At 37.8% G+C, this 922,746-nt stretch carries 876 protein-coding genes, 16 tRNA genes, 3 rRNA genes, 3 other RNA genes, 5 riboswitches and 5 other annotated features (2 of these 908 cut by a window edge); of the genes, 539 read left to right on the top strand and 359 right to left on the bottom strand.

Going from position 1 to position 922,746, the window contains the following annotated elements:
• The 14 genes from CC204_RS05805 to CC204_RS05740 form a co-directional block, all read left to right on the top strand.
• Positions 1-434, top strand: partial view of a DUF7278 family profilin-like fold-containing protein gene (locus CC204_RS05805; RefSeq protein WP_088269273.1) — the 3' portion only. The gene continues 670 nt to the left of window position 1, outside the view; the window shows 434 of its 1,104 coding nt (coding positions 671-1,104); its start codon lies off the left edge, out of view; the stop codon is at positions 432-434.
• Positions 435-453: 19 nt separating this feature from the next.
• The gene (locus CC204_RS05800) at positions 454-1,776 is read left to right on the top strand and encodes a PA2928 family protein (protein ID WP_088269271.1); all 1,323 of its coding nucleotides are present in this window, start codon (positions 454-456) and stop codon (positions 1,774-1,776) included.
• Positions 1,777-2,146: 370 nt separating this feature from the next.
• Positions 2,147-4,786 (top strand): alanine--tRNA ligase, encoded by a 2,640-nt coding sequence (gene alaS / locus CC204_RS05795; RefSeq protein ID WP_088269269.1) that lies wholly within the window; start codon positions 2,147-2,149, stop codon positions 4,784-4,786.
• 427 nt (positions 4,787-5,213) lie between these two features.
• A complete protein-coding gene (gene glgB, locus CC204_RS05790) occupies positions 5,214-7,106 on the top strand; it encodes a 1,4-alpha-glucan branching protein GlgB (RefSeq protein ID WP_088269267.1) in 1,893 nt (630 codons plus the stop codon).
• A gap of 88 nt (positions 7,107-7,194) precedes the next feature.
• Complete coding sequence (locus CC204_RS05785) at positions 7,195-8,340, top strand: glucose-1-phosphate adenylyltransferase (RefSeq protein ID WP_088271669.1); 1,146 nt, start codon at positions 7,195-7,197, stop codon at positions 8,338-8,340.
• Positions 8,327-9,481: a glucose-1-phosphate adenylyltransferase subunit GlgD gene (gene glgD, locus CC204_RS05780; RefSeq protein WP_088269265.1), complete on the top strand. Its 1,155-nt coding sequence runs from the start codon at positions 8,327-8,329 to the stop codon at positions 9,479-9,481. The genes CC204_RS05785 and glgD overlap by 14 nt, the downstream gene beginning before the upstream one ends.
• Complete coding sequence (gene glgA, locus CC204_RS05775) at positions 9,478-10,923, top strand: glycogen synthase GlgA (RefSeq protein ID WP_088269264.1); 1,446 nt, start codon at positions 9,478-9,480, stop codon at positions 10,921-10,923. Before glgD ends, glgA begins: the two co-directional genes overlap by 4 nt.
• Before the next feature lie 420 nt (positions 10,924-11,343).
• A complete protein-coding gene (locus CC204_RS05770; protein WP_088269262.1) occupies positions 11,344-13,257 on the top strand; it encodes an endonuclease MutS2 in 1,914 nt (637 codons plus the stop codon).
• Positions 13,258-13,343: 86 nt separating this feature from the next.
• Positions 13,344-14,054 carry a tRNA (adenine(22)-N(1))-methyltransferase gene (locus CC204_RS05765; protein ID WP_088269260.1) on the top strand — a complete coding sequence of 237 codons (711 nt, stop codon included), beginning with the start codon at positions 13,344-13,346 and terminating at the stop codon, positions 14,052-14,054.
• Positions 14,044-15,162, top strand: coding sequence for a Nif3-like dinuclear metal center hexameric protein (locus CC204_RS05760; RefSeq protein ID WP_088269258.1), 1,119 nt, complete (start codon positions 14,044-14,046; stop codon positions 15,160-15,162). The genes CC204_RS05765 and CC204_RS05760 overlap by 11 nt, the downstream gene beginning before the upstream one ends.
• Before the next feature lie 23 nt (positions 15,163-15,185).
• On the top strand, positions 15,186-16,415 hold the full coding sequence (pepT, locus tag CC204_RS05755) for a peptidase T (RefSeq protein WP_088269256.1): 1,230 nt from the start codon (positions 15,186-15,188) through the stop codon (positions 16,413-16,415).
• A gap of 99 nt (positions 16,416-16,514) precedes the next feature.
• The gene (locus tag CC204_RS05750; protein WP_088269254.1) at positions 16,515-17,426 is read left to right on the top strand and encodes a diacylglycerol/lipid kinase family protein; all 912 of its coding nucleotides are present in this window, start codon (positions 16,515-16,517) and stop codon (positions 17,424-17,426) included.
• A gap of 82 nt (positions 17,427-17,508) precedes the next feature.
• A complete protein-coding gene (locus CC204_RS05745; RefSeq protein WP_088269253.1) occupies positions 17,509-17,787 on the top strand; it encodes a DUF1294 domain-containing protein in 279 nt (92 codons plus the stop codon).
• Positions 17,788-17,818: 31 nt separating this feature from the next.
• On the top strand, positions 17,819-18,868 hold the full coding sequence (locus tag CC204_RS05740; protein ID WP_088269251.1) for a lysylphosphatidylglycerol synthase transmembrane domain-containing protein: 1,050 nt from the start codon (positions 17,819-17,821) through the stop codon (positions 18,866-18,868).
• Between the two features lie 288 nt (positions 18,869-19,156).
• Here the strand turns inward: CC204_RS05740 and CC204_RS05735 are convergent, their stop codons facing one another.
• From CC204_RS05735 to CC204_RS05725, 3 genes are read right to left on the bottom strand one after another with little or no spacing between them, the layout of a single operon-like run.
• Positions 19,157-20,377 (bottom strand): LPXTG cell wall anchor domain-containing protein, encoded by a 1,221-nt coding sequence (locus CC204_RS05735; RefSeq protein ID WP_088269249.1) that lies wholly within the window; start codon positions 20,375-20,377, stop codon positions 19,157-19,159.
• Between the two features lie 38 nt (positions 20,378-20,415).
• A complete protein-coding gene (locus CC204_RS05730; RefSeq protein ID WP_088269248.1) occupies positions 20,416-21,066 on the bottom strand; it encodes a hypothetical protein in 651 nt (216 codons plus the stop codon).
• A complete protein-coding gene (locus CC204_RS05725) occupies positions 21,050-22,315 on the bottom strand; it encodes a glycosyltransferase (protein WP_157894244.1) in 1,266 nt (421 codons plus the stop codon). Before CC204_RS05725 ends, CC204_RS05730 begins: the two co-directional genes overlap by 17 nt.
• Before the next feature lie 686 nt (positions 22,316-23,001).
• Here CC204_RS05725 and CC204_RS05720 point away from each other — a divergent pair.
• From CC204_RS05720 to CC204_RS05660, 13 genes are all read left to right on the top strand, one after another.
• A complete protein-coding gene (locus CC204_RS05720) occupies positions 23,002-24,441 on the top strand; it encodes an amino acid permease (RefSeq protein ID WP_088269245.1) in 1,440 nt (479 codons plus the stop codon).
• 335 nt (positions 24,442-24,776) lie between these two features.
• Positions 24,777-26,288 (top strand): hypothetical protein, encoded by a 1,512-nt coding sequence (locus tag CC204_RS05715; RefSeq protein WP_088269243.1) that lies wholly within the window; start codon positions 24,777-24,779, stop codon positions 26,286-26,288.
• A 172-nt stretch (positions 26,289-26,460) separates the two neighbouring features.
• Entirely contained in the window at positions 26,461-29,226 is a 2,766-nt protein-coding gene (locus CC204_RS05710; RefSeq protein ID WP_088269242.1) for a helicase C-terminal domain-containing protein, read from the top strand.
• Between the two features lie 86 nt (positions 29,227-29,312).
• Positions 29,313-29,819, top strand: a complete 507-nt coding sequence (locus tag CC204_RS05705; protein WP_088269240.1) for a cell wall elongation regulator TseB-like domain-containing protein — start codon at positions 29,313-29,315, stop codon at positions 29,817-29,819.
• 89 nt (positions 29,820-29,908) lie between these two features.
• A complete protein-coding gene (locus CC204_RS05700; protein ID WP_088269238.1) occupies positions 29,909-31,099 on the top strand; it encodes a pyridoxal phosphate-dependent aminotransferase in 1,191 nt (396 codons plus the stop codon).
• 46 nt (positions 31,100-31,145) lie between these two features.
• Positions 31,146-32,444 (top strand): asparagine--tRNA ligase, encoded by a 1,299-nt coding sequence (asnS, locus tag CC204_RS05695; RefSeq protein ID WP_087641562.1) that lies wholly within the window; start codon positions 31,146-31,148, stop codon positions 32,442-32,444.
• Positions 32,445-32,649: 205 nt separating this feature from the next.
• Positions 32,650-33,537, top strand: coding sequence for a hypothetical protein (locus tag CC204_RS05690; RefSeq protein ID WP_088271668.1), 888 nt, complete (start codon positions 32,650-32,652; stop codon positions 33,535-33,537).
• A gap of 242 nt (positions 33,538-33,779) precedes the next feature.
• Positions 33,780-35,114 carry a UDP-N-acetylmuramate--L-alanine ligase gene (gene murC, locus CC204_RS05685; RefSeq protein WP_088269236.1) on the top strand — a complete coding sequence of 445 codons (1,335 nt, stop codon included), beginning with the start codon at positions 33,780-33,782 and terminating at the stop codon, positions 35,112-35,114.
• A 115-nt stretch (positions 35,115-35,229) separates the two neighbouring features.
• Entirely contained in the window at positions 35,230-35,712 is a 483-nt protein-coding gene (locus tag CC204_RS05680; RefSeq protein ID WP_088269234.1) for a MaoC family dehydratase, read from the top strand.
• Entirely contained in the window at positions 35,705-36,388 is a 684-nt protein-coding gene (locus CC204_RS05675; protein WP_088269233.1) for a Bax inhibitor-1/YccA family protein, read from the top strand. Before CC204_RS05680 ends, CC204_RS05675 begins: the two co-directional genes overlap by 8 nt.
• Positions 36,389-36,664: 276 nt before the next feature.
• The gene (gene argJ / locus CC204_RS05670) at positions 36,665-37,822 is read left to right on the top strand and encodes a bifunctional glutamate N-acetyltransferase/amino-acid acetyltransferase ArgJ (RefSeq protein WP_088269231.1); all 1,158 of its coding nucleotides are present in this window, start codon (positions 36,665-36,667) and stop codon (positions 37,820-37,822) included.
• 111 nt (positions 37,823-37,933) lie between these two features.
• Positions 37,934-40,303, top strand: coding sequence for an ATP-dependent DNA helicase (locus CC204_RS05665; protein ID WP_088269229.1), 2,370 nt, complete (start codon positions 37,934-37,936; stop codon positions 40,301-40,303).
• A 130-nt stretch (positions 40,304-40,433) separates the two neighbouring features.
• Positions 40,434-41,399, top strand: coding sequence for an asparaginase (locus CC204_RS05660; RefSeq protein WP_088269227.1), 966 nt, complete (start codon positions 40,434-40,436; stop codon positions 41,397-41,399).
• Positions 41,400-41,529: 130 nt separating this feature from the next.
• On the opposite strand, the gene CC204_RS05655 is transcribed toward CC204_RS05660, so the two are convergent.
• Positions 41,530-42,024 carry a YajQ family cyclic di-GMP-binding protein gene (locus CC204_RS05655; RefSeq protein ID WP_087641397.1) on the bottom strand — a complete coding sequence of 165 codons (495 nt, stop codon included), beginning with the start codon at positions 42,022-42,024 and terminating at the stop codon, positions 41,530-41,532.
• A gap of 230 nt (positions 42,025-42,254) precedes the next feature.
• On the opposite strand from CC204_RS05655, the gene CC204_RS05650 reads away from it, so the two are divergent.
• From CC204_RS05650 to CC204_RS05570, 17 genes are all read left to right on the top strand, one after another.
• On the top strand, positions 42,255-43,190 hold the full coding sequence (locus CC204_RS05650; RefSeq protein WP_373285306.1) for a YitT family protein: 936 nt from the start codon (positions 42,255-42,257) through the stop codon (positions 43,188-43,190).
• Between the two features lie 255 nt (positions 43,191-43,445).
• Positions 43,446-44,312 carry a class II fructose-bisphosphate aldolase gene (locus tag CC204_RS05645; RefSeq protein ID WP_069661959.1) on the top strand — a complete coding sequence of 289 codons (867 nt, stop codon included), beginning with the start codon at positions 43,446-43,448 and terminating at the stop codon, positions 44,310-44,312.
• A 308-nt stretch (positions 44,313-44,620) separates the two neighbouring features.
• On the top strand, positions 44,621-45,901 hold the full coding sequence (locus tag CC204_RS05640; RefSeq protein WP_088269223.1) for a UDP-N-acetylglucosamine 1-carboxyvinyltransferase: 1,281 nt from the start codon (positions 44,621-44,623) through the stop codon (positions 45,899-45,901).
• Positions 45,898-47,190, top strand: a complete 1,293-nt coding sequence (rho, locus tag CC204_RS05635; RefSeq protein WP_088269222.1) for a transcription termination factor Rho — start codon at positions 45,898-45,900, stop codon at positions 47,188-47,190. The genes CC204_RS05640 and rho overlap by 4 nt, the downstream gene beginning before the upstream one ends.
• A 98-nt stretch (positions 47,191-47,288) precedes the next feature.
• On the top strand, positions 47,289-47,552 hold the full coding sequence (locus CC204_RS05630; protein ID WP_087641402.1) for a type B 50S ribosomal protein L31: 264 nt from the start codon (positions 47,289-47,291) through the stop codon (positions 47,550-47,552).
• Between the two features lie 208 nt (positions 47,553-47,760).
• A complete protein-coding gene (locus CC204_RS05625; protein WP_088269220.1) occupies positions 47,761-48,492 on the top strand; it encodes a LytR/AlgR family response regulator transcription factor in 732 nt (243 codons plus the stop codon).
• Positions 48,489-49,739 (top strand): ATP-binding protein, encoded by a 1,251-nt coding sequence (locus CC204_RS05620; RefSeq protein ID WP_088269218.1) that lies wholly within the window; start codon positions 48,489-48,491, stop codon positions 49,737-49,739. Before CC204_RS05625 ends, CC204_RS05620 begins: the two co-directional genes overlap by 4 nt.
• Positions 49,740-50,214: 475 nt before the next feature.
• A complete protein-coding gene (locus CC204_RS05615) occupies positions 50,215-50,760 on the top strand; it encodes a CPBP family intramembrane glutamic endopeptidase (RefSeq protein ID WP_157894243.1) in 546 nt (181 codons plus the stop codon).
• A 30-nt stretch (positions 50,761-50,790) separates the two neighbouring features.
• Positions 50,791-51,237, top strand: coding sequence for a hypothetical protein (locus CC204_RS05610; protein ID WP_088269214.1), 447 nt, complete (start codon positions 50,791-50,793; stop codon positions 51,235-51,237).
• 1 nt (position 51,238) lies between these two features.
• Positions 51,239-52,468: a radical SAM/SPASM domain-containing protein gene (locus CC204_RS05605; protein WP_088269212.1), complete on the top strand. Its 1,230-nt coding sequence runs from the start codon at positions 51,239-51,241 to the stop codon at positions 52,466-52,468.
• 45 nt (positions 52,469-52,513) lie between these two features.
• Complete coding sequence (locus CC204_RS05600) at positions 52,514-54,184, top strand: ABC transporter ATP-binding protein (protein ID WP_088269210.1); 1,671 nt, start codon at positions 52,514-52,516, stop codon at positions 54,182-54,184.
• 16 nt (positions 54,185-54,200) lie between these two features.
• The gene (locus CC204_RS05595) at positions 54,201-55,082 is read left to right on the top strand and encodes an ABC transporter ATP-binding protein (RefSeq protein WP_088269208.1); all 882 of its coding nucleotides are present in this window, start codon (positions 54,201-54,203) and stop codon (positions 55,080-55,082) included.
• Entirely contained in the window at positions 55,079-55,831 is a 753-nt protein-coding gene (locus CC204_RS05590) for an ABC transporter permease (RefSeq protein ID WP_088269206.1), read from the top strand. Before CC204_RS05595 ends, CC204_RS05590 begins: the two co-directional genes overlap by 4 nt.
• Before the next feature lie 242 nt (positions 55,832-56,073).
• Positions 56,074-57,123 carry an aldose epimerase family protein gene (locus CC204_RS05585; RefSeq protein ID WP_188634481.1) on the top strand — a complete coding sequence of 350 codons (1,050 nt, stop codon included), beginning with the start codon at positions 56,074-56,076 and terminating at the stop codon, positions 57,121-57,123.
• A gap of 16 nt (positions 57,124-57,139) precedes the next feature.
• On the top strand, positions 57,140-58,006 hold the full coding sequence (gene scrK / locus CC204_RS05580; RefSeq protein WP_088269203.1) for a fructokinase ScrK: 867 nt from the start codon (positions 57,140-57,142) through the stop codon (positions 58,004-58,006).
• Positions 58,007-58,138: 132 nt separating this feature from the next.
• A complete protein-coding gene (locus CC204_RS05575) occupies positions 58,139-58,393 on the top strand; it encodes a CsbD family protein (RefSeq protein ID WP_088269201.1) in 255 nt (84 codons plus the stop codon).
• A gap of 189 nt (positions 58,394-58,582) precedes the next feature.
• The gene (locus CC204_RS05570) at positions 58,583-59,404 is read left to right on the top strand and encodes a ZIP family metal transporter (RefSeq protein WP_088269200.1); all 822 of its coding nucleotides are present in this window, start codon (positions 58,583-58,585) and stop codon (positions 59,402-59,404) included.
• A gap of 65 nt (positions 59,405-59,469) precedes the next feature.
• On the opposite strand, the gene CC204_RS05565 is transcribed toward CC204_RS05570, so the two are convergent.
• Entirely contained in the window at positions 59,470-59,928 is a 459-nt protein-coding gene (locus CC204_RS05565) for an S-ribosylhomocysteine lyase (RefSeq protein WP_087641406.1), read from the bottom strand.
• Between the two features lie 220 nt (positions 59,929-60,148).
• Here CC204_RS05565 and CC204_RS05560 point away from each other — a divergent pair, with 220 nt between their 5' ends.
• From CC204_RS05560 to CC204_RS05530, 7 genes are all read left to right on the top strand, one after another.
• Positions 60,149-61,207 (top strand): aspartate-semialdehyde dehydrogenase, encoded by a 1,059-nt coding sequence (locus tag CC204_RS05560; RefSeq protein WP_088269198.1) that lies wholly within the window; start codon positions 60,149-60,151, stop codon positions 61,205-61,207.
• 299 nt (positions 61,208-61,506) lie between these two features.
• Positions 61,507-62,379, top strand: coding sequence for a 4-hydroxy-tetrahydrodipicolinate synthase (dapA, locus tag CC204_RS05555; RefSeq protein WP_088269197.1), 873 nt, complete (start codon positions 61,507-61,509; stop codon positions 62,377-62,379).
• Between the two features lie 31 nt (positions 62,380-62,410).
• A complete protein-coding gene (locus CC204_RS05550; protein WP_088269195.1) occupies positions 62,411-64,099 on the top strand; it encodes a ribonuclease J in 1,689 nt (562 codons plus the stop codon).
• A 120-nt stretch (positions 64,100-64,219) separates the two neighbouring features.
• The gene (locus CC204_RS05545) at positions 64,220-65,401 is read left to right on the top strand and encodes an AI-2E family transporter (RefSeq protein ID WP_088269193.1); all 1,182 of its coding nucleotides are present in this window, start codon (positions 64,220-64,222) and stop codon (positions 65,399-65,401) included.
• Between the two features lie 158 nt (positions 65,402-65,559).
• Positions 65,560-66,123: an alkaline shock response membrane anchor protein AmaP gene (amaP, locus tag CC204_RS05540; protein WP_088269191.1), complete on the top strand. Its 564-nt coding sequence runs from the start codon at positions 65,560-65,562 to the stop codon at positions 66,121-66,123.
• Between the two features lie 12 nt (positions 66,124-66,135).
• Entirely contained in the window at positions 66,136-66,369 is a 234-nt protein-coding gene (locus CC204_RS05535) for a DUF2273 domain-containing protein (RefSeq protein ID WP_088269189.1), read from the top strand.
• 29 nt (positions 66,370-66,398) lie between these two features.
• Positions 66,399-66,824: an Asp23/Gls24 family envelope stress response protein gene (locus tag CC204_RS05530; protein ID WP_088269188.1), complete on the top strand. Its 426-nt coding sequence runs from the start codon at positions 66,399-66,401 to the stop codon at positions 66,822-66,824.
• Between the two features lie 64 nt (positions 66,825-66,888).
• Here CC204_RS05530 and CC204_RS05525 read toward each other — a convergent pair whose 3' ends face one another.
• The gene (locus tag CC204_RS05525; protein ID WP_088269187.1) at positions 66,889-67,347 is read right to left on the bottom strand and encodes a methylated-DNA--[protein]-cysteine S-methyltransferase; all 459 of its coding nucleotides are present in this window, start codon (positions 67,345-67,347) and stop codon (positions 66,889-66,891) included.
• Positions 67,348-67,524: 177 nt separating this feature from the next.
• On the opposite strand from CC204_RS05525, the gene CC204_RS05520 reads away from it, so the two are divergent.
• The 9 genes from CC204_RS05520 to CC204_RS05480 all read left to right on the top strand — a co-directional run bounded on the left by CC204_RS05520 (position 67,525) and on the right by CC204_RS05480 (position 74,937).
• Entirely contained in the window at positions 67,525-67,899 is a 375-nt protein-coding gene (locus CC204_RS05520; protein WP_088269185.1) for a hypothetical protein, read from the top strand.
• A gap of 316 nt (positions 67,900-68,215) precedes the next feature.
• Entirely contained in the window at positions 68,216-69,595 is a 1,380-nt protein-coding gene (locus CC204_RS05515) for a bifunctional metallophosphatase/5'-nucleotidase (protein WP_088269183.1), read from the top strand.
• Positions 69,596-69,629: 34 nt separating this feature from the next.
• Entirely contained in the window at positions 69,630-70,283 is a 654-nt protein-coding gene (locus CC204_RS05510) for a YutD family protein (protein WP_088269182.1), read from the top strand.
• Positions 70,284-70,289: 6 nt separating this feature from the next.
• Positions 70,290-71,060: a TIGR01457 family HAD-type hydrolase gene (locus tag CC204_RS05505; RefSeq protein ID WP_088269181.1), complete on the top strand. Its 771-nt coding sequence runs from the start codon at positions 70,290-70,292 to the stop codon at positions 71,058-71,060.
• Between the two features lies 1 nt (position 71,061).
• Complete coding sequence (locus tag CC204_RS05500) at positions 71,062-71,709, top strand: TIGR01906 family membrane protein (protein WP_308422467.1); 648 nt, start codon at positions 71,062-71,064, stop codon at positions 71,707-71,709.
• Positions 71,710-71,880: 171 nt separating this feature from the next.
• Positions 71,881-72,513, top strand: a complete 633-nt coding sequence (locus CC204_RS05495; protein ID WP_088269179.1) for a MarR family winged helix-turn-helix transcriptional regulator — start codon at positions 71,881-71,883, stop codon at positions 72,511-72,513.
• Positions 72,514-72,656: 143 nt separating this feature from the next.
• Positions 72,657-73,226, top strand: coding sequence for a DUF1836 domain-containing protein (locus CC204_RS05490; RefSeq protein WP_088269178.1), 570 nt, complete (start codon positions 72,657-72,659; stop codon positions 73,224-73,226).
• Positions 73,219-74,076 carry a DegV family protein gene (locus tag CC204_RS05485; protein WP_088269177.1) on the top strand — a complete coding sequence of 286 codons (858 nt, stop codon included), beginning with the start codon at positions 73,219-73,221 and terminating at the stop codon, positions 74,074-74,076. Before CC204_RS05490 ends, CC204_RS05485 begins: the two co-directional genes overlap by 8 nt.
• A gap of 195 nt (positions 74,077-74,271) precedes the next feature.
• Complete coding sequence (locus CC204_RS05480) at positions 74,272-74,937, top strand: MIP family channel protein (protein WP_088269176.1); 666 nt, start codon at positions 74,272-74,274, stop codon at positions 74,935-74,937.
• A gap of 29 nt (positions 74,938-74,966) precedes the next feature.
• On the opposite strand, the gene CC204_RS05475 is transcribed toward CC204_RS05480, so the two are convergent.
• Complete coding sequence (locus CC204_RS05475) at positions 74,967-75,749, bottom strand: SDR family NAD(P)-dependent oxidoreductase (protein ID WP_088269175.1); 783 nt, start codon at positions 75,747-75,749, stop codon at positions 74,967-74,969.
• Between the two features lie 86 nt (positions 75,750-75,835).
• Between CC204_RS05475 and CC204_RS05470 the strand changes: the two genes are divergently transcribed.
• Entirely contained in the window at positions 75,836-76,210 is a 375-nt protein-coding gene (locus CC204_RS05470; protein WP_227011236.1) for a MerR family transcriptional regulator, read from the top strand.
• Positions 76,211-76,262: 52 nt separating this feature from the next.
• Here the strand turns inward: CC204_RS05470 and CC204_RS05465 are convergent, their stop codons facing one another.
• Positions 76,263-77,222 (bottom strand): S66 family peptidase, encoded by a 960-nt coding sequence (locus tag CC204_RS05465; RefSeq protein WP_088269174.1) that lies wholly within the window; start codon positions 77,220-77,222, stop codon positions 76,263-76,265.
• A gap of 185 nt (positions 77,223-77,407) precedes the next feature.
• Here CC204_RS05465 and yycF point away from each other — a divergent pair, with 185 nt between their 5' ends.
• The 7 genes from yycF to CC204_RS05430 all read left to right on the top strand — a co-directional run bounded on the left by yycF (position 77,408) and on the right by CC204_RS05430 (position 85,351).
• Positions 77,408-78,112 (top strand): response regulator YycF, encoded by a 705-nt coding sequence (gene yycF / locus CC204_RS05460; protein ID WP_087641426.1) that lies wholly within the window; start codon positions 77,408-77,410, stop codon positions 78,110-78,112.
• Positions 78,113-78,118: 6 nt separating this feature from the next.
• Positions 78,119-79,942, top strand: a complete 1,824-nt coding sequence (gene walK / locus CC204_RS05455; protein ID WP_088269173.1) for a cell wall metabolism sensor histidine kinase WalK — start codon at positions 78,119-78,121, stop codon at positions 79,940-79,942.
• Positions 79,939-81,249 (top strand): YycH family regulatory protein, encoded by a 1,311-nt coding sequence (locus tag CC204_RS05450; RefSeq protein WP_088269172.1) that lies wholly within the window; start codon positions 79,939-79,941, stop codon positions 81,247-81,249. Before walK ends, CC204_RS05450 begins: the two co-directional genes overlap by 4 nt.
• The gene (locus tag CC204_RS05445) at positions 81,249-82,130 is read left to right on the top strand and encodes a two-component system regulatory protein YycI (RefSeq protein WP_088269171.1); all 882 of its coding nucleotides are present in this window, start codon (positions 81,249-81,251) and stop codon (positions 82,128-82,130) included. Before CC204_RS05450 ends, CC204_RS05445 begins: the two co-directional genes overlap by 1 nt.
• A gap of 54 nt (positions 82,131-82,184) precedes the next feature.
• Complete coding sequence (locus CC204_RS05440) at positions 82,185-82,991, top strand: MBL fold metallo-hydrolase (protein WP_088269170.1); 807 nt, start codon at positions 82,185-82,187, stop codon at positions 82,989-82,991.
• A 203-nt stretch (positions 82,992-83,194) separates the two neighbouring features.
• On the top strand, positions 83,195-84,103 hold the full coding sequence (locus tag CC204_RS05435; protein ID WP_088269169.1) for a permease: 909 nt from the start codon (positions 83,195-83,197) through the stop codon (positions 84,101-84,103).
• A 396-nt stretch (positions 84,104-84,499) separates the two neighbouring features.
• Positions 84,500-85,351: a TIGR03943 family putative permease subunit gene (locus CC204_RS05430; RefSeq protein WP_088269168.1), complete on the top strand. Its 852-nt coding sequence runs from the start codon at positions 84,500-84,502 to the stop codon at positions 85,349-85,351.
• A 130-nt stretch (positions 85,352-85,481) separates the two neighbouring features.
• On the opposite strand, the gene CC204_RS05425 is transcribed toward CC204_RS05430, so the two are convergent.
• The 3 genes from CC204_RS05425 to CC204_RS05415 form a co-directional block, all read right to left on the bottom strand.
• The gene (locus tag CC204_RS05425) at positions 85,482-85,910 is read right to left on the bottom strand and encodes a GNAT family N-acetyltransferase (protein ID WP_088269167.1); all 429 of its coding nucleotides are present in this window, start codon (positions 85,908-85,910) and stop codon (positions 85,482-85,484) included.
• 79 nt (positions 85,911-85,989) lie between these two features.
• Positions 85,990-86,466, bottom strand: a complete 477-nt coding sequence (locus CC204_RS05420; protein WP_088269166.1) for a threonine/serine exporter family protein — start codon at positions 86,464-86,466, stop codon at positions 85,990-85,992.
• A gap of 99 nt (positions 86,467-86,565) precedes the next feature.
• Entirely contained in the window at positions 86,566-87,318 is a 753-nt protein-coding gene (locus CC204_RS05415; RefSeq protein ID WP_088269165.1) for a threonine/serine exporter family protein, read from the bottom strand.
• 255 nt (positions 87,319-87,573) lie between these two features.
• Here CC204_RS05415 and CC204_RS05410 point away from each other — a divergent pair, with 255 nt between their 5' ends.
• From CC204_RS05410 to CC204_RS05345, 14 genes are all read left to right on the top strand, one after another.
• A complete protein-coding gene (locus tag CC204_RS05410; protein WP_088269164.1) occupies positions 87,574-88,272 on the top strand; it encodes a DUF554 domain-containing protein in 699 nt (232 codons plus the stop codon).
• 85 nt (positions 88,273-88,357) lie between these two features.
• Complete coding sequence (locus CC204_RS05405; protein WP_088269163.1) at positions 88,358-88,747, top strand: GyrI-like domain-containing protein; 390 nt, start codon at positions 88,358-88,360, stop codon at positions 88,745-88,747.
• 209 nt (positions 88,748-88,956) lie between these two features.
• Complete coding sequence (argC, locus tag CC204_RS05400) at positions 88,957-89,988, top strand: N-acetyl-gamma-glutamyl-phosphate reductase (protein WP_088269162.1); 1,032 nt, start codon at positions 88,957-88,959, stop codon at positions 89,986-89,988.
• A 36-nt stretch (positions 89,989-90,024) separates the two neighbouring features.
• Complete coding sequence (gene argB, locus CC204_RS05395; RefSeq protein ID WP_088269161.1) at positions 90,025-90,777, top strand: acetylglutamate kinase; 753 nt, start codon at positions 90,025-90,027, stop codon at positions 90,775-90,777.
• The gene (locus tag CC204_RS05390; RefSeq protein WP_088269160.1) at positions 90,774-91,931 is read left to right on the top strand and encodes an acetylornithine transaminase; all 1,158 of its coding nucleotides are present in this window, start codon (positions 90,774-90,776) and stop codon (positions 91,929-91,931) included. Before argB ends, CC204_RS05390 begins: the two co-directional genes overlap by 4 nt.
• Positions 91,924-92,856 (top strand): ornithine carbamoyltransferase, encoded by a 933-nt coding sequence (argF, locus tag CC204_RS05385; RefSeq protein WP_088269159.1) that lies wholly within the window; start codon positions 91,924-91,926, stop codon positions 92,854-92,856. Before CC204_RS05390 ends, argF begins: the two co-directional genes overlap by 8 nt.
• 395 nt (positions 92,857-93,251) lie before the next feature.
• Positions 93,252-93,521 (top strand): IreB family regulatory phosphoprotein, encoded by a 270-nt coding sequence (locus tag CC204_RS05380; protein ID WP_069662009.1) that lies wholly within the window; start codon positions 93,252-93,254, stop codon positions 93,519-93,521.
• Entirely contained in the window at positions 93,518-93,946 is a 429-nt protein-coding gene (ruvX, locus tag CC204_RS05375; RefSeq protein ID WP_088269158.1) for a Holliday junction resolvase RuvX, read from the top strand. The genes CC204_RS05380 and ruvX overlap by 4 nt, the downstream gene beginning before the upstream one ends.
• 46 nt (positions 93,947-93,992) lie before the next feature.
• Entirely contained in the window at positions 93,993-94,307 is a 315-nt protein-coding gene (locus tag CC204_RS05370; RefSeq protein ID WP_087641442.1) for a DUF1292 domain-containing protein, read from the top strand.
• Between the two features lie 232 nt (positions 94,308-94,539).
• Positions 94,540-94,830: a TIGR04197 family type VII secretion effector gene (locus CC204_RS05365; RefSeq protein ID WP_088269157.1), complete on the top strand. Its 291-nt coding sequence runs from the start codon at positions 94,540-94,542 to the stop codon at positions 94,828-94,830.
• Positions 94,830-95,213, top strand: a complete 384-nt coding sequence (locus CC204_RS05360; protein WP_088269156.1) for a hypothetical protein — start codon at positions 94,830-94,832, stop codon at positions 95,211-95,213. Before CC204_RS05365 ends, CC204_RS05360 begins: the two co-directional genes overlap by 1 nt.
• Positions 95,203-96,498, top strand: coding sequence for an LXG domain-containing protein (locus tag CC204_RS05355; protein WP_088269155.1), 1,296 nt, complete (start codon positions 95,203-95,205; stop codon positions 96,496-96,498). The genes CC204_RS05360 and CC204_RS05355 overlap by 11 nt, the downstream gene beginning before the upstream one ends.
• Before the next feature lie 15 nt (positions 96,499-96,513).
• The gene (locus CC204_RS05350) at positions 96,514-96,927 is read left to right on the top strand and encodes a hypothetical protein (protein ID WP_088269154.1); all 414 of its coding nucleotides are present in this window, start codon (positions 96,514-96,516) and stop codon (positions 96,925-96,927) included.
• Between the two features lie 785 nt (positions 96,928-97,712).
• Entirely contained in the window at positions 97,713-99,437 is a 1,725-nt protein-coding gene (locus CC204_RS05345; protein ID WP_227011235.1) for a carboxylesterase family protein, read from the top strand.
• 142 nt (positions 99,438-99,579) lie between these two features.
• On the opposite strand, the gene CC204_RS05340 is transcribed toward CC204_RS05345, so the two are convergent.
• From CC204_RS05340 to CC204_RS05330, 3 genes are read right to left on the bottom strand one after another with little or no spacing between them, the layout of a single operon-like run.
• A complete protein-coding gene (locus CC204_RS05340) occupies positions 99,580-100,746 on the bottom strand; it encodes an FtsW/RodA/SpoVE family cell cycle protein (RefSeq protein WP_088269153.1) in 1,167 nt (388 codons plus the stop codon).
• Positions 100,743-101,924 carry an FtsW/RodA/SpoVE family cell cycle protein gene (locus tag CC204_RS05335; RefSeq protein ID WP_088269152.1) on the bottom strand — a complete coding sequence of 394 codons (1,182 nt, stop codon included), beginning with the start codon at positions 101,922-101,924 and terminating at the stop codon, positions 100,743-100,745. Before CC204_RS05335 ends, CC204_RS05340 begins: the two co-directional genes overlap by 4 nt.
• Entirely contained in the window at positions 101,921-102,847 is a 927-nt protein-coding gene (locus CC204_RS05330) for an LCP family protein (protein ID WP_088269151.1), read from the bottom strand. The genes CC204_RS05335 and CC204_RS05330 overlap by 4 nt, the downstream gene beginning before the upstream one ends.
• Positions 102,848-103,054: 207 nt before the next feature.
• Positions 103,055-103,224: riboswitch (M-box (ykoK) riboswitch) on the bottom strand.
• Positions 103,225-103,567: 343 nt separating this feature from the next.
• Here CC204_RS05330 and CC204_RS05325 point away from each other — a divergent pair.
• On the top strand, positions 103,568-105,787 hold the full coding sequence (locus CC204_RS05325; RefSeq protein WP_088269150.1) for a glycoside hydrolase family 3 protein: 2,220 nt from the start codon (positions 103,568-103,570) through the stop codon (positions 105,785-105,787).
• A 120-nt stretch (positions 105,788-105,907) separates the two neighbouring features.
• Here the strand turns inward: CC204_RS05325 and rnhC are convergent, their stop codons facing one another.
• On the bottom strand, positions 105,908-106,837 hold the full coding sequence (gene rnhC, locus CC204_RS05320; protein WP_088269149.1) for a ribonuclease HIII: 930 nt from the start codon (positions 106,835-106,837) through the stop codon (positions 105,908-105,910).
• Between the two features lie 284 nt (positions 106,838-107,121).
• On the opposite strand from rnhC, the gene rimP reads away from it, so the two are divergent.
• From rimP to dnaJ, 15 genes are all read left to right on the top strand, one after another.
• Positions 107,122-107,595 (top strand): ribosome maturation factor RimP, encoded by a 474-nt coding sequence (gene rimP, locus CC204_RS05315; protein ID WP_088269148.1) that lies wholly within the window; start codon positions 107,122-107,124, stop codon positions 107,593-107,595.
• A gap of 117 nt (positions 107,596-107,712) precedes the next feature.
• Positions 107,713-108,891, top strand: a complete 1,179-nt coding sequence (nusA, locus tag CC204_RS05310) for a transcription termination factor NusA (protein ID WP_088269147.1) — start codon at positions 107,713-107,715, stop codon at positions 108,889-108,891.
• Between the two features lie 18 nt (positions 108,892-108,909).
• Positions 108,910-109,206: an RNase P modulator RnpM gene (gene rnpM / locus CC204_RS05305; protein ID WP_088269146.1), complete on the top strand. Its 297-nt coding sequence runs from the start codon at positions 108,910-108,912 to the stop codon at positions 109,204-109,206.
• Positions 109,199-109,501, top strand: a complete 303-nt coding sequence (locus tag CC204_RS05300) for a YlxQ-related RNA-binding protein (RefSeq protein WP_088269145.1) — start codon at positions 109,199-109,201, stop codon at positions 109,499-109,501. The genes rnpM and CC204_RS05300 overlap by 8 nt, the downstream gene beginning before the upstream one ends.
• A 12-nt stretch (positions 109,502-109,513) precedes the next feature.
• Positions 109,514-112,006, top strand: a complete 2,493-nt coding sequence (gene infB, locus CC204_RS05295) for a translation initiation factor IF-2 (RefSeq protein WP_088269144.1) — start codon at positions 109,514-109,516, stop codon at positions 112,004-112,006.
• Positions 112,007-112,042: 36 nt separating this feature from the next.
• Positions 112,043-112,393, top strand: a complete 351-nt coding sequence (gene rbfA, locus CC204_RS05290; RefSeq protein ID WP_088269143.1) for a 30S ribosome-binding factor RbfA — start codon at positions 112,043-112,045, stop codon at positions 112,391-112,393.
• Positions 112,394-112,590: 197 nt separating this feature from the next.
• Positions 112,591-113,850, top strand: a complete 1,260-nt coding sequence (locus CC204_RS05285) for a coiled-coil domain-containing protein (RefSeq protein ID WP_088269142.1) — start codon at positions 112,591-112,593, stop codon at positions 113,848-113,850.
• Between the two features lie 195 nt (positions 113,851-114,045).
• The gene (gene truB, locus CC204_RS05280) at positions 114,046-114,966 is read left to right on the top strand and encodes a tRNA pseudouridine(55) synthase TruB (RefSeq protein WP_088269141.1); all 921 of its coding nucleotides are present in this window, start codon (positions 114,046-114,048) and stop codon (positions 114,964-114,966) included.
• A gap of 17 nt (positions 114,967-114,983) precedes the next feature.
• Positions 114,984-115,928 carry a riboflavin biosynthesis protein RibF gene (ribF, locus tag CC204_RS05275; protein WP_088269140.1) on the top strand — a complete coding sequence of 315 codons (945 nt, stop codon included), beginning with the start codon at positions 114,984-114,986 and terminating at the stop codon, positions 115,926-115,928.
• A 168-nt stretch (positions 115,929-116,096) separates the two neighbouring features.
• Positions 116,097-117,932: a glycerophosphodiester phosphodiesterase family protein gene (locus tag CC204_RS05270; protein WP_088269139.1), complete on the top strand. Its 1,836-nt coding sequence runs from the start codon at positions 116,097-116,099 to the stop codon at positions 117,930-117,932.
• A 56-nt stretch (positions 117,933-117,988) separates the two neighbouring features.
• Positions 117,989-119,152, top strand: coding sequence for a radical SAM family heme chaperone HemW (hemW, locus tag CC204_RS05265; protein WP_088269138.1), 1,164 nt, complete (start codon positions 117,989-117,991; stop codon positions 119,150-119,152).
• A gap of 199 nt (positions 119,153-119,351) precedes the next feature.
• On the top strand, positions 119,352-120,395 hold the full coding sequence (gene hrcA, locus CC204_RS05260; RefSeq protein WP_088269137.1) for a heat-inducible transcriptional repressor HrcA: 1,044 nt from the start codon (positions 119,352-119,354) through the stop codon (positions 120,393-120,395).
• A gap of 36 nt (positions 120,396-120,431) precedes the next feature.
• Positions 120,432-121,001 carry a nucleotide exchange factor GrpE gene (gene grpE, locus CC204_RS05255; RefSeq protein WP_088269136.1) on the top strand — a complete coding sequence of 190 codons (570 nt, stop codon included), beginning with the start codon at positions 120,432-120,434 and terminating at the stop codon, positions 120,999-121,001.
• 67 nt (positions 121,002-121,068) lie between these two features.
• Positions 121,069-122,898, top strand: a complete 1,830-nt coding sequence (gene dnaK / locus CC204_RS05250; RefSeq protein WP_087641461.1) for a molecular chaperone DnaK — start codon at positions 121,069-121,071, stop codon at positions 122,896-122,898.
• A 197-nt stretch (positions 122,899-123,095) separates the two neighbouring features.
• Positions 123,096-124,256, top strand: a complete 1,161-nt coding sequence (gene dnaJ, locus CC204_RS05245; protein ID WP_088269135.1) for a molecular chaperone DnaJ — start codon at positions 123,096-123,098, stop codon at positions 124,254-124,256.
• 46 nt (positions 124,257-124,302) lie between these two features.
• Here dnaJ and CC204_RS05240 read toward each other — a convergent pair whose 3' ends face one another.
• Positions 124,303-125,238 (bottom strand): helix-turn-helix transcriptional regulator, encoded by a 936-nt coding sequence (locus CC204_RS05240; protein ID WP_088269134.1) that lies wholly within the window; start codon positions 125,236-125,238, stop codon positions 124,303-124,305.
• A gap of 124 nt (positions 125,239-125,362) precedes the next feature.
• A riboswitch (adenosylcobalamin (AdoCbl) riboswitch) is annotated at positions 125,363-125,505 on the top strand.
• A 222-nt stretch (positions 125,506-125,727) separates the two neighbouring features.
• On the opposite strand from CC204_RS05240, the gene CC204_RS05235 reads away from it, so the two are divergent.
• The 30 genes from CC204_RS05235 to CC204_RS05090 all read left to right on the top strand — a co-directional run bounded on the left by CC204_RS05235 (position 125,728) and on the right by CC204_RS05090 (position 151,020).
• Positions 125,728-126,861, top strand: a complete 1,134-nt coding sequence (locus CC204_RS05235) for a 1-propanol dehydrogenase PduQ (protein WP_088269133.1) — start codon at positions 125,728-125,730, stop codon at positions 126,859-126,861.
• An 80-nt stretch (positions 126,862-126,941) separates the two neighbouring features.
• A complete protein-coding gene (gene eutS / locus CC204_RS05230) occupies positions 126,942-127,286 on the top strand; it encodes an ethanolamine utilization microcompartment protein EutS (RefSeq protein ID WP_088269132.1) in 345 nt (114 codons plus the stop codon).
• Positions 127,287-127,305: 19 nt separating this feature from the next.
• On the top strand, positions 127,306-127,878 hold the full coding sequence (locus CC204_RS05225) for an ANTAR domain-containing response regulator (protein ID WP_088269131.1): 573 nt from the start codon (positions 127,306-127,308) through the stop codon (positions 127,876-127,878).
• A 4-nt stretch (positions 127,879-127,882) separates the two neighbouring features.
• A complete protein-coding gene (locus tag CC204_RS05220) occupies positions 127,883-129,289 on the top strand; it encodes a sensor histidine kinase (protein WP_227011234.1) in 1,407 nt (468 codons plus the stop codon).
• A gap of 107 nt (positions 129,290-129,396) precedes the next feature.
• Entirely contained in the window at positions 129,397-130,824 is a 1,428-nt protein-coding gene (gene eutA, locus CC204_RS05215) for an ethanolamine ammonia-lyase reactivating factor EutA (RefSeq protein WP_088269129.1), read from the top strand.
• Positions 130,825-130,871: 47 nt separating this feature from the next.
• The gene (locus CC204_RS05210; RefSeq protein WP_088269128.1) at positions 130,872-132,239 is read left to right on the top strand and encodes an ethanolamine ammonia-lyase subunit EutB; all 1,368 of its coding nucleotides are present in this window, start codon (positions 130,872-130,874) and stop codon (positions 132,237-132,239) included.
• A 21-nt stretch (positions 132,240-132,260) separates the two neighbouring features.
• Positions 132,261-133,166: an ethanolamine ammonia-lyase subunit EutC gene (gene eutC, locus CC204_RS05205; protein ID WP_188634486.1), complete on the top strand. Its 906-nt coding sequence runs from the start codon at positions 132,261-132,263 to the stop codon at positions 133,164-133,166.
• A gap of 15 nt (positions 133,167-133,181) precedes the next feature.
• Positions 133,182-133,835 (top strand): ethanolamine utilization microcompartment protein EutL, encoded by a 654-nt coding sequence (gene eutL, locus CC204_RS05200; protein WP_088269126.1) that lies wholly within the window; start codon positions 133,182-133,184, stop codon positions 133,833-133,835.
• A 15-nt stretch (positions 133,836-133,850) separates the two neighbouring features.
• The gene (locus CC204_RS05195) at positions 133,851-134,264 is read left to right on the top strand and encodes a BMC domain-containing protein (RefSeq protein ID WP_088269125.1); all 414 of its coding nucleotides are present in this window, start codon (positions 133,851-133,853) and stop codon (positions 134,262-134,264) included.
• Positions 134,265-134,276: 12 nt separating this feature from the next.
• Entirely contained in the window at positions 134,277-135,728 is a 1,452-nt protein-coding gene (locus CC204_RS05190; RefSeq protein ID WP_088269124.1) for an acetaldehyde dehydrogenase (acetylating), read from the top strand.
• Between the two features lie 82 nt (positions 135,729-135,810).
• Complete coding sequence (locus tag CC204_RS05185; RefSeq protein WP_211272478.1) at positions 135,811-136,089, top strand: BMC domain-containing protein; 279 nt, start codon at positions 135,811-135,813, stop codon at positions 136,087-136,089.
• A 149-nt stretch (positions 136,090-136,238) separates the two neighbouring features.
• Positions 136,239-136,868, top strand: coding sequence for an ethanolamine utilization phosphate acetyltransferase EutD (gene eutD, locus CC204_RS05180; protein ID WP_088269123.1), 630 nt, complete (start codon positions 136,239-136,241; stop codon positions 136,866-136,868).
• Positions 136,869-136,877: 9 nt separating this feature from the next.
• Entirely contained in the window at positions 136,878-137,498 is a 621-nt protein-coding gene (locus CC204_RS05175) for a hypothetical protein (RefSeq protein WP_088269122.1), read from the top strand.
• Positions 137,499-137,507: 9 nt separating this feature from the next.
• On the top strand, positions 137,508-137,771 hold the full coding sequence (locus CC204_RS05170) for a EutN/CcmL family microcompartment protein (protein WP_088269121.1): 264 nt from the start codon (positions 137,508-137,510) through the stop codon (positions 137,769-137,771).
• Between the two features lie 21 nt (positions 137,772-137,792).
• Positions 137,793-138,902 (top strand): ethanolamine utilization protein EutH, encoded by a 1,110-nt coding sequence (gene eutH, locus CC204_RS05165; protein ID WP_088269120.1) that lies wholly within the window; start codon positions 137,793-137,795, stop codon positions 138,900-138,902.
• A complete protein-coding gene (locus CC204_RS05160; RefSeq protein WP_088269119.1) occupies positions 138,895-139,350 on the top strand; it encodes an AraC family ligand binding domain-containing protein in 456 nt (151 codons plus the stop codon). Before eutH ends, CC204_RS05160 begins: the two co-directional genes overlap by 8 nt.
• Before the next feature lie 417 nt (positions 139,351-139,767).
• On the top strand, positions 139,768-140,655 hold the full coding sequence (locus CC204_RS05155) for an energy-coupling factor transporter transmembrane component T (protein ID WP_088269118.1): 888 nt from the start codon (positions 139,768-139,770) through the stop codon (positions 140,653-140,655).
• Positions 140,628-142,304 (top strand): ABC transporter ATP-binding protein, encoded by a 1,677-nt coding sequence (locus CC204_RS05150; RefSeq protein WP_088269117.1) that lies wholly within the window; start codon positions 140,628-140,630, stop codon positions 142,302-142,304. The genes CC204_RS05155 and CC204_RS05150 overlap by 28 nt, the downstream gene beginning before the upstream one ends.
• The gene (locus CC204_RS05145; protein WP_088269116.1) at positions 142,294-142,980 is read left to right on the top strand and encodes an ECF transporter S component; all 687 of its coding nucleotides are present in this window, start codon (positions 142,294-142,296) and stop codon (positions 142,978-142,980) included. Before CC204_RS05150 ends, CC204_RS05145 begins: the two co-directional genes overlap by 11 nt.
• Positions 142,981-143,003: 23 nt before the next feature.
• On the top strand, positions 143,004-143,387 hold the full coding sequence (locus CC204_RS05140) for a DUF4430 domain-containing protein (protein ID WP_088269115.1): 384 nt from the start codon (positions 143,004-143,006) through the stop codon (positions 143,385-143,387).
• A 34-nt stretch (positions 143,388-143,421) separates the two neighbouring features.
• Positions 143,422-143,880: a EutP/PduV family microcompartment system protein gene (locus CC204_RS05135; RefSeq protein ID WP_088269114.1), complete on the top strand. Its 459-nt coding sequence runs from the start codon at positions 143,422-143,424 to the stop codon at positions 143,878-143,880.
• Entirely contained in the window at positions 143,864-144,421 is a 558-nt protein-coding gene (locus tag CC204_RS05130) for a cob(I)yrinic acid a,c-diamide adenosyltransferase (RefSeq protein WP_088269113.1), read from the top strand. Before CC204_RS05135 ends, CC204_RS05130 begins: the two co-directional genes overlap by 17 nt.
• Positions 144,422-144,514: 93 nt before the next feature.
• Complete coding sequence (locus tag CC204_RS05125; RefSeq protein ID WP_088269112.1) at positions 144,515-144,934, top strand: pyridoxamine 5'-phosphate oxidase family protein; 420 nt, start codon at positions 144,515-144,517, stop codon at positions 144,932-144,934.
• 16 nt (positions 144,935-144,950) lie between these two features.
• Positions 144,951-145,358 carry an EVE domain-containing protein gene (locus CC204_RS05120; protein ID WP_088269111.1) on the top strand — a complete coding sequence of 136 codons (408 nt, stop codon included), beginning with the start codon at positions 144,951-144,953 and terminating at the stop codon, positions 145,356-145,358.
• Between the two features lie 134 nt (positions 145,359-145,492).
• Positions 145,493-146,227: a metallophosphoesterase gene (locus CC204_RS05115; RefSeq protein ID WP_088269110.1), complete on the top strand. Its 735-nt coding sequence runs from the start codon at positions 145,493-145,495 to the stop codon at positions 146,225-146,227.
• A 400-nt stretch (positions 146,228-146,627) separates the two neighbouring features.
• Positions 146,628-148,817, top strand: a complete 2,190-nt coding sequence (locus CC204_RS05110; protein ID WP_088269109.1) for a Tex family protein — start codon at positions 146,628-146,630, stop codon at positions 148,815-148,817.
• 44 nt (positions 148,818-148,861) lie between these two features.
• The gene (locus CC204_RS05105; RefSeq protein WP_088271665.1) at positions 148,862-149,305 is read left to right on the top strand and encodes a SprT family protein; all 444 of its coding nucleotides are present in this window, start codon (positions 148,862-148,864) and stop codon (positions 149,303-149,305) included.
• Between the two features lie 276 nt (positions 149,306-149,581).
• Positions 149,582-150,307 carry a YdcF family protein gene (locus CC204_RS05100; RefSeq protein WP_088269108.1) on the top strand — a complete coding sequence of 242 codons (726 nt, stop codon included), beginning with the start codon at positions 149,582-149,584 and terminating at the stop codon, positions 150,305-150,307.
• A gap of 16 nt (positions 150,308-150,323) precedes the next feature.
• Positions 150,324-150,794 (top strand): pyridoxamine 5'-phosphate oxidase family protein, encoded by a 471-nt coding sequence (locus CC204_RS05095; protein WP_157894242.1) that lies wholly within the window; start codon positions 150,324-150,326, stop codon positions 150,792-150,794.
• A gap of 143 nt (positions 150,795-150,937) precedes the next feature.
• Positions 150,938-151,020: transfer RNA gene (locus tag CC204_RS05090), tRNA-Leu, on the top strand.
• Positions 151,021-151,025: 5 nt separating this feature from the next.
• Here the strand turns inward: CC204_RS05090 and CC204_RS05085 are convergent.
• A complete protein-coding gene (locus CC204_RS05085; protein ID WP_088269106.1) occupies positions 151,026-152,381 on the bottom strand; it encodes a recombinase family protein in 1,356 nt (451 codons plus the stop codon).
• A 152-nt stretch (positions 152,382-152,533) separates the two neighbouring features.
• On the opposite strand from CC204_RS05085, the gene CC204_RS21000 reads away from it, so the two are divergent.
• Positions 152,534-152,635: a type I toxin-antitoxin system Fst family toxin gene (locus tag CC204_RS21000; protein WP_120308900.1), complete on the top strand. Its 102-nt coding sequence runs from the start codon at positions 152,534-152,536 to the stop codon at positions 152,633-152,635.
• Between the two features lie 186 nt (positions 152,636-152,821).
• Here CC204_RS21000 and CC204_RS05080 read toward each other — a convergent pair whose 3' ends face one another.
• Positions 152,822-153,118: a hypothetical protein gene (locus CC204_RS05080; protein ID WP_088269105.1), complete on the bottom strand. Its 297-nt coding sequence runs from the start codon at positions 153,116-153,118 to the stop codon at positions 152,822-152,824.
• Between the two features lie 101 nt (positions 153,119-153,219).
• Entirely contained in the window at positions 153,220-154,140 is a 921-nt protein-coding gene (locus CC204_RS05075) for a helix-turn-helix domain-containing protein (RefSeq protein WP_088269104.1), read from the bottom strand.
• A gap of 480 nt (positions 154,141-154,620) precedes the next feature.
• Here CC204_RS05075 and CC204_RS21115 point away from each other — a divergent pair, with 480 nt between their 5' ends.
• Positions 154,621-154,761 carry a hypothetical protein gene (locus CC204_RS21115; RefSeq protein ID WP_157894241.1) on the top strand — a complete coding sequence of 47 codons (141 nt, stop codon included), beginning with the start codon at positions 154,621-154,623 and terminating at the stop codon, positions 154,759-154,761.
• Between the two features lie 2 nt (positions 154,762-154,763).
• On the opposite strand, the gene CC204_RS05070 is transcribed toward CC204_RS21115, so the two are convergent.
• Positions 154,764-155,141, bottom strand: a complete 378-nt coding sequence (locus CC204_RS05070; RefSeq protein ID WP_088269103.1) for a helix-turn-helix domain-containing protein — start codon at positions 155,139-155,141, stop codon at positions 154,764-154,766.
• Positions 155,142-155,261: 120 nt separating this feature from the next.
• Here CC204_RS05070 and CC204_RS21110 point away from each other — a divergent pair, with 120 nt between their 5' ends.
• The 3 genes from CC204_RS21110 (at position 155,262) to CC204_RS05065 (ending at position 156,096) form a co-directional block, all read left to right on the top strand.
• Positions 155,262-155,420: a hypothetical protein gene (locus tag CC204_RS21110; protein ID WP_157894240.1), complete on the top strand. Its 159-nt coding sequence runs from the start codon at positions 155,262-155,264 to the stop codon at positions 155,418-155,420.
• Positions 155,421-155,553: 133 nt separating this feature from the next.
• Complete coding sequence (locus CC204_RS21105; RefSeq protein WP_157894239.1) at positions 155,554-155,715, top strand: hypothetical protein; 162 nt, start codon at positions 155,554-155,556, stop codon at positions 155,713-155,715.
• Between the two features lie 36 nt (positions 155,716-155,751).
• Complete coding sequence (locus tag CC204_RS05065; RefSeq protein ID WP_088269102.1) at positions 155,752-156,096, top strand: hypothetical protein; 345 nt, start codon at positions 155,752-155,754, stop codon at positions 156,094-156,096.
• On the opposite strand, the gene CC204_RS05060 is transcribed toward CC204_RS05065, so the two are convergent.
• The gene (locus tag CC204_RS05060; protein WP_088269101.1) at positions 156,093-156,323 is read right to left on the bottom strand and encodes a hypothetical protein; all 231 of its coding nucleotides are present in this window, start codon (positions 156,321-156,323) and stop codon (positions 156,093-156,095) included. The genes CC204_RS05065 and CC204_RS05060 overlap by 4 nt on opposite strands.
• A 106-nt stretch (positions 156,324-156,429) precedes the next feature.
• Between CC204_RS05060 and CC204_RS05055 the strand changes: the two genes are divergently transcribed.
• The 53 genes from CC204_RS05055 (at position 156,430) to CC204_RS04800 (ending at position 193,919) form a co-directional block, all read left to right on the top strand.
• Entirely contained in the window at positions 156,430-157,119 is a 690-nt protein-coding gene (locus CC204_RS05055; protein WP_088269100.1) for a hypothetical protein, read from the top strand.
• Positions 157,120-157,398 carry a hypothetical protein gene (locus CC204_RS05050; RefSeq protein WP_088269099.1) on the top strand — a complete coding sequence of 93 codons (279 nt, stop codon included), beginning with the start codon at positions 157,120-157,122 and terminating at the stop codon, positions 157,396-157,398. It abuts the gene before it with no gap.
• Positions 157,399-157,833 carry a helix-turn-helix domain-containing protein gene (locus CC204_RS21490; RefSeq protein WP_227011233.1) on the top strand — a complete coding sequence of 145 codons (435 nt, stop codon included), beginning with the start codon at positions 157,399-157,401 and terminating at the stop codon, positions 157,831-157,833.
• Positions 157,814-158,035: a hypothetical protein gene (locus tag CC204_RS05040; protein ID WP_088269098.1), complete on the top strand. Its 222-nt coding sequence runs from the start codon at positions 157,814-157,816 to the stop codon at positions 158,033-158,035. The genes CC204_RS21490 and CC204_RS05040 overlap by 20 nt, the downstream gene beginning before the upstream one ends.
• A gap of 94 nt (positions 158,036-158,129) precedes the next feature.
• Complete coding sequence (locus tag CC204_RS05035; RefSeq protein WP_088269097.1) at positions 158,130-158,939, top strand: SPFH domain-containing protein; 810 nt, start codon at positions 158,130-158,132, stop codon at positions 158,937-158,939.
• A 157-nt stretch (positions 158,940-159,096) separates the two neighbouring features.
• Entirely contained in the window at positions 159,097-159,357 is a 261-nt protein-coding gene (locus CC204_RS05030) for a hypothetical protein (RefSeq protein WP_088269096.1), read from the top strand.
• A gap of 15 nt (positions 159,358-159,372) precedes the next feature.
• The gene (locus tag CC204_RS05025) at positions 159,373-159,699 is read left to right on the top strand and encodes a hypothetical protein (RefSeq protein WP_088269095.1); all 327 of its coding nucleotides are present in this window, start codon (positions 159,373-159,375) and stop codon (positions 159,697-159,699) included.
• 194 nt (positions 159,700-159,893) lie between these two features.
• Positions 159,894-160,766: a rolling circle replication-associated protein gene (locus CC204_RS05020; RefSeq protein WP_088269094.1), complete on the top strand. Its 873-nt coding sequence runs from the start codon at positions 159,894-159,896 to the stop codon at positions 160,764-160,766.
• 27 nt (positions 160,767-160,793) lie between these two features.
• Entirely contained in the window at positions 160,794-161,297 is a 504-nt protein-coding gene (locus tag CC204_RS05015) for a hypothetical protein (protein ID WP_088269093.1), read from the top strand.
• 8 nt (positions 161,298-161,305) lie between these two features.
• The gene (locus tag CC204_RS05010; protein ID WP_157894238.1) at positions 161,306-161,593 is read left to right on the top strand and encodes a hypothetical protein; all 288 of its coding nucleotides are present in this window, start codon (positions 161,306-161,308) and stop codon (positions 161,591-161,593) included.
• Positions 161,586-161,837: a hypothetical protein gene (locus CC204_RS05005; protein WP_088269091.1), complete on the top strand. Its 252-nt coding sequence runs from the start codon at positions 161,586-161,588 to the stop codon at positions 161,835-161,837. Before CC204_RS05010 ends, CC204_RS05005 begins: the two co-directional genes overlap by 8 nt.
• Entirely contained in the window at positions 161,824-162,357 is a 534-nt protein-coding gene (locus tag CC204_RS05000; protein ID WP_088269090.1) for a DUF1642 domain-containing protein, read from the top strand. Before CC204_RS05005 ends, CC204_RS05000 begins: the two co-directional genes overlap by 14 nt.
• The gene (locus CC204_RS04995; protein WP_088269089.1) at positions 162,354-162,623 is read left to right on the top strand and encodes a DUF3850 domain-containing protein; all 270 of its coding nucleotides are present in this window, start codon (positions 162,354-162,356) and stop codon (positions 162,621-162,623) included. The genes CC204_RS05000 and CC204_RS04995 overlap by 4 nt, the downstream gene beginning before the upstream one ends.
• Positions 162,620-162,943: a DNA-directed RNA polymerase subunit delta gene (locus CC204_RS04990; RefSeq protein WP_088269088.1), complete on the top strand. Its 324-nt coding sequence runs from the start codon at positions 162,620-162,622 to the stop codon at positions 162,941-162,943. The genes CC204_RS04995 and CC204_RS04990 overlap by 4 nt, the downstream gene beginning before the upstream one ends.
• Positions 162,940-163,581, top strand: coding sequence for a hypothetical protein (locus CC204_RS04985; RefSeq protein WP_088269087.1), 642 nt, complete (start codon positions 162,940-162,942; stop codon positions 163,579-163,581). The genes CC204_RS04990 and CC204_RS04985 overlap by 4 nt, the downstream gene beginning before the upstream one ends.
• A 66-nt stretch (positions 163,582-163,647) precedes the next feature.
• The gene (locus CC204_RS21100) at positions 163,648-163,815 is read left to right on the top strand and encodes a hypothetical protein (protein ID WP_157894237.1); all 168 of its coding nucleotides are present in this window, start codon (positions 163,648-163,650) and stop codon (positions 163,813-163,815) included.
• Positions 163,812-164,597, top strand: coding sequence for a DNA adenine methylase (locus CC204_RS04980; protein WP_088269086.1), 786 nt, complete (start codon positions 163,812-163,814; stop codon positions 164,595-164,597). The genes CC204_RS21100 and CC204_RS04980 overlap by 4 nt, the downstream gene beginning before the upstream one ends.
• An 18-nt stretch (positions 164,598-164,615) precedes the next feature.
• Positions 164,616-165,131, top strand: a complete 516-nt coding sequence (locus tag CC204_RS04975; RefSeq protein WP_088269085.1) for a Holliday junction resolvase RecU — start codon at positions 164,616-164,618, stop codon at positions 165,129-165,131.
• Positions 165,124-165,345 (top strand): hypothetical protein, encoded by a 222-nt coding sequence (locus CC204_RS04970; protein ID WP_088269084.1) that lies wholly within the window; start codon positions 165,124-165,126, stop codon positions 165,343-165,345. Before CC204_RS04975 ends, CC204_RS04970 begins: the two co-directional genes overlap by 8 nt.
• 11 nt (positions 165,346-165,356) lie before the next feature.
• Positions 165,357-165,758 (top strand): hypothetical protein, encoded by a 402-nt coding sequence (locus tag CC204_RS04965; protein ID WP_088269083.1) that lies wholly within the window; start codon positions 165,357-165,359, stop codon positions 165,756-165,758.
• A gap of 120 nt (positions 165,759-165,878) precedes the next feature.
• On the top strand, positions 165,879-166,238 hold the full coding sequence (locus tag CC204_RS04960; RefSeq protein WP_088269082.1) for a hypothetical protein: 360 nt from the start codon (positions 165,879-165,881) through the stop codon (positions 166,236-166,238).
• Positions 166,239-166,257: 19 nt separating this feature from the next.
• Entirely contained in the window at positions 166,258-166,509 is a 252-nt protein-coding gene (locus CC204_RS04955; protein WP_157894236.1) for a hypothetical protein, read from the top strand.
• Positions 166,510-166,773: a hypothetical protein gene (locus tag CC204_RS04950; protein ID WP_088269080.1), complete on the top strand. Its 264-nt coding sequence runs from the start codon at positions 166,510-166,512 to the stop codon at positions 166,771-166,773.
• Positions 166,760-166,963 carry a hypothetical protein gene (locus CC204_RS04945; RefSeq protein ID WP_088269079.1) on the top strand — a complete coding sequence of 68 codons (204 nt, stop codon included), beginning with the start codon at positions 166,760-166,762 and terminating at the stop codon, positions 166,961-166,963. Before CC204_RS04950 ends, CC204_RS04945 begins: the two co-directional genes overlap by 14 nt.
• Positions 166,964-167,053: 90 nt before the next feature.
• On the top strand, positions 167,054-167,635 hold the full coding sequence (locus CC204_RS04940) for a sigma factor-like helix-turn-helix DNA-binding protein (protein ID WP_157894235.1): 582 nt from the start codon (positions 167,054-167,056) through the stop codon (positions 167,633-167,635).
• Positions 167,636-167,900: 265 nt separating this feature from the next.
• The gene (locus CC204_RS04935) at positions 167,901-168,257 is read left to right on the top strand and encodes a hypothetical protein (protein ID WP_088269077.1); all 357 of its coding nucleotides are present in this window, start codon (positions 167,901-167,903) and stop codon (positions 168,255-168,257) included.
• A complete protein-coding gene (locus tag CC204_RS04930; RefSeq protein WP_088269076.1) occupies positions 168,241-168,543 on the top strand; it encodes a hypothetical protein in 303 nt (100 codons plus the stop codon). The genes CC204_RS04935 and CC204_RS04930 overlap by 17 nt, the downstream gene beginning before the upstream one ends.
• A gap of 13 nt (positions 168,544-168,556) precedes the next feature.
• A complete protein-coding gene (locus tag CC204_RS04925; RefSeq protein WP_227011257.1) occupies positions 168,557-168,862 on the top strand; it encodes an HNH endonuclease in 306 nt (101 codons plus the stop codon).
• A gap of 112 nt (positions 168,863-168,974) precedes the next feature.
• A complete protein-coding gene (locus CC204_RS04920) occupies positions 168,975-169,520 on the top strand; it encodes a helix-turn-helix domain-containing protein (protein WP_088269074.1) in 546 nt (181 codons plus the stop codon).
• Complete coding sequence (locus CC204_RS04915) at positions 169,510-171,159, top strand: terminase large subunit domain-containing protein (RefSeq protein WP_157894234.1); 1,650 nt, start codon at positions 169,510-169,512, stop codon at positions 171,157-171,159. Before CC204_RS04920 ends, CC204_RS04915 begins: the two co-directional genes overlap by 11 nt.
• A 15-nt stretch (positions 171,160-171,174) precedes the next feature.
• Positions 171,175-172,449 (top strand): phage portal protein, encoded by a 1,275-nt coding sequence (locus CC204_RS04910; protein ID WP_088269072.1) that lies wholly within the window; start codon positions 171,175-171,177, stop codon positions 172,447-172,449.
• A 1-nt stretch (position 172,450) separates the two neighbouring features.
• Positions 172,451-173,179: a head maturation protease, ClpP-related gene (locus CC204_RS04905; RefSeq protein WP_088269071.1), complete on the top strand. Its 729-nt coding sequence runs from the start codon at positions 172,451-172,453 to the stop codon at positions 173,177-173,179.
• A 12-nt stretch (positions 173,180-173,191) separates the two neighbouring features.
• On the top strand, positions 173,192-174,412 hold the full coding sequence (locus CC204_RS04900) for a phage major capsid protein (RefSeq protein ID WP_088269070.1): 1,221 nt from the start codon (positions 173,192-173,194) through the stop codon (positions 174,410-174,412).
• Positions 174,413-174,423: 11 nt separating this feature from the next.
• The gene (locus tag CC204_RS04895) at positions 174,424-174,591 is read left to right on the top strand and encodes a termination factor Rho (RefSeq protein WP_088269069.1); all 168 of its coding nucleotides are present in this window, start codon (positions 174,424-174,426) and stop codon (positions 174,589-174,591) included.
• An 11-nt stretch (positions 174,592-174,602) separates the two neighbouring features.
• Positions 174,603-174,929 carry a hypothetical protein gene (locus CC204_RS04890; RefSeq protein WP_088269068.1) on the top strand — a complete coding sequence of 109 codons (327 nt, stop codon included), beginning with the start codon at positions 174,603-174,605 and terminating at the stop codon, positions 174,927-174,929.
• Positions 174,907-175,260: a phage head closure protein gene (locus CC204_RS04885; protein ID WP_088269067.1), complete on the top strand. Its 354-nt coding sequence runs from the start codon at positions 174,907-174,909 to the stop codon at positions 175,258-175,260. The genes CC204_RS04890 and CC204_RS04885 overlap by 23 nt, the downstream gene beginning before the upstream one ends.
• Positions 175,257-175,673, top strand: a complete 417-nt coding sequence (locus tag CC204_RS04880; RefSeq protein ID WP_227011232.1) for a hypothetical protein — start codon at positions 175,257-175,259, stop codon at positions 175,671-175,673. The genes CC204_RS04885 and CC204_RS04880 overlap by 4 nt, the downstream gene beginning before the upstream one ends.
• Positions 175,615-176,103: a hypothetical protein gene (locus CC204_RS04875; protein WP_162288326.1), complete on the top strand. Its 489-nt coding sequence runs from the start codon at positions 175,615-175,617 to the stop codon at positions 176,101-176,103. The genes CC204_RS04880 and CC204_RS04875 overlap by 59 nt, the downstream gene beginning before the upstream one ends.
• A 1-nt stretch (position 176,104) precedes the next feature.
• A complete protein-coding gene (locus tag CC204_RS04870) occupies positions 176,105-176,686 on the top strand; it encodes a phage tail protein (RefSeq protein ID WP_088269065.1) in 582 nt (193 codons plus the stop codon).
• A 21-nt stretch (positions 176,687-176,707) separates the two neighbouring features.
• Positions 176,708-177,046 carry a hypothetical protein gene (locus CC204_RS04865; protein WP_088269064.1) on the top strand — a complete coding sequence of 113 codons (339 nt, stop codon included), beginning with the start codon at positions 176,708-176,710 and terminating at the stop codon, positions 177,044-177,046.
• Positions 177,047-177,054: 8 nt separating this feature from the next.
• On the top strand, positions 177,055-177,243 hold the full coding sequence (locus CC204_RS04860; protein ID WP_088269063.1) for a hypothetical protein: 189 nt from the start codon (positions 177,055-177,057) through the stop codon (positions 177,241-177,243).
• Positions 177,233-180,958: a phage tail tape measure protein gene (locus CC204_RS21800; protein ID WP_418253074.1), complete on the top strand. Its 3,726-nt coding sequence runs from the start codon at positions 177,233-177,235 to the stop codon at positions 180,956-180,958. The genes CC204_RS04860 and CC204_RS21800 overlap by 11 nt, the downstream gene beginning before the upstream one ends.
• On the top strand, positions 180,958-181,671 hold the full coding sequence (locus tag CC204_RS04850) for a phage tail protein (protein WP_088269062.1): 714 nt from the start codon (positions 180,958-180,960) through the stop codon (positions 181,669-181,671). Before CC204_RS21800 ends, CC204_RS04850 begins: the two co-directional genes overlap by 1 nt.
• A complete protein-coding gene (locus CC204_RS04845; protein WP_088269061.1) occupies positions 181,668-184,325 on the top strand; it encodes a phage tail tip lysozyme in 2,658 nt (885 codons plus the stop codon). The genes CC204_RS04850 and CC204_RS04845 overlap by 4 nt, the downstream gene beginning before the upstream one ends.
• 17 nt (positions 184,326-184,342) lie before the next feature.
• Positions 184,343-185,998, top strand: a complete 1,656-nt coding sequence (locus CC204_RS04840) for a BppU family phage baseplate upper protein (protein WP_162288325.1) — start codon at positions 184,343-184,345, stop codon at positions 185,996-185,998.
• 14 nt (positions 185,999-186,012) lie between these two features.
• On the top strand, positions 186,013-186,765 hold the full coding sequence (locus CC204_RS04835) for a hypothetical protein (protein WP_088269059.1): 753 nt from the start codon (positions 186,013-186,015) through the stop codon (positions 186,763-186,765).
• Positions 186,766-188,112, top strand: a complete 1,347-nt coding sequence (locus CC204_RS04830; RefSeq protein WP_088269058.1) for a BppU family phage baseplate upper protein — start codon at positions 186,766-186,768, stop codon at positions 188,110-188,112.
• Positions 188,113-188,215: 103 nt separating this feature from the next.
• Positions 188,216-188,737, top strand: a complete 522-nt coding sequence (locus CC204_RS04825; RefSeq protein WP_088269057.1) for a phage holin family protein — start codon at positions 188,216-188,218, stop codon at positions 188,735-188,737.
• Entirely contained in the window at positions 188,730-188,927 is a 198-nt protein-coding gene (locus CC204_RS04820) for a hypothetical protein (RefSeq protein WP_157894233.1), read from the top strand. The genes CC204_RS04825 and CC204_RS04820 overlap by 8 nt, the downstream gene beginning before the upstream one ends.
• Positions 188,914-189,657, top strand: coding sequence for a peptidoglycan amidohydrolase family protein (locus CC204_RS04815; protein ID WP_088269055.1), 744 nt, complete (start codon positions 188,914-188,916; stop codon positions 189,655-189,657). The genes CC204_RS04820 and CC204_RS04815 overlap by 14 nt, the downstream gene beginning before the upstream one ends.
• 382 nt (positions 189,658-190,039) lie before the next feature.
• On the top strand, positions 190,040-190,696 hold the full coding sequence (locus CC204_RS04810; protein ID WP_088269054.1) for a hypothetical protein: 657 nt from the start codon (positions 190,040-190,042) through the stop codon (positions 190,694-190,696).
• Positions 190,697-190,803: 107 nt separating this feature from the next.
• Entirely contained in the window at positions 190,804-192,459 is a 1,656-nt protein-coding gene (locus CC204_RS04805) for a glycoside hydrolase family 13 protein (RefSeq protein WP_088269053.1), read from the top strand.
• Positions 192,460-192,701: 242 nt separating this feature from the next.
• A complete protein-coding gene (locus CC204_RS04800; protein WP_088269052.1) occupies positions 192,702-193,919 on the top strand; it encodes a pyridoxal phosphate-dependent aminotransferase in 1,218 nt (405 codons plus the stop codon).
• An 86-nt stretch (positions 193,920-194,005) separates the two neighbouring features.
• Here CC204_RS04800 and CC204_RS21340 read toward each other — a convergent pair whose 3' ends face one another.
• Entirely contained in the window at positions 194,006-194,182 is a 177-nt protein-coding gene (locus CC204_RS21340) for a hypothetical protein (protein ID WP_088269051.1), read from the bottom strand.
• 192 nt (positions 194,183-194,374) lie between these two features.
• Between CC204_RS21340 and CC204_RS04790 the strand changes: the two genes are divergently transcribed.
• Positions 194,375-195,202, top strand: coding sequence for a helix-turn-helix domain-containing protein (locus CC204_RS04790; protein ID WP_088269050.1), 828 nt, complete (start codon positions 194,375-194,377; stop codon positions 195,200-195,202).
• A gap of 104 nt (positions 195,203-195,306) precedes the next feature.
• On the top strand, positions 195,307-196,455 hold the full coding sequence (gene nagA, locus CC204_RS04785) for an N-acetylglucosamine-6-phosphate deacetylase (RefSeq protein ID WP_088269049.1): 1,149 nt from the start codon (positions 195,307-195,309) through the stop codon (positions 196,453-196,455).
• A 393-nt stretch (positions 196,456-196,848) separates the two neighbouring features.
• On the opposite strand, the gene CC204_RS04780 is transcribed toward nagA, so the two are convergent.
• A complete protein-coding gene (locus tag CC204_RS04780; protein WP_088269048.1) occupies positions 196,849-197,235 on the bottom strand; it encodes a hypothetical protein in 387 nt (128 codons plus the stop codon).
• A 19-nt stretch (positions 197,236-197,254) separates the two neighbouring features.
• Entirely contained in the window at positions 197,255-197,923 is a 669-nt protein-coding gene (locus CC204_RS04775; protein WP_088269047.1) for a DNA/RNA non-specific endonuclease, read from the bottom strand.
• A gap of 187 nt (positions 197,924-198,110) precedes the next feature.
• On the opposite strand from CC204_RS04775, the gene CC204_RS04770 reads away from it, so the two are divergent.
• The 4 genes from CC204_RS04770 to CC204_RS04755 all read left to right on the top strand — a co-directional run bounded on the left by CC204_RS04770 (position 198,111) and on the right by CC204_RS04755 (position 204,558).
• On the top strand, positions 198,111-198,812 hold the full coding sequence (locus CC204_RS04770) for an ABC transporter ATP-binding protein (protein WP_088269046.1): 702 nt from the start codon (positions 198,111-198,113) through the stop codon (positions 198,810-198,812).
• A 9-nt stretch (positions 198,813-198,821) separates the two neighbouring features.
• Positions 198,822-202,247, top strand: a complete 3,426-nt coding sequence (locus tag CC204_RS04765; RefSeq protein ID WP_227011231.1) for an ABC transporter permease — start codon at positions 198,822-198,824, stop codon at positions 202,245-202,247.
• Positions 202,248-202,534: 287 nt separating this feature from the next.
• Complete coding sequence (locus CC204_RS04760) at positions 202,535-203,059, top strand: NfeD family membrane protein (RefSeq protein ID WP_088269045.1); 525 nt, start codon at positions 202,535-202,537, stop codon at positions 203,057-203,059.
• A 20-nt stretch (positions 203,060-203,079) separates the two neighbouring features.
• On the top strand, positions 203,080-204,558 hold the full coding sequence (locus CC204_RS04755; protein ID WP_088269044.1) for a flotillin family protein: 1,479 nt from the start codon (positions 203,080-203,082) through the stop codon (positions 204,556-204,558).
• Positions 204,559-204,604: 46 nt separating this feature from the next.
• Here CC204_RS04755 and CC204_RS04750 read toward each other — a convergent pair whose 3' ends face one another.
• Positions 204,605-205,204, bottom strand: a complete 600-nt coding sequence (locus CC204_RS04750; protein ID WP_088269043.1) for an FUSC family protein — start codon at positions 205,202-205,204, stop codon at positions 204,605-204,607.
• Between the two features lie 117 nt (positions 205,205-205,321).
• On the opposite strand from CC204_RS04750, the gene CC204_RS04745 reads away from it, so the two are divergent.
• On the top strand, positions 205,322-206,287 hold the full coding sequence (locus tag CC204_RS04745) for an aromatic acid exporter family protein (protein ID WP_088269042.1): 966 nt from the start codon (positions 205,322-205,324) through the stop codon (positions 206,285-206,287).
• A 215-nt stretch (positions 206,288-206,502) separates the two neighbouring features.
• Positions 206,503-207,009, top strand: a complete 507-nt coding sequence (locus tag CC204_RS04740; protein WP_087641507.1) for an HD domain-containing protein — start codon at positions 206,503-206,505, stop codon at positions 207,007-207,009.
• Positions 207,010-207,052: 43 nt separating this feature from the next.
• Here the strand turns inward: CC204_RS04740 and CC204_RS04735 are convergent, their stop codons facing one another.
• The gene (locus CC204_RS04735; RefSeq protein WP_088269041.1) at positions 207,053-208,408 is read right to left on the bottom strand and encodes an MATE family efflux transporter; all 1,356 of its coding nucleotides are present in this window, start codon (positions 208,406-208,408) and stop codon (positions 207,053-207,055) included.
• Between the two features lie 268 nt (positions 208,409-208,676).
• Between CC204_RS04735 and CC204_RS04730 the strand changes: the two genes are divergently transcribed.
• The 5 genes from CC204_RS04730 to recQ all read left to right on the top strand — a co-directional run bounded on the left by CC204_RS04730 (position 208,677) and on the right by recQ (position 215,106).
• Positions 208,677-209,945, top strand: coding sequence for a voltage-gated chloride channel family protein (locus tag CC204_RS04730; RefSeq protein WP_088269040.1), 1,269 nt, complete (start codon positions 208,677-208,679; stop codon positions 209,943-209,945).
• Positions 209,946-209,985: 40 nt separating this feature from the next.
• Entirely contained in the window at positions 209,986-210,264 is a 279-nt protein-coding gene (locus CC204_RS04725; RefSeq protein ID WP_088269039.1) for a UPF0223 family protein, read from the top strand.
• Position 210,265: 1 nt separating this feature from the next.
• Positions 210,266-211,039 (top strand): inositol monophosphatase family protein, encoded by a 774-nt coding sequence (locus tag CC204_RS04720; protein WP_088269038.1) that lies wholly within the window; start codon positions 210,266-210,268, stop codon positions 211,037-211,039.
• A 183-nt stretch (positions 211,040-211,222) separates the two neighbouring features.
• On the top strand, positions 211,223-213,058 hold the full coding sequence (gene typA, locus CC204_RS04715; protein WP_088269037.1) for a translational GTPase TypA: 1,836 nt from the start codon (positions 211,223-211,225) through the stop codon (positions 213,056-213,058).
• Between the two features lie 278 nt (positions 213,059-213,336).
• Positions 213,337-215,106, top strand: coding sequence for a DNA helicase RecQ (gene recQ, locus CC204_RS04710; RefSeq protein ID WP_088269036.1), 1,770 nt, complete (start codon positions 213,337-213,339; stop codon positions 215,104-215,106).
• Positions 215,107-215,171: 65 nt separating this feature from the next.
• Here the strand turns inward: recQ and CC204_RS04705 are convergent, their stop codons facing one another.
• Positions 215,172-215,951 (bottom strand): ABC transporter ATP-binding protein, encoded by a 780-nt coding sequence (locus tag CC204_RS04705; protein WP_088269035.1) that lies wholly within the window; start codon positions 215,949-215,951, stop codon positions 215,172-215,174.
• Between the two features lie 157 nt (positions 215,952-216,108).
• On the opposite strand from CC204_RS04705, the gene CC204_RS04700 reads away from it, so the two are divergent.
• From CC204_RS04700 to CC204_RS04585, 24 genes are all read left to right on the top strand, one after another.
• The gene (locus CC204_RS04700; RefSeq protein ID WP_088269034.1) at positions 216,109-216,675 is read left to right on the top strand and encodes a YceD family protein; all 567 of its coding nucleotides are present in this window, start codon (positions 216,109-216,111) and stop codon (positions 216,673-216,675) included.
• A gap of 60 nt (positions 216,676-216,735) precedes the next feature.
• Positions 216,736-216,915, top strand: a complete 180-nt coding sequence (gene rpmF, locus CC204_RS04695; RefSeq protein WP_069634653.1) for a 50S ribosomal protein L32 — start codon at positions 216,736-216,738, stop codon at positions 216,913-216,915.
• Positions 216,916-217,151: 236 nt separating this feature from the next.
• Positions 217,152-218,573, top strand: coding sequence for an NADP-dependent phosphogluconate dehydrogenase (gene gndA / locus CC204_RS04690; protein WP_088269033.1), 1,422 nt, complete (start codon positions 217,152-217,154; stop codon positions 218,571-218,573).
• Positions 218,574-218,721: 148 nt separating this feature from the next.
• On the top strand, positions 218,722-219,408 hold the full coding sequence (locus CC204_RS04685) for a response regulator transcription factor (RefSeq protein ID WP_087641517.1): 687 nt from the start codon (positions 218,722-218,724) through the stop codon (positions 219,406-219,408).
• A 50-nt stretch (positions 219,409-219,458) separates the two neighbouring features.
• Positions 219,459-220,922 (top strand): HAMP domain-containing sensor histidine kinase, encoded by a 1,464-nt coding sequence (locus tag CC204_RS04680; RefSeq protein WP_373285304.1) that lies wholly within the window; start codon positions 219,459-219,461, stop codon positions 220,920-220,922.
• A gap of 626 nt (positions 220,923-221,548) precedes the next feature.
• Positions 221,549-223,108: ribosomal RNA gene (locus CC204_RS04675) — 16S ribosomal RNA — on the top strand.
• An 82-nt stretch (positions 223,109-223,190) separates the two neighbouring features.
• Positions 223,191-223,263 (top strand) — tRNA-Ala (locus tag CC204_RS04670).
• A gap of 181 nt (positions 223,264-223,444) precedes the next feature.
• Positions 223,445-226,356, top strand: a 23S ribosomal RNA gene (locus CC204_RS04665).
• Between the two features lie 94 nt (positions 226,357-226,450).
• Positions 226,451-226,566, top strand: a 5S ribosomal RNA gene (gene rrf / locus CC204_RS04660).
• Together the 16S, 23S and 5S rRNA genes with 14 tRNA genes alongside form the textbook arrangement of a ribosomal RNA operon.
• Positions 226,567-226,576: 10 nt before the next feature.
• Positions 226,577-226,650 (top strand) — tRNA-Asn (locus tag CC204_RS04655).
• A 46-nt stretch (positions 226,651-226,696) separates the two neighbouring features.
• Positions 226,697-226,785, top strand: a tRNA-Ser gene (locus CC204_RS04650).
• A 15-nt stretch (positions 226,786-226,800) separates the two neighbouring features.
• A tRNA-Glu gene (locus tag CC204_RS04645) sits at positions 226,801-226,872 on the top strand.
• Positions 226,873-226,884: 12 nt separating this feature from the next.
• Positions 226,885-226,957, top strand: a tRNA-Val gene (locus tag CC204_RS04640).
• 9 nt (positions 226,958-226,966) lie between these two features.
• A tRNA-Asp gene (locus CC204_RS04635) sits at positions 226,967-227,040 on the top strand.
• A 12-nt stretch (positions 227,041-227,052) separates the two neighbouring features.
• Positions 227,053-227,125, top strand: a tRNA-Phe gene (locus CC204_RS04630).
• A gap of 4 nt (positions 227,126-227,129) precedes the next feature.
• Positions 227,130-227,210, top strand: a tRNA-Tyr gene (locus tag CC204_RS04625).
• A gap of 9 nt (positions 227,211-227,219) precedes the next feature.
• Positions 227,220-227,290, top strand: a tRNA-Trp gene (locus CC204_RS04620).
• A 12-nt stretch (positions 227,291-227,302) separates the two neighbouring features.
• Positions 227,303-227,375: transfer RNA gene (locus CC204_RS04615), tRNA-His, on the top strand.
• A gap of 32 nt (positions 227,376-227,407) precedes the next feature.
• Positions 227,408-227,480, top strand: a tRNA-His gene (locus tag CC204_RS04610).
• 16 nt (positions 227,481-227,496) lie between these two features.
• Positions 227,497-227,568: transfer RNA gene (locus tag CC204_RS04605), tRNA-Gln, on the top strand.
• Between the two features lie 34 nt (positions 227,569-227,602).
• A tRNA-Cys gene (locus tag CC204_RS04600) sits at positions 227,603-227,673 on the top strand.
• Between the two features lie 16 nt (positions 227,674-227,689).
• Positions 227,690-227,773, top strand: a tRNA-Leu gene (locus CC204_RS04595).
• Positions 227,774-228,001: 228 nt separating this feature from the next.
• The gene (locus tag CC204_RS04590; protein WP_088269031.1) at positions 228,002-228,265 is read left to right on the top strand and encodes a hypothetical protein; all 264 of its coding nucleotides are present in this window, start codon (positions 228,002-228,004) and stop codon (positions 228,263-228,265) included.
• Positions 228,266-228,319: 54 nt separating this feature from the next.
• Entirely contained in the window at positions 228,320-228,658 is a 339-nt protein-coding gene (locus CC204_RS04585; protein ID WP_236923176.1) for a hypothetical protein, read from the top strand.
• A gap of 193 nt (positions 228,659-228,851) precedes the next feature.
• Here CC204_RS04585 and CC204_RS04580 read toward each other — a convergent pair whose 3' ends face one another.
• Positions 228,852-231,515, bottom strand: coding sequence for a sigma 54-interacting transcriptional regulator (locus CC204_RS04580; RefSeq protein ID WP_088269029.1), 2,664 nt, complete (start codon positions 231,513-231,515; stop codon positions 228,852-228,854).
• 233 nt (positions 231,516-231,748) lie between these two features.
• Between CC204_RS04580 and CC204_RS04575 the strand changes: the two genes are divergently transcribed.
• From CC204_RS04575 to CC204_RS04545, 7 genes are all read left to right on the top strand, one after another.
• Positions 231,749-232,084, top strand: coding sequence for a PTS lactose/cellobiose transporter subunit IIA (locus CC204_RS04575; protein ID WP_088269028.1), 336 nt, complete (start codon positions 231,749-231,751; stop codon positions 232,082-232,084).
• A 26-nt stretch (positions 232,085-232,110) separates the two neighbouring features.
• The gene (locus CC204_RS04570; protein ID WP_088269027.1) at positions 232,111-232,419 is read left to right on the top strand and encodes a PTS sugar transporter subunit IIB; all 309 of its coding nucleotides are present in this window, start codon (positions 232,111-232,113) and stop codon (positions 232,417-232,419) included.
• A gap of 17 nt (positions 232,420-232,436) precedes the next feature.
• The gene (locus CC204_RS04565; protein WP_088269026.1) at positions 232,437-233,696 is read left to right on the top strand and encodes a PTS sugar transporter subunit IIC; all 1,260 of its coding nucleotides are present in this window, start codon (positions 232,437-232,439) and stop codon (positions 233,694-233,696) included.
• Between the two features lie 12 nt (positions 233,697-233,708).
• Positions 233,709-234,755: a tyrosine-protein phosphatase gene (locus CC204_RS04560; protein ID WP_088269025.1), complete on the top strand. Its 1,047-nt coding sequence runs from the start codon at positions 233,709-233,711 to the stop codon at positions 234,753-234,755.
• A 152-nt stretch (positions 234,756-234,907) separates the two neighbouring features.
• Positions 234,908-235,744, top strand: a complete 837-nt coding sequence (licT, locus tag CC204_RS04555; RefSeq protein WP_088269024.1) for a BglG family transcription antiterminator LicT — start codon at positions 234,908-234,910, stop codon at positions 235,742-235,744.
• A gap of 94 nt (positions 235,745-235,838) precedes the next feature.
• Positions 235,839-237,710, top strand: coding sequence for a beta-glucoside-specific PTS transporter subunit IIABC (locus tag CC204_RS04550; RefSeq protein ID WP_088269023.1), 1,872 nt, complete (start codon positions 235,839-235,841; stop codon positions 237,708-237,710).
• 38 nt (positions 237,711-237,748) lie between these two features.
• A complete protein-coding gene (locus tag CC204_RS04545; protein WP_088269022.1) occupies positions 237,749-239,179 on the top strand; it encodes a 6-phospho-beta-glucosidase in 1,431 nt (476 codons plus the stop codon).
• Between the two features lie 83 nt (positions 239,180-239,262).
• On the opposite strand, the gene CC204_RS04540 is transcribed toward CC204_RS04545, so the two are convergent.
• Positions 239,263-239,727: a DUF3788 family protein gene (locus CC204_RS04540; RefSeq protein WP_088269021.1), complete on the bottom strand. Its 465-nt coding sequence runs from the start codon at positions 239,725-239,727 to the stop codon at positions 239,263-239,265.
• 252 nt (positions 239,728-239,979) lie between these two features.
• On the opposite strand from CC204_RS04540, the gene ptcA reads away from it, so the two are divergent.
• From ptcA to ssrA, 10 genes are all read left to right on the top strand, one after another.
• Complete coding sequence (gene ptcA / locus CC204_RS04535) at positions 239,980-241,005, top strand: putrescine carbamoyltransferase (RefSeq protein ID WP_227011256.1); 1,026 nt, start codon at positions 239,980-239,982, stop codon at positions 241,003-241,005.
• 95 nt (positions 241,006-241,100) lie between these two features.
• Positions 241,101-242,510 carry an APC family permease gene (locus CC204_RS04530; protein WP_088269019.1) on the top strand — a complete coding sequence of 470 codons (1,410 nt, stop codon included), beginning with the start codon at positions 241,101-241,103 and terminating at the stop codon, positions 242,508-242,510.
• Positions 242,497-243,588, top strand: a complete 1,092-nt coding sequence (gene aguA / locus CC204_RS04525) for an agmatine deiminase (RefSeq protein WP_088269018.1) — start codon at positions 242,497-242,499, stop codon at positions 243,586-243,588. Before CC204_RS04530 ends, aguA (CC204_RS04525) begins: the two co-directional genes overlap by 14 nt.
• An 11-nt stretch (positions 243,589-243,599) precedes the next feature.
• Positions 243,600-244,538 carry a carbamate kinase gene (arcC, locus tag CC204_RS04520; RefSeq protein WP_088269017.1) on the top strand — a complete coding sequence of 313 codons (939 nt, stop codon included), beginning with the start codon at positions 243,600-243,602 and terminating at the stop codon, positions 244,536-244,538.
• Positions 244,539-244,649: 111 nt separating this feature from the next.
• Positions 244,650-245,747, top strand: coding sequence for an agmatine deiminase (gene aguA / locus CC204_RS04515; RefSeq protein ID WP_088269016.1), 1,098 nt, complete (start codon positions 244,650-244,652; stop codon positions 245,745-245,747).
• An 11-nt stretch (positions 245,748-245,758) separates the two neighbouring features.
• Complete coding sequence (locus CC204_RS04510; RefSeq protein ID WP_088269015.1) at positions 245,759-246,556, top strand: MurR/RpiR family transcriptional regulator; 798 nt, start codon at positions 245,759-245,761, stop codon at positions 246,554-246,556.
• 522 nt (positions 246,557-247,078) lie between these two features.
• Positions 247,079-247,558, top strand: a complete 480-nt coding sequence (locus CC204_RS04505) for a GAF domain-containing protein (protein ID WP_088271660.1) — start codon at positions 247,079-247,081, stop codon at positions 247,556-247,558.
• Positions 247,559-247,623: 65 nt separating this feature from the next.
• Positions 247,624-248,055, top strand: coding sequence for a VOC family protein (locus CC204_RS04500; protein ID WP_188634467.1), 432 nt, complete (start codon positions 247,624-247,626; stop codon positions 248,053-248,055).
• A gap of 92 nt (positions 248,056-248,147) precedes the next feature.
• Complete coding sequence (locus tag CC204_RS04495; RefSeq protein ID WP_188634466.1) at positions 248,148-248,474, top strand: DMT family transporter; 327 nt, start codon at positions 248,148-248,150, stop codon at positions 248,472-248,474.
• Between the two features lie 129 nt (positions 248,475-248,603).
• Positions 248,604-248,970, top strand: a transfer-messenger RNA (tmRNA) gene (gene ssrA, locus CC204_RS04490).
• Between the two features lie 182 nt (positions 248,971-249,152).
• On the opposite strand, the gene CC204_RS04485 is transcribed toward ssrA, so the two are convergent.
• The 3 genes from CC204_RS04485 to CC204_RS04475 all read right to left on the bottom strand — a co-directional run bounded on the left by CC204_RS04485 (position 249,153) and on the right by CC204_RS04475 (position 251,885).
• Positions 249,153-249,659, bottom strand: coding sequence for a hypothetical protein (locus CC204_RS04485; RefSeq protein ID WP_088269013.1), 507 nt, complete (start codon positions 249,657-249,659; stop codon positions 249,153-249,155).
• 554 nt (positions 249,660-250,213) lie between these two features.
• Entirely contained in the window at positions 250,214-251,128 is a 915-nt protein-coding gene (locus tag CC204_RS04480) for a helix-turn-helix domain-containing protein (RefSeq protein ID WP_088269012.1), read from the bottom strand.
• Between the two features lie 430 nt (positions 251,129-251,558).
• Positions 251,559-251,885, bottom strand: coding sequence for a hypothetical protein (locus tag CC204_RS04475; RefSeq protein ID WP_088269011.1), 327 nt, complete (start codon positions 251,883-251,885; stop codon positions 251,559-251,561).
• A gap of 399 nt (positions 251,886-252,284) precedes the next feature.
• Between CC204_RS04475 and CC204_RS04470 the strand changes: the two genes are divergently transcribed.
• From CC204_RS04470 to CC204_RS04425, 10 genes are all read left to right on the top strand, one after another.
• Positions 252,285-252,602, top strand: a complete 318-nt coding sequence (locus CC204_RS04470; protein ID WP_088269010.1) for a hypothetical protein — start codon at positions 252,285-252,287, stop codon at positions 252,600-252,602.
• A 214-nt stretch (positions 252,603-252,816) separates the two neighbouring features.
• Positions 252,817-252,864: a sequence feature (sodium ion sensor (DUF1646 type); this cis-regulatory element may regulate processes involved in with the transportation of sodium ions), on the top strand.
• A gap of 152 nt (positions 252,865-253,016) precedes the next feature.
• Complete coding sequence (locus CC204_RS04465; protein WP_088269009.1) at positions 253,017-253,343, top strand: hypothetical protein; 327 nt, start codon at positions 253,017-253,019, stop codon at positions 253,341-253,343.
• Complete coding sequence (locus CC204_RS04460; RefSeq protein WP_088269008.1) at positions 253,330-255,327, top strand: V-type ATP synthase subunit I; 1,998 nt, start codon at positions 253,330-253,332, stop codon at positions 255,325-255,327. The genes CC204_RS04465 and CC204_RS04460 overlap by 14 nt, the downstream gene beginning before the upstream one ends.
• 19 nt (positions 255,328-255,346) lie before the next feature.
• Positions 255,347-255,820 carry a V-type ATP synthase subunit K gene (locus tag CC204_RS04455; protein ID WP_088269007.1) on the top strand — a complete coding sequence of 158 codons (474 nt, stop codon included), beginning with the start codon at positions 255,347-255,349 and terminating at the stop codon, positions 255,818-255,820.
• Between the two features lie 13 nt (positions 255,821-255,833).
• On the top strand, positions 255,834-256,415 hold the full coding sequence (locus tag CC204_RS04450) for a V-type ATP synthase subunit E family protein (RefSeq protein WP_088269006.1): 582 nt from the start codon (positions 255,834-255,836) through the stop codon (positions 256,413-256,415).
• A 41-nt stretch (positions 256,416-256,456) separates the two neighbouring features.
• The gene (locus CC204_RS04445; RefSeq protein ID WP_088269005.1) at positions 256,457-257,458 is read left to right on the top strand and encodes a V-type ATPase subunit; all 1,002 of its coding nucleotides are present in this window, start codon (positions 256,457-256,459) and stop codon (positions 257,456-257,458) included.
• Positions 257,448-257,759, top strand: a complete 312-nt coding sequence (locus CC204_RS04440) for a V-type ATP synthase subunit F (RefSeq protein ID WP_088269004.1) — start codon at positions 257,448-257,450, stop codon at positions 257,757-257,759. Before CC204_RS04445 ends, CC204_RS04440 begins: the two co-directional genes overlap by 11 nt.
• Before the next feature lie 295 nt (positions 257,760-258,054).
• Positions 258,055-259,836: a V-type ATP synthase subunit A gene (locus CC204_RS04435; protein ID WP_162288324.1), complete on the top strand. Its 1,782-nt coding sequence runs from the start codon at positions 258,055-258,057 to the stop codon at positions 259,834-259,836.
• Positions 259,829-261,205 (top strand): V-type ATP synthase subunit B, encoded by a 1,377-nt coding sequence (locus CC204_RS04430; protein ID WP_088269002.1) that lies wholly within the window; start codon positions 259,829-259,831, stop codon positions 261,203-261,205. Before CC204_RS04435 ends, CC204_RS04430 begins: the two co-directional genes overlap by 8 nt.
• A 6-nt stretch (positions 261,206-261,211) precedes the next feature.
• Positions 261,212-261,844, top strand: a complete 633-nt coding sequence (locus CC204_RS04425) for a V-type ATP synthase subunit D (RefSeq protein WP_088269001.1) — start codon at positions 261,212-261,214, stop codon at positions 261,842-261,844.
• Positions 261,845-261,875: 31 nt separating this feature from the next.
• On the opposite strand, the gene CC204_RS04420 is transcribed toward CC204_RS04425, so the two are convergent.
• Entirely contained in the window at positions 261,876-262,826 is a 951-nt protein-coding gene (locus CC204_RS04420; RefSeq protein ID WP_088271658.1) for a serine hydrolase, read from the bottom strand.
• 214 nt (positions 262,827-263,040) lie between these two features.
• Between CC204_RS04420 and CC204_RS04415 the strand changes: the two genes are divergently transcribed.
• The gene (locus CC204_RS04415) at positions 263,041-264,582 is read left to right on the top strand and encodes an ABC transporter permease (RefSeq protein WP_088269000.1); all 1,542 of its coding nucleotides are present in this window, start codon (positions 263,041-263,043) and stop codon (positions 264,580-264,582) included.
• Positions 264,583-264,597: 15 nt separating this feature from the next.
• Positions 264,598-265,257: an ABC transporter ATP-binding protein gene (locus tag CC204_RS04410; protein ID WP_088268999.1), complete on the top strand. Its 660-nt coding sequence runs from the start codon at positions 264,598-264,600 to the stop codon at positions 265,255-265,257.
• A gap of 33 nt (positions 265,258-265,290) precedes the next feature.
• Here the strand turns inward: CC204_RS04410 and CC204_RS04405 are convergent, their stop codons facing one another.
• From CC204_RS04405 to CC204_RS04395, 3 genes are all read right to left on the bottom strand, one after another.
• Positions 265,291-267,195, bottom strand: a complete 1,905-nt coding sequence (locus CC204_RS04405; RefSeq protein WP_088268998.1) for a fructose-1,6-bisphosphatase — start codon at positions 267,193-267,195, stop codon at positions 265,291-265,293.
• Between the two features lie 16 nt (positions 267,196-267,211).
• Positions 267,212-268,024 carry a pyruvate, water dikinase regulatory protein gene (locus CC204_RS04400; protein ID WP_088268997.1) on the bottom strand — a complete coding sequence of 271 codons (813 nt, stop codon included), beginning with the start codon at positions 268,022-268,024 and terminating at the stop codon, positions 267,212-267,214.
• A 78-nt stretch (positions 268,025-268,102) separates the two neighbouring features.
• Positions 268,103-268,738, bottom strand: coding sequence for a helix-turn-helix transcriptional regulator (locus tag CC204_RS04395; protein WP_088268996.1), 636 nt, complete (start codon positions 268,736-268,738; stop codon positions 268,103-268,105).
• Between the two features lie 172 nt (positions 268,739-268,910).
• Here CC204_RS04395 and ppdK point away from each other — a divergent pair, with 172 nt between their 5' ends.
• The 7 genes from ppdK to CC204_RS04360 all read left to right on the top strand — a co-directional run bounded on the left by ppdK (position 268,911) and on the right by CC204_RS04360 (position 276,966).
• Positions 268,911-271,520, top strand: coding sequence for a pyruvate, phosphate dikinase (gene ppdK, locus CC204_RS04390; RefSeq protein WP_088268995.1), 2,610 nt, complete (start codon positions 268,911-268,913; stop codon positions 271,518-271,520).
• Between the two features lie 161 nt (positions 271,521-271,681).
• Positions 271,682-272,785 carry a serine hydrolase domain-containing protein gene (locus tag CC204_RS04385; RefSeq protein ID WP_088268994.1) on the top strand — a complete coding sequence of 368 codons (1,104 nt, stop codon included), beginning with the start codon at positions 271,682-271,684 and terminating at the stop codon, positions 272,783-272,785.
• A gap of 91 nt (positions 272,786-272,876) precedes the next feature.
• Entirely contained in the window at positions 272,877-274,178 is a 1,302-nt protein-coding gene (lysA, locus tag CC204_RS04380; RefSeq protein WP_088268993.1) for a diaminopimelate decarboxylase, read from the top strand.
• Positions 274,179-274,397: 219 nt separating this feature from the next.
• Complete coding sequence (locus CC204_RS04375; RefSeq protein WP_088268992.1) at positions 274,398-275,369, top strand: alpha/beta hydrolase; 972 nt, start codon at positions 274,398-274,400, stop codon at positions 275,367-275,369.
• A gap of 12 nt (positions 275,370-275,381) precedes the next feature.
• Positions 275,382-275,750: an EamA family transporter gene (locus CC204_RS04370; RefSeq protein WP_088268991.1), complete on the top strand. Its 369-nt coding sequence runs from the start codon at positions 275,382-275,384 to the stop codon at positions 275,748-275,750.
• Positions 275,747-276,094, top strand: a complete 348-nt coding sequence (locus CC204_RS04365) for an EamA family transporter (protein WP_088268990.1) — start codon at positions 275,747-275,749, stop codon at positions 276,092-276,094. Before CC204_RS04370 ends, CC204_RS04365 begins: the two co-directional genes overlap by 4 nt.
• Before the next feature lie 428 nt (positions 276,095-276,522).
• Positions 276,523-276,966 (top strand): hypothetical protein, encoded by a 444-nt coding sequence (locus CC204_RS04360; protein WP_088268989.1) that lies wholly within the window; start codon positions 276,523-276,525, stop codon positions 276,964-276,966.
• Positions 276,967-277,017: 51 nt separating this feature from the next.
• On the opposite strand, the gene CC204_RS04355 is transcribed toward CC204_RS04360, so the two are convergent.
• On the bottom strand, positions 277,018-277,359 hold the full coding sequence (locus CC204_RS04355; protein WP_069644547.1) for a metal-sulfur cluster assembly factor: 342 nt from the start codon (positions 277,357-277,359) through the stop codon (positions 277,018-277,020).
• 206 nt (positions 277,360-277,565) lie between these two features.
• Positions 277,566-278,132 (bottom strand): XRE family transcriptional regulator, encoded by a 567-nt coding sequence (locus tag CC204_RS04350; RefSeq protein WP_088268988.1) that lies wholly within the window; start codon positions 278,130-278,132, stop codon positions 277,566-277,568.
• A gap of 290 nt (positions 278,133-278,422) precedes the next feature.
• On the opposite strand from CC204_RS04350, the gene CC204_RS04345 reads away from it, so the two are divergent.
• From CC204_RS04345 to CC204_RS04330, 4 genes are all read left to right on the top strand, one after another.
• Positions 278,423-279,487 (top strand): dipeptide epimerase, encoded by a 1,065-nt coding sequence (locus tag CC204_RS04345; RefSeq protein WP_088268987.1) that lies wholly within the window; start codon positions 278,423-278,425, stop codon positions 279,485-279,487.
• Between the two features lie 16 nt (positions 279,488-279,503).
• Positions 279,504-280,880: a transglutaminase-like domain-containing protein gene (locus CC204_RS04340; RefSeq protein ID WP_088268986.1), complete on the top strand. Its 1,377-nt coding sequence runs from the start codon at positions 279,504-279,506 to the stop codon at positions 280,878-280,880.
• A 24-nt stretch (positions 280,881-280,904) separates the two neighbouring features.
• On the top strand, positions 280,905-282,575 hold the full coding sequence (locus CC204_RS04335; RefSeq protein ID WP_088268985.1) for a peptide ABC transporter substrate-binding protein: 1,671 nt from the start codon (positions 280,905-280,907) through the stop codon (positions 282,573-282,575).
• A gap of 240 nt (positions 282,576-282,815) precedes the next feature.
• Positions 282,816-284,417: a CTP synthase gene (locus CC204_RS04330; protein WP_088268984.1), complete on the top strand. Its 1,602-nt coding sequence runs from the start codon at positions 282,816-282,818 to the stop codon at positions 284,415-284,417.
• A gap of 50 nt (positions 284,418-284,467) precedes the next feature.
• Here CC204_RS04330 and CC204_RS04325 read toward each other — a convergent pair whose 3' ends face one another.
• Together CC204_RS04325 and recU are read right to left on the bottom strand one after the other, a co-directional pair.
• Positions 284,468-286,798: a PBP1A family penicillin-binding protein gene (locus CC204_RS04325; RefSeq protein ID WP_088268983.1), complete on the bottom strand. Its 2,331-nt coding sequence runs from the start codon at positions 286,796-286,798 to the stop codon at positions 284,468-284,470.
• On the bottom strand, positions 286,788-287,429 hold the full coding sequence (gene recU, locus CC204_RS04320; RefSeq protein WP_088268982.1) for a Holliday junction resolvase RecU: 642 nt from the start codon (positions 287,427-287,429) through the stop codon (positions 286,788-286,790). The genes CC204_RS04325 and recU overlap by 11 nt, the downstream gene beginning before the upstream one ends.
• Before the next feature lie 61 nt (positions 287,430-287,490).
• On the opposite strand from recU, the gene CC204_RS04315 reads away from it, so the two are divergent.
• The 7 genes from CC204_RS04315 (at position 287,491) to nth (ending at position 293,214) form a co-directional block, all read left to right on the top strand.
• Positions 287,491-288,033, top strand: a complete 543-nt coding sequence (locus CC204_RS04315) for an SLOG family protein (RefSeq protein ID WP_088268981.1) — start codon at positions 287,491-287,493, stop codon at positions 288,031-288,033.
• 93 nt (positions 288,034-288,126) lie between these two features.
• Positions 288,127-288,558: a cell division regulator GpsB gene (gene gpsB, locus CC204_RS04310; protein ID WP_088268980.1), complete on the top strand. Its 432-nt coding sequence runs from the start codon at positions 288,127-288,129 to the stop codon at positions 288,556-288,558.
• 25 nt (positions 288,559-288,583) lie between these two features.
• Positions 288,584-288,986, top strand: an RNA gene (rnpB, locus tag CC204_RS04305) — RNase P RNA component class B.
• Between the two features lie 145 nt (positions 288,987-289,131).
• Positions 289,132-290,295, top strand: coding sequence for a THUMP domain-containing class I SAM-dependent RNA methyltransferase (locus tag CC204_RS04300; RefSeq protein ID WP_088268979.1), 1,164 nt, complete (start codon positions 289,132-289,134; stop codon positions 290,293-290,295).
• Positions 290,296-290,307: 12 nt separating this feature from the next.
• The gene (locus CC204_RS04295) at positions 290,308-291,807 is read left to right on the top strand and encodes a carboxypeptidase M32 (protein WP_088271657.1); all 1,500 of its coding nucleotides are present in this window, start codon (positions 290,308-290,310) and stop codon (positions 291,805-291,807) included.
• Between the two features lie 31 nt (positions 291,808-291,838).
• The gene (locus tag CC204_RS04290; protein ID WP_088268978.1) at positions 291,839-292,555 is read left to right on the top strand and encodes a DnaD domain protein; all 717 of its coding nucleotides are present in this window, start codon (positions 291,839-291,841) and stop codon (positions 292,553-292,555) included.
• Positions 292,556-292,566: 11 nt separating this feature from the next.
• Entirely contained in the window at positions 292,567-293,214 is a 648-nt protein-coding gene (nth, locus tag CC204_RS04285; protein ID WP_088268977.1) for an endonuclease III, read from the top strand.
• A 114-nt stretch (positions 293,215-293,328) separates the two neighbouring features.
• Here nth and CC204_RS04280 read toward each other — a convergent pair whose 3' ends face one another.
• Complete coding sequence (locus CC204_RS04280; RefSeq protein WP_088268976.1) at positions 293,329-295,131, bottom strand: glycerophosphoryl diester phosphodiesterase membrane domain-containing protein; 1,803 nt, start codon at positions 295,129-295,131, stop codon at positions 293,329-293,331.
• Between the two features lie 90 nt (positions 295,132-295,221).
• Positions 295,222-295,821 (bottom strand): TVP38/TMEM64 family protein, encoded by a 600-nt coding sequence (locus CC204_RS04275; protein ID WP_162288323.1) that lies wholly within the window; start codon positions 295,819-295,821, stop codon positions 295,222-295,224.
• 286 nt (positions 295,822-296,107) lie between these two features.
• Here CC204_RS04275 and CC204_RS04270 point away from each other — a divergent pair, with 286 nt between their 5' ends.
• The 7 genes from CC204_RS04270 (at position 296,108) to CC204_RS04240 (ending at position 303,531) form a co-directional block, all read left to right on the top strand.
• Complete coding sequence (locus tag CC204_RS04270; protein ID WP_088268975.1) at positions 296,108-297,475, top strand: Nramp family divalent metal transporter; 1,368 nt, start codon at positions 296,108-296,110, stop codon at positions 297,473-297,475.
• 94 nt (positions 297,476-297,569) lie between these two features.
• Positions 297,570-298,094, top strand: coding sequence for a ribosome maturation factor RimM (rimM, locus tag CC204_RS04265; protein ID WP_088268974.1), 525 nt, complete (start codon positions 297,570-297,572; stop codon positions 298,092-298,094).
• The gene (gene trmD / locus CC204_RS04260) at positions 298,084-298,821 is read left to right on the top strand and encodes a tRNA (guanosine(37)-N1)-methyltransferase TrmD (RefSeq protein WP_188634480.1); all 738 of its coding nucleotides are present in this window, start codon (positions 298,084-298,086) and stop codon (positions 298,819-298,821) included. The genes rimM and trmD overlap by 11 nt, the downstream gene beginning before the upstream one ends.
• Before the next feature lie 20 nt (positions 298,822-298,841).
• Positions 298,842-299,489 carry a chloramphenicol acetyltransferase gene (locus CC204_RS04255; protein WP_088268972.1) on the top strand — a complete coding sequence of 216 codons (648 nt, stop codon included), beginning with the start codon at positions 298,842-298,844 and terminating at the stop codon, positions 299,487-299,489.
• A 138-nt stretch (positions 299,490-299,627) separates the two neighbouring features.
• The gene (gene rplS, locus CC204_RS04250; RefSeq protein ID WP_010772344.1) at positions 299,628-299,975 is read left to right on the top strand and encodes a 50S ribosomal protein L19; all 348 of its coding nucleotides are present in this window, start codon (positions 299,628-299,630) and stop codon (positions 299,973-299,975) included.
• Positions 299,976-300,984: 1,009 nt separating this feature from the next.
• Entirely contained in the window at positions 300,985-302,880 is a 1,896-nt protein-coding gene (locus tag CC204_RS04245; RefSeq protein ID WP_088268971.1) for a hypothetical protein, read from the top strand.
• A 246-nt stretch (positions 302,881-303,126) separates the two neighbouring features.
• Positions 303,127-303,531 (top strand): DUF7006 family protein, encoded by a 405-nt coding sequence (locus CC204_RS04240; protein ID WP_088268970.1) that lies wholly within the window; start codon positions 303,127-303,129, stop codon positions 303,529-303,531.
• 210 nt (positions 303,532-303,741) lie between these two features.
• Here CC204_RS04240 and CC204_RS04235 read toward each other — a convergent pair whose 3' ends face one another.
• Entirely contained in the window at positions 303,742-304,866 is a 1,125-nt protein-coding gene (locus CC204_RS04235) for a M56 family metallopeptidase (RefSeq protein WP_088268969.1), read from the bottom strand.
• Positions 304,863-305,237 carry a BlaI/MecI/CopY family transcriptional regulator gene (locus CC204_RS04230; RefSeq protein ID WP_088268968.1) on the bottom strand — a complete coding sequence of 125 codons (375 nt, stop codon included), beginning with the start codon at positions 305,235-305,237 and terminating at the stop codon, positions 304,863-304,865. Before CC204_RS04230 ends, CC204_RS04235 begins: the two co-directional genes overlap by 4 nt.
• 193 nt (positions 305,238-305,430) lie before the next feature.
• On the opposite strand from CC204_RS04230, the gene CC204_RS04225 reads away from it, so the two are divergent.
• The 3 genes from CC204_RS04225 (at position 305,431) to CC204_RS04215 (ending at position 307,657) form a co-directional block, all read left to right on the top strand.
• Positions 305,431-306,324 (top strand): DUF5067 domain-containing protein, encoded by an 894-nt coding sequence (locus tag CC204_RS04225; protein WP_088268967.1) that lies wholly within the window; start codon positions 305,431-305,433, stop codon positions 306,322-306,324.
• A 33-nt stretch (positions 306,325-306,357) separates the two neighbouring features.
• Positions 306,358-306,861 carry an LURP-one-related/scramblase family protein gene (locus CC204_RS04220; RefSeq protein ID WP_088268966.1) on the top strand — a complete coding sequence of 168 codons (504 nt, stop codon included), beginning with the start codon at positions 306,358-306,360 and terminating at the stop codon, positions 306,859-306,861.
• Between the two features lie 145 nt (positions 306,862-307,006).
• Positions 307,007-307,657, top strand: a complete 651-nt coding sequence (locus CC204_RS04215) for a DUF1266 domain-containing protein (RefSeq protein ID WP_088268965.1) — start codon at positions 307,007-307,009, stop codon at positions 307,655-307,657.
• Between the two features lie 595 nt (positions 307,658-308,252).
• Here the strand turns inward: CC204_RS04215 and CC204_RS04210 are convergent.
• Positions 308,253-309,617, bottom strand: a complete 1,365-nt coding sequence (locus CC204_RS04210; protein ID WP_088268964.1) for a TrkH family potassium uptake protein — start codon at positions 309,615-309,617, stop codon at positions 308,253-308,255.
• A 259-nt stretch (positions 309,618-309,876) separates the two neighbouring features.
• Between CC204_RS04210 and treP the strand changes: the two genes are divergently transcribed.
• Positions 309,877-311,346 carry a PTS system trehalose-specific EIIBC component gene (treP, locus tag CC204_RS04205; RefSeq protein WP_088268963.1) on the top strand — a complete coding sequence of 490 codons (1,470 nt, stop codon included), beginning with the start codon at positions 309,877-309,879 and terminating at the stop codon, positions 311,344-311,346.
• 153 nt (positions 311,347-311,499) lie between these two features.
• On the top strand, positions 311,500-312,504 hold the full coding sequence (locus tag CC204_RS04200) for a nucleoid-associated protein (protein WP_088268962.1): 1,005 nt from the start codon (positions 311,500-311,502) through the stop codon (positions 312,502-312,504).
• A 65-nt stretch (positions 312,505-312,569) separates the two neighbouring features.
• On the opposite strand, the gene CC204_RS04195 is transcribed toward CC204_RS04200, so the two are convergent.
• Positions 312,570-312,926 carry a YxeA family protein gene (locus CC204_RS04195; protein ID WP_088268961.1) on the bottom strand — a complete coding sequence of 119 codons (357 nt, stop codon included), beginning with the start codon at positions 312,924-312,926 and terminating at the stop codon, positions 312,570-312,572.
• Positions 312,927-313,108: 182 nt separating this feature from the next.
• Between CC204_RS04195 and CC204_RS04190 the strand changes: the two genes are divergently transcribed.
• Positions 313,109-313,813, top strand: a complete 705-nt coding sequence (locus CC204_RS04190; protein ID WP_088268960.1) for a zinc metallopeptidase — start codon at positions 313,109-313,111, stop codon at positions 313,811-313,813.
• Between the two features lie 74 nt (positions 313,814-313,887).
• Positions 313,888-314,223: a hypothetical protein gene (locus CC204_RS04185; RefSeq protein ID WP_088268959.1), complete on the top strand. Its 336-nt coding sequence runs from the start codon at positions 313,888-313,890 to the stop codon at positions 314,221-314,223.
• Between the two features lie 88 nt (positions 314,224-314,311).
• Here the strand turns inward: CC204_RS04185 and CC204_RS04180 are convergent, their stop codons facing one another.
• The gene (locus tag CC204_RS04180; protein WP_088268958.1) at positions 314,312-315,166 is read right to left on the bottom strand and encodes a helix-turn-helix domain-containing protein; all 855 of its coding nucleotides are present in this window, start codon (positions 315,164-315,166) and stop codon (positions 314,312-314,314) included.
• An 80-nt stretch (positions 315,167-315,246) separates the two neighbouring features.
• Here CC204_RS04180 and tadA point away from each other — a divergent pair, with 80 nt between their 5' ends.
• The 3 genes from tadA (at position 315,247) to CC204_RS04165 (ending at position 317,084) form a co-directional block, all read left to right on the top strand.
• Positions 315,247-315,759, top strand: a complete 513-nt coding sequence (gene tadA / locus CC204_RS04175; protein WP_188634465.1) for a tRNA adenosine(34) deaminase TadA — start codon at positions 315,247-315,249, stop codon at positions 315,757-315,759.
• A 39-nt stretch (positions 315,760-315,798) separates the two neighbouring features.
• Positions 315,799-315,885, top strand: an RNA gene (gene ffs / locus CC204_RS04170) — signal recognition particle sRNA small type.
• A gap of 197 nt (positions 315,886-316,082) precedes the next feature.
• On the top strand, positions 316,083-317,084 hold the full coding sequence (locus CC204_RS04165) for a hypothetical protein (protein WP_088268957.1): 1,002 nt from the start codon (positions 316,083-316,085) through the stop codon (positions 317,082-317,084).
• A gap of 99 nt (positions 317,085-317,183) precedes the next feature.
• Here CC204_RS04165 and CC204_RS04160 read toward each other — a convergent pair whose 3' ends face one another.
• The 4 genes from CC204_RS04160 to CC204_RS04145 form a co-directional block, all read right to left on the bottom strand.
• A complete protein-coding gene (locus CC204_RS04160; RefSeq protein WP_088268956.1) occupies positions 317,184-317,726 on the bottom strand; it encodes a DUF5067 domain-containing protein in 543 nt (180 codons plus the stop codon).
• Positions 317,727-317,925: 199 nt separating this feature from the next.
• Positions 317,926-318,732, bottom strand: a complete 807-nt coding sequence (locus CC204_RS04155) for a TPM domain-containing protein (protein WP_088271655.1) — start codon at positions 318,730-318,732, stop codon at positions 317,926-317,928.
• Positions 318,732-319,874: a TFIIB-type zinc ribbon-containing protein gene (locus tag CC204_RS04150; protein ID WP_088268955.1), complete on the bottom strand. Its 1,143-nt coding sequence runs from the start codon at positions 319,872-319,874 to the stop codon at positions 318,732-318,734. Before CC204_RS04150 ends, CC204_RS04155 begins: the two co-directional genes overlap by 1 nt.
• Positions 319,875-320,001: 127 nt before the next feature.
• Entirely contained in the window at positions 320,002-321,234 is a 1,233-nt protein-coding gene (locus CC204_RS04145) for an SPFH domain-containing protein (protein WP_088268954.1), read from the bottom strand.
• A 190-nt stretch (positions 321,235-321,424) separates the two neighbouring features.
• Between CC204_RS04145 and pbp4 the strand changes: the two genes are divergently transcribed.
• The 6 genes from pbp4 (at position 321,425) to argS (ending at position 328,761) form a co-directional block, all read left to right on the top strand.
• Positions 321,425-323,461, top strand: a complete 2,037-nt coding sequence (gene pbp4 / locus CC204_RS04140) for a penicillin-binding protein PBP4(5) (RefSeq protein WP_088271654.1) — start codon at positions 321,425-321,427, stop codon at positions 323,459-323,461.
• 332 nt (positions 323,462-323,793) lie between these two features.
• On the top strand, positions 323,794-324,513 hold the full coding sequence (tsaB, locus tag CC204_RS04135) for a tRNA (adenosine(37)-N6)-threonylcarbamoyltransferase complex dimerization subunit type 1 TsaB (RefSeq protein WP_088271653.1): 720 nt from the start codon (positions 323,794-323,796) through the stop codon (positions 324,511-324,513).
• Positions 324,497-325,045 carry a ribosomal protein S18-alanine N-acetyltransferase gene (rimI, locus tag CC204_RS04130; RefSeq protein ID WP_088268953.1) on the top strand — a complete coding sequence of 183 codons (549 nt, stop codon included), beginning with the start codon at positions 324,497-324,499 and terminating at the stop codon, positions 325,043-325,045. The genes tsaB and rimI (CC204_RS04130) overlap by 17 nt, the downstream gene beginning before the upstream one ends.
• A gap of 4 nt (positions 325,046-325,049) precedes the next feature.
• Positions 325,050-325,514, top strand: coding sequence for a ribosomal protein S18-alanine N-acetyltransferase (gene rimI, locus CC204_RS04125; protein WP_088268952.1), 465 nt, complete (start codon positions 325,050-325,052; stop codon positions 325,512-325,514).
• Positions 325,511-326,551: a tRNA (adenosine(37)-N6)-threonylcarbamoyltransferase complex transferase subunit TsaD gene (gene tsaD / locus CC204_RS04120; protein WP_088268951.1), complete on the top strand. Its 1,041-nt coding sequence runs from the start codon at positions 325,511-325,513 to the stop codon at positions 326,549-326,551. Before rimI (CC204_RS04125) ends, tsaD begins: the two co-directional genes overlap by 4 nt.
• 51 nt (positions 326,552-326,602) lie before the next feature.
• Positions 326,603-326,803 (top strand) — a binding site (T-box leader).
• A gap of 266 nt (positions 326,804-327,069) precedes the next feature.
• Positions 327,070-328,761, top strand: coding sequence for an arginine--tRNA ligase (gene argS / locus CC204_RS04115; RefSeq protein ID WP_088268950.1), 1,692 nt, complete (start codon positions 327,070-327,072; stop codon positions 328,759-328,761).
• A 76-nt stretch (positions 328,762-328,837) separates the two neighbouring features.
• Here argS and CC204_RS04110 read toward each other — a convergent pair whose 3' ends face one another.
• A complete protein-coding gene (locus tag CC204_RS04110; RefSeq protein WP_088268949.1) occupies positions 328,838-329,791 on the bottom strand; it encodes a Gfo/Idh/MocA family protein in 954 nt (317 codons plus the stop codon).
• 199 nt (positions 329,792-329,990) lie between these two features.
• Here CC204_RS04110 and CC204_RS04105 point away from each other — a divergent pair, with 199 nt between their 5' ends.
• From CC204_RS04105 to purB, 10 genes are all read left to right on the top strand, one after another.
• Positions 329,991-330,512 carry a hypothetical protein gene (locus CC204_RS04105; protein WP_088268948.1) on the top strand — a complete coding sequence of 174 codons (522 nt, stop codon included), beginning with the start codon at positions 329,991-329,993 and terminating at the stop codon, positions 330,510-330,512.
• Positions 330,513-330,531: 19 nt separating this feature from the next.
• A complete protein-coding gene (locus CC204_RS04100) occupies positions 330,532-330,732 on the top strand; it encodes a hypothetical protein (protein WP_088268947.1) in 201 nt (66 codons plus the stop codon).
• A gap of 82 nt (positions 330,733-330,814) precedes the next feature.
• Positions 330,815-331,435, top strand: coding sequence for a glycoside hydrolase family 73 protein (locus tag CC204_RS04095; RefSeq protein WP_088268946.1), 621 nt, complete (start codon positions 330,815-330,817; stop codon positions 331,433-331,435).
• A 20-nt stretch (positions 331,436-331,455) separates the two neighbouring features.
• Positions 331,456-332,139, top strand: a complete 684-nt coding sequence (locus CC204_RS04090; protein ID WP_088268945.1) for a beta/alpha barrel domain-containing protein — start codon at positions 331,456-331,458, stop codon at positions 332,137-332,139.
• 197 nt (positions 332,140-332,336) lie between these two features.
• Positions 332,337-333,395, top strand: coding sequence for an NlpC/P60 family protein (locus tag CC204_RS21795; protein ID WP_088268944.1), 1,059 nt, complete (start codon positions 332,337-332,339; stop codon positions 333,393-333,395).
• Between the two features lie 90 nt (positions 333,396-333,485).
• Positions 333,486-333,583: riboswitch (purine riboswitch) on the top strand.
• 72 nt (positions 333,584-333,655) lie between these two features.
• Entirely contained in the window at positions 333,656-334,237 is a 582-nt protein-coding gene (locus tag CC204_RS04080) for a xanthine phosphoribosyltransferase (RefSeq protein ID WP_088271652.1), read from the top strand.
• A gap of 2 nt (positions 334,238-334,239) precedes the next feature.
• On the top strand, positions 334,240-335,553 hold the full coding sequence (locus tag CC204_RS04075) for a nucleobase:cation symporter-2 family protein (RefSeq protein WP_227011230.1): 1,314 nt from the start codon (positions 334,240-334,242) through the stop codon (positions 335,551-335,553).
• A 163-nt stretch (positions 335,554-335,716) separates the two neighbouring features.
• The gene (gene purE, locus CC204_RS04070; protein WP_088268943.1) at positions 335,717-336,205 is read left to right on the top strand and encodes a 5-(carboxyamino)imidazole ribonucleotide mutase; all 489 of its coding nucleotides are present in this window, start codon (positions 335,717-335,719) and stop codon (positions 336,203-336,205) included.
• The gene (purK, locus tag CC204_RS04065) at positions 336,198-337,319 is read left to right on the top strand and encodes a 5-(carboxyamino)imidazole ribonucleotide synthase (protein ID WP_188634479.1); all 1,122 of its coding nucleotides are present in this window, start codon (positions 336,198-336,200) and stop codon (positions 337,317-337,319) included. The genes purE and purK overlap by 8 nt, the downstream gene beginning before the upstream one ends.
• Before the next feature lie 18 nt (positions 337,320-337,337).
• Entirely contained in the window at positions 337,338-338,633 is a 1,296-nt protein-coding gene (gene purB, locus CC204_RS04060) for an adenylosuccinate lyase (RefSeq protein WP_088268941.1), read from the top strand.
• A gap of 60 nt (positions 338,634-338,693) precedes the next feature.
• On the opposite strand, the gene CC204_RS04055 is transcribed toward purB, so the two are convergent.
• Both CC204_RS04055 and CC204_RS04050 read right to left on the bottom strand, forming a co-directional pair.
• The gene (locus CC204_RS04055) at positions 338,694-339,017 is read right to left on the bottom strand and encodes an inorganic pyrophosphatase (protein ID WP_088268940.1); all 324 of its coding nucleotides are present in this window, start codon (positions 339,015-339,017) and stop codon (positions 338,694-338,696) included.
• Between the two features lie 58 nt (positions 339,018-339,075).
• The gene (locus CC204_RS04050) at positions 339,076-339,462 is read right to left on the bottom strand and encodes a hypothetical protein (protein WP_088268939.1); all 387 of its coding nucleotides are present in this window, start codon (positions 339,460-339,462) and stop codon (positions 339,076-339,078) included.
• A 300-nt stretch (positions 339,463-339,762) separates the two neighbouring features.
• Here CC204_RS04050 and purC point away from each other — a divergent pair, with 300 nt between their 5' ends.
• From purC to CC204_RS04000, 10 genes are all read left to right on the top strand, one after another.
• Positions 339,763-340,476 (top strand): phosphoribosylaminoimidazolesuccinocarboxamide synthase, encoded by a 714-nt coding sequence (gene purC, locus CC204_RS04045; protein WP_088268938.1) that lies wholly within the window; start codon positions 339,763-339,765, stop codon positions 340,474-340,476.
• Between the two features lie 22 nt (positions 340,477-340,498).
• Positions 340,499-340,750 (top strand): phosphoribosylformylglycinamidine synthase subunit PurS, encoded by a 252-nt coding sequence (gene purS, locus CC204_RS04040; RefSeq protein ID WP_088268937.1) that lies wholly within the window; start codon positions 340,499-340,501, stop codon positions 340,748-340,750.
• Positions 340,728-341,435: a phosphoribosylformylglycinamidine synthase subunit PurQ gene (purQ, locus tag CC204_RS04035; protein WP_269467015.1), complete on the top strand. Its 708-nt coding sequence runs from the start codon at positions 340,728-340,730 to the stop codon at positions 341,433-341,435. The genes purS and purQ overlap by 23 nt, the downstream gene beginning before the upstream one ends.
• Entirely contained in the window at positions 341,432-343,654 is a 2,223-nt protein-coding gene (gene purL, locus CC204_RS04030) for a phosphoribosylformylglycinamidine synthase subunit PurL (RefSeq protein ID WP_088268935.1), read from the top strand. The genes purQ and purL overlap by 4 nt, the downstream gene beginning before the upstream one ends.
• Positions 343,639-345,078, top strand: coding sequence for an amidophosphoribosyltransferase (gene purF, locus CC204_RS04025; RefSeq protein WP_088268934.1), 1,440 nt, complete (start codon positions 343,639-343,641; stop codon positions 345,076-345,078). The genes purL and purF overlap by 16 nt, the downstream gene beginning before the upstream one ends.
• A gap of 34 nt (positions 345,079-345,112) precedes the next feature.
• The gene (gene purM, locus CC204_RS04020; protein WP_088268933.1) at positions 345,113-346,153 is read left to right on the top strand and encodes a phosphoribosylformylglycinamidine cyclo-ligase; all 1,041 of its coding nucleotides are present in this window, start codon (positions 345,113-345,115) and stop codon (positions 346,151-346,153) included.
• Between the two features lie 2 nt (positions 346,154-346,155).
• Positions 346,156-346,740, top strand: coding sequence for a phosphoribosylglycinamide formyltransferase (gene purN / locus CC204_RS04015; RefSeq protein WP_088268932.1), 585 nt, complete (start codon positions 346,156-346,158; stop codon positions 346,738-346,740).
• Positions 346,737-348,278, top strand: coding sequence for a bifunctional phosphoribosylaminoimidazolecarboxamide formyltransferase/IMP cyclohydrolase (purH, locus tag CC204_RS04010; protein WP_188634463.1), 1,542 nt, complete (start codon positions 346,737-346,739; stop codon positions 348,276-348,278). The genes purN and purH overlap by 4 nt, the downstream gene beginning before the upstream one ends.
• A 12-nt stretch (positions 348,279-348,290) precedes the next feature.
• Positions 348,291-349,562: a phosphoribosylamine--glycine ligase gene (purD, locus tag CC204_RS04005; protein WP_088268931.1), complete on the top strand. Its 1,272-nt coding sequence runs from the start codon at positions 348,291-348,293 to the stop codon at positions 349,560-349,562.
• A 101-nt stretch (positions 349,563-349,663) separates the two neighbouring features.
• Positions 349,664-350,152 carry a type II toxin-antitoxin system Phd/YefM family antitoxin gene (locus CC204_RS04000; protein ID WP_088268930.1) on the top strand — a complete coding sequence of 163 codons (489 nt, stop codon included), beginning with the start codon at positions 349,664-349,666 and terminating at the stop codon, positions 350,150-350,152.
• Positions 350,153-350,207: 55 nt separating this feature from the next.
• Here CC204_RS04000 and CC204_RS03995 read toward each other — a convergent pair whose 3' ends face one another.
• From CC204_RS03995 to CC204_RS03985, 3 genes are all read right to left on the bottom strand, one after another.
• The gene (locus tag CC204_RS03995; protein ID WP_088268929.1) at positions 350,208-350,960 is read right to left on the bottom strand and encodes a TIGR03915 family putative DNA repair protein; all 753 of its coding nucleotides are present in this window, start codon (positions 350,958-350,960) and stop codon (positions 350,208-350,210) included.
• Positions 350,950-352,263, bottom strand: coding sequence for a putative DNA modification/repair radical SAM protein (locus CC204_RS03990; RefSeq protein WP_088268928.1), 1,314 nt, complete (start codon positions 352,261-352,263; stop codon positions 350,950-350,952). The genes CC204_RS03995 and CC204_RS03990 overlap by 11 nt, the downstream gene beginning before the upstream one ends.
• 154 nt (positions 352,264-352,417) lie before the next feature.
• Entirely contained in the window at positions 352,418-353,230 is an 813-nt protein-coding gene (locus tag CC204_RS03985; RefSeq protein ID WP_088268927.1) for a Cof-type HAD-IIB family hydrolase, read from the bottom strand.
• 183 nt (positions 353,231-353,413) lie between these two features.
• On the opposite strand from CC204_RS03985, the gene CC204_RS03980 reads away from it, so the two are divergent.
• From CC204_RS03980 to CC204_RS03965, 4 genes are all read left to right on the top strand, one after another.
• Entirely contained in the window at positions 353,414-354,010 is a 597-nt protein-coding gene (locus tag CC204_RS03980; RefSeq protein ID WP_088271649.1) for a DUF1361 domain-containing protein, read from the top strand.
• Positions 354,011-354,081: 71 nt separating this feature from the next.
• Complete coding sequence (locus tag CC204_RS03975) at positions 354,082-356,358, top strand: 5'-nucleotidase C-terminal domain-containing protein (RefSeq protein WP_088268926.1); 2,277 nt, start codon at positions 354,082-354,084, stop codon at positions 356,356-356,358.
• A 305-nt stretch (positions 356,359-356,663) separates the two neighbouring features.
• Positions 356,664-358,070 (top strand): NCS2 family permease, encoded by a 1,407-nt coding sequence (locus tag CC204_RS03970; protein ID WP_088268925.1) that lies wholly within the window; start codon positions 356,664-356,666, stop codon positions 358,068-358,070.
• 147 nt (positions 358,071-358,217) lie between these two features.
• Positions 358,218-359,414: a multidrug efflux MFS transporter gene (locus CC204_RS03965; RefSeq protein WP_088268924.1), complete on the top strand. Its 1,197-nt coding sequence runs from the start codon at positions 358,218-358,220 to the stop codon at positions 359,412-359,414.
• Between the two features lie 276 nt (positions 359,415-359,690).
• Here the strand turns inward: CC204_RS03965 and CC204_RS03960 are convergent, their stop codons facing one another.
• Positions 359,691-359,882: a YjzD family protein gene (locus tag CC204_RS03960; RefSeq protein WP_088268923.1), complete on the bottom strand. Its 192-nt coding sequence runs from the start codon at positions 359,880-359,882 to the stop codon at positions 359,691-359,693.
• Positions 359,883-359,990: 108 nt separating this feature from the next.
• On the opposite strand from CC204_RS03960, the gene dnaE reads away from it, so the two are divergent.
• From dnaE to CC204_RS03885, 14 genes are all read left to right on the top strand, one after another.
• On the top strand, positions 359,991-363,323 hold the full coding sequence (dnaE, locus tag CC204_RS03955) for a DNA polymerase III subunit alpha (RefSeq protein ID WP_088268922.1): 3,333 nt from the start codon (positions 359,991-359,993) through the stop codon (positions 363,321-363,323).
• 171 nt (positions 363,324-363,494) lie between these two features.
• On the top strand, positions 363,495-364,457 hold the full coding sequence (gene pfkA, locus CC204_RS03950; RefSeq protein WP_088268921.1) for a 6-phosphofructokinase: 963 nt from the start codon (positions 363,495-363,497) through the stop codon (positions 364,455-364,457).
• Between the two features lie 80 nt (positions 364,458-364,537).
• Complete coding sequence (gene pyk, locus CC204_RS03945; RefSeq protein ID WP_088268920.1) at positions 364,538-366,295, top strand: pyruvate kinase; 1,758 nt, start codon at positions 364,538-364,540, stop codon at positions 366,293-366,295.
• A gap of 185 nt (positions 366,296-366,480) precedes the next feature.
• Positions 366,481-367,500 (top strand): alcohol dehydrogenase AdhP, encoded by a 1,020-nt coding sequence (gene adhP, locus CC204_RS03940; protein WP_088268919.1) that lies wholly within the window; start codon positions 366,481-366,483, stop codon positions 367,498-367,500.
• 718 nt (positions 367,501-368,218) lie between these two features.
• Positions 368,219-368,374, top strand: a complete 156-nt coding sequence (locus CC204_RS03930; protein ID WP_227011229.1) for a hypothetical protein — start codon at positions 368,219-368,221, stop codon at positions 368,372-368,374.
• A gap of 224 nt (positions 368,375-368,598) precedes the next feature.
• Positions 368,599-368,901 (top strand): Fpa/YlaN family protein, encoded by a 303-nt coding sequence (locus tag CC204_RS03925; RefSeq protein ID WP_087640257.1) that lies wholly within the window; start codon positions 368,599-368,601, stop codon positions 368,899-368,901.
• 3 nt (positions 368,902-368,904) lie between these two features.
• A complete protein-coding gene (locus CC204_RS03920; protein ID WP_088268916.1) occupies positions 368,905-370,098 on the top strand; it encodes an FtsW/RodA/SpoVE family cell cycle protein in 1,194 nt (397 codons plus the stop codon).
• 71 nt (positions 370,099-370,169) lie between these two features.
• Positions 370,170-373,598, top strand: a complete 3,429-nt coding sequence (locus CC204_RS03915) for a pyruvate carboxylase (protein WP_088268915.1) — start codon at positions 370,170-370,172, stop codon at positions 373,596-373,598.
• Positions 373,599-373,617: 19 nt separating this feature from the next.
• The gene (locus CC204_RS03910) at positions 373,618-374,742 is read left to right on the top strand and encodes a CAP-associated domain-containing protein (protein ID WP_088268914.1); all 1,125 of its coding nucleotides are present in this window, start codon (positions 373,618-373,620) and stop codon (positions 374,740-374,742) included.
• Between the two features lie 2 nt (positions 374,743-374,744).
• Complete coding sequence (locus CC204_RS03905) at positions 374,745-375,176, top strand: YlbF/YmcA family competence regulator (RefSeq protein ID WP_088268913.1); 432 nt, start codon at positions 374,745-374,747, stop codon at positions 375,174-375,176.
• Entirely contained in the window at positions 375,166-375,516 is a 351-nt protein-coding gene (locus CC204_RS03900; protein WP_088268912.1) for a YlbG family protein, read from the top strand. Before CC204_RS03905 ends, CC204_RS03900 begins: the two co-directional genes overlap by 11 nt.
• Before the next feature lie 109 nt (positions 375,517-375,625).
• Positions 375,626-376,171, top strand: coding sequence for a 16S rRNA (guanine(966)-N(2))-methyltransferase RsmD (gene rsmD, locus CC204_RS03895; protein WP_088268911.1), 546 nt, complete (start codon positions 375,626-375,628; stop codon positions 376,169-376,171).
• A gap of 10 nt (positions 376,172-376,181) precedes the next feature.
• Complete coding sequence (gene coaD, locus CC204_RS03890; RefSeq protein ID WP_088268910.1) at positions 376,182-376,682, top strand: pantetheine-phosphate adenylyltransferase; 501 nt, start codon at positions 376,182-376,184, stop codon at positions 376,680-376,682.
• Positions 376,675-377,736, top strand: a complete 1,062-nt coding sequence (locus CC204_RS03885) for a SepM family pheromone-processing serine protease (RefSeq protein ID WP_088268909.1) — start codon at positions 376,675-376,677, stop codon at positions 377,734-377,736. Before coaD ends, CC204_RS03885 begins: the two co-directional genes overlap by 8 nt.
• A gap of 93 nt (positions 377,737-377,829) precedes the next feature.
• Here the strand turns inward: CC204_RS03885 and CC204_RS03880 are convergent, their stop codons facing one another.
• The gene (locus CC204_RS03880) at positions 377,830-378,618 is read right to left on the bottom strand and encodes a hypothetical protein (RefSeq protein ID WP_088268908.1); all 789 of its coding nucleotides are present in this window, start codon (positions 378,616-378,618) and stop codon (positions 377,830-377,832) included.
• 34 nt (positions 378,619-378,652) lie between these two features.
• Complete coding sequence (locus CC204_RS03875) at positions 378,653-379,171, bottom strand: sigma-70 family RNA polymerase sigma factor (protein WP_088268907.1); 519 nt, start codon at positions 379,169-379,171, stop codon at positions 378,653-378,655.
• Positions 379,172-379,269: 98 nt separating this feature from the next.
• On the opposite strand from CC204_RS03875, the gene CC204_RS03870 reads away from it, so the two are divergent.
• The 5 genes from CC204_RS03870 (at position 379,270) to CC204_RS03850 (ending at position 384,354) form a co-directional block, all read left to right on the top strand.
• Entirely contained in the window at positions 379,270-379,887 is a 618-nt protein-coding gene (locus CC204_RS03870) for a helix-hairpin-helix domain-containing protein (RefSeq protein ID WP_088268906.1), read from the top strand.
• Between the two features lie 170 nt (positions 379,888-380,057).
• Positions 380,058-380,564, top strand: a complete 507-nt coding sequence (locus CC204_RS03865) for a ComE operon protein 2 (protein WP_088268905.1) — start codon at positions 380,058-380,060, stop codon at positions 380,562-380,564.
• Positions 380,565-380,589: 25 nt separating this feature from the next.
• On the top strand, positions 380,590-382,845 hold the full coding sequence (locus tag CC204_RS03860) for a DNA internalization-related competence protein ComEC/Rec2 (protein ID WP_088271648.1): 2,256 nt from the start codon (positions 380,590-380,592) through the stop codon (positions 382,843-382,845).
• Positions 382,846-382,915: 70 nt separating this feature from the next.
• Positions 382,916-383,947, top strand: coding sequence for a DNA polymerase III subunit delta (gene holA, locus CC204_RS03855; RefSeq protein WP_088268904.1), 1,032 nt, complete (start codon positions 382,916-382,918; stop codon positions 383,945-383,947).
• A 23-nt stretch (positions 383,948-383,970) separates the two neighbouring features.
• Positions 383,971-384,354: an ester cyclase gene (locus tag CC204_RS03850; protein WP_088271647.1), complete on the top strand. Its 384-nt coding sequence runs from the start codon at positions 383,971-383,973 to the stop codon at positions 384,352-384,354.
• A gap of 199 nt (positions 384,355-384,553) precedes the next feature.
• Here CC204_RS03850 and rpsT read toward each other — a convergent pair whose 3' ends face one another.
• A complete protein-coding gene (rpsT, locus tag CC204_RS03845) occupies positions 384,554-384,808 on the bottom strand; it encodes a 30S ribosomal protein S20 (RefSeq protein WP_069662814.1) in 255 nt (84 codons plus the stop codon).
• Between the two features lie 213 nt (positions 384,809-385,021).
• Here rpsT and CC204_RS03840 point away from each other — a divergent pair, with 213 nt between their 5' ends.
• The 3 genes from CC204_RS03840 (at position 385,022) to CC204_RS03830 (ending at position 387,453) form a co-directional block, all read left to right on the top strand.
• A complete protein-coding gene (locus tag CC204_RS03840) occupies positions 385,022-386,056 on the top strand; it encodes an inorganic phosphate transporter (RefSeq protein WP_088268903.1) in 1,035 nt (344 codons plus the stop codon).
• 64 nt (positions 386,057-386,120) lie between these two features.
• The gene (locus CC204_RS03835; protein ID WP_088268902.1) at positions 386,121-386,744 is read left to right on the top strand and encodes a DUF47 domain-containing protein; all 624 of its coding nucleotides are present in this window, start codon (positions 386,121-386,123) and stop codon (positions 386,742-386,744) included.
• Between the two features lie 70 nt (positions 386,745-386,814).
• Positions 386,815-387,453, top strand: coding sequence for an HD domain-containing protein (locus CC204_RS03830; RefSeq protein WP_088268901.1), 639 nt, complete (start codon positions 386,815-386,817; stop codon positions 387,451-387,453).
• Positions 387,454-387,773: 320 nt separating this feature from the next.
• Here the strand turns inward: CC204_RS03830 and CC204_RS03825 are convergent, their stop codons facing one another.
• Together CC204_RS03825 and CC204_RS03820 are read right to left on the bottom strand one after the other, a co-directional pair.
• Positions 387,774-389,708: a heavy metal translocating P-type ATPase gene (locus CC204_RS03825; protein ID WP_088268900.1), complete on the bottom strand. Its 1,935-nt coding sequence runs from the start codon at positions 389,706-389,708 to the stop codon at positions 387,774-387,776.
• 238 nt (positions 389,709-389,946) lie between these two features.
• On the bottom strand, positions 389,947-390,777 hold the full coding sequence (locus tag CC204_RS03820; RefSeq protein ID WP_088268899.1) for an undecaprenyl-diphosphate phosphatase: 831 nt from the start codon (positions 390,775-390,777) through the stop codon (positions 389,947-389,949).
• Positions 390,778-390,956: 179 nt separating this feature from the next.
• Between CC204_RS03820 and CC204_RS03815 the strand changes: the two genes are divergently transcribed.
• From CC204_RS03815 to CC204_RS03795, 5 genes are all read left to right on the top strand, one after another.
• Positions 390,957-391,448 carry a PTS sugar transporter subunit IIA gene (locus CC204_RS03815; protein WP_088268898.1) on the top strand — a complete coding sequence of 164 codons (492 nt, stop codon included), beginning with the start codon at positions 390,957-390,959 and terminating at the stop codon, positions 391,446-391,448.
• A 169-nt stretch (positions 391,449-391,617) separates the two neighbouring features.
• Entirely contained in the window at positions 391,618-392,682 is a 1,065-nt protein-coding gene (locus CC204_RS03810) for a DUF871 domain-containing protein (protein WP_088268897.1), read from the top strand.
• A gap of 1 nt (position 392,683) precedes the next feature.
• The gene (gene murQ / locus CC204_RS03805) at positions 392,684-393,571 is read left to right on the top strand and encodes an N-acetylmuramic acid 6-phosphate etherase (RefSeq protein ID WP_088268896.1); all 888 of its coding nucleotides are present in this window, start codon (positions 392,684-392,686) and stop codon (positions 393,569-393,571) included.
• 23 nt (positions 393,572-393,594) lie between these two features.
• Positions 393,595-395,025 carry a PTS transporter subunit EIIC gene (locus CC204_RS03800; RefSeq protein ID WP_088268895.1) on the top strand — a complete coding sequence of 477 codons (1,431 nt, stop codon included), beginning with the start codon at positions 393,595-393,597 and terminating at the stop codon, positions 395,023-395,025.
• A gap of 221 nt (positions 395,026-395,246) precedes the next feature.
• Complete coding sequence (locus CC204_RS03795; RefSeq protein ID WP_088268894.1) at positions 395,247-396,104, top strand: MurR/RpiR family transcriptional regulator; 858 nt, start codon at positions 395,247-395,249, stop codon at positions 396,102-396,104.
• Between the two features lie 155 nt (positions 396,105-396,259).
• Here CC204_RS03795 and CC204_RS03790 read toward each other — a convergent pair whose 3' ends face one another.
• Positions 396,260-396,961, bottom strand: coding sequence for a histidine phosphatase family protein (locus CC204_RS03790; protein WP_088268893.1), 702 nt, complete (start codon positions 396,959-396,961; stop codon positions 396,260-396,262).
• Between the two features lie 24 nt (positions 396,962-396,985).
• Positions 396,986-397,612, bottom strand: a complete 627-nt coding sequence (locus CC204_RS03785; protein ID WP_088268892.1) for an MBL fold metallo-hydrolase — start codon at positions 397,610-397,612, stop codon at positions 396,986-396,988.
• A gap of 311 nt (positions 397,613-397,923) precedes the next feature.
• On the opposite strand from CC204_RS03785, the gene guaD reads away from it, so the two are divergent.
• The 5 genes from guaD (at position 397,924) to CC204_RS03760 (ending at position 403,375) form a co-directional block, all read left to right on the top strand.
• On the top strand, positions 397,924-399,300 hold the full coding sequence (gene guaD / locus CC204_RS03780; RefSeq protein WP_088271646.1) for a guanine deaminase: 1,377 nt from the start codon (positions 397,924-397,926) through the stop codon (positions 399,298-399,300).
• Between the two features lies 1 nt (position 399,301).
• Positions 399,302-400,687, top strand: a complete 1,386-nt coding sequence (locus tag CC204_RS03775) for a uracil-xanthine permease family protein (protein ID WP_088268891.1) — start codon at positions 399,302-399,304, stop codon at positions 400,685-400,687.
• A gap of 182 nt (positions 400,688-400,869) precedes the next feature.
• A complete protein-coding gene (guaC, locus tag CC204_RS03770; protein ID WP_088268890.1) occupies positions 400,870-401,847 on the top strand; it encodes a GMP reductase in 978 nt (325 codons plus the stop codon).
• A 200-nt stretch (positions 401,848-402,047) separates the two neighbouring features.
• On the top strand, positions 402,048-402,368 hold the full coding sequence (locus tag CC204_RS03765) for a PadR family transcriptional regulator (RefSeq protein ID WP_088268889.1): 321 nt from the start codon (positions 402,048-402,050) through the stop codon (positions 402,366-402,368).
• Between the two features lie 26 nt (positions 402,369-402,394).
• Entirely contained in the window at positions 402,395-403,375 is a 981-nt protein-coding gene (locus CC204_RS03760) for a permease prefix domain 1-containing protein (protein WP_088268888.1), read from the top strand.
• A gap of 82 nt (positions 403,376-403,457) precedes the next feature.
• On the opposite strand, the gene CC204_RS03755 is transcribed toward CC204_RS03760, so the two are convergent.
• Complete coding sequence (locus CC204_RS03755) at positions 403,458-404,006, bottom strand: ECF transporter S component (protein ID WP_088268887.1); 549 nt, start codon at positions 404,004-404,006, stop codon at positions 403,458-403,460.
• A 16-nt stretch (positions 404,007-404,022) separates the two neighbouring features.
• Positions 404,023-404,847 carry a bifunctional hydroxymethylpyrimidine kinase/phosphomethylpyrimidine kinase gene (gene thiD / locus CC204_RS03750; protein ID WP_088268886.1) on the bottom strand — a complete coding sequence of 275 codons (825 nt, stop codon included), beginning with the start codon at positions 404,845-404,847 and terminating at the stop codon, positions 404,023-404,025.
• Between the two features lie 445 nt (positions 404,848-405,292).
• Between thiD and CC204_RS03745 the strand changes: the two genes are divergently transcribed.
• From CC204_RS03745 to thrB, 8 genes are all read left to right on the top strand, one after another.
• Positions 405,293-406,735 carry an aminotransferase-like domain-containing protein gene (locus CC204_RS03745; protein ID WP_088268885.1) on the top strand — a complete coding sequence of 481 codons (1,443 nt, stop codon included), beginning with the start codon at positions 405,293-405,295 and terminating at the stop codon, positions 406,733-406,735.
• Between the two features lie 28 nt (positions 406,736-406,763).
• Entirely contained in the window at positions 406,764-407,489 is a 726-nt protein-coding gene (locus CC204_RS03740) for a nitroreductase family protein (RefSeq protein ID WP_088268884.1), read from the top strand.
• Positions 407,490-407,589: 100 nt separating this feature from the next.
• Entirely contained in the window at positions 407,590-409,314 is a 1,725-nt protein-coding gene (locus CC204_RS03735; RefSeq protein WP_088268883.1) for a phospho-sugar mutase, read from the top strand.
• 74 nt (positions 409,315-409,388) lie between these two features.
• Positions 409,389-410,165, top strand: a complete 777-nt coding sequence (proC, locus tag CC204_RS03730) for a pyrroline-5-carboxylate reductase (RefSeq protein WP_088268882.1) — start codon at positions 409,389-409,391, stop codon at positions 410,163-410,165.
• 126 nt (positions 410,166-410,291) lie between these two features.
• On the top strand, positions 410,292-410,576 hold the full coding sequence (locus CC204_RS03725) for an ArsR/SmtB family transcription factor (RefSeq protein WP_088268881.1): 285 nt from the start codon (positions 410,292-410,294) through the stop codon (positions 410,574-410,576).
• A 133-nt stretch (positions 410,577-410,709) separates the two neighbouring features.
• Positions 410,710-411,999 (top strand): homoserine dehydrogenase, encoded by a 1,290-nt coding sequence (locus tag CC204_RS03720; protein ID WP_087640222.1) that lies wholly within the window; start codon positions 410,710-410,712, stop codon positions 411,997-411,999.
• Positions 412,000-412,003: 4 nt separating this feature from the next.
• A complete protein-coding gene (thrC, locus tag CC204_RS03715; protein ID WP_087640221.1) occupies positions 412,004-413,062 on the top strand; it encodes a threonine synthase in 1,059 nt (352 codons plus the stop codon).
• Positions 413,059-413,922 (top strand): homoserine kinase, encoded by an 864-nt coding sequence (gene thrB / locus CC204_RS03710; RefSeq protein ID WP_088268880.1) that lies wholly within the window; start codon positions 413,059-413,061, stop codon positions 413,920-413,922. Before thrC ends, thrB begins: the two co-directional genes overlap by 4 nt.
• Before the next feature lie 47 nt (positions 413,923-413,969).
• Here the strand turns inward: thrB and CC204_RS03705 are convergent, their stop codons facing one another.
• Positions 413,970-414,824 carry a pyruvate, water dikinase regulatory protein gene (locus CC204_RS03705; RefSeq protein WP_088268879.1) on the bottom strand — a complete coding sequence of 285 codons (855 nt, stop codon included), beginning with the start codon at positions 414,822-414,824 and terminating at the stop codon, positions 413,970-413,972.
• Between the two features lie 98 nt (positions 414,825-414,922).
• Here CC204_RS03705 and CC204_RS03700 point away from each other — a divergent pair, with 98 nt between their 5' ends.
• The 16 genes from CC204_RS03700 (at position 414,923) to CC204_RS03625 (ending at position 430,352) form a co-directional block, all read left to right on the top strand.
• A complete protein-coding gene (locus tag CC204_RS03700; RefSeq protein WP_088268878.1) occupies positions 414,923-415,351 on the top strand; it encodes a Fur family transcriptional regulator in 429 nt (142 codons plus the stop codon).
• Between the two features lie 204 nt (positions 415,352-415,555).
• On the top strand, positions 415,556-415,732 hold the full coding sequence (gene rpsU / locus CC204_RS03695) for a 30S ribosomal protein S21 (protein WP_002356740.1): 177 nt from the start codon (positions 415,556-415,558) through the stop codon (positions 415,730-415,732).
• A 24-nt stretch (positions 415,733-415,756) separates the two neighbouring features.
• Positions 415,757-416,206 carry a GatB/YqeY domain-containing protein gene (locus CC204_RS03690; RefSeq protein ID WP_088268877.1) on the top strand — a complete coding sequence of 150 codons (450 nt, stop codon included), beginning with the start codon at positions 415,757-415,759 and terminating at the stop codon, positions 416,204-416,206.
• Between the two features lie 135 nt (positions 416,207-416,341).
• Positions 416,342-417,310: a PhoH family protein gene (locus CC204_RS03685; protein ID WP_088268876.1), complete on the top strand. Its 969-nt coding sequence runs from the start codon at positions 416,342-416,344 to the stop codon at positions 417,308-417,310.
• 31 nt (positions 417,311-417,341) lie between these two features.
• The gene (locus CC204_RS03680; protein ID WP_088268875.1) at positions 417,342-419,540 is read left to right on the top strand and encodes an HD family phosphohydrolase; all 2,199 of its coding nucleotides are present in this window, start codon (positions 417,342-417,344) and stop codon (positions 419,538-419,540) included.
• Entirely contained in the window at positions 419,540-420,016 is a 477-nt protein-coding gene (ybeY, locus tag CC204_RS03675) for an rRNA maturation RNase YbeY (protein ID WP_088268874.1), read from the top strand. The genes CC204_RS03680 and ybeY overlap by 1 nt, the downstream gene beginning before the upstream one ends.
• Entirely contained in the window at positions 420,000-420,401 is a 402-nt protein-coding gene (locus CC204_RS03670; protein WP_188634477.1) for a diacylglycerol kinase family protein, read from the top strand. The genes ybeY and CC204_RS03670 overlap by 17 nt, the downstream gene beginning before the upstream one ends.
• 12 nt (positions 420,402-420,413) lie before the next feature.
• Positions 420,414-421,316 carry a GTPase Era gene (gene era, locus CC204_RS03665; RefSeq protein ID WP_088268872.1) on the top strand — a complete coding sequence of 301 codons (903 nt, stop codon included), beginning with the start codon at positions 420,414-420,416 and terminating at the stop codon, positions 421,314-421,316.
• A 70-nt stretch (positions 421,317-421,386) separates the two neighbouring features.
• Positions 421,387-422,196, top strand: coding sequence for a DNA repair protein RecO (gene recO / locus CC204_RS03660; RefSeq protein WP_088268871.1), 810 nt, complete (start codon positions 421,387-421,389; stop codon positions 422,194-422,196).
• Positions 422,197-422,766: 570 nt separating this feature from the next.
• The gene (gene glyQ, locus CC204_RS03655) at positions 422,767-423,675 is read left to right on the top strand and encodes a glycine--tRNA ligase subunit alpha (RefSeq protein ID WP_087640210.1); all 909 of its coding nucleotides are present in this window, start codon (positions 422,767-422,769) and stop codon (positions 423,673-423,675) included.
• Position 423,676: 1 nt separating this feature from the next.
• Entirely contained in the window at positions 423,677-425,749 is a 2,073-nt protein-coding gene (glyS, locus tag CC204_RS03650) for a glycine--tRNA ligase subunit beta (protein WP_088268870.1), read from the top strand.
• Between the two features lie 145 nt (positions 425,750-425,894).
• Positions 425,895-426,299 carry a DUF2177 family protein gene (locus CC204_RS03645; RefSeq protein ID WP_088268869.1) on the top strand — a complete coding sequence of 135 codons (405 nt, stop codon included), beginning with the start codon at positions 425,895-425,897 and terminating at the stop codon, positions 426,297-426,299.
• Between the two features lie 7 nt (positions 426,300-426,306).
• Positions 426,307-428,127 carry a DAK2 domain-containing protein gene (locus CC204_RS03640; RefSeq protein WP_088268868.1) on the top strand — a complete coding sequence of 607 codons (1,821 nt, stop codon included), beginning with the start codon at positions 426,307-426,309 and terminating at the stop codon, positions 428,125-428,127.
• Position 428,128: 1 nt separating this feature from the next.
• Positions 428,129-428,902, top strand: coding sequence for a DUF1295 domain-containing protein (locus tag CC204_RS03635; protein WP_088268867.1), 774 nt, complete (start codon positions 428,129-428,131; stop codon positions 428,900-428,902).
• Between the two features lie 16 nt (positions 428,903-428,918).
• Positions 428,919-429,719, top strand: coding sequence for a tryptophan-rich sensory protein (locus tag CC204_RS03630; protein ID WP_227011228.1), 801 nt, complete (start codon positions 428,919-428,921; stop codon positions 429,717-429,719).
• 63 nt (positions 429,720-429,782) lie between these two features.
• The gene (locus tag CC204_RS03625) at positions 429,783-430,352 is read left to right on the top strand and encodes a TetR/AcrR family transcriptional regulator (protein WP_088268866.1); all 570 of its coding nucleotides are present in this window, start codon (positions 429,783-429,785) and stop codon (positions 430,350-430,352) included.
• A gap of 106 nt (positions 430,353-430,458) precedes the next feature.
• On the opposite strand, the gene yidC is transcribed toward CC204_RS03625, so the two are convergent.
• Both yidC and CC204_RS03615 read right to left on the bottom strand, forming a co-directional pair.
• Entirely contained in the window at positions 430,459-431,388 is a 930-nt protein-coding gene (gene yidC, locus CC204_RS03620; protein WP_088268865.1) for a membrane protein insertase YidC, read from the bottom strand.
• 124 nt (positions 431,389-431,512) lie between these two features.
• Positions 431,513-431,788 carry an acylphosphatase gene (locus tag CC204_RS03615; RefSeq protein WP_088268864.1) on the bottom strand — a complete coding sequence of 92 codons (276 nt, stop codon included), beginning with the start codon at positions 431,786-431,788 and terminating at the stop codon, positions 431,513-431,515.
• Positions 431,789-431,911: 123 nt separating this feature from the next.
• Between CC204_RS03615 and CC204_RS03610 the strand changes: the two genes are divergently transcribed.
• The 20 genes from CC204_RS03610 (at position 431,912) to CC204_RS03515 (ending at position 455,824) form a co-directional block, all read left to right on the top strand.
• Positions 431,912-432,673, top strand: a complete 762-nt coding sequence (locus CC204_RS03610) for a TrmH family RNA methyltransferase (protein WP_088268863.1) — start codon at positions 431,912-431,914, stop codon at positions 432,671-432,673.
• A gap of 159 nt (positions 432,674-432,832) precedes the next feature.
• A complete protein-coding gene (locus CC204_RS03605) occupies positions 432,833-433,594 on the top strand; it encodes a carbonic anhydrase (protein WP_088268862.1) in 762 nt (253 codons plus the stop codon).
• Between the two features lie 292 nt (positions 433,595-433,886).
• On the top strand, positions 433,887-434,675 hold the full coding sequence (gene rpsB, locus CC204_RS03600; protein WP_069664999.1) for a 30S ribosomal protein S2: 789 nt from the start codon (positions 433,887-433,889) through the stop codon (positions 434,673-434,675).
• Positions 434,676-434,938: 263 nt separating this feature from the next.
• The gene (gene tsf, locus CC204_RS03595) at positions 434,939-435,820 is read left to right on the top strand and encodes a translation elongation factor Ts (protein ID WP_088268861.1); all 882 of its coding nucleotides are present in this window, start codon (positions 434,939-434,941) and stop codon (positions 435,818-435,820) included.
• Positions 435,821-435,945: 125 nt separating this feature from the next.
• Positions 435,946-436,668 carry a UMP kinase gene (pyrH, locus tag CC204_RS03590; protein ID WP_069665001.1) on the top strand — a complete coding sequence of 241 codons (723 nt, stop codon included), beginning with the start codon at positions 435,946-435,948 and terminating at the stop codon, positions 436,666-436,668.
• Between the two features lie 3 nt (positions 436,669-436,671).
• The gene (frr, locus tag CC204_RS03585; protein ID WP_088268860.1) at positions 436,672-437,229 is read left to right on the top strand and encodes a ribosome recycling factor; all 558 of its coding nucleotides are present in this window, start codon (positions 436,672-436,674) and stop codon (positions 437,227-437,229) included.
• 238 nt (positions 437,230-437,467) lie between these two features.
• Positions 437,468-438,931, top strand: coding sequence for an ABC transporter permease (locus CC204_RS03580; protein WP_088268859.1), 1,464 nt, complete (start codon positions 437,468-437,470; stop codon positions 438,929-438,931).
• Between the two features lie 12 nt (positions 438,932-438,943).
• The gene (locus tag CC204_RS03575; protein ID WP_088268858.1) at positions 438,944-439,618 is read left to right on the top strand and encodes an ABC transporter ATP-binding protein; all 675 of its coding nucleotides are present in this window, start codon (positions 438,944-438,946) and stop codon (positions 439,616-439,618) included.
• Positions 439,611-441,158, top strand: a complete 1,548-nt coding sequence (locus tag CC204_RS03570) for a PASTA domain-containing protein (protein ID WP_088268857.1) — start codon at positions 439,611-439,613, stop codon at positions 441,156-441,158. The genes CC204_RS03575 and CC204_RS03570 overlap by 8 nt, the downstream gene beginning before the upstream one ends.
• Before the next feature lie 203 nt (positions 441,159-441,361).
• Positions 441,362-442,165: an isoprenyl transferase gene (locus CC204_RS03565; RefSeq protein ID WP_088268856.1), complete on the top strand. Its 804-nt coding sequence runs from the start codon at positions 441,362-441,364 to the stop codon at positions 442,163-442,165.
• On the top strand, positions 442,162-442,962 hold the full coding sequence (locus tag CC204_RS03560) for a phosphatidate cytidylyltransferase (protein ID WP_088268855.1): 801 nt from the start codon (positions 442,162-442,164) through the stop codon (positions 442,960-442,962). Before CC204_RS03565 ends, CC204_RS03560 begins: the two co-directional genes overlap by 4 nt.
• Positions 442,963-443,020: 58 nt before the next feature.
• On the top strand, positions 443,021-444,181 hold the full coding sequence (locus CC204_RS03555) for a 1-deoxy-D-xylulose-5-phosphate reductoisomerase (protein WP_088268854.1): 1,161 nt from the start codon (positions 443,021-443,023) through the stop codon (positions 444,179-444,181).
• Complete coding sequence (rseP, locus tag CC204_RS03550) at positions 444,178-445,446, top strand: RIP metalloprotease RseP (protein ID WP_088268853.1); 1,269 nt, start codon at positions 444,178-444,180, stop codon at positions 445,444-445,446. The genes CC204_RS03555 and rseP overlap by 4 nt, the downstream gene beginning before the upstream one ends.
• 73 nt (positions 445,447-445,519) lie before the next feature.
• Positions 445,520-447,232, top strand: coding sequence for a proline--tRNA ligase (locus CC204_RS03545; RefSeq protein ID WP_088268852.1), 1,713 nt, complete (start codon positions 445,520-445,522; stop codon positions 447,230-447,232).
• Positions 447,233-447,487: 255 nt separating this feature from the next.
• On the top strand, positions 447,488-447,757 hold the full coding sequence (locus CC204_RS03540; RefSeq protein ID WP_088268851.1) for a hypothetical protein: 270 nt from the start codon (positions 447,488-447,490) through the stop codon (positions 447,755-447,757).
• 104 nt (positions 447,758-447,861) lie between these two features.
• Complete coding sequence (locus CC204_RS03535) at positions 447,862-448,893, top strand: ABC transporter permease (RefSeq protein ID WP_088268850.1); 1,032 nt, start codon at positions 447,862-447,864, stop codon at positions 448,891-448,893.
• 7 nt (positions 448,894-448,900) lie between these two features.
• Positions 448,901-450,157 carry an ABC transporter permease family protein gene (locus CC204_RS03530; RefSeq protein ID WP_157894231.1) on the top strand — a complete coding sequence of 419 codons (1,257 nt, stop codon included), beginning with the start codon at positions 448,901-448,903 and terminating at the stop codon, positions 450,155-450,157.
• The gene (locus tag CC204_RS03525) at positions 450,157-450,816 is read left to right on the top strand and encodes an ABC transporter ATP-binding protein (RefSeq protein ID WP_088268848.1); all 660 of its coding nucleotides are present in this window, start codon (positions 450,157-450,159) and stop codon (positions 450,814-450,816) included. Before CC204_RS03530 ends, CC204_RS03525 begins: the two co-directional genes overlap by 1 nt.
• Positions 450,813-451,208 (top strand): hypothetical protein, encoded by a 396-nt coding sequence (locus CC204_RS03520; RefSeq protein WP_088268847.1) that lies wholly within the window; start codon positions 450,813-450,815, stop codon positions 451,206-451,208. Before CC204_RS03525 ends, CC204_RS03520 begins: the two co-directional genes overlap by 4 nt.
• 263 nt (positions 451,209-451,471) lie before the next feature.
• Entirely contained in the window at positions 451,472-455,824 is a 4,353-nt protein-coding gene (locus CC204_RS03515; protein WP_088268846.1) for a PolC-type DNA polymerase III, read from the top strand.
• Positions 455,825-455,904: 80 nt separating this feature from the next.
• On the opposite strand, the gene CC204_RS03510 is transcribed toward CC204_RS03515, so the two are convergent.
• Positions 455,905-456,900: a D-2-hydroxyacid dehydrogenase gene (locus tag CC204_RS03510; protein ID WP_088268845.1), complete on the bottom strand. Its 996-nt coding sequence runs from the start codon at positions 456,898-456,900 to the stop codon at positions 455,905-455,907.
• Between the two features lie 266 nt (positions 456,901-457,166).
• On the opposite strand from CC204_RS03510, the gene zapA reads away from it, so the two are divergent.
• From zapA to CC204_RS03465, 9 genes are all read left to right on the top strand, one after another.
• Positions 457,167-457,607 (top strand): cell division protein ZapA, encoded by a 441-nt coding sequence (gene zapA / locus CC204_RS03505; protein ID WP_162288321.1) that lies wholly within the window; start codon positions 457,167-457,169, stop codon positions 457,605-457,607.
• Between the two features lie 17 nt (positions 457,608-457,624).
• A complete protein-coding gene (locus tag CC204_RS03500; protein ID WP_088268844.1) occupies positions 457,625-458,173 on the top strand; it encodes a CvpA family protein in 549 nt (182 codons plus the stop codon).
• Positions 458,174-458,301: 128 nt separating this feature from the next.
• A complete protein-coding gene (locus CC204_RS03495; protein WP_088268843.1) occupies positions 458,302-460,668 on the top strand; it encodes an endonuclease MutS2 in 2,367 nt (788 codons plus the stop codon).
• A gap of 88 nt (positions 460,669-460,756) precedes the next feature.
• On the top strand, positions 460,757-461,071 hold the full coding sequence (trxA, locus tag CC204_RS03490; RefSeq protein ID WP_088268842.1) for a thioredoxin: 315 nt from the start codon (positions 460,757-460,759) through the stop codon (positions 461,069-461,071).
• Positions 461,072-461,235: 164 nt separating this feature from the next.
• Positions 461,236-463,020, top strand: a complete 1,785-nt coding sequence (gene uvrC, locus CC204_RS03485; RefSeq protein ID WP_088268841.1) for an excinuclease ABC subunit UvrC — start codon at positions 461,236-461,238, stop codon at positions 463,018-463,020.
• Positions 463,021-463,221: 201 nt separating this feature from the next.
• Positions 463,222-463,530: a PadR family transcriptional regulator gene (locus CC204_RS03480; protein WP_088268840.1), complete on the top strand. Its 309-nt coding sequence runs from the start codon at positions 463,222-463,224 to the stop codon at positions 463,528-463,530.
• Between the two features lie 6 nt (positions 463,531-463,536).
• Positions 463,537-464,223, top strand: a complete 687-nt coding sequence (locus CC204_RS03475; protein WP_157894230.1) for a DUF2812 domain-containing protein — start codon at positions 463,537-463,539, stop codon at positions 464,221-464,223.
• Positions 464,224-464,274: 51 nt separating this feature from the next.
• A complete protein-coding gene (locus CC204_RS03470) occupies positions 464,275-465,174 on the top strand; it encodes an ABC transporter ATP-binding protein (RefSeq protein WP_088268838.1) in 900 nt (299 codons plus the stop codon).
• Positions 465,167-466,435 carry an ABC transporter permease gene (locus tag CC204_RS03465; protein WP_088268837.1) on the top strand — a complete coding sequence of 423 codons (1,269 nt, stop codon included), beginning with the start codon at positions 465,167-465,169 and terminating at the stop codon, positions 466,433-466,435. Before CC204_RS03470 ends, CC204_RS03465 begins: the two co-directional genes overlap by 8 nt.
• Positions 466,436-466,481: 46 nt before the next feature.
• Here the strand turns inward: CC204_RS03465 and CC204_RS03460 are convergent, their stop codons facing one another.
• On the bottom strand, positions 466,482-467,486 hold the full coding sequence (locus CC204_RS03460; protein ID WP_088268836.1) for a LacI family DNA-binding transcriptional regulator: 1,005 nt from the start codon (positions 467,484-467,486) through the stop codon (positions 466,482-466,484).
• A 176-nt stretch (positions 467,487-467,662) separates the two neighbouring features.
• Here CC204_RS03460 and CC204_RS03455 point away from each other — a divergent pair, with 176 nt between their 5' ends.
• A complete protein-coding gene (locus tag CC204_RS03455) occupies positions 467,663-469,057 on the top strand; it encodes a 6-phospho-beta-glucosidase (protein WP_088268835.1) in 1,395 nt (464 codons plus the stop codon).
• Between the two features lie 51 nt (positions 469,058-469,108).
• On the opposite strand, the gene CC204_RS03450 is transcribed toward CC204_RS03455, so the two are convergent.
• Complete coding sequence (locus tag CC204_RS03450) at positions 469,109-469,546, bottom strand: hypothetical protein (RefSeq protein ID WP_088268834.1); 438 nt, start codon at positions 469,544-469,546, stop codon at positions 469,109-469,111.
• 102 nt (positions 469,547-469,648) lie between these two features.
• Positions 469,649-470,935: a BaiN/RdsA family NAD(P)/FAD-dependent oxidoreductase gene (locus CC204_RS03445; protein WP_088268833.1), complete on the bottom strand. Its 1,287-nt coding sequence runs from the start codon at positions 470,933-470,935 to the stop codon at positions 469,649-469,651.
• 137 nt (positions 470,936-471,072) lie between these two features.
• Here CC204_RS03445 and gdhA point away from each other — a divergent pair, with 137 nt between their 5' ends.
• Together gdhA and CC204_RS03435 are read left to right on the top strand one after the other, a co-directional pair.
• Positions 471,073-472,419 (top strand): NADP-specific glutamate dehydrogenase, encoded by a 1,347-nt coding sequence (gene gdhA, locus CC204_RS03440; RefSeq protein ID WP_088268832.1) that lies wholly within the window; start codon positions 471,073-471,075, stop codon positions 472,417-472,419.
• Positions 472,420-472,647: 228 nt separating this feature from the next.
• Complete coding sequence (locus tag CC204_RS03435) at positions 472,648-473,997, top strand: glucose-6-phosphate isomerase (protein ID WP_088268831.1); 1,350 nt, start codon at positions 472,648-472,650, stop codon at positions 473,995-473,997.
• Positions 473,998-474,067: 70 nt separating this feature from the next.
• Here CC204_RS03435 and CC204_RS03430 read toward each other — a convergent pair whose 3' ends face one another.
• Positions 474,068-474,658, bottom strand: a complete 591-nt coding sequence (locus CC204_RS03430) for a DUF5067 domain-containing protein (protein WP_088268830.1) — start codon at positions 474,656-474,658, stop codon at positions 474,068-474,070.
• Positions 474,659-474,773: 115 nt separating this feature from the next.
• The gene (locus CC204_RS03425; protein WP_088268829.1) at positions 474,774-475,118 is read right to left on the bottom strand and encodes a hypothetical protein; all 345 of its coding nucleotides are present in this window, start codon (positions 475,116-475,118) and stop codon (positions 474,774-474,776) included.
• 189 nt (positions 475,119-475,307) lie between these two features.
• Here CC204_RS03425 and lepB (CC204_RS03420) point away from each other — a divergent pair, with 189 nt between their 5' ends.
• From lepB (CC204_RS03420) to pheT, 6 genes are all read left to right on the top strand, one after another.
• Positions 475,308-475,868: a signal peptidase I gene (gene lepB / locus CC204_RS03420; protein WP_088268828.1), complete on the top strand. Its 561-nt coding sequence runs from the start codon at positions 475,308-475,310 to the stop codon at positions 475,866-475,868.
• Positions 475,869-476,003: 135 nt separating this feature from the next.
• The gene (locus tag CC204_RS03415) at positions 476,004-479,582 is read left to right on the top strand and encodes a PD-(D/E)XK nuclease family protein (protein ID WP_088268827.1); all 3,579 of its coding nucleotides are present in this window, start codon (positions 476,004-476,006) and stop codon (positions 479,580-479,582) included.
• Entirely contained in the window at positions 479,575-483,381 is a 3,807-nt protein-coding gene (gene addA, locus CC204_RS03410) for a helicase-exonuclease AddAB subunit AddA (RefSeq protein ID WP_088268826.1), read from the top strand. The genes CC204_RS03415 and addA overlap by 8 nt, the downstream gene beginning before the upstream one ends.
• Positions 483,382-483,440: 59 nt before the next feature.
• Positions 483,441-483,785, top strand: coding sequence for a winged helix-turn-helix transcriptional regulator (locus CC204_RS03405; RefSeq protein ID WP_088268825.1), 345 nt, complete (start codon positions 483,441-483,443; stop codon positions 483,783-483,785).
• Between the two features lie 39 nt (positions 483,786-483,824).
• Positions 483,825-484,035, top strand: a binding site (T-box leader).
• A gap of 76 nt (positions 484,036-484,111) precedes the next feature.
• The gene (gene pheS, locus CC204_RS03400; RefSeq protein ID WP_088268824.1) at positions 484,112-485,158 is read left to right on the top strand and encodes a phenylalanine--tRNA ligase subunit alpha; all 1,047 of its coding nucleotides are present in this window, start codon (positions 484,112-484,114) and stop codon (positions 485,156-485,158) included.
• 6 nt (positions 485,159-485,164) lie between these two features.
• A complete protein-coding gene (gene pheT / locus CC204_RS03395) occupies positions 485,165-487,588 on the top strand; it encodes a phenylalanine--tRNA ligase subunit beta (RefSeq protein WP_088268823.1) in 2,424 nt (807 codons plus the stop codon).
• Positions 487,589-487,747: 159 nt separating this feature from the next.
• Here pheT and CC204_RS03390 read toward each other — a convergent pair whose 3' ends face one another.
• From CC204_RS03390 to CC204_RS03375, 4 genes are read right to left on the bottom strand one after another with little or no spacing between them, the layout of a single operon-like run.
• Positions 487,748-488,404, bottom strand: coding sequence for an amino acid ABC transporter permease (locus CC204_RS03390; protein WP_088268822.1), 657 nt, complete (start codon positions 488,402-488,404; stop codon positions 487,748-487,750).
• Between the two features lie 12 nt (positions 488,405-488,416).
• Entirely contained in the window at positions 488,417-489,115 is a 699-nt protein-coding gene (locus CC204_RS03385) for an amino acid ABC transporter permease (protein WP_088268821.1), read from the bottom strand.
• A 47-nt stretch (positions 489,116-489,162) separates the two neighbouring features.
• A complete protein-coding gene (locus CC204_RS03380) occupies positions 489,163-489,981 on the bottom strand; it encodes a transporter substrate-binding domain-containing protein (protein ID WP_088268820.1) in 819 nt (272 codons plus the stop codon).
• 26 nt (positions 489,982-490,007) lie between these two features.
• The gene (locus tag CC204_RS03375) at positions 490,008-490,736 is read right to left on the bottom strand and encodes an amino acid ABC transporter ATP-binding protein (RefSeq protein ID WP_088268819.1); all 729 of its coding nucleotides are present in this window, start codon (positions 490,734-490,736) and stop codon (positions 490,008-490,010) included.
• 465 nt (positions 490,737-491,201) lie between these two features.
• Here CC204_RS03375 and racE point away from each other — a divergent pair, with 465 nt between their 5' ends.
• The 9 genes from racE (at position 491,202) to CC204_RS03330 (ending at position 499,809) form a co-directional block, all read left to right on the top strand.
• Positions 491,202-491,987, top strand: coding sequence for a glutamate racemase (gene racE / locus CC204_RS03370; RefSeq protein ID WP_269467014.1), 786 nt, complete (start codon positions 491,202-491,204; stop codon positions 491,985-491,987).
• Positions 491,988-491,991: 4 nt separating this feature from the next.
• A complete protein-coding gene (rph, locus tag CC204_RS03365) occupies positions 491,992-493,338 on the top strand; it encodes a ribonuclease PH (RefSeq protein WP_088268817.1) in 1,347 nt (448 codons plus the stop codon).
• A gap of 10 nt (positions 493,339-493,348) precedes the next feature.
• Positions 493,349-493,864, top strand: a complete 516-nt coding sequence (locus CC204_RS03360) for a metallophosphoesterase (protein ID WP_088268816.1) — start codon at positions 493,349-493,351, stop codon at positions 493,862-493,864.
• 185 nt (positions 493,865-494,049) lie between these two features.
• Positions 494,050-494,547 (top strand): cyclic-di-AMP-binding protein CbpB, encoded by a 498-nt coding sequence (gene cbpB, locus CC204_RS03355; protein WP_088268815.1) that lies wholly within the window; start codon positions 494,050-494,052, stop codon positions 494,545-494,547.
• A gap of 75 nt (positions 494,548-494,622) precedes the next feature.
• Positions 494,623-495,324 (top strand): 2,3,4,5-tetrahydropyridine-2,6-dicarboxylate N-acetyltransferase, encoded by a 702-nt coding sequence (dapD, locus tag CC204_RS03350; RefSeq protein ID WP_088268814.1) that lies wholly within the window; start codon positions 494,623-494,625, stop codon positions 495,322-495,324.
• Between the two features lie 177 nt (positions 495,325-495,501).
• The gene (locus CC204_RS03345; RefSeq protein ID WP_227011227.1) at positions 495,502-496,656 is read left to right on the top strand and encodes an efflux RND transporter periplasmic adaptor subunit; all 1,155 of its coding nucleotides are present in this window, start codon (positions 495,502-495,504) and stop codon (positions 496,654-496,656) included.
• Entirely contained in the window at positions 496,649-497,329 is a 681-nt protein-coding gene (locus tag CC204_RS03340; protein ID WP_088268813.1) for an ABC transporter ATP-binding protein, read from the top strand. The genes CC204_RS03345 and CC204_RS03340 overlap by 8 nt, the downstream gene beginning before the upstream one ends.
• Positions 497,326-498,531: an ABC transporter permease gene (locus CC204_RS03335; RefSeq protein ID WP_088268812.1), complete on the top strand. Its 1,206-nt coding sequence runs from the start codon at positions 497,326-497,328 to the stop codon at positions 498,529-498,531. The genes CC204_RS03340 and CC204_RS03335 overlap by 4 nt, the downstream gene beginning before the upstream one ends.
• Positions 498,532-498,681: 150 nt before the next feature.
• Positions 498,682-499,809, top strand: coding sequence for an N-acetyldiaminopimelate deacetylase (locus tag CC204_RS03330; protein WP_088268811.1), 1,128 nt, complete (start codon positions 498,682-498,684; stop codon positions 499,807-499,809).
• 153 nt (positions 499,810-499,962) lie between these two features.
• On the opposite strand, the gene CC204_RS03325 is transcribed toward CC204_RS03330, so the two are convergent.
• Positions 499,963-500,949: a mechanosensitive ion channel family protein gene (locus tag CC204_RS03325; protein ID WP_088268810.1), complete on the bottom strand. Its 987-nt coding sequence runs from the start codon at positions 500,947-500,949 to the stop codon at positions 499,963-499,965.
• Between the two features lie 113 nt (positions 500,950-501,062).
• Here CC204_RS03325 and CC204_RS03320 point away from each other — a divergent pair, with 113 nt between their 5' ends.
• A complete protein-coding gene (locus CC204_RS03320) occupies positions 501,063-502,079 on the top strand; it encodes a branched-chain amino acid aminotransferase (protein WP_088268809.1) in 1,017 nt (338 codons plus the stop codon).
• 376 nt (positions 502,080-502,455) lie between these two features.
• Positions 502,456-503,280 carry an aldo/keto reductase gene (locus CC204_RS03315; protein ID WP_088268808.1) on the top strand — a complete coding sequence of 275 codons (825 nt, stop codon included), beginning with the start codon at positions 502,456-502,458 and terminating at the stop codon, positions 503,278-503,280.
• Between the two features lie 124 nt (positions 503,281-503,404).
• Here CC204_RS03315 and CC204_RS03310 read toward each other — a convergent pair whose 3' ends face one another.
• Both CC204_RS03310 and gloA read right to left on the bottom strand, forming a co-directional pair.
• Positions 503,405-504,124: a gamma-glutamyl-gamma-aminobutyrate hydrolase family protein gene (locus tag CC204_RS03310; protein ID WP_088268807.1), complete on the bottom strand. Its 720-nt coding sequence runs from the start codon at positions 504,122-504,124 to the stop codon at positions 503,405-503,407.
• Between the two features lie 225 nt (positions 504,125-504,349).
• Complete coding sequence (gene gloA / locus CC204_RS03305; RefSeq protein WP_088268806.1) at positions 504,350-504,724, bottom strand: lactoylglutathione lyase; 375 nt, start codon at positions 504,722-504,724, stop codon at positions 504,350-504,352.
• A gap of 164 nt (positions 504,725-504,888) precedes the next feature.
• Between gloA and CC204_RS03300 the strand changes: the two genes are divergently transcribed.
• Entirely contained in the window at positions 504,889-505,338 is a 450-nt protein-coding gene (locus tag CC204_RS03300; protein ID WP_088268805.1) for an NUDIX hydrolase, read from the top strand.
• 88 nt (positions 505,339-505,426) lie between these two features.
• Here the strand turns inward: CC204_RS03300 and yidA are convergent, their stop codons facing one another.
• From yidA to CC204_RS03280, 4 genes are all read right to left on the bottom strand, one after another.
• A complete protein-coding gene (gene yidA, locus CC204_RS03295) occupies positions 505,427-506,233 on the bottom strand; it encodes a sugar-phosphatase (RefSeq protein ID WP_088268804.1) in 807 nt (268 codons plus the stop codon).
• Between the two features lie 25 nt (positions 506,234-506,258).
• Entirely contained in the window at positions 506,259-507,629 is a 1,371-nt protein-coding gene (locus CC204_RS03290; protein ID WP_088268803.1) for an HD domain-containing protein, read from the bottom strand.
• Positions 507,630-507,937: 308 nt separating this feature from the next.
• Entirely contained in the window at positions 507,938-508,786 is an 849-nt protein-coding gene (locus CC204_RS03285; protein WP_227011226.1) for a lipoate--protein ligase family protein, read from the bottom strand.
• On the bottom strand, positions 508,779-509,138 hold the full coding sequence (locus CC204_RS03280) for a hypothetical protein (protein ID WP_088268802.1): 360 nt from the start codon (positions 509,136-509,138) through the stop codon (positions 508,779-508,781). Before CC204_RS03280 ends, CC204_RS03285 begins: the two co-directional genes overlap by 8 nt.
• 193 nt (positions 509,139-509,331) lie before the next feature.
• On the opposite strand from CC204_RS03280, the gene CC204_RS03275 reads away from it, so the two are divergent.
• The 11 genes from CC204_RS03275 to CC204_RS03230 all read left to right on the top strand — a co-directional run bounded on the left by CC204_RS03275 (position 509,332) and on the right by CC204_RS03230 (position 519,989).
• Positions 509,332-510,330 (top strand): thiamine pyrophosphate-dependent dehydrogenase E1 component subunit alpha, encoded by a 999-nt coding sequence (locus tag CC204_RS03275; protein WP_088268801.1) that lies wholly within the window; start codon positions 509,332-509,334, stop codon positions 510,328-510,330.
• The gene (locus CC204_RS03270) at positions 510,327-511,316 is read left to right on the top strand and encodes an alpha-ketoacid dehydrogenase subunit beta (protein ID WP_088268800.1); all 990 of its coding nucleotides are present in this window, start codon (positions 510,327-510,329) and stop codon (positions 511,314-511,316) included. The genes CC204_RS03275 and CC204_RS03270 overlap by 4 nt, the downstream gene beginning before the upstream one ends.
• A 109-nt stretch (positions 511,317-511,425) precedes the next feature.
• Entirely contained in the window at positions 511,426-512,259 is an 834-nt protein-coding gene (locus CC204_RS03265) for a sugar-binding transcriptional regulator (protein WP_227011225.1), read from the top strand.
• A gap of 309 nt (positions 512,260-512,568) precedes the next feature.
• Positions 512,569-513,003, top strand: coding sequence for a YwiB family protein (locus CC204_RS03260; RefSeq protein ID WP_087640141.1), 435 nt, complete (start codon positions 512,569-512,571; stop codon positions 513,001-513,003).
• 75 nt (positions 513,004-513,078) lie between these two features.
• The gene (gene rpoE / locus CC204_RS03255; RefSeq protein WP_162288319.1) at positions 513,079-513,702 is read left to right on the top strand and encodes a DNA-directed RNA polymerase subunit delta; all 624 of its coding nucleotides are present in this window, start codon (positions 513,079-513,081) and stop codon (positions 513,700-513,702) included.
• A 305-nt stretch (positions 513,703-514,007) separates the two neighbouring features.
• A complete protein-coding gene (locus tag CC204_RS03250) occupies positions 514,008-514,841 on the top strand; it encodes a PRD domain-containing protein (RefSeq protein WP_087640139.1) in 834 nt (277 codons plus the stop codon).
• Positions 514,842-514,863: 22 nt separating this feature from the next.
• The gene (nagE, locus tag CC204_RS03245; RefSeq protein WP_088268798.1) at positions 514,864-516,852 is read left to right on the top strand and encodes an N-acetylglucosamine-specific PTS transporter subunit IIBC; all 1,989 of its coding nucleotides are present in this window, start codon (positions 514,864-514,866) and stop codon (positions 516,850-516,852) included.
• A 200-nt stretch (positions 516,853-517,052) separates the two neighbouring features.
• Complete coding sequence (locus CC204_RS03240; protein WP_227011224.1) at positions 517,053-517,472, top strand: hypothetical protein; 420 nt, start codon at positions 517,053-517,055, stop codon at positions 517,470-517,472.
• A gap of 12 nt (positions 517,473-517,484) precedes the next feature.
• Positions 517,485-517,646 carry a hypothetical protein gene (locus CC204_RS21335; protein ID WP_176372776.1) on the top strand — a complete coding sequence of 54 codons (162 nt, stop codon included), beginning with the start codon at positions 517,485-517,487 and terminating at the stop codon, positions 517,644-517,646.
• A gap of 180 nt (positions 517,647-517,826) precedes the next feature.
• A complete protein-coding gene (tuf, locus tag CC204_RS03235; RefSeq protein WP_088268797.1) occupies positions 517,827-519,014 on the top strand; it encodes an elongation factor Tu in 1,188 nt (395 codons plus the stop codon).
• Between the two features lie 99 nt (positions 519,015-519,113).
• Positions 519,114-519,989 (top strand): PhzF family phenazine biosynthesis isomerase, encoded by an 876-nt coding sequence (locus CC204_RS03230; RefSeq protein WP_088268796.1) that lies wholly within the window; start codon positions 519,114-519,116, stop codon positions 519,987-519,989.
• A gap of 89 nt (positions 519,990-520,078) precedes the next feature.
• Here the strand turns inward: CC204_RS03230 and mprF are convergent, their stop codons facing one another.
• Complete coding sequence (mprF, locus tag CC204_RS03225; RefSeq protein WP_188634475.1) at positions 520,079-522,658, bottom strand: bifunctional lysylphosphatidylglycerol flippase/synthetase MprF; 2,580 nt, start codon at positions 522,656-522,658, stop codon at positions 520,079-520,081.
• A gap of 18 nt (positions 522,659-522,676) precedes the next feature.
• A complete protein-coding gene (locus CC204_RS03220) occupies positions 522,677-523,396 on the bottom strand; it encodes an alpha/beta fold hydrolase (RefSeq protein ID WP_088268794.1) in 720 nt (239 codons plus the stop codon).
• Positions 523,397-523,610: 214 nt separating this feature from the next.
• On the opposite strand from CC204_RS03220, the gene CC204_RS03215 reads away from it, so the two are divergent.
• The 12 genes from CC204_RS03215 to CC204_RS03160 all read left to right on the top strand — a co-directional run bounded on the left by CC204_RS03215 (position 523,611) and on the right by CC204_RS03160 (position 537,552).
• Entirely contained in the window at positions 523,611-524,186 is a 576-nt protein-coding gene (locus CC204_RS03215) for a lysozyme family protein (protein ID WP_373285302.1), read from the top strand.
• A 132-nt stretch (positions 524,187-524,318) separates the two neighbouring features.
• A complete protein-coding gene (locus tag CC204_RS03210; protein ID WP_088268792.1) occupies positions 524,319-526,655 on the top strand; it encodes a cation-translocating P-type ATPase in 2,337 nt (778 codons plus the stop codon).
• A gap of 29 nt (positions 526,656-526,684) precedes the next feature.
• Complete coding sequence (locus CC204_RS03205; protein ID WP_088268791.1) at positions 526,685-526,918, top strand: hypothetical protein; 234 nt, start codon at positions 526,685-526,687, stop codon at positions 526,916-526,918.
• 52 nt (positions 526,919-526,970) lie between these two features.
• Positions 526,971-527,870: an SPFH domain-containing protein gene (locus CC204_RS03200; protein WP_373285296.1), complete on the top strand. Its 900-nt coding sequence runs from the start codon at positions 526,971-526,973 to the stop codon at positions 527,868-527,870.
• 285 nt (positions 527,871-528,155) lie between these two features.
• Positions 528,156-530,060: a DNA primase gene (dnaG, locus tag CC204_RS03195; RefSeq protein ID WP_088268790.1), complete on the top strand. Its 1,905-nt coding sequence runs from the start codon at positions 528,156-528,158 to the stop codon at positions 530,058-530,060.
• Between the two features lie 77 nt (positions 530,061-530,137).
• A complete protein-coding gene (rpoD, locus tag CC204_RS03190; RefSeq protein WP_087640128.1) occupies positions 530,138-531,244 on the top strand; it encodes an RNA polymerase sigma factor RpoD in 1,107 nt (368 codons plus the stop codon).
• A gap of 204 nt (positions 531,245-531,448) precedes the next feature.
• Positions 531,449-533,389 carry a cell division site-positioning protein MapZ family protein gene (locus tag CC204_RS03185; RefSeq protein WP_088268789.1) on the top strand — a complete coding sequence of 647 codons (1,941 nt, stop codon included), beginning with the start codon at positions 531,449-531,451 and terminating at the stop codon, positions 533,387-533,389.
• A 202-nt stretch (positions 533,390-533,591) separates the two neighbouring features.
• Positions 533,592-534,299 carry an AzlC family ABC transporter permease gene (locus CC204_RS03180; protein WP_088268788.1) on the top strand — a complete coding sequence of 236 codons (708 nt, stop codon included), beginning with the start codon at positions 533,592-533,594 and terminating at the stop codon, positions 534,297-534,299.
• Complete coding sequence (locus CC204_RS03175) at positions 534,292-534,615, top strand: AzlD domain-containing protein (protein ID WP_088268787.1); 324 nt, start codon at positions 534,292-534,294, stop codon at positions 534,613-534,615. The genes CC204_RS03180 and CC204_RS03175 overlap by 8 nt, the downstream gene beginning before the upstream one ends.
• A gap of 18 nt (positions 534,616-534,633) precedes the next feature.
• A complete protein-coding gene (locus CC204_RS03170; RefSeq protein WP_088268786.1) occupies positions 534,634-535,506 on the top strand; it encodes a CvfB family protein in 873 nt (290 codons plus the stop codon).
• A gap of 124 nt (positions 535,507-535,630) precedes the next feature.
• Positions 535,631-536,098 carry a ferric iron uptake transcriptional regulator gene (gene fur / locus CC204_RS03165; RefSeq protein ID WP_087640123.1) on the top strand — a complete coding sequence of 156 codons (468 nt, stop codon included), beginning with the start codon at positions 535,631-535,633 and terminating at the stop codon, positions 536,096-536,098.
• A 117-nt stretch (positions 536,099-536,215) separates the two neighbouring features.
• Positions 536,216-536,459, top strand: a binding site (T-box leader).
• Positions 536,460-536,523: 64 nt separating this feature from the next.
• Positions 536,524-537,552 (top strand): 3-deoxy-7-phosphoheptulonate synthase, encoded by a 1,029-nt coding sequence (locus tag CC204_RS03160; protein ID WP_088268785.1) that lies wholly within the window; start codon positions 536,524-536,526, stop codon positions 537,550-537,552.
• A 69-nt stretch (positions 537,553-537,621) separates the two neighbouring features.
• On the opposite strand, the gene gap is transcribed toward CC204_RS03160, so the two are convergent.
• Entirely contained in the window at positions 537,622-538,632 is a 1,011-nt protein-coding gene (gene gap / locus CC204_RS03155; RefSeq protein WP_088268784.1) for a type I glyceraldehyde-3-phosphate dehydrogenase, read from the bottom strand.
• A gap of 494 nt (positions 538,633-539,126) precedes the next feature.
• Here gap and obgE point away from each other — a divergent pair, with 494 nt between their 5' ends.
• Positions 539,127-540,440 (top strand): GTPase ObgE, encoded by a 1,314-nt coding sequence (obgE, locus tag CC204_RS03150; protein ID WP_088268783.1) that lies wholly within the window; start codon positions 539,127-539,129, stop codon positions 540,438-540,440.
• 108 nt (positions 540,441-540,548) lie between these two features.
• Here obgE and CC204_RS03145 read toward each other — a convergent pair whose 3' ends face one another.
• Positions 540,549-540,989, bottom strand: coding sequence for an Lrp/AsnC family transcriptional regulator (locus CC204_RS03145; protein ID WP_088268782.1), 441 nt, complete (start codon positions 540,987-540,989; stop codon positions 540,549-540,551).
• A gap of 266 nt (positions 540,990-541,255) precedes the next feature.
• Between CC204_RS03145 and CC204_RS03140 the strand changes: the two genes are divergently transcribed.
• From CC204_RS03140 to CC204_RS03075, 14 genes are all read left to right on the top strand, one after another.
• Positions 541,256-542,443 carry an MFS transporter gene (locus tag CC204_RS03140; protein WP_088268781.1) on the top strand — a complete coding sequence of 396 codons (1,188 nt, stop codon included), beginning with the start codon at positions 541,256-541,258 and terminating at the stop codon, positions 542,441-542,443.
• 57 nt (positions 542,444-542,500) lie between these two features.
• The gene (gene kynU, locus CC204_RS03135; RefSeq protein ID WP_088268780.1) at positions 542,501-543,772 is read left to right on the top strand and encodes a kynureninase; all 1,272 of its coding nucleotides are present in this window, start codon (positions 542,501-542,503) and stop codon (positions 543,770-543,772) included.
• A gap of 23 nt (positions 543,773-543,795) precedes the next feature.
• Positions 543,796-544,908 carry an alanine dehydrogenase gene (ald, locus tag CC204_RS03130; protein WP_088268779.1) on the top strand — a complete coding sequence of 371 codons (1,113 nt, stop codon included), beginning with the start codon at positions 543,796-543,798 and terminating at the stop codon, positions 544,906-544,908.
• A gap of 271 nt (positions 544,909-545,179) precedes the next feature.
• The gene (locus CC204_RS03125) at positions 545,180-545,908 is read left to right on the top strand and encodes a polyphosphate polymerase domain-containing protein (protein ID WP_088268778.1); all 729 of its coding nucleotides are present in this window, start codon (positions 545,180-545,182) and stop codon (positions 545,906-545,908) included.
• Entirely contained in the window at positions 545,898-546,575 is a 678-nt protein-coding gene (locus CC204_RS03120) for a DUF4956 domain-containing protein (protein WP_088268777.1), read from the top strand. Before CC204_RS03125 ends, CC204_RS03120 begins: the two co-directional genes overlap by 11 nt.
• An 8-nt stretch (positions 546,576-546,583) precedes the next feature.
• Complete coding sequence (locus CC204_RS03115) at positions 546,584-548,440, top strand: carbohydrate-binding domain-containing protein (protein ID WP_088268776.1); 1,857 nt, start codon at positions 546,584-546,586, stop codon at positions 548,438-548,440.
• A gap of 70 nt (positions 548,441-548,510) precedes the next feature.
• A complete protein-coding gene (locus tag CC204_RS03110; protein WP_088268775.1) occupies positions 548,511-549,089 on the top strand; it encodes a DUF1269 domain-containing protein in 579 nt (192 codons plus the stop codon).
• A 90-nt stretch (positions 549,090-549,179) separates the two neighbouring features.
• Positions 549,180-549,872 (top strand): response regulator transcription factor, encoded by a 693-nt coding sequence (locus CC204_RS03105; RefSeq protein WP_088268774.1) that lies wholly within the window; start codon positions 549,180-549,182, stop codon positions 549,870-549,872.
• Positions 549,865-551,160, top strand: a complete 1,296-nt coding sequence (locus tag CC204_RS03100) for a sensor histidine kinase (RefSeq protein WP_088268773.1) — start codon at positions 549,865-549,867, stop codon at positions 551,158-551,160. Before CC204_RS03105 ends, CC204_RS03100 begins: the two co-directional genes overlap by 8 nt.
• Before the next feature lie 68 nt (positions 551,161-551,228).
• Positions 551,229-552,173, top strand: coding sequence for a ribonuclease Z (gene rnz / locus CC204_RS03095; RefSeq protein WP_088268772.1), 945 nt, complete (start codon positions 551,229-551,231; stop codon positions 552,171-552,173).
• On the top strand, positions 552,173-552,973 hold the full coding sequence (locus CC204_RS03090; RefSeq protein ID WP_088268771.1) for an SDR family NAD(P)-dependent oxidoreductase: 801 nt from the start codon (positions 552,173-552,175) through the stop codon (positions 552,971-552,973). The genes rnz and CC204_RS03090 overlap by 1 nt, the downstream gene beginning before the upstream one ends.
• An 11-nt stretch (positions 552,974-552,984) precedes the next feature.
• Entirely contained in the window at positions 552,985-553,410 is a 426-nt protein-coding gene (locus tag CC204_RS03085; protein ID WP_088268770.1) for a LapA family protein, read from the top strand.
• Positions 553,411-553,544: 134 nt separating this feature from the next.
• Positions 553,545-555,857, top strand: coding sequence for a single-stranded-DNA-specific exonuclease RecJ (gene recJ / locus CC204_RS03080; protein ID WP_088268769.1), 2,313 nt, complete (start codon positions 553,545-553,547; stop codon positions 555,855-555,857).
• Between the two features lie 2 nt (positions 555,858-555,859).
• Complete coding sequence (locus tag CC204_RS03075) at positions 555,860-556,372, top strand: adenine phosphoribosyltransferase (protein WP_088268768.1); 513 nt, start codon at positions 555,860-555,862, stop codon at positions 556,370-556,372.
• Positions 556,373-556,460: 88 nt separating this feature from the next.
• Here the strand turns inward: CC204_RS03075 and CC204_RS03070 are convergent, their stop codons facing one another.
• The gene (locus CC204_RS03070) at positions 556,461-556,661 is read right to left on the bottom strand and encodes a hypothetical protein (protein ID WP_088268767.1); all 201 of its coding nucleotides are present in this window, start codon (positions 556,659-556,661) and stop codon (positions 556,461-556,463) included.
• 161 nt (positions 556,662-556,822) lie between these two features.
• Positions 556,823-557,476 carry a PAQR family membrane homeostasis protein TrhA gene (gene trhA, locus CC204_RS03065; protein ID WP_162288318.1) on the bottom strand — a complete coding sequence of 218 codons (654 nt, stop codon included), beginning with the start codon at positions 557,474-557,476 and terminating at the stop codon, positions 556,823-556,825.
• A 130-nt stretch (positions 557,477-557,606) separates the two neighbouring features.
• Between trhA and CC204_RS03060 the strand changes: the two genes are divergently transcribed.
• From CC204_RS03060 to CC204_RS02980, 17 genes are all read left to right on the top strand, one after another.
• A complete protein-coding gene (locus tag CC204_RS03060) occupies positions 557,607-558,449 on the top strand; it encodes a DegV family protein (RefSeq protein ID WP_088268765.1) in 843 nt (280 codons plus the stop codon).
• 271 nt (positions 558,450-558,720) lie between these two features.
• Positions 558,721-559,608 carry an SGNH/GDSL hydrolase family protein gene (locus CC204_RS03055; protein WP_088268764.1) on the top strand — a complete coding sequence of 296 codons (888 nt, stop codon included), beginning with the start codon at positions 558,721-558,723 and terminating at the stop codon, positions 559,606-559,608.
• Positions 559,609-559,691: 83 nt separating this feature from the next.
• Entirely contained in the window at positions 559,692-560,288 is a 597-nt protein-coding gene (locus CC204_RS03050) for a YpmS family protein (RefSeq protein WP_227011254.1), read from the top strand.
• Between the two features lie 2 nt (positions 560,289-560,290).
• Positions 560,291-560,800 carry a peptide-methionine (S)-S-oxide reductase MsrA gene (gene msrA / locus CC204_RS03045; RefSeq protein ID WP_088268762.1) on the top strand — a complete coding sequence of 170 codons (510 nt, stop codon included), beginning with the start codon at positions 560,291-560,293 and terminating at the stop codon, positions 560,798-560,800.
• A 4-nt stretch (positions 560,801-560,804) separates the two neighbouring features.
• Positions 560,805-561,023 (top strand): YozE family protein, encoded by a 219-nt coding sequence (locus CC204_RS03040; RefSeq protein WP_088268761.1) that lies wholly within the window; start codon positions 560,805-560,807, stop codon positions 561,021-561,023.
• An 84-nt stretch (positions 561,024-561,107) separates the two neighbouring features.
• The gene (locus CC204_RS03035) at positions 561,108-562,553 is read left to right on the top strand and encodes a S41 family peptidase (protein WP_088268760.1); all 1,446 of its coding nucleotides are present in this window, start codon (positions 561,108-561,110) and stop codon (positions 562,551-562,553) included.
• Positions 562,554-562,708: 155 nt separating this feature from the next.
• Entirely contained in the window at positions 562,709-563,263 is a 555-nt protein-coding gene (gene lepB, locus CC204_RS03030; RefSeq protein WP_088268759.1) for a signal peptidase I, read from the top strand.
• Positions 563,264-563,271: 8 nt separating this feature from the next.
• Positions 563,272-564,135, top strand: a complete 864-nt coding sequence (ylqF, locus tag CC204_RS03025; protein WP_088268758.1) for a ribosome biogenesis GTPase YlqF — start codon at positions 563,272-563,274, stop codon at positions 564,133-564,135.
• Entirely contained in the window at positions 564,125-564,892 is a 768-nt protein-coding gene (locus tag CC204_RS03020) for a ribonuclease HII (protein ID WP_088268757.1), read from the top strand. The genes ylqF and CC204_RS03020 overlap by 11 nt, the downstream gene beginning before the upstream one ends.
• A 67-nt stretch (positions 564,893-564,959) precedes the next feature.
• Positions 564,960-565,841: a DNA-processing protein DprA gene (gene dprA, locus CC204_RS03015; protein WP_088268756.1), complete on the top strand. Its 882-nt coding sequence runs from the start codon at positions 564,960-564,962 to the stop codon at positions 565,839-565,841.
• A 120-nt stretch (positions 565,842-565,961) separates the two neighbouring features.
• The gene (gene topA / locus CC204_RS03010) at positions 565,962-568,040 is read left to right on the top strand and encodes a type I DNA topoisomerase (protein WP_088268755.1); all 2,079 of its coding nucleotides are present in this window, start codon (positions 565,962-565,964) and stop codon (positions 568,038-568,040) included.
• Positions 568,041-568,137: 97 nt separating this feature from the next.
• Positions 568,138-569,457, top strand: a complete 1,320-nt coding sequence (gene trmFO, locus CC204_RS03005; RefSeq protein WP_088268754.1) for an FADH(2)-oxidizing methylenetetrahydrofolate--tRNA-(uracil(54)-C(5))-methyltransferase TrmFO — start codon at positions 568,138-568,140, stop codon at positions 569,455-569,457.
• Between the two features lie 227 nt (positions 569,458-569,684).
• Positions 569,685-570,584 carry a tyrosine recombinase XerC gene (gene xerC / locus CC204_RS03000; protein ID WP_088268753.1) on the top strand — a complete coding sequence of 300 codons (900 nt, stop codon included), beginning with the start codon at positions 569,685-569,687 and terminating at the stop codon, positions 570,582-570,584.
• 82 nt (positions 570,585-570,666) lie between these two features.
• The gene (gene hslV / locus CC204_RS02995; RefSeq protein WP_088268752.1) at positions 570,667-571,215 is read left to right on the top strand and encodes an HslVU peptidase proteolytic subunit; all 549 of its coding nucleotides are present in this window, start codon (positions 570,667-570,669) and stop codon (positions 571,213-571,215) included.
• 16 nt (positions 571,216-571,231) lie between these two features.
• A complete protein-coding gene (gene hslU, locus CC204_RS02990) occupies positions 571,232-572,635 on the top strand; it encodes an ATP-dependent protease ATPase subunit HslU (protein WP_088268751.1) in 1,404 nt (467 codons plus the stop codon).
• Positions 572,636-572,713: 78 nt separating this feature from the next.
• Positions 572,714-573,502: a GTP-sensing pleiotropic transcriptional regulator CodY gene (gene codY, locus CC204_RS02985; protein ID WP_087640088.1), complete on the top strand. Its 789-nt coding sequence runs from the start codon at positions 572,714-572,716 to the stop codon at positions 573,500-573,502.
• Positions 573,503-573,517: 15 nt separating this feature from the next.
• Entirely contained in the window at positions 573,518-574,393 is an 876-nt protein-coding gene (locus CC204_RS02980) for an aldose 1-epimerase family protein (RefSeq protein WP_088268750.1), read from the top strand.
• Between the two features lie 53 nt (positions 574,394-574,446).
• Here CC204_RS02980 and plsY read toward each other — a convergent pair whose 3' ends face one another.
• Positions 574,447-575,079 (bottom strand): glycerol-3-phosphate 1-O-acyltransferase PlsY, encoded by a 633-nt coding sequence (gene plsY, locus CC204_RS02975; RefSeq protein WP_088268749.1) that lies wholly within the window; start codon positions 575,077-575,079, stop codon positions 574,447-574,449.
• A 118-nt stretch (positions 575,080-575,197) separates the two neighbouring features.
• On the opposite strand from plsY, the gene CC204_RS02970 reads away from it, so the two are divergent.
• From CC204_RS02970 to CC204_RS02940, 7 genes are all read left to right on the top strand, one after another.
• Positions 575,198-575,623, top strand: coding sequence for a CoA-binding protein (locus CC204_RS02970; protein WP_088268748.1), 426 nt, complete (start codon positions 575,198-575,200; stop codon positions 575,621-575,623).
• Positions 575,624-575,746: 123 nt separating this feature from the next.
• Positions 575,747-577,816, top strand: a complete 2,070-nt coding sequence (gene parE / locus CC204_RS02965) for a DNA topoisomerase IV subunit B (protein ID WP_088268747.1) — start codon at positions 575,747-575,749, stop codon at positions 577,814-577,816.
• A gap of 12 nt (positions 577,817-577,828) precedes the next feature.
• Positions 577,829-580,294 carry a DNA topoisomerase IV subunit A gene (gene parC / locus CC204_RS02960; RefSeq protein WP_088268746.1) on the top strand — a complete coding sequence of 822 codons (2,466 nt, stop codon included), beginning with the start codon at positions 577,829-577,831 and terminating at the stop codon, positions 580,292-580,294.
• A 285-nt stretch (positions 580,295-580,579) separates the two neighbouring features.
• On the top strand, positions 580,580-582,826 hold the full coding sequence (gene pflB, locus CC204_RS02955) for a formate C-acetyltransferase (RefSeq protein WP_088268745.1): 2,247 nt from the start codon (positions 580,580-580,582) through the stop codon (positions 582,824-582,826).
• Positions 582,827-582,892: 66 nt separating this feature from the next.
• Complete coding sequence (gene pflA, locus CC204_RS02950) at positions 582,893-583,657, top strand: pyruvate formate-lyase-activating protein (RefSeq protein ID WP_088268744.1); 765 nt, start codon at positions 582,893-582,895, stop codon at positions 583,655-583,657.
• A gap of 96 nt (positions 583,658-583,753) precedes the next feature.
• The gene (locus CC204_RS02945) at positions 583,754-584,680 is read left to right on the top strand and encodes a manganese-dependent inorganic pyrophosphatase (RefSeq protein ID WP_088268743.1); all 927 of its coding nucleotides are present in this window, start codon (positions 583,754-583,756) and stop codon (positions 584,678-584,680) included.
• A gap of 91 nt (positions 584,681-584,771) precedes the next feature.
• Positions 584,772-585,689, top strand: coding sequence for a DUF1803 domain-containing protein (locus CC204_RS02940; protein WP_227011223.1), 918 nt, complete (start codon positions 584,772-584,774; stop codon positions 585,687-585,689).
• An 87-nt stretch (positions 585,690-585,776) separates the two neighbouring features.
• Here the strand turns inward: CC204_RS02940 and CC204_RS02935 are convergent, their stop codons facing one another.
• Positions 585,777-586,310 (bottom strand): DUF2179 domain-containing protein, encoded by a 534-nt coding sequence (locus tag CC204_RS02935; RefSeq protein WP_088268741.1) that lies wholly within the window; start codon positions 586,308-586,310, stop codon positions 585,777-585,779.
• Positions 586,311-586,516: 206 nt separating this feature from the next.
• On the opposite strand from CC204_RS02935, the gene cls reads away from it, so the two are divergent.
• Positions 586,517-587,977 carry a cardiolipin synthase gene (cls, locus tag CC204_RS02930; protein ID WP_088268740.1) on the top strand — a complete coding sequence of 487 codons (1,461 nt, stop codon included), beginning with the start codon at positions 586,517-586,519 and terminating at the stop codon, positions 587,975-587,977.
• 344 nt (positions 587,978-588,321) lie between these two features.
• On the opposite strand, the gene CC204_RS02925 is transcribed toward cls, so the two are convergent.
• The 10 genes from CC204_RS02925 to cysK form a co-directional block, all read right to left on the bottom strand.
• Positions 588,322-589,227, bottom strand: coding sequence for a magnesium transporter CorA family protein (locus CC204_RS02925; RefSeq protein WP_373285295.1), 906 nt, complete (start codon positions 589,225-589,227; stop codon positions 588,322-588,324).
• Positions 589,228-589,469: 242 nt separating this feature from the next.
• Positions 589,470-590,813: an FAD-dependent oxidoreductase gene (locus CC204_RS02920; RefSeq protein WP_088268739.1), complete on the bottom strand. Its 1,344-nt coding sequence runs from the start codon at positions 590,811-590,813 to the stop codon at positions 589,470-589,472.
• A gap of 213 nt (positions 590,814-591,026) precedes the next feature.
• Entirely contained in the window at positions 591,027-591,962 is a 936-nt protein-coding gene (gene metA / locus CC204_RS02915) for a homoserine O-acetyltransferase MetA (protein WP_088268738.1), read from the bottom strand.
• Positions 591,963-592,206: 244 nt separating this feature from the next.
• Positions 592,207-595,437 (bottom strand): Ig-like domain-containing protein, encoded by a 3,231-nt coding sequence (locus CC204_RS21945; RefSeq protein ID WP_229677485.1) that lies wholly within the window; start codon positions 595,435-595,437, stop codon positions 592,207-592,209.
• Positions 595,438-595,554: 117 nt separating this feature from the next.
• Positions 595,555-597,846: an adhesive domain-containing protein gene (locus CC204_RS21940; protein ID WP_227011222.1), complete on the bottom strand. Its 2,292-nt coding sequence runs from the start codon at positions 597,844-597,846 to the stop codon at positions 595,555-595,557.
• Between the two features lie 423 nt (positions 597,847-598,269).
• The gene (locus tag CC204_RS02905; protein ID WP_088268737.1) at positions 598,270-598,899 is read right to left on the bottom strand and encodes a YczE/YyaS/YitT family protein; all 630 of its coding nucleotides are present in this window, start codon (positions 598,897-598,899) and stop codon (positions 598,270-598,272) included.
• A gap of 236 nt (positions 598,900-599,135) precedes the next feature.
• On the bottom strand, positions 599,136-600,485 hold the full coding sequence (locus CC204_RS02900) for an NADH oxidase (RefSeq protein ID WP_088268736.1): 1,350 nt from the start codon (positions 600,483-600,485) through the stop codon (positions 599,136-599,138).
• 253 nt (positions 600,486-600,738) lie between these two features.
• On the bottom strand, positions 600,739-601,119 hold the full coding sequence (locus tag CC204_RS02895; protein ID WP_088268735.1) for a RidA family protein: 381 nt from the start codon (positions 601,117-601,119) through the stop codon (positions 600,739-600,741).
• Between the two features lie 9 nt (positions 601,120-601,128).
• The gene (gene perR / locus CC204_RS02890; RefSeq protein ID WP_088268734.1) at positions 601,129-601,566 is read right to left on the bottom strand and encodes a peroxide-responsive transcriptional repressor PerR; all 438 of its coding nucleotides are present in this window, start codon (positions 601,564-601,566) and stop codon (positions 601,129-601,131) included.
• A 190-nt stretch (positions 601,567-601,756) separates the two neighbouring features.
• Entirely contained in the window at positions 601,757-602,686 is a 930-nt protein-coding gene (cysK, locus tag CC204_RS02885; protein WP_088268733.1) for a cysteine synthase A, read from the bottom strand.
• 303 nt (positions 602,687-602,989) lie between these two features.
• Here cysK and CC204_RS02880 point away from each other — a divergent pair, with 303 nt between their 5' ends.
• Entirely contained in the window at positions 602,990-603,985 is a 996-nt protein-coding gene (locus CC204_RS02880) for a 4-hydroxy-3-methylbut-2-enyl diphosphate reductase (RefSeq protein WP_088268732.1), read from the top strand.
• Positions 603,986-604,035: 50 nt separating this feature from the next.
• Here CC204_RS02880 and CC204_RS02875 read toward each other — a convergent pair whose 3' ends face one another.
• The 3 genes from CC204_RS02875 to CC204_RS02865 all read right to left on the bottom strand — a co-directional run bounded on the left by CC204_RS02875 (position 604,036) and on the right by CC204_RS02865 (position 607,546).
• Positions 604,036-604,863: a glucosaminidase domain-containing protein gene (locus CC204_RS02875; protein WP_088268731.1), complete on the bottom strand. Its 828-nt coding sequence runs from the start codon at positions 604,861-604,863 to the stop codon at positions 604,036-604,038.
• Between the two features lie 347 nt (positions 604,864-605,210).
• A complete protein-coding gene (gene tkt / locus CC204_RS02870; RefSeq protein ID WP_088268730.1) occupies positions 605,211-607,205 on the bottom strand; it encodes a transketolase in 1,995 nt (664 codons plus the stop codon).
• Positions 607,206-607,303: 98 nt separating this feature from the next.
• A complete protein-coding gene (locus tag CC204_RS02865; RefSeq protein WP_088268729.1) occupies positions 607,304-607,546 on the bottom strand; it encodes a DUF896 family protein in 243 nt (80 codons plus the stop codon).
• Positions 607,547-607,794: 248 nt separating this feature from the next.
• Here CC204_RS02865 and lexA point away from each other — a divergent pair, with 248 nt between their 5' ends.
• Complete coding sequence (gene lexA / locus CC204_RS02860) at positions 607,795-608,415, top strand: transcriptional repressor LexA (protein WP_162288315.1); 621 nt, start codon at positions 607,795-607,797, stop codon at positions 608,413-608,415.
• Between the two features lie 42 nt (positions 608,416-608,457).
• On the opposite strand, the gene CC204_RS02855 is transcribed toward lexA, so the two are convergent.
• The 22 genes from CC204_RS02855 to CC204_RS02750 all read right to left on the bottom strand — a co-directional run bounded on the left by CC204_RS02855 (position 608,458) and on the right by CC204_RS02750 (position 629,279).
• The gene (locus tag CC204_RS02855; protein ID WP_088268727.1) at positions 608,458-608,967 is read right to left on the bottom strand and encodes a dihydrofolate reductase; all 510 of its coding nucleotides are present in this window, start codon (positions 608,965-608,967) and stop codon (positions 608,458-608,460) included.
• A gap of 18 nt (positions 608,968-608,985) precedes the next feature.
• Positions 608,986-609,933 (bottom strand): thymidylate synthase, encoded by a 948-nt coding sequence (locus CC204_RS02850; protein ID WP_088268726.1) that lies wholly within the window; start codon positions 609,931-609,933, stop codon positions 608,986-608,988.
• A gap of 12 nt (positions 609,934-609,945) precedes the next feature.
• Positions 609,946-611,832: an ABC-F family ATP-binding cassette domain-containing protein gene (locus tag CC204_RS02845; RefSeq protein ID WP_088271639.1), complete on the bottom strand. Its 1,887-nt coding sequence runs from the start codon at positions 611,830-611,832 to the stop codon at positions 609,946-609,948.
• Positions 611,833-611,901: 69 nt separating this feature from the next.
• Positions 611,902-613,956: a cation:proton antiporter gene (locus CC204_RS02840; protein WP_088268725.1), complete on the bottom strand. Its 2,055-nt coding sequence runs from the start codon at positions 613,954-613,956 to the stop codon at positions 611,902-611,904.
• Positions 613,957-613,982: 26 nt separating this feature from the next.
• Entirely contained in the window at positions 613,983-614,261 is a 279-nt protein-coding gene (locus CC204_RS02835) for a hypothetical protein (protein WP_088268724.1), read from the bottom strand.
• 181 nt (positions 614,262-614,442) lie between these two features.
• Entirely contained in the window at positions 614,443-614,925 is a 483-nt protein-coding gene (locus CC204_RS02830) for a hypothetical protein (RefSeq protein ID WP_088271638.1), read from the bottom strand.
• A 40-nt stretch (positions 614,926-614,965) separates the two neighbouring features.
• Complete coding sequence (locus tag CC204_RS02825; RefSeq protein WP_088268723.1) at positions 614,966-615,157, bottom strand: hypothetical protein; 192 nt, start codon at positions 615,155-615,157, stop codon at positions 614,966-614,968.
• Between the two features lie 189 nt (positions 615,158-615,346).
• Complete coding sequence (locus CC204_RS02820) at positions 615,347-616,195, bottom strand: DegV family protein (protein ID WP_088268722.1); 849 nt, start codon at positions 616,193-616,195, stop codon at positions 615,347-615,349.
• A gap of 75 nt (positions 616,196-616,270) precedes the next feature.
• Positions 616,271-617,398, bottom strand: coding sequence for an LCP family protein (locus CC204_RS02815; RefSeq protein WP_088268721.1), 1,128 nt, complete (start codon positions 617,396-617,398; stop codon positions 616,271-616,273).
• 114 nt (positions 617,399-617,512) lie between these two features.
• Positions 617,513-618,361 (bottom strand): prephenate dehydratase, encoded by an 849-nt coding sequence (pheA, locus tag CC204_RS02810; RefSeq protein ID WP_088268720.1) that lies wholly within the window; start codon positions 618,359-618,361, stop codon positions 617,513-617,515.
• Positions 618,362-618,373: 12 nt separating this feature from the next.
• Positions 618,374-618,874, bottom strand: coding sequence for a shikimate kinase (locus tag CC204_RS02805; RefSeq protein WP_088268719.1), 501 nt, complete (start codon positions 618,872-618,874; stop codon positions 618,374-618,376).
• 12 nt (positions 618,875-618,886) lie between these two features.
• Positions 618,887-620,170, bottom strand: coding sequence for a 3-phosphoshikimate 1-carboxyvinyltransferase (aroA, locus tag CC204_RS02800; protein WP_088268718.1), 1,284 nt, complete (start codon positions 620,168-620,170; stop codon positions 618,887-618,889).
• A 33-nt stretch (positions 620,171-620,203) separates the two neighbouring features.
• Positions 620,204-621,301 (bottom strand): prephenate dehydrogenase, encoded by a 1,098-nt coding sequence (locus CC204_RS02795; protein ID WP_088268717.1) that lies wholly within the window; start codon positions 621,299-621,301, stop codon positions 620,204-620,206.
• 28 nt (positions 621,302-621,329) lie between these two features.
• Positions 621,330-622,496 (bottom strand): chorismate synthase, encoded by a 1,167-nt coding sequence (aroC, locus tag CC204_RS02790; protein WP_088268716.1) that lies wholly within the window; start codon positions 622,494-622,496, stop codon positions 621,330-621,332.
• 12 nt (positions 622,497-622,508) lie between these two features.
• Positions 622,509-623,570: a 3-dehydroquinate synthase gene (aroB, locus tag CC204_RS02785; RefSeq protein WP_088268715.1), complete on the bottom strand. Its 1,062-nt coding sequence runs from the start codon at positions 623,568-623,570 to the stop codon at positions 622,509-622,511.
• Positions 623,571-623,639: 69 nt separating this feature from the next.
• Positions 623,640-624,662, bottom strand: a complete 1,023-nt coding sequence (gene aroF / locus CC204_RS02780) for a 3-deoxy-7-phosphoheptulonate synthase (protein WP_087640052.1) — start codon at positions 624,660-624,662, stop codon at positions 623,640-623,642.
• A gap of 29 nt (positions 624,663-624,691) precedes the next feature.
• A complete protein-coding gene (aroE, locus tag CC204_RS02775) occupies positions 624,692-625,561 on the bottom strand; it encodes a shikimate dehydrogenase (protein WP_088268714.1) in 870 nt (289 codons plus the stop codon).
• Between the two features lie 470 nt (positions 625,562-626,031).
• Complete coding sequence (locus CC204_RS02770) at positions 626,032-626,484, bottom strand: hypothetical protein (RefSeq protein WP_010772458.1); 453 nt, start codon at positions 626,482-626,484, stop codon at positions 626,032-626,034.
• A gap of 81 nt (positions 626,485-626,565) precedes the next feature.
• The gene (locus tag CC204_RS02765) at positions 626,566-626,937 is read right to left on the bottom strand and encodes a thioesterase family protein (RefSeq protein WP_088268713.1); all 372 of its coding nucleotides are present in this window, start codon (positions 626,935-626,937) and stop codon (positions 626,566-626,568) included.
• Positions 626,938-626,942: 5 nt separating this feature from the next.
• Positions 626,943-628,154 (bottom strand): CCA tRNA nucleotidyltransferase, encoded by a 1,212-nt coding sequence (locus CC204_RS02760; RefSeq protein ID WP_088268712.1) that lies wholly within the window; start codon positions 628,152-628,154, stop codon positions 626,943-626,945.
• Positions 628,151-628,939, bottom strand: a complete 789-nt coding sequence (gene dapB, locus CC204_RS02755) for a 4-hydroxy-tetrahydrodipicolinate reductase (protein ID WP_088268711.1) — start codon at positions 628,937-628,939, stop codon at positions 628,151-628,153. Before dapB ends, CC204_RS02760 begins: the two co-directional genes overlap by 4 nt.
• Positions 628,932-629,279 (bottom strand): nucleotide pyrophosphohydrolase, encoded by a 348-nt coding sequence (locus tag CC204_RS02750; RefSeq protein WP_088268710.1) that lies wholly within the window; start codon positions 629,277-629,279, stop codon positions 628,932-628,934. The genes dapB and CC204_RS02750 overlap by 8 nt, the downstream gene beginning before the upstream one ends.
• 160 nt (positions 629,280-629,439) lie before the next feature.
• Here CC204_RS02750 and CC204_RS02745 point away from each other — a divergent pair, with 160 nt between their 5' ends.
• Positions 629,440-630,330, top strand: coding sequence for a YitT family protein (locus CC204_RS02745; RefSeq protein ID WP_088268709.1), 891 nt, complete (start codon positions 629,440-629,442; stop codon positions 630,328-630,330).
• A 57-nt stretch (positions 630,331-630,387) separates the two neighbouring features.
• Here CC204_RS02745 and CC204_RS02740 read toward each other — a convergent pair whose 3' ends face one another.
• From CC204_RS02740 to CC204_RS02715, 6 genes are all read right to left on the bottom strand, one after another.
• Positions 630,388-630,927, bottom strand: a complete 540-nt coding sequence (locus CC204_RS02740) for a ReoY family proteolytic degradation factor (RefSeq protein WP_088271637.1) — start codon at positions 630,925-630,927, stop codon at positions 630,388-630,390.
• Between the two features lie 9 nt (positions 630,928-630,936).
• Entirely contained in the window at positions 630,937-632,196 is a 1,260-nt protein-coding gene (locus tag CC204_RS02735; protein ID WP_088268708.1) for a tetratricopeptide repeat protein, read from the bottom strand.
• 4 nt (positions 632,197-632,200) lie between these two features.
• The gene (locus tag CC204_RS02730) at positions 632,201-633,247 is read right to left on the bottom strand and encodes a hypothetical protein (RefSeq protein ID WP_088268707.1); all 1,047 of its coding nucleotides are present in this window, start codon (positions 633,245-633,247) and stop codon (positions 632,201-632,203) included.
• A gap of 481 nt (positions 633,248-633,728) precedes the next feature.
• Positions 633,729-634,004 (bottom strand): HU family DNA-binding protein, encoded by a 276-nt coding sequence (locus CC204_RS02725; RefSeq protein WP_010761417.1) that lies wholly within the window; start codon positions 634,002-634,004, stop codon positions 633,729-633,731.
• Positions 634,005-634,251: 247 nt separating this feature from the next.
• Positions 634,252-635,562, bottom strand: a complete 1,311-nt coding sequence (gene der / locus CC204_RS02720) for a ribosome biogenesis GTPase Der (RefSeq protein ID WP_088268706.1) — start codon at positions 635,560-635,562, stop codon at positions 634,252-634,254.
• Between the two features lie 183 nt (positions 635,563-635,745).
• A complete protein-coding gene (locus tag CC204_RS02715; RefSeq protein ID WP_088268705.1) occupies positions 635,746-637,086 on the bottom strand; it encodes an aldehyde dehydrogenase family protein in 1,341 nt (446 codons plus the stop codon).
• 203 nt (positions 637,087-637,289) lie between these two features.
• Here CC204_RS02715 and CC204_RS02710 point away from each other — a divergent pair, with 203 nt between their 5' ends.
• A complete protein-coding gene (locus CC204_RS02710) occupies positions 637,290-638,066 on the top strand; it encodes a helix-turn-helix transcriptional regulator (protein ID WP_088268704.1) in 777 nt (258 codons plus the stop codon).
• Positions 638,067-638,197: 131 nt separating this feature from the next.
• Here the strand turns inward: CC204_RS02710 and rpsA are convergent, their stop codons facing one another.
• The 5 genes from rpsA to CC204_RS02685 form a co-directional block, all read right to left on the bottom strand.
• Entirely contained in the window at positions 638,198-639,409 is a 1,212-nt protein-coding gene (gene rpsA / locus CC204_RS02705; RefSeq protein WP_088268703.1) for a 30S ribosomal protein S1, read from the bottom strand.
• Between the two features lie 190 nt (positions 639,410-639,599).
• Positions 639,600-640,268: a (d)CMP kinase gene (cmk, locus tag CC204_RS02700; protein ID WP_088268702.1), complete on the bottom strand. Its 669-nt coding sequence runs from the start codon at positions 640,266-640,268 to the stop codon at positions 639,600-639,602.
• A 119-nt stretch (positions 640,269-640,387) separates the two neighbouring features.
• Entirely contained in the window at positions 640,388-640,921 is a 534-nt protein-coding gene (locus tag CC204_RS02695) for an SAG1386/EF1546 family surface-associated protein (protein ID WP_088268701.1), read from the bottom strand.
• Positions 640,922-641,000: 79 nt separating this feature from the next.
• The gene (locus tag CC204_RS02690) at positions 641,001-642,437 is read right to left on the bottom strand and encodes a RecQ family ATP-dependent DNA helicase (RefSeq protein ID WP_088268700.1); all 1,437 of its coding nucleotides are present in this window, start codon (positions 642,435-642,437) and stop codon (positions 641,001-641,003) included.
• Positions 642,434-643,468: a YpbB family protein gene (locus tag CC204_RS02685; protein WP_088268699.1), complete on the bottom strand. Its 1,035-nt coding sequence runs from the start codon at positions 643,466-643,468 to the stop codon at positions 642,434-642,436. The genes CC204_RS02690 and CC204_RS02685 overlap by 4 nt, the downstream gene beginning before the upstream one ends.
• Positions 643,469-643,507: 39 nt before the next feature.
• Here CC204_RS02685 and CC204_RS02680 point away from each other — a divergent pair, with 39 nt between their 5' ends.
• Positions 643,508-643,720: a ferredoxin gene (locus tag CC204_RS02680; RefSeq protein ID WP_088268698.1), complete on the top strand. Its 213-nt coding sequence runs from the start codon at positions 643,508-643,510 to the stop codon at positions 643,718-643,720.
• Between the two features lie 57 nt (positions 643,721-643,777).
• Here CC204_RS02680 and CC204_RS02675 read toward each other — a convergent pair whose 3' ends face one another.
• From CC204_RS02675 to CC204_RS02630, 10 genes are all read right to left on the bottom strand, one after another.
• Positions 643,778-644,503, bottom strand: a complete 726-nt coding sequence (locus CC204_RS02675; protein ID WP_088268697.1) for an alpha/beta hydrolase — start codon at positions 644,501-644,503, stop codon at positions 643,778-643,780.
• Between the two features lie 121 nt (positions 644,504-644,624).
• Positions 644,625-645,233, bottom strand: coding sequence for an ECF transporter S component (locus CC204_RS02670; protein ID WP_088268696.1), 609 nt, complete (start codon positions 645,231-645,233; stop codon positions 644,625-644,627).
• Between the two features lie 447 nt (positions 645,234-645,680).
• Positions 645,681-645,805: riboswitch (FMN riboswitch) on the bottom strand.
• Positions 645,806-645,985: 180 nt separating this feature from the next.
• Positions 645,986-646,702, bottom strand: a complete 717-nt coding sequence (locus CC204_RS02665; protein WP_088268695.1) for a pseudouridine synthase — start codon at positions 646,700-646,702, stop codon at positions 645,986-645,988.
• Complete coding sequence (gene scpB, locus CC204_RS02660; protein ID WP_088268694.1) at positions 646,703-647,317, bottom strand: SMC-Scp complex subunit ScpB; 615 nt, start codon at positions 647,315-647,317, stop codon at positions 646,703-646,705.
• Positions 647,314-648,093, bottom strand: coding sequence for a segregation/condensation protein A (locus CC204_RS02655; protein ID WP_162288369.1), 780 nt, complete (start codon positions 648,091-648,093; stop codon positions 647,314-647,316). Before CC204_RS02655 ends, scpB begins: the two co-directional genes overlap by 4 nt.
• A 44-nt stretch (positions 648,094-648,137) precedes the next feature.
• On the bottom strand, positions 648,138-648,500 hold the full coding sequence (locus CC204_RS02650) for a GNAT family N-acetyltransferase (protein WP_088268692.1): 363 nt from the start codon (positions 648,498-648,500) through the stop codon (positions 648,138-648,140).
• A 34-nt stretch (positions 648,501-648,534) separates the two neighbouring features.
• Complete coding sequence (gene xerD, locus CC204_RS02645) at positions 648,535-649,425, bottom strand: site-specific tyrosine recombinase XerD (protein WP_088268691.1); 891 nt, start codon at positions 649,423-649,425, stop codon at positions 648,535-648,537.
• Positions 649,426-649,583: 158 nt separating this feature from the next.
• Entirely contained in the window at positions 649,584-650,516 is a 933-nt protein-coding gene (locus CC204_RS02640; RefSeq protein WP_088268690.1) for an alpha/beta hydrolase, read from the bottom strand.
• Between the two features lie 119 nt (positions 650,517-650,635).
• Complete coding sequence (locus tag CC204_RS02635) at positions 650,636-651,274, bottom strand: NUDIX hydrolase N-terminal domain-containing protein (RefSeq protein WP_227011221.1); 639 nt, start codon at positions 651,272-651,274, stop codon at positions 650,636-650,638.
• 238 nt (positions 651,275-651,512) lie between these two features.
• Positions 651,513-652,607 carry a DUF871 domain-containing protein gene (locus CC204_RS02630; protein WP_088268688.1) on the bottom strand — a complete coding sequence of 365 codons (1,095 nt, stop codon included), beginning with the start codon at positions 652,605-652,607 and terminating at the stop codon, positions 651,513-651,515.
• 177 nt (positions 652,608-652,784) lie between these two features.
• Here CC204_RS02630 and CC204_RS02625 point away from each other — a divergent pair, with 177 nt between their 5' ends.
• The 3 genes from CC204_RS02625 to CC204_RS21455 all read left to right on the top strand — a co-directional run bounded on the left by CC204_RS02625 (position 652,785) and on the right by CC204_RS21455 (position 654,116).
• Entirely contained in the window at positions 652,785-653,531 is a 747-nt protein-coding gene (locus tag CC204_RS02625) for a peptidylprolyl isomerase (protein WP_088268687.1), read from the top strand.
• Positions 653,532-653,603: 72 nt separating this feature from the next.
• A complete protein-coding gene (locus tag CC204_RS21460; RefSeq protein ID WP_227011220.1) occupies positions 653,604-653,765 on the top strand; it encodes a P-loop NTPase family protein in 162 nt (53 codons plus the stop codon).
• A 210-nt stretch (positions 653,766-653,975) separates the two neighbouring features.
• Positions 653,976-654,116, top strand: coding sequence for a hypothetical protein (locus CC204_RS21455; protein WP_227011219.1), 141 nt, complete (start codon positions 653,976-653,978; stop codon positions 654,114-654,116).
• Between the two features lie 43 nt (positions 654,117-654,159).
• On the opposite strand, the gene CC204_RS02615 is transcribed toward CC204_RS21455, so the two are convergent.
• Positions 654,160-654,531 (bottom strand): YxeA family protein, encoded by a 372-nt coding sequence (locus CC204_RS02615; protein ID WP_088268686.1) that lies wholly within the window; start codon positions 654,529-654,531, stop codon positions 654,160-654,162.
• A 123-nt stretch (positions 654,532-654,654) separates the two neighbouring features.
• Positions 654,655-655,194: a TetR/AcrR family transcriptional regulator gene (locus tag CC204_RS02610; protein ID WP_088268685.1), complete on the bottom strand. Its 540-nt coding sequence runs from the start codon at positions 655,192-655,194 to the stop codon at positions 654,655-654,657.
• A 213-nt stretch (positions 655,195-655,407) separates the two neighbouring features.
• Between CC204_RS02610 and CC204_RS02605 the strand changes: the two genes are divergently transcribed.
• Together CC204_RS02605 and CC204_RS02600 are read left to right on the top strand one after the other, a co-directional pair.
• Positions 655,408-656,742, top strand: a complete 1,335-nt coding sequence (locus CC204_RS02605; RefSeq protein ID WP_088268684.1) for a DUF1576 domain-containing protein — start codon at positions 655,408-655,410, stop codon at positions 656,740-656,742.
• The gene (locus CC204_RS02600; RefSeq protein WP_088268683.1) at positions 656,720-657,058 is read left to right on the top strand and encodes a hypothetical protein; all 339 of its coding nucleotides are present in this window, start codon (positions 656,720-656,722) and stop codon (positions 657,056-657,058) included. Before CC204_RS02605 ends, CC204_RS02600 begins: the two co-directional genes overlap by 23 nt.
• 31 nt (positions 657,059-657,089) lie before the next feature.
• Here CC204_RS02600 and CC204_RS02595 read toward each other — a convergent pair whose 3' ends face one another.
• From CC204_RS02595 to CC204_RS02560, 8 genes are all read right to left on the bottom strand, one after another.
• Positions 657,090-657,632 carry a TIGR01440 family protein gene (locus CC204_RS02595; protein WP_088268682.1) on the bottom strand — a complete coding sequence of 181 codons (543 nt, stop codon included), beginning with the start codon at positions 657,630-657,632 and terminating at the stop codon, positions 657,090-657,092.
• Between the two features lie 111 nt (positions 657,633-657,743).
• Positions 657,744-657,989 (bottom strand): KH domain-containing protein, encoded by a 246-nt coding sequence (locus CC204_RS02590; RefSeq protein WP_087640017.1) that lies wholly within the window; start codon positions 657,987-657,989, stop codon positions 657,744-657,746.
• 11 nt (positions 657,990-658,000) lie between these two features.
• Positions 658,001-658,276 carry a 30S ribosomal protein S16 gene (gene rpsP / locus CC204_RS02585; RefSeq protein WP_010761445.1) on the bottom strand — a complete coding sequence of 92 codons (276 nt, stop codon included), beginning with the start codon at positions 658,274-658,276 and terminating at the stop codon, positions 658,001-658,003.
• A 224-nt stretch (positions 658,277-658,500) separates the two neighbouring features.
• A complete protein-coding gene (locus CC204_RS02580) occupies positions 658,501-659,286 on the bottom strand; it encodes a GNAT family N-acetyltransferase (protein ID WP_088268681.1) in 786 nt (261 codons plus the stop codon).
• Positions 659,287-659,467: 181 nt separating this feature from the next.
• The gene (gene ffh, locus CC204_RS02575) at positions 659,468-660,886 is read right to left on the bottom strand and encodes a signal recognition particle protein (RefSeq protein WP_088268680.1); all 1,419 of its coding nucleotides are present in this window, start codon (positions 660,884-660,886) and stop codon (positions 659,468-659,470) included.
• Positions 660,887-660,890: 4 nt separating this feature from the next.
• Positions 660,891-661,229 carry a putative DNA-binding protein gene (locus tag CC204_RS02570; protein WP_087640014.1) on the bottom strand — a complete coding sequence of 113 codons (339 nt, stop codon included), beginning with the start codon at positions 661,227-661,229 and terminating at the stop codon, positions 660,891-660,893.
• Between the two features lie 50 nt (positions 661,230-661,279).
• Complete coding sequence (locus tag CC204_RS02565; RefSeq protein ID WP_088268679.1) at positions 661,280-661,924, bottom strand: NUDIX hydrolase; 645 nt, start codon at positions 661,922-661,924, stop codon at positions 661,280-661,282.
• On the bottom strand, positions 661,917-662,393 hold the full coding sequence (locus tag CC204_RS02560; RefSeq protein ID WP_088268678.1) for a 2-thiouracil desulfurase family protein: 477 nt from the start codon (positions 662,391-662,393) through the stop codon (positions 661,917-661,919). Before CC204_RS02560 ends, CC204_RS02565 begins: the two co-directional genes overlap by 8 nt.
• Positions 662,394-662,539: 146 nt before the next feature.
• On the opposite strand from CC204_RS02560, the gene CC204_RS02555 reads away from it, so the two are divergent.
• Together CC204_RS02555 and CC204_RS02550 are read left to right on the top strand one after the other, a co-directional pair.
• Complete coding sequence (locus tag CC204_RS02555; RefSeq protein WP_088268677.1) at positions 662,540-663,253, top strand: response regulator transcription factor; 714 nt, start codon at positions 662,540-662,542, stop codon at positions 663,251-663,253.
• Entirely contained in the window at positions 663,250-665,007 is a 1,758-nt protein-coding gene (locus CC204_RS02550; protein ID WP_088268676.1) for a sensor histidine kinase, read from the top strand. The genes CC204_RS02555 and CC204_RS02550 overlap by 4 nt, the downstream gene beginning before the upstream one ends.
• A 72-nt stretch (positions 665,008-665,079) precedes the next feature.
• Here the strand turns inward: CC204_RS02550 and CC204_RS02545 are convergent, their stop codons facing one another.
• Together CC204_RS02545 and CC204_RS02540 are read right to left on the bottom strand one after the other, a co-directional pair.
• The gene (locus tag CC204_RS02545; RefSeq protein ID WP_088268675.1) at positions 665,080-665,979 is read right to left on the bottom strand and encodes a phosphate ABC transporter substrate-binding protein PstS family protein; all 900 of its coding nucleotides are present in this window, start codon (positions 665,977-665,979) and stop codon (positions 665,080-665,082) included.
• Positions 665,980-666,265: 286 nt separating this feature from the next.
• Positions 666,266-667,426, bottom strand: a complete 1,161-nt coding sequence (locus tag CC204_RS02540) for a pyridoxal phosphate-dependent aminotransferase (RefSeq protein WP_088268674.1) — start codon at positions 667,424-667,426, stop codon at positions 666,266-666,268.
• Between the two features lie 197 nt (positions 667,427-667,623).
• Between CC204_RS02540 and hisC the strand changes: the two genes are divergently transcribed.
• Complete coding sequence (gene hisC, locus CC204_RS02535; protein WP_088268673.1) at positions 667,624-668,679, top strand: histidinol-phosphate transaminase; 1,056 nt, start codon at positions 667,624-667,626, stop codon at positions 668,677-668,679.
• Positions 668,680-668,729: 50 nt separating this feature from the next.
• On the opposite strand, the gene CC204_RS02530 is transcribed toward hisC, so the two are convergent.
• The 18 genes from CC204_RS02530 to CC204_RS02445 form a co-directional block, all read right to left on the bottom strand.
• On the bottom strand, positions 668,730-669,347 hold the full coding sequence (locus tag CC204_RS02530) for a hypothetical protein (protein WP_088268672.1): 618 nt from the start codon (positions 669,345-669,347) through the stop codon (positions 668,730-668,732).
• A gap of 72 nt (positions 669,348-669,419) precedes the next feature.
• Positions 669,420-670,313 (bottom strand): LysR family transcriptional regulator, encoded by an 894-nt coding sequence (locus CC204_RS02525; protein ID WP_088268671.1) that lies wholly within the window; start codon positions 670,311-670,313, stop codon positions 669,420-669,422.
• 14 nt (positions 670,314-670,327) lie between these two features.
• Positions 670,328-671,029, bottom strand: coding sequence for a carbonic anhydrase family protein (locus CC204_RS02520; RefSeq protein ID WP_088268670.1), 702 nt, complete (start codon positions 671,027-671,029; stop codon positions 670,328-670,330).
• 163 nt (positions 671,030-671,192) lie between these two features.
• Positions 671,193-671,828 (bottom strand): orotate phosphoribosyltransferase, encoded by a 636-nt coding sequence (gene pyrE / locus CC204_RS02515; protein ID WP_088268669.1) that lies wholly within the window; start codon positions 671,826-671,828, stop codon positions 671,193-671,195.
• Positions 671,828-672,544 carry an orotidine-5'-phosphate decarboxylase gene (gene pyrF / locus CC204_RS02510; RefSeq protein WP_088268668.1) on the bottom strand — a complete coding sequence of 239 codons (717 nt, stop codon included), beginning with the start codon at positions 672,542-672,544 and terminating at the stop codon, positions 671,828-671,830. The genes pyrE and pyrF overlap by 1 nt, the downstream gene beginning before the upstream one ends.
• Complete coding sequence (locus tag CC204_RS02505) at positions 672,541-673,470, bottom strand: dihydroorotate dehydrogenase (protein ID WP_088268667.1); 930 nt, start codon at positions 673,468-673,470, stop codon at positions 672,541-672,543. Before CC204_RS02505 ends, pyrF begins: the two co-directional genes overlap by 4 nt.
• Entirely contained in the window at positions 673,467-674,249 is a 783-nt protein-coding gene (locus tag CC204_RS02500; RefSeq protein WP_088268666.1) for a dihydroorotate dehydrogenase electron transfer subunit, read from the bottom strand. The genes CC204_RS02505 and CC204_RS02500 overlap by 4 nt, the downstream gene beginning before the upstream one ends.
• 41 nt (positions 674,250-674,290) lie before the next feature.
• Positions 674,291-677,473, bottom strand: coding sequence for a carbamoyl-phosphate synthase large subunit (carB, locus tag CC204_RS02495; protein ID WP_088268665.1), 3,183 nt, complete (start codon positions 677,471-677,473; stop codon positions 674,291-674,293).
• On the bottom strand, positions 677,473-678,552 hold the full coding sequence (locus CC204_RS02490; RefSeq protein WP_088268664.1) for a carbamoyl phosphate synthase small subunit: 1,080 nt from the start codon (positions 678,550-678,552) through the stop codon (positions 677,473-677,475). The genes carB and CC204_RS02490 overlap by 1 nt, the downstream gene beginning before the upstream one ends.
• Before the next feature lie 2 nt (positions 678,553-678,554).
• Entirely contained in the window at positions 678,555-679,838 is a 1,284-nt protein-coding gene (locus CC204_RS02485; RefSeq protein WP_088268663.1) for a dihydroorotase, read from the bottom strand.
• A 9-nt stretch (positions 679,839-679,847) separates the two neighbouring features.
• The gene (locus CC204_RS02480; RefSeq protein ID WP_088268662.1) at positions 679,848-680,774 is read right to left on the bottom strand and encodes an aspartate carbamoyltransferase catalytic subunit; all 927 of its coding nucleotides are present in this window, start codon (positions 680,772-680,774) and stop codon (positions 679,848-679,850) included.
• A 250-nt stretch (positions 680,775-681,024) separates the two neighbouring features.
• The gene (locus CC204_RS02475) at positions 681,025-682,311 is read right to left on the bottom strand and encodes a solute carrier family 23 protein (RefSeq protein WP_088268661.1); all 1,287 of its coding nucleotides are present in this window, start codon (positions 682,309-682,311) and stop codon (positions 681,025-681,027) included.
• A gap of 39 nt (positions 682,312-682,350) precedes the next feature.
• Positions 682,351-682,908, bottom strand: a complete 558-nt coding sequence (pyrR, locus tag CC204_RS02470) for a bifunctional pyr operon transcriptional regulator/uracil phosphoribosyltransferase PyrR (RefSeq protein WP_088268660.1) — start codon at positions 682,906-682,908, stop codon at positions 682,351-682,353.
• Between the two features lie 323 nt (positions 682,909-683,231).
• Positions 683,232-684,137 (bottom strand): RluA family pseudouridine synthase, encoded by a 906-nt coding sequence (locus CC204_RS02465; RefSeq protein WP_088268659.1) that lies wholly within the window; start codon positions 684,135-684,137, stop codon positions 683,232-683,234.
• Complete coding sequence (gene lspA, locus CC204_RS02460; RefSeq protein ID WP_088268658.1) at positions 684,124-684,600, bottom strand: signal peptidase II; 477 nt, start codon at positions 684,598-684,600, stop codon at positions 684,124-684,126. Before lspA ends, CC204_RS02465 begins: the two co-directional genes overlap by 14 nt.
• A 6-nt stretch (positions 684,601-684,606) precedes the next feature.
• Positions 684,607-685,308, bottom strand: a complete 702-nt coding sequence (locus CC204_RS02455) for a CBS domain-containing protein (protein WP_088268657.1) — start codon at positions 685,306-685,308, stop codon at positions 684,607-684,609.
• The gene (locus CC204_RS02450; protein ID WP_088268656.1) at positions 685,308-685,691 is read right to left on the bottom strand and encodes a hypothetical protein; all 384 of its coding nucleotides are present in this window, start codon (positions 685,689-685,691) and stop codon (positions 685,308-685,310) included. The genes CC204_RS02455 and CC204_RS02450 overlap by 1 nt, the downstream gene beginning before the upstream one ends.
• Positions 685,692-685,968: 277 nt before the next feature.
• Positions 685,969-687,639 carry a formate--tetrahydrofolate ligase gene (locus tag CC204_RS02445; protein WP_088268655.1) on the bottom strand — a complete coding sequence of 557 codons (1,671 nt, stop codon included), beginning with the start codon at positions 687,637-687,639 and terminating at the stop codon, positions 685,969-685,971.
• Positions 687,640-687,821: 182 nt separating this feature from the next.
• On the opposite strand from CC204_RS02445, the gene CC204_RS02440 reads away from it, so the two are divergent.
• Positions 687,822-688,022: a cold shock domain-containing protein gene (locus CC204_RS02440; protein ID WP_088268654.1), complete on the top strand. Its 201-nt coding sequence runs from the start codon at positions 687,822-687,824 to the stop codon at positions 688,020-688,022.
• Between the two features lie 79 nt (positions 688,023-688,101).
• On the opposite strand, the gene CC204_RS02435 is transcribed toward CC204_RS02440, so the two are convergent.
• Positions 688,102-688,542: an EbsA family protein gene (locus CC204_RS02435; RefSeq protein WP_157894229.1), complete on the bottom strand. Its 441-nt coding sequence runs from the start codon at positions 688,540-688,542 to the stop codon at positions 688,102-688,104.
• 83 nt (positions 688,543-688,625) lie between these two features.
• Between CC204_RS02435 and CC204_RS02430 the strand changes: the two genes are divergently transcribed.
• Entirely contained in the window at positions 688,626-689,021 is a 396-nt protein-coding gene (locus tag CC204_RS02430; protein WP_088268653.1) for a ribonuclease HI family protein, read from the top strand.
• Positions 689,022-689,096: 75 nt separating this feature from the next.
• Here the strand turns inward: CC204_RS02430 and ybaK are convergent, their stop codons facing one another.
• Genes ybaK through CC204_RS02415 form a run of 3 tightly spaced genes read right to left on the bottom strand, consistent with a single transcriptional unit; the run spans position 689,097 to position 691,584 of the window.
• The gene (ybaK, locus tag CC204_RS02425) at positions 689,097-689,582 is read right to left on the bottom strand and encodes a Cys-tRNA(Pro) deacylase (protein WP_088268652.1); all 486 of its coding nucleotides are present in this window, start codon (positions 689,580-689,582) and stop codon (positions 689,097-689,099) included.
• Between the two features lie 10 nt (positions 689,583-689,592).
• Positions 689,593-690,357, bottom strand: a complete 765-nt coding sequence (gene aroD, locus CC204_RS02420; RefSeq protein ID WP_088268651.1) for a type I 3-dehydroquinate dehydratase — start codon at positions 690,355-690,357, stop codon at positions 689,593-689,595.
• A 54-nt stretch (positions 690,358-690,411) separates the two neighbouring features.
• On the bottom strand, positions 690,412-691,584 hold the full coding sequence (locus CC204_RS02415) for a class I SAM-dependent rRNA methyltransferase (RefSeq protein WP_088268650.1): 1,173 nt from the start codon (positions 691,582-691,584) through the stop codon (positions 690,412-690,414).
• 356 nt (positions 691,585-691,940) lie between these two features.
• On the opposite strand from CC204_RS02415, the gene CC204_RS02410 reads away from it, so the two are divergent.
• The 3 genes from CC204_RS02410 to CC204_RS02400 all read left to right on the top strand — a co-directional run bounded on the left by CC204_RS02410 (position 691,941) and on the right by CC204_RS02400 (position 695,372).
• The gene (locus CC204_RS02410; RefSeq protein ID WP_088271636.1) at positions 691,941-694,010 is read left to right on the top strand and encodes an LTA synthase family protein; all 2,070 of its coding nucleotides are present in this window, start codon (positions 691,941-691,943) and stop codon (positions 694,008-694,010) included.
• A 96-nt stretch (positions 694,011-694,106) separates the two neighbouring features.
• Positions 694,107-694,808, top strand: a complete 702-nt coding sequence (locus CC204_RS02405) for an FtsX-like permease family protein (RefSeq protein WP_088268649.1) — start codon at positions 694,107-694,109, stop codon at positions 694,806-694,808.
• A 12-nt stretch (positions 694,809-694,820) separates the two neighbouring features.
• Entirely contained in the window at positions 694,821-695,372 is a 552-nt protein-coding gene (locus CC204_RS02400; RefSeq protein WP_088268648.1) for a hypothetical protein, read from the top strand.
• Between the two features lie 130 nt (positions 695,373-695,502).
• On the opposite strand, the gene CC204_RS02395 is transcribed toward CC204_RS02400, so the two are convergent.
• The gene (locus tag CC204_RS02395) at positions 695,503-696,972 is read right to left on the bottom strand and encodes a sensor histidine kinase (protein WP_088268647.1); all 1,470 of its coding nucleotides are present in this window, start codon (positions 696,970-696,972) and stop codon (positions 695,503-695,505) included.
• On the bottom strand, positions 696,973-697,689 hold the full coding sequence (locus tag CC204_RS02390; protein WP_087639979.1) for a response regulator transcription factor: 717 nt from the start codon (positions 697,687-697,689) through the stop codon (positions 696,973-696,975).
• 150 nt (positions 697,690-697,839) lie between these two features.
• On the opposite strand from CC204_RS02390, the gene CC204_RS02385 reads away from it, so the two are divergent.
• Positions 697,840-698,613, top strand: a complete 774-nt coding sequence (locus CC204_RS02385) for a Cof-type HAD-IIB family hydrolase (protein WP_088268646.1) — start codon at positions 697,840-697,842, stop codon at positions 698,611-698,613.
• Positions 698,614-698,638: 25 nt separating this feature from the next.
• On the opposite strand, the gene CC204_RS02380 is transcribed toward CC204_RS02385, so the two are convergent.
• Positions 698,639-698,827 carry a hypothetical protein gene (locus tag CC204_RS02380; RefSeq protein WP_088268645.1) on the bottom strand — a complete coding sequence of 63 codons (189 nt, stop codon included), beginning with the start codon at positions 698,825-698,827 and terminating at the stop codon, positions 698,639-698,641.
• Positions 698,828-699,123: 296 nt separating this feature from the next.
• Here CC204_RS02380 and CC204_RS02375 point away from each other — a divergent pair, with 296 nt between their 5' ends.
• Both CC204_RS02375 and CC204_RS02370 read left to right on the top strand, forming a co-directional pair.
• Positions 699,124-699,885 carry a threonine/serine exporter family protein gene (locus CC204_RS02375; protein WP_088268644.1) on the top strand — a complete coding sequence of 254 codons (762 nt, stop codon included), beginning with the start codon at positions 699,124-699,126 and terminating at the stop codon, positions 699,883-699,885.
• 12 nt (positions 699,886-699,897) lie between these two features.
• Positions 699,898-700,353, top strand: a complete 456-nt coding sequence (locus CC204_RS02370) for a threonine/serine exporter family protein (RefSeq protein ID WP_088268643.1) — start codon at positions 699,898-699,900, stop codon at positions 700,351-700,353.
• A gap of 14 nt (positions 700,354-700,367) precedes the next feature.
• Here the strand turns inward: CC204_RS02370 and CC204_RS02365 are convergent, their stop codons facing one another.
• From CC204_RS02365 to CC204_RS02345, 5 genes are all read right to left on the bottom strand, one after another.
• Positions 700,368-701,150 carry an ABC transporter ATP-binding protein gene (locus CC204_RS02365; RefSeq protein ID WP_088268642.1) on the bottom strand — a complete coding sequence of 261 codons (783 nt, stop codon included), beginning with the start codon at positions 701,148-701,150 and terminating at the stop codon, positions 700,368-700,370.
• Entirely contained in the window at positions 701,147-702,034 is an 888-nt protein-coding gene (locus tag CC204_RS02360) for an ABC transporter permease (RefSeq protein WP_088268641.1), read from the bottom strand. Before CC204_RS02360 ends, CC204_RS02365 begins: the two co-directional genes overlap by 4 nt.
• An 11-nt stretch (positions 702,035-702,045) precedes the next feature.
• A complete protein-coding gene (trpX, locus tag CC204_RS02355; protein WP_088268640.1) occupies positions 702,046-703,035 on the bottom strand; it encodes a tryptophan ABC transporter substrate-binding protein in 990 nt (329 codons plus the stop codon).
• A gap of 337 nt (positions 703,036-703,372) precedes the next feature.
• Positions 703,373-703,903, bottom strand: coding sequence for a GNAT family N-acetyltransferase (locus CC204_RS02350; protein WP_227011218.1), 531 nt, complete (start codon positions 703,901-703,903; stop codon positions 703,373-703,375).
• Positions 703,904-704,075: 172 nt separating this feature from the next.
• A complete protein-coding gene (locus tag CC204_RS02345) occupies positions 704,076-704,753 on the bottom strand; it encodes a hypothetical protein (RefSeq protein WP_088268638.1) in 678 nt (225 codons plus the stop codon).
• A gap of 201 nt (positions 704,754-704,954) precedes the next feature.
• On the opposite strand from CC204_RS02345, the gene CC204_RS02340 reads away from it, so the two are divergent.
• Entirely contained in the window at positions 704,955-706,628 is a 1,674-nt protein-coding gene (locus tag CC204_RS02340) for a phosphoenolpyruvate carboxykinase (ATP) (RefSeq protein ID WP_088268637.1), read from the top strand.
• 379 nt (positions 706,629-707,007) lie between these two features.
• Positions 707,008-708,126 carry a 5-methyltetrahydropteroyltriglutamate--homocysteine S-methyltransferase gene (locus tag CC204_RS02335; protein ID WP_088268636.1) on the top strand — a complete coding sequence of 373 codons (1,119 nt, stop codon included), beginning with the start codon at positions 707,008-707,010 and terminating at the stop codon, positions 708,124-708,126.
• An 80-nt stretch (positions 708,127-708,206) separates the two neighbouring features.
• On the opposite strand, the gene CC204_RS02330 is transcribed toward CC204_RS02335, so the two are convergent.
• Positions 708,207-709,151, bottom strand: a complete 945-nt coding sequence (locus CC204_RS02330; protein ID WP_088268635.1) for a DUF7916 family protein — start codon at positions 709,149-709,151, stop codon at positions 708,207-708,209.
• Positions 709,152-709,356: 205 nt separating this feature from the next.
• Between CC204_RS02330 and efbA the strand changes: the two genes are divergently transcribed.
• Entirely contained in the window at positions 709,357-711,063 is a 1,707-nt protein-coding gene (gene efbA / locus CC204_RS02325; protein ID WP_088268634.1) for a fibronectin-binding protein EfbA, read from the top strand.
• Positions 711,064-711,143: 80 nt separating this feature from the next.
• Here efbA and CC204_RS02320 read toward each other — a convergent pair whose 3' ends face one another.
• The 6 genes from CC204_RS02320 to CC204_RS02295 form a co-directional block, all read right to left on the bottom strand.
• Positions 711,144-712,955, bottom strand: a complete 1,812-nt coding sequence (locus CC204_RS02320; RefSeq protein ID WP_088268633.1) for a penicillin-binding transpeptidase domain-containing protein — start codon at positions 712,953-712,955, stop codon at positions 711,144-711,146.
• A 302-nt stretch (positions 712,956-713,257) separates the two neighbouring features.
• A complete protein-coding gene (locus CC204_RS02315) occupies positions 713,258-714,028 on the bottom strand; it encodes an ABC transporter permease (protein WP_088268632.1) in 771 nt (256 codons plus the stop codon).
• Positions 714,025-714,933 (bottom strand): ABC transporter ATP-binding protein, encoded by a 909-nt coding sequence (locus CC204_RS02310; RefSeq protein WP_088268631.1) that lies wholly within the window; start codon positions 714,931-714,933, stop codon positions 714,025-714,027. Before CC204_RS02310 ends, CC204_RS02315 begins: the two co-directional genes overlap by 4 nt.
• On the bottom strand, positions 714,933-715,133 hold the full coding sequence (locus CC204_RS02305; protein WP_088268630.1) for a PLDc N-terminal domain-containing protein: 201 nt from the start codon (positions 715,131-715,133) through the stop codon (positions 714,933-714,935). Before CC204_RS02305 ends, CC204_RS02310 begins: the two co-directional genes overlap by 1 nt.
• Before the next feature lies 1 nt (position 715,134).
• The gene (locus tag CC204_RS02300; RefSeq protein ID WP_088268629.1) at positions 715,135-716,241 is read right to left on the bottom strand and encodes a helix-turn-helix domain-containing protein; all 1,107 of its coding nucleotides are present in this window, start codon (positions 716,239-716,241) and stop codon (positions 715,135-715,137) included.
• Between the two features lie 200 nt (positions 716,242-716,441).
• On the bottom strand, positions 716,442-717,890 hold the full coding sequence (locus CC204_RS02295; protein WP_088268628.1) for a DEAD/DEAH box helicase: 1,449 nt from the start codon (positions 717,888-717,890) through the stop codon (positions 716,442-716,444).
• Positions 717,891-718,028: 138 nt separating this feature from the next.
• Here CC204_RS02295 and CC204_RS02290 point away from each other — a divergent pair, with 138 nt between their 5' ends.
• Positions 718,029-718,655, top strand: coding sequence for a DUF998 domain-containing protein (locus tag CC204_RS02290; RefSeq protein WP_157894228.1), 627 nt, complete (start codon positions 718,029-718,031; stop codon positions 718,653-718,655).
• Between the two features lie 62 nt (positions 718,656-718,717).
• On the opposite strand, the gene CC204_RS02285 is transcribed toward CC204_RS02290, so the two are convergent.
• From CC204_RS02285 to CC204_RS02235, 11 genes are all read right to left on the bottom strand, one after another.
• Positions 718,718-719,233 (bottom strand): YjbQ family protein, encoded by a 516-nt coding sequence (locus tag CC204_RS02285; protein WP_088268626.1) that lies wholly within the window; start codon positions 719,231-719,233, stop codon positions 718,718-718,720.
• Positions 719,217-719,936 (bottom strand): triose-phosphate isomerase, encoded by a 720-nt coding sequence (locus tag CC204_RS02280; protein ID WP_088268625.1) that lies wholly within the window; start codon positions 719,934-719,936, stop codon positions 719,217-719,219. The genes CC204_RS02285 and CC204_RS02280 overlap by 17 nt, the downstream gene beginning before the upstream one ends.
• Before the next feature lie 14 nt (positions 719,937-719,950).
• Positions 719,951-720,778 carry a class II fructose-bisphosphate aldolase gene (locus CC204_RS02275; protein WP_088268624.1) on the bottom strand — a complete coding sequence of 276 codons (828 nt, stop codon included), beginning with the start codon at positions 720,776-720,778 and terminating at the stop codon, positions 719,951-719,953.
• 11 nt (positions 720,779-720,789) lie between these two features.
• Positions 720,790-721,074 carry a PTS sugar transporter subunit IIB gene (locus CC204_RS02270; protein ID WP_088268623.1) on the bottom strand — a complete coding sequence of 95 codons (285 nt, stop codon included), beginning with the start codon at positions 721,072-721,074 and terminating at the stop codon, positions 720,790-720,792.
• A gap of 16 nt (positions 721,075-721,090) precedes the next feature.
• Positions 721,091-722,431, bottom strand: coding sequence for a PTS galactitol transporter subunit IIC (locus CC204_RS02265; RefSeq protein WP_088268622.1), 1,341 nt, complete (start codon positions 722,429-722,431; stop codon positions 721,091-721,093).
• 18 nt (positions 722,432-722,449) lie between these two features.
• A complete protein-coding gene (locus CC204_RS02260) occupies positions 722,450-722,905 on the bottom strand; it encodes a PTS sugar transporter subunit IIA (protein WP_088268621.1) in 456 nt (151 codons plus the stop codon).
• The gene (locus CC204_RS02255; RefSeq protein ID WP_162288314.1) at positions 722,895-724,877 is read right to left on the bottom strand and encodes a BglG family transcription antiterminator; all 1,983 of its coding nucleotides are present in this window, start codon (positions 724,875-724,877) and stop codon (positions 722,895-722,897) included. The genes CC204_RS02260 and CC204_RS02255 overlap by 11 nt, the downstream gene beginning before the upstream one ends.
• A gap of 211 nt (positions 724,878-725,088) precedes the next feature.
• Positions 725,089-725,406, bottom strand: a complete 318-nt coding sequence (locus CC204_RS02250; protein WP_088268619.1) for a carboxymuconolactone decarboxylase family protein — start codon at positions 725,404-725,406, stop codon at positions 725,089-725,091.
• Between the two features lie 20 nt (positions 725,407-725,426).
• On the bottom strand, positions 725,427-725,840 hold the full coding sequence (locus tag CC204_RS02245) for a cupin domain-containing protein (RefSeq protein WP_088268618.1): 414 nt from the start codon (positions 725,838-725,840) through the stop codon (positions 725,427-725,429).
• Between the two features lie 12 nt (positions 725,841-725,852).
• On the bottom strand, positions 725,853-726,836 hold the full coding sequence (locus CC204_RS02240) for an aldo/keto reductase (RefSeq protein ID WP_088268617.1): 984 nt from the start codon (positions 726,834-726,836) through the stop codon (positions 725,853-725,855).
• Positions 726,837-727,061: 225 nt separating this feature from the next.
• Positions 727,062-727,637, bottom strand: a complete 576-nt coding sequence (locus CC204_RS02235; RefSeq protein WP_088268616.1) for a DapH/DapD/GlmU-related protein — start codon at positions 727,635-727,637, stop codon at positions 727,062-727,064.
• A gap of 113 nt (positions 727,638-727,750) precedes the next feature.
• Here CC204_RS02235 and CC204_RS02230 point away from each other — a divergent pair, with 113 nt between their 5' ends.
• The gene (locus CC204_RS02230; RefSeq protein WP_088268615.1) at positions 727,751-728,620 is read left to right on the top strand and encodes a LysR family transcriptional regulator; all 870 of its coding nucleotides are present in this window, start codon (positions 727,751-727,753) and stop codon (positions 728,618-728,620) included.
• A gap of 34 nt (positions 728,621-728,654) precedes the next feature.
• Here CC204_RS02230 and CC204_RS02225 read toward each other — a convergent pair whose 3' ends face one another.
• The 3 genes from CC204_RS02225 to CC204_RS02215 form a co-directional block, all read right to left on the bottom strand.
• Positions 728,655-728,843 (bottom strand): hypothetical protein, encoded by a 189-nt coding sequence (locus tag CC204_RS02225; protein WP_087639949.1) that lies wholly within the window; start codon positions 728,841-728,843, stop codon positions 728,655-728,657.
• A 185-nt stretch (positions 728,844-729,028) separates the two neighbouring features.
• Positions 729,029-730,864 carry a translation elongation factor 4 gene (gene lepA, locus CC204_RS02220; RefSeq protein ID WP_088268614.1) on the bottom strand — a complete coding sequence of 612 codons (1,836 nt, stop codon included), beginning with the start codon at positions 730,862-730,864 and terminating at the stop codon, positions 729,029-729,031.
• A 171-nt stretch (positions 730,865-731,035) separates the two neighbouring features.
• On the bottom strand, positions 731,036-731,653 hold the full coding sequence (locus CC204_RS02215) for a histidine phosphatase family protein (RefSeq protein ID WP_157894227.1): 618 nt from the start codon (positions 731,651-731,653) through the stop codon (positions 731,036-731,038).
• A 140-nt stretch (positions 731,654-731,793) separates the two neighbouring features.
• On the opposite strand from CC204_RS02215, the gene CC204_RS02210 reads away from it, so the two are divergent.
• Genes CC204_RS02210 through CC204_RS02195 form a run of 4 tightly spaced genes read left to right on the top strand, consistent with a single transcriptional unit; the run spans position 731,794 to position 734,630 of the window.
• Positions 731,794-733,014, top strand: a complete 1,221-nt coding sequence (locus tag CC204_RS02210) for a GNAT family N-acetyltransferase (RefSeq protein WP_088268612.1) — start codon at positions 731,794-731,796, stop codon at positions 733,012-733,014.
• 49 nt (positions 733,015-733,063) lie between these two features.
• Positions 733,064-733,543, top strand: a complete 480-nt coding sequence (locus tag CC204_RS02205) for a nucleoside 2-deoxyribosyltransferase (protein ID WP_088268611.1) — start codon at positions 733,064-733,066, stop codon at positions 733,541-733,543.
• Between the two features lie 29 nt (positions 733,544-733,572).
• A complete protein-coding gene (locus CC204_RS02200) occupies positions 733,573-734,247 on the top strand; it encodes a DUF2238 domain-containing protein (protein WP_088268610.1) in 675 nt (224 codons plus the stop codon).
• Positions 734,248-734,279: 32 nt separating this feature from the next.
• The gene (locus tag CC204_RS02195; protein WP_088268609.1) at positions 734,280-734,630 is read left to right on the top strand and encodes a hypothetical protein; all 351 of its coding nucleotides are present in this window, start codon (positions 734,280-734,282) and stop codon (positions 734,628-734,630) included.
• Positions 734,631-734,698: 68 nt separating this feature from the next.
• On the opposite strand, the gene CC204_RS02190 is transcribed toward CC204_RS02195, so the two are convergent.
• From CC204_RS02190 to CC204_RS02085, 22 genes are all read right to left on the bottom strand, one after another.
• Entirely contained in the window at positions 734,699-735,103 is a 405-nt protein-coding gene (locus CC204_RS02190) for an organic hydroperoxide resistance protein (RefSeq protein ID WP_087639932.1), read from the bottom strand.
• Positions 735,104-735,289: 186 nt separating this feature from the next.
• The gene (locus tag CC204_RS02185) at positions 735,290-735,736 is read right to left on the bottom strand and encodes a MarR family winged helix-turn-helix transcriptional regulator (protein ID WP_088268608.1); all 447 of its coding nucleotides are present in this window, start codon (positions 735,734-735,736) and stop codon (positions 735,290-735,292) included.
• A gap of 1 nt (position 735,737) precedes the next feature.
• Positions 735,738-736,664: a TMEM175 family protein gene (locus CC204_RS02180; protein ID WP_227011252.1), complete on the bottom strand. Its 927-nt coding sequence runs from the start codon at positions 736,662-736,664 to the stop codon at positions 735,738-735,740.
• 227 nt (positions 736,665-736,891) lie between these two features.
• The gene (clpB, locus tag CC204_RS02175) at positions 736,892-739,495 is read right to left on the bottom strand and encodes an ATP-dependent chaperone ClpB (RefSeq protein ID WP_088268606.1); all 2,604 of its coding nucleotides are present in this window, start codon (positions 739,493-739,495) and stop codon (positions 736,892-736,894) included.
• Between the two features lie 367 nt (positions 739,496-739,862).
• Positions 739,863-740,327, bottom strand: a complete 465-nt coding sequence (locus tag CC204_RS02170) for a hypothetical protein (RefSeq protein WP_088268605.1) — start codon at positions 740,325-740,327, stop codon at positions 739,863-739,865.
• A 33-nt stretch (positions 740,328-740,360) separates the two neighbouring features.
• On the bottom strand, positions 740,361-741,215 hold the full coding sequence (locus CC204_RS02165) for a diguanylate cyclase (protein WP_088268604.1): 855 nt from the start codon (positions 741,213-741,215) through the stop codon (positions 740,361-740,363).
• Positions 741,202-743,277: a cellulose biosynthesis cyclic di-GMP-binding regulatory protein BcsB gene (locus tag CC204_RS02160; protein ID WP_088268603.1), complete on the bottom strand. Its 2,076-nt coding sequence runs from the start codon at positions 743,275-743,277 to the stop codon at positions 741,202-741,204. The genes CC204_RS02165 and CC204_RS02160 overlap by 14 nt, the downstream gene beginning before the upstream one ends.
• Positions 743,278-743,290: 13 nt before the next feature.
• Positions 743,291-744,553, bottom strand: a complete 1,263-nt coding sequence (locus CC204_RS02155) for a glycosyltransferase family 2 protein (RefSeq protein ID WP_088268602.1) — start codon at positions 744,551-744,553, stop codon at positions 743,291-743,293.
• Positions 744,550-746,121: a hypothetical protein gene (locus CC204_RS02150; RefSeq protein ID WP_088268601.1), complete on the bottom strand. Its 1,572-nt coding sequence runs from the start codon at positions 746,119-746,121 to the stop codon at positions 744,550-744,552. The genes CC204_RS02155 and CC204_RS02150 overlap by 4 nt, the downstream gene beginning before the upstream one ends.
• Positions 746,105-747,619: a glycan biosynthesis hexose transferase WsfD gene (gene wsfD / locus CC204_RS02145; protein WP_227011217.1), complete on the bottom strand. Its 1,515-nt coding sequence runs from the start codon at positions 747,617-747,619 to the stop codon at positions 746,105-746,107. Before wsfD ends, CC204_RS02150 begins: the two co-directional genes overlap by 17 nt.
• A 14-nt stretch (positions 747,620-747,633) precedes the next feature.
• Positions 747,634-748,806, bottom strand: a complete 1,173-nt coding sequence (locus tag CC204_RS02140; protein ID WP_088268600.1) for a hypothetical protein — start codon at positions 748,804-748,806, stop codon at positions 747,634-747,636.
• Between the two features lie 201 nt (positions 748,807-749,007).
• Positions 749,008-749,937, bottom strand: coding sequence for a primosomal protein DnaI (dnaI, locus tag CC204_RS02135; protein ID WP_162288313.1), 930 nt, complete (start codon positions 749,935-749,937; stop codon positions 749,008-749,010).
• Between the two features lie 2 nt (positions 749,938-749,939).
• Positions 749,940-751,340 (bottom strand): replication initiation and membrane attachment family protein, encoded by a 1,401-nt coding sequence (locus CC204_RS02130; RefSeq protein WP_088268598.1) that lies wholly within the window; start codon positions 751,338-751,340, stop codon positions 749,940-749,942.
• Positions 751,341-751,352: 12 nt separating this feature from the next.
• Positions 751,353-751,838 carry a transcriptional regulator NrdR gene (gene nrdR / locus CC204_RS02125; RefSeq protein WP_088268597.1) on the bottom strand — a complete coding sequence of 162 codons (486 nt, stop codon included), beginning with the start codon at positions 751,836-751,838 and terminating at the stop codon, positions 751,353-751,355.
• A gap of 233 nt (positions 751,839-752,071) precedes the next feature.
• A complete protein-coding gene (locus CC204_RS02120) occupies positions 752,072-753,700 on the bottom strand; it encodes a glycosyltransferase (protein WP_157894225.1) in 1,629 nt (542 codons plus the stop codon).
• Between the two features lie 34 nt (positions 753,701-753,734).
• Positions 753,735-754,286 carry a pectate lyase-like adhesive domain-containing protein gene (locus CC204_RS02115; protein ID WP_088268595.1) on the bottom strand — a complete coding sequence of 184 codons (552 nt, stop codon included), beginning with the start codon at positions 754,284-754,286 and terminating at the stop codon, positions 753,735-753,737.
• A 35-nt stretch (positions 754,287-754,321) separates the two neighbouring features.
• Positions 754,322-755,551 carry a nucleotide sugar dehydrogenase gene (locus CC204_RS02110; RefSeq protein ID WP_088268594.1) on the bottom strand — a complete coding sequence of 410 codons (1,230 nt, stop codon included), beginning with the start codon at positions 755,549-755,551 and terminating at the stop codon, positions 754,322-754,324.
• A 270-nt stretch (positions 755,552-755,821) separates the two neighbouring features.
• On the bottom strand, positions 755,822-756,415 hold the full coding sequence (gene coaE, locus CC204_RS02105; RefSeq protein WP_088268593.1) for a dephospho-CoA kinase: 594 nt from the start codon (positions 756,413-756,415) through the stop codon (positions 755,822-755,824).
• A 5-nt stretch (positions 756,416-756,420) separates the two neighbouring features.
• Entirely contained in the window at positions 756,421-757,257 is an 837-nt protein-coding gene (mutM, locus tag CC204_RS02100; protein ID WP_088268592.1) for a DNA-formamidopyrimidine glycosylase, read from the bottom strand.
• 125 nt (positions 757,258-757,382) lie between these two features.
• On the bottom strand, positions 757,383-760,022 hold the full coding sequence (gene polA / locus CC204_RS02095; protein WP_088268591.1) for a DNA polymerase I: 2,640 nt from the start codon (positions 760,020-760,022) through the stop codon (positions 757,383-757,385).
• 586 nt (positions 760,023-760,608) lie between these two features.
• Positions 760,609-763,905: a VaFE repeat-containing surface-anchored protein gene (locus tag CC204_RS02090; RefSeq protein WP_088268590.1), complete on the bottom strand. Its 3,297-nt coding sequence runs from the start codon at positions 763,903-763,905 to the stop codon at positions 760,609-760,611.
• A gap of 361 nt (positions 763,906-764,266) precedes the next feature.
• Positions 764,267-764,644 carry a hypothetical protein gene (locus CC204_RS02085; RefSeq protein WP_088268589.1) on the bottom strand — a complete coding sequence of 126 codons (378 nt, stop codon included), beginning with the start codon at positions 764,642-764,644 and terminating at the stop codon, positions 764,267-764,269.
• A 726-nt stretch (positions 764,645-765,370) separates the two neighbouring features.
• Here CC204_RS02085 and CC204_RS02080 point away from each other — a divergent pair.
• Entirely contained in the window at positions 765,371-766,282 is a 912-nt protein-coding gene (locus CC204_RS02080) for a helix-turn-helix domain-containing protein (RefSeq protein ID WP_088268588.1), read from the top strand.
• 122 nt (positions 766,283-766,404) lie between these two features.
• On the opposite strand, the gene CC204_RS02075 is transcribed toward CC204_RS02080, so the two are convergent.
• From CC204_RS02075 to CC204_RS02065, 3 genes are all read right to left on the bottom strand, one after another.
• Positions 766,405-767,316 carry an aldo/keto reductase gene (locus CC204_RS02075; protein ID WP_088268587.1) on the bottom strand — a complete coding sequence of 304 codons (912 nt, stop codon included), beginning with the start codon at positions 767,314-767,316 and terminating at the stop codon, positions 766,405-766,407.
• Between the two features lie 60 nt (positions 767,317-767,376).
• The gene (locus tag CC204_RS02070; protein ID WP_088268586.1) at positions 767,377-768,855 is read right to left on the bottom strand and encodes a helix-turn-helix domain-containing protein; all 1,479 of its coding nucleotides are present in this window, start codon (positions 768,853-768,855) and stop codon (positions 767,377-767,379) included.
• A 213-nt stretch (positions 768,856-769,068) separates the two neighbouring features.
• Entirely contained in the window at positions 769,069-769,632 is a 564-nt protein-coding gene (locus tag CC204_RS02065) for a hypothetical protein (protein ID WP_088268585.1), read from the bottom strand.
• A gap of 313 nt (positions 769,633-769,945) precedes the next feature.
• On the opposite strand from CC204_RS02065, the gene CC204_RS02060 reads away from it, so the two are divergent.
• From CC204_RS02060 to CC204_RS02050, 3 genes are all read left to right on the top strand, one after another.
• The gene (locus CC204_RS02060) at positions 769,946-770,764 is read left to right on the top strand and encodes a helix-turn-helix domain-containing protein (RefSeq protein ID WP_088268584.1); all 819 of its coding nucleotides are present in this window, start codon (positions 769,946-769,948) and stop codon (positions 770,762-770,764) included.
• A 270-nt stretch (positions 770,765-771,034) separates the two neighbouring features.
• Complete coding sequence (locus CC204_RS02055) at positions 771,035-772,342, top strand: murein hydrolase activator EnvC family protein (protein ID WP_088268583.1); 1,308 nt, start codon at positions 771,035-771,037, stop codon at positions 772,340-772,342.
• A 127-nt stretch (positions 772,343-772,469) separates the two neighbouring features.
• Entirely contained in the window at positions 772,470-772,904 is a 435-nt protein-coding gene (locus CC204_RS02050) for a universal stress protein (RefSeq protein ID WP_088268582.1), read from the top strand.
• 52 nt (positions 772,905-772,956) lie between these two features.
• Here CC204_RS02050 and CC204_RS02045 read toward each other — a convergent pair whose 3' ends face one another.
• From CC204_RS02045 to CC204_RS02005, 9 genes are all read right to left on the bottom strand, one after another.
• Complete coding sequence (locus CC204_RS02045) at positions 772,957-773,715, bottom strand: class I SAM-dependent methyltransferase (RefSeq protein WP_088268581.1); 759 nt, start codon at positions 773,713-773,715, stop codon at positions 772,957-772,959.
• Between the two features lie 198 nt (positions 773,716-773,913).
• Positions 773,914-775,287, bottom strand: a complete 1,374-nt coding sequence (locus tag CC204_RS02040; RefSeq protein WP_088268580.1) for a glycoside hydrolase family 1 protein — start codon at positions 775,285-775,287, stop codon at positions 773,914-773,916.
• A 225-nt stretch (positions 775,288-775,512) separates the two neighbouring features.
• The gene (locus CC204_RS02035; protein WP_088268579.1) at positions 775,513-775,848 is read right to left on the bottom strand and encodes an antibiotic biosynthesis monooxygenase; all 336 of its coding nucleotides are present in this window, start codon (positions 775,846-775,848) and stop codon (positions 775,513-775,515) included.
• Positions 775,849-777,288, bottom strand: a complete 1,440-nt coding sequence (locus CC204_RS02030) for an ABC transporter ATP-binding protein (RefSeq protein ID WP_088268578.1) — start codon at positions 777,286-777,288, stop codon at positions 775,849-775,851.
• Positions 777,285-777,983, bottom strand: coding sequence for an energy-coupling factor transporter transmembrane component T (locus CC204_RS02025; protein ID WP_088268577.1), 699 nt, complete (start codon positions 777,981-777,983; stop codon positions 777,285-777,287). The genes CC204_RS02030 and CC204_RS02025 overlap by 4 nt, the downstream gene beginning before the upstream one ends.
• Positions 777,958-778,575 (bottom strand): MptD family putative ECF transporter S component, encoded by a 618-nt coding sequence (locus CC204_RS02020; RefSeq protein WP_088268576.1) that lies wholly within the window; start codon positions 778,573-778,575, stop codon positions 777,958-777,960. The genes CC204_RS02025 and CC204_RS02020 overlap by 26 nt, the downstream gene beginning before the upstream one ends.
• The gene (locus CC204_RS02015) at positions 778,572-779,717 is read right to left on the bottom strand and encodes a hypothetical protein (protein ID WP_088268575.1); all 1,146 of its coding nucleotides are present in this window, start codon (positions 779,715-779,717) and stop codon (positions 778,572-778,574) included. The genes CC204_RS02020 and CC204_RS02015 overlap by 4 nt, the downstream gene beginning before the upstream one ends.
• Before the next feature lie 139 nt (positions 779,718-779,856).
• Positions 779,857-780,498: a pyroglutamyl-peptidase I gene (pcp, locus tag CC204_RS02010; protein ID WP_088268574.1), complete on the bottom strand. Its 642-nt coding sequence runs from the start codon at positions 780,496-780,498 to the stop codon at positions 779,857-779,859.
• A gap of 146 nt (positions 780,499-780,644) precedes the next feature.
• On the bottom strand, positions 780,645-782,144 hold the full coding sequence (locus tag CC204_RS02005) for an Lsa family ABC-F type ribosomal protection protein (RefSeq protein WP_088268573.1): 1,500 nt from the start codon (positions 782,142-782,144) through the stop codon (positions 780,645-780,647).
• A gap of 442 nt (positions 782,145-782,586) precedes the next feature.
• Here CC204_RS02005 and CC204_RS02000 point away from each other — a divergent pair, with 442 nt between their 5' ends.
• The 3 genes from CC204_RS02000 to CC204_RS01990 all read left to right on the top strand — a co-directional run bounded on the left by CC204_RS02000 (position 782,587) and on the right by CC204_RS01990 (position 784,829).
• Positions 782,587-782,970 carry a VOC family protein gene (locus CC204_RS02000; protein WP_088268572.1) on the top strand — a complete coding sequence of 128 codons (384 nt, stop codon included), beginning with the start codon at positions 782,587-782,589 and terminating at the stop codon, positions 782,968-782,970.
• 16 nt (positions 782,971-782,986) lie between these two features.
• The gene (locus CC204_RS01995; protein WP_088268571.1) at positions 782,987-783,826 is read left to right on the top strand and encodes a Cof-type HAD-IIB family hydrolase; all 840 of its coding nucleotides are present in this window, start codon (positions 782,987-782,989) and stop codon (positions 783,824-783,826) included.
• Positions 783,827-783,977: 151 nt separating this feature from the next.
• Positions 783,978-784,829, top strand: coding sequence for a MurR/RpiR family transcriptional regulator (locus CC204_RS01990; RefSeq protein WP_088268570.1), 852 nt, complete (start codon positions 783,978-783,980; stop codon positions 784,827-784,829).
• A gap of 65 nt (positions 784,830-784,894) precedes the next feature.
• Here the strand turns inward: CC204_RS01990 and CC204_RS01985 are convergent, their stop codons facing one another.
• On the bottom strand, positions 784,895-786,007 hold the full coding sequence (locus tag CC204_RS01985) for a glycoside hydrolase family 3 protein (protein WP_088268569.1): 1,113 nt from the start codon (positions 786,005-786,007) through the stop codon (positions 784,895-784,897).
• Positions 786,008-786,363: 356 nt separating this feature from the next.
• Here CC204_RS01985 and CC204_RS01980 point away from each other — a divergent pair, with 356 nt between their 5' ends.
• Entirely contained in the window at positions 786,364-786,762 is a 399-nt protein-coding gene (locus CC204_RS01980) for a VOC family protein (protein ID WP_088268568.1), read from the top strand.
• A 253-nt stretch (positions 786,763-787,015) separates the two neighbouring features.
• On the opposite strand, the gene thiT is transcribed toward CC204_RS01980, so the two are convergent.
• Both thiT and CC204_RS01970 read right to left on the bottom strand, forming a co-directional pair.
• On the bottom strand, positions 787,016-787,609 hold the full coding sequence (gene thiT / locus CC204_RS01975) for an energy-coupled thiamine transporter ThiT (RefSeq protein ID WP_088268567.1): 594 nt from the start codon (positions 787,607-787,609) through the stop codon (positions 787,016-787,018).
• A 54-nt stretch (positions 787,610-787,663) separates the two neighbouring features.
• Positions 787,664-787,762: riboswitch (TPP riboswitch) on the bottom strand.
• A gap of 168 nt (positions 787,763-787,930) precedes the next feature.
• Positions 787,931-788,392, bottom strand: a complete 462-nt coding sequence (locus CC204_RS01970) for a phage tail protein (protein WP_088268566.1) — start codon at positions 788,390-788,392, stop codon at positions 787,931-787,933.
• A gap of 160 nt (positions 788,393-788,552) precedes the next feature.
• Here CC204_RS01970 and nrdI point away from each other — a divergent pair, with 160 nt between their 5' ends.
• Positions 788,553-788,987 (top strand): class Ib ribonucleoside-diphosphate reductase assembly flavoprotein NrdI, encoded by a 435-nt coding sequence (gene nrdI, locus CC204_RS01965; protein WP_088271634.1) that lies wholly within the window; start codon positions 788,553-788,555, stop codon positions 788,985-788,987.
• A gap of 59 nt (positions 788,988-789,046) precedes the next feature.
• On the opposite strand, the gene CC204_RS01960 is transcribed toward nrdI, so the two are convergent.
• The 19 genes from CC204_RS01960 to CC204_RS01870 all read right to left on the bottom strand — a co-directional run bounded on the left by CC204_RS01960 (position 789,047) and on the right by CC204_RS01870 (position 806,966).
• Positions 789,047-790,018, bottom strand: coding sequence for a diaminopimelate dehydrogenase (locus CC204_RS01960; protein ID WP_088268565.1), 972 nt, complete (start codon positions 790,016-790,018; stop codon positions 789,047-789,049).
• 190 nt (positions 790,019-790,208) lie between these two features.
• Positions 790,209-792,056: an ABC transporter ATP-binding protein gene (locus CC204_RS01955; protein ID WP_088268564.1), complete on the bottom strand. Its 1,848-nt coding sequence runs from the start codon at positions 792,054-792,056 to the stop codon at positions 790,209-790,211.
• Positions 792,057-792,069: 13 nt separating this feature from the next.
• Positions 792,070-794,451 (bottom strand): ABC transporter ATP-binding protein, encoded by a 2,382-nt coding sequence (locus CC204_RS01950; protein WP_088268563.1) that lies wholly within the window; start codon positions 794,449-794,451, stop codon positions 792,070-792,072.
• On the bottom strand, positions 794,451-794,897 hold the full coding sequence (locus CC204_RS01945; RefSeq protein WP_087639883.1) for a MarR family winged helix-turn-helix transcriptional regulator: 447 nt from the start codon (positions 794,895-794,897) through the stop codon (positions 794,451-794,453). Before CC204_RS01945 ends, CC204_RS01950 begins: the two co-directional genes overlap by 1 nt.
• Before the next feature lie 180 nt (positions 794,898-795,077).
• Positions 795,078-795,899 (bottom strand): peptide-methionine (S)-S-oxide reductase MsrA, encoded by an 822-nt coding sequence (msrA, locus tag CC204_RS01940; protein WP_088268562.1) that lies wholly within the window; start codon positions 795,897-795,899, stop codon positions 795,078-795,080.
• A gap of 171 nt (positions 795,900-796,070) precedes the next feature.
• Positions 796,071-797,807, bottom strand: a complete 1,737-nt coding sequence (locus CC204_RS01935) for a class I mannose-6-phosphate isomerase (protein WP_088268561.1) — start codon at positions 797,805-797,807, stop codon at positions 796,071-796,073.
• Complete coding sequence (locus tag CC204_RS01930; RefSeq protein WP_088268560.1) at positions 797,767-798,321, bottom strand: glucose-6-phosphate isomerase family protein; 555 nt, start codon at positions 798,319-798,321, stop codon at positions 797,767-797,769. Before CC204_RS01930 ends, CC204_RS01935 begins: the two co-directional genes overlap by 41 nt.
• Positions 798,322-798,334: 13 nt before the next feature.
• Complete coding sequence (locus tag CC204_RS01925; RefSeq protein ID WP_227011216.1) at positions 798,335-799,114, bottom strand: glucose-6-phosphate isomerase family protein; 780 nt, start codon at positions 799,112-799,114, stop codon at positions 798,335-798,337.
• On the bottom strand, positions 799,101-799,517 hold the full coding sequence (locus CC204_RS01920; protein WP_088268559.1) for a PTS sugar transporter subunit IIA: 417 nt from the start codon (positions 799,515-799,517) through the stop codon (positions 799,101-799,103). The genes CC204_RS01925 and CC204_RS01920 overlap by 14 nt, the downstream gene beginning before the upstream one ends.
• Before the next feature lie 18 nt (positions 799,518-799,535).
• The gene (locus tag CC204_RS01915) at positions 799,536-800,354 is read right to left on the bottom strand and encodes a PTS system mannose/fructose/sorbose family transporter subunit IID (protein ID WP_088268558.1); all 819 of its coding nucleotides are present in this window, start codon (positions 800,352-800,354) and stop codon (positions 799,536-799,538) included.
• Between the two features lie 2 nt (positions 800,355-800,356).
• Entirely contained in the window at positions 800,357-801,172 is an 816-nt protein-coding gene (locus tag CC204_RS01910; RefSeq protein WP_088268557.1) for a PTS mannose/fructose/sorbose/N-acetylgalactosamine transporter subunit IIC, read from the bottom strand.
• A gap of 1 nt (position 801,173) precedes the next feature.
• Positions 801,174-801,674, bottom strand: a complete 501-nt coding sequence (locus CC204_RS01905) for a PTS sugar transporter subunit IIB (RefSeq protein WP_088268556.1) — start codon at positions 801,672-801,674, stop codon at positions 801,174-801,176.
• A gap of 89 nt (positions 801,675-801,763) precedes the next feature.
• Positions 801,764-802,477, bottom strand: coding sequence for a GntR family transcriptional regulator (locus tag CC204_RS01900; RefSeq protein ID WP_088268555.1), 714 nt, complete (start codon positions 802,475-802,477; stop codon positions 801,764-801,766).
• 187 nt (positions 802,478-802,664) lie between these two features.
• The gene (locus tag CC204_RS01895; RefSeq protein ID WP_088268554.1) at positions 802,665-803,381 is read right to left on the bottom strand and encodes a GntR family transcriptional regulator; all 717 of its coding nucleotides are present in this window, start codon (positions 803,379-803,381) and stop codon (positions 802,665-802,667) included.
• Positions 803,382-803,421: 40 nt separating this feature from the next.
• On the bottom strand, positions 803,422-804,333 hold the full coding sequence (locus tag CC204_RS01890) for a type I phosphomannose isomerase catalytic subunit (protein ID WP_088268553.1): 912 nt from the start codon (positions 804,331-804,333) through the stop codon (positions 803,422-803,424).
• A gap of 15 nt (positions 804,334-804,348) precedes the next feature.
• Positions 804,349-805,167, bottom strand: a complete 819-nt coding sequence (locus tag CC204_RS01885; RefSeq protein ID WP_088268552.1) for a PTS system mannose/fructose/sorbose family transporter subunit IID — start codon at positions 805,165-805,167, stop codon at positions 804,349-804,351.
• A 15-nt stretch (positions 805,168-805,182) separates the two neighbouring features.
• On the bottom strand, positions 805,183-806,016 hold the full coding sequence (locus CC204_RS01880; protein WP_088268551.1) for a PTS mannose/fructose/sorbose/N-acetylgalactosamine transporter subunit IIC: 834 nt from the start codon (positions 806,014-806,016) through the stop codon (positions 805,183-805,185).
• A 27-nt stretch (positions 806,017-806,043) separates the two neighbouring features.
• Positions 806,044-806,535 carry a PTS sugar transporter subunit IIB gene (locus CC204_RS01875; RefSeq protein WP_087639877.1) on the bottom strand — a complete coding sequence of 164 codons (492 nt, stop codon included), beginning with the start codon at positions 806,533-806,535 and terminating at the stop codon, positions 806,044-806,046.
• Positions 806,536-806,549: 14 nt separating this feature from the next.
• Positions 806,550-806,966: a PTS sugar transporter subunit IIA gene (locus CC204_RS01870; protein WP_088268550.1), complete on the bottom strand. Its 417-nt coding sequence runs from the start codon at positions 806,964-806,966 to the stop codon at positions 806,550-806,552.
• A gap of 160 nt (positions 806,967-807,126) precedes the next feature.
• Here CC204_RS01870 and deoC point away from each other — a divergent pair, with 160 nt between their 5' ends.
• Positions 807,127-807,837 (top strand): deoxyribose-phosphate aldolase, encoded by a 711-nt coding sequence (gene deoC, locus CC204_RS01865; protein ID WP_088268549.1) that lies wholly within the window; start codon positions 807,127-807,129, stop codon positions 807,835-807,837.
• Positions 807,838-807,896: 59 nt separating this feature from the next.
• Here deoC and CC204_RS01860 read toward each other — a convergent pair whose 3' ends face one another.
• Positions 807,897-808,916: an NADP-dependent oxidoreductase gene (locus CC204_RS01860; protein WP_188634472.1), complete on the bottom strand. Its 1,020-nt coding sequence runs from the start codon at positions 808,914-808,916 to the stop codon at positions 807,897-807,899.
• Positions 808,917-809,098: 182 nt separating this feature from the next.
• Here CC204_RS01860 and CC204_RS01855 point away from each other — a divergent pair, with 182 nt between their 5' ends.
• A complete protein-coding gene (locus CC204_RS01855; RefSeq protein ID WP_088268547.1) occupies positions 809,099-809,428 on the top strand; it encodes an ArsR/SmtB family transcription factor in 330 nt (109 codons plus the stop codon).
• A gap of 95 nt (positions 809,429-809,523) precedes the next feature.
• Here CC204_RS01855 and CC204_RS01850 read toward each other — a convergent pair whose 3' ends face one another.
• The 3 genes from CC204_RS01850 to CC204_RS01840 all read right to left on the bottom strand — a co-directional run bounded on the left by CC204_RS01850 (position 809,524) and on the right by CC204_RS01840 (position 813,878).
• Entirely contained in the window at positions 809,524-811,005 is a 1,482-nt protein-coding gene (locus CC204_RS01850; RefSeq protein ID WP_088268546.1) for a helix-turn-helix domain-containing protein, read from the bottom strand.
• Between the two features lie 67 nt (positions 811,006-811,072).
• A complete protein-coding gene (locus tag CC204_RS01845) occupies positions 811,073-811,450 on the bottom strand; it encodes a DUF7006 family protein (protein ID WP_088268545.1) in 378 nt (125 codons plus the stop codon).
• 286 nt (positions 811,451-811,736) lie between these two features.
• Complete coding sequence (locus tag CC204_RS01840; protein WP_157894223.1) at positions 811,737-813,878, bottom strand: heavy metal translocating P-type ATPase; 2,142 nt, start codon at positions 813,876-813,878, stop codon at positions 811,737-811,739.
• 271 nt (positions 813,879-814,149) lie between these two features.
• On the opposite strand from CC204_RS01840, the gene CC204_RS01835 reads away from it, so the two are divergent.
• The 4 genes from CC204_RS01835 to CC204_RS01820 are packed head-to-tail and all read left to right on the top strand — an operon-like array spanning position 814,150 to position 817,076.
• Positions 814,150-814,569 (top strand): MarR family winged helix-turn-helix transcriptional regulator, encoded by a 420-nt coding sequence (locus tag CC204_RS01835; RefSeq protein WP_088268544.1) that lies wholly within the window; start codon positions 814,150-814,152, stop codon positions 814,567-814,569.
• 15 nt (positions 814,570-814,584) lie between these two features.
• Positions 814,585-815,547, top strand: a complete 963-nt coding sequence (locus tag CC204_RS01830) for a ring-cleaving dioxygenase (protein WP_088268543.1) — start codon at positions 814,585-814,587, stop codon at positions 815,545-815,547.
• 12 nt (positions 815,548-815,559) lie between these two features.
• Positions 815,560-816,453: a VOC family protein gene (locus CC204_RS01825; RefSeq protein WP_088268542.1), complete on the top strand. Its 894-nt coding sequence runs from the start codon at positions 815,560-815,562 to the stop codon at positions 816,451-816,453.
• A 29-nt stretch (positions 816,454-816,482) separates the two neighbouring features.
• Positions 816,483-817,076 carry an alpha/beta hydrolase gene (locus CC204_RS01820; protein WP_088268541.1) on the top strand — a complete coding sequence of 198 codons (594 nt, stop codon included), beginning with the start codon at positions 816,483-816,485 and terminating at the stop codon, positions 817,074-817,076.
• Positions 817,077-817,144: 68 nt separating this feature from the next.
• On the opposite strand, the gene CC204_RS01815 is transcribed toward CC204_RS01820, so the two are convergent.
• The 29 genes from CC204_RS01815 to CC204_RS01675 all read right to left on the bottom strand — a co-directional run bounded on the left by CC204_RS01815 (position 817,145) and on the right by CC204_RS01675 (position 847,663).
• Positions 817,145-817,414: a restriction endonuclease gene (locus CC204_RS01815; RefSeq protein ID WP_088268540.1), complete on the bottom strand. Its 270-nt coding sequence runs from the start codon at positions 817,412-817,414 to the stop codon at positions 817,145-817,147.
• 164 nt (positions 817,415-817,578) lie between these two features.
• Complete coding sequence (locus CC204_RS01810; RefSeq protein ID WP_088268539.1) at positions 817,579-817,782, bottom strand: hypothetical protein; 204 nt, start codon at positions 817,780-817,782, stop codon at positions 817,579-817,581.
• 60 nt (positions 817,783-817,842) lie between these two features.
• Positions 817,843-818,370 (bottom strand): flavodoxin domain-containing protein, encoded by a 528-nt coding sequence (locus tag CC204_RS01805; RefSeq protein ID WP_088268538.1) that lies wholly within the window; start codon positions 818,368-818,370, stop codon positions 817,843-817,845.
• A gap of 111 nt (positions 818,371-818,481) precedes the next feature.
• Complete coding sequence (locus CC204_RS01800; RefSeq protein ID WP_227011215.1) at positions 818,482-819,183, bottom strand: M23 family metallopeptidase; 702 nt, start codon at positions 819,181-819,183, stop codon at positions 818,482-818,484.
• 456 nt (positions 819,184-819,639) lie between these two features.
• Complete coding sequence (locus CC204_RS01795) at positions 819,640-820,116, bottom strand: GNAT family N-acetyltransferase (RefSeq protein WP_227011214.1); 477 nt, start codon at positions 820,114-820,116, stop codon at positions 819,640-819,642.
• Positions 820,117-820,342: 226 nt separating this feature from the next.
• Positions 820,343-821,098: a MerR family transcriptional regulator gene (locus CC204_RS01785; protein WP_088268535.1), complete on the bottom strand. Its 756-nt coding sequence runs from the start codon at positions 821,096-821,098 to the stop codon at positions 820,343-820,345.
• Positions 821,085-823,100 (bottom strand): HelD family protein, encoded by a 2,016-nt coding sequence (locus tag CC204_RS01780; RefSeq protein ID WP_088268534.1) that lies wholly within the window; start codon positions 823,098-823,100, stop codon positions 821,085-821,087. Before CC204_RS01780 ends, CC204_RS01785 begins: the two co-directional genes overlap by 14 nt.
• A gap of 141 nt (positions 823,101-823,241) precedes the next feature.
• A complete protein-coding gene (locus CC204_RS01775; RefSeq protein WP_088268533.1) occupies positions 823,242-823,889 on the bottom strand; it encodes a GNAT family N-acetyltransferase in 648 nt (215 codons plus the stop codon).
• 365 nt (positions 823,890-824,254) lie between these two features.
• Entirely contained in the window at positions 824,255-824,971 is a 717-nt protein-coding gene (locus CC204_RS01770; RefSeq protein ID WP_088268532.1) for an ABC transporter permease, read from the bottom strand.
• Position 824,972: 1 nt separating this feature from the next.
• Positions 824,973-825,701, bottom strand: a complete 729-nt coding sequence (locus tag CC204_RS01765; RefSeq protein WP_088268531.1) for an ABC transporter ATP-binding protein — start codon at positions 825,699-825,701, stop codon at positions 824,973-824,975.
• Positions 825,702-825,772: 71 nt separating this feature from the next.
• The gene (locus CC204_RS01760; RefSeq protein ID WP_088268530.1) at positions 825,773-826,198 is read right to left on the bottom strand and encodes a VOC family protein; all 426 of its coding nucleotides are present in this window, start codon (positions 826,196-826,198) and stop codon (positions 825,773-825,775) included.
• Between the two features lie 30 nt (positions 826,199-826,228).
• The gene (locus CC204_RS01755) at positions 826,229-826,408 is read right to left on the bottom strand and encodes an RNHCP domain-containing protein (protein ID WP_088268529.1); all 180 of its coding nucleotides are present in this window, start codon (positions 826,406-826,408) and stop codon (positions 826,229-826,231) included.
• 80 nt (positions 826,409-826,488) lie between these two features.
• Positions 826,489-826,857 (bottom strand): VOC family protein, encoded by a 369-nt coding sequence (locus CC204_RS01750; protein ID WP_088268528.1) that lies wholly within the window; start codon positions 826,855-826,857, stop codon positions 826,489-826,491.
• 108 nt (positions 826,858-826,965) lie between these two features.
• A complete protein-coding gene (locus CC204_RS01745; RefSeq protein ID WP_227011250.1) occupies positions 826,966-827,730 on the bottom strand; it encodes a helix-turn-helix domain-containing protein in 765 nt (254 codons plus the stop codon).
• A gap of 382 nt (positions 827,731-828,112) precedes the next feature.
• Positions 828,113-828,280: a hypothetical protein gene (locus CC204_RS21095; RefSeq protein WP_157894222.1), complete on the bottom strand. Its 168-nt coding sequence runs from the start codon at positions 828,278-828,280 to the stop codon at positions 828,113-828,115.
• Between the two features lie 144 nt (positions 828,281-828,424).
• Positions 828,425-829,543, bottom strand: a complete 1,119-nt coding sequence (locus tag CC204_RS01740) for a glycerate kinase family protein (RefSeq protein WP_088268526.1) — start codon at positions 829,541-829,543, stop codon at positions 828,425-828,427.
• A 58-nt stretch (positions 829,544-829,601) separates the two neighbouring features.
• Positions 829,602-832,193: a mannosylglycerate hydrolase gene (mngB, locus tag CC204_RS01735; protein ID WP_088268525.1), complete on the bottom strand. Its 2,592-nt coding sequence runs from the start codon at positions 832,191-832,193 to the stop codon at positions 829,602-829,604.
• A 13-nt stretch (positions 832,194-832,206) separates the two neighbouring features.
• On the bottom strand, positions 832,207-834,117 hold the full coding sequence (mngA, locus tag CC204_RS01730; RefSeq protein ID WP_088268524.1) for a PTS 2-O-a-mannosyl-D-glycerate transporter subunit IIABC: 1,911 nt from the start codon (positions 834,115-834,117) through the stop codon (positions 832,207-832,209).
• Positions 834,118-834,244: 127 nt separating this feature from the next.
• Positions 834,245-834,964, bottom strand: a complete 720-nt coding sequence (locus tag CC204_RS01725; RefSeq protein ID WP_088268523.1) for a MurR/RpiR family transcriptional regulator — start codon at positions 834,962-834,964, stop codon at positions 834,245-834,247.
• 346 nt (positions 834,965-835,310) lie between these two features.
• Positions 835,311-835,679: a VOC family protein gene (locus CC204_RS01720; protein WP_088268522.1), complete on the bottom strand. Its 369-nt coding sequence runs from the start codon at positions 835,677-835,679 to the stop codon at positions 835,311-835,313.
• Positions 835,680-835,785: 106 nt separating this feature from the next.
• Entirely contained in the window at positions 835,786-836,562 is a 777-nt protein-coding gene (locus CC204_RS01715) for a helix-turn-helix domain-containing protein (protein ID WP_227011213.1), read from the bottom strand.
• 300 nt (positions 836,563-836,862) lie between these two features.
• On the bottom strand, positions 836,863-837,858 hold the full coding sequence (locus CC204_RS01710; RefSeq protein WP_088268521.1) for a serine hydrolase domain-containing protein: 996 nt from the start codon (positions 837,856-837,858) through the stop codon (positions 836,863-836,865).
• A 479-nt stretch (positions 837,859-838,337) separates the two neighbouring features.
• Positions 838,338-838,646 carry a hypothetical protein gene (locus CC204_RS01705; RefSeq protein WP_162288304.1) on the bottom strand — a complete coding sequence of 103 codons (309 nt, stop codon included), beginning with the start codon at positions 838,644-838,646 and terminating at the stop codon, positions 838,338-838,340.
• Positions 838,647-838,667: 21 nt separating this feature from the next.
• A complete protein-coding gene (locus CC204_RS01700) occupies positions 838,668-839,066 on the bottom strand; it encodes an ATP-binding cassette domain-containing protein (RefSeq protein ID WP_157894221.1) in 399 nt (132 codons plus the stop codon).
• Positions 839,067-839,157: 91 nt separating this feature from the next.
• Positions 839,158-840,417 (bottom strand): DUF2399 domain-containing protein, encoded by a 1,260-nt coding sequence (locus CC204_RS01695; RefSeq protein WP_162288312.1) that lies wholly within the window; start codon positions 840,415-840,417, stop codon positions 839,158-839,160.
• Positions 840,410-844,486 carry a TIGR02680 family protein gene (locus tag CC204_RS01690; RefSeq protein WP_088268518.1) on the bottom strand — a complete coding sequence of 1,359 codons (4,077 nt, stop codon included), beginning with the start codon at positions 844,484-844,486 and terminating at the stop codon, positions 840,410-840,412. The genes CC204_RS01695 and CC204_RS01690 overlap by 8 nt, the downstream gene beginning before the upstream one ends.
• Positions 844,476-845,600: a TIGR02678 family protein gene (locus CC204_RS01685; protein WP_088268517.1), complete on the bottom strand. Its 1,125-nt coding sequence runs from the start codon at positions 845,598-845,600 to the stop codon at positions 844,476-844,478. Before CC204_RS01685 ends, CC204_RS01690 begins: the two co-directional genes overlap by 11 nt.
• On the bottom strand, positions 845,597-847,072 hold the full coding sequence (locus CC204_RS01680; RefSeq protein ID WP_086279689.1) for a TIGR02677 family protein: 1,476 nt from the start codon (positions 847,070-847,072) through the stop codon (positions 845,597-845,599). The genes CC204_RS01685 and CC204_RS01680 overlap by 4 nt, the downstream gene beginning before the upstream one ends.
• A gap of 402 nt (positions 847,073-847,474) precedes the next feature.
• The gene (locus CC204_RS01675) at positions 847,475-847,663 is read right to left on the bottom strand and encodes a hypothetical protein (RefSeq protein WP_088268516.1); all 189 of its coding nucleotides are present in this window, start codon (positions 847,661-847,663) and stop codon (positions 847,475-847,477) included.
• An 829-nt stretch (positions 847,664-848,492) separates the two neighbouring features.
• Here CC204_RS01675 and CC204_RS01670 point away from each other — a divergent pair.
• Positions 848,493-848,762, top strand: a complete 270-nt coding sequence (locus tag CC204_RS01670; protein ID WP_088271629.1) for a hypothetical protein — start codon at positions 848,493-848,495, stop codon at positions 848,760-848,762.
• A gap of 243 nt (positions 848,763-849,005) precedes the next feature.
• Here the strand turns inward: CC204_RS01670 and CC204_RS01665 are convergent, their stop codons facing one another.
• The 9 genes from CC204_RS01665 to sufC all read right to left on the bottom strand — a co-directional run bounded on the left by CC204_RS01665 (position 849,006) and on the right by sufC (position 861,865).
• Positions 849,006-851,318 carry an AAA family ATPase gene (locus tag CC204_RS01665; RefSeq protein WP_162288311.1) on the bottom strand — a complete coding sequence of 771 codons (2,313 nt, stop codon included), beginning with the start codon at positions 851,316-851,318 and terminating at the stop codon, positions 849,006-849,008.
• The gene (locus CC204_RS01660) at positions 851,308-852,027 is read right to left on the bottom strand and encodes an ABC-three component system middle component 1 (protein WP_088268514.1); all 720 of its coding nucleotides are present in this window, start codon (positions 852,025-852,027) and stop codon (positions 851,308-851,310) included. Before CC204_RS01660 ends, CC204_RS01665 begins: the two co-directional genes overlap by 11 nt.
• Positions 852,020-853,420, bottom strand: a complete 1,401-nt coding sequence (locus tag CC204_RS01655) for an ABC-three component system protein (protein WP_088268513.1) — start codon at positions 853,418-853,420, stop codon at positions 852,020-852,022. Before CC204_RS01655 ends, CC204_RS01660 begins: the two co-directional genes overlap by 8 nt.
• A gap of 20 nt (positions 853,421-853,440) precedes the next feature.
• Positions 853,441-856,224: an AAA domain-containing protein gene (locus CC204_RS01650; RefSeq protein WP_088268512.1), complete on the bottom strand. Its 2,784-nt coding sequence runs from the start codon at positions 856,222-856,224 to the stop codon at positions 853,441-853,443.
• 310 nt (positions 856,225-856,534) lie between these two features.
• Positions 856,535-857,929, bottom strand: coding sequence for a Fe-S cluster assembly protein SufB (sufB, locus tag CC204_RS01645; protein WP_088268511.1), 1,395 nt, complete (start codon positions 857,927-857,929; stop codon positions 856,535-856,537).
• A gap of 178 nt (positions 857,930-858,107) precedes the next feature.
• On the bottom strand, positions 858,108-858,575 hold the full coding sequence (sufU, locus tag CC204_RS01635) for a Fe-S cluster assembly sulfur transfer protein SufU (RefSeq protein WP_088268509.1): 468 nt from the start codon (positions 858,573-858,575) through the stop codon (positions 858,108-858,110).
• Positions 858,562-859,797, bottom strand: a complete 1,236-nt coding sequence (locus CC204_RS01630) for a cysteine desulfurase (RefSeq protein ID WP_088268508.1) — start codon at positions 859,795-859,797, stop codon at positions 858,562-858,564. The genes sufU and CC204_RS01630 overlap by 14 nt, the downstream gene beginning before the upstream one ends.
• Complete coding sequence (gene sufD, locus CC204_RS01625) at positions 859,794-861,080, bottom strand: Fe-S cluster assembly protein SufD (RefSeq protein WP_088268507.1); 1,287 nt, start codon at positions 861,078-861,080, stop codon at positions 859,794-859,796. Before sufD ends, CC204_RS01630 begins: the two co-directional genes overlap by 4 nt.
• Before the next feature lie 14 nt (positions 861,081-861,094).
• Positions 861,095-861,865 (bottom strand): Fe-S cluster assembly ATPase SufC, encoded by a 771-nt coding sequence (gene sufC, locus CC204_RS01620; protein WP_086279110.1) that lies wholly within the window; start codon positions 861,863-861,865, stop codon positions 861,095-861,097.
• Between the two features lie 296 nt (positions 861,866-862,161).
• Between sufC and hemH the strand changes: the two genes are divergently transcribed.
• Positions 862,162-863,109, top strand: a complete 948-nt coding sequence (hemH, locus tag CC204_RS01615) for a ferrochelatase (protein ID WP_088268506.1) — start codon at positions 862,162-862,164, stop codon at positions 863,107-863,109.
• A gap of 47 nt (positions 863,110-863,156) precedes the next feature.
• On the opposite strand, the gene CC204_RS01610 is transcribed toward hemH, so the two are convergent.
• The 8 genes from CC204_RS01610 to acnA all read right to left on the bottom strand — a co-directional run bounded on the left by CC204_RS01610 (position 863,157) and on the right by acnA (position 871,804).
• Positions 863,157-864,008, bottom strand: coding sequence for a MetQ/NlpA family ABC transporter substrate-binding protein (locus CC204_RS01610; protein ID WP_088268505.1), 852 nt, complete (start codon positions 864,006-864,008; stop codon positions 863,157-863,159).
• Positions 864,009-864,043: 35 nt separating this feature from the next.
• The gene (locus CC204_RS01605) at positions 864,044-864,673 is read right to left on the bottom strand and encodes a methionine ABC transporter permease (protein ID WP_188634471.1); all 630 of its coding nucleotides are present in this window, start codon (positions 864,671-864,673) and stop codon (positions 864,044-864,046) included.
• A gap of 49 nt (positions 864,674-864,722) precedes the next feature.
• A complete protein-coding gene (locus tag CC204_RS01600) occupies positions 864,723-865,760 on the bottom strand; it encodes a methionine ABC transporter ATP-binding protein (RefSeq protein ID WP_088268503.1) in 1,038 nt (345 codons plus the stop codon).
• Between the two features lie 265 nt (positions 865,761-866,025).
• Positions 866,026-866,271 (bottom strand) — a binding site (T-box leader).
• A gap of 55 nt (positions 866,272-866,326) precedes the next feature.
• Positions 866,327-866,659 carry a glycine cleavage system H family protein gene (locus tag CC204_RS01595; protein WP_308422465.1) on the bottom strand — a complete coding sequence of 111 codons (333 nt, stop codon included), beginning with the start codon at positions 866,657-866,659 and terminating at the stop codon, positions 866,327-866,329.
• Complete coding sequence (locus CC204_RS01590) at positions 866,656-867,012, bottom strand: arsenate reductase family protein (RefSeq protein WP_088268501.1); 357 nt, start codon at positions 867,010-867,012, stop codon at positions 866,656-866,658. The genes CC204_RS01595 and CC204_RS01590 overlap by 4 nt, the downstream gene beginning before the upstream one ends.
• Positions 867,013-867,030: 18 nt before the next feature.
• The gene (locus tag CC204_RS01585; RefSeq protein ID WP_088268500.1) at positions 867,031-868,215 is read right to left on the bottom strand and encodes an FtsW/RodA/SpoVE family cell cycle protein; all 1,185 of its coding nucleotides are present in this window, start codon (positions 868,213-868,215) and stop codon (positions 867,031-867,033) included.
• Positions 868,216-868,404: 189 nt separating this feature from the next.
• Positions 868,405-869,109, bottom strand: coding sequence for a GntR family transcriptional regulator (locus CC204_RS01580; RefSeq protein ID WP_088268499.1), 705 nt, complete (start codon positions 869,107-869,109; stop codon positions 868,405-868,407).
• Between the two features lie 22 nt (positions 869,110-869,131).
• Positions 869,132-871,804 carry an aconitate hydratase AcnA gene (gene acnA, locus CC204_RS01575; RefSeq protein ID WP_088268498.1) on the bottom strand — a complete coding sequence of 891 codons (2,673 nt, stop codon included), beginning with the start codon at positions 871,802-871,804 and terminating at the stop codon, positions 869,132-869,134.
• Between the two features lie 85 nt (positions 871,805-871,889).
• Between acnA and CC204_RS01570 the strand changes: the two genes are divergently transcribed.
• Positions 871,890-872,807 carry a LysR family transcriptional regulator gene (locus CC204_RS01570; protein WP_088271628.1) on the top strand — a complete coding sequence of 306 codons (918 nt, stop codon included), beginning with the start codon at positions 871,890-871,892 and terminating at the stop codon, positions 872,805-872,807.
• Here the strand turns inward: CC204_RS01570 and CC204_RS01565 are convergent.
• The 5 genes from CC204_RS01565 to CC204_RS01545 all read right to left on the bottom strand — a co-directional run bounded on the left by CC204_RS01565 (position 872,799) and on the right by CC204_RS01545 (position 879,819).
• Positions 872,799-874,166, bottom strand: coding sequence for a CitMHS family transporter (locus CC204_RS01565; protein ID WP_088268497.1), 1,368 nt, complete (start codon positions 874,164-874,166; stop codon positions 872,799-872,801). The two genes, CC204_RS01570 and CC204_RS01565, sit on opposite strands and share 9 nt — an antisense overlap.
• 23 nt (positions 874,167-874,189) lie before the next feature.
• Entirely contained in the window at positions 874,190-875,338 is a 1,149-nt protein-coding gene (locus CC204_RS01560; protein WP_227011212.1) for a 2-methylaconitate cis-trans isomerase PrpF family protein, read from the bottom strand.
• Positions 875,339-875,512: 174 nt separating this feature from the next.
• Positions 875,513-876,742, bottom strand: a complete 1,230-nt coding sequence (locus tag CC204_RS01555; protein WP_088268495.1) for an L-lactate MFS transporter — start codon at positions 876,740-876,742, stop codon at positions 875,513-875,515.
• A gap of 27 nt (positions 876,743-876,769) precedes the next feature.
• Positions 876,770-879,196: a flavocytochrome c gene (locus CC204_RS01550; RefSeq protein ID WP_088268494.1), complete on the bottom strand. Its 2,427-nt coding sequence runs from the start codon at positions 879,194-879,196 to the stop codon at positions 876,770-876,772.
• Positions 879,193-879,819 carry an NADPH-dependent FMN reductase gene (locus tag CC204_RS01545; RefSeq protein WP_088268493.1) on the bottom strand — a complete coding sequence of 209 codons (627 nt, stop codon included), beginning with the start codon at positions 879,817-879,819 and terminating at the stop codon, positions 879,193-879,195. Before CC204_RS01545 ends, CC204_RS01550 begins: the two co-directional genes overlap by 4 nt.
• Positions 879,820-880,072: 253 nt before the next feature.
• Here CC204_RS01545 and CC204_RS01540 point away from each other — a divergent pair, with 253 nt between their 5' ends.
• Entirely contained in the window at positions 880,073-881,008 is a 936-nt protein-coding gene (locus tag CC204_RS01540) for a LysR family transcriptional regulator (protein ID WP_088268492.1), read from the top strand.
• 179 nt (positions 881,009-881,187) lie between these two features.
• On the opposite strand, the gene CC204_RS01535 is transcribed toward CC204_RS01540, so the two are convergent.
• Complete coding sequence (locus tag CC204_RS01535; protein WP_373285289.1) at positions 881,188-882,129, bottom strand: FAD:protein FMN transferase; 942 nt, start codon at positions 882,127-882,129, stop codon at positions 881,188-881,190.
• 305 nt (positions 882,130-882,434) lie between these two features.
• On the opposite strand from CC204_RS01535, the gene CC204_RS01530 reads away from it, so the two are divergent.
• Together CC204_RS01530 and CC204_RS01525 are read left to right on the top strand one after the other, a co-directional pair.
• On the top strand, positions 882,435-884,444 hold the full coding sequence (locus CC204_RS01530) for a MucBP domain-containing protein (protein ID WP_088268491.1): 2,010 nt from the start codon (positions 882,435-882,437) through the stop codon (positions 884,442-884,444).
• 228 nt (positions 884,445-884,672) lie between these two features.
• The gene (locus CC204_RS01525; RefSeq protein WP_088268490.1) at positions 884,673-885,068 is read left to right on the top strand and encodes a hypothetical protein; all 396 of its coding nucleotides are present in this window, start codon (positions 884,673-884,675) and stop codon (positions 885,066-885,068) included.
• A 420-nt stretch (positions 885,069-885,488) separates the two neighbouring features.
• On the opposite strand, the gene CC204_RS01520 is transcribed toward CC204_RS01525, so the two are convergent.
• Positions 885,489-885,561, bottom strand: a tRNA-Thr gene (locus CC204_RS01520).
• A gap of 138 nt (positions 885,562-885,699) precedes the next feature.
• Between CC204_RS01520 and CC204_RS01515 the strand changes: the two genes are divergently transcribed.
• The gene (locus CC204_RS01515; RefSeq protein ID WP_087639801.1) at positions 885,700-885,936 is read left to right on the top strand and encodes a hypothetical protein; all 237 of its coding nucleotides are present in this window, start codon (positions 885,700-885,702) and stop codon (positions 885,934-885,936) included.
• A 90-nt stretch (positions 885,937-886,026) separates the two neighbouring features.
• On the opposite strand, the gene upp is transcribed toward CC204_RS01515, so the two are convergent.
• From upp to CC204_RS01475, 8 genes are all read right to left on the bottom strand, one after another.
• A complete protein-coding gene (gene upp, locus CC204_RS01510; RefSeq protein WP_069664046.1) occupies positions 886,027-886,656 on the bottom strand; it encodes a uracil phosphoribosyltransferase in 630 nt (209 codons plus the stop codon).
• A gap of 79 nt (positions 886,657-886,735) precedes the next feature.
• On the bottom strand, positions 886,736-887,974 hold the full coding sequence (gene glyA, locus CC204_RS01505; protein ID WP_088268489.1) for a serine hydroxymethyltransferase: 1,239 nt from the start codon (positions 887,972-887,974) through the stop codon (positions 886,736-886,738).
• 55 nt (positions 887,975-888,029) lie between these two features.
• On the bottom strand, positions 888,030-889,067 hold the full coding sequence (locus CC204_RS01500) for an L-threonylcarbamoyladenylate synthase (protein ID WP_088271626.1): 1,038 nt from the start codon (positions 889,065-889,067) through the stop codon (positions 888,030-888,032).
• Positions 889,068-889,071: 4 nt separating this feature from the next.
• Entirely contained in the window at positions 889,072-889,923 is an 852-nt protein-coding gene (gene prmC / locus CC204_RS01495; RefSeq protein WP_088268488.1) for a peptide chain release factor N(5)-glutamine methyltransferase, read from the bottom strand.
• Positions 889,916-890,989 (bottom strand): peptide chain release factor 1, encoded by a 1,074-nt coding sequence (gene prfA / locus CC204_RS01490; protein WP_088268487.1) that lies wholly within the window; start codon positions 890,987-890,989, stop codon positions 889,916-889,918. The genes prmC and prfA overlap by 8 nt, the downstream gene beginning before the upstream one ends.
• Positions 890,990-891,041: 52 nt before the next feature.
• Positions 891,042-891,632: a thymidine kinase gene (locus CC204_RS01485; RefSeq protein ID WP_087639796.1), complete on the bottom strand. Its 591-nt coding sequence runs from the start codon at positions 891,630-891,632 to the stop codon at positions 891,042-891,044.
• A 233-nt stretch (positions 891,633-891,865) separates the two neighbouring features.
• Complete coding sequence (locus CC204_RS21450) at positions 891,866-893,725, bottom strand: MucBP domain-containing protein (protein WP_227011211.1); 1,860 nt, start codon at positions 893,723-893,725, stop codon at positions 891,866-891,868.
• Between the two features lie 27 nt (positions 893,726-893,752).
• Positions 893,753-895,267 (bottom strand): flavocytochrome c, encoded by a 1,515-nt coding sequence (locus tag CC204_RS01475; protein ID WP_088268486.1) that lies wholly within the window; start codon positions 895,265-895,267, stop codon positions 893,753-893,755.
• Positions 895,268-895,581: 314 nt separating this feature from the next.
• Here CC204_RS01475 and CC204_RS01465 point away from each other — a divergent pair, with 314 nt between their 5' ends.
• On the top strand, positions 895,582-896,979 hold the full coding sequence (locus CC204_RS01465) for a TrkH family potassium uptake protein (RefSeq protein ID WP_088268484.1): 1,398 nt from the start codon (positions 895,582-895,584) through the stop codon (positions 896,977-896,979).
• Between the two features lie 214 nt (positions 896,980-897,193).
• Here CC204_RS01465 and CC204_RS01460 read toward each other — a convergent pair whose 3' ends face one another.
• The 24 genes from CC204_RS01460 to CC204_RS01345 form a co-directional block, all read right to left on the bottom strand.
• Positions 897,194-898,468: an NCS2 family permease gene (locus CC204_RS01460; RefSeq protein ID WP_088268483.1), complete on the bottom strand. Its 1,275-nt coding sequence runs from the start codon at positions 898,466-898,468 to the stop codon at positions 897,194-897,196.
• Positions 898,469-898,797: 329 nt separating this feature from the next.
• On the bottom strand, positions 898,798-902,337 hold the full coding sequence (gene nifJ, locus CC204_RS01455; protein WP_088268482.1) for a pyruvate:ferredoxin (flavodoxin) oxidoreductase: 3,540 nt from the start codon (positions 902,335-902,337) through the stop codon (positions 898,798-898,800).
• Between the two features lie 23 nt (positions 902,338-902,360).
• Entirely contained in the window at positions 902,361-903,788 is a 1,428-nt protein-coding gene (gene gltA / locus CC204_RS01450; protein ID WP_088268481.1) for an NADPH-dependent glutamate synthase, read from the bottom strand.
• Positions 903,788-904,621 (bottom strand): sulfide/dihydroorotate dehydrogenase-like FAD/NAD-binding protein, encoded by an 834-nt coding sequence (locus tag CC204_RS01445; RefSeq protein ID WP_088268480.1) that lies wholly within the window; start codon positions 904,619-904,621, stop codon positions 903,788-903,790. Before CC204_RS01445 ends, gltA begins: the two co-directional genes overlap by 1 nt.
• Before the next feature lie 60 nt (positions 904,622-904,681).
• Positions 904,682-905,125 (bottom strand): flavodoxin, encoded by a 444-nt coding sequence (locus CC204_RS01440; protein ID WP_087639790.1) that lies wholly within the window; start codon positions 905,123-905,125, stop codon positions 904,682-904,684.
• Positions 905,126-905,430: 305 nt separating this feature from the next.
• Positions 905,431-906,261 carry a selenium-dependent molybdenum cofactor biosynthesis protein YqeB gene (gene yqeB, locus CC204_RS01435; protein WP_088268479.1) on the bottom strand — a complete coding sequence of 277 codons (831 nt, stop codon included), beginning with the start codon at positions 906,259-906,261 and terminating at the stop codon, positions 905,431-905,433.
• Positions 906,249-906,977, bottom strand: a complete 729-nt coding sequence (gene yqeC, locus CC204_RS01430; protein ID WP_088268478.1) for a selenium cofactor biosynthesis protein YqeC — start codon at positions 906,975-906,977, stop codon at positions 906,249-906,251. The genes yqeB and yqeC overlap by 13 nt, the downstream gene beginning before the upstream one ends.
• On the bottom strand, positions 906,965-907,222 hold the full coding sequence (locus CC204_RS01425) for a putative Se/S carrier protein (RefSeq protein WP_088268477.1): 258 nt from the start codon (positions 907,220-907,222) through the stop codon (positions 906,965-906,967). Before CC204_RS01425 ends, yqeC begins: the two co-directional genes overlap by 13 nt.
• A gap of 16 nt (positions 907,223-907,238) precedes the next feature.
• Positions 907,239-907,829: a sulfurtransferase-like selenium metabolism protein YedF gene (gene yedF / locus CC204_RS01420; RefSeq protein ID WP_088268476.1), complete on the bottom strand. Its 591-nt coding sequence runs from the start codon at positions 907,827-907,829 to the stop codon at positions 907,239-907,241.
• A gap of 16 nt (positions 907,830-907,845) precedes the next feature.
• The gene (gene selD / locus CC204_RS01415) at positions 907,846-908,868 is read right to left on the bottom strand and encodes a selenide, water dikinase SelD (protein ID WP_088268475.1); all 1,023 of its coding nucleotides are present in this window, start codon (positions 908,866-908,868) and stop codon (positions 907,846-907,848) included.
• A 20-nt stretch (positions 908,869-908,888) separates the two neighbouring features.
• On the bottom strand, positions 908,889-910,040 hold the full coding sequence (gene sclA, locus CC204_RS01410) for a selenocysteine lyase SclA (protein WP_088268474.1): 1,152 nt from the start codon (positions 910,038-910,040) through the stop codon (positions 908,889-908,891).
• Complete coding sequence (locus tag CC204_RS01405; RefSeq protein ID WP_088268473.1) at positions 910,037-910,633, bottom strand: NTP transferase domain-containing protein; 597 nt, start codon at positions 910,631-910,633, stop codon at positions 910,037-910,039. Before CC204_RS01405 ends, sclA begins: the two co-directional genes overlap by 4 nt.
• 111 nt (positions 910,634-910,744) lie before the next feature.
• Entirely contained in the window at positions 910,745-913,321 is a 2,577-nt protein-coding gene (gene xdh / locus CC204_RS01400) for a selenium-dependent xanthine dehydrogenase (RefSeq protein ID WP_088268472.1), read from the bottom strand.
• A gap of 106 nt (positions 913,322-913,427) precedes the next feature.
• Complete coding sequence (locus CC204_RS01395) at positions 913,428-914,180, bottom strand: acyl-CoA dehydratase activase (protein ID WP_088268471.1); 753 nt, start codon at positions 914,178-914,180, stop codon at positions 913,428-913,430.
• Positions 914,181-914,184: 4 nt separating this feature from the next.
• Positions 914,185-915,345 (bottom strand): double-cubane-cluster-containing anaerobic reductase, encoded by a 1,161-nt coding sequence (locus CC204_RS01390; RefSeq protein ID WP_088268470.1) that lies wholly within the window; start codon positions 915,343-915,345, stop codon positions 914,185-914,187.
• Between the two features lie 22 nt (positions 915,346-915,367).
• A complete protein-coding gene (locus CC204_RS01385; protein ID WP_088268469.1) occupies positions 915,368-916,465 on the bottom strand; it encodes an ABC transporter substrate-binding protein in 1,098 nt (365 codons plus the stop codon).
• A 5-nt stretch (positions 916,466-916,470) separates the two neighbouring features.
• Positions 916,471-917,205, bottom strand: a complete 735-nt coding sequence (locus tag CC204_RS01380) for a DUF364 domain-containing protein (protein ID WP_088268468.1) — start codon at positions 917,203-917,205, stop codon at positions 916,471-916,473.
• Positions 917,206-917,219: 14 nt separating this feature from the next.
• Entirely contained in the window at positions 917,220-917,999 is a 780-nt protein-coding gene (locus CC204_RS01375; protein ID WP_088268467.1) for an ABC transporter ATP-binding protein, read from the bottom strand.
• A gap of 16 nt (positions 918,000-918,015) precedes the next feature.
• Positions 918,016-919,047, bottom strand: coding sequence for a FecCD family ABC transporter permease (locus tag CC204_RS01370; RefSeq protein ID WP_088268466.1), 1,032 nt, complete (start codon positions 919,045-919,047; stop codon positions 918,016-918,018).
• 25 nt (positions 919,048-919,072) lie between these two features.
• Entirely contained in the window at positions 919,073-920,083 is a 1,011-nt protein-coding gene (locus tag CC204_RS01365; RefSeq protein ID WP_088268465.1) for an XdhC family protein, read from the bottom strand.
• Positions 920,080-920,454: a winged helix-turn-helix domain-containing protein gene (locus CC204_RS01360; RefSeq protein ID WP_087639775.1), complete on the bottom strand. Its 375-nt coding sequence runs from the start codon at positions 920,452-920,454 to the stop codon at positions 920,080-920,082. The genes CC204_RS01365 and CC204_RS01360 overlap by 4 nt, the downstream gene beginning before the upstream one ends.
• Before the next feature lie 64 nt (positions 920,455-920,518).
• Positions 920,519-921,103, bottom strand: a complete 585-nt coding sequence (locus CC204_RS01355) for a nucleoside-triphosphatase (protein ID WP_088268464.1) — start codon at positions 921,101-921,103, stop codon at positions 920,519-920,521.
• Between the two features lie 101 nt (positions 921,104-921,204).
• Positions 921,205-922,524 carry a nucleobase:cation symporter-2 family protein gene (locus CC204_RS01350; protein ID WP_088268463.1) on the bottom strand — a complete coding sequence of 440 codons (1,320 nt, stop codon included), beginning with the start codon at positions 922,522-922,524 and terminating at the stop codon, positions 921,205-921,207.
• 97 nt (positions 922,525-922,621) lie between these two features.
• Positions 922,622-922,746, bottom strand: the 3' portion of a protein-coding gene (locus CC204_RS01345) for a RidA family protein (RefSeq protein ID WP_088268462.1). Its footprint extends 256 nt past the window's final position; the window shows 125 of its 381 coding nt (coding positions 257-381); the start codon falls outside the window, past its right edge; the stop codon is at positions 922,622-922,624.

Genomic DNA, 922,746 nt, shown 5'->3' with positions numbered 1-922,746 from the left:
CTGATGCGGAATGCTATTTTGTTTATGATCACAAAGCCTATACGCATTCACAGCTAAGAACGGCGATACAGCAGCAAGGGTTTGATCTTTTAACAGAGGATCAGTGGGAATTTGCTGTGGGAGCAGGGACTAGACGATTGTTTCGTTGGGGAAATGAGTTACTTTTACAAAACAATGAATCCGGTAGGAAAATCAAAGAAAAGATGAATGGCTCTAACATGTTTGGCTTGGTGGTGGATACACAAAGAAATCGGTACGAACTTACTCAAGATCCAGCTGTTTCAAAACTGAGTGTTCAATCAAATGGAAGTCATTTGATTGAACAGATGCTGCCGCTGTCTACTTATTACTGTTCCGAGCATTTGGTGCAGCCTGATCAAGAATTAGATCCAGAGAAATATCTTTATCGTAAAAGTATCATCGTTGACTTATAAGTGAAAGGCAGGAACGGTTATGCAGGAATTTTTGACCAGCTGGATGAATTTATTTAGATATACCGACAGTATCGTTCACAATGGCTTATTGACCCTTTTTTATGGATGGTCGATGTTCTATTTTACTCGTTTATTCATTGATCTAGGAAAAGATCTCAAACTAAAACGAGTTAGTTTAAAAAGGCGGATCCCTCAGCTGATCAGTGTTTTCGTTATAAATATATTATTGGGCTCGTTTCTATTAGCCTTGTTACAGCCTTCGTTTTTCAAAAAGTGGCAGTTTAACGGCTGGTTATTTAATGATGTCATGCTGGGGATCATTTATGGTGTGATACTTGTAACGTTTATATTTATGCTGCATTCATTGTTTAAAAAGAATAAAGCAGGGGTCAAAAAAAGCATACAAATTTATACTATGGTTTTTATTGTTGAATTTCTAGTAGCAACATTTGTGATGACTGTTTTTGCTGGCGCTTTTTCGAGGATCGTTTTTGAACAAGATGCTCAAACGATCGTGACGAAAAATAAAGCAGGCAACTCGATATCCATCAATAAAATCAGACAACGAATTCCTAACGGCAGATCCAGCTCTGGAATTTCTACGAGTATGACTTACTTTTTGATTACTGCAGTGGATTTAAAAACGGGTGAAACGGCGTGGACAAAACATTCTAAGTGGCAGGAATATCTCATCGGCAGTACACAGGACGGTCTATTTACAGTCGATAGTAAAAAAGAACGGCTCTATTTTATTGATGAGGCAACGGGGAAAATCCGTCTGACTGAACAAGAATGGTTGGCAGAAATCCCAGAACTAAAGGATAATTTAAGCTATCAGCAAACAGACTATGCGATCATCGATGAATCTTCGATTTATTTTTATGGCTTAGATGGTCACTATTATAAAGTTGATTTAAAAACAAAAGAGGTCATCAAAAATTCTGACTATGAAAAAATTGTAGATCAGTATAATGGTTTCATGAAAGAACATTGGAATTCATTAGATACTCAAAAGGAATTAGCAGCACTTGAGAAATTATATCCAGATTTTCTTGACGTTGAAGTTGAACCTAGTATGAACGAACAAGATATGGCTTTTGTTGTTTATAAAGCAAAGCGGCATTCAAAGGAAAAAATCTTAGCTAAGGTATCCTTAAAGAAAGCACAAATTTTCTGGCGGACTGTATTGGATCAGGATACCGACAGTGAAGATCCGGTGATGCTTTTCAAGGAGAATAATGCGGTCTATGCGGTAACTGGACGTAAGCAATATAAGATAGATGAACAGAATGGGCAACTGCTCTATCTGTATGATTATCAATATAATGAAAGACAAAAATAGCTGATTTTGTTGAGCAAAGACATAGGCAAAAGGATAATTCCGGCTGCTTATTGACAAAACAGTCAAAAATCCTTATAATTTCAAGTGTCTAAAAGAATGGATTGACCAAAAGTACGCGGATGTAGAGACATTTCTCCTGGCTGAAAAGAAATGCCCGTATGTGTTGATTTTGCTCTCTTTTAATAATCGTGCTGGAAACAGTGCCGCATATCCTGCGTTATCGGATCGTTTAAGAGGTAATGAATGTCAGGCGGCTTCATTGCAAACAAGGTGGTACCGCGAATTATCGTCCTTGTGTTGCAATGGAGAGCGCCTTTTTTATTGCGTCAACCGACAAAACTAAGCAAAGCAAGAAAGAGGTCATCAGAGAATGAAGGAATTATCAAGTAGTCAAGTGCGTCAAATGTATTTAGACTTTTTCAAATCAAAAGGTCATTCGATCGAACCGAGTGCATCATTAGTGCCTGTCAATGATCCTACTTTATTATGGATCAACTCAGGTGTTGCCACATTAAAAAAATATTTTGATGGATCAGTAGTTCCAGAAAATCCAAGAATCACGAATGCGCAAAAATCAATTCGGACAAATGATATCGAAAATGTTGGGAAAACTGCGCGTCATCATACGATGTTTGAAATGCTGGGAAACTTTTCGATCGGCGATTACTTTAAAAAAGAAGCGATCCACTGGGCTTGGGAATTTTTAACAGCACCAGAATGGATGGCGTTTGATCCGGAAAAATTATATGTCACAGTTTATCCAAAGGATACAGAAGCAAAACGTATTTGGCATGAAGAAGTGGGCTTATCAATGGATCACATTATCGACATCGAAGATAATTTCTGGGATATTGGTGCAGGTCCTTGTGGTCCCGATTCTGAGATTTTTTATGATCGTGGAGAAAGCTTCAACGATGTAGCAGAAGATGATCCAGAAAATTATCCTGGCGGCGAAAATGAACGTTATTTAGAAATTTGGAACCTTGTATTTTCTGAGTTCAACCATCAAGCGGATGATTCCTACGAGCCATTACCACATAAAAATATTGATACGGGCATGGGGCTGGAACGTATGGTATCGATCGTTCAAAATGCGCCGACCAACTTTGAAACAGATTTATTTATGCCGATCATCAAGGCAGTAGAAAAATTAAGTGGACAAGTCACTTATGGTCAATCACCGCAAACAGATATTTCATTTAAAGTCATTGCTGACCATATTCGTGCATTATCGTTTGCGATCGGTGACGGTGCGCTTCCTTCAAATGAAGGCCGTGGCTACGTGTTACGTCGTCTATTACGTCGTGCAGTCATGCACGGGAAAAAGCTTGGCATCAATGAAGCTTTCTTATATAAACTGGTTCCAGTTGTTGGCGAAGTGATGGTCAGCTATTATCCGGAAGTATTACAACAAAAAGAATTCATTGAAAAAGTTGTGCGTACAGAAGAAGAACGTTTCCATGAAACGATCAATGAAGGATTAGACATTTTAAATGAACTTCTAGCTAAAGTTAAATCAGCTGATGAAGATACATTGAATGGAAAAGACATTTTCAAACTTTACGATACGTATGGTTTCCCAGTAGAATTAACAGAAGAAGTCGCTGAGGATGAAGGGTTGAAAGTCGATCATGCTGGCTTTGAAAAAGAAATGGAAGCCCAACGTGAACGTGCTCGTTCTGCCCGCAGTAAAGAAACATCGATGGGCGTGCAATCTGCTGTTTTAACGGATATCAAAGTAGAAAGCAAATTCGTCGGTTATACAGAACTACAAGCATCAAGTCAATTATTGATCATTTTAAAAGACGAAGAAATCGTGAATGAACTTTCGGACGGTACTGCCCAATTGATTTTTGCAGAAACGCCTTTCTATGCTGAAATGGGTGGACAAGTTGCGGATAAAGGAACGATCAAAGATCAAAATGGAACGATCGTGGCTCATGTGGAAAATGTCTTAAAAGCACCAAACGGACAATTCCTGCACACCGTTCAAGTGACAGGAACAGTAACTGAAGGAGCAACCTATGAACTGCATGTGGATGAAAAAATGCGCAATCGTATTTTGAAAAATCATACGGCAACTCATTTATTGCATCGTGCGTTAAAAGATATTTTAGGCGATCATGCAAATCAGGCAGGATCTTTAGTCGCACCTGGACATCTACGTTTTGACTTCACTCACTTTGGACAGGTGACACCTGAAGAATTAGTGCAGATGGAAGCGATCGTCAATGAAAAAATTTGGGCAGCTCTTCCAGTTGAAACGATCGAAACGGATATCGATACAGCGAAAAATATGGGAGCAATGGCACTCTTTGGCGAAAAATACGGCAAGGAAGTCCGTGTCGTGAATATTGACGGTTATTCAATTGAATTATGTGGTGGAACGCACGTGAAAAATACAGAAGATATCGGTATTTTCAAAATCGTTTCTGAATCAGGGATCGGCGCAGGCGTTCGCCGGATCGAAGCTGTAACAAGCAAAGAAGCCTATGAACTGATGAATGAAGAAGAACAACAATTGAAAACTATTGCTGGAATCGTTAAGTCACCTCAACTAAAAGAAGTTGTGTCAAAAACAGAGCAATTACAACAGCAATTACGTGAGCTGCAAAAAGAAAATGAGCAGCTTGCAGGAAAATTAGCCAATCAACAAGCGGGAGATATTTTCAAGGATATCAAAGAAGTTGCGGGTACGACGTACATTGCGGCACAAGTCAACGTGAAAGACATGAATCAATTACGTCAACTAGCTGACCAATGGAAACAAAAGGAATTGTCAGATGTATTGGTTTTAGCGACAGCACAAGATGAAAAAGTTAGCTTGCTTGCTGCAATGACTAAAACAGCAAATGATAAAGGCTTGAAAGCTGGAGATTTGATCAAAGCGATCGCGCCGAAAGTTGGCGGAGGCGGAGGCGGACGTCCAGATATGGCACAAGCTGGCGGTAAAAATCCAGCGGGGATTGTGGATGCGTTGAACGAAGTCACTAATTGGCTGACAAAATAATAGCTATTAATTTTTATTCTGAAGAGGATGGGACAGAAGTGTCAAACTCCGAGAAATAAGAGGGAATTCACGAAAATTGCTCTTCAAATTTTTGTGAATTTCAGCTTATTTCCGAAGGAGTTGCTTCTGTTTCCACCGTTTATTAAGATTTAGAGTGCGAAACAAAACTGATTTTTAGTTTTGTCCCGCACTCTTTTGTTTCGTTGTTTTTTATGATTCAGAGGTCTATTTCTTTCTTTTTTTTCATTTTGTTGTTAGATTTATTTTAATAAGTCTCATTTATATGTAATAGAGAGGTGCTTAGAAAGTAGATTCACGGCTATATTTTCAACGAAAGTATTTTTTGAAAATTTCTTTGAAAATAGAAAAATAGGTATCCATTGATCAAAATAATCAACATTTTTATAAGAGAGTGAGGTTGAGCGAAATGAGTTCTGAAAAACATCAGGCACGATCTTTTGAAACAGGCGAAAATTTCACCAGCCATACTTATTTTGGTTGTCATCCAAAAACGGTCGATGGCAAGCAAGGCTTTGTCTTTAGAGTTTGGGCACCGAATGCGCAGCAAATTTGGTTGGTAGGTGATTTTAATGAGTGGGACCGCTCGATACCATTGACAAAGACGGAACAACCGGCGATTTGGGAAGGATTTAGTGAACGTCCGCAAATTGGGGATCTCTATAAATATTTAGTAAAACAGAAGGATGGTCGAGAAGTCTATAAAATAGACCCATTTGCTGTTGCATTTGAAAAAAGACCGAATAGTGCAGCGATCATTCAAGTTGTAGTTGAAAGAAAATGGATCGATCATACTTGGCGAAAAAGACAGAAAAACCTGAATTCATCTGAACGACCATTGAATATCTATGAAGTACATGCTGGTTCTTGGCAGGTGAAAGAAGATGGTACTCCATTGACGTTTAAAGAGCTTAAGGAGACATTGATTCCATATGTGAAAAAGCTGGGTTACTCTCATATTGAATTTATGCCCTTGATGGAGCATCCGCTTGGCGCGTCGTGGGGATATCAACTAACTGGTTATTTTGCTGTTTGTTCAATTTATGGAACCACTGAGGAATTTCAAGCGTTTGTAGAAGCTTGTCATTTAAATGATCTAGGTGTCATTATTGATTGGGTACCTGGGCATTTTTGCATCAATGATGATAGTTTGGCTTATTTTGACGGAAGCGCCCAATTTGAATATGCTAACGAGTTACAAGCTAAAAATATCCGTTGGGGTGCGTTGAACTTTGATTTAGCTAAGCCAGAGGTACAAAGCTTCTTGATTTCCAGTGCCCTTTATTGGATCGACACTTTTCATATCGATGGGATTCGGGTAGACGCGGTTTCGAACATGCTTTATCTAGATTATGACGAGCCGATTGAGGCTGCCATCGGCTCGGGTGATCATCGCAATTGGGCTGGTTTTCATTTTTTGCAGAAGCTGAATGCGGTGATAAAACAGAAGCATCCTGAGATCATCATGATTGCAGAAGAAAGCTCCTCCGAGATAAAAATTACTGGAAACATCTCAGACGACTCGTTGGGCTTTGATTATAAGTGGAATTTAGGCTGGATGAACGACACGCTGTGCTTTTATCAAATGGATGCAGCTTTTCGGAAGTATAATTTCCAGCGATTGACTTTCTCACTGATGTATATGTTCCAAGAAAAGTACATTCTTCCACTTTCCCATGATGAAGTCGTTCACGGTAAACGGAGCTTGATGCATAAAATGTGGGGCGATCGTTATAAGCAATTCGCCCAACTTAGGAATTTATATATGTATCAAATGACTTTTCCGGGGAAAAAACTGTTATTTATGGGAAGTGAATGGGGACAATTTTTAGAATGGAAACATGATGAAGCGTTGGAATGGATCGATTTGAATGATGCGTTGAATCAGCGTATGCAGTATTTCACAGAAGTGATTAATCGATTGTATACAGAAGAAAAAGCCTTGTGGGAGTTGGAGCATTCCGAAAAGACGATCGAAATAATCGATGCAGACAATGCAGAAGCAACGGTTTTGAGCTTTATCCGAAAAGGAAAACGGAAAAAAGATTTTCTGATCATCGCCTTAAATTTTTCGCCAATCGAGCACAAAGAGTTCATTCTAGGCGTTCCATTTCCAGGAATCTATGAAGAAGTACTTAATACAGAAATGAACGTGTTCGGAGGGACATGGATAAGAAAAAATCAAGACTGCCAAACACAGAAAAAAAATTTCAAAAGCTTTGAGTATCAAATCCAAACGATCGTTCCTGCTTTGGGAGGAATCATCATAAAACCAAAAGAAATCAATACTCGTATCAAATAATGAACCTTTTAGAATAAGTCATCAAGGATTTACTTGTAAAATAATCAGACCTTGAAAGGGGAGAAGGGTGATTTTTGCCCGCAGACAAATGAGTACAGAAATGCTTGCAATGATTTTAGCAGGGGGACAAGGGACCCGTTTAGGAAAACTGACAAAAGAGATTGCCAAACCGGCAGTTCCATTTGGCGGAAGATATCGAATTATTGATTTTACTTTAAGTAACTGTGTAAATTCCGGCATCAAACATGTAGGTGTAGTCACACAATATCAGCCGCTGGCATTGAATCATCATATTGGAAATGGCGCTAGCTGGGGCTTGGATGGGATCGATTCTGGTGTAACTATTTTACATCCTTATTCTAGTACGGATGGCGAAAAATGGTTTGAAGGAACGGCTCATGCCATCTACCAAAATATTTCCTATATCGATCAGATGGACCCACGATATGTGTTGATTTTATCAGGGGATCATATTTATAAAATGAATTACGAAGCTATGCTGGAGGAACATATCGCAAATGATGCTTCTTTAACTGTAGGTGTCATTGAAGTGCCATTAAAAGAAGCTTCACGTTTTGGGATCATGAATACAGATGAAGAGGATCGAATCATTGAATTTGATGAAAAGCCTGATGAACCTAAAAATAATCTGGCATCAATGGGCATCTATATTTTTAATTGGGATCGGTTGAGAAGTGTATTGATGGATAGTTCTTCTGATGACGACCATTTGCTAGATTTTGGGAAGCATGTGATCCCTTCATATTTAGAGACGGGAGAAACGGTTTATGCTTATCGTTTCAACGGTTACTGGAAAGATGTCGGGACGATCGACTCCTTATGGGAAGCAAGTATGGAATTTATTCAGCTGGATAATGAATTGAACATGCGAGACAAAAGCTGGCGGATGTTTTCCAAAAATATGATTTCTCCGCCGCATTTTTTAACAGAAACAGCATCTGTCAGCCATTCTTTGATCGTTGATGGATGTTATGTTGCAGGAACTATTGAGAACAGCATTCTGTCGACAAATGTGGAAGTAAAAGGTGGTTCCACTGTTAAAAATAGCGTCATCATGCCAGGCGCTACGATTGGTAAGAATGTCTGGATCGAAAATGCGATAATCGGAGAAAATGCCATTATCGGAGACGATACCGTGATCCATAAAGAAAATGAAATCAACGTCGTTGGCTATTCCGAAGTAGTGGGAGGAAAACAAGATGAAAACCAATAGCATGTGTGCTGTTTTAGGAAATGTTTCAAGGTTTGAAGGACTGTGGCCTTTGACCGAAAATCGACCGCTGGATACATTGCCTTTTGATTGTAAATATCGCCTGCTCGATTTTCCTCTTTCAAGTATAGCGAATGCGAATATTCATTCGATTTTAATGGTATTCAATGAAGGAGAGACTAGATCCGTATTCGATCATATCGGCGGGGGGAAAGAATGGAACTTAGATTCGGTTCAAAATAGCTATTTCGTGTATTTTTATCAAGACTTTTTAAAACAAAAAGCACAAGGGTTGCCATTTTTTGCTTCAATGATCGAGTATCTTCAGAAGGCTGAATCTGAGTATACAGTTTTTCTAGGCAGCAATCATTTATGCAATATCGATCTCAAAAAAGTCTTAAAGCAGCATCTAAAACAAAATAATAAGATGACGGTAGTCTATAAAAAAATGCCTAAAGGAAAGGTTTCTTTAGATGCCTCTATTATCAAATTGAATGATTCGGCGGAAGCATTGAGCGTAGACAGATTAGATGAGCAAGGACGTGAAACAGAGTTCGTAAACCTTTGTATGGATATGTATATTGTTCAAACCGATTGGCTGATCAAGCAATTAGAAGCGGGGCAAAAAAAAGAGGATTCTCCAAGTATTTATACTTTTTTACAGCAAAAAATCAAAGAAGAAACGACGACTGCCTATGAATATACTGGTTATTTAAGTGACATCTATAACGTCAATTCGTATTATCAAGCGAATATGGATATGCTGGATCCAAAAAATTTCAAGGACTTACTGTATACAGGACAAAAAATTTACACAAAACTTAAAAACGAGGTACCAACCTTTTATTCACAGGATTCTAAGGTGAAAAATAGTCAATGTGCTACCGGTTGTATCATTGAAGGTCAAATAGAAAATTGTTTAGTATCAAGGCGTGCTGTGATCAGAAAAGGGACAGTTATCAAACATTCGATCATTATGGCCAATGCTAAAATCAATGAAGACGTTCAGATCGAATATGCTATTTTAGATAAAAATATCACGATCGAAGCAGGCGTAAAAATTATAGGAACAAAAGATCGGCCAGTGATCATTCAAAAAAATCAAGTTGTGACCACTGATATTATTGGAGGTGAAATGGCATGAAGGTTTTGTTTGCCTCTGCAGAATGTGCTCCATTCTTTAAAACCGGAGGATTGGGAGATGTTGCAGGAGCATTACCTAAAGAACTGGTACAAAAAGGAGTGGAGATTTCAGTTGTACTGCCTTTTTTTACAAAGATGCCCGAAACATATAAAAACCAATGTGAGGAGCTTTGCGATTTTTATATAGAAGTAGGCTGGAGACATCAATATTGTGGGGTCAAGCGCCTAGTAATGAAGGGGATTACCTACTATTTTATTGATAATCAGTATTATTTTGATCGTGATCATCTGTATGGCTATCAAGATGATGCGGAACGTTTTGCTTTTTATTCATTAGCGATCATTGAAATGCTGCCTAAACTCGAGTTTAGGCCGGACGTGATCCATGTCAACGATTTTCACAGTGCGATGGTACCATTTTTACTAAAAGAAAAATATCAAGGGACAGACTTTTACCATTCTGTGAAAACAATGTTGACGATTCATAATATCGAATTTCAAGGTGCGTACAGCAAGGAGTTATTGCCAGATCTATTTAATTTAGAGTTAGAACATTTTTATAATGGTTCTGTCCGTTTAAATGAGGGCATCAATTATTTAAAGGCTGGAATCGTTTATGCCGATCTTGTGACCACAGTTAGCCCAAGCTATGCGGAAGAAATTCAAACTAAGGAATTTGGTTTTGGGCTGGATGGTATTTTGCAACTGGAAAAAGACAAATTAAGCGGTATTTTAAATGGGATCGACACGCAATTATATGACCCACTGACAGATGAGCAACTCGCCTATCATTTTTCGATTTCTGATCTAGCAGGCAAGAAACAAAATAAAAAAATGCTTCAACAAAAAATGAATTTACCACTTCGACCGGATGTTCCGTTGATCGGGATCGTGAGTCGATTGACTCGTACAAAAGGGTTTCACTTACTTTTAGAAGCGCTAGCTCCTTTATTAAAAAAAGAGATTCAAATTGTTTTGCTAGGCACCGGCGAACCTGATATTGAACAATCTTTCCGCTCTTTTGCTAAGAGATACCCGCATAAGCTGAGTGCGAATATATTGTTTGATGTATCTTTGGCTCAGCTGATCTATGCCGGTGCCGATTTATTCATGATGCCATCAGCTGCAGAACCTTGCGGCTTATCTCAAATGATCGCGATGCGCTATGGGACATTGCCAGTTGTTCATGAGGTTGGTGGATTGAAAGATTCAGTCATTTCTTTTGATCCAATTACTAACTCTGGTACAGGGTTTAGTTTTTCAACGTTCGATGCTGATTCTTTGTTGTCTACTACAGTGACAGCGGTGAACATCTATCAAAATGATCAAGAAGTCTGGGCGAAAATGATGAAGCAGGGGATGGTAAAAGATTTTAGCTGGAAAAAATCAGGACAGAGCTATTTAGAGCTGTATGAGCAACTCGTAGATAAGGAAGAAGAGTAGTAAGCTTTCAGCTATGCTGAGAAAAAAATGAATCATTGCTACTGATTTATTGCTGGAGACTATTGATTTTTATTGACGAGATAAAAAAAACAAGGTATACTCTTAGCGAGAAATGAATAATCAAAGAAAGCCATAGAGGTGTTTTGGTGAGTGTAAGTATTTAACCTAAGGAAATGAATAGCTGGAGAATAAATGACCATTTTTAGATGGCTTCTTTAGCGTACTTATGTTTGATACCTATCTTACCTCTTATCAATGGCCGATCAACTAGATGATTTATGGTCTGTATTTATTGATGTTTTTGGGATGAAGGGAATCTTCATCCCTTTTTTCATGAATAAATACGGAAATAATATAGAAGGCTAAATTTTTTGATCTATTCATTTAAAGATGGGTGTCTCTAAAAAGAAGGAGAAACCAATGAATAAAGAAACCTATATTAAAACACAATTTACGACAATCAAAGAAAAATTGATGACTTATGCAATCAGTTCTTACGGCAAAGAACGAATCGAGCAATTGAAGCCGAGCAGCCGGATAGAAGTTGTTGAAAAACGCCTTCAGGAAACAGCGGAAGCCAAAGCATTGCTGATGGCAAATCTGCATGTTCCATTCATGGGGCTGAATAATATTGAACATTTAACGAAACAAGTCGAAAAAGGCTTTGTGTTAGAGCCTAAAGAATTAGTGAGCTACGCGGACTTTATCCGCAGCAGTCGTTTGATCCAATCCTTTATGCAGAAAAATCAATTCATTGCTCCCTTACTGGCGAAATACAGCGAAACGCTGCAAATTTTTCCAACGATCGAAGATGAAATCTACCAAGTGATCCGTAATAACCAAGTCGAAACAGATGCTAGTCGTGAGCTTCGTAAAATTCGCAAAGGGCTGCAGGAATGTGAAAAAGAAATTGAATCAAAACTGAATAGTTTTATGCGGAATACACAAAATAAACCGAAACTTCAAGAAGCGATCATCGTTAAGAAGAATGACCGTTTTACAGTTCCAATCAAAGCCAGCTATAAAAATCAAATTGCTGGTACTATCGTTGAAGCATCTTCCAAAGGAACGACTGTTTTTATCGAACCAGCCGCTGTAGCCAAGCTGAATGATAAATTGTACCAACTGAAAATGGAAGAAGCGACAGAAGTTTACCAGATCCTTTCGACCTTAACTGGCATGATCTCTGAACAAATGCAGAGCATACAGTCAAACATTGAGGTAGTCGCCCATTATGACATGATTTTCGCTAAAGCAAAATTTAGTCGGGAAATCAATGGGATCGAACCTAAAATCAATACAGATGGGATCATTGAATTTGTCAATGTAAAACACACTTTATTGGGAGAAACGGCGGTTCCATTGAATCTGTCACTAGGCAAGGAGTATCGCGGACTAACGATCACTGGACCAAACGCTGGAGGTAAAACGGTCGTCTTAAAAACGGTCGGGTTGATCAGCTTACAAACGATGATCGGTCTGCAAATCATTGCGGATGAGGGCACGAATATTGCTTTGTTTGACCAAATTTTTGTCGATATCGGTGATCAGCAAAGTATCGAAAATGCTTTGAGTACCTTTTCAGGTCATATGCATAACATCTCTGAGATTCTTGCGAAAACCAAGAAAAATAGTTTGATTCTATTGGATGAAATCGGTAGTGGGACAGAACCTAATGAAGGTGCGGCTTTAGCGATCGCCATTATGGAAGCTTTTTATCGCAAAGGCAGTCTGCTGATCACAACGACGCATTATGGGGAAATCAAACGTTTCTCTGAACTGCACGAAGATTTCTTGACTGCGGCAATGGCCTTCGATTCAGAGCGCTTAACACCAAAATATCAACTGATCCTTGGTGAAACTGGAGAGAGTAATGCATTTTGGATCGCGAATAAAATGAAGTTGGATGCTAAAGTTGTGCAGCAAGCACAAAAATATCTATATGACCGCAACTATCAAACGGAGAAGACCATATTTGTCAGCAAAGAGAAAAAGCAAATTGAAACCCATTTTCCTACCTATGAAAAAGGCGATCGAGTATTTTGGACAGAGCAAAAGAAAATTGGTTTGGTTTATGAAATTCCTGAAATGTCTGATGAAGTAGTTATTTATGTAGATCAACAGAAAATCACTGTTCACAAGCGACAGTTGAAATTAGATCGAAGCGCGAAAGAATTGTATCCGTCAAACTATGACTTGGATTCTCTATTTGAAAACTTCCAAGAACGGAAAAAACGCAAAGACTTAGAGCGAGGTTCGAAAAAAGCCCATAAACAGCTTAGAAAAGAAATGCAGGAAAGACAAGCCAAAAGAGCGGCAGAAGAAAAGCGTTAAACGAAAAATAAGCGTGTAAAATAAATAGCTTCTACGTTTTCTTCCTCATTTTTCAATGGTATAATACCCATGGAGGATTAAGACGAATGAATGAAAATCAATTATCAAAACGTTTGGAGCGTGTAGGTGAATTAGTACCTGAACATAGCCGCCTGGCAGATATCGGTTCAGACCATGCATATTTACCTGCCGCGTTAGTATTACAAAAAAAAATCGCATTTGCAGTTGCCGGTGAAGTAGTAGAAGGACCGTATCAAGCAGCCAAAAAACAAGTACGAAAGAATGGCTTAGAAGAGCAAATCACTGTTCGTTTGGCGGATGGATTAGCTGCTGTAGAAACGGCTGACCAAATTTCAGCTGTGACGATTTGTGGAATGGGCGGCGCTTTGATCCGCGATATTTTAGACGCTGGTTGGAAGAACCAGCGTCTAGCCGGAAATGAGCGTCTGATCCTACAACCTAATATAGGAGAAAAAACGCTTCGTGATTGGTTGACAGTACATGGCTATACTATACTTGAAGAAGATATCATAGAAGAAAATAAAAAAATCTATGAAATCATTGTGGCGAAAAGAGAGACGACTAGAATTGCTTATTCTGAAAAAGAACGACGGTTTGGTCCGATTTTACTAAACAAGCGTTCAGAAGTGTTTCAAAAAAAATGGCAGCGTGAGCTGAAACAAAGAGAAACTATTTTGGCGCAGCTGGAAAAAGCTGCTGGAGACCCGCAAGAAAAAATCGTACAACTTCAAAAGGAAATCCTTGAAATTCAGGAGGTATTGTCGAATGAGTCTTAATGGAAAAGAATTTATCGAACATTTTGAAGCTTACTGCCCTCAATGGTTGGCGGAACCGGGAGATCCAGTTGGCTTGCATATCGGCACATTGAATAAAGACGTCAACCGAATCATGGTAACGTTGGATGTGCGTCCGGAAGTTGTAGCAGAAGCGGTCGAAAAGCAAGTGGATCTGATCATCGCTAAACATCCGCCGATTTTTAGAGCGGTCAAGCGTCTTGATACCGATGATCCGCAGACAAAAATGTATGCTGATTTGCTTAAGCATGACATTGCCGTATTTGCGGCACATACGAATATGGATATTATCGAGAATGGGTTGAATGATTGGTTTTGTGAATTACTTGAAATCGAAAATACAACCTATCTGACAAAAACACATACGGTAGCATATAAAAAATTAGCCGTCTTTGTACCAGTCGAGGATGCACCGAAAATGCGCCAGGCTTTAGGCCGAGCAGGAGCAGGCACACAAGGTGATTATCAGAATACTAGCTATTCATTGATTGGAACGGGCCGATTTACACCGCTTGAAGGAGCTGATCCGACGATCGGCCGCATCGGTCAGGAAGAAGCAGTTCAAGAGGCAAAAATCGAAGTGATTTTTCCAGAAATGATTCAAGCAGACGTTATTGAAGCTATGCTGAAAGCCCATCCTTATGAAGAACCTGCTTATGACGTGTATACGATCGAAAATATGACGAAGGAGTTTGGTCTTGGACGTGTCGGTGAGCTGCCAAAAGCAATGATTTTTAGTGAGTTTGTTGAGAAGGTAAAGCATGTTTTTGACTTAGAGGGTTTGAGAATTGTTTGCGCGAATGAGGAACAAATGATTCAGCGTGTTGCGATCTGCGGCGGCAGCGGTGAAAAGTTTTTCCGTGATGCGATCAAAAAACAGGCAGATGTCTATATTACAGGGGATGTCTACTACCACACGGGTCATGATATGCTGACTGAAGAGTTAGCTGTCATCGATCCAGGACATTATATCGAACAATTGTGTAAACCAAAATTGGTCGAACTATTCAATCAATGGAAAAAAGCCTATAATTGGGATGTGACCTTCATTGAATCACAGGTGAATACCAACCCATTTCAATTTAGATAAAAAGGAAAGAAGGAACTGAATCGATGTATGAAAATCTATTACCACGCTTTTTGCGTTATGTAAAAACAGAAACACGCTCAAATTCTAAGAGTGAAACAACTCCGTCTACACAGACTCAGGTTGCATTTGCTCAAACCTTGAAAAAAGAACTAGAAGAACTCGGCATGAGTGATGTCACGTACAACGAAACAAACGGTTTTGTGATTGCTACTTTACCAAGCAATATCGAAAAAGAAGTTCGTTCGATCGGCTTTATTGCACACATGGATACAGCAGATTTCAACGCTGTCGATGTGAATCCGCAAATTCTTGAAAACTACGATGGTGAGTCAACGATCAAGTTGGATCCAGAAGGAAAATTCACGTTAAATACAACCGATTTCCCCAACTTGAAAAACTATGCAGGTCAAACACTGATTACAACAGATGGTACGACATTACTTGGTGCTGATGATAAATCAGGTATCGCAGAAATTATGACTGCCATGGAAATCTTGATCAAAAATCCATCGATCAAGCATGGGACGATCCGCGTTGCTTTTGGACCAGATGAAGAGATCGGTGTTGGCGCAGATAAATTTGATGTCGAGCAGTTCAATGTTGATTTTGCCTACACGATGGATGGCGGTCCAGTAGGTGAATTACAATACGAAACCTTCAATGCCGCACAAGCAGATATCACGATCCAAGGAAAAAATGTCCATCCTGGTACAGCTAAAAATACAATGATCAATGCGTTACAATTAGCGATCGATTTTCATAATCAACTGCCTAAAAATGAAGTGCCGGAAAAAACAGACGGCTATGAAGGATTTTTCCACTTAGCAGAATTGAGCGGAACGCCCGAAGAAGCTAAAATGACGTATATCATCCGTGACCACGACCGCGAAAAATTTGAAGCGCGCAAAGCCTTGATCACAAAGGTTCAAGAAATCATTAATCAGCCTTTTGATCAAGAACGTGTCCAAATCAATTTGTATGATCAATACTACAACATGGGAGAGATCATCGAAAAAGATATGAGCATTATTGAGTTAGCTAAAAATGCGATGATCGAATTAGAGATCGATCCTGTGATCGAGCCTGTTCGTGGCGGGACAGATGGCTCTAAAATTTCTTATTTAGGCATTCCTACGCCAAATATTTTTGCCGGCGGCGAAAATATGCATGGTCGGTTTGAATTTGTTTCATTACAAGCTATGGAAAAAGCAACGAATGTGATTGTCAAAATCGCAGAAAATAACGCTAAATAATTGCTAACAATAGCTAAAAATTGAATTAGGGAGTACAGTTACATAAACGTGACGTACTTCCTATTTTGATGGAAGAAAATCCGGAAGGAGAGGAACGCAATGGAACGTGTAATGATTCTTTTTAGTGAAACCTCAGGAAAAGACGAAGGGAAAGAGCTGGCTGAAAAATTTGTCGACTATGCTAAAAATCATGGACAAACGAACGCACAATTTTTCTTAGAGCAAGTAGGACCAGATTGTGATAGTGATAAAACGGTTGAAAAAGCCAAAAATGAACACATTGACACGTTGATTTTTATTGGCGGGGACGGCACGATCAATCATAATGTAGCAGACTTTAAGGAGCAACTGCCTCATTTGAATGTTGGCCTGCTTCCAGGAGGAACAGTCAATAATATGGCTAGAGTTTTAAATATTCCATTAGAATTTGAAGCCGCCGCAGAAGTGATCCTAAACGGAAATACCCGAAAAATCGACTATGGTATGATCAATGATAAGGTGATCGTGAGCACGATGACGATTGGGATCTTAGCAGATACAGCGGCTAGAATCAGTCAAAAAGAAAAACAAAAATATGGAAAGTTGATCTTCATTAGAAATTTTTTCAAGCTGTTAGCAAAGAAAAAACGATATCGCTTGTCAATCAAGACGGAAAAAGAAGAATGGCGTGGGAAAACACAGCTTGTCACAGTCACGATGACGAACTCAGTTGGCGGATTTACTAATTTCGATGACTCTGCTTCGCCGGATGATGGGCTATTTCATATGACGATCTTGCCTAAATTGAACTTTTTCAAATTAGCATTTTATTTACCTAAAATTATTTTGGGAAAAGTCTATGAAATCCCGGGCATTTATTATCTCACTGCATCGGAAATCAAGATTTCCAGCTATTCAGACAAAACCGTAGGCACCCGTGTGGATGGCGATCCGAGTGAAGATTTGCCAGTTTCTATGAGTGTGGTCAAGCATGGAATGACTGTACTTGTGCCAGAAAATCTGGAAGCCTAAGTAGAGATAATTGTTTAACACCCTTTACAATTTGTATCCTTTCAGGGTATGCTAGTAATAGATTGGTTGTGGAGGAGAAGGGATGATAGAGTTGTTGGGGCATTTGCCGTGGGTTTATTTATTGATCGTTAATGTATTTGAGTTTTTTGCAATGTATCTAGATAAAAAAAGAGCGGAGAAAAAACGCTGGAGGGTTCCTGAATTTGATCTTTTGTTTATTGGGATCATCGGCGGAGGAATTGGAGGATTGCTGGCGCAGCAGTTGTTTCATCATAAAACGCGAAAATTACGCTTTTATTTTTTCTTTATCTTTGGTACACTTGTAGCTATTGCAATTATCTGTTTTTGTTATCAAGGATAGTAGTGAAAACAATTGTTAGTTGGGAGAAACTATGAAAAGCAATTCTAAAACAAAAATTTTCTTGAACATCGGTTTGTTGGCTATTTTCGTCGGAGTCATTATTTATGTGATGGATAATTCGTTGAGTGACATTTTTGCTCAACTAATGGAAACAAGCTGGCTTGTTCTGCTTTTGGTTATTATTTTAGGTGTTGTCTATCAATTTGTGGAAGGCCGTTCCATCAAGGAAATTGCTGGGCACTTTCAAAAAGATTTCACTACGAAGGATGGTTTTTTTACTTCCTGTTATGTTGCCTTTTATCGAGTGATCTCATTTGGGACAGGAACGTTACTTTCAGAGATTTATTTTTATAAGAAAAAAGGCTTAGCCGTTTCCCAAGGGATTGGCGTAACAGCTTTACACATGATCATGTACAAGCTTGCTGTGATTTTTTGGGCAATTCTAGGACTGATTTTTCAATTTTCTTTGTTCTATGAACGTTCCCCTAAAATGATTCCATTTATTTTAGCAGGCGTGATCTTAACCTTTTTGATCATTCTGTCTTTATTGGTACTATCAAGTAGTATCAATCTGCAGATCCTTTTAATCACTTGGGCAAATAAGTTTTTTAAGCGTAAAGGCTTACGTGATTGGGTGGATAAGTGTAATTTACAAATTTATTCATTGAGAGAAACAGTCCAAACGATTATCAAAGATCGCTCGGCAATCTTACGAATTTTTGGTTGGAATGTCGTCAAATTGCTGTTTTGGTATGTGATTCCATATGTTGTTTTGGTAGAGAATCATCCGAATATTGATTTCCTGTTAGTCTTTTCATTTACTAGCTTTGCTGTCATTTTATCTGGTGTATTTCCAACGCCAGCAGGAATTGGACCTTTTGAATTTGTTTATTTGTTACTATTCAAACCATTAGTAGGTACAGTTGATGCCGTTTCATCTTTATTATTATATCGTTTTGGTAGCTTTGTCCTGCCATTTTTGATCGGTTTTATTTTTGTCGTGGTTGAGAAAAGAAGAGAGATTCAATCAGAGCTGCATGCAGTAAGAAAAGAAAAAAGAGAAACACTAGAAGATGAGTAAATAGTGCCTATTTTATAGTGAAATGATCGCATAGCCATTTTAGCTATCAGGAGAAGAGTGCGTCTAAAGTTGAGCCATGAACTTTGATGGGCTCTTTTTTTGTGGAATCAAATAGGCTAAACAGGCTATATTTTAATCATTTAATAGAAGACCACGATGATTGAAGGGCTTGCTCAGACTGAAACGTTCCACTCGAAATCCAATAGAAATAAATAAAAGCATCTGATAAGCAAAGACCCTATCTAGAGGTGAACATAAGAGTCACTCGTTAGTTAGGGTCTTTATCTATTAATTGTGGTATGTCTGTTTATTTCTGTTTATAAGAAAAGCGATGGAACCAATTAACAAGCAACTGCCGCTGATCAGGAAAAAAAGAGAAGGTCGTTCCCCAGTTTTTGGCAAGCTGTTTGAACGACTGGTTGAAGCATTTGTCGTAGTCGTTTTTGTTTCTGGATAGGAACTACTAGTGCTTGATGTTTGAGTGGTACTGCTTGTTTCGCTCGTCGTTGATTCGGTCGTGCTGGATTCAGAAGGTTGTTCCTCTGAACTAGTGCTTTCAGACGGAATATCTGTGGTTGTTTCTTCTGTTTCTTCCGTTGTTGACGTCTCACTTGTTTGAGATGATTCTCCAGGTTCCCCTGTGCCATTACCGCCTCCACCGATAGCAGGAGTTTCTGCATCGATGATTACAGGTTCTCCTTCACCATCTGCCTCAAGAATTGCTTTATTGCGGTAAGGTAGATTGGGATCAGCTAATTTAGTTGAAACAAAAGTGAGTGAAACGGCATGATTCAGTGTACCTAAATCAACGACGAAACCATCCGCAGCTGAACTGATCTGAGCTGGATCGATTGCTTCTAGTTCTTGGAAAACTTGGGTTGTTTTATCATAGGAGCCCAGTGCTGCTTGGATTAAAAAGCCTTCTTCAAACTGTTGATTAGTTCCAAGAATATCTGTTAGTAAGACATTTGTAATATAGTGTGAATCAGGATTGATGATGACATTCCAAACGGCCGAAGCATTGTCATAGCTATTCCAGCCAACCATGTTCATGACCCAGTCTGAATTCTCTATGGTGCTTGCTCCCCGAGCGTAAAAGAGGATTTCACCTTGGCGATTCGTTGTATGTGATTCGTAATAAGGACCAAAAGTGGCTGTGACTGTATTGGTCAGGTCATCTCCTGTGATCGTTAGGATCAATGTTCCGTCGGCAGCTGTAATATCATATGAAAAGCTGGAGGCGATCAGACAATTTGCGGGAACCTCTAAATTCATCGTATCGCCCGAAGTGATAGCTATTTCATTAGGAACAGAGTAGGTAAACGTAAGTGAAACATTTTGATGATAACTGATTTCTGTGTTCTCATCGACCACTGTATCGCCGACCATAATAGTAGGACTTGAAATATACAAGCTGCCGAAGTCGACATTTGCATAAACAGATGGATTAAAAAATAGACTAAAAAGGAAACATGAAATAAGTGGTAAAACTAAGTGTTTAATGCGCATTAGTGACCCTCCAATGTATTTTAAAATAGATTGATCAATCAATATTTATACTGATTAACTGAATGTTCTTTAGTATAAGTGAACGAGTACTCAGGTACTTGGGCTGTTGGATCTTCATTGATTTGGTAGAGGTAGTCTGAGATTTTTTTGGACACTATTTGTTTATTTGTTCCGGTTAGCTGTACGTGATGGTCAAGTATGGAAAGGATTGCTCTAAACTCAGAGGAGAGGGATTCTTTCTGGTCGGAAAGCAAACCGCCTTGTAATTGTTCGAGAAAGTGTTCATCGATCGCCTGAGTAAATGTAATCGATTTTCCATTACTGATGAGCCCAGTACAGATAAAGGCTTCTTTTTTTTCATGATAAAAAGTCACAAAAGTCGCTGCATCGGAATCGTGAGCAAAAATTTGCTGAATCTGTTTGATCTTCTCCTGAGATAGTGTTAAATCACATAAACTACTTTTTAATTCAGATAAAAGCTGCCTGTTCTTATCGTTAACTAAAATAGGTGTAACAGAAGACTTTGTTAGATAAGCTAGCTGGGATTGTTTTTTTTCTTCAGTCTTAGTCTTATTAAAAATCAGCCCAATTAGTTTACCGAAAACAATGCTGATTAAAATAATAATAATTGGTAAAATTGAAAATAATCGCTCGTCAAATAATTGATTTATTTTACTTAATAGAAACATTTTCGTCTCTCGATGTTTTAAACCAGGAGTTTTTTCCTAATAATTGGCGGCTGAACGCTAAAAGAATACTGGGAATCGTAAAAAAGATATAAATATACATAAGCATTCCTCCTAGATAGCTTCTGATTTTTGGCGAGTTTTCGATTAGGTCAATTTTTTTTACTGCTCGGATATAACGTTTGGTAAAGGAAAGACCAGGATAAACCGTAACGATAAACATGATGCCTATGGTAAAAAATGAACGTAAAGTGGCACCATCTATCAAAGCGTGACCAATAAGTTGGATCGAAACGATCAAAATAATACTGTTGAGTAAATTGAGATAAGGCTGTATCAAGAAAAATAGCATCTCGATTTTTCCAGTTGTACTCAATACTGTTGATGTAGTGACTTTTCTGATATAAGAATGACACTGCAAACTGCCTTGAATCCAGCGGCTTCTCTGCTTTATATAACGTTTATAGCTGGTTAACCCTTGTTGATAGATGATCAGCTGCTCCGAATAGACAAGGTTTTCTTGATTTAATAATAAACGTATTGTCAGATCATAATCTTCAAGTAAACAATCTGTCCACGGCGCTTCAGGCAGTTTTTTCAAGGTAGACAAACGAGTAAACTGTCCATTTCCCCCTAATCCAACGGTTTTCGTTCTCATTCTAAATTTTTGCATAGCCCCAATAACCTCATAAAATTCGATATCCTGCAGTAAGGAAAGCAAGTTTCCATTTTTAAAATTATTGATGATTCGAACTCGCGCTTGAATACCGTGGATCGTCGAATGACTAAAAATTCGATCGGCTATTTCAAATGCTTCGGGACATAAAAAGCCATCTGCATCTAAAATAGTCACAATGATCTTTTCCGCATCCGCCTCAGAAAAATCTCTAAGGATTTGCTGATACGCAATATTCAAGGAGTGCCCTTTCCCTTTTTGGGCATTTGGTCTTTGTTTTTTGATCAAGTTGATTTTAGAATCGCAAAATTGGCTGACTATTTTTACTGTATCATCAGATGAATCATCATCAATGACGTAAATAGACATATTGGTTAATGAAAACTCCAACAGAGAAGAAAGTGTTGCTTGGATGACTTTATCTTCATTAAAACAAGGGATTACGATCACGTAATGGAGATCTGGACTCGTTCGTTCGTCACTTTCAATGTAGACTTCCTCTGCATGTTTTATCATTGTTATATAGATATAATAGATACTGATTAAAATTAAAGAAATAACATAAATAATAGGCAAAGGGTGCCTCCTTTTAACGGTTATAGGGTTCATGTGATGCAAAATATGTGTTGGTAAGTCGACTATATGTATGATATCACATAAAATTAGAATAATTTATCAGTTTATTTGTTAATTAATTAAATTAATGAGAATGTATTTTTGTTTATTATTTTATGCTGATTGTTAGGTTCACTGACTTACAGAAGAAAGTTTGTTGCGTTCTTTAAGCTGAAAGCTTTTTTTAAAGTACTATTCTAATCAGTCTATAGAATCGAAAATGTTATTTCTTAGGCGAAAAGCAGAATCGAAATAGTTAAAAAAGAAAAGTCCAGATAGGATCAGGATTGGCTGCATAATAAAGAAAGAACAGTTTATTTTTGAAAGAAAATCGGCAGGAGTCCTTGAATATATGATTTCCACGAATCTATTTTTCGGAAAAATTAGAAAGATGATGATTTGGTGAGTACGAGAAGACGGAAGCTTGATTATGTTTTATGCCGTTCTATTAAAGCTTTTCGGAAGGGGTGAATTAGATTTTCAAAGGGAATAAACGTTTTAAGATTAAAAAAAACGATTGTATTATTATTAATCTAATAAATTGCTGATAAAACCGACGTTTATCCAGAGAAATGCTTGTTTAACGATTTGAAAATGATTATGATTAAAAGGATATTTTATACTTTATATTGAATTGGAGTGGTTAGATGGAACAAAAGCAATTACGTTGGTTTACCGTAGGATTAATTGCTTTCAACATGGTTTGGGGATTAGGAAATGTTGTGAATAACTATGCACAACAAGGAATTTCGGTTGTCACATCATGGATTTTGATTTTGGTCTTATATTTTATTCCCTATGCGTTGATCGTTGGTCAATTAGGTTCAACGTTTAAAGACAGTAGCGGAGGCGTCAGCTCTTGGGTGCAAAATACGAGCACTAAGCGTTTAGCGTATTATGCAGCTTGGACCTATTGGGTCGTACACATCCCTTATTTAGCACAAAAACCGCAATTAGTTTTGATTGCTTTTGGTTGGGCGATCCAAGGGAATGGCAACATTGTAAGTAATTTTTCTGTTGTGGGGATCACGTTGATTTCCTTAGCGATCTTTTTGATCTTTTTACTATTATCAACAAGAGGTTTGATGACCTTAAAAGTCATTGGTGGAATGGCCGGAACAGCTATTTTTGTCATGTCTATGCTGTTCATATTATTAGCGATCGGAGCCCCAATGATGAACTCAACAGTTGAATTTGCAACACCTCATATGGATAAAGTCAGTACGTATATTCCTAAATTTGATTTTAGCTATTTTACGACCGTCTCTATGTTGGTTTTTGCAGTCGGAGGAGCGGAAAAGATTTCTCCTTATGTCAATTCGATGAGAAACCCATCTAAAGAGTTTCCTAAAGGAATGATCTTCCTAGCAGCGATGGTCGGTGTGTCTGCTGTTTTAGGGTCATTTGCGATGGGGATGCTGTTTGCAAGCAATAATATTCCAGAAGATTTAATGGCGAATGGGGCGTATACAGCTTTCCAACTTTTAGGCGAGTATTATGGCGTTGGAAATCTACTAATGATCATTTATGCGATCACAAATGGTATTGGACAAATTTCAGCATTAGCCTTTTCAATTGATGCACCGCTACAAATTCTTTTAGCAGATGCTGATCCTGATTTTGTACCGGAAGCTTTACGTAAAAGAAGTAAAAAAGGCACATTAGTCAATGGATATTTATTAACGGGTATTCTTGTAAGTATTATCATTGTATTACCAATGTTTGGTATTGAAAATATTCAAGAACTTGTAAAATGGCTGACAAACCTGAACTCTGTTGTAATGCCGATGCGTTATCTATGGGTATTCTTTGCCTACATGATGTTGAATAAAGCATATAAAAATTACAGTTCAGAATATAAATTCATCAAGAATCCGAAAATCGCCTTTGGTTTCGGTTTGTGGTGTTTCTTGTTTACGGCCTTCGCTTGTATTTTAGGTATGGTGCCAAAAATCGACTTTGCGGCAAATCCTAAAGCATGGTTTTTCCAGCTGGCTTCAAATGTGATTACACCAGTCGTGCTAATTTTGCTGGGTATGATTTTACCTGCACTTGCACGTCGGGATAAAAAGAAAGCAAACGCATAAGCGGAATGAAAGAGAGAAGATGCTCAAATAGAGTATTTTCTCTCTTTTTTATTTAGTATACATCAGCTAAATAAAGGAACCGAAGTGAAAAAATAGAAGCGTGATGTTTGAGACGATTAGGATAGTTAAACATTTCTGATGCAGAAGCTAGTCAATGGACGAAAAAAATGAATAAATGTTGTTTAAATGTATGTATTATCTGTGTTTTTCGTTTAATTGAAGATATTTGTAAAAAAATGAGAACAATTTTACGAATTTATCGGTATAATAGAATAGAAAGTGTGTTCTTTTTTCTAAAAAAATGATACGATTTATAAAGGAAAAAAATTGAGGAAGTGAGAACGATTAGTAAACGACAACGTCAATCAGAAAAAGAAGAACGGTCAACAGTTCTTTGTAAAGAGGTTGATCCGGATTATTTAGGCCGTGAAATCTATGCCGATGATGTAGAAACCCCATACGCCTTTTACCTGGTTCGAAAGTTGAATCTGGCAAAAGATTATCAAAATTTAGCTGAAGGTGAAGCTTTTTTTGATGCGATTTGTGATAGCTGGGATGAAACGGAAGAATTTGAAGAATTAGTGGTAAAAAAAATCTACATGTATGTTGAAACAGAAGTAATGTACTATACATTATTGATGGGTAGTTTTGAACCAACTAGAAGAGAATTACGAATGAACTTGAAAAAGTGGTTCGAAGAGATCACGCTGGAGTCATCAGAGCGTTCTCTTGTTTCTAAAAGTCAGTCAGAGTTGAACACAGGTGAGATTCAGGGAATGATGAAGCAAATGATCGAAACATCGAATGAGATTTTTCGTTTGCGTAAAATGATCAATGAGCTGACTGAAACAATTCATTCAGGTCAAATTGAGTTGCAAAGTAAACAAACTCATCCGATCATATCAAGAAGTATCCAAACTATCCACTTAAAACGAGCACAGCCTCTAGTGATCGAGGAAGAAAAAAAGGATACTGAGAAGCCTGAGAAACAATCAGAAGTTGCTGTAGAAGCCGAATTGATCGATGAGACTGAAACAGCTGAGAAAGTGCAAGAAAGCCAAACAGTAACAGAAGATGAGGCAGTAAAAGAACCTGAAAAAAAGTTGGCGAACGAATTGGTGGAAAAACCAGTTCAAGAAGATTCCCCAACAGAAGAACCTACAATTTATCCAAATCAAGAAGCAGAAGATAGGACAGATCGAGCGGAGAGTTTCGTTTCTAAAAAAGAACGAAATACAATGAAGCTAAAACGCAATAAATCAATCACAGATCAGGAACTTGTGGTCAAAGAAATTGAGACAGAAAGCACAGCGTTTAAACCAGTTGACCTCTCATTGCTAGTCTTCAAGAAAAGAAAAACGAAAAAAGCTACACCAAGTAACTGGCCACGTTTTTCAAAACTACTGAAAAGTAGTAAAACAATTGATGCACCTGCTAAAATTCCCAATTTCTCTAAAACGGAGATGGAGAATTTAGAAGATGAAATTTATTTACGCTTTATGAATAAACGGATGCGCTTAGGAGCTAAGAAAAATCATGTGCAAAAGAAAAGCATCTTGCGTTCTGAATTATTAGCACAAATCAATCAGGCAGAATATTTAAATTATTCTTGGGGGCAGGTCGTTCGTCTGCGCAAAGAAGATGTTTTGATTTGCGGGCGTCTTAGCTGTGCCAGTTTAGTTTCTTCTTTAGATGAATTTTTACAAGAAATGCGTGAACTTGCTTACAGCCGTTCTTTATTTGGAAAAAAAGTTCGTTGTTCTGTGGATCTATTACGCCGTTTAGAAGGGTATATTTTGATGGATCAATATATGCAGAACTTAAGCCTGATGCCTGTCGAAAAATAAATTTCTAATAGCATTCAGCCTAAAAATGACAGATGGTAGTCAAAAGACCTGAGAGATAACGGAACACGTTGTCTTTCAGGTCTTTTTAATTTCTTAAATGCTATCAACTAAGACTAAAAAAAAATGTCGTTTTGTAGTATAATCGTCAAGGGTAGAGAAAGGCGGGGAAGCAATGAAAAAAAGTCAAATATATGCAGTGGTCGATATCGAAACAACAGGTACAGATTCGTCAATTGACCGAATCATCCAATTCGGCTGCGTGCTGATCCAAGACGGAAAAATCATTTCCCGATTTGCAACAGATATCAACCCCAATCAAGCTATTTCTCCACAAATTCAAAAACTTACAGGTATCAGTAATAGTAGAGTCCAAAAAGCGCCTTATTTCGAAGATGTTGCACTGACGATTTACAATCTTTTGGCAGATACTGTGTTTGTCGCTCATAATATTTATTTTGACTATTCGTTTTTGGCGCAGGAGTTGGTTCGCTGTGGAGCACCAAAACTAGAAATTCCCGGAATCGATACAGTGGAACTGGCACAAATCTTTTTACCAACGGAAAAAAGTTTTCGATTAGGTGATTTGTCTGAAAGCTTGGGATTAGTTCACGATAACCCGCATCAAGCCGATAGTGATGCACAGGTCACTGCGGAATTACTATTGCTGATCGAAGCGAAGATGCGCCGATTACCACTGATCACAATGGAAGCTATTGATAAGTTGAGTCAGCAAACCGGCATGGATACTAGCCGTTATATCCATTATATTTACGAAGAGATGAAACAGGATATTTTACCGTTATCTAAAGAGTATCGAGTCGTTTCAGGAATCGCATTAAGAAAAAAAGAAGTTCCGCTTTTTGAAGAAAAATTGTATGGTCAGGCGACATTTCCAAAGAAGAAAAAAACCAAAGAAAAGCTTTTTGGACAAACGATAAGCTATCGTTCGGAACAAAGTCGTATGATGAATTTGGTGTATGAGCATTTTACTCAGGATGAAAATAAAGATTTGTTTATTGAAGCTGCGACAGGTACTGGGAAAAGCTTAGGCTATTTATTTCCTTTGAGCTATTTGGCAACACCGGAAAAACCGTTGATCATTAGTACGGTCTCGATTGTTTTACAAAATCAATTGGTGGAAAAAGACATCCAACTGGCCAATCGAATTTGTCCTAAACCTCTACAGGCAACGATCATCAAAAGTCATCGCCATTATATTGATTTACAGCGTTTTAAAGCGACATTGAAGAATCCGTTACCGCAAAAGCAATATGCTCTTTATCAAATGGGCGTTTTAGTGTGGCTCTTAGAAACGGTAACAGGTGATTTAGACGAATTGCAGCTGATCAATTTTAATCATATTTTTTGGCGTGATGTTGCTCATCGAGGCATAGATTTTCTATCCAATCAAGATGCACTGTATCAGGAAGACTTTGTCCGCTTTCTTTATAAAAAAGTCAAACAAAGCAATGTGTTGATTGTCAATCATGCATTTTTAGCTCAGGAATCGCTCAGAGAAACGGCACTTTTGCCAAAAAGTCCTTATTTGATCATCGACGAAGCGCATCATTTGCCGGACATCGCAGGTAAAATTTCTCATCGTCAGTTTAATTATGCGTCATTTAAAAAACAACTAGCACTTTATTTAGAAGAAGAGCAGCTATTTGACCAAGTCACGAATATTTTCGACAGGTCCAAAGAAGAACAGCGCTTGTTGCGGATCTATTGTAATGCAGCTAATGATCTAGTTGAGGAGTTCAGCGATCTTTTTTACGAAATCAATGCTTTATTTCCAAAGCAAAACCGACAATCGATGGAGACAGAACTGTTGGTCAAATCATTGTTCGATCAGCTTTCTTTAGAAGGAGAAGCATCAATTCAAAAAATCGATATTTTATTATCTGAAATGAAAGAGATCCAAAAAAGAATTCAGCATTCGATTGAAGAGCATTTAGAAAAGTATACTTCTTCTGATCGCATTATTTTTGTCCGTTTGCTGCAGTTTTTTGAGCAAATCGACCATTTACACGAGTGCTTTGACATTTATGTGAATGAATGGCAGCCGCGTTGGATCAAGGAATATAGCCGGACATCGCAAGGGTACGGTACGTTAGCTGTCAATGATCTTGAGGCGAGTATTTTGCCTACAACAACTTGGTATGAGCGGTATCAGCATATTCTATATACTGGCGGAACATTAAAATTTGGTAGAGATAAAAAATATTTACCGAATAAATTAGGTGTGCCCGACGCCTTATTCAAGACGCTGCCCGATCCTTACGACTATGAACATCATGCACGTTTATATATTCCAACAGATGGTATTGCAGTCAATCAAGTGAATAATGCTGAATTTTCGGCCTACATCGCAACGGTTATTCAGGAAATTTCACAGCAGAATCGTTCTATCTTGGTGCTATTTACCTCTCATGAGATTCTTTCGAGCGTTTATCATCGTTTACATCAGCCTTTTCTTAATGATGGACGGGAACTTTTGGCTCAAGGGATCAGCGGCAGTCGAGAAAAGATCTTGAAACGATTTATCCATTCTAAAAATAGTATTTTGCTCGGCGCGGATAGTTTTTGGGAAGGTGTAGACTTGCCAGGAGATACCTTATCTCTTCTGATCGTTACTCGTTTACCTTTTGAAAATCCTCAGCGGCCGTTTGTGAAAGCACGTTATGAGTACTTGGAGGAAAAAGGAATTCAAGCATTTACCCATGAAGCATTGCCAAAAGCAACTTTACGTTTACGACAAGCATTGGGTCGCTTGATTCGTTCAAATAAAGATAAAGGTGCGATGATCGTATTAGATCGACGTTTGATCACAGCAAAATATGGGAAGCAAATGATCAAAGCTTTACCAAAGGATCTACCTGTGAAAGAAGCACCTTTAAATGAAATAACGTCGGAATTAGCAGATTTTTTAAATAGCTGACAAAAAGAAATTTACTTACTGCCTATTAAATTAAAAATAGTTTTCTGCTATAATGATAGCCAGTAAGTAAGGAGAGGACGAGGCGATTGCAAGGGAAAAAAGAACAAAATGAAGTGAGAAAGACAAAAATTCTTTTAGGAATCATTACAGCCTTATTAGTGGTGATCGTAATGGTTGTCATTTTCTATGTACGGGCAACTCATCCGTGGAAACAAGCTGAAAAAGAAGCCACAGCAATCGCAAAAGAGTATGCTCAACTTGAATCAGTTGATAACTTTTACTGGTTTACTAGGAAGGAAACCTCCTTTTCTGTGACGGGAAAAGATGCTAAAGGAGAAGAATTAGTAGTCATCATTCCGAAATCAGGGAAGAATATTACTGTACTAAATCAAAAAGACGGAGTAGAAGAGGGACAGATTCGCCAGATCATGAGCACGGATTATAAAGAAAAAGACATACAAAAAATCAGCTTAGGTCTATACGAGGATAAACCTACATGGGAAGTTATTACTAAAAACGATGACGGTTCCTTGTCCTACTATTTATTGTCATTTGAAAAAGCAGAAGAAATCATGATCATAAAAAATGTCTGACGAGACGATTTATGCTAGTGTAAGAAGTACAAAAGTATGTAGAGCAGTACATGAAAAATGAAGAATAAAAAATGAATGGAGTAAATCGTATGGAGATATCAACACGTGCACAAAAATTAGAACCTTCAGTTACCTTGGCAGCTTCCGCCAAAGCGAATGCCCTAAAAGCTCAAGGAAATGATGTATTGAGTTTAACGGTTGGAGAACCAGATTTTACGACACCTAAGAATATCCAGCGGGCAGCGATTCAGGCGATCGAAAGTGGTCAAGCTAGCTACTACACACCCTCTGCCGGCATTAAAGAATTAAGGCAGGCGGTCGTAGAATATATTCAACGCAATTATCGATTAGAGTATCAGATGGAAAATGTTATTATCACCGATGGCGCTAAATTTGCTTTATACTTACTGTTTCAAGCAGTCTTAAACCCGTTGGATGAAGTCATCATTCCAGTCCCTTATTGGGTGAGTTATGGCGAACAGGTGAAGCTAGCTGAGGGAGTACCGGTATTCATTACGTGTGCACAGGAAGAAAAATTTAAAGTAACTGTTGAACAATTAGAAAAAGCAAGAACAGACAAAACCAAAATCTTGATTTTAAATACACCCTCTAACCCTACAGGGATGATTTACACAGAAGAAGAATTACAAAAAATCGGTGACTGGGCTGTCTTACATGATATTTTGATTGTCTCAGACGATATTTATGGTAAATTGGTCTATAATGGAGCTGTCTTTACCCCAATATCAACCTTATCAAAAGAAATCCAAAGGCAAACGATCATTATCAATGGCGTCTCTAAAAGCTATGCGATGACCGGCTGGCGAATTGGCTATGCGGTGGGAGATCAAGCAATCATCAGTGCAATGAATGACATCGCTTCACAATCAACGAGTAATCCGACCGCGGTCAGTCAATATGCTGCAATTGAAGCGTTGAGTGGGGAGCAGGATACCGTAGAAACAATGAGACAGGCTTTTGAAGAGCGTTTAAATAAAATATATCCACTTTTTGCAGCAATTCCAGGATTTAAAATGGAAAAACCGCAAGGCGCATTTTATCTATTTCCAAATATCAAAGAAACGATGGACCTTTGCGGCTATACGGATGTAACGAAATGGGTAGACGACTTATTAGCTGAAGCCCATGTCGCATTAGTCACAGGAGCAGGCTTTGGCGCACCCGAAAATGTTCGGATCAGCTACGCAACAGATTTACCAACATTAGAAGAAGCGGCGAAACGAATCACCGCATTTATTGAAGCAAAATCAACCAAATAAATACTCAATTCGGGATGGCAAAAAAGAAATGAATGGAGAGACGATTGTGGAACAAATTCAAATTATTGATTCAAAACATCATGTGGGGGAAACCGTAAAAATCGGCGCTTGGATCGCCAACAAACGTTCAAGCGGAAAAATCGCTTTTTTACAATTACGTGATGGAACAGCTTATTTTCAAGGAATCGTTGTCAAAAGTGAGGTACCTGAAGAGGTCTTTCAATTGGCGAAAAGCTTAACGCAAGAAACCTCTGTCTGGATCACTGGCGAAATCAGAGAAGACAGCCGCTCAAAATTTGGTTATGAGATCGGTGTGACTGGCATCGAGGTGATCGGTGAAAGTCATGAATATCCAATTACACCGAAAGAACATGGGACAGACTTTTTGATGGATCACCGTCATTTATGGCTGCGTTCATCCCGTCAGCATGCAATTATGCAAATCCGTAACGAAATCATTCGTGCGACCTATGAATTTTTCAATAAAAACAACTTCGTAAAAATCGATCCACCGATTTTAACAGCAAGCACAGCAGAAGGCACAACAGATCTATTTGAAACCAATTATTTCGATCAAAAAGCGTACCTATCCCAAAGTGGTCAATTATATATGGAAGCAGCGGCTTTAGCTTTTGGGAAAGTCTTCTCATTTGGACCAACTTTTAGAGCAGAAAAATCGAAAACACGCCGTCACTTGATCGAATTTTGGATGATCGAACCTGAAATGGCCTTCATGCATCAAGAAGAAAGCTTGGAAGTCCAAGAGCAATATGTAGCCTTCTTGGTTCAAAGTGTGTTGGATAATTGTGATTACGCTCTTGATGTTTTAGGACGTGATAGAGAAGTCCTGAAAAAATATACACAATTACCATTCCCTCGTATTTCTTATGACGAAGCGGTTGAATTACTGAAAGAAAATGGGTTTGATGATATCGAATGGGGAGATGATTTTGGCTCACCGCATGAAACCTTTATCGCGAACTCTTTTGATCGTCCTGTATTTATTTTAAACTATCCAAAAGCAATCAAAGCTTTTTATATGAAACCACATCCTACGCGTGATGATGTTGTGATTTGTGCCGATATGATCGCACCAGAAGGCTACGGTGAAATCATCGGCGGTTCTGAACGTGCTGTCGATCATGATTATCTATTAGAGCAAATTCGCAATCATAACTTAGATGAAGCAGAATACGCTTGGTATTTAGATTTGCGTCGCTATGGTTCAGTACCGCACTCAGGCTTTGGTTTAGGTCTAGAACGTACTGTGACTTGGCTTGCTGGGATCGAACACGTTCGTGAAGCAAGTCCATTCCCACGCTTATTGAATCGTATTTATCCATAAGAAATTCTTATGAAAAACCATCGAGGCAGAGTAGCTACTTTGCTTCGATGGCTTTTTTTGCGAAAAACATCTCTTACTTTGCGCAATGAAAAAATGAATAGACATAAAAGATCAGTAAGAAAAAAGAAAAGTTAAGGCAAATTGTTTAGAAATCCAGTAATTTATGGTAGAATTGACAGAAAGTACAATAAAAGGACTGAATCCAATGGAAAACCCAGCGCAAATCAAAAGAAAACATTTTCGTTTTCCAGCTTATGATGATGATTTAGGTGTAAAACTCGTTTCAGAGAATAAACGTACATTGTTTCAAGATGAACCAATGTTGACAAATACAACTACTGTACAACCACAGGCTCCTGTGATCGATCCAATCACCGTGCAGCCGACAATGACGAAACAACCAACACAAACAAATAATAGCAATGTATCTCATAGTCCGGAGCAGATGGCGGAGCTTGCGCAACACAAATCGAATTTGCCAAATTATATGATGAGCCATAATAAAACGACAACAAAGCAAAAACCAAATTTATTTGGTAATATGCCTAAAAGAAGTAGTTATGGATTTGGCAGCTCATCGACTAACCGAGATAAAAAAGCAACGTCAAGAGATTATACGTATGAAGCCCGTTCTTATTTTGTGCCAAAGTATATCCCGGCATCCGTGATCCCGGAAAAAAAAACGCCAGCGTTAACAGAACAAGAACTCGCAACAGCGATGAAAAAGGATAAAAATTCTTATCTTTTGTTTGATGATGAACCAGCAGCATTTCAAGTCAAAGGAAATGAAGATCCAACGGTCAAAAAATTCAACATCCCCAAAGAAACACCTGAGATTCCTGTAACAAGACGTCAATATCAACAAATCAAGCCTGATATGGAACGTTTTGGTCAAGAAGATATCAGTCAAACACTGCCGCGTTCTAGAAAAGAGTTAAAAACAGCAAAAGCCAATGCGAAGAGCCAAACAGCCTATGGTCAAAAAGTTGCTGAGGCTGAAAGTGAAAAAAAACGGGGTATTTTAGATAAGCCGTTAAGTGGTATTATTGAAGATTCAAGTATGGAATTAGAAAATAGCAAGTATTTTAATTAGTAGCATTCTGAGGATGGGACAGAAAGGTCAACTTATTTCAGAAGCCTTCAAAGAGTGCGAGACAAAACTAAAAATAACTTTTGTTTCGCACTTAACTTTTTGCGTCTTTTTTAACGCTATGGAAGATCCACTGTTTTTGGGTTGATTATTTTAGAAATTTGTACGATAATGGGTAGCATGCATTTGCTGACTAATATAAGAAATCGCATTTTACATAGAGATTTTAGGAAAAGAGGATTATAATGAGCAATCAAGAAAAATTACATCATTTTGTTGGCATAAAAGGATCTGGAATGAGTTCATTGGCTCTTGTTTTATTTGAGAAAGGCTATCAGGTACAAGGATCTGATGTAGAAGAGTATTTCTTTACACAGCGTGACCTAGAAAAAGCTGGAGTGAAGATCTTACCATTCAACGCAGACAATATCACAAAAGATATGGTTGTTATCGCTGGAAATGCGTTTCCGGATACACATGAAGAATTAGTTCGTGCAAAAGAGTTAGGTGCCGAAATCATTCGCTATCATGATTTTATTGGACGGTTCATTCAACCTTATACAAGTGTTGCTGTGACTGGTTCTCATGGGAAAACAAGTACAACAGGTCTGCTTTCACATGTGTTGACAGGAATAGCACCAACAAGTTATTTGATTGGTGATGGGACAGGTCATGGCGATCCCAAAGCAGAGTTCTTTGCTTTTGAAGCTTGTGAATACCGTCGTCATTTTCTTGCTTACTCACCGGATTATGCGATCATGACGAATATTGATTTCGACCATCCTGATTACTATAAGAGCATTGAAGATGTTTTTTCAGCATTCCAAACAATGGCAGCACAAGTGAAAAAAGGTATTTTTGCTTATGGTGATGACAAATATTTACGTCAATTATCAGCTGATGTGCCGATCTATTATTATGGATTGAATGATGATGATGATATTCAGGCTAAAAACATTCAACGAACAACAGAAGGTTCTTCTTTTGATGTGTACCATAAAGATCAATTCGTAGGACACTTTGTTTTACCAGCTTTTGGTCAACATAATATTATGAATGCACTTGGTGTGATCGCAGTTGCTTACTTTGAAAAACTGGACATGTCTAAAGTTGCAGCAGAAATGCTAACTTTTTCAGGTGTTAAACGTCGCTTTACTGAGAAAAAAGTGTCAGATATGATCATTGTTGATGATTATGCTCATCATCCAACTGAAATCATGGCGACGATCGATGGTGCACGTCAAAAATACCCTGATAAAGAAATTATTGCTGTTTTCCAACCTCATACCTTTACGCGGACGATTGCATTGATGGATGAATTTGCAGATGCTCTAGATTTAGCGGATCATGTGTACTTGTGCGATATTTTTGGATCAGCAAGAGAACAAAAAGGCGATGTAAAAATCGAAGACTTAGGTAATAAGATCGAAAAAGGTGGTCAAGTGATCAAGGAAGATAATGTTTCTCCGTTACTAGATCACGAAAATGCTGTGATCATTTTTATGGGTGCCGGTGATGTTCAAAAATTTGAGCAAGCCTACGAAACATTATTAAGTAATACAACAAGAAACGTTCTATAATTTATTGTTCAAGACGATAAAAAGAAGCTTTGGCAAAACGCCAAAGCTTCTTTTTAACTTGCCTTTTGTCGTCATTTTGGTACAATAATCTTATCATTAGTGGAGGTGTACTAATTTGAATATCGGAAAACCGAGAAAATTAGGCAAAACCATCGAAGATATTGAGGAAGGTGATTCGCTGTCTTTAACCGAATCGATCGAAGATAAAGATTTACTTCTTTATTTGGGCTTAACCAATGATGCCAATCCTTTGTATATCCAACATGATTATGCCCAAAAAACAGAATATGGCAGGCCGATCGTTCCATCGATCATGCTGATGGGGATCATCACCAGTGCAATTTCAAAGCATTTACCGGGACCAGGCTCTCATGTGGTCAATTTTTCGGTAAACTTTGTCGGACCTGTCTTTCATTACGAAACACTGACCTTTCAATTTGAAGTGATCAAGGTCGATAAAATGAAAGATGTTGTGACGATTTCGATCGAAGCTGTCAATGAAGAAGATGATCGTGTACTTGATGCAGTTGTCATGGTTCAGCCGCCTCAAGTAACAATAGACGAACTAGAAGAGAAAGAAGGAGAAATGAATGAATAACGGAGCAGTAGCAAATGTTGGTTTGAATAAGTTTTATTCAAAAATTTACGCGTTTTTAGCGATGGGAATCGGTATTAGTGCGTTAGTATCATATCTAATCTTGAATGTATATTTCCTTGAAGTTGTCATGTTTTTATACAAATACCCGATGGCGTTTTACGGATTTTGGATTGCAGAATTAGCCTTGGTTGTTTTCTTAGGTTTTAAAGCAGCTAAAAATCCAACACTGGCAATCAGTGGATTTGTTGTTTATTCGATGTTGAATGGTGTTACGTTGGCTATAACATTAGCAATGTATACAGAAGGAACGGTTGTAGCGGCTTTTGTTAGTGCAGCAGCTACTTTTGGAGGAATGTCATTAGTCGGGATTTTTACAAAACGTGATCTTTCTGCGATGGGGCATGCAACGTACAGCGCATTGATCGGTTTGATCATTGCGATTTTCCTAAATGCGTTTATCTTAAAGAGTGGTCCTGTTGATTACTTGATTTCCATTTTGATGGTCGTTATTTTTGCAGGTATCACTGCGTATGACAATCAAAAAATCCGCACTTTATACACGCAAACAGGCGGACAACCTGGAACAGGAATAGCTGTTTTCATGGCTTTACAATTATATCTTGACTTTATTAATTTATTCTTAGCGTTTTTACGTATCTTCGGTAAAAACAACTAATCTAAAACATCTTAAAAAGTACTCAGATTATTCTGAGTGCTTTTTTTGTTTTTAATATTCGTAAATATACCCATTTTATGTATAAAAATACTTTTAAAGGTGATGTTTTGCATAAAAATCATTGACTATCGTGATGCGTTGATTTATACTTTTAGAAAATCAGAAAAAATAGATCAACTAAAAAGGAACTAAAAATCATCGCTCACAGTAAAAGCAAACGGGAATTTTGCTGTGGAATGTTTTTTAGAAGTTGGCTCTTTTGGAAGGGTGTAAGTGATGGGAATAGATGAAAAGATACCAGAAGGATTTAAATTTTACGGTACGCATGTCGGCATCAAGAAAAGAAGAAAAGACTTTGGTTTGATCGTAGCAAATCAAATTTGTCATGCGGCGGCTGTTTTTACTAAAAATACGTTTTGCGGTGAATGTATACCGATCGGTAAAGCACATGTTGAAAATGCCGAATTACAGGCGATCGTAGTAACTAGTGGTGTTGCTAATGTAGCCACTGGAAACGAAGGGCGAGAAAATGAGTTTCAGATTTTAGATAAAATTTCCTCTAAACTGGCGATAGCTCAAGAAAATATATTGCCTTCATCAACAGGTGTGATCGGGCCTCAATTACCTATCGAAAAAATCAATGCTTTTTTAGAGACACATTCACTTGAACTAACAGAAAACTATGAAGAGTTTGCTGAAGCTATTTTGACAACAGATCAACGGATCAAGGTACAAAGTCTGGATGTAGGTGAGGGAAAAATTTTAGGTATCGTCAAAGGATCAGGGATGATCGAACCGAATATGGCGACCATGCTGGCATATATTTTAACAGATATAAAAATCAGTAAGGAAGATATCTATTCAATGTTGAAACTTGCGGTTGACCAGTCTTTCAATACGATCAGTATTGATTCAGATACGAGTACGAGTGACACGGTTGCACTCTTAGCAAGCGGCCAGAAAACAGCATCGATGGAAGACATGCAAGCCGCTTTAAACCAGATCTGTCATGCATTGGCATTAGATGTTGTGAAAGATGCCGAAGGAGCAACAAAAACGATGTTCGTAACAGTCAAAAATGCGATGAGCCAAAAACAGGCCAAGGATGCTGGAAAATCAATAATCAATTCGCCGTTAGTGAAAACAGCTTTATTTGGCCACGATCCTAATTGGGGACGCATTGCAATGGCACTTGGGAAGACAGAGGGACTTATTTTTGATCCTAATAAGGTCGAGATTTCTTATGGCGAATATCCGATTTTCTCTGAAAACCATGAAGAGCTGCAAAATATGGAGCAGATCGCGACATATATTCAAGAAAATGAGGATATCTATTTGACGGTCGACCTACATCAAGGAACACAGGATTTCCAAGTGATTGGCTGTGACTTGAGCTATGAGTATGTCAAAATAAACAGCGATTATTCTACATGAATTTAAAAATTGAGAGAGCGTATTGAAGCATATCCTACTAGGCTTCAAATACTCTCTCTTTTCATTTGCGAATGTATGTTCTATAATGGAGAAATGACAGGTGGGAAAAAAATGAAAGATAGACAACGGATCGCAGTCCGCAGTTTAGTAGAATTTATTTTGCGTAGAGGCAGCATCGATGCACGACATACAAGTGAACATACGGCAGTAGAAGGAGCGAAAATCCATCGTAAATTACAAAAAGCGGCTCCAGCTGGCTATAAAAAGGAAGTCAAGCTGGCGATCGATGTAGAGTTGAATAAGCAAACATATATCATTGAAGGACGTGCTGATGGCATTTTTACGGATGAGGATAAGGGATTCGTCATTGATGAAATCAAAAGCTCAGAACCTGATTTTTCTGAGTTGCGTGAAGAACAGATCGATATGTACTGGTACCAAGTCATGTGTTATGGGCACATCTATTGTCAACAAGAAGAGCTAGAAACGATTACATTACAGTTGACCTATTTTCAAACAACAACGGAAGAAATCACGCGAACAGAAAAAACATTTACAAAACAGGAGCTGCGCGACTTTTTTGATGATTTGACCAGCAAATACGAGCAATGGCTGATCTTTAAAATGAATTGGCGAAAGATCAGAAATGACTCTTTGAAAGAACTTCCTTTTCCGTATGGTGATTATCGTAAAGGGCAAAGAGAATTAGCTGTCGCTGTTTATAAAACGATTCTTAGTGATCAAAAGTTGTTTGTAGAAGCACCGACAGGAACTGGTAAAACGATCTCCACATTATTTCCAACACTAAAGGCAATTGGTGAAGAGCAAGCAGAACGTGCATTTTACTTAACAGCGAAAACAATTACACGTCAGGTAGCAGAAGATGCAGTAGAAGCGATGAAGCAAAAGAACCTGCAATTGAAAAGCGTGACGCTAACAGCAAAAGACAAGATTTGTTTTTTGACTGAACGAAATTGCACACCGGAAGCCTGTCCTTTTGCAAATGGATACTATGATCGGTTGAATGAAGGATTATGGGATCTGTTAAATAATGAAAATCAATTTACAAGAGAAGTTATTGAACGCTATGCAAAAAAACACACTCTCTGCCCGTTTGAGTTATCATTGGATGTGAGTTTATGGTGTGATCTTGTGATCTGCGATTATAATTACTTATTTGATCCCAGCGTATATCTAAGACGTTTCTTCGAGGAGCAGCAAGAAGAAAAAGAAAATATCTTTCTAGTCGATGAAGTCCACAATCTAGTGAATCGTTCAAGAGAAATGTATTCAGCTTCTCTGGCTAAAAATAAGTTTATTTCACTAAGAAAAGCACTTGGAAAAGAACAGCAAAAACTGACACGTGCTATCCGAAAAATTGAAAAAGAATTTGAGAAGATCGAGCAGATCTGTAAAGAAGAAGAGAAGGATTTTTTGCATCAAAATGCACCCATCGATTCGCTCGTAAAAGCGGCTTACATATTATCTGAGAAGATTGGTGAATGGCTGCCGGAGAATCAAGCGCATGAAGAGTTGAATCAAGTGTTATCAGTTTATTTTGATTTGTTGAATTATACAAAAATCAGTGAAAGTTATGATGATCATTACTGTACATACGTTGAGTGTCAGAACTACGACATAACTGTAAAGCAATTTTGTATCGATCCTTCCTATTTATTGGAGCAAAAATTGGCTAAAGGCAAAGCGAGTATCTTATTTTCTGCTAGTCTGACTCCTTTAGATTATTATCAAGAAGTTTTGGGTGGAGGAGATCAAAGTTTAAGATACCGTATTCCGAATCCTTTTACTAAAGATAATCAGCTTTTGGTCGTTGAAAACCATATTCAGACCACCTATAAGGAACGAGAACGGAATTATCAAAAGATCGTTGAAAGTCTGACAAATATGGTTCAGCAGCGAACTGGAAATTACTTTGTCTTTTTTTCATCATATTCCTATATGGATATCGTGTATGATCTATTCAGAGAAAAAAATCCAGGAATCAAAACCAAATTGCAGGCCTCTTTTATGAACGAAACTGAAAGAGAAGCTTTTTTAGCTGATTTTGTTTCTGATCCAGACGAGACCTTGTTAGGCTTTTGCGTTTTGGGCGGGATTTTTTCAGAAGGAATCGATTTAAAAGGGACGAGATTGATTGGGACAGCGATCGTTGGTGTGGGCTTACCACAGATCAATCACGAACAAGAATTGATCAAACGTTACTATGATTTAGAAAAAAATCAAGGGTTTCAATTTGCCTACCAAATCCCTGGTATGAACAAAGTGCTGCAGGCGGCTGGACGTGTTATCAGAGATAGTGAAGATCGAGGGGTGGTATTACTGTTGGATCAGCGTTTTTCATCTGCAGCAGTACGGCAATTTTTTCCACCACACTGGGATCAAAGTCAAACGGCTTATTCTGCAGAGCGCTCAAAAGAATTGCAGCAGCAATTTTGGCTTTCAACGAATGAATCAACATAGAAAAATACGACGTTTACTGTTATACTGAAAAAGCAAATCTTCATAAGAAATAAAAAAGTAGTCGGGCGATTTGTCGGCTCTTTTTTAGAGAAAAGATGAATGAGAATCATACGTGAAAAGAGGCTAAGAAATGAAAACTATTCTTGTTTTGCATACAGGCGGCACAATTTCCATGTCTAAAGAGGCGGATGGCAATGTAGCACTCAATACAATGAATCCATTACTTGAACAAGAGGCTTTACTGGAGGGCAAAGTGAACTTGATCGTTGAATCGATTTTCAATATTCCGTCTCCTCATATGACCTTAAAGCGTATGCTGGAGCTAAAAGAGCGAATCCAGCAAGCACATACTGAAAAAATCGATGGGGTCGTCATTACTCACGGTACGGATACTTTGGAAGAAACGGCTTATTTTTTGGATATCACGCTAGAGAACAAAATCCCTGTTGTTTTGACTGGTGCAATGCGTTCAAGCAATGAGATCGGGACAGACGGCTTGTATAATTTCATCAGTGCTGTATGGACCGCTTGTTCGGAGGATTCTCAGGGCAAAGGCGTTTTAGTGGTGATGAACGATGAGATCCATACAGCTCGTTATGTAACGAAGACGCACACTACAAATGTAGCAACATTCCGAACACCGACTTTTGGACCGATTGGTATGATCGCCAAAGAAAGAACCTTCTTTGCAAGTGAAGTTCGTCCGCAAGAAATTTGTGATATTCAAGAAGTTGAAGGAAATGTCTATGTCATCAAAGCTTATGCTGGAATGGATCAACAGCTGTTTGATTTAGTGGACAATGACCAGACGGATGGTTTGGTCATCGAGGCTCTTGGTGCAGGAAATCTTCCACCGCAAACCTTACCTGCGTTAAATCGACTGCTGCAAAGAAATATTCCGATCGTTTTGGTTTCCCGTTGTTCGAATGGGATCGCAGAGGATATCTATGATTATGAAGGCGGCGGCGTGAATCTTAAAAAAATGGGCTTGATTTTTTCAAGAGGATTAAATGGTCCCAAGGCTCGTATTCGATTGATCGTTGGGTTGAATAGCGGAAAGAGCATGCAGGAGTTAACGGAATTTTTAAGTGAATAGACAGTAAAAAGAGCCAGATTTTCTTTTAGTGATCGATCAAATAGTCCATTTAAGTTTGGATTTTTTGTTCATCACTAAGAATCAGGCTCTTTTTTTGCGTTCAGATAAATAAAAGAAGAGAGTAACTGAATCAACGATAGTTCGTAAATTGAAGCTCTACGGGTAAATCAAGAGTTCTAAGTAAGGTAATGACTTTTTGTAAATCATCACGACTTTTTCCGGTCACGCGAATTTTGTCTTCTTGAATTTGTGATTTGACTTTAATGCCGGAATTTTTGATTGCCACATTGATTTTCTTTGCATTGTCTCGGTCGATACCGCTGATCAGATCACCATATTGACGTACATTTCCGCCGAGGGCTTTTTCGCTGTCGGAAAAATGGATATTTTTAATTGGAACTGCACGTTTCACTAGCTTACTGAATAAAACATCTTTGACTTGTTCCACTTTGTAATCGTCTTCTGCAACAAGGACTAATTTCCCATTTTCTAGTTTAATGTCTGCAATTGATCCTTTAAAGTCAAAACGATTTTTGATTTCTTTCAGTGCGATCTGGATCGAATTTTTGACTTCTTCCATATTCATTTCAGAGGTTACATCAAAGCTTGCTTCTTTAGCTGCCATTAGCCAACCGCCTTTCATTCATTTCTTACTTTTATAGTACCACTAAATAGGGAAGAAACAAGTCCTAACCTTTTTTGAGATAGAAACATAATAGAATAAAAGAATCCTCATTTTTAGCTTTTTTTCTTTTCTTTTTTTAGGCAACCTGTTATTCTAATTCGTGGGATTTGACTTGAAGAAACAAGGCATAGACTGTTCAGTCAGTGTTTTTGTACTAGGGAGGAATTATGTTGGGGAAGCGAACTGTTTCATACAAACAAAGTGAATTACTGAAAAAATTTGCTGTTATTTTTATTACGGGTATTTTAGCAGCAGTCGGGTTGAATTTCTTTCTAATTCCGGCGAAGGTCTTTTCTGCTGGAATGAATGGAGTCGCACAGATTATTGCAACATTACTTCATACGCATTTTTCGATTACGATTGACACTGGTTTGTTTATTTTACTATTAAATATACCGATTTTTATTCTAGGATTTGTTAAGTTAGGTAAAGAATCAACAATTTTTAGCTTTCTAAATGTTGCTTGGATCTCAGTTGTGACGATGTTTTTACCGATCGTCGTGATTACGGAAAATCCATTGATGAATGCGATCGTTGGTGGTGTTCTGATTGGAATTGGTGCAGGACTATCATTGAAGATGGGGTTTACGACTGGTGGGATGGATGTTATTTCGTTGGTCTTATCAAAGACGACAGGTAAAACCGTTGGAAATTATATGTTTATGCTAAATGGAATTATTGTGGCTGTGGCAGGTGTTGTGTTTGATTGGGAGAGTGCATTATATACGATTATTTCGATCTATTGTTTAACACAGGTTGTCGATACGATCCATACGAGTCATCAAAAGATCACAGCGATGATCGTGACTGTGAATCCTGAAACGGTTGCTCAGGCAATTTCCAAAGAGATGGTTCGTGGGATGACGCTACTGCCGTCCATTGGCGGATATTCAGGTGTAGAAGGTCGAATGATCATGATGGTGATCACTCGATACGAACTCTATGACCTAGAACAAATCGTTTATTCAGTTGATGAGAATGCGTTTATGAATATTTTGCCTACGCAGTCGGTCTTAGGTCGATTTGCCAATGAAGATGAACAAAGGATCTTTAAAAGTACTGGATCATTTCCTGAGTTGAAAAAACATAAGACGAAAGCAAAATAAAGGAAAAATGGTTTCGTTTTAAATAAAAAAAGAAGTGCAAATAGAAGTTTATTTCCAATGGAAGTACTTTTGTCTGGATTTCTTTTTTAGACAAACGAAACTAAGTGTCCATGCTTTTGTGAAAGTCTGGACAAAAATTTTCTGAAAAAGGTAATTTTAGTAGAAAAGTACTAAAAAGTCTGCTAAAATGTAACTGTTAGTTAAGGATAGACCTTAACAAATAAAGTTTTTTTAAAACTTAGGAGGAATTTTATTATGCCATTAGTATCAGGAACAGAATTTCTTAAAGCAGCTCGTAAAAGCGGCTACGGTGTTGGCGGATTCAACACAAACAACCTAGAATGGACAAAAGCGATTTTAGAAGCTGCAGAAGCTAAAAAAGCGCCAGTGTTGATTCAAACTTCTATGGGTGCTGCTAAATACATGGGCGGATACCAAGTATGTTACGATTTAGTAAAAGACTTGATCGATTCAATGGGAATTACTGTACCAGTAGCTCTTCACTTAGATCATGGTGAATATGAAGATGCATTAGAATGTATCGAAATCGGCTATACATCAGTAATGTTTGATGGCTCTCACTTACCATTCGAAGAAAACATCGAAAAAGCAAAAGATGTTGTAGCGAAAGCTCACGCTAAAGGTGTTTCTGTTGAATGTGAAGTTGGTTCAATCGGCGGAGAAGAAGATGGAATCATCGGTTCAGGCGAATTAGCTGACGTTCAAGAATGTGTACAAATGGTTGCAACTGGTATTGATTACCTAGCTTGCGGAATCGGTAATATCCACGGTTCATACCCTGAAAACTGGACTGGATTAGCTTTTGACCACTTACAAGAAATCGCTGACGCTGTTGGTGACATTCCATTAGTCTTACACGGTGGTTCTGGTATTCCTTTAGAACAAGTTCAAAAAGCAATCTCAATGGGCGTTTCTAAAATCAACGTTAACACTGAGTGTCAAGAAGTATTTGCAGCAGCAACTCGTAAATACATCGAAGAAGGCAAAGACCTTGAAGGTAAAGGCTTTGACCCTCGTAAATTATTAGCACCAGGAACAAAAGCTGTGACTGAATTAGTAGAACAACGTATCGAATGGTTCGGTTCTGCTAACAAAGCATAATTTAATTCTTTAAAATTTAAGAGATCGGAACAGAAGTGTCTATTTCCGAAATAGTTTCTTCTGACTTCTAACTTTTATCCAGATCTGAAGCTCAAAACAAAGCTGATTTTTCGTTTTGTTTTGAGCTTTTTCATTTTTCTAAACGCATAAAATTCGTTTCTTTTTCGTTTTAAAATCAAATAAATCATGAGAAAACAAAGAAAGAGAATACATGTTGGCTTTTTTATTGTCTTATGATGTGTTAGAATGGTTTGGGTATATCACAAAAAATAAAACTATTTGTTTTACATAGATAGGTGAGAAGATAAATGAAAAAAATTGTAATCAATGGGAATCGTCCGTTAACGGGAGAAGTTTGTATCAGTGGGGCAAAAAACAGTGCAGTGGCGTTGATTCCAGCAGCTATTTTAGCGGATTCACCAGTCATATTGGATGGGGTACCGGATATTCAGGATGTCCATTCATTAATTGAAATTTTAGAAATTATGGGTGCAAAAACAACATTTGAAAATAATACATTAGTGATCGATCCAACGGAAATCGTATCCGTACCGATGCCGAAAGGAAAAATCAACAGCCTTCGTGCATCTTATTACTTTATGGGATCGTTATTGGGGAAATTTGGTGAAGGAGTAGTTGGCTTACCAGGAGGTTGTTATTTAGGTCCTCGTCCGATCGATCTTCACATCAAAGGCTTTGAATCTCTTGGTGCAACTGTGACCAATGAACATGGAGCGATGTATCTAAGAACAGAGGACGGTCTTCATGGAACAAGAATTTTTATGGATATGGTGTCGATCGGTGCAACAATCAATGTTATGCTGGCGGCTGTAAAAGCAGAAGGTAAAACAATCATCGAAAATGCAGCTCGTGAGCCTGAGATCATTGACGTAGCTACCTTATTGAACAATATGGGTGCCAATATCCGCGGAGCCGGTACGGATATTATCCGTATCGAAGGGGTAGAAAAACTTCACGGCTGCCGTCATTCAATCATTCCTGACCGTATTGAAGCAGGAACCTATCTCGCTTTAGCAGCGGCAATGGGCGAAGGAGTCACTGTTCGTAATGTTATTTATGAACATCTAGAAAGCTTTATTGCAAAATTGCAGGAAATGGGTGTGAAAATGACGATCGAAGAGGACAAGATCATCGTTCATCCTTCCCACGATTTAAAAATGACAACGATCAAAACCTATCCATATCCTGGCTTTGCGACAGATCTTCAACAGCCGATCACGCCGTTGATGTTGAAAGCAAAAGGAACCGGCGAAGTGATCGATAGTATTTATACACAACGGACAAAGCATATTCCAGAGTTAGTGCGAATGGGAGCAGATGCATCGATCGAAGGCAATATGATCGTCATCAATGGGCCTGCTAAATTACATGGTGCTGAAGTAGTAGCTTCTGATTTACGTGCAGGTGCTTGTTTAGTGACTGCTGGACTGATGGCAGAAGGCACTACGACGATTTACAATGTTGAATACATTTTAAGAGGATACGATCACATCATTGAAAAACTAACAGCCTTAGGTGCTGATATCCAAATGATCGAAACAGAAGAAGAAATCGAGGTGACTAAATGAGTGACTATTTAACGATGGCGGAGCTTGAAAATAGTACCTTAAAAGACATTTATACTTATGCGAAGGAATTTAAGATTCCTTATTACAGCCAAATGAATAAAAAAGAATTGTCATTAGCTGTGATTAGAGCTCAAGCTGAGAAGCAAGGTTTCTTCTTTATGGAGGGGATCTTAGATATCGTTTCCCAAGATGGGTATGGTTTTTTACGTCCAATCAATTATGGACCAAGTGCTGAAGATATTTATATTTCCTCTTCTCAAATCCGCCGCTTCGGGTTACGTAACGGGGACAAAGTTGCTGGAAAAGCACGTCCGCCAAAAGAATCAGAACGTTATTATGGCTTGATGCATGTTGAAAGTGTGAATGGCAAAGATCCGGAAGAGGCAAAAGAACGTCCTCATTTTCCAGCCTTAACACCACTCTATCCAGAAAGACAAATCAAATTAGAAACAACGCCTGGCAGATTATCAACTCGTATGATCGATATTTTTGCTCCTGTAGGTTTTGGGCAACGTGGATTGATCGTTGCACCACCTAAAGCTGGGAAAACGAGTGTCTTAAAAGAGATCGCCAACGGCATTACTGAAAATTATCCTGATGTAGAATTGATTTTATTATTGATCGATGAACGTCCAGAAGAAGTGACTGATTTAGAACGCAGTGTCAAAGGGGATGTCGTTTCGTCAACATTTGACCAGCAACCTCAAAATCATACCCGAGTTTCTGAATTAGTATTGGAACGGGCGATGCGTTTAGTTGAGGATAAACGGGATGTGGTGATTCTAATGGATAGTATCACTCGTTTAGCTCGTGCCTACAATCTGGTTGTACCGCCTAGCGGACGGACATTGAGCGGCGGGATCGATCCTTCTTCTTTTTATAGACCAAAACGCTTTTTTGGTGCAGCGAGAAACATTGAAGAAGGCGGCAGCCTGACGATTTTAGCAACAGCTTTAGTTGATACAGGAAGCCGAATGGATGATGTGATCTATGAAGAGTTCAAAGGAACAGGGAATATGGAACTGCATCTGTCACGTGATTTAGCAGATCGTCGTATCTTCCCAGCAATCGATATCAAAAAATCAGGGACACGTAAAGAGGACCTGTTGATGTCTTCTGAACAATTGGAAGAGACATGGAAGCTACGCAATCATATGACAGGCGATTCGTTAGAATACACGGAGCAATTTGTTAAGTTTTTACGTAAAACAAAAAGTAATGAAAAATTCTTTGAAGATTTCCATGATGTATCTTTCGGAAAACAAAGCAAAAGAAATGTAAAAAGATAATTGCATCGACGAATGAATCATGCTATTATAGTACTGTTGTATACCGACAAAATAACTCTGATGCAGCAAATGGATCAGGGCAAAGGAGCGAAAAGACTATGAAACAAGATATCCATCCAGAATATCACCCAGTCGTATTTATGGACTCAACAACTGGTTTTAAATTCTTATCAGGTTCTACTAAGCACTCTGAAGAAACAGTTGAATGGGAAGACGGAAACACTTACCCAGTAATCCGTGTCGAAGTAACATCTGACTCTCATCCATTTTACACTGGACGTCAAAAATTCACACAAGCAGACGGACGTGTGGACCGTTTCAACAAGAAATACGGTCTCAAAGACGAAAACGCTGCAGAGTAATAAAAACATTGAGTATAAAATGTTTGGCAGATCACATTTATCATGTGATCTGCTTTTTTGTTTTAAGTGAATCATTCGGTTGCAGCAAAAGTTGATTTGTATTTCTAAAGCAGTTAAAATGTACATAAGTGAGTCATTTTATAAAGTTAACTTAACATTTATCTATAATGAATATGTGAGAATAAAGTACTGAACTGGAGGGGATGAGATGTATAAAATTGCTTTATGTGATGATGAAGCGTTCCAAAGTACAAAGCTAGAGAAAATGATTGAAGTTCATTTATCTGAACAAAATATTGAATTTGAAATTGATATTTATGAACAAGGAGAATCGTTGTTGAGAGCCATTAAGCAACAAACCACCGTTTATCAAATTATTTTTCTTGATATAGAAATGTCAGGAATAAATGGGATAGAAACAGCGAAAAAAATAAGAGAGCATGATGAACATGTTCTTTTGAACTATATTACAAGTTACGATAAATATAGTTTGGCCAGCTTTGAAGTATCTCCGTTCAGGTACTTATTAAAACCAATTGAAAAACAAAAAATAAACTTCTTATTGGATTCTGCAATTGAAAAAATCAATTTGGGTAATCATTATCTATTTTTTAAATCAAATAGGAGACAGTATCAACTGTGCCATGACCAAATTATAATGATCTCTTCTGAAAAAGGGAGACAGATTCGGATTGAACTGACTAGTGAAGAGCAAGATATTGTGTTTTATGGAAAAATTAAAGAATTAGAACAGACGCTTAATCTTTTGATTTTTGTTAAAGTCAACCATGGAACAATCATCAACATGAATTGTATAAAGAGTGTTGAGGATCAGTTGATCCATCTAATTAATGGGAAAAGTGTATCGATCAGCAGAGGAAAGAGAAAACAATTCTCAGAAGCGTATAATCATTTTATTGAAAGGTCAATTGGCATATGAGTGATTTTCTATTTCTTTTATTAGCAATCTTTTTAGTTGGTCTTCAAGGGTGGTATATAGCTGTTTATTTAACGAGTTTTTTAGAATTGAAATTTAGTAGGAAGCGATTTTTTCTTTTGTGTATCTTGGCAGTGTTAAGTACTAAGATTACGGTTAATAACGGAACCGAAATGATCGAATTTAGATATATGATTTTTTTGATCATTGCATGTCTAGTCGTTTTTTGTTTTTTTGGATCAATTGTCCAAAAGATGTTTCATTACTTTTATATCGTGTTCTTATTTTTATTTCAGAATAAGCTATTAGTGTTATCTCAGGGAAAATCTGATCCAGATGAGGTTTTAATTCAATTTATATTTTCATATAGTTCGATCACAATTTTGGCGATATTAATTGTTGGATTTTTGTACTATTTTAAAAATTCTAATGAAATAGGGTTGGAAAATAGAGAATATTTAATGTTATCAGTTGCTCCATTCCTATCTATTTTACTATTTATGTACCCATTTGATTTTAGTGTCTGGGAAGAGATTTTTTTTAGTCTGGCGATGATGGGTATCAATATGATGAACATTTTTTTGTATAATTATTTAACTGAAAAAACATATCTATTACAACAACAAATTTTAGTTGGTGCACAGAATCAGCATTATGAAGATGTTTTAAAAAAACAGCAAGAATTACGTACACTTAAACATGATTTAAAGAATCTATTGCTTGGACTGAACTATCATGTATATAATGAAAACCTCGTGGAAGCTAAGTTATTGTTGAAGGAAATCACTGCGGGTTCAATTGATACATATGTATCTTATACTGAGTGCTGGCCAATAGATACAATATTAAGTAGCAAAATTAGTCAGATGAAGAAGCAAAACGTTCAGTTTACATTAGAATTGAAAGTACCAGTAGATTTAATGATTGATGACAAAGTAGTAGATATTTGTGCGATTTTAGGAAATATTTTGGATAATGCTATTGAAGAATGTGTCCGAATCGAAAGTGAGCTACAAATAAATATTTGTATTTATTATCATGAAAAAAAATTGATCTTCAAAGTAACGAATCCTACAAATATCAAAGATTTAAATATTTCAAATAAACTAATAAAATCCTCTAAAAAAAGAGGAAGATACGGTTTAGGGATCAATAGTATCAGAGAGCGAGTAAAAAGGTTAAAAGGATATTCAGATTTTTCTTGGAAAGCAAATGAATTTAAAGTGATTATCGTTTTGCCAATTGGATAAGAGAGTTTTTGACATATTGAGGATCAATAGTCAAAAGCTCTTTTTTTTGTACTTCATTATCTCATCAACAATTTGATACATAAAAGCATACAAATTACTACATAAATAGTATGAAGTGACTAAAAAGCACATATACTAGACATACCAATTACATTGTAAATGATAAGAAAGTTTGTCATTGGTAAATATGTTCTTAAAAGGAGGTGGAAAGCTATGTTACTATTTGCTTCTAAAAAAGGGAAAAAAGCTGGTTGTGTGTCAGTAGGAGCTATTTTTTGTGCATCTGTAGGTCATTATATTAAAGAAATTAAGAGCGATGTTTAACAAAAAAATGATGCTTAAAGATAACGGTAAAAAGGGAGAAAAACTTTTTTACCGTTGTTTTTGAAAAGAGGTGATCAGAATTAAGAATATAGAGTTGAAACTAACTGAAAAGAAGTTGCAGACACTATTCATTAGTGTAGGGATATCTGTTGTGTCAGGTGTGGCATTGTTGATTGTGGTCTTAATAATGAATATTTTGCCTACAAAGTCTGGAATCTTATTAAGGATGACGTTACCTACAGTTATTTCTCTTGTAATAATTCCTATTGCTTTGGCAAAGTTCTTGAACAAGACAGAGAAAGTGTTTTTTAAATGGAGTAAAAAAGAATTATGGATATCATCGATTTTAATCATTGCTTTTTCTATCATTTACTGTAACCTTAATGCAAATTTATTTGGTAAATTTACAATACTTTTTCTACTTGCTCATTATTTTCTTGCAGCATTTTCAGAAGAATTTTTATACCGAAACATTATCTTAAACGAATTGTTGGAGTCGTGGAATACCTTTTACAGTGTCTTATTATGTGCACTTATTTTTGCAGTGATTGGACATGTAGGAGAGAGTCCGTTAGATAATTTAGTGTATCGTTTCCCGCTAGGAGTAGTCTTTTCAATCGTAAGATTAAAAACAAACTCTGTATTATATACGTCTGTTATACATGCTTTTTATAATTTGTTGCTGATTGCAGGCTGATTATTTTAGAAAGAAAAGGAGTGGATCGTGTTGAGCATACTTAGAGAAAAGAATATTTATATTGCTCCTGTCATTTTCTTAGGTTTGTGGATTTATGTTGTTATGGCAGTTAGTTCTTTTAATTTCTTATCTGCATTTGCTTTTATTGTTATTGTTCCAGTATTGCTTTTTTCAAGTTCGGTTGCACTTATAGTTAACAAATTGAATATAAGAAAAAAAATAGAAAATTATATCATTTTTGTTGCTTCTGGTTTATATTCAGTTGCTTTCTATCTGCTCGTGAACACACTGATTAGTGAAACGGTTGTCTCTAAAATTATTAATAACACCAAAGATATTGTTGGAGATGCAGAAAATTTGAGTATTAGCAATGTAAGTTTCAATAATAATTTATCCTCTGGATTCATGGTATTTTTGATGGTTTTGGTTTTTACAAAAATCGCTCAATTTATATTTAGAAGAAAGTTGGTGAAATAATATGTACATAAATACACATACAAGTAGTTCAAAAATCAAAGGAATCAACATGATTTTCAATTTTGATAATGGGGTTGTAGCAGGAATTGACGCGAGAGGAGCTACATTTTTTAATGAAATAAAAAAAGGAAAAGCTGTTGAAAGGGATCTATTAACGGAGGAAGAGAAAGTTTTTTTAGACTTTCTTTTGGACAATGAGTTCATTTCGTATGCGCCCTTAAAGAAGAAAGAACAAGTAATGACAGCTTATCTTCATTTAACTAATCAATGTAATCTGCACTGTGTTGGTTGCTATTCATTCGATGATAAAAGAAATAGCGCAGATGACATGAATTATGAAGAAATTTGTCATTCTATAAAACAATTAGCGAGTGCGGGAATCCAGAATCTTGTATTTTCTGGTGGGGAACCGTTATTACGAAATGATTTATTGGATATTGTTCGATATGCGAAAATCAACTGTGATCTTCCCAATATTGTTTTGATCACGAATGGAACGATTTACAATAAGGAAAAACTTGCTGGTCTATCAAGATACGTGGATACAGTTTCGGTTTCAGTAGATTCATACGCTGAAGACTGCCCTTCGTTTATACGAGATGAAGGCATCTTTAAAAAAATTATTCGAACAATCAACTATTTAAAAGAAACTGGAAGTAATGTAAATATTTTGCCGACGGTTCATCATTTGAATGCGCATAAGTTAAGTGAATATGTTTCACTTGCAGATAAATTGGGTGTCACGATGAGTTTTAGTATCCTTACAGCTTGTTTCGAAGGGGAAATGAAGAGCTATTTACCACAGGCAGAAGATATTCAGAAAATCAGTGATTTTATGCTGGATACAGATTTAGCTATTGAAGATACATCGATTGGTGGAGAACAGCTTCAAGCAGAGAATTATTGTGGTGCAGGAAAAACGATGATTTCTATAGGAACTGACGGGAATGTTTATCCTTGCCATATGCTGATGTACGATGAGTTCTGTATAGGAAATATAAAAAGTGATACTGTTACGAATATGCGTAAATTTTCTAAAAAGGCACAACTTTTTTCTTCCTTACAGGTAGATAAATTGAATGGCGGATGTAAAGAATGTCAATTTAAATACTTATGTGGTGGAGGATGTCGAGCTAGAGCCTACTTAAAACATGAAGATATATTAGCAAAAGATCCGTATTGTAATCTTTTTTATAACTATTATGAGGAGACCACTAAAACATTTCGTTAAAAAATAGGATAATATAGGAATATTTTCATCATTAAGGAGCATGTAATGAACAGAATCGTAAGAAAAGAGAAAAAACTTGTTATTGTCTTTTTAGTGCTTTCGTTTATTGCAAGTACTATTGAAATTTCATTTGCACCAATTATTCAGAGTTTTATCGATGCAATAACCAACAAGGATTTTGGTGTATTTATTCTATCTATCTGGCTTTTTTTTCTTTTTATTGTGTTTAATTTTTTCTTTCATTATATGGCTTCAATTTTAGAGGCAACAATATTAAAAAAAGTCCATCTTACATCAAAAAATCAAGTGATGGAAAATTTACTTGAGCTAAAACCTTCTGAATTTGGAAAGAGTACAATGGGAGAGAAGATAAATATTTTTGAATATGATTTGGAAGTTTATGAACACTATTATTTGGAAAATCTATTTTTAGTTGTTCAAAACATCTTTGTTATTGTAATGGCATTTGCTTATTTACTGTCCGTAAGTGTGTTGGTTACAGGAGTCATTTTGCTGTGTGCAGTCTTATCATTCATCATACCTTCCTTAGCTGGTCGCAAAATAGATTCCTTAACTGAGAACAATTCTAAGCTGAAAAGCACCTACTTAAATGAATTGAAAGAGATTTTTGGTGGTTATGAGGTAATCAAATCATTTAGAGTAGAAAAAAATTTTAATGCTAAGCATTTGACTGCGTTAACTGATTTAGAAACAAATAGTCAAATGTTGAAGGTCCAAAATACTCGATTCAATTTGATTATAGGATCAACTCAATATCTAATTCTGATTATTTGTTTTTGCGTAAGCGGTTATTTAGTCATTCAGGGGAGATTGTCTTTAGGTCAAATGGTCGCGATAACACAGATAACAAATATGGTTATACAGCCCTTGCAATTATTAGGTGGAGCTATTGTGGAGATTGCAGGCAGTAAGACAGTCAGAGAAAATTTAGAAAGATATGTCCAAAAGCACCCTAATGATGTAAAGAGTGATGACATTACAACGAATGATTTTTGCTCCTTAGAGCTAAAAGATGTTAGCTATTCTGTAAACGAAACACATTATATTCTACAAACGATAGATTTACTGTTTGAAAAGGGGAAAAAATACGCCATTGTTGGGCACAGTGGCAGTGGAAAAACGACACTGCTAAATATTATAGGACAACTACTGGATGACTATTCAGGAAGTATTTTATATAACGGAAAAGACGTAAAGAGTGAACATCATATTAAATATGATGTTGCATTCGTTCATCAAGAGACATTTATATTCAGTGAAACATTAGAAAAAAATATTACACTATTACAAAATTATTCAGACGCGACCATTGAATATGCGATTTCTTTTTCAGAGTTAGAAGAAAAAAGTAAAAAATTAGGGAATACGATTATCAAAGAAACAGGTGTAGAACTTTCTGGTGGTGAAAAACAAAGAGTAGCAATCGCTAGATCGGTCGTAAGAAATGCTCCGATTGTTTTGATGGATGAAGTTACTTCTGCGTTGGATTACAAAACCGGAAAAGAAATCACTAAGAAGCTTTTGCTTGATCATGAGAAGACCTTGATATTTGTCACCCATGATCTTAGAAAATCGTTTTTACGTTCAATGGATCAAATTATATGCGTAAAAGATGGAAGAGTGATCGAAAGTGGAACATATATTGATTTATACAACAAGCAAGGCTTCTTTTATGAATTAAGCCATTCTATCTAGCATAAGGAGAAAAACTATGAGCACAATTTTAAAGGTTGACCATCTATATAAAAGATATGGTAAAGCAGTGATTTTAGATAATGTTTCTTTTGAAATCAATCAAGGTGAAATTATTGGATTACTGGGAAGAAATGGTTCAGGAAAGACAACACTCATGAAGCTGATTTTAGGTTTGACTTCATTTGATGCAGGACAGATTACATTTAAAGGAGATTCGGACTACTTAAAGAAATCAAATTTGATGGATGAATTTGGCTATTTGCTAGATTGCAAACTTTTTGAATATTTGAGTGCCTATGACAACTTGTACGTGATCGACAAGTATAAAAAATCTAATAAAAGTAAAAAAGAATTACATGATAAAATAATCGAGTTGTTAGCATTTGCGGATTTACCCAATAACAAAAAGGTGGTCAAAGGCTTTTCATTTGGGATGAAGCAGAGGCTAGGACTAGCCCTTTCATTGCTGGAAGATCCGAAATTCCTAATTTTGGACGAACCATTTGTAGGATTAGATCCTTTGGGGGTTGAAGACTTGCAAAAAACTATTTTTGAGATGCGGGAAAAATATGGCATAACTATTTTGATTTCTTCACATCAATTGTCAGAAATAGAACAAATGTGTGATCGCTATCTTTATATACAGGATAAGAAGATTCAAAAGGTATCTAAGATAGAAAATAAGCAGATAAAAATTCATTTGAAAACGCCAGCTAGCAAATTGGTTCAAGAATTAGAGCAACTAACCCCACTAAATAGAGATGTATTGATCTTGAACGACGATATTGATTTGTTGAATAAAATATTAAAAATAATTTACTTGAATGGTGGAGCAATCGAAAATATATCTATTGAAAGTGAAGACTTAAACAGTTTGTTTAAGGGGGATAGAGGATGAATAGTATTATTAAAGTCGAAATGTTTAAAATGTTTAAAAGAAGGATTTTTATTGGAATCATTCTTTTAAGTAGCTTTTCTTTGATTTATGCATTAGGAATTTACTTTAAGTGGCAATTTATACTAATCAATGGAAGGTTAGATGTCATTTCTTTTGCAACCAGTATGTGGGCGTTATTAATGATGTTAGGAATTCCTTTAGTGCTATTTTCTTTTTTAGGAGCGTCAATTTTAGGTGGAGAAATTAATGAAGGACAAATTCTTCTGGAAATTATTCGAACGAAATCTCGTGAAAAATTAGTAATAGGGAAATTTTTTGCCGTATCATTAGTGCTAATTATTTGCTACATGTTAAATATTGTATTATCAACGTTGTTTTATACTATATTTGTAGCTAACTCTGAACATGGGCAAGGACTACTTGTTGATTTTAAAAGATATCATTTACATTTGGTGCTTCAAAGTGCAGCAGGAGGCATTTTTTTACTCCTGTTCATTACTGTAGGGATGTTTTTTTCAATAAGCTTTGGCACTTTTAGGGCAGTTATATTTTCTATGTTACTTTTCGTTGGATTAAAGTTCATTGCAAATATTGATTCAATCAATAAATGGTTGCCAGGCTATTATACTCTTGTAGACGACAGTGATTATTCAAGCCTTGTCATGATTTATCAACTAGTTTTAATAATAGTGTTATCGATTTTAGTACTAATTATGACAAACAGACAGATGGGAAAGAAGGATTTGTAAATATTGTTATTAGGCAATTTCCAAATAAATTCTCAATAAAAGATTCTAACTTTTCAGGATATTGAAGAAAAGTAAATAGAGATTGAAAATAAGCTGAAGATTTGTTTCAGCTTATTTTTATTGTTCGGAAGAATAAAACTAGGGACAATTATGATGGAACATAATATAAAATACAATAAAAATAACAAAAATACTGAATTTCGGCTATAATAAAAGAAGAAAATAACGCAACAAAGAAAGGAATGGAAGCGGTGGAAATCACACAGAAAGATTTTGGCGAATCTACAATTTTGTATTCGCTTACTAATAATAACGGGATTACGTTATGCGTATCTAATTTAGGTGCACGAATCGTTGATTTGATCGTGTCTGTGGCTGGTGAAAAGCGAAATATTGTTTTGGGGTTTGACTCCGCGAAAGAATATATTGAAAAAGATCTTTACATCGGTGCGACGGTTGGACGAGTAGCCGGAAGAATCATAAAAGGACAATTTACAGTCAATGATAAGAAATACCAATTACCAGTCGATCCACTTAATGGAAATACGCTTCACGGAGGAGCCAAAAGCTTTGAATCACGACTTTGGAAGTCTCGGACAGAAGAAACGGAAGAAAGAATTTCAGTGATTTTTACGTATGAAAGTCCTGATCAAGAGCATGGTTTTCCAGGGAATTTGAAAGCAGAAGTAATGTATTCTTTGACAAATGAAGATGAATGGATCATTGATTATCAGGCAACGACAGATCAGCCTACAATTTACAATCCGACAAACCATGTGTATTTTAATTTGACAGGCGATGTGACAAAAACAGTTGATCAGCATTCTCTATTTATTGATGCAGATCGTTTTGCAGTGGTAGATGAAATGACTTCTGTCACAGGAGAACTGCGTGATGTCACGGATACACCTTTTGATTTTAGAAACAATACTTCAATAGAACAAGTTTTTAAGACGAACTATAAACAAAATGTGATGGTTGATGGGTTAGATCACCCATTTCTATTAAATCAAACAGGTTTTGAAAAGCCGCAGGCGATTGTCACTTCACCTAAATCAGATGTATCGATTGAAATGTATACGGATCGTCCAGTTGTTGTTGTTTTTACAGCTCAATTTGGCGAAAATAGTCCAGAAATGAGAGGGACTAAGATGGTCAGTCATGGCGGAATCGCTTTAGAAACCCAAGTGAGCCCTGGTGCTGGTGTTTTTGATGGTTTTGGTGACATTTCATTATATCCAGATCGTCCATTTCATAGCCGAACTGTCTACAAAATCAAAAGATCATTATAAGGAGTGGGAATAAAGGATGAGAACGTTATTAGGAAGTATTGAAGCTGGCGGCACAAAATTTGTATGTGCTGTTGGAACAGATGACCTAGAAATTTTAGAAAGAGTGAGTTTTCCGACAACGACTCCGGAAGAAACAATGGCTTTGGTCATCGATTTTTTCAAGCAATATGACCTTCAGGCGATCGGTATTGGTTCGTTTGGACCAATCGATATTCATGAGGATTCGCCAACATATGGTCATATCACTTCTACACCAAAGTTGGCTTGGCAAGAATATGATTTCGTCGGAGAGATGAAGCGGCATTTCGATCTTCCTATTGCTTGGACAACAGATGTTAATGCTGCGGCTTACGGTGAATATGTTAAAGGTCATGGCAAAGGGCTATCTAGCTGTGTGTATTATACGATCGGTACGGGCGTAGGAGCTGGTGCGATTCAAAATGGTCATTTCATTGAAGGATTCAGTCATCCTGAGATGGGGCATACCACGCTTAGAAGACATTCAGACGATCTGTTTGAAGGAAGTTGTCCTTTTCATGGCGATTGTTTGGAAGGAATGGTCGCAGGGCCTGCAATTGAAAAAAGAACAGGGATCAAAGGACAAGATCTAGAAGAAACGCATCCATTCTGGGAGATTGAAGCATATTATATCGCACAGGTCGCCTATAACACAACGCTGATGTTTTCACCTGAGGTCATTATTTTTGGCGGTGGCGTAATGAAGCAGGACCATATGCTGGAAAAGGTGCGTCAAGAGTTTGAAAAACTTGTAAACGGCTATGTTAAAACACCTCCGTTGAAAGAATACATTGTTACGCCTGCATTGGTAGATGATCCAGGCACGATCGGGTGTTTAGCTTTGGCCAAAGAGAAAATAAGATGATCAAAAAGTACAAAGAATAATTTTTTTATACTATATAAAGGTCATGTTTCCTAAAAAAGCTAAATATTTGTGGCAACCTCAAAATGGTGCTATTGTAATAGTGTAGTAAAAAATATTAGGAGGGATTTTGACATGGCAGATTTAAATGGACGTTTAGATGATGCAAAGGATAAAGTTGAAGGTACCGCTAAAGAAGTTCAAGGGAAAGTAACCGATGATAAAGGGAAAGAACTTGAAGGTAAAGCACAATCAACTTTTGCAGATGCAAAAGATAAAGCTCGTGATGCCGGTGACGATATCAAAGAGGGTGCTGAATCACTTGGTGACAAGATCAAAGAAGGCTTTGAAGATATCAAAGAAAAATTCCACAAACATGATGATAAGTAGTAATTTGAAAAACTAAGAAACAGATTTTAACTGACAAAGTTTACTTGTATAATCAAATAATAGTGAATAAGGGTGAGACAAAAGCGTACGTTTCGTTTTGTTTCACTCTTATTTTTGTTGTAAAGCGTAGTCATAAAATCATTGATATGATAAAGTTAAGGGAGTAGAGTGTGGAAGGAAGGGATATGAGTGTTTACTGACTGGTTATTATCACTGGAGGCTTGGCAGCAAGCGTTGGTAGGAACAGGATTTACCTATTTCATGACTGCTTTGGGAGCAGCATTGGTTTTTTTCTTTAAGGAAATAAAAAAAGATATTTTGAATTTAATGCTGGGGTTTGCCTCAGGGGTGATGATCGCTGCGAGTTTCTGGTCTTTGCTTGACCCGGCTATCAAACAAGCAGAAGAAAACGGCAGTATTGCTTGGCTGGTCGTAAGTTTCGGGTTTGGTTTAGGCGGATTGTTTTTATATATTGCTGATAAGACGTTGCCCCATATGCATTTTGGCCCGAATCATGAAAAAGAAGGGTTGCCGAGTCATCTAAAACGTACGATTTTACTCGTTTTCTCTATTACATTACATAATATTCCAGAAGGATTAGCAGTCGGAGTAGCCTTTGGCGCAGCAAACTCAGCAGATGATCCAACAAAAGCTGTCTTGGCGGCAGTTTCTGTTGCTCTAGGAATCGGGATTCAAAATTTTCCGGAAGGTGCAGCAGTGTCGATTCCTTTACGTCAAGAAAATCTAAGCCGGAAAAAGGCCTTTCTGTATGGTCAAGCTTCAGGAATTGTCGAACCTATCGCAGGGATCATTGGAGCTATCTTGGTAACGAAGGTCACCATGCTATTGCCCTATGCACTGGCTTTTGCAGCAGGAGCAATGATTTATGTAGTAGTTGAAGAACTGATTCCAGAAGCGCAGCAAACAGTAACTAGCAGAAGACACTTTGCAGTCTTTGGCGTAATGCTCGGTTTCATTATTATGATGATATTAGATGTGGCATTGGGATGAAACTTTTTATCAAAAACAAAAAAACAAGAACGTGGATCAATCCAAAGTTCTTGTTTTTTGCTAGATTAAAGTACTCGTTCAAAAGGATCTAAGCTGATTCCTTTTTCTAAAACGATTTTTGCATATTCTTGTGCAGAAAATAAAGAGTGATCTTTGTAATTTCCACATTCTTTTGCAGAAACAGCAGGAACGAAATCTGTTTCAACAATAAAATTAAGCACGTTTACTAACGCATCGCGAATTTCTTTTGGTGAATGTTCATTCCACATGATCATATAAAAACCAGTGCGGCAGCCCATTGGAGAGATGTCGATGATTCCTTCTAAATGATCACGTAAGTTTACTGCTAATAGATGTTCTAGTGTGTGAACTGCAGCTGTCGGCAATTCATCTTCATTTGGCTGTAAGAAGCGTAGGTCGTACTTTTCGATCAGCGCTTCCCCATTTTTTTCTGTACCAGCTAAGCGCACATAAGGGGCTTTTACTGTATTGTGGTCTAATTCAAAACTTTCAACACGTGCCATGGTATTCACTCCTTCAAATTAAGTAAATGTCGCTTTTAACTATAACAAATACGTTTCAAATGTCAATAGATTGACGCAGGGACTTCTTTGACGATGAGTAGAATGAATTATTTCAATAAAATGGAGAAAAATCACTTTACTTCCTATGTAGTAATAGTCGATACTATGGTAAAATGGAAAAAGCAACTTTCTTCAGGAAGACGAGAGGAGATAAATAAGTATGAAAGAAAAGTATAATGTTGCCATAGTAGGAGCAACTGGGGCTGTTGGAACAAAGATGATCGAAATGTTGGCTGATTCGACATTGCCGTTGAACCATGTCAAACTTTTGGCATCGAAACGTTCTGCTGGTAAAGAACTAACATTTAAAGGACAGACATTAGTAATCGAAGAGTTAGTTCCTGAGTCATTTGAAAATGTCGACATCGCTTTGTTTAGTGCAGGCGGAAGTATCTCTAAACAATTTGCTCCTGAAGCGGTAAAACGAGGAGCTGTGGTTATCGATAATACGAGTCATTTTAGAATGGATCCAGAAGTTCCTCTAGTAGTTCCAGAGGTCAATCCGCACGCATTGAAACGTCACAAAGGAATCATCGCTAATCCAAACTGTTCAACGATCCAATTGATGGTGGCACTTGAGCCGATTCGTAAAGCGTATGGATTGGATCGGTTGATCGTATCGACCTATCAGGCAGTTAGCGGAGCTGGTATCCATGCAATGGAAGAGCTAAAATCACAGGCGGTAGACTACATCAATGGAACACCAGCCGATCAGCTTAAAGCAACGATTTTACCGAGTGGTGGAGATAAAAAACATTATCCGATCGCGTTTAATGCGTTGCCGCAGATCGATGTTTTCTCAGATGAGGATTACACATACGAAGAATGGAAAATGATCAATGAAACGAAGAAGATCATGGAAGATGACAGCATCAAAGTTGTTGCAACATGTGTACGGATTCCGGTATTGTCTGGACATTCAGAATCTGTCTATATCGAAGTCAAAGAAGATGGCGCAGATGTGGCTAAAATCAAGCAGTTGATAGCAGAAGCACCTGGCGCTGTATTACAGGACGATCCAAGTCAGCAAATTTATCCGCAGGCTTTGACAAGCATCGATCGTAAGGAAACTTTTGTTGGACGGATCCGCAAAGATATCGATATCGATAAAGGATACCATATGTGGGTCGTCTCTGATAACTTGTTAAAAGGAGCAGCGTGGAATTCCGTTCAAATTGCTGAAACATTGCATGCAATGGATTTGGTTGGTGTTGAATAAATCGCTCCAAAAATTGGCGCTTTGGAAATTGGAAGCTTGTTATTATCCAGCTGCACAAATCAATCCTTAGGAAAATAGACAAATTGCCAGTGTGACAAAGAATGTCACAAAGTCAATTTCCTAATTTTCTACAGGATTAAGCGATTTGTTCCGCATCTATTGTTATCCAGCTGCACAGGCTAGCTCTTCGGAAAAAAGATAAAAATAGAATGAGACAAAAAGCGTCTCAATCGATTTTTCCTATTTTTCTTTCAGAGCTTGACGAGCCTGTTCCGCTTTTAAATTAGGAGGAAGTAAGTATGAATTTAGAAAATGCAACGATCATCACAGCTATGGTCACACCTTTTGACGAAAATGGTGCAATCGATTTTTCTAGATTGCCTCAATTGGTGAATCATCTGCTTGATAATCATACAGAAGGAATAATTTTAGCAGGTACAACGGGAGAATCCCCTACTTTGACTCATGATGAAGAAATCGAGTTGTTCAATGAAGTGATTCGTTTAGTTGATGGGCGTGTACCGATCATTTGTGGTGTGGGAACCAATGATACACGTGATTCAGTTGAATTTGTCAAAGAAATTTCTGCTATTAGAGGGATCGATGCTGGTTTAGCTGTTGTTCCTTATTACAATAAACCAAATCAAGAAGGATTATATCAACATTTTAAAGCCATTGCTGAAGCAAGTGATTTACCGATCATTTTGTATAATGTGCCGGGAAGAACGGTTGCCAGCCTTGATGTAGCAACAAGTTTGCGTTTAGCAGAGTTGAAAAATATCGTGGCCATCAAAGAATGTTTTGGTTTAGATGCCTTAACTGAGTTGGTTGAGAAAGCGCCAAAAGACTTTTTAGTGTATACTGGAGAAGATTCCTTAGCTTTTTCAAATAAAGCGATAGGTGGACAAGGGGTCATTTCGGTAGCCAGTCATGTTTTTGGTACGGAAATGTATAACATGTATCAAGCACTGGATCAAGGAGATTTAAAAAAAGCAGCAGCGATTCAACGGCAATTACTGCCTAAGATGAATGTACTGTTTTCAGTACCATCTCCTGCGCCAGTTAAAGCGGCGTTAAATCATTTAGGCATTGCTGTCGGTGATTTACGTTTACCTCTTGTATCTTGTACTTCTGAAGAAAAGGCGAAAATTTTAAGCATATTGGATCTATGATCTGGTATGAGAATATAGAGAGGTGAAACTAGTGAGTACAATAAAAATCGTTCCCTTAGGCGGCGTTCGTGAAAATGGTAAAAATATGTACATCGCAGAAGTGGAAGATGAAATTTTTGTGCTGGATTGCGGATTAAAATATCCAGAAAATGAACTGCTGGGGATTGATGTGGTCATTCCTGATTTTACGTATTTGGAAGAAAACATTGATCGAGTTGCCGGGGTTTTCTTAACACATGGTCATGCAGATGCGATTGGAGCGTTACCGTATCTGTTAGCCAAAGTTCATGTACCAGTTTTTGGTACGGAGTTAACGATCGAGTTAGCTAAATTAAACGTAGGTGATCATGCTGAATCAAAAAACTTTGATGATTTTCACGTAGTTGATGCACATACGGAAATCGATTTTGCGCATGCAACAATCAGCTTTTTCAGAACCACACATACGATTCCTGACTCAATCGGAATCAATCTGAAAACCAAAGAAGGCAATATTGTCTACACAGGTGATTTCAAATTTGATCAAAGTGCAATACCGATGTATCAAACTGATTTTGGGCGTTTAGCAGAAATCGGAAACGAGGGTGTTCTTGCCTTATTGAGTGATTCGTCAAATGCTGAAAATCCTTCACAAGTTGTTTCTGAACTTCAAATTGCAGATGAAGTATTCGATACGATTCGTTACTGGGAAGGCCGTATTATCGTAGCTTGCGTGGCAAGTAATTTGCAACGTGTGCAGCAAATTTTAGACGCTGCCCATCGCTCTGATCGCAAGATCGTTTTAACAGGACAAGATTTCCAACGAATCATCAACACAGCGATCAAGTTAGATAAGTTAAAGTTACCAAGTGAAGATTTGATCATCGGTGTCAAAGAAATGAAAAAATATCAGGCGGAGCAACTGATCATTCTGGAAACAGGAACGATGGGTGAGCCAATCAAATCGCTGCAGAAAATGGCGAACAAAACCCACCGTACGATCAAAATCCAGGAAGGTGATTTAGTTTACATCACGACTACGCCAACAACAGCGATGGAAACAGCTGTTGCCAAAACAGAAGATATCGTTTATCGTGCTGGCGGTGTTGTCAAACAAATCTCAGATAATATGCGTGTGTCTGGTCATGCTAGTCCGACAGATTTACAGCTGATGTTAAACTTGATCAAACCTAAATATTTCATTCCTGTACAAGGAGAGTACCGGCAATTAGCAGCACATGCTGACTTAGCACATGAATTAGGTATTCCTTATAAGAACATTTTTATCACAGGTCGCGGTGATATTCTTGAATATACGAAGAATAAGATGACAGTAGCTGGTAGTACAACTGCTGAAAATATTATGATCGATGGAATCGGTGTTGGTGATATCGGTAATATCGTTCTACGCGATCGTCGAATTCTATCAGAAGATGGTATTTTTGTTGCTGTTGTGACGATCAATCGCCGTGAAAAGCGGATCGTTTCTCCTGCTAAAATTACCTCAAGAGGCTTTGTTTATGTTAAAACAAGCAAAGACTTGATGAAAGAAAGTAGCAATATCGTGACTGAGATCGTTGAAAAACATCTCGAAAGCAGCGATTTTGAGTGGAGTAAGTTGAAACAAGACATCCGGGAGCAATTGAGCCGTTATTTGTTTGAACAAACGAAACGTCGTCCAGTGATCCTACCAGTTATCATGGAGGCTACTCAAAGAAAAGGACGCAAGGCATCAAATTAGCATCTAACAGTCACTCAGTTAGCGTAATAGCGGCTGAGTGATTTTTGTTTATCATGACTGAATTTTTTTACAGATACACTTTTTTTAGATACAATTAAATGGATGATGGGAGGGATAGATTTGGAAAAGAAACAAGAAACACGCTGGATCAAATTTCTTGGGGGAAAAAATCTGTTATTTACGCTCGTAGCTTTACTGTTATTAGGTGCAGTGATTTTCATTTTTCACCAAGTTGGCTTTATCTTTGGTCCGATCGGGGTTGTATTTAAGACGATTATAGGTCCAACAATTTTAGCATTGATTTTATATTATTTATTTAACCCGGTTGTAAATTGGCTGGAAAAGCACAAGGTAAAACGAGTGTATGGTGTATCAGCTATTTTTGTTGTATTGATCACATTGCTCGTTGTTGGGATTATTTTGGTCGTTCCAATCATCCAAAAGCAAGTGGATGGTCTGGTCAAAAGTTTTCCTCAATATATGGAAGATCTCAACAAAATGGTTGCTGACTTTTTCCATAATTCCGCATTCGAAAAGCCTTTAGCAGATGCATTAGCTAGTGTTCAAAATTGGTTCGACAATGTGTCGGATAAAATCGGTAGTTATTTTTCAAAAGCAGTTGAAGGAGCTTCAACTGTGTTTTCAACACTGACTGGTTTTGCACTTATAATGGTCACGGCACCGATCATCACTTTCTTTTTACTAAAGGATGATCAAAAATTCTTTTCATTTGTGTTAAGTATTATACCGCCTCGTTTTAGAAAAGATGCCAAAGAAATCGGAGCAACGATGAGCAGTCAAGTAGGTGCCTATTTAAAAGGTCAAATCCTAGTATCGATCGCGATCGGTATTTTGACCTTCATCGGTTTTTGGCTGATCAAAGTACCTTACTCAGGTACACTATCGATCATTGTTGGTGTGACAGCTGTGATTCCTTATATTGGTCCAGTGATCGCGTTTATTCCAGCTGCGATCGTTGCTTTAATGGTTTCGTTTGGAATGTTTATCAAAATGAGTATTGTCTGGATGATCGTCCAAATGCTGAATGGTCATTTGATTGCGCCGCAAGTGATGGGAAAACGTCTTGTTGTCCATCCATTGACCATTGTGATCGTTTTGTTAGTAATGGGTGATTTACTCGGCATGTTTGGGTTGATTTTTGGGATTCCGATTTATGCGATTGCTAAAGTATTGGTTACTTATATTTTCCGTAAATTCAAACAACGTTATAATCAGTACTATGGAGAGAGTGGAGAGTACGAGGATACTGAATTTTCCAAAGAAGAATACTTAGATGAATAAACTAAAAAAATGGACTAGTCAAACTTGTTAGAGAGAAAGACTAGTTCGTTTTTTTCTAGGATTTGTTCAAATAGAGTTCGTATCTTTTGTAATACAAAATTTTAGGCGGTACAATTTAAATAAGATAAAAAAATGCAGGTTTATGAGGAGAGATAATTATGAGGCGATTTATAAAGATCCTATTTGGATTGATCGCATTAGTACTTTTCATTGGAACGCTAGGGTTACTTAGCCAAGTACTCCAAATTCCCTGGCTATCTTCAATAATTGGGAATTTTATCATTGGTCATTTGTGGCTGTTCTCGTTTTTTGAGTGGATTTTGGTGATTTTAGGCGGTCTTTTGACTCTTATTTTATTGTTTGTCTTATCTGTTTCTGCGCGCCGCAAGCGATTGGTTGTAAAAGATGGGCTGAACCGTACGGAGGTTCTTAGAAGCACCCTTATTCAAATTGTGCAAAATGCCTATGATTCAGTGATTCATCCAGATAAAACAAAAGTAGTTGTCAAGATCAAAGGAAAAGAAAAGGTCGTCGTTAAACTGAAAATCGACGTTCGTAGTAAGGAAGACTTTGCCCCAATGGCGGATGAGATTAAATTACGGGTGGAAGAAGCGTTGGCTAAGGCGTTAGAATCGATCGAAAGTAGTGTGACCGTTTCTTTAAAGGAAAAAGAACCAACAAATTCTACTTCATTTGGAAAAAAACAATCACGAGTCGTTTAGGGGGGAACAATGATGGAGCAAAAACAAAAAGAAGAGTGGATCAAACGGCTTAAACCGTACCGCTTTAGAATCATCTGGACAACCTTGTTTTTCTTATTGGCAGTACTTTTCCTTTGGATCGGCTTTGGGAAAACATTGGTTCTGCTGATTTTTGGTGCAGTAGGATATCTTATCGGTAAAATGCGGGATGAAGATTTGGATATCTATTCCTTGATCGATGCAGTACGCGGGATGATAGGAATTTAAACAAAAAATTTTGAAAGGGGAAAATAAAAATGACAGAAGAAGTTAAAGAGAATGTGGCTCAATTAAAATCGAAGTTGACTTTTGATGATGTCGTGATCAAAAAAATCGTAGGCGTTGTTATTTCGGAAGTTGACGGTATTTTAGGTCTGAGTGGAAATTTGTTTACGGATTTTGCAGAACGTTTTAGAGATAATGAGGATTTGACAAAAGGAATCGACGTTGAAGTTGGAACGAAACAAGTAGCCGTTGATGTTTCTGTTATTTGTCAGTACGATGTTGATATTTCTATGTTATTCGACAAAACAGTTGAGAAGATCAAACAAGCGATCCATTATATGACTGGGTTGGATCTTGTGGAATTCAATATGAATGTCGGTGATGTGATGACCAAAGAACAATATTTGGAAAAGTATCGAGGAAAAGAAGCGACTGAGACTGTTAAAACTGTAAATTAAATCAAGCTAATAACATGACAAAACGTGTGGAACCTATAAAATTGAGGTTTCACACGTTTTTTAATTAAAAAATAATATGTTCGATCGTTAAGAGAGTTTGTTTGATGCTTAACCCCTCTTGTTCAGCGCTACCTAAATAGCCTGTCAGCTGTCCGTTTTTACCGATCACACGATGACAGGGAATAATGATTGGAAGTGGATTCTTACTATTCGCTTGGCCTATTGCGCGAACAGCTTTTGGGGAATCGACTGCACTAGCGATCTCTAAATAACTACGCGTTTCACCGTATGGAATCTGAGTAAGAGCCTGCCATACCTTTTGTTGAAAGACTGTGCCAGTTTGAATCGACAAAGGTACACTAAAGGACGTTCGCTTTCCTGAAAAATAGTCAGCCAATTCATCTGCCGCTTGCCGTGTATATCGATTGTCGTGGTGTTCTGACAGTTCAGTAAAAGAAATTTTTGTCAGACCTTGATCATTTGCATCGAGCCAAATGAAACCAAAAGGAGCGTGTACTTTCATTTCGAGCCTCCTGTATTTTCGTTGTTACTTTATTATACTTCATTGATAAATGTTTGAATACCAATCAACCTATTTCTTATGAGATGGGAGCTTTTTTATTTGCTATCTTTTTTATATCTTACATTATGTGTTAAAATGTATTGTACATCATGTTGTTTCAGAAAGTGAGGAGAATTAGTGAAGAAATTGTCTGTAATATTAGTAGTTCTAATATGTTTAATTAGTCTGAGTAGTTGTAAAACAGAAAAAAAAGAGGAGACTACAGATTTGTTTTTAAAGACTTGGGAAGGCAAAAGAGAAGACTCGAGATATGAATTGAGTCTTGTTAAATCGGAAAATAGACATATCATCGCAGAATTGTTGGAAAATAATGTGCAGAAGTATAAGTACATTTGCGTTATAGATACAGTTACTAAAGATACCTTAATTCTCAAATATGAAAAAATAGTTTTAACATTCAAGCTATCAGATAATGAAATGATATATACAAAAAGCATTGATGGAACTGAAGGCATTGAGGGGACTAGTAAACCAATCCAATTTTACAAATGAATTATTTTTACATATTGTCAATTTAATATTAGTAAGGAGTTTTACATGAAGAAAATAATTTTGTCAGTGTTGCTTTTATTTGGAGCAGTTCATTTCAAAATGTAACTGCAAACGCTACCGAAGGTGCAGATGTCATTGTTCAAACTGAATCCCCTTTGAATACCATATCAAAAGAAAACTATAAATAGTGAAAATATCCGAAAACTGCGGTACAGTAACAATTAGATGAACAAAAGAGAATTAGAGGAAGTTGCAATATACTTCAAGTCTAAATATGGTACTATACTTTTATATACTGAATTTTGGAGGTGCTATGATGGAAGAAATCGTCATCTTTCACACAAATGATCTACATTCCCACCTAGAAAACTGGCCAAAGATCAGACGGTATCTGACGAGTCAAAAAGAGAAGTATCTCCGTACAGGAAAAACAGTTCTAACAGTTGATCTTGGGGATTTTGTTGATCGCTGGCATCCATTGACTGAAGCGACTGATGGACAAGCAAATATTGAGCTGATGAATACGATCGGCTATGATGCAGCAACAATTGGGAATAATGAAGGCGTAGGGAATTCTAAAGAACAGCTGACCCATTTGTATGATCATCGAAATTTCAATGTGCTGCTGGCAAATTTACAAGATAAAGAAACTGGAGAAACCCCGGAGTGGTCAGAGCCATTCAAACTTATAGAAACAGCAGGCCATACTAAAATTGGGCTGATTGCATTAACAGCTCCTTTTCCTTTGACCTATGAACCAAATGGCTGGACGATCCACACGGCTAAATCGGTTTTACCATCGTTACTTACAAAGGTTCGTCCCATGTGTGATATTTTGATATTGATGAGTCATTTAGGCATTGATGAAGATATCAGACTGGCCAATGAATTTCCGGAAATCGATATTTTATTAGGCTCACATACACATCATTTATTTAGACATGGAGAAAAAATCAATCAAACGCAATTATCTGCAGCAGGAAAATTCGGTCACTATATTGGAGAGGTCCATGTAATGGTCGAACAAAATAAAATCATTCATAGTACAGCAAAAGCCTTACCCACAGCTGATTTACCAGAAGAAGTAGATGATCGAAGAGAAATCGAGGATTACTTAGCTTTAGGCCATCAATTACTGCGGGAAGAGCAGCTTGCTGAGATTCCATATCCACTTTCTATCGACCTAAATACTGAACATTCATTGATGACGATAGCTTTAAACGCATTAAAAGAAAAAGGCGGAACAGAAGCTGCTGTATTGAATAATGGTCTATTTTTGACAGATATCCCCAAAGGTATCGTTGACAAAGATCAGTTGCATGAAAGCTTGCCGCATCCTATGCATTTGATTCGAGTAACTCTTTCAGGTGCTGATTTTGTTCGGATGTTGCAAGAAATGGAGAAAAATCGACATTATTTACGTAAATTTCCTATTTCTGGAATGGGTTTTCGCGGTAAGGTTTTCGGGGAGTTATATTATGATGGTTTTTCTTATGATAAACAAACGCGGCAAGCCCTTTGGCAAAATCGGCCGATTGATCTACACAAAAAATATACCTTTACGACGGTCGATCATTTTATGTTTATTCCATTTTTCCCGACCATTGAAATAGCTGGAGACATTGAATTTATCTTCCCGGAATTTTTGCGAACAGTTTTAGGGGACTACCTAGCTGCCCACTATCCAATCCAGTAAAAACAAGGTATAATAAAAATCAGGTGGTGTAAATATGACAGAAAAAACGAAGAGACCATATAAATCGGCAAAGCCGGTAAAGCATAAAGAAGAAGCAACCTTAACCGATGAACTTACAGCAGTTATCGAAGAAATAAAAGAAGAACCAGTTAAAGAAAAGAAAAAAGGCGAGATCGTGACGCTTATCGACGATGATCAGTTGATGATCGGTGACCGTCAATACCAACTGGTAAAGAACCATCGTGATGCATTCGACGGTGAGCGTTTAGGCGAACGTTTCAGTGATGTATTGTCAAAATACGACTTTATAGTTGGCGATTGGGGCTATGATCAGCTACGATTAAAAGGTTTTTTTAGCGACGCAAACCGAAAAGCGGCGCCAGAACAGCGCATCGATACCTTAGAGGATTATCTTTATGAGTATTGTAATTTCGGCTGTGCTTATTTTGTGATCGAACGAATTGGCGGAAAAAGAGAAAAACAACAAACTCGTCGTAAAAAGAACAATAAAAAGCCTGCAAATAAAAATCAGGCACATACAGAAGAAAAACGTACACCGGTACCAAATAAAACCAAACCAGTGATCAAAAACCGTAAAGAAAATGAACAGAAAAAACCAGTGGTTGGCAAACAGGAAAGTACTGGCAACCAAGGGCGTTCATTTACGATTCGTCAACGTGAGGAGTAATCATTTGTGGAAAAACATTACAAAGGCTATTTAATTGATTTAGACGGTACGATTTATCTTGGAAAAGAAGTGATTCCGGCAGGTAAACGGTTTGTAGAAAGATTGCAGGAGCTAAATTTGCCGTTTCTTTTTGTAACTAACAATACGACTAAAGCACCCAAAGCGGTCGCGGATCGACTAGCACAAGAATTTGATATCCATGTGCCGGTTGAAACAGTTTATACAGCTAGTCTTGCAACGATCGATTATATGAAGGAACAGAAAAAAGGCCAGCGAGTCTATGTCATCGGAGAATCAGGCTTAGTTGATTTGATTTTAGCAGCTGGATTTATCTGGGACGAAAAAACACCAGATTACGTAATTGTTGGGTTAGATACAGAGATTACTTATGAAAAATTTGCTATCGCTGCACTTGCTATTCGAAATGGTGCGGTGTTCATAGGAACGAATCCAGACAAAAGTATCCCGACAGAGCGGGGCTTATTACCTGGAGCCGGCTCATTTATTTCATTGGTTGCTACAGCTACCCAAACGACACCGATCATGATCGGTAAACCGAACAAGATCATTATGAATGAGTCGCTAAGAGTCTTGGGTCTTGAAAAAGAAGAAGTGATCATGGTTGGTGACAACTATGAAACAGATATTCAGTCAGGTCTTCAAAATGGCATCGATAGCTTACTTGTATTATCAGGTTTTACTCCTAAAGAAGCTGTTCCTGATCTACCAGCAAAACCAACGTATATTTTAAACTCGTTGGATGAATGGACATTTTGATATGAGGAGAAAGGAAACCAGCTGGATTTGGCTGGAACGCTTGGGAATTTTATGTGTGATTTTAACGATCCTTTCTTTGAGTATCACATTGACGATCAATTTTAGACCCCTTTATGTTTGGGACATTAAAGCGTTGAACATACTTGATCAAGTAACGATCAGTCAATCGGAACTTTTGAAGAACTTCGGTCAGTTGATGTCTTATTTGAATAATCCTTGGAACCAAACATTACAGCTCTCTGACTTTCCAGTTTCTGCAAGCGGAGCGTTTCATTTTTATGAAGTGAAGCGACTTTTTCTCTTGTGTTATGGGGTCTTGCTTGTGACGATCATTCCAAGCTGCCTGTTTATTTATCGTTTGTTCAAAATAAGAAGACTATGGCGTTTGATTCGACCGTTTCAATGGGGGATGATCATTCCAGTATTTTTTGGCCTATTGATGGCGATTGGCTTTGATCAGTTTTTTGTGGCTTTTCATGGTGTCTTTTTTAACAATGATGATTGGTTGTTTGATCCAGCAACAGATCCGATCATAAATGTCTTGCCTGAGGAATTTTTCATGCACAGCTTTATTCTATTTTTTATCTTGTTGGAAGTCTTTTTCTTGATTGGAATAATCCTTGGTAAGCGCGAACTTAAAAGAATATGATTTTCATGAACATCGAAGGTTGCTGTGAAGGCAGCCTTCGATGTTTCTTTTAGCAGGGGGCTGTCTATTTCTATATATGTTTATTGATTGAAAGTATTGACATTTATATCAGGTACCTTTATAATATAGTTCAGGTACCTGAACTATATTATTTTTTTGGAGGAATCGATTATGGAAGAACAAACATTAATGGAAGAGTTTCTAAGATTACAAGCAATGATGCAGCGGTATTTTATGAAACGTCGGAGAGAACATGGACCATTTGGTAATCCTCATAGAGGTCAGGGACGTGTATTGAACTTACTAAAACTAAAACCAGAAACGACTCAAAAAGAATTATCCTATTTACTAGATATGCGTCCTCAATCGCTAGGTGAGTTATTAGGAAAATTAGAGAAAAAAGGGTATATTAGCCGCGAACCACTAGAAAGTGATCGAAGAGTTATGGTCATTCGACTTACAGAAGCAGGGATAACTGCTGCAGATAATAGCCGAAGTGAGGAAGAAACGATTTTTGATGTTTTGTCAGAGGAAGAACAAGCATCTTTCAAAATTATTATGGATAAACTTCTAGGAGCTTTAGAAGCAGAAATTCCAGAAGAGGAAAGAGGCTTTGGCGGTCCGCATATGCATCGTGGTCCTGGTCGAGGACTTGGCGGCTTTGGGAAAGTTGATCCGACAAATGCGGAACGATTTGATCCTCATGGTGACTTTAATCCGAACGGCTTTCCAAAAAGAGACAAATTTAGCTTTAATCCTTTTGCACATGGGATGGAAGAGGACAATGGCTTTAACGATTTTTAATAACTACTAAACGAGTTGAAAAAACAAGCTTTTATTTCATTGAGAGCTTGTTTTTTTGTTATTTTCAATCTAGTTGTGATAACTAGATTGAATGTTTTTTAAAATAATGTTAAACTGTTTTTGTAATAAGAAGGAGGAATAATGTGAATAACATAAAATCTTCTTTACAAACATGGGGAGAAGAATTAGTGGATGTTCATTTGCCAAGGTGGCATGAATTACCAGAGATAGACCTGTATATGGATCAGGTGATCACATTAGTGGAGCGCTATCTATCTCCCATTATTTTGAAAGAAAAACACACATTGCTGACCTCTTCGATGGTCAATAATTATGTCAAACTAGGATTGATTCCAGCACCTAAGAAAAAGCGTTACAATCAAAAGCATTTAGCTTTTTTAATTGCTATTACTTTATTGAAACAAGTCTTAACGATTCCGGAAATCAAACAGGGAATTCTTTACCAGGGATCAGCCGTAGGGATTAGAGAAGCCTATGATCTTTTTTGTAACGAGCAAGAAGCAGCACTGGCCGTTGTCATTTCTCAAGCAATAGGCAAGCAGCCGATCGCAGCTTTTGATCAGCCGATCACTGTGGACTATTTAGCTGTAAAAGGAGCAACATTGTCTTTTGCAACGAAGCTATTTACTGAAAAAGTCATTGAATTAGAACAAAAATACTTAGAAGAAAATGGAGAACAAACCTATGAATAAAGAGAAAATCGCTTTATTAGTTGATTCAGGGACAGATGTACCGCAGGAGCTGATCGAACAATATGGGATATACATGATTCCATTACAGATCATCTATAAAGACCGAATTTATACGGACAAAGTGGATATCACACCAGAAGAAGTCTATGAACGTTTACCGATAGAAATTCCAAGTACCTCATTACCTGATGGAGAAACCATTACAAAGATTTTTGAGCAAATCAAAGCAGATGGCTATGAAAAAGTTTTAGCGGTCACTATTTCGAGTGGATTAAGCGGAACATTTAATGTAGTTCGGCTGATTAGTGAAGATATAGAAGGCTTGGAAACGTTCGTCTTAGATACAAAAAATATTGGGATCGGCAGCGGCTTACAGGCGATTGAAGCAGCAAAATTGATTGAAGCTGGAGCAACGTGGGAAGAAGTCATAGCAACGATGTCAAAAAATGTTCAAAAAGCGAAAGTTTTCTTCAATGTAGCAACATTAGAGTATTTACAAAAAGGTGGAAGAATTGGTTTAGTAGCTTCTATTTTAGGAAATGCCTTAAAGTTGAACCCAATTATTTCCTGTAATGAAGAAGGAATCTACCATACAGTGGCGAAAGCACGAGGTAGAAAGAAAAGCTTGGATAAAACATTTGAGCTGGTCAAATCATTTATTGGAGAGCATAAAAAAATTGTTCTGGCAGTTGCTCAAGGGCAAGCAGTGGAAGAAGCAGAACAGTTTTATGAAAGGCTGAAGACGCATTTTCCACAAGCTGAAAAAATCTATTTTGGGACCATCAGTCCAGCTTTAGTTGTTCATACTGGACCAGGACTTTTAGGGATCGGTATTCAGTTATTAGATTAAGTAAAAATACCAACATTTATGCATGCATCAGGTGCCTAATGTTGGTATTTTTTTTATATTCCTTTTATGATTATGTTTATCAATTATATTTCTTTTTACTCATGGCTCTTTTTTTGAAATCTAATTGAAACTATCATGAAATATTTCATTTTTTGTGATAATGTAATAATGAACATAATTTAGGGAGGAAAAGTTATGAAAAAAGCAATTGCAGAATGTCTTGGAACATTCATTTTAGTTTTCTTTGGTACCGCAACTGCCGTTTTAGGAAATGGGATGGAAGGAATCGGTACAACTGGAATCGCTTTGGCATTTGGGTTAACAATCATTGCAGCGGCATACAGTATTGGGACTGTTTCTGGTGCACATTTAAATCCAGCTGTTTCATTAGGCATGTGGGTCAATAAACGAATTTCTTCAATGGAATTCATTTACTATATCGTAGGACAAGTCGTGGGAGCGATCCTTGCTTCATTTACACTATTGTCTATTTTAAATGCTGCAGGCTATGAGACAACAAGTCTTGGCCAAAATGGTTTTGGTGATTTAAGTGCTGTCGGTGCTTTACTAGTAGAAATTATTTTAACATTCATTTTTGTTTTAGTGATCATGACAGTCACAAGTGCTAAAAAAGGGAATGCCAAACTTGCAGGAGTTGTTATTGGTTTGACTTTAACGATGATTCATTTAGTAGGTATTCCATTAACAGGAACATCTGTGAATCCAGCAAGAAGTTTAGGACCAGCGATCTTTGTTGGTGGAGATGCTTTATCTCAACTTTGGGTATTTATCGTAGCTCCTCTGATTGGTGGCGTGCTTGCAGCATTAGTTGCTAAGTACTTGCTTGATACAGAAGCATAAATGAAAAACAGTCTAGCGATCGAACATCGTTAGACTGTTTTTTGTTTACATATTTTCATGCCTGATTGATAATGTGCAAACAATGGACCTGATAATTGAAACTGAAACGTATCACGATCAACTGCGCCGACAACTTCCTGACTATGATAAAGAGTCAATAAAAATTGTGCCATTTCTTTGGGTGTATGATACATAGAAAAGGCCTTTGAGTAGTCATAGGTTTTCGAATCATTGGCGATTTGAGCAAATTCAGTTTCTGTCGTAGCAGGAGCAAGGACTTTGGCTTGAAGCGGGGCACCTTTTCGTTCTAATTCTAAAGCGATCCCCTCAGTGAAGGCACTGACGTAAAATTTTGATGCACAGTAAGTAGCTGCATTAGGAACATTTTTATACCCTCCAGCTGAAGAGATATTGATCAACTGTGCGTATTCTTTATTTTCATGATCAGTTACAAAAAGAGTAGAAAGAATCGTTAAAGCTTCAATATTGACCGCCAGCATTTGATCGACCTTTTCTAAATCCTGATTTGAAACAGAGTGATAGTAGCCAAAACCTGCATTATTGATCCATGTGTCGATCTCATACTTTTTCAATTGATCATATAGATTAAAAACAGCTTTACGCTGAGATAAGTCAACCACTTTGAGGTCGATATCCAGTTCAGGATGTTCAGCCAGAATGTCAGCCTTCAATTGATCGAGACGTGCTTTTCTTCGAGCAACCAAGATTAGATTTTTTCCTAAAGAAGCAAATGCCTTGGCGGCTTCTAAGCCGATACCAGAGCTTGCTCCTGTAATTACAACATAGTTCATCTTTTTTTCCTCCTAAATTTTTTTGGTGGTACAATGAAAGTATAGGGTTTAGAGACGACTCTAATGCAAGAACAATTTAAAAGGAGGTGCTAGATATTTATACGATCAGTGAATTTGCTAAAAAAATCGGCATTAGTGAGCATACACTACGTTATTATGAAAAAGAAGGATTGATTGAACCATTTAGAGATGAACATAATTATCGACTGTATGGTAAAGAAGATATCGAATGGGCTACATTCATCATCAAACTAAAAAACACTGGAATTTCTTTGAAGGAAATCAAGACATATACACAACTAAGAAAAATCGGTGATGCTACAATCACAGCCCGAAAAGAATTATTGTTGAAGCATCGCTCAAAGATTTTAGCTGAATATGAAAAAGTTCAAAATCATTTACATTTACTGGACAATAAAATTTCTTTATATGAGGAGCTGGAAGAGAAGTACAACCAATAAAAATCCACCGTCGATTTCATTCAGTAACAGAAATCGGCAGTGGATTTTATTGTTAAAAAAAGGTCAATTGTTTTGTTGTAGTATCAACGGTCACACGATCACCGATAGGGATAGTAAAGATCGGTTGTGTATGCCCGAAATTCATATCATAGATCACTGGTATTTCCTTTAACAAAGGATACTTACCTAAGATAGCTAAAAGACGTTCTTCTGTCATGCCAGTTTCTTTTGGAAAACGTCCAATCAATAATGCTTTTGGATGTCTTACTACTTGAAGTAAAGAGGCTAAACCACGCGCAAAGTCATGGTAATCGTTCTCTTCTGCATTTTCTACAAATAAAATCGATTGTTCAAGCTCTGGAAGAAACGATGTACCAAATAGTAGTTGAAACGTTCCTAAGTTTCCGCCGTAACAAATGCCAGTAACAGGTGTCGATTGGTTATAAACCTTCCATTGATTTCTATGCAGCTCTCTTTTAGGCTGAGGCAAATACCATTTATCTTGACTCCAAGATTTCGATGCACGAACGTCAAAAGCTTCTTCTTTCATGGTTGCTAATTCAAAATTTTCTGTCTGATAGTCTTGCAGCTCATCCATTTGGAAACTAGAAAAATGAGGACCAACATAGGTCAAAAGGCCAGTCTTCGTCGTGATTGCATTACATAAGGCAGTAATGTCGCTATAGCCGCAAAGCACTTTGGGGTGGCGTTTAATCAATTCAAAGTCGATATAAGGTAAAAGTTCATTGCTGTTAAAACCGCCGATTGCCGTTAAAATACCTTTCACTTCAGGATCTAAAAAGGCTTCATGTAAATCTTTGACACGGCTCAAAATAGAGGAAGAGCCTAGGACATCTTCTTCATTCGTATGCTCAGCATATGTGACAATAAAGCCTAATTCGGTCAATTTCTTTTCTGCTAGGTTGATCCCGAAATCATTTAAACGGGCAAAGCTGCTGGAGGGGGCAACAACACGAATCTGATCCCCTTTTTTTAATCTAGGTGGTTTCATTTTGATCGCTTCCTTTAAAAAAACTTATTCTTTATTATAGTCATTCTTTCATTATTTTAGCAATATCTGAATCTTAAAAAATAGTGCCTTATGAGCTAGAGATGAAACAGTGGACAAAATAAGGTATAATAGGAGAAAATGTATTTGATTAATAAAAAGACAAATGAAAAAGAGGTGCCTCTTAGATGAAAAAAATCTTAGTTGTAGATGATGAAAAACCAATTTCAGATATTGTAAAGTATAATCTTACCAAAGAAGGCTATGAAGTTTTTACGGCTTATGATGGAGAAGAAGCAGTAGAGAAAGTCAAAGAAGTAGAGCCTGACTTGATCATTCTTGATTTGATGCTGCCAAAAATGGACGGGCTGGAAGTTGCTAGAGAAGTTCGTAAAACATACGATATGCCAATTATTATGGTGACAGCAAAAGACTCTGAGATCGATAAAGTTTTAGGCCTTGAGTTAGGTGCCGATGATTACGTCACAAAACCATTCTCAAATCGTGAACTTGTTGCGAGAGTAAAAGCAAACTTGCGTCGAGGAGCAACGAGTGCAAAAGAAGCTGAAACGACAACACAGTCGGAATTGATGATCGGTGATTTAACGATTCATCCAGATGCCTATATGGTGTCAAAAAGAGGCGGTAAGATCGAGCTGACTCACCGTGAATTTGAACTGCTTTACTATTTAGCCAAACATATCGGCCAAGTCATGACTAGAGAGCATTTGCTGCAAACCGTTTGGGGCTATGATTACTTTGGTGATGTTCGAACAGTTGACGTAACCGTTCGTCGTTTAAGAGAAAAAATCGAAGATAGTCCAAGTCATCCAACCTATTTAGTGACACGCCGTGGTGTTGGTTATTACCTTCGTAACCCTGAACAGGAGTAGTGATCTATGAGGAAAAAAGTTCACTTTTTTCAATCGGTAAACTTTAAGATCGCCTTATCGTTTATCCTTTTGTTATTGATTGCGATCCAAATCATTGGCGGCTATTTTATCCGAGAATTAGAGTCGACCACAATCAATGACTATAAACAAAATGTTGATTCCCAAACAACACAGCTTGCTAGCACGATCAGCAGCAAATTAGGTGAAAAAAATCAAGACCGAACAGAAATCGATGCGAATTTGAAGAAAACGCTCAATGATTTTGCTGGTTCTGAAACAATTGAAGCGCGAGTTGTTGACGATAAAGGAATCGTTCGTGCGACAAGTGATCTGAATCGTCAAGGTATCGTCGGCAAGAAGAATGATTACCGTGATTTGAATGATTTTAGTGCAAAGAAATATTCGGCAATGGATCAGGATAAACGCGTATACATCAATGTTGTGCCTATTCAATCCCCGACTGGCGATACAGTCATCGGGGTTCTTTATGTTAAAAGTAATATAGAAGGTAAATATCAAGAAATCACGGATACCGCAAGAATTTTCTTTACGGCTTCTTTGATCGCAGGTGCTATTTCAATCATTGTCACTTTATTGATTGCTCGTTCGATCACACAGCCGATCGGTGAAATGAGAGAACAGGCTCTGCGGATCGCTAAAGGAGACTATACTGGAAAAGTCCAAGTATATGGAAAAGACGAGCTTGGACAATTGGCTGAAACCTTCAATCAATTATCCGAAAGAATCGAAGAAGCGCAAGAAACGATGGAAGCAGAACGAAATCGTCTAGATAGTGTGCTTGCTCATATGACAGATGGTGTCATTGCGACTGATCGACGAGGAAAAGTAATCACGATCAATGAAATGGCGCTGTCTCTGTTAAATGTAAAAGATGAAGATGTGATCGGTTCATCTTTGCTAGAATTACTAGATATTGAGACGGATTATACTTTACGTAAATTATTAGAAGAGCCGGAAGAAATTTTGATCGATCGTTCGACTTCATCTGAGGATCAAATGATCATTCGTGTTGATTTCGCGATGATCCGCCGTGAATCAGGTTTTATTACGGGCTTGGTTTGTGTGCTTCATGACGTGACCGAACAGGAGAAAAATGAGCGGGAGCGCCGTGAATTTGTATCTAACGTTTCTCATGAACTTAGAACGCCTTTAACAAGTATGCGCAGTTATATCGAAGCATTAAGTGAAGGTGCTTGGGAGAATCCGGAAATCGCACCCAATTTCTTAAATGTGACTTTGGAAGAAACCGATCGAATGATTCGAATGATCAATGATCTCTTGAATCTTTCACGGATGGATTCGGGCAATAATGAATTACAGCTGGAATATGTCAATTTCAATGAGCTGATCAATTTTGTTTTAGATCGGTTTGATATGATGGTGGAATCCAATGAAAAAAAATATACGATCCATCGTGAATTTACAAAACGTGATCTATGGGTAGAGCTAGATACTGATAAAATCATTCAAGTGCTGGATAATATTCTAAACAACGCAATCAAATACTCTCCAGATGGCGGAGCAATCACCTGTCGCTTGCTTGAAACACACAATAATGTTGTGTTTAGTGTAACGGATCAGGGATTGGGAATTCCTAAAAAGGATATCAACAAAGTCTTTGATCGTTTTTATCGTGTCGATAAAGCTCGTGCTAGAGCACAAGGGGGAACTGGGCTCGGTTTGGCGATTTCAAGAGAAGTGGTCAAGGCCCATAATGGCGCAATTTGGGTAGAAAGTCAGGAAGGTCAAGGCTCAACCTTTTATATATCCTTGCCTTATGAACCTTATGAGGAGGATTGGTGGGAATGAAAACAACAGAAAGAATCATTCGAATCGGACTGATTTTTTTAGTGCTGCTTAGTTTGTATTTTTCATTTAGTATTTGGCTCAGCTCTGCAAAAAAAGAACAGCCTATCAAAAATGATCAGCAACTCGCAACCGCAGTAGTCAATGAACGTCTTGATACAGATGTCTTTTTACCATTACGCTTGATTCGAATGCAAAATGGTGTATCTGAAATGAATAATAGTGAGAACCTGATCACAAATGTTCAAAATGAAATCAGGCAAGCAACCTTTGGCAAACTGACTCAGGTCGTTAAAGCTGATGCTAGTCAGTTTGAAAATTATTTGACGATGGATCAGGGCTTTGAGCTATTGTATGAAGGACCATTTTTATTAAGTGAATATATGTCAGTTTATGATTTGGACATCGATTTAGAAGATATTGCAGATAGCGATGACATTCATTTCACCTGTATTCAGGTAAATTTAAAGCAAAATAAACTGCGCTTTCTAAATTTTAGCTCAAATGACATTTATGAAACATCGATTTCTATGGATAATGAAAAAGTCTTGAATTTAATGAATAAGGTTGGCGTTCAATATAATCCAATCTCTGAACAACAGTCTCTTGCACAAAAGCACTATTATTTGTCTGATGACTTGAAGATGAAAAAATATAGTTATATTTTAGCCTCACAGCCAGTAACTAAATTCAGAAATGCTTTTTTCACAAACACAGAAGATATTCAAACAAATGAAGATAGTCAGGATTTGTCCTATGCCAGTCGTAATGAGCGTTTGATTGCAGATGAAAAGCTTGGAACGATTCATTTTAGCGGAGATATCGAAAATAGAACAGCTCAAGATAACATATTCTCTGACAGCTTTTCCTACATCAAAAAATTAGGAACAAGCATGGGTAATTTACGTTATTTTGATCGTACAAAATCTGAAATCAATTATCGAACATTTGTCGAAGGATTTCCAGTCTTTAGTGAAAATGATAAAGGACAAGTTCATATCACCATTGGCAATGATAAAGCAGAAAAAAGCAGCGTTGTGATCGAGACAAGTGTTGATACGATTCAGGTTCCGATTCCTTCAGAAGAGGAAGTTCAATTGCAAAGCACGGAAAGTTTATTAGAGCAGTTAGCATTGAACGGAGCGGATTCAGAAAAAATCGATTCAATGGTGATTGGTTATACATGGCATAAGATCGAAGAAGTCACTCAAGTCGTTGACTTAACTCCTGAGTGGTATATCCGCTATGATGGTCAGTGGTCCTCTGTTCCTGAGCTATTGGAACACTTAGCGAATGCGGAGGTGGAATAATGGACTTTAAACGAATCGAATGGATTTTTTTCCTGGCCTTTTTAGGATTGAATATGTTTCTTTTTGGGATCTACCAAGAGGGAGTCAAAGAAGAGAATAATGTATCCTTTTCTGATCAAACGGATAGTATCGAAAAACGATTAGCCAAAGATGATATCACGTATAAAGAAAAATTGACAGGTGAAAAAAAAGAAGGCTATTACCTAAGCGGCGAACAAACCAACTTCTATGATGCAATTCAAAACGAACGGGAAACGAGAGATCGGAATTTTTTTAAAAATGGAGTAGAGTTAGTCGACAATTCAATTACTATTTATCCTCAAATGAATTACACACAGACTAGCTATTTCATTGATGAGAAAAATGTTGAAAAGTCATTAGAGACCTTTTTAAAAGATCGTGATAGTGTTCTTTTTGGCGCAGAGTATCATTATATGCCTGATTTTTCTAGTTTGGAAGGTGATTTTCCTGAGCTAGTTGCTTCTCAAGCTTACAAAAATATTCCTTTTAAGGATGATACCGCTCAGATTTCGTTGAAATTAGAAAACACGGGCGAGTCGGACGGCATCCATAAAATCAATAAGTATACTCAAACCCACATTCAAGGGATTGAGGAATTACGAGATAAAATGGACTTGTTTTCTGATCGGGATGCGATCGAAACTCTTTATATCAATAACAAGATACCGAGTAGTTCGAAAATCACGTTCATGGAATTAGCGTATACAAGAATTTATAAGATTCGCGAAAAAAATGTTTATGTACCTGTTTGGTTCGTTGGAATCAAAGCGAAGGGAAGTAATTTGCAAATTGAACAAGTCAATGCCATGAGTAATACGATCATTACAAATAATACGGTTCCAAAGGTGGAAAATCAGTAGTGATGGTTGTATAATAAGTAGCTGTAGACTAAAGAAGGGAAGCGAAGAGAAAAAATGAGTCAAGAAACAGCTTTTAACATCAGCATTCTTGCCAGCGGCAGTACAGGTAATTCCCTTTTTATCGAAACAGAAAACAAAAAGCTACTTGTGGACGCTGGATTAAGCGGAAAGAAAATCACATCATTATTAGCAGAAGTCGGCCGTAAACCGGAAGATCTGGATGCAATTTTGGTCACTCATGAGCATCGTGATCATATTCATGGTGTCGGTGTTCTTGCTAGAAAATATAAATTAGATGTTTACGCGAATGAGAAAACTTGGGCAGCGATGGATCCTATGATCGGTAATGTTGCAACCGAGCAAAAACATATCTTTGATATGGGGAAAGTGTTGACCTTTGGCGATATGGACATTGAAAGCTTTGGGGTTTCTCATGATGCAGCTGCACCGCAGTTTTATCGATTCTATAAAGATAATCGCTCATTTGTGATGTTGACAGATACTGGCTATTGTAGTGATCATGTGCGTGGTACGATCAAAGATGCGGATGCTTACTTGATCGAAAGCAATCATGAACTGGAAATCTTACGAATGGGACCTTATCCTTGGAGTCTGAAACAACGGATTTTGGGGGATAAAGGACATTTATCTAATGATGATGGCGCTTTGACAATGGCTGAGGTGATCGGTGATCATACCAAACGAATTTACTTAGGTCATTTAAGTAAAGAAAACAATACGAAAGAGCATGCGAGAATGGCCATGGAGTCTATTTTAGCTGAAAAAGGCTTGGGCGTTAATTTTGATTTTAATGTCTATGATACAGATCCAGATGCTGCTTCTGAATTGTTTGCTCTTTAATTAAAGTGTGAAGATCAAAAGCTTGGAATGAAACGATTTAAGTTTTGTTCCAGCTTTTTTTGTATGTAAAGGCTAGAGAAAAGTTAAGTTATCTTTCAGGACTTGCTTTTTCATAAAAGGCGCAGTATAGTTAACTATATTTTGGACGAGTGAAAAATGAGAGGTTTTATTTGGGTTTATTTTGTCGTAGTAGGAGGAAGTTTATGTTTGAATTTTTACCACATTCAGTGTTACAAATGGGGACGATCTTCTTATCGATCGTGATCGAAGCGTTGCCGTTTGTTATGTTAGGGTGTGTGATATCTGGTGCGCTGCATGTCTTTTTAACTCCAGAGCGAGTAAAAAAACTATTGCCGAGAAATAAATTTTTATCGATTTTGGTGGGCAGCTTCTTGGGTTTCTTTTTCCCTTCGTGTGAATGTGGGATCGTACCGATCGTCCATCAGTTTGTAAAAAAAGAAGTCCCAACGTATACAGCTTTTGCTTTTATGATAACGGCTCCGATCATCAATCCAATCGTGCTGTTTTCGACGTATATCGCTTTTGGAAACTCTATAAAGTTTGTTCTCTGGCGTGTTTTAGGTAGTATGCTGGTTGCTTTAGTTGTTGGGCTTTGGTTGGCTTATGTGAACAAAGAATCTATTTTAAAACAGGAAATCAGTTCTTTTTCATGTGAACAAGGTGAAGAAGAACATACTGAGAATATAAAATTTTTGAACAAATGCTTGTCAGTATTGACGCATGGGATCGATGAATTTTTTGATACAGGCCGTTATTTGATTTTTGGTTCTCTTTTAGCTGCAGCAATGCAAACCTACTTGCCGACAGGAGCCATTTTACAATTAGGTCATACAAAAATTTTAGCCATTCTAGTTATGCTTGTATTAGCCGCAACCCTTTCTTTATGTTCTGAAGCGGATGCTTTTATTGGCTCATCTTTATTGAGTTTATTCGGTAATGGACCAGTTGTCGGCTTTTTAGTTTTTGGTCCAATGGTCGATATCAAAAATTTATTAATGATGAAACGCTATTTTAAGACATCGTTTATGATGAAATTTGTGGGTATTGTGACAGTAGTTGTTACTTTTTATGCTTTAGCAATTGCTGGATAAATGCGTGTTTTTTTGATTGAATATAGAGAAAATCTATTTCAATGGATTTGTTCTGCTTTTGCTTTATCTAGCTGCATGAGCCAGTCTCTCGAGAAAAAGATAAAACCTGAATGAGGCCAAAAGAGCCTCAGTCATGTTTTCCTATTTTCTAGTCAAGACTAAACGGGCTCATTCCGCTTTTGCTGAGAATCACAACGAAAGAATTTGAGTTGATGATGAACAGTACAAGACTTTCGAGAGAAAGTGTTGATCATTTGTATTATCCAGCTGCATGAGCCAGTCTCTCGAGAAAAAGATAAAACCTGAATGAGACCAAAAGCGCCTCAGTCATGTTTTCCTATTTTCTAGTCGAGCCTAAGCTGGCTCATTCCGCTTTTATTTTAAGGAGGAATATACATGATTCGTTTTTTAATACTCGTCGGTTATAGTACCTTGATGATGTATTTACAGGTTTCAGGTAGATTAAATCAATATATAAATGTTCATTATCGTTATCTGGCTGTTTTGTCTATGGTCCTTTCATTCGTGTTGGCGATTGTTCAGCTGATTTTATGGAACAAAGAAGATGAGCAAAAAGTTGATCATAATGAACATGACCATAGTCATGAAGATCATGATCATGGTCTCGATAAGCCTTATCAACGGGGGGTGGCTTATGTACTTCTAGTATTGCCTTTGATTGTTGGTTTTTTGTTTCCTACAGTTAGCTTGGATACATCGATCGTTGAGGCAAAAGGCTTCAATTTTCCTTTGAGTAAGGAATCAGTTGGTGATCCAGATGTAGAAACGCAGTATTTAAAACCTGATACCAGCATCTATTTTGATAAAACTGATTATGACGCTCAAATGAAGCAAGCATTATCGAAGTATATCAAAGATGATCAAGTCAACGTTTCAGAAGAAAATTATTTAGAAATAATGGAACTGATCTATACTTATCCTAGCGAATTTGTTGGAAAAACGATCACCTATGAAGGCTTTATATTCAATTCTGCACAAAAAGAGCAGGAAGCTATTTTTGTTTTTCGATTTGGAATTATTCATTGCGTTGCGGATTCAGGCGTGTTTGGTTTATTGACTCATATGCCGAGCGATCGATCTTTTAAAAATAATGAGTGGGTAAAATTGACTGGAACCATTCATTCTGAATATTACGCCCCTTTTAAACGAGAAATTCCTGTTGTTGAAGTAGGAAAAGTAAAAGAAATTCAGGAACCGAAAAACCAATACGTGTATCGCTCCTTTTAAAAAGGATGAGAGAAAAATCGTTCAAGAAACAGTCTGGGTAAAAAATCAGAGTAGTATTCATCGTTTATAAAAAAAGAGTCCGAAACAAAACTGTATTTTAGTTTTGTTTCGGACTCTTTTTAGTTATTGATTACTTTTTCCAAATAAGCTGATACTCTAACTCATCATTTGCATCTATTTGTTTATCGATAATTTGGAAATCATGCTTAAGATAAAAGGCCAACGCTTTTTGATTTTTTTGATAAACGGAGAGGCTCAACTGTTTATTCACTGATTTTACTTCATTCAGTAAAGACGCTCCAATTTTTTGATTTTGGTATGCACTTAAAACGAAAATACCAGCAATATATGTGTTATTCAATCCCAAGAATCCGACGATCGTATCATTTTCGATCGCAAGATAAAGATCTGCTAGTGGTAATTGCTCTTTCACAGATTCTAAATGCTCAAGCCAATAGCTTTTCGGAATAAAAAAATGTGCCTCGATATTGACAGTTAACCAAATTTCTAAGATTTCTTCTAGTTCTTTTGAGGTTAGTTTTTCAACTTTTTTGATCATCGTTTCTGTTATCCTCTCTAATGTAAATAGTTGAAAGAATCATTTGAACACTCATCGATTCACCTCCACAATCATTTAATTATTTTTCCTCTTTTTTGCGAATCAAGCTTAGTATTTCTCGTTTTTCTCTAAAATTACGGATATTGTGGTTCAGGACCTCCGACAAGACAAGTCCTAAAGCAATCGCTCCAGCAATCATAATTGCTTGTACAGCAGCATCGATCGCTATTTGATAATTACCGATCACTAAGTTACGAACAGCTTGGTAAGCAAGACCTCCGGGAACTAGAGGAACCATGCCTGGAATATTAAAGATCGTTACCGGCAATTTCAGCGTACGTGAACAGATAAAACTGACAGCAGCCACACTTAAAGCGCCCAATAAAGAACCCAGAGCGGCATTAGCACCCAGTTGTATCGCCACCCAGTACATCATCCATCCAGCTGCACCTGATAGACCGCAAGCAATCAAAGAACGTCTGGGAACATTGGTGATGATCGCATAAGCACTAGATGCTAAAAAACTAAAAGAAAATTGAATAAGTATCGTAATCATAAAAAGACTCCTTAAAAGTAAAAATGAACCAACTGTTTTCAGTGTTGAAAGAAATAGGACGTGTTTCTTTTTGTAGATTCATTAAAAATAGTAGGACTATTAATAAAATAATTGAAAAACAAAAGCAATCGCAAAACCGATCATTGAAGCTGTCATCATTGCTTCTGTTCCTCTGGAAACGCCGGAAAGATAATGTCCTGCCAATAAATCTCGTAAAGCATTGGTCATTTGAACGCCAGGTACAAGCGGCATAACACAACCGATAATGATCATATCTTGATTGATGCCTAGTCCGAGTTGACTGCTTAAAAGAGCCGCACAACCAATGAAAAAGGCCGCAAGAAATTCAGAGAGAAATTTGATTCTCAGAACTTTTAAGCTTGAATAATAAAGAATATATCCAAGCCCTCCTATGAGACAAGTCAGAAATAAGTCTGACCAGACACCACCAAATAAAATCATGATTGTTCCACTGACCACCGCAGCACTAATGAAGCGCAGCCATAGAGGAAAAAATTTCCGTTCCTGTTCTAATTCTTTTAATTTTGTTAAAAGTTCATCTAATGTATAGTCGCCCATCACATACTCACGGGATAATTGATTGATATTAGAGACTTTTTCTAAGTTTATGGAACGATTTAAAATTTGTACCATTCGAATCGTAGAAGTCCCATCCAGTCCTACGAACAGACCGGTTTGTGTGACGTAGCTAACGAGGCGGTAATCTCCTGAAGCTAGAGCGATCCGGCTCATCGTATCTTCTACACGATACATTTCGGCATCACTTTCCAACATGATTTTTCCTGCTAAAAGACAGGTCTCTAAAACTTTTTCTATATCAACAGTTGCCATTAGCAAACCTCACTTTTTAGTTGTTTCTGTTTCTTTAAATTAAGTATAGTTGATTACACGCTGAAAAAATAGCCAGAACACTAAAAAGTTGATGATAATTAACAGAAGCAACGTTTTGAAGAAAGAATTTTGATCTATTTTTAGTATGATCGTCAATAATAAATATCGTTTTTTAGCGTCTTATCGTATAATAGAACAACAATGTGGCTTTGTGATCATTGGGACAGAAAAAATGAAATGGTTGGAGTGGAAAGTATGATATTATTTGGTTCGTTAGTGAATGGTCTAGCGATTATTGCAGGCAGTTTGATGGGCTCTATTTTACGTAATATTTCTGAACAGATGAAAGATACTGTTACGAAGGGGATTGGACTTGGTGTTTTAGTCTTAGGAATTCAAATGGCATTTAAGACATCTTCGTTCATCGTCATTTTGATTAGTTTATGTCTTGGGGCGATGATCGGAGAAGCTGCAGGGATCGAAGACAAGATGAATGATTTTGGATTGACATTAGAAAAAAAGTATGCGAAGCCTGGCAGTAATTTTGCAGAAGGTTTTGTGACAGCCACATTGATTTTTTTGATTGGTTCAATGGGGATCATTGGTGCTATTGAAAGTGGTGTGGCAAACAATCACCAAACGCTTTTGACAAAAGCTGTCATGGATGGTTTCATGTCGATCATGTTGACTGCGACATTTGGTGTCGGAGTCCTGTTTTCAGCAGTTCCAGTCTTTCTTTATCAAGGAGCGATCGCACTTCTAGCAAGCGTATTGATGCGATACATACCTAGCGAACTCCTTGACTTATTGATGAATGAAATCAGTGCAATTGGCGGATTGATGATTTTAGCGATCAGCTTGAATATTATGGGATTAACAAAAATTAGAGTATCGAATTATTTGCCTGGGATCATTATTTTGATTGGCATCGTGACTGTCCAATTTTTTATGTGAAGAAAAAAATGCTCTAAATGATGACTAAATGATGTCATCATTTGCGTGTTATAGTCAACGCATATCTAAGAAGGAGTGGATAAACATGAGCATTTTCTTGAAAGAAAAAACGATCGCAGGAAAAATGATCCGAACAAACAATCAGCAGATAGAAGACATCATTGACTTATGGAACATGGTTCATTTAATGAATTTAACTGGGGAACTATATGCAGTTTATACAAATTATGAATCAAATTTTAAAGGAGATTATGATTTGTTGGTAGGTAGTGAGCAGGCAGAATGTAGTCAAAAGGTTATAATTAATTCTGGTGAGTATGTTGCAATTAAGGTCGATGGTCAGTCGCCAGAAGCGGTCGGGCAGGCTTGGCAGCAGATTTGGCAAGATGAAGAACTGGAAAAAAGAAGAACCTATCAAACGGACGTTGAACATTACCAGAAAGATGGAACGATAATGATTTATCTTTCTGTTTGAAGTCCTTTTTTGTTTAATTAGAAAAGATTGAGAAGCGCGCCTAAAGCGATTTCTCAGTCTTTTTTTGTATAAATTTTTCTTTTATGAATAAATATTTATTTTAAAGCATTTATTTTAATAAAAAACCATTGACTTGTTTGAGTCCAGAACGTATACTTATGAAAAGGAAATGTAAGAAGTAAAATATGTAAAGAAAAGAAGTGATCAGTTTGAAGGTTTCTATTATAGGAGTTACAGGCTATAGCGGGTTAGAGCTCCTTCGCTATCTAAAGCATCATCCCTTAGTGGATATTGTTTCTATCCATAGTCATTCGATGAATAAAAAATCATTAGATGGACATTACCCGCATTTAAAACAACTTACGGCGCTACCTTTAGAAGCCATTGATCCTGATAAAATCATGGCTATAAGTGAATTAGTTTTATTAGCAACTCCTTCTGGTATTTCAAAGGAACTAGCTCTTCCTTTTATTGATGCTGATTTTCCAGTGATCGATTTGTCTGGTGATTTTCGATTAAAAGAAGAGGGCGCATATGAAACATGGTATGGGAAAAAAGCAGCTCCGTTAGATGCTATTCATAAATTTGATTATGGACTTGCTGAGTATAGAGAAAAGCCCAAGTCAAAATGGATCGCAAATCCGGGTTGTTATGCAACGGCTGCTGAATTATCTCTAGCACCTTTACTAAAAAATAATTTGATTCTACTAGACTCAATTGTCATTGATGCAAAATCAGGACTTTCGGGTGCAGGCAAAGGCTTGTCTCAGGGGACTCATTTCCCTGAAAGCCACGATAATATGTCATTGTATAAAATGAACAGTCACCAGCATATCCCAGAAATTATGCAGCAATTAAAGGAGTGGTCGCCTGAATTAGAAGCCATTCAATTTTCGACCTCACTGATTCCAGTGACAAGAGGTATTTTTTTGACCGCGTATGTTAAAGTAGTTCAACCGATTTCTGACGAGAAACTAGTTGAGTTGTACCGAGAGGAGTATAAACAAGCACCGTTTATCCGTATTCAAGAAGTTGGATGCTATCCAGTGCTCAAGCAAGTGATCGGGTCTAATTATTGTGATATTGGGTTGGCTTATAATCCTAAAACGAAGATGATCACGATAGTTACAGTTATCGACAATCTAGGTAAAGGAGCTGCTGGACAGGCCGTTCAAAATTTAAATACTTTCGCTGGGTTCGATGAACAATGCGGCTTGGATCTTTTACCTATTTATCCATAAAAGAAATACAAAGTACATAAAAAAGGAGTGACCATAATGAAGAAGGTTATTGTTATTAAGATGGGCGGAGTAGCAAGTGATAACTTGACGAAAACTTTTTTTAGTCAAGTAGAACACTGGCAAAAAAATGGGCATAAAATCGTTATTGTTCATGGCGGTGGCCATTATATTTCAGAGATGATGCAGCGTTTAGGTGTTCCTGTCAACATTCAAAACGGTTTACGGGTCACAACAGAAGAAACACTGAAAATCACCCAAATGGTCTTGATCGGGCAAGTTCAACCGATGATTACAACGCATTTTCAACAAGAAGGATTTTCTGTTGTAGGGTTGAACGCATCCTGCGGACAAATCATTACGGGAAGCTATTTAAATCAAAAGCTGTTGGGGGCAGTCGGTGAAGTTGAACAGGTCGATACAGAGTTATTGGAGCATTTACTTGAACGAGCGCACATTCCGATCATTGCGCCTCTAGGTCTAACTAAAACAGGAGATTGGCTCAATATCAATGCGGATCAGGTAGCTTGTAAAGTTGCAGAAGAGCTACAGGCTGAAAAACTTTATTTACTGACAGATGTTCCTGGTGTAAAAAAAGAAAATCAGTGGCTGGAATCACTATCTATCAAAGAAATCAATGATTTAAAGAAAACAAACGTCATTACAGGTGGCATGCTGCCTAAGATCGAAAGTGCGGTAACTGCGATCCGCGGTGGCGTGAAAGAAGTTCACATTACGAATCAGCTGCACGTACCAGGTACAACGATTCAAGAGACGGAGGTCTATGCATGAGCTATCTATTTCCAAACTATCAAAGAAAAAAGATTCAATGGGTCAAAGGGATAAATAATACACTGATCGATCAAGATGGAAAAAGTTATCTGGATTTTACTAGCGGAATCGGTGTAATGAATTTAGGATATGGTGATTCGAACTTAAATGAAGTGTTGAGTGATCAGGCAGCAAATTTATGGCACGCACCTAACTTGTACGAAAGTAAACTCCAAGAAGAAACAGCTGAAAAACTTGCGAATGGAAGAGACTATGTCGCCTATTTTTGCAATAGTGGTGCTGAAGCGAATGAAGCGGCGATAAAGCTTGCAAGGAAAGCGACAGGACGTAGTAAAATCATCAGCTTTATCAATTCTTTTCACGGGAGAACCTATGGAGCAATGAGTGCAACAGGACAAGAAAGCATTCATCAGGGGTTCCAGCCTTTAGTCCCTGATTTCGATTACTTGCCATTCAATGATTTGGATTCTTTAAAACAAAAGATCGATAAACAAACGGCGGCGGTCATTCTTGAGTTGATCCAAGGAGAAGGCGGCGTGATTCCAGCTAAACAGGAGTGGGTCAAACAGATAGAACAGCTTTGTCGAAAGACTGGGACTCTATTGATCATAGATGAGATCCAAACGGGGATCGGGCGGACAGGAAGCTTATATGCCTATGAGCAGTATGAGATCGAACCAGATATTTTCACGCTGGCAAAAGGATTAGGAAATGGTATTCCTGTAGGAGCAATGCTTGGGAAAAAGTCATTGGCACAAGCTTTTGGTCCAGGAAGTCATGGCTCGACCTTTGGCGGGAACAATCTAGCTATGCGTGTGGCAAGTGAAGTGGTCGAACGAATCAATCAGCCGGAGTTTTTATTAGAGGTTCAAAGAAAAGGGGCTCTCCTGATGAAAGGGTTGAATCAGCTGGCGCTTAAAACAACGTTGATCAAAGATATTCGCGGCAAAGGATTGATGGCGGGGATCGAGCTAACAGATACAGATGTACTTGCCAGTACGATGGAGCAATTAAAAGAAGAGGGATTGATTACGTTAAAGGCGGGACAAACAGTTCTTCGATTGTTACCGCCGCTAACGATAACTGAAGAAGAGATAAATAAAGGATTAGAGCTATTGGAAAAAGTCTTATGTAAGGAGCAAACAAATGATTAATTCAATGTATGGAAAGAGTCTTTTAGATTTAACAGAGCTGACAAAAGCAGAGTTTTTATCGATCATTGAACTGGCGATTGCTGTGAAAAAGAAACCAGAGGATTATAAAGGTGCGTTATCAGGAAAAATTTTGGCGATGATTTTTGAAAAGAATAGTACACGGACAAGAGTCTCGTTTGAAGCTGGAATCATTCAATTAGGAGGACAAGCAATCGTTCTAGATTCAAAAAATACTCAAATGGGACGAGGAGAGCCAGTCAAAGATACAGCAAAAGTCATGTCTGGTTATGTCGATGCGATCATGATTCGAACCTATTCGGATCAAATGGTCGCAGAATTAGCAGAAGAAGCAACGATTCCTGTCATCAATGGTTTAACGGACAATCATCATCCTTGTCAGATTTTAGCAGACTTTCAGACGATCTATGAGTTGAAAGGAAAACTTGAAGGAATTAAATTAGCCTATGTTGGTGACGGCAACAATATGGCCCATTCATTTTTGATTGGGGGAAGTCTTGTCGGAATGGATGTTGCTATAGCTGCGCCAAAAGGCTATGAACCCAAGTCAGAGTTTATCGATATTGCTTTAAAAAATGCAGAAGAAAGCGGCAGCAAAATCGATATCACGAATGATCCTGCAGCAGCAGTGAAAGATGCTGATATTTTGATTACAGATGTATGGGCAAGTATGGGGGATGAAGGAGAACAAGCAGAAAGAGCAGAAGCTTTTAAATCATTCCAAATCAATAATCGTCTAGCAGTCTTGGCTAAAAAGGATTATAATTTCTTGCATTGTTTACCTGCGCATAGAGGAGAAGAAGTAACCACTGACATTATCGACGGAGCTCACTCTGCGATTTATCAGGAAGCTGAAAATCGTCTACATGCACAAAAAGCATTGATGTTGAAAGTGATGAAGGAATAAATAAGGCTCAGACAAAAGTTGTTTCTGATTACATCATGTATAAAGTTTTAGAGTGCGGAGCAAAACGGATTCTTAGTTTTGTACGGCACTCTTTTTTTGCGAAATTGCCGAAGTAGCTGATTTTCTGTTGGTACATGGTAGTTTATTCATGAGATTCTTCAAAAATAAAGAGAGGATTCGTTGTTTTTTGGTACTGCAAATATAGATAATCTAAGGTAGCAGATCGAAATGAATGACGTTTTTTGACTGGCTTACTGGATAATCATCAGAGTTTTTCCATCAAATTAAAGGAAATCTTTAATTTATCAGTGAAAATATCAAGTTTTGTTTGTAGTTTTGCTTACTTTTTAGTAGAATGAAGCTGTATGAATAGAAGAAAAGTGAGGTGTAGATAAATGGGTTTTACAGATGAAACTGTACGTTTTGATTTTGATGACAGTCGCAAGAAAGAAGTAAGTGAGACTCTGGCAACTGTGTACAAGGCTTTAGAAGAGAAAGGATATAATCCAATCAATCAGATTGTGGGCTATTTGCTTTCAGGAGACCCGGCCTACATTCCTCGTTATCAGGACGCTCGAAATTTGATTCGTCGTCACGAACGGGATGAAATCATGGAAGAGCTGGTTAAATTTTACTTATCTAATCATGGTATCACGCTTCGATGAGAGTGATGGGACTGGATGTCGGTTCTAGAACCGTTGGAGTTGCTGTCAGTGATCTATTGGGTTGGACAGCCCAAGGCGTAGAAATCATTCGAATCAACGAAGAACAGGAAGAATTCGGCTTTGAACGATTAGCAGAGCTGGTGAAAGAATACGAAGTGACCCGTTTTGTCGTTGGTCTGCCGAAAAACATGAATAATTCGATCGGGCCAAGAGCAGAAGCATCAATGGCTTATGGCAAAAAAATCGAAGAGCTGTTTGGGCTCCCAGTTAGCTATCAGGATGAACGTTTGACTACTGTTCAAGCAGAACGTATGCTGATCGAACAAGCCAATGCATCTAGAGCGAAGAGAAAGAAAGTTATCGATAAAGTAGCCGCAGTCATGATTTTACAAAATTATTTAGACAGCGCTGGCAATAAAATTTAAATGGCTTATAGTTTCACGAATATAAGCAAAAAGGAGAGCAAAGCAAATGGCAGAAGAGCATAACCATAATCACGATCATGATCACGAGGGACATGAACATATCACTTTAGTTGATGAACAAGGGAATGAAACCTTATATGAAATCTTGCTAACAGTTGATGGGCAAGAAGAATTCGGTAAAAATTACGTACTTCTTTATCCAGCTGGAGTTCCAGAAGAAGAAGATGTAGAATTACAAGCCTATGCCTACATCGAAAACAGCGAAGGAACAGAAGGCGAATTACAACAAATCGAAACAGATGCTGAGTGGGATATGATCGAAGAGGTCTTCAACACATTCATGGCGGAAGAAGAAGAATAGAATTTAAATGAAAGCTGAACCCTTGATATATGAGGATTCAGCTTTTTTTTGATGTAGATTTTTGCATGACAAGATAGTTGAAGACTGTTATGAAAAATGAATTGATTTATACTGTCAATTTGTAATGAATTTATTTTTTTATCTATAAGTATGATATATTAAAATAGGAGAATTTGGAATTGGATCATTATTCTGTTTTATATAACTATTATTTATCGATAGGAGGGAACCAATGTCAATTAACAGTAATTCCAGCATAGCTGGGAGTGTTTCAGCATCTTTTAGTCAATCTGCGAGTATCTTAAATAGTATTAGTCTTTCTGCCTCCTCTTCAAATACCAATGTTGCAGGTAATGCTCCAGCGGTAAAAACAATGAATGAATTTCAGCGAGGGCTAAAAGACCTTTCCACTAGCGTAGTTTCTGCTGGAGATAGTATTCATTCTGTCGCCAAAGAGTTTGATCGAATTGACCAGCACATTGTTCAACTAACAAAATTTAATCTTCCAGGAGGGCTTTCTTAATGGGGCTAGAAAAATTGCCAACCTTTGAAGAGAAGAATAGTCAATTCCGAATGCGACTAGAACAGTTACAAGACGAGCAACTTGCAAGTAAAAAGGAGCAACGGCGCGTAGAAGAACAGCAGGAAGCCTTTTTTGAGCTCCAGCAACAAGAACAAGTGGTATACCATTCTGTTTTATCCAATTGTGAACCAGAGGAACGAGCCTTTATCGAAGAACTTGGGGAGGATAGCTTACGGCTTGCGAAAAATGCGAAACTAGAATTTGATGAAGAGCTCCTTCAATTAAAGAAAGAAGAACGCCTATTATTGGATCAAGAAGAAGCCATTCTACAAGAGCAACAGTCCTTCTTAAAAGAAAGTAAGGAGGACGAACATGGGACTTAAATTTTATGTACATGAAGCACAAACACGCTCTTCACAAGCTTCTCAACTAAATAGTCAAGCAGGTCAAGCAATCGCTTCCTTACAACAAAGCATTCATTCTTTTTTATCTGCGCCGTTATCTAGTAAAGCCTATGACAGTGCCAAAAGCTATTTTCTGACGGTATACACGCCATTATGTCAATCTGCTATAATGACAGGAGAAGCAATGGAAGCTGCTCATAAACGTTTTCTTAGTGAGTATCAAGGATCAGTCAGTGGGATCGATACGGATGAAGACCTGATACTAGAAGAGATCAATCAACTTGAACGATTAAAACAAAGCTTAGATCAACAAATGCGTACAGCGAAAACACCTCGACCGGATTTAGAACGTCGTTATATGAATGCGTGTGATGTGATCGAAAAACGACGAGAGAAATTAGAAAAGTTTCATGCGTATAATGCTCTTTCTGCGAGTATTTTTTCAGAGTGCGAAGCGTGTCAGCAAGAATTTGATAATGGACTAGCACAAGTGAAAGACTGCAAGGCATGGAATCCAGCAACGGGTACCTTTGATATTAGTCGTTTAAACATGACTTGGGCTAAACCAATCAATGCTCGTTGGCAAGCTCGAGAGAAAATGAAACAAGAAGCAAAAATGAAAGAAGTTAATCAAGCGATCGGTAATTTAGATGGTTATACAATCATTTGTAGTGATTTAGGGACTAGTAAAAAATGGTATTTGATAAAGAATGGAAAGCCATTACCTATAAAAGACTATCCGCGATTATACGAGCAACTAGATAAATGTAAGGACTATTTGCAGCCTGGACAGTATAATATTGAAGACGTTCTTGTGATGAAAAATGAAATGCCGCTTGTGCCTGGAGTTGGAATGTTAGGAAATTTAGGTAAGGCGGGTAGAGTCTTCGATGTGATTCGAAAAGGAACGGAAGCTTTAAAGGTTGGTCAATCGATTTCAAACTTGGTGAATAATGCACCAACTATAAATTTGGCTACTGAAAGAGCAATTGATGATGTTTTGAAAGATGCAGAAGACACGACTACTAATAAAAGAAACGATCCTAAAAATTATGAAAAGACTGGTGACTATGCGGATGCTATAGATGATTTCAATTCGCTAGGTCTAGATGATGTGTCAAATTTGAGTAATGGAGATGGAATGAGTGGGACTTTAAAAGATGGTCGAACTGTAATTGTTAGGCCTACGAGTAAATCTGGTGGGGCAACAATTGAAATACAAAGACCAAACGGAAAACCAACAATCAAAATTAGGTACAAATAAGGAGGCTAAAATATTATGGAAAAATGGATAGATAGATTTTCTGGATTGATACCGCACTGTGGTCATGACTATTTGGTAAGTATTAAAAGTGGAGACATAGACGGCTTAGTTCTAGAATTAGAATACGGAAAAGACGAAAAAGAAAAGGTTGTAATTGATTTTTTTGCTACTAAGGCTATGAGAGTTGCTGATGAAGGTATGTATCTTAGAGAAATTTTCTGTGATGAAGAAATTGAGAAGTTTAAGGGGCAAGGATTTAAAAGTGTTATTTATGAGATACAAGATGGAGATTTTGGAAATTTTATAAAAAAAACCAGTGGTGGATTATATGAGCATTTGAATATGAAACACTATATAATAATTACGCTTAATTATGTTATTGACGTTATAAGTGTTGTTGATCCAGAGATTACGATTCTAAATGAATAGAATATGGCTATAGATTAAAATAAAAAAAGCAGTGCTCCTCAAAATTGAGTTTTTCTAAACTCCAAAATGAATGCCATTAGTCAAATATTTAATGATATTGGGTAATTGGCTATGAGTATTTTTTTCTTACAAGTTACTAGATGACGATAGATATAAAGCTATGAACTGCTATCATCATTCATGGCTGAAGAAGAATAGAATTTAAAAAGTAGCTGAATCCTTGATATATGAGGATTCAGTTTTTTTATGAATACCAGTATCAAAGTGTTTACTGATGTTCAGTGATTGCCTATGCTATATTTCTTCTTACAAATTACTAAATGACAAGAGAGGCAATACTATGAAATATGATCATCATTCACGCTGAAGAATTATTTTGAATCGATCTTTCATTCAGTACAGGATCAATGCTTCAATTCAAAGCACTATATCAAAAGCCATCTATTCAAAGTCCTGAAAAGATGGAGAAGCTCAACGTGAGCAGATAGCGTTTCAATAAAAATCCAAATGAAAGCTGAATAAAATAGAAACCCCACTATGATCATCATGATTTTATCTAATTATAAAAAATGAAGATAAATATAGTATAAATAAAAGATAATTTAAAACAATATGTTGAAAACGTTTGCTTTATTATGCTAAAATAAAATCAGGAATGTAACCTTTTGGGCATAACCTAAACTACTCATATCTATGAGCTGGTTTAGGTTTTTTTGTTTAAAAAGCAAGAAAGGAGTTTTTACGATTTATTAGAACGTTGATCAAAACTTGAAGGAGGAAGGGATTTGAAGAAATTTAAAAAAGCGATTCGTTGGGTTGGGTTGTTGCTTGCAGTAATCACATTGGGAGGGTGTACTCAGTCTGCTAAAACAGAAAAGACAAACGCTGATAAAAATGAGGAGACATCTGTTGTTCGGGAAACAGCTTTTGGGAAAGTAAAAGGTTATGAAGAGGAAGAAGCACTTATTTGGTTGGGTGTACCTTACGGCGGTGAAACCACAAAAGAAGCGCGCTGGAAAGCACCAACAGATCCAGAGCCTTGGGAAGGTGAACGCGATGCAACGAAGGCTGGAAGTGTTGCTTTACAAACGAGCGCAGATGGTGTCATAGGTTCAGAAGATGGGTTGAATTTGGATATCTATCGTCCGAATAATGATAAGAAAGAGTTGCCGGTTCTTGTCTATATTCATGGCGGGAATAATCAAACGGGGACAGCGGAAGAGATCTCAGGGGTTTCTTTTGTTCAGGCGCATGATGCAATTATCGTTTCCGTCAATTATCGGTTGGGTCCACTAGGGTTTAATCCACTTCCAGCTTTAAAAACTGGAACAAAAGAAGAAAATTCCGGAAATTACACATTGCTGGATTTAAGTAAGTCTTTAGACTGGGTAAAGCAAAATATTGAAAACTTCGGCGGGGATCAAAATAATATCACAGTCAGTGGTTTTTCTGCTGGCGGACGTGATGTGATGGCTATGCTGATTTCACCAATATTTGAAGGGAAATTTGATAAAGCAATCTCATTTAGCGGAGGAATGACTATTGCAGATGAGAAGAAGAGTCAGGAGGTATACGCTCAAGCAATTGCTTCATTAGTTGTGGAAGATGGGGTAAAAGAAGATGAAACAAAAGCGAAAGACTGGCTACTGAGCTCAGAGGAAGAGGTAAAGGATTATCTATACGCACTTGACGGAGATCGTCTAGTTGGACTAATGAGCAATGCAGGGATTCGGATGAGCGTATTCCCGCATTTATTCAATGATGGATATGTGCTTCCAAAAGAAGGATTTGACACAGAAAACTATCACTCTGTTCCTTTGATGATGCTGACTGGTGAGCAGGAATTCTCCTTGTTTGGGCGATTTGACCCGTATTTTTCTCAGTATTTAGAAGGTGGAGAAATTGACAATGATCCTGAAATTGCCAATCAGTATACGTTTATCAATAACTACGGCGGACAACTATACAGCTTGTTCAATGTCCAAGAATCTGCAGAAAAAATGAACGAGCATTATCAAGCGGCTATCTATGGCATGGAAATTGAATTCGGTGCTGATAAAGCTGTAGTGGGAGAAGAGATGGCTAAACTTGGCGCATTTCATGGTGTGTTTGTCCCATTGCTCGATACGGAAAGTAAAAATTATGCAGGCTTAGTTGGAGCAGGGTATGATAGTGAAGGAGCGAAGGAGTTAAGCAAAGTATTCCAAAATTATTTGTTTGAGTTTATTAAAAACGGTGATCCGAATGGTTCAAATCTGCCGAAGTGGGAAGACTGGCAAGCTGGATCGAAAGACAATCTCTTATTTGTAAATGCGGACAAAAAACAAGCATCAGCAAAAATGGGGCATAAAACCTATGATTATGAAAATGTTTTGGAAGCAATCGATCAGGATACAACAGTGTCAGAGAAACAAAAGCAAGAATTGTTGAGCAAAGTAATGAATGGCCGTTGGTTTAGCAAAAGGCTGGATGAAAAGTATGAGCAGCTTTCTGATTTTGATAAAGAATAGAAGGATTTGTTGTCCGTATAAATATAAGACTGAGAAACGTTGAAAATAATTTCCATACCCTACTATAAAAAAGTGCCCTATCAATTTTAGCGGGTTTAAGCTAAATTTGATAGGGCATTTTATTCATATCAGCATTTGCTGATCAAAGAGCTTGTTTTTCATTTTGATAGAACATGGAAAGAATCAATCCGATAGCGATAAAATTCGTCACATAAGCGGTTCCTCCCTGACTGATAAAGGGCAGCGGAATACCAGTTAAAGGTAATAATCCAATATTTGAACCGATATTTTCTAGAATATGAAACAAAAAATACATGATGACTCCAGTCGTGATATAGGCATAAAATTCTCGCTTAGCGGCTAAAGTACAGATCAGCATTTGATATATAAGATAGAAGAAAAGTAAAAGCAGGAAACAGCTCCCGATAAATCCATAAGCTTCAGCGATAACGGTAAAGATCATATCGGATTCCCGAACCGGGACGTAGACCTGTAAATTGGTCAGACCTTTTCCCGCTAATTCTCCTGAACCGATCGCGCTCAACCCTCTAGCTTGCTGAAATGCGATCGAATCCGCATACGCAAATGGGTCAAGCCAAGCATGAATACGGTCGAATTGATAAGGCTTGAAGTGTAAATAGGCGAGTATTTTTTGCCCTTGTTCCGTTAAAACTAATAGGATTGCGCTGATACCGAGCACGCTCAGACTGCCAAAAAGAGGAACTAAAAGTTTCCAAGAACAGCTTGAAACAAGTAAGATACCAAATAAAATCGATAGAAAAACTAAACTAGTCCCAAAATCCTTTTGATAAAACATCAATCCAAAAATAGGGATGCTCACGAGGAACAGTTTTCCTAAAAGAGCCAGCTCCTCTTTTAGCGAAGAGAATGACTTGCCACTTTTTGTCACGATGTAAGCTAGCATCAGGATGTACCCTAATTTTGCAAACTCGGAAGGTTGAAAGGCGAGCGGCCCAAGCCGAAGCCATCGTTTGGTTCCAGTAGCAACAGCCATCACAGGGTCATGAAATTTTACTAGCAGGCTCATCAAAATCAGGGAAGAAAAATAAAGATAAGGAGTTGCTTTCCACAAAAATTTTATTGGAAGCAGCATCGTCAAAAACATAGCAATCATTCCTAACAGTGTCCACAGCAGCTGTTTTATTAGTAATGGAGTGACTGCAGTGATCGTTGGATCAGCCATAAAAGCACCGTATTGTGCCAAGAAGCCAACTAAGATCAGTAGAAAAACTGGAAGTAAAAGTCCGTAATTGATTCGTTCATTCGATGTATTCCGAATTCGTTTCATTGGCTTTCACCTCGTGATCGTTGTTTTTCTCGCAGCTCGCTTGCACGAACATTCAGCGCAACACCTAGCACAAGGCTCAAAATCAATAGACTAGATCCACCATAGCTGATGAAAGGAAAAGTCAGTCCAGTCATCGGGATGTACCCCAAAAGACTACCGACATTGACAGAAACTTGCAAGAGCAACAAGACACCACAGCCAATGTAAAGGTAAGAATAGTAAAGACAATTTGCCTTTATCCCTAATAAAAGTAAACGCGCGACCATAAAGAAAACTAAAAATAGCATGCCTAAAGAAAAAATCAAGCCAAGTTCCTCTATGCAAATCGCAAAAATAAAATCTGTGTCAGGTTCAGGCAAAAAGCCTTTTTTCTGAATGCTGTTCCCTAAACCTAAGCCCCAAAATCCGCCATTATGGATCGCATAATAAGCATTGGACGTTTGGAAGCCTTTGCCCATAGGATCGATAAAAGGATTTTGCATGACTTCAAAACGTGTCACTAAATAACTGAACTTTTGCGGCAACCATTCTGTTGGCAAGGACAATAAGAGCATTGTTCCAAATCTCTTTGCGATAACAAATCCTATCAAAGCGAGTGACATGAACCAAGGGGATAATCCGCTTGTCAAAAATAAAACCAGCACTAGAATAAAAATCATAGAAGCACCCGCGATATTTGGCTGTAAAGCGACGAAGAACATCAAGGTGACCGAAACGATTATCGGCTTTTTATATGTTTGGAAAGAGAAAGGCGACACTGTTTCCGTTTTTGAGAATGCAAGAGCCAGATAAAGTACGAGAATAAATGGAACCAATTCTGAAGGTTGAAACAAAAGAATACCTAAATTGAGCCAACGTTTGGCACCACCTACGCTTGTTCCGATGACTGGTAATAAAAATAAGGAGAGAAACGTCAGACCAAGCAACAGACGAATAATCGCAGGCTTTCTCAAAACAGCTAAATTGATCCGATAGACAAACCCTAAACAAACAAGGCTGAAAATAAAATAAGATGTCTGTTTGAATGCTTTATGTGCTGGACTTAATTGGCTATCAAGCAATTGATAAGAACTGGCACTGTACACCATTAAAATACCGATCACACACAAAATAAGATAAGGGAGCAGGAGGTAAAAATCCAGATAAACGAATTTAGAGGGTTTTCTTAGCGTCTTCATTGATCTGTCTCGTCAGCTAAGAATTTGTGGATCGCTTGTGTGTTTTGCTTTTCATCGATTTCTAAAACACTGCCTGCTTCTGTATAATCGTTAAATGCCCAGCTCCCTTCAACTGGAACAGATAAGGTTTGAAGAGGTTTTACTTTCCCGCTTAAAAAATCCTTGGCTAAATCGATCAGAAGGTCAGCTGGAATATTCGTGTCTAAATACCCAACGGCTTCTCCAGCAATTTGAGGCAGCTGTAAAAGTGGTACTGCATTTTTAGCTTGTTTTGCTAGAGCATCCATCACTTGCTGCTGTCTTCTGACACGTCCGAAGTCTCCTTCACCATCCATACGGAATCTGGCATATTGCAGCAAAGTATTCCCATCCATTGATTGTTGCCCTTTTTTTATATCGACGTTGTCTAAGTTCAACTCTTTTTCTGCATCGATTTCGACACCTTTGGGGTACAGATCATCGATCAAACGAATAAAATGCTGAAAATCAACGGATATATAATAATTGATAGGCAAGTCAAAAGAAGTATTCAAGACTTGTTTAGTCAGCTCAGCTCCACCGTAAGCGTAAGCAGCATTGATTTTTTCTGCTCCGTGTCCAGGTATTTGAACGTAAGAATCCCGCATGATCGACAGCAGCTTTGGTTGTTTGGTTTCGCTATTATAATGTGCCACCATCAACGTATCTGCCCGACCGCCATCCTCGTCATCTTCCCGTCCGTCATCACCGATCAATAGAATCGTGATCTCTTTTAAATTTGTTTGTTCATCTGCAGAGAAGGTCGAATTTTTTCTTTTAGTGACATGTGTTTGAGCCATTTTTTTGCCCTGATGAAAACCAATAACTGCATAGCAGCCAAGAGCGGTAAAAATCAAAACAGTGATAAGACTAATACAAATCAAACTCTTTTTTACTAGATTCATTGTTATTCCTCGCTAATCATTTTATTGATCATCAAATAAATTGCGGCGCTAGGAATCGACAGATATGTCGGGATGACTGTCTTTTTAATGGCTATGTTGTTTGGATCAGGCTGATTTTTCACCTCCAAATGTTTCTCTGATCCAAAACAAAAAACCTTCGCTTAAAAAGACTCAGCGAAGGGGAGTGATTCCAGCACAAAAAAAGGGTCATCATTCTCATCGTTGAGTTTTAGCACTATGAAACGTAAAAAGCATTGCTTTTAGCTACTTTGTGAAAAGCCTTAATTCGACAATTCCTGTCCTACCCATGCCTGTCTTTCGACATTTTTGAGCAGTAGCCTGTGTTTTCATAGGAGCCTCACCTAACAAGTTATTTAGATCGCCACAACTATAATCAATTCAATAACAGAAGTCAATCGTTCAAAACTTAATTTTTTTCTAAGTAAAATGATCTATTTAAAGAATCTCGCTGGTACGATTGATGGAGAAGACTTATGGATCAACTAATTACATAGAAATATCAAGAAAAAAATCAACTGGAGTCTACTATAGTAAAAATCGAAAAAATTGTTTTTTCTTTAGGATTTTTTAATAAAAATAACAGCTAGAATGATTTGTTTAAAAGAAGATTCAAATTTTGTATCGCATCCAACTTGAAAACAGAGTAAGATAGAATAGTGGAAGAATACGCTTGCATTTTTTAGAAATGGAGGAAGCTAGATGAGCTATAGAATAATACAACAAGAAAATTGGATACTTGTTGAAAATGATCAAGGGGCAACCTTAGGTTATGCAGCAGATTCGGGAGTAACGTTGATTGAGCAGGATGGATTCGCTTTTAAAGATTTGAATAAAAATGGTCGATTGGATCCATATGAAGACTGGCGCTTGCCGATCGAAGAGAGAATCGAAGATTTAGTCACACACTTAAGTGTGGAGGAAATGGCTGGGTTGATGTTGTATAGCCGCCATCAAACAGTATCGAGAAGTGACAATCATTTTGTGCAGATGTTTTCCGGTACATATGGGGGAAAGACGCTAGCAGACTATGACGGACCGATTTCTGAATTGACGGATCAGCAAAAGGAATTTTTAACGAAGGATCATATCCGCCATGTCCTTTTGACGAGGGTAGAATCACCTAAAGCAGCCGCCCAATGGACGAATAAAATTCAGGCGATGGCCGAAAGCTTGGACTCGGGTATTCCAGTAAATATCAGCTCAGATCCACGTCACAGCACAAGTGCAGATACTGAATTCAACGCTGGAGCAGGCGGAGAGATTTCTATGTGGCCGGAGCAGTTGGGTTTAGCAGCAGCTTTTGATCCTGAGCTGGTGAAACAATTTGGAGAAATCGCTAGTCAGGAATATCGAGCCTTAGGAATCACGACCGCCTTATCGCCGCAGATTGATCTGGCAACGGAGCCGCGCTGGATGCGTTTTTCCGGTACTTTTGGTGAAGGGGTAAAATTAGTCACTGCTTTAGCTCAAGCCTATTGCGACGGTTTTCAAACGACTAAAGGAACAAAAAACGGCTGGGGCAAGGAAAGTGTCAACGCCATGGTCAAGCATTGGCCAGGTGGCGGTAGTGGTGAGGCTGGACGAGATGGCCACTACGGTTATGGAAAATACGCGGTTTATCCAGGAAATAATTTTAATGAGCATCTAAAACCATTTCTAGAAGGTGCTTTCGATTTGCAGGAGGGGACCAAAAAAGCGGCAGCAGTCATGCCGTACTATACGATATCTTATGATCAAGATCAGAAGTATGGTGAAAATGTCGGAAATGGTTTTAGCCAATTTATTCTCAATGATTTATTACGGGAGAAATATCGTTATGGTGGCGTTGTTTGTACAGACTGGTCGATCACGGCTGATCCGGTACAAATCGATCAATTTCTTGGCGGAAAAAGCTGGGGAGTAGAGGAGCTGACTGTGGAAGAACGGCATTACAAAGCACTTTTGGCAGGCGTTGATCAGTTCGGCGGAAATAATGAAATTGCCCCTGTTTTGGCTGCTTTTGAACTGGGTGCTAAAGAATATGGGATACAAGCAATGAAAGAACGATTCCAAGTTTCGGCTCGTAGATTGTTGAAGAATCTGTTTCAAACAGGTTTATTTGAAAATCCGTATCTAATATCAGAAAAATCTGAGGAAATCGTTGGGCAGCCGAAATTTATGGAAGCAGGCTATAAAGCACAGCAGAAATCTTTAATACTGCTAAAAAATAAACATAGACTATTACCTTTAGAAAAAACTGCTAAGCTGTATATTCCCAAGCAGCATATTGGTGCTTCAAAGGATTGGTTTGGTCATCCGCAACCAGCATTTGAAAAAGATCCTGTCAATCGATCCCTCGTTGAAAAATATTTTCAAGTGGTGGATTCGCCTGAACAGGCAGATGCTATTTGGCTATTTTTAGAGTCCCCTAAAACATATGGTTATTCTAATGAAGACAATGGCAATGGTTATTTACCGATCAGTTTACAATACAAGCCATATACTGCAAAATTTGCCCGGAAAGAAAGTCTTGCTGGTGATGATCGCTCTTATAAAGGAAAGAAAAATACGGCAAGTAATGGGCAGGACATCGAAACTCTGGAACGATTGAAGAAACAATACCCCGATGTTCCGATCATTGTGAGTCTGACATTGAAAAATCCAACGGTCGTTGCAGAATTTGAACCTTATGTCGATGCAATTATTGTCGATTTTGGTGTACAGACTCAGGCCATCCTCAGTGTTTTCAGCGGTGACTTTACACCATCAGGATTACTGCCGTTTCAAATGCCGGCAGATATGGAGACCGTTGAAAAACAACAAGAAGATGTCCCACTCGATATGAAGTGTTACTCAGATGAATTTGAGCATACGTATGATTTTGGGTTTGGTATGGATTTTGACGAGACGATCGTTGATGAGAGAAGAAAATTTGTCTGAGTAGTTAAAGAAAAGCGTCAAGGTTTGACGTATAAAAAAAGTTTATTGATCCGACCTTTACTGTTGATCGAAAAAGAGTCTTACGCAAACATGCTTTACACATTGCGCAGGACTCTTTTTTTATTTTGCAGCGATTTTTTTGGCTTTTTCGGTATTTGCAAAATGGAGTTTTGCGTATTTGCTCAGTAAGCTGATACCGCCTTTTTTTAAAACTTTTGCAGCAACCTGATCGGCAGTGCTGCCTGCTCCAGATGGAACTTTTAGACCTAATTCTTGTGATTCTTTCTCTAGTTCATCTAAAAAGGCTGCTCGGCTGATGATCGAAGCTGCGGCAACGGCAACGTGATATTGCTCACCTTTGGTTACAAAATAAAGTTTTTCACTTACCTGATTTTTTTCTGAGCGTACATATTTTTTATAATTCGCTTCAGGAGTAAACTGGTCGATCAAGATCGCTTCTGGTTTAATAGGGGCGATTTCATTCAATAATAAATGGATGGCTTGGTTATGCAGAGCAACTTTCATATGGACCGCGTTATATTTTGGTTGGATCTGATTGTATTTTTCCGGCTCAACGATCAACAATTTAAAGGGGATCAATTCCTTGACCACATTTGCAAGCTGTCTGATTTGCGGATCAGTTAACTCTTTGGAGTCTTTGACGCCGAGTGCTTTTAATTTTGCTACCATTGTTTTCTCTACATAAGCAGCGCAAACTGTTACTGGACCAAAATAACTGCCGTTTCCGACTTCATCGCTGCCTAAAACAGAAAGCTGACTGAAATTTGCTGGTAGGGAAGTGGTCGTTTTTGTTTTAGAGGTAGAAGCAGTTTTACTTGCAGTGGACGTTCCCCACTTTGCAGCAATCTTTTCTGCTTCTAGACCTTGAAAAACCACTTTTCCTGAGGTGTAGGCGGTGATCGTTGTTGTTCCTGATTTTGCTACGAATTCTGTATATGGAACATGTTTATTTAAGAGCGAGCGCTCATAAAATGACTTCATTTTTTTGATGGTATCTTTGGATACTTTGATGACTTGAGTTTGAGACATTAGACGGCTCCTTTCGCGAGTTCTTTTCTATAGTAAATCAAAAAGCTGAAAAAGTGAAGTGTATTTCCTACTCAAACAACGCGAGCAGATGTTGAGAAATGGCTTTATAATCACCTTCATTTGAGTTTTCTGAAACTCTGTGATATAATACATTACAAGTAATGATACTAGTCGGAGTGAGCGGATTTCTGCTCACTCTTTTTAATGGGGTAAGGCAGGAAAAGCACTGCTGTTTTACTTATACGCTAGTCCTCATTCTATAATTCCTGAAGGAGGCGAAAATTTTGAGTAGTGTTGTGGAAACTGTTACCGAGTTAGTCACACCAATCTTAGAAAAACAAAATTTTGAACTTGTAGAAGTAGAGTTTGTCAAGGAAGGGAAGAACTGGTTTCTCCGTGTCTTTATTGATAAAAATGGCGGCATTGATATTGAGGAATGCGCGCTTGTCAGTGAACAACTCAGCGAAAAACTTGATGCTATGGATCCTGACCCGATACCGCAAGCGTACTTTTTGGAAGTCTCTTCTCCGGGAGCAGAACGTCCGTTGAAAAAAGAAAGCGATTATGAACAAGCGGTTGGCCAATATATCCATGTATCTCTTTATCAAGCGGTTGAGGGAGAAAAGCAATTTGAAGGTACATTAAAATCAGTAGATAAAGAACAATTGATCTTGACAGTCAAAATCAAAACAAGAGTCAAAGACTATACATTTGAACGGAAAAACATTGCCAAAGCTCGTTTAGCAATCCAGTTCTAACATAGACATTCATAAAGCAAAACGATCCCGTTTTCGCTTATTACGGAAAGGTTTTTTCCTGAAGGATCGCCCTTCCGTTCATCTTTCATTTAAACAATAGGAGGAAATGACAACAAAATGAGCAAAGAAATGTTGAATGCATTGGATGCATTAGAAGCTGAAAAAGGTATTTCTAAGGATATCGTGATTGATGCGTTGGAAGCAGCATTAGTTTCCGCATATAAAAGACATTATGGACAAGCCCAAAACGTTGAAGTAGAGTTCGACGGCAAAAAAGGCAATATCCATGTTTATGCAGTAAAAGAAGTGACTGAAGAAGTGATGGATTCACAATTGGAAGTTTCGTTAAAAGAAGCGATGGAAGTTAACAAGGCTTATGAGCTTGGTGATAAAATCCGTTTTGAAGTAACGCCGAAAGATTTTGGCCGAATCGCAGCGCAAACAGCGAAACAAGTTATTTTACAACGTGTGAGAGAAGCAGAAAGAAACATTATTTACAATGAATTCAGTGCTTATGAAAATGATATCATGCAAGGGATCGTCGAAAGACAAGACCGTCGTTATATTTATGTAAATCTAGGCAAAATCGAAGCTGTATTATCAAAACAAGATCAAATGCCCAATGAATTTTACCAACCGCACGATCGAATCAAAGTCTATGTATCACGCGTTGAAAATACGTCTAAAGGCCCTCAAGTTTTTGTGAGCCGCAGTCATCCAGATTTATTGAAGCGATTATTTGAACAAGAAATTCCAGAAGTGTATGACGGAATCGTAGAAATCGTCAGCATTGCTCGTGAAGCCGGCGATCGTTCAAAAGTGTCTGTTCGTTCAACAGATCCAAATATCGATCCAGTCGGTACGTGTGTAGGGCCTAAAGGTCAACGTGTCCAAGCGATCGTTAATGAATTAAAAGGCGAAAATATGGATATCGTGGAATGGAATGAAGATCCAGCGATCTTCATCAGCAATGCGCTGAATCCAGCGCAAGTTGTCGATGTCATTTTTGACCCTAATAATAACAAAGCCTGTACAGTCGTTGTTCCAGATTATCAGTTATCACTTGCAATCGGTAAAAGAGGTCAAAATGCTCGCTTAGCAGCTAAATTGACAGGCTTTAAGATCGATATCAAGCCAGAATCTGAAATGGAAGAATTTTATGCGCAGCAAGAGAATCAAGAAGAAGCAGTGGAAGAAATTCACGATGAAATGATCGTGGAATCTGATTTGACAGCTGATGAATATGAAGCCCTTGAGTTTGAAGAAAAAACAGTAGAAGACGAAGAACAAGTCTAGCGGTTTGGAGGGAACAAGATGAAAAAAAGAAAAGTCCCGATGCGCAAATCTGTTGTCTCAGGTGAGATGAAACCCAAAAAAGAGTTAGTTCGAATCACACGATCTAAAGAAGGTGTCGTATCGATCGATCCTTCTGGAAAATTACCAGGTCGAGGTGCTTATGTCGCTCTTGAGCCAAAAGAAGTTCAGGATGCTTGGGATAAACACATTTTAGACCGTGTACTAGAAACAACATTGACTGATGACTTTTACCAGGAATTACTGGATTACGTGGAACACCAAAAAGCCCGTAAAGAGTTGTTTGGAAATGAATAAAGAAAAAGTTTTAAATTTATTAGGTTTGGCTATGAGAGCTGGAAAGCTAGTAACTGGCGAAGAGTTGACTTTAGCAGATATTCGCAGTAGTAAAGCAAAATTTGTTTTTGTTGCAGCAGATGCTAGTGAAAATACAAGGAAAAAAATCAAGGACAAATGTTCTTACTATAATGTTCCGACAGACGAGTCGTTTACCCAATCTGAGATCAGTCATGCGATCGGTAGAACACGTATGATCGTAGGAATCAATGATCAAGGGTTTGCGAGAAAGTTCAAGGAATTAATCAAAGGTTAGGAAGGTGATTGCATGGGGAAAAAAAGAATTTATGAATTAGCAAAAGAAATCAATCAATCAAGTAAAGATGTCGTGGAAAAAGCACATGCATTAGGTATGGATGTGAAAAATCACATGGGCGCAATTTCTTCTGATGATGAATCAAAACTTCGTCACGCATTTGGAGGAAACAAGCCAGCAAATTCACAACAAAAACCAGCAGCGAAGCCGCAACAAGCACAAAGTGGTCAAGCAAAACCAGCAAATCCAAAACCAGCTAACCAAAATAGCAATAAACCAACTCAAAACCACAACAAAGGGCAACAACAAAATCGTAATAACCAAAATCGAAATACGCAAGGAAGCAGCCAAAATATGACTCAAAATCGTCCAAATCAAGGACAGCAAAATCGTCCGCAGCAAAACAATAACCAAAATCGTCCTACACAATCAGGACAACAAAATAACAATCAAAACCGTCCTGCCCAATCAGGACAGCAAAATAATCAAAATCGCAACAATACCCAACAACGTACGACACAAAATACAAATCAAAACCGTTCGAATCAAGGACAAAGTAATAACCAAGGCAACCAAAATCGCAACAATAACCAAAACCGCAACAACAGCTTTGGTGGGGGTGGCCAAAACCGTAACCGTAATGGTGGCTACAACAATCAAAACCGTAACAGATTCAACAAAAAAGGCAAAAAAGGGAAATACCAAGAATCAACAAAACCTGCAGTACCAGCACGTAAATTCCGTGAATTACCTGATGTTTTAGAATACACAGAAGGTATGAACGTAGCAGATATCGCGAAGAAAATTCACCGCGAGCCAGCTGAAATCATCAAAAAACTCTTTATGATGGGTGTTATGGTCAACCAAAACCAGTCATTAGATAAAGAAACGATTGAACTTTTAGCTGTTGATTATGGTATGGAACCGCAAGAAAAAGTTCAAGTAGATGTGGCTGATATCGATAAATTCTTCGAACCAGAAGCATTAGTTGAAGAAAATCTTGTGACACGCCCGCCTGTTGTAACGATCATGGGTCACGTTGACCATGGGAAAACAACGTTGCTTGATACTTTACGCAATTCACGTGTAACGTCTGGAGAAGCAGGCGGAATTACACAGCATATCGGTGCTTATCAAATCGATATCGACGGAAAACCGATTACTTTCTTGGATACACCAGGACACGCGGCCTTTACGAGTATGCGTGCACGTGGAGCTGGTATCACGGATATCACGATTTTAGTTGTTGCAGCAGATGACGGTGTAATGCCGCAAACCATCGAAGCAATCAACCACGCAAAAGCTGCAGAAGTGCCAATTATCGTGGCTGTCAATAAAGTGGATAAACCAGGAGCTAATCCTGACCACGTGAAGCAAGAACTAAGTGAACATGGTTTGATTCCGGAAGAATGGGGCGGAGATACGATTTTCGTCAACATTTCTGCAAAATTCAATCAAAACATCGATGAATTGTTAGAAAATATTCTTCTGATCGCAGAAGTTGAAGACCTTAAAGCAGATCCAACACAGCGGGCGATCGGTACAGTGATCGAAGCTCGTTTAGACAAAGGAAAAGGACCTGTTTCAACATTACTTGTTCAACAAGGAACGTTGAAAGTCGGAGATCCGATCGTTGTCGGAAATACCTTTGGACGTGTCCGTGTTATGACGAATGACATTGGTCGTCGTGATAAAGCCGTAGGACCAGCAACACCAGTTGAAATCACAGGATTAAATGATGTACCGCAAGCTGGCGACCGTTTTGTTGTCTTTGAAGATGAAAAAACAGCGCGTCAAGCTGGTGAAGAACGTGGTAAACGTGCGGTTCTTGAACAGCGTTCAGCCAATAACCGTGTCACTTTAGATAACTTATTCGAAAGCCTGAAAGAAGGCGAATTGAAAGATGTCAATGTGATCATCAAAGCTGACGTACAAGGAACGGCAGAAGCCTTGGCTGCAAGTTTACAAAAAATCGAGGTCGAAGGTGTTCGAGTGAAAATCGTTCACTCAGCAGTTGGTGCGATCAATGAAAGTGACGTTACACTTGCAGCAGCAAGTAACGCGATCATTATTGGATTTAACGTACGACCTACGCCTCAAGCAAAACAGCAAGCGGAACAAGAAGAAGTGGATATTCGTTTACATCGGATCATCTATAAAGCAATTGAAGAAATCGAAACAGCGATGAACGGAATGCTTGATCCAGAATTTGAAGAAAAAATTACGGGTCAAATGGCTGTTCGTGAGTTGTATAAAGTGTCTAAAGTTGGAACGATCGCCGGCTGTTACGTAACAGAAGGCTTCATCCGCCGTGATAGTGGTGTTCGTGTGATCCGTGACGGTATTGTGATCTTCGAAGGTAAATTAGCCAGCTTAAAACGTTTCAAAGATGATGCAAAAGAAGTAAAACTTGGCTTTGAATGTGGAGCAATGATCGAAAACTTCAACGATCTTAAAGTGGATGACGTGATCGAAGGCTTTATCATGGAAGAAGTTAAGAAATAGGAAAACGTCAATATTTGAGAAAGAAGGAGAAACAGTATGGCAAATTATCGTGACCGCCGAGTGGGTCAAGAAATCATGCGTGAAGTCAATGATATCTTAAGAAAACGCGTAAGAGACCCTCGTGTGCAGGATATTACAATTACCGATGTTCGTGTAACAGGTGATTTGCAGCAAGCAACGATTTATTATAGCTTGTTATCTGATCTAGCTTCTGACCAACAAAAAGCGCAGCAAGGATTAGATAAAGCAAAAGGCTTGATTCGCAAAGAATTGGGTCAAGGCTTAACGTTATACAAAACACCAGAATTGATTTTTGAAAGAGACGAATCTGTACAATATGGCAACCATATTGATGATTTGATCCGTAAATTGAATCAAGGTGACTAATAAAAAGAGCTGGAAGATATTCTTCCAGCTCTTTTTAAGTAACCAAGAAAAATATCTGTTTTATTCCATCTTTGTAACAAAATTATTTCATTGTAACTAGATTGAAAGCTATTGTAATCTTTTTACCGATTATGAAGTAGAAAAATATGGTATGATTTTATAGCATAAGATTTATTTGAGAAATTGGAGGGGTATTAGTGAAGAAAAAAAGCTTGACCTTATTAATCGTTGGAATGATGACAGCTACGGGAGCTTTGGCACCAATCAGTGCAATGGCCGAGACAGCTGATAAAAAAATAGAGCAACAAGATAAAGAAATCTCTGCATTAAAAGAAAAACAAAAAAGCGTGACCACTCAAATCACTACTTTGGAAGAGGAAATCTCCTCTATTTACGATAAAGGAATTGAACTGAATAGACAAAAGACGAGCCTGACAGAAGAATCAGAGCAACTAAAAAAAGATATTAAAGCACTAGATGTTCGCATCAATAAACGGACAGAAGCGATTCAAAATCAAGGTCGAAATGTTCAAGTCAATGGACAAGGCACTCAAATTCTGGATATGATCCTAAACTCAGAATCAATTTCTGATGCGGTTGGTCGAGTGCAGGCAATTTCTTCGATTTTAACGGCAAACAACGATTTAGTTAAACAACAAAAAGAAGATAAAAAGCTAGTTGAAACCAAAAAAGCGGATATTCAAACGAATTTAGATGCTGTAGAAGAGGCAACAAAACAACTTGAGAAAGAAAAAGAATCTCTTGTAAGTAAGCAGGCGGATTTGAATGTATTGAAAGCTGAAGTTGATTCAGAAACTGCAGGTGCTGAAAATTCTAAAAATGAATTAGTGAAGAAACAACAAGAAGCATTAAAAGCGCAGCTTGCAGCTGAGGAGAAACAAGCAGAAAATAAAAAAGCTGCAGCTAAACAAGAGAAAACGACGACTCAAACAACAACAGCGAACGAAGAATCAACAGCGCCTTCTACCTCAGAAGAAGTAGCAGCACCAGAATCAAATAGCTCTGAACAAACTAATACGACTCCTAGTGAAAGTAATTCAACCGATCAAGGAAATACAACGCCATCAGAAGGACCGAAAGATCCAACACCAACACCGCCAGTGACATCTGCAGATGCTACTTTCCAAGCATTGAATGCACTGCGGACAGCGAATGGATTGAATCCAGTGAGCTGGGATGCAGGTTTAGCTGCTTCTGCTGGAGCTAGAGCATCAATGATGCAGGACTATCAAATTCCATCAGACCATTGGAACAGAGGGGATGAGGTAATTGCTTTCATGTTTGCACCTGGAAACTCTGTGATCATGGCTTGGTACAATGAAACGAACATGGTTTCACCATCTGGAACAGGACACCGTGATTGGGAAATGAATCCGAGTATGACACGTGTCGGTTTTGGGTACGCGGGTGATGTGATCGTTGGTCACTCTGCATAATAAGTTTTGTTAAAAACAAAAGAATAACTAGAAAGTGTGGTTCAAAATTATCTTTGGATCGCGCTTTTTTCTTTACTGAAAAAACAAAACAACAGTAAGAAACTTTACCTTACTTGACCTTGAAAGAATGAATTTTCATATGTTTCTATGTTATAATAAGCAAGTTAGTAATCTTAGTATTAGGGGGCTAAATTGATGGATGGTATTTTGCCTTTATGGAAAGAGCGTGGGATGACAAGTCATGACTGCGTCTTTAAATTAAGGAAAATTTTACATACAAAAAAAATTGGCCACGGCGGAACCTTAGATCCGGATGTTTCCGGTGTCTTACCGATTTGTATCGGCAAAGGTACCAAAGTGATTGAATATATGGTTGATTCAGGGAAAACCTACGAAGGAGAAATCACCTTGGGTTTTTCTACAACAACTGAAGATAGCAGTGGAGAAATAGTTGAAAAAAATAAATTAACAGTGCCTTTTACAACAACAGAAATCGATGCAGCAATGCAACAAATGACAGGCACTATCACGCAAATTCCGCCCATGTTTTCAGCGGTCAAAGTAAATGGTAAGCGTCTCTATGAGTATGCAAGAAATGGTGAAGAAGTAGAACGTCCCCAACGTACGGCGCAGATTCATTCTTTTGAACGAACATCTGAGCCGGTGTTTGACCCAATGAATGGCACACAGAGCTGGCGCTTTAAAGTAGTTTGCGGCAAAGGAACTTATGTACGGACACTGTCCGTTGATACAGGTGCAATTCTAGGCGTACCTGCCCATATGTCTGATTTAACAAGGACAGCAAGCGGAGGATTGATTGCTAGTCAATGTTTAACATTAGAACAAGTCGCAGAAAAAATGGCGCAAGAAGCTATAGATCAAGTATTATTACCGATCGAGACAGCGATTGGTGACTTTCAGCGAATCGATTTGTCTGATGAGCTATATCAACAGGTCAAAAATGGTGTTCGTTTGACGCAAAGTGAATTAGGCTTAAATGAAATGCCGGAAGATTTAGTCGCTTTATTTTATCATGATCAGGTTGTCAGTCTTTATATGGCTCATCCAACGAAAGCGAATGTTTTAAAACCAAGTAAAGTCTTACGAAATAATTAATAGAAAGAAGTTTTAATATGCAAGTGATTCCAATTCGTCATCCTTATCAACCAGAACAAATTCCGTCAGATGAAGTAGTGATGGTGTTAGGCTTTTTCGATGGTGTTCATCGAGGGCACCAAAAGGTGATCGAGACGGGCAAAAAATATGCCGAAGAACATAACTTAAAATTAGCTGTTATGACATTTAATCAACATCCTTCGATTGTTTTTCAAAAAGTATTGCCGGAAAATATGAAATATTTAAGCAGCTTAGAGCAAAAAGAACGGTTGATGGAGCGCTTAGGTGTTGATATTTTATATGTGATCGAGTTTACTTCTGCGTTTGCTCATTTAGCACCGCAGGATTTTATTGATCAATATGTTGTAGACTTACATGCTAAAGCGGCTGTTTCAGGGTTTGATTATACGTATGGACCTAAGGATATTGCTGATGTGGCTCACTTACCTGGTTATGCCAAAGACCGTTTTAAAGTGATCACTGTCAGTAAAGAAGAGTTAGCTGGCGAAAAGATCAGTTCTACTCGCATTCGTTCATTGATGGAACAAGGGCAAATGGAGGAAGCTTCTGAATTGCTAGGATATGTTTATGAAACAGATGGAACGGTCGTTCACGGGGATGCCAGAGGTCGTCTATTAGGTTTTCCAACGGCAAATATCAAAGTGAAAAGTACCGTTCGTTTGCCAAGGATCGGTGTCTATGCAGTGAAAATCAAGATCGGTGAACGATGGTATGTTGGAATGGGATCGATCGGGCATAATGATACATTTGGCGATGGCCGGGAATTGACCGTAGAAGTCTATATTTTAGACTTTCATCAAGATATTTACGGTGAACAGGTAACAGTACGCTGGAATCATTATTTAAGAGATCAAGTGAAATTTAATGGTGCAGATAGTTTGATCGTACAATTAAAACAAGATGAACAGGATACGGCTGACTATTTTTCACAACAGAATTGATTCAGATACCAAACTAAAAACTGTTTGAGCAAACGTGGTGACTGTTCAGTTTTTCGTTTGAGAAAACTAGATACTATAAAGTTTTTATAAAGGATTCTAAATTTGTGTCCGAGTGTCTGAGCGTGCGTTATACTTTGTAGAAAATGGATAAAAGTCAAGGAGAGGTTTATGGCAGAAAAAAAAGAGAAGAAGCCGTCAAAGAAAAAACAAAAGAAAAAAGAGCAGACCGCTAAAAGAAAAAAGAAGCGTTTAACTCTTTCGATTTTGTTGATCGTCATTATTCTGAGTGGGGTTTCTTTTTTGATTTGGTTTTATTTAAATTTAGATTATCAAGATCATTCAAATCCTTCATATGAAGGATATCGATTTTCTCCATCGCCTTTAGCCATTACTCTTGCCGATAAGCAAAAAGAAGAGGTGATTCTAGAAGATGGGAGCCGTTTAAATCCTGATTTTGCAGAATCATCGATCGAGAGATTGGCGAAAAATAAGTCTGTCTACTATCCGCCTGAACGTCCATCTTTTCGTTTGTTGAATCAGGATAATAAACAAACGACATATCGGCTTAGTGCATATTTAGAAAGTGTCAATCATCTTAAAACAGTTGAGTTTAGCGTTTTTGGAGAAACTAATGGAGCGAATGACCTAAGAACCTATCAAGCCGTTTATCATTCTGAAACGAATACATGGGATGCAGATGTTTTGATCAAGAATCATCAAGAAGCTGGCGATTATCAAGTAACTCTAAAAATCACTAGAGAAAATGGTGAGGTAGAAACGGTTCCATTTGGCAACTTTACTGTAGACCAACCGAGTCTTCACTCAGAAATTGATGGTGCAGAAGTGTCTAAAGGCCAATTTGAAATTAACCTTTCAGTATCAAGCAAAGCAGATACTGAAAAATTAACGGCAGCTGTTTGGTCAAAAGAAGATCAGAGTGATAAAAAAGTATATGATGCTAAACGCCAAGAAGACAATTCCTATAAAGTTCATGTCGATTATGAGGATTTTGATTTTATCAACGGCGTTTACCATGCAAATACTGAGTTCATTGGCAAGAATGGATTAAAAGCTGAGAGCGATGCTGGTGCAGTAGAAATCAATTTGCGCCGTCCTGTTCGTATCCGATTGATGCAGGAAACGGCTCTTTACCAAAACCGCCAGTTGTCAAAAACTGTCCGGCAACTTTCTGCAAATAGTATGGCCTATGTGAGAGGGATCGTTTTTAATAATGATAAGAAGATATACAGAACGACAGAGGGCTATATTCCAGCAGATAATGTTGAAGTGAGCGAAATGATGGATGATATTCGGTATGTTGCTCACCGAGGAAATCATAAAGCTGCACCGGAAAACTCCCTTCCAGCTTTTCAACAGTCAAATAGCTGGGGCATTGAGACCGATATCCGTTTGACTAAGGATAAAAAATGGGTGATCATGCATGATCAATCCGTTGATCGAATGACGAATGGCAAAGGAAAAGTTAGTGATCTGACACTTGCCCAAATCAATGCTTTAAGAATCGACCAAGGATCGAATAAAGAAAGTTATTCCGAAGAACAATTAGTTGTTCCGACTTTGGAAGATTTTTTAACTATTATGAATACAAAACAAAGTATTCCATTTATAGAAATTAAAGCAAACAAGGTAGATGCTGCAGATTATGATAGTTTAGTCAATTCGATCAATTATTATGGATTGGCGAATACAGCAGTTGTTATTTCTTTCGATTATAAGCATTTGGTTGAAGTTAAAAGAAGACTTCCAGATGTTCAGGTTCAGTTGCTGGCAAATAGGCTGGATGAGCAGATGATCGAACAAGTCAGCCAGCTTGGTGGGAATTCTGGTTTGGATATCAAGTATGAAAGTGTAGCAGATCGAGCAGATTTGATCGCGCTAGCGCAGAATAAAGGATTGTCCGTCAATCTTTGGGGAGTTCCTCAAAGTGAATTTAAGAAGATGGAAGCATTGGGGATCAATAATCTGACCACAGATTATGATTGATCGATAGAAAAACTAAACGAAATCGCTAGATTTTGATTTTAAAGGAATTGATAGTAATGAGCGAAATAGACAACGTAAAAAATAAAATTTCAGCCTATATCCATATCCCGTTTTGTGAACACATTTGCTACTACTGTGATTTCAATAAAGTCTTTTTAGAAGGCCAGCCGGTCGATGAATATATCCAAGCACTATTGAAAGAAATTCAACTGTCAAAAAAACAGTTTCCCAGCCGAGAAATGGAAACAATCTATATTGGCGGAGGTACGCCGACTTCTCTATCTGCTAAACAGCTTGCCGTTTTACTAGAGGGAGTTCGTAAACTATTGCCGTTCAACGCTAAAAATGAATTTACTGTAGAAGCCAATCCAGGCGATTTGACGCAGGAAAAGCTTCATGTAATGAAAGAATATGGGGTCAATCGCTTGTCGATGGGGGTTCAAACCTTCGATAATCAGTTGCTGAAAAAAATTGGCCGTAAGCATACAGCAGAGGATGTTTATGACACAATGAAGTTCCTTGAAAAGGAAAATTTCTCCAACGTAAGTATCGATTTGATTTATGCGTTGCCGGGGCAAACGTTAGAAGGGTTTAGAGATACACTAAAACGTGCGATCGAGCTTGATTTACCACATTATTCTTTGTATTCACTAATACTGGAAAATAAAACAATGTTTATGAACTGGGTGAGACAAGGTCGTCTTCAATTGCCCGATCAAGAAGTTGAGGCGCAGATGTTTGAAGAAACGATCATCGCGATGGAAAAAGGCGGACGGCATCAATATGAAGTGAGCAATTTCGCTTTAGCAGGCAAAGAAAGTCAGCATAATTTAGTTTACTGGAACAATGAACATTATTACGGCTTCGGTGCAGGCGCGAGCGGCTATTTAGGCTATACCCGTTACCGTAATCACGGACCGATCCAGCATTACCTGGACCCTTTGCGCAACGATCGATTACCAGTCGTAGAAACGGAAAACCTAACGATTCATAATCAAATGGAAGAGCAGCTGTTCTTAGGCTTACGTAAGAAAAAAGGGGTATCTAAGCAGCAATTTGAAGATAAATTTAGTGTACCAATCGAGCAGGTGTATGGTGAAACGATTTTAAGCTTAGTCCAGCGTGGCTTGCTTATAGATCGAGCTGGTTACCTTCAGCTTACAGAACAAGGATTGTTTGTTGGAAATGATGTATTTGAAGCATTTTTGATCGATAAATAATAAGTAAAAGAAAAGAAGCAAGCATAGGAACTTTTTACATATAAAAGCGCCTATGCTTTTTGATTGTTTTACAATTAGCACTCTTTGATAGAGAGTGCTAAAAAATTATGTTTTTCTCTTGACAATTCAAGGAGAACTTGCTATATTAATACTTGTATTAGCACTTGAATAACATGAGTGCTAATGAAGGGTGGTAACTATGATAACCGACAGACAAAAGAATATTTTGCGACTTATCATCCAGGAATACACAAGTACAGGAATGCCAGTTGGATCGAAGAAATTGATGGAAGAAGGGATCCAGTCTAGTTCAGCAACCATTCGTAATGATATGAAAGCTTTAGAAGAGCTTGGGTTGTTAGCAAAGACGCATTCTTCTTCGGGGAGAGTTCCTTCAATGGATGGTTATCGCTATTACGTTGATCATTTATTGCGTCCAACAGAAATCGAACACGATGAATTACAAACGATCCGTCATTCATTTGGCAAAGAGTTTCATGAAATCAATGATATCATTGAACAATCAGCTGAGATTCTTTCTGAGTTGACCAGTTACACAGCATTTTCTTTAGGTCCTGAAATGAAAGAACGGCGTTTGACCGGTTTTCGGATCGTTCCTTTGAACGAACGGCAAATCATTGCGATCATCGTCACGGATAAAGGAAATGTTGAAAGTCAAGTCTTTGCAGTGCCAGCGTCAGTTTCCAGTCAAGACTTGGAAAAGATGACACAGATCATCAATGATAAATTAGTGGGCCAACCACTTTTGACCGTCTATCATCGTCTGCGAACAGAGATTCCAATGATCCTGCATCGTTATTTCCAAACACCAGAAGGAATGATGAATTTATTTGATGCTATGCTGGGACATGCTTTTGAAGAAAAAGTCTTTGTCAGCGGCCGCATGAATTTATTTAATTTTGGGGTTCAAAATAATCTGGATCAATTAAAATCTGTTTACTCATTTATGCAGAATACAGATGCGATCACACATTTATTAACGACAAATGAAAAGACAGATGCACAGATCGCGATTCGAATCGGTTCAGAAATTGGCAATGATTTATTAGACAATATGAGTATGATCACTGCCACGTATGAAGTAGCAGGGCATGGTAAAGGAACGATTGCACTATTAGGGCCAACTAGTATGCCTTACTCCAAAATGTTTGGCCTAGTGGATGTATTTCGCAATGAATTAGCGTCAAAACTTGGAGCGTATTATCGTTTTCTTGGCGAGTAAGCAACGAGTAAAAATATAGAATTTGATTCTACGGAAATGAGAAGGGAAGTTGCCAGAGTGAGTAAAGAAGAAACAAACGAAGAATTACAAGAAGAACAGACGAACTCAGTCGATGAATCAGTCGTCTCTGAAGCATCTGAGACAACTGTTGAAAAATCAGAACTTGAAACAGCTCAAGATGAATTATCTGAAATGGAAGACAAATTTTTAAGAGCTCGTGCTGAAATCGCAAATATGAGCAATCGTTTCAAAAACGAACGTGAATTATTAGTTCGCTACCGTTCACAGGATTTAGGTAAAAAATTATTGCCTTCGATCGATAATCTAGAACGAGCAATGGCTATCGAAGTCGATGATGAACAAGGAGCCAGCTTGAAAAAAGGCATTGCGATGGTTTTAGAGAGCGTTCAAGCAGCGTTGAAAGAAGAAGGGATTGAAGAAATCCCGGCAATGGGAGAGCCTTTCGATCCTAATTTACATCAAGCGGTTCAAACGATTCCTGCTACGGATGACACACCAGCAGATACAATCGTTGAAGTCTTACAAAAAGGCTACAAGCTACATGATCGTGTTTTACGCGCAAGTATGGTTGTTGTTGCACAGTAGCAGCAAAACGAAAACTTGTATGATATAAATTGAAAAAAATTAAACAGAAGATAGGAGATCATTAATTATGAGTAAAATTATTGGTATTGACTTAGGAACAACAAACTCAGCAGTTGCAGTGTTAGAAGGCGGCGAAGCAAAAATCATCGCTAATCCAGAAGGAAACCGTACAACCCCTTCCGTTGTGTCATTTAAAAACGGTGAAATCCAAGTAGGTGAAGTAGCAAAACGTCAAGCAGTTACAAACCCACATACAATTTCATCAATCAAACGTCATATGGGCGAAGCAGGTTTCAAAGTTGAAGCAGATGGTAAATCTTATACACCACAAGAAATTTCAGCGATGATTTTACAATACTTAAAAGGCTTTGCAGAAGAATACCTTGGTGAAAAAGTGGATAAAGCGGTAATCACTGTGCCAGCTTACTTCAATGATGCTCAACGTCAAGCAACAAAAGATGCTGGTAAAATCGCTGGTTTAGAAGTTGAACGTATCGTTAACGAACCAACAGCAGCAGCATTAGCGTATGGTTTAGATAAAACAGATAAAGACGAAAAAGTTTTAGTATTTGACCTTGGTGGTGGTACTTTTGACGTATCGATCCTTGAATTAGGTGACGGTGTCTTTGATGTGTTATCTACAGCAGGGGATAACGAATTAGGTGGAGATGACTTTGATAACAAGATCATCGATCACATGGTAGCAGAATTCAAAAAAGAAAACGGTATTGACTTATCTCAAGATAAAATGGCCGTTCAACGTTTGAAAGATGCTGCTGAAAAAGCGAAAAAAGATTTATCAGGTGTGACATCAACTCAAATCAGCTTACCATTTATCACAGCAGGAGACGCTGGCCCATTGCACTTAGAAATGAACTTGACTCGTGCGAAATTCGATGAATTGACAAGTGATTTAGTAGAACGTACAAAAACACCAGTCCGTCAAGCGTTGAAAGATGCTGGCTTGAATCCTTCGGAAATCGATGAAGTTATCTTAGTTGGTGGATCTACACGTATTCCGGCAGTTGTTGAAGCTGTTCGTAAAGAAACAAATAAAGAACCAAATAAATCAGTAAACCCAGATGAAGTAGTAGCAATGGGTGCTGCTATTCAAGGTGGGGTTATCACTGGTGATGTGAAAGACGTTGTTTTACTAGACGTTACACCATTGTCATTAGGTATCGAAACGATGGGTGGCGTATTTACTAAATTGATCGATCGTAATACAACGATCCCAACAAGTAAATCACAAGTCTTCTCTACAGCAGCAGACAACCAACCAGCCGTAGATATCCATGTATTACAAGGTGAACGCCCAATGTCAGCAGACAATAAAACATTAGGTCGTTTCCAATTGACAGATATTCCAGCTGCTCCTCGTGGTGTGCCTCAAATCGAAGTAAGCTTCGATATCGATAAAAACGGTATCGTAAACGTACGTGCCAAAGATTTAGGAACACAAAAAGAGCAAACGATCACAATCAAATCATCTTCTGGTTTATCAGATGAAGAAATTGAACGTATGGTTAAAGACGCTGAATCTAATGCAGAAGCAGATAAAGCGCGTAAAGAAGAAGTTGATTTACGTAACGACGTGGATGCTTTATTATTCACTGTTGATAAAACGTTGAAAGAATTAGAAGGCAAAGTCGATGCAGATGAAGTCAAAAAAGCAGAAGATGCTCGTGATGAATTAAAAGCAGCTGTTGAAGCGAACGATATCGAACAAATGAAAGCAAAACGTGATTCATTGAACGAAATCGTACAAAATTTAACAGTTAAATTATATGAACAAGCAGCGCAACAACAAGCGCAAGAAAATCCTGAAGCTGCACAAGGTGGAGCAGATGATGTTGTAGATGCTGACTTTGAAGAAGTAGAAGGCGACGATAAATAATCATCGTTAACAAGCTGGCAAAGACCAAAGTCATCGCTTTGGTCTTTGCCTATCTTTATTTATAAGGGAAAAGGCGCACAAATTAAGGGAAGCTATTTTGCTTTTACTTAATTTATGGTATGATTACAACGATGTTTTTATCGAAATAAACAGATGTCGATCCTTTTATAGATGGAATAATAGTTGGAGGGGAACTAATGGCTAAAAGAGATTATTATGAAGTGCTAGGTCTGTCTAAAGGCGCTTCAGATGATGAAATAAAAAAAGCATATCGTAAGCTTTCAAAACAATACCACCCAGATATCAACAAAGAAGCAGATGCAGAAGAAAAGTTCAAGGAAGTTTCTGAGGCTTATGAAATCTTAAGTGATCCACAGAAAAAAGCAGCCTATGATCAATACGGTCATGCGGGAACAGACCCTAATTATGGCGGCGGCGGTGGTTTCGGCGGCTTTGGCGGTGGCGGATTCAGCAGCAGTGGCTTTGGTGGGTTCGAAGATATTTTTGATTCCTTCTTTGGCGGTGGTTCACGCACAGTCGATCCGACTGCACCAAGACAAGGCGCCGATCTTCAATATACAGTCACACTTAAATTTGAAGAAGCGATTTTCGGTGTCGAAAAAGAAATCAAATACAATCGTGAAGACAATTGTAGTACCTGTGGCGGAAACGGTGCTAAACCAGGCACACATCCAGAAACCTGTCACAAGTGTCATGGTTCAGGTTCGATCAATGTGGAACGTCAAACACCACTTGGCCGCGTAATGAGTCGTCAAACCTGTGATGTCTGCCGTGGTACAGGAAAAGAAATCAAAGACCCATGTCCAACTTGTCATGGTACAGGACATGAGAAAAAAGCGCATAAAGTCAAAGTCAATGTACCAGCAGGTGTAGAAGACGGACAACAAATGCGTTTAGCAAATCAAGGGGAAGCCGGCATGAATGGCGGACCTTATGGTGATTTGTATGTTGTCTTTAGTGTGGAAGATAGCAATATTTTCGATCGTGAAGGGTCTGAGATTTACTATGATTTGCCATTGAGCTTTGTGCAGGCAGCACTTGGGGACGAAGTGAAAGTACCAACAGTTCATGGGGATGTTAAATTAAAAATCCCAGCAGGAACTCAAACAGAAACAAACTTCCGTTTAAGAGGGAAAGGCGCGCCGCGTTTACGTGGCGGAGCAAACGGCGATCAACATGTCAAAGTGAAGATCATCACACCGAAAAACTTAAACGATGAACAAAAAGAAGCGTTGCGTACCTTTGCAAAAGCAGGTGGCCAAACAGTAGAGGAACAACAAGATGAAGGCTTCTTCGATAAAATGAAGGATGCTTTCGGCAGCAAAAAGAAAAAATAAAAAAAGTCTCAGCTGGTATGATCATCTTTCATATCAGCTGAGTTTTTTAGTTTTGGTAAATATGAAGTAGTTCTTCAAAGCGACGCTTTAGTTCATCACGAACATGATTCGGTTCAAGACACTCACACTGGTTGCCGAAGCCCATCAATAAATGATAACCAAAATCATCCTCCATAAACGGAAATGACACTATTGTTTTATCATCGTCCTGCGTTTCAATGAAGTCTAATTGACCGAATTTATCGATTAGCTGATCCCTTACTCTATGAGTCACTTTTAAGGTAACTGTCGTCCATTTTTTTCCGTAAAATGGTTCTTTTCCTAAAGGAGTAGGATGAAATTCGCGAGGTGTAAAGTCTTTTGCTAGTAAATCCAGATGGCTGATTCGAGAGAGTTTAAAGGTTCTAAAGTCTTCTCTTTCTAAACAAAAGGCCTGCAAATACCAACTGATTTCTTTTAATACAAGACGATAAGGCTCTACTGTACGCAAGGTCTTTTTTCCTTGATTATCTGAATAATCAAATCGCAGCAGTTGCTGTTTTTCTATTCCCGATTTAATGGTTTCCAAAAAAGGCTGCAAGGTTTGATTCCTTGTCCAAGGGGTTAAATCAATCGCGATTTGGTGAGATTTCAGCTTGATTTCTTCTGAAAGATGGGCAGGTACTAAGGTTTTGATTTTTTCTACTGTCTGGTTTGCCTGTACCGCTGAAACATTACTGGACAAACTTTCTAACGCAATCAATAATGAGGTGATATCAGTTGAAGTGAAAAAATGCTTATCGATTTTATAGTGATCCATGATCTGGATGCCGCCATTTACACCCGGTAAAGCAGTAACAGGGACACCAGCTTCACTTAACGAAGTGATATCACGGTAGATCGTTCGTACAGAGACTTCAAAAATTTCTGCCAGCTTCGCTGCGCTGATTTGTTTTCTATCTAAAAGAATCATGATGATTCCGAGTAAACGTTCTGTTTTCACTAACTTCACTGCTTTCTAGTTGAGATATCTCCATTATAGCGAAAAATGATCGACTTTAGGGAGAAAAATTTCCTTGAAAAAAACTTGTTTCTTTTTTTTGAGTGTGCTATCATACAAGTGTAGAAATTGAATAAGTATTGATTTAGATGGAAGTTTGGTTAGATTCCAATACGGTCCCGCCACTGTAATGAGCAGCAATGCTATAAGTCAGGTCTTTCTGTTTCAATACCCCGTACTATTGTTTCGAGGCAAGACAATAGGGCACATGGACAGTTCTTTTTAATTATATGTTGATGAAAAGAACAAACAAAAATGTGAGAGATGTACGACGAAGTACACCGCAACGGTTGAGGCCTATTTTTTGTGTCCAAAATCCCGAATTAAATACAAAAAAACACGCAGTAGTGTTTTTAGCGAGCAACGAAGCCGTGAAAAAGATGTCCTTGTCTTTTTTGCGGCTTTTTTTGAAGAAATGAAAGGAGCAGACCATTGGAAACAATTACTTTTCCCACCACGCTTCATATTGGAGCCGATGTTTTAAAGGGGCTAAGCACTCATGAAAATCAACGAATTTTCATTGTTACAGATCCCTTTATGGTTCAATCAAATAAGATAGAACAGATCACAAGGCATTTTCAGCCGAGTAATCAGCTAAAAATTTTCAGTAACGTGATTCCTGATCCACCGATTGAAAATGTTATTTTGGGGATCGATTCTTTAACAGAATTTGCCCCAACACTTTTAATCGCAGTAGGCGGCGGTTCACCGATCGATGCAGCCAAAGCGATGAAATTTTTTAGTCAGAAGCTTGAGAAAGTATCTGATCTACCCTTTATCGTGATCCCGACAACAAGCGGAACTGGTTCAGAAGTGACTAATTTTTCAGTCATTACGAATCAAGAAAAAGGAACGAAGTATCCCTTAGTAACATCAGAAATCCAACCGAATGAAGCCTATTTAGCTTCTGAGATGGTCATTAGTGCACCAAGGAATATTACTGCTGATACCGGGATGGATGTTTTGACGCATGCACTTGAAGCATATGTATCCACAAAGGCCACTGTATTTTCAGATGCATTATGTGAGAAAGTTGTCGTTTTAGTGTTCGAGAATTTAGTGCAATGTTATCAAAATGGAGACAATATCCATGCACGTGAGCAAATGCATTATGCCTCTTGTATGGCTGGGATGGCATTCAATCTGACCTCACTTGGAATCAATCATGGGATCGCTCATGCTGCTGGAGCTAAACTGCATGTCGCTCATGGCCGTTTGAATACGTTACTGTTAGAAGAAGTTATTCAATTCAATGCTGGCTGCGGTACGGTTTCTAAAGACTATGATCAACGAACAGCAGAAAGATATGCGTATCTGGCAACTCTTTTAGGGGATGAAAAATCGACCGGCAGAGTCGGTGTCAAACAATTGGTACGAGCGATCAAGCGTTTGAAACAACAACTAGCAATGCCGAATACGCTAAAAGAAGCAGGTGTCTCTGATCGAGATTTCCAACAGTTTAAAGAAGAAATTGCAGAGAGTGCTTTAAAAGACGGCTGTACAGCAACAAATCCAAAGGTTCCAACGAAAGCGGATATTTTACAGATTTTGGAAAAGATCAAATAAGCGGCTTATTTATAAAATGGGGTTGTCCAAAAAAAAGAACCGTGATAGTGTTAATGAGCTGAGAAAAAGAGGGGAAGGTCATGGCTGAAAAACAACGTATGATTCAAGAATATGTGCCAGGTAAACAAATAACACTGGCTCATATCATCGCTAATCCAAATCCGGAGATCTATGAAAAATTAGGACTGGTGGATGTTGAAACAAATGCGATCGGTATTTTAACGATCACGCCAAGTGAAGCTGCGATCATTGCAGTGGATATTGCAACAAAAGCAGGGGATATCAAAATTGGTTTTATCGACCGTTTCAGTGGTTCAGTTGTGATCACCGGAGACATTGCCTCAGTAGAATCCGCTTTAGCGGAAGTCTTAGCGGGATTAGGAAACATTTTAGGGTTTAATGAAACACATATAACAAAAACATAAGAGAAAAGGATGAACCATTATGAACGGAAGAATTGTCATTGTCGACGATGAACCTATTACAAGAATGGATATCCGGGGAATGTTGGAAGCGGAAAACTACACTGTCGTAGGAGAAGCAGCAGATGGGATCGAAGCGATCGAAATGTGTAAACAACAGCACCCCGACTTAGTGATCATGGATATCAGTATGCCGCTTTTAGACGGCTTGAAGGCAAGTAAAAAAATATTAGCTGAGAAGTATGCCAAAGCAGTGATTCTTTTGACCGCATACAGTGATAAAGAAAACATTGAGAAAGCCAAAAAATATGGTGTCAGCGGATATCTTGTGAAACCGATCATGGAAAAATCATTGACGCCGATGGTGGAAGTGGCTATCGCCAATGGAATGAAAACGAGAGAATATGAAGTGTCACTTGAAAAGTTGACTAAAAAGTTGTCTGAACGAAAATTGATTGAAAAAGCAAAAGGAATCATTATGGAAGAACAAAATCTTTCAGAAGATTTGGCGTATCAGTTGTTAAGAGATCTTAGTATGAACAAGCGCTGCCCGATCGCAGAAATTGCAGAAATGTTTGTGGTCGCTGATGAGTGATGAAATGAAAAGACTTCGCTCATTGTGTGAGGAGTACACGGTGCTTTCGTATGAAGATATCCATGAGTTGATCAGTCAGGCAGAACAAATTTTAGCAAGAAAGCTATATCCGGATAATGATGTGTTTATTGACGTGATGAATGAATTGACTGGAGACGCAATTGTTGTTTTCCAGCGTCCGCCGCTTGCGAAAAAGTCGCTGTACTCAAAAGACATCGTCGGTCAAAAAGCAAAGCGCAAAAACGAGGCGGCTGTCTATCGTACCTTTGAAACCTCGTTGAATACAGTCGGACTTTTAGCCCGCTCTCAAGAAGATGTTATGGTTCGGCAGCGGGTATATCCGATTCGCAACCAGAAAAAAAATATTGGCGTTGTGATCGTAGAAGATTCAGTCGATGAAAAAATGAAGCATTTTCTTGTTGCTCAAAATGGTATCGAACAAAATCGTAGTCATCCAATTTCGATCACCTCAAAAGAATTTGTTACAGATAATATCGATGAAGGCATTTTGATCTTTAACGCGACTGGTTATCTAGTGCAGATGAATCGCGCGGCGGAGTCTTATTATCATGGCTTTGGTTATCTGGACGATATTTTAGGAATGCATTATGATAATTTGTCTTTGGATATGTCGACCTTTGAACAGCTGAACTATCTGCGTTCTCGTAATGGCGGCGCTGGATCGATGGAAAAAGAAATCAAATTTGGTAACTTGTATTTTGAAATGAAATATATTTTTGATGAGGTCGAAGGCACAGTGATCGTGATCATTCACGAGGTGACAGAGGTCAGAAAAAAAGAAGCGGAGATCAGTGATAAAGCTGTCGTGATCAAAGAAATCCATCACCGCGTCAAAAACAATCTGCAAAGTGTGGTATCGATCTTAAGTATCCAAGCGAGACGTTGTTCCACTGATGAAGCAAAAAAAGTACTCACAGAAAGTGTTTACCGGATCATGGCCATTGCCCGCACGCATGAATTACTATCAAAACAACTAGAAGACGATATTTCATTAAAAGCGGTCCTTGATTCTGTGATCGAAAACATGCATCGCTGTTATGAAGACTTGTATCATATTACGATCGAAGCAACGATCGATGAAGAGTTGATTTTGGGTAGTGATGTGGTTGTCACGATTGCTTTGGTTGTCAATGAACTCATCCAAAATTGTTATGATCATGCCTTCAATGGCCGCAAACAAGGGCAGATCAACGTTGATGTATCGGAAAAAGAAGGCTATGTTTACATTTCGATCGAAGATAATGGCGTCGGCTATCCAAAAGATGACACGAAACAAAATAATCTCGGATTACAAATCGTCACCAGTTATGTCAGAGAAAAACTAAGAGGAAAATTAGACGTTCAATCCAATTCAAAGGGAACAAAAACCGCTTTTTATTTTAAAAAATAATCATACAGACGAACAACGCTGTTCGGCTAAATCGAGCAAAGGCGCTCAAGAAAACTGTTAAAGTTTTTTTGAGTGCTTTTTTTCTTAGAAAGGAGGATGAAAATCAAATGGCAGAATCGATGTTGAGTGTAGGGATCGATCTGGGAACATCGACCACACAAATGGTCATCTCAAAATTGACGATGAATAATATGGCTTCGGCGTTTACGATTCCTAGAGTTGAAATAACGAAGAAAGAAGTTATCTTCCGCAGTGATATCATCTTCACGCCGCTAAAGGAGCAACGGATCATCGATGTTGAGAGAATCAAGCAGTTTTTAGATACACAATACCAACGGTCAGGAATCAAAAAAAGTGAGATTCAAATCGGTGCAGTGATCATTACGGGTGAGACTGCCCGCAAGGAGAATGCTAATTCTGTATTGCAGGCGATGAGCGGATATGCGGGTGATTTTGTGGTTGCGACAGCAGGTCCTGACCTTGAAAGTATTATTGCAGGCAAAGGTGCGGGTGCTCAAAGCTATTCCAAAGACTATCATACGACTGTTGTAAATCTCGATATCGGCGGTGGTACAACCAATCTGGTACTTTTCAACGATGACGAACTATTGGATACAGCCTGTTTTGATATTGGTGGACGATTGATCCGGATAGCACCGCAGTCCAAACAAATCGAGTATATCGCCCCAAAATTGAAGGAGATCATTCAAAAAGAACAGTGGGCGATCAAAGAAGGGATGACTGCATCAGCGGAGCTGTTGGAGCCGATCATCCAAACATTGGTTTCCGTTTTGGAAAATAGCGTAGGGATCGGCGATCAAAATCCATATTATCAGTTATTGATCACGAATAAAGGCTTGAAGTTAAATGAAACGATTCGCTGTGTATCATTTTCAGGCGGCGTCGCCGATTGTCTTGATTCAAAAGACAAAGCATTGTTTGAATTTGGAGATATCGGTGTGTTGTTAGGAAAAGCACTAGCGAATTCTCGCCTTTTTCAAGAAAAGCAAGTGATTGCTTCACAAGAAACCATTCGAGCAACAGTTGTCGGTGCAGGTTCACACACAACTAAAGTCAGCGGCAGTACGATCACTTATGATGCCAAGGTATTACCGATCAAAAATTTGCCCGTCTTAAAACTATCTCAAAGCGATGAGCAATTAAAAGAAGAAGCTTTTGCTTCGGTCATTCAAGAAAAGCTGGAATGGTTTGCCGTCAATAATGAGCAGCAGGCAGTGGCCTTAGGCTTATTAGGAAAAAAGAATCCAACCTTTGCACAAATCACGACGACTGCAAAAACGATTATTGCAGGATTTAAAAATCAGCTGACGCATGGTTTTCCACTGATCGTGATCGTAGAAGAAGATAACGCAAAAGCGTTGGGCCAAGCATTATACAATTATTTGCCAAAAGAATATCCCTTTGTTTGTCTTGATGGCATTCAAGTGGAAAATGGTGACTACATCGATATTGGGATGCCGATCATTCAGGGAAGTATTTTACCTGTGGTCGTTAAAACATTGGTGTTTGAGTAAGGTATAAGTTTTCTAATTATAAATGTGATAAAGGAGGCAATATTTTTATGATCTTAAAAACAAAATTATTTGGCAAAGTTTATCAATTTAATTCTGTGATGGATGTGATGGCCAAAGCAAATGAAGAAAAATCAGGGGATCGTCTGGCAGGAGTTGCAGCGGAGTCTTCAGAACAGCGGGTGGCAGCTAAGGTGGTTTTAGCTCAGCTGACGATGGAGGATCTATTCAATCATCCTGCGGTGCCTTATGAAGAAGATGAAGTGACACGAATCATCGTCGATGACGTCAATCAAAGAGCATATGACCGCATCAAGCATTGGACAGTAGAAGAATTGCGCGAGTGGCTTTTAGACTTTAAAACAACTGATTATGACATTAAACAAGTTGCTAGAGGGTTGACCTCTGAAATGGTTGCGGCAGTTGCTAAATTGATGTCTAACTTAGATTTGATTTATGCTGCACAGAAGATCAATATCATCAAAACAGCAAATACAACGATCGGTGAAGCTGGACGTTTTTCTGTTCGCCTGCAGCCAAATCATCCGACAGATGATGTGGACGGGATCATGGCGAGTGTGATGGAAGGCTTATCTTATGGAATCGGAGATGCTGTGATCGGTCTTAATCCGGTCGATGATTCGACTGAAAGTGTGAAGCGGATTTTACACAAATTTGAAGAATTTAGAAGCGAGTGGGAAATCCCAACGCAGACCTGTGTCTTGGCACATGTCAAAACACAAATGGAAGCGATGCGACAAGGAGCGCCAACTGGTTTAGTATTTCAATCGATTGCCGGTTCTGAAAAAGGCAATACAGCATTTGGTTTTAATGCAGGCGATATCGCTGAAGCAAAACATCTAGCTTTACAGCAAGGACAAGTGGCAGGTCCTAACGTGATGTATTTTGAAACAGGACAAGGTTCGGAACTTTCATCAGATGCGCATTACGGTGTCGATCAAGTGACGATGGAAGCGCGTTGCTATGGATTTGCTAAACGGTTTGATCCTTTTATGGTCAATACTGTAGTTGGCTTTATTGGGCCGGAGTATTTATACGATTCAAAACAGGTCATCAGAGCAGGATTAGAAGATCACTTTATGGGGAAACTTTCCGGCATTTCAATGGGCTGTGACGTTTGTTATACCAATCATATGAAAGCAGACCAAAATGATGCGGAGAATTTATTGACGTTATTAGGCACAGCTGGCGTGAACTTTGTGATGGGAATCCCTCATGGAGACGACGTGATGCTGAACTATCAAACTACTGGGTTTCATGAAACAGCAACGATTCGTTCAATGCTGAATAAACGTCCGATCAAAGAGTTTGAACAATGGATGGAAAAGATGGGCTTCATGGCGAATGGTCAATTAACCGATCTAGCTGGCGATGCTTCTGTATTCTTAAAAAAATAAAGGGAGTGAACAGAATAAATGGTGGATAACAATGAAATCAAATCGCTGATCGTGTCTATTTTAGAAGAAATGACGGAAACAAAAACGATCGCAGAACCAAAAGAACAGGCTGTAGAACCGATTCACTCAAAAGCTGAATCTCAAATCGAATATGGTGTCATCGATGATATCACCGAAGTCGATATTCGTAAACAATTCTTGATCCCAAATCCGGTCGATCGAGACGGTTATTTAAAAATGAAAGCAAAAACGCCGGCCCGTCTAGGATTATGGCGCAGTGGCCCGCGTTATAAAACACAATCGATGCTGCGCTTTCGTGCCGATCATGCCGCTGCACAAGATGCCGTATTTTCTTATGTGTCGGATGATTTGATCAAAGAAATGAACTTTATCGAAGCCGCGACAAAATGTCAGGATAAAGACGAATACGTTACACGTCCAGATTTAGGTCGTCAATTTGATGAAGAGAATACGAAGAAAATCAAAGAAAATGTCAAACCAAATCAAAAAGTACAAGTAATCGTTGGTGACGGTCTGAGTTCTGCCGCAATTGAAGCAAACATCAAAGAAATTTTACCTTCGATCAAACAGGGATTAAAAATGTTCAACTTGGATTTTGATAGCGAATCAGTCGTCTTTATCAAACATGCTAGAGTACCCGCGATGGACAAAATTGCTGAATTGACAGGAGCAGAGGTCGTTTGTTATTTGATCGGCGAACGCCCTGGTCTGGTCACAGCTGAATCAATGAGTGCCTATATCGCATACAAACCAACGGTGGGAATGCCGGAAGCCCGCAGAACCGTTATTTCAAATATCCATAAAGGTGGTACACCAGCAGTTGAAGCAGGGGCCTATATTGCAGAGCTGATCCATAAAATGCTGGAACATAAAAAATCAGGGATCGACCTGAAAGAAGTGGAATAAGGAGAGGATTAACGCATGAAAAATGAACGTTTAGGTGCAAGTGTACTGAGTGTCAAAGTGATTTCAAATGTCGCTCCTTCAATGGCCGAAGCTCTTGGTCTAGGGCCAGATCATCGTAGTCTAGGGCTGATCACATCGACTTGTGACGATGTAACCTATGTTGCTTTAGATGAAGCAACTAAAGCCGCTGCAGTAGATGTGGTCTATGCGAAGAGTTTTTACGGCGGCGCCGACAATGCGACGACGAAATTAGCTGGTGAGGTGATCGGGATCTTAGCGGGTCCAAGTCCAGCAGAAGTAAAAAGCGGTTTAGCCGTAGCCGTTCAGGAAATTGAAACAGGAGCAAGCTTCTACACTGCAAATGAAGATGATTCCGTTCCTTATTTTGCCCATTGTGTATCGAGAACAGGAACACATCTTTCTAAAGAAGCAGGTATCTCAGAAGGTTCAGCGTTGGCTTACTTGATTGCACCGCCGTTAGAAGCGATGTATGGGCTAGATGCGGCTTTAAAAGCAGCTGATGTTGAAGTGGCTGCATTTTACGGTCCGCCATCTGAAACCAATTTCGGCGGAGGATTATTAAGCGGCAGTCAGTCAGCGTGTAAAGCAGCATGCGATGCTTTTGCAGAGGCTGTAGCGATGGTTGCAGAAAATCCGACGACGTATTAAAGGAAGTGAAAATCAATGAAGTTAGAAGCTTTAGGTATGATCGAAGTAACCGGCTATTTAGGTGCTGTCAGTGCAGCAGATGCTGCATTGAAGGCTGCCAATGTTCACTTGTTAAAGTCTGAGAAAATCAAAGGCGGTATCACGACTGTGGAGCTGATCGGAGATGTTGCGGCAATCACAGCTGCTGTAGATGCTGGAAAAGTGGTTGCTGAAAAACTGGGTTGCTTACGCGCTAGTCATGTGATTCCAAGAATGGACATTGCAGTACAAGAACTTTTAATGGACAAACCAACGGTGACAGAAGAAACAATAGTTGTAACTGAAACAGAGGAAATCAAAGCAGAGTCAGCTGAATTGCAACAAGATGAAATACTTGAAAAAGAAAAAGCAGCACCGAAAAAGAAAAATCCAAAAAAAGATAGAAAATAAGGAGCCTAAAAAATGACAACACTTGATAAAGACTTGGCTTCTATCCAGGAAGTCAGAAATCTGCTGACAGAGGCAAAAGCAGCGCAAGAAAGCTTAGCCAAAATGAGTCAAGAACAAATCGATCGGATTTGTGAAGCAATTGCAGTATCAGCATACGAAGCCAGAGAAAAACTGGCTAAAATGGCACATCAGGAAACGGGCTTTGGTATTTGGCAGGACAAAGTCGTAAAAAATAGTTTTGCATCAAAATTTGTCTGGGATGCGATCAAAGAGATGAAAACAGTAGGCGTCTTAAATGAAGACAAAGAACAAAAAGTCATTGATGTCGCTGTTCCGGTTGGAGTAGTTGCCGGCTTGATTCCTTCAACAAACCCAACCTCAACAGTCATTTATAAAGCCTTGATCGCTCTTAAAGCGGGGAATGCGATTGTCTTTTCTCCTCATCCAAATGCACTTCAAGCCATTTTAGCAACTGTTGAAATCATCACTAAAGCAGCAGAAAAGGCGGGGTGTCCAAGAGGGGCGATTGGCTGTATGGTCAAACCTACGATGCAAGGAACAGCGGAATTGATGAAGCATCAATATACGTCATTGATTCTTGCAACTGGAGGCTCAGCAATGGTCAAAGCAGCCTATTCTTCAGGAACTCCTGCAATTGGCGTTGGTCCAGGGAATGGACCTGCGTATATCGAAAACAGTGCAGATATTCCATTAGCAGTCAAACGAATCATGGATTCCAAAACCTTCGATAATGGGACGATCTGTGCATCAGAGCAGTCAATCATTGCTGAAACAAGCAATAAAGCAGCGGTTATCGCTGAGTTGAAGAAACAAGGAGCCTACTTCTTATCACCAGAAGAGTCCGCACAATTAGAACAATACATTATGCGACCTAATGGCAGTATGAACCCGCAAATCGTCGGAAAATCAGTTCAGGCAATCGCAGAATTGACTCAGTTATCTGTACCAAAAGAGGCACGTATTCTGATTGCTGAGGAAACCAAAGTTGGACATAAGGTTCCTTATTCCAGAGAAAAATTAGCACCGATCCTAGCTTTTTATACAGTTGAAAATTGGGAAGAAGCTTGCGAGTTAGCGATGGATATCCTGTACCATGAAGGTGCCGGACACACAATGATGATCCACTCTCAAAATGATGAAGTGATCCGCCAATTCGGATTGAAAAAGCCCGTTTCCAGAGTGTTAGTCAATACATCAGGGGCTTTAGGCGGGATTGGAGCGACGACTAATTTAGCGCCAGCCTTGACCTTAGGTTGTGGAGCTGTTGGTGGTAGTTCAACATCAGACAATATCAGCCCAGCAAATTTATTCAATGTTCGTAGAATTGCTTATGGCGTTCGCGAGCTTGACGATTTAAGAGAACAGCCAGTATCATCATCAGGATTTAATGAAGAACAGCTGGTGGATACATTAGTAGAGCGAATTTTAGCCAAGTTACAATAATATTTTTTAATATTATGTATATAGATTTACCAGTAATACCTATCAAAAAAAATAATTAAAACATTTTAGGAGGAAGTATATTATGAACGCAAATGCATTAGGAATGATCGAAACAAAAGGATTAGTTGGAGCAATTGAAGCAGCAGATGCAATGGTCAAAGCAGCAAATGTAACATTGATTGGTAAAGAACAAGTTGGTGGCGGTCTTGTAACAGTGATGGTTAGAGGAGATGTTGGTGCGGTCAAAGCAGCAGTCGATGCAGGTGCGGCGGCAGCTGAACGTGTGGGTGATCTACTTTCTGTTCATGTGATTCCACGTCCGCATACAGAAGTGGATGCTATTTTACCTCCAGTTAAATAAATTCATGTCACAGAAATGAGAAAGGAAAAGGGAAACAGCGATCATATGGAATAGAAGAATCGGTCTCTTTTAAGCTACTGGCGTTTTCTTTTCCTTTCAACTTTCTATTATTTGACTAATACTCATTTTAAGCAGAGGTGAAAAAAATAATGAATGAACAATTGCTAGATACATTAGTGGATCAAGTCGTTGCTAAAATCAATCAAGACCGCAGTTTTTTGGTTGAAGCTAGCGGCCGACATATCCATTTGTCTCAAGAACATATCGATGAATTATTCGGCAAAGACTATCAGCTGTCGCTCAATAATTACTTATCACAACCGGGACAATTTGCTTCAAAAGAACGCTTAACGATTTTAGGTCCAAAGGGAGCCCTTCATAATGTAGTTGTTTTAGGTCCACCACGTAAAGCCTCTCAAGTCGAGGTTTCTGCAACAGATGCACTAACTCTTGGGGTCAAAGTACCAGTTAGAGAAAGTGGCGATATTGAAGGAACGCCGGGCATTATTTTGGTCAATGGAAATAAGGTCGTATCACTGGAGCAAGGCTTGATCGTAGCGAAGCGGCATGTCCATGTAGCGACAAAAGATGCTTCAAAAATGAATGTTTCGCAAGGAGATATCGTTAAAGTCAAAGTTGTTAGCGATCAGCGTTCATTGATTTTTGATGATGTCGTCATACGTGTCAGTGATAAGTTTGCCACTGCGATGCATATTGATTACGACGAAGCAAATGCCTGTTCTTTTAAAAAAGGGATCAGAGGATTTATCGTAAAGTAGGGATCAATAATGAACACAAACGAATTTAATGCTTTAGTCGATCGAGTAACGGAAAAGGTAATAAAAAAATTAACTGAACGCATACAATCACGATCGCTTTACCTGTTAGGAGACAATCCTGGATTGCTCTCAACAAAACAGCTGAATGACTTTAAACGTTCAGTGAAAAATAAAGATAAGCTGATCATCGTAACAGAATTATCTTTTGAAAATTTAGTCAACATCTGTCAGTTTCGACCTCAAAGCGAGTTGGAAGAAACGATAGTGGACGCTATCAAGGCTGGCCAGCGTTTTCTTATTTTAAAAGAAGGTCGTTCATACTTATCATTATTGGGATCAGGGAAATATGCCTTAAAGGAACGGATTTTAAGCTTTGAATCAGAATTATACCGATACGGTGGAGATTTTGTTTCAATCAATGAATCGATAGAGTCCTTTTCTTTCAGAAATGATGTCACTCCTTATGAAAATCAACAGACAAAAAAATTTCTGACAGCGAAAGAACTCATGGAACAACAGCTTCCTTTTGGCAGTACGCTTTACCTTTCCAACCAATGCTCACTGACTGATCAAGCGACAGAGTATATACAAGAGAAAAAAATCAACATTAGCTGGACTAATGAGAAATGAGGAACCAATATGTTCATCGGACGAGTGAAAGGAAGTTTATGGGCAACAAGAAAAGCGGAAAAACTAAATGGCTTAAAATTTTTAGTTGTGGAACTGGCAGAAAATACTAATCCGCAGCAAACTCTTGTGGCAGCTGACAATACTGGTGCTGGTTTGGATGATCTTGTATTGGTTTCGACCGGCAGTGCTGCAAGACTATCTTTGGACGATCCAAATATTCCTGTAGATGCTGTTATTGTAGGAATTATTGACTCAGTTGAAATGAATGAATAAGGTACAAAGGATGTGAAGTGAATGAGTATCAATGAAATCATTATGTATATTATCGCTTTTTTCATGGTCTTAGGAGCGGTCGATAAATGTTTGGGCAATAAATTTGGTTTAGGGGAACAGTTTGAAGAAGGAATCATGGCAATGGGCTCACTGGCCTTGTCGATGGTCGGGATCATTACGCTAGCACCGGTTTTAGCGAATATTTTAAAGCCAGTCGTTGTTCCATTATACACAGCTTTAGGTGCTGACCCAGCTATGTTTGCTACAACATTATTAGCAAACGATATGGGTGGTTTTCCTTTGGCCATGCAGTTAGCACAAGATCCTCAGGCAGGTTTATTTGCAGGTGCGATTTTAGGAGCGATGATGGGGCCAACGATCGTGTTTACGATTCCAGTCGCTTTAGGTATTATTGAAAAAGAGGATCAGCAATATCTAGCTACAGGTGTTTTATCTGGATTGATCACCATTCCGATCGGTTGTTTTGTCGGCGGGATCATTGCAGGCTTTCCAGTGATCATGATTTTGAAAAATCTGGTGCCGATTTTATTAGTAGCTGTGTTGATCATGATCGGTTTGTGGCTGAAGCCAGATGTGATGATCAAAGGCTTTACGATTTTCGGCAAATTTGTTGTGATCGTTGCGATTGCTGGGTTGGTCTTGGGAGCGTTACAACTATTAGTTGGTGTAACAGTAATCGAAGGAATCGCGCCTGTCAGTGAAGGGATCGAAGTTGTTGGCGGCATCGCATTGACGTTAGCTGGCGCCTTTTGTCTTGTTTTTGTGATCACCAAAGTCTTTAATAAACCATTGATGAAATTAGGCAAACTGTTAGGAATGAACGAAGTCGCTGCTGCTGGGATGGTAGCAACGCTTGCAAACAGTATTCCAATGTTTCAAATGATGAAAGATATGGATCCGCGCGGGAAAATCATCAACGTAGCATTCGCTGTTTCCGCTGCTTTTGTGATGGGCGATCATTTAGGGTTTACTGCGGGAGTCGCTAAAGAAATGATTTTTCCAATGATCGTTGGAAAACTAGTTGGCGGGATCACAGCTGTCTTGTTCGCTGTTTTTATGGCGAATCGAATGCTGAAAAAAGAAACAAAGCAGGTGGATATACATGAATAATTTAGATGCAGACATGATTCGTACGCTGGTTCGTGAAGTACTGACAGAGCAATTACTAAAAAGAAACGATCCAACAAAAACGGTCGATCCAAGCGGGATCCTATCTATTAAGCTGCCACAATTAGATGTAGCTGAAGAAGATCGATTGGATACGGGCAATCCAGAACATAAAGTATATTGTAAAGATTTAGTGACGTTGAAAGAAAGCCCACGCTTAGGCTGTGGGTTAATGGTGATGGAAGATACGACGTTTGATTGGCTTTTAGAGTACGATGAAGTGGATTATATTATCGAAGGGCAATTAGATGTACGGATAGATGGTAGAGTTGTTTCAGCTGGTCCGGGAGAAATTTTACTGATTCCTAAAGGCAGTGGGATTCAGTTTTCTGTCACTGGAAAAGCCCGTTTTGTGTATGTCACTTATCCAGCAGATTGGCAAAAACAATAACGAATGAAGAAAGATGGTTCGAAAAGTTGGGCACTGACTGATTTTTTGAACTATTTTTTTATTTAAAAATTTATTTGATGTAAGAGCGACAAGTCGCTAACATATTGACTTTATGCGGATAAATTTATATAATAAATGAGTAAGCAACAATGACGTTACTTACAACTATGAATGATTATGTCAATGAAGATATAGCAAATAGTAAACGATCAACAAGTCGATGAACCGATTGCTTGAAGAAGCAAGTTAAGCGGCTGAGTTGGGTTATACTTTTTATACAACGTTGTTTGCTTATCTGACAGAATAACATTCAGTTATAATCGTCAATTCAAACAGCACGCTTTTATAAAAGTGAGGGCTGTTTTTTTATTGCTTTTCTCCAACGTTTAAACTGACGATCGAAGAAGGGAGACAAAGATGAATAAATTCTTTTTTGAACGTAGACATCCTTTGGTGATTACGGCTTATTATAGTTTAGTATTAGTGATCCTGATGAGTACAACAAACCCTTTGATCATTTTCACTTGTTTTTTAGGGAGTTTCTCTTTTCGATTACTGCAGCTAAATGGGCAAAAGAAAGGTTCTGTTTTGTATCCATTGGTTTTTCTTTTAATTATAACGATCACTAATCCGTTATTTGTACATAGAGGTGGGACGATTCTCTTTTTCTTTTTGAGCCGTCCAGTGACCAAAGAAGCATTTATTTATGGTTTTTTCATGGGATTGATGATAGCTGGAGTCATTTACCTGTTTCAAAATTTACAATCTCAACTAGATTTAGAACAATTTTATTATTTGTTTGGGCAGCGGTTTCCTAAATTGGCGTTGATTTTGACCATGGTCTTTCGTTTCATTCCTTTGTTTCAACGTTATTATCATGAGATGAATCAGGTTCAAAAGACACTTCACAGAACTCAGAATCGGTCTTTCAAGCAAAAAGTTTCCTATGGGTTGGACTTATTTGGCAATCTTTTTTCATGGTCGTTGGAAAACGCGATGGATACGGCAAGCTCAATGAAAGCAAGAGGGTATGGCATAGGGAAAAGAAGCAGCCGGGTTCAGTATAACTGGCAGAAAAAAGATTCTTTTTGCCTAATTGTATTAGGTCTAGCAGCAAGTCTATTTATGTACGTATTATTTGCTGGCAGCTATCAATTTGATTATTATCCTTATGTGGAAAATTTATTTGAAGCGTTCAATAGGCATTGGGAAAATTATTTATGGATTCTTATTTTAGCTTTTGTACCGACACTCAACCGTTTGAAGGAGGCGATCATTTGGACTATCTTGAAATCGAAAATTTAAGTTTTCAATACGCTGGAGATGATCATAGACGGCTAAAGAATATTTCGTTATCGATCAACAAAGGGGACTTTGTTTTGCTGTGTGGTGCTTCCGGCAGTGGTAAAACTACGCTATTAAAAATGTTGAAGCCTCAATTGACTCCGGCAGGAACGAAAACAGGAAAAATAGTTCTACAGAAAAAAGAGATCGACAAAATCGCAGAGACGTTTTCAAGCAGTAAAATTGGGTATGTGATGCAAAATCCTGAAAATCAAATCGTCACTGATACAGTGTGGCATGAGTTGGCTTTTGGATTGGAGAATATGGGGCTTTCAGCTGTTCAAATCAAAAGTCGCATCGCAGAAATGGCTAATTTTTTAGGAATTCAAGAGTTGATGGATGAAAAGACGGCTGATCTATCCGGAGGCCAAAAACAGCTGCTGAACTTAGCTTCTGTCTTAGTGATGCAGCCTGAACTACTGATATTAGACGAACCAACCACACAGCTTGATCCAATCGCAGCACAAAATTTTATTGATATTTTGATCCGTCTGAATCGAGAAATGGGCTTGACGATCATTTTAGCGGAGCATGGCTTGGAATCTGTTTTTGCATTAGCAGATAAAGTCGTTCTTTTAGAACAAGGAGCATTGGTTTTTGTAGAAAAGCCACAAGCTGTTTCTACTGCTGTCAAAGAGCAACGATTGGATTTAGACAAATTTATTTTGAGCTTACCAAGCACGCTGCAGATCTATCATGCTCTTGATATTGAAGATGAAGCTCCGATCACAGTGGTTGAAGGAAAACGTTTTTTAGCACGACATTTTGCACATGAAAAGAAACAACAAACTGATCAAACGAACATTCAACCGACAAAAACACCTAGTCTTGTCTTAAATAATTGTTGGTTCCGATATGAAAAAAATGGAGAGGATATTTTAGCAGGGGTCGATCTGACCTTAAACAAGGGAGAGATATTTTCGCTGGTTGGGGCGAATGGAACGGGAAAAACGACCCTATTGAAGGTGATTGCAGGGATCTATGACTGTTATCAAGGAAAGCAGGAGCTATTTGAACAGCCGCTGAAAAAACAACGAGCGCACATCGGCTTTTTGCCGCAAAGTCCAGAGATGCTGTTTATTAAAGATTCTGTATTGGAAGAATACCAACAATATCTTCAAGGAAAAAATTATCATGAGTCTGAGCAGCAAAAAAAGATCGAGACGATTTCAGCCTTACTTGGCATTACAGATAATTTAACACAACACCCTTTTGACTTAAGTGGGGGAGAATGTCAGCGAGCTGCTTTAGGCAAAGTTTTATTGACGAATCCCAGTGTGTTGCTTTTGGATGAGCCAACCAAAGGAATCGATAATTACGGAAAAAAACAATTGATTCAATTACTGAAAACATTAGCCGATGAAGGTAAAACGATTTTAGTTGTAACGCATGACCTAGCTTTTGCTGCAGAGCTATCTGATCGTTGTGGCTTGTTCTTCCAACATAAAGTCTTAACAACAGCTGAGCCGAAAACATTTTTTAGTGATCACGCATTTTATACAACAGCTGCCAGCCGAATTTCTCGTGAGATCTTTACACATTTAGTGACAACAGATCAAGTAATCAACGTTTGTCAGGCAGAAAAAAGGAGACAGGCAAATGAACGTTAAGCTTAAACAAAAAGGCTTCAAGCTTCTTTTAGGACTCGTTTTTCTAGTCTTATGTATTGCTGCTTTTCGTTCAACGCAATATCAAGTAATTTCTTTGTTTTTAGTGCTGCTGGCTTGTCTGCCGATTTATTACCGTTATGAAAAAAAGCAGATGAATATTAAAGAATTAGTGCTGATTGCTGTTTTGACTGCATTCGCTGTTTCCGGTAGGTTTCTATTTTATATGATTCCAGCTGTTACGCCAATGACTGCGATCATTATTATTTCAGGAATCTGCATAGGTCCTGAGGTTGGCTTTTTAGTGGGGTCTTTATCAGCGATCATATCTAATATGTTGTTTGGTCAAGGGCCATGGACACCGTTTCAAATGTTATCGTGGGGATTGATCGGCTGTATTGCAGGACTTCCTTGGGTGAGCAGTTTATTAAAAAAAAGTTATTGGTTTTTAGCAGTTTATGGCATCTTAGCTGGTCTATTTTTCTCCTTTTTTATGGACATTTGGACTGTTTATTCGATTGATCGCTTTTTCTCATGGCAAAGATATGCGGCACTTTTCATCACGGCACTCCCGCATACGCTTTCGTATTGCTTTTCCAATGTATTTTTTTCCTGTGTTCTGTTTCGTGTCATTCAGAAAAAGCTTCAACGTATTTTAATCAAATACGAAATAAAATAATAAAGACAAAGGTGGATGTTAAAATGAAAAAAGTAATGAGAGCAGTTTTAGTTATGGTCGCACTAGTTTTATTAGGTGCATGTGGGAATACTAAAGAACAAAAAGAAACGGATGCAACAAAAGAAGCTGCAGCAAAAATCACGATCGTTTTAATAGAAGATGAAAAAGAATTTGCTAAAAAAGAGGTAGCAGTTGATAAGAATGAATCGTTACAAACAGTGATGGAGAAAAATTTCAAAGTTGAGATGGATAAAGATTTTATCGTTGGTATCGATGGGCATAAGCAAGATGCCAAAGCAAGCAAATACTGGTTATACGATGTGGACGGTAAGCAGCCGGATGTTGGTGCTGTTGAGTATTTTCCTAAAGACGGTGAAACGATCACTTGGAGCTTGAACAAGCTATAGAGAGCTGTAAAGAGGTGTTAAGGAGGAAATCAGGGTGAAAAAAGCGATTTTTATTGGTTCAGTCGGCTGTGGAAAAACGACTCTCTCGCAAAAACTTAAAGGAGAAGAATTGGCTTACAATAAAACGCAGGCGATTGAATTTCATGATCAAATCATTGATACACCGGGTGAATTCATTCAGCATCGAAATTATTATAGTGCGTTATTGACCACTGCTGTGGAGGCTCAATTAATAGTGCTGATGGCTAGTGCGGTTGAAAAAAGACAAACCTTTTCACCATTTTTCGCTTCAGCTTTTGCAAAGCCGTGTATCGGAATCATTACCAAGATTGATCTAGCCACTGAAGAAGACTTAAAACAAACGAAAAAACAGCTTGAGCTGGCTGGGGCGAAAAAAATCTTTATGATCTCTGCTGTTGAAGATCAGGGCATTGATCAGCTGCTTACTTATCTAGAGTCAGACGGAGGGGACGAAAATGAAACTTTACACTAAAACAGGTGACAAAGGCCAAACAAAAATCATTGGCGGTGAAACGAGAAGCAAAGCCTCAGATCGAGTAGAGGCCTATGGAACCATCGATGAGTTGAACTCACTCCTTGGGTATACGATCAGTCAAATGCAAACATACCGTGAAATAAAAAAAGAACTGGAGGAAATCCAGCAAATTTTATTCGATTGTGGAACCGATCTAGCGACGCCGACTAGCGCAAAAGGCTATCGAACAAAACCAGCCTCTACTCTTTGGTTGGAAGAAAAAATCGATAAATATGCAGAAGTACCGCCAGCTCTGACGGAATTTATTTTGCCAGGCGGCTGTCCAGTTGCAAGCTTATTGCATATGGCCCGAACTGTTGCCAGACGAGCAGAACGCTGTGTTGTTCGTGTACAGGAACAAGAAGAAATCAATTTAGAAGCATTGATTTTTTTGAACCGTTTATCTGATTATTTTTATGCAGTAGCAAGATTTATCAATTTCCGTGAAGGACGGGAAGATATTCGTTATCGTCGTAATACGCAAGTTTTTCATTCTTAAAAAAGTGTCCGAACCCTGACAAACTGTTGTCAGGGTTTGTTTGTTATTATGGGCTTATCAGTCACAGGACTGAACGATAAAGGAGTGAAATGGATGAACAAAACAGAAGCATTTAAAAAAATCATGATGGAACAAACTGAAATTGCATTGGCTACTAGTGTGAAAGAAAGCCCGAATGTTCGGATCGTTAATTTCATTTACGACCAAGAAAAAAGATGTTTGTTTTTCTCAACGTTTAAAGGAAACCAGAAAGTAACCGAATTTACTGCAAATCCTAATGTTGCTTTTACCACCATTCCCAAAGACGACACCAATCATGTACGAGTCCCACATGCCCAAGTGAAAAGAAGCTCGCTTACTGTCTATGATACAGTGAATCAATGGATCAAAAAAATTCCTAGTTATGCGGAAAATATCGAACAAGCTGGTGATATGCTGGAATTATATGAAGTTCATTTTACCGAAGCAATCGTGATTTTAGGAATGAATAGTAGAGAAACGATTCACTTATAAGAAAAGAGGAACGAAGATGAAGTATTGGATCGGTGTTGCATCAGAAGATCATGTAGGGATTGGTGTATCAGGCGGTTTTGCACAACTTTGCCATGGGAAAGGCGCGCCGTTGAATAGAATGAAGGAAGGAGACTGGCTGATTTATTATGCACCTAAGAAAAGCTTGAACACACAAGTGCCTTCACAACGATTTGTCGCAATCGGACAAATTTTGGCAGGAGATGCTTATCCTTTTGAGATGGCGCCTGACTTCATCCCTTTTAGAAAAAATGTTGCATACGTAGAGCGGGTAAAGCCTTTACCATTAACCGTTGTGTCAGATTTTCCTTTATGGCAGGAATACCGCGCACGATTGAGGTTTGGACATTTTGAGATCCCAGAAGAATTATTTACATTTATTTCATCTCTAATGATCAAAAAATAATGTATAAATAGAGCCGAAACAAAACGGATACTTAGTTTTGTTTCGGCTTTTTTTCGGAGTAAATCGATTTGCTAAAGCAAGCGTTATTTTGTAAGCTATAATAAAGCAATAAGTAAGCAGATAGGAGGATGAAAATGAAAGACTATCTTTATGCGATCAGTGATATTCATGGAGAATACGAGTTATTTAAGGGATTGATCGATTACTTTGATCCAAAAGAGCATCAATTAGTTTTGATTGGGGATCTTAATGATCGTGGGCCAAGGACTAAGGAAAGCTTTTTGCTTGGGAAAGAATTAGTTGAGAAGCATCAGGCTATCTATCTTAGGGGAAACCACGAAGAATATTTTCTTCAGTTTCTGAATCAGCCGGAAGATTGGTTTACTAGTTATGTGCGTAATGGCGGGAAAGAAACGATGGAAAGCCTACTTCATAAAGGGGCAACTGACGAGTATTCACCAACGGAAATTGCAATGATGATCCGTAGTCGTTATAAAGAGCTGATCGAGTTTTTAATAGAACGCCCACTTTATTTCGAATGGAAAAACTATATTTTTGTTCACGCTGGTGTTGATTTAACGAAAAAAGATTGGCATGAAACGAGTCCACATGATTTCATCTGGATAAGAGACGCTTTTCATCAAGGGAAAAACCACACTGGAAAAACGATTGTTTTTGGTCATACAATCACACCGATGCTGCACGGAGATATGGAAACGACCGATTTGTGGATATCCGATCATAAAATCGGAATCGATGGCGGCGCTGTCTTTGGCGGTTCTGTTCATGGGGTCATTTTTAATGAAGCAGGGATCGTTCAAGATATTGAGATTCAGAATATGGAAGGGCCTTGGCAGCCATCTTTTTAAACTGAAAAGGGAGCTAAATTATTTTTAAGCAGTCTCTAATTTTTTGTTTGTCATTTTTCTTACAGGGAAAACATTATGTTATGTTTTTTTGAAAGCGCGTATTTATTTCGAGTGAGTCTTTTATGGAGAAAAGCAGACAGATAATTCGTGCATTGAATGTGTTTTCTAGTGGGTTATTAAAAAAAGTCAAACGAGCGAATCAAATGGACCATTGACCGTCGATCGATTGTTGATCAAACCGTTCTTTTGGAAGTTTAGGCTTCCAAGAGAACGGTTTTTTTCTTAAAATTTGTCTTAAAAAAAAGCCATACGAAGCAGGACTTTTCCTTCAATTTCTAGGTTTCCAGCACAAAATATGCTAGAATAAAAGAGTATGTTAATGAAAAGAGGTATGTAATTTATGGCGGAAGCGTATAACCAAGAAGTAGTGAACCTGCTTCAAAAAGAACTGACAGATTACCGTTCAAAACAAATCACCACAGTGCTGACTTTACTAAGTGAAGGAAACACTGTTCCTTTTATTGCCCGTTATCGAAAAGAAATGACAGGCAGTTTAGATGAAGTACAGATTCGCGAAATCGAGGAGCGATACACGTACCTAGGAAATTTAGAAAAGCGTAAAGAAGAAGTTTTACGTTTGATTGATGAACAAGGCCAATTAACAGAAGAATTAGCAAAAGCCATTCAAAAAGCTGCAAAAATGCAGCAAGTCGAAGATCTCTATCGCCCGTACAAACAAAAGCGTCGTACCAAAGCAACGATTGCCAAAGAAAAAGGCTTAGAACCGCTGGCAGATTGGCTGTTGAGTTTTCCAAAAACAGCGGATGTCACTGTAGAAGCGCAAAAATATATCAATGAAGAAAAAGAAGTTGATTCAGCTGAAACGGCCTTACTAGGCGCACATGAAATCATTGCTGAACGAGTAAGTGATGAACCTAAATTCCGCAGCTGGATTCGTGATTTTACTTTCAATCAAGGACAATATATCAGCGTTGTTAAAGACCAGGAAAAAGATGAAAAAGCTGTGTATGAAATGTACTATGATTTTTCTGAGCCTGTCAAAAAAATGGTCTCTCACCGTGTACTGGCAACAAATCGTGGAGAAAAAGAAGACATTCTGAAGGTCTCTCTTTTGGTTGATGAAGTGAAGATCCAAACTTATTTAGAACGTCAGTTGATTGCAGATAACCAATCACCAACGGCTTCTTATGTCGAAACAGCTTATCTGGATAGTTACAAACGATTCATCGGTCCTGCAATCGAGCGTGAAATTCGCAATGAACTAACAGAAAAAGCGGATGAACAAGCGATTTCGATCTTTGGTGAAAATTTACGAAATTTGTTATTACAGCCGCCATTAAAAGGCAAAGTTGTTTTAGGCTTTGACCCAGCGTATCGTACTGGCTGCAAAATGGCTGTGGTAGATGCTACAGGAAAAGTTTTAGCGATTCAGGTTATCTATCCCCATAAACCAGCATCTGGCGAAAAGCGTGCTGCTGCAGGTTCTATCTTTAACAAGTTGATCGAAGAACATCAAGTTGAGATGGTAGCGATCGGCAACGGAACAGCCAGCCGTGAATCAGAGCTGTTTGTTGCAGAACAATTAAAACAAATCAAACGAGACGTCTTCTATGTCATTGTCAATGAAGCAGGAGCCTCTGTTTATTCGGCAAGTGAAGTCGCACGGACAGAATTCCCAGATTTACAGGTTGAAGAAAGAAGTGCCGTAAGTATTGCTAGACGCTTACAAGATCCTTTAGCAGAGCTAGTTAAGATCGATCCGAAAGCTGTTGGAGTCGGACAATATCAGCATGACGTGTCTCAAAAACGTTTAGCAGAACAATTGGATTTTGTCGTTGAGACGGCAGTGAACCAAGTTGGGGTCAATGTAAATACAGCCAGCCCGCAACTACTACAGCATATTTCTGGGTTAAATAAAACGACTGCTCAAAATATTGTGACGTATCGTGATGAAAATGGCGCATTCACTGCTCGCAACCAAGTGAAAAAAGTACCGCGTTTAGGACCGAAAGCATACGAGCAAGCGATTGGATTCTTACGTATTCCAAATGGGAAAAATATTTTGGACAACACAGGAATTCACCCTGAAAGCTATGATGCTGCAAAAGCTATTTTGGAAAAGGCAAATGTCAAACTGACTGAACTTGGTACGCCTGAAGCTGCTCAGACACTTAAGCATTTATCATTGGAGCAACTAGAAACAGAATTAGCTGTTGGGAGCGAAACCTTGAAGGACATCATCGCGGCATTGATTCAGCCAGGCAGAGATATGCGTGACGAAATGCCTGCTCCGTTATTAAGAAAAGATGTTTTATCGATGGAAGATTTAAAATCTGGAATGGAATTGCAAGGAACCGTCCGCAATGTCATCGATTTCGGTGCTTTTGTAGATATCGGTGTGAAACAAGATGGTTTAGTCCATATCTCTAAATTGAGTACGAAATTCGTCAAGCATCCAACGGACGTTGTGGCAGTTGGTGATGTGGTCACCGTTTGGGTAGAAGCTGTTGATACGAAGAAAGGGCGCATCAGTTTAACGATGCTGCCGCAAGCTGAAAGGAAAGAGTGATCTTGACTACTTCTTCAAAAGAAAATAGTTCAAAAAAAGCTGAAATGACTGACAGAAAGCTTCAAGAATTAGTTGAAACGATTTCTTTAGAGGCTTTTGGGAAAAAATTCCGCCACAAAGCGTATTTTAATCGCCGATTGAAAACAACTGGCGGACGCTATCATTTGCAGTCACACGATATTGATTTCAATCCCAAAGTTTTTGAACGATATGGAGAACCAGAATTAGTCAATGTGATCAAACATGAATTGTGCCATTACCATCTTCATTTAGAAGGAAAAGGGTATCAGCACAAGGACGCTGACTTTAAATTATTGTTGAAACAAACGGGAGGTAGTCGTTATGTTCGACCGCTAGTAGAACAGAAACCGCAATCCTATCATCAATATCAGTGCGAGAAATGCCAAACATTGATATTACGCAAGCGCAGAATCAACACGCAGCGCTTTGTCTGTGGGAAATGTCGCGGAAAATTAATTGAGCTATAAGTATGATTCGAAGTTAGGACAGAAGCCGTTAACTCTTAGTGCTTTAGCACTTAGAAATTTGCTGAGAGCGAATAAGCGGTGAGAAAAAAGCAGCTCCTTCTTATTTCTCGGAGCTAAACGCTTTTGTCTAAGCCTCTGTATGCGTTCGCTGATGTGATCGAAGGCGCAGGTAGTAGTTACGTCTGTTTTCACTATTTATTCGTTTTTAAAGGAACTGGGTTGTAACTTGTAGAGTTATGTCCCAGTTCCTGTCTTATATTGAAAAGGAGTGGGAAGATGATTCAGTATTGGAACACAGTGATCGAGTATCTATCTGCTAAAGAGCAGGTGGAAGGAACATATGACCTGACAATTTTAGCTGGAAATAGTTTGCCGTATTTGGCGGATGAACTGGTTCAGTTATACAAACAGGGACGTACTTCTAAGGTCATGTTAGTCGGCGGAGTCGGACATGCGACCCCCTTTTTAGCTAAAAATTTCGAAGAGCTTGGAATCAGTGTCGGAGCTACCAGTGAAGCGGAGATGTATCTGACTTATTTTAAAGAAAGATATGGCCTGTCAGAAGAGATATTTTTGACAGAAACCCGTTCCAAGAACTCAGGTGAAAATGCTCGTTTTTCATTAGCTAAAATGAGAGAGCACGATTTAGCCCCTGAACGTGTGTTACTACTGGAAGACCCCATTCTTCAAAGAAGACTTAGAGCTACATTTGAGAAAGAATGGCGGGGATTTGGCAGTCAATTTGCAAATGCTGTACCAATGATACCCTACATTAAAACGATCGATGATAACCTAACCTTTGAAGCCCAACAATTGAATGGTCTTTGGACGAAAGACTATTTTCTCTCGTTAGTATTAGGTGAGATTCCTCGTTTGAGAAATGATCGTAATGGCTATGGACCAAAGGGTGCTGGATATATCGGATCGATCGAAATTCCGACAGAAGTCCTGTCTGCCTATGAAAAATTGAGTACTCATTATCATTATGAGTACACACGTTAAAGCAAGGAGTGAAACTATGCGTAGAAAAGAGTTTGAGGTAACCGAAAAAGATCGCTTTGATGAAATTTTAGCCGAAGCGCATGTTGTGAGATTAGCATTTTTTGATCAAGAGTTTCCTTATATCGTCCCTGTGAATTTTGGCTATGAATGGCAAGAAGAACGCTTATTTTTATATGTCCACGGTGCTAGACAAGGGAAAAAACTCTCATTGCTAAAAGAAAATCCTAAGATCGGTTTTGAAATGGATTGTCGTCATAAGCTGATCACAGCTGATGAGGCGTCAAAGTACACCTATCATTATAGAAGTATCATCGGGCAGGGAGTAGCCACTATTTTAACCGATTTAGAGCGTAAACGACACGCCTTATTAAAATTGATGGAACATGAGACGAAACGAATGGATTTTGACATACCAGATAAACAAGTTCTGGGAACAGGGCTGATTCAAATCGAAGTCAAACGTTTTACAGCAAAAGAACGCATTTAGTAGTTCAAAATTGTTCTGGGATTGACTTTGATAATTGAGTATTTTATACTAAAAGAGTTCAATAGCTGAAGTTATTGAACGTATTATTTGCGGTCATGGCGGAATGGCAGACAGGCAACCGTTAGTTAGTAGACTAGCAGAAAGCGGACGTGATGGAACGGCAGACATGCAAGATTGAGGGTCTTGTGAGCTTTAGCTCATGCGGGTTCAAGTCCCGCCGTCCGCATACAATTAAATCAAATCAATTTTTATTTGGCGATCCTTGTTGAAAGTTATTTCTTTGACGAGTGATCGCCAAAATTGTTTTCTTTCGGATACGGATAAAGTTTCATAATGCTCATTCAAATTTATGTCAGCAAATTTTGCATAAATGCTTGTTTCGATAGTTGGAACTTCAATCTTTTCTATTTTCTCTAGTTGAGATACCAGAGAAGCGCGATCTTCTTTGTATTCGTCAAGACCGATAATTTCATTTAAGTAAGCAGCCTTTAAACGTTCAATCTTATTTTCTAATGCTTGTTGTCGTTTCTGTTTTTCGTTATCGTTATTTTTCTTTTGGTTTATACTATTAACTTTTTGTTTAAGTAAAATAGGAATTTCACTTAGGAGATGTTCCTCCAGGATGTGCTCTTTTAAAACTTTAGTGTTCGAACATTTAGGTACCTCATATGCATACCGACAATTATAAATTGATACATGGGGATAACGGGTTCTAGTGCCGTCTTTACGTTTTGCAGAATAATAAGCTTTTCGACCAGAGTTCATTTTTCTACCACATTCCTCACAGACTAATAAACCGCTAAATATATACTCATGTTTCGTATTAGATTTTTTGTTCATTTTAATTTGTCGATTAACAGATTCAAAAAGGGCTTTGCTTACTATCGGTTCATTATAGTTTTCATTATCTCTAAAAACCCCGATGTATTTTGTGTTCTTAAGGAGTTCTCTAATGGTCTGCGTGTTTCGTTGTATGCCAAATTCTTCGAGTAAGTACTTTGATGTCTTGTTTAGGTTCGCGTGTTCGTCATAAAATTCAAATATTTTTTTTACTATAGGAGCTTGGTCATTTGGTACAAGTTTTTTATTTTCGATAGAATAGCCTAGTGGGGTTGTACCAGAAATAACTTCTCCCATTTTAACTTTATTATTAAATACCGATATCATACGTTCAGAAGTCATTTGTGCTTCTAGTTCTGCGAATGACATAACCTGGTTAATGAATGTTTTGCCGTATGCTGTTGTTGTGTCGTAATAGGGTTGAGAGACGGCAAGCCAGTTTACTTCATGTTTTTCAAGGGTATCTTGAGTGTTGAGGTAATGCTTAAGCGATCTAAACCATCGATCGAGCTTAGTAAACAAAATTAGATCAATTTGATCATTCCTAACATCGTTCAAAAGCCTCGTAAACTCATCACGTTCAAGCTTTTGTCCGCTTATGCCATCATCGACATAAACGGAATGAATGATGATATCTTTTTGACTTTTTACATATTCGTTTAAAGTATCTTGTTGTTCCCGCAGGCTATCGCCAAATTTAGCTTGCTGGTCACTTGATACTCGTATATAAAGTGCAGCTCGTTTCATTTTTAGTCTCCGTTTCTAGTTTATTGAGTATGCCAATTATATCACCAGTAAGTAAAACGATTCAATATAAAAAGGAAGTAAGTTTGGTCATCTTGTTTCAATAGAAACGATTTGTTATACTGGATAAGGCAACTCGCCGCGAAAGCGGGGTGATGAATGTGTATGAAATTCTTTCATTGGTTATCGCGCCTTTATTTGTAGCTTTAGTGACTACAATAGTTTCTCATTGGTTAGATGAGAAAGACGATAACTAAAGCGGGTTGTCGCTAACCCACACGCTTGTTGTCGCATCAAGCGAAAAAATAAACCCACTCTATTCGTCGTAGAGTGGGTTTTGTGATGAATGTAGAAATTCTTTCATTGTCGCAAGAACAGTATACCATATCTGAATAGGTAGATTCAAGAAAGGAATTAGATCAGTGTTGAAGAATAGGCAGAGACTACTTAATTGATTCCTTATACTGTTCATACTCTTCCTTATCGATGTAAAACTTGTGTTTACAATTCTGACAATTAACAGAAAATCTTTTTTGTAGAAGCGGGAAAAGAAAAGAGCTTATCATCATTAGCGCGCCGATAGGCATAACTATAAACCATCCGATAAACGGAATCCAAATTCCAACACATATCAAGATAAATCCAAAACCGGCAAAAGCACAACCGTTAGCGCCGGATGTAGTTACTTGAATAGCATTGCTTCCACAATTTTTACAGACAATTACTTTTTGACCTTCCATAAAACAACCCCACAATCAATATTATATTTCAAACAATTTGATTATATCATTATTTCATTGTGTAACTCAACTTAAAAAAGAAGCGAGTAAAAACCGCTTCTTTAATCTTCTTTAAATATAGTGATAGGATGGATATCATCCCATAAGGAAATCCCACTGCCTTTTTGATGTGTTAACGATCTGACTTCTTTGTTAATATCCTCTACTACAGCGTGATCACCAATATCTTCTAATGTGTGGATATAATGCATGATCTTTTCGTGGTATTTTGCATTTCCGGTTTCTAAGTAATCTAGTAAGTTTTGCAAATATTGTATATGCATTCGATAGTTATAATTCACTAGCTCAACGTCCTGCATTTTAGCTAACTCAATATATTTTCTTGCTGACTGAAACTCTCCTTCGTACAACATAGCAGTAATTAAATTTCTTGCAATATTGTACGCAAATACTTTAGTTTTGCGCGATCGTTTATTTTCTTGTTTTATCGGGAGAGCTTTATGTATTATCGCATTCGCTTGTTCCGCAGATAGTAAAGAACTGATATTCAGTAAAATGTTATAGTCATAGTAAGTTAAAAAAGACCTATTAGATATATAATTTACAATATCATTGACTTCGTCCCTTTTTAGTTGCTCAACTTCCTCCCAATGAACACCGAAAAATCGTTTGATTGCAATTAGATTTGAGTAACTAGTAAGCGACAAATTATTATCAGATATATAAAGGTTGTAATATGATAATAATTGCTTTTTCTTTGTTTGATTCTCTGGATGACAACCACAATAATTAAATAGCCCAATGAATCTCCGTTGTTCGTAGTCAACATCCGAAAAAGCTATAAACTCCTCTGGCGTAATACATAAACTTTCAAGAGTTTGCTGAAGACTTCCGAAGTCCATTGATTGTTTACCTGATTCTATTCTTGAATAAACAGAAAGGCTCATATCAGAAGGGAGAACTTCTTTTTGTTTTTGCCTATTATTTTTTCTGAAAAATCTTAAAATTTCGCCTGTTTTCAAGGTTTCACCTCCTTAATTTTCATTATAGCAAAAATATTTAAAGAAACACACATTTTTTTATTAACGAAATAGAAATCTGCTAATAATTTCCTATAGTGAAAATACGTGGATTTTACCTTTTCTTTTGATCTTCAATTTGTTACATTATGGGTGTAATTAAAACGTCTACGTAATGTTTGGTGTTTTAATTGTTAGTAGGAATGTCCAAGAAGGGGGTGCAATAAAATGATGTCATTGCTATTCGGATTAATCGGTTATGGATTTGTAGGAGGAGTATAAAAAAATACTCTGATATCTTAGGGCGACTAAACCAAAATAAGATATCAGAGAATTGCCTATCTTAGTGATAAGCGTTGAACAACACTAGTATAACAAACTAAATACTAATTATCACTAGAAATATTCTATAAGATTTAAAATATAATCTTTTTGTAATTCACGAATAATAAATTTTTCGATCAATCAAAAGGAGCAGCACTTATGGAAAATAAATCGAATAAAGTCAAAGTTGAGACTTATAAAAAAGCGATTCTAGAAATAGTTATTGAAATAAAAGAACCGGAAGAATTAGAGAAAATTTATAATTATATTTTTAGGAATATGAAAAGAGCTGGCAAATAATGTCAGCTCTTTTCTTTGTCATTTTTTACAATTTCATCGTATGTGTCCATGATTTTTTCCAACGCAAGCAGCTCTTCTTCACCTAACTTTAAAAATGTTTTAAACAAGTTTTTGTGAAATTCATTTTCTCCGTACATAATCTTTTCAACTGCAACTTCAATCTCATCGTCTGATTGATGAAACATTTCCCCTTCGCCAGTTGTCAACCAAATGTAATCAACATTGAATTGTCTGCATATTAGTTTTATAGAGGAATCAGGAATCTTTCTTCGCCCGCTTTCCCAATTACTGATTGCGGACTTTGTAACACCTATTAAAGTTCCAAATTTTTCTTGATTATACCCCAGCTTTTTTCTTAATTGATAAATACGCTCGTTCATTTCGATCACCTCCTAAAAACAATTAAAACATATATAGTTTTCATTGGCAACTTTTTTATTGACAATATCGCCAACGTGTATTATATTGTTATCAACGAAAACGAATTTGGAGGTGAGAGTATGAATAAGACTAAGGAAGAATTACAAGATCGTGTAATGAAGAAATTCGTTATTTCAGATGATCCAAAAAAATCTTTCATTACAGGATACATGATTGGTGTTGCTGAACAAGCTGCAAGGTTGGAGGCAGAGAAAGAGAAACATAAACAATCTGCATGAGGAGGAAATGCGATGTGGCGCACAAATGAACCAAGAAAATGTTCAAACCCTTTTCGATACAGTTGCTAGAATTTTATCCCGCGATAGCGGGGGGATCAAAGAGTAATTTAACAAATAGCAAGGAGTGGGAAATATGTCTAAAACAACGTTTGAAATCAGAGGGGAACCGAGTGTAGAAGCACAAAGAAAAGCTTTGAATATTTTAGCTAAAGCATACGGAAGACGACATGGAGTAGAGCTTACTCTTACATTTGAAGATGAAAAGCCAAATAACGTTGAAAAAGCAAAAAAGTGAACCAGAACGAGAGAGAATAGCGTAGGAGGAAAAACGATGAATGCATTAGAAGAAAAGTTCCAAGAAGTTCGTGCAGGAGTATACGCCTTAGTGAGTCAATTGGCAGACGAAGCGATGAAGGATAGCAAAACGTTTCATGAAGCAATTGGGAAAGTAAGAAGTTTTAAATGGAAAATAGTAGGAGCTGAAGGAAATTTCATTATCGAGCAAGCCATTCTATTGATAGAGAAAAGGAGCTTGGGAGCTGAGATAAAAACGACAGAAAGGTTATGTAGTGAAATTCAGAAAACCCCCTCAGCTATTACAAGTAGCCAAGAGGATACACATAGCGTATCTGTGGAGAATGATAAAGATTTAGAAAAACTTAATAGAAAAATCTAAAGTTGTTTCTCATTTATCAATTCAGTAAAAAGACGATGGACTAATTGGACAGAATATTGAATACTCTTTTCGCGAAAGTACGAACCTGCAGAAATAGGATCAAGCATTCCGTTTTCATCGGTGTAAGGATCTACATCTGCTCTTAGATCTTCGGTAGGCAATACAGTGTCTTTATCTAACTCGTCAACGACTTTTGAGAAGATTTTATCGAATTGCTGAATTTCCATTAAATCACCACCTTAATTTATTTCAACGGACCACTCGCTGATAATGAAAGTATATCAAAGCAAGAAATGTTTAACAACATCATGAAAATTTAAAGGAGGAACAAAAATGAACAGCAATGATTTACTGAAACAAACGCATAGCGCAAATCATAAGGAAAAAGAGCCTATCGATGAAAAAGAACTTTCGATAACAGAAAGGTTAAATACGATTCAAGAAAAAATCTTAAAGAGTATAGATGAGATAAGTAACAAACTAAATGGGAATCCCATCGTAAGATATTCAACAATTTCCCAAGGCATACAGATTTATTCGGAACTAGAGAAGTTAAGAGATATGGAATGTGCATCTCCAAACCAGAAAGTATTTGGCAACTTACGTGTCGGCGGGGTGGAAATTTCACAAAAAGGAATCGGAGTGAAAAAGGGAAGCAGTGAACTTGCTGAACCAATCCTAGAAGCTAGAAACATTATGTCAGGAACTTTGAAAGCTATCGACATAAACGAAAAACTAGACAAACTTTCTGTATTAGGAACGATTGATCGCTACGCTGCTGAACAAGCTGAGGACCGCATGAAAAAAGCTGCTCAAATTTCAGACAGTGCCGCTCAATTCAAAAAGTTCATTACAATCGATCGCTTATGGGAAAGTGCGACGGGCGAAGTAGAACGGATGTTGGAAATCGCTGTTCAAAACAAAATCGAAGAAATGATCACAAATAAAACAGATTCGGATAAATCGAAAAATGATGCATTAAACGAACTATTCGAAGAATACAAACTAAGCGAGGATGACTAAATGGAAATCAAACTAACAATGGATATCAGCAGATTTACATCGAGCATAATCAACGGAATCAAAGAAAGGCTTGTTTGTGAAGCTGTAGATATCTTAAACAATGATTTTAAAGGCGGAACGATTCTAGAATTCAGAAGCTACGCTTTAGATGAAATGAAAAAACAGAATGTCGGAGAATCGGTAAAAAATGAAATCATGAAAGAAATCAACTATCGTGTCGAATCCATGCAAATAACTGAACTATCACGTCCAGCAACCAAGAATAAAGGAGAGGTATAAATGAAAACACTGAGTAAAAAAGGAAATTTAATTTTAGCGATTGCCTGCATTTTCGGAGTTGGGATGCTGTTGGGATTATTCATACCACCAGTAATTGTTTCAATATACGGATTGTTGATTATGGCCGGCGGGCTGTTCTTAGCTTTCTTAATCTATGCGAAAGATTTTGATAAGAAACAACGATCAAAAATCACGACGATTTGCATGATTCCACAATATAGACAGAATAGAAAAATGTCTGTAGAGGAGTTAGCAGAACGAGTGAATGTATCGCCAGCAGCGATCAAGTCTATTGAAGAAAATAAATATTCGCCATCCTTTGAACTAGTTCAGAAAATAGCGGATGAGTTCAATGTTGCACCAGGTAGTCTGTTTAAAAAGGCAGAAGAAAATAATAGAAAAGGGGGTTATGTAGATGGACGTAAGATCGTATAACGAAAAATATTTAGGGGAAAAGAAACCGACTCTGTGCCCACGTTGCGGTATTTCTACTTTGGATAAAACACCGGCAAGAAATTCAGTATCAAGACATGAAGAAGGTATTTATATTTGTTCTTCTTGTGGGACAGATGAAGCAATGAGGGATTATTCAGGCACAACTTTAAATATCGATCAGTGGGTTGTTACTCATTGGTAATAAAAAACAACCTAACAGAAGGGAAGTTTCCGTCAGGTTGCTAATATAAATACTCTACAAACAAATTTTATCACAGAAAAGGAGAAAAAGAAATATGAAAGAAAACACAGGGATCAAGCTGCTTGTAACAGGAGCGGTAGTTATAGGGCTAGGAGTAGTCGGAGCATTTAAGTTTTTCGAAAAAATCGATAATGGCTATGTGGGTGTTCGATACTCCATGAATGGTGGTATTAAAGACAATACATTATCACAAGGAGTTAAATTTGTCGGTTTAGATAAAGTGATCCAATATCCGATACGTTTGCAAACGATTCAGGCAAAGGATGTATCTGTTTCAACTTCTGACGGTAAGAAAACTACCGTAAATATCAAATATGATTACAAGGTAGATCCTACGAATGCTTCGAAAATGTACAAGGAATTCGGAAATATCACATCCGAAGACATTGAAAAAGGTTGGCTAAAATCTAAGCTGCAGAAAGAAGCGCGAGAAGTGTATTCAAAATATAGTCTGTTAAATGTTTTATCCGGCGATTCTTCAAAAGTAGAAGCTTCTTTACTTGAAAATTTCTCAAAAGCAGTAGAAGCGAAAGGTTTTATTGTTGAAGATGTGACCGTCGGAGTACCGGAAGTTGACAGCGAAACACAAAAATCAATCGATGGCATCATCCGAGCTGGTCAAGACAATGAGAAAGCGAAGCTAGATGCGCAGACAGCCAAAACAAAAGCAGATAGCCAAGCTTATCAAAAAGTGAAGTCTGCAGAGGCGGAAGCTGATGCAAATAAAAAACTTTCAGAATCGATCACACCGGAATTGATCAACCTTAAAGAAGCAGAAGCCCGCTTGAAACATGGATGGGTTGAAGTGCAGACTGGCGAAGCAATTGTTGATGCTAAGAAATAGGTGATCATATGGGATTTTTCATTGGGAAAATACTTTTGATAATAGGGGCAGCGTGTATTCTTTACGGGATATACGCTTTCCTTAGAGCTAAAAATGACAATAATACTAACAATGATCAGGATGACTGGTCAAAATTTTAATTGAAAGGAGAAAACGAATGTCTAGAACGAGATTTTATGATTTTGAGGATGAGCAGCTTATCCAGGCTAAAAATAAAAAAGAAGCCATCGAAATTGGAGGGTACTCAAAAGATGATGAGATTCCATTCATAGAAGTAATTTCAGAACAACAAGCATTAGAAAGAGTATCGAAGTCAGGGATCGAAGGTGAGGATGAGCCGATAGGATTCTCCGAAGCGAAACGGATCATTGATGAAAATAAAAGCCGAGTATTATTGATTGATTCTTCTATGCTTTAAAAAGAAGGTGATCAAATGCGTGATCTATTGAGAATACCTTACCAATGCCCGAAGGAAGCAAGGCCATTGTGGGTTGAGATATACAAACAGGCAGCTGCATATTTTAAAGCAAATAATCTAAAGATAGTCAGAGAAGAACTAAGGGAAAACGGTATTCATTTTCATATCAAGCATCCTGTTAATGGAAATGTTATGTCTTACAGAGCAAAACTGGATCGTCTAACCAAGCTTGAATATATCGGCACGAAAAAAGATACGTGGCGAGATGTAGAAATATTGAAATTCAAAGTAAAAAAAGAAAGCCGCCTCGATGAACTCGAAACGGCAATCGATAAAAAATGACCCTGCGCTAACAAGGTCACCAGCTTTCAAGAATGAAAACTTACTAAAATTGATTAAGTAAATCATACCATTCTTAAAGGCTTTTTACAAGGTTAAAACGCTGTACTTTCGGCGTTTTATCGTCCTTGTATACTCTATTAACATTCTGACGGAACAAAAAAAGAGTAATGAAAATAGTCAAAAGGAGAATGGGCATGTTTATCAGAGAGAAAAGGATATCTTGTGGGTGGTATATGGAAACCGATTTGATCCCACGTACAGATAATGCAGAAAGAGCAGTAAGAGGGAAACGATCAAAAAAGAAAAGACTATCTAGACCATCGCAGGACAATCTCAATGATAAAAACTCCGCTAGATACTGTTCCTTGTTAGCGAATGGGAATTTCAGAAACAAAAAAGATTATTGGTTAACACTTACCTATGACCTCAAATATATGCCTAAGAATCAAGAGGAAGCTGAGAAGCAAGTTCGAAATTTCATTCGTAGATTAAAGGATCAGTATAAAAAAATAAAACAGGAATTGAAATATATTTTAGTCACTGAATATCGAGAAGATGAAGAAACAGGAGAACTTTCTCATTTTCACCATCATTTGATCATCAATGGAGTATTAAGCCGAGATGCTGTTGAAGATACCTGGTCAACAGGTAGAGGAAAAAAGAAAACTACACTCGGTCGAGCAAATTGTCAAATGCTGCAGTTCAGTGAAGAAGGCATTGCTGATTTAGCTCATTACATTTCAAAAAGTCGCTTTGGAAAACGTGGGCGAAAGAAATGGTCCAGCTCAAGAAATCTAAAGCGGCCATATATTCAATCGAATGATTATAAATTTACACCAGCACAAATTGAAGCAATGGCAGCATCAAATGATAACGGGGCAGATAAGCTCATGAAAATTTATGATCGATACTTCATCACGGAAATCGCTGCTAAGAATTACGATCAAACAGGTTGGCATCTATACCTTAGGATGTGGCGAAATAAAGAAGTGCCATGGGTAACAGAATATCAAAGGGAACAGATCCAAGAAAATAGAATCAAAAAGTTTTTGAATCAGAAAGAATAAAATCGATCGGAAAGGGGATTGAGAAAAATGCAAAGATTTACTTGGAATTATGAAAGGAGCAACAAGCGATGGCGGCCGGATGAAAATGAAACGCTAAAAAACAATGCCTTGTTTGATGTTACGAATGACATTGTAAATATAAATGAACTCGCGGAGATCCTAAAGCGATCGCCTGGAGCTGTAAAAGATCAAATTAAAAAACTAAGGAAAATCGATTTTTTGCCTAAAAAGAAATGTCGGCGTAAACGTTCAGCGTTTGTCTTTAGGTTAGATAATATCAACTATGATTCAAACGAAGCCAAAGCAGAAGCTAGAAAATTATTCAAGGAAGTAAGTGCTGCTGCAGAATATATCTATCAAAATAATTTGACCGTCTTAGCCGTCAGGCAAGGGAAAAAGAATGAGGACGATGTTTTCATTGATGTTCGTAACATGAACGGCCTTGAATCAATGATCAAAGTACAGAATGAACAAGCCTTTGTAATCCGTGGTAATATGCGGCACGGATGGAAGCTTGCCGCTACTTGGTAGGTGTAATTATGAACGAAAGAGAAGAAAAAGAACATCGAAGAAAGTTATTGTTGTATAACCTATATTTAGCAGAGCAAGGATTTCCTGGTGCTGATGAAATGGTCTGCAAAATTGGCCGCCAAATGAAGGAACCACTCGGAGCAAGAATTGAGGTCATATATCCAAACGGAGAAATCATGATCATATACGGACTGCCAAATGTACAGAAAAAATGCAGAATAGGCTGGTCGGTATTAAAAAGGATTTTAAAGAATGGGGAAGCTGACAGAAAAGGGAGGCGTTACAGATATGCCTAAAATTACAGATGAACAGTACGAAGTGATGAAAAAAACGCTTGGATTGGATAAGCGAAAATTCATAGTTAGAAATCAGTACATCGGAGCAAACAAGGCACTAGATGAATTAGTAGTTATGGGATGGGCTTCTATGCACACCGAAGATTACTTGATTAAGAAACCAACCTATTTTTTGTCAGAGCAAGCGAAACGATATACGTATGATCGATATTTGAAGGAGGAGACAGTAGATGGAAAAGATTGAGTATTTGATGAATAAAATTGAAGATTTAGGACATGGAAAGATTGCAGTGCACGTAAAAAAAGAGTTGCTTGATGAACTTGAACAACTAAGACCATTACTAATCAACCCAGCTATGGTACCGGAAGTTGTGGCAGATTTTATAGAAGGGGCCAAAGGGAGAGGTTTTTGTTTAACCGATTCTATTGTTGTGATGAAGTCAGAAAGTCGGAATGTATTAGAATGGTATAACCTAAATGTTAAAAAATACGAATCAGCTTATGTTAATGGCTGTACCGTAGAGAAAGAGCCGTTATATTATATACGATTGAAAAATACAAATCCGACCAACTCGAATCACTGTTATTTGTGGCTAAACCAAAGCACGAAAGAAGTATTCTTTGAAACGAAAACTTTGAAATGGACAAATAATGGAAATGTTAAAAATACATTCACCGAGAAAGAAATTGATGAAATATCTGATGGAGCCTTTGCCAATAATAAGGCTTTTGAAACTGTACCTGCGGAGGTTGAGAAAATATGAAATCTCATGATTTAAAAATAGAACATCAATATTTTGTTAAAGTAATTTGCGGATTAAAGACGTTTGAAATACGTAAAAATGATAGAAATTTTGAAGTTGATGACGTTCTTATTTTAAATGAAATAAACAGTGATTCTCAACTGACTGGAGAAATTTATCATGTGCAAATAACCTATATCACAGACTATGCGCAGCAAGATGGCTATGTGGTGATGGGGATTGTACCGATTGAGTGGTCAAGCGATTTAGAGGAGGAAGTAGAATGAAACTATACAGATATGAAAGTTCTAAAAATACCGGTGATTGGACCGAAAGCATAGGTCAAGCGAACAAAGAATACGAATCAGAAAAAGAGTATCTTATGGCTGATGAACCCGATGAAGACGAAACTGTAAAGTTAGTTTCTATTGAAATTTCTGACAGCTTGATATGGGAACTAGAAGACGAAAGTCAAGAAATAAAACAAGCGACAATCATGCATGATCCGGATATGTTAGACGAAGACCCTAGAAAAGAGGGGTACGATTTTGATTATTACGCCGCTTGGTCAGATGACATAGCGAAACGTAAGGAGGAAAGCCAATGATCTTATACCAAGTAACTAAAAACTTTGAAGATATCAGCAGACAGAAAACGGGCGAATGTTTTTCTTACGATAAAAAAGACTATGCTGCATTTGACGAAGAACCGACCGGAAATGCCATCAAAAATTATGGATTGATTAATCGGGTAGAGGGATCATCAGAAATGATCCTAAAATCAGTAAAGCCGACTAAGACATCGCCGGATGATAGAAAAGTTAGGGTATACCTTAGAAATTGGGATGAAAATAACCCTTGGGCGGTATTAACAGGCGGTGCAGTAAAAGGAAATACCAGCGTAAGAATGGAAGTAGACTATTTATTCGATTTTAAAGGTTTGAAAATAGTAGGTCATGAAACGTTTAGTGGTAAGTATAAAATTAGCGAGGTAATCAGCGGAGCATCGATTTGTGTCGAATCTACCAAAGAAGCAGCAGTCAAAAAGGCAAAAGAATTGCTTGATACTAAAATGCCAGATGACTATATAAAGAAAATAAAAGCGATCGCACCTTATTATGGTATGAGCTGTTTAATGACAAGCGCCGTTAATGTCGTCAGAGATAATACCTTGATGGGCAACAAACGATACATCAAAAAATATAACCGCAGAACACGTGGGAAGAAATTCGCATTCGGTAAATAAAACAAAGAAAGGAGTGGAGGTTTGCTGGCCAGCACTTAAAAAGCTTTTTACTCCTTTGTGAATATTATGGAAAATTGGACGATTGAGGAACACAGAAAAGAATTATTAGATAGAATCAACTATCAATACAGACAAATAGATGGATCGCTAAAATTTCCTAATTCGGAAGAAGGCGACTTTATTAAAATGGTTCATTGCTACTTGATGAAAGAGAAAGCAGCTGGTGACCAATGAAACGAATATTAAACTATCCAGGTAGTAAATGGAATTCTGCAGATATTATTATCGGGCAGATGCCAAAACATGAAACTTATGTCGAACCGTTTTTCGGTTCCGGTGCTGTATTTTTTAATAAAGATAAATCGAAAGTCGAAACAATAAATGATATGGATTGCCGAATTGTAAATTTCTTCCGTGTATGTCGAGACTATCCCGACCAGCTGGTCGATAAAGTATTGATGACACCGCATAGCAGGCAGGAATATTACAATAGCTATCAAGTGTCGAAAGACCCGATCGAAGATGCAAGGCGTTTCATGGTCAGGTGTTGGCAAGCCATAGGAGCTAAAACAAGCGATAGAACGGGATGGCGTTCTATCATCAATCCAAATGGGCCAGATACATCGGGAGATTGGGCGAAAGTTTGGTCCCGCGTTGAAGAAGTAGCCTACAGACTAAAAGGGGTGCAAATAGAGAATCAAGATGCTTTGAAATTGCTTGATAGATATAACCGGCCGGATGTTTTAACGTATGTTGATCCACCGTACTTATTAGAAACTAGATCAAAGCGGCTGTATCAGCATGAATATAGTATAAGTGATCATGAAGAATTGCTGGACCTTTTGACGAAGTTTAAAGGTAATGTCATATTGAGTGGCTATGAATCAAAAATGTATGAAAAAGCATTGATTGATTGGAATAAAATTTCTTTCGGTGTTCAGGCCGAAACAGGTGCTAAAAGAACAGAGGTACTTTGGATGAATTATGATCCACCTGGACAATTAAGTTTATTATAAAAGATTGGAGGCAATCAAATGAAAGAATGGAGCCAATTCGAGCAAACAATCATCAATACAAATCTTTGGTATCAGCGGCAAAAGTTAGGAGTTGTCGCTAAAATACCTACTGGCACAAGAGCAGTCAAAAATTATGGTAGTCCTATGTTCGTTCCGTCAGAAAAAACAGGATGTGACTTTATCGGACACCTAAAAGGCGTACCTGTTGCGTTTGATTGTAAAAGTACAGCAAACAAAACTAGGTTTAATCTATATAGCCATAACAAGCCGACTGTATCACCTCACCAAAAGAAATTTCTATTGGATTTTAAGGAAACAGGCGGTGCAGCGTTTCTGCTGATCCAGTTCAACCAGCTGCATAGAGTATTTCTTGTTGATATAGAAAAATTTATGACGATAGAAAGTCATATTCTTTCCGGTGGTGGCAAGAGTATTCCGTTGTCATCCTTTGAACCTTTTGAAGTAGCTGAACATTTATACTACTACGATTACCTCGAAAAAATGGAATCATTGGAGCTGATCAGTAATGATTAACAGAATATCGGTAGATGAAGCAGCGCTTGCTATTCAAAGCTTGTTTATGAAAAAGAACATCGTTAAAGGAAATCTAATACCGATCAACGAGAATAAAGAGCAAGCTGTGTTAGTCTTCGGGACCAAAAGCACAGGAGAATTGATTTTCAAGGTAGATGTATTCAAAAATATTTACTTTAGAAATAATTACGAATGGCAATTAATTAAAAATTAGGAGGAAAAGAAATGGTAAAAGTAGTAGTTGACGGAAAAGAAGTAGTCTATGGTCCTTTGGTTACAATAAGCAGATTCAAGGATGAAGAATGGTTCGCTATTTGTTTGCAAATGATGAAGGATGAGCGCCCTGATTTGTATGAAAAACGTAAAGATGATAAAGAATTTGTTCTTTGTATCGGGATGGCCATTGACCTCGAACAGAGGTATGAAGCGTTATTGGGATTGTTACCACAATCTGCATATTCTAAAGCAGGTACTCATCCTAAATGGGTAGCGGATGTAGTTGAAAGGAATACTTTGGATAAAAGAATTACTCAAGATGATATCAAAGAAATTTTGGATCAAGAACATTATGAGAGAGAAGATATAATTTCGGAGATCAAAGAATATTTGGAAATCAAAGAACCTTAAATTGATTATTAAAAAGTGGAGGTAAGAGGTATGGTAGGTTGGATAGTTTGTATCATTCCTATATGGATACTTGCAGGACTGAGTATTTATTTAATGTCTAGAGAGTGAGAGGAGAACATTATGAAGAAATCAACACTTGATTATTTAGAAAATGAAAAGAAGTTCAGAGGTCGTCTATTAAGTTATACAGTAATCGCTGGCTATCATGATTGTTTAGAGAAGCAGCATCTAAAAGAAATCGCTGATCAGCTAACCAAAGAAGGGTTCAAACCGGAAGAGTTTCGGTTGGTAGAAATACCTATTGATGGAGTTTATACAGTTGAACGTGCTAATGAAAGATCGGGCATCGATTTCTTTACCGCCGATTTTGTTAACGGGAAAATAGGATTTTCTTATACGACAATAAAATGTGACGCGGACGGATATAACTGTTTTCCTTGTGACACAATTAAAGAGTCAATAAAGTTAACAGAATGCTGATATGAAAGGACCGCAAAAAATGCTTAAAACTGAATTGGAATGGCAAGAAACAATTAAAAAAATCAGTGAAGCATCAAGAATATTTGGCGTTGAAATGACTGATTGGCAAATAGATGCAATGATGTATTCGTTTGAGTCACCAATGGAGATTGATTTAACGGAATTTGAGAAGTTAACAAAACCAAATTTAATATTAAAAGGTGATAAACGTAACGGAGCAATGAGCAGGCAACGAGCTTTTGGCAAGTTGTTTAGAGAGCGAGGGAAATGAATGACGACTTATTTTGTAATGATCTTTTTAGTCATAGTTTCATTCGGTGCTGGGGTTAATCTTGCCTTCAATATCGAGAGAAAGTTAATGACGAAAATCTTTGAAAAGTTAGAACAGCATTTAGATGATTGTTCAGACGCAACGTCTGATTTAATAAAGGTTTATAAAGATAATGAATACATCAGAGGGAGCTATGGAGCAGTGATTGGCATAAAGAAATATGTATTGGATATCAAGGAAATCTATCTTGATGGAAAGGGGTAGCATGAAGTCAACAAAAGAAATTACCATGGACCAGCTAAAACAGTTGGCCATGAATGACATAGACAAAAAAGTTATTATCTGTACAGGTGGCGAGCTAAGGATAGCTGATCTACCTGAACATGGAACAGCTGGTGTTAAGATTTCGGATAGCAAGTTCCAAAGAATGGAATACAATTTTACAACAAAATAATTGTCTGACCAGAAAGCTGGAGGGCACTTTAGTAAGCGTGATATGCGTTTGCTGAGGTGTCCTCTTTTTCTGTACATAGGAGGATGTCGGATGAAATACAAATATGCGGATGAGTTAGCGGCAGAATACAAAGAGGACTTAAAGCCAGTTCTTGCTGTACACAAATATCATAACGATCGAGCAAAGATTTATCTAAAATTAGCCAAAGAATGCGAAGAGAATCAGGAATGGGAAATGGCTGCTGAATTTTATACTGAGTATGAAGAATATAGAGCGGTAGCGAAAAGGTTGAGTCCTATTATCTCCGATACTAGATATTCTATCAAATGGTTGGAGACAGCGAAACAACCAGGATACAACAAAGAAATAAGTAGACGATCATATTATCAGCGGACAGAGCTTTGGGGAGATATTGATAGAGTATCAATGAAATATCTGCGAGAAGATTATGGACAATTGACAGATGAACAGTTAGCAGCGTTAGAGCGCTACATGTCTGTCTTGTCTCAAAGAGAAAGGGAATCGGTACTATCAGTAGTAGGAGAAGGAAATAGTTATACTTTGACGTCGGAATATTTAGGAATTAGTAGATCATCAGTTCAAGTATATGTAAATAGGGCGATGAAAAAACTTTTAAATCATTCTTGTCATACAGAAGCCACCTATGTATGAGAGGGCTAAATAATAGACTACTCACAAAAAATAATCGTCTATTGAATGTTTCTCTTGATAATCATGCTAAGTGGCGGAATAGGTAGACGTAAATACAAATCTATAGGGATTGCAACAGACGGTTGGCAGTCATGCGAGGGTTGAGCCTACGCGCCGAAAAAGTGGCACCAGTTGGAGAACGTATACTCAAACTATAGAGAATAAAGACTGTATGTGTGGTGCAAATCCACACCTTAGCAATTTAAAAGAAAGGCGGTGATCCTTAATGGGAGCAACAAAGAATGAATCAACAAATGAAAAGAATAATTTGGTTTTCGAGCAATTGAAAGATAAAAGACAGTACATTGACATCGGAAAAAAGAAAGCTACTAAGGACAAACCTTTGGACGATATTCAAAACAAAGTATTGTCAGACTGTTCAACATACATGTTAACCAATGAAGAGATTGCTGCATTACTTACAAGTATCATGCGTAATATCATGTTGCAGCCTCATAATGAAACGTTACTCCAAGATCAAGGAATCAACAGAGTTGATAGGAATACGCAATTAGTAACTGAGGTTCAAAGAGTATGGACAATGAGCTATTTGGAGAGTTTGCCTCATGATAATAAATCATAAAGGGGCGCTATTTGAAACTGAGCAAATGGAAATGATAGGACAGAAACTAGCAGCCGATCGCACAGTACAAGAAGGAAAACTATTCTCTGAATTCTGTATATTAGTTTATGAACGCTATGTGAACATCAGGGAAGTAGTAAACGACAATCGTTGCCGTAAATTGAATATAGAAGACTTGAGAAAGCGATTGGATATCAATACCATACAACGTTTTCTCGAATACTCTTCTGATGAAATTGAATTTTATATTGATTTTGCTTGTAAATATATTCAGATCGTGAGGTAGTGCTTTGGACCTAATGACTAAGCAAATGCTCAATAAGTTATTGATATGGATTAAGGAAGACGAGTTAGTAAAGTTCTATCAGTCTGGGCCATGGAGAAAACTTAGAGCAACAGCGCTAAGAATGTATGGAAACAAATGTACAAAATGCGGGAAAAAAGCGACGATGGTTCATCATAAGAAGAAGGTGAAGGATTATCCTTTGCTAGCATTACAGTTATCAAATGTTGAACCACAATGCAACAAGTGTCACAACAAAGAACATCCAGAAAAGCTTTCTAAATACAATCAGCCAAAATTTATGAACGAAGAGCGCTGGTGAAGCCCCCGGTCGCAACCAAATGCAAATTCTAAACAGGGGGGAGCGAAACGGGAAGGGGTTCAAGACTGCACAAAAAAATTAATTTTCTCGCGTGAGGGGGGTATGATACAAAATGATGGTCGGGAAGAAGTTAAAAGAGGTTCGAGAAATTCGGAAAATTAGTCAACGTAAATTAGCTGAAAAGTTAGGAGTTTCAAGGACTTCTATTGCTAGGTACGAACAAGGGAAAACTATTCCAAACGATGTAGTTTTGAAAGAAATATGTGTAGCATTAAATGTATCAGTTGACCTCCTTTCGGGAGGAAATGTAACAGAAAATACTGAATTACATGATACAAAAATTGATTTCAAAAAGCGTGCTGAAATCAAAGAGGGACTTATCGAACAGCTTGAAGAACAAGGGATTCTAGGTGCTCACTTCTTCGATTTAATTGATGACTACATGGCTTTTTGGGATATAAAGAACGAACTGCTACAAGATATTAAGACCAGAGGAGCTGTTGTTCCGTGGGAAAATTCTAAAACTCAAAAGGGATATAAGCGAAACGATTCAGTCGCAGAAGCCCAGAAAACCAATACTCAGATGCTTCGAATCCTCCAACAATTAAATATAAAAACCACCGAAGAAGATGGCGATCCTAATGAAGATGACTTCTAAAAATTTGTATCACTGGTCAATCGATCAATATATAAATAAAATTCGGAATGGTGAAATTTTAGCTTGTAAGGAGATACATGAGTTAATTGATTTTTTAGAATTAAAACTGAATGAACCAGACATTGTAATTGATGGTCAAAAAATTGATGAAGCGATTGAAAATATTGAAAAACACTTTCCATTTAAGTTATTAGATTGGGAAGTGTTTATTTTAGCTTTCGTTGTCGGAGTCTTATACAGCGATGGAACCTTGATGTTCAATGAATTTCTTATAATGATGGGTCGAGGCGGCGGCAAAACTGGCTTTATGTCAATTATAGAATGGTACCTAACGACTAAGCAGGGAATCAATAAATATCATGTGGATATTGTTGCGACATCGGAAGATCAAGCGAAAGAATCATTCGATGAAGTCCATACTATTCTGGAAGATAATAAGAAAAAGTATAAAAAGTTTTTCAGATGGACCATGGAAAAGATTGTATTTCAAAAAACTCGATCAACATTAAGATATAGAACCAATAATGCCAAAACTAAAGATGGCGGACGACAAGGAGCCGTTATTTTTGATGAAGTTCATGCTTATGAGAATGAAGATTCAATCAAGGTATTTACTTCCGGTTTAGGAAAGAAAAAGCATCCAAGGAGATTCTACTTTACTACTGATGGATATGTTCGTGATGGTTTTCTTGATCAACTTAAGTTAGAAGCGAAAATGATCCTTGCTGGAGAACGTCCGAAAAGAAGAACTTTTCCATTCATTTGCAAGATAGATGATCCAGAAGAAGTTCATGATCCTAGAATGTGGGAGAAAGCCAATCCTTCAATTCGCTATTTTTCCGATTTACGACAAGAAATGATGGATGAATACGAAAAATTGGAAGATAGACCAAGTTCTTATATTGAGTTTATGACCAAGAGAATGAATATCCCTTCAACAGATTCTTACCAAGAAGTTACTGATTGGGAAGTCCTGATGGAAATCACAAATATCTCTTGGCCTGATCTGAGAGGAAGAGCTTGTATTGGTGCAATTGATTACTCTGACACGACTGATTTTGTTGGTTTGGGTCTGCTTTTTAAGGTGGGCGATAAATATTATTGGTTGCACCATACCTTAATCAATAAAAAATCTTTAAAGAACAAAACATACAAAGTCGATCTAGAATTGGCGAAACAAAAAGGTTTGGTAACTTTTATCGATGATGAAACAAATAAACCTGAGTATCTAGTTAAATGGTTTATGGAAATGGCCAAGCTATACAACATCAAAATGATTACTGGTGATCTTTATCGTATAAATTATGTAGAAGAAAAATTTAAAGAAGCAGGATTCGGCAATATGAAGGTTGCGAGATCCGGTTGGAAAACTCATACGATGCTGCAACCAATTATCGAAGATTTATTTAGTTATAGAAATATTATTTATGCCAAAGATGATTTTATGATGCGTTGGTATACAAACAATACTTTTGTGCAGCGTGATGCGAAACAAAATATTACTTATGAAAAAATTGAACCAAAATTAAGAAAAACTGATGGTTTTGCAGCGCTTCTACATGCATTGCAGTTCAAAGATGAATTGAATGTTGTTGAAGTGAAAATTAATAGAAAACTCCGAAGTGTTACAGGAAACTAGAAGGGTGGTGAAAATGTGAGTGTTTTAGCAATTAGAGATTGGCCCATTATCAGGCGTTTCTTTTCTGATGGACAGAAAGGAAAATCAAATGATTTTAAAACGGTTTTAGAAGATTGGGGTCGAAATCCAAAATATAAACAATATGCCTTGAATGTGTGTATCAGCAGGATTGCGAATACTATTTCCTTGTGTGATTTTCAAACGTATGTCAATGGTAAGAAAGAACAAGGTGATAATTGGTGGCTATTTAATTATGAGCCGAATAAAAACCAAAACAAAACTGATTTCATTTTCGATCTGATTTATCAGATGATTTTCAATTATGAAGATGGAGCACTTGTGATTCAATCAAAAGAAGGAAATTTGATCGTAGCTACAGATTTTATAGTTGAAAAGTATTCATTTGAGCAAAATATCTACAAAAATATCACGTTACCAGGTGGCTACCAATTAAAACGATCGCTAAAAGAAGAAGATGTTCTCCACTTCAAATTGAATAACGGGAAAGTAAAAGAAATTATCGATAGTGTTTATGAAGACTATGGGAAATTAATTAACGGAACAATTCGGAATTACAATCGTGGGAATGCTATCAAATTGAAATTGATGATTGGAACTGCATTTGAGCAATTCAAAACTAAGATGGTTGAAAATCCAGATGGGACAATTAGCACTGAATACGATGAGATTTTAGATGAAATCTTCACCGAGAGATTTAAAGCCATTTTCAGCGACAAAGATTCATTGACACCTATGGAAGAAGGATTATCTTTAGACAAGATTGAAGCGGCACCGGGGAATACTAAAAGCGGTGCTGTTACAACTCGTGATATTACAAGTACATTCGAAGATATTTTAAATATGACGGCAGATGCAATGGGAATTCCACGTGGAATCATCAAAGGCGATGTAGCTGACAATGAAGGATTAAACAATAAATACATTGATGATGCTATCCGCCCGATTGCCGGTATTCTACAATTCGAAATCAATCGAAAGTTGTATAGGAAAGAATTGGTTCTAAAAGGGACAAAAATGAAGATCCAAACCAACGTCATTTATACACATGACCCAGTAGCGTTTGCTAATGCAGCAGAGGCTTATTTGCGTATCGGGGTTTATTCTCCTAATGATATATTGCTTAAATTAGGCGAAGAACCAATAGATCAAGATTGGGCTAATGAGTATTATGTGACAAAAAATTATCAAAACGCAAAAGAAGCTGAAAAAGAAATAAAAGCTGCAGTTGATAAGTTGCTGGGATTTATAAATTTGAAGGGAGGTGAATAGAATGGACAAATCGTTGAAAAATCATCATTTGGGAGAAGTAGCATTTCGCTTAGAAGCGAAGAAAAGCGAAACTTCACCAAATGAGACAGACTTATATCTTTATGGAGATATTGGTGATGGTTGGTGGGGAGAAACTATTACGGCAAGAGGAGTAATCAATGCGCTAAACGAAATCGAAACTGATGTGATTAATGTGCACATTCAAAGCTTCGGTGGCGAAGTATTCGAAGGGATCACGATTTCGAACTTATTTAAACAATCAGAAAAGACGATCAACGCCTATATTGATGGAGTTGCTGCTAGTTCAGCAACAATCATTGCCTTCGGTGCTGACAAAATCATTATGCCGGTCAATACACAGTTTATGATCCATAACCCTTGGACTTACGTTGCTGGTAATGCCGATGAACTTGAAAAAGTAGTTACTCGTTTACGGAAATCGGAAGATTCGTTTGTTGCAACATACATGGAAAAATTTGTCGGAACGGAAGAAGAACTTCGTGAGTTATTAAAGGCAGAAGAATTTTTGACTGCAGAGGAAGCTTTAGCCTATGGGTTTGCTGATGAGATCATTGAGACTGTTAAAGAACCGACTGCAGGCGAAGATATCAAAGCACGCCTGATGAATAAATATGGACAAAGAAAACCAGAAGATCAAAAGAACGAAAAAATGAATGATAAAGAAAATAAGAAGAGTTTGCTAGGTAATATGGCAAATGTTTTCAATTAGGAGGAAAAACAAATGACACTATTAAATCTAGATGTTATTAAAGGTGAGTTAGAAAAGCAGCGTGCTGCATGGTACGATGCTATGAAAAATGGTACAGAAGAAGAACAGAAGGCAGCGTTTAATGATTTCGCTGAAGGTATGCAAAATAGTTTTGCTGAGAAAGCAGAAGCATTAATTGAAGAAATCAATGAAGCTGCTCTTGATGAAAAAGCTTTAGTCGATCGTGGATTAATGAAACCAATGACAGCGAAAGAAAGAACTTTTTTCAATAAAGCGGTTGAAAAACAATCATTTGATGGCTTGGATGAAGTTTTTCCTGAAACGATCGTTGAAGATATTTTCTCACGATTAACAGAGGAGCACCCAATTATCTCTTTAGTAGATGCTCACCAAACAGGCGCGCTTATGAAATATGTTTATATTGATCCGACGAAGCAAACTGCTTTTTGGGGACGTGTGCCGGATGATATTAAACAAATTCTTTTGGACAGTATTAAGACGATCAACTTTGAAACAAGTAAGCTATCTGGTTACGTTGTAATGGTCAAAGGATTTTTCAAGTTAGGACCGGCTTGGCTAGCTCAATACGTAACTACAGTAATGTATGAAATTATGGCTGCTTCTTTAGAAATTGCAATCGTTCGTGGGAACGGGAAAGATCAACCAATTGGGTTGACAATGAAATTATCTGGAGCAGTGGATGGTGTTTATCCTAAAAAAGACCGCCTTAAATTGAATGATCTCAAACCTTTATCTTTGGCAGGTGTTCGGGCGAAATTCGCCGAAGAAAAAACTGATATTGGTGAGATGTCGGCTCTTGTTCATCCAGTGACATATTGGACAAAATTGTTTCCAAATCTTGCTTATCAAACAGATGAAGGTAAGTGGGTTCTGACGAATCTTCCTACTGGTGAAAAAATCATTAAAAGCTACGCAGTAGAAGAAGATGAAATGACGGTCGGCGTGTTGAAAAATTATTTGTTAGCTGTGTCTGGAAACACCGAACTTAAAAAATATGAAGAAACATTAGCAATTGAAGATTTAGATTTATTTGTCACTAAGTTTTATGGAACAGGTCTTGCCAAACACCAAAATGCTTTCTTTGTATATGATTTATCCGATATGCAAGGTGCAACAATGGCGACTGGTGATGGACCGATTGATGTAAAACGTCCAGGGCATTTATTGGAACCGACACCAGAAGAAACTAATGAAGAAGTAGAGAAACCATAGGAGGTATAAGCATGGAATACAAAGTGATTCGAAGGTTTGAAGATAACGACAGAATCTATGAAATTGGTGATCCATACGAAGGTAGTAAAGCACCAGCTCGTATCTCGACATTAACTAATCCCGAAAAAAACAAGTACGGACAAATCTATCTTGAAAAGGTTGAGGAAAAAGAAGAATAGGAGGATCTGTTATGGATTTTCCAGAAAAATATGACGATCTTTTTGAAATGATCAAAAAGAAACTTCGAGTTTCTTTTTCTGAGTTTGATGAAGATATTAAAGAATCCATTATTGAAGGAATGGCTGAAATTGAAGATAAAACTGGTAAACTTGACTTTTTGGACGGTGAAAAACTCAGTTCGATCAAAGGTAGAAAACTTCTAAAGTTATATTGTCAATACTCTTGGAACAACACTCTCCAGTATTTTTGGGAAGATCATAGAGCTGATATTATTTCATTACAAATTAGAGCTGCGCAAGAAAGGCGGGAAGCCGATGGGCAGAAAGAAACGTATTGAATCATACAATGATGGAGTATTACATTTCGGTAAAGTCAAAACAAAGTTAGGTAAAGCAAATAAAAAAATAGGAGAAGAGTTCTCAGAAGAGGGAACTCTTTTTTTTGAAGAGCTAGAAGCGCGAGAACAGGATTATCATTTGTTCCAAACGATGGGGAAAGAACTGTCACTAAAGTTAAAAACGCAATGCTCTGCTGAATTAAGAAAAACGATTGGATCAGATAGTGTAGTAAAAATTGATTCAATTAAGTATGAGGTTTCTAAAACTAGTTTGGATAAACAAAAGACAACACTTTATTGGTACTTAACCAAAGTAGGTGAAAAGTTTTGACGGAAAATTCTCAGATTAATAGCGCAAAAGAAAGATTGGAAAAAGCGAATAAGTTTTTGATTAAGACAATCGAGGATCTTTCAGGATTAAGTATTTTCCAAGATACAGTTAGCGATGATCAATTATCAGAAATTGAAGCGGATAAATGTGGCTATCATTATTTCCGTTTTGAAACAGGTGGTTTTAGCATGGCTGACAATAAAGCCGAATTGTCTCAATTGGTCCTTTTAGCTTTTTATTCTGAAAATCGTGATGATTTAGATGACTTTTCTCTTGATATTATTAGCGCGTTGCATGGGAAAGTTTATAGTTTTGAATCCTCGAAAAAAGTGGCAATCCAAAAAGGGAAACAAGATGCCTATATTGATGAGATTCAATTCATTTTTAGGCGGCGAATACCGTATGGCTGCTAATTTTAATTCAAGCACTAGTTGGGAAGTTGATTTAGTTGAAATCGATCGACTAATTGAGGCGATGAAAAGGATTCCTGATAAGTCGGAACAGATCATTAATAGAACTTTAGAAACAAAAATCGAGAAAGAGGCTGGCTCTGAAATTATTAAAGAGATGCCGTTGTCGGATCTTAAGAAAAGACTGAAAGGGCACGCTCATGCGAAAGAAAGTCGATCTCTGAACACTAAACATGAAAATTTAGGGTTTACTATCCGACCAACTGCTAAATTCAATTATTTGAAATATCCTGATTTAGCAATTGGAACGTCTTGGAAAAACGAGCCAAAAGAATTTATGAGAAAAGGCATGCAAAGAAAAGTACCAGAAATTACAGAAACACTGGAAAACGCACTACATGAAGAAATAGAAAAATCACTAGGAGGAAAATAATATGGGACAAACAATTATTGAAACATTTTACCCTGTTGATATCGCGAATGTCGCTGTGAAATTTAAAGATGATGCGATCGCCAAAAGTTTTGGTTGTACTGGAACACTTTCCGGAGAAACTGAAATGCGTGTCGTTTCTGCTAAATGCGGGGGAGTGACATTGGAAGAAAAAAGTAAACCTGTTCGAATGACTGGAACGATTTCAGCGTTTGTTAAGGTGGATGTTTATCGACGTATTTTTGGAATTAAGAACGAAGGTTTGAAGCCGGGTGTTTACTCATACGGAACAAAAAGTTTAGGAGAAGAATTTACGTTAACAGCTGATATTGTCGATGATTTTAAAGATGTCACTAAAGTGATTGCTTTTCCTAAAGCCAATTCTTCAGTTGGTCTTACTTTTACTATTGACACATCAAGTGATGAAGTTGCTCAACTTGAAATCAGTTTTACTGAATTACCTGACGAAGCAGGCGAATTTTATTACGAAGGATTTGTAGATGAAATGACAAAAGACTTAGCTGATCAATGGCGGAAAAATTTCAGTTATGATCTTGTCAAAGAAGATGGCGTAGAGCAGCCGTAGTAGTGAATGGAGGAAGAATGAATGAAAACAATCATTTTGAATAATGATGAGGAAGTAACGATTAATCCTCAAATCAATGCATTAACGATGAAAAATCTTCGTGACAAAGAGGGATTCAAAACTAAGTTGATCATTGGAGCAATGATTAAACAAGAAGATATTGATGAATTTGTCCTTATTGATAGCGTCTTTTTGGCATATCGCCAAGCCAACCCTCAAGGGATGGAGTACGAGACATTCTTATCCAAATATGATTTAGATATGGAAGAAGCAATGCCGATTTTAGTTGCAGTGATTAGCAAAAAAGGTCGACAAGAATTTGCGAAAGCTTTTAAAAAGCGAACTAGTAAAAAAAAGTAACTGGAGCAATGCCGGATATTCAAATAGAAGACATAGAGGATTTGTATAGCCTTTATGTCTTTATTTTTGGTGTCAATGAAGATGATTTTTGGCATTTACCACTTAGTTCTGTTCATGAAATAGCAATGAACAAGTCTGCGTTTGAGCAATGGAAGTTATCTGAAGAAGAGAGGAGGTCAAAACAAAATGGCAAATAAAAACAATGAAACGAAGGTCACGTTTAAAGTCTATCACAAAGAGTTCCGTCAAGGTATTCAAGAAATGGAAGGCGATGCAAAAAAGCTACGTCAAGAAATGAAACTTGAATCAGAACAACTCAAAGTAAATGGTACAGAGACTCAAAAATTGACAGCTGCATTAGGAAACCTCGAAAAACAATATGAAGTTGCTAAAAATAAAACAGAAGCAACTGAAAAAGCGTTAGAGGAGACTAAGCGCCTATTCGGAGATAATTCAGAAGCAGTGGCTAAAATGGAAAAAGAGTTACGATCTGCTCAAATCGCTGAACAACAACTAGCCAATAAAGTTTCTGTGACCTCCGATAAATTAAAAGAAGCGAAGCAAGCTGAGTCAGATCGGGCACAGCAAATGCAGCAGCTCAAATCGGAGCAAGAATCTCTTGCCAGCTCTTCTGAAAAATTGAATAAAGAATACGATTTACAGAAAGCGGCTTTAGGCAACAATGCTACGGAAGCTCAAAAAGCTAAGTTGGAGCAACAACGACTGGCAGATCAGATGAAAAACAGTGCTGATCAAGTTGATAATTTGGAAAAACAGCTAAGTCTAGCTAAAAAGGAATTTGGAGAAAATTCTACAGAAGTAGACAAGCTTGAAAAAGAGTTATTAGATGCAAAATTGGCCAGTCAAGAATTTACTAATGAGTATAAGCTTGCAACTGATGGTTTGAAGAATTTCAGCGACAAAGCAAAAAATATAGGATCGGGAATGCAGAATGTCGGGAAATCATACTCCATGGGGATTACTGCCCCGATCGTTGCTGGAACTGCTTTGTCAGTAAAAGCTGCTTCTGATTTCGAATCTGCGTTTGCCGGTGTAAAAAAAACAGTTGATGAAGCAGTAGATAGTAACGGAAAAGTAACTGTATCATATGGAGACTTGGAAAAAGGAATCCGTGATATGGCGAAAGAACTACCAGCTTCAGCTGCTGAGATCAGTGCTGTTGCAGAATCGGCTGGGCAATTAGGGATTAAGACAGAAAATGTGCTGTCGTTTACTAAAACAATGGTCGATTTAGGTGAATCCACCAATATGTCAGCAGATGAAGCTGCAACAGCTTTAGCTAGATTGGCAAACATTACAGGTATGCCCCAAAGCGAGTTCGACAAGCTCGGAGCAACGATCGTTGATTTGGGAAATAATTTTGCAACTACTGAGTCAGAAATCACTGCGATGGGATTGCGATTAGCCGGTGCTGGTAATCAAGTTGGAATGTCAGAAGCTGAAATCATGAGTTTCGCTGCTGCATTATCTTCTGTCGGTGTTGAGGCAGAAGCTGGAGGATCTGCTTTTTCTAAAGTAATGGTTCAGATGCAACTTGCAGTTGAAAAAGGCGGAGGAGCATTTGATGATCTAAAAGAGACAGCTGCAAAAGCTGGTCTTTCATGGGAATCAGTATCAAATGCCATTCGAGTTGGAGGAAAAGAGTTAACTTCTGTTTCTGGTCAAATGGGGCTTACTTCTTCTGAACTAAAGAAAATGGTCAAAGATGCAGATAAATCAGCTTCTTCACTAGATAATTTTGCCGATGTTGCTGGTATGTCCAGTGAACAATTTAGCAAAGCGTTCAAAGAAGATGCAACCGGAGCCATAATCAGTTTTATCAAAGGTTTAAGCGAAGCGGAAAAACATGGAACGACGGCCATTAAAGTTTTAGATGACATGGACATTAAAGAAGTACGCCTTCGAGATTCTTTATTAAGAGCTTCGGGAGCAAGTGATGTCTTTTCAGATGCTGTAAAAACAGGAACAGAGGCATGGGGAGAAAATACTGCGCTGACCGATGAAGCTTCAAAAAGGTATGAAACCTTTGAATCAAAATTAAAAATGGTAAAAAACCAAGTAACTGATCTAGGTATCGAATTTGGTGGTCCTTTAATGGACGCTTTATCAGATATGCTGGATGCTTTGAAACCTTTGTTTGAAATGTTGACTAAGGTCGCTGAAGCATTCAGTAACGCTGATCCGATGGTTCAAAAGATTATTATGAGCGTAGTTGCGTTAGTAGCGGCCATCGGTCCGTTGTTAATATTTTTTGGTAAGATTGCTACTTCAATAGGAGCGATAGCGGGATTATTTGTAGAAGGCGGCGCTTTAGCTGGATTGATACCTTGGGTTACGGGGACGTTACTACCAGCTTTGGGATCAATCGTTACTGTAATATTTAGTTGGCCTGTATTAATAGGAGCTGCTATCGCTGCATTAGTTTTCATTATTGTTAAATACTGGGATGAGATCGTTGATTTCACAACCAAAACCTTTAATGGAATAGCAAAGTTCTTTTCCGAAACATGGGAAGGCGTTTCAAAATCCGTTGCAGATGCGTGGAACAATATTATTTCTACAGTATCAGAATTCTTCTCAGGTTTAATTGATGGGATTGTTGAGAAATGGCAAGCGTTTCACGAAGCGATTAGTAGCAAGCTTTCAGATTTGGGAAAGTGGTTCTCTGAAACATGGACCGGAATAAAACAAGTAGTTGCGGATTTTTGGAACAGTCTAATTGAAATGACTAAACCGTTTATTGATACATTTGTAAAAATAATTACGGTTCCTATTTCGCTGATGCAAACTGCATTAGAAGCAATATGGTTGTTAATAGTGGCTGGGGCAACGATTGCTTGGGAAGCAATAAAAATAGCTACTCAATGGGCTTGGGAGCAAATTGTGAAATATATTATAGATCCGATAGTTTCTGTATACGATTTTATAGTACAGAAATTAACTGATTTATATACTTGGCTCAATGAAAAATGGAACGAAATAGTAATGGTTACTCGTGAACTTTGGCAAATGTTTAAAGAAGGTGTGATTACACCTGTGGTAGAAGTTTATGTTGCTGTTATCAATAAAATAGGTGAACTATGGAATGGTTTAGTAAATTGGTTTTCGAAAATTAAGGACTCTGCAGTGGAGATTTTTACTAATGTAAAAGATGGAATTGTGCTTAAAATTACCGAAGCCAAAGAAGGGGTTATCAATATAGCGAGTGGAATATGGCAAGGTTTGACTGAAAAGTTCGAACAAGTAGTCTCTATGGTTACGGAAAAATTCAACAAAGTTAAAGAAGCTATTATGACTCCACTAAGACAAGCCAAAGATTACGTTGGCAAAATGATTGGCGATATTGTGGACTTCTTTAAAAAGATCAAGTTTCCTAGTTTTGGCTTGAAGACTTCAACTAAGAAGGTTCTTGGAAAGGAAATTACTTATCCATCGGGAATTGATGTTAAATGGAATGCGAAAGGTGCCCTTTTCAAACGTCCAGTTGTTGCAGGGATGTACGGAGGACAAGCACAAGGATTTGGAGAAGCTGGTCAAGAGGCAGCGATTCCATTAACGCCGAAAGTATTAGGAGAAATTGGTCAATCTATCATGGCTTCACTTGGTAACAAAGAGATTATGTCACCAGTTTTAGACGGTTTATCAATGGCTGCACAAGAAAAAATGAGTACTGCTAACAAAGAGGAAAAAGATAGCAGTCAGGCGGTTGAATCATTGTTAGCGAAAATGGAAGCACTATTGGAAATGCTAGGTCAACAATCAAGTACACCAGAGGTGCATAATCATTTTGGCAAAGTCGATTTGAATAATCCGTCAGAATTGATGAAATTAGATCGACAAATGTATCAAATGGATCGTCAAAGCATGATTGATACAGGGGGTGGTTTTTAATGGAGCGTTTAAGCAAAGATACACCAAATTTTATTTGGAAAGGTGAAAATGCTCTCATTGACCACCGTTGTATGATTTTAGATGAACTAGAAGAAATCTCACCAAGTCCTAGAATTGAGGTTACATCACTTTTAGGACGTAATGGTGACTATCATGAATGGTATGGAGATTATGATTCCTTTGACCTAAGAATTCCAGAAATTACGATACCTTACAAAAATATCGAGAAGGTTAAACGATGGTTGACCGGGAAGGGGAAATTAATCACACATAATAATCCGGATAAATATTTAGAGGCGCATTGTAACATGAATACGCCATTATCGTTTAAAAATGAAATGGGTCATTTTTATAAGTTTGAACTATCATTTCGTTGTCAGCCCTTCAGGAGAAAGGTGGGAGAAGAACCTAAGCTACTGCGTACGGGATCCAATATAATTCATGATCATGGAACAGAGATAGCCCATCCGTATTTTGAATTGGATTCAGCTGGAGGGGTTGTGAGAATTACTATCAAAGATAGATCAATTGAATTGATAGATACAGCTGTTGGTTTATGTACGATTGATACTCAACTTGGAAATTGTATACAGAATGGAAAGCGGATTAGAAGTAAAGGCGACTGGCCGTTAATTTATCCAGGAGACAATACGATTCTCGTTGAAGGAAATATCCAAAAAGCAACTGTGCTTTTAAGGAGTGTGTGGATTTGAGAAACAGGACATATGAGGTTTATCTATATGAAGATATTCCAAAAGATTTTACTGAACACGGAATAACTTTGATTGATTTTGAGCAGTTACCAGAGATTACTAGAAGTATTAATAGTACCTATTCTTTTTACGGTGTTTATAAATTGAATGGTCAATTTAGAGAGGAAATCAAACGAGATAGATATGTAAAAGCAATATGGGAAGATGGTTCTTGGCAATTCTTCAAAATCTTTAGTGTTCGAAAAAACCTATCGAATGTATCGTTTACTGCGCAGCATATTGGTTTTGAAGCGAAGAGAAATTTCATACCATCGAGTTTTACTGCAAATGGAAACGGCAGTCAAATAATGTCAAACTTAGCGAGTAATTTAGCTTTTAAACAACCATTTGTCTACAAATCAGATATCACCACTAAACATCAATTTACTGCGAAAGAAGTCAATCCGATAGATGCAATGATTGGTCAAAATAATGGCAATCAAAATTTAGCTGGAGTTATCAGCGGTGAACTTGATATGGATAACTACAATTTGACGATGAAGCAAAGAATAGGAACTGATAGTGGTTTTCGAATCGATTTTGGTATCAATTTGGAATCTATAGAAGAATTTTCAGATGACTCTTCTGTCATTAATAGTCTATATCTTGTTGGTGGGGAACCGGAAGGGAAGCAGTATGATAGTGATCAACCGCCTATAACTTATAAGTATTTAGAAGTGAGTGGTGTTAACGATCAAAATAAACGAATAGGAAGACGAGAAAATAGTGAGTGCAAAACGACCGGCGAACTAATAAAGTGGGGAAAATCATTATTTGATAAAGAGAGAATCCATGAGCCAAAGGTTACACATTCAGTTAATATGATTTCTTTAGAAAATACAACTGAATACTCAGCTATCTATAATCAAGTATCTAGACTTCATTTTGGAGATACAGCTCAAGTTCGTCTGAAAGAAATAGATATAGAGATTGAAGAAAGGCTCTTTGAAGGTGTGTTCTATCCGACACTATTCAAATGGAAATCCGTCGTTTTGGGTAATGACCTAAAAAAATATTCCAATAATATCCAGACTCAACTTGTAGAGGCAAAAAAAGAACTTGTAAAAACATCAGAAAAAATATCCAAAAATCTTATTCAAGCATCTCAAATGATTACAGGAAACTCAGGTGGTCATGTGATACAAGTTCCTAAAAACGAACCTTCTGATATCGGTATCATGGACACTGATGATATCACCACAGCAAAGCATGTATTGCGGATGAATAAATCAGGAATCGGATTTTCGAAAAATGGATGGAATGGCGATTTTCTTACAGCATGGACTATTGATGGCATATTTAATGCTGATTTTATCAGGTCTGGAATTCTAGAAGGGATCATGTTCCGAACTTCTTTTGAAAAAAGTTTCACTGGGATTGAGATTGAAAAAGGTAGAATTAACTTTATTGGTTGGGATGGAAAAACTAAAATAGGAAGAATTACCCCTGTAAGTAGTAAAGATGCAGAAGGAATAAGTATTATTTTAGAAAAAGGAAACTTTTTTATGTTAACTGACGGCGACGGCGCGAAAGTATTGGAAATTCCGTACAATTCAAAAAGAGATGCGGAATTGCTAAATACTTTCGGGACAATGACTCATGATGGTGATTTACATGTTAAAGGTGATTTGTACATTGAAAGAGGGAAACTATTTATCGATGGTCAAGAAATCAAACCAGGTGGAAATGGAAGCGGAGGCGGTGGAGGCGGTGGAGTGCCACCCGAACTAACAACAGATCAAGAAAAAAATGCCTGGGCGATTTGGCAGTTCTTCAAGGAAAAGGGATGGTCGGTTGAGTCGATTGCTGGAATGCTTGGGAATATGCAATCAGAATCTGGAATCATGCCGGACATTGACGAAATTAGCGGTGGAGGCGGTTATGGTCTTGTGCAATGGACACCAAAATCAAAACTTGTTGATTGGTGTAATGATCGTGGGCTTGACTATCGAACGTTAGATGCACAGTGTCAAAGAATCCAATGGGAAATGGAAAACAACGTCCAATGGTTCCCTAATTACGAAAGACCGGATCTAGCGAATATTAGTTTCAAAGAATTTACTAAATTGAAGGATGTAAAACTTGCCGCTGATTACTTCATCGCATTTTATGAACATCCGAAAGATGTTAATCAACCAATCCGCGGAACTCAAGCGCAATATTGGTATGACAAGTTGAAGGATTTGAAACCACCAACCGCTGGATGGCTTTCACCAGTCAGAGCAAATTATGTAGTCACGCAAGAATGGGATGAACCAGATTACAATAGCGGAGGCGCTGCAGGCACTCACGGCGGCATTGATTTGGCTTCTGTTCCAGCTGGTAGCACACCCGATATTTACGCAGCTAACTCGGGAACGATCATGACCGTAGGAAGCAATCCTACTTTGGAAGGAAATTACATCATGATAGATCATGGTAATAGCTATTACACTTACTACGGACATTTGAGCAGTATAAATGTTAAGCAAGGGGATAAGGTAACCAATGCTACTGTTATTGGTGTAATGGGGACTACGGGAGCTTCCACAGGTGTTCATTTGCACTTCGAAGTCCGCAGAGGCGATTCAACTGCGACATCAAGAATCAATCCACGTGATGTCATTACATTTTAAAAGAAAGGAAAATGCACATGTCAAAATGGGCGGGTACATTAAGTACAACGGAACCATACAATCATTTGGGTGTATTGCCAGTAAGACAAGGTAATGTCAATAGTGAAATATTTGATTTTAAGATAGTGCAGAATGGGGTGCCCTATGATCTAACAGGATTGCGGGTACTTTTTTGTACAAGTTTCAAACAATATATTTTGATTGAAAAAGAAGCGACTGTATTGAAGCCCAAAGAAGGGCTTTTTCAATTTGTGATGGATGACGACTGTATGCAACGGGTCGGCGATCAAGAGGGATACTTCGAAATCTACGAAGATGGCGTTCTATTAGACACCACTCAAAATTTCACGTATACAATTCAATCCTCAATCCTTAAAATGTTGATTGATGGAGAATCATATATCCAGCGATTAGAAGATTTATTGAATCAATTGAATGATGCAATCGCCAATAGTAACGGAGAAATCGATAAACTATTGGAAGATTGGATGAAGTTTGTTGAAGATAACAAAGAGCTTTTGGAATCAATCGACCCAGGAGGAGCACTTCTAAACCAATTGAATGAGCTGCAGAAGCAGCAAGAAGAATTAAACGGAACGTTACAAACAAACGCAGCACTGCAAATCGGCGGAGAGACACCAAGACCTGTTTTTTCTTCTGCTCTAAATTTGTTGCGACAAAAAATTGATCAAACTAAATTTAATGTACTGCATATGACCGATATCCATACAGACTACGGTTATGAACGAACATCATGGAAATATGCACAATATTTCTGGTCACACCTAACGAACATGCAGTCGTTACAGGATCTAGCGGATGTAGCGATTTATAACGGCGACAATGCAGATTGTTACATTAAGGATAAAGAGATTTCAGAGCAACAACAAAGGAAATTCGGCATTAAAGCAATACGATCCGCCGCCATTCCGACGTTTGTAAATCTCGGCAACCACGATAACGGATCGCCGCCGTTTAAACGTGATATTGGTAAAGTCATGCCGGGTGACATTATCACCAACGAAGAGTTTAAAGATTTTTACGAATCAAAAACAAAATTGTTTGACGAAGTAAGAAACGGCGATAGCTTGTATTTTTACAAAGACTTCGAAGACAAGAAAATCCGTGTGATTGGTTTAAATACAAATGACAATAACCAAAACGTATTTAACGCTGATGGAACATACAAATACGGATCACACGATCATTTTGCAATGCAACAAGAGCAGCTCAAATGGTTGGCAGATGTAGCGTTGAAAGTGCCAATTGATTATCATGTTATCGTTTTTGGCCATTGTCCGATCCACGATGAAAAATTTGATAATCGGGAATGTCTAATCAAAATACTTGAAGCCTATAAGCTAGGAACAACGGTACCAATCAAGAGTGTTTATCCTGATCACCTAGTCAATTTTACTGCAGACTTTACTCAGCAAGGGCCAGCGACTTTAGTTGGCTATATCTGCGGTCACTGGCACGACGAAGGGTTTAACCAGCTAGGCGAAAGTATAAAGTTTACGCAAATGCGATGCTTAAATGGTGGCTTTAGCGATCCGACATTGATAGACACACCTCAAGAAGATTGCTGGTCTGTGTTGTCTGTCGATACTACAGCTAAAAAAGTAGATGTATTTGGTTTCGGTCGGGCAACCAATCGATCATTTACGTATTAGGGAGGCGATGAAGAATGAAATTTGATATAAAAGAGTTGAACTTGCTTCCTACAGTAAAAAAACTAATTCTGTTGTTAGAGAATCACATCGGGTCGAATGAGCTGGAAGCACATAAACCAGTAAACGGATTTACGAATGGCTTCGCTACGCCGGAAGTATTTAAAGGAGCTAAAAATATTAGGCTCCAAGGTGCATTGAGGCAATACAATTCTGTTTTTGATATTCCGCCTGGGCTGTATGAGACATACGCCGATTTCAGCGGATTGCCGGGAGGATTGAGCAATACGGGTGCTTTCATCCATTTAAGAATAGAAGTAGGTGGTGGAGCTAGAAAACAAATATGGTTAACCGAAGGATATGAAGGTCGATTATGGTATTATACGATGCACACAGACGGCTCTTCATACAATCCGGAAGGTTGGACATATCTTCCCCGGATTCAGGAAGTTTGGGCTGGCACAGCAAAAAATGCAGGGGATATTATTACACTAAATCAGCACATGACGCATTTTAAAACTATTAGAGTGTGGTATGAGCTTGACGATGGGATATCAAGAATTTGCCAAGAATTCGAATCAAATCAATCATTTAACTTGCGTGAGTTTGATGTGTTTAACGGACCAGCTGGAGCGATCCTATTTGAAATCCGCATTACCAGGAATTCACATACTCAACTAACAGTTACGCAAAACAAAGGTCTTGATCTTGGGACAATGAAAGATATAACTAGCAATTTAAGAATCAGAAAAATAGAAGGAGTGGCGTAAATGAGTACAAATTACTTCAAACAAGAACTAGTCACTCCGGATGCAACAATCACTAACGGCGCTCACAAGAGACAAACTCTTGAGAGTGTCGTTTATTCATACGACAACAATGTATCTAAGCTGATCATTCCGGTTGCGACTCCTAAAATCTTTGAACTAGATTTTGAAGATGTCGAAACAATCAAGGTGCTTTTAACTGTCACGCAAGATGGGGTAGTCAAGAAAATTGAAGATACAGCTACCATCGAAGCTAACCACCGTAGGCGAATATCTTATATCATCACAGATCGTTTAAAAGGCTACGCAGGTAAAGTGATCATGAATGTCTATCTCGATCTAAAAAATGGCCAACAAATCGATTTAGCCGAGTATGGTTTTACAATGGTCCGTTCTGCTATCGATCAGAATATGCCAGAGATAGAGGAATTCTATTTTAAGTCGCTAGATGATGTGATTACATCTTTACAGGTAAAAGTTGATCAAGAACTTGAAAACTTCACCAACGGATTATCAGGCATCAATGAGGGATTGGCAACAGCTGCAGACACGATGAATCAGTTAATGGTAAAGGTAGATGATAATCAACAAAAAATCATTAATCAAGATATTGTGACCATTAGTGATCTATCAAGTATTTTTAGCGGTAAAGAAATTCTTCTACAAACGACTGCAAACTTTATCAATAAGGTATCAGCTAGTGTTGTCGAGAATCCTCATAGAATGTTTTCAAATATGGGGAAAGATACGTTAAATCCTAACCAATTTGATTACGAGATAAGTTCAACATCCTATTCTGATTCAGCAGAGTTAGATAATAGAATTTATACAACTCAAACGAAAGTTGCGGATCAAAAAAGGCAAGTTTGCAGCAGGTTTGATTTAATCGCAGATATTGAATATAAGAATCCTGGTCTATTTGATTCTTTAGGTGCAACAACACTGGCTCAAAAAGTCGTTACTGCAAGAAAGCTAGTTGATGGAACAATCAGACCTGTAGCTTATGTCAGCGGTAGTGGTGCAAGTTCTACCGCACCGGGGACGTCTCGCTACCAGGTTAATTTACAGATATACGGAACGACTTGGCACGGTGGAGCCACAAACACCACGAATAAGATCACTATGTTAGAGTATAAAAACCAAACAGGGCAACGAATACAAGACGATGGGTGTGTGTATGTCGTTTTATATGCGCCGCCGAGTGATGGAACTGCACCTAGTGTGGTTAATATCGATCAAGTTTATTTGGAGTATCAAATCAAATTCAAGATGTCGGATTTGTATGCTAAAAAAAGCGAGTTTGATGCGTTGACTGCAAGAGTAACGGTGCTAGAAAGTAAGGTGAAGTAATGGAATTTAATAAAGGATTTAGGAATGGTTGCTTGTTGGCCATTCCTTTTTGGGTACTCATGTTTATTGCAGCAAGAATAATTTTTGGAAAGTAGGAGAAAGAATGAACGAGATTTTAGAATTAGTAAGAGATCAGCTAACAAAAATGGGAAGAGATAACAGCTGGTTCTTTGGAATCATGGGAGCTGCTGTATTATCTATACCGCAGTGGGTGTTCTCGGATGAGTGGACGGTATCGCATACGGTATTGATTGGGTTGTTATTAGCTGTTTTGGTGTTGGACTGGATCACCGGGCGGATGCTAGCCCAACGATCGAATGTTGTTCGTAAAAAGACAGAGGTTGTCATTGATTCGCTTATTAGAGACGGCTTAATATTCCTTGTATGCGGCATTTGTTATTGCATCGATTTTTTGATTGGCACACATTCAGTCATTTTTACAGTTTTTACTGCAGCGTTTATTTATCATAACTTTTCTTCCTTTGTTGCAAATGCAACTGTGTTGGGCTGGGAGAAAAACTATCCAATGTGGCTATTTAATTTGAGTTTGAAGTGGTTGCATGATGAAGTATATGCAAAGATGGACAAATATTTTCCTGATCGAAAGGATGAAAAACATGAGTAAAGAAATCGTCAAAAATGAAGTTGTAAAAGTAGTTGCTGAAATGGCAAAACGAGAAGTACCAAATGAAGTGAAGAAAAGGACCGCTGTAGCAGCAATCAATCGTTTCTTGATTGAGAACAAGGATTTATCTCTGTCTGATAAAGAAATCGATGATCTGATTGAGGAGGTTGTTTCTGATGGCAGCGAATGACAAACAACTCGTATTTTGGTTTGATGTTCGAAAAGGAATGTTGACTTATTCAATGTATGGATCACGAAACGGAACAGATGGAACTGCAGATTGTTCCGGTTCAATCACACAAGCTATTAAGGATGCAGGCGGGAAACCTTATGCGTATTTGTATAGCACTGTCACACTTGAACCATATCTAAAGGAAAACAGCTATGAGCGAATCGCAGTTAACCAGGAATGGAATGCTCAAGCAGGCGATATCGTTATGATGAGTTGGGGACGTAGTATGGCTGATAGCGCCGGAGCTGGTGGCCACGTCGGAACAATGAAAAATTCACAAGACTTTATCAGTGTTGATTATTGGACTGGTGGCCAACAAGGAACTGCAGTATCTGAACATAATATCGATCATTACTTGGCAACTAATCAACCTAGCTATTTTGAAGTATGGCGATTAAAGACGAGTAGCAATAGCAACAACAATAATAACGAAAATGAAAACACAGAAACACCAACACTAAACTTAGGAGATGATGAGATGTATATTTACGAAGTGACACGAAAAAATGGGAAAACAGAGATTTGGTTTATGAATGGTTTGACTCGTTGGTATCTACCGACAGATGAGGCAGTTGCTACTGCAGAAGCTCAATTGAAAAAATATGGACGTTCAACGGCTCGTATGCGATTCAATCATGACAACTACCAATTAAAACAATTGGAAAAATCCGCAAAAGAAATCAAATAAAGGAATTGATTTCTTGCAATTTAAATATTAAGGTAGTATATTCAAGACATACCACCAACAACCCTAACTTAACACTTTTTCATTTACCTTCGGGTAACAACTCCTTTAGCGCCTATCTCTTGTGAGGTAGGCGCTTTTTGTCGCAAGAAAAAAGATAGGATACTAACTGATGTTGTCAGACGCGTCAGCTTGAGGGGCTGGTGGGAGTACTCCCGTGGAAGTTCGAGTCTTCTTGGCCGCATTATTTTAGAAGGCAGAGATGCCTTTTTTATTTTTAGTCATTTAAAAAACGCTAATATTATTGGTTATTATTTTGATCATAAAGGTATTTATAAGTTTCTTGTGATACAATTAACTTGCAATAAGAAAGCGAGGGATAGAGATGAAAAAGGCTATTAGTGTTAGTGTATTTGGTGCAGTCATGTTAGTTGGAGGTTTGTTTATTGGAAAGAATGTTTTAGGTAGCTCTTGGGGTGGAACAAATGTCGGAGAGCATTCAAAACATTTTACTTTGGATCATGTTGGAGATTCCTATCAATTACCAGGAGAAAAGTGGGTTCTTTTGGATGATACACCTAGCTTTTCAATTGATCATGAAGGTGTAGTTACATCAAATGGAGAAGGCTCAGCTAGAATTGCTTATGAAATTGAAGGGAAAAAAATCTATTCTGAAGTCAAAGTAGATGAATTTCCAGATTGGGGCGAGTATAAACAAATCGAAAGTAATGTGTCTATTCTAGGGCAATTTGATCATGCCTATGATGTTGAGCAAATGAAATTTACCGCTGTAAGTAATGAATATTTACTAAACTTGACGCTACTTTCTAATGCAGGTGGAAGTGGAAACTTTAGACTTTCCAGTGATGAGGAAGAGATGCTGAATATTGGCTTTAGCGAGATGGGAAAAGCTGGAGATGTAGTTTACTTTGAAAGCACACTTCATTTAGAAACAGGAAAAACTTATTATATCTCATTAAATAATGATTTGTATTTTGATTTGTTAACTTCTTATGCAATTGATTTAACGCCAATCGACTAGAATAGAACGAGTAGTGCATAGATAAAAAAAGCGTATGGGCATCTCTCATACGCTTTTTCCTAATATCCTATATAATGTAAGAAAACAAAGAAGCGAAGGTGAGGCAAATGACAATCAGACGAGCATGGTGGAAAGAGGCGGTTGGTTACCAGATTTATCCAAGAAGCTTTATGGATACGACAAATGACGGTATTGGTGATTTAAATGGCATTCGCTCAAAACTCGACTATTTGAAAGACCTCGGGATCGGTTTTATTTGGATCACCCCTATTTATGAATCACCTAATGTAGATAACGGTTATGATATCAGCGATTATCAAAAAATCCTTTCAACTTTTGGGACAATGGAGGAGTTTGAACTACTATTAGAAGAAGCTCATGAATTAGGGATCAAAGTCATTATGGATCTAGTGATCAATCATACATCCAACCAACATTCGTGGTTTTTAGAGTCGCGTTCTTCGCTCAAAGATGATTACAGAGACTATTATATTTGGGCTGATGGCACGATCGATGGGCCGCCAAATGACTGGGTGTCGATTTTTGGCGGTTCGGCCTGGGAATATGATGAACATACGAAGCAGTATTATCTCCATGTTTTTGCAAAAGAACAACCAGACTTGAATTGGGAAAATCCTCGTGTGAAACGAGAGCTGTTTTCAATGATCGATTGGTGGCTCGATAAGGGAATCGATGGCTTTAGAGTAGATGCGATTTCTCACATAAAAAAAGCGCCACTTGAAACAATCTCTGGTGAGGATCCTCATGCACCGTATAAAAATGTCTCCGGTATTGAAAGGCACCTGGAAGAACTGCGTGACATTTTTAAAAAGCGTGACATTTTGACTGTAGGAGAAGCCAATGGTGTCAGTGCGAAAGAAGCATACCAATGGGTAGGAGAAGAGGCAGGATACTTCAATATGTTGTTTGAATTTGACCATATTTCTCTTTGGAACCGAAACGAGGAGGAGCGTTTGGATGTCATTCATTTCAAAAAGGCGCTGACTCTGTGGCAAGAAGCGTTAGCGAATGGCCGAGGCTGGAATGCACTTTATATGGAAAATCATGACATTCCTCGTTCTGTCTCTAATTTTGGGAGTGAAGAAACAGTCTTTTGGAAGTCCTCTGCGAAGGCTCTAGCGCTCACGTTTATGCTATTGCAGGGTACACCGTTCATTTATCAAGGACAGGAAATCGGAATGACTAATATGCCGTTTCGCTCGATCGAGGATATTGATGCGGTAGATACGAAGAACTTCTATTATGACATGCTGCAAACTGGACTGGATGAAGAAACTGCAATGGCCGTGATCCGCAGAACTTCACGTGATAATGCGAGAACACCGATGCAGTGGACAGCAGAAGAATTTGCAGGTTTTTCAAAACGAGAGCCGTGGCTTAAAATCAATCCGAATAAGCAGGAAATCAATGTACTGGATGAAACCAATGATCCAGATTCGATCTTGAATTTTTATAAAGAAGTCATTAAACTAAGAAATCAAACAGATGCGCTGATTTACGGCAGTTATACACTTTACCTACCTGAGCATCCGCAGCTGTTTGTCTATGGGCGTCGTTTAGAACAAGAGCGCTATGTTGTGATCATCAATCTGTCGAAGGAATTTGCCTCAGCAGATTTACCAGAAAATGTGCGAATTGAAGAGTGGACACTTTTATTGTCTAATTTAAACGACTATGAAATCCATCAACACACACTCTTTGCGCCTTATGAAGCCAGAGTTTATAAATACAAAATAGACTAATGAAGAATCAAATTGAAGCTAAGCACTAACGCTTAAATCTGAGGTGTCAAAAGAATTATCCGGCTTTTATGATTCGTTCAAAAAATGTTTGAGACTGTCGCAAGAGAGAGTCTCAAACATTTTTTTATAGTAAAGAATCAAAAAAGAAAAATTTTTTAGAAAATTTCCAATTTTTCATTGCTTTTTTTTTCTGAGTGGCGTAACTTTAAAGATATAAATTTTTTGAAAATGAGGGAGACAGTATGAGAAATTTCGAAAAGTCCAAGAAACTAGATGGTGTCAGTTATGACGTACGTGGTCCAGTTCTAGAAGAAGCTGACAGAATGCAGGAAGAAGGTATCCGCATTTTAAAACTTAATACCGGTAATCCCGCCCCGTTTGGTTTTGATGCACCCAACGAAGTCGTGCGCGACATGATCACAAATGTCAGAAATTCAGAAGGCTATTCTGATTCAAAAGGAATTTTCTCAGCAAGAAAAGCGATCGAGCAATACTGTCAGGTCAAAGGCTTTCCTAATGTAACGATCAATGATATCTATACGGGAAATGGTGTCAGTGAATTGATTACAATGTGTATGCAGGGCTTATTGAACAATGGCGATGAAGTTTTAGTCCCAATGCCGGATTATCCTTTATGGACAGCATCTGTTTCATTAGCAGGAGGCAATCCAGTTCATTATATTTGTGATGAGCAAGCAGAGTGGAACCCGGATATTGACGATATCAAGTCAAAAGTTACGTCAAATACAAAAGCCATCGTGCTGATCAACCCCAACAATCCGACAGGAGCTTTATATCCAAAAGAAATCTTAGAGCAGATCGTAGAAATCGCAAGACAAAATGACTTGATCATCTTTTCTGATGAAATTTATGATCGTTTGGTCATGGATGGTTTGACTCATATTCCGATCGCAACATTAGCTCCAGATCTTTTTGTAGTCACCTTAAACGGCTTATCTAAATCACATCGGGTCGCTGGCTTCCGTTGCGGCTGGATGGTGCTGAGCGGAAATAAAAAACATGTGAAAGGTTATATTGAAGGATTGAATATGTTGGCATCGATGCGCTTGTGCTCAAATGTCTTGTCTCAGCAAATCATCCAAACAGCATTAGGTGGTTATCAAAGTGTGGATGAGTTACTCTTACCTGGTGGTCGTGTTTATGAACAAAGAGAGTATATTTACAATGCGATCAATGACATTCCTGGACTTTCAGCTGTGAAGCCAAAAGCAGCATTTTATATCTTTCCTAAAATCGATACTGCGCGTTTCGATATTTACGATGACGAAAAATTTGTACTGGATTTTCTTCATGAGCATCATATCTTATTGGTCCATGGCGGGGGCTTTAACTGGACACAGCCAGACCACTTTAGGATCGTTTATTTACCAAAAATGGAAGACTTGAAATTGACCACAGAAAAGATGCGGACATTCTTAAGCACCTATAAACAAAAATAAAACAATTGATTCAACAAAAAAGCGGCTCAAAACGAATTAGAGTTTTGAACCGCTTTTTAATGAAGATTATCGTAACAAGAATAAGATCAGTCTGTGGCACGGCAATCTTTTTTACTAATTACCATTCGATTTGTATATTTTTCTTCCATGTCTGGACTTGGATCTGAAACAACAACAAGATATGCATTTTCATATTCTTTTTCAACGTAGCCTAGATAACTATTTTTTTCCCAGCTAAAGCTAATTCGTTTCTCCTGCTCCATGAGTAAACACTCCTTATTTACAAAGTAAAATTTTTAAATCGTCTTGGTCTAGTGTTAGGTAATGTTCTTGCAGTATATTATGCAATAAAGTACAATAAATACATAATGCGAATTCGCATATTTTCCTTTTTTTTATCAAACGATGCATTTTTAATTGTTTATGATAATTAAAATAGGCATAGGAGTGAAGAAATGGATTCTTTTGGAGCTGTTATTAAAGAAATTCGTAAGAATCGAAAATTAACACAAAAAATGTTATCAGAAGATATTTGCTCACAGAGCGTATTAAGCAGAATCGAAAATAACGAAGAATTACCGAATGTTGTTGTGATGCAGCAGCTTTGCCAGCGTTTAGGGGTGACGATCGATCAAATTATGCAGTTTAAATCAGATGACGTTCGGCTGCTAACTCAAATGTTTGAAAAAATCGCTGATTATTTTCGTCATAAAGAATACAGCAAAATCATGGATTACATGGAGGCGACCAAAATCGAAGATCGTCTTCATTTAGATACGGATTGGCAGCGCTATTATTATTATTTAGGTAGTTGTAAATTTTATCTTCACAATAATTATGAGCAGGCGATCTTCGATCTGAAAAAAGGATTATCTTATACGTACCAATCAAATAAAGATAATCTATCTGATTTTGAAATTCAGGTGATCAGCTGTATCGGCAGTACTTATGGCAGTATAGGCAAAACAACTGAAGCTGAAAAATATTTAAAGCTCAGTATTCACTATTTTCATAAATTACCAAATGAACGGGTAAATGCTGAACTGACAAAAATATTCTATAATTACGCAAAATTTTTAAAAGATCAGGGGCGTTTGGATGATGCACAAATCTACATCGATCAAGGGATCGTCTGGTCTCGCTACAGAAACAGCTATTACTATTTAAGCGAGCTGTTTCAATTGAAGAGTCAATTGATGCTGGCCAAAGGAATTATTGATAAAGCGAAAGAATACGAGGCATTGTCTGATCAAATCCGACATATTGAAACCATTAAAATCTAACAAAGACAGGGTAAGTTTTTTGATAAAAGGTCTACACCATTCTTGACTTATACTGATTTTAAGAGTACTTTTAAAGTAGAAAAAAATGAGAAAGAAGGATGAAGATGAGAACGTTTATCTTTGCTGAAAAGTTCTTTTTGAAAAGTGATGTAAAAGGACCCGGCTATTTAGAAATTACCGATGGCATTTTTGGAGATTTTTATAAGGAAGTACCTGAATCAGATGCAAAAGTGATCAAAGAAGAAGGAAAATGGATTGCTCCAGGACTAGTGGATACACATATCCATGGATTTATGAATCACGATGTCATGGATAACGATGCTGAGGGCTTGAAAGTAATGTCAGAAGGCTTATTATCTTGCGGCGTAACATCATTTTTACCGACAACATTGACATCAAGTAAAGAGCGTTTGAAAGATGTCGCCCAAACGATCGGAGAAGTCTATCAAGAGGTTCCTGGTGCTAAAGTACAAGGCATCTATTTTGAAGGACCTTTCTTTACCGAAGAGCATAAAGGAGCGCAAAATCCTAGCTATTTTGGTGATCCTGATTTAGATACGTTCAATGAATGGCAAGAAGCTTCCGGCGGGTTGATCAAAAAGATCGCACTTGCTCCTGAGCGTAACGGAGTAAAAGAATTTGTCAAAGCTGTGACAGATGAAGGAGTCGTTGTTGCTTTAGGACACAGCGATGCAACGTTGGAACAAGCAACAGATGCTGTTGAAGCCGGCGCTAGTGTTTTTGTTCACGCGTACAATGGGATGAGAGGCTTAAATCATCGTGAACCAGGAATGGTTGGCGCATTGATGTCTTTAAATCATGTGTTCTCTGAATTGATTTGTGATGGACATCATGTACATCCAAATGCAGCAGATATCTTGATGGAAAAAGCAGGTCACGATCATGTTGCATTAATTACCGACTGTATGATGGCCGGCGGTATGCCTGATGGCAACTACAACTTAGGTGAGTTTCCTGTTGTGGTCAAAGATGGGACTGCCCGTTTAGAATCTGGTAATTTAGCTGGAAGTATCTTGAAACTCAAAGAAGCAATCAAGAATGTTGTTGACTGGGAAATTGCTACACCAGAACAAGCAATCATGATGGCAACATTAGTACCAGCAGTCAGCTGTAAAATCGATGATCAATGCGGGATGATTGCCAAAGGACGAGATGCAGACTTTATCGTATTAGAACCAACGATGGAACTAGCGGCAACATATTTAGATGGAGTCGAAAGATACCGCAATTAGTACTTTGTGAAAAAAAGAGAGTGATGTAAAACTAATTTTTTTAGTTTTCACATCACTCTTTTTTTGCACGATAAAGGAACTATCTTATCTAATTAGATAGATTTTGTTCTTTTTAATAAACATAATTCTATGTTATATTTTCACAAAATTTCATCGGATTTCGTCCTTAAGCTCCTCTTATTTTTATATTTAATCTATTCTTTTTGCTGTTAAAATAAAAAAGTGAGGAGGCGACAATGAACTTGAAAAAAGGTGATCGGCTGTACTTTACTATTAATGTTTTCACTTTCATCAATAGTAAGAACGTTGCCGACCGTAAGGAAGGGAAAACAAGAAGCCGAGATAAAACTGTTATCTCGGCTTCTAATTCTAAATAAACACGTTTGTCTTTTTTCAACGATACATCGGCAATATAGAAGAATGAATCCTCTGAGTAGAATAATCAATAAAAAAATCGGACAGAAACAGATCAAATGATTCAATATCAGACGTGTATAATGAAACAGGGATGATAAAGGTTTGCTCCTTTGTGCCAGCAATATAATCTCCGTCGATCGTTTGGGCAACCACCAGGAATTCATTTGCCTGCCATTCTTTTAGATCATCGAGAGTCAAGGTTTCAGCTGAGCTTAAAAATGCAACAGCCTGTTCAAATTGTTCTTCTAAACTACTACTAAAAATAATGGAAGTATCTTCTTCTTGTTCAGTCGCTAAGACGGCTGTTAAAAATTCATGAGGGGTTCGTTCTATAAGCTGTTCATTTATTAGCTGAAAATCCATTGGGTACCTCCTAAATAAATCATTTTTCATTCAAAATCGACACGCGAAAATCTACTGTCGTATTTTTGTTTAACCCTTTTGCTTCAAGTTCGATTTCTTTACATAATAGCTCTGTTCCCTCATAAATCGGGGTAACGCGATAACGGACAGTTTCGCCTTTATCTAGTGCTTGACGGATCTGATTTTCATATTTTGTCATAAAAGGAGTGTTCACAGGAGTCTGATATAGTGTCGTTAAATTTCGGGCATCATCCCCTGAACCGCCCATTTGGCGACCGATCAAATGACCTCTAGAATGATTGTATGGGTCTAAGCCGGAAATAAAACCAGGCGGTCGAACATCTTTATTGGCTGCTGTTCCTGTGTTGACCATTGCCGGTTTTAGCAAAGCATCTGCCCCAGTAGCGCGTCCTAGCGAATCAAGTTTATGGTAGTCGATCCAGCCTTTTTTACTGTCAGTCATTTCAGCCGCTGAAAAGGTTGCTTTACCTAATTCTTTTGGTCCTGGATTCGTCGAGGTTGAAGAATTAGGGACACTTGGTTTTGTTTCCTGCTGTGTGTGGATGCCGAAAATTTCCTGAATGCTATCAGGCACCTGAACACCAAACACACCTAAAACTAAAATGATTAAAACCGCCACAAGCACAACAGCAGGGCTAAATGGGGGCTTTTGTTTTTTTCTTGCCATCTTTTTCTCCTAACCAATAACTGTAAGTGGAAACGATAGAAAAATCAATTCAGTATGAATGATGTCAATCTGATTCCATTTCCTTATTATACGGAAAAAAAAGAAAAAATCAAAAAGAGATTTGATCTGTCAGAGGACTTGTTTGACTACTTATGATAAAATTTCTTTGAGAGGGGATTTGAATAAAATGGCATATATTGACGTAATAAATGAATATAAACGATATCACATGGGAGATACGACGATCGCTGCAAATGACGGGATCAATTTTTCAGTAGAAAAAGGCGAAGTCGCGGTGATTTTAGGTCCCAGCGGAGCAGGAAAATCTACTGTACTTAATATTTTAGGGGGGATGGATTCTTGTGATGAAGGACAAATCATCATTGATGGGACAGATATCGCTAAATATAACGAAAAACAATTGACTACTTATCGTCGCAATGATGTAGGGTTTGTTTTCCAATTTTATAATTTAGTCCCTAATTTAACAACGAAAGAAAATGTAGAATTGGCTTCACAAATCGTGTCTGATGCTCTTGATCCTGAAGAAGTTTTGAAGTCAGTAGGTCTAGGCGGACGATTGGATAATTTTCCCGCACAATTATCAGGGGGAGAGCAACAAAGGGTAACGATTGCAAGGGCGATCGCCAAGCGTCCTAAATTATTGCTTTGCGATGAACCGACGGGTGCACTAGATTATGAGACAGGAAAACAAATTTTGACTATTTTACAGGAAACAGCTCGTAACACTGGAACAACAGTGATCATTATTACCCATAACTCTGCAATCGCACCAATGGCTGATCGGGTCATTCGAATCAATGATGCTAAAGTTCGTAGTATGACAGTCAATGATGAACCTAAACCAGTTTCAGAGATAGAATGGTAGGTGGATGTAGTGAAAAAAACAGCACTACTTAAAACAAGTTTTCGAGAAATCAAACAGTCAAAAACCCGCTTTATCTCGATCATGGGTATCATCTTTTTAGGTGTAATGGTTTTTGTCGGGCTAAAGGCTACGGGGCCGGACATGACTAGAACCGCCTCTAATTATTACCAAAAACAAAAATTGCCGGATGCCCGCATCGTCTCGACTTTAGGCTTGGTCGATCAAGATATCAAGCAAATTCAAAAGGATAAAAACATTACAGCTGTTTTGCCCAGATATACAAAAGATATCGTTGTCACCGAGAAAAATAGTGCGGTTAAATTTATCAGCTATGATTTGAATAACAAACAAGAACTTTCAGAATATGCTGTAGTGACTGGACGGATGCCGAAGAAAAGCGGTGAGGTCGTTTTAGATGAGCTGGCGAGTTTACATGGCCGCTATAAAATAGGAGATACACTGACCCTTTCAAAAGAAGATAATCAAGACAAAGCCTTGAAGAAAAATCAATTTAAAGTCGTTGGCTTTGTTCGGTCGCCGGAATATATTGAAAATACCTCAAGAGGAAATACAACAGTTGGTAAAGGTTCTTTAGATTTCTTTGCTGTAATACCAAAAGAGGATATGGATCTGCCGACGTATACGGAACTACTCGTTTCCTTTAAAGGGTTAGCCGATAAAGACAGCTACTCAACTGAATATGAAGAGCAAAGGGATCAATTAGTCGAAGCTTTAGAGAAAGTCATGAAAGACAGACCGGAGCAACGAGCGCAAGAAATTCGTGCGGAATCAAAAAAATCCCTTGAGAAAGCGCAAAAAGAAATTACTGATGGGGAAAAAGCCTTAGAAAATGCAGAAGAGCAATTACAGGCAAGTAAACAGGATCTTGAAGTGGGTAAAAATGATTTGGCAGTAGCTAGAGAAACTTATTTGCAGAAAATCTCAGCTGCAGAAAATGAGTTAGCAGCAAATCAAGCAACGATCACAAATGGTGAAAATGAACTTGCGAATCAAAGCAGCTTATTAGAGACTAAGAAAAATGAATTAGCGCAAGCACAAGCCAAGGTCATAGAAGGACAAAATACTTTGCCAAGTTTACAACAGCAGCGTAATGAGCTTGCTGCAACTAGCGAATCACTGAATCAATTAGCAAATGGGTATCAAAGTCTAGGTTCTTCTGTTGCTCTTTTAGATAGAGTACCCGACGAAGCGTTGGCTGAAAGCATTGCTGAAGCAGCGCCGCAATTACAAGGAGCGGTTGCCGCATTAGGGTCACCAGCCGGAATTTCAACTGCAGTCAATCAATTGATTGCTCAACCTGTTAGAGAAAATATTGCAGGTGTAATGGGCGCGATCAATAGCGCTTCAGCTGAGTTGTCTACGCAACAAGGACAAGTATCACAAGGCTTGCAAACCCTGGATCAAACAATTACTACAATCAATCAGGGAATTGCTCAATACGCTGACGGGCAACAGCAGATAGCTGCAGGAGAAGCTCAATTGGCTCAGGCACAAGCAGAGCTTTCCGCTGGAAAAGAACAATTAGCAGCTGGGCGTGCACAACTTGAGCAAGCTAAAATCGAAGGTCAGGCTCAGCTTGATGAAGCCCAGAATAAACTTGATGACGGACAAAAGGCGTATGAAGAAGGTGCCGCTGAATTAGAGAAGAAGAAAAATGAAACCTTACCTAAATTAGCAGATGCCAAAAAAGAACTGGCAGAAAAGCAAAAAGAACTGAATGAACTAAAAGCTGCAGATTACTATTATTTTACAAGAGCGGATAATCCTGGTTACTCTGAATATAAAGACAATGCTGACCGAATTTCCTCCTTGTCGACCGTTTTTCCGATCTTCTTTTTCTTGATTGCAGCCTTAGTTAGTTTGACGACTATGACACGAATGGTTGAAGAAAAACGAATGGAAATCGGGAGCATGAAAGCATTAGGTTATAGAAATGGTGAAATAGCCTTCAAATTCTTGATTTATGCATCGATAGCTAGTTTATGTGGTGCTATCTTAGGCTTGGTTGTAGGGTACTATTTATTCCCGACGATCATTTTTGATGCGTATGGTCAACTGTATAATATTCCAGATTTTATCACGCCGTGGTATTTCAGCTACAGCTTGATCGGCGTATTAGTAGCTGTTTTATGTACAGCGGGAGCTGCGATGGTTGTGTTGCGTATTGATTTATTCAGTACATCAGCGACATTACTCCGTCCAAAAGCACCAAAAGCAGGTCAAAGAATTTTTCTGGAGCGTTTAAAACCAATTTGGAATCGTTTAAGCTTTATTCAAAAAGTGACTGCCCGTAATTTGTTCCGTTATAAACAAAGGATGCTGATGACTGTGTTGGGAATCGCTGGCTGTATGGCTTTGATCATCACAGGATTTGGATTGAAAGATTCAATTTCAGATATTGTCAATGTCCAGTTTAATAAGATTTGGCATTATCAGGCAGTCGTGACCTTCAAGGAAGACGCAACAGAAAACGAATCAAAGGAATATCAACGCTCAATTGAAAAGACAAAGAATTTGAAAGACACAATGCCATTACATGTAGAAACACTAAAAACGACAAAGAAAACCAATGCGAAACAAGATGTCTCAGTTTATGTACCCAAAAATCCGGCAACCATTGATCAGTTCATTTTATTCAACAAACGCCAAACCAGTGAAAAATATCAGCTAACGGATGCGGGTGTGATCATCAATGAGAAACTTGCAAATCTTTTCAACTATAAAGTTGGCGATACACTCGTTCTGAAAAATAATGACAACCAAGAATTTCAGTTGAAGATTGCTGCGATTGCGGAAAATTATACAGGACACTTTGCCTATATCACACCAGAATATTATGAGAAGATTTTCAAGAAAACGCCTGAATATAACACAGAGTTTCTACTTTTTGATAAAAAACTAAATGAAAAAACAGAAGCTTCTGTCGGTAAAGCACTGATGGAAAATAAAAAAGTGTTGAATGTTTCTTTCCTTTCTGTTTCTAGTGATGCGTTAGATGATACGATCCACAGCTTGAATATCGTTGTTTGGGTTTTGATCACTGTTTCCGGGATACTGGCATTTATCGTTTTGTACAATTTGACGAATATCAATATTTCAGAACGAATCAGAGAATTATCGACGATCAAGGTGTTAGGTTTTTATGACAATGAAGTAACGATGTATGTTTATCGTGAAAATATCATTTTGACATTGATCGGTATCGTGATCGGCTGTTTCTTCGGGAAAATCGTTCATAGCTATGTTTTGACAACGGTTGAAGTAGATATGCTGATGTTTTCACCAACTATTCATTGGATCAGTTACCTTTATTCAGCTTTGATCACCATGTTCTTCACTTTGTTGGTTATGATTTTCATGCACAGAAAACTAAAAAAAGTGAATATGATCGAAGCATTGAAATCAAATGAATAAACCAAAAGAGAAGATGAACTAAACATCGCTCGAATCTAAGCAACTTTTAGCCACCGTTTATTAATAGTAGATCTCCGTAACAATACTGTTTTCTAGTTTTGTTGCGGAGATTTTTTGTAGTTTAGCTTCTCTACATCCTTCGTATGATTTTTAAAGATTTACTGTTATTTCTAATCAAGTATTGGTAAAATATAGTTATCGTCGGAAAAGGAGCATATGTGGGAATATCGACTGCGGCATCTTTAAAAAAGCAGCTGAAGGACCTATTTGCGGAAAGGAGTGAGAACATGGTTCAAGGAATTCCGATTGAAACAATTTATCTATATGTGTTGATTGCATGTGCTGGAATTGCTGTTTTATTAGTGATTTTTGGGGATGTATTTGATTTTGACGGTCCCATTGACCCTATGCTGATCATTCCGTGGCTGGCATTTACTTCATTGTTCGGCTATTTAGGTGAACAGCTACTTGACTGGGGACATGTTTTTCTGTTTATCGTTAGTGGTTCGCTTGCAACGATTCTAGTGTTTTTCCTTAATTTCTATGTTTTAGTACCAATGAAAAATGCTGAATCAACGATTTCGATCTCTGAAAAAGATATGGAAGGCACTCAAGCAACCGTTATCACACCGATTCCTGTCAGTGGGATGGGTGAGATCCAGCTGAAAAGTGTGACCGGTTCGATCAATCGTCCAGCAGCGTTGTATGCACCGCAAGAAACACCGATCGATCGCGGCGAACAAGTTTTGATCATTGAAGTCAAGGAACGTGTTTGCTATGTTGTCCCTTATAAGGGCAGTCTGAAAGTTTAAAAAAGAAGGAGTAGAGGAAAATGGAGTTAGGATTATTGGGACCAATCGTTTTGGTTGTTTTTATCTTATTGATGATGCTGATTGTATTTGTATCAAAATATCAAACAGCCAAACCAGATGAAGCACTGATCGTCAGTGGGAGTTATTTAGGAAGTAAAAATGTTCATAAAGATGAGCGAGGAAATAAAATCAAGATCGTTCGCGGCGGCGGAGCATTTGTGCTACCTGTTTTCCAACGTTCGAACCGAATCAGCTTACTATCAAGTAAATTAGATGTATCAACACCAGAAGTCTACACAGAACAAGGCGTACCGGTAATGTGTGACGGTACATCGATCATCAAAATTGGTTCATCTGTAGAAGAAATCGCCACAGCTGCAGAACAATTTTTAGGTAAAACAAGAGAAGAACTTGAAAATGAAGCACGTGAAGTTCTAGAAGGACATCTGCGTTCGATCCTAGGTTCAATGACTGTAGAAGAAATCTACCAGAACCGTGATAAATTTAGCCAAAGCGTTCAAGAAGTGGCAAGTGTGGATTTAGCGAAAATGGGTCTGATCATTGTTTCATTCACGATCAAAGAGGTTCGTGATAAAAACGGTTACCTTGATTCATTAGGGAAACCAAGGATCGCTCAGGTAAAACGTGATGCAGATATTGCTGAAGCCGAAGCATTGAAAGAAACAAGAATCAAGAAAGCCGAAGCTGAAAAAGATTCTCAACAGGCTGAGCTGCAACGACAAACAGAAATTGCCGAAGCATCAAAAGAAAAAGAATTAAAACTGGCAACCTATAAAGAAGCCCAAGATATCGCTAAAGCAAAAGCCGATCAGGCTTATAACTTAGAAACAGCGAAAGCACAACAAGAAGTTGTGGCGCAAGAGATGGAGATCAAAGTCATCGAGCGTCAAAAACAAATCGAGCTGGAAGAAAAAGAAATCATTCGTCGTGAGAAACAATACGACTCAGAAGTGAAGAAAAAAGCAGATGCGGATCGTTATGCAAAAGAGCAGGAAGCCTTAGCTCAAAAAGCGCGTGAAGTAGCTGAAGCCGAAGCAGAGCGTTTCCGTGTAGAAGCGTTAGCCGAGGCAGAAGCAAATCAAACACGTCTTGCAGGGCAAGCCGAAGCAGAATCTATTTTGGCTCGTGGGGCTGCCGAAGCGGAAGCAAAACAAAAAATTGCGGATGCCTTTAAAGAATATGGCGAAGCTGCTGTATTGAGCATGGTGATGGAAATGCTGCCTCAATTAATGAAAGAAGCGGCACAACCTCTTAGCAACATCGATAAAATCTCTGTTGTTGATACTGGTGGCGGCGGTGAAAATGCCGGAGCCAACCGTATTACAAACTATGCAACGAATTTATTAGCGGGAACGCAAGAAACATTGAAAGAAACAACAGGGTTGGATGTCAAAGAATTGATTGAAAACTTTTCTAAAAAGGGCACGCACAGCAATGTAAACTTTTATAGTGAAGATTCTTCAACTGAAGAAAATTAGACATGAAAAAACTGTCAAGTTTCGTATAGAACTTGGCAGTTTTACTTTATTTTTTATTTTGTTTTTCAGCTTCCACTCGCGCTTGAACCTTTTCTCTAAGTTCCTTTAGTTCAGCCTCTTTTTTTGCTAGTTCAGCAAGATCTTCTTCGATCTCGTGTGTTTCTTCAATTGGTTTCGGTTTGAAAAAAAAGTTCAAACCAATGCCGATGAATGTACCGATAAATGTATCGATGACTCGGTCTAAAGCGAAATAAAAAGATTCGCCTTGAGGAATACTAAGGGAAATCAGCAAAAGCGTTGCAATGGCAGAAATAATACCTGAGTTATTGTTGATACCATCAGAAACTACGATCACGATAATAACTAGTATAGGAAGCAACAGCAATTCGACTAAAAAATCATTAGCGAACAGATCTTTTACTAAAAAGTAAACGATCGCTAATCCACCGCCGAGTGTGTTGCCGAGGATTCTGGACTTACCGAAAGTCACACTGGTGGTCAGGTCTTGCCGCAATGAAAAAACAGCGGCTAAAGCAGCAATCATCGGTGCGCCTCGATCAAATACTTTAAATAAAATAATACATAACATTACTGCGAGGGCAGTTTTTAGTGTTCGCATACCTAAGCGAAAACGACCAACCTCCATGAGCTTCCACTCCTATCATCAACATTTAATGACTTTACTATTTCATCATAACCGAAATAGAGGTAAAATTACTAGTATTAAAATAAAAGATTAACTAAAATTATAAGGAGAGGTCAAATGAAAATTGGCTTAAGAACGATCAAAACTGCTGTAAGTGCCACGCTAGCGATGGTTGTTGCAGGCAGCTTAGGATTGCTTTACCCCGCATCTGCAGGAATTATTTCTGTCTTAAGTGTGACTAACACAAAAAAGACCTCAATATTGACAGGTTTGTATCGCCTGTTGTCATTAGCGTTAGCTACTGGGATTGCTTATATCTGTTTTACTCTTTTTGGCTTTAATCCTGTTGCATTTGGTATTTTTTTACTCTTATTTATCCCTTCTGCAGTCTATTTCAAGCTTTCCGATGGGATCGTCGTAAGTTCAGTGCTAGTCACTCAGTACTTAGTTGAGAAAAATTTATCCTGGGCATTCATCGGAAATGAATTTTTATTGATGACGATCGGTGTAGGTTTTGCTTTATTGATGAATGCCTACATGCCTGATGCTGAGAAACGTTTGAAAGAAGATCAGGAAGTCATTGAAGTCATGTTTCGTAAGATATTGAATAATATGGCGGCCTATTTGAATCAACATGGCAAAGAACGAAATCTTTTTGAAAAATGCGATGATCTTAAAGCTTTTATTCGTACAGGTGAAACTTGGGCGAAGACACATGCCGAAAATCACTTATTATCATCTGATGATTACTATTTAAACTATTTTACGATGCGTAGAATGCAGAGTAATAGTTTAAAAGATATGCTGCGGATCTTAGAGAAAATAACTGTGGAACCGGAACAAGTTGAAAGTATTCAGCAGTTATTGGAGTATACAGCAGAAACATTTGCAGAAACAAATGATGGACAAGCGATTCTTGATCGAATCACGCAAGTTTATGACGTTTATCGTAAAAAAGAGCTACCAAAAACGAGGGAAGAATTTGAGAATCGAGCGCAGATTTTTCAATTGCTGCAAGTTTTTCATTCCTTTATTCAAATCAAGGCAGAGTTCTCTAGACACCAAAATGAAAAAGCTTTGTAGTGTTAACCGTTACAAATCTAAAGCAATTATTAAAGTTTAGTTACGGATTTCTAAAATCCTAGTATTTCCAAAATCAAGGTGCTATACTTTCATCAAGTTAAAAAGACACAATGATTGGCAAATCAAAGTCAAGTCTTTCAAATCATTTAGCTCGATTTGTACCTCTTCAAATCAGAGGGAAAGATCAGCTTTTCAAAAAGGTGGAACCCGAATTAATGACTGAAAAATGGCGCGAAGATCAAGAATATATGTCTTATGTAGAAGATTTATTGGAAAAAGAAGAAGTTCAGCGTTTAAGTAATTACACACAGCATGTTCATTCAACTCGTTTGGATCACTCGATCAGCGTTTCTTACAACAGCTACCTATTAGCGAAGAAATGGAACGGAGATGCAAGAGCAACCGCTCGTGCTGGTTTATTGCATGATCTGTTTTATTACGATTGGCGGACGACAAAGTTTGATGAAGGCTCACATGCCTACATGCATCCTAGGATCGCTGTGAAAAATGCAGAGAAGCTGACAGAGCTTTCAGATTTAGAACGCGACATTATCATCAAGCATATGTGGGGAGCAACGATTGCCCCGCCTAAATACAAAGAAAGCTACATTGTTACGATGGTCGACAAATATTGTGCTGTCAAAGAAGCATCAGAACCAATGACCAATGCAGTGAAGTCAAAATGGCGCCAATACTTCGGTAAAAAGCAACCTGTACAATAATAAAAAACAACCGATTCTCAAATAAGAGAATCGGTTGTTTTTTTTATTGCGATTCCAACTGCTGTGCTTGTTCTAGTTTTTTTAAACGTTTGATTGCTTTAAAATAAGAAGCTAGTAAAACAATCACCGAACCTGCCCAAGCAAGCGGGGAGGCGAGGGCTGCTCCAACAAAGCCTAAAGAAGCTGTCAAAATGATCGCAGCAAATGAACGCATGATCAGCTCCATGATTCCAGCAATCGTAGGCACGATACTTTGCCCAAGTCCTTGAAGCGTATAGCGCAGAATGAAAAGAATCGCCAAAAGCCAGTACATACTCCCATTGACATTAAAGTAGATCTGAGATAAATCAAGAACCGCCGTTTCTTTTGCACTAACAAAAAGTGTTACGAGATTTTGACCGAAAAGAATCACGATCCCACCAGCTAGCAAACTAAAACTAATACTCATGATTAAGCACTGAGTAACGCCTTGTAGAATGCGTTTGTATTTCTTGGCACCATAATTTTGAGCAGTAAACGTAGCCATTGCAATGCCGAAAGACATCATCGGTTGTGTCGCAAATTGCTCGATTTTACCGGAAGCTGCCTGTGCAGCCACAACATCTGTCCCTAAACTATTCAAAGCAGCTTGTAAAATAATGGCGCCGATTGCAATGATTGAAGACTGGAAAGCCATAGGCAAGGCAATATTTAAATGAGCACGGAAATCTTTTTTGTCAAAAGTAAAATCCTTTTTTCGTAATTGCAGGTTTGGAATTTTCCGTCGAATATAAATGACACAAAGTAGACTGGAAACAATTTGAGCGGTAACAGTAGCGATCCCGGCACCAGCTACCCCCATATGAAAATTAATGATCAAAATCAAATCTAAAACAACATTTATAATACTGGCAATGATCAAGAATAGAAGCGGTGTCCGACTATCGCCAAGTGCACGGATCACATTAGACAACAGATTAAAAGCCATTGCAGCAAAAATTCCAGCAAAAATAATTGAAATAAAAATCTGTGCATCATCGATGATTTCTTTTGGCGTTTGCATCAAGACAAGCATCGGATGAACAAAAATCAAGCTCAATACTGTCAAAATAATCGTCACGATCCCACTGATCATGATGCCGGTCGCAAAACTTTTTTTCACCCCACGATAATCTTGACCACCGAAACGCTGAGAAGTTAAAATAGACAGACCAGCAGTTAATCCTTGAGCAAAACCGATGATCAAAAAAGTAATGCTGCCGGTGGAGCCAACTGCTGCTAAAGCATCTTTTCCAAGGGTTTGCCCTACAATGATCATATCAGCCATATTATAGAACTGTTGGAAGATATTACCGATCAATAGTGGGATCGTAAAAAAGAAAATCAGTTTTGCTGGGTTGCCATGTGTTAATTCTTTCAATGAAAACATCCTTTCATCTGTAAAAAATCAAATCAATAAATGCTATGTTGAATTAAAAATAAAACGCCTCTTCGTTAAGATCAGGTATGCTAAAAATTTCCTATTCATAGTAGCACAATCCATCAGTTTTGCAAGGGCTTTACTGAGAAAAATGTGAATAAAAAAATTTGATTTATCTAATTTGAAAAAGTTTTGATATAATTGACCAGTATGTTACTGAAAAGTAGTATGATTGAGAATAGTCAACATTGATAGAGGAGTTGAAAGTATGGAAAGTGATTTGAAAATGCCAATTAAAATGAGTATTCATATGATGAAATGGCTCATGATCTCTGCACTAATTGGGCTTGTGATGGGGATATTATCCGCATTTTTTTTGAAAAGTTTAGACCTGGTGACTACAATCAGGTTGAATCATACCTGGCTATTATTTTTGTTACCGTTTAGTGGCGCTTTATTTGCCTTTTTATATAAGCAATATGGCGGCAATGCAAGTAGAGGGAATAATCTTGTGATCGATCAGGCAAATGGTGAACAAGAAAATATTCCTCTGCGACTGATCCCATTAACTTTATTCGGAACGATCACGACACATTTATTCGGTGGTTCTGTTGGACGTGAAGGAACAGCGGTCCAAATGGGTGGAACAGTTGCCAATGCCGTTGGCCGTTTATTTCGTTTGGATAAATTAGAAAGAGAGATCGTCATTATTAGCGGGATCAGTGCTGGTTTTAGTTCAGTCTTTGGTACACCGCTGGCTGGTACAGTTTTTGGTTTAGAAGTATTAGTGATCGGACGTTTAAGGTCAGATGCTATTTTTCCAAGTTTTTTTGCAGCTTTTTTTGCAAATTTCGTTACAGAAGCGTTTGGAGTCACGCACACGCATTATAGTATGGGACAAATTCCAGACTGGACAGTGCCTTTATTTATCAAAATTTTTGCAGCTGGGATTTGTTTTGGCTTAGCAGGCTGGTTGTTCAGCCGTTCCATCGTATGTATTAAGAAGGTTTATGCAAATTGGATCAAAAATGTTGTTTTAAGAAATTTTTTAGGTGGAGCAGTTGTCGTAGCCGTCGTTTTCATTTTACAAACTCAGCGATATCTTGGTTTGAGCTTACCTTTACTAAAAGATGCATTCAATGGAGAAAGCTATTGGTTTGATTGGATAGGCAAGCTCTTCTTCACAGTTCTATCCTTAGGTGCTGGCTATCAAGGCGGCGAAGTGACTCCGCTATTTGAAATTGGTGCAACATTAGGCAGCAGCTTGGCTGCGCTTCTCCATGTATCTATTCCATTTTTGGCTGGACTGGGCTTTATTGGTGTCTTTTCAGGAGCGACCAATACTCCTATTGCTTGTTTTATTATGGGGATCGAACTTTTTGGCAGTGACGCTGCTGTTTTCTTTTTCATGATTTGTTTGATCAGCTATATGTGTTCTGGAAATGCTGGAATCTATTCTGCACAGCGAATTGGTGTTGAAAAAGGAGTGTTGTTTTTACCATTATGGACAAACTGGCAAGAACGGCGGAAAAAGTGATTTCATGAAGATATGCTATACTAGTTGAAGAGGTGAAGACATGAAAGATTATCAATACCCTTTAGATTTGGACTGGACCACAGATGAGATGGTCATCGTGACGAATATGTGGTCAGCAGTGGAACAGGCAAATGAAACAGGGATAAATGCCGAGGAGTTTTTACAAATCTATCAACGCTTTAAAACGGTCGTTAAAAGCATTGGTGAAGAAAAGCGTTTAGGCAATGAATTTCAAAAAGTCTCTGGCTATTCATTATATAGAACGGTTCAGCAAGCGAAAAAACAGCAGACAGGCAGATTAAAACTAGGAGCTGATTAAAATGACAGCAGAAAAAATGATCATTGAAATCAAGGATTGGATTCGAGAAGCGGCAGACTTTATTCAAACGAGCTTAACAACTGATTTCGCTGTTTCACAAAAATCAGGAAGAACAGACTTAGTGACCTCCATAGATGAAGAAACCCAAACATTGCTGATCAAAAAAATCAAAGAACATTATCCAGCTGATAAAATTTTGGCAGAAGAAAAAGGCTACAGCACAATCGACTCTCTAGCAGGCCGCGTCTGGATCATCGACCCGATTGACGGCACAATGAATTTTGTTATGGAACAGGAAAACTTTTGTATTATGATCGCCGTTTTTGAAGATGGGATCGGAAAATTAGGGTTTATTTATGATGTGATGAAAGATGAATTATGCTGGGGCGGAAAAGGGATCGGTGTGTTCTTAGGAGAACAAAGGCTTATTCAACCGAAAAATTTAGGCTTGTCAGCAGGACTGCTTGGAATGAATGCCTACATGTTTGGTGAAGATATTCATTGTGCTAGGAAGATTGGACATGCTTCTATGGGCGTACGTGTGAGTGGGTGTGCTGGAATCGAAATGATCGCCATGCTAAAAGGCAATCATATTGGTTACGTTTCTAATTTGAGCCCATGGGATTATGCAGCTGGGATCGTTTTACTGGAGGAATTCCATTTTAGCTACTCAACTATAGAAGGAAAAGCGTTATCGTTTTCTGGACGCGAATACTTTTTAGCAGCAACTCCAGAGGCATATAGCGAAATTAAAACCAATTTTTTAGATAAGTAAACGAACTCTGAGGTTGATTTTTAGCGAATAATGTGCTATTTTTCAGAAAATAGCAAGAAAATCATGAAGTTTTCATAACTTTTGAAAGCTTTAGACTATATTTCATGAAAAAAGTTTGCTATAATAAACAGTCGGATTTAAATGAACAAGTGACGTAAGGCTAAAGGATAAGGAGCAATTACAGTGAAATACAGAGAAGATATCAGAAACGTAGCAATTATCGCCCACGTCGACCATGGGAAAACAACCTTGGTGGATGAATTATTGAAACAATCGCAAACATTAGACGGACATACGCAGCTGCAAGAGCGTGCGATGGACTCAAATGCGATCGAAAGCGAACGTGGGATCACGATCTTAGCCAAAAATACAGCCGTTGATTACAATGGCACCCGCATCAATATTTTAGATACTCCTGGACACGCGGACTTCGGTGGTGAAGTTGAGCGTATCATGAAAATGGTCGATGGTGTGGTTTTAGTCGTTGATGCTTATGAAGGAACGATGCCTCAAACACGTTTCGTATTGAAAAAAGCACTAGAACAAAAAGTAACACCGATCGTTGTCGTAAATAAAATCGATAAACCTTCTGCTCGTCCTGAACATGTTGTGGATGAAGTATTAGAATTATTTATTGAACTAGGCGCGGATGATGAACAATTGGACTTCCCAGTTGTTTATGCATCAGCTTTAAATGGAACTTCAAGTAACTCTGATGATCCAGAAGACCAAGAACCAACTATGGCGCCGATCTTTGATCAGATCATCGATCATGTACCAGCTCCAGTTGATAACTCAGATGAACCATTACAATTCCAAGTTTCATTATTAGATTACAATGACTATGTAGGACGTATCGGTATCGGACGTGTTTTCCGCGGTACAATGAAAGTGGGCGACCAAGTTGCCTTGATGAAATTAGACGGTAGTGTGAAAAATTTCCGTGTAACTAAAATTTTCGGTTTCTTCGGATTACAACGTGTGGAAATCAATGAAGCAAAAGCAGGCGATTTAATTGCCGTTTCAGGTATGGAAGATATCTTCGTTGGTGAAACAGTAGCAGACGTTGCGCATCAAGAAGCGCTGCCGATTTTACACATCGATGAACCAACATTACAAATGACATTCTTAGTAAATAACTCTCCTTTTGCCGGTCGTGAAGGTAAATTTGTCACAGCGCGTAAAATCGAAGAACGCTTGATGGCAGAATTACAAACAGACGTATCACTACGCGTAGAACCAATTGCTCCAGATGCTTGGACTGTTTCTGGTCGTGGTGAATTGCACTTGTCGATTTTGATCGAAAACATGCGTCGTGAAGGGTATGAATTACAAGTATCTCGTCCAGAAGTTATTGAACGTGAAATCGAAGGTGTAAAATGTGAACCTTTTGAACGTGTTCAAATCGATACGCCAGAAGAATACATGGGGAGTGTCATTGAGTCATTAAGCCAACGTAAAGGTGAAATGCAAGACATGATCCATACTGGTAACGGTCAAATTCGTTTGATTTTCTTAGCACCAGCTCGTGGTTTGATCGGTTATACAACTGAGTTTTTATCAATGACACGTGGTTATGGAATCATGCACCATACTTTTGATCAATATTTACCGATGATCCAAGGAACGATCGGCGGACGTCACCAAGGCGCTCTTGTTTCTATCGATACAGGTAAAGCAACTACGTATAGTATCATGAGTATTGAAGAACGCGGAACAGTCTTTGTAGAACCAACGACTGAAGTTTACGAAGGAATGATCATCGGTGAAAATAACCGTGATAACGACTTAACAGTAAATATCACGAAAGCTAAACAAATGACTAACGTACGTTCTGCGACTAAAGACCAAACGTCAGTGATCAAAAAAACTAAAAAGCTTACATTAGAAGAATCATTAGAATTCTTGAATGAGGATGAGTACTGTGAAGTAACACCAGAAAGCATCCGTTTAAGAAAACAAATTTTAAACAAAAATGAACGTGAAAAAGCAAGTAAAAAGAAAAAAGTAGCAGAATAAACTCGTCGTTTGGCTATTTCTTAGCTACACGAAATTAGATGAGACATGACAATGATTGTTGTGTCCCATCTTTTTTTGTGGATAACTCTAAATAGAAAGTGATAAAAATGCGTATACTATTTTATAAAGCTTGGTAAATAAGGATTTTTGAAAAAAAGTTAAGTACAGAGATGTTTCACGAAAACTGATTTGTTTCACGGTGAACCATGATCCTTTATTGAATTGCAAGATAGAGCGTGCTAAAATAACTGTCATATACAAAGAATGGAGCGAACCACATGATTGACATAAAAGCGCTATTAAAAGAAAAATTTGGCTATGATGATTTTCGTCAAGGTCAAGAAGAAATCATCAATCATGTATTAAATAAAGAAAATGTATTAGGAATCATGCCCACAGGTGGCGGTAAATCGATTTGCTATCAACTGCCTGCACTTGCTTTAGAGAATCTGACTTTAGTGATTTCTCCGTTGATTTCCTTGATGAAAGATCAAGTCGATGCTCTAAACATGATGGGGATCCCTGCAACGTTTATCAATAGCACGATTTCTCAGCAAGAGATGAATAAGCGAGTTCAACTTGCTGTAGATCGAAAAGTCAAACTTCTTTATGTAGCACCCGAACGCTTAGAATCTTTTGATTTTCAGCAACTGCTTTTACACGTACCGATCGATTTACTGGCTGTAGATGAGGCACACTGTATTTCTCAATGGGGACACGACTTTCGTCCTAGCTATTTACGTTTAGCCGAAATCATTGAACAATTTCAGCAACAGCCTTCAGTCATTGCATTGACTGCTACAGCGACACCTCAAGTTGCAGAAGATATCTTAGAGCAATTACACATACCAAAACAGAATCAAGTACAAACAGGGTTTGCCCGTGAAAACTTATCCTTTCAAGTAGTGAAAGATCAAAATCGCGATGTTTATTTGCTGGAATACTTAAAGATGAACAAAGATCAGTCTGGAATCGTCTATGCCAGCACTAGAAAAGAAGTAGAACGAATCTATCATTTATTGAAAAGTAAGAAAATTGCTGTTGGTATGTACCACGGAGGCATGAATGAGAGTGATCGAAATCATAATCAAGAGGAATTTTTATTTGACAAAATACAGGTGATGGTTGCTACAAATGCATTTGGTATGGGGATCAATAAGAGTAATGTACGTTTTGTCATCCATGCTCAAATACCAGGGAATATTGAGTCCTATTATCAAGAAGCAGGACGCGCTGGTCGTGATGGGCTGCCGAGTGATGCTGTATTGTTATACGGTCCTCAGGATCTGCAAATCCAGCAGTTTTTTATCGATCAATCTGAAATGACGATCGACTACAAGCAAAAAGAATATATGAAGCTGCGTGAAATGTCACAGTATGCCAATGCTCAAATGTGTCTGCAGCAGTTCATTTTACGTTACTTTGGTGAGCAGGGAACAGAATGTGGTCGCTGTTCCAATTGTTTAGATGAACGAGAATTAGTCGATGTAACAGTCGATGCTCAAAAAGTCCTGTCATGCGTCAAGCGTATGGGAGAAAAATTTGGTAAAGGCCTAGTTGGTAAAGTATTGACGGGGTCAAAGGATCAAAAAATCGATCAATGGCATTTCCATCGTTTGCCGACCTATGGATTAATGAAAGACCGTACTCAAAAGGAAGTCACTCAACTGATCGACTATTTGACTGCCGAAAGATATTTGACACCATCCGATGGACAATATCCGCTGCTTTCTGTTTCAGCGACCGGTATCCAAGTTTTATTAGGCAAACAAACAGTTTTTAGAAAAGAAGATCAGCGCGTACGTAAAGTTGCCGCTATAGATGATGCATTGTTTGAAGTATTGAGAGGACTAAGATTGGATCTAGCACAGGATGCTGGGGTTCCTCCATACCTAATTTTTTCAGACAGCACCTTAAAAGAAATGTGTGAAAAACGACCAAAAAATTCGATCCAGCTCCTTCAAATAAAAGGTGTGGGACAAAACAAGCTTGATAAATACGGTGAACAATTTATCGAGGCTATAACAGCTTTTTCAAAAGACGATTAAAAACGCTCGAGGATAAGAGAAAACTGTTTTCTCTTATCCTCGAGCTAAACAAATCATTAGTCCAATTATTTGGGATAGACTGCAAAACGATCTTCTTTTAAAGAGACGATCTGAATAGGTTCGTTATAAAAGTCAGTAAATTTTTTTTCGTTAAAAAGACTATCACGAGTACCTTTCGCAAAAATCTCCCCATCTTTCAACAGCATCAGATGCTCAAAACAAGGAAGAATCTCTTCAGTATGATGTGTCACATAAAGTAAAGTTGGATGGCTTTTTTGAGTTGCGATTTGCTGAATTTGCTTTAGTAATTTTTCACGTGCAAATAAATCAAGACCGTTGCAAGGTTCATCTAAAATCAATAATTCTGGATGTGCCATCAAAGCTCTAGAGATCAAAACAAGCTGCCGTTCACCTTGAGATAATACTTCATATTTTTTTCCGATCAATGAAGCACCACCAGCGTTAGTCAAAATCATTTTGGCTTCCTCTAGTTCTTCATTTGTATACTCTTGGTAGATGCCGATACTGGCAAACTTACCAGATAAAACGATGCGCTCAGCGGTTTCCCAATTTTTCATTCGATACTGCAAAGCAGTACTGACCCAGCCGATTCTGCGTTGCAACTCTGGAATCGAGGTATGCCCAAAAACTTCATCTAAGACTTCTAACCTCCCTGATGAAGGCCAAAGGTAACCGCAAATCAATTGTAAAAGCAACGTCTTGCCTGCACCGTTCAATCCCAAAATGGCCCAATTTTCAGATGAATCAACGGACCAATTTACGTTATTTAACAGTATCTTTTTATCCCGAATAAAAGAGACATGTTCAAATTTAAATGCATTCATATAACTCCTCCTTTGACTTATTTTACCATTAAAAATTAAGAATAGAAGAGAGCAGGCTGAAAAAAAGTGAAAGAAGGAAATACTGTCAAGAAAATTTCATTGACAAAGCTTTCATCCCCCTGTATAATTGCTTTTGTTGCGTTAAGAGGTGATGAATATGAAATGGTCTTTACTAGAACTAAATAAATACAAAGACAACCCATTAGAATTTTCGGAAACATTAGATTTGAAAGCCTCATTGATGAAGCGAGATAATTTGATTCTGGATGTTAGTCCTATAAATGTGACGGGGATACTAACAGTTGGCAAAGAGGAGTATTTGATTCACTATCGAATCGATGTTATTGTAACTGTGCCATCTTCACGTTCTTTAACTCCTGTTCCGCTTAGGATGTCGATTGATGTTGACGAAGTATTTATGACACAAGAGCAATATCAAAAGAAAGATGATCGTTTACCAGAGGAAGAAATCATCTTGTTGGAGAAGCCGATGATCGATTTAGACGAGTCTGTGGAAGACAACATTCTTTTAGCGATACCGATCCAAGTATTGACTGAAGAAGAAATGACTAGCAGTGAGATGCCTAAAGGCAATGACTGGGAAGTCTTATCAGAAGAAGCATATTTGGAGAAAAGAGAAACAGAAGCACAACAAACAATGGATCCTCGTCTTGCCAAATTATCCGAGCTATTTAGCGAAAACGCTGATGGTGATGATGACTAAGTAAGATTGGAATATATCGTGCACTTGCTGCACACATCTTTACAAGGAGGTGGAACACCAATGGCAGTACCAGCTAGAAGAACATCAAAAGCTAAAAAGGGCAAACGCCGTACTCACTACAAATTAACGATCAAAGGTTTGAATGCATGTTCAAACTGTGGTGAAATGAGAAAAAGCCATCACGTATGTCCAGCATGTGGTCATTACGATGGAAAAGACGTAGTCTCTAAAGAAGCATAAAACATTTTTTTGAAAATGTTACGAATCCCCTAGGCTAACCATGGAGCCTAGGGGATTTATTTTTAAGATAAAAAGATTTAAAACAATGGACAAATGACTGAAATACTGCAGAAACGATAAAAATAAATTTTAATCGAACTATTTTTGTTTTCATATCAAGTATTCTACGTTATAATAATGTAGATTATAAGAAAATTCTAATGAATTTTTTTTCAAAGACAGTGGGAGGATACAAGATGACAAAACAACAGTTTGGCGTAGTCGGAATGGCCGTAATGGGAAAAAATCTAGCATTGAATATTGAAAGTAGAGGCTATTCAGTTGCTCTATTTAATCGTACAGGATCAAAAACAACAGATGTTGTTGAAGAGCACCCTGATAAAAATTTTAAAGCAACATACACGATCGAAGAGTTTGTAGACTCTATTGAAAAACCACGTCGTATCATGTTGATGGTTCAAGCGGGTTTTGCGACTGATGCTACGATCCAGGAATTATTACCTCATTTAGATAAGGGAGATATTTTGATCGATGGCGGAAACACATTCTTCAAAGATACGATTCGTAGAAATGAAGAATTAGCGAACTCAGGAATCAACTTCATCGGAACTGGTGTTTCAGGCGGTGAAGAAGGGGCTTTGAAGGGACCTTCGATCATGCCTGGTGGACAGAAAGAAGCTTACGAATTAGTGGCTCCTATTTTAGAAAAAATTTCTGCAAAAGCAGAAGACGGGGAACCTTGCGTAACATACATTGGTCCTAATGGTGCAGGACATTATGTTAAAATGGTCCACAATGGTATCGAATATGGAGATATGCAGCTGATTGCGGAATCGTATGATCTTATGAAAAATATCCTTGGTCTTTCTGTAGATGAAATGGCTGATATTTTCAAAGAGTGGAATCAAGGTGAGTTAGACAGTTATCTTGTTGAAATCACTGCAGATATTTTGACACGTAAAGATGATGAGGGGACAGGTCAACCGATCGTTGATGTTATCTTAGATGCTGCCGGGAATAAAGGAACGGGTAAATGGACAAGTCAAAGCTCTTTAGATTTGGGTGTGCCGTTACCGTTGATCACTGAATCAGTTTTTGCCCGTTTTATTTCTGCCTATAAAGAAGAACGTGTAAAAGCTAGCAAAGTATTAGCTAAACCTGAAAAAGCAGAGTATTCAGGCGATAAGAAAGAATTGATCGAAAAAATCCGCGAAGCACTTTACTTCAGTAAAATCATGAGTTACGCTCAAGGTTTTGCTCAGTTACGAGTTGCATCAGAAGATTATAACTGGGATCTGCCATTCGGTGATATTGCAAAAATTTGGCGTGCGGGATGTATCATCCGTGCACAGTTTTTACAAAAAATTACAGATGCATACGATAAAAACCCAACGATTGAGAACTTACTCTTAGATGACTACTTTATCGATATTACAAAAAAATATCAGCAATCCGTACGTGACGTTGTTTCGATTGCTGTACAGGCTGGCGTACCAGTACCAACATTTGCCTCAGCTATTGCATACTATGACTCTTATCGTTCAGAAAGATTGCCTGCAAACATCATTCAGGCACAAAGAGATTACTTTGGAGCTCATACGTATCAACGTACTGATAAAGAAGGAACATACCACTATAGCTGGTATAATGAAGAATAATATGTTCGAAAGCCATGGGATTAAGAATTTTCTCATGGTTTTCTCTCTGTTACAAAGTGAAAATAGGTTGTTGCTAGCTTTTTAAGATAAAAGTGGGTATAATAGGTAGGCTTTAAGATAGCTTTTAAAGAGAGAGGAAAAATAACCAATGAGTAATATTCTTATTATTGAAGATGAAAAAAACTTAGCTCGTTTTGTAGAGCTTGAATTAAAACATGAAGGTTACACAACAGAAGTTCATTATAACGGACGCACAGGCTTAGAAGCAGCCTTAAATGACGAGTGGGATGCCATTCTTTTAGATTTGATGTTGCCAGAACTAAATGGTCTTGAAGTTTGCCGTAGAATTCGTCAAGTAAAAAATACGCCGATCATTATGATGACAGCACGTGATTCTGTGATCGATCGTGTATCTGGTTTAGATCATGGTGCAGATGATTATATTGTAAAGCCATTTGCAATAGAAGAACTTTTGGCACGTCTACGCGCACTGCTTCGTCGTATCGATATCGAAGGAGACAAAAATGTAGCCAAACAAACGACAATTACATATCGTGATTTAACGATTGAAAAAGAAAATCGTGTTGTTCGTCGTAATTCTGAGATGATAGAATTGACTAAGCGTGAGTATGAACTACTGTTGACATTGATGGAAAATGTTAATGTTGTTTTAGCACGAGATGTTCTTTTAAACAAAGTTTGGGGTTATGAAACAGAAGTCGAAACAAACGTAGTTGATGTTTATATCCGCTACTTGCGTAATAAAATTGATGTTCCTGGTGAAGAAAGTTATATCCAAACCGTTCGTGGAACAGGATATGTGATGCGCTCGTGAGACCGTTAAAATCAAAAAAATTAGAAAGAAAAGAACTGAAGGGGCCTTCTTTGACGATCAAGTGGGCCTTTGCAAGTTCTTTCTTCATATTCGTTGTTTTTACGATATTTGCTGTTATTACATATAAAACATCTGTTAGCCTCATTGTTCAAAAAGAGCGAGAAAATGCTGAAAGAACGGTCGCCGAAGTGGGGAATCGTTTAGCTAATGTCGAAGGAGAGCTGACCGTATCTGAGGTCTACGAGAAATTAAAAACGCCAAGCTTAGATACAAATGATTTAAACAACAAAAAAGTATCCGTCGAGGGTTCATTGATGGAAATGGATAGTATGCTTTCAGAGCTAGGGCAGCCAGCACTATTTTTGACTGTTTTTGATCCGGAAGGCACATTGCTTTTTGAAACCCAAAAAGCACAAAATCAATTGGTAAAAAAAGGAAAACAGAAAGCTGAAATCAAGACATTAAACGATAGAACAGGGTACTTGATCATCCAACCCGTATATTCAAAGAGTACGAGAGAAAAAACTGGTTATATACAAGCCTTCTATGAATTGTCTTCATTTTACGCAATTAAAAACCATTTGCTACTGACTCTGATCATTCTAGAAGTCATTTCACTTATACTTAGTAGCGTATTAGGATTCCTTTTATCTTCATATTTCTTAAAACCTTTAAAAGTGTTGAGAGATACAATGGATACGATCCGTAAAAATCCGCAATCTAGTATTCACATGCCAGATATACATTCAAATGACGAACTGGCAGATCTTGCTGAGATCTTTAATGAGATGTTGGATCGGATGAGGCGTTATATTGAACAACAGGAACAATTCGTAGAGGATGTTTCTCATGAGCTGCGGACACCAGTAGCAATTATCGAAGGCCATTTGAATCTATTGAATCGATGGGGAAAAGAAGATCCAGAAGTGTTGGATGAATCCTTGGAGGCTAGTTTACAAGAGATTACCCGAATGAAGAGTCTTGTGCAAGAAATGCTGGATTTATCTCGTGCAGAACAAGTAGACACATTGTATCCAAATCATACGACGAATGCTAAACAAGTCGTGTATCAAGTTTTTAATAACTTCAAAATTTTATATCCTGATTTTGTAATTACATTAGATGATGATTTACTGCATGAAGTAAAACTAGGAATCTACCGTAATCACTTTGAGCAATTACTGATCATTATTTTAGATAATGCTGTAAAATACTCGACAACTCGAAAAGAAGTTCATATCTCGATTTCCAAAACATTAAATGAATTTGAAATAGCGATCCAGGACTTTGGTGAGGGAATTTCAGAAGATGAACTTGATAAAATTTTTAATCGCTTCTATAGAGTAGATAAAGCTAGAGCTAGAAATAAGGGCGGCAATGGATTAGGTTTGTCAATTGCCAAACAATTAGTGGAAAATTATAAAGGAAGAATCGATGCTGAAAGTGTCATTCATCAAGGAACGATATTCAGAATCCATATTCCAATAGTAGAAAATAGTGAAGACAACGAGTAGGTGCGAAAAGCACCTACTTTTTTTGGATAATTAGCCGAATGATTGAGAGCTATATATGATGAATGTAGCAGAAAAACCGAATGCTGATTTGAAGTTATCTAAATTTGTTCGCTAAGAAAAAAAAGAACGAAATTTAGGCATTTTCTAGTTGCATTTTATGATAAGTATTGTTATATTTATACATGTTCTGATTGATGTTCTTTACTAGAAATTTGTTGAGAAAAAAAGTAAAATTTCTTCTTGACGAATAAAAGTAATTCATGATAGAATAACAAAGTTGCTAATGAAAAAAGCAATTGAAACATTGAAAAATCAGGAAGAAAGTTGTTGACAAATAACAAACAACCTGATAAACTAATGAAGTTGTCGCTGAAACAAACGACAACGCCAAGCAGAAAAAACTTTGAAACTTTTTTAAAAAAGTGTTGACATCAAATCGAAGATTTGATATGATATAAAAGTTGCTGCGAGGTAACAACGTAGACCTTTGAAAACTGAACAAAGTAAGACAAACCAAATGTGTAGGTTGTTTTCACAACGGTGAAAACAAACAACAATTTTTAACAAGCGAAGCAATATGCTAGCAAACAAATGAGCTTAACGATCGCAAGATCGTGTTCAACTTTTATTATGAGAGTTTGATCCTGGCTCAGGACGAACGCTGGCGGCGTGCCTAATACATGCAAGTCGAACGCTTCTTTTCTACCGAGTGCTTGCACTCATTTGAAAAGAGGAGTGGCGGACGGGTGAGTAACACGTGGGTAACCTGCCCATCAGAAGGGGATAACACTTGGAAACAGGTGCTAATACCGTATAACAGTCGACACCGCATGGTGTTGATTTGAAAGACGCTTTCGGGTGTCACTGATGGATGGACCCGCGGTGCATTAGCTAGTTGGTGAGGTAACGGCTCACCAAGGCGATGATGCATAGCCGACCTGAGAGGGTGATCGGCCACACTGGGACTGAGACACGGCCCAGACTCCTACGGGAGGCAGCAGTAGGGAATCTTCGGCAATGGACGAAAGTCTGACCGAGCAACGCCGCGTGAGTGAAGAAGGTTTTCGGATCGTAAAACTCTGTTGTTAGAGAAGAACAAGTAGGAGAGTAACTGCTCTTACCTTGACGGTATCTAACCAGAAAGCCACGGCTAACTACGTGCCAGCAGCCGCGGTAATACGTAGGTGGCAAGCGTTGTCCGGATTTATTGGGCGTAAAGCGAGCGCAGGCGGTTTCTTAAGTCTGATGTGAAAGCCCCCGGCTCAACCGGGGAGGGTCATTGGAAACTGGGAGACTTGAGTGCAGAAGAGGAGAGTGGAATTCCATGTGTAGCGGTGAAATGCGTAGATATATGGAGGAACACCAGTGGCGAAGGCGACTCTCTGGTCTGTAACTGACGCTGAGGCTCGAAAGCGTGGGGAGCAAACAGGATTAGATACCCTGGTAGTCCACGCCGTAAACGATGAGTGCTAAGTGTTGGAGGGTTTCCGCCCTTCAGTGCTGCAGCAAACGCATTAAGCACTCCGCCTGGGGAGTACGACCGCAAGGTTGAAACTCAAAGGAATTGACGGGGGCCCGCACAAGCGGTGGAGCATGTGGTTTAATTCGAAGCAACGCGAAGAACCTTACCAGGTCTTGACATCCTTTGACCACTCTAGAGATAGAGCTTTCCCTTCGGGGACAAAGTGACAGGTGGTGCATGGTTGTCGTCAGCTCGTGTCGTGAGATGTTGGGTTAAGTCCCGCAACGAGCGCAACCCTTATTGTTAGTTGCCATCATTCAGTTGGGCACTCTAGCGAGACTGCCGGTGACAAACCGGAGGAAGGTGGGGATGACGTCAAATCATCATGCCCCTTATGACCTGGGCTACACACGTGCTACAATGGGAAGTACAACGAGTCGCTAGGCCGCGAGGTCATGCAAATCTCTTAAAGCTTCTCTCAGTTCGGATTGTAGGCTGCAACTCGCCTACATGAAGCCGGAATCGCTAGTAATCGCGGATCAGCACGCCGCGGTGAATACGTTCCCGGGCCTTGTACACACCGCCCGTCACACCACGAAAGTTTGTAACACCCGAAGTCGGTGAGGTAACCTTTTGGAGCCAGCCGCCTAAGGTGGGATAGATGATTGGGGTGAAGTCGTAACAAGGTAGCCGTATCGGAAGGTGCGGCTGGATCACCTCCTTTCTAAGGAATAGTACGGAACTACACGGTTCGTCAACACTTTGTTCAGTTTTGAGAGGTCTACTCTCAATTGTATAGCTTTACTGGGGCCTTAGCTCAGCTGGGAGAGCGCCTGCTTTGCACGCAGGAGGTCAGCGGTTCGATCCCGCTAGGCTCCATTAGTAACCATTGGTTACTAGATTGTTCATTGAAAACTGGATATTGAAGTAAAAAAAGTAATCAAAACAAACCGAGAACACCGCGTTGAAGAGTTAATTAATTAATTGTTCGAAGCTTATTTTATTGACCAACCTTCTATCGCTAGAAGAAGTAGTCAAGACCCAACCGCAAGGTTGATAAGGTTAAGTGAATAAGGGCGCACGGTGGATGCCTTGGCATTAGGAGCCGATGAAGGACGGGACTAACACCGATATGCTTTGGGGAGCTGTAAGTGAGCTATGATCCAGAGATTTCCGAATGGGGGAACCCAACATCTTTTATAGGATGTTACTTTCCAGTGAATACATAGCTGGTTAGAGGTAGACGCAGAGAACTGAAACATCTAAGTACCTGCAGGAAGAGAAAGAAAATTCGATTCCCTGAGTAGCGGCGAGCGAAACGGGAAGAGCCCAAACCAACAAGCTTGCTTGTTGGGGTTGTAGGACTCCGATATGGTAGTCTGTCAGGATAGTCGAAGGACTTGGAAAGGTCCGCCAAAGTGGGTAATAGCCCCGTAGGCGAAATTGTGACAGCACCTAGGAGGATCCTGAGTACGGCGGAACACGAGAAATTCCGTCGGAATCCGCGGGGACCATCCCGCAAGGCTAAATACTCCCTAATGACCGATAGTGAACCAGTACCGTGAGGGAAAGGTGAAAAGCACCCCGGAAGGGGAGTGAAATAGATCCTGAAACCGTGTGCCTACAACAAGTTCGAGCCCGTTAATGGGTGAGAGCGTGCCTTTTGTAGAATGAACCGGCGAGTTACGATTGCATGCGAGGTTAAGGTGAAGAGCCGGAGCCGCAGCGAAAGCGAGTCTGAATAGGGCGAATGAGTATGTAGTCGTAGACCCGAAACCATGTGATCTACCCATGGCCAGGTTGAAGGTGTGGTAAAACGCACTGGAGGACCGAACCCACGTACGTTGAAAAGTGCGGGGATGAGCTGTGGGTAGCGGAGAAATTCCAAACGAACTTGGAGATAGCTGGTTCTCTCCGAAATAGCTTTAGGGCTAGCGTCGAAGTTGAGAATGATGGAGGTAGAGCACTGTTTGGACTAGGGGCCCATCTCGGGTTACCGAATTCAGATAAACTCCGAATGCCATTCATTCATATTCGGCAGTCAGACTGCGAGTGATAAGATCCGTAGTCGAAAGGGAAACAGCCCAGACCACCAGCTAAGGTCCCAAAATAACTATTAAGTGGAAAAGGATGTGGGGTTGCACAGACAACTAGGATGTTGGCTCAGAAGCAGCCACCATTTAAAGAGTGCGTAATAGCTCACTAGTCGAGTGACCCTGCGCCGAAAATGTACCGGGGCTAAATAGTTTACCGAAGCTGTGGATCACACCTCTGGTGTGATGGTAGGAGAGCGTTCTAAGGGCGTTGAAGGTCGATCGTGAGGACGGCTGGAGCGCTTAGAAGTGAGAATGCCGGTATGAGTAGCGAAAGACGGGTGAGAATCCCGTCCACCGTATGACTAAGGTTTCCTGGGGAAGGCTCGTCCGCCCAGGGTTAGTCGGGACCTAAGCCGAGGCCGATAGGCGTAGGCGATGGACAACAGGTTGATATTCCTGTACCAGTTGTTTTTGTTTGAACAATGGAGGGACGCAGGAGGCTAAGGAATGCATGCGACTGGAAGTGCATGTCCAAGCAGTAAGTCTTGAGTAGAGTCAAATGCTTTACTCTGTACGGACAAGCTGTGATGGGGAGGGAAATAATAGTACCGAAGTTCCTGATGTCACACTGTCAAGAAAAGCTTCTAGTGAGAAAACAACTGCCCGTACCGTAAACCGACACAGGTAGTCGAGGAGAGTATCCTAAGGTGAGCGAGCGAACTCTCGTTAAGGAACTCGGCAAAATGACCCCGTAACTTCGGGAGAAGGGGTGCTGACTTCGGTCAGCCGCAGTGAATAGGCCCAAGCGACTGTTTATCAAAAACACAGGTCTCTGCAAAATCGAAAGATGAAGTATAGGGGCTGACGCCTGCCCGGTGCTGGAAGGTTAAGAGGATGGGTTAGCTTCGGCGAAGCTCAGAATTGAAGCCCCAGTAAACGGCGGCCGTAACTATAACGGTCCTAAGGTAGCGAAATTCCTTGTCGGGTAAGTTCCGACCCGCACGAAAGGCGTAACGATTTGGGCACTGTCTCAACGAGAGACTCGGTGAAATTTTAGTACCTGTGAAGATGCAGGTTACCCGCGACAGGACGGAAAGACCCCATGGAGCTTTACTGTAGCTTGATATTGAGTGTTTGTACCACATGTACAGGATAGGTAGGAGCCGATGAACCCGGAACGCTAGTTTCGGTGGAGGCGCTGGTGGGATACTACCCTTGTGTTATGAACCCTCTAACCCGCAGCCCTAATCGGGCTGGGAGACAGTGTCAGGTGGGCAGTTTGACTGGGGCGGTCGCCTCCTAAAAGGTAACGGAGGCGCCCAAAGGTTCCCTCAGAATGGTTGGAAATCATTCGCAGAGTGTAAAGGCAGAAGGGAGCTTGACTGCGAGACTTACAAGTCGAGCAGGGACGAAAGTCGGGCTTAGTGATCCGGTGGTTCCGCATGGAAGGGCCATCGCTCAACGGATAAAAGCTACCCTGGGGATAACAGGCTTATCTCCCCCAAGAGTCCACATCGACGGGGAGGTTTGGCACCTCGATGTCGGCTCGTCGCATCCTGGGGCTGTAGTCGGTCCCAAGGGTTGGGCTGTTCGCCCATTAAAGCGGCACGCGAGCTGGGTTCAGAACGTCGTGAGACAGTTCGGTCCCTATCCGTCGCGGGCGTTGGAAATTTGAGAGGAGCTGTCCTTAGTACGAGAGGACCGGGATGGACTTACCGCTGGTGTACCAGTTGTTCTGCCAAGGGCATTGCTGGGTAGCTATGTAGGGAAGGGATAAACGCTGAAAGCATCTAAGTGTGAAGCCCACCTCAAGATGAGATTTCCCATTTCTTTAAGAAAGTAAGACCCCTCAGAGATGATGAGGTAGATAGGTTGGAAGTGGAAGTGCAGTGATGTACGGAGCGGACCAATACTAATCGGTCGAGGACTTAACCAAAAGAAATAAAATAAAAGATCTTGGTAAGCATTGATTACAAGCTTCAATCCAGTTTTGAGTGAATCATCACTCAATTAAATACAACAACACCCAGTGTGGTGGCGATAGCGAGAAGGATACACCTGTTCCCATGCCGAACACAGAAGTTAAGCTTCTTAGCGCCGATTGTAGTGAAGGGTTTCCCTTTGTGAGAGTAGGACGTCGCCGCGCTCGTTGTTATTCCGGCATAGCTCAGTTGGTAGTAGCGCATGACTGTTAATCATGATGTCGTAGGTTCGAGTCCTACTGCCGGAGTTCCTTAATATAGGATTTATGAGTAATAGTTGCTTCTTTTAACTCTGGAGAGTTGTCCGAGAGGCCGAAGGAGCATGATTGGAAATCATGTAGGCGGTGAACACTGTCTCAAGGGTTCGAATCCCTTACTCTCCGTATTAAGTTTTTGTTGGCCCGTTGGTCAAGCGGTTAAGACACCGCCCTTTCACGGCGGTATCACGGGTTCGATTCCCGTACGGGTCATTTATATTTATTGGAGGTTTAGCTCAGCTGGGAGAGCACCTGCCTTACAAGCAGGGGGTCAGCGGTTCGATCCCGTTAACCTCCATTAAATCACGGTTTGGTAGTTCAGCTGGTTAGAATGCCTGCCTGTCACGCAGGAGGTCGCGGGTTCGAGTCCCGTCCAGACCGTTTTATATTTTTGGCGCAGTAGCTCAGTTGGTAGAGCAACGGATTGAAGCTCCGTGTGTCGGCAGTTCGATTCTGTCTTGCGCCATTTTGGAGGAATAGCGAAGTGGCTAAACGCGACGGACTGTAAATCCGTTCCTTAGGGTTCAGTGGTTCGAATCCACTTTCCTCCATTTAAAAGTAGGGATATAGTTAAACGGTATAACTACGGTCTCCAAAACCGTCATTGTGGGTTCGATTCCTACTATCCCTGTTAAAATTTATGGCGATTGTGGTGAAGTGGTTAACACAGCGGATTGTGGTTCCGCCATTCGTGGGTTCGATTCCCATCAGTCGCCCTTAGTTTTAAATTTTTGCCAAGTGTTTTATGGCGATTGTGGTGAAGTGGTTAACACAGCGGATTGTGGTTCCGCCACTCGTGGGTTCGATTCCCATCAGTCGCCCTTAACTTTAAATTTTTGGGGTATCGCCAAGCGGTAAGGCAACAGACTTTGACTCTGTCATGCGTTGGTTCGAATCCAGCTACCCCAGTTTTTCTCTATTAGAGAAATTTACATTGCAATATGGCGGTATAGCCAAGTGGTAAGGCAGAGGTCTGCAAAACCTTCATCACCGGTTCAAATCCGGTTACCGCCTTGCAAAATTATTTCATGCCGGCGTGGCGGAATTGGCAGACGCGCTGGACTCAAAATCCAGTGCCCGCGAGGGCGTGCCGGTTCGACCCCGGCCGCCGGTATAAAAACTGTTAAATCATTGATTTAACAGTTTTTTTGTTTAGTAAATAGTTGTTGTTTATAAATACTATGAGCTAGCATAACAGCTTGAATTCATAACTAAAATAATATAATATTGGATTAATTCATTTTTTGGAGGTGAAATTATGATTTTTGCTCCTCTTTGCGAGTGCGATGTGCCTGATTTCCGTTAAAAAAATATTTTTGATATTAACGGAGGACTATTGATTATGAATATAGTAAAAGAAACATCTAAATTAAAGAAAGCCCAACTAGTAGTATCTACATTTGATTTATGTAATAGAAAGTATGATAAAAATCTTTGGGAAAATTTTTTAACACCAATGATTGCTGAAATTGAAAGTGCAACAACATTGGAAGATATACTTGATAATAAAAGAATTAAGCAAACTAAATTGTTTTATAAAGGTCTTGGGCTCGATCCTTCTCGTCACCGGCCTTCGTCAGATAGTTTATTAAGAAGAATAGTTTAGGGACAAGGATTATATCAAATCAATGCACTTGTAGATTTGAATAACTATCTTTCTTTGAAACTACATTTACCGATTGGCAGTTATGATCTATCTAAATTGAATAATGATCTTTCTTATATGGTAGCACGTAGGGATGAAGAATATGAAGGGATCGGAAAAGGCAAGATCGGAATCAGTAGTTTTCCTGTGTTGAGTGATTCACTTGGTCCTTTTGGTAGTCCAATTTCTGATTCAACTAGGGCGATGATTTCTCTTGAAACGAAAAAAGCGATGCTCGTGGTATATAGTTTTGGTGAGTCACCCTCTGAACTGCAGGCAATAAAAAGCGAAGTTGAACAAGCCATCAATGGCATATTTGGAACGACTGAAATCCAAACAACAATTGTGGTATAAGAGTGCTTCTGTATCTAAATATGCTGATTAGATTAAATGATGAATAAAATTAAAAAAAGATTCACTACCTTAATTTGAGATCTACTATAAAAGCCAACGTATATCCATACGTTGGCTTTCAATTTATAAGTAAATAAAAATAGCTGAGGCAATATCTATTTATATACTTAACTTAGGAGATAGTTATTGATTTTTAAAGAAAAGATTTATTCATAAAAAAGGCTGTGATATAGAAAATCTCATCTTTCGGAATATCGATCCCGTAATAAGTTTCCAACAGCTTTATATTTTGGGCTACTTTATAGATTTCTGTTTGATATTTTTCTTTAAAAGATTCTGTTCTAGGAAAAGTACTGACATTTTTCCCTAGAAGTAAACGATCGATCATACAGATTACATGGCAGGTCAAACCGACCTTGATTTCATATGAAAGAAGGGGCGTTATTTCTTCAGCCAGTGTTTCAACCCAGTCTCTAGTTGTTGAAATCAATTTTTCACCGTGAGGATAATTCAACATGTCCGTGATATTGAGACGCATCCCTTCAAAAGCAAGTTCATAGTCGATTAGTGCTTGAATCTTTGCAGTATTGGTTTCATTTAAAGCATCATTAATAGAAAAATGAGGGATACTCAATCCTAATTGAAACGTTCCCACTGCACAAATGATTTTACCAGTTTTATTTAAACTATTGACTGTTTTTTCTACTAAATCAGTATCAGCTACCTGTAAGGAAACAATCTCACATGCGCCTCCTCGTAAATTTAATCGAGAGCGGAGCATTTTTTTTATAAGTTGAGCAGAACCTTCGCCCGTTGAGCATAATGTTAGCAGATAGAATGTACGTTGTTCTAGCGTAATAGCCTCCTTTTGCTGATAAGTAGAAAGCCCTCTAATATTTACTGTTGATTCATATACTTCATTTAAGGTAGCGCCCAAAGCCGCTTTTCTGCTAGCCTCTAGAACATGTAATGTACTCACTAACTCGATACAGCGAATATCTGTAACGGTGTATTCCTTAAGTTCATCACTAAAATTGATCAATGATCCCATATCAACAAGTAATAAAACATCTTTTGGTTCTTTTTTTTGTTTAAGATAGTCTTGAATTCGAGCTAATATCACTATTGGATTTTCTTCGAGAGGCATATCAAAGCCTAACGCAATATCTTCGCCGAGCAGTTTGTTAACGACATTAGCCATGCTTGTTGCTGTTGTTTCCCCATGAGCAACAACAATGACTTCTACTTTGATTCGTTTTTTTGGTTTAGGTTCATCAGCTGTAAAAAATAGTGCTAAAAAACCAGCTTCATCCTCAGGTAACTTTACGCTAAAATCTGTTTCGATCACAGACAAACAGTGCAGCGCTGTCTCAAAGAGTTGCGGATGGCTATTTTTTATTTCATCGATCCTCGGATTTTTGATCGTTTGCCCACGTTTAATTCGTTGGATCGTATTGTATAAGTGAAGAGCAATCCCATAGCGAACATTATCAGATAAATAGCAATTTAATAAACGAGCGGCTTTTTCACATACCTTACCAGAAGTAGCAAGAATTTCAGAGCCGACGATCTGCTCTAAATTTTGAAGATCAGCAGATAAATCATTTGTATAGGAACGATAATAATTGGTAATCGTTGTGTCAATTATTTCAGAAGTTTGAGTACTGTCTAATCCAATTCGTTCCATATCATTCATTTTTTGTTCAATGATTTGATAAATATCATCACCTTTGTTGTCTTTTGAAATAAAAAGCGTGGTAGTCTCGTCATCAAAAAGAAAAAACCGATTGTTCATATTTGGTAATAGCAGCCAGATTTTTTGCCTTTCTTCAGCATTATAAAGACCTTCCCGAATATAATGAGGCAATTCATAACTGCTAATTTTTATTGCTTCTTCCTGCCGAACAATAAATTGAGAGTAAGCCTTCGCGCATAAAAGCTGGATATCTGCTTTTAATTGGCCGACGTTATTTGCACAATGATAACCTAATAAGGCGCGAATTGTATTTGTAGATACTTCGATCGGTGATTTCAGCTTTTTAGTTTCTTCTTGAAAAAAGGTTGAGATCAACGTCAACCGTTCTTCTAATCCCCGTTCCTCCAAAGTAGGAATATTGATCCTCATTGGGATTCTGCGAATGAATGTTTGAAGTAGATTTGAAGAAATATCTTCAGTTGTAGCACAAATCAGTAGCACTTGGGCCTTTCTTTCGCTAGTTGTTTCTCCTAATCTTCGATAGATTTCTCTATCTATGAAAGTGAAAAGCATTTCCTGACCTTCTGGTGGCAGCCGATGAATTTCATCAAGAAACAAAATGCCGCCATCGGCCTCTTCTAATAAGCCAGCACGGTCGCTGTCCGCTCCTGTATATGCTCCTTTAGACACACCAAAGATAGAACCTACAAGTAATTGGGGATTATTCGCATAGTCAGCACAATTAAATGTGATAAATTTAGAATCCGCTTTCAATTTATTCTGTGATTTTGCATAAGTAAAGATCAATTCTGCAAACATACTTTTCCCAACACCCGTTTCACCTGTTAAAAGGATATGCATGCCTTTTGGTGGGTACAAAACAGCTGCTTTAGCTTGTTCACTACAGTGAAACAGGCTAGGGCTTTTCTTAGTAAATGTATCTAAAATGCTTTCCTTACTTTGAAAGTTTGGCGTGGTTGAAAAGAAGTAAATTGGTTTGGTTCCAGTTTTTTTTGCTTTATTAAGCTTAACAAGCTGGTTTAGGTCACTGCTGACATTTGCTCTAGTGACCCCTAATTTTTCAGCAATTTCCATTGCCGTTGCCGGTTGGCTTTTTGTGTAAGTTGCAAGGATTTCAGCAACTTTGTCGATTCGTTTCATATTTCTTCCCCAGTCTTTCATGATTAATCTTTCAGTTTAAGTATAATGTTCGCAAACAGAATAGTCAAAGTCATGTGTTTTATTTTATGAAAAAGTGTTTGATAAAGTGTTTTGTTTTTTTAAGAAATGAAACACATGCAGAGGATTCTCCATAAGGAGTGTTAGTTGAGTGTTTGGCACGGAAATTGCTTTATAGAAAGATGACTAGGAGTTAATTGAAAGGAGAAGGTCAGATGATTTCAGAAACAGATGTAATGCAGATCATTGTTTACGCAGGAAATGCTAAATCATTGGCAATGAATGCAATTAAAGAAGCGAGAAAAGGGGCGATCGATACAGCAAAAAAAATGTTGGATGAAAGCAAAGATAATTTAAAAATCGCGCATCAACAGCATACGGATATTTTGCAGAATTTTGCCAACAATCCGGATGAGCCTGCTACGATGTTTTTAACACATGCGCAAGATCATATGATGGCGGCGATAACAGCTACAGATTTTACAAAAGAATTGATTGATTTACATGAAGAAATGCAAGAATTGCGTAATTTAATTAAAAAGAGTGCTTAAAAAATATAAGAGAAAAGGTGATCAGAGTGAAAATTACGTTAGCGTGTGCAGGTGGAATGTCTACAGGAATGTTAGTCAAGAAAATGGAAGAATATGCTTCTTCACAAGGAATCAATGCTGATATTTCAGCATGTGGTCTAAGTGAATTAGAAGAAAGAGTGACAGGATCGGATATTATATTACTCGGTCCGCAAGTTGGATATCAACAGGATGACGTGAAAAAAGAGTATCCAGATATTCCTGTTTTAGTGATCGAGATGATGGATTATGGAATGATGAACGGAGAGAAAGTATTCAAGATGGCACAAGAAGTTATTGCAGCTAAATCAAAATAGATAAAGGAGAATGACAAATGTCAGAAGTGAAAAAAAGTTCATTTATCAATGGGTTGAATGTGTTTGTCAATAAATTTTCAAATAATACATTTGTAAAAAGTATTGCTAATGGGATGATGATGACTCTGCCGATCACGATCGTTGGGAGTTTGACAACGATCATTGGGATGATTCCAGGTTTACCGGAAATCGTGACAAAAGCATGTTCGTTAGGTACTTCGATTTCAAGTAATTTGATCACGATTTATATTATTATTGGGATTTCTTGTGCGATGGCAAGAGAGAAAAAAGGGGACACGATCGCATCAATTATCTTGTCATTGGCTTCTTTCTTTGTTTTAACACCGATCACTGCTTTTGATATTGGCGGAGAAAAGCCTGCAATGGCGTATAAGCTGACTTATTTAGGTTCTAAAGGGATTTTTGTAGGAATGATCGTAGCTTTAGTTGTGACATGGCTATTTGCTAAAATGGTTGAAAAAAGAATTACATTTCGTATGCCGGAAAGTGTACCAACAGCTATTGCAAAGACATTTGAGGCAATCGTACCAGCTGCTATTATATTTATCGTTGTTATTATAATCAGTACATTATTTGCAGAAACAAGATTTGGGAATGTCCATGATTTTATTTATACTAATTTACAAACTCCTCTTGAATCATTGGGTGGCTCGATCTGGTCAGCACTATTCATTATGTTTTTATCTGAGTTACTTTGGTTTTTTGGGATTCATGGCAGTATGGTCGTTGGATCAGTGATCGCTGTTTTATTTACCTCACAAGCTTATGCTAATATGGAAGCTGTTGCTGCTGGAGAAGCTGCTACGAATATCATCAATTCATTTTTCTTAGATGCATTTAAAGGACCAAGAGCTTTGGCTTTAGCAGTGATCTTAGTCTGGATGAGCAAAAGCGAAAAATTCAAATCGATTGGAAAAATCTCATTCATTCCAAGTATTTTTGGGATCACAGAACCGATGAAATTTGGGATTCCGATGATCATGAATGCAGTCATCTTTATTCCTTTGACACTCTCAGCGGCAGTTTGTGTGGGCATTGCCTATATTGCAACAATCATTGGATTTTTACCGGTGATAAGCGTGAATGTGCCGAAAAATCTTCCGACATTTTTATCTGGATTTATGGCAGCTGGCTGGCAAGGATTAGTGGTACAGCTGATCCAGTTTGTTGTGGTACTATTGTTATATCTACCATTCATAAAAAAATTAGATAAACAAGGAGTCATTGAAGAAGCTGCAACGCTTGAAAATCAATAGGAGTGTGAGAATATGCAGATGCTGCAAGTTGAAAGAGAAGCAGATCATTTAAAAATCAATCTACCAGATTCAGTGAGACTTCCTGCTAAAGTATATTATAGTCGTGAAGATTCTATGACTGAATCAACAACTTCATTTCTAGAATTTAGAGAGGCAGGTTGGCAGATGTTTAAGGATCCTGACCCAAAAACACGTCTTTATTTTAAATTATTTTCGGGTTCTGATGTCTTTATTGGCGCTGAACGACGTTTACCATTAGATCATTTGTATAACTGTCGCGATCTAGGTGGCTACTATACAGCACGTGGTCAGATGACTCGGTGGGGTCTAGTCTTTCGCTCGGATGCTTTGCATCAAATCGATGAGGAAGAGCAAAAGTATATTGAACGGCTTGGAATCAAGCGAATCATTGATTTTCGTTCGCCGCAAGAAATAGCGAAAGACCCTAACAAGTCGATTTTATTGAGTGAAACAGTCAATTTTAATCCTCATGCGGATGTGGCTCAGCAGGCTAGTACCCAAACTGTATCAAAAAAAGATGAAGAAAAAATTGCTCAGCTTGAAGAATTGGTTCGTACAGATGCAGGAAGAGAACAGTTAGTAAAGAATCGCAATGTGATGAGTAAACAAATGGAACAATTGGTATTAGGTGAAAAAGCAGTCAATGCCTATCAACGATTTTTCTCGACATTATTAGAAGCAGATTCTGCACCATTGATTTTTCATTGTCAGGGCGGTAAAGACAGAACAGGTTGGGCAGCTGCGATTTATTTAAGTGCGTTAGGTGTCGATAAAGACCAAGTTTATCAAGATTATTTACTTACAGATAAGATGAATGCACCTAGAAATGCTAAGCGAATGGCTATTTACAAAAAATATACAGATAATGAAGACGTTCTTGCATTTTTATCCTCCTTGCAGTTAACTAAAAAAGAATATCTTGATGGTGCCTTCAATGCAGTTGAAAAAACATTTGGAACGATGGAAAAGTATTTGAAACTTAGCTTAGGTATAACGGATAAGCAGCTAGATCTTTTGAGAGAAAAGTATTTATATTAAAATGAATGGCTGTTTTTCTTGTATTGACAACGCTTTACTTTCATGTTTTAATAACAAGAGAAATGAAGATTGTTACTGATTTTTCAGGCTATACTTTATTTCTTTCATAACGTTATATTAGCTAGCTGATCGAATCTCATTGAGGAGACACTATGGAAGTAAAAAAAGTAATCAATAATAATATCGTCAAGTCACTCAATCTGGATGGCCAAGAAGTTCTTGTGATGGGGAAAGGTATCGGCTTTAAGAAAACAGTCGGCGATGTGATCGATGACCGTTTGATCGAAAAAATTTATACAAGTAATGCCGATTTAACAACTAATAAGTTAACTCAGTTGCTTTCGAATGTCCGCTTGGAGCATTTACAAGTAGCGAATGAGATTATTGGTTTTGCCAAAGTTTCTTTAGGAAAAAAATTGAATGAGAATATTTATCTGACATTGACAGATCATATCGACTATGCGATCGAACGACATAATAGCGGTTTACCGGTAAGAAATGCACTTTTGTGGGAAATCAAGCGCTTTTATAATCACGAATATTTGATCGGAAAAGAAGCGCTGAATATCATCTCCAATCGCTTGGATATCGCGTTACCAGAAGATGAAGCTGGATTCATTGCTTTGCATATCGTCAATGCTGAACTTGATTTATCACAAGTTAGTCAAGTATCTGAGATGACAAAAGTGATTCAAAAAATCATCAATATTGTTAAATATCATTATAAGACGGATTTAGATGAATATACGTTAAATTATGAGCGATTCATTACACATTTGAAGTTTTTTGTTCAGCGTTTATTTAGTGGAATAGAACTGGATAAGGACAAAGATGAAGGCTTCTTATTTATGTTAAAAGAAAAGTATCAGGAAGAATATCTTTGTGCTTTGAAGATTCGTGAGTATATAGGGAAAGAATTCGGTCGAGATTTAAAGGAGGATGAGATGATCTATCTCACGATCCATATTAGAAGAATTACAAACAATTAAAGGATTGTTACTGTGAAGAGCACAGGCTATACCTAAGAAAAGTTCTTTTTAAAAGAACGTTCTTAGGTATTTTTATTTTTAGGAGGAATTATTTATGAATTATCAGGAATTAGCAGATAAAATTATCGATAATGTCGGTGGAGAAAAAAATATTAGTGGACTGACTCATTGTGCCACTAGATTACGATTTAATTTGAAAGAGGAAAAAAAGGCTGAGACAGAAACACTGAAAAATATGGCGGGCGTAATGGGCGTTGTTTCAAAAGGTGGTCAGTATCAAGTAATTATCGGTAGTGATGTCGGTAGTGTATATAAAGAAATTTTGAAAAAAGTACCAACTTTGGATGGCCAGCAAGGGACATCAGTTGAAAAAGATGATCGGGGAGCGGCAGCTAAAGTCATCGATACGATCACAGGAATTTTTACCCCGATTTTACCAGCAATCACTGCAGCTGGGATGCTAAAAGCAGTATTGTCCTTATTAGTTGTTTTTAATGCAATAGATAAAACTGGACAAACGTATATCATTATTGATTTTATGGCAGATTCGGCCTTTTATTTTCTACCGATTCTTCTAGCTGCTTCTTCTGCACAGAAGTTTAAAACAAATATGTATTTAGCAATGATGGTCGGAGGAATTTTGCTGCATCCTAATTTTACAGGTATGGTGAATGCAATCAAAGAAGCTGGTGAAGGAAGTATTCATTTGTTTGGCTTGCCGGTCTCAGCAGTTTCTTATGGTTCTTCTGTGATCCCGATCATTTTATCTGTTTGGTTTATGTCGTATGTTGAACCTTTTGCGGATAAAATATCGCCAAAAGTGATCAAATTTTTTAGTAAACCATTGATTACTATTGCTATCGTTGGAACAGTTTCTCTTGTTGTAATAGGACCTATCGGTTATTTGATCAGTGATGCTATTTCAAATGGCATCAAAGCGTTGGAAGAGTTTAGCCCTTGGTTGGTCCCAACGATCATCGGCGCCTTCACACCATTGTTTGTTGCAACGGGTACACATTATGGGCTTGTTCCAATCGGTATCAATAATCGAATGACGACAGGCTATGACACAGTGATTTACCCCGGAATGTTAGCTTCTAACTTAGGGCAAGGAGCGGCTGCATTGGCTGTTGGTTTCAAAAGTAAGGAGTCATCTGTAAAACAATTAGCTTCTTCTGCTGGTTTGACAGGTTTATTCGGAATCACGGAGCCAGCTTTATATGGAGTGAATCTACGTTATAAAACGCCTTTGTATGCAGCAATGATCGGTGGCGGGATCGGCGGATTATTTATGGGGATCATGAGAGTGAAAAACTTTACTGGCGGTTCACCTGGTTTACTAACATTACCAAGTTATATTGGCGATGATACACTAAAACATTTGTATATGGCATGTATCGGCGCAGCGATCAGTATTGGGATTTCTTTTGTTGTATCATACATTTTATACAAAGAACCTAAGGTAGAAGAGCAAAGTGAAAAAAATGTTGTCAATGAAGTTCAAACGGATTCAACGACAAATGTTGTCAATCCGATCAAAGGTGAAATCACTCAACTCTCAGCTGTAGAAGATGGTATGTTTTCAGAAGAAATTTTAGGTAAAGGATTTGCAGTAAAACCGATAGAAGGTGTAGTTTACGCACCTTTTTCAGGAACTGTCACAGCTGTTTTTGACTCTAAGCATGCAATTGGTTTGACGAGTGATTCTGGCGTTGAGCTCTTGATCCATGTAGGAATCGATACCGTACAACTAGATGGTGATGGCTATAAATATTTTGTTGAAAAAGATCAGAAAGTAACAACAGGAGATAAATTATTGGAATTTGACTTAGAGAAAATCAAAGAAAAAGGGTATAATATCATTACACCTGTTGTTGTAACAAATACAGTCGATTTTGGAGATGTTATTACGTTGACAAGTCCATTGTCTGATCCAGGCGAGCAGGTAATGAAAGTTATACGGTAACGGATACCATTTATTATTATTCATTGGAGGAAAAAGACATGTCATTTAGAAAAGATTTTTTATGGGGCGGCGCAACAGCGGCCAATCAATGTGAAGGTGGCTATAACGAAGGCGGACGAGGCTTAGCCAATGTGGATCTAGCCCCTGTCGGACCGGATCGTTTTCCAGTGATCACTGGTGAAAAGAAAATGTTTGAATTTGATGATGAGCATTTTTATCCTGCACAAAACGCGATCGATATGTACCACCGCTACAAAGAAGATATCGCTTTGTTTGCAGAAATGGGCTTTAAGACCTATCGTCTATCGATTGCCTGGAGCCGGATTTTCCCATTAGGGGATGAGACTGAACCAAATGAAGAAGGCTTGAAATACTATGAAGATCTCTTCAAAGAATGTCGTAAATACAACATCGAGCCATTGGTAACCATCACCCATTTTGATTGTCCGATGCACTTAGTCGAAAAATACGGAGCATGGCGCAGCCGTGAAATGGTTGGCTTTTACGAAAACTTATGCCGTGTGATCTTCAATCGCTACAAAGGCTTAGTGAAATACTGGTTGACCTTCAATGAGATCAACATGATCCTTCATGCACCATTTATGGGCGCAGGCTTGTATTTTGAAGAAGGCGAAAATAAAGAACAAGTCAAATATCAAGCGGCGCACCATGAGTTAGTAGCCAGCGCAGTAGCGACAAAAATCGCCCATGAAGTCGATCCGGAAAACCAAGTCGGCTGTATGTTAGCGGCAGGAACCAACTATGCGTATACATGTAAACCAGAAGACGTTTGGGCAGCACGTAAAGCAGACCGGGAAAACTTTTTCTTCATCGATGTCCAATCTCGTGGCGAATACCCAGCATATGCGCTGAAGGAATTAGAACGTGAAGGCATCGAATTACCGATCGAAGACGGAGATCTGGAGTTATTGAAAGAGCATACAGTTGATTTCATTTCCTTCTCTTATTATTCTTCACGTGTTCAATCAACAGATCCAGCGGTCAATGAACAAACAGCTGGCAATATCTTTGCCTCAGTAAAAAATCCTTACTTGGAAGCAAGTGAATGGGGCTGGCAGATCGATCCGCTTGGCTTGCGTGTAACAATGAATGACTTGTATGACCGCTATCAAAAACCATTGTTCATCGTGGAAAACGGCTTAGGTGCCGTAGATACGCCCGATGAAAACGGCTATGTGGCTGACGATTACCGCATCGAATATTTAGCGGCACATATTCAAGCAATGAAAGATGCCGTGGAGTTAGACGGTGTCGATCTACTAGGTTATACAACGTGGGGCTGTATCGACCTTGTGTCAGCTGGAACAGGGGAAATGAAAAAACGTTACGGATTCATCTATGTCGATCGTGACAATGAAGGAAACGGCACGTTAAAACGTTCGAAGAAAAAATCATTTGACTGGTATAAAAAGGTTATTTCAACAAATGGAGAAGATTTGACAAATTAAATCCTTGCGATTTGAAAAAGGTTGAACTTGAGAGATAATCCTCAAGTTCAACCTTTTTTGTATGTTTTTATTATAAGTTTTTTTTAAATATATTCCTTTCTAAATTCTGCCAATACATAAATATCATTGAGCTGTGAACGTTCTGTAACATCAAAAATAAGTGGTAAATACTGCATTTTCTTCCCATTAGGTTTTGTATTGTTAATCAATTCTTTGGTTTGTTTTGACAGAGGTAGGGCGAGTAATTGAGCTCGAATTTTTTCAGAAAAGAAAAATGACACTTTAAAAAAGCCCTCCCAGATAGATAACCAAAAAATAGGCTTCACTTTTTCGTTTCCTCGCGTGCTGATCCATTTGAACTCACCCTTAGATAACCAAGCTTTTCCATCATTATAATAACGCCACTTCATCAATGAAATCTGATACTCTTTTAAGTCTTCGAGAAACCTAACATAAACATCAAAGGAGTGACCAAGTCCTTCAGCAATAAGATCGTCTGATGGTCGTATCTTAGGATCTCTTAATAGTTGTCGCGCCTCTTCAGTCATCGCATTTCCTCCTCGTCTTCACTTGATTTAATTAAAGTATAACATGGTAAAAATGAAAAAAGTATAGTTCTTGGACTGTTCTTGTGTGTAACGTGTTACGCAAAATGGAACAAGATACATGCTGCTTTTGACTTTATCAAGAACTGCGAAAACGCTTTAAAAATTATTTTCTAGGCGTTATGATTAATTCGTCAAAAGGAATACTCGAGTAGCCGACAAAAAATCAAGAAAAGATTGGTGGAAGACAAGATGATGAAAAAAAGAGATTTTGTAGACACAAATGATTTTACGAAAGCAGAAATCGATTATCTGATCCAGCTAGGTTTAAAACTGAAAGAATCGATCAAAAATGGTTATTATCCGCCGTTATTAAAAGATAAAACGTTAGGAATGATTTTTGAGCAATCTTCTACACGAACCAGAGTTTCATTTGAAACAGCGATGACACAGCTTGGTGGTCATGCCCAGTATTTAGCGCCTGGACAAATCCAGCTTGGCGGCCATGAATCTTTAGGTGATACAGCACGTGTGTTATCGCGTTTAGTTGATATTCTGATGGCTCGAGTAGAGCGTCATCATACGATCGTAGATTTAGCTAAAGATGCCAGCATTCCAGTTATTAATGGTATGAGTGATTATAATCATCCAACACAAGAATTGGGAGACATCATCACCATGACAGAGCATTTACCAGCAGGTAAAAAATTGAGCGATTGTAAAATCGTTTTTGTGGGAGATGCGACGCAGGTATGTGTATCCACGATGTTTATGGCAACAAAGATGGGGATGGATTTCGTTCAGTTTGGTCCAAAGGGGTTCCAAATCAAGGAAGAGACATTAGCGATCGGTCGTGAAAATGCGGCTGTTTCTGGTGGCAGCGTCTTGATCACAGAAGATGCCAAAGAAGCAATGAAAGATGCTGATTTTATTTATACAGATGTATGGTATGGCTTATATGAAGCTGAACTATCAGAAGAAGAACGGATGGCAGCGTTCTATCCGAAGTATCAAGTCAATAAAGAATTGATCGAATTAGCTGCACCTCATGTGAAGTTCTTGCATTGCCTACCTGCAACAAGAGGAGAAGAAGTCACCGATGAAGTATTGGATGCGCCGTATTCTGTTGTATTGGATGAAGCAGAAAATCGTTTGACTGCGATGCGGGCATTACTTGTTTACTTCTTGAATCCTTATCTAGATTATGCAGGTGAAGCAGTTGCGGCTCACTATGATGCTGAATTTGAATTGATGTTAAGAAATGCTGTTGTTGCTAAGTAATCTGAAGTGATGGTGAGAGAAAAGCATGGGATAAATCATTTTAGAACGATGCCGTGCTTTTTTCTAGCCGCTTTAACGAAAGGTGCGTACAAAACATGAAAGAAAAAAAGAAATTTCGGTTGTTTGACGCAGTTCTAATGGCTGTTGTAGTTATTTTAGTCGTTGAATCCGCTGCACCAGCAGCAGCTATAGGCTCATCACAATTTTTTTGGTGGGGGATTCTGTTGATTTTGTTTTTCCTTCCTTATGGTTTGATCTCTGCTGAGCTGGGAACGACTTACACTGGAGATGGCGGTATCTATGACTGGGTGAAAATGGCGTTTGGGCGACGTTGGGGTGCTCGCGTTGCTTGGTTTTATTGGATCAATTTTCCGATTTGGATGGCTAGTCTTGCAGTTCTTTTTACAGAGGTCATGGTTCAAATTTTCGGATTGAATCTTGGAACGCCAGCCTTGATCATCGGTCAGTTGATATTTATTTGGTTAGTTACCTTGATTAGCTGTTATCCAGTCAGTGATAGTAAATGGATTTTAAATATCGCTGCATTTGCAAAAGTTGCGATCATGGTTTGCTTAGGCGTTTTAGGTATTTATCATGCCGTAACAAAAGGCATGGCCAATGATTTTTCCGGTAAAGCTTTATTGCCAACATTCGATCTAAATAGCTTAAGCTTTATTTCAGTCATTCTATTTAACTTTTTGGGATTTGAAGTAGTGACAACTTTGGCTAGTGATATGGAGAATCCGAAGAAGCAAATCCCACAAGCGATTATCTATGGTGGCATCTTGATTGCTTTCTTCTATCTCTTTGCAGCATTTGGTATGGGAGCAGCCGTTCCAGCAGATCAATTATCTACCTCAGGAGGTTTGATCGACAGCTTTATCCTGTTAGTTGGAGGAATCAATCCGTTTGTTATTATCATTGGAATCTTGTTTATGTATACTTTAGCGGCAAATCTGATCTCTTGGGCTTTGGGAGTGAATTATGTAGCCTTCTATGCAGCAAAAAATCATGATATGCCTAAAATTTTTGCAAAAGAAAATCCTAAAAATGATATGCCAGTCGGCGCTTCTGTGATCAATGGTATCGTGGCCTCGCTTTTAGTTATCGCAGCACCTTTTATTCCAAATGAAAATATTTTCTGGGCCTTCTTTGCCTTAAATGTGGTCGCACTTTTACTATCTTATATTATGATGTTTCCGGCATTTCTGAAATTGCGGAAAATAGATCCGAACAAAGAACGCCCATTTAAAGTGCCTGGCGGTCCAGTTCTATTAAAGATCATGGCATATGTTCCTTTAGTTTTATTAGTGATCACGTTATTTTTCTCTACGATTCCTTTATCAAGTAGTGAGTTTAGTGAGAAAATTCCTATTTTGATTGGGACGGTCGCAGCCGCACTTATTGGCGAATGCTGTATCCGTTTAGGAGATAAAGAATACAATAAAAAGCAGATGATAAAACAAAATCAGCAAAAGGAGAGTTTAGAGCATGAAAACAATTGATAGTTCGCCAAAAAAAGATGGTTTCCGTATGCCGGGAGAATTTGAAGCACATCAGGGTGTTTATATTTTATGGCCGGAACGCCCTGATAACTGGCGTAATGGTGGTAAACCAGCACAAAAGGTCTTTGTTGATGTAGCAGTCGCAATCAGCGAATTTGAACCGGTAACCGTTGGTGTATCAGCTGAACAATATGATAACGCCCGCCATATGCTCCCAGAAGAAGTCCGTGTCGTTGAAATTGCTAATGATGATGCCTGGGTTCGTGATTGCGGTCCGACCTTTGTCAAAAACGACGAAGGAGAAGTGCGCGGCGTTGATTGGACGTTCAATTCCTGGGGTGGATTAGTAGACGGCTTGTATTTTCCATGGGATAAAGATGATCAAGTCGCGCAAAAGATGTGTGAGATCGAATGGAAAGACCGTTATCGTCTAAATGATTTTGTATTAGAAGGCGGATCGATCCACGTTGATGGTGAGGGCACTTTGATCACGACTGAAGAATGTTTGTTATCTGAAGGCAGAAATGCCCAATTATCAAAAGAACAAATCGAACAGGTTTTAAAAGAATATCTTTCTTTAGAAAAAATCATTTGGCTGAAACGCGGAATTTACTTAGATGAAACCAATGGGCATGTCGATAATATTATCAATATCGTCAAGCCTGGTGAAGTTGTATTAGCTTGGACAGATGACGAAAATGATCCGCAATATGAAATTTCAAAAGAGTGTCTGGAGATTTTAGAAAATGAAACAGATGCGAAAGGCCGTAAGCTGGTTGTGCATAAATTGCATGTGCCAAAACCGATCCTGATTACAGAAGAAGAAAGTTTGGGTGTTGATGCAGTTGCTGGAACATTACCTAGAGAAAAAGGAGATCGCTTGGCCGCCAGCTATGCCAATTATTACACAGCAAATGGCGGAGTGATCGTTCCCGTATTTGATGATCCGAATGATGAAAAAGCCTTAAAGTTACTACAAGAATTATATCCGGATAGAAAAATCGTTGGGGTTCCTGCCCGCGAAATTCTCTTGGGTGGCGGTAATATTCATTGTATCACACAACAAGTTCCGAAGTGAGGTAGAAAAAAATGAAAAAAAGAATCGTCGTTGCTTTAGGCGGAAATGCCATTTTGACAACAGATGCCAGTGCAAAGGCTCAGCAAGAAGCTTTAGCTGACACAGCCTATCATTTAGCTGATTTTATAGAAGCCGGACATGAGTTGATCATCTCTCATGGCAATGGCCCTCAAGTGGGGAATTTACTATTACAGCAACAACTAGGCGCTACAGAAAAAAATCCGGCAATGCCGTTAGATACGGCGGTAGCAATGACCCAAGGAAGCATCGGCTACTGGCTAGAGAATGCTTTGGTGGATGAACTGAAAAAAAGAAAAATCGAAAAATCGGCAGCAACGATTTTAACACAAGTCGTTGTGAGTGAAACAGATCCAGCTTTTCAAGTACCAAGTAAACCAATCGGTCCTTTTTTAAGCAAAGCTGAAATGGAGGCTGAACAAAAACAAACACAGGCAACCTATGTGGAGGATGCGGGGAGAGGCTATCGCAAGGTGGTTCCTTCACCAACGCCTGTTGATATTGTTGAATATGCTGTGATCAAACAATTGGTTGAAAATGGCATCGTGACAATTGCAGGAGGCGGAGGTGGCATTCCAGTTGTTATGAAAAATGGGGTTTATGAAGGTGTTGAAGCAGTCATCGATAAAGATTTTGCTTCTGAGAAAATCGCTGCTCTAGTACACGCAGACATGTTGGTGATTTTGACTGGTGTCGATCACGTAAGTATCAACTTTAACCAGCCAAACCAATCTGACTTGAATAAAGTAACGGTTACCCAAATGGAAGAATATATTCAGCAAAACCAATTTGCTCCTGGCAGTATGTTGCCTAAAGTTCAAGCCGCAATTGCGTTTATTAAAGAAAATAGCAACGGCAAAGCAGTAATCACTTCTCTAGAAAACATCAAAAATTTACTGGAAGAAGAAACGGGTACGATCATTACAGCTTAGTTGAAAAAAGAGTAGAACAAAAACTAGTGTCTACTCTTTTTTTCTGATATATTAAAAATATATCGTTTACATAAAATAGCAATTTATGAAATGAAAAGGAGTGCAGCATTGATGAAATTAACGACTAGCAATCCTAAAGAAGACGGTTTTTGGGCACCAGCTGAATATGAAACTCATGAAGAAACCTATATGATCTGGCCAGAACGTGCAGATAATTGGCGAAATGGCGGCAAACCAGCGCAAAAAGCCTATGCAGAGGTCGCGAAAGCAATCGCTCAATTTGAACCAGTAACGATGCTGGTTTCAGCTAAGCAATACAAAAATGCACGACAAACACTACCAAAATCTATTCGTGTGATGGAAATGAGCAATAACGATGCATGGATCAAGGATTATGGTCCAATCTATGTCGTGAATAAAAACGGCAAGGTTCGTGGTGTTGATTGGCGTTTCAATGCTTGGGGCGGCTTGTTGGACGGACTTTATTTTCCGTGGGATCAAGACGATCTGATCGCTGAAAAGTTGTGTGAATTTAAGCGGCTGGATTATTACAGTTTAGAGGAGTTTGTATTAGAAGGTTGCTCAGTACATTTAGACGGAGAAGGAACGCTCTACACAACAGAAGAAGTTTTACTTTCAGAAGGCAGAAATGATAAATACTCTAAAGAAGAAATCGAAGCCACTTTGACTGCCTATTTCAATGTCGAAAAAATCATTTGGCTCAAACAAGGGTATTTTTTAGATGAAACCAATGGAGATATCGATAATATGATCAATATTGTTCGTCCCGGAGAACTTGTTTTAACTTGGACGGAAGATCCGGAAGATCCCCAATATGAAATTTCTAAAGCGGCTTATGAACAATTACGACAGGAGACAGATGCGAAAGGACGTAGACTAATTATCCATAAAATGCTGATGCCTGAACCTATTTATATTACCACTGAAGAAAGTGAAGGGGTCGATCCTGTGAATGGAATGTTGCCGCGTTTTCCTGGAGATCGACTGACAGCAAGTTATGTTAGTTACTATACAGCGAATGGCGGGATCATTTACCCATTGTTTAATGATAAAAATGATCATGCAGCCCAAGCATTATTGGAGCAACTCTATCCAGAACGTAAGGTTGTCGGTGTTCCAGCTCGTGAAATATTACTTGGCGGCGGTAACATCCACTGTATCGCACAAAGCATTCCTAAAACCTGCTAGGAGGGAAAAAGATGGATTTTTTTGAAGTAGTGAACCCTCATGTTTCAGACCTAACGAAAAATGAACATCTGCTCTTTGATTATGTTGTAAAAAATTTGAATGAGATCAAAAACAAAAGTATTCGGGAAGTAGCAGATGACTGCTTTGTTTCGACCACCACTTTTTTACGTTTTGTTCGAAAACTCGGGTTTTCCGGTTATAGTGAATTTACTACAGTGATCAAATATACCTTATTAAATCAGACCAAAGAGGAAAAAGTCAGTCCATTCGTCGTATCACAAAAAGATTATCGGGAAGAATATTTAAAGAATATCAACGAATCAGTACGAGTGATCGACAAAAAAAGTTTAGCAGTCGTTGGAGAGTACTTAAAGAAGAAACCGATCATTTATTTATTCGCCAAAGGAATGAATAAGCAGTTGATGCAATATGTGCGATACTTGTTCGTAGCAGCAGGATTCCTAGTAGTTTTTCCAGAAGATCAGTCGATGCGTGCGGTTGTCCAAAAACAAATCAAATCGACAGATATGGTTTTCATCTTGACCTACCAAGGTAAGGATCAAGAGTGGATTCAATTGATGCAGCATTTAAAGAATACAGGTCACCCGTTGCTTGTTTCCATCACAGGAGCAGATAATAACGTCGTTCAAAACATGAGTGATGTTAATTTTTATGTTTTTACAGATGAACTATTTATTAATAAAATGGAAATCACATCACATATTTCGATGCTTGCTATTCTAGAATTGATCTTGTATCAGTATTTGGACAATGCAGAGGATGGAGAATATCATTTAGTATTCAAATAACATATTATTTGTGAATCACTTAGCAAAATAAAAAAAGTTGTCAAGAACAGTGAGTGTTCAGGACAACTTTTTCGTTTATAGTTTGCCATAGTCATATTGATGTTTAGGAGTATGTTTCAAAAATGAATAGGCGGCAAGTGAGAGTGCAGACAACGTTGCTCCTGTGACTAAAATTTTTTTCATAAAACACCATTCCTTTCATTAAGGTCATTTATGATCAAGTGCTGATCATCAGCACGTACGTGGACGGTAGGATTCGAACCTACACCTCATCGGTCGAGAATAAACATCCGTTAGTCCTCAAAGAGTTTTAACACCACGTTCATCCACAAAAGTTATTGGTTGTTTACTATGATTAAACTATACCTTTAATAGATTAAATCAAACATAAAAAAAATTGAAAAAAGTGTGAATTTGTATGAAGTTGTAATGAAGAGTGTGAACATCTTGCTGGATGAAAAAGTCAGTGGCTATGGTATAATAAAAAAATCATTGACTATAGAAAAAAGGCAGGTACTTACGATGTGGAATAATCTAGAAGAAAAAAAATCAGCATATAAACTCTTAGTACAGCAACAAGCTGCAATCATTGAGATCGAACATGATAAAATCGCAAACTTAGCGAACTCGTCCGCTTTACTTGCAGATGCATTACCAAATACAGTGTTTGCCGGCTATTATTTATTCGATGGGGAAGAATTAGTTTTAGGGCCATTTCAAGGAAAGGTTTCTTGTACGAGAATCAAAATGGGCAAAGGTGTTTGCGGAGAATCTGCAGCACATAGAAAAGCTCTGATTGTCGACGATGTAAAAAAACATGAAAATTATATTTCCTGTGATTCAGCAGCTCAATCGGAAATCGTTGTACCAATGGTAAAGGAAGGTAAATTACTGGGTGTTTTAGATTTAGATAGTTCAATCACTAAAGGATACGATTCAATCGATCAGGAGTACTTAGAACAGTTTGTTGAAGCATTATTGAAAGATACTGATTTTTCATAGAAATGAGCGTTGTTTTCGCGTAATCTATTTTAGCATGAGATAATGAGCAAAAATAGAGCGAGAGGATGGTACATATGTTACAAGTCTATTTAAATTTTAAGAACCAGACGGCAGAGGCAATTGCTTTTTATGAAACAGTTTTTGATGTAAAAAATGATGGGATCATGACGTTTGCGGATGCGCCGGAAGATCCAGCACATCCCACGCCAGAAGAATGGAAACATCTCGTTATGAATGCTTCAATGACGATTGAAGGCGTTCCAGTTATGCTTTCAGATGTACCAGACGGAATGGGCTTAACATTTATAGAAGGAAATAATGTTTCTTTAGTTGTTTCAACACAAGACGAGGAAAAAATCGATCGTATCTTTGCTCGATTGTCCGAAGGCGGAAAAATAACGATGCCGTTAGGTGAAACATTCTGGGCCAAAAAATATGGCATGGTCGTGGATAAATTTGGCATCAATTGGATGCTGAATTGTTATACGGAAGCTTAAAGGCGTAATTATCTAAAGGATCATTACTAGTTTTTTCTAGTAGTGATCTTTTTTTGTTATACTAGTGATGGAAATGATTTAGGAGGAAAAAAATGATTGGATATTTATATCTTTTTATTGCTATCATCAGTGAAGTACTTGCAACGAATTTACTGAAAGCTACAGTTGGATTTACCAAGCTTATTCCCTCGATCACCTGTTTGATTGCCTATGGGATCTGTTTTTATACACTATCAAAAGCCATCAATTACATGCCATTGAATGTGGCGTATGCACTTTGGGGAGCAATAGGGATCATTATGATCACGGTTTTTTCAGTTGTTTATTGGAAGGAGCAATTAAACGTGCCGACAATGATCGGTTTAGGATTTATCGTCATTGGGACGGTTTTGGTCAATGTTTTTGGAACTGGACACTAATTTTAGATCTTATAAGAAACACTGTTATTCTTTTTAAGAAGGATAATGGAAGATAAGCGTCTAGCTCTTTTAAGACAACGAAAAATATGTTATACTATTAAAAGCATAACATGTGCTTTTAATCTGTACGGGGACGTTACGGATTCGACAGGCATAGTTGAGCTTGAATTGCGTTTCGTAGGTTACGTCTACGTAAAAACGTTACAGTTAAATATAACTGCTAAAAACGAAAACAATACTTTCGCTCTAGCTGCGTAAAAACAGCGGGTGAAGATCCTCTCGGCATCGCCCATGTGCTCGAGTAAGGGTCTCAAATTAAGTGGGATACGCTAACTTTTTCCGTCTGTAAAAGTTAGAAGAGATCATCAGACTAGCAATACAGAATGCCTGTCACTCGGCAAGCTGTAAAGCGAATCTTTAAATGAGTGTACTATGAACGTAGAGGTTTAAGTGACAATGTGTTTGGACGCGGGTTCGACTCCCGCCGTCTCCATGAATTTTGTGGAGAGAAACAGTAGAAACGCTGATGTACAAAGGATTGTACTTCAGCGTTTCTACTGTTTATTTTTTAGATAAAAAACTTGCTAACCACCAAAACAGAAAGAGAGTGAATAAAAAAACATGCTGGCTATCAAATAATTTTCCTAAAATATAAGATGTTAGGAAAAACTATGCTAATTATTGCTGTATAGTAGTCTGTTCATTCTCTAATTGGGTCTGTTTATCTTCTAAATAAGATTTAAATTCATTGAGCTTATCAATTAATTTATATGGGTTTACCAAGTCACGAAGAGGAGCAACAGCCTCATTGTATTCTTGTTTTAATTGAGCGAGCTCTTCTGTAGAGGCAGCTTCTTTCATCAAAACAGAAAATTCTTGTTTTAACCGCTTAAGTTCTTCTTCTGCACTAGTCTCCACAAAGGGTTGATCACTCTCAATTGAATGACTCTCAATCTCAGTCGGAACATGGACAGTTTCAACTGAGTTAGTTGTTTCGGATTCTACCAGATTCTCTCGTTCTTCGGAAGTAGTTGAAATTTTTGTTGGTTTATCAAGTTCAGAAGTTTTTGTTTTGTCTGCGCTAGTAGCTATAGGTTCTTGGATATCAGAATTATCTTCTCCATTCACCATAATCAAAAATAGCACAAATAAAACAACAACCCCAATTCGTAATATTCGTCTCATAAAAAAACTCCTTTTCAAATTTTTTTATCAATAAGTGGTTTACGAGCTACATCAACTAATCGAGTGATATCATTAGAGTCATATATATTATCGCGATAGGCTAAACAGTGTAAATCAGTTTTTGTATCAGTAATGATATCTGCCGTAAAAGTTTTTCTTGACGTTTCCTCGTTATCGATTTCAAATCTAGGTTCTGGTATAGTACCCGTGTCTGTTAACTTCAAGTATAGCAAATTAAAAGCTTGATCAAACGCAAATAATTGAAATTAAAGAGATATTTATATTATTTAGTTTTATTGTTTGTTGAGAAGTTTATAGTGAAAGTGTGTTGTTGTTGCAGATTCAGAAGAGAGGAAGAGCGTAAAGTGAGGTGTATTATACATTTTAACCTGTTTTCGCGTAAATAAAAAAATATTTAATGACTAAAGGGTTGAAATGATAGACATTATATAGTATTATAAATATACCCTAACAGTATTTTCATTTTACTCAATCCGAGTAATACTCCTTATCCCACCTTTTATAAGGTGGGATATTTGTTTAAAAGTAGGGTATTAAGTTTCTTTGAATAGACCAACGGAATACTTTTTGAGCATTTTTTCGCTGTCGCGTTCATGTGTCAATAACTTTACTTCTTTTTTTACTTGTTCAGCTTGTAAGGTATCACCAGCATTCTCTAATAAATGTATGAAGTCATAGACTCGTTCCATATATACTGGTTCACCTTCAAGAATGTAATTTAAAAGATTACTTAAATATTGAAGGTTTAATTTAAAGTTATAGTTTTCATTTTGTTTATCTTGTTTCTTTGCCAATTTAATATATTTTGCAGCGCTATCGTAGTCCTTTGCATAGAGTCTCATTGAGATTAAATTAATGAGAATATTATAGGCAAATTTTTTCGTAGTAAAATCTCGTTTTTCTTCAAACTTTATGGGAAACATTCGTGCTAGTAGTAAATCTGCTTGTTTTGAATTGAAAAATCTAATTAAGTTCGCTGTAATGACATAATCATATTGAACGTAAAATGTTTTTATTAGTAAAGAATTATAAATATCTATTATTTCTGCTTGAGTTAACTCCTCAACTTCATCCCAATGAGCATAAAAATAATTTTTTATAGCAATATAGTTAGATGTTTCTCTTAATGTTTTCTTCTTGTTGTTCTTTAAAAAAACATAATAGTTGATTAGTTTTTGTTTGGTACTTTTGTTTTCTAAATGTGCTCCACAATAGTAAAAAAGCTCTCGAAAATCTTGCTGCTTTTTATCAAAAGTAGCAAAGCTGAAAAACTCTTCAGCATTAATTGACGTATGTTCAAGTATTTCTTCAAGTTCAGTTACTTTTAAAGCACGTTTACCACTTTCTATTTTCGAATAAGTTGAGGGGTCTGTATATTCCGACATCATTTCTCTTTGAGTAAGTCTTAGTTTTAGTCTAAAAAAACGTAAAGTTTCTATGATATTCAAGCGTTTATCCCCCTTTATATGCGATTATAGCATGAAAAATGAGCTTATTTCCATTTTTTAAGAAAAAAATTATTTTTATTTTAGTTTTTTATGCCAATTTCGCACTTTTTAACATTACTACTTTCCTTTTTTTTATCTGTTTGTTATTCTTTACCTAAGGAAAATTATTTGTTTGCAAACGTTGATTTCTAATAATTTAGATGGAGGTGTGCTGGTGATTTCATTAATTGCAGTGTTATTTAGTGGTATTTCTATTTATGTTGTTACAGGAGGGGCCTAGAATTTTGTTTAGACGTTCCTAAAAGTATTAAAAATTTGCAAACAAAAAATTAACCAAAAAAAATAAAAACGTGTATAAATAAAAAGTGCAGAATAATAGCTTCCGATTTACTTTTGTTGAATGAGGTAAATCAGAGGCTATTATTTTTTCCTATAGTGAGCTAGTAGTTGTATGGCGGATATATTGTTGTATGTCGTATTTAGCTGCTAATGAGTTCGAGAATATTTTTTCTTTATTCTTTTCCATATAAATAAAGAATTTGAGTTCTTCTTTTGTTGGAGTTTCTTTAGAAATAATATCTTTCTCATAAGTTAATGCAATATTTTCTGCAAAATAATAAGAATCACCTTTCGCAATAGAGAGGCGAAGGGTATCACCAAATAGAATCTTATTTTCTTTTGCAAAAGAATCTTTTTTTACATTGATCAACCAAGTGTTGTGAAAATTAGTTGAGATTTTTATTATATTCTCCATCATTCGACTACTCCTTTTCATCATTTTGAATTGTTACTGTTATTATACCTAAAAGGAAATAAAAAGTCATAATAAGATTGGAAAAATATAATATATGTCAATTATATAGGGGGTGTGAAAAAGAAAGTATTTAAACATAATTGTTTACGTAGTTATTTTTTGTTAAAATGTTTTAGGTGCAAGGTCGATAAAAAGGTAAAAAATTGGTGATTTCTAAATGTTAACAATTTTACAAAAATGATGTCCTGAATATGAAGAGTTGTGGCAGATATTACTGGTTTTGGACTGATTGGAGCAAAGAATCGACAGTCTAGAATGAGCCTCTTTTTTTTCTTAAGTATAAATAAAAGAGGGCATAAAAATATAGCTGAAAAATAGTTTTTTTGAAAGGAGTGTGAAGAGATGAAGCAGATCACGTCAGAACAGTTTATAGATTTTCTTGATAAAAAAGATCAACGTTTTGCAGCAGTTATTCAATATGGTTTTTATTACATAGAGCAAGGCCGGATTTATCGTTTTGAGTCTAACCACAATGATAAGGCACTTCGAGCATTGCAAGCATTTTATGGTGGTGAGATTGATGACTCCTCGCTAGAAGAAGAAATAAAAAAAATCATTATCAAGCAAATGCAATATGATTGGTTTACTGATGTTTGGAAGGAAACTATTATTGAAAAAGTGATACGCTCTGGTAATAAATTAGAGGCTTTTTTCTTTTAAAAGAACGGAGTGCATATCATTTGAAATAATCTGTCAGCGGCAGTAAGATAAATATATCCTAACAACAAACTTTTTTTCATTTACTCTCATGAGTAAAACTCCTTTCTCATCTTCTGATCGAAGGTGAGATTTTTTTAATTTTTACGACTTCCTTTACAAAAAATATTGTAATTTCAAGGTGTTTTTGCTAAGATACATTCATGTGAATAAAAATGGTTGGGCGAAAGCTTCAAGGATCAGGTTCTTCAAGGGGTGAGAAGAACGATGTTTGAGCTTGCGCCCTTTTTTATTATAGGAAAAGGGATAGATCATGTCTTTTGATAAAGATAGGGTGTATTCCTTTTTGATTGTAATAAAAAATAATACGCTTCATAATAAGTATACTAGTTAAAGTCACAGAATAGGGGTGAAAAAATGGTATTAGAAGCATTAGAGCGCATTCAAGATGCAGAAAAAAAAGTTGAAGAAATGCGCCAAACTGCTCAAAAAGAAATTATGACCTATGAGCAGAAAAAAGCACAACAATTCAAGCAACTTCAAGGAGAAAGCCAAGAAAAAGTCAGCAAAATACTTCAAAATCAGGAGATGCAACTGACAGAGCAGCTTGAACAGGAAAGAATATTATTACTAAGTGAAGCAAAAGAACAAAATCAAGAGTTTAGGAATAAATACGAACAAAATAAAGAGGCTATCGTCGACCACATAATAGAGAGGGTGAAAAAAGTCTATGGCAGTCAATAAAATGGAAAAAATGACGATTATTGCAGCCATTGAGCATGAAGAAACTATTCTTCAAACAATTCAGGGGCTGCAGATGACAGAGATCAAAGATTTTTTTCATTCTAATGTAGATAGCAACTATCTTAAAGAACATTTTTCAAAAACGATACTGGAAGTTGATGATGTCCAACAGAAAGAGTATCAGAAAATATTGAATGACATTCAGGAAGCACTGATTTTTATTGAACGTTTTGCTGAAAAGCCAGCTCAAAAAAGTACGTTTAAAAGACAAGTCAAGACCTTAGAATCTCTAGAACAAACATTTGATCAGCCAACGATCATTGGTTATTTACATGACATTTCTAAATTAAAAAAGCAGCTTGCTTCTATTGAAACGCAAAGAAAAGAATTACGTGCTAGGGAAAAATGGCTTGCGCGCTGGCAGTATTTGGACGTTGTACCAAAAAAGAATTCATCAGACACAACGACGATTTTACTTGGTTCTATCAATTCAGCGAATCAAGCAGATTTTTTAACTGATTGTTCGAGATACCCCTCGATCTATATTGAAGAAATTTATCACAGCCCAAATCATGCTTATTATAGTTTGATCTATTTGAATGAAATGGAAGAAACTGTTGCTGAGATTGAAAAAAAATATAGCTTCAATGAATTTGTTTATCCGTATGAAGAATTGCCAAAGGAAACTTATCAGCGTACCAAAGAATCATTAACTGCTCTTGTTGAAGAGGAGCGGTTAGCGAAAGCTGAACTGGCAGCGCATCGTGCTCATTTAGAGGAGCTGTATTTGGCAGAAGAGATGGTTTTTGCCTATATTCATCGAGAAGAAGCGAAGAAGCATTTGATCAATACGACTTATTTTTTTATTTTACAAGGCTGGATTCCTATAACTGAGAAACATGAGCTTATGATAGCTTTGGACGAAGCTTTACCAAAAAATGAAATCTACTGCGTATTTGATCAGCCGACATCAGAAGAGATACAGGAAGATATTCCGGTGAAATTAAAAAACAATGCCCTTGTCTCACCTTTTGAAATGTTGACAGAGATGTATAGTTTACCGAAATATGAGGAGATCGATCCAACACCGATCATGACTCCTTTTTACATGGTCTTTTTTGGAATGATGGTGGCAGATATCGGTTATGGTTTATTGATGTTAGTAGGAGCTTTTCTGGCACAAAAATTAGTTGTGCTGCCAAGAGGAATGAAACGTTTTGCTAAATTCTTTCTGATCTTATCGTTTCCGACAATTATTTGGGGGTTTATCTATGGATCATTTTTCGGTGCTGGATTGCCAAAAGAGCTTTTTGGAATCACCTTGCCATTTCCGATCTTATCTACAACTGAAGATGTCAATACGATCTTGATTCTGTCTGTTGTGTTTGGTTTTATTCAATTGATGACAGGCTTGATGGTCAATGGGATCGAACTGACGAAGCGCAAACGTTATTTGGAAAGTATTAGTGAGAGTTTTGCTTGGCAGGGGCTGCTTGTGGGACTACTAATTGCAGTATTGAGTATGTTGCTATTTAATAATGATGGGTTATTTACAGCAGGTGTCATAGTGGCAGTCATCTCTGCTTTGTCGATTATCGCGGTTCCTGTGATTCAATCTAAGTCAAAAGCAAAAGGTTTGGCAAAAGGCTTATACGGTCTTTATGGCTTGACGAGCTATATCGGCGACTTAGTCAGCTATACTCGTTTAATGGCTCTTGGGATTTCGGGTGGAAGTATCGCTGCTGCATTTAATATGCTAGTCGCTTTTATGCCACCGATCGCCCGTTTTAGTGTAGGGATCTTACTGATCGTAGCCCTTCACGCGTTGAATTTATTTTTAAGCTTACTGGGTGCCTATGTTCATGGTGCGCGGTTGCAGTATGTAGAGTTTTTCGGAAAATTTTATACAGGTGGAGGACGGGCATTCAAACCACTGAAAACAGAAGAAAAATATGTAAATGTTGAGAAAAAACAAAATAAATAATTTGTGGAGGAATAAAAATATGATAGATTACTTGATCAATAATAATGGCGGAATTCTTTTTGCCGTACTAGGAATGGCAACAGCAACGATTTTAGCAGGGATCGGTTCGGCAAAAGGTGTTGGCTTTACTGGAGAGGCGGCGGCAGCATTGACGACTGAGCAGCCGGAAAAATTCGGGCAAGCTCTGATTCTTCAATTATTACCAGGTACACAAGGATTGTATGGCTTCGTTATTGCCTTTTTGATCTTTATCAATTTAGATAATAGTATGTCGATGGTTCAGGGAATGGATTACTTTGTTGCGTCATTGCCGATCGCATTTGCTGGCCTATTTTCAGGGATCGCTCAAGGACGCGTTGCAGCTGCCGGGATTCAAATTTTGGCGAAAAAACCTGAGCATGCAACGAAAGGGATCATTTATGCTGCCATGGTCGAAACATATGCCATTCTTGGATTTGTAATCTCGTTCTTACTTGTATTAAATGTGAAGTAACAGGAGGAAAAACATGGATGCAATCGAAAAGATCGTCGATCAAATTCTAGAAAAAGGAACAACAGAAGTTGCTGATATAAAAAGAGTAGAATATAAACGAATTGATGAAGCTTACGCGGAAGAAGAAGAAGCATTGTTATTACAGGAACAAAAATTGATTGAAAAGAATAGTGATCAAAGCAATAAAGCATTTAAACAAAAACAAAATCGTCAGCAGTTAGAAATCAAGCAGGCGACACTAAATCAAAAGCAAGAATATTTGGAACAGTTATTTTTAGAAGCGATCAAACGAATGGATAATTGGAATGAAGATGAGTTTCAATTATTTACAAAGCAAATCCTTGATCAATTGACCCTAAATGGTCAGGCACAACTTCAGCTTGGCGAATATTCTAAAGGAAAGTTGACAGAGCAGTGGCTGAAAAATCATAGATCAAATGAGTTGGATTTGGTATTACTTCCAGATTTCATTCCCGGTGTCGGTGGTTTCATCGTTGCTCAAAATGGGATCGAGTATAATTTTTTATTTCCAAGTTTAGTTCAGGAAATCAAGAGAGCAGAAAGTTTTTCCATTGCAGAAATGCTTTTTAAATAGTGTATTCCTTAGCGTCAAATTTTTATGATAGGAGGGGCAAGATGAAAGAGACCGCATATAATCAGATCAATCCGCTGATCCGTCTAAAAGAGACTGAATTGCTGAATCATGCACAGTACGAACAATTATTGAATGCTAAAACGACAGAAGAGCTTCGAGATATCCTGAAAAGTACAATTTACAGCACGTATATGACAGAAGGATTTGCTGATGACTTTGAATATATTTATTCGAAAGAAAAAGGCCGCTTATTTGAATGGCTATACGAGCTGGCTCCTGAACCAGAAGTCATTGATATTTATACGTCTCGTGCAACATTCCATAATTTGAAAGTATTGACAAAAGCTGAGTTGACCGGAGAAGATCTCGATTACTTATTTACTGCTGACGGACGTTACTCGATTGAGACGATCAAAAGTGCGATACGTACGCGTGTGTCGACAGAAATAGCTGATGAATTGATGCAGGCGATTTTAGAAGTGTTGGACTATTTTCAGGAATCCTCTATTTTTCAGGCGATCGACATTATTTATGATCGGAGCTTTCTGACCTATCAAAAACGGTTGGCTGAAAAGCTGGGATATAAGGATATTATTGATGAAGTTACGGCTTTTATCGATCTAACAAATATATCCACGATGGCGCGTGGCATTATTCAAGGGCAGCATGAAAATTTTCTATTGACTGTTTTGTCTAGTTCTGGGAGTATTCCCAAGTCTGATTTTTTAGCGTATAGTGAGCAATCATTAGCAGCTTTTACAGAATTTGTACTCAATACATCCTTTGGGGGAATCCTTACACCGATCGTTTCAGCTGAAACAAAAGAGCTTGATTTGATCGCTTTTGAGAAGGTGAAAGATGATTATTTGACTCGTTTATACGATAAATCAAAAATCATGGCCTTTGGTCCGTTGCCATTGTTAGCTTTTTTAAACGCAAAAGAGGTTGAATGGAAAAATTTACGACTGATTTTAGTTAGTAAGCGTAGTAATTTTTCTGCAGATGTAGTGAGAGAAAGGATGCGTGCAGTAGATGGCTTATAAAATCGGTGTGATCGGCGATAGAGATTCTGTAATGCCGTTTAAGCTTTTTGGATTTGACGTCGTGTATGCACAATCAGCAAAGCAAATAAGAGACACGATCGAATCGATGGCTAAAAAAAGTTATGGGGTCATTTTCATCACAGAAGATGCCTCTGAACGAGCAGTAGAAACGATTGAACGTTATAAAAGTGAAGTAACTCCGGCGATTATTTTAATTCCTAGTCACAATGGGACCAAAGGAATCGGATTAAAGGAAATTCAAAATAATGTAGAACGAGCAGTGGGACAGAACATTTTATAGATTGTGATGTAGCTGAACGGGTTGCTGCGCTTTTTAGTTAATCTAGCTGCGCACCCCAGCTCTTTCAACAAATAGACAACCGACTTAAATGCCAAAGAGCATCATTGAAGTCGTTTGCTAATTTGTTCGAGAGCTGAACGGGTTGCTGCGCTTTTTAGTTAATCTAGCTGCGCACCCCAGCTCTTTCAACAAATAGACAACCGACTTAAATGCCAAAGAGCATCATTGAAGTCGTTTGCTAATTTGTTCAAGAGCTAAACGGATTGCTGCGCTTTTTAGAATAGGAGGAATGATTTTGCAAACTGGTACGATTATTAAAGTTTCTGGTCCTTTGGTCATGGCAGAGAATATGTCTGATGCAAGTATTCAGGATATTTGTCAGGTTGGAGAATTAGGCGTTATTGGAGAAATTATTGAGATGCGCGGTGATGTGGCATCGATTCAAGTATATGAAGAAACAACTGGGATTGGACCAGGAGAACCTGTAGTGACGACTGGAGAAGCGCTATCTGTTGAATTGGCGCCGGGACTGATCTCCGAGATGTTTGATGGGATTCAACGTCCGCTGGATACTTTTGCAGAAGTCACGAAGAGCAATTTTTTAAGTAGAGGGGTTCAAATTCCAGCGTTGGACCGAACAAAAAAATGGACGTTTGAACCGAGTGTGTCTGTTGGTGAAGAAGTTTCAGCGGGTGATGTGATCGGTTCAGTTCAAGAAACAAAAGTCATCGCACATAAAATCATGGTTCCTGTTGGGATCAAGGGGACCGTAAAAGAAGTCAAGCAAGGCGAATTTACAATTGAAGAAACAATTTATATTATTGAAACAGCGACAGGTGAAAAAGAATTTACGATGATGCAAAAATGGCCTGTTCGTCGGAGCCGTCCAATTGCAGAAAAGTTGAATCCTAATGTTCCCTTATTGACTGGTCAGCGAGTGATCGATACCTTTTTCCCAGTGACAAAGGGCGGTGCAGCTGCAGTTCCTGGTCCTTTTGGAGCAGGTAAAACAGTGGTTCAGCACCAAATTGCGAAATGGGCCGATGTTGATTTAGTTGTATATGTTGGCTGTGGAGAACGCGGGAATGAAATGACAGATGTTCTAAATGAGTTTCCTGAATTGATCGATCCAAATACGGGACAGTCAGTCATGGAACGGACTGTTTTGATCGCAAATACGTCTAATATGCCCGTAGCAGCTCGAGAAGCATCGATCTATACAGGAATCACTATTGCAGAGTATTTCCGTGATATGGGCTATTCTGTGGCAATTATGGCAGACTCTACTTCTCGTTGGGCAGAGGCACTGCGTGAAATGAGCGGACGTTTAGAAGAAATGCCGGGAGATGAAGGCTATCCCGCCTACCTTGGAAGTCGTTTGGCAGATTATTATGAGCGAGCGGGTCAGGTAGTGACTTTAGGGAAAGAGCATCGTGAAGGCAGTATTACAGCGATAAGCGCGGTATCTCCTTCTGGCGGAGACATTTCTGAGCCAGTAACACAAAACACTTTACGTGTGGTAAAAGTTTTCTGGGGACTGGACGCTACCTTGGCTCAAAAGCGTCATTTTCCTTCGATCAACTGGCTTCAAAGTTACTCTTTGTATGCATCCGAAGTTGGAAAAGAGTTGGATCAGCAGTTGCAGGTCAATTGGTCTGACATGGTGACAGAAGGCATGCGCATCTTACAAGAAGAATCTCAACTTGAAGAGATCGTTCGTCTAGTCGGGATCGATTCTTTATCAGATAAAGACCGTTTGACTTTAGAGGTGGCGAAATCGCTTAGAGAAGATTATTTGCAGCAAAATGCCTTTGATGATGTTGATACATTCACGTCACGAGAAAAGCAATACAAAATGCTTCAATTGATTTTGACGTTCTATAAAGAGGGTCAAACGGCTTTAGAATTAGGTGCCTACTTAAGTGAAATCATGTCTGGGACTGTTGACATAAGAGATCAGATTGCTAGAAGTAAATATGTGCCGGAAGATCAAATCGAACGTTTGGATACACTGGTTGATACGATCAAGCAGACGATCAAACAAATCATCGCAGATGGAGGGATGACAAATGATTAAAGAATATCGTACGATCAATGAAGTGGTCGGTCCCTTGATGATCGTTGAAAAGGTCGAAGGAGTCAAATATGAAGAGTTGATCGAAGTTCGGATGCAAAATGGCGAAATTCGCCGCGGCCAAGTTTTAGAGATCAATGGAGATAAAGCGATGGTACAAATCTTTGAAGGAACTAGCGGCATCAATCTACGTGATTCTAAGGTTCGTTTTTTAGGTCATCCGCTAGAACTTGGCGTTTCAGAAGATATGGTTGGTCGGATTTTTGATGGCTTAGGTCGTCCTAAAGATAATGGACCAGAAATTTTGCCGGAGAAAAAGGTGGACATCAATGGTGAAGTGATCAATCCAGTTGCCAGAGATTATCCAGATGAATTTATCCAGACAGGTATTTCTGCAATCGATCATTTGAATACCTTAGTTCGTGGACAAAAGTTACCAGTCTTTTCAGCATCTGGTTTGCCGCACAAGGAGCTAGCGGCTCAGATCGCTCGTCAAGCAAACGTGCTGAATAGCGAGGAAGAATTTGCGGTCGTTTTTGCGGCAATTGGTATTACCTTTGAAGAAGCAGAATTTTTCATGGAAGATTTTCGTCAAACAGGAGCGATCGACCGTTCAGTCATGTTTATGAATCTGGCCAATGATCCTGCGATCGAGCGAATCGCAACACCACGGATGGCACTGACAGCAGCTGAGTATTTAGCTTATGAAAAAGGCATGCATGTGTTAGTGATCATGACAGATATGACCAATTACTGTGAAGCGTTGCGTGAAATTTCAGCTGCTCGTCGTGAAGTACCAGGACGTCGCGGATATCCTGGATATCTTTATACAAATCTAGCAACTTTATATGAACGTGCAGGTCGTATCAGTGGGCTGAAAGGCTCAGTAACACAGATTCCTATTTTGACCATGCCGGAAGAAGACAAAACACATCCTATCCCTGATTTGACTGGTTATATCACTGAAGGGCAAATTATCTTGTCCAGAGATCTATATAAAAGTGGGATCCAGCCACCGATTGATGTATTGCCATCATTATCACGTTTGAAAGACAAAGGAACAGGTGAAGGTAAGACAAGGGCAGATCATGCGGCGACAATGAATCAATTATTTGCGGCTTATGCGCAAGGGAAACAAGCAAAAGAGTTGGCAGTCGTGCTTGGTGAATCAGCGTTATCTGATGTTGATAAAATTTATGCAAAATTTGCTGATCGTTTTGAAGCAGAGTATGTCAATCAAGGGTTTTATACAAACCGTTCTATTTCAGAAACATTAGATCTAGGCTGGGAGTTGTTGTCTATGCTGCCTAGAACAGAATTGAAGCGGATCAAAGATGACATGCTGGATGAATATCTAACTGAAGGAGAGTGATCGATTGTGGCTCGATTGAATGTGAATCCAACGCGAATGGAACTCTCCCGTTTAAAAAAACAATTAGGTACCGCTAGCCGTGGACATAAGTTATTGAAAGACAAACAAGATGAATTGATGCGTCGTTTCATATTATTGATCAAGAAAAACAATGCGTTACGGTTGGATGTTGAAAAAGAACTAGAAACGGCTTTGTCCAGTTTTGTTTTAGCCAATGCAACATTAAATGAAGCTTTTATTGAAGAATTAGTTGCTATACCAGCAAATGAGGTGACACTGGATGTGATCGAAAAAAATATCATGAGTGTTACTGTACCAACGATGAACTTTCATTACGACGAAGCAGTGGTTGAAGCACCATTGAACTATGGGTACTTGAATTCAAATGCAGAGCTAGATGGTGTTTTTGCTAAGCTTTCATCGATCCTGCCAAAGCTCTTGGAGTTAGCAGAAGTCGAAAAAACATGTCAGTTGATGTCAGAAGAAATCGAAAAAACCAGAAGACGGGTAAATGCATTGGAATATATGACGATCCCGCAATTAGAAGAAACGATTTATTATATACAGATGAAACTTGAAGAAAACGAAAGAAGTGAAATCACCCGGTTGATCAAAATCAAAAACATGGGTGGAAATTAAAAAATAGAGGAACGAATTCTAAACACTGAATTCATTCCTCTATTTTTTTGGGATAATCATTACTTTGGATCGTCCATAATTGATCAGTAACACTGGCGATAAAAGAAATACCAGCATTTGTTTGTCCATTCGTAAAAACCGTTAAGATAAAAGGATGTTCTGTTTCTAAAATACCAATATCATGTAAAAATCCTGCATAAGAACCGATCTTATGAGCGACCTTTCCTGAGGTTGTCGGTGTGTCCATTCGTTCATGGAATACTGTATTTTTCATATAATCATAAATCGCTTGGTATTCCGGATTTGTTGCTTTTTCATCATATAATATTTTCAGGATCTTTGCTGCGTCTTCGGAAGTGAATTTCGCGTCATCCCATTGGGTTTCTTTTTGCAGAAAATGAGCATAGAGTGCTTTTTTTGCTTTTACATCATCGCCAAAAGTACCGTAAAGCATGTTTTTAGCAATATTATCAGAATAGATAATATTGTATTCTTGCAATGTTCTAACGGAATAAGTTGGCTGAATATTATTGATGATAATCCCCGTTCCATCCTCATAATCATCTTTTTCATTATAAACCAATTGATCGTCCCATTTTAGTTCTCCAGCCTGAACTTTGTCTGCGATCATCATCGCCAGAGGAACCTTAATGGTGCTGGCACTGTAAAATTCTTGTGTGCCATTTACAGAAATCTGCTTCCCAGTCGTCAAATCGACATAGGTCATTCCAACATCTCCATTGAAAGAATCACGGGCACTATTCATTGACTGCTCGACTTTTTCATAAAAGGCATTGAGTGCAGGATCACTTTTTTCTTCAGGAAGATCTGGTTTTGAAGCGGCTGCTGAAATAGTTTTTAATGGCATATCACTTTTTTCATTTGCCTCAGCTTCTTTTGCGTAATCTATTGTATGGGGAGAAAAAAAGAAGGATACGATCAAGAAGAAGCAAATTGAAAAAATCATCCCATATAGAGTCATTTTCTTTTTTTCCAAATACCTTTCGTTCCCTTCTAGTACATTCATTTATTATGAATCAAAAAATACGACACAACCATTTAATCATTTTTCTTCTTGTTTTGCAAGGTTCCTCGGACAAAGATTAAAATCAAAAGAAAATAGCTTTCTTTAAGTTCTGTTTAAGGTAACAAGATTAAAGTAATCTTTGTTCACAAGGAAACTTAGGAGGAATCATATGAATTTTATCAAACGAGCATTATTAAGTATGAGAGCAAAGAAGGGGCGGACATTTCTATTATGTGCTGTATTTTCAGCAATATTGATTTTTGTCTTAGCCGGTTTAACGATCCAAAGTGCTGCATTGACAGCAACAGAAAATGCAAAGAAAAGTGTTGGAGCAACAGTGACGCTTTCAGCAAACCGTGAAGCAGCGATGAAAAAAAATCAGGATAGCACGTCCGGTGAAAGACCAGATCCTGGAAGCTTTAGTTTGACACCTGTTTCTTTAGACGATGCACAAAAAATTGCAGAATTGGCAAATGTCAAAACGTATTCATTTTTATCGTCTTCGTCAGCCGGAGCAGGAGAGGGAATTACACCAATTTCTAGCGAAGATAGCGATACGACCACATCTGAATCTAGCAATAGTGAACAAGCTGGTGGAGAAAATCCAGAAGGTCAGATGCAGGCAGGAGGGCAAATGGGTGGCGCTCCAATGTCCAATATGAAGCAAAGTGATTTTCAGGTAAGCGGTGTAATGGATTTGACGATGGCTAGCGATTTTTCTAGTGGTACAGCGGAAATAACCAGCGGCGAAGCGATCAGTGAGTCAGATAAGGATACCAATAATGTAGTGATCGAAGAAACATTGGCACAAGCAAATGATTTAACAGTTGGTGATACATTCAAAATAACTGATCCAGAAGATGATGAAAAAACGTATGAATTGACAATAAAAGGGATCTATAAAACGTCTGAAAATGGGGATAGTATGGGAATGATGTTCAATTTCTTAAATCCGGCAAATACCTTATACACCTCTTATACACTAGCGAACACATTAAAAGGAGAAGATTCAGCAGGAACGATCGACTCTGCTTCGTATACATTGGAAGATCCGAAAGAAATGGATAGCTTTGTAGCTGCTGCTGAGAAGCTGATCGATACGGAAAGCTTCAGTTTGCAAACAAATGATCAAGCCTATCAACAAATGCTTCAACCATTAAACAATGTTGCCAGTTTTGCTAAAAATATCGTGATTTTGGTCGCTGTTGCAGGTGTAATTATTCTAACGTTGATCGTGATGATGACGATCAGAGAAAGACGTTATGAAATTGGTGTATTACTATCTTTGGGTGAGTCTCGCTTTAAAGTAGTACTGCAATTCTTCAGTGAAATCATTGTCTGTATGATTGTTGCGTTAGTAATTGCCACTTTTAGTGGGAATATCGTAGGAAATGTCGTTGGTGAGCAGTTGATCGACCAACAAACTCAGTCAGCACAACAAGCTACAACTGATCAAGCCGGACCGAGTGGGATGCCAGGCGGTGATCAGCAAGGCGGCAGACCAAGTGGCGGTGGTATGGGTAGAGGAATGAGCGGTATTGGTGCAAGTTCAGCAGAAGCTGCTCAAGCAATTGAAAATCTGAATATTTCGGTTCAGCCAAAAGAAATCGCGATCTTAGCGGGTCTGGGTGTGCTGATCAGTTTCTTTTCAATTGTATTATCATCGATCGGGATTTTAAGATTACAACCTAAAAAAATCTTAACAACATAGAAAAGAGGAATTACGATGCTGCAAACACAAGAAGTAGGCTACTGGTATAAGAACGAAGAAGAATATCTATATAAGCATGTAAACTTAGAATTTCAACGAGGAAAAATGTATGCTATTTTAGGAGCAAGTGGTTCAGGAAAGACAACTTTTCTTTCATTGATTGCTGGATTAGATCAGCCTAAAACAGGAACGGTTCTCTATAACGGAGAATCGCTGGCAAAGATCGGTCTAAGGAATTATCGTAAAAATGATGTGTCGATTATTTTCCAAGCGTACAATCTGCTTCCTTATATGTCAGCGCTGGATAATGTATTGACCGCGATGTCGATCTCAAGTTCAAAACAGGAAGATAAAAAAGCTTATGCTCTTGAAAGTTTAGCAAGTGTAGGAATCGACGAAATATTAGCTAAAAAAAATGTCGCTCAATTATCAGGAGGACAACAACAAAGAGTAGCGATCGTTAGAGCATTGTGTTGCGATCATGAATTGATCGTAGCTGATGAACCTACAGGAAATCTAGACGAAAAAACGTCCAAAGACATTGTTCAGCTATTTCAAAAAGTGGCTCATGATCAACAAAAATGTATCATCATTGTGACACATGAACAAGAGGTAGCTAAAGCTTGTGATGAAGTATATGAATTAAAGAATCAAGAATTTATGATAGTAGAATAAATAAAAGATGAGCGTGGAGCATAACTTTTGAAGTTATAGTCCACGTTCATCTTTTATTTGTGTCAGTTCTGCTAATTCTCTTTTTAAAATGTTTGATTCTCTGATCAAAGACGATCCGATCGTTGTATCTTTAACTTTCAAACGCTTGGTTTGTCGATCAACGATTTGTCTGGTGGAAAGGATGTCTTGATTTTGTTTAATGGCTGTTTGTTTGTCCGCAAATGGTTTATGAGCAGCTAACTGCATACCAAAAGAGTTATACAAAAGAGTGTAGCCTGCAATCCCTGTAACACTTTGGTAGGCTTTGGAAAAGCCGCCATCGATGACCAACATTTTACCTTGCGCTTTGATCGGTGATTCTCCTTTGATCATTTTAACGGGTGTATGTCCATTGATAATATGAGCATTTTCTTGCGTTAAATGAAATGCCTGCAATATTTTTTGACAAATATGGAGATCATTTCTTAACGTATAATAAGCATTTTTTTCTTCTAAATGAGTGTCTTTATCGGCTATAAAATAGCGTTCAAAGGTTTTCATTGCTTTTTTACCGAAGAGAGAAGAGCATTCACCACACCATAAATACCAAATGAGGTCAGTTGCGAAGTCTTCGGTTTGCCAAGGTTGCTCGAATGCTTGCCGGATGTTGCTTTCAAAAAAATCGAGTAATCGTTTTCCAGCATATTCCTGACCGTTAAAGTTGATCGATTGAAAGGTCCCATTTGGATTTAAGGGAATACAGCCATGGATTAACAAATTATTGTTATACGGCAAGTAAAGTGCTCCTTTACCAATGAGAAAAGTCATATGTTGATGGAGTCTTTCAGCTTGCTGGAATTGCTGCAGTAAATCAGTGATCACAGCTTCTTCCTCTGAAGTTAATTGGTAAGGATCAGACCAGTCGATGGTTTGAAAACAGCTATTCATCAGAGGATAGGTAACATGACCCAACGTTATTTGGCCATTATGGATTTTATCTAATAATAAACGATGAGACATCATAAATTCAGGTCTTCTTTGAATCAATTGTCCTTCTAATTTCTCTTGAATGACCGCCATTGCCTGCTGGATTTTCATAGCATCTGTGACTTCTGTGATAGAAAGCTTGCGGTAAGGATTACTTTTAGGTTTAAACTGAAGATTCTCATGATACTTTTCTCGGCTAAATGTTCTTAAAACAGATAAATCGATTCCATAATTGTCTTCTAACAGATCAAGATTTCCATAGCGTGCAGAAATTCGTAAAACGTTTGCGAGACAGGCTTTGGATCCGCTCACAGCACCGAGCCAAATAATATCATGATTGCCCCATTGAATATCCAGAGAATGATAATCGATCAAAGCGTCCATAATTTTATCAGGATATGGCCCACGATCATAAATGTCACCGATGACATGAAGGTGATCAATGACAAAACGCTGGATCAAATAAGCTAAATCCGTTACAAAACGTTTAGCCGTTCCAAGATCGATGATTTTTTGAATAATTTGACGATAGTATGCTTTTTTATCCGTGGTTTCATCATATTGATAGATCAATTCTTCCAAAATATAAGCATATGTTTTCGGTAAAGCTTTACGAACTTTAGAGCGAGTATACTTACTCGATGAAAAACGAACGACGATCAGCAACCGTTCGATCACATCGAACCACCAGCCAGAGTTTAGGGAGTGGACTTGTTGTAAAGTGTCTATTTTTTCTTCAGGATAATAAATTAAAAAGCATAGCTCGTCCATCTGTTCGTTCGTTAATTCTTGATTGAATAAGGCATGAACTTTTTCTCGAATGCTTCCAGAGCCATTTCTTAAAATATGATTGAATGCTTCATATTCTCCATGTAAATCACTGATAAAATGCTCTGTTCCTTTGGGCAGGTTCAAAATTGCTTCTAGATTGATGATTTCAGCAATCAATTCTTCATTATGACAATCTTTCATCTGCAAGTCTCCTTAATTAGTTGTTTTGCGTCAAATCTTCAATGATCGTTGTTGTTTCTTCGATCGATTTTTTGTTCACATCGATCACGAGTGCATTATATTTCGCAAAAACTTCGGCTGCATAATCTAATTCTTCCTGAATTCGGTCTGCATTCGTGTAAGCCGAATCTTCTTTTAGACCAAGTGAATGTAGGCGAGATTTACGAATATCCATTAAGCTATCGATCGTTGTTGTTAAACCGATGATTTTTTTAGGGTCGATTTGGTCCAATTCAGCTGGTAATGCAACTTCTGGGATCAAGGGTAAATTAGCCACTTTGTGATTACGATTAGCCATATACATGCTTAGGGGTGTTTTAGAGGTACGTGAGACGCCTAAAAGAACATAATCTGCTTCAAGGAAACCTTTCGGATCTTTTCCGTCATCGTATCGGACAGCAAATTCAATAGCAGAAACACGGCTGAAATATTGCTCGTTTAATTTATGCAGAGCACCAGGTTCTTGTAAAGGCTGGACACCAAATGTTCCTTCCACGATCTCACTTAAAGGACTCATATAATCTACAAATTGTAAGCCGGTACGATCCGAGAATTCTTTCACTAGTTGAACTAATTTTTTATTCACTAAAGTTGTAACAACGACAGCTTTATCATGAAGGGCATCTTTTAAGATTGGTTGTAATAATTCTTCATCCGTAATAAAAGGGAACCGTTGGATGTCACTCATATCGATATCCGGATATTGTGCAGAAACTGCTGAAATGATTTTTTGAGCCGTTTCACCCACTGAATCGGATATCAGGTAAATATTGATTTTGTTTTTTTGCATGAATAAACTCTCCTTTGCTGCAGTGATTCACAGCTGATTTTATTGTGATATATCATTACTAAAAAATAGAAACCAAAACTAATAATTTTCTTTTTCGATCTCATTACCAGCATTGATGAAGTAAGCCATGATTCTGCTTTTTGTCACTTTACCAATAACTTTCTTAGGATGGTCGATTTCCACTACAGGTAAGGTATCGATACTATGTTGAAGTAACAAACTGCCGGCTTCTAAAATCGTGCGATCTTTTGTGATCGTAATAATATTCGGCATCCTGCTCATGATCATTGCAACAGGTGTTTTTTCGGTGTTTGGGTTGCTGATTGCAGCACGCAGTAAATCTTTCCGAGAAAGCACACCGATCAGGTCATCGTTATCATCTTTTACATATAATGAGCCGACATCATACATGAATAGATTAGTAACGGCATCATAAACCGTTGTTCCTTGGTGGATGAGTATCGGTGGTAAAAGGATATCCTGTACGGTTTTTTTATATAATTTTTCATAAAGTAACGGTTCAATGGTTTGTCCAGTGTAAAAATACCCAACTTTAGGTCTGGCATCCAGTAAACCAGTCATCGTCAAAATCGCTAAGTCACTTCTTAGAGTCGCTCGGCTTAGGCCAAGTGTACCTGCGATACTGTCACCACTGATCGGTTCATTTTCTTTGACGATCTTGATAATCTCTAATTGCCTAGAGGTGAGTTTCATTTTATCGACCTACTTTCTAAATGTGACACACTAATGATTATATATTTCTTATAAAAATAATGCAACAATAAAAAAAAGATACACTAATATCTATTGACATTCAATGTGATACACAATATAATCGATTTATCTTAAATGTGACATACTATTTAAATTGAAGGAGAGTTTGCTTGTGAACTATGTACTTGATTTTTCTGATGGCAGTAAGGAACAAACTGATTTACTTGGAGGGAAAGGCGCCAATCTGGCAGAAATGACAAAATTGAGGTTGCCGGTACCGACAGGGTTTACAATTACTACAGAGGCCTGTTTAGACTATTTACAGAAAAAAGATTATGTTTCAGAAAACTTGGATGTAGAAATAAGACAACATATACAACGGATGGAGACTCGGACAAATAAACTATTCGGCTCAGTGAAAAACCCGCTGCTTGTTTCTGTTAGAAGCGGCTCTAAATTTTCAATGCCGGGAATGATGGATACTATTTTGAATCTGGGGCTCAATGATGAAACTGTATTTGGGCTGATCGAAAAAACCGGTGATGCGCGTTTTGCTTATGATTGTTATAGAAGATTGCTGCAGATGTTTGGCGACGTTGTTTGCGGTATTGATAAAGATCGTTTTGAAGATCAACTGGATTTTTATAAATCAAAGAAGAACTATGGATCTGACACGGAACTGCTTGCAGAAGACTGGCAGGAATTGGTTCGTATTTTCAAGGATATTTTTTTAGAAGTGACGCATAAACCATTTCCTCAGGATCCTTATGAGCAGCTAAAATTAGCGGTAGAAGCTGTATTTCGTTCTTGGAATAACCGTCGAGCGATCACCTACCGCAGACTACATGACATTTCTGATTCATTAGGAACAGCAGTCAATATTCAAGAGATGGTCTTTGGGAATTTTGGTTCACAAAGCGGTACAGGAGTTGCATTTACACGTAATCCTGCAACTGGAGAAAAAGGAATATTTGGAGAGTTTTTACTGAATGCGCAAGGAGAAGATGTGGTAGCTGGTATCAGAACGCCGCAGCCGATCAGTGAGTTAGAGACGCTCATGCCGGAAGTTTATCAAGAGTTCCTCCGTTTAAGCGAACTTTTAGAACGTCATTATAAAGATATGCAGGATATTGAATTTACGATCGAAAACCGTCAGCTATACTTACTGCAAACAAGAAACGGAAAACGTACAGCAAAATCGGCCTTTAAAGTGTGTATTCAGCTGGTTGAAGAAAGGATCATTTCGAAAGAAGAAGCGCTTCAACGAATCAATCCATCGATGATCACGCAGTTGCTTCACCCTGTTTTTGAACCGGAACAGTTAAAACTGGCAGAAGTATTTGCAAAAGGACTGCCAGCTAGTCCTGGAGCGGCAAGCGGCAAAATCTATTTTACAGCGGAGCAAGCTAAAAAGGCGAGTGACTTAGGAGAAAAAGTTATTTTGATCCGTCAGGAAACGTCGCCCGAAGATATTGAAGGAATGGTCGTTAGTGAAGCGATCGTCACTTCAAGAGGAGGAATGACTTCTCATGCGGCGGTTGTTGCCAGAGGAATGGGTGTTTGTTGTGTCGCAGGATGTGAAGAAGTGCAAGTTGATGAGTTTTTGGAACAAGCAACAGCTGGAACTGTTACCTTGAGACAAGGAGATACGATCTCGGTAGATGGCACAACAGGAACCATTTATCGTGGGAGTATCCCTTATGTTGAAGGGGACGAATGGCAATTATTGGAAACGATCACAAATTGGGGCAAAGAAATAGCTAAAATCGGTGTGAAAGCAAATGCAGAAACACCATCAGATATTGAAACGGCGCTAAAATTAGGCGCACAAGGAATTGGTTTAGCCAGAACAGAGCATATGTTTTTTGGCGAACAGCGGATTTTTGAAATGCGGAAAATGATTTTAGCCCAAGATGAGGAGTCATTAATGGCTCCGTTAAATAAATTAAAAGAATTTCAAAAAGAAGATTTTCGCACGATGTTTGAACTTTTACAAGATAAGCCATGTACCATTCGTTTGCTCGACCCGCCATTACATGAGTTTTTACCGCAAATAGAAGAAGAGATAGAGCATCTAGCAAGTGAAACACAACGGACTGTTGCTCAAATCAAGCACCGTATTGCTGAATTGCATGAACAAAATCCGATGCTAGGTCATCGTGGCTGTCGTTTAGCCGTTACAACTCCTCAAATTTATGAAATGCAGGTTGCTGCTATTATTGAAAGCGCAATGACAGTTTCACAGGAATCTGGAGTAACGATTTTGCCGGAAATCATGATCCCGTTGATTGGGAGTAAAGAAGAGCTAGCTTGGTTAAGGGAACGTTTAGTCCAAACGATCGAACAAATTTTTGAAAACGAACAGAAACAAATTCCTTATAAAATTGGCACAATGTTGGAAATACCAAGAGCTTGTTTGACAGCAGATAAAATTGCTGAAGCGTCTGATTTCTTCAGTTTTGGTACGAATGATTTAACGCAACTGACATATGGATTTTCTCGTGACGATTCCGTAAAATTCATCGGTGCATATGAAGAAAGAAAACTCCTAAAATCTGATCCATTCCAACATATCGATGAAGAAGGCGTTGGCGCTTTGATGACTATTGCGGTGGATAAAATCAGAAGTTTTGATTCCGATATTAAAATCGGGGTTTGCGGGGAAGTTGGTGGTGATCCTCAGTCGATTCGTTTCTTGCAAAAACTGGGCGTCGATTATATCTCTTGTTCGCCATATAGGATACCTGCTGCGATTTTGACGATTGCACAAGAAAGTCTTTAGGCATTAAACAGGAGTAGCTAAAAAGCATTGCCTTCTCTCGCTAATTATCCAAAATTAGAGTATGTAGAACAAAATGACGGTTCCGTTTTGTTTTACATACTCTTTAATTTTGTTCGAAAGTGGTATAATTTGAAAGAAGTGTTTGGAAAGAAGTGAGTTAGTTGAGTAAACAATCAAAAAAAATAGTTTATACTTGCCTATTATGTGTAGTGCTGGTCATTTTAGGTTATTGGTATTTTAAAGGGAGTCCGTTTTTTAGTGAGCCTTTTGTCAATACAGAAAAAGTCACCAAAACAAATCAGTCAACAAAGATAGTAAAACAAAAGAAAATCGACCAGTTGATCGTAGCTGCTCATTTTAAGGGGACGGCATTAGTGATCGATCAAGGCCAGGTGTTTTATGAAAAAAGCTACGGCTATGCTGATGCGGAAACAAAACAAGAAAATAAGATCACTACACCATTTCCGATTGCTTCTTTGCAGAAAATCATTACAGGTGCTCTAATTTTACAATTAGTCAATAACAAGCAGCTTTCATTAGATACGACCTTGGATCAATTTTATCCAACTATAGAAACGTCGAAGCAAATTACGATCAAGGATTTATTGAACCATACCTCCGGACTTATGTTGCCGGAAGAAGAACCTGATCATTTACTCAGTGAACAAAATAGTCAAATCGATTATGCCTTAAAAGAAATGGAAGTGGATCAAGGTCAAGAATATCTCTATTCAAATGGAAATTATACTATTTTAGCAGGAATCATTTCGATGATTTTGAAGCAGCCGTATGAAGAGGTGGTTCAAAAGCAAGTGATCGACAAATTAGGACTGAAACAAACCTATTTTTGGGACACTTTACCTATGAAGATCACTGTACCTAAACCATACATTTATGCTGGAAAAGACTATCAGCCGGATGCTTTTCCATCAAGCGAAAAATTATTTTCTAGTTTGCTTGGTGCAGGTAATATGTATATGTCAACGACAGATTTTTGGCAGTTTATTCAAGGATTGACAAATGGAGAGCTATTCAAGTCATCTAAATATGATGAGCTTGCAGAGGTAAAAACTGGCGGTTATCAATCCGGGATGATCTATTTTGATTCATTGAAATATTCCATAGGTAGTCTAGGAGGATATAATACAGTGATTTATGGCGATCAAAAAAATCAGCAACTAGTGATTCTCTTTGCAAACCAGATAGGTGAAGAAGGAATAGGAGCTTTAGCGGAGCAAGTCTATCAGCGAGTATTGACTTCGTAGGACAGGGTTTGTGAAAATGATGAAAAATAGATAGGAAGTTTCTTAATTTTATGCTATTATTTTTAATAAATTAGTTGGAGAAGGTGAAAAAATGCCATTATTATTTGGAACAGCGAGATTCAATACAGAAGAGCATTTAACAATCGGAGGTTGTGATACGGTTGCTTTAACAAAAAAATACGGGACGCCCTTGTTTGTTTACGATGTTGCACATATTCGTGAACGTGCTAGAGGATTTAAACAAACTCTTAACTCTTTAGGAGTAAAAAATAAAGTCATTTATGCTAGTAAAGCTTTTTGTTGTTTAGCAATGTACAAATTATTAGAAGAAGAAGAACTAGGGTGTGACGTTGTTTCAGCGGGAGAAATCTATACGGCGATACAGGCAGGGATGTCACCTGAAAATATTGAATTTCATGGAAATAATAAAACACAAGAAGAGCTTCTTTATGCTGTTGAGCAAGGCGTTGGGACGATCATTATCGATAATTTTTATGAGATTGAACTATTAAGCGCTATTTTAAAAGAAAAAAAGACGACACAAAATGTTTTATTCCGAATCACACCAGGAATCAACGCGGAGACGCATGATTATATTTTAACAGGTCAGGTCGATTCAAAATTTGGCTTTGACGTAGCAAGTGGTCAGGCGACACAAGCTTTGGAGCAGATTTTAGCAGATGATCATTTAATATTAAAAGGTGTTCATTGCCATATTGGCTCACAAATTTTTTCTGCAGAAGGCTTTTTGGCAGCAGTTGAAAAAATGTTGGCGATCTTGAATGAGTGGAAGCAAGCGTTTGATTATACAGTAGACGTTTTAAATATGGGGGGCGGTTTTGGCGTGCAGTACACCGAATCGGATGATCCTTTAGAACCGGAAGCTTTTGTTAAGGCAATTGTAAATGCCGTAAAAGGTCAATGCGCATTGCTTGACTATGCATTTCCAGAAATCTGGCTTGAGCCAGGCCGCAGCATTATTGCAGAAGCAGGTACAACGATTTATACTGTTGGCTCTGAAAAAATAATTCCTGATGTGAGACATTATGTCTCTGTAGATGGCGGGATGGGTGATAATATTCGTCCAGCGTTATATGGTGCAAAATATGATGGATTTTTAGCTAATCGAATCAGCAAGGAGCCAAAAACAGTAAAAACCATTGTAGGAAAATACTGTGAATCTGGGGATATCCTGATCAAAGATATTGAGTTGCCGCCGATGCAGCCACGAGACTTATTTGCTATAACAAGCACAGGAGCATATGGCTATTCAATGGCGAATAATTACAATCGTAATTTGAAACCTGCGGTTGTTTTTGTGGAAAATGGCGAAGCAAAATTAGCGATCCGCCGTGAAACGTATACGGATCTAGTTTCATTAGATTGTGACTGATAGAGAAAAATAAGGCTGAGACAAAAGTGCTTATTTCCGAAAGTTCTACTTTTTCTAGTCGTTTATTCAATTTTAGAGAGCGAAACAAAACTGATTTTTAGTTTTGTTTCGCTCTCGTTCTTTTTCAGTAAGAAAAGGCTCAGGACATTGGTACTTTTTTTATTGATAAAAGAGTATACTTAGTATAGAAGTTAAAAATTTAAGCGAGAGGTGATGTCAATGACAGGAATTATTTGGATCGTAATTATCTTAATCGGACTGATTATGGGGCTTGCATTTTATGCGGCAAATTTTTTTATAAACGTCGCTTTGTTCAGAGAAAATGAATGGTACCACACAACGGGACACAAAATGATGAACCCAGATAATTTCAATAAAGGGCGTTCCCAGTATGATTTGATAGAAGAAAAACAGCTTCAAAAAGGGGCAGAATTTTGGGAGCAGCCGTTTGCGGCAGATCATTGGTTAGATATAGAAAATGAACGTTTATATAGTCGCTTATTTCAGCCACATCCCAAAAGTAAAAAATGGGTGATTTGTGTCCATGGCTATCGTTCTTATGGAAAACGAGATATGTCCTACGTAGCATCTATGTTTGCTGAGCAAGGCTATAATAGTTTAGTTCCAGACCTAAGAGCCCATGGACAAAGCTCAGGAAATGTGATTGGTATGGGATGGTTGGACCGCTTAGATTTATTGAGCTGGATCCAGGAAGTACTAAAAATTGACCCAAACGCTGAAATTATTCTATTTGGAGGTTCTATGGGGGCTTCAACTGTTATGATGACAAGTGGCGAAGAACTACCTAAAAATGTTAAAGGTCTGGTTGCCGATTGTGGTTATTCTTCAGTTTATCAGGAATTTGGCGCAATGTTACGTTCTGCATTTAGATTGCCGAATTTTCCGATTTTGACGATTGCTGATTCTTTAGCACGAAAAAAAGTTGGTTATTCTTTGAAAGAAGCGTCTGCTGTTGATCAATTAGCTAAAAATAAACGACCGCTGTTACTGATCCATGGAACAGGCGATAAGTTTGTTCCACATCAAATGCTTTATAAAAACATGGAGGCGACAAATGGTGTCAAAGAAAGTCTGATGATTGAAAAGGCACCTCATCTTTCGTCGTTTATCTATGAACCAGAGCACTATTTTGAAACGGTCTTTGAATTCATACATCGCTATTGTCAATAAGGAGGGGTAAAAATGGATGCTAAGAAAAAACAGCAAAAACTTAGTTTAGGAATACTTCTAATTATTATTGCGGCAACATTAAGTAGTTTGGGGCAGTTGGCGTGGAAATTCGGTGCGGATGGCAGCGGAAGCTATGCAGTGATTTTGTACGTAATTGGATTTATAGCTGCTGGTGCAGGAATGTTTTTTATGATGGCTGGCTTTCGTTTTGGTGAAGTATCGATTTTACAACCAATGATGAGTTTAGGATTTGCTCTTTCGATCGTTTTAGGGGCAGTATTTTTAAATGAATCGATTACATGGTATAAACTATTGGGAACAGGATTTATCGTAGCTGGATCGATTCTTTTAGGGATTGAAGGAAATGAGGGAGCAGAATGATCGATTATTTTGCTATTATAATTATTCTGATTGTGTCAACATTATCTGGAAGTGCAGGAGCCTTAGCTTTAAAAAAAGGGATGAATGATTTAACTGAATTGCGTTTTAAATTCGTTTTAACGAATGCTTGGATCTACTTAGGTTCATTTTTGTATCTTTTGAGTGCAGGGACGAATATTTTATTGCTGAAATTTTTGGATTACTCGATCGCATTTCCGATGACTTCACTGACCTATGTTTGGACAGTGATCATTTCCTATTTTGTTTTTAAGGAAAGACTGACTTTTCGAAAGATTGTAGCGGTTTTATTGATCATTATAGGTGTCTTTGTTATTAGCCAATGAGCAAATTAGTCGTATCAAGTAGTTATAGGTTGTAAGATGAATATATTAGGAGGGATAAACATGAAAGTCAAAGCAGAAAAAATCGACAAAATCAAATTATTACAAGCAATAACGACGATCGTTACCGGATTATTCATGTTAAGTACTGTGTTGAAGCACAAAAGAAAATAAGGTAACATATGTCCCTTTATCGAGAGTTAGTGTCTGAAACAAAACTGTATTTTCGTTTTGTTTCGGGCGCTTTTTTGTTTGAAAGAATAGTGGGAGAAATTGGAAAGGAGACTTCGAACAGTTAGGAATATACTATAAAAAAGTGAGGTGACAAAAATGAAAAAAATAGATAAATACCTGTGTTTGTTTCTTTTTTTAGTAGGCGTGGGGATCGTTTTGTCAGGCTGTGTCATTGTTCGAATGTGAGGAGAGAAGACATGAGCAAATATTTATTGATATTTTTAATTTTCCTAGTTCTTCCATTGCTTGCGAGCTGTAAAATTGAGTATAATAGCCCTCAAAGTGCTCGCGATGATAATTACGGAGTGGGATATGGAAGCAGTGGAACAACGACTGATGATAAAACAAGTGGAACAATAGTAGCAAAAACAGGTATGGGAGATGACGTGATAACCAATATCGCTTTAAAAAAAGGACCTGCTGTTTTTCAATTGAAATATTCTGGAAACTCTGATTTTAAAGTGAAATTACTTGATAGTGATGGCGATCTGATTGCTGATTTAGCAGAAAAATCCGGTGCATATTCTGGGAAAGTTTTCGCTCAGATACCAAAGGATGCGGATAATTATGTTTTGATCATCAATGCCAGTGGTTCTTGGGAAGTAAACAATCAGGCCATGAAAGAGGGAGAATACAAATAGAAAAGAACCGCCTGCAATTGAAATGCAGACGGCTCTTTATGTATATCTTTTTTATCGAATTCCTAAAGCGATCCGAGCATAACGTGACATTTTATCTGTCGTCCAAGCTGGGTACCAGACTAATTTTACTTCTGGATTTTTTACTTCGGGAATTTCTTTTAAAGCCTCGTGGATCTGCTCTGTCAACACATCTGCCAAAGGACAGCCCATCGTTGTCAATGTCATTTTGATGACAGTATCTCCATTTTGGGCAAATTCTACTTCATAAATCAAGCCTAGATTAACAATGTCGATCCCAAGCTCAGGATCGATAACTGTTTCTAAAGCAGTTAAAATTTGTTCTTTGATATCCTCGATTTCTTCAGCAGACCATTCTTGATTTGTTTCAGTCATTGTATCTACTCCTTTTCCCGGCTACAAAGCTCCTACATGTGAAATCAACAGCAAAGAGAAGCCGTGTGCCAATACAGTTCGTTCTTCCCATATAATACCTTTTTTTAAATGCTTTGTAAATGAGAATCTTTTTCAATAAGCAACAAAAAAATAGGCAGAAAAACAATAGGTATTTCACTAAAGTCTAGATAGAAAAGTAGTGCCCGTTAAAATTGGAGCGTAAAAAGCATCAACTCATTTTCTGTTGCATTCATAATATTATGCTGTGTGAATGCTTCAAGAAAAATTGCATCGCCTTCATTCAAAACAAGCACTTCATCTTTTAGCTCAACAGTAGCTTCACCTTTGATTACGTAATTTATTTCACAAAGATTATGAGCAATTTTTCTGCCGCTGGAAGAAGATTGGGCATCGATATAGATTTTTGAAATGACCATGTTATTTGTATGTACGGGTAAATTGAATAAAGTATCGTAGTAAGTAGAATTAGTCTGCCACGGGTTATATTTCGTATTAGAGGTATTTCGAATGACTTTATAGCCTTTTTCAGTCGTTTCGTCATCTTGTATGACTTGTGGGGCTTCATTGGCTAAAAGTGAGGCAACAGTTACATCCAAAGCATCAGCAATTTTTCGTAAAGCTTCTAGTGAGGGGCGGTTGGCACCACGTTCGATTTGTGATAAAAAACTAGCTGAGTAACCAGTTTTTTCCCCTAATTCAGTTAAAGTAATCTTCTTTTCTTTCCTTAAATTCTTGATTTCTCTAAATTCCATCTATAGCCGTCCTTTGTTTAGAATCCTTTTTTCTTTCATATTATCTCGAATTAACTACAAAATTACAAGTACTTGAATTTTAATGGCAGAAGATACAGAAAATTCTCATTATTGTATTGACATTTTCATAGAGTAATCTTAAAATTGTAACAATTAATTCAATTTGAACGTCATATTTGAACTGAAAATAAAAAAAAGACTATTTATTAGTTCTTTTAGAGTGATTTGTCATTTTAAGGAAACATTAATAATAAATTGAAATCGAAGGAAATACTATTGGGGGATATCAAATGAAGATAACAAAAATCAATGTGGCAGCAAAGGCAGTCAAATTAAAAGAACCGATTACGATTGCACTTGGTACGATCGAACATTCGATGAGTGCAATTGTTGAGATCGAGACAGATGAAGGGGTTATTGGCTATGGTGAAGGGTCACCTGGGATTTTGATAACGGGTGAGACATTGAAAGGAACCACAGAGTGTATCCAGTTATTTGAAAAGCAATTGATTGGGGTCGATCCGCTGGATATTGAAAAAGTGCATCATATCATGAATTCTATTGCAGCTCATGCACCTTCAGCAAAAACTGCGATCGACATAGCTTGTTATGATCTTTTAGGAAAGAAATCAGGCTTACCAGTTTATAAATTACTTGGTGGTTTTTCAAACTCAGTCAAAACAGATTTAACGATCGGTATCGATACACCGGAAATCATGGCGCAAAAAGCCAAACAAGCAGTCTTACAAGGTTTTGATACATTAAAGATCAAAGTCGGTACAGGGTTTTCTCAAGATATTTCCCGTATTGAAGCCATTCGTCGTGCTGTGGGCAATGATATCAAGTTACGACTAGATGCAAACCAAGGATGGAAGCCTAAAGAAGCGGTAAACATGATCCAACATATAGCGGATTATGGAATCGAATTGGTCGAACAGCCTGTTGCATACCATGATATCGATGGCCTAGCTTATGTGACAAAAAATGTTTCTGTTCCGATCATGTCGGATGAAAGTTGCTTCAATTCAAAAGATGCATTACGTTTGATCAGAGCTCATGCTGTCGATTACGTGAATATCAAGTTGATGAAATGCGGCGGGATCCACGAAGCACTCAAGATCAATAGTATTTGTGAAGCAGCTGGTGTGGAGTGTATGATTGGCTGTATGGTGGAAGAAACGAATATTGGCGTAACAGCAGCAGCTCATTTAGCTGCAGGGACTAAAAATATTACAAGAGCAGATTTAGATGCAACATTTGGATTGACTGAGGTAGCGATTCCAGGTGGTGTCGGGTTAGAACCGATCAGTATCATTGAATTGACAAACCAAGCGGGATTAGGTTTGAGCAAATAAGAAAGAAGGAACTTGAATGTATTACGACTTAAAGTATATGAGTGTACCGCTACCGGAAGATATTATCAAATTGAAAAATTATGGTGATTTTACTGGTGCTGAAAAATTGATCGAACATTTACTAGCAAAAGAAATTCCGCAAGCATTACGAAAAAGATTAGAGATCGAACAAGAGATTATTCGAATCGTAGGAATCAATGAATACCCATTTGATTTTGAAGAAGCGAACAAAATGATGAAAGAAGCCTTTTCAAATTATCAAGAGCAAGAATTGGCTGACTTGAAGGAAACGGGAAAAGTTGATTGGCTGTTTATCGATGGTAAGGTTCACTTTCAAAGGCGCTTTTTAATGAATTTGATCAAGACACAAGCTGATTATGAAGCGAGGTTGCTTGTAAAAGAAGATAGCGAAGTGGATCGTCTGCGCAAGCAAGAGCTAACTCAAAATATTCAGCTTATGAAAGAAAATGGTGGGCGAACAGTCAAGATTCATTTGAAGGCAAGTATTCAGGTGAAAAAGGATTATGAACGTCCTGGAGAAAAAGTTCGAGTGTATTTACCGTTACCGAAAAGCTGCAAACAAGCTTCAGAGATCGAAATTTTAAATACGACACCTGAAGCAACGTTTATTGCACCAGAAGAGGAAGCGCAGCGGACTGTTTTCTTCGAAACAACGTTAGAAGAGGATCAAGTTTTTAGCGTGGAATATAGCTATATCAATCACGTTGATTATGTGGAATTAGAGCCTGAAAAGGCAATAATGGAACAACCGGATTTTGAATTGAGTGAGCAGCTGCCTCATATACGATTTACGCCTTACTTGGAACAATTGCTTGAAGAAATTTTAGCAGGGGAAACAAATCCAATCAAAAAAGCGCGTAAAATTTATGATTTTATCACAACTAAAGTCAATTACTCCTTTATGAGGGAATATTTTACGATCGATAATATTTCTGAGTATGCTGCAGTCAATTTGAAAGGCGATTGTGGAGTTCAGGCAATTTTGTTCATCACACTTTGCCGAATGGCGAAAATACCAGCAAAATGGCAATCAGGATTATACGTGTCACAATATTACACTGGCTGCCACGACTGGGCACAATTTTATGTCGCACCTTATGGCTGGATATTTGCTGATCTATCTTTTGGCGGAGGAGCAAAAAGAGCAGGTGATGAAGAACGCTGGAATTATTATTTTGGTAATCTTGATATTTTTAGAATGCCTGCCAACAGTGAAATTCAAACTGATTTCAATCCGTCGAAACAGTTTTTAAGAGCAGATCCGATCGACAATCAACGGGGCGAATTTGAATATGAGAATCAAGGGCTTCCATATGCTTATTTAGACGTAAAGCAAGAATTGATCAAAATGGAAGAACTTGTGAATAAATAAAAAAAGAAGGAAAAGGTGGAACGTATGAAAAGAGGAGTTAAAAAAAGTCTGACTTTAATGACGACATTATTGTTGCTGGCTGCTTGCGGCGGGAACGCAGGGAAATCAGCAACAGATGATTCGGGAAAAGGGAATGGGACCGAGCAAAAATCTACACGCGTGTTAAATTTGATGGAGGCATCAGAAATAGGCTCAATGGATACAATATTTACACAGGATGAACCAAGCGTGAACGCTCAATCAAACGTTTTTGAAGGGTTGTATCAGTTGGATGAAAAAGATAAGATCATTCCGGCTGTGGCTAAAGAATTACCGGAAATCTCAGAAGATGGGAAAACCTATACGATCAAATTAAGAGACGATGCGAAATGGTCTAATGGAGATAAAGTAACAGCGAAAGACTTTGTCTTTGCATGGAAAAAAATGGCAGATCCGAAAAATCAAGCCAACTACTTTTTCTTGATGGACGGAACGATTTTGAATGGAACTGAAATCGTTAATGAAGAAAAATCAGCGGATGAATTAGGAGTCAAAGCGCTTGATGATTATACACTTGAAATTCAAATGGAAAAACCAGTACCGTATTTCACTTCATTATTGGCTTTTTCACCGTTCTTCCCGCAAAATGAAAAATTTGTTACTGAAAAGGGCAAAGCCTATGGGACATCTAGTGAAAATATTGTTTCAAACGGACCGTTCTTAATGGAAAATTGGGATCAATCATCTATGTCGTGGGATTTAGTTCAAAATCCGGAATATTACGATGCAGATAAGGTCAAATCTGAAAAAATTCATTTTGAAGTCTTGAAAGAAACAAATACAGTATTCAATTTATATGAATCTGGAGAGTTGGATGTTGCTGTTTTAACGGGAGATTTTGCGAAACAAAACAAAGACAATCCTGATTATGAAGCGATTCAGCGCTCAAAAGTCTATTCACTTAGAATGAATCAAAAGAGAAATGACAAACCATCGATTTTCGCTAATGAAAATGTCCGTAAAGCAATTTCTTACGCTCTTGATAAAGAAAGCTTAGTCGATAATATTTTAGCCGATGGATCAACAGCGATTTACGGATACATTCCCAAAGATTTTGTTTCTAATCCTGAAACAGGAGAAGATTTCCGCAAAGAAGCAGGTGAGTTAGTAAAAACAGATGAAAAATTAGCAAATGAGTATTTAGATAAAGCGAAAAAAGAATTGAACGGCGATGTGACGATCGAGTTATTATCTAAAGATGGTGACGGAGACAAAAAAGTTGCTGAGTTTATCCAAGGGCAATTAGAAGATGCGTTACCGGGATTAAAAGTCAACGTTAAAACAGTCCCATTGAACAACTCGATCGAATTAATGAAAAAAGGTGATTATGAGTTATCTGTCAGCATGTGGGGACCAGATTACCAAGACCCTATGACTTTCTTAGAAAGTTCTGTCAGCAGCAAAAACAAAACAAGCTACCGCAGCGAAAAATATGATCAGCTGATCGATGATGCATCTAACAAGTATGCCAATGATCCAGAAAAACGTTGGGAAACTTTGATTGCCGCTGAAAAAGTTTTAGTTGAGGAAGATGCTGCCTTAGTTCCTTTATATCAGCAAGCCAGAGGGCAATTAGTTCGTCCGGGTGTTGAAGGAATCCAATATCATAATTTTGGTGCGACTTGTACCTATAAATACGCATACATCAGCGAGTAGGCACTAAATAAAAAAAGTATGAACTAAAAATTGATATCTGTTCTAACAGAAACACTTGACCTCAAACAAATTTGCTTGTATTATACTACTTGGGCACCTTTAAGAAGGTCAGAAGTTTGTAACGAATTTCCAGCTCCCTATTCATTTTGGATAGGGAGCTTTTACTTTTTTAAGTAAAGAAACAAAGGAAACGTTCGCTTCTCTCTACAAATCTATTTAGAGAAAGGGTTTTTTTATATTATGACGAAATACATCTTTGTTACAGGCGGCGTAGTTTCTTCGATCGGTAAGGGAATTGTCGCAGCATCGTTAGGACGTTTACTAAAAAATCGTGGCTTAAAAGTAACGATTCAAAAATTTGATCCATACATCAATGTGGATCCAGGAACAATGAGTCCTTACCAACACGGAGAAGTTTTTGTCACAGATGATGGTGCCGAAACAGACTTGGATCTAGGTCACTATGAACGTTTTATTGATATCAATCTCAATAAATATTCAAATGTGACAACAGGGAAAATTTATTCAGAAGTGTTAAGAAAAGAGCGTAAAGGTGAATATTTGGGGGCAACGGTTCAGGTGATCCCGCATATCACGAATGAGATCAAAGATAAGATCATGCGTGCAGCAACATTGACAGATGCAGATATCATTATTACTGAAGTTGGCGGAACAGTCGGAGATATTGAATCACTGCCATTTTTAGAAGCTTTACGTCAAATGAAAGCAGAAGTGGGCAGCGATAATGTCATGTATATTCATACGACCTTGATTCCTTATTTAAAGGCTGCCGGTGAAATGAAAACAAAACCAACACAGCACAGCGTCAAAGAACTGCGTAGTTTAGGAATTCAACCGAATATTTTAGTGGTTCGTACAGAATTACCAGTTTCTCAAGGAACAAAAAATAAATTAGCACAATTTTGTGATGTAGCACCAGAAGCAGTCATTGAATCACGCGATGTAGAGACGTTATATTCGATTCCATTAGCACTTCAAGCGCAAAATATGGATCAGATTGTCTGTGATCATTTGAAGCTGGATGTACCGGAAGCAGACATGACAGAATGGCGTGTGTTAGAAGAAAAAGTACTTGGATTGAAGAAAACAACAAGAATCGCCTTGGTTGGGAAATATGTTGAACTGCCTGATGCGTACTTATCCGTCGTTGAAGCATTGAAACATGCTGGTTTTGCCTTTGATTCAGATATTGCGATCGATTGGATCGATTCACAAGAAGTAACGTCTGAAAATGTTAAAGAGATCTTGAAAGATGCAGATGGTATTCTAGTTCCTGGCGGATTTGGTGATCGCGGGGTCGAAGGTAAAATCGAAGCCATTCGTTATGCTCGTGAAAATGATGTTCCGTTTTTAGGAATCTGTTTGGGAATGCAAATGCTTTGTGTCGAATTTGCCCGTAATGTTGTCCACTTAGAAGATGCAGGGTCAGCAGAAAATAATCCTGAAATCACAAACAATATCATCGACTTGATGGCAGATCAGGAAAACGTTGAAAATCTTGGTGGAACGCTACGTCTTGGTTTATATCCATGTAAAGTCAAAAAAGGAACCGTAACGGCTAAAGCCTATGAAGAACAAGAAGTTGTTCAAGAACGTCATCGTCACCGCTATGAGTTCAACAACAAATACCGTCAACTATTTGAAGAAAACGGCTTAGTCTTTTCTGGAGTTTCCCCAGATAATCGTTTAGTAGAAATCGTTGAATTGTCGGACAAAAAATTCTTTGTTGGCTGTCAATTCCATCCAGAATTGATTTCTAGACCAAATAGACCACAACACTTGATCAAAGGATTCGTTGAAGCAGCGCTAAATAATCAATAAAAAAATGTCTGGGGTGACTATCAAGTCATCCCAGACATTTTTTTATTCAATCAACCTGACGAGGAACGGCCAGATCGAGCGGCATTATTTTGTTCAGGTGGTGTTGATGATTGCTCCGGCGGCACTTCAGTCGAAGTAATCGGTGGTTCTTCCGTCGATGGTGTAGACGGTTCAGGTGCTTGTGTAGATGAAACAGGCGCATCACTCGATTGTGAGACAGGTGTTTCTGACGATGCCGCAGTTGAACTGCTTGCGGTTGGCTCAGAACTTACAGGAGCTTCCCAAGATGTTGAAGAGGTGTAACCTGTGTTAGAAGGCAGCAATTGTTCCTCATAAGCACCTTTAACATAAAGCTCACTGCCAGAGCGAATCACACTATCAGGCATCGTCCAATCATCTGTTGCTACTCCTTCAGAAAGATAAGTCATCATTTCACGATAGACAGAAGAAGCAGTACCCCAATATTCATAAGGAATAGGGGTCAAACGGTTCCGGTAACCCGTCCAAACAGACACAGCATAATGAGGGGTATAACCTACGAATGTGCTGTCAGGTGCAATACTAGAAGACTCTGAAGCACCCATCTTAACAAGGTCATCATCTGTGTAGTTGGCCGTCCCAGTTTTACCCGCTTGAACAAGGCCTGGAACAGCTGCGTTAAAGGCCGTTCCGCCGTTGATAACATCTTTCAGCATATCCGTCATCATGTAGGCTGTAGAGTCTTTCATCGCACGGTGGCTTTCTGTTTGAGTAACCTCTTCAGAGCCGTCTTGATAGACGATCTTATTTACATAGTAAGGCTTATTATAGACACCCATATTTCCAAATGCTGCGTAAGCTGCAGCTAATTTTAAAGAGGAGACGCCATATTTATTTCCACCAAGTTCGCTTGTGTTACTAGAAATTGCATTGGCAGCAACGATATCTTTAAATTCAATACCTAAACCTTTTAGAAATTCAGCAGACTTATCACTGCCGACCGCATCAAAGGTTTGGATCGCAGTCGTATTACGAGAATACATGATCGCTTTACGCATCGTCAAGGCACCGTAATATTGCATGTCTGCATTTGTAACAGGAATATTGGTTCCTTCATAAGTTGTGGGTTTATCCATCAAGATTCGACCCGTAGAGTAATTCAGATTTTCAATTGCGGGACCATAATCGGCAATTGGTTTCATCGTTGATCCCACGTCTCGATCGGTTTCATTAGCAAAATTAGTTCCCAATTGAACGTCATCTGGGATATTACGTCCACCGATCTGCGCTTTGACTTGCCCTGTTTTTACATCAATAACAGTAGACGTTACTTGGAAGTCGGCATCTGGATAGTCAACATACTGATCCGTATTGATGATATCGTAGAGATGTTTTTGTGCATTCATGTCAAGGTTTGTATAGATATCTAACCCATCTGTGTAAATATTTTTGCCCATCGCTTCTACTTCGTCAATGACTTCTTTAATATAGTTATCTACGATTTTACGATTATCGTTTGACTGTTTCAGTGGTTGCAATCCGTCATCAATTGGTGTGGCTTTGGCTTCATCGTATTCTTTTTGCGTAATTTTTTCATTTTCTTTCATGGTGTACAAAACAACATCACGTCGTTCTTTCGCAATATCAGGTTTTACATAAGGATCATAGTCGTTTGGTGCTTGCGGCATTCCTGCTAATAAGGCTGTTTGAGGAAGCGACAGCTCAGATAAGGTTTTGCCATAATAAGTTTGTGCTGCAGTCTCCATACCGTATAGACCATTAGCCATATAGACCTTATTGATATAATACGTCAAAATTTCCTCTTTTGATTTTTCTTTTTCCAACTGGATCGCCAGCCAAGCTTCCTGAGCTTTTCTCTTTAAGTTTTGATCTTTTTCAGAGGTTGAAAAGTAAGATAGCTTGATCAACTGTTGTGTCAACGTACTACCACCTTGAAGACCACCCGTTTTAAAGTTTGAGAAAGCTGATCCTAAAATCCGAATGGGATCTACACCACTGTGTTTATAGAAGCGCTTATCCTCAACCGATACCACAGCGTCCTTAAGCAATTGGGGTACATCTGTCGGCTTGATCATTTCCCGTTTTTCCGCACCCAGTTCTTCAAACACTTCATTATTGATATCGTAAAGTTTTGAAGAGACAGTGGCACTTAATTTTTCGTCATCCAATTTAGGGGCATCTTTTGCGTAAGACCAAAATAGGCCAAGACCAGCAAGTAAGCCGAGAATCCCTAGTATGACTAATCCTAAGAAAATTTTTAACAGAATTCTTTTTTTCTTAGGCTTTTTTCCGCCAGCAGAAGGCGGAATGCTTCCCGCACTGTTCGGGGCAGGTGAATGCCCATGTCTTGCAGCGCGTGATCCTATTTCATCAGTTGTCATTCATTGCAACTCCTTTATTCGATTGTATGTATTGTTCCACTGCGTCCAAATAAGGAACTCTTGGCGCGATTCCAATTTGGATTTCAATTCCCTCTTTTTCGATCATTGCTAGAGATAGAGATTTTTTTCCAGTGATTTCTTGTTCCGACCAATAATTCACTAGTGCCTCTCCACTAAAAAAGAAACATCTATTCAAAGATGAAAACCACAAGAGAACAAAGCAAATTCCTTTTTGAGCCAAACATTGCCTGATATGGTCGATCTGGTGTTGGTGAAAGTTTTTAAAAGGAAAGGAGGTCTTATTTTTTGTTTCCTTCGCTTCAAAATCCAGATAGTATCCATTATATACACCATTATAGTCCGTCGTGGAGGCCTGTCTAAAGTAAGCTTCTTTGATGACTGCAGCGCTTCGACTAGGATAATCCACTTTGACGATTTGGACAGGTGTCGGTTTTTTATGAATGACTGCAATAGTGCGAGCAAGGTAGTATGCATTACTTTTATTGATTTCTTCTTCAAAGTCCATACCGCGTTTGCCAAACTGAATCGATTTTTGTTTTTTTACTTGTTTTTTTGATTTCGGTGCTTCATGATTATTATAGGGAGTACCATTAGGATAATGAAAAGCCATTTCTATCACACTCCTAGCAAATATTATAACAAAAAATCATTATGAAAGAAAAGGAATGTCTATGGAAAACGTAAAAACACTTTATGTGACTGGATATAAAAGCTTTGAAATCGGGGTTTTTCAAGACAATGACCCGAAAATTGTAGTTATTAAAAATGTCTTAAAAAGAGAAATTATGGGGTTTTTGGATGCTGGTTTAGAGTGGGTTTTAGTTTCAGGCAACCTTGGAACAGAAATTTGGGCAGCAGAAGTTGTGGCTGAATTGAAAAATGATTACCCAGAATTGAAGCTGGGAGTTATTTATCCATTTAAAGAATTTGGCAGTAATTGGAATGAAAAAAATCAAGCGAATTTGGAAAAAATCGAACGTCTTGCAGATTTTGTTGATTCGGTCAGCCACCAACCCTATCAATCACCCGCGCAGTTAAAAATGCATACACGTTTTTTACTTGAGCATACAGGTGCCAGTTTATTGATCTATGACCGGGAATATCCTGGGAAAACAGAGTATTTCTTAAAAGATGCGACTCTTTTTTCTGAGCAGTATCCTTATGAAATTCGCCTAATTACGATGGACGATTTACAAAACTCGATGGATTGGTGAGAATCTGTTTGATTTTCTGACGATTTTCCGATACAATAATGCTGTTGAACTATGAACTTTTATCCTAATCAAAGAAAATAATGAGGTGTAAGTATGGCAAATTTAGTATACAGTCCAAAAGATATTTTACAAAAAGAATTTAAAACGAAGATGCGTGGGTACGATCCAGTTGAAGTAGATGAATTTTTAGATAATGTAATCAAAGACTATGAAGCTTATAATAAGGAAATCTTAACTTTACAAGAAGAGAACAACCGCTTATTAGCTAAATTAGATCAAGCATCTAAAGTCCAACAAGCAATGCCTTCACGTAGTACACCAGAAATGCCTAAGAGTGCTGCTGTTACAAACTTTGATATTTTAAAACGTTTATCTAACTTAGAACGCGAAGTTTTTGGAAAAAAATTAGATGACACACCAGCTTCAAATCCAATTTCTGGTATGGGACAAACTCCTTCATATGAAAGTAATTTCCAGAATTCTTATGAGCGTGATGTCGATCATTCAGAAACACGTCAATTTTAATTGACCTTGATTTTATACATGTGTGATTTTCGGGTGATCGCGGTCTGATTTTTCAGGCTGAGGAAAGTCCATGCTCGCACAGGCTGAGATGTCTGTAGTGTTCGTGCTTAGCGAAATCATAAGCTAAGGTACTTGAAATCGTAAACGCTGCTTAGGTAGGGTTTACGTATTAGAGTAACGGCAGGAAAAATGACTAAGGTTTCGGCTATGTCAAAGTACCCTTGAAAGTGCCACAGTGACGAAGCAATTTTGGAAACGGAATTGGTGGAACGCGGTAAACCCCTCGAGCGAGCAACCCAAACAATGGTAGGGGCGCTCTTCTAAAGGAAATGAACGAGTAGAAGAGGCAGAATGATTTCTGCAGATAGATGATGACCATCGGTTGTTTTTCCCTGAGAAGCAATCGATACAGAACATGGCTTACAGAAAATTACATGTAATCAGGATGACCTTCCAACTTTGTTGTGAAGGCTTTTTTTAAAGATGGAAGCAAAAATAATAGAAATTCTGACAAATGAGGAGAACAAAACGTAGGCTATTTCTGCTTTTGTTCTACCGTCAAGAGGAGATATAATGACAAAAGAAAAAACATTCAAGCTTGTAGCAACAGCTGCAAGTGGGTTAGAAGCACTAGTAGGAAAAGAATTGCGTGATTTAGGCATTCCTTGTGAGGTAGAGAATGGGAAAGCACTTTTTGAAGGAACGATGGAAACGATCGCGACAGCCAATTTATGGCTGCGTACAGCGGACCGAATCAAAATTATCGTAGGTGAGTTTGATGCATTTACGTTTGACGAATTATTTGAAAACGTTAAGGCTTTGCCGTGGGAAGATTATTTGCCGATGGATGCAGAGTTTCCTGTTGCGGGAAAATCAATCAAGTCTAAGCTATACAGTACACCGGACTGTCAAGCGATCACTAAAAAAGCGATCGTTAATCGCTTAAGAGAAGTCTATCATCGTCCAGCTTCAGTTCCTTTAGCTGAATCAGGTGCTTTTTTCCAATTAGAAGTAGCGCTGTTGAAAGATCATGTAACCGTAACACTTGATACGACAGGTCCAAGCTTATTTAAGCGTGGTTACCGTCTTGAAAAAGGAGGCGCACCTCTAAAAGAAAATATGGCAGCTGCGCTAGTGACTTTAACGAACTGGCGCAAAGATCGCCCTTTTTATGATCCGGTTTGTGGTTCGGGTACGATCTGTATCGAGGCAGCGTTGATCGGTCATAATATTGCTCCAGGATTTAATCGCGAATTTGTTTGCGAAACGTGGAATTGGTTTGATCCGGCTGTATTCGAAAAGGTTCGTACAGAAGCAGATGAAAAAGCAGATTATGATATCGAGTTGGATATCACAGGTTCAGATATCAATGGGAAAATGATCGATATTGCAAGAGCAAACGCTGAAGAAATCGGTTTGGGTGATTCTATCACGTTTAAACAAGTTGCTTTAAAAGATTTCTCAACTGACAAAGAATATGGTGTTATTGTTGCTAATCCTCCATATGGAGAACGTTTAGGAGAAGAAGAATCTGTTCGTAAATTGTATAAAGAAATGGGCGAAGTCTTCCGTCCGTTAAAAACTTGGAGCAAGTATATTCTGACTAGTGACCTAGCTTTTGAACAGTATTACGGTGCTAAAGCAACAAAAAAACGTAAATTATACAATGGCGCATTGCGTACAGATTTATTCCAGTATTGGGGAGAAAGACCGCCAAGAAAACCAAGAGAAGAGTAGGTGGATGAAAAAATGAAGGAACAAGAATTTCTACAAGAAGTAAAAGAAATCGAGTTATTGAACTCTGCATTAGGTTTATTAGAATGGGACAGCCAAACAGGGATGCCGGAAGCAGGCAGTGAATTTCGCGGTGAAACAGTAGGCTATTTATCCGGTATGTCATTTGAACGCAGTGTAGGTCCGAAAATCCAAGAAGCGTTAAGCTACTTTGACGAGCATCCAGATGAATTATCCGAAGTTGGGCTGGCTGTCTATAAACAAGTCAAAGAGGACTATGAATTAAATCATAGTATTCCGCCTGAACGTATGCAGGCGTATAACACAGCACTGACCAATGCGCATGCGGCATGGCTCAAAGCTAGAAAAATGAAAGATTTTGGGCAAATGAAAGCTGAAATCCAAACGATCATTGCTTTTCTAAAAGAGTTTATCCCTTATTGGAAAAAAGAGGAAGCAACAAATTACGATGTTTTATTGAACCAATATGAACCTGAATTAACTGTTGCAAAACTAGATAAAATCTTTGCTCAAGTCAAAACTGGGATCATGGAAATCAGAGCAACGATCGCTGAAAAAGGAACTGCACCTAGAACAGACTTTTTATCGAGAAAAGTGACAAAAGAACAGCAGCGAAAATTTGTCATAGGAGTAGCAGAACAATTAGGCTATGATTTTTCTCGTGGTCGTTTAGACGATACGGTTCATCCTTTTATGTTGGATTTGAATCGCAATGATGCAAGAATCACTACGCGCTGGGATGAAACAAATTTTTCAATGGCAACTTTCGGGGTTATCCATGAAGCAGGACATGGTATTTACGAACAAAGTATCGATCCAAAATATGATTACACACCGCTCTCTACCGGTGCGTCAATGGGGATCCATGAATCGCAGTCATTATTTAATGAAATCATTATTGGCAGTAATAGGCAGTTTTGGGAAAAGCAATTTCCATTTTTCAAAGAATGTACAGAAGGAACATTTGACGACATTACGTTCGCTGATTTTTATGATTCTTTGAAAGAGACCAAAGCCAGCTTGATTCGAATCGAAGCAGATAGTCTGACTTACCCGCTTCATATCATCATTCGTTATGAAATCGAAAAAATGATTTTTAATGAGGATATCTCAGTGGATGAATTACCAAAAATCTGGAATGACAAATATGAAGAATATTTAGGGATTCGTCCGGAAAATGATCTTGAAGGAATCGTTCAGGATGTGCATTGGTCTGGTGGTAGTTTTGGCTATTTCCCATCCTATGCACTTGGTTATATGTATGCAGCGCAATTGCGTCATGCAATGGAAAATGATGTTGAGATCAATGAAGTTCTAGCAAGTGATGACTACTCACCGATCAAAAACTGGTTGACTGAACATATTCATCAATATGGGGCTTCAAGAAAGCCCAATCAGTTGATCAAAGATGCAACAGGAGAAGAATTGAATCCGCAATATCTGATCGATTACATGAAATCTGTTTATTATGATGTTTACAAAATCAATGAGTAACTAATTAAGGAAAAGAAAGTAGGGAGCAGTTATGTTGTCAATCAATCAATACCTGCAAGCCGGTGAAACGACTGTCTCCAATCTAGTAATAGAAAATTATCAAAAAATCGGCTTAACAGATGAGGAATTCCTTTTTTGGCTGCAACTATTCCGTTCACAAGCTAAAGGAGATCTTTTTCCAGATTTAGCTGAAATCAGTCAGATCATGAATAAGCCAATGGAAGTCATTTATAAGTTGTTGAACCAACTTATTTCAAGAGGATTTCTAATAATCCAAACAAAACAAAACGAGCAAGGGCAAATGATAGATACCTATGATCTACTGCCAATTTTTGAGAAAATTTCTTTATTACAGGAAAAACAGATAGAACAAGAGCAGGAGCATTCATCAGAAGAATCAATCAAACAATTATATCAAGGATTCGAGAAAGAATTTGGCAGACGACTGTCTCCGATCGAATTAGAAATGATCGGCCAGTGGTTAGAAACTGATCATTATCAACCTGAATTGATCAGGTTAGCTTTAAGAGAAGCTGTCTTGAATCAAGCGTACAGTTTAAAATATATTGATCGTATTTTGCTTGCTTGGGAACGTAAAAATATTACAACAAAAGAGCAAGTGGCAGAAGATCAAAAACGCCGAAAACAGGCGTTGATTCAAAAAGAAATTGAGCAGCAAGGTGCTGCAAATGAGCCGATTCCCAAAGTTACTCTTCATAATTGGCTCAATCCGGAAGATAACGAGTAGGAGGTAGATATATGCTTTCCAAAGAGAAAACAATGGAAGCGATCGAAATTATGTATGACATGTTTCCAGAAGCGGAATGTGAGCTGACACATCAAAATCCATTTCAGTTGTTGATTGCAGTCATTTTGAGTGCTCAGGTAACAGATGTTTCAGTAAATAAAGCAACACCCGCATTATTTGCTGCTTATCCAACACCAGAGGCGTTAGCAAATGCCCCAATCGAAGGAATCATTGAAAAGATCAAAACAATTGGATTGTATCGCAACAAAGCGAAAAATATCAAAGCTTGTGCGGCACAATTATTGGAAAAGTTTGACGGGAAAGTACCAGAGACCCGAGAAGAATTGATCACTTTGCCTGGTGTCGGTCGAAAAACTGCGAACGTTGTTATGGGAGATGCTTTTGGTGAGCCAGCTATTGCTGTGGACACCCATGTTGAAAGAGTGTCAAAACGCTTACGAATTTGTAAATTAGATGCCAGTGTACGAGAAGTAGAAGACACATTGATGCGCAAGATCCCTAAAGAGCTATGGGTGAAGACACATCATACGATGATTTTTTTCGGACGCTATCATTGCTTGGCGCGAAATCCTAAATGTGAGATTTGCCCGCTATTATATATGTGTCAAGATGGTAAAAGCCGAATGGGCAAGAAATAGTAAAAAATGCGATGCAAAAGTAGAGCTTACTTTTGCATCGCATTTTTATTTTGAATAATTAGTAAGAACCAAGCTGAAATCCTTATTGATTTATAAAAAGGATTCTTCTGACACTTATCCAATACCTATAACGAAATGAAGTAATTTATCTGAATAGGTCAATTCATCGACATCTGTTCGAATCGTTTCATTCAGCAATTTGAGCTTATCCGTAATGATACCGTCAACGCCATAAAACATCATCCGTGTCATGGTATCTTCATCATTTGCAGTCCAGGCATAGACTTTTTTTCCATCGCTGTGTGCAGCATTGACAAAATTTCTGTTCAATGTGGTATATTCCATAGTGAAAAAATCAACATTAGCTACCGGTGGACCAACGATATTGAAAGGTAGGATATAACCAACATAAAAATCGGGCTCTTTTTCTTTGAGCTCTGTTGCCGTATTGAAGGTCAATGTTTGAATAATGTGTTCTTCTTTTAAGACGATATTTCGATATTTTTCAATAAAGCGATCGACTAAATCTGGACTATCTTGTTTGGTCGTTTTGATTTCTATAAGAAGTTTTTGATTCAACTGCTTTGCTTTAGCTAAATAATCATCAAAGGAACAAACAGGTGCCTGCATCCCATTTTCTGTCACTGTTAATTTTTCTAATTCTGCCAGAGTCAGTTCATTTGGCCGTTTATTGACGCCTGTCAAATTTTTTAAATTGAAATCGTGAAAAACAACAAACTGTTTATCTTTAGTTTCTTGAACATCCATTTCTACATAGCTTGGATGTTCTAAACTAGTTTTTTCAAGAGCCGTTAATGAATTTTGAACACCATTCCCGTCATCCACACCTCGATGAGAGAGAGTCAAAGGTTCCTTGATAGAAGGGGTACTTAGATAGTTCGTATTGTATGTTCCGACACCAATCCCAAAAATAGTTGCGATAAATACAAAAGAGCCAATTTTTAGAGCGGTCCATTCTTTATGAGCAGGCTTTTTCTGAGAAAAAAACCACTGAGGTATCTCCGGTAGGAAACCTTCATCATCCATATAATCGATCGTGATATAAAAGATCCCAACGGTCGAAAAAATAATATTCAACAGTAAAACAAATTGCAATAAGGTCATGGCGACAACAGCACTAACTAAAGCATATTCTGGAAATGCTGATTCGATGATTGCTTGAGCACTGAGGATCACCGTGTAACTTAAAACGAAAAAGACTAAAATACTACCGCCAATGACAATAAATTGACCAAGGATTCGGAAGAAATGATTTTTGGTCGAATGCCAACTTTCTTTCACTGCCTGACGAAACGGTACATCTCTTAAAATCATTTCAGGAAGCGCAAAGATCAAACGAATCGAAAGATAAAAAAAGAGCAAGTAGCCCAAAAGAACGAGCGCTATGATCGTTACACGATTCGCAAAAATGAAATCCATGATAAACGCCGGTATTTTGATTTTTGCCAACAAATCTGAATTGAATCCTAAACCGCTAAGCGGTAAAACCAAGAAAAAATAAAATAAAAAGAATAAGATCGTACTGAAACGAATTTTTTTTAATTGAAGAAAAGTACCTTTTAATAAATTTGAGAGAGAAATCGGTTGTTTTTTCTTAATAAAAAAGATGCTCAAAAGTAAAAAGGTAAATTCAAAAAAAACTGCGATCACAATCAAAACCAAGATCAACAATAAAGCGATCAACACGCCAGGGTGTTTCGCGAAAATAATCGGAATCGTATCATAAGATAAATAATTGATTTGACCTTGTCTTAAAATAAATCGCGTAGAGCTTGCCAAAAAAGGCAGTAAAATAAACAGCATGAATCCATGCATGAGTAAAACATCTCGGAAATAAGCTGATGTTCCCGAAAAAAAATCAATCATATTTTTGAAACTGTTTTTTAAATAGGTCACATTTCATCCATCCTTACAACACTAAAATAAAAGAAGATAGAACACAAGCTGCATTCTATCTTGATCGTTTCTATTATACAGTTTTAGAGCTTAAAAGCCCAATAAACCGTTCAAAAAAGTACCGCCGTAAATCAATGCTAAGCTATATAAGAAGATAGAAACTGGTTTAGCTAAAATAATGATCAAAGTAAATTTTCTTAAAGACATTTTTGTCAAACCAGCCATTAAACACAACGCATCATCGGGAGCGATCGGTAAGAAGATCGCTAAGGCGAATAATCGCTCAAAACGTTTTTCATTATCCAGCCAACCAATATACTTATTATACGTTTTATCACTAACTAGACTTAAAATAAATGGCTTGCCATATTGTCTACCAAGAAGAAAAATAATGACAGATCCAATCGCGATTCCTACATAGTTATATATAAAGCCTGCAAATGGACCGAAGATCAAGACACCAGCAGCACAACTGATCCCACCTGGAATGATCGGAATCACCACTTGAATGATCTGGATCAACATGAAAACGATCGGTCCTAAGATGACTGAGTCACCGACTAAACCTCTCAATGCGTCAACATCTTTAAAAACACCTAACCGCATGAAATAAATCGTCACAGCAATTGTCGCGATAATTCCAACGATCGAAATGCAATTTATAATTTTCCGTGAAAGTGCGATGCTCAATTCTATCATCTCCTTAAAAGTAACTATCTACAGTATAAAATTCTTATTAGTAATTTACCATTGTTAATTCTAATTTTTTACGAACAAAGTTGTAAGAACCAACTTACTAAATATATTATACAAATAAAAGGTTAGAAAAAACATCCTACTTAAGTCTTAATTAAAAAAAAGAATGATTCTGTTTACATCTATGCATGAGAGGATTATAATAAACTTAAGAATTATGGTGTACCTAAAAATATAATAAAAGGAACCTTATGATTGATAAATGGAAGAAGGATATAAGATGAAAAAAGAACACACAGAAGCAGAAAAAATATTGAATTATGCAAATGGTCCTAGCCTAGAAGAGATCAATAATACAGTGGAGGTACCAAAAGATGCGAGCTTTTGGCGGACACTGTTAGCTTATAGCGGGCCTGGGGCTCTCGTTGCAGTCGGGTATATGGATCCGGGAAATTGGATCACATCGATCGCGGGTGGTGCTGAATACAAATATGCCTTGTTGAGTGTCATTTTGTTATCTAGTTTGATTGCCATGCTTCTTCAAAGTATGGCGGCAAAATTAGGAATTGTAACGGGCCGTGACTTAGCTCAAGCAACACGAGAACACACGAGTAAAAAGACTGGTTTCATTCTATGGATCATTACAGAGCTTGCGATCATGGCAACAGATATTGCAGAGGTCATCGGTGGAGCTGTAGCATTGCAATTATTATTTGGATTTCCATTACTGATCGGTGTTTTGATCACAACGTTTGATGTATTATTATTACTATTATTGACGAAATTAGGCTTTAGAAAAATTGAAGCGATCGTTGCCTGTTTGATTGCGGTCATCTTCTTTGTCTTTGCGTATGAAGTTGCTTTAGCCGATCCGATGATCGGTGAGGTTTTACGTGGATTTATTCCAGATCCTAAAATCGCAAGTGATAAATCCATGCTGTTTCTAGCACTGGGAATCGTTGGTGCAACAGTGATGCCGCATAATCTATATTTGCATTCTTCGATCGCCCAAGCGAGAAAATTCGATCGTAATGATGATGCGGAAAAGGCTAAAGCAATTCGTTTTACCATTTGGGATTCAAATATCCAGTTAACGGTCGCTTTCGTTGTAAATTGTTTATTGTTGATTTTAGGTGGGGCATTGTTCTATGGGACAAATAGCGATTTAGGAAAATTCGTTGATCTATTTGACGCATTAAAAAATCCTGATATCGTAGGAAATATTGCCAGTCCAGTATTGAGTATTCTATTTGCGATTGCTTTACTTGCTTCTGGACAAAATTCGACCATCACAGGTACACTTTCCGGACAAATCGTGATGGAAGGTTTCATTCATCTAAAAATGCCCCTATGGATGCGTCGAGTCGTGACCCGATTACTTGCAATCGTTCCTGTTATCATTTGTGTGATTCTTTATGGCGGCAGAGAGTCAGCGGTTGAAGATTTACTATTATATACACAAGTCTTTTTAAGTATCGCTTTACCTGTATCGATCATTCCATTGACTCTATATACTAGTGATAAAAAAATCATGGGAAAATTTGCTAACCCAGTCTGGGTCAAAGTGCTCGCTTGGATCATTGCGATTGTCTTAACGGCCTTGAATCTATTTTTGATCTACGGAACATTGACTGGCATCAATGCATGATAAAGAAAAAAGAATCGAATGATAGATGTGGATAGAATTCAGTCACTGGAAATGGTAAAATGAGAAGGACAAAAATTTGAAATGAGGGCTTCACGTGACTGAATATTTAAATGTAGGAAAAATCGTTAATACCCAAGGGCTAAAAGGAGAAGTACGAGTGATTTCTCAAACGGATTTTCCAGAGCTTCGCTATAAAAAAGGGACGACGTTAACACTATTTCAAGAGAAGAAAGAACCTATTGCGCTGACAATCAAAACGCACCGTAAACATAAAAATTTTGATATCGTGACCTTCGAAGGACATTTATCGATCAATGATGTAGAGAAGTATCGTGACGGTATTTTGAAAGTATCAAAAGAACAATTAACAGATTTGCCCCAAGATGAATTTTATTATCATGAAATCATTGGACTGACTGTGATCGATGAGAATGGGAAAGAACTTGGCAAAATCAAAGAGATTTTATCACCTGGAGCGAATGATGTGTGGGTAGTGCAGCGTCCTAAGAAAAAGGATGCATTGATTCCTTATATTGAATCTGTTGTTAAATCGGTCGATTTAGATCAAGGGATTGTTCATGTGGAGATCCCAGAAGGATTGATCGATGATGAAGATTGATGTATTGACACTGTTCCCAAGAATGTTTGAAGGGCCGATGGGTGAGTCGATCATCGGTAAAGCAGTGGAGAAGAACTTACTTGAGATCAACGTCTCTAATTTTCGAGATTATTCAGATAATAAACATCAATCTGTAGATGACTATCCTTATGGCGGCGGAGCGGGAATGCTGTTAAAAGTTCAGCCTATCTATGATAACTTACAGAGCATTGAAGAACTGTCACCAGAAACGAAAAAACGTGTGATTCTTTTAGATCCTGCTGGAAAGCCGTTCGATCAAAAAATGGCAGAAGAGTTTTCTAAAGAAGAGCATCTTGTCTTTATTTGCGGTCATTATGAAGGTTATGACGAGCGGATTCGATCCTTAGTGACAGATGAAGTTTCTTTAGGTGATTATGTGTTGACAGGGGGCGAGTTAGGGGCGATGGTGATGATCGATGCAACGGTTCGCCTATTGCCAGATGTTTTAGGAAATAAATTATCAGCCCAAACGGACTCTCATTCAACCGGACTATTAGAACATCCCCAATATACTCGTCCTGCTGAATTCAATGGGATGCAAGTGCCGGAAGTATTGACAAATGGTAATCATAAATTGATCGACGAGTGGCAGCAAAAAGAGTCCTTAAGACGAACGCTGACACGCAGACCCGACATGTTGGAGAAAGTCGACTTAACACCTCAACAGGAAAAATGGTTGCAAGAACTTCGTAATGAAATAGAGTAGCTTTACAGGAGGTTACAGAAATGGGCGTAACAGCAACAGTCATCGATCAAAAAACATGGCAACGGAAAGAGCATTTTGACTTTTTTTCAAGAGCTGCAGATTCACCTTTGTATGATGTGACGACACAATTGGACGTGACTCATTTTTATGAGTATGTGAAACAAAACGAGCTATCTTTTTACTACAGCATGATTTATGCAACAACGACTATAATGAACCAAATTGAAAATTTTCGTTATAAAATACGAGGCGAAGAAGTTTTTTTGATCGATCGTTTAATTCCAAGTTTTACAGATTTAAAACCTGACAGTGAATTATTTCATATTGTGACTCTTGATCTAGAAGAAGAGCTGCACGCCTTTGTCAATAAAGCAAAAAAAGTCAGTGAAGAACAGCAGAATTACTTTCCTGATTCAAAGTATCAGTCAGACGAGATGATCCAGTTTTCTTGCTTGCCGTGGTTTTCTTTCACAAATCTAGGCAATGAATTGAGCTTAGATCGGGATGATTCGATCCCTAAAGTGACATGGGGGAAATTTGAAAAGAGAGATGATCGCTTACTTTTGCCATACTCCGTTCAAGTCAATCATCGTTTAGTCGATGGTCTACATTTAGGCAAACTAATCAATCAACTGCAAGACTTTTTAAATGAGCTTCCCGTAGATTAAGTAAGATTATCAAGAAAAATCCCTTTACAGCAGCATAGATATTGTGTTAAACTATCTCAGTGAGTGTAAAGCGCTCAACTATTACGATATTCCGCTGTGGCAGTGCCATAAGAATGTTTGGAATGAGGAGAAAAAAGAATGAATCCATTAATTCAAGAATTAACACAAGAACAATTACGTACGGATATCCCTGCGTTTCGTCCTGGGGACACTGTTCGCGTTCACGCGAAAGTTGTCGAAGGTACACGCGAACGTATCCAGTTATTTGAAGGAGTTGTTATCGGCCGTCGCGGTACAGGTATCAGCGAAACTTATACAGTACGTAAAATCTCTAACGGTGTTGGTGTGGAACGTACATTCCCATTACACACACCACGTGTTGCTCAAATCGAAGTAGTTCGTTATGGTAAAGTTCGTCGTGCGAAACTTTATTACCTACGTGCATTACACGGAAAAGCAGCTCGTATCAAAGAAATTAGAAGATAATTATCTTTTAGATTTTCTAACTAAGTACAAAGTACGAAAGTCCTTGATATCAAGGGCTTTTTCTTTTTGTTTTGTTTAAAAGAGATAAATGGATTCTTTTTTGTAATTAGCGCTGTAAACTCTCCGTTTTGGAACTAGTCTTGTGTAATCATCTGATATATAGCTTTTTACAACGTAAAAATTATCACTTGATTCACAAATATTTTTGAATCTGAAGAGTATAGACCAGTTATTCCATCAATAGTGTTAAAATCGTCAGAGAAAGTATAAATTATTTTTATTTTGGTTGATCTGTGAAACGTTTGAACCACTGAGTATCAAGAGGCTAACTTCTCGCAATTCTTTACCGAACAGGACGATTTGAATTTTAGAACCTATAAGTAAATTTGCAACAGGAAGTGAATCAATATAAATTTTGGAACTAGATTTCATTTATAAAGGATTAACTAATTTAAAAGTAGTACTTCCAATATCGATACCAATTAAGCTCTTGTTTGTAAATAAATTAAGAGTTTTTTTAATGAGCGTTTTCTTTCTCTATATTTGAATGTATGTTCAATTATATCTTGTTTTAAAATATTCTTCTCCAAGACTTTTCATAAGTAGTTTTTTATTTTTAGTAAGCAGGGTTCTTAATAAGCGTTTCAAAAATTACAGAACTTTTTGTTATTTCACAAACATTAATGCTGATTTTCTGAATAATTTTGTGATATTAAATCTCTTCTTTCTTCCATCAGTAATATTTATTTCATCTCAAACTATTCCTAATTAGATTCTTACTTGGTATAATGTATAATATGCAATTTATAAGCGAAGTATGTGAATGAAACTTTTACTAAGAAAAAGTTTCATTTTGCTATGAGATGAAGTTTCTTTTGTTTTAAAAGGATCTAATCTATTGTGGTAAATATTCAAAAATAGTATTTTAGACAAAGTAATAAGGAAGCTTCTAGATTTAAAAACAAAAATATTAAAATTATAATTTGCAGTACAATTTTAAGGAGGACTTATGAAAAAAGTTCGATTTCAATATTCGTTAAATACAAGTAAAGTGTTAAGTTTCAATACTTGCCACGATGAAGTAAGTGAAGGAGGATTTAGTATAACTCCACTATGCATGGATAATGGGGAGTTGAAATCTGATATATTTTTGATGAATGATACTAATCCAAAAAAAATTGGACAATTAAAAATTAGTCAACAAGTTTTTGCAATTGACAGCACTATTCAGAAAACATTAGATGTCTTTTTAGAAATTTCAGATGATGCTCTTGACTTCAATAATTTATTAAGCCAAGAGAGCGTTCAGTTTGAACAGTTTAAGTTTAAATTGATGAAATCGTTGATGAAACTGGGAAATATGAAATTTTTTTCCAGAATTTCAATTTATGAAGATTTTCAAGCAAAACTTATTTCTGAACAACTTTTTTCACTACTTTATGATTTAGAAAATAAATTTAGAGAAGTAATCGATAGAGTTCTTACTATTGAGCTAGGACCTAACTGGACAGAAAGTCTTGATGGTCCCTATTCACTGAAGAAAAAAAAAGGAGCTTTAGCTAAAGATATTGTAGAATATAATTTTATGGATGAACGATTATATAATTTATTGACAGATCAACTAATTCAAATTATTGAACCTCAAAAATATGCTATTTCACCTGAAACTTCAAATGTAGTTTTTGTTCAAGAAAAATTGTTGGATATAATGCAGCTACTCCTTGACAAAAATTCTACAAATGAGGAAAGAGTACAGCATTTGATTGAGTCAGGTCTTTTTACAAAAACTGATACTATGTCCCATTTAGATCAATTTTTTAAGGAGTTAGGAAATGAAGGAGGGAATAGGATATTTCAAAATAATTGGGCAATAGCAACTAAGTATAGGAATCATATAGCACACACTAAATTACTCGATTTAAGTTTTTATTCAAAAGTTGTTGGCTTATTCAATAAATTATTAAAAGATTTCGAACTATTTCTTGAGATAAAAACCTTCTCTAAATATATTGAAAATTCAAAACTTTTTGTAGATCCTATCATACAAGACGAACTTTTACATGAAAAATCAAAAGTTGATGATTTGAACTATTTAACAGATGAAGACGTAATTTTTAGAGATGGAGTAGTTGAGCTAAGTGAATATGAAAATGAACTGATCTTAAAGGAAATAATTGAAAATGAAACTGGTGTAATTGTTAGAGAGGAATCAGAAATACAAGGACTGTTCGAAGAGATTATCAATATAAAAATTGATGAGTTATTTTCAGCTTTACACGATAATGGTGCTGAAATTATTGTCAATAACTCAGTACAATTTGATAAAATGGGCCAAATCTTATTGGAAGCAAAACATGCTTATATTTTGAGTAAAAAAATTGTGGTTCATTTAAATGATGCAAGTATTGATGATACAAAAGGGTCAAATAGTTATGTTGAACTTACATTTGATTTTGGAGACGAAAATAAAAAAATAGTTGTTAAATACAAAAATGGAGATTACTCATTTGATGCTCATCAAGGTATATATATTCCTGAAAGTGAGGATATGCTAGATGCAAGTGATCTTGAGGAGTATGTTGATGAATTGATTGATGAACCAGATCAGGTAATACCAAATCTTATGAATATGATAAATAACGATATTGAAAATTATATTAGAGCAAGGGATGGCGGAGAGCCACTATTAATAGAGGAAGAATGTCCGTATTGTTGGGCATATGAGAGTGTGACTACTGAGGAGAAATATTTCGACCTAGCTGAAATAAAGTGGGAAGGAAATACTGCAATTTGTCTTGAGTGTGGAGAAAAGTGTACTGTGGGAGAAAATGCTCAAGGATATATAAAAGTTGTTGAATATGGTGAAGATCCATTTGAGTATGACTTAATTATAAAAGACGATTAAATCAATATTTTAACTTTTTTAGAAGTAACTAAAATGGAAGAATCTTGACTAAAAATGAGAAGAAGGAAAGGACTATGAACAGTTAAACGTTTAAGTTAATTCCTTCTTTTTCTTTTATGTATAAAAGAAACTACGTCAATTAAATAGAGAGTCAGAATATAAAAGAATTGGAGACTATCTTTTATTAATTTACACTAAATGTTTAACCGAAGCAGTCTCATATAAAGATAATCGAGGAGAGCGTTTATGAACAATAATAAAGGTATTTTAGAAGAGCTGGATTTATTTGTACAGAAACATCATATTGAAAAGTATTTAATTTTAGAGAAGTATTATTTAAATTTAAGAGGTGAGTTGAAAAAACTGTTGAAACCTGATTTAAAAAAGAATGCGATTCAATCTGCGTTATATTGTTTTCATTTAGAATCAAAGCTTCAATTATTCATCTTTTACTTAAAGCAGCTAGAACATGGTTCTTTAGGTATGAGTGAAGAGGATATTGTAAATAGGATGGAAATGGACTGTGATAATTATTCTATTGAAATGATCTGTACTGAACTAATCGGAGAGATATCAATTCTAATGAAGCGAACGAATCAAGAGAGAACAAACCAAAAGTCGAAAGTAAGATTTAGGCATTTAGGGGAGTGATCCTTTTGTGTTGAGAGGCATTAAAAATGAAGTTTATGCAGATATTCAAATCATAGGTGAACAGACAGAGACATAAATCCTTTCCGTCTCAGTCTCAATTTATCAGATAAACCAGAGAGAAAATGATTTCTGAATAGAAACAAACGATTATTGAAGAGAATTTAGCAATATACCAAAAGAAGGCCTATTCAATTGGCCTTCTTTTTTATTCTATGAAAAAGGACGTCCTAAAGGTTTACTTTTAGACGAGTCCACATCTACAGAAGATTCGTTAGTTGATGATGATTCAATTGGTTTATCTGTAGTTATCGTTTTTTTGGGGACCGTATAAGCGCCTAAAACGATTGCACTAAAGACAAGAATCATAGCAGAAAACACAGAGGTCAGTCGTTTGAAATGTGGATTCTTTTGAGTAGCTAACAGCACGTCTAGACGCTTTTTGATTTCATATGTATTCTCATATAAGGTCACCGAAGCTACTTTTTCATTGTATTTGTTCGGCATCTTAGCCATTTCGATCAACGTTGTACCATAGTAAAATTGCTGTTCTTTTGTATAGTGACCTGTAGTCCCTTCATCGCAGGCATATTCGCATTCTTGATTCAAAGTCTTTGCTATGAAATACATAGCCGGATTAAACCAATGAATACAGATGATCAATTGCATGAACCACTTATAAAATAAGTCCTTATTCTTAGAATGGGTAAGTTCGTGTGCAAGAATATGATAGAGCTGTACCTCAGTCAATTGTACACGCGGTAATATGATATAACTTTTTTTGATCCCTAATAAAAGTGGGGATGAAATGAGTGCGGAGGTATAAAGCTCTACAGGTCTATAAATTCCTTTTTCCTCACATAGGGTACTAAGTGTGTCAAGCATCAAGGGATCATCGACAGGGTGCCAGTCTGCTTTGATATATTTTACAAAACTTTGGTATTTCGTGATTTTTTGAATGAGGAAACCAAAGCCAATCACTAGCCAAATATATAGAATATAGGGGGCAATATTTTTACCTTTGCTGCCCATAACGACGTTGTCACCGATAACAACATTATCGCCAACAATAACAGCTGGATTTTTACGATCCTTTGGTCCAAAAAAAGTCGTATAAATAGTGGAAGATTCAATGATTGAAAAGGATTTTCCAATCAAACTTTGTTCTGGAGAAATAGGAAGAATCAAGCGCAGCAATACGATCAATAAAAGATAATAGTACATGCGATGCGAAATTTTTCTTGACAGAATTCGTCTAAAAAGTGTCCAAATACCAAATAAAATAGTACCAGAAAGACTGAGGGAAACGAGTAACATCAATAATTTTAGACTAGTCATTCTTTATTCTTTTCCCAATATTCTTTTAAATCTTCAATTTCCTGATCGGATATCAATTCATTTTCTACCAGTGTCGCAATCAACCCTTTTACTTCTCCCTCATAAACTTTTCCAACAAACTCTTTTGTTTCTTGCTCCAAGTATCCTTTTTCGCTTAGCAATGCGATATATTCATTTCGTCTTCCTTTTTTTTGAACAGCTAAAACATTTTTTTCTGTCAAACGAGCTAAGAAAGTCAGAATCGTATTGTTTTTCCACTTAAATTCTTTTTTGTGCAACTCTTCAACGATATCGGAAAACATCATTTGTCCATCGTGAGCCCAGATAATTCGTAGAATCTCTAATTCTGAGTCAGATATTTTTGGTGCCATACAAGCGCTCCTTTTTATTTAGTCTATCTTACTTTATTTTTGAATAAGACGAATAACTCAATTATACCACGACTATTGACAAATTAGAAAAGTGCATGATATTATAACTACAAGATGTAGGTTTAAAAAAGTACTTTCATAAAAATTCTAGAATTGACATATCTATATCAAAAATAAAAAAGGAGACAATTTTGTGAAAAATAAGTGGTTGCTCACTTTCTTTCTCTCATTGGAACTACTTAGTATCACTGCATGCACAACAACTATCAATCGCACACAATATGACGAAAAGCCAAAAGTTATGCAGAATTCATCTACAGTTCAGGAGCAACTTTATGGAGAATTATCAAATTTGGTGAGTTTTCCTAAGCAGATCAAGAGGTCTGATTTGTTTAATCAAAAGATATCATTTGTTGTAAGAGCACAAGGTGAACCTTACCAAATGAACTCGAAAGATACAACGCTAAATGGAGTCTGGTATATACCTGTATTTCTCATGCGCAATCAAAAAATACCGATCTATTTAGACTTATCTAATATTAAAAAAGAGCAATGGCCAAAAGATGGAGAAATACTGAAAGTAGATGGACTGCCGATCGGTTATCTATATACTAGCTACAAAAATGAGCGGCTAGATTTACTTGATATCCAAGCACAAACAATTCAAAAAGTAGTACACTCTAAAAAGAAAGTAACAACAAAGCAAATCATCGAGACGCAAATGTATAAGATCGAATTTACTGGAACTGATCACTTTTTAGATTCATTCAATGAAGCCAATATGATCGTCTATTATAATTTCAAAAATAAGAAGCAGCATGCTGCGATCTCGCCACTTAAAACGTATTTTCAATTTAGCCAAAATGATGAAGTGTTAGAACCAACATTTATTCCATGGGATAATGAATTACTCGATCCAAAAGCAATCAATAGAGATAGTTTGGAATCAGGGGAAGAGATGCTCTATTATGAAGTTTACAAACTTAAGAATGAAGAAACACCATTAATTGTTCGTACATTTGATGATGAGTATGCTCTACTGAACGAGTTGGAAATGTCCATCAAGAAAATAACAGAAAATCAGTAAAAATAAGAAGGAAAAATAATAAGGGGATATCATATGAAATATATTGTGAAACAAAAGCTGATTGCTTTAAAACCTAGTTATGAAATTTTAGATGCATCAGGAAATCCGTTATATAAAGTAAAAGGGAGTTTTTTAGGACGAGAAAGTTTTGAAATTACAGATCTGAATGGAGAAACATTGGCTATGTGTAAAACAAATGTCAATGCGTTGAGTATGATTGGTTCATTCTTAAGATACAATTTCAAGAAATATCACATTTCAGTCGACGGTGAATCGATTCTGTCTATTGCTCGTTCGTTAAATATTTTCAGCTATAAATTTGTGATCGATTCAGTGATCGGTGATCTAAGCTTAGGGTATGGTATGACAGGAAGCCATCAGTTTAAATTAGAAGAAAAAGTTATTTGTGATATTGACAAAAGAAAATTGACGTTGGGCGGAGATGAATACCATATTGAAGTAGATGATACGCAGGATCATAAAACATTTTTATTAACAGCGATTGCTCTCGATCGTATTTTCTATACTAAAAGATAAGGAGAAAATACGAGTGAGCTGTTTTATTACTTTACACATTAAGACAGTTTGTAAACATTATTTTCTAAGTCTTTTTCCACGCGGCTAGTAGAGCAAAATAAAAGAAAAAATGTTTTATACTTTTAGAAAATAAAGGAGAAAATCTATGTGGTTTAAAAAGAAAACGGAAGTACCAACAGAAATTATTGAGTTCAATGATTTTCCACCGGAAAAAGAAAAAGTACTTTGTATAGGTGCAGCTGTTACCCAGTTTGCTGAAGCTAAAAGAGCATTTAAACCAAATTATTTGAAACTATATTTTCCAGAAAAATACAAGAAGAATATTATTAAGTACTGGTTACCGATGTTTGGAATTTCAACGGGTGAGAATGCTAAAGTGTTGATTGAAAACTGGATCAGTGAAAACAGTTATACTGCGGTCGTATCTTTAGATACAAAAGGTAAGGTTCAAAAGGAAATACAAAAAGCAGCTCGTAAACAAGAGAGTGATGTTCAAAAATTAATGGCTGCTTCTGAAACAATCAGAGATTCAGGTGCATTCGATTTAGAACGATTAGGATATATCATTCGTGTTTGCTTCACGCTTGATCTCATCACAGAACAATATGCTTGGGCATATTTAGATATACTTTACAAATTAGCTCAAGAGTATTATGAAAGTTGGGATGAATACATTGTTAGTTATAGTAATGAAAATGAAGCAATGAATACTAGCTGGTATAAAGACATTATTATAGATTATTTAGCAATAAAACAAGGAAAAGAAAATATTTTTGATAAATATCCTTTAAAGTAAACTCATATTGACGGTAAAAGCATACTAAGATGTTCAATAATAAAGACATATTCATGCCTTTTTAGTTGAAGGCAGTGCTATTGTTAGCACCAGTTACGTTTGAACTCAAAAGGTTGAGAGATGTCTCATAGATATATAAACCGCCTTAAAAAAATTAAAATAAATGAGGGTTATTAGTTGCAAAAAATGAAATCGGCTAGTAATATACAAATATACCAACAACAACCCTTTTTATTTTTTCATTTTACTCGCAAGAGTAAAACTCCTTTTTCCCATCTTCATTAGAAGGTGGGATTTTTTATTTTAAATGATAGAATAACAGTTTATTATCTTTAATAAATGTTAAATTGTTATTATTTTTGAAATTTAATTTGAAATAGATTATTTCTTGAGGGTTATTAGTTGCTAATAATAAAAAAAGATAGTAATATACCAGTATACCAACAACAACCCTTTTTATTTTTTCATTTTACTCGCAAGAGTAAAACTCCTTTTCCCATCTTCATTAGAAGGTGGGATTTTTTATTTCAGTAAAAAAGCAATTATAATTGCAAAAGAAAACATAAAATAGCGATATTTTATGTTTTCTTTTTATTTATCCAATCATAACACTTTCATCTGGATATTTATATTTGGCTTGTTGCTTTTGACCTCTTGTCAATAAAGAAAAGCCAACAGTGTAGATACCTACCCGACCAATGTACATCAATAACATGATAATGATCTTGCCGATGAAAGTTAATTCAGGTGTAAGTCCCATTGTTAAACCAACCGTGCCAAAGGCAGAAAATACTTCAAAAGCAATGTACTCAATGCCGGAGGATTCAGGGATATTTTCCGTAATAGATAAAAGCATGATAGATAATACGCACAAGGTCAAGGTAATAAAAAATAGAGTCAACGCACGGAAAACGGTACTATTACGAATCGTTCGTCCCATAAATTCAGCTCTCGTTCGTCCCTTGAAGATAGAGACGATCTGAATTACCAAAACTGCGAAGGTCGTTGTTTTCAGTCCGCCGGCGGTCGATCCTGAAGTTCCTCCAATATACATTAAAAAAATAGTTGTGATCAGGCCGGCATTTGTCATTTTCATATAATCGATCGAGTAATAGCCAGCAGTTCTGGGAGTGACTGACATGAAGAAGGTATTGATCAAACGATCAAAAAAAGTTGTTCCATCTGTTAATTGACTGGCATTTTTTTCGGTTAAGAAAAAGATGATAAAGCCACCAATAAGTAAAGAAACAGTAGTGATTAGGGCAATTTTAGTATGCAGAGAAAATTTTTGCTTCTTTTTGACTCTTAGTAAATCTTGCCAGACGATGAATCCTAAGCCGCCAGAAATGATCAACGCGCCAACAACCAATAAAACAAATGGATTATTTTGATAAGGGGTCAAACTATCTCCAAGCAAATCAAAACCGGCATTGCAAAAACTTGAAATAGAATGGAAAAGACCGAAAAAGAGCCCTTTTCGCCAGCCAAATTCAGGAACAAACTGAATGGAAAGTAGTATAGCTCCCGTCAGTTGAATAATAGCTGCTAATTTGACAACATAAATCATTAAACGAAAAGCACCGGACATATCATCTAAATTAAGCGCTTCGCGTAATAAAATACGTGTACTTAGTGTAATTTTTTTTCGGAGGATAAAATATAGAAGTACAGGCATCGTCATAAAGCCTAGCCCTCCGATTTCAATCAGCAGCATGATGATCAACTGTCCGTATGCGTTCCAATGAAGTGCGGTATTCAACGTTGTCAGTCCCGTAACGCAAACAGCTGAAACAGCAGTAAATAAAGCATCAATAAACGGTGTAGGCGTACCACTTCGAGAGAAGACTGGTAAGGTAAGTAGAGCCCCGCCTATAAAAATTAGAAGAACGAATCCTAAAGCAAGAACTTGTACAGCAGATAAACGTTTTTTTAGTTTAATAGCAATCGTTTTTTTTTTCATTTTTTTCCTCGATTAAACTGCAGGTTACGGCAGTTTATTTTTGTATTTGATAAACCCAAGTGTATCATTTTCTGAAATAATTTCCAGTGATTTGAAAAATCTAAAATAGAGAACTTAGTAAACGCAATAATACGTATAAGTAGGTAGAAAGAATTTTTTTTGTTTTTTAAAAAGAAAACGCTTGTAAAAAATTAAATAATACAGTATTATACAAATACAGGGAACTTGTACATACAAGTTAACGGAAAGGAGCAAAGAAATGGGTAAATTTCAAGAAGATGCAAAAAGACTGTTAGAAGATGTTGGAGGCAAAGAAAATATTGCAGCGGTTTCACACTGTGCAACTCGGATGCGCTTTGTATTGAATGATGCAGCTAAAGCTGACACCGCGGCAATCGAGAAAATCCCTTCAGTTAAAGGAACATTTACGAATGCTGGACAATTTCAAGTTATTATTGGTAATGAGGTAGCGCAATTTTATAATGATTTTTCTTCTGTTTCAGGACTTGAAGGCGTTTCCAAAGAACAAGGGAAAGCAGCGGCAAAACAAAATCTAAATCCGGTACAGCGGGCAATTTCTGTGTTGGCAGAAATTTTCACGCCATTGATTCCAGCGTTGGTAATCGGTGGGTTGATCTTAGGCTTCCGTAATGTCTTGGAAGGAATTCCATTTGGCTTTTTAGATGGACAAAAGATTGTTGAAGTTTCGCAATTTTGGAGCGGTGTGAATTCATTTCTATGGTTGATCGGTGAAGCAATTTTCCAATTCTTACCTGTTGGTATTACTTGGAGTATTACGAAAAAGATGGGTACTACTCAAATTCTGGGTATCGTATTAGGGATAACATTAGTTTCACCGCAACTATTAAATGCCTATGCGGTTGCAACGACAGCAGCAGCAGATGTGCCTTTTTGGGACTTTGGTTTTGCTCATGTGAATATGATCGGTTATCAGGCACAAGTGATTCCTGCAATGCTGGCAGGGTTCCTATTAGCCTATTTGGAAATCTTTTTCAGAAAAATTATTCCTCAGGCGGTGTCCATGATTTTTGTTCCATTGTTCGCTTTAGTACCGACTGTATTAGCTGCTCACTTAGTTTTAGGTCCAGTTGGTTGGGCAATTGGCAGCTGGGTTTCTGATGTGGTAAATGCTGGATTAACTTCTTCAGTAAACTGGTTGTTTGGTGCGTTGTTTGGATTCTTGTATGCGCCTTTAGTTATCACTGGTCTACATCATATGACGAATGCGATCGATCTGCAATTGATTGCTGATTTCCATGCCACTAATTTGTGGCCGATGATCGCACTTTCGAACATTGCCCAAGGTTCAGCAGTACTTGCTGTGATTTTTATGCACAAAGGGAACAAGGAAGAAGAACAAGTATCGATTCCAGCTATGATCTCATGTTATTTAGGCGTTACTGAACCAGCAATGTTTGGGATCAACTTGAAGTATGTGTATCCTTTTGTCGCTGGCATGATCGGTTCAGCTTGTGCAGGATTATTCTCAACATTGTTCGATGTAAAAGCGATCAGTATTGGTGTTGGCGGGCTTCCTGGAATCTTGTCGATCGTACCGCAATATTATTTGGTCTTCTTCGGTGCGATGGTGATCGCAGTCGTTGTACCATTTATTTTAACTTACATCTTTAGAACAAAAGGAATCTTTAACAAGCTTGATCCTGTAGATGAAGCAACGGGCAAGTTATATGTTGAAGAAAATGCGTAGAAAGTAGTTTCGTTCAAAAAAATATTTGTTAAGTCGCGAGCCATCGGTTCGTGGCTTTTTGCATTAATACAGAGGATATTTTCTAGAAAATAGTTGGCTTTTTTCGTTCTTTCAGGTAGACTAAATAAGGTTTAAGAAAAGGGAGAAGGATAGATGGATATTTATTTAAAAAGTGCGATCCTGCATATTATCGATCGTGAGACAGGAACGCCAGTTTTTTCACAAAAAGAATTGGATTTAACGACGGAATATATTCGGGTTTATTTAACGAGTAAGATCACAAAACTTTCCACAGCACAAACAAAAACAGGGACTTTAGCACAAGAGAGTATGTTTGTTGAAAAGATGCGCGGGATACCCAATGATTTTATTCAAAAGAGTCAGGATCTGGCCCAGCATTGGTACGATGTTTATTCGGGCAGTGAAGATGCACCAAGTGCGGATGTATTATTTGTGTTATATGAGTTGGATACAGTCATGCATCTGGCTATGATCAAATTGAATTATAAAGAGAGCTACACACATTATGTAGATTATGAAGAGGATGCTGTTTATAATAAATTGATCATCAATCGGGCGATCTTACCTTCAAAATCGCAAAAACCAGATGAGGGTATGACCGTTAATCTTGACTCACTGGCCTACGAACTGCTTGAAAAACGCTATGAATTTTCAGGTGAAAAAGCTTGGTATTTCTCTGAAAAGGTTATTGAATCAGAACCTGCTCCTTCTATAGAAGAAAATATGAAGGAAATCAAAAAAGCAGTGAAGCGAATTGGTAAAAAATTCAATGAAGACGAGTTTGAATTGATTGCTTCTGTGAAAGAAGCTGTTTATGAAAGTATCGAAGAGACTGGCACGATCGATAATGAACAAGTCGCAGAGTTAGTCTTTAAAGAAAATATTTCAGCTCGCATGGCTTATCAAGAAGAAGTCAATGAATCAAAATTTGTTGACAAAACACCTCCGGTAAGAGAAGCTAGAGAAATTTCCGAGAAGAAATTCGGGAAGCAAAAACTAAAAATGAGTAACGGCATCGAATTGATCGTCCCAATCGATGTGTATCGTAATGGAGACTTGATCGAATTTGTAAATAACCCTGACGGGACTGTGTCTATTGTGTTAAAGAATATTGAAAAAATCAGTAATCAATTGTAAGAGCAGTGAATATGAAAAAAGCGCACAGCGATTTTGCTTGTGCGCTTTTTAAACATGTTCTTTTTTTATTCGCTCATATGAGCTAAAGCTTTTGGGGGAACTTCGTTTTCTTTGACTTCTTCCCAGCTGATCACGCCTTTTCTGGCATTGACTTTTAATTTTAGATAAGCGTTGATACGTAGGGGGTTATCTCTGATCTCACTCATCTTTTGCACGCTTTTTTCACCATTTTTATCATAGGCATCTTGCGTATAATCATATTGAGTATATTTTTCGCCAGTTGAGAACTTTCCGTCTTTTATTTCTGTCGGCGCTCCAACCTGAGTATAATAAGCTTTTCCGCCATAATAGTAATTATATCCAAACCAAGCAGCACTTGTTAGTAATAAGAATGGTAGGATAAAAAGTAATAGTTTTTTCATTCTCTTCACCTCTTAATGGTAGTATGCCTGTTTTTGGCAAAGGAATCCATTGAAATGACTTAAAAAAATGTGACAGTTTTGTTAGAGGAATCTCGTTCAGCCTTCATAAAATCGTCAAGTTCTGGATACACTTTTTTAAGAAAGACATGATACAATGGAGAAAAGAATAGGGGGAATAAAAAATGGTACCATTTTATGCAATTTTTGATCCGACATATATTTTGGTCATCGTAGGCCTTTTGATTTCAATGGCTGCGTCCGCATATGTAAATAGCACATTTCGAAAATACGACAAAATTCAGAGTCGAAATAATATTACAGGAACCAAAGCGGCTCAATATATTTTACAAGAAGAACATATCAACGATGTCGGGGTCCAACAGATCTCAGGAAATTTGACTGATAACTATAACTCAGGCAATAAAATGCTTAGCTTATCAGAAGCGACCGCCCAATCGATGTCTGTTGCGGCAATTGGTGTTGCTGCACATGAATGCGGTCATGCGGTTCAAGATCATACAGGCTATAGTCCTTTAAAAATTCGTGCGGCAATCGTTCCAGTAGCGAATATTGGCTCATCGTTGTCATTTCCGATCATATTGATCGGTGTGCTGTTTAGCTGGAATCAAACGTTGATCAATATTGGTATACTGGCGTTCTCTTTGGCATTGCTTTTTCAATTAGTAACGCTTCCAGTGGAATTCAACGCTTCAAGGCGTGCACTAAAAATTTTATCTGACGGCAATATTCTAACAGAAGAAGAAGTTCCAATGGCTAGAAAGGTTTTGTTTGCAGCAGCTTTAACATACGTAGCAGCAGCACTAGCAACATTTTTACAATTACTTCGCCTGATCATTTTATTCGGTGGAAACAATCGGCGAAATTGATCCTGCTTTTTTATTACCTCAATTTTTAAGAGTGTGTTATCATGATAATAGAGAGTAAGAAGGAGCTGAACGAGATGAAAACATCAACAAAAATCAGTATTGGATTAAGTATTGCAGCAGTGGCTAGTGTATCTGTAGCAGTGATTGCTTCAGAAAAAATTGCAAAAAAAGTCTACCATGTAACGAATCGCTGCAAAGCTAAAAAATTTGTGAATGATAAATTTGGCGGCAATGAAAAATTATTAAGTATCGTCGATAAATTATCTGATGATGAATTGGATTCTATGTTGGATATTTTAGGAAAAGTTAAAGACGGAGGAAAAAAGATTTCTTCATATGGAGAGTCTCTAAAAGGTAGTACTGAAAACGTCAAAGATCGTTTATTTAGTTTTATTGATGAATTAATGTAATTTGATCGAAAAAATTACTTTTGTCTTACCGTTTAATCGAGTTTAGAGTGCAAAACAAAACTGATTTTTAGTTTTGTTTTGCACTCTTTTATTTTGTAATAAGTAAATAACAAAAGACAAGATCATCCATTTTTTTTAAGGATAGACCACTTTGCTCATAAAATTTTTCGATACGATAGTGTAACGTATTCCGATGCATATATAAATCTTTAGCGGTAGAGCTAATGTTTCCCTGATGGTGCCAAAGAGATAAAATGATTTGTTTGAATTCAGAACTAAAAACAAGCTGTTTTGAATAGGCTTGGATTATTCGGCTGTCTTTCATACTCTGTTTAGTATAATGGTGTATAGCTACATCACTTAAAGAAAAAACGGATTGTGCTTTCAAATTATTGAATTCCTCTAAGAAAATTTGCTGTTCTTCATGAAATAAGGCAGGTAGATGATCGTCAGCTGGATAAAAGTTTCCTACAAATGCTTTGGTAGAAGAGTCAAAATCAGCGTCAAGAGTTAAGAAAATACTTTGAATATCAGTCAACTGATAATGCTTTTTTGTGTATTGCTCAATCAAAAGTCCGTTACTTTCATCAGTGAAAAAGAAATCTACAAAAGCTGGAAAAATTTCTTTCATGCTTTGCTCCCATTCTTTCTGTAAAAAAGCTTTCGGCTTTTTGAGCTGAAATTGTATGATTCGAAAGGATCCGTCGACTTCAACATCCGCCTGATTAAACAGATAGTCAAACCAAGGATGCTTTTGTAAGTCTATAGCAAAAGTGCTTGGTAAAAATAATTTTTGTAGTAAATAGAACTCTTTTTCACTTAATATGTCTTTAGAAATGACAAAATAGTTGCCATTGATCGGCAATGAAAACATGTTGTCGTTTGCTTTTTCTTTTTGAAGCTTTCCTTCAGGGTATAAATTTATTAATTCCTCGATTGTCATAGACACACCTCACTTGTTTATTGTACCATGAATAAGGGGTAATCGTTTAATTATTCTAGTTAGTGAGAGGTGGAAATCGCTTGAATGAAAAGACAAGTCGTTTAACAACAGAAGTAAAAGAACAATTTATGCTTGAAGCCATCAAGGAAGCAAAGAAAGCAGAAATGCTCAATGAAGTACCAATCGGTGCTGTTGTTGTGATCGATGGTGAAATTGTTGGGCGAGGACATAATCTTCGAGAAGAGAGTTTAGATGCAACCGCTCATGCAGAAATGTTTGCAATCAAAGAAGCATGTAAGAATATCCAGAACTGGCGCTTGGAGCGTGCGCAGCTTTTTGTTACATTAGAACCGTGTCCAATGTGCAGCGGTGCAATGCTTCTTTCACGCGTGGAAGAAGTCTATTATGGCGCTAAAGATCCAAAGGGCGGGACTGCTGGGACATTGATGAATCTATTGGACGATGATCGTTTCAATCATGTTGCTTACGTAGAGTCCGGCATTTTAGAAGAAGAATGTGGCATGTTATTGACTAATTTTTTTCGTAAATTACGTGAGAAAAAGAAACTTTTAAAAAAACAAAAGAAAGACTAGCCAAGCAATCGAAAATGCGGTATACTAAATCTTGCCGAAAGGCTAGGACAATGGTGGGCTTACGAAGCGTGTCAGATCCGGAAGGAAGCAGCACTAAGTGAGTGCCGCCATGTGTCTGATTGAATAGGATTAGTTATTGAAGCCGAGAAGGCTTTTTTTTATTTATAAAAAACGAGCACATCTAACTAGAATTCAAGTGAATCTAAATTAGATGTGCTATTCTTTTGTTTTAGTGGAATGATCTTGGTTTGATTTGGGAGAGATTGTCAGGTGGGATTTTAGTAGTATATAATTATGTTGTTATAAAGGGAGGGGAGTGGAGTATGAAAAAAAGGGTTGTTAAGACTATTGTAATTGTTGTTCTTTTGGCTGTAGTATCTGGTTGTACAAATAAAGAAGAAAAAGCAAAAACGGCTTATAAAGAAGGGGATTATCAAGAAGTCGTTACGTTGTTAGGGGAAAACAAGGAGAAGTCTGAGCAAAGTGAACGTATCTATTTATTCTCAAAAGCTCAGTTGGCTTTTGAAAAAAAGCACTATCAAAAGGTAGTTGACTTGCTTGCTGACAAAAAACTGGATGATAAAGTAAAAGACGTTTATCAACTTTCAAATGCTCAAGTGAATTTAAAGAAAAAAGACTATAGAGCGGCTGTTGACTCACTTGAAGGGATCGAAACAAAAGAAGCTGAGGCAATCAAGCAAATAAGTTATTATGAATTATATTTGCCGGAAATTTCAACGCGACTAATGAACAATGACGCAGATGAAACGTATGAGCAATTACAGGCGGCTCAAAATATACTAAATGAAGAGAAGATGGAAAAACTAACCAAAGTGATCGAAGAACGAATCAATGAGAAGGTCAAGGAGTCGGATATCAATAACTTTTATAGTTTAGAGAAATTAGCTACTCTTTTGGATAAAGAAGAAAAAAATAGTTTAAAAAAGCTTGCAGAGTTTATTGGAAAGACACTTTCTGCAAATGAGAAAAATAAATTTGAGGCATTCTTGAATCGTGTTTGGGTGAGACAAGATGATACATTTAAGGGGCTTAAATTAGCGATTCAGATTTCACAAGAGAATAGTTTTGCTACCATTTTAGAAACGTCACCAGAAGCACCAGAATTTAAAGTGAATGATATAAAGTGGCGAAATATTCAATATATCAATAGTACAACTTTTCGTTTTGAAGATTTATCGACCAATAAAAACTATGCTGAAGCAGTCGGAATGATCGATTATTCTGGGGAGACTATCGAGGTTCATGTGACGGCACAAGCCAATGCAATTGGAACAAGTCAACTACTGGTACCAGTGAAAGAATAGAGGAGTCAGGATTGCTGATTTCTGTTAGACAGTGACTTTTTAGTTGAATAAATTAAAAAAGAGCAGTGGACCGAATATCCGGCAAACTGCTCTTTTGCTTTACTTCAATTCGATTTTCTTCTCGCCAAGCTCTTTTCCTGCCATTCCCTGCGTTGCTTTTAACATAACAGGTGTTTCAGTATCATCTAAATCATAAGAAATAATTGCTTTGACTGTACCGCCGGGCTTGATATCATCTGATTGATGTTCTGTATATTCTGCAAACCGTTCATCTTGTGGAGTCATACCAACATTCAGTCGATTGATCGTATTTTCGCCTTCTTGTGTCAATTCCATACAAGCTATCCAAACAGTAGAAGCAGAAAGTGGCTCTTTACTGTCATTTGTTACTTCATAAGTCAGCGCTAATTGTGGTTTTTCTCTATAAAGTGTTGAATCAGCAGGTAACACCTCAGTAGAAAGGATTTTGACTGTAGCCATATCAATTTTTAACGTGTCATCCTTAAAATATGTGCTTGCTTCTTTTTTTTGGGATGTAGAAGAATCTGCACTGCTTTTTTTTGTTGTGTCATCGTTGCCGCTACATGCAACTAAAGTCAAGCCGCATAAAGTCAATATGCCGAAACCTAAAATTTTTTTCACTACCAATATCCTCACTTTTCTCATTTTTAGACTAGCTGTCAATAATTATCCAGCATAAATCAATTAACTCTATACTACCTTGAAAAAGAAGAAATAACAAGATGACTTTAGGATAAAAAAAGAGAATGATCCCTCAAAAAATAAAAGAAGGATCACCTCTAATGCTAAAAAAATGATATAAATCTAAGAACTTATTCGATTAAAACCCTCGGCTACTGCCGCCAAAAGTACCGCCGCCTGTAGAGTGCGTGCTGCTTCCGCCACCACCAGAGCCACTGCCATTTGAATTGTTTCTAGGAATCCGCCGTGTAGTAACGAAGGAATTGATCAGTCGATCATTTTTACTTGTTAAGCTTAACGTGGCTTTTTCTCTAAAAGGATAAGAATAAGTGCCAAACTTCAGCTGGTATTTTGAAACACTGATTGCGAAAAAGATGCCGCTTAAAATAACGGAGGCAATCAAAGCAATCAAGATTTCAGTCGTTGTTAATACCTTGTAACGAGTGACTTTACCAGTTTCTGTATCTACACGATAATGGCCGCCAGGAACCCCTTGCTCGAAAAAGCTGCTAGTATCATCAAGAAATGTTTGTGCCGCTTCAAAATAATTTCCATTTGACAAACTAGGACCTATATTATCCTGCATTTGGTCGTTTCGTTTGTCCGTCAGATAATCGATCATATTGCCTGAGGTAGAAATCACTGATTTTCGTTGATTCATGTCAATATAAAAAGTGACGCCATTTTGATCTTTGCCAATCCGGTCAAGCATATAATAATCTGCAAATCGAGTAGAATCAATTTCATTGTCGGTATTAGTAAGGATAAAAATGTGTGCTTTGGTTTTTGCTTCAATTGGCGCAATCTTTTCATTTAATTGTTCGATCTGTTCACTGGTAAAAAGTCCAGCTTGATCATCGATCGAATTTTCTGCAGCATGACTTTTTATGCTAAAGCCAAAGAGAAGAATAAGACCTGTAAATAGCCACATAGTCATTTTTTTCATCATATAAACCAGCCTCCGATCAAAAAGAGTGCTAACAAGATAGAAAATAGTCCGAAAGTGAAAAGCCCTAAACGCTTATAGCTGACTGGAAGAATTCCGCTAACTTTTCCTGTTTGGCCATTCATTGCAAAGTAGTAAACTTTCTTTGATTGTTCATTGCTTCGATAGGTCACTAACCAAATAGGCAACTGCATATAATGATTTTTTTCATCCACTAAAGAAATATCTGTTCGCAATTTTGTCAAAGAGGTATAGCCAGCTGCTGTGTCCCGCAAGAGGGATTCAGAATAATCCTTGAGCTCGTTTTGAACGGCTTGTTGAATTGCTTCATATTCTATATCTCGTTTTTCTGCTTGAAAACCAGCTAAATATTGGCTTTTGAAAGAGATTGCTTTTTCGATCGGAAAAGGTTGGACTGCTTCAACCATTTTTTGCTGAGTGTTTTTAGATAAGGCATTTTTGATCAGTTCTTTAAATGACATTTTCCCTTGTCGTGTAACGTCGAATTGTTTTGTTTCAGTATATTCTAGATCTCCGACGCGCCAAACCCGTAAGGTTGTACCCATAGCGTTCATTTGACCATCGATATCGGCATCAACCACCCAATAAGGGAAATAAACCCCAGTCAATTTATCGATTTGCTCTTTATTGAAGAAATCTTTAGGGATAAACCATTTTTTCTTGGTCCAGGCTAAAAACGTTTCGACAGCTTCTTCTTTTTCAATCGCAAAAGGTAAGACTTTCTCCGGCAAAAAGGTCCCGCTTAAACGCCCAGATAAAACAACGGGGTTGTGGCAATAGTAGCAATAGGTAGCAGCTGTCGTTGCTTCTGTAACGATTTGTGCACCGCAGCTAGGGCAGTTGAATAATTCCATATCGGCCTTATTACTATCAGAAGTTTTATCAAACGCATCTGCTTTATCAGAATTCATTTGATCAGCCTGTGCATCTGCGGTATAAGTCAATTCTTCCTCAGCGGATGACCCTTCCAGATGTGCTTCGTGTTGAGACTGTTCATACGCAGTGACTTCCGTTTCAGTATAAACATTCAAGCAATACTCACAATGAAATTTTTGGTCTTTAGGATCGAATAATAAAGGACCACCGCAATTGGGGCATTTGTGTGTAAAAGTGTCCGTCATAATGTTTCCTTTCTTATTTGGCAATCTGTTTTAGTTTAGATTGCTAAATAGGTTTGTTTAGTTTTAGAGTGCGAAACAAAACTATTTTTTTAGTTTTGTCCCGCACTCAGATTTTCTCTGTTATGTTTTATAATGGAATTCCTTGAAAAGGTTTGCCGCAATGTGGGCAGAACTTAGGAATACCGTTAGATAAATCAACGATTTCACTACATTCGCTGCATTTCATTTCCAATTTTGGTTTTTCATTGGTTGGTTTCGGAGTCCCGCAGTTGGAGCAGAATTTCCCTGAATTTTCTGTTCCGCATTGAGGACAAGTCCAGGTATCAGTCGATCCCTGTGCGTTTTGCTGGTTTTGTTTTTCTTGCATTTGCTGTTGATTGGTTTGGGAAGCTTGAGCAAAATAATTTCCGCTAGTATTCATACCCATACCGACGCCCATGAACCCGTTCATAGCGCCACCTTCATTGCTTCCGGCTGCTTCCATTCCGCGGGCCATCGATCCTTGGACATAGCCTTCGCGAACACTTGGATCACTTAACATCGCCCCTTGATTACGCATATTGATCAATTTTGTCGAATCATCTGTGTACGAAATGCTGGCAACCGCAACAGAAACGATCTCCATTCCACGAAGTTCACGCCATTCATCATCTAAGGCTTGTGCCATATATTTGCTTAGTTCTAAACTTTTTGATGGTACATAAGAAATGCGCTCGCCGTCTGCCGACATTTTATTGATTGCAGATTGAAGAGCTGTTAAAAATTCTGCTAAATATTGTTCGTTGATATCATTAATATCTACTTGGCTTTTATTTCGAGGAATCGCATTTGAGAAAAATAGTAATGGGTCTGTAATCTTGATTGAATAATTCCCATGCGCTCGTAAAAACAATTCTGCATTATAAAAATTATCAAAGTAATTAAGAGGAGAAGAAGTCCCAAATTTGATTCCTTTGATTTCTTGTAGATTAATGTAAAAGACTTGTTGTTTTTGAGGAGTTACACCACCGAATTTAAAACGGTCAAAACTCTCTGAAATTGCGGCTTTTAATGAACCATTGAATGCCGAAGGAGCAGAGTCATTTTTGACTGTGTAGTAACCTTCTTCAGCAGTATAATCAATGATTTTACCGCCATCGACTAAAATCATCATCGTATTTGGGTACACATGTATCACAGAACCATCCGTCAAAACATCCTCTGTTCCTTTACGGTTAGAGCCGCGCTTATCATTTTTACGAACAAAAATTCCTTTGGTCATAACGGTTGTATCACCCATATCAGCAGGTTCAATGACTTCGATCCATTGATCCGCTAAACCTCCGCCGATCGCACTTGTTGCTGCTTTAATAATTCCCATTCCGAATTCCTCCTTGATAAAAGTTGTACGTAAAAATAGTATACCATAAACGAAGAAGGTAAAAATACAGCTAAGGTCTGATAAGCTCATTGATTTTTTACTAAGCTTCCTCTTTTTATAACGAATAAATGATAAGAATGAGGTATAATAAAGAAGACATTACAAAATGGAAAAGATGGGGGAATTACTAGTGGAAAGAAGAACACAAAAGAAATCAAAAAGACCGGTAGTTCTAGCGATTAGCGGAGTAATAGTTGTAGCCGCTCTAGTCGGCGGATTTTTTGCCTATAGTGCATGGCAAACTAAACAAGAAATAAAACAAGCGGAGAAAACAGCGCAAACTTTTTTAAAGCATTTATCCAAACAAGAGTTTGATCAACTTCCTGCTGTATTGAGTGAAGAGTCGATCAAAGAAAATGGCTATGATAAGAATCAATTAGTCGAAAAATACGAAGCAATCTTTACTGGAATCCAGGCACAAGGAATCAAGAGTAAACAGGTAAAAGTTGAAAAAGAAAATAGCGACAAGTTCACATTCAGTTATCAACTAGAGATGACTACGCCGTTGGGTAATTTAAAGAATTTATCCTATAAAACGACGATCGATAAAGAAAAAGAGGACTATAAAATCAATTGGCAGCCCAGCTTGATTTTTCCGAAGATGTCCGGTCAAGATAAAGTCTCGATTGGCGTAGATACAGCAGCACGCGGAGAAATCGTTGATCGTAACGGAGAAGGACTTGCGGTAAATCAAGCCTTTGATCAGGTTGGTATCGTTCCAGGTAAACTTGGAGAAGGAGACGCAAAAACAGCAAACATCAAAGCTTTCAGTGATCAGTTCAATGTTCCTGTAGATGAAATTGAACAACACTTGAAGCAAGCTTGGGTCCAAGATGATTCATTCGTGCCGATCAATGTATCTTTTGATCCAATTACAGATTTACCACAAGGCGCGGCTTCACAAGACAAAATTGTCCGATACTATCCACTAAAAGAAGCAGCTGCACAATTGATCGGCTACGTTGGAACAGTGACAGCAGAAGATATTGAAAAAGATCCTTCACTAAGCAGTACTGGTGTCGTTGGTAAAGTTGGGCTAGAACAAGCCTTTGATAAAGAATTACGAGGACAAGATGGTGGAAGTATCACGATCACTGATGAAAATGGACAGGAAAAAAGTGTTCTCCAAAAAGTAGAGAAAAAAGATGGCCAAAAAATTCAATTGACGATCGATAAGAATGCACAGTCACAAGGCTATGCTATTTTTGCGAATCGTCCAGGCAGTGCTGTTGTGATGGATCCGAGACAAGGGGATCTATTAGCGACTGTCAGCTCACCTTCTTTTGATCCGAACAAGCTTGCAAATGGCATTTCTCAAACAGAATATGATGCGTATGCTAATAATGAAAATTTACCATTTACAGCAAGATTTGCCACAGGTTACGCACCAGGCTCGACCTTTAAGACGATCACAGGTGGTATTGGTTTAGATGCCGGGACACTTAAGCCGGAAGAAGAGATAGCGATCAATGGATTGAAATGGCAGAAGGATGCTTCTTGGGGCGACTATTTTGTGACCCGGGTAAAAGAAGCGAGTCCAGTCAATTTACGAACAGCGTTGGTCAACTCTGACAATATTTATTTTGCAGAGCAGACGTTGCGGATGGGGGAAGAAACGTTTAGAAAAGGGCTGGACAAATTTATTTTTGGTGAAAAATTAGATTTAGCGATTCCAATGAATCCAGCTCAAATTTCAAATGAAGACTCGTTCAAATCAGAAATTCTATTGGCAGATACAGGTTACGGTCAAGGTCAGCTTTTGATCACACCGATCCAGCAAGCGACGATGTACACTGTTTTCCAAAATGAAGGTAAATTAGTCTATCCGAAAATCGAATTGACTAAAGAAACAAAAACTAAGGACAATATAATTAGCTCAAATGCGGCTAATACGATTGTGACCGACTTGCTTGGCAGTGTGGAAGATGCAGATGGTTATGTGCATAATATGTATAATCCTGAATTCTCATTAGCTGCTAAAACAGGGACAGCTGAAATCAAAGACAAACAAGATACCGTTGGAAAAGAAAATAGTTTCCTTTTGGCTATGGATCGCAGTAATAACAAGTTCTCAGCGATGATCATGGTAGAAGACTCTAGAAAAAATGATACAGCGACAGATATCAGTAAACCATTGATCGATTATTTAGAAGCAACATATAAATAAATGTAGAGATTAATCAAGCTATTTTTGAGTTAACTGTCAATCCTCTTTGGAGTATGAGACGATTGGATAGGAGCAGTATCTGATTATCAAGATTTAGGAAACCTTAAGCCCAAGACAAAGCTAAACAGCAGTTTTGTTTTGGGCTTTAATTCCGCATAAACAGATAGAAAAAAACAACTCCTTCCTATTTTCTCGGCGCTAAATACTTTTGCCTCAGTCTCCGTTTTCTTGTACTTTTTATTTTTATTTGTAAGAACACTTGGTCTTTTTTACTGCTTCGAAAAAATATGCTACAATGAGACAACTACCTAATGAAAGAAAGGGATTTTTTTGTGCGTATTTTAGCAATAGATACCTCGAATCAGACATTATCTATCGCCGTTTGTGATGAGGAGAAAATTTTAGGACAATATACTATAACCGTAAAACGAAATCATAGCTTGACATTGATGCCGGCAATTACACAATTGATGAAAGATATTAGTTTGAAACCAAAAGAACTTGATCGAATTGTCGTTGCGCAAGGTCCCGGTTCGTACACAGGGTTAAGAATCGGTGTGACAACTGCTAAAACACTAGCATATACGTTGAATAAAGAGCTAGTTGGGATTTCTAGTTTAAAAACGGTAGCGGCAAATTGTGTTTCGATCCAAGGCGTGATCGTTCCGTTATTCGATGCTAGAAGAAATAATGTTTACACGGGTGCCTACAAATACATAAATGGTGAACTACAGACAGTTATTGCCGATCAACACATTGCTATGGAAGAGTGGTTGGAGCAGTTGAAGACATTTGAACATGTCTATTTTGTCGGTGAGGATGCTGTAAAATTTCAGGAACAAATGAAAGAACGATTGCCGAATGCTGTGATCAATGCGATTCCGCAATGGCAGATCCCAAACGCTTCAGTACTCGCTGGACTTGGAAAAGTAGCGGAGCCGACTGTAAATATCCATGATTTTTTACCGGATTATCTGAAACGAGTGGAAGCGGAAGAAAATTGGTTGAAAGAACATAAACCTGAAGGAGAAACGTATGTTGAAAAGATTTAATCCTTTCAATAGGCTTGCAGACCTGTTTTTCAAAAATCGACCTTATGAAGAAAAAACGATTCAGCTTTCTAATGAAGAGTATTTCGTACGAGCGATCAAATTTGATGATATCAAAGATTTATTATCTATCGAAAGAGAAGTCTATGCTGGTGAAATGCCGTGGACGAAAACGGCTTTTTTAATGGAACTGCAGGCAACAGATCCTCATTTATATTTATTGATTCAAAAGGAAGAAAAAACGATCGGTTTTATTGGTTGTCGATTGTTTGGCAAAGATGCGCACATTACAAATGTCGCAGTTTCTACTGCTTATCAAGGCAAAGGGATCGGTAGTTTTTTGATCAAAGAAATTCAGCAGTTTTCTATTTTGAATAAATGCGAAACGATTTCATTAGAAGTTAGGATCAGTAATAAGAATGCTCAGAAAGTCTATAGAAAATTAGGGTTTGCATCAAGTACGATCAAGCCGGAATACTATACTGAAAACAAAGAAGACGCCCTTGAAATGGTTTTGTCTTTAAAAGAAGAGTGATCAAATGTACTGTTTAAAAGAAAAACTGCCGATCGAGTTCGCTGCTGAAAAGTTATGGCAATTATGTGAAAACGCGTATGAGCATGGCTCTCCGTGGTCATTGGAGCAATTCAGTGTTGATCTGGAGCAAGAAGTAACGGAGTATCTTGTAAAGATCGAAGAAGACGAATGGCAAGGATTTATCAGTTACCAGAAAATTTTAGATGAGGTCGATATTTCTCATATCGTTGTCCAAAAGAAGTTACAGGGAATGGGTATAGGCAGTCAATTGTTGGATCAGGCTATTCAGCTTTTTAAAGAACAGGGAATCAAAACTGTTTTTTTAGAAGTCCGAGCATCTAATTATGCGGCTCAGCAATTATACATGAAGAAAGGCTTCAATGCGCTTAGTCGCCGCAAAAAATATTATACACGTCCAGTAGAAGATGGGATTGTAATGTGTTTAAAAATTAAGGAAGTGGAACAATGACTTTTTTTTATAAAGAAAGAAAACTGATCTTGGCAATCGAAAGCAGCTGTGATGAAACGAGTGTTGCAGTAATTGAGAATGGCGATCTAATTTTATCCAATATCGTTGCTTCTCAAGTAAAAAGTCATCGTCGTTTTGGCGGTGTCGTACCAGAAGTAGCCAGTCGTCATCATGTGGAGCAGATCACCCTATGTATCGAAGATGCATTGATAGAAGCTAAAATAGAACCGGATGATTTGAGTGGAGTGGCAGTGACGTATGGTCCAGGACTTGTAGGTGCATTGTTGATTGGGATTTCTGCTGCAAAGGCTTTTGCATGGGCTCATGATCTGCCGTTGATCCCAGTCAATCACATGGCTGGCCATATTTATGCGGCTCACTTTGTAGAGCCGTTGCAATTTCCTTTGATGGCGTTACTCGTCAGCGGAGGTCATACAGAATTGGTTTATATGAAGGAAACAGGTTCCTTTGAGATCATCGGTGAAACACGAGATGACGCTGCGGGTGAAGCGTATGATAAAATTGGACGGGTATTAGGATTAAGTTATCCAAGCGGGAAAGAAATTGATACACTCGCTCATTTAGGACAAGATACGTATCATTTTCCACGAGCGATGATGAAAGAAGATAATTATGATTTTAGTTTTAGCGGGTTAAAAAGCTCGTTTATAAATACCGTTCATAATGCGCAACAACGGGAGGAAGTACTTAATATCGAAAATCTGGCAGCTAGTTTTCAAGCGAGTGTGATCGACGTATTAGTCGAAAAAACAATACGTGCTTGTAAAGAATACCCTGTGAAACAATTAGTTATGGCCGGTGGAGTTGCTGCGAATCAAGGATTGAGAGAACGATTAAGTCAGGCGATCGCTGATGAATTGCCTGAAACAACTTTTATTGTTCCACCGCTAAGACTATGCGGGGATAACGCTGCGATGATTGGTGCAGCAGCATTCGTTGAAGCAGAAAAAGGACATTTAGCTGATGCTCATCTAAATGCAGACCCTAGTTTGAGTTTTAAAACGATCAGTCAATAATTAAGGACTAGGCATATTCGTAAAATTTTGCTATAATAAATCCAGTTTCATATTGATTCGTTGAAAAAGAGAGTACTTTATCTTAGGTCATCACAAGCGATTTCGGGACGGTGTAAGCCGAAAATGACAGGTAAAGGAAACGCACTTTAGAGGATCTGCACAAGCAGACGGCTATCTACCGTTATTAGATTAAGTGGGTCTATCATAGAATGGACAATTAGAGTGGTACCGCGGGAAATTCTCGTCTCTGGTGTTTTAAACACCAGAGACTTTTTGCTTTGAAACACTTCGACTGGCAAAGCCAGAGCAGATGTTGAAAAGTAGTTGGCGACGGATGGAGCGAAGTATCAAAGCGAAGGAAAGATCGACAAAATTTGCATATATGTCGAAGGCTCTTCAATGACCAAAAAAAGTCACATTCTAAAGCAAAAAGTAATTTTGCAAAGAATAAAGTGAATACTAAAAGTAAGAGGACAAAAGAATTAAAACGGAATAACCAATTACACAGGAGGAAAAACATGAATAACAAAGAAATCGTAGCAAAAGCGATCTATGCAGTAGTGAAAGATGATCTATCTCTAGAGACAGTCATGCAATTATTAGAAAATCCTAAATCAGTTGACCATGGTGATGTGGCTTTTCCAGCTTTTTCATTAGCGAAAGTCTACCGTAAAGCTCCGCAACAAATCGCAGCAGATTTAGCTGAAAAAATCGAAGGTTCAGATTTTGAAAAAATCGAAGTGGTTGGCCCGTATTTAAACTTTTTCATGAATAAAGAAATGGTCAGTCGTGCAGTGATCACACAGATTGCTAAAGAAAAGGGTCATTACGGTGATAGCTCTATTGGTGGAAAAGGTAGCGTACCGATCGATATGTCATCGCCGAACATTGCAAAACCAATTTCAATGGGGCATTTACGTTCAACGGTCATTGGTAATTCAATTGCTTTTATCCTTGAAAAAATCGGCTATTCACCTGTCCGTATCAATCATTTAGGTGACTGGGGTACTCAATTTGGAAAGTTGATCGTTGCTTATAAAAAATGGGGTTCAGAAGAAGGCGTCAAAAATGCGCCAATTACAGAATTACTACGTTTATATGTACAGTTTCATGAAGAAGCAGAAACACAACCGGAATTGGAAGAAGAAGCACGTGCGTGGTTCAAAAAACTTGAAGAAGGGGATCAAGAAGCTACAGATTTATGGCAATGGTTCCGTACAGAATCACTAAAAGAGTTTGATAAAATCTACGGTATGCTTGAAGTGTCGTTTGATTCTTATAATGGAGAAGCCTTTTACAATGATAAGATGGCTGAAATCGTTACAATGCTAGAAGAAAAGCATCTGCTTCAGGAAAATCAAGGGGCTGAAATCGTTGATCTATCTGCGTATGACTTGAATCCTGCGTTGATCAAAAAATCAGACGGAGCAACATTGTATATCACCCGTGATTTAGCTGCAGCTGTTTATCGTAAACGTACGTATGATTTTGCTAAGGCAATTTATGTCGTTGGTAATGAGCAGTCGAATCATTTCAAACAATTAAAAGCTGTGTTGAAAGAACTAGGTTTTGATTGGTCGGATGATATGCATCACGTACCATTTGGATTGATTACACAGGGTGGTAAGAAGTTATCTACGCGTAAAGGGAAAATCGTTCTTCTAGAAGAAGTCTTGAATGAAGCTGTTTCATTAGCGAACAAGCAAATCATGGAGAAAAATCCTGACTTGCCAAATCGTGAAGAGGTAGCAAGACAAGTAGGGATCGGTTCAGTCATTTTCCATGATTTGAAAAATGATCGCTTGAACAATTTTGATTTTGTATTAGAAGAAGTTGTTCGGTTTGAAGGTGAGACAGGACCATATGTTCAATACACTCACGCTCGCGCAATGAGTATTTTGAGAAAAGCGGATTTCACGATCGATGAAACAAAAGAATATGCTTTGAACGATAAAGAAAGCTGGGAAGTAGTAAAACTACTTCAAAAATTCCCGGATGTTGTTTTGCAAGCTGCTGACAAATATGAGCCTTCAGTGATTGCAAAACATGCGATCCAAGTTGCTCAAGCATTCAATAAGTATTACGCACATGTGAAAATTTTAGCTGATGATGCTGAAAAAGAGTCGCGTTTAGCTTTGGTTTATGCAATGGCAACAATTATTAAAGAAGATCTACGTCTGTTAGGTCTTCATGCACCAAATGAAATGTAATGACTAGAAAGAAAAAAGCAGTTAGTCCTGACTCATTTAGGACCAACTGCTTTTTTGATATTCACGATATACTTGATTACTTATGCCACTCTTGCTGCATTTGATCTAATAGGTCGATGACGTCCTTTGTCAAGAATAGAGAACGATTTGGTAAGGTTCCTTCGATCATTTGGATCATATTGTCGATTTCATAATTCAACGCTTGAGAACTATCACCAGAAACGACTGTTTCAACTGTGCCGTCATTGAAGAAAATTTTTGCTTCATCCGCTCGAGGATAATCGTTGATCACCAAATAGGCATTTTCAAAGGCCACGACACCTTGTTTGGGCATTTTTGCTTGAAAGCTTAGTGAAACAGTGGCTATTTCTTGTGCATCATTTTGTAGAATAGTGGCCGATTGTTCATCCACTCCAGTAGAAAAAGGCTGCATCACAGAAGCAACTACTATAGGCTGTGCACTTAAAAACCAGCGGGCAAAAGAAACAGCATACGTTCCAATATCCAAAAGAGCACCGCCAGCTAATTCAGGGTTAAAAAAGCGATTGGTTGGATCGGGCTCTTTATAACTGCCAAAAGGCGCCTGGATCATCTTTAGCTTGCCGAAACGACCAGAATCGATTTGGCTTTTTAGCTCATGATATAAAGGCATATTAAAGATCGTCATGGCTTCAGCTAAAATTAGATTCTTTTCTTCAGCTAGTTTCATCGCTTCAGTTAGTTCAGCGCTATTCATAGTGATGGCTTTTTCGCAAAGAACATGCTTCCCTGCGTGCAGAGCCTTCAAGATGTGGTCGATATGTTGTCTGTTTGGTACTGCAACGTAGATGATATCGATAGAATCATCCGATAAGAGATCATCATAAGAACCATATGCAGTGGAGATATTATGCAGCTTAGCAAACTCCTCTGCCTTACTTAGTGTACGAGAAGCAACTGCCTGGATACTGCTGTGCTTCTGTTGAAATGTTTCTGTAAAACTTGTTGCAATATCACCGAGTCCGATGATGCCCCAATTATAATTTGCCATTGTTTGTTCCTCCTAATTAAAAGATCACTTCTATTATACATGAGAAGTGTGAAATCGTGGTCAAATTTAAGCAAATGGAAGATAACGTAAAAATTATTAGAGAAAAAGGTGAATGTTTCTTAAAAAAACGAAAATAAGTGGAGCAAAGAGGTGCTTTTTTTTGATATTTTCAGTAAAATAAAGAAAGGAGGCGAAAGTCATGCACCAAATGTATATAGATATTCTTATCGATGCAATTATAGAAGAGTTTGAAACAGAAGAAACATTTTATACCGACTATCTCCAAACATCAAAAGAAAACTGGGAGAACTGGAAAAAAGGCCGTACCAGCTTGACTAATGAAGAAATGCAAAAGGTGAAAAATCTTTTTACTGATTATGAGTGGATGCTGACACAAAAAGTGCTGCGTCAAACCATTCTTTTCCCTGAAAAAAGAAATGTTGCTGTTTCTGAGTATAAGCGATTAAAAACCTTGATTGCCAAAAAATGGCTGCAGTCAGGAGTGGGCGTTGCTGAATTGATTCCTTCAAAAAATAAGGGCGAGCACACAGAACAAGCATTCATCGATTTAAAAGTCACTGTTTCATATGGTGAATGGGGTTTTGATGATATCGTTACATTTCGCTTGCCGGCCACTTTACAGGGGCAGTTGGAAGGATCTAAAGTAGAGCTATTAGATTGGGTAAATGAAAATTTAATGGGAACTTACGTTGGTGAATAAGTAAGTGAGGAGTTTTTTTGTGAAACAAATTTTAGGGATATTATCCGTCATCATAGTGTTAGGTGCTGTGATCTACGTATTTTTTGGACATGATACAGCAAAAGACAAGACAAAAAACACAGCCGAAACAACAACAGAAGTAAGTCAGACGACCACGACGACAACATCTAAGGCACCAGCAAAAACTTCGACAACCATGACTACAACAGCTGTAGATTGATTGTAATGAAAAAAACTGATATAATCAGTCAGCCATTGTCCGTTTTTTAAATGGGATGAATACACGATAAAGTAGGGAATGTATGAATAGTCAAAGGTATAAAAAGAAAAGAAGACAATCAAATTTACCAGCATTATTTGCGGGCCTATTGATTGTTGGAGTTGCATTTATCTTTTCCATCAATGTGTTATCAGATAGTTCTAAAACTGAAGAAAATACGGCACAGAAAAATGAACAAGTGTCAAAAGAAGAGTTTATTGATAGAATCAGTCCGCATGCACAAGAGTTGCAGTCTTCTTATGGTGTCTTACCTAGTATTATCATTGGACAAGGAATCTTAGAGTCGAATTGGGGACAAAGTACGCTTGCCTCTAAATATAATAACTTGTTTGGAATCAAAGCGTATGGTGATCAGAAAAAAGTAAATCTTGAAACGAAGGAATACATCAATGAAGAGTGGATCGTGATTCAGGGAGACTTTAGAGTGTATGATACATGGGAAGAGTCGATGGATGATCACACACGTTTATTTGTTAATGGTGTCACATGGAATCCACGTTTATATGAGAATGTGTTGTTGGCGAGAAATTATAAAGAAGCCGCGCAAGCTTTACAGGATGCAGGCTATGCGACAGATCCAACTTATGCTGAAAAAGTTATTCATGTGATCGAAAGCTATGATCTAAATAAATACGATCATTAGTCTAAAAAAGGAGGATTTTGATGGAAGAAAAATGGGTACCGGAAATCGTCACACCGCTGAAGCAGGATATTGTGCAAGTGCCGAAGGTGATTGCACAAGCAAGCGGGATCAGAATTTTTGGAAAGAAAATCAAATCGATTATTTTTACTACAGATATTGCAATTATTAGGAATACGGATGCAAATGCAGTCATTGCTGTCTATCCGTTTACGCCGCATCCAGCGATCACTAAAAGCATTATAGAAGCAGCAGATATTCCCGTATTTTCAGGAGTCGGTGGAGGCTTGACGCAAGGACAACGTTCTGCGTATATGAGCCTTTTTGCAGAAGCTCAAGGATCGATCGGAGTCGTACTAAATGGGCCAACGCCAGTTGAAACAGTTGAAATGGTTTGTGAGGTTGTCGATATTCCAGTCGTTAGTACAGTCACGTCGATACATACGCCAATTGATGAAAAAATAGCTGCAGGAGTAACGATGATCAATATTAGTGCTGGAAAAAATACAGCAGAAACGGTTCGCTATTTCAGAGAAAAATATCCTACGTTGCCGATCATTGCAACGGGTGGCCCGACAGATGAATCAATCACTGAAACGATCGCAGCTGGCGCAAATGCCATTACCTATACTCCACCTAGCAATGGTGAACTCTTTAGCCATAAAATGGATAAGTATAGAAATTTAGAAAAAGAAAACGATCAGTAGGATCGATGAACAACATACTAAGTGATCAATGAAGGGAAAAATTTCCTTATGATCACTTTTTTTTAATGGTTACAAAAATCAGGTTATATTACAAAACGATGAAAAATTAAATAAGCTAGCTTTACTAGTCTATAATTATTTTATTTTTATGTTATCATTAAATTAAATCGAATGAGAGAGTAGGAGTTGGGAAAATAATGAAAAAGTATTGTTACATAGTTGGGGCTGCCCTGATGTTCTTCGCGTTTGGGGCAACCCATTCGGCTGAAGCGACAGAGGTATTTGGAGACGAAAGCTATCAGGAGGCACTCGAAGCTGGTTATACAGCTGAACAGATCCAGAAAATTCAGGAGATGCCTGATTTTTCATTAGAAACGATCGAAGAACAACCTGCAGCTAGAAGTGCAGTTACGTTTGCAGCAGCTTCACAGAAAACACAAGTTGTAAATGAAGCAAGAAAACATCTAGGGAAACCATATGCTTGGGGCGGAAAAGGTCCAAATGTGTTTGATTGTTCTGGCTTGACTCGGTACGTTTACTTACAAGTAATAGGAAAAAACATCGGTGATTATACTGTGCCGCAAGAAAAATCTGGTGATCAAATCAGTGTTGCCCAAGCAGAACCTGGGGATCTTTATTTTTGGGGAGCTAAAGGAAATACGTACCATGTGGCGATTGCAATAGGTAATAACCAGTATATCCACGCACCAAACGTGAATGAAGTAGTCAAAATCAATTCAACAAGCTATTTTAAACCAGATTTTGCGGTACGAGTAATTAAAAATAGTGCACCTGCGATTCCCAATTTAGTGAGCTATCGTACCCATGTCCAAGATTTCGGCTGGGGCGGTTATGTGGCGGCTGGACAATCAAGTGGAAGTACGGGACAAAAGAAACGCTTAGAAGGAATTCAAATCAAGCTGGATTCGTCTGTTAATGGAGGAATCCAATATAAAACACATATTCAAGATATCGGCTGGCAAGGTTGGAAAGCAAATAATGCTTTAAGTGGAACAACAGGACAAAAGAAACGCTTAGAGGCGATTCAAATCCAATTAACTGGAACGGCTGCCACACAATATGATGTGCAATACCGGGTTCACTCTCAAGACTATGGCTGGCAAGCATGGACGAAGAATGGACAATCTTCTGGAACGCAAGGGTTATCTAAACGTCTAGAAGCGATCGAAATCAGAGTAGTACCTAAAAATACGGCATTACCGACAGGCGGAAACGCTGCATTCATCAAAAAATGAGGAACAAATAAATAATAATTGTAAATAAAGCTCTGTAAGATTTCAATGAAAATTTATTCTTTTCATTGAAATTTTCAGAGTTTTGTACTATTGTATAGTAATACAAGAGCTTATATATGGTCATAATATGGATGACTGTCTCTACCCGGCACCGTAAATGTCGGTCTATAAGCGAAAAAGAGTCTGAGGGCCTTTTTTGCTTTTTTGCAGGAGAAGGCTTTTTTTGTTTTTATAAAAATAGGATGAAGGAGTCGGAAGAAATGGAAGAACTAGTAAACCGAATCAAAGAAGACGGGAGAGTTTTGGGAGAGGGCGTATTGAAAGTTGACAGCTTTGTGACCCATCAGGTCGATCCTGTGTTGATGGAAGCGATCGGTTATCGTTTTGCAGAGGTATTTGCAAATGCGGGAATTACAAAAGTTGTTACAATCGAAGCTTCAGGGATTGCTCCAGCTCTTTTTGCAGCCAAAAAATTGAACGTGCCAATGATTTTTGCTCGTAAAGCAAAAAGCTTAACGATGGACGAAGAGTTACTGACCTCGTCTGTATACTCTTTTACAAAACAAGTGACGAGTCAGATTTCAATTTCTAGAAAATTTTTATCTAGTGAAGATAAAGTATTGATCATTGATGACTTCTTAGCAAATGGTCAAGCAGCAAAAGGACTGATCGAATTATGCCAACAAGCTGGTGCTGATGTAGATGGCATTGGTATCGTGATCGAAAAGTCATTTCAAGATGGTCGTTCGCTGTTAGAGGAAATGGGCATGAAAGTCATATCTTTAGCCCGCATTGCTTCTTTACAAAATGGCGAAGTCGAATTTCTTGAGGGGGATGCATAAAGTTGGCAAATGAAGAAAATCAAAATAAAGAGTTGAATCAACAGAACCCCGAAAATGGGAAGGCGGCCGTTTTAGGGTTGCAGCATTTATTAGCAATGTATGCTGGCGCGGTAGCTGTTCCGCTATTGATCGGTACAGGACTAAATTTTAATTCAGAACAGATGACTTATTTAATTTCCATTGATATTTTTATGTGTGGAATAGCTACTTTATTGCAATTGACGGTCAATCGATTTTTTGGCATAGGGTTACCTGTTGTATTAGGATGTGCGATTCAAGCCGTTGCCCCATTGATCATGATTGGAAACGATAAGGGGATCGGTGCAATTTATGGTTCGATTATTGCTTCTGGGATTTTTGTTGTATTGGTTTCAGGAATATTTTCGAAAATCAAAAAATTGTTTCCTCCATTAGTCACAGGAACGGTGATCACGGTGATCGGACTGACACTGATTCCAGTAGCTGTTGAAAAAATGGGCGGAGGAATGGCTTCTGCGAAAGAATTTGGCGATGGGACAAATTTACTTCTGGCATTTATAACGATTGCTTTGATTATTGTGATCCAAGTTTGGGGTCGTGGCTTTATTAAATCGATTGCGGTTCTCGTTGGTTTAGTCGGAGGTACGCTGTTAGCTGCAGTATTAGGTCAGGTTGATTTGGCTCCGGTTGGTGAGGCTACCTGGTTCCATTTTCCACAGCCCTTTTATTTTGGCGCGCCGACCTTTGATTTGTCATCGATTGTCTTGATGGTGATCATTTCGATCGTAAGTATGGTTGAATCAACGGGTGTCTATTTTGCTTTAGGGGATATCACTGGGAAACAAATCGGGGAAGAAGAGCTTAAAAAAGGCTATAGAGCAGAAGGTTTAGCTGTTATTCTAGGTGGAATCTTCAATACGTTCCCTTATACTGGTTTTTCTCAAAATGTCGGTCTGGTTCAGCTTTCAGGAATCAAAACTCGCCGCCCGATCTATTACTCAGCATTTTTCTTGATCGCCTTAGGACTATTGCCGAAAGTTGGTGCTGTAGCTCAAATTATCCCAGAACCTGTTTTAGGTGGGGGAATGCTAGTTATGTTTGGAATGGTAGCTGTTCAAGGGATGCGTATGTTATCTAAAGTTGATTATACGAACGACAAGAACTTGCTGATCATTGCGATATCGATTGGTTTTGGTCTTGGCTTTAATATGATGCCGACTTTATTCCAGCAAATGCCTGAAACCTTACGTATGTTTACTGGAAATGGCATTGTGATGAGCAGTCTGACAGCGATTATTTTGAATTTACTTTTCAATGGTCTGAAATTAGAGGAATAACTGAATAAATAAAACAAAGAAAAACCGAATGATTTTTTGGTTTTTCTTTGTTTTATCTGTATATACGAACGATAAGATTAAAAATCACTATAATATTCGATTTTATTTTGACACCTTGCTTGAGCCTTGCTAAAATGAAGGGGAATAGAGAAAGGGGAATCTTATGTCTGTCGTGGTTTCAGTAGTAATGGGAAGTACATCGGATTGGCCGACAATGAAAGAAGCGTGTGATCGTTTAGAAGCATTTGGTGTTCCTTATGAAAAAAAGGTCGTATCTGCTCATCGAACGCCGGACTATATGTTTAGTTTCGCTGAAGGGGCAAGAGCCCGTGGCATTAAAGTGATTATCGCAGGAGCTGGCGGTGCCGCCCATTTACCAGGGATGATCGCTGCTAAAACAACATTACCGGTGATAGGAGTACCTGTTCAGTCGAAAGCATTAAATGGAATAGATTCTTTGTTATCGATCGTACAAATGCCAGGAGGCGTCCCTGTAGCAACGACTGCGATCGGTCGTGCAGGAGCAGTCAATGCAGGATTGCTTGCAGTTCAGATGCTTTCCATGTATGATGTAGAATTAGCAGGGAAATTAGACGCTGAGCGTAAATTTCTTGAACAAACAGTGATGGAAAGTAGTGATGAACTTGAATAAACCATTATTGCCAGGTCAAATGATCGGAATCATTGGTGGCGGACAATTGGGCAGAATGATGGCGCTTAGCGCTCGTGAAATGGGCTTTCGCGTAGGAGTTTTAGATCCGACTGTTGATTGTCCCGCAGCGCAGGTCGCCGATTGGCATTTATTGGCTGAATATGATGATGTTGAAGCACTAAAAGAGTTAGCGAGCCGTGCTCAAGTGTTGACGTATGAATTTGAAAATGTCGATGTTGAAGCGTTGATGCAGGTGCAAGATTTGACAGAGATCCCTCAAGGTTCCGATCTTTTAGCGATTACTCAAGACCGCTTATTAGAGAAATCATTTCTTGAAGAAAATAATATAGTGATTGCTCCGTATGCAACAATCGTTAGCCCAACAGATATTCAGGATGCGATTGACGGCATCGGTTACCCGTGTGTGCTGAAGACAACTAGAGGCGGTTATGATGGCAAAGGGCAATTTGTCTTATACAGTACTTCTGATGTTTCTTCTGCGATGCATCTTTTAAGAGAGGGAACCTGCGTCTTGGAAGCCTGGATTCCTTATGAAAAAGAGATATCTGTTCTAGTAAGCGGAAATGGGCAGGGACAATATACTGTTTTCCCTGTCGTAGAAAATATTCACCGCAATAATATTTTGCATGAAACGATTGCGCCTGCTAGAGTCAATGACGATGTTGTTGCTGAAGCGCAGCGTATCGCTCGTGTCATTGCTGAATCGGTCGATTTAGCTGGAACACTAGCTGTTGAAATGTTTTTGACCAATGATGGTGGTATTTATGTCAATGAGTTGGCACCAAGACCGCACAATTCAGGACATTACTCGATCGAAGCGTGCTCGATGAGTCAATTTGATGCCCACATTCGGGGGATTTGCGGCTGGCCGTTGGCCGAAGTTGAACTATTATCAGAAGCGGTGATGGTCAATATTTTAGGTGATGAAATGTATGAAACGATGGATGTGATCGCTGAAAAACCAGAGTGGCATTTTCATTATTATGGTAAAGCAGAAGCAAAAAAAGGCCGCAAGATGGGGCATATCACGATTTTGACAGAGGATATATACGAAACCTTAGAAGAAATTTATCAAACAACTATTTGGGATTAAAAAGGAGCAGATAAACGAATGATTGATCGTTATACACGACCAGAGATGGGTGCTATTTGGACAGATGAGAATCGCTATAAAGCTTGGCTTGAAGTTGAGATTTTAGCCGATGAAGCTTGGGCGGAACTAGGTGAAATACCAAAAGAGGATGTACAGAAAATTCGTGAAAATGCTTCATTTGATGTTGCAAGAATTTTAGAAATCGAGGCAGAAACACGTCATGATGTTGTAGCATTTACCAGAGCTGTATCTGAAACGTTAGGTGAAGAACGTAAATGGGTACATTATGGTTTGACGAGTACAGATGTCGTTGATACAGCTTATGGCTATCAATTGAAGCAGGCCAATGATATTTTAAGAGCAGATCTCGCACGTTTTACAGAAATCGTTGGTGAAAAGGCTAGAGAACATAAACATACAGTCATGATGGGCCGTACACACGGTGTTCATGCTGAACCAACTACTTTTGGGTTGAAGCTAGCTTTATGGTATTCAGAAATGAAACGAAATCTTGAGCGTTTTGATCATGCAGCTAAAGGCGTAGAAGCTGGGAAAATCAGCGGTGCGGTTGGAACGTTTGCGAATATTCCTCCTTTTGTTGAAGAATATGTTTGTGAGCATTTAGGCATCAGAGCGCAGGAAATTTCTACCCAAGTTTTACCGCGTGATTTGCATGCTGAATATGTTTCTGCAATGGCGCTGATTGCAACAAGTATCGAAAAATTTGCAACAGAGATTCGCGGTCTGCAAAAATCTGAAACACGAGAAGTGGAAGAGTTTTTTGCAAAAGGTCAAAAAGGTTCTTCTGCGATGCCGCATAAACGAAATCCAATTGGTTCGGAAAATATGACGGGGCTTGCTCGTGTGATTCGCGGACATATGGTGACAGCCTATGAAAATGTCACTTTATGGCATGAAAGAGATATTTCTCACTCTTCTGCGGAACGAATCATTATTCCTGATACGACGATTTTACTAAATTATATGTTGAATCGTTTCTCCACGATCGTGAAAAATCTGACTGTTTTTCCAGAAAATATGAAGCGCAACATGGATGCAACATTTGGACTGATCTACAGCCAACGAGTATTATTAAAACTGATCGATCATGGCATGACAAGGGAAGCGGCTTATGATTTAGTTCAGCCGAAAACGGCTTATGCTTGGGATCATCAAACAGCGTTCAGACCATTACTTGAAGCTGATGAAAAGATTACCTCAGTGTTATCTAAAGAAGAACTTGATGATGCATTTGATTATAATTATCATTTAAAAAATGTTGACGTTATTTTTGAGCGTGTCGGATTAGCGTAATAACAAAAAGAGAGTGTCGCCAAAAGAAATCATTACTTTTGGTGGATACTCTCTTTTTATCTAAAGAAGTTCAATATGACTATCAAAGTGTTGTTCAATAAAATAAGTCTGTGTTGTGATTTCATCTACAGAGATCGTTGAACCTTCTGGTATAACGATCCATTTCGTTTCAATATCAACATTTCGATGGATCACTGCTGTGACGATGCCAATAAATACATCTAGCTTTTTTGCTGGTACATTTAAAATATATGCATCTTGTTCTTCGCCGTCTCCGCCTATCACTCCTTCAATGTAACCATAATTTACTGGGTAACGATTATTAAAGGAATCTAGATAACCAACAGGTCGATCGACTGTTACTTTAACTTTTAGTTTTTCCATAAACCCTCCTCTAGTGATCAAAAAAACTCTTAGCTATATCTCTAAGAGTTTCTGACTTTTAAATGGCTATCTCTCTTAAGTTTCTCAATGGAGAAGCAGAAGGCGCTTTGAGCGCAGTAAGTAATTGATCGATAAATGAATAATTGCACTCTTTTGAATTAAAGTAAATCTGAATACAATATTTATTTTTACAGAAATGTTGTTCGTGGATTTGATGGATCAACAGTTCGTTGTTATGGCTATTTATATAACGAAACGTACGTTTTCTTCGTTCAGAATGTCGCTGAAAAATACGCTTCAAATTTCTAAATGTGTAGTAAGAGCTGTGCTGATTCAACTTATGAACTTCTTCTAAGGCTAATAGGTCATTATACAATTTCGTTCGTTCTTCAAGCACTAATCCTGCCAAAAATTCCTGAGTCAAATGGTCATAATCGCTAGTCATTCTTGAGGTCCCTCCTAAAAATCATCACTAAAGAATAGTGAACATGTTAAGCAAGTTATTTTTTATTAGCATACCATTTTTACCATTCATTGTAAATGCTTACAGCTGTTTTTCCGATGAGTGAAGAATGAAAAAAAGAGCTTTTTTAACAAACACGAACGTTTATATGAAATGTTCTATTATTGTTAATGATTTTGTTGACGCCTAGAATATTGCTTGTTAAAATGTAAACAAAGATATTATACGAATGATTTTTATTTCAATAATAAAAAATGTACGGAAAGAGAGTGCTGGATTGAGATGGAAGATATGTTGTTGTATGAAGGCAAAGCGAAAAGGCTATTTAAAACAGATGATCCTGAGAAATTGCGAGTGGAATACTTAGATCAGGCGACTGCTTTGAATGGAGCTAGGAAAGATATTGTTCAAGGTAAAGGAATGCTCAACAATCAAATAACCGCATTGATTTTTGAGCAGCTCGCACAAAAAGGAATGTCGAGTCATTTCATTAAGAAAATATCAAAACACGAACAATTGGTGCGACCATTAGCAATCATTCCTTTAGAAGTTGTGATCAGAAACATTTCTGCTGGCAGTTTTGCCAAGCGATTAGCTTTTGAAGAAGGAGTAGAATTAGCAGAACCGATTTTGGAATTCTATTTTAAGGAAGATTCATTAGATGATCCATTGATCAATGATGACCATGTCAAAATTCTTGGTATTGCGAATGAAGAGGAAATCAAAAAAATCAAAGACGAAGCGCATAAAGTCAATCAACTGCTGATTGAGATTTTCAGAGAAATCGATCTACGTTTAGTTGATTTTAAAATTGAATTTGGCAGATGTTCTGATGGAACGATTTTATTAGCTGATGAGATTACCCCTGATACGTGCCGTTTATGGGATTTTAAAACAAATCAACCTCTAGATAAAGATGTCTATCGTAAAAATTTAGGTGAAATCATCCCTGTGTACCAAGAAGTATTAACTCGTTTGGAAAAAAGATTCAATTAACGATAAAAAAGGAGAATAGTCAATGAATTACTTAGTAAAAGTCTATGTTACGTACAAAGATTCTGTATTAGATCCTCAAGGTGAAGCGGTCAAAGGAGCGGTTCATCGCTTAGGATTCAATGAAATCGAAGAAATTCGGATAGGAAAATACTTTGAAATCAAAGTGGCACAAAGTGATCGGGCTGTTGAAACTGTAATTGAAGAAATTTGTGATAAATTACTAGCGAATGTCAATATGGAAACCTATCGTTATGAAATCACGGAGGAGTTATAAAATGAAATTTGCGGTCATTGTTTTTCCTGGCTCGAATTGTGATATGGATCTTTTATGGGCTGTTAGAGACATTTTAGGGGAAGAGGCAGAATATGTTCGCCATGATGCAGAGAGTTTAGAAGGATTTGATGGGGTATTGATACCTGGCGGCTTTTCATATGGTGACTACCTTAGATGTGGGGCGATTGTCCGTTTTTCTAAAATTATCGATGAAGTCGTTCGGTTTGCGGATGAAGGAAAACCAGTTTTCGGTACCTGTAACGGCTTTCAGATCTTGACAGAAGCTGGGTTGCTGCCGGGAGCGTTGATTCGCAATGAGTCACTTCATTTTGTTTGTAAAACGGTGTCGTTGAAAGTGGTGAATAATCAAACAAATTTCACCTCCGAGTACAAAGCTGAAGAATGCATTCAAATACCGGTAGCACACGGCGAGGGAAATTATTATTGTGATGAGGAAACGCTCGAAACGCTGAAAAAAAACCAGCAAATCGTCTTTACGTATGCAGATGAAAATCCTAATGGAAGTATTGAAAATATTGCTGGGATCATTAACGAAAAAGGGAATGTTTTAGGGATGATGCCGCATCCGGAACGAGCTGTAGAAAGTCTTTTAGGCTCTGATGATGGCCTGCGCTTTTTTAAATCGATTGTTAAAAACTATGAAAAGGAACGGATAAACGTATGATGAAAGTAACGGAACCAACGCCAGAAGACATCAAAAACCAACGAATCTATTCTGACTGGGGTTTAACAGATGAAGAGTATCGAATGATCGAAGAGGATATTTTAGGCCGCATGCCGAATTACACAGAAACGGGTCTATTCTCAGTGATGTGGAGCGAGCATTGTTCGTATAAAAATTCGAAGCCGGTTTTACGAAAATTTCCTACCTCAGGACCGCAAGTGTTGCAAGGGCCTGGTGAAGGTGCGGGGATCGTCGATATCGGTGATGGGCAAGCAGTGGTATTCAAAGCGGAAAGTCATAATCATCCCTCAGCGGTTGAACCGTATGAAGGTGCAGCAACTGGCGTCGGTGGGATCATTAGAGACATTTTTAGTATGGGGGCAAGACCCATTGCGCTGTTGGATTCTTTACGGTTTGGTGAACTGACAAATGATCGGACAAAATACCTTTTAGAAGAAGTGGTTGCTGGGATTAGCGGTTATGGAAATTGTATCGGAATCCCAACTGTCGGTGGTGAAGTTGCTTTTGATCCTTGCTACGAAGGCAATCCTTTAGTAAATGCGATGTGTGTCGGTTTGATCGATCATAAAGATATTCAAAAAGGACAAGCTAAAGGCGTCGGGAATGCTATCATGTATGTCGGAGCGAAAACAGGACGCGATGGCATTCATGGAGCGACATTTGCTTCTGAAGAATTTGTTGAGGGTGAAGAGCAGCAACGTTCTGCCGTTCAAGTTGGTGATCCATTCATGGAAAAACTTTTACTTGAAGCTTGTTTAGAATTGATCTTGAACCACTCAGATATTTTGGTGGGCATTCAAGATATGGGTGCGGCTGGTCTGGTTTCTTCTAGTGCTGAAATGGCTTCAAAAGCTGGTTCTGGTTTGATTTTAGATCTAGATGATGTACCACAGCGTGAAATAGGCATGACACCTTATGAGATGATGTTATCTGAATCGCAGGAACGTATGTTGATCTGTGTTGAAAAAGGACATGAACAAACAGTTATTGACTTGTTTCAAAAATATGATTTGGACGCTGTGACGATTGGGAAAGTGACAGATGATGGGCTTTATCGTTTGAATCATAACGGCATAGAAGTTGCTAATTTACCTGTGGATACATTGGCAGAAGATGCACCAGTGTATCAAAAGGAAAAACAAGAACCAGCTAGAATCAGTGCTTTTGCTTCAATGGAAGATTTCTATCCGGAAGTAATCGACGGAACTCAAACATTGCTTGCTTTGCTGCAACAGCCGACTATCGCTTCTAAGAAAGTCATTTATGAAACCTACGACGCCCAAGTGCGAACGAATACGGTCGTATTACCTGGTAGTGATGCAGCTGTTTTACGCGTTCGCGGAACGAATAAAGCGTTAGCGATGACGACAGATTGTAATGCGCGTTATCTTTATTTGGATCCGGAAGTTGGCGGACAAATAGCAGTGGCAGAAGCTGCAAGAAATATTGTTGCCAGCGGCGGTCAGCCTTTAGCGATCACTGACTGCTTAAATTATGGCTCACCGGATAAACCGGAAGGGTTTTGGGAGCTGTGGACATCTGCTGATGGAATAGCAAGAGCATGTGAAGTTTTAGAGACGCCAGTAATTTCCGGAAATGTTTCTTTATATAACGAGACTGATGGTAAAGCAATTTATCCCACACCTGTTATTGGTATGGTTGGATTGATCAGTGATTTGAAGAATATAACGACACAAGACTTTAAAGCAGCAAACGATTTGATTTATGTGATAGGGGAAACAAATGCAGATTTTAATGGTACTGAAATCCAAAAAATGCACTTAGGTCGAATCGAAGGAAAATTGATGGACTTTGATTTAATGATTGAAAAAGAACATCAACAGTTAGTTTCAAAAGCGATTGAAGCAGGCTTGGTTGCAAGTGCTCATGATTGTTCAGAAGGCGGTTTAGCAATCGCCTTAGCAGAATCTGCATTTAAAAAGAATGTTGGTATAGATGTGGATGCAGCAATGGATACTGCGCTGTTGTTTTCTGAAACACAATCCCGTTTTGTTGTCTCAGTGAAACCTGAAAATCAAGTTGCTTTTGAACAACTAGTAAAAGACTCGGCTCGAAAAATCGGTGTAGTTACTAATAATGGATTGCTCAAGATTAAAACTGCTGATCAAAAAATCGAAGTGATGACACAAAAGGCGAGAGAAGTCTGGGAGGAAGCTATTCCATGTCTTATGAAGTAAAAAGTCTAAATGAGGAATGCGGAGTTTTTGGGATTTGGGGTCATCCAGATGCTGCTCGAGTAACGTATTTTGGTCTTCATAGTTTGCAGCATCGCGGACAAGAAGGTGCAGGCATCGTTTCTAATCATGAGGGGAAATTAAATGGTTATCGCGGGTTGGGGCTATTATCTGAAGTGTTCAAAGATGACCGCTCGCTAACTGCACTGAATGGCGAATCTGCGATTGGTCATGTCCGCTATGCAACTGCTGGAAATGGCAGTGTAGATAATATTCAGCCATTTTTATTCAAATTTTATGATAGCTCGTGTGGTCTTGCTCATAATGGAAATCTAACCAACGCCAAGAGTTTGCGAAAAGAATTGGAAAAAGATGGTGCAATTTTTCATTCTAACTCAGATACTGAAATTTTGATGCATCTGATTCGTCGTAGTAAAAAAGAAACGTTTATCGAACAGCTAAAAGAAGGTCTGAGAACAGTCAAGGGTGGTTTTGCTTACTTACTGATGACTGAAACGGCAATGATTGCAGCACTTGATCCAAATGCGTTTCGACCATTATCGATCGGTCAAATGAAAAACGGTGCATATGTGATCGCCAGTGAGACCTGTGCATTAGAAGTGATTGGTGCTGCTTTTATCAGAGATGTTGGTCCAGGAGAAGTGATCATCATTGATGACAACGGGTATAAAGTTGAGACATATACAGATGACACTCAATATTCGATTTGTTCAATGGAGTATATTTACTTTGCCCGACCGGATTCTAATATTGCCGGTGTGAACGTTCATACAGCGAGAAAAAATATGGGAAAACGTTTAGCGATCGAAGCACCAGTTGAAGCAGATATGGTCGTCGGTGTTCCTAATTCATCGCTTTCTGCCGCGAGCGGCTATGCAGAAGCCAGCGGGATTCCTTATGAAATGGGTTTAGTCAAAAATCAATATATTGCACGAACATTTATTCAACCGACTCAGGAATTAAGAGAACAGGGTGTTCGGATGAAGCTTTCGGCTGTAAGAGGCGTGGTCGAAGGAAAGCGAGTAGTGATGGTCGATGATTCGATCGTGAGAGGAACGACGAGCCGCCGTATCGTTCAACTGTTAAAAGATGCAGGGGCAAAAGAAGTTCATGTTCGAATTGCATCACCGCCGTTAAAATTTCCTTGTTTTTATGGGATAGATATACAAACAAGAAAAGAATTGATTGCAGCCAATCATTCAGTCTCTGAAATCGAACAATTGATCACTGCAGATTCTTTGAGTTTTTTAAGTGAACAAGGCTTGATCGATGCGATCGGTTTAAACTATGATGCACCGTATTCAGGACTGTGCATGGCTTATTTCAATGGTGATTATCCAACGCCTTTATATGATTATGAAACGACTTATCGAAAATCTTTAAAGGACAAAATTAGTTTTGTTTAAAGCAACTGTAACTCAAATGACAGGAGGAACACAGATGGCAAATGCCTATGCAAAAGCTGGTGTAGATGTTGAGGCTGGTTATGAAGTAGTTGAAAGAATAAAAAAACATGTGAAACGAACCGAACGCGCTGGTGTGATGGGTGCTCTTGGAGGCTTTGGCGGATGTTTTGACTTGAGTATGGTGGATGTGAAGGAGCCTGTCTTGATTTCGGGAACAGACGGGGTAGGAACAAAATTGATGGTCGCACTTGAGGCGGATCGACATGATACGATCGGGATCGATTGTGTGGCAATGTGCGTGAATGATATTGTCGCACAAGGAGCGGAACCACTATATTTTCTTGACTATATAGCAACTGGAAAAAATGTTCCAGAACGTTTAGAAAAAGTTGTTGCTGGAGTTGCCGACGGGTGTCTTCAAGCAGGAGCTGCATTGATTGGCGGTGAAACGGCTGAGATGCCGGGGATGTACGACGAGTCAGAATATGATTTAGCAGGTTTTGCAGTCGGTGTTGCAGAAAAAAGTCAAGTAATAACCGGCGATTCAGTAAAGACAGGAGATATTTTGATTGGTTTACCGGCAAGCGGTATCCATTCGAATGGCTATTCCCTTGTTCGTAAAATCTTTTTTGAAAAACACGCGCTTACAGGCACGTCGATCATTCCGGAGTTGAATGAAACGCAATTGTCAGATGAGTTATTGAAACCAACTAAAATCTATGCCAAAGCTATGCTGCCTTTAATTAAACAAGGGTTACTAAATGGCGCAGCGCATATTACAGGAGGCGGCTTTGTGGAGAATATTCCACGTATGTTGCCAAAAGAGCTATGTGCAGAGATTCAATTAGATTCATGGCCTAAGTTACCAATATTTACAACGCTTGAAAAATATGGACAAATACCTGAATCGGAAATGTTTGAGATCTTCAATATGGGAATTGGAATGGTGTTAGCTGTTTCACCGCAAAAGGTTGACGATGTTCAAGTTATTTTAAGTGAGGTTGGCGAAACGGGCTATGTCATTGGAAAAGTATTGCGAAGAGAAAATCAGCCGATTCTATTTAAAGAGGTGTGAAAATGAAATTAGCTGTATTTGCTTCAGGAAATGGCAGTAATTTTCAAGTGATTGCAGAAGCAGTTGAAGCAGGAACGATCCCAGGAGAAATCAGTTTGTTATTTTGTGATAAAAAGGATGCCTATGTGATTCAGCGGGCACGAACTTTATCGATTCCTGTTATTTCTTTTTCACCTAAGGATTTTGAATCAAAAGAGATTTATGAGGCGGAGTTGCTCCATCTACTTGAAGAAGAACAAATCGATTTGATTATTTTGGCAGGTTATATGAGAATTATTGGAGCGACATTATTGGAAGTTTTTGCAAATAGAATCATCAATGTTCATCCGTCGCTGCTGCCAGATTTTCCCGGTTTAACAGGCATCAAAGATGCTTTTGAAAGTGGCGTGAAAAAAACGGGAGTGACGATTCATTTTGTTGATGCTGGCGTGGATACAGGTCCGATCATTGCTCAAGAATCTGTGGCTATTGAAGCTGCCGATACATTGAGCGATCTGGAGAAAAAAATTCATGCAGTTGAGCATCGTTTGTATCCAACTGTTTTAGCACAAATAATTAAATCACAACAAGGAGAGAGTTTTTTATGATGAAAAGAAGAGCACTGGTCAGCGTTTCAGATAAAACAGGGATCGTTTCTTTTGTAGAGGGATTGATTGCACTGGGGATCGAAATTATTTCTACTGGAGGGACGAAAGCAACTCTTGATCAAGCTGGTCTTCCGACTCTCTCAATTGATGAAGTAACTGGTTTTCCAGAAATGATGGACGGACGGGTCAAAACACTGCATCCTAACATTCATGGCGGATTATTAGGACGTCGCGACGTGCCTTCTCATATGGAAGCAATGGAGCAGCATGACATTCGACCGATCGATTTTGTTTGTGTGAATTTATATCCGTTTAAAGAAACGATTTTAAAAGAAAATGTCACAGAAGAAGAAGCGATCGAAAATATTGATATTGGTGGTCCTAGCATGTTACGAAGTGCTGCTAAAAATCATCAGGCAGTCACTGTTGTTGTTGATCCCGCAGATTACCCATTGATTTTGTCTGAGCTGAAAGAAAATGGACAGACAGCTCTTTCTACCAGAAAAAAATTGGCGGCCAAGGTTTTTCGTCATACGGCTGCATATGATGCATTGATTGCGGAATATCTGACAGATTTAGTCGGTGAGGTAGAACCTGAATCACTTACGTTGACTTATGAATTAAAGCAATCACTGCGATATGGTGAAAATAGTCATCAACAAGCAACCTTTTATCAAGATGCTTTACCAACGGCTTTTTCAATCGCTAGTGCACAGCAGCTGCATGGAAAAGAATTATCCTATAACAATATTCGGGATGCGGATGCAGCGATTCGAATTTCTAGAGAATATTCGGAACCGGCAGTTGTAGCGGTGAAACACATGAACCCTTGTGGTATAGGGATCGGTCAAACGATCGATGAAGCATACCAATATGCGTATGAAGCTGATCCTGTGTCGATTTTTGGCGGGATCATCGTGTTGAATCGTGAGGTAGATATATCAGTAGCTGAAAAGATGCACCAGCTGTTTCTTGAGATCATCATTGCGCCGAGTTTCTCAGAGGAAGCGCTGGAACTGTTATCAAAGAAAAAAAATCTACGCTTAATGACCTTAGATTTTTCCAAAAAAGATCAAGCGTTAAAAGATGAAAAAATCTCTGTTTTAGGAGGTTTGCTGATTCAAAACCAAGACGTCATTACTGAAACAAAAGACGATTGGCAAGTTGTGACAAAAAGAGTACCTAGTGAAAAGGAATTAGCTGCGCTTGAGTTTGCTTGGAAAGCTGTAAAACATGTAAAAAGTAATGCCATCGTTGTGGCGAATAATCATCAAACACTTGGGATCGGAGCAGGTCAGATGAATCGCGTTGGTTCTGTTCAGATTGCGATTGAACAGGCAGGCGCAGCGATCGAGGAAGCAGTTCTAGCCAGTGATGCCTTTTTCCCGATGGGAGATAGTGTGGCTTATGCTGGAGATCATGGCATCAAAGCAATCATTCAGCCGGGCGGAAGTATCAAAGATCAAGAGTCGATCGACATGGCTGATAAGTATGGAATTGCAATGGTCTTTACAGATGTTAGACACTTTAGACATTAAAAGGAGAGTAGCATGGGATTAAATATTTTAGTGATCGGAAGCGGCGGTAGAGAGCATACGATTGCTCAAAAATTGTATCAAAGTCCGAAGGTTGATTCCGTTTTCTGTGCAAAAGGGAATGCTGGAATGAAAAATGATGGGATTCAACTTGTTGATATCGCTGAAGATGATCATGACAGCTTAATCAAGTTCGCCAAGGAGCAAAAAATCGATTGGACATTTGTTGGTCCTGAACTTCCTCTTTTAAATGGAATCGTGGATGATTTTACCGCCGCTGGTTTATTGATTTTTGGACCAACAAAGGCCGCTGCATTGATTGAGGGTTCTAAGGATTTTGCAAAAGAACTAATGAATCGATATCATATTCCGACAGCAGAGCATCAGACATTTTCTGACTTCGAACGAGCAAAAGCGTATGTTCTTGAAAAAGGGGCGCCGATCGTAATAAAAGCGGATGGTTTGGCTGCTGGCAAAGGTGTTGTTGTGGCAGAAACAACTGACGAAGCTATTGAAGCACTTGAAGATATGCTTAAGGAAAATAAGTTTGGACAAAGTGGCGCTAAAGTTGTTGTGGAGGAATTTCTTGAAGGAGAAGAATTTTCGCTATTAGCTTTTGTTCGTGAGCAAGAAGTTTATCCAATGGTGGTCGCTCAGGATCACAAGCGTGCATATGATGGCGATTTAGGTCCGAATACGGGTGGAATGGGTGCGTATGCACCTGTACCTCAAATTCCTCAATCACTTATTGACGAAGCTATCTCAACGATCGTAAAGCCGACAGCGCTTGGAATGATCGAAGAAGGAAAAGCCTTCACCGGGATTTTATATACGGGTTTGATCGCAACTTCTACTGGACCGAAAGTAATTGAATTTAATGCGCGTTTTGGCGATCCGGAAACCCAAGTTGTTTTACAGCGCTTGAATAGCGATCTGGCTCAAATTATTGATGATCTATTACATGGGGAAACACCAGAAATTGAATGGAAGCAAAATGGGTATAGTTTAGGCGTGGTGGTTGCAGCAAAGGGATATCCGGGAGACTATCAAAAAGATCATCCAATCCCATTTGCTTTTGATGCTGAAGATGAACATATTTATTATGCAGGCGTAAAAGAAATGACAGGGCAGCTTCTTTCAGATGGCGGACGTGTGTATTTAGTTGAAGCAAGTCGAGATACGTTGAAAGAAGCGCAGGAAGCAGTCTATGATCGCCTAGAAAAAATGGACACGACATGCTTGTTTTACCGTAAGGATATCGGTTTTAAAGCGATTGATTCAATGTGAAGTAGATATTCTCACAATTTTCATTCATACAAGCAATTCATAAAAAGCCCTTCACACAGTTTATCTGTATGATATAATCGTCTAGGAAGGGAAGTTGACGAATGAAAAGTGAAAAAGAAATTTCTGTTTCGATCACAGATGTGAAGCAGTCGCCGATGACTGTCTTTGCTACAGCTAAGAAAGAACAAACAGGCGTCTATATCTATAATAGAAATAGAGTTGCAGGGGTCATGCTGACAGTGGAACAGTATGAAGCTTTATTGGAAAAGCAGTCTGCTCAACAAGATCCAAAGGTGAAAATCGCTCAATTGAACCAGACGATTCGGCAAAAAATTGCTTTTGGCTCATTGATATCAGCCAAAAACTTAGATGAACAGCTTGTTAGTCTAGGCTTTATTACGCGCAAAACAGAATCAGACAACTATAATGAAATGATGAATGAATTGAACGAGACGGGTAAAATTGATTATCAGCTTCAGAAAAAAGAAGACCGTACCAATATTTTTGCTGAAGTCATTGGTGAACAAAGCAACCAATCACAGTTACCAGATAAATTGATCGTGAAAAAGGTTCACCTTAGGATCGATTGAATGGAATAGAAAAGAGCGCGACAAAACATACTAGTATGTTTTGTCGCGCTCTTTTCTATTCTCTAAAATCAATCATATTTCCGCGAAAACGTTTAGGCAGGTGGGATAATTGAACTTGTTCGTTTCTGCGTTCTTCAATGGTTACAGCTCGAAGAAAGGTTCGCCAATTGTCTTGAACTTCTTGTTCACAAGTCTGAGCGTGAAATGTTGGGGGATCTGTGTTTTCGATAAATCGAATCTGAGCTTGTTCGATGATTCCTAGTAAACGGTGAGTTTCATCATAAATCATGATTGTTTCATTTGGATATCTCTGTGCAAAATGTGGACATAAGTAAGGTAAAGAAAAGTGCTTAGGTGCAATTTGACTGTACAGGAAAGCCCCAACATATTCAAAGCGAACAAATCCCGTAAACAAATGAACTTCACTGAACAAAGCCTGTAAGGACTTTTGTAAAGCAAGAATCGAAGGATGTCCTAAATGATTGATCAATAAGTCTTTTGTTGATAAAGCAATTTGAATTGCATCTAATAAACAACGTTCTTTTTCTTTTAATGAACAATAAAAGCCATCGATAATAAATTGAAGATTTTCTTTCCGCAGTCGTTGTTCCAATCGGTGATAGATTTTTTTTGCCAGCTGTTCATCCGTCTCGAACCATTCGCTAATAAAGAGACTTTCAACAGCATTTTCAGGAGACAAAATCATTTCCGGAAAATAGTTCTTTTTAAATGCATGGTAAACGATCGTTAAAAATCCATAATAACTACCGTCATATTCCCAAACTTCATTTGATTCTTCAATTGACATAACGCATCTCCTTATGTTTGGTCGCTTCAAAGCGTTCCACATCAAATAAAGACAACTGCTCATGTTTGGATTGCGTATTTACTTTTTTTAATGTGTCATACTGTTTGGAGGAAATTAAAGAAGTGATTATCCATTCAGGCTCTTGAATCAATCCTGCTTGAACAGCGCCGTTGCAGCTGACAAAATACTGAGCTCGTTTAACAACGACGCCTAATTTTTTTAGGTCAGACAAATGTAATTTATAGTATTTTCTTGCTTTCACAATATTTTGAGCACTTTTTGGTCCGATGCCTGGTATTCGTAATAGTCGCTCGTATGACGCAGTTTGTACATCAACAGGAAATTGCTCGTAATTTTGAACAGCCCAATTTGCTTTAGGATCTAAGTATAAATTGAAATTAGGTTTTTCTGGCGACAAAATTTCATCAGCAGAAAAGCGATAAAAACGTAAGAGCCAATCAGCCTGATACAATCGGTGTTCTCGCAGCAAAGGTGGATCGGTCGTAACTGCAGGTAATAATGAATCTTGATTTACAGGGATATAGGCAGAGTAATAAACACGTCTCAAATCATATTTTTGATAAAGATTTTCAGCAATTTTAACGATGGAATGATCGCTTTCCGGTGAAGCACCAATAATCATTTGTGTAGACTGTCCAGCGGGCACAAAAGAGCTTTCTCTCTTTAGCGCTGGAACCAAGGATAATTCTTTCTTCTTATGGGTGATTTGCTTCATAGGTTTGTATAAAGCAAAGGGATCTTTATCTGGTGCTAAAAGCTTGAGGCTTTCACGTGAAGGTAGTTCAACATTGACACTCATTCGATCAGCAAGAAATCCAAGCTCTTCGATCAACTTTTCATCGGCTCCAGGAATTGCTTTTACATGGATATAGCCCTTGAACCCTTTTTCATGACGTAAAATCTTTAGGGTTTTGATCAAAAGCTCGCTTGTATAATCAACATTTTTTATAATAGCAGAGCTTAAAAATAAGCCTTCAATGTAATTCCTCATATAAAAATCCATTGTTAGATCGGCGACTTCCTGCGGTGTAAAAGTGGCACGGGGAATAGCATTAGATTTTCTATTGATGCAATAGTGACAATCAAAAATACAAGCATTTGTAAATAGTAGTTTTAGTAAGGAGACACAACGTCCATCACTTGTGAATGAATGACAAATCCCAGCTTTTGCTGTGCTGCCGACAGAGCCTGTGCGCTGATTATCGGCAACACCGCTGCTGGAGCAGGAGACATCATATTTGGCTGATTCAGCAAGGATCTCAATTTTTTTAGATAAATCCATAACTATTCCTCTTTTCTTAATTAAACGAACGTGTGTTCTTATTTTATCAAGAAGTATAAGAATTGTAAAGATAAAAAAAGACTACTGCATAATTCAAACTTGTGCAGTAGTCTTATAAAAATTATCATGATCTGATAAATGTAGAAAAATCATATTAATGATCATTTAAATCTAAATATCGAGTTAAGTAATCAGCTAAACCATCATCATCATTTGTTTTTTCTGTAATATCATTTGCGACCGATTTGATTTTATCTGTCGCATTTTTCATTGCCACGCCCCAACCAACGTAATCAAGCATTTCTTCATCGTTATGTTCATCACCGAATGCCAGAATATCAGCGCGATTGACATTAAGGAAGCTAGCTACTTGTTCAACGCCTTTCGCTTTTTGAATACCTTTAGAAACGATTTCCAAGATGGGTGTTGGACCTCCCCAAGTTCTGACATCAACGTATTCACCATATTGTTTCATTAAAGAATCTGAAACATTTTTTGCTTGATCATGTGTTGTACGAACCATCATGGATGTTGGATCAGTGACTAAATTTTTCGTCGTAAGTAGATTGCTTGGTGTAGCTTCAGATGCGAAGAAAGCTGGATCAAAATAATCTAATGTGTCGATGTAAAAGGTTTCTTTATTTTCAGCCGCAACAAAGTCAAGGTTCAATGCTTGTTTCTGCGCCAATATGTCAAAAACTAAGTCTCTTTTGATGCCTGTCTCTTTTTCATCCGCCCATTTTTTTTCTGGTAAATGAACAAGTGCACCATTAAAGTTGACCATTGGTGTTGTTAATCCTAATTGACGGTAAAATTGACTGCTCATACGGTATGGGCGTCCTGTCACAATGCTTACATAGTGTCCATGATCGATTGCTTTTTTCAGTGCTTTTTCTGTTGTCGGGCTAATAAGGGACTGGTTATTTAACGTTGTGCCATCTAAATCTATTGCAATTAATTTTTTCAAGGTGATTCCTCCAGGATGTTTTCTTAAGGATAGTCTAGCATAAAATAGGAGAATAACAAGTTTTCAAGAAAATTTTCTATAAATTTACGCTTGTGATACACTTGATGAGAAAAGGTGGTGGAGCAGTTGAATCAAAAATTTCGCTGGATGATTCGCATTGGAACAATTCTATATTGTGTGTATATGTTGCTGTATGCAAAAAGCTATCAATTTATGGCACTCAATGTATTTCTAGCCTATATTCCGATTGAAATTAGTTTTTATTTTGAGCGGGTCAAGTGTAAAATGTTTTATTTCTTGGCAGCTTTTTGGCTGATTTTTTATCCGAATGCGCCATACCTATTTACTGATTTCTTTCATTTGGCCGAATTGACGATCTATCAAGGAAGTAATCAAATTTTTCTTCAATCGATACACGATTGGTTTAGCTTTGTTCTTTTGTCTACTGGTATTTTGGTATATGGCCTTTTAGGGATGGACACCTTATTTTCGCTAATGGATGAAGCAAATAAAAAAGGAATCATGACGAAACACTGGCAATTTGGACTAATCACAGTCCTGATTTCTAGCTTATCAAGTCTAGCGATTTTTGTCGGACGCTTTGATCGTCTACATAGTGTCCATCTATTTACCAAACCTGTTCATACATTACAGATAATTTTTTTCCAATGGTCGCAGGAAAAATGGTTGTTCGTCCTTCTGTTTACAGCCTTTCAGTTGATTTTACTTGGGATGATTTTCAGCTTAAAACAGCAAAATAGAATTGATAGAAGTCATTGACAGGGTGTTTGGAACTTGTTACTCTTTAACTAAGTGATTAAATAGGGAATAAACGCGAAGGAGTATACAGGATGAAAAAGTGGCAAAATTCGATACTAACGATTCTATTTGTTATTGGTGGAATCAGTAGCGGAGTTGTGTGGGACAACGAGGCTGCACAAGCAGAAACAACGGAAAAACAATCAACATCTGAACAGGTAGAATCATTTGATGAAGGAGAGCTGATTCCTTTTCAGCTTTTAGGAATCAACGATTTTCACGGTGCATTGAATACAACAGGATCATTTTATGATGACCTAGGAAATAAAGTTGAAAAAGCTGGAACTGCACCTTTATTAGCTGGTTATCTCAATCAAGCTCAGGAACAGTTTTCAAAAAATAATAAAGGTGGACAAACTTTACGTGTACAAGCTGGTGACATGGTTGGAGCAAGTCCGGCAAACTCAGGACTACTTCAAGATGAGCCAACGATCAAAGTTTTGAATCAGATGGATTTTTCAATAGGGACACTAGGAAATCATGAATTTGATGAAGGGCTGGCAGAATTCAACCGAATCATGACTGGTACAAAACCAGTTGATGATCCATATGGTATTTTGACGGCCTATCCAAGAGAAGCTTCCAAAACCCAAATAGTTATTGGGAATGTGGTCAAAAAAGGTACCGAAGAAATTCCATTTGGCTGGCAGCCGTATACGATCAGGGAAGTTGGTACTGGGTCTAATAAAGTCAAGGTTGGTTTTATTGGGGTGGTAACGACAGAAATTCCTAATTTAGTGTTGAGAGAGCATTATGAAGCTTATGATTTTCTAGATGAGGCACAAACGATCGCTTACTATTCTAGCCAGCTGAGAAATCAAGGGGTAAATGCGATCGTTGTTTTAGCTCACATTCCAGCAACAAGTAAAGCAGGAAAAGTGGAAGGCGAAGCAGCAGAAATTCTAAATGAAGTCAATAAAATCTATCCTGAAAATAGTGTTGATGCTTTTTTTGCCGCACATAATCATCAATATACCAATGGTGTAGTCAATAATACGAGAGTTGTTCAATCAACAGCACAAGGGAAAGGTTATATCGACCTTCAAGGAACCTTAGATCCAACGACCAATGACTTTGTGAAAACACCAGATGCAACTGTTTCAGCGGTTGATCCAGCAGGAAATAAAACACCAAAAATCGATGAAAATGTAGACAAAACAGTCAAGGATGCTAGCGAGCGGGTGGCTGCTGTGACAAATAAGAAAATCGGAACCGCCAAGGATAACCAACTTATTACTCGTGAAGTCAATGAATTCAAAGAATCTCCTTTGGGAAATTTAATTACAGATGGTCAAGTTGCAATGGCCAAAGCTCAAGGGATCGATGCTGACTTTGCGATGACAAATAATGGCGGTATTCGAGCAGATTTGATCGTAGGTGAAAATGGTGAGATCACTTGGGGTGCGGCGCAGGCCGTTCAACCATTTGGAAATATCATGCAAGTTGTTGAAATGACAGGAGCTCAAATCCAACAAGTATTGAATGAGCAATATGACGAAGAAGAACGCTATTTTTTACAAATTTCTGGTTTAACTTATACATTCGTTGAAACAGATGATCCGAATCAGCCATATGTAGTGAAAGAGATGCATAAGAAAGATGGAACACCGATCCAAGCAGAACAACCTTATTTAGTTGTGATTAATGATTTCTTGTTTGGTGGAGGAGATGGCTTTTCCGGTTTCACTGAAAGCCGTTTGGTCAATGCGATTCAACCAGATACAGAGACCTTTATCAGCTATATTGAAAGTAAGGAAGCAGCGGGTGAATTGATCGAAGCTTCGATTGAAGGGCGTAAAACGTTGGCTAAATCAGTTGAGCCGGTGGAACCAACGCCGGAGCCAACAGATAATGATCGATTAAAAAAAGCGACTCTTTTCGATCCATTGTATGAAGATGATGAGCTTTTACGAGGAGTAACATTACCGAATGCTACGATAGCTATTTTTGTTGGTGATTTACCTCAAACACTAACAAGAACAGCGGAGCCGTCAATAGGTGATCTTCAAGGACAAGCAGATGGTGATGGGATCATCAAACTAAATGTTGCGTCATTGAAACTTGCAGGAAAAGAGAAATTGACCGCTTTGGTGATTGACAGCGAAAATAATCAGGCTGTTTTTACGATCCCTATTTTGCCGAAAAAGACAGAACAGAATTTAACAACAGGAGATTCTGACCAACTTTCTGAAACTGCTGGAAAAAAAGAATTGCCAAAAACAGGTGAACAATCAACTACGGCGTTAGTTATTTTAGGTTGGCTATCTGCTGGATCGACGGTAGTGTTTTTCTTGAAAAAGAGGATTTAAAGAGGTATGAATTAGTATAAAGTAGAGACACGTGATAACGAAGGTTATTGCGTGTTTTTTTATAAGTGTAAAACACGAACATTAAAAATAAAATATCGGTTTAAAGTTAATATTTTGTTGAAAAGCGAAATATTCTAGCTTATACTTTATAAGTATTCGTCAGGAAATAGGAACGAGCACTTATTATTTTGATCAGTAAGTATTGACTGATTTAATTATTTTCCTGAGAGCATATTTTAGTAAGGCGAAGAGTTTTTACTGAAAAGTAAAGGACTTGGACAAAGAAAAGGGAGAGACATAAGTAAATGGAGAAGTTTTTCAAACTGAAGGAAAACAAGACAAACGTTTCAACTGAAATGATGGCTGGGGTAACGACATTTTTTGCAATGAGCTATATCTTATTTGTAAATCCATCGATTTTATCACAAACAGGAATGCCGTTTCAGGCAGTCTTTTTAGCAACGATCATTGCCTCTATCATCGGTACGTTGATCATGGGGCTTTTTGCAAATGTTCCGTATGCGCAAGCACCGGGAATGGGGCTAAATGCGTTCTTTACATTCACAGTTGTCTTTGGTTTAGGTTATACATGGCAGCAAGCATTAGCAATGGTCTTCATCTGTGGGCTGATCAATATCTTGATCACAGTGACGAAGATCCGCAAATTGATCATCAAAGCAATTCCTGAAAGCATGCAGCATGCGATCGGTGGAGGAATCGGTATTTTTGTGGCTTATGTGGGTATCAAAAATGCGAAATTACTGGATTTTACTGTACAAGCTGAGCCAAAAAATGGTGTAGTGAATGGAGATAGTATTGTTCCGGCATTAGGGAATTTTAACAATCCGGAAATTATCTTAGCAGTGATCGGCTTGGTTTTAACAACTGTTTTAGTTGTGTTGAATGTTCGTGGATCTATTTTGATCGGAATCGTCGCAACAACGATTATTGCGATACCGCTAGGTGTGGTGGACTTGTCTGCCATCAACTGGCAGCAAAATTCTTTAGGCAACTCATTGGGAGAGTTGAAGACAACTTTTGGGGCGGCTTTTGGCGCTGACGGGATGCAATCGTTGTTTAGTGATGCATCAAAAATTCCTCAAGTATTGATGACTGTCATTGCTTTTAGCCTATCTGATACCTTTGATACGATTGGAACATTTATTGGAACAGGGCGCCGAACTGGGATTTTCTCAAAAGAGGATGAATTGGCTTTAGAAGATAGCAAAGGATTCTCAACGAAAATGGACAAAGCATTGTTTGCGGATGCTGTTGCAACATCGATAGGTGCAGTGTTTGGAACATCAAATACGACGACTTACGTGGAAAGTGCAGCTGGGATCGGAGCTGGAGGTAGAACTGGCTTGACATCAGTAGTAGTCGCTGCAATGTTTGCTTTAAGCAGCCTATTTTCACCACTGATTGCCATCGTTCCTGCTCAAGCAACAGCGCCAGCATTGATTCTTGTTGGGGTAATGATGTTAGCTTCCTTCAAAGATATTGAATGGACGAATCTAGAAGAAGCCGTTCCGGCATTTTTTGCTTCGATTTTCATGGGCTTATGTTATAGCATTTCATATGGTATAGCAGCTGGCTTTATCTTTTATGTGATCGTAAAAGTAGCAAAAGGAAAAATTACAGAAATCTCGCCGATTCTTTGGATCGTAAATGCTTTGTTTATTTTGAACTTTATTATTTTAGCGATTTTATAGTTTTTGATTTTAAACTGGAGAAGTGTAAAACAATGCTGGAAAGACAGTTTTGTTTTACACTTGTTTTTTATTTGCTGAAATTTTTTTGAGAGATTACACTTTTTGGAGTATAGTTAATAGTGAAGAACTTGTGAGGTGTAAACGGATATGAAAATTGATTGGAAAAAGAACTTGATGGTTGCCTGGTTGGGGTGTTTCTTTACTGGTTCCAGTATTAGTTTGGTCATGCCTTTTATTCCTGTGTATGTAGAACAACTGGGAACTCCGAAAAGTCAGATAGAATTATTTTCAGGTCTAGCGATTTCAGTTACAGCATTTGCTGCTGCCATCGTAGCGCCGATCTGGGGCAATTTAGCAGATCGTAAAGGGCGTAAGTTGATGATGATTCGGGCAGCAGCAGGCATGACGATCACGATGGGAGCGTTAGCCTTTGTACCAAATGTCTATTGGCTTTTGATTTTGCGTTTTTTTAATGGGATTTTATCGGGGTATATCCCAAATGCAACAGCGATGATTGCCTCACAGGCACCTAGGGAAAAGAGCGGCTGGGCGTTAGGAACGTTGTCGACGGGTGCCGTAGCTGGAACATTGATCGGTCCGTCGTTTGGCGGCGCATTAGCCCAGTGGTTTGGTATGGAAAATGTTTTTATCATTACAGGTGTTGTTTTGCTGATCACTACGTTGTTGACTGTTTTTATGGTAAAAGAAGATTTCAAACCAGTGGAGAAGAAAGATTTATTGAGCACAAAAGAGATTTTTGCTCAAATGGATCATGTATCTGTATTGATTGGCTTATTTATTACAACACTGATTTTGCAAATTGGTGTGACCAGTATCAGCCCTATTTTAACGCTGTATATTCGTTCGTTGAGCAGCAATACAGGAAATATTCTGTTTGTCAGTGGGTTGATCGTTTCGGTGGCAGGGGTGTCAGCAGTAATTTCATCACCAATTTTAGGGAAACTGGGAGATAAGATTGGGAATCATAAAGTCTTATTGGCTGGGCTTGTTTTGTCACTGCTTTGTTACATTCCGATGGCTTTTGTTAAAACGCCTTTTCAACTAGGGCTGCTGAGATTCATTTTAGGCTTTTCAACAGGAGCATTGATGCCGTCGATCAATACTTTGATCAGCAAACTTACACCAACTGAAGGGGTGAGTCGGATTTATAGCTACAATCAAATGTTCAGTAATTTTGGTCAAGTATTGGGTCCGATGATTGGATCAACGGTTGCTCATGGAATGGGTTACAGCTCTGTTTTTATCGTGACGGCCTGCTTTGTTCTTGGAAACATTTGTCTGTCCCTGTTTAATTTTAGAAACATTTTAACAAAGAAATTATAAACACTGGTGATTTTTAGAGAGAAAATCAAAGAGCAAAAAGGAAGAGTAAAAACAGCTTTGATCATTTGTTAAGCAGTCTGATTTTCAGGCTGTTTATTTTTATAATGATCAAAAACTAAATAAAACAAACATCCAGCTATCTAGCATGTAAACTAGATTGAGGGGATAAAAAAATAGACGACATGACCAATCAAACAGTGTATAATCAAGAATATGATCTACTATTTGACGGGCTCAATCGCCTATTATCAATTGGTATCAAAGATTAAAAATGAATTATTGCACTTGTTTTCTCGTTTCTTTTTTCGGTAGTGCAAATTGGCCGATCAACAGAATAACAAAACCGCAAATCAATGATATAATAGTTGTTAACATGAAATCATAGGTTCCGTTTGTTAAGGCACCGCCGATATAGCCTACGACTTGACCTAGTATAAAAGACCACAACAATACAAGAATGTAACGCATGGCTCACACCTCTTTTCTAGCTTTTAGTTTAGCACAATTTTTCTAAATGTAAAGAATTTGAAAGTGACAATGTTGATTTAAAATGACAATACGAAAAGGAGATGTCTTATGCGCTTTCCACAGTTAAATACGATTACTTCTTATTCCTTGCTTTCTAGTACCATACGCATCCCAGAACTTGTTCGGCAAGCTAAAAAACTTGGTTACAAGACATTAGGGATCACGGATATTAATGTGCTGCACGGAGCTATCGAGTTTTATGAAGCATGTAAAAAGGAATCAATTCAACCGATCATTGGCTTAACCTTAGAATATACACCGCAAAAGGCAGAACAAGCAGCTAAACTTCTATTATATGCAAAAGATCTTCAGGGATATCAAAATTTAATGCAAATTTCAACAGCTAAAATGACGAGCGAAAAAGTTTTTTATATAGAATCAGTCCGCGACTATTTATCTCATTTGTATGCGGTGATGCCTTCTGATACTGGTGAAGTCACTGCGGCTTTTAGAAAAGGTGAACAGGAAGGGGCGGAAACACTTGCTCAATTTGTACAGCTATTTGATGCTGATTCTTTTTATATAGGAGCATCAGTTACCAGTAATCCAGAGTTAGACCCTGAACTGTTCGACTTCTATACAAATCAAAAGCAACCGTTGATCGCTTTACAAGAAACACGCTATTTACATCGAGAGGATGGTTTTGCATTAAAGGTTTTAGCGCATATCGATGAAGGGCAACAAATGTCGTTGAACGCGGAAGAAACAAAAATCGAAGGTCCATTTTTTTTAAGAAATCAAGAGGATGCGGCAAAACTACTTGAGGTTAAAATTGGCAGAGATGCACTTGAAAATGCAGCTCATGTCGCTGCATCATGTTCTTTGGAAATTCCTTTACATCAACGCTTGTTACCACATTATCCAATTCCAGATGGACAAGAAGCAGGAGCCTTTTTAAAAGAATTGTGTTTAAAAAAGCTCCCAGAAAGAGTACCAGAATTTTCTTCTGTTTATGAAGAGCGTTTGGAAAAAGAGCTGGATATTATTCATACAATGGGTTTTGATGACTATTTCCTAATTGTTTGGGATGTTATGGCTTTTGCTCATGAAAGAAAAATAGTTACGGGAGCTGGCCGTGGTTCGGCTGCGGGATCGCTTGTTTCGTATGTCTTGTCGATCACAGATGTTGATCCGATCAAGTATGATCTGCTTTTTGAGCGTTTTTTAAATCCTGAAAGACATTCGATGCCCGATATCGATTTAGATATTCCAGATAATCGCCGTGAAGAAGTGCTGCTTTACGTTCGGGAAAAATATGGACATTACCACATGGCGCAAATCGCAACTTTCGGTACAATGGCAGCAAAGATGGTCTTGAGAGACGTTGCTAGAGTGTTCGGTCTTTCGCAAAGCGAATCGAACCGTTGGTCAAGTGCGGTGCCGAATGCATTGAAAATGACGTTGAGTACTGCATATGAAGAATCAAAGAAATTAGTCGAGTTAGTTGATTCATCCGAAACCAACCGCTTGCTATTTGATACAGCTAAACGTTTGGAAGGACTTCCGCGTCACGTATCGACTCATGCAGCTGGTGTAGTTATCAGCGATTTGAATTTGCTTGAATTAGTTCCGTTACAACCTGGAACAAACGATATCTTACTCACCCAATTTACGATGAATGACGTTGAAAAAATCGGTTTGCTAAAAATGGATTTTCTTGGATTGAGAAACCTATCTATTCTGGATGATACGATCAAAACAGTTAAGCGAGTCTATCAAAAAGAAATCATACTAAACCAAATTCCTTTAGATGATGAAAAAACATTAGCTCTCTTTAGACGAGGAGAAACGAGTGGTGTTTTTCAATTTGAATCAGCGGGAATTAGAAATGTGCTAAGAAAATTAGGACCGACAAGTATTGAAGATATTGCTGCTGTCAACGCATTGTATCGACCTGGACCGATGCAGAATATCGATCTATTTATTCGCAGAAAAAAAGGGTTGGAGCCGTTAAATTATCCTGATAAAAGCTTAGAATCAATTTTAAAGAATACCTATGGAATCATAGTTTATCAGGAACAAATCATTCAAGTGGCTTCTCAAATGGCTGGTTTTAGTCTGGGACAAGCTGATATTTTACGTCGAGCTGTCAGTAAGAAGAAAAAAGATGTGTTGGATGAAGAAAGAAAACACTTCGTAGACGGTGCAATAAGTCAAGGACATGATGAAAAAACAGCGAATATGGTATATGACTATATTGAGCGTTTTGCCAATTATGGGTTCAACCGCTCGCATGCCTTTGCTTATTCTTTCATTGGGTTTCAAATGGCCTATTTAAAAGTTCATTACTCTGGCGCTTTCTATGCTGCGATCTTACATTCTGTTCGGCATAATCCCAATAAAATAAAAGAGTATATCGGAGAAGCACGGAAGAATAAAGTTGTGATTTTACAACCATCGATCAATACGAGCCAATACAGCTTTTATTTAACCAATGACGACCAGATTATGTTCGGTTTTAGTTCCTTAAAAGGCATACGGAGAGATTTCATCCATAACATTTTACAGGAACGCAAAGAACGAGGAGCCTTTCAATCCTTCGATCAATTCTTATTACGCATCGATCGTAAGTGGCTGAAGGCAGAAAATATTCAACCATTGATTGCGATCGGTGCATTTGATGAGCTTCAGCCAAACAGACGACAGTTAGCGGTCAGCCTAGATAGTGAAATTCAAAATATTATTTATAGTGGCGGCAGCATGAACCTTTTAGAAGAAACCTTAAAATTGAAAGAAGTAGAAGTAGCTGACTATACACTTGAAGAAAAGTTGGAGCAGGAAGAACAGTACTTAGGTGTTTATCTGTCTGGGCATCCGACAGAAGAATTTAAAAAAACGCGAATTGCTAAGCAAACAATGCTAATCAGTGATGTCGTAGAAAATCAAGCTGCCCGTTTGCTGATTTATGTCAAGGATGTTCGTGTGATTCGTACGAAAAAAGGGGAACAGATGGCCTTTGTTGAAGGAGATGATCTGACAGGCTCATTGTCACTGACGCTGTTTCCAACTGTTTTTAGATCGTTAAGACAAAATGTAGAGCAGAATCAAGTTTATTTCGTTGAGGGAAAAGTAGAAAAGAGCAACTATAATCAGGAACTGCAGCTTTTAGTCAATAGAATTGAAAAAGCCAGCGAGATCGAACAAAGTATTAGTGCAACAACTTGCTACCTAAAAATCACAAAAGAAAAAGACCAGAAAGATATTTTAAGCAATGTTAATCAGCTGCTCAAACAAAATAAGGGCAATGTACCTGTGATCCTTTATTTTGAAAAAGATGGAAAGAAATTAGTTCTCGGAGAAGAAAACTGGTTGACGGACACAAATGAAGTAAAAGAACAGCTAGCAAAGATTTTAGGAGCTGAAAATGTCGTTTTCAAATGATTTACGGTAAATAATACTAATTGTTTTCATCTTTTTTCAATTTTTTCTTCTTAAATCAAGACATTTTGCACTATTAATGGTAAAATGAGTGACGTAATATTTTTGAGTATTAATAACTGTGACAAAACCTGTTACAGCTTAAAAGTATATTATTATGAGGTGAAAGAACGAATGAAACGTATCGGTATTTTAACCAGTGGGGGAGACGCCCCAGGAATGAACGCTGCGATTCGTGCAGTGGTACGTAAAGGGATTTATGACGGAATCGAAGTTTATGGGATCAACTACGGTTTTGCAGGCTTAGTGGCTGGTGATATCCGCCGTTTGGATATTGCAGATGTTGGCGATAAAATTCAACGTGGAGGAACATTCCTTTACTCTGCCCGCTATCCAGAATTTGCAACAGAAGAAGGACAGTTAAAAGGAATCGAACAATTGAAAAAATTCGGTATTGAAGGTTTAGTTGTTATCGGTGGTGACGGTTCGTATCATGGTGCTATGGCATTGACAAAACGCGGATTCCCTGCTGTTGGAATTCCAGGTACGATCGATAATGATATTCCTGGGACTGATTTTACGATTGGGTTTGATACAGCGATCAATACTGTATTGGAATCGATCGACCGCATTCGTGATACCGCTACATCTCACGTACGTACATTCGTGATCGAAGTAATGGGCCGCGGAGCAGGAGATATCGCTTTATGGTCTGGTGTTGCCGGCGGTGCGGATGAAATCATCATCCCTGAACATGATTTTGATATGGTCAATGTGGCTAAACGAATCAGAGAAGGCCGTGATCGCGGGAAGAAACATTGCTTGATCATTCTAGCAGAAGGCGTAATGGGCGGTAATGAATTTGCAGATAAGCTATCTGAGCATGGCGATTTCCATACTCGTGTGTCTATTTTAGGACATGTGGTTCGTGGTGGTTCTCCAAGTGCGCGTGATCGTGTATTAGCAAGCAAGTTTGGTTCATATGCAGTGGAATTATTGAAAGCCGGCAAGGGCGGACAATGCATCGGAATGTTGGATAATCAAGTCGTTTCAGCTGATATCGTTGATACACTTGAAAATCATAAACATAAACCTGACTTATCACTTTATGATTTAAATCAAGAGATTTCTTTTTAATCATTATTTTAAAGAAACCTTGAGGAAAATAGATAAATCTTCATAATGTATAAACAAAATTGGAATAGGAGCGTTTGGTAATGAAAAAAACGAAAATCGTATGTACGATCGGACCAGCTAGTGAATCTGTTGATATGCTGGTAAACTTAATGAATGCAGGGATGAATGTTTGCCGTTTGAACTTCTCGCATGGTGACTTTGAAGAACATGGCAACCGCATCAAAAACATTCGTGAGGCTGCTAAGATCACTGGCAAACGTGTTGCGATCTTGCTTGACACAAAAGGTCCTGAGATTCGTACGAACGAAATGGAAAATGGCGCGATCACTCTAAAAACAGGTGATACTGTCCGTCTTTCTATGACAGAAGTTTTAGGAACAAACGAAAAATTTTCAATTACTTATCCAGAATTAATCAATGATGTAAACGTCGGCTCACATATCCTTTTAGATGATGGCTTGATCGATTTGGAAGTAACAGATATCGACCGCTCAGCAAACGAAATCGTTACATTAGTTAAAAACGAAGGCGTACTAAAAAATAAAAAAGGTGTGAACGTACCTGGTGTTTCTGTAAATCTTCCAGGGATCACTGATAAAGATGCTGCAGACATCCGTTTTGGTATCGAACAAGGCGTTGACTTTATCGCTGCAAGTTTCGTTCGTCGTGCAACAGACGTTCTAGAAATTACAAAAATTTTAGAAGAAGAAAATGCAACTCATATCCAAATCATTCCTAAAATCGAAAACCAAGAAGGAATCGACAACATCGATGAGATCCTAAAAGTTTCTGATGGTTTAATGGTTGCCCGTGGAGATATGGGTGTTGAAATCCCAACAGAAGATGTTCCTGTTGTTCAAAAAGAATTGATCAAAAAATGTAACGCTTTAGGTAAACCAGTTATTACTGCAACACAAATGTTGGATTCTATGCAACGTAATCCTCGTCCAACTCGTGCAGAAGCAAACGACGTTGCCAATGCTATTTATGATGGAACAGATGCAGTAATGCTTTCTGGTGAAACAGCGGCTGGGGATTATCCTTTGGAAGCAGTTCAAACAATGGCTCGCATCGCAGTTCGTACGGAAGAAGCATTGATCAACCAAGATTCATTTGCATTAAAACTATACAGCAAAACAGATATGACAGAAGCAATCGGCCAATCTGTTGGACATACTGCGCGTAACTTAGGTATTCAAACGATCGTTGCAGCGACAGAATCAGGTCATACAGCACGTATGATTTCTAAATACCGTCCGAAAGCACATATCGTTGCGATTACATTTACTGAACAAAAAGCACGTAGTTTATCATTATCTTGGGGTGTTTACGCAACTGTTGCAGAAAAACCAGCAAGTACTGATGAAATGTTCAGCTTAGCAACACATGTTTCTCAAGACGAAGGCTTTGCAAGTGAAGGCGATTTAATCATCATCACTGCAGGTGTTCCAGTCGGTGAAAAAGGTACAACAAACTTAATGAAGATCCAAATGATCGGATCAAAATTAGTTCAAGGTCAAGGAATCGGCGAAGATTCAGTTATTGCTAAAGCAGTAGTTGCAAATACAGCTGAAGAAGCAGTAGCTAATGCAGTTGAAGGTTCTGTATTAGTCGTGAAAACGACTGATAAAGACTATATGCCTGCAATCGATAAAGCAATTGCTCTTGTTGTTGAAGAAGGCGGTTTGACGTCTCATGCAGCAGTAGTGGCTATCGCAAAAGACATTCCAGTTATCGTTGGTGCAGCTGATGCAACAAACCTTATCCAAAATGATGAATTGATCACAGTTGACCCTCGTCGCGGAATCGTTTATCGTGGTGCAACAACAGCAATCTAAAAACTAAAGCATACAATTATAAAAAGGAAAATGAATCGTGCAAAATGATTCATTTTCCTTTTTCTTTATTTAGTTTGAACAAAATTTCAAAATTAATGAACAATTTTACCATTCGTCTTTTAAAATGATTTCATACATGGTAAAATGTAAACATTACCATTAATAATAAATGTAGGAGTGATTGTGTGAAGGCAGCTGTTGTTACAAAAGAAAGTAATGGAAAAGTAGAAATCAAGGAAGTAGAATTAAGACCGCTTGAAGCAGGTGAAGCTTTGGTGGATGTTGAATATTGTGGTGTTTGCCATACAGATTTACACGTCGCTCATGGTGATTTTGGCGAAGTACCGGGACGTGTCATTGGTCATGAAGGAATCGGGATCGTAAAGGAAGTCGCTTCAGGTGTCGATAACTTAAAAGTTGGTGACCGTGTCAGTATTGCTTGGTTCTTTGAAGGATGCGGTACGTGTGAGTATTGTATTACCGGCCGTGAAACATTTTGTCGTCAAGTGAAAAATGCTGGTTTTTCAGTTGATGGTGCAATGGCAGAACAATGTATCGTGAAAGCAGATTATGCAGTAAAGGTTCCGGAAGGCTTAGATCCAGCTCAAGCGAGTAGTATTTCTTGTGCAGGAGTTACTTGTTATAAAGCAATAAAAGTATCAGAAGTGAAGCCAGGACAATGGGTCGCTATTTATGGAATCGGTGGTTTGGGAAATCTAGCTATTCAGTATGCAAAAAATGTCTTTAACGCTAAAGTAATTGCAATCGATATCAACGATGACAAATTAGAATTTGCAAAAGAGCTAGGTGCGGATTTAGTATGTAATCCGCTAAAAGATGGAGATGCGGGTGAGTGGATCCAAGCTAAAATCGGTGGCGCACATGCGGCAGTCGTGACAGCTGTTTCCAAAGTTGCATTCAATCAAGCTGTAAACTCAGTTCGAGCAGCTGGAAAAGTTGTTGCAGTTGGACTTCCACCGGAAACGATGGACTTAGAGATCGTAAAAACTGTTTTAGATGGGATTCAAATTGTAGGATCATTAGTTGGAACTCGTAAAGATCTTGAAGAAGCCTTCCAATTTGGTGCGGAAGGAAAAGTTGTTCCTGTTGTAGAAACACGCTGTTTACATGAAGTAAATGATATCTTTGAAGAAATGGAACAAGGGAAAATCAAAGGAAGAATGGTTGTTGACATGAAAAAATAGCATTATTTAAATGAAGATAATGTATGTTTTATTAGAGATTCTCAAAAGTTAGAGCGAACGTTTCTAGCTTCTGAGAATCTCTTTGTATAAACGTTTAAATGATTAAAGAGCTATAGTGTCTTTGATGGCTTCTTAAAATAGATTCTGTTAGTATAAGTAGAAAGAATTTAAAAATATGGTGTTTCAAGGGAGGCGATGATCTGTTCATTCGCTTGAAAGAGGACGGGAGGTTGAAGAGATCGACTGATTCATAAAAGTAGCCTTCGAAACGCTCAAACTGAAAGACGGTGAGGACCAGAATTTTGTAAGACGTCTATGACAGAGTCCTTATTATTACCTCAATTTGAGTATATTGTTGAGTTTGCTGGCGAAATCATAGGTCTGTTCAAGCTTACAAGACTTCATTTCGAAAACGACCAAGAAGAAAGCAAATTACTGCTTTTAGCTCCTTTGTCAGTAAGGTTAGATCAAAGAAATCTGAGATGGGTGTCAAACTCTTGGAAACTGTTTAAGCTGCAGCTAAAGATGAAGGAGAGCCTGTTATCGTTTTTGTTGGAGATCCTGCTTATTATAAACGTTATGGTTACCAGCAAACGAGTGACTTTGGTTGCTTTTTGGAACCAGAGCTTCCAGAAAAATGCATGTAAGTGATTGGTCACAATCAGGTGGGAAGAATTTTATTCCATCGTAGTAAATGAATTGTTTAGGAGGAATTATAATGAAAGATAGTGCGAAAGCGGGTATCTCCTTTGGCTGTGCATTAGCGATGGTCATTTCTTATGTGAATTGGCATAGCATCATTTGGGCAGTATTTCACGGGCTTTTAAGTTGGATTTATGTAATCTATTATGTAATCGTTTATGGATTGAACTAACATTTTTGAAGAAACTCATTGATTATTTTAGCAGTTTTGATATGTTTACTAGAGCAAACAATGTTTTTTGAGCTTAGAAAAAGAAAGAAAAAAATGAGATTTTTTTCATTCGAGTTTGCTAAAAATTAAAAAAATGGTTAAACAAATGATTTTCAGAAAATTTCTGTTAATAATCAGCTAAATTATGCTATAATTACATAATTAAGATGGGAGGTTTAGTGCACATGGAATCCATTTCAAAAGAGTTCGCGATTCAGCTGTTAAATGATGATGCACAAAGGATCATGATGCTGATCCGTAATCAAAAAAATAGTTTATGTATTTCCCAATGTAAGGCTTTTGAAGAAGTCGTTGATACGCAAATGTATGGTTTTTCTCGTCAGGTGACTTATGCGATTCGTCTTGGCATTTTGAGTTCGACCCAAGGACACCAGTTATTAAGTGATTTAGAGAAAGAACTTAATCAATTATATAGTGATGTTTATGAGGAAACACAAGAAAAAAAAGAGATTGGCAAGGAGGTCTAAACTTTGCCAAACAAGATAAAAAAGCGGCACCTGTTAGATTATAGTATTTTGATTCCATATCTGGTTCTTAGTGCAGTAGGCTTGATAATGGTCTATAGTTCAACTTCTTCACTATTAGTCACAAAAGGACAAGCGCCCACTAGTATGGTGATTTCTCAACTGCAGTTTTGGGTTTTAAGCTTAGTGGCAATGTTTTTTATTTATAAAATGAAAACGGCTGTTTTTCAAAATAAAGGCTTTATTATGTTGGCGATCACTGTTATTTCTGTTTTGCTATTAGCAGTTAAGTTTACTCCATTAGGAAAGACGATCAATGGTGCATCTGGTTGGCTATATTTAGGCGGTTTTTCTATGCAGCCTGCTGAATACTTGAAAATCATGATTATTTGGTATTTAGCTTATATCCTTGGCAGAAGACAGAAGTATATCGATAAAGAGTTTAAAAAAGCTGTGTTCAGACCAATGCTTTTAGTTGGTTTTTTGATTGCCCTTGTAGCTATTCAACCCGATTTAGGGAATGCTGCGATTTTAACGCTGATAGCAATCATTATGATTTTGGCTTGCGGTGTGAATTACATGTATACTTACGTGGTTGGAGGAGCAGGGATTCTAGGAAGTATTTTTATTATTGAAGCTTTGATTTTAAGTAAAGGTGCTTTTATTCCTGCAAAATACCAATATGTTTACAAACGTTTTGCGATTTTTTTAAATCCATTTACGGATGAGCGTAATGCAGGACATCAATTGGCGAATTCATACTATGCCATCAACAACGGCGGTTGGTTCGGTAAAGGATTAGGCAATAGCATACAGAAAAAAGGCTTTTTACCGGAAGCCCATTCGGACTTTATTTTTGCGATCACAATTGAAGAGTTAGGTTTACTAGTATCACTGATTATTTTAGCCCTATTGATGTTTATGATAGCGCGGATTATTTTAGTTGGTGTTCGTTCGAAGAAACCATTTAATTCTTTAATGTGTATTGGTATCGGTTCGATGTTATTATTACAAGTTTTCATTAATTTAGGCGGAATTACAGGTGTGATTCCATTAACTGGGATCACCTTCCCATTTCTCAGCCATGGTGGAAATAGTCTATTGATCATTTCTATTGCGATTGCTTTCGTGTTGAATATCAGTGCGGATGAGAAAAAACAAAAAATGACCCAAGAATACCAACTATTTGGGAATCAATAAAAATGAAGGCAGTTAAATAGAATCTAACTTATAAAGGATATTTAGCTGAATAAAAAGGTAGGAGTGAAGGAATGAAAAAAGTTTTAGTAGCAAATCGTGGAGAAATTGCAATCAGAATTTTTAGGGCCTGTACAGAGATGCACATCGGGACAGTGGCAATCTATGCAGCAGAAGATGAATATTCAGTACATCGTTTTAAAGCTGACGAAGCTTATTTGGTTGGTAAAGGGAAAAAACCAATTGAAGCCTACCTTGATATGGAAGATATCATTCGCATTGCGAAAAAAGCTGGAGCAGATGCGATCCATCCTGGCTATGGTTTTCTTTCAGAAAATCTAGAATTTGCTCGTCGTTGTAAAGAAGAAGGATTGATTTTCGTAGGTCCTTCGTTACATCATTTAGACATATTTGGAGATAAGATCAAAGCGAAAGAAGCAGCAGTTGCAGCAGGTATTGCTTCGATTCCGGGTTCGGATGGTCCTGTTCAAACTGTTGAGGCAGTGTTAGAGTTTGGTCGGACACACGACTTTCCGATCATGATCAAAGCAGCATTAGGCGGCGGTGGTCGTGGGATGCGTGTGGCTCATGATGAAAAAGAGGCGAGAGAAGGTTATGATCGGGCCAAAAGTGAAGCTAAAGCGGCATTTGGCTCAGATGAAGTTTATGTAGAAAAATATATCTCTAATCCTAAACATATAGAAGTCCAAATTCTCGGCGACAGCCATGGCAATGTCATTCACTTATTTGAGCGTGATTGTTCTGTTCAGCGTCGTCATCAGAAAGTAGTCGAAGTTGCACCGTGTATTTCGATGAATGAAGAACAACGATTGAAAATCTGTGATGCTGCTGTTCAATTGATGCAGCATGTCGGTTATATCAATGCAGGTACGGTTGAATTCCTAGTTGAAGGGGATCAATTTTACTTCATCGAGGTCAATCCTCGTGTTCAGGTAGAACATACGATTACAGAAATGATCACGGATATCGATATCGTCGTTTCGCAATTACAAATCGCTCAAGGGCTCGATTTGCATAAGGATATGAAAATTCCACAGCAAAAAGATATCACATTGAACGGGGCAGCGATCCAATGTCGAATCACTACAGAGGATCCGTTGAATCAATTTATGCCTGATACAGGTAAAATCGATACGTATCGTTCACCAGGTGGTTTTGGTGTTCGTTTAGACGTGGGGAATGCATACTCTGGTGCAGTGGTGACACCTTACTTTGACTCACTTTTAGTAAAAGTTTGTACCCATGGTTTTACCTTCGATAAAGCGATTCAAAAAATGGAGCGTTGCTTGCGTGAATTTAGAATACGCGGAGTCAAAACAAATATCCCGTTCCTGCATAAAGTTATCGGCCATCCTGAATTTCAATCGGGTGAAGCGAAGACGACTTTCATCGATAATACGCCACAATTATTTGAATTTCCTAAGTTGAGAGACCGTGGAAATAAAACCATGAAATACATTGGTGAAGTAACAGTCAATGGTTTTCCTGGTGTAGAAAAATCTACGAAGAAATACTTTGATGCACCGCGTATTCCAGCTGATTTAGAATTACGAGAAAACTATGTGACTGCGAAAAATATCTTAGATGCAAAAGGCGCTTCTGGTGTGATCGATTGGATCAAGGCTCAGGAAAATGTATTATTAACAGATACAACCTTCCGTGATGCTCATCAAAGTTTACTAGCGACTCGTGTAAGAACACAGGATTTTAAAGAAATTGCTCGTCTGACAGGAGAAGGTTTGCCTGAATTATTCTCAAGTGAGATGTGGGGTGGCGCGACATTTGACGTTGCTTATCGTTTCTTAAATGAAGATCCGTGGCAAAGACTTCGCAAGATTCGTAAATTAATGCCGAACACATTACTGCAGATGCTCTTTAGAGGGTCGAATGCAGTGGGGTATCAAAACTATCCAGATAATGTGATCGAAGAGTTTATCAAAGAATCTGCAAGACAGGGAATTGATGTTTTCCGTATTTTTGATAGCTTGAACTGGCTTCCGCAAATGGAAAAAAGTATTCAGGCAGTTAGAGATACTGGGAAAATCGCCGAAGCAGCTATTTGCTATACCGGTGATATCAATGATCCTTCTAGAGCAAAATACAATGTTGAATACTATAAAAATATGACGAAAGAGCTTGAACAAATGGGCGCTCATATCATTGCGATCAAAGATATGGCTGGATTACTAAAACCACAAGCTGCTTACCGTTTGATCAGTGAATTGAAAGCAACTACGGACCTCCCTATTCACTTGCATACCCATGACACGAGTGGGAATGGAATCATCACGTATTCTGCAGCAACAAAAGCTGGAGTGGATATTGTGGATGTTGCGACTAGTGCAATGAGTGGCGCAACAAGTCAACCAAGTATGAGCAGTCTGTATTATGCCTTAGTTAATGGTGAAAGAACACCTGATATCAATATTGATAATACGCAAAAAATCAATCATTATTGGGAAGATGTTCGTATGTATTACAAACCATTCGAAAATGGATTGAACGCACCACAGACGGAAGTATATATGCATGAAATGCCTGGTGGACAATATTCTAATTTGCAACAACAGGCAAAGGCAGTTGGTTTAGGTCATAAATGGGATGACATCAAAAAAATGTATCACACTGTGAACCTTATGTTTGGCGATATCGTCAAAGTAACACCTTCTTCAAAAGTTGTTGGAGACATGGCGCTATTCATGGTTCAAAATGATTTAACAGAAGAGGATATTTTTTCTAATGGAGAAAGTTTGAGCTTCCCTGAATCAGTAGTCACTTTTTTCCAAGGAGACTTAGGTCAACCCGTGGGCGGTTTTCCGAAAGAGCTTCAAAGAATTATTCTAAAAGGTCGTCCGGCATTTACAGAAAGACCAGGAAGCTTAGCAGCACCTGTGAAATTTGATAAAGTTAAGGATGAACTTGCTGAACTGATCGGTTACGAACCTAAAATAGAAGAGATTTTAAGTTACTTGATGTATCCGCAGGTATTTTTAGATTATCGTACGTCATATCAAAACTTTGGAGACGTGACGCTGCTGGATACGCCAACCTTCTTCCAAGGGATTCGTCAAGGTGAATCAGTAGAAGTTCAAATCGAAAAAGGAAAAACATTGATCATTCGTTTAGACGAGGTTGGTGAGCCTGATATTGAAGGAAACCGAGTACTCTTCTTCAACTTGAACGGTCAACGCAGAGAAGTCGTTATAAAAGATACATCCGTTAAATCTGCCGTTCAGGCAAAAAGAAAAGCTGAGCCGACGAACAAAGAACAGATTGGCGCAACGATGTCAGGATCCGTTCTTCAAGTTCTAGTCAAAAAAGGCGATAAAGTCAAAAAAGGTGATGCTTTACTGGTCACTGAAGCGATGAAAATGGAAACAACGATCGAAGCACGCTTTGATGGTGAGGTAGAACATATCTATGTCATCGAAGGAGAAGCAATCAGTTCGGGTGATCTTTTAATAGAAGTTAGCGAAAAATAAGTGAAAAGTGGGGAAAAAGATGAGACGATTTTTAGCTTTCATGGGCGTATTTTTAGTAGTCCTAACGATTGGCTATTTAGAGCCTGTCTTTTTACCTGCTGAAAAACCGAAGCAGGTAGCAGATGATTTTGGGAGACAAAATGTCTCCCACACTGCTTTACCATATGAGGAGCTCCAAACTTCTGGATATGCTGAATATATAGGGAAACCAGTATCAGAGTTTGTTGCTAAATTTGGCGAACCGCTTGAAAAACAAGCATCTGGTATGTCTTATGAGCGATGGGTCTACGGAGAAAAAGACACAGACTATTTAGAAGTAAATGTACAAAATGAAAAAATTTCGATGATCAAAGCGTTCAACGATTCAAAAGAATTAGTTCCGTTTACGATTGGAATGAAATTGTCAGATGTTTCAGAACGAATGACGATTTATTCAGATTTTGCTTTTACATATAAAGAAACAAACTATAACATAGAGTTGATGGAAGAAGATATGAACTATCGTCCACTGATTGCTTTCGATAATCAATCGTTTGCTATTTTATTTTTCAATCAGGGAGACAGTGAGCTTGCAGCAGTCGTTTATCTTGATAAAGAATCTTTATTGACATTGATGCCTTATCAGTTGATCGAAGGAGAAGCACTTCCTTTATTACCTGAAAATCAATTAGCTGGTTTCGATCCGATCAAGAGTCATCAGGTCAGTCGAATGATCAATTTATTAAGAGTTAAAGAAAATCTTGAGACATATGCTATTACAACTGAAAGTCAAAAAAATGCTCAGAAACTTTTTGAGCTTTTACCTAAGCAGCAAAAGAATATTTTTTCCGCCGAACGCTTGGAAAGCTGGCAGTTCAGTAAGGAACAATTGAGCGCGACTGAGACGTTTGTTTTATCCAATGATGAATATCAAAAACTGCTAAAATTAGGACAGTTGGATAAAAAAATTACGACTGGCATGTATACAGAACCAATTTATGATCCGTCATTTACTGTTCTTTCATGGTTTTCTGATTCACTTTATCATTCTCGTTTTGCACACGAAGGAAATGAAAACATTGGCGTTGCATTCTCTAAAGCAAGTATGTTAGTCTTAATACAAGAGACTGAAAAAGAAATATCTCAGACAGAGGATAGTGAATAAATATGATCATTACAGAAAAACTTTTTGAAATAGAAGATCAAGTAGAGAATCTTGTCAATGCGATTTTGGCAAGTGACAGTATTACTTTATATAAAAAAAATCGAGAAGCAATGTATACGTCACAGGATATCATGGAGAAGCAAAAGGCTTTTTTGAGTGCCAAAGAATCATTTGAACGAATCGAACCATATGGAAATCATGCACCGGATTTTAGAACAAAGCAGCGTGCTGTTCGACAGGCAAAAAGAGCATTAGACATGAGTGAAGAAGTTGCAGAGTTTCGTTTTTCTGAGACAGAAGTACAAACTATTTTAGATGTAATTGGACTTTCAGTTGCTAAAACGATTTCTGACGATATCAAGGTGGATGCTGGTAATCCTTTCTTCGAAAAAGGAAAACACTCGGGTTGTGGAGGTAGTTGTCATGCAAGTTAATGAGGAAAAGGAACTAAATATTCAAAAGCGCCGTTGTTTAGTTGTTTGGGTATATAGCCTAAAACAGTTAAGAACATTAAAGCGTTTTGGCTTGATTCACTATGTTTCACGTCGCATGAAGTATGTAGTTATCTATATGAATGAGGAAGATATCGAAGCATCAGAAGTGAAAATCAACGGACTTCATTTTGTACGTAAAGTTGAACGATCATACAGACCAGATGTGGAAATGAACTTCGCAGAAAAAATCGGAACAAAAGCGGCCTATCAATATAAAGAAGAAGAGGGATTCGAAGTAGAAGAACTGAATACCCAAATTCGCTTAGCCGAAAATGTCTAAAAATCAAGATGAAAAATGTGCACGAACGTCAAACATTTTTCATCTTTTTTCTGTATATTTGGTATACTAATAAAGAAATAGTGAAATAAGTAAAGGAGCGTCAAATAATATGCGCGTGATTTCTGGAGAGTACGGCGGACGCCGTTTGAAAGCATTGGATGGCGACAATACACGTCCAACAACTGATAAAGTCAAAGAATCGATATTCAATATGATTGGTCCTTATTTTGATGGAGGTGTAGTGTTGGATCTATATGCTGGAAGTGGTGGGCTGGCAATAGAAGCAGTCTCTAGGGGAATGGATCTAGGGATTTGTATTGAAAAAAATTACGCAGCAATCAAGATTATTCAAGAAAATATTGCTATCACCAAAGAGCAGGAAAAGTTCATCATAAAAAAAATGGATGCAAATAAGGCGATCGATGTTCTCAAAGAAGAACAACGTACATTTGATTTAATCTTATTAGATCCACCTTATGCGAAACAAGAAATCGAAAAGCAGATCGAACGAATGATAGCCTATCAATTATTGAGTGAACAGGCAGTCATCGTCTGTGAAACAGATAAATCAGTGAACCTTCCAGATACTATTGGTCCTTTAGCCAAGTCACGAGAAGTAATCTATGGGATCACCCAAATCACGATTTATAAATAGGAGGTAAATGATGAGTAGAGTTGCACTTTTTCCGGGAAGTTTTGATCCGCTGACGAATGGACATCTAGATTTGATCGAGCGCAGTACGAAGATTTTTGATAAAGTGATCGTCGGCGTTTTTGTAAATACAAACAAAAAGGCATTATTTACTTTAGAAGAAAAGCTCTTTTTGATCAACCAATCGATCGAGCATTTAGAAAATGTAGAAGTTGTTATACAAGAAAGCAAGTTGACTGTGGAGAGTGCGGCAGAACTGGGAGCAAACTTTTTGATTCGCGGCATTAGAAATGTGAAGGATTATGAGTATGAAAAAGATATTGCGATGATGAATCATCATTTAGCTGCTGGTATAGAAACGGTATTTTTACTGGCAGATGAAGCATATGGGCATATCAGTTCCAGTTTATTAAAAGAAGTGCTAACCTTTGGAGGCGATGTTTCTGCTTACCTGCCAAAGCCAGTCAATGAAGCGTTAAATCAAAAGAATCGTGAGTTGAAGATGAATGAATAATGAACAGGAAGAAAGAATATCCATTAAATCGATGTTGCCATTTGTTTTGGTCATATTATTGATCATTGCTATGATTTTTCCGATCCCTTATTATATTGAAGGACCTGGAACAACAGAAAATTTGAAAGATTTTGTATCTGTTGATAATAAAAAAGATACAGAACCTGGAGCATTTTATTTAACGACAGTAGGTGTCCGTAAAGCTACACTACCTTCTCTGATAACTGCTTCATTTTCTGATTTTAAAGAAATAGTCAGTAAAAAAGATCTGATGGGTTCAAGTACCAACAGTGAATACGAGCGGATTCAGCAATATTATATGGACTCGTCAAAAAATGCGGCAATCGAACAAGCTTTAAAGTTAGCTAACATCCCTTACGAAATGGAATTTAAAGGTGTTTATGTACTAGCTATTGAAGACAATTCAAGTTTTAAGGGGAAAATTTCTGTTGGTGATACAGTGACAGGAATCGATGGAAAAACATTTAAAAGCAGTGAAGAATTTGTTACGTATGTCAAACAACAAAAGGTTGGACAAGCAGTCACTGTTAGCTATCTACAAGATGGAAAAGCGAAAGAGGCAACTGGGAAGCTGATTGAATTGCCGACTGACAAAAAAGCTGGGATCGGTATCGGTTTAACAGACCATACAGAAATCGATTCATCGATTCCTGTTGAAATCGACTCAGGAGATATTGGCGGACCATCCGCCGGTTTGATGTTTACACTAGAAACGTATGAACAACTAACACAAAAGGGGATACGCAAAGGCTATAAAATTGCTGGAACTGGTACGATCAATACAGAAGGCGTCGTTGGAAGAATCGGCGGGATTGATAAAAAGGTAGTCACCGCCAGCAAAAATAAAACGGATATTTTTTTTGCACCTGATGATGAGATCACAAAAGAAATGAAAAAAGCGGATCCGGGAATCAAGACAAATTATGAAGAAGCTAAAGCGGCCGCTAAAAAAATCGGGACATCAATGAAGATCGTTCCTGTAAAAAATGTTCAAGATGCGTTAGATTATCTTGAAAAGTTGAAAGAAAAATAATAAATAGAGACTGAATCAATGGAACTGGAGCATAACTCTGCGAGTTATGATGGAACTCCAATCTCGAATTTGATTTAGTCTCTATTTCCTTTTTTAATGAAAAACATTTAGCGAATAAAGCATTGAAGAGGAACCAAAATCAAAAAGAGATTTTGCCGGTCCAAAATGAAAAATACCTCCTAAGGCTAAAAAGAATAGAAATAAAACAGCAGCTCCGATAGAAAAATAAAGAACTAAACGATAGGCAAGTACAGGATTATTTACGACCTGATCAAAGCGCTTTTTACGATAAATAGTATCTGTTACGAGGATCGTTTTCAGTAATGGAATCTCGGCTAATTGCCTTTTCAAAATATCTGCATCCCGTTCACTTAGTAATTCTGAGAAAATATGGTTTTCTGATTCAAAATCAAACGTGTATGTTGAAAGAAACGAACGCGTAGGTTTGAAATTATTCCAATTAAAGTATGAGGCTTTATTCTGCTTTAGGGTGATTGCTTTGATCGTCTCATAAGGATAGCTGAACACTGGCTGATGATCTAAAAACTCAATGATCGTTGTATAAATCATTCGATGATTGGTGAAAATCAGCACTCGATTTCCTCGAAGATCATTAAATTCTTTCAAGTATGCTTTCGCAGCTTCAGTTTTAGGATGGTACATTCCAAGCAGACCACTACCGACAACAGAAGCATTTTCTCCGTCTGACGTTAATGGCAAATAGGCACTAATCTCTTCTCCTTCATCTAATTGCTTTTTTATTTGTTCAATAAAATCTTGCAGAAAAATATACATTTTAGTTTGATCATATAAGTCTTTTTTTTGCTGCTTGTTCAGGTCATTGTTGACTTGATTGACAGCGGATTTAAATAGATTTACCATGATGATTTCCTCCTGGTATATTTAGTTTGTTTATTTATCGTTTGATTGCTTGTTTAAGTTTTTGTCTCCCGCGAGATAATCGATTGTAGATCTGAGCGGTATCCATAGTTAGATCTTTGGCGATATCTTTAGGTGAGTCTTGATAATAGTAATATCTTAAGAAGATCAATTGATCTTCATTGTTCAGTGATTGTAATAAATCTAAGAACTGTTCTTTTTCAAAATAATCTTCTTCTAACAACGTCTCTGGTAATTGTTCGGTTGGAATCATCTGTTGTTCACGGATGATTTGACGCTTTTTATCTAAGCAAATATTTCGGGTGATCGTCATTGTCCAAGTTTTTAAACTGCTCTTTTGCGCATCGTAAGTAGCGATCTTCTGCCAAATACGATAGAAAACTTCATTTTCTGTTTCTTTATGATAGATTCTTTCTTTCGGATGATTCAAAATCGAACGAATACATTTTATGATATCGGTTCCAAATACATCGATGAACTTTTCCAACCCTAAAAAATTCCTCTCAATCAATAGTGTAATAATGTCTTTTTCCACTTTTTATCACCTTCTTATTCTATTATACGATGGACTGTTTGTTTTTCTATCATGAAAATGAAAAATAATGCGTATTTTATGATTAAGGAGGGAAAAGAATGGATTATTCTGAGATCATCAGTAAATACAAATATTACTTGGTTGGGGGAGGTGTGTGTGTTCTTTTATGTTGTAGTGTCATTCTAATTTTCATGAAAAAGCCTAGTGATCCAATAGATGAAGCATTTCAAGCAGTTACTTCTTCAACTGAACAAATACTGACATCTGAATCAGCACATGATCCAAGGCAGCTGTACGTCGATATAAAGGGGGCAGTCAAGCAACCAGGAATGTATGAAGTGAAAATGAATATGAGAGTTTGGGACGCGATCATGTTGGCTGGAGGATTCAAGGAAGGGGCAGATACTAAGCAAGTCAATTTTGCTGAACAGATTACTGATCAAATGGTGATCTATGTACCGATCGAAGGAGAAGAGCCGCTTTTTAAACAAGAAATGGTCGGTGAAGAAAACGCTAATGGAGCGTCAAAGGTCAATCTCAATCAAGCAGATGAGACCGAGCTTCAAACACTTTCAGGTATTGGGCTAAAAAAAGCACAGGAAATTATTCGTTATCGCGAAGAACAGGGTGGCTTCAAATCAATAGAGGAGATAAAGAATATTTCCGGATTTGGTGAAAAAACGTTTGAACGGTTAAAAGATACGATTACTATATAGGACTTAAGTAAAAGCATGTTGTTATAAGAAGTATTTTTGGAATATATCAATTAGATTCTTGACGGGAGTTTTTCTATAATTTACTATTTGTATTAGCCTATTATTTTTAAGCAACAGCAAATTATTTTGAAAATGAGATGGACAGTAGCGTAAAAAGAAGGAGCATGAAAATGACATTAGAACGGATTCCCTGGGACCAATATTTTATGGCGCAAAGCGTATTATTATCTTTAAGAAGTACATGCACTCGATTAGAAGTCGGTGCGACGATTGTCAGAGACAAACGAATTATTGCCGGAGGCTATAACGGCTCTGTTAGTGGAGATGTCCACTGTATAGACGATGGTTGTTACATTGTAGATGGACACTGTGTCCGGACGATACACGCAGAGATGAATGCTATTTTGCAATGTGCAAAATTTGGTATTCCTACAGAAGGGGCAGAGATTTACGTGACCCATTTTCCATGTCTGCAATGTACGAAAATGATTCTACAAGCAGGAATCAAAAAGATTCATTATTTAAAAGATTACCGTAATGATCCTTACGCACTAGATTTGATCAAACAGGTTGGTGCAAGTGTGGATCAAGTCACTCTTTCAAAGAAATATTTTGCTGAATTACAATTAGGAGAAGAGCTTGCTTCAATGGACGAAGCACCTCAAACAGATCAATAGTTACTGGATATTTCCAGTACTTTTAATGATAGGATCTGTATTTCTCTTTATAGAATTTGACTGGCCGTCAGGTTTGTTTTATCTGTATTTATGTTGGCGTATTACTGCAACTAGAAAATGGATGCTCATCTGTGTTAGTTTTACGTGTGCTGTTATTATGATCCTCCCTTGTTCTTGGGTCCGAAATGATGAAAAACAGCTTAGATTTGCAGAAGAAACGGAATTGTCCGGCATATTTACAGTTTTACCTGATAAAATGAACATCGATGGAGATCGTCTTCAATTAGAAGGACAATTTCATTCTAAAAAGATGGCAAGAAAAATCGTTGCTTTTTATCAATTCTCCTCTAAACAAGAGAAAGAAAGATGGATGAAGTATACGCAGCCATTAAAGATGCGTATTACAGCAATAATCCAAACGCCTATAGCTCAAACAAATTTGCATGGTTTTGACTATCAGAAATATTTGAAAACAAAAGGCATTTACCAAACGTTGACGATCAATAGTCTTCAGAGTGTTTCAGAACAAAAGATCCAATGGAATGATTTCAGGACATGGATCAGTAGTACTAGAAAAAAAGCGATTGACTATTGTTCGGAGACGTTCATGAAAGAAACGGCTCTTCACTTAAAAACATTATTGTTTGGCTATCGATCTAGTGATTTTTCTCAAAAAGAGGATGTTTTGGCAAATTTAGGAATTCTTCATTTGTTCAGTCTATCAGGTATGCATGTCACTTTTTTTATCGGTAGCTTTAGGTATCTATTTTTAAGAATTGGACTTACTGTAGAAAAATTATTTTGGTTACAGCTTTTCTTTGCATTGATTTATGCAGGTCTTACTGGGTTTTCTGTCAGTGTAGTACGTGCATTGATTCAAAGTTCCATTGTTTTAGCAGACCAGCGTTTTCGCTGGAAATTATCAGGATTAGACTGTTGGAGTTTGACGTTGATGGCGGGATTGATCTTTCGTCCGTACTTATTGTTCACGATCGGTGGTCAATTAAGTTATGGCTTGTCTTTTCTGATTCTTTTTGTACAGCCGATCGTTGAGCAGATCAATCATAACTGGCTGAAAAGTTATTGTTTTTCATTTCTTTTGAATATTGCGATCATTCCGTTATTAGGACATTCGTTTTTTGAATGGCAACTGACGGGTAGTGTGTTTACGTTTGTGTTACTGCCGATCTTTGAATATGGGATTCTACCTGTGCTGACGATTAGTTTTATTAGTTCTTTTTTGATTCGGTTTGATTTTTGGATTTTTGGATTAGAATACTATTTTCTTTTACAGCAAAAAGTTTTTGAGTGGCTCAGCCACACCAGTACATTTACGATTATTACAGGTCACTTTTCACTTTGGCTATTGATGGCGATCATTTTTTCAGTGGGAATTTTGCTGGACCGTCTACTTATAGAGAAAAAGAAAGCATGTTTGTCTGGTGTCATGTTGTTATTATTACTTCAAAGTAAATATATTTCTCCTAAGGGGATGGTCGCTTTTATTGATGTTGGTCAGGGAGATAGTATCTTTGTTCAAACCCCTTTTCATCAAGAAAATATTTTAATTGATACAGGCGGTAAAATGCTGTTTGAAAAAGAGAAATGGGCCATAAAAAGCAAACAAAAGTCCAACGCTGATTACTCAGTCATTCCGTTTTTAAAAAGTAAAGGGGTAAAGTATTTAGATAAGGTGTTGATCAGCCATGGTGATTTGGATCATTGCGGGGATCTTTTAGAAATTCATAAAAAAATACCGATTCGAGCGCTGTATTATCCAACAGGTACTGAAAGCAAGCGACTGTTTCAAAACATGCTGAACACTTTAAAGCGGGCAGGTGTTAAATGTTATCCTATTTTAGCGGGTCAGAAGATCGGAAGTTCAATATCTCTAAACGTTTTAGCACCAATGACGAAAGGAAATGGAGAAAACCAAGATTCATTGGTCGTTTATTCAAAAATAGCTGACCGACGATTTCTATTTACTGGAGATTTGGAAAAGGAAGGTGAGCGGCAGTTGCTTACAAACTATCCTAATTTAAAAATAGATGTTTTAAAAGTTGGGCATCACGGGAGTAAAACATCGACGGATGATACATTTATCAAACAAACCTCTCCTATTGAAGCAATCATTTCATGTGGACGCAATAATCGTTTCAAACATCCTCATGATGAAACCAAAGAAACGCTACAGAAGAAAAATGTAACGATCTTACAAACAGATCAAGAAGGTATGGCATACTATGAGTGGACACCTTGGTCAAAAATGTCTCCCGTATAAACGATGATCAAACAAGACTAGCATTTCATGAATTGTCGTGATAGGATGGATAAGAGAAATGAGGGGAATTATGAACTTACAAGCAGCATTGCAGCAGGTTCGCCAACAACAGTTTGCTTCTGTTTATCTAGTTCAGGGAACAGAAGGATACTTAAGCGAGCTATTTAAAACAGAATTAATGAATCAATTGATTAAAACAGAAGATGATCAATTTAATTATTCTTCCTTTGATATGGAAGAGGTTCCTTTATCAACCGCGATCGAAGAAGCTGAAACAATTCCATTTTTTGGTGACTATCGTTTAGTATTTATAGAAAACCCTTATTTTTTAACAGCTGAAAGAAAAACAACGGGTCTTGATCATGATATCGATAGTTTATTGAACTATCTTGAAGAACCGTCGCCTACGACTATTCTGGTATTTAATGCAAGTGTTGAAAAATTGGATGAACGAAAAAAAATCACTAAATCATTGAAGAAACAAGCAGCCGTCATCGATGTCAATCCGATGGGCGAACGTGAAGTACGTCATTATATCGAGCAAACCATTCAAAGCGAAGGGTATGATATTCGCCCCGAGGCTTTTGATCTATTATTGCAATTGACAGACTTGAATTTGTCTAAAGTAATGGGTGAACTGCAAAAGTTATTTCTTTTTTCTTCAGAAGATAAAGTTATTTCTCTTCATGCAGTAAAAGAATTAGTGCCGAAATCCTTGGAGCACAATGTGTTCGATTTAACGAATGAAGTCCTATCAGGCAATGGAGAAAAGGCAATACAGCTCTATGAAGATCTTTTACTTCAAGGGGAGGAAACGATCAAGCTGAATGCGATTTTATTGAACCAAATCCGTTTATTTTTACAAACAAAAATACTAGCAAAGCTTGGATATCAACAAGCCAATATTGCAGATACACTAAAAATTCATCCTTATCGTGTCAAATTAGCACTGCAGCAAGTGAGGCGGTTTGAGTTGGAACGTCTGGAAGAAATATATGATGAGCTTGTTGAAAATGATGTTAAAATGAAAACCGGCAAGATGGATAAAGAGCTACTTTTTGAATTGTTTATCTTGAAATTATCTGCTCAAGGTGTAAGGTAAGAATGAAGGAAGGCGTGGATTTCATGAAAAAGCCAAAAGAGATCGTGGAAGATTTTTTTAGAAATGTCCGCTCAGGGAATAACCTTGAAACCGCTCATAAGTATATGCACGAGTACGTGATTGCCCATCAAGTTCAGTCTGAGGATGAATATATAATCGAGCGTTCTCCACAAGATTACATTGAACATGTAAAGGAAATGCAGGACATTTATGGGCAGTTCCAATTGGAAATTCAAGAATTATTAGCAGATGGAAATAGAGTGTATATTCGTTGGAAACAAGTAGGAACAACTTCTGATGGTAAACAGGTTATCCAGATCGCCAGTGCCGTTTATTTGGTTGAGTCTGAAAAAATCTCTGAATATTGGATTCAAATCGATCGAAAAGGACTTGAGCTTCAAAAATAGCTGAATTACTTGCTTCGACTTTCGAAGAATAAGAAAAGGTATGTCGTTTTTATGAGAAGCTACGATTTGAGGCTAAAAGTTTTCTTTGGTACAAATAGTAGAGATATCAGGTATGATTTAAAACGTTTCTTCGTTTTGGATCATACCCATTTTTTTGTACAAAAAAGAAGCTGCCGTAAGGTCAGCTTCTGCAAATTCATTATTTTGCTAATTTTTTGCTTAGACGAGATTTGTCGCGGCTCGCTTTGTTTTTATGGATCAATCCTTTTGATTCAGCCATGTCCACAGCTCTAGCAGCTTCTTTATATAGCTCATCCGCGTTATCAGCACCTGTAGCTACAGCATCTTCAAATTTCTTGATTGCTGTACGCATAGAATTCTTTTGAGATGAATTTTGAGCATTCGCGTTTGCGTTAGTACGTACACGTTTAATTGCAGATTCAATATTTGGCATTTCTTTCACCTCCGATAAAATAAGGTCTTACACAGGAATATCCATATGTAATTCAACACTAATCATTATACCTAATCCAAACTGTCATTGCAATAAAAGATGACAAGTTTTTTTCCTTAACAGTAAAATTAATGTATTTGCTTGAATAAAATAGGACTTATATGAAAAAATGAATACTTTTAACAAATTATATGATATTATTACAGATGAAAAATGAAATGGTGGGGTGTCATTGTGAATATTGCTTTAGTGATAACGGTTACGTTAGTGATGGGAGTTATCTTTGTTAATGGTTGGACAGATGCACCGAATGCAATTGCAACCGCTGTCTCGACCCGTGTGTTGAAGCCGAATGTAGCGATTTGGATGGCAGTAGTTATGAATTTTTTAGGTGCGTTAGTTATGACGTATTTCAACGCTCAGGTAGCGGAAACGATCAGTAACATCGTCAGTTTTGATGCACAGGGAAATGCTTCTCAGGTGGCCTTAGCAGCATCTCTGTTCTCAATCGTCGTATGGTCGGTTGCAGCATGGTATTTTGGCATACCGACAAGTGAAAGTCATGCTTTGATTGCTGGGTTGACTGGTTCTGCAATGGCTTTAGGCGGAATTGGAGCGGTTAACGGCTCTGAATGGACAAAAGTATTGGTTGGATTAGTCGTTTCAACTGTTATGGGATTTGGCGGTGGTTTTATCGTAACGAAGTTGATTGTAATCCTTTTCAGAGGTGTTGCCAGAAGAACAGCAGATAAAGTTTTCACCTATGGTCAGGCGTTCGGCGCTGGAGCTAATGCTTTTTTGCACGGTGCTCAAGATGGTCAAAAATTTATGGGTGTTTTTATGTTGGGGTTGTATTATAATAATCTCGCTGAAAAATCTGGATCGGGTTTCATTATTCCTATTTGGGTCATGGTTCTATGTTCTGTAACGATGGGAGTTGGAACTTCAGTCGGTGGTATGCGAATCATTAAGTCCGTTGGGATGGATATGGTAAAGCTGGAACGTTACCAAGGCTTTGCTGCTGATTTAAGTACGGCAGTATGCTTATTTGCTGCTTCAATTGCTGGTATTCCAGTTTCTACGACACATACAAAAACGACTGCGATCATGGGTGTAGGTGCTTCAAAACGGGTGTCAAGTGTAGATTGGCGTATTGTAAAAGAAATGTTGATTGCTTGGGTTTTAACATTTCCAGGCTGTGGTCTGATCGCTTTTGTTATGGCTAAGTTGTTTGTAGCCCTATTTTAATAGACTGTAAAAAGTAGAAAAACGAAATTTATAAGGATAGAGTTAAGTTAAGGGAGAGAGTAAGATGGCAAGAAAGAAACAATTTGACTATTTTGGAGAGTTGGAGCATTTAGCGAAAAATGCTCATCAGGCGGCAGAGATCTTGGAAATGATCGCCCTCAATTATTCTTTGGATTATTTAGAAAAAGAAGCAGTACAAATCCACGAACTAGAGCGTGAAGGGGATCAAATCGTTAAACGAATTTTAAGTGAACTATATGTTTCTTTCATTACACCAATTGATCGGGAAGACATTGTTGAAATCACAGAACGATTGGATGATGTGTTAGATACGATCAATAGTATTGCTTATTTATTGAGCAGTTTAGTGGTTAAAGACCTGAAAGAAAATGCATTGGTGTTTATTACGTATGCTCTAGAAGCTACAGCAGGAGTTTTAACGGCGACAAAAGAGTTTGCAAAGTTTAAAAATTCTAAGACCTTGCGGACAATGATGGATGAAGTCAGTGAAATCGAGGGGAAAGCTGATAAACTTTACAGTGAGTCTATGAAAGATTTGTTTACGAATGAAGAAAATCCAATCGAAGTGATTCGCTGGAAAAATGTTTACGATCAGTTAGAAGATTTATTGAATGCGAGTGAATCAGTCGTAGATGTGATTGGCGGATTGGTCATTAAAAATAGTTAAAGAGAAATATGTCAGGTTGAGATGAATCGCATTTGTTTCAGCCTTTTTTAGAGCAATTAGGAGGAACTAGATGGATAAGCAGACAATAGGTGCGATCGAGGCGTTTGTTCAAGCGAAATTACAAGAGGATAAAAGCGGTCATGGCATGGATCATATAGAACGTGTCGTCCGTAATGCACAAAAAATCGCACAGACAGAAGTGTGTGATGAGTTTGTCGTAGCAGCTGCAGCATACCTTCACGATGTTGCAGACGAAAAGCTTGTTGAAGATCAAGGAAGAGCGTATCAAGAGATCGTGGATGTTTTACAGAAGAATAACGTTTCCGCCAAGAAGATCGAGCATATTCTTTATATCATCAAAAATCTTTCATTCAGTCAAGAACTTGAAGGAACGACAAAGGAATTAAGTATAGAAGGACAAATCGTTCAAGATGCTGATCGGCTGGATGCAATGGGAGCAATCGGAATTATCCGAACCATTTATTATGGCGGGCATAAAGGAAATAAAATTTATGATCCGACTATTAAACCAAGGCTATTGCAAAATAAATCAGAGTATCGGGAAGAAAGTACGATCATCAATCATTTTTATGAAAAAATTCTACTATTGAACGATCGTTTAAATACGCCATATGCTAAAACAATAGGAAAGCAGCGACAAGAATTTTTAGAAAATTTCCTTACAGAATTTCTTGAAGAATGGGAGTAAGCAATTTTTTGGTATAGAAAAATAGAGAACAAGAGGATGAGACAAAAGTGTTTAGCTCCGAGAACCAAGTAGATACTGTGCAACACTGTTTATCTGCGATGAGTCTTTGACGAGAAAGCATTAACTCATCCTTTGTTGTGTTTTACAGCAATTTCGACTTATTTTCGATGCCTTCAATTCTTAGAGCTTTAGCACTTAGAATTGGATGTGATCGAAGCGTAGTGTAGTAGCTACCTTTTTCTCGCCGTTTATTTGGATTTAGAAAGCGGAACAAAACTGATTTTTAGTTTTGTTCCGCTTTCTTTCTTGCTTGTTAGTTTTTAAATGCTGGATTCACTACGATTAAATGAACGTAGTGGTTTAAAAGGTCTCTGTGATTTTGTTTTTACTTTCTCCATCGGAATCGTTTTGAGTAATCTCAAACCATTTAGAATAACCAAAATTGTACTACCTTCATGACCAATCACCCCTAATGGAAGGCTGATCAATTGGAAAAAATTTGAAAGAACTAAAAGTAAAATGATAAAGGCTGAAAAAAGAATATTTTGAGTAACAACTCGTTTTAGTTTTTTAGATAGTAAGTGACTCATCTGTAATTTCTCTAAATCGTTTTGCATCAAAACAACATCGGCCACATCCATTGCAATATCAGTACCGCCTCCCATGGCAACACCAATCGCTGCATTTGCCAGTGCAGGTGCATCGTTGATGCCATCACCAACCATTGCATTAACGCCATAGCGTTCTTTTTGCTGTTTAATAAGAATAGTTTTATCTTCTGGCAAACAATTTGCATGAATCTCATCGATTTCTAGTTCATTTGCAACTGCTGCCGCAGTTTTTTCTTGGTCTCCGGTGATCATTGTTGTATGAACACCGACTTGTTTAAAATAAGTAATGATCGATTTTGCTTCTGGTTTTGGAACATCTAACAGTCCGAGATAAGCAACGATCGTTTCTCCTTCAAAGAGATAAATGACTGTTTTACCATCTGCCTGTAGTTGATCGATTTGTTCTAAAATAGCTGGCGCAATTGAAGAGGTATCTGCAAAAGAAATTTTTCCTAATCGCCAAACTGTAGAGTTGATTGTAGTTTCCATTCCAAAACCTATTACGTTTTTCACATCAAGATGTTTATAATGAGTGGCGCTTTCTTCGTCAAAATGATCGATCACTGCTTGGGCAAGAGGATGGGTGGATTGGCGCTCCATCGCAACTAAAATATCGATTGCTTTTTGTTTGTCACTAAGAAATACAGCATCTGTTACAATCGGCTTACCTTCTGTCAGGGTTCCGGTTTTGTCAAAAGCAATTGCTTTAAGTGCTGCTAAGTTCTCTAAATAGACTCCGCCTTTGAATAAGACTCCGTTCCTAGCACCATTTGAGATAGCAGCCAAGGTAGCAGGAGTTGCGGAAGCGACTAATGCGCAAGGTGAAGCGACAACAAGTAAGACCATTCCGCGGTAAAAGCTTTCATTCCAAGACCAATCTAAAAAGAAATAAGGGATCAGAATCATTAAAGGAATGGTGATCAAGACAATTTTTACATAGGTGTTTTCCAATTTTTCAATGAAACTTGCCGTTTGAGACGGAGTATTTTGTGCTTCGTCGACTAATCGAATGATTTTAGCAAATAGGGTATCTTCACTATTTTTTGTAACAGTCATCGTGAATGCTTCACCAAGATTGATCGTTCCTCCGAATAGTAAGTCTGAGGAACTTTTTTCAACAGGGACAGACTCTCCCGTAATCGCTGCTTCGTCTATGGTAGTTGTTCCAGCAGCCATCTGACCATCAATAGGAATGCTTGAACCTTTTGGGACAAGTAAAGTATCGCCAATTTTTAGCGTATCAACAGGGACTTCCATCGTTTTTCCATTCGTAAATAGTAATGCTGTTTCTGGCTGTAAATTCATCAAACTAGCAATCTCTTTTTTACTTTTGTTTGTAGTGTATTCCTCAAGGGCACCGCTAAGACAAAAAATAAATGTCAGCATTGCTCCTTCAAACCAATTGCCAATAATACAAGCGCCAATAGCAGCCAAAGCCATCAATAGATCAACATTCAAATGTTTGTCTTCAAAAGTATTGATCAACCCTTCTTTTGTTTGTTTAAAACCGCCGAAAACAATTGCTAAAATAAAAATGATCGGATAAAAAGTAACACCAGATTTTTCTAACACAAACCCTGCAATCATAAAAACCAAACATAAAATAGTAGATAGAATTGCTTTTTTTTCTTTTGAAAGTTTCATACTTATCACTCCTCAATAAGAGCATAACATAAATAAATTCTAATTGATAATGAAATATTCTAAATGAGAATGATAGTGATTATCATTTAAAAAAATCCATTTAAATGGAGTGTTTTTGGTTTTTTTAAAATATATTTATTCTAATTAAGATTGATAATCATTATCATTTTGAGTAACAAAAAAAGAGCTGTGATAGACTCTTTAGAGTCATATCATAGCTCTTTACAATCTCAAATAATCAAGAAAATAACCAGTAACTAATAAGCAGGACACCTAAAATAATTCGGTACCAACCGAAAGCGGTGAAGTCGTTGCGTTTCAAGTAGTTCAATAAGAACTTGATCACAATGATCGAAACGACGAAGGCAACGATGGAACCAGTTAATAAAACAAGTATTTCATTAAAGCCGAATGAATTGCCTTTTGCAATGAACTTCACGATTTTCAAGAAACTAGCGCCAAACATGACAGGAATTCCAAGGAAAAATGAGAACTCTGTAGCAACGAACCGTGAAGCACCAATCAGAATCGCACCTAAAATAGTTGCACCTGAGCGCGAAGTTCCAGGAATCAACGACAATACTTGGAAAAATCCAACAATTGCTGCTGCTTTGTATGTGAAATTGTTCAAATCACTACATTTTGGTTTACGTGTTTTATTTCTTTTTTCAATAATGATGAAAGCAACACCATATATGATCAACATTAGAGAAACCGTAAAGAAATTGTGGAATTTCGCTTCTAACCAATCATCCAGTAAAATACCAATGATTCCAGCTGGTACAGTAGCCACCAGGACTTTTGACCATAAAATCCAAGTATCTCTCTTTTCATTCTCATTTTTTTGAGGAGAGAAGGGGTTTAACTTATGAAAATAAAGAACGACAACGGCCATGATCGCTCCTAGCTGGATCACGACATTGAACATTTCCATAAAATCAGCGCTAAGATTCATCTTAATAAATTCATCCACTAGAATTAGGTGACCGGTACTACTGATCGGCAGCCACTCGGTAACTCCCTCAATGATCCCTAAAATAATTGCTTTCCATAAATTTGATAAAAGCATAGGTTCAATCCTTTCAATGTAAAAATAATAAAATCACTAATAGTATACCTTTTCGTAAGAAAAAAACCAACTAACAATTATGTGATGTAAGAAAAAATTAGAATCCAACGATTGATAGTTGTATTTACTTTAAGAATTTTCTATACTATTACTATTCACAAATGGGAGGAAAAAAGATAATGTTTGGATTTTTTAAAAAGAAAGAACCAGTACAAGTAAATGAAACGCTATACGCTGTAGCAACAGGAAAAGTAATTCCGATTACTGAAGTGAATGATCCTGTATTTTCACAAAAAATGATGGGTGATGGATTCGCAGTTCTGCCGGAATCTGGAGAAATTTATGCGCCGATCGAAGGGAAAATTTTGAGCGTATTTCAAACGAAGCATGCAGTTGGTATGAAAATGGCTAACGGTCTGGAAGTTTTACTCCATATGGGGATCGACACAGTAGAATTAAATGGTGCACCGTTTACGATCAAAGTAACTGAAGGAACAAAGGTTGCTCCAGGAACATTGATTGCAACAGTTGATCTAGCAAAGATCGTTTCAGCTGGTAAAGCAACAGATATGGTAGTCGTTATTACTAATATGGATGCTGTGAAACAGTTTGAACTAACGAAAACAGGTGAGGTCACCGCTGGAGATGTCGTAGGTAGTGCGAAAGCCTAAAGAGTGAAATATTATTTTATAAAAAGGAACAAGCAATTGACCGTTGTTTGTTCCTTTTTTGTCGGCTTTTTGAAAAAAAATTCCGGATATAAAATAAATTTAATCTTTAACTTGAAATATTATTTCAAAACAATTATAATGAAAGCGTGTTAGAGAGGAGCGGATGAAAATGTATGGAATTTCAGTTTTTCTTGGAGAAGATCTAACAGAAGAGATTCGAACGTATATACAAGAAATGAGTCATGTTGGAGTGAAAGGAATATTTACTTCTTTGCATATTCCAGAAGAAAACAGCGAATTGTACGCACAACGACTAAAAGAGTTAGGTGAGATTGCTTCCAAAAATGAAATGAAGCTCATGGTCGATATCTCAGGTGAAGCATTAAACCGAGCGGGCTTTTCTTTTGAAAGTTTAGAAGAAATCACTGCGATAGGTGTGACAGGATTGCGTATGGATTATGCGATCTCTAATCAAAAAATTGCTCAGGTGTCGCAAGTGATGAATGTTGGTCTGAATGCCAGCACGATTACGTCAAATGATGTCAAAGAGCTCAAACATTATAAAGCTGATTTTTCTAATTTTGAAGCTTGGCACAATTATTATCCTAGACCAGAAACAGGTTTAGGAAGTTCATCTTTCTCCCAAAAAAATCAGTGGCTGAAAGAGTCGGGCTTCAAAGTTTTTGCTTTTGTCCCCGGTGACGATAGATTGCGGGGACCTTTATTCCAAGGGCTGCCTACCTTGGAAAGGCATCGTTATGAACATCCTTTAGCAGCGATGATCGAACTGAAAGAGCGATTTGCTGTTGACGGTGTTTATATTGGTGATCCAATGATTTCTAAGCGCACGATGCGACAATTGGCGCTATATCTGGAACAAGATGAGTTAGTTTTGGAAGCTAATGATCTTGGCAGTCGCTACTATTCAATGATTTTAGGAACTCATGTGAATCGGCAAGATGACGCAAGAGATGTGATCCGCAGTGCAGATGCTCGTTTTAAGAAAATTCCCACAATCGAAGCAGAAAAATTAATCATACGTACATTAGGAAGCGTGACTATTGATAATTCAAGTTACGGTCGCTATATGGGAGAGATTCAAGTAACTAAAAAAGATTTGCCAGCAGATGAAAAAGTCAATGTGGTCGCACAAATAGTCACTGAAGACCAGGCATTATTAAAATGTATCAATGCTGGTAGTAAATTTAAACTGATCAATGAAGGGACGTTATAAGATGGATTTAGAAAAATTAACAACAGAACGTAGAAACCAAGAAACGATGAATTTAGATGAAATGACTGTAGAAGAAGCGTTGGTAAAAATGAACCAAGAAGATCAGAAGGTAGCTGCTGCGGTAAGTGAAGCACTGCCGCAAATCGAGCCTGCTGTTCATGCAATCATCAATGCGTTTAAAAAAGGTGGCCGTTTGATCTATATGGGCGCAGGCACTAGTGGTCGCTTGGGTGTGCTGGATGCAGCAGAATGTGTACCGACGTTTGGCGTTGAGCCTGAGATGGTGCAAGGATTGATTGCTGGTGGGCAAAAGGCAATGACGATCGCAGTGGAAGGTGCAGAAGATTCAAAAGAGTTTGGACAAGCGGATTTGGTTGAGATTCAGTTAGCAGATAATGATATCGTAGTTGGAATCGCAGCCAGCGGACGTACACCTTATGTGATCGGAGGATTGGAGTATGCAGCTTCGGTGGGTGCAAAAACAGCTTCAGTTTCCTGCAATAAAAATGCTGAAATCAGCCGTTATGCGGATTTTCCAATCGAAGTAGATGCAGGACCTGAATTTTTAACAGGATCGACTCGTCTGAAATCCGGAACGGCGCAGAAATTGATTTTAAACATGTTATCAACAGTCTCAATGATCGGGATCGGTAAAGTTTACAATAACTTAATGGTCGATGTAAAACCAACAAATGAAAAATTAGTGGAACGCTCGAAACGCATTATTATGGAAGCGACAAGTTGTGACTACCAAACAGCTGCGGAATACTTTGTCAAAGCAGAGGAGAATGTCAAATTGGCTATCGTGATGCTTTTGACAAACTCCTCAAAAACAGAAGCAGAAGCAAAATTGATTAAAGGCAATCATTTTATAAAAAATACAATTTAAGGAAAACAAAGGGGGAAATGACTGTGTCAGAAGATAAAGTAAAACGTTTGGCTAGGGAAATTTATGAAGAAGTTGGCGGACAGGGAAATGTCTTGAAATTGCGTCATTGTATGACAAGAGTTCGAATGGATATTCGCGATTATGATCAAGTAAATCTTGAAGAATTGAAAAACATCGAGGGTGTCATGGGCGTTGTGGAAGATGATACGTTGCAAGTTGTCATTGGTCCAGGTACCGTAAATAAAGTTGCTCAGGAAATGGTCGATATGGCAGGCGTGAAACTTGGTGAACCATTCCCAAATAAAGTTTCAGGAAAGCAGCTAGTAGAAGAAAAAGCAGCAGAAGTAAAGGCAGCTCAAAAAGAGAGAAATAAGAATAGTTCAGGATTTAAAAACGTATTGAAATCCATCTCTAATATTTTTGTTCCAATGATTCCTGCATTTGTTGGAGCTGGTATCATTGGCGGGATTGCAGCAGTTCTATCTAATTTGCTAGTTGCAGGAACCATTGGCGACTCTTGGCAGCAATATATCGACGTGTTGAATATTATCAAAAATGGGATTTTTGCTTATTTAGCGATTTATACAGGAATCAATAGTGCTAGCGAATTTGGCGCAACACCAGCTCTTGGTGGCGTGATCGGTGCGGTAACAATGCTGACAGGAATGAATCCTGAGGCACCTCTGCCGAATATTTTAAATGGCGGTACTCTGTCTGCTGGACAAGGTGGAATCATTGGAGTCATTTTTGCAGTTTGGTTACTTTCTCTAGTTGAGAAACAATTGCATAAAATTATCCCAGATTCTATCGATATCATTATTACACCGACTGTTTCTTTACTTGTGATCGGCTTAGTGACGATCTTTTTGATCATGCCAGTTGCTGGTTTGATTTCTAATAGTTTAGTTGGTGTGATCAATGTTGTATTGGAAAAAGGTGGAATACTAGCTGGCTTCACTTTAGGTGCTACATTCTTACCGATGGTTATGTTTGGACTACATCAAATCTTGACACCGATCCATATTGAAATGATCGCTCAAACAGGAATGACATTATTATTGCCGATTTTAGCTATGGCAGGAGCAGGTCAGGTTGGTGCTGCATTAGCATTGTGGATTCGTTGTAAAAAAGATACACAGTTAGTTGAGATGATCAAAGGCGCATTGCCCGTTGGGATTTTAGGGATTGGTGAGCCATTGATTTATGGAGTTACTTTACCTTTAGGTCGTCCGTTTATCACAGCTTGTGTTGGTGGCGGTCTTGGTGGTGCGGTAATTGGCGCATTTGGCAATGTTGGTGCAATTGCGATTGGTCCAAGTGGAGTGGCTTTGATTCCGCTGATCGCTAATAACCAATGGCTTGCCTATGTTTTAGGGTTACTTGCTGCGTATGCAGGTGGCTTTGTTGCAACATTCTTTTTTGGAATACCAAAAGATTTACAAGATAAAAAGTAAAGCAGTCGATCAGCGAGTTCGATTGTATAAAAATCAACTGTTTTATCGTTAGCATGAGAAGCTATCTATAAACAGTTGATTTTTTATTTGAAAGAATTATTCCTACGTTTTAGGCTTAATAAGCAGATGCGGTTCTTTTCTGTTATACTATTTTTGTGTAGAAGTGGATCGTCAGGTCGTTCTTGATAAAAAGAGCGGTAAGGAAGAAGGGGACGAATATCATGCAGCAAAACATTATTTTAACCATTCAGGATCATTTGAAAACACTACCTGGTTCTGAACAAAAAGTTGCTGAATACATTTTAAATCATACAAATGAAGTTATCAGTTTAAGCGCACAGGAATTGGCAAAAAAATCCGGCTCAAGTCCCGCAGCGATCATTCGTTTTTGTCGTTCGATTGAAGTCAACGGCTTTACAGATTTAAAACTGCAACTATCAGCTAATCTTGGCGCAGTTGATACACAGATGTATACAGAAGTTGAAAATGGAGAAACGACAGCAGCCATAAAAGAAAAACTACAGCATCGTTTAGTCCATGTTTTAGAACGAACCAACGAACATTTAGAAGTTGAGGCAGTTGATCAGGCAGTCCGTGCTGTTGAGGAAGCAGAAATCATTTTTGTTTATGGATTAGGAGCCTCTTCACTAGTTGCTCAAGACATCTATCAAAAATTTACACGGCTTGGTTTAAGTGTTTTCTTTACGATGGATCTACATTTATTTGCCTCCGCTTTAGGTACTAATCAATTGAAGGGGTTATTTATTGGGATCTCAAATTCTGGAACAAATCCTGAAACCAATGCATTGGCAGAATTAGCGATTGAAAAGGAACTACCAGTTGTTGCTTTGACAGCAGATCGTGAATCCGATTTAGCACAAAAAAGCGACATTCTACTACTGACACCTAAAGGAGAAGAAGCGCCTTTGAGAAGTGCTGCTACAGTGTCATTGACTGCACAGCTCTATGTCGTGGATGTGCTGTTCTTTGCTTATGGAGCGAAGAATTATGATAAAACGCTAGAAAAAATTCAGCATTCTAGAGGAGCAGTTGAGATTTTGAAAGGGTATAAAGTTTGATCGTTAAAAAGGACTGGGACATAACTCTACGAGTTACGACCTAGTCCTTTTTAAAACGAATAAACGGTGGAAGTAGAAGTAACTACTCCGCTTCGATCACATCAAATTCTAAGTGCTAAAGCACTAAGATTTGAAGGCTTCTGTCTCAGCCTCTTTTAGTTGTTCGACGACTGTTTTTGGCCATCTTCGATGTAATGGACGTCATTGACAGTGTCGATCGTAAATCGGCCATTTTCATAAATCAATTTAGTCACACTGCCATTTTCTAGACCAATCTGCATTGGTAAACTGGAATCGATCAACGACAGCAAGAATGAGATCGTCAAGCCGTGAGAAACGATCATGACGTTACCGCCGCCATCTTTTTCTCTTCTATGCGCAATATCTTCAAAGCCGTTCCAAACACGTTCTTTGATTTTTTCGTAAGGTTCTGCCCAATCAGCTGTATCTGCTGCGATAATCGCCTCGGCTAAGTCTTTATAGCTGATCCGATTCGTCATCATGTCTTCATAATTTTTAAACGCTAATATTCGCGGAACAACTCCCCATAATTCACCATCATAGCCGCCGTCTAGAGAACCAAAACACCATTCCCGAATCCGACTATCTGTCGCATAAGGAATTGTGGCTCCCTGTGTATGTTCTTGTAAAATAATACGGGCAGTTTGCATTGCTCGGCCACTATCACTAGAATAGGCTTCCTTAAAAGGGATTTCTTTTAAACCAATACCTAAAGAATGGATCACCTTTTCCCCTTCTTTTGTCAAAGGAGTGTCTGACCATCCTTGTGTTCGACCGATTGTGTTGAACATGGTTTTTCCGTGGCGGATAATGTATAGCACCGTTGGTTTATTCATAGTACATCCTCCTAGCTTTTTATTTTAATTGAAAAAAGGATTGGTTTTCTTTTCATGCTCGATCGTTGTCGCATCGCCATGTCCCGGGTAAGCAGGGAATTCATCAGGCAAAGTAAAAAGATAGGTTCTGATGCTGTGAAGCAGCTGTTCCATGTCCCCTGTATGCAAATCAGTTCGGCCAATGCTTCCTTTGAATAAAGCATCTCCGGTTACTACAAAATCATCAAAAATCAAACTAACACTTCCAATAGAATGACCAGGTGTTGGCACAACAGAAAATTTGATTCCGCCAAGTTCATAATCAGTCATTTCGAATTCCACTTCTGCAGGCTGAACAATAATATCTGCCATATCATCATGTCTGCCTAATCCAGATAGATTTAAAATAGGGTTCGATAACCATTCTTGTTCCAGTGGACTCACGTACACAGGAATATGATAGTGATGGCGCAGCTCTTCAACAGCTCCTATATGATCATAATGTGTATGTGTAAGTAAAATAGCGATTGGTTTTTTCTCAGTTTTTTCGATCAAGGGAATAATTCGTTCAGCTTCTGCCCCTGGATCGATGATCAAAAGATTTTCTTCATTATAGATTAAGTAGCAATTCTCCTGGATGATACCTGTCAGGATACGTTCGATGGTTAACATAGTTTGTAGCCTCCTCATTCACAATTTCTCTCATATAAGTATAACGCAATTTCATAAAGAATCAAAAGTCAGAGTTACTTTTTTGAAAGATATTATGATTTCTGATAAAAATAATATCTCGTTTGTTAAAACCAATGGCAACATTTATCTAGTGAACTATCGATTTTCTATGTATATTTTTAACTCCATTGATTGAAAGTTCGTGATTTGCTCATTTAAATTTCTATTTATATTTTTTTGAAAAAAAATATAGATTAAAAACGAATAATAATATATAATGTGTTGGTATTGTTATGGAAGGGGTAGCTGATTTGTTTAAATTTGTTGTAAAAGGAACGGCGTTTACTAGCCGTGATCAAAAGAATGTAGAAATTTTACAGGATTCATTGTTTTGTATTTCAGAAGATGGGCTGATTGCAAAAATCATTCAGCCGAATGATGCAGGATACGCAGAGACGATCCAGGAATATTCAGCAAAAGGACAATTGCAGGAGCTGGCATCAGATCAATATATTTTACCGGGGTTCGTTGATCTCCATATTCATGCTCCCCAATGGGCACAAGCAGGAACGGCATTAGATCTTCCTTTGTATGAATGGCTGAATACCTATACGTTTCCGCTAGAGGCGAAGTTTTCTGATCAAGCATTTGCGGACCAAGTGTATTCAGATTTAGTTTCACAGCTATTAAAAAACGGTACGACGACAGCTTTATATTTTGCCACAGTTCATCGAAAGGCAAGTCTTCGTTTAGCAGAAATCTGCAGTGAAAAAGGGCAAAGGGGTCTTGTTGGAAAAGTCGTCATGGATGATCCTGAGCAAAATCCTGAGTACTATCGTGATGAGGATGATAAAACAGCTATTTCAGAGACAGAAGCTTTTATCCAAGAGGTGCTGGAACTTAATAAGCGAACGCCTCAAGGGGTGTATCCAGTTGTTACACCAAGGTTTATTCCTAGTTGTACAGATAAATCGTTAGAAGGGCTAGGTGCCTTAGCAGCAAAATATGATGTTCATATTCAATCTCACTGCAGTGAAAGCGACTGGGCTCATGAATACGTTAAGGAACGTTTTGGAAAAAATGATGCCGTTGCGCTGAACGAGTTTGGTCTATTGAGTGAAAAAGCAGTTATGGCTCATTGTGGCTTTCTTTCTGATGAAGACATGCAGTTGTTTGCTGAAAAAGGGACAGCAGTAGCTCATTGTCCAATCTCTAATGCCTATTTTGGTAACGCAGTGACGCCGGTTGCAAAATTGCTCAACGAGTATCAGGTAGAAGTAGGATTAGGCAGTGATATATCTGGTGGTTTTTCTCCAAGTTTATTTGACAATATCAAGCAAGCTGTCATATCATCTAGAATGTTAGAAGATGGAGTCGATAAAGATTGTTGTAGCGATAAACGTGGTGTGAAAGGCTCTAGTTTAACGTTAAATGAAGCATTTTATTTAGCTACTGCAGGTGGCGGCGAATCGTTGAGTCTGCCGATTGGCAAATTAGCTGTGGATTATGCTTGGGATGTTCAATTTGTTACAACGAAAGATTTACCGGTTTTTTCTGAAACAGAACCTTTGCTGGATATATTCCAAAAAATCATCTACTTGTCTCGTCCTGAAAGTATTCAAGAAGTTTGGGTGCAAGCAAGAAAAGTTTACGATAAATCATTGGAACAACGAAAGGAAGAAAAATAAGATGTCAGAATCATACTCTAAAAAATCAGCATTGACCGTTGGGCCAAATGATGAACTTTCTATGGGGCAGTCCTTGCTTTTAGGAATTCAGCATGTGTTAGCGATGGATGTTTATGTCGTTCCTTTTATTATTGCTTCAATTATTGGTTTGACAACAAAAGAATCATCCGCATTGATTCAGTCTACTTTTATCGCAGCAGGATTGGCAACGATCATCCAATCTTATTTTTGTATGAAATTGCCTGTAGCGCAAGGGCCATCTTTTATTCCAATTGGTGCGGTAGCCGGTATTTACTTTGCAAATAGTCAAAATGGTCAAGGCTGGGGAACTGTTTTGGGAGCTGGCCTGATCGGAGCTGTACTTGTGATCGTTTTAGGACTTACAGGCATTTTCAATCGTCTGATCAAAGCTTTTGTACCGCCGATCGTGGGTGGAACCATTATTTTTATTGTAGGCTTATCTTTGATGCCTGTGGCTTTAAACGATAATGTTTTCAATGCATCTGGCGATTTAGGGCAAAATATATTATTGGCTATCATTGCAGCGGCTTCTCTTATTTTATTTGCGATGATCGGATCACGTTTTCCTGGTAAAGGCCGAATTTTTCGAATCTCTTCCGTGATATTAGCATTGATCATTGGTTCTTTTGCGGCTAAAATGATGGGCGTACTAGACTTATCAGCAGTTTCAAAAGCATCATTGATCAGCGTTCCAAGGTTACCTTTTGTTGATTTTAGTTTTTCATTTGATGTATCTTCAATTTTAACAATGGTCATTATTTATGTTGTGTTGATGGCTGAAACAACAGGTACGTGGTTTGCAGTCAGCAATGTTTGTGAGGAGCCATTGACAGATGAAAATATCAATCGTGGAGTTATTGGTGAGGGGATCGGTTGCTTGATTGCTTCATTACTGGGAACGACACCCGTTACTGGTTATTCGACAAATGCTGGAATTATTTCAATTACTGGTGTAGCTAGTAAAAAAGTGTTTGTAGCAGCTGGGGCTTGGTTTGTTGTTTTTGGTTTATCCGGAAAGCTGTCTACTTTGATTTCGTCTATTCCTTCTCCTGTCATTGGCGGCGTATTTGTTGTAGTTTGCGGGATCATTTCAATTAGTGGGATCAAGGTGATCAAGGAAGTGGAGATCAATGAAAAAGAAATGTATGTGATCGCGATCCCGATGATTTTAACCTTAGCATTGACCTTGATTCCTGAAGAGTTTATTCAATCATTACCGCAATTTTTACAATATTTATTTGGTTCATCTGTTGCAACAGCTTCGATCGCAGCAATTCTCTTGAATCGGTTACTGCCTTCTGAAAAGTCAGCAAAGCCAGAAAAGATAACAGAAATGGATTCAAGCGAGGCAGCACAGCTTAATTGATTAGATAATTGAATAAAACACGAACATTCGATGAGATGTTTTGTATTTTTCGTCTTTTACCTTTGACTTTCAAATGGTTATAGTGTAAATTAGCATAGGCGCTTGTGAAATACGAACGATAATGATTCTAATGTTCGTGTTTTTGCGTATTTTTAATTGAACTTGCTAGGAGGCAGTAAAGTATGAAAGTTTTTGATTACGAAGATGTCCAGTTGATCCCGAATAAATGTATCGTGGATAGTCGCTCAGAGTGTGATACAACGGTCAAGCTAGGAAACCATAGCTTTAAAATGCCAGTTGTACCGGCGAATATGCAAACGATCGTGGATGACAAAATCGCAGAATTTTTAGCTGAAAATAACTATTTTTATATCATGCATCGTTTTGATGAAAGTGCACGAATTCCCTTTATTGAAAGAATGCAAGCGAAAAAATTGATCACTTCGATCAGTGTTGGCGTGAAAGAAAGAGAATACCAGTTTGTTGAAGAGTTAGCTCAACGTAACTTAGTTCCAGATTATGTAACGATCGATATTGCTCATGGTCATTCTAATGCGGTGATCAATATGATCCAACATTTAAAAAAACTTTTACCGAATACTTTTGTGATTGCTGGGAATGTCGGTACACCAGAAGCAGTCCGTGAGTTGGAAAATGCCGGGGCAGATGCGACAAAAGTCGGTATCGGACCAGGAAAAGTCTGTATTACTAAAATCAAAACAGGTTTTGGGACTGGCGGCTGGCAATTGGCAGCATTACGTTGGTGCGCCAAAGCAGCTAGAAAACCGATCATTGCAGATGGCGGGATCAGAACGCCGGGAGATATTGCTAAATCAGTTCGTTTTGGTGCGACAATGGTCATGATCGGTTCATTATTTGCTGGACACGAGGAATCTCCGGGAGAAACAAAAGTGGAGAATGGTGTCGTGTATAAGGAATACTTCGGCAGTGCATCAGAGTTCCAAAAAGGCGAGAAGAAGAATGTTGAAGGAAAGAAAATTTGGATTCAGCATAAAGGCAGCTTAGTTGATACGTTAGTTGAAATGCAGCAAGATTTACAATCATCGATTTCTTATGCAGGCGGTCGAGATCTTGAAGCCATACGTAAAGTTGATTACGTTATTGTGAAGAATTCGATTTTTAATGGAGATACTATTTAGGAATAGAATATAGCTCTCTAATGATAGGGATTCTGCAGTTCAAAGAGCAGATGCTAATTAAAAATACTGAGAAAGAGTGTGAAGATACTTTTTCCCAGTATTTTTTTTCTTATTTTTACTTTACCTGTCGTAGTAATCGTGGTATGATAATTACAACGACAGACGTAGTACGTTAGATGGAGTAATTTGGAGGTGATTGAATGATTGGCAGCGACGCAATCAGAGGATACAACGATACGTTCATTTTATCTGTTTTACAAGAAGGCGATTCATACGGATACGCCATCTCTAAGCGAATCACTGAAATTTCCGATAACAATTATTCAATTAAAGAGACAACATTGTATTCAGCATTCAATCGGCTGGAAAAAAATGGATTCATCACATCATTTCCTGGAGAAGTAACTCATGGGAAAAAGAGAACATACTATAAAATGACACCAGCTGGAAAAGAATACCTGGCAGAAAAAATAGTAGAATGGCAGCTGACTAAGAAAGTTGTCGAACGTTTTATCGACTAATTGAGACGACCTGAGGAGGAAAAATAATGAAAACAATCAAAGACTATATCGACAGCTTATTTCTTGGAGTAGTTGAAACAAGTCAAACGAAACAATTAAAAGAGGACTTGTTGGCGAATGCTGAGGACCGCTATGAAGATTTAAAAAGTCAGGGAAAATCTGAAAACGAAGCCATTGGCAGTGTGATTGCCGGATTTGGTTCAATTGATGAGTTGCTGGATGAAATGAATATCAAACAAGAATACATTGATGAAAAAGGCTATGAAATCGATGAAATCACTCTTGAAGAAGCGAATGATTTCTTGAGCATCCGACACAGAGGAGCGACATTGATCGGCATAGGTGTTATGTTGATCATGCTGGGAGCTGCACTTTGTTTTGCTTCTGCTGGAATAACAGCAAGTACAGAAAATATGGGATTTGGTCTGTTGTTTCTATTTGTTGGAGCGGCCATTGGTGTGCCGTTATTTATTATTGCGGGAACAAGTATGACTAGCTCAAATAAAAAGCTGGATGACCGATTTATTTCTTTGCAAGTTAAAAATGCAGTGAAAAAGCGAAAAGAGCAGTTTCAGCGTTCATTTGTCTTTTGTATCGTGATAGGTGTTTCTTTGTGTATTTTATCGATCATTCCGATTGTCTTTATGTCTTTGACTGATTTTTCAGAGGCAAATGAGTTTATCGGTGTCGGCGGTATGTTCGCGATTGCTTCCTTTGGTGTTTTCTTTCTTATTTTTGGCGGTGTGATCATGGGTAGTTTTACTAAGATGATCGAACAAACTTATTTTATTTCTGATGAGGATAAACCTGGACCTAAAGCTACCGCGGAACGAAATAAAAAAATGCCGCTTTGGCTGCAAACTATAGAAAAAATTTATTGGCCCATCGTAACAGGAATTTTCTTTCTACAAGGTTTTTTCTTAGGAAACTGGGGAACTGCTTGGACAATTTTTCCTGTAGCAGGAATACTCTTTTGGATTTTGGAGAGTATTTTCGGTGAGGAATAAAAAATAAAAGGAACTGTGTGATAACTCATTGAGTTATCACACAGTCCCTTTTTCTCGAAGTTGAACACTTCTTTATAAGTAGCTAAAATGATTGCTTAGAAAAAATAACCGACATGGCTTTTTTTAATGGAAAATAAACAAGACTCACGATAATAATTGTCGTTGCAACATTCACTAATGTAGCAGGCAGCTTGGAAAGTGCACTTGCGAATGCCACCTTAAAATCTGCTCCAGCCATAAGACCCATAACAGTATTTTTTAATTGTGTCATGATGATTTTGGCTATGCCAGTAACACTTGCAATGACAATGATTTTCCAAATGGCATCTAGTCTTCGATGGAAAAAGAGAATCATCAACGCTGCAGCGCCCCCAACAATGAAACTCTCCAAAATGAAATAAGGGGCTTCGGCAGCAAAACCATTCAATAAATCAAAAATGGCAAAGCCTAAGCCACCAGCTAAGGCGCCTCTTTTATATCCAATCAGCAAAACTGCCAATAATAAAACAGCATTCCCTAAATGAACAAAGGCACCTGTTGGTAAGGGGATTTTCAGCATCGTTCCTAAAATCGTTAGTGCAGTAAATAGTCCGATAAAAACGATCGAAGTTGTTGAACGTTGTTTTGTCATAGAAAAACTCCTTCCTTTACTTTTCATTCATCCGGTCTTCGGCATGGTTATAAGCACCGTGCCAAACATGACCAAGAAAAGGATTGATTTTTTGACCGTTTTTAATGGCAGCCGCTACGAATTTTTTCGCTAAAGCAACTGATTTTTCTACAGAATAACCTTTTGCAAGACCAGCTGTAACAGCCGCAGCAAATGTACAGCCTGCGCCGTGGTTAAAATCAGTGGCAAAAAGTTCTTCTTCAAAGATTGTGAACTCAGAGCCATCATAAAACAAATCGATCGCTTTATCTGTATTTAAACGGTGTCCGCCCTTGATAACAACATTTTTAGGTCCTAGGTTTAGGATCTTTTTTGCTGCTTCTTTCATTTGTTCAACAGAAGTCAGATCTCCCATTTCGGATAGAATCCCAGCTTCTACTAAATTAGGTGTAGTGATAGTTGCTTTAGGTAAAAGTAAACGAGTCATAGCAGCTACATTTTCCGGCTGTAGCAACTCACTTGTTCCTTTACAAGCCATAACTGGATCGATAACGATATTTTCCATCGAAAATTTATCGATATATGATCGAGTGATCTCGATTGCTTCGATCGTTCCCAGCATTCCGGTTTTCATTGCATCAAGTGGTGCCCCTGCAAAAATCGTTTTAAGCTGTTTTTCAACTAAATCTGGTTCAATAGGTGTAACTAAATGACTCCAACCTTCATCTGGATCCATTGTCACAATACTTGTCAAAGCAGAGAAACCAAATGTGCCATACTCTTCAAATGTTTTTAAATCTGCCTGAATACCGGCCCCGCCACTAGAATCAGAACCAGCAACAGTCAATACTTTTTTGATCATGTTCTAACCTCAATTCACATTTAATTTAATATCTGTATTGTAAAACAAATCAAAGTTGACAAAAACAGCCAATTGGGTTATTTTCAGGTCATCCAATTACTGCGAAACACAAAGAACGAAGTGAATTGATGTTGAGCAGTACAAGACGACCAAAGGGAGAGTTGTACCCTTCGTAAGAAACACAAAGAACGAAGTGAATTGATGTTGAGCAGTACAAGACGACCAAAGGGAGAATTGTAACCGTCGTAAGAAACACCAATAACGAAGTGTTTAAAAGTAAGGTGATCAAAGTCAGAGTTTTGACAAACAGCGTAACATTAGAGAGTATAAAAAAATCAAAAAAGTTTTCTCGCGTCAAGAAAAGTTAAGTCAATCGATTTTAGCTGTCACATATATAACTAAATTTGAGTAGACTATTTTCATAAATAAAAGGAGAGAGTAAAAAATGTGGACGTTAAAGAAAGAAAAAAATGTTCCTATCTATATCAGCATTATCGATCTGATTCTTTCATACATAAAAAATGGGGAACTTCTTCCAGGTGAACGTTTGCCTTCCGAAAGAAAATTGGCTGATTTATTCAATGTGAATCGCTCAACAGTCGTTCATGCATTAGATGAATTAGTAGCTTTAGGCTGGATCATAAGGAAACAAGGAAGCGGAACGATCGTCAATGAAGGGAAATGGGGGATCACTACCGCTCCAAGAACGAATTGGCGTAATTATCTGGAACAAAATGCTTTCGCAAAAGTTGATCCTTTTGTTGAACAAATCGAAGGGCTTATTCGATCGTCAAAAGAAAATGTACTGGATCTTTATACAGGTGAACTGCCATTGGATCTGATTCCCAGCTTTGCTTTTCCGCCACTTACATGGAAGCATTTTTTAGAAGAGGAGCAGCAGGATGATTTAGGCTATTTGCCATTACGAACCTCACTAAGTCGAGAGATGGAGAAGGAATATCGTTTTAGCTTGCCGGCTGAAAGCATATTGATTACCTCAGGTGCACAGCAAGCACTATTTTTGATTTTGCAGGTTTTGTTATCTCCAGGAGACAGTGTAGCTATCGAAGATCCCTCTTTTTTTTATGCACTGCCTATTTTCCAAGCCGCTGGAATTCGTCTATATGGTGTGAAAATGAATCAGGAAGGAATCTGTTTAGATGAATTGGAAAGAGCGATTCGTCAGCATCGAATCAAAATGGTCATGGTCAATCCATCATTCCAGAATCCTACAGGCAAAACAATGTCAATGAAACGACGTGAGGGCTTAGTCAAGCTTTGTCAAGAATATCAGATCCCGATTTTAGAAGATGATGTTTTTGCAAAATTAAATTTTATTCCAAGTGAGGAAATTCCACCGTTAAAAAAACTAGATCCTGAAAATGTGCTCTATATTAGTTCCTTGTCCAAAATTTTAGGGTCAACGACCAAAATCGGTTGGCTAAGTGCTCCAGCCTCTGTTAATCAACAAATAGCAGAAGCAAGGAAGATGATGGATTTTTCTTTGAGTATTTTTCCGCAGGTTTTAGCGAATCTAGCATTGACAGATGAGGACTATTCAAGAAAAACCGCTACGTTGACACACGAGGTTGAAGCAAGAGGGCAAGCTGTTTATGACGTTGTCACTCAACTGTCTGATTGGGAAGCTGAAAAGCCGAAGGGTGGTTATTATCTCTGGGCTAAATGGCGGCATGGAGAATTACGACAAAAAGACTGGGCTATATTTTTACAAGAAGGATTGCTGATTGCGCCTAGCTTTTTTTACAGTGAGAAGCGTGATAGTATTCGCATCAACTTTTCTAGAGTCAGTCAACAAGATGTTACAGCGTTTCAAGAAAAGCTTGCTCGTATCACCGAAAAAATTAGATTAGATTTCCCAGGACTATGATAAAATGAAGAAAATGGAGGGATTTACTATGAATGAAACCTTAGAATTATTGAAAAATCGTCGTAGTTTTCGGGACTTTGATGAAGAGTATGTACTGCCTAAAGAAGAACTACAGGAAATTTTGGACGCGGCACGTCAAGCGCCTAGCTGGATGAATGGTCAATTTTACAGCATTATCGTGCTTCAGGATAAAGAAATAAGAAAGCAACTTGTTGAATGGAATCCGGGAAATCCTCAAATGTTGAAGAGTTCAGTGTTTTTGATTTTTGTTGCAGACCTTTATCGAACGAAAATGGTTAGTATTGCACATGATAGTGCATATCAAATAAAAGACAGCATTGAATCATTGCTTGTTGCAACAACAGATGCGGCATTAGCTTTGGAAAATGCTGTCATTGCGGCTGAAAGTCTGGACCTGGGCTCTGTCGTTGTCGGTAGTATTCGTAAGCACGGAGAAGAAATCAGCCGATTATTAAACTTACCTGAAATGACCGTGCCATTATTTGGTCTTAGTATTGGAAAACCGATCGTCGAAATGAATGTTAAACCTCGATTACCGCAAGCAGCAGTTATCCATTTTGAACATTATCAGCCGTACACTTATGAATTGATCGAACAATATGATCAAACGATGGAATTATTCGGTGAAGCAAGAGAAACAAAACGCTGGAGTCAGAAATTTGCGGATTACTTTGCAGCGGATGCAACGATGGTTACGGATCAACTATTAAAGATGCAAGGATTACTGAAATAAGAGCTGATGTTCTTTTTGTGAGCCATTACTTTCTTATAGCGCAATGGAATGGTATACTTACTAGTGGGTAAGATTACAAATGATAAAAGAGGTGCTAAACATGTCTTGGGAACAAGTCTATGAAAAGTGGATAAATGAAGAAAATATACCAGAAAATTTGAAAAAAGAGTTAAAAGATTTAAAGGATGACCCTGAAAAGTGTGAAGATGCTTTTTACGCGCCCTTAGAGTTTGGAACGGCAGGTATGCGTGGGATTTTAGGTGCGGGAATCAACCGTATGAACATTTTTACGATTCGTCAAGCGACAGAAGGTCTGGCTCGTTTTATGGATGCTCAAGATGCAGAGACGAAGCGACGTGGTGTTGCAATTGCGTATGATTCACGCCACATGTCACCAGAATTTGCGATGGAAGCCGCTAAAACATTGGCGAAGCATGATATTCCAGCATTTGTCTTTGAAAGCTTGCGTCCAACACCAGAACTATCTTTTGCTGTTCGATATTTAAATGCTTTTACAGGAATCATGATCACAGCGTCTCATAATCCAGCTGCATATAATGGCTATAAAGTATACGGAGCAGACGGTGGACAAATGCCGCCGGCTGATGCAGACGCGCTGACAAGATATGTTCGTGACGTTGAAAATCCATTGAAAGTGGACGTCTTGTCTGAGAACGAAGCGAAGACAAGTGACTTGATCACGATCATTGGTGAAGAAGTCGATAACGCTTATTTGAAAGAAATCAAAGCTGTAACGATCGATCAAGCATTGATCGACGAGATGGGCAAAGAACTGAAGCTTGTTTATACACCGCTTCATGGAACAGGCACGATGCTGGGTGAGAAGGCATTGAGACAAGCAGGGTTCGAAAAATTTGTATTAGTTCCTGAACAAGCTATTGCTGATCCAGACTTTACAACAGTTAAATCTCCTAATCCAGAGGAGCATTCAGCATTTGAGTATGCTATTCGCTTGGGAGAAAAGGAAGATGCTGATCTTCTGATTGCAACAGATCCTGATGCTGATCGTTTAGGAGCAGCTGTTCGTCTACCAGATGGTTCTTATCAAGTCTTGACTGGAAACCAATTAGGTACGATCATGATCCAGTATATTTTGGATGCACATCAAAAAGCAGGGACGCTTCCTGAAAATGCGGTCGTCTTGAAATCGATCGTATCCAGTGAATTAGCAACTGCAGTTGCAGAAAAATACAATACAAAAATGGTTGATGTCCTAACTGGATTTAAATTTATTGCGGAAAAAATCGAGCAATATGAGGAAGATCATTCCCAAACCTTCATGTTTGGTTTTGAAGAAAGTTATGGCTATTTGATCAAGTCATTTGTACGCGATAAGGATGCGATTCAAGCACTTGTTTTACTGGCAGAAGTTGCAGCTTATTATAAGAAACAAGGAAAAACGCTTTATGATGGCTTGCAGGATATTTTTGCAGAATACGGCTATTTTGAGGAAAAAACTATTTCTGTGACCTTGAGTGGGATTGAAGGCAGTGCTAAAATCCAAGCCTTGATGAAAAAATTCCGTGATGAAGCACCATCATCTTTTGCTGGGATCAATGTTGTTCAAACTGAAGACTTCAAAGCGTTGACACGGACATTTGTAGATGGAAGACAAGAAAAACTTTCAACACCACCGTCAGATGTACTTAAGTATTTCTTGGAGGATGGCAGTTGGATCGCTATTCGACCGTCTGGAACAGAACCGAAAATCAAATTCTACTTGGCGACAAAAGCCTTGTCTAAAGTAGAAGCAGATCAAAAGATTCTGGACTTTGAAGCGGCAGTTAATGCATTAACTGAATAAAATGATCAGGACTGAAAAAACTAGATAAAAAGGTTGATTCAGTCCTTTTTTCGAAAAGAATAGGAGTGAAAGAGATGAAAATTGGATTTATTGGAGCAGGACATATGGGAAGTGCGATGATCGAAGGATTATTGAAAGCTCAGATAGTAGCGCCAGAACATTTATTTGTTAAAGGCGGTTCAAGCGGTACAGCTGAGGTTCTTCAGCAAAAATTAGGTTTTAATCTAATCAAAGATTATTCAGCATTCAAAGAATGCCAAGTGATTTTTATTGCAACAGGCGCGACGATCGTTTTGGATATATTGAAGGAAGCTGCTTCATTTATGTCAGAAAATACCATTTTGATCTCTGTTGCAACAGGCCATACAGTAGCAGACGCAAAGGAAATACTAGGAAATGAAATCTATGTGGTTCATGCGATTCCTAATACACCAGTCAGTGTGAATGAAGGTATGATCGGAGCCGCTTTTGATCCTGAAATGCCAAACGCAATCAAAGATGAGGCGCTTCGTGTCTTAAGTTCGTTAGGCAAAGTAGAAGAAGTCAATGAATCGATCCTTGGGACCTTTGGCACAGTGGCTGGTTGCAGTCCAGCTTTTGTAGATATATTTATGGAAGCTTTAGCTGATGGGGCTGTCATGGAAGGTATGTCTCGCAATCTTGCTTATGAAGTCGTTGCCCAAATGATGTTAGGATCAGCCAAACTAGCGATCGAAACGAAAAAACATCCTGGAGAGCTGAAAGATGGTGTGACTTCACCAGGCGGCAGTACGATCAAGGGAGTAGCCGCTTTAGAGAAAAATGGGTTCAGATTCGCAATTATTGATGCGATCAAGCAAGCAAATCAGTAAGAAAACGGCAATTGGAATTCTTAAAGGATTTCAGTTGTTTTTTCTTATTATTAAAGAAAAACGTTCCTCTTTTGAAAAGATATTTGTTATAATAAACGAGACTGAATCACGAAAGGAGACACAACAGTGAACGAAGAAGAAATAAAAAAAGTTAGCCAGCTCTATAAAGTATTGAGTGACCCAACAAGATTACGTATTTTATTACTGTTGAAGCAGGGTGAATTAAATGTGACCTCAATTGGAGAAGAACTCTCAATGGAACAATCTGCCGTGTCTCACCAATTAAGACTTTTACGCGATACACATGTTGTGAGATCAAGAAGACAAGGGAAAACAATTTATTATACATTGGATGATCATCATGTTATCGATATTTTGAATCAAACATTTGAACATATCAAACACCAATAACTTACCTTTTCTTGAATCCTCATGGGAAATTCAAAGAAAAGGGTAGTTTTTTTTGTGGCAGTTCGTTATACTAGAAACATGATTTATTAGAAGAAAATGAAATATTTCTAATTTTACAGTTGGAGGAAGAAAAATGAAGGAAAAATTGAACATCGGTTTACTTGGGTTAGGAACAGTTGGCTCTGGTGTACCAACGATTTTAAAAGAACATCAAGAAAAAATTTCTCAAGTGACCGGAATGGAGATCGCCATTTCTAAAGCACTTGTGCGTGACGAGGAAGAAAAAAGACGTCAGGCAGAGAAGTTTGATATTCAACTGACCACAAACATCGACGATATTCTTAATGATGATGACATCCAGATCGTTATTGAATTGATCGGAAAAGTAGAACCGGCTAAAACCTTCATTACTCAAGCTCTTGAAAAAGGGAAACATATTGTTACAGCTAATAAGGATCTACTTGCACAGCACGGCAGTGAATTGGTAGCTTTAGCTCAAAAGAATCATTGTGACTTGTATTATGAAGCAAGTGTTGCAGGCGGCATTCCTATTTTACGTACGATCGCTAATAGTTTAGCAGCAGATAATATTCAAAAGGTTCTAGGGATCGTTAACGGGACAACGAATTACATGCTGACCCAGATGGTTTCAGAGAAAAAATCATATGAACAGGCTTTAAAAGAGGCGCAAGAATTAGGTTTTGCTGAATCGGACCCAACAAATGATGTAGATGGAATCGATGCAGCATACAAGATGGTTATTTTAAGTCAATTTGCATTTGGCATGAATGTACGTTTAGACCAAGTGGATACACGTGGTATTAGGGGATTATCTTTAGATGATGTTGAAATGGCTGCTCAATTAGGGTATGAAGTAAAACTAATTGGTTCTTCAGAAAAGCAGTCTGGTCGTATTGCGGTCGAAGTTGGACCGATGTTAGTGGCGAAAGCTCATCCAATTGCTTCTGTGAGAAATGAGTTTAATGCTGTTTTTATTGAAAGTTCAGGCGTAGGTGAGTCGATGTATTATGGACCAGGAGCTGGTGCCAAACCGACTGCAACTAGTGTTGTTAGTGATATCATTACCATTGCTAAAAACATCCGATTAGGGACAACAGGCCATATGTTCAATGCCTATCAACATGACACTAAATTGGCAGATGACCAGGATACTTCAGGAAAATACTATTTTTCTATAGGAGTGCCGGACAGACATGGTCAAATCTTGAAATTGACTCAAATCATGACCAATGCCAATGTCAGTTTTGATCAGTTAGTACAGCAAAAATCAGATGGAACAAGAGCGAGAATCGTTGCAATTACCCATACGATCACTAAGGCGCAAATGAAAGCAGTCATCAAAGAAATCGAATCAACGAATGACTTTGAACTTTTAAACACATTTAAAGTATTGGAGGACTAGAAACATGTATGAAGGATTATTAAAACAATATAAGGAATATTTACCTATTACAGATAAAACACCTATGATTTCATTAGCAGAAGGAAATACTCCGTTGATTCCTTTACACAATTTATCAAAAGAATTGGGAATCAACTTATATGGAAAATATGAAGGGCTGAATCCGACTGGTTCATTTAAGGATCGCGGAATGGTCATGGCAGTTGCTAAAGCAGTTGAAGAAGGTGCAAAAGCAATTGTTTGTGCTTCTACGGGAAATACTAGTGCAGCAGCAGCAGCTTATGCAACCAGAGCAGGAGTAAAAGCCTATGTTGTGATTCCAGATGGAAAAATTGCTATGGGTAAGTTAGCACAAGCAATTATTTATGGTGCAGATATCATTTCTATTCCTGGAAATTTTGATGAAGCACTTAAAGCTGTTCGCGATATTGCTAAAACTGAAGCAGTTGCGTTAGTGAATTCAGTTAATCCTTACCGTTTGGAAGGACAAAAGACAGCTGCTTTTGAAGTTTGTGAGCAGCTTGGGAAAGCACCAGATGTTTTAGCGATTCCTGTTGGAAACGCCGGAAATATTTCTGCTTACTGGAAAGGCTTTAAAGAATGGCATGATGTGAAAGGGACACTTTTACCACGTATGCACGGCTTTGAAGCAGAAGGAGCAGCGGCGATCGTAAAGGGTGAGCCGATCGATCAGCCGGAAACAATTGCTACAGCAATTCGAATCGGTAACCCTGCTAGTTGGAAGTTAGCCGAAGCTGCTAGAGATGAGTCGAATGGACATATCGATGCAGTTACAGATGAAGAAATTTTAAATGCTTATCGTAAAGTTGCTGCACAAGACGGTGTATTTGTTGAACCAGGTTCTGCAGCATCACTTGCAGGCGTTATTCAACATGTTAAAAATGGGAAAATAAAAGCAGGTGAAACAGTGGTTGCTGTTTTCACAGGGAATGGACTTAAAGATCCTGATACTGCAATCAACGCAACAGATGTGAAAATTTCTAAAATGAGTGATTTAGAAGAGATGCGGATGCATCTACGTAATGGAGTGTCTGAACTATGAAAATAAGAGTTCCTGCTACGAGTGCAAATTTGGGTCCGGGTTTTGACTCATGCGGTATTGCATTGTCACAATATCTGAGTATAGAAGTCTTGGAAAATGCGGATGAGTGGCAGATTACTCATTCTTTAGGAACTGATATTCCGTCAGACAAAACAAATTTACTGCTTCAAACGGCACTGAGATTAGCACCGAACCTTACCCCTAAAGTGTTAAAAATGACTTCTGATATTCCTTTAGCTAGAGGGTTAGGCAGTAGTTCCAGTGTGATCGTTGCCGGCATTGAGCTTGCAAATCGCTTAGGAAATCTGAATTTATCACAAAAAGATAAACTTCAAATTGCGACAGAGATCGAAGGGCATCCGGATAATGTTGCTCCTGCAATTTGTGGTGATTTTGTAGTTGCAAGCTATGTAGATGGGGATGTACATTATGTGAAGCATCATTTTCCAATGTGTGATGTTATCGCATATGTCCCGGATGTTCATTTATTGACAGCTGAAAGCCGTAGTGTTCTTCCTGATAACATGCCTTATAAAGAAGCAGTCAAGGCGAGCTCGATTGCCAATGTGATGATAGCCGCTATTTTAAATGGTAATTTACCTTTGGCAGGAGTGATGATGGAAGAAGACCGCTGGCATGAAGCTTATCGTCGTAAATTAGTTCCTCATTTGGATCAAATACGTGCATTAGGACAAAAGGTTGGCGTTTATGGTGCCTTTTTAAGTGGAGCTGGGCCAACTGTACTAATTCTATCTCCAGAAGAAAATACGAGTCAAATGGTCAGAGAACTGGAAAAACTACCGATATCAGCATCGATCAATGTCTTGTCGATCGACCAAGAAGGTATTCAAGTGTTTTAATATAAAAAAGACGACGGAGCATTATGCGTTCCGTGCGTCTTTTTTTGTTACTCTGGTGATTCCGTTGCATAATAGCTATGGTCTTCTAGATTCAATGCATTTAAGATCATGGATGCTGTTTCTTCAATGGATAAAGAAGCCACATTGATCACTTCACAACCGATTTTCTGATAAAGATCGTTAGCAAAGGTCAACTCTTTTTTGATTTTTTCAATATCTGAATAAGAAGTATCTGCTGGTAAGCCATAAGTTCTCATCCGTTCTTTTCGGATGCCGTTTAAAATATCTGGATCATTCGTTAGACCAACAATTTTTTTAGGGTTTGTTTCCCAAAGCTGTTTTGGCAAATGGGCCTCAGGGATCAAGGGTAAGTTTGCTACTTTCAGATTTTTATTTGCTAAGAAAAGGCTGAGTGGTGTTTTTGAGGTTCTTGAGACACCTAGTAAAAGAACGTCTGCTTCTAAAAATCCGCGAGAATCTTTACCATCATCATATTTTACAGCAAACTCCATTGCTTCGATTCGCTTGAAATAATTTTCATTTAAGTGGTGTAAAGCACCAGGCTCACGTGTCGGAGCGATTCCTGTCAGTCGTTCGATTTCTGCGACGGGAGGCGTTAATATATCAAAGTGGTACATATTGTGTTCTTCAAAAAAGTCATTCGCAATTTTTACAAGACGATCGTTAACAATGGTATGAAGAACCATTGCGTTTTCACGCTTAGCATCTTCTAAAGCCCGTTTCAATTTTTCTTCTTCTTTTGCAAAGGTTCGTCTAAATAATGAAAAATCTACAGTAGGATATTGAGCCATTGAAGCCGCTGCTAATTTCGATGCAGTCTCACCGGCAGAATCAGAAATTACAAAGATCGTTACACATTTTTTTTGTTCGTCATTTATCATAGTAGCATTCCTCTCTTGCTTTTTTGATAATTTTATTATACCATACCTTCATAAATCTTATTCGTAATGGTTCTGATTTACTGATTGGAGGGAAAGAAATGTCACAGTCTAATTCAAAAGTTGAGCAATCGTTAACGATCATGAAAGAAAATGGTCTAAAATATACAAAAAAGAGAGAAGCGATCATCACTTATTTGATTCGACGCAATCGATATATAACAGCAAGAGAAGTGTATGAATTCATGAATAAAGAGTACAAAGGTGTCAGTTACGATACAATTTATCGTAATCTGCATGATTTTGAAATGATGAATCTATTAGAGGCAACAGATTTAAATGGAGAAAAAAAATTTCGATTCCATTGTTGTCAGGAAGTAGGGCATCACCATCACTTTATTTGTACTGTTTGCGGGAAAACGAAAGAGATCCATATGTGCCCAATGGACTTTTTTAAAGAACAATTAAGCGGCTGCGAAATCGAAGGGCATCGGTTTGAAATTTTCGGACGTTGTGAAGAATGTCGGTGATTATTTTTACGAATTCAACGTTAAATTCCAATAGTGTTTAAAAAAATAATCATTTTGCTACTTTTTCCTATATTTTTTACGAGTAAAGGTTGACGTTAAAATAACCTTTCGATATAATATAGAAAGAACGGTATTTTATTTATGACTGAATATTCATAAATATAAAAAACGGTTACTTTTTAAGCTCGGAGGGAGGGAATTAACATGTCAAAAACTGTCGTTCGTAAAAACGAATCTCTTGACGATGCTCTTCGTCGCTTCAAACGTTCCGTTTCAAAAGCGGGTACTTTACAAGAATCTCGTAAACGTGAATTCTACGAAAAACCAAGTGTAAAGCGTAAGAAAAAATCTGAAGCAGCTAGAAAACGTAAAAAATTCTAGTTTCGATGAATTGGAGTTGGTTGTATGTCATTACTAACAACATTGAATGACGATATCAAAACAGCGATGAAGTCTAAAGATAAAGAAACATTATCTGTGCTTCGCATGTTAAAAGCAGCCATTCAAAACGAGCAGATTAAAGCAAACCGTGATTTGGACGGAGAAGAAGAGTTGACAGTTTTATCTCGTGAGATGAAACAACGTAGAGACTCTCTATCAGAGTTTGAAAAAGCGGGACGTGATGATCTTGCTGACAAAGTGAAAATCGAAATCACAATTGTTGAAAAATATATGCCGCAGCAACTTTCTGAAGAAGAAATTCGTCAAATCGTGAAAACGGCAATTGATCAGACTGGAGCTTCTTCACCAAAAGAATTTGGTAAAGTGATGTCAGCTGTGATGCCTGCAGTTAAAGGGAAAGCAGACGGCAATCAAGTCAATGCAATTGTAAAAGAATTACTACAAGAGAAATAACCGAGATAAAAAAACCAGCGGGTATCCGTTGGTTTTTTTGTCCTAATGTACATAAGAAAGTGATGACTTCTTTTTAATAAATAAATTGTGTGGTATGATTGTAAAGAACGAAAAAATAAAGGAGCTGGGCGTTTTTTGACAGAAAATCAGTCAATATCGTTGGAATTGAAATTAACAGATTCTGATGATGTGAGTATGCTTTTAGGAACCCACGATAAACATATAAAATTTTTAGAAGAAAATTCAGCGATAACAATCAATACCAGAGGAGAAACGATTCAATTGATTGGAGAAGAGACAGAAGTCCAATTGATTGCGTCGGTTATCCGTACGTTAAAAGTGTTGATTCAGCGTGGCATCAAAATCAGTACGCCGGATGTCGTGTCAGCCTTAAAAATGGCTAGAGCAGGAGAGCTTGACTCATTTGTTGCAATGTATGAAGAAGAGATCATCAAAGATCATCACGGGCGTGTGATCCGAATCAAAAATATTGGCCAGAAAAAGTATGTAGATGCGATAAGAAAGCATGATGTTATTTTTGGAATTGGTCCTGCTGGTACAGGTAAAACGTTTCTGGCAGTTGTTATGGCAGTTTCAGCCTTAAAAAAAGGTGAGGTACAGAAAATCATTTTAACTCGACCAGCTGTTGAAGCGGGTGAAAGTTTAGGTTTTTTACCTGGAGACTTGAAAGAAAAGGTCGACCCATATTTACGTCCAGTTTATGATGCGTTATACCAGATTTTTGGGATGGATCACACAAATCGCCTGATGGAGCGGGGCGTGATCGAAATTGCTCCTTTAGCTTATATGCGCGGACGTACGTTGGATGATGCGTTTGTCATTTTAGATGAGGCGCAAAACACAACCGTTGCTCAAATGAAGATGTTTTTGACCAGATTGGGTTTTAATTCAAGAATGATCGTCAATGGAGATGCAAGCCAGATCGATTTGCCAAAAGGTGTGACAAGCGGACTGATCAATGCTGAGAAAACATTGCGTTCGATCGAAAAAATCTCATTTGTTCATTTTGATGCGGGTGATGTAGTTAGACACCCAGTAGTAGCTCAGATCATTCGAGCATACGAAAAGGAAAATCAACAGTAAAGATCGTCCACGGAAAGGAGTGAGAATTCCGTTGAAGTATTCATTAATAAGATTACGTGATAAGTTAGGAAAAGCGTTTATTCCGATTTTATTATTGGTTTTTTCCTGTTTCTTATTCGTGATCATGTTTGGTAGTGTTCATCAGAAAAAAGTTGAAATCAAAGAAGGGCAACTAGCTGAAAACACAATTCGTGCTAATAAAAATGTTGAAAATACCTATGAGACAGAGCAAAAGAAAAAATTAGCAGCAGAAGCAGTCACTCCAGAATATATTTATCAGGAAGAGACTGCTGGTATTCAGCATAAACGAATTGAAAAGCTCTTTAAACTGATCACTACTGCAAATGAAAAAACAGATAAAGATTACGAAGAGAAAAAAGCAAAAGCTAAAAAAGATGAAACCATTCCGAAACCGACCATTGAGGAAAGGGTAGCCAACTTAAAATCGCAATTTGAACAGCTAGATCAAGATGAAGTGGCTTTCTATCAAAAATTTCCAAATGTCTTTTATCAAAATATCTTTTCTTTGGATGCGACGCAAATCCAACAAGTAAAAACAGAAAGCTTAAAAATCATTGATGATAAAATGAAAGATCATGTTCGTGAAGCTGACTTGGAGAGTATTCGCCAAAGTGCGATCGAGAAGATTCAGTTTCTCGATGTGACCAGTGTGATGCAACAGGAAATTCGTTATCTCGTCAATGAAGGAATTGTCGCAAATGATTTTGCAAATGATAAAAAGACAAAAGAAATGCGTCAAAATGCGATGGATGCTGTCCCGCCCGCAATGATCTATCAAGGAGAGATCATTGTTCGTGAAGGAACACAGATCGACAGTAAAGCGATGGAGAAACTTGAACTTTTAGGGATGACCAATCAAAGTACCTCTGTATTTCCAATGGTTGCTCTAGGATTAGCGATTGTTTTACAAGTGCTTGTCTTGATTTTCTTTACAAAGCAAGTAACAGAAGAAGGCAAACGCCGTCACTTTATTTTGTTTTATGTAGCAGCCATGTCATTAAGTGTGCTGCTTATGAAGTTTTTCCAAATTTTTCAGACAGAACAGATGGCTTACGTGTCATTATTTTTCCCAGCGGCGTTTACACCTTTGGTATTGAATTACTTTGTTAACCGCAGAGCAGGGATTCTTGCCGCTATTTTTCAAGTGATTTTTGCTTTGTTTGTTTTCTATAATTCTATTGGAACGAATTCTTTGACGATCATCATTGTCAGCTATCTATTTTCCGGCTTGCTTGCCACAGTCGTTAAACGGACACGAATTAGTGAGCAGGGGATGGTAGCTGTATTTTGGGTAATCATTTTTCCTGTTTGTTTAGACTTTGTCTTGATCGTTTATCAAGGAATGAGTTTGTTTGATGGGAAATCTTGGACAATGATGATTTGTGCACTAGCTGGAACGGTATTATCTTTCCTAGCTACTATGGGGCTTCATCCATATATTGAGTTGCTTGTGACTGATGACAGTATGATCATCTTGAATGAGTTGAGCAATCCAAATCATCCGTTGTTGAAACGACTGTTGGAAGAGGCACCAGGAACGTATCATCATAGTATGATGGTTGCTAGTTTAAGTGCTAATGCAGTTGCTGAAATCGGCGGTCGATCTCTATTGACGCGTGTTGCTTGCTATTATCATGATATTGGAAAAATCAAACATGCCAATTTCTTTGTGGAAAATTTACCTGCCGGAGCCGAAAACCCGCATAATTTTCTATTACCGGAAGACAGCAAGCAGATTATTTTTGGTCATGTCATTGATGGTGCAAAGATTTTAGAAGAATATCGTATGCCTGAAATGGTGATCGATATTTGTCGTCAGCATCATGGGACTACATTGATGAAGTTTTTCTACGTAAAAGCTAAAGAACGTAATCCGGAAATCGCTGAAGAAGATTTCCGTTATCCAGGTCCTAAGCCGCAAACAAGAGAAGCGGGGATCGTCAGCATCGCAGATACCTGTGAAGCTGCGGTACGTGCAATGGATCATCCAACAAATGAGAAGATCCAAGCGTTTGTGCATAATGTGATTCAAGATCGGATCTCAGATGGCCAGCTGGATGATTGTGGATTGACGATGAAAGAAATCAGGATCATCGAGAAGTCATTAACCAGTGGACTATGTAGCACGTTCCATTCAAGAATTAAATATCCGAAAATGAAATCAGAAGCGGAAAAAATGAAAGATGAACAAGAAAAGAGAGATGACTAATGGATATAACATTCATTGATGAAACAAACAACTTGTCAGAACCACATTTAAAAGAAGTGGAGGATTTGTTGCAGTTTGCAGCTGATTTTCTTGAAATTTCGGATGATACTGAGATTTCCGTGACTTTTATGGATAATGCAGGCATTCAAGTGATCAATAGGGATTATAGAGGAAAAGATGTACCGACAGATGTGATCAGTTTTGCTTTGGAAGAAGAAGGAGAAGATGAACTGCAGATCATTTTTGAAGACGAAGACGATATTTTCCCTAGGAATCTAGGCGATCTGATGATTTCTACTGAAAGAGCAGCAGAACAAGCAGCAGAATATGGACATACTTTTGAACGAGAGCTAGGTTTTTTAGCGGTACATGGTTTTCTTCATTTGAATGGCTATGATCATATGGAACCAGAAGATGAGAAGGAAATGTTTGGTTTACAGAAAGAGATCTTAGATGCCTATGGACTTAAAAGATAAACAGACAGAGAAAAATAAACATTTTATTGCTTCACTGGAGTTTGCTCTTCAAGGAATCAAAACGGTATTTAAAGAAGAAAGAAATATGCGTACTCATGTATTGATGGGAATATTGGCTGTTGTTATCGGTTTTGTTTTTAGACTATCGATAGCAGAATGGTTATGGCTACTGCTGGCGATTTTTCTTGTGCTGGTCGTCGAAATCATCAATACGGTCTTTGAAAATGTTGTTGATATGTTTACGGATTTTCATTTTCACCCAATTGGGAAAAAGATCAAAGATATGGCTGCTGGAGCTGTTCTTTTGACTAGCGGCTTTGCTGTTATCGTAGGACTACTTTTGTTTGTTCCTAAAATATGGCAAATAATAAAAGACTTTTTATAGAGGAGAGAAGTAATGACAGAAGCACATAAATCTGGATTTGTGGCTATTGTAGGAAGACCAAATGTTGGAAAATCTACTTTATTGAATCGTATTGTCGGACAAAAGATTGCGATCATGAGTGACAAGGCACAGACAACAAGAAATAAAATTCAGGGAATCTATACAGTCCCTGAAGCACAAATCGTTTTTATTGATACACCGGGGATTCACAAACCTAAACATCGTTTGGGTGATTTTATGGTGGAAGCTGCTTATAGCGCATTACGTGAAGTGGATGCAACCTTATTTATGATCAGTGCAGATCAAAAGAGAGGTAAAGGTGATGATTTTATTATCGAGCGTCTGAAAGCGATGAATAGTCCGGTCTATTTAGTCATCAATAAAATCGATACGGTTCATCCTGATCAATTGCTGGGAATCATTGAAGACTATACGAGCCAAATGACATTTACGGAAGTTGTGCCAATTTCCGCTACAGAAGGAAATAATGTGGAGCGATTGATGGATGTTTTGGTTTCTCAAATGCCTGAAGGTCCGCAATATTTCCCGGACGATCAAGTAACAGATCACCCAGAATATTTTATTGTTTCTGAATTAGTTCGTGAAAAAGTCTTACTGTTGACTCGAGATGAAATTCCTCATTCAGTTGCAGTGGTTGTTGATTCCATGAAAAGGGATGAGAATGATAAAGTTCATATCCAAGCGACGATCATCGTTGAACGAGATAGCCAAAAAGGAATCATTATTGGTAAAGGCGGTAAAATGTTGAAACAAATCGGTACGAAAGCACGGCAAGATATTGAACATTTACTTGATGATAAAGTCTATTTAGAACTTTGGGTAAAAGTACAAAAAGATTGGCGTGATAAAAAAGTTCATTTACAGGACTTTGGTTACCGTAAAGACGATTATTAATGATTGAAAGAACAATTCTGCTGTGTAGAATTGTTCTTTTCTTAAGGTAAGTAAGAACGGAGGTTTGGAAATGACATTGGGTGAAACAAAAGGGATGATTCTTTTTACGAAGGATTACAAAGAAAAAGATAAATTAGTCAAAATTTTCACAGAGTCATTTGGCAAATTAATGTTCTTTGTGAAAGGAGCACATCGGAAGAACAATCCGATCACTCCTGCAATTTTACCATTTACAGAAGCTACTTATATTGGGGATTTTAGAGAAGAGGGACTGTCTTTTTTGAATGGCAGTAAAGAAGTTACACATTTTCGTAAAATTCAAGAAGATATTTTTATCAATGCCTATGCGACATACATCCTAAACTTGGTGGATGCTGCTATTGAAGATCGCGTATATGATCCTAATTTGTATCATTTTACTTTTCAGGCGCTAACTTTGTTGAATGATGAAAAAGATGCCGAAATTATTACGAATATTTTTGAAATTCAATTACTAAATCGTTTTGGCATTACTCCTGAATGGTCACACTGTGCGATTTGTCAGGAGACAAGAGGGAAATTTGATTATTCATCTAAGTATAGTGGTGTACTTTGTGAACGTCATTGGCAATTGGACGAACATCGTTATCATGCAGATCCTAGAGCGGTTCACTTTGTTCGCTTGTTTGCCGCAATTTCCTATGATAAAGTTCAAGATATCAATGTAAAGGCAGAAACGAAAACAGCGATTCGACAAATGATCGATGAATTGTACGATGAATATGTAGGAATTCATCTAAAGAGCAAGAAATTTATCGATCAAATGAAAAGTTGGGAAGATACTTTACGTATTCCAAAGCGAAAGAACACAGATGAGCTGGATGACGAGTTAAAAAATTGATCTTTGAACATTTATTTTGTTCATTCTTTCATAGTATTACAAAATCATTTGACAACGTACGCTGTAAAGATTATGATAAAGAGGAATTAAATACATACATTGATAAAGAGGAGTAAAAAGATCTGCTTGTTTAGCGAGTCTGGGAGCGTGTGAGCCAGATACTAGCAACTTTTGAAGGGCGCTTTTGAGTATGGTAAATGAAGCTGTCGGCAAATGCCGGAAGTAGGGTGGAACCGCGATTATTCGTCCCTATGTCTCTTAGAGGCATAGGGACTTTTTGATTTGCTGAGAAACACAACGAAAATAATTGAGTTGATGTTGAACAGTACAAGACTTTCGGAGAAAGTGTTGATCATTTGCTGAGAAACACAACGAAAATAATTGAGTTGATGTTGAACAGTACAAGACTTTCGAAAGAAAGTGTTGATCATTTGTATTATCTAGCTGCACAAATCAATCCTTAGGAAAATAGATAAATTGTCAATGAGGTAAAAATCACCTCAAAGTCAATTTCCTAATTTTCTACAGGATTAAACGATTTGTTCCGCTTTTATATTAAGGAGGATCTCAATGGAGAAGAAACTTACTGTACAAGATATGATTTTAACGTTGCAAAAATTTTGGTCGTCAAATGGCTGTATGCTCATGCAGTCCTATGATACGGAAAAAGGGGCAGGGACGATGAGTCCGTATACTTTTTTGCGAGCGATTGGACCTGAGCCATGGAATGCGGCTTATGTTGAACCGTCACGTCGTCCTGCTGACGGTCGTTATGGAGAGAATCCTAATAGACTTTATCAACATCATCAATTTCAAGTGGTGATGAAACCTTCACCAGAAAATATTCAAGAGTTATACCTAGAAAGCTTAGAATTACTTGGAATCGATCCGTTAGCTCATGATATTCGTTTTGTAGAGGACAACTGGGAAAATCCTTCAATGGGCTGTGCTGGTTTGGGCTGGGAAGTTTGGCTTGACGGTATGGAGATCACTCAGTTCACCTATTTCCAACAAGTGGGCGGCTTAGCTTGCCATCCGGTGACATCTGAGATCACTTACGGGATCGAACGTCTGGCTTCTTATATTCAAGAAGTTGAAAGTGTGTATGACCTAGAGTGGACTAATGGCGTAAAATATGGGGAAATTTTCAATCAGCCTGAATATGAGCATTCAAAATACTCATTTGAAATCAGTGACCAAGAGATGCTATTAGAAAACTTTGATAAATTTGAAAAAGAAGCGAAACGCTGCATTGATGAAAATCTAGTGCATCCAGCTTATGATTACATTTTAAAATGCAGCCATACTTTTAATTTACTGGATGCTCGCGGTGCAGTGTCCGTAACTGAACGTGCAGGATATCTCGCACGTATTAGAAATATGGCACGTGCAGTAGCGAAGATTTTTGTTGCAGAGCGTGAAAAATTAGGATTCCCATTATTAAATAAAGAAGAACAAGTTACGAAGGAGGCTAACTAATATGGCGAAAGATCTATTACTTGAAATTGGATTGGAAGAAATCCCAGCACATATTGTCACTCCAAGCCGTTTACAATTAGAACAAAAAGTAGTGAAATTTTTAGAGGAAAATAATTTAGCGTATGAAACAGTTCAAAGTTTCTCAACGCCTCGTCGTTTAGCTGTTCGTGTCACTCAATTACCTGAACAACAAGAAGACACCCAGGAAGAGGTCAAAGGACCGGCAAGAAAAATTGCTCAAGATGATCAGGGGAATTGGAGTAAAGCAGCTGAAGGTTTTGTTAGAGGGCAAGGACTAACAACAGATGCGATAACATTCAAGGAATTGAATGGAGTAGAATACGTATATGTCACAAAGCATAATCATGGTCAAAAAACGATCAATGTATTAAGTGGATTAAAAGATGTGATCACAAGTCTGACCTTTCCTGTAACGATGCATTGGGCTAACTATGATTTTGAATATATTCGTCCGATCCATTGGTTGGTTGCACTCTTAGGAGACGAGATCATTCCTTTTTCTGTTTTGGATGTGGAGACGAGTAATCAATCACGTGGTCATCGCTTTTTAGGCGATGATGTGACAATAACGCATTCTAAAGAATATGAAGCGAAAATGAAAGAGCAGTATGTGATTGTCGATCCAACTGAAAGAAAAGCAATGATTGTTGCTCAAGCTGAACAATTAGCAGAAAAAAATCGTTGGACCTTAGATTTAGATGAAAAATTACTGGAAGAGGTAACCAATCTAGTTGAGTATCCAACTGCTTTTGTTGGTGGTTTTGATGAAAAGTATTTGTCGGTACCAGATGAAGTTTTGGTAACATCCATGAAAGAGCATCAACGTTATTTTGAGGTACGTAATGATCAAGGAATGTTGCTGCCGCATTTTATTTCAGTTCGAAATGGAAATGATGTACACCTTGAAAATGTCATCAAAGGAAATGAAAAAGTGTTGATCGCTCGTTTGGAAGATGCTGAATTTTTCTATAGTGAAGACAAGAAATTAACGATCGAAGAGTGTGTCGATAAATTGAAACACGTGACTTTCCACGAGAAAATTGGAACGATTTATGAAAAAATGCAGCGTGTAGGACTTATCGGACAAGTGATTGGTAAAGAAGTTGGCCTTTCAGAAAATGAATTGACAGAATTGAAACGTGCTTCTGAGATCTATAAATTTGATTTAGTCACTAATATGGTAGGCGAATTCCCAGAGCTTCAAGGAATCATGGGAGAAAAATATGCCTTACTTCAAGGAGAGACTCCTGCAGTGGCCCAAGCAATCAAAGAGCATTATATGCCGACTTCAAGTGAAGGTGACCTGCCTGTTTCTGATATTGGTGCAGTCTTAGCCATTGCAGATAAGTTGGATAGTGTCTTTTCATTCTTTACCGTGGGGATGATTCCTAGCGGTTCGAATGATCCGTATGCGCTACGTCGTCAAACATATGGTGTGATTCGCATTATTGAAAACAAGAACTGGAAATTCCCGCTTGATCAATTACAGAGAGAGATCGATGCTGCGATCAATGCAGATGACAAAAAATATGGTATTCAATTGAACAGTGGACAAGCAGAAGTGATCGACTTCGTCAAAGCTCGTTTGCGCCAATTATTATTGACAAAAGATGTACGTCACGATGTGATCGATGCTGTGATCTCTGCAGAACAAAAAGATTTAACGAAACTCTTTTCATCAGCAGCGATCATCAAAAATCATCTGTTGGATAAAGAATTTAAACCATCGATCGAAGCGTTGACACGTGTGATCAATTTAGCTAAAAAAGGACAGGAGCAATCAGCAGAAGTAGATGTGACCTTGTTTGAAAATGATGCTGAAAAAGAGCTGAACAAAGCGGTCAATGCTGTTGAAGATGGCTTTAAAGATAAAACGATGGCAGAAAATTATCAAGCGTTAGTTGATCTACGTCCATTGATCGAGCGTTATTTTGATGAAACCATGGTAATGGTCGAAGATGAACGTGTGAAAACAAATCGTTTGAATGAACTGAATCGTATTGCTAAAATGGCTTTATCTTTAGCAAGTTTAGATTTATTGATCGTAAAGTAATAGAATAAAGTAAAAAGATTTCCCAAATAGTATCTGTGTTTTCTCTAATGAGCAAAATAGTTTTCTAATTTTTTTAAGCATGATACGATTACCTTATCAATTGATAAGGTAATCGTATCATTTTTTATTTTAGGAGGGAACATACATGAATTTTTCATTTAAACTTTTTGGTACCACCGCTTTAGTTTTTTTGATCCTTGATTTTATCTGGCTATTTTTGATTTCTAAGAAAATGTACCAAAATTATTTAGGCGATTTAATGGGACAAACCAAAATCTTACCGGCAGTGATATTTTATCTCATTTATGTTGTTGCTGTATTATTTTTTGTCATCCAACCAGCAATCGAAAAGGAAAGTTTGCTTTTTGCCATCGGAGCTGGCGCTCTATTTGGTCTAGTTTGTTATGGAACGTATGATTTAACTAATCTAGCAACGTTGAACAACTGGCCAGGAATTATAACTATCATTGATTTAATTTGGGGAATGTTTGTAACAGCAACAACCTGTGGAATCACTGTTTATATTGCTGAACATTTCAACTGGAGGTAAATGACCCATGGAAAAGGAAACGGTTAATCAACTGATCGATCATCAAGAATTATTATTTGCTTTTCAACAAGGAGCAATTCAATTGATTAACGAGAAGAAAGAATTAAATCAAATCAATGTTTTTCCAGTTTCAGATGGAGATACTGGTAGTAATTTAGCCTCGTTAATGCAATCGATACTAGAAGTAACACATGAAGAATCACAGTCGGTCCTTGATGTTTTTGAAAAAGTTGCTGACGCAGCTTTGATTGGTGCTAGAGGCAATTCCGGGATTATTTTTGCACAATATTTCAATGGAATTTACACGCACCTATTAGATTCAGAAGAAAAAAATTCGGTGAAAAGTTTTGTGAGTAGTGTGAAATCTGCTATAAGTGAAGCCTATCAAGCGATTGAAAATCCAGTAGAGGGAACGATCATTACAGTGATGCGTTCTTGGGCAGAAGCATTAAACGAAGGAGAGCAAAGATCGACACTTGAAGTAAAATTATCTGCAGCACTAACTGCTGCAAAAGAAGCATTGGAGAATACAACTGAGCAGTTAAAGGTGCTCAAAAAGAATCAAGTCGTTGATGCTGGAGCACGAGGATTTTACGTTTTTATCAAAGGATTCACGCAAGCTTTTATAGATAAAAAAAGTGGAAGCCAACATGGAGTGAGTGATGAAATTCCGTCTAGTCCAACGTTTCAGGCAATGACACATCCTGACACGGAAGAACCAGCTTATCGCTATTGTACTGAAGTTCTTTTAGATCAAGTAGAGTTAACAAAACAGGAAATTCAAGACAAAATCAAACATTTGGGAGATTCACTGATCGTGGCAGTTAATCGTGGGAAGGCAAGAATCCATATCCACTCGAATGAACCTACTACGGTTTTGGAAATAGTGGGAGAAATCGGAGCTATACGACAACAAAAGGCTGATGATATGCTTTTACAATACCAAATTAGTCAGGAAAAAAAGGCTTCTATCGCGTTAGTCACTGACTCGATCGCAGATTTACCTGCAGATTATTTATTGAGGGAACAAATCCATGTTTTACCCATGAATATTTTATTAGGTGAAACGAGCTATATCGATAAAGTAACGATTCAAAACCAACATTTATTCACTTTGATGAAAAAGCAAAAGCAACGTGCAACAAGTGCACAGCCAGCTGTGAGAACTGTTGAAAATCTTTTTTCATTTTTAGAAAATAAATATGATTCGGTCATTGTCATTACGGTAGCAGACAAACTGAGTGGAACATTTCAGGCGGTAAAACAAGCGGTAAAAAGAACGACATCACAAGCTCGTATCGAAGTGATCGATTCTCGACTTAATTCAGGAGCCCAAGGCCTTTTAGTGATGAAAGCAAATGAGTGGATCAAAGAAGGATTAGCTTTTGAAACGATTGTTGAACATATCAAAAAGAAGCGGGAGCATATAGAGATCTTAGTGAGTGTTGACGATCTGAATCCAATGATTGATTCGGGAAGGATTCCGCAAATCGCTGGGAGAGCGGCAAAAAGGATCAATGTAAAGCCGATCGTCAGTTTAAGTAAAGAAGGAGAAGGGAAGCTCAGCGATTTTTCATTTAGTTTAGAAGGAAATGAACGGAAAATTTTCAAAAAACTAAAAATGATGTATAAGTCGCAAGGAATAAAAAACTATGCGGTCCTTCATGCTGATTCTTTCGAAAAAGCTGAGGTTTGGAGTAAAAAATTGGAAACAGAGTTCGAGTTGCCTGCAAGCTATATCATGGATATTTCTTCAGTTGTTGCTTTAAGTGCGGGACAAGGATGTGTTGCAGTGGCAGTTGAATTAGCAGATAGAGGAGGAAATTAGGATGACGATTTGGATCATAATAGGGGTATTATTTGTTTACTTCACGGCATTATTCTTTTGGGCGCAATATTTGAAAAACAATTCGATCGTGGATTTAGCATGGGGAATCGGTTTTGTTATCGTTGCACTAACGGGTTATGTAATCATGCCGAATAAAACAAAAGTGAGTACAATCATCGTATGTTTAGTTGCAGTTTGGGGAATTCGCTTGTTTCTTCACTTGGCGAAAAGAAATATTGGTAAGCCGGAAGATTATCGCTATGTAAATATGCGTAAACGTTGGGGCACACATTTTGCAAAATTGAAAGCTTACTTGAATGTTTTTGTATTACAAGGTGTATTGCTTATGATCGTATCGTTACCGATTTTACTGGTTGTTACCGGTTCCTCCAATTCTTTTTACTGGTGGAATGGAGCTGGAATTGTTATTTGGTTACTTGGATTTGGTTTTGAAGTGATCGGTGATTATGAACTAGCAAAATTTAAACAGGATAAAACGAATCATGGGAAGTTATTGACAACTGGTTTATGGTCATTGACTCGACACCCAAATTACTTTGGAGAAGCACTTAGCTGGTGGGGCATCTTTTTGGTCAGTTTGAATGAGGTTCGTAATTTGTGGGGAATCATTGGTCCTTTGACGATCACCTTATTATTATTATTTGTTTCGGGTGTACCTTTGCTTGAAAAGAAATATAAAGAACGGCCAGACTTTTTAGCGTATGCGGCAAAAACACCAAAGTTTGTCCCTTTTATTGGAAAGAAAGGATTATAAAGAAGGAGGAGTTAACATGAACCAGATGAAAAAAGAAGTGTATCAGTGGCTGGTTCCAATCATCTACGTTGTGATGATCGGTGTGAATGCGGCGGCGGTCTTATTGCCGATGAATGGAATGACGACACAGGAAGTTTCAGATAGTTATTCAAATTTATTTGCTCCAGCAGGACTTACGTTTTCGATTTGGTCAGTTATTTACTTACTACTCGGGGCCTTTGTTGTATATCAATGGATAAAACCAAAAAAAGGGTCGATTTTAGCTGATAGACAGATAGCACATAAGCTACGTTTGGTCTTTATTATGTCTTCAGTTTTGAATGGTCTTTGGTTAGTTGTCTGGCAATATTTATACATCAATATCACGATTTTTATTATGTTAGGATTATTGATCACCTTGATTTATTGCAACAGAATGTTAGCAATGATGTCTTTGACTAAGAGCGATTACTTTTTTATACGTTTGCCTTTTAGTGTGTACTTTGGCTGGATCACGATTGCAACGATTGCGAATATCACTGCCTTTTTAGCTGATAAAAATATTGCCTTTTTACAAGACAATCAGCAAGTGTGGACAGTAGTCATTTTACTTGTTGGCGTGGCGATCATTGGTGCAACAATTATTAAGAATAGAGATATCGCCTATGGAATAGCTACACTTTGGGCGTATTATGGTATATTAGTGAAGCATCGTTCAGCAGATGGTTGGAATGGCGCCTATCCAGTGATCATTACAACCGTTATGATTTGTTTATTGCTGATTTCGCTCTTTTGTTTGTATGATTTATTTCTTTTATCTAAAAAGAAAGCTAGCTGATATGTTTTTCTTCAATTATTTCTGTTAAAATAAGAGTCATATCAATTATAGGTGGCAATGTAAATGGAAAAAGAAACTGTAAACACGAGAGATCGAATCATTCAAGTAGCAACTAGATTGTTCATGGATAATGGTTATTTAGGGACATCTACGAGACAAATTGCACAGTTGGCTGAAGTAACACAACCCAATTTGTATCATCATTTTAAAAATAAAGAAGAAGTCTATATTGGTGTCATTGAAACGTTATTAAGTGATGTAAATGAAGAATTAGTTGTGATAGTGGAGGATCAGACACTAGATACGGTTAGTAAATTAAAAAGATTTGCTGAATGCTTAAAAACGAAACATCCTTTTGATTTTGATTTGATGATGCATGATTTTAATACAAAATTGATGGAAGAAACCCAATATAAATTATTTATGCTTTGGAATCAATCCTATAAAGAGCCATTGCTCCGTCTGTTTAAAACAAGTGATTTTCCGATACGTTCCGGAGTTACTCCGGAAATAGCAACAACTCATTTCTTGAATACATTATCACCATACATCAAAGCAGAGCAGCGAACAACCACATTGACGATCGATCAAGTGGTGGATTTATTTTTGAATGGTATCACAAGTAACGAATAAAACAGAAGTTGGAGCGGGTTTTCAAAGGAAGATTTCTGCATTTGTTGTCTATTTATTTTAAAAAGGACTGAGACACAACTCTAAAAGTTACGTCTCAGTCCTTTTCTTATTTTCTCTTTTGTTTACCAGCGTTTCGACCTTTAGGTGAGCTAGTTGTTTTCGTAGGTGTTTTTTCTGCTGGTTTCAAATCAGCTGGAGTAACATCTTTTCTAGGTGTTACTACTTGTTTAGGCGGATTCTTTTTCAATTCCTCCGCAACCTGCGCTTTGATTCTTGGTTTTAATAATATGTTTGTGATAAATGTTTGGATACAAGTGAAGATACCACCGACGACCCAGTAAAGTGTAACACCGGCAGGAGAGCTAATCGACATGAAGACGATCATTAAAGGTGAAACGATCAACATGGATTTCATCGTTTTCTTTTGTTCTTCTGGAATACCAATCGTTGAAAGGTATCCTTGTAATAAATAAGCAACTCCGGCCAAAATGACGAAGATCATACTTGGTTGACCAAGATTGACTCCAAAGAAACTAGCTTCGCTGATTCCTTTCGTGTAACGAGCTGCAAAAAATAGGGCAGAGAAAATCGGCATTTGGATCAGTAATGGTAGACAGCCGATACCGCCCATCATACTCATATTGTTTTCTTTGTAGACAGATTGTAATTCTGCTTGCGCCTGCATTTGTTCTTCTCGAGTGGTCGCTTCTTTTAATTTTGCTTGTGCCGCATCAAGCTGAGGCTTGATCGCTTGCATTTTTTCCGTTTGGATCATACTTTTTTTCGATTGATTTAATCCTAATGGCATGATAACAAGTCGTACGATGATCGTGATAAAGATAATGGCCCAGCCGTAGTTCCAGTTGAAATTATCAACAAGATATGTAATAGCGCTGCTCATTGGTTTTACCAAGAAATTATAGATGATGCCTTCACCTGTGGGTTGACCGTCAGATCCTGTTTTGACACAACCTGATAAAAATAACACCAGGCTGAACAGACCGGAGCCCAGTAGCCACTTATTTAATTTTTGCATTTCACTCTGTCCTTTTCTAAAAAATTTGCACATTTCTAACTATACTTGAAAAAGCGTTTTTTTTCAATAAAAAATAGAAGAATCCGCCTCAAGTCTGAGTCGGATCCTTCATCAGTTACTTCGCTTAGTTAGTAACTCTAAAAGTAGAATACTCTTCAAGCAAAGGATCGTCTTGAAGATCAACATAAGTGACCCGACCAGCAGGGCTAGGAGAGTCTTTGACTTTTTGAATAAACTGAGCCATTTTTTCATCCGTACCGAATGCTTCAATTGAAACAGAACCATCGTCTTCATTCCGGACGGTTCCTGTGATACCAAGCTCATCTGCCACAAGCTTAGTCATATAGCGAAAACCAACACCCTGTACTCTGCCTTGAACATTCATGCGTACTTTTCTCATAAGTGTGCACCTCGTTTTTATCTTATTGTTAATGATAGCGTTTTTTTATCTACATGACAAGCAAAAGAAGCGATTGTTTGAGATTGAGCAGTCATGTTATAATACCATTGGTGAGGTGTAAAAATGAAAGAAATTTTGTCTAGTAAAAATACAATGATAAAAGAAGTAAAAAAATTAAAAATAAAAAAACATAGAGAATTACAACAACGTTATCTAATAGAAGGGTTTCATTTAATCGAAGAAGCAATCAAAGCAAATGCAAAAGTCGAATGGATTTTGATCAACCAGCGTGGATTAGAAGAATGGGCGGAATGGATTGCTTTACATGAGGATGATCGCTTTATTCTCGTGACAGAGGAAATATTGAATTCTCTTTCGGAGCTGCCAACACCACAAGGAATGGCGGCGGTTGTTAAGATGCCAGATCGTGAACAAGTATTATCTTACAGTGGACGGTGGTTATTGTTAGATAATGTACAAGATCCAGGAAATGTAGGTACTATGATTCGTACAGCAGATGCTGCCGGATTGACTGGTGTTGTTTTAGGTTCTGGCTGTGCTGATATTTATAACACGAAAGTTCTTCGGGCAATGCAGGGAAGTAATTATCATTTGCCGATTTTTCGTTTGCCGCTTATAGAGGTAATCGAAGGGTTTCAGAAAAATGAGATTTCTGTCTATGGCACTGAACTAAATAAAGAAGCAGTTGTTTATCAGACGTTACCGAAACAAGAAAACTATGCTTTGATCATGGGAAATGAGGGGCAGGGTGTTTCAAGAGAATTATTGGAAATGGTCGATCAGACAGTTTACATTCCAATCGTTGGTAAAGCAGAGTCATTGAATGTAGCAATCGCTGCAGGGATTTTGATGTATCATTTATAATTCGAATTTTGAATAAAATAACATCGGAAATAATTTATTTTTTTTGATTGAATTGCTAAAAAAAAATTAGTATAATACTTTAGCCGGCAAAGAATAAATAGAGCATAGCTATGTTTTACACTAAGAATATAATGATTCGATCGAAAGAAGGATACAAGTATGAAAAAAATGTTGCTTATGTCAATGGTATTACCATCATTGCTATTAGTAACAGCTTGCAATCAGCAAGCCGCAACTAAGACAAATGAAAGTTTTTCACACACACAAGAAAGTACAACAAAAAAAGAATCTGCTCATTTAGACTATGATGCACAAGAAGAATGGGAACAGGTTGCAGGAAAAATGCAGTCACCGATAGATATTCCAGCTTCAGCAGCAAAAGAGATGACAGATCAAGGAAACATTACATTAAATTATAGTGCTAAAATCACTAAGGCTGAAAATAATGGACATAGTATACAATTGGCTGATTCAGGCTCTGCGGTAATCAATCAGCGTAATTTTGAGTTAACGCAATTTCATTTCCATGCTCAAAGTGAGCATACTGTTGATGGAAAGCATTACCCAATGGAAGTCCATTTTGTCAATCAAGCTCAAGATGGAAGAATTGCCGTTATCGGTGTTTTCTTCGAAGAGGGTAAGGAAAATAAAGGATTCCAAGAAGTTTTGGATGATGTGAAAAATCAATCTGATAATGAAATTACTGATATCGAAACAATGTTTCCAGAAAACAAAAGCTATTATCACTATTTAGGCTCATTGACTACACCGCCACTTTCTGAAAATGTAGAATGGTATGTGTTAAAAAATCCGGTTCAAGTTTCTGCAGAACAAATCAAAGAATTCCAAAAATTCTATGACCATAATAATCGTGAAATTCAGCCATTGAATGATCGCGCTGTCTTGATGCACAACGAATAGTTTTATTGAAAAGATTTCTGAAATAGATTGGACGTAACTTGTGGAGTTATGTCCAATCTATTTTTTAAGCAGTAACTGAGAGAGAATGTAAACGTATAGTTAAAAACGAATTTCTGAAAAAAGTTATTTTATTGTTGAAATATCTATAAGAGTAAGTTATACTAATTAACGGTGTGAAAACACTAAATCCACATCCTTGTTTGATTTGTAAGGCGGTGCTGCGATTAGCAGTTCCTTATAAAGCTGAGAACGGGAGAGGGAACAAATAAAAACCAATTGGAGGAAACAAATCATGGCAGTAATTTCTATGAAACAATTACTAGAAGCCGGCGTACATTTTGGTCACCAAACTCGTCGCTGGAACCCAAAAATGAAGAAATACATCTTCACAGAAAGAAACGGAATCTACATCATTGACTTACAAAAAACAGTTAAATTAGTAGATGCTGCTTACGATTACATGAAAAACGTTGCTGAAGATGGCGGTGTTGCATTATTCGTAGGTACAAAAAAACAAGCACAAGAAGCGATCAAAGATGAAGCGATTCGTTCAGGTCAATTCTACGTTAACCACCGTTGGTTAGGTGGAACTCTAACGAACTGGGATACAATCCAAAAACGTATCAAACGTTTGAAAGACATCAACAAAATGGAAGAAGACGGAACATTCGATGTACTTCCTAAAAAAGAAGTTGTTGGCTTAAACAAACAACGTGAACGTTTAGAAAAATTCTTAGGCGGTATCGCTGATATGCCTAGAATTCCAGATGTAATGTACATCGTTGACCCTCGTAAAGAGCGCATTGCTGTTCAAGAAGCACAAAAATTGAACATCCCAATCGTTGCGATGGTTGATACAAACTGTGATCCTGATGAAATCGACGTAGTAATCCCATCAAATGATGATGCGATTCGTGCGGTTAAATTGATCACTGCTAAAATGGCTGATGCATTCATCGAAGGAAACCAAGGTGAAGATCAAGTCGTTGAAGAAACATTCACTGAAGAAGCACCAGAAGCTGCAACTTCTATCGAAGAAATCGTTGATGTTGTTGAAGGCAGCAACGAATCAGCAGAATAATATAAAATTACAGAGCTGTCTTGAAGGCTAGGCGAACAAAAGCCTGATTTTACCTTTGAGATAGCTTTTTTTAAGCAAACAAGAGCTATCTCTCGTAAAGACAAGTAGCTATGCTTTCAAAACTATCTAGCTAAGCAGGCTAACCTTTCGGAAAAAAGATAAAAATGGAGTGAGACAAGAAGCGTCTCAAACAATTTTTCCTATTTTTCAGTCAAGGTTAAACGAGCCTGTTACGCTTTTAAAACTTTAGGAGGAACAAGAAAATGGCAGATATTTCAGCAAAATTAGTTAAAGAATTACGCGACATGACTGGTGTCGGTATGATGGACGCAAAAAGAGCGTTAGTAGAAGTAGAAGGAAACATGGATGCGGCTGTGGATTACCTACGCGAAAAAGGCATGGCAAAAGCAGCTAAGAAAAATGATCGTGTAGCAGCAGAAGGTTTAGCAAATGTTTCTACTGATGGAAACTTTGCAGCAATCGTTGAAGTGAACTCAGAAACTGACTTCGTATCTAAAAATGAAATGTTCCAAGACTTAGTTAAGAAAATCGCGACTGAAATCGCAAAAAATAAACCAGCATCTATGGAAGAAGCTTTGGCACTTAAAACAGACAAAGGAACTATTGAGTCTGAGTTAGTAGAAGCTACAACTGTTATCGGCGAAAAAATCAGCTTCCGTCGCTTTGAGTTAGTTGAAAAAGCTGACGATGCTGCATTTGGTGCTTATTTACACATGGGTGGCCGTATCGCTGTATTGACAGTATTAGATGGCACAACTGACGAAGAAGTTGCGAAAGATGTTGCGATGCACGTTGCAGCGATCAACCCTCGTTATGTAAATGAATCACAAATTCCTCAAGAAGAATTAGATCACGAAAAAGCTATTCTTTCTGAGCAAGCATTAAACGAAGGCAAACCAGCGAACATCGTTGAAAAAATGGTTATTGGTCGTTTGAACAAATTTAAGGCTGAAATTTCATTAGTGGATCAACCATTCGTTAAAGATCCTGACATGACAGTTGAAAAATATGTAGCCTCTAAAGGCGCTACTGTTAAATCATTCACTCGTTTTGAAGTAGGCGAAGGAATCGAAAAACGTGAAGATAACTTTGCAGATGAAGTGATGAGTCAAATCAAAAAATAGTTCTGTTTCTTTTTTTGAAACAGCCGGGAACGCATGAAGATGCGCTCCCTTTTTTTAGGAATTAAAAGAAATAATAGACGAAATATGTTAAACTATTGATAGATAAATGGTGGAGGGAAATCAAAATGGTAAAACCTAAGTATCAACGAGTTGTATTAAAGTTAAGCGGCGAAGCTTTAGCCGGAGAAGATGGGTTTGGAATTAAGCCTCCTGTAATCAAAGAAATTGTAGAAGAAATCAAAGAAGTACATGAATTAGGTATCGAAATGGCAATCGTTGTTGGCGGTGGAAACATCTGGCGTGGACAAATTGGTGCACAAATGGGTATGGAACGTGCACAAGCAGACTATATGGGAATGCTTGCTACAGTGATGAATGCGCTAGCGCTACAAGACACATTAGAAAATTTAGGTGTTCCTACACGTGTTCAAACATCGATCGAAATGCGTCAAATTGCAGAACCATATATTCGCCGTCGGGCAGAGCGTCATTTAGAAAAAGGACGTATTGTGATTTTTGCTGGTGGTACAGGAAATCCATATTTCTCAACAGATACAACAGCGGCATTACGTGCGGCAGAAGTTGATGCTGATGTGATTTTGATGGCAAAGAACAATGTTGATGGTGTCTATTCAGCAGATCCTAAAGTAGACGCGAATGCAGTTAAATTTGAAGAATTAACACACTTAGATGTTATCTCTAAAGGACTACAAGTAATGGATTCAACAGCCAGCTCATTGAGTATGGACAATGATATTCCATTAGTTGTCTTCAATCTAAATGAAACAGGAAATATTCGTCGTGCATGTTTAGGCGAAAACATTGGAACAACAGTAAGGGGGAAATAAGGAATGAGCGGAACAATTTTAACGACAGCAAAAGAGAAAATGAGCAAAGCGGAACAAAGCTTACAACGTGAACTAGGACAAATTCGTGCAGGTCGTGCGAATGCTAGCCTTTTAGACCGTATTCAGGTTGATTATTATGGTGCACCAACACCTGTCAATCAGCTTGCAGGAATCAATATTCCAGAAGCACGTGTTTTGATGATCACACCGTTTGATAAAAATTCACTAGAAGATATTGAAAAAGCGATTCAAGCGAGTGATATCGGTATCAGTCCGACAAATGATGGGACGGTTATTCGATTAGTTATCCCACAATTGACTGAAGAAAGACGTAAAGAACTAGCAAAAGATGTAAAAAAAGCTGCTGAAAATGCGAAAATCGCTGTTCGTAATATCCGTCGTGATGCGATTGATGATTTAAAGAAACAACAAAAGAACAACGAAATCACTGAAGACGAATTACGTAATCTGGAAAAAGAAGCCCAAAAGCTGACAGATGACAGTGTGAAAAATATTGATTCAATTACAGCTGAAAAAGAAAAAGAGCTTTTAGAAGTTTAGACTTTTTCCTAAATTAAACAAATAGAAAACAACAAAAATACCGGACGTTAACGGGTGTTTTTGTTGTTTTTTTATTTTTCTTGTGAATATTTGTTATTTAATTCAAAAATCTCCAAATATATAACTTTATAATTTATTTAAAAGTAACATTTATAGCAGTAAGTAAAAATTTGCTTGTTAATCAATCAGTGTTATGAAATAATGTATCTAACTAAATTCTTTTTGAGGAGATGAAAAAATGAGTTTTATTAAGCGTGCATTATGCAGTGTGACAAGAAAAAAAGGTAAGTCACTTATTTTATTTGCTGTAATTTTTGTATTAGGGAATGTTATCGCCGGTGCTATTGCGATTCAGCAGTCTACACAAAACGTTGAAAAAAGCGTGAAAAAGGAACTGGGTGGTATGGCAACGATTCAGCTTGATTATGAAAACAATCAAGAGGAATTTATGAAAGAAGATGTTGAAATTGAACCGCTCAAGGTAGATTTGATCAAGAAAATTGGAGAATCTCCTTATGTAAAATATTATGATTATAATGCAATGACAATGGTTCAAACAAAAGAGCTAAAAAGCGTATCATCAGAATCAGAAGAATTTGGTATGATGGAAGGTTTTACTCTAAAAGGTGTAAATTATAATAAAGTCTTAGATATAGAAGAAAAGAAAATCAAGTTGGTTGAAGGGAAAGTATTTACGCAAGAGGATATTGAAAATGGTAAAAATGTTGGTTTGATCTCATCAAAAGTTGCTGAGGAAAATGGTCTATCCGTTGGGGATCAAATGGTTGCAGATTCAAGAGGTTACGATTATACCGAAAATGGCGAGGAAAAAGAATTATTCAAACAGGATATACCCATCCAAATCATTGGTATCTTTGAGCCGACGACAGTTGAAATGAAAGAAAAAGATAAAGAAAAAAATGCTGAACAGAATATGAATCAGCAATATATGTCTCTTCAGCAGATCAACACAGTTTATTTACCAAATAAAACAGTGTTGGAGATCAACAAGAACTATTTAGATAAGTTAAAAGAAACTTCATCAAATAGTGAGATGTTCGAAGGTGAAAATGAAGAGGACTATTATACCCCTGTATATGTATTGAAAAGTCCAGAAGATGTCGATGCTTTTAAAGAAGAAGCTCAACCGCTACTACCTAATCTTTATGCAGTAAAAGCTTCTGCAGATCAATATGAACAAATTGGCGGAAGTATGAAAAAAATGTCTCAGATTTCCGGTTATGTCGTTTGGATTGCTGTAATTGCCACTCTATTGATCATTTCGCTAGTTGTTTTATTATTTATGCGTGATCGTAAGCATGAGTTAGGCATATATCTGTCGCTTGGCGATAAGCGCAGTCACGTCATGGGACAAATAATTATTGAAATGTTGTTGATCAGTGGAATCGCATTGATTTTATCATTGATCACAGGGAACTTTTTAGGAAAAATGGTTTCTGATTCACTATTAAATAGTGATATTTTAAATAGCGCAAATAATCAAATGAATGCCTTTATGGTTATGGATGATATAGGTATTACTGATTTAACAGCAGATGATATTATGAATGCCTATGAAGTGAAATTCTCACTCGGCTATATTGTTACCTATTTAGTTGTTGGTTTAGGAACGGTCCTACTATCAGCAATTTTACCATTGCTATATATTGTACGATTAAATCCGAAGAAAATAATGATGTAGGAGGTCAGGAGAATGGCGATTTTAGAGACAAAAAAACTTAGTTATTTTTACCAGGATGGCGATCAGCGCCGCTTCATTTTGAAAGATACGAGTGTGTCTTTTGAACAAGGAAAATTCTATACGATTTTGGGTCAGTCAGGATCTGGAAAAACGACCTTTTTATCTTTGATCAGTGCATTAGATACACCAAAAGAGGGGCAAATTCTACTAAATGGAAAAGACATCAAGACGATCGGTTATGAAAAATATCGACGAGATGATATCAGTATAATTTTTCAAAGTTATAACTTAGTTCCTTACTTGACTGCATTAGAGAATGTATTGGTTGCAATGTCGATCACAGACAATGAACTGCCGCAAAATCAAAAGGAAGTCGCATATAATCTTCTTGACTATATTGGGATCACGCATGAAAAAGCAGATCGCTTGGTCAATCAATTATCAGGTGGTGAGCAGCAGCGTGTAGCGATTGCCAGAGCATTATCGACGAATGTGGATGTTATTCTAGCAGATGAGCCAACAGGGAATTTGGATGAAGGAATGGAGCAAGAGATCGTTGATATTTTCAAAAATCTTGCGAAAGTTCATAATAAATGTGTGATCGTAGTCACTCACTCGAATGAGATTGCTGCTCAGTCGGATGAGACGTACTACCTGAAAAAAGGTGTGTTAAAAAAATATGAGTGATTTTTTATCAAATTTCAGCGGAGAAAATTATGAAAAGACCCGCGAAAATAAAAACAAGCAAAAAGAACAGAAGAAATCTAAAGGAATCAAAAATAGCGAAGAAAAGCCATCTACCATAAAAAAAGAGGCAGATTCTGTTTTCGTTGGCCCTAAAAATACAGTAGACCCTTCTTCAAAAAATATTCAGCAGACTACAAATGAAAAAGAAGAACCTAAACAAGTAGAAAATCCAGATGATGTGATCTACACCAAAAAGCGTACGAAAAAGAAAAAATATGAACCAAAAAAAGAAGCAGAAACACCAGTTGCTAAAGCCGAACCTGTAATTACGCCACAAAATCCGGATGAATTTATCGAAACGGACCCAACGTACAAAAAGAAGCGTAGAACAAAATTGATCTTAATTGGTGCAGGCAGTCTGGCAGCGGTAATTTTATTGTATTTTGGCTACTATCAGCTGACGCATGTAAAAGTACCTGATTTTGAAGGGAAAGAATTATCAGAAGTCCGTGAATGGACGGCTGAAAATGGAGTGAAACTTCAAGTCGAACAGAAATATGATTTTGATAAAGAAGCGAATTTGATCATTGATCAAACGGTCAAGAATAAAAAAATCAAAAAAGGCAAAGAATTAGTTGTGGATGCTAGTTTGGGTGCAGATCCGGAAGAACAGATCCAGTTACCTGAATTTAAAGAAATGAAAATCAGCGAAGCAAAGAAATGGATTGCAGAACAAAAAGCAGATAATATAGCGATTATTGAAGAATACAGTGACAAAGTGGCGCAAGGAGATTTCATAAAATTTGAAATCACGAATAAAGATGTAAAAGCAGAGGAATATAAACGTAAGGATAAAGCAAGAGCCTATTTTTCAAAAGGCAAAGAGGTTTTTGAAAAAAATATTGCTATGCTTGATTTTACAGGAAAGACAAAAGAAGAAGTAGCAGAATGGACCAAGAAAAACGAAATCACGTTAAAAGTAGAAGAAGCAGACTCTGATAAAATCGAAGCGGGCAAAGTGATCTCACAAAGCATCAGTAAAGACACGAAAGTTGCAAAGAAAGATACGTTGACTGTGACAGTCTCTACAGGCAAGGCGATGATCGTACCCGATTTTTCACAATTCACTGCAGAAGAAGCTGCGGACAAAGGCGATGGACTGCAAGTACAAGTAAAACAGCTGTATAACAACACAGTTCCGTATGGCCATTTCATTAGTCAATCCGTAGAAATCGGCAGCAAATTTACTGAAAAAGATGATAAGCCCGTTATTCAGGTCGTGTATTCGATCGGTAAGCCTTACATCAAGGATTTACGTGATAATACAGTAGAAGGCGACCTTCAAAAGATATTCTTTGATGACTATCAGTCTAAGGGAGCGAATATAACCTATCAAGTGTATTATGTTGATTCAACTGTTACTAAGGGAACTGTTGTGAAAATGAGTAACTACAATGAATTTGTTCCAATCGATTCTGTGATTCAAATTGGGATAAGTAAAGGAAATCTTAAACCAGAAGCAACGAAAGATTCGGAATAAGAAAGATAATCAGCGTGTAGAGGAAACTAAAAATTGTTTTCTCTACACGCTTTTATTCATAAAATAGCACCACAAATCACGGATTTTCTTTGTAAATTCAGTAAATTTGTTAAATAATCTCGAAAATTTTTTCATTTGCATAGGCTTTTCTGAAAGATATTGCTATAATAGTCTAGACAGATTTTTGGATTGGAGGGAAAAATATGTTACGTTTTTTTCCACAAAAGAATAAATACATACAGCAGGAAAGTGATTTTACTTTTAATAGTGAGGGTGCAATTCCTAAACATGTAGCTGTTATTATGGATGGTAATGGCCGTTGGGCACAAAATCGTCGTTTACCTAGAATTGCTGGGCATAAAGAAGGAATGAATACCGTCAAGAAGATCACAAAACATGCTAGCAAGTTGGGAGTCAAGGTTCTCACGTTATATGCTTTTTCTACTGAGAACTGGAAGCGTCCGACAGATGAAGTGAGCTTTCTTATGCAGTTGCCGGTCGATTTTTTCGATACATTTGTACCAGAGCTGATCAAGGAAAATGTAAAAGTTCATGTAATGGGCTATAAGGAATTTCTACCAGAACATACACAAGATGCTATCACACGGGCGATTGATCAAACAAAAGAGAACACGGGAATGGTTTTGAATTTTGCACTAAATTACGGGTCAAGAGCTGAGATCGTTACTGCGGTAAAAGAAATCGCTGGAAAGGCAGCTAATGGAGAGCTTTCGGTAGAAGCCATTACAGAAGAGACTCTGGCGCAACATTTGATGACAGGCTTTTTGGCTGAAGAGTTAAGAGATCCTGAATTGTTGATTCGTACAAGTGGAGAAGAGCGGATCAGCAACTTTTTACTCTGGCAGATCGCTTATAGTGAATTGTTTTTTACGGATGCTTTATGGCCTGATTTCAATGAAGAATTATTGGAAACGGCTTTAGCATCATTCCAGAATAGAAACCGTCGTTTTGGCGGTCTGAAAGAAACAGAGGAGGAAAATAAATGAGACAGCGCGTTATTACTGCTGCCGTAGCTTTAGTGGTGTTTATTCCAATTATTTGGTACGGAGGTTTTGTGATCGAACTGGCTGCAGCTGTGCTTGCAGTGGTTGGAGTTTATGAGTTATTTAGAATGAAAGGATTAGAAATCGTCAGTTTTGAAGGGATCCTTTCAGCTTTGGGCGCAGTATTGTTAGTTTTGCCGAAAGAGCGTTGGTTTTTCTTTTTACCTGAAAAAGCCGATAATTTTATTTTGTTTTATTTGACAGTGATGATTTTACTAGGTGGACTTGTAGCATCAAAAAATATGTATACTATTTCTCAGGCCGGCTTTCCAGTGATCACTAGCTTATATGTTGGTGTTGGGTTTCAAAATTTTGTCAATGCAAGGGCTACGGGCTTTGTTGTATTGCTTTATGCATTGTTTGTGGTTTGGGCAACAGATATTGGAGCATATTTCATTGGAAAACGCTTCGGTAAAAGAAAATTATGGCCGGAAGTTTCACCTAATAAGACTATTGAAGGTTCTTTAGGCGGTATTCTTAGTGCTGTAGTTGTCGCATTATTATTTTTAACGTTAACACCGAATAAAGAGCTGTTTACTTATAATTTGCCAATCATGTTGGCAATGACAGTAGTCTTTTCGATCGTTGGTCAATTTGGCGATTTAGTCGAATCATCGATCAAACGGCATTATGATGTAAAAGATTCCGGGACGATTCTACCTGGGCATGGCGGGATTTTGGATCGTTTTGATAGCTTACTTTTTGTTTTTCCAATCATGCATTTATTCGGATTATTTTAATTTCTAAGCAAGAAGGGAAGGTGAAAAACTCTGATTGGTCAGAGTTTTTCTTTTTACTATGAAGAAAATCGCATTATTAGGTGCAACAGGTTCGATTGGTTCAAATACAGTTGATGTAGTCAAAGCGTATCCTGAATTATTTCAAATCGTTTCACTGACATTTCATTCAAATGTGGAGGCAGGTTCAGATTTAATTGAGCAATTGAATCCAAAATATGTTGGTGTTGGCTCAGAAGCCATCAAAGAAATTCTGGCTTCTCGTTTTCCGACAGTTGAATTTGGTGTTGGTGAAGCAGGTTTAGTTCAAGCTGCTACGATAGAGTCTGTAGATGTTGTATTGACTGCCGTCACAGGTAGTGTTGGTCTTGCACCGACAATGGCTGCAATAGAAGCTGGAAAAGATATCGCATTGGCAAATAAAGAAACATTAGTGATGGCAGGACAATGGGTCATGGCAGCTGCAGCCAAACACAAGGTGCAAATATTGCCTGTAGATAGTGAACATTCTGCTATTTATCAATGTTTAGAAGGTCAACCAAAAGAAAACTTGAAAGAATTGCTGATCACAGCGTCTGGCGGCAGCTTTAGAGATTTATCGCGAGAAGATCTAAAAAAGGTTACCTTAGAGCAAGCTTTGAAGCATCCAAACTGGTCGATGGGTAAAAAAATTACGATCGACTCTTCAACTATGATGAACAAAGGGTTAGAAGTTATTGAAGCCCATTGGTTATTTGGTGTAGATTATGATAGAATAAAAGTTGTTTTACATAAAGAAAGTATTGTTCACTCAATGATTGTTCTAACCGACGGCGCCTATTTAGCTCAATTAGGACCAAGTGATATGCGAGAGCCGATTCAATATGCATTAACGTATCCGAAACGTCTGCCGATTAAAAATGAAAAAGATTTTGATTTGACTCAAATCAGTCAGTTGAATTTTGAAGTAATGGATTTTGAACGTTTTCCTATGTTGAGGTTAGCGTTTGAAGTAGGAAAAAAAGGCGGTGCCTATCCAACTGTTTATAATGCAGCCAATGAAATCGCTGCGACAGCTTTCATTGACGGTAAAATTTCATATTTGCAAATTGAACACTTTGTTCAACGAGCAGTGAATGAATACAACGAAACAAACGAAGTCACTTTGGAAGAAGTGATTGCGATCGATAAAAAAACAAGAACTATCATAGAAAGATGGATCAAGGAAGAAGGTCATTTATGAAAACGATCATTACATTTATAATTGTCTTTGGTATTCTCGTCCTTGTGCACGAATTTGGCCACTTTTTCTTTGCAAAACGCTCAGGAATTTTAGTGCGGGAATTTGCGATAGGTATGGGACCAAAGATTTTTGCTCATCAAGGTAAAGACGGCACAGCTTATACGATTCGTATTCTGCCGATCGGCGGGTACGTCCGAATGGCTGGGATGGGTGAAGATGAAACTGAGCTAGCCCCCGGGATGACTCTTTCTGTTGAGTTGAATGAACAGGAAGAAGTCGTAAAAATCAATACAAGTAAAAAAGTTCAGCTGACAAACAGTATTCCGATGGAAATGTTGGAAGCTGATCTTGAGAAAGATCTATTTATCAAAGGTTATGTGAACGGTGACGAAACAAGCGAAATCACTTATAAAGTAAACCATGATGCAACGATCATTGAACAAGATGGTACCGAAGTGCGAATCGCACCTATCGATGTTCAGTTTCAATCAGCTAAATTATGGCAGCGGATGTTGACCAATTTTGCCGGACCAATGAATAATTTCATTTTGGCTTTTGTTTTGTTTACGTTATATGTCTTCATGCAAGGCGGTGTAACCTATACAAATACCAATCAAATCGGTGATGTTCAGGCAGATAGTCCTGCACAACAGGCAAACTTAAAAGCAGATGATAAGATTTTAGCAATTGATGGCAAAGAAGTTTCGACATGGGAGGATTTTACAAAAATTATCCAAGCTAGCCCTGAAAAAAAATTAAAACTAGAAGTGGAATCAGATGGTAAGACAAGAGAAGTAGCGATTACTCCCAAAAGTCAAAAGTCAGGAGAACAAGAAATTGGTATGATCGGCATTACACCGCCGAAGAAAACCAGTTTCACAGATAAGTTATCTGGAGGGATCCAGACAACTTTAGAAAGTTCTATGCAGATTTTTAAAGCATTGAAATCACTGTTTACTGGTTTTAGTTTAGATAAATTAGGCGGACCTGTCATGATGTTCCAAATGTCTTCGGAAGCTTCTAAAGCTGGATTGAATACAGTTATCTGGCTAATGGCGATGTTGTCGGTCAATCTAGGAATCATCAATTTATTACCGATTCCAGCTTTGGACGGTGGTAAAATTGTATTAAATATTATTGAAGGTGTCAGAGGGAAACCTTTGAGCCAAGAAAAAGAAGGGATACTAACACTGATTGGGTTTGGGTTCATTATGGTATTGATGGTGTTAGTGACCTGGAATGATATTCAACGTTTTTTCTTTTAATTAAATAAACTGTAATTTATAACGGACTACTTGAGGAGTTTTGTGGTATTCGTTTAAACAAAGGAGAGTTCTGATGAAACAGTCAAAAATGCTAATCCCAACATTACGAGAGGTACCAAACGACGCTGAGGTCTTAAGTCATCAAATGCTGCTGAGAGCGGGTTATATTCGCCAAGTATCTGCAGGAATTTATTCTTACCTACCTTTAGCTAATCGTGTCCTTGAAAAATTGAAGAAAATCATGCGAGAAGAATTTGATAAGATCGATGCGGTTGAAATGCTGATGCCGGCATTGTTACCAGCCGAATTATGGAAAGAGTCTGGCCGTTATGAAACGTATGGTCCAAACTTATATCGTCTAAAGGACCGGAATGATCGTGACTTGATTCTTGGTCCCACACATGAAGAAACATTTACTGAACTGATTCGTAACGAAATCAATTCATATAAACGTTTACCATTGAACCTTTATCAAATCCAAACAAAATATCGTGATGAAAAACGTCCGCGTTTTGGTCTATTAAGAGGCCGCGAATTCATTATGAAAGACGGCTACTCATTCCATTCAAGTGAAGAAAGTTTGGATCAATCTTACCGTGATTATGAGAAAGCTTACTCAGCCATTTTTGAGCGCTGTGGTTTGAATTTCCGAGCAATCATCGGAGACGGTGGTGCAATGGGCGGAAAGGATTCAAAAGAATTCATGGCAATTTCTGATATCGGTGAAGATACGATCTGTTTCTCAACAGAAGGAGATTACGCAGCAAACTTAGAAATGGCAACTAGCCTTTATACACCAAAAAAATCGCATGAGACACATTTGGATATCGAAAAAGTAGCAACGCCAGATGTTTCTTCGATCGAGCAAGTTGCTGCATTTTTCAATGTCGAAGCACAAAAAATCATCAAGTCAGTTCTATTCATGGCTGATGAAGAGCCTGTCTTAGTTTTAGTTCGTGGTGACCATGAAGTGAATGATGTCAAATTGAAAAACTTCTTAGGCGCTGATTTCTTAGATGAAGCAACAGAAGAAGATGCGCGTAGATATTTAGGTGCTGATTTTGGTTCAGTCGGACCAGTTGAGTTAGCTGAAGAAGTTAAGCTATACGCTGATCGACATGTTCAGGATTTAGCGAATGCGATTGTAGGAGCAAACGAAACTGGCTACCATCTAACGAATGTGAATCCAGGACGTGATTTTACACCGATCAGTTATGAAGATTTACGCTTTGTTCAAGAAGGAGATCCTTCACCTGATGGAAACGGCACATTAGAATTCACAAAAGGAATTGAAATCGGTCATATCTTCAAATTAGGTACACGTTATAGTGAATCGATGGGCGCAACGGTCTTAGATGAAAACGGCCGTGAAAAACCTGTGATCATGGGCTGTTATGGTATTGGTGTCAGCCGACTATTATCAGCCATCGTTGAACAAAACATTGACGAAAATGGCATCAATTGGCCAACTGGAATTTCACCATTTGACTTGCATGTTGTTCAAATGAATGTCAAAGATGAATATCAATCAAAACTTGCTCAAGAAGTGGAAGAAATGATGTCTGCTTCCGGCTATGAAGTTCTTGTGGACGACCGCAATGAACGGGCGGGTGTGAAATTCGCAGACGCTGATTTGATCGGCTGTCCGATCCGAATCACTGTCGGGAAGAAAGCAGTCGATGGTGTAGTTGAAGTGAAGATCAAACGTACAGGTGAAATGGTAGAAGTACGTAAAGAAGAACTTGAAAGTACTTTATCTATTTTGCTAAATACAGATAAAGAATAACAAAAAACTATCTTTGGAATTGTTTTCCAAAAAAATAGATTAGTTCAGTAGGTGGGAAATTTTCTCACCTGCTTTTTTTGTATCAAAAATGGTGAGATGTAGAACTTTAATACCAATTGTTTCATGGTAAAAATGATAAACGTCAATTAATTTTAAAACGATCAATTAGATAGTTAAAATTTATTAAATGTAAAAAAAGTATTGATTTTTGTTTTTGATTAAAGTATTATGAGATTATAAAAAGGAGGTGATTACATGAAGGTAAGAATCGGAAAGAAATTTGTTGGTCTGATGCTTTTGGCAGTTACGCTACTATCTATTGCAACATCAGTTTCTGGAGCTTTGCGTCATTGGGCAACTCGTTACGTTTGGGGTGTTGTTGGAACTACGGAAACGCCTGGACGTCACTATACAAGAGCATGGATGTCTGGAATTGGAACAGATTCTGGTCGCGTTTACGGAAGTAACTTAACAAAAGCTACTGCTTATGGATCTGGAACCGCTCACACAAGATATGGTTGGTAGAATGTACATTTAATCGGGCAAAATAGAAATGTGTCTGTTCAGTTTGTTGGTATGGGCACATTTTTAATTATTATTACCATAACAAAGCAGAAGAGGAGAGCAATATGGGAAAGAATTTGTCACAAGTATTTCTCTATATTATTTACACTGTCTTAACCATTTTTACTTGTGTAATGGTAGCTAGTGTTCGTTCTTATTTGAAGAGCGAAATGTTGATATATAATTTTAATAATCAAGAGACGATCCATGCATCTGTGAGTTTTACAAAGGAAAATTTCGATTTGACAACGCTTACTGATAAAAACATTGGAAGTTATTTAATTTCCAAAGCTCTTGATAATAACGAAGAAATTATAGGGATTTATTTTAATAAGACTCCTTTTTTGAATTTAAATGTAGCTTCAGGACGCTATTTTTCAGAGAAAGATTTTACAGATAATACTAAAAAAATCGTAATAGGTTCGAATCTTAAAAAGAATACTAAAAAAATAAATGGAAAGGATTATTTTTTATTTGATGACGACCAATATGAAGTAATCGGTATTTTAAATGATAAAAATAGATTAAGTTGGACGAAGAATAAGGCTTATATAAATTTGAATAGTATTGGAAATTTAAAAAAATATTTACATAATGAGAACATACAGTTTAACGCTAAAAAGAATGCTAGGTATGCGTTTAATTCATTGAAATCACAAACAATTGGATTACTGAATTTTAATGAAGTTCGGAAAGAAACTGTCCATTCTCCATTTACTAACTTACTTAACGACAAAGCTATTTCATTATTAATTTATGGGCTAGTCTTGGTTACTTTTATTGGTAATACGTTTTCAGCCAGTTCTTATTGGTTAGATTCTTTGAGCAAAGAAATTGGCATTAGAAAATGTGTTGGAGCCTCAAACTTAGCAATTGCTATATTTATTTACAAAAAGATGAGTAGCATTTTGTTGAAAGCTGTTTTTTTGGGGTTATTTCTTTCATTTATGATTAATGTATTTTATCTAAAAGAAGGATTTATTGATATTCTTAGTATAGTTGTCACTGTCGGAATTATATTTTTAACAAATGTTATCACGGTTATATTTCCGATTATCAAAGCATTTAAAATACAACCAATTTTGATGGTGAGGTAAAGTGGAAATGAAAAATATAAAGTATGCGTTGCTGTCTATTTTCAATAAACCTTTTTTTATGATCAGTACAATTTTACAGTTATCAGTTGTTTTATTACTTTTGACAACGTTGATTATGGCGATGATCAGTATTTTTTCTTCTGGAGAAAGATTGGAGTCTGCTTTTAATAACCAGACGTACTATGCTATTCAGGATAAAAGCAATGAAGAAGAATTGTTTAAAAAAACTTTTAAGAGTGAAGGGATCAATCGACGAATGAGTGATTTTTTAGATTTTTTAAAAAATAGTAAACAATTTACCTTCTTAGAAATTATTCCTGATTCTTGTTTGATTCGTCCTAATCAAATTCCTTATGAATATGACGATTTTTTATATGATAAAAATACGCCTAAAATAAGGGTAGATGACAAGCCTTGGCTTGTTTTTAAGACATTGTCTGTTAATTCAGATTTTTTTGAGCATTTTCCTGTGGAAATAGAAGAAGGGAAATTTGTTCAAGATGGATTATTACTTGGAACACAGTATCGTCGTCATTATAAAATAGGAGATCAATTCGAGATTTATGATTCGATAACTAAGAAAGAAGTAAAGAAAGTCATAACCGGATTTATAAAAAGAGATGCGTACTTCTTTTCCAGAGGGGCTGGCTTGATCAACCTTGATTATTACATCATTCAACAACTGGAAAGTATAAATGAAACAAGTGATTTATTTATTAGCGACGTTGATCATAAAGTAAATCAGGGTGTGATAATTAGCAAAGATATCAAGAAAACCTTTGAATTGATCAACTCAAAAAGTAAAGAATTATCTTTGTATACACAATTAGAGCCATTAGATTTGAATAAACAAAGCGCAATGTTACTTTCTACATTGCAAAATTTTCGCGAGAGTATTCTGCCGGGAGCAATTTGTGTCCTTATTTTTTCTCTAGTTAACATAGTTATCAGCTTGATGAATAACTTAAAAAAAAGTGTGAAAGAAATCACTGTACACTTGCTATGTGGCGCTACGATCAACGATATTATATGTCGAATGCTATTTATGATCAGTTTCTACTTAGTTCCAGCGATAATCATCAATCAACTCATTACGGATACTATCATCAATCAACTGTTCCTGATTTCCTCACAAGATTTGTTGAATACATATATTATTCAAGGACTTGTGTTTTTATTATTAAGCATAATTTTGGCTACGTTGCCAATATATTATCTATTAAATTTAGACATATCCAAATTGATTAAACGGGAGAAGATATGATGATTGAATTAATTAACCTTAGTAAAGTTTACGGTAAATCTAATACTGAAGTAAAGGCGCTTAATGAGGTGAATCTAGAAATCAATGAGGGCGAAATGATTGCCATTATGGGGCCTTCTGGATCGGGAAAATCAACACTTTTGAATATTTTAGGCGGTTTGGATTCTCCGACTTCAGGAGAATATTTGCTAAAGAATCGCAATGTTCAAAATATGAAACAGAAAGAATTAAGTAAAGTGAGAAATAGGACATTTGGATTTGTTGTTCAATCATTTGCGTTGATTGATCATTACAGCGTTTTTAATAATGTTATGATCCCGCTAGACTATACTAAACTAAAGAAAGCAGATAAAAAAGAAAAAATACGATTATGTTTAGATAAAGTAGGTATTCTAGACAAAAGTAAAAATTACCCATATGAATTATCTGGAGGTCAATGCCAGAGAGTTGCAATTGCCAGAGCTTTAGTAAATACTCCTGATGTGATTTTAGCAGATGAGCCAACTGGGAATTTAGACAAAAACAATGGGGAACAGATTATAGAAATTTTCAAAGAATTAAATAAGGCCAAAACAACCATTATCATTATTACCCATGATGACGAAGTAGCAAGTAAATGTAATCGGGTTATTCGATTAGAAGATGGGAGAATTATATGAAAAAAAGAAAGAAAATGATTATTAGTATTTTCATAGGCATCATCATTTTAGGCTTGATTATTACGGCTATATATATGAGAACATATAGAAAAGAAGCTGGAGTTATCGAAATGAAATCAAATGATAGCAGTTATATCACAGGGGCGATTGATAATCGAAATAAAGAAGTACAATTGGTAATCGAAAATAAAACGACTTCTCCTGAAAATTTTATAGTAGAATTTTATAATAGTGAAGATAACTTAATTAATAGTGAAAAAGTAACTAAAAAAAAATATGAAAAAAAAATCAAGGTAGCTAAAAACGATATGTTGAATATTAAAATCATCTCTCCTTCAAAAAAAGAAGCGTCGTTTAAATACCTAAAAAAAGAAAAAATAGATTTATGGTAACGTATTGAATAAGATTTCTCTTCATTGAAATACGTGCAAAAAAAGAGTATAATTAATAAAAATAAGGTTCTTAGCAGAAATGCTTGAGAGCCTTTTTCTCCATGTAATTGTAAATAGTGTGACAGATATATTAGTTGTTTTTAGTAAGTTGTTCAAGCAAAAATGATTAAGAATATTCGTGGTAAAAAGAACCATGTATATTTTGCTTTATTTCCAGTCAAAACTAACGAGCATAGTCATTTTTTAGTAAAGGGGGTTCTTTAGTGACACAACAGGCACAAGAATTATTTGCAAAACTGCTCGATCAGATTCAATTAAGCGAACAAGAACGGCAACATCCGTTGATCCAACAAGGAAAAATCAATAAGGTAATTGTTCATCAGCAAAGTCGTCATTGGGAATTTCATTTAGGTTTTTCAGAAATTTTACCAGTAATGCTGTATCAATCATTTATGCAGCAATTACAATTAGCATTTCAACAAATTGCAGGTGTTTCAGTGAAAATCACGACTGAAAAGACCGAGTTTAATGCAGACCAGTTAACTGACTACTGGCAAGTAGCATTGCTGAACAGCCAATGTGATACTCCTTTAGTGCAGCGTGTCATAAAAAGTCAAACGCCGATCATTGAGGATAAAAAAATTATTCTGCCCGTGGATAATGATGCAGTCATTCCATACTTAAGGCAACAATATTTACCAATCATTGAAGAGTTATTTCTTGATTATGGTTTTCCAAAATTCCATATTGAACCTAAAATGGATGAGCAACAGGCAAAACGAGTATTAGAACTTTTTGAAGAAAGAAAACAAGAACAAGATGCTGCCTTTCAGCAACAAGCAGCTGAGTCTTTAATCAAGCACGAACAAAAGAAAAAACAACAGCAGCAACAAGGTCCAGCACTGGAAGGTCCTATTCGTTTGGGAAGAAATATTCCTAATGACGAGCCAATCATGCCAATGGGCAATATCTTAGAAGAAGAACGCCGGATTACGATCGAAGGCTTTATTTTTGATAAAGAAGTGCGTGAATTGCGTTCAAAACGAAAAATCTTGATTTTAAAAATCACAGACTATACCTCTTCTTTTATTGTTAAAAAGTTCTCGAATGGTGAAAAAGATGAACAAGTCTTTGATGCGATCCAGAAAAATAGCTGGGTTCGTGTACGTGGAAGCGTGCAAGAGGATACGTTCATGCGGGATCTAGTCATGAATTGTCAGGACTTGATGGAAGTCAAGCATGCACCGCGTAAAGACTATGCACCAGACGGAGATAAGCGGGTAGAGCTTCATTTACACAGTAATATGAGTACGATGGATGCAACGAATAATGTTGGTGATTTTGTTGCTCAAGCAGGTAAATGGGGGCATAAAGCTATCGCAATCACTGATCATGGGGGGGCTCAAGCCTTTCCGGATGCGCATAGTGCGGGTAAAAAAGCAGGCGTAAAAATTTTATACGGGGTCGAAGCTAATGTGGTGGATGATGGTGTGCCAATTGCTTATAATGAAGCGCACATTGAATTAAGTGAAGCCACTTATGTTGTATTTGACGTGGAAACCACAGGGCTGTCAGCGGTTTATGATACGATCATTGAATTGGCCGCGGTCAAAATGCACAAAGGCAACATCATTGATACATTTGAACAATTTATCGATCCAGGACATCCGTTGTCTCAGACGACCATCAATTTAACGGGTATTACGGATGAAATGGTTCGCGGATCAAAATCAGAAGAAGAAGTTCTGCGTCTTTTTAGAGAATTTTCAGAAGACACGATCTTAGTTGCCCACAATGCTTCATTTGATATGGGCTTCTTAAATACGAGTTACGGCAAATATGACATACCTGAGGCTGAAAATCCAGTCATCGATACATTGGAATTATCCCGTTATTTGCACCCAACCTTTAAAAGCCACCGTTTAAATACCTTGTCTAAAAAATTCGGTGTCAATCTAGAGCAGCATCACCGGGCGATATATGATTCTGAATCAACGGGTCACTTATGCTGGATCTTTTTAAAAGATGCGAAAGAAAATCATGACATGAACTATCATGATGAACTGAATATGCATATTGGAGAAGGCGATTCTTATAAACGAGCACGTCCTTTCCATGCAACGATTTTAGCAACAACACAGGCTGGTTTAAAAAATCTATTTAAGCTGATTTCAATGTCTAATGTGAATTACTTTTTCAGAATTCCGCGGATTCCGCGTTCTCAGCTGAATAAATTACGTGAAGGCTTGATCATCGGTTCGGCATGTTCGAGTGGTGAAATTTTCGAAGCGATGATGCAAAAAGGGGTAGAAGAGGCTAAAAATCGGGCAAAATTCTATGATTATATTGAAGTTATGCCAAAAGCAGTTTACGCTCCTTTGCTTGAGCAAGAGTTAGTTAAAAGTGAAGCTGACTTGGAAGAAATCATTGCGAATTTAGTCAAGATCGGTGACGAATTGGATAAACCTGTTGTTGCAACGGGGAATGTCCATTATTTAAATGAAGAAGATAGCATTTATCGTAAAATTTTGATTGGTTCGATGGGGGGAGCAAATCCTTTGAATCGCCATAGCTTGCCGGATGTTCATTTTAGAACAACCGATGAAATGCTGACGGCGTTCCAGTTCTTAGGAGAAGAAACAGCCCATAAGCTGGTTGTAGAAAATCCTAATATGATTGCAGACATGTGTGACGAAATCACTCCTGTTAAAGATGATTTGTATACACCTAAGATTCCAGGTTCTGAAGATGAGATCAGAAACTTGAGCTATACACGTGCTAAAGAATTATACGGCGATCCACTACCGGACATCGTTGAAAAACGATTGAAAAAGGAATTAGACAGTATCATCGGAAACGGATTCTCAGTTATTTATCTGATTTCGCAAAAGCTAGTGCATAAGAGTATGGAAGACGGCTATTTAGTTGGTTCCCGTGGATCTGTAGGATCAAGCTTTGTGGCAACGATGACAGGGATCACAGAAGTTAATCCATTAGCACCTCATTACCATTGCACAAACTGTCAGTATTCTGAGTTTTTTGAAGATGGTTCTTATGGTTCTGGGTTCGATATGCCAGAGAAAAACTGTCCGAATTGTGGGCAGCGTTTGTTTAAAGATGGTCATGATATTCCGTTTGAAACATTCTTAGGTTTCCACGGAGATAAAGTACCCGATATCGATTTGAACTTTTCAGGTGACTATCAGGCTGAAGCGCATAACTATACGAAGGTTTTGTTTGGTGAGGAATATGTGTATCGTGCCGGAACGATCGGTACCGTTGCAGATAAAACGGCTTATGGTTTCGTTAAGGGCTATGAGCGCGATCACAATCTTCATTTTAGAGGGGCTGAAGTGGATCGTTTAGCGAAAGGTTCAACTGGTGTTAAACGGACGACAGGACAGCATCCGGGCGGGATCATCGTTATTCCGGATTATATGGATGTCTATGACTTTACACCGATCCAATTTCCTGCGGATGATCAAAATGCGGAATGGAAAACGACTCACTTTGACTTCCATTCGATCCACGATAACATTTTGAAACTTGATATACTGGGACATGATGATCCGACAGTGATTCGGATGTTGCAGGATTTATCCGGAATCGATCCGAAAACGATACCGACAGATGACTCGGAAATGATGCGGATTTTTGCAGGGCCAGAAGTTTTAGGAGTTACACCGGAACAGATTTATTCTAAAACGGGTACGTTAGGGATTCCGGAATTTGGGACAAGGTTTGTACGAGGAATGTTGGAAGAAACACACCCGTCGACTTTTGCAGAGCTATTACAGATTTCTGGTCTATCTCATGGTACAGATGTTTGGCTGGGGAATGCAGAGGAATTGATCAAACGTGGAGAAGCGAACCTGGCAGAAGTAATTGGTTGTCGTGACGATATCATGGTTTATTTGATCCATGCAGGATTGGACAGTGGAATGGCCTTCAAAATCATGGAAACAGTGCGTAAAGGTTTATGGAATAAGATTCCTGACGAGCTGCGTGAAGAATACTTGAAAGCAATGAAGGAAAATAATGTACCTGACTGGTACATCGATTCTTGTTCAAAAATCAAGTATATGTTCCCGAAAGCCCATGCGGCAGCCTACGTACTGATGGCTTTGCGGGTAGCCTATTTCAAAGTCTATTTTCCAATTCTTTACTACTGTGCTTACTTTTCTGTTCGCGCGGACGACTTTGATTTGGTAGCCATGTCGCAAGGCAAAGAAGCAGTTAAAGCTCGGATGAAAGAAATTCAGGACAAAGGTCTGGAAGCCTCTACGAAAGAAAAGAATTTGTTGACTGTTTTAGAGTTGGCAAATGAAATGTTGGAGCGCGGATTCAAATTTGGTATGATCGATTTATATAAATCGGATGCTGAAAACTTTGTTATTGATGGCGATACTTTGATTGCTCCATTTAGAGCTGTTCCTAGTTTGGGTCTCAATGTGGCTCGTTCGATCGTAGAAGCAAGGTCTGAACCGTTTTTATCAAAAGAAGATTTAGCCACACGAGGAAAAGTTTCTAAAACGTTAATAGAATACATGAACGAAAATGGCGTATTGAAAGATTTGCCGGATGAAAACCAGTTGTCCTTGTTTGATATGCTTTAAACAACGAGATTATATGTTTATAAGAAATACGTGATGAAAAAAAGGATCTGGGAAATTTCCCAGATCCTTTTTTAAGCTTCTCACAATTGAATCAACGCATCATTTGAACCGTTTGTATACAGAGCAAATAAGCTATTTAAAGAGCTTTCCATCAAAATTTTTGAGGCTTGTAATGTATAAAAAGCAATGTGTGGGCTAACAACAACATTGTCTAATGCTAATAATTCTTCAATATAAGGATTTTGCTTTTCTTGTTCAGCTTTTGTTTTGTTGACGAACATCATTTCGTCTTCTAAAGTATCTAAACCAGCACCAGCAATTTCTCCTGTTTGTAATGCTTGGATCAAGGCAGAAGTGTCTACTAGTGGTCCACGAGCTGTATTGATCAAAAGAGCATCAGGCTTCATTTTTTTCAATAATGCCGCATCGATCAAATGATGATTTTCTGGTAAATAAGGCGTATGAAGTGTCAAAATGTCAGCTTTTTGGGCAACTTCTTCTAAAGAGGTCTGATACGTTAGAATTGTATCCACATCATTTTTAGGGTATTTGTCATAAGCAATGACGGTTGCGCCTAAGGCTTTAAATAACTCAGCCGTAACTAAACCGATATGTCCCGTTCCGACTACACCAACAGTCAATTCATGGATTTCTCTGCCGATCAAACCATCCAAAGTAAAATCTTGTTGTTGTTCTCTTTGTAAAAGTCTCGGGATTTGTCGTAGCAGCATCATCGTCAAAGTTAATGCATGCTCTGCAATCGCTCTTGGACTATAAACAGGTACATTACAGGCAGCGATCTGATATTTTTTTAAAAAATCTTTATTGAGTCCGTCAATACCTGCAGAACGTGTAGAAAGTAATCGGATATTATTTTCTGCCATGATTTGATACATTTTTTCATCATGGACAGCCGCCATTTGCTGAAATGAGATTGCATCATATCCCTTTGCTAAAACAACTGTTTGAGTATTTAATTCTTGATCAGTGAATGCAATCTCAACCTTGTGTTCTTTGGCCCATTTTTCTGCAACAGGTTGTTCCTTTTTGCCAATCCCGTAAATAAAAATTTTCATGATTATTTCTTCCTTTCATATAAACAGAACAGTTATTAGGAAAATTTAAATAACTTTTCTCTTGTTATTGTATGAAAATTAGAGAAAATTTCCTAGTAAGAAGTCGTTTAACGAAAAAAATCTAATGAAAAACGTAATAATGCACCTAGACCTTTAATTTTTCTGTTTAGTAGCATATAATAAAAAAGGGTTTATTTAGGAACGCAATCGAATGATTTTCATGATACAATAGTAAGTGATGGATCATTACAGGAGGGAACACGATCATGGTCAAAGAAAAAACAAGATATAAAGCAGTGATTGCTGATCATACGTATACAATAATCGGACAAGAAAGCAAACAACATATGGATTTAGTAACGAAGCTAGTGAACGAGCAGTTAGCTGAGATCAAGCATATCTCACCACAGACAGATAATGAACAAGCGTCTGTTTTACTTGCGATCAATGCGATATCTGATCAACTAAAAAAACAAGAAAAAACGATCAATCTAGAAAAAGAAGTAGCAGAATACAAAAAACAAACCATCCGTTTAGCTGAATTAGAAAATCGGATCAAACGCATTGAAGCGATCGAAGAAGAAGCGCGCGATGTATTGAAGAAAAACGGTCAAGAAGGTGTTGAGATCCATAATCACATGGAAGCCCAACAAATCCTCAATGAAAACCGGAAACAACAGATCCAAAATAAAAGTACGGAGCAATAATCTGAAAGGATGACAGGATGTTAACATTACTCATTTTAGTAATACTGGCGATCGGTTACTACACTGGTTCAAGACGTGGCTTGGTTTTGCAGATTTTGTATACATTCGGTTATCTTTGTACGTATCTGATTGCAAAATCTAATTATAAGAGCTTAGCGTCTCATTTAGAATTATATATTCCTTATCCTTCACCAACAGAAGAGACCAAACTATTATTCTTTAATCAAAAGTTGACGTTGGACTTAGATCAAGCGTTTTATGGTGCAGTTGCCTTTTTAATGATTATGATAGCTGGTTGGCTAGTCGTTCGATTTTTAGCGATTTTTGCCCATGCGCTGACATTTTTACCTGTACTAAAGCAAGCGAATGGTTTGGCAGGAGGACTATTGAATTTGATTGTTGTGTATATCGGTGTCTTTTTAGTGCTGTATACTGTTTCGATGCTTCCTGTCGATGCCGTTCAAAATCAGTTCAAAAATAGTGGACTAGCTCAATTTATTGTTAAAGATACACCGATATTTTCCAAACAGATCTATAGTTTATGGGTCGAGCAAATGATCAAATAATGAATAAAGAAACATCTGTATAGAGGTAGAGAATGAAGGTAAACATAACTTGTTTCAATGCTGAATCAGTTATTGTTTGCCTGCTTCACGTTTTACAGTAAAAAGAGAAGAATAGAAGGTGAACATCAATGAATGCACGTATTTTAACAACCTTAGGTTTTGATAAGGTCAAACAAATGCTTGCCCAATATATAGTTACAGCTCAAGGACTAGAAGAAGTCGAACAGTTAGCTCCGATCAATGATGCCTTAACGATCCAAGCTTGGCTGGAAGAAACCGAAGATGGTTTAAAAATCCAACGACTGCGCGGTGGTATACCGATTCCTAAGTTGGAAAATATTCGTCCTCACATGAAAAGAATCGAAATCGGTGCGGATTTGAACGGTTTAGAATTAGCACAGGTCGGTCGAGTACTTTCAACAACCTCTGAGGTCATTCGTTTTTTCAATGATTTAGAGGACAGCGAAATTGAATTATTACGTCTATATTCATGGATCGAACAGTTAGTCGTATTACCTGAATTAAGTCGGCGCTTAAAGGAATCGATCGATGAAGATGGCCGTGTCACAGACGAAGCGTCAGAAGATTTAAAGATCATTCGCAATAATATCCGTAAAAGTGAGCAAACGATCCGTGAGCAGTTAGATGGAATCGTCAGAGGAAAAAATGCGAAATATTTAAGTGATTCGATCGTTACAATGCGAAATGAACGGTATGTTATTCCTGTGAAACAAGAATATAAAAGCGTATTCGGTGGAGTTGTCCACGATCAAAGCTCTTCAGGTCAAACCTTATTTATCGAGCCAAAACAAATCGTAGAACTGAACAACCGCTTACGCCAGCATCAAATTGCGGAACGCAATGAAATTGAACGAATCTTGTCAGAGCTTTCCGCAGAATTAGTTCCGCACCGCAATGACATTTTGCATAATGCTTATGTGATCGGGAAATTTGATTTTGCCAATGCGAAGGCTCGTTTTGGTAAAGAGCTCAAGGCTGTTGTTCCTGAAATCAGCAAGGAGAATGATATTTATTTTAAACAGGCAAGACATCCTTTGTTAGATCAGGAAAAAGCCGTACCTAACGATATTATGATTGGACAGGATTATCAGGCAATTGTCATTACTGGACCTAATACTGGAGGAAAGACGATCACGCTGAAAACCTTAGGTCTGCTGCAGTTGATGGGACAATCTGGTTTGCCGATTCCGGCAGGTGAAGAAAGTCGCATGGGTATTTTTGACGAGGTCTTTGCAGATATAGGTGATGAACAATCGATCGAGCAAAGCTTAAGTACGTTCTCTTCACATATGACAAATATTGTCAGTGTTTTAGAAAAAGTAGACAATCATAGCCTTGTTCTTTTTGACGAGCTTGGAGCAGGTACCGATCCGCAGGAAGGTGCAGCGTTGGCTATCTCGATTTTAGATGCATTAGGCAGTAAAAGTGCCTATGTCATGGCGACGACTCATTATCCTGAACTGAAAGTTTACGGCTATAATCGAGCAGGTACGATCAATGCCAGTATGGAATTTGATGTGGATACATTGAGTCCAACTTATCGTTTATTGATCGGAGTTCCAGGAAGAAGTAATGCATTCGAAATTTCTAAACGATTAGGTTTAGATCAAACGATCATCGATGAAGCTAAACATATTATGGATGGGGAAAGTCAGGATCTAAACGAAATGATCGCTGATTTAGAAAATCGCCGAAAGATGGCGGAAACCGAGTATTTGGAAGTTCGTCACTATGTCGATGAATCAGAGCGTTTATACAAAGAATTGAAGGAAGCTTATGCTTATTTCTTTGATGAACGTGAAAAAGAGATGGCGAAAGCTCGCAAAAAAGCGAATCACCTTGTCTCCGAAGCGGAGGAACAAGCAGCAGATATCATTTCAGATATTCGTAAAATGCAGTTAACGAGCGGCAATCAAGGAGGTGTCAAAGAGCATCAGCTGATCGATGCCAAAACTAAGCTGTCACAGCTCCATCAAGAAGAAACCCGTTTAGAAAAAAATAAAGTACTAAAAAAAGCGAAAGAGCAGAAGCAGTTAAAAGCGGGTGATGAAGTTATCGTTAACACGTACGGTCAGCGAGGAACCCTGATTCGTAAGACTAGTGCTCAAGAATGGCAAGTACAGCTGGGGATCTTGAAAATGGCTGTGAATGAAAGTGACATGACACCAGTAGCACCGGAAAAAGAACCAAAACAGCGAGTAACAGCTGTTCGTTCAAGTCAAAGCAGTCATGTACCGAATCAGCTGGATCTGCGAGGCAAACGTTATGAGGAAGCTTTGGCGGAAGTCGATCAGTATTTAGATGCAGCTATTCTAGCTGGTTATCCGCAAGTCACGATCGTTCATGGAAAAGGGACTGGGGCATTACGGACAGGTATCACCGAGTATCTTAAGAACCACCGCAGTGTGAGCGGATTTGAATTTGCACCGGGGAATCAGGGCGGTAACGGAGCAACCATCGTTAAATTCAAATAGTGTACTTACCTTTAGTAAGCAGAAAACTAGTCGGATAAATCAATAAGTGCTATAATCACAATAGAAGTAAAAGTAGGAGGTAAATCAAATGACACAAGTAATTACAGATAAAGAATTTGCAGCAGAAACAGATAACGGTCTTGTATTGATCGATTTTTGGGCAACGTGGTGTGGACCTTGTCGCATGCAGGCACCGATTTTAGAACAACTAAGTGAAGAATATGATGAAAGCGAATTGAAAATCGCAAAAATGGACGTGGATGAAAATCCAGAAACACCTGCTTCATTTGGTATCATGAGTATTCCAACGCTTCTTTTGAAAAAAGATGGCGAAGTTGTAGAAAAGGCAGTCGGAGTACACTCAAAAGAACAATTACGTACATTGATCGAAAAATATTTATAAAAAGCAAAAAGTTGAGGCGAATGATTTTTCGTCTCAGCTTTTTTAAGTGAGCAAACTAGGTGAATGAGATAAGACTGAAAGTTTTATCTGACTCACCTTTTTTCTGTCTAACGCTTGAGAAAATGGTATAATAAACTTTATCAAAGAAAGAGAAGGGAAGTATTATGAACGAACGAATCAGAAATAAATTAGCATTGCTTCCTGACCAGCCGGGCTGTTATTTGATGAAAGACAAAAACGGCACCATTATTTATGTTGGGAAAGCAAAAGTTTTAAAAAATCGTGTTCGCTCTTATTTTACTGGCAGTCATGATACAAAAACAGAACGGCTTGTCAGTGAAATCGAAGACTTTGAATATATTGTAACAGAATCAAATATAGAGGCACTATTACTGGAAATCAATTTGATCCACAAGAATGATCCTAAGTATAATATCATGCTGAAAGATGATAAGAGTTATCCTTTTATCAAGATCACAAATGAAGAATACCCGCGTTTACTGATTACTCGTAAAGTGGTGAAAGATAAGGCTCTCTATTTTGGTCCCTACCCGGATGTCGGTGCCGCGAATGAAACAAAACGTTTGTTGGATCGTTTGTTTCCTTTAAGAAAATGCCGTGTACTGCCAAAGGAAGTTTGTCTCTATTATCATATGGGGCAATGCTTAGCTCCTTGTGTATTTGACATTCCTAAATCGACATATAAAGAAATGGTTGGGGAAATCAAAAGTTTCTTAAATGGCGGACATCCCGCGATTCAAGAGGAGCTTCAACAGAAAATGGATGCTGCTGCCGAAAGTATGGAATTTGAAAAAGCAGCAGAATATCGCGACCAGATCAAAGCAATTGAGACTGTGATGACGCGTCAAAAAATGACCAATGCAGATTTAGTGGATCGTGATATTTTTGGCTATTCAGTGGACAAAGGCTGGATGTGTGTGCAAGTCTTTTTTGTGCGCCGAGGCAAACTGATCGAACGGGATGTCTCGATTTTTCCTTTCTATAATGAAGAAGAGGAAGACTTTTTAACTTTTATTGGGCAGTTCTATCAAGAAAATGAGCACTTTATTCCAAAAGAAGTGTTGATTCCTGATAACATCGATATTGAAAGTGTAGAAGCAATGCTTTCAACGAAAGTCATACAGCCTCAGCGCGGGGAAAAGAAAAAGCTTGTCAAGCTTGCTGGAAAAAACGCCACAGTTGCATTACAGGAAAAATTTGACTTGATCGTGAGAAAACAAGAACGGACGATCGGCGCAGTTGAAAAACTGGGAAATGCTATGAACATCCCTGCACCTGTGCGAATCGAAGCATTTGATAACTCTAATATCATGGGAACAGATCCAGTTTCTGCAATGGTCGTTTTTATCGATGGCCGACCGGATAAAAAAGAATATCGAAAATACAAGATCAAAACTGTCAAAGGGCCCGATGATTATGCATCGATGCGGGAGGTTATCTATCGCCGATATTCCCGCGTTTTGAAAGAAGACTTGCCATTCCCGGACTTGATTGTGATCGATGGTGGGAAAGGTCAGGTAGATGCTGCTAGAGAAGTGTTGGATAATCAGCTAGGGTTGGATATTCCGATTGCAGGATTGGCGAAAAATGATAAGCATAAGACAAGTGAGCTACTTTTCGGACCCGAACTAGAGATCGTTCCTTTAGAAAGAAATTCTCAAGAATTCTTTTTACTACAGCGGATTCAAGACGAGGTCCATCGATTTGCGATCACGTTCCATCGCCAGTTGCGAAGTAAAAATAGTTTTGCTTCACGCTTAGACGGGATAGAAGGCTTAGGACCCAAACGAAAAAAAGAACTGTTAAAACAGTTCAAATCCTTAAAAAACATTACTGCAGCAAGTGTCGAAGAATTGATTGCTTCTGGTTTGCCCAAAAACGTGGCTAAAAATGTCTATGACTATTTACATGAAAAGGAAGAGCAGTGATTGATTCGAAAATGGGCACAATACTGCTTTTGTTTCCACTATTTATCTAGATTTAAAGAGCTTAGGATATTGCTAGACAAGCTATATTCTAAGCTCTTTTTATTATGGAAGGAAATGAAAAAACAATTGACATAGGAAATAATAAACGATACTATATCATTATATGATATATCGCTTGGCGATATAAAGGGGCGGAGCACCATGGAAGAAACATTGACAGACTCTACCTATTTGATTCTGTTAGCATTATTAAAACCGCAGCATGGCTATGCTATCATGAAAGAAGTGAATCTTTTAACAAATGGTCAAGTTGTAATTGGTCCAGCAAGCATGTATACGATCTTAAAAAAATTACAAACAAGTAAGTATATTTCATTAGAGGAAAGCAATGATCGGAAAAAGATTTACTTGATCACTGATAAAGGAAGAAATGCCTTAGAGCAAGATATAGAACGACGAAAACTTCTGTATCAAGCTGGAAGTCGTCTATTAGCAAAAAAGGGAGAATGAATGAAGATGGTTAGGAAGAAAAAGTACATTTTTTCTAGAGGAGTAGCATTTTATCCTGAGAAAGAAATGCAAATCTTAAAAAAAATGGCTGAAGAAGGTTGGCTTTTTAGAAAAATGAATCAGTTGGGGTTTTTGGTTTTTGAAAAGGGGGAACCAGAACAAAAGAATTTTTCCGTTGATTTTTTTGATGGTTCGAAAGAAGAATTGTCTGAATATTTGGTGATTTATGCGCAAGCAGGCTGGGAAAATATTACGAATTACAAAAATAAATATTTTTATTTTAAAGCGGAACTCGATACACCGACGATATACTCAGACCCAGAGAGTTATTGGCTGCGAATGAAAAAAGAATGGCTTTGGATGCTAAGAAATTTTTGGATCTATTTTCCTATAGGTCTCATTCTTTTAGGGATACTTTTATATACAAAGGAGACGAACAATCTGATCCTTGCTAATTCGATATTTCGAATAGTCCTTACGTTTGTGGGTATGTTTTTTGTTGCACTGCCACTAGGGGTTGTAGTCAGTGTGCTATTTTCTCTGGTATTCTATAGGGATCGAACTAAATACTATAATCATCCTGAACGTTTTGCTAAACGACAAAAGGTGATGAGAGATTCTTTATTTTTAGGAGCAATTGGCTTTGTTTTGGGTGTCATGATTAGTCTGATTTTAGGAGAAACAATTTATTGAGTGGATTAGTTAGTTACCAAATAAATTAATATGAAAATGGGAGGCTGGAAAATGTTAGAAGTTAGAAATTTAGTCAAAACGTTTGGGGATTATACAGCTGTAGATGATATTACTTTTGAAATTCCGGACGGAAAAATCCTTGGACTGATTGGTCAAAATGGTGCAGGAAAGACTACAACGTTTCGGTTGATTTTAGATTTTTTATCGCAAGACAGCGGAACGGTGCTTTGGAATGGTCACTCACTAAGCGGGAAAGATTATAACGATATTGGGTATCTGCCAGAAGAAAGAGGATTATATCCCAAGATTTCAATTCAGGATCAGTTGATTTATTTTGCAGAATTGAGGGGTAAAACAAAAAAAGAAATCGAACCTAAGATCGATGAATGGATGGAAAAATTCAAAGTCAAAGGAAAGAAAACCGATAAAGTAAAATCACTTTCCAAAGGAAATCAGCAAAAAGTCCAATTGATCGCAACGTTGATCCATGAGCCAAAACTGGTCATTTTAGATGAACCTTTTAGCGGATTGGATCCTGTGAATGCTGAGCTTTTAAAAGACGGGATTCTTGCACTGAAGGAAAAAGGATCCTGTGTCATTTTTTCTAGTCATAATATGGATAATGTTGAGAAAATCTGTGACCATTTAGTGATGTTGCGTAGTGGGAAAATGGTGTTGAATGGGAAGGTTCATGACATTCGCGAAAGTTTTGGCCGTACTAAAGTTTTCTTAGAATCACCATTGGAACCTGCGGATGTCCTTGCAATAGATGGGGTTAAAACAGCGGTTAAGCGCAGTGATGGAATGGTCGAAGTAACTTTGGAAGATCCAAAAGCAGGCGAAGAAATTTTTGCACGTGCGACTCAATTTGGGTATATTCCGATGTTCAATCAACAGCCGCCGACGTTAGAGGAGATTTTCAAAATGAAAGCAGGTGAACCAAATGAGTAAATTTTGGATTATAGCAAGCGATGTGTATAAAAAGAATGTAAAATCCGTTTCTTTTGTAATTATGATTTTAGTGCCGTTTTTAGTGATGGGGATCATCTATATTGCCGGCTCACTTGCTGGTGGTTTTTCTGAGGATACAAAAGTTGGACTTGTATCAGATAACCAAGTATTGGCAGAGCAACTCGCACAGTCTAAAAGTGATGAGTATACATTCAAAGTTGTTGAGTCACAAAAGGCTGCAGAAAAGCAATTGAAAAAGAAAGATATCGATGCATTTCTTGTACTCGACACAAAAGAAGAACAGATTCAAGGGAAATTATACGTTGAATCTTCCCTAGGAACTACGACAGAATTGATGATGAGCCAAATGCTCAATGGATTACAGTCCTCACTTAATGCAAGTAAGCTGAATCTGACTGCTGAACAAGTATCTAGTCTAAGTCAGCCCGCAAATTTCGAAAAAACAAAAGTCAGTTTTGATGAAAATGGTAAGATGACTACTGGTCAAGATAATACAGCTATTCAATCTGTTTTGTCGTTTGTCATCACGATCATTTTGTGGGTAATTATCATCACTTATGCATCGATCATTGCTCAGGAGATTGCTTCGGAAAAGGGGACACGGATCATGGAAGTCATTTTGTCCAGTACAAAAGCCCAAACCCATTTTTACGGCAAATTGACAGGGGTAATTTTGGTTGCATTAACTCAAATTGTGATATATGCTGCGGCAATCGGAATTGGGTATTCACAGTTAAAGAATTTAGAAATAGTCAAAACATTCTTAGATGGGATTTCAGCAGCTAATATCTTTGGCAGCTTCTTGTTTTTCACATTAGCATTTTTTGTCTTGGGTGTTTTAGTCTATTCAGTTTTGGCAGCGTTATGCGGCTCCCTGGTTTCTAAACCAGAAGATACTGCAAAAGCTGTTCAGCCAATTATTTATATCGCAATGATTGGGTACTTTATCGGCATTTCATTGGGACCAACTGATCCACAAAATATTGTGATCAAAGTTTCTTCTTACATTCCATTGATTTCATCTTTTATTATGCCGATTCGTTTAGCAAGTGAAACGGTAAGCGTATCAGGAGCCGTTATTTCTGTAGTTATTTTAGTAGTTTTTGGTATATTGTTGACACTATTTTCTGCTAAGTTATATAAATCGAATGTACTGGTATATAGTGACGGTGGTGTCTGGAAATCATTGAAACAATCGATTTCTATTTTAAAAAATGAACGAAAAAAAGTAGTTGAGTAGGTAAAAAATCGATTTAAAGAAAACAAGCCTGAAACAAAACTGTTTTTTAGTTTTGTTTCAGGCTTGTTTCTGATTCATATATTGGTACTGTATTTCTTTTGACTAGCCGGACCTTGATTTCACGTTCAGGAAGCTGTGTCTTATTTAATTGATTGTGCAAGTAAATAAAAGAATTCTCAGCCTGATGATTGATAGAATAGTCGACTGTCGTAATATGCATTAGATCACTGATTTCACTATTGTCAAATCCAATCACCGCGACGTCTTCCGGAATAGAATAACCTAATGTTTGTAGCCTTGAAATAAATCCTGCGGCTACAAAATCAGTATAAAAAGCCATTGCAGTCGGTTTTTCCGGCATTTCATGCCATAAATCAGCAATCGCCTGTCCGTTATTACTATTACTTTCTTCATGAAATATCCAGTTTTTACGAATAGGTAAATGTTTTTCCTCATGAAAATCATCGATCGCTTTTAAACGAGCTTTGGTATTTAGGTTTTTTACATTTCCCAAAACATGACCAATAGAACGATACCCTTGATCGAAAAGATATTCCAATGATTTGTAGTAGCCTTTATAGTGATCGATATAAGAAGAATAGATACGTTCAGAGTCTATTCGGTGCCAAGTCGCGATAGGCCCATAAATGCTGTAAGATTCTATCACATCCCAATCGTTTGCTCTAGTTAAGATAAACACGCCGTCAAGTTGTTTGTATTTCATTTGATTGAGTGCTTCAATTTCTTTTTTCTTATCGCCATCAGTGAAATAGACAGTGACATAATAATTATATGTTTTCGCAATTGAAATAAAGCTTTCTAAAAAAACACCTAAAGGACCGAAAGAGCCGTGTGCTAAAAAGCCAATCGTTTTGGTTTCGCCACTTTGAAGGTTGCGTGCAATTAAATTAGGCGAATATGCGAGCGTTTCCATTGCTTCCAATACTTTTTTTCTACTTTCTTGACTGACGTAACCATTCCCGGAGATAACGCGTGAAACAGTCGATTTTGATACATTGGCTTGTTTTGCTACATCAATGATAGTCGTCATATGTACACCTCATAGTTTAAATTGGGTGAGGAGAGAAATTGCCTCGACACTTACTAAATAAGTATACCATAAAAAAAATTAAAAAAGTCCTTGACATGGGAACATTCCCACAGATTATCCTATAAATGTAAACGATGTCAGAACGTATTCTGAACAAAAAATCAGGAGGGAAACACATGACAAGAGATGCATTGAAAATCGCTACAATTGGTGGAGGTTCTAGCTACACACCAGAATTAATCGAAGGATATATCAAAAGAAAAGATGAATTACCAATCAAAGAAATTTGGTTAGTAGATATTGAAGCTGGAAAAGAAAAATTAGAAATCGTTGGCGAAATGGCAAAACGTATGGTCAAAGCAGCTGGCTTGGACTGGGAAGTTCATTTGACTTTAGACCGTCGTGAAGCATTGAAAGATGCTGATTTTGTTTCTACACAATTCCGTGTTGGTCTATTAGACGCTCGAATCAAAGACGAACGTATTCCGTTGTCTCATGGTGTTTTAGGTCAAGAAACTAACGGAGCAGGCGGTATGTTTAAAGCCTTCCGCACGATCCCAATAATTTTAGGGATCATCGAAGATATGAAAGAACTATGTCCGAATGCTTGGCTAGTAAACTTCACGAACCCAGCTGGGATGGTCACAGAAGCAGCAATCAAACATGGCGGTTGGAAAAAGACAGTTGGGTTATGTAATGTACCGATCGGTCACCGTAAACAGGCTGCAGAAAAATTAGGTGTTGCAGAAGAAGATTTATTCTTCAAATTTGCAGGAATCAACCATTTCCATTGGCACCGTGTATGGGATAAAGAAGGCAATGAACGGACGCAAGAACTGATCGATTTGATTTATGGTCCACAAAATGAACAAGAAAGCCATCTGAAAAACATTTGGGATGCACCATTCCATTATGAACAATTAAAAGATTTGGGCATGTTGCCTTGTGGTTATCACCGTTATTACTATATTGAAGATGAGATGTTGAAACACTCGATTGAAGAATTTGAAAAAGGTGAAACAAGAGCTCAAGTCGTAAAAGAAACGGAAGCACGCTTGTTCGAATTATACAAAGATCCAAAACTAGATTACAAGCCAAAAGAATTAGAGCAACGTGGCGGAACTCACTACAGTGATGCTGCTTGTGAAATGATTGCTTCGATCTATAATGATAAACGTACGGATATGGTTGTTTCAACAGAAAATAATGGAACGATCACTGATTTACCATATGACTGTGTTGTAGAAGTTTCTGGTCCAGTAACGTCTCATGGACATGAACCATACAACTGGGGGGCTTTCCCACCAGCTGCTAGAGGAATCATTCAAAACATGAAAGGAATGGAAGAAACAGTGATCCGTGCTGCCATCGATGGAGATTACGGTGCTGCTTTACATGCCTTTACAGTGAATCCGTTAGTTCCAGGTGGAACAATGGCTAAAACTCTCTTAGATGAATTGTTGATCGCACATAAGGATCATCTACCAAACTTCTCAGAGTCGATCGCTAAAATTGAAAAAGAACAACCAGATACAGTTGCTTATGTGACTGAATTGATGAAAAGTAATTAATGACTAAAAAAACTCCGATGAAATGATCGGAGTTTTTTGCTTATATCTAAGTTAAATAATTTTAGTTGTCATTGTGTTCTTCAAGAAAGAGCGAATGGGTTGTTCCGGTTCAACGCTAAATCGGTAAGAACGATAACGAAAAAGTTGGCTCAATACTGCAAAAGAAATCATTTCAACTGAAAAGAAAATCTTCAAAGAATCGATAGAAAGACAAATCAATGAAATAGCCAAAAATAATAATATAAATAGAGCGAATAATTGCTGGATTTGATTGGTATTTGTGATGGTTACTTCTTTAGTATCAGATGTGACTTTGATTTTTTGAGAAAAACGAAAAAGACCTTCTCTAAACTCTAAAGTATCTCCCTCATTAACCTCCAACTCAGTTGAAAAATTGTTGAATAGTCTTCCTTGATAAGCACCATTTTTATACACAGAGAAATGACGAACACATCCCCAAGTTGTTTGTCTTTTTAGTAAAATTTTCATTAGTATCACCTCTTGTAACTATTTTCCCATGATTTAAACAAAAAAGAATCAATCAAAAGACCGATTCTTTTTATCACTTTTATCGTGCTTAAGTCCTAGAAGTTAAATATCGTCTAAAGGAAGATAGGTATACTCAGCTATTTCTGCTGCATGAGTTCCTGCCACGTGTCCGGTAACAAACGCTGCGGTCACATTATAACCGCCGGTGTATCCATTGATATCCAATAATTCACCCGCAAAGAATAAGCCATTGATCAATTTACTTTCCATTGTTTTAGGTTGGACCTCTTTTAAAGAAATTCCGCCTCCAGTCACAAAAGACTTTTCGATCGGCAAGGTCTTTTCAGCAGTTATTGAAAAAGACTTTAATAGATTTGTAAATTGTTCTAATTGTATTTCAGAGACTTTTTTAGCTGTAATATCGGTCAGCTCAAGTTCGGTCAATAGATAATCTAAAAGACGCTCAGGAATCAAATTTTTCAACGCATTTTTAAAAGACTTTTCGGGTTGCTCCAAAATCATTGATTGGACATTCTTATTTAGTTCCGCTTGTGTATGCTCAGGGAAAATGTCCAAACGTAATGAGACAGCGTGGGCAGGATTTTTAGCTAACTCCTGATTGACAAAACTAGAGCATCTCAAAGCTGCGGGTCCAGAAATGCCAAAATGTGTGAAAAGCAGATCCATTTGATGGGAAACAATGATCTTGCCTTTTTGATTTAACACAGAAAGTGAAACATCCTGCAGAGAAAGGCCTTGGAGTGTTTTTTTCTGGATAAAGGAGTCATTTGATACAATGGGAGATTCAGTTGCATAAAGGGGTGTAATTGTATGTCCCACTCTTTTTGCCAATTTGTATCCGTCTCCAGTAGAACCAGTAGAAGGATAGGTTCTTCCGCCAGTCGTCAGAATAACACAAGGTGCATATAGTTTTTGGTCGGCTAACGCAACGCCGATGATTTGACCTTCTTTATGTAGAAGTTTTTCTACTTTGACTTCCGTATAAATAGTAACTCCATCGTTCTGCAGCTGATCAAAAAGAGTTTCTACAATCGTTTTTGAACGGTCAGTGACAGGAAACATTCGTCCGTGATCTTCCTCTTTTAGATGAGTACCATTCGATTCGAAGAACTCCATAATGTCATAGTTATTAAATTGAGAGAACGCACTATATAAAAATTTACCATTTCCCGGAATATGAGCAATGATCTCCTCGGCTGGTCGATTATTGGTCACATTACAACGTCCGCCGCCAGTCATCAATAATTTTTTTCCAACGCGTTTATTCTTTTCTAGTAATAAAACATTACTGCCCGATTGAGCTGCGGCGATTGCAGCCATCATACCGCTAGTGCCGGCACCAACAACAATAACATCAAAAAGTTTCATAAATTTGCCTCCAATTCAATGGTAGTTTAACACAATTTTCAACTTTTTTCTCACTTTCTTGCAATTTACAGTAAAAAATTGTGGAAATTTTCTGAATTTAGGTTAAAATAGGATTACAACTATGAGAGGGTGATTAAATGGAAGCAAAACAGTATGTGGAAGAGATTCAAAAGAAGATTCATGAAAATGATCGAGGACAAGTAGAATACTTGCAAGCAGTCGATGAATTTTTACCAACGGTAGAGGTATTTCTAAAAGAAAACCCAGCATTCATTGAAGCCAATATTTTAGGGGTCTTGATCGAGCCGGAAAGAATTTTACAATTCAGAGTACCATGGCAAGATGATCAAGGCAACTGGCAAGTCAACCGCGGTTATCGTGTGCAGTATAATTCTGCGATCGGTCCATATAAAGGCGGCTTACGTTTTCATCCTAGTGTAAATCTAAGTGTGATGAAGTTTTTAGCATTTGAACAAATCTTCAAAAATAGCTTAACTGGACTGCCGATCGGTGGTGGGAAAGGCGGTAGTGATTTCGATCCTAAAGGAAAATCCGATGCCGAAGTCATGCGTTTTTGTCAAAGCTTTATGACGGAATTACAAAAACATATTGGTCCAAGTACAGATGTTCCAGCTGGTGATATCGGCGTGGGAGCAAGAGAGATCGGTTACTTATATGGACAGTACAAACGCTTGAGAAATTATGACGCAGGTGTTTTGACTGGGAAACCATTAGGTTATTGGGGTAGCCAAGCGAGAACTGAAGCGACTGGTTACGGCTGTGTTTATTTCGTGAAACATTTATTGAACGATGCGGCTGATTCTTTTGAAGGGAAAAAAGTCGTTGTTTCTGGCAGCGGAAATGTATCGATCTATGCGATGGAAAAAGCCAAAGAACTTGGTGCAACAGTCTTAACTTGTTCTGATTCAACTGGTTTCGTTTATGATCCGAATGGAATCGATGTAGAGCTTGTCAAAGAATTAAAAGAAAGAAATCGTGAGCGGATTTCTAAATATGTTGACACACATAAAGAGGCAGTCTATTATGATGGTCAATCTGTGTGGGATTTTGATGTTGCATATGACATTGCCTTACCATGTGCGACTCAAAATGAGATCAATGTAGAACAAGCAAAACGTCTAGTCAAAAATGGCGGTAAGATCGTAGCAGAAGGGGCAAACATGCCTTGTACATTAGAAGCTGTGGATGTTTTAGCTGAAGCTGGTGTCTTATACTGCCCAGGTAAAGCTGCTAATGCTGGTGGAGTGGCTGTATCTGCACTTGAAATGAGTCAAAACTCTGAGCGCTTATCTTGGTCATTTGAAAAAGTTGACGGCATGCTGGATGATATCATGAAAAATATTTATGAGACTTGCCGTGATACAGCAACAAAATATGATGCTAAGGATAACTTTGTTTTAGGAGCAAATATTGCAGGTTTTGAAAAAGTTGCAACGGCTATGCTGAGCCAAGGTTTAGTATAAGAAAAAATCTAAACGTTAAATAAATTTATGAGAGAACGATCGAATGCTTGGTCATTGTCGTTCTCTTTTCCTGTAATTAGAGATAGAGCCATTATTTTACTGGATAATTTCGTCATTTTAATTGAATTAACATAAAATTGGTACAGACGATCATAATTTGCTTGAAAAATACAGGAAAAGAACGTAAAGTAGTTAATGTAGTAAGTTTAAATTCAAGGAGGAGAAGGAATGTCACACATTCAATTTGATTATTCCAATTTGACACCATTTATCGCTGATCATGAATTGGAATACATGCAGACACAAGTGACTGCAGTAGACAAAGCATTACGAGAAGGAACTGGGGCAGGCAGTGATTTTACTGGCTGGATCGATTTACCGGAAAATTATGATAAAGAAGAATTTGCCCGTATCAAAAAAGCGGCTGAAAAAATCCAGTCTGATTCTGAGGTTTTAGTTGTTATTGGGATCGGTGGTTCTTATTTAGGTGCTAGAGCAGCAATTGAATTTTTACACCATTCATTTAACAACTTATTACCAGCAGATGAAAGAAAAGCCCCACAAATTTTCTTCGCTGGAAATAGCATCAGCTCAACTTATTTAGCAGATTTGATCAATGTTATTGGTGATCGTGACTTCTCAGTGAACGTGATTTCAAAATCTGGTACAACGACAGAGCCTGCTATTGCGTTTAGAGTATTCAAAGAATTATTAGTTAAAAAATATGGTAAAGAAGAAGCAAACAAGCGTATCTATGCGACAACTGACCGCGCGAAAGGTGCTGTAAAAGTTGAAGCGGATGCTGAGGGTTGGGAAACATTTGTAATTCCTGATGATGTTGGCGGACGTTTCACTGTATTGACACCAGTAGGTTTGTTACCGATCGCTGTTAGCGGAGCGGATATTGATAGTTTGATGAATGGAGCAAATGATGCTCGTAAAGAATATGCTTCAACGACAGATTTAAGCAAAAATGAAGCCTATCAATATGCAGCATTAAGAAATATTTTATACCGTAAAGGGAAAACAACTGAAATGTTGATCAACTATGAACCAGGTATGCACTATTTCTCTGAATGGTGGAAACAATTATTCGGCGAATCAGAAGGAAAGGACCAAAAAGGTATTTTCCCAGCTGCAGCTGATTTTTCTACTGACTTACATTCAATGGGTCAATATGTACAAGACGGTATGCGTAACTTATTTGAAACAGTCGTGAAAGTTGACACACCGCGCCATGTCGTTTCAATTCCTGAATTAGAAGAGGATTTAGATGGGCTTGGCTACTTGCAAGGTAAAGAAATCGACTTTGTAAATACAAAAGCATTCCAAGGAACATTGCTTGCTCACACAGATGGCGGTGTGCCAAATATGGTAGTAAAAATTCCTGCAATGGATGCTTATTCATTAGGTTATGTAATGTACTTCTTTGAAATCGCAGTTGGGATTTCAGGATACTTGAATGGTGTAAATCCATTTGACCAAGAAGGCGTGGAAGCTTACAAACGCAACATGTTCGCTTTACTTGGTAAACCGGGCTTTGAAGAATTAGCGAAAGAATTGAACGATCGTTTATAATTTTGCTTGTTATTTAGTTGAAAAAGGAACGCTCACGAATTGAGCGTTCCTTTTTTCTAAGTATAAATAATTAGTTAACTGGAAAATCAGCTTTTCCATATTCCGTTCCTAATATGTTTTGTGCGATTAAAGTAACAGGTGTCTCAGTATCAGTCAATTCATAACCCATTGCACTTGATACAGTTCCGCCAGGTTTGATTTCTGCCATTTGAGAATCTAAAAATTGATTATCTGGTAGACTTGAAACATTTAACTTGTTCACTTTATTTGGATCATTATCTTGAACAGCTTTGAAACTCATGATCCATGCCATATTCGGACTGATTTCAGCATCATCTTTGTAATCAGGTGAAACTAATGTATCAAACCAAAAGGCTAGTACTGGTTTTTCCCCATATTCATTGCCAGGTTCACCCGGTTGAATCACTTTGTTGCTTGTGATTTTGATAGTGTATGAGTTGCCTTTAAGTGTAGTCCCGTCAAAAGTTGAGTCAGCGGCTGTAGAGACGAAATCGCCCGTTGATTCAGTCTTTTCCTCTTTTTTTGTAGTTGAACTGGTCTCACTGGCTTTTGACTCTTTGCTTCCAGAATCAGTTGATCCGCAACCCATAAGTGCGAATAAAAGTATACCACCCATAAACATAATACTTGTTTTTTTCATTTTCGAATTCCTCACTTTGTGATATAATAATTTTGCTAAGAGAAATTCTGTTTGGTTGCTCCGTTATGTGTCAGCATAACAGAGCTTTTTTTATGGATCGATTTTTAGTTAGTCGTTATTTATATTCATCATCTTTCGGATAAGGCAGGACGTGAAGATAGTCATCATCTTCTACGGGTTCATCTACATTATCTACCTCAGGTTGTGAATAGGTGTTTTGCTGAAAGCTGTGTTGTGTTTCTTTCGGAAAATCATTGGTATTCATTGTTGAATGGAGCGTTTCTGACTGTTCAGGATTATTTTGCGCTAAGCGAGCCTTGGCTTCTTCTTCAGCTTTGATTTGATTGTCGTGTTTAGTCGTCTGACCTTTTCCACTGGTAAATGTTAAATAAATGATCAATAAAATCATGATGATCGTTGCGATGATCAAAGCAATAAACATACCAAATGAGATAAACATAATGATTTAACCTCCTTTATCCATTGTTAACATGTTATAGTGTATCAAATGTTAACGCTATCGTCATCTGTTTATGGTCAACTATTGTCTTTTTCTTAAGAAGGATTAATATAATTTGCATAAAAAGGAAAGAATTGTGTAGGAATTTGCTCCTTTGTGGTAAACTATAGGAAGCAAGTTTTTGGAGGAATGAAATTGAAATCAAAAGAGCTATTACATACAGTATTATATTTTGCAGCGTTCGCGCTGATCTTGTTTTTACTAAGACAGTTTGTCTTCACTCCTGTGGTCGTTAAAGGTCATTCGATGGATCCGACATTGGCTGATGGCGAACGAGTGATTGCACTAAAAAACACTGAGATCAAGCGATATGACATTGTGACGTTTCCAGCGCCGGATGAACCTAAAAAGAGCTATATCAAGCGAGTGATCGGACTTCCAGGAGATTCTATCGAGTATAAAGATGATGCTTTATATATCAATGGGAAAGAAACAAAAGAGCCTTATTTGGATGAATTTAAAAGTGAACTGACAGATGGAATGCCATTTACCTTTGATTTTACCTTGAAAGAGGTCACAGGTAAGGATAAAGTTCCAGCGGGTGAATATTTCGTGATGGGAGACAATCGAAGAAATTCTAAAGATGGAAGAATGATCGGTTTCATCAATGAAAAGGATATTTCTGGAGATGTTAAATTTGTTTTATGGCCGTTCAATCGTTTTGGAACTCTTTCAAAAGTTGAACAATAGATAAGACACACTTACAAGAAAATAGAAAGCTCTCTTTTAATTAAGAGGCTTTTTTTGTTAGATAATATCCATGATAGTATTAAAGATTATATGCTACACTAGAAAAGAATCAACAGCTATAAAGGATGTGATAAAATGAGTCTGCAATTTGTACGTGGAACAGCTGATAGGGATTTAGAAGAAGAATTGATACACGCTTCATTGGATTGGCTTTCGAAGGATAAAAGAAATGAAGTTTTTTATCTAGTACCCAATCATATGAAATTTGAACAAGAAATCAATACGTTGAAACGAATCCAATCGTTTGGAAATAAGTCTAAAGATTCGATTGCGACAATGCGTTTGCAAGTCTTCAGTTTTTACCGTTTGGCTTGGTACTATCTACAAAATACACAATATTATAGCTCAGAAGTGCTATCTGAGGCTGGAGCCGCTATGGTTTTTAGAAAGATATTGTCTGAAAATGAAGAAGAGCTGAGTGTTTTTCGTGGAGAAATCAACAAAGCCGGCTTTATTCAACAGTTATTTGACCTCTATCAAGAGATGAAAGAGGGGAATATTGAAATCCAACAACTCTCTGATTTTCTGAAAGAAACTAAATTGGGCGGGAAAGAACAGGATCTACAATTAAAGATTCAAGATATTCAATTGATCTTTTCACGATTTGAGGAGACTATGAGTCATTATGGCATCAAGTCAGCTGAGATTATCAATTATTTGGCAGAATATCTGGAAACAAAAGAGCTGAAACATGTTTTGTTTGTGATCACAGGGTATCATCATTTTTCTGCGAGAGAATTAAAACTGATCGAGGTTTTATTACGTCAAAGTGGAGAAGTAAAGATTTCTCTGATTGTAGATAAAAAATTTGCTGTGGAGATACCATCCACAATGGATTTGTTTTATGAAACTGGAACAACGTACCAACAATTGTATCAGTTAGCTAGAAAATCAAATGTCGCTGTTTTACCGGATATTGTCGAAAATGATAAGCCGTTGGTCACAGAAACAGAGCTTCAAACTCTTGGCAGATATTGGATCGACTCACAAGAAAAAGCAACCAAAAAAAGTAAAGTCAGCCTCAATAATGAACATGTACAGATATGGCAAGCAGAAACACCAAAAGAAGAAATCAACCATATCACTAAAGAAATTAGAAGATTAGTTGCCGAAGAAAACTATCGTTATAAAGATATTCAAGTGTTGACTCGTGATCTGGATAGCTATGAGACACTTCTTGAACCACTTTTTTCACTCAACGATATTCCAATTTATTTGGATCGAGATATGGCGATGGAGCAGCATCCGTTGGTTGAATTCATTCAATCTCTATTTGCAATAAATGCTTATCGCTACAGGTATCGGGATGTTTTACGATTTTTGCGGACAGAATTATTCTTTCCTATTGAAGATGAGATTTCCAGTGAAGAATGGCAACAGCAACGAGATGAATGGCGCAGGAAAATCGATGTGACTGAGAATGTTGTGCTTGCTTATGGTTATGAAGGCTATCATTGGGAACAAAATAAAGACTGGCGCTTTATCCGCTACGATTTTGAATCAGATCAACAAGATGATACTGAACAAATTGAAGAGGACTCAAATGTCGTTCGTAAAATGATCCAGCAAACCATTCCGGCTTTTTTTAAAACCATTCAAAAAGCGAAAACAGGGATTGAGGCAGCTGATTGCTTTTATCGTTTTTTAGTGCACAGTGGTGTTGAAAAGCAATTGATCATGTGGCGAAATCAGGCGGTTGCTAAAGGTGAGCTTGAAGCTGCTAGAAATCATGAGCAAACATGGGAAGCTTTGATGACGTTGATGGATGAATATGTGACGATTTATGGTGAAGATGCGTTTGATCTGCCTACATTTGAAACAATTTTTTCAAGCGGTTTAGAAGGATTACGTTATAATAAGGTGCCTACAGCTATCGATCAAGTTCAAGTAAGAGCCATTGATTTAGCGCATCCAGGTCAAGCAAAGGTTGTTTTTGTGATTGGCTTGACTGATCAAGTTTTGCCACAAAAAATCGAAAATAAAACATTGCTTTCGGATGAGGAACGGCAATTTATGAGTGAACGTCTTGATGAAGGACAATATTTGGTAAATGATACAAGAAAAAATATCGCTAAAGAGCCATTTATTGCTTATATCATGCTTAGTTCAGCTAGAGAACGTTTATATCTATCATATCCTAGTGTAAAAGATACAGTCAAAGACGTTAAAATGTCTCCTTATTTATTGAATATCCAAAAAGATTTAAATCTGTCTATCATAGAAAAGAGAGCACTGCTGATTTCTGATGATCAGCAGGAAAGCTTAGCGCATATTGGTACTTATCGAACATTGATCAGTGATCTAACTAATCTAAAACGGCAGAAAAAAGAAAGTCAGGAACCGTACTTACCATTTTGGGATAGATTAGAAAAGACCTTGATGAAAAACGAACAAAGTGAGTTGGCGCAGCGCGTTTTTGAAAGTTTGGCGCATAAAAATATTCCTGAAAATCTACAGGAGCAGCTGGCTGAGAATTTATATAGTAAACAAATTTATACCTCTGTTTCGAGAATGGAAAGTTTCTATCGTTGTCAGTATCAGTATTTCTCCCGTTTTGGTTTAGGCTTAAAAGAGCGGGACGTTTTTGGACTATCTCCAGCAGCTACGGGGGATTTCTTCCATGAAGCATTGGATCAGTTTTTCAAGTTATTGATCATGGAAAAGAAACAACTGACTGATTTGACAGATCAAGAAGTAAATGCGTTTACAGAGAAAATTTTGAATACTGTTTTTGGCGAAATCAAATTTTCGATTTTGGATTCCTCAAGTCGAATGAATTACATCCGCTACCAACTCGGTCAAACGATTAAAAAAGTCAGTTGGGCATTAAAGCGTCAAAGTGAACGGAGTGGAATGAGCACAGTTCAAACAGAAATTTTATTTGGGCAGTTAGCGAGCCAAAAAGGCATCAAGGGACTAGAATTACCACTTAAAAATGGCGGAAATATCAGTGTACGCGGAAAAATCGACCGATTGGATCAATTAGTTACGCCAGATGCCCTTTATTTAGGCGTAGTAGATTATAAATCCAGTCATAAAAAATTCAATATCACAGAAGCATACTATGGCTTGGCTATGCAGATGCTGACGTATCTAGACGTTGCGTTGATGGATGCGGTAAGCTTGGTAGGTCGAACGGCTAAGCCGGCGGGATCTTTGTATCTCCATGTCCATAACCCGATTCTTCCATACGAGGTTGAAGATAAAAAAGAGCAGCAGTTACTTAAGAAATTTCAATTTGATGGTTTATTATTAAATGATCCAGTTCTATTAGAAAATCTAGACAAAAGTTTGGAACCAAAAAAGAGCTCTCTACTTTACCCAATCGAAGAGTCCGCTAAAGAGTTGATCAAACCTGGCCGCCGTCAGGAAGATAAATTTGTAACGGAACCTGAGTTAGATGCATTATTGACGCATAACCGCAGTAAATTTATCAAAGCTGGAAATAAGATCACAAGTGGTGAGATCGACTTGAATCCTGCTTATCAGGGCAAAGAAAGAATTGCTTGTAAGTTCTGTCCATTTAGAAGCGTCTGTAATTTTGATGTGATGCTAAAAGAAAATAACTACAACCGAATTGAAACATTATCCAAAAAAGAAGTAATGGAACGATTGATACTTGATGAGCAGGAAGGAGGAGAAAGTGATGAGTAAGATGATTCCTTTGCGTCCGGAGAATGAACAATTCACTGATAATCAGTGGCAAGCAGTGTTTGACGGGGATGAAAATATTTTGGTTTCTGCATCGGCAGGATCTGGAAAAACGACAGTCCTTGTCCGTCGAGTGATCGAAAAGCTAAAAAGCGGAACAGATATCGATCGACTGCTGATCGTTACTTATACGGAAGCTGCCGCAAAAGAAATGAAAGAACGAATTCAACTTGCTTTGCAAAAAGCAATCACTAATGAAAGTGATGCTGAAAAGAAACAACATTTTATTCGTCAGTTGACATTGCTTCCTACTGCCAATATTAGTACCTTACATGCCTTTTGTTTGACGGTGATTCGTCGGTTTTACTATTTGATCGATATGGATCCTGTGTTTCGTCTGTTAACGGATGAAACAGAAATGCTTTTGTTAAAAGAAGATGTTTGGGATGAGCTAAGAGAAACCTTTTATGCTGAAAATCGCGAACCTTTCTATCAATTGACAGGGAATTTTTCCAATGACCGAAGTGATGAGGGGCTGACTCGGCTAGTCTTCTCGCTGTATGAATTTGCTAAAGCGAATCCTGACCCTGAACAATGGCTTACTCATTTGGCGGATAGTTATCGAGCAGATGGTAAACTTGGTGATTCAATTTTATTTCAAGAGTTTATAAAACCTCAAGTGATGGAAACTCTACTACGTTGTGTGGAACGTTACGAGGAAATGATACAGCTGACTGAAGGAGAAGAAAAGCTTGAAAAAATTGCTGCGCTTGCCCGCAATGAGAAGGAGTTTGTCGAAACATTCAGCAGTCAATTAGCAGATGATGATTTAGAATCAGGTTTTGAGATTTCTAAAACAGTGACTTTTGAACGCTATCCAACAGTCAGAGTTGAGGAATTAAAAGAAACCGCTAGTCAGGCAAAGGGCTTACGTGAGCAAAATAAAAAGGCGATCACTACAGTTATTGCTGATTTGTTTACTTTATCACCGCAGCAAATGAAAGAGGTCATGGCTCAGGCTTTTCCGGTTGTGGATGAAATGGCAAGAGTCGAGCAATCTTTTATCGAAGCATATGGTAGACAAAAATTAGCCAAAGGCTTGGTTGATTTTAATGATCTTGAGCATTTTACCTTAGCTATTTTAGCGAAAAAGAATGCGGATGGCTGGCACGCCACAGAAGCATCAACTTATTATCGGGATAAATTTGATGAAGTACTTGTCGATGAATACCAAGATATCAATCGGCTGCAGGAAACAATTCTATACTGGTTGAGACGACCTAGTGCATCTGAAGGAAATTTGTTCATGGTGGGTGACGTGAAACAATCAATCTATTCATTCCGTTTAGCAGATCCTACGTTATTTATTGAGAAGTATAACCAGTACGGACAAAACAAAGAAGGAAAAAGAATCGTCTTAGCAGAAAACTTCCGTTCGAGAAAAAATGTACTAGATTTTACTAATTTGGTTTTTGAACAGTTGATGGATGAACGAGTCGGTCAAATTGCCTATGATGAAGCTGCTCGATTGGTTCATGGGTTTGATCAATTTGAAGAAGCCGAAAATTATAACACAGAACTATTGATTTATGAAAAAAAAGCTGGAAAAACTGATGGAGAAGCATCAATAGTAGATGAAAGTCAGCTAGTTTTAGAAGATAAAACAGAAGGCGAATTGCATATGACTGCTTTGAAAATCAGAGAGCTAGTAGATCAAAACTTTATGATTTATGATAAAGCAAATAAAATCAATCGTCCTGTAACATACAAAGATATTGTGCTGTTGACACCAACGAAGAAAAACAATTTGACGATCTTAGAGATTTTTAAGACAGCTGGTATTCCGATTCAAGTCAATGATGCACAGAATTATTTTCAAGCAACGGAAGTACAAACGATGGTTGCTCTTCTGCAGATCATTGATAACCCATACCAAGATATTCCACTCGCTGCAGTACTGCGTTCACCGATTGTGGGTTTGAAGGAAAATGATTTAGTCGAAATTCGCCTAGCAGCGAAAAAAAGTATGTATTATGATGCTTTTTTAGCGTTCAACCAAAAAGTTGAGTTGAACAAAGAGCAACGAACAGTGCAAATAAAAACTATGGCCTTTGCACAATTATTGGCAAAATGGCGGGAAATGGCCAGACGCAATCAATTGGCTTCTTTGATTTGGATGATCTATCAAGATACTGCTTATTTAGATTATGTTGGCGGACTGCCTGCTGGTAAACAGCGTCAAGCCAATCTATATGCGCTGGTCGATCGTGCTGCAGCTTACGAACAAACAAGTTTCCGCGGGTTATTTCAATTTGTACGGTTTATTGAAAAAATGCAGGAGAAAGACAAAGATTTAGCTGAACCTGTTATTTTGAGTGAGGAAAATGCGGTTCGTGTCATGACGATCCATGCTAGTAAAGGGCTTGAATTTCCGATCGTCTTTATTTTAGACATGACCAAAGAATTCAATTTAGGGGATTTAAATGAACGATACATCTTTGATGATCGTCTGGGTGTAGGAATTCGTTATCTTGATCAGACAGAGCGGATGCTGTATGATACATTACCATTTTTAGCAATCAAGCAAGCAAAATTGAAAAAATTATTATCAGAAGAAATGCGGAAGCTTTATGTTGCATTGACCCGAGCTGAGCAAAAACTTTATTTGGTTGGTTCGTATAATGATCAAGCTGCCCTCTGGAAAGAATGGCTAAAAGTCGGCGACGTTAGAACAAAAGTGCTGCCTAGTGAAAATCGTCTTCAAGGGAAAAGCAGCTTGATGAATTGGGTAGGGATGAGTCTGATCCGTCATGAAAGTATGGCGAAGTTTCAAACTGAATTTGTGACAGAAAAAGTAGCTGGAATCACAACACATGCGGCTGATTTTACTCTTTCATTTATGACAGAAAAAGAAATACAAGACCAATTTGCTGCTCTTCAATTTGTGGATACAGCTATCGGGACGATTCAAGCTAATCAAACGGCTGAACAAACTAGTATAAAGCAGGCTCTTCATCGTTTAGATTATCGTTACCCGTATCAATTATCGACCCAAACGACTAATTATCAATCTGTTTCAGAAATCAAGCGCATCTTTGAAGATCCTGATAATAAAGAGATTGCGAAAATCGAAGTAAGTGATAAAAATACCTTTCAGCCGACGCCATTGATCGTTCATCGAATGACAGAGGGAGAATTAGGAAAGCCGAGGTTTATTGAAAAAATCCAGCGAGCCTCTTCTATGGAAATCGGTACAGCAACGCATTATTTACTACAGCTTTTAGATTTAAAGCAAGAACCGACAAAAGAAACAATTGAACGACTAAAGAATGAACTGGTAAAAACAAAGATTATTCAGGAAAATGTAGCGAGGGAAATCAATAGTGAACAAATCCTAGCGTTTTATCAAACAAATTTAGGAAAACAACTGTTAGCTGAACCTGAGAATGTCGTTCGTGAACAACCATTTTCTATGTTGTTGAAAGCAGAAGAGCTGATCAAGGACTATCCAAGAGAAACAGAAGATGACCTTTTGATTCACGGGATGATCGACGGGTATATTGAACAGGAAGAATCCTGTATTTTATACGATTATAAAACGGATTTTGTTAATGATTATCAAAATCCAGCTGAAGTGTCAAAAATCATCCAACGCTACAAAGGACAATTGAATCTCTATAAAAAAGCATTAGCAGAAGCAACGAATAAACCGGTGAGTCAAGTACTGTTAGTCTTGTTATCCGCAGGGATCATCATTGATCTAGATAATGAAGAAATAATTGAAGAAATCAATAAGAATTGAAGCAGATGTACTTACAAATTGTAAGTTGTGTGCTATACTCAGTTCACGAGGTGAGGAAAATGGAGCAAGTAAAAACAACCGAATTTACACTATGCCCCAAGTTTGAAAAGGCCTTTGCGATTCTAGGAAAAAAATGGAACGGTTTGATCATTGATGTGTTATTAGAAAATGGTCCCCAGCGATTTGGCGAACTGCGCCAAAAAATTCCTGAATTAAGTGATCGTGTGTTAGTTGAGAGGCTAAAAGAGCTTGAAGCAGAAGGCGTTATTGCAAAAGCTGTTCGTTGTGATGAAAGTAGTCGCTTAGAATATTTCCTTACAAATAAAGGTAAGGATCTGCAGCAAGCAATGGAACAAATTCAAGAATGGGCAGAAAAATGGGTCACAGCTGAAGAATGCAGTTGACCAAACACCAAACTTCTTGTAAACTGTATTCAATTGAATAAAAAGATGTAGATGGAAAAGAGTAGTTTTTGCTGATACGTTCAAGGGAAAATCTGTCATAGACTGAAAGCAGATTACGTTATCGAGAAATGAAGTTCACTTCCGGAGTTTGTCTGCTCCATAAAAGCAGGCCGGTGAAAGCCGTTATTAAAATTGAGTGCATGACTATTTGTCATGAAGTAGGATGGTAACACGATAGCTCGTTCCTTATTAGGAGCGGGCTATCGTTTTTTGTTTTACCGATAGATGAACATTTGATCATTAAACAAAAGAAAGGGATAGAAAAAATGACATTGAAAGCTCAGTTAGAAGCATTAAGAGATGAAACATTGATTAAAATTAAACAAGTTGATGACCTTAATGCGTTAAACCAAATCAGAGTGGAAACATTAGGGAAAAAGGGGCCTATTACAGAAGTATTGAGAGGCATGAAAGATTTATCTGCAGAAGAACGTCCAGTCGTGGGGAGTTTTGCAAATGAAATCCGAGATTTATTGACAGAAACACTGGAAAAGCGTAAAGAAGTTTTGGAACTATCTGCTTTGAATGCTGCATTAGAGCAAGAAACGATCGACGTTACTCTTCCAGGAAAACAAATGACACACGGCACGCGCCATGTCTTATCTCAAGTAATGGAAGAAATCGAAGATATTTTTGTCGGGATGGGTTACCAAGTAGTTGAAGGGTATGAAGTCGAGTCAGATCATTACAATTTTGAGCGTATGAACTTACCGAAAGATCACCCAGCACGTGATATGCAGGATACATTTTACATCACAGATGAAACATTGATCCGCACACATACTTCACCAGTTCAAGCACGCACAATGGAAAAACATGATTTTTCTAAAGGTGCACTTCGGATGATCTCTCCAGGAAAAGTTTTCCGTAGAGATACAGATGATGCGACCCATAGTCATCAATTTCATCAAATCGAAGGTCTGGTGATCGATAAAAATATTACAATGGGTGACCTTAAAGGAACACTAGAAGTTGTAATGAAAAAAATGTTTGGTGAAGACCGCAGTATTCGTCTGCGTCCTAGTTATTTTCCATTTACAGAACCTTCTGTTGAGGTAGATGTTAGCTGCTTCAAATGCGGCGGAGCAGGCTGTAATGTGTGTAAGCATACTGGTTGGATCGAAATTCTAGGTGCGGGTATGGTTCATCCGGATGTATTAAAGATGTCTGGGATCGATCCAGCTGAATATACAGGATTTGCTTTTGGCTTAGGACCTGATCGCGTTGCGATGTTACGTTATGGCGTCAATGATATTCGGAATTTCTATCAAAATGATTTGCGTTTCTTAAATCAGTTCAAGGTAAAGGAGTAGTCGACAATGTTAGTTTCTTATAAATGGTTAAGTGAGTATTTAGATCTTTCTAAAATTTCTGCTAAAGAATTATCTGATAAAATGTCTGTGACAGGGATCGAAGTCGAAGGTGTGGAAGTACCAGAAGATGGATTGAAAAAGATTGTCGTGGGCGAGGTCAAAGAATGCATTCCTCATCCCAATTCAGATCATTTATCGATTTGCCAAGTGGATATCGGTGAAGAAGAATTGTCTCAGATCGTCTGTGGTGCGCCAAATGTTAAAGCTGGGATCAAAGTGATCGTGGCTCTGCCTGGTTCTCGTATTACAGGAAACCAAAAAATAAAAAAAGGGAAAATGCGTGGAGAAGTTTCCAACGGAATGATTTGCTCTCTTCAAGAACTTGGTTATTCTGATAATGTGATTCCTAAAGCTTATTCAGATGGCATATACTACTTACCGCAAGATGCTGTGAACGGTAGTGACGTTTTCCCTTATTTAGATATGGATGATCATATCATCGAATTATCGATTACGCCAAATCGTGCGGATGCGCTAAGCATGCGTGGTGTAGCCTATGAAGTCGGGGCGATCTATCGTCAAACGCCTTCTTTCAATGATGAACCGTTAAAAGAGGATACGAGCGAAAAAGCTTCTGATTACATCGATGTTGAAGTAACGGATCCAAAAGATGCACCAGCGTATCAAATTAGAATCATCAAAGATGTAAAAATTGCAGACAGCCCGCTTTGGCTGCAAAATCGTTTGATGAATGAAGGGATTCGTCCAATCAATAATGTCGTTGATGTAACAAATTACATTTTATTGCTTTTTGGTCAACCATTGCATGCGTTTGATTATGATAAATTAAATAGCAAGAAAATCCTTGTTAGAAGAGCAAATAAAGGCGAAGAGCTAGTAACTTTAGACGGAGAAAAAAGAGAACTGTCAACCGAAAATATCGTTATTACAAATGGTGACGTTCCAGTTGCTCTTGCTGGTGTTATGGGTGGTGCTGATTCAGAGATTACAGATACCACAACAACGGTGGCATTAGAATCTGCATTATTTGATTCATTGTCTATCCGTAGAACGTCAAAGGAATTCAATTTACGCAGTGAGTCATCAAGTCGTTTTGAAAAAGGGATCAATCAGTCAACTGTGGGAGAAGCAGGGGATGTAGCGGCTGCGATGATCGCGAAACTTGCTGGAGGAACGGTTGTTTCAGGAAAGAGTGTAGGTTCACAAGTTACTCTTGAAGAAGTCAATGTTTGTGTGACGATCGATCGTATCAATGAATATCTTGGAACAGCTTTAGATGAAGCGACAGTCAGCGAGATCTTTGAAACGTTAGGCTTTGGCTATTCATTCACTGATGGAGAATATACAGTGACTGTACCGCCTAGACGTTGGGACATTTCGATCGAGGCTGATTTGATCGAAGAGGTAGCTAGAATTTATGGTTATGACAATTTACCCTCAACATTACCAAAAGGAGAAACAGTTGCGGGAAGTTTAACTGGTGCTCAACAGCTAGTTCGTAAGATCAAAGGGTTGTTAGAAGGCGGCGGACTAAGTGAAGCAATTAGCTATGCATTGACAACGGAAGAAAAATCCAGTCAGTTTATGATGAAAGAAAGCGAAGCAACAAGACTACAATGGCCAATGAGTGAAGAGCGTTCTACGTTAAGGATGAATCTGATTTCAGGTTTATTGGATGACGTTGCTTATAACACAGCGCGTAAGAATTCAAATGTTGGCTTATATGAAATCGGACGAGTTTTTTATAAAAATGAAGATATGACTCAAGAATTACCTTATGAAGAAAATCATTTAGCAGTAGCTATTTCGGGAAATCAAACGGTAAAAGATTGGCAAACGAAAGAAATTCCGGTTGATTTTTATACAGTTAAAGGAATTTTAGAAGTCATGTTTGATTCAATTGGCCTAAAAGATGTTGTGACATACGAAGCTGTTAATGGTTATTCTGAACTGCATCCAGGAAGAACAGCACTAGTAAAAATCAATGAGAAGGTCATTGGTTTTGTTGGACAAGTTCATCCAACAATTGCAAAAGACTATGATATTCCAGAAACCTATGTTGCGGAATTGAATTTGCAAGCAATAATTGAAGCAAGCGGACATTCATTTGTTTACCAACAGGTAACGAAATTCCCCGCAATTTCAAGAGATATTGCTCTTTTAGTAGATGAAAGTGTCACAAATCAAGCGTTAGTCGAAACCATTACAACGAATGCTGGAAAATACTTGCAATCTGTTCATTTGTTCGATGTGTATCAAGGCGCGAACATTGCAGATGGAAAAAAATCAATGGCGTATAGCCTGACATTTGTTAACCCGGAAGCAACGTTAGTAGATGAAGAAATCAACCAATCGCTGACAAAAGTGGAAAAAGCGTTAGTGGAACAATTTGATGTAAGCATTAGATAAATAAAAAAAGCCCCAGACAAAACTAGAAAATAGTTTTGTCTGGGGCTTTTTTTATAAAAGATGCTCAAAAAATTAGATTTTTTGTAATTTTGTAAAAATCGTATAGTTCGATTTTGCACCAATCAATTGAACTCAAGTGACTTTTTGCTTGGTTCTTTTTTAGACCCAGTTTCGAGACAACCATCTTGAAAACTGAGAAATAGAAAAATTGATAACAAAATACATCAAGGCAACGAGAGCGTATATCATAAAGACTTGCTCTGTCTGAGCGTATCGTCCCATTAAGATATAGGACTTTCCAAACAACTCTTGTAATGCAATAACTGAATACAAGAAACTCGTGTCCTTGATCACTGTAACAAACTGTGACACGATCGCTGGCAGGACATTTCTGATTGCTTGCGGTAAGACGATGTACAAGATGATCTGAAAATTATTGAAGCCTTGTGAGCGTGCGGCTTCTTTTTGTCCTTTATCAACACCATTTAAACCACCGCGAATAATTTCAGCTAAAGCAGCTGTAGTGAATACGGTAAAACTGACGATTCCAGCTGGTGTCGATCGGATCTTAAAGATCAAAAAAATTACATAAATCCATAGTAAATTAGGAATGTTGCGGACGATTTCGATGTAAAGACTAGCTAAAAATTTTAAAGGTCCTTTTTTCTGATTTCGAAGTACAGCTAAAATAGTTCCAAAAATCGTACTTAAAACGATCGAAATAAAAGAAATATAAAGAGTGAGCTTCAATCCATCGAATAAAAAGCGCAAATTATTCCCCGTCAAAAGTTGACTCATTTGTTCTGAAAAAGACATTTATGCACTCTCCTATCTGGTATAAGCTTTCTTATTATTTTCTTCTAATCTTCGTGCTAGTTTAGCTAACGGGAAGCACAGAATGAAATATAAAAACCCTGCTAAAGCAAAAGCTGGAATATAATTCAAGTTGATGGAAGACCAACTATTTGCTGTGAACATGACATCTGCTCCCGAAATGATAGCAACCGTCGATGTATTTTTAATCAAGTTGACCACTTGATTGGTTAATGGTGGTAACATGATTCGCCAAGCCTGAGGTAAAATAACATAACGCATCGTTTCGCCGTAGGAAAATCCTTGAGAATAAGCCGCTTCGAATTGTCCTTTTGGAACAGCACCGATCCCAGAGCGAACAACTTCAGAAATATAAGCACCATGATATAGACCAACACATAGAATGGCAATAAATGTTGTTGGAAAGGTCAATGCGGGGCTGATCAAAGGAAATCCATAATAAACGACGATAAATTGAATCAAGAGTGGTGTATTTTGAAAAAACTCAACATAAATTCTGCTGATTATTTTCGGCAGTTTATTATGCATCGAAGATAAACTGCCGAAAATAATGCCAAGAATCATTGCAACAATTAGAGAGCCGACAGCCAGAAGAATTGTATAAAGAAAGGCGTCGCCAAACAGTTTCCAGTCCTTAAGCAAAGCTTCCCAACGGAAAAGAGCAAAAGGGCTGGCATTTAATATAATCAACATCTAATTCCCTCCCAAGTCCAGAAAAACTAAATAAAATCGACTGGGATTTAGTTTAGATTCCATGTTTTGTAGATTTTATCTAATGTTCCATCTTTTTCCCATTTTTCGATTGATTCATTCAAGAAATCATTTAATTCGGTATTGGATTTTTTAGTCGCAATTCCATATTCTTGTGGTGAGAAACCATCCTTGAGAATTTCAGTATTATCATCTACATAACCAGTTAAAATCGATTTATCGACAGAAAAAGCATCGATACGTTTTGATGTTAATGCAGTTTTTAATTCTGGATAAGAGCCTAGCTCTTGGTATTTAAATGTGACACCCAATTCTTTTGCTTGCTTCTCGATCGCATCTTTTGTTGTTGAAGACTGAACAACGCCGATTGTTTTTCCATCAAGACTCTTGGTATCTGTAAATTTATCAGCTTTTCTTACAAGGAAGCCTACTTCATCTTTATAGTAAGGAGTAGTGAAGTTGTATGTTTCTTTTCGCTCATCGGTGATCGTAAAGGTTGCGATGACCATATCTAACTCACCATTATCTAAAAGAGGACCACGCGTTTTAGCCGTTACACCAACAAATTCCACATTATCTTCGCTGCCAGTCAATTCTTTTGCAAGCAAACGGGCAATATCAGGTTCCATTCCTTCGTTTTTATTCGTATCAGGATTCATATAACCAAAATTAGGCACATCTTCTTTTACACCGACTTTGATAACACCCGCATCTTTTATTTTCTGAAGATCTGTCGTTTTACCTGATGAATCAGCTGATTTTGTATCATCTCCGCCGCTACAACCTACAACCAAACCAAGTAATAAAGCAAGGGAAAGAGCGCCTACAATTTTTTTCATCTTTTTCATATTTTATTTCCTCCTATTTTTGATTATTAGTTATGAATGATTTTACTTAAAAATTCTTTTGCACGTTCGTTTTGTGTATTTGTAAAGAAATGTTCAGGAGTCCCAGTCTCAATAATTTGACCATCATCCATAAAAATCACTTTATCTGCCACTTGACGGGCAAATCCCATTTCATGAGTAACACAGATCATCGTAATATTTTGTTTAGACAAATCGATCATTACATCCAATACTTCTTGGATCATTTCAGGGTCAAGCGCTGAGGTTGGTTCATCAAAAAGAATGATCTCAGGATGCATATTCAATGCCCTAGCAATGGCGACCCGTTGTTGTTGTCCACCTGAAAGTTGTGAAGGGTATGCATTTGCTTTGTCAGCAAGTCCGACTCTTTCTAAATATTCCATACCAGTTTTGGTTGCCTCTTCTTTGCTGACACCTTTTACTTTGATAGGGGCAAGGGTCAAGTTCTGAATAATTGTTTTATGAGCGTAGAGATTGAAATTTTGAAAGACCATCGCTACTTTTTGGCGAACTTTCTGCACAGGCGCTTTTGGTTCCGTTATATCGATCCCATCAACCAAAATATGTCCATCACTAACTTTTTCTAAACGGTTGATGCATCGGATCAAGGTACTTTTTCCCGAACCTGAAGGTCCGATGATCACGATTTTTTCCCCTTCGTTGACATTCAAAGAAACATCCTTCAAGACATGATGTTCTCCAAAATACTTATTTACATGCTCCAACGAAATCATAGCAAGTCTCCTTTATGTATAGATTTATCACATGAATATCAAAAGATTATGAGCGAATAGAATAAAAGAATGGTGCTAGAAAAAAAGAAAGGTGATTGCTTTCAATGAAAAGAAGCAAAATAGAATTTTGTAAAAAAACGTTTTATCGTCTTTCGTTGACAGATTCATCGTTTTTTTACTCCAAAAGAATATTCTTTTTCTAAACACATTTATCTTTTTAATCTAATCTAATAATCATAATTCTATTCGTTTGTTAATGTTAGAAATTATAACATATGAAAAAAGAGATTGCTAGTTTTTTTTGTTGATGGATAACAAACAATAAAAAAACATCAAGAAGAATGGTATAATAAAGGAGCTTTGATAATTAAACTTGAAATAAAACAATAAAAAGTAGAAAATAAAAGTGTTGAAATATATTGTAAAGGTTTGATCGATTTGAATAATCATGGAGCGATAGGTTTTATGGATTCTGGAGTCGGAGGACTTACGGTTGTTAAGGAAGCGTTAAAGCAGCTTCCGAATGAGCAGTTGATTTATATAGGAGATACAGCACGCTGCCCATATGGACCTAGACCGGCTGAACAAGTTATCCAGTTTTCTTGGGAAATGACTAATTTTCTATTAGATAAAAATATAAAAATGCTAGTAATAGCTTGTAATACTGCAACTGCAGTAGCATTAGAGTCCATCAAGACACAGTTGGATATTCCCGTAGTTGGTGTGATTCTCCCAGGCACTAGAGCAGCTTTGAAAGCAACAAAAAATAATCGGATCGGAGTCATAGGGACGGCTGGTACGATCCAAAGTGGAGCTTACGAACAGGCGTTAAAAGGAAAAGCCCCAAAAACATTTGTCAGCAGTTTAGCTTGTCCGAAATTTGTTCCGATCGTCGAAAGTAACGAAACACATTCTTCAGTTGCCAAAAAGGTAGTATCTGAAACATTGAATCCATTATTACTTAAAAAGTTGGATACACTGATTTTGGGATGTACGCATTACCCATTATTGCGTCCATTGATCCAAAATGTCATGGGCAATCAAGTAAAGCTGATCGATTCAGGTGCTGAGACAGTGGGAGAAGTTAGTATGCTTTTGGATTATTTTGATCTTGCCAATACTCCCTTTTCAGAAAAAGCCCCTCATGAATTTTATACGACAGGTTCTGCAAAAATGTTCAAAGAAATTGCAGACGAATGGTTAGGTTTAGACGATCTTGCTGTAAAACAGATTCGATTAGGAGGAAAGTAAAAGAATGAATAGACACGATGGTAGACAAGCAAAAGAACTGAGAAAAATCATTATTGAGACAAATGTCTATAAGCATCCAGAAGGTTCCGTAGTGATTTCATTTGGTGACACAAAAGTTATCTGCTCAGCAACAGTGGAAGAAAAGGTTCCACCATTTTTAAGAGATCAGGGAACAGGCTGGGTCACTGCTGAATACAGTATGTTGCCGCGTGCAACCAATACACGAAATATTCGCAAAAGCGCTAAAGGAAAATTGACAGGTAGAACAATGGAAATCCAACGGTTGATTGGTCGATCTTTACGAGCAGTTGTTGATCTGGCTAAACTTGGTGAACGGAGCATCATCGTTGATTGTGATGTGATCCAAGCAGATGGGGGGACACGTACAGCAAGTATTACAGGAGCCTTCGTAGCAATGAAGTTAGCGGTAGATAAATTGATGAAAAATGGAGAGCTAAAAGAAGATCCGATCAAAGAATATTTGGCAGCTGTCAGCGCAGGGATATTGAAAGATGGCTATTGCGTCTTGGATTTAGATTATGAAGAAGACTCAGCGGCTGCGGTCGACATGAATTTAGTGATGACAGAATCTGGAAATTTTGTGGAGCTTCAAGGAACAGGAGAAGAGTCGACATTTTCAGGTGATGAATTGAATGCACTGCTCTTTTATGGGAAAACTGGAATAGAAGAGCTGATTGCATATCAAAAAGAAGCCCTTTTAGCACCTGACCTAAAAAATCATTCTGTAGAAAAAAACACGATCGTTATCGCAACTAGAAATCCTGGCAAAGCGAAAGAATTCACGAAAATCTTTGCTGAAAAAGGCTATCAAGTAAAAACATTATTGGATTATCCAGAGCTTCCTGATGTGGAAGAGACAGGAAAGACATTTGAAGAAAATGCCCGTTTGAAGGCTGAAACGATTGCTGAAATTTTACAGCAGCCGGTCTTGGCTGATGATTCTGGGTTGATCGTCGATGCTTTAGGCGGACGACCAGGGATTTTTTCCGCAAGATATGCAGGCGAACCAACGAATAATGCTGCGAACAATGCTAAATTGCTTCATGAACTGACTGGGGTACCATCGGAAAAAAGAACAGCAACGTTTCATTGCACGCTTGTTTTTGCAGCACCAAATAAGAAAAGTCTAGTCGTTGAAGGGGATTGGTCTGGTATCGTCGGCACGATTCCAAGAGGAGAACATGGCTTTGGTTATGATCCATTATTCTTCGTACCAGAAGAACAAAAAACTGCCGCAGAATTGTCTGATGAACGCAAAAATGAGATCAGCCATAGAGCTAAGGCAGTCTCAAAATTAAAAGATCAATGGGAAGATTGGCTGAAAAAGTAGGAGGAAATCAATGAAATATTTAGTAGTGAGTGACAATCATGGAGACCGTGATGTTTTAGTGGATTTGGCTGAAACCTATCGTGGCAAAGTCGATCGAATGTTCCATTGTGGTGATTCAGAACTTGAACCAACCGATTCATTATGGCATGATTTTAAGGTTGTGAAAGGTAATTGCGACTATGATCCGGCATTTCCTGAGAAAATTGTTGAAAAAACTGAAATGGATACAATTTTTATGACACATGGACATTTGGCAAATGTTCGTTATGATTTAACGACACTTGCTTTACAAGCGTCAAAAGTCTCTGCCAATATTGCATTATTTGGTCATACACATGAAATCGGTTGTGAAGTAAGGGCGAATATTTTGTATCTGAATCCCGGGAGTATCAGTCTACCAAGAGGCCCCATTCAATTAAAATCATACGCCATCATTGAAAGTACAACCGATCATTACCATGTTCAATATTTTGGACGGGATCATCAACCGTTTAAAGAGCTGTCGTTCAGCTTTAGTAAAAATTAATCATTTAACAGCAGGGTGTTGAACAATCAATTTGTTTTCACCTTGCTTTTTTCAAAAGTGAAGAAAGTGTGTTCAAAGCTTAATTTTTTTTAAGAGTTATGAAAAAAGTTTGAATTTCAAGACATTTGCATCCGTTTTCGGTAAAATAGAGTTTGTGGCAAAGAAAATGAAATGGAGGCACTCCAATGATTGGATCTGCTGTAAAAGAATTATTATTAGAAAAAGAAGATACATTTTTAATACCTGCGGAAAACGTTGCAAATGTGATGTGTTTGAATCCGCTAAGTCATGCATTATTGGTTTTATCACAAGTCAAATATTCAAAAATCCCCGTTTTGGATAAAGGGGACCGTTTTGTCGGATTGATCAGCTTATCGGATGTTGTAGATAAAATGTTTGATATCTCTTCGGTTGATTTTGATAAATTGAAAGAGTTTACTGTTGCAGATGTGATGGAAGTCAATGTCCCTGTGATCGGTGAAAATTGGGAATTAGAGGATATCTTACATTTATTAGTAGATGCAGCATTTTTACCTGTTGTTGATGATAATCAATGTTTTAAGGGAATCATTACGCGCAAAGAGCTACTTAAAGCAATCAATCATATGGCTCACGAACTAGAGCGGAAAAATATCATTTTACCAAAATCTGAAGAGGATCATAGAGAAATAAAAGTTGTTTGATTTTTTTCGTTTTTCTGTTAAGCTAAAAATCTGTAAAATGATTATTTTACTGTAAAGTTTGAAGGGAGTTATTTTATGGACGCATACGAAATTATCAATTATATTGGCAACGCCAAAAAGAAAACGCCGGTCAAGGTGACATTGAAAGGAAAGCTAAAAGAAGTTACTTTTCCAGAAACGATCCAAGCTTTTACGAACTGCAAAACAGGAACGTTATTTGGAGAATGGGAAGATATTAAAGCTTTTCTAAATGAAAATGACGCATCGATCGAGGATTATGTTGTTGAAAATGATGCTCGGAATTCAGCAATTCCAATGCTTGATCTCAAAGAAATCAATGCTCGCATCGAACCTGGAGCGATCATTCGTGATCAAGTAGAGATCGGGGATCAAGCGGTCATTATGATGGGTGCTATTATTAATATTGGTGCTGTGATCGGTGAATCATCTATGATCGATATGGGTGCAATTTTAGGCGGAAGAGCAACCGTCGGAAAGAATTGTCATATTGGTGCTGGCACTGTATTGGCTGGTGTTGTTGAACCACCAAGTGCTCAACCTGTCGTAATTGAAGACAATGTCTTGATCGGGGCAAATGCCGTTGTTTTGGAAGGCGTTAGGGTATGTGAAGGAGCAGTGGTTGCTGCTGGTGCAATTGTGGTCGATGACGTTGCGCCATACACAGTTGTTGCTGGAGTTCCTGCTATAAAGATCAAAGATATCGATGCTAAAACCAAGAGTAAAACAACGATGTTGGATGAATTAAGAAAGCTTTGATCATTCACACTAAATAATGACGATATATGAAATAAAGAATAGGAGGGTCGCTTAGGCTGTCTCATCTATTCTTTTTTTGAGCTTTCAAATATGTAAGAAAACTGTTCGTTTATTCGCTTTTTGATCCTTTGACAAACATCTATAATCAAATTTAGATAGATTGTAGGAGGAATTATGATGATAAAGAACAAAAAAGTAAAATGGGTGATCGGCGGCGTTATTCTTAGTTTAGGGATCGGAGGATATTTTTTCTTATCTTCTTCAAATAAAGCTAGTGAACCAAGTTATAGTGCGTTTAAGTTGGAGCCGTTAGATCCTCTTGTGCTGAAAGGAGAAATCAACGCCACTCAAAGCGAAGATATTTTTTATGATCAAGCTTTAGGAACGATCGCGTCGATTCCAGTGAAAAATGAACAGGAAGTCAAAGCTGGAGAAGTAGTGCTGAACTATCAAAATAGTGATGCTCAGACTCGCGCCGATCAACAACAGCGAACAGTAAATAAAAGTAGTTTGACAGCTCAACAAGCTGCACAAAACTTATCAAATGCACAAACGAAATATAATGAGGTACAAGCAGCATTAAACCAAAGTAAAGCAGAAGTAGATCGTGAAACCGATCCGGAAATTAAAGAAACACTAAAAAGTAAAGTAGAGCAGCAACAAACTGAATTGACTGCTGCAAATAGTGAAGTGATTCAAGCACAGCAAGCCTTAGAATTAGCGAATACTGATGTGAATGATGAAGCAGCAGCACTGGAAACGGAACAAGGAAAAATCGTGACGACAGTCCAAGCTACCCAAGATGGAATTGCGATCGTGAATGAAGCTGGGAAAAAGTCATTAGATATTCCTTTGGTACGTGTTTTAAGCAAATCAAAGCAAATCAAAGGAACTGTAACAGAATATGATCTTTCAAAATTAAAAACGGGTCAGGAAGTTAGCGTTACTTCTATCGGTTCAAACCAAGAAGTTTCAGGGAAAGTTGGAACGATCAATCAATTACCTAAAACAAGCGCTGGAGGAGAAAGTGAGATTCCGACCTATGAGTTTACTGTAGAAGGTGATTTTCCTTGGCCTTATGGTTCATCTGCCCAAGTTTCTTTGCAGCAGCCTCAATTGATCTTACCTCAAAGTGCAATTGTGACCGAAGGCAAGCAAACCTTTGTTTATATCTATAAGAATGGCCGAGCTAAAAAAACTGAAGTGAAACTTTCTGACAGCAATAACGCAAAAGTTGTAGAATCCGGTGTTTCAAAAGGAATGACGATCATTGATAATCCTGATGAATCATTAAAAAACGATGCAGAAGTGCAGGTGGTCGAAAATGATTAAACTGGAACATATAAACAAGTATTACTCACTGGAAGAAGAACGACTTCATGTGCTAAAAGATATCAACTTTGAAATCAATGAAAAGGAATTTGTGGCAGTCATGGGGCCATCTGGTTCTGGTAAATCAACATTGATCAATTTGATCGGTTTTATTGATAAGAAGTTTGAAGGAAAATATCTTTTTGAAGGAAAAGAAATCACTGATTTTTCAGATAAAGATCTCTCTGCGATTCGAAACCGTTCTGTCGGCTTTGTTTTCCAGAATTTTAGCTTGATTGAAAATAATACAGTTTTTGAAAACATTGAATTACCGTTGCTCTATAATGGATCAGCTTATGAGAATACAAAAGAGAGAGTTCAGGAGGTTCTTGAAAAGGTAGGCTTGCCGGATAAAGGCAATAAATACCCCAAACAGCTTTCCGGTGGTCAGCAGCAGCGTGTCGCGATTGCTAGAGCAATTGTCAATTCCCCTAAATTTATTATTGCAGATGAACCAACAGGCGCATTAGATTCAAAGACTTCAGAAGACATCATGCAGTTATTTCAGGAATTAAATCGTAAAGAAGGCGCAACGATCATTTTAGTTACGCATAATCCAGAAATGGTTTCTTACTGTGATCGCTTGATCCGTGTAAAAGACGGTATGATCTTGGAAGAGGAGCTGATCAAATGAAAAGTTATGTTCTTTGGAAGACAGCATTGAAGTCTATTTTAAAAAATAAAAAACGTAGCTTTCTGACGATGTTCGGTATAATCATCGGTATTGCTTCAGTAATTACGATCGTGTCGATCGGTAATGGATTCAAACGAGATATGATCGATAAAATGTCTATGACTAATACTAACGAAAACGTCAATAATTTAACGTTTAATTATTATGATGTTGCTAATGCATTTACTGAAAATGAAGTTTTCAAAAAAAGTGATTTAGATTTAATAAAAAATGTAAAAGGCGTTAAGAAAGTAGATTTTTACGAGCCAAAGCAAAAATTGACTGAACGTCAAGTGGAAATTCATATCAGAGAAAAGAAGCTGACAAAAACGGTTGAACGTGTAGAACAAACAACTCTTCAATTATTGAAAGGCCGTCAACTTGAACCTAAAGACAGCGAGACATTGAATAAGGTCGTTGTGATCGATGAGATCTTAGCGCAAAAATTATATGGTGATCCTGAACAAGCGATCGGCAAAGGATTTGAAGTCGGCAATGAATTATTCACGATCGTCGGCGTGATTGCTAACAAAAATGGCACGTTATCAATGGCAAATCAAGCACCTTTAGCTTATTTTCCGATAAATAGTTATGATCATTACTTTAAGAAAAAGGAAAGTCAATCAATTTTAAATTTAGAAGTGGAAAATGTTCACGATAAGGAACGGATCACAGCGGAAGTGTTGAAGCAGTTGAATTTTAATGGTAGCTTGCGCAATGTTGGTGAATATGAACAATACAATCCTAAATCAGATATTGCTGAAATGGGCAAAATTTTAGATAATCTAACGTTGTTTATCTCAGCAGTTGCTGGAATTTCTTTGTTTATTGCAGGTGTGGGTGTGATGAATATGATGTACATTTCTGTTTCTGAACGTACAAAAGAAATCGGTATACGACGTGCACTGGGAGCAACAGAAAAAGATATTCGCAAACAATTTCTGGCAGAAGGACTGACCTTGACTTTATTAGGCGGTTTGATCGGGTATCTTCTTGGTATGCTTTTAGGGCTATTGACCTCTTTGTTTTTACCATTTGCGGTTCGTCCGGATTTATTCACAATTTCCTTAGCTGTAGGAATTTCTGCACTGATCGGGATTGCATTTAGTTACATGCCTGCATCAGCAGCTTCTAAAAAAGATCTAATCGATATCATGAAATAGTTTTTACCGAAGTAAGATGAAACAGAAATTTTGTTTGGTCTTACTTTTTTATTTTCTCAAAAAATCAGTGTTCGTGTAAAAGATCGATTGACAGATCCTTTTTTTTGTTGAACAATAAGTCTTATGAAATAGAAAAGAGGCAGATAGATTGTGATTAATGATCGTTTGATAGAGATTCGCAGACAATTGCACCAAATACCTGAAATCGGCTTGGAAGAAGTCGAAACACAAAAAAAATTATTGACGCTGATTCATCAAATCGAGAAAGACTATATAGAAGTAAAAGTTTGGGAGACAGGTATCTTAGTTTTTATCCATGGGAAAACCCCTAAGAAAACAATCGGTTGGCGGACAGATATCGATGGTTTACCCATTACTGAAGAAGTAGTTTCTGATTTTAAATCGATGCGTGAGGGATTCATGCATGCCTGTGGGCACGATTTTCATATGACGATTGCTTTAGGTCTATTAGAACAGTTAGCAAATGACCAGCCGGAAAATAATTATTTATTCCTTTTTCAACCCGCTGAAGAAAATGAAGCTGGCGGAATGCTGATGTATGACGGAGGTGCCTTTGGTGATTGGCTCCCGGATGAATTTTACGGACTACATGTCAATCCTGATTTACCGGTAGGAACGATCACAACAAAAGTCGGTACTTTGTTTGCAGCTACTTGTGAAGTACAAGTTACATTGATCGGCAAAGGCGGACATGCAGCATTTCCTCAAGATTCCAACGATATGATCGTTGCTGGTATGAGTTTTGTACAGCAGGCTCAAACAATCGTCAGTCGCAATGTCGATCCAGTAGAAGGAGCTGTTGTGACTTTTGGGACATTCAATGCAGGAAGTGCTACAAACGTGATTGCTGGAAAAGCAACGATTTCTGGAACGATTCGGACGCTTACAGATGAAATGAATCAATTGACTCAAAAAAGAATCCGGGAAATTGGAGAGGGCATCGCAAAATCATTTAATTGCGAGGTAGATGTTTTTTTAGATCAAAAAGGCTATGTTCCTGTCATCAATGATCAAGTGACAACTGAGCGGTTCATGCGTTTTATGGACCAAGAAGCAGATGTTTCGTTTCATGAAGCAGGAGTAGCAATGACAGGGGAAGATTTTGGGTATTTATTATCAAAGGTTCCAGGAACCATGTTTTGGTTAGGTGTAGATAGTGCTTATGGACTACATTCAGCTAAATTCGATCCGAAAGAAGAAGCGATTCCTTTCGCAGTCAAGCATATTTCTGCATTTTTAAAATCATTAGATAAATAAAAGAGGGACTAGGATATAACTCTATGAGTTACGGACTAGTCCCTTTAAAACGAATAAACGGTGGAAGCAGAAGTAATTCCTTCTTATTTCTCGGAGTTGAACACTTCTGTCCCAGCCTCCTTTAAAAAAGAATAAACAGTAAGACGAAAATATCTATTTTAAAGTAATCGGTGTATTTGGTATGGAGAAATTTGCTTCGGATAATTTCTTGACATACTGAGCTAAAAATTCTTCTCTGATCACTGCCTGTTTTCCATTTAACACATACATGGTCGTCCGAACGGCAAAGTTTCCATTGCCCAGATCAACCATTCCAAAAATCGTTGGTCCTGATTGAATACTTTCTGAATATTTTTCTTTGAGCTTATCATTTACCTGCTCGATGATTGCCACGATTTGGTCGTATCCTTCATCAGGAATGATCCGCACATCGATCAAAACCTGCATATTAGAGCGTGAGAGGTTACTGATAGTTGTAATATTACGATTAGGAATAAAGTGAACAGTTCCATCCAAAGCTTTCATTTGAATGGTTCTAAGACCAACGGAAGTCACGGTCCCTTCGATACCCAGCGCGGTCAAGCGGACATAATCACCAACATCCATCTGTTGTTCCAGAATAATGAAAAAGCCGGTGATGATATCATTCATAAATCCTTGTGCGCCCAAACCAATTGCTACACCTGCGATCCCAGCTCCAGCAAGTAAGGAGCCTACAGGGACCCCCACAGTTGTCAATAAAGAATAGATAAAAAAGAAAAATAATGTATATTGAAACGCATTGATGATCAATGTATGCAATGTTTTTAGACGACTTTCGCTAAAAGATTGCTTTTTACTATAATTATTATACGCTCGATCGATCAATAGTTTTCCGATACGGTTCAAAACGATAAAAAGTAAAATCAATAAAAATAAATAAATCGTTTTTTCGATTACAACGGCTAAAATATGATCCCAATTGATATCATTCCAAAAACGTTGCAGCGCATTGACTTTTCGTTCAGTGGCTACTTTTATATCAAGAGTAGAATCTACCGTGCTGTCCAATGTACTGCTGGAAATAGATTGTCCCAAACTAAGCAATAATAACCCAACTTTCTTTGACTGTTTTGATGGAAGAGTGCATTCATCTTCCATTTGTACTCTTTATATTATACTTGAAAATGAAAAAAGATGTCATTATTTCTGTAAAAAGGTTAACAAAGTGATTGGTAATATGTTACAATATTCTGAAAATAAGGAGTGATTGTATGACAGTAGATTGGGATAATTTAGGCTTCGATTATATAAAAACACCTTTTCGCTATATTTCCATGTGGAAAGAGGGGCAGTGGGATGAAGGAAAGTTGACTGAAGATAATGTTCTTCACTTACACGAAGGATCTGCTGCTCTTCATTATGGTCAGCAATGTTTTGAAGGGCTTAAAGCTTATCGGTGCAAAGATGGTTCTATCAATTTGTTCAGAGTAGATGAGAATTCTAAACGGATGAATCGAAGTGCCAAAAGATTATTGATGGCAGAGGTCCCAGAAGAGAAATTTATTCAAGCAGTTGAAGAGGTGGTAAAGGCAAATGAAGCATTTGTTCCGCCTTATGGAAGTGGCGGAACTTTATATATTCGTCCGTTATTGATCGGTGTAGGCCAGGGAATCGGAGTTCACCCAGCACCTGAATATTTATTCACGGTGTTTTGTATGCCGGTTGGAGCCTATTTTAAAGGCGGTTTAGTACCAACAAATTTTGTAGTGTCTGAGTATGATCGTGCAGCTCCACATGGAACAGGAGCAATCAAAGTCGGCGGGAATTATGCTGCAAGTTTACTTCCAGGAGAAGAGGCAAAAGAGCGAAGCTTCTCAGATTGTATCTATCTTGATCCAGCAACGCATACGAAAATCGAAGAAGTAGGGTCAGCTAATTTCTTTGGAATCACAAAAGACGATCGCTTCGTCACACCATTGTCTCCATCTATTTTACCGAGTATCACAAAGTATTCGCTTTTGTATCTTGCGGAACATCATTTAGGGTTGGAAGCGGTGGAAGAAGATGTTTATCTTGATTCGCTGGATCAATATAAAGAAGCTGGAGCTTGTGGAACTGCTGCTGTCATTTCACCAATCGGCGGGATCCAAGTCGGAGATGACTTTCATGTGTTTTATAGTGAAAATGAAGTTGGTCCTGTTACTCAAAAATTATATGACGAGTTAACTGGGATTCAATTTGGTGATATTCCGGCACCGTCGGGCTGGATCAGAAATATCAACATATAGAAATGTAGAATAAAATCCTGAGAAACCGCTTGTTTAGAGTGTTTTTCGGGATTTTTTGATGTATTTTTAAAAGAACTAGTCCAGATATAGAAAGTAAAAAATGAAAGGTTCCCATAGGCATCGATTTAGCAAATAATAGTTATAATCAGATTGAAAAAAATGAAGCATCCAAACCAGAATGATTGAAGTGTATCTGGTAAAGAATCATCATAGATATAAACAGGTTCAAAGCTCTTTCTAAACGTATTTCACTTTTAGATCAAGGAGTGATTTGAGCAAAAGAGTTCCTCTTACATGTTGAGTTGTTTTTCATCTGAGTACTTTAGGAGTATAATAAAGTAAGAAAAAATTTTATAAAGAAAGGAATGACCGATGTATGTCTTTTGAAACAACAAAAGAATTGGCCAATGGTTCTATCATTCCCCGTTTGGGCTTAGGTGTCTGGAAAGTAGAGGATGGAAAAGAAGCTGTAAATTCTGTGAAATGGGCGCTAGAAACAGGTTATCGTTTGATCGACACTGCTGCAGCCTATAAAAATGAAGAAGGTGTAGGTGAAGGAATTCGTCAGTCTGGAGTTCCTAGAGAAGAAATTTTTGTTACAACTAAATTATGGAACGCAGATCAAGGATATGAATCTGCTCTTAAAGCCTTTGATGAGAGCTTAGAGAAACTAGGGCTAGACTATGTTGACTTATATTTGATCCACTGGCCTGTCGAAGGGAAGTACAAAGACTCTTGGCGGGCAATGGAAGAAATTTATCATAGTGGACGAGCAAAAGCGATCGGCGTCTCTAATTTCCACGAACATCACCTTGAGGATCTTCTTAAAGATGCAACGGTGAAACCTGTTGTCGATCAAGTTGAAATTCACCCAACATTAACGCAAGAGCCTTTACGCCGGTTCTTAGCTGAGCATGATATTGCTGCAGAAGCATGGTCGCCTTTAGGTCAAGGTAAAATTCTTGAGAATCCAGTTTTAGTCGAAATTGGGAAAAAACACAATAAAACTGCTGCACAAGTTATCATTCGTTGGCATTTACAAAATGATATCATCGTTATTCCAAAATCAGTGCATGAGGATCGAATCAAACAAAATTTTGATGTTTTTGATTTTGAATTAAGCAAGGATGAAATGGAACAAATCGATCAGTTGAATACAAATGAGCGAATTGGACCAGATCCAGACAATTTTGATTTTTAACTTGCAACGAAAATTAACAATAAGATAAAAGAACACGGAGCAAAACGTAATATACGTTTTGCTCCGTGCTTTATATCCGAAAAATAATACCTTTGGATGTAAACTATCTTGTCCCTATTCAAGTCTACAGATTATTGACAAAATAGTTGAACAAATTAAACTCGCTTGTTTCAGCTTCAAATCGTAGCTCAGGATGCCACTGAACACCTAAGATACGTTGTACAGGATCAAGAGATTCAATGCCTTCTATCAGTCCGTCAGTAGAAGTAGCACTGACCTTCAATGTATCAGCTAATGTGTGGATCGCTTGATGATGGTAAGAATTGACCCGAGCTTTTGCTCCGAAAAGTTGATAGAGAGCGCTATCTTTTTCTATGTTTACATCATGCGTCGCGAACTGTGGTTGTGTTGGTTGTTGAACATGCTTGACTTTCCAATCTGGATATAATGAGAGATCTTGGTACAACGTTCCGCCTAAAGCGACATTGAGTAATTGCATGCCGCGACAAACGGCAAAGATTGGTTTTTGTTGTTTGAGTGCTTCATCGATCAATGCAAGTTCAAAAAGATCACGGTTTCGGTTAGTTTCTTCAAGCTTTGGGTGAGGTTCTTCACCAAACAGGTCAGGAGAGATGTCTTGTCCGCCAGCTAATAATAATTTGTCGATTTTTTCAATATATACTTTTGCTGATTCCTTTGATCCAATCGGTAATACTAGCGGTAATCCGTTTGCTTGCTGCACAGCAGTCACAAACCCTTGCGGAGTATACGTTACATGATTTCCATGAAATACATCAACGTGTTGAATAATTTGGTTAGCGGCAATGCCTATTATTTGTTGCATATAAACACATCCTTTATTATCGTGTAGCAATAGTTTATCATTCTTTCTCAAAAAAAGAATAGAAACGGTTTTAGGTACAATTAAAAAAGTGTCCAAGACAAAACTAAAGAACAGTTTCGTTTCAGACACTCACTCTTAATAAACAGTTGCCAAAAGTCTGGTTCTTCGTGAATTTTGCAGCAACTGATCGAACCTAAGTGACTGTTATTTCATCTTTTTTATTGATTAACGAGCTCGAATGACTTCGATTTTATACCCATCTGGATCAGTAATAAAATAATACGATGGAGGAGTGCCAGGCAAGCCTTTCATGTCAGTCACATTAAAACCAGCATCTTTTTGTTCTTCATGTAATTTTTCAATTTCATCTGTGCTAATAGCGATATGACCATAGCCATCGCCTAAATCATATGCTTCGTGATCGTAATTATACGTTAATTCAAGTTCATATCCATCACCAGGAAGGGTTAGGTAGACTAATGTAAATTTATTTTCTGGAAAATCACGACGGCGACTTTCTTCAAAATTGAAAGCTTTTTGGTAAAATTCTAGAGATGCTTCTAAATCTTTGACACGTACACAAGTATGGGCCATTTTCATATGAGGGATCATCCTTTCAAATATAAAACTATCGTAGAAAAATCTACTGACATTCTTATAGTAGCACAAACATTACTCGATTTGTGATTGAAAAGATTAGATAATACTTGTTCATTAGAAAATTCTCATGTAAAATTGACTTAAACGAAAAGGGAGTTGTTTGTATGAAAACACCGTCGTTCGGTGAAAAATCGGAAAAATTGGTTTATAAAAAAAGGTTGGGTGCTTATATTATTGTTTCCAGAAATAATAATAGTGAGATTGTTTTAATCCAAGCACCAAATGGGGCCTATTTTTTACCAGGCGGAGAAATTGAACAAGGGGAAACCAAAGAAGAGGCGATAGATCGTGAGATGATTGAAGAGTTGGGGATTGAAGTTGTTATCGGTTCATACTTGGGACAAGCTGATGAATATTTCCATTCAAGACATCGCAGTACAGATTACTACAATCCTGGCTATTTTTTTGTTGCAGATGCTTGGAAACAAATTTGTGATCCTTTAGAAAAAACAAATGGGATTCAGTGGATCGGTGTAGAAGAGGGAATCGCTCAACTGAAACGCGGTAGTCATAAATGGGCAGTAAAAAAATGGCAAGAAAATTTGTCAAAATAATCGACTGGTTTAAAAGTCTTCAAGCATTTATTCGTTTTTAAAAGAGCAGGCACATAACTCTACGAGTTACGGCCTGCTCTTTTATTTCTTATAAATATTTCAATAATACTTCAGCAACACCATCTTCATCGTTACTGCTGGTGTGAACATCTGCTGCTTGTTTGACATTTTCAGTTGCATTACCCATCGCTACACCGATTCCGGCATATTCGATCATAGATAAATCATTTTCATTATCGCCAATCGCCATGACCTCGGATTGTTTGATTCCTAAATGATCGGCTAATTTCGCTAATGCATTTCCTTTACTAGCTTCCTTGTTTAAAATCTCATAATAAAAGTCAGTACTTTTGACCGTTGTATATTTATTGGAAAATTCTTCTGGCAGCTGACTGATTGCTTTATCTAGAATCTCCGGTTCATCGATCATCATCATTTTAATGATCGACAAATCAGGAGTCATTTCCTCAACTGTACGATATTTTAAAGGCATATCAACTAAATATGCTTCGTGAACAGTATATTTTCCGATATCACGATTTGCAGTATAAATCGCTTTATCATCGATCGTATGCAGATGAGTACCAACTTTTCGAGACATTAATTCGATTTCTAAAAAGTCATCATGACTTAAGGAATACTCAGAAATAATTTTATTTGTTTTGGTTGCTTGAACTAAGGAACCATTATAAGTAATAACATAATCATTATCACCATATAAATCTAATTCAGTTAACTGATCCTTTACACCAGGCAAGGGACGACCAGTACAAAGAACAATGTAAATGCCTTTTTTATTGGCTTTTTGAAGCGTTTCTTTCACTTTGGGTGTAATCTTTCTGTTTGAATCAAGTAATGTTCCATCAATATCTATTGCTACTAATTTGACTGACATAGCTTCCTCCTGTATCTATCTTTTTTTACTGTTTGCCTTCAACTAATGCGCCGTTATGAATGTAGGCCGCAAATTCACGATACGTATCATCGAATAAATCAAAATGTTGCTGTCTTTTTGGATCGATCATTTCTTTAGGAAAGAAAAAGCGTTCATCGATTTGGGTTTGGCCAGCTAAAGCAGCAACCAAATGACTCACTTTTGATAACTCGACTAAAGTACCATCTTTTTGCATAATCTCAATTTGAGTGCGATGGCTATGTTTTTCCGGACGATAAAAATCATAAGGTAGATCATAGCTTGAGTTGATCGCTGTATAATATTTGGGATTATAACCGACTTTTTCGATCAATGCCTTTAAGTGCCTGATTGTAACAGAATCACGGTTTCCCGAAAAAGTTGCTGATTTGAGTGGTTTACGAATCAAAAATCGATTCGCTAAATCTGTCAGAATAGGATCCGGCAATGATGTCCACTGAGTAAAGTAAGTGTTTAAAACTCCATCGTCTAATTTTAAATAATCCTGCAATGAGTAATTTCCTTTAAAGAAAGGAACCAGTAACTGTGAGTGTAGCTGGTAATCATCTGGTGCTTCTTCATATAGTTCTTTTGCTCGATTGAGTAAGTGATCTAAAATTACTTCCATACCACGGGAAACAGGGTGGAAGTATACTTGCACATACATTTGATAACGACTGACGATATAGTCTTCAACGGCATGCATACCATTCATTGCAAAGGCTAAACCATTTTTATACGGACGAATCACGCGTAAAATTCTAGTTAAGTCAAATGTACCATATTCTGTTCCTGTAAAATAGGCGTCACGAAGAAGATAATCCATACGATCAGCGTCGATTTGGCTTGAAATCATTTGAACGACCTGAGGATTAGGATAAGTCTTCTTGATGACACTAGCAACCTTATCTGGAAAATCAGCTGAAACGCGATTCAATATTTGGAAAACCTCTGTTTCAGGTGAAGTAATGATTTCTACGGTAATTGCTTCGTGATCTGTTTTAAAAATATGTTCAAAAGTATGAGAGTAGGGACCGTGGCCGACATCATGCAACAGAGCAGCACAAAGTGCCACTAAGCGTTCATTATCATCCCAACCTTCATCGCCTAAACGTTCTGCTGAGTAATTTCTCTGGAAAATGTCACAGATTCTGCGTGTGATCTCATAGACGCCCAATGAATGAGCAAAACGACTATGTTCTGCACCGTGAAACGTAAAGGATGAAGTACCAAGTTGCTTGATTCGACGTAGACGTTGGACTTCTGCAGAATTGATCAGATCTAGGATCACCTGATGTTGAACATGGATATAGTTATGAACAGGGTCACGAAAAACTTTTTCGATTGGTAAAATTTGATATTTATAAGGGGTTGGCATCTGTTCACTCCTTTAGTGAGGATGGGACAGAAGTATCGATCTTCGAGAACCGAATCCGTCAATACTTAGTAATATTGATACTTAGAGATTGATGTGATCGGAACAAAGTGAAGTTTGTGCTGTACGACACTGTTTATCTGCAATGTTTTTTTGACGAGAAAGCATCGACTCGTTTCTCATTGTGTTTTACAGCAATTTCAGCTTATTTTCGAAGGAACTACTTCTGCTTCCATCGTTTATTGAGTATTAGAGTGCAAAACAAAACTTATTTTCAGCTTTATTACACTCTCAAATTATTTTTGAACAAATCAACGTAAGAGTTGATTGCGCTGTTTCATTTTCTCGAGTTGCTTGTCTGTTTCAGTAATGAACCACTCTGTTTGAAACAAAGCGGAAAGAGCTTGGTCATTTACTGTAATCTTGTTTTTCGAGATTAGTGTACCAAGCAGTTGCCTTTTGACATCACTAACAGAGAGTTTGGTCTGAAGTAAGTCTTCCAAATTTGCCATGACGTCTGGATTGACTGGCGGATAACCATTTTTGCCGAAGTCTGTACCTAGGCTTGCTTTGTAAAAATCACGAACACTTTCGCTGCGTTTTTGTTGATCCCCATTTACACTTAAATAAATCATGACAGAAATACCATTTTTGACGCGGCGTTGCGCAATTCCCGCAAATTTTTTTCCATCAATACTTAAATCAAAGGTGCCTGGACAATAAGATTCTGTTACTTCAAAAGCGTTGATTTTGTGAGAAGTATTCTCAAATGTATGTTTTATCCATTCCCACATCAGGGTGTAGCCTTGATCGATGCTCAGCTTTTTATCGGAGGTATTGGGTAAAATCAGCGAAACATTTAAGACTCCTTTATCAGCAATAACGCCTAGGCCGCCAGCATTGCGAACAATAGAATTATATCCGGCCTTTCTTAAAGAGGTTAGACCTGCAGAAAGATCTGTGACACGAGTATCCTTCATCCCGAGAATCATCGCTTGATCTAACTGCCAAAAGTGGATGATCGGTTGCTGATTGATTCCTGCAAAGGTTGTTAAAACATCAGTTAATGCAAAGGGCAAAAAGTAATCTTTTTCGGTTAAGCACTGTTGATCATATAGATAGACAGAATCGAAATGAGGGAACCATTCTAAATCATTCATCTGCATCATCATCCTGCTTCACTCGAGAGACATAATCCTTGACTTCCTTATTCATTTGGTTGTATTCATTTGTAAACCGCATCGGCTTGCTGATAATACGCATTGGCATCGTTGCGAGAAATTTGCTGAAATCTTGTCGGGCTTCTTCTGTTAAGCGACCGGGCTTTGAGACTAAGCGTTCGTATAAATAATGATAAAATTGATTCATTGCATCGATGTCGATACTCATCTGGTTGTGGCATTCATCACACTCGATGCTGGAAATGATTTCATTCATATACTGAATATCATGTAGTGTTTCTTTTTGGCAATGCATACAAAAGAGCATTGCTTTTTCATCGTGAAATAACATCTTTATACACCTCCATTATCTATTATATACGATTTAAGCGAAAAATCATGCCTCATTGTGGATAAATAATAACTAAAGTTGAAAAATCTTAAAGAAATCAAAAAAAGATGGAGAAAATCTTGCTATTGAAGCAGAAAAACTATAGTATATTTACATATGATTTGAAGAGGAACAATTGTAAAGGAGCGAGTACATGAATTCGAAGATAGATCTTGCGGAAGCAAATAAGCAACTCGATAATATTTCTGGCTTAAAAAAAATGTGGGAAATTCGCATATTTGAAGAAATGATCCAGCAGCTTTTTGATGAAGGAGAGCTTTATGGAACGATGCATCTGTGTATTGGCCAGGAAGCAACAGCTGTCGGTGGAGCGGGCATGCTTGATCAAAATGATTGGATTGTATCTACACATAGAAATCATGGACACTGTATTGCAAAAGGAACAGATGTCCGTGCAATGTTCGCTGAAATGTTAGGGAAAAAAACTGGTACCAACGAAGGGAAAGGCGGCAGCATGCATATCGCTGATCTGGATGTTGGTAACTTAGGTTCAAATGGAATCGTTGGAGCTGGTTTCCCGATTGCGGCAGGAGCGGCTCTTAGTGCGCAAATGCAAGGGTCGAATCAAGTAGTGCTATGTTATGCTGGCGATGGCGCAACGAATGAAGGCAGTTTTCACGAAGCGCTGAATCTAGCATCTATTTGGCAATTGCCAGTAATCTATTTTATTGAAAATAATCAATATGGGATGAGTAGTTCAATTGAACAGATGGTCAATATCGATCAACTTTCTGAACGTGGGAAAAGCTATGGCATCGAAGGTATTACAATCGATGGGAACGATCTGGACGAGGTTGCTCAAACTGTGGGGAAAGCAGTTGAAAAGGCAAGAAATGGCGGTGGTCCCACACTTATCGAAGCCTTAACTTATAGACATAAAGGTCATTCAAAATCGGATAAGCTGATGTATCGCTCAGAGGCAGAATGTCGCCAGTGGCAAAAATATAATGACCCAATCGTCCGTCTGGAAACAAAACTGATTCAGCAAAATCAACTGACTCCAGAGGATATTCGTTTATTAGAAGAGTCGATCAGAAACGAATTTGCTGAATTGATCGCTTCAGTGAAACAAGATGAAGAACCCACAAGTGCTGATCTTTGGACACATGTTTACGCGGAGGAAAATAAATGAGGACAATCACTTACTTACAAGCAATCAATGAAGCACTAGATGAAGCATTAGCTCAAGATGAGCGTGTGTTTCTTTTAGGTGAAGATATTGGTATTTATGGTGGTGGATTTGGTGCAACCCAAGGCCTGCAGGAAAAATATGGTACACAACGGGTTCGAGATACGCCTATCTCTGAAAGTGCGATTGCTGGAGCAGCTGTAGGTGCGGCCATGACAGGTATGCGGCCGATAATGGAGTTGCAGTTTTCAGACTTCATCACTGTAGCTATGGATCAATTAGTCAACCAAGCGGCAAAAATCCACTATATGTATGGTGGAAAGGCAAGTGTTCCATTAGTCATGCGGACTGCGGCAGGATCAGGAACAGGAGCAGGTGCCCAGCATTCTCAAAGCTTAGAAAATTGGATGGCGCATATTCCAGGCTTAAAAGTTGTGCAGCCATCAAACGCATATGATGCAAAAGGATTACTACATGCCGCAATCAAAGATAATAATCCAGTGATGTTTTATGAACATAAATTGCTATATCGAACAAGTGGTGAGGTTCCGGAAAATACGTATGATTTACCTCTTGGTGAAGCTGATATCAAACTTGCCGGGACAGATGTTACGATCATAGCCACTGGGATTATGGTTGATAAAGCATTACAGGCAGCAGCAATTGTCAAAGAAAAAGAAATCTCCGTTGAAGTTGTCGACCCGAGAACTTTGGTTCCTTTAGACACGCAAACATTGCTCCAGTCCGCTGCGAAAACAAAACGAGTGATCGTGGCTACTGAGGCTGTTAAAAATAGTGGGTTCAGTGCAGAATTGACTGCTGTTATTGCTGAGTCTGATTTAGCAACTAAGCTTGCTGCACCAATCATTCGTTTAGGTGGAGAATTTGTTCCGATGCCGGCACAAAAATCACTTGAAACGAAAGCAACGCCTCAAGTCGAATCGCTAGTTCGAGCGATCGAACAAGCAATGGCACACACTGAGGGTTAGATATGAAGATTAGTGAAAATCGAAGAAAAATGCTGAAAATCGTAACAATGTATTACGAGCAAGGTCTGACACAAGCAGTTATTGCCAAAAAGATGGCATTTCACGTCCGGTGGTTTCTAAAATTTTACAACAGGCGAAAGATAATGGAATCGTATCTATTTCTATTAAAGATGAATCAGCTTATGTGGTAGAATTAGGTTTGCGTCTGGAAAAAAAGTTTGATTTACGAGATGTTCTTGTTATTCCTACAAATGAACAAAAGCAACCTGAAGCGATTAAAAGAGAAATCAGCAGTTCGGCCTCAATGTATCTTAAAGAACATTTGTCGCCTGATATGTCTGTGGGACTATCGTGGGGAACGACATTAGCAGATATGATCGATGAAATGCCATATTGTTCATTTCCAACAATCAATGTTTGTCCTTTGGTCGGAGGTGTTTCAAGTGAGCATTTGTATTTTGATACGAACCATTTGGTTTTTCGTTTAGCCGAAAAATTGAATAGTCGGTGTCAGTACTTTTATGCGCCTGCACTTGCAGAAAGCATTGAACTGGCTGAGGTCCTAAATCAGACCAAGCTAGTCAAAACTGCTATGGATCAGGCAAAACATGTAGATTTAGCAATTATTGGCGTTGGGAACCCAAATGAGAGTTCTACTTGGAAAAGGTTAGGATATATCGATGTCGAGGAAGCACAGATGATCAAACGCACCGAAGTTAAAGGAGATGCAGTAGCGTCACTATTTGACAAAAATGGGCAAACAGTCAACAATGAAATCAGCAAACGAATGCTTGGGGTCAAAGTAGAGGATCTTGCGCATATGCCAGATGTCATGATAATTGCCTATGGCGAGGAAAAAGCAGAAAGTATTTTGCCATTGCTGGTTGGTAAATGCTGTACAATATTAGTGATCGATCAGACAATTGCAGAAGCGTTGGTTTGATCAGTGAACTTAATGTTATATTAAAAATACAACGATTTTTATGAGCTAGTGTTATGAGCTAGTGTTATGAGCTAATTTTTCGAGAAAAAGATAAAATCTCAAAGTGGTAAAGAGCGCCACCTTCTGATTTTCCTATTTTCTATCAAAGTCAACCGAGCCCATTCCACTTTTATTATCTAGTTTCATGAGCTAATTTTTCGAGAAAAAGATAAAATCTCAAAGTGGTAAAGAGCATCACTTTTTGATTTTCCTATTTTCTATCAAAATTGAACGAGCTCATTCCACTTTAAAATTAAGGAGCGTGTCATTATGGATTTATCACAAGGAACACCTGTATCTATTCAATTGAAAACAATTGTCGATCAGGAGGGAGAAAAAAAGAATTTTTATTTTGATTTAGAAGGTCAAATCGTCAAAATTGGCGATACACTTTATATTCGCTATAAAGAAGAGCAGGAAGAGGGAGAGCCTGTGCCCGTTACGATCAAAGTTGAGCCGGATGGGAAAATCCAGCTGATTCGCGCTGGAGGATTGCGGATGCGTTTGAAATTTGCTTATCAGGAGCGTTTGGACACTAGCTATAGAACTCCATATGGACTATTCCAAATCACGACATTCACGCGCAATTTACGCTTTAGTTTAAAAGATCAGCCAGTAGCTGGAAGTATTCTAATTGATTATGATTTGTATTCTCAGGCAGAAAAAATCGGTGAATATCATTTAGAATTAGAATTTACTGCGTAATTATGTAAGAATCAATTGATTTTTTCTTCATGTTTTTGTATGATAAAGAATAGACTGTGAAAGGACGTGTACCGTTTGGAAATTAATGTATTTGACGGGTTGAACAAAGATGAATTATCCATGATCGAAGTTGCGCACGCAATTTTAGAACAACGTGAAGATGTGATGAACTTCTCTGATTTAGTAAACCAAATTCAAAATTATCTTGGAAAATCTGACAGCGAAATTCGTGACTCTTTAGCACAATTTTATACTGACTTAAATATTGATGGCAGTTTTATCTCTTTAGGAGATAACCGTTGGGGCTTGCGCTCATGGTATCCAATCGATTCTATCGACGAAGAAGTAACACATGGTTTAGAAGATGATGAAGAAGATAAACCACGCCGTAGAAAACGTAAGAAAGTCAATGCCTTTATTATTGATGCCAATGATGAAGACGTGATCGACTACAACGACGATGATCCGGAAGATGCAGAATTAACGGATGAAGACGAAGAGGATATTCTTTATGACGATGATGACGATGAGGATGAAGAAATCAAAGCATACAACTCTGACCTTCAAGAAATCGGTGCTGATTCAGATGATGAAGAAGAAGAGCTTCCAGGTATTGAAGAAGACTTGACTATCATTGATGAAGATGATGTAAATGACGACTTTGACGATGAAGACGAGTATGCCGACGAAGAAGAATAAGAGGATATCAGCGAATGTTTTTTATATAAGAACATTCGTTGATTTTTTTTAATCTTCCAGCTAAAAATCTTTTTGATCACTTTTTTGAAAAAAAAGATACAAATTGATTGACAAATGGTCTATATCTTTGTAAACTATCACTGTTAACAAAACGAATAGCGTTTTCATGTGACTAGATAATACTAGGCATGGAAGAATTTCTTTAAAATATGATATACTCATATTTTGACGGGATTGTTCTATGCTTTTTTTGTTGCTCTGGCACGTGAATGCGGACGATCTACTTCTGCAGAAGAGGAATGTTTATGAAAATCAAAAAGGTGCTAAATCAAAATGCAGTACTTGTTGAAGATGTCGGGCAGGAAAAGGTAGCTGTTGGCAAAGGCGTGGGCTTTAACAAGAAGAAAAATGACTTGTTATTCCCGCAACAGGTGGAGCGGATGTTTGTGATGGAACCAGATGGTGTAAAAAAACTACAGGTTCTATTATCGCAAATCGACGAGAAATATTTCTTTGTAACAGAAGAAATCATTGCACATGCTGAAATGGTTTTAGGTGAAAAACTAAATGAGCATATCAATATCGGGCTAAGTGATCACATTGCTTTTGCTGCTGAAAATATTCAAAACAATATTATTGTACGAAATAAACTCTTAAATGAGATCGAGATTCTTTACAGTGAAGAATTTTCGATAGCACAATGGGCTGTTGAGTATTTGACGCAAACATTGGAAATTCCATTTAGCTACGACGAAGCAGGTTATATTGCGATCCATATTCATAGTGCTCGCAGCGGGCGGACGGATAATAGTAAAAGTATTCGTGAAGTCACAATCGTTTCAGAAATTATTCATTTAATCGAGCAAGAATTGGGGATCAATATTCACGATGAAAAGATGAGTTTGAGTTATTCTAGGCTAGTCAATCATTTGCGCTTGTTTATTCACCGTTTTCAACAGAATCAATATGCAGTACTGGATGATGAAATTTTAGATGTAGTCCGCAAGAAATATGCGGAGAGCTATGAAATCTCTAAAAAAGTCCAGGTTTTGTTAATGAGGAATTTTCATTATCAAGTTCCAAATGAAGAATTAGGTTATCTGGCGATTCACATCGAACGCTTGAGGATGACCAAATAAAAGTGTAAGGGGAGAAACAAAAATGAAAGCATACATGCAAAGAATGGGACGTTCATTGATGCTTCCTGTAGCCGTATTACCGGCAGCAGCGATTTTAATGGGGATTGGCTACTGGATCGATCCAAACGTAATGACCGGATTAGGAGATCCGAATTTCTTATCTGTTTTCTTAGTAAAAGCAGGGGGCGCGATCATTGATAACCTGCCTGTATTATTCGCGGTTGGTTTAGCATTGGGAATGTCCAAAGATAAAGATGGTGCGGCAGCTCTTAGTGGGCTGGTAGCCTTCTTAGTTGTAACGACGCTCCTTTCAACGGCAGCTGTTGGCGCAATGAAAGGAATTCCTGTTGAGCAAGTCGATCCATCATTTGCAAAAATCGGTAATGCCTTTATCGGTATTTTATCTGGATTGATTGCTGCAGCAATGTATAATCGTTTCAGTCAGGTGAAATTACCAATGGCGCTATCCTTCTTTAGTGGAAAACGATTAGTACCAATTATGACAGCTCTAGCAATGTTAGTAGCTTCTGGCGTATTGTTCTTTGTTTGGCCAGTAGTATTCTCCGGTTTAGTAACTTTTGGTGAATCTATCTCTAAATTGGGTGCTGTTGGTGCTGGTCTTTACGGATTCTTTAACCGTTTATTGATTCCGACAGGTTTACACCATGCTTTAAACTCAGTATTCTGGTTTGACGTAGCTGGTATCAACGATATCGGAAACTTCTTGTCAGGTGCTGGTGAAAAAGGTGTCACTGGTATGTATCAAGCTGGGTTCTTCCCAATGATGATGTTTGGTTTACCAGCTGGAGCATACGCGATTTATCGTAACGCTCGTCCGGAAAAGAAAAAAGCAACTGCTTCATTGATGATCGCAGCAGCTTTTGCTTCATTCTTCACAGGTATTACTGAACCATTAGAATTTTCATTCATGTTCGTAGCATGGCCATTATATGTATTACATGCTATTTTGACAGGTATTTCATTATTCATCTCTGCAATTTTCCACTGGACAGCAGGTTTTGCATTTAGTGCTGGACTAGTCGACTTTGTGTTAAGCTTACGTAATCCAATCGCGAACCAACCGTATATGTTGATCGTTCAAGGATTAGTAATGGCTGTTCTTTACTTCGTAGTATTCGACTTTGCAATCAAGAAATTCAACTTGATGACTCCAGGTCGTGAAGAAGGTGAAGGCGAAGAAACTCCAGATGTTGCTGCTAGCGGAGATAACAAATTTGCTGTACTAGCAAGCAGAATCTACCAAGGTCTTGGCGGCGATGCCAATGTTACTTCTATCGATAACTGTACAACACGTCTACGTTTAACGGTTGCTGATACAAGTAAAGTCGATCAAGGTAAAATCAAAGCAACTGGCGTTCCAGGCGTGAAAGTCATTGATGATACAAATATTCAAGTGATCGTTGGAACTGAAGTTCAATTCGTTGCAGATGAAATGAATAAAATCCGTAACGGTGCTGCTCCAATTTCAGGTGAACCTGTAAAAAAGCCTGAAGTGAAAGAAGCAGTAGCAACACCTGTTGCTACAACAAAAGAAACTGAATTGTTTGCGGTAGCAAACGGAAAAGTTATCCCGATTTCTGAAGTACAAGATGATGTTTTTTCAGCAAAAATGATGGGTGACGGATTTGCGGTTATTCCAACGGACGGTGAAGTAACAACACCAGTCGCTGGTAAAATCACAAGTATTTTCCCAACCAAGCATGCTTTAGGAATTCAAACAGATTCTGGTATTGAAGTACTATTACACATGGGCTTAGATACAGTCGAGTTAAAAGGTGCACCATTTACACTTCATGTTGAAGAAGGTCAAGTAGTAAAACAAGGTGATAAGATCGCTACGATCGATCTAGCTGCACTTGAAGCAGCAGGCAAAAAATCTGATTTGATTGTTGTATTCACAAATCAAGACATCGTTGCTAACTATGATCTAGCTAAATCAGGTCAAGTAACAGCGATCAACGATACGATCGGTAAAGTAACAGTAAAATAGTCAATACTATTTACAGTTGGGCAAAGGCAGATTCCATGTGAATCGATTTTGTCCAGCTGTTTTTTTTAAACTACGTTTTATCAAATAATCATTGTCTTTCCTTGCTTTATTTTTTTTCTATGCTATGGTTAATGTGTAATTTGTTTTTAGGAGGAGATTATCTTGCGCGAATAGGGCTGGACACGAAGAGGTGCCAGTTGATGATCATATGGTTTCTTTGTGTCATATCGACTGAATATGATGAAGAAAAGGGAGATAAATCAATGATTATTGTTAAAGGAAATAATTCAAGAAAAATCGAGAAAGTTTGGGATTTAGTTAAGCGAGAGCATACTGGTAAGAAAGTTGCAATTGTCGGATATTCTGGAGATATTCCCTATAATTTTATTCGAGCAAAACAAATGCCGGCCTATGAAACAATCACAAAACATAATACACTTGACGACTTAAAACGTTTTTTAAACGACACTAAAAATAGATTTGAAGCAATCATTCTTTATATTGATTGTGATACTCATATGATCGATTCAATTAAAGAAATGACTAAATCTTATCAAGAGAAATTTATTTTGACGGTTTATGATGAAAAGGAAGCTGAACAAGTCGTTGATAGAATTTAAGGTGGGAGAAATATGAAGGAAAATACAGAACGGTTGTTGGGACTGATCGAGAAATTTCAAACAGAGGAGCTTTCTCTGGATGATGCAATAGAGTTACGCCGCTTATCGGCTGAATTTGCAAATGTATGCGGCGAAAATGTCGAACGTAAGATGGATCAATTTTATAAAAAATGATTTATGAAAGGATGGGACTCAAGACCATCCTTTTTTTGTTTATGATTTTAAACTTACAATTAGTAAGCATATAAGTTGTACTTTTTTTAAATAGGTATATAATAGCATTACAAAGGTCAATAAAGGTCAATTTAAAATCCTTTGATTGAACCTTTGAAGAAAATAGGAGGTTTGTAAATTATGGCAAAACAACATTATGACAGAAGTAAACCCCATGTAAATATCGGCACGATCGGTCATGTCGATCATGGGAAAACAACATTGACAGCTGCGATCACTACAGTATTAGGAAAAAAAGGCCTAGCAAACCCGCAGGACTATGCTAGTATTGATGCAGCACCAGAAGAAAGAGAACGTGGGATCACAATCAACACAGCCCATGTGGAATATGAAACAGAGGCTCGTCATTACGCGCATATCGATGCACCAGGACACGCGGATTACGTGAAAAATATGATTACAGGGGCAGCCCAAATGGATGGAGCGATTTTAGTCGTTTCAGCAACTGATGGTCCAATGCCGCAAACAAGAGAACATATTTTATTGTCTCGTCAAGTTGGTGTTAAATATTTGATCGTCTTCCTTAATAAAACAGACTTGGTAGATGATGAAGAGTTGATCGACTTGGTTGAGATGGAAGTCCGTGAATTACTTAATGAGTACAATTTTCCAGGTGATGACACACCAATCATCAAAGGCTCTGCATTAAAAGCACTACAAGGAGACCCAGAAGCAGAAGCTGCGATCATGGAATTGATGGATACAGTAGATGAATACATTCCTACACCTGAAAGAGATACGGACAAACCATTATTATTACCGGTCGAAGATGTCTTTTCAATTACGGGACGGGGAACTGTTGCTTCTGGTCGTATCGATCGAGGCAAAGTGAGCGTTGGCGATGAAATTGAAATCGTCGGTATTAAACCAGAAACACAAAAAGCTGTGGTAACCGGAATCGAAATGTTTAGAAAAACATTGGATTATGGGGAAGCAGGAGATAATGTTGGTGTGCTTTTACGTGGAATCACTCGTGATGAAATCGAACGTGGACAAGTAATCGCCAAACCTGGTTCTATTACTCCGCATACAAAATTTGTTGCAGAAGTCTATGTTCTTACAAAAGAAGAAGGTGGACGTCATACACCATTCTTTACAAATTATCGTCCGCAATTTTATTTCCGAACAACGGATGTAACGGGAGTTGTTGAACTTCCTGAAAATGTTGAAATGGTTATGCCAGGTGACAATGTAACGATCGATGTTGAATTGATCCATCCAATTGCCGTTGAAAAAGGAACGACCTTTTCAATTCGTGAAGGCGGCCGCACAGTTGGATCTGGCATTGTTACAGAAATAGAAAAATAAAAAAAGTCACACTAAGCATGTACGTCAAAACGAAAGTCTGTTTTTGACGTACATGTTTTTTTATTATATGATATGGACTAAAAAAGGGAGTGGTTGTTGATGGAGTGTTCGGTTTTAAGAATAGATGCATTTACTAAAGTTATTGGTCAAGGAAATCCAGCAGGTGTTGTCTTGGATGGTGATCAGTATAGTACAAAAGAAATGCAGGAAATTGCGAAAAAAGTTGGTTTTAATGAAACAGTTTTTTGTTGTTCGAGTGATCATGCGGATGTCAAATTACGATATTTTACACCGGGACACGAAACACCATTATGTGGACATGCGACGATGGGAAGTATTTTTGCTTTATATCATGGAAAAGGAAGTCAAAAGCGAGTCATTGAAACGAAAGCGGGGCTTCTTTCGGTCACTTATAATGATGAACAATGTGAAATCACAATGACTCAAGCAAAACCAAAGTTCATTGACTTTATGGGAGACAAAGAGGCACTTTGTAATAGTTTAGGAATCGATAGGACAGATCTTGATCCTATTTTGCCGATTCAATATGGAAATACAGGCTCATGGACCTTGCTGGTGCCGGTCAAAAATGAACATGTGTTAGATAAAATGTCTGCAGATGCTCAGCGGTTTCCAGAGTTATTGACTGAAATGCCGAAATCGTCGATTCATCCTTTTGCTATACGCTCAAAAGAAAATGCTGTGATGTCCGCAAGGCATTTTTCTTCTCCTTTTTCTGGAACGAATGAAGATTCTGTCACGGGTACAGCTTCTGGCGTGATGGGAGCATATGCCTTAAATCATGTTTATCCTACAGATCAAAAAAAAGAAATCACTGTTTTCCAAGGGAAGCATGTAAACAGATCAGGAAAGGTTTTAGTTCATGTTACTAGAGGGGAAAAGGGGGCACATTCGGTTGGAATAACTGGCACAGCTTGTTTTAATGAGGAGATAAAAATAAAGTTAAATAAGTGAAAAACGAATCAGGGACAAAACTATAAAACAGTTTTGTCCCTGATTCCAATGTTAGTTCAATTTATAGAGCATCTCCAGCAATCCAAGTCTTAACGTTGAGATCTATTTCTAAGAATACGACGAATACCGTGAACATTTTTTTGTTTTTCGACAGGTGCGTTGTCGATGATCAAGAGTGCGATCATAACATAAGCAATAAAGCTTTCTCTTGAATAAAGGGTATAACGCGGAATCCAGGCAGTCGCATATTTTTCTTTGTAATCCCGTAATCCTTGGAAAGAATAAAAACGAGAACCAAATTCATAAACAAGATAAGCGACGCGTTCTTGGATAAAGCTTTTTCTCGATGTTCCTACATTTGATAGTGGAGCCATCCCCAAGTTGAAATAGGCTAGACCTTCTTCTTGCATATGTTGGAATAAGGAGATAAAGAGGTAGTCCATCACGCCAGAAGGAGCCTCCTTGCTGTATCTCATTAAATCGATCGTTCCTTCTTCTTTCGTATAAGTCGGCATGATATTTGCAAAAGCAATGATTTTTCCTGATTGATTTTTAGCAACAGCGATTTGACTGCGAGATAGGTAATCTTCATTAAAAAAGCCGAGAGAAAACCCTTTTTCTTTACGACTACCCAGCCATTCATCTGAAACTTGTTTTAGCTCTGATACCAGCTCTTTTGAAAAGGGAGGGGCCAGGACTTCAAATGAATAGCTTTCTTTAGTGAAACGGTTCATAACAGCTCGCGCACTTTTCATTTTTTTGCCGGATAATGTAAAGCTTGGTAAATCAACGTGAGCTTCTTCGCCCATTTTAATGAAATCATAGCCAAACTCGTGTAAAAACATCACACTTTCTTCTGAAACTTCATAGAAAACAGGTAAATAGCCCCAACTATCAGCTTCAGTGATAAACTGCTCGATCGCATCAGAAAAATCCTCTTTATTTCCTGAAGGATCGCCCATGACGATACACTTATTGTTGATTGTTTTAAATTGGATCAAAACAGTATCTTCTTGAGCCTTATTCTGATAAATGTACATATCTTTGTCACCAAGAAAAATCAATTGACTATCTGTATTTCCGCCATAGGTCATCAAAAGCGATAATGCGCGTTCATCGTCCAAAGGTAGCCCGATTTTATATCGTTTTCCTTCAAGATAACGAATGAACAAATAACTGACTAAAGTGACTAATAAGATACCGATAAAGCCTGAAAGCCAAATTTTTTCAGACGGGAATAAGAAAAAGGAGATAAATTTGTGCTTGTGATGAGGGAAAGCCGGTAAGTTATAGACACCGATCACGATATATAGAATTGTTAGCGTCAGAAAAATTACGCCATCAACTGTGATCATTTCCCAAGAATAAACGAGTTGTTCTCGATATAACTGTCGCTTAGAAAAGACAATAATAAGCAAAAGCAAACTCAAGAATAAAATCACACCCCAACTAAAATCCTTCATAAAGGTATAACCAAGTGTAATGACGATCAATCCTATTGTAGGGAAATATGCCCGTTTCACACGCGCTGCAATGCCTCTGCCAGTGATCAAGAGTAAAAAACCTAGTAAAATTGCAGGGACTTGTGTGATGATGCGAAAAGAGAGCGGGTTTAGCTGTTTGAGCCAAGTTAACTCTGCAAAAGCTTCAGGGATCGTAGCTGATAAAACAATCATAATTCCAGAAAAATACATAAGGAAAACGACAAATTTATGAGCCAGCTCAGTTGAAAGCTCTCTGGGAATACCAGAATATCGATTATTCAACGAGTAGCTTAAATTGTTCATGAAGAAAATCATGCCGATCAGAAACGGTATAATATAGTAGAAGAGTCGATAGAGCAGGATCCAAGCAACGACAACTTCACGAGAGATACCAAGAGCAGACAAACCAAGAATCATCAGCAGGTCAAAACTGCCTAGTTCACCTGGGATCATCGAAATGATTCCGATAACAGACGCGGCAATAAATAATGGGATGATCTGTAATGGATTCATTTTGACCCCCATCAAAAGACCGATCAATAAGAAACTGCCTAAAACACCCGTCCATTCCATGAAAGAGGTTAGGATCAAACCAGCACGTGTTTTTTTGTCGATATCACCAATATAGTTGTCTTTTTTTAAAAAACTAACGAGTAGTACAATTGGAAAATACAAGCTGCCGCCAATTAACCAAACCCAGTATTGCTGGATATAATCGTTTGTATGGCCAAGTGTCACTAGTAAAAATGAAATAAGACTATAAATCGAAAGACCAGACATCAAAAAAAGTAAAATCTTCGAAAGAGCCTGAACCACTTTTTTACCATCTTTTTCTCTGCCGTAGAATTCAGAACGCAGACCGATACTGATCAATCCGCCGAAGCCGGCAATGTTATTGATCGTATTGATCATCCAGCTACTTTCAAATAAAAAGCGTTTTTTAGGATGTTGCCCTAAGATCCTGTTGAGAATTACATCGTAACCTAGCATCGGCAGTACAGAAATTAATCCAATAAGAAGCATCAAGGCAATCTTCCAAAGTGGGATGTCTTGAAAGATAACTCCTAATTGATTGAATGAAATAGTCTTACTGATCGTAAGAAGTTCGCGCAAGATGATCAGAATAACTGAAAAAATAAAAATTATTTTAAAATAACCGGTTCGTTCTTTGAACCATTGAAGCATTTTTTTCACTAAATACACCTACTTTTCTAATAAAAATGAGAGCACTTCTTGATTAAATAAATCCGGATTCTTTTTTGCAAAAGAGTGTCCTTGACTCGGCACTAAAACAAATGAAGCATTCGGAATATTTTTTGCCAGATATATCGAGTGAACCCGTTTGATCACATCGTATTTTCCAACAATGACTAATGTCTTAACTGTAAATCGCCTTAAATCATTTGTTGAGACATCGATATTTTTTCGCATCAACTGAATAATGGGCAAATAGTTTTTTGCTTTTTCACTGGCAACTGCAGCTAAGCGTATTAGCAAATATTCCAATTCCGTTAATGCTCTAAAAAAGGGCTTGACTCCTGAAACAGTTGTGTTTCCAGCGTTTAAAACAAGCCGATGAACGGCTTTGGGGTAGTTTTTAGTGAAGACCATTGCAACATTTGCGCCATCGCTGAAGCCAACAAAATCCGCTTGTTGAATGTGCTCCTGTTTCATGATCAAGTATAAATCTTCCGCCATCTGGTCAAATGACAAGATAGAGCTTTGATTGGTAGAATGTCCATGTCCGCGACTGTCTACGGTGATCACTTTAAAATGCTGACTGAATTCAGGTAATTGTTTCTCAAAATATTTTCCGCTTCCGCCATTACCGTGAAGAAGGAATAGAGGGAAGCCAGTGCCGCAAATTTCGTAATAAATTTGACTGTAATCCGCTGTTAATACTACTCTTTTTTCTCGTTTCATTTTATTCCCACCTGTCGTCTTTAGTATATCGGTTTTTGACTCGTTTTTAAACCGAAAAGGCAATTATCTAGTCACGTTTTATTAAAGAATAATAAAGAATCAGCATTTATTTAGATTTTTTTTTTAGAATAACGTATGATAAGTACTAACTTAAAAAAGTTTGGATGATATGATGGGCAAATTGGCGAGATTATTTAAAAGAGTATTATTATTAATGCTATTACTATTGATTATTTTAGCGGTTTATCTTGGCTATGATATTCGTAAAAATGTTAAACATGTGATGACCTTTGAAGACGAAGTAGAACAAGCCGTAAAAGAGAATCACATTCCTGAATATAAGGATGTTATTTTAGCAATTATCTACACAGAATCTAAAGGTAGAGCGGATGACTTGATGCAAAGCAGTGAGAGTGTCTATGGTCAACGACATATGATCGGCACATCAAAAGAAAGCATCGACGCTGGTGTTGCTTACTTGGCTCAGTCCATTGAAAAGGCAGAAGCAGCAGGCTGTGATCAGTGGACTGCGGTTCAGGCTTATAATTTTGGTTTGGATTATATTGAATTTGTTAAAGAACGCGGAGGCAAAAATACGGTTCGTTTAGCTGAAGAGTATTCAAGAGATGTTTTGGCTCCTTTATTAGGAAATGACGAGCAGAAAATGTATCGTTATTATCGGCCGCAGGCAGTTTTTCATAACGGTGGTTTTTTATATCGTAATGGTGGAAACATGTTTTATGCAGATATTGTTAAGATGAATTTGCAATTTATCAAATGGCTCAAATAAGTAAATAATCCTTGAGAATAATCGTCTATTGAAATTATGCGAATTCTCAAGGATTTTCTTGAAGTTCTTTCTATTAACAAGTAAACTAGAGAAGGTGTATCTTTAACAAGGAGAAAGTAGGGAAACAATTTCATGACAAATAAGTTTGATATAAAACAAGGCCTAACTCAATCGGAGGTAGAAGAGCGAAAGAAACAAGGTCTTCAAAATGATTATGAAGAAAATGTAGCTAAATCAACGAAAGATATTATTTACGATAATGTAATGACCTTGTTTAATTTTTTAAACTTTGCGATTGCGATTTGTTTATTTTTTGTTGGCGCATATTCTAATTTGGCCTTTCTGGCAATCATTTTGGTCAATATGGGAATGGGGATCTATCAAGAGATCCATGCCAGAAATTTAGTACAAAAGTTATCGATTGTTGCTAAAGAAAGTGTGCATGTTGTACGTGATGGCAAAGAAATCGAGATCGACACCAAAGAATTAGTGATGGACGATATCGTTGTGATCGCTGCAGGGGAACAGGTTCCTTCTGATTTAGAAGTGATCGAAGGCAAAGTTGAAGCAAATGAGGCCTTACTGACTGGGGAATCTGATTTGATCGAAAAAGTGCAAGGAGATATCCTTCTTTCTGGTAGCTTTTTAGCGAGTGGACAAGCTTATGCAAAAGTTATTCATGTAGGTGCCGAAAACTATGCAGTCAAAATTACAGCAGAAGCAAAAGTTCATAAACCTATTCAATCTGAGTTAGTGAATTCAATTCGAAAAGTATCAAAATTTACAAGTTTAGTTATTATTCCTTTAGGGGTCATTTTATTTTTAGAAGGCTTCATGATCAGAGATGCTGGATTAAAAGGTTCTGTGGTTGCTTCAGCTGCAGCTTTATTAGGGATGCTGCCAAAAGGGCTGGTTCTGTTAATTAGTATTGCGTTGACAACAGGTGTCGTGAAACTAGCTAAAAAACGTATCTTAGTTCAGGATATGTATTCGATCGAAACATTAGCTCATGTAGATACCTTATGTTTAGATAAAACTGGGACAATTACCGAAGGGAAAATGAAAGTTCAAAAAGTGACTGTGCTTCATGCCGATTATCACGAGAACTTTCCGCAAGTAATCGGTAGTTATTTAGCTGAAAGTACTGATAACAATATCACGATGCAAGCGATTCGAGAGTATTTTGAATTATCGAACCGTTATGGTGCTGAGCAGACGTTACCATTTTCTTCTGAAAGAAAATGGGGAGCAATCGACTTTACTGAGCTTGGGACAGTATACCTTGGTGCACCGGAAAAATTATTTTCTGCGGAGCGCTTACCTAAGGAAGTTTTGGATGCGCAAGAAAACGGGTATCGAGTGTTGATGCTTGGAATCGCTGGGAATACGCGTTTAGATGAACAAGAGATGCCTTATTTAGAGCCGTTAGCTGTATTAGAAATCGATGATCCGATTCGTCAAAATGCGAATGAAACGTTGGCTTATTTACGTGAAGAAGGAATCGATCTAAAAGTCATTTCTGGAGATAATCCAGTGACCGTTTCTAATATCGCTCGTCGTGCTGGTTTGTTTGGATATGAGTCATATATTGATTTATCCACGATGGAAACAGAAGCAGAGGTTCGCAAAGCAGTTCATGAATATACGGTGTTCGGCCGAGTGACGCCTCAGCAAAAACGGACGATCGTTCGTGAATTAAAAGATCATGATCACGTTGTAGCAATGACAGGAGACGGTGTAAACGATGTTCTAGCTTTACGTGAAGCAGATTGTAGTATCGCGATGGCTGAAGGAGACGGTGCGACCAGACAAATTTCTAATTTGGTCTTATTGGATTCTGATTTTACAACGTTACCGGAAGTTTTATTTGAAGGTAGACGCGTGGTCAATAATGTCACGAAAGTTGCCAGTATCTTTTTCATCAAAACGATCTATTCATTTATTTTATCGATGATTTGTATGTTCACAGCAATTGCATTTCCATTTATTCCGATCCAAATCACGTTGATCGATTTGGCTATTGAAGGCTATCCAGCGTTCTTCCTTTCATTTGAAGGGGATAAACGCAAGGTCAAGGGTAAGTTTTTACCTACAGCGTTACGAAATGCTTCAATAAATGCGGTTCTAGTTGTTTTGAATATCGTGGCTGTTTATCTCATTGGTAAAGGACAAGAGTTCGCTCAAATGGAAACGACGACATTGATGTATTATCTGTTGATCGGTATTAGCTGTATGGCTGTTGTCAGGGCATGTCTACCGTTTAATCCATTGCGGATTTTCCTTGCAGTAACGACAATTGGCGGTATTTATGTTGCGGCGATGTTGTTCCATCATATTTTAGAAGTTGGTTTCTTAACAAGCCAAACGTTACCGATTTTTGCTGTGATGATGGTGATTAATATTGTTGTTCGGTTATTGATTGGGCTTGTCCAAATGAAGCGCGCAGGGAAAACAATCAAAGAGCTTTAAAAGTGAATGAAAAATAAGGAGGGGTACTTGTGAGTGGTGAATATCAAATGCGTAAAACGATTGGAAAGTGTTTTCGATCTTCAACAGATAATTTTAATGGCGTGATTCGCATCTACGGTAGTCCTTATATGTATCGTGTAATCAACGGCATTCCTGAAAAGGGTGCAATGTTGGAAGTCGTTGATTTTTCTAGTACTGAATTATTTGTAACTGTAAATAATTATTTATTTGAAAGTGATGTGAATTATGTTGATAATCCTTAATATTTTTATTTTTATTATCGTTTTAGTTTTAATTCTAATTCTTGTGTCGAAAATGGTCATCATTGTTCAACAAGGAGAAGTAAAAATCGTTGAAAGTTTCGGAAAATATGTTAAAACAATCGATCCCGGTCTTCATTTTTTGATTCCAGTGCTCTATAAAGTTAGAGGCAGAGTGTCATTAAAGCAAACGCCTTTAGAGATTGAATCTCAAAGCGTGATTACAAGAGATAATGTTATCGTAGAAGTTGATGAAGCAATCAAATATCATGTAACGGATGTTCGTGCGTTTGTTTATGACAATGAAGATTCTGTTACATCGATGATTCAAGATTGTCAATCAAATCTACGCGGCATCATCGGGAAAATGGATTTGAATGAGGTGCTTAACGGTACCGAAGAAATCAATGTCAGCCTGTTTGAAAGTGTGAAAGATATTACTGCCGGGTACGGTTTATCGATTGACCGAATCAATATCGGTGAAATCTCTGTTTCTGATGAAATCGTTAATTCAATGAATAAATTGATCACAGCAAGCAGAGATAAAGAATCAACGATCACGATTTCGGAAGGTCGAAAACAATCGATCATTTTGGACTCCGAAGCCAATGCATCTCAAATGCAAATCGATGCAGAAGCCCGAGCAAAACAGACTAAAATCGACGCTGAGGCTCGCGCAGAAAGAACTAAAATCGATGCAAATGCAGAAGCAGAAAAAATTCGAATTACAACTGAAGCTGAGAGACAAAGAATTTTAGCTCTAAATCAGGCAATCAAAGACAGCGATTTAAATGATCAGGCGCTAGCTTATCTGGGCATAGAAGCGTTTAAACAAGTGGTTAAAAGCGAGACAAACACAGTCATTTTACCAAGCAATATGACTGAATTGGGCAATATCCCTGTTGTCAAAGAACTGTGGACAGCACAAGATAATAAAGATCAAGTGAATCAATAGCTCTAAAAAGCGACGAGTTTAATTGAGAGAGAAAACAGATGGTTCGTCATCTGTTTTCTTCTTTTGTATGCACTATTACAAATAACCATATTTATTTTATGTAAACTAATTAATATCATTTTTTCGAGAAGAAAATAAAAGTGCAATTTACTTGAAAATAATGCTGAATGTGATACAATGAACCATGTGTAATTGTGTCTTTTGGAAATCGCGCTGAAGGCTTCAGTGCTTTTTTACTGACTATCACGTGAATTAGCTTTTAGCTTTTTTTAGGAGGTGAGAACAGTGGCACAACGAATTCCTCAAGAAGTGATCGAGGAAGTAAGGCAACGAACAAATATTGTTGATGTTGTTGGACAGTATGTTCAATTGAAAAAATCCGGCAAGAACTATATGGGTCTATGTCCGTTCCACGAAGAACGTTCCCCTTCATTTTCGGTAGCAGAAGACAAGCAGATATTTCACTGTTTTGGCTGCGGAAAAGGTGGAACTGTTTTTAATTTTCTGCAGGAAATCGAAGGGATCAGCTTCCCCGAATCAGTCAAAAGAGTTGCAGAGCTTGAACAGATTCCTGTTTCCATTGATTGGAATACTTCTTATGATGGGGACACGACTGAAAGTATCCAAAATCGAAAATTGATTGAACTGCATAAAAAAGCAGCGGATCTGTACCATCACGTATTGATGAATACACAAATTGGCGAGCCGGCTTTAAATTATTTGCTCGAACGTGGTTTGACGAAAGAGTTGATTGAAACGTTCAAGATCGGTTTTGCTCCGCAAAAACGTGATTTTTTAAGTCAGGTTTTTCAAAATGAACAAATAGCTGAAGAATTATTTAAAGAATCTGGTCTGTTTATTCAGCGGGATAACGGTGAATTTTTAGATCGTTTTTATCAGCGTGTGATGTTTCCGATCAATGATGATCGTGGAAATATTATTGCTTTTTCCGGACGACTTCTTAAAACTGAAGAATTTTCGGGCGATGATATGCCGAAATATCTCAATAGTCCCGAGACGATCTTGTTCAATAAGAGAGATACTTTATTTAACTTTGATAAGGCTCGAAAAGAAATCCGCAAAGAAAATACTGTCTTCTTATTTGAAGGCTTTATGGATGTACTTGCTGCTTGGCAAGCTGGGATCACTAGCGGGGTTGCCTCGATGGGAACCAGCTTAACAAATGAGCAAATTCGCAAACTAGAGCGGGTCGCTCAAGAACTTGTTATTTGCTACGATGGTGATAAAGCAGGGGTGGAAGCAACAAATCGGGCGATTTCTTTATTGAGTGATCATAGTCGTTTCCAACTAAGTATTGTTAGTATCCCGGAAAAACTTGATCCGGATGACTATTTAAGAAAATATGGTAGTGATTCTTTCCGTGAGCTTGCACTTCATGGACGCGAAACGGTTTTTAGCTTCAAAATGCAATACCATCGCTTATCAAGAAATATGAACAACGAAAAAGAACAGTTGGATTATGTTAATGAACTACTCCAAGAGCTTTTACTCGTTCAGTCACCGTTAGAAAAAGATCGATATTTGAATCAGTTGGCCCAAGAATTTCAATTATCTTTTCATTCCTTGGAAGAACAATTAAAACAACTTGAAGCACAACAACGGTCGGTCAAAAGAAGAGAACGACAGCAAGCACCGCCACCACCGCCTGCTATGGAGATGGACGGGATGTTCGAACCACCTGAATTTTTTGAAGCAGAAGTTATTCCTTCCGCTCAAAATAAATTGCCTTTGACTCAAGTAGAAAAAGCAGAGCGAACCCTCATCTATCGTTTAATGAACGAACAGGGGATTCGTAATCAGGTCATGCAGCTGACTGATTTTAGTTTTGCACACGATCAGTATCAAGAGTTATATTTACTTTTGGACAGCTATATGAGTATCCACAGTGATTTTTTACTTGCTGATTTTGTTGACTATTTGAAAGACGAACCGACAAAGAAGCTAGCTATCGATATTTCTCTTCAAAAGATTTCTGAAGAAAGTTCGGATCGCGAAATCGCAGATGTTATCCGTGTGATTCAGAATTCCAGCTTGGAAGAACAAATTTCTTTAAAGCAACAGCAAAAAAAAGAAGCAGAACGAATTGGCAACAAACAATTGGTTGATGAGCTATCTATTGAAGTCATCGGCTTAGTAAGACAATTGCAAAAAAGTCGTACAGCCTCTTAATGAATTGATCAAGAGCATGTATTTGACTATTATTTATAGATTTAGCTGAATGGAAAAATGAAGGGGGCCTTCTTTTCATGGAAAAAGAAACAGAAAAAAAATATGCAGCTGCACTGGCAGCCTTTATCAAGAAAAACAAGCCTAAAGGAACTGTTTTTTATGATGATCTAACAAACACATTAGCAACACCATTTACATTGAATGCAGATGAAATGGAAAAATTGATCCAAAAAGTTGAAGACGCTGGTATCAGTGTTGTAGATGAAAATGGCGACCCTAGTGAACATAGTCTTAAAAAAGATGAAAAAGTTGCTGAAAAGGCCCAAATGGAAGATTTATCTGCTCCTACGGGTGTCAAAATCAATGACCCTGTACGTATGTACTTAAAAGAAATCGGCCGTGTTCAATTGCTGACAGCAGCAGAAGAAGTTGAGCTTGCCTTGAAGATCGAAGAAGGAGATCAAGAAGCGAAACAGCGTTTGGCAGAAGCTAACTTACGTTTAGTGGTTTCGATTGCTAAACGTTATGTTGGTCGCGGTATGCAATTCCTTGACTTGATTCAAGAAGGAAACATGGGCTTGATGAAAGCCGTTGAAAAATTTGATTACCGTAAAGGATTCAAGTTTTCAACGTATGCGACTTGGTGGATTCGTCAAGCGATCACACGTGCGATCGCTGACCAAGCAAGAACGATCCGGATTCCAGTGCATATGGTAGAAACGATCAATAAATTGATCCGAATCCAACGTCAATTACTGCAAGACTTAGGCAGAGAACCAACACCTGAAGAAATCGGTGCAGAAATGGACCTTCCAACTGAAAAAGTACGTGAGATCTTAAAGATCGCACAGGAGCCTGTTTCTTTAGAAACACCGATCGGTGAAGAAGACGATTCTCATCTTGGTGATTTTATCGAGGACCAAGATGCAACAAGTCCTGCTGAACATGCAGCATATGAATTGTTGAAGGAACAATTAGAAGACGTTTTAGATACACTAACTGACCGTGAAGAAAATGTCCTGCGTTTACGTTTTGGTCTAGATGATGGACGTACTCGGACATTAGAAGAAGTTGGAAAAGTATTTGGCGTAACTCGTGAGCGTATTCGTCAAATCGAAGCGAAAGCATTGCGTAAATTACGCCATCCATCTCGTTCTAAACAATTAAAAGACTTTTTAGAATAAGAGTAGTTACGGTTAAAAATGAATAAAGATAGCTGATAGAACGCTGTTTATCTAAGTTTTAAAGTGAAGCAAAACTTTTGTTTAGTTTTGCTTCACTCTTTTTTTAAATAATCGTAACAAAAAAGTTAGATAGTACATATTGGAAGAACGGCGTTTTTATGGTAGATTAGATTTACTTGAATGATAGAATGTGAGGCGGAATGAATGACGAAACAATGTCCAAATTGCGGAACTGAAATAGATAATAAAGAAGAAATCTGTCCAAATTGTGGTCATTCTTTTAAAGAAGACCAAAAAAGCGAAAAAATGTCAACAGATGAAACGAACACAGAAACGATCATCAACGATGAAGAATCAACCTCAAGTTTTCTTAATAAAAAACAAAATGAAAACATTGAGTGGTCGGAACTAAAAGATATGAGTATCGGTCATGTCATGACAATGTTTAACGAGCAACAAGAAGAAGCTAGCACGACTACTGAGGAAAGTGGACAAGAATCTGAGAAAATAATTGAAGACAAAGAAGCGGTTATTGAAGATACTGGTGCACTAGCCCAGTATATCAACGATCACAAAAATGAACAAGATAGCACAGACTTAACCTCTACGGATGAACCAAGAGATGTTGTAGAAAACGAAGAGGTTAAGGAGGTAGAGGCAATAAAGGATGAGATTGATTCTGAAGGAACAGAACAAGTCATTGAATCAGAAGTAGAATCTAACGACAAAGGACAAGATGAAGTGAAACCTACAGACGAGGATAAAAAACAAACTGAAGAACCAATGAATAATACACCAAAAGAAGGAATCACTAAGTTTGTTAAACCTGAAGAAAAACCGATTGGTCCAAAAGCATTACCGAAAGAAGCAAATGAAATTCCTTCTAATAGTAAAAAGCCAGAAGAAATTGAAATGGATGCAGCACCAATCTTTTTTAAAGATGGCGAAGAAGGGTCATCTTCTGCGAAAGATCATTTTGCAAAACCTGCGACTTCGACTACTAAAGATGAACCGAAATCTGACGATTCAAAACCGTCTAAACCAAAAAACTATAAAAAATTATCAATTGTTCTAGCAGCAGTTGTAGTACTTGCAGGAGGTTCATGGTTTGCCTATAGTCAAACACAAAAAGAAGCCTCTGACGGAACAAAAGTGTCTAAAACGAATGAAAAACTTGCTTCTCAAACGGAAAAAGAATTAAATAGTTATTTTACCGATGATAAACAACTATTCATCAAACCAGAGATGGTCAATTTGAGCCCGAAAACGATCAAAGAAAATCTGGACACATTGAAAGATGATCAAGACTACGATAAATTACAAGCGCTGTACGACAAGGTTACGACGAAACAAACGGCACTTTCACAAGTCAACGAGCTATTTGATCAACCTGTTATTTCTGGAAATAAATTAAATGATGTTGCAATCAAAGCCGACAAAAAAGTCGATATTAGCAAACATAATGAAAAAGACGAATTTGATAACTTGATCAATCAAGGGATCGATCAAGCAATCACACAATATGATCAATTACAAAAAGCTAAAGCCGCAGTTGAAGTTGTCTATAAAGATGATCAAACAACCGAAGCTTTGACACGAGAGACCTATAATGCCGCTAAAACTGAAGTTGATCAAGTTAAAAGCGATAACTTGCGTAAGCCACTAACAGAGGCGCTAGCAAAAGCGGATCAAGCATTGACTGAGCTAGAAGCAGCAACGGCAGCTCAACAGCAAGCAGCCGTCGATCAAGCAAATAGTCAGTCAACAGTTGGCAATACAGCTACTTATGATAATCAAGGAAATGGTGCACAGCCTGCTAATGGCGGACAACCAAATGCAAGTACATTTACACCTGCCAATGCTGATGGTGTTTATACTGCACCTGTTTACACTGCAGATGCAAATGACGTTAGTGATATGAGCAATCCAGCATGGGTTTGGGCACCTGGCGTTCAAGAGAAAGTCATTGCTACTTGTATCGAGCGTGGTTACATTACAGCAGGCAACTACTCTTTACAGCCTGCAAGGATCATTGATGGAGAAGGTTATTATAATCTCTATGGTGGAGATGGTCAGTATTTAGTGACGATCAATGCTAAAACGGGCTGGTTCAAAGGAAATGCTTCAAGAAATGCAGGAAGATAATCGGTGTTTTCTAGAAGAAATAGATGAGGCAAAGGTCTTTGTACTTTTGTCTCGTTTTCCTTCTGGATCCATCGCATAGGGCATTATGTCTATACAAAACAGATCAAACGCGAATGCCTGTATTTTTTAGAACAGAATTATTTGCTCTATATATGGATGAAAACAGCCAATGACGATTGGCTGAAATACAAGGAGAAACAGTATGGAAAAAAAAGAATATAACACATTTAAAGAAGGGATAATGGCTTGTGTTCCAACAATTTTAGGCTACTTAGGCATTGGAATCGCCGCCGGAGTGGTTGGTAAAAATGTCGGTCTATCGATCTTGGAAATCGCACTAATGTCCATTTTGGTTTATGCCGGAGGTGCTCAGTTTATTATTTGCGGCATGCTGGCAATTCATTCACCAGTTTCAGCAATTATCTTTACTACTTTTTTAGTAAACTTACGTCATTTTTTAATGAGCATGTCTGTTGCTCCATATTTTAAACAGGAGCCTCTGATTACAAGCATCGGCATCGGAACGCTTTTAACCGACGAATCATACGGTGTCTTGATGTCTGCTTTGAATAATGAAAACCGTGTCACTTCGGCATGGACACACGGATTGAACATCACGGCTTATGCTGCGTGGATTCTTGCCACGGTTATTGGCGGATTATTAGGTACTTGGATTCCGGATCCATATTTACTTGGCTTAGATTTTGCATTAGTTGCGATGTTTGCTGGTTTATTCATATTGCAGTTGGACGACCCAATAAAAAAACACACCAAAGAAACATTGATCGTTTTAGGAACGGTGATCGTTTCGCTGTATCTATTTATGGGCTTCTTTTCTCCAGAACTTTCAGTTTTATTTTCTACACTATTAGGCTGTACCGTTGGGGTGGTGAATTATCACGATGAATAATTATGTGCTGTTGACCATATTAGGATGCTCATTGGTCACTTGGATTCCACGGATTTTGCCTTTCCTGATTTCCAAACGTGTGGATTTTCCTAAATGGTTTTTACGATTTTTATCGTTTATTCCTATTTGCATCTTGACTGCGCTTTTATTTCAGAGTATTTTAGAAGCTCAGACAACAGGTTTTCCTAGAGTAAAAGTAATAGAAGCGCTAAGCTGTATTCCAACTTTACTCGTAGCTGTTCGTACGAAAGATTTAATGAAAACCGTTTTAGTCGGGATCGTAACGGTAGCTTTATTACGCATTTTTTTAGGCTAAGGCCAGAAGGAGCATATTATGAACGAATTATTAGCAAAAATATTTACCGCATTGGTGATCGATGAAAATGAGGGATATTACTTTTTACAAAAAAACGGGATCACTTTTCGTTTAGCAAAAGAAGAAGGGACTCATGAAATCGGTGAAGCCGTTGAAGGGTTCGGCTATTTGAATCAAAAGCAAGAGCCGGAGATGACAACGGTGATTCCAGCAGCTCGAATTGGTCAATTTGCTTTTGGTACAGTAACAGGCACTAGACGAGATCTGGGGGCTTTTGTCGACATTGGCTTAAAGGACAAGGATGTAGTGGTATCTCTTGATGAATTGCCTGTTATGCGCGAATTATGGCCTAAGAAAGATGACCAACTAATGATCGCACTCAAAGTCGATGACAAAGACCGTATTTGGGGTGAATTAGCAGATGAAAAATTGTTTAAAGCAATGGCTAAGCCTGGAACAGAAGACTTAAAAAATAAGAATATCAGCGGTATTGTTTATCGTTTAAAAATGGCGGGGACATTTATCCTAACGGACGATTTTCAAATAGGTTTCATCCATCCTTCAGAGCGTTATCAAGAGCCGCGCCTGGGTGAAAAAGTAAATGGTAGAGTCATCGGTGTACGTCCTGATGGCGTGCTAAATCTTTCATTGAAGCCAAGAGGATATGAAGTCATCAGTGATGATGCGCTGATGATTTTGACCTTCTTAGAAAGAGCTGCAGATCATAAGATTCCTTTTACTGATAAATCGAATCCTGAGGAGATCAAGCAGACTTTTGGCATCAGCAAAGCTCAATTCAAACGAGCGATCGGCAGCTTGCTAAAACAAGGGAAGATCAAGCAGGAATCTGGTTTTACTATTTTAACGGAAGTGGAGAAAGAGGAAAAATAAATCTTTTTTCATTCTAATTGAGAATCACTTGCAAATATTCTGTAGTTATTTTATACTAATTATAATCTAACTCTAGGGAATCAGACCCTAGTTTAAAATCATTCTAAATAAGGGGCTGCCAACTATGGATTCAACTGCTGCTTTAAAGAAAACGAAACAACAACTGCATGAATCTGGATTCAAACTAACGCCTCAACGAGAAGCAACGGTTTTAGTCTTACTAGAAAATGAAAAAGATCACTTATCAGCAGAAGAAATTTATTTTTTAGTCAAACAAAAAAGCCCTGAAATCGGTTTAGCCACTGTTTACCGCACACTGGAAATATTGACAGATTTAAAAGTCGTCGATAAGGTAAGTTTTAATGATGGGCTAGCCCGTTATGATTTACGCAAAGAAGGCGCCAAACACTTCCATCATCATTTATTATGTTTGGAATGCGGCAATATTCAAGAAGTCGAAGAAGACCTTCTTGGTGAAGTGGAGCAAGTGATCGAACAGCGCTATCATTTCATGGTGAAAGATCATCGCTTGACCTTTCATGGGATTTGTGAAGAATGTCAGCAGAAAAAGAAAAATCAAACAAAAGAATAGTGTTCCATTTGAAAAAGCCAACCAGTAGTTTAGATACTTTTGTTTGGCTTTTTGTCATTTGATTATAAAAATGATTGACAATGATTGAAGAATCTCTTACAATAGCTTCAATAAACAATAAAAGTATCGATAAGAAATAGTAAGATAAGACAGGTGTACAGAAAGTAGCCGGTAGTTGAGAGGCGCACAAACTTGGATTATCCGAATTCCTCTTTGAACTTCACACCGAATGAAGTAGGCTGTGACGGTTAGTGCGCGCCCGTTATTGTGCCAGGGTATATATTTGTACCTATTAAGGCAATGAGTGTGAGCTGATTGTAAACAAAGGTGGTAACACGAGTCCATACGTCTCGTCCTTTTCAGAAATGAAAAGGCGGGGCTTTTTTTATTGTTTGAGCACCAGAAAAATGAGGGGGAGTTATTCTATGAGTTTTAAAGCATTAAGCAAGACGATCGATTTTGACCAAGTAAAAACTTTGTCCACATTAACGAAAGAGCAAGCGGAGAAAAAAGCACTTCGGGATCATGAATTGAAGGAGATCATAGAAGGGAAAAGTCAAAAGATTTTATTATTGATTGGTCCATGTTCTGCTCATGATGAAGAAGCGGTGATGGAATATGTTACTCGTTTGGCAAAATTGCAGGAAAAAGTACAGGATAAGGTATTTATGGTCCCACGTGTTTATACGAATAAACCAAGAACAAATGGCGACGGCTATAAAGGGCTGCTTCATCAGCAAAATCCTGATGGAGAAAGTAACTTGATCAAAGGGATCGCGGCTGTCCGCAGCTTGCATAATCGCGTGATCAGTGAGACAGGATTGACAACAGCAGATGAGATGCTTTATCCAGAAAATTTAGAATTTGTACAGGATCTAGTCAGCTACATTGCAGTCGGTGCTCGTTCAGTAGAAGATCAGCAACATCGTTTTGTGGCCAGCGGAATCGACCAGCCTACAGGAATGAAAAATCCAACTAGCGGCAACTTAAATGTACTGTTCAACTCTTTATATGCCGCTCAACAAAAACAAGAATTTATTTTTAATGGATTAGAAGTGGAATCTAGCTCCAACCCATTGGCTCATGTTGTTTTACGTGGAGGGCTAAATGAATATGGGAAAAATATTCCTAATTATCATTATGAAGATTTATTGAAAGTAGTAGAATTATATAAATCAGGCGGGTATAAAAATCCATTTATTGTGATCGATACCAATCATGATAATTCCGGTAAACAATACAAAGAACAAATCCGTATCGTCAAAGAAACATTGATCAATCGTTCTTGGAACAATGATATGAAACAGTGGGTTCGCGGCTTTATGATCGAAAGTTTCCTTGAAAGTGGACGGCAAGAAGCAAACGGCAAGGTGTTTGGTCAATCCATTACTGATCCATGTTTAGGTTGGGATGAAACGGAACGTTTAGTTGAATATATTGCTGAGAATGCCTAAGTAAACATTGAAAATAAATAATCCCGTCAGCAACTCAGCGGCTGGCGGGATTATCTCTATAAGAAAAAATTATAAATTAGCAAATTTTTCTAGTAAACGAATCATTTGGCAAGTAAAGCCATACTCATTATCATACCAAGCAACGGTTTTGACTAATTGGAATTCACCAGCAGAAGTTACTTCTGTTTGTGTTGGATCGAAGATCGATCCTTCTGTAGTACCAATGACATCACCTGAAACGATTTCGCGGTCGTCATAGCCAAATGAAGGATTATCAACTGTATGTTTTTTGATTGCTTCGTTGACTTGATCAGCGGTTACTTTTGTTTTTAAGATCGACACTAACTCAGTTAATGAACCGTCTACGACTGGGACACGTTGTGCGTGACCTTGTAATTTTCCGTTCAATTCTGGAATAACTAAACCAATTGCTTTAGCTGCTCCAGTAGAGTGAGGGATCGTATTATCAGCTGCAGAACGAGCGGCACGCAAGTTTCCGCCTTTAACTGGTCCGTCTAAGAGCATTTGAGTTGATGTATAGGCATGAACTGTAGTCATTGTACCAACTTCAATACCAAACTCATTGTTTAAGAAAAATGCCATTGGTGCTAAACAGTTCGTTGTACAAGAACCTGCTGAAATAATTTTGTCGTCAGATGTTAATGTATCATCATTTACATTGTAAACGATCGTTTTCATGTCTCCAGCTGGAGCAGAGATCACTACGCGTTTGACACCCGCATCCAAATGGGCTTGTGCTTTCGCTTCAGAAGTATAAAAACCAGTACATTCTAAAACGATATCGACACCATTTTCTTCGACCCATTTCAATTTACTGGCATCAGCTTCTGCATAAACTTTCGTTTCTTGGCCATCCACCACAATTGAGTCGTCAGTTGCCGTTACTTTTCCCGGATAAGTGCCATGAGTAGAGTCAAATTGCAATAATTGAGCTAACATAGTTGGACTAGTTAAATCATTGATTGCCACCACTTCAATATCATCAGAAACCTCTTTGATCCGGCGAAACGCAAGGCGACCAATACGTCCAAATCCATTAATACCTACTTTTACTGTCATGCTAAATTTCCTCCTTTGATAATTAAGGTTAAGAGAATATCAAGAAATAGCTTGTCTATTTTGATATTTTCTCACCGTTCATCCAAAATTTTGAACACAAAAACAGTATATAAAATGTATAAAGCAGACAACACAATATACTACCTCAGTTGAAAAAGGTAGATATCCGCTATATATAGCATGAACGCTTTTTCGATTTTTGTCAAAAATCTTGTCTTTTGATCAATGGAGGTCTCAAAAAGGGCTGGGATCAAAGAATAAGCAGAAAGAGGAAGAAAACAAAAACTATGGTTAATTTAAGCTCATAATAACGAAAGTAACTAGACAAATGCAGCATTAACCTTTACAATAAGAAAGGCTTTCAAACAGCAGTTCCGTTTATGGAACGTAGTGAAACAGTCAGCTGTTTCGCAGTGAATAGTTAAATCCAATGAATGAAATAATGAGTAGCATAAAAATCTTATTTCAATTTATTTAGAATAGGAGGACAAATTATGTCCATGTTTTTAGATCAGGTAACGATCGACGTCAAGGCCGGTAAAGGCGGCGATGGAATGGTAGCTTTTCGTAGAGAAAAATATGTACCGGACGGAGGTCCAGCAGGCGGCGATGGAGGTCGCGGCGGCGATGTGATTTTAATCGTTGAAGAAGGCTTGCGCACATTGATGGATTTTCGTTTTAACCGTCATTTTAAAGCCCAGCCTGGAGAAAATGGCATGAGCAAAGGAATGCACGGACGCGGATCAGAAGACACGTTTGTCAAAGTGCCACCAGGTACAACCGTACGTGATGCAGATACAGGAGTTTTGATCGGTGACTTAATCGAAAATGGTCAGACGTTGACTGTAGCAAAAGGCGGCCGCGGCGGTCGTGGAAATATTCGTTTTGCGTCTGCAAAAAATCCAGCACCAGAAATTGCCGAAAACGGGGAACCAGGTCAAGAAAGACGAATCGAATTAGAGTTGAAAGTTTTAGCTGATGTCGGTCTGGTTGGATTTCCATCTGTTGGGAAATCTACATTACTTTCAGTCATTTCATCTGCGCGACCTAAAATTGGTGCTTATCACTTTACGACACTTGTGCCAAATCTTGGAATGGTTTCAACAACCGATGGCCGTAACTTTGCTGCTGCTGATTTACCAGGACTGATCGAAGGGGCTTCTCAAGGTGTGGGCTTAGGAACTCAGTTTTTACGCCATATCGAACGAACACGAGTGATTCTGCATGTGATCGATATGAGCGGAATGGAAGGTCGTGACCCATATGAAGATTATTTGGCAATCAATAAAGAGCTTGCTTCTCATAATTTCCGCTTAATGGAACGTCCGCAAATCATCGTTGCTAACAAGATGGATATGCCTGAAGCTGAAGAGAACTTAAAAAAATTCAAGGAACAGATCGAGAAAGAACGAACAGATGAGTATGCTGATCATTTACCGATTTTCCCTATCTCCGGTATCTCCCGTAAAGGGATCGAACCATTGCTGAATGCAACAGCTGATTTACTTGAGGTTACTCCAGAATTTCCGTTATATGAAGAAGAAATCGTTGAAGATACTGTTCATTATGGTTTCCAATCTGAAGGTCCGCAATTTAGCATTGATCGTGACTCTGATGCCACTTGGATCTTGTCGGGTGAATCATTGGAGAAATTATTCCAAATGACGAACTTTGAACATGATGAAAGTGTGATGCGTTTTGCCCGTCAATTACGTGGTATGGGCGTGGATGAAGCATTACGAGCACGTGGAGCAAAAGACGGAGATATTGTTAGAATAGCTGAATTTGAATTTGAGTTTGTTGAATAAAAATAGCAGAAAAGAGCTGATCATTGATCGGTTCTTTTTTTTAGGAAATATTAGTGAAACGATTCACATATATTGAGGAAAAGACTCTTTTTCAAGAGAGCTTTTGATTTAATCGCCTGATTCAAAATGATATTGATTTTCAATAGGGGTTTCTAAGATGATTGAACTCTTGACTTTAGCGAAGCTCATCCATTTTGCAAGTAACTCCTTCATTTCGGTTGTATTTTGAACAGTGGCCTTTACAAGGTAATTGACTTCACCGCTGACGATATGGACTTCATTGACTTGCGGCATCTGTTTCAGCGTAGAAATTATTTTTTCAATGGGTAAGGTGACTTGGCTCAATTCGGAAAAGAAGGTGATTGCTTCATTGTACTGGTTTAAAGATGTTTGGATCGTGAAATTTTTGATAATACCTTTTTCAATCAATTTATCGATTCGTTCTTTTACGCTGGGACGACTTAAATTGACCTGACGAGAGAGTTCAACAATAGAAATACGTGAATTTCCATGTAGGATTTGTAAGAGCTTATAATCAGTTTTATCCATTGATCTACCTCCTAATTGTGATTCGTGACTTATTTTGTACATTTATTATAGTTTATAATCAGTGGTTTTTCTAGCTATTTCAGATTGTAAAAAAAATGAGTAAATATTGTTTATTCTGCAAAGAATGCGTTTCCATTCTGTGCTTTTTTTTATATACAAAAATGGATCGATTCCTTTATGATAAAGCTATCTTGAGATGCTAACTATTTTACTAGTAAAAGCAGTGTTTCTTCAATCGAAAAAGGAACCAAAAAGGAGTGTTCTTTATGTTGAGAAACAAATGGTTAAAATTTTTGTTGCTTTATTCAGGTGGAGTGGTCGTTTCATTAAGCCAATTAAAATTGGTTCCTATTCAGAGTGAATTGAGTCAGGAACTTGGGGTTAGTTTGCCTATGATTTCATGGTTGATGGCAGTTTTTACAGTTTCTGGTATCTTTTTAGCGATTCCGGGAGGTGCTTTAGTGTCACATTTTAGTGCGAAAAAACTGCTAGTTGGGTTAATGAGCTGTTTGGCTGTAGGAAACCTTTGGGGGTATTTTTCTACCAGTTATTTCTCATTATTGCTCTCCAGAGTCATAGAAGGCATTTCATTTTCGATGATCATTATGGTAGGAATCGTCCTGATCAATTATTGGTTTAAAGAAGGAAATAGCGGCATAGCGACAGGGCTTTGGGGAACTTTTTCAGCACTGGGGTCGATGTTAGCGATGAATATATTTAAACCACTGACTCAATTGTATGGTCTTCGTTTTCTATGGTTACTTGTCGCTGTATGTTCTATTTTCTTATTATTTATTTATCTCATTCTATTTGATGAGCCCACAGTCTATGAAGTGGAAAGTCAAACAGAAGAGAAGGTCACTATGAAAAAAACGATTAAAAATAGATCGATTTGTCTTTTGGCTTTGGCCCAAGGCGGGATGGCCTTTATTTTGTTCGCTTTTATCAATCTTTATCCTCTGATTTATACACAACTGTATGGTCTATCAGAAACTTTGGCAAATCGATATACAGGTTATTTTGGTTTATTCGGCATACCTTTTGGTGCGGTAGCTGGATATTTGATCGATAAAACGAAAAAAGGAAAAATCGTGATTGTTTGTTCGTTTCTTTTATTATCTATTTCGACATTGTGGATGGCCTTTTTGTCTAATGAAGTGATGTTTATCGGACAATTGTTTACTTTATCTGCTGGAGCTAGCTTAGCATCATCCTGTGTGATGATTTTAGCACCAAAAGTGGTTGGGCAAGAGCAATTGATTGGTTCGAGTATCTCGTTTATCAATTTATTTTATTATATAGGGATTTTTATAGGTACTCCTATAGTTACAGAAATTAGTGAAGAATATCAGTCGTGGACGATCGCAATTTATTTGCTAAGTGGTATTGGTATTTTCTCTTTGCTGGCAATCATAGCCTTTGTTAAAGTGAATCGAGAAAAAACTTTAGCATAGATGAGCAATGATTGATTTATTTAGATAGAAATAGTGGAAAAAAGAAAGGTGATAGTAATGAAAAATAATTTTCAAGCAGATCGTGCATATGCACAATGGTTGGATGAGAATGATCCGTTAAAGAACATCAGAGAACGTTTTTATGTTCAGGAAGATGAAATCTATATGGATGGAAATTCTTTAGGGCTAGCCTCTAAAGATGCAGAAGAGGCATTGCTAAAAATGCTGGAAACTTGGAAAAAGGAAGGAATCAAACTATGGGACGGCTTATTTCATTATGCTGGAAAGTTAGGTGAATTATCCGCTCCATTGATCAATGCATATCCAGATGAAATCGTGATCACTGGAAGTACAACTATAAATATTCATCAGTGTATTAGCACATTATACAAACCGACAAAAGAACGTTATAAAATTTTAGTTGACGATCTAAATTTCCCGACAGATCGCTATGCGATCGACAGCCAGGTGCGCTTACGCGGATACGATCCTAATGAAGCCGTTAAGGTAGTAAAAAGTGCTGATGGTCGTTTGATCGACGAAGATGCGGTGATCGCTGCGATGACAGACGATGTTGCGATCATTTTGCTGCCGACTGTTTTGTACAGAAGTTCTCAGGTACTTGATATGAAGAAAGTAACCAAGGCCGCCCATGATAGAGGGATCTTGATCGGATGGGACCTGTGTCATGCAATAGGTGCAATTCCAATGGATTTTAAAGAGGTTCAACCAGATTTTGCAGTCTGGTGTACCTATAAATATCTTTCAGCAGGGCCTGGTTCGATTGCTGGGCTATATATGAATAGAAAACATTTTGAAGAGACTCCTGGATTAGCTGGTTGGTGGGGAAACAAAGACGATACTCAATTTGAATTGAAACATCAGTTTGAACACCAACATGATGCCAGCGGTTGGCAAATCGGTTCACCAAGCTTTTTAGCTATGGCGCCTTTGGAAGGAACCCTAAATATTTTTAATGAAGTCGGTATGGAAAAGATTCGTGAAAAATCACTGCTGATCACAGCTTATCTAATGTATTTGATCGATGAAAAGCTAGAACGTTATGGCTATAGTGTCGGAAATCCTCGAGAGGACTATCGCCGTGGAGGTCACGTTTGTTTAGAACACCAAGAAGCATATCGAATCTGTAAATCATTAAAACAAGCAGGCATTATTCCAGATTTTAGGGAACCGAATGTCATTCGCTTAGCACCCATAGCTTTGTATAATACCTACCAAGAAGTCTATACACTTGTTGAAACACTTGAAAAAATCGCCGTAGAAAAAACATATGAGCATTTTAGTAATGAACGAACATTAGTTGTTTAAAATAAATCAGCGAGGTGATAAAAATGCGTATTGGAATTCCTAAAGAAATTAAGAATAATGAAAATAGAGTAGCCATAACTCCTTCCGGGGTCGTTAGTTTAGTTGGAGCAGGTCATGAGGTTGTTATCGAACGTGGAGCAGGCCTCGGATCAGGTTTTACAGATCAGGAATACGAAATAGTTGGTGCTGTCATTGAAGCGGATACTGCTAAAGTTTGGCAATCAGAAATGGTGATCAAAGTCAAAGAACCACTACCGCGAGAGTTTGAGTATTTTCATGATGAGTTAATTTTATTTACCTATCTGCATCTTGCACCTGAACCTGAATTGACGAATGCCTTGATTGATCGTAATGTTACTGCTATTGCATATGAAACAATGAGTTTGAATCATACATTGCCTTTATTGACACCAATGAGCGAAGTTGCCGGCAGAATGTCGGTTCAAATCGGTGCACAGTTTTTAGAAAAACCGAAAGGAGGAGAAGGGATCTTGCTTTTCGGCGTTCCTGGTGTTGAGCGTGGAAAAGTCGTGATCATCGGAGGCGGAGTTGCTGGTACGAATGCGGCAAAAATAGCTATCGGTCTCGGAGCGAAAGTGACTATATTGGATGTCAACCCGAATCGGCTGGCGGAACTGGATGATCTTTTTGGTAATAACGTCCAAACACTGATTTCAAACGCGTATCATATCGAAAATAAAGTCAAAGAAGCAGACGTTGTCATTGGTGCGGTGTTGATTCCTGGCGCCAAAGCGCCAAAACTTGTCACTGAAGAAATGGTCAAGCAAATGAAGCCAGGTGCAGTCATTGTTGATATCGCCATCGATCAAGGAGGGATCTTTGAAACGACTGACCAGATCACGACCCATGATCATCCGACCTATATCAAGCACGGCGTTGTTCATTATGCTGTTGCTAATATGCCTGGAGCAGTACCGAGGACATCAACATTCGCATTAACGAACGCAACGATTCCCTACGCTGTAACCATTGCTAATAAAGGAATCGTTCAAGCTGCAAAAGAAAACGCAACGATTTCTACAGGAATCAATACCTATAAAAACCATTTGACTATAGAGGCTGTCGCAAAAGATCAAAACAAAGAATATACGCCGGTATATGAGCTTTTAACTTAATCGATTTTCAAAAAAGTATTGAGCATAGACAATGCGTTGACTGTCAATAATTGTTCGATTTTTAATTGAAATGTGGGCAGAAGTGTTTCATTCTGAGAAATAAGAATGAAGTGCTTCAGCTTCGGTAAATTATTTATTTTAAAAAAGACTATGAAGTAACTCACAAAGCTACTTCATAGTCTTTTTTTATATTTCTCACATAATTTAAACAACTTTAAGTTTTATTTATGTTTCCTTTTTTACAATGAATTCAGTTAAAGGAGAGAGACGTATGGTTAAATTAAAAAATAGTTTTCAAAGAAAAGAGAAAAAATATGCGTTGTCTTATGAAATGTATCATAAATTAAGAGAAAAATTACTGGTCTACATGCAAGAAGATGAATATGGGCTGCACACGATTCTCTCTGTTTACTTTGATACCCAAGATTATGAAATGATTAGACATTCGATCGCAAAGCCAGCTTATAAAGAAAAATTCCGAATCAGAAGCTACGGTGTACCTAAAGAACAATCAGATGTCTTCTTGGAGATCAAAAAGAAGGTACAAGGAGTTGTTTATAAACGGCGAATATCGTTATCTTATCAAACAGCAAAATATTATCTTCAACATCCGCATTCGCTTAGGTTGAAATCAGCGAAAGAGCAACAGATCAAACAAGAAATCGACTGGCTGTTTGCTCGAAAAAGACTAGAACCCAAAGTAATGATTGCCTATGACCGCCGAGCGTTATTCGCTTTGGAGGATCAAGAGTTCCGTATTACTTTTGATTTTAATATCCGTTTTAGACAAGGTCATTTAAATAAGGACTTAACCGATGTTGGTGAACGAGTGGCACCAGAAATCGATGTCTTAATGGAGGTAAAAGCCCTTGGAGCTTATCCTTTATGGTTCTCTGAGATACTAGCAGAATTAGAAGTTTATCCATGTTCATTTTCTAAATATGCTCAAACCTATCAGCGTTATTTATATTGTAGGGAGGATTTTTATCATGTTGTCTAGTTTGTTAGTGGAAAGTTCAGTTGATTTATCATTTAAACAATTACTTGTTTGTATCCTGACATCGATCTTTTTAGGATTATTAGTAGCGTGGGTCCACATGTATCGTAATGTCTACAGTAAAAATTTTGTGATCACACTAGCAGTCCTACCTGTCTTAGTCCAACTGGTCATCATGTTGGTCAATGGAAATTTAGGTACAGGAGTAGCAGTGTTGGGTGCGTTTAGCTTGATCAGATTTCGTTCTGTAGCAGGTGGTGCAAGAGAAATCACAAGTATTTTCTGGTCAATGGGGATCGGCTTAGCAACGGGTATGGGATATGTTGGCTATATTGCGCTATTTTCTATAATTATTGCTCTGTTCTTATTAATGCTTAATACCATTCATTTTGGTGAAAAACAAAAGATTGCGGAAAGAGAAATCAAGATCACGATTCCAGAAGATCTTGATTACCCTGGTTTGTTTGATGATCTATTTCAAAAATACGCTTATTCCTCCACTTTGGATTCGGTTAAAACAACGAATATGGGCAGCTTATATGAATTACGCTACCGGATTACTTTAAAAGACAGCACAACGGAAAAAGAATTGATGGATGCTATGCGCGTCAGAAATGGAAATCTAACGATAGTTTCAGGTAAAGTTTCAACCAATAGAGAAGAATTGTAGGTGATAGAATGAAACGAAAAAAAATAAGCCCGACGTTATTGGTCTTGACTTTGCTGGTACTTGCTGGCTGTAACAGTCAGACTTCAAATAATGAAGACAAAACAGCTGTCAGCACCTCGCAACAAGCAACGAAGACCGTCGCACAAGCTACAAAAACGTCTGAAAATAAATATGGTGCATATGACGATGAAGATTTTGAAGAAAGCTATGATGAAACCACGGCTACAAAAATCACATTAAAAGACTCAGAAAGTAAAATCGATGGCTCAGGAGCTTCTGAAAAGGATGGTTTGATCTCGATCACTGCTGGTGGAACGTATATTTTGTCTGGCGATTATAAAGGTCAGATAAAGATCAGTGCGAAGGATGAAGTTGTTCATTTAGTATTAAATAATGCGGCGATCACCAATGATTCTTCTTCTACGATTTATGTTGAGCAGGCTCAAAAAGTAATCACAACCCTAGCAGAGGATTCAAAAAATAGCTTATCTGATGGAACGGATTATACATTCGCTACTGCTGATGTAACTGAGCCGGACGCTGCATTTTTCAGCAAAGATGATTTGACAATCAATGGCTCAGGAACGCTGGATGTGACGGGAAACTATAGTAATGGCATTCGCAGTAAAGATGATTTAGTTATAACGAACGGAACGATCAATGTCACAGCCAAAAATAATGCATTGAAAGGTAAAGACTCTGTTTCGATCGCAGATGGGACTTTTTCTTTAAAGACATCAGAAGGTGATGGGATTCAGGCAAATAATGCAACAGATCCTGATAAAGGCTGGATCGCGATCGATGGTGGAATAATTAATATTCAATCTGGAAATGATGGGATTCAGGCTGAAACAAATTTATCGATCGCTACTGGAGATATAACGATTCAAACAGCTGGCGGCCATGATGATTCAGCGATCGATACAACTGCAAGTTATAAAGGGTTAAAAGCATCAGGCAACATCGTAGTTGATTCTGGAACATTTGATTTAAATACCGCAGATGATGCGATCCATTCGAATGCGGCTGTCACTATTAACAATGGAACATTTTCTATAGCAAGTGGTGATGACGGAATACATGCTGATACTGATTTGTTGATCAACAACGGAAAAATCACAGTTAGCCAATCATATGAAGGTCTGGAAGGGGCAACAGTCACAATCAAAGATGGTGAGATTTCTGTCAAAGCTTCAGATGACGGGATCAACGCTGCTGGAGGTAGTACGAACGACAGAGAACAAGAAGGAGCTTTTGGAGCTGATTCTTTCGGTGAACCTGGTGGAGGCGGAGATAGTACAAAATTTATCGAGATTTCAGGCGGAACGGTTTTTGTTGATGCAGACGGTGATGGGATTGATAGTAATGGTGATGTGCGTATGACTGGCGGGACATTGATTGTAAACGGACCGTTGGACAATGGAAATGCATCTTTAGATTATGATGGCACCTTTACCATTGATGGCGGCACATTTGTAGCTAGCGGAAGCTCTGGTATGGCAATGAGTGCGAGTGATTCCTCTTCTCAAGCAAGTCTTAGTATTTATTTTGATGAAACACAAGCAGCAGGTACACTTGTCAATGTGAAGGATGAAACAGGAAAAACCATTATCTCAGTTGCGCCAGAAAAAGACTTTTCTCACCTCGCAATTAGTTCACCTGACCTAAAAGTTAATGAGACAGTTACGTTATCGATAGATGGAGAAGACTCTGGAACGAAGAAAAACGGAGTGTATGTTGATGGAAGCTATTCAAACGGAACTCAGCTAGCCACAATTTCTATTGATGATCTGTTAAATTCAGTGGATCAGTCAGGTAATGAAGTCAGTGGAAATCAAATGGGTGAAGGACAACCGCCAATGTAATTGATTTTCATTGCTTTTGCTCCTACTTTATTGATAAAATGAAGACATCAAATAAAATGAGGTGGATACGATGTCAAAACGAGTAATTATTATGCATTTTGAAGTAGAAAGTCAAGCGTATCAGGCATTTTCAGAAATAAAAAAATTGTATGTAGAAAAACAGGTCAAAGGAGAGCAAATGGCGGTAGTCACTCATATAAATGACGGCGTCCATCAATTTAAGATCGATGACTTTCTTGATTTTACCGGCAATGACCATACATCAAAAAATAGTATGATCGGGATGTTGATCGGTATTTTAGGTGGTCCTCTCGGTATTTTACTTGGCTGGTTCGCTGGAAGTCTTTTTGGTGCCAGTCAGGATGCGAAAGAAATCCAAGGTGCTCAAACAGTTTTTGAACATGTCACAAAGCAAATTGGCGAAGGCGAGACAGGCCTGATCTTGATTGCAGATGAGGAGGATAATCGTCCGTTGAATCACTTGATCATGAATGAGTTAGGCGGCGAAATCACTCGCTTAGATTTTGAAGATGTAGAGCAAGAAATCTCAGATGCTAAGGCAGTTGAAAAAGAAACAAAAGACTCAGCTGAAAAATCTTGGCGCAATAAAAAGCAAGAGTCGAGTGAAAAGGCTGATCATTTGTCTTAAGAGCAAGACGAATAAAATAGTTCATGAAGAAGACGTGACAAAAAGCTGTTGCTTTCGTCTTCTTTTTTTGAGTAAAAAGGTGGGAATAACATGCTTAAGATACTTTTAGTAGAAGACGATGAAATTTTATCAGATAGTATTTTGGAAATTTTATCTGAGATCGGAGAAATCGATCAAGTTTATGATGGCGAGGAAGCTCTTTATGAAGGCGAGCGCGGAATTTATGATCTAATCGTTTTGGATTTGATGTTGCCGTTAATGTCTGGAGAGCAAGTTCTGACAGCATTACGCAAAAAAAATATTTATACGCCAGTTCTTATTTTGACTGCTAAAGATGGTTTAGAAGATAAAGTAAATGGATTTAAAAATGGTGGAGATGACTATCTGACAAAGCCCTTTCACCGTGAGGAGTTACTACTTCGTGTTCAAGCGTTGGCGAGACGTTCTTTAGGAATGAACGGGAAGAATGAGTTAGTAGTGGCAGATTTACGTTTAGATCCAGATAACCGTCAAGTAAGCTTCAAAGAGCAGGATCTAGTTCTTCAAGGAAAAGAGTTTGATCTGCTTCACTATCTTATGCAAAATCGCGGGAGAATTATTACTAAAGATCAGCTTTTTGATCGAATTTGGGGATTCCAGTCAGATACAACATTAACTGTTGTTGAGGTTTATATGAGTAACCTGAGAAAAAATATGAAGCCGTTCGGACTGGATAGTTGGATCAAAACATTACGAAATGTAGGCTATCTCTTTGACGTACCTGAAGGTCATGCTCATGAATAAACAACTCAACAAAAGGCAGCGCATCAATTATTTCTTGATGAATTTAGTTTCCTTTGCCAGCATTTTTCTAATTTTAGGTGTTATTGTGTTCCAATTAGTTCAAACATCGATCTACCAATCTGTCGATAATGACCTAGAGCGACTGGCGACAGATCAAAAATTTATTCAGCATCAGTTAATGAAAAAGGGACAGTTACAAAATCAATCACCGCTGTTAGGAAAGCTTGATGCTCCGCCGCCAAATAATTTTCAACAGCAAGTGATTCTCTGGTCGGCAGATGGGAAGATTTTGAATGAAACGGAACTTGGTTCTCGACTTTATGATTTTCAAGCATTAAAGCTATCTACTGATGATTTGAATAAAATCACTAATGTTCAAACGAAAGACAGCAATGACCGTTCACTACAGTTTCGCTCGATCATTCTTCCTACGGATGGACAAAAGGATATTGCATATATTCAGCTATTGGTAAATACAGATCCAATCAAGGGAACAGTTGAACGATTCAAACAAATTTTGATCATTTGTATGATTATTTTTGGACTTTTGTCGATCGGATTAAGCTATTTTCTTTCAAAATGGTTTATGAAGCCTATCTTGATTTCATGGAAAAAACAACAGGAATTTGTTGAGAATGCCTCCCATGAATTGAGGACCCCGCTTGCGATCATCCAGGCAAAATTAGAAAAATTATTTACCAAACCTAATCATACGATTATTGAAGAATCTGAAACAATCGCGCTTTCTTTGGATGAGGTACAGCGCCTGAGTCAGCTGACGAGCGATTTATTATTATTGGCCCGTTCTGATTCAAACTCTTTGACATTGGAAAAAACGCCTGTAAAGATCAACCATTTTCTAAATACATTGCTGCTGCCGTATCAGGAATTAGCGGTTGCTGAAGAGAAGCAATTTACGATTGATCTAGGGGAAGAGCAGCAACTCATTTTCGATAAAAAAAGAATCCACCAATTATTGATTATCATTTTGGACAATGCCTTGAAATATACCGCATCAGGAGAGCGCATCATTGTTTTTTCTACTGTCAAAAATGGTGAATGGATCATCAAAATCAGTGATACAGGAATCGGTATCCCTGACGATAAAAAAGCTGCTGTATTTGAGCGCTTTTATCGAGGAGAAGAATCAAGGAATCGAAAAACAGGTGGAAATGGCATAGGCTTAGCGATTGCTAAATGGATCGTAGACGAACATCAAGGGAAAATCGAACTGACAGACAACACGCCTAAAGGAACGACTGTAACGTTGCGTTTTCCCGTAAAATAAATATTATTTGCTAAAGCGAGCACTTTCTTCTAAAATAAAGAAGAAGTTTAAAGAAAGTTAGGAAGCCGATGGAATTACAATTTTTAGGTACAGGAGCTGGGGTTCCAGCAAAACACCGCAATGTCAGTAGCATTGCATTAAAGCTATTAGATGAAAGAAATGCAGTTTGGCTATTCGATTGTGGAGAAGGCACACAACTGCAAATTCTAAAAAGTAATATTCGCCCAAGAAAAATCGAAAAAATCTTTATCACTCATCTACACGGAGATCATATTTTTGGTTTACCTGGACTATTGAGCAGCCGTTCATTTCAGGGGGGAAATGAGCGATTAGAACTGTATGGACCTGTGGGGATTGCTTCATTTGTACGTACGGCACTAAAAGTTTCACAAACGCGCTTATCTTATGAACTAAAGATTATCGAGATCGATAAAGAGGGCGGCACTGTTTTCTCCGACAAACAGTTTAAAGTTTCATGTTTACCGCTGGATCACGGAATCGCTAGTTTTGGTTTTCGAATTGTTGAAGCGGATCATGAGGGCGAATTACAGGTTGAAAAACTAAAAGCCTTGAACATCCCATCTGGTCCGATCTACGGCAAAATCAAACGTGGTGAGACAGTTACACTGCCGGATGGACAGGAAATCAACGGAAAAGATTTTGTTGGAGAACAGAAACAAGGACGAACGGTAACCATTTTAGGTGATACTAGAAAAACTAAAAATAGTATTTCCTTAGCTGACCATGCCGATATTCTCGTTCACGAAAGTACGTTCAACAAAGAGGAAGAGAAAATGGCGAAAGCCTATTTCCATTCTACAAGTCATCAAGCTGCACAAGTAGCTTTAGAGGCTAATGTCGAGAAATTAATTTTAACTCACATTAGTGCTCGCTATTTAACAGGTGATATTATTCAACTGGAAAATGAAGCCAAAGAGATTTTTCCCAAAACAAAAATCGTGAAAGATATGGATATCATCGATATACCGTTTAAGGATGAGGGGGATAAGTGATGTTTAAGGAACAGGATTTAACGAATAAAGTGGTTGTTGTAACAGGCGGTTCTGCTGGTTTAGGTGAACAGATTTGTTATGAAGCAGCTAAAAAAGGCGCTATCGTCGTAGTGTGCGCTCGCCGAATTAATCTAATCGGAAAAGTCAAAGAAATGTGTGAAGAATTGAGTGGGAATGAAGCATACTCCTTTCAACTAGATATTGCTGATCCGGATAATGTAGATGCCGTATTTGAAAAAATCGAAGCAGAAGTTGGGCCGATCGATGTTTTGGTCAACAATGCCGGTTTTGGAATCTTCGAGAACTTTTTAGAGACGGATTTGGCTATCGCTAAAAATATGTTTGAAGTAAATGTCTTAGGAATGATGGTTTTTACTCAAAAAGTAGCTTTGCAAATGGCTGAAAGAGGAGCGGGGCACATTATCAATGTCGCTTCTATGGCAGGGAAAATGGCGACAGCAAAATCAACGATATATTCTGCAACGAAATTTGCTGTACTTGGTTTTTCTAATGCTTTACGCTTAGAATTAAAACCTTTAGGCATTTCTGTAACAACCGTTAATCCAGGTCCAATCAAAACAGAATTTTTTGATAAAGCAGACCCTTCTGGAGACTATCTGGCATCAGTTGATTTATTTGTGTTAGAACCAAATAAATTAGCGAAAGAGATCGTTTCAGCGATGGGTACCTTTAAAAGAGAAATCAATCGCCCATTCGTTATGGAGGGAGCATATCGTTTGTATACGTTATTCCCGCATATTGGTGATTTTTTAGCGGGCAGCTTATTAAATAAGAAATAGGAGGGAAATCCATGAAAAATCAATGGCGGGTAGTGATTGGCCTTATTTTAGTTCTTATTATCGTGGTATTTGCAGTTTTGAACAGTCAGACAGTTCCTGTCAATTTTGGAATTGCAAAAATATCAGGTCCTTTGATCTTAACGATTTTAGGTTCGGCAATTATAGGGGCGTTAATCGGTCTATTGACATCAACAACAACGATGTGGAAACAAAAAAAACAAGTCAAAGAACTTGAAAAAACGATTGAAACCTATAAAAATGATAGCGAGCAAGCAACACAGGCAGAAGTGGAAGAGATTAAACGCGGCTATGAAAATCAATTAGCAGAATTACAAGCTAAATATGAAGCCGCAGTTTCGACAAATACGGCTCAGCCTATTGATTCGGAATCTGTTGGGAGCCGGGTCGATCATTTCACTAAACCAAGAAATAATTAATTCATAAGTTAAAGACGACTGGATAAATGGCTTAGCATGCAGCCTGACCAGTCGTTTTTCTTTTACATAAAACGAGAGACTTTCTTTAGTTTTCCGTTTGAATTTGTTATAATTACTTGGTTAGGAGTGGTGACGTGAAAAAAGCAAAATATGCATGGCGATTGCAAGAGAAAAGTGAGTTGCCGACAGAATTTACAGAAATACTAACAAATGAAAAAATCAATCCCTTATTAGGACAGATTCTATGGCATCGCGGGATCCAATCTGCCGAAGCCTTAGAAACTTTTTTACGTCCAACGATAGAAAATCTTTACGACCCTTTTTTGATGTACGATATGGAAAAAGCTGTCACTAGAATTCAAGATGCAGTTGCTCAAGGTGAAAAAATTCTGGTATACGGGGATTATGACGCTGACGGGATCACAAGTACGACTGTGATGAAAGAGGCGATCGAACTGATTGGTGGTGAAGTAGACTATTTCTTGCCAAATCGCTTCAAACATGGCTATGGCCCAAATCTATCTGTCTTTAAAGAGCAAATAGAAGAAGGCGTTCAATTAATTGTGACGGTTGACAATGGAGTGGCAGGGCATGAAGCGATTGAGTACGCTGAAACGCAAGGAGTCAATGTAATTGTTACTGATCATCATGAGCTGCCGGTAGAATTACCAAACGCTTTTGCTATTGTTCATCCCAAACATCCTAAGGGGGCTTATCCATTCAGTGATTTAGCTGGAGTGGGCGTTGCATTTAAAGTGGCTACAGCCTTATTAGGCGAGCTGCCAGTTGAGTTTTTAGATCTAGTTGCAATCGGCACGATTGCTGATTTAGTTTCTTTAACAGATGAAAACAGAGTGCTTGTAAAAATGGGACTTGAAATGATTCAAAATGGCGAGCGAATTGGCTTGGATGTGTTGATTCATTTAGCAGAGTTAAAAAAAGAAAGTATCACAGAAGAAAATATTGGCTTCACCATTGGACCTCGTTTAAACGCATTAGGGAGATTAGGCGATGCGGCACCTGGTGTTGAGCTGATGACTACTTTTGATGAAGAAGAAGCCAAAGAAATTGCACTGTACGTCAACAGCCAAAACGAAGAACGAAAAGAAATCGTATCAAGGATTACAAAAGAAGCCTTTGAACTGATCGATCCTACTGATTCTGTTCATGTTCTTGCAAAAAAAGGTTGGCATGAAGGCGTTTTGGGAATCGTTGCGGGTCGAATTATGCAGGATACTGGAAAACCAACGATTGTTTTGACGATTGATGAGAACAATGAATTGGCTAAAGGATCTGGGCGTAGTGTCTCAGCACTTAATTTGTTCGATGTCCTGAATGAGATTCGTGAATCGTTCACACATTTCGGTGGACACCACATGGCTGCAGGAATGACTTTGCCTGTCGAAAATATTTCTAAACTAAAAGAACATTTGATGCATTATCTTGAAGCAAAACAAATCGATCTTTCACAAGGACAGGAACTATTGATCGATGAAACATTAAAAATAGAAGAAGTTACACTGCCTTTTATTCAACAATTGAAAATTTTGGCTCCATTTGGGACAGATAATCCTGTTCCTAACTTCTTATTCGAAGATGTTTCAATTGAGCAAAGCAAACAAATCGGTGCGGATAAAAGCCATCTTAAATTCCAATTAGTTCAGTCTAATGCAGCATTAGATGCGATTGCATTTCAGATGGGCAGTCAAATCGATGAATTAGGGCAAGGGAAAACAAATGTCTCAGGTCAATTATCGATCAACGAATGGAACGGCAATAAGAAGCCGCAATTGATGGTCAATGATTTTTCAGTTGACGGTATGCAGTTATTTGATTTGAGAGGGAAAAACAATCGTCAAAAGGAAATACCTGTTACTAACACCCTATTTATTTATTTTAATGAAAATAATCAAAAATTGATCAATGATCCAGCAGCAAACCGAGTGTTGTTTAGTCACATCGAAGATATTTTAGAAACAATTAAGACGAATCAAATAGAGCAATTAGTGTTTGTTGATTGTCCTGATGATCTTTCGCTGATCAAGCAAATTACATTGCAGGGACAAATTGAACGAGTATACTTGATGGGGATCTCACCAGAGGAAGCTTATTTAAATGGTGTGGGTACAAGGGAGCAATACGCACAATTGTTTAAATTCGTCAAACAACAAGAACAAGTGGATGTTCGTTATAAGTTGGATAATGTAGCACAATACTTAAATATTCAAAAAAAATTATTAATTTTTATGATTCAGGTGTTTTTTGACTTGGGATTTGTTACAATAGAAAACGGTGTTTTAAGAAAAGTTGAAAAACCTGAAAATCATCCTTTATCGGAAAGTAAGGTCTATCAAACTCGCTTAAAAAGAATCAAAACAGAAGAATTTTTGTTATACAGCGATCGTGAGACATTACAACAATGGCTGTGGAATGAGGAGGAAGTATAAAAATGAATTTAAAAGATTATATTGCTAGTATCCCCGATTACCCTGAAAAAGGTATCGTTTTCAGAGATATCTCGCCATTGATGGCAAATGGAGATGCGTATCGTGAAGCAACAAAACAAATCGTCGATTACGCAAAAGAAAAAAGAATCGACATGGTTGTAGGACCGGAAGCACGTGGCTTTATCGTAGGCTGTCCCGTAGCTTATGAGTTGGGAGTAGGGTTCGCTCCTGTTCGTAAAAAAGGGAAGCTGCCGCGCGAAACAATCGAAGTGACTTATGATTTAGAGTATGGAACAGATACATTGACCCTTCATAAAGATGCAATTCAACCAGGACAACGTGTCTTGATTTGCGATGATTTACTAGCAACTGGTGGCACGATCAAAGCAACAGTCGAGTTGATTGAATCTTTAGGTGGAATCGTTGTTGGCTGTGCCTTTTTGATCGAATTAATGGAGCTTCATGGTCGGGACAAAATCAGTGACTATGAAATTATTACATTGATGGAGTATTGATAAATTAAAAAGATGTTGAAGTAAATAACCTTTATGGTTACACTTCAACATCTTTTTTACATAATAAATCAACTTGATCGTGCAATGTCTATGGATACTTCCGATAGACATAACGTTGATGCTCACTTTTTTTTCGAGTATGAATGTATCTTTTCTCATCCCATAACATAAACCATATAATAAAGAGAGGGGTCACAATAAGCAAAGCTGAACGTAACCCTAATGTTCCTAAGAAAATACCAATAATCAATACAACAAATAATAACCCGCCACGACGAATAGCTTTCATTCTTAATCACCTCATAATTTTTTGTCGAACAAATGTTTGTATAGTTATTATACGAATGTTTGTTCGGTTTGTAAAGGGATAAATAAAAAAAAGTTCTTCTTTTTTAGCTAAAGAAGAACTTTTCTGATTTATGGCGATAAAAGACAGGTTATATATAGTTTTTAAGTGAAGAATAAAATAGAGAAAAACATAAAGCCAGCTCCTAACATAACGAACAGATGCCAAACAACATGCATAAAACGCACGCTCTTTAAACTGTAAAAGGCTGCGCCAAGTGTATATGAGACACCGCCGGCCACTAATAATGCAGTTCCTGTAAAACCTAGAGAATCATATAAGGGTTTGGCTGCAGTCAAACAAAGCCAGCCCATGATAATATAAATCACTGTAGAAATATTTTTAACTGTTTCTTGTTTGTGCAGTGTGAGAGATTTATAAACGACACCGCTGATCGCCATAAGCCAGATCAATACAAAGAGTAACCAGCCAAGCCAACCTTTGATACTTAATAAACAAAAGGGGGTGTAGCTGCCTGCAATCAATAAGAAGATCGAACTGTGATCGAAAACCTGAAAAACTTTCTTTGCCCGTGTAAAAATTAGACTATGGAACAACGTCGATGACAGGAATAATAGAATCAAAGTTGATCCATAGAGTGCATAGGAAACAACATGAACTGCTGAACCAAGACGTGCTCCTTTGACAAGTAAAATCACAAGTCCAGCAATACTCAATCCGGCACCGATGCCATGAGTCACCGCGTTGAGGACTTCATTTAAAATCATGTATTTTCTGGAGAATTTTGCTTTTTCCAAGAAATCAACTTCCTTCATTTTAATTTGGTGAAAAATAGTTCTTTGTCTGTTATACTATAAACAGACATTCAAGCCTCAAAAGTATTTTACCACGAATTGGGGTTGTTTTTAAAGGAAGAGTGATAAAATTATGACAAATGTTAAAATTGTGACGGATTCTTCATGTACAATGCTGAAAAGTGTGCGAGACGATCTAGACATTCACATGATGCCTTTATCTGTAATGATCGACGGCGTTGTATACGCTGATGATGATCATTTGGAAGGCGAACACTTCATGGAGCTGATGGGTTCAGCGAAGGCATTACCTAAAACAAGCCAACCGCCGATCGGTGAATTCGTAGAGCTTTATGATCGTTTAGGTGCTGACGGCAGTGAAATTATTTCGATACACATGACTAAAGGACTTAGTGGTACTGTAGAAGCTGCCCGCCAAGCCAGTAATCTTAGCTCAAGCAATGTAACTGTGATCGACAGTGATTTTACAGATCAAGGCTTATCGTTCCAAGTGATTCAAGCAGCAAAGCTTGCTAAAAACGGCGCCAGCCTTCCTGAGATCTTAGCTGAGATCGATCATGTCAAAGAAAATACAAAACTATTTATCGGGATTTCTACATTAGATAACTTGGTTAAAGGTGGACGTATTAGCCGAGCAACTGGGCTTTTGTCGAATATTTTCAATATGAAGGTAGTCATGGATTTTGAACATACTGAGTTGATTCCAGTAGCTAAAGGCCGAGGTATAAAAACATTTAACAAGTGGTTTGATGAACTTAAAAATGAATTAAGTCAGTTATCTAATGTACGTCAAATCGGAATTTCGCATGCTGATGGACTAGAATTAGCGAATGGGTTTAAAGAAGGTTTACAAGCACTGTTTCCTGATATGGATATTCCGGTGCTGCATACTAATCCTGTCATTGCTACGCATACAGGTAAAGGTGCCTTTGCCATCATGTATTATACAGACTAGTTAGAAAAAACTGAGCTCTGTTTTAAATTAGCGTTTTTACTATGTAAAATGAACAATTTTTTGATGCTGTATCCTTTCAAAAAATTTGTGACTGAGGAATAACTGGACAAGTTATCGCTCAGTCACTTTTTTCTAGTTTTCTGATGAAAGTTGTACAAAAGCATAGAAAATTAGTATGATTTTGTGTATCATAGCGGTTAATAGTAATTTTAAATAATCGTTCGGAGGTAGTTTACTTACCTCATTTGATTTATGTAAAGGAAGGGATAGAATGAACGACTTTTTTCAAAAAAACTGGCGAAGCTTTGCCATTTTCTTTGCCACGATCATCGGTGTTTTCTTGCTCCTGTTGATCACAATCCCTAAAGCTAAACCGATTTTAGGAACGGGTGCTCAAAAAACAGAAAAAAGTGCAACAAAAGAAGTGATCCATTATGCAGCGATAGGCGATTCACTAACTGAAGGAATCGGCGATTTAACTAACTCAGGCGGTTTTGTTCCGTTAGTTGCCAACGACTTACAAGAAGAATATCATTTGAACGGTGTTCAGACAGATAATTTTGGTAAAAATGGCGACCGTAGTGACCAGATCCTTAAAAGAATCAAGAAAAAAGAGGAGATCCAGACAGGATTAGCTTCTGCCGATTTGATTTCTTTAACTGTTGGCGGCAACGATTTGATGAAAGTCATTAAAGGCGATATTTTTAGTTTGACAGAGGAGTCGTTTAAAAAGCCACTTAAAAAATACCAAAATCAAGTGGAGCAATTACTTGCGGAGATCCGTAAATACAATCCAGACGCACCTATTTATGTAGTCGGAATTTATAACCCATTTTATCTCTATTTTCCTGAAATCACTGAGATGCAAGATATCGTAGATAATTGGAATGAGGGAACAAAGGAAATCGTTGAAGCTGAGGGAAATTCTTACTTTATTCCTATCAATGATTTATTATATAAAGGGATGGATGACCAAGTTGGTATCGTTAGTGCTGATCAGACAGCTTCATCAAGTGAAAATCGAGATATTAAGAATAATGCTTTGTACGAAGAAGATCGATTCCATCCAAATAATTTGGGCTATCAACTTATGGCAAGTGCGATTCGTGATGAAATGGTCAAAACAAATAATAAATGGCTGGAAAAAGGAAGTGAGTGAACAAAATGAACAATGAGCAAGAAACTTCTAAGAAGGAAAGAGATGCTAAGCGGAGAAAACCTAAAAAAGAGGGACAGCCTCCAATGAATCGTTGGAAGATTGCTTTTCTTGTTTTAGTTGGTACTATTATTGCCTGTTTTGCTTTTATTTTTGTAAGGATCACTCAAGTTCGCGAACCTAATTATAAACCGATTCCTGAATTGGTTGCTAAAGACGGAACGCCAGTGATTGCTATCCAATCAAATAAAAAACAGGTAAACGCGCTGATTGATTTTTACCTTAGTGATTTTCAAAAGGATTCTGATATTACTTACAAATTTTATTTAGAAAACGAAGCTATGTTGAACGGAACTTTTAAAGTTCTAGGCTATCCGATTGAATTCAATCTTTACTTCGATCCATTTGTGATGGATGATGGCAATGTTCAACTAAAGGCTAAAAGTTTATCTATTGGAACGTTAGGTTTACCAATAAAAGAGATTTTGAAGTTTGTTCAGAGGGACTATAAGCTGCCAAGCTGGGTAGAAGTAAATCCAGATGACAGCACCATTTTATTGCGTTTAGATCAGTTTAGAATGCAGAATGGTCTATTTATTCGAGCGGAAAAAATCAATTTAGTGGACGATGATATACGTATGAACATCTATCTACCAAAAGATACTTCAAGTAAGGAGGATTAATTATGAGTGAAAAAGCAATATTTGCTGGGGGTTGTTTTTGGTGTATGATCCAGCCATTCGATACCCAACCTGGCATTCTTTCAGTTACATCTGGATACACAGGTGGTCATGTACCTAATCCCACTTATGAGCAAGTTTTAAGTCATACCACTGGACATACGGAAGCAGTCGAGATCGAGTTTGATCCTGAAATCATGTCCTATGAACGATTAGTAGAGATCTATTGGCAGCAAACAGATCCTACTGATGCTCTTGGTCAATTTGAAGACCGTGGAGACAATTATCGTCCAGTGATTTTTTACACTACAAATGAGCAAAAAGAGATTGCGATGCAAAGTCGAAAAGCATTAGCGGAAAGCGGACGCTTTGATGATCCTATAGTTACAAAAATCGAGCCGGCTGTCACTTTTTATCCTGCAGAAGACTATCATCAAGATTTTTATCAAAAGAATCCTGAACGCTATGACGATGCTCATGCAAATCGAGCAAATTTTATAAAAGAAAATTGGTGAGTCTATGAGAAGAAGTTTCTACCATTATTTAATGACTTTAAGAGCACCTAAAAAAACTGCAGAAAGTCAGTTTGCCAATGATGCTGCAAAAGATATTCAATTTCCGAAGCAATCAGAGGATTATCATGAAATATCCAGCTATTTAGAAATGAATGTTGACTACGTAAGCAACATGTTCATTTTTGACGAGTTGTGGGAAAAATACTTAGAAAACAACAAATAAAAAGCGGGGAAACCTTTTCCTTGCTTTTTTTTCGTGTTAAACTGGAATGCATGCAGTGATAAATTAGCAGGAGGAGAGAACGCTATGAAAGAAAAACGACAAGTGCCCTATTATCAGTACATAATTTCAATTTTATGTGTCGCGTTTCTTGTTGGAAGTGGTAGTTATATCTATTTTGATTATCAATATAAAAAGCAACTTGCTGATCGACCAATGCAAAGCAATGAGCTAAAAAAAGTTGATGCCCTTTACAACGAAATTGTCGCTAATTACGTCGGAAAAGTCGATGAAGAAAAATTAGTAGACGGTGCACTAAAGGGAATGACAGAAGCTTTAGATGATCCCTATTCCAGTTATTTAAATGAACCAGAGGCAGATGAACTGGACCAAAGTCTTTCCGGAAGTTTTGAAGGAATTGGTGCAACGATGACAATGACAGATGATTTACCTACGGTGGCTCAAGCGCCAATCGACGGATCTCCAGCAGCAAAAGCTGGTATCAAAGCAAACGATCAGATCATCAAAGTAGATGATGAGGAAACCCAAGGGAAAACACTTACTGAAGTTGTGAGTAAAATACGAGGAAAAAAAGGGACAGAGGTTCGTTTAACAATCTCTCGTGGTTCAGAAACCTTTGAGCTAAAATTAAAACGAGATACGATCCCGATCGAAACGGTTAAAGGAGAAATCGATAAAAAAAATCCAACAATCGGCAGCATTAAAATTTCTTCTTTTGGAGAAAATACGTACCAAGAATTGAAAGATACGATCATCTCATTAAGAAAAGATGGGGCAACATCCTTCATGATCGATTTACGTCAAAATCCCGGGGGCTTGTTGGATCAGGTGGAGCAAATGGCCAGTATGTTTTTAGAAGACGGTCAAACCATTGTGAAATTTGAAGATAAACAGGGAAATACAAGCGAGGATAAAGCATCTTCTGAATTAGACAACGGCTTTAAAGTAAAAGAGCCGACGGTTGTTTTAGTGGACGAAGGCAGTGCGAGCGCTTCTGAAATTTTCGCAGCAGCTCTAAAAGAATCTGGAAACAAAAAAATCATCGGAATGAAAACCTTCGGCAAAGGAACGGTCCAAACCGTGAAAAATTTGAATGACAAAAGTGAGATCAAATTGACTGTGATGAAATGGCTAACACCAAAAGGCAAATGGATTCATGAAAAAGGACTAGAGCCATCGATCAAAGCAGATTACCCTGATTATGCCTATCTCGCTCCGATTTCTAGAGACAAAACATTGAAAATAGGCGACTCTTCTTCAGTTGTCAAAAACCTCAATGCTTTATTAAAGGCTTTAGGATATGAAGTAAATGCTGAAAGCAGTGATTTTTCTGAAGAGACGAAAAATGCTGTTGCTGCGATTCAAACTGAGAATGAGCTTCCCGCTACTGGTGAAGTAGATAATGAAACTGCTGATTGTATCGAAAAAGAAGTAGGGAAAAAAATTGTTGAAAATGATCGAGCATATGATTTAGGGATCAAAGAATTACAAAAAGAAACGAACAAAGAATAAAAGCGATGGTGTGAATTTGGCAGAGCTATCAAACGATATTCTACCGTTTTCACACCTTTTCTCTATTTTACAAAAGGATTCATTTTTTTCAATAAAAATAGTCGCTTTTTCTAATGTTCTTCCTTTATAATAAGATAGACGAAAGGATGGGAAAAATGGTTCAAAAGAAAAATTATGTCGGTTATTTTATTTCTTTCATGAAATTACTCATTCCTTCTGTTGTCTTAGTATTTATTTTAAGAGGCTTTTTTTTGATTCCTGTTCCGGTCGATGGAAGTTCCATGGCAAAAACACTAAATCAGGGCGATATGATCGTAATGGAAAAATTTACATCTATCAAGCGGTTTGATGTAGTTGTTTTCAAATTACCGAACGGATCGATTTATATTAAGCGGATCATTGGATTGCCTGGTGACGCAATTCGTTATGAGAATGATCAACTTTATGTGAATGAAAAGCCTGTAGAAGAACCTTTTTTAGAGAAAAATTTGAAAAAAGATCATGAAACAGTTCCTTATACGACTAATTTTGATTTAAGTGATTTAATTACAGAAAAGGTTCTTCCAGAAGATCATTACTTTGTGCTAGGTGATAACCGCCGGATGTCCAAAGATAGCCGTTCTTTCGGAGCAGTGGAAAGTAAATATATTTTAGGCAAAGCTCAGTTTGTGTACTACCCATTTTCACATATGAAATTTATACCAAGATAGGTGATAAAATGACAATACAGTGGTTTCCAGGACATATGGCAAAAGCCAGAAGAGAAGTATCTGAAAAAATAAAATACGTAGATATCGTATTCGAACTAATTGATGCACGATTGCCGCTTTCTTCCCGCAATCCAATGATGGATCAAATCGTTCAGCAAAAGCCTCGATTGATCTTATTGAATAAGGGAGATCTGGCAGATAAAGAACAGAATCAAAAATGGCAACATTATTTTCAAGAAAAAGGTTATCATACTCTGATTATCAATGCTCAGCAGAATAAAGGAGTCAATAAAATTGTTCCAGAAGCCAAAAAGGCTTTGAAGGAAAAAATCGAACGTGAACGGTCAAAAGGATTGAAACCTCGTGCGATTCGTGCGATGTGTATTGGAATCCCAAATGTTGGAAAGTCAACACTTATGAATCGATTAGTAGGGAAAAAAATAGCGCAAACAGGTAATAAACCTGGTGTTACCAAAGGACAACAATGGCTACGCTCAGGAACGGAGTTAGAACTTTTAGACACGCCAGGTATTTTGTGGCCCAAATTTGAAGATCAGGAAATTGGGAAAAAGTTGGCATTGACGGGAGCAATCAAAGATCAGCTTCTTCATTTAGATGATTTAGCTATCTATGGATTGTCATTTTTTTCTCGTTTCTATCCTGAGCGTTTGGTCGAACGGTATCATCTGAATGAAGAAGAAACATTTTTACCACCTGCCGAGCTTTTGATGTTGATCAGTCAAAAACGTGGCTACCGTGATGATTATGATCGAGCAAGTGAAATGATCATCCAGGAGATCCGCAGCAGTAAATTGGGACCTTATACATTAGATCGTTGGGAAGAATTAGGAGCTATAGATGATGAAAGCTGAATCAATTCAACAAATAAAGGCAACTTTGGCTGAAATTAATACGAGAGATGACGAACGAATCAAACAATGGCAACAAGATGAGCGCAGCGGAGTACAACAGGCTCTCAAACAATGGGAACGCAAAATTCAACGATATGAAAAAGACGTAGCGCTTTTAGATGAAATGCAACAGTTTGAGAAAAATGCCCGCACACAGGGACATCGTTTGATTGCAGGTATCGATGAAGTTGGTCGAGGACCTTTAGCAGGGCCAGTCGTTGCAGCAGCAGTGATTTTACCAGAAAGATTTCAGTTACTAGGTGTCAATGATTCTAAAAAGCTATCTGCTAAAAAAAGAGACGAGCTTTATGATCAAATCCAAAATCAAGCTATTTCTATCGGTATTGGGATGGTGGATCATAATAAAATTGATGAAATCAATATTTATCAGGCCTCTAAACTTGCAATGGGGCTTGCTTTAGAAGACCTATGTTTCATCCCAGATTATTTGTTGATAGATGCAATGACCTTGGATGTTAAGATTCCCCAGGAAAACATCATAAAAGGGGATGCACGTTCTGTTTCGATAGCAGCTGCAAGTATTGTAGCAAAGGTCATTCGTGATCGATTGATGGAGGACTATGCGAAGATGTATCCAGGTTATGGTTTTGAAAGAAATGCTGGCTATGGAACTAAAGAGCATTTACAAGGGATCAAGGAGCTGGGAATTTGTAAAATTCACAGAAAAACCTTTGCTCCAATAAAAGATTTTTGTTAAAAAATAGAAATGGCCTTTTTTTGCGGATACTTACTATAACAAGTATTCACAAAGGAAGGTTTTTTTTATGAATGAAGAACAACGTGCACTATTTTTTAAACTTTCGGTATGTAAAGGTATAGGCAATCTAGGAATGCTGAAAGTGTTAGATTTTTCAATGAATTATAATAATATAGCCGATTTCTCCAAAGAAGAGATTATTCACATTGCTGAAATCCGTACTTATCAAAAGATTTTTTTACACTCTTGGGAGTATTGGACTAGAGAGGATCAGAGACTAAAATCTTTTCAAGAGCAACATAGATTTATTACAATTTTAGATGATGATTATCCAATGTATCTGAAGCAAATCTATAACTGTCCTGTTTTATTATTTTATCAAGGGAACATCGCCCTTTTAAAGAATCCTTGTCTCTCTTTTGTTGGTGCCAGATCTGCTTCTGTTTATGGAATAAATGTAGTTAAGCAATTAATACCTAAAATGATTGAACATGAATTGACGATCGTCAGCGGATTAGCCAAGGGAATAGACAGTGTAAGCCATCAAGTAGCGATGCATCATTCTGGTCATACGATCGGTGTAATCGGAACGGGTCTAGACTATTGCTACCCCAAAGAAACAGCTCATATTCAGCGTAAAATGATGATAGAACAGCTAGTGATCAGCGAATACCCTAACGGAACAAAGCCTAGAAAATACCATTTTCCAATGAGAAATCGAATCATCGCAGGTATCAGTTTAGGGACATGTGTGATCGAAGCAGGTAAAAAAAGTGGTTCCTTAATTACTGCACAAGCAGCATTAGAATATGGAAGAGAAGTTTTTGCCGTTCCAGGAAATTCACTGAATTTACGATCTGATGGCTGTCATACGTTGATTCAAGAAGGCGCAAAGTGTACAATTTGCCCCAAAGATATCCTTGAAGAAATCCAAAATTTTTCAATTTAGCATTATCAATCCTTGACAAACCTGTAATGAATAGATATGATGAAGTACGATTTGTGAGTTCTCTACATTTTGATATATATAATAGAAGAAACACAAAAACCGAAAGGAGCCACACGTTGAATGGCGTATAAATATCTAGTTATTGTAGAATCCCCAGCAAAAGCCAAAACGATTGAAAAATATTTAGGAAAAAATTATAAGGTAGTTGCCAGTGTTGGACATATCCGTGATTTACCAAAAAGTAAAATGGGTATTGATATTGAAAATAATTATGAACCGCACTACATCTCGATCAGAGGTAAGGGTGATGTAATCAAAAGTTTAAAAGCTGCCGCTAAAAAAGCCGATAAAGTCTATCTCGCAGCCGATCCGGACCGAGAAGGAGAGGCAATTGCCTGGCATTTATCTTACCTTCTTGGCCTTGATTTGAAAGATAAAAATCGAGTTGTTTTTAACGAAATAACGAAAGAAGCAGTTAAAGCTGCATTCAAAGAGCCGCGGACGATCGATTTAGATTTAGTGGACGCACAGCAAGCCCGCAGAATCTTAGATCGCCTAGTTGGATATTCCCTTAGCCCGATCTTATGGCGGAAAGTCAAAAAGGGCTTAAGTGCAGGACGTGTTCAGTCTGTCGCGTTGAAAATCATTATTGACCGTGAAAATGATATCCGTAAATTTATCCCAGAAGAATACTGGAGTATTGACGGAAACTTCCAAAAAGCGAAGAAGAAGTTCAAAGCTAACTTCTGGGGCGTGGATGGTAAGAAGAAAAAATTACCTAATGCGGAATCCGTGAAAGAAGTTACAACGCGTATTACAGGAAAAGAATACGATGTGACAAAAGTTGAGAAAAAAGAACGTAAACGTAATCCAGCGTTACCTTTTACTACGAGTAGTTTACAACAAGAAGCAGCTAGAAAATTGAATTTCAGAACGAGAAAAACAATGATGGTTGCCCAACAACTATATGAAGGTATCGCTTTAGGTAAACAGGGAACAGTCGGTTTGATCACTTATATGCGTACTGACTCAACCAGAATTGCCGATTCAGCGAAAGAAGAAGCTGCAGAATATATCGAAAAAAATTATGGCAGCGAATTTTCAGCGCACGGCGGGCGTAAAGCCAAAAATTCACAAGGGGCGCAAGATGCCCATGAGGCTGTCCGGCCATCAAGCGTATTGCGTTCACCAAATGAAATCAAACAATACTTGGATAAAGATCAACTTAAATTATATACATTGATTTGGTCCCGTTTTGTCGCAAGCCAAATGACACCTGCAGTGCTGGATACAATGAAAGTAACACTTGAGCAAAACGGCGTGATTTTCATTGCAAACGGTGCAAAAGTTAAATCCAAAGGCTTCATGCAAGTCTATGTTGAAGGCCGAGATGACGGAAAAGAAGACAAAGAAAATATTCTTCCGGATTTAGTTGAAGGGGATAAAGTCAACGCTGTTGATATTGAACCAAAACAACATTTCACGCAACCTCCAGCAAGATTCAGTGAAGCAACATTGATTCGCGCGTTGGAAGAAAACGGAGTGGGACGTCCATCAACGTATGCACCAACTTTGGAAACTATCCAGAGACGTTATTATGTCAAATTAACGAATAAACGTTTTGAGCCAACAGAACTTGGTGAAATCGTTAATTCTCTGATCGTGGAATTCTTCCCGCAAATCGTTGATGTCCATTTTACTGCATCAATGGAAGGCGATTTGGATAAAATCGGTGTTGGTCAGGAAAAATGGGTGGAAGTTGTCGATCGCTTCTATCAACCATTTGAAAAAGAATTGACCAACGCAGAAGAGAAGATTGAAAAAATCCAAATCAAAGATGAACCAGCTGGTTTTGATTGTGATCTTTGCGGACATCCAATGGTCATCAAACTAGGACGCTATGGAAAATTTTATGCCTGCAGCAATTTCCCAGAATGTCGAAATACAAAAGCCATCGTTAAAGAAATTGGTGTAACATGTCCTGTTTGTAATGAAGGGCAAGTTATTGAACGTAAATCTAAGAAAAACCGCTTGTTCTATGGATGCAGCCGTTATCCGGAATGTGACTTTACTTCTTGGGATAAACCAATTGGACGTCCATGTCCAAAATGTGGTCAGTATCTTGTTGAAAAGAAAGTCAAAGGCGGAAAACAAGTTGTCTGTATCAATGGTGATTACGAAGAAAATGTTCAAAAATAGCTATCATGACTACAAATAAAATAATCAATTATACAGAAGCGATTCCTTTTTTTAAGTCAATTGTTTCTGTATCTATATAAAAGAAAAGAGGATCTAAATGACTACTACTTCTGTAACAGTTATTGGCGCCGGTCTAGCTGGCAGTGAAGCCGCTTGGCAAGTTGCTCAGGCAGGTGTGCCAGTTACCCTATATGAAATGCGTCCAGTAAAAAAAACACCCGCTCATCAAACCGAAAAATTTGCTGAGCTCGTTTGCTCCAATTCATTAAGAGGAAACAATTTAACAAATGCAGTAGGGGTTTTAAAAGAAGAGATGCGCCGTTTAGACTCAATTATAATCAATAGCGCTGATTTAACGGCAGTTCCCGCAGGAGGAGCTTTGGCAGTCGATCGCGACACCTTCTCCCAAGAAATCACCGATCGGATCAAAAATCATCCATTGATCACTGTAAAAAATGAAGAAATCACTGCTTTGCCAGAAGGAATCGTCATTGTCGCAACAGGTCCATTGACCTCAGAAGCTTTAGCAGATCAAATCAAAGAATTCAATGGCTCGGATGGGTTCTATTTTTATGATGCAGCTGCTCCTATTGTTGACAAAGCAACGATCGATATGGACAAAGTTTACTTAAAATCACGTTATGATAAAGGAGAGGCAGCTTATCTAAACTGTCCGATGACAGAAGAAGAATTCACTGCGTTTTATGAAGCCTTGATTTCTGCTGAAGTCGTTCCTTTAAAAACATTCGAAAAAGAAAAGTTCTTTGAAGGGTGTATGCCGATCGAAGTAATGGCTAAACGTGGAATCAAAACAATGCTTTTCGGACCACTAAAACCTGTTGGACTCGAAGATCCTAAGACAGGAAAACGTCCATATGCAGTGATCCAATTACGCCAAGACAATGCAGCGGCGTCTTTATACAATTTAGTTGGATTTCAAACCCATTTAAAATGGGGCGAACAAAAGCGTGTTTTCCAAATGATTCCAGGGTTGGAGAATGCTGAGTTTGTGCGATATGGTGTGATGCATCGAAACAGTTTTATGAATTCACCAGAGCTCTTAAAACCGACTTATCAATCGCAAAAGAGAGAGAACCTGTTTTTCGCAGGTCAAATGACTGGTGTGGAAGGGTATGTTGAGAGTGCAGCTAGCGGTTTATTGGCAGGAATCAATGCAGCGCGATTAGCTAAAGGAGAAGAGCTAATTATTTTCCCACGAGAAACGACACTTGGTAGTATGGCTTATTATATTACTCATGCAGAAGGCAAACATTTCCAACCAATGAATGCAAACTTCGGTCTTTTTCCTGAAATGCCTGAACGCATTCGGGATAAAAAAGAACGTTATGAAGCTATCGCCAATAGAGCATTAACAAAATTGGCTGAGACGCAACAAAAATTTGATCTTGTAGATTAATAACTGAAAGCTAAGGTAGCTCGGATCTAAGTATCCTTGACCTTAGCTTTTTATTTGTGTTTCGCCTTAACTCAGATTAGATTTCCCTTATAAAACATGCGTTATTTTTCTTCAAATATGAATAAATTGTTACTAAATTTGAAAATATTAATTAAATTCTGACAATTCATTTGTTTTTTCAAAATGGTTATGCTAAAGTTACCTTGTAATTTGATGGAGGGAAGATTATGCAGCAAAAAAGCTGGCCGGAGATGTTTTTAACTTATTTAATCGTTGAACGTGGTTACTCTGAAAAAACTCGGATTGCCTACGAAGAAGACATCCAAAACTTTTTTGAATTCCTGAAAAATTCAGGCGATGCTGATTATTTAACTGTTGATCATTTAGATATACGTACATACCTGAGTTTTCTTTATGACAAAAAATATAGTCGTAATTCGATCAGTAGAAAAATTGCTAGTTTACGATCATTCTATCAATTTTTACTTAAAAATGAAGTAATCAAAGAGAATCCATTTTCTTATGTTCACATGAAAAAAAAGCAACTAAGACTGCCTCGCTTCTTTTATGAAAAAGAAATGGATGCACTTTTTGAGAGTGTCAAAGGGACAAAACCACTGGACTTAAGAAATCAGGCACTTCTTGAAATTTTATATGGAACAGGGATCCGTGTGAGTGAATGCGCTAACCTAACGCTTCAGTCTGTGGATTTTTCTGCCAATGTTTTATTGATTCATGGGAAAGGAAACAAAGATCGTTATGTCCCTTTTGGCTCATTCGCTCAAGATGCATTAAAAGAGTATCTTGAACATGGTAGAAAAATTTTAATGGAAAAACACGGGAAAGAGCATGCATTCATTTTTGTCAATCATCATGGAGATCAGATCACATCAACAGGGATCGAATATGTATTGAACCAATTGATCAAGAAAAGTTCATTGAATGGAGACATTCATCCTCATATGCTGCGGCATACCTTTGCTACTCATTTGCTGAATAATGGCGCTGATATGAGAACAGTTCAGGAACTTTTAGGGCATTCTGATCTATCGACAACTCAAATTTATGCCCATGTAACAAAAGAAAGCTTACAAAAAAATTATCGAACATTTCATCCTCGTGCCTAGAAAAAAACATTAGCAGATTTTATAGGTACGAATTTATACTACGAACGAAAGCTTATGAGCTTTTGATTTAGGAGGAATTAGAATGGTTGAATCACAATTTCACTCAACAACGATTTGTGCAGTTGAAAAAGATGGAAAATTTGCGATGGCTGGAGACGGTCAAGTGACGATGGGTGAATCTGTCGTGATGAAAGGAACAGCTAAAAAAGTTCGCAGAATTTATAATGATGAAGTCGTTGTCGGTTTTGCCGGCAGTGTTGCAGATGCATTTACCTTAGAAGAAAAATTTGAAGGCAAATTAAACGAATACAATGGCAACCTTACTCGAGCAGCTGTTGAACTTGCTCAGGAATGGCGTACGCAGCAGTCTATGCAAAAGTTAGAGGCAATGTTGATCGTCATGAACAAAAAAGAAATGCTTTTAGTCTCCGGAACAGGAGAAGTCATTACGCCGGACGATGGCATTTTAGCTATTGGTTCAGGCGGCAACTTCGCGCTTTCAGCAGCAAGAGCAATGAAACATTATGGCGATAAAGATATGTCTGCTAAAAGTATTGCGGAAAATGCGTTGAATATAGCAGCAGACATCTGCGTTTTTACAAACCACAATATTATCGTAGAAGAATTATAGATGGAGGATGCTAGCTATGAATGAATTGAATAAAACACCTAGAGAAATCGTCAAGGAATTAGATGAATATATCATTGGACAAGAGACGGCTAAAAAATCTGTCGCTGTTGCCTTAAGAAATAGATACAGACGTCTGCAGCTTGATGAAAAAATGCAGCAGGATATCACACCTAAAAATATGTTGATGATCGGTCCTACAGGAGTGGGTAAGACTGAAATTGCTCGACGTTTAGCTAAGATCGTCAACGCGCCATTTATCAAAGTTGAAGCAACTAAATTCACCGAAGTCGGTTATGTTGGCCGTGACGTTGAATCGATGGTGCGTGACTTAGTAGAAAATGCGATTCAAATCGTTGAAAAGCAGCAGTATAGTAGAGTATATTCTCAAGCGTTAAAGAAAGCGAATAATCGTCTGGTAAAAGTTTTGGTTCCTGGAATCAAAAAAGAGCAGAAGCAAACATCAACTAATCAATTTGAACAAATGATGCAAATGTTTTCCGCAGCCCAACAACCGCAAGAATCCCAAGAAGAAGTGACGGAAGAAATCAAGGTCAATCGAAAAACTGTTCTTGAGCAGTTAGAAAAAGGACTGTTGAATAATCGTGAAGTCACGATCGAAATCGATGAACCTAAGAAAAATATGCCGGCGATGAACGCTGGGATGGAACAAATGGGAATCGATCTAAACGAAACACTAGGCGCATTGTCACCAAAGAAAAAAATAGAGCGTACGGTCACTGTAAAAGAAGCACAGGAACTCTTAGTAAAAGAAGAATCAGCTAAAATCGTTAAAGAAGCGGATATTCATAGCGAAGCCATTCGTTTAGCAGAAAGTAGCGGCATCATCTTTATTGATGAATTCGATAAGATTACTTCAAAAAGTCAACAAAACTCTGGAGAAGTGTCACGTGAAGGGGTGCAACGCGATATTCTACCGATCGTTGAAGGCTCACAAGTCAATACAAAATACGGAACGATCCAAACAGATCATATTTTGTTTATCGCATCAGGTGCATTCCATTTGTCGAAACCCAGTGATTTGATCCCAGAACTACAAGGTCGTTTTCCAATTCGTGTAGAATTAGATGATTTGACTGCTGAAGACTTCGTGAAGATTCTAACTGAACCAAACAACGCATTAATCAAACAATATATAGCATTGATCGGAACAGAAAATGTAACAGTCATTTTTACTAAAGAATCAATTGAACGTATTGCTGATATCGCTTTTGATGTCAATCGAGACACGGACAATATTGGGGCACGTCGTCTGCATACGATTTTGGAGCGTCTTTTAGAAGATCTGTTGTTTGAAGCACCAGACATGCAAATGGGTGAAATTACGATCACAGAAGCATATGTGAATGAAAAACTAAACAGCATTGTTCAAAATGAAGACTTAAGCCGCTATATTCTTTAGTACGAATAATGCATTATGGCATTTTTTCGATCGAATACCAAACAAAGCTAGATAGTCTTTAAATTAGGAGGAGTAAAAATGACTACTTTATTAGAAAAAACGCGTCAAATCAACAAATTATTACAGCAAAAAAATACATTTGATCAAAAAGCTGATTTGCCTTATGACAAAATGGCTATGATTTTGGGGGATGTATTAGACAGCAATGCTTACATCATCAGCAGTGAGGGTGTACTGCTAGGGTATAATGAAAAGTTAGATGTGAACAATGCACGTGTTAAACATATGTTTGAAGAAAAACGCTTTCCTCAAAGCTATACAGATGCAGCGGATAATTTAGCAAAAACCGAAGCGAACATTTCCATTACCAGTGATCTGACTGCGTTTCCTGTGGAATGGCGCGAAAAATATCCGTTTGGCTTGACAACGATCGTGCCGATGTTTGGAGCGGGCGAACGTTTGGGTACAATCATTTTAGCGAGAGTGGAACAGTCTTTTGATGATGAGGATCTAGTTCTAGCTGAATATAGTGCGACCGTAGTTGGTATGCAGATCTTGTATCAACAGTCTAGATCGATCGAAGCAAGTGTCCGCAGTGCAACTGCTGTCCAGATGGCCATCAACACATTATCTTATAGTGAGCTGAAGGCTGTTCATGCGATTTTTAAAGCGTTAGACGGGGAAGAAGGACGTTTAACAGCATCAAGTATTGCAGATGAAATCGGAATCACGCGCTCAGTGATCGTCAATGCATTGAGAAAATTAGAATCTGCAGGTATCATCGAATCTCGTTCGTTAGGGATGAAGGGGACTTACTTGAAAGTCTTGAATAAACAGTTCATGAAAGAACTCGAAAAAGAAAACTAGCAGGGGGCATGACAAATGACTGTACAAATTGAAAATGAATTTTTGATCGCAACGATCGCAGAAGACGGAGCGGAATTAATTAGTTTAAAATCTAAGGAAAATGATATTGAGTATATTTGGAACGGAGACCCAGCGTTTTGGGGACGTCATGCACCTGTTCTTTTCCCTTTTGTCGGAAGGTTGAAAGATGATCGATATACGTATGCGGGCAAGACTTATCCAATGGGGCAGCATGGGTTTGCGCGAGATCAAGTCTTCGAAGTGATCGAGCATGGCGCAGAATTAGTCTCTTTATCGCTTAAAAGTTCAGCAGAAACGAAGAAAATTTATCCTTTTGATTTTGAATTGATTCTTTCGTACGTTTTAGAAGAAAACAATCTTACTGTAAATTACCAAGTTGAAAATACTGGAAAAGAAGAAATGTATTTTGCCATTGGCGGTCACCCAGCTTTTAATGTGCCTTTAGAAAAGAACTTGACATTTGATGATTACTATTTAGGCTTCTCACCACAAAAATCACGGATTCAAATTCCTTTAAGCGGCCCATATGCTGACTTTGCGCACAAAACATTAGGTCAAACGAATACTAGTTTAGACCTACGTAGAGAGTTATTTAAAGACGATGCCATTATTTTTGAAACAAAAGGCGTCAATACTTTTACGATCGCAACGGATGAAAGTCCTCACAGCATTAGTTTAAGCTATACTGACATGCCTTATGTCGGCTTTTGGTCTCCTTATCCAAAGGATGCCCCATTCGTCTGTATCGAGCCATGGTGCGGAATTGCAGATGGTGTAGATGCGACCGGGAATCTGATTGATAAAATCGGCATCAATCAGATTGACAGCTCAGGTATATTTAAAACACACTATACACTAACAGCCAAATAATAAGAAAAAAGCCAATGACGAACATCAAATATGCTCGATCCTTGGCTTTTTTCTTATTTATTATTTTTTGCGCCTAATCCAAAGGATACACGGCTTTCTGTTCCATCTTTGATTCGTTTGATGTTGTCTTTATGACGGACAAAAATAAAAATCGTCAATGCCACAGCGATCAAAGTCAGCAACCAGTCAAATCTTGGCAAAATCTGTGGAATCGCGAAAGGAATAATGATCGTTGATAATGTAATCAACACAGCACTAACCATACTAGTCAAACTTACCATGCTGGTAATATACAATGTAATAATAAAAATCAATGCAGAATAAACAAAAAATGTTGGACTATAGGCTAAAATCATTCCCGCGCTTGTTGCAACAGCTTTGCCACCTTTAAAATTCGCAAAAACTGGAAATGTGTGTCCTAATACAGCTGCTACACCGAAAACCAACGGATTGACATTCAAAGAAAATAAGAGTGGTAAACTAGTTGCTAAAGTTCCCTTTAAAATATCCATCAATAAAACAGTGATTCCAGCTTTTTTCCCTAATACTCTAAACGTATTGGTCGTTCCAGTGTTGCCGCTGCCGAAAAGACGAATATCTTTTTTAAAAAAAAGTTTTCCGATCCAAACACCAGACGGAATCGATCCTAATAAATAGGCAATGATCAATAATACTATAAATTTCATCAAGTGACCTCTTTCTGTTCAAGCTAGCCTATATTTTATCATGAATAGAAACAGCTAACAATAATTAACTATTCGTTGTATAATAAAAAGTAAGGCAATTTAAGAGAGGATGACAAAGATGTCTGTAGAAAATCCATCACAAGAACAAATTTTTACTTATTTGAAAGAAGCGAAACGAATCGCAGTTGTCGGTTTAAGTAATAAGCCGGACAGAACAAGCTATCAGATTGCAGAGTTACTGCAGGAATATGGATATGAAATCATCCCGGTTAATCCAGTTTTAGCAGGACAAGAAATTCTTGGCGAACACGTATATGAAAAACTTCAGGATATTCCAGGCCAAATCGATATTGTCGATATTTTCCGCAGGAGTGAATTCTTACCAGAAGTTGCCCGTGACTTTTTAGAAACAAATGCGACAGTTTTTTGGGCACAACTAGGGCTAGAAAGTGAAGAAGCGGCGGAATTATTGAAAAAAGCGGGAAGAAATGCTATCATAATGAATCGTTGCATTAAGATCGAACTCGCTAAAATGCCGAAATAAGCACAAATGATCTTAAGAAAGAGTTACCGAATAGGAAAGCTCTTTTTTTTTGAGAGTTTTTAGAGTATTATTGTAATGATGTGGCTAAGGGCCCTATAATTCAAGTATAAGGAGTTTTTTTCTTTGGCGAAAAAGGTAAACAATGAATACAATGACGCCTCCATCCAAGTTTTAGAAGGTTTGGAAGCGGTACGTAAAAGACCAGGGATGTATATCGGTTCAACCGATAGTCGCGGATTACATCATTTAGTGTATGAAATCGTGGATAATGCCGTCGATGAAGCATTGTCAGGGTATGGAAATGAAATCAATGTAGTCATTCAAAAAGATAATAGCATAAAGATCGTCGATTCCGGACGTGGTATGCCCGTAGGGATGCACGCATCAGGAATACCAACTGTAGAAGTAATTTTTACCGTATTACATGCAGGTGGAAAATTCGGACAGGGCGGTTATAAAACATCTGGCGGACTTCACGGAGTAGGTGCCAGTGTCGTGAATGCCTTATCCTCATGGTTGGAAGTAACGATCGTCCGCGATGGTGTTGAATATAAAGAACGTTTTGAAAATGGTGGGAAGCCTGTCGGAACATTGAAAAAAATCGGTAAAACGAATAAAAAGAACGGAACGACCGTCACCTTTTTACCAGATGATACAATTTTTTCTACGATTCATTTTTCTTATGAAACTTTAGCAGAACGCCTGCGCGAATCAGCTTTCTTGCTGAAGGGTGTAAAAATCTCGCTAGCTGATCTACGAGGAGAGGAACCTAAAGAAGAAGTTTTCCATTACGAAGAAGGAATCAAGGAATTTGTTTCCTATTTGAATGAAGAAAAAGATACGTTGACGCCAGTTGTCTATTTTTCAGGTGAAAAAGAGGGGATAGAAGTTGAATTAGCTTATCAGTATAACGATGGTTATTCAGAAAATGTCTTGTCTTTTGTAAATAACGTCCGAACAAAAGATGGCGGGACTCATGAAGTTGGGATGAAAGCGTCAATGACAAAAGCGTATAATGAATACGCTCGTAAAGTGGGTCTGTTAAAAGAAAAAGACAAAAATCTTGAGGGTAGTGACTTTCGTGAAGGTTTGGCTGCGGTCTTATCGATTCGTGTGCCAGAAAATCTTTTGCAGTTTGAAGGTCAAACAAAAGAAAAATTAGGCACACCCCTTGCAAGAAATGCAGTGGATAATGTTGTTGGTGAGCAAATGGGCTTTTACCTTCAAGAAAATAGCGAAATGAGTCAGCAATTAGTTCGTAAAGCAATCAAAGCACGTGAAGCACGCGAAGCAGCTCGTAAAGCTCGTGAGGAAAGTAGAAACGGAAAAAAACGGAAAAAAGGGGAGTCTCTTTTATCCGGTAAGTTAACACCTGCTCAATCGCGAAACCCTAAGAAAAATGAACTTTATCTAGTCGAAGGAGATTCTGCCGGCGGCTCTGCAAAACAAGGCCGTGACAGAAAATTTCAGGCGATCTTGCCGCTTCGAGGAAAAGTGTTAAATACAGAAAAAGCAAAAATGCAGGATATTCTTAAAAATGAAGAAATCAATACGATGATTTATACGATTGGTGCTGGTGTTGGTCCAGAATTTTCAGTTGAAGATTGCAATTACGATAAAGTGATCATCATGACCGATGCGGATACAGATGGTGCGCATATCCAAGTATTGCTATTAACTTTCTTTTATCGTTATATGAAACCGTTGATCGAAGCGGGGAAAGTTTATATCGCTTTACCTCCGTTGTACAAAGTTTCAAAAGGTCTTGGTAAAAAAGCAGTTACAGAATATGCCTGGACTGATGAAGAGTTGGTTAACGTTACGGCACAAGTTGGTAAAGGTTACATGCTGCAACGCTACAAAGGTCTTGGTGAAATGAATGCAGATCAGTTATGGGAAACAACGATGGACCCTGAAACTCGTACGTTGATTCGCGTTCGTATCGATGATGCAGCTCAGGCAGAACGTCGTGTTACCACTCTTATGGGAGATAAGGTAGAGCCTAGACGAAAATGGATCGAACGTCATGTTCAATTCACTTTAGAAGAAGATGGCAGTATTTTAGACCGTAAAGATGGCGAAACAGAGATTGCGCCTTCTATTTCAAACGACGTTTTGGATGAAGAGAAAAAAATAGAAAATGAACAAAAAAAGACAGCAACTGAAGAAATCAGTTTGTTCGATTTAGAGTAGGGAGTGATGAATGTGGAAAAACGCCAAGAAGTTCAAGAGCTAACTCTTGAAGAAGTAATGGGCGATCGTTTTGGAAGATATTCCAAATATATCATTCAAGAGCGTGCCCTGCCAGATATTCGTGATGGATTAAAACCAGTTCAGCGCAGAATTTTATTTTCCATGAACAAAGATGGCAATACATTTGAAAAAAGTTTTAGAAAATCAGCCAAGTCTGTCGGAAATATCATGGGGAATTATCACCCCCATGGAGACAGTAGTATTTACGAAGCAATGGTTCGTTTAAGTCAAGACTGGAAGCTTCGTGAAGTTTTGATCGAAATGCACGGAAATAATGGTAGTATGGATGGTGATCCGCCAGCTGCTATGCGTTATACCGAAGCACGCTTATCTGAATTAAGTGGAGAAATGCTGAAAGATATCGAAAAAGACACCGTAGACTTTGTTTGGAACTTTGATGATACAGAAAAGGAACCAACTGTTCTACCAGCAAAATATCCGAATCTATTAGTCAATGGCTCAACAGGGATCTCAGCAGGTTATGCAACAGAAATACCGACACATAACTTAGCCGAGATCATAGATGGAACGATCTATCTGATCGATCACCCAAATGCTTCCTTAGATAAATTAATGGAATTTATTCCAGGTCCTGATTTTCCGACAGGAGGTATCCTGCAGGGGAAAGAAGAAATCAAGAAAGCTTATGAAACTGGGCGGGGAAAAGTGATCCTTCGTTCAAAAACTAAAATCGAACCATTAAAAGGCGGCAAACAACAGATCATCGTTACTGAAATTCCTTATGAAGTGAATAAAGCAACTCTAGTGAAAAAAATCGATGAAGTTCGTTTGAATAAAAAAATCGAGGGGATCGCCGAAGTTCGTGACGAAAGTGACCGAACAGGGCTACAGATCGCTATCGAATTGAAAAAAGATACTAACGCTGAAGGAATTTTGAACTATCTTTTCAAAAATACTGAATTGCAAATCAATTACAATTTCAATATGGTTGCTATCGATAATATGACACCGCATCAAGTTGGCCTTAAACGTATTTTAGACAGCTATGTTGCACACCGTAAAGAAGTGATCACAAACCGCAGCCAGTTTGAATTGGATAAAGCTCAAGCCCGCCAGCATATCGTGTCTGGTTTGATCAAAGCGTTATCGATCCTTGATCAGGTCATTGAAACAATTCGTGCATCAAAAGATAAGAAAGATGCAAAAAATAACTTAGTAAAAGAATATGCATTCACAGAAGCACAAGCGGAAGCGATCGTGACTCTACAATTGTATCGTTTGACGAACACGGACATTACGCAGCTTGAAAAAGAAGCAGATGAACTTAGCCGTCAAGTCGCAGAATTGACAACGATTTTGAATGATGAAAAAGAATTGTTCAACGTCATGAAAAAGGAGCTTCGTGAGGTCAAAAAGCAATATGGAAATGCACGTTTGACTCAAATCGAAAATGAGATCCAAGAGATCAAGATCGATACACAAGTATTGGTTGCTCAAGAAGATGTAGTAGTGACTGTTACGCATGAAGGATATATTAAACGGAGCAGTTTACGTTCTTATAGTGCTTCCAAGCCAGAAGAAATTGGAATGAAGGAAGGGGACTTTTTACTTTATACAGGAGAAGTCAACACCTTGGATCATCTTTTATTGATCACGAATAAGGCAAATGTGATCTACCGTCCAGTTCATGAATTACCAGATCTAAAATGGAAAGAAATCGGCGAGCACATTTCTCAGACGATTTTAAATCTGTCTATAGATGAGTCGATCATTGCTGTTTATACCTATAAAGAACTGTCACCGACAAAAACATTTGTCTTCATGACAAAAGAAGGTATGGTCAAACAAACAAAAATGACCGATTTTGAACCTTGGAGAACCTATAAGAGTCGGCCAACAAATTGTATGAAGCTAAAATCTGATACGGACGAAATCGTCAATGTTTATCTGACGAATGAGCAAAAGCTCTTGGATGTCTTTTTGGTGAGTCATCGAGGATTTGGCCTTCGTTATCCATTAGAAGAAGTCCCAGTCGTCGGAGCAAAAGCTGCAGGGGTAAAAGCGATGAACTTAAAAGACCAAGATTATGTGGTCAACGGCCTATTAGTTTATCAAGAAGGAGATACGCCTGTTGTGATCTTAACACAGCGAGGAAGTATCAAGCGAATGCATGCACAAGAACTCACCCAGTTAGGTAGAGCCAAACGAGGACTGATGGTCTTAAGGGAATTAAAGAAAAATCCACATCGTGTGAGCTTTATGTCAGAAAGCAGCTCTTTAGAGCTTTTAGTAACCACTCAAAGTGGCAAACAATATACGATCGATTCTCAAACGTACCCAATTAATGACAGAACTTCTAATGGTTCATTTATATTGGATGAGAAACAAGATGGCGAAATCCTAGAAGTCCATGAGATGCATACTGCAGAGTTACCTGAAAAAGAAGAGGCTGAATAAGCTAAGTCTGTTCTATAGAATTAGAGGAAAACCGAAACTGTATTAGTACAGTTTCGGTTTTTTATATTACAGATTTCTTACTTTTTATATAAAACTAATTCTAGTTCGTTAAACGTATCACAAATATAAAAAGCCTTTAAATCAACGTTTATAATCATTTTATTAAAAAAAATAGCGATTTAGCTCAAAATATAATAAGGAAAGGCTTGCATAAAAATCGCGATGTGTTATACTAATCACATAAAGCTGTTACAGTAATCAACAGCATACTAAGGAGGCCCATCAATGGAGCAATGGAAAGGCTTTAAAGGCGACAAGTGGAAAACATCAGTAGATACACGTGATTTCATTCAAAGAAACTATACTGAGTATACAGGTGATGACTCTTTCCTAGAACCGATCGCACCAAGCACAGACAAATTATGGACAAAATTACAGGAATTATTTGAAGTACAGCATGAACAAAATGGCGTGTATGACATGGACAATAATATTCCTGCAACAATCACTTCTCATGAACCTGGTTATCTAATCAAAGAAGAAGAAACAATCGTAGGTCTACAAACTGACGTACCATTGAAACAAGCATTCATGCCATTTGGCGGTATCAACATGGCAAACAACTCACTAACTTCAAATGGTTACGAAGTAGACGCTGAAATGTCTAAAATCTTTACTGAGTGGAGAAAAACACACAACCAAGGTGTTTTCGATGCTTATACACCAGAAATGAGATCAGCTCGTAAAAACAAAATCATCACAGGTCTTCCAGATGCTTACGGACGTGGACGTATCATCGGTGATTACCGTCGTATTGCTTTATACGGAATGGACTTCTTGATCGCTGAGAAGAAAAAAGACTTAAGTAATACAGGAAACAAAGTAATGACTGACGATGTTATCCGTTTAAGAGAAGAAATCTCTGAACAAATCAGAGCAATGGCTGATCTTAAAGAAATGGCTTCAACTTACGGTTTTGATATTTCTAAACCAGCAGCAAATGCTAAAGAAGCAATTCAATGGTTATACTTTGGTTACCTTGGTGCGATCAAATCACAAAATGGAGCAGCAATGTCTATCGGACGTATCTCTGCATTCCTAGATATCTATATCCAACGTGATTTAGAAGCAGGATTGATCACTGAATTTGAAGCACAAGAAATGATCGATCACTTGATCATGAAACTACGTATGGTTAAATTTGCCCGTACACCTGAATACAACCAATTATTCTCTGGTTATCCAATCTGGGCGACGTTATCGATCGCTGGTATGGGCTTAGACGGACGTTCATTAGTAACTAAAAATGATTTCCGTATCTTGCATACTTTAACAAACATGGGACCATCACCAGAACCAAACTTGACTGTATTGTATTCATCTCATTTACCAGTTGGATTCAGAACATTTGCATCTAAAATTGCAAAACAAAGCTCTTCGATCCAATTTGAAAATGATGATCTATTACGCGCTAACTGGGGATCAGATGACTGTGCGATCGCTTGTTGTGTGTCTGCAACAGTTATGGGTAAAGATATGCAATTCTTCGGCGCTCGTGCAAACTTAGCAAAAGCTGTGCTTTACGCGATCAACGGTGGGGTAGACGAAAAAACAAAAATGCAAGTTGCTCCTAAATTCCGTCCAATGACTGGCGATACTTTAGACTACAACGAATTTATCGACCGTTACAAAGATATCATGGATTGGTTAGCTGAATTATATGTAAATACATTGAATGTTATTCACTACATGCATGATAAATACTCATATGAAGCAGCACAATTAGCCTTCATGGAAAGTAACTTACAACGTACATTCGCAACTGGTATTGCAGGGATTTCACATGCTGCTGACTCAGTTATGGCGATCAAACATGGTAATGTACAAGTAATTCGTGACGAAGATGGCTTAGCAATTGACTATGTTCCTCAAAATGAGTTCCCAACTTATGGTAACGATAATGAAGAAGCAGATGCAATGGCTAACTGGATCCTTGAATACTTTATGACACAAATCAGACGTCAACACACATACCGCAATGCGAAACCAACGACATCATTATTAACAATTACTTCTAATGTTGTTTATGGTAAAGCAACTGGTAACTTACCAGATGGCCGTCGTGCAGGTAAACCATTGGCACCAGGTGCTAACCCAAGTTACCAAGACGGAAAATTCTTAGGTGAGAAAAATGGTCTTTTAGCTTCACTTAACTCAACTGCTAGACTTGAATACACAAGTGCATTGGATGGTATTTCTAATACACAAACAATCAACCCTAACGGTTTAGGTAAAGATGATGAAACAAGAATCGACAATCTACGTAACGTAATGGACGGCTACTTTGATAAAGGTGGTTACCACTTGAACGTTAACGTATTCACAAATGAATTACTTTTAGATGCACAAGCACATCCAGAAAAATATCCGAACTTAACGATCCGTGTATCTGGATATGCCGTGAAATTCCGTGACTTAACTCCTGAGCAACAAGCAGACGTTATTTCTAGAACTTCACACGACAGACTGTAAGAACATACAATTGAAGGGGTGACCTCGTGTCATCCCTTTTTTCTAAAAAAGAAATGAGGAATCGAAATGACGACACCTGTAATTGGTAGAATCCATTCTACAGAAAATTTTGGAACGGTTGATGGACCTGGTGTCCGCTTCATCGTATTTACACAAGGGTGCCGTATGCGTTGTCAATTTTGCCACAACCCTGATACATGGAAAATAGGCTCAGGCGGCCGCGAAGTCACAACAGATGAAGTATTAGAAGAAGCGATCAAGTATCGTTCTTATTGGGGCGAAAAAGGCGGAATCACTGTCAGTGGTGGCGAACCATTACTACAGCTTGAATTTCTAACAGACTTATTTAAAAAAGCAAAAGACAAAGGCATACATACAACGATCGACACTTGTGGGAAACCTTTCACAAGAGAAGAGCCATTTTTCAGCCAATTTCAAGAACTAATGAACTATACTGATTTATTATTATTCGATATCAAGCATATCGACAATGAACAACACAAGCTATTAACATCCTTAGGTAATGAAAATATTCTTGAGATGGCTCAGTATCTTTCAGAAATAGGGAAGCCCGTTTGGATCAGACACGTATTAGTTCCTGAACGTAGTGATTATGATGAATATTTAGTTCGTCTAGATTCTTTTATCAAGACACTTAAAAACGTTGATAAGGTTGAAGTTTTACCTTATCATGTGATGGGTAAATATAAATGGGACGAATTAGGCTTGGATTACCCTTTAAAAGGGATCGATCCTCCAACAGAAGACCGCGTGACGAACGCAAAAAAACTACTACATGTTGCGGACTATCAAGGATATGCAAGCAGATAAGTATCAAAAATAGAAAAGTGCAGCAAATATTGTTGTTTCTTTTCTATTTTTTGTTATTATTAATAATGAAGAAAAAAGAAGGAGTGAACCCTTATAATGTCAAAAATTCTTGTTTTTGGACACAAAAATCCTGATACTGATGCAATCGGTGCAGCGATCAGTTTTGCTTATTTACAAAAGGAACTTGGAAAGGATACTGAAGCGGTAGCTTTAGGTGCACCAAGTGAAGAGACACAATATGCTTTAGACTATTTTAACGTTGACGCACCTCGAGTGATCGAGAGCGTTTCTGAAGAAACGAATCAAGTAATGTTAGTCGATCACAATGAATTTCAGCAAAGCGTTTCAGATATTGCAGATGTAACGATTTTAGCTGTTGTTGATCACCATCGTATCGCAAACTTCGAGACAGCTGATCCATTATATTATCGTGCAGAACCTGTCGGCTGTACAAGTACGATCGTTTTGAAGTTGTTTAAAGAAAATAATATTGTTGTACCGAAACAAATCGCAGGAATGATGGTCTCTGCGATCATCTCTGATACGTTACTATTTAAATCACCAACTTGTACTCAAGAAGATATCGATGCAGCTCATGAACTGGCAGATATCGCAGAAATCAATTTGAATGGCTATGGACTAGATATGTTAAAAGCTGGAACGAATCTAAGCGATAAATCAGCTGAGGTCTTATTGGACTTAGATGCAAAAAGCTTCCCAATGGGCTCTAAAAACGTTCGAATCGCTCAAGTGAATACAGTTGACCTAAATGAAGTATTAGACCGCCAGGAAGAGCTGGAAGCGGCTATGAAAAATGAAAATGCAACGAATGGGTACGATTTATTCGTTCTAATTATTACAGATATTTTGAATAGCGATTCTGAGTTGCTAGTCATTGGTGATTCACTGGATAAGGTAGAATCTGCTTTCAATGTAACTCTAGATAATAACCGCGCATTTTTAAATGGTGTCGTTTCACGTAAAAAACAAGTAGTTCCTCAATTAACTGAAGTATTTAGTTAAGCTGAATATGTTAGTCGAAAAGCTTGGGACATAACTCTTCGGGTTATTTTCTAAGCTTTTTCTTATGAAAAAAAGAAAGCGAGGTCGAGCTTTGGAAAAGGTAATCTACTATTATAAAAGAGAGCGAGCCGCACAATTAGATAAATTGATCTCAGAACCATTATTTGAACAAATCATGACGTATTTGATAGGCAATCAGGAACAAGAACCTATTTTACGACAATTAAAGACTGCTATACCAACGACAGAAAATTTAGAACTCTATTTAGAACAGATGATTAGTCATGGAATAATCCAAAGGAAAAATCGACGCTACTATTTATCCATACCCATTTTTTCTCAGGAAAAGCGGCTAAAGATCCCAGCTTCTACTCAAATATTTCTGGATGAATCAATGAAAAAAACGAGCAGTCAAGAACCGTTTTTTGGGGAGATCTTGTGGTCATTATTCTTTGATGATGATACGGACTATTTTTTTGGTATAAAAACAGCTGAAACGTCTACTACTTTTGTGAAAAGAGTAGAAGAGGGGAATGAAAAGTTACGATTTATTGCTCTTCATTTAGAAGATACCTTTCCGCTTTCTTTGGCCGATTATTTTTCTCTACTCACTAAGAGAGCTGCTTTGCCAGATACATTTAAACCACTTGAGCGACTAATCGGTGATGTTGACATTGATTATTTCATCACTCAAGCTTTAAAAGTCATACGTTCTAGTAAAAGAGCTACGTCCAGACAACTGAAAAGAAATATTTTTCAGGAGGCACTTTTAGTCACCAACGATCTAGAAAAGACTTCAGATACAACCTTTTCATTGACGTCACCGATTTTAGAAAACGACAATTTATCGGAAGTAGACGAGATAAACACACTCAAAAAATTGCTATCTCCGCTTTGGGAAGGTATTGAAGATAACAATGAACGAGTGTTTTATAAAAAACAACTATACTCTCAGTTGTTTCATTATTATTTTCCTAATACTGATGTTTTGCATTATTTCGCATACTAAGTTACCAATAAATATGTTATGTAAACTTAAAAACAACTTAGCTAAAAGAGCAGCGTCTAAAGTAAGTTAGATACTGCTCTTTTTTAGTTAACTATTTCGTTTCCGTACTTTTTTAGTCCAGAAACCACCTGAAATAAACTTGGGTTCATAAGAAATGATAAACGCTCTAGGTTCTTTTTCGTTGATCAGTTTATACAAGCTCCGTTCATTTTTACGAGGCGAAAGAATTTCAAGAATCATTCGTTCGCCTTCGCGACCAATACCAAAACTTTGAGTTACGCCATATCCATTTTCTCTTAATGTTTCCGGTAAGTTCAGTTGTTCAGTAGAGGAAGGTAAGATCGCAGTAACCATGATATAGCCTAAAGCTAAATAGTCTTCAATTTTGATTCCAACACTGATTCCGACAGCATATCCTAGAGCATAAACAATTAGATTGATCGGCTCATCCAAACGATTCAACACCATGCTTAAGCCTAAAACATAAATGGTGATCTCTGCCATACTAACTAACGGGGCAATCAACCGATACCCTTTCATTGTCAGCATAAAGCGAATGGTATTCAATGTAATATACGAAAAATTCACAAAAAAAATAGTTGCAAGCATCTTGATATCCATTCCTACTAATTCCTCTTTTCAATTAAAGATATCTGCATATTATAGTACACTATCGACTGAAATTAAATAGGCTAAACAAAATTAAAGCGAAAAATTTACGCTTTAATTTAGTCAAAAACGATTATGAAAAATTAGAGAGTTATATGTTGGAGTGAGGGATAGTTTTTGCTATAATCAATATATTATGTGTTTAAGGGAGAAATGAAATGAGAATTTTTATCCTTATACTTGTGGGTTTATTTGTATTGAATACGACAGCAGCACTTATTACAGTATTTAGAAAGCCACGAAGTATTTCGAGTGTTTTGGCCTGGATCATGACTTTACTTTTTTTACCAGGTATCGGCTTTATTATCTATCTCTTTTGTGGTAGAGGGATCAATGGGCAAAAAGTATTTCAATTAACTGACTATGATAATCAGAAAATAGCAGAAATCAAAAAAATTGTTGATAAAGATAATTTAAAAGCCGATAGCGGATTAAATATTAATTTATTAACTGATGCTCGGGTCCTTAATCGTTATTTCAGAAATATGGATTCTTCTCCTCTAAGCAAGCGTAACAGTATAGAGCTTTATACGGATGGTAAGGAAAAATTTGAAGCTCTATTTGATGATATCCGTAATGCAAAAGAAACTGTCCATGTCGAATATTATTCTTTTTTTAACGATAAGATCGGTAATAGGTTTCTTGATCTATTGGAGGAAAAAGTAAAAGAGGGGATAGAGGTTTATTTGATTTATGACCCATGGGGCTCGCCTGGCGCTAATAAAAAGTTCTTTGCTTCCTTTGTTGCTGCCGGTGGGAACGTTGCACCTTTTATTACCTCTAAAAATATGATCAGTAAGACTAGACTAAATTATCATTTACACAGAAAAATCGTCGTAATCGATGGAAAGATCGGCTGGACAGGCGGTTTTAATGTCGGTGATCAGCACCTAGGAGAAAGTAAAAAATTTGGTTACTGGCGAGATACACATATTCGAATTGTCGGTTCTTCAGTTTTTTCTCTTCAGGAAATTTTTATCATGGATTGGAATGCGTCTGTTACAGATGACACGAAGAAAATGGACTATTTAGACAAGTATTTTCAATTCTCTGCGGATGATCAATTAGAAGATCTATCCTTGCAAATCGTTTCTGATGGACCGGATTCAGAAGAAGAGATTCTAAAAAGCGGATTTATAAAAATGATTTTAGCAGCCGAAAAATCTGTCTGGATCCAAACGCCTTATTTAATTCCTGATGACAGTATGATCAATGCACTGTTGATTGCTGTTCGATCTGGAATCGATGTACGTATCATGATCCCATGTATGCCAGATCATCCGTTTATTTACCGCGCAACTCAGTACTATGCAAATTATCTGCATAAACGCGGTATAAAAATTTATCTATACCAAAACGGCTTTTTACATGCAAAAACGATGATCATCGACAATGAAATCTGTATGGTCGGCACCACAAATCAAGATATTAGAAGCTATGCATTAAATTTTGAAGTAAGCACATTTATCTATGACACGAAGTTCTCTTGGAAACTCACTCAATTATTTAAAGAAGACATCGAACAAAGTATTTTACTAACGGATGAAATGATCAAAGAGCAATCACATTGGTTACGATTTAAACAAAATTTCTCAAGATTATTGTCACCAATCCTATAATGAAACAAGGAACATAAACGAGAAGCTAGCTATAAACTTATAAGGTTTATAGCTATTTTTTATCTCTAAAGTATATAGAATAGGTTGAAAGAATCACGCAGAAGATTAAGCGGATAAAACAAGGGAGGAAGGTACGAAAAACGTTATCAACTTTTTTTAACTTATTCTAGTTAACATAATATACATTATACAAAGTAGTTTTAATTAAATGAAATACGACCTTCAAATACCTTTTTAATCGATATCAGCTTGTAGCCATTTCCCATTAACTGTCGTTTAAGATCAAGCAAAAAAGAAAGACGATCAACAATGTACTATTGATCCTCCTTCTTTTTAACCTACTATTATTTCATCAATCTTCGTAAAATCAATGATAAACCGAACCATAACGCCACGCTAATCAAGATCGTGATCAGCCATCCAAAAACATTATGTTCTAAAGGCAAAGGCATATTCATACCAAAAAAACCGGTAATAATTGTAGGAATAGTCAGTAATATCGATAATACAGTTAAAATCTTCATTGTATCATTCAAATTATTGTTCAGTACATTGTTATACGTTCCGGATAATTGTTGTAAAATTTGTGAAGATAGCTGCGTCATTTCAACGAGTTGCTTCGCTTCGATCAATACGTCTTCTAGCTCCTCTTTCTCTTCCTCGTTAAGTAATCGATAAATATAATGTGCTTTAACTTGCTCCAGCAGCATAACATTTTGTTTTGATGCTGACACAAAATAAACAATACCAGTTTCCAGATCCGATAGTAACAAAAGATTTTGTTTCGTTGTCTTATCTTTCAGTTTATTATTGATCAATTTTCGATCGCTATTCATCTCTTCTACATACGGAAAAAACAAATCAACCAATGTAAATAAGCTACCAAATAAGAAGCTAAAAATCGTCGTATTTAGATCTTTTTCCAAATATTTCTTCATTTCATAAAATACATAATGATTCGTTTTATTCGTCACTGTAATTAAATTTGTATCTTTAACAATAAAAGTCATTGGAACTGTTTCATAATGATCATCGATTTTTTCTAGCTTAGGTACATTAAAAATAAGTACGAACGTATTCGTATTCTTATCGTAATCTAAATGCGCTCGTTCATTTTTATCTAATGAATAGGCGACGATTTCTTCATCGATTTTATATTCCTGATAAAATTTTGTTAGTGTTTCTTTCTCATCAGTTGTGATATTCATCCAATAATCACCTTTTTGACTTAAGGCTGTTTTAGTAATCAAATTTCGCACTCCTTACTTCTATAAATTATGAGTCAATCTTTTAAAATTGTCTGACTTTTCAGAAAAAGTCTTTTCGGAAATTAGTGATATTTCAACAAAATTAAAAAGTCTTTTTATTAGAACTACTTAATTATAATGAAACTCGTCAACTAAAACAACCTAGATCAGGTGTTTAGTATAAAATAAAAAAACTGAAACAAAACTTTTTAAAGTTGTGCTCCAGTTTTTTTATTTTACTGCTATTATCTTTCGTTTTTCATTGCTTCTAGCGCTGCTGTGTTGATAATATTCCAAGGTTTATCAAATGAAGGTTGGAAGAAGAAATCTGCATAAGCTAAATCTTCGATCGTCATTTTTGCTTTGATCGCTAATGAAATGGCATTGATATTTGCTGTTAAATCAGCTTTGGACATCAATTGTGCGCCTAAAATTTGTGTCGTTTCCGGATCGTAAACTAGCTTGAACCATGCTTTTTGCTTATCCGGGTTAAAGTCCATTAAATAATCTTCAACAACTAATGCTGATTTTGTTTGTTTATTTAGTTTTTTGGCCATTTCTTCATTGATACCAGTTGAAGCAAATTTATAATCAAATACGGCTAGTCCTGATGAACCTTGAATTCCTGGGAATGGTTTTATAGGAGCCTCTAAGTTTTTCACTGCAAAGCGACCTTGTTTTCTAGCATTCGTAGCTAACGCAATATTTACCTCTGTTTGTCCAGGATTGTATTTGATCAAGGTTGCGTCACCAACAGCAAATACATCCGGAGCACTTGTCTGCATGTACTCATCTGTCTTGATCAATCCATTAGGATGAAGCTCAAGTGTATCCTCTAGCCAACCTGTATTCGGACGAACACCGACCGCTACAACTACTAGATCAGCAGCATATTCGCCCTTATCTGTCACAACTTTTTGAACATGTCCATCGCCTTTATAGCTTTGAACGGTTTCGTTAGTTACAACTTTAATATTGTTCGCTTCCATTTCTTCAGTCAATACATCTGTAAATTCTTTATCAAGATAAACACCTAATGGTCGATCTAAAATATCGATCACTGTTACGTTTTTCCCAGCTTTTGCAAATGATTCTGCTGCTTCAATTCCGATATAGCCACTACCAATGACAACAACATTATTTACTTCTGGATCTACTGTTTTTTGTTTTAGTTTGATGGCCCATTTTCTGCCGCGCATCAAATAGATATTCTCCAAGTCTTTACCTGGGAGATCCAACTCAAATGGAACAGCTCCGGGACTGATAATAAGTTTGTCATAGTCCTCAGTACGTTCAGTTCCAGTGACTAAATCTTTTACAGTAACATTATGTGCTTCCGGATTAATCGCAGTAATCTCTGTGTTTGAAAAAACATTGACTCCTCTACTCTCCATGCCCTCTGCAGTCATGTAACGGACTGAATTGACATCTTTAACCTTTCCTTCTAGATAAAGCTGCATCCCGCAAGAGAGAAAAGAAATAAAATCTCCTTTTTCGTACCATTGAATCTCTGCATCTGGATGTGAGATCAATAACTCCTCTACTGCTTCATAACCTCCATGAGATGAACCTAAAACGATAACTTTCATACTTCTATTCCTCCAATACTATTTATTATATAATAAATAGTATCATATACTCACCTTAGAAAACAAGTGATTTATGAATACATTCTCAATTAAGTGATATTAATTGAGAATAAAACTAAAATCAGTTAACATAATAAAATTATCGTCTTCTTAAATAGAAACAACTAGAAATCGATGAAAAGATATCCTTCCCATTGATTTCTAGTTGTTGTTTTATAGTTGATTTTGTTCTTTGGATAAAGAAGTTAAATCGTAAGGCGTATTTTGATAGACTGCATAGTTTAGCCAGTTGGAAAAAAGCAGAGAGGCAGCCATGTGCCAACGTAATTGAGGCGTCTTTTCTTGGTCGTTATCCGGGAAATAATGTGCTGGAACCTCTGGGTCGATCCCCTTCTCTAAATCCCGTTTAAATTCTTGCTCTAGTGTCTCTCTATCATATTCTAAATGTCCCATTGCGTAGAAAGCACGATTGTTTTTATTCCCTACTAAAAAAATGCCGGCTTCCTGTGATTCCGCCAAAATGTCAAGCTCTGCAGTTGCTTCAATATCTGCTTTTTGAACGGTAGTATACCGGGAATGAGGTGCAAAAAAAACATCATCAAATCCCTTTAAAATACTCCAGGCACTATCAAGAACATCGTGCAAATAAATCCCAGATATTTTTTGAGCTAATTGATGTTTATTGATTTTATGATGATAATAGAGACCTGCTTGCGCGCCCCAGCAAATATGAAACGTCGAAAAAACATGGGTTTTACTCCATTTAAAAATATCTGACAACTCCGGCCAGTAATCTACCTCTTCAAAAGGCAATTGCTCAACAGGCGCTCCGGTAATGATTAATCCATCATAATAATTTTCCTGGACCTCGTCAAATCGATGGTAAAAACGTTTTAAGTGATCTTTGGAGGTGTTTTTTGCTCTATGACTACTCATGTGCAAAAAGTCCACATTGATCTGTAGCGGTGTATTACTCAATAAACGTAATAATTGCACTTCTGTTTCATCTTTTTTTGGCATTAAATTCAAAATAAGAAGCTGCAACGGACGAATATCTTGGTGCATGGCGCGATCTTCATCCATTACAAAAATGTTCTCTTTCTCTAAAACTTTGATAGCTGGTAGTTCTTTTGGCACTCGGATCGGCATACACATATTCCTCCCTTTCTTATTATGTAAATCTATTCTACGCTATAAATAGATATAAAGAAAGATACTTATTGATCAGCATCACTTTTTAACTGAGCTTTCATTGAGATAAATGATCTATGCTTTCTTATTTCAACACTATTTCAAAAATCAGAAGCTTATTGAAAATCAAATAGAAAAAACATGAGATGAAGAGTTTCTCTTCATCTCATGTAACTTATGGAAGTATAAATAAATACTTTATTTATTCTTCTTCTTTTTTGTTTCTACGGTTAAGACCAAAGATTCCTAGTGCACCTAATAATAATGCACCTACTAAGCCCCAGTTATTAACGATTTCACCATTGTTAGGGAGATCTTTTCTTGTGCCTGAGCTTAGATTCTTCAATCCAGAACCGTTATTGTTTAAGCCGTTATTGCCAGTACCAGTACCAGTACCATTTCCGTTGCCATTGTTGTTATTACCATTCCCGTTACCATTTCCTGATCCAGGATCAACTGGGATTAGGAATTCAGTTGGTAAGCTTTGGTTCCCATTTTCGTCAAAAGCAACGGCTGTATCTGTTTCTCTAGGTGATACCATACCTTTAGGGATAGCGATTGTGTAATTGCCATTTTCATCAACTTGGCCGGCACCTACCAACATACCTTCATCACTATATAAATTGACAGTGTTGCCAGGGTCAGCTGTTCCAGTTACTGTATAACCAGTTGTTGATGTTCCAGTCACACTATTAACGATTGGTGCGGAAACAGTTGCACCAGGATCTGCAGGTAATTCAAACAACGTAGGAACACTTTCGTTATTTGCGCTATCTTTTGCAATTGAAGTCAACTGTTCATTTGGAGAGGCCATTCCCATTGGGATAGTAATTGTGAAGCTACCCTCTGCCTCTGCTGCTCTAGCATTAGTAGTTGTTGGAAGTTCTCCATCTGCAGTTGCTTGACCTAATAGGTCACCATCTGCATTGTAGATTTCAACTTTATTTCCAAACGTCGTTTTACCGAAAACTGTGTATCCAGTAAGCGAAGTTCCTTCTACATCTAAGATGATCGGCGGAGCAACATTTATTTTAGGGTCTGCCGGCGTTGTAAATGGTGTAGCCGAACTTGTATTACCAGCCCCATCTTTCGCTACAGCATTCAAGTGTTCTCTAGCAGATGCAGCTCCTACTGGGAGTACAATTGTGTAATCGCCATTAGAATCCGCTACATCTGTTCCCAACACAGTTCCATCAGTATTACGAATTTCTACTGTGTTTTCTGCTGTAGCTTTACCAGTCACTGTATACCCCGAAGTTGAACTACCAGTTACTGTCTCAACAGTCGGTGCAAGGACATTTACAGGATCTGCAGGTGTCGTAAATGTAGTACCCGGACTTGTGTTACCATCGGCATCTTTCGCTGTTGCAGTCAATTGTTCGTTTGGTGTTGCAGAGCCTGCTGGAATCGTTACAGTGTAATCGCCATTTTCATCTGCTGTTGCAGAACCGATCACTGTACCACCACTATTTTTGATTTCTACAGTGCTGCCAGCTGGTGCTGTTCCTGTCACTGTATAGCCTGTAGAAGAAGTTCCTGTAACACTATCAACGGTTGGTGCTGCAATGACTACAGGATCTGCAGGTGTCGTAAACGAAGTACCTGGACTTGAATTGCCATCCTCATCTTTAGCAGTTGCAGTCAACTGTTCATTCGGTGCTGCAGAACCTGCTGGAATTGTTACAGTGTAATCGCCATTTTCATCTGCTGTTGCAGAGCCGATCACCGTACCACCGGCATTTGTAATTTCTACAGTGCTGCCAGCTGGTGCTGTACCTGTCACTGTGTAGCCAGTAGATGAATCTCCTGTGACACTATCAACGGTTGGTGCTGTTACAATAACTGGATCTGCTGGTGTCGTAAATGGTGTCGCTGGACTTTGGTTGCCGCTGCCATCTTTTGCAATTGCAGTTAATTGTTCGTTTGGTAAAGCAGCTCCAACTGGTAGAGTTACTGTGTAATTGCCGCTGCCGTCAGCTAAACCTGAACCGATCACTACGCCACCGGTATTTTTCACTTCCACAGTGTTTCCAGGTGTTGCCGTACCTGTGACCGTATATCCGGTAGACGAAGTACCTGTTACATTATCCACTGTTGGCGCTGTTACGACAACTGGATCTGCTGGTGTCGTAAACGGTGTTGCAGGACTTGTGTTACCATCCGCATCTTTTGCAACTGCATTTAATTGTTCACTTGGTGCTGCTGCTCCTACTGGGATTGTAACGGTGTAATCGCCATTTTCATCTGCTGTTGCTGTGCCTATTACTGTGCCTCCTGTATTTCTCACTTCTACTGTACTGTCTGCTGGCGCTGTACCAGTTACAGTATAACCAGTAGAGGAAGTACCTGTTACGCTATCAACAGTTGGTGCTGTTACAACAACTGGATCTGCTGGTGTCGTAAATGGTGTCGCTGAACTTTGATTGCCCAATAAATCTTTGGCTATAGCGTTCAATTGTTGACTTGGTACTGCAGAACCGATTGGAAGATTGATTGTGTAATCACCATTCAGGTCAGCGATCGTTGTACCAATTACTGTTCCTCCAGTATTTCTAATCTCAACGGTGTTTCCGACTGTTGCTTTACCTGTCACCGTGTAGCCAGTTGCTGATGTTCCTGTTACATTATCAACGGTTGGTGCTGTGACAACAACCGGATCTGCAGGTGTTATAAACGGTGTAGCTGGGCTTTGGTTGCCATCTAAATCTTTTGCTACAGCGTTCAGTTGTTGGTTCGGTGTTGCTTGTCCTGCCGGAATCAAGACTGTGTAATTGCCACTGCCGTCTACGATAGTAGTGCCAATGATAGTACCGCCAGTATTCTTGATTTCGATAGTATTACCAGGAGTTGCAGTTCCTGTCACTGTATAGCCAGTTGCTGATGTTCCTGTTACGTTATCAACGGTTGGCGCTGTGACGACAACTGGATCTGCTGGTGTTGTAAATGGTGTAGCTGAACTTTGATTACCTAATAAGTCTTTGGCAATTGCTGATAGCTGTTGATTTGGTGTTGCTAAACCAACTGGTATCACTATCGTGTAATTCCCGCTCAAATCAGTAATTGTTGTACCGATCACTGTACCGCCAGTATTTTTGATTTCTACTGTATTACCAGGAGTCGCAGTACCAGTTACTGTATAGCCAGTAGAAGAAGTACCAGTTACATTATCCACTGTTGGCGCTGTAACAAATACAGGATCTGCTGGAGTAGTGAATAGCGTAGCAGAACTTTGGTTACCATCTAAATCTTTAGCTACTGCTGAAAGTTGTTGATTTGCTCCGGCTAATCCAACTGGAATCAAGACTGTGTAGTTCCCGCTACCGTCAGCAATTGTTGAACCGACAACAGTACCACCGGTATTTTTGATTTCTACTGTATTACCAGGAGTGGCAGTTCCTGTCACTGTATAACCTGTAGATGAAGTACCAGTCACGGTATCAACGGTCGGTGCTGTAACTGAAACTGGATCTGCTGGTGTTGTAAATGCTGTCGGTAAACTTTCATCAGCGTCGATCTTAGCAATAGCGGTTAAGGCTTCGTTCGCTGTTGCTTAGCCTTGAGGAATCGTAACCGTGAAGTCACCATTTTCATCTGCAATGCCAGAACCGATTATTGTACCACCGAGATTATGGATTTCAACCGTAGCACCTGCTTCAGCAGTTCCTTTGACTGTATAGCCTGTAGCAGCGGTACCTGTCGTATCCGTCACAATTGGAGGTGCAACAACTACGATTGGATCTGCGGGTGTAATGAATGCAACTGGCAAACTTTCGTTCGCTCCGTTTTTAGCTACGGCAGTCAAAGGTTCAAGTGCTGTCGCTTGACCTTGAGGAATCGTAACAGTGAAATCGCCATTCTCGTCTACTGTAGCTGTACCGATCGTTGTACCGCCAAGATTACGAATATCAACTGTATCACCTGCTGTCGCTGTCCCTTTAACTGTATAGCCAAGAGTTGAGTTACCGGTTGTACTTGTAACAACTGGAGGTGCTACTACTACTGCATCAGCTGGTGTCGTAAAGGCTGTTGGTAAACTTTCGTTCGCTCCATCTTTCGCCACGGCAGTCAATGCTTCATTCGCTGATGCAGCTCCTTGAGGGATCGTAACAGTGAAATCACCATTTCCGTCTGCTGTAGCTGTACCGATCGTCGTGCCACCAAGATTACGAATATCTATTGTGTTTCCAGCAGTAGCTGTCCCTTTAACTGTATAGCCAGTTGCGGACGAGCCAGTTGTGCTAGTTACTACTGGTGGTGAAACTAAAGCAACATCCAATGGTGTTTTAAACGGAGTCGGTGTACTTTCATTTGCTCCGTCCTTAGCAACAGCATTTAACGACTCATCAGCAGTCGCTTGACCTAATGGAATAGTGATCGTGAAATCGCCGTTTCCATCTACGACTCCAGAAGCGATAGTATTGCCGCTTCCATTACGAATATCGACTGTATTTCCAGCAGTTGCAGTCCCTTTAACTGTGTAACCAGTCAAGGAAGTTCCTGTTGTACTTGTAACAACTGGTGGAGCGACGACTACTGCATCAGCTGGTGTCGTAAAGGCTGTAGGTGTACTTTCATCAGTTCCGTCGATGGCAATAGCATTCAATGATTCATTCGCAGTCGCAGCTCCTTGAGGAATCGTCACTGTGAAATTACCAGTTCCGTCAACAATTCCTGTTCCGATTGTTGTTCCTCCTGCATTTCTGATAGCGATTGAATTTCCAGCAGTGGCCGTCCCTGTAACTGTATAACCTGTTGCAGAGGTTCCAGTTGTATTTGTAACAACCGGTGGTGCAACAGCTGCAGCAGTTCCAGCGTAGTAAATATCAGATACGCCATTTGCTGTTTTGATCAAAGCGACATCGATAAGATCTGCTTTGACAACTGTTCCGACAAATCTAGCATCTAGATTTTGTGTTAAACCTTGTGGGCTAAGTACCGTTGTTGGGATATTGATATCTGTCCCGCCTAAAACTGATGCATCGGCTAATTGATTAACACCTTCTCCACCTAATCCAACAAGCGGCAAAGCAAGATCGATAGCTGTATTAACAGTGCCTTTCACAGGTAGCAATGCAGTATTGATGGCTGTTGCAACGATATTGCTGGCAATACCACTTCCTGTAGCGTTTAATGCTGCTACAGCTGCTTTCAAATCTTGTAGTAAGGTTGAAACATTTTGTGTTAGAACTAATCCTAGTCCGTCATCAATGTTCGCATTGATATATGATCCATCTGGCGATAATACAGCATTACTAGTAAATGATGCACTACCAAAATTTTCTAAATTATTTAAAGCATCAATTTTTTGATTGACCGTTGTTAAATCAAGTGTAACCCCAGTTAAACTTCCAAGTGACCCATCAACAATATCAGTTAATAAATTGGATAATTGATTAACTGCATCCAAGGTCCCAGTTAAAAACGTTAAGTCTCCCACTGTTAATGTTATATTTGTATCGATTTGAGCTGCTCCATTAGGAGATACACGCCCTTGTAATTCATTTGGTATAGCTAAAACTGCTTGTTTCGTTCCGTCTGCAACAACTGAAGCACCTACTAGCTCACTACCAGAAATCGAAAAATCAACATTTTTGGAAGTACCATCGGCAGCCCAACGATTCGACGTATTTGTTCCACTGTTGTTTGAACTAGAAATGTTAGATAAGATCTCGGCATCTAAAACCGCTGCTGAAGCTGTGATTCCCCCTGGTAGATAAAATGACAATGGAACAGTCAAAGGTGCAATGATTAAACTACTTGTCATTACTAAAGATAATGCACGATATTTATTTTGCTTTTTTGACTTTGCGGTGCTTTTCTTTTTTTGCTTATCATTTTTCATGATTGTCCTCCTCTTTACTTATAAGACTTAATAACACAAAACAAACAATTAGAAGCTTTCCAAAACCTATAAGACACTCTCCCTTCATAAATTGTGAGCAACGTAAAAATTTATTTAAGATTCTACCAAAGGATTTTATAACCTTTATAATATTTTTGGAAATAATATGTACTGAAAATCATCGTTTTTTTTAATAATAAAAAAAACAGACAAGAAAAAGAGAAGAAAAAAATCTTATAAATGCTTATATAACAAAGTTTAACTGCTATCTCCTATACTAATCATTATTTAATAAAAATAATAAAAAAAACGATTGGATATTATTTGATTAATATTGACGTTTACGAAACACAAATTGTATTCGCTTACATTTTAGTTTTATTAAAATAACAACTAAAATGATCAATTTTTAAAGTTCAGCTGTTAAGAGTTCACGCTTTTCTTAATTAGTGGTAAGCTAACTTTATTGTTCCAAAAATCGATTAATGGGCCAGTCAAAAAAGCATTAATAACTGTACCGATTCCAACAGGTCCGCTGAATATAAATGCTAATAAAACGAAAAAGACATCTTGTGAAATTCGAATGATTTTATAAGAACCATGTGTTCTATCTACGATAATCGGAGCAATCGCATCATAAGGAGCATTTCCTAGTTCAGCTGACATATATAATGACGCACCGAAAGTAAAAACTATCACACCGATCAATAGTAATATCAATTGGACAAAGCGAGTGATTTCCAACGGGATATATGTTTCATAAACCCATGTGTAGAAATCGATAAAAAAACCTGTCAAAACCATATTAACAACTGTACCAATCCCTATATACTTCCTCCCGAAAACGAATACTAGCCCCAAAATGACACAATTCACGATCAGCTGATACACACCTAGAGAAAGACCTAAGCTCTTACCTATTCCAATATTCGCTGCTGTATATGGATCCAGACCGACTTTTCCAACACGTAAAGTTGCTGCTCCAAAGGCCAAAATGGCTACTCCTAAAAAAGCGTAAGCTGTTCGTAGGATATATTCTTTTGATTTTTTCATTTATTTAATTGCCCCTTTCTTATATAGATAAAGCATCTCAAACTAATCAAAAAAAAGCAAAAAAACGAGCTCTAAAAAATCAGAAAAAAAGATACTTGAAATATGACTCTTTAAGTCATACCTCAAGTATCAGAAATTTGAATAGATCGTAAAATCGAAAGCTGTTTCACCTTTTGAAGTAAACGGCTATACTACACTTTTACTTCAAAATTTCAATATATAGTTAGCTTGTGTCATTAATTTTTAGCGAGATCTTTTAATGCTGCTTGCGCTAATAAGTTTAGATAGTTCCAAGGTCGATCAAAATGCGGCTGGAAGAAGAAATCAGATAACGCAAGATCTTCAACAGTCATTTCGTTTTGAACAGCTAATGATAGCGTATTGGCCGACTGTGTAATATCATATTTAGACATCAATTGTCCTCCGACAATTCGGTTTGTTCCTTTTTCGTAAACTAATTCCATCATAACATTTTCAGTTGTTGGCATAAATTCTGGACGATAGTTATCTTCAAACAAAGTCGCGCCGACTTCTAAATTGTTCATTTTCGCACTTTCTAAAGTTACCCCTGTTGAACCTATTTTCCAACCGAATAAGTATAAACCAGATGTTCCTTGAGTCCCACGATAAGCTAGCTTTTGTTCAACTAAATTGTACCCAACAAGCATCCCTTGACGAACAGCATTCGTTGCTAGAGGAATGTAATTGGTTGAATTGCTTGGATTATAGTGTACAACTGCACTATCACCTGCAGCAAGGATATCAGGGTTGCTCGAACGCATAAATTTATCTACAACGATGGCTCCATTAGGCAACATATCAACTTTATCTTTCAACAACGTTGTATTAGGACTGAAACCTACACACATAATAACCATGTCAGCATCGAATTCTTGACTAGGAGTAATTACTTTATTCACATGACCAGCTGCGTCAGCTTGAAATTCTTGAACATTTTCGCCCAACGCTAAAGTCACACCGCGATCGACAAGCTCTTTTTCTAAAACATCTGTGAATGGTTTGTCCAAATATTTATTTAAAATACGGTCTAAACCATCAATTAACGTGACTTCTTTACCAGACTCTACAAAAGCTTCAACTAATTCGATTCCGATATAACCTCCACCAACTACAACAACTTTTTTCGCTTCTTTGGCACGTTCGATAATGACATTTGCCTGATTAAAGTTTTTACACAATAAAATATTTTCTGCTTCAATGCCCTTGATTGGTGGTACAATTGGCCATGAACCTGTGGTCATTACTAATTTATCATATGAAACTGTTTCAACACTTCCAGTAGTTAAATCTTTAGCTGTAACCGTTTTATGCTCAACATCGATAATTTCGACTTCATGTTCCATCTTAACTGTAGCACCTAGTGACGCTAGCTCTTCAGGACTTGAATAAAATAAGCTGTCAGCCTCCTTCACTACTCCACCAACATATAGAGCGATCCCGCATGATAAAAATGATACATTATCATTTCTTTCATAAACGGTTACCTCCGCATTTGGGTGATTTGTTAAAATACTTTTGACTGCAGCTGTTCCTGCATGCGTACATCCTACGACTACGACTTTCATTTTGTAAATCCCTTCTTTCAAGTTAAATTTTTCACCAATATATGTTTTATTCTACACTGGTCTACTTAAAATATAACAAAGTGAACAACCAGTTTCGAGTTCTTTGCTTGTGAATCACAAAGATATTTTTTCACAAACTCTTGCTCATTTAATCATTTTCACAGCATGATTTAAATAGATTTCAGAAAAATCATTGATTTAACAACAAAAAAAGTTGAGGATCAAGAAATCCTCAACTTGTGAAAACGCTATGTTATTGATTAACAGCTGCAATAATTTCTATTTCTATAAGAACATCTTTGGGCAGTCGGGCTACTTCAACTGCAGAGCGAGCTGGTAATTGTGAAGTAAATGCAGAAGCATAGACTTCATTGAATACTGCAAAATCATCCATATTCTTCAAAAAGCATGTTGTTTTAACAACGTGATCGAAATCACTCTTTACTTCTTCTAAAATCGCTGAAATATTTTTCAGTACTTGCTTCGTCTGTTCTTCTATCGTAGTCCCTACCACTTCCCCAGTTACGGGATCCAAAGGTACTTGACCAGAAGCAAATAATAGTCCGTTGATGATGTTCCCTTGAACATATGGACCAATCGCCTTAGGTGCATTGTCTGTATGTATTGCTCTCATCTTTTTCACTCATTTCTTTTCAGCAGCTTGGCACTCTGGACACAAACCATATAGTTCCAATCTGTGTTCATTGATTTCAAAGCCTGTAAGTTTACTGGCAGCCATCTCAACATCTTCTAATCCCGGATAATGAAAGTCGACGATTTTACCACAGTTTTGACAAATCGCATGATAATGTTTTTTAGAACTAAAATCAAAACGGCTGGATGCATCCCCATAATTCATCTCTTGAACGAAACCGATATCTGTAAATAATCGTAAATTATTATACACGGTCGCTACGCTCATATTTGGAAACCGATCTTCCAATGAACGATAAATTTCGTCAGCTGTTGGATGACTATGATTCTCAATTAGATATTCTAAAATCGCATATCTTTGAGGAGTGATACGGATATTGGCTTCTTTTAACTCTTCAAGTGCATTTTTAACCAATACATTGTCCATTTTGTTCCCCTCCAGTCTTCTTTCTTAAATAATACTATTTCTAATCTGACTTGACAAGAATAATCGAGTAATAAAGCGGGAAAATCCCGCTTTTATTTCAATTTTCCACATAAAAAAGAAATAATACTCGCTTTTTGACAAAATATATAGACACAGCCCGTTTTACTTGTTTATTCCTTTAGATGATCAATCATTCAGAAAAATTGTATAATGCAGTTGAAAGGTAACGTTCTCCATTATCTGGAACAACCGTCAATACTTTTTTTCCTTTACCTAATTCTTTTGCTTTTTCAATCGCAGCATAAACTGCAGCTCCAGCAGAAATACCGACTAACAAGCCCTCTTGAACGGCTAACTGGCGTGCTGTTTCCATAGCCGTTTCACTTGGAACAGCAGCAATTTGCTCATAAATTTCTGTGTCCAATATTTTCGGTACAAAACCTGCGCCGATTCCTTGAATTTTATGTGGAGACGGACTTCCACCTTCTAAGACAGGAGATTCTAACGGCTCTACTGCAACGATAGAAATAGCTGGATACACACGTTTCAACTCTTTTCCAACACCTGTAATCGTCCCGCCAGTACCGACACCTGCCACAAAAGCATCTAACCCAGAAGGGCCAAAAGCATCTTGAATTTCTTTTCCTGTTGTTTTCTCATGAGTCTGTGCATTTGCTGGGTTTTCAAATTGCATCGGCATGAAATAACCATCTTGCTCCGCTAACTCAGAAGCTTTAGCAATAGCTCCTTTCATCCCTTCTGCTCCTGGAGTCAATAGCAGCTGGGCACCATACGCCTGCATCAACTTTCTGCGTTCAATACTCATTGTATCAGGCATGACAATGATCACTTGATAGCCTTTGGCTGCACCAACCATCGATAAGCCGATACCTGTATTCCCACTTGTTGGTTCTACGATAGTATCTCCTTTTTTTAAATGACCATCTTTTTCAGCCGCTTCGATCATGCTAAGTGCAACCCGATCTTTGACACTTCCACCGGGGTTAAAGAATTCCAGTTTCACAAATACATCTGCGGCATCTTCAGGAACGATTTTACCTAACTTGACAATGGGTGTCTTTCCGATTAATTCTGTAACTGAATGAAAAATTTGAGTCATTAGCTATTCCTCCATTTTCTATTATGAGACTTGGTAATTTTATAATAGCTCATATTTTTTCATATGGCTATCATTTTGCAAGTATTTACCTATCTCTATGAAGGATTGGCTTATTTTTCATTCTTATGCATTAGAATAAAAACATTGTACCCTTGAAAAGGCTTAACAGTCATTCTTTTATGCTATAATTACTCTTTAAAAGGCTGCACTTGTTTTCGATTCTTATCATTTAAGACAAATTTAATAAAAATAGTGTATAGTTATGAAGAGAATAAATACTTAAAAATAGGAGTTATTTTATTTATGAAAATAGTAAATATTAGTCCTAGAGGCTATTGTTATGGCGTTGTTGATGCTATGGTCATCGCTAGAAATGCTTCTCTTGATGAAAATCTGCCACGTCCTATTTATATTTTAGGAATGATCGTTCACAATAAACATGTCACCGATGCCTTTGAAAGCATTGGTATTCATACGTTAGAAGGCGAAAATCGTGAAGATATCTTAGCTCAAGTCGATCAAGGGACCGTTATTTTTACTGCTCACGGGACATCGCCAAAAGTGAAAGAAATGGCTATCGAAAAAGGCTTAACGATTATTGATGCAACCTGTCCTGACGTGATGATTACCCACGAATTGATTGCCGAAAAAGTTGCTGAAGGATATGAAATTATTTATATCGGCAAAAAAAATCATCCGGAACCGGAAGGTGCACTTGGTGTGTCTCCTGAACATGTTCATCTGGTATCTAATACTGATGAAATCGCAGATTTAAAATTAGTTGCTGATAAGATCTTCGTTACCAATCAAACAACAATGAGTCAATGGGATGTCAGTGATTTGATGAATCTGATCAAAGAAAAATACCCAAATGTCTTAATTCATAAAGATATCTGTAAAGCAACGCAAGTCCGCCAAGAAGCGGTGGTCGAACAAGCGAAAGGTTGCGATCTGACAATCGTTGTAGGCGATCCTAAAAGTAACAACAGCAATCGATTAGCTCAGGTTTCGATCGAACAAGCCGGTGTCAATGCTTATCGTATCTCGGACGTCTCCCAGATAGATCCTACTTGGCTTTTGAATGTGGAGACGGTTGCAGTGACTGCTGGTGCCTCAACCCCAACTCAAATTGTTCGAGAAGTGATCGACTATTTAAAAGAATTCGATCCAAATGATCCACAAACACATAAAAGAGAATCAACAACCATACCTGAATCCATATTACCAAGACCTAGAATCAAGGACTTGACCAAAAATCGACAACGTCGTTTAGAAGAACTACGCTCAGGAAAACGCTAAAAAAAGCAACAGCTTCACGTATCTGTGAAATGCTGTTGCTTTTTAACATGTTATACTTGTAAAGTTTGTCCAACAGTAATCAACTCAGCAGATAATCCATTCATTGCCATCAGTTGATCAACTGAAACGCCAAAATTTTCTGCAATTCCCCAAAGGCTATCTCCAGAAGCTACTGTATAGGTTTGTCCTGAAAAAGTTGCTGTTTCAGTGCTTTGTCCAATCATCGATTGATCAGCAGTAGTCGTAGCTACTTCAGAAGTGCCCCAGTCATAAGCTGTTAATCCATAGGTTGAAATTAACCAGTTCAACTTATCTGCATAATTTGGATCTGTTGCATAACGTCCTGTCAAAGCAGCGGTTGCATCCATATAGCTTGTCGTATTACTTCTCCAAGCACCTGCATAGTGAGCACTCATAAGAACATTTGCATGGTCCTGAAATGAATCGGCATAAGAAGGATAGCTTCTAAACGGTTCGGTAAGAGTGACCCATTCGCCATTTAAATATTCTTTCGTTGGCATATAGACTGTTTGTCCACCGTAACTGCCCTTTACTCCAAATAAATTATAATTAGGTGCTGATGCTAAGCCTGACGTACCGTAGCTACTTTCTAGTAAAGCTTGAGCAATCATGACAGACGCATATAAATCATTCGAACTAGCCACGGAAGCAGCTGAATAACCAATAGAATCAATAAATGCTTGTTGAGAAACCGCTTCTTGCTGTTCATACTCAGTCGCTTGCGCTCCCAGTGGAAGTAAATTTCCAGCAATTGGTAAAAATATTAATGATGTTCCAATTACCGACGCAGCTTTTTTATTGCTATGTTGCTTCGCTTTAAGTTGATGTCTGCTACTTCTTGTCATTTTCTTGTCCATCCATTTGTTCCTCCTCAATAGAACATCGTACATTCATTCTACTAGGAGTTTTTTTTATAAACAATCATTTAGATTCGAAAAATAGATATTTAAAGGTAGTGTAACTCGGTTGAAATGTTTGTTTTATTATATTATTGTTAATTGTTTTGCATTTCTCACAGAGTGTGTTCTATATTTATAACTATTTATTGAATAAAACGCTCACTAACAGCTTTCTAAGAAAAAGTTAACAAAAAAGCAGATTCTTTCCAGTTATTTCGATTTGGTTACATTTATTACATAGATTTGATTAAATAAAACACACAAAATTCACCATGCAAAGTGAATTTTGTGTGTTCAGTTAGCTATTATAAAGTATTGAATTTCGCAGCAACATTTTCTGGTGTGAAACCAAACTCTTTCAAGACTAGATCGCCTGGTGCAGATGCTCCAAAATGATCGATCGTTACAGTTGTTCCTGCAGTTCCTACATAACGCTCCCAACCGAATGGAGAAGCCGCTTCAACCGCTACCCGCTTAGTTACTTCTTTAGGAAGAACTGATTCTTTATATTCATCTGATTGTTTTTCAAATAAGTCGAAACTTGGCATTGAAACAACAGAAACATCTTTTCCTTGCTCAGAGAGCAGTTTTTGCGCTTCGATTGCTAGATTAACTTCAGAACCTGTTGCAATCAAAATACCTTCAGGTTTTGCTCCTTTTTGAGCTGATATTACATAGGCTCCCTTTTTAACAAGCTCACCTGCATTTTCTTTAGTGCCTTCAATAACTGGTAAGTTTTGACGGCTTAGTACTAGAATAGTTGGTGCGTCTTTTGTTGTCATCGCGATTTTCCAAGCTGCAACTGTTTCATTGCCATCTGCCGGACGGATAACTTGAACACCAGGCATACAACGAATACTTGCCAATTGCTCAACAGGCTCATGGGTTGGTCCATCTTCTCCGACTGCGACTGAATCATGCGTCAAGACATATGTCACAGGTGTATTTTGGATAGCAGCTAAACGAACTGCCGGACGAAGATAATCAGTAAATACAAAGAACGTTCCTCCGTAAATACGGCTTCCTCCATGTAATTGAATACCGTTCATAGCAGCTGCCATGGCGAACTCGCGAACACCAAACCAGATATTACGACCTTCGTATTGTCCAGGCTCAAAATCTTTTTCAGCAGCAACCATTGTATTATTTGAAGCTGACAAATCAGCTGATCCGCCCCAGAAGCTAGGAATAGTTTTAGAAAGAGCTTGGATCGTCTCTTTACTAGTCACACGACTCGCTGCACTAGTCCCAACCTCGTAACTTGGCAATTCACTATCCCAATTTTCAGGAAGTTCATCAGCAAAAGCTTGTTTGAATTGTTTCGCTAGTTCAGGATGTGATTTTGTATAGTTTTCAAACATTGTATTCCATTCGTTTTCAGCTTTTTCGCCTTCATCAACTACTGTTTCTTTGAATCGTGCTGCAACTTTATCCGGAACTGTAAAATCTGGGTATTCCCAGCCGTAAACGGCTTTCGCTGCAGTAATACCTTCTGCTCCAAGAGGTGCTCCATGAACAGCTGATGTTCCTTCTTTAGGTGACCCAAATCCAATCACTGTTTTCACTTCGATCAATGTTGGTTTATCTGTCTCAGCTTTAGCAGTTTCGATTGCTTTTGAAATGGCTTCTAAATCATTTCCGTCTTTTACTAAGATATGCTGCCAGCCGTATGCTTCATAGCGGGCACCGACATTTTCAGTGAAGGCTTTAGACGTTGGTCCATCTAATGAAATATCATTTGAATCATATAACACGATCAATTTGCCGAGTTTCATATGACCAGCCATTGAGCTTGCTTCCTGAGAAACGCCTTCCATCAAGTCACCATCACCACAAAGTGCATAAGTATAATGATCGATCACAGGGAAACTATCGCGGTTGTAGACTGCAGCAGTATGCGCTTCAGCCATTGCCATTCCCACAGCCATCGCAATCCCTTGACCTAATGGACCAGTTGTTGCTTCGACACCATCTGTATGATGAACTTCAGGGTGACCAGGAGTCAAACTTTCCCATTGACGGAAACCTTTCAAATCATCGATAGAAACGTTATAACCTGCTAAATGAAGCAAACTATATAACATCGCTGAACCATGCCCGGCAGAAAGAACGAAACGGTCTCTGTCTGCCCAGTTTCTTGAGGTTTTAGGATTTACTTTTAAGTGTTTTGTCCAAAGTGCATAGGCCATAGGGGCTGCCCCCATTGGTAATCCAGGATGTCCTGAATTAGCTTTTTGAATCGCTTCGATACTTAAGGTACGAATGGTATTGACGCCTAATTGATCAGTGTTGTCGAACAAAAAAATCATCTCCTATTTAGGTTTTTTTTACCTTTATTAAGTCCATTTTAGCGTATTTCTTTTATGAAAGCAATTACTTTCAGTAAAAAAAACTGAAATTATTTTCTATTATGCAGCCCTTTTTGCTTTTGGATTTTCTTTAATTTATCTGGGGTCACATCTTTTCCTTCCGGATCTACGACCTTCATCCCTTCGATATGATGACGCATGCCGCTGCGGAAGGTCGCTAAATATTCTTGTCTGAGTTCGTTCTGTTCTTTTTTTTCAGTTTCTGATAATCCGCTCTCCTTTGCTTTTTTAGCAAGTTCATTGATGCGGTTCATTTTTTCTGGTGATAGCATTTATTGTCCTCCTTTAATGAAAGGTTAGCAAAAATCTTGATAGTAATCATAATAAGAAATAAGAGTTTACTTTCCATGTCTATCTTATAAGATGTATTATAAAAATACAACCATATTCTAGATAAAACAATGTTCTTACCCTTTTTTTTGCATATAATAATACTTTTAACAAAAAATACGAACGCTTGTTTGATTCCTATAGAAAACTATGGTACACTAAATTTATAAATTGAAAGAAGGTGCGGGTTTTGGTGAAACGTACAGATACAAGACAAGTCGAAGTATTAAAATATATATATGAACAAGTCGAACTTAAAGGCTATCCTCCAACCGTTCGAGAAATCGGAAAAGCAGTAGACCTATCCTCTACTTCTACTGTTCATGGACATTTAGCACGTTTAGAAAAAAAAGGATTGATCCTAAGAGACCCGACTAAACCTCGAGCGATCGAACTGACTGCTGAAGGATTGGAAAAAATCGGTATCAAGCCAACAGTCATTCCTATGTTGGGGGTGGTTACTGCTGGTGAACCAATCCTAGCTGTTGAAGAGGCATCGGATTTTTTCCCATTGCCGCCTGATTTACAATCCGAAGAAAATTCACTATTCATGTTGACGATTCGCGGAGAAAGTATGATCAACGCTGGAATACTGGATGGTGATCAAGTTATCGTTCGTAAACAAAGTGCTGCAGCAAATGGGGACATTGTTATTGCAATGACAGATGAAGATGAAGCAACATGCAAGCGATTCTTTAAGGAAACAGACCATATTCGCCTACAACCTGAGAATGATGCATTAGAACCGATCATTCTGCCTAATGTTAGTATTCTTGGTAAAGTTGTTGGTTTATACCGCAATCATATTTAATAAAAAAGTTAGCAGAATCTTCTACAGACCTGCTAACTTTTTTTACTCTTCCTGCTCTGGGCAGACTTTCCTTTGGTATGTTTCAAACTGATAAGAATAGTAATTTTGTTCATCCTGCTCACCAGGGCTAAGATTGATCAACGTCCAATCTTCCCAAGAAACTTCTGGAAATACTGAATCTCCATCAAAAGTATGGCTGATCACTGTACGATATAAAACGTCACAGTAAGGTAAAAATTCCTCGTAAACTTTGGAACCGCCAGCTATAAAAGTAATTCCTGAAAATTCTTGGGCATAGGCCAGTACTTCGTCTATATCATGAACAACAATAACGCCAGAAGCCTTATAGTTTTTGTCCCTCGTCATAACGATCGTTTGTCGATTAGGCAGCGGACGACTTCCCATTCCTTCAAATGTTTTTCTTCCCATGACGATTGTATTATCCTCCGTCATTTGCTTAAAAAATTTTAGATCATTTGGCAGATGCCACGGCAATCGATTTTCCTTTCCGATCGTTCCCTGTTCATCTTGTGCCCAGATAGCTGCTAACATAAAATGCTCCTTTCAAACTTAAACGGCGATAGGTGCTTTGATTGCTGGGTGAGGATCATATCCTTCTATTACAATATCTTCCATTTCAAAATCAAAAACAGATTCCTTTTCTTGGTTCAACTTAAGTGTAGGAAATGAACGAAGTTCTCTTGATAACTGCTCTTTCATTTGATCAATATGATTTGTATACAAATGCGCATCTCCAAGAGTATGGACAAAATCCCCCACTTCTAAGCCCGTTTCGTGAGCAATTAGATGAGTCAATAATGCATAACTAGCGATGTTAAACGGTACACCTAGAAAGACATCTCCACTACGTTGATATAATTGACAGCTCAATTTACCATCATTCACATAAAATTGAAACATAGTGTGACATGGAGGTAAAGCCATTGAAGGCACATCTTCTGGATTCCAAGCAGAGACGATCAATCGACGTGAGTCTGGCGTTGTTTTGATCATCTCAATGACATTTTTCAGTTGATCGATAAAACCGCCGTCTTTTGTTTCCCAATGACGCCACTGCGCACCATAAATATTACCTAGCTCTCCATACTTAGCAGCAAATGCTTCATCTGATACGATCTTTTCACAAAACGCTTTGTGCTCGGCCTCGTAGCTTAGTTTAAATTCGTCATCCACTAATACTCTACGACCAAAATCTGTCATATCTGGTCCTCGATAATCTTCGCTTTTAATGTATCGCTCAAAGGCCCACTCGTCCCAAATATGATTATTATGCTCCAATAAGTAACGAATATTCGTGTCTCCTTTTAAAAACCACAACAACTCGCTTTTGATCAAGCCAAAAGGAACACGCTTTGTCGTAAGCAATGGAAACCCTTGAGATAAATCAAAACGCATTTGATGACCAAAAATACTTTTAGTCCCAGTTCCAGTCCGATCTTCTTTTACATGTCCCTCTTCTAAAATTTTGCGGCCTAGTGCTAAGTATGCTTCTTCCATCATTATTGCCTCCTAATTTTCTGCAAATTCACTCAAATATTCCCAACGTTCCAATTTTTCTTCTAGTTGCTGTTCAACAGTCGTTAATTCTGTTTGCAGTTGCTGAAGCTTTGTAAAATCATCTCCTTGATGATTCATTTCTTCTCCAAGTTGAGCGGAACGATTTTCTAGTTCACTGATTTCAGTTTCAATTGTGGCCCATTCTTTTTGTTCCATATAAGTCAATTTTACTTTTTCTTTTTTTTCGGTCACTTGAATTTGTTTCGGCTCAGATTTAACCGTTTTTTTAGCAGATTCTTTATTTTGGTTCAAGTAATCACTCATCGAACCAAAATACGTACTTATCTGTCCTTCTCCTTCAAAAACAAGTAGTTTTTCCATTGTTTTATCAAGAAAATATCGGTCATGTGATACGGCAATAACCGCACCTTTGAATGTACGGATATAATCTTCTAAAATTGTCAATGTATCGATATCTAAATCATTGGTCGGTTCATCAAGCAGCAAAACATTTGGCTGACCTATTAGTAGTTTCAATAGATATAAACGTCGTTTTTCTCCACCAGAAAGCTTGCCGATGATCGTCCCATGCATAAAACGAGGGAAAAGAAACTGTTCAAGCAGTTCAGCGACTCCAATGCTGCTGCCGTCTGTCCTTTGTACCTGTTCAGCAGCTTCTTGAAGATACGCGATCATCCGCTGGTTTGGATCCATAGCTTCATTTTGTTGCGTGTAGTATGCTAATCTCACTGTTTCACCAATCGAATAGAGACCGCTCTCTAAAGGTAAACGCCCGGCTAAGATATTTAATAAAGTTGATTTCCCTGCACCATTTTTTCCTGTGATTCCAATGCGGTCTTTTGCCTGCACAAGAAGGTCAAATTGCTTTAAAATAACTTTCTGTTCAATTGAATAATTCCCGTCTTTTATTTCAAGTACCTTTTTTCCAAGCCGTTGTCCAGCAATATCGATCTCTAATTGCCCTTTTTGATTGACCTGATGCAAGTTTTCCTTAAGATCATGAAACCGATCTTGTCTAGCTTGTTGTTTGGTTCCGCGAGCCTGAACTCCTGCGCGCATCCACTCAAGCTCTTGTTTATACAGTTGTTTTCGTTTCTCTTCTTGATCGATCTCGATCCGCTCACGTTCAGCCTTAGCCAAAATATATGCTTCGTAATTCCCTTTATATTCATATAATTTTCCAAATGACAGCTCAAAAATTCGATTGGTCACTCGGTCGAGAAAATAACGATCATGTGTCACCATTAAGATGGCACCACGATAACCATTCAAAAAGCTTTCAAGCCAGCTGATTGCTTCATAATCCAAGTGATTTGTCGGCTCATCCAAAATCAGTAGGTCTGGGGATTCGATCAAAACCTGTGCTAAACTAACACGCTTTTTTTGACCGCCGGATAATTCTCCAATTTTTTTATGGAGCGTTTCGATTCCTAATTTTTGTAAAATGATTTTAGCATCTGTATCTGCTGTCCAAGCATCTTCTTTGTTCATTAATTCTTCGGCCTGAGCATATTGTCTTTGAGCAGCTTCACTACTACCGTCTTCAGCCAGAGCAATAAGTGCCAGCTCGTACCGTTTAACTGCTTGAATAATCGGTGTTTCTCCTTGGAAAATAGCATCCACGACTGTTAATTCAGGATCAAAAACCTGATCTTGTGAAAGGTAACCGATTTGATAATCATTTGGTTGCTGAATTGCTTGAACGTCTCCATCTCCACTATCTTTACCAGCTAGTATATTTAATAAAGTAGTTTTTCCAGTCCCGTTCGTTCCAATCAAACCAATTCGATTTTTTTCATGGATATAGAAGGATATATGATCAAATAATGTTTTTTCCCCGTATGTTTTAGTTAGTTCTGTGACTTTTAATTCTTTCATCTGTTTGCTCACACCCTTTTCATCCTGCTTATTGTATCAAAAATAAACAAAAAAAAGAAGCTTGTTTTCTTACTCAGCTTCTTTTTCTAATTTTTTCGCTAACTTTCTAAATGGAATCGTATTAGAAACGTCATTGATCGAATAAGATTCCAACAAATTCACATTTTTTCTATACTCGTTTGCTTCTAGTGAAGATATTTTATCACATAACTCATATTCATCGATCACTTTTCGTTCTTCTTGATAGCCGATCAATAACTCTTTAACATAATTTGATTGAGAATGAACGATAAAGGAGTCGATAAATGTCCCATCTTCTAAACGTTGAGCTAATTGCAGACGACTCTCAATGAAAAAACGAATGATTTCATCATCATAGACACCTTTTAAGTTGTCCAAACTCTTTAAAATGACTTCAGTATTTTGTAAGAAAACTTGTCGGACATTTTCTAATTCTTCTGATTGGAGCTCTCTTCTATCTTCTTCGTTTTTACGTGCAAATAGAAAATCTGGATGAACGAAAAAAGCAATGATTTGTCGGACAAACAACAGCCAAAAACCAATGATCGAAAGAAGCTGTCTTGCAATCGAGCGTTCCATCCTTGAAATCAGACGTCCATAGAGACGATAACCATCAACACCGATTTCCTTTTGACGAAAACTTTCTTCAAGTCCGTCACGTTCAATAGAAACGATCAAAGCCCGTAATTCCTGCACTTCCTGTTTCTGATCAGAAGGTAGCTGACTGGTATACAATTCCTTTAGGCGATCTTGATAGTTTTCAATGACCACGTTCATTTCTACTTGAGGATCTTCTTTATTGATAACTTTCAACTTTTCAATCACATCTTGCAATAAGGTGATTCCTTGAGGATTTATCTCCTCTACATCTTCTGAATCCGTTAAGAATGGCAATACCAAAATTCCGCCAACTAAGGTAACTAAAATGACACAGGCCGTTATGAATAATAATAAGGAGCGTTCCTCAAACGTTTGGCCATTGATTGTGATCGGTAAAATGAAGATCGTTGCTAAGCTGACTGTTCCTTTTACACCACCAAATGTTAAAATCAACATTTCATTCATAGATTGCCAAAGATTTTTGATCCCTTTTTTTACACTATAAATCAAAACGATCGAAAGGAAGCGCGCAACAAACAAAGTCACACTTAAAAGCAAAATAACCAGCATCAAAAAGCTGTTTGAATACGTTTCGCTATTCCAGATCGGTGAAAATACTTGAGACAACTCGATCCCAAGAAAAAGAAAAACTAATGCATTCAACATAAAAGTGATCGTACCCCAAGTGCTTTCAGACACACTCGATAATTCCGCTTCAAATAACGATACTTTTTTGAAAGTCGCAGCTTGCATAACACCTGCAACAACTGCTGCGATGATTCCAGAAACATTGAATAATTCCGCAACCATATAAGCTAAAAACGGTAGTAATAATTCTAATAATAAATAACCTGTTACATCTCTTGCTGATGCTTTTTCTAATATCATAACAACTTGTCTTTTGATCATTACTAAAATCGCACCGACGACTGCACCGCCAATACTTGAAACAATCAACATGATTCCGGCATCTGTTGCAGAAAAAGAACCTGTAAGCAACGCAGCTAATGCAAATTGAAAGGCAGTAACGCCAGACGCGTCATTGATCAGTCCTTCACCTTCAAGAATATGCATCGCCTTTTCCGGAATTTGAATCTTCCCTGATAACGAACCAACTGCCACGGCGTCCGTAGGACCCAAAGCGGCTCCCAAAGCAAAACACGCTGCAATCGGCAATGCCGGGAGTATTATATGTAAGGCCCATCCAACACTGATCAATGTGATCAGTACGCCGAAGAAGGCTAAAAATAAGATCACACTAAAGTTTTTCAGTGTGGATGAAATGTCATTTCTTTCACCTTCTCGAAATAATAAAGGTGCAATGATCATCACTAAAAATATTTCTGGTTCAAATACTATTTCGTGCCCGATCTCGGTAATACCAATCAGTACACCAACGATGATCTGTACGATCGGCAACGGAACGATCGGGAAAATTCGGTTAAAGACATTAGAGAAAGTAATAGCAAAAGCAAATACAATAATTAAATAGACAAACTCCATCTTGTATCCCCCTTTGACTAATGGTGTTATTGATCGATTTGTTTTCCTAAATAACGAAGTAATTTTTCCTTCTTACAACTGATTTTCTTTTCAACCAAGCTTAATTCTTTTTCTCTATCACAAAGCTCTAGTTGTGCACGTCGAGCCTCCAAGCGCAGTAGGTCAGATTTCACATGCTCGATCTTCTTATAGTTCAGGAAATTTTTCTTTTTGATGTGGCGTTCCCACTCCGCTTTTTTCTCTGGCGGCAATTCTTTGTATTTTTCGCGTAATTCAGCAAGCCGCTCTTCAATTTCTTTATGCACAATGATACTTCCTTTCAGAATTTCTCTGACACATTATAGCAAACTGTTCAAAAAATACCTATCAAAATTGACTATTATTTTGAAAAATAGATTTCTTTTACTCTATTCTCTCAATAATTTAATAAAAGTGAAAACGACGTACCTAGTTTTGTACGTGAATCCACCTTTACTCGTCTATTACTTATTGATTTTCATCAACAAGTATGTTGATTTCTGCCTCTTCATTCAACCGGTCAGAGAGGAAACAAAGTAATTCCTCTAATGGGATAGAAAATTTCAACATGGGGCCTCTCCTACCGTCTTTGAAATAATTCAACCAAATCTCTTCTTCTTTTAATAACAAAGCCATCTTGTCAATGTCACGATACAATATCCCTTTACGGTCAAAAGGCCCTAAAATCAAGCGATCATCTGAAAAACCTTTTGCATCTAATAAAAAACTTAAGACAAGTAAGAGAGCAAGAAAACTACGAATCCGTTGATCAGCACTTTGTTCAACGCTTAAAGCCATAAATAGAATCAACAAACTGACCGTACTGATAAAAACATAGACAATTTTTTTCTTGACGCTCTTAATCAGAATACTCTTTCTGACTAAAATTAAATAAACATACATCAGTAGTACAAAAATGAAAAGTAGTACAGTAAAAAAATCGATAATCAAATCATGCTCCTTTTTGATAAATAGCCACATGAATCGTTGACTACTCTTTATTATTTAATTCTGTTAATTTCTGATTTATTTTCTTTATTCTATCTTTACTTGCGAGTATATCGCGAATCATTTGGTCCCTCTGATCCCCAAGCGGTAAACGGTTGATCACCTGGTAATAAGCTGCGAGCAGTTGAACCTGCTTCATTTTTTCTTTCTGTAATCGCTCTTCATTTAGATTCATCCACTCGCCTCCTTTTCTTTAAGTATACCTTACTTTTAAAGAAAAATGACTATCGAATCGTTATTTTTATTAAAAAATAGGATCTGTCTTCTATTTTAACATACTATTTATTATCTGTTGAATTATATGAAAAACATAGGATAAAGTAAAACCATCGATCAGTCTTACTTCATCCTATGTCACCTATTATTATTGAGCTGAGATACATAAACCAATTGCTTTTTCACCTAAATGTGTCCCAATGACAGGACCAAAATGACCGATTTCAATAATTGCATCAGGATATTGTTTTGCAAGCTTTTCTTTCTCTTCTTCAGCGACTGCCAAATTATTTGCATGGATCACATATAATTTAACTGGACGGTCGATCTCTTTATCACGCATACCGATAATTTTTTCCGCTCGGGCAAAAGCTTTCTTAGTCGAACGGATTTTTTCAAACAAGACTATTTTTCCTTCTTCAAAGGTCAAGATCGGTTTGATTTTCAATAAACCGGCAATCAGTGCTGCTCCATTTGTCAAACGTCCGCCACGAACTAGATTATTTAGATCATCAACAATCAGATAAGCGTAAGTATTATCTCTAATAATATCCAATCGTGCAAAGATCTCTTCTAGGCTAGCGCCTTCTTGAACTAGATCAAGTGCGACCTCTACCATATGGCCCATCGGTACACTTGTGATCTTAGAATCATAAGGATAAAGAGTGATTCCTTTCACTGCATCTGTCAAAGAAAACAATGTATTGACAAAACCAGAAATTCCAGCAGAAAGATGAATGCTGATGATCGTATCGTAGCCTTTTGCTGCAATCTTTTCATACAAATCGATGACTTCTCCTAAAGCTGGCTGAGACGTCGTTGGGAATTCTTTACTGCTATTCAATAAGCTGTAATATTCATCTGCCTCAATGTCGATTCCTTCGTTATATATTTTACCATCCAAAATGACTGGGATCGGTATCACAAACAAATTAGGTGAATTCTTAATTCGCTCAGGTAAATAAGCGGTACTATCTGTCACAATAGCGATTTTCATTCTGTAACCTCGTTTCACTAATTTTACACGATATTATAAATATAGCATAGATTACCTGATATTTAAATAAAATACTTATTGATCAAGAAAATTTTGTACAGCTGCACGGTTCATATCTGGATCGATTTGAAGCACGCTGCCAGCGTAATCGTAATCGACATTCTGCCAAGAATTTTCCACTGGAACTGTTAATCTTTCGATGCCGCTGCCGCCTTTTAAAAGAAGAGACGGACCATTTTTGATCATAAAGCTAGTAGGAACATCGGTTGACATATATCCTACTAAACGGCCAAGCGATTCTGGTGTGCGCAATAATGCTAATGGATTTTTCAACTGTCCCATCACTGCCGTCATCACTTGTTGTTGACGGCGAACTCGGCCAAAATCGCCTTCTTCATCCATTCTAAAGCGTGAATATTGTAATAAAGTATGTCCATCCATTTTTTGACTGCCTTTAGCAATATCGACGCCATCTAGATTTAGATCTTTTTCAGCATCTATTTTGACACCATTAGGAAACATTGAATCGACGATCTTTTCGAATGATTGAAAATCAACTTTTGCATAGTAATTACATTGGATATTAAAGTTTTCAGCTAAGGTTTGGCGAACTAACTCTGCACCGCCTAAAGCGTAAGAAGCATTGATTTTATTTGCGTCATAGCCTGGAATATCAACAAAGGTATCGCGCATGAAAGAAACCAACTTAGGTTTTTTAGAAGGTCCATCTAACTGTAGGACCATGATCGTATCTGCACGACCGCTATCTTCTCCCCGTGTATCACTTCCTAAAATCAAGATATTGTGGGCACCATTAGCGCTTTTTACCCCATTAAATGTTTCAAGTTCTTCTTTTGGAAGAGAAGTATCATTTTCAGCGTAAGACTTCCCTTTGAAAAAAAAGCCAACAGCTAATACGATCAATAATAGCAAGACAAGTAAAATTCTTTTGGGCCAACTAAAACGTTTCTTTCTTTTTGGTTTTTTCGGTTGTTTTTCTTTCTTGAAAAAACGTTTCTTTTCTTTTGACTGATCGATACGTTCATGGGAACGAGGTGCTATTTCTGGCTCGTTAAACGACTCTGATTCCTCGTAGTATGCTTCATCACCATAATTCTTTTCTTTTCTTGGGTTGAATGTTTTTTTCTCTTCAATTGGTTTAGCTTTTTCATGGATATGTTTGTAACGATCCACTCGGCTCATTATTTCCACCTCACTTAAATATTACAACATTAACAAGCATACCTTATTTTACCCTAAAAGCCTAATGCTTCGTTAAAATTTTAACAAAAAAATAAAAAGACCTTTGCAGATCTTTTATACACCTTCTATCAAATGAACATTGTAGTTACCAAACACTTTAACCGTTCCTCCCATTAAACGCAGTTCCTCAAGTGCATAGTCGATCAATGGTCGTGGTTGCTGGATATTGATGTCGATTAGAAAGAAATACTCCCCTAAGGTCGTTTTTAAAGGTCTAGATTCGATTTTACTCAGATCGATTTCTCGCCAACTAAATACGGAAAGTGCTTTATGGAGCGCACCCGGCATATTATTTGGCATCGTCACCGCAATGGTCATCTTTTGGTTTTCGATCGTTAGCGGTAAATGGATGTTTTCAGCACCCAAGATCCAAAAACGTGTCTGATTGGTAGCGACATCTTGAATGTTCTCTCCAACAACAGCAAGGTTATATGTTTCGGCAGATTTTTTCGGTGCGATCGCTGCCATTTTTTGCTCTGGATGGTCAGCCACAAAACTCGCAGCATAAGCAGTTGAAGGCGTTGCTTCTAAACGAGCATTCGGAAAATACAGCCGGATAAACTCTTGTGATTGAGCTAACGCCTGCGGATGAGATAAAATTCGTGTTGTTTCCTGCCAAGTTTGTTCATTTGATTTAGCAACCATAAACTGCTGATAGATCGGCAGAACGATTTCACCGCCAACTGGAATCGTTGATTGATGAAATAGATAATCTACTGTTGTATTGACAGAGCCTTCAATGGTATTTTCGATTGGTACAACACCGAGATCGACTTCGCCAAATTCAACTCCTTTGATACAGGCCGGAATTGAATGGAACGGAACTAATTCTTCTTTTGGAAAAGCTGTTTTTGCTGCATTGTGTGTAAAAGAAGCTTCTGGACCTAAAAAACCCACTCTCATTTGTTCACCTACTTATATTTTTTCTAAAATCTCTTGAACAATGCTTTCCGGTGTTCGATCACTTGTCGGAATAATCAGGCTTGCACTTTCTTCATAAAAAGGAATCCGTGGTTCAAAAATTTGTTGGATCTCCTCTGCTGTTTTCGATAAGATCAAAGGCCGTACATTTTCCTGATCTTCTTTTAACCGAGAAAGAAAAGTTTCCGGTTCTGTTTTTAGATAAACGACTGGCGTCAATTGTTTCAATAATTGGCGGTTTTCTGACCTCAAAACAATTCCGCCGCCGGTCGAAATGACCTGTTCGTGATCAACAAACTGTTTTAACAATTTTGTTTCTTGATCTCTAAAAACTTCTTCCCCATAAAGATCAAAATACTCCTGGATCGACATCCCCAGTTCAACGACTAACTGCTCGTCAAAATCAATGTGCTGCATTCCTGTTTTTTCAGCTAACAATTTTCCGACGGTCGTTTTGCCTGAACCCATGAATCCTATTAAAATAATTCCTTTCATTTGGATCACCGCCTATTGATACAATTTGTCTAAATCATCGAAAAAGGCTGGATAAGAAACAGAGATAGCTTCAGCTTTTTCAAGTTCAACAGTACCAGATTTAACTAAAAGTGCTGCGATCTGCAACATCATCCCGATTCGGTGATCGCCGTAGCTAGTCACTTTTGCGCCATGTAACGGTGTCTTTCCATGAATGATCAATCCGTCATCAGTAGGTTCGATCGAAGCTCCCATTTTGTTCAATTCTGTTGCTACTGCATCAATTCTATTTGTTTCTTTGACTTTTAGTTCTTCCGCATCTCGAATGATCGTTGTTCCTTGTGCCTGTGTTGCTAAAAGAGCAATAACCGGTAATTCATCGATCAATCGAGGAATGATTTCTCCGCCGATCTCGATCCCTTTCAAATCGCTTGTTTCAATAATCAGTTTGCCTGCTTTGTTTTCTTTATTACCCGTTTCTTCTACTGTTAGTTTACCACCCATTTGTTCAATGACCTCAAGAATACCCGTCCGAGTTGGATTCAACCCAACATTATTTAAGATGATTCGGCTATTTTCAATGATGGTACCTGCCACAAGGAAAAAAGCAGCGGATGAAATGTCTCCTGGAACGTTAATTTCTTGACCCGTCAGTTTTTGCGGCCCTTTAATGCGAATTTCTTTACCTGAAATGGCAATCTCACCGCCAAATTGACGAATCATGTCCTCGGTATGATCTCGAGTCTTTTCTTTTTCGATGATTACTGACTCGCCTTGCGCCTGTAGCGCTGCAAATAAGATAGCTGACTTGACTTGGGCACTCGCAACCGGCATTTGATAATGAATGGGTTTCAGTGTTCTTGTGCCTTTGATCATCAACGGTGGAAACTCTGTCCCATCATGTCCAGAGCATTCTGCACCCATTTGATTGATGGGGAGCATCACTCGATTCATTGGACGCTTAGCTATAGAGTGATCACCGAATAACTCCGTAGTGAAATCTGTTCCAGCTAAAATTCCTGTGATCAAGCGGATCGTTGTTCCGGAATTTCCTACATCGATTGCTTTTTTAGCTTGGGTCAAACCGGAAATCCCCTTGCCATGAACAGTAATTGTTTCACCATCATCTTCAATCTTAACACCAAGATCTTGAAAGGCCTTTAGTGTACTTAAGCAATCATCGCCACGCAGAAAGTTTTTGATCGTTGTTTTCCCATCTGCGATTGCCCCAAACATAATACTTCTGTGAGAAATTGATTTGTCACTGGGTATATCGATTTCTCCATTCAATCCAATCTGATTCACTACTAGTTCCAAAATATCCCTCCTTGATTTAGCTATTTTTCATACTTATTTTTCATAGCACAGGTAACTTGTTTGTTTTTCTATATATTTTTTTGCTTTTTCTACATCTTTTTGTCGTTTAAAAGTCAATTGTAGGATACCATAGATATCTTCTCGCGTTTCAAGAATTTTTAAATTAATTAGGGAAAGTTCAGCTTTACCTAATAAGCCGGTAATTTCAGCGATCACACCTGGAACATCCGGTACATCCACAAATAAATCATGGAATGCCGGAATTGCCCCTTCTTTATGGACAGGTAGCTGATTTCTTGTCTCTTTTGCCTCAAAGAAAAATTGAAAGATGGCTTCAGAATTCTCAGAAGCGATCCAGTCAGCCACTTGTGTCATTTCCTTTTGCCATAGATGCATCAAGTCCAACAGAGCTTCTTTATTACTTAATAAAATATCCGTCCACATTTGCGGATCTGATGAAGCAATTCTTGTAATATCTCTGAAGCCACCTGCAGCTAATTGCTTAGAACGAGGGTGTTCTTCATTAAATTGCTTACTTTGGTTCACTAAGCCTGCAGCAATAATATGCGGAAGGTGACTAAGCATTCCTGTGATTTGATCATGTTCTTTCGCTGTTAAAACAACAAATTTCGCTCTAGTTCCCTGCAGTAATTCCTGCAATTGGCGAACATTCTGTGCGTTCGCTTGATCTGAGTTCGTAAGGATATAATAGGCATTCTCAAATAAATCTTCATCAGCTGCTGTTACACCTGACTTGTGCGAACCAGCCATTGGATGACCGCCTATAAAAGAGTTTAACCCTAATGATTGAGCTTTAGCAACGATTTCCTTTTTCGTGCTGCCGACATCTGTGATCACCACATTCTTTTTAAGATCTAGGTGACTCAAAATCTCTAGTTGTGTTAGAGTACTTTTAACTGGAGCGCATAAAAAAATTATATCCGCATCGACCACTGCTTCTTTTAATGAATCTGCTTTTTGATCGATGATCTGCCTTTTTAACGCAAAAGTCATTGATGTTTCTTCTTTATCTAAACCAATGATTGTTACTGATGGATGCATTTTTTTTATACACAACGCTAATGAACTACCAATGAGTCCTAATCCAACAATTACTACATTTTTTTTCATATCGTGTCACTCTCCATTTATTTTTTGATTAAAACGATTGAGTATAACGACGATAAGCTGAAACTTCTTCTTTCATTTGTTCAAATGCATCACTGCCAAATTTTTCAAGCATTGCTTGAGCAACTTCTGTTGCAACGACCGCTTCGCAAACAACGCTGGCAGCTGGTACAGCGGTACTGTCAGAACGTTCCACACTAGCCTTGTACGGCTCCTTCGTATCGATATTGACACTTTGTAATGGCTTGTAGAGCGTCGGGATCGGCTTCATCACCCCTCTGACAATAATCGGCATCCCATTGGTCATTCCACCTTCAAAGCCACCTAGATTATTGGATGTCCGAGTATAGCCGGTTTCTTTGTTCCAGATGATTTCATCCATCACTTGACTGCCAGGGCGATTCCCCATTTCAAAACCGATACCAAATTCAACCCCCTTAAATGCATTGATACTTGTAACAGCTTGAGCAATTTTAGCATCTAATTTCCGGTCCCATTGTACATAACTACCTAAGCCGATTGGCACGCCGCCGACAATGACTTCAACAACTCCACCGATCGTATCCCCATTTTTCTTAGTTTGATCGATCAAATTTCTCATTTGTTCTTCAACCTCAGGATCTAACACTCGAACGTCTGATTGTTCGGAGCGCTCACGAATTTCAGAAACAGTCAGGTTTTCCGGGATTTCGGCTCTGATCCCGCCCAAAACAGCCACATGTCCAGCTACCTCAATATCCAGCTCTTTCAATAACTTTTTGGCAACAGCACCGATCGCGACACGCATCGTTGTTTCACGTGCTGAGGAGCGCTCTAAAACATTTCTAAGATCATCATGCTGATATTTGATCCCGCCAACCAAATCTGCATGTCCTGGTCTTGGTTTATTAACACGACGAATTTTCTTTTCTTTTTCTGTGACTTCTTCAATGGACATGACAGATGTCCAGTTTTTCCAGTCTTTGTTTTCAACGACAAGGGTCACTGGTGAGCCAAGAGTTTTACCATGCCGAATGCCGGATGTAATTTTCACTTGGTCTTTTTCGATCAGCATTCTGCCGCCGCGTCCATAGCCGCCTTGTCTTCTTGCTAATTCGAAATTAATATCTTCAGGTGATAAAGGTAATCCCGCTGGTAAGCCTTCAATGATTGCAGTTAATTCTGGTCCGTGCGATTCTCCCGCTGTAATAAAGCGCATATTTATTCCTCCCTAATCTAAATAACTCTTCATTTCTTCAATTGGTATACGAACGATTTTAGCTTCGCCGATCGCTTCTAATAAAATAATGTTGATTTTTCCGCCGCGTGTCTTTTTATCATGGGTCAGCGCATTATACAGCGCTTGTTTGTCCCAATTTTCAGATGAAATAGGTAAATGAAATTTTTGAATCATTTGGCTCAATTGCTCAGTTGTTCCAACTGGAGTCAACCCTTTTTCCTCTGCTATACGAGTGATTTGAAGCATCCCAATAGCTACGCCTTCGCCATGAGTCAAATTTCCATATCCAGCTGTATTTTCCAAAGCATGACCTATGGTATGTCCAAAGTTTAGTAGCAGACGCACTCCATGATCTAATTCATCTTCCTCCACAACTTTTCGCTTGATCTTACAGCAAGCTGCAATAATTTCAGTCGCATGTACTAGTAAATCATGTTCATCTTTTAAAGCTGCTAATTGCTGCCAAAGCTGTTTATCAGCAATTGCTGCTGATTTGATGATTTCGGAGATTCCTTCTTGAACACGTCTGAGTTCCAATGTATTCAAGGTATTTGGATCGATCAACACGCCATCTGGCTGAGCAAAGGTTCCAACTAGATTTTTTGCTTTAGATGTATTGACAGCCGTTTTACCGCCGATACTGCTGTCAACTTGAGCCAACAAAGTAGTCGGCACTTGTAAAAAGTGCAACCCACGCATATAAGTCGATGCTACAAAACCCGCCAAATCACCGACCACACCCCCACCTAAGGCAATGATCCCATCGCTTCTAGTTAAGCCTTCCTCTGCTAAAAAATCATATAGATCAGCAGCGACTTTTAGCGATTTACTTTGTTCACCAGCCTCAATAACAAAAGTTGCTGTTTCAAATCCGGCATTCTTCAAACTTGTCTCAACCTGAGCACCGTATAAAGGTTGAACATTCGTATCAGTAATGATAACAACTTTTTGCGGGGACCAAATAGTTGCAGCCCATGGACCAATTTCAGTCAGCAAGCCTTTTTCAATCGTCAAATCATAGGAATGATTTGGTAAGGTTACGGTAAGTTTCATTTTCGTTCAACTCCTGTATTTGATTGGAAGAATGGCCGCCTTGGAACATTCTGCCTTCTATTTTTCGAATTAGTCTAATGCATTGATTTCTTTCATTGCTTTTTCCATGATATGCACTTCTTTCATCATGCGCATGTATGTTTTTTCATTTAGCGATTGTGGGCCATCTGACCAAGCATTGACCGGATCTGGATGGATTTCAACGATTAGACCATCTGCGCCAGCTGCGACACCTGCACGAGCCATTGGCGGAACGAGATCCCAAATACCCACCCCGTGACTAGGATCGACAATGATCGGGAAGTGACTTAATTTTTTGATCAGCGGTACTGCACTTAAATCTAATGTATTTCGTGTAGCCGTTTCATATGTCCGAATCCCACGTTCAATGAAAATGACATTAAAATTACCTTGCGCTGCAATGTATTCGGCAGCATTCAACCACTCATCAATTGTACCAGATATCCCACGTTTCAGACCAATCGGTTTCCCTGTTTTCCCAACAGCTTCTAGTAGTTTAAAGTTTTGCATATTTCGAGCACCGATCTGTAAAATGTCACTGTATTCAGCAACCATATCGATATGCGCTTCATCCATTACTTCTGTGATGACTTTCATGTCTAGTTCGTCTGCTGCTTGACGAATGTATTTCAACCCTTCTTCTTCCAAACCTTGGAATGCGTATGGAGACGTTCTTGGTTTAAAAGCACCACCTCGTAAAATAGTTGCCCCACCAGCTTTAGCGATTCTAGCACATTCACGGATTTGGTCCAGTCCTTCAATCGAGCAAGGTCCAGCCATCATTGTCATACTTCCGTCACCAATTTTGACGCCATCTACATCAACAATCGTGTTTTCCGGATGAAACTCACGACTTGTCAATTTGTAGGTCAAAGAGATTCTTACTGCATTTTCTACCCCATCATAACTATTGAACGCTACATCCTGCATTTTACGTGTATCACCAACTAATCCAATGATCGTTTGTTCTTTTCCTTCGCTTAAATGAACCTCAAGTCCTTCTTTTTTTACTCGTTCGATTACTGATTTAATTTGTGCTTTTGTTGCTTCTGATTTCATGATTACGATCATTCTAATTCTCTCCTCTGGTTTCGTTCTTTTTATATATTCTCAATAATGGGTTTAACTATTTCAATAGGCAATTCTTGTCCTGTCCATATTTCAAACGCTTCTGCACCTTGATAAAGCAGCATTCCTAAGCCGTTTGCTGTCTGTGCACCGCGTATTCGTGCTTGTTTTAAAAATTCAGTTTCTCTCGGTGTGTAAATGGCGTCATAGACTGCTAAATCGGATCGGATAACTGAAAAATCTTGAATAGGCGTCGCTTCTTCTAATGGTTTCATTCCAACAGAAGTGGTATTTAATAATAAAACACTTTCTTCAATATCTTTAGCCAAGGCTTGTTCGTCAGCTAAATCATTCAAGCTAATGTTACAGCCTGTCTTTTCAGCGATGGTTTTTAATTTCACCTTGGCTTTTTCATACGAAGAGCTTTTACGATTGTATACAGCAATTTCATTCACTCCATCTAGCGCGGCTTGTGCTATGATAGCTGCTGCCGCTCCACCTGCTCCAAGAATAGTCATTTTTTGATCGATGATAGTGACATCCATATCATTTAGACTTTTCAAAAAGCCGATGCCGTCTGTGTTATGCCCAATCAGTCGACCCTTGTCGTTCTTGATCGTATTGATCGCCCCGATCAACCGAGCGGATTCACTCAATTCATCCATATAATCAACCGCTAAAATTTTATTTGGCATTGATAAATTGACACCGAGCATATCCAGATCTTTGATTGAAGCAATCGCTCTTTCAAGGTTACTAGTTCCAACATCAAAAGCTAGATATACGGCATCGATCCCCAATGCTTGAAAGGCTGTATTATGGATCATTGGTGAAACACTATGCCGAGCCGGTGTAGCAAACAATGCAGCCAACCTTGTTTTTCCTGTAATTTTATTGCTCAACTCATCTCCTCCTCTAACAATCTTTTCAACAAAAAAAGTGTTCACGTAAATTTTCAGAAAAATCTACAGTGAACACCTTGCAAAAAAATAGGTAAAATAAAAGCCACTATAGATTTCTCATCTACGCGGCTGAAAGTCATCTCAAAATCCCTTAGCCATCATAGATACAAACGTGTCTGTTTGTATCCACAATGTTCATGAACACAAACTCATCTAAAATAGCTAAAGTAATAATTATTCAGTTGTAATTGGTTATGCTTCATGCTTGTCATATGAATCACTCCGTAACTGATTTATTTAAGAATTGTTCTCAGTATATACCTCAAATTTACATGTGTCAACAATTATTTTCGTGTATGGTTAAAACCTCAAGGATATTTATTTGAATTTTCTTATTCTTCTAACTATTCTTGATTGAAAAACAAAGAGACAAAACTATAAGATTTGCCTCTTCATTAGATCGCTTACTATTAAAGCTCTTCACCATAAACATCGTCAACTGTTTGTGTTGGATCGATCACGATGTATAAGCTTTTTGTTTTTTCACTGACTTTAGTTGATTGGTACACGTTGTCTAAACCTTCGTCAGTTTTGTCTTTGTATGGGAAGTATACTAAGTCAGGTGTACCTGTTTTGTATAAAATTTCCATACGTTCAATATCTTCATATTTTAAGGCGCGGGCAAACATACCTAATTCCAAACCACCAAGGTTGATGTCATGTGTTTGAACATGATCCCCTTCTTGGAAAATTTCAATTTTGAAGCCTTCGCATGGATGAATTTCCATAAATTCGCTTCCGTGGATACGACCAAAACTTGTTGTGATTTGTTTGATCCATAAATCTCCGATAAAACGGCGTCCGATCGTCCATGTTTCACCATTTCTAAAATAAAACTTCAATCCTGTCATTTCTCTGCTCATGATATAAGTCTCCTTACTAAAATATTTTATACATTTTTAAGTTTAGCATAACTTTTAAACTAGGTCACTCTATTCGCTTCATCATTTAGAAAGCGCTAATTTGCTTAAAAATACATCAGTTAAGATAACAGCTCTTTGATGCGTTCCAGAAGCTACGACGCACTCATTATCTAAAACCTCAAAAGAAAAATCGACTTTGGATTTCTCTCTTGTTTCAACCTTGATATGAACGGAAATTTTGGCTCCTACTTTTGAAGGTCTTAAATGCTTCGCATTGATCATCGTACCGACACTTGTTTCTTCCGATGTCAGCTCTTTAGCCAAGAAATTTTTGGCCGTATTTTCAACCATCGTGATCAATACAGGTGTTGCAAGAACATCTAAATCACCTGATCCTATCATTTTTGCAGTGTCTTTTTGACTGACAATAAACGACTTAGAAAATTTCCCCATGGCGCTCACTCCTTCTCCAGCTTGTCTTTTGCAAAAGAAAGTAATGCTTCCTGCGTATTTTCAACCTGTCCATCAACAACCGCTCTCTCGATTGTTTGAATTAAATCACCTAACCATTTTCCAGGCTTTTTGTCAAAGGACTTCATCAACTCATTCCCTGAAATGGCTAGTTCTTTCCGATCATGGATAGGCAGACTTAAATAAAGTTTACTTGCTTCTTCAATTTTACTCTTTTGGTTATAATAAAACAATAGTTTTTCAACCGATACGACCGCTTCTAAGCCTAAATCGAATAAATCGATGGCTTGCCAATCAGCAACGTGACGTTTCTCTAAACCATATAATAGCTGTTGTACTTCCTGAAGTAAATGGTTGGAAAGCTTCCATGATTTTAAAAAGTTGCGTAGGTCACTTTCCTTTAGACCAATTGTTTTAATCAGCAATGTCCACGCTTGTGCTTCCGTCTCTATCTTTCGGTCTGGGAAATCAGCAAACCTTAGCAAAGCATCCCCAAATTGTTCTAATCCTGGACAATATTGATAACATTCAGTCTCGACAAAAGGTAAGATTCCTGCCCGTCTGTTTTTTCCTAGTAATAATTTGCTGAACTCCACAGCGACCCGCTCCACTGAAATCTTTTCAAGTAACGAATGAAATTCTTGGATAGCGGCCAATGTATTGGTTTCAATCGAAAAATCAAGCTGACTGGCAAAACGTAAACCGCGCATCATACGTAAAGCATCTTCATGAAAACGTTCTTTCGGGTTACCTACTGCCCGAATGATTTGTTGATCCAAATCTGCCATACCATCAAATAAATCAATGATTTCCCCTTCGACAGTCATCGCCAACGCATTGATCGTAAAGTCACGTCGTTTCAGATCTTCTTTTAATGTGCGGACAAATGTAACTTTGTCTGGTCTTCTATAATCTTGATAAGTGGACTCCGTTCGAAAAGTCGTGATCTCATATTGTTCTTCACCTGCTAATATAAGAACCGTACCATGATCGATCCCAACATCGATTGTCCGACTAAATATTTGCTTGATCTCTTCTGGGTAAGCGCTAGTAGCAATATCTACATCATGAATTTCTTGACCTAAAAGGGCATCTCGAACACTGCCGCCCACAAAGTAGGCTTCATATCCATGAGAATGAATTTCTTTTAAAATATCAGATGCTTTGATAAATTCAGCTGGAACCATATCTAGTTTCATAAAAGATTTTCCAATCCATAGACTAATTTGTCTAAATGAATCACTTTTTCACAACCTAAAGCGACTCCAGTCATAAATGAACTACGATCATAAGAATCATGTCTGATAGTCAGCCCTTCACCCACACCACCAAATTGCACTTGCTGATGTGCAACTAATCCTGGCAATCGTACACTATGGATTTTCATACCGTCAAAATCTGCGCCTCGTGCACCAGCAAGTAGTTCTTTTTCTTCTTGATGTCCTTGCAGTTTCTTTTGACGAACTTCACTCATCATTTCAGCTGTTTTAAGCGCTGTTCCACTCGGAGCATCCAGCTTATTATCATGATGAAGCTCGATGATTTCCACATCTGGAAAATAGGCTGCTGCTTTTTGTGCAAACTGCATCATTAAAACTGCACCCACAGCAAAATTAGGTGCGATTAAGCCACCAACTTTAAGTTCTTCAGAGAGCGTCGTTAATTCAGACAATTGTTCTTCTGTTAATCCAGTTGTTCCAACAACTGGTGAAATATGATTTTCGATTGCAAATCGTGTATTCTCATAAGCAACCGCGGGAATAGTAAAATCGATCCAAACATCTGGTTTAACAGATACTACATCTTTTTTAGCTTTAAAAATCGGGACGTCGACTACTTCATATTCAGCTAATTCTTTAAGATTGTTTTTTTCTTCAAACGGATCTAATACACCTACTAACTCAAAATTATCATGAGCTAAAACCATTTTGGTCGCGATAACACCCATCTTCCCTTTGAAACCTGCTACTAACACTTTAATCATTTGTCTGACCATCCTTTCGTTCAAAACGATATTTATCTCGCTGATTGAATTTTTCCATATTCTTTTGAAACGCTTCTGTTAAATCTATATCTAGAGAATTGGCCATGATCATCGTCACAAATAACACATCTCCTAGTTCTTCTGTCACGGTCTTTGGTTGTTCGTTTGCCTTTTTAGGTTTTTCACCGTAATAGTGGTTGATTTCTCTGGCTAGTTCACCAACTTCCTCAGTCAAACGAGCCATTTGACTCAAAGGAGAAAAATAGCCTGTTTTAAATTGTTGGATATACGCATCAACTTCCTGCTGCATCGAATACAGTGACTGTTTATTCTCATTCATTTTATCTCAACCTTTCTTAGTATTCATCTTATCAAAAACTTTGTGATCTGGAAAGGTTCTACTTGTTGTTTTATCTGTAGAATGCTAAAGTGAGTACTGGATATGGACAATTTATGGTAAAGAACTTCGCTAAATTTTGCGTTGTTAGGGAGTGGATTTCATGGAAGAAAAAAAATTTTATGTTAAGGATGTTTTGCTGATTTTAGCTGGAACCTGTCTCTATGCATTTGGTCTAGTTACTTTTAACATTGCAAATGACTTGGCTGAAGGCGGCGTGACAGGGATCACCTTGATTTTACGGGCATTATTTCATATTGATCCAGCGTACTCAACGCTGATCATCAATATTCCACTGATTTTGATCGGTGGCAAAGTTCTTGGTAAACATTCATTTTATTATACTATTTTAGGAACGGTCTCTTTATCCGTTTTCTTATGGCTATGGCAACGTTTCCCGATCGAAGTTAATCTGGATCACGATTTGTTGATTGCTTCTTTACTTGCGGGGTTAGCTGCAGGCTTAGGCAGCGGATTTGTCTATCGTGTTGGCGGAACCACTGGTGGAACAGATGTTATTGCCCGGATTTTAGAAAAGAATTATGGGATCAGCATGGGACGCTCATTACTGATTTTTGATATTTTAGTCCTTGTTCTGTCACTAAGTTACATTGATGTTAAACGAATGATGTATACACTGATCGTATCGTTTGTGTTTAGCCGCGTGGTTGATTCTGTGCTGGATGGAGCATATGCTGCAAAAGGAATGCTGGTCATTTCTGATCATACAGAAGATATCGGCGAAGTCGTTATGGCTATTTTAGAACGTGGTGTTACTTATTTGAATGGTCAAGGCGGTTACTCTCAAGGAGAGAAAAAAGTGCTGTATATGGTCGTTAGCCCAAGTGAATTGATGGAAATCAAACGAATCGTTCACGAACTGGATCCAAAGGCGTTTATCTCAGTCATCAATGTTCATGAGGCCATTGGTGAAGGCTTTACTTATGCCCGACCAACTAAAACATTATTCAAAAAGAAAAAGGTCTTAAATTGACCTTAAAAGGAGTGAAGCAAAGGGGATAGCCTTTCGTTTCACTCCTTTTAGTATTTATCATGAATTTTTCAAATGATTCAGTTCATCTGATAATTCAAGAAACGCTTCATAGTTATCATCTTCCAGCGCCAAATCGATTTGACTATACAATAAATCGATCTTCGCTTGTTTTTCTTCTTGAGCAAAAAAGGTATTGATGTTTTCCATGATTTCTTCACTGACCTGTTCGTTCCAACGAGCATATGGATTGTCTTCTAAAATAGATAAATATTGGCTATTTTGCCAAGCCCCATCAAATATACATTCAATATAAAGAGCTTCCTTCCAATTCATTCGAATTTCATGAAAAATCTGATCCGTATCTACGAACTCTTTTCCTGAAAGGAATAAGGTGATCGGTTCGTCTTCAACTTCCTTCGATGTCACCTTCATCCCTCTCACTGTTTTATCTGCATGCTCAACAAAATGCACATTATTTAAAATCGCTTCGTGATTGATTAGATAATTCAAAATCCATAATACTTCTCGTTGACTAAAAGAAACATTATTCACTAACCAAAGTAAAAATTCTTTCTTATCAGAGACATTGACAAACATCGTCATCACCTATCTTTCTTCTATATCATCCAGTAATGATTGTGCTTCTGTATCACCAGGCTCATGGTGAAGATAATGCTGTAACAGTTCCTTCGCTTTTTCCAGTTGGCCTTCTTCACGTAGAAACACCGCATATTCTTTCAAAAAATCCGGCTCATGGTTAAGCTCTTGATAGGCTTGTTCATAGTGAACTTTTGCCAATGCAAATTCTTCCAGTTCATTATATGCATGAGCGAGATTCCATTCAGCGTATGGATGTCCTTGTTCTTCCATCTTTTGGACGACTTCGACAACTTCATCAAAGCGTTCTTCATTTAAATACAAATTACTTAAGGTAAGCAGCGTTTCATCTGTTTTTTCCCCAAGTTCTAGAGCTTTTTTCAATAATTCTTCTGCTTGCACTGTATCATGTAAACGATAAGCATTTTCAGAAGCAAGATGGTACAAATCAACTTGAAATGGATTTTCTTTGATTCCTTCTGATAAAACTGTTTGAGCTTCTTCAAGTTGTTCCTCTTCTTGTAAGGCTTCACCTAATGAAAGATACAAGGACTGATAATGTGGATTTAAAACTCTCAATTGCTGCAGCAATGCAATAGCTTTTTGATTTTCGTGTAACTGTAAATACGTGAACGCAAGCTGAAATAGACGTTCATCCGTCTGTCCTTCTCCTAAGGCTTTTTCCAAATATGGGATGGCCTCTTCAAATTCACCCATCATGCTGTAACAACTTCCAAGGCGTTCATTGATCGAGACTCCGGAAATATCTGTTACTTGTTCCTCAAGTAGTGTCGTGTATGCCTCAATGGCTTCACCAAATTGTCCATTTACAAAGTATAGTTCGCCTAAAGCGAATAAAATAAGTGGTTCATCCGGTAAAATCTGTTGTGCTTCTTTCAATTTTGCTTCACTGACTTCTGGAATACCGATCACTTGATATAAATCTGCTGTAACTAGCAGGCTTTGAACATAGCTATCACTGTCTTTCGTTACTTTTTCTAAATATTCAAAAGCTTCATCGATCAAATTATTCTCGATCGCAATCTCAGCTAATGGAATATTCAATCCTTCCGCATCAGGGAAAATCGATAGTAAATGGTCAAAAATCAATTTTGCTTCTTCTAAAAAACCTAATGACAACAACTCTTCACCTAAATCAGCAAGTGTATCATCGTCATCTTTTCTAATTGCTTCCGCAAGCATCAATTGCGCTTGCGCTAAATCATCTTCATGTAATGCTTGTAGCATTTTTTCACTATACGTTGTCATTGTTCTACCCTCTGATTTCTTTTAGTATTCGTCTATAATGTTCAACGGTTTGTAATAAGTCTTCTGCTTTCGGCTTTTGAAGCTGATCGCCATTGCCGATTTCATTTAACAAAAGCGCTCGTTCTCCTCGGTCCACACAGGTTAGGATCCCTTCGACATAATCGCTAGTCAAAATTTGTTCTGGAAAATCGACAGGAAAGCCTAAGTGGATCAACCAAATCACAAAATTTTTATAATGAAAGGAGAAATTATTCACTTCCTGAGCCCAAAGCAACTGCAATAAACAGCCTAAAAGTCGCTTCATATTTCTAGATAAAAGATGCCCGTTGGCTACTTCGGAAAAGCCGTGCTCGAATAGTGTACCAAACTGATCGATTTTTTGTCCATCTATCTCATAATAATGAATCATTTCATTCAATAAAGCAGCGAATGACTGCTGATTTAATTTCGAACGATCATTATAGTTTTTAAAAAGTACTCTCAAATAATCATGACTTCGCACAATACCGCATCGGATAAAAATCAGAAAGTCAACCAATTTTCCATCCCCATGATCAGTGATCAATGTATGATCATAGATAATTTGTTCTGGAAGCACTGTATTTTTTAAAACAGGATGATTGTTTAGTTCTATTTCAGCGGCGCCAAGTAAACTCTTACTTAGTGAACGAACAGATAAAGGGAGTAACCAGCAGGTCGATGTTAATACTGATGTACTGTGCAAAAAGCTAGTCAATTGAATTACTCCTTCATTTCCGATACCTAAAAACAAGAAATCCTGTTGCTGGTCAAAATCGGCAATAAACGCAAGGAGTCCTTCCAGTTCGTTCATATTATTGCAGTGCGCGTCATTTTTACAAATAAACCAATCGATTTCTTGCCCCTCATCAAAAAACTGAATAAATTTATCCGCAAACAAATCGTAGTAGCGCTGATTGGTGATTAAAAAAACATGTGTTGCGCTCACTGTCGTTGTCCTAAGCTGAGAAGCGAAGGTTTTTCCATATGTAATGGTGGTTTTTTGATGATTCTTTGCATAAATGAATTCCATCGCTGACACCCCTCTTCCTTATTCTACCATTATTTGTTGGAAAACATAAAGAGGGATGGACTATTTTATGTAACAAGCATTTCCATCTAAATAACAATGGTTCTTTAGAGTTTCTTAAAGAACAGACATTATTGATTCATATTTTCCTACGGAATATTCCGTTTTTACAGCATATAAAATTCTAATACACCGATGATTATAATAAGTTTGCTTCAAAGAAAATGTATGTTACGGATCTTAGCGCACTCCTTAAACATACAGCGTTCTAGAAGCTTAGTGATTCGATCTAAATTGAATAATTAGTCGCCTTAACTGTTCATAGGTAAATTTATCTTTTTGACATAACTAATTATTCATTATCCTTAAAAAACTGAGATAAATGCTGTCAACGTCCATAATTTATGGAAGCAGCACTTATCTCAGCTTTTTATCATTCAAAAAAAGAAAGAACCCCTGAAAATCAGGGATTCTAAGAACTGTCTTATTTAACAGCATCTTTCAAGGCTTTACCTGGTTTGAACGCAGGTACTTTACTTGCAGCGATTTGAATTTCTTTACCAGTTTGTGGGTTACGTCCTTTACGAGCCGCACGTTCGCGAACTTCAAAGTTACCAAAACCGATTAATTGAACTTTTTCACCTTTAGCAAGAGATTCTTGGATTGTTGAAAATACAGCATCCACTGCTGCAGTTGCGTCTTTTTTAGTTAGACCAGTTGAAGATGCAACGTTTTCGATTAATTCTGCTTTATTTGCCATGGATTATTTCACCTCCTCCACAAGGGATAGGATATCTAATAGATATCGAATTTACGTTCATTTTTGAGTGGTCCAAAAATGACGTACAAATATTGATTTGGTTCAATATTCTGTTATCACGATATCATAGGAAGCTTGTAATAGCAAGGTTTTTGATGCTTTTTAACCAGTTTTTTCAAAAAATGTCATTTTTTTTTAGAACTCAATGAATTTGTTTGTACATTTGAAAAAAGTGTGGTAAAATGCGCTATTTCCGTCTTCTTGGAATAATTTTGATCGGTGTGCCTTCAAAAGTAAATGCTTTTCGAATTTGGTTCTCCAAAAATCGTGCGTAAGAAAAATGCATCAATTCCTCTTCGTTTACAAAAATGACGAAGGTCGGCGGTTTGATAGCGACTTGTGTTGCATAAAAGACCTTTAATCGTTTGCCTTTGTCTGTCGGTGTTGGATTGATCGCGATCGCATCCATGACCACATCATTCAATAAGGCTGATGGAATTCGTAGATTTTGATTCATGCTGACTGTTTCGATCAGCTCAGGCAACTTGTTTAAACGCTGCTTCGTCACAGCTGAAACGAAAATGATCGGAGCATAATCCAGATATTGGAATTCATCACGAATTTCTTCCTCAAAATCACGCATAGTATTCGTTTCTTTTTTCAACGTATCCCATTTATTGACAACAATGATGATCCCTCTCCCGGCTTCATGTGCATAACCAGCAACTTTTTTATCTTGTTCACGAATACCTTCTTCTGCATTTAGAACCATCAAAACAATATCTGAACGTTCGATCGCACGCATCGCACGCATCACACTATATTTTTCAGTACTTTCATAGACTTTCCCGCGTTTACGCATTCCCGCTGTATCGATCATCAGGAACTTTTGTCCATCTTCAGATTCAAAGTGTGTATCGATTGCATCACGTGTAGTTCCTTCAATATCAGAAACGATCACACGCTCTTCACCAAGAATCGCGTTGATCAATGAAGATTTCCCTACATTTGGACGACCGATCAAACTAAACTTGATCGTGCCTTCATCTTCCTCTTCAATCTCAGTTGAAAAATGTTTGACCGCTTCGTCTAACACGTCACCAATTCCAAGTCCATGACTTCCTGAAATTGGAAATGGATCTCCTAATCCTAACGCATAAAACTCATAAATATCATTACGCATTTCTGGGTTATCGACTTTATTCACAGCCAAAATGATTGGCTTTTTACTACGGTATAAAATTTTTGCTACAAGTTCATCCGCATCTGTCACACCTTCTCTGCCGCTGGCAACAAAAATGATGACATCGGTTTCTTCAATCGCGATTTCTGCCTGATGCTTGATTTGCTCCATAAAGGGCTCATCACCAAGATCGATACCACCTGTATCGATTATACTAAATTCACGACCTAACCACTCTCCTGTGGCGTAAATACGGTCTCTAGTGACACCTGGTGTATCTTCAACGATAGAAATTCGTTCACCAGCTATACGGTTAAAAATCGTCGACTTTCCTACATTGGGGCGACCGACAATTGCAATTGTTGGATTTGCCATTCAAACTACCTCCTTGACAAGTTTTCAATCCTTACTAGTTTACCTAATGCCTGTCGAAGATGCAAGAAAAACTAGTGAAATATGCGACTAAAGATGAAAAAAGAACGATACTGTGTAGATGACACCAATTTGTCATTACGCACAGTATCGTTCAAATACACTTACTCTAATTTTAATTGTCGCTTATTCCGTACCATAAGCAATACGTTTTACATTCATTAAATGATGGGCTGTCACATTATCCGTTGTACTGCTGCCACCCATTGCACCACAGCCTAAAGTCATCGAAGGTGAAAGTTTTGTCGTTGCTCCGATAGCACCCAAAGCACCTAACGTATTCACTAAAATTCGTGATGCTTTCATTTCCAGCCCGAAAGTTTCAGCATGTGCATCTGTTGTCGTATGGATAACAGCGGTATGCCCAGTCCCTTCATTTGCTAGCAATGCTTTACACGTATCCACTCCTTCTTTAAAGGAAGCTACAGTATACATTCCTAAAATCGGTGTTAGTTTCTCTCTGGAATATGGATTATGGCGGCCAATTTCCGTCTGTTCTGAAATTAAAATGCTTGTCGTTTTCGGCACAGTGATACCAACTAATTTCGCTACATCAACCGCACTTTTCCCAACAATTTCAGGATTCAACGTGCCTGTTTCTCTTAAAATATAACGACTGACTTTAGCTGCTTCTTCTTCATTCATAAAATAAGCATCTTTTTCTTTCAATTGTTCGATCACTTCATTTTTAACAGAGTCTTCTACTACCAAAGCCTGTTCTGAAGCACAAATAATCCCATTGTCAAAGGTTTTACTACTGACGATACAATTTATAGCATGAGTAATGTCAGCAGAGTGATCGATCAACACCGGAACATTCCCAGGTCCTACGCCAATTGCTGGATTGCCTGAACTATAGGCTGCTTGAACCATTGCTTTTCCACCCGTTGCAAGAATCAATGAAACATCTGTATGCTTCATTAAAGCACTTGTTGCTTCAAGTGTTGGCTCCTTGATCACTTGAATCAAACCTGCTGGTGCACCAGCAGCAACTGCAGCATTTTCAATGATTTCAGCAGCTAATAAGATGGCATTCAAAGCTTTTGGATGTGGTGAAAAAATAATTGCGTTTCCAGTTTTTAAAGCAATCAATGATTTGAAAATAACTGTTGCTGTTGGATTTGTCGATGGAATCAATCCAGCAACGACGCCTAAAGGTATCCCGATTTCAATAATCTTTTCTTGTTCAAGACGATTGACAATTCCAACTGTCGGCAACTCTTTGATACTCTCATAGACTTGTTCGCTCGCAAAAGTATTCTTGATGACTTTATCTGTTACTTTTCCGAAACCTGTTTCTTTGTTTGCCGCGATAGCTAGTTGTTCGGCATTATTTAATGTTTCTTGGTAGACACTTTTTACGACTGCATCTACTTGTTCTTGCGTAAAATGTTCATATTCCTTTTGTGCATTCTTCGCTGTTTCAACAAGAGTTTCAATTTCTTTTACTTTGATCTCTTCTGTCATGTTGCCACCCCTTCTTTTTTAAACGCTTACAGATAGAGTTTAATCTATTTTAACCAATTTGTTAGGGACAAATTTAAGAAGATTATGGACAATATTTACCTCTTGCTGTATTTTTTTCACAAAGAATTACACTTGAAAGCACTACCTATTCAATGTATGATAAGGATGCAAGATAAATTTCACAAAGAAAAGAGGATTTGTTTATGTGCCGACTATTGATTGTCAGTGATGATTTACAGGAGCAATTGATGCTCCAAAAATCGATTAACGATTCTTTCATGAATATAAAAATCTTACCTCCTGCTACAACTGAAGCAGAAGCATTAAAAATTACAGAAGAGTTTTTACCGGAGATATTGTTGATTTCGATCGATCATATAGAAATTGATGGATTCATTGTCAAACGAAAAATAGTTAAAAGTTTGCCGAATATCAAAGTGATCATTTTGACTGAACACGAAAGTTTTCAAAGCCTTCATCAAGCTTTGCGCTGCGGTGTTATCGACTATTTACTTACTCCTGTAGACTTTGATGAATTAAAAGTTGCGGTCGACCGCTGTGTCAGATCCTTAAATCAAGTTTCACTAATGGATGTGTTGAATAATAAACCGACCGTCTTAGCTAAAGAACAGATCAACACGATGTTGGATTATATCCACGAGCATTACAATGAGGAAATCAACTTGACTACACTAGCTGATATTATGCATCTAAACCGACATTATGTGAGTCGTTTCTTTAAAGAAGCTGTTGGAATGAATTTTATTGATTATTTAACTGCCTATCGAATTGAAAAAGCGAAACAACTACTGATGAAGACAGAGGAGTCTATTACTGAAATTTCAGGAACAGTCGGCTACATAGACTCAACGTATTTTAGTAAATTATTCAAGAAAAAAGTGGGGCAGTCTCCTCATCAATTTCGTAAACAATACCACGGGGAACATACTCCAGCTGACTTAAGAATTATTTATCAATAAGCAAAAAGAACACGTTTCAGATAAAAGATAAAGCAGACCAAAAAGATGTTCCGTTTTGATCTGCTTTTTTATGCATGTATTTTTTAAACAAAAAAAGTGCTGACAATTGTCAGCACTTTTTGGATAAGCAATTATTCTGAATCAGTATCTTGACCCTTTAATGCATCACCTAAGATATCACCCATTGTGAATCCAGTATTTTCTTCTGGTAATTCATAATCTTCGACATCTTTTGGCTCTTCTTTAGATTCTGGTTTTGCTTCTAATGCTTTGATACTTAAAGCAATACGATGTTCTTCAGGATTGACTTCCAATACTTTCACTTGAACTGCATCACCTTCTTGTAACACTTCATGAGGCGTTGCAATATGTTTATGCGAAATTTGAGAAATATGAACTAAACCTTCCACACCTGGGAACACTTCGACAAATGCACCAAAGCTAGTCAAACGCTTAACAACTCCGTCAAGAACAGAGCCAACAGCTGCTTTATTTTCGATATCCTCCCATGGACCTGCTAATGTTTCTTTGATAGATAAAGAAACACGCTCTTCATCTGGATTGATCGAAAGGATTTTGACTTTCACATCATCGCCAACGGATAAAACATCACTTGGTTTACCAACATGTTGATGAGCGATTTCTGAAACGTGAACCAATCCATCGATACCACCTAAATCGATAAACGCACCGAAATCAGTTAAACGCGCAACTTTTCCATCCACGATGTCCCCATCATGTAATGTTGCTAGGATATCTTTTTTCTTCGATTCTTTTTCAGCTTCAACAACGGCTTTATGAGATAAAATCAATCGATTTTCTGAAGGTTCGATTTCAATGATTTTGAATGTCAATGTTTTCCCTTTGTATTCTGAGAAATCATCAACAAAATGATCTTCGACCATTGATGCAGGAACAAATCCACGTACACCAACGTCAACAACTAAACCGCCTTTTACAACATTTGTAACAGGTGCTTCGATGATTTTACCTGCTTGGAAATCTTGTTCGATCTCTTCCCAAACTTTTTTCGCATCTAGACGGCGTTTTGAAAGTAAGTAACTGCCATTTTCTTTATCTTTACCAATTGATGTGATGACAACTAAATCTAAGATGTCACCGACTTTCACTAATTCATTGATATCTTCTACTTGTGTTGTAGATAATTCTTTTGCGGGAACTACGCCTTCAACACCGGCGCCTTCAATACCAACAATTACTTGTTTGTCCTCAACGGCAAGTACTTCACCCTTAACGATGTCGCCAACGTTTACTTCTTGGACGCTGTTCATTACATCTTCCATTGTTTCATTGCTGTTTTCCATTTGTTTGTCTTCTGTCATGAATACTAATCCTCCTATGCAACCAAAAATTCGTAAAAAACTGACCTACTCCCTTAATAGTACGGGATTTTCCAGAAAAAATAAAGCGATTTCTCTCATTTTCTTTTTTTTCTTTCGAATAAGAAGACATTTTCTTGCTTAAAGACAAAGAAAGTATATCCTTATCAGCTTTCTAAAGGAAAATTATTGTTTAACAAGCTGCTAAAATAACTTGCTCGATCGCTGCTACGACCTCTTCTATGGTTAAACCTGTTGTATCGATCTTTACTGCATCTTCTGCTTGCTTCAAAGGTGAAACTGCTCGAGTTGAATCAAGATGATCACGCTGCTCGATTTCCTTTTTCAATGTTTCAAAATCAGTTGTGATTCCTTTTTCCTGATTTTCTTTATAACGTCGTTCTGCTCGTTCCGAAACACTAGCAACTAAAAAGATTTTTACTTCAGCATTTGGCAAGACTGCTGTACCGATATCGCGGCCATCCATCACTACGCCACCAGCTTGACCAATTGCTTGTTGCAGCTCAACCATTTTTTCTCTAACTTCTTTATGTTTCGCAACGATCGAGACTGCATTCGTAACATCCGGCTGTCTGATTGCTTCTGTTACTTCATTGTTGTCAACAAAGACGAGCTGCTCTTTTTCAGTTTGCTTAAATGAGATCGTATGTTCCAAACATAATTTAACTAAACCTGATTCATCTTCAAAATCAACGTCTTTTTGAATCGCTAAATAGGTCAAGGCACGATACATCGCACCTGTATCGCAGTAAATATAGTTAAGTTTTTTTGCTAAAATTTTCGCTACAGTACTTTTGCCGGATGAAGCCGGACCATCGATTGCAATACTTATCTTTTTCATAATGCGCTCCCTTGTTTATCACATAGTAAAAGAGTCTGGTACAAAACAATGATCGTTTTGCTTCAGACCCTTAATAACAGCAGAAAACATTGGATCATTTCCTGCTGATGTATTGTTTATTATTTTACACGTAACTCTTGCCCTGGCTGTAACATTTCGTCACCTGTCATACCATTCAATTGCAGTAACTCTTCTAAAGTGATCCCGTTTCTGGCTGCTACTTGGTTTGGACCTTCTCCAGACTGAACAGCATCATATACCGCACCAGCCTCTGCTTCACTTGACGATGGCGTCGTTACACCATTCGGATCTGTTTCCGCTTCTGATGATGAAGTAGATTGTTGTTGAGATTCACTTGATGACGAAGGCTGTGTCGAGCTGTTTTTAGTTGACGATTGAACGACAACTGATGATGACGGCTGACTCGCTTGTTTGCTTGCATCTGGTTTTTTATCTCTCATTACATAAAGGTAAGTTCCTACCGGCAGTGAAATGATCAATAGTAATAAGATAACTAAAATCGTTAGAAAAACTGTGTTTCCTTTCTTTTGTTGACGCTTTTCTGAACGAGAACCTCCCGCACCCTTATCTGTATCATAAATTGACTGCTCCCATGGTTCACGTACACCATTTTTCTTATCTCGTTTACTCACGTATCTGTTCCTCCTAAAAATTCTCTTTTGCTATTATACCACAGCTTTTTTTGAGTTGCAGTCTAAAAAAAGATTATTTTCATTCTTTAAATAATCTTATCAAAATATCCTCCCACCGATCGAGGATTTCGTTTTCTTCTGGTGATTGTACTATTTGTCCTCGGTAACTGTCAAAGGATAAGCCACAATTATCACAGCATAATACTTGATGATTTTCTTCTACTTCCTCTGAGAAATACTGTTGAATGAATCGACGGCGGCAGTTTGATTGCTGGATATAGTTTAACATAATTCTCAATTGTTGTTGACGTTCTTTCTCTTTTCTTAATAATCGTTGTTCCAATTCTTCAATTGTATATTCTTGGTCCAGATACCCTTGAATCCATTTTTGTTGGATTTCACTCAGCGCTAACTCATCTAGTTCATTTTCAGAGAGTGAAGATATCAATGTATGTAGGATTTCACGATCCATTCGACTTTCAGATTGAAAATAATAATGGATCGATTCATCGCCTTTTTGGTAGAGTAAGATCGCAATACTATTTAGTCCATCTCGTCCTGCACGACCGATTTCCTGAACATAATTTTCTAAGCTGTCTGGACAATCATAATGAATAACAAACCGAACATCCGGCTTATCGATCCCCATTCCAAAAGCATTCGTCGCACATAAAACATCAAGTTGATTGTGGACAAACTGCTGCTGCAGTAAGCTGCGTTCAACAGGGGTCAAGCCGCCATGATAATACGCTGTTTTCAAGTTCGTTTGTTCTTTGATAAGACGATCAAGCATTTCGGCCGTTTTTCTTGTCGCACAATAAATGACCCCTTTTTGCTTCAATTGCATTAGATAAGAAATCAGCAGTTCTTCTTTTTCCGTCGTTTGATCGACAATGAGTCCAATATTCGGCCGGTTGACAGAGTATACGATTTGCGAAACTTCTTGACTGTGAGCAAACAATTGAGCGATGATTTCCTCTTTGACTGCTGGTGTTGCGGTAGCAGTTAGCGCTAGGGTCAAAGGAAACCCGCATTCTTGCTGAATTTGAGCTAGTTTCGTGTATTCTGGCCTAAAATCTACGCCCCATTGAGCAACACAATGTGCTTCATCCACCACGAATAGTGACACGGTCACTTGAGAAAGACTTGTCCGAACTTCCTTTTGCAACAAGGTTTCAGGGCTGACAAAAATATATTTATATTGATTCAAGTGAGCCAACACAAATCGTTTTTCAAAAAAGTTCAAGCTGCTATTTAGTGCTATTCCTCTTGTTTCTCCTTGTTTTTGTAACTGAATCACTTGATCTTCCATTAAAGATAGCAAAGGCGATACGATGATAACCGTTCCTTCAGTAAGTTGCCCAATCATTTGGTAACAAAGTGACTTGCCCGTTCCAGTTGGTAAAACAGCCAGCGTATCTTTTTTATTTAGCAATTGCTGGATCACTTCTTTTTGTCCTGGTTTAAATGTAGGAAAGCCAAAATTATCATGTAAAAACTGCTCTAGATCGATCATGGCAATGTATCAGCTCTTTCGTTTTTTAGTTTTTCAATTTGGTATAATCGATATTCAAAATAATCAAGGTCTTTATTTTTTTGCTTCAAGGTGCGATAGACCCATTGTGGGCAGGGGCTTGAAAGTTGATCTAAAAATTGATAGGTTTCTTTTGAAATATACTGTTCAAAGGGGATCTCTTCTGTTAAAGCAAGTTCCAGCAAATGATCTTGAATCGTGCTTTTTTTCATTCCTCTTTGTTGTGCTATTGTTTCAATTGAACTCTGTTGACGCAAGTGCTTTTTTGTTTGAGTCATACTCTGATTGTCATTTTTTATCATAAAAGGTTGGATCGACTGTTTTAAAAACGTTTCTCCTGGCATGTTTTCAATTTCATAGAGTAGATGGTGCAGCCGTTCTTTCTTTACTAAAAACTGCTCGAATGGCGTTGATTCTTTGTGCAGGATTTGAGTGACTGTTTTGCCAATTTGCTCATAACCAGAAAATTGTTGAGCAAAATAATCGGCTTCCTTTTTCGATAAACGCGATAGTAACCAATGCCATTCTGTTTTCATCATTTGAATCAGTTCATTTTTTTTGACCACTGCAATCCTTTGTTTTAAGAAAGCTTGATAAAAGGGAGATTGTTCAAGGGGGATATATTTTTTATCTCCGTAAGACAAATGAGAGGTCACTTGTACTAGAAATTGTAAAAAACGCCAAATTTCTTCATCTGTTTTACCAAAGCGATAATTGTCGAGCCATTGAATAGTTTGATTTTGATCATTTAAGGTCAGATTTCCTTTAGCTGTGATCTGGACTTCTCCCGATTGGTCTATCGTCAGCAAGCCAGCTTCACTCAAGCTTTGTAGCTGCCTGTTAAATTCTTGTTCAGATAATTCCGGGCATAGGTGAAAGAAGCGGAGATTCCTATAAAGGTAGCCATAAACCAAAACAGAACTCGTTCGTTTTCCTTTTAAAAGATGGTATAATGTGGATGTTCGAACCTTGTATCCGTGCTGAAATAACGTTAAAATAAAGAGTGGATCCATTGTTTCACCTCTTTGAATGCTAGAATAGGATGTGTCACTATGTTATGTAAAATAATTCCAGATAAATGTATCGCTTGTGGTTTATGTCAAATCTATGCACCTGAAATTTTCGATTATGATGATGACGGCATTGTTCTCTTAACTCATGATCACTCTGCTCAACAAGAATGGATAAGTGATGATGAACAAAGGAATGTCTTAACAGCGTACCGCAAATGTCCGGTTCGTGCAATAGAGATCGCTGAAAAATAACAATAAAGAAGAACAGAAGCTGGCTGCAACTTATCACGTCCGTCTTCTGTTCTTTTTTTATTTTATCGTATCTAGCCACTTGATTAAGCGCTCAGCTACTTCTTTTTGCTGTTCATCATTATTGATCAAAGCAGGCTGATCTCCTTTTTGTTCCCCATAACTGCCAAAACCAGCATGGTTCCCACCGTTTATTTCTTCATATAGTGTTTGCTTCGGTAAATACTTTTTAGCATCCTCATACGCTTTCCAGTTCAATACACCATCTTCTGAACCAGTCAACGATAAAACCTGCCCGTTAAATTCGGCTAAGCTGCCTTTTTCATCAGGATAACTTGCTAAGAAAAAGACACCCTTGAGAGTAGCTTGTTCTTCTTGATCCGCTGCAAAACGACTTGCCATGACGCCGCCTAAAGAATGCCCGCCAATCACGTAGTTCGTAAGTTTGTTATCTTTGATCACCGATTCTGCTTTATTTTGCCCTAAAACAGCCAAATTAAATGGTTGTTGTACTAAATAGACTGAGTAGCCTGCTTTTGCCACTTGTTGCGCCCAAGGGCTATAGCTTGTATTTTCAACCAAGGCTCCTTGATAAAAAATCACTGATGGTTTATTTTCGTCCCCTTTGAATACTAAAACTCCATTTTCTTTTTCTGCTTGTTTAGCACTTTCAATTGCTGCAGTCGTTGGTGTATAAGTAATGGTCTTGAGATAAAATAACCCGATCAAAGTCAGTGCGACTATCGCTCCGAATATCCACAGCAAACGTTTTTGCCATTTTTTCATTTTGGATTTTTGCCCCTTTCTTCTTCTTTTACATTTTATCAGAAAGAAGTATAGAAATAGATAAATTAGCTCTGAATATAAAAAAAGAATCGAGAAATGGCTCGATTCTTTCATCTATAAATTATTTCATTATTGGTTTTTTATTTCCTAACTGATGTTGTTTTCTAGAAAGCCATGGTAATAATTTTGCATGAAGAACTAAGAAAACAGCACTCACGATAGCTCCCTTGATCAGGTTAAATGGAAGAATACCGATCGTTACGTATTTCGCTAAAGACATTCCTAAAAACTCTCCAGCGGATACTCCGAACAACTTCAAATAAATTGGCGTAATCACAAAATAGTTGGCCACACTCATAAATATAGTCAGACCAAGAATTCCCGTTATCACACCGAAAACCTTATTTGCCGTCTTATGGCTTCCTCGTTTAAAAAAGTAATACATTGGTAAGGTGAACATCGTTGTTGCAAAAAAGCTGGCAGCATCTCCAACAAAATTTTGCGGCGATATTCCCGTTGTAAACAAATGCAGAACAGATCTGATAAAAGCTGTACTGATTCCTGCCAGCGGTCCAAATAAGAACATACTGATCATGACTGGAATATCACTGAAATCGATTTTCAAGAAACTGAATGCTGGCATGATTGGAAAAGCCACGAACTGTAAAACCACACCGATTGCTGCTAACATTGCTACACTTACCATTTTTTGTACCTTGTTGTTTCGCATATGAAATCCTCCTGTTAAGGACCCATCTTCAAACGAACTTCTCTAAATCAACATTTCCAACTAAAACTCCAATTTTGCTGTGAGCAGTGATTAATACTCTTTCGAGAACGAGACCAAAATAGCTTAAGTGCCTCGACCCGATAATATTTCTGCTATTCATCATGCCTACCCTTACACGAGTATCGCTCATCAATTATTGAAAATTAAGCTCTTATAGATTGATGATACTGAAACGAAACACGATCATTAGGATCAAGACCAGTAAAGTCACTTGATTAGCTCACCATATACTTTACATCCTCTACTTCTAATTAATTTTAGGTACTTTAACTTTTAGAAATTGATGAGATCAAAGCATAGCGTAGTGATTCACAACAAAAAACTCTATTTTCCAACAGGGAAAATAGAGTAGAGTTATCTTATTTGAAAAATGCCAATTCAAATAAGCCCTATCTTCTTTATCCAGACTTTACTGTCGGTACTGGAATTTCACCAATTCAACTACTTCAAAAGAAGTAGGTCGTGGACTATAACCACCGGTCGGGAATTTCACCCTGCCCCTGAAGACGAACCTTTATTAATTTTTTTAGTACAACTACAGTATACAACCTTTTCGAGAAAAATCAATCTTTATGTTCAGATTGTCACATAATAATTTTATTTATAGAAAAAAGGCTGAGAAAAAAGTGTCGATTTGGATGTAAAGAGCAAGACAAAAACTAAAAATCAGTTTTGTTTCGCTCTCTTCCCTTTTATTTTGACTGGTTCATCAACACACTGATTTCTTTTTTATTTAAAGAACGGTATTCACCGGGACGAAGTCCTTTTAAGGTTAAATCTCCATATTTTTCTCTTTTAAGTTTTTGAACTGGATAACCAACTGACTGAAGCATGTTTTTTACTTGATGGTTGCGTCCTTCGTGAATCGTCAGTTCTACAATACTTGTATTTGTCTTCAAATCAACAGAAATGATTTGAAAAGCCGCTGGCGCCGTTTTATAGCCGTCGATTTTGATTCCTTTTGTCAAGGGAAGAAAATCATGTTTTTTAGCTAAACCCTTAACTTTTGCTACATACACTTTATCTACCTCATGACTCGGATGTGTCAAACGCTGTGAAAATTCACCGTCATTTGTCAGTAGCAGCAATCCTGATGTATCGTAATCCAATCGTCCAACGGGATAAATACGTTCTTTGATATGAGTGAAATAGTCAGTAACCACTTTTCTCCCTTTATTATCTGATACAGCCGAGATGACTCCTTTAGGTTTATAAAACAAGTAATATCCGTACTCTTCTTTATAGATCGGTACGTCATCGACCTCCACTAGATCACTTTTCCCTACTTGCGTGCCAAGTTCACGAATGACTTTTCCATTTACTTTGACCCGCCCCTTCACAATATATTCTTCTGCTTTTCTGCGTGATGCGATACCAGCATGAGCGATTACTTTTTGAAGTCTCTCCATTTAGTTTTCTTCCTCCGATTCGTTGATCTCCGTTTGTTCTTCTTCGTTCAATTCTTTATAGCGGTCAAAAAAGAGGTCTAATGGCAATTCTTCAGCGATTTCTTCTTCCATTTGCTGAATATCCGGCAACTCTTCTAATGATTTTAAACCAAAATAATCCATAAAATAGGCAGTTGTACCATACAAAATTGCGCGTCCCGGACCGTCTACTCGCCCTTTTTCTTCTATTAATTGACGTGCAACTAATTTTTGCATTGAACCTGCTGACTGCACACCTCGGATTTCATCCACCTCTACTCTTGAAATTGGTTGTTTATAGGCCACGATCGACAATGTTTCTAATGCGGCTTGTGACAAAGCATTTGAAATCGGTGATTGCGCATATTTTTTCAATAGTGGTGCAAAGGATTTTTTAGTCGATAAGACAAAATGATTTCCAACTTCTAATATATTCAATGCAGACTGATCATCTGTTTCATAGCGTTCTTTTAAAGCTGTTAGTGATTCATAGGTTTTCGCTGTAGAAAGTTCTAATAAATAGGATAATTCTTCCAAGCCAATTCCTTCCTCACCAACAACGAATAGAATTGCTTCGATTTGACTAATTGTGGTCACGCTGTTTCCTCCGTACTTGATTCGATCTCATTTGCTGTATTGTACAGCAAAATTGTACTGTAATTTTCTTCCTGCTCTACATGTATCGATCCCTTTTTCATCAATTCCAGTAGCGCCATGAAGGTTGTGACGATTTCCTGTTTTGAATGTGATGTAAAAAAATCTTCAAAATTGACCGGTGTTTGGCGGTCGATTTGAGCCATTCTTTGCGAGATCGCAGTTATTTTTTCCTCGATCGACACGTCATCGCCGGCCACAGTAGTTTCTACAGGCTGCCGATTTTTTTTCTTTTCAAGCATTGCATGAAAAGCCAAAAATAAATCGATCGTATTTAATTGATTTGGCTCCAGCAAAGGGTTGTCTTCCTTATATTCGTCGACATCCATTGGTTCTTTCGTATAATAAAGACTTCTTTCAGACTCTTTTTCATGCAAAAGCCCAGCTGCATATTTGAATTTACGATATTCTAATAATTGAGCCACGAGCGCATCCCGCGGATCTTCACCTGTTAGAAGTTCATCATCATCTGTAACTTCCAGCTCTTGTTTTGGCAGCAACATTTTACTTTTGATAGCCATCAAAGTTGCCGCCATAACGATATATTCACCAGCTACTTCCAGTTCCAAGGTTTTCATTGTGTGAATATAATTCATATACTGCTCTGTTACAGCAGCAATTGGGATATCGTAAATATCAATTTCAAGTTTCTTGATTAAATGTAAAAGAAGATCGAGCGGTCCTTCAAATACATCTAACTTTACATTCATTTCCTGCAAGATCATCCAACTTTCTTTTTCGACTCTCTAGTTTACCATAAAATTTATTCGTTGTGTTCTTTCCATTTAGATAAATAAGCAGATGTAGCAACAGTGCCGTATAATTTCAGCCCTGGATATAGCTCTAGAACTTCATCCAAAAGCTCAAATCCAAGCTTTTCACCACGGAAAGAAGGTGTGATCGAAATATCGTGAACGATTATTCCAGCAGAATCTTCTAACTCGATCCCTATGATTCCCTGGATATTCTGATCCCCTTCTGGTGTCCAAAGGAGCAAATAAAGGTTTTCGTCATTTTCATACATGTCGATTTCTTTCAACAACGAATGATATTCTGTCAGCTTTTGGTGAAAGCTCAACAAGCCCATCGCTATTTTCCGCTGTTCTTTTCGGTAGTTCGTTAACATGGTCTCACCTTCTTCTGTAGAATACCTGCTTTGATCAAGCTCTTGGGAAATGCTGTTTATAGACATCCGCCATTCGTTGTTTTGTAATATGAGTATAAATTTGAGTAGTTGAAATATCTGCATGACCTAGCAATTCTTGGACAATACGCAAATCTGCACCGTTTTCTAACAAATGGGTAGCAAAACTATGTCTTAATGTATGCGGCGTGATGTTTTTACTGATCCCAGCTTCTTGAACGATTTGTTTTAAATTTTTCCAAACCCCTTGACGAGATAGTGGTTTTCCATGATGATTGACAAATAAATGTGTTTCATTAGGATTTTTTTTGATGAGCACAGGCCGGGCTTCTTCCATATATTTCTCGATCCATTGAATTGCATAATCTCCTAAAGGGATGATACGTTCTTTGTCTCCTTTACCGATCGTTTGTAATAAACCGATCGATAAATGAAGATCGCCAATTTTTAAATCTACAAGTTCACTCACACGCAAACCTGTAGCATACATCACTTCTAAAATCGTCCGATTTCTTATGCCCAGTGGTTTTGTCGTATCTGGTGTTTCGATCAATGTTGTTACTTCTTCTACAGACAGTGTACTAGGTAGTTTTTGCGCTTTTTTCGGTGAATCGATATGCTGCATTGGATCGTGATCCGTCAGGCGTTCTTGCCTCAAAAATTGATGAAACCCTCTTAAAGTCGAAATCATCCGGATGATCGTTGCAGAAGAGTTATTGTCATTATTCAACGATTGTAAATATTCCATAATTATGTATCGGTCCACCGATTGCCAAGAGTCTATTTGCTGTTCTGTCAAAAAGGCATTGTATTTATGTAAGTCGCGTTCGTAGCTTTTTCTTGTGTTAAGAGATAGTCCGCGTTCGATTTGTAAGTAGTGTAAATAATCGGTTATTTGTTCTTCCATTATTTTACCTCATTTCTTTTTATTATCATATCAAAGAATGCTGACCTCTGACTAGTCTTCACACGAAAAAAACACAAACAGTTCTCACCACCATTTTAAAAGTGACTGAAATACAACTAATCAAAGTCATATCTCAGCCACTTAGGAATTGAGTTTTTTTAATCTACGTATTGCGTTAAAAATTTATTGACCTCTTCTTTATATGCTTTTGGATCAATAGAAAAGGCTTTTGCATGTTCAGCGCCTTGAACAACATATTTCTCTTTCGGTGCATCAGTTGCATTATACACCTCATCCAACATTTCAAATGGTACAAATGTATCAGCATCACCATGAATAAATAATATCGGGGTTTTATTTTTCTTCAATTGCGCGACTGAACTTGCTTCACCAAAGAAATAGCCCGCACGTATTTTAGTGATCGTGCTTGTCACTGGAATCAGAGGAAAGGATGGCAAATTAAACATATCTTTTAATTGATACGTCAATTCTCCGTTTACTGAAGAATAACCACAATCTTCTACGATCGCCTTAACATTTTTTGGCAGTTTTTCACCACTTGTCATCATAACGGTCGCTCCGCCCATACTAATTCCATATAGTGTGATTTGTGCATTTTCTCCATTTTTATCGATCATTTGATCGATCCATTGAAGATAATCTTTACGTTCCGGCCAGCCAAAACCGATATATTCTCCTTCGCTTTCACCATGTCCGCGAGCATCAGGAACTAACACATTATATCCCCAATCATGATACATTTTTGCAAACTTAGCCATTGTTTCCGCCGTTCCCATATAACCATGCGCCATAATAACATTTTTATCTGTTTTTTCATCAGCTGGTAAATAGATGGCTTGGAGCTTTAATCCATCTTCCGATTGCTGTGACCAATAAGAACGGTTCTGATCATCCTTAAACCATTTTTCTTCTGGACTTTTTGCCTCTATGTCAGTGCCGGGAGTATCTCCCGCTAAAAAGTCTTTTTCAGATGGAACAACTGCGTAATTATAAAAGTACATCCCTGCGCCGATCAAGATGATCGCGATGATCACAAAAACGGCAACCAATATCTTTCCTATTTTTTTCATTTAATGACTCCTTACTTCACGATAAAGCATTATTATTTAGATTTCTCGTTTCCCTATACAAATTGCGATCTTTTTTTAATCCTTAAACAGTATAAAGTTTTATCCTCATTTTCGCAATCTTAATCACAGATCATTTCATTTTTTTCATGCTGGTAATCATGAAAAAGCATCTCATAATTTTGTTTGATCGCTCGCGCTTTAGAAAGTTTCAGTGCGTAAATTTCTTCAAGTGTAAAATAACCGACTTCACTTGTTTCAATCCCAGGCTTGATTTTTTGGCCAATCGGCTGACATCGTATAAAAAATTTATACACGTAGGTCAATGATGATGGGTATGCATGTTTGGCTTTATCTAAAACTGCTACTAGTCGTTCGGCCTTGACTTTTAGTCCTGTTTCTTCCATAACTTCTTTTTCCGCAACTTCTTTTGGAGAATACCCGATATCAGCCCAACCACCCGGTAAAGCCCAAGAATCATCGCTTTTTTCTTTAACCAATAGTAATTTACCTTCTTGATTGAAAACAACTGCTCGAATATCTACTTTAGGCGTCGCGTAGCCTTCATCTTCATCGAAAAAAATCATAAGCTCTCGTTCAGGTAACTCTGGATACAGTAAGTGAGTTAATTCTTTAGCAACGATCGAGAGCTCCTCGTATCGTTCTTGATCAAAAATATCTTTGCCAAACTGTTTACCAGTCTGTGCGATTCCTTGAAGTTTTGACAATAAAATACTTAATTCCTTCTCCAATACTATCACCTCATTTTACCTATTATACCAAAAGGGACAGCTATTTACGCAGAGCAAACATAAAAATAGGACTGAGATATAACTCTATAAGTTATGCCCCAGTCCTTTTAAAAACGAATAAACAGTGAAAATAGAAGTAAATCCCCCACTTCGAGCATAGCTAACAAAATTATAACTGCTGAAGCACCAAGACTTGAAAGCCAAGAAAATAAGACTAACTCTTCTGTCCCCATTTCATTTTTTTCAATTATTTTTTGTTTTCGATCAATTTAAAACTGGACCATGGTTTCAGGAAATCTAATAAGAATAGTTCGTCATCAGAAATACGCCCAACCACATTGACACGTCCATCATTTTTCATTGGCTTCAAAGCAATTTGCGTTTCGCCTTTGTATTGACCATAGCCAACATTATCGATCAAAACATCACCTTTAGTCATATCGATCGTGTTATGTGCTGGAAATTCACGATCTTTAAAATGAATGCGGGTCATTGTAGAACGTAAAATGTATTCTGAACGATCACCGCGGTAGCTATGCAAGCTAGTAAATAAAACTTCTCTTTCATCCTCTGAAATATCATCTGCCACATCGACTTTTACAGATGGATATTCGGCATTGAAAGCCTCTGCCATTGCCTTTAATTCAGCTTCTGAAGCATAAGCGTTTCCTACTAAAATATCATCGATCAAGCCTGTAAGTACAAGATGTTTCACTTGCGTAGCAATTTCAAGATCACGGTGATCTTCTAATGAACATAAGCCATCTTGTGTCGGCCAAGGACCAAACGTTGCGTCATGTGAATTGACAAACGCCATTGTATTCAAATTGTATTTTCTAAATTTCTCAGAACAAAAGACAAAATGATCATAACCTAAACCTGAATAACGATGCGGATAAAAATTATGCGAACCTAGTAAATTCTCCGTATTCGGTGAATAGCTCATGATATTATCTACATAGCTTGTGCCTGTACTCATATTGATTTCTATTTTGATTCCATAAGGGTTACGGGTCATTTTTGCTTCTTCGGCTCCTGTAAAACCAATATCCAAACGTACGCCGTAAGCGCCCATTTCATTGAAAAATGATAAATCATCATAAGAAATCTCTAATTGTTCAAATAGAGCTGGGTTGATATCTACCATCACTTCCATGTCAAGGCTATTTGCGTAGTCGACGACTTTTTTAAATTCTGCTAATACTTTTTCTTTATTTTCTGTAATTTGAAGCAAGCTGGTAAATACACGTTTAAATCCATATTTATGCGCTAAGTCTAAATATGCTTTGTCCTTTTCGAAAGTTGAACGTTCTGGATAAATCGAAATACCTAATTTTCCCATTGTGCTGCCCCCTAAGAGTTTTATTGATTATAATGTATCCATTTTCATTATAGCAGAATGAAGAAAAGTGGTCTACACCTTTCCTAAATTTTAAAAAAAATCTATTTTGACTAGCAGTTATACTGATCATTTGTTATCATGAAATGTAAACTATTTTTGAAAGGAAGACTTACCCTTATGAAAACAAAAAAATTCATCACTGCTGCAGCTCTTCTAGGAGCACTAGTAGTATTTGCAGCGTGCGGATCTAAAACTGAAAACAAAACAGATTCATCTTCAAGCTCAGAAACAAAAACATCTGAATCGGTTGATTTAAATGCTTTAGAGTTACCTCAATTATCAGATAAAGTTGCTGAAGATGAGGATTTAGTTGAGATGGTTACGACAGAAGGCTCAATTGAAATCAAGCTCTTCCCAAAACAAGCACCAAAAACAGTTGAAAACTTTATGACCCATGCAAAAGACGGCTATTATGATAACGTTACTTTCCACCGTGTAATCAAAGATTTCATGATCCAAGGAGGCGATCCTAAAGGCGACGGGACTGGCGGAGAAAGTATTTGGGGCGATTCATTTGATGACGAGTTCAGCAACCAATTATACAATATCCGCGGAGCACTATCTATGGCAAATGCAGGTACAGATGCTGATGGCAACGGAACAAACGGCAGCCAATTCTTTATCGTTCAAAACGATCAAGACGTTTCTGATGGCTTATTGAAAGATGATTACCCACAAAAAATCATTGACGCTTATAAAAACGGCGGGACACCTTTCTTAGATGGAAAGCATACGGTCTTCGGTCAAGTGACCAAAGGGATGGATGTTGTCGATAAGATCGCTTCAGCTGAAACAGACGAAAGTGACAAACCAAAAAAAGATATCCGTATCGAGAAAATCAACATTTTGCAAGAAGCTAAATAAAGATAAAATGAAACCGGACATGACCTTACGTTATGCTTCGGTTTCTTTATTGCTTTTAATTAGGAGGTAGATATGAAGAAAATTGTTATCGCGGGCCCTGTTGGAAGCGGGAAAACAACATTCGCCAAACAACTAGCTATGGAGAAACAGATACAAATATATGAACTTGACAATCTCATTTGGCAGCGAACACCGCAGGGTGACAAACGCTATTCTAAAGAAAAATCTGCCTAAATGTTACAGGATATTTTAAACTTCTCAGAATGGATCATTGAAGGGACCACTACCCAAGATTGGATTCAGGATGCATTAATTCAAGCGGATAGTGTTTTACTTCTCCTCCCCCCTTATCAGGTACGCCTATATCGTATTCTGAAACGCTTCATCAAGTAAAAGGGGCATCTAGAACCAGCAAATTATACCCCGACGGTGAATTTGCTAAAAATGATGTTTGTGTGGAATCATCATTATGAAACAAAAAATAAATTGGAATTGCAGCAACTGATTCTAGCTTGTCCAGATAAGCTGCATATTTTAAGAGAACGAAACGCCTATTCTGCATATAAAAAAATAATGGAGATATGACTCGTTACGTCATATCTCCATTATAATGTATTGTCTACTCTTTTTAGCCCAATTGATTTAATGCTTGTTGCGGGACTTGCTCTTTTGTTACTTCTTCATAGGTTTCAACATGAGCACCTTTATTATAAACTTTTAGATAGCGGTCCTGTATCAATTCATGATCTGCAGTGAAGGTGATTGCCCTCTTTTTTCCCTCTTTATCTACAGCTTCTTGTTTATATACCGCAATACCGTGTTCAATGACCTCATCAGCTTTTTTAGTCTTTACATAGACCTCGCCTTCTGTAACCAATGGATTCAATTGATCCAGTACGCCTGAAAGCTCGCCAGCCTGATTTTGTGTATATGCTTTAGCTCCAAAAAGAGCAGCTCCTCCAAGTAAAAGAAAAATTCCGATCGTCTTAACTAATTTCATTTTTGTTCCTCCAAATTTATTTGATAAAACAACTTTAACAATAAATGGAAAAAATGAAATCAGACAAATTAATGAATTTTCTTTCCTACCTTTGACCTACTTTTTTCTAAGACCAACAGCACATTAACTCTCTATTAAATTACTTTTAAAAACAGCGATGATTTCTTCTTTTTTCAAGTTCAAAATTCCTGAAGCGCTTAAAGATGCTAACCCCGTTGCAATAATCCAGACTTTAATAAACAACTTATTCAAATTTTCCGGTGAAATTGCAGTATAACGTTCATCTCCTTTTAGATTTTTGGTGAATAATTCCAACGTCAATTGGTTGATTTGTTGCCCATAAGAATGATGCTCAACGAATAAAACGATAAATAAATTCCTTTTTGTTTTAGCAAATTCGATATAATTCAATGCAAAGTTGACCAAAAAATCATCTGATTGAATCGTCGAAAAATAGTCTGTCTCTAGAGATTTGTAAATCGTTTGAAGTAATGTCAGTTTTAAATCTTCCATATTTTTGAACTCCAAGTAGATCGGCTGAGTTGAGATTCCCATGTGCTCAGCTACGTTTCTTGCAGTTATTGCAGAAAAACTTTTTTTTTCTAGTAAATCAGAAGCAGCGGCTAAAATATGCTGCTTTTTGTATACTTTTTTCCTAACCAAAAAAATCCCTCCATCTCTATGCTTCTTTAAATATTTATTTAAATTCCATTTATTATTATTATATTTTACACTGTTTTAGGTGTTTATTTTCTCAATAATTACAGATATAGTGGAAAAATATGATAATTTCCAAACGAAATGCGAAATAATATTGACCAACTAGAGTTTGACAGGCTATAGTAAACTTATCAATCGATAACGGAGGTAGTCTTCATGTCTAGCGATCAGCGCTCACGCCAGCCCTTTTTTTTACATACAGATAAAAAAAACGAGAAAGAAATTAGTCAAAATAGAAATTATTACCTTTTGATCGGTTATTGTCTACTCCTGATCCTAATCGGACTAAGTAGTGAATCTTTCAATACACTTTTGGGAGGAATGCTTCGAATTTTAACCTCTCCTAGTAATTTGCTCACTGATTATATTGCGTTAGGCAGTTTCGGCAGTGCATTCGTAAATAGTGGCTTACTTACTCTATTTAGTGTATTGATTGCTAAAAAGGAAAAGATTCCCATCAATGGTGCGATGATTGCTGCGTTATTCACTGTATCAGGATGCTCTTTTTTTGGAAAAAACATGTATAATTCTATTCCAATTATTATTGGCGGAATTTGTTATGCTAAAATCGTCAAAAAGCCTTTTTCCCAATTTATTGTCGTTAGTTTATTTGGCAGTGCATTGTCACCGATCATTAGTTTTTTTACTTTTGGTTTATCAATACCTTTGATGTTTTCTTTACCATTGGGCTGTATTATCGGGATTTTTATCGGCTTGATCTTGCCGCCGTTAGCTTCACATGTTCTGACCTTTCATCAAGGATTTTCTTTATATAATGTTGGTTTCACCTCTGGATTGATCGCCATGATGTTTACCGGTGTCTTGAGAATGTTTGGTGTGAGCATAGAAGGAAAAAATATTGTATCTGACGAATATCATAACCAATTATTATTTTTTATGTTATTTTTATTTTTTTTGATATTTATTGTAGGATTTATCATTAACCACTTTTCCTTTAAAGGAATTAAAGAAATCAGTCGGACCTCTGGGAAATTGATCACTGATTTTACTTTTATCTCAGGTATTGGTGCAACGATGATGAATATGGCCTTTATGGGGCTGCTGTTAGTTGGTTATACCCAGCTTAGTCATTGCACACTCAATGGACCGATTATCGGCGCTATCCTTTCAGCGGTCGGCTTCAGTGCTTTTGGTAATCATCCACTCAATAGTCTTCCATTGCTCATTAGTGTCTTTTTCGCTGCACAATTGTCATCTGTTTTCGCTGTCGATCAGACGACAGTTGCTCTAGCTGGAATTTTTGGCACTGGACTGGCACCGATCGCTGGATACTATGGTTTTCAATACGGACTCGCTGCGGGTTTCTTGCATATGTCATTGGTTACCAATGTGAGTTATCTTCATGGTGGATTAAATCTTTATAATAACGGATTTTCTACTGGTTTTGTTGCAGCCGTCATGGTACCATTACTAGATAATATTTTACAAATCAGAAAGGTGAAGCAGCATGCAAGAAAGAGAAAAAGCTAAGCGTATTATAGATGAGCTTCTCACTTATTTTTTTTCAAATGATATTGAGGATATCCGAATTGGACTCGATTTTACTTCCGAAGGCTTTTATATAGAAATGCAAGGGCAAACCAAAGACGAACCAGAAGGTGTTTTGAATTTATTGGACTTGTTGAATACACCAAGAGATTTGAGTATTGAGAGCTATTATGATGAACTGTTGGGGATTACCCATCACGAGGAAGAAGATTATCATTTACTAGGTTTAATGATCGACGAGGCTGAAATCAATTTTGATTCTCCTGTTTTCGATATAAAAGTTTTTAGAAAAAAATGATTGCAAAAAAGAAGCAAATTTTGCTTCTTTTTTAATAGACGGCACGAGCTCCGCCAATTAATTTAGGTCGACTATACAAAAAGGTAGTGTGCGCCTTCCCTATTTCCTTGATGGTTGTCCTGATTGGGATCTGCACATGCTTGACATGCATGCCAATAGCCGTATCCCCTATATCTATTCCACCTCTAGCGACGATCTTTTCCACTACGACTGGCTCCTTAAATAATTTAAACGCCGCAACAGCTGCTGCGCCGCCAGCATGAAGAGCAGGAACAACAGATACAATTTCAAAATCGTGTGCTTTGGCAACTACTTTTTCAATGATCAATGCTCGATTGATATGCTCGCACCCTTGTACAGCAAGATGTACACCTTTTTTGTCCAACGCCTCTTTTAATGTCGAAACAACTTCCTCCCCAATATCAAGTCTAGAATTTTGCCCGATCACACCACCAATTATTTCACTGCTGCTGCATCCTAAAACAAAAATGTCTCCTGCTTCAAATAATGTCGTTTCAAAATATTCTTGCATTCCAGTTTTTAGTTGTTCTTGATAGTTTTTTTGTTCAATCATTACTTACTCCTCCGTTCTTATTCATTTCCTTCATTATGCAAAAGATTCATTCTATAGTCAAAAAAAGATCACAAAAGATAACTTAATGAGTTATCTTTTATGATCTTAAGCTTATTTACCATCTACGATATTTAAACGAACTTTCTTAGGTCCATCCACGCGTACACTGTAAACGATCGTACGAATTGCTTTAGCAACACGACCTTGTTTACCAATAATACGACCAATATCTTCAGGTGATACAGTCAAATTATACTCTAGAAAAGCATCAGACTCTTCTACTTCCAATTTAACCATCTCAGGTTGACTGACTAATGGACGAACGATAGTTAAAACTAACTCTTTCACATCTGCCATCATCGGTCACCCTATTTCTTTTCTAATTTAGCTTCGTGGTGTTTTTTCATAACGCCTTCTTTTGAAAGGATGTTACGAACTGTATCTGAAGGTTGAGCACCTTTAGACAACCAGTCTAAAACTAAATCTTCTTTTAAAACTACTTCTGCAGGATCTTTCAAAGGATTGTAAGTCCCAACAGTTTCGATGAAACGTCCATCACGCGGAGAACGAGAATCAGCGACTACGATACGGTAAAAAGGACTCTTTTTAGAACCCATGCGTTTTAAACGAATTTTTACTGACATTTTATCTATTACACCTCCATTAACTTAATCACAAATGTTAGTTTAACAGATTTCAATTAAGCTGTAAAGAGTTTTTTCTTGACACCTCTAAAATTGCTTTATTTTGTTGATTTATACAGAGTTTCACGCTTTTATGTTATACTATTATCACCTTGGCAGGGGCAAATATTTGCTTCAAAAATCAGTCTGGCGATTTTCTCTTGAGAAGAAACCAGACTGATTTTTCAACCCATTGATAAGTAATAGTCAAAACATGCTTTTTGCTTAAAGCCGATCGACTGATAGAGGCCCATAGCAGCTGCATTCGTTGACTCAACTTCTAAATAAATTTGTGAGTAGCCCTCTCTTACTAATTGTGAAACAATCGTTGTCAACATTTTACGACCAATTCCTTTTCCCCGTTGGTCAACTCGAACAATAAAGCCGTAAATTCCGCACTCTTCTTGATTTTTTTCGAGTCGAATACTGGCTATGAGTTCTTCTCCTTCTTTAAATACAAGCGTTTTAGCCAAATCGTCGTCATCGATCAGCTGAACTTTGTCGATATCTGCTCCCCCATCAAGTCGTGCTATCTTAGTTGCATCAACTTTTGCAGCTGATACCAAGCTACATTCTTCTACATTGATTTTTGTTTCATTATCGAACAACATCGCATACTCTGAGAAAGAGTAGTTATAACGTTTTGTTTTTTTGATGAAAGAAACAAGTAAATCATCCCTTTGATCAACGATCCATAATAACCGTGCAAACTGTTTTTTCTGAGCAAATAGACATACCGCTTCATGCATAGGAGCAATCGCTTCTTTAGTTGCTGCAATCATAGTTAGCTCTACCTCTTCTGGATTATAAGCGCTCAACGCTGTATAGCCCAAAAGCTCTTCGTCTTTCCAGAGTAACAAATGCTGAGCTTTCTCTGTCGGCTCCATAAAAAAACTTAAATCTAACTTATATTCCACACCAAGTAATTGTTGATTTCTAGCTTTTAGTAACTTGATTTGCTCCAGTTCCATTTCACTAAGCTGCTGTTTTATCCTGTGATTGATGTTGATTTCCTCACCTTCACGTTTGTTTTACTGAATTGTAGCCCAATTTGAGTGAAACAGCAATGATCTTTGATTGATTCTATACGAAATAAAAAACTACCCAACTTTAAAAAATTGAGTAGTTTTCTTGTACAAAAGTAATTTTAAGCTATTTTTTCTTCTTTTTCTTCTTTTTGTTTTTCTTGACCATTCGATTCATCGCCATTTTTCCAAGTTTCCCTTTGATACCGCCGCCCAGCATTTGATCCATACCAGGAATATCCATATTGCCTTTCGACATTTGCTGCATCATTTTCTTAGATTCTTTGAACTGTTTGATCATGCGATTCACTTCGACAACATTATTGCCGGAACCCGCTGCAATCCTTCTGCGTCTACTTGGATTCAGTAAATCTGGATTTTCTCGCTCTGCTGGTGTCATTGAAAGCACCATTGCTTTTTTACGTGCAACATCTTTAGGATCTACCTTGACATTTTCAAGACCAGGCATTTGACTCATACCAGGAATCATCTTCAACAGATCTTCGATCGGTCCCATTCCCATGACTTGATCTAATTGCTCGATAAAGTCATTGAAATCAAAGCTGTTCTCTTTCATCTTTGTTGCAAGTTCTTCCGCTTTTTTCTCATCATAATCCTGTTGCGCTTTTTCGATCAGCGTCAACATATCTCCCATGCCCAATATACGGCTGGACATACGATCCGGATGGAAAATTTCTAGGTCTGTTAGCTTTTCACCTGATCCAATAAATTTGATTGGTGCACCTGTAACAGCACGAATCGAAAGCGCCGCACCACCACGTGTATCACCATCTAATTTTGTGATCACAACACCCGTGATCCCTAATTGCTGATTGAAGCTATCTGCAACATTCACTGCATCCTGTCCTGTCATTGCATCGACAACAAGTAAAATATCATCTGGCTCAGCAACTGCTTTGATTTGCTTCAACTCATCCATGAGCGCTTCATCGACGTGAAGACGACCGGCAGTATCGATCAAGACATAGTCATTTTTCTGTTCTTTGGCTAAAGCCATCCCTTGACGAACGATCTCAACAGGATCCGTATCTGTTCCCATATCAAAAACAGGTACATTTAACTGCTGTCCTAAGACTTTCAATTGATCGATCGCCGCTGGACGATAGACATCGGCTGCGATCATTAAGGGACGAGCATTTTCTGTCTTCATTAAGTGATTTGCTAGCTTACCGCCAAAGGTTGTTTTACCGGCCCCTTGTAAACCAGCCATCATTATAACTGTTGGAATGCGTTCAGATTTGTTCAAACCAACAGTTTCAGAACCTAATGTTGCGGTCAATTCTTCATCAACGATTTTAACGATTTGTTGTGCAGGGGATAAGCTTTCTAGGACTTCTACACCGACAGCACGTTCTCGTACACGTTTTGTAAAATCTTTTACTACTTGTAAATTTACGTCTGCTTCTAATAGCGCTAGACGAATTTCTCTCATCATTTCCTTTACATCCGCTTCAGAGACTTTTCCTTTGCGACGTAATTTACTCATTGCCTGTTGTAAGCGATCTGTTAAACTTTCAAAAGCCATACTCTCATTCCTCTACTTCTTGTATTTGTTCTATATAATTTGCTATCGTTATATCTTTTGGATAGGTTTCACTCACATAGTTCTTTAGCGCATCCAGTAGCTCGCCACGAACGACATAATCGGAAAATAAATGAAGCTTTCGTTCATATTCTTCTAATATTTTTTCTGTTCGTTTGATATTATCATAAACGGCTTGACGACTTACATCGTATTCTTCAGCTATTTCGCCTAAAGAGAAGTCATCAGCATAATACATCTCCATATAATTCATTTGCTTTTCAGTCAGCAACGTGGAGTAAAATTCAAATAAAGCATTCATTCGATTGGTTTTTTCAATTTCCATAATTGCTGCTCCTATCTTCAATCCCTTTTAGGTTACCGATTTCAGGCGAATTAGTCAATAGTTCTCAAGTGATTTCCTCGGATTTCTTCAAAAATTTTGACCAGTTCCTCATAGTAACTTTCCGCATTAGCACAGAAATCTTTTTTTGAGACCACTGCTTGCGTGGGCGTTTGTCTATAGTTTTGTTGGTGATAACCTGTTAGAGAAACATTTAACGTTGGATCTACAAGCATCTTTTTTAGCTTGGAAAGCGGCACACAAAACAAGCTTTCAACTTCTTCTTCCTGCAAAGAAAAATCTCCTATTTTGATTTCCCGCTTCACAAGATAAACATTCGTAAATTCATTATCGATAAATGTTCCCAAGTCTATACACACAGGAAAAACCCCTAAAAAATCTGCCTCTTCTGGTTGAACATCTACACCTAATTCTTCTCTGACCTCTCTAAAACCGTCTAATACAGTTTCATCTGCCAAAAGATGCCCCGCAGCCGTGATATCTAATTGGTTAGGAAAGTCTTTCTTTTTAGGAGAGCGTTTTTGGAAATATATGATTAACTCATCCTGCTCCATTGTATAAAACCAGCAGTGAAATGTTTCGTGCCACAAACCTTCTCTATGCACACACTCTCTAGTTGCTGTACCACATTGATGATAGTCTTTATCGAAAATCTTTATTATTTCTTCTTCAGCCATTTAGATCCTCGTGCTTTACAATTTTTTGCCATTCATTTTCTGATATGACGTCAATCCCATTTAAAACAAAATAAGCTGTTGCAACGCCCATACCTGTTATTTTATTGCCGGAAAACGTACCGTCATAAATCATTTTTTGTCCGCAGGAAGGACTGTTTTCTTTAACGATGACTGTATCAATTTGATGCTCCAGAAGTTTCTGATACGCAATTTTTGCGCCTTCTTTGAAACACTCGGTCACATCTTCTCCTGAAACTGTCACAACGCTTGCTTGTTCCTGCCAAACAGCAAAGCCGTCTCCGTCTTTTATTTCAGCTGGCTCTCTTGGAATCGGCAATCCACCTAAAACCTCTGGGCAAATAGGCATTGCCTCTTTCTTTTCAACTAATTCTTTTAAAAATGATAGTTCTTTAGACTGACCATCATATCGACAACAAATACCACCCAAACATGCACTGATTCCGATCATTTCTTCCCCTCTTTTCAATCTTTATTATTATACCATTTCTTTGAACTAGAATGTAGCATTAGACCTATTCCTTAAAGTTTTTGATCGATGCCGATTTATGATAAAATAGCGTTGTATTGATTTTTCATATAAAAGGAGCTAAACAAATGAAAAAAGTGCTTGTGGTTGACGATGAACCTTCGATCGTCACATTGTTAACTTTCAATTTAGAAAAAGATGGTTATGAAGTTATAAGTGCCACAGATGGAGCGGTAGGTTTTGAGTTGGCTTCAACCAATCAGTTTGATTTTATTATCCTTGATGTCATGCTGCCAAATATGGATGGGCTGGAAATTACAAAAGCTTTGAGAAGAGAAAAAATCGACACGCCTATTCTGATTTTAACTGCAAAGGATGATCAGGTAGATAAAATCATTGGTTTAGAGATCGGTGCAGATGATTATTTGACTAAACCTTTTAGTCCAAGAGAAGTTTTGGCACGAATGAAGGCCATTTTTAGACGATTGAAACCAGCAGTTGAAAAGCCAGAGGATATCAGTGAGCCTGTGAAAGCACCATTGATTATAGGAGATATTATTGTTGATGAACAAAACTATGCGGTCTCTGTTCGTGGGAAAAAAATCGAGTTGACACCAAAAGAGTTTGAATTATTGGTTTACTTTATCAAACGCAAAGATCGTGTGATCGATCGCGATACACTGCTTGATCGTATCTGGAATTATGATTTTGCAGGTCAAAGCCGCATAGTAGACGTCCATGTGAGCCATTTAAGAGATAAAATCGAAATAGATCCAAAACACCCTGTTTACTTAATAACAGTTAGAGGATTTGGTTATCGTTTTCAGGAGCCTAAAAAATGAAAAAGCGGCAACGATTTGAATATCTTTTAGTCATTCTTATGATGTTAGCTCTTTTTATTGGCAGTATATTCCTGACGAACTATTTTTTTAGAAAGGAATTATTGACACAGCAAGAAGAATATTTGCAAAAGAAAGCAACTTTGCTTTTAGATCAGTTATCGCCTGAGGTTTTTACTAAGCAAGCCTTCACTTCTCAAGAACAAATTCTTGTTGATCACTACTTGACTGATAAGAATGAACGATTGAGTCTAATGGATAACACAGGCGATATCTTCTATGACAGTGTAGATACAAAGTTACATGACTCTAGAAAAAATCGGCCTGAGATCAAAGCGGTTCTTTCAGGTGCCGACTTTGGTTCTGCTCTGCGCAAAAGTGCCACTTTAAATAAAGAGTTACTCTATCTAGCATTGCCCGTGAAGAAAAATGGTGATCTAGTTGGGATCATTCGTATGTCAGAAGAGACGACACAATTTTCGAGCAGCATTCAATCATTTAGGCGGTATATTTTACTGACTTTAGGTATTTTATTTATCATTATCACTGGGTTTGTCTTTGTTCTCCTTCAGCAGAAAAATGAACCATTAGTCACTGTTTTACCTGTACTGAAAAAAATCGTCAAATACCCTGATGAAGCCCGTTCGATTATTCAAGACTCTCCTGAATGGAATGAACTTTACCAAACCGTCAATCTTATCAGCCAGCAAATGAGTCAGACCTATTTAGCTTATACTTCTACTGAGGAACAATTTCATGCACTACTAGATGAACTGATGATCGGTGTTTTTATTATTGATGTCGAAGGAAAATTACAGTTGGTCAATCCAAAAATGTTGGATATCTTGAATATCCAGCCGGATGCTGTCGGCAAAGATTATTTTGATGTGATCGAGGAGCCTGCATTGATCCACTTGATTCACCAAGTAATTACTGAAAAGACGACTCTTCATCAAGAAATTTCTTTAGCTGAGAGCTTGAATGAGACCATTTTAGATATGTCCTTACGTTTTATAGAAGAAAATGGCAATAATTACCAAGTATTAGGGATCGCTTATGATTTAACACGCGTCAGACAGCTGGAAAAGATGCAAAAAGACTTTGTTAGTAATGTCTCTCATGAATTGAAAACGCCAGTCACTTCTCTATTAGGTTTTACAGAAACCCTACTAGACGGCGCAAAAGATGATCCTGAAACATTAACTCAGTTTTTACAAATCATGGAAAAAGATGCTTTACGTCTACAACAGCTGATCCAAGAAATATTACAGCTTTCTCGGGACGGCAAAAATATCACTTATGACGATCAAACGATCGAACTTTTCCCATTTACAGAAGAAATTCTCCGGTCGTATCGAAAAGCAATCAAAGAAAAAAATCTGACGATCCGAATTAGCGGTGCTAAAGATATAACCTACACAACAAAATATGAGCTCTTTTATCCTATCGCAAAAAATCTTATCGAAAATGCTGTTCAGTATTCTCAAATCGATGAAACAATCACTATTGATTTTGGCTTTACTGATAGATTCTATTTTATTGTGAAAGACACTGGAATTGGGATCAGCCAAGAAGACCAGGAACGAATTTTTGAACGATTCTATCGTGTAGATAAAGCACGAAGTCGTCATTCTGGAGGAACTGGACTAGGGTTATCGATTGTACAAAATTACACTGAGTTACTTGGCGGCAAAGTGATGATCGATAGTCACTTAGGCTTAGGAACAACATTCACCGTCTATTTACCACAAAAATAATCAGAAAGAAAACTTGGTGTTGATCACTAAGTTTTCTCTCTGATTTATTTATATCTATAGGGGAAGAAATGGTTATTTTTCTTTGATCGTTCCTGAAACATCACGTTCAACTTTCATATCTGTGATCGGTAAGTAACCTAATTCTTTGACTACACCTTTTTGAACATCTTCTTCCAACATAAAATCTAAAAAGGTTTTGACTTCTTTATCCGGCTCACCTTTTGTGTACATATGCTCGTAAGACCAGATTTTCCAAGAGTTATCTGCGACGTTTTCTTCAGTTGGCTTAACATCATCTACACTTAAAGCAGTCGTTGAGTCATCCATATATGAAAAAGCAAGATAGCTGATCGCTCCTGGGGTTTGGGCAACGATTTGACGTACAGTTCCTGATGAGTCCTGTTCCTGTGATTGAACAGCTGTCGCTCCATCCAGTCCCCATTTTTCAAACGTTGCACGTGTTCCGCTGCCGCTTGGACGGTTGATCACTGCAATTTCCTGATCTTTGCCCCCAAGTTCTTTCCAGTTTTTCGTTTTTCCAGTGAAAATATCGATCAATTCCTGTTTTGTCACGTTTTTAACCCCAACCTCTTTATTGACAACAGGACCCATGCCAACGACTGCAACTCGATGATCGACTAATTTTGACGCATCGACACCAGATTTTTCTTCTGCAAAAACATCTGAATTACCAATCGTTACAGCCCCATCAGCTACTTGAGAGAGTCCTGTCCCGCTCCCTCCTCCTTGAACAGAGATCGTGTAATTAGGATGTTCAGAAATAAATTGATCTTTTGCTGCATCAACTAGCGGCTGTAAAGCCGTTGAACCGACTGCTACGATTTTAACCGGTTGATTGCTGCTTTCCTGATTTTTATTACTGCTTTCGTTCGTTGCCGCACCTTGACTGCCGCAACCTGCGATTAATAATCCTACACTCAAAACAATTGCTGATAATAAAGGTTTCTTCATTTCTGCACTTCCTTTTCAATTAGTTACAAGATCAGTTTAACAGCGGAGTGTTAATTCTAATCCAATGTTATGTAAATAATTCGTAAAGGAGTGTAAAGGTTTTGTTTAAGTGAAAAATAAAAAAATGTTAAAGACAAGCCTAAAAACTGGTTTGTCCTTAACACTGATCAGAAGTCAGGTGTTTTAGCGATTGAAAAAAACAGAGAATATAAATATCCTACTATTCATTCTTTTCCAAAAGCTCGAACCTAAACGATTTACATCACATTCTCTATTAGCTTCTTATTTATTTTATATAAGCGCCAATACGTCTCATGGCTTCTTTCAAGGTACTCATATCAGCCGCGTAGCTGATTCTAACATACCCTTCTGCTTCTTTTCCAAAAGCAATACCAGGAATGATTGCGATTGCTTGTTTCTGCGCTAAATCAACACAAAACTTCATCGAGTCTTGCTCATAGCCGTCTGGGATTTTAGCAAAAATATAAAAAGCGCCATTTGGTCTAGCAACTTCAAAGCCGAATTTTGTCATTTGTTCATAGACAAAGTCACGACGTTCGCGATATTCTTCTTTCATCACAGAAGCATCATTGATGCCTTCAACAAGTGCTCTAACAGCTGCTTTTTGTGAAATCGTAGAAGCAGCAGTAACTAAATATTGATGAACCTTGATGATCTCAGCAATCAATTCTTTCGGCCCGAAGATAAACCCTATTCGCCAACCGGTCATAGCATGAGATTTTGACAAACCGTTGATCAGAATCGTTTGCTCTGGGATAAATTCTGCAATAGACACATGCTCATCTTCATAAGTCAGCTCACTATAAATTTCATCACTGATAACGAATATTGGGTATTTTTTTACTACATCAGCAATTGCTTTCACTTCTTCACGTGTATAGGTGACACCCGTCGGGTTACTCGGATAATTCAAGATGATTGCTTTCACTTGATCCCCGTGCTCTGCCATAGCTTCTTCGATCATTTGTGGAGTTAAAACAAAATTATTGGGTCTTGTATCGATATACACTGGTGCTGCATTTGCTAAAGTGATCACTGGCTCATAACCTGGATATATCGGAGCAGGCATCAAGATTTTATCTCCTGGCTCCAAAATCGCCAATAAGCTTGCTGAAATTGCTTCCGTTGCACCTACAGTTACCAAAATTTCAGAAGTCGCTTGGTAGCTCACCCCATACTTCTCTTTCATGAAAAATGCGGCTGCTTCTCGAACATCACTCAACCCAGCCATACCTGAGTAGTGAGAGAAATTGTCATTAATAGCGTCATGTGCCGCTTTTTTTACATGCTCTGGTGTATTGAAATCAGGTTCACCTAACGTTAGTTTTAAAATTCCATCGATCGATGACACTTGCTCATCAAACTGACGAATCAATGATACAGCAATTTTAGATACTTGTTTATTGAATCTTTTAGTTAAATCCATGAACTTCTCTCCTTCTCTATTTAGATGCGCAAACCGCTCTTACGGCTTATTTTATCAATGGAATTATCATAGCATATTCTCTTACAAAATGAAATTTGTATTTAAAAAAAGTGTGTTTTCTTTTCAAATTCTCAGATTACACTTGCGAAACCTTCTTTGCTTCTTTATAGTAATAAGAAATGAAGGGAGCACTGCTTATGAAAGGACTTAGAAAAATTACACCTTATATCCCAGGCGAACAGCCAAATTATTCGGATATGATCAAACTAAACACAAATGAAAATCCTTATCCACCTTCTCCAAAAGTAACGGAAGCTCTAACAAATTTTAATCCGGAATCATTGAAACGTTACAGCTCAGTTGATAATTCTGAACTAAAAAAAGCATTGAGTAATAAATTTGGATTATCTCCAGAATACTTTTTGATCGGTAATGGCTCAGATGAAGTACTGGCATTTTGTTTTCTGGCATTTTTCAACAGTTCAGATCCTCTGCTTTTTCCAGAAATTACTTACGGTTTTTATAAAGTTTGGGCAGACTTATTTCATATCCCATTCAAAGAAATCCCTTTAAAGAAGGATTTCAGTATTGATCTTAATGACTACCGTCAAAATAACGGTGGAATTATTTTAGCCAACCCCAATGCACCTACTGGACTATTTCAACCACTCGAAGCCATTGAAAAGCTACTGTTGGAAAATCCTGATGTTATCGTGATTGTTGATGAAGCCTACATTGATTTTGCGGGGGTATCAGCGATTACCTTATTAGAAAACTATCCAAATCTCATTATCATTAGGACTTTATCCAAAGCCAACTCTTTAGCTGGTCTGCGTGTTGGTTACGCTATTGGAAATCCTCAATATATTCGTATTGCCGAAAGTATCAAGTCTTCTTTCAATCATTATTCTGTCGATTTATTAGCAGAAACATTGGCTACCGCTGCTATTGAAGATAAAGCCTATTATGATATGACTACAGAAAAAATTTGCCAAACACGAGAATGGTTTATTGAAGAATTGCACTCTTTAGGTTTTGATTCTCTTCCTTCAAAAACAAACTTTGTTCTGACAACACATCCTGAATGTAAGATAAGTGATCTGTATCGATATTTAGAAGAGCAGGACATTTTTGTTCGCTATTTTCCTACTGTTGAACGATTGCAAACATACTTAAGAATTTCAATCGGCACTCAAAAAGAAATGGCTTCCGTTTTGACAGTTGTCAAAGCTTACTTCTCTCAATTAGGATAATAAAAAATAGCTTGTTGCACGCCTTTGGGCTGCTCCAAGCTATTTTTTACTTATTTAGATACATCTTGAATAGAATCTAACACTGCTTCCAATTCTTTTCCATTCTTGCTTTTTTTGCTATTCATCGTCCAAGCCATTTTCTGAACATAGTGTCCTGCATCGGATTGTGCCACATCATACACGTAATAAGCTCGCATGCCATCAATTCTCGCTGTGATAAGATAGCGTGTACCTTTCCAGCCATTTCCATTGATTTCTTGTTCTGTCTCTTCATCTACTTCCAACCATTGGTGGAAATCGATTGCATCCTTGAAACTATCGAATCCATCGTAGTCTTCAGCTGACTCACTTAAAACAGCTGCATACATGATTTTTTTGTCATTTTCTAGCGCAATATCCGCGTCATCATTCAATTCTGTAGGTTCGATTTCTTCCCAACCATCTGGCAGTACTACACAAAAATCCCCATTTTCAGTTTTGATCGTTTTCTTTTCCGCATCCGCTTTATTTGACTCAGACGCTTTAACTGGCGCCTTTGATGTACTAGTCTGCTCATTTTTTTCTGAATTTTTATTCGCTTTTTCCACACGCGATGTTGTGCCACATGCAGATAAAACAAGTCCTAAAGCAATGACCATCGCTGCCTGTCCCAATTTTTTCATTTTCATTTGTTACACTCCTTTTAGTTTCTCAAAAACATACCAAAATCAGTATAGACTATTTGGAGTGTACTAGCAACTTTAGTTAAATAATCGTTTCAACTCTTGAATAAAATAATGACCGATTTGACTGATGCTCTTATTTTTCTGATAAAGAACGCAGATTTTATTATTTGGACTGTCGGCAAGTGGAATCAAACGAATCTCCTTTTTGGTAAATCCAGTCACTAATCCGGAACCAGACGCATACGCATCCGTTTCTACAAGCAGATTCATCAACGTCCCCCGATCATTTGTATAAATAACTGTTTCCTGCTCTTGATTTTCGATCAAATCCTCTGAAAAATAAGCAAAATTGCTGCCTTCTTGTGTAAAACGAACCTGAGGATAGCAACATAGCTGCTCCAGCGAAATCTCATTCATCCTTGCTAAAGGATGATCATTGCCAACAAAAATATGGGTCTTGAAACTTCCGATAACTTCATAGGTTAAATTTGCCTGTTCAAGATAGCGTTCAATTCCCGATTGATTCTGATGATTTAAATAGATAATACCTAATTCGCTGTGATAACTTTTCACATCTTCAATGACTTTTAATGTCGTTGTTTCGAATACACGAAAATTTTTATATTGCTCTTTAAATTGCTTGATGACATTCCCCATGACCACTCCAAGAAAATCATAATGTTGAGAAGAAATCGAAAAGCGTTCGCTCGTTGTCACTTCCTGATAACGATTTTCCAGCATTTCCATTTGGGTCAAGACTTTCTCCGCATGCTCCAAAAAAACCAGTCCTTCATCTGTCAAAGAAGCTCCTTTATTTGTACGGATGAACAGGCTTACCCCAATTTCCTCTTCAAGCTCACGAATTCCGTTAGACAAGCTTGGCTGAGTAATAAACATCTTTTTAGCGGCTTCCCTAAAACTGCCATTATTAGCAACAGCAACGACATATTTCATTTGTTGAATATTCATTTTGGTCCTCCATTTTATTCCGTGAAATAAACTTTGCGACCATTTAATTCTTGAACCGGTCGATTATTGAATGGTAACATCCCTTCATCAATTCGTTGGAAAAAATCATGGTCCATCTTCTGAACGGTATCAAAAACAAACCAATGAACAGGCCCTTTTGTTGGCGGAGTTGTCAGTGAACCCAGATAGTGAAAATGGGATCTTTGTTCAGGTAAAAAAATCGATGGATCAAACCACTGCTGATGTGTTTCAGTTTCCCAAATAAATGCTGCCTGATCTTTAGAGAATCGATTCCCCTCTTTAGTGATAGTAAATAAACAACCTACTACCAAGTTTTCTCCTGAATTATTCATATGCACTAAGTGGAATTCTAAAGGACAATGTTCCCCATCAAAGGTGTGCTCACTTGGTGTATGGAAATGAATGTCTGTCAAATAGTATTTTTCTTCTTCAAAAATAACGTAGCTTTCAGTATTTGGCGGTACAAAGTGAAAGGTATTTTTAAATTCTTTTTCCGTAAATTCTTCATTTTTATAAAAAAAGGTAATTTCTCTATTTGCTTTATTCTCACTAACTAGTGTTTTGGATAGATTTACAGGTGATTGATACGGATATTTTGCTCCAAGTGAAAACCAATCACAAAGCGTATGCCAGTGCTCTGGTCCCGTGTCTCCTGTGTATCCCCACTCTACGTCCATGTTTCGAATATTTTTCATCAAACCCCACCTTCTGATTTTTCATTTGAATGATCTTATACTATTAAAATCGAGCCTTAATCTTTTGATAATTTTAATAGTAAAAGTATAGCACAAAACTGAGGAAGCTTATAATAATAAAAAACATGATTTTTGACAATAGATTCAAAAACCATGCTTTCACTTATTTTTTCAACCAATTTTCAGGATCTTTTTTCCAATCCTTTAAAAGAGAAACATCTGTAGATGCGATATAATTTGATTCCAGCGCTGCATCGATCAACGTAGAATAATTTGTCAACGTAACTAACTTCGTGTTTTGAGCAGTAAAATTCTCGATCCCCTTTGGTAACTCATACGTGAAAATTGCTGCAACTCCTAACACATCAGCTCCTTCACGAGCAGCTGCAGATGCTGCTTCCAACACACTACCGCCTGTTGAAATCAAGTCTTCGATCACAACCATTTTCTGCCCTTTGAAAATGCGGCCTTCAATTTGGTTCCCTTTTCCATGTGCCTTAGCTTTACTACGGATATAGACCATTGGTAAGTCTAAAATATCTGCTACCCAAGCAGCATGAGGGATTCCAGCAGTTGCTGTACCCGCGATCACTTCTACATCAGGAAAGTCTGCTTTGATTTTATCCGCCAATCCTTGTGCGATCTCTTTACGAACAACTGGATAGCTCATCGTAATCCGATTATCACAATAAATTGGGCTTTTGATCCCGCTTGCCCATGTAAACGGTTCGTTTGGACTTAGGAAAACTGCTTCGATTTCTAATAGATCTTTGGCGATTCTTTTTGCTAATTCAGTCATTACGATTCTCCATTCCATTCTTGTTTGATTGTTTGATACGCTTCATAAGGTCGATTGGCTTGAGTGATCGGTCTTCCCACCACAATATATGTTGCTCCGATTTTTCTTGCTTCGCTTGGAGTCACTACACGTTGTTGATCTCCAACAGCGCTACCACTCGGACGAATGCCCGGTGTTAGACAAACAAAGGCCTCATTGGTTGCTTGGTGAATATCTTTTGCTTCAAGTGCTGAACAAACCACTCCGTCTAGTCCAGCTTTTTCAGCGCAAGCAGCATAATGAGTCACACTCTCTTTTAAAGAAACATTGATCAATTGGTCTTGATGCATTTGTGTCTCACTCGTCGAGGTCAGTTGAGTCACAGCGATCAAGATCGGAACATCCTGACCAACTGCGGTCCCTTTTTTCAGCCCTTCTTTAGCAGCCTTCATCATTTTGATTCCGCCTGACGCGTGAACATTTGTTATGTCTACTCCTAATTTAGCTAATCCAGTCATTGCTCTTTCTACTGTATTAGGAATATCATGAAGTTTCAGATCTAGGAAAACAGAGTGCCCTAAGGATTTCAACCAGCGGACAATTTCAGGCCCTTCTTGATAAAAAAGCTCCATTCCTACTTTTACGAATAAGGATTCCTCTGATGGGAATTTCAATAAGAAAACTTCGACTGCTTCTTTTGAAGGGAAATCTAAAGCGATAATTGGTCTGTGGCTCATTGATTTTTTGCCTCCTTCACTTCTCTGATTAACTGTTCAAGCGATTCGATACCTAATTCCGCCATTCTAATCGGTAAGTCTTCGATCAATTTAGGACAAATATAAGGATCAGTGAAATTGGCTGTTCCAACTCCTACAGCACTCGCACCAGCCATAAACATTTCTAAAACGTCATCAACTGTTTGGACTCCACCCATACCAATGATCGGCAAATCAGAGATTTGTGACACTTGCTTGATCAAACGGATCGCAACAGGTTTGATTGCTGGACCAGATAATCCACCCGTTTGATTGGCTAAAATCGGTTGACGCGTTTTTAAATCGATCCGCATCCCTAAAAGTGTATTGATCATTGAAAAGCCATCTGCACCGCCCGCTTCGATCGCTTGAGCGATAGGTACAATATCCGTAACGTTTGGGGATAATTTAACGTAAATTGGAACCTCTGTTACTTTTTTTACTGCTTGTGTTAATTGGAATGCTACATCAGGATCCGTACCGAAGGCGATCCCCCCGTGCTTGACGTTTGGACAAGAGATATTTAGTTCAATCGCTTTCACATTGACAGCCTTACCAATTTTACTACAAACCTCGACATAATCCTCTTCGCAAGCGCCAGCTACATTAGCGATAATTGGCAGGTCATACTTTTCTAAAGCTGGAAGTTTTTCTTTCATAACAACATCCAGTCCTGGATTTTGTAAGCCAATAGCATTTAACATACCGCTCGGTGTCTCTGCTACACGAGGTGTTGGATTACCAAAGCGAGCTTGCGGTGTTGTCGCTTTGATCATGATCGATCCTAATTTTCCTAGATCGTAATATTTAGCATATTCTTCACCAAAACCAAAACAGCCACTTGCAGGAATGATTGGATTTTTCAGCTCTAAACCAGGAATAGTCACAGCTAATGGATTTTTCATCATAAAACCACCTCACTTGCTCTGAAAATCGGACCTTCGTCACAGACTTTCACACTTTTTGTCCCAGTTTCATCATCTGGCACATGACAAACACAAGCGTAGCAAGCGCCCATTCCACATGCCATACGCTGCTCTAAAGAGAGGAAAACATTTGGTTGATCAGGAAAAACCTGAGCGATCATTTTCAGCATTCCATTCGCGCCACACGCATAAACAGCATCCGGCTGCTCTGTTTTGATTGCTTCTAGAATAAGATTACTAACATTACCTTCCACACCAAACGAACCGTCATCTGTTGCAAAGCGAGTATCTCCTAATTCAAGGAACTCTTCTTCGAAGTAAGCTACTTCCTTAGAAGCATACCCTAAAAAATGAATGACTTCCACGCCTCGCTGCTTCAACTGTTTTGATAATTCATACATCGGTGGAATCCCGATTCCTCCGCCAACTACAAATGCTTTTTGTCCTTTATTCAAGCAATCGACATCAAAACCATTACCCAAAGGACCCATGACATCAAGCTTATCACCTGATGTCATCATAGAAAATTCTTTAGTACCGTCTCCTTCAGTTCGATAAATGATCGTACAAGTTTTAGCTTGTCGATCGATTTGATTTAAACTGATTGGTCTTCTCAAAAGAAGGTCAGCTCGTGGCACTTTGATATGGATAAATTGACCTGGCTTTTTCATTTCATTGACAAGCTCACCTGTCAACGTCATTTGAAAAATTCTAGGAGCTAGCTGCTTTTGTGAAACGATCGTCATTATTTCCTGTTTCATGTTTTCTACTCCTTTGAAAGATTATATATTGATTTCTAAAATCAGATAGCGTCAGTAGAAAAAGCTCTTGATTCTAGAACTTTAAGAATTGCTTCCGCTGTGTCTAATGAAGTAAATAGTGGAACGCCATGCTCAACTGCTTCTCGACGAATCAAAAAGCCATCTTGATTCAGATCAGAACGATTTTTGTCCATGGTATTGACAACGACTTGCGCTTCACCTGTTCGAATAAGATCGAGAACTGTTTCCTCATTGTCTTGATCGATCTTAGAAACGGTTTTTACAAATAAGCCGTGCTCTTTTAAATACTCAGCGGTGCCTTTAGTAGCAATCAGACTATACCCAATGTCGTTAAAGCGTTTCGCTAAATGCAATGCTTCTTCTTTTGTTTCATCAGCAATCGTAAACAACACCGCGCCATAGCTTGGCAAATGCAGTCTTGATGCTTCAAAAGCCTTGTATAAAGCTTTTTCTAGGCTATGATCCGAACCCATGACTTCCCCTGTTGATTTCATTTCAGGGCCTAAATAGGTATCAACTTTTTGCAGTTTAGTAAATGAGAAGACAGGTGCTTTGATGTGTACTTGTTTGCTTTCAGGATAAAGGCCATCTTGATAGCCTAGAGATTCTAAGCTTTGACCTAAGATTGCTTTTGTTGCCACTTGAGCCATTGGAATGCCAGTGATTTTACTTAAAAATGGTACTGTGCGGCTTGCACGAGGATTGACTTCAATAACATAGACCTTTTCCTCATGAATGACAAATTGGATGTTCATCATCCCGATATAATTTAAGCCTAAAGCTAGTTTTTTAGTATAATCAGCAATCGTTTGTTGAATTTCTGCAGACAAGGTTTGTGGCGGATAAACAGCCATTGAATCGCCGGAATGAACCCCCGCTCTTTCAATATGCTCCATAATTCCTGGAATCAACACGGTTTCCCCGTCACAGATTGCATCGACTTCACATTCTTTCCCTAAAAGATAGCTGTCGACTAAAACTGGATGCTCCGGTGAAGCCTTTACGGCATTTGCCATATAATCTTCTAAATCTTTTTGATTTTCGACAATTTCCATTGCTCGTCCGCCCAATACATAGCTTGGTCGAACTAAGACTGGATAACCGATTTTATTCGCCACAGCTACGGCTTCCTGCGCACTGGTCGCTGTATCTCCCGGCGGTTGTGGAATATCAAGCTCTTGTAAAGCTTGTTCAAATAAGTCACGATTTTCAGCTCGATCTAAATCTTCGATCGATGTACCTAAGATCTTGACTCCTTGCTTAACAAGGGGTTCGGCTAGATTGATCGCTGTCTGCCCGCCAAATTGAACGATTACGCCGGTCGGCTGTTCTAATTCGATGACATTCATGACATCTTCCAAGGTCAGTGGTTCAAAATAAAGTTTATCTGAAATTGAAAAGTCAGTCGACACGGTTTCTGGATTGCTATTCATAATAATTGCTTCAAAACCAGCTGCTTGAATGGCTTTTACAGAGTGAACCGTTGCATAGTCAAACTCCACACCTTGACCAATTCGGATCGGTCCCGATCCTAAAACTAAAACAGATGGTTTTTCAGAACGCAGACTTTCATTTTCAAATTCGTATGTGCTGTAAAAATAAGGTGTTTGCGATTCAAACTCAGCCGCACAAGTATCGACCATTTTATAGACAGGCAAAATGTTTTTCTTATGACGATAATCCGTGACCTCTTGTTCTGTCATTTGCCAAAGATCAGCAATTTTTCGGTCTGTAAAGCCATTTTGTTTCGCTTCTTTCAGCGTTTCTAGATCTTTGACGTTCGCTTTCAACGCTGTTTCGATTTCATAAATATGCAGCAGTTTATCTAAGAAGAAGAGATCGATTTTTGTCAGCTCTGCTAATTCATCAATTGTGTAACCACGGCGAATCGCTTCAGATAAATAGAACAAACGATCATCTTGAGCTTTAACGACTTTTTCAGTTAAAAACTCATCCGTCACTTGCTCGATTTCTCTTAATTCATTATGGTAAGCACCTATTTCCAGAGAACGAACAGCCTTTAATAAAGATTCCTCAATATTTCTACCGATCGCCATGACTTCGCCCGTTGCTTTCATTTGAGTACCGAGGCGACGTTCCCCTTTTTCAAATTTATCGAATGGCCAGCGAGGAATTTTCGCTACCACATAATCTAAAGCAGGTTCAAATTCGGCATAAGTAGTTTCAGTGACTGGATTTTTCATCTCATCAAGAGTAAGTCCCACTGCGATTTTCGCTGCTAATTTGGCAATTGGATAACCTGTGGCTTTACTTGCTAATGCAGATGAGCGTGATACCCGAGGATTGACCTCGATCACATAATAATTGAAGCTATGCGGATCAAGGGCTAGCTGGACGTTACAGCCACCTTCGATTTTCAAAGCCCGAATGATCTTCAACGAAGCGTCCCGCAACATTTGGTACTCGAAATCAGATAATGTTTGACTTGGCGCAAAAACGATTGAATCCCCTGTATGGATCCCAACTGGATCAAAGTTTTCCATATTACAAACCACGATCGCATTGTCAGCCGAATCACGCATTACTTCATATTCGATTTCTTTGTAGCCGGCAATACTTTTTTCGATCAGGCATTGCGTTGCTGGTGATAATTTCAAACCATTTTCTGCGATGATACGCAATTCTTCTTCATTATCACACATACCGCCACCAGTACCGCCAAGTGTAAACGCTGGTCGAACGATGATCGGGTAGCCGATTTTATTTGCGAAATCTACAGCTTGCTCAACTGTATTGACGATCTCACTTTCAGGAATCGGCTGATCCAATTCCTCCATCAATTGTTTAAATAGATCTCGATCTTCTGCTTGGTCGATCGCACTCAATTTTGTCCCAAGCAGTTCAACATTCAGTTCATCCAAAATCCCTGAAGCAGCAAGTTCCATGGCCATATTCAAGCCTGTTTGGCCGCCTAAGGTTGGTAATATTGCATCAGGACGTTCCTTACGTAAAATCCGCGAAACAAATTCTAATGTGATCGGTTCAATATAAACTTTATCCGCGATTTCTTTATCTGTCATGATCGTTGCAGGATTTGAGTTGACTAATACAACTTCATATCCTTCTTCTCTTAAAGCAAGACACGCCTGCGTCCCAGCGTAATCAAATTCTGCTGCCTGACCAATGATGATTGGACCAGAACCGATCACCATGATTTTTTTAATGTCTGTTCTTTTTGGCATTAGTCTTGCTCCTTCCATGCATCCATTAATTCCATAAATTCATCAAATAAGTGCAATCCATCATGCGGACCAGGTGCAGCGTCCGGATGATATTGAACCGTAAATGCTGGATATTGACGATGTCTGACGCCTTCTACTGAACCGTCATTGACCTCCACATGAGTCACCATCAATTTCTCAGGGTCCACGGTTGATTCATCGACCGCATAACCATGGTTTTGTGAGGTGAAATCGATTTTTCCAGTTGCGATTTCTCTAACAGGATGATTTAATCCGCGATGGCCAAATTTCATTTTATACGTATCTGCTCCATTGGCTAAGGCAAAAAGTTGGTGTCCTAGACAGATGCCAAAAATCGGTACTTTTCCTTGGATTTTTTGAATCATTTCGATTGCTTCCGGTACATCTTTAGGATCACCAGGTCCATTGGTCAACATCACACCATCTGGTGACAACTCTAAAATCGTTTCCGCATCCGTATTGTAAGGCAAAACGGTCAAATTACAGTGACGCTTTGATAGTTCTCTTAAAATACTATGTTTCAAACCAAAGTCCACTACGACCACGTTACGACCGATCCCGGGACTTGGATAAGGTTTCGTCGTAGAAACTTGTGCTACTTGATTCTTGGGCAAGACAGTTGCTTTTAATTGATCAAAGGCATGAGCTAAATCATCCCCTGCATCAATAAAACCGGCTTTCATCGTTCCAGCTGACCTTAGTTTTTTCGTCAATGCTCGTGTGTCGATACCAGAAATCCCCGGAATCCCTTTGCGTTTCAAAAATTCATCCAGTGTCATTTGCTCACGCCAATTTGAAGCCAGACGTGCATGTTCTTTCACTACAACTCCTTTACATGTAGGAGAAATCGATTCATAATCATCACGATTGACACCGTAATTTCCAACCATTGGATAAGTAAATGTAATGATTTGTCCGTTAAAACTTTGATCAGTGATTGTTTCCTGATATCCTGTCATACTCGTGGTAAAAACAACCTCACCCACAACATCTACATCAGCACCAAAAGCTTTTCCTTCAAAAACTGTGCCGTCTTCCAGTATCAATAATCGCTTCAAGTCTATGCATCTCCCTTAGCCCATGCTGATTGTCCATCAACAAAAGTCATTAATGTATTGCCTTTTACTTTCCAGCCGACAAATGGTGTATTGACACCCATCGATTCAAACTGTTTGTCATCGATTTCTTCTTCAAGCTCTAAATCAAAAACAGCGATATCAGCTGGGCTGCCGATCGTTAGTGTCCCTGCCTCTATTCCAAAGATTTCTGCAGGTTTTACAGCCATCCAGTCAATCACTTGTTCTAAAGTGAATTTTCCTGTTTCAACAAAATGAGTGTAAATCAGTTGGAAAGCTGTTTCACTGCCGACGATCCCAAATGGTGCTTTCAAAAATGTTTGATTTTTTTCTTCTAAGCCATGTGGGGCGTGATCCGTTGCGATACAATCGATCGTGCCATCCAGTAATCCTTCGATCAAGGCATCTCTATCCTCTGTCGCACGAAGAGGCGGATTCATTTTCCAAAAGCCATTATCCTCTGGAATATCTTCATCTATCAAAATTAGATGATGGGGTGAAACTTCTGCCGTTACGTGAACCCCTGCACGTTTTGCATCACGAATCACTCGAACACTTTCTTTTGTTGAAACGTGGCAGACATGATAGTGGACACCCGTTTCACCAGCTAACACAACATCCCGAGCAATTTGAGAGGCTTCAGTGGAATTTAGAATTCCAGGTAAGCCTAGTTTTTTTGAAATCTCACCTTCATGCATCACACCGCCGAATAGCAATGATTCATCTTCTGTGTGAGCAACTAGTGCCATTCCTAAAGAAGCGGCTTCCTTCATAGCCAGATACATCGTTCCCGCCGTTTGGACACCTACGCCGTCATTCGTAAAAGCGAACGCTCCAACTTCTTTCAAAGCTTTTTGATCTGTGAGTGTTTCACTGCGTAATTCTTCGGTGATCGGCGCATACTGTAATACTTTGACTACTGCATTTTTGTTGATGATGTCATAGACTTCTTTTAGTTTTTCTGGTGTATCTGGTACTGGATTTAGATTAGGCATCGCACAAACGGTAGTGAAACCACCTCTTGCAGCAGATTTACTACCTGTTTCAATTGTTTCTTTATAGGTAAAGCCTGGTTCTCTTAAATGAACATGGACATCCACCAAACCCGGTGTGATCAGTTGACCTTTAGCATCAAATACTTCATCGAACATGGCTTCATCAAAAGCCGTTCCGATTGCTTTGATTTTTTTATCTTCGATCCAAATTTCTGCCGGGATCAGTTGATTGTCCTTTTTAATGATTTTTCCATTTTTGATCAGTGTCTTCATAGTGTTCACCTAAGCCTTTCCATGTAATACTGCTTCTAAAATTGCCATTCTCATATAAACGCCGTTACTCATTTGCTGAATGATTCGAGATTGAATCCCCTCCACAAGGGAATCTGCTAACTCAACATCACGATTGACTGGTGCTGGATGCATGATAACTGCATGTTTCTGTAACCGTTTTGCTCGATCAACAGTCAATCCATAATTTTGATGATACTCTTCTTTAGAAAAAATCTCCGATCCATCATGACGTTCATGTTGGACCCGAAGTAGCATCATGACATCAACTGTTTCAACTAACTCATCCAATTCCATATAATGACCATACGCCTCAAATTGCTTGTCGTACCATTCTTCTGGACCAGAGAAAAAGATCGTTGCACCTAATCGTTTTAACATCTGCATGTTTGATTTTGCAACGCGTGAGTGTGTGATGTCCCCAACAATCGCTACTTTCAAACCTTCAAAATAACCAAACTCCTCATAAATCGTCATTAAGTCTAGTAAACATTGTGTTGGATGCTGACCACTACCGTCTCCACCGTTGATGATGGAGCATTGGATCGTTTTACTTTGGATCAGCTCATCATAATAATTTTCGTTGCCATGACGAATGACTGCTACATCTACACCGATTGCAGACATTGTCAGCACAGTGTCGTATAAGGTTTCACCTTTTTTTACCGAACTCATACTTTCTTCAAACTCGATCACTTCGATGCCGAGTTTCTTTTCAGCAACATCAAAACTTTTATGTGTTCGAGTGCTATTTTCAAAAAACAAATTTGTCGCAAAATATTGCTTTTTCTCCGGCTGCCAAGTTGCACCTTGCTTAAATTCCTGCGCTCGGCGAATCAATCCCATAACTTCTTGATCGCTAAGGGCTTCTACGGTTAAAAGATGCTTTAGACTAATACGTTCAGATGTGATGATCATTCGTTTTCCTCCTTAATATTAAAAGCGTAGCGGGCTCGTTTAGTCTTGACTGAAAAATAGGAAAAGATGTTAGTGACGCTTTTTGTCACTTACAGATTTTATCTTTTTTCCGAAAGACTAGCCCGCGTAGCTAAATGGCATAAAAGCGTAGCAGCTCGTTTAGTCTTGACTGAAAAATAGGAAAAGATGTTAGTAACGCTTTTTGTCACTTACAGATTTTATCTTTTTTCTGAATGACTATCTCTTAAAGCTAAACAGACTTTTCTTCACTACGTGCTGTTTCCGGTAAAATCAAGTTCAAAATTATGCCTAAAACAGTAGCCAAGGCCATTGATGAAAGTTCAAATGTATTTAGTTTGAAAACTAGACCGCCGATTCCAATGACCAGAATGACAGAAGCGATCAATAGATTCTTTTTCTTATCAAAGTTGATTTGATTATCGATCAAAATTTTTAACCCGCTGGCTGCAATTACTCCGAATAAGACAAAGCTGATTCCAGAAATAACAGGTCCAGGAATACTCAAGATAACTGCACTCAATTTCCCAACAAAGCCAAGACCTACTGCAAATACTGCTGCTCCTCCGATTACAAAGACACTGTGGACTCTTGTAATTGCAAGTACCCCGATATTTTCACCATAACTCGTTACAGGAGGTCCTCCCACAAGTCCAGCTACTATTTGCGCTGCTCCATCTCCCATCAAGGTTTTCGATAAACCAGGTTCTTGGAAGAAATTACGCTTTGTCAGTTTATTTAGCACCATCAAGTGTCCAATATGCTCAGTCATTGTTACAAACGCGATCGGCGCCATTGTTGTGATTGCATTTAGATAAAGTTTAGGTTGATATTGAACAAAAGGAATTTCAAAGTTCGGCATAGCAAGCCAAGCTGCTTCTTTGATCGGCTCAACATCTACAATACCAAAAGCTAATGCAATCAAATAGCCGCTGACGATCCCTAATAAAATTGGTATAAGTCCTAAAAACCCTTTGAAAAACATGTTGTAAAAGATCGTCAAGCCTAAAGTCAGCAGTGCTACCGCGATATATTTAAAATCATACTCACCATTGTTGAACATTGCATTATTCGCGGCGTTTGAAGCAAGACCTAGTCCGATGACCATTACTACAGGTCCGACTACGATCGGTGGTAAAATCTTATCTAGCCAATCTGAACCAATTTTTTTAATGATCAATGAAACAATCAGATACACTAATCCAGTTGTCATTGCCCCTTGAGCAATCGCTGGATAGCCATCGCTTTTCATCAGCATCTGCATCGCTGCAATAAAGGCAAAACTACTTCCAAGATACGCTGGAATTTTTCCTTTGGTCACGAATAAGTACACCATGGTTCCTAACCCTGAACTCACTAAAGCAATACCTGGATCGATACCAACCAATATAGGTACCAATACAGTCGCGCCAAACATAGTGAATAAATGCTGTAAGCTCAAGCCGATCCAATGTGCTGGCTTTGGTCGATCGTGAATATCTAAAACTGCTTCTTCATTGCGAAATTCTTTTTCTGTCATGTCAAATTTACCTACCCTATCTTTACTATTTCAATTGCTTTATTCTTCTATGCTGGCGATCAAAATTCGATCTTCACCGTCTTTTTCTTCCACTTCAACGATGATTTCTTCTTTCATGGATGTCGGAATATTTTTTCCTACATAATCTGCTCGAATCGGTAATTCTCTGTGTCCTCGATCAACCAAAACTGCTAAGGAAATTTTTTTGGGTCTACCTAGATCCATCACTGCATCCATCGCGGCACGAATCGTTCTCCCCGTAAAAAGAACATCGTCGATCAAAATGACTTCTTTTCCTTCGAGTGATACTGGAATGCTTGAAGAATGTAGTTCTGGTTCTTCTAGTGAACGTTCCTTCATTGTTTGACCGTCCATATCATCACGATACAAAGTGATATCTAATTCCCCGACTGGAACATCCGTTTGCTCCAATTGTTTAAGACGTTCCGCGATCCGTTGAGCAAGATAGATTCCTCTTGTTTTGATTCCTACAAGTACAATGTCTTGGACCCCTTTGTTTCTTTCGACGATTTCATAAGTGATTCTTGTTAATGCACGTTTCATCGTTACAGCATCAACGACTTCTTTTCCTTGCATATCTATTCTCCTTTATCAAAATATTTTTAGTGTTTGCTACCCTTCGAGCTTCCTGTTTCAGCGGCTGGGCTTACGCTTACTCTTTTAGCATTTTTTGTGTTGTTCATCCAAACAAATTCTGGACAACAAAAATCCTCCTACCCGTGTTTAGGTAGGAGGATGGAATACATCTATACAAAGATACCATGTATCACACACAGACCATGACTAAGCGCACCTAGTTGGATTCTGCATGTTTCCTTCTTAGCCTCACGGGACTATTCTTAAAGGAGAAATTATTCAATTTTCTTTCTCAAACAGTGTACCTCTTCTGAAGCAATAAATCAATCATTATTTCTTAAATCATCTAAAGTTTTTTCAAATAGTTCAGGTAAAGGCGCTTCAAAGACCATCATCTGTCCAGTTGTCGGGTGTTTGAATCCTAGCATTTGTGCATGCAAGAACTGACCATTGCCTTTTAACGTCTTTCTAGGTCCATAGAGAGGATCGCCAGCAACTGGATAACCAATATATTTCATGTGAACACGAATTTGATGTGTCCGTCCTGTTTCTAATTGTAACTGTACTAAAGTAAAACCTTCAAAACGTTCCAATACTTCAAAATGCGTCACTGCTGACTTCCCACCTTCAATGACCGCCTGCATCTTACGATCATTCTTAGAACGTCCGATCGGTGCATTGATTTCGCCTTTATCATGAGAAATCTCTCCGTGGACAAGAGCAACATATTTTCTAAGGGACGTTTTATCTTTCAGCTGTTCTGCTAAAGCAACATGCGCATGATCATTTTTAGCGACCATCAACAATCCAGATGTATCTTTATCGATTCGATGAACGATTCCAGGTCGAATCACCCCATTGATCGAAGACAGATCCTTGATATGATATAACAAAGCATTGACCAGGGTTCCATGAGAGTGGCCAGCAGAAGGATGAACAACCATGCCTTGAGGTTTATTTATAACTAAAACATCATCATCTTCATAAACGATCTCAAGTGGGATGTTTTCTGCTTGAATATCTAGCTCTTCTGGTTCTGGAATCGTAATCACTATCTCATCAGCTGCTTTGACTTTATAATTTGAACGGATGATCTCACCATTGACCTTGACATGGTTTTCTTTGACCCATTGCTGAATTTGCGAACGAGAATGCTCTTTCAATAGGTCACTTAACACCTTATCGATTCGGCCAGTCTCTGTGTTTATTTTTACATTAATTTGCTCCATTTTTTCCGTCCTTCGCTGCTTTTTCTTCTAATATCAAATAAATAAAAATACAAACTACACCGACTACCAGTACGCTGTCAGCCACATTGAATATTGGAAAATTCATAAATTCCGTTTGAAACATGTCTACTACGTAGCCTAAGCGTAAACGATCAATAAAATTACCAATGGCTCCAGCTAAAATCAAACTTAACCCAATCGTGAACCATTTACTTCCATGGATATTTTTGACCAAGATATAAAGCACCACGACAACGACAATAGTAGTAATAATGTAAAAAAACCACATTTTCCCTTCTAGTAAACTCCAAGCTGCTCCTGTATTCCGAATATTCGTAAATGATAAAATACCTGGTATGAATTCTTTCGTTTCACCAAGATTTATATTGGCAACGGTCAAATATTTCACCCACTGATCTAAACCGATCAATAGGGCACTGATAATAAGATAAACTACTAACAAATAACTTCATTCCTTCTCTAAAATATTGTATAAATCTCTCGGCCGAATGATCCCTAGTAAATTGCCATTTGGATCTCCATCAGAGGTAATCAGGATCGCTTCCAATTTAACTTGGGTGGAAAACATCTCTTCCACTTGAAATACGGTCGTTTCTTGATCGACAAACTGATAATTACTTTCTTTATAATTCGTCAATAAAAGCTCTGATGCTTTGCGTCCATCCAAATGAATATCTCCATTAGAACTTTCGATAGCAAGCCAAATCCCTAATCCACGGGCAGTGATCAATCCTTTAAAAATCCCCTTATCATAAATAGGAAATTGTGAGTATTGCTTTCTAGCAACAATGGATAAAATCTCTTTGATTGAGATATTGATGTCAAAGCCAGTAACCTTTTTAGCAAAACGCGGTAAAACTTTATCCGGGCTGATCAACGCTTGCTCGATTTCTTCCATACGCTTAACTGCCCATTCATTTGGTTCAGCTATAACAAAGTCGTTTGAAATCCGCTCATGTACAATGGCATTCCTTAATTGAGCCATCTGCAGCAGATCGTCTTGAAAATGCAGTACTTGACTATCTTTTTTTCTGGCTAAACGCCGAACCATTTCACTGAACCCCATATTCGTTGGGTTATTCAATTCTTCACGAAACCATTTTTCAATTCGATTAAATGCAGCTAAAAACGATTCAGCTCTTTCTCCCATTATTCCATCTCCTTGATGATATATGCTTTTTTTAACATAGAAAACAAAAATATAGCGTACGCTACAAGCAAAAGTAAAATACCAACTATATTTAAATGAAAAATAGGGATCAAGAGCATCCCGATAAAGAGTATAACATAATTTGATATCAAAATAGGATTCATTGTTATTTCTATACTAATTGGTTGTCCTTTATCGATCAAAATCAGTGGTTGGCTTTTTAAAAGAAAGAAACTCACCTGAACAGTACACTGATCCTCTGTAATTTCCAGCTCTTTTGTCTGATTATGAGTTAAATAAACCCATTTTTCTCCGTTCTTCTTAAGTTCGATCGGACTGCCCATACCATAGAATCCAGTGTTTCTAGTACAGCGAATATCCATTTTGATTCCTCCCTGAGCTTTAATTAAAAGTATATAACAAAAAACCAGACACGAAAAGGAAGAAGTTGCTATAGCTCAAAAATAAAACAAGTGCGGACAAAACTAAAAATCAGTCTTGTTTCGCACTCTAAAACATAATAAATGATGGAAGCAGAAGCAACTACTACACTTCGATCACATCAATCTCTAAATATCTAAGATGCTAAGAATTGGAAGACTTAGTTGTCGGAGTTGAACACTTTTTTCCTAACGATTTTTTTCGAATTATTTATTATTTTTAAAATAATCCAATTGCTTGTCCATCTTGATCTACATCCATATTCAATGCAGCAGGTTTTTTAGGCAGCCCCGGCATGGTCATCACATCTCCAGTTAATACCACAATAAATCCAGCACCGATCTTTGGTACAAGTTCACGAATGTTGATTGTAAAACCTTCCGGGCGACCTAATGCATCTGGGTCATCTGACAGAGAATACTGTGTCTTAGCCATACATACAGGCAAACGATCCCAACCATATTTTTCAAATATTGCAAGTTGATTTTGTGCTTTTTTTGAAAAGGAAATGCCGCTTCCGCCATAAATTTTCGTGACGATCGCCTGAATTTTTTCTTCTAGATCCATACCTTTTTGATAAATCGTCCGAAATTCACCTTGCTCTTCGTTGATTAGTTCAACCACTCGATTTGCTAAAGCACCCCCGCCTTCTGGTCCATTTGCCCAAACACTGGTCAACTCTACTGGAACATTTTGTGTCTCGCAGAGCTCTTTTAGTGTAGACAGTTCCTTTTCGGTATCTCCAGAAAATTCATTAACTGCAACGACCACTGGCAAACCATAGCTTCTCATATTTTCAATATGTTTTTGAAGATTGGTGAATCCTTTGACCAAAGCAGCTATGTTTTCTTTCGTCAACTCTGTTTTAGAAACACCTCCATGCATTTTCAATGCTCTTATCGTTGCTACGATGACAACTGCATCAGGTGCTTTTTTTAGATTAGGAACTTTGATATCCAAAAACTTTTCCGCGCCTAGATCGGCCCCGAATCCTGCTTCTGTTACAGTAAAATCCCCAAGCTTCAATGCCGTTTTTGTGGCTAAAATACTATTACAGCCATGAGCAATATTTGCAAATGGACCGCCGTGAACTAAGGCTGGCGTTCCATAAATCGTTTGAACAAGATTGGGCTTCAGCGCATCCTTCAACAGTAATGTCAAAGCGCCTTGAACACCTAGATCACTAACCGTTACAGGTTCCAAATCAAATGTATAAGCGATCACGATATTTCCCAAGCGAAATTTTAGATCCTCCAAATCAGAAGCTAAACATAGCACTGCCATAATTTCACTGGCAACTGTAATATCAAATCCGTCTTCTCTTGGAACTCCTTGAATGGGTCCACCTAAACCAACCATTACTTGGCGCAGTTCTCGATCATTCAAATCCACCACACGTTTCCAGATCACTCTTCTTGCATCGATGTTCAACTCATTCCCCTGATGGATGTGGTTATCCAGCAACGCAGAAAGAGCATTATTGGCTGTTGTAATCGCATGCATATCCCCTGTAAAATGTAAATTTATATCTTCCATTGGCAAAACTTGAGCAAAACCACCGCCGGCTGCACCTCCCTTGATCCCCATAACTGGGCCTAATGAAGGTTCGCGTAAAGCAATCACTGTTTTTTTACCGATCTTATTTAATGCATCACCCAATCCAATCGTAACAGTTGATTTTCCTTCACCTGCAGAAGTCGGATTGATCGATGTGACTAATATCAGTTTCCCATCTGTTTTCTCTGACAAACGTTGAATGGTTGAAAAATCGATTTTAGCTTTATAATGTCCATATAATTCTAAATCATTCTCTTTTAGATCGATCTTTTCTCCAATTTTAGTGATTGGTGATAATTGAACTGACTGTGAAATTTCGATATCTGTTTTCATCATGCCCTCTTTTCCCGAACTTTTTTTGTACAACAAGTGTTTTTCGTTAAGATATTAACCATTATACCTTTTCTTTCACTCTATTTCTATGGTGAAAAAGCTATTTTTGCAAAAGATTGACGAGGGTTCTTTTTCACTTTATAATGATGCTAGACTTTAGAAAATAAAGGGGCGTGATTTGAATGGAAAAAGGGTTCGTCAAGTGGTTTGATAATAGAAAAGGTTATGGCTTTATTACGTACAATGAAGACGATGAAATTTTTGTTCATTTCACAGCAATTGAAGGCGATGGTTTTAAATCATTAGATGAAAACCAAGCGGTAGAATTTGAAGTAATGGAAGGTACACGCGGTCTCCAAGCTGCACATGTGAAGAAAGTATAAACAAAAAGCTGAGAATGACATTTCATAGGAAATGAGCTTTCTCAGCTTTTATTTTGCTTTATTCTATTTAGCTATTTCGTTATTCCTTTCCAGACTTTTGCGCTGGATCTTCATGAATAAGTACATGCTCAGGCAACATTGTTTTAATCTGAGAAATAAAAGCCGCTTTCGTTTTTTTCGTCATTATATATAACTGGCTTCCTTCTTTAAACTCAGTAGAAACAATTTTGATCGACTTAGGGCCGACAAAAATAGCCTCGATCGCCTGCACACTAATTTTCTTACGTCTAATTGGTAATAGTGCATGGACGATCAGCTGATCATTCTTCAAAATAAAATAACGATTCAATCCTAAAAGTGCGAAGAAAAAGAACACGCCTAAAACTATGTTGCTCGTCAGGTAAGGACGGGTATGTTCCAACATCAAAATCAAACTTAAAAATAAAATGCCAAATGTACAAGACCAATAAATTATCGCTGTTGATAATTCTGGTTGCCAATGATAGACTCTTTTCTTCATACAGCGACCCCTTAGTAAAAATTCAGTATGGTACAATAATAACATACATCAACTTTTAACGAAAAGAAAATAAGGAGATATTTATGTTACGAATATATGTCGATGCTGCAACAAAAGGAAATCCTGGTCCAAGCGGCGGCGGAATCGTGATCGTTGGCGAAGCTATTCATGAGCAACAACATGTTTCCCTTGGTGAATGTTCCAACCATGAAGCTGAATTCAGAGTTTTTATTCAAGCGCTTGAATTATTGATCGAAAAAAAATATACCGACCAGACGATCGTGATTCATTCTGACAGCAAAGTAGTCGTTCAAACGATTGAAAAAGATTATTCAAAAAATCCTTTATTTCAGCCATACTTAGCTACTTATAAACAATTGGAGCCACATTTTTCGTTACTATTGATCAAATGGATCCCGGAAAGTCAAAACAAAGGCGCTGATTCTCTAGCAAGACAGGCTTTACAAAAATACCTTTAAGCAAGGCTAACAGCTTCCAAAATAAAAATGAGGATTGAACACAATTTGTTGATCTTGTTGTTCAATCCTCATTTTTTATATTGTTATGTCCACTATTTTACCTTTAGTCATCTTTAAAATAGCCTCTGGAGCTATCTCCATTTGAATGCCTCTTTTACCAGCTGAAACAATGATCGCCTCAAATTCATCCGCTTCTTGAGCTAAATAGGTTGGAAAAAGCTTTTTCATTCCAATCGGCGAGCAACCACCACGAATGTAGCCAGTTGTCTCTTCCAAATCTCTCAAATGCAGCATTTCCACTTTTTTATTTCCGCTGACCGCTGCTATTTTTTTTAGATTTAATTCCTTATCACCTGGTATTACCGCTACGACAGGTCCAGTTTTATTCCCGACAGCAACCAAGGTTTTAAAAATTTTTCCATCAGCTACTCCCAATTTTTCTTTAACACTTTCAGCACTTAAATGATCCTCACTCCATTCAAACTCATATTCTTTGTATGGAATTTTTTGTTGTTCGACAATACGGATCGCGTTTGTTTTTTGTGTCTTCTTTTTTCCCATGTTGCACCTCTCAATTTTCTGACAATGACAGGATGTTTAAAAGTTGGCGTAATTTCACAGCGGATATTTGACCAGGTGCAGAAGCTGTTCGATCAGTACCGAAGGTTAATGCTGATCCAAAAATCTCACCAGTCAATCGACTGACCAGCCCCAATTTCCCCATGGACATCGTTACGATCGGACGATCTGCATGGTTCATCTTCATCTCATTCGACGCCTCAAGTAGGGTTAAAACATCCTTTGAGGTTTGCGGCATTACAGCGATTTTACAAATATCCGCATTCATTTCTTGCATACGACAGAGTCTAGAAATAATCTCTTTTTTTTCTGGTGTTTGCTCAAAATCATGATTACACATGATCACTTTGATTCCTTTAGCTTGTGCTAACTGAATCGTCTGCTGCACAAGCTGATCGTCCATAAATAACTCAATATCAAGTAAATCAAGACAACCCTTTTGAATCATCATTTGGTACAATAAAAAATAGTCACTATCTAAAAGATCGCTGACACCACCTTCTTTTTTCGTTCGAAAAGTGAAAAGTAATGGTTTTTCAACAAGGCATTCTGTGATCTTTTTTGATAACGCAATTACCATTTGGAAGTCAGTAACTTGCTCAAAAAAATCGACACGCCACTCAACTAAATCGCATTCTATTTTTGATAAGTTTCTAGCATCATCGATTATTTCAGCTTCCGTTCTTCCGACAATCGGCACAACTATTTTAGGACTGCCAATACCAATGCTGATTCCTTTAACATCAACTGTCCTCATCTTTCCTCTCCTTCTCTCCTGATTTACAAATGGTTACTTGAAAGAATTCTTGATCTATTTTTTGATTTCGATAAAAAATACTTTTAAATAATTCCCTTCTTCAAAATGTTTGTTTGTTTTGAAGTCACTTGGTAATTGGTATGTTTCTTTAAAGTGATAACGTACCTGTTTTTCATCTAGCGCTTGAATGATCATTTTCTTATATTTATCGATTGAAATATTTGCAGCATTTGTTGAAGCGATCAATAGCCCCTGATCTGCTAGAATAGTCACAGCATCCTTTACTAAATCACCGTAGTTTTTTGCAACAGAAAAGACTTTCTTTTTGTTTCGAGCAAAACTTGGCGGATCTAAAACGATCACATCATAACTTAGTTCTTTACGCATAGCATATTTAAAATACTCAAAAACATCCATCACAATGATTTTTTGATCTGCCGGGTTGATTTGGTTCACTTCAAATTGCTCTTTTGTTTTTGGCAAACTCCGTTTAGCTAAATCAACACTGGTCGTTTTTGCAGCACCGCCCATGGCACTTGCAACTGAAAAGGCGCCAGTATAGCTAAACATATTCAATACTGTTTTACCAGCAGCTGCACCATCGATCAATCGTCCGCGAACCTCTTTTTGATCTAGGAAAATTCCTGTCATCAAACCATCATTCAAATAAGTTGCATACGTCACACCATTTTCCAAAACTAGTAATGGTTCAGGTGCATCCTTACCGAATAACTTTTGTGATTCAGGTAAAGACTGAGTTGAAAACCGAATTTTTTCGTATCCACCGATAATCTCAGGCATACTTGCTCTGAACGCCCGGAGGATTTGTTCTTTCATATTATATAGTGTTTCATTGTACCAAGAAAAAACGACAAACGCATCGTAGCGATCGATCGTCAAACCACCTAATCCGTCCCCTTCACCATTAAACAACCGATACGCTGTGGTTCCAAGATCTTGTTCAAAAAACGCTCGCTCTTTTTTTGCCTTTAAAAATAGCTTTTCTAAAAATCCAGAATCGATACTCCCTTGTCGATTGACTAGCCAGCCTATTCCTTTATTTTGTTCACCAAGATAGCCTGAAGCAACAAAATTTCCTTTGCTATCAAGAAAATCAAGCCATTCCGCAGAAAATTTTTGTGGGGATTCCTGCAAATCTTCCTTTTGGACTAAGGGATAGCCTGCTTTAAATTTTTTCTCTGACTTTTTTGTTATTCGTATGTTCATTTTCTACATCCTTTAGCTTTCAATTAAGTATTCTCCATTATATTCTTTCTTCGTCAGTATATCAAAAAAAGAACAAGCTGTCGTTACCCATTAGGATCATTTTCACTCCTCTATGATTGAAGATGAGCTAATTTCTACTGCTTCTTTTTTAAAGAAAAGTAAAATTTCATTAACAACCCGCTCCCAATTCTTGATTTAAATTGACAGAGCTTATGGAACAGAGTAAAATTAATGCTGTATATGTAAAGCTTGTGAAAACTTTTCATTGGCTTTCTCTTAGATTTGATTGAAGAAAGGATTCGTTCACTTTGAATATTTTAAAAAAAATACATACACCTAAATTTTTAGATACCCGTATGGGGCTGTTTCTCTTTATAGGTGTCCTGATTTGGATGAAGTCGATTTTTGCTTACGTTGTCGATTTTCATCTGCGTATCGAAAATGCTTTTGAATATTTTATTCTCTTTATCAATCCAATTGCTTCAACATTTTTCTTGTTGGCAATTGCTTTATATGTGAGAAGAAAAAGAGCTTCCTATATCACTATGATGGTGATTTATTTCCTAGTTAGCCTACTTCTTTTCTCAAATGTTACCTATTATAGAGAATTTACTGACTTTATCACAGTCAATACGATGCTTGGTGCCGGCAAAGTTGCCAGCGGTCTTGGCGAAAGTGCACTGCGTCTTTTCAGACCTTATGATGTGATTTACTGGCTTGATTTTATTATCGTCGGCATTTTATTACTGACGAAGACGATCAAAATGGATGAACGGCCAGTTAGAGCTAGAGTTGCTCTTTCTATGAGCTTATTATCTGCTCTATTCTTTGCGGCAAACTTAACGTTAGCTGAAACTGCTAGACCACAATTATTAGGTCGTCAGTTCTCTCGTGATTATATCGTGAAGTTTTTAGGCTTGAACGCTTTTACTGTTTATGATGGTGTCACAACATATCAGACGAACCAAGTACGAGCTGAAGCAAGTGAGAATGACATGGATACAGTTTCAGATTATGTCAAAGGTCATTATGCTGAGCCTAATCCAGAAACATTCGGAATTGCTAAAGGAAAAAATGTGATTTATATTCATTTAGAAAGCTTCCAACAGTTTCTGATCGATTACAAGTTAAAAGATGAAAATGGTGTCGATCATGAAGTAACACCGTTCCTTAACAGTATTTTCCATAATAATAGTACGTATAGTTTTGATAATTTCTTCCATCAAGTAGGACAAGGAAAAACGAGTGATGCCGAAACGATGTTTGAAAATTCATTATTCGGTTTAGATCAAGGATCATTGTTCACTCAAGTCGGCGGAAAAAATACATTCGAAGCTGCTCCAGCAATTCTAGATCAAGAAGCTGGTTATACTAGTGCTGTTTTCCACGGAAATGCCGGTAATTTCTGGAACCGTAATGAAACTTACAAGCATTTAGGCTATGATTACTTTTTCGATGCAAGCTACTATGATGTCAACGAAGATAACTCTTTCCAATACGGATTGCATGATAAACCATTTTTTAACCAGTCCGTTCAATATTTAGAGCATTTACAACAACCGTTTTATTCTAAGTTTATCGCTGTTTCTAATCATTATCCATATTCACAGTTTACAAATGATGAAGCTGGGTTCCCGATTGCAAACACGTCAGATGAAACGATCAACGGCTACTTCGCTACAGCGAATTACCTTGACAAATCTGTTGAAGAATTTTTCAATTATTTAAAAGCATCTGGATTATATGATAATTCAGTGATCGTACTTTACGGTGACCATTATGGTGTTTCGACTTCTCGTAATAAGAATTTAGCTGAACTGGTTGGCAAAACAAAATCTACTTGGAATGATTTTGACAATTCAACAATGCAGCGTGTACCATATATGATCCATATTCCTGGTCAAACGAATGGCGGGATCAATCATACGTATGGTGGTCAAATCGATGCATTACCTACTCTACTTCATTTATTGGGTATCGATACAAAAAATTATATCCAAATGGGACAAGACCTATTCTCTAAACAAAATGAACAATTAGTTGCATTTAGAAACGGCAACTATGTTTCACCAAAATATACGATGCTAGGTTCTAATATCTACGACACAGCAACTGGCCTATTGATCAGTGAACCAACTGAGCAACAACTACAGGAAACGAAAGCACTGAAAGATAAGGTCAACTTACAGCTGGAAATGTCCGATCAAACGACAAACGGTGACCTTCTACGATTCTATACAAACAGTGGTTTGACTCCAGTAAATCCTGATAACTACAATTATAAAGATCAGCTGGAACAGATGAAAAAAATCGAATCTAAAAAAGGGAAATCATCAACGAGTGTCTACAGCAAAAATAACAACACATCTACCGTTGATAAATACCACACAGAATCTTATCAAGATTATCAAAAATCAAATAAATAATCATGAAAGCTTGAGTAATTACTCAAGCTTTTTTATATCTTTTTCATAGATTATTCATATTCTTATTTTATACTTGTTTCTGTGAGGTGAATCTATTTGAAAAACATTCGTTACGCCTATGCCAGTGTTTCCTATCATAAAAAAACATCCTTTAGTCTTGGTCTTTTTTCCGGACTTTTTCTTGTACTATCAACAAGCATTTTGAACCTCATTGATTTGGAAAACATATTCTATCAACAAGTCAAGAATTTGGCGAATCTCTCTGATTACTTTAAAAATCATCAGAAACTTATTCACCTATTCTTAGTGATGTACATAGTACTTTTAGTGGTTGCATTGTTTATTGTCTGTCTTTTACTTTTTACGAGTCTTCGTTTAAAAAGGCAAGATATGCTCAAATGGCGAATCATGGGATTTAAACGTTCTTTTATCATCAAGCAAGCTGTTTTGGAAACTCTGATTCCAATGATGATCGGAATTTTTTTCGCAGCTTTTGCCCTATTGGTTTGCCAACACACTTATGAATTTCTTTTAATTCGATTAAAGCCTATATTGGCTACTCAATTTGGAATTGAACGGGTGACCTTTTTTTCTCCGAATTTGGTTGTCGAAAGTACCCCAAATCAGGTAATGACTACAAATGACAACACTACTTTTATTTCATTGGGAATCACGAATCTGCCTATTTCTGTCATATTCAAAGCCTTTCTAAAAAATTGCCTGTTACTCACTGCTACAACAACAGTAGTGACGTCGATTTCCACGTATTTATTTTTGAAAAAAAGAATTCAGTATTAAGGACGTGAGTAAATGGATTTTTCTTTAGAGAATTTCTGGACGCAAGAGCGTTTTAATGAATTATTTCAGGAACAGCATATGACCGTTATTTTAGAAGATCAAAGCCGTATTCAAGCTGATTTTTTCTTCCTTATAGATAAAACATTTGATTTAAAACAGACAATGGCGATCGGTTTTATCTTATCTGAAAATACATTTCTTCCCTATCTTTCGATTCGGGACAATCTGTTCATCGGTACATCGATCAAAGAGAAAAATAAAAAGTCTCTACTTTTAGAACAGCTTGATTACGTTGGCTTAACTCATGATGTATTGGTCAAATCTGAATCTGATTTAAACACGTTAGAAATGATCAAGCTCCAATTGGTTCAGTTACAATTGCTTGATAAAGACATCATCATCATTGATGATATCTTTCAAAAATTATCTGTTGGTCAGCGTCAAGAGCTACTTCCATTACTACAAAAAATCGCTAAAGAAAAGAAAAAGGCGATTCTAGTCTTAACAAATGATATTCAGATTGCAGAAAGTCCTTATATGGATAAAATCATTAATACAGCATAAAAAGGTCTGGCAGTTCACTCAAGGAGTTCAAACTGCCAGACCTTTTTTATGGCGATTAAATAAGCTGGGTAAAGATAACAACCATCTTTACTCAGCTTATTTTTTTGCTATCTAATTATATACTTTTTACTTATTCTTCATCTTGAATTTCAACATCGGGGAACGAAATAGTAAAACTTGTTCCTTCCCCCTCTTTACTTTCGACGCTGATCTTTCCTTTATGCAGTCTGACTAGCTGCTGAACGATAGACAATCCTAAACCAGATTCTCCATATTTCGTATTTTTTCTAGATGGATCGACCTTATAATAGCGATCCCAAATATTTTGCACCTGTTCTTCCGTCATTCCGATTCCTGTATCTGTAATCGTCACGATCGTTTCTAGATAGCCTTTTTGTAAATGGACACGGATTTCTCCATCTTGAGTAAATTGAATCGCATTTTGCAGGATATTGACCATGATTTGAACGAAACGATCATAGTCAGCATAAACATCGATTGGTTCTTTCGTTTCTAAAATCAAACGATCATTTGCGGATTCTGCTTTCGCTTCTAATTGCGTTAGAATATTTTCCAGTGTTTCAGTGGCACTGAACTTTTTAACCACAATGCTGATTTGATTCGTTCTGATTTTCTCATAATCCAGATTTTCATTGACTAACCGAATCAAACGAGAGGTCTCATTTTGCATCAATTTGATTGCGTTCTCTCGTTGATTTTCAGGTATTGCATCATATTGAAGTCCTTCTAACAGACCATTGATCGTTGTTAAAGGGGTTCTCATTTCATGAGAGGCATCTGCCATAAATTGACGTCGTCGTTCTTCTTGACGATCGATTTCTTCCCGGGATTCTTTTAGCGATTCTGCCATCTTATTGAAATCTTCCGCTAAGTCATCAAACTCATCCTTGTCATGCGTTGCTAATTTTACATCAAAGTTTCCGCTAGTGATTTCTTTTGTCGCTTTCCTCATGCGATTGATCCGTTTTACTTGGAAACTCGCAAAGAAATAGCTTAAAATCAAGCCGACTATACTAGATATGATAAATCCTTTGAATAAATTCGATGTAATAGCATCCATACTATCAGACACGTTTTTGGCTGGTTGCGTAACTACTAATGCGCCAATGATCGTATTTTGTTGCGACTGAATATTCGTCATTGTTACAGGAAGCATCACATATGAGGAGACATTCTTGTTTCCATAAATATCTTTATCTACCGTCGCAAACTCCTGCTGGCCTTGCATCAATCCATCCCAGTTAGCCTTGATCACTGTATCGTCCAGCTTTTTCTCAGGATTGAGCGGATATTGAACATTCATATTTGTATCATAAAAAACGAATTGAACATCCTGATTGCTTAAAAAGCCTTCAAATAAATGAAAAGATACATTCCAAGTATCTTGATCAGTCATTCCCGGTTCTCTGTTGATCGAATCCTTCGCCTGCCATGCTGATTTGGCATAGCCTTGTAATTGTTCATAATTTGAATCTTGTAAGGTTTTTTTCGTTAATTGAGTAAAAGATGTCCCCACGATCAAAATGATTAAAATGATCACACCCCAAAACGCGAGTAATTGCTGATGTAAATATTTCATCTAAGCAACTCCAGAATCATCAAATTTATACCCTACGCCCCAAACCGTTTGAATAACTTGCGGTCCCACTTTTTCGATCTTTTGACGCAACTTTTTGATGTGAGCATCAACTGTTCGCTCATCTCCAAAATATTGATAATCCCAAACCATTTCAAGCAGTTGCTCACGAGAAAAGACTTGTCTTGGTTTTTTTGCAAGTGTATATAACAAATCAAATTCTTTCGGTGTCAAACCATCGATTGGTTTGTTATCAAGATAAGCTTCTCTGGTTTTAGTATTCATTTTAAAATGTTCCGTCGTTACATCAAACTTTTCATCTGAAGGTTCAGAGCTGTCAACGTGCTCCCCAATCTCAGAGCGACGATGAAGAGCTTTGATCCGAGCAATCAAAGTCAAGGGACTAAATGGCTTAGTCACATAGTCATCTGCGCCCATCTCCAGTCCTATCACCTGATCACTTTCAGAATCTCTGGCAGTCAGCATAATGATCGGTACAGTATTTGATACTTTGCGAACTTCACGGCACACTGACATCCCATCCATCGTTGGTAAATTCAAATCCAATGTGATCATATCCCACTTCTCAGGCGCTTCTAAAAAGGTATCCAATCCTTCTTTGCCATCATACTTGAAGGTCGCTTCCCAACCTTCGTTCAAAAAGAACATTTGCATCATTTCTGATACAGATTCATTATCTTCGATCATTAATACATTCATTTATATACCGCCTCTTTTCTTCATAGTTAACGTCAGTAATATTATACTCTAAAAATCGCTAAGCTCCAATAACTTCTATCTTTCTTCAAAAAAGCTTTGTCTTTTTTTCAATCTTTGATAAGATTAAGCATGAAAGGACGTTGAAAATTTATGGAAAAAATTCAAGCAGTTGCTTTTTTTGATTTAGACGGCACATTACTGAACGAAAAATCAGAAATCACTTCTGAGATCTCAACAGCTATCCAAGCATTGAAAGATAATCAAGTATTACCTTTGATTGCTACTGGTCGGACGATAGTAGAGATCGAGCATATCATGAAAGATAGCGGGATCGATTCAGCTATTGTGATGAATGGTCAATTGATCCAAGTTGAAGGAAAGAACGTGTATTCTAATGAGTTTACACCAGAAGAAGTTTCTAAGATGCAAAAACATGTCAAGCAGCAAGGGCACGAGATTTCTTATTATAATGATCGTCATATTTGGTGTTCCGGACACAACGAAATCGTTTCAAATGCCTATGCTTTCATCCATTCAAAACCACCGATGATCGATCCTTTTAATACAGAAAATAAGTCGGTGAACATGATGTTAGTCCTCTCTGAAGATGGTGATGAACATTATTTGGAACACTTCCCTGAGATGACCTTTTACCGAAACGGCCCTTATTCTATTGATACCGTTCGAAAAGGTGTCTCAAAAGGTTCCGGTGTTCAAAACTTATTCAAAACTCTTGAGCTGCCGAAAGTTCCTACCTTTGCTTTTGGAGATGGCATCAATGACCTTGCGCTATTTGATGCATGCGATAATAAAATTGCGATGGGCAACGCTCGTATTGAGTTGAAAGAACGCTCAAGTTACATCACAAAGAACAATACTGATGGCGGTATTGTTCATGCTTTGAAGCATTTTGATTTGATTTAAGCAAAAATTAAAAATCCCACTTCTTTTATTTAGAAGATGGGATTTCTTTTTTTTGTCTTTTTTGATGAACACAGATAACTGATCCTGTCACTTGTACCAATAAAAGCACCGCTAAAAAAATACTCAAAGCAATATGCCCTCGTTCAAACGTTTTTACTAACAATACAAGTAAAATGAAGCTGCTTATTGAATACAGTGACCATTGTTTATCCATAATATCTAGACCCCTTTGGTTTGTTAACATAAGGATAGGACTTTTACTGAGAAAAAGCAAGGATGTTTTGGATATCTGAGAGTTTTCCTTTACTTTTTTAGTGTATCTTTATAATTCTAAGCAAAATTTAAATAATCGCTCAAAAATATTGCTTTTTTACTTCTTGCCTTAGGAGTAAAGAAAAAACATTTCTAAAAAAGGGAACATGCTCATTTCTAATAAATCAATGATTTCAAACCTATAGAAAAAGTGATACACTGTTTTTATCGCATACTTTACTTCAAGGAGTTTTTGTAATGACAGAATCAAAACAAAAAGATTTACAACTCATTTTAGATACTTGCTTATTAGCTGGAAAAATAATGACAGAGAGCGGTTCTGAGGTCTATCGTGTTGAAGACACAATGAATCGTATCGCAGAAAATGCTGGTCAAAAAGAAAGTGTTAGCTATGTAACTGCCACGGGTCTTTTTATGGGGTTTCGCTCCAGTAATTTTACTCAATTAGAAAACGTGACGGAACGCAGCATTAATCTGGAAAAAGTGGCTATTGTCAATAATCTTTCACGTCAATTTGCCAACCAAGAAATTTCATTAGCTGAGCTTAACTATAGATTAGTCAATATCGACTCTGAGGCCCCAACGTACTCAATGACGCTGCAAATTTTTGCAGCCGGCATTGTCAGTTGTACTTTGATGTATATTTTCGGTGGAAGTTGGAATGATTTTTTAGCTACTTTTTTTATTGGTATGGCTGGCTTTAGTGTGGCACACTTCACTAAAGAATGGCTGAATATTAAATTTCTAGATGATTTTCTAGCCTCCTTTACAATTGGCCTGCTTGCCTATTTTGCTGTGACCTTTCACCTAGCTGGTAATGTCGATAATATCATTATTGGTGCTGTAATGCCATTGGTTCCTGGTGTAGCGATCACAAATTCATTTAGAGATATTTTGGCCGGTCATCTATTAAGTGGAACAGCACGCGCGACAGAAGCCATTTTTATTGCAGGTTCGATCGGTATTGGCATTGCAATTGTTTTTAAACTATTTATGTAAGGAGAAATTATTTTGGAAATTGTGATTCATTGTCTTTTTAGTTATTTAAGCACAATTACATTTGGGATCGTCACGAATGTTCCTAGAAGGCTGCTGAATGCTTGCGGTATCACTGGTACTGTAGGCTGGATGATCTTTTGGCTGACTAAAAATATGGAAGCTGGAGCTATTTTTGCAAATTTTCTTGGCGCTATTGGTATCGGCCTGATGAGCATCTTTTTTTCACGTAGAAAGAAAATGCCTATGACCATCTTCAATATTCCCAGTCTTGTTCCACTAGTTCCTGGCGGTCCGGCTTATCAAGCAGTTCGAAGCATCGTTTTAGGTGACTATGTTAATGGGATGCATTTCATTATCAAAGTGATCATGACTGCTGGAGCTATTGCAGCTGGATTTATGGTCACAGGAATCGTAGAACGTCTGTTAAAAAATATTTTAGATAAAAAAGAAGTCAAGACTAATCGATAGTCTTGACTTCTTTTTTAATCTACTGACAGCTCTGCTTCTTCTTCGAAAAACAACAATAAATCTTGTAGAGTCAGCTTTTCCTTTTCGTTTTTATTCAGATCTTTAATGATCCGACCTTTTTGTAAGACGATCAGCCGGTTACCATATTCTAATGCATCTTCCATTCGGTGGGTGATCATCAAACAAGTCAAATCAGCTTCTTTGATTCGCTGATCCGTTAAATGCATCAACTGTTTTGACGTTTTAGGATCTAAAGCTGCTGTATGTTCATCTAACAATAATAACTCTGGTTTAGTTAGCGTGGCCATCAGCAAGCTCAATGCTTGTCTTTGACCGCCAGAAAGATTACCAGTTGGGGTATCCAAATGATTTTCCAGTCCATTTCCTACTTCACTGCAGATTTTCGTGAAAAAAGTTCGCTGATCACTAATTTTTCTTAAACGTAAGCCTCTTTTTTGTCCTCGGTACATTGCCAAGAGTAAATTTTCTGCCACAGTCATTCGTGGCGCTGTGCCCATTTTAGGATCTTGAAAGACTCGTGAGAAAAAAGTTGCCCGTTTTTCTTCAGAATAATTCGTTATTTTTTGTTGATTGATAAATAAGTCACCTTCACTTAAAGACAAGGTTCCTGCGATACTGTTGAACAACGTGCTTTTACCAGCCCCATTTCCACCTAAAACAGTGACAAATTCACCTTTTTCAATCGTTAGATTCACATTATTCAAAATGACCTTCGTTTCATTTAGACCATTGTCGATTCTTTTAGTCGCATGTTTCAATTCAAGTACAGTACTCATTTTTCAGCCTCCTTCTCAGGTAGAAAGTGAAGATTCAATGCTTTTTTCAATTGCGGGATCATTAAACAAGCTGCTAAAATCACGGCAGAGAATATTTTCAAGTAGGTCGTATCAAAGCCTAATTTGATCACGGCTAGAATCAACAATTGATAAATGATACTACCAACAACGATCGCGACCAAACGCTCTGCAAATGTCAACTCACCGAAAAGCACCTCGCCAATAATGATCGATGCAAGTCCAATGACGATCACGCCTGTTCCCTTATTGACATCCGCATAGCCATCATTCTGGGCAATCAACGCCCCAGATAATGCAATCACGCCATTTGATAACGTTAAACCTAAAATTTTCATTGAATCTGTTTTGATGCCAAGTGAACGTGCCATATGTTCATTGTCTCCTGTAGCAATATAAGCCTGTCCTAGATTTGTATTAAAGAAAAATAGCAACAAACTAATAATGATCACAAGAAAAATTACACCTAAAAAAACGATATCGTAATAATTCGGTAAATCAAACTGCAAAAAGAAATCCTGAATTTTTGGCTTATTTAATAATGATAGATTGGGTGTCTGCATCACATATAAAATCACAGAATTTAGTCCTGACATCACCAATATTCCAGCTAAAATCACTGGTATTTTCCCTTTAGTGAATAGTAATCCTGTGACCAATCCGGCGCACATACCAGCTAAAACACCTAATAGCGTTGCAAAAATCGGATGAATCCCAGACGTGATAGCAGTCACGCAAACCGCTCCGCCTAATGGAAATGACCCTTCTGTTGTCATATCCGGAAAATTTAAAATTCGATAGGTCATAAAAATCCCTAACCCTAAGATTGCCCATAGCATTCCTTGTCCAATTGCTGAAACGATCATCTCTTCCACTCCTATTCTACGATTTTAGCTTTTTCTCGAATATTTTCAGGAATTTTTATTCCTAGTTTATCTGCTTGTTTTTGGTTGATAATGATATCCCCTGAATCAAAAGTATAGATCGGCATCGTTGCCGGCTGTGATTTTCCTGAAAGAATCGCCGCTGCCATTTTTCCTGTTTGAACACCTAGATCGAATTGATTGATTCCCACAGTCGCAACTCCGCCTTGCTCGACCATCGTATCAACAGAAGGAAAAATTGGAACCTTCGCTTTATCAGCTTCATTCACTACGGTTTGCATCGCATTGGCAATTGTGTTATCTGTCGGGATATAGATCAGATCCACTTCACTAGCCATCACTTGAACCGTTTGGGCAATTTCATTACTTGACGGTACAGCATATGTTTTGACTGTCATGCCTTTTTTCTCTGCAACTTTCTTTGCTTCTTCGACTTGGTATTTAGAGTTTTCTTCAGAGGAAGCATATAAAATACCTACTTTTTTATTGTTCGACACTAATTTGGCGATCAAGTCGAACTGAGCATCAACAGGAGACTTATCACTGACACCTGTAATATTCGCTCCTGGTTTTTCATTGCTTTTGACCAAACCTGCACTCACTGGATCGGTGATTGCACCCAGAATGATCGGAAGCTCAGAGGTTGTATTTGCCAATGCTTGCGCGGCTGGTGTCGCTATCCCAATTAGAATATCTGATTTTTTCTCTTGCACCAGTTGTTGACTCATTGTCGCTAGTTTACTTTGATCAGCCTGTCCGTTTTGAAAAGCCAATGTCATGTTTTTACCATCTTCATAACCTTCTTCTTTCAGTCCCGCTTGGATACCCTTATAAATTTGGTCTAATGCAGGGTGGCTCACAAATTGAAGCACACCAACTGTAGGTAATTTTTCTTTTTGTGTTTCTCTTTTTTCTATAAAAAATGACCCAATCAAAAAGATAATAATGACAGCTACAACAAATGATAAACGATTTTTTCTCATTTTTTCTCCTCCTAAATTGTAAATTTTCGAAACAAAAAAAACAACAGCAAGTCCTAAAAAGGAGCGGCTGTTGTTTTTAAACAAAAACCGCATAGATCAATCATCTATGCGGTCAGAAATCATCATTAATAAACCGACATAGATACAAACTTTAGAAAAAATTCTAATTCGTTGTATCTATGAGAGCACCATACATACAACTATCTACGCCAGTTTTGCCATGAGTTATTCAATTGGTTGTTTGGTGTGGATAGTTTCATCATGTAATCACTCCTATAGTTTCTCTGTTAAATGTAGTCTACACTACTTATGATTTATTCGTCAAGGTCAAAAAACGTTAAATTGAATTTTTTTTTCGTAAATGCTGATTTTTCAGACGCTTTTGATAACTCCAACTATCCTTTTGTTTCTTGTAAGGGTAAAAGTTTAAATGAGTGAACATTTTTTGCGACGCTTCATTCCAGTTGAAAATCTCACTGACTGTGATTCGTTCTCTGCCAAGTTTTTTTGCTTTATAGATAAAGTATTTGGTAACCATTCGTCCGATATGTTGATTTTGAAAGGATTGATCGATGACAATTGCATAATCGTCTTCTGCCAGCCAGACATCTCCGATCGTTTGAAAGCCGTCACCATCATGATATTCAATATAATAAAGAAGTCCATGTTCATTTTGCCAATGATACATTTGCTGAATCTGCGCTTTGCTGTAAACAGTTTCTACGCCTATGATATTCCGCATATTTTGCGGATCTTGATACCATTTCAATGTTTCATTTCTAAATTTATCAAAGGGATTCAGCCGAATCGATTCATTTATACGCACTTTTTTTAGTCTATTTTGATCGAAAGAGGACTCAGTAGACATCTGAGTCCTCTTTCTTACTAAATCAGTGGCCAACGTCCGCCAATTAATACTTGTCACGTCGATCACTTCTTACATAAACACGCTGCATAGCAGGTTGGATTATCCCAAGCTTCAATAATAGGATCAAAATCAATTCTTTCATCGTAAGCCCTTCTTTCTAGTAGTTACGTCATTATTCTGCAGGAACTTCGGCATCAGTCGGCTGTTCCTGCACTTGTCCTTGTTCATCGACTTCTTGCGTTTGTGTCTCTTCTGTTGTCTGAGTTGTTTCCGCAGTTGAATGTGTTGTATTTTCTGCTGGTGTCTGGATCGTCGGCTCCACGCTTGACAATGGCAACTGATTCAAAGCAGGGATCAATGTTGTCTTTATATCTTGATTCGTTTCTAGAGTATAACGATTTTTTTCTTTGCCGCTTTCAAAAAAGATCACTGTCGTTTCATCTCTTTTTAACTTATACTTCTCTTCTATTTTTTCAACATTATAAACAATAGGATAGATATAAATACTATGATTGAACGTCTTCATTTGATCCGTATCTTTTAAAACATCGATCACTGCATCATACGTTTTTCCACTCGGGACAGAAAACAAAACAGTCATTGCTGTTTTTTCGCTAATTTGCTGATCTGCCGTTTTAGCATCTAAATAATTGGCTTTTTTTGCCAATTTAGTTTGACCGACAATCGATTGAATCTGAGAGGCACGAATATTCGCCTGTACTTTAGGGATCATAAAAAATAAACTAATAATAAATAAAACTGCGATACCAATAATGATAGCTGTCATTTTTTTCTGTTTATTTAAATAATCAATAACATCATCTTTTGCATCAATAAAATTTTTCTTCACTTTATTCTCCCCTTATCACTTCTCTTCTTTATTATACCTTTACTTCTTTTTTTTTCCTAGTATAAAATATTTTCCTGAATTTATTTTAAAAAATTATAATCTATAGAATCAATAAACTAATTATCTAAATTTGATCCTGCAGTTTTGCAAGCGATTACTTTGTGATAAAATATACATAAAGAAAGTTCAGGAGGGATGATCATGAGTTCTGTAGAAAAGTTGAGCGTCGATCAGATTACAAAAGAAAATCCACTTTTATCCAATTTTCGAAGTATCATTGAAACAAGTTTTTACAGAAACAACGTTCATAAAATTACTCGTTTAAGCGATGGCTACACCTTAGCAACAAAGGCTTTGGGAACCATTGTTACTGACATTCCAGTCTATCGACCAGAAGAGCTTGGTCTACCAGCCGATGCAAAGGTTTTAGTGGCGAATGATGGAAAAATTGTCGGCAGATCTGCGATGGCTAGAAGAATACTTAGTTCTCCCGAGGTAGATGACGAATTTTACAGCGGACTTTTACGTGAAGCAATCTATCAGAGTTCTCAAAAAGATTGTTATCATGGCGAAGTATTTGTCGGACTTTCAGCTGATTTCATGATCAAGTGTCACCTTCAACTACCAAAAGGCTTTGAACACAGTCTTTATGCCTATCTCTTAAATTTTCAGTCCATAACTACTGCTTATCGTGCTCTCTACTCTGATTCAATCTATTATGATGAAGGTGATATTTATGTTTATGCTGATCCAACGTGGGTTCATCCAGATTTCCCAGATGGTTTAGTATTGATTGATCCTACGCATAATGTTGCTGCAATTTTAGGACTTCGTTATTTTGGAGAATTGAAAAAAGCGACGTTGACTTTAGCTTGGGCGATCGCACATCGAAATGGCTTCATTGCATGTCACGGCGGACTTAAACAGTATAGCTTGGATGACAAAACCTATACCATGGCTGTTTTTGGCTTATCAGGTTCAGGTAAATCAACGATCACTTTAGCACAACATCAAAATCAGCATAACGTCACAGTTCTTCACGATGATGCATTTATCATTTCTAAAAAAGATGGCTCCTCTACTGCCTTAGAGCCTGCCTATTTCGATAAAACACAAGACTATTCCATGAAAGATCCACATATAAACTTTTTTTTGACTGGTCACAATATTGGCGTTACTCTGAATGAGCAGCATGAAAAAGTGCTAGTAACTGAAGATATTAGAAACAATAACGGTCGAACAATCAAGTCACGGTATGCAACACCTAACCGAAAGGATTATCTGCCGGATAAGCTAGATGCCGTTTATTGGATCATGAAAGATGACAGTTTACCGCCAATCGTAAAGATCGATGATCCTGTATTAGCAACTATCTTTGGCTTGACTCTAGCTACAAAACGATCGACCGCTGAAAATGTCATGCCTGAAACAGACTTAGACCGATTGGTTATTGAACCGTTTGCTAATCCTTTTCGTTCGTATCCGTTAACAGAAGATTATCAGGACTTCAAAGAACTATTTGAAAAGCAAAAGGTTGATTGCTATATTTTAAATACTGGCTACTTTAATGGGCAAAAAATCAGCCCACAACAAACCTTATCCTGCATCGAAGCAGTGATCAACAATAAAGAATCATTTCTACCTTTTGGCCCACTGACCGCAATGACTTATGCGCCAACAGCTTCTTTACTACCAGATTTTAATGATCAAAATTATCTAATAAAAATCCAAGATAGCTTGAGATATAGACTGGATTTTGTTCAACAGCAAAATAATACACTAAACAGCTACCATATGCTCCCAATTGAAATTGAGCGCTTCCTTCAAAAATTATTAGACGATTTAAAGACTGCCGAGAAAAGAATCAGCGAATGAATCATGAGCAGCTGTTGACAAACATTTTTACCTAGCCTATACTTTCATTAATAATGAATAAATTAAAATACGATGAAAAGAAGAGTACTGTTTTTTAGAAAATTGATTAGAGAGTCTCGGTAGCTGAAATGAGATAATTTGCTATTACAGGAAAATGATCTTTTCGTAAGAATATGTGAGCCGCGGTAAGCATATTCTGGGTGCGCCCAATATAGTGCAATGGTACGGAAGAATTGATTCTGTACCTGGTTGAGGGAAATCTTGTGAGAGGTTTCCAAAATAAAGGTGGTAACGCGAGCATTCGCCCTTTACTTTGAAAAAAGTACAGGGCTTTTTTGTATTTTTCAATAGACTAAACTAAAATAATGGAGGAATTATTATGACAAACAACACTAAAAAAATCCCTTTTCGCTATGATATCGTTGGTAGCTTTTTACGTACAGCGCCTTTGAAAGAAGCCCGTCAAGCTTTTGCTGATGGAACGATCTCAAAAGAAAAGCTAACTGAAATCGAAGATCAAGAAATCATCAAATTGATAAACAAGCAAAAAGAAGCAGGTCTTTTAGCTGTAACAGACGGTGAATTTCGTCGTCGCTGGTGGCATTTAGATTTTATTGCGGGATTGAATGGGATCACTGTTTTTGATTTTGAAACAACGGCTTTTGGTATTACAACGGAAGCTCAAGGGACATTTGTCAGTGGTCCACTCTCTTTTTCGCAAGACCACCCGTTTCTTGATCATTTTCGTTTTACTCAACGCCATGCAGCACCACTTTTGGCTAAACAAACGATCCCTGGTCCGAATATGATTTTTCTAGACTCATTGATCTTATCAAAACAATATAATGAAAATCCGATCTATGATTCTTTGGCTGCATTCAAACAAGACTTGATCAAAACGTATCAAGATGCGATCCAAGCGTTCTATGATGCAGGCTGTCGATACTTGCAATTGGATGATACCAGTTGGGGCGGGTTGTTTGATGAACGTTTCCGTGAAATGATCAAAGCGAATGGCTTGAATCCGGATCAATTACTCCAAGATTTTCAGGAAGTAACCGAACAGGTATTAGCTAAAAAGCCGGCTGATTTAGCTGTTACCTTCCATTTTTGTAAAGGAAACTTCCAGTCTCATTGGCTCTATAATGGCTCTTATGAAACAATTGCCAAAAACCTCTTTTCGATCCAAGCATTCGATGGCTTCTTTTTAGAGTATGATGATGAGCGTTCTGGCGGATTTGAACCATTAGAAAAATTACACGATCAGCGAATCGTCTTAGGCTTGATCACAACAAAAACAGGAAACTTAGAAAGTTCTGAGGCGATTATTGCTCGAATCAAAGAAGCAAGCCAATATGTACCTTTAGAGCAAATTTGCTTGTCTCCGCAATGCGGCTTCGCGTCAACCCACGAAGGAAATCATTTAACAGAAGAAGAACAATGGGAAAAAATCGCGCTTGTTAAAACAATCGCTGAAACTGTTTGGGCGGACGCATAAACACAAAAACAGGACAAAACGAATAAACCGTTTTGTCCTGTTTTTTTACTCGAATCGTACGCTTAACGCATTCCTGTTCTCTATCGATTAACTGAACGAGCCATACGATTGATCGTATGCCGCATTCCTCTAATAGCTAGTGACATTTCATAAATATTTTCAGCTGGAGCTAATCCACCATATCCTGCATCTCCAATATGCTGGATATCTACTCCGCAGATCTTATTCAGCAAAGCAATTTGACGAATCGTTTCTTTACTGGCACTTTCTTGACTCGTACCAATCGCTGACATTGTTAATAAATCGTATTTTTTGGCAATAGCAATAGCTGCCTTCATATCTTCTTCAGAAAATCCTTGAACCGTTCCAACTGCCGGTAATAGTAAAATATCTGCCCCTGCTTTAGTATATGCTTCTACTGCTTCGGTAGAAACAACCGGCTCATCTGAACCAGCACTGTGCATTTTTCCTGCAATGATCAACCCAGAAAAGTTTTCCTTCGCTATTTTTACTGCTTTAGCAATTTCAGCATTTGTCACACCTGTTCCAGGATTTCCTGTTAAACAGATAAAATCAACGCCCATCTCTTCTGCTCGTTGAATCGTTTCTTTTGAGCTAGTACGTCCTTTAGCAATTTCTAATTTTTCACTAAACATTTGTGAAGACTCATCTACAGGCTCCAAATTCACACCCACTGGACGCCCAATCAATTTTTTCAAGATCGGAATTGGGTTGATTTGATTTTCTTCTGGATGCTGCCAATAGTTCATCACCTCTTCAATCGACATTCCAGGAATCCCTTGTACGATCGGATTAAAACAGTCGAATAAATTCAGTAAAATCAAATCTGCTCCAAATGCTGCAGCCACCTCTGCATTACTGATATCTCCTGCCTGTGGTGATGCGGCCACAACATTCTCTGAAAGGATCGTCCGCCCTTCGCTTGCTTTGATGGACTGTTTCAACTCCTTTGCAGTCATCTTAGCAACATCACTGTAGCTTGCACTGATCAATCTTTTTACCATACTTCTGCCTCCTTGTAATAAAAGCCATTTGCTGATTAAAAATTGGTACTCCATTCATTATACTAAACATTTGAAAAATACGCAGACATTTACTGATTCATGTCTAGCCTATTCGATTTTTTATGTTTTATTTCTCACTTCCTTTATAAATAAAAAGAACTCCGTTATAATAGTACTATTATGTTTATAGAATTGAGGGATGTTTATGTCATTTGATGGCGTATTTACACATACCATGGTTTCAGAATTATCTGATGCCTTAGTAACAGGCCGAATTTCTAAAATTCATCAGCCTTATGAAAATGAAATTGTTTTAGTTATACGATCAAAAGGGAAAAATCATAAATTACTTTTATCTGCTCATCCGAGTTATGCACGGATCCAGTTGACCGATATTGCGTATGCAAATCCGGATACACCTCCTAATTTCGTAATGATGTTGCGTAAGTTTTTGGAAGGGGCGATTTTAGAACAGATCCATCAGGTCGATAACGATCGAGTCGTCCATTTTACTTTTACAAAAAGAGATGAGCTTGGTGATCTACAAAATATTGTTTTGATCGTTGAATTGATGGGTAGACACAGTACGATCATTTTGATGAATAAAGAAAATGGAAGAATTCTAGATGCGATCAAGCATATCGGCAGTTCGCAAAATAGCTATCGTTCCTTGCTTCCTGGTGTTGACTATATCGATCCGCCCAAACAAGAATCTCAAGATCCTTTTTCTGCACGTAAAGAAAAAGTGTTTGCGATTTTATCTCAAGCCGCTGTTTTGGATGGCCAATACCTTCAATCACACTTTCAAGGCTTAGGTAGAGATACAGCAGATGAGCTTGTCTATCGTTTAAATGAACGGCCGAATGAAAAAATGCTCGTTTGGGAAGCCTTCTGGTCCGATCTTTTAAGTAAAACTACCCCTACGTTGACGACAACTGAGAAAAAAGAATACTTTACTCCTTTGCCATTTAACTCACTTGAAGGAACAAAAACGACTTACCAAACTCTGAGTGAATTACTTGATGCTTTTTATGGCGGTAAAGCTGAGAAGGATCGTGTAAAACAACAAGGTGGAGAACTAATCCACAAACTTGATAATGAGCTAAAACGTAATCAAACAAAAATTCTAAAGCTTCAACAAACATTGGCTGATACTGAACTTGCTGAAAACTACCGCCGAGATGGCGAATTATTGACAACCTTTATGTCACAAGTTCCTAAAGGAGCTGAGTTTGTAGAATTGCCGAATTATTACGAGGAAGACAAACCATTAAAAATAAAGTTGAATCCTGCTTTAAGTCCCAATCAAAATGCCCAAAAATATTTCCAAAAATACCAAAAGCTTAAAAATGCGGTCAAAATCGTTCATCGTCAAATTGAACAGGCTACACAAGAAGTTGGTTATTTAGAATCTGTTTTAGCGCAGTTGGAAATTGCAGGCCCAATGGATATTGATTTGATTCGTGAAGAATTGATTGAACAAGGCTATATCAAAAAACGCGCAGCTAAAAAACAAAAACAAACAAAACAAAGTAAACCAGAAGAATTTTATTCTAGCGATGGAGCATTGATTTTAGTTGGACGTAATAATCTTCAAAATGATCAATTGACTCTTCGCTCTGCTAAGAAAACAGATATTTGGCTCCATGCAAAAGATATTCCCGGTTCACACGTGATCATCAAGGATACAGATCCATCTGAAACCACATTACTTGAGGCTGCGATGTTAGCGGCTTATTACTCTAAATATCGTTTATCTGCTCAAGTCCCTGTCGATTATGTTCAGGTGAAATACGTGCATAAACCTAATGGCGCTAAACCAGGGTATGTTATCTATGAAAATCAAAAAACACTTTATGTTACACCGGAAGAAGATTCAATAAGAAAATTGAAAGAAAACAATAGTAAATAATTTTATAGCCATGACCAAATTTAATAAAACAAAAAGAGGTATAAGTTCGCTTACAATGCGAATTTATACCTCTTTTTGTTTTATTTCTGGGCAACCATGGCCCGCTTGACTAGATTATTGGCTACTTCTGAAATAATGGTATTTGCTGAAGTGCCATTTAATACTGGTTTTTTTAGTGTCATATAAAAAATGTATTTAGGGTCTTCCGTTGGTGTGATCGTTACAACAGAATGCAAATAGTCTTGTGTCTGATATGCGCCGTTTTCAAAAAACTCTGCTGTTCCAGTTTTAGCAGATACATTTAGACCATCGATCGCATATTCCTTACCCATGCCATATTTAGGATCTGTTGTTACATCTTTCATGTATTCCAATACTTTTGAGGCGGTTTCACTCGAAATTGGTGTTCCGACCACTTGAGGCTCACTCTGCTTTTCTTCACCATTTGAAGAAACAACACGACTGATGATAGTTGGTTTCAACATCTGTCCATCGTTAGCAATCGCTGTGTAGGCTTGCAGCATCTGCATATGAGTCACTGAAATTCCCTGTCCATAAGATGTCATCGCTCGATCGACTGTTGTTTTATTCTGAATCTCTCCAGTGGCTTCACCAGATAATCCGAAATTCGTCGACTCTCCAAAACCAAACTTGGTTAAATAGTCTTGCCATAGTTCCGGCATCCGTTCTTGAAGTGTGACCATCCCAACATTACTTGACCACGCTAACCCTTGTCTAAATGTCATATTCCCTTCGCCCACACCATTATTCCAATCACTGATTTTCGTATCATCGATCTTGATAGCACCCGAAGCAAACTGTTCATTTTCATCAAATTTATGTTCTTGTAAAGCACTTGCGACCATCATACTTTTCATAGTCGACCCCGGTTCGTAAACTTCCTCCAACAAAATATTGGTCCAGCGTGGATTAGGACCATCCAAACCTTTTCTTGTGTCCAGTTCAAAAGAAGGGCGTTGTGATGTGGCTAGAATATTTCCAGTTTTTGCTTCCATAAGTGTAGCTGTCACATGCTCCGGCTGATATGTGTTCATGACATTATCCATCAATTCCTCTAAATAGAATTGCAGGTTGCTATCTAACGTCGTATAAATATCACTGCCATTTTCCCGTTTGGTTTCTTTTACACTTCCTGGCTTGACATCGCCTAATGCCGAATTCTTTTCATAGCTTCTAGAACCATTCTTTCCAGATAATTGGTCATTATAGGCTTCTTCGATCCCCATCACACCTTGCTCATTTCCTTGATCATCCTGCTGCGTATAGCCAATAAAGTATGAAGCAAAGTTGCCAACCTGATAGCTCCGTTTTTTCTCTTCTTTAAAATAAATTCCTGAAATCTTTTGATCATCTAATGCTTCTTGAATTTGTCGTTTCGTTTCAAAGTTCAAATTCCTGCCATTCGTTCCAAATTCCACAGTAGTGATTGGTTCCCCATCCTCGTTCAAACTAGGTTTTAATTGCTTTAATGTTGTATCTTTTTCGATCCCAACATATTTTTGGAAAATATCAGCGATCGCATTCCAGTCTTTCTCTTGCACATAGAGCTTTTTTCCATCTAAATCTGTATAATTTTCATCCAAAATCGCATACAAAGAAAAAGCGCTTGAATCTTCCACCAAGACATTTCCATTCTTATCAAAAATCGAGCCTCTTTTCGCTTCAAGCGTTTCGTGAACCTCATACAGTTCTTTCGTCTTTTCGGCCAAAGAATTCCCAGCAACCTTACCAGTGATCAAGATATATGATAAACGGGCAGTAAATAACAAAAAAATAAGAACAGTCAAAAATAAAATAATGACTCCTACTCGTTTGCGGTTTTTTAAAGTTGAAAGGTTATGACTGTTGAAAAAATGCTTGATTTTTTTCATAGTTGTTCGCTCCGATGGTTGTTTTATGGTGAAAATCGTCTTGTTTCAGCTCTTTCATTTTAACTCTTTTGATGTGTTATTTTTCGTTCTTTATTGTTTCTTAAGCAAAAATTAGACTCTTCTTTTTGGTCTTTTTATGTGGATTTTTAAGAGAGAACTGTTGAACCCAAAATTTTGTTTCATTTACGTATAACCAGCGAAAAAAGACCAAAAATGGTCCAACTGCAATTACCAGTTGAACCATTCATATTATTTAATAACGAGAATCAGATTCCATGAATAAAAAACAGTCAGCGGCAAAACTATACGTGTTTTTTATTGAAAATTAGGATTGATGTAATGAGCATAGCTGCTGTAAGTAAAATACAAATAATCATTGCTGGTATAAAATCTGCAGCTACTTTTTGAGCATTCAGTAAATTCACTGCATCGCCAGAAAGTGCGATCGGGTTGTATTTTTGTAGACTTGGGAACAAGCTGATTATACTAAAGATACCAACAGCTCCTAAACACGTAATCAAGCTGCCGGATAGTTTTCCAAATAAAATACCGCCAAAAATCAACAAAGCAATCAGCAATTCTCCAAATAGCCATAAAGCTGAAAAAGCGAGAAAACCATTCTCTAACCCGTTAGACGGCCAATAATATTCCGTATATCCCCAGCAAACGATTAAACAAAGTCCATAGCTTACTAACCAAATCATACTTGCCGTGAAAAACTTAGACAAAATGATCGTTGACCGCTTCATCCCTTTCGTCAATAGATTGATCAAGGTTCCTTTACTCAGTTCATTCGCCATGATTCCACTAAAGCTTATGATCAAGACCAGCATCCCCATTTGACCGACATTTTTAAAAAACTGCATCCATGAATCCATCGCCGTTGGTTCGGGCATTTTGATCACAACACCTTCTCCCCCGTCGCCTAAACTTTTCAATATCTCTGGCAGCAGTTTTGCAAACAACGGACTCATCATCCCAAATAATAGAAAGACAGTGATAAGTACTGGAAAACGATACGTTCGCAAACTTTCGACCAGCTCTTTTTTTGTGAAAGCAATGAAGGCTCTCATTTGACCACCTCCATATATAAACTTTCTAAAGTTGGCTCCAATACCTCAAGCTTACGAGGTAAAATACCATGCTCAGACAATAAATCTAAAAGCATACGTTGTGTCTTTTCAAGATGTTCAACCTTTATTGTTATCACAAGGTCTTTTATGATAATGTCTTCTTTCGATAATTCAGTTAGCGCTAAAAGCCGATCCCTATTTTCTAATGATGAAAATTCAATCAAAAGAGAATGTGAACTACGCTGGTCACGCAACTCATCTAAACTTCCCTGCAAAGCGATTTTTCCTTGATCGAGAATCGCTACTTTATCGCAAATACGCTCTACATCAGAAAGAACATGAGTAGAAAAAATGACTGTTGTTTTTCCTTTGACTTGGTTAAGCAAATCTAATATTTCTTTTCTGCCAATAGGATCAAGCGCGGAGGTAGGTTCATCAAGAATCAATAACTTAGGTTCATTCAAAAGCGCTTGTGCAATGCCTAGACGTTGTTTCATCCCGCGGGAAAACCCACTGATTTTATTGTTTTTTGAAAGCCCGACTAATGTCAGTAATGTTCCAATACGTTCATCTAACATTGTTGAATCCAGTCCGACAATTTCACCGCATAACCGTAAGTATTCTTTTGGACGCATGTAACCGTAAAATTCTGGTACATCAGGCAGATAGCCGATATGACGATTTGTTTTGGTTTGCCCAAATGACACTTTCTCACCACACACATAGATTTCACCACTATCTGCCGGCAACAAGCCTAAGATCATTTTCATCGTTGTTGTTTTACCAGCACCATTAGCGCCAATAAAGCCTAAAATCTCTCCTTCAGAAAGCGTAAAAGAGATGTCATCGATTACTTTATTTCCATTGAAGCTTTTCGATAAGCCTTTAATTGCTAATGTCTCCACTACTCTTCACTTCTTCCTAAGGTGAAATATAATACTGGACCAATAATGCTGATAAAAATGCTTATGATGCCCCAAAGTATCCGATTGCCCATCCGATACGATTTGTGACGAAAAATATGAACCAGCGCAGCGATCATTAATCCCAGCTGAAGCACGATCAACGGGATCAATATCGGTAAATAGTCATGTAAATTTTCCATTTTAATTTCCTCCTAGATAATTGGTTATCTTTTCATTCATTTTAATAAATTCAGTTCGTTGACGCAGCGGTTCAAATATAGGATTTTGTAAAACATCTCTGATCATACTTTCCTTGACGACTTTTTCATTTCTGGGCACAAATTTTTTATGCTCTAACCAATCCTCAACTTTATCAAAGAAAGCATCTCCATGGAAATCAATAGGAAAGAAGCCGTCCACACAAACGTCAACATACTTCTCTAATAATTCCAGCGCTTTTTCAGATAAATCTGCTAGCTGATACATCTGTGCACCTAAAGCATACAGTCCTGCAGCGCTATTCGGGCTCAATGTTCTCATATTAAATAATCTGCTCAGCGCTTCTGCTCTAAGATATGCTGTTTCTGCTTCAGCGAAATTCCCTAGATTGCTTTGGATTAAATGAAGTAAGCAATTATAAAAAGCAGTCAATTTTTGATAAGCCTCGATTTGAAGGGTTTCTTGGGCCTTTTCGACATTTCCTAGAAGTTGAAACGCTTGAGCGATCAATAGACCATCTGCATTCTCATCGCTTACGGTTTCACCGATCAATGTCAATACAGCTTCTCCTTTTTTTAAAATCAGGTAACACATTGCTTGATAGCTAGTTGCCTCTTTTAGCTGTTCAATATTTTTGCTATTTTCGCGGATCCGCGTACATAATGCTAATGCCTCAGTCATCAATGCATTCATTTGCTGTTCATCCCTAGCTAGTGACACATGATTGATATACAGTAGGACCATTTTCAATAGTAACGGATAACATGAATAATATTTTTTTACGAATGTTTGACTTTTATTGATGACTTCTTCAAAGTCTTTTTCAAAAAAATCCAACGCCAATTCCTGATAGACTGCTTGAATCTGTCTTTCATCTAACTGGGCTGTAAAACCAAGCAGAGCATCGATCGTTAAATCAAAATATGACGCTAATCGTGGTAGAAGAACGATGTCAGGATAACTTAACCCATTCTCCCATTTCGAAACAGAAGCTTTAGTGACTCCGATATATTCAGCTAGATGCTCTTGAGTGATTCCTTTTTCACGTCTTTTTGAAACGATCACTGACGCTAAATTAAGTTCATCCATTTCTCCACCTCCTATCCGTATTATAAAAGAAACAAAATCAACCTACAAGATACTTACAGTTGACTTTGCCTAGAAAAATCAACCTTAGCGAAACAAAATCAACAAAATTTCATACTTGAGAAGAATTCTTAAAAAAATTTCATGTTTAAAGAAAAAAGCGATCTGAACATCCACGTTCAAAATCGCTCGTTTTTTTCTAATTATTTCTTTCGTGCTTTGTGAACTTTAAGCTGTTTGCCTTTGATCGTTCGATCCTTCATTGCTTGAAGGACCAGCGTTCCTTTGCCATTTAAAATATCAATATACGTCACATTCTCTTGAATTGTGATGATGCCAATATCTTCAGCAGTGATTCCATCAATCGAAGTAAGTGTTCCAACAAAGTCCAATGCTCGTAATTTCTTCTTCTTCCCACCATTAAAATAGAGCTTCATGATATCTTGCTCTAAGGCTTTTCCTTTTGGCGCTTGCTGAACTTGTTTAGTAGTGATTTTTTTCTCAAATGCCACTCGACTTCGAGTGACTTGTTTCGCATTTGGTAAACTGATCTGATTCATTTTAAGATCGCCGTATGCTTCTATCTCTTTTTTTAGTTCTTGATCTTTTGCTGTGAAAAATGTTAGTGCAAAACCCTCTTTACCTGCTCGTCCCGTTCTCCCTACCCGATGAATATAATTTTCTTTTTCATAAGGAGCATCCATATTGATCACATGAGTGATATTTTCTATATCGATCCCTCTTGCTGCAACATCTGTTGCAACCAAGTAACGAAAACGTTTATTTCTAAAGGCATCCATGACTTCAAAACGATCTTCTTGAATCATTCCTCCATGAATTTTACCAACCGGGTAGCCAGCATCGACGAGATGATCGTAAGTATTATCTACTTTTTCTTGCGTATTACAAAAAATGATACATGAGTCAGGATTTTCAACAACTGTCAGTGCTTCTAGTGCAGCAAATTTTTCCTCATCAGCAACTGGTAAAAATGCATGTTGGATTTTGGGAATGGTCCTTTCAGTTGCCTCGACTTTTATCCTTTCCGGTTCTGATAAATAGCTTCGGCTCAATTCTACGACCTTTTCAGGCATTGTTGCAGAAAAAAGCAGTGTTTGCCTTTGCGGCGGCAAGGCTTGAATGATCTCCTTGACTTGATCGATAAACCCCATATTCAGCATTTCATCCGCTTCATCGATCACTACATAGCGAATCTTCTCAAGGAACAACGTACCTTTCAAAATATGATCAAATACACGTCCTGGTGTTCCGACCACGATATGACTTTTTTGTTTAAGTTCTGACTTTTGCTTGATAAATGACGCTTTCCCGTATACTGCTGTTGTTTTAACTCGTTTGTATCTGCCAATATTGATCAAATCTTCTTGGACTTGTTGGGCTAACTCTCTCGTTGGTTCAAGAATCAGTACCTGCGGTTTATTTTCAGGCCATTCAACTTTTTCACATAAGGGAATGCCAAAACTAGCAGTTTTCCCACTACCAGTCTGCGACTGAACAAGCATATCTTTTCCAGCAAAAACTTTTGGAATCACCAATTGCTGAACGATCGTTGGATATTTATAGCCTAAATCAGTGACTGCTTTGATTATTTCTTCTCCTAAAGGATAGTCAGTAAAATTATTTTTTGTCATGAGAACCTCATTCTTTTTGTTTAATCATCTTTTTAATTATATGCAAAAGATCATTGTAAGTGTAATTTTTGTTCAGATCAAGCTTTTTCCGCTACAATGGACTATAGCACAGCTAACTTATATAGAGAAGGTCTTTTTATGAACTTATTGAAAAAATCTGGATTTTATTTGCTGGTCATAGTTGTTATCGCTGAATTAAGTGTTCCTTTTTTTCTTGCTGGCCATTATCCTAATTATGATTCTATTACTATGTTGATCAGTGATTTTGGTGAAGAAGGTAGTCCTGTACGTCATTTGTTTAAGTTTTGGCAGTTGATCGATGGTAGTCTATTTCTACTTACTATTCCCAGTTTTTACCTGCGTTTTAGTCAAACCTCTCCAGTTCTAGCAAAATGGCTTGGAGTTATGATGGCAACTTTTGCAATTGGGGACTGTATCACAACTGGAATTTTAGATCGCTCAACCAATCCATTGGAAGCTGGCATGGAATCCTTAGTCCATGACTATGCTTCTGGTGCCGGTTTTACAGCATTGTTGGCAGCGACTTTTTTGCTGATCTTGCTTTATAAGATGGAAAATAATTCTTTTGTGGTTCGAACATTTACGCTAATTTTTATCCTTTCATTGTGTTTATTGCTTCTGTATGCTGCCCCAAAATTGCCTGGGCTAAATACACTGAATATCCCTTATCGTGGACTCTGGCAGCGATTAAATCTACTATTTTTGTACTTGCCGTTCTTTTTCGTTGCTTTGAAAAATTTGTAAATCGATCCAATAAAAAATCATTACTACACTAGAAATAACTAGTAAGTAATGATTCTTTTTTATCATTCACCCATGATCATTAATTGACATTTTCGATTTCGCTGACGATTTTGATCAAAGTCGATGAAATAAATATAGCCAACGGACCCGATCTGCAGCTGTTTTTCTCTAATGATAAATGTCTCACTTGCACCAAATAATGAAGCGCGAATGTGTGCATCTCCATTTAAAATCGTTCCCGGATCACATGGATAATTTGGATCATCCAAACTCATTAAAAACTCAAGATGTTTTGGGCCTGGGTAACGATAATTTGTTTCTTCTGATAGTTCCCTTGGGATTATTTTATCCAAAATACGATTTAGATCTACTTGGAGAAATTCGTCTCCATTAAAATCCGTATCATGGACATATTCTTCAAAGATCACTGAACAGGTCGTATGAGGTGATTGAACGACACATAGCCCATTCTTCAGGTCACTCTCTGTTACTGCTGCTTTCACCTGTTCTGTAATATTGTGGTAACTTACACGCTGCCCATTAGAGGTCAACACTAAATCTTTAGTATATGTTTTCATTTGCTAGCTCCCTTTGTTCACTGCGAACTGCTGCGACCGTCTCAACCATCTCTGTCAATGTTTGCATAGGATCTGCCGCACACACGATTCCACTTGTTCCGCCCGTTCCATCTGCACCTGACTCGATCGCCAGACGTACATCTTGCGCTGAACTGATTCCTGCTGCTTGCAGGACCAAAGTATTTGGTGAAACACTTTTGACTGCTTCATTTGTTTCTCTCATATAAGAGGCATCACTTGTTTTACCAGTTCCGATCAATTCTGTCGGCTCACAAACCATGATATCTGGCGCCAACGTAGCGATCGCTTGTGCTTCAGCGATCGAATCTGCGCAGGCAATGACGAGAATGCCTAACTCTTCTGCACGTTTCATCATTTTGACTAGATCATTTACACCAACAGGATGTTCGGCGTGATTTAAAAACGTTGCTTGAACACCTGCTGCCACAAGTCCTTCTGGTAAAATATACCCCATCCCTGGTCCTATATTCAGACTATCCATATGCTGAACAGTGATGATCAGATGATTCGTTTCCTGAGCGATCCGAAAAGCATCTGCATATTGAACGGTGAAAAAGATATCGATTGCATATTTTTCGGCTAATGCATCTGCTGTTTTAGCTAGTTCTAATGCTTCATCTCCATATAAATAAGCTTTGGGATTTACACAGAAAAACGGTGTATTGATTGTTTTTTTTTCCACTTAAGACGCCCCTTTCATTTAGTTTCAAAGACTTCGTAATAGTGAATCAACGTTTGTTCGATCGCTTGATTCGCTAATTTTTTCAGCTCAAAATAATCTGTAGGTTTTACTCCTTCGATTTCCTTCATCGCCGCTGTGATAAAATCAGTGAAAATATTGATCTTGGCGATTCCTTCAGTGGCACAGCGTTTCAAATTGGCATCCCCAGATGAAGAACCACCATGTAAGACAAGCGGTGTTGGTATTGCCGCTTTCAATTCCGCCAAGCGTTCAAAACTGATTTTAGGTGTTCCTTTATAAAAACCATGAGCGGTACCGATCGATACAGCTAAAGAATCGACTTGTGTCTGATTTACAAACGCAACCGCATCCGCGACTTCTGTGTAGATCGAATCACTTTGATCATGATTTTCATAATTTACACCTGAACCGACAAACCCAATTTCTGCTTCAACCACGACTTCTCTTGCATGAGCGTACTCAACAATTGCTTTTGTTCGCCGAACATTTTCTTCAAAGGAATCTTGTGAAGCATCGATCATGACAGAAGAGAACCCTAGCTCAATTGCTTGCTTTATGATCTTCTCATCTTGGCCATGATCTAAATGTAAAACGACTGGTACTGCAACTTTTTCAGCTAAATATTTACCGATCAGCGCTGCTTCTTCCAAAGACATCATCTCTAAATGAGCTTGAGCAAACGCTAAAATCAATGGTTTGTTCATTTGATTTGCGACGGATGTATAAGCCCGAGCAGAATCCAAATCAAAGAAATTAGCAGCTGGAATAGCGTAATGATTTTCTTGTGCTTGTTTAAATAATTCTTTTGACGTAACTAACAAGGGAAGTCCTCCTATTCATTGAGTTTTGCTTCGATTTCTTGATACATTTCTTCTGTTCCGATACCTGTTAATAGTGGTAAGCCCATAATGACTTTATCTTTGATTCGGTCTGGAACAACTGTTGTACTGACGATGATATCGTAATCATCGATTCGATTCATTTCATCAGCAACTTTTGATTGGTATAAGTGAACATCATTTTCATAGCCTTTACCTTTCAACCATTCTTTCACCTTATTCGTTACGATCGTTGAAGTTGCAACGCCTGTACCACACATGATCAACATTTTTTTCATGAGATTTTCTTCCTTTCTATTCTGTCACTTTATTTTTTTTAGGGAGAATTTTATTTACGTAGATCAAGCCTGCTAAAACCACAGCCCCGATGATCGCCAAACCACCCCAACTTAATACTTTTGTTAAGCCAACATAAATCCATGTAGTCCATAAACCTCCTTCAGCAAGAGCCGTAATACTTGAATTTCCTTGTAAATCAAAATTTGCTGCTTTAGCAGACATTGTTACAAGCGGTGCGACCCATGAAGTAATATACAAAATACTGACCATATAAATAGAACCTGCAATGACTGTTCGAACAATATTTCCGCCAAAAACAGCTGCCATCAAGCAAACTAAAAATGGAATCGTTGCAAGATCTCCGAATGGTAAAGTTGTGTTTCCTGGAAGAACGACTGCTAGTAAAATAGTGATCGGCACTAGTAGTAAAGAAGAAGACAGCACGGCTGGATGTCCTACGGATAGTGCCGCATCCATCCCAATATATAACTCTCTTCCTGGAAAACGTTTTTTAACAAACTCATTGGCAGCTTCTGAAATGGGGGTCAATCCTTCCATCAACAAGGCCACCATTCTCGGCATCAATATCATGACAGCTCCTGTTTTAACCGCTAACTGTCCGATGCCTGCTACATCGTAGCCAGCAAACACTCCAATTACTAAACCGATCAAAAAGCCCATAACTGTAGAATCACCGAAAATACCAAAACGCTTTTGAATGGTTTCAGGGTCTGCTTTCCAGTTCTTGATACCTGGAATTCGATCAAATAGCCAATTCATCGGTAATGCGAAGATAAATCCCGGAGCTGCTGTCCCATGAGGAAACGTGATATTGGGAAATCCATAAAACTTCTTGACGATCGGTCCTAAAATATCTCCAAATAGCAAAATCATCATCATATAAATAACGGTTGCAGCAACACCGATTGCAAAATTACCAGTCAGCGCATAGACAAGTGATGCAATAAACGCCGCATGCCAAAAGTTCCAAATATCAACATCTAATGTTTTTGTTAGACCTAAAATAATCAAGAGTACATTTAGTAATACACCAATAGGAATTGCTAAACTTCCTAAAACAGTTCCGTAAGAAATGGCTGCTGCTGCAGGCCATCCCACATCAATGGTCGTCAAATTCAACCCAAAACGTTCCACCATCGCTTGGGCTGCGGGCCCTAAGCTTGAGCTCAATAGATCGATCACTAGATTAAGTCCAACAAAACCAACCCCTACCGTTAGTGCTGAAGTAAAAGCTTTAGCCGGTTTGGTTCCAAGGATAATACCAAAAACAAAGATCAAGATCGGCAACACAACAATTGCACCTAAGTCAACAAACCACTGTAATGCATCTAACATGTTTTTTCCCCCATTTCTTTATGACAATCCAACTTGATGAATAATTCGAATAAATTCAGTCTTCGTGCGGCACTGACACAGCTGCTCCATGATATCTTCTTGTTGGATCATACTGATCAATTTTTGCAGCATCTCCAATTGTTCATGCGGTTCTTTTAAAGCCAGCATAAAAATCATTTGAACATCAACAGGCTTATCGCTTGTGCCCATTTCAAAAAAAGTAATGGGTCTTTTCAATGACATAAAAGCAATCTGTGAACGTTTGACATATTCACTGTCTGTATGAGGAATCGCTACGCCAATCTGGTTGACAGGTAAACCTGTCGGAAATTTTTCTTCTCTTTCTATAACATGTTTCAAAAAATCGTCAGTAATAAAATCCTGTGCTGCTAACTGTTGAGTCAATCGTTTAAACACATCTATTTTATCTATTGCTTCAACTTGAAATTCAGCAATTTCGCTATCAAAATACATCCTCTGCTGTCCTCCTCTTTACATAAGCCATAAGTTCTGCCGCACTCTGACTTTTGATTATTTCCTGCACGTTTTCTGCAGAATCAATAATGTCGTATAAAACTGATACTAAATCTTTGGCAATCGCCAAATCTTTTTCTGCAATAGCTATGGTAATGATCAAACGCACATCATTTGCGCCCCATCGCACTGGATTCTTCGTCGTCATAAAAGACAATCTGGTTTCCTTTACCGTTTCTGGGGCACCATGAGGAATCGCTGCTCCACTGATAATACTGGTATCACCGAGAGCTTCTCGTTGAAAAATCGATTCCTTAAATCCCTTTTCAACAAAACCTAACTTCTCATACTGCTCAATCAAATGATCCAAGATTTCTTCTTTCTTTTTAAGTGTCATGTTCAAGAAGATCAATTCTTCTTGGATAAACGCATCCACAGAAACTGAATTTTTCTTTTTGGAGTACATCAAGGTCTTTTCATGCTCACTCATATTAGATAAATAAGTAGCGATCATTGCTACTTCATCGGCTGTCGGCAACGCTGATACATGAATGATAGGAAGCGATGTCTGTTCAAGCGGAATAGCTGAAATGATCAAATCGATATCGTCGATTGGATTTTCCATCACTTGCTTCTCTGTTGCGATTTCTACTACTACGCTTGCTGGTAAATTTTGCTTGATTCGATTAAAAATCAATTCGGATGTTGCTAACCCGTTCCCACAGACAATCAATACATGTTTTGTCGATTGGATTTTTTCGAAAGCCACTTGAAAATGGATCGTCAAAAATGATACTTCATCCTCATTTAAAAATAGTCCATATTTCTTTTCAAAAACGGCTGAAGCGAATTGTGTTAAAGTAAACATGGTCGTATATTGCTTTTTGATATTATTTTTCAAAGGATTACGCACATAGATATCATTTTCAAGTCGGTGGATCATGGGTATAATATGAGAAATCAACGACTGATATAGCTGTTGATCTTGATCAACGGTCACATTCAATAAATGAGCCATCTCCTCGATCAACGCAAGCGTTGTTTCATGAATTTTTTGATCGATCGGTAAATCTGCCGCACCAGGAACAACTCCATGTGCTAATAACAAGGAACATAAAAATTGAATATCATGCTTAAAGAAAATGCACTTAAGCTCTTGATTCATTTCTTCTGAAAAGGCTAACGCAATCATATACAGCTGCATTTTTTGCAGGTCTTTGAATACAAACTCGTTTTGTTTTTCAACATGATGACCTGATTTTAAACGTATCAGTAGGATGCTTAAAGAAAGTCTTAGAGAATAAACAAAATAATTGTTTAGAACTTTTCCTGTATGGATCATCAGTTTTTCAATAAACAAATTTACTTGATAAACAATTTGCGGATCTATGATCGCTGAGAAATAAGTTAAATTGTCCCGTTGATCTGTTTCTGCATACGGATGATATTTTTTGCTATAGCTGATCAAATATTTTTTGTAAACCTTTTGGATCTTCGTTTCCTTTTCGTTCTTGCTGGAGTCACGATTTACTCCTGCTGTGACCCCATTGCTTTCCAAGTAGTCGATCACTTCATCCATGTCTTTTTTGATAGATTGCTTACTGATCAAAAATTGAACTGCATAGTGATCATAGGTCATCCGATTTTCGTACAACAATATATCTGACAATATAGTCAACTGACGGTAAGCGGGCGAAAATGTTTCATCTTCTAAAACAGTAATCGACTCTCTCGACAATAATGATTTTAGCTGCTCTTTATTTTCTTCACTTCCAACCAAATAGATTCCCTTTCTCGGCATTCGTTCAATTTTTAGATTGGTTTTTTCCAAGTACTCTTGAATATTCTTTAAATCTGAATAAATCGTTTTGTTCGAAACTGATAACTGACTTCCGAAAAACGTAGTAGCCTGATACTCATTTTGTAAAAGCAAAAGTTCAAGTAATTGGTTTTCTCGTTTAGTTAACTTCATCATCACACCTCCGGAAAGCGCTTTCCATATTTAGAGTATAAGTTCATTTGCTCTGTTAGTAAATTACCTTTCATTTCCACATTAATGTGGAACACTTTAACCTTCTAATTTATTCGATTATAAACAAAAAAGGAATGCAAGACAAAAGCGATGACCACCTTTTATCTTACATTCCATATTTAGATCAGTTACTTGAATAGTGCTCTATTACTTATTTCTCTGCAAAAATTTCTTTTGCTAAAGCAAATGCTGACCAAGCTTTTGGCCAACCAGTATAAAAAGCTAAATGAGTGATCAATTCGACCATCTCTTCTTTCGTTACACCGTTTTGCTTAGCGATTTTCATATGTGCTTCTAATTGAGGCGCTCCTTGCGTTAACAAGCTTGAACAAGTGATCAAGCTACGGTCACGAGCGGATAATTGTTCCTCTCTTGACCAAACTTCACCGAACAATATATCATCATTCAGCTCAGCAAACTTTGGGGCAAATGCGCCTAGTTGATCACGTCCTGCTGTCTGCTTTTTCATCTCTTTCACGCTCCTCTTTTTTATTTACTTAAGGTCTGATACAGCTCATCTGTGACCGGCTCCAACCATTCCGGCGTTCCAGCTGTGATCGCAAGGTGCTCAAACCAACTGTCTTTTGCTGCACCATGCCAATGTTTTACTCCATCGTGTGTCACGATCACATCACCAGCCGTTAAAAATTGTGCTTCTTTTCCTTCTTCCTGATACCAGCCTTCACCACCAGTCACTAAAAGAATCTGATAACCGTCATGATGGATGTGCCAGTTGTTGCGGCAGCCAGGCTCAAAAGTTACATTTCCTACCCCAACAGTCACTGCTGGATCCGACACTAATGTCTTTAAATAACTTTGACCAACAAAGTAGTCTGCATAGGCCTTATTTTTTTCTCCTGCTGGAAAAAGTATGCCATCTTTAACTTCTTCAAATTTTGCCATTTGCAACTCCTCCTATTGATGTCCAACGATTGCATGGGGAACATACGGCTCTTCTAAAAATCGAATATCTTCTTGTGTTAAACTCAAATCTAAGGCTGGAAGTGCATTCGTTAAATGACTTTCTTTTGTTGCTCCAATGATTGGAGCAACCACTTGTTCTTTTTGAAGCAGCCAAGCCAATGCAACCTGAACTCGTTCAACATTATATTTTTCTGCGACTTCTTTTACCCGTTCAACAATGACCTGGTCTTGGTCTGCTGTTGTGTCATATTTTGACCGTGCCATTTTATCTGTTTCAAAGCGTTTGGTTTGAGCACTCCAATCACGAGTCAAGCGTCCGGAAGCTAACGGACTATAAGGCGTCACAGCTATTTTTTGATCTTGACATAATGGCAGCATTTCTCGCTCTTCTTCTCGATAAAGAAGATTCAAATGATTTTGCATCGAAACAAATTTAGTCCAGCCATTTTTTTCAGCAACTGCTTGTGCTTTGGCAAACTGCCAGGCAAACATTGCTGATGCGCCAATGTAACGTACTTTTCCTGACTTGACAACGTCATGCAGTGCTTCCATTGTTTCTTCGATCGGTGTGTTATAATCCCATCGATGGATGATATACAAGTCAACATAATCCATATTTAAGCGCTTTAAACTTTGATCGATCTGATGGAAAATTTCTTTTCTTGAAAGCCCACCACTATTCGGGACATTCTTTTTCATTGTCGTAAATAGTTTTGTTGCAACGACGATTTCATCACGATTGGCATATTCGTTCAATGCTTTACCTAGAATCTCTTCACTTGCTCCATAAGAATAAACATTCGCAGTATCAAAAAAATTAATTCCTAGATCAAGTGCCTTCTTGATAACAACTTTACTTTCAGCTTCTTCTAACACCCACTCATGAAAACCACTTGCCGGATCACCAAATCCCATCGCTCCCAAGCAAAGACGTGAAACCTCCATACCAGTATTACCAAATTTTACATATTCCATCATGATTCCTCCTACTTAATAAGATGCACTTTTTATTACTAAAATTAGTCTACCTCTTAAAGTGCACTCTAAGTCAAGTGTTTTAGCGGAAAAAATATTTTTAACTTGTAAGTACAACGCTTACGTTCTTACGTCCCCTTCCTTGATTAATCGTTTTTACTTGGTATTTTTTTGCAATCGAATAGGAGTAATGATGAAAGCAAAAATATACACTTAACACTGATCTTATTCATCATTTTCATCAATCATACGGGCTATTTTTGCTGGGCTTCCTACAACAATTGCATTCTTCGGGACATCTTTGGTGACAGTAGAATCTGCTGCAACGATTGCATTTTCTCCTATCGTAATTCCTGGCATGATTGAGACATTTGCACCGATCCAAGCATTTTTTTTGATTACAACAGGTGCTACCGTGACTCCTCGTCTCTTTTTCGGATCGATTAAATGATTGACCGTAAGGATACGGCTGTCCGGCCCTATTAACACATTATCTTCTATTGTGATTCCTCCAAGATCCACAAAAGTGACATTCTTATTAATAAAAATATCTTTACCAAAAATGATATGTCTACCAAAATCGGTATAAAAAGGCTGAGAGACTATCACAGATGCTTCAATTGGACGACCAGTTATCTTTTCTAAATAGCTCAGCACTTCGCTATTTTTACGATACTGTGTATTTAGCTCCATTACTAATCGTTCATTATTCTCTTTGATCTTATGAATTTCTTTAAACAAAGCTGACGCGGGCAAAACTTCTTTACCAAGCAATCGTTTTTCTAAACCAACTCTTTCCACCCTTTGTTCCCACTTTCTACTTAACTAGTAGCCTAATTTTATAAGACCATGTTATGATTAACAAATACTTATATAGGATAGATAAACATAACTTTTAATTATAGGAGGATTTAATGGAATTACGAGTATTGAATTACTTTTTAACTGTTGCAAGAGAAAAAACGATCAGCAAAGCTGCCAAAGTTCTTCATCTCTCACAACCAGCCTTGTCTAAACAATTAAAGGAGCTGGAAGAGGAACTAGGGGTAATACTATTTACTCGAGGCAGTCGGTCGATCACCCTAACTGAAGAAGGCATTTATTTAGCCAATAGAGGAAAAGAGATACTTTCATTGGTGACTACTACAACAACGAATTTGAGTAGTCATGATGTGATCAGCGGTAAAATCACGATTGGTGGTGGAGAAACACAGGCTTTTTCCTATATTGCTATGTTGGTCAATGAACTACAGCAAAAACATCCTGATATTCATATCGAACTTTACAGTGGAAATGCAGATGATGTATTAGAAAAAATCGATACGGGAATTCTTGATTTTGCGCTTGTTATCGATCCTGTAGAAAAGCAAAAATACGAATATCTTCGTTTGCCATTATCTGATCATTGGGGAATTTTAGTCAATACTCGTCATGAATTGGCGGATAAAAAGAGCATTTTACCAAGAGACCTACATGAAATTCCGTTACTGATTTCCAATCAGTCTTTTGTCGATAATCAATTAGCTGAATGGTTAGGAGAAAATATTGAGCATTTTAACATTATCGGAACGTATAACTTGCTTTATAATGCCTCATTATTGGTTAAAGAAGGGACAGTTGGCGCACTTTGTATTGATGGCATCATCAACACAGCAACTACTGATTTAACCTTCATCCCCTGCTCTCCCCCATTAACAGCGACTATCAATATTGTCTGGAAAAAGGGACACGTTTTTTCAAATGCTTCAAAAGAATTTTTGCGTTTACTACACGATCTAGCATAAAAAACAGCGGCTTTAATAAAACAGCCGCTGTTTTCTATTTAAATCGATCTTTGATACCACTAGAAAGGTCTTTAAATTGTTTTCCTACTTCTTTTCCTTTGTTTTTATATTCTTCGCCAATTCCTTTCCCTTCCTCAGCATATTTTTCACCTAAAGCTTTTCCTTGTTTTTTAGTTTGTTGAAATGTTTCTTTTAGTTGGTCGATTTCTTCTTTGAATGACATGATTAGTTCCTCCTATTTTTTATGATTTAAGCTCAAAAGAATGGATTCCATGTTTTTTTGGCCATCCCTAAAGGTTCAGCAACATGATCATCCTACATTTACAGATATTATACATCCGCAGATATACGATGTCTATAGATTTGTAAAAAAAAGATCACCTATTTAGGTGATCCATCTGTTGATTGCTACTTCTTCGGTTCGTCCTCGTCCATTTTCAGAACTGCCATGAAGGCTTCCTGAGGTACTTCCACTGAACCGATTTGTTTCATTCGTTTCTTCCCTTCTTTTTGTTTCTCTAATAATTTACGTTTACGAGAAACATCTCCGCCATAACATTTCGCTAAGACATTTTTACGCAATGCTTTGATATCTGATCTAGCCACGATTTTTTGCCCGATCGCTGCTTGGATCGGCACTTCAAATTGCTGTCTTGGAATCAGTTTTCTTAATTTTTCTACAATGGCTTTGCCCCGTTCGTAAGCAAAGTCTCTATGCACGATAAAGCTTAACGCATCGACTTTTTCGCTGTTTAATAAGATATCCATTTTCACAAGACGGCTCGTTCTATAGCCAGACATTTCATAATCTAGTGACGCATAGCCTTTGGTGCTTGATTTTAATTTATCAAAGAAATCAAAAACAATTTCCGATAAAGGTAATTCATACACTACATTTACACGATAATCATCTAAGTAATCCATGGTTACGAATTCTCCCCGTTTACGTTGAGACAATTCCATTACCGCACCAACATACTCATTCGGTACCATGATCTGCGCTTTAACAAAAGGTTCTTCTACAGAATCGATCGTTACGGGTTCAGGGAAATCAGCTGGATTATCCACAACGACTTGTGAGCCATCCGTTTTATTGACATGATAAATAACAGAAGGTGCTGTCGTGATAAGATCTAAATTAAATTCACGTTCCAAGCGCTCTTGAATGACGTCCATATGCAGCAGTCCTAAAAATCCGCAACGGAAACCAAACCCTAAGGCTTGAGATGTTTCCGGTTCGAATTGTAATGCAGCATCGTTCAATTGAAGTTTCTCCAAGGCTTCTCTTAAATCATTATATCTAGAATTATCAATTGGATATAAACCACAATAAACCATTGGATTCATTTTACGATATCCTGGCAATGCTTCTTGTGCTGGATTCTCTGCTAATGTAACAGTATCCCCTACTTGAGTATCTTGGACTGTTTTGATGCTGGCAGTGATGTAACCAACATCCCCTACCATCAAGAAGTCACGAGCAACCGCTTTTGGGGAAAAGACGCCGACTTCGGTTACGTCAAATGTTTTGCCATTATTCATCATTTGAATCTTATCCCCTGGTTTAACTACACCGTCCATGACTCTAACGTTCAATACAACGCCACGATAACTGTCATAAACAGAGTCGAAAATCAACGCTTTCAACGGTGCGTCTAAATCGCCAGCTGGTGCAGGTACATACTCCACGACCTGCTCTAAAATATCTTCAATACCGATCCCTGCTTTAGCACTAGCTAAAACAGCTTCACTAGCGTCAATTCCGATCACATCTTCGATCTCCGTACGCACACGTTCAGGGTCCGCCGCCGGCAAATCGATTTTATTGATCACAGGTAAAATCTCTAAGTCATTGTCCAAGGCTAAATAAACATTCGCTAATGTTTGAGCTTCGATTCCTTGGGCTGCATCAACAACCAAAACCGCACCTTCACAGGCAGCAAGACTACGAGATACTTCATACGTAAAATCCACATGTCCCGGAGTGTCAATTAAGTGAAAGATGTATGTTTCGCCGTCTTTTGCAGTATAAGTAAGCTCGACTGCATTCAGCTTGATCGTGATTCCCCGTTCTCTTTCAAGATCCATAGAATCCAACAATTGATCCTGCATCTCTCTTGATGTAACCGTATTTGTTTTTTCTAAAATACGGTCGGCAAGTGTCGACTTCCCGTGGTCAATATGGGCAATAATGGAAAAATTACGAATTTTTTCTTGTCTTTGTTTCATTTCATTTATATTCATTTATTGTCCTCATTTCTTTAATAAACAGCTAAATTAGTTTTGCTTTTTCAACGCTTTTAGCAATGACTCTTAGCTCCGATCATTTTCAATCAGCACTTACCATTATAGCAAGGTTTTGCTTAGAATTAAAGAACTTTCCCATGAATCAAAATGACTTATACCATAAACAATCTATTCCCATTCTTCAAAATGGTCTGTCACATATGTAGATTGTTGGTTTTCCAATAAAAAAAAGCCTCTTTGCGGCACTTCTAAACTTAAGAACTCTTCTTCTTTCAGCTTTGAGAAACAGCCTCGCAATACTCTTCCAAGAAGTCCATGGGCCATGATGATCACATGTTCTTCCTCAACTTTTTCTAGATCAGCTATCCATTCATTACAACGGGTCATTACATCAGAGAGACTTTCGCCATTTGGTGCTTTAAAGTACCAATTAAATGTATCTGACTCAATTTTTGGCTGTTGTGCTTGTATTTGATCTCTATTTTTACCATTCCACTCACCAACATCGACTTCTTTTAAACGTTCATCGGTTACTATATTTACTTCTTTGCGGTCCAATATTTGCTGTATCAGCTTTGAACTTTGAACAGCTCTACCCAATGGGCTTGATAGAAAAAGAATCTGCTGGTCTTGAACAGCTGCCAACTTTCGTTTAAGTAAAAAAGCATTGGCCTGAACTTGCTGTATACCAGCCTCCGTCAAAGGAGAATCTAAAATTCCCTGATAGATCCCTTTTTTATTAAACTCTGTTTCACCATGCCGTAATAAATAAAGCTTCTTTTTCATCAAACCATCTCCTCTCATCAAAGACTATCATACTTTTAAGGCAATTGATTGGCTCTTAATTCTTTTTTAATAAGCAAATACTCTGTATATTCCATTTTTTTTGATATACTGAGGATAGAAAATTAATTGGAGATGGAAAAATGGACCAAAAAGAGTTCAGAGAAAATTTAGAGTTAAAAGTTGTTGATGAAAAATACGTGGATCAGTTCAATGAGTTATTGAGCTATGTTTTCCAATTTACAGAAGCAGATTTAGAAGAAAGTGGTTATGAAAGTAAAAAGGAATTGATTAAATCCAAACAGCCAATTTTGGAACAATCAAAAGTTTTTGGCTGGTTTCACGAAGATAAATTGATTTCTCAAATCGCTATTTATCCCTGTGAAGTCAACATCCATGGTACCTTGTTCAAAATGGGCGGTGTCACTGGAGTCGGTACCTATCCTGAATATGCCAATCATGGATTGATGCAGGATCTGATTCATTTAGCCCTCAAAAATATGCGTCAGGATAAACAATGGATCTCCTACCTTTATCCATATAATATTCCCTACTATCGCAGAAAAGGCTGGGAAATCATGTCTGACAAACTATCATTCAAGATTCGCGATACACAATTGCCTAAACAAGTAAATGTTCCTGGAATGGTAGAGCGGGTCAATGTAGATCATGAGGATGTTTTTTCAGTTTATGCAAAATTTGCCCGTCAGAATCATGGTGCGTTGATTCGAAGTGAGTTCAATTGGGAAGAATACTGGCGCTTTGAGAATGAAGAAGAACGAACGGCCGCTGTATATTATGGTGCGAATCAGGAGCCTTTAGGCGTCTTATTTTATTGGGTTGCTGAAGAAGTGTTTCACATCAAAGAAATGTTTTATATCAATCAGGAAGCCCGAAACGGCTTATGGAACTTTATCTCCGCTCATTTTTCAATGATCTATTGGGCGACTGGCGATATTTATAAAAATGAACCACTTGCTTTTTTACTAGAGGATAGTCAAATCAAAGAGACGATCGAACCTTACTACATGGCGCGAATCGTTGATGTCAAAGAAATGCTTCAAGCTTATCCGTATTCAAGTACTGCCAAGCCGTTTCACTTCGTGGTCAGTGATCCAGTGGCTGAATGGAACAATGGTATTTTCAGTTTGATGTGGGATGAAGAAGATCAAGTCACTATTTCCGATGAACCTTTAGGACAGCCTGTAACGGTCGATATTCAAACGCTGACTTGTCTTTTGATGAATTATCGAAGACCAACCTATCTTCACAGAATCGAACGTCTGATCACTGATAAGGAAACCTTGCATTCATTAGAACGAATCATTCCCGATCAGGAAGCCTATTTTAGCGATTATTTTTGAGTACTTTTTTAACGAGTAGCTATAAACAATTATTGGAGGAACTTATAAGATGAAAATTTATTTTGCCGGCCCTATGTTTGCGAAAGCAGACTTACTTTATAATGACTATTTAGTCAAGAATATTCGTGCGCTAGATGATAAAATCAAGGTCTATCTGCCACAAGAAAATGGTGCAATCAACGATAAGACGGCTTATGCTGACAGCAAAATGATCGCTCTCGCTGATACCGAACGAGTCCTTGAAAGCGACTTGCTGGTTGCTGTTTTAGATGGTGCTGTCATCGATCCTGGGGTCGCTTCTGAAATTGGTGTAGCCTATGCCAAAAATATTCCGATGGTTGGATTATATACAGATACACGTCAACAAGGGGCAGATAATCAAAAAAAATTAGATGCTCTAAATGACACCGCTGAAAATCAATTTCACTACTTGAATCTCTATACCGTTGGTTTATTAAAATTAAATGGAACGGTAGCAACAGACGAACAGACATTTTTATCTTTGATCGAAGAACATCTAAAAAAATAGAGCATCGTATAAATCAGGAGGTTTTTTTTATGAAAATAGAATTTGAAGATCAACAAGAGAAACGGGCGTTCTATTTTTTACTCGCTTTTGGCTTTATTACTTTATTAGTGAATATCGTCAAAAGTTTTATCGTTCAGCCTAAAGAACAATACCTATTATTAACTGTTGAAATGATTGCAGGAATCGCAGTTATTTTTGTTCCTTTCATTTTTACAAAATTCACTGGTTTGATTTTTCCAAAAATGGTTCGACTTTACTATTGGTTTTTTCTTTGGATCGCTGTGTTTCTCGGTACAGGGTTACGATTGATCATCATTGTACCCTTTTGGGATAAAATTCTGCATGCAGTCAGTCCCATCTTACTGGTAGCTGTTGGCTATGCAATCATCGGTTATTGCTTGAGAGAGGCTGACTTTTCCAAAATCAGTCCCTGGCTCTTTATTATAATGGGCTTTGCTTTTGCTGGTTTGTGTGGTGTTTTTTGGGAATTTTGGGAGTTTTTGTGCGATTCGATTGGAAATATGAACTTACAGCGGTACATGACTGAGGCTGGACAACCATATGTCGGGCGTGCAGCTTTGATGGATACGATGGGCGACTTACTGACAAATACAGTTGGTGCACTGCTCTTAACTTTTTATAGTTTTATCAAACGCAATGATCCTGATTATTTTAAAGCGTATGCGTTTAGAAAAGCAAAATAATGGCTTCACAGTAAAAAAAGGGAGATAGTATCATGGCATCGATTTACAAGAAAACAGGAATGCTTTCGAGTGAAAAAGTGGGGTCTTATGACTCTGGTAGTATTTATAAAAAGACAGGGGTATTATCTAGTGAAAAAATTGGTTCATTCAGTAATGGAAAGATTTATCGAAAAACTGGTTTCATGACTAGTGATACCATCGGCTCGTATGGGAATGGAAAAATCTACCGAAAAACTGGTACATTTTCTAGCGAAACAGTTGGTTCATACGGGAATGGAAAGATCTATAAAAAAACAGGATTCCTATCAAGTGACACGATCGGCTCATACAACGGAGAAGATGACGGTGCTGCCGCTGCTGCATTACTACTATTAAATCTATAGAAAAAAGAACGAAAGAGTGACGAGAATATGCTCACTCTTTCGTTCTTTTCATTTAATGTTCAAATTACTTATTCCACTTCTAACTCTACAGAAATATTTCCTTTTGTTGCTTTTGAATATGGGCAGACTTGATGTGCTGTATTGACTAATTCAACAGCTGTCGCATGATCCACGTCATCAATTTTGACAGATAAAACAACACCAACTTGGAAGCCCGTTTCCTCATCACTGAATAAAGAAACTGTTGCTTTCACAGTACTTTTAGAATGGATATTCTTTTGTCCCATCACAAGTTCTAAAGCGCTATTGAAACAAGAGCTGTACGCAGCAGCAAATAGTTGCTCAGGATTGGTTTTATTTTCTTTATGGGGACCGGGTGAAGTTACTTCGTAGCTGAATGATTTGTCAGGCGAATATACTTCACCTTCTCTTCCACCAGTATTGATGATTGTTGTTGAATAAATTTTTTTCATACTCTTTTCCTCCAATTTATGAAATTTTTATTTACCTATCATACAATTATATTGTACACAATATTTTTGAGAAAGTACATTACTTTGCTTCAAAAAATTCACTCTATTTTCAATAGAATTCCTTCTGTTTTCACCCTGTATTTGTTAAAAGGGACTGGCGCACAAAAGCCCCAGTCCCTTTTTTAGTCATATTCTATGATCGATCTGGGCAATTTGTCCACTTAGATCATTGATTTGTTTGATCAAAGAAAAATAATCATTTTCTTTAAAGTCTAGCTGTGTCAAACAGCTTTCTACTTTTTCGTAAATTTCCTGTTCCAATTCGACTGCCTTTTCAGAAAGAGAAATAATCACGATCCGTTCATCTTTAGCTAAACGATTACGATGAATATATCCGCTTGCTTCCATTCTTTTCAGCATCGGTGTCAACGTTCCTGTATCTAGTGCCAGTTTTTCTCCTAGGTCAGTGATCCGTTGATCAGAATGCTCCCATAAAACAAGTAAAACTAAATACTGCGAATAGGTCAAATGAAATGGTTTGAGTGCTTTTGCATACATTCGATTAAATTGCTTATTTACTGTTTGTAAGGAAAAACATAGCTGCTCTTCCAATCGTCTGCTCTTTTTTTCCATATCATCCCTCTTTTGACTCTCGTGGTCTTTGGTGTTTGTCTGAGATCATTTTTGCATAATCGTCAATTTGTTTTCTTTGATTTTCTAGTTTTTCTTTTTTCTGATTTAAATACTGCCTTTGTGACGGATCCTCTGTTTTAGCAAGTTCTTTATCGATTGTCGCAATTTTACGATCGACTTCTGACTGCCACTGATGGTTGAATTGTCGCCACCATTCAGGATCTTTTTGCGCACCTTGGGCATTATTCATAGACGAACGTATTAAAGCGGCATATTTTTGAAAGCCGTTGTCCCAAGGCTGATTTTGTGACTGAAAATAATACTGCCTTTGTTCGTCATTCATTTGATCGACATAAATATCTTCCTCATGTGTGATGATATTTTGTAAAAAGCCAAAAATTGGTAAACCAAGATATACAACAAGTCCTAGTTTAGGATAAAAATAAGCTAACACTAAAAGAAAAATTCTAAAAACAAAAGTTCCTCGATGTTTAAATCTGATTTTGCGTTGAACTCCATCTTTCACTTTCTTTTCCTCATTGATCTGTTGCTCCAACGAGTTAAGTAAGATTTGTAAAAAGATAGTAACGATAAAAGTCAACAGTCCATACATGAGGACAATCTCTCTATTTGTATCTTCAATCAACAATCTAGTAAACGCTGGTACAAGAGAAAGAAAGAACATCAAAATCATATAGACCACAAAATCTTTATTTTTGATTTTATTAACAAGATTAAAAACTTGTGCCGTTTGATACCAAAAATTCCCAACGAAACAGAAACTAATAAAATAGATGCCCACAGAAGGAAATAATAGCTCAAATTCAATATTACCCGCTTGATTTAATTTGATTGGCAAGTCCAAGACCATGATCGTAATAATAATTGCTATGATTGCATCGCCAAGCATAACGACACGCTCTTTCATTTTTTCCAAAACGCTCACTCCACTCCTCTACTCTTAATTATTTTATAGTAAAAATGATTTTTCGCAATCATTTTGTATTCAAAGGTTTAAAAGCTTTATTTTAGCTATAAAAAATGCAGGAAAAAGTAGTATGTTCCTTTCTCCCGCATTCTAAATTTGATTAACAAACATATTAGTTAAAATGGTCACTGTGCAAACATTCTTTTTACAACTTCAAATCATTAGACTTACTCTTCAAATACTTCATTTTCAAAGACTAATTGATTGTTCAATAGACTGATCGTTACTTTTGTTTTTGGTAATACTCTGCCAGAAACGATTTCTTTGGCTAGTGGCGTTTCCAGTTCCTTTGTAATGAATCGTTTCAAAGGACGAGCACCATATGCCGGATCATAACCACTTTCAGCGATCCAGGTTTTCGCTTCATCAGAAATGACCAATTCAATTTCTTGATGCTCCAATCGTTTAGAAAGCTGTTCTGTCATTTTTTCAATGATTCCTTTGACATTATCCAAACTTAGAGGAGTGAATAAAATCGTATCATCGATTCTATTTAAGAATTCAGGTTTAAAGTTTCCACGTAAAATCGTCATCACCTGTTCTTCTACCTCTTCAGGAATCGTTCCTTCGGGTGTAACACCTTCAAGAAGTAATTGAGAACCAATATTGCTGGTCATGATCAAGACTGTATTTTTAAAATCAACAACACGGCCTTTAGAATCTGTCAAACGCCCATCATCTAAGACTTGAAGCAAAATGTTGAATACGTCAGGATGAGCTTTTTCGATCTCATCTAATAAAACGATCGTGTATGGATTACGGCGAACGGCTTCGGTTAATTGCCCGCCTTCTTCATAACCAACATAACCTGGAGGTGCTCCAACTAAACGAGACACGCTATGTTTTTCCATATACTCACTCATATCGATCCGCACCATATGATCTTCGGAATCAAATAAATCTTCTGCTAAGGCTTTAGCAAGTTCTGTTTTCCCTACGCCGGTTGGTCCTAAAAATAAGAAGGAACCTAATGGCCGATTTGGATCTTGCAAGCCTGCTCTTGAACGGATCACCGCATCACTGACTGCATCAACTGCTTCATCTTGTCCAATAACACGTTTATGCAGTGTTTCGTTCAATTTCATTAATTTTTCTCGTTCACCCTCAACTAACTTCGTTACAGGGATGCCTGTCAAACGGCCAACAACCAAAGCAATTTCGTTTTCTGTCACTGCTTCTTGAACCATTTTGACGTTATCTTTTGCATTTTTTGCTTCTAAATTTTTTAATTCTTCTTCTAACTGTGGAATCGTTCCATGGCGCAGCACTGCAGCACGTTCAAGATCATAATTGTTTTCAGCATCTTCTAATTCATGTTTGGCTTTATCGATTTCAGCACGCTTGTTGCTGACCGCATTGACCTCTTCTTTTTCTGTTTCCCACTGCATTTTCATGGCATTTGCTTCTTCACGCAAATCAGCGAGTTCTTCCTGTAGAGCACTTAGGCGTTTCTTACTTGCATCATCGGATTCTTTTTTCAATGCAGCTTCTTCAATTTCTAACTGCATCAAACGACGAGTGACCTGATCTAGTTCAGTCGGCATCGAATTCATTTCCACACGAATCGTTGCACTTGCTTCGTCGACTAAATCGATTGCTTTATCTGGTAAAAAGCGGTCCGTGATATAACGGTCTGATAAAGTAGCAGCTGCGACTAAGGCATTATCATGAATATTCACACTGTGATGGATCTCAAAACGTTCTTTTAATCCACGTAAAATACTGATCGTATCTTCTACCGTTGGTTCTTTTACCAATACTTTTTGGAAACGTCGTTCTAATGCTTTGTCTTTTTCCATATATTGGCGGTACTCGTCTAATGTGGTTGCCCCGATCAAGTGCAATTCTCCACGAGCTAGCATTGGCTTCAATAGATTTCCTGCATCCATGCTTCCCTCTGTTTTACCAGCACCAACAATATTGTGGATTTCATCAATGAACAAGATGATTCGTCCATCACTTTTCTTCACTTCTTTTAAGACAGCTTTCAAGCGCTCTTCAAATTCTCCACGGAATTTTGCGCCCGCGATCAATGCGCCCATATCCAAAGAAAAGATCGTCTTATCTTTCAAGTTTTCAGGCACATCTTTACGAACGATCCGTTGAGCTAAACCTTCAATGATCGCTGTTTTACCAACACCTGGCTCACCGATCAATACCGGATTATTTTTTGTTTTTCGAGATAAAATTCGAATAACATCGCGGATTTCTTCGTCTCGTCCAATAATTGGATCTTGTTTGCCGCTTTTCACTTGTTGGACTAAATCCACACCATATTTTTCCAATGCTTTGTATTGCTCTTCTTGATTTTTAGAAGTCACACGATCGCCCCCTCTAATGTCTTCAATGTTTTTACGTAATTCTTTTTCTGAAATACCTTGGTTTATTAAATATTTTGTCAACCGATAATTTTTAAGTTTCATCAACGCTAATACTACGATTTCAGTCGCCAAATATTCATCTTGAAAAGATTCTCTTAATTTATCTGCTTCGTTCAATAGGTTAAACAAATTTTGACTCATGCTTTGACCATACTGAATATTCCCACCTTGAACGCTTGGATACTCGTCTAATGCCTTATCTACCTCTCGCTCAAAAGCTTCGACATCAACCCCTGCATCCGTATAAAAATTACGACCAAAATGATTCGGTTGTAAAAAAATCTTCCATAAATGAGCAATATCGATTTCCTGATGACGACGAGTAACTGCAACTTGCTGCGCTTCAGCGATCGCCTCTTGTAACGTAGTAGTCATTTTTTCGATGTTCATAGAATTCCCTCCTAAATTTAAAAGCTGATCAGGCTCGTTTAACTCTGACAGACAACTAAACTACTGATCTATTTGATCTTCAACTTTTAAAAAGATTGTTTGTTTAAATAATCTATATAAATAGTACCGTTTCTTGATTAAAAAAGCAGTACATCTTTTGGACTATTTATAAGGCCAAAATCACTGATCAATTTTGACCTTATAAATCAATTATACTCATTTAGTCAGTAAAGGTCAAACAAAAACAATGGATAAATAATCAATTTCTCTCTTCTTTTATGATAACTCAATCACTGATTTTAGCAACAGTTATGCAGGCAAACAAAAAGATCACGCACAAACCTTGTGCCTGATCTTTTAAACTTATTTAAATTTTTTCAACTTTAACCACTGCATTTCCTGCGATTTGCGGTGGAATCGACATCGTCATTACAGGTAGCCCTTTTAGTGTAAACTTAACACTATCGCCAGCTTTTAATTGGTCTTCTGTAAGCCCTTCTGCCAATTGTTCTTCCGTGACATTCAAGATAACACCATCATTTTTCATTGTACCGATGATTTCTTCTGGATCCTCAACTGCCTTTACTTCATTTAAGAAAAGACGAATCGACTGGTCAACAGTCTCATTCTGTACGGCATCTTCCACTAAAACTGCCGTAAAAATTGATTCCTGATCCTCTTTCGCATCAGAGCTTGTATTGGTTGTTTGATTTTTTTGACTGCTCATTGTCGTGTCTTCACTTCCTGATTCGGCTGTCTTCTTATTACCACTACACGCGGCTAAAGAGATTGCTGCAAAAATCGTTACTAAAGTGATTGCGAGTTTTTTCATATAATTCCCTCCAATCTATACCCTTTATTATAACTAGACATCATATTGAAGTCCATTCAGAGCTTCAGAAAGAAAATCTGATGCCTTTGTCATTTCTTCAGGTTCATATTTCGCCTGAGAAACAAGCAAGTCGATCGTCAAGTTATTCAAGTTGGTTGATTTTTCCAGTTCTTCTAAGAAACGCTCCTTCAAAAGTTCACGAAAGACACGTACAGACTCACTCGTTGAAAATGCATAAGAACTCCAGGTTGGCGTTACTTGATTGACCATATATAAACTGCTGCTTTGATCGGAGCTTTCTTGAAAGACGCGCGTGATCATCTTCAGCAACTCTTTGGTCTGTTCTTCTGTCATCAATTTCTTGAGGCTGTCCCAATAGCGAATACGCACTACTACCGTATATAAATCTGTCTGAAAACGTTGAGACAGATTGACAAACATTGAAAAATCACTTTCATACAACGTTAACGTTCTCAAATGTGTGTCAGCATCCAGTGCATTGTATTGTACATTATTCTTTTTTAATCGCCCATTCTCTTTTTCTAATAAACGTACTTGATAGGTAATCAGAAAAATACTCAAGCAATATAACGGGGGAATGATCAGCCAAAATAGCGAAGCATAAGTAAATTGCTTCATAAATACATACTGATAGGAAACATAACCTAACTGAACAAAAACAAAAATCAATGTGAAAATCAATCCCGAAACAATTCCTGTAAAATAAGTAATGATCACCAAAATCAACGTAATCAACAAACTGATCAAGTCAATGAAAAAGCCGTTATTTCCTATACTGACAAAAATGACAGTGATGGAGACCAAGCTGATAAAAAACAAAAGGGATAAATCCATGATCGTACTTGTATAGCGTTTATTCAGTTTCATCAACGTTTCCCCCTTTAGTGCTTTTTTTCAAAATAAAGAATGCGGACAACCCTACAATTATGACTACAAGTAGGAAAATCACGAAATAAATACCTAGCTTTTGATTGTTAATGATTCTTTGACCCAAGTTTTCTTGTTGTGATTGACTGACTTCTTTTTTAAAGCGGTAGTCATAGCGTTTGTAATTATTATCGACAACAAGTGCATCGCCTTTATATGTCGAGGTGTTTTTTTCAGTGGCAATTTGGGTCGAAGCTAGAAAAACACTCTCAGGAGTCGTTCCTGTCAAAATCAACATGGCCGCTTTGCTTTCAAAAGGTGAAAAGAGTAGCTGTGCGGTTCCAATACTTTTCCCATAATCTTCTTCAATACTTAGTTTCTCGTTCGAAATGAATGTAGAGAATGACTTATCATAAGCGAAAAATAAGTCATTGTTCAACGATTTGATCAACGCATTGTCATTTGGTGTTCCTAAAACAATTAAGTTGTGTGAAGATAACACTGATTCTTTTGGTTTTGTTTTATAATAGGTGATCTCTCCAACATTACTTTGAGCGTAATTCCCAATCAAATTAAATACATTAGTCAACGTTTTGAAATAATCTTTATTAAGCTTTTCAGGAAGCACCACACCTAAATCAGCAAACGAGTGACTTTTGACAAACATATTAGGATAGTTTGTAAAAAGCATCGTATCAAGCTCCTGCGTTTTAATAAAGGCATTAGAGGTATTCTCTATATAAGCCCACGGGGTTTGATTGCTTCTGATATTTTCCGGATTTTCAACGACTAAATCAAAACTAACTTTTAAGACGAAGCTATCAGCGATCCCTAAATTATTCGGAAATTCGACTAAAAATTCATCTCCATTAGCTTTAGCTGCACTTAAACGCTGACTTCCGATCGGACGATCATTGACCGAGACTGTGACTAATGAATTGTCAAAGTCTAAATTATCTGCATATTTAAAATTCAAATGAACCGAACTGCCATTTGCATTATTTTGATCGGCGGGTAAATTGACGAAGTAAACTTGTTCTTGATGATTCACACCGCTCAATTTATCACCACTGGATGTCAATGGATACGTACCGTCAAATTCTAGAGATGACGTAAATGTCAATGTATCTTTCGTGATTCTTTTTTCCGTTTTTTCTGTTTGTGTCATCAATTCTTCATTGCCAATATAACGACCCACTCTGATCAATAGTGCTTCATCTTTTGACGTTGCCACTAAAATATGCTTACCATCAGATTCAAAACGTTTCAAAACAGCTTCGTTTTCTAAATTTTTATCATCGATCTGACCACGATATTCTTCAGGAATCTTGTCATAAAGTCCGACGATCAGCTGATAAGGTTGCTCGTGCTGTCCTTTTAAGGAATCCAACTGCAATAGTTCATTTTTTGTTGTGATGATTCTAGAAACCCCTGCTAGAGCATAAGTTGCTGCAGATAATTCTTTTTCAGTAGCGTCTTCTGGAATCAAGATCACACTTTGTGCATTAGCAATTGTGTCTGCTCCAATAAAGTGGTTATAAAATGAATGAATACTTGCTTCCGGCAATATAAGATCATATTGAAAATTGACGTTTGATCCTTCATAAATCGTCAGCCAGTTCGCTGGTGTTTCAATCAACGTATATGAATCTTCAACTGGATGATTGATGATTTGCCCTTCAACCGTCAAAGTATTCGTTCCTTGAACTAAATCGAGTGGAATCGTAATTTCTTGCTCTTGGATCTCTGTTGTATTTTTAGGCCTAAAAGAGAAAAACTTTACGCCATTGACTGCAACGGTCAAATCAGATTCTTGAGAATTCTCAAGCTGAGTAATTTGAAATTTTAAGTTCAATGTTGCTTTTTTTACATCCCAATAATCGATTTTTGTGAAATACATCGTTGCTTTTACAGAAGTTCCTGTAAGTGATGTTGTCGGATTTTGAAAGTGTTGTGTAAATGTATGGTTCTCTTGCTCTGAAGTTTCTGCGAATACTGTCCGACTCCCTAGTACGAACACTAGACTTAAAAAACTGATAAGAATGGTAAACATCTTTTTCATAATTAAACTCTCCTTATTTAAATCGTTCCGTCTTATACCATTTTGTTTGTGTCTGTTTATGAAATACTGATTCCTTAATATACATGAACATACCGTATGCAGCGACAACTAGCCACATTTGGCTATAAGTGATATACATTAACGCAATCACTAAGACATTTTGCAGCTTCATTTCTCCTTTTTCTGTGGAAATACTGACATAGGTGCTAAAAATAAAGAGTAATACCGCTAACAACCATAACGAATTACTGAACCCTTCTAAAGTCGTACTCAAATACCCCGAAACTGACAGGACAAGCATGATATCCGACAAAACTAAAGAAGTCATTAAAAGAAAGTAAATCGATAAGAAGTAGAAGATATCAAAACGAATTCGTTTTGCACTTGGATGAAAAATCAATTTCGCATTTTTAACAATGACATAAATATTCCCTTTGACCCAGCGTGTTCTTTGACGGAACCAGACAGAAAGTGTTTGCGGTTCCTGCTCCCACGTAACTGCTTTAGGCTGAAATTTAATCTTATACCCCATCATATAAATTCGAAAGCTGATCTCTGTATCCTCTGCCAAAGCTTTATCATCCCATCCCCCGATCGCTTCAATGATCGAACGTCGAACAACAAAATTCGTACCGGGAATCGTGCATAGTTTGAACAGTTCAAATCTTCCAGCTTGAGCCATCCATTGAAACGCCAATGTCTCAATATTGATAAATCGTGTTAGGAGATTGGTATCTTTATTGCGCGTTCTAAACTTACCGATGACAGCGCCATATTCATTACCATCCATCAGCTCAGCGACCAGATAAGTCAGCGCATTCGCTTCAGGGGTATTATCAGCATCATAAATCGCTATAACCTCACCCTTTGCTTCTTTAAAGCCGATATTTAAGGCATTCGACTTTCCTTTCCCTCCTGTGACTGCATCTGTATTGATCACTTTCAGATTTCGCGTAGGAAATTCTCTACCTAGGGCATCAAGTAATTCAGCACTGTTATCACTTGAGTTATCATTAATGACAATGACTTCATAACGATCAGCTGGATAACTAAAATTCAATAATGCCTCGACTGTGCGGACGATCACAATTCCTTCATTATGCGCCGGCACCATTATTGAGACAAAAGGAATCTTCCCGCTTTTAAGCTTGGGAGGTTCCAGATGATCTGTTTTTAAATAGTAAATATATCCGAAAATAACTAGTACAATATTTACAAGCAACAATGACCAAATAATGATCGTTGCCGCAAGCATGATTCCATCTGCTATTGTCATTTGCTCCCCCTCTTTTTCTGAATATATTTTGATCGATAGTTTCTTCGTCCGAAAACAAACAATACACTTAGAACAACGAGAGTCGATAATACAAACACGATCAACACAACGTTTGTCACATTAAAGAACCGAGCAAATTGTCCTCTAAAAACCGTTTCATTTACCTCAGTATTGGGTATGTTTTTTAAGGAGTTGACTAACTTTCCGTTTAAATACCTGCGACTATTAAGAAACTCGATATGTTGAGTCTGCGTTTGAATGTCAAACTGAAACCTATGTTGACCTACTTTATAAAACTGTAATGGAGAGTCAGAGATGTCTTGGATAATATTTTTTATTTCTCTTTTGGAATCTGGAAACGAAAAACTCATAGTAACTGGCATTGGAAAATGATAATCAGCTGTTACACCCTCTTTTTCCCACGATATTCCAGCAAGATAATCAAAAGGCAAATCATAAAATGCCGTATTAAATAAATCTGAGTTGTTCGTCCGACCTCGGTAGTATTGATCTTCAATTGCCGGGTTCTCACGCAAAATGATCGTCTTACTGATTTTCAATCCATCCGCTTGATACTGTGCATCCTGATTCCAATAACCATAAGCTGAGAAGCCAACAGGAAATACACTCCGATCGATCAGAAGACTGATCTGCTGCTCTAAAAGCTGCGCTAAAACATGATTATCATTCAAATTGACATTATTTACGACGGGCATCTCTAAAAAAACGATTCCAGATCCCGACTCAAACGAGCGCAGTACATCCGTAAATACATAATAGGGTCTTGTCGTATTGTTTCGATTGACACTTGTGGTTGAAATAATATAAGGTACACTGATTTTCGATAAAGCTTTTTGAAAATCAGAAGCAACCCCCATATCTTTCATTGGATTTAAACCATCTATCGTTAAAATAGGGTTATACGACTGCCCTATTCCTAGCCAAGAACTTATCAGCTCTGCACTCTTTAAAAAAACTGCTCCTTTTTTATCAAAAAAAGGCAAGAATCCATGACCATTTTCCAGCACACCAAACGGAATTGCTTGATGGTCAATTTCTTGGGCTCTTAATCGACCAATTCCCTCACCAGCCGTCTCTTCCAAAACAGTCGTCTTTTCTCTATAATTCAAGATTTGAGAATAGCGGTCACGCTCATCTTCCAGTGTAAATTGGCGATGGCTTAAATCCCGCCATTTTCCCGTAAAAAGCTGCTGCTCATCTGGTACGACTTTTGATCCAATATGCAGCTTCTTACCAGAAAATTGACTTCTATCCTGGATAAACTTCTCATTCAGTTCTTTATCAGACCAGTTGATCATCGTAATGATCCCATCAAATTTTTGATTGAACATCATTCCACTTAAATATTTATCTTCTTCAATCGTTTGGACACTCGCTCCAAAGCTTGTTAAAAGACGCTGAATAGAATCTACATCGTTTTGTTTATTCTCAGCAATATTAAGACTGTCATAGACAAATAAAATATGCTGTTCATCTGCGGCAAACATCTTTTGAGGGATTAAAAACAGGCTACATAAAATAAAGAATAGACTAAATTTGAGTCTCATATTCTAGTCCCTCCTTTTGCACGGGTTCATCATTCCAAATTCGTTTACCTACTATGTCCGACCAAAGCAATAATGAAATCAAATCAAAATAGAGAGAAACGAGGAACAATAGCCGAATCAAATCTGAATCACCTTTGATTATTATGGACGATAGGAAAATAAAAATCATATTCACTAAAAATCCTGTGATCAAAAAGAAACGTACGATCATGCCTGCTTTTCCTTCCTTAACTCCATTATAAAATCCGACACCATATAAGCCGATCAATGCAACACTAAAAAGGATATAAAACCCAAACGATTTGGGATAAGCGGCTGCCTTGATTCGATTATACAAAGTAAAGAAGCGGGTTTGTTGTGCTGGTTCTCCTCCAGCAGCTTCTTCATAATTACCAAGTTCTGATGGCTTAACAAAATATACATCTTGTACGGCTATATCAAGCAGCTTATTGAACTCATCTGGATGGTAAATGTAATTGATGACTACCCAGATTGTCCCAGCTTTTCCAATAAAATTTTCTTTTACTTGATCTGATTTGGGTGATACAGGACTGTATTCATCAAAATAGGTCGTCCCTTTTTCCAATCCATATTGGCGATTGATGCCGCCTTCCCGCATCCGCGAATCAGGATCAGCTGTTTCAAGCATGACCCCTCTAGTTAAGCTGTGGTATAAATCTATCTCGCGCGTTGAGTATGGTAAAAAAATAGTTCCCATGATTAGAAAGCCAACAAATGTTGCTAAAACAGCGCCTAAAGCTAAGCGTGTTCCTTTACTTTTAGTAAAAGCGAAAAGTCCGAGTCCCATAACCAACAGTCCAAAAATCAGAGAAAACTGTCGTTTGGTTACACCTAACAAGATGATTGTATTGATAAACAAAAGTAGCCAAATCAATCCTCTTTTACCAAAACCCTTTGTACGATATAAATAAATGACTGCTGCAAAAATGTAAAGTGAGGCTATAAGTGATGTTGCTTCAGAATAAAACGAGTTGAAATAAATTGTATATGACGTATCGCCTAAAAGAAAAATCACAAAAAGAGAAACTAAATAGCTCCTCCCTTTCGATAAACCAGCGCTTAGCCCTTTTGCCAATAAATAGATCCCAGGTAAATAACACAGCAAATAAACAGCACCTAAAAATCGAATATCGAATTGATGAGCGCTGTAAAAAAGTTTATTCAGCCAAATGGCCAGTGTAATAAACAGTTGTTGAGAAGAAATGAAAATACTGGATGATTGATTGTAGTATTGCATAATTGAAAACTCTTTTTGAAAATAACTTAAATAAGAATGATCCTTGATATTTTGAATGTAAAGACCACTACCGTTTAAAATACGGTAATAATTGCCATTATCTGCCAGACCATTGACTGGCGGAATAAATAATAAAATACTTGTGATAATACCTATTACTAGTACAGCTAGTAATGGCGGGGAGATATAATTAGAAACAATAGTAAAATAGTGTTGGAGCCTGCGCATAAAATTCTTCACGCTTTTCACCTCAATCATAGATCATATGCTATAAGAGCCATTAGATTATTATAAGAAAACACTTCTTTTGTACGGCTATCACCAAATCCTCCGTAGAACATACTATTCGGATCAGTGATTTGAAAATTATTCAAAATCAAAATCGAAGAATCATATAGTTCTTGATCATGGATGATTGCTCCAATCACTGCTGCTAAAGCATACGCGGCAGCTGATTGATTTTTATCCACTGGAACACCTGTTAAATCATAGGAGTTGAACAAGGTCCCTTTACTGACCTGATCCTTAATAAAATCAATACTCTCCTGCTTTTGAAGACCAGCCTCTCCTAAATGCAGAATCGTAAGTAAAGATTCAATAACATTGATGGTTCCTGTATTTTCATACTTATTCGTTTTATGGTTGAATCTGGTTTGATAAAATGGAAAAGCATCAGATAAATAGCCATTTTCGATCAAAGAATAATGATATTGTAAATAATCAGCAGATACATCATACTTTTTATAAAGATAACCCATTGTTTTTAAATCAATATAAAAAAGAGAGGTACTATCAGATTGTTTCTTTTGATCAACATCATAAAAATCAATTAATATATTGTGATCCATTGATGTTTCCATAAAATTTTTAGCTACGCTATCGATTTCCTTTGTATAGTCTTTTGAACCAAACCGAGCGCTAGCACCAATCAAAGCGCGAATGATTCTTAAATCATCAACCGAAGCATTTACAGGAAATTTCTTGCCATTTTCATCTACACGATAGCTAAATTGGACTCTATCATAAAAAAGCTTCTTTGTTTCTTTATAATAAGTATCAAAACGCCCTTCAGTATCTGTCATTTCGAGGTTTCTTAAATATAAACCAGATGATTCACTCAGCATTTCATGCCCCGTTGCAACTTCCGTTGAATCCGTATTCTCCAGAAAGTTTGTTGTAATTCCGCCATTTGGAAGCATCATCTTTGTATCGATAAAGAACTTGAGATTATTTCTTCGTTCCTTTGTTTCTGATGATTGTTTTATTATTTTATGTCTAAATGTCTGCTCATCGGTTGTCATAAGTTTCATGATTTCCGGCTCCACCTTTTTTACATGGATTTCCTTTGTTGTTTGCCTGAAAAAAAGAAAATAGGCAGCCACGCCCAAAATTAGTATTCCCCCAAACAAGACTACTTTCTTTTTCATAATTCACCTCAGCCGTTTGTTTTTATGTCTTTAGTGTACACATTTCTCTGTAATAAAGCGAGTAATCCGCTATCTAACACTCTTTCAACAGAAAAATAGAGCGAAATCAAACTAATCTATAAGTTGATTTCGCTCTATTAATTTAACTAATCGCTGAGATAAAAAAACTCATTCCAATAGGAGATTTTATTCCCGCATTACTTATCCATTTCTTCGGTCATTTCCAGACATAGTGATTTCCTTCGCTAGGTAACGAACCCGTTCCATAATTCGGCGTGCTTTTAATGGTTCTTGTTCTCCGCGTTGTGTAACTGTTAAATGCTTTTCAAGATCTTTTAGATTTAGGTTTGACGAAAAGAAAGTAACTAATTGCTCTTGCATTCGATACTGTAAGATAACACTTAATACATCATCTCTTATCCATGACGTCATAGATTCTGCTCCCAGATCATCAATCATCAATACAGGAGATTTCTTGACAGCATCCAATTTTTCGCCGACTAAATCTTTCGCAATAGCCTGTTTCATCTCTACAGTAAAGGTAGGAAAATGAACGATCGTTGTTACAAATCCTCTTTCCGCCAAACTATTTGCAATTGCGCCTAAGAGAAAAGATTTTCCTACACCAAAGGTCCCTTGTAAATATAAACCTTTATGAAATTCTTTAGGAGATTGTGAGTACTCCTTAATGAATTTCATCGCTCCAGCAAAAGCCTCTTCCCGTCCATCAGAACTTAAGTCAAATGATTTTAAGCGAGCTTCACGGACATCTTTTGGCATATCCATCGCCTTCACACGTTTTCTGATCTCTTCTTCTTGCTGCTTCGCAATCAGAGCTTCTGTTGGAATATACGTGACATCGATATAATGGAAGTTCAAAGCTAATTTTGGCTCGTATCCAGGGGCAATCATCGTGGGATCATTTAACTGATACTTTCTTTTCTCCTGAACAAACTCATACAATTTTGAATAGCTCTTTCGGATATCATCATCTGTCAAGCGGTCGCGATGTTCTTCAATAAATCTTTGGACATCTTCATCTTTCAAAACGACATCCACCAACTCGTTATAGCGCTCACTCATATCTCTATTGCGAATGATCTTTGACATTTCTTTGCCTACATCTTCCATTATTAATCACCTTCTTCTTTTAATAGTTCTCGAAGCTCTCTTTCGAGTTCAGCTTGTCTTTCAGGAGATAATTTCTTTTCCTCAACTGGATTATCCACCCAGTCAGGTAGTGTTTCCTGACGAATCACTCGATTATTTTGTGAATAATGAGGCTTGTTTTGTTGCGTTTTACTTTTTTGAGCAATTTCACGAACATGCTCGATCGCCTTTTCTGGCGAAACGATTCCGCTTTGAGCCCATTCATTGGCAATTCGATTCACATAATCAGCTTTTAGCGTTGGCTGTTTTTGAATATTGTACACATAATTGATCAAAATATTGATCACACTATTTGGCAGTCCAGACTTTGAAACTAAATATTTTACTAACGAACGTTCTTGTGGTGTTGTATATCCGCCTTTGCTATTTTTTAAGGCTTCCAAGTAATTCAGCGGGAAGTTATTTTCACTGTCCATGATCATTTGAATATCCATTTCTGTAAAACCAGACATTTTCAATGAATTATATCGATAAGTTTGCTGATCCGTATCAGAAAGATTCACCTGCTCATTTTGAATGACTTCACTTTTTCTTTGTTGTTTATCCGGATCGTAGGTTCTATATACTGCTCGCTCAAAATCTTTAGTGTCTATCTTCCCAGTGTAATAGTCAAATGATTTTGAACAAAAATCGACCATATCCAATTCTGTGATACCAAACAAATTATGAAAAATGAATACTTCTTCCTTAAATCCATCACTATTATCTGGTAATTTTATACCTAAACGCTCGATTCCCTGAATAAAATAGGACCAGTCGAACGACTCATTCACAGCACTAATTTTTTTAGCCGGACGAGGATCATTAAATGAGGCTTCAATCTGCTGCAATTGCTCATTTTGAGCAGCAACCTGTTCTGCTTTAAATAAATAGACATCCTTAAAGCTTGCTGAAACTTCTTCATAACCAGCTAATGAGAAATAGTTTGGCTTAAAACGATCGAATAATTTATCTAGCTTTCTTTGACCGACTGTATTTAAGAGTGTCAATGTCAACACTTCATCCTTGAAAAAACGCTCTACGGTCTCCGGATGGTTCAACCGATAGAAAAAAATAGTGCCTAACTCCGCATCGCTTTTGACAAATGTATCTAATAGTCCGATTCCCTCTAACTTTTTTCTAGCGTTTAAAATTTGTTTGATACTCTTATCCATCATCGTGATCAGTTCTGCATGAAACAGTGATTCACTAGTACTGTTAGTCCCTACTTCAGACAAAAATGTCGTATACAAACTAAACGCATCTGAACCAATGATCGGCTGGTACAACAGTGCCAGTACTTCCCGCTCCTGATCCGACAATGGCGAACTTATACCAACTTGAAAAATGCTTTTTGGCTGGACTTCTTTCCAATTACTTTTCAAGGAAAGACCTCCTTATTTATTGGTTGTATCATCATTTGATGACTTAGCTTTGTCAACGATTCCTTGTAATTCTTTCAAAAAGACACTCATGTCCTTAAATTGACGATAGACACTTGCAAAGCGAATATAAGCAATCTCATCTAGATCTACTAAGTCTTCCATCACATATTCACCAACTAATGTTGTCGAAACTTCATTTTCACCTAAACTACGTACTCGATTCTCAACATTATCAACGATCTGTTCCATTTGTTCCATTGCAACAGGGCGTTTTTCAGCTGAACGAATCAACCCACGCAAAATCTTTTCTCTATTAAATTCTTCTCGATCACCATTTTTTTTGATGACTAGTAATGGCGCCGCTTCGATTCGTTCAAACGTTGTAAAACGGTAATTACAATTTTCGCATTCTCTGCGACGACGAATCGCACGTCCATCATCCGCTTGGCGGCTATCAATGACACGAGAATTATTATGATGACATCTTGGACAACGCATAATATTCACCTCATCTATCTCTATTATTATCTATTATTTCGTTTAATCGTTATTTACTACCAGTATTATAACATGAAATGGCTGAGAAACCAGACATTAACTATCTATCTCTATTAATTTTTTCTTATAGTATGAGTTTTATTTAATAACAATGATATCTCTTGAAATAAAATAACAAACCATGCTAAGAAACTCTCCCTTAGATGGTTTGTTACGTTTGTGTGATTCACAAGTTATAATTCTATTTTATTTCTCGTTCCCCAGCCAGTATTTTTATGCGTGATATAGCCCCAAACACGCACAGGTGACAGGACAAAGACCATCCATAAAACTGTAAAAGGAAACGCACAAAACACGATCCACTTGTCTCTCTTTGCCAGATCATTTCTTGGGATCGAAATATAAGACAAAGAATAAACCGCACTAAATGCTAATGGGGCTAAAAGTAAAATGGGGATGTCTGTCATCACAAAAATCAGCCAATAAAATAATTGTAATTTGATCACTAGCATCGAAGCAAACATTGCCCAGCCAAAAGCTTGCCTGAAAAATACAAAACTATTGATCGGGAAAAGTGACAAACGCCAAAAGCCTCTAATAAAACTTCCTCTGCTCCAGCGAAGATGCTGTCTTACATGATGACTGATTTTATTCGGTAATTCTGTATAAGACACTGCCGTTGACTGGGCAACTGTTCTTCCTAATAAAAGAGCGGCCATGGTCAAAAAACTATCATCCGAAAACTCCACTCTTGCACGTCCGAACTGTTCATTTTCATATCCAAGTGTTTCCGCTAATTTCAGCACTTCCGCACGATAAAAAGCAATTGGTCCGCTATTAACTGCTACACTGCCAAACATCGAATTCATCGATCGTTCTATCAATACCATATGGCCAACTACCAACAAATCTGTGATGATCGTTAGAATATTATCTGTAATATTTCGTGTGACAATGACTCCAGCAACAGAATAAACTTGTTCATCATCAAACGGAATGATCCCCTGCTCGATCGCATGCTTTTCAAAAACGGTATCACTATCAACTGTCAAAATAAGCTCATTATGATAATCTGTGATGTTTAAAGAACGATAAGCCAATAACTGAGCAGCCCTTTTCCCACTATTTTCCTGAGCCAAAAATTGAAAACGAATCCCTTTTTCAGCAAAAATCTGCTGATATTTAGTAGAAAGTTCAGTATAATCAACTAATTGACTGCCATCATCCACAGCCACAAACGAAACTGGTTTTACTGTCTGATTTAAAATAGAGCGGAAAGCATTTTCTATATTTTCAACAGGTTCATTATAGATCGGCATCAAAATATGAACATTTCTTTTTCTAATGCCATCACTAGTATACGGCGTGTATAGCGTACTCAAAACAAGGGTCGCAAGCGCCATCCCTCCACTCATCGTAAAGAATGGTGCAATACCACTCAAAGAATGACGGGAATCTCCTCTTAGTCGGTAACCAAACCAGATAGCTCCCAAAATAATTGTTGCAACTATTGTGATAAATAACATAGTATTACTTTTTTTAAATAAAGTTTGTTCGTTGCTATTTTTTCGTTTACTTGCCCAATACCCCATTTTATAGCGTCTGATTTTCGGAGTGATTCCAGAATGCTTGAGTAGTGCTTTTTTCGAATGATTAAAGGTAAAATGAATGATCAAAACGAATAGAACTACAAGAAAAAATGCCGTTATCGGTAGTTTTCCAGATAAAACAAATTGTTCGATCGTCTGATTTTTGAAATGGGTGAGCTCATAAAAAACAATGTAAACAATAGAAAAAATAGGGATCAAAAATAACAGAACTTTCCCCATCACTTCAAGCAAGAAAAAAATACTTCTTTTCATTAAAACATCCTTTCTAAACATTCGGGAAACCTAATCAATAGTGATATGCTCTTAAAACAACTACTTCGTTAAAATCAAGCTCTAATCCTGCTGGAAGATTCAATTCAACTTTCCCTAGATCGATTTCTCTTCCTTCTCCTTGAATCACCACATACCTGTTGGAATCCGTTTCAAGAAAGTTAAGCAATAGAATCGGTCGGTGTAGCTGCTGCTTTTTTGTTTTATCAAAATGAAGAATTTTTTCTTTTTGAACCGTTATTCGATTTTCTTTAGCTAATTCCGCTTCAGATTGAGGGAATTTAATATCTTTCTTCAGATAAATTTCGCTGATTTGTTTGTTTGATAAAGCCTCGATCAGCTCTGACCAAGAAGACACCTCAGCATATTTTTTTTCCTTTATCACCAGTTGAGTGGTTTGACTTTCTTTTATTGTTTTTTTAGGTGCTTGTTTGATCAGATGTACCCCAAAAATAAGACCTGGTATAGCCAAAAGTATAAGCAATGGCGCCAGTACTGTTTTTAGTAATTTTTTTGAGCGCAAATTTTCAATGGCCTGTTGCTCTTTCCGCTTGTTTTTTCTGGACATTTCACTCACCTATTCTTTGTCTAGATTTCAATAATTTAAACAATTGTCAAATCGTAAAAAAGGCGGCTATTTTCAATGATCTTTGGTTTGTTTTCTTCATACAGTTCGTGATCCACTGCGTAGATCACTAAATCAAAAGAAGTAAGTTCATGATAATTTTTTTCTAAACGGTGTATCTTTTCGTCATCTTTTGTATAATATGCATGTAAAACGTCATCATAAGCAACGATTTGTGCAGTCATTTTTCCTAATTTATCCATCAATCTACGAACAGATGACATCCGAATATCTGCGACATTCTTCTTATAAGTCACCCCTAAAATAGCAATTTTTAGACCCGATAGATCTTTCTCCTGCTCACTTAGATATTCATTGATCTTATGTAAATGATACTCAAGCATAGAGTCATTGATTTGGCCTGCAGTGCTGATCAAAGGAGTATCCAGACCTCTTTGTTCCATCAACCAAGTCAAATAGTATGGATCCACCGGGATGCAATGACCGCCAATTCCTAAGTTGGGTGTAAATTTCATGAATCCAAATGGTTTCGTTGCTGCTGCCTCCAGCACTTCTCCTACACTGATTTCTAAATTATCCGTGATTTTTTGCAATTCATCTGCCAAGGCAATGTTGACTAGTCTAAACGTATTTTCATAAATTTTCGCTAATTCCGCTGTTTTTAAGTTTGAGACCGCTGACACATGATCTCCGTAAAATGCTTTTGCCTGTGCAAGACAATTTTTAGTATGACCAGCTACGATCCTTGGGATTTTAGCACTTAAAGACTGCCTATTCCCAGGGTCGATTCGTTCTGGAGAATAGGCTATGTACAAATCCGTACCTATGTTGTACCCTTTTTCTGCAAATTTTTGCACTAAGTATTCTTCAGTGGTCCCAGGATACGTAGTGCTTTCTAAAATGATCAATGAACCGGCTTTTACTTTATCTTCAATCAGATTTACTGCTGATTTCACATAACTCAAATCCGGAATTTTATCTTCATCAATTGGCGTTGGTACATCAATAATGTAGATATCTTTATCCTTAAGCAACTTTTCATTAGTCGTGAAAACTGTCCCTTTTTTTAGCATTTCACCGATTAATTCATCTGACATTGTATCAAGATAGCTAACCCCTTGATTCAACGAATCAATCTTTTTTTGATCAATATCAAACCCCGTCACCTGATGGCCATTTTCTACATGATTCATAACACTAGGTAATCCTACATAACCTAATCCAATGACTACAATTTCTTTTTCCATACTTCAATCCCCTTATATTTGTTTATTTTTTTCATTTTACTTTTACGTAAGATAACACAAATCAAATATAATTGTCTATATATTTTTGAAACATTTAGTTATTATAACTTAACTATATAATTACTCATATCATATCTATAAATCGAAATTTTTCTGACGAAAACGCAAAAAAACGATGTGGAATTTCTGTTTTCACATCGTTTTTTCGATATTTAAAAATACTAATTATCAACATAAATAAAATAACTAAATAACACAATCACTATATACTCAAAAAATATTTTTTGAAAGCCATTTCTTGACTTGTTTTTTTGTTTCTTCTACTGTTTTTTGATTATCAAAAATAAGATCTGCGCGTCTTTTTTTCTCTTCGATCGGCATTTGACTATCGATTCTTTGTGCAGCTTCTAAACTTGAAAGATTATCTCGCTCCATTAATCGAGATAATTGCACCTCTTCCGGAATGTAAACAACTGCGACTTGATCGACAACTGCGTCATACCCGCCTTCATAAAGCAATGGAATATCCACTATAACTAATGACGACATATTTTTTTTCCGATCGATGTCCTCTAAAATAGCCGCTCTTAAAAAGGGTGACAGTACATGATTCAAGTGATCTCTCTTTTGCTTATCTGAGAAAATAAGCTTTCCTAATTTTTTTCGATCTAAGGATCCGTCACTAAACAATATTTCAGGACCAAATGCGTCAACGATCGCTTGAAGTCCTCGAGTCCCCGGCTCAACTACTTCTCTAGCAATCACATCAGCATCCACGATAGGAAAACCTGCTTCTTTAAAAATCTCCACGACTGTGCTCTTCCCAGTAGCGATCCCTCCAGTTAAACCTAATATCATTCCCATCTATCCTAGTTCCTCACTTTCAAAGTTTGACATTTTGGACAAAAATGAGTCCCTCTTTGAGCAACTTTAATTTTTTTAATTGGTGTGCCGCATCTTGGACATGGCTGATTTGTCTGACCGTATACATTTAATGATACCTGAAAGGTCCCAGCTTCTCCTAATGCATTCAAATAACTGCGAATCGTTGTCCCACCCGCTTCAACAGCGCGTCCTAAAACGTCGATGATCGCGTAATAAAGGAGATTCACTTCTTTAGAATTTAACGAATCGGCCGGTTGCTCCGGATGGATTTTAGCTTCCCATAATGCTTCATCAACGTAAATATTTCCTAATCCAGTTACTAAACGTTGGTCTAAAAGTAGTGGTTTGATTGCCTTATGATGTTTTTTTAAGCCTTCACGAAATGGCTTCAATTTGAATTCAGTTAAGATTGGTTCAGGACCTAAAGCTAGAATCCCTTTATAATTTTTCCCTTGATTTTTTTCAACGAGCGTCATTCGACCAAATTTGCGAACATCCAAATAACGAAGTTCAGTTCCATCAGTAAACGTAAATATCACGTGGGTATGCTTATCACGTGGATCTTCGCTGTCATGGGTTTCGTATTTTCCTTCCATTCTTAAATGAGAGATCATATCATAATCAGTGAATTTAAAAATCAAATATTTTCCGCGACGATCCATTTTTTCAAGACGCTGTCCAACAAGTTTTAGAGCAAAAACCTCTGCTTCTGGCGCTTCAATGATTCTCGGCCATAAGATAGTTACTTCTTTGATCGTCTTCCCAATAACTAATTTTTCCAACCCTTTTCGAACCGTTTCAACTTCTGGTAATTCAGGCATTTTTCTTCTCTCCTTAGTGGAAAGAGACTGATCATAACCGCGTTGAAACAAAGGAACTTATTTCTAAGCTTAAGCACCCTCTGAACCAATCGATCAACCAGTCTCTTTCTAATTCATTTATTTCTTTATTTTGCTTCGTACCATGTTTTGCCCCAACTGCTGTCTGTAATCAAAGGCACATGAAGAGCAACAGCATTTTCCATCACATCTTTGACTAAGTCATTTAGTTTCTCAAGCTCAGATTCAGGGACTTCAAAAACGAGTTCATCGTGCACTTGAAGTAGCATAGTCGCCTGCATGTTTTCTTCTTTTAAGCGTTGATCCATTTCGATCATTGCGATTTTCAAAATATCCGCCGCACTTCCTTGAATCGGCGTGTTGATCGCTGTACGTTCAGCAAATGAACGTAAATTGAAGTTTCGCGAATTGATATCAGGCAAATAACGGCGACGATGATACAATGTCTCAACAAAGCCCTTGTCTTTTGCATCACGAACGATCTCTTCCATATATTTTTTAACGCCTGGGTATTTTTCAAAGTACGTATCGATATATTCCTGTGCTTGCTTTCTAGTGATTCCTAGATTTTGAGACAAGCCATAATCACTGATTCCATAAACGATCCCGAAATTCACTGCTTTTGCTTGACGACGCATGTTTGGCGTTACATCTTCTGCTTTTTCAATACCGAAGACCCGCATCGCCGTACTGGAATGGATATCCTGCCCTTCAATAAACGCTTCTTTTAAGTGCTGATCGTCTGAGATGTGTGCTAATACACGCAATTCAATTTGTGAGTAATCAGAAGAGAAAATAAGCCAATCCTTTTCTCTCGGAACAAATGCTTGACGAATTTTTCTTCCCTCATCCAAACGGATCGGTATATTTTGCAGGTTTGGATCGATCGAACTTAAACGTCCAGTTTGTGTCAATGTTTGCACGTAACGTGTATGAATCTTCTCGTCAGGCTGAATTACTTTCAGTAAGCCCTCTACATACGTTGATTGGATTTTGGCGATTTGGCGGTACACCAAAATATCTTCGACGATCGGTGCCTGCTCTTTCAATTGCTCCAAAACATCGACCGCTGTTGAATAGCCTGTTTTCGTCTTTTTGATGACCGGCAAGCCCATTTTTTCAAATAAAATCACACCTAATTGTTTTGGCGAATTCAAGTTGAATTCTTCACCTGCTTCAGCATAGATTTTTTGTTCGATTTCACGTAGACGGTCTGAAAATTCGATACGCATATCTCTCAATCGCTGAGCATCTACTCTGATTCCAGTAATTTCCATATCAGCTAAAATACGAGACAAGGGTAATTCCATTTTATAGAACAGATCTGATTGATTTTTTTCAGCTAATTCATGATCCAGTTTTTCTGTCAGAAAATGGATCGCATTGACTTTTCTTGCCAAGTGACTAAAGAATACTTCTTCATCTTCAGGTAATCCTTTTTTAGCCCCTTTTCCATAGATCGCTTCATCTGATTGAATGTCACCATATCCGTAATATTGTGCAACACCTTCAATATCCGTGCTATTGTCGTTCGTATCTAATAAATATGCCGCCAGCAATACATCAAACTTGATACCTTTTGTTTTGCCAACATAACGATTAAGTGATACATACGTACGTTTCGCATCATACACGACTTTCTGATATTTATCTGACAAGAGCCAGTCGATAAAAGGCTGACTTTCAAAAAGAGCCAAATTGTTTGTTGTATAAATCTTTTTCTTTGTTCCCCATGCTACTCCGACGATCGGCGATGTATGATAATTGGCTTCCATCATTTCTACATACAACGCCATATCTTCTGTAAACATCTCTTTTGTAAACGTATCAACAACATCAAAATGAACATCCGCTAAATCAACAGCTTCTTCTTGAATATTCAATTTACTTAAATGTTGTTTAAATTCCATTTCACGATAAAAAGGAACTAATTTGTCTAAATTTTTTCCATTATAAACTAGATTATCAATCGAAATGTCGATCGGTGCATTGACATCGATCGTTGCAAGCTTTTTACTTAAAAAGGCCTGTTCTTTATCATTGATCAAGTTTTCTTTCATCTTGCTTGGTTTCAGCTCATCGATATGTTCGTATAAGCCTTCTACCGAACCATACTCTGTCAACAGTTTGATCGCTGTCTTTTCACCTACCCGAGTCACTCCGGGTATATTATCTGAGCTGTCTCCTGCAAGACCTTTCATATCGATTATTTGTAGAGGGGTCAAGCCGTATTTTTCTTTAATAAACTCTGGTGTATAAGTGACTAATTCACTAACGCCTTTTGCAGTCACCTCTACTCTGATATTCTTATCAGCCAATTGCGTTAAATCTTTATCTCCTGAGACTACAACTACTTCAAAATCATCTGCTTCCACACGACGTGCAAGAGTCCCAATGATGTCATCAGCTTCGTATTCCGGCAGCTCATAGTGCTGTATACCCAAAGCATCGATCAGCTCGCGTATATAAGGCATTTGTTCCTTAAACTCACCTGGAGTTTTAGCTCGACCAGCTTTATAGTCATCAAAAAAAGCATGGCGGAAGGTCGTCTTTCCTGCGTCAAAAGCAATCAAGACATGACTTGGCTCTTCTTTTTGCATAATGTTGTCTAACATATTGTTAAAAAATAGAATCGCATTTGTATGTAAGCCATTTTTGGTTTTAAATGACTCAAAATTTTGAACAGCATAAAACGCTCGAAACGCTACACTATTCCCATCTACTAATAATAACTTCTTTTTTGTCATTCTATTTCTCCTTATCTTCAGCAAACTGGTGTCCTTCTCTATTCTAACAAAAATCTTAAAACTTTGCAGTAGAGAAGAAAGGAAAGGTCACATTCAAATTTAAGGCACAAAAAAACCGCTCTGCACACATTCAGAGCGGAACATTAGGATTCACACAAATGAAACAAACACACACTTTTTTTGTTTTGTTTCGATAGTTAAACAATACAAGGAAGTTATGAATAAAATGTGAATGAAAGATTTCTAAAATGTAACTTTTCTTCGATAAAATCCTTCTTCTTAACTACTATTTTTTGATGCATCTTTTCTACATGTATTATTATTTTTGGGGAAGACTGATTTTTTTCTCTCTAATATCACTAAGAAAAATCACTATATAAAAAGTAGTAGCTGCTTTTTTCTCGCCGTTATTTTAAGTGTAGAAAGCGAAACAAAACGGATGTTTAGTTTTGTCTCGCTCTCCTTCTTTGAATCAATTACTTTTGTCTTTGTCTCATTGTAGATGTCTGAAAATTTTTCAGAATAGATTTTTTCAACTTATGGAAGCTGTGATCGTTCATCAGCTTTTAGATATTCATTTCTTATTCTATCTTAGTTTTTTTCGACGTTCTAATTGAAGGATCACGCATAGAATCAACATGAATAAAGCAAATAGAGCTAGGTTTTCTGATGCATTTTCTCCTGTGCTCGGTAATGATGACCTCGGACCAGAAGTTGCTGGCAAAGTACTTGTATTATTTACTAGTGGTTTGAAGCGTACTGTTTGCTTCTCATTCTCTAAATCTAAATGCTCAGCTATTACTTCATTTTCAGTCAGTAAAGTCTCTGTAAATACGATCCCGTCATTACTAAATAATTGACTATCGATCTGATACTCAAAAGAAAGTGTGATCTCTGTTTTTTCTGCAATAAACGTTTTTTGCTTCGTTAATTCGTCAATGCCTCTTCCGTCTGATAAGCGATGCCCATTCACATTTACAGTATACTTATGTCCAATGATCAAGCCTGTAATCTTAGCTGTTTCCTGGATTGTTGTATTTTGTGCTGGGACTAAGATTTTCTCTCTGTTTTTCCCTTGAGCCAAAGTCGTGATCTTGGGATCGGTAAATTGAATCGTTTGTTTTTTATTCGTCAAATCATTGTGTTCTGCAATGACTTCATCGTTGAACAATAATTTTTCAGTAAATACGATGCCATCGCCAGCTAATTCTTTTCCACTTAAAACAAAATCAAAACTGTAGCTCATTTTTGTTTCAGTCGCTGTAAACACAGCTTCTTCCCTTATTTTTTCGTAAGGCTCCCCCGTCGATAAGCGGTATCCTTGAACAATTACCTTATACTCATCACCAATAATTAGGTCAGTAAAAACAGCGGTTTCTTTAATTGGTATTTTCGCTAACGGGTCAAATTTCTGTTGTTTATCTTTTCCATGAGCTTTTGTAGAAATCTCAGGATCAGTAAATGAAACGGTTTGATCTCCATTCTCTAAATCTTCATGATTGGCTACTTCTTCACTTTCGTAAAAAAGTTTTTCAGTAAAGACAAGTCCATTCCCTTGTAGGTCTTTGCCATCTAAAATAAAATCAAATGTCACTTCCATCGTCGGGCTTGTTGCAATGAATGTTTTCGTTTCCAAAGCATCATCATATGGTGTATTATCATTTAATCTATAAGCCTGAACAGTCGTTGTGTATTTATGTCCGACAACAAGATCAGTAAATGAAGCTGTTTCTTTGACTGGAACTTTTGTTAAGGGGTTAAATTGTTGCCTGCCATCTTCTCCCTGTGCTTTTGTAGTTATTTTAGGATCATTGACTTTTATCGATTGTCCTTCATCATTGATATCTTCATGTTTGGCTACTTCTTTTTTACTTAGGGTGTCATAGATGTATTCATAGAAAACAAGTTTTTTTCCACGATATTTATTTCCATCTACAGTCGTTTTTACCACATGAAAACCTTCATAAGCTGGCGGAACAAATGATCCTTGAAGTGTTTCAAGAACCTCGCCTGTCTCTTGATCGACGATTTTCGCAGTGTACTGATAGGTTCTTCCAGCAAATAGCCATTTATAGTAAATCGTATCTTCTAATTCGATTTCTTTTGTCGGATCAACAAATTTTTCCCCATTTTTTCCAGTTGCAGTTGTATTGAGCACTACTGGATTAGGCTCATTATCAACGATGAGCTCTATTAATTTCCCATCGTTTTCCACCGTAACGTTGAAATCATATTCTGTTGTGTTTGGTAAAAAACCATGCAGCGGCTCCAATTCAACAAATCGGTAACCATCCCTATTATATAAAAGTCGTTCGATATTTATTTCTCCATTGTCATCTGTTTTATATTCACCAATCAGTGTTTTTGTCACACCAGTCAGCTTGTATAAAGCAAATGGGACATCTTTTAACGGTCGATTCGCATCCTTTTCACGTTTGATCAATTTGATTGGTTGTTGAGCCCAACGATTCGTGAATGTTTTTGTAATCGTTTGTCCAGGCTCGATCACGACTGTTTGTGGAATGTTATCGATAACACGACCTTCAGGAGCACGAATTTCTGTGATCGTTACACTTGTCCCCATTAAAATGTCATCAAGATTGACCAAGCCATCCTCACCTGTTGTTCGCTCTTCAACTATCCCATCATATTCAAATCTGAAAACAGCATCTGCAAGCGGGTTGCCCTCTTCATCAAATTTTTGAGCCGCTGCCGAACCAGTCTTAACAACCTTGACGCGAATTTTAGTTTGTGTCGATTGAGCTTCACCGGCTGTTGTCATCGTTTGAGCATTTTCTTTCACCCAAAAATATTGAACACCGGAAACAGGAGAATTTCTTTGAAAAACAATCTCTCCATCATTAGAGTTTATAGAAGGAGTGATCTTCAACGTGTTTCCATCTTTTGACACACTTGTATTTCCGTCGTTTCTGATCTCATGATAATAATTGAACACATTTTTACTATCATTCAATTGTACAGTTTCACCTGCTTTGACCGTGATTTCCTGATTATCAAAACTAGGTTTTGTCCGATGATTGTCTGCTCTAGCATCAATTTGACTCTTATAAGCAGCATAATTAGTCAAATCACTTTGAACTGTATATCCTAAAGCTTCCCAAATATAAAACTGTGTTGCCATATATAACTCATCAGAATCATTCCCATTGGAGCCAAAATTGATGATATTGTTGATTATCTGTTTTTGGTTCTCATTGATCAAACCTATTGAAGGATGCGGAACATAACCTTCACCTTGGCCAAACTCAACTCCTGGCTGAACACAATAAGCAATACCTCCATCTATTCTAAACTTTTCAACATGCAAGGCAATAATCAGCCAAGTTTGATCTAATTTTACTGAATAGGACATTGGTATCAGCTTTTCTACTGATCCAACGCCTCTAGCTCTCGCAAAAGGTATATTGAGGACAACACCTTGATCATTTGTTACATGAACTTCAAAGGTTGGATTTACACTAGCATAAGAGCCGTACATATGATTAGCTAAAGCAATGATTTCTGCATCAGTCAAGCCTTCTACACTATATGGATCTGCTCTTGCAGCTAATTCAGCACCTGATCGTTCTTGCTCCGTATTTTCTTCAGTGCTTTCTTCCTCAAGCAACGAATCTTTTTCAATCACTGGCTCTGGAAACGCTGCTTCTAATTCATTTGGAGTTTCTAGTTCCTCAGTGCTTGTTTCGATCGTTTGACTGTCTGTAGCGTCGATCGATTGATCTCTCTGTTCATCATCAACTAAACTGTTTTCTACCCCATTTTCTGCATAAGCTGTGATTGGCTGTATCACAAATATAAAATTTGAAGCTAGCATAAAGAAAAGAACAAGCCATGTAAGAATTTTCTGTTGTCTTATTTTCATTATTTTCCCCCACTTAATCATTTATTTTATGCTTGTTTCTTTCTTCGGCGGTGATCGAATTTCCATTGCTGTCCCTCCTTTTAGGTACAAAAAAAGACGACCTTTTTGTCGTCTTACCTGAGTCTTGTCTATTCTTTGTCGGCGATAAAAGTAACTAAATTTTAACCTGCCTAAAAAAATGAGTGAGAAAACTCATGTCCTATCGTGAAGTTTATAGCAATCGAAACTTCAAACTCTATGAGAGCAGAATACTTGAAAAGTCTCTCAATGTCACAGCAATACCTCATTCGGTTCTACTCTTTCGCCCTAAGCTGTACTGATAACGAAAGCGGTGGACTCACCGGATATTCAATTTCTGTCGCTATTTTTTACTCATTTGATATACTTTAGCATTGAGCTTCAATTTTTGGTTATAGGCTAGGCGTTGGAGAATACTATTGTAAACATCACCTTTACCCGTATAATAAAGAGCTGCACCTTGCTTTGAACGTTTAGCAATCATTGTCTTTTTACAATCAAAAACCATATGAACGTCTTCATAAATGTTTTCTATTATTTTCGACTCAACAACCGTATATTGCTTTCCCTTTTTCCCTTCTTCAAAATACATTACACGTTTTTCGATCGTTTGATTTTCCGGATTTACAGTCCATTGAACAGATTGGCCAAACAGCTTCATTGATTTAGCTGAGGAAATAATATCCTCTTTTGTCATTTTTATAGAATCTTTCCTTGCCAAATTAACACCTCCAACAACGCTTCTTCATTTTTAAGTAAAGCTTAAAAAGAAGAAACTAATAACAAAAAAGCTAGGGCGCGCCACTTATTAAGTGTAACGCGCCCTAGCTCAAATAAACACACAAACAAAATGCGAGTAATACAAAACGAAAGTTTATTCTTACTAGTGATAGAAAAATAAAAAGCTGCTTTTTTCTCTATCAAAAATCTGAAAACTTTGCTATACTCTAGAATGTGGCTTGCTTCAGTAAGCTACAGGGGTGCATTCCACATAAATCAGTACACGCTGTTTTATTGTGGACTAGTATTATGCTGACCTAGGCCTGAGAAACCTGGCGAGTGATACTAGCGCATCTCTATTTTTTTTATTAGTTTCTTCTTGTTAAACTTCAATACTCTTTTAAATTAACATGCTTTTAAAAATAAAACAACTATTTTTTGATTTTTATATTACGAACTTGATACTAAAATCAACTTCCTTTTAGTAATAAATAACAATGCTTACCACATTCTTCATTCATTTTATTTGTTCTCCCATTTCTCTCATTATAGATCCTTTGAAAATAAGTTACCATCGATCATTGAAAAAAGCGCAAATTTTAACTATCTCCTTCTCAAAAACGATTTATTTTCGTCTTTTTGAGCGAAATATCGACTCTTTTATTAATTTTTTTTAATAGTTCAGCTATAATCTTTTCTTGAAATCAATAAAAAAGGAGCGATTACTATGAAAACAAAATCAGATGGAGAAGTATTAAAACAACTGCGCACCTATCGAAAACTTACTCAACTAGAGTGCTGTCAAGGAATCATTTCAAGGCATACGTATTCTAAGATAGAAAGAAATCAAACCGGTATACAAGTTCAGATCTTGGTTGAGTTGCTTGAGCGCTTGCATGTAAGCTACGATGATTTTCTCTTTTTAAAAATGGGCGGTCAAACTCCTGAATTTTATCGAAAAAAATGTGCTGAATATACAAGAGAAAATCTTTCACATGACTATCCTCAAAAACTGTACAACACATTAGAAAAAAAGAAAGAACAAAGTATCAAACATTTTCACGATTATTTATTTTGTAAAAAGAGGATGAATGAGCTCGACGTTGAAAAAATTGAACAAATATCAGAATCTGATTTAAATCAATTGCATTCATACATAAACAGATTAACCTTTTTTTCTACCATCGATTTAACATTGTTTTCGGATATGTGTACTTTTCTGACATATAAAACAGCTAAATATGCAGGTTTGAAAATCATTGAACAGCTTGATGATTTTTCTGACTACCTTTCACTTACTCAAGCATATCAACAGGCTTTTCATCAGGCACTGACTACAATGACTTCTGTCGCTTTAAATAACAATGACTATCTTTTTGTTCAACTATTACTAAAGAAAACAAAAGAATTCATTTTTTATTTTCCAAGTCATTATTATTTAGTCAATTTTCATTTGAATACAGATATTTTGAATTACAAGCAAACTGAAAATAATTATTATTTGACCAAACTATTTGTATTGAAAGACTATATGAAAATATTGGAAGATCACTCACTTGCTAATAAAATAGAGGAACAAATAAAAACACTACTTCAGCAAACAGCGTCATTACCAACGAACCAAAGCAAGTATCTTTGATCAAAAAAGTCCATTCCCCACATATGGAATGGACTTTTTATATTATTCACACACAAAATAGGATTGCTTTACAACAGAAATGATACTCAATCATTGTGAAGATTATATGAAAAACATATATCTTAAGGTAGAATATTCCCCGCAGCGCGATAAATTTCATACCATTCTTCCCTTGAAAGCACGATATCAGCTGCTTTTGCTATCTCTTTGATACGCGCAGTATTCATCGTTCCAGCAATCACTTGCATATTAGCTGGATGTCTTAAAATCCAAGAAGTTGCTAAACCAGTTGATGAGCAATCGTACTTTTTAGCAATACGATCTAGCGTTTCGTTTAACTCTGAGAATTTCTCATTTCCGAGAAAAACACCTTCAAAAAAGCCATATTGATAAGGAGACCAAGCTTGAATCGTCATTTGATTCAATCTAGAGTAATCTAAAATACTCCCATCTCTGTCAACACTTGCTTCATCGGTCATATTGACATGAATCCCTTGATCGATCATTCCAGTGTGCTTGATTCCAAATTGTAGTTGATTTGCCAGCAATGGTTGTTTAACCGTTTTTTTCAGCAATTCAATTTGCAGTGGTTTTTGATTACTTACACCAAAGTATTTCACTTTTCCTTGAGACTCTAATTGATCAAAAGCTTCAGCAACTTCTTCTGGTTCTACCAAAGTGTCAGGACGATGCAGTAATAATGCATCGATGTAGTCTACACCTAAGCGTTTCAAACTGCCTTCCACAGAAGAAACAATATGCTCTTTCGAGAAGTCAAACATTCCTTTACGAATGCCACATTTTGTTTGGATAATGATATCTTCCCTTTTGATCGTGGATTCTTTTAAGGACTTACCAAAGATCGTTTCGCATTCTCCTCCACCATAAATATCAGCATGGTCAAAAAAGTCAATGCCATTTTCATATGCTGTTTCAATTACTTCTGTAGGATTTTCTGCTCCATTCATTCTCATACACCCAAGAATAACTGATGCTGCCTCTAATTCACTCGTTCCAAATTGAATTTTCTTCACTGTGAAACCTCCTAAATTTGTCTTTACTTTTATAGTTTACCACAACTCGATGAAAGGGCTTCAATTAATTACTTTTTTTAGGTATCTTTCCAATTGAAAAAACTGTTTTTCACAAAATTCAATATCGATTAGCATCACTGGCCTTTCACACTGATGAAATAAATTTTGGTGGTATGTGGTCGTTAAAATAAGCGTTGCATAACCGATCGTACTGGATGTTCGAGCATAAATAACGACTAAATTATATTTGTATTGAAAAAAAGCAGTGATTCGCTTACCTAATTCATATTCTTTTTCCATGGAGAAATCTGTCATCAAACAAATGACGATCTTTTTTTCATTGTAAACCGGTGATGTAAGTGTCGATAAGATTGTGAAATAGCGATGAACAAGTAACTCTCTCTTCACTTTTTTATAGATTGGAATTTCTACTATCAGTTCATCAACACACGTATGAATCCTTTTCAGAAACTTAGGGTACATTTCCTGCAGTTTGTTGACAGAACGATTTCGCTCGAATGATAAATCAGAAACTAATTCATAAAGTAAGTGAAAAGAGAGAAAGCTTATCACACTTGCTTTGGAATGCTCGATCTTTTTCTCCCAAAAAATCTGTCGAAATCTAGTTGTTGCTATTAGCGTATTTAAATAGCAGGTGGTTTTTTTCAAAAAATGTTCTTCAATAATAAAAGCTTGCATACTTGCACCATAGTAGGGTAAAAAATTTGCCTGAATCATTAAATACAGATACGCAAATTCTGACAGAGGTATTTTTTTAGCGAAGCCTTCTTTTACAATCGTCTGAACAAAATTTGAAAAAATGGCACTTTCTTTTAAATAAGGAGACCACTCACTTTTTTGACGAATCTGATGGCCATTGCTTTCGCGCCATAATGCAATCTGGATCATGCGGGAAAAAGATAGTTTCTGAAGATCGTTGATTTTAATCTGAAAAAAATGAATGATCGTTTCTGCTAGTTTATCACTAGATTCTATTTCAGATGAGAGAAAGCTGCCGATGGTTCCTCGATAGACAAGCCAATAAAAATGCAAAATAAATGCCCGGATTTGTACTTCATCTCCCACAAGTTGATAACTGCCTCTTCTTAAAGAGAGTCCACTTTTGCGTAACCATAAATCGATTTTTTTTATTCGTCTTCTTAAACTGGACTCACTAATTGAAAGTCTTTCTGAAAATTCTTTCGTTTGAATAGTTGTATCGTCTATTATTGCCTTCAAAAAAATAATTTCAGGGAGCTCACACAAAAATCTAGTTAAAAATATTTCTACATAATAATCACTAGATTTTTTTAAATAATAGTAATTTATGGATTTGCGACTGATCGATAACTCCGCCTCTAATTGAAATTGTTTGATAAGAAGCTTTATCTTCTTTATGTAACGCAAAATCGTTTTTGCATTTATAGATAATTTTCTTGAGAATATCTCCAACTTTTCTTTGCCATCAGCAGAAGCAAGTAATAAGAAAAGATCTAGTAATTTTCTGGCATCGTAATCAATAAGTTCTTTGTAATCCATCTCCTATGTGTTCCCCCAATAATTAGTTTTTGATGTCTTCTAAATACAAAAATGAGTCTACATAGATAAACTACGCAGGACTCATCGATTTTCATTTTTTATTCAGTTTTTGTATTAGATAATCAAACTTTTGAGTACACAAATTAGAAAAATCATTATTGCGCCGCAAATAAAAAGATTTTTTATGCGTATGTTATTCATTAAGGAGTTCCTTTAACGCCATGTATAACTTTTTAGTCGCCAACAAATAGCTGCCTTTTTCATTTTCAATTTTTGGTAGCCCCTATACCATAACTCTTGCGCAAATTTCAATCGGTTTTGTTCAGATGCCTTTTTTATCACAATATACATTTGAGTGATCGCTTTACGGTTCATTTTATACTTTTTACGGTTTCCACCGGTGAACCCATAAAATATTTCTACGCCCTCAGATTTTTTTGTTCTAGGAGAATTTTGAACCAATTCATTGTGTGCCTTCTTGATTCTTTTTAATAACATTTCTGTGTACTGGGGATCAAACTGATGATAGATGATGAATTTGTGCAAACGTGTGTATTCTATTTTAGCGATATGATTATAAAGTCGTGAAGCATAATCAAGCCCTTTATATAAAATATTCGCACTGAATGACATGTTTACCATCATCTTGTATTGCTGAACAAATGCTTCTTCTAGTTTTCGTCCGTCATTTTGAAAAGGAACTTCCTTATTCAATTTTTCCAAAAATTCATACAATAAATAATTTTTGCGTTCTTCCAATTTGGCCGTTTTTTTCATTTTCTTCTTCCCCCTTTTTTATAAATAATGAATAAATTTCGGTAAAAATAAATAAAAACAAAATGCTGAGATAGACAATTATAATTTTATGTACCAGTTTTTAAAACAAAGGAATAAACTAAAATTGTTAGCTAAATCAGCTCAATAGCATGTCGTACTTTCACCTCCTTCACCAAACGAATGAAACTATTTCGGTATAAAAATAGATTATCATTCAAAAGAACAAAAAGCAACGACAAATTGATAATTAAACACTACAATTAATCTTTAAAAAGTGATATAGTAGAGAAGAGAAAAAACAGGAGGTACTATCTTGAAAATAGATTTAAAAGCAGCAGGACAGCGAATCAAAGATATACGCTGCCAGCATAATTATTCTATGGCACGTTTTTCAAAATTAGTAGGAAATTCTAGTGCCAGTACAGTAAACAATTGGGAAAAAGGTAATAATCTGCCAAAAGAAGAACGTTTAGAAAAATTGGCTATTCTTGGTAATACAACAGTAAATTGGATTCGTTACGGCAGCTTTGAAGAATATGTCGTTCGATTACTTTCTCAAAATAGATTAAATGGCTCTCTTCAAAAAGAGCAATTACAACAATTGATGCAAACTTTAAAGAAGCAAAAGATCTCATACTTACAGGATTTAGAAATTTTAACCATTGCTCATGAGCTATTTCCAAACTTATTTGAAACAACTTATCAAATCAGCCGATCACAAAAAAATAATTTAGTGATTTCAGAAGATTCGATGATTTATAGGATCGAACAGGACGATCAATACAGAACAGATTTTCTACCCAAAATCGATGCCTTATTTCACAGATCAAGTCAGAAGCAAATCAATGATATCCTTTTATTTCAATTATTCGATTTATTAGAGCGTACTGAAGAAAATCAGCTTCTGCCTTCTCTTACACAGATTTTCTCTATCATAGCTGACATTGTGACTAACGATATTTCCTATGATAATCTCCATAAAGAAAAAATCGTAAATTACTCAGCACTCAGTGATAAACAAACAAATCAAAAGAAATTATCTGACAAAACGATTCAAAAAAGATTTGCTCAAGAGAAGGAGACTCTTTTAGCCCTGTTGGATGCCTTCTACATCGATCATAATGAAAAGTAATTTAAAGTATTTTTCTAATACTTTTGTTTCTATAAAATCTTAATGTCATATATTACAATTAGATGATAAGTTTATTTCCGGATTTTAAATTTCGTCGTTTTTTATTAATCTTATGGCTCATAAAGGATTATTCTTCGTGGGTTATGGTATACTTTAACTTGTGTTATTGAAGAATATATAATGGTTCAAAAATAGCAGTTGGATGTTCTTTACTCAACGATACTTGTTCCATTTTCTAAAATATGAAATTTAAAAAGCGAGGATATCACTTTGAAAAAGAAATTATTACTTACTCTCTCATTTATACTACTAGTTCATGCAGCACCTATGAGTGTATCTGCTGAGGATATCGATCAAAAAATCGATGCTCAAACGAAGAAAATTGAAGAAATCATAAAGAATGAACAAGATGCTAAAGAATATTTAGCTACTTTAGAGACAGAAATAGAGACCATTGAAAATGAGTATCAATCTGTACTTTCTGAAAAACAAAAGCATGAAAAAGAAATGAACAAACTAAATACAGATATCGCAACTTTGGAAACAAAGATCAAAAAAAGAAATGACCAGTTAAATGCTCAAGCAAGAGTTACTCAAACGAATAATGAACAAGAATCTGTTTTAGCAGTCATTTTAAATTCTGAGTCGATTTCAGATGCTATTTCTAAAGTATTGGCAGTAAACACATTAGTCACTGCGAACAATGATATTTTGACCGCTCAAAAAGAAGACAAAGAAGAACTTGATCATTTAAAAGTTTCTTTAACCAAAACATTAGAAACGCTTGAACAAAAAACTGCAGAGCTTGAAGAAAAAGAAGCTGCATTGACTGAAGCGAAATTAGAACAAAATGTGAAAATCAATGAAATTTCAGCTGCTCTTGCTACTGAAAAGGCAGAAAAAGAGAAATTTGTTAAACAAAAAGAAGAAGCTGCAAAGAAAAAAGAAGCTCAATTAAAAGCAATCGCTGAAGAAAAGAAAAAAGAAGCTGAAGCAAAAGCGATCGCTGAAAAACAAGCAAAAGAATTAGCGGCAAAAGAGCAACAAGCTGCAGCTATTTCAAAAACATCTGATTCAGAGAAAACTGTTACCACAGTTCCAGATACAAGCGCAGATAATAGTGCTGAGACCCCTTCAGACTCTAATGACAGTCAAGAAGTTGTGACTCCGCCGACTTCTTCGGGCGGTTGGGCTTCTCCTGTCGCAAGTATGATCGTAACAAGCGGATTTGGTGGAAGAGAAGATCCTACGGGGATTTCTGGTTCTTTCCATGACGGCATCGACTTTGGGGGCGCTAGTGGCACTCCGATCATGGCTTCTCGCGGCGGTGAAGTCGTAACAGCAAATTATGGTGGTATGGCCGGCAACCATGTTGTTATCAAACATGATAACGGCTATTACTCTTACTACTTACACATGAGCAGTCTGAGCGTTTCAGCTGGGCAAAGTGTTAGTGCGGGACAAACATTAGGTGGTATGGGAACAACTGGTAATTCAACTGGCGTTCATTTACATTTTAGTATTTCTACTGGTTTATGGAGCGGCTTTGTAAATCCTGCCCCATTCCTAGGTTTATAATCAATTGTATAAAGATAAGAATTTTGGGAATTTCCTGATTTTCTTATCTTTTTATTTTGCACAATCATTTAAAGTTCTTTGTAGAACATGATATAATTAAGATAGATAAAGAAAGGTGATGAGTAAAATGATCAATGACTACAAAAATATTTTAGTTGCTGTTGATGGATCAAAAAATGCTGAGTTAGCCTTGCAGCATGCAGTTGCAATCGCTAAAGAAAAAAATGCCACCTTATACTTGCTTTCTGTTGTTGATGAACATGCAATCAGCCACAGCTCTTATGCCTATTCGAAAGTTTTAGCTGAAGAGAAAGAAGCAATCGAAAAAGAATTATTAAAAAATATCTATTACGCTACGCAACAAGAGGTAAATGATGTGATTCCTCTGGTTGAAATTGGAAACCCAAAAGAAACAATCGCAACAATTGTTCCAACAAATCAAGCTATTGATTTGATCGTAGTTGGAGCAACAGGAAAAGGTCAGATTCAGGCAAATCAGCTTGGTACTACCACAAGTTATGTTGTACAATATGCACCTTGTAATGTTTTAGTTGTTAAATAAATAATGAGTAAAAAACGTAGAATCGCTTGTCAGCAGATTCTACGTTTTTTACTCATTTTTCTAATTTAGCAATCAAAATAAAACGATGTTGAAGATTTTTGATTTCACCATTTATGGACAATTCGTTTTGCAACTTTAGTAACGCCTCAAAATGAGCTGATACAGAAAAGCCGGGATATTCCCATGGAATTCTTTTCATGTAATAAATCAGCCCTTCCATGTCGTAGAATTTTTGATAAGGGAAAAATTCTCGACCAAGCAACAAGCTAAAGTTTTCTCTTTCCAACTCTTCTCCAGCAATTTTTAAGGACCATTTCGCATGATCTCTATTTTCCACCATATTCATTTTTTCTGCAAGAACGTAACCATTTTTTTCTCCAACCTGCTGAGTTATAAATAACCCACCAGATTTAAGGACCCGACTAACCTCTTTGGGATCATAGGATTCATGATTGTTTAAAACGATATCAAATGAAGCTTCTGGAAAATCTAAACGGTCCGTTTCATCAACATAAACAATTTTAATTCCTAAAGGCTTGAGTACCTTTTGAAGTAACTCATAGTTGGGCAACCACCCCTCCGTTACACTTGTTCGCTCATAGGGATGACCAAAAGTCAATAATCGTTCTCCGCCGCCTGTTCCCATATCTAATAAAGACATTGATTCTTTCAAATATTTATGGACAAGATTTTCATAAGACCAAGGTAATTCTTCCAAGCTCCATCGATTCTCCATATATGAAAAATCCCATCCGAGAATATTCTCCTGTTCAAGTGATTGCCAATAGTTCTTTTGTTCTTCATTTCTCATAGCCACTGCTCCCTTACTTAGTAATTATAATAGTAAGATCAACACAGTTATTTTACTGATAGATATAATTTGGCTCAATACAATCTCTATCAGATCATAACTGTATTGAGCAGCTACCTCGAGTCATCACTTTTCTCCTTTTCATGCTAGTTAAAAATAAACAGCAAATGAGATTATTGTTTAGTTGTACACACAACATTATTTCAGTCCGTTATGATCGATTCGTTCTTTAAACCAAAGCCCGCTTTTTTTCAATCTGCGCTGACCCGTTTCTAAATCCAGTTGATAAAAACCATATCTATTTTTATAGCCATTCAACCACGACCAGCAATCAATGAATGTCCAGGAGTGATAGCCAAAGCAATTACTTCCAGCCTCGATTCCTTTGTACAGCTGCTCCAAATGCTCTTCCATAAATTCGATACGATAATCATCCTGAATCATCCCAGATTCATCCATAAACCGTTCTTCCTCAGCAACGCCCATACCATTTTCAGAAACATACCAGGGAATATTTTTGTATTCATTCTTGATCATCATTGCCACATCATATAACGCTTCTGGATAAATTTCCCAACCACGATAAGGATTGATTTTTTTATCCGGCCAATCGTAATGATCATAGAAATCTTCTGGCGAAATAGCAGGATGATTGACATGTTCTGGTGCTTTAACACGGCGCGGTTGATAATAATTCATACCAATAAAATCCACTGTATTCATTTCGATCTCTTTTAAATCTGTTGTTGCCGTAACAGGAAGCAACTGATTCTCAGCCAAACGATCGATCAATTTCTTTGGAATCGTTCCTAAAACTGCTGGGTCTAAAAAGCTTTTCGTATTCAGTAAATCGGCAATTTCCGCCGCCTGTCTATCTTTGGTCGACTCACTTCTTGGATAACAAGGAGAAACATTTAGAATAATTCCGATTTCTCCAGAATAGTTTCCATCTCTAAACATTTTTACAGCCATTGTATGCGCCATCAATGTGTGGTAGCCAACTTGAACCGCCTTTTTAAAATCGTTCATTGCCGGATAATGGTATCCATACAAATAGCCACATTCGACATGGACCATAGGCTCATTGAACGTCGTCCAATACTCGACTAGATCACCAAATAGATCAAAGCATGTTTTTGCATAAAAAGCGAATGCATCGACAGACTCACGTACTTCCCATCCACCTTTTTCCATCAGCCACCAAGGCATATCAAAGTGAAACAAATTGATGATTGGTTTTACTCCATTTACGTTAAGTTCCTCAAAATAGGCACGATAAAATTCGACTGCTTCTTGATTGATGGTTTTCCCATCTGGCAATAAACGAGTCCAAGCGATAGACGTCCGAAATGAGTTCATATGAATGTCTTTCATCCGTTTCACATCTTCTTTATAAAACTCGTACATATTTGTTGTATGTTCAGGGCCTTGGTCTTTTTGGAATTTTTCTGGCGCTAATTCATACCATTTATCCCATGTTGATGGACTTTTTCCGTTTAATGAACTATGTCCTTCGGACTGCGGAGCTGAGGTTGCTGCGCCCCACAAAAAAGAGTTTGGAAATTTTTTCATCTAACCGTCTCCTATTTACCTATTTTTAACGTATCTAATGGTATTTCGTAATCCATTTTATTCGCCCACGAACCCCTCCACGAGTGCATTGGGTGGGGCATTAACGTTGCTTCATCTATGCATCTACTTTGTCCCGATTTTTGTTTGGAAAAGTATAGCAAAAAAACGTCTTTTCCACTTGATTATTCGTCGTTGATCTCTTTAACTATATTATATTTCTTTTTCTTATGTCAACACTTCATATTCAGCGATCGTACTAGAAATGATTCCAGAGCGTTTTGGCTTTTCAGTTGACTGTTTATTTTCTGTATTTCTTTGATGCATTTGTTTAAAGGACTGGCTGTTCACCCAATTTTTTTGGTGTTCTTTTGATACCCAACGACTTAGTACAACTAATTCTGTGACTTCTGGATTATCCGGCAATGAGCGATACATCAATTGGAAGTTTAAAAAGCCTTCAACAGCTTCCATACTCTCCTTCGTATGCCCTGCAGTAAACTGCTGAATAATCTTCTGGGAGTGCTCTGTTTCTACTTGGATCGTATTCGTTACAATATACATTTATTCTCCTCCATTTTCGATCTCTGTATTCTCAACAAAATAGTCATCAATGATTTCTCCTTGATCAAAATGCACGATCCGTTGGCATGTCTGACTAAGAAATTCTTTATCATGTGAAATGATCAAAACCAAAATACTTCGCTCTTTCAGCCAACGGATCGTTGCCGCAACTTCCTCCATATGCTGCAAATCAAGTCCGCTCGTAGGCTCATCAAAAATAATGATCTTTTTTCCAGATAGAACTGCACTAGCAATCGCAACCCGTTGTTTTTCTCCACCAGATAATGTTTGAGGATGACGAAAAAGCAGCGATTCTAAATGAAGCATCTTGATGATTTGATCGATTTCTTCACTTTCTTTTACATGTAAACAGATTTCTTTTTCTACTGTTTCAAAAAACAACTGCAAATTCACATCCTGCATCACAACAAAACTTTCTTTGATCAATTCTTTAGGAGTCATCACTTTTTGATCCCATAGGATTTTTCCTGAACGCGGCTTGATCAAACCAGATATAAGTTTTGAAAAGGTAGACTTGCCTGCACCATTATGACCGACGATCCCTGTCACAAACGAACTAGTCAGTTCTATATTAGGGATTCTTACGGAAACTGAACGGCTCTTTCGATAGTGAAAGGTCAAGTCTTCGCAAACGAGTGTATGCTCTCCTGAATCTGCCTGAGCTTCTTTTTTTACAAAAGTGGTTTGCGTAAGTGAACGAAGCCCTAGCTGTCGTATTTCAGCAGATGATTTTTCGTCCATTTCTTGTCGCGTATATTGTGAAACAATGTTCCCTTCATCCATAAGTACATAGCGATCTACAAGTTCCTTTAAATAATATAGGCGATGTTCAGAAACGATAATCGTCATCCCAAAGTTTTTGAGGATCCGCAAATAATCTTTTAGCTTTTCAACCGTCTCATCATCTAAATTACTAGAAGGCTCGTCTAGTAAAAATAAGCGATGCTTTAACATACTTGCAGAAGCAAAAGCAATCAATTGCTTTTGTCCCCCAGATAGATGAAACATACTTCTATCTAAAAATGGTGCTAAAGAAAACAGTTGGGCGATTTCATCGATTCGATCAATCATTTCAGTTCTAGGTACACCATAATTCTCCATCGCGAATGCTAACTCAGAATAAACATCACTTGTAAAAAACTGCGTTTTAGGATTTTGAAAAACGGTTCCGATTTCACGAACATATTGGTTAAAGTCTTTTGTTAAAAATTCTTGCCCTAAAATAGTTCCTTCCCCTGTCAAATCACCCGTATATAGTTCAGGGATCAAGCCATTTAACAATCTGAGCAGCGTTGATTTTCCACAGCCGCTTTTCCCACACAAAACAACAAATTCGCCTGGCTGAACGGATAGATCAATATCCTTGATCACACGTTCTTTATCCTCATAGGCAAACGCCAATCTTTTTAAGTCGATCATCCAAACTTCCTCCCGAACACCATGCCTAGAATAAGAAATCCTATCAATAGATAGTCCTGTATTTTTAAACGAATCTCATAAACACTTGTATGAGCTGTTGGATTAGCTAACCCCCGGGCTAAAGCTGCTGCTGACAAATCCAGTGACGTATTTTCTGCTGACATTAGAATGGGAACGATGATATATTCCATCGTTTGAAAAGGATGCAGAAATAAGCCTACTGTCGAAACGGCAATCCCTCGATACTTCATTGCATTTCGGATGCTCTTAAAATCTTGAAAAAGCGTTGGAAAAAAACGAAAGAGCACCGTCAAAGGAACGATCAAGCCAAAGGGAACCCGACATTTTTTCAATGCTGCGATCCATTCACTGATTTTTGTCTGATTCATTGCAAAAGCAGCTGCCATGATCGTCGGTAATAAACGACGATTCCCAACCAAAAGAAAATCAAAAAAGGCCGCTACACCATTCTCTATGTAAGGAAATAACAAATGATCGCCTAAAATAAACAGCCAAAAAATAGCGTAGAAAATCGTTCCTTTTTTGACTGCACCATTTAAAATAAATAATCCGTATAGCAAGCTCACAAAAAGAATTTCAGCGGCAAACGGCAAAGGAAACATCAACAAGAAACTAGCAAATAATATCGTGCATAATTTACTTCTAGGATCAAACGTTACGTATACTTTGCTCATAATTTTTCCCTTTGGTTTTATCAAAATGTTTCACATAGATTTTTTGTCCGATCAATAGTCCTAAAATACTACAAACAATAACAGCAATTGTACAAAAATAAAACATCCCCATAGTGATCGGTGTAAAGACTTTTTCAATGTAGACGGAATCTTTTCCACGTGCAATCAATGCGTCAATGTATGCATTTTTCATAAACCACAATGGCAACACAGGACCCATCAAGCCAAAGCTAAAGACCGTATAACTGATCATTGTCCGAGCCTTCTCTGGTAATCTCGTTTTATATTGAAGCCAATCTGCACCAACTGCACAAATAACACTTGGTAAAAAGGATAAAGGAAAATGTCCGGAAATCAGGAAAAATAGCCCCATCACACTCCCCATGATCGTAATCGCACCAAATCGCGGAATACGATGGATCACTAGTAAGTAGACGATTCCAGCAAATAGTGCAGTCGCACTTGGAATCAATACATTGTTAAATGTAGGGATCGTGAATGTTAGGATCGCCAAAGCGATCGATACAATCAAAAAATAAATAGCAGTATAAATACCAATTGAAATAAAATCTTGAATTTTTAATTTTTTCATTTTTCCGACCTTTCTTGCTTTACTGTAAATAAAAATAATAGCTGTCCATAGACAGGACTGTTTATTTTGAGTTGGTAGCGTCCTTTGGTCAATAGATCAGTTGAAAAAAGTAACTGATCGTCTGTTGTTTCAGAAAGAATCGATAGCCCATCTAAAGAATCCTTAGCTGGAGTGACAAACACTACACTTGCTGACTCGTTTAAAACTTCCGCAACAAGCTCTGGATCGATCAACAAGGAAAGCTGTTCACCTGCTTTATACTCCGTTTGTGATAATTGAGGTCGATTGACCAATGGTTTTTTCAGCTGTGAGGTAAAATGAACCTCTTCAAATCCTTCCGCTAACAGGTCGATTTGGATGTCTTCACCAGCTTCCCAATGCTCAAAAGCAGCATATCTTCCCTCATTCGTTTGGGCTAAAAGACCAAATTCTAAATGATTTTCAGGCCTATGATATAAATAATCCGGCCATAGCAATGGGATTGTTTGTCCAGCTTTGCTGATTGTAAAGCTGTATACATGCTTTCCGTATGCTTCATGAAATTGATCATAGGTGGAAATCCCATACTCTGGTAAAAACTGGATCACACCTGCATAATTATAAGGGCCAAAATAATACATTTCATTTGTAAGCTCCAGCTGATCTTGAATTATTTTTACATCAGCTTTCTTCTCATCTAACTTCTCTCTAGAAGCATATCGTCCATCTAGTCTTAAACGCTTGTAGCTTATTCCCTCAGACTCCTGTATTGGAAAGAAATGAATGTTTTCAACTTTTCGTAAAAACTCGGAATGAGTTTCTGGCTCTGTTGCAGCTAGTATATAATCTTGAATGGTGATGTAGACAGGAACCTTCCTTATACTATAGCTGCCTTTTTGGTCTAAGAAAATCTTCTGCTGATTGGTTACAGGAAATCGCTTGATGATCCGCTGAAAATTTTCTGACAGCTGATACTCTTTTTCCGATAAATCAGGATTTACAGACAAGTAAAATTCATAAACGCTCATGGTAGTTTCGCCAAGCAAATAGTTTGAGCGTTGATCTTGCTCAATATAAATATTTTCTGTTATTTTCAAAGGACATTGTTCAGTTTGAACAACCTCATATCGAACTGTAAAAGGCCCGATTTGAACTTTTTTCATTGGATCACTCCTTTCTTTATTGAGTTAGTATAACATAAGCACATGATAATGAGAATCATTATCAGTAAGTTGATGATCACTTTTTTACAATGAATAAAACCTATCTTAGTACATCTATCCCACTAAAATTAGTTCTTGCTCATTGGAGCGTTCCAGCATTTTCTTCACTATCAACAGCATTCGTCACACATGCTTCAATGGCATAGTAAAGACCATCACAAATGGTTTGAAGCGGCAAACAAGCCGTCTCTGCTCGATTTAATACCTGCCTTGGTTCAAAAGGAACATGAATAAACCCACCTCGTACGTTAGGATATACTCGATCGATCAAGTATAACAATCGATACATCACTGCATTACAGACAAAAGTACCTGCCGTATAGGAAATGTCTGCAGGCAATTCATGAGCTAATACATTTTTTCTCATTGCCTTGATTGGTAAGTTCGAAAAATAAGCAGTCTCCCCATCTGACTCTAGTTTATCACCTATCGGCTGATTCCCTTTATTATCTGGAATTCTTGCTTCGGCTAGATTGATCGCTACACGCTCAAAAGAAATAGCACTACGCCCACCAGCTTGCCCAACACAAATGACGATATCGGGCGTCGTTTCTTCAAGAAGCATCTGCAAAATGATCCTACTTTTTTCAAATTCAGTGGGTATTTCAGCTTTGATGATCGTCGCCCCGGCAATTCTATCTGGCAAAAGCTTTACAGCTTCATATGAAGGATTTCTTGATTCTCCACCGAATGGATCGAATCCAGTTACCAATACTTTCATTATGCCAACTCACTTTCTCATTCACTAAATACTCTAATTCATTATGTCAAAACTTGCAGGTAAAGACAATATGAAAAATAGAGCATGAAACAAAAGAAAAGCCTCTTTTATTTCACGCTCCATATTTCGGTCAATATTAGCCTACTTTATGCTTTAACTAACGGTACGATCTGTGTCGCGATTTTCTCTAAAAAAGCTTGATCGTGTTCAACTAAAAGCATCGTTGGTTTGACTGACAAGATCAGCTGTTCCAGTTGCTCTTGATTGAAAACATCCAGATAGTTTAAAGGCTCATCCCAAATATAAAATTCTGCTGGCATAGCCAAGGATTTCGCCAATTCAACTTTTTTACGCTGTCCCATGCTCATTTGCTCGATCCGATTATGAAAAACATCTCTTTCCATGCCGAGTTTGTGCAAATTATTGAGAAATTCTTGATGATTCAGCCCTTGCGCTTCTGAAAATTCCGTCAAAGTCCCCTGATTATCCTCATAATTTTGGCGAACATAGCTGATTTTCAACTTTTCTGGACGATTGATTTCTCCTGAGCTTTCTCCGTCGAACTGATTTAGTAATAAACGAATGATCGATGATTTGCCTGAGCCGTTTGCACCGGTCAGCGCAATTCGATCTCCTTGTCCCAAAACAAATGAAACTGGTTGAAACAAAGGATTTCCTTGATAGCTCAAAATCAATTGCTCCACCGTTAGTAACCGTTTATTATGACCTGGTTGATAATTCATAGTCAACGGGTCGATATATTCGATATCTTTCAGTAAGCTCTCTTTTTCTGCCAACTGTGTCTCCATCCTGCTTTCGATAGATTTTGAACGTTTCATCGTGCGCGCTGCCCGAGCTCCAATAAAACCTGTATCGTAAATTGCGCCGCTACCCTTTTCAGAAGCTTTACCATATTTATCCTGCTCTTTGGAACGCGACCATTCTGCTTTTTCAGCGGCAGTCTTCCGAAGACGCGTAACTTCTTTTTTCAGCTTTTCATTTTGAGCTAATTCAAACTCATCTTTCATTTTCTTTTGTTCCTCGTAAACCGAAAAATTTCCTTGATATAATTCTAGCTGACTCTTCTCGATCGATAATACATGATCAACGACGTCGTCTACAAAAGATCGATCATGACTAACAACGATAAATCCCTGACGTTTCTTTTTCAAATATTCTGCTACTTGCTTGCGACCTGCGATATCTAAATGATTAGTCGGTTCATCGATCAGTGGAAAATACTGATCATCAATGAATAATAAAGCTAGCAGTACTTTCGTCTGCTCCCCACCAGATAATGTTTCAAACTCACGCCATAAAATTTGCGGATCAACATTCAAAAGATTCAACTCACGTTCGATTTCCCATTGTTCAAAATCACTGATTTCCTGTAATACATAAAAAGTCAATTGCTGTTTATCCTTGATCGGTTGCGGGAAGTATAAAAATTCTAATTGATGGGTGATTTGCCCACTATAGCTTAGTTTGTTCTGTAAAATATTTAAGAGTGTCGTTTTTCCCCGACCATTTCTTCCAATTAAACCTAATTTCCAGCTAGTATCGAAATTTAGATTTGCTTGGTCAAATAAAAGTGTTCCTTGATTGTCATATCCAAAAGTTAACTGTTTGATTTCAATTTTTGACATACTATCACCTCATTAAAAAAAGCAGAAGGCTACTTAAAGCGCCTTCGATGCTTTTCAGAACTGGCATGGTCCATTTTCTGTACACAAAAAGACCCGTACACTGAAAAATTATCGCCAATTCTGAAAATCTGCACACTGCTCCCTTGAGATACTTCAAGTTACAGTCTGAATGCAGCTTCAACAAATTGACTTAATTTTTCAATGCACGGATCCCTCACTTCGTTTTTTATTGTCTTCAATATAGCATGGAAAAATATTACTTGTCAAGAACTGACTTTTTCCGCATAGATAAAAATAAGTAGCTCTGATAATTTTTTTTCAGAAATATCCTTCCTTTTATTCTACGTTTGAAAAGATTCTATCAATCTTTCCAGTCTCACCCTTTATGTGATGATTTTGTTTTATACTGAAGGTGTAATAACTGACAAACGGAGGGATTATTTTGAAAATAGAACATATCGGGCTATGGGTTCATGATTTGGAAGCCATGCGAACATTTTATCAAACGTATTTCAATGTACAGTCATCAGAGCTTTATCATAATACTAAGACAAGTTTTCAGTCCTATTTTTTAACATTCGCAGATGGCGCTAGACTAGAAATCATGCAGCGCGAGGATGTTGCACACAGAACTGAAGCTAATGAAACCTTAGGATTTGCCCACTTAGCGATTTCTTTAGGAAGTAAGCAAAAGGTTGATACGCTGACGAATGTTTTAGTATTGGAAGGCTATGAATTATTAAGTCCGTGCCGAACCACTGGTGATGGCTATTATGAATCTGTGATTGCTGATCCAGAAGGAAATCGATTAGAATTAACCATATAAAAGAGGAGAAATCAAGATGACTATTAAAGCAATCGTATTAGATATTGATGGAACATTATTAAATGATGAAAAAGAAATTTCGAAGCAAACGAGAGAAGCTCTGATCGATGCACAGAAAAAAGGGGTCAAGGTCGTATTAGCTTCAGGCAGACCCACTCCCGGTATGCTGAAATATGTTGAGGAATTGAATTTAGACCAGTATAATGGAATGCTTGTTTCATATAATGGGGCTCATGTTTTCGATGTTTGTGCTCAAAAAGAGCTATTCAGTCAACCACTCTCCATTGAAACAGCAAAAGCCATTTTGGAACACCTGAAGCAGTTTGATGTTAAACCGATGATCGCTCATGGCGACTATATGTATGTGAACAATGTTTTCGATGGGATTCTTGACCTTGGAGCGATGGGCAAACAATTCAATATCATCGAGTACGAATCTCGCGGCGGGAACTTCCAATTATGTGAAAAAGCAGATTTAGCTGATTTTGTTGAATTTCCATTACACAAAATTTTAGTCGCTGCTCAACCAGAATATTTGCAGGAACATGCTGAAAAAATTTTGGCTCCGTTTAAAGATATAGTGAGTGGTGTTTTCTCTGCTCCGATGTATTTTGAGTTTACCGATCAAGGTATTGACAAGGCTCATGCGCTTGAACAAGCCTTAAAACCATTAGGTATCCATCAGGAACATATCGTCTCTTTTGGTGACGGACACAATGATTTGTCGATCATCAATTATGCCGGAATTGGTGTTGCAATGGGCAATGCAGTGGACGAGTTAAAAAAGGCAGCAAACAAAATCACAGCGACCAATAACGAAGACGGAATTGCAAAAGCATTGGCAGATTTACTTTAAAACAATCGCTGCTGTTGCCATTTGTTCCCATTTTGAGTGTAGAGCAAAAGTAGAAATAACTTTTTGTTCTACATTCTTTTTTTACATAAACGTTCATTATCAGGTATACTAAACTTAGTAAAATGAACATCATTGAAAGGTAACTGATATAATGAGCCTATTTTTAAAATTAAGAAGCTTAGATTCCTTAACTGCTAGTGAACAAACACTCGTAGATTATATTCTAGAAACACCAGATGAAGTGATCCATTTTTCACCACAAGAGTTGGCAGAACATTCTTATGTTTCGATTTCAACGATCTATCGTCTGATCAATAAGCTTGAGTTTGATGGTTTGAATGATCTTAAACTTGCTTTGGTCAATGATTTAAACGAACATCGGACCACGCCGATCATTGATATAGACTATCCTATATCCGCCGAAGACAATCTCTATGCCATGACAACTAAATTAAAAACGGTTTATGAGCAGACAGTACAATCCACTAGCGATACAAATAATTTTGACCAAATGGCTGCCAACAGTAAACTATTAAGAAATGCAAAATATATCGATGTCTATGCTTCTTCCGCAAATATTTATTTTGCTCAAAATTTTCAATTTCAAATGCAGGAAATCGGGAAACGAATCCATGTCCCAATTGATGATTATACACAAAACCTAACTGCAGCAAATAGTACGCCAGATCATCTGGCAATTGTTGTTTCTTACGAAGGTCGAGGTTCCAGTGTCAAAAAAATCTTAGCTACCTTAAAAAAGAATGAAAGCAAGGTATTGTTGATCACCTCAAAAAATAGTCCTTTACTTACAACAAAGGTTGATGGGTTATTTCTCTTTTCATCGTTGGAAAATCATTATAACAAAATTTCTTCTTTTTCAACTCGAATGTCATTGATGTATATTTTCGATTGCCTCTATCTTGGTTTTTTCAATCAAGATTATGAGAGAAATCTTGCTTATAAATTAGCCAACTATCAAAAAATGAATCCTAACTTGTTATAAAAGAAACAGCCAGCTGAAAATTCACTCTATCAGCTGGCTGTTTTTAAATGTTAAAAACTATTCTTCTACCAATCTATCGACCCTGTATCCATTTTCATTTTTAATACGCGATACACAGATCGATCTAACGCCTCTTTCGTATAGACTCCTTGTTCGATTCCTTGCAGCACATAAGGAATTTGCTCTTGAAATGAAGAGGATAAAATCAAGTCATTCCCTGCTTCTAGCGCGGCCAGCCCTGCTTCTTCCTGTGAAATAAAGCCGGCTAGTCCCGCCATATCCATATCATCTGTCATGATCACACCTTGGAATCCTAACTCATTCCGCAATAAATCATGAACTGGTTTTGAAATAGATGCCGGCATTGTTTCATCAATACTTGTTACAATATTGTGAGACACTAAAACACTATCTGCTCCAGCTGCGATCCCTGCTTTGAAAGGTAAAAAGTCACTAGCTCGTAATTCAGCTAAAGTTCTCGTATCATAAACGATTTCGACATGAGAATCACGATTATTCCCATAACCTGGAAAATGCTTCAACGTTGATATAAGCTTTTGCTTTTTCAGCTCTTCTACGCTTGCTTTTATATACTCACTTGTTTTCTCCGCATCCAATCCTAATGTCCGATCGTAAATAAATGCTTGAGGATCAGTAGCAACATCTGCGTCAGGAAAAAGACCCGTTTGAATGCCGTAAGAGTGTAAAACAGTGGCTTTTTGCTGAATATCCTTGCGAATTCCCGCTAAACCAGATGTTTGATAAATTTCTTGAGGTGACTGAAACGCTTCTGCAACTAAGTCAGTCCCCCGACTTAAACGAGAAACAGTTCCTCCTTCCTCATCAGAGGCAATCAGTAAAGGAATCTTACTTGCTTCTTGATAAGAAGCGATTTTTTCTTTTAGTGACTCTGGTGTCTCCATTTCTACATCGCGGCCAAAGAGTAAATAACCGCCTAGATGATTCAGTTGAATACTCTCGATCTGTCCTTCAATCGGCACACGAGCTAAAAATAACTGACCGACTTTTTCTTCCAAGCTCATGGAGGCCATTAGGTTCTTGATCGCTTCATCCTGCGTTTTAGCTGAAGTACTTTCTTGTGTTGATGAAGTTGTTGTGCTGCTCGTCAGAGTTGTTTCTGATTGTTGACTTGTTTCCTGTGTTTCTTTTTGATTCATGACTAAAATCACTCCTAAGCTGAGAAAAAAAATAAGTAATAAGAGTAAAATCGCAGTGATAAATGTTCTTTTTTGATTGATAGTCGTTCCTCCTAATTTAAAAGCAGCTCATTGCTTTGATGCTGTTTATTTACTTCATACTGATATCACCCATTCCTTTAAAATTCTATGCTACCTTTTGCGATGAAAGATCTGGGTGACAATCTAAGTATTCACTCCCCTCATTTTAACAGTTTCTACCATTGGAGTGCCAGTCACAGAACTTTTTTTCAACCCCAAACGTTTATTTTGACAAAAAAGTAGCCCCATGAGATGCTCTAGTCGTATAAAAATAAAAAAAGAGAGGTTGATTTTCTATGGCTACAATGGTATTTGTCAATTTTCCAGTAAGTGATGTTAAACGAGCGACAGAGTTTTATGAAAAATTAGGGTTTAAAAAGAATGAAGATTTTTCTAACGAGGAAACAAGTTCAATGGTTTGGGATGATAATTTCTGGATCATGCTATTGAATCATGATTTCTACAGTAAATTTATCAAAGAAAAAACAATTGCAGATGCCAGAACGACAAGCGGTGTTTTAGTATCATTCAGTATGGAAAGTGCGGAAGCTGTGAAAAAATTTGGTGAAACAGCCAAAGCAAACGGCGGAGATTTTTATAAAGTTGATATGGGCATACCAGAAGATCAGATGTATGGTCTTGAAGTCCAGGACTTAGATGGCAATACATTAGAACCAACTTGGATGCAAATGTAAACGAATAAAATAAGATGAAAAACGATGACTCAAAAAGTACGTGACCCTTAAAATAAACATTACTGCGTCTTTTTATCGTCGTATATTTTAGAGGCTGTAATATAGCTAAATTACTAGTTATATGACAGCCTCATTGTTTATATTATTCAAGCAACTCTTTCTTTTTTTCCTGAACAGGATTTACTCTAGAATAAAGAATACGAGTGGATCTGTTAGCATAAATCATTCTCTAAAAACATCGATCAAGTCCTTTTTATTTTTTTTGCTGAAGGGCATTCACTACTTTTCCAGGAAAAAATAAATTAGGATTGATTTTAAGTAAAGCAATCAAGAATAAAGCTGTAACAACAGCTGTTGCTAAACCACTGATGCCATTCATTACAAATGAAAATAGCCACGGGTTCATTCCCCACAAAGCAAAGCTTCCCCAAAAAATCACACCGGCAATAAAATGCCAGAAATAACGCATCAATGTTCCTAAAAACGTTGCGTAACAAATAATCAACACACTCTTTTTAAACGTACCATTTTTTATCGTCTGCTGCAATTTTTCACTAAAAAGACCAGAAAATCCCGCGAAACCAAAGGCCAAAATGTATTCGATCACCACTTGAACTGGGGTCAAATAATATACTTGGGCTAACGGAAAATGAAGTAATCCCCAAATAAACGCTGAGAAAAAACCAGCCTTCGCCCCTCTTCTTAAAGCAAACAGAGTCACAGGAATCATCCCTAAAGAGATGGAAAAACTGCTGCCAATATTCGTTGGAATAAAGGATAAAATCATGGCGATCGCCGCAACGATCGTTCCTTCGATCCACACCTGTAATTCTTTTTTTCGTTGCATAAAAAAACTCCTCCTTTAGAACGACCAATTCACAAAGGAGGAGTAAAATGCATATATTTACTCCATCACAATTCCTACGCTCGTATTAACGAACAGGTTCGAAGGGTTTAGAGTAGGTACTCAATCTCAGCCAAGGCTCCCCTTTGTGATGGGTTCTATTTAATTTTTAGTTTGTATCTATTTGGTACTATGATAAGCCTATCATGTCTAGCGAAAAATGTAAAGCTTTCCATTTCGTCTTAATTTGTCTGGCTACCAGATACACAAAAAGCGTACGGAAACTAACTACAGACATTTTTATAAATACTTATCCTCAATTATTTAATATTCTCCTTTGATTACAAAAAACGAGCCACGGATCGTCCCCGCAAGCTTTGATTTTTGTCGAGCAAATTTGAATTTCCCTTCAAATTCAGCAGGAATCTCGATACCATCAGATAATTTGAAGCCAACAGCTCGTTTTCCACCTTCTTCTAACGTATACATCACGTTGACAGATAAACCATTCTCGTAAAACACATAAGCCATTTTGATTCCATCAACTTCAAAGCTTGAAACTTCTAGTGGTTTATACGGAAATGTCAAATCACGTTCTGCCAAAATTTTTTCGATCCAAGCTAGCGTTTCTGGATCTTCACTTGCAGGTACAGTTACAAATTCATGCTTGTATTTATTCCAATAATAACGCGCTTCATTTGCTCGTAAACCAGCCATTGCTTCTGCTGCTGGTGAGCTTTCAAAGCCAACTGTCGATACATTTTTAAAATCTACTTTATAAGACATGAAGGTTCCTCTTTTCTAGTTTTATATGCTTATTATATGAAGACGATCAATTCTTTACAACTATTAGAACTGACAATTATTAATAGAAAAGTATTGTAATTTCGCTATCCTTTCACTATAGTAGATTTGTAAAACATTTAACAAGCGGAGGGTCTAAATGATGAAGATCTTGTATATATCTATCTCGGGAAATACCCGTTCCTTTGTAAAACGTCTAGTTGACTATGCCGATACCCAGTATGATGTTCAAATCGAAGTTCAGGAAATCCATGAAAATTCGTCATTTGAAGATGAAACAGAGCCATTTTTCACATTTGTTCCTACCTATTTGGATGGTGGAAATGGTGTAGACAATGGCGATACCGAAATTTTGACCGAAACCATGCGGGAATATTTAGATTATCATGGGAATTATCGTTATTGTCTAGGTGTAGTTGGCAGTGGAAACAAAAATTTCAATCATCAATACTGTTTGACTGCCAAACAATATGCAGAAAAATTCGGGTTTCCTTTTCTAGCCGATTATGAATTACGTGGAACACAGGAAGATATCGAACGTGTCTATCGTATTTTAGTTGATACAGCTAAAGATTAGATAGACTAACAAAAGGCTTACGTTTCATTTTGCCGATTGAAACGTAAGCCTTTTGTTTATTATAGTAATTCTTTTCTTAATTCTTCATCCGTTTTTGGTGATAAATATTTCGGTGGAATATCTAATACAGTGAATGCGCCAAACTGTTTCTCTTTAGCCAAACGAACACAAGCTCTTGCATAGGCAACCAACACACTTGCAGTAAATTCTGGGTTGCTTTCTAATTGAATATTGTATTCAATGACTTGCTTCGTATCTTCATGCGTTGTTCCAGTGTGCAACACAGTACCTCCATGCGGCATTGCTTTATGCTCTTGATCCAATTCAGTTTGGGTAATAAAATGCACTTCCGTGTCATAATCTGCAAAATAATTCGGCATTGAAATAATTTCTTCCCGGATTTTTTCTGCATCACTGCCTTCTTCCAACACAACAAAACATTCTCTAAAGTGTTTATCTCTTGTTGTCAAATTCAATGTTTCGCCTGCTTTAAACTTAGCGATCACTTCACTATTTGGGATCGTATACTGAACCGCATCACTAACACCTTCGATTCTTCTGAGCGCATCTGAATGTCCTTGACTGACTCCTTTGCCCCAAAATGTGTTCGTTTCGCCAACTGGTAAAATACTTTGTGCGTACAAACGATTTAAACTGAACAAACCTGGGTCCCATCCCGTAGAGATAATCGATGTCGTTTGTCCTTCTTTTGCTGCCTTATCGACTGCCGCAAAATGCTCCGGAATTTTCGCATGAGTATCAAAACTGTCAATGGTATTAAATAGTTTTGTCCACTCTGGTGTTTGTGTTGGCAGATCTGTCGCTGATCCACCGCATAAAATACAAACATCGATGTCCTCTTTTTTCCCGTTTAGTTCATCCATCCTATACGCTTTTGCCCCTTCGGTTTGAACAGATTCCGGTGCTCTTCTAGTGAATACACCGACTAACTCCATATCTTTATTTTGTTTGATCGAGCGTTCGACGCCGCGTCCTAGGTTCCCGTACCCAATAATTGCTACTTTGATCATACTTACATTCCTCCACTTCTCTTGAATTTGATTATAACAAAAGAACAGTTTCCCTGACAATGACTCAAAAAAAATTTTGCGGCATTTTGTTTCTTTATATAAAAAACCGCAACAATCATTTTGGGGGTTTAGAAAAAAGCTAGAAATGACTTCTTCCTTGTCATTTCTAGCTTTAATCGGTTTTAACTTTTTAAGCTTCGTCTGCTAAATCCTCAAACTGAGAATTGTAAAGCGATGCATAGTAGCCACCTTCAGCAAGTAATTCATCGTGTGTTCCTTGTTCTTTGATGTCTCCATCTTGCATATAAAGAATCTTATCTGCATCTTTGATCGTAGATAAACGGTGAGCGATAACAAATGACGTACGTCCAGCCATTAAGTTATTCATCGCTTCCTGGATCAATCCTTCTGTTCGTGTATCAACAGAAGAAGTTGCTTCGTCTAGGATCAAGATCGGTTTGTCGGCTAAAATAGCACGGGCGATCGTCAATAATTGTTTTTGACCTTGAGATATATTAGAAGATTCTTCATTCAATTCCATATTGTAGCCGCCAGGCAATGTTTGGATAAAATGATGAACGTGTGCCGCTTTCGCAGCAGCATAGACTTCTTCATCCGTTGCTTCAAGACGACCATACCGAAGATTTTCCATGATGGTTCCTTTGAATAACCAAGTATCTTGTAAAACCATTCCGATATTCTTACGTAGGTCGGCACGATTGAACTCTTTGATATTGTGGCCATCAATTTTGATTGCACCGGAATTGACATCGTAAAAACGCATCAGTAATTTGACCATTGTTGTTTTCCCTGCGCCCGTTGGACCAACGATTGCAACAGTCTGTCCTGGTTCCACATGGGAACTGAAATCATGGATAACGATTTTATCTGGTGTATAACCAAATTGTACATGGTCAAAGTCGACCATCCCTTTTGCTTTATCGATTTTAACTGGATTTGGTACCGTTTGATCTTCTTCTTCCTCACCAAGAAATTCGAAGACACGTTCAGCAGCTGCCGCCATTGATTGAAGCATATTAGACACTTGCGCTAATTGAGCGATCGGCTGTGTTAAGTTACGCACATATTGGATAAACGCTTGAATATCCCCAACTGTGATCGAACCATTATACGCCATGATCCCGCCGACGATCGCAACAGCGACATACCCTAAGTTTCCGACAAAGTTCATGATCGGCTGCATCAAACCTGACAGAAATTGTGATTTCCAGGCTGATTTGAATAGGACATCATTTTGTTCTTTAAATTCATTCAATGAGTTTTCTTCATCATTGAATAAACGAACGATGTTATAGCCGCCAATTGTTTCTTCCACTTTACCATTGATCACACCAAGATATTCTTGTTGTGTTTTAAAGTATTTTTGTGAGTTTTTCACGACGATCATGATCAAAATAAAGGAAATCGGTACGATCAAAATCGCAATTCCCGTCATTTTAACTGAGATCGAAAGCATCATCACGATAACTCCGATGATAGTGAAGACAGATGTAATCAATTGAGTAATTGATTGGTTCAGTGATTGACCTAACGTGTCCACATCATTTGTGATACGTGATAAAACTTCACCTGTTGTCCGACTTTCAAAATAATTCATCGGCATACGATTGATTTTTTCTGAAATTTCTTTTCTCATACGATACGTGATTTTTTGCGAAATCGTCGACATGATCCAGCCTTGGATGATCCCGAATAAAGATGCAACAAGGTATAAACCTAGCATGAATAATAGGATACCACCGATTTTCTCAAAATCGATCCCACCGGTTCCCTGATATTTCTTGATTAAACCATTAAATAATTCTGTGATTGCTTTAGATAAGATTTTTGGTCCCCAAATATTGAATACGGTTGAGGCGATCGCAAAGATCATCACAAAGAATACAGGAATTTTATAGGCGCCGATGTACGACACTAATTTTTTGATCGTTCCTTTGAAATCTTTTGCTTTTTCTACTGGAGCAATCTGTCCAGGGCCACCGCCGCGACGAGGGCTTTTTTGTTTTTCTTCTGCCATTTCTTGCTCCTCCTTACTCCGCTTCTTCTATGCCTAATTCAGCATTGCTTAATTGTGACTGGGCAATTTCTTGATACACTTGTGATGATTCCATCAATTCTTCGTGCGTTCCTTGATCAACGATACGTCCTTCATTCAATACGATAATGTTATCTGCATGCAGGATCGTTGAAATTTTTTGAGCAACGATGATTTGTGTCACATCTTTGATATTTTCAGATAAAGCTTTACGTAATGCTACATCTGTTTTGTTATCAAGAGCTGAAAAAGAGTCATCGAAAATCAAGATTTTAGGATTTTTAGCTAAAGCACGAGCAATCGATAGGCGTTGTTTTTGACCACCTGAAACGTTGGTACCGCCTTGAGAAATTTCGCGACTATAGCCTTTTTCATTTGAATCGATAAATTCCTCTGCTTGTGCAATTTGTGCTGCTTTTTTCATTTGTTCATCTGAAATATCTGCATCTCCAAACTTGATGTTTGAAGCAATATCTCCTGAGAAGAGCACTCCTTTTTGCGGTACAAATCCGATGATTTCATGCAGTTTATGCAAGGACATTTCACGAACATCGACACCATCAATTGTAATTCGACCACCTGTAACATCGAATAAACGGGGAATCAAATTGATAATGGTTGATTTACCTGATCCGGTTGATCCGATCAAGGCGGTTGTTTGTCCAGGTTTCGCCACAAAATTGATATGATGCAAGACATCCTCATCGGCATCACCATATCTGAATTGAACAGCTTCGAATTTTACTTCACCGTTAAATTGTTTATCGTCTTTCGGTTGTTTTGGATCTTCGATCGTTGGTACCGTTTCAAGTACTTCTTCCACACGTCCTGCCGCAACATTGGCACGAGGAAGGATAATTGAAACCATAGACAACATCATGAAAGCCATAACGATTTGCATTGTATAGGTGATGAATGCCATCATATCTCCAACTTGTAATTGTCCCGTATCCATATTGTGACCACCGACCCAGACGATCAAAACAGAGATCCCATTCATCAATAACATCATGACCGGCATCATGATCGACATGGCACGGTTAACGAATAATTGAGTTTTCATCAAATCTGAGTTCGCACGGTCAAAACGTTTTTCTTCGAATTTTTCACGAGAAAAGGCACGAATAACTGGTAATCCAGTGATGATTTCACGAGAGACTAAATTGACTCTATCCACTAGGTTTTGCAAGGCTTTAAACTTAGGCATCGTTGTTGCCAATAAGGTTAGAACTAAAATTAACACTGCCCCAACGGCTACACCAACGATCCAGCCCATACCTGTACCTGTTCGATAGACTTGGTAGATCCCACCGATACCAAGGATCGGTGCATATAATACGATACGCATGATCATAACGATCCCCATCTGCATTTGTTGGATATCATTCGTATTACGCGTGATCAATGACGCTGGTGAGAACTTTTCCATTTCTGTATTGGAGAATTGCAATGTTTTTTCATATTGTCCCACACGTAAATTTCGTCCAACAGATGCTGCGACGATCGAAGCGATCAAACCGACAATAATTGCAGCAACAGCAGAAATCAATGTCAATAGAATCATTTTAGAACCCGTTTTAATGATATAGTCCGTTTGAATTTGTTGTGTGTCCATATTCAACGCTTTATATTCAGCTAACGTTAATTGGATGCCCACGGTTCTAAGTGAATTTGCTCCAAGATCCCCTAAATTATCTTCGGTCTTCTTTCTGGCAGCTTCAACTTTTGCCGGCATTGCGTCTGTTCTTGCTTGTAGAGAATCAGCAAGTGTTTGAGCTTCAGCACCCTTTTCTTGTGCTTGTGCCGCTAAACTTTGTGCTTCACTAGCTTTCGCTGCTGCTGTAGCAACATCTGTCGCACTTGCTGCAGCTTCGCCAGCCGCTTGTGCTTGTTCGCCCAAGGCTTTTGCTTCAGCACCTAATTTTTGGGCCTTTTCAGCATCGGTTCCGATTGTTTTATAGTCATTGATGATTGTTTTGGCTTCACTTGCACCTTTTGAATCTTTTGCTTGAGAGGAAGCTAACATCATCATCGGCAAGTCAAAAATCTTAGCAAGCTTTTCTTTTGTCATTCCTTCTTGCAGATCTAGTTTATAAATGTCTACTTTTTCACCATCGATTTTTTGAGTTGCTTCTTTATAGTTGTCTTCAATGGTTTTCTTTTCGTCTTCAGTCATGAACATTTCAATTCCCTGAAGAGTTGATTTTCTGATTTTTTCAGGCGTAGAGTTTTCAAGCCCTCCTTGTTGAATACCGATATCAACAATGTCGGATGTTAAGTTTGGTAAGCTTAGATCACTATTGGCTTGTACGACTAAAAGCACAAGAACTGCGATGACCGCATACCAGTATTTGCCTAGATATTTAAAAATCTTCACTATTGGTCACCTTCCTCTTTCAGAGATAATTTTTGGGCGCAGTCAACAAATTTCGCAACGAGTTCAATGAACAGTACTGTATCGTCTTCGCCCATCATTTTGAAAATTTGAACGACTTTATCACGCATTTGTTTTTTCTCTTGTTTGGCCGCTTTCTTGCCGCACTCCGTCAAAGTAACATTGATTCTTCTACGGTCATTTGGGTCCATATTACGCTCGATCAGTCCCTTTTTTTCTAAACTTCCTAAAACAACAGCAATTCGGGCACTGGATAAATTCAGTGATTCCGCTAAATGCTTTGGACTAGTGGGTTCACCGTGCTTATAGAGAAATTTGATGACGATATTCTCACCTTGATTACTCTTTTCAAACTTGCTGAAGGCACTATTGCGGTTTTCCACCATCAAACGAATAAGCTCTTGTTCAGCTTCTTCTGCGAATGACATATGACTCCTCCTTCTTTAAAAATAATCACTTTCACCATTAATAGCTAACAGTGTTAGTAATTAATACTGTTCGATATTAACGCATATAGGTTTTAATGTCAATAGTCTTGCAAGAAACAAAAAAATAAATACGTTTTCATTTTAATTCTAGGAAAATATCGACATGTTCATATGCGTCTTCTATCTTTTTTTACGTTTAATTTTATTTTTAAGTTGTTGATACTTCAAAAGATTTTGACGAGCATGCTTCATTTTTTTATATCGCTTGGGTTGTTTGTTATAAAATTCTTGATGATAATTTTCTGCAGGCCAAAATTTCGTTGCTGCCTGAATTTCTGTCACGATCGGCTCTTTGTATTTTCCAGAATCTTTAAGTGACTCTTTCGATTGTTCAGCAATCTGTCTTTGTTGTGCATTCTGAACAAAAATGATTGGTCTGTATTGATTTCCGCGATCCTGAAACTGACCAAATGCATCCGTTGGGTCAGAAATTCCCCAGTATAGTTCCACTAATTCTCTATAGCTGATCATGCGTGTATCAAAAATGATCTCAACCGCTTCCACATGACCTGTCGATCCACTGATTACTTGATCATAAGTCGGATGTTCAACCGATCCTCCAGTGTATCCAGACAAAACAGAAACGATCCCAGAACGTGTTTCAAAAGGCTCGACCATACACCAAAAACAGCCTCCAGCAAAAATAGCACGTTCTTGATGGTCGGCATCTAAAACAATATGTTTTGAAAAGTCATACACCCTTTCTCCAATTAGGTCGTTTGTGATTTTTGAATAAAAATCAGCTACATCAGGAGTTAGATTGTTTCTCGTATTCAGAGGGCGCAAGGCAGCTTCAAGTTTAGCTAGCTGATCTTTGAAATTCTCACCGGTTTCTATTTTATTTTTCACTTCTATTAACTGCCCTCGTTCCCAATCACGTGTTCCAGGATTTAAAATAAGGTTGTAGAGCTGTTCGACGATTTCATGTTTCTTCACTTCCATCGTAAATACACCCGCCTTTCCAACTATAAATAAATAATAAAATATTTCTTTTATTCATTTTCATACGAAATTTACCATACCTTTCATTATTAATCCATTAGATCGCCCATTTTGGATAAAAAAACAGCACCACAGAGTATCTTCTGCAGTACTGCTTAACATGTTTATTTTTTAGCGTACATACGCCTTGATCGTTTTGACTGTTTTACCTTTGCTCGCGCCATATGGTTCTATCTGATAATGAGCAATCGTCGCCGGTATGATAAACGTTTGGGCATATTGAACTTCAAACGGTTCAAACTCTCCTGAAGGACTAGTAACGAGTGCACATTCTCCCTCAACAAGATTCAACACATTGACGCTGCCATGATTTTCATGCGTCACTTTTTTACTAAACGTATGTCGTCTTGTTTCAATAAATTCAGTTTCGTGCAGTCCTGTTTTTTCTTCGATCCATCCTTCCGCTTGGGCTACGATTACAAATGGATTGATCAATTCTCGTTCTACCCATTCGGCATCTTTGTATATCTCGATATTTTTCTCCCCATGTTCAATATTGACCGGACGAGGCAATCCATCGAAATCCACACGATCCCAATCCCATAATTTGAACGTAAATCGATTTGGGGTAGCACTGATTTCTAAAATGACTGAATCTTTTCCGCTTGAATGGATCGTTCCAGAAGGAATCGAATAATGATCATGTTTTTTCATTTTATGGCGATAAATATATTTTCCATCATCAAAACCGGCCCCTTTTTCTGCTGCTTTTAGTGCGTTGATCAGTTCCGCTTTTTCTACCCCTTGCTTAACGCCAAGATAGACAACAGCCTCATTTTTTGCCTCTAACACATAGTAGCTTTCATCCTGCGTGTAAGTAATCCCAAATTGTTCTTGAGCATAGTCTACTTTTGGATGAACCTGTAAGCTAAGATTTTGTCCATCCATCGTATCAAGAAAATTGAAACGAATCGGAAACTCATGACCAAAACGTCCAAAAGCCCGAGCACCCAGCAGTTTTTCTGCTTGATAAAAAAGGAGATTATTTGCCGGTGTTTCTATACTAATGTCTGAAAAATCTAGTAGTAAACTGTTTTCTTCTGGCACACCGTTGAAACTCCAAGCTAGATTTTGTTCATTTAAACCAACTTGAAATTGTTTTTGCATCCAAGTACCGCCCCAAACACCAGGATCAAAAAAGGGAACGAGCGAAAACGGCTGATGAGCAACAGCTTCTAAGCCTTTCAAATAGTCTTGATAGCTCAAAAGTTTAGGCTCTTCTTCCTCATGGATATCCAGTAGAAAGTCGATTTTGTCCACAAGCTCCTTTTTGTAGCGATCTGCCAGCGGCCACTCGAAGAAGTAGCCGCGTTTGATCATTTTTAGTGGATCTTCTCCAGCATTCTCTCCAAGCCAGTTACTGTAATTACCGGAACGATATCTTTTTTGGATTTCCCATCTAGCTAGGTCGACATAAATGATCATATCCACATTTTCAACAAGAGCAGCACCCATACCATAAATGATCGATAGACCGCCTTTCGTAGTCTGTTCAGCTAAACGTTCAGAAGATTGCTTATATTTTCCTTCATCGATAAAGTCAGTCAGTTTATGATGACTCATCAAACCAAAAATGCGATCCTCTGTTAGATTGTCCTGAATTTTTTCTTTGACTTTTACTGGTTCCATAAATAGATCATCTGCCGACAAGACTAGCTCAGGGTTTAACGGCTGAATCAATTGATCCAATAAAAGTGCTTCATTCGTTACCGGATAGCATTCAATCGCTAATCTAAACGACTTTTTTGTTTGTTTTGCTTGTATAAACTGGACAATCTTATCATATGAAGTCACGACTGTCGCAGTGCTATTTATTTTGATTTTTGGACGTACTATTGATGATTTCAACCTTATTCTCTCCATTCTTTACAACTCTAATTGGAAAATGACAATTTGAATAGTCATGTCCGGATTCTGTAAACCAGCAGGCACCGACAGATAATGTTTCAACTCCACAATTGATTAAACGATGACTTGTATTTCCTGGAATATAGTGGACAGAACCTTCACGGACTTTCTGCAGCTCATAGCTGTCATCTTCAAATACAAGTAAGAGTAGTCCGATCCCTTTCAATCCCCAATAATACTCACCCGTCTCTGCTTTTTTATGAAGATGTCCTTTAGTCATGTGATATTCGTTCCCGATCGTGCCTGGCATTACGTGGGAGATTCCCCAAAATAGACCACCTTGATCTCCCTCATTCAAACCATTATCGTGGTATTCAACTTCATAAATCACTTGATCCAGATTTTCAATGTGTTTGTGCTCCTGATAATACTCAATATAGCTGCGCAATTTGGTCTGATTTCGCTTGATTTCTTTTCCTTCTAGGCAAACAAGTTCTTTATTAAAATAAATCATGTTCCCACTCCTTTTATGGTTGGAAATGTTCCCATAACGCTTTATATGCTAAGGGATCAGTGACAAAATCAAAGCAAGAATTATTTTCTTCATACTGCTCATATAAATGATTCTTAGATAAGAAAAATTCAGGATAAGCTCGTGCCAGTTTTATGGTTAGCTCAGACTGATCATACTGAGGATTTCTCTTCCAAATCACCTGTTTCCCTTCCATCACTGGATAAAAAGCCAAGCCTTGCTTTGCCCTGATTTCTTGGTAGTCAAAGGAATAATCACGAATACACCAAGCACCAAATAGCATTTTTTCAGACTGACTTGCATTAACTGTGTAATGAGCCCAATTCGGCGGAACGATGACAATATCTCCTGGTTCAGCAATGATAGCAAAACAACGACCAGCATTCTCTGAAACAAATTCCTGCATATAGATATACGCTTTTCCTTGCCAAATTTCATAAACTTCTGGAGTAGATGAGCCGCACGAGGCAGAAACAGCATGAATATGTCCTTGACTTCGGACCAGCTCATTGCCAATCAACCCATCATTGTATGCCACCATTCCATAAAGCAAATTGCGCTTTTGTAAATCGTCCCGATCCTTGATTTTCCCAACATCCATTGCGATCGTATATAAGACCTCGGGCCCTTTTGCCTGTGGATCGAGTAAACTGCTGCGAATATCATTTAAGTATCTTCTTTCTAAATCAGCTGGGTGAAAAAGATCCTTGCCAAATGTCAAACTTAATTCTGATTCATTTAAACAAACGGGTAAGTTCTGACTAAAATTCATCATCTAACTCTTCCTCCGAAAGGATTGAATACTCTTGAAGCGTTTCTTTTGCTGAAGCAATTGCCTCTGGAATCAATTTTCCGATCTCTTTTACTGTACTTGAAAGGACTAAATCAAGAATCAACGGTAGATTCATTCCACTGATCAAACGCACATCACCATGACCGCTCAGTAAACTGTACGCTGTCGCTCCAGGTGAGCCAGCTGGAATATCACTCACAATAATCGTTGTTCCTTCAAAAGGACTTTTTACAAAAATAGCTAATTTCTGCCTAAACATTTCGATCCCTTTTTCATCCAATTCAACAGCATACAGTTCATCTTGCGGACCTACGATAAACTCCAACGCCTGTTTCATTCCTGAAGCCAAACCGAGATGACTCACTAGAATAACACGATTTTCCACTAATATATCCTCCTCTGTTTAAAATAAGTACGCCCATCCAACTGCTGCGAATGCAACAATAAAATAGATAAAAATCAATTTAACTGGAGATACTTTTCTTTTTGCCATTAAATACCATGAGGCAAAGATCACTACTAACGGAGCCAACTTAGGAAAAATTCCATCTAGTATCGCTTGAACATCGATTTCGGTTCCTGTCAAAGCAAACTTCGCTGGAATCTCAAGATTTACATAAGAAGCAGCAACACCACCGATCACTGTCATACCAAGAACTGTAATTGCTTTTGTGATTTGCTGTGCTTTTTCACCCGTAAAAACATCGACTGATTCTGCCCCTAATTCATATCCTTTAAAAAATAGATAACGCGAACCTAAATAAACAATACTGTTAAAAGCAACGATATAAAATAAAACACCTAAAATACTGCCATTTGCTGAAAGACCCATCCCAATCGAAAGTAAGATCGGAATCAACATTCCAGGGACCATAGAATCACCAATCCCAGCTAAAGGACCCATCAAACCAATTTTCAAACTATTGATCAGTTCACCTGTGATTCCAGCATTGCCTAATGCTTTTTGCTCTTCAAGACCAACCGCGATTCCATTGATCAACGCACCTACCTGGGGTTCTGTATTATAAAAAGCTGTATGACGCTCAAGCATTTCTTTTTTCTTTTCAGGTTGATCTTTATATAGCTTATCTGCTACCGGCTCCATAGAAAGGGCAAAACCCATCGCTTCTAAAAATTCAAAACTCATCGCAACTAAGTTGTACATCATCCAGCGATGATATGATTTTGTTAACGTCTTTTTGTCTAAAAGTTTGTTATCCATCGTTAAAATTCCTCCTCTTCGTCTTCTTCAAGAATGACGCCAGCTGAACTAACTGCTCCCGATTTATTCGAACCATTGAAATAAAGATAGGCAATGACAGCTGCAACGATCGTCAAGGCGATCATGTTCAAATTAAGAAAAACAATACAAACAAAACCTAGTAAGAAAAATAGAAACAATGAATTCTCTTTGACAACTGCTGTCAATAACATGGCAATCCCGATTGCCGGAAGCACTCCGCCTAAATAACTCATTACATCGATCAAATATTGAGGCATAGAATCCAATAACGTTTTTGCAAAACTAGAACCAAAGAAAATCACTAAAAATGATGGCACAAATCGTGAAACAAAGTTGATCAATTGAGGGCCTACGATCGCATTCATACGAAATTTTTTATAATCCCCTTCATGAATAGCAGCAACTGCCCGATGATTCCAAAATGAATTGACTACTTGATACATATTGAAAACGATCGTCCCAAGAATCCCGATCGTTGTCGCTAATGTTACTGCAACTTCCGTGCTCGTATTCGAAAGCATCGCAAGGGCAATTGCAGGAAATGCAACAAAGTTCAAATCTGCAGGCATCTGTCCGCCAGGTGTGACCATGGCAATATACACCGTTTGGATCGCCACCCCCATAATGATCCCTTGCTTCATATCTCCTAAAATCAATCCAACGATCATTCCTGAAACTAACGGACGTGTAATCGTATACCAGCCGCCGGTCAGCCCCAGCAGCCACGGCGTCGATAAAGCACCTAAGTAACAAAAAATCGAGATCGCAATTGCCTGAAACAATAGTGTTATGTCCACACTACTCTCCTCCTTCTATCTTTAACTCAGTCCATGTTTTCTTTTTAGAATCTGGTACTAGTTGAAAAGAAACATTCATGCCATTTTGTTCCAATGTGTCAAAAGCAGCTTCCTCTGTCGGCAAAATGCTTAGATTTTTACCATATTTTTTTGCGCCGTCTCGAACACTCATTGGTCCTACATTCAGGTCATTTCGCTCAGAAATAAAATCGACACCGCTTTCAAAAATTCGAACCAACGTTTCAGGTGAACGAGCAATCAAGAAATAGTGTCGTTTACTCTCAACAATTTTGGGCCACTTTTTGATGATCTCCTCTTCTGTCATTACAAAACCTTTTAGCGGCAATGGTACTGCTGATTTTAGCATTTTGGCTAATACTGGATTTGTCGCTGATGGATCATCGACTGCCACAACTCCGTCACATTTTCGTTCGCTCATCCATCGCGTAACCACTTGACCATGAATAATTCGGTCATCGATCCTAATAAATGAAATTGCCATTTTTTCTCCCCCTCATTTGGTATAATGTCATTACAATAAGATATAATAAAAATATACTTCTAAATCTAGAAATATATTTTTTGTCACTTTTAGGTAAAATCATTGACGTAGTAGCGATACTCACTGCCGATATAAAAACACTCTGAATACTCGTGAAACACTTTCCCTAATTGTTCGGTGATTCGAACTCTCTTCAAAATAGGCGTATGTTCACTGATTTTAAGAGCTTTTACTAACTGTTCATTGGGTTCTACAGCTTCGACATATTCTTTAATGGAATCTACGACGATATCAAATGTTTTCAAATATTCATAAAAAGAACCATAATAGTCTTTACTGTTTGTTGAAAAGAACGATTCATAAGTGAAATACGTATCGAAAAATGCAAAAGCTAGTTCTTCAGTCCCAAAGACCCGCTGCAAGTTTAGTACAAGATCTCCTTCTTTGATATTCAAAAAATTAGCGATTTTAGCTGTTGCTTTCACTGTTGTGATCTCCGCTTTTAGCGTATGCACTTTTCTACCTAGATTATTCATTTCCTGAGTGAAGCTCTTAACAATTGTCTCTTTTGTCTCTGCTTCTTTTGCTTGTACAAAAGTACCTACTGCCCGTTTACGGTATAACAATCCTTCATTGACTAGCTGATCGATCGCTTTTCGGATCGTGATTCGACTGACATCGTAAATCGCACATAAATCAAATTCAGTAGGAATCTGATCTTCAACTTGCCACTCGCCAGTATTGATCTTAAACTTTAGATCACTAGCAATCTGTATATATAACGGTAATCGATTATCGTTCATTTTTCCTCCTTCTTTCTACATCTCATTGTCATACTTTCTACATCTCATTGTCATAACAATAGCACATGAATATTTTTTATGCAAGCGTTTTTTTAATAGCCACAAGTATTCTACAAAAAAACAAAACATGCACAAGATACAACAGTCGTCATATCCTATGCATGTTTCTTAAAAGTCGCCAAAGCGGCTAGCCATTTTCAGTGATCTCAAACACAAAGGAATTTATATCTCCTCGATATTTTGAAATCGAATACTCGATCGGTAATTTCCCGTCTGTAAATCCTCGTGTATGGAAATAAAACAACGGTGCGCCTACCTCAACATCCAACAAATCACTCACTGTGTCATCCGCTTGAATCACATCTAAACGACGTGAGACTGTCTTGATCGGATAGCCTTTTTCTTTAAAAATACTGTAAAGTAAATTTGTAGAAAAATCGACGTCATCAAGTTCCTTAAATAGAAATGCCGGGATGTAGGTAGTTACTAAAACTGTCGGTTGTTCTCCAGCATATCGTAAACGAATCAGCTTATAGACGTCATCACCTTCTACTATTTCTAGGTTTCCAGCCACTTCTTCATTGGCAGCGTCTTTTCTAAAAGCAATGACTTTCGTCTTTGGCACCAAGCCTTTTCGGCTCATCTCAGAATCGAAACTTTCGATTACTTTGGTAAATTCCTGCTCGATTTTTGGGCGTTTAACGATCGTTCCTCTTTTTTTTCTCTTCTCTAAATAGCCAGCATCCACTAATGTTTGGACCGCCTGTCTTACTGTCGGTCTGCTTACTTGATATTCTTCAGCTAATTCTAATTCTGTTGGGATCAGTTCATTTTCAGCATAGGTTCCGTCTTCGATCTTATCTAATAGATCCTGCTCGATTTTTTTGTATAAAGGCAAATTCATAAACTACCTCCTCGCTCATGTATCTTCATTATACAATAAATTAGACAGAAGTCTCGCGCCAATATGCTTTTGGTGTGGCGATCATACATTCAAATGGTGTATCGATCACTAATTGTTCATTTGGCAAAACGATTATACTCTGGCCTTGCTGGATTTCTTGTTCAGCGATTTTAGTTGTTCCCGCCAAAACAGTGATTACTTGTGCTAAGGATTCTTGATTTCGGTAGTTTTTTTCTAAAAGTGCTCTTCTGACAGTAAATTCTTTCATATCAAGGGTTTGTTCTAAGTCAAAATGTGCTTTTAGAACAGTTTGTTGTAATTCTAGTGTTTCAGTCGCTTGTTTTGTATGCAGTTCTCTTTTGATGCCAGAATCATCGGAACGATCATAATCATAAAAACGATATGTGATATCTGTAGACTGCTGAATTTCATAGACTAATGCGCCTTTGGTCAATGCGTGAATGGTCCCAGAAGGAATATACACGATCGATTCTTTCGCCACTGTCGTTTTTCCTAAAATCGTTTCATACTTGTTCTCTTGGATCGCCGTTGTAAAAGTTTGTTTAGAATCTGCAATTTGCCCCGCGATGATCGATCCACTTTTGGGCGGTGTCAAAAAGAACCACGCTTCACTTTTTCCATACGACTTATTGGCAGTTTTTTTAGCATAGTCATCAGTAGGATGCACTTGAATGCTCAAATCCTCATCTGCGCCAGTCATCGAAATAATCAAAGGATATTCTTCTCCTTCAAGCAAACCAAAGGACTGTGGGTTTGCTTGTACCAACTCACGTAGTGTCTGCTGTTTCGAAACAACAGGACTATCGATTTCTTTGGTTGCTGATGCTGAATACACAGAACCGATTTTTCCTTCACAGATTTCAGTTGAATAGGCTTGTAAACGAGGCGTTCCCCAAATTCTTTTTTTGGGAATCGATTTTAATATAAACATACTTTTTCACCACTCCTAAAAAACGCCAACGACAACACCGATCGCAGAAATAACAGTCAATACTAAAATAACTTTTGTTGCTGTCAATTGCTTAGATGTCAATAAGTACCAAGCTAATAATACCATCGCCAACGGTAGTACCTTAGGAAAGATGCCATCCAATACCTCTTGTAAGGCTTGGACTTCTTCCCCCATTGGAATTTTTAATTTTGTTACGAGCGCAATATTCGAAGCAGCTAAGCCACCGACAACCATCACCCCTAAAATATTGAAGGCATCTGTGATTCGTTTCGCATTTTCGCCAATGATCACATCGATGGCGTTCACGCCTAACTTATACCCATTCATAAACGCAAGGTAGGAAATCAATACCCCAACTACTCCATACGATAAGATATAAAAAATCGGTCCTAAAGCATTCCCGCCAGAAGCCAAGCCCATTCCGATCGATAATAAAATCGGTACGATGATGCCCTGAATGATCGAATCTCCAATTCCTGCTAATGGTCCCATCAGCGTTGTTTTGATATTGATCGGCATTTCCTCCGGCACATCGCCGCCGATAGCAATCTCTTCTTCTAAAGAGGCTACGATCCCGTTGATCAGCTGTCCCGTTTGTGGTTCAGTATTATAGAACATTGAATGACGCATCAATAAACGTTTCTTTTTTTCTGGATCATTCTTATAGTATTTTTCAGCAAATGGCAGATAGGAATACGCCCAGGCATGCGCTTGTAATTTTTCATAGCTCATCGAAGAAAGATGGGTGAAACCCCAACGTTTCCAGATTTGACGTAACTCTTTTTTTGATAAACGCTTCGTTGATTGTTCCATGTCAGTTCATCCTTTCTAGAATAGATCATCATCTTCAAATACAGTAGAATCAGCCGATTGATTTGCTGTTTTAGGTTGAGCATTAGACGCATTGCCTGTTGCTAAAAAGACGATATAAGCGACAAGTGCTGCGATAAATACTAAAGCGATCATATTCAATCCGGCAAATGCCATTAAAACAAAACCTGCAAAAAAGAAAATCAAGTGCGCCTTTTCTTTGACTACGATGCTCATTAGCATAGCGATTCCTAATGCTGGCAAGACACCGCCTAAAACAGAAATAATATCCGTTACGACCTGAGGAACGTTTGAAAGAAGCCAATTCACTAAACCTTTTCCTAAGAATATTGCCAAAAATACTGGTACTGCCCGCAACAGGAAGGTCGTGATCTGAGGATAAACAACATGATTCAAAACGATTCCTCGATCATCATTTTTCTCTGCAGCGGTTTGCGCCCGTGTATTCCAAAAAGAATACGCTGCCATTCTAGAATTGTAAAAAATAAGTCCAAATGTTTGTCCGATCAAAATCGCCAAGGTAACTGCAACAGCAGGATCTTTCGTTGTTGCTAAAGCCAAACCAATGCCGCCATAAGCCGCATACGTGATCTCACTGTTCGTTGCTCCGCCTGTCGTTAAATTGGCAATAAATACGGCTTGAACAGCTAGTCCGCAAAGAATCCCCGCCTGCACATCACCAAAAGCGATCCCTACCAACAATCCTGCAACCAATGGTCGACCAACAATGTAAAACCCACCGGTCATACCAAAAAGCCATGGGGTTTCGATCACACCTAAGTAACAAAAAATTCCGGTCAATAATGCTGGCAATAATAATCCTGTATCCATTTTGGTTCCCCCTATCTGTTTTTCCCCTTACATCCCATCATATTTGGCTTTTAATTGTTTCCAAGGTTTGATTTCATCATCCGGCAACAATTGAAATCCGATTTCGATTCCTTGCTGATCCATATATTCAAAAGCTTCATAATCTTTTTCATCGATGGCCACTGTTCGTCCTAACACTTTTGCTCCAGCACGAGTATTCATCGGTCCAACATTGAGTTTTTTACCAAAATCTACCCCAAGCTTTACTAATTTCGCAAACGTTTGCGGCGAATTGCTGATAAGAAAGAAATCCTTTTGGGAGTTTTTCCCCTTCGGAACGCTTTCAACTGCTTGCTCTACGGTATAAATTCCTAATTTCAAGTTTCCAGCCGCTGCCTTCAGTACTTTTTTTCTTAAGTCATCCTGAGCGATATCATCTCCTACAACCAAGATTCCTTGGACAGGTCTTGCTTTTGTCCATCGCGTCGTTGTTTGTCCATGAATCACTCGGTCATCGATTCTTGCTAATGTAATGGTCATGTTGTTTTCCTCCTTTAAAAGTCGATTTCATCCTCTTGTTCCTCTAATACTTCAGTCCCTTCAATAGAAGTTCTTCCAGTATTGACTGCTAGTTCAACCAATTCTTCAAACTTTCCGCCATTTTGCAAGGCAACGCCTGTTTCAATCAACATTGGTAAATTCATCCCTGTCACCACTTTTACTTGCTGCGGATTTGCTAAAAATTCCCGATACGCTTCATTGAATGGCGTTCCTCCTTTAATATCACACAGAATCAAAAGACCGTCATTAACATGCATTTTTACAAAGTCCTGCAAACGTTTAGAAAAATCTCCAACCCCTTCATCTGTTAAACAAATCGCAGAAATATCACTGTTTACTCCAGCAATCATGACATAGCTTTCAAATAAGCCAGTTGCAAAGGTTCCATGCGAGACAAGTAATAGCTTCATCCTATAACCCCCATTTATGTAATTACATTAATTCTTACCACACCCAAATAGTAACCCCTTACAATTAATATGTCAATAACTTATTTGAATATTTTTTCTCTTGACAGAAAAGTTTATTCGTTTTACACTCATTATGTAATTACATATAGGAGGGATTTACATGTCGAATTATACTATTGATGAGTTAGCACGTTTTATCGATCACACCAACCTGAAGGCTGATGCTACCACCGCTGATATGAGCAAGCTTTGCCAAGAAGCGAAAGACTATCATTTCAAAATGGTTGCAATCAATCAAGTCCAATCGAAGTTGTGCGCTGAATTATTAGCAGAGACCGATATCAATATTGGCGCAGCCATTAGCTTTCCTTTAGGGCAAACATCTAAAGAAGCAAAGTTTTTCGAAACAGAGAATGCAATCATGATCGGTGCTACTGAAATCGATTATGTTATCAACTTGACTGAGGTCAAAGCTCAAAATTGGCTATATATCGAAGAAGAGATGGAAGGTATCGTTGCGATTTGCCGTAAAAACTACGTGATTTCCAAAGTTATTTTTGAAAATGCTTACCTGACTGATGAAGAAAAAATCAAGCTTAGTGAAATAGCTAAAAAAGTTGAGCCGGATTTCATCAAAACATCGACAGGATTCGCGCCGACAGGAGCAACTTTTGATGATGTTAAATTGATGAAAAAACATGTGGGTGATAAAGTGAAGGTCAAAGCCGCCGGCGGAATTCGTGATGCCGAAACCTTCAAAAAGATGATCGCCTGTGGTGCGGAAAGAATTGGAACTAGCGCAGGAATAGAAATTATTGGCGAATTGAAGAAAGAATTAGCTGAAACTGCTAAAGAGACGATTACGATTTAACAACACTTGATGACAAAAAACAGCCGTGACGACTAAATATAATCGCGCGGCTGTTTTTTCTATTTTTCATTGACTGTTTGTTGATCTACTCGTACTATAATTTTGCCTTTCGCTCTGCCAGAACGGGAACGATCGATGCCCTTTTGAATTTCTTCTAAAGAAACGATTTGATCGATGACTGGATGAATTTTATCTTGTTCGAACCAATCGGTCAATAGAGCAAGTTGTGCGCCACTCGGTTTCATAAACAAAAAGATGTACTGGCTTTCCGTTGCCTTTTCCAATTTTCGGATATTCCACGAGGCAACTTTTAGAAGGAATTGTTTCCATAAAGGCAATCCATATTCTTTTGCGAACACTTCGTTTGGAATACCGGAAATGGTTACTACTTTTCCTCCAGGTTTAACGATTTTAAAAGCATTCTTTAAAATATCGCCGCCCATTGTGTCAAAAATGTAATCATAGGCCTGCAGTTCCTCTTCAAATTTTTGTTTTTTATAATCAATGACTTTATCTGCACCAAGCTGCTTCACGAATTCTACATTTTTAGTACTTGTGGTCGTAGCAACATACGCACCAGTTAATTTTGCTAATTGAATCGCGATTGTTCCAATCCCGCCGGAACCAGCTTGGATCAGAACTTTATCTTGAGCTGTCAGCTGCATGATATCGTATAACGCTTGATAACTGGTCAATCCTACAAGCGGAATAGACGCTGCTTCTTCAAACGTGAGATTGGTTGGTTTACGTGCAATATCTGTTTGATCTACAGCAATATATTCAGCAAATGTTCCGATACGATCCTTCTGCACTCTGCTGTATACTTTATCTCCCTTTTGAAAATCTGATATATTTGATCCCACTTCTACAATGACTCCCGAAAAATCACTGCCTAAAATCAACGGCATCTGGTATTTCAAAAGCATCTTCATCTTACCAGCCTGCGTTTTTAGATCGATAGGATTAATGCTTGCTGCAACTATTTTTACAAGCACATCATTTTCACTTATCTCCGGCATTGGGACTTTCGCAATTTCAAGAGTTTCCTGTCCATACTTTCGGATCAATGCCGAATTCATTTTTACTGTCATTTGTACTATACCTCATTCAATATTTTTTGGTTTAAATTTTTAAACCATCGATAGTACGTATATTAGCCTATTTTCTTTTTAACGTCAAGAATGAACGATTTTTAGGTGATTGACAAATAATTGTGTCCATGATTAAATGAGGGAAAATGATAGACCAAAGGTGACTGAACATGGATGACTTACAACAATTAAAAACAGAATTCTTTGAATCGGGCGAGTTTCTGTTCGCTCTTGGCGACCCTAAAAGACAGGCAATCATTGTTGCTTTACTGGAAGATAAAGCGTGCAGCGGATTAAGAGTGACCGATTTAACAGAAGCTACTCAGCTCTCGCGGCCTGCTATCTCTCACCATTTGAAGCTTTTAAAGCAGGCGAAATTAATTGATTACCGAAGTGAGGGAACAAAAAATTATTACTACCTCTCTCATGATACAAGCGAAATCGATAAATTGAAAAAGCTTTTAGAGCATGTGACAACTATCCTCAAAAATAAAAAATGACCTAGTCATTTTAAAACACCTGCCAAAAAGCAGAGTATTACTCTGTCTTTTGGCAGGTGTTTTATTTTTCGCTCCTTCATTTTTTACTAAAACAATTATACATTTTCTTGTTGCTGTTCAATATATTCAACCAATTCCACCCATTTTTCCGTCGTTTGAAAGCTATGCCATTTAAAAAAGTGAACATCAGGATTTTGCTTTTTGAATTTTTCACGATCGACAGGATAATCTGTTAAAACGATTTCCGGCGCTTCATCAACGAAAACAACTGCATCATTCAGTAACTGGCGAATTCGTCTTTTTTGTTTCGCCTCCTGAATTTTCCCAAACTTCGATTCATGAAATAACCTAATTGGCTGAGCCGACGGTTGTACCACTAGAGAAAGAAGCATGCTGTATTGAAAAAGCAGTCGATTATTTGCAGTATACATTTCAGCAAAAAAAGGAGATTGTTCACTTAAGAGGGCATACATTTCTTTTACTCTCGGGTATATTTTCGGAAAAACCCGTAGATAATCCGCTTCGGTTGTTGATTTTCCAAATGCATCCATCTTGTTTTCCGATGCAAATACAATGGAAGTAGAATGTATTGTTAGTACATTCATCACTAAATAATTTAAAATAACTTTGCTTAATGGCAACTTAAAAAATGACTGTGCAGTCCGAGCAAATAGCCAAGCCATCTCTGGAGCTCCTTTAGTTTGTTGATCTTTTTTCAGCTGTTCAGGAACTTCTTCTGGCAGATACGTGGTAATAACAGTAAACATATAGTATAAAAAATAATATTCTTTCTTTGGTATATTCATGTGTAAATAATTTTCTTCGAATAACGGAGTCATGATTTCCTCTTTAAACGTATCGAATGAAATGTACAAATGATTGATTTCAGTCATTTCTTGCGGGATTTCATGGATGAAATAGCCTCTTTTCATTCGGTACACACTAATAGCTATGATTTGAATAAACTTGTCGATATCAATATTACGATAATGTGTCGGCAGAGACGTTAATCGCTGTCTCAACTGTACCAGACTGCTCTTTTTTAGATCAAAGTTCTTGATTCTATTCTCGTCAAAAACCTGCCAGTACATCGTGTGAAAAAAATAGCGAATGCGATATTCGGCTCCTTTAAATAACGATTTACTTTTCAAATCTAAACCTATATTATAATTTGATAGGATGCGATCTAATTCCTTCAATTTCCGCTGAACCGTTCGATCACTAACAAAGTATTGCTGCGCGGTTTTTTCCAAAGAAATATATTTTTGGCTAAACAAACGGTCCAATATTCGAAAAGGAATCGTGTCTTCAAGCATCAATGCGTATAATTTGGATAATAAAAAGTTAGAAGAAAAATGACAATAAATCGTCAAATCATCGGCAATTTCCAACGTGAAATACGGATAGTTTTGTCTAAATTCTTTTGCTCGATCACAGATCATCAGCATTCTATTTTTCGAATGTTTCAGTTGTTTTGCGCAAGTAGTAAGATCGATCTTTTTCAAACGATTATCTAATAAAAATGAAAAAAACTCGTAGACTTCTTGATCAATCGTACTCAAAAGAAATTGATACATTTTTCATCCTCCTTTTTCCCGCATTATACCGTCCTCTTTCTATTTATTCAATTTGAAAGCCTTATAACTATTCTATTAAAAATAGTAAGGATGATGATGAGCGTTCATTCAGCTTAAAGCCCATATTTTCCGAATAATAGGTGGCATGGTCTTTTTCTATCATTGCTATCATTTCTTCTTCACTGATTTCAACTACAGAATGTTCAGCACTTTCTACAACGAAGGCTAATAAATGTAATTTCGCATCAATTTTTATTACTTGAACAAAATCCAACCAAAACTGATCAGATGTCGCTAATTGCTGATAATTGGCTAAACTTTCCAACAACGCTTGAGAATAATCATACATTTTTTTGTACCTTTGTTTAAGCCATATTTGATCAAATTTCCTTTCATAATGATCCATATAACGCTTTAGAAATCGTTCTACCTCATCGTTTGTCATAATAATTTCACCTCCTATACCTTTGCATACTCAAATAAAAGAACATAAACGGGTCATATCTCATCCCGAAAACCGACTATTTATTTAATGGATACCTGCCGGAATCATTCGTAGCTTCTATCTAAATTATATTTGTTAAACGAACTATATCATGACAACTTTTTCTATTCTTTCTATTTTTTTGTCTCATTGATCATTTCATTCATAGCAAAAAGATGCACAAAAAACTCCTGTTCTCAACTATCAAGGATGAGAATAGGAGTAACATAAGCGATACATAAACTATTTATTTTTTAATCTTCAATGTCATTGCGTTTAACGCAACAATGATTGTACTTAATGACATCAAGGCAGCGCCAACTGCTGGATTCAGAATTATCCCCCATGGTGCTAAAACACCAGCTGCTAAAGGAATCGCAACGATATTATAACCAGCTCCCCACCATAGATTTTGAACCATTTTGATTCGTGTTTGTTTCGCTAAATCAATGAAGTGTAATATATCTAATGGATTGCTATTTGTCAGCACAACATCAGCAGAATCGATTGCCACATCTGTTCCAGCGCCAATCGCAATTCCGATCGTTGCACGCGCGAGACTCGGTGCATCATTGATTCCATCGCCGACCATTGCAACACGTTTTCCTTTATTCACTAATTGCGCCACAATTTTCTCCTTGTCATCAGGCATCAGACTGGCATAATATTGCTTGATCCCTAGATAGGCAGCAACATTAGCAGCAGCTTCTTCGTTGTCCCCCGTCAACATGACAGGTTCAATCCCCCGTGCAGTCAGTGCGGTTATAAATTCTTTTGCTTCTGCTTTGATTTGGTCACCCAACGCGATCAAGCCCACCAGTTGATCTTTGATCAACAAATAACTAATTGTATTTCCTTGCTCCTGATAATGAGCAATTGAGGCCTGATCAACTTCGATCCCTAGATCTTTCAACGCTTTAGCATTAACAATTTTTACCTCTTGTCCTTCAACTTGTCCTTTTAAACCAACACCGGCAATATTTTTTTCGTTCTCAGCTTTAAAAGGTGTGATCTTTTGCTCCTTCATATAATTCATAATACCTGTTGCAATAGGATGATTTGCACTGTTCTCTAAAGCACCAATATATTGCAGAACAGTCTTTTTGTCTAAAGCTGTTACAAAAGTTTCGACGCCAGTAACAGCAAAGCTTCCTTGCGTTAATGTGCCTGTTTTATCTAATAGAACCATATCTAAGTCGTGCGCGTTTTCCAATGCATTTCGATTCTTTAATAATAAGCCATTTTTTGCAGCAATAGAAGTTGAACGCGCGACTACTAAAGGAATCGCCAAGCCTAAAGCGTGTGGACAGGCAATGATAAAAACAGTCACCATTCGTTCTAAAGCAGATGGCAGATCACTAACAAATAACCAGGCAACAAAAGCTAAAATTCCGGCAAATAAAGCAACATAGAATAACCATTTTGCTACTTTATCAGATAATGCTTCTAATTTTGATTTGTCCGCTTGGGCTTTACGGACCATGTCCATTACTTGTGCAAGATAACCGCTCTCACCCGTTCCTGTAACAAGAATTGTCATTGTCCCCTCACCATTGACGGAACCGCCGATCACACGATCACCTACTTTTTTGACTACACCACGAGACTCACCTGTAACAGCAGACTCATCCACGATCGAAGTCCCTTTTTCAATAAGTCCATCTGTCGGCATCTTATCACCGGCACGAACGATCAGATGATCGTTTTCGTGAACCGCTTGTAGAGAAACTTTTTCTTCAGTCCCATCAGCCTTAACTCGTGTCACCTCATCCGGCAGCAATTCAGCCAATTTTTGCAACGCATCACTGGCATTCATCACCGCATTCATCTCGATCCAGTGACCCAATAACATAATTACGATCAGTGTAGCAAGCTCCCAGAAGAAATCCATGACATGTGCATGGAAAAAGGTATTCGCAATAAACGAGTATAAACTATAGAAGAAAGCAACTGAAATCCCCATCGCGATCAACGTCATCATTGCTGGGCTTTTCATTTTCAATTCCATTTTTGCCCCGCTTAAAAACGGCTGACCCCCGTACACAAATAAAATAATAGCTAATACTAATACGACCCAGTTAGATCCCGGAAAAGAAAATTGAAACGGTAGTTCCATTCCCATCATCGGAGATAAAACAATGATTGGGATCGCAAGGATCAATGACAACCAGAATTTTTGTTTAAAATTCCCCATGTGCATGCTATGATCCATCCCGCCCATATCATGTCCTTCATGCATGGAGTGATCCATGTTGCTGCTATCGTGCCCTTCGTGCATTGAATGTTCCATACTGCTCTTATCGTGTTCTGTATGATTCATCCCTTTCATTTCATGACCTGTATGCATTGAATGATCTTTTTCATTCATGCCTGTACTCTTCTTACTCATTGCTTATCCCTACTTTCATTTATTTCACTTCAATCACTTTTGCTACTCATCTAAATGATTACTACAAAACAAGCATATCAAAGACGACTACATTTGTAAACGATAAAGCTTTCTGGCTCTGGGGAGAAGTTCAACCCCTTCCTTTCTCATTTAAGAGTACAACTGACTCTGCTTTTAAACAATTATTTTGAATAATCGAAACAAAAAGCTTGCATACTTATTAAAAGTAAGTTATATTTATTTCGAATTCGAAATAAAAAGAGGTGAAATCATGAATCATCAAGAAGAATCATTAAAAACATATATCGGTCTTTTACGCACTGCTAGCCAGCTGGAGCAATTAGCCAAAAAAGATGTTACCTGTTACGGCTTGAACATTACTGAATTTTCTGTTCTGGAATTACTTTTTCATAAAGGAAGGCAAACAACTCAAACTATTAAGGAAAAGATTCTGATTGCCAGCAGCAGTACGACGTATGTCGTCGATCAGTTGATGAAAAAAGGCTATGTCACGCGTCAAACAAACGAAAGTGATCGTCGAATCATCTATGTCGATATCACCTCAGCGGGAAAAAAGCTGATGGAGGAAATTTTCCCCACTCATGCACAGCAGATCGCTGCCAGCTTTTCTGATATCACTATCGAAGAATTACAATCATTACAACACATACTAAAAAAAATAAACTATTAAAGTGAGGCAATTAACATGAGAAAAGAAGATCAATTATTAGGTGTACACCATGTCACAGCAATGACTAGCGATGTCGAAAAGAATTATACGTTTTTCACAGATATTCTAGGTATGCGTTTAGTAAAAAAAACAGTCAATCAAGATGATATCTATACCTATCATACTTATTTTGCAGACGACTTAGGCTCTCCCGGCACAACGATGACCTTTTTCGATTTTCCCAACAATCCAAAAGGAACCAAAGGTACAAATTCAATCAGTAGAACTGGATTTCGCGTACCAAACGATGCTGCCTTAACCTACTATGAACAACGCTTTGACGAATTCAATGTAAAACACGAAGCGATTTCAACTGAGTTTGGTAAAAAAGTGTTACGTTTCTGGGATTTCGATGATCAAGCCTATCAATTGATCTCCGATGAAACAAATACTGGCGTCAAAGCAGGAATTCCATGGAAAAAGGGACCTGTCCCAGAAGAATTTGCGATTTACGGTTTAGGCCCCGTTGAGATTTCTGTTTCTTATGCTGCTGATTTCAAAGGTTTATTAGAAAATATTTTCAACTTTAAAACCGTTAAGCAAGAAGACAACCGCTATTTGATGGAAGTTGGCGAAGGCGGCAATGGGGCCCAAGTAGTATTAGTTGACGATACGACCAGTCCGCAATCCCAACAAGGCTTTGGCGAAGTCCATCACGTTGCCTTCCGTTTAGCAGATCGTCAATCACTAGCAGTGTGGCAGGAAATTTTTGATAATCTAGGCTTATCGAATTCCGGCTATGTCGATCGCTACTACTTTGAATCTTTATATGTTCGTGTTGGTCATATTCTAGTAGAACTGGCAACAGACGAACCTGGTTTCATGGGGGATGAACCGTATGAAACGCTTGGAGAAAAATTATCACTCGCACCATTTTTAGAAAATCGTCGTGAATATATTGAAAGTGTTATTAAACCTTTCAACACTAAACGCGCTTAAGGAGGAGTACCCATGAATCCAATCGATAAAATCCATCATATTTCCGCTATTGTTGGCGATCCGCAAGAAAACCTGCACTTTTATCGTAATGTATTAGGTTTGCGGCTTGTGAAACAGACCGTCAATTTTGATGATGAACATACGTATCACCTATATTATAGTAATCAATCTGTCGATAACGGAACGATCATTACCTTTTTCCCTTGGAATAATGCGCATAAAGGACGTGTGGGCAGTGGACAAGTAGGAACTATTGCTTTTCGTATTCCAAAAGGCACTGCTGCTTATTGGAAAGAGCATTTAGCAAAACATCAGGTTTCTGTAAAAGAATCTGAGCTATTTAATCAACTAACATTAGAGTTACAAGACTCTCATGATTTATCTTTAGCACTTGTTGAAGGAGAGGAATCGGCAGACTCACCTGATATTCTTGGTTTTCACGGAGCTGTATTGCTTTCTGCTGACCCTGATGCGACAAGTCAGACTTTAGTTCAAGATTTAGGCTTGGAAACTGGTAAGTCAACAGAGGAAAATTATACTTTTTATACCCATGGTGTTCAAAGACATCAAATCATCCTACCAAAAATCGCTATGAAATTTGGTCGCTGGGGAGTTGGTACCGTACACCATATTGCTTGGTCTGTTCCCACTTACGAGTCACAAGCACAATGGCAGGATTATTTATACACTCATCAATACGGCGTAACAGAAATCAAAGACCGTAACTATTTTAAAGCCATCTATTTCCAAGAACATGGAAGTATCATCTTTGAAATTGCAACGGAAGTCCCTGGTTTTACGATTGATGAATCCTTTGAAAACTTAGGTAAACAATTGATGCTGCCGCCTCAATTCGAAGCACGGCGGGATCAAATCATTGCTCATTTACCAAAATTAGACGTTTAAAAGATAAGAACTTAAGGAGGTTCACGCAAATGAACTATATAATCGAACCAGGGAAAACAAATGCACCTGTTTTCATCACCCTTCATGGAACAGGCGGAGATGAGCATTCCCTACTTCCAATTGGCAAAGAGCTGAATGCAAATGCTACGCTGATCGGGATTCGCGGGACAGTTCAAGAAAGCGGCATGAATCGTTACTTCAGAAGATTAGCTGAAGGTCTTTACGATGAGCAAGATTTGGAGCTGCGAGGAAAAGAGTTAGCTGATTTTATCTATACTTTAGCAGAGAAACACAACTTTTCACTAGATCAAGTCGTTTTGATCGGTTATTCCAATGGTGCAAATATCGCTATCAACTTGATGTTGAGAGATGCTAGCTTCAAAAAAGCTGTTTTGCTACATCCGATGTACCCAATTGAAGTTGCAACTCCGCAACATCTAAAAGATACACACACATTTATGAGCTTTGGTCAGCACGATCCGATCGTATCCGTTGAGGAAAGCAAAAAAGTATTAAATCTATTTGCTGAGAATCATGGCAGTGTTGCACATATCTGGACGGTAAGTCACCAATTGACGTATGATGAGATTGCCGCAGCTAAAAAATGGTTAGAGGCTCTATGATTTTTTAAATAATAAAAGAACCGATCTGTTTTTTTTCACGGAGAAAAGGAACAGATCGGTTCTTTTATTTACTCATTCTTGATCGGCTGTTGCGTATCTTGACATTTTTTTAGCATGTTATATAATCCATCTCTATCTATCAGATGAACACCCGTTTTGATTGCCAACTCTTTAGCTGGTTTGGTAAAGTAACTATTAGTCACAACATAGACATCATCTAATCCATAATAACTTTTCCCCGCATGTGCCTCCTGAACTGCTTTATTCCCGACTTTCTTTTTATATCGTTTACACTGATAATCTAATTTTCGATGATCGCTCCGAGCTAAAACATCGATTCCTTGGTCTCCTTGATATTGTGTAAAAACGACTGCCTAACAAGTTAAATTGGACAAATAACATGTGAGGCGGTCGCTCTATGACTAAATTTTCTATTTGTCCGTTAACGTTGTAGCTATTCAGCAGACTGAGAGGAGCCCTAACTTTTTTAAGATAGCGCAACTCATATTTTTTTAAAGTTCACTAACTTATTTTTCATTGAAATTTTTCCCACTTCATACCCGTAAGCCTTCGCTTCTTTCTTATAATTCAAGAAAGAATGATCGATCGGAAAACCTAGAATAGCTTCTATCTCTTGATAACTAAAAGAAAATGTTTCTCTTCCGTCCTCTTGCAATGCTTCCCATAACTTATTATATTTGCTCATTCCTTTTTCCCTCCAAAATTTAGTTAATGAAAAATATCAACTTTACCGATACTCGTTGATTCAAATACTTTGGATGATTTCATCCAACTGCGGAAAATACAATGCATCATTTTCCTCAACAGCCTTGATTATATCTTGCTCATTTTCAGTCCTATTCTTTACATCCGCTTTTTTTGCCTTATTATATAAGGCTTTGATCAACATTTTTTGCGTAAAAGATAATTTCTTCATATCAAGCTTTCCACGTATACTAAATAGATTCAATAATACAATCGTAGAATCAGCCAATGATGATTCTACGTGATTTCTGATATTCTCGACATTACTTTCACGATTAGGATCATAAAGTCCAATTGTAACGATCGTTAGCTTTACTTTGTTACTCTTATTCAGCTTCTTAACAAGTGAATCTAAACCAAAAACCGCTCCCATATAAATCGGTGCTACAAATAAGACTTCCGCATCATCAGAAGAACCATTGAATTCTTTTTCAGAAACTATCGTATAGTTCGTCTCTCGTGAAATGCGTAAAGCAACACTTTCACTTGCTCCATGCCGTGTAGTATAAACAATTATTTTATTGCCCATGGTCTAATCCCTCCTCTTTCTTCTGTCATGAACATGTTTTTGTGATCGATTGATCAAGCAATTGCTGACTACCATTCTTTCCTTCAATCTACAGGTCATCTTATAAGAAAATCAACTTTTATAAAATCGAATTCGATCTGTATCTGCTGGTATCTGATCATAAACTGATTCCCAGACACCATTTCGATACACTTCATATTCTTCAAATAAAAAAGGGAGACCATTTGATTTGGCAATATCCGAGCTATCCATCAATTGAAAATGTAAATGAGGAGATGTAGAATTCCCTGAATGTCCAACATTTCCTAGCTGTTCCCCTTTTCTGACTCGATCCCCAACAGCACCTTTGATCGAATTCGTTTGTAAATGAACAAATGCCATATAGACATTATTTTGACACTTCATAACAAGATAGTTTCCGGCAATTTGACTGAAATCATCTTTATATTCATTAAATGAGTGAGCATTTTTTATAGCGATTGCTGAATCTACTACCCAGTGCACAACAGCACGTTCTGGAATACCATCTCTAACCGTTACGATTTCACCATCACAAGGCGCAAAAATCGGTTCTCCCCAGCAATAGCATTTATCTAACGGTACGCCAAAGAAAAAATACCTAGTGAAGCTAGTGCTGTAAAACGGCTTTCTTTTATTTTCCCAATCCACTTGCACAAAATCAAATGCAAACCTTAATCCCATTCGATCTGTACCATGACTAGGAATTCTCTTTGCGGGTGTCGTAGGTGCTTGCCATTCACCTCTAAGTGGAAATTCTATAATAATCGATTGATTCAGGTCTTCGTTCATCATTTGCACCTCCTTTTAAAGAGATCTTTTCAATCCATTTTTTTAGAATAGATAGGCTTATATTTTTTGAGAAATGAGTTCTTGTTCAACTATTTAAAATTTCTTCGATATCCACTTTAGATAACTTATCATCTTTAAACTTCCTAATCGTTCTTCTATCTTAAATTTTTTTGATCACTTTATCATCTACTTTCCACTTTTATTTTTGACTATCTTTGTTTTAACTTATTTAACTTTAAGGTCTCTTGTAAACAAAGAGCTCACTATTCATTCAGTCTATTAATAGTGAACTATCTCTCTTCTGTAAATCAATAACTTTCAGACTACACTTTTCTGTTTATCTTTTCACTTTCATTAAACTTAATAGTATTTTCAACAAAGAGAATCATGATTTTTAGGACAGACACTTATTTGTTCTATTGAAAGTTTCGTTGAATATGGTTAATAGAAAATATTTTACTAAAGATGTAACACAAATATTTTCCTGTCTTGATCTGAGTGAACACAATTAAATTTTAATTTATTAAGAAATTTAATTGAAGAATAATTACTATTTTCTACTTCTGCTTCAATAGATTTAATCCCATTTTCTTTTAGATAATTGATAGTAGCGTTAACTGATTCATAAGCATATCCTTGTCGAGCTTCCGATTGACGTACTGAATAACCTATCCAACAACTGTCCTTCTCTTGTTTAAGATAAATATCACCAATTAAATCGCCATTTTTCTTGCTTACGATAGCTAGTTGTACACCACTCTTTAAAGATTTTTCACCTAAAAGTATATCTGCATATTTTTGCTTCGTCAGTCCTTTTAAACCTTGATGTCGCATCCAATCCATATCATTTCTATATTCCATAAAACTATCAATATCACTTTCTTTAAACCGGCGTATCATACACCGCTTTGTGTGAATTTCCAGATTAGTCGACATTTTCCAACAAAACTCCCTTCTTCCATTTTCACTAGCAAAAATCTTAATTTAAATTCATTTGTAAATTGACAAGCTTACAATTTCTTGAAATTCCCCTTTTTCTTTCATTGAATTTTTTCCAACTTCATGTAGTAAGGGACAACTACTATTGTTTCCCCAAGTCCAAGTTGTCGCTTCCTGCTTTTTATCTTCTTTCTTTAAAACTCTTGCGTTTTTATATAACAGTTTACACATCCAGTGTTGTAGCAATTTTTTTTAATGTATCGATACGTTCGGCTAATTCGACTGTATTCATTTTAGCCATTTCTAAAGAAAGGATCAGTTTATCACAGACAGAAATGATATCCTCTGTCGGTTCAGGGGTGTTCAAAATGGCTCTTACATCATGTTCTTCTTTACGATCAATGGAATGAAGTAAGCGAAGAATGGACTCTAATGAATATTTTGCTGAACGCAATATACGAATGATTTTTAGTCGCTTCAAATCATCTCCTGAATAAATACGATAGCCATTTTCACTTCGCTTTAACGATAACAAGCCATTCAGCTCCCAGTTTCTTAAGGCATCTGTTGTTACGCCTAAGTAATCCGCTGCTTCACTCCGCTTTAAAGAAATGTCTTCCTCTTCGATCGTTCCATTGATCATATCTTCAACGATATGAATCGCTTCATCCGCCTCATCGATCTCTTGATCGATCGCCAATACATAATCGTCGAGCAATGTTGTTGCAGCAGTAAATTCATATTTTGCCAAAGCTTTGATCAGCTCTCTCATCATTGCTCTTAATCCAGATTGGAGCACCTCGACCTGGAAAGCAATTTTTGCTGTTTTAATCAATTCAACATGATACTCATTGTATATTCTATAGCCATTTTTAGCTCTTTGTGGCTTAGGAATCAGTTCCCACTCCTCATAGCGTCGAATCGTGTTAGGATGAAAACCAACTATTTTTGCTACCTCAGACGTCTTATATGTTTCCATCTGTTTTTCCTCCATCATTTGAGATAAAAAGCGTTAATTCATGAAGTGCTCTGGAACAGCTCGTGTACAGAAGATTACTTTTTGCTTCTAATTGTTCCTTCCTAATATCTGTCAGAATCACTTGGTCGAATTCCAAACCTTTAGCAAATTGAGACGTCGTGATAATGATCCCTTCTGTCATAGCTGTGGACTGCTTCCCAAAGCGAGTGACCTCATAAGAAGAGAGGCTTTTTTCAATTTTAGCAACTTCATCCCACGTTTGGCAAATGATGCCGCAAGTTCTATGAGCTGACGTTTCAAAACTTTCTACTATTTTGGTTAGTTGTTCTTGTTTTTCCCTTAGATGATCAACATAGATCAGCTGAACTTCTTTATTGTGACGTTCAATCGGAGTCAGTGCCTTATTTGTCGTAAATCGTTTAGCAAATTCAATTATTTCATAGCTGGAACGATAACTGGTATTGAATTTGATCACACGGTTGTTTGGAATTACTGTTTGCAGCTGCTCTAAAAAATTTATTTCCGTTGTCAGTAAATCATGATTGACATCGCCACAAATTGTTTTTTGGCAAGGAAACAAACGATCCAACACATAAAAGTGCAACGGGGAGTAGTCCTGCATTTCGTCAATAACAAGATGCTTGATTTGATGATTTGGAAGAATTCCCTCGATGTTCATTTTGAGATAGAGGTATGGAAATAGATCTGCATAATCAATCTTATTTTTGTGCTGATTAAAGGAGATCCTTTCTGCCGTCAGGAAGTTCACGTATTCAGTCCAGCTAGTTGTGACTTGAAGCCGGTCTCGTAATTCTTTTTCTATTGCTTCTCTTACATGGCTCTGCTCAATTTCAGATACATTTTTGCTTAATTGCCGAGCTAATTGCTTAGTTTTAGGGAACAGTGCACTTTCTGTAAGAGTATTATTTGCTTTTTCCAAGTCTTTTTTTGAAAATGTGTACTGATGATCAACTACAATATCTTCAAAAAACAGTCTATTGCTTAGCTGTTGGATATGGTTTTTCAAGGACAAAAAGAATATCTCTGATCGTTTATACAAATAGGTTTGAGCCTCTTTTGACTTTGGCTTTTCTACAATTCGATTTATTTCATCTTGTCTGTCAGTTACTGTTAGCTTTTCGTCAATCATTGGTTGGACAAGCTGCGTGATTTCAAGCTGATTTAGCTCATCTTCTCCCAATTCAGGCAAAACAGTCGAAATGTAACTGGAGAAAACATCATTAGGTGATAGAATCAAAATATCTGAAGCCTGCAGCTCGTCTCTTTTTTGATAGAGTAAATAAGCGATTCGATGGAGAGCGATAGAGGTTTTTCCAGAACCAGCAACCCCTTGTATGATCAAGTTTTTGGTTTTCACATCTCGGATAGCTTCATTCTGTTCTTTTTGAATCGTGTGAATAATGGTCTTCATTTCATTAGACGTATTTTTACTCAACTCATTCATCAAGAAGTCATCGTTCACAGTATCATCTGTATCGACAACAAATTTGAGCTTTCCCTTTTCAATTTCAAACTGCCGTTTGCCTTTTACATACCCGTGGAATTTCATGCCTAGTGATTCGTAATAAGCATCACCTAAGCTAAAATCATAGTATAGAGAAGAAATTGGGGCGCGCCAATCATAGATCAGCTGCTGTCCTAGATCATCCGCAAATCCATATCTGCCAATATAAAATTTTTCTATCTCATCTTCATTATCGAACTGAAAATCGATCCTTGAAAAGTATGGTGTTTCCTTCAAATAAGCTAGTTTTTTTCTGATGCTCGTTTCAAAGCTATTACGATTATCGATAAAACTTAGGTTTTGTTGGTGATTATAGACCTCATACTTATCCAACTCATTTTTATAATCAACTGTATATTTTTTTAGATTCTTATACGCTTGCTCGTTCGCATCGACAGTTCCGTCGATTTGTTTCATTTTTGCTTTAATTTTTTCAGTAACTTCTGTTAGATAAGTATTTTCTTTAGTGATTGACATATGAAACGCCCCTTTCTCATTGATCTTATCAAAAAAGGGTACATTGGTGGTATAGTGTAGGGTTTTGCCTATCTAAAATAAGCAAAACCCTTTTTCTGTTACTTTTCACTCAAAATAATTTGTTTATTGTCTTTCGTTCAATCAATAATCCTGATCGTCGATTTCACTGACTGCTTTTTCAAAATCTAGCTGATGTGCTAAAATTTTCTTTTCTTTCACTGGGAAGGTTTTGTCAAAATCATCTAAAACGGATTCATCTGGATACATTGCTTCTGAAAAATGAACGCTCCCGCTTATGCCATCTAATGCGCCTTCAAATAAGGGTAATGCCATTACGCCAGTATAAAATTTACCATCAGGCATGGATATATTGTATTTCTTTGTCCCTACAAATCCATATGGATGGTAATGATACGTGAAGCCGCCAAGAATGATCGCATTAAAACCAAGTCTTTTTGCTTCAGCAAGTGAGTGCTCAATCAACATTCGACCGAACCCTTGTCGATGATACTCTGGCGAAATACTAACTGGACCAAAAGTAATGATTGGATGTTCACGCCCATCCTTATCGATCACTTTCGCTTTTGTATAGAAAATACTGCCGATGATTTGATTGTCTAATTCAATAACAAAGGACAATTCAGGGATAAAGTCAGGATGCTTTCTAATATTGTGAACAATGAAATGTTCAACTGCTCCTGGGAAATATAAATTCCAAAATGCATCTCGTGTGATTTCTTCCACGATTCTATGATCTTTTTCTTCTTCATGTCTAATCGTAATAGTCATTATGTTCCTCCTAGTAATGTCATTTTCATTTTTACAAAGAGATACCTGTCTAAATAATTCAACCATCTAAATAAGTACAAAAAAGACGATAGTTCTATACTATCGTCTAAGATTACAAAAAATCCTATGATCCGACAGATATCACTTCTCCAAGCACAACAAATAAACCTTCGTTTATTTGTTATTCAGCTTATTGATTAGATACCTGTGACACTCACCAGACATGCTCCATTCATTTTTAGATGGTTCGATTATTTTCGAGTTAAGTATAGCAAAAAAGAATTGCTATTTCAATCGTTCCTTCGGATAAAGTTTATCCACTCTATTTCTTTACCGTATGAATCACTAGCTATATACAACTATCTTTATTCCCATCTAAAATAACGCACAGCGATAAAAATGCCAATAATAGAAATAGCTGTTAACAGTAGAATCATGTAAAGTATCCCGCCTTCTTCTCGAAATGTGACGGCCTTCAACAATTTGATTCCTTGCGTCAACGGCATGATATCCGCCGCTTTTTGCAATCCTTTCGGCATGATTTCATAAGGAACTGTTGCTCCTGATAAAAAGAACATGGGAAAAAAGATTGCTGAATTTATAGCACCTGTTGCCTTCTCGCTAGGAGACAAGCTAGCTACGATCAACCCAATAGCATGAATGGAAATCATCACTAAAAGATAAGCTGGGATAAATTGCAACCAGTTACCAATATAAGAAAATTGAAAGAAAACGACTAGCACGCCTAATAATAGAAGCATCGATACAAGGCTGATCGTAAAGCAAAAAAGTAAATGAGCCAAAAGTAATTGGATCGGACTGATCGGTGTTACTTGATATCTTTTCAATATTTTTCGTTCTCGATAAGAAGATAATGCAAGAGGCAGACCCATCACACCTGCTGAACAAATCCCCACAGTGGAAACTGGTACAAAAGCCGTATTCAACGACTCATTACTAGAATCCATAACCCCCATAAGACAAACAATACCAAGCGGAACAAAAATGCCAAAAATAATGGAAGACATTTCTCTTATCGATAATTTTGCTTCTGATTTATAGAGTAACCAAAATGTCTTCATCTCAATATTCCTCCCCAATAAGTGTTAGAAAGGCTTCTTCAAGTGAGTCTTTTTTACTTTCTAATACGATTTCTGCTACTGTACCGCTCGCCACTTCTTTGCCCTCTTTTAGGACTAAAATACGATCACATAAGGTTTCTACTTCATCCATATAATGTGAAGTCAAAAAAATAGTCACGCCTTTTTCTTTAAGCATCAGCAAATATCGCCAAACGTCTCTCCTTGCTTTGGGATCAAGGCCAGTTGTCAACTCGTCCAAAAACATGATCTCCGGATTTCCCATGATCGCTAATACGATACATAGCTTTTGTTTTTCTCCGCCTGATAATGTGGCCAAAAACGAATTCAATTTTGCTGAAAGACCAAATTCATCCAGTGTTTTCATCCAATCAATCGGATTTTCATACAAGGAATGAGTAATTTCACAGATTTCTTTGACCTTCAACTGATTTTGAAAAGCCGCTTCTTGAAATTGAACACCCACATATTGAAAGAGCTTCTTTCGCTCTTTTCTTGGGTCTTTGCCTAACAAAGTGATACTTGCGGAATCATATTTTTGCGTACCTAAGAGGCAATCGATCGTGGTTGATTTTCCCGCTCCATTATGACCGAGTAGTCCAAATATCGTTCCTTTCTCTACAGTAAAACTCAATTTGTCAACTGCACGTTTTTCTCCAAATGTTTTTACTAGATCTTTCACTTCAATTGCTTTGTTTTTTTGATCGATCATCTTTTCCCTCCAATCATTTTCTAGATTGATTCTAGCTGAAAATGATTGGAAGGTGGTCTAGTGGAGGGTTTTCAATAATGGAAAATTTCAAAACGAATACCATCTGGACTCTCAAAAAATAATGCGTAATACCCTGGTGCGATCCGCTCTTTGTATTCCTTAGGCTTGCCATGAAGAATTTTTACACCCAACGCTTGAATTTTTGGGAAAATTTCATCGACCTCTTCTTTGCTGCCTGCTTTAAACGCAATATGCTGAAGAGAACCAGGCTTTCTTGCATCAACTTTTTCTTTAGCAAATGTTCTTTTGGGCGAAGAAATGCCGAAATCAAATGTATCACTTAAATATTCGATTACTTCCATATCTGCATGCTCTAAATAACCGGAGTACTTCTTCTGGATATCGAAACCTAAAAGTCCAAATAGCTGATCATAAAACGGCTCGGCCTTTTTTACGTCATTTACTTTGATTTGTATATGATGGATATTGTAAGTCATAACGTCTCCTTCTCTCTTATTACTATAAAGCTATTTTGTATGTTCTATTTTAAAAGGCGGCTGTTGTATTGCTTTATTTGCTAAATCAACTAAGCGATTTTGATCATCGTCTGCTGCGATTCGATTTGACTTTAAGGTTCCGCAGTTTCTGCAACGATGAATGATTGCCCATTCACCATCTGTTTTAGGCCAAATACTGATTGCATCCATTTTTCCTGTTCAACACTCTTTTTGTCATTCAAATATTAGACATAAAATTCCTGTTGTTCATTCTACCTCAAGTAACTTCATTAATTTGGAGAATGCAAGCCTAATTTATTTCCCTCTGTATCCATAAACAATGCAAAATAGCCACTTTCATCAGCATGGGGCGTTTTTTGAGCAATAATTGTTCCACCATTTTTCTCGATTTTATCTAGAATATTCTGAAGATCATCACCGCCATCAAGATAGATCGTTACACCATTAGATGAAGGTGTATAGCCCTCTCCTTCCATTAATACCGCCACAACCGTTTGCTCTTCCGTTGGAAATAATCCTAGTTTCATTTCTGGAAACTCCATTTTTTCAATGGTGATAGCCAAAATTGATTGATAAAAATCAACGGCTCTAGAAATGTCTATTGCTGGAATTTCTATGATAGATGCATAGCTTTTCATATTGATTTACCTCCATTTTTTATTTGAGATCTTTTGTCTGAAAGAGTTTCATGTTCCTTCAAATCATCTCAAACATATTTTACTATGGAATCAATGATTAATATTGTTCTAGATTGTGTTTTTCAGACTCGATATTAAGAGTTTCGCTACACTTAGCAAAATGGGAGGATCTTCCGGTATAGGCGGTCTTAGATTTACTGTATAATGCTTTCCGGAGCATGCGGGAAAAGATAATTTTTCCATTACCCTTCCTCTTAAACAGTTCTGCAAGTTAAAGTAGGAAAAAAGAGTGGTTGAACGATCAATCGCACAAACTAGTAGGTAATATTCCCCATTTGGTACGTTCTTCAATACGTTCAATTTTGTTTTTTTAGTAGCTATTCCGGATATCGGTTTATGATTTGGGATCGGTGTGCGGAATAATCCGATAAAGAATAATCCTTTTTCAACGTTTTCGGGAACTTCGATCGTTACATTACAATAGGATGTATCTTGTTTTTCATAATATTCCACTGCATGATAGTCATTGCTGTTTTCGAAACTTTTTACTTCAGAGAATAATCCATTCATTTCATTTTTGTACTTTTTCGGAGCGCTTCCTGTGAATTTTTTAAACGTATTCGTAAAACTGCTGCTACTTTCAAAATCTGAAATATCTTGTAGTTCAATCATTTTTTTTGGTTGATCGATCGCAGTAATTGCCTTTTCTATTTTCAAACTTGATACATATTCTACAATACTGAATCCGTTTATTTCTTTAAATTTTCTGCTGAAATAATATTTATCATAACCAAAATGATTGGCGATTTCTTCACTTGTCATTTTTTTAGCTAGTGCTTCTTTTTTTATAAAGTCAATAATGTCAGGCATCATACTTTTCAACCTCTTATTTCCTCCCCTCAAAAGTCTAAGAAAATCATTTCGATTTATCCCCTTCATCAAGGGGCACTTATCGAATCAAATACTGTATCTGCCCTTTACAAAAGGACTGTCTCAAGATTGCTTCTGACTTTTCGATCGATCTCAGCAATTTCTTTCTGTCGCTTGTTCTGTGCATTTCCTATTTTAGTCATCCAACTGGTATCTTTCAAGTTCTTTTGAGAAAACGTACTCGTCTTTGAATCGAAACCTTTGACTCGTGAGACTTATGCTAAACCTTGATTGACGGCATTTTGTAAACTCGTGATTCCTGTAAAAAGTGTAGATGAGAAGGGATGAAGTTAAAGAACCGCTTGTGTTTATACTTATTTTGCCGCTACAGCTCTTCTGTTTCTTCCCTATCTTCCCTAATAAAATAATCTAAACAATCCATACGCTGATTCCCAAGAAAGAGAAGTTCTTGATCATTTTCTTCGATTCTTTGTTCATCTCGGAAAAATTTTTCATAAAAAATAATCCCCCAAAATTGTATTTTTACGTACAACCTTGGGGAGACATCCAAACTGATTTTTAATTTTATTCGTACTCTTTAAAAACGCTTGATTTCACATCTATTTCTTCTCTTCTTGCACAAATAGTTTTGAAGCTTTCAGATAGTGATCTGTTCGTTCTACTATTCATATTTATACTACGTTAACAGAAAAAGCAGCTTTTTTGTTCTCTCTGCTGCCAAGCGCAAATTTGACTCAGCATTTTTCAGAGCTTCGTTCAAAGTCGAAACCTCATTTACAATCGGAATAATCACTGATAATCCAGCTTTTTCAAATTCATCAGATGTCCCTTGCATCGCACCAACAAACACGATAACAGGAATCTGGTACTTTTGCGCTATTGCGCCGATGCCTACAGGAACCTTGCCCTGCAAACTTTGGCTGTCGATTTTTCCTTCGCCAGTAATAACAAGATCAGCATTTTGAATTATTTCTGGTAAATGGGACAGTTCAGCAATCAAGTCTAAGCCAGAGACTACTTTTGCATGCAGGATTGTTCGAAGAGCCAAACCAATTCCACCAGCCGCTCCATCCCCTTCTTGCGAGTCAGTTTCTGCCAGCAGTAATTGACTATAATGTTTCATCGCCTCTTCAAAAGCAGCTAGCTCATTGACTTGCAACCCTTTTTGCTCACCAAATAAATAGACTGCTCCTTTTCTGCCTGTGATCACGCTTTTTACATCTGCGGCAGCAATGAATTCAATCTCATTTAGATTAATTGGCATCTTTTTGGTATCTACTCGAGTGATCTTTTTAAAATTACGAGGAATCGGTGAAACTAATTGATTTTGGTTGTCGAAAAATTCAACACCAAGACAGGCTAATAAACCAATTCCGCCATCGATCGTTCCTGTTCCGCCCAAACCAATAATGATTCGCTTGGCTCCTTTTTGTGCTGCTGAGAGAATTTGTTCCCCTAAGCCATAAGAATTGGTATTTTGGGGATGTGTTTCAGGTATTCCTTTTAAAAACTGAATCCCACAAGTTGCCGCAGATTCGATCACTGCTGTTTTTTCTTCCTCCAACCAACCATAATCAGCCGTTATTTCATCGCCTAATAAATTATGACACTTGGCTGATATCACTTCACCATCAGCATTCGTTACAAAAGCCTCTACCGTTCCTTCCCCGCCATCAGCAATCGCAACTTGCGTGACGTCTACTTTTTCATCTCTAAAAACATCTGCCACAATTTGATTCGCTTGCTTGCTCGTTAAGGATCCTTTCATTGAATCGATCGCCGTCACAATTTTCATTTTTTCACCCTTTTCTGCAAAGAAACTGAACAGCTAGACTAGCTGTCCAGATACTCATTTATTTTTTGATGCTGACTGTCACTATTTTATTTGCACCGATTTGTTCAGAATCATTTTCCAAGATGAGCTCTTCGTTTAGTTGATAATGATCTGGTGCTTGAACCTCTTTTAGCCTTAAGCTTTGATCATCTTTAGCTGGATTGAAAAATCTCGCTAAAAGGTGCGAGCCCTCTTCTGCTTTTTTGACTACACTTAAAATAAGTGTATCATTTTCTTGACGGAACAGCGAATATCTTGTTGGTGCCTGTAACGTCGAAGGGTTCAGTTTCATTGCATTATACCCCATCTGATTATAGGCTAAAACTGGTGTTAGGTATTCTTTAGCGTATTTTGCTGGATTCGCTATTTCGATCGATTCATTCGAAAATAAAAGCGCAAAGTCTAACTTAATTGTTTTCAACATTTGCGAATCAGGAGTCGCCAGTTTTATTCCTGAAGGTCTTCCTGGACGACGCACTAAATTTTCTTTCCCCAATACACCAACGCTTCTAAACAATGTGATCGCCAAACAATCATAGTGTTCACCGATGACTTCATACTCTCTTGAGCTATTTGTTAAAACGGAGACCGTCCGCTCACTATTTGTTAATGAAATGTTCGTTAAAAATGGATAGATTGCATCCGGACGTTCATCCCACTCTTCTTTTTGCCAAAATGCCATCGCTTCATCGATCACCGGACGTTCAACTGTCCCAAATTGATTATCTGCGATAGAAAAGCTCGAAGCAATTTCTGTCGGCAATAATAAGCGCATCCGATGATCTTCACATTGATTATTTACTTGAACAGACAGTTGGAGGATTGGCTGATTTTCTAACGCTTGAATGGTAAGCACCAGCCCGATTTTCCCTGTCGCCTTTCCACTTTTACGTTCTGCAAGATTTTTCGCTAATGACCACTCATAAGAAATATGCATCGAGCTTGCAAATAAACTATGCTCATAAGAGATATTTGCTGTGACTTCATCTTTTGATAGACGAGGTCGATCATTTTCTAAGGGTGAAAAATCATACTCATCACCATCATCCGCTACATCTTCCACTGCAAGAATATCTTTATACTCCTGATTATTTCGTTTATCAAGAACTGTTATTGTACCATTAGGATTACCGAAAATCTCGAAATACTCCGTATCTATAAATTCTTTTTCAATCAACGCCGATTTTGGAAGACTTTCTGCTGTTTCTATATACACTACTTCATAGCCCATTGCTGGTAATTGTTTTTCAAAGCGAATCGTATATTTAATAAATGGTTCATAGTTCCCGTAATGTACGATCTGTCGGTCGATCAATCCTGGATCGATTATTTCTTGCTGAATGATCTCAAAAGGAAGATTTTCCCCTCGATCATTCACTAAATGAAGAGCTGAGCGTTTGGAAATAATCTCCGTTGTTACGACTTCAGTTCTTTCATAAGGCAATAGATTAAACAATACCAGTTTTTCTGAGTCCTCTTTATCAGGCGTACTCTCTGAAATTTTTCGTTGATAAAATTCGATCAGACGATCCGTACGTTCTTCAGCATTGATAAAACGCGCCATGATTTCAAAGTGCACTTTATCCGAACAACAGCAGCCGATACTATCATGTGCATGATTTTTCATGATTTCTTTCCAGATCCCTTCGATCAATCCATGATGATATACGTGCCCTAGTGAATAAGCAATCGCTGCTAGAGGTTCTAAACTGTTCGTAAGCTTATTTTCAATACGCGCATTCGCTGCCTTGATATCCATTCTTGTCGAAAAAATGCTACGATGAACACGACTATATTTCCCATCAATAAATTCCCCTTTGACCGTTGGTAAGTCCGTCTTCTTCTCTAAAATATCAAACACATTCTCATAGCGACTAAGGAAAAATTTTCTTTCGGGATATAATTCTTCAAGCGTTTGAATCACTTGAAAAATATTCTTTTGTATCGGCATTTGATCGTGACCATTTGGAATAATTTCTTCATTACTTGTTGCCCCATGATCAAGAACGTTAAAATACTTGTCCATTCGTTCTTTCAGAACATTTTTATCTTCCGGAAGATACTTTCCAATGGCATATCCTAATGGAAATAGTTGAGTCAGAACTTCAGACCCATCGTTTCCTTCCCAATAAAATTCCGTTTTGTCTGTGCCATGACGTTCAGAAATCCCCCGCCAAAAAATCGCTCGTTGAATATTGAACCCATTTAAAATTTGTGGCATCTGTCCGCTTTGACCAAAGGAATCCGGTAAATAGCCGATCATCATTGGATCACCCAATTCTTTACTGTCCTTGATACCATAAAGTAAATTCCTGACGATCGATTCTCCGCCTACAACTAGCTCATCTGTTTGGCTATACCACGGACCAACAATCAGTTTTCCAGCCTGAACAAGCTTTTTGACCCGTTCTTTCTGATCTGGACAGACCGCAAAATAGTCTTCTAAAACAGCTGTTTGTCCGTCTAATACGAAATAGGGATACTCTGGATCATTTTCTAACATCTCTAAAATTTCCGCCATATTATTCACTAATAAAATTCTAGATTCCTCTGTTGAAAAATACCATTCTCGATCCCAATGCATATGGGGCACAATGTGTACATTCTTCATAAATTCTCTCACCTTATCTATTTGCTTGTTTTCGCAATTTATGTTGTCTTGTTACAATCAATAAAATAGTAGAAACCGCCGCACCTAAAATTGCTGCGCCTAACCAAATGAACGCGCCCATTACACCGCTATAGTCACCTTCTAGTAAAAACATCGAGAAAATTCCGGCTCCTGGAACATTCAAGCCAAGTCCCGTATAAGCAACGATCGCTCCAGTGATGATAGAGCCTCCAATAAATGAACCAATCACTCGAATCGGATCGCCCATCGCAAATGGGATCGCTCCTTCAGTAATTCCTGCTAAGCCTAATAACCACGTTTGATTGCCGATTTCTCTTTCTTGTTCAGTAAATAAATTTTTCTTCAATAAGCACGCTGCGGATAAAGAAAATGCAGAAACCATTTTAACCGAAGCAAATGTACAATAAGGAATAAAATTACCATTTGACATCGCCGCAATACAAAATGCATAGGCAGCTTTATTGACAGGTCCACCCAAATCGAATGACACCATCGCTCCTAATACAGCGCCCAGCAATAACGCATTTGTTCCTTGTAAAGTATCTAACCAGCCGATCAATCCATTATTGATTGCTGCAACGGGTTTGCCAATCAGAAAAAGCATGACCACACCAACAACCAGTGAACCGATCACCGGATAAACCCAAAAGGTCACAAAGCCTGAAAAAACACCTTTAGCCTGAATATTTTTCTTCATCCAGTTCATCAAGAAACCAGCAAGTAAACCGGCCAACATCCCGCCAAGAAATCCACTATTGATCGTCATCGCAGCTAAACCACCAGCGAAACCTGGGGTCAAGCCTGGTTTATCCGCAATCGAATACGCCATATATCCTGCCAACACAGGAATCATCAAGCTTCCTAATAATCCGCCGCCGAGCCCTTTTAGCAAAAATAACCAACTGCCTTCAGTTGCAGCGATCTCCTGCAACCCAAATAATTGAGTGATCAACACTGCAACCGTTGAAATCATTCCGCCTGCAATGATGATCGGAATAATATAGGAAATTCCTGTTAAAATTGCATCTTTTATCTGCTGACCGATCGATTTCTCTTGTTCATCAGTATCGTCAAAATCTGCCACATCATCTCCACTAGGTACATAATTCTCTACCTTATCCAATAGTCGCTGAACGACTTCATCAGGATGTTTGATCGGCTCTGCCACTGTGGTATCGACTTTAGGAAGCTTCGCAAAGCGCTCCATTCCTTTAAGAGACACGTCATGAGCCAAAATAATTCCCACTGCCTCATTGACTTCTTTTGCCGTGATCCTGTCTTCCATTCCTTTCGCACCTTGCTTCTCGACCCTAGCCTGATAGCCAAGTCGGTTCGCTGCTTTGGTGATCGCCTCAGCAGCCATATAAGTATGTGCGATGCCTGCAGCACAAGCTGTGATTCCTAAGATCAATCCTTTGTCCCCTTGAGAAACCGTTGTAACTTCGTCTGATTCATCCAGTAAAGTCAACATCTCAGAAGCAGTTTCTGCATGCTTGAATCGTTCTAAATAATCATGATCAGAAAGTCGACCTGCTAGTTTTGCAAGAATATCTAAATGAGTGCTGCCTGCTTCTGCCTCCGGAATTGCCAACATAAAAATCAACGATACTTGATTCGTAGGATCTAAACTAGGATAATCTGCTAATGGCTCCTTCAATCTCAGTATCGCAAACGACGCTTCCTTGACTGCTGAAGATTTTCCATGTGGAGTCGCCAGCCCATTTTCAAACCCCGTCACCGACAATGCTTCTCTAGCTTGAACTGCTGCTAAAAATTGCTTAGAATCTGATACCTTCCCTTGTTCATAGAGTTTTTGCGTCATAAATTCAAAAACTTCTTCACGTGTTTTAAAGGATGCTTCTAAAAAAATAAGTGCTTCTGACGTTGCGTGTGCTAGATTCATATTCTTTCCTCCTCCTTATGGCTAAACTTTAGCACTATTTAGGCTCAGAACTTTGATTTTTAAGAAAAATAAACCCCTTTCATTCTTTTGAAAGAGGTTTATGTGTAATTTTACACGTCCATTGATCTCACGAATCGATATAGGTTTCAAAAAGACTGTTCATAATGACCAACAGCGGCGTTTTGTCTGTGATATTGTAATGATTCCTGATCACTTCAGGCGAATAACAAAATAAACTGATGTCCGCTAATCTCGCTAAAGAATTGCTGCTTAAACCTGTCAGAGAAACCACCTTATGTTGATGCTCATGCGCCAATTTCGCTAATTCTAATATTTGCTCCTTCTCTCCTGAAAGACTAATAAAGAAAAAAACTTCCTCTGTTGCATGCTGGATTTTGTGCCTTAACTCATTCGCATATGTATAAAAAAACGCCTTATCATCTATTGCATAAAAATTATCAACGACGATCTTTGCTGCATAGGCGGTTTGACCGATCGCAAAAAAATTGATCCGTTTTGCAGCTTTGAATAATTGCACGACGAGCTTTTCCCGCTCAAAATCAATGAGTTCAAAATTTTTAACTAACAGTTCTTTCTGCTTGAATGAGTTATCTGAAGGCTGTTCACTTTCTCGTTTTAGCTCATTTTTCAACTCAGAATACCCAGAGTAACCGAGCTTATGGCACAACCTAGTGATCGTATTTGGAACAGTGAAAAAAAGAGAGGCAAGCTCTATGATCTTCATTTTGGAAACACTCGCTTTATTTTTAGCGATATAGGCTACAAGCTCGTCTTCTAAATCAGTCAAACGATACTCTTGATTGATCACTCTTTGCTGAAACTCCATGAACACCCCTCCCCTTCAAGATCTGTATAGTATGATTATAACGAGCGGTCAATCAAATAGCTAGAATTTAATTATTTGCATTTTGCTAGGTATTTTTTGTAACGATGCAACGTTGACTAGCTATCATTTCTCTTAAATAGTAGATCTATCGTCCAATTCAGTAAATTACAGAACTCAAAATGTCTAATTGATCTTGTGCTGTTCTGTGCCAAATTATTTTTCTATCATCGCCTAGCATTGAGCAATCTTTTTTCATTAACATGATAGTTTACTTATATCCTTCAAGTGTTCAAAAAGAGAGCAATTTTTATGATCTTATTACCTGCTCGATCTCAACTAAATTAAATCAATTCGGCGAATGTAACCCTAGTTTGTTCCCTTCAGTATCAATAAACAATGCAAAATAACCAATTTCATCAGCATGAGGCGTTTTTGGAACCACGATCGTGCCACCGCTCTTCTCGATTTTATCCAGTATAACCTGAAGATCATCTCCACCATCAAGATAGTTTGTCACACCATTTGATGAAGGTGTATAGTCCTCTCCTTGCATTAATACAACTACAACCTGTTGTCCTTCTGTTGGGAATAACCCCATTTTCAACTCTGGAAATTCTAAGTATTCAATTTCAATACCCAAAATCGATTGATAAAAATCAATGGCTCTTGAAACTTCTAGTACTGGAATTTCTAATATAGATACGAAACTTTTCATATCGACTTACCTCCATTTTTTATTTGAGATTTTACCCTAAAAGTTTAGTGTACTTTCAAATCTATCTCAACTATATCTTACTATGGCATCCACGATTAATATTGTTCTAGATTGTGTTTTTCAAACTTGATATTAAAAGCTTTGCTACACTTAGCAAAATGGGAGGATCTTCCGGTATTGGCGGTCTTAGTTTTACTGTATAATGCTTCCCAGAGCATGCGGGAAAAGATAATTTTTCCATTACTCTTCCTCTCAAACAATTTTGCAAATTAAAGTAGGAAAAAATATTGGTTGAGCGATCAATAGCGCAAATCAGTAAATAATATTCACCATCTGGCACGTTCTTCAACACATTCAATTTAGTTCTTTTAGTAGCGACGCCAGATATCGGTTTATGATTTGGGATCGGTGTGCGGAATAATCCGATAAAAAACAATCCTTTTTCAAAATTTTCGGGTACTTCGATCGTTACATTACAATAAGAGGTATCTTGCTTTTCATAGTATGCCACTGCATGATAGTCATTGCTGCTTTCGAAACTTTTTACCTCAGAGAATAATTCAGTCATTTCGTTTTTGTATTTTTTAGGCGCACTTCCTGTAAATTTTTTAAATGTATTCGTAAAACTGCTACTGCTTTCAAACTCTGAAATATCTTGCAGTTCAATCATTTTTTTGGGTTGATCGATCGCAGTAACTGCCTTTTCTATTTTCAAACTTGATATATATTCTGCAATGCTGAAGCCATTTATTTCTTTGAATTTTCTGCTGAAATGATATTTATCATAACCAAAATGATTGGCGATTTCTTCACTGGTCATTTTTTTAGCTAGTGCTTCTGTTTTTATGAAGTCAATGATATCAGGCATCATGCTTTTTATCATATTGTTTTCTCCTTTCTTAATTTTCAGAAAGTTACTCAAATTTATTATGGTTACTGATGGGATTACCTATCAACTTCAGATACTTTTGCTACTATAACTCTCTTTTTCGTGGAGTAATTCATTTATAATCAGTTGATTTTTTTCATGTTCGTCTTGATTCTCAACGTTAGACTATTTAAACCTATTATATACTAAAAAAAGCTGAGTAAGTTCTACTTTAGAACATTACTCAACTTTTCAATATTTTATAAAATTAAATACCTACAAGACCATTACTAATTAAAACAATTTCTCAGCCATCTATACATTATTCTTTTTATCAGCTAAGTAATTTCGAGCAAGGTCCCAAACATTGTCTTCATAATTACTAAAAACTGTGAATATATCTTTTTCCAACGGATTGAACAGTGAAATACAGGAAACACCGGGATCGCAACCTTCAATATAAATATGCGTATGTTTTTTTGTTGGATTCACCAACCAAATTCCAAGTCCGTATTGTTCTTTTTCATTTCCTGCATGTTTTTTAATCATCTCTGAAATGCTCTTTTCAGATAAGATTTCATAGGAGAACAGTCCATCCCAAAAGTTACAAATGTCCATTACTGTTGTATAGCACCCACCTGCTCCTGTTCCTTTACAATCAATAGAATAAATATTACTACGAGGGTTTTCACCTTGTTCTTTTATATAGCCAATTGCTGTATTCGCAGGTAAATTGTCCAATTCAAAATATCCAGTATTTGACATATGAAGTTTATCAAACACCATGTCTTTCAAAACTTGATCAAAATGACAATTCGTTATTTTTTCAATAATATCTGCTAAAAGTACATATCCTGCGTTATTATAAATAAATTCTCCTCGTCTTTTGCTATCTTGTTTTTTATCAATAAACAGTGGCATTATATCACTATTTTTTCGAATAGAGTAATTAGGTATCTTTTGCCAAAGTTGCTCGTAATCCGCCTCAATCGATTCATCAAAATAGTCCTGAATACCTGAAGTATGGGTCAATAATTCGTATATAGTTATATCTCCGTCGATTTCTTTTAAAGAAGTACCATAAAAATTATTCAAGGTTGTTTCTAATGACAGTTTCTTTTGCTCAATAAGTTTCATTATAGCCACTGCCACAAATATTTTTCCCATAGAAGCAGTGCCAAACTTTGTATCAATATGAATAGCTAACTGATTTGATTTATCACGATGTCCATACATTTCAATCTGAAATTGCTGCTTCTCTCTTTTCAGAATAATTCCTGAAAATTCATTCTCTTTCTTCTCATTTTCCAATACTTTCACCTCCAATTATATATAGTTTGTTACTAAAAGTTCTTCAATTGCTACTTCATCTAAATTCATTACTTTATTGATCACTTGTTTATACAAAAAAATCGAATTGTTTGATCAAGATTTTACAAATAAATAGTTCTAAATGATGAATCGAATTGATATTTTTAAGAAGTACTAAAGTGAAATTAAAAATGTACTAGAGGTACTTTATTCTAGGGCGACTAGAGTATTTATATAATCATATTTAAAATGTTGAATTGAAATACTTACGGTTTTAGTGACGTCTACAATTTCAAATTAAGGATTTCTTTATGCATTGACTCCATTCTTTTTCAAGAAAACAAAAGCCTAGAGGGGATTTCCTCTAGGAATCATACTAATCGATTTAATTCTTTGAATTTTCTTCACCAACATTAGCTAACAAACAACTTTTTAGTAGTAGCTTTGTTTAATACTCTCTTTCTTACTAAATAGTTTCTTTATTTCCCATATTTAATGAAGTGTTTAAGATATTTGTATATTGCAAACATAGAATATACTATCACTATTACAACTACTGGAATGATTAAAAATCTCGTTTGAATACCAAAAAACATTAAAATATAAACGATTATTAAAAAGCCACCTACAAGAAAAGCAATAGATGAAGCTCCTATTGCACCTTTTTTTTGAACTTCAATCGGCTTATCTTTAAAAGTATTCCCAGCAACTATTCCATACCATTTGCCTCTTCTAAGTTGAATACCAACGATTACTAATAAAAGCCCAATAACAACTAACATGAACAACACTACCACCTCCTTCGATCTCTAAAGTTGAATTATTTTATTTGCCAATTGATCAAAATAATTATCATGAGTCACGACAAAATAAATTTTATTGTTTTTTGTAGCGGCTAAATATTCAAGTAAGTTTTCAGTTGACTGTTGATCCAATCCTGAGAATGGTTCATCTAGAATCATTATTTTCTTATCTCTAACAAAAGCTATCATTAAATTTATTTTTTGTCTTTCACCTCCAGATAAAACTCTAACATTTTTTTGAGTTAACTTATCATCAATACTTAAAATTTGCTTCATTTTCATATATATATTATTATTTCCATCACTTAAAAAGGCATTTTCTTCAAGTGAATTTTGAAAAATATATGAGGTTTGTGTTGCAACAGATAATTGTTCTCTAAAAGATCTTTTTTCAACTTTATTCAAACCGATGAAATATATCATTATATTCCATAAGTAAAAGAAAGATGTAAAGAAAAATGATTAAAATATTTTATATCCTTGACCCTAGCCACCACTATGCCACATCCTTAAATTCACAAATAATCTCTTTTATCAATTCTTGTAAGAAGCCCTCTTGATAGGCAACTTTTTGTTCTTCATGAATCAACTTTCCTAACATTGTTAATTGATGTTCCTTAAGACTATCTAGTTTCTTTAACCGGCTGTTACTCAGAGTCAAGTCAGATTTTGCTAATGTAAAATTTTGTTGGTTCATTCCTAAAAATTTTAATTGAGAACCAAAAGTGTTTTTCAATTTTTGAGCCATTCCTAAACCTTCAGGATCAATATCACCGCTATAATAGATAACAGTTCCAGTAGCTGCTAATTTACGCAATAGCTGCCAAATAGCAAAGGTGAATTGACCACTAGAGCAAAGAATTGGCACCTCTGGTAGTAATTCCACTAAAATCGAGTAAATACCAGAGTTCTCTACTACCAAAACCTTCTCCCCAATATAAGGATAAATCGTCGTCATTCGTAAAATTTCTTTTAAAGGAACATTCCAACTAATTCCTTCAATACAAGCCTGTCGCCACATTTGATTTTCTTTATTTTTTGCATCTTGTGCAGTCAATCCTCGGATAGCTGCATAGTTCATAATGTCATCCTTCAATAAGTAAAATTCATTTAGTAAACCATGACGTTGCTCCGCTTTTTCCAACTCAATTTGATTCTCTGGCAGTTGAGTTGACATTGCTGTCAGCATTTGTAAAAATAACACTCCGCCATCATTATTTTCATCAAATGCATGTGGCAACCCTGTAACTTTATAAGCAAATACTGGCAAGCGTAAAAAATCATTTTTAGGCAAGCTTTTTATAGCGTTTGATACTTGATTAAAGATAAGCAAATTCGGCAGTTTCTTCTTCCACCACTCTTTCAGTTGACGCTCTGTTAGTAATGAGGTAAAGCTAGCATCAATAGCTTTTACAGCCGCTTTAAAATGTTCAAAAGCAAGTGCTTCTGACTGTTCGAACGTTGCTTTTAAAGCTAATGGTTTCTTCATAATAAAAACAACAAAATCTGATAATGTCCATTCTAAGATACTTTCTACAAAAGCTTGCTCTAAATCTACAATCCGAATTCGTTTCTTTTGATCCCAAGAAAGGACTGTCATGCCAAGAAAAGATCGCAATGGATCCGTGTCAACTTTGCTAAAAAGAGACAAGCCAACACTATTTCCAAATGCTCCATTCAACCAGTACCGACGCCATAATTCCTTACCTAACACATGAAAAACAGGCTGTTTAAAGTATTCTTTAGGATCAGACAAGTTCCTCACCTCCTGTTAGCAAATGCTTCTTTTGCCCATCCCAATAATAGCGGATTGTTGTAACAAAATTGACATTCTGTGGTCGTAACAATTCATAAATCGCTAATTTAGAAACAGTAGGGTAATCCCCAAAAAGTGCCTGTGAATTCATCACATAGTTAAAATTAAGCTGCTCACAGGCTTTAAACAGCTCTGCAATATTTTGATCATCAATTCCAGCAAAAGCTTCATCCAATGTAATTACTCGCGGACATTCCTCTCCGGCATCTTCATAACGAGAATAAGTTGCAGCAAATAACGGTAAATACATTGCTATCGCTTTTTCTCCTCCAGAGAATTGATTAAAACGACGATCCGTTAATGGTTGAGGCTGATAGCCTTCATTTGCCCGCTTATATTTCAGCTCAAATTCAAACCAATCTCGATAATCTAACACACTTGCAATTGCTTGGAATAAAGTACTTCGATCATCTGGTTCATTGTGTAATTGTTCTTGAGCTAAACGAACTTTTTCCTGAAAATGGCAAGAAACTACCTCTCGATCATCGTCTGACAAGAGTTCCGTTGGTTTTTCTAATAGGCGAACAAGTTGATTGGTACTAAGATCATGCTCAGAATTAGCAGAGACTCCTTTCCAGCTAATACTTAAAGACAATCCTGAAGAGTTTTTTTGTTCTTGTAGCAACTCGTTCATTTGCGCTACCCATTGCTGGGCTTGCTGAATACGGATCCGAAGGACTTTTCCCACAGATTCCAAAATAACCTTTTTGAAGAGTTGCTCATCATCCTTCTTCAATAACTCTTGTAATGTTAAACGCTGATCTTTCAATCGCTCCAATAACTCACTAGTTGTAGTTAATTGTCCATCTTCTAAAAATCTTGGTTCCTTGTTATGATTAAAGGAAGCAAATTCACCCAGCCCTTGTTCTTCTTCCGCTGACAAATCCACACCACTAACATTCACCAATTCAGGTCGATAACTCTGTAATTGATCTGCGATAAAACCAAACTGATTAGAAAAACGATCTTCTAGCCTTTTCAATTCTTTAACATTTAACTCTTTCCCCTGCTCCTTAGCAATCATTAACAAATCAGTGCTTGGTAGGTTAAATCTTTGCAGCTCTTTTTCAAATAACGCTCGCCAATTACTTTCTAACTTGATTAATAGAACCAATTGAAGGTCCTCATGCTCTATATCTCCTGTAATTTTTGTTCTGGCCTTTTCTAACTTAATTTGTTCTTGATTCAACTGTTTGATTTCTTGTTGGCACTGCCGTTGTTCCTCTGTTGCTGCCATCAATTTAGCAGTGAGTTCTGCAACATTAATGATTTGCTGCTGTGCTTCATTCTCTTTAAGCAGTCGTTCCAATTTAGTTATTTCACCTATTAACACACTCACTTTATCCAACAAACTAAGCTCTTCTTCTTGATAGTTACTAACATGGGAAGCAATGGTCTCTAGCATTTCCTGTTGCCGATCGAGTTCTGATGATTTACTGAACGCCTCATGAAGGTTCTGTTCATAGTTTAGTGCGTATTGTAACGCCTCTTCATACGTTTCCTCTTTTTGATTTAGTTGATCTCCAGCTGCTTTCTCCGTTATGTGCGTCTTTATCATTAAAAGTTGCTGCTGCAAGGTACTTAATTCAGCATTTTTAATTGTTAATTCCTTTTCCTTAGCTGTTAATGCTAGCGCCAAAATTTTTGTTTCCATATATGTTTGATACACTTCTGTTCCTCTTGGACGCTCTTGATAAGCTTCTTCAATTGATTGAAGCTTCTGCTTTTGTTCTCTAATTTGAGTAGAAAGCTCCTGATTTGCTTCTTCTAATTGCAGAATCTCTGTTTTCAGTCTCTTGATTTGCTCCTGACGATAGCGTTCCTGACTGGCAACACCAATAAAGGAAGCCTGATAATCAACAGGCATTTCACCACTAAGGTTGGCAATCTGAAAACGGCCATCTTGATGTATTATTGGTAAGTCTATCATTGGGTTCATCTCATTGTAAAAGATACTATCTAGCACATTTGCAACCTGACTCTGCAACTCAAGAGGCAAATCTGAATTTACAGTTAAAACGCTCGCTAAAGTAGAAGACATTAACTGCGGGTTGGATTTAATCATCCAATCATCTGCCAATTGCAACATTTCCTCACTAATGACACTATCCAAAATACCAGACGTGAATAAAGCTCTTTCGATGCGATTTCGTTCTTCTTCTGTCACATTTGCTTGAAAGTCTACTCCTTCATAAAACAAAACATACTTAGCTTTATCACTCCAGCTCTTTCGATTGCTTTTCCTCCCTTCATGCTGATATGGTTTAGGCGCTTTCTGTCCCTGCCATTCTTCAATTTCCAGTTGAATATCCGCAATTTTAGTTTGATTTTCTTCTAAACGAGCCTCCAAAGGTACTAATGCTAATTGCTCCTTTTTCAAGGTCTCCTGATAAGAAACTGTCAAAGGAGATAGAACAACTTCCTCACGTTCTTCTGTTTCCAACAAATTATCAATGCAATAAAGCAACTCATGGTATTGATTCTTTGATAATTGAAAGGGAGACCTAGTCAACCAGGCATCAATCGCTAATTTCCACTTTTCTAGCTCAGCGAGTCGTGTTTGTTGCCAATGCCGAAGATCTCGTTGCAACTCATCCAGTTCTTGCTGCACATTCCCAACCAAGCGTTCCAGATCCACCTTCTGATTCTCCAAATGTACCAATTTCGATAACATCTGCAATAGTTCACGGAAATGACTTTGTTTTTGACGAACTTGTTCTAACCAATATTTTCGTTCAAAGGTTGTAATAGTTGTACGTAACTTTTCTGAATAGGAACTATCTAACTCCTCGAAACGCAAATAAGAAAGATATTGCTGGTTATCTTGAATGAGTTCTTCTAAATCATTGCAAAGCTCCTCCTGTAAATATTTTCGATTTTCCAATTCCATTTGTTGCTCTTTCACTATCTGCTGCTTTTTCACTAATTGCTCTTTTGTATCAGCTAAATCCTTTGATGTTTGAGTAAGTCGCTTGTTGAGTTCTAACTCCTGATGGACTAAATTCATTCCTTCGTGCTGACTTAATTGTGAGATAGTGGCTGTCAGGGCCTCTACTTCCTGCTCATTTCTCTCAAAATTCTTCCTGTTTTCCAATAAATCTATGTTATGATTTTCCAATTGTTGTTTAAGTTCAGCAACTTGTTTCTCTAATTGTTTCATATCATAAAAAAGCTGGTACCACTTTCCAGCAATTTGAGAGACTAACTCATCATGCCAATTGTGATAATTTTTAGCAAAAGAATTCAATTCTTTCATTTCACGAGTTAAATCCTCCAAACGTTCTCGATGAAGATCGAGTTGTTCAATCGTTTTCGACAATGTCAATAATTCGTCTTCTTTCATTTTCGGTAAGGAATTACGCAAAATGCCATAAATCACAGATGGACGAAAATCCTTAGATAGCTTTGGAGAACGCAGCTGTAATAGCAATGTAATCAATTCGTCAAACTGATCTAAGTGATCGAACCCAAAAATCCGCTGATTGACAAATGATCTATACTCTCTTTGTGTATCAAAAATACGCCCTTTTCCTGCTAAACGATTCTTTAATTTCGCTTTGGTTAAAGGGGTCAATTCCTCTCGATGAAGTTCTTCATAAAGCTCAAAATCTTTGCCTACTCGCTGATTATTTTCAATAGCAAAAAACCATTTTTTGAGCGTTCCGCCTCGATTCGCATGCATCCCAATTCCAACGGTCAAATATTCCTCTCGAGCTTCCCGTTTTACTTCTAAAAATAGATAGCCTATCCCTTCATCTCGTTGAGACACACCTTTTTCACCTAACAAATAATCTTCCATTTTTCGATCTCTGGAACCAAAGGAATCCAAGCGATAGGCACTGGTGTCTCCATCAAATAGCACTGGAAATAAGCTTTGCATCGTCAATGACTTTCCCGATCCATTTGTCCCTCTAAGAAGCATTCGACCTTCTGCTAATTCAAACGTTTCTTTTGTATAATACCAAAAATTTAACAAGCCAACTCGATTCATTACCCATCTATTCGTCATTTTCTTTCCTCATTTCCGCCACCAAACGACCGAAAGCCGGTTGGATAATTATCTTATCCTCTATGCACTCAAACATCCCCCATGAAATGCCTCGATGAAATAGAGTGTCAGATAGCTGACTTAAAGACTTCTCTTTGAACTCCTTTGACCAAAAGCTGCAATAATTTTCTTGCAGCTCCTTCACAAGCCCACTCCATTGTTCCTCAGTTAGGTAGATTTCACCGTAAGCTGTTGGAATGAATTCCTCTTGCCGTAATATCGTGGCTAATTGTATTAAAACCTCATCCACTACTTGTCGACTAGGGAACAATTCCTGCCAATTATCTCGCTGTTCCAATGTAAAAGCTGCATAATCTCGATACAGTTCAAAATGAAAAGGCGTATTACTCTCAACATATTCCTGCGTATAGCGGTAATAATTTCTCATTAAAGCAAAAATGTCCTCATTTTGGGCCGTTCGCTTAATTTGAGGTGTCATTAACAATCGTTGATAAATCACTTGATTCCGTTCGAGACTGCGGCGACTATCCTCTAAGTCTGCTTTAAATTCATTAAAGGACTCATACTGTGTATAAGACTGTGGTGCTCTTGCTAGGAAAGCACGAGCCATTGGTGTCGTCATAAATAAAATCTCTGTGTTGTCTTCCCTTTGCTCAAAATCTGACACTTCTCCTTCAATTCTCTTAATTAACCGTAATTGCTCCATTTTTTTTACAGCTCGCACTAAACTTTTACGATGATTATAATTTGTCCAATCTATCATCAAGGCTTCAGGAATCATGAGTTGAATTCCCTGTACAAGCTCATGCATCATAAAAGGCGCATCTGTTTCCAGTTCCTCTACATAAGCCATACCACAACAAAATAAAGAAAAATCCATAGGCATGATGAATTCATGATTGCCCATCCATGCTTCTAATTGAAATGGACGTTTTAGCACCTGTATATATTGAGGACGTATCGTAACATTTAACCCAAAACGTTGCCGAAATTCTCGTTGAATATACTGCTGATGACGACGTAAAAAGTTGTAGTTTTCAGGTTGATCTTCTCGAATAATCCAAAAATTTTCAACTAACAATTTTACTGCCAGTCCAAACTCTTCTGGTTTCATCCTACCACCCTTTCCATCACGACATAAGGCATAGTTAGCTGACCATCAACACATGCTACTTCAATACTTTGACTTAAATCGATATTAATCGTAACTTCAAAGTCTAATTCAGTCACGATTGTCTGCTGTACTATTTTTTCTATCTGCTGATGATTAGGTACTTGCATTGAAATTGCACTACTGATCCATTTTAAAAACATCTGACGAGCTCCAGCATCTAATCGATCAAGCGTTGAAAAATCAAGTAAGCCCTCCTTGAAATAGCTATCAATCCGTTCACGCTGCGCTAAAACCTTCTGACGATACTGCTCTTGTGCTTCAAACTGAGCGGTCACATTCATTTTGAAACTGGAAGCCTTCCGTTCCTGACGCGCTCCATGTCCTCTTTTATTAAGAAAAAGAGTTCCTGGCGTTAATGTCCAACTATTTTCCCGATTGCTTGTTGCATCGGTACCTTCAGTCACATAAAAATGACGAGAATGCTCTAAACCAAAAATTCCAGCATACATTTTCTGTGCTTCTGACAACTCCTCTACTTTGGAAAACCAACTTGCTAGATGGAGATAATCCTTTTTCCGACTTTGATATTGTCTAATTTCCTGTCCAAAATAATAAATCAAGTTTGTGATCTTGGCGATCATTTGATTGGTTTGCTCCATCAAGTTATCATATTCACTAGGTCGTTGCCCACCACCTATAAACCAATCATGAAGTGCATTCATTTCCCCAACTACCTGATCAGCTACCTCAGATTCAGTAATGCCATCAAAAATAGGAACTTCTTGTTCTTTTAAATATAAACCTGCAATTAACTCCTGCTGATTAATCGTTGAAAATTTTTGAATCACTTCTTGAAACCGAAAATAAAGATTTTGCACACTAACAATAAACTCCCGTAAATAGTTCATGAAATTATCTTTATAAATGAGAAAAGCTTCTGTTTTCATTCGACTATCCACTTCCGGACTTGTAATATAGCGGATGTAATTTGCTGTTTTTTTACGAATCTGCCCAAACTCGGCACGAATGTCCAACCATAATTCTACTGGATCTCCAGCATGATTAATTAAATCCGTTAGTAATTGTAATAATCTACGGAAGTCCCCTTCATCTAGCGCCCCTTTTGAAACTTGCTTAGAATGTGTTATTTGATAGACCATTTCTTCCACTAGTACACCCGCTTCAGTGATTTGATAACGGAAATTTTTGTTACGCCACTCTTCAATAGATCGAGGTTGGATCATCTCTTGCTGCTTCTCTAAATTTCCCCACGAAACTAAATTTTCCAAATCCTGATCAACTTCTAATTCGCCATAATCTTCTGAATAGTCCTGCTGCATCATTTCTATCACTTCTGGTCGATATAAGGAGCCTTGCATTTGCCGATGACGTTGATAAAAACGCCCCATAATTCGTCTATAACGCTCAAAATTTTCTACTGTCAAATAATTGGCTGGCATTATTTTCTTCATCACTTAAAAACCTCCTAAAAACATATTAATTAAGCAACCATTTGATTTAGAATAATCAGACACCTGATTGGTAACAATAAAAATATCTTCGTCTCTTCTTTCGGTTTAAATTACTTGAAAGTGACTTGCTCTACTTCTCAATATCTATTTCTACAGTAAACTACTATTTATTCAATCCATTATCAACCTCAAGTTGATTATAACACCATTTTGTCTTTATTTTCAGACAATATAAAAAATAAATTCCGTTTAGTTTTGTTAAAAAAACTTAAATCGTACCATTTGTTTTGGATTAATTGATAGAATAGTAAGAGGAATGTGGACGATTTTTCCTTTATATAGCAATATCTTTTTTGTTTGATATCAAAACAAAAAGGCAGAAGCGCCATGATTTAAGCGATTCTAACCTCTATGAAGTTGCTCTTTTTTTCTGATAATGTATTGTTTCATCTCTTCTACATCGTGCTTTTCAGGCTCCCAGCCTTCTATCATATTTGTGCTCAAAACGTACCAGACGCTTTTAAAGTCTTTTTGGGAATCAAATTGTACACCCATGATTGTTAATTTTGATTTATCTATATTTAATGACATAGCAAGCACATCCTTTGATTCGTAGTTAACTACTATTATACTAGATTTTGAGTGAACTTTAAGGAAATGATTCCTATTATTTCACACTAACCTAGTTTTTCAAGCTTCAGGATTATTTAAAGATTAATTGTATCCTATAACAAAACCGAATTTTCGGTTGTTTTTTTCTCTGTTCGCCTTGATTCTCTCTGTCGATTTATTTATACTTAGTGTATAGAATGGAAATAAAAAAGCTGAGTAAGTCCTGATTCAGAACATCACTCAACTTTATGACAATTTAATCCTTGGCACCTTTTTGTTTGGCTGGCACTGAACGGAAATGGTCTTGAAAACATCAGTAAATGTCTACGCAAGTACGCCAATAGTAAACAAATCACTAGCTTTTTTGTCATGTCTCTTTTTGAAGCTACGACTAGAACAGAATGCTAGGTTTCTTTGAGATACTATTGACTTATTCAGGTATTGGACATTGTGCCAATGCTTTTTTTGTTTCTATTCTATGGTTGTTTTTTCTAAAGTTACAGTGTACGGAGTTAAAAATAGAAAAATAAAAAACGGCACCTTACAACCTGACTGGCATCACGTTGCAAGGCCCCGAATAAGCAGCAGTAACTGCATAATCGAGTTGCCGATAGCGCGTACCAAAGTACTCGCATGTTTTATTGTACTTAATTTTGATTGATTTGACTAGGGGTATTAGTGGATTCTTTCATTTTTCTGGCGATTTCATGCGTTCTTTGACGAACTATTGCACACGATGAGGCACAGATAGGTCTGATCGTTTTTTATTTTCCTTTTGGTTTCACAAAAAAGGAATGGATGTGTAATGATGAGTAAAGAACAGAATTTGAAAGCAGTCCCTTATCAGGATATTTTGGATGTACGGAGTGAGTTGATCAAGCTTCGGTCTTGGCAGAAGTCGTTGGTTTATTTGGATGAGTTTTTTAATGGGAAGGTTACGAGGAATAAGAAGGATATGCGGATGCGGTATTATTCTTGTCAGCAGTTGTATCAGGTGTTTTCTGGGGATTTTGAGGAGGTTTTGAAGGAGAGTGAGGAAGTTGTGGGTAGGATGATGCAGAGAGGGAAAGTTAAGTAGGAAAATAACAAATTTTGTGAAGTAAAAAAAGCTAAAATCTATTTGTTTATGATTTTAGCTTTTTAATTATTCAAAAAATGTTCAAATACAACTTATAAAAATCTGATAGTTTTAAACTTCTATAAGATTAAGAGCTCCTATAGATAAAACTCATCAGTTACACTATTTTTTAAAAACACGTAAATTCCAGAAACATATATATTTAAATTTCATAATTTTTTGTTTTAATTTTAGAAAAGTTAATTATTTGGAATTCAATTCTTTTCGCACATTTAAACTTTCTGTATTCAAATTAGACATTCTGTACTTATACTTAAAAAAATTTGAAATACGTTCTTCATGTGTAGACACAATTACTTGATAATCACTAAATTCATTTCTCAATAAATCAACAAAAGCACTCACATTTAATTCATCCATTGATTGTACTGGATCATCAATCAATAGTAATGAAAATTCTTTCGTTGAAAATTTACGATTCATTGCTAGTACTAGCGAAATAACAAAGGCACTTAATTGACCTGTACTTAATTTCGAAAAAATATCAATATCATCATTATAATTTGCTAAAAATTTGAGGTAGGAACCATTTGATTCTATACTCATAAATACTCCTAATCCCCCCGGGTAATTTTGAATTATTTTTCCTGTATAGATATACAATGTAATTTCAAGTTTTGAAATTAACGTCTCTAAATAATTTTTCTTCTGCAAATTATAAATATTGAATACGGAATCAATTTTCTCTTTAAATTTATTCATTTTTGAGTTTTTCTCATACAATTCTTTATATAGTTTATATTCTTTCTCTCTTCTTATTTTTTCACTGTCATAATAACTATATTCAATATATTTCTGTTTTGATTCAATCTTTTCAATTGTTAGCTCATCTAATTGATCTCCATTATTTTTCAACAAATTAGAAAATACTTTTTCATTTTTAGGCATTTGTTCTTCTACCTCATCACTTAAAAGTATTATTAATGCTTGAATTTTATTTTTTAAAATATCGAGGTTGTTCTCTCCATCAGAAACAATATTCGTTTCATCTATCTGGTACTCTGAATACATTATTTCTTGTTTTTCTAAATAATTTTTGCTACTCTCTAATTTTTCTTGAACACCTTTTCCTTCCTCCATCCATTTGCTAAGAAGTACTTCTCCTTGGTGTTTTTCATTAAATTTTTCCATTTCAGAAGCAATTTTTCTTATTTCTTTACTACGTTCTTTTTCCAAAGAAAGAACTTTTTCTGACAAAACATTATTGCTTTTAAAAAGTTCTTTAGCTAATTGATAGGCTTCTTCTAAAGATTTTGTGGAATAAGGTTCTCCACAATATGGACATTGAATCTGTTCTGGATTTTCATCCTCTATAAATTGCTGATGTTTTCCATGCAAATTCTCTCTAGCTTGTTGTAAATTCATTAATATTTTCTCATTAAGGTTAATACTTTTCTTATTTTCCAAAATAGAATTTTGTAATTCTTTAAATGAATCTAGTGAAGATTCTATATACTTAAAAGCATAAGCATATTGCTCCTCTAAAAGCCAATTAATTTTTTGGGTATCATCTGTGGATTCCAACCACCTTTGATTCTTGATTACTTCATTAGCAATAGTTATTATTGGCTCTTTCTTATTTAAAATATCTGGGGAAACAAGCAATAATTTCAATAGTGTTTCTTTACTAGCAAGATTCATAATTTGACGATTTTTTTTATAGATATTAAATTCATTTTTATGACTAACTAAATTTTTTAACTCATCTAACTCTTCTATTATTTCTTTGACATGTTTAGAATCTTCAAAAATATAGTTTTCCTTATCCCAACTATATTCTAATTGATTAAATAATTGAATAAAAGTTATTTGTTCTATTTTCTTCCCTTCACTCTCCACTGAAAAACTCTTTTTACGTTGTTTAGATGCTTCTAATTGTTCTTCTAATTCTTGGATTAATTTGCTTACTCTCTTTCTTACAGTACTTATTTTTTGTAACTCATCATCGGATTCAACCGTATTAAACAATTTTCCTAACTCATCCATCCGCCCTTTTTCACTTTGTTTCAAAAAAGTAGTACTTTCTTCTTGTTGAACATAATGTAATAAATTAAAGTTTGAACCATCTGCATTTAATCCTAACTCTTGATACATTTCTTCTGACTGAATTGGCTGCCTTTCATTATTCTCGATTTTATAGAGCTTACTTGCTTGTTTTACATTTTGGTGACCACCTTTGTTACTATTTGCTTCAAATTCTCTTAAGTAGCAACGTTTTTCTCCACATACTTCAAAAATACCAGTAATGATAATTTTTTTGTTTTTATCATTAGCAAATGGTAAAGTTCTATTTTTAGCTCTATAAGTCGTATCTAAACTTTTTTCACGATTTCTTTCACCTTTAATTAATATTTCGATAGCATCAAAAACTGTTGTCTTACCATAACCATTAGGTCCATCTAAAATGAATAAAGAGTCTGTTGGAATGCTTACTTCTTTTTCTTCCGAAAATAATTTAAAGTTTTCAAATGAAATGGATTTTATTTTACTTTTCATCATCATTTTCTCCTATCCATATATCTAAAACTGTTTCAACATCTATATTTTTGAGTTCCTTATCAGTTTTTATATAGTTGTCAATATTCTCATTTAGTTGATTAACAAAATTAAGTAAATCCTCTTTTACTAAATTTTTTTCTATCGATTCTTTTAATGTTTCAAGCTCATTAGAAGAAACAGATTTAGATAAATATAAAGAGGGGATTTTAATGTAGAATTTTAAAATCATTGAGTAGAAATCTTTTTTTCCATACTTTTTATAATTTTCAAAAAGGTTATGAGTATCCACTGTATTTTCTAAAAATAATTTATAGGTTTCAAATAGACTATCAGTAAAATGATTTTTGAAATCTTTAATTTCACTATGATCAAGAACAATAACGTTTTTCTTGAAATAGTATTCATCTTCTTCTAATTCATAAACAAAGTTATTATTTTCATTTTCCGTAAGGTAAAAGACTAAATGCGTAGTATTATTTTTAACCCTCTGGGGATTTCCTTGTTTTTCCATGACTGTTTGAAATAGACTTTTTTGTTCTGACATCCATTTTTCTACTAGTGCTTCATTCTCAGTTTCGTTAATAATAGAGCAACAATAGAAAGAATTCTTTTCAGTATTAAAAAAGAAATTAGGAATTATACTATCTTGAGTATAATTTAGTTCAGCAAATAGTTGCGTATATATTTGTGTTAAATAATCATTCATTTACTAAATCCTCTCTTATATCTTCGATTTTTTTTAAATTAAGAATATACTGATTCCTTTTTAAATTATTCCCAATTTCATGCTCCTTTTCATCTACACTATCAAATTCCTCATCTGTCGTTAATCTACCGCTATAAAAATCGCCAATATTTCTTGTTCCTGTTTCTAAATTTTTGGTAATTAAATAGTTTACTTCGTAAATCATATCAATAGGAAATAACTTATTAGCCTTATTTCTATTAAACTCAGCTTTATATTCTTCTAGATATTCAAAATCGCCCACCATTCCTGTGGGATAATATATTATTTTATCATTAGAGACCATTGAATAGTTTTTAGTATTATCGTTAAATTTCATCAAATGATAAAAATATTTTTTCGAAAATTGTTTATAAATAAAGTCTATTCCATATTTGTCAATTTTATAATTATCTTTGTTATAATCCTTGATAACAATATGTGGAAACATCTTAATAATTACATTTATTGCCTCCTCTAAATCTAGATTTTTCAAGGTGGTGAATAACGTCTGGTTTAAGTAACAACTAGCATTTCCCTTGCAGACCTCACTGAGCTCGCACTTAAAATTACAATAGTTTTCTAAGCAATCATTGCATAATCGATTGATAATCTGTCCGTAATAATATTTATCATCAGGAATTAAAACGCTGTCATTATTGAGACATTCTTGAATCTCTTGAAAACTAATTTTCTTCTGCTTAATATTTTTAGAGGCTCTAAGCCTAATATGATCTCCCATAAAGAAAAATAACTGAATTTTGTATTTTTCAGAATCACCAACTTTTTCTTCCCGATGATTCAATTCAAAGTTTTTATTAATTTCTTTTTCAATCAATTCCTCAATTGTATCGGATGGACAGTAATAAATTATTTTATTTCCACTCTCATATTCTTGTCTACAAATTTTTTGTTGTACTTTATTATAGGGTATGTTCTTCATATATAGATATATATCTTTTTCTGCATCGGTTAATTTATTTTCATTATACTTTTCTTTCATTTTTTGTAGTTCTATTTCATATCTATTTTCAAATTTTTCACCCCAATCTACTATTTCAACTACACTATGGAAAACCAACTCAACCGTCTCATTTTTTTTTGCTGAACTTCTAGCATATAATTTTAATATCGCTTCCATATATCCTGATACATTCTTTTTCGTATATTGTGCCTTCACTTGATTTAATTCGATTAAATCATTATCCTCATATATATCAAAATCCTCTTCACCTTCAACTAAAAAACTATACCTAGAAATCTCTTCTGATTTTCCTTCTTCAAGCAAATCATTAATTCGTTTTAACACTTGATAAAGCGTAACTTTCCCTTGATACTCAAACCCATGCCAACTAGCACTCGCATCATTTTTCACTTTTTACCCTTCCTTTACAATTAATTTATTTTCCAATTGTTATCTTCAAGAAAATGGTCAAGCTCTCCTTCTAACTCGGCATCATACATATATTTATGTAATTTTTCACTTATATCGTCCTTTTCTATAGCATCGGTACTTTTAATACGCCAAATTGGAACACTATGATAATCCAATATCTCATCCTTTTTTTTATCTCGAATTTGTTGTTCATATTCATCATGATATTTACCATCTAATTCAATAGCTAAAATTGGTTTGTTTGTAAGTTCACTGATGATAGTAAAATCTAAATGCGTATTTTTATTGAGAGCAAACTTTTTCAATTCTAAGTTAGAGTCTAAAAATTCCTTATCTCTAGCAATATCAGCTAAAGGTAATTTCATTTGAATGATAAAGCCAGGATACTTTTGTAGTACCTGTTTCATAATTTTGTGTAATTGCTTTTCCCATAAACTGTCATAGTCTTTTTCTTTTTTGTAATATGGGAGTTGTTTGTACAAATAAGCAAAAATTGAATTAACATTAGATTCAAGAACATTTCCGTAAGTTTCAATATATTCAATCAAATCTTTTAAGCCATGATTCATTTCTTTAAAAAAATAGTCATGTGTAAATAGAATTAATTCCTCTTCTGCTCGAGAAACTGCAACATTCACTGTCTGGTTTCCTAAAAGGTCACTTTTTTGAAGATGTGAACTTTCTTTTGTTAAAACAGTAGAAAGTAATACTCTCTTATTTTCTCTACCTTGAAATTTATAAATAGTTCCAATACAATGTTCCAATTCTGGTAAAGCTGCGATTAAATTCTCTTCTTGTTTTCCATAAGGCGTAATTACGGATACATTCTTCTTATTATTTTTTAAATATAAAATAATTTCTCTTTCTTCAATTTTATTGAAATAACTATTTTGTCCATTTTTTCTTATCCCAGTACTTGAGTTTTTCTCTTTATTCAAGGGCATTATTTTCAAACTATCCACAAATGAATTTTTTGAATAAACAATTAGCTCTCCATCATAAAATTTTTTATTACAGTAATTAATAATATTAAAATCACATCTGTAATGCTCTTTTAATAGAACCGTTGGCGGTTGACAAACATGCATTATTGAATCTAAAAAATTTGTATTCGAAAAACTATAATTATTGTCTATTTCATATAATTTCGTTAGTTTCATATCATATTCTTTAAGTTCATTAGCAACAATATGAGAAAGTTGTTTTGAATCTCCAACAACGACTATTTGTTCTGCAGTATTTAAAGTTGGTAATATTGAAATAATATTTGTTTGAGAAGCTTCATCAACAATGACCATATCATATTTCCTATAACCTACATTAGATGCGACTGAATCTATTGTTGTTAAAATAACTGGATATGTATCCAAAATTTCTTTTTTTATATCTGAAAACTTAGCAAAATCACTTTCTAAAGTATCTAGTATCTTCGAAATATTTTGTTGTTTATTTTGAAAAATACGTCTAACAGAATCATTTATTTGATTAAGTGACTCAATTTTATACTCTTCATATTTATTTTTAAGTTCTTCTTCAATAATTGGAATTGCAGCTATTTTATTCTCTAAATAATTAATCATTTTTATTGCATACAATTTTTCCAAACGCCACTGATATAACGTATAGTTTTCAATATCGACTGCAGGGGCTGAAAATCTTAACTTAAAATATGCTTTACTTAATATATTAGCTGGTTTTGTTCTTTGCTTTCTTAAAAAATTAATCTCATTCTTTAATTGGCTTGGAAAAGTAAAAAATTTGTTAACTACGATATCCATTTTTTCATTCCCGTAAGTTGCTAACTTCTTTTCTATATGTCTTTTTTGTGTTTTTAACTCATTTAATAAATTTTTTTGATCAATTAATTGTTCTAATTGCTTCTCTTTTTCATCTATCTCACTCTTAAGATCTATCAAATTAACTCTTTCAAGATTAGAATCTATTTGGAAATTTTGTTTACTATCTCTAATAATTTTTGTGTGTATTTCACTCATGAGTGTCTCAATATAAGGCTTACTACTTCCTAATCTAACTGAAAAGTTAAATAAGTTCTCTAAATTACTAAGTTTCTCATTAACATTGTCAATTGCACTATTATTATTTGAAACAACTAGTACTCTCTTACCTTTTATAATTGAATTGCAAATGATATTTAAAATAGTTTGTGTTTTTCCCGTACCTGGTGGTCCTTGAATAATAGATATATCATACATTAATGCATTTTTTATTGCTTCTTTTTGAGACAAGTTTGAAGTAAATGGAAGGATAAGTTCTGGTTCAATAGTAAGCTTTCTTTCAGACATGTTCCCTTCTAAAAATTTTTTTAAAACTTTTTTATTATAAATCGATTTTTCATCATTAAGAATTTCATTTTTAATATGACTTAAACTATAATTTAATCCTTCATCTTCACTAATTCCATGTTCTAAAATATTTTTTTCAATCATTTGCTGGGTAAGTTTATTTAAATAAATGTAATTTTTTCTTTTTGATCTTCCAAAATCAGGTGCTTTTTTTGTCATCTTGTTGTCTTTCTTATTAGATGATATACTACGTGTTTCAATTTCAGAATGATGTCCTAAAAGCCTTAAATCTTCCATTTTTTCTATAGAATAATTGAAATTTTTATTTCCAACAAACAAACCTGTCAATTTTCCATTATCTGAAATAAAATTTACTTTTTTTACTTCATGAGTTCTAGTACGTCCATTGTTATTTGTATATTCAAAAACAAACATTTTACCGTCGCGTTCGCGTTCACGTAAAAATTGAAGGATATTCAAAACACCACTCCTTTATATTTAAACTTATTAAATATGTTAATAATACATGCTACTATATTACTACAATTACCAACTTTTAGATACATATATATTCATATTTGTATAAGAATGAATTAAAATAATTTTGCTTATATAAAAATAAGTTGTATACTCTAAAATTGACCACTTAGTGGTTAAAACGTTCCATTCCAAAATATAGTTTATAAAAATAGACTTTCATAATTTTTGACCCCGTTGTAAGTTATATTTCTAGGTAAAACAAAAAGCCAGAAACGCCATTAATAAAGCGTTTCTGACCTGTATTTGTAGGTTACCCTACACTGCCTTCCATCTCATAACTAATCAATCGATTCAATTCAACCGCATACTCCATCGGCAACTCCTTCGTAAACGGCTCCACAAATCCCATAACGATCATCTCAGTTGCTTCTTGCTCTGACAAACCACGGCTCATAAGATAATAAAGCTGTTCTTCCGAAATTTTCGAAACCTTCGCTTCATGCTCCAACGCCACCTGACTGTTATGGATCTCATTAAACGGAATCGTATCTGATTTCGATTTATCATCCATGATGATCGTGTCACACTCAATATGTGAAATCGAACCAGCACTATCTTTGGCAAAGGTTACTTGACCACGATAGTTCACTTCTCCGCCATCTTTAGCGATCGATTTTGAGACGATCGAGCTTGATGTGTTCGGTGCGTTATGAATCATTTTTGCCCCTGTATCTTGGATTTGGTTTTCGCCGGCGAATGCGATCGATAGCATCGTGCCGCGTGCGCCTTTTCCATCTAGATAGACACTTGGGTATTTCATCGTTGCTTTTGCTCCTAGGTTTCCATCGATCCACTCAACGGTTGCACCTTCGTAAGCTTTGGCACGTTTGGTTACTAGGTTATATACGTTATCTGACCAGTTTTGGATCGTTGTGTAACGTGTATAGGCATCTTTATGCGTGAAGATCTCAACGATTGCTGCGTGTAAGCTATTGCTTGTGTACGTAGGTGCGGTACAGCCTTCTACATAATGAACACTTGCGCCTTCATCCACGATGATCAACGTACGTTCAAATTGTCCGGTATTTTCCGCATTGATCCGGAAGTAGGTTTGTAATGGGACGTCTACGCGAACGCCTTTCGGTACATAGATAAAGGTTCCACCGGACCAAACCGCAGAGTTTAGTGCAGCTAATTTGTTATCTGTTGGTGGCACTAATTTTGAGAAGTATTTCTTGAATAAATCAGGGTATTCTTTCAACGCTGAATCTGTATCGGTAAAGATGATCCCTAATTTTTGGAATTCTTCTTTCATATTGTGGTAAACCACTTCTGATTCGTATTGGGCAGAAGCACCAGCTAAGTAAGCACGTTCTGCTTCTGGGATACCGATTTTTTCAAAGGTTTCTTTGATTTTATCTGGTACATCGTCCCAGTCGCGAGCAGGTTTGTCGCTGGCTCTTTGGAAATATTTGATCTTATCAAAATCGATATCTGATAAATCTGGTCCCCAGTCCTGCATTTTCATTTTATTGAATTGTTCTAATGATTTCAAACGGAATTCTAGCATCCATTCTGGTTCTTCTTTTTTACGTGAAATTTCTCTAACGACTTCCTCTGTTAGTCCATCTCCCGTACTGAAGATTGGTTTCACATCATCGTGGAAACCAAATTTATATTCTTCTAACTCTGGTACGTTGCTCATTATTTCACCTTCCCTTAAATATAAGTTCGAACTCTAAATACGAATAAACGGTGGGAGCAGAAGCAACCCTTTCGGAAATAAGCTGAAATTAACAAAAATTTGAAAAGCAATTTTCGTTAATTCCTTCTTATTTCTCAGGGTTAAGCACTTCTGTCCCATCCTCTCTTGATTTGTATTTTTATTCTTCGGAGTGTAATTGTCCTGCAGTCCCTTGTCCGTCATTTTCCACAGCTTGCTCTAATGCTTTCCACGCTAATGTGGCGCATTTGATCCGTGCTGGGAATTTTGCTACGCCGCCAAGCATCGCTGCATCACCAAGTTTTTCTTCATCTGATACCTCATTGCCTTGCACCAATTGGGAGAAATCTTCCGCAAGCTGCTCTGCTTCAGTTAAGCTTTTTCCGATGACTGCATCAGTCATCATGCTGGCACTTGCAGTACTGATCGAACAGCCGCTGCCGTTAAAAGCGATATCTTTGATGATATTATCCTGGATATCCAACTGTAATTCGATCACATCACCGCACGTCGGATTATTCATTTCGATTGTTTGACTTGACGCATCCAAGCTTCCATGATGATGCGGATGGCTAGAATGGTCTAAAATCACTTGACGGTATAAATTATCTAATTTAGAGAGAGCCATGTTGGAAAAACTCCTTTGTCGCTAAAATTGCTTCGATCAATCGATCCGCATCTGCTTTTGTATTATAGAGATAAAAGCTTGCTCTAGCTGTTGCTGCTACGTCTAAATACTTCAGTAATGGCTGGGCACAATGATGTCCTGCCCGAACTGCCACACCCTCCATATCTAAAGCTGTCGCTGTATCATGGGGATGCAGTCCATCTAAATTAAACGCGATCACACCCGTATGATGCGCAGGATCTTGTGGTCCGTAAACCGTCAGACCTTCGATCGCTAATAGTTTTGGCAATACATACTCTACTAATTCTGCTTCATGTTGATGGATATTGTCCAAACCGATCTCATTGAGAAAATCGATTGCGGCACCTAATGCGATTGCGCCGCCAATATTTGGCGTTCCTGCTTCGAACTTCCATGGCAATTCTTTCCATGTACTATCATACAAATTCACAAAATCGATCATTTCTCCACCGAATTCGATGGGTTCCATTTGATCTAGTAATTCACGTTTTCCATATAATACACCAATTCCAGTCGGACCACACATTTTATGCCCACTGAATGCATAAAAATCTGCGTCAATTGCTTGAACATCCACTGGCATATGCGGTACCGCTTGGGCACCATCGACAACTAAGACAGCACCATGACTGTGCGCTAATTCAGCTAGTTCTTTAACTGGATTGATCACGCCTAAGACGTTAGAGACATGAGCGATAGAAACGATCTTGGTTTTGTCCGTGATTTGCTGTTTCGCGCTTTCCATATCTAAAAAGCCGTCTGCTGTAATATCGATGTATTTCAACGTTGCCCCTTTACGTTCGGCTAATTGCTGCCACGGAATGATGTTTGAATGGTGTTCCATATAAGAGATCACGATTTCATCACCAGCTTGTACGGCTAGATCACCATAGCTTTTTGCGACCCAGTTCAAGCTGGTCGTTGTGCCTCGCGTGAATAATGTTTCAGCTGTTTCTTTGGCATTGATAAAGGCTCTAACTTTTTCACGAGCCGCTTCATAGTCTTTTGTTGCCCGTTCAGCTAAAGTATGCACACCACGATGGACATTGGCGTTATCATGTTCGTAATAATAAGTCAGTCTATCCAAAACTGCTTTGGGTTTTTGAGTTGTTGCTGCATTATCCAGATAAACAAGCGGCTCGTCATTTACTTCTTGAAACAAGATGGGAAACTGTTGCCGAATCTTATCTGCGTTTATCATGCATTCAACTTCCCTTCAATAACATCTATAAATTCTTTTTGGACTTCTTTGACCGGTATCGCTGTAATCACTGAGCCTAAGAAACCACGAATGACCAAACGTTCTGCTTCTTCTTTGCGCAGACCACGACTCATCAAATAATACATTTCTTCTGGATCGACACGACCAACACTGGCCGCATGTCCTGCAGTTACTTCATTTTCATCAATCAATAAAATTGGGTTCGCATCACCGCGCGCTTTGTCAGAAAGCATTAAGACACGGCTTTCTTGTTGCGCATCTGCTCCTTTAGCCCCTTTTAAGATATGACCGATTCCGTTGAAGGTCAATGTTCCTTTTTCACGAATAACTCCGTGTTGTAAAATGTGCCCTACAGAATGAGACGCTTTATTGGTTACACGCGTATCGATTCCTTGTGTTTGTTTGCCGGCACTGATTGCCACAACTTTGACTTCTGAGTGAGAGCCTTCGCCTACTAAGTCAGAATCAAAATCAGCAACCACATCGCCATCATTCATAACACCGATCGCCCAGTCAACTGAGGCATCGCGCATGATATGACCACGGCGGTTCATATAAGTCGAAAGGTTTTCACCTAATTGATCGACTGCTGAATACTTCACTTTTGAGCCAGCTTTGGCAATCACCTCAACAACGATGTTTGCCGAAACTTTTGCTTTACGTTCACCGATCGTTTGGAATCGTTCTAAATAACTGAATTCACTATGCTCATCTGCAATGATCAAAACATGTTTGAAGAAGGGTTGTTCACTATCTGAATCTTGGATAAAGATCGATTCGATCGGTTCTTCGATCACAACATTTTTGGGTACATATAAGAACACACCGCTATTCATAAACGCTGTATGGAAAGCTGTCAGCTTGTCTTCATCCATCTCCACAGCTTTTGTCATATAGTATTCTTTGACTAGATCACCATGTTCCTGCATCGCAGTGAACAGATCAGTGAAGATCACGCCTTGGTCAGCTAATTTTGCTGAAAGTTGTTCAAATGCTGTGATCGATCCTTGCTGTACAATGACTGGATTGTCTTTCATTGCATCAAAGCTAGGAATATTCATCGCTTGTGGTGAATATTCGTCTGTATTTACATTAAACAAAGGCCAACGGTGAAATTTCACCCGTTCGATCTTTGGTAATTCTAAGTGTTCAGCTTTTTCTAAAGCCGCTGCGCGCAAGTCCGTCATCCATGAGGGTTCTTCGTTACGTGCTGAAAAAGCTTTGATGTCGTCAAGATAATTTGCTGTTGTGATATCTTTCATTTATCTTGTCCTCCTTACGCTTCTTCTTTGTATTCGATACCTAATTCTTCACTGATTCCAGCATAGCCTTCTGCTTCTAAACGTTTTGCAAGATCAGCGCCGCCTGTTTTTACGACACGTCCTTCCATCATTATATGCACCACATCTGGTGTGATGTAGTTCAATAGACGTTGGTAGTGAGTGATGATCAATGCACCAAAGTTTTCGCCGCGCATTTCATTCACACCTTTTGAGACAACTTTTAAAGCATCGATATCTAAACCAGAGTCGATTTCATCTAAGATCGCAAAAGTTGGTTCTAGCATCAATAATTGTAAGATTTCATTTCGTTTCTTTTCTCCGCCTGAGAAGCCTTCGTTCAGATAACGTTCAGCCATTTCTTCCGGCATATTTAGTAGTTCCATTTTTTTATCTAATTTTTTGATGAACTGCATCACAGAAATTTTGTCATCTTCGTCACGTTTGGCATTGATCGCCGCACGCATGAATTCAGCATTTGTGATACCAGGAATTTCACTTGGGTATTGCATCGCTAAAAATAGACCTAAACGCGCACGTTCATCTACTTCAAGTTCTAAGACATTTTCGCCATCAAAAAGAATTTCACCTTCTGTGACTTCGTAGTTTGGATTTCCCATGATCGCAGCAGATAATGTCGATTTACCTGTTCCGTTTGGTCCCATGATCGCGTGGATCTCTCCTGTTTTCATGGTCAGGTTCACACCTTTTAAAATCTTCTTATCTTCGATTGATACGTGTAAATTTTTAATCTCTAAAACGGACATGTATAATTCCCTCCAACTTAAAAATAATTATTTTATCGTTCTCATTCATTTTATCCTAATTGAGAATGATAAGCAATCTCTTTACTAGAATAATTCTTAATTACTAGAGGTTTTCTTTGTGAAAAAATGGACTTATTTAGAATCTTTCTAAAATGACTATGATTCTTTAGCGCATCTAAAAGGAAAAATGGCTTTTGATTTTCCTGCTTCTTTGTGAGATAATTTATCACGATTTTAGAAGAATATTGACTGGAAAAAAGTTAGCTTTTGTCCTGCCAATAAAGCGAGGTTTTTATATGTCAAAAAAAGGAATACTCATTGTCAATCTAGGAACACCTGATAAACCAGAAACAAAGGAAGTTCGTGCCTATTTGAAGCGTTTCTTAGGTGATCATCGTGTCATTGATACCAACCGCTGCATCTGGCTGCCTGTATTACATGGGATCATTTTACGCACACGGCCAAAAAAATCGGCAGCTCTTTATCGACAGATTTGGCAAGATTCAGGCTCTCCATTACTCATTTACACGAAAGCACAGGCGGAACAGCTGCAGCAAAAGTTTCCTGATCAAGTTGTGCGCTACGCGATGAGTTATAGTCAGCCTTTGATCCCCGAAGTTTTAAAAGAAATGCACGATCTTGGCGTGACTGATTTAACGATCATTCCACTTTATCCGCAGTATTCGAGAACGACGACTGCGCCAATTTTTGATGAAGTTGCAAAATTTTATTTGAAGGCTGAAGTGATTCCTACGGTACATTTTATTCAATCATTTTATGATGAGCCGCTATATATTGAAGCTTTAGCACAACAAATAAACCAAATTTTATCCGAAAAAAAGATTGATAAGATTGTATTTTCTTATCATGGTGTCCCCGTTTCTTATATTGCGAAAGGCGACCATTATCTAGAACATTGCCAGCAAACAACACAAGCTGTCATGGAAAAAGTAGGTGACCATCCTTTCATCAGTACTTTCCAATCAAAGTTCGGTCCGGCTGAGTGGTTAACACCAGCTACTGATCAAACATTGAAAGATTTACCTAAGCAAGGCGACAAAAGTATTCTAATCATCACACCTGGGTTTGTCTCTGATTGTTTAGAAACGATCGAAGAAATCGAGCAAGAAAATTATAGCTACTTTATGGATAATGGTGGCAAAGAATTTCACTATATCCATCCATTTAATGATGATCCTATTTTTGTGGACATTTTAGCAAAGCTTATTGAGAAAAATAACTAAGAAAAAACCTGAAAATCATTGCGATTTTCAGGTTTTTAATGATTTACTTATTTATCTACAGGTTTCACTGAGCCATCCCATTTTTCAAGAATCCAGTCTTGGATTTCTTTACTATGCAAGGCGTCGACCAATTTTTTGATTTTATCACTATCTTTATCTTCTGAACGAACTGCAACGATATTCACATATGGTGAGTTGTCTTTTTCAAGCAAGACAGAATCTTTCAATGGATTCAAGCCTGCACTGTATGCAAAGTTGGCATTGATTGCAACAAGGTCGGCTTCATCATTGTTATACGTTGTTGTTAAGACTTCAGGGTTGATGTTATGAATAAACTTCAAGTTTTTAGGGTTTTTGTCGATATCTTCAAATGTTGCTGTTTCTAAATCAACACTATCTTTGACCGTTACTAAATCCGCATCTTGTAAAATCGTGATGATTCGGCCCCAGTCTGATTCTGAGTTAGAGGTGATGATCGTTGCGCCATCTTTCAAATCCTTGATATCTTTGATACGTTTTGAGTATAAGCCCATTGGCTCGATATGGATACCGCCTGCATTGGCGAAATCATAGTTGTTTTCTTTTACTTGTAGATTGAAGTATGGAATATGCTGGAAGTAGTTTGCATCGATATCGCCTTCTGCCAAGTTTTTGTTTGGTAAAATGTAATCATCGAATTGAACGATTTCCAAATCAATGCCTTCTTTTTTAAGGATTGGTTTTACTTGCTCCAAAATTTCTGCGTGTGGAGAAGCAGATGCGCCGACTTTTAAAACAGAAGATTCTTTGTCTGATCCCGCAGTTTTACTTTCATCTGTTTTACTATTTCCGCCACCACATGCTGCTAAACTAACTGCAACGACTGCCAATGCTGCTAAACCGAATAATTTCTTTTTCATCTTTATTTCCTCCAATTATTTTCTATATTAATTGCTTATCGTTTGTCTGAACGTTTTACTAATTGATCACCGACAAATTGAATGATAAACACAATCACCAAAATCAAGATCGTTGCTACAAGTGTTACTGTATTATTGTTCCGGCTAAATCCTTCTTGGTAAGCTAACCCACCAAGACCACCACCACCGATGATTCCGGCCATCGCCGTAAATCCGATCATCGTGATCGTTGTTAACGTGATTCCTGATAATAATGCTGGTTTACTTTCCGGAATCAAGACTTTAAAAATCTTTTGAAGTTTGGAAGCCCCCATCGCATCAGCAGCTTCTAATACACCACTATCCACTTCACGAAACGCAATTTCAACTAATCTAGCATAAAAGGGTGCTGCAGATACGATCAATGATGGGATAGCCGCTTTTGCACCGATCCCTGTTCCCACTAATTTCCGAGAGAAATCCATCAACAAGATGATCAATACGATATAAGGAATCGAGCGGAAAACATTACTAACAACGGATAAAACACTATAGCTGATTTTCGCTAGAGGAGACTTGTTGCGGCTCAAGCTATATAACAGCAATCCTAACAAGAATCCGATAATAATGACAAAAATCATTGCAACGACTGTCATAAACAATGTATCGACCGCCGCTTGTTTCATTGACTCTGGGTTCACCCGGCTAAAATTCAAGTACTTTTCAACAAATGTTTCATTCGCCACGGTGAATCACCTCCAACCCAACTTCTTTTTCTTTGAAGAAAGCGAGTGTCTTTTCGACTTCACTTTGTTCGCCTAAAACCATGACCGTCAAGGTTCCAAAGGCACCTTCTTTTGCTTGCTGGACTTGACCTTGAACGACATTGATGTCCACTTTAAACTGACGAATCGCTTGAGAAATCACTGGTTCATTGGCATTGTCTCCACTAAACTGAAGCGTAACGACTAAACCTGCTGGATTTTCTTTGATCAACTCACCAAGTAGCTCTTCTGTGTCTTCTTTCGGTTCCAGTTCTTGTTGAACAAAGCGTTTGGTGACAGCTTGTTGGGGATTTCTGAAAACTTCTAATACGTCTCCTTCTTCCACGATTTGTCCAAGCTCCATTACAGCTACCTTATTACAAATTTTACGGATCACATGCATTTCGTGTGTGATCAGCACGATGGTTAGATTCAATGTTTTATTGATTTCAAGTAGTAGATCCAATACTTCGTCTGTTGTTTGCGGATCTAAAGCGCTGGTTGCTTCATCACAAAGCAGGATCTCGGGATTATTTGCCAATGCTCTGGCGATTCCCACCCGTTGTTTTTGGCCACCGGACAACTGACTTGGATAAGCATCTCCTCTGCCTTCTAAACCAACTAAAGTCAAAAGCTCCTGTGCCCGCTCTTTTCTACTACTTTTAGGTACGCCGGCTAATTCTAATGGCAACATGATATTTTCTAAAATCGTTCTTGACCATAGCAGATTGAAGTGCTGGAAAATCATGCCGATCTTCTTGCGGAACTGACGAAGTTCACGATTGGCCATTTGCGCGACATTGTGTCCTTGGATGATGACTTCTCCTTCCGTTGGCAGTTCCAAGCCATTTAATAGACGAACCAAGGTACTCTTTCCTGCTCCAGAGTAACCTACGATACCATAAATGTCGCTCTGCTCAACAGATAATGACACATCATTGACAGCTGTTACTTGCCCGTTTTTACCGGAAAATTGTTTTTTTACGTGTTGTAATTCAATTAGAGGCATTTTTCCCCCTCGACTTTCTTTTGTTTTGCTTGTTTAAGTATACTATATGTTTAGCGGTATGGTTAGACTTATCTTGGTGATCGAGCGTATGTTTTAAACTGTGGATACTTTGATTTTTTGATTCTAGTACCTTCAATGAAAAATTGGCTTGTTTCACTAGTAACGTAACTTCGCTCACTTTGTTCGCCAAGTACTGTTCAACATCAGGTTACTAAGTAACCTGTGTTGAACATACAAAAAGCTTCCGCCCTTATGTCTTATTTGACAAAAGGACGAAAGCTTGTCTTTCGTGTTACCACCTTGATTTACTATCATTTCACAATAATAGCCTTATACAGTACTTGAATTCGTATACTGTGGTGCTGTAACGGGCACACCCGTAATAAGTTTACTCATGCTCACTTATTCTGCTCAAAGACCATCTTCCATATCAATCACGTTGCCTATTTTCAGCAAACAAGGCTCTCTTTAAAACACTTTTGACATGTACTCTTCTTTTCAAAGCTTTCAATTTATATTGATGAAATTATAGCAACAACCAAAACACTTGTCAAACATTTTTATGCTTATACTAGCTCTTCTTCGTTAACGTCAGTTAAAATCGCGATCCATGCATTCGTTTGATTAGGGTCATCAAGGACACTTGGCTCATTTTCAGCAGCTTCATTGATAGAAGCAACCGTTCCAGTTACCGGTGAACTAAATTCACTAACCGCTTTTTCTGCTTCCACTTCAATCAAGGAATCACCTTTTTTTAATTCTTGACCCACTTTTGGTAATGTTGCAAAAGTGATATTGCCTAATTCTTCTTGTGCTTCATTGGTCAAGCCTATCTTGTATCCTTCAACGGTTTTCAAAACCCATAGGTTATCAATGATTTTTATTTCTTCAGCCATTATTGAATAGCTCCTTCGTAATCAGATTCTTTAAATCCGTTCGCTAAAAATTGATCTCCTTTAACAAAAATCGGACGTTTGATCAACATGCCGTCTGTCGCTAAAAGTTCGCTGGCTTCTTTGATCGAAAAGTCATTGACTTTGTCTTTCAAGCCTTGTTCTCTATAACGAATACCGCTTGTATTGAAGAAACGACGAACAGGCAGATCACTTTGCTCCATCCAGCTTGCTAATTGTTTCGCTGTTGGCGGATTTTCGATCATGTCGATCGTTTCATAATTGACCTGTTTTTCATCTAACCAAGCCTTTGCCTTTTTACATGTTGAACACTTTGGATACCAGAAAAATGTATACATTCTAACGCCTTCTTTCGTTTAATATTCTTCAATCACTGCTTCTTTTTGATATTTCATGGACATGATCAAACCTACGCCCAGCATATTTCCTAAAATAGATGACCCACCTTGACTAATAAATGGCAACGGTATTCCTGTCAACGGTAGAAGTCCAATGTTTGCACCGATATTTTCAAATACGTGGAACAAAATCATCATGATGATTCCCGTCGCAATATACGCATAAAATTCATTATTCGTCTCGAAACAAACTTTGATCATGCGGTAAATCAAGATAAAGTATAGCAAAATAATAAAACATCCGCCAATGAAACCAAAGTTTTCTCCCACAACTGTGAAAATCATATCTGATTCTCTGACCGGCACATACACATCGCTATTATTGAATCCTTTACCAAATAATCCGCCTGAACCAATAGCAGTCAATGCAAGCGCTGGTTGCTGCGAACGATTTGGATCATGATGAAATGGCTTCATCCATAAGTCGATCCGTTCAAACTGATAAGACTTAAATCCAACAGAATAAAGAAACTCACGCCCTGCTGTTGTTGTCACAAGATAAATCGTTCCAGCCCCAATCAAGACAGCCACTAAAAAGGTTGGTACAATAATCTTCCAGGAAATTCCTGACATCAAGAAGACACCGCTAAAAATCGCAAGGAAAACCAACATCGTTCCAAAGTCATCCTGTAGTAAAATCAAGATAAGCACTGGCATCGTAACCAAGAGCATCTTACCGATCAGCCAAAAATCAGATTTCAAGGTCCGATCAACGTTCTTCACATTATGCATCGTGACAATATAAGCTAGCATCAAAATAAAAGCAATTTTCATCAATTCAGATGGCTGAAATGTCGTACCACCAAAAGAAATCCAGTTTTTAGACCCTGTTTGTGACTCTAAATAAGGATCATAAAATTTTAACAATAGGCCCATCATCACAAGACCAATCGCGTAAAAAATCGGTGTCAACCGCCAAAGTAACTTCGAGTTAAAATGCATTACCACAACGATACTTATGCCGCCAACAAGGTACCATAGACCTTGCTTCATCAACATATTCCCTATCTCAGGCCGTAACGGATCATTGCTCAATGCTACATATAATGAAAGTATTCCTATGATCGACAGAAGAAAAACAGGCAAGATCACTCCGTAGTCGATTCGATTATCTAAATTATTTAGTAATTTATTTTTATTCATTCGTCATCCCTTTTCCTTGAATCATACGCTTTTTATTATAACTTTCTATGGATAGAAAAGAAAGTGTAGACTTAAGGATTTTGGAAAAACTTTAGAGAATCAGCTTTAAAGAAGAGCACCACTTACAATCTAAGTAAGTGGTGCTTTCATTTTTACGAATATTTTTTTCCGTGTCAATTAGATGAAATCTTAGATTGCCTGCAGCACCTTTCTATCCATCTCACTTAAGATGCCGTCCAGCGCATTTTCCAAATGTTCGTCCAAAAGAAGCTCTACCTGTTTCTCATTTTTTGTTTTCATATAATAGTAAAGTTTCACATGGTCTTCGATCGCATTCGCTCTTCGGTCATTCGAATGCACAGATAATTCTCTAAAATAGCTTAAATAGTTTTGGATGTTTTCCCTCGTATCTCTAAGTCGAAACAACTGACTCTTAGAGTAAATAAATTCGTTGAATTCAGTGAATATAGAAGCCAATTTCTCACTGTTTTCTCCCTGCTTTTGCATGAGCGATACGATTTGTTCGAACTCTTCAAAATCATGATCATTCATTTCGTGCATCGCAGTGATTGTTGCTAATCGATCTAGCGATTTTCTAATGGTGAAAATTTCATACGCATCTTTGCTCGTGATTCCTTTGACGATCATCCCGCTCCCCGGCACATATTCTAAGAGGTTTTCATCATGAAGACGGTGCAGGGCGGATCGTAACGGTGTTCTACTGATACTCACTTTGTTGCAAAGAAATAATTCATTGATCCTTGTCCCTGCTGGGATTTCCCCATTTAAGATCGTTTTTTTCAACGCTGAATATACCACTGTTTTCAATGATTTTGTGCTACTGAAGTCTAAGTTTTCTGCAACAATTTCAGCTACATCTATCATATGTGTCATTTGGTTTGCTCCTATTTGTTTTTTAGCTTAGTTTGTTTCTTAGTACCATTGGTAGAATCTCTTGATTTCGGTAATAATCGATCTCTGTTTCTGACTCAAATCTTGCACGTACTTTAAATCCAGTCACATCGCCATTTGGACTTGTCGCGCGAACACTAATGATGTCATTTGGTTTGATCGAGTCATCAATAATGAAGTCAAAGCTTTCCTCGCCAGTCAAGCCTAAACTATCTGCATCCTGTCCCTCAACAAATTGAAGTGGTAAAACGCCCATCATCAATAGATTCGAGCGATGGATTCGTTCAAAACTTTTAGCGATCACTGTATTCACACCAAGCAGCCGAACACCTTTCGCTGCCCAGTCTCTAGAAGAACCCATGCCATAGTCTTCTCCAGCTAAGATAAGCAAACCACCATCTTCTTTGAGATATTTTTCACTTGCATCAAATATCGTCAAGATTTCTCCAGTTGGAAAATGTTTTGTATATCCGCCTTCTTTCCCATCGGCTAATTCATTACGTAATCGAATGTTATTCAGTGTTCCGCGTACCATCACTTCGTGATTGCCGCGTCGACTGCCATAAGAGTTAAAGGCTTGAGGTCGCACACCGTGTTCTGTCAAATATCTACCCGCAGGTGACTGTAACGGAATCGAGCCCACAGGAGAAAGGTGATCCGTCGTGATCGAATCGCCCAATTTAGCCAATACTCGTTGATTCTTTAATGCTTGGATCGGCTGAGCTTGAGATTCCAGCGCTTCAAAATAAGGCGGATTGGCAATATAAGTCGATCTTTCATCCCATTCATAGGTCATTGATGGCGTTGTTTCAATATTGTTCCAGCGTTGATTTGAGTTAAACACAGAACCATATTCTTCTTTGTATAGGTCTGTTTTGACATAACGATTGATCAACTGTTCCACTTCTTCATTGCTCGGCATGATGTCTTTCAGATAGACTGGCGCGCCTTCTGAGTCATAGCCTAATGGTTCTGTTGTCAGATCAACATTGACATTTCCAGCTAGAGCGTAGGCAATCACTAAGTGCGGTGCTGCTAGATAGCCTGCTTTTACATCAGCATGGATACGTCCTTCAAAATTACGATTGCCGCTGAGGACAGCTGAAACAAGTAAATTTTCATCTTGGATCACTTGGCTGATCGTTTCATCCAGTGGTCCAGAGTTTCCAACACAGGTCATACAGCCATAACCAATCACATCAAACCCTAGTTTTTCTAAGTACGGAAGTAATCCAGCATCTTCAAAATAACGTGTTGCTACTTTTGAACCAGGCGACAATGATGTTTTCACGTATTGTTTCACTGATAACCCTTTTTCAACTGCTTTTTTTGCAAGTAGTCCTGCACTCAACACGATGAACGGATTACTTGTATTTGTACAACTTGTGATCGAAGCAATAACGACTGCTCCTGTTTCGATCGTCTCTTGTGTACCATCTTCATAGTTGATCGTTGCTTGTTTCTTTTCTTCTCCTGCTGCTAAACCGTACCCACTGTTCCCATTAGGCTTCGTAAGCGAATCGATGAATCCTTGTTTGACTTTTGATAGCGGCACCAAATCTTGCGGACGTTTGGGTCCTGCTAAGCTCGGTTCGATGTCGCTTAGGTTCAATTCGATGATTTCTGTATAGTCTGCTTCTTTCGCAGCGTCATAAAATAGCTGATTTTCTTTTACATAGGCTTCAATGATCGCTCGTTGTTCAGGATCTCTTCCGCTGAAATCTAAATAGTTGAGCGTTTCTTGATCAATCGGGAAAAATCCGCAGGTTGCCCCATATTCAGGTGCCATATTTGCTACAACAGAACGATCCGATACAGTCAAATGAGCGAGACCTTCGCCAAAGTATTCAACAAATTTTCCAACAACATTTTTTTCTCGTAATAGCTGCGTAAGCGTCAAAGCTAAATCTGTAGCAGTCGCGCCATTTTTAAGTGACCCAGTTAAACGAACACCAATAACATCAGGTGTCGTTAAATAACATGGCTGTCCTAACATCCCTGCTTCTGCTTCGATTCCGCCAACTCCCCAGCCTAAAACTCCTAGTGCATTGATCATTGTTGTATGTGAATCTGTCCCTACTAAAGTATCTGGGAAAAGAAGGTTTTCGTTTTTAGTGTCTCTTTCCGTTACGACATCCGCCAGATATTCTAAATTGACTTGGTGAACGATCCCGGTTGCCGGCGGAACCACTCTAAACGAATCAAAGGATTGCTCTGCCCATTTAAAGAAACTGTAGCGTTCCATATTTCGCACAAATTCCAGCTCTTCATTTTTCTGAAATGCTGTTTTTAACCCTGCAAAATCAACTTGAACTGAATGATCGATCACTAGATCAACCGGAATTTCTGGATTGATGATCTTGGGATCCTGTCCAAAATCTTTCACCGCTTTTCTCAAAGAAGCTAAGTCTACGATCGCAGCCCCTCCAGTCAAGTCTTGTAAAATGACTCGACCTGGTTTAAAGGGAATTTCGGTTTTTTGACTATTCGGTAAGTTCCAATCCACTAATTGATGAACGACGTTATCACCTTCCGCTGTTTCTTGACGTAAAATATTTTCCAGTAAAATTCTGATGGAATATGGCAGACGGGAAATATCGGCTCCCGTTTTTTCAGCCAATGCCTTTAAACTAAAAAAAGTGTACTCCTTGTTTTGAATTATTATTGTTCTTTTCATCGAGTGACCTCCAAAAAATGTTGTTTTAATATGAAAATACTTTATGATTGATAGTAAAGAAACAGATGAAAGGGGTATCTATTTCATGGAAATAAAAGATTTTGAGTATATTCGTGCAATTTTAGAATTTGAAAATTTGACCAAAGCAGCTGAATCCTTGTATATCACACAGCCTTCTTTAAGCATGTATTTAAAAAATATGGAAGAGCGTCTAGGTTTTCAAGTGTTTCAGATCATCGGTAAAAAATTTTCTTTGACCCTATTAGGTGAAGAATATCTAGCTGCCGGATTAAGCATCCTTGAAATCAAAGATAATTTCCAAAGTAAGCTGGAAACAATGTTGGAACAACGCTACGGTAAAATCCGCTTAGCGATTCCTTTATTACGCAGTTCCTATTTGCTGCCTGAAATATTGCCTAAATTCAATACGCTTTATCCAAATGTTCAAATTGAATTGAGTGAGGATGCTTCTGTTGTTCTTGAGAAGAAAATACAAGATGGGCGTGCAGATATTATTATCATGAATAAACCTGACCGTTTCTTAAATATGGATTACGAAATCGTCCGTAGAGAAAAAATATTACTAGCTGTTCCAAGATCATTTCTTACAGCTGATCTGCTTCCAGAAACATCTCAACCCAAATATCCCTATTTTGATTTACGACAGCTTAAAGATGAGCGGTTTATTTTACACTTTCCCAACCAAAGGACAGGTCAAATGGCCGAAAAAATTTTCCGCTATTATCAAATTAAACCAAAGAATTTATTTTACACAAAAAATATCGAAACAGCTCTCAATCTAACAGTTGCTGGATATGGAGTATCCTTCGTTTACGAAAACCATGTAGAACATCTGAATCTAAAAGAACGCCCCTATTTCTTTTCGATCAGTCAGCCTGATGAACATTTATTTTCTACAGAAGTGCTGATCGGTTATCGTAAAAATCGGATACTTCCACCCTATACACGTGAATTTATTGACCTTTGTAAAACATTAATTTAAAAATGGCAAAGGAATAGCCCCGATCAAGATCGCGATCGCTAATTGAATGAAGTAGCTGGGGATTCCCCATTTTAAGTATTCTTTTTGATAATCTCCAAAGCTGACTTCTGTACGATCAACTAACACGTAAAGGAACGCCACCAAAGGACTGGCAAAACGCACAGCTTGCCCGATCAACGAAGCTACCCCAATATTTACTGGAGTCGCGCCAAATGTATACGCAATCGGTGCGATCACAGGCAAAATACCAAAGTAAAACGCATCATTCGGTAAGAAAAACAGCCCTGGTAAAGAAATCAATGCCAGTAAAAGAGGAATATAGCCGCCCATACTTTCAGGCAGTAAGGAAACAATATGCTGCGCAATTCCTTCACTCATTCCACTACCATTCAGCACACCCATAATAACACCTGCACCAAAAACTAAACTCACAGGTCCTAGCGCTTCTGAACCATTTGCAGTCAATCGTTGCGCTTGAAGCACAGGATTTTTGTAGTTAACGATCAGTGCGATACTCGTTCCAACTAAGAATAGTATTCCACCATTGACAGTATCCAATATCAGTAACGCCATGATGAAAATCGTCAAAATAAAGTTGAACAGTAATAGTTTGGGACGTTTCAAGCTCTCTGGATCTTCATCTAGAGAAGACATGATCGCCGTTAAATCTTCATCTGTGACAATACTTTTCTCTGCTGTATAGCCTAATCTTACACGCTCTTTTTTTCCGTAACTATACGCCATATACGCTGTGAGGAGCATTGCTCCGATCATTCCCGGAATCAAGGGTAAGAAAAATTCTTTGGGGCCAATATTCAGCACCGGCATGGCCCTAGCCATTGGTCCACTCCACGGCACTAAATTCATGATCGAATTAGGTATGGCAATCAATACTGCTAGATAGAGCTGCCGCATCTTCATTTTTTTAAATAGAGATAAAACCGCTGCAGTTACGATCAATACAGTTGTTGTTCCGTCACCGTCTAAAGAAACGATCATCGAAATAACTGCTGTAGCCACACAAAGTCGAAGTGGATCTCCTTTTGCCCACTTGATCAAGACCTTACTTAACGGATCAAAAAGACCAACATCTAACATGATCGAGAAATATAAAATAGCAAATAACAATAAAGTGATCGTCGGTGCAACACCTGATTTCACTTTGCCACCGGCGACTTGATAATATAACCCTTCATAGATCCACTCAAATACATTTAAGAATGATTGCCCTGTATATCCCGCTGCAATAAACCCAAATGCCAATGGCACAAGAATCAACCCTGCAAAAGGGGAGATTTTTTTTGAAAGTAATAGTGCCATGAATACAATGATCATCAAATATCCCAATAAAGCCAACATACTCTTTTCATCTCCTTTTTAATCTAAAAAAATACCGTACCCGTTAAAATCTTTCTTGCTGTTCTATAGGATGAAATAGAACGAATGATTGCGTCACCTTCTTTTGATTTTTCATAATCGATAGTCGTTTCGATCAAGCCATCGCCATGACCAAAGCACAATTTTGTTTGATGGTTCAACTGATTCTTTTTCTTAAGAAGCTGATTTGGAATCGTACCAGGTATCACACAAGCTGCTGCAGTACAAAGTGCACCTGTTAAAGCAATCGTTTTGTGCGCTCTTTGCATACTCATCATCCGAACAGCTAAGTCATAGCTATCTGATGAAATCGTTTCGCCACTGACAGTTGTGTAAGTTTCAGCTTTACTCACTAAAGTTAGTTTAGGCACTCCCGGTGATTCTTTTGCGCTTTGATCTGCCGCTTTGACGAACCCTAATTTTTCTGCCGCTGCTCCTCTGATTTTTTCCAGCAAAGCTAATCGGTCGTCACTATTATCTATTTCCGAAGCGCTTTCTTTTCCGGTCAAACCAACCCGATCTGCTTCTACAAAAACGAGAGGATTTGCTGCATCAACGATCGATACCTCTATTTCACCTAATCCTTCGATCGTTAATGTATCTACTACATTGCCCGTTGGTAATAGTTTTCCAGTCATTGAACCAGCAGGATCAATAAATTCCAACTCGATTTTTAATCCGCTCCCAGGTACTCCAGATATTTTGAAGTCGCCTTCATAACTTAATTTTCCGTCAGGCGTAGGAATATGCTCATAGATCACTTTCTTTGTATTCGTGTTATATACTTTAACGGTCGTTATCGGATCAGTCGCTTTTACTAAACCGCTTTCAATTGCGAATACACCAACAGCTGAAGAAATATTTCCACAATTCCCAGCATATGAAACGATTGGTTTATCGATCGCTACTTGAGCAAACGTATAATTTACATCCCACGCTTCTTTTTCTTCAGGTGAAATGATGGCAACCTTACTTGTAGTAGAGACAGCTCCGCCTAAGCCATCGATTTGTCGTACATCTGGACTGCCCATTATCTTAAGCAGCACCTCATCATAATTTTCACCAAACTCAGCTAAGTCTTTTTTTAATAGAAAAACGCCTTTACTTGTCCCTCCTCTATAAATACTACAATCGATTTTTTTCAATGCTATCACTCCTATCTGACATCATTATATGTTTGATAGAAACCGAAGTACAATCAATGTTTTTGATAATAAACATCAGTGATACTTATTATCATTTACTACTCGATTAACTATCAAAAAAAAGCAGGCAAGCTTCTTTCGATCAAGAAACCTGTCTGCTTTTATCTATGGTAAATCATTTATTTATGCTTCTACTATGTCATTTGCTTTAGTTTTTTTCATTTGACTATAGCTAATGTTCAAAATCAATCCAATACAAGCCACAACAATTGCAACATAAAATGCTTTAGTAAAACTACCACCGCTAGCTGAAGCCATACTCACTGCTACTCTAGGTGCAAAAAAAGCAGCCGTTGAGTAACCAATAAATACTATGCCGTAATTGACCCCTTGATTGACAGGACCATAATTTTCCATAACAATCGGTGGAAAAACACCCATCACGCCGCCAAAACACAATCCTAGTGCAATGATTCCAATAGCAAATCCAAGCTGACTCGATAAGACAGTCAATACGATCAGCGCCGAAATGATCACACTCAAAATAATATTCAATGTCTTATTTCGACCTAGCTTATCAGAGACAGATCCCCACAAAACTCGGCCAGCACAATTGCTCAAAGAATATAAGCTTACATAAAAAGCGGCGGTTCCTGCACTTAAGCCAAACATTTGCTGCCCGATCACAGAAGCATTTGAAGCGATCATTAAACCAGAAAATGCCCCCGTACATAACATAAAGAAAATTAGATAAAAATAAGGAGAGCGTAGCATTTGTTTCCAATTTTTGTTGATCAGTTTTCCTCCACGCATCATTTCAGGCGGTGTAAAGCCCTCTGGTAGATAATCTGCTGGAGCTGTTTTAATGAAAAAACTGGCAATAACGATCACTATGATATACGCAATTCCCAAGAATCGAAACGCGTAAAACACATCGTTATTTTGGATAAAATAGTTACCTATCGGAGCCGCTATGATCGCAGCTCCACCCATTCCTGCCGTAATAATGCCAGAAGCTAATCCTTTTTTATCTGGAAACAACTTGATTGTATTACTAAGACAACCAGAATAAGCTAATCCTTGTCCAAAGCCGCCAATGAGCCCATAAGTCAAATACAGCATTCCTGGACTTGTCACAAAACCAGTCAATAAAAATCCTAGACCAAATAATAAACCACCAATAATGATCGCCCACTTAGCTAATCCTTTATCTGTAAGAAATCCGCCAAAAATCATGGGAATTGGACCTATCGCTGCATTTATCGTGAAAGCGAGCATGATCTCCGTCATCGTCCAGCCTTTTTCAACGCTTAACGGACCTGCAAAAACACTAAATGCATAGACTGCACCTGTACATAATAATACAGCTGTGGAAGCAATCAGCACTTGCCATCGATTTACTTTAGCATTCATTTTTACTCCTCCATATCTCTCGTTAGGTTAGTCTGTATGTGTATCGTTCAATGCTGTTTTTCCTGCAATTCGGCCAAATGTAAAGATATCTGTCAATGAATTTCCGCCTAAGCGATTGCCCGCGTGAATTCCTCCTGCTACTTCTCCAGCAGCATAAAGTCCTGGAATGATCTTTCCTGATTTATCTAAAACATGCGTTTCAGTGTCGATTTTTAGTCCACCCATCGTATGGTGCACTGCTGGTTTTCTTGGTGTGGCATAAAATGGTGCAACAGATACTTTTAGATCAAATACATCTTTGCCAAATTCCGGATCGTTTCCTTGATCGACATAACGATTATAGTTATCAATAGTTTCTACAAATACAACAGGGTCCATTCCAAGTTGTTCAGCTAATCCTTCTAATGTGTCAGAACGGAACAAGGTTCCAGCAGCCACCTGACGATCGATTTTTTCTTGAGTCGTATTATATGCAGTCTTTTTGATTTCATCATCCGCAATCAAATAGAACAGTCCGCCATTATCGATCGCTGCTTGAGTCAAGGCATCTCGACTGCCATATTCGTTAACAAAACGTTTTCCTTCTTGATTGACCATTACAAAGTTTTGTGGTGGTACTTGTAATCCACTAAACAGAGCACCTGTTTCCGGATCTGAAACTGGCATCATTTGAGAAAAGCCCATTCCAACTAGATCTGCGCCAACGCTTTGTCCTAAGAGAATACCATCTCCTGTAATAGCAGGGGAATTCGATGTTTTGATATCATCATCGATTTCAGTCCAATAAGTGTTGTACTCTTTCAGCATTTTCGTGTTTGCGCCAAATCCTCCAGAAGCTAGCACAACAGCATTGGCATGAACTGTTACACTTTGACCACCAGCTCCTGAACCAATGATTCCAGTAATCTTACCATTCTCAATAATCAATTCATCTACAGCTGTATCTGTAATGATCGTTCCACCATTCGTTTCAACAAACGATTGAAGGGCTGAAACAAATGCATAGCCTTCGTTTTTCAATGGCTTGTGTCCACGACGCCACAAAGCACCAACAGGCATAGTCACATCTTCTGAGTCAAATTCAACACCGATTTCTTCTAACCATTTAACCGAATCAAGTGCTTGATCTGTTAGAATTTTCACTAAATCATACTGGCCATAGATGACATTTCCTTCTTGGTCTGTCCGTTTTCCTCCAAGGTAAGTCTGCATCCGATGGAAAATTGCAGAATCGAATAGATAACCTGTTTTCCCTTCATTTTCATTCAAATAGTTTTCGATTTGTTGTTTTAGTAATCGGAAATCTTCTATATATTCTGGATCGATCGACTCTTCATCGATCTCAATCATTTCTTTCAACGTATGACTTTCTCCTGAAATCGCCTCAAAGGTGTTTTGCCATTCTGGATCCGCTGCGTTCATCGGACCTCCTGTACGAACGGTATTTCCACCAACAGCTGGGAATTTTTCGACAACAATGACTTTTTTGCCTTCCTGTAGGACACTTGCTGCAGCAGCTAATCCAGCTCCACCAGCACCCACAACTACTACGTCTGTTGTGTATTCAGCATCTTCTGCTACCGTGCTTGGTGCTTTCGGACGTTTTCTAAGAACATCTGGGTTTGCTCCAGCCATTTTCACCGCTTTTGCTACACCATCGATCACACCGTTACTCGTTACAGAAGCCCCGGAAAGCACATCAACATTCAATGTCTGTCCTTCCAAAATTTGTGTCGGGATTCTTGTAAATACAACGTCTGCAATTCCTTCTGATTCTCCACTCGTATCAATATCGATCGACTCGATTCGATCTGTCGTCAACGTAACGACCATCGGCAGATCACCGTTATGTCCTGGTGCAGTAACCGTGTAGTCTCCTGGTTCAAAAGTCACATCTTCTGGAACGTTCAATAAGTTAGCAATTTCTGTAAAGCGCATAAAACGCCAGAAACAGCTTTCCAAGAAGTCGATCGTACGCTCTTCTTTGATATTGCCTTCCTCATCAAACGCTTGATGCGCACGACCCAACAAGAATTCATAACCAGGCATGACAGTTGCATTGACTCCTGGAGCATCTAAAATTTGACGCAAATGAAGCTGCGCACGAGAAGAACCCTGCACGTCATATGATGCTCCAACGATCATCACTGGCTTTCCATCAAATGGATGAAGATTAAAAGATAGCCACTCAAGAATGCTTTTAAGGGCTGAAGGGATAGAATGGTTATGTTCTGGAGTCGCAATGATGACGCCGTCTGCTTCCGTAATTTTACGGTTGAATTCCTGAATGATCTCACTGTCTGATTGGTCATTTGTTTCGTTAAACATTGGCACATTTGTTAATTCTAAAATTTCAATCTCTGCTTTATTACTGAAATGCTTCTGCATAAACCGTAAAAGCAGACGGTTATACGATTCTTGGGCATTTGTCCCTACGATTCCGATAAATTTCATGCTCTTTCTCCCCCTTCAGCAAGTTGCTCCCATGTAAATTTTCTATTTTGTTCCATTTTAAAACGATGATCTTTAACTAGTTGATTGGTAATTGAGACGAATAAGCAAAACTCTTCAAAGCATTCATCCAATTCTGCTACTTTTTCTGAATAAAGCAACTCTCCATTTTCATCAAACGCTTGTAGAGAATGTCCTAGTAAGAACTCTGAACCAGGCATGATTCTAGCTTTCAGCTCTGGTGCATCTAAAATCTGACGTAAATGTGCTTGTGCTCTTGAAGAGCCAAGTGACCCATGTGAGGCACCGACGACCATCACAGGTTTATCGATCAAAGGTCTTGTTGTATACGAAAGCCATTCGATCAAACTTTTTAATACAGCAGGAATCGAATGATCATATTCTGGTGTACTAATGATCACCCCATCTGCCTCGTTGATTTTTTCTGATAATACACTAATTCCTTCTGGTGCAACCTTATTTTTTGGCTCATTAAACGCTGGAAAATCACCGATCTCACAAACTTCGATCTCTGCAGTTTCTGAAAAATGATCACGCATAAATTGTAGTAACTTACGGTTTGTCGAATGCGCTGAATTTGTTCCTACGATCCCAATAAATTTCATAATATACCTTCTTTCTAATTGTGAAATCATACACATGCAAACTTAAAAAAATAGTTGGCAAATTCTGTTCAAATCAAAATGAAACAAAAAACGGGATAAAACTGAGATTATTCCGTACGTAAAATGTTTTTTATGTATGTTTTCGTTTCTATAGGTAGTGTAAATCAGAAAAATTCATTTGTGAAATATTTATTTAATTATCAAACTATAAGTATTTTGTTATAATAAAAAGAAAACGATCTAGGAGTAAAAAATGACCTCAATTTATTCATCAAATATGCTGCAATATCTCGATATGCTCTTGAAGCATGGAAACTATACAAAAGCAGCTAAAGATCTGTATATTTCTCAGCCTTATCTTACGCAAACGATCAAAAAGGTCGAACTAGAATTAGGGATCGATATCATTAATCGACAAGCTTCACCGTTACAGTTGACGGAAGCAGGAAAAGTTTACTATCACTATTTGCAGTCTCTAGAAACAGAGCAGGATCAGTTTCGAAAAAAAATCTCGACCTATGCACCCCAAGAACAGACGGTTATCCGTATCGGCGTTTTATCCAGCTTAGGAACGTATGTGCTGCCTTTATTTCTCCCTGCTTTCTTGAAAAAACACCCTGATGTCAGCCTCCAGATTATAGAGTCCGTACCAGAACAGACTGAAGAGAAAATAATTGCTAAGGAGCTTGATTTTTTTATCGGACAAAATCCAGAGTCGATTTCTCCAAAGCTTACTGTTTACAGCAGAGGGCCACATGGGTATTATGCCGTCATTCCTAAAACATCTAAGTTGTATCAAAAAAATCAGATATCGCTTAAGCCAAATACACTTTCAATCAAGCAATTACTCCAAGAACCACTGATTCTGACGACACGTGGTTCAGCTATTAGGCGTCAAATCGATTATTTGCTGCAAAAATTCAAAATCAAACCAACAATTCTTTTGGAAAGCAATAATATATTTACCATTTTAGAACTCGCTAAACAAAGTGTGGGTTTAACTTTTATTCCTGAAAGTGTTCGGGTGTCTAAATTAGATGGTCCCTATAACATTTATCCTATGCCGTTAGAACTCTTGTCACTTGATTATTTTATCGCCCATTCTGCGGATAAAACGATGCGTCCAATCGAAAAAGAACTAGTTGATTGCTTTTTGCATCAGTTAGAGATCGATCTAAGGAAAAAATAAACAGACCAGAACCTAACTAGGTACCACAGAGGATGGGACAGAAGGAATTCCTTCTGCTTCCACCTTTTATTCGTAAAATAAGGACTAGGACATAACTTCTAGAGTTATATCCTAGTCCTTATTACTATGCTGTAAGAGTGATAGTCTAGTCTTTTGAACACCGGATAAATGGTACCCATTTAAGGTGCTGCGTTTTCAATTGTTTCAGCTAATCCTTGTGTATATGCCATGCGGCCATCTGTCGTAATCACTAAGCCTTCAATTTCTTTCTCTTGCGAAAGAAAAGCAATAACATCCACCGCTTTTTTTCCATACAAACGCGTCGTCCAAATCTCTCCATCCAATGACAGCTTTGAAACAATCGTTAAACTAGCAAGATCTGTTTCGATTGGGTACCCCGTTTCACTGCTAAAAATGTGATGATAGCTTTTCCCTTGCCATTCAAAGTTTCGTTCATAAATTCCTGAAGTCACGACAGACTGGTTTTTGATTTTTAGTACTGCTGCATGATTTCCTCGCGGTAAAAATGGATTTTGAATACCCACTCGCCAAAATCCATCCTCAAGATGAGGTGATTCTCCAAAGGTCAAAACATTTCCACCGAGATCAATAAAAGCGGCTTTCGCCCCTTCCTTTTTAAAATAACGGATGATTTGGTCGGCAAAATAGCCTTTAGCTAACGCACCAAGATCAATAGCCATCTCTGGATATTTCAGAAAGACAGTGGTTTTCTCTTCATTCAGTTCAATATTTTTTGGATCGATCAAAGATAATAATTCATTGATTTTTTCATCTGATGGATGAGCAGCATCAGAAAAACCGATCCGCCATTCCTGGATCAATGGACCGATCGCTATGTTCAAAAAGCTATTTTCAGCTAAGCTTTGTTGTTTTCCAATTTTTATCAGCTCAAATAGATCAAAGTCTGTTTTTACCGGAGCGATCCCGGCCTGACGATTGATTTTCATCAAATCAGAATTCGGGTCATTGGCGCTAAACCGTTTTTCATAATCAATCAGCTTCTTTTGTGCTTCATTCAATATTTCCCTAGGCTTCTCGTGCTGGATCCATAGTTGAATCACAGTTCCCATCAAATGGATCGTGCATTTTTCTTCGTTCACCTAATCAACCTCTTCCTACGATCAACTCATCACACAAACAAAAGAGTGAAAGAGACCTTCATTGCTTCGATTAGTAAAAGTATACTCTTTCCATAAAAGTAGAGCAATAAATACTTTTGCATATTTATTTCATAAAAAATAGAAACTGAAAATATCGTTCGTCAAACAAAAATCAGAAAAAAATAAGTTAAATAATCAAAAAATAAGTTTTTTTTTATTAAAAATGACTTTTCCTACGATTTTTCTCATGATATATTAATATTATATTTATTGTTTTGTCGCTTAGTATAAAAAAGGAGGAAATTATGAAAAAAAGAATGTTAGGGGTTTTCTTTGGATTCATGCTACTATTTACTGCCATCTGCTCATTTAATACTGCGAATGCTGCTACAGCAGACAGTGTCGCCTACACCGTTCATGGACAAGACTATGGCTGGCAAAAGCAAGTAACTAACGGTACATTGGCTGGATTTACTGGAAAAAATAAACGTTTGGAAGCAATGAAACTTAACGTCACTGGCGATGGGGGCATTACCTACCAATTACATGGACAGGATTATGGCTGGCAAAGTTGGAAAAAAGATGGTGAACTTGGTGGAAGTGTAGGTAGTGGAAAAAGAGTTGAAGCACTTAAAATTCAATTAACTGGAAATCTTAAAAACCAATACGATGTTTATTATCGCGTACACGGTCAGGATTACGGTTGGCAAAATTGGAAACGAAATGGCGAACTCGCTGGTACGACTGGACAAAAGAAAAAAATAGAGGCAATCGAAGTTCGTTTAGTCGCTAAATCTCCACAAGTTTACTATTCCGCTCATGGACAAGATTATGGGTGGCAAAGTCAAGTTGCTGACAGTATCACCGCTGGAACAACAGGAAAAAACAAACGCGTGGAATCCTTAAAAATCAATGTGGTCGGGGATGGCGGTATTACCTATCAAGTTCATGGACAAGATTACGGCTGGCAAGCTTGGAAAAGTGACGGCGCACTTGCCGGGACTTCTGGACAAAAGAAACGCATAGAGGCGATCAAAATTGATTTGACTGGAAACTTAAAACAAACCCATGACATTTACTATCGCGTACATGGTCAAGACTATGGCTGGCAAGGCTGGAAGAAAAATGCTGAGTTAGCTGGAACATCAGGACAAAAGAAAAAGCTTGAAGCAATTGAAATCAAGCTTGTTAAAAAAGAAACGATTCCCGTTACTGAAATCGACATGAGCGTCACTAAAGCAAACTTGTTCGTTGGTGAAAAAACAACAGCTCCTGCTTTTGTCTATCCTCGAAATGCAACGGACAAATCAATCACATACAGCAGCAGCAATCCTGCTATCGCAACGATCGATCAGCTAGGCAACATCATAGCTGTTGGGGTAGGTTCTACAAAGATCACAGCAACATCTCACAACGGAATCAAGAAAAGTGAAACTGTCACGGTGAGCGCAAAATCAACAGTCACATTTCATTATAAAGATACAGATAACAACGTTCTTCAGACAATGACAAGTGACACGCAAGCAGTCGGCACAACTAAAACTTATAATGCACCATCGATCAAAGGTTATACGGCTCAAGAACCCGTTTCCCAAACCATAATTTTTACAGACAATGATCAGCAAGTGACCTTTATCTATAAGAAAAATGAAGTAGTTATGCATACTCTTACAATCAATTATGTTTACAATAACAATACCATGATTCGTTTACCTGAGATCATTGAAATCCCTGAAGGCGAAACCTATACGGCTATCGCGCCTGAATTTGATGAATGCACACTCAAAGGAGATACGAGTCAAACAATTGCGAATATGGATGCCGACCAAAGCATCACTTTCACCTATCAAATGACTTTAAAAACTGCTGGTGAACAAAATATCGAAGTGGTTCTCGCTTCTCTGATCAATCAGTATCGATTAGAGAACGGAAAAGCTGAAATGGCTCATGATGCACTTTATCAATTAGGCAATCGAGCTCGAGCAAGAGAATTATCAACATCGTTCACTCCCCTTCGTCCGGATGGCAGATCGTTTAAGACTGTGATTCAGGAAACCGGGATCGACATGGCGAATCATAACCCAACAGTCCAAGCTATTGGAAATATGACTGATGTAGGTAAACCTGTAGCCTCAGGACATGCCGAAGATATGGCGAAAGAGATCCTTGATTTTTGGAAGAATGATCCAACAAATAATGCTGCCCTTCTTGCAGAGGAGCTTAATGAATTTTCGGTGGGTGTCTACCTTTTACCTACAAATGATTTAGGAGCTCATTCGATGTACTTTGTGTTTATAGGTGGGGTTGGAGAATAAAAATTTAAAATAAGAGAGATGAGGAAAAGCTCCAAGCAGTTTGACCTATCTCTCTTAAATTATTAATAAATGATAATACTCTTACAGCTTTTTCAAATTCTTACTCATTTCAATATACTACTTCTTTTTATCTAACTTGATTAACCAAAAGAACAATGACAGCTAGCACCATTGATGTTACTATCGTATCATATAGTAAAATAATAGTCGTAAAAGGAGTTAAGTGAATTGGGAAAGAAATACATGCACAAAGACAAATCCGGTATGGTGACTTTTATCATTTGGGCATTTATAATAGGTATTATTATCAACTATTGGCGAATCTTATTACTTGCTGCTATTATTCTCCTTATCATTTGGTATTTTATATTTTATCCAGAACAAAAGGCAAGAAAGCTAAAGAAAAAAGAAGATCAAGCCATACAAAACAGTAGAACTCAACGCTCTACGAAAATCAGGAATCAAAATATAGCGCAAAAAAAGAAAATGGCTGATTTTAAAGAAAATACATTAAACAGCAAAAAAACTAAGTTGGTGGTTTCAGAATGGAAATGTTCCTATTGCTTATCTATAAATCCTCCAGACATTTACAAATGTCCTAATTGTTCGGCGAATAAGCAATAGCCTTCATTTTAACTACAAAATTAAAAAAAGCTATTCCAAAGAGAAAATCGGTTTAGAATTCATACTTTAAGATTCTTAACTATCTCTAAATCTAGAAGAAAATTTCTATTGGGATTGTCTGAGAACAATGATGAAAATGGTTGGATATATACAACAGTTATTATCCAAACGCATACTTTTATTGGGTGCTTATAGCGCCTTCACTTTACACGTTCACTCACTAAGTCTTCAGTAAATTAAAAATCAAATGAATCAATGATTTCAGTACACATAAAAACGATGAGAGTAAATCAGTAGTATCAAGATACAAAGTTAATTCCTCGAAAAAGGGAAATAATTATTGAACGTAAGTGAAGAACAGAATAAAAAAGACAGATAGCTCAGTGCTTTAAAGCACTGAGCTATCTATCTTTTAATTAATGCCAGCTGCAGGGATCGAACCTGTGACCTATGCGTTACGAGTGCATTGCTCTACCAACTGAGCTAAGCTGGCGACACAAGTAAAATTATAGAACTAATCCAATTTTTTGTAAAGCCTTAGGAAAGGTTTTTTCGAAAAAAAATCAGGTTTGTGAATTTTTGCTTTGAATGTGGTATAATAGAGGTAGTTAAGAAAGGAAGTTTTTTATAAATGTCTAATTTCGGTAACTTTAATCGCCCTGTCGTGCCTTCTTCTGAAGGGGAATTATTCACTGTTGATACTCAGGTCACTTTCTTGATGCATGGTCAGCAACAAACCGGAATCATCACCAAGCAACTTAGCAATTCCGCTGTTGTAGAAATTGATGAAAACTCTGATAACACTGACTTGATGGTCAAAAGCAACGGAGTCATCGTCATCAATTACAAAAAATTACAAAAAGTCTAACTCCTTCCATCCAAACAATCTTGGATGGATTTTTTCATAAAAAAACGATAGCAGATTTTGGGAAAACCAAGTCTACTATCGTTTTTTTTATTATTTCGTACCGAATAAACGGTCACCAGCATCGCCCAAGCCTGGAACGATGTAGCCATTTTCATCTAATTTTTCATCTAACGCTGCTGTATAGATATCTATATCAGGATGTGCTTCTTGTAACGCTTTAACGCCTTCTGGAGCTGCGACTAAGCAGACGAATTTGATGTTGCTGCCGCCGCGTTTTTTCAGTGCATCGATCGCCATGATCGCTGAACCACCTGTTGCTAACATCGGGTCAACTACGAATAATTGACGAACATCAATATCTTCCGGCATTTTTACGAAATACTCAACAGGCTCTAATGTATCGTGGTCACGGTATAAACCGATATGTCCAACTTTAGCTGCTGGAATCAATTCCAAAATACCATCTACCATTCCAATACCTGCACGTAAAATCGGTACGATCGCTACCTTTTTACCAGATAATGTTTTTTGTGTTGATTTACAGATAGGTGTCTCAATAACAACATCTTCTAACGGCATATCTCTTGATACTTCATAAGCCATCAACATCGCAATCTCATTCACGACTTCACGAAAAACCTTTGTTCCACAATCCTTATCTCTAATGATTGTTAATTTGTGTTGGATCAGCGGATGATCGATTACTTGGAATTTTCCCATGTTCATTCTCCTTCAATAATTTATTCCTTCCTATTGTAAAACAAAATCGAGCGATTGACTAGTCAATCACTCGAATCTTTTACTTATAAAGTGGATATTTTTTTGTCAGCTCACTCACAGATGCACGAACTTCTGAAAGTGTCACTTCATTCTCATGATCTTTTAAGACTTTTATGATCAATTTGGCCACTTCTACACAATCATCTTCTTTGAAGCCGCGCGTTGTGATTGCTGGCGTTCCAATTCGGATACCGCTTGTTTTAAATGGGCTAAGCTGTTCAAAAGGAATCGAATTTTTATTGGCAGTGATATTCACACTATCCAAAATCGCTTCCGCTTCTTTTCCGTTTAAGCCAAAACCAGAAACATCGATCAATAATAAATGGTTATCTGTTGATCCGCTCACTAAACGAGCTTCTGGTGCTTGATTAAAGACTTTAGTCATCGCTTTGGCATTCTCGATCACTTGTTCACTGTATTCTTTAAAACTGATATCCAGTGCTTCTTTAAAGGCAACTGCCTTACCGGCAATCACATGTTCTAATGGTCCGCCCTGAATTCCAGGGAATATATTGCTATTGATTTTTTTCGCTAACTCTTCATCGTTGGTCAAAATCAACCCGCCGCGAGGACCGCGTAATGTTTTATGCGTTGTTGAAGTCGTGATATCTGCATAAGGGACTGGGTTAGGATGCAAACCTGCTGCAACTAAACCGGCAATATGCGCCATATCCACCATTAATTTTGCTCCAACTTCATCTGCGATTTCACGGAATTTAGCAAAATCGATGATTCTAGAATAGGCACTTGCACCCGCTACGATCAATTTTGGTTGATGTTCGCGCGCTAGAATACGAACAACATTATAGTCGATCACTTCTGTTGTCGGATCCACTCCATAGCTAACAAAATTATAGGTTTTCCCACTGAAATTCACTGGTGACCCATGTGTTAAATGTCCTCCCGCAGACAAATCCATGCCCAACACAGTGTCCCCTGGCTCGATCAATGAAAGATAAGCTGCTGTATTCGCTTGTGAGCCTGAATGTGGCTGTACATTCGCAAATTTAGCACCAAATAATTCTTTTGCACGATCGATCGCTAGGTCTTCAACGATATCGATGAACTCACAACCGCCATAATAGCGTTTGCCAGGATAACCTTCAGCATATTTATTTGTTAAAATACTACCTTGTGCTGCCATTACCCCTTTTGACACAACATTCTCTGATGCAATCAGCTCCAAGTTGTTTTCTTGACGGTCATTTTCTTTAGCAATTGCCTCCCATAAATCGGGATCAAATGTTTTATAATCCATTAAACAAGCCTCCATTTCATTCAGATATCTCGATTGTATCATACTTAAATGCTCTCTACTCAAAAATAGAATCTTTTTTTATAATTTTTTGATTCGCCGCTTTTTTCAACCGATTCATGTAAGCGATCCCTAACTCAGTCTCTGGAAAGGCTTGAGCTAAAATAACATCGATTTGCTTTTCATCCAGAGTTCTCAGACCAGCGAATAATAGCTTAGTGGCTGATTCTACAGAATTCTGACCAAATGAAAATGTCTCACTGACTCGTTCCTTCGTCTCAGCAACAATCTGTTCATCGGCAAAAAGACCAACTCTGCGATTATTTTGCTGAGCCCAACTGATTGCCTTATCAAAAACATCTAATCCACCATCTACGATCCAAACAGGAACATCTGGTGAATAATGTTTGTACTTCATTCCAGGAGCTTTAGGAGCTTCTTTGTCGCTGATTAGATGCTGGTCGATTCTCACTTGTCCGATTAATTGTTCTAGCTGTTCCTTTGTAACTGCACCAGGTCTTAATATAACTGGAACGCCATCAGTAGCGGTCAAATCTAAAACTGTCGACTCTACACCAATTTGAGTTGCCCCATCATCTAAAATACCAGCGATTTTCCCTTGTAGATCGTGATACACATGCTGTGCTGTTGTTGGACTAGGTTTGCCGGAGGTATTCGCACTTGGACCGACTATAGGTACATCTGCTCTTTGGATCAAGTCTATGGTTTGTTGATTTTTCGGCATACGAAAGGCAACTGTTTTTAATCCCCCTGTCACCGATTTTGAAAAAGCATCAGGCTTTACGTTAAAGATCATTGTCAACGGTCCCGGCCAAAAAGCGTTTACCAATGTTGCTGTTTGCTCTGGAAAATCAGTGACATAGTCTTTGACCATCTCAAAATCACTGACATGTACAATCAATGGATTATCACTAGGACGACCTTTGACGGCGTAGACTTGTTTGACCGCTGATTCGTTCAATGCATTAGCACCAAGACCATAAACGGTTTCAGTCGGGAACGCAATCAGCTCACCTTGATGAAGTAAAACTGCTGCTTGATCTATTTCTTTAGTTGTAAATATTTTTGTTTCCACGTTTTCACCCCATCTTTTCATTAGGTGTGACTGCCACCATTCTATCATTGCCAGATAGATCTTTGAGTACTCGTACGATATATTTAGGAAAAGCTTGCTGAAATAGCTTTTTTACTGCTGCGCCTTGTTGAAAGCCGATTTCTAAATAAATTTTTCCTTTAGGTGCTAAGACTTGTGTCGCTTCTTGTGCTAAACGCTGATAGATTGCTAAACCGTCATGTTCGGCAAAGAGTGCCGCTTTCGGTTCAAATGTACGAACGCTTTCGTCCATCAGCTGCCATTCATCATTACTGATATAAGGCGGATTTGAGATCAAAAGGTCAACCTTGGTCTCGTTCAACGGAGCTAAAAGATCACCTTGGTAGAAGTCGATAGCGGCATTTAATCGCTCCGCATTTTCTTCGGCAACCTTTAACGTTTCAGCGGAAATATCAACGGCTAAAACGTGCCAGTTGGGACGATTCTTCTTTAAACTAATAGCGATTGCCCCCGTTCCTGTTCCAATATCCGCAACAGTTAACGGCTCATCACTGTTTTCACTTAGACAAAGCTCAACCAGTTCCTCCGTTTCAGGCCTGGGAATCAGCGTATGCTCGTTCACAAGAAAACGCTGCTCATAAAAATCCGCATAACCTAAGATATATTGTGCTGGATAATGTTTCGCCAACAATGCTAGATCTGCATCCAGCTGTTGTTGTTCTACTTTAGTCATTTCGTCATTTAAATGGATCAGCCAATCTGTTTTACTCCATTGTTTACGTGCTAAAAAAACAAAAAGAATGCTCTGACCTTCGACTCCTTGATCATCTAAAAAAGAAGAAGCCCGTTTAAGGACTTCAAAATAACGGTTACCCATTTTGCATCTCTTCTAATTTAGAGGTTTGATCGTATAGGACTAATGCGTCAACGATTTCATCCAGTTTACCAGCTAAAATCTGGTCCAATTTTTGAATTGTCAAACCGATTCGATGATCTGTTACGCGGTTTTGCGGGAAATTATAGGTACGAATACGTTCTGAACGATCTCCCGTTCCAACAGCAGATTTCCGATTTGCATCATACTCGCTTTGTGCTTCTTGTTGGATTTGGTCGTACACTCTGGCACGTAAAATTTTCATCGCTTTTTCACGGTTTTTGATTTGAGAACGTTCGTCCTGCATCGCTACAGCAATTCCTGTTGGAATATGTGTCAAACGAACAGCAGATGCCGTTTTGTTGACGTGCTGACCACCTGCCCCAGAGGCATGGTAAATGTCCGTACGAATATCCTTGTCTTCCAGCTCAAGTTCGACTTCTTCTGCTTCCGGCAACACCACTACCGTCGCTGTAGAGGTATGGATTCGTCCTTGTGATTCCGTTGAAGGAACACGTTGTACACGATGTGCACCACTCTCATACTTTAATTTAGAGAAAACATTCTCCCCAGAAATCATCATGATGACTTCTTTATACCCGCCGATCCCAGTAATACTCGCTTCCATGACATCTGTTTTCCAGCCTTGGGATTCTGCATATTTTTGGTACATGCCAAATAGATCTCCCGCAAATAATGCGGCTTCATCCCCACCAGCAGCACCACGAATTTCCATGATGATATTTTTGTCATCATTTGGATCTGTTGGTAAAAGTAAAATCTTGATTCGTTCTTCAAGCACTTCTTTTTCTTTTTTTAGTTCTGAAAGTTCTTCTTTTGCCATTTCAGTCATTTCAGCATCCATTTTTTCACCTAATAACTCTTCGGTGTCACTGATTCCTTCGATGACTTGTTTATAACGGCGGTAGACTTCTACTGTTTCACGAGTATTCGCCTCTTCTTTTGATAGCTGCATAAAGCGTTTCGTATCACTAATGACTTCAGGGTCACTTAGTAATTCACCCAGCTCTTCATAGCGATCTTCGATTGATTGTAACTGATCGTACATAGTCAACTGCTCCTTTTTTGTTTGATAACATTTTTATTCATTTATTTATCATTTACTTTCCTTCTTGTTCCCCATCGATCGGCGGGTGAAAGTAATGATTACGGCAGACTGGATAATAGGCTTCATTACCGCCAATTTGAACTTGTGTGCCTTCATAGACAGGCTTACCATCGATATAATGCAAGTTCATTGTCGCTTTCTTATGGCAGAACCAACAAATTGTTTTTAGCTCTTCTAATTTATCTGCATAAAGCATCAAATATTTAGATCCTTCAAACAGCTCGTTACGAAAATCATTTTTCAAGCCAAACGCCATGACTGGAATATTTAGCTCATCGACAACTCGAGCAAATTCGATCACATGCTGCTTACCTAAAAATTGAGATTCATCCACTAAAATACAATAAGGTTTGTATTCTAGATTTTGGATCAATTCATAGACATTGGTTTCTTTAAAAATTGGGATTGCTTCTCTTCTAAGGCCGATACGACTTGAAACGACACCAACGCCATCTCTAGTGTCTAGTCCGCTTGTCATGATCACAACAGGTTTGTCCTGTTCTTCATAATTGTGAGCTACTTTTAAAATTTCAATGGTTTTCCCACTGTTCATCGCGCCATATTTAAAAAATAATTGTGCCATTTATCCGTCGTCACCTTTCGTTTTGTTCCTCTCGTATTTTACTATAAAACTGCAGTTTTTTACAGTGGTAAATTTAATGCCTATACAACAATCGATTTTTCTGTAAAATTTGAGATTCGATTCTTGTTTTTATACCTATAAAAAATTTGAACTTTAACAGGCAAATTTGGATAAAAATAGACAACAAAGGAATTGATCATTTAGAACCAATTTCCTTGTTGTCTTACTCTCTTTTACGATTGCTGCGTTCTTTTTCTAAACAATAAAATAATTCCTGTTAATGCGATACATGTCAGACCGAGAATAGGAAACATCCAGCGATTAGTTTCGCCTAATACTGGTAATGATGATTTATTCCCAATATTCTTGCCAGATTCTTGATTTCCTTTAGTAGAAGGCGTTTCTGGTGTAGGAGTCGGTCTCACGGCCGTCGCTTGATTTTTTGTATAGACGTATGTGACTGTTTGCGCTTGGTTCGTAAATTTACCCGTCACATTTCCTCGGACTTCCTTAAATGTATAACCAGCGATCTCCTGTTGTTTTGTTGTGTAATCTTCTCCTAATTTCCCGGTTTTTATGATGTCTTTGGAAATTGGCTGATTTTCTTCATCAACATATTTTACAGTCACTGCTCCAACAGATTCAGAATTTTTCGTATAAATATAAGTCACTGTTTGCGCTTGATTCGTAAATTTACCTGTCGCATTTCCTTGGACTTCTTTAAATGTATAGCCAGCGATTTCTTGTTGCTCTGTTGTATAGTTTTCTCCTATATTACCAGACTTGACGATGTCCTCAGAAATTGACTTGCCTTGTGTATCAACATATTTTACAGTGACATCTCCACTAACTTCCGGCAAAATAGTTACCGTAACCTCAACAAGCTTTGCTTTTGCGTCAGGATCGATCGTTGGAGCTAACACTGTATCAAGCTGTACTTTATAGTCTCCCGGTTGACTAAAATCAACTGCTTCTAAAAAATTACTCGTTAGTTTTACGTCTGATTCAACTGGCATTTTCGCTGCATACTCGGCATGAATATCAGCAAGAAATGCCGCTTCAGAAATAGTTGTATTAACGTCATATGATATTTCTGGATCTGCTTGAATAACTAAATCTCCATAAACCGGCACGTTAAAACGAACCTTTTCGAAATAATATTGTATTTTCCATTCGATATCTGCAAAATAAAGTTCATCGATCAGATTATTAGTTGGGACTGACAGAGTCCCATCATCAGCCTCTGTGAAAAATACTCCTTTTTCAAAATCAAAAGAAATATCTGATGAAGGGGATTCAATACTCATATCCTGACTCTCAGACCCGTCTCGATTGATAAACGGATTTGGAATAGCATATTTATAAGCTGGAGTAGAAACAGTAATATCCAAATTCATAAAGTTGATGTTTTGAGGAAATCCATTATCTACCAGCTCATTAAACTGAGTCAAATCAACACTTGATTTTTTTGAGGTTCCATTTGGAATCAGCTGATGCTCATTCCCGCCAGCACCGTCATAAGTTAACGTTTCAAGCTGCGTCAAAGGTATTAGGTACTGAACATCCTTCTCTGGATGGCCGATTCCAGTGAAAATGACTAGTTCAGTGAGATTAGTCAAATACTGAAATCCTTCCCAGCCGCTTGCAGCAGCTCTTAATGTTGTAATTGTATCTAATTGCTCTTGTGTTACTTCATCTGTTGAAAGAATACCTAAATTTCCACAAATATCAGCAACCGCTTCTGGGTTGTTTGGAATCAACTGCTCCAATGTTCCTAAAGAGTCTGCTAAGGGCTGGATCAAGCTTGAATCTTGTTGGTCAGCAGCTTTTTCTATTTCGTTTTTATCGTCAGCCAGATTTTCACTCGATTCTACTATGCTTTCTTCCTTTTCATTTACTTGATCAATGGTTCCGTCATTCATCTGCTCAGATAGCTCTTGCGTTGTATCTGGAGTTTCTGCTTCTCTATTTTCACTAACTAATGTTGAAGGGAGTTGACTCGATTCATCGAATTCCGCAGAATATACACTCATTGGTGCTAACTGGGCCGTACATAATAAAAATGTTCCAAGTAATGCTATTTTTTTTCTCACTATTTTTCACCTTTTAGATCTTTTTAGTTATTTTTGTTCGGAAGCAAATGTTGCTGCTTCTGTTCCGGCTTGACGCCCGAAAATAATGATATCTGCTACGGCATTCCCACCGATACGGTTTGCTCCGTGTAATCCGCCGGTTACTTCACCTGCAGCATACAGTCCTTTGATTGCTGTTCCGTCTTCTTTTAGTACTTCTGTTTTCGTATTGATTTTCACGCCACCCATTGTGTGGTGGATTCCTGGTGCGATTTTGATTGCATAATAAGGACCAGTAGATAAATCGTTATCCATTCCTGTTTCCCGGCCAAATTGTGCATCAGATTTAGCTTGTACATCTTTGTTCCATTGTTCTACCGTTTCTTTTAGCGCTGCTTCCGGCATATCAATTTTTTTCGCAAGTTCTTCGATTGTTTTACCTTCGACTACAAAGCCTTGTTCGTCATAAAAATCAATTGCTTTCGCACGATCTCTAACCCCTTGATCAAAGACTAAATAGGCTGATTTTTCTGGTAAAGCAGTGATGGCTGCAGAAACTTTATCCCGTGTATCCATTTCATTCACAAAACGCGTACCTTCTTGAGAAGCTAAGATACCGCCCTCGCCGCGAACAACTTCCCCGATCAAGAATGATTTTTCTTGGTGAACAGTTGGATGAATTTGGATTTCTTTCATATCAACAGTCGCTCCGCCCAGTTTTTCGATCATCTTGATTCCGTCACCAGTTGTTCCTTCTTGGTTAGTGGTTACATAATCTTTAAGCTTTGGATCGTATTCTTCCAACATTTCTTTATTGGCACCAAAACCACCAGTTGTTACGATGACTGCATCTGCTTTGATTTCTTTTGTTTGCCCATCTTCTACTTTCACTTTAACGCCATTGACCTGATCATCTTTTTCAGTTATTTCAGTTACATCAGCATTCACGAATAAAGGAATTTGTTCTTCTTTTACATTACGAACAAGTCCGTCAACTAAATAACCGCCGATCGCTGAGCCATCTGCTGGACGGTGTGTCCGTTTCTCACTCATTCCACCTGTGATCGTCAGGTTGCTTAATTCGATCCCTTTTGTATCTAACCAATCAATTGCATCGGCTGAATGATCAACGAAAAAGCGTAGTAACTCTTGGTCGTTCGTTCCTTTTCCGCCTTTCAATGTTTCATCAAAAAATTTATCATTACTGTCTGTAATGCCTTCTTCTTTTTGAAATTTCGTCTCAGATGCGTTCATCCCTGAAGAAGATTTGATCGTGTTTCCGCCAGCAACAGGCATTTTTTCTAAAATAACGGGATTCATTCCTGCTTCTTTGGCTTGCAAAGCCGCAGTCATTCCAGCACCACCTGCACCAACGATCACAATATCATAGCTATCTTTCAGTTCGCTGATGTCTGTATAGCCATTTGCAGAAGCGCCAGAAGTCACTTCTTCTGTGCTATCTTTAGATTCTTTGCTTGCCTTTTTTTCCTGATCGCTGCTACAACCAACAGCTGAACCTGCAAACAGGCTCAAAGAGACTAAGCTCATGATGACTTTTTTCATTGTATTCCCCACCTCATCTATTTTAGACGCTAAAACGTTTTATAGGTGAAATAAGTCACAATAATAATTTAAGAAAAATACAGATAAAATCATATTCACTAATTATAAAATGAAAAATAGCACTGAATTTAACTTTTTTTTCACAAATAAAACATGTTTTCTTCGTCTTTTCATAAAATAACACGTTCTGTTTCATTTGTCTTACATTCCTTTTCTTTTTAATCATTTTTTTATCTGCTCTAAGTGTTTTTTCTTTGTTTGCCCATCTTTCTTTTTCTGCTATACTTGTTCTAATGACATTCAGGAGGTTCATTATGAATCGAAACCGTTTTTTATGGCTGATACAGCGAAAGGGAAGGCATTTTTCCAATAATTTTTCTTCTATTCAAATTATTGTTTCATATTATATTATCATGACAATTATCTCATACGTGCTGTTTTCTATGCCGTTTTTTAGAGAAAAGGGTTCACATGTGGATTTCATCGACATGCTATTTATGGCGATCAGCACAGTTAGTGTAACGGGATTGTCTACATTTGACATCAATTCTGTTTTTAATGACCGTGGTGTGGTTTTATTGGAAGTCCTGTTTCAAATTGGCGGACTTGGAATCATGATGATCTCGACAGCTTTCATTATCTTATCGAAGCGTAAAATCTCATTAAGACAGCGTCAGCTGATCATGACTGATATGAATCAGCCAAAACTGAGCGGGATCGTCCGTTTGATTCGGATCACATTTTCGATTATTTTGTGGTTTCAAATTATTTTTGGTACATTTTTTTCGATTTATTTCTATTATGCCGGCTATTATAAAACCTGGTCGAAAGCGATTTTCTTTGGGTTCTATCAATCGATTTCCGCTGTGACAAACTCAGGGTTTGATGTGACAGGCGATTCGATCATTCCGTTTGCGAACGATTATTTGTTTTTACTTCTCATTATGTTTTTGATTTTCATCGGTGGGATCGGTTTTCCTGTATTGATGGAGGTTCGAGAGTGGGTGTTTTTTAAAAAGAAAAAACGAGGACTGCCTTTTCGTTTTTCCCTTTTTAGCAAGATCGCTTTACTAGCCTTTATCATTTTATTTGTTGGCGGAACACTTCTGATTTATTTGTTAGAAAAGGATCACTTATTTATCGGTATGGGGGAAATCCAGCGGTGGATCACCTCGATGTTTTATTCTATGACCACTAGAAATGCCGGATTACAGATCAACGATTTGGGGGATTTTCAGATAACGACACTGATTGTTTTTTCTTTGTTGATGTTTATTGGCTGTAGTCCTAGCTCCGTTGGCGGTGGAATCCGTACCACAACTGTTGCGATCATCGGCTTGTACTTGTATTCTTTCTTGAAAAGTGAAGATAAAATCAATGTGTTTGGACGTAGGATCGACGAAGATGATGTAAGAAAATCGATCGTTGTTTTTATGCTTTCTTTGACGATGTGCTTTTTCGCTGTTCTATTTTTGACTGCGACAGAAGATCATCCGTTGATTGCCATCATTGTTGAAGTGGCTTCAGCCTTTGGAACGACAGGCTTATCTTTAGGCATTACTTCTGATTTAACGACCGTCGGAAAAATTATGATCGCCTTGCTGATGTTTATTGGGCGTATCGGTATGTTGTATACCTTGATGCTGTTCGTTCCAAAAGAAACACGCGATATTGGCTATGAATACCCCTCTGAAAAAATTATTATTGGTTAAACAAAGAAGTTGAGATAAAAATGTCTAGCTCTGAGAACCAAACAGGTACTGTGTAACACTATTTATCTGCGACGAGTTTTGACGAGAAAGCATCAGCTCATCCTTCGTTGTGTTTTACTCATTTTTCCGACGGAGTTACCTCTACTTCACCTTTTATTCGTTTTAAAAAAGACTAGGTCGTAACTCGTAGAGTTATGTCCTAGTCCTTTTTTCATTAAATCAAGATATTCACGATCAAATACACTAAAAATAACCCAGAAATCAGCCACATCGGCAAAGAGAGTTCGTTTTTCTTTCCAGCGATCCATTTTGTTAACGGATAAGCGACAAAGCCAAAAGCCATTCCATCAGAGATATTCATCGTAAATGGAATCAAAACGATCATCAACATTGCCGGAAAATAATCGCTAAAATCGCTAAAATTCAGTGTTTTCACTTGCTGGATCATTAAAAAGCCTGTGATGATGATCGCTGGTGCTAAAGCAGAATCTGGAATGTAAGAAAGCAACGGTAAAGCTAATAAGGCTAAAAGGAAACAGATACCGCTCGTGATTGCCGTCCAGCCTGTTTTTCCGCCTTCTTCGATCCCTGTCGCGCTTTCGGCTGCTGCGATGGTCGGACTTGTACCAAACAGACTAGAAAGTAATGTGATCAAGCCTGTGACGCGATAGGCACGCAAATACATATCTTCATCCGCTTCCGGCATCAAGCCTTTAAGAATGCCCATCGATTCAAAAATCAGGATCATTGCTAAAGCAAAGACACCAAGCAAGAAACTTTTGGACAGCATTGAACTGAAATCTAATTGTAGAAAAATATGAGAAACATTTTTTAAACTACTTAAAGAAAAATGTTCTGTTGGATTTACCAAGCCTAAGAGATTGGCAACAGCTGTCACCACGACGATCCCAATGAAGAAGCTTCCTTGAATTCCTTTGATAAAAAGAAAAATAGTCAATATCAGGGAAAATAAAGTCAACAGCGTTAAACTGTCATTTAGCGGAGCCAGTTGCGTAAACGTATGCTCTCCTCTTAGGATCAAATGCCCTTTCTCCAACCCAATCAAGACCAGAAAAAAACCAATCCCAACGGTTATTCCAGCTTTCAACGTTTCTGGAACGACTTCTGCAAATAATTTACTCAATTTGGTAAAAGCCACAATCAGATAAACGACACCTGCACAAAAACTAACGGCTAATGCCTCTTGCCAGCTCAAACCTAAAGAAAGCACTAATGTATAGGTGAAAAATGAATTTACCCCCATCCCCGTCGTCAAAACGATTGGTGCATCTGCTATCAGCCCCATCAAAATGGACCCGATGATCGAAATAAAAATCGTTCCAAATATGGTCAGTTCTTTCGGCATTCCAGCCTCAGATAGAATGACCGTATTCACCATGATAATATAAGAAATAGCGAAAAATGACGTTGTACCTGCGACTATTTCACGTTTGAGCCCTTCTTTTGTTAGCTTTTTCAAACGAATCATGTTATTCCTCCTAATGATCGACATCTCTATTTTCTATGTATAAAGTTAATTTAGTATTTTTTACTTAAATACCGAGTATAAGAATAACACAATGGAAACGTTTTTTTCAGGTTTCTGATAAATTTTTTATTTTTGATGATAAAGTGGTGGAAGCTGCTTGGGTTCGAACGATTAGAGTAAAAATGAACAGCGCGCTTTTTCATATCGTTCATATTTTTCAAAATTATTGAAGTGACTACGTTTTTCTCACTATTTAATCGAAATTAAAGTCCGAGACAACCTATTTGCTAGTTTGTCTCGGACTTTTTACTTTTCAGTTGAATCAATTTTTATTTTTTGATCTGACTCACTAATTTTACATAGTTTTCTGAACGATCTTCCGCATCTTCTTTCGTTTTCGTCAAGAGATGCTCTACCACTTCCTGATTGTCTTTGATCGTGTGTAGTGCAGAGAAACGAGTTTGTTTTTCAAGGAAGTCTCTCATCTTAGTGAAATCAGCTTTTTTGTAATCGATGATCATTGGGTCTTTGCCTTTTTCGACCAGTTGTGGATTATAGCGATACAATTGCCAATAACCAGATTCAACGGCTTCTTTCGCTAAAGATAAGGTTTCGATCATTCCACCTTTAACGCCATGATTGATACAAGGCGTATAACCGATGATCAATGATGGACCCGGATAACGTTCTGCCTCATCGATCGCTTTGATCGTCTGCATCGAATTTGCACCAAGTGCGATTTGTGCGACATAGACATTGCCGTAGGTCATCGCCATCATACCTAAATCTTTTTTAGAGGTTTGTTTCCCTCCAGCAGAGAACTTCGCAATTGCTGCAGCAGGCGTTGCCTTAGATGTTTGTCCACCAGTATTGGCATACACTTCGTTATCCATTACAAAAATATTGACATCGGCCCCGCTAGCTAAGACATGATCGATTCCGCTGAAACCAATATCATACGCCCAGCCGTCTCCACCGACGATCCACTGACTTGTTTTAACGAATAAATCGTTTTGCTTATAGATTTGTTCTAATAATGGATCTGATTGATATTCATCACTTAATACAGCTGCTAGTTTCGTTGCCCGCTGTTGCGTTCCCTCGCCTTCTAGGTAATGCTCATGCCAATCTTGAAGTAAAGCTTGCAGATCTTCTGAGCCTAACTTTTTATCGATGGCTTCTTGAATTTGATCGGCTAGATACTGGCGCTTGGTGTTATTTGCGACATACATGCCATAACCATATTCTGCATTATCTTCAAATAAAGAGTTGCTCCAAGCTGGTCCTTGACCACATTCATTTGTTGTATACGGCGTAACAGGAGAAGAACCGCCCCAAATAGAAGAACAGCCTGTTGCATTCGCCATCATCATTCGATCACCAAACAATTGAGTCAATAGCTTGATATACGGTGTTTCACCGCAACCTTCACAAGCACCGGAGAATTCCATCAATGGTTGATTGAACTGTGAACCTTTCACAGATAATTTTCTGACTGGATTTTCTTTTTGTTGTAACGTCATCGCAAAAGCCCAGTTGATTGCTTGCTCTTTTTGCTCTTCGTATGGTTTCATCAAAATGGCTTTTTCTTTGACTGGACAAGCTTGGACACAAAGACCACAACCCGTACAATCTTCTAAAGAAACCTGAATACGATACATCAAACCGTCTGCGCCGCGCATTTCTCTTGCAACGAATCCTTCTGGTGCTTCTTCCATTTCTGCTTCGTCTGCTAAAAATGGACGAATCGCAGCGTGAGGACAAACAAAGGCACATTCATTACACATCGTACATTTATCCATTTGCCATTCTGGAACTTCTAATGCGATGCCGCGTTTTTCATAAGCAGCCGTTCCCATTGGCATTTCACCCGTTTTCATGCCATTATCGATCAAATCACCGACAGTCAAATCGTTTCCTTCTTGGCGATTGATCGGTTGTAGAATATTCGTGATATATTTCGGTAATGTCGGATCGACTTCTTCAGGTTCAATTTCAATATTTGCCCATTCTGCTGGTACTTCGACTTTTTGTAGCGAATCAAAGGTGCGATCAATGGCCTGATAGTTTTTCTCAACGATTTCCATTGATTTTTTACCATATGCTTTTTTGACTTCAGCTTTTAATAATGGCAAGTATTCATCCCGTGACATTAAATCGGTGACTTCAAAAAATGCGGTAGACATCACTGTATTGATGCGTCGTCCTAAACCAATTTCACGAGCAAGCTCCACTGCATTGATGATATAAAACTGAATATTGTGTTCTCCAATATATTTTTTCAATTTAGCTGGCAACAAGCGGTAAACTTTTTCCTTATCCCAAATCGTATTGAGTAAGAAGGTTCCGCCATCTTTTAACCCTTTAAGCAAATCATAATTATGAATGTATGAGGCATTATGACAGGCAATAAAATCAGCTTGTTCTACTAGATATGTTGACGTGATCGGTTCCTCACCAAAACGCAAATGTGACATAGTCAAGCCACCAGATTTTTTTGAATCATAGCTGAAATAAGCTTGTGCGTATAAATCAGTATTATCACCAATGATCTTGATTGCTTGTTTATTCGCACCAACTGTTCCATCTGAACCAAAACCCCAGAATTTGGCTTGGAAAGTTGTTGGAGCAGTTAAATCTAACGTTTCGCCTTGCGGTAACGAGCGATACGTCACATCATCGACGATCCCGATCGTAAAACGCTGTTTCAGATCCGCAAATGGCAATAACAAGTGATCATAAACTGCTTTGATTTGATTTGGTGTCACATCTTTCGAACCTAGTCCATACCGTCCGCCGATTACGATCGGACGACTTTCGTGTTGATATAATGCACTTTGGACATCTAAAAGTAAAGGTTCACCATCAGCGCCTGCTTCTTTTGTTCGATCTAATACAGCAACTTTTTGCACCGTCTTCGGTAATTTTTCTAATAAGTTTTCTGTTGGGAATGGGCGGTATAAATGAATGTTGATAAAACCGACTTTTCTGCCTTGTTCGTTCAAATAATCAACTGTTTGCTCAATCACTGGTGAAGCTGAACCCATTGAAATAATGACTTCTGTAGCATCTTCTGCACCATAATAATCTGTCAAATCATAAGAAGTGCCTCTTATTTCGTTGATTTGCTTCATATATTTTTGAACGATTGCCGGCATTGCTTCATAATTTGCATTAACAGTTTCACGTTGTTGGAAATGGATATCCGGATTTTGAGCGGTTCCGGAAACGGTTGGATGATTTGGATTCATCCCTCTGCGGCGGAAACGATCCACTGCGTCTTGATCCAGCATTCCTTTTAGATCATCGTAATCCAGAACTTCGATTTTTTGCAACTCATGACTGGTTCTAAAGCCATCGAAGAAGTTGACGAACGGCAGACTGCCTTCAATACTTGCTAAATGAGCCACAGCAGACAAATCCATTACTTCTTGGACACTTGATTCTGCCAACATACAAAAACCAGTTTGACGAGTGGCCATAACATCCCCATGATCACCGAAAATACTCAATGCACTCGTTGTGATTGCTCTAGCCGCCACATGGAATACAGAGGGTAAAAGTTCTCCGGCAATTTTGTACATATTAGGAATCATCAGTAATAAACCTTGTGACGCTGTATAGGTCGTTGTCAGAGCACCCGTTTTTAAGGAGCCGTGAACGACGCCGGCTGCTCCTGCTTCTGACTGCATTTCAATGACTTGGACTTTTTGTCCATAAATATTTTTCAATCCATTCTCAGCCCACTCATCAACTAATTCGGCCATTGTAGAGCTAGGTGTGATTGGATAAATCGCTGCAACTTCTGTAAATGCATAGGAAATGTAAGCTGCTGCTGTATTCCCATCCATTGTTTTTGTTCTTTTCATGTCTTTTCACCTTTTATCTTTCCTCAGACTTTTGTTGTTGCGGGTATTTTCTTTTGTTCCTGGACATATTTATCCATTTGAACCGCGGCAACTTTTCCGGCACCCATCGCCAAAATAACGGTTGCTGCGCCTGTCACGATATCTCCGCCGGCAAAGACGCCGGGAATCGATGTTTCTCCCGTTTTTGGATCCGCTTCAATATAACCCCATTTCGTCAACGCAAGTTCTGGGAAAGTGGATAACAACACCTTGTTGGATCCTTGACCGATTGCTTCGATCACTGTGTCAGCTTCGATAATAAATTCACTACCTTTAATTGGAATTGGTCTCCGACGTCCTGATGCATCAGGTTCACCCAATTCCATTTTGATACATTTCACTCCAGTCAGCTCACCGCTGCCGTTACTTACGTATTCGATCGGATTCGTAAGCCAGTGGTAATCGATCTCTTCTTCGACAGAATGGTGATATTCCTCAATGCGGGCTGGGAGTTCTTCCAGGGAACGACGATAAACGATGCTTACATTTTCTGCACCCATTCGTTTCGCTGATCTTGCTGCATCCATCGCAACATTGCCGCCGCCAATGACCACGACATTTTGTGATTTTTTGATCGGTGTATCATATTTAGGAAATTCATAGCTATGCATCAAGTTGATTCTGGTCAGATACTCACTGGAAGAATAGACGCCGTTCAATGAGGTTCCAGGGATACCCATAAAATTGGGAGCCCCAGCGCCTACTGAAATATAGCAAGCATCAAATTCTTCCATGATCTCATCCATCGTGATCGTTTTCCCAACGACAACATTTGTTTCAATCTTGACCCCTAAAGCTTCAATACTTTCGATTTCCTTTTTGACGATTCTTTTTGGTAAACGAAACTCTGGAATGCCATAGGTCAACACACCACCTGCATCATGGAGTGCTTCATAAATCGTAACCTCATAGTTCAATTTAGCTAAATCACCTGCTACAGTAAGTCCCGATGGTCCAGAACCGATCACTGCAATTTTCCCAATGATTGCTCTATCATTCGATGTATTCTTTGAAAAATCTTGATTTTCTAATGCCCAATCAGCAACTAAACGTTCTAATTTTCCAATAGCCACAGGCTCAAAATTTTTCGCTTTACCTAATTTACAAACTTCCTCACATTGTTTTTCTTGAGGACAAACACGACCGCAAATTGCTGGTAGATTCGTATATTTTCCTAAAACATCTGCGGCTTCCTGCATATTGCCTTCTTTGATTGCTAGTATGAAACCCGGAATATCGATCATTACAGGGCAACTGGCAATACATGGAGCATTTTTACATTGAAGGCAACGTTCTGCCTCTGCTTGACCTTCTTCAATCGTATATCCTAAACAAACTTCCTCAAAATTCGTTTTTCGAATTTCTGGCGCTTGTTCTGAAATAGGTGTTTTGGTTCTGCTTTTTCTCGCCATTAGTTTGTCACCTGCGCTTTTTCATAATCCGCCAGACACGTTTCTTCTTCAGCTTTATATTGTTTCATGCGGTTGATGAATTCATCCCAATTGACTTCTGTTCCTTTGAACTCTGGTCCATCGACACAAGCAAATTTGATGCTATTATCCACCGTAACACGACAGCCGCCGCACATCCCCGTTCCATCGATCATGATCGGATTTAAGGAAACATAGATAGGTAAGTCATGTTTTGCAGCGGTTAGAGTACAAAATTTCATCATCAGGCTTGGTCCAATCGCCCAGCTACAATGGACGGGCTCCCTTCTAATCACTTGCTCCATCGCTTCAGTGACTAGACCTTTCATACCTAAAGAGCCATCGTCTGTCGTAATGATCAACTCATCAGAAAACTGTTCGCATTCTTCTTGTAGAATCACTAATTCTGCTGTTTTTGCACCAAGTATCGTAATCACACGATTTCCAGCTTTTTTCAACCCTTTGACGATTGGAAAAATCGCTGCTATCCCTACGCCACCACCAACGATCATCACTGTGCCATAATTTTTGATTTCTGTCGGCATCCCCAAAGGTCCTGTCAAATCTAATAAGCTATCACCTGCTTTTAGTTTTGACAGTTCCGCAGTGGTCTTACCTATAACTTGAAAAATCAGACGGATCTGCCCTTTTTCTGAGTCTGCATCTGCGATCGTTAATGGAATTCTTTCACCGACCTCATTGATGCGTAGAATCACAAATTGACCCGGTTGCGCTTTTGAAGCGATCCGTGGCGCTTCGATCCAAAAATCAAATTCATTTGCTGAAAGTACCTCACTTTTGGTTATCTTATACATATGCTTTACCGTTAATGAATGAATGCATTCATTTTTCCTTCTTTCATATGATTTACAAGCTTATAAACCTGCTGTCAGTTCAGTGACAAACTTCTTCAATGCTTCGACATCCTCATCCTCAGCATTATTTTCGATTTCAACGGTTTCTGCTACTTTTTTTGCCCCAGCTTTTTCCAAGGCTTCAACAAAATCATGAGCAGATTTACAGAACAAGTCCCCATATTCTCGATCTCCTGAACCTACAACACCAAAGATTTTACCTGATAAGTCTTTATCTTCCAGCTCATCAAAGAAATCTTCAAACTCAAAGGGCAATTCTCCATCGCCATAAGTATAAGTCGCGATGACACATGCATCTGCGTCATCAAAGAAGTCTACATCTACCTCTGAACACTCTTCTCTTTCAACCTCAAAGCCTGCGTCCTGAACAGTACTTTCTAAAATTTCTGAAATCTCCTCAGTGTTTCCTGTCATACTTGCATAAACGATTTTTACTAGTGCCATATTTGCTCATCCTCTCATCTTTTTTCAAAATATTTTAAAGTATAAAAGCTGAACGAAACCCCTTTCATTTCTCTCATACTTATTATCGAAATTAATAGTTGCTTCACCATTTCTCAATCAAATTACCTTTTTCACATAATATAAAATCTAGATAAAACGCTTTCTTTTTCAAAAGCAGAAAGAAGCAAAAACTTCACTTATACTATACCATAAATCAAGCGTTTAAAACAATAATTTTTAGGTAAAAAAAATATTTTTTAGAAAAGGCGAATGATTATCAATAACGCCTAACTTGACAGACTTATTTATAGTCTCTCTTTTTGATGACCGATCATAAAAATAGCATCTAAAACCGCGCCTCCTAATGCTCGTGCTTTATCAGAAATAGTAAAACAATCGACTTCATCCACTACTCTCGGATCGACATCCGCGCATTTCAACCCTTTTTTACATTCAACTTGATCAGAAATCAAGCCTCTTAAAACACCCTCCAATGGTGAAAATACTGGTTGGTCTCCAACGTAAAATAAAAGTTCACCCTTTTGAACGCTATCTCCGATTTTTTTGATATGCTTTACTTGACCAGAAGCAGGAGCATGAATCACACGTTCTGCACTTTTCCCGCCAATTTCACCAGGAATTCCTGTATTTGCTAACGCGCTTCCTTCAAAATAGAGTCTCCCTAAGTAATGACCTCTCATCGTCTCTACAACTACATCAACATCCTCTGGTGCAGAAAAGCCTGGACCTAATGCAATCGTGATCGGCGCCATCTTTCGATTTGTCCCGATATTTCGCTTAGCTAAAATCGCATCAATTAAAATCAACGGTTTTAGTTCATTTAAAGAATCTGCTTGTGCATCCACCCATACAGGTAATTCCCCTTTATTCCAGCATGCTTCACATTCTGTTAAAGAAGTAACTAAACGTGCGTTTAAATCTTCAACTTGCTGTTCTTTTTCAAAAACAGCATTACATAAAGCCACTGTCCTCCTAATCGCTAGAGGCTTTTCCGTTTCCAGAATAACAACCTTGAATCCAGTATGATGGAGTTTTTGAACTACACCAGTCGCAAGATCTCCGCCGCCTCTAACAACAACAATTGTTTCAGCAACTCCTTCTGCTATTTTTCCCATAAAACGACTCCTTTTCCAGATTGAACATTGCAGGCAATTACTTTAGTCAACCGCTTCATCAGCATGCATGGCAACAAAGATAATACTTTTTCCGCCTGTTTTAACTGTTCTGAACTTTCTACTTGATTGATACATAAAATCCGATGACCACGACTCTTTGCCCAAAGCCCTTTAGGACTGGAAATGACCTCAGCTAACGTTTCCTCACAAATGACATCTCCCGTTTTAGTTCCGGTAGCTCTCAAAAATAAAGGCAAGCGATGAACAGTCGTCAAATCTATTTTTTCATTCAATACTGATATCGGAATCAGCCCAATCGTTGCAGTGGTCTCAGGAATGACCACCGGCTCAAATGTTTCCCATCCTTTCAACGGCAATTGCTTTGAGCCGTCTGCTTCTAGAAAGATTTTATCAAACATTGGAAAGCTTTGCTGAATCATGCTAGGTGGCGCACTTAATTTATGTCCACCCGACAGACGAGTTCCGGCTAGAGTGATCCCTTTACCATCCGTTCCCACTTTAGAGAAATCTTGACTGTAGAAAAAATCATAGGGCTGATGCACAGGGCAACCGATTTTTGTCGTCGTACTTACTAACACTTTTTCTTGACGATAGCATTCTGCCAAATACCACATCAGGCTTGTTTTACCGCCGCTTCCAATCAGCGAGACAACTTGCTTGCCTTCAAAATCAAAGCAATCGATCAATCGTTCCATACCCTATAGCTCCTTTCGTTATTTTGCTCTTCAATGATGAAAATTTCTTCAACGGGTAAGTCCGCTTGTGATAAGTACTGCCGTCCTTTCTCAAAAAAAGCATCATCCAATCTTATGCAAATTCCACAAAAATCGCCTAAACTTGTCGGCAATGCCATAACAGAAACTGGAATCTTATGTGCTGCCAAGACTTTTTCACTGTGAACGGCATAATGCGTATTTTGAAAAGTCAAAAGGTATTCCATCTTTACACCTCTTTTACTAAAAGTTGATCACTTTGTTTGCTTGAGCCATCACTTCTGTGATTCCGTACATATTAGTGATTTCACCGATCGCTAAGCTTTCTTTGATTTGATAAAAGTCCAGACAAGCGCCACACGTGCTGATTTGCGTTCCTTTTTCTTCCAGTCTATGTAGATCCTTTAAAGCATTTGATCCTTTATTCGTCAGATAGGCTCCACTATTGAAAAAGAGTAGGTGTTCTGGTGGTGTCTCGAGTTCTGTCAGTGAGTAGATAAAATTTTTAAGCAAAATTTCGCCAAGATCAGGATCTCCTTCACCCATCGTTTTTTTCCCAAAAGCAATCACGAGCTCATGATCCGGTTGCTCTGAATCTGTTTGTATCAGTTTTTTGGGTACAGCAATTTGGACTGCCCATTCTACTTCATTCAACTGTTTGATCTCAGCCGTCAAATTCAGGCCATGGACCAGCTTTTCTATATTTTTGACTGCGACTTCGTTATCGACCCGTATTTCGATTATTCCACCTTCTGCTTGAATTTCGCGAATGGCTTTTTTTGCTTCAATGACTGGAATTGGACAGGGTTTTCCTAAAGCATTGATTTTATTCATTTTGTATCCTTCTTTCTTATAAAATAATCAACGGCTGCTCAGTGACTCTTTCACAGACTTCCCCAATAATGGCAGCAACAGGATCTTCTTTTTGGATAGCAGCCAAACAAGCCTCTGCCTGTTCTGGTGCTACGCTCAATAAGAGCCCTCCAGATGTTTGCGGATCAAACAATATCTCTTGAAATGCTGACGAAACAGTGGATAGATCAATTTTCTCAGCCATAAATTGACGATTTCTTTGTCCAGCTGCTGTTGCTAAAAATTCTTCTGCATAACGATAAGCTTCTGGTAATAACGGCAGTTGTTCTGTGTCTATGACAAGTGTTACATGCTTGTCCGCCATCTCAGCAGCATGAACTAATAGACCAAAACCAGTGACATCTGTACAAGCATGGACAGCAAAACCCCGCATTTTTTCTGCAGCATATTTATTCAGCCGCTCCATCGAGTCAATAGCCGCTTGCTCTGCTTTTTTTGAAGCAACTTGTCCCCTAGCAGCCGCTTGAATGAGCCCTACACCTAAAGCTTTTGTTAAAATCAAAACATCTCCAGGCTTTGCTGTGTTGTTGCGGATGATTTTTTGTGGATCGACCTTTCCTGTTACAGCCAAGCCATATTTCGGTTCATGATCGTAAATCGAATGTCCTCCTGCCAAAGATGCTTGTGCTTCCTTCAGTTTTTCGGCTCCGCCATAAAGGATATCTGAAAGCATCTGCTTATCCATCTTTTCAGGAAAACAAACCAAATTCAAAGCAAACAGCACCTCACCGCCCATGGCATACACATCACTCATAGCGTTCGCGGCGGCGATCCGACCAAAGGTTTTAGGATCATCGACCATCGGAGAGAAAAAATCAACAGTTGAAATCAGTGCTGTATCATCAGAAATTTGATAAACAGCAGCATCATCAGATGAGTCAAAGTCCACTAATATATGTTTGTCCGTAAATGTTGGTAAATGATTTAAAAAGCCGGCTAATTCGTTGGGGCCGATTTTAGCGCCACAGCCTCCTGACGTACATTGTGATAAAAATTCCATCGCTCTCTCCTTTCTTTCTATCATTGAGATAAAACGCTTTCTAATGCTGATAAGGCATAATCGATTTCTGCTGTTGTTGTTTGCCAGCCAAAGCTAAAGCGAACCGCTCCAGTCTTGATAGTTCCAGCTGTTTCATGTGCCAATGGTGCACAATGTAAGCCAGATCTTGTAATAATTTGAAACGCATCAGCTAATCGTTGGGCAAGCTCACCGCTATCTATTTTGGGACTAACGAGGGAAACAACAGGGACTGACCGTTCAGCATCTTGACACCCCAAGATCTCAATCGGCATTCCTTTGACTCCATCTAAAAATCTTTTCGTCAACATTCGTTCATGCATTAATATTTGCTCTAAACCAAGCCGCTGTATTTCTGTAACAGCACTTTTCAAACTAATGATCCCAAGCATGTTCAAGGTGCCCGGCTCAAATTTATCTGGTAAAAAATCCGGCTGCGTCAATAAATGAGAAGCACTACCCGTTCCCCCTGTCAGCCAAGGATCGATTTTCTTTTCTATGTTTTTTCCTAAAACAAAACCACCGATTCCAGACAGCCCCATCAGGCTTTTGTGTCCTGTAAACGTTAAAATATCTATTGACAACTCTTCCATATTGATCGGTAAAATGCCTGCCGTCTGAGCACTATCCAAAATCGTGATGATCCCGTGTTTTTTAGCTTTTTCAAAACATTCTTTAACAGGGAGTATCGTCCCTAAAACATTCGAGGCATGGGTCATCACCAGCACCTTCGTTTCTCCTCGAATAGCCGTTTCGATCTGCTCAGGATCAAGACTACCATCTTTCGCACATACTAAATGCGTAACAACAACATTTCGTTCCGTCTCAAGAAGCTGCAGCGGTCTGGTTACCGCATTATGTTCTACCATCGTTGTCAATACATGATCCCCTGGTTTTAGTAATCCATGCAGCACCATATTCAATGCCATCGTTGCATTAGAGGTAAAAATCACATGTGCTGGATCTGGGGCATGAAAAAAATCAGCAAGTACTTGGCGTGCATCAAAAAGTGAACCAAGATCACCTAGAGTATTGATGCTGCGGTTTGTATTTGTGCTATTATTTTCTTTTAAATATGCACAAAGCTCATCGATCGTTGTGTCAAATTTCTGGTTAGAGGTTGCTGCATAATTTAGATAGACAGGCTGTTTCATGATCGTGTCCTTTCATCAACTTTATTAGCGATCAGCTTTTGATAATCGCTATATGTATCGATGTCTGCTAACCGGTAAGGTTCGCTGACTGGTACTCGTTGCCACGTATCAGGATACTTATTTCGAACCTCGCGGCCGCCAGAACTACCTGTAACCTGCAATAAATCAGCGCGAAATCGTTTCCCGAAAAAGATCGGACTGCTTGGATTCCCTTTGACCGTTACTGGAAAAACAATGTTGTCTGTGGTATACGCTGCTAAAAGTGGTACAAATAAGTGTTCATCCAACAAAGGCTGATCTACGGTTAAATAAAGATAACCATCTCCAGAAGCAAACTGCGTCCCCAAACGTACGCTAGTACTTTGCCCTTGATCAGCTTCATGATTCAGTACGACTTTGACTCCTTCAGGTAAAGATATTCCTGCTAAATTTTCAGGTGAAATGACTAAAATTTGTTCAAAAAAACCAAGCTTCTTTGATAACAAAAGAATGTGTTCTAAAAAAGTCCTTCCCTGATATTCAAGGAACAATTTATTCGTGCCCATTCTTTTAGAAAAACCAGAAGCCATAATGATTGCACTGATCTTTACCATCACTTTTGCTCCTTTACACCTGTTTTATAAAAAGAAAAAACGCATCCAGTTCTTTCAAAATAGATGCGTTTTCTCGCCTGTTATGAGCGAATTTCCCAGCACATCACAGTATTACTTTTTCTTTTTTTGATAGAAGGTGTCTTCCATAGGTAATGTCGGACGCAACTTACCATCAAGTGCATAATACGCACCCGCTAATGCAGGAGCTGTCGGAATGGTTGCTAATTCTCCCACTCCTTTGATTCCATATGCCAAACCATCATGGATGTTTTCTGCTTGAACTAAGATCGTTTCGATCGGCGGTACTTGTGCCGCATTCAGTAATCCTAATGTGGCATACTTCGCTTTCACGTATCCGTCTTCCATCGCAAATTTTTCTGTCAAAGCATAACCCATGCCCATAACGATTCCACCTTCGATTTGCCCTTCAGCGGCTTTAGGATTTACAACTTGTCCCATGTCATAAGCAGCAACAAATTTTTCGACTTTACCTTTTTCATCTAAAATCGCTACCTCAGAAGCATAACCGTAGCCAGCATGACTGACAGGATTGGTTTTGTCATTGATCAATGGATCTGTTTTAGCAGAATATTCACCATAAAATTCTTGCCCTTCTAAATCTGATAACGAACGTCCCATATCCAGCTCATAACGTAACTGCATCGCCGCTCTTCTTGTCGCTTCACCCGTAAATAAAGACTGACGAGAAGCAGTTGTTGTCCCGGAATCTGGTGTACGACGAGTATCTGGTGCTTCTGCTATGATCATTTCCGGCGGCAGATTCAGTGTCTCACAGGCCACTTGCGTAGTAACTGTCGCCATTCCTTGTCCGATACAAGCGGCACTCGTTCTGACGTGAACTTTACCTTCTTCTACTGAAACAATACAACGACCAACATCGGATAAGCCAACACCGATCCCACTGTTTTTAAAGAAGCAAGAAATACCAGCAATTTCAGCATTTTCGTATGCTTCTTTGACTTCCAACAAGGTCTCTTTTAATGCGGCATTATTTGATACAAGTTGTCCATTTGGTAACGAGTCTCCTGGTGCTACGGCATTTTTATAGCGGATATCCCATTGCGAAATCCCTACTTTTTCTGCTAATAGATTTAGATTACTCTCAATTGCAAAGGCTGTCTGACAAACACCAAAGCCACGAAACGCTCCAGCCGGTGGATTATTCGTGTAGACGGCAAACCCTTCAACATCGATATGTTGATATTTATACGGACCTGCCGCATGAGTGCATGCTCTTTGCAAGACTGGACCGCCCAATGAAGCATAGGCTCCAGTATCAGAATAGATAACAGCTTTCATTGCTGTCAGATTTCCTTCTGCATCACAGCCAGTTGTGAAGTCCATCTCCATTCCATGACGTTTTGGATGAACCATCAAACTTTCTTGGCGGCTAAGTAATACTTTAACGGGTTTTTGCAAGCACCAAGCGGCAAGGGACGCATGATGTTGTACACTCATATCTTCTTTTCCGCCAAAGCCGCCGCCGACTAATTTTGCTTGAACATGAACTTTTTCTTTTTCTACGCCAAGCATTCTTGCAACTTCTCTTTGTTCATCATAAATACTTTGCCCAGCACTATAAAGCAAGATTCCATCTTCGCCTTCCGGCATTGCGATTGCACATTCAGGCTCCATAAATGCATGTTCATTGATCGGTACAGAATAATGTTGGGTGACGACATGAACTGACGCCGCTAGCTGTTCATCTGCGTTTCCACGAACGAGGTGCTCATGAGATAAAATATTGCCTTTTTCATGGATCAATGGAGCCCCTTCGGCTAATGCTTCTTCACAAGTGACCATCGGTTTCAGTTCTTCATAATCAATTTCGACAAGCTCTTTGATTTCTTCTAATGCTTCTTTGTCTTTAGCAACAACTAATGCTACTGCATCCCCAACGTAACGTGTGATTTCCCCTTCTGGAATCATTACATCCCAATCAGATATAAATTCCAAGTGCCCGATTTTATTATTTCCCGGTACATCTTTAGCAGTCAGTACCGCTTCACACTCAGGATGCTCTAAAGCTTTGGATGTATCGATTTTTAGGACTTTGGCTCTTGGGTATTTACTACGGATTGCAGAAGCATGCAGCATACCTTCGACTGTGATATCATCCACGTAAAGCCCCGTACCTAAAGTCTTCTCAACCGCATCAACACGTTTAAAGTCTTCACCAAGTTTGCCAGTTGAGGCTTCTTCTGGTATGCTCAAATCTTCACGAAACATTTTAGCAGCTAGTTGAATAGCTTCAATGATTTTTACGTAACCGGTGCATCGGCAGATATTGCCTCTGATTGCTTTACGAACCTCTTCATCGCTTGGTTCTTCTTTTTTGTTCAATAGTCCTTGTGCTGAAATCACGATTCCTGGTATACAATATCCGCACTGAACTGCGCCCATTTTCGCAAAGGCATACGCATAAACATCTTTTTGTCTTTGACTGATTCCTTCGATCGTGATGATCTCCTTACCTTCAAGCTTTTCCAGATTGAATAAACACGCTTTGGAAACCCTTCCATTTATCAGCACTGAACAAGCGCCGCATGAGCCTTGGTTACAACCATCTTTTGTTCCGGTCAGTGATAAATCTTCTCGAAGGAAGTCCATCAATTTTTTGTTTGTGCTGCAGGTTTCAGGTTTGCCATTTACTACGAATGAATACATTTTTTCTTTACACCCCAATTTCTATTATAATATAGCTTTTTATCACTATGATTATAACACAAATTGTTAAGCTAAAAATTATTTTTTAGCAAAAAAATAATTTTATTTAATTCTGTTGCAAACCGATTTGAGCTGCGCCGATTGCTCCTGCATATTGAGAGAGCTCCTGATCATAATAAACCGCCATTTTCGTGTACTGTTCAATCAATTTTGCCATCGTTTGACTATGAGATAAGCCGCCAGAAAAAAAGATGGGACCTGTTTCTGGATTTACCTGCCTTAATTGATTACTGATTCGGCTGGCGATCGAATGAAGAACGCCTAGAGCAATATTCTCTCTTTTTTCTCCTTTTCCGATCAAACTGATCACTTCAGATTCTGCGAAGACGGTACACATGCTGTTGATTTTTACTGGTACTGCATGCGCGACAAATGAATCGATCTGCTCAATTTCTTCACCTAACGTTCTCATCAGTACTTCTACAAAACGCCCTGTGCCAGCCGCACATTTATCATTCATACTGAAATCCAGCACCCTGCCAAACTGATCCATTCGAATCGCTTTGCTATCCTGACCGCCAATATCGATCACATTTTTGATGTCGTCTCTCAAATAAGCGGCTCCTTTTGCATGACAAGTGATCTCTGTTACAATTTTGTCTGCCCGAATCAATTTCCGTCCATACCCTGTTGTGACGATAAACGTTTCTGACGTATTGCCTAATTCCGTAAAAATTTTTTCACTAGCTACTTTGGGGTCACCAGATGTTGATACGAGTTTCTTCTTTTGAAGTTTACCATGTTCAAAAAGAACGCCTTTAGTAGTTGTAGAGCCACTATCTAGACCGATCACTCGCATAGTTCTATTCCTCCAGCATTTCAACGAATGCAGCAACACGTGTATTGATCTGCTCAATATCGGCCGTCGAATAGTCTGTTTCTAAATAAAGATAGGGAACATTCTTTTCTTCTTGGCAAAAACGGCGAACTTTCAATGATTCAATGGAATACGGATGACATGATTGAAGAACCATATCCAGCACGCCATCTACTTGATACTCATCGATCATTTGGTCCAATAAATCAAAACGACTCGTATTATTGGACATACAGGCACAACCGATATCGATATACTTTTCAGCTAATGCTTCATAGACATCTTCTTTTTCTTCATCGACTAATTTTTCCACTGCTTTGGCTACCGTACAATTTTCAAATCCTACGATCGTTCCACCGTTTTCTTCGACTGCACGGATAACTTTCTCAGTGACGCCGCCCATCGGAGAGCCTGTGATCAAAATCCGTGGCTTTCCATGTGGTTGGTGTTTTTCAGGATACTGATCTTGAATAGCATTCGTTGTTGTTGTCAGTTTTTCGATCAAGCCTTCTTTTTCAAACGTATAATTAGCGCCGTACATCACCTTGAAAATTTCCGAACCTTCAATTGCTGGCGGATTTAATTTTCCTAAACCATAAAAATTTTTGCGTGCTTCACGTTCTCTGTTTTTTAAATAGATCGCTTGACGAATTTGTTCGTCCGTAATTTCTACATCAAGAAATTCCTCCAGCTTTTCTTTGAAACGAACGATTTCATCTTTCCATAAATTGAATGAAGCTACAGAATTGCGCATATTTGGTAATTGCATCAAATATAGTGGTTTAAATTCTTCCATGTATTCATACATTTTTTTCTTACCGTCACAGGTTGTTTCACCGACGACTAGATCGGAGAAATAAAAGAAAGGGCATTTATCTGTTTTTCCAAAACCGTAACTTGATTTGATCAAGGGGCAGAGATTTCTAGGCAAGTCCTCCTCTGCTGCTGCAATGGTTTCATCTGAAGTCGAGCAAAGACTGATTTGAACGGCATTTGCTGCCATGACTATTTCTTCCGGCATAAAGGTACAGTAGACGCCGATCACGGGAATCCCTTGTTCTTTTAATTCTTTGACTTGAATAAATCCTTGACGTCGTGCTTCATCAAATTCCGTAAAAATTTCTGGAAGTTCTGTTTTTATGAACATTTTCTTCCTCCTTATTTAGATACTATTGGGCGTTTTCCAAGATTGCTGAAATCTGTTCAGTTGTCGGCTTTACATGATAAAAAAGTTTATAAAATTCTGAGATAGATTGCTTGATATCAAGCTGATATTGCTCAGGATAAATCAATTGACCTAGCCATTGCATCCCGATGATTCGATTAACTGATGGTGGTGAACCTAAAAAATTATAAGGAGATAGTGGAATTTGATACACTCTATTTTCCTTGACCGCTGTTAATTCCTTCCAGGAATCATCTGTTGTGATCAATGTATAGACATCTTTTGAATCTGCAAGAATATAATCTGGCTGCCATTGGATCAATTGTTCCATCGAGACAACACTTCCTGCACCTTTAGAGATAACATCTACTCCTACTGCAGCATTTTTAGCTCCTACCTCGTCGATCACTTGAGCATGAAAGGAACCTTCCGCATTTGTGTTTAAACCAGCATTTCCAGAAGCGTAATAAACACTTTTTTGATCTACAGCTTTTAAGTTCTCTTTGACTTCTTTCGCTTGAGATAAGACTTTTTCACAGTACTCGCTCAATTGTTCTGTTTCTTCCGTATTTCCGAGTAGTTCACCTAGCTTTATATACGTTTCAGGTAGATTATTTAGATTTGCTTCAATAAAAATCGTCGGAATATCTAATTGATCCTGTAGTTTATCCATATCCTCTTTGACTGTCTTTTTCGCTTCGCCAATATCGATCACAACATCTGGTTCTGCTGCGCTGAGTGCTTCCATATTTAAACTGGCATTTTTCCCATAAAACTGACCAAATTCTGGTAACTTCTGATATTTCTCATCAATAAATTCTTTCGCTTCTGCTGAAAACGGGCTTGCCAAGCCCACTAATAAATCGGGTGAACTTGTATATAAAACGATTTGCGCTAAGGGACCAGAAGGAGCGATTTTTTTGATGTCATTTGGTATTTCTACAGCTCTTCCTGCAGAGTCGGTAAATACTCTTTTCGCGCTTTCTGGTTGTGAATGATTGTTTTCACTGCTATCTGCTGTTTGCTTATCGGTACCAGAGCAGCCTGTTAGAAACAATGCGAGTAACATCACTAGAAACAGTGTGATTGATTGCTTTTTCATTTAGCCTAATCCTTTCTTTTTTCGATCATGATTGAATGACCATATTTACTAAGTGGTAATTTCCCTACTGATTTTTTTGTTCGTAATTCGGCAAGAGAATCTTCATAGATCGTTCCAGCCAGCGTATCGATACCATGCCGAAATAAAGTCTGACTCAAGGGACAGCTTGAACCAACTAAAATAACTTGTGCTTCTGCTGATAACTCTAATAATCTAGGTAACGTTTTATTGATGATCGTTGAAGCCGTGATATAAACAATTTCCTGCTGTGGAAGTAAGAACTCGCATGCACTAGCTGGGTAATCACCTGCTCTAGGTTCCAATTCAAAAATACTAATATTTTTACTAAGCTCTGGGTAACGATCAACAAAAGGAAAATGACCGATCATCCCTATTTTTTGCTGATCTGATGTATCCATCAATTGGTCAAACGCATCATTATGATAAATAGCCTCTGTCTGAAACTGCCTTTGTACTTGTTCGCTATCGTTAAAAAAACTATTGATCGCAGCTAACCCAAAGCTAGCTTTTTCAAAATCCCAAGACTTTATAAACTCCGCCGCTTCTTGCAGCTGTATATTTTGATAGTCTTCAATATTCTTTTGCGTTCGTGAAAATTTCATCGCTGTTCCAATCGTTTGATCATTCACCACAAACGTCCAACGCTCTGTCTGCGCCATGTCCGAGATTTTGATTCCAGAAGGAATTGCTTCAATCAATTCGTCGTATAGTTTCCACATGGTATTCTCGCTTTCTAATTATTCTCACTTTTTTGGGGCAAACAAACGCGTTGTCGGTCAGAACCTAATTCTCTAATTACGACTGGAACCTGATAGATCTCCTCTAATCGTTGACTTGTTAATACTTCATTCGGCGTTCCTTGAATAAGCAATCGTCCCTCTCGTAAAATCAATACCTGATCACCATATTGCAGGACATGATTTGGGTCGTGCGTTGCCTGAATGATCAAATAGCCCTTTTCACTAAGTGCTCGAATCATTTCCAATACCACAATTTGGTTTCCATAATCCAAATTCGCACACGGTTCATCCATGATGATGATTTTACTTTGCTGAGCAACCGAACGGGCAATAATGACTAATTGCTGCTCCCCGCCACTAAGTTCAGAAAAGAGCTTCTGTTTTAAGTGGATGATATTTAATTCAGCTAAGGCAGCTTCTACCAAGTCGTATTCTGCTTTTCCAGGTTGTCGAAAATGTTTTAAGCGAGAGGTAGTTCCCATCAAAACCATTTCAAAAACAGTAAACCCAATATGTCCTTTTTGCTTTTGAGGAATATAAGAAACGAGTTTAGAGAGCTCACTCCTTGAATAGCGTTGAAGCGCTTGTCCATTTATCTTGATCACCCCCGATGTTGGCTGTACGATGTTCAATAAACATTTAAACAATGTACTTTTCCCAACACCATTCTTTCCAAGTAAACAAACGGACTGTCCATAGTCCAATTCAAAGGAAATCTTCGATAATATTTTTGTTTTTCTATATGAAAAATCTATATCCATAACTTGCAACATAACGATTCCCTCCAAATCAAGCACTAACAGTGCGACTACTTTTTACAATCAGAATAAGAAAGATCGGCGCTCCAATGAAAGAAGTCAGTATACCGATCGGAATTTCACTTGTCGAAATCAACCGGGAAAAATCATCAACAAACAGGAGAAAAGTGCCACCCAAAATAGCACTCACCGGAATCGTATAGCGATGATCGTTTCCTATAAGCAGACGAGAAAAATGAGGCACCACTAAACCAACCCAGCCAATCAATCCACTGACAGAAACGGCCGCCGCCGTAATCAGTGTTGCCGCTATAATCAAAATAATTCGTAACTGACGACTGTTGACGCCTAAACTCAAAGCCTCCTCTTCCCCCAAAGAGAGGATATTCAAACGCCAACGCAAGAGAAAAATCGGTAGCATTCCAACTAAAATAAGGGGAATAGCAAAATGAAGATCCTGCATTTTAATTGCAGATAAACTGCCCATCAGCCAGTAGGTAATTGCAGGAAGAGTATTGGTTGGATCACCAACCAGTTTTAAAAATGAAACAGCAGACGAAAACAACGAGCCAATCATCATTCCGATCAAAATCATATTTAACACAGAATTGCTTTTAAGCCATCGGTTCAATAATAAAACTGCTCCAACAGCAAGTATGCCAAAGATAAACGATAGAGAAATCACTTGTTCATAGGTCAATGAAAAAAACAATCCGACCGCTGCGCCAAAGGCTGCTCCTTGTGAAGCACCTAAGATATCTTGTGAGATCATTGGATTTTGAAACAAGGCTTGATACGTCGCTCCGGCAACTGAAATACCACTGCCGATGACCACCGCCATAATAATTCTAGGAAAACGAATTTTAAATAAAATAGTTTCTACCTGAGTACTCCAGGTCTGCTCCAGTGGAATTATTTTATTGAATACTGCTCCAAAAAAATCATTCAGCGTAATTGGATATTTTCCTAATAAAAAAGAAACGATCAGCACAATAAAAAAGAGAAGAATCGTGCCTAAAAGAATGATTTTTTTCTGCCTAAATGATGATTGTCGTTGCTCCATCGTGTCCACTCCTAAACAGCTGCTTTTATTTTTCTGCCCGCTTGATAATCAGCTCACCAGCAACACTGATCGCAAGTTCGGCTGGTGTCTCTGCTTTGATTTTCAATCCGATCGGCATATTGATCCGATCGATTTCTTCGATCTTGTAACCACTTTCTTTTAACCGTTTGATTTGTACTGCTATTTTATGCTTACTCCCCATGACACCAATATAGTATGCTTTTGTCGCCAGAACTTGCTTCGATACGTCAAAATCAAATTGATGTCCTCTTGTCATAACTACTACATAATCATCTTCGGTAATATCGATCTTGTCCATGATATTTTTTAAGTCGAGCACAACACATTGATCTGCATCTGGGAAATATTCTTTTGTTAATAATTCAGGACGATCATCCAATACAACACAGTAAAAATCCAATGTTTTTAGTACAGGAACTAACGCTTGTGCAACATGTCCACCACCGAATATATAGACTTTCCCAGTATTTATAAGAGACTCAACTAAAAATCGTTTGTCTGAAATGGACATAATCGCCATTCCTTGTTTAAACGTAAGCTTCTGAAGTTCTTTTGTTTCCTCATTATAAAAGCCAGTTTCACGACTATAAAAAGTCAAACGATTCGACAGTTGTTCACCTATTTCAGAAATCAACCAACACGGTTGATTTTCTTGATAGTGCTCTTGGAACTTCTTACGAATGTCAATCACACTTTTTTTTTGACAATCAAGATATTGAAAGAGAACTTCTACATTACCGCCGCAAATCATTCCTAAATCAACAATGTCATTCGGTGCTAAGATAAACTTTTCAAGCCTTGGCTCTTTCGTTTCCAGCACTTCCTTTGCCAATTGTTCCGATCGGAATTCAACAGCACCACCGCCGATGGTTCCTGCAACACGCCCACTTTTATCGACTAGCATCCGTGCGCCCTCTCCTCGTGGTGTTGAGCCAGAACTTGCAATAACAGAAACTAAAACGGTATCATTGTTTTGTTTGACTGCCTGAGACAATCGGTCAAAAATTTCCTTCATGCTTTTTCCTCCAACTTTTCTAAATCCTCACTGAATATTTCATTAAAATATTGATTCGTGATATGGTAGGTCTTTTTTTGGAAAAGTAAAAATTTAGCAGTCAAGCGTTTTCCTTCTCTTGTTACCACAGACCCTCCGCCATTATTTCCGCCAACACTTTTATGCACTAATGGATAGCCTAATTCTTCTTCTGCTTTTTGAATCATTCGCCAAGCCTTGTTGTATGACATTTTCATCTGTTTGGCTGCGGTATTCAAAGAACCGGTTTGAGAGATCCTCTGGAGCAACTCGACAACGCCTGGGCCAAAAAATATTCGATTCGTTCGCAGCTTCAGATTGAGTGTGTAATTGAACTTTTCTTTTTCCTCCATATCGTTCCCTCCTTTTTTTGATTTTTTCGTTATACTCAAGAAAGATAACGGCTAGCAAAAAAAATTACTTCTTCAAAAAAAGACGTAGTCTTGTTTCTAGCGAGTCTTGATTCTCATGCGTAAATGGGATGATTTCTCCATCAGCTTTAAAAATTTCTTGTTTTAGTGATTCTCGCTGATGACTGATTTCAAGTTTTTCGACTGTATGCTGTTTTTGTCGTTGATAATTCTTTTCAGATTTAAATACTCCCAAAATTTTTGGAACTTGTTGAATCGTTGTATGCAATTCTTTGGTGAATCGATCTGACAAGAGCTCTACTCCGCCGATTTCATCTAAAAGTATTATCTGTCCAGATTGCCTTGCTTTACGAAGCAGTTCACAGCCAAATTCTTCAAAAACCGCTAAGTTTCGACTGCGTTTTCCATCTTTCGTCTGGATAAAACAGTGATGGTCGACGTTTTCTAGACTGTTTGTAGATACAGATAATTCTGAAGCTGCCTTCAACTCGAAACCAGTAATATTTCCTAAAGCATCTCGTCTTCGTTCGACGTAAAAACCACCCACCGGAATCGCCATTTCCTGTACCACTTTTTGCAGCATTGTCGATTTCCCGACAAATTTATCCCCTTCCAGAAAAAAGTGTCTCATACCGTCCTCCTTTTTAGCAATATAGTTTCAATCGGTATTGAGGCAAAAAGCATCTTTTCGCCTCAACCCATTTATTATCTCTAAGGAGAAACTCTTTCTTATTACTCGATTGCCACTTCTTTCTCCTCTTTTAATAATACATTCAAGAGTACAGCAACGATTGTTGTCAAAATGACTTCCGAATTTCCAAAAATCGTCGTCACCCAAGGTGGAAAGCCACTCAAGCTGCCGACAGATAATGTCACACCTATCCCAAAAGCTAAGGCAATCCCTACAACACCTGTATTTCTTGGTGTTAATTCTTGGGATGAAATCATCCGAATACCTGTCATTGAGATTGAAGCAAAAACGGAAATTGTTGCCCCGCCGATCACAGCATAAGGAATCGTTGTCAAAATCGAAGCGACTTTTGGAACAAATCCTGCAACCAATAGAATGACTGAAGCAAAAACCATTACATATTTATTGATCACTCTTGTTACGGTCACTAATCCAACGTTTTGGCCAAAAGTAGCGACTGGCACAGAACCAAAGAAACTACCAATAAAGTTTGAGAAACCGCTTCCCATAATTCCGCCAGAAAGCTCTTTATCTGTCGGTTCCCGATCCATCGCACCAACTGTCGTCGCAGTAAATTGACCGATTGCCTGAACAGCATCAACAATAAACATGACTACTAACGTCAGAATGGGCACAAGCTGAAAATCAAGACCAAAATACAGTGGTGTGATCACTTGAAAAACAGAGGCTTCTTGTACTGGCCCAAAATCGACCATTCCTAAAACTAACGATACGATATAGCCAATGATCATTCCATTTAAAATGGACGATAATTTTAGAAAGCCTTTAGAAAAATAATTAAAATAAAAGACCACTGCAAATGTTAGTAATGCCACTAACCAATTTTGGGCAGAACCAAAATCAGGACTGCCGGCACCACCAGCCATATATTTGATCGCTACTGGAAATAAAGATAATCCAATACTCAATATAACTGTACCAGTAACTAAAGGCGGAAACAATATCCGAATTTTTTTAATTGACAAACCAACTAAAATAACCAAGATACTGCCGACTAACTGTGAACCGAATATTGCGGCAATTCCAAAATCTCCGCCGATCGCCATCAAAATCGGGACGTAGGCAAAACTGGCTCCCATCATCACAGGGAGTCTAGAACCAACCTTCCCAAAAATCGGGAATAATTGGATCAACGTAGCAATTGCTGAAAAAATCAGCGACGTCTGAATCATGATCGTTGTATCACCGGAATCCAGATTACAGACTTTTGCAATCATGATTCCTGGTGTAACGATCCCAACGACTGCTGCTACGACGTGTTGCAAGCCCATCGGAACAGCTTCTTTGATCGATAATTTGGCATCATAGTCGAACAATGCCTTTTCTTCCTTTTCACTCATAGGCAAGTTTCCTTCTTCTCTTTTTATTTTAAAAAGGACTGCACTTCACGAGTCTCAAAAATCCGCAACCCTTTTCTTTACGAGAGTTTTTCAAAAATTAATTTTTGACTGCGATTGCTTCTACTTCAAAAAGTCCGTTCTTAGGTAACTCACATACTTCTACACACGAACGAGCAGGAAGAGTGTTTGAGAAGTATTTCCCATAAATGTCATTTATTTTAG

This window comes from Enterococcus wangshanyuanii (assembly GCF_002197645.1).
Classification (GTDB): Bacteria; Bacillota; Bacilli; order Lactobacillales; family Enterococcaceae; genus Enterococcus_L; species Enterococcus_L wangshanyuanii.
The sequence above is the reverse complement of the archived record's forward strand: the minus strand, read 5'-3'. Positions and strand labels throughout refer to the sequence as shown.

What these genes read in the sequence shown, in the direction of transcription:
- CC204_RS05800 (WP_088269271.1), top strand. Translation starts at nt 454, where the DNA reads ATGCAGGAATTTTTGACCAGCTGGATGAATTTATTTAGATATACCGAC.
- alaS (WP_088269269.1), top strand. Translation starts at nt 2,147, where the DNA reads ATGAAGGAATTATCAAGTAGTCAAGTGCGTCAAATGTATTTAGACTTT.
- glgB (WP_088269267.1), top strand. Translation starts at nt 5,214, where the DNA reads ATGAGTTCTGAAAAACATCAGGCACGATCTTTTGAAACAGGCGAAAAT.
- CC204_RS05785 (WP_088271669.1), top strand. Translation starts at nt 7,195, where the DNA reads ATGAGTACAGAAATGCTTGCAATGATTTTAGCAGGGGGACAAGGGACC.
- glgD (WP_088269265.1), top strand. Translation starts at nt 8,327, where the DNA reads ATGAAAACCAATAGCATGTGTGCTGTTTTAGGAAATGTTTCAAGGTTT.
- glgA (WP_088269264.1), top strand. Translation starts at nt 9,478, where the DNA reads ATGAAGGTTTTGTTTGCCTCTGCAGAATGTGCTCCATTCTTTAAAACC.
- CC204_RS05770 (WP_088269262.1), top strand. Translation starts at nt 11,344, where the DNA reads ATGAATAAAGAAACCTATATTAAAACACAATTTACGACAATCAAAGAA.
- CC204_RS05765 (WP_088269260.1), top strand. Translation starts at nt 13,344, where the DNA reads ATGAATGAAAATCAATTATCAAAACGTTTGGAGCGTGTAGGTGAATTA.
- CC204_RS05760 (WP_088269258.1), top strand. Translation starts at nt 14,044, where the DNA reads ATGAGTCTTAATGGAAAAGAATTTATCGAACATTTTGAAGCTTACTGC.
- pepT (WP_088269256.1), top strand. Translation starts at nt 15,186, where the DNA reads ATGTATGAAAATCTATTACCACGCTTTTTGCGTTATGTAAAAACAGAA.
- CC204_RS05750 (WP_088269254.1), top strand. Translation starts at nt 16,515, where the DNA reads ATGGAACGTGTAATGATTCTTTTTAGTGAAACCTCAGGAAAAGACGAA.
- CC204_RS05745 (WP_088269253.1), top strand. Translation starts at nt 17,509, where the DNA reads ATGATAGAGTTGTTGGGGCATTTGCCGTGGGTTTATTTATTGATCGTT.
- CC204_RS05740 (WP_088269251.1), top strand. Translation starts at nt 17,819, where the DNA reads ATGAAAAGCAATTCTAAAACAAAAATTTTCTTGAACATCGGTTTGTTG.
- CC204_RS05735 (WP_088269249.1), bottom strand. Translation starts at nt 20,377, where the DNA reads ATGCGCATTAAACACTTAGTTTTACCACTTATTTCATGTTTCCTTTTT.
- CC204_RS05730 (WP_088269248.1), bottom strand. Translation starts at nt 21,066, where the DNA reads ATGTTTCTATTAAGTAAAATAAATCAATTATTTGACGAGCGATTATTT.
- CC204_RS05720 (WP_088269245.1), top strand. Translation starts at nt 23,002, where the DNA reads ATGGAACAAAAGCAATTACGTTGGTTTACCGTAGGATTAATTGCTTTC.
- CC204_RS05710 (WP_088269242.1), top strand. Translation starts at nt 26,461, where the DNA reads ATGAAAAAAAGTCAAATATATGCAGTGGTCGATATCGAAACAACAGGT.
- CC204_RS05700 (WP_088269238.1), top strand. Translation starts at nt 29,909, where the DNA reads ATGGAGATATCAACACGTGCACAAAAATTAGAACCTTCAGTTACCTTG.
- CC204_RS05690 (WP_088271668.1), top strand. Translation starts at nt 32,650, where the DNA reads ATGGAAAACCCAGCGCAAATCAAAAGAAAACATTTTCGTTTTCCAGCT.
- murC (WP_088269236.1), top strand. Translation starts at nt 33,780, where the DNA reads ATGAGCAATCAAGAAAAATTACATCATTTTGTTGGCATAAAAGGATCT.
- CC204_RS05675 (WP_088269233.1), top strand. Translation starts at nt 35,705, where the DNA reads ATGAATAACGGAGCAGTAGCAAATGTTGGTTTGAATAAGTTTTATTCA.
- argJ (WP_088269231.1), top strand. Translation starts at nt 36,665, where the DNA reads ATGGGAATAGATGAAAAGATACCAGAAGGATTTAAATTTTACGGTACG.
- CC204_RS05665 (WP_088269229.1), top strand. Translation starts at nt 37,934, where the DNA reads ATGAAAGATAGACAACGGATCGCAGTCCGCAGTTTAGTAGAATTTATT.
- CC204_RS05660 (WP_088269227.1), top strand. Translation starts at nt 40,434, where the DNA reads ATGAAAACTATTCTTGTTTTGCATACAGGCGGCACAATTTCCATGTCT.
- CC204_RS05655 (WP_087641397.1), bottom strand. Translation starts at nt 42,024, where the DNA reads ATGGCAGCTAAAGAAGCAAGCTTTGATGTAACCTCTGAAATGAATATG.
- CC204_RS05645 (WP_069661959.1), top strand. Translation starts at nt 43,446, where the DNA reads ATGCCATTAGTATCAGGAACAGAATTTCTTAAAGCAGCTCGTAAAAGC.
- CC204_RS05640 (WP_088269223.1), top strand. Translation starts at nt 44,621, where the DNA reads ATGAAAAAAATTGTAATCAATGGGAATCGTCCGTTAACGGGAGAAGTT.
- rho (WP_088269222.1), top strand. Translation starts at nt 45,898, where the DNA reads ATGAGTGACTATTTAACGATGGCGGAGCTTGAAAATAGTACCTTAAAA.
- CC204_RS05630 (WP_087641402.1), top strand. Translation starts at nt 47,289, where the DNA reads ATGAAACAAGATATCCATCCAGAATATCACCCAGTCGTATTTATGGAC.
- CC204_RS05625 (WP_088269220.1), top strand. Translation starts at nt 47,761, where the DNA reads ATGTATAAAATTGCTTTATGTGATGATGAAGCGTTCCAAAGTACAAAG.
- CC204_RS05620 (WP_088269218.1), top strand. Translation starts at nt 48,489, where the DNA reads ATGAGTGATTTTCTATTTCTTTTATTAGCAATCTTTTTAGTTGGTCTT.
- CC204_RS05605 (WP_088269212.1), top strand. Translation starts at nt 51,239, where the DNA reads ATGTACATAAATACACATACAAGTAGTTCAAAAATCAAAGGAATCAAC.
- CC204_RS05600 (WP_088269210.1), top strand. Translation starts at nt 52,514, where the DNA reads ATGAACAGAATCGTAAGAAAAGAGAAAAAACTTGTTATTGTCTTTTTA.
- CC204_RS05595 (WP_088269208.1), top strand. Translation starts at nt 54,201, where the DNA reads ATGAGCACAATTTTAAAGGTTGACCATCTATATAAAAGATATGGTAAA.
- CC204_RS05590 (WP_088269206.1), top strand. Translation starts at nt 55,079, where the DNA reads ATGAATAGTATTATTAAAGTCGAAATGTTTAAAATGTTTAAAAGAAGG.
- CC204_RS05585 (WP_188634481.1), top strand. Translation starts at nt 56,074, where the DNA reads ATGGAAGCGGTGGAAATCACACAGAAAGATTTTGGCGAATCTACAATT.
- scrK (WP_088269203.1), top strand. Translation starts at nt 57,140, where the DNA reads ATGAGAACGTTATTAGGAAGTATTGAAGCTGGCGGCACAAAATTTGTA.
- CC204_RS05575 (WP_088269201.1), top strand. Translation starts at nt 58,139, where the DNA reads ATGGCAGATTTAAATGGACGTTTAGATGATGCAAAGGATAAAGTTGAA.
- CC204_RS05565 (WP_087641406.1), bottom strand. Translation starts at nt 59,928, where the DNA reads ATGGCACGTGTTGAAAGTTTTGAATTAGACCACAATACAGTAAAAGCC.
- CC204_RS05560 (WP_088269198.1), top strand. Translation starts at nt 60,149, where the DNA reads ATGAAAGAAAAGTATAATGTTGCCATAGTAGGAGCAACTGGGGCTGTT.
- dapA (WP_088269197.1), top strand. Translation starts at nt 61,507, where the DNA reads ATGAATTTAGAAAATGCAACGATCATCACAGCTATGGTCACACCTTTT.
- amaP (WP_088269191.1), top strand. Translation starts at nt 65,560, where the DNA reads ATGAGGCGATTTATAAAGATCCTATTTGGATTGATCGCATTAGTACTT.
- CC204_RS05535 (WP_088269189.1), top strand. Translation starts at nt 66,136, where the DNA reads ATGGAGCAAAAACAAAAAGAAGAGTGGATCAAACGGCTTAAACCGTAC.
- CC204_RS05530 (WP_088269188.1), top strand. Translation starts at nt 66,399, where the DNA reads ATGACAGAAGAAGTTAAAGAGAATGTGGCTCAATTAAAATCGAAGTTG.
- CC204_RS05525 (WP_088269187.1), bottom strand. Translation starts at nt 67,347, where the DNA reads ATGAAAGTACACGCTCCTTTTGGTTTCATTTGGCTCGATGCAAATGAT.
- CC204_RS05515 (WP_088269183.1), top strand. Translation starts at nt 68,216, where the DNA reads ATGGAAGAAATCGTCATCTTTCACACAAATGATCTACATTCCCACCTA.
- CC204_RS05510 (WP_088269182.1), top strand. Translation starts at nt 69,630, where the DNA reads ATGACAGAAAAAACGAAGAGACCATATAAATCGGCAAAGCCGGTAAAG.
- CC204_RS05500 (WP_308422467.1), top strand. Translation starts at nt 71,062, where the DNA reads ATGAGGAGAAAGGAAACCAGCTGGATTTGGCTGGAACGCTTGGGAATT.
- CC204_RS05495 (WP_088269179.1), top strand. Translation starts at nt 71,881, where the DNA reads ATGGAAGAACAAACATTAATGGAAGAGTTTCTAAGATTACAAGCAATG.
- CC204_RS05485 (WP_088269177.1), top strand. Translation starts at nt 73,219, where the DNA reads ATGAATAAAGAGAAAATCGCTTTATTAGTTGATTCAGGGACAGATGTA.
- CC204_RS05480 (WP_088269176.1), top strand. Translation starts at nt 74,272, where the DNA reads ATGAAAAAAGCAATTGCAGAATGTCTTGGAACATTCATTTTAGTTTTC.
- CC204_RS05475 (WP_088269175.1), bottom strand. Translation starts at nt 75,749, where the DNA reads ATGAACTATGTTGTAATTACAGGAGCAAGCTCTGGTATCGGCTTAGAA.
- CC204_RS05465 (WP_088269174.1), bottom strand. Translation starts at nt 77,222, where the DNA reads ATGAAACCACCTAGATTAAAAAAAGGGGATCAGATTCGTGTTGTTGCC.
- yycF (WP_087641426.1), top strand. Translation starts at nt 77,408, where the DNA reads ATGAAAAAAATCTTAGTTGTAGATGATGAAAAACCAATTTCAGATATT.
- walK (WP_088269173.1), top strand. Translation starts at nt 78,119, where the DNA reads ATGAGGAAAAAAGTTCACTTTTTTCAATCGGTAAACTTTAAGATCGCC.
- CC204_RS05450 (WP_088269172.1), top strand. Translation starts at nt 79,939, where the DNA reads ATGAAAACAACAGAAAGAATCATTCGAATCGGACTGATTTTTTTAGTG.
- CC204_RS05445 (WP_088269171.1), top strand. Translation starts at nt 81,249, where the DNA reads ATGGACTTTAAACGAATCGAATGGATTTTTTTCCTGGCCTTTTTAGGA.
- CC204_RS05440 (WP_088269170.1), top strand. Translation starts at nt 82,185, where the DNA reads ATGAGTCAAGAAACAGCTTTTAACATCAGCATTCTTGCCAGCGGCAGT.
- CC204_RS05435 (WP_088269169.1), top strand. Translation starts at nt 83,195, where the DNA reads ATGTTTGAATTTTTACCACATTCAGTGTTACAAATGGGGACGATCTTC.
- CC204_RS05430 (WP_088269168.1), top strand. Translation starts at nt 84,500, where the DNA reads ATGATTCGTTTTTTAATACTCGTCGGTTATAGTACCTTGATGATGTAT.
- CC204_RS05425 (WP_088269167.1), bottom strand. Translation starts at nt 85,910, where the DNA reads ATGATCAAAAAAGTTGAAAAACTAACCTCAAAAGAACTAGAAGAAATC.
- CC204_RS05420 (WP_088269166.1), bottom strand. Translation starts at nt 86,466, where the DNA reads ATGATTACGATACTTATTCAATTTTCTTTTAGTTTTTTAGCATCTAGT.
- CC204_RS05415 (WP_088269165.1), bottom strand. Translation starts at nt 87,318, where the DNA reads ATGGCAACTGTTGATATAGAAAAAGTTTTAGAGACCTGTCTTTTAGCA.
- CC204_RS05410 (WP_088269164.1), top strand. Translation starts at nt 87,574, where the DNA reads ATGATATTATTTGGTTCGTTAGTGAATGGTCTAGCGATTATTGCAGGC.
- CC204_RS05405 (WP_088269163.1), top strand. Translation starts at nt 88,358, where the DNA reads ATGAGCATTTTCTTGAAAGAAAAAACGATCGCAGGAAAAATGATCCGA.
- argB (WP_088269161.1), top strand. Translation starts at nt 90,025, where the DNA reads ATGAAGAAGGTTATTGTTATTAAGATGGGCGGAGTAGCAAGTGATAAC.
- CC204_RS05390 (WP_088269160.1), top strand. Translation starts at nt 90,774, where the DNA reads ATGAGCTATCTATTTCCAAACTATCAAAGAAAAAAGATTCAATGGGTC.
- argF (WP_088269159.1), top strand. Translation starts at nt 91,924, where the DNA reads ATGATTAATTCAATGTATGGAAAGAGTCTTTTAGATTTAACAGAGCTG.
- CC204_RS05380 (WP_069662009.1), top strand. Translation starts at nt 93,252, where the DNA reads ATGGGTTTTACAGATGAAACTGTACGTTTTGATTTTGATGACAGTCGC.
- ruvX (WP_088269158.1), top strand. Translation starts at nt 93,518, where the DNA reads ATGAGAGTGATGGGACTGGATGTCGGTTCTAGAACCGTTGGAGTTGCT.
- CC204_RS05370 (WP_087641442.1), top strand. Translation starts at nt 93,993, where the DNA reads ATGGCAGAAGAGCATAACCATAATCACGATCATGATCACGAGGGACAT.
- CC204_RS05365 (WP_088269157.1), top strand. Translation starts at nt 94,540, where the DNA reads ATGTCAATTAACAGTAATTCCAGCATAGCTGGGAGTGTTTCAGCATCT.
- CC204_RS05360 (WP_088269156.1), top strand. Translation starts at nt 94,830, where the DNA reads ATGGGGCTAGAAAAATTGCCAACCTTTGAAGAGAAGAATAGTCAATTC.
- CC204_RS05355 (WP_088269155.1), top strand. Translation starts at nt 95,203, where the DNA reads ATGGGACTTAAATTTTATGTACATGAAGCACAAACACGCTCTTCACAA.
- CC204_RS05350 (WP_088269154.1), top strand. Translation starts at nt 96,514, where the DNA reads ATGGAAAAATGGATAGATAGATTTTCTGGATTGATACCGCACTGTGGT.
- CC204_RS05340 (WP_088269153.1), bottom strand. Translation starts at nt 100,746, where the DNA reads ATGAAACGAATTCGGAATACATCGAATGAACGAATCAATTACGGACTT.
- CC204_RS05335 (WP_088269152.1), bottom strand. Translation starts at nt 101,924, where the DNA reads ATGAAGACGCTAAGAAAACCCTCTAAATTCGTTTATCTGGATTTTTAC.
- CC204_RS05330 (WP_088269151.1), bottom strand. Translation starts at nt 102,847, where the DNA reads ATGAATCTAGTAAAAAAGAGTTTGATTTGTATTAGTCTTATCACTGTT.
- CC204_RS05325 (WP_088269150.1), top strand. Translation starts at nt 103,568, where the DNA reads ATGAGCTATAGAATAATACAACAAGAAAATTGGATACTTGTTGAAAAT.
- rnhC (WP_088269149.1), bottom strand. Translation starts at nt 106,837, where the DNA reads ATGTCTCAAACTCAAGTCATCAAAGTATCCAAAGATACCATCAAAAAA.
- nusA (WP_088269147.1), top strand. Translation starts at nt 107,713, where the DNA reads ATGAGCAAAGAAATGTTGAATGCATTGGATGCATTAGAAGCTGAAAAA.
- rnpM (WP_088269146.1), top strand. Translation starts at nt 108,910, where the DNA reads ATGAAAAAAAGAAAAGTCCCGATGCGCAAATCTGTTGTCTCAGGTGAG.
- CC204_RS05300 (WP_088269145.1), top strand. Translation starts at nt 109,199, where the DNA reads ATGAATAAAGAAAAAGTTTTAAATTTATTAGGTTTGGCTATGAGAGCT.
- infB (WP_088269144.1), top strand. Translation starts at nt 109,514, where the DNA reads ATGGGGAAAAAAAGAATTTATGAATTAGCAAAAGAAATCAATCAATCA.
- rbfA (WP_088269143.1), top strand. Translation starts at nt 112,043, where the DNA reads ATGGCAAATTATCGTGACCGCCGAGTGGGTCAAGAAATCATGCGTGAA.
- truB (WP_088269141.1), top strand. Translation starts at nt 114,046, where the DNA reads ATGGATGGTATTTTGCCTTTATGGAAAGAGCGTGGGATGACAAGTCAT.
- ribF (WP_088269140.1), top strand. Translation starts at nt 114,984, where the DNA reads ATGCAAGTGATTCCAATTCGTCATCCTTATCAACCAGAACAAATTCCG.
- CC204_RS05270 (WP_088269139.1), top strand. Translation starts at nt 116,097, where the DNA reads ATGGCAGAAAAAAAAGAGAAGAAGCCGTCAAAGAAAAAACAAAAGAAA.
- hemW (WP_088269138.1), top strand. Translation starts at nt 117,989, where the DNA reads ATGAGCGAAATAGACAACGTAAAAAATAAAATTTCAGCCTATATCCAT.
- hrcA (WP_088269137.1), top strand. Translation starts at nt 119,352, where the DNA reads ATGATAACCGACAGACAAAAGAATATTTTGCGACTTATCATCCAGGAA.
- grpE (WP_088269136.1), top strand. Translation starts at nt 120,432, where the DNA reads ATGAGAAGGGAAGTTGCCAGAGTGAGTAAAGAAGAAACAAACGAAGAA.
- dnaK (WP_087641461.1), top strand. Translation starts at nt 121,069, where the DNA reads ATGAGTAAAATTATTGGTATTGACTTAGGAACAACAAACTCAGCAGTT.
- dnaJ (WP_088269135.1), top strand. Translation starts at nt 123,096, where the DNA reads ATGGCTAAAAGAGATTATTATGAAGTGCTAGGTCTGTCTAAAGGCGCT.
- eutS (WP_088269132.1), top strand. Translation starts at nt 126,942, where the DNA reads ATGGCTGAAAAACAACGTATGATTCAAGAATATGTGCCAGGTAAACAA.
- CC204_RS05225 (WP_088269131.1), top strand. Translation starts at nt 127,306, where the DNA reads ATGAACGGAAGAATTGTCATTGTCGACGATGAACCTATTACAAGAATG.
- CC204_RS05220 (WP_227011234.1), top strand. Translation starts at nt 127,883, where the DNA reads ATGAAAAGACTTCGCTCATTGTGTGAGGAGTACACGGTGCTTTCGTAT.
- eutA (WP_088269129.1), top strand. Translation starts at nt 129,397, where the DNA reads ATGGCAGAATCGATGTTGAGTGTAGGGATCGATCTGGGAACATCGACC.
- CC204_RS05210 (WP_088269128.1), top strand. Translation starts at nt 130,872, where the DNA reads ATGATCTTAAAAACAAAATTATTTGGCAAAGTTTATCAATTTAATTCT.
- eutL (WP_088269126.1), top strand. Translation starts at nt 133,182, where the DNA reads ATGAAAAATGAACGTTTAGGTGCAAGTGTACTGAGTGTCAAAGTGATT.
- CC204_RS05195 (WP_088269125.1), top strand. Translation starts at nt 133,851, where the DNA reads ATGAAGTTAGAAGCTTTAGGTATGATCGAAGTAACCGGCTATTTAGGT.
- CC204_RS05190 (WP_088269124.1), top strand. Translation starts at nt 134,277, where the DNA reads ATGACAACACTTGATAAAGACTTGGCTTCTATCCAGGAAGTCAGAAAT.
- CC204_RS05185 (WP_211272478.1), top strand. Translation starts at nt 135,811, where the DNA reads ATGAACGCAAATGCATTAGGAATGATCGAAACAAAAGGATTAGTTGGA.
- eutD (WP_088269123.1), top strand. Translation starts at nt 136,239, where the DNA reads ATGAATGAACAATTGCTAGATACATTAGTGGATCAAGTCGTTGCTAAA.
- CC204_RS05175 (WP_088269122.1), top strand. Translation starts at nt 136,878, where the DNA reads ATGAACACAAACGAATTTAATGCTTTAGTCGATCGAGTAACGGAAAAG.
- CC204_RS05170 (WP_088269121.1), top strand. Translation starts at nt 137,508, where the DNA reads ATGTTCATCGGACGAGTGAAAGGAAGTTTATGGGCAACAAGAAAAGCG.
- eutH (WP_088269120.1), top strand. Translation starts at nt 137,793, where the DNA reads ATGAGTATCAATGAAATCATTATGTATATTATCGCTTTTTTCATGGTC.
- CC204_RS05160 (WP_088269119.1), top strand. Translation starts at nt 138,895, where the DNA reads ATGAATAATTTAGATGCAGACATGATTCGTACGCTGGTTCGTGAAGTA.
- CC204_RS05155 (WP_088269118.1), top strand. Translation starts at nt 139,768, where the DNA reads ATGAATAAATTCTTTTTTGAACGTAGACATCCTTTGGTGATTACGGCT.
- CC204_RS05145 (WP_088269116.1), top strand. Translation starts at nt 142,294, where the DNA reads ATGAACGTTAAGCTTAAACAAAAAGGCTTCAAGCTTCTTTTAGGACTC.
- CC204_RS05140 (WP_088269115.1), top strand. Translation starts at nt 143,004, where the DNA reads ATGAAAAAAGTAATGAGAGCAGTTTTAGTTATGGTCGCACTAGTTTTA.
- CC204_RS05130 (WP_088269113.1), top strand. Translation starts at nt 143,864, where the DNA reads ATGAAACTTTACACTAAAACAGGTGACAAAGGCCAAACAAAAATCATT.
- CC204_RS05125 (WP_088269112.1), top strand. Translation starts at nt 144,515, where the DNA reads ATGAACAAAACAGAAGCATTTAAAAAAATCATGATGGAACAAACTGAA.
- CC204_RS05120 (WP_088269111.1), top strand. Translation starts at nt 144,951, where the DNA reads ATGAAGTATTGGATCGGTGTTGCATCAGAAGATCATGTAGGGATTGGT.
- CC204_RS05115 (WP_088269110.1), top strand. Translation starts at nt 145,493, where the DNA reads ATGAAAGACTATCTTTATGCGATCAGTGATATTCATGGAGAATACGAG.
- CC204_RS05110 (WP_088269109.1), top strand. Translation starts at nt 146,628, where the DNA reads ATGGCGGAAGCGTATAACCAAGAAGTAGTGAACCTGCTTCAAAAAGAA.
- CC204_RS05105 (WP_088271665.1), top strand. Translation starts at nt 148,862, where the DNA reads ATGACTGACAGAAAGCTTCAAGAATTAGTTGAAACGATTTCTTTAGAG.
- CC204_RS05100 (WP_088269108.1), top strand. Translation starts at nt 149,582, where the DNA reads ATGATTCAGTATTGGAACACAGTGATCGAGTATCTATCTGCTAAAGAG.
- CC204_RS05095 (WP_157894242.1), top strand. Translation starts at nt 150,324, where the DNA reads ATGCGTAGAAAAGAGTTTGAGGTAACCGAAAAAGATCGCTTTGATGAA.
- CC204_RS05085 (WP_088269106.1), bottom strand. Translation starts at nt 152,381, where the DNA reads ATGAAACGAGCTGCACTTTATATACGAGTATCAAGTGACCAGCAAGCT.
- CC204_RS21000 (WP_120308900.1), top strand. Translation starts at nt 152,534, where the DNA reads ATGAATGTGTATGAAATTCTTTCATTGGTTATCGCGCCTTTATTTGTA.
- CC204_RS05080 (WP_088269105.1), bottom strand. Translation starts at nt 153,118, where the DNA reads ATGGAAGGTCAAAAAGTAATTGTCTGTAAAAATTGTGGAAGCAATGCT.
- CC204_RS21115 (WP_157894241.1), top strand. Translation starts at nt 154,621, where the DNA reads ATGGAAAATAAATCGAATAAAGTCAAAGTTGAGACTTATAAAAAAGCG.
- CC204_RS05070 (WP_088269103.1), bottom strand. Translation starts at nt 155,141, where the DNA reads ATGAACGAGCGTATTTATCAATTAAGAAAAAAGCTGGGGTATAATCAA.
- CC204_RS21110 (WP_157894240.1), top strand. Translation starts at nt 155,262, where the DNA reads ATGAATAAGACTAAGGAAGAATTACAAGATCGTGTAATGAAGAAATTC.
- CC204_RS21105 (WP_157894239.1), top strand. Translation starts at nt 155,554, where the DNA reads ATGTCTAAAACAACGTTTGAAATCAGAGGGGAACCGAGTGTAGAAGCA.
- CC204_RS05065 (WP_088269102.1), top strand. Translation starts at nt 155,752, where the DNA reads ATGAATGCATTAGAAGAAAAGTTCCAAGAAGTTCGTGCAGGAGTATAC.
- CC204_RS05060 (WP_088269101.1), bottom strand. Translation starts at nt 156,323, where the DNA reads ATGGAAATTCAGCAATTCGATAAAATCTTCTCAAAAGTCGTTGACGAG.
- CC204_RS05055 (WP_088269100.1), top strand. Translation starts at nt 156,430, where the DNA reads ATGAACAGCAATGATTTACTGAAACAAACGCATAGCGCAAATCATAAG.
- CC204_RS05050 (WP_088269099.1), top strand. Translation starts at nt 157,120, where the DNA reads ATGGAAATCAAACTAACAATGGATATCAGCAGATTTACATCGAGCATA.
- CC204_RS21490 (WP_227011233.1), top strand. Translation starts at nt 157,399, where the DNA reads ATGAAAACACTGAGTAAAAAAGGAAATTTAATTTTAGCGATTGCCTGC.
- CC204_RS05040 (WP_088269098.1), top strand. Translation starts at nt 157,814, where the DNA reads ATGGACGTAAGATCGTATAACGAAAAATATTTAGGGGAAAAGAAACCG.
- CC204_RS05035 (WP_088269097.1), top strand. Translation starts at nt 158,130, where the DNA reads ATGAAAGAAAACACAGGGATCAAGCTGCTTGTAACAGGAGCGGTAGTT.
- CC204_RS05030 (WP_088269096.1), top strand. Translation starts at nt 159,097, where the DNA reads ATGTCTAGAACGAGATTTTATGATTTTGAGGATGAGCAGCTTATCCAG.
- CC204_RS05025 (WP_088269095.1), top strand. Translation starts at nt 159,373, where the DNA reads ATGCGTGATCTATTGAGAATACCTTACCAATGCCCGAAGGAAGCAAGG.
- CC204_RS05020 (WP_088269094.1), top strand. Translation starts at nt 159,894, where the DNA reads ATGTTTATCAGAGAGAAAAGGATATCTTGTGGGTGGTATATGGAAACC.
- CC204_RS05015 (WP_088269093.1), top strand. Translation starts at nt 160,794, where the DNA reads ATGCAAAGATTTACTTGGAATTATGAAAGGAGCAACAAGCGATGGCGG.
- CC204_RS05010 (WP_157894238.1), top strand. Translation starts at nt 161,306, where the DNA reads ATGAACGAAAGAGAAGAAAAAGAACATCGAAGAAAGTTATTGTTGTAT.
- CC204_RS05005 (WP_088269091.1), top strand. Translation starts at nt 161,586, where the DNA reads ATGCCTAAAATTACAGATGAACAGTACGAAGTGATGAAAAAAACGCTT.
- CC204_RS05000 (WP_088269090.1), top strand. Translation starts at nt 161,824, where the DNA reads ATGGAAAAGATTGAGTATTTGATGAATAAAATTGAAGATTTAGGACAT.
- CC204_RS04995 (WP_088269089.1), top strand. Translation starts at nt 162,354, where the DNA reads ATGAAATCTCATGATTTAAAAATAGAACATCAATATTTTGTTAAAGTA.
- CC204_RS04990 (WP_088269088.1), top strand. Translation starts at nt 162,620, where the DNA reads ATGAAACTATACAGATATGAAAGTTCTAAAAATACCGGTGATTGGACC.
- CC204_RS04985 (WP_088269087.1), top strand. Translation starts at nt 162,940, where the DNA reads ATGATCTTATACCAAGTAACTAAAAACTTTGAAGATATCAGCAGACAG.
- CC204_RS21100 (WP_157894237.1), top strand. Translation starts at nt 163,648, where the DNA reads ATGGAAAATTGGACGATTGAGGAACACAGAAAAGAATTATTAGATAGA.
- CC204_RS04980 (WP_088269086.1), top strand. Translation starts at nt 163,812, where the DNA reads ATGAAACGAATATTAAACTATCCAGGTAGTAAATGGAATTCTGCAGAT.
- CC204_RS04975 (WP_088269085.1), top strand. Translation starts at nt 164,616, where the DNA reads ATGAAAGAATGGAGCCAATTCGAGCAAACAATCATCAATACAAATCTT.
- CC204_RS04970 (WP_088269084.1), top strand. Translation starts at nt 165,124, where the DNA reads ATGATTAACAGAATATCGGTAGATGAAGCAGCGCTTGCTATTCAAAGC.
- CC204_RS04965 (WP_088269083.1), top strand. Translation starts at nt 165,357, where the DNA reads ATGGTAAAAGTAGTAGTTGACGGAAAAGAAGTAGTCTATGGTCCTTTG.
- CC204_RS04960 (WP_088269082.1), top strand. Translation starts at nt 165,879, where the DNA reads ATGAAGAAATCAACACTTGATTATTTAGAAAATGAAAAGAAGTTCAGA.
- CC204_RS04955 (WP_157894236.1), top strand. Translation starts at nt 166,258, where the DNA reads ATGCTTAAAACTGAATTGGAATGGCAAGAAACAATTAAAAAAATCAGT.
- CC204_RS04950 (WP_088269080.1), top strand. Translation starts at nt 166,510, where the DNA reads ATGACGACTTATTTTGTAATGATCTTTTTAGTCATAGTTTCATTCGGT.
- CC204_RS04945 (WP_088269079.1), top strand. Translation starts at nt 166,760, where the DNA reads ATGGAAAGGGGTAGCATGAAGTCAACAAAAGAAATTACCATGGACCAG.
- CC204_RS04940 (WP_157894235.1), top strand. Translation starts at nt 167,054, where the DNA reads ATGAAATACAAATATGCGGATGAGTTAGCGGCAGAATACAAAGAGGAC.
- CC204_RS04935 (WP_088269077.1), top strand. Translation starts at nt 167,901, where the DNA reads ATGGGAGCAACAAAGAATGAATCAACAAATGAAAAGAATAATTTGGTT.
- CC204_RS04930 (WP_088269076.1), top strand. Translation starts at nt 168,241, where the DNA reads ATGATAATAAATCATAAAGGGGCGCTATTTGAAACTGAGCAAATGGAA.
- CC204_RS04925 (WP_227011257.1), top strand. Translation starts at nt 168,557, where the DNA reads ATGACTAAGCAAATGCTCAATAAGTTATTGATATGGATTAAGGAAGAC.
- CC204_RS04920 (WP_088269074.1), top strand. Translation starts at nt 168,975, where the DNA reads ATGATGGTCGGGAAGAAGTTAAAAGAGGTTCGAGAAATTCGGAAAATT.
- CC204_RS04915 (WP_157894234.1), top strand. Translation starts at nt 169,510, where the DNA reads ATGACTTCTAAAAATTTGTATCACTGGTCAATCGATCAATATATAAAT.
- CC204_RS04905 (WP_088269071.1), top strand. Translation starts at nt 172,451, where the DNA reads ATGGACAAATCGTTGAAAAATCATCATTTGGGAGAAGTAGCATTTCGC.
- CC204_RS04900 (WP_088269070.1), top strand. Translation starts at nt 173,192, where the DNA reads ATGACACTATTAAATCTAGATGTTATTAAAGGTGAGTTAGAAAAGCAG.
- CC204_RS04895 (WP_088269069.1), top strand. Translation starts at nt 174,424, where the DNA reads ATGGAATACAAAGTGATTCGAAGGTTTGAAGATAACGACAGAATCTAT.
- CC204_RS04890 (WP_088269068.1), top strand. Translation starts at nt 174,603, where the DNA reads ATGGATTTTCCAGAAAAATATGACGATCTTTTTGAAATGATCAAAAAG.
- CC204_RS04885 (WP_088269067.1), top strand. Translation starts at nt 174,907, where the DNA reads ATGGGCAGAAAGAAACGTATTGAATCATACAATGATGGAGTATTACAT.
- CC204_RS04875 (WP_162288326.1), top strand. Translation starts at nt 175,615, where the DNA reads ATGCCTATATTGATGAGATTCAATTCATTTTTAGGCGGCGAATACCGT.
- CC204_RS04870 (WP_088269065.1), top strand. Translation starts at nt 176,105, where the DNA reads ATGGGACAAACAATTATTGAAACATTTTACCCTGTTGATATCGCGAAT.
- CC204_RS04865 (WP_088269064.1), top strand. Translation starts at nt 176,708, where the DNA reads ATGAAAACAATCATTTTGAATAATGATGAGGAAGTAACGATTAATCCT.
- CC204_RS04860 (WP_088269063.1), top strand. Translation starts at nt 177,055, where the DNA reads ATGCCGGATATTCAAATAGAAGACATAGAGGATTTGTATAGCCTTTAT.
- CC204_RS21800 (WP_418253074.1), top strand. Translation starts at nt 177,233, where the DNA reads ATGGCAAATAAAAACAATGAAACGAAGGTCACGTTTAAAGTCTATCAC.
- CC204_RS04850 (WP_088269062.1), top strand. Translation starts at nt 180,958, where the DNA reads ATGGAGCGTTTAAGCAAAGATACACCAAATTTTATTTGGAAAGGTGAA.
- CC204_RS04840 (WP_162288325.1), top strand. Translation starts at nt 184,343, where the DNA reads ATGTCAAAATGGGCGGGTACATTAAGTACAACGGAACCATACAATCAT.
- CC204_RS04835 (WP_088269059.1), top strand. Translation starts at nt 186,013, where the DNA reads ATGAAATTTGATATAAAAGAGTTGAACTTGCTTCCTACAGTAAAAAAA.
- CC204_RS04830 (WP_088269058.1), top strand. Translation starts at nt 186,766, where the DNA reads ATGAGTACAAATTACTTCAAACAAGAACTAGTCACTCCGGATGCAACA.
- CC204_RS04825 (WP_088269057.1), top strand. Translation starts at nt 188,216, where the DNA reads ATGAACGAGATTTTAGAATTAGTAAGAGATCAGCTAACAAAAATGGGA.
- CC204_RS04820 (WP_157894233.1), top strand. Translation starts at nt 188,730, where the DNA reads ATGAGTAAAGAAATCGTCAAAAATGAAGTTGTAAAAGTAGTTGCTGAA.
- CC204_RS04815 (WP_088269055.1), top strand. Translation starts at nt 188,914, where the DNA reads ATGGCAGCGAATGACAAACAACTCGTATTTTGGTTTGATGTTCGAAAA.
- CC204_RS04810 (WP_088269054.1), top strand. Translation starts at nt 190,040, where the DNA reads ATGAAAAAGGCTATTAGTGTTAGTGTATTTGGTGCAGTCATGTTAGTT.
- CC204_RS04805 (WP_088269053.1), top strand. Translation starts at nt 190,804, where the DNA reads ATGACAATCAGACGAGCATGGTGGAAAGAGGCGGTTGGTTACCAGATT.
- CC204_RS04800 (WP_088269052.1), top strand. Translation starts at nt 192,702, where the DNA reads ATGAGAAATTTCGAAAAGTCCAAGAAACTAGATGGTGTCAGTTATGAC.
- CC204_RS21340 (WP_088269051.1), bottom strand. Translation starts at nt 194,182, where the DNA reads ATGGAGCAGGAGAAACGAATTAGCTTTAGCTGGGAAAAAAATAGTTAT.
- CC204_RS04790 (WP_088269050.1), top strand. Translation starts at nt 194,375, where the DNA reads ATGGATTCTTTTGGAGCTGTTATTAAAGAAATTCGTAAGAATCGAAAA.
- nagA (WP_088269049.1), top strand. Translation starts at nt 195,307, where the DNA reads ATGAGAACGTTTATCTTTGCTGAAAAGTTCTTTTTGAAAAGTGATGTA.
- CC204_RS04780 (WP_088269048.1), bottom strand. Translation starts at nt 197,235, where the DNA reads ATGGATTTTCAGCTAATAAATGAACAGCTTATAGAACGAACCCCTCAT.
- CC204_RS04775 (WP_088269047.1), bottom strand. Translation starts at nt 197,923, where the DNA reads ATGGCAAGAAAAAAACAAAAGCCCCCATTTAGCCCTGCTGTTGTGCTT.
- CC204_RS04770 (WP_088269046.1), top strand. Translation starts at nt 198,111, where the DNA reads ATGGCATATATTGACGTAATAAATGAATATAAACGATATCACATGGGA.
- CC204_RS04760 (WP_088269045.1), top strand. Translation starts at nt 202,535, where the DNA reads ATGGTTCAAGGAATTCCGATTGAAACAATTTATCTATATGTGTTGATT.
- CC204_RS04755 (WP_088269044.1), top strand. Translation starts at nt 203,080, where the DNA reads ATGGAGTTAGGATTATTGGGACCAATCGTTTTGGTTGTTTTTATCTTA.
- CC204_RS04750 (WP_088269043.1), bottom strand. Translation starts at nt 205,204, where the DNA reads ATGGAGGTTGGTCGTTTTCGCTTAGGTATGCGAACACTAAAAACTGCC.
- CC204_RS04745 (WP_088269042.1), top strand. Translation starts at nt 205,322, where the DNA reads ATGAAAATTGGCTTAAGAACGATCAAAACTGCTGTAAGTGCCACGCTA.
- CC204_RS04740 (WP_087641507.1), top strand. Translation starts at nt 206,503, where the DNA reads ATGACTGAAAAATGGCGCGAAGATCAAGAATATATGTCTTATGTAGAA.
- CC204_RS04730 (WP_088269040.1), top strand. Translation starts at nt 208,677, where the DNA reads ATGGAAAGTGATTTGAAAATGCCAATTAAAATGAGTATTCATATGATG.
- CC204_RS04725 (WP_088269039.1), top strand. Translation starts at nt 209,986, where the DNA reads ATGAAAGATTATCAATACCCTTTAGATTTGGACTGGACCACAGATGAG.
- CC204_RS04720 (WP_088269038.1), top strand. Translation starts at nt 210,266, where the DNA reads ATGACAGCAGAAAAAATGATCATTGAAATCAAGGATTGGATTCGAGAA.
- recQ (WP_088269036.1), top strand. Translation starts at nt 213,337, where the DNA reads ATGATTGACATAAAAGCGCTATTAAAAGAAAAATTTGGCTATGATGAT.
- CC204_RS04705 (WP_088269035.1), bottom strand. Translation starts at nt 215,951, where the DNA reads ATGAATGCATTTAAATTTGAACATGTCTCTTTTATTCGGGATAAAAAG.
- CC204_RS04700 (WP_088269034.1), top strand. Translation starts at nt 216,109, where the DNA reads ATGAAATGGTCTTTACTAGAACTAAATAAATACAAAGACAACCCATTA.
- rpmF (WP_069634653.1), top strand. Translation starts at nt 216,736, where the DNA reads ATGGCAGTACCAGCTAGAAGAACATCAAAAGCTAAAAAGGGCAAACGC.
- gndA (WP_088269033.1), top strand. Translation starts at nt 217,152, where the DNA reads ATGACAAAACAACAGTTTGGCGTAGTCGGAATGGCCGTAATGGGAAAA.
- CC204_RS04685 (WP_087641517.1), top strand. Translation starts at nt 218,722, where the DNA reads ATGAGTAATATTCTTATTATTGAAGATGAAAAAAACTTAGCTCGTTTT.
- CC204_RS04590 (WP_088269031.1), top strand. Translation starts at nt 228,002, where the DNA reads ATGAATATAGTAAAAGAAACATCTAAATTAAAGAAAGCCCAACTAGTA.
- CC204_RS04580 (WP_088269029.1), bottom strand. Translation starts at nt 231,515, where the DNA reads ATGAAACGAATCGACAAAGTTGCTGAAATCCTTGCAACTTACACAAAA.
- CC204_RS04575 (WP_088269028.1), top strand. Translation starts at nt 231,749, where the DNA reads ATGATTTCAGAAACAGATGTAATGCAGATCATTGTTTACGCAGGAAAT.
- CC204_RS04565 (WP_088269026.1), top strand. Translation starts at nt 232,437, where the DNA reads ATGTCAGAAGTGAAAAAAAGTTCATTTATCAATGGGTTGAATGTGTTT.
- CC204_RS04560 (WP_088269025.1), top strand. Translation starts at nt 233,709, where the DNA reads ATGCAGATGCTGCAAGTTGAAAGAGAAGCAGATCATTTAAAAATCAAT.
- licT (WP_088269024.1), top strand. Translation starts at nt 234,908, where the DNA reads ATGGAAGTAAAAAAAGTAATCAATAATAATATCGTCAAGTCACTCAAT.
- CC204_RS04550 (WP_088269023.1), top strand. Translation starts at nt 235,839, where the DNA reads ATGAATTATCAGGAATTAGCAGATAAAATTATCGATAATGTCGGTGGA.
- CC204_RS04545 (WP_088269022.1), top strand. Translation starts at nt 237,749, where the DNA reads ATGTCATTTAGAAAAGATTTTTTATGGGGCGGCGCAACAGCGGCCAAT.
- CC204_RS04540 (WP_088269021.1), bottom strand. Translation starts at nt 239,727, where the DNA reads ATGACTGAAGAGGCGCGACAACTATTAAGAGATCCTAAGATACGACCA.
- ptcA (WP_227011256.1), top strand. Translation starts at nt 239,980, where the DNA reads ATGAAAAAAAGAGATTTTGTAGACACAAATGATTTTACGAAAGCAGAA.
- CC204_RS04530 (WP_088269019.1), top strand. Translation starts at nt 241,101, where the DNA reads ATGAAAGAAAAAAAGAAATTTCGGTTGTTTGACGCAGTTCTAATGGCT.
- aguA (WP_088269018.1), top strand. Translation starts at nt 242,497, where the DNA reads ATGAAAACAATTGATAGTTCGCCAAAAAAAGATGGTTTCCGTATGCCG.
- arcC (WP_088269017.1), top strand. Translation starts at nt 243,600, where the DNA reads ATGAAAAAAAGAATCGTCGTTGCTTTAGGCGGAAATGCCATTTTGACA.
- aguA (WP_088269016.1), top strand. Translation starts at nt 244,650, where the DNA reads ATGAAATTAACGACTAGCAATCCTAAAGAAGACGGTTTTTGGGCACCA.
- CC204_RS04510 (WP_088269015.1), top strand. Translation starts at nt 245,759, where the DNA reads ATGGATTTTTTTGAAGTAGTGAACCCTCATGTTTCAGACCTAACGAAA.
- CC204_RS04505 (WP_088271660.1), top strand. Translation starts at nt 247,079, where the DNA reads ATGTGGAATAATCTAGAAGAAAAAAAATCAGCATATAAACTCTTAGTA.
- CC204_RS04500 (WP_188634467.1), top strand. Translation starts at nt 247,624, where the DNA reads ATGGTACATATGTTACAAGTCTATTTAAATTTTAAGAACCAGACGGCA.
- CC204_RS04495 (WP_188634466.1), top strand. Translation starts at nt 248,148, where the DNA reads ATGATTGGATATTTATATCTTTTTATTGCTATCATCAGTGAAGTACTT.
- CC204_RS04485 (WP_088269013.1), bottom strand. Translation starts at nt 249,659, where the DNA reads ATGAGACGAATATTACGAATTGGGGTTGTTGTTTTATTTGTGCTATTT.
- CC204_RS04475 (WP_088269011.1), bottom strand. Translation starts at nt 251,885, where the DNA reads ATGATGGAGAATATAATAAAAATCTCAACTAATTTTCACAACACTTGG.
- CC204_RS04470 (WP_088269010.1), top strand. Translation starts at nt 252,285, where the DNA reads ATGAAGCAGATCACGTCAGAACAGTTTATAGATTTTCTTGATAAAAAA.
- CC204_RS04465 (WP_088269009.1), top strand. Translation starts at nt 253,017, where the DNA reads ATGGTATTAGAAGCATTAGAGCGCATTCAAGATGCAGAAAAAAAAGTT.
- CC204_RS04460 (WP_088269008.1), top strand. Translation starts at nt 253,330, where the DNA reads ATGGCAGTCAATAAAATGGAAAAAATGACGATTATTGCAGCCATTGAG.
- CC204_RS04455 (WP_088269007.1), top strand. Translation starts at nt 255,347, where the DNA reads ATGATAGATTACTTGATCAATAATAATGGCGGAATTCTTTTTGCCGTA.
- CC204_RS04450 (WP_088269006.1), top strand. Translation starts at nt 255,834, where the DNA reads ATGGATGCAATCGAAAAGATCGTCGATCAAATTCTAGAAAAAGGAACA.
- CC204_RS04445 (WP_088269005.1), top strand. Translation starts at nt 256,457, where the DNA reads ATGAAAGAGACCGCATATAATCAGATCAATCCGCTGATCCGTCTAAAA.
- CC204_RS04440 (WP_088269004.1), top strand. Translation starts at nt 257,448, where the DNA reads ATGGCTTATAAAATCGGTGTGATCGGCGATAGAGATTCTGTAATGCCG.
- CC204_RS04430 (WP_088269002.1), top strand. Translation starts at nt 259,829, where the DNA reads ATGATTAAAGAATATCGTACGATCAATGAAGTGGTCGGTCCCTTGATG.
- CC204_RS04420 (WP_088271658.1), bottom strand. Translation starts at nt 262,826, where the DNA reads ATGACTCTATATGGGATGATTTTTTCAATTTGCTTCTTCTTGATCGTA.
- CC204_RS04415 (WP_088269000.1), top strand. Translation starts at nt 263,041, where the DNA reads ATGAATTTTATCAAACGAGCATTATTAAGTATGAGAGCAAAGAAGGGG.
- CC204_RS04410 (WP_088268999.1), top strand. Translation starts at nt 264,598, where the DNA reads ATGCTGCAAACACAAGAAGTAGGCTACTGGTATAAGAACGAAGAAGAA.
- CC204_RS04405 (WP_088268998.1), bottom strand. Translation starts at nt 267,195, where the DNA reads ATGAAAGATTGTCATAATGAAGAATTGATTGCTGAAATCATCAATCTA.
- CC204_RS04400 (WP_088268997.1), bottom strand. Translation starts at nt 268,024, where the DNA reads ATGCAAAAAAACAAAATCAATATTTACCTGATATCCGATTCAGTGGGT.
- CC204_RS04395 (WP_088268996.1), bottom strand. Translation starts at nt 268,738, where the DNA reads ATGAAACTCACCTCTAGGCAATTAGAGATTATCAAGATCGTCAAAGAA.
- lysA (WP_088268993.1), top strand. Translation starts at nt 272,877, where the DNA reads ATGCCATTATTATTTGGAACAGCGAGATTCAATACAGAAGAGCATTTA.
- CC204_RS04375 (WP_088268992.1), top strand. Translation starts at nt 274,398, where the DNA reads ATGACAGGAATTATTTGGATCGTAATTATCTTAATCGGACTGATTATG.
- CC204_RS04370 (WP_088268991.1), top strand. Translation starts at nt 275,382, where the DNA reads ATGGATGCTAAGAAAAAACAGCAAAAACTTAGTTTAGGAATACTTCTA.
- CC204_RS04365 (WP_088268990.1), top strand. Translation starts at nt 275,747, where the DNA reads ATGATCGATTATTTTGCTATTATAATTATTCTGATTGTGTCAACATTA.
- CC204_RS04360 (WP_088268989.1), top strand. Translation starts at nt 276,523, where the DNA reads ATGAGCAAATATTTATTGATATTTTTAATTTTCCTAGTTCTTCCATTG.
- CC204_RS04355 (WP_069644547.1), bottom strand. Translation starts at nt 277,359, where the DNA reads ATGACTGAAACAAATCAAGAATGGTCTGCTGAAGAAATCGAGGATATC.
- CC204_RS04350 (WP_088268988.1), bottom strand. Translation starts at nt 278,132, where the DNA reads ATGGAATTTAGAGAAATCAAGAATTTAAGGAAAGAAAAGAAGATTACT.
- CC204_RS04345 (WP_088268987.1), top strand. Translation starts at nt 278,423, where the DNA reads ATGAAGATAACAAAAATCAATGTGGCAGCAAAGGCAGTCAAATTAAAA.
- CC204_RS04340 (WP_088268986.1), top strand. Translation starts at nt 279,504, where the DNA reads ATGTATTACGACTTAAAGTATATGAGTGTACCGCTACCGGAAGATATT.
- CC204_RS04335 (WP_088268985.1), top strand. Translation starts at nt 280,905, where the DNA reads ATGAAAAGAGGAGTTAAAAAAAGTCTGACTTTAATGACGACATTATTG.
- CC204_RS04330 (WP_088268984.1), top strand. Translation starts at nt 282,816, where the DNA reads ATGACGAAATACATCTTTGTTACAGGCGGCGTAGTTTCTTCGATCGGT.
- CC204_RS04325 (WP_088268983.1), bottom strand. Translation starts at nt 286,798, where the DNA reads ATGACAACTGATGAAATAGGATCACGCGCTGCAAGACATGGGCATTCA.
- recU (WP_088268982.1), bottom strand. Translation starts at nt 287,429, where the DNA reads ATGGCTTTTCATTATCCTAATGGTACTCCCTATAATAATCATGAAGCA.
- CC204_RS04315 (WP_088268981.1), top strand. Translation starts at nt 287,491, where the DNA reads ATGGAAAACGTAAAAACACTTTATGTGACTGGATATAAAAGCTTTGAA.
- gpsB (WP_088268980.1), top strand. Translation starts at nt 288,127, where the DNA reads ATGGCAAATTTAGTATACAGTCCAAAAGATATTTTACAAAAAGAATTT.
- CC204_RS04300 (WP_088268979.1), top strand. Translation starts at nt 289,132, where the DNA reads ATGACAAAAGAAAAAACATTCAAGCTTGTAGCAACAGCTGCAAGTGGG.
- CC204_RS04295 (WP_088271657.1), top strand. Translation starts at nt 290,308, where the DNA reads ATGAAGGAACAAGAATTTCTACAAGAAGTAAAAGAAATCGAGTTATTG.
- CC204_RS04290 (WP_088268978.1), top strand. Translation starts at nt 291,839, where the DNA reads ATGTTGTCAATCAATCAATACCTGCAAGCCGGTGAAACGACTGTCTCC.
- nth (WP_088268977.1), top strand. Translation starts at nt 292,567, where the DNA reads ATGCTTTCCAAAGAGAAAACAATGGAAGCGATCGAAATTATGTATGAC.
- CC204_RS04270 (WP_088268975.1), top strand. Translation starts at nt 296,108, where the DNA reads ATGAAAAAAGAACACACAGAAGCAGAAAAAATATTGAATTATGCAAAT.
- trmD (WP_188634480.1), top strand. Translation starts at nt 298,084, where the DNA reads ATGAAGATTGATGTATTGACACTGTTCCCAAGAATGTTTGAAGGGCCG.
- CC204_RS04255 (WP_088268972.1), top strand. Translation starts at nt 298,842, where the DNA reads ATGGGCGTAACAGCAACAGTCATCGATCAAAAAACATGGCAACGGAAA.
- rplS (WP_010772344.1), top strand. Translation starts at nt 299,628, where the DNA reads ATGAATCCATTAATTCAAGAATTAACACAAGAACAATTACGTACGGAT.
- CC204_RS04245 (WP_088268971.1), top strand. Translation starts at nt 300,985, where the DNA reads ATGAAAAAAGTTCGATTTCAATATTCGTTAAATACAAGTAAAGTGTTA.
- CC204_RS04240 (WP_088268970.1), top strand. Translation starts at nt 303,127, where the DNA reads ATGAACAATAATAAAGGTATTTTAGAAGAGCTGGATTTATTTGTACAG.
- CC204_RS04235 (WP_088268969.1), bottom strand. Translation starts at nt 304,866, where the DNA reads ATGACTAGTCTAAAATTATTGATGTTACTCGTTTCCCTCAGTCTTTCT.
- CC204_RS04230 (WP_088268968.1), bottom strand. Translation starts at nt 305,237, where the DNA reads ATGGCACCAAAAATATCTGACTCAGAATTAGAGATTCTACGAATTATC.
- CC204_RS04220 (WP_088268966.1), top strand. Translation starts at nt 306,358, where the DNA reads ATGAAATATATTGTGAAACAAAAGCTGATTGCTTTAAAACCTAGTTAT.
- CC204_RS04215 (WP_088268965.1), top strand. Translation starts at nt 307,007, where the DNA reads ATGTGGTTTAAAAAGAAAACGGAAGTACCAACAGAAATTATTGAGTTC.
- CC204_RS04210 (WP_088268964.1), bottom strand. Translation starts at nt 309,617, where the DNA reads ATGAAAAAAAAAACGATTGCTATTAAACTAAAAAAACGTTTATCTGCT.
- treP (WP_088268963.1), top strand. Translation starts at nt 309,877, where the DNA reads ATGGGTAAATTTCAAGAAGATGCAAAAAGACTGTTAGAAGATGTTGGA.
- CC204_RS04200 (WP_088268962.1), top strand. Translation starts at nt 311,500, where the DNA reads ATGGATATTTATTTAAAAAGTGCGATCCTGCATATTATCGATCGTGAG.
- CC204_RS04195 (WP_088268961.1), bottom strand. Translation starts at nt 312,926, where the DNA reads ATGAAAAAACTATTACTTTTTATCCTACCATTCTTATTACTAACAAGT.
- CC204_RS04190 (WP_088268960.1), top strand. Translation starts at nt 313,109, where the DNA reads ATGGTACCATTTTATGCAATTTTTGATCCGACATATATTTTGGTCATC.
- CC204_RS04185 (WP_088268959.1), top strand. Translation starts at nt 313,888, where the DNA reads ATGAAAACATCAACAAAAATCAGTATTGGATTAAGTATTGCAGCAGTG.
- CC204_RS04180 (WP_088268958.1), bottom strand. Translation starts at nt 315,166, where the DNA reads ATGACAATCGAGGAATTAATAAATTTATACCCTGAAGGAAAGCTTCAA.
- CC204_RS04165 (WP_088268957.1), top strand. Translation starts at nt 316,083, where the DNA reads ATGAAAAAAAGGGTTGTTAAGACTATTGTAATTGTTGTTCTTTTGGCT.
- CC204_RS04155 (WP_088271655.1), bottom strand. Translation starts at nt 318,732, where the DNA reads ATGAAAAAAATGACTATGTGGCTATTTACAGGTCTTATTCTTCTCTTT.
- CC204_RS04150 (WP_088268955.1), bottom strand. Translation starts at nt 319,874, where the DNA reads ATGACGGACACTTTTACACACAAATGCCCCAATTGCGGTGGTCCTTTA.
- CC204_RS04145 (WP_088268954.1), bottom strand. Translation starts at nt 321,234, where the DNA reads ATGGGAATTATTAAAGCAGCAACAAGTGCGATCGGCGGAGGTTTAGCG.
- rimI (WP_088268953.1), top strand. Translation starts at nt 324,497, where the DNA reads ATGTTGAAAAGATTTAATCCTTTCAATAGGCTTGCAGACCTGTTTTTC.
- rimI (WP_088268952.1), top strand. Translation starts at nt 325,050, where the DNA reads ATGTACTGTTTAAAAGAAAAACTGCCGATCGAGTTCGCTGCTGAAAAG.
- tsaD (WP_088268951.1), top strand. Translation starts at nt 325,511, where the DNA reads ATGACTTTTTTTTATAAAGAAAGAAAACTGATCTTGGCAATCGAAAGC.
- argS (WP_088268950.1), top strand. Translation starts at nt 327,070, where the DNA reads ATGAATAACAAAGAAATCGTAGCAAAAGCGATCTATGCAGTAGTGAAA.
- CC204_RS04110 (WP_088268949.1), bottom strand. Translation starts at nt 329,791, where the DNA reads ATGGCAAATTATAATTGGGGCATCATCGGACTCGGTGATATTGCAACA.
- CC204_RS04105 (WP_088268948.1), top strand. Translation starts at nt 329,991, where the DNA reads ATGCACCAAATGTATATAGATATTCTTATCGATGCAATTATAGAAGAG.
- CC204_RS04095 (WP_088268946.1), top strand. Translation starts at nt 330,815, where the DNA reads ATGAATAGTCAAAGGTATAAAAAGAAAAGAAGACAATCAAATTTACCA.
- CC204_RS04090 (WP_088268945.1), top strand. Translation starts at nt 331,456, where the DNA reads ATGGAAGAAAAATGGGTACCGGAAATCGTCACACCGCTGAAGCAGGAT.
- CC204_RS21795 (WP_088268944.1), top strand. Translation starts at nt 332,337, where the DNA reads ATGAAAAAGTATTGTTACATAGTTGGGGCTGCCCTGATGTTCTTCGCG.
- CC204_RS04080 (WP_088271652.1), top strand. Translation starts at nt 333,656, where the DNA reads ATGGAAGAACTAGTAAACCGAATCAAAGAAGACGGGAGAGTTTTGGGA.
- purE (WP_088268943.1), top strand. Translation starts at nt 335,717, where the DNA reads ATGTCTGTCGTGGTTTCAGTAGTAATGGGAAGTACATCGGATTGGCCG.
- purB (WP_088268941.1), top strand. Translation starts at nt 337,338, where the DNA reads ATGATTGATCGTTATACACGACCAGAGATGGGTGCTATTTGGACAGAT.
- CC204_RS04055 (WP_088268940.1), bottom strand. Translation starts at nt 339,017, where the DNA reads ATGGAAAAACTAAAAGTTAAAGTAACAGTCGATCGACCTGTTGGTTAT.
- CC204_RS04050 (WP_088268939.1), bottom strand. Translation starts at nt 339,462, where the DNA reads ATGACTAGCGATTATGACCATTTGACTCAGGAATTTTTGGCAGGATTA.
- purC (WP_088268938.1), top strand. Translation starts at nt 339,763, where the DNA reads ATGGAAGATATGTTGTTGTATGAAGGCAAAGCGAAAAGGCTATTTAAA.
- purS (WP_088268937.1), top strand. Translation starts at nt 340,499, where the DNA reads ATGAATTACTTAGTAAAAGTCTATGTTACGTACAAAGATTCTGTATTA.
- purQ (WP_269467015.1), top strand. Translation starts at nt 340,728, where the DNA reads ATGAAATCACGGAGGAGTTATAAAATGAAATTTGCGGTCATTGTTTTT.
- purL (WP_088268935.1), top strand. Translation starts at nt 341,432, where the DNA reads ATGATGAAAGTAACGGAACCAACGCCAGAAGACATCAAAAACCAACGA.
- purF (WP_088268934.1), top strand. Translation starts at nt 343,639, where the DNA reads ATGTCTTATGAAGTAAAAAGTCTAAATGAGGAATGCGGAGTTTTTGGG.
- purM (WP_088268933.1), top strand. Translation starts at nt 345,113, where the DNA reads ATGGCAAATGCCTATGCAAAAGCTGGTGTAGATGTTGAGGCTGGTTAT.
- purN (WP_088268932.1), top strand. Translation starts at nt 346,156, where the DNA reads ATGAAATTAGCTGTATTTGCTTCAGGAAATGGCAGTAATTTTCAAGTG.
- purH (WP_188634463.1), top strand. Translation starts at nt 346,737, where the DNA reads ATGATGAAAAGAAGAGCACTGGTCAGCGTTTCAGATAAAACAGGGATC.
- purD (WP_088268931.1), top strand. Translation starts at nt 348,291, where the DNA reads ATGGGATTAAATATTTTAGTGATCGGAAGCGGCGGTAGAGAGCATACG.
- CC204_RS04000 (WP_088268930.1), top strand. Translation starts at nt 349,664, where the DNA reads ATGAAAAGTGAAAAAGAAATTTCTGTTTCGATCACAGATGTGAAGCAG.
- CC204_RS03995 (WP_088268929.1), bottom strand. Translation starts at nt 350,960, where the DNA reads ATGTCAATTGAAGAATCAAATGAAGTTTGGGAATATGACGGTAGTTAT.
- CC204_RS03990 (WP_088268928.1), bottom strand. Translation starts at nt 352,263, where the DNA reads ATGGATTTATCTAAAAAAATTGAGATCCTTGCTGAATCAGCCAAATAT.
- CC204_RS03980 (WP_088271649.1), top strand. Translation starts at nt 353,414, where the DNA reads ATGTTGCTGTATGCAAAAAGCTATCAATTTATGGCACTCAATGTATTT.
- CC204_RS03975 (WP_088268926.1), top strand. Translation starts at nt 354,082, where the DNA reads ATGAAAAAGTGGCAAAATTCGATACTAACGATTCTATTTGTTATTGGT.
- CC204_RS03970 (WP_088268925.1), top strand. Translation starts at nt 356,664, where the DNA reads ATGGAGAAGTTTTTCAAACTGAAGGAAAACAAGACAAACGTTTCAACT.
- CC204_RS03965 (WP_088268924.1), top strand. Translation starts at nt 358,218, where the DNA reads ATGAAAATTGATTGGAAAAAGAACTTGATGGTTGCCTGGTTGGGGTGT.
- CC204_RS03960 (WP_088268923.1), bottom strand. Translation starts at nt 359,882, where the DNA reads ATGCGTTACATTCTTGTATTGTTGTGGTCTTTTATACTAGGTCAAGTC.
- dnaE (WP_088268922.1), top strand. Translation starts at nt 359,991, where the DNA reads ATGCGCTTTCCACAGTTAAATACGATTACTTCTTATTCCTTGCTTTCT.
- pfkA (WP_088268921.1), top strand. Translation starts at nt 363,495, where the DNA reads ATGAAACGTATCGGTATTTTAACCAGTGGGGGAGACGCCCCAGGAATG.
- pyk (WP_088268920.1), top strand. Translation starts at nt 364,538, where the DNA reads ATGAAAAAAACGAAAATCGTATGTACGATCGGACCAGCTAGTGAATCT.
- CC204_RS03930 (WP_227011229.1), top strand. Translation starts at nt 368,219, where the DNA reads ATGAAAGATAGTGCGAAAGCGGGTATCTCCTTTGGCTGTGCATTAGCG.
- CC204_RS03925 (WP_087640257.1), top strand. Translation starts at nt 368,599, where the DNA reads ATGGAATCCATTTCAAAAGAGTTCGCGATTCAGCTGTTAAATGATGAT.
- CC204_RS03915 (WP_088268915.1), top strand. Translation starts at nt 370,170, where the DNA reads ATGAAAAAAGTTTTAGTAGCAAATCGTGGAGAAATTGCAATCAGAATT.
- CC204_RS03910 (WP_088268914.1), top strand. Translation starts at nt 373,618, where the DNA reads ATGAGACGATTTTTAGCTTTCATGGGCGTATTTTTAGTAGTCCTAACG.
- CC204_RS03905 (WP_088268913.1), top strand. Translation starts at nt 374,745, where the DNA reads ATGATCATTACAGAAAAACTTTTTGAAATAGAAGATCAAGTAGAGAAT.
- CC204_RS03900 (WP_088268912.1), top strand. Translation starts at nt 375,166, where the DNA reads ATGCAAGTTAATGAGGAAAAGGAACTAAATATTCAAAAGCGCCGTTGT.
- rsmD (WP_088268911.1), top strand. Translation starts at nt 375,626, where the DNA reads ATGCGCGTGATTTCTGGAGAGTACGGCGGACGCCGTTTGAAAGCATTG.
- coaD (WP_088268910.1), top strand. Translation starts at nt 376,182, where the DNA reads ATGAGTAGAGTTGCACTTTTTCCGGGAAGTTTTGATCCGCTGACGAAT.
- CC204_RS03885 (WP_088268909.1), top strand. Translation starts at nt 376,675, where the DNA reads ATGAATAATGAACAGGAAGAAAGAATATCCATTAAATCGATGTTGCCA.
- CC204_RS03880 (WP_088268908.1), bottom strand. Translation starts at nt 378,618, where the DNA reads ATGGTAAATCTATTTAAATCCGCTGTCAATCAAGTCAACAATGACCTG.
- CC204_RS03870 (WP_088268906.1), top strand. Translation starts at nt 379,270, where the DNA reads ATGGATTATTCTGAGATCATCAGTAAATACAAATATTACTTGGTTGGG.
- CC204_RS03865 (WP_088268905.1), top strand. Translation starts at nt 380,058, where the DNA reads ATGACATTAGAACGGATTCCCTGGGACCAATATTTTATGGCGCAAAGC.
- CC204_RS03860 (WP_088271648.1), top strand. Translation starts at nt 380,590, where the DNA reads ATGATAGGATCTGTATTTCTCTTTATAGAATTTGACTGGCCGTCAGGT.
- holA (WP_088268904.1), top strand. Translation starts at nt 382,916, where the DNA reads ATGAACTTACAAGCAGCATTGCAGCAGGTTCGCCAACAACAGTTTGCT.
- CC204_RS03850 (WP_088271647.1), top strand. Translation starts at nt 383,971, where the DNA reads ATGAAAAAGCCAAAAGAGATCGTGGAAGATTTTTTTAGAAATGTCCGC.
- rpsT (WP_069662814.1), bottom strand. Translation starts at nt 384,808, where the DNA reads ATGCCAAATATTGAATCTGCAATTAAACGTGTACGTACTAACGCAAAC.
- CC204_RS03840 (WP_088268903.1), top strand. Translation starts at nt 385,022, where the DNA reads ATGAAATGGTGGGGTGTCATTGTGAATATTGCTTTAGTGATAACGGTT.
- CC204_RS03835 (WP_088268902.1), top strand. Translation starts at nt 386,121, where the DNA reads ATGGCAAGAAAGAAACAATTTGACTATTTTGGAGAGTTGGAGCATTTA.
- CC204_RS03830 (WP_088268901.1), top strand. Translation starts at nt 386,815, where the DNA reads ATGGATAAGCAGACAATAGGTGCGATCGAGGCGTTTGTTCAAGCGAAA.
- CC204_RS03825 (WP_088268900.1), bottom strand. Translation starts at nt 389,708, where the DNA reads ATGAAACTTTCAAAAGAAAAAAAAGCAATTCTATCTACTATTTTATGT.
- CC204_RS03820 (WP_088268899.1), bottom strand. Translation starts at nt 390,777, where the DNA reads ATGCTTTTATCAAATTTATGGAAAGCAATTATTTTAGGGATCATTGAG.
- CC204_RS03815 (WP_088268898.1), top strand. Translation starts at nt 390,957, where the DNA reads ATGTTTGGATTTTTTAAAAAGAAAGAACCAGTACAAGTAAATGAAACG.
- CC204_RS03810 (WP_088268897.1), top strand. Translation starts at nt 391,618, where the DNA reads ATGTATGGAATTTCAGTTTTTCTTGGAGAAGATCTAACAGAAGAGATT.
- murQ (WP_088268896.1), top strand. Translation starts at nt 392,684, where the DNA reads ATGGATTTAGAAAAATTAACAACAGAACGTAGAAACCAAGAAACGATG.
- CC204_RS03795 (WP_088268894.1), top strand. Translation starts at nt 395,247, where the DNA reads ATGCAGCAAAACATTATTTTAACCATTCAGGATCATTTGAAAACACTA.
- CC204_RS03790 (WP_088268893.1), bottom strand. Translation starts at nt 396,961, where the DNA reads ATGAATAAACCAACGGTGCTATACATTATCCGCCACGGAAAAACCATG.
- CC204_RS03785 (WP_088268892.1), bottom strand. Translation starts at nt 397,612, where the DNA reads ATGTTAACCATCGAACGTATCCTGACAGGTATCATCCAGGAGAATTGC.
- CC204_RS03775 (WP_088268891.1), top strand. Translation starts at nt 399,302, where the DNA reads ATGTCAGAATCATACTCTAAAAAATCAGCATTGACCGTTGGGCCAAAT.
- guaC (WP_088268890.1), top strand. Translation starts at nt 400,870, where the DNA reads ATGAAAGTTTTTGATTACGAAGATGTCCAGTTGATCCCGAATAAATGT.
- CC204_RS03765 (WP_088268889.1), top strand. Translation starts at nt 402,048, where the DNA reads ATGATTGGCAGCGACGCAATCAGAGGATACAACGATACGTTCATTTTA.
- CC204_RS03760 (WP_088268888.1), top strand. Translation starts at nt 402,395, where the DNA reads ATGAAAACAATCAAAGACTATATCGACAGCTTATTTCTTGGAGTAGTT.
- CC204_RS03755 (WP_088268887.1), bottom strand. Translation starts at nt 404,006, where the DNA reads ATGACAAAACAACGTTCAACAACTTCGATCGTTTTTATCGGACTATTT.
- thiD (WP_088268886.1), bottom strand. Translation starts at nt 404,847, where the DNA reads ATGATCAAAAAAGTATTGACTGTTGCTGGTTCTGATTCTAGTGGCGGG.
- CC204_RS03745 (WP_088268885.1), top strand. Translation starts at nt 405,293, where the DNA reads ATGTGGACGTTAAAGAAAGAAAAAAATGTTCCTATCTATATCAGCATT.
- CC204_RS03740 (WP_088268884.1), top strand. Translation starts at nt 406,764, where the DNA reads ATGAATGAAACCTTAGAATTATTGAAAAATCGTCGTAGTTTTCGGGAC.
- CC204_RS03735 (WP_088268883.1), top strand. Translation starts at nt 407,590, where the DNA reads ATGTCTTGGGAACAAGTCTATGAAAAGTGGATAAATGAAGAAAATATA.
- proC (WP_088268882.1), top strand. Translation starts at nt 409,389, where the DNA reads ATGAAAATTGGATTTATTGGAGCAGGACATATGGGAAGTGCGATGATC.
- CC204_RS03720 (WP_087640222.1), top strand. Translation starts at nt 410,710, where the DNA reads ATGAAGGAAAAATTGAACATCGGTTTACTTGGGTTAGGAACAGTTGGC.
- thrC (WP_087640221.1), top strand. Translation starts at nt 412,004, where the DNA reads ATGTATGAAGGATTATTAAAACAATATAAGGAATATTTACCTATTACA.
- thrB (WP_088268880.1), top strand. Translation starts at nt 413,059, where the DNA reads ATGAAAATAAGAGTTCCTGCTACGAGTGCAAATTTGGGTCCGGGTTTT.
- CC204_RS03705 (WP_088268879.1), bottom strand. Translation starts at nt 414,824, where the DNA reads ATGATAAATGACGAACAAAAAAAATGTGTAACGATCTTTGTAATTTCT.
- CC204_RS03700 (WP_088268878.1), top strand. Translation starts at nt 414,923, where the DNA reads ATGTCACAGTCTAATTCAAAAGTTGAGCAATCGTTAACGATCATGAAA.
- rpsU (WP_002356740.1), top strand. Translation starts at nt 415,556, where the DNA reads ATGTCAAAAACTGTCGTTCGTAAAAACGAATCTCTTGACGATGCTCTT.
- CC204_RS03690 (WP_088268877.1), top strand. Translation starts at nt 415,757, where the DNA reads ATGTCATTACTAACAACATTGAATGACGATATCAAAACAGCGATGAAG.
- ybeY (WP_088268874.1), top strand. Translation starts at nt 419,540, where the DNA reads ATGGATATAACATTCATTGATGAAACAAACAACTTGTCAGAACCACAT.
- CC204_RS03670 (WP_188634477.1), top strand. Translation starts at nt 420,000, where the DNA reads ATGGACTTAAAAGATAAACAGACAGAGAAAAATAAACATTTTATTGCT.
- era (WP_088268872.1), top strand. Translation starts at nt 420,414, where the DNA reads ATGACAGAAGCACATAAATCTGGATTTGTGGCTATTGTAGGAAGACCA.
- recO (WP_088268871.1), top strand. Translation starts at nt 421,387, where the DNA reads ATGACATTGGGTGAAACAAAAGGGATGATTCTTTTTACGAAGGATTAC.
- glyQ (WP_087640210.1), top strand. Translation starts at nt 422,767, where the DNA reads ATGGAGAAGAAACTTACTGTACAAGATATGATTTTAACGTTGCAAAAA.
- glyS (WP_088268870.1), top strand. Translation starts at nt 423,677, where the DNA reads ATGGCGAAAGATCTATTACTTGAAATTGGATTGGAAGAAATCCCAGCA.
- CC204_RS03645 (WP_088268869.1), top strand. Translation starts at nt 425,895, where the DNA reads ATGAATTTTTCATTTAAACTTTTTGGTACCACCGCTTTAGTTTTTTTG.
- CC204_RS03640 (WP_088268868.1), top strand. Translation starts at nt 426,307, where the DNA reads ATGGAAAAGGAAACGGTTAATCAACTGATCGATCATCAAGAATTATTA.
- CC204_RS03635 (WP_088268867.1), top strand. Translation starts at nt 428,129, where the DNA reads ATGACGATTTGGATCATAATAGGGGTATTATTTGTTTACTTCACGGCA.
- CC204_RS03630 (WP_227011228.1), top strand. Translation starts at nt 428,919, where the DNA reads ATGAACCAGATGAAAAAAGAAGTGTATCAGTGGCTGGTTCCAATCATC.
- CC204_RS03625 (WP_088268866.1), top strand. Translation starts at nt 429,783, where the DNA reads ATGGAAAAAGAAACTGTAAACACGAGAGATCGAATCATTCAAGTAGCA.
- yidC (WP_088268865.1), bottom strand. Translation starts at nt 431,388, where the DNA reads ATGCAAAAATTAAATAAGTGGCTACTGGGCTCCGGTCTGTTCAGCCTG.
- CC204_RS03615 (WP_088268864.1), bottom strand. Translation starts at nt 431,788, where the DNA reads ATGAGAAAAGTACGCATGAATGTTCAAGGCAGAGTACAGGGTGTTGGT.
- CC204_RS03610 (WP_088268863.1), top strand. Translation starts at nt 431,912, where the DNA reads ATGAAAGAAATTTTGTCTAGTAAAAATACAATGATAAAAGAAGTAAAA.
- CC204_RS03605 (WP_088268862.1), top strand. Translation starts at nt 432,833, where the DNA reads ATGAAAAAAATGTTGCTTATGTCAATGGTATTACCATCATTGCTATTA.
- rpsB (WP_069664999.1), top strand. Translation starts at nt 433,887, where the DNA reads ATGGCAGTAATTTCTATGAAACAATTACTAGAAGCCGGCGTACATTTT.
- tsf (WP_088268861.1), top strand. Translation starts at nt 434,939, where the DNA reads ATGGCAGATATTTCAGCAAAATTAGTTAAAGAATTACGCGACATGACT.
- pyrH (WP_069665001.1), top strand. Translation starts at nt 435,946, where the DNA reads ATGGTAAAACCTAAGTATCAACGAGTTGTATTAAAGTTAAGCGGCGAA.
- frr (WP_088268860.1), top strand. Translation starts at nt 436,672, where the DNA reads ATGAGCGGAACAATTTTAACGACAGCAAAAGAGAAAATGAGCAAAGCG.
- CC204_RS03580 (WP_088268859.1), top strand. Translation starts at nt 437,468, where the DNA reads ATGAGTTTTATTAAGCGTGCATTATGCAGTGTGACAAGAAAAAAAGGT.
- CC204_RS03575 (WP_088268858.1), top strand. Translation starts at nt 438,944, where the DNA reads ATGGCGATTTTAGAGACAAAAAAACTTAGTTATTTTTACCAGGATGGC.
- CC204_RS03570 (WP_088268857.1), top strand. Translation starts at nt 439,611, where the DNA reads ATGAGTGATTTTTTATCAAATTTCAGCGGAGAAAATTATGAAAAGACC.
- CC204_RS03565 (WP_088268856.1), top strand. Translation starts at nt 441,362, where the DNA reads ATGTTACGTTTTTTTCCACAAAAGAATAAATACATACAGCAGGAAAGT.
- CC204_RS03560 (WP_088268855.1), top strand. Translation starts at nt 442,162, where the DNA reads ATGAGACAGCGCGTTATTACTGCTGCCGTAGCTTTAGTGGTGTTTATT.
- CC204_RS03555 (WP_088268854.1), top strand. Translation starts at nt 443,021, where the DNA reads ATGAAGAAAATCGCATTATTAGGTGCAACAGGTTCGATTGGTTCAAAT.
- rseP (WP_088268853.1), top strand. Translation starts at nt 444,178, where the DNA reads ATGAAAACGATCATTACATTTATAATTGTCTTTGGTATTCTCGTCCTT.
- CC204_RS03545 (WP_088268852.1), top strand. Translation starts at nt 445,520, where the DNA reads ATGAAACAGTCAAAAATGCTAATCCCAACATTACGAGAGGTACCAAAC.
- CC204_RS03540 (WP_088268851.1), top strand. Translation starts at nt 447,488, where the DNA reads ATGAAGGTAAGAATCGGAAAGAAATTTGTTGGTCTGATGCTTTTGGCA.
- CC204_RS03535 (WP_088268850.1), top strand. Translation starts at nt 447,862, where the DNA reads ATGGGAAAGAATTTGTCACAAGTATTTCTCTATATTATTTACACTGTC.
- CC204_RS03530 (WP_157894231.1), top strand. Translation starts at nt 448,901, where the DNA reads ATGAAAAATATAAAGTATGCGTTGCTGTCTATTTTCAATAAACCTTTT.
- CC204_RS03525 (WP_088268848.1), top strand. Translation starts at nt 450,157, where the DNA reads ATGATTGAATTAATTAACCTTAGTAAAGTTTACGGTAAATCTAATACT.
- CC204_RS03520 (WP_088268847.1), top strand. Translation starts at nt 450,813, where the DNA reads ATGAAAAAAAGAAAGAAAATGATTATTAGTATTTTCATAGGCATCATC.
- CC204_RS03510 (WP_088268845.1), bottom strand. Translation starts at nt 456,900, where the DNA reads ATGAAAATTTTTATTTACGGGATTGGCAAAAAGGAACAACCTGTTGCA.
- zapA (WP_162288321.1), top strand. Translation starts at nt 457,167, where the DNA reads ATGGTCAAAGAAAAAACAAGATATAAAGCAGTGATTGCTGATCATACG.
- CC204_RS03500 (WP_088268844.1), top strand. Translation starts at nt 457,625, where the DNA reads ATGTTAACATTACTCATTTTAGTAATACTGGCGATCGGTTACTACACT.
- CC204_RS03495 (WP_088268843.1), top strand. Translation starts at nt 458,302, where the DNA reads ATGAATGCACGTATTTTAACAACCTTAGGTTTTGATAAGGTCAAACAA.
- trxA (WP_088268842.1), top strand. Translation starts at nt 460,757, where the DNA reads ATGACACAAGTAATTACAGATAAAGAATTTGCAGCAGAAACAGATAAC.
- uvrC (WP_088268841.1), top strand. Translation starts at nt 461,236, where the DNA reads ATGAACGAACGAATCAGAAATAAATTAGCATTGCTTCCTGACCAGCCG.
- CC204_RS03480 (WP_088268840.1), top strand. Translation starts at nt 463,222, where the DNA reads ATGGAAGAAACATTGACAGACTCTACCTATTTGATTCTGTTAGCATTA.
- CC204_RS03475 (WP_157894230.1), top strand. Translation starts at nt 463,537, where the DNA reads ATGGTTAGGAAGAAAAAGTACATTTTTTCTAGAGGAGTAGCATTTTAT.
- CC204_RS03470 (WP_088268838.1), top strand. Translation starts at nt 464,275, where the DNA reads ATGTTAGAAGTTAGAAATTTAGTCAAAACGTTTGGGGATTATACAGCT.
- CC204_RS03465 (WP_088268837.1), top strand. Translation starts at nt 465,167, where the DNA reads ATGAGTAAATTTTGGATTATAGCAAGCGATGTGTATAAAAAGAATGTA.
- CC204_RS03460 (WP_088268836.1), bottom strand. Translation starts at nt 467,486, where the DNA reads ATGACGACTATCATTGATGTAGCAAAACAAGCCAATGTATCAAAATCG.
- CC204_RS03455 (WP_088268835.1), top strand. Translation starts at nt 467,663, where the DNA reads ATGACAAGAGATGCATTGAAAATCGCTACAATTGGTGGAGGTTCTAGC.
- CC204_RS03450 (WP_088268834.1), bottom strand. Translation starts at nt 469,546, where the DNA reads ATGAAAATTTTACTAAAAAGACAAACAACTTGGGGATGTGTTCGTCAT.
- CC204_RS03445 (WP_088268833.1), bottom strand. Translation starts at nt 470,935, where the DNA reads ATGAAACTTTTTGATGTTATTGTTGTTGGTGCCGGCACTAGCGGTATG.
- gdhA (WP_088268832.1), top strand. Translation starts at nt 471,073, where the DNA reads ATGGAAGCAAAACAGTATGTGGAAGAGATTCAAAAGAAGATTCATGAA.
- CC204_RS03435 (WP_088268831.1), top strand. Translation starts at nt 472,648, where the DNA reads ATGTCACACATTCAATTTGATTATTCCAATTTGACACCATTTATCGCT.
- CC204_RS03430 (WP_088268830.1), bottom strand. Translation starts at nt 474,658, where the DNA reads ATGAAAAAAACAAGTATTATGTTTATGGGTGGTATACTTTTATTCGCA.
- CC204_RS03425 (WP_088268829.1), bottom strand. Translation starts at nt 475,118, where the DNA reads ATGTTTATCTCATTTGGTATGTTTATTGCTTTGATCATCGCAACGATC.
- lepB (WP_088268828.1), top strand. Translation starts at nt 475,308, where the DNA reads ATGAAATTGAAATCAAAAGAGCTATTACATACAGTATTATATTTTGCA.
- CC204_RS03415 (WP_088268827.1), top strand. Translation starts at nt 476,004, where the DNA reads ATGAGTCTGCAATTTGTACGTGGAACAGCTGATAGGGATTTAGAAGAA.
- addA (WP_088268826.1), top strand. Translation starts at nt 479,575, where the DNA reads ATGAGTAAGATGATTCCTTTGCGTCCGGAGAATGAACAATTCACTGAT.
- CC204_RS03405 (WP_088268825.1), top strand. Translation starts at nt 483,441, where the DNA reads ATGGAGCAAGTAAAAACAACCGAATTTACACTATGCCCCAAGTTTGAA.
- pheS (WP_088268824.1), top strand. Translation starts at nt 484,112, where the DNA reads ATGACATTGAAAGCTCAGTTAGAAGCATTAAGAGATGAAACATTGATT.
- pheT (WP_088268823.1), top strand. Translation starts at nt 485,165, where the DNA reads ATGTTAGTTTCTTATAAATGGTTAAGTGAGTATTTAGATCTTTCTAAA.
- CC204_RS03390 (WP_088268822.1), bottom strand. Translation starts at nt 488,404, where the DNA reads ATGTCTTTTTCAGAACAAATGAGTCAACTTTTGACGGGGAATAATTTG.
- CC204_RS03385 (WP_088268821.1), bottom strand. Translation starts at nt 489,115, where the DNA reads ATGTTGATTATATTAAATGCCAGCCCTTTTGCTCTTTTCCGTTGGGAA.
- CC204_RS03380 (WP_088268820.1), bottom strand. Translation starts at nt 489,981, where the DNA reads ATGAAAAAGATGAAAAAAATTGTAGGCGCTCTTTCCCTTGCTTTATTA.
- CC204_RS03375 (WP_088268819.1), bottom strand. Translation starts at nt 490,736, where the DNA reads ATGATTTCGTTGGAGCATGTAAATAAGTATTTTGGAGAACATCATGTC.
- racE (WP_269467014.1), top strand. Translation starts at nt 491,202, where the DNA reads ATGGATTCTGGAGTCGGAGGACTTACGGTTGTTAAGGAAGCGTTAAAG.
- rph (WP_088268817.1), top strand. Translation starts at nt 491,992, where the DNA reads ATGAATAGACACGATGGTAGACAAGCAAAAGAACTGAGAAAAATCATT.
- CC204_RS03360 (WP_088268816.1), top strand. Translation starts at nt 493,349, where the DNA reads ATGAAATATTTAGTAGTGAGTGACAATCATGGAGACCGTGATGTTTTA.
- cbpB (WP_088268815.1), top strand. Translation starts at nt 494,050, where the DNA reads ATGATTGGATCTGCTGTAAAAGAATTATTATTAGAAAAAGAAGATACA.
- dapD (WP_088268814.1), top strand. Translation starts at nt 494,623, where the DNA reads ATGGACGCATACGAAATTATCAATTATATTGGCAACGCCAAAAAGAAA.
- CC204_RS03345 (WP_227011227.1), top strand. Translation starts at nt 495,502, where the DNA reads ATGATAAAGAACAAAAAAGTAAAATGGGTGATCGGCGGCGTTATTCTT.
- CC204_RS03340 (WP_088268813.1), top strand. Translation starts at nt 496,649, where the DNA reads ATGATTAAACTGGAACATATAAACAAGTATTACTCACTGGAAGAAGAA.
- CC204_RS03335 (WP_088268812.1), top strand. Translation starts at nt 497,326, where the DNA reads ATGAAAAGTTATGTTCTTTGGAAGACAGCATTGAAGTCTATTTTAAAA.
- CC204_RS03325 (WP_088268810.1), bottom strand. Translation starts at nt 500,949, where the DNA reads ATGGAAGATGAATGCACTCTTCCATCAAAACAGTCAAAGAAAGTTGGG.
- CC204_RS03320 (WP_088268809.1), top strand. Translation starts at nt 501,063, where the DNA reads ATGACAGTAGATTGGGATAATTTAGGCTTCGATTATATAAAAACACCT.
- CC204_RS03315 (WP_088268808.1), top strand. Translation starts at nt 502,456, where the DNA reads ATGTCTTTTGAAACAACAAAAGAATTGGCCAATGGTTCTATCATTCCC.
- CC204_RS03310 (WP_088268807.1), bottom strand. Translation starts at nt 504,124, where the DNA reads ATGCAACAAATAATAGGCATTGCCGCTAACCAAATTATTCAACACGTT.
- gloA (WP_088268806.1), bottom strand. Translation starts at nt 504,724, where the DNA reads ATGAAAATGGCCCATACTTGTGTACGTGTCAAAGATTTAGAAGCATCT.
- CC204_RS03300 (WP_088268805.1), top strand. Translation starts at nt 504,889, where the DNA reads ATGAAAACACCGTCGTTCGGTGAAAAATCGGAAAAATTGGTTTATAAA.
- yidA (WP_088268804.1), bottom strand. Translation starts at nt 506,233, where the DNA reads ATGTCAGTCAAATTAGTAGCAATAGATATTGATGGAACATTACTTGAT.
- CC204_RS03290 (WP_088268803.1), bottom strand. Translation starts at nt 507,629, where the DNA reads ATGCCAACCCCTTATAAATATCAAATTTTACCAATCGAAAAAGTTTTT.
- CC204_RS03285 (WP_227011226.1), bottom strand. Translation starts at nt 508,786, where the DNA reads ATGAATGATTTAGAATGGTTCCCTCATTTCGATTCTGTCTATCTATAT.
- CC204_RS03280 (WP_088268802.1), bottom strand. Translation starts at nt 509,138, where the DNA reads ATGTTATTTCACGATGAAAAAGCAATGCTCTTTTGTATGCATTGCCAA.
- CC204_RS03275 (WP_088268801.1), top strand. Translation starts at nt 509,332, where the DNA reads ATGAATTCGAAGATAGATCTTGCGGAAGCAAATAAGCAACTCGATAAT.
- CC204_RS03270 (WP_088268800.1), top strand. Translation starts at nt 510,327, where the DNA reads ATGAGGACAATCACTTACTTACAAGCAATCAATGAAGCACTAGATGAA.
- CC204_RS03260 (WP_087640141.1), top strand. Translation starts at nt 512,569, where the DNA reads ATGGATTTATCACAAGGAACACCTGTATCTATTCAATTGAAAACAATT.
- CC204_RS03250 (WP_087640139.1), top strand. Translation starts at nt 514,008, where the DNA reads ATGAAAATCAAAAAGGTGCTAAATCAAAATGCAGTACTTGTTGAAGAT.
- nagE (WP_088268798.1), top strand. Translation starts at nt 514,864, where the DNA reads ATGAAAGCATACATGCAAAGAATGGGACGTTCATTGATGCTTCCTGTA.
- CC204_RS03240 (WP_227011224.1), top strand. Translation starts at nt 517,053, where the DNA reads ATGATCATATGGTTTCTTTGTGTCATATCGACTGAATATGATGAAGAA.
- CC204_RS21335 (WP_176372776.1), top strand. Translation starts at nt 517,485, where the DNA reads ATGAAGGAAAATACAGAACGGTTGTTGGGACTGATCGAGAAATTTCAA.
- tuf (WP_088268797.1), top strand. Translation starts at nt 517,827, where the DNA reads ATGGCAAAACAACATTATGACAGAAGTAAACCCCATGTAAATATCGGC.
- CC204_RS03230 (WP_088268796.1), top strand. Translation starts at nt 519,114, where the DNA reads ATGGAGTGTTCGGTTTTAAGAATAGATGCATTTACTAAAGTTATTGGT.
- mprF (WP_188634475.1), bottom strand. Translation starts at nt 522,658, where the DNA reads ATGCTTCAATGGTTCAAAGAACGAACCGGTTATTTTAAAATAATTTTT.
- CC204_RS03220 (WP_088268794.1), bottom strand. Translation starts at nt 523,396, where the DNA reads ATGAAACGAGAAAAAAGAGTAGTATTAACAGCGGATTACAGTCAAATT.
- CC204_RS03215 (WP_373285302.1), top strand. Translation starts at nt 523,611, where the DNA reads ATGCTATTACTATTGATTATTTTAGCGGTTTATCTTGGCTATGATATT.
- CC204_RS03210 (WP_088268792.1), top strand. Translation starts at nt 524,319, where the DNA reads ATGACAAATAAGTTTGATATAAAACAAGGCCTAACTCAATCGGAGGTA.
- CC204_RS03200 (WP_373285296.1), top strand. Translation starts at nt 526,971, where the DNA reads ATGGTCATCATTGTTCAACAAGGAGAAGTAAAAATCGTTGAAAGTTTC.
- rpoD (WP_087640128.1), top strand. Translation starts at nt 530,138, where the DNA reads ATGGAAAAAGAAACAGAAAAAAAATATGCAGCTGCACTGGCAGCCTTT.
- CC204_RS03185 (WP_088268789.1), top strand. Translation starts at nt 531,449, where the DNA reads ATGACGAAACAATGTCCAAATTGCGGAACTGAAATAGATAATAAAGAA.
- CC204_RS03180 (WP_088268788.1), top strand. Translation starts at nt 533,592, where the DNA reads ATGGAAAAAAAAGAATATAACACATTTAAAGAAGGGATAATGGCTTGT.
- CC204_RS03175 (WP_088268787.1), top strand. Translation starts at nt 534,292, where the DNA reads ATGAATAATTATGTGCTGTTGACCATATTAGGATGCTCATTGGTCACT.
- CC204_RS03170 (WP_088268786.1), top strand. Translation starts at nt 534,634, where the DNA reads ATGAACGAATTATTAGCAAAAATATTTACCGCATTGGTGATCGATGAA.
- fur (WP_087640123.1), top strand. Translation starts at nt 535,631, where the DNA reads ATGGATTCAACTGCTGCTTTAAAGAAAACGAAACAACAACTGCATGAA.
- CC204_RS03160 (WP_088268785.1), top strand. Translation starts at nt 536,524, where the DNA reads ATGAGTTTTAAAGCATTAAGCAAGACGATCGATTTTGACCAAGTAAAA.
- gap (WP_088268784.1), bottom strand. Translation starts at nt 538,632, where the DNA reads ATGACAGTAAAAGTAGGTATTAATGGATTTGGACGTATTGGTCGCCTT.
- obgE (WP_088268783.1), top strand. Translation starts at nt 539,127, where the DNA reads ATGTCCATGTTTTTAGATCAGGTAACGATCGACGTCAAGGCCGGTAAA.
- CC204_RS03145 (WP_088268782.1), bottom strand. Translation starts at nt 540,989, where the DNA reads ATGGATAAAACTGATTATAAGCTCTTACAAATCCTACATGGAAATTCA.
- CC204_RS03140 (WP_088268781.1), top strand. Translation starts at nt 541,256, where the DNA reads ATGTTGAGAAACAAATGGTTAAAATTTTTGTTGCTTTATTCAGGTGGA.
- kynU (WP_088268780.1), top strand. Translation starts at nt 542,501, where the DNA reads ATGAAAAATAATTTTCAAGCAGATCGTGCATATGCACAATGGTTGGAT.
- ald (WP_088268779.1), top strand. Translation starts at nt 543,796, where the DNA reads ATGCGTATTGGAATTCCTAAAGAAATTAAGAATAATGAAAATAGAGTA.
- CC204_RS03125 (WP_088268778.1), top strand. Translation starts at nt 545,180, where the DNA reads ATGGTTAAATTAAAAAATAGTTTTCAAAGAAAAGAGAAAAAATATGCG.
- CC204_RS03120 (WP_088268777.1), top strand. Translation starts at nt 545,898, where the DNA reads ATGTTGTCTAGTTTGTTAGTGGAAAGTTCAGTTGATTTATCATTTAAA.
- CC204_RS03115 (WP_088268776.1), top strand. Translation starts at nt 546,584, where the DNA reads ATGAAACGAAAAAAAATAAGCCCGACGTTATTGGTCTTGACTTTGCTG.
- CC204_RS03110 (WP_088268775.1), top strand. Translation starts at nt 548,511, where the DNA reads ATGTCAAAACGAGTAATTATTATGCATTTTGAAGTAGAAAGTCAAGCG.
- CC204_RS03105 (WP_088268774.1), top strand. Translation starts at nt 549,180, where the DNA reads ATGCTTAAGATACTTTTAGTAGAAGACGATGAAATTTTATCAGATAGT.
- CC204_RS03100 (WP_088268773.1), top strand. Translation starts at nt 549,865, where the DNA reads ATGAATAAACAACTCAACAAAAGGCAGCGCATCAATTATTTCTTGATG.
- rnz (WP_088268772.1), top strand. Translation starts at nt 551,229, where the DNA reads ATGGAATTACAATTTTTAGGTACAGGAGCTGGGGTTCCAGCAAAACAC.
- CC204_RS03090 (WP_088268771.1), top strand. Translation starts at nt 552,173, where the DNA reads ATGTTTAAGGAACAGGATTTAACGAATAAAGTGGTTGTTGTAACAGGC.
- CC204_RS03085 (WP_088268770.1), top strand. Translation starts at nt 552,985, where the DNA reads ATGAAAAATCAATGGCGGGTAGTGATTGGCCTTATTTTAGTTCTTATT.
- CC204_RS03075 (WP_088268768.1), top strand. Translation starts at nt 555,860, where the DNA reads ATGAATTTAAAAGATTATATTGCTAGTATCCCCGATTACCCTGAAAAA.
- CC204_RS03070 (WP_088268767.1), bottom strand. Translation starts at nt 556,661, where the DNA reads ATGAAAGCTATTCGTCGTGGCGGGTTATTATTTGTTGTATTGATTATT.
- CC204_RS03060 (WP_088268765.1), top strand. Translation starts at nt 557,607, where the DNA reads ATGACAAATGTTAAAATTGTGACGGATTCTTCATGTACAATGCTGAAA.
- CC204_RS03055 (WP_088268764.1), top strand. Translation starts at nt 558,721, where the DNA reads ATGAACGACTTTTTTCAAAAAAACTGGCGAAGCTTTGCCATTTTCTTT.
- CC204_RS03050 (WP_227011254.1), top strand. Translation starts at nt 559,692, where the DNA reads ATGAATCGTTGGAAGATTGCTTTTCTTGTTTTAGTTGGTACTATTATT.
- msrA (WP_088268762.1), top strand. Translation starts at nt 560,291, where the DNA reads ATGAGTGAAAAAGCAATATTTGCTGGGGGTTGTTTTTGGTGTATGATC.
- CC204_RS03040 (WP_088268761.1), top strand. Translation starts at nt 560,805, where the DNA reads ATGAGAAGAAGTTTCTACCATTATTTAATGACTTTAAGAGCACCTAAA.
- CC204_RS03035 (WP_088268760.1), top strand. Translation starts at nt 561,108, where the DNA reads ATGAAAGAAAAACGACAAGTGCCCTATTATCAGTACATAATTTCAATT.
- lepB (WP_088268759.1), top strand. Translation starts at nt 562,709, where the DNA reads ATGGTTCAAAAGAAAAATTATGTCGGTTATTTTATTTCTTTCATGAAA.
- ylqF (WP_088268758.1), top strand. Translation starts at nt 563,272, where the DNA reads ATGACAATACAGTGGTTTCCAGGACATATGGCAAAAGCCAGAAGAGAA.
- CC204_RS03020 (WP_088268757.1), top strand. Translation starts at nt 564,125, where the DNA reads ATGAAAGCTGAATCAATTCAACAAATAAAGGCAACTTTGGCTGAAATT.
- dprA (WP_088268756.1), top strand. Translation starts at nt 564,960, where the DNA reads ATGAATGAAGAACAACGTGCACTATTTTTTAAACTTTCGGTATGTAAA.
- topA (WP_088268755.1), top strand. Translation starts at nt 565,962, where the DNA reads ATGGCGTATAAATATCTAGTTATTGTAGAATCCCCAGCAAAAGCCAAA.
- trmFO (WP_088268754.1), top strand. Translation starts at nt 568,138, where the DNA reads ATGACTACTACTTCTGTAACAGTTATTGGCGCCGGTCTAGCTGGCAGT.
- xerC (WP_088268753.1), top strand. Translation starts at nt 569,685, where the DNA reads ATGCAGCAAAAAAGCTGGCCGGAGATGTTTTTAACTTATTTAATCGTT.
- hslV (WP_088268752.1), top strand. Translation starts at nt 570,667, where the DNA reads ATGGTTGAATCACAATTTCACTCAACAACGATTTGTGCAGTTGAAAAA.
- hslU (WP_088268751.1), top strand. Translation starts at nt 571,232, where the DNA reads ATGAATGAATTGAATAAAACACCTAGAGAAATCGTCAAGGAATTAGAT.
- codY (WP_087640088.1), top strand. Translation starts at nt 572,714, where the DNA reads ATGACTACTTTATTAGAAAAAACGCGTCAAATCAACAAATTATTACAG.
- CC204_RS02980 (WP_088268750.1), top strand. Translation starts at nt 573,518, where the DNA reads ATGACTGTACAAATTGAAAATGAATTTTTGATCGCAACGATCGCAGAA.
- plsY (WP_088268749.1), bottom strand. Translation starts at nt 575,079, where the DNA reads ATGAAATTTATAGTATTATTGATCATTGCCTATTTATTAGGATCGATT.
- CC204_RS02970 (WP_088268748.1), top strand. Translation starts at nt 575,198, where the DNA reads ATGTCTGTAGAAAATCCATCACAAGAACAAATTTTTACTTATTTGAAA.
- pflB (WP_088268745.1), top strand. Translation starts at nt 580,580, where the DNA reads ATGGAGCAATGGAAAGGCTTTAAAGGCGACAAGTGGAAAACATCAGTA.
- pflA (WP_088268744.1), top strand. Translation starts at nt 582,893, where the DNA reads ATGACGACACCTGTAATTGGTAGAATCCATTCTACAGAAAATTTTGGA.
- CC204_RS02945 (WP_088268743.1), top strand. Translation starts at nt 583,754, where the DNA reads ATGTCAAAAATTCTTGTTTTTGGACACAAAAATCCTGATACTGATGCA.
- CC204_RS02935 (WP_088268741.1), bottom strand. Translation starts at nt 586,310, where the DNA reads ATGGATATCAAGATGCTTGCAACTATTTTTTTTGTGAATTTTTCGTAT.
- cls (WP_088268740.1), top strand. Translation starts at nt 586,517, where the DNA reads ATGAGAATTTTTATCCTTATACTTGTGGGTTTATTTGTATTGAATACG.
- CC204_RS02920 (WP_088268739.1), bottom strand. Translation starts at nt 590,813, where the DNA reads ATGAAAGTTATCGTTTTAGGTTCATCTCATGGAGGTTATGAAGCAGTA.
- metA (WP_088268738.1), bottom strand. Translation starts at nt 591,962, where the DNA reads ATGCCGATCCGAGTGCCAAAAGAACTACCAGCTATCAAAGTTTTAGAG.
- CC204_RS21940 (WP_227011222.1), bottom strand. Translation starts at nt 597,846, where the DNA reads ATGAAAAATGATAAGCAAAAAAAGAAAAGCACCGCAAAGTCAAAAAAG.
- CC204_RS02905 (WP_088268737.1), bottom strand. Translation starts at nt 598,899, where the DNA reads ATGAAAAAATCAAAAGAATATATCCTACGAACAGCTTACGCTTTTTTA.
- CC204_RS02900 (WP_088268736.1), bottom strand. Translation starts at nt 600,485, where the DNA reads ATGAAAGTCGTAGTCGTAGGATGTACGCATGCAGGAACAGCTGCAGTC.
- CC204_RS02895 (WP_088268735.1), bottom strand. Translation starts at nt 601,119, where the DNA reads ATGAGAGCAATACATACAGACAATGCACCTAAGGCGATTGGTCCATAT.
- perR (WP_088268734.1), bottom strand. Translation starts at nt 601,566, where the DNA reads ATGGACAATGTATTGGTTAAAAATGCACTTGAAGAGTTAAAAGAAGCC.
- cysK (WP_088268733.1), bottom strand. Translation starts at nt 602,686, where the DNA reads ATGACTCAAATTTTTCATTCAGTTACAGAATTAATCGGAAAGACACCC.
- CC204_RS02880 (WP_088268732.1), top strand. Translation starts at nt 602,990, where the DNA reads ATGAAAATAGTAAATATTAGTCCTAGAGGCTATTGTTATGGCGTTGTT.
- CC204_RS02875 (WP_088268731.1), bottom strand. Translation starts at nt 604,863, where the DNA reads ATGGACAAGAAAATGACAAGAAGTAGCAGACATCAACTTAAAGCGAAG.
- CC204_RS02865 (WP_088268729.1), bottom strand. Translation starts at nt 607,546, where the DNA reads ATGCTATCACCAGAAAAAATGAACCGCATCAATGAACTTGCTAAAAAA.
- CC204_RS02855 (WP_088268727.1), bottom strand. Translation starts at nt 608,967, where the DNA reads ATGTTAGCAGCTATCTGGGCACAAGATGAACAGGGAACGATCGGAAAG.
- CC204_RS02850 (WP_088268726.1), bottom strand. Translation starts at nt 609,933, where the DNA reads ATGGAAGAAGCATACTTAGCACTAGGCCGCAAAATTTTAGAAGAGGGA.
- CC204_RS02845 (WP_088271639.1), bottom strand. Translation starts at nt 611,832, where the DNA reads ATGAAAGAATTAAAAGTCACAGAACTAACTAAAACATACGGGGAAAAA.
- CC204_RS02840 (WP_088268725.1), bottom strand. Translation starts at nt 613,956, where the DNA reads ATGGAGTTTGTCTATTTAATTATTGTATTTGCTTTTGCTATTACTTTC.
- CC204_RS02825 (WP_088268723.1), bottom strand. Translation starts at nt 615,157, where the DNA reads ATGAATCTAAATGAAGAGCGATTACAGAAAGAAAAAATGAAGCAGGTT.
- CC204_RS02820 (WP_088268722.1), bottom strand. Translation starts at nt 616,195, where the DNA reads ATGAAAATCGCTATTGTGACAGATAGTACCGCTTATTTACCTGAGCGA.
- CC204_RS02815 (WP_088268721.1), bottom strand. Translation starts at nt 617,398, where the DNA reads ATGAGCCGAGTGGATCGTTACAAACATATCCATGAAAAAGCTAAACCA.
- pheA (WP_088268720.1), bottom strand. Translation starts at nt 618,361, where the DNA reads ATGAGAGTGGGTTTTTTAGGTCCAGAAGCTTCTTTTACACACAATGCA.
- CC204_RS02805 (WP_088268719.1), bottom strand. Translation starts at nt 618,874, where the DNA reads ATGAAAGGAATTATTTTAATAGGATTCATGGGTTCAGGCAAAACGACC.
- CC204_RS02795 (WP_088268717.1), bottom strand. Translation starts at nt 621,301, where the DNA reads ATGAAAAAAAATGTAGTAATTGTTGGATTAGGACTCATTGGTAGTTCA.
- aroC (WP_088268716.1), bottom strand. Translation starts at nt 622,496, where the DNA reads ATGCGCTTTATTACAGCGGGAGAATCGCACGGACCAGAATTAACTGCA.
- aroB (WP_088268715.1), bottom strand. Translation starts at nt 623,570, where the DNA reads ATGAAACTTACCGTAACCTTACCAAATCATTCCTATGATTTGACGATT.
- aroF (WP_087640052.1), bottom strand. Translation starts at nt 624,662, where the DNA reads ATGATCGTAATCATGAAATCAGAAGCAACAAAAGCACAAATTAAATCA.
- CC204_RS02770 (WP_010772458.1), bottom strand. Translation starts at nt 626,484, where the DNA reads ATGAGCAGAGAAATGACAGGATTGAAGTTTTATTTTAGAAATGGTGAA.
- CC204_RS02765 (WP_088268713.1), bottom strand. Translation starts at nt 626,937, where the DNA reads ATGGGGAAATTTTCTAAGTCGTTTATTGTCAGTCAAAAAGACACTGCA.
- CC204_RS02760 (WP_088268712.1), bottom strand. Translation starts at nt 628,154, where the DNA reads ATGAAACTAGATATGGTTCCAGCTGAATTTATCAAAGCATCTGATATT.
- dapB (WP_088268711.1), bottom strand. Translation starts at nt 628,939, where the DNA reads ATGATTAAAGTGTTAGTAGCAGGTTTCAAAGGGAAGATGGGTGTTATC.
- CC204_RS02750 (WP_088268710.1), bottom strand. Translation starts at nt 629,279, where the DNA reads ATGAATGAGAATAAACAGTCACTGTATTCGATGCAGCAGGAAGTTGAT.
- CC204_RS02745 (WP_088268709.1), top strand. Translation starts at nt 629,440, where the DNA reads ATGGAAGAAAAAAAATTTTATGTTAAGGATGTTTTGCTGATTTTAGCT.
- CC204_RS02740 (WP_088271637.1), bottom strand. Translation starts at nt 630,927, where the DNA reads ATGTTTGTCAATGTCTCTGATAAGAAAGAATTTTTACTTTGGTTAGTG.
- CC204_RS02735 (WP_088268708.1), bottom strand. Translation starts at nt 632,196, where the DNA reads ATGACAACGTATAGTGAAAAAATGCTACAAGCATTACATGAAGATGAT.
- CC204_RS02730 (WP_088268707.1), bottom strand. Translation starts at nt 633,247, where the DNA reads ATGGAATTCATTTATGCAAAGAATCATCAAAAAACCACCATTACATAT.
- CC204_RS02725 (WP_010761417.1), bottom strand. Translation starts at nt 634,004, where the DNA reads ATGGCAAATAAAGCAGAATTAATCGAAAACGTTGCATCTTCAACTGGT.
- der (WP_088268706.1), bottom strand. Translation starts at nt 635,562, where the DNA reads ATGGCAAATCCAACAATTGCAATTGTCGGTCGCCCCAATGTAGGAAAG.
- CC204_RS02715 (WP_088268705.1), bottom strand. Translation starts at nt 637,086, where the DNA reads ATGACAGAAGAGATCAAAGTAAAAGAAATTGAAACTCTTGTTGAAACA.
- CC204_RS02710 (WP_088268704.1), top strand. Translation starts at nt 637,290, where the DNA reads ATGTGCCGACTATTGATTGTCAGTGATGATTTACAGGAGCAATTGATG.
- rpsA (WP_088268703.1), bottom strand. Translation starts at nt 639,409, where the DNA reads ATGACAGAAGACAAACAAATGGAAAACAGCAATGAAACAATGGAAGAT.
- cmk (WP_088268702.1), bottom strand. Translation starts at nt 640,268, where the DNA reads ATGAAAAAGATAAGTATTGCAATCGATGGTCCGGCTTCATCCGGCAAA.
- CC204_RS02690 (WP_088268700.1), bottom strand. Translation starts at nt 642,437, where the DNA reads ATGATCGATCTAGAGCAGTTTTTACATGATAATTTTGGCTTTCCTACA.
- CC204_RS02685 (WP_088268699.1), bottom strand. Translation starts at nt 643,468, where the DNA reads ATGGATCCACTCTTTATTTTAACGTTATTTCAGCACGGATACAAGGTT.
- CC204_RS02680 (WP_088268698.1), top strand. Translation starts at nt 643,508, where the DNA reads ATGTTATGTAAAATAATTCCAGATAAATGTATCGCTTGTGGTTTATGT.
- CC204_RS02675 (WP_088268697.1), bottom strand. Translation starts at nt 644,503, where the DNA reads ATGAAAAAATGGCAAAAACGTTTGCTGTGGATATTCGGAGCGATAGTC.
- CC204_RS02670 (WP_088268696.1), bottom strand. Translation starts at nt 645,233, where the DNA reads ATGCGAAACAACAAGGTACAAAAAATGGTAAGTGTAGCAATGTTAGCA.
- CC204_RS02665 (WP_088268695.1), bottom strand. Translation starts at nt 646,702, where the DNA reads ATGGAGAGACTTCAAAAAGTAATCGCTCATGCTGGTATCGCATCACGC.
- CC204_RS02650 (WP_088268692.1), bottom strand. Translation starts at nt 648,500, where the DNA reads ATGTTAACGAACTACCGAAAAGAACAGCGGAAAATAGCGATGGGCTTG.
- xerD (WP_088268691.1), bottom strand. Translation starts at nt 649,425, where the DNA reads ATGGAAGAACAAATAACCGATTATTTACACTACTTACAAATCGAACGC.
- CC204_RS02640 (WP_088268690.1), bottom strand. Translation starts at nt 650,516, where the DNA reads ATGAAAAAAATAGGAAAGATATTGGTTGCCGTTTTTGTGATCATCGCG.
- CC204_RS02630 (WP_088268688.1), bottom strand. Translation starts at nt 652,607, where the DNA reads ATGGGAAAATTAGGTATTTCGATTTATCCAGAACGTTCAACTTTCGAA.
- CC204_RS02625 (WP_088268687.1), top strand. Translation starts at nt 652,785, where the DNA reads ATGAAAACAAAAAAATTCATCACTGCTGCAGCTCTTCTAGGAGCACTA.
- CC204_RS21460 (WP_227011220.1), top strand. Translation starts at nt 653,604, where the DNA reads ATGAAGAAAATTGTTATCGCGGGCCCTGTTGGAAGCGGGAAAACAACA.
- CC204_RS21455 (WP_227011219.1), top strand. Translation starts at nt 653,976, where the DNA reads ATGATGTTTGTGTGGAATCATCATTATGAAACAAAAAATAAATTGGAA.
- CC204_RS02615 (WP_088268686.1), bottom strand. Translation starts at nt 654,531, where the DNA reads ATGAAATTAGTTAAGACGATCGGAATTTTTCTTTTACTTGGAGGAGCT.
- CC204_RS02605 (WP_088268684.1), top strand. Translation starts at nt 655,408, where the DNA reads ATGTCTAGCGATCAGCGCTCACGCCAGCCCTTTTTTTTACATACAGAT.
- CC204_RS02600 (WP_088268683.1), top strand. Translation starts at nt 656,720, where the DNA reads ATGCAAGAAAGAGAAAAAGCTAAGCGTATTATAGATGAGCTTCTCACT.
- CC204_RS02595 (WP_088268682.1), bottom strand. Translation starts at nt 657,632, where the DNA reads ATGATTGAACAAAAAAACTATCAAGAACAACTAAAAACTGGAATGCAA.
- CC204_RS02590 (WP_087640017.1), bottom strand. Translation starts at nt 657,989, where the DNA reads ATGGCAGATGTGAAAGAGTTAGTTTTAACTATCGTTCGTCCATTAGTC.
- rpsP (WP_010761445.1), bottom strand. Translation starts at nt 658,276, where the DNA reads ATGTCAGTAAAAATTCGTTTAAAACGCATGGGTTCTAAAAAGAGTCCT.
- CC204_RS02580 (WP_088268681.1), bottom strand. Translation starts at nt 659,286, where the DNA reads ATGGAACTGGAGCAAATCAAGTTACTAAAAGCTAGAAATCAACAATTA.
- ffh (WP_088268680.1), bottom strand. Translation starts at nt 660,886, where the DNA reads ATGGCTTTTGAAAGTTTAACAGATCGCTTACAACAGGCAATGAGTAAA.
- CC204_RS02570 (WP_087640014.1), bottom strand. Translation starts at nt 661,229, where the DNA reads ATGGAAATTGAAAAAACCAATCGAATGAATGCTTTATTTGAATTTTAC.
- CC204_RS02565 (WP_088268679.1), bottom strand. Translation starts at nt 661,924, where the DNA reads ATGGCTGAAGAAGAAATAATAAAGATTTTCGATAAAGACTATCATCAA.
- CC204_RS02560 (WP_088268678.1), bottom strand. Translation starts at nt 662,393, where the DNA reads ATGATCGGAATCAGTGCATGTTTGGGTGGTATTTGTTGTCGATATGAT.
- CC204_RS02555 (WP_088268677.1), top strand. Translation starts at nt 662,540, where the DNA reads ATGAAAAAAGTGCTTGTGGTTGACGATGAACCTTCGATCGTCACATTG.
- CC204_RS02550 (WP_088268676.1), top strand. Translation starts at nt 663,250, where the DNA reads ATGAAAAAGCGGCAACGATTTGAATATCTTTTAGTCATTCTTATGATG.
- CC204_RS02545 (WP_088268675.1), bottom strand. Translation starts at nt 665,979, where the DNA reads ATGAAGAAACCTTTATTATCAGCAATTGTTTTGAGTGTAGGATTATTA.
- CC204_RS02540 (WP_088268674.1), bottom strand. Translation starts at nt 667,426, where the DNA reads ATGGATTTAACTAAAAGATTCAATAAACAAGTATCTAAAATTGCTGTA.
- hisC (WP_088268673.1), top strand. Translation starts at nt 667,624, where the DNA reads ATGAAAGGACTTAGAAAAATTACACCTTATATCCCAGGCGAACAGCCA.
- CC204_RS02530 (WP_088268672.1), bottom strand. Translation starts at nt 669,347, where the DNA reads ATGAAAATGAAAAAATTGGGACAGGCAGCGATGGTCATTGCTTTAGGA.
- CC204_RS02525 (WP_088268671.1), bottom strand. Translation starts at nt 670,313, where the DNA reads ATGAATATTCAACAAATGAAATATGTCGTTGCTGTTGCTAATAATGGC.
- CC204_RS02520 (WP_088268670.1), bottom strand. Translation starts at nt 671,029, where the DNA reads ATGAAAAATATTCGAAACATGGACGTAGAGTGGGGATACACAGGAGAC.
- pyrE (WP_088268669.1), bottom strand. Translation starts at nt 671,828, where the DNA reads ATGACTGAATTAGCAAAAAGAATCGCCAAAGATCTATTAGAAATCGAA.
- pyrF (WP_088268668.1), bottom strand. Translation starts at nt 672,544, where the DNA reads ATGAGCCACAGACCAATTATCGCTTTAGATTTCCCTTCAAAAGAAGCA.
- CC204_RS02505 (WP_088268667.1), bottom strand. Translation starts at nt 673,470, where the DNA reads ATGATGAAAAATCCATTAGCTGTGACTATTCCTGGTTTAGAGCTGAAA.
- CC204_RS02500 (WP_088268666.1), bottom strand. Translation starts at nt 674,249, where the DNA reads ATGAAACAGGAAATAATGACGATCGTTTCACAAAAGCAGCTAGCTCCT.
- carB (WP_088268665.1), bottom strand. Translation starts at nt 677,473, where the DNA reads ATGCCAAAAAGAACAGACATTAAAAAAATCATGGTGATCGGTTCTGGT.
- CC204_RS02485 (WP_088268663.1), bottom strand. Translation starts at nt 679,838, where the DNA reads ATGAAGACACTGATCAAAAATGGAAAAATCATTAAAAAGGACAATCAA.
- CC204_RS02480 (WP_088268662.1), bottom strand. Translation starts at nt 680,774, where the DNA reads ATGATCATCACATCTGAACGTATTAGTCTAAAGCATCTTTTAACCGTA.
- CC204_RS02475 (WP_088268661.1), bottom strand. Translation starts at nt 682,311, where the DNA reads ATGACAGAAAAAGAATTTCGCAATGAAGAAGCAGTTTTAGATATTCAC.
- pyrR (WP_088268660.1), bottom strand. Translation starts at nt 682,908, where the DNA reads ATGCAAGGAAAAGAAGTCGTTGATGCTGTAACGATGAAACGTGCATTA.
- CC204_RS02465 (WP_088268659.1), bottom strand. Translation starts at nt 684,137, where the DNA reads ATGGAGCAAATTAATGTAAAAATAAACACAGAGACTGGCCGAATCGAT.
- CC204_RS02455 (WP_088268657.1), bottom strand. Translation starts at nt 685,308, where the DNA reads ATGGGAGAAAGAGCTGAATCGTTTTTAGCTGCATTTAATCGAATTGAA.
- CC204_RS02450 (WP_088268656.1), bottom strand. Translation starts at nt 685,691, where the DNA reads ATGGATATTCGCTGTACTAGAAACACTGGATTCTATGGTATGGGCAGT.
- CC204_RS02445 (WP_088268655.1), bottom strand. Translation starts at nt 687,639, where the DNA reads ATGAAAACAGATATCGAAATTTCACAGTCAGTTCAATTATCACCAATC.
- CC204_RS02440 (WP_088268654.1), top strand. Translation starts at nt 687,822, where the DNA reads ATGGAAAAAGGGTTCGTCAAGTGGTTTGATAATAGAAAAGGTTATGGC.
- CC204_RS02435 (WP_157894229.1), bottom strand. Translation starts at nt 688,542, where the DNA reads ATGAAGAAAAGAGTCTATCATTGGCAACCAGAATTATCAACAGCGATA.
- CC204_RS02430 (WP_088268653.1), top strand. Translation starts at nt 688,626, where the DNA reads ATGTTACGAATATATGTCGATGCTGCAACAAAAGGAAATCCTGGTCCA.
- ybaK (WP_088268652.1), bottom strand. Translation starts at nt 689,582, where the DNA reads ATGGGAAAAAAGAAGACACAAAAAACAAACGCGATCCGTATTGTCGAA.
- aroD (WP_088268651.1), bottom strand. Translation starts at nt 690,357, where the DNA reads ATGAGGACAGTTGATGTTAAAGGAATCAGCATTGGTATTGGCAGTCCT.
- CC204_RS02415 (WP_088268650.1), bottom strand. Translation starts at nt 691,584, where the DNA reads ATGAACATACGAATAACAAAAAAGTCAGAGAAAAAATTTAAAGCAGGC.
- CC204_RS02410 (WP_088271636.1), top strand. Translation starts at nt 691,941, where the DNA reads ATGGGGCTGTTTCTCTTTATAGGTGTCCTGATTTGGATGAAGTCGATT.
- CC204_RS02400 (WP_088268648.1), top strand. Translation starts at nt 694,821, where the DNA reads ATGGATTTTTCTTTAGAGAATTTCTGGACGCAAGAGCGTTTTAATGAA.
- CC204_RS02395 (WP_088268647.1), bottom strand. Translation starts at nt 696,972, where the DNA reads ATGAAATATTTACATCAGCAATTACTCGCGTTTTGGGGTGTGATCATT.
- CC204_RS02390 (WP_087639979.1), bottom strand. Translation starts at nt 697,689, where the DNA reads ATGAATGTATTAATGATCGAAGATAATGAATCTGTATCAGAAATGATG.
- CC204_RS02385 (WP_088268646.1), top strand. Translation starts at nt 697,840, where the DNA reads ATGGAAAAAATTCAAGCAGTTGCTTTTTTTGATTTAGACGGCACATTA.
- CC204_RS02380 (WP_088268645.1), bottom strand. Translation starts at nt 698,827, where the DNA reads ATGGATAAACAATGGTCACTGTATTCAATAAGCAGCTTCATTTTACTT.
- CC204_RS02375 (WP_088268644.1), top strand. Translation starts at nt 699,124, where the DNA reads ATGACAGAATCAAAACAAAAAGATTTACAACTCATTTTAGATACTTGC.
- CC204_RS02365 (WP_088268642.1), bottom strand. Translation starts at nt 701,150, where the DNA reads ATGAGTACTGTACTTGAATTGAAACATGCGACTAAAAGAATCGACAAT.
- CC204_RS02360 (WP_088268641.1), bottom strand. Translation starts at nt 702,034, where the DNA reads ATGATCGTTTCAGCAATTGGACAAGGAATGCTATGGGCAATCTTAGGG.
- trpX (WP_088268640.1), bottom strand. Translation starts at nt 703,035, where the DNA reads ATGAGAAAAAATCGTTTATCATTTGTTGTAGCTGTCATTATTATCTTT.
- CC204_RS02350 (WP_227011218.1), bottom strand. Translation starts at nt 703,903, where the DNA reads ATGTCTACTGAGTCCTCTTTCGATCAAAATAGACTAAAAAAAGTGCGT.
- CC204_RS02340 (WP_088268637.1), top strand. Translation starts at nt 704,955, where the DNA reads ATGAGTTCTGTAGAAAAGTTGAGCGTCGATCAGATTACAAAAGAAAAT.
- CC204_RS02335 (WP_088268636.1), top strand. Translation starts at nt 707,008, where the DNA reads ATGACAAACAACACTAAAAAAATCCCTTTTCGCTATGATATCGTTGGT.
- CC204_RS02330 (WP_088268635.1), bottom strand. Translation starts at nt 709,151, where the DNA reads ATGGTAAAAAGATTGATCAGTGCAAGCTACAGTGATGTTGCTAAGATG.
- efbA (WP_088268634.1), top strand. Translation starts at nt 709,357, where the DNA reads ATGTCATTTGATGGCGTATTTACACATACCATGGTTTCAGAATTATCT.
- CC204_RS02320 (WP_088268633.1), bottom strand. Translation starts at nt 712,955, where the DNA reads ATGAAAAAAATCAAGCATTTTTTCAACAGTCATAACCTTTCAACTTTA.
- CC204_RS02315 (WP_088268632.1), bottom strand. Translation starts at nt 714,028, where the DNA reads ATGAGAGCCTTCATTGCTTTCACAAAAAAAGAGCTGGTCGAAAGTTTG.
- CC204_RS02305 (WP_088268630.1), bottom strand. Translation starts at nt 715,133, where the DNA reads ATGGAAAATTTACATGACTATTTACCGATATTGATCCCGTTGATCGTG.
- CC204_RS02300 (WP_088268629.1), bottom strand. Translation starts at nt 716,241, where the DNA reads ATGGATGAACTTAATTTAGCGTCAGTGATCGTTTCAAAAAGACGTGAA.
- CC204_RS02295 (WP_088268628.1), bottom strand. Translation starts at nt 717,890, where the DNA reads ATGACAAAAAATAATTTTACTGACTATCCTTTAGGAGAAGAAATAATC.
- CC204_RS02290 (WP_157894228.1), top strand. Translation starts at nt 718,029, where the DNA reads ATGAACTTATTGAAAAAATCTGGATTTTATTTGCTGGTCATAGTTGTT.
- CC204_RS02285 (WP_088268626.1), bottom strand. Translation starts at nt 719,233, where the DNA reads ATGAAAACATATACTAAAGATTTAGTGTTGACCTCTAATGGGCAGCGT.
- CC204_RS02270 (WP_088268623.1), bottom strand. Translation starts at nt 721,074, where the DNA reads ATGAAAAAAATGTTGATCATGTGTGGTACAGGCGTTGCAACTTCAACG.
- CC204_RS02265 (WP_088268622.1), bottom strand. Translation starts at nt 722,431, where the DNA reads ATGTTAGATGCATTACAGTGGTTTGTTGACTTAGGTGCAATTGTTGTG.
- CC204_RS02260 (WP_088268621.1), bottom strand. Translation starts at nt 722,905, where the DNA reads ATGTATTTTGATAGCGAAATTGCTGAATTTCAAGTTGAAGCAATAGAT.
- CC204_RS02255 (WP_162288314.1), bottom strand. Translation starts at nt 724,877, where the DNA reads ATGAAGTTAACTAAACGAGAAAACCAATTACTTGAACTTTTGCTTTTA.
- CC204_RS02250 (WP_088268619.1), bottom strand. Translation starts at nt 725,406, where the DNA reads ATGAAAAAGCAGACAGCAGGACGTGATCAACTAGGCGCATTTGCCCCA.
- CC204_RS02245 (WP_088268618.1), bottom strand. Translation starts at nt 725,840, where the DNA reads ATGGCAAAATTTGAAGAAGTTAAAGATGGCATACTTTTTCCAGCAGGA.
- CC204_RS02240 (WP_088268617.1), bottom strand. Translation starts at nt 726,836, where the DNA reads ATGGAATATGTAAAATTTGGTAATACTGGTATGGAGGTTTCACGTCTT.
- CC204_RS02230 (WP_088268615.1), top strand. Translation starts at nt 727,751, where the DNA reads ATGGAATTACGAGTATTGAATTACTTTTTAACTGTTGCAAGAGAAAAA.
- CC204_RS02225 (WP_087639949.1), bottom strand. Translation starts at nt 728,843, where the DNA reads ATGTCATTCAAAGAAGAAATCGACCAACTAAAAGAAACATTTCAACAA.
- lepA (WP_088268614.1), bottom strand. Translation starts at nt 730,864, where the DNA reads ATGAATATAAATGAAATGAAACAAAGACAAGAAAAAATTCGTAATTTT.
- CC204_RS02215 (WP_157894227.1), bottom strand. Translation starts at nt 731,653, where the DNA reads ATGAAAAAGAAGCTTTATTTATTACGGCATGGTGAAACAGAGTTTAAT.
- CC204_RS02210 (WP_088268612.1), top strand. Translation starts at nt 731,794, where the DNA reads ATGGACCAAAAAGAGTTCAGAGAAAATTTAGAGTTAAAAGTTGTTGAT.
- CC204_RS02205 (WP_088268611.1), top strand. Translation starts at nt 733,064, where the DNA reads ATGAAAATTTATTTTGCCGGCCCTATGTTTGCGAAAGCAGACTTACTT.
- CC204_RS02200 (WP_088268610.1), top strand. Translation starts at nt 733,573, where the DNA reads ATGAAAATAGAATTTGAAGATCAACAAGAGAAACGGGCGTTCTATTTT.
- CC204_RS02195 (WP_088268609.1), top strand. Translation starts at nt 734,280, where the DNA reads ATGGCATCGATTTACAAGAAAACAGGAATGCTTTCGAGTGAAAAAGTG.
- CC204_RS02190 (WP_087639932.1), bottom strand. Translation starts at nt 735,103, where the DNA reads ATGAAAAAAATTTATTCAACAACAATCATCAATACTGGTGGAAGAGAA.
- CC204_RS02185 (WP_088268608.1), bottom strand. Translation starts at nt 735,736, where the DNA reads ATGGAAAAAAAGAGCAGACGATTGGAAGAGCAGCTATGTTTTTCCTTA.
- CC204_RS02180 (WP_227011252.1), bottom strand. Translation starts at nt 736,664, where the DNA reads ATGAAAGAGCGTGTCGTTATGCTTGGCGATGCAATCATAGCAATTATT.
- clpB (WP_088268606.1), bottom strand. Translation starts at nt 739,495, where the DNA reads ATGAACATCGAAAAAATGACTACTACGTTACAAGAGGCGATCGCTGAA.
- CC204_RS02170 (WP_088268605.1), bottom strand. Translation starts at nt 740,327, where the DNA reads ATGAAAAAACTCGCAATCACTTTAGTAACGATTTTTGCAGCAATCTCT.
- CC204_RS02165 (WP_088268604.1), bottom strand. Translation starts at nt 741,215, where the DNA reads ATGAAACTGAATAAACGCTATACAAGTACGATCATGGATTTATCCCTT.
- CC204_RS02160 (WP_088268603.1), bottom strand. Translation starts at nt 743,277, where the DNA reads ATGAAAAAGATGTTTACCATTCTTATCAGTTTTTTAAGTCTAGTGTTC.
- CC204_RS02155 (WP_088268602.1), bottom strand. Translation starts at nt 744,553, where the DNA reads ATGACAATAGCAGATGGAATCATGCTTGCGGCAACGATCATTATTTGG.
- CC204_RS02150 (WP_088268601.1), bottom strand. Translation starts at nt 746,121, where the DNA reads ATGAGACTCAAATTTAGTCTATTCTTTATTTTATGTAGCCTGTTTTTA.
- CC204_RS02140 (WP_088268600.1), bottom strand. Translation starts at nt 748,806, where the DNA reads ATGAAAAAGAAAGTAGTCTTGTTTGGGGGAATACTAATTTTGGGCGTG.
- dnaI (WP_162288313.1), bottom strand. Translation starts at nt 749,937, where the DNA reads ATGGAAGATGTAGGCAAAGAAATGTCAAAGATCATTCGCAATAGAGAT.
- nrdR (WP_088268597.1), bottom strand. Translation starts at nt 751,838, where the DNA reads ATGCGTTGTCCAAGATGTCATCATAATAATTCTCGTGTCATTGATAGC.
- CC204_RS02120 (WP_157894225.1), bottom strand. Translation starts at nt 753,700, where the DNA reads ATGAAAAGAAGTATTTTTTTCTTGCTTGAAGTGATGGGGAAAGTTCTG.
- CC204_RS02115 (WP_088268595.1), bottom strand. Translation starts at nt 754,286, where the DNA reads ATGTCCAGAAAAAACAAGCGGAAAGAGCAACAGGCCATTGAAAATTTG.
- CC204_RS02110 (WP_088268594.1), bottom strand. Translation starts at nt 755,551, where the DNA reads ATGGAAAAAGAAATTGTAGTCATTGGATTAGGTTATGTAGGATTACCT.
- coaE (WP_088268593.1), bottom strand. Translation starts at nt 756,415, where the DNA reads ATGGGAATGATATTAGGTTTAACTGGAGGGATCGCTACTGGGAAGAGC.
- mutM (WP_088268592.1), bottom strand. Translation starts at nt 757,257, where the DNA reads ATGCCTGAATTACCAGAAGTTGAAACGGTTCGAAAAGGGTTGGAAAAA.
- polA (WP_088268591.1), bottom strand. Translation starts at nt 760,022, where the DNA reads ATGACAAAAAAGAAGTTATTATTAGTAGATGGGAATAGTGTAGCGTTT.
- CC204_RS02090 (WP_088268590.1), bottom strand. Translation starts at nt 763,905, where the DNA reads ATGAAAATAAGACAACAGAAAATTCTTACATGGCTTGTTCTTTTCTTT.
- CC204_RS02080 (WP_088268588.1), top strand. Translation starts at nt 765,371, where the DNA reads ATGAAAACAAAATCAGATGGAGAAGTATTAAAACAACTGCGCACCTAT.
- CC204_RS02070 (WP_088268586.1), bottom strand. Translation starts at nt 768,855, where the DNA reads ATGGATTACAAAGAACTTATTGATTACGATGCCAGAAAATTACTAGAT.
- CC204_RS02065 (WP_088268585.1), bottom strand. Translation starts at nt 769,632, where the DNA reads ATGAAAAAAACGGCCAAATTGGAAGAACGCAAAAATTATTTATTGTAT.
- CC204_RS02050 (WP_088268582.1), top strand. Translation starts at nt 772,470, where the DNA reads ATGATCAATGACTACAAAAATATTTTAGTTGCTGTTGATGGATCAAAA.
- CC204_RS02045 (WP_088268581.1), bottom strand. Translation starts at nt 773,715, where the DNA reads ATGAGAAATGAAGAACAAAAGAACTATTGGCAATCACTTGAACAGGAG.
- CC204_RS02040 (WP_088268580.1), bottom strand. Translation starts at nt 775,287, where the DNA reads ATGAAAAAATTTCCAAACTCTTTTTTGTGGGGCGCAGCAACCTCAGCT.
- CC204_RS02035 (WP_088268579.1), bottom strand. Translation starts at nt 775,848, where the DNA reads ATGTATATTGTAACGAATACGATCCAAGTAGAAACAGAGCACTCCCAG.
- CC204_RS02030 (WP_088268578.1), bottom strand. Translation starts at nt 777,288, where the DNA reads ATGATCGACTTAAAAAGATTGGCGTTTGCCTATGAGGATAAAGAACGT.
- CC204_RS02025 (WP_088268577.1), bottom strand. Translation starts at nt 777,983, where the DNA reads ATGAGCAAAGTATACGTAACGTTTGATCCTAGAAGTAAATTATGCACG.
- CC204_RS02020 (WP_088268576.1), bottom strand. Translation starts at nt 778,575, where the DNA reads ATGAAAAAATTAAAAATTCAAGATTTTATTTCAATTGGTATTTATACT.
- CC204_RS02015 (WP_088268575.1), bottom strand. Translation starts at nt 779,717, where the DNA reads ATGAAAAAAGTTCAAATCGGGCCTTTTACAGTTCGATATGAGGTTGTT.
- pcp (WP_088268574.1), bottom strand. Translation starts at nt 780,498, where the DNA reads ATGAAAGTATTGGTAACTGGATTCGATCCATTCGGTGGAGAATCAAGA.
- CC204_RS02005 (WP_088268573.1), bottom strand. Translation starts at nt 782,144, where the DNA reads ATGTCAAAAATTGAAATCAAACAGTTAACTTTTGGATATGACAATCAA.
- CC204_RS01995 (WP_088268571.1), top strand. Translation starts at nt 782,987, where the DNA reads ATGACTATTAAAGCAATCGTATTAGATATTGATGGAACATTATTAAAT.
- CC204_RS01990 (WP_088268570.1), top strand. Translation starts at nt 783,978, where the DNA reads ATGAGCCTATTTTTAAAATTAAGAAGCTTAGATTCCTTAACTGCTAGT.
- CC204_RS01985 (WP_088268569.1), bottom strand. Translation starts at nt 786,007, where the DNA reads ATGAATCAAAAAGAAACACAGGAAACAAGTCAACAATCAGAAACAACT.
- CC204_RS01980 (WP_088268568.1), top strand. Translation starts at nt 786,364, where the DNA reads ATGGCTACAATGGTATTTGTCAATTTTCCAGTAAGTGATGTTAAACGA.
- thiT (WP_088268567.1), bottom strand. Translation starts at nt 787,609, where the DNA reads ATGCAACGAAAAAAAGAATTACAGGTGTGGATCGAAGGAACGATCGTT.
- CC204_RS01970 (WP_088268566.1), bottom strand. Translation starts at nt 788,392, where the DNA reads ATGTCTTATAAAGTAGATTTTAAAAATGTATCGACAGTTGGCTTTGAA.
- nrdI (WP_088271634.1), top strand. Translation starts at nt 788,553, where the DNA reads ATGAAGATCTTGTATATATCTATCTCGGGAAATACCCGTTCCTTTGTA.
- CC204_RS01960 (WP_088268565.1), bottom strand. Translation starts at nt 790,018, where the DNA reads ATGATCAAAGTAGCAATTATTGGGTACGGGAACCTAGGACGCGGCGTC.
- CC204_RS01955 (WP_088268564.1), bottom strand. Translation starts at nt 792,056, where the DNA reads ATGGCAGAAGAAAAACAAAAAAGCCCTCGTCGCGGCGGTGGCCCTGGA.
- CC204_RS01945 (WP_087639883.1), bottom strand. Translation starts at nt 794,897, where the DNA reads ATGTCATTCGCAGAAGAAGCTGAACAAGAGCTTATTCGTTTGATGGTG.
- msrA (WP_088268562.1), bottom strand. Translation starts at nt 795,899, where the DNA reads ATGGAAGTGAAGAAACATGAAATCGTCGAACAGCTCTACAACCTTATT.
- CC204_RS01930 (WP_088268560.1), bottom strand. Translation starts at nt 798,321, where the DNA reads ATGATTTATTTTAATAAAGAACTTGTTTGCCTAGAAGGAAAAGAAATC.
- CC204_RS01925 (WP_227011216.1), bottom strand. Translation starts at nt 799,114, where the DNA reads ATGATGAATTTTAGTCAGAACTTACCCGTTTGTTTAAATGAATCAGAA.
- CC204_RS01915 (WP_088268558.1), bottom strand. Translation starts at nt 800,354, where the DNA reads ATGGATAACAAACTTTTAGACAAAAAGACGTTAACAAAATCATATCAT.
- CC204_RS01905 (WP_088268556.1), bottom strand. Translation starts at nt 801,674, where the DNA reads ATGGCAATTTCATTTATTAGGATCGATGACCGAATTATTCATGGTCAA.
- CC204_RS01900 (WP_088268555.1), bottom strand. Translation starts at nt 802,477, where the DNA reads ATGAACGATAATCGATTACCGTTATATATACAGATTGCTAGTGATCTA.
- CC204_RS01895 (WP_088268554.1), bottom strand. Translation starts at nt 803,381, where the DNA reads ATGAATTTGCCTTTATACAAAAAAATCGAGCAGGATCTATTAGATAAG.
- CC204_RS01890 (WP_088268553.1), bottom strand. Translation starts at nt 804,333, where the DNA reads ATGTTTATATTAAAATCGATTCCCAAAAAAAGAATTTGGGGAACGCCT.
- CC204_RS01885 (WP_088268552.1), bottom strand. Translation starts at nt 805,167, where the DNA reads ATGGAACAATCAACGAAGCGTTTATCAAAAAAAGAGTTACGTCAAATC.
- CC204_RS01880 (WP_088268551.1), bottom strand. Translation starts at nt 806,016, where the DNA reads ATGGATACAGGATTATTATTGCCAGCATTATTGACCGGAATTTTTTGT.
- CC204_RS01875 (WP_087639877.1), bottom strand. Translation starts at nt 806,535, where the DNA reads ATGACCATTACATTAGCAAGAATCGATGACCGAGTGATTCATGGACAA.
- CC204_RS01870 (WP_088268550.1), bottom strand. Translation starts at nt 806,966, where the DNA reads ATGAAGCTATTACTTGTCTCGCATGGAACCTTTGCAACTGGCTTATTT.
- deoC (WP_088268549.1), top strand. Translation starts at nt 807,127, where the DNA reads ATGTCGAATTATACTATTGATGAGTTAGCACGTTTTATCGATCACACC.
- CC204_RS01860 (WP_188634472.1), bottom strand. Translation starts at nt 808,916, where the DNA reads ATGAATTCGGCATTGATCCGAAAGTATGGACAGGAAACTCTTGAAATT.
- CC204_RS01855 (WP_088268547.1), top strand. Translation starts at nt 809,099, where the DNA reads ATGGATGACTTACAACAATTAAAAACAGAATTCTTTGAATCGGGCGAG.
- CC204_RS01850 (WP_088268546.1), bottom strand. Translation starts at nt 811,005, where the DNA reads ATGTATCAATTTCTTTTGAGTACGATTGATCAAGAAGTCTACGAGTTT.
- CC204_RS01845 (WP_088268545.1), bottom strand. Translation starts at nt 811,450, where the DNA reads ATGACAAACGATGAGGTAGAACGATTTCTAAAGCGTTATATGGATCAT.
- CC204_RS01840 (WP_157894223.1), bottom strand. Translation starts at nt 813,878, where the DNA reads ATGAGTAAGAAGAGTACAGGCATGAATGAAAAAGATCATTCAATGCAT.
- CC204_RS01835 (WP_088268544.1), top strand. Translation starts at nt 814,150, where the DNA reads ATGAATCATCAAGAAGAATCATTAAAAACATATATCGGTCTTTTACGC.
- CC204_RS01830 (WP_088268543.1), top strand. Translation starts at nt 814,585, where the DNA reads ATGAGAAAAGAAGATCAATTATTAGGTGTACACCATGTCACAGCAATG.
- CC204_RS01825 (WP_088268542.1), top strand. Translation starts at nt 815,560, where the DNA reads ATGAATCCAATCGATAAAATCCATCATATTTCCGCTATTGTTGGCGAT.
- CC204_RS01820 (WP_088268541.1), top strand. Translation starts at nt 816,483, where the DNA reads ATGAACTATATAATCGAACCAGGGAAAACAAATGCACCTGTTTTCATC.
- CC204_RS01810 (WP_088268539.1), bottom strand. Translation starts at nt 817,782, where the DNA reads ATGAGCAAATATAATAAGTTATGGGAAGCATTGCAAGAGGACGGAAGA.
- CC204_RS01805 (WP_088268538.1), bottom strand. Translation starts at nt 818,370, where the DNA reads ATGGGCAATAAAATAATTGTTTATACTACACGGCATGGAGCAAGTGAA.
- CC204_RS01800 (WP_227011215.1), bottom strand. Translation starts at nt 819,183, where the DNA reads ATGATGAACGAAGACCTGAATCAATCGATTATTATAGAATTTCCACTT.
- CC204_RS01795 (WP_227011214.1), bottom strand. Translation starts at nt 820,116, where the DNA reads ATGTCGACTAATCTGGAAATTCACACAAAGCGGTGTATGATACGCCGG.
- CC204_RS01785 (WP_088268535.1), bottom strand. Translation starts at nt 821,098, where the DNA reads ATGGAAACATATAAGACGTCTGAGGTAGCAAAAATAGTTGGTTTTCAT.
- CC204_RS01780 (WP_088268534.1), bottom strand. Translation starts at nt 823,100, where the DNA reads ATGTCAATCACTAAAGAAAATACTTATCTAACAGAAGTTACTGAAAAA.
- CC204_RS01775 (WP_088268533.1), bottom strand. Translation starts at nt 823,889, where the DNA reads ATGACTATTACGATTAGACATGAAGAAGAAAAAGATCATAGAATCGTG.
- CC204_RS01770 (WP_088268532.1), bottom strand. Translation starts at nt 824,971, where the DNA reads ATGAAGACATTTTGGTTACTCTATAAATCAGAAGCAAAATTATCGATA.
- CC204_RS01765 (WP_088268531.1), bottom strand. Translation starts at nt 825,701, where the DNA reads ATGATCGATCAAAAAAACAAAGCAATTGAAGTGAAAGATCTAGTAAAA.
- CC204_RS01760 (WP_088268530.1), bottom strand. Translation starts at nt 826,198, where the DNA reads ATGACTTACAATATCCATCATATACAAATCAAAGTAAATGACGTAAAA.
- CC204_RS01755 (WP_088268529.1), bottom strand. Translation starts at nt 826,408, where the DNA reads ATGGATGCAATCAGTATTTGGCCTAAAACAGATGGTGAATGGGCAATC.
- CC204_RS01750 (WP_088268528.1), bottom strand. Translation starts at nt 826,857, where the DNA reads ATGAAAAGCTATGCATCTATCATAGAAATTCCAGCAATAGACATTTCT.
- CC204_RS01745 (WP_227011250.1), bottom strand. Translation starts at nt 827,730, where the DNA reads ATGATGCCTGACATTATTGACTTTATAAAAAAAGAAGCACTAGCTAAA.
- CC204_RS01740 (WP_088268526.1), bottom strand. Translation starts at nt 829,543, where the DNA reads ATGAAAATTGTGACGGCGATCGATTCAATGAAAGGATCCTTAACGAGC.
- mngB (WP_088268525.1), bottom strand. Translation starts at nt 832,193, where the DNA reads ATGAAGAATGTACACATTGTGCCCCATATGCATTGGGATCGAGAATGG.
- mngA (WP_088268524.1), bottom strand. Translation starts at nt 834,117, where the DNA reads ATGAATCTAGCACACGCAACGTCAGAAGCACTTATTTTTTTAGAAGCA.
- CC204_RS01725 (WP_088268523.1), bottom strand. Translation starts at nt 834,964, where the DNA reads ATGGAGTTTCAGCAAAGAGTGATCAATCAAGAGTATCGTTTGACTGAT.
- CC204_RS01720 (WP_088268522.1), bottom strand. Translation starts at nt 835,679, where the DNA reads ATGAAAAGTTTCGTATCTATATTAGAAATTCCAGTACTAGAAGTTTCA.
- CC204_RS01715 (WP_227011213.1), bottom strand. Translation starts at nt 836,562, where the DNA reads ATGATAAAAAGCATGATGCCTGATATCATTGACTTCATAAAAACAGAA.
- CC204_RS01690 (WP_088268518.1), bottom strand. Translation starts at nt 844,486, where the DNA reads ATGACGAATAGATGGGTAATGAATCGAGTTGGCTTGTTAAATTTTTGG.
- CC204_RS01685 (WP_088268517.1), bottom strand. Translation starts at nt 845,600, where the DNA reads ATGAAACCAGAAGAGTTTGGACTGGCAGTAAAATTGTTAGTTGAAAAT.
- CC204_RS01680 (WP_086279689.1), bottom strand. Translation starts at nt 847,072, where the DNA reads ATGAAGAAAATAATGCCAGCCAATTATTTGACAGTAGAAAATTTTGAG.
- CC204_RS01675 (WP_088268516.1), bottom strand. Translation starts at nt 847,663, where the DNA reads ATGTCATTAAATATAGATAAATCAAAATTAACAATCATGGGTGTACAA.
- CC204_RS01670 (WP_088271629.1), top strand. Translation starts at nt 848,493, where the DNA reads ATGAGTAAAGAACAGAATTTGAAAGCAGTCCCTTATCAGGATATTTTG.
- CC204_RS01665 (WP_162288311.1), bottom strand. Translation starts at nt 851,318, where the DNA reads ATGAAAAGTAAAATAAAATCCATTTCATTTGAAAACTTTAAATTATTT.
- CC204_RS01660 (WP_088268514.1), bottom strand. Translation starts at nt 852,027, where the DNA reads ATGAATGATTATTTAACACAAATATATACGCAACTATTTGCTGAACTA.
- sufB (WP_088268511.1), bottom strand. Translation starts at nt 857,929, where the DNA reads ATGAGCAACGTACCAGAGTTAGAAGAATATAAATTTGGTTTCCACGAT.
- sufU (WP_088268509.1), bottom strand. Translation starts at nt 858,575, where the DNA reads ATGGCTCTCTCTAAATTAGATAATTTATACCGTCAAGTGATTTTAGAC.
- CC204_RS01630 (WP_088268508.1), bottom strand. Translation starts at nt 859,797, where the DNA reads ATGATAAACGCAGATAAGATTCGGCAACAGTTTCCCATCTTGTTTCAA.
- sufD (WP_088268507.1), bottom strand. Translation starts at nt 861,080, where the DNA reads ATGAAAGATATCACAACAGCAAATTATCTTGACGACATCAAAGCTTTT.
- sufC (WP_086279110.1), bottom strand. Translation starts at nt 861,865, where the DNA reads ATGTCCGTTTTAGAGATTAAAAATTTACACGTATCAATCGAAGATAAG.
- hemH (WP_088268506.1), top strand. Translation starts at nt 862,162, where the DNA reads ATGTCAAAAAAAGGAATACTCATTGTCAATCTAGGAACACCTGATAAA.
- CC204_RS01610 (WP_088268505.1), bottom strand. Translation starts at nt 864,008, where the DNA reads ATGAAAAAGAAATTATTCGGTTTAGCAGCATTGGCAGTCGTTGCAGTT.
- CC204_RS01605 (WP_188634471.1), bottom strand. Translation starts at nt 864,673, where the DNA reads ATGAAACAAGCGGCGGTCGATACATTGTTTATGACAGTCGTTGCAATG.
- CC204_RS01600 (WP_088268503.1), bottom strand. Translation starts at nt 865,760, where the DNA reads ATGCCTCTAATTGAATTACAACACGTAAAAAAACAATTTTCCGGTAAA.
- CC204_RS01590 (WP_088268501.1), bottom strand. Translation starts at nt 867,012, where the DNA reads ATGTATACATTTTTCTGGTATCCAAAGTGTTCAACATGTAAAAAGGCA.
- CC204_RS01585 (WP_088268500.1), bottom strand. Translation starts at nt 868,215, where the DNA reads ATGAATAAAAATAAATTACTAAATAATTTAGATAATCGAATCGACTAC.
- CC204_RS01580 (WP_088268499.1), bottom strand. Translation starts at nt 869,109, where the DNA reads ATGACACATATGATAGATGTAGCTGAAATTGTTGCAGAAAACTTAGAC.
- acnA (WP_088268498.1), bottom strand. Translation starts at nt 871,804, where the DNA reads ATGAAAAGAACAATAATAATTCAAAACAAGGAGTACACTTTTTTTAGT.
- CC204_RS01570 (WP_088271628.1), top strand. Translation starts at nt 871,890, where the DNA reads ATGGAAATAAAAGATTTTGAGTATATTCGTGCAATTTTAGAATTTGAA.
- CC204_RS01565 (WP_088268497.1), bottom strand. Translation starts at nt 874,166, where the DNA reads ATGTTGGCTTTATTGGGATATTTGATGATCATTGTATTCATGGCACTA.
- CC204_RS01555 (WP_088268495.1), bottom strand. Translation starts at nt 876,742, where the DNA reads ATGAATGCTAAAGTAAATCGATGGCAAGTGCTGATTGCTTCCACAGCT.
- CC204_RS01550 (WP_088268494.1), bottom strand. Translation starts at nt 879,196, where the DNA reads ATGAAATTTATCGGAATCGTAGGGACAAATGCCCAAGAATCGTATAAC.
- CC204_RS01545 (WP_088268493.1), bottom strand. Translation starts at nt 879,819, where the DNA reads ATGAAATTTATTGGGATCGTAGGAACAAATTCAGCGCATTCGACAAAC.
- CC204_RS01540 (WP_088268492.1), top strand. Translation starts at nt 880,073, where the DNA reads ATGACCTCAATTTATTCATCAAATATGCTGCAATATCTCGATATGCTC.
- CC204_RS01530 (WP_088268491.1), top strand. Translation starts at nt 882,435, where the DNA reads ATGAAAAAAAGAATGTTAGGGGTTTTCTTTGGATTCATGCTACTATTT.
- CC204_RS01515 (WP_087639801.1), top strand. Translation starts at nt 885,700, where the DNA reads ATGTCTAATTTCGGTAACTTTAATCGCCCTGTCGTGCCTTCTTCTGAA.
- upp (WP_069664046.1), bottom strand. Translation starts at nt 886,656, where the DNA reads ATGGGAAAATTCCAAGTAATCGATCATCCGCTGATCCAACACAAATTA.
- glyA (WP_088268489.1), bottom strand. Translation starts at nt 887,974, where the DNA reads ATGGATTATAAAACATTTGATCCCGATTTATGGGAGGCAATTGCTAAA.
- prmC (WP_088268488.1), bottom strand. Translation starts at nt 889,923, where the DNA reads ATGGGTAACCGTTATTTTGAAGTCCTTAAACGGGCTTCTTCTTTTTTA.
- prfA (WP_088268487.1), bottom strand. Translation starts at nt 890,989, where the DNA reads ATGTACGATCAGTTACAATCAATCGAAGATCGCTATGAAGAGCTGGGT.
- CC204_RS01485 (WP_087639796.1), bottom strand. Translation starts at nt 891,632, where the DNA reads ATGGCACAATTATTTTTTAAATATGGCGCGATGAACAGTGGGAAAACC.
- CC204_RS01475 (WP_088268486.1), bottom strand. Translation starts at nt 895,267, where the DNA reads ATGAAAAAAGTCATCATGAGCTTAGTCTCTTTGAGCCTGTTTGCAGGT.
- CC204_RS01465 (WP_088268484.1), top strand. Translation starts at nt 895,582, where the DNA reads ATGAATCGAAACCGTTTTTTATGGCTGATACAGCGAAAGGGAAGGCAT.
- CC204_RS01460 (WP_088268483.1), bottom strand. Translation starts at nt 898,468, where the DNA reads ATGATTCGTTTGAAAAAGCTAACAAAAGAAGGGCTCAAACGTGAAATA.
- nifJ (WP_088268482.1), bottom strand. Translation starts at nt 902,337, where the DNA reads ATGAAAAGAACAAAAACAATGGATGGGAATACAGCAGCAGCTTACATT.
- gltA (WP_088268481.1), bottom strand. Translation starts at nt 903,788, where the DNA reads ATGGCGAGAAAAAGCAGAACCAAAACACCTATTTCAGAACAAGCGCCA.
- CC204_RS01445 (WP_088268480.1), bottom strand. Translation starts at nt 904,621, where the DNA reads ATGTATAAGATAACCAAAAGTGAGGTACTTTCAGCAAATGAATTTGAT.
- CC204_RS01440 (WP_087639790.1), bottom strand. Translation starts at nt 905,125, where the DNA reads ATGGCACTAGTAAAAATCGTTTATGCAAGTATGACAGGAAACACTGAG.
- yqeB (WP_088268479.1), bottom strand. Translation starts at nt 906,261, where the DNA reads ATGGGAAAAATAGCAGAAGGAGTTGCTGAAACAATTGTTGTTGTTAGA.
- yqeC (WP_088268478.1), bottom strand. Translation starts at nt 906,977, where the DNA reads ATGGAACGATTGATCGATTGCTTTGATTTTGAAGGCAAGCAAGTTGTC.
- CC204_RS01425 (WP_088268477.1), bottom strand. Translation starts at nt 907,222, where the DNA reads ATGGAATACCTTTTGACTTTTCAAAATACGCATTATGCCGTTCACAGT.
- yedF (WP_088268476.1), bottom strand. Translation starts at nt 907,829, where the DNA reads ATGAATAAAATCAATGCTTTAGGAAAACCCTGTCCAATTCCAGTCATT.
- selD (WP_088268475.1), bottom strand. Translation starts at nt 908,868, where the DNA reads ATGGAATTTTTATCACAATGTACGTCAGGAGGCTGTGGCGCTAAAATC.
- sclA (WP_088268474.1), bottom strand. Translation starts at nt 910,040, where the DNA reads ATGAAACAGCCTGTCTATCTAAATTATGCAGCAACCTCTAACCAGAAA.
- CC204_RS01405 (WP_088268473.1), bottom strand. Translation starts at nt 910,633, where the DNA reads ATGGTAAAGATCAGTGCAATCATTATGGCTTCTGGTTTTTCTAAAAGA.
- xdh (WP_088268472.1), bottom strand. Translation starts at nt 913,321, where the DNA reads ATGTATTCATTCGTAGTAAATGGCAAACCTGAAACCTGCAGCACAAAC.
- CC204_RS01395 (WP_088268471.1), bottom strand. Translation starts at nt 914,180, where the DNA reads ATGCGAGTGATCGGTCTAGATAGTGGCTCTACAACTACTAAAGGCGTT.
- CC204_RS01390 (WP_088268470.1), bottom strand. Translation starts at nt 915,345, where the DNA reads ATGTTCATAAAAACAGAACTTCCAGAAATTTTTACGGAATTTGATGAA.
- CC204_RS01385 (WP_088268469.1), bottom strand. Translation starts at nt 916,465, where the DNA reads ATGAAAAAGCAATCAATCACACTGTTTCTAGTGATGTTACTCGCATTG.
- CC204_RS01380 (WP_088268468.1), bottom strand. Translation starts at nt 917,205, where the DNA reads ATGTGGAAACTATACGACGAATTGATTGAAGCAATTCCTTCTGGAATC.
- CC204_RS01375 (WP_088268467.1), bottom strand. Translation starts at nt 917,999, where the DNA reads ATGTTGCAAGTTATGGATATAGATTTTTCATATAGAAAAACAAAAATA.
- CC204_RS01370 (WP_088268466.1), bottom strand. Translation starts at nt 919,047, where the DNA reads ATGGAGCAACGACAATCATCATTTAGGCAGAAAAAAATCATTCTTTTA.
- CC204_RS01365 (WP_088268465.1), bottom strand. Translation starts at nt 920,083, where the DNA reads ATGAAGGAAATTTTTGACCGATTGTCTCAGGCAGTCAAACAAAACAAT.
- CC204_RS01360 (WP_087639775.1), bottom strand. Translation starts at nt 920,454, where the DNA reads ATGGAGGAAAAAGAAAAGTTCAATTACACACTCAATCTGAAGCTGCGA.
- CC204_RS01355 (WP_088268464.1), bottom strand. Translation starts at nt 921,103, where the DNA reads ATGAGACACTTTTTTCTGGAAGGGGATAAATTTGTCGGGAAATCGACA.
- CC204_RS01350 (WP_088268463.1), bottom strand. Translation starts at nt 922,524, where the DNA reads ATGAGTGAAAAGGAAGAAAAGGCATTGTTCGACTATGATGCCAAATTA.